Here is a 780,246-nt window from a genome sequence, read left to right as displayed (position 1 = left end):
GCTCCTCGTCCAGGCTCGGTCGTGCGTGCGGCAGAGGGCGATCTCGCGGTATCGCTGCAAGGCGTGGAGAAGCGTTTCGGCGAGCGCACGGTGTTGTCGAAGCTCGATTTTTCGATCGAGCGCGGCAGTTTCGTGTCGATCGTCGGACGCAGCGGCTGCGGCAAGTCCACGCTGCTGCGGCTGATCGCCGGCCTCGAAGCGACCACGGCTGGCGTGCTGCAACGCCGGGCCGCCACGCCGGATGCCGAGTTGCAGGTTCGCATCATGTTTCAGGACGCGCGTCTTTTGCCGTGGAAGAGCGTGCTCGACAACGTGATGCTCGGTCTGCCGCGTTCGGCGCGTGACGAAGCCCGCGCGACGCTTGCTGAAGTGGGCCTTTCCGAGCGCGAACGCGACTGGCCTTCGCAGTTGTCGGGCGGTCAGCGGCAACGCGTGGCGCTGGCGCGGGCGCTGGTGCATCGGCCGGACTTGCTGCTGCTCGATGAACCGCTCGGTGCGCTCGATGCGTTGACGCGCATCGAAATGCACGGGTTGATCGAACGGCTGTGGCGAGAGCATCGATTCACCGCACTGCTTGTCACGCACGACGTGCAGGAAGCGGTGTCGCTTGGCGACCGCGTGGTGCTGATCGAGGAAGGGCGTATCACGCTGGATACGAAAGTGGCGCTGCCGCGTCCGCGCTCGCGTGCGGCGGAGGGGTTTGCGGAGTTGGAGGAGGCGGTTTTGTCGCGGGTTCTGCGGCGGTCGTGAGGGCTGGGGTTTGGACGTTTTTCGCGTATTTCCGCATTAGAACGTACGGGACGATGTCATGCCAACCTCGGCTCGGGTTCATCGAGCGAACACGGGCATGCGCCGCGATCCAAAACCCAACGCAGCCTGGAACCCCGACCATTGATATAAAGACCGTTCGCGGCCATTGCGCAAAGGCGCGTCGCCATAAGAACCGACCACGCGCCTTTCTCCAGGCATCACACCACGAAAAACCCATGCGTGCCATCGCGCTCCAGTTGCGCGACGAGGCCGTATTCCCAGTCGAGATAAGCCTGCATGGCTTCGCGCGCATTGCCCACGCCTTCATACGGACGGCGGTACCGGTCGATGCGTGGCGACGCAAGCCGTGCTTCCCCGCCTTCGGTCTGCAAACCGGCGCGCACCCACGCGGCGTTGCCGCCTTCGAGCACATGCACGGGCTTGTTCGTGAGCGTCGCGATTTCAGCTGCGGCGTAGGGCGCAAGCGCGCTCGTGCCGCATGTGACGACGTAGCGCTTCGCATCGGGAAGGTCGCGCAGATCGTCGTGAGCGGGCGTGATGCGCGAACGCAGAATCCAGTGCGCGCCGACGATATGCGCCTTCACGTAGTTTGCGCTCGGTGCAACGTCGAGCAACACGACGCCGCTCGCGGGATCGTCGAGTAAAGCCGACAATTCCTTCGGCGCGATGGTCGGCACGGGAGCGGGCGCGGGCCGTTCGGGACGCCACGGGCCGCTCTCGGTCAACGCATCGGGGCCGGCTTCATCGACGACATACGCTTCGACGTTCATCTGCGCGAGCCATGAGGCGGTCATGTTGGCGCGCACGCCGTCATCGTCGAAGAGCACGACGCGCGCGCCGCGCACCGGCGCGAACATCTCCGTTTCCTGCACGAGCTGACCGCCCGGCGCGCTCTGAAAACCGGGCGCGTGCGCGGCTTCGTATTCGGTTGGCGTGCGTACATCGAAACGATACGTGGTGCGCGACGTATCGCGCGCCCAGCGCGCGGCTTCATCGAGCGAGGAACGTCGAACGCCTGCACGTTGCGCAAGGGCGAACGCGGCCTGCCGTGACGCTTGCAGATCGCGAGGCGCGCGTCCCGTGTCATCCTCGAAACGGCGCTTGCTGCCGTGTTCCAGCGTCTGCCCCGCGAGCGTCCAGCCGATGGTCCCATTGCGCAGCGCCGCCACCTTGTTCGGCAGCCCTGCATTCACGAGCGATTGCGCGCCTATGATGCTGCGCGTGCGCCCCGCGCAATTCACGACGATACGCGTAGCCGGATCGGGCGCGAGCGCGCGTGCGCGCAGCACGAGTTCCGCGCCGGGCACGCTCACGCTGCCCGGAATGTTCATGGTCTGATATTCGTCGAAGCGGCGTGCGTCGAGCACGACGAGATCGTCGCCGTTCTTCTGCAGCGCGTCGAGCGTTTCAGCGGAAAGCGAAGGCGTGTGACGCTTCGCTTCGACGAACTCGCCGAAGGCCTTGCTCGGCACGTTGACATCGCGAAAGACTTCGCCGCCCGCGCGAATCCAGCCATCGAGACCACCTGCGAGCAGCGCGATGTTTGTGTAGCCGAGCGCGTCGAGCTTGTCGGCGGCGCGCACGGCGAGACCTTCGCCGGCGTCGAAGAGAACGATCGGCACATCGCGGCGCGGCAGACGCGCATGCACGTCGAGTTCGAGACGCGTCAACGAAAAATTGGCTGCGAAAAGCGGATGGCTCTGCGCATGCGGATCTTCTTCACGCACGTCGAGCAGCGCGATCTCCTGGCGGGCAAGCAAGCGCTCGCGCACGTCCTCGAAGGTGCGAACGGGATAGGTCTTCATGTCGTGCGGTCTTCCTTCGGTTTTACAGGCGTTCGAGGCTATCACCGCGCGGGGCGCAAGCGAAATAGCGGATTGGCATAAGGATATGGGCGCGGTTCGCGGCGTGCTCATTAGAAAAGCACGATTCCTTCGTTTGCACCGCCAATCCGCGGCTCGATACTCGGTATCCCGACAATCCCAGGATGCCCCGTTCCATGACCCAAGCCTTCGATCAGCAAGCACGCGAAACGCTGCGCCTCATCGGTCCCGATCCGGACGACTGGGTCGCGAGCCGCGAGGGCATCGACCATAACGTCGTGATCGTCGGCGGCGGCCAGACGGGCGCGGCATTCGCGTTCGGGCTGCGGCGCGCGGGCATCGGGCGGGTGAGCGTGATCGATGCCGCGCCTGACGATACGCGTGCGGGCGTCTGGCAAACCTATGCGCGGATGAATCGCCTGCGCACGCCGAAAAGTCTCGCTGGACCCGAGGCCGGTTTGCCGGGGTTGAGCTTTCAGGCGTGGCACGAGGCGCGGCATGGCGAAGCGTCGTATGCGGATATCGAGCGCATCGGACGCGAGCAATGGGCCGAATACCTCGCGTGGTACCGGCACTTTCTCGCCATTCCCATTCGATACGGCACGACCCTGACGCTGATCGAACCGTTGGGCACGCATTTCCGGCTGCATCTTTCGGTGCGGACCGACGAAGGCACTCAGACGCGCGTGGAGACCGCGCGCAAGGTAATCCTAGGCAATGGCGTCGCGGGCAACGGCGGCCGAATATCGTGCCGCCGCTCGCCGGTCTGCCCGCCACGCACGTTGCTCACACCACCGACGCGATCGATTTCAACGCGTTGCGCGGCAAGTCGGTGGCGGTGATCGGCTCGGCGGCTTCGGCCTTCGATGCCGCCGCGACCGCGCTCGAATCCGGCGCGGCCACCGTGCATCTGTTCGTGCGGCGTGCGTCGCTGCCTTCGGTGCCCGTGAGCCGCGCGAAGGCATACCCCGGCGCCTACGACAACTTCCCCGCTCTGCCCGATGCCACGCGCTGGAAGCTCGCCCTGCGCTTCAGACGCGCCGGTTCGACCGCGCCCGCCGATGCGATCGATCGCGTCGCGCGCTTCGACAATTTTCATTTGCATCTCGGCGCGCCCTGGCAGCATGCCGAAGCCGCGGGCAAGCAAGTGAAGGCGCAAGTCGGCGACGAAACGTTCGCGTTCGATTTCGTCATCGCCGGCACGGGTTACGCGGTGGACCTGCATGCACGGCCCGAGCTTGCGCGGATAGCCGATCACGTTCTGCTCTGGCGCGATCGATACGACGCTGCCGCCGACGAACGCGACGACGCCCTCGGCGCGCATCCGTATCTTGGAGATGCACTGGAATATCTCGAGAAAACGCCGGGCAGCGCGCCGTTTCTGAAGAACATTCATGTGTTCAATCCGGCGGCATTCGTGAGCCGTGGCGTGCCCGTCGGCGACGTGCCGAGCATGAAGCGCGACATACCGGCCGTGATCCGGCGCATCAGCGAAGATTTGTTCCTCGAAGACCTCGATGTGCACGAAGCGCGCATGCATGGCGACGTCCCCGCCGATTTCGACGCCTCGCGCTACGCGCATCGGCTCCATGAGAAAACGGATGCACAGCCGGCTAGCTGAAGCGCGCGACCCGCTTCGTCATGTAAGGCGAAGCGGCGTCAGACGAGTTCCGCCGCCCGGCCGACCTTGAACGCGGCGAGCTCGTCCGGCTCGCATTGCGCAATCAGCCCCGTCTCCCATGCGAGATACGCGCGCGCGGAATCGAGGTTGCCATCATGACGGTCATGCACGAAGAAGAGATAGTCTATGCGCGTCTCTTGCGGCAACTTCACGGCATCGCGATCCACGGGCAAGCCACGTTGCTCCCACGCATCGAGCCCAAACGCGGCGAGTTCGATATCGGCGAAACCTGCTTCGCGCAGATCGGCGGCGACGAGACGCGCCGATGCTTCCGACGCTGCATCGGCAAACAAAACCAGCGGCGTGTCGAGGCGCGCATGCAAGGCGGTCAACGTATCGAAGACGCGCGGGCGAACGGTCCAGCGCGCGCCAACCGGCCGGCCTTTCTCATGCGCCGCGCTCGACCGCAGGTCGAGCACGATTGCGTTCGCGGATGGCGCTTCTTCGAGGAGATCGGTTCGATCCAGCGCAGCGGCAGCGGGCGCATGCGTATTCCACTTCGACACGATGGCCACGTCGACGGTCGCCGCTTCGTAGCCCAATTGCACGAGCCAGTGAGCGATGACCGGCGCGCGGATGCCGTCGTAGTCGATCAACAAGAGACGCGCATGACACACCGCCACGCTCTGATCCGTCGCTTGCACGAGCTGACCGCCCGGCGCATGGGCAATGAAGGGCAGACCATCGCGCGCGTATTCCTCCGGCGTGCGGACATCGAGCAGATAGGTCGTGCGTGCGGTATCGCGACGCCACTGGTTCGCGTTCGCCTCATCGAGCGCAATCACGCCGAAGCGTCGCGCAAGCGCTTGCGCACGCTCGCGTGCCTTGGCCTCGTCGTGCGCGCTTGCCGCGCTCGGGATGATGTCCGCGTAACTGCGCGTGCTGCCGTGTTCCAGCTCAAGACCGGCGAGCGCCCATCCTTGCGTACCGTTTTCCAGCGCGAAGACATCGCGACGGATGCCGAGATTGCGCAAGGTCTGCGCGCCGATGATGCTGCGCGTGCGCCCCGCGCAATGCACGACGATGGTCGTATCGGGCGAGCCCGCGAAGGCGTCGATATGCGCCGCCAGTTCGCCGTTCGGCACGCACACCGCGCCCGGAATCGCCATCTTGCGATGTTCGTCGCGCGTGCGTGAGTCGATGAGCGAGATCGGACAGCCGCCGCGTTCGGCGCGCCAGCGTTGCAGTTGCGCGGCGCCGACATGCGGCGTGCCGTATTTGTGTTCGACAAGTTCGCCGAAGGTCTTCGACGGCACGTTCACGCCGCGAAAGAGCGTATAGCCTGCTTGCCGCCATGCGGCCGTGCCGCCTTGCAGGATCGCGATATCGCCGTAGCCGAGCCCTTGCAGACGGGCTGCCGCGCGACGCGCCACGGCGTCTTCGTTGGCGCCATCGTCGCATAGCGCGATGCGCACATCGGCGCGCGGCAGGAGGCGCGGCGCATCGAGTTCGAGCCGGCTGAAGGGAAACGGTACGGCGAAAAATGGATGGCCTTCGCCGAACTGGCCCGCTTCGCGCACATCGAGCAGCGCGAGTTCGCGGCCGTCGTTGAGCCACTGGCGTAGCGTTTCGGCGTCGATGAAGCGCACGGCGTCAAATGATGAAGGCATGGGAGGTCAGGTACAGGTGAGCCGGAAGGCACGGCGAAGATCGTCGATCAGATCGGCGGGGTCTTCGAGACCCGCGTGCAGCCGCACGACCGGCGCATCTTCAGTGAAATAGCCATGCACGCGAAGCCGCGATGCAGGGGCGATGAGCGCAAGGCTTTCGAAGCCGCCCCACGACGCGCCTTGCGCAAAGAGACGCAGGGCATCGACGAAGGCGCGGGCTGCATCGGGCGTCTTGCCGCGTGCGAATGCGAACGACACGAGACCGTTCGCGCCTTGAAAATCACGACGCCAAAGCGCGTGTGACGGATCGTCCGGCAACGCGGGATGATAGACACGCGCGACCGCGCTCTCCGTCTGCAAATATTCAGCGATGGCCAGCGCATGCCGCGCATGTTGCGCAAGCCGCACGCCGAGCGTGCGCGCGCCACGCAGCGCCAGATAGGCATCGTCCGCGCCGACAGCCAGGCCGAGAGCATCGTGGGTATCGCGCAGACGCAGTGCAAGCGCGCGGTCGTTCGTTGCAACCGCACCCTGCATGATGTCCGAGTGTCCGCCTATGTACTTCGTCGTCGCCTGAATGGAGATATGCGCGCCGTGTTCGAGCGGTCGATGCAGAACGCCGGCGCTATACGTGTTGTCCGCGGCGAGCAAGAGGCCGTGCTCGCGGGCGAACGCACCGAACGCGGGAAGATCGACGACCTCATACAGAAACGAACTCGGCGACTCGACATAGACGAGCCGCGTCGTCGCGCGCAACGCATGGCGCGGCGGCCCGTCTTGCGCGGCAAAGTAAGTGGCTGCGATGCCGAACCGCGCAAGCAGAGGCTCGATGCGCTCGCGCACCGGGCCATACACACTGTCCTGAATTAAGACGTGATCGCCCGGCGACAACAACGCCAGGAACACCAGCGTAATCGCGGATGCACCCGATGGCGCGAGCAACGCGTGCGCCGCGCCTTCGAGTTCGCCGATCACCGCTTCGAGCGCTCGATGCGTCGCCGTGCCATGACGGCCGTAAGTCGCGACATCCTCGCCATCGTGGCGTTGTTTGTGCAACCGCTCGTAGTCGGCGCTGCTGGCAAAGCGCACGGTGCTCGTGCGTACCACAGGCATGTTCACCGGCGCCGCGCCATTCTCGAAGCCAGCGAGACCCGCGTGCATGAGCCGCGTGGCGAGCGCGGTACGCTCGTCCGTCATCAGCCGACCGCCTGGGTCTGATGGTGCAGATGCGTCTGGTTGTATCGAACGATCTTGCCGTTTTCGAAACCGAGACGTCCCGTGAGCGTTTCGAGCGGCCTGCCGTAGAGATGGAAGTGCAGCGTCGGCTGCTCGCCGGTCACGTGGATGCTGTGGATATCGTCGGGCAGGAAAGCGATGGGCGTGCCCGGTTCGACCAGCACTTCGCGGTCCACCTCGACGCTCCCGCGGTCCTCGTCGTTGCGGTCGTCCGTGCGGCGATACACGCGGTTCAACTCGCTGCCTTCCACCGCGACGATCACGGCCCACGTGTCGTGGTTATGCGGGATCGTCGCCTTGCCGGGCAACAGCGAGTTCAAATAGAGCGCGATGCCATCGCTGCCCGGATTGAGACGGTAGCGCGTCGACGTATCGCCACTGGCCGGATCGGGCGGAGGAAAGGCTTCGCGGGTGAAAAGCTCGGGCTGGTCTGCAAGTGTCTGCAATGCGGCCGCGATGTTGGCGAGCGCGTTACGCGTGAGCCCATCGCGTTCGAGAATGGCATGCGTTTGAGCGACGAGCGTATCGACGCGCTGCGTGATGTGAGGGGCGATGGAGGGTGTCGTCACGATTGATTCGATGCTAGCGTCAGGGATGAGCGCGAACGCGTGCGCCGCACGCGTGTGCCCGCGCTGTCGAGAAAGCGCTGCGTGCGTTCGTCGCGCGGCGCATGAAAAAGTTGTGCGGGTGTGCCTTCCTCGACGATCACGCCGCCTTCGGTGAAGACCACGCGGTCGCTGATGTCCTCGGCAAAGCGCATCTCGTGCGTGACGAGCACACACGTAAGGCCTTCGTCCACGAGTTCGCCGATTACATTCAGCACTTCGCCGACCGTTTGCGGATCGAGCGCGGAGGTCACTTCGTCGAAGAGAATGAGTTCGGGCCGCATGGCAAGCGCGCGTGCAATGGCCACGCGTTGCTGCTGTCCGCCCGAGAGTTCGCCGGGATACGCGTGGGCTTTATCGGCGAGACGCACCTTGGCAAGCAATGCGCGCGCCGTGTGTTCGGCTTCGGCGCGGCTCGTGCCGAGTACGCGGACGGGCGCGATGGTGAGGTTCTCGAGCGCGGTGAGATGCGGAAAGAGGTTGTATTGCTGAAACACGAAGCCAATGCGCTTGCGCAATTCGATCTTCTGCTCGTCGCGCGTCAAGGCCGCGACATCCACACCGTTTACGCGCACTTCGCCACGCTCGGGCGTGATGAGGCCGTTGATGCAACGCAGTATCGTCGACTTGCCCGAGCCCGAAGGCCCGATGATCGATACGGCCTGATTGCGCTTCACGCTCAGATCGATACCGCGCAGCACGGGCGTGGTCCCATACGACAGATGGACGTCGCGCATCGTGACGAGGCCCGCTAGCGGTTCCATATCGAGTCTGGCGACGGCGCGCCCGTAGACGAGAGACATCATGCGTGGCTAGAAAGTGGAATCATTCGGGCGCTTCGGCGCTACCTCTTGGGTGAGAGGCCCATTGTAGGAATGGCGCGATGCTTTCCGAACGAAGCAATCTTCACAACCTTATATGCGGCGTGACGGCGCTTTTCTCGGCGCGTGCTTTCCTTAGCAGATCAGATTCGTTTGCAGCGCGCGGCGCTGTGCCTACGCTAGCGTGTCCCGCAACTCGAACATGCAAGCCGAGGCTTCGATGTCATCTGCCGTATCGCTTCAATCTTCTCTTATTTTCAAGCTCAAGCGCGCGACGCTCGCCGCGCTGACTCTCGCAGGCGTCAGCGCAGGAACGGCGCACGCGGATGCCACGCTCGATCGCATCGACTCGCGTCATGAGATCGTCGTGGGCGTGATGATCACAGGCGGTCCATTCGGTTCCATCGATCCAGCCACGCAAAAGCTGCGTGGCTTCAATGTCGATCTGGCGCAGGACATTGCGAAGCGTCTGAACGTGAACGCGCAACTCGTCTCAGTGCAGCCTTCCACGCGCGTGCAGTTCTTGCAGCAGGGCAAGGTGGACATACTCGTCGCCAATATGGAATTCACCGAGCAGCGCGGCGAGATTCTCGATCATGTCGCGACGCCTTACTATCAAGTGGGCGGCACGGCGATCACGGCGAATACGAGCGGCATCACGCGCTGGGAAGATCTGCGCGGCAAACCGGTTTGCATCTCGCAGGGCAGCAGCTACATCAAGCCCGTGGTCGAAAAGTATGGCGCGATTCCGCGCGCGTTTCCCGGCGCGGCCGAGTCCTTGCTCGCGCTGAAGGGCGGCAACTGCGTAGCCGCGGTTCACGATGCCGCGCCGCTGCTCTATCCGCTGCAACAGCGCGATCCCGAGTGGCGCGCGTATCGAACCTTGCAGCCCGAACTCGCGCCCGCGCCTTCGGTGATCTGGGTGCGGCAGGGCGAAAGGGACACGGCCGCACGTATCGATACCTTCGTGCGCGACTGGCATCGCACAGGCTGGCTGATCGATGTCGAAGCGAAGAACGGTCTCGCACCGCCATCGCCCGCGCTCGCGCAATGGCACACGACGCAGGTGTCGTCGAAATGACATCGTTCGCGCACGAGTTGATTGCACGCGCGCAGCACGCGGGACTCGACTACCGCTTTCTGCTCGATAGCTACGATCGCGCGTCGTTCGTGAGCGGCATCGGCTTATCGATCGGCATCGTTGCGGCGACGCTGCTCGGCAGCGCAATCGTCGGCGTGGTCTTGCTCGTGGCGTTGCGTTCGAGCAGCGCGTTGCTCGAAGGCATTGCGCGCGGCGTGATCGAACTCACGCGCAATACGCCGACCATCGTGCAACTGTACTGCGCGTTTCTCGTGCTCAATACGCTCATCACGCAGCATCTGCAGGCGCATGGCGCTGACAATCCGCTCAAACCCTTTCTGTGGGTCGTGATCGTGCTTTCGATAAACAAGGGCGCGTTTCATGCCGAAGCGCTGCGCGCCGGTTTCGATGCCTTGCCGCGCGAAACGCTCGAAGGCGCGGACTCGCTCGGCTTCTCGCGCAAGACGCGCTTCTTGCGCGTGGAGTTGCCGCTGGCGTTACGCGCGGCGCTGCCCGCGCTCGTCAACAATGCGGTGGAACTGGTCAAGGCATCGGCGATTGCATCGGCTATCGCGGTAGGAGACATCACGTATCAATCGATCATGATCTGGACGCAGCGTGACAACGTACTCGCGTTGATGCTGCTGATACTCGCGTTCTTCTACGCGCTCACGGCGCTCGTCAACGTGTCGGGCCGCTGGATAGAGCGGCGGCTTGCGGTGCCCGGTTATGGTCAGCGATAGACCCGGCGCCTATGCGGGCGCGACCATTGCCGTGGCCGCGCTCGTGCTATGGCTCATGGCGCCGCGCGATATTCCCGGCGCGCAGCTGCTTGCCGATTTCGTTCGATGGCTGCCCGCGTTGCTGCATGGCTTCGCAATCAATGTCGCGGTGAGCATCGGCGCGTTGACATTCGGCACGGTGCTGGGTGTGTTCGTCGGTTCGCTCTCGCTGGCTCGCGGTATCGTCGGGCGGGCGGCGCGGCTTTGGGTGCAGGCGTTTCGCAATGCGCCGTGGCTCGTGCTGATTTTTTTCACGACCTATGTGTTTCCGTTCGAGTTCGATCTCGGCGGACATATCGTGCCGTTTCCCGACTGGCTCAAGGTGGTTGCGGCGCTCGCGCTGCCGGCGAGCGCGAATATTGCCGAGGTATTTCGCGGCGCGGTGCAGTCCATTCCCTCCACGCAATGGGATGCCGCCGGTTCGCTCGCCATGTCGCGCCGGCAGATTCTCTTGCTGATCGTGCTGCCGCAATGCATGCGCCGCATGCTGCCGCCGTGGATGAACGTCTACGCGATCATCACGATGGGCACGGCGCTGTCATCGCTCGTCGGCATTCACGACGTGCTCGATACCGCGCAGATCGCCAGCACGACGGTCGCGCATTCGAGCTTCACCGTGCTCATGTACATGAGCGCGCTCGCGTTGTTCTTCGTTTATTGCTATCCGGTGACGCTCGCGACCCGCGCGGTCGAGCGGCGCTTGCGTTCGCGCTAGGCTTATCTTCCGTCAGGCGTTGCGTTGCCCACGCTCCGCGCTCGCGGAGACATCTCCTTACCCGTTCCGTTAATCGAATTGCGCGAGCCAAAGGCAGTCGTTATACTGCCTCGGCGGTATAGTGGCCTGACCACTGCAATTGGCCTGACCGCGACAGACAAAGGTAATGGCAACTCCTGGCAAGCATCGCACCGGCATCCGCGCCCGTGCGCTTACGAAAGGCGTGTGATCATGATGTCGTCTCAAAGCCTCGGCCTCGCCCCGCGCAACGCCCGCAATTTTCTCGAACAGTCGTACCATTCTTTATCTCTCGACACAGGGGGAGGGCCGAACGCGCCCTGATCGTCCATACGCATTCGGCCTGACAAAACGCTAATTCAATCAACGATAGCAGGCGACATGAAAGGAGACACAAGGATGTTCCGCAATGGAAAGACGGCCGCGCTCGCGCTGGCCTCATGCCTCATCGCAACCGGTGCGCACGCGCAAGTCGCAACCGGCGATACCTCGCAGAAGAAGATCGCGTTGTCCAACAGCTTCGGCGGCAACGCCTGGCGGCAGTCCATGCTGAAGAGCTGGAACGCCGTGTCGGAGCAGGCGGTCAAGGACAAGAAGGTCGCCGCCGCGCCCGCGTTCACCACGGCGGAGAATCAGGTCACGGAGCAGGCGCAACAGGTGCAAAACCTCATCCTGCAAGGCTATAACGCCATCGTGATCGATGCCGTCTCGCCCACCGCGCTCAACGGCACCATCAAGAAGGCATGCGCGGCCGGCGTGGTCGTGGTGTCGTTCGACGGCATCGTCGATGAACCCTGCGCGTATCGCGTCAACTTCGACTTCAAGGGCTGGGCGGAACAGGGCGTCGATTTTCTGGCGCAGCGTCTCAACGGCAACGGCAATATCCTCGAAGTGCGTGGCGTGGCCGGCATCTCGGTCGACAACCTCATGCATGAAGGCGTGCTCGAAGGCATGAAGAAGCATCCGGGCATGAAGCTCGTCGGCTCCGTGTATGGCGACTGGACGCAATCGGTCGCGCAAAAGGCCGTGGCGGGTATCTTGCCGACGCTGCCGCAAGTGGATGGCGTCGCGACCGAAGGCGAAATGTCCTTCGGTATCGCGCAGGCGTTCAAGGCAGCCAATCGCCCGACGCCGCCGATGATTATCGGCAGCACGTATCCCGAACTCAACTGGTGGAATGAGCAGACGAAAGCCGGCTATCAGTCGCGTTCGCTGTCGAATCCGCCGGGCGCGGTGAGCTTTGCTTTCTGGGTCGCGCAGCAAGTGCTGGCAGGCAAGAAGATCCCGAAGGAAGTGACCATCAACGTGCCGCTGCTTGAAATCTCGCAACAGGAATTGCCCGCGAAGCTCGCGGCGACGCCACCGGGCGGCATCAGCGATGTCACCTACACGTTGCCGCAAACCGTCGCGCTGCTCGACAAGAAGTGATCTCCATGGCGGCGCATGCCTCAAAGGGCCGCGCCGCTTTCTCCACACATGGAGCACGTGAATGAGTGCAACTTTTGATACCGGTAACAGCGGCGGCACCGGTCATGCCGGTAAGCGCGCCGCGCTGATTCGCTTCGAAGGCATCGGCAAGACGTTCGGCCGCGTGCGCGCGCTGGCCGATGTCGATTTCACCTTCCTGCAAGGCGAGTGCGTGGGTATTGCCGGTCATAACGGCGCAGGCAAGTCCACCCTGATGGCCGTGCTCGCGGGCGTGTACGAACCGACGCAGGGCACCATCGAAGTGGACGGCAAGCATGCCGAAGGCTACGACGCCAACTCCGCACGCGATGCAGGCGTGCGCTGCGTGTTCCAGGAACTGTCGCTATGCGCGAACCTGACGGTTGCCGAGAACATGTGCGTCGTGCACCCGCAATTGCATGGACGCGGCTGGCGGCGTCGCGCCACGGCGTTGATGCGCGAGAAGCTCGAAGAGATTTTTCCCGGCAATGGATTGAAGGGCAATGAGCTCGTTTCCGATCTCACCCTCACTCAGCAACAGATGGTGGAAATCGCGCGCGGCTTCACGGTGACGGATGCGCCCGTGCGTCTCGTGATTCTCGACGAACCGACGTCTTCGCTCGATGCTCACACCGCCGACCAGTTGCTTGCGTTCGTGCGCAAGGCGGCGCAAAGCGGCATTACGTGTCTGCTCATTACGCATATGTTGGGCGAAATAGAGCGCGTGGCGGACCGCGTGATGGTCATGCGCGATGGCGGTATCGTCAGCGTGCTGGGCCGTGACGATGCGAAGCGCGAATCGATCATCCAGGCAATGGGGCAGCATCTCGAAGCCGACAAGACGCCGGGCGCGGTGCGCGAGCAGAACGCGCGCAATGACGAGCGGCATTTTCGCTGGACGCTGGGTGCCAAACGCGAGACATCCGTCGATGCCGCGCGTGGCGAAGTCGTCGGCTTTGCGGGACTTGCGGGACAAGGGCAGACCGAAGCGTTGCTCGCCATCTACGAAGCCGCGACGAATAATGCGAGAGTCGCTTTCGTGGCGGGCGATCGCGCTCGCGACGGCGTGTTCCCGGTGTGGTCGATTGCGCAGAATTTGGACTTGCGCTGGCTTGCGGGCGGCATGAAACGCGCGCGCGGTCTGGTCGATCTCGCGGCGGCCCGTGAAGTGGTCGAAGCATGGCGCGCGAAGATCGGCATACGCGGTGCGTCGATGAACGCGGGCATTTTGTCGCTCTCGGGCGGCAATCAGCAGAAGGTGCTGTTTGCCCGCGCGCTTGCATCGAATGCGGAACTCATCCTGATGGACGATCCCACACGCGGCGTCGATGTCGGCACGAAACGCGACATCTATCAGCTCGTGCATGCGGAAGCCGCGAAAGGCCGCACGTTCATCTGGTACACGACCGAAAACGAGGAACTGTCGCACTGCGACCGCACTTACGTGTTCCGTTCGAGTCACGTCACGCGTGTGCTGCATGCGGACGAATGCACGGAAGAAGCGCTGCTCGCGGCGAGTTTTGAGGAGCAAGCAGCATGACGCCCGCCAGTAGTAACACCCGCGCCAACGCATCGAATACGCAAGCACGTTTGCGCGCCTTGCTTCCCGCCATCTCGCTCGTCGCCGTGTTGGTGCCGATTCTCGTCATGCAGCCCACGGTGATGAGTTACTTCGGTTCCAGCCTGCTGCTGAATCTCGCCGTGCCGATCGTGCTCGCCACGCTTGCGCAGCTTGCGATCATCACCGTGAACGACCTCGACCTTTCCATCGGACCATTCGTGAGTCTCGTCGCGTGCATCGGCGCGACGCTGCTCGTGAAGACGCCGTGGCTCGGCGCGTTGACGCTCGTCGGTTGCGTGCTTGCATACGCGGCTGTCGGCGCGCTCATCGAGTTGCGCCAGATACCGTCTATCGTCGTCACGCTCGGGCTTTCGTTCGTGTGGAGCGGCCTTGCAATCGTGCTCTTGCCGTCGCCTGGCGGCACGAGTCCCACGTGGCTCGGCAACGCAATGAATTATCAGACGCCCTTCATCGCCGCGCCTATCGTGTGGTCGGTGCTGATCGCGATCATCGGTCACTTGCTGCTCATGCGCTCGTCGGCGGGCGTGCGCATTCGTGGTGCGGGCGGCAATCCGCGCGCAATGCGCCGCTTCGGCTGGTCGCTCGTGCGCAGCAAGGCGACACTGTATGGCATAGCGGGCGTGTTCGGCGTCCTGTCGGGTCTGTCGCTGCTCGGTCTCACCACTTCCGCCGATGCCAACCTTGCACTGCGTTACACGCTGCTTTCCATCGCGGCCGTGATCCTCGGCGGCGGCGAATTCGTCGGTGGACGCGTGTCGGTGATCGGCGCGGTGCTGGGTGCGATCACGCTGACGCTCGCGGCATCGTTCCTCGCGTTCCTCAACATTTCGTCGGACTGGCAGGTCGGCATGCAAGGCGCGATTCTCATCGTCGTGCTTTCGTTGCGCGTGCTGCTGCAACGTGGAGAGCGCCGATGAACACACTCGCGGACAAGAATGGAAGCATTTGGACGCGCCTCAAGAGCATTCAGGCGCCCTGGGCCTGGTCGTTCGTCGGCGCGGTGCTGGTGTGGTTCGCCATCGTCGTGATCTTCGGCTTCGGCATTGCGAGCAATGTCGCGCAGACCGCGCTCACTTACGGCGTCTTCATGGTGCTCGTCGGGCTCGGGCAGATGCTCGTCATCACGTCGGGCGTGGGCAATATCGACTTGTCGGTGCCATCGACGATAGCGCTTGCGGGCGTCGTCGGCATGCACGTGATGGGCGGCACGAACGGCGGCATTGCACTCGGCATTGCGGCGGTGCTGGGCGTGGGGATCGTGATCGGCCTCGTGAATTACGCATTGATTCGCTTGCTGCGCATTCCGCCGATCATCGCCACGCTGTCGTCGAGCTTCATCATTCAGTCGGTCGCCATCACGCAAGGACGGCAACTGCCGCCGCCGCCTCCCGCGCTCGGAGCCTTTGCGACGGGACGCTTCCTCAACGTGCCGTATATCGCGCTCGTGGCGCTGGTTCTATCCCTCGTGCTGGGCGTGCTCTTGCATCGCGCGGTGTATGGGCGCCAGCTTTCCGCTATCGGTCAGAACTCGCGCGCGGCATGGCTTGCGGGCGTGAACGTGCATCGCACGCGCTGCATCGCGTACGTGCTTTCTTCGATGATCGCCGCGCTCACGGCCTTGCTGCTCGCTTCGGTATCGGGCGGCGCATCGCTCGACATGGGCGTGGAGTACATGCTCATATCGATTGCGGTGGTCGTGATCGGTGGCACGCTCGTGACAGGCGGCAAGCCGACCATCACGGGCGTGTGGGGCGCATCCATGTTCCTCTTTCTCACGAATGCCGTGCTCAACGCGGTAGGTGCGGATGCGGGCGTGCGCTCCATCGTGTATGGCGTGCTCATCATCGCGGTGACGGTGGCCGCGGGCGGCAAGGTGGTGCGCTGAAACGGATTCAAAAAAGGAGGAGACACATGAAGTCAGGAGAGTTCGAGATTCACGACGCGCGTTTCAAGTGGCTGATGCAGGGCAATGCGCCACTGCAGAAGATCACGGGCGATTGTCTGTGGGCCGAGGGTCCGGTGTATTTTCCGGCGGCGGACATGCTCATCTGGAGCGACATTCCCAACAACCGCATGTTGCGCTGGGCGCCGGGCATGGGCGTGGGCGTGTATCGCGCGCCGTCGAATTACAGCAACGGCAATACGCGCGACCGCGAAGGGCGGCTCGTGAGTTGCGAGCATGGCGCGCGCCGCGTGACACGCACGGAGCACGATGGCAGCATCGTCGTGATTGCATCGGAATACGAAGGCAAGCGGCTCAATTCACCGAACGACGTCGTGGTCGATTCACACGGCGCGATCTGGTTCACGGACCCCGATTACGGGATCATGAGCGATTACGAAGGGCATCGTGCGCCAAGCGAGATCGGCCGATGCAACGTATATTGCGTCTCCCCCGACGACACGCACGTGCGCCTGGTTTGCGATGACTTCGTCAAGCCGAACGGTCTTGCGTTCTCGCCGGACGAGTCATTGCTGTACATCGCCGATTCGGCGGCATCGCACGACGACACCGCGCCGCGTCATATCCGCGTGTTCGATGTCGCGAAGGACGGCGCGCTGCGCAATAGCCGCGTGTTCGTGGACATGCCAAGCGGCGTGCCGGATGGCTTGCGTCTGGACGAACATGGCAATGTCTGGACGAGCGCGGAAGACGGCGTGCACTGTTATGCGCCGGACGGCACGTTGCTCGGCAAGATACTCATTCCCGAAGTGGTGGCGAACCTGACCTTCGGCGGGTTGAATCGCGATCGCTTGTTCATCGCGGCGACTTCTTCACTCTATTCCGTGGCCGTGAGCGTGCGTGGCGTCGGACGATAAAGACACATCTACAAGGAGACAACAACGTGAAAACAGTATTGTCGTTTCTTGCCGGCGCCTGCTTCGTGGCGTTGTCGGCAAGCGCATCGGCGCAAGTCGCGACGGGCGATACTTCGTCGCTCAAGATCGCGCTTTCGAACAACTACGCGGGCAATAGCTGGCGTCAGCAGATGTTGAAGAGCTGGTCAAACGTGGCGGACCCGGCTGTAAAGCAAAAGGTCGTCGCGGCCGCACCCACCTTTACGACCGCCGAGAGTCAGGCGACCGAACAGGTCCAGCAGATTCAGAATCTCATATTGCAGGGCTTCAAGGCCATTGCCGTCGATGCCGTCTCGCCCTCCGCGCTTAATGGCGTCATCAAGCAGGCGTGCGGCGCGGGCGTGACGGTCGTGTCGTTCGACGGCATCGCGACCGAACCGTGCGCGTATCGCATTGCCGTGGATTTTCAGGGCATGGGGCGCATGCAGGTGGATTATCTGGCGAAGCGTCTGAACGGCAAGGGCAACTTGCTGGAAATTCGCGGGCTCGCGGGCGTTTCCGTGGATGACGAGATTCATCAGGGTATCGTCGATCAGCTCAAGAAGTACCCGGGCCTGAAGATCGTCGGTTCGGTGCATGGCGACTGGACGCAAACCGTGGCGCAGAAGCAGGTTGCGGGTATCTTGCCGACCCTGCCGCAGATCGATGGCGTGGTCACGCAAGGCGGCGATGGCTTCGGTACGGCGCAGGCCATCAAGGCGGCGGGCCGGCCGACGCCTATCATCATCCTCGGCAACCGGCAGGAAGAACTGGCGTGGTGGGCGGAGCAGAAGAAGACCGGCTACGAGACCATGTCGGTGACCATTCCGCCGGGGGCTTCGTCGTTTGCGTTCTGGGTCACGCAGCAGGTGCTGGCCGGGAAGAAGATTCCGCACGATATCCGCATGCCGGTGCTCGAAGTGAAGCCTGAAGAGCTGGACGCGGTGCTGGCCAAGACGCCAACGGGCGCGCTGGCTAACAAGGAATACACGCGGGATGAGGTTGTCGCGGTGATCGACGGAAAGAAGTAGACGTTTGCGAAGTAGCGTGTCGAAGGGCGGCCGATGAATGGCCGCCCTTCGACTTTCATGACGCGCCTGATCAGCCCTTCTGAATCAACCGCCCAAGCGGCGCGAGCGGACCCACCGGAATCAGGTCGAAAGTCATGAAACCGCTTTCGGTCAGCGGCAGCGCGCCGACTTCCGCTCGGGCCGCGTCGACCGATTCGACGTCCATCAGAAACATCACGCCCGGACGGTCCTGACGGAACCAGAATTGCTCGATCTTGCCATCGAGATAAAGCTGCAGGGTATGTGGAACCTCCTTCGGCATGATCCGTTGCTGCTGCTCCGGTGTGGGCGGATTGGTGATGGATCCAACTGCGAATACCTTCATGGGTGAACTCCTTCCTTGACTGCGTTGCGATGTACAACGGAGCTCACTGTAGTCTTAGGGCGCAAAAACCGGTATCGTCGCAAATGCCAACTTTGAGGGCATTTACGCCATGCGAATTTCAATCGTCGCTCTGGAAAGCCTGTTCGATACCGGGCTCACGGTCTTGCTCGATGCGTTCACGCTCGCCAACAAGTTCTCCGCTCAGGCCACGGGCGGTGCGCCTCGGTTCGATGTTTCGCTGGTCGGCGTGCGCAAGAAGGTCCGCTCGGCGCAGGGATTCGGCATTCCGGTTCGGCCGGTTGCAGCCGACCTGAAGCCCGACTGGGTGATCGTGCCGGCATTGAGCACCGGCACGCCCGAGTTGCTCGTTCCCGCGCTCGAACGGCCGGATGTGAGAAAGGCCAGAGCGCAACTGCTGCAATGGCACGACGAGGGCGCGCTTATCGCAGCGTCGTGCATCGGCACGTTTCTGCTGGCGGAAACCGGGCTGCTCGATCATCGCGAAGCGACGACGACCTGGTGGCTCGGTCCGTTTTTCCGGCAGCGCTATCCGCATGTGCTGCTCGACGAATCGCGCATGCTCGTGCCGACCGATGTGGGCGTGACGGCCGGCGCGGCACTGGGACATCTCGATCTGGCGTTGTGGCTGATCCGCAAGGCAAGCCCGGAACTCTCGAATCTGGTGTCGCGTTATCTGCTTGCGGACCTTCGCTCCTCCCAAGCGCCTTACATGATCCCCAATCATCTGGCGCAAGCCGATCCGCTCATTCTGCGTTTCGAGCGATGGTCGCGAGAGCACCTCAAGTCAGGCTTCTCGCTTCAGGAGGCCGCCAGCGCGCTCGCGACGAGCACGCGTTCGCTGCAACGCCGGTGTCAGGACGTGCTCGGCAAGTCTCCGCTCGCGTACTTTCAGGATCTGCGGGTGGAACGCGCGCAGGCGCTTTTGCATGGCAGCGGTCTCGACCTCGAAGCTATCGCGGCCGAAGTCGGTTATGTCGATGGCGCAACCCTGCGCACGCTCTTGCGTCAACGCCTGGGACGCGGTGTGCGAGACCTTCGCGCGGACTTGCGCTGAGAGCGGTGCGCCGGGACTTTAAACTTCAACGCATGGCGAACACCGTGCGCTGTTTGTTGTCGTTGCCGTCCCAGTGCTCGCTCAACTGCGAGAGCGGCACCGCTTTTGCATCGACACGTAATGCTCCCGATGCAGCCGCGTTCAGTACCGCCTTCACGCATTCGAGCAAGCGCGGCAGTGCAACGCTGCCGATCCCGCTGCCCATCAACGTGATTGCAGTGGAACGCAGCACGGCGCCCGGCAAGCCGATCTCGGCGCCGCCAATCGAGCCGATCTGCACGAAGCGCAAGACACGGCCATCGTCCAATGCTTTCGCGGCGGCGATCAACAAGGCACGCGCACCAGGACCCCAGAGATAGTCGAGCACGATATCGACGCCTTCCGCGAACTGCGCTTCGAAAGCACGCGACATCGCATCCTCGTTTTCATCAAGGGCGATCGTGACATCGGCGCCGGCTTTCGCGCAGCGCGTCGAGCACCGCCGCGTTGCGCCCTAGATTCGAGACCTATCGACATGAGGCCGCTCAACGCGCCCATCAACTTTCCGCGCGCGTGACTGTGCAGGGACATTTCGCGCGGCGCGGCTTGCGTGTGTTCGGCGGCAGCGAGAAAAGGCCCGTCTTGCGAAGTGACGAGGTCGGGGCGAATGAGCGGTGTAGTCATGGCCGGTTTGCCGTATCGATTGGCTTTTATACCGGAGATTGGCCGCGCTCGCATGGCTAGACTGGATGCATCGTCATGGAGGCACTATAAAAGCCGCAATCGTCAATGCAGCAGGACAGCAACCGTTCTACGGCGACTTCGCCGAACCCGTCGCAACGCCAGAACACCACATCGTTCAGGTCAATCAGCGCATTCATCGATGTGTTTCGCCGCACCTTCGGCACGACGCCCGGCCGCTATATGGCGAGGAAGCGCGTTTAGATGTGTTCCAGCATCCATTCCCGATGCCCGAGCAGTGTCTGCCCCAGCACTTCGAACGCCGCCGCGGGCAACTGCTGAAGCTCTTTCACGACGCTGCATACGGGATAGAACTCTTCGACCGCGTCATCGAGTATGCCGATACCGATGAGTTCCACCTTACGCGCGAGCACTTCGCGCACACGCTCGCGCAGATCGCTACGCAAAAGCGCGGGATGACCTTCTCCCGTCGCCGGATAACCGTCCGACAAAACCATCAGTATGCGACGGCGCGCACGTCTCGCGAGCAATCGTTCGGCGGCCCAGGTCAGCGCTTCGCCATCGGGATTTTCATGGCCGCATGCTATGCGCGCAAGCCCGCTGAGATTGGCCGAATCGAAGCGCTTATAGACTTGCAAATCGAGTCTTTCGACAAAGCGATTGAAGCCTTCGGGCGGCGTGTGTCCACTAGAGAGCCAGCGCTCGTAATAAGCGCGCATGTCCGCGTCTTCTATCGAGCTATAGCCCAGCACTTCGCACGCGAAGCCGAGTTGTTCGAGCGCGTCGCACAGCGCGGTCGCGCATAGCCGTGCAAGTTCGATCTTGCGTCCAGCCATGGAGCCGCTTCGATCGATCAGCAGCGTGACGGCGGCATCGCGGCCGGGACGCGCGCGTGCCGCACGAAACGGCGTGCGATAGCCAGGCGATGTTGCAAGACGCACGAGCGACGGCCGGTCGAGTTCGCCGCGTTCCTGTTCGCGCTGCCAGTGCGTTTGTTCGTCGGCCTTCAATGCGCGTTCAAGACGTGCCTTCAACGGCCCTGTTTGTGCGCGCGCCAGCGTGCGCAGCTTGCGCCATGCGGTGGGGTCGCCCATGCCGGTGAGATCGGTCACGCGATCGAATTCCGTGGTGAGGGGAACGGAGCGTGTCGGTCGTTCGATCGGCGATGCATTGCTTTCGGGCGCGATGGCATCGCCTTGAGAATCGGGCGAGGAATCGTCGAGTGGCGCCGCGCTGGAATGCGCGGGCGTCGACTCTTCGCTGGTTGCGTCGTATTCGGGCTCGGATGCCGACTCGTGGTCCACGGTGAACATCATGTTGTTGATGTCGCCCGCCGATAGCGCTGCAATGCGTTCGAGCGCGCGCATTGCAAGACGCACGCTTTGTTCCGTCGATACGCTCGCGCGCCCTTCGCGCAGGATATCTTCCATCACATGAAGCGCCGTGCCCAACGATGGCGTGTCCTCCACGGCCGTCGCTTGCTCGTTCCAGAGCGCGCGTTCGACGCGCCAAGCAAGTTGCTCGCGCCAACCGAGCTTCTGCCAGCCGCCAAGCACGAGTTCCTGCCGATGCTCGCGGTACGAACGCAATAACGCTTCGGCACCGGGGTAAGCATCGAGCAGAAGGGCGCATGCGCGTCTGTCGTCGAGTGCGCGAGCGATACCGCGTGCACCGGCTGCCGTCTTGTCGAGTGCGTCTGAATCGCAATGACAATGCCGCGCGACGAGCAAGTCGAGATAGCCCTTAACCGTGTCGTTTTGCGTCGTCGGGTCGAGCGTATCCGGCAGCAAAAGCAGCTTGCCGCGCACGACAGGCCCGTCCGGTGAGAAGCCGATTTCCAGATCGTCACGACGAGCCAGCGTGCGCGCGAGCTTCGCGAGATTGTCGTCATCCATCGGCGTCGATGCGTTCATCTCGCGATGTAATGCTGCACGATATCGCGGATCAACGCGGCGTCCTCGGCGCTGACCTTGGCGTAGATCGTCGGACCCGCGGCGGCTTCCGGGTCGCCGCTTCTCAGCATGAGCGCGGTCCAGTCGAGCAGCCTGCGCGTGGAGAACGCGCTCGACAGATCTTCGCGCGCGAAGGCAGCGCGACAGTCCGCCGCGATGGAGGCAAGCGTCGTCGCCATGGATGCGCTCACGCCTTCGCCGAAGGTACGCACGAGCACCTCGGCTTCATCGGCGGGAGAAAGGTAGTCGAATTGATACACGCGCCAGCGGTCGAGGAACGCTTCGTTCATCACGTTGGCGCCCTGATACAAGTGCCGATATTGACTCATCGCGCCGACTGCATTGGCTGTCGCAAACAATCTAAACGAGGGATGCGGCGTCACGATCTCGTTGCCCCTCTCCTTGAGCAGGAGACGTCCGCCGGGTTCCAGTACGGCGGTGAGGACGGCGAGTATCGCGGGTTCGGCGAAGTCCACTTCGTCGACGATCAGCCAGAGACCTTCGCGCATGGCGGTGGGCAACACGCCGTCGATCCAGATGGTCTCGCCGCCCTTGACGGTCCAGAAGCCGACGAAGTCGCCGACTGTCGTCTGGCCGTTCATGTTCGAGCGCAGCACGCCCTGATTCGTATGCGCGGCGACTTGTTCGATGAGGCTCGTCTTGCCCGTTCCCGTATGCCCGATCAGCAAGAGGCGCCGGTTCTCGACGATGTCCAAGAGGATGTCGCGTGAGCGTGCCGCGAAGAGATAGGCCGGGTTCGGTGCGGGAACGAAGGGTCCGCCCGCACCCGTCGGCATGGACACGGAGTCGATGACCGTGCTGTCCACCATGCTCACGACGCCCACGCTTGCAACGGCCGCGCGCTTCAAGTCCTGCATGAACGCATGACGGTTTGGAGACGACGCCTGATCTTCCCGATGCTTCACGAAGCCTTCACGCCGCCACTTTTGCAGCTTGGCTTCGAGATTGTCGAGGTCGACCACTGTATCGACACGGACTTCGCCCGCATTCAGACGATGCAGGATGCGATACAGATGCGGCCGGTCCGCGTGACTGACCGTCCATTGGCCGGCGTTTGCATCGGCGGGATGAACATAGACGCCGACGTGAGACGCGTCGCGCGTGGAAGATTCGAAAGAGGCGTTCATGAAAGGCGAGGCGCGGGCGATGACCTGTGCGAGGGTGCATCAAAAGTTACGCCACGTCCAGCTTACTTCATCGTGACCGACGACGGCACGAAGACGAAACCTTCCATCAGACGCCGCGCGCTGCGGCTCATGATGGCTTTTGTCACGGTCCAGCTTCCGTCGCGTTGCTCGGCTTTCGCGCCCACTTCGAGACTGCCGGAAGGATGCCCGAAGCGCACCGGTGCGTGCGCATTCGCGACGAGCCGGTTGACGACCGTCCCCGGAATGGCCGCCGCGACGGCGATAGCCACGGCGCCCGTGCCCGTCATCGCGTGATGCAGCTTGCCCATGGAAAAGATGCGCGCGTTGATGTCGAGCGCGCTCGCATCGACATGCTTGCCGCTCGATGCGACATAGCTCGCGGGCTTCGCGACGAAGGCGAGCTTCGGGGTATGCGGGCGCGATTGCGTGGCTTCGTCGGCTGACGCGGCGAGACCCATGCGCACCGCGGCGTGAGCGCGAATGGCTTCGGCTCGTTGCAGCAAGGCGCTGTCGCTGTTCACGTCGCGCTGCAGTTCACTGCCTTTCAAGTCGAGCGATGCCGCATCCACGAAAATGGCCGGGTTTCCCGCGTTGATCATGGTCATTTCGACCGAGCCGACGCCGGGCACGTCGAGCACGTCGATAGCGTTGCCGGTCGGAAACATGCTCTCGTTTGCATCGCCGGCTGGATCGAGGAATTCGATCTTGATCTCGGCTGCGGGGAAGGTCACGCCGTCGAGTTCGAAGTCGCCTTCTTCGACCACTTCGCCGTCTTTCATCGGCACATGCGCGATGATCTTCGCGCCGATATTCGCCTGCCAGATGCGCACGGTGGCCGTGCCGTTACGCGGGGCATCGACGAGACCCTGCGCGATGGCGAACGGACCGACCGCCGCAGTCAGGTTGCCGCAATTGCCGGACCAGTCGACCACCGGCCGGTCGATGGCGACCTGACCGAAGCGATAGTCCACGTCGCAATCTTCACGCGAGGAAGGACCGATGATCACGACCTTGCTCGTGCTGGAGGTCGCGCCGCCCAAGCCGTCGATATGCTGGCCATAAGGGTCGGGGCTGCCGATCACGCGTAGCAGGACGGCGTCGCGCACGGCAGCGTCGGCGGGTAGCCAGTCGTCGCGAAAAAATACGCCTTTGCTGGTGCCGCCGCGCATGTAGACGGCCTGAAACTTCGACTGAGCCAAGATGATTCTCCGGGTGTGCACGCATTCGATGTCTTCATTAAACATCAAAACGTCCCGACCCGGATAACTTACAAAAGCATCTCAACGCCTGGCATAGTCTTTCGCCGAACACAGCGAGGCTGCCAGCGCGACTTGCGTTTCATCCTCGCCGCGCAGACGCGCGAGCCACTTGCCCGCGTTTGCCGATGCAGTAGCGAACGGCGCGGTCACGCGTTGCAGATAGGCTGTCATCGGCGAGACGATACTGACGTTCTCCATCATGCCGCGATCTTCGTGGTCGAGGATATGGCAATGCATGACGAATTCGCCCGTGAAGTCCTGATAGATCGTGCGCATGGAAAGCTGATACCCGGCCTTGATGAAAAGCGTATCGCGCTCCACGCCTTGCAGGTTGCAGTACTCCGTGTCGCCGGTTTGAAGCTCTTCGTCGGTGCAACCCCCCGAGCCATTGAAAATGGAGTTGCCGGCTGCGTTCTTGATGTCGATGATCCTGAACGGATTCGTGTGAATGTGAAACACGTGTGTGGCGAAGGCCGTGGCGGAGACGTTCCATTGATCGATGTTGCCGAGCACGCCGGTGTAAGCAGTGACGCTCGGATCGTAGCTCTTGCCGTTGATGGTGAATGCGGGCGGCTTGATGTCGAACACAGCAGGCACGACGTTGACCACCTTGCCATCCACCGGCACACTGGGCGCGAACGCTCGCAACGTAAGCGATGCGAGATCCGTCTTCGCGGGTTCCGCGAGCGTGGGATTGGCCGCGACCAGTTGATTGCGAATGTATTGCCAGTAGCGCGAGTGATTGCCGACCGTGGTGTTCGGAATGTTGACGCCGGGACCGACACGCGCGAGCGACAACAGACGCCGGTCCTTCGCCTTCGATGAATTGGTTCTGAAGTTGATGGTCGCGGAAGCCGAGGCGGCTTCGTCGAGTATGCAATACACACCCGGCGATGGAAAGGCCACGAGCACGTCGCTGCGGTAGCCGGGGTTCATCGAATTGACGTCTTTTTCGACCATCGCGTTCATGGTGATGCCGTCTTCGGCGAACTCGAGTTGCTTGACGGTTTCACCGCTGCAGAGTTGATCGAGCGTCAGGGTCTGCGACGTCTTGGTGTTGTCCTTCGCGAGCGCCGAGGCTGCCGCGCTCGTCGCCGTGTTGACCTGCGCCGCGCTCAAGGACTGCGAGTCCGCCACGCCAACGGCCGAGAGATTTGCACGCACGATCTTCACATTGATGGTGTCGCGATTGCCGCCATGCACCATGCGAAGACGGCGCACTTCGCCTGCGGGTACGAAGGTCGTGGCGCTCGGAAAGACTGGCTGAACCACGCCGTTGATCTGCGTATAACGGCCGGATATTTGCCACGTCGAATTGAACTGCCCCGTGTGACCGGGCCGCGGGTCCTGAACGAAGGAAAGCTGGTTCGTATAGCCGCGAATTTCGCCGATCTTTCCAGATGGGCAGATCCATTCGAAAGTGGTCGGGTCGGCCAATGGCACGGTGGATTGCGCGTCGCTGAAGCAGCCGTATTCGATCTGCTGAAACAGCATGACGTGTTCGCGCATCGGCAAGGGTAACAGCAGGAAGCGGCGATGCAGGATGGTGTCGATATCGGCGCTGCCATCGACGACGCCATGGCGCGCCTGACGTGAACCGCGCACGATCAGCACGCCGGCCATGCCGCTCGCGACATCGATGGCAGTCGAGCCGTGCAGATGCGCGTGATACCAGAACGTGCCGGAGGGATGCGTCGACGGAATGTTGTAGACGTATTGCTGCGACTGCTGAGGCAGCACCGTCAGCAGCACGTTGTCCGACTTGCCGGAAGGCGAGACATGCAGACCGTGCGTATGGATGTTCGTGTGATTGAAGCAATGCGGCGTGGAGTGATCCGGATTGTCCGGGCAGTCGTCCACGGGATCGTTCACCTGCAACCTGTTGTTGAGCTTTAGCCTGAGCGTGGCGCCCGGCTTGATGCTGATGGTCGGCCCGGATGGGCAGCCATTGTACGAACGCATCGACACGGTATCGAAGGCGTTGGTGGAGGGGTTGTAGATGCGGTAGCTGCCCTTTTGCACCGACAGCGTGACCGAGGCCGAATTACCCGATGGATTCAGCCCTTGCAAGCACTGAAGCCGCGCAAGTATCGAAGCAAGCCCGCCCGGCGTTGCGACCGCTGTGTTGTCCGCCGTGGTGTCGGAGTCGTCGCTGAGATCGTCGAACGAACGTGTGGTCAGCGTGCTCGACGTGCTCTGCGCGAAGCTCATAGCGGGCGCGAATGCACAAGCGAGAAGCACGATCGGCAGAGCGCTTTTGAAACGACGAACGAGGGATTTCATGATCCGCTCCTTGCATGGACGAACACGGTTGGCTCGCTGCAAGAGGACATTAGGTGATTGGAAGAATGTCGTATCCCTAATCTTTTTCGATCTGTTCGCTTCACCACACGATGACCCGAGCGAGACGGTAAAAGCCGGTTGGCGTTGAAATCCCTGAGAGGGGAATATGAAAGGAAACCGAAGGGCGATGCCTCGGCGTCATCGCTTGCATGGAATTAGATCGGAACCCGAAACAATCTTCAGATGCGACGAAATTCATCGCATCAATGCCATGGATTCATGTCTGACGATTAGGCGAAGTCGTCCTTGCACTCCCAATCCCGTCATAAGCTTTCCACCCGTTCGTGCTTTTGCATATGCAAATCGATTCGTTCGCGTCCGCGTGACGGCGTTTTAACGTGTGCGCTGCGGCAGCAGCCCAGCAACGCCGCCAAGATCATCGACGACAGACGAAACAAAGGAACGGCAATACATGGCAGGCATCGATCGACGGGGATTTCTCATTTCATCGGGCGCGGCGCTCGCGTCCGCAAGCCTGTCCTCACTGGCGTTCGCTCAGGGCGACGCCGGAAGTCCGAAGCGCGGCGGCACGCTCAACATGCTGATCAATCCCGAGCCGCCCGTGCTCGTATCCATCTTTCAGACGACGGGGCCCGCGCTCGTCGCCAGCTCGAAAGTGCTGGAAGGCTTGCTCGCCTACGACTTCGATCTGAAACCGAAAGCGCAATTGGCGACCGCATGGAACGTAAGCCCGGACGGTCTCAAGTACACGTTCACGCTGCGCGAGAACGTCAAATGGCACGACGGCCAGCCGTTCACCTCGTCCGATGTCGCGTTTTCCATAGATTTGCTCAAGTCGATCCATCCTCGCGGGCGTAGCACGTTTGCCAACGTGGTGAAGGTCTCGACTCCCGATGCGCGCACCGCCGTGATCGAATTGTCGAAGCCCGCACCGTATCTGTTGAAGGCGTTGTCGGCGGGCGAATCGCCGATGATCCCGAAGCATCTCTACGCCACGGGCGACCCGCTCTCGAATCCGCACAACAACGCACCCGTCGGCACGGGACCGTTCCGCTTCAAGTCGTGGACACGCGGCGCGAATATCGTCTATGAGCGCAACCCGGACTACTGGGATGCGGGCAAGCCGTATATCGATTCGCTCGTGTTCAAGGTCATTCCCGACGCGGCGGCGCGTTCCGCTGCGTTCGAAACCGGCGCGCTCGATCTCGGCGGCGAGAATCCGGTGCCGCTCACGGACTTGCCGCGTCTTGGGCAACTGCCGCAGCTTGCCACGGAAACGCGCGGGTATCGTTTTCTTCAGCCGCAATCGGAGATCGACTTCAATCTCGATCATCCGATCCTGAAGGATCTGCGCGTGCGTCAGGCCATTGCGCACGCCATCAATCCGCAGATAGTGCAGCGCACGATTGCATACGGTTACGCCGATATTTCGCCGACACCGATCACGCCTGCATCGCCCTATCACGACGCCAAGATCACGCCCTATGCGTTCGATACGGCGAGCGCCGAGAAGCTGCTCGATGCGGCGGGTTATCCGCGCAAGAACGGCGGGCCGCGTTTCAGTCTCACGCATGACTTCCTGCCTTATGGCGATATGCATCGGCGTCAGGCGGACTATGTGAAGTCGGCGCTCTCGCGCGTGGGGATCGACGTGACAGTGCGCTCGCAGGACTTGCCTTCGTTCCTGAAGCGCGTGTATGCGGACCGCCAGTTCGACTTCACCAGCATAGGCGTGAATACGCTGTTCGATCCGAGCGTGGGCGTGCAGCGTCTTTATTGGTCGAAGAATATTCGTCCGGGCGTGCCGTTTTCCAATGCGCCGCACTACAGCAATGCAGAAGTCGATACGCTGCTCGAATCGGCATCCGTGGAAACGGATGAAGGCAAACGGGTCGCGCTTTATCAGCAGTTCCAGCAGATCGTGAATCGCGACTTGCCTGTTCTGAACCTCATCGCGCCGCGCATGATCACGGTCGCCAACAAGCGCGTGCATAACCACACGGTGTCGGCGCAAGGTCTGGAAGGCAATCTCGCCGATGTCTGGCTGAGCGCGTGAAGGCATCCACATGAGCCGACGCACGCGCCTCGCCGCCATCGTTCGCCGCACGGCCTGGCAAGCCGTGCCGACGATGCTTGCCATCGTGATCCTCAACTTCTTCCTGCTGAAGCTCATGCCGGGCGATGCCGCCGATGTCATCGCGGGAGAGTCCGGCTCGGCCACGACGGAGAGCTTGCAAGCATTGCGCGCGAAGTTCGGTCTCGATCAGACGGTGCTCCATCAGTTGTGGTCGTATCTCTCGCATCTCGCGCACGGCAGTCTTGGTTTCTCGCCGCGTTACGACGCGCCCGTCATGCAGCTAATTCTTTCGCGGTTGCCCAATACACTCATTCTGATGGGCGCGGCACTTGGCATTGCAATCGTGGCGGGCATCGTACTCGGCGCGGTCATGGCGCATTGGGCCGGCAAGTGGCCGGACCGTGTACTGTCCGTGCTTGCATTGTTGCTCTATTCGACGCCGGGCTTCTGGATCGGGCTTCTCGCCATCGTGCTGTTCTCGGTGCATCTCGGCTGGCTGCCGAGCGGCGGCGACGTGACGGTTGGCGCGAACCTGCATGGCTTCGCTTATCTGGCCGATATCGGCAAGCACGTGCTGTTGCCCGCGGTCACGCTCGCCACGTTCTTCGTCGCGATCTATGCGCGTCTCACGCGCGCCGCCATGCTCGAAGTGCAGCGGCAGGACTTCGTGCGCACGGCGCATGCAAAAGGTTTGCATCCGTTGCGCGTCACCGTGCGGCATGTGCTGCGCAATGCGCTGATGCCGCTCACGACGATGGTCGGCATTCACTTCGGTACCTTGCTCGGCGGCGCGGCCGTGACCGAGACGGTGTTCAGTTGGCCAGGGCTTGGCCGCCTCGCGCTCGATGCCGTCATGGCGCGCGACTTCAGCGTTCTGCTCGGCGTGCTTCTGCTTTCGTCGCTGCTCGTGATCGTGGCGAACGTGGTGGTCGATCTGTTGCAGGCATGGCTCGATCCGCGTATAGCCTGATACGCCCGGCACGCCCGACACGCCTGACATTCATTCGAGGACGCATGGCTTCCGATTCCCCCGAACTCGTTTCATCCCATGCCTCGCCCTGGCGGCGTCAGCTCGCGGGCGCGTTGTTCGGCACCCGCCGTGGTGAAGGCGCACCCACGGCCCGCGCGCGGCGTGGCGCATGGCACGCGTTATTGCGCAACCCTTCGGCGCTTGCGGGACTCGTGTTGCTCGCGGCGTTCATCGTGCTTGCGTTGAGCGCGCCGCACTTCTATCCGGGCGATCCGCTCGACATGGTAGCGGTTCCATTCGAATGGCCTGGCGCCGATCCGATGTATCGCCTCGGCACCGATTCGCTTGGCCGAGATGTCGCCGCGGGCGTAGCCCACGGCACGCGCGTGTCGCTACTGATCGGCGCATCGGCGGCTGCGATCGGCTTGTTGATCGGCACGCTCGTGGGCGCTATCGGCGGCTTCTTCGGCGGTCTCGTCGATGATCTGCTCGTGCGTATCACCGAACTCTTTCAGACCGTGCCGTCGTTCCTGCTCGTGATCGTGATCGTCGCTATAGGACGGCCCAGCGTGACGATCATTGCGCTTGCCATCGGCATTGCTTCGTGGCCCACGGTCGCGCGAATCGTGCGTGCCGAGTTCCGCGCCTTGCGTCAGTCGGACTTCGTGCTTGCGGCGCGCAGCCAGGGCTTCAGCAACGCGCGCATCATCTTCGGCGAGATTCTGCCGAACGCGTTGCCGCCGGTGATCGTCACTGCATCCGTGATGGTGGCGAGCGCCATCCTGATCGAATCGTCGCTTTCGTTTCTCGGCATGGGCGACCCGAACGTCGTCACGTGGGGCGGCATGATCGGCGCGGGACGCGATTCACTGCGTACCGCGTGGTATCTGACGGCGATACCGGGCGCGGCCATCGTGCTCGCCGTGCTCGCATTGAACCTGCTCGGCGATGGGCTCAACGACGCACTCAACCCGCGCATGCGCGAACGACCATGACGAGGCGCGACGTGGCTAATCTACTTGAAGTGCGCGACCTGCGCGTGAGCTTCGGCGCGCAACACGCGGTGCGCGGCATCGACCTCGATATCGCGGAAGGCGAGACGCTGGCGCTCGTCGGCGAATCGGGCTGCGGCAAGTCCGCGACCGCGCTTTCGCTCATGCGTCTCGTGCCGGAGCCCGGCCGCGTGACGGGCAGCGTGCGTTTCGACGGACGCGATCTGCTTGCGCTGGCCCCACGTGAAATGCGTGCGATGCGCGGCCGACAGATATCGATGATCTTCCAGGAGCCGATGACATCGCTCAATCCGGTGCTGTCGATCGGCGCGCAGATCGTCGAGACCTTGCGGCAGCATGAGGCGCTCTCGAAGGAAGCCGCGCATAGACGTGCCATCGAATTGCTCGACCTCGTGCATATTCCCGAGCCGCAGCGGCGCGTGTCCGACTATCCGCATGAGCTTTCGGGCGGGCAACGTCAGCGCGTGATGATCGCCATGGCGGTGGCGTGCAGGCCGCGTCTTCTCATCGCCGATGAACCCACCACCGCGCTCGATGTGACCATTCAGGCGCGCATCCTCGAATTGCTCGCGGAGCTGCGGCGCGAACTCTCGATGTCGTTGTTGCTCATCACGCACGACCTCGGCGTCGTCGCGAACCATGCGGACCGGGTGGCGGTGATGCTGGCGGGCGAGAAGGTCGAGGAAGCGAGCGTGGAGCAGCTTTTTACCGCGCCCAGCCATGCCTATACACGGGGATTGCTCGGGGCCTCGTTGAATCTGTCCGGCGAGTTGCATTATCGCGAGTGGAAGCTGCCGGAGATAAGGCACACCGTCACCGACGACGGTAAGCCCGTCTTCGACGTTACGCCGCTTGCGCCGCATCGGATCGTGCCGACCGCACAGGCGGACGATGTGCCCTTGCTTTCAGTGCGGGATTTATCGGTGCATTACGCGCATCGTCATGGCAAGGACTTGCTGCGTGCGGTCGATGGCGTGTCGTTCGACATCGCACGCGGTGAGACGGTCGGTCTCGTTGGCGAATCGGGTTGCGGAAAGTCCACGCTATCGAAGGCGATCATGCGGCTCGTGCCGTCCGCTGCCGGCGCGATCCAACTGCGCGGCACCGACCTCGCACCGCTTTCCGAACGTGCCTTGCGCCCGCTGCGCCGTCAGGTGCAGATGGTGTTCCAGGACCCGTATGCGTCGCTCAATCCGCGCCGTAGCGTGGGTGAAATACTCGAAGCGGTGCTCGAAGTAAATGCCATCGGCGATGGCAAGACACGGCGTGCACGCGCTGCGGCCATTCTCGATCGCGTCGGTTTGCCCAGTGCCGCGCTCGGGCGCTATCCGCATGAATTTTCGGGCGGTCAGCGTCAGCGCATAGGCATTGCGCGTGCGCTGATTCTCGAACCCGCGCTTCTCATCTGCGATGAACCCGTGTCCGCGCTCGACGTATCCATACAGGCGCAGATTCTCAATCTGCTGGTCGAACTCAAGCGCGATCTCGGGCTTGCGTATCTCTTCATCTCGCACGATCTTTCGGTGGTGCGCTATATCGCGGACCGCGTGCATGTGATGCAGGGCGGACGCATCGTGGAGAGTGGACATCATCGCGAGATATGGCGAGCGCCGCGGCATGCTTATACGCGCACGCTGCTCGAAGCCATTCCGGTAAAGCAATTCGATGCGGAAGCCGCATGACACAGAACCATTCAAACAAGGAAGAAGGTATGTCACAACAGGACCCGCGCCAGGCCGCGCTCGATGCGCTGCCCACGCTCGCCGAGGCGATCGGCGAAGATGCGGCCGCACGCGAGGTGCGCCGCGAGTTGCCCTTCGAGGGCTTCGCATTGTTTCGTCAGTCGGGTCTTGGCAAGCTGCGCTTGCCCGTGGAATGGGGCGGTCTCGGCGGGTCGCTCGAAGACGTGTTTCATGTGATCGCCACGCTTGCCGCGCATGAAAGCAATGTCGCGCATGCGCTGCGTATTCACTTCGACCAGACCGAAGCGCTGTTGCTCTCGCCCCGCACGCCGTTCAACGAATTGCAGATCAGGCGCGTGGTGGATGGCGCGATCTTCGGCGGAGCTTCGACCGAAGCGGGCACGTCGCGTCCCGGCGAGATCACGACCCGTTTGCAGCGCGACGGGGAACACTTTCGCCTGAGCGGCCGCAAATATTACTCGACGGGCACGGCGTTCTCGGACTACGCGCGCCTCAACGTGCAGGACGAAAACGGCGATGCGGCCGTTGCCATCGTACCCGTGCAACGTGAGGGTTTTCGCGTGATCGACGACTGGGACGGCATGGGCCAGCGCATGACGGCAAGCGGCAGTCTCGAGTTCGACAATCTGCTCGTGCATGCCGATGAAGTCACGCCGCGCGTGCAATCGACGCTCACGGGACGTCATGGCGGCGCGTTGCGTCAGTTGCATCTCGTGACGGTGGCGGCGGGCATCGTGCGCAATATCGTCGCGGATGCAAAGCGTTATGTGCTGAAGCATGGCCGGCCGGTGATGCACAGCACCGCGCCCACCGCGCGCGAGGATGCGTTCATTCAGCAGGTGATCGGCGAACTGAGTGCGCATAGTCACAGCATCGATGCACTGGTGCGCGAAAACGCGCGCGAGCTGGAGCGTTCCGCACAAGCCATTCGCAATGGCGTTGCGAATGCCGAGGCGCTCGTGCTCGAAGGCGCGCTTGCGACGGCGCGCACGCAGATCGTGGTCAGCAAGCTCGCGCTGTTTGCAGGCGAGCGGATGTTCGAGGCGGGCGGTGCATCGGCGACTTCCCGGGCGCATAACTTCGACCGGCACTGGCGCAATCTGCGGACCATCTTCAGCCACAATCCGCTGCTGCACAAGGCACGCGTGATCGGTGACTACGAATTGAACGGCGTGACTACCCATTTGACCGAAGGGAAGGTTTTCTAAGCTGCATTGAAGCCGTTCACCGGACGAGGCACGGCGACGTGTCCAGCGCTCGCGTGGGTTTCAGCGCAAATCGCCTTCATCACGAGGCGATGAAGCCATCGCAAAGCTCAGGGCTTGTAGCCGTCGTTCAACGTCTGCAGGAACGCGACGATGTCGCGAATATCCGCGTCCGTCATCGCGGGCTTGTCGCCGAACTTGCGGTCGAACGGCGCGTCCTTGTCATCGATATTCGCGTGATACTGCGGCGGCAGATCGTCGTACTTACGCACCGCGCCCTTCGCGTCTTTCGAATAGAACTTTTGCGGCGCGGTATTGCGCTCGTTGTAGAAGGCCATCACGTCGTCGAGCGAATGATAGATGCCGTTGTGAAAGAACGCGTGGCGCGTAGCGACGTTGCGCAGCGTCGGCGTGAGGAACATGCCGCAATACTGCGTCTGGTCGCGCAGATCGTCACGGAAAGGTCCGCATACGCCCATGTCGAAGAACTTCGGATCGTGATTGATCGCGAGCTTGTCGTTGCGCGGCACGCCAAGCGACTCGTACTGATAATCCGTGAACATGGGCGGCAGGCCATCGCCGCCAGGCTTCGACAAATGGCATCCCGCGCAATTGGCCTTGGCGGGATCGTTGAAGAGGTGCAGGCCGTGCAACTCCGCTTGCGTGAGGCGCGTCTTGCCTTCGAGCCAGTAGTCGTACTTGCTCGTATAAGGATGAAACGCCTGTTCCTCAACCTGATAACGCGCCACCGCGAACATGGCTTCCGACACGGCCAGGCCGCGCGTATCGAAGATGCGCGGGCCGAAGAGCTTTTCGAATTCGCCTTTGTAGGCCGTATGCGCTAGCTTGCCGGACACTTCGTCGAGACTCGTGTTCGCCATCTCGACCGGGTTCAGCATGGGACCGGATGCCTGTGCCTGCAAGGTATCCGCGCGGCCGTCCCAGAACAGGCCGCCTTGTGGAACCAGCGCGGGTGCGGCGGGCGCCACGCCTGCGGTCTTCGTGGCGCGTTGCGTGCTTTTGGCCTGATCGGCGAGTTGCGCGAGATCGGGCGGGGCGTCGGCATCGCCTGCATCGGGACCAATGCTGAAGTTCGGTTGCCGATACAGATACATGAGCGAAGGCGGCGGCCGATAACCCTGCAAGCTCAAATGCGGTCCGCCTTCCTGCACGGACAAATCGTTGGATGGCCCGAACGAATGGGCCGGGTCATGGCATGACGCGCACGACTGCTTGCCGGATGCGGAAAGCGTCTTGTCGAAGAAGATGTTCTTGCCGAGTTGCGCGACCGCACTCAGTTGCACGGCGGGCGGACGCTGCAAGACAACCGGCGCGGGATTCGCGCCGGTCAGGTTTTCCACGATCTCGCCGACGGCCGCAGGCACATGTGATGGATACATCAACGCAAACGCACCGAACGCGCCTGCGGCGATCACGAGGGCAGCAACGCCGCGTAACGCATGACGCCTGAGCGGCGGCTTGTGAGGGGAACGACCGAAGGCGGGTTCGACAGTAGCGGACATGTGCGGATGAGTTCGGAAAAACGCGATGTCGCCGGCGAGCGGCGACACGATACGAGTGGCGATGGCGCGCATTGAATGCGCGCGCCATGCGTCACCTTCAGATTGCGGGCACCGATGCGACCGGCGAACCGAGCGACTGATCGACGAAGACCTTCGGGTTGTTGCCCTTGCCCGAGAAGTCGAACATGCCCATGATGCTGCCGGCCGTGGCGTCGAACGAACCGCTGCCGAGACGCGTCGAACCAAGCCAGTTGTCTTCGATGAAGCGCACCACCGAAGCCTGCGAGATCGCCGTGTGATCGACGTAATTCACCTTCGCCCAAGGCGAGATTACGAGAAACGGAATGCGCGTGCCCGGACCGCAGCGGCCATTCACCGCGCCGCCGTTCACGCCGACAGGCGCCGCGCCCGAGCCGCATTTGCCCGCACCGTTCAACTGGTCGGCTTGCGGATCGAACGACGATGAAGTCGGTACCGCATAAGCGTGGTCGTACCAGCCATCCGAGTCATCCCATGCAACGATCACGGCCGTCGTGTTCCAGTCCGGCTGTTGCTGCAGGAAGTTCACGATCTTCGACGTGAAAGCCTGCTCGTCGAGCGGATCGGAATAGCCCGCATGGCCGTCCTGGAACGCGGGCGCCTTGATGAAGCTCACCGAAGGGTAGTTGCCGGCCTTCACCGCAGCGAAGAAGTCGTCGCTATCGTATTCGTGATTCGCGGGCTCGGCGGTCTTGCCATCCGCCTCCAGCGACGAACCGATGGCCGCCGTCGAACTCGGACGCAAATGCTGCGGATTCGCCGTCGACGCGTAGTACTGGAACCAGTTGTGATGTGCAACGTAGTCGGCCGTGGATGCATTGACCACGTTCGAGAAAGTCGCGCGCTTGCAACCGGTCGAGCCGTCGCTGTTCACGGTGGCGAGATTGAAACCGCCCATGAAGCCGCCCCACGTGATGCTCTTCGCATTGAGCAAGTCGCCGATGTTCTTCGAGGTCATCAACGCCTGATCCGTCGTGCTCGAACAGACGTCGTTGGCGGGATCGACGTCGTTGATCATCGAGAAGCCGCCTTGACCGTCGGCGACATAGTACGAGCCCGATGCCGTCGTCAGGTTGAACACGGGCTTGCTCGTCTTCACGATCTGCATGCCGTTGTTCTGGCCGGAGACGACTTCGAGCGCGCCGGGCGTGGACGGGCCGTAGGTGTCGGTGTACGCGTTGTCGCTCATCGCGAAGTTTTGCGCGTAGTTCCACAACGCGGCGACCGTGTTGCCGTCGTAATAGCCCATGACCTGGCCTGCCGTGCCGAATGCACCCGCGCCGCCGCTCGAACCCTTACCCGTGTATTTCGGGAAGAGATCGGCTGCACCGTTGTTATAGGCTTGTTGTTCCGCGGTGTAAGCGTGGTTCTGGTCGGCGGTCGCGGCTTGCGTGCGATCGAGGCGGAACGGGTTCGCGGCAGCCGCGCCGTTCAGCGTGTTGACGACGTTCGGGTTGGCCGTAAGCAGCGTGCCAGTGAGGCCATTGACCGTCGGCGTGCCGGCGGCCGCCGTGAAGGCGGGCTCGCCTGCGGGGTTGGCGGCGTTCGGGTAGGTTGCGAAGTAGTGATCGAACGAGACGTTCTCGTTGAAGATCACGACTACGTGCTTGATGGGCGTGGCGGTGACGAGCTTGTTTTGCGCGCTCTGTTGAGCGTTGTTGTCGTGATCGCTGCCGCAGGCGTAGAGGCCGAAGGCGGCGATCGCGGCCGATGTTGCGACCATGATGGCTCGACGAAACATGAAGGAACTCCGGGGGTCGATGTGATTTTGTTTGATGAGGCGCAAAGGCTTCTCCTCGACGCGGATTACAACACTCGCGTGTTGCGCGTCGAAGTCGAAGCGCTTTCGCACCTCTTACTTCACATTGACGATTCGGCGTATTCCGGCGTGTTTCCGATCTGACTCCGTAAGGCTTATTTCGCGGCAGCCCCGATGCCGTTCAGTTCCTCGATCACTTCCGGCGACAATTCGAGGCCCGCACTTTCGATGTTCTGCCGCAAATGCGCGCGTGAGGACGTACCCGGAATGAGCAGGATGTTTTGCGAGCGTTGCAGAAGCCATGCAAGCGCTACTTGCATGGTGGTGGCGCTCACCTGTTGCGCGACGCGATTCAAAATGTCGGATTGCAAGGGCGAGAAGCCGCCGAGCGGAAAAAACGGCACATACGCTATGCCTTGCTGCGCAAGATGATCGATCATGGCGTCGTCGCCGCGATGCGCGAGGTTGTACTGGTTCTGCACGCAGACAATAGGCGTGATGCTCTGTCCTTGCGCGAGTTGCTTCGCCGTGACGTTGCTCAGGCCGATATGCCGGATGAGGCCCTTGCGCTGCAATTCCGCAAGCGTCGTCACCTGTTCCTCGATATCGCCTTCAGCGGGACCGGCTATGTCGAACATGACGCGCATGTTCACGACGTCCAGCACGTCGAGGCCGAGATTGCGCAGATTGTCGTGCACGGCAGATTCGAGTTCGGCGGGAGACCGCGCGAGATTCCACGATGCGTCGTCGCCGCGTTTGGCCCCCACCTTGGTGACGATCACGAGATCGTCGCGATACGGATAGAGCGCTTCACGAATCAGTCGATTGGTCACGTGCGGGCCGTAGAAGTCGCTCGTGTCGAGATGCGTGATGCCGCTGTCGATCGCTTCACGCAGCACTGCGATGGCTTCGTCTTGGTCCTTGGGCGGGCCGAACACATGCGGCCCTGCGAGTTGCATGGCGCCGTAACCCATGCGCGTCACGGACGATTCGCCGAGTTGATAGAGGCCAGCGCGGTTTGCGTCGGTCATTGCAATGCTCCTTGCATCCGTCGATGCGAAATGGATTCTTGAAACTGCTCGTCTATAATACGAATAATCCTTCAGATCGTGCATTCGCATATGTCGAGCGACAACAAAACCGCGTTGAAGCCCCGCAAGCTGCCGCGCCAGGCGCGTTCGCAGGCCACCGTCGATGCAATCTTCGACGCCACTATTCAGGTTTTGCTGGCCGATGGTTTGCAGCGGCTCACCACCATTCGCGTGGCCGAGAGGGCCGGTGTGTCCATCGGCACGTTGTATCAATACTTTCCGCACAAGCAGGCGTTGTTGTTCGCGGTGCTGGAGCGGCATCTCGGCAGAGTAGGCGACGTGCTCCAGCAGGCGGCGGAGTCGGTGCATGGCGAGTCGCTGGCGACCATGGTGTCTACAGTCGTGGAGGCATTCGTACGCGCAAAGACCGCACGTATAGATGAAGCGCGCGCGCTGTATGCGGTCGCGGCCGAACTCGATGTGCGGGAGCTTGCGCAAGGCGCGGAACGCCGAAGCCGCGCGACGCTCGTTGCCATGCTTGCGACAGCGTCGGACGCCATCTTCGACGATCTCAATACCACTGCCTTCATGCTCGCGGCGGCGATGGTTGGACCCACGCGCTTGATGGTCGAAGGCGGAGCACCGCGCGCCATGTTGCGGGCCCTGCCGCGTCAACTCGAGTCGCTATGTCTGGGCTATCTGGAGCGAGAGGCAAGGCCGCGCGCGCGGTTGAAGCGCACCGGCGCTTCGTGAGTACGGCGTGCATGGGGCGGAGTTAGCCAGCCTTCGAGTTTTGAGCTAGGCTTGGTGTCTCGACTCAACTCATGGCTGCAAAATCATGTCTCGTCCCCTGCAAATCGACTTCGTCTCCGACATCGCGTGCCCGTGGTGCGCCGTTGGTCTTTCATCATTGCAACGCGCGCTGGAACGCCTAGGCGATACCGTCGATGCAACCATCACGCTGCATCCGTTCGAACTGAACCCGGACATGGGTCCGGAAGGCGAGCGTATTGTCGATTACCTGGGCAGAAAGTACGGCCGCACGCCCGAGCAAATAAAGGAAGCGCAAGCGATGATCCGCGAGCGTGGCGCGAGCGCCGGCTTTACCTTTGGTCAGCGCGATCGGGTGTACAACACATTCGACGCGCATCGGTTGCTGCATTGGGCGCGTATCGAAGGCAAGCAAGTGCCGCTCAAGCTCGAGCTCCTGCGTGCGTATCATTCCGATGGTAAAGACCCGAGCAATCAAGATGTATTGATCGAAGCCGCCAAGGCCGTCGGACTCGACGGCAACGCCGCGCGTGAAGTGTTGACGAGCGGTGCGTATGCGAACGAAGTCCGAGACGAGGAACGCGAGTTCCAGCGACTCGGCATCAGTTCGGTGCCCGCGATCATCTTCGATCGACAATATCTCGTGAGCGGTGGCCAGCCCGTGGAAGCGTTCGAGGAGGCCATCCGCAAGATCGTCGCCGAGGCGCAGTAAGGAAACGAAGGGCGCGCTTACTTGGCTGCGCCGACGAGCGAGAAAGCGTCCCAGGTCGGATCGATAGGCGTGTGCGGATTGTGCGTGAGCGCTTCAGCCACGAGCGGTTCGCATGCGCCGTAATCCGAACCGACACTGTCGCTATGCGCTTGTGGGAAGTTCACGCCCGTGACCTGACCGCCCCAACGATTGACGGTCGCGGTCATGCTGCACTTGCCAGCCCCACCCACCTTCAAATCCAGCACGAGCGCGTTCAAGTCGAGCGCCGCATCGGAGTTGGAAAAATTCCACTGCACTTCCATACGGTCGCTTGGGCTATTGCGATCCACAAGCTTCATGGTCTTGTCGGGAATGCCGACGGACTGCACCAGATCGAGCACATTGGAGCCGATGAGCGCGCCGTCGGTGTTGCGGGCTTCATGCGTTCGAATGGCGCTACATCCTGTCAGCAACGTGAAAAGAAAAGCGAAAGCGATCGTCAAACGTGACATGCGGGCTCCTTTCGATGAGCGTATCGATTGATGAAACGGCGCGCGTCCCTCGAATGGTGCAGGATTGCCGAACGACGCGAACCGCTTGAATACTGGTGCGACACCGCTGCTGCGGGCTGGTTCCAAACTTGCGGCATCGGTGTATGTGTTGAACACGGGTTACTCGCTTTCAACGCGCCACGGAAACAGTCCAAGCCATGCGAAGGAGACTTGATGCACAACGATGAATCACGACAATCGAACATGCGGCGACGCGTGCTTGCTTCCATCGGCGCGGGTTTGCTCGGCACGATGAGTGTGGGTGCAGCGACGCAGACGGCATTTGCTGCAGGTGCAAAAAACGCGCCTCGTCTGGAAACCGTGGCAACTTTCGACGATGATTTTCGTCTCGTGGGAATCGGCGTATCGAAGGAGGGGCGTGTGTTCGCCACGGCGCCGGCTTCGGCGAAGCGATCGCGTTACAGCATGGTTAAAGTCGATACGAAGACCGGCGCGCTCACGCCGTTTCCCGACGAAAGCTGGAATGTTTTCAAACCGGATGAAGATGGTTCGCATCAGTGGATCTCGGTACAAGCGCTATGGGTCGATGAACAGGACCATCTGTGGGCGCTCGACTCGTCGCTGACATCGGTCGATCAGACACGTCAGCCACCGAAGCTGATCGAGTTCGATCTGGCTACGAAGAAGATCGTGCGTCGGTTCGACTATGGCAGTGTGGTGACGCCGAAGGACTCGCTCAACGACATTCGCGTCGATCTGAAACACGGCTACGTGTATTTGAGCAATGCTGCAAATCAGGGCGGCGTGGCAGTGACGAACCTTGCAACTGGCGAGTCGCGTCTCGTGCTCGCGGGCGACAAGTCGAGCGTGTCGGACCCGCAGCAGCATCTCATGTTCCGCGATCAGATTGCGCGCAAGGGCGATGGCAGCGTCCTCGTCTTACAGACCGATGGCATTGCGCTTTCGCCCGATCGCGAATGGCTTTATTACCGGCCGCTCACGGATCACCATTATTGGCGAGTGCCGACCAAGGCGCTTACCGATACGTCGCTTTCTGCTGACGCCCTATCGAAGAAGGTGCAGTTTCTCGGCGACGGCGCGTTGACCGGCGGTCTCATCATGAGTCCAGCTGGCGTGCTATACGGTGGCGATCTGGAGAACAGGACCGTGGTGGGCTTCGATGTCGTCGAGAAGAATGGCAAGCCCGGGCTCGTGCAGAAGACGCTGGTAGGCAAGCATCCGCAGCTTTCATGGGCAGATGGCTTTGCTATTCAAAACGGCTACTTGTATATCGCGGATTCGCATTTGCATGAGTTGAACAACTTCTCCAATCCTTACCCGCGCGAAGGCAAGTTCGCGATCTTTCGCGTGCGCTTGCCGAAGCAGCCGGCGCATGGGTTGGCGGGTTGAGTTTAGCCTGGCGGTTGATGCTGCGGCTCATCGACGGATTGCCTCAAGCGAGTCAAGCAAGGGCCACGCACTTGCCAGTTCGCTTCGCATTTCGTCGATGAGCCATTGCGCGATCTGCCGCGCATGCTCCGAAAAACTCGACGAGCGATGTTCGACCACACCAGTGACAACCCTTCGCTACATGACGACTCCGTGCTGGCACCACCTTGCCTTCGTTAAGCGGTGCCGCTATTGCCAGCAACCATCCGGGGACAATGCGACGCACAGAGTTCGAAACTGCGTGGACTGAAGGGCAGTCGGTCAGGTCGGTCGATGAGGTATCGGTTTGGAGAATTTGCTTGGCTGAGTCGGTATTCACGATTCAACGTGGAAGCGCCGCCAACGCAATATCTCCGGCGTTCCCTAATTGCTCGACCTGCCAGCATTTATCCATCAACGCGCGAGTTTGCTCGGGCGAGAGAATCCCATCGGCGAGATCGGAGAACTTCTTCTCCAATTGCTGATCGGTCATCGGCACTTCGGTACTGCCGATAGCGTGCTGAATATACTTGTGCAGCTTGCGGCCGTCCTTCAGCACGATCGTCATGTCGACCTGTTCCGGTTTTATCGCGGGATCGATGATCGCATTCACCTTGTCGCGCAACGCGATGGTGTTCGGGTCGCGCACCTTCGCATCGCTGAACTGCTTCTCACCGGCCGCGCCGTCGATTATCGCAATCGCTACCGCATGATAGATGCTGAACTTTCCTTCGAGCCCGATCTGCGGCGTCTTCTTCCCCGTCAACTCAAGGACGAGAGGATGCACGCGAAGATCGATACGTTCTATTTGATCCGCTTGCAGCTTGTTTTCGTTGCGAAGCTGAATTGCAGCGTCTATTGCCGGATGAATGACGATGCCGCATGCAAACGGCTTGTACGTATTCAAGGTCGATTCGTAATGCGATCCCAGACCTTCGGTAATCTCGCGGTAATCCTGCTTCGTACTGATGGTGTTGGCCCATCCGCGCTTGGCTTCGATCATGCCGTCAGAACTCGTGTAATCCCTTGCCGCCAATAAGGCCGCGAAGATGCCGTTCGCGGCGGCACGCCCCGGATTGAAGCTCTTGTTCATCGAGCCGAATGACTCGCGCAGTCCTACCGGTTGCGACGCTGCAAGTCCCAGCGCCCATACCATTTGCTGAACGCTCAGTCCCATGAGCTTGCCGGTCGCGGCGGCCGAACCGAATACGCCGCATGTTCCGGTGATGTGCCAGCCGACATCGTAGTGGTTGGGATACACGGCATTGCCAATGCGCAGTTCGGTTTCGACACCCAGCACGAGTGCGTTGAGGAAGTCCTTGCCCGACACCGGTTGGTATTGCGAGAACGCGAGGATCGCGGATGCCACGGGACCCGCTGGGTGAATGATCGTCTTGAGATGCGTGTCGTCGTAGTCGAAGATATGACTGCTGACGCCATTGATAAACGCCGCGTTCATGATGTCGAAGCGCTCGGCGCGGCCCAGCAGATTGGCTTGTGGCGGACCCGAGAATGGCGTGAGCGCGGCGACGGCGCGACTGACGGTTTCATCGTGCGAGCCGCCCACCGCGACGCCGACCCAGTTCATGAGCGTGCGCACGCCTTCCTTGCATGCTGGCGCGGGCAAGTCTTGATAGCTCGTCTTGCAGATGAACTCCGCAAGTATGCGTGTGACTTTCGGCGGGCGGGCGTTGGATGCGCTTGCGGGTGCAGGTGAAGAAGCCTTAGCCGCGTTAGATTGCGCGAACGCGGCCGGACTGACGGTAGCCGATGCCAAGGCACTCGCTGCGCTGGTCTTGAGAAAATTACGACGGTCGAATGCGGACATTTTCTTTGTCTCCTTGAGTACTCATGCCGTGAAAGATGGCTCGGTATCGCGGCGAGCAGGTTTCGCTCCCGAAGAGATCAGACTCACGGTCCTCCAGCGTGATAGGACCTTTCCTTGACAGCCTCGTTCAGCAACTGTTATTAATAATGGTTATCATTTAGCCTGAATCGATCACGCCGCTGGCTTGCGTGACCATGGCGCTTGCAACTTCTGCTCGGCCATCTGTTTCGATGCCTTCGGCGTCGGTCACACGGCGCGTGTCCGCGACGGGACACAGCGCACTCATGAACTCAAGGATTCGCCAGCCAATGACTGGTTTGATTACCAACCGAATTGCCCGCGTGGGGCCGCTCGTATCGCGCATCGTCTGTGCGATGTTCGGCGGTTACGCGCTTGCCGCCCTGACGAGCGTCGCCGCGCTCGCGCTGCCGATGAGCAAGCCACAAGCGGTGCTCACCGGCATGCTGGCAAGTTTCGTCGTCTACGTATGCGCGGTGATCTGGGTCTTCGCGGTGCGGAGCGCAACGCGCGCATGGTTCGGATTCCTTATCGTATCGATACCGCTCCTGATCGCGGCGTGGTCGGTATGAAGGCAGACGTCAAACCGCGCGGCATCCGCCAGAGCATGTCGGACCTGCATACATGGGCCGGTCTGCTCGTCGGGTGGATTCTCTATGCCATGTTTCTCACCGGCACGGTCAGCTACGACAAGGACGAGATCTCGCAGTGGATGCGCCCGGAAGTCGCGCATCAAAAGGTCTTGCCCGACGCGGCATCCGCTGCCGAACGCGTCGCCGCGACGCTCGGCACCATCGCTGCGGGAAGCTCGCAGTGGAGCTTCGACTTGCCGAACGATCGCAGCAGCGTGATGGGATCGTTCTGGCGCACGCCGGGCGCGGCGCAGGGCCGGCGCACGTTTTCGGAAGCGAGCTTCGATCCTGCAACCGGCCAGAAAGTGACTACGCGCGAGACGCTCGGCGGTGACTTCTTCTACCGCTTTCATTTCCAGTTTTACTACATGCCCGCGCTGTGGGGACGCTCGATTGCAGGCTTCTGCGCGATGTTCATGCTGGTCGCAATCGTAAGCGGCGTCATCACGCACAAAAAGATTTTCATCGACTTCTTTACGTTTCGATGGGGCAAGGGACAACGCTCATGGCTCGACGCGCACAATGCGCTGTCGGTGTTCGGCCTGCCGTTCCACTTGATGATCACCTACACCGGTCTCGTTACGTTGATGGCGATGTACATGCCGTTCGGCGCATCGGCCGCATTCAAGACGCCCGCGGAACGCCAGCAGATGACGGCGCAACTGAGCGCATTCATTCAACCGGGCAAGCCCGATGGAACGAAGGTTCCGCTCGCGCCCATCGCTCCGATGGTGCGCGAAGCCGAAGCGCGCTGGGGCCGGGAAAATGCGGGACGAGTGACGATCACGAATCCGGGCGACGGCGCGGCACGCGTGGCCGTATCGCGTGGCGATGCGGTGCGTGTATCGATGAGTCCGCAGTATCTTCTCTTCGATGGCGTGACGGGCAAACTCATCGACGTGAAAGACAGCGTGGGCGCAGCCGCCGAAACGCGCGGTGTGCTCTATGCGTTGCATCTCGGGCGCTTCAGCGGTCTGCAACTGCGCTGGCTGTATTTCATCGTCAGTCTCGCGGGCACGGCGATGGTCGGCACCGGCCTCGTCATGTGGACGGTCAAACGCCGTCAAAAGCTGCTCGATCCGACGCGGCCATACTTCGGCTTCTGGCTCGTCGAGCGGCTGAATATCGCGAGCATTGCGGGACTTTCCATCGCCATGACCGGATATCTGTGGGCGAATCGACTATTGCCCGTGTCGATGCACGACCGCGCCGAAGCGGAGATCAACCTGTTCTTCGCCATCTGGGCGGCAACGTTGCCGTGGGTGTTCGCGCGGCCCGCGAAGCGCGCGTGGATAGAACTGCTTTGGCTTGCGGCTGCCGTGCTCGCGCTCTTGCCGGTGCTCAATGCCTTCACGACGCAAAGGCCGTTCTGGCGAAGTGTCCCGGAAGGCGATTGGGTGTTCGCCGGATTCGATCTGATGATGTGGGCGTTCGCCGCGTTGCATGCCGCATTGGCGATACGCACAGCACGTCACACGCCGCGCGTGAAGCCCGCGAGAACCGTCGACGAGCGCAAGGTGACGATGAAGGAAACCGAGGAGGAAAGCACGTGACGCAGGGAATCGCCTTGCTGGTCTGCGTCGTGTCATTCGCGTTTCTTGCGCTGGCAATGGAGCGGCATCAAGAGACCCTCTTCGGACGCGAGCTGTCACGCGGTCAGTCGCGCGCGTTTCGCACCGCCGGATGGTGCGGCCTCGTGCTCGCGCTTCGATACCTCGTCGGCGGCGAAGGCTGGGCGCTCGGACTCGTGAGCTTTAGCGGATGCACGAGCCTTGCCGCAGGCATCGTATATGGCGCGCTCATCTTGCTTGAGCGACGCGAGGTTCGTGGATGAATGAAGCATCGCCCACGCCTCGCATCCATCAAAACGCCGTGCGTAATCCGATCATCACGCTACGACCGCCTTCAGGCGCGATGTCCCTTACGACCGAACTCGCGTAACGCACTTCCTGATTCGTCAGGTTCTGTCCGCGCACGTAAGCGAGCCAGTCCGTTGGTCCGACGCGGAACTTGTACGTGAGCGTGAGCCCGAGCGTCGTGTAGCTTCCCGTCGGCAGATCGTTCTCCGGCACGCGATGCTGCGCCCACGCGTGAACCATTTCCGCGCGCGCGCCGTAAGGACCGTAGCCGTAGTCGAGCGCGAGCGTCGTGCGCAACGGCGAGATGCGCGGCAAGGCTTCGCCGGTATCGACATTACGGGCATGCGTGTAATCGGCGACGACTTCCACATCGAGCCGATGCGCGCCTTGATCGAGCACGCGCCATTTGCCATCCAGTTCGATGCCGTAAAACTCCGCGCGCACGCCGCGATAAACCGCTTCGTCGAGCGCGTCGTCGGTGCCTGGCGCCACGGGCGTGTCGTCGTCGTTGACGAGACGGCCCGTGTTGAACTCGGTCAGATAGTTGCGAAAGCGGCTGTAGAACACGCCCGCGCTGCCTTTGTTGGGACCGCTCGCGAAGCGCAAGGACACGTCGGTGGACACGGCCTTTTCCTTCTGCGCGTCCTGATTGCCGATCAGGTACTGACCGGTGGCATCGTGCGGACCGTTGGCGAAGAGTTCGTAGTAAGTCGGCGCCCGCTCCGTGTAGGCGAGATTGCCGACCACCGACCAGATCGGATTCAGCTTGAACAACGCGCCCGCGGACACGCTTCCCGCGTTGAAATCACGCGACATCGCCGATGCGAATTTCTCGTTGCCGCCCGCCGTCGGGTCGATCTTCACATGCTCGTAGCGTGCCCCGACGCTGAGCGTGAGCGCGTCGTTGACGGCCCATTCCTCGAGTCCGAAGAGCGCGGCGCTCGTCGTCTGCGATGTCGGCACGAGCGCTTCGTCGCCGAGCGCGGAAAACGTGTTTTGACTCAACTGCACGCCGATGGCGCCATCGGACGGACCGATCTTCTTGTGACGCGCCTCGATGCGCGCCTCGTAGCCGTGGTTACGAAAGGTCGTGCCAGTTTCGCCGTCGTCGATCTCCTTGTGTTCGTAATCGGTATAGCCGAAGTTGAACTTGAGCTGGCTGAACGGTCCTTGCAGATTGCGTATCTCCGATGCCGCCGTCACGTGATCCTGATGCATGCGCAGACGCACATCGTCTTCGGCGACCGATCCGTAGTTCGCTTCGTAGCCGTTGTAGCTCACACCCGCATATCCGTCGGCCCAGGTGTAGGACGTGCCGACCGCGCCGCCGTGCCAGCGCCCGTCGCTATTCGGGATGCTGCCGTAGGGCTCTTGCGCGTCCGGTCCGTCGAGCGCGCGCTGGCGATCCGAGTGCGTAAAGCCGGGGACGCGCTCCTTGCTGGTTTCGCGGTCGAAGGCATCGACGTGAAACGCGAACTGCCCGTTGCCGCCTTCCACGAGCGCCGCGCCCGCGCGCGCATCGTTGGCGCCGCCATAGCTGGCATCGGCCTGACCGGAGACGCCTTTGATCGGCTCGCGCGGAATGCGGTTGTCGATGGTGTTCACCACGCCGCCTATCGCGTTGCCGCCGTATAGCAGCGCCGCCGGTCCGCGCACGATCTCGACGCGCTCCACTGAAAGCGGATCTTGCGGGACGGCGTGATCGTACGAGAGCGACGACGCATCGAAGGCCGCGACGCCGTTTTGCAATATGCGGATGCGGTCGCCGTCCATGCCACGGATGATCGGCCGGCCGACCATCGGACCGTAAGTCGTCGTGGAGACGCCGGGCAGACCGTTGAGCGTCTCGCCGAGCGAATCGCCGCGTCGCAGAGCGAGGGCGTCGCCGTCGAGCGCGCTGGATGGCGACATCAACTGGTTCGATCCAAGCGGATTCGCCGTGACGAATACCGGCGTGAGCGCGGTGTCCGTTACGTTGCCGGCGGCCGTCTGGCCGCGTGCCACGGCGGTGACCAGCAGCATGCCGAGTGGCAAGAGGCGCTGTTTGCGCGGCGCTGGGTGAGCGAAAGGCGTGTGGTGCAAGATTCACTACTCCTGTCGAAATGATATAACGTTGCATCCGATGAGCGTACGGAGGCGTAAGGAACGGCATCCACCGCAGGCGGTGAGATGATATAACGTATCTTTACAAAAACGCCAGTGTCACGTGATCGACTAAACAACGCGCGTCAGTTGCGCAAAACACCACACCTTTTTGCGATGACTTGCCCCATCATGTCCGCTGCGATATTCGATGTGATAAAAGTCCGCGTGCTTTTTTCGATCGGCTTCACGAGAGCCATCGGCAAAGCGCGACATACAACATCGATCAAAGCATCCAGCTCACGACATCCATGAAGACGATCACATCGCGTGCCGTATCCGCCCTTGGCATCACGGCCATTGCAGTCGCCTGTCACACCGCATTCGCGCAAAGCTCGGTCACGCTGTACGGCGTCGCCGACGTCGGCGTGCGCTATCTCACCAACGCCAATGCCAACAACGACGGCAAGGTGTTCATGACCAACGGCGCAATCACCAATAGCCGGATCGGCTTGAAAGGCACCGAAGATCTCGGCGGCGGTCTCAAGGCGATTTTCCGTTTGGAAAGCGGCGTCGAATTGCAGAACGGCCAGTACTCGGATAGCCAGCGCGAGTTCAATCGCGCGGCGTATGTCGGTCTGTCGAACCAGTACGGCACGCTCACGCTCGGCCGCCAGAAGACGCCGCTTTTCGACATGCTTGGCGATACCTACGACCCGCTCACGGTCGGCAACTACTTCGAGAATGCGTGGTTGCCGGTCGCGCTCGGCGCCGGTCTCTATGCGGATAACGCGGTGAAGTACAACGGCACGTTCGCGGGCCTGACGGTCGCGGCGATGTACTCGTTCGGCACCAACTACACGTCGACGGGCGCGGGCGGCTTCTCGGGCCAGGTGCCGGGTCACATGGGCGCGGGCAACATGTACGGCTTCACGGCTTCGTATGTCGTGGGGCCGCTTGCCATCGGCGGCGGCTACCAGCAGAACAGCGACAACGCCAGCAACAAGCAGAAGATCTGGAACGCCAACGCGGTCTATACCATCGGTCAGGCAAAGCTCTACGTCGGCTATCTGCATTCGACGGATGACACCGGTTTCGTCGATAGCACGCTGTCGCAACGCGATCTCGTGTCGGGCGTGGATATCCTCAAAGGCTCGGGTCGTCGCGACGATGGTCCCTTCGCCGGCATCACCTATCAAGTGACGCCCGCGCTCTTGCTCACCGGCGCGTTCTACTACGACCACATGAAGAATGCGGCGATCGGCGGTGGAGAAGTCGGCAGCGGCAATCGCTATACGGGCGTGGCGGTCGCGGAATATGCGTTGTCCAAGCGCACCGAAGTCTACGGCACGGTGGACTTCAACAAGGTAACGGGCGCGGGCTTCGTGGAACTGCCGGGACGTTCGAATCAAACGGGCGTTTCCATCGGGCTGCGCAACATTTTCTAAGTGCTATCGATGACGGCGCGTTCGCACCGCGCCGTCGATGTCGCCTCTTGCGGGTGCGAATATTGCGATCTTTCGTGCTATTCGAAGAAGGACCGCAGTCAGCGCGCTTGCGCTGACTGCCCCTCACAGGAGACGACATGCCCGAGAATGAATCCCCCGATGTCTGCCGCATGGGTGTCGCGTTTATCGACGCCCAGTTGCAATCGCTCTATATCCACGCGGCGCTATTGAGCGGATGGATCGAGAATGGCGGTCCTCCACCCGATTTCAGCGGCGTGGAGCGGCTCCTGACGATGCGCCACGCGCATCCCGAAGCGCACACGCATAGTGAAGACGGCATGCCTGCCAAGCGCGCGCCGGACGATCCGCCGCCGTCGCTTCCGTCTCTCGACGATCCCGCCGATCGCATGGCTTTCGCGCTTCGCGTGCCGTCGACAAACGCGATTCTCGCCGTCGCCGATTTCTTCGATGCGCATCGCCTGTCCGGTTCGCGCACGCCCGAAGTGCAGTTTCTGATGCGTGTCCGCGATGCCGCCGTCAATGCCAATACCTTGCATGTGGAGACGGGCGTTTATCGTCCGCACGCGGCGTATGGCGGAATCATCATCGACGAAGCGCTCGACGGCGCACGGCTTTTCAGCGACGGAGAAAGGCCCGGCTTCATGGAATTTGGCGATACGGTGGGGTTACTGCGATATCTGCGCACGCTTCTGAAGAGCATGCAGACGGTGATCAGTTCAGGCGATGCAGGTTGAGCGCGGCAATCGGCGAGCATGAAGCCCGCATGAATGCCGCGCCCGGCATTCACGATCCTGCTTACTGCGATGCTGCGGCGGCCTTCTTTGCGTGATGCTTGTGGCTGTGCTTCTTGTAAGCAGGCCGCGGCTTGTTGTTCGGATATTGCGCTTCGGCGAACGACACGCTCGGTGCGAAGATAGCGGCGACCGCCAACAGGGCAACAGCTTTCTTGAGAGACATTTTCATCAGGAACTCGCAGAGAAGAAAGGCTTGGAAATGCGCGGCGGCGAGGCCTTCGCCGCATGCGCGGTGAGCACTGTAGAGACTGCGAAGCGGAGTGTAACTTGGGGAAAACATCAGCGCTCGTTAAAACAACAATGGCGTTGTTTTTTGCGGGACTGCCACGGAATTTGCACGCTTCCGGCGCACGTTTAGCGGTATTTCGTTAAACTCGACGAAAGCTCGCGCGCGCAAGCCACCTGTGGATTGCAATCGATACCGTCAGGAAAATCCATAGACGAGCGACTGGGAAACCGGCGAACTATCCCTCCATCAGTCCTTACCTTGTTTCCCTGCACTGCGGAAACGCTCAGTCGTTTTCTTGCAGCTGGCCGCGCAACGAGCCACAGCGCTAGTCGCCCAGCAACGTCTGTACGCCCTGCGCGAATTCATCGAGTAAGACGGGCTTGCGCAATACGATGGCGTCCTCGGGTAGCGTGGCCTTGACGGCATCGATATCGTCGTAGCCAGTCATGAACATCACCGGCAGACGCGGATGCGTTTCCGCGAGAATGCGCGCGAGCAAGCCGCCGTTCAAGCCCTGCATGGCCTGATCGGTCACAACGACATCGGGCGGCGAACGATCGATCGCTTGCAGCGCCGCAATGCCGCCACTCACCGCTTCGACATCGTAGTTCGCGTCGCGCAGCAGTTCAGATAACGCTTCGCGCACGTTGGCTTCGTCATCGACCAGAATGATGCGCACGCGCTTTCGCAGCGCGACCGGGCTCGCCGCTTCGCATTCGCCGTCAGCATCGCCCGCTTCCTGAACGGCCGTTCGCAGATACAGCGAGACGGTCGTGCCCGCGCCCGGTTCCGTGCCGATCCGCGCGATCCCGCCCGCCTTGAGCGCCACGCCATACACCTGCGAAAGCCCGAGCCCCGTGCCCTTGCCTTCGGGCTTGGTCGAGAAGAAAGGCTCGAACGCGCGCCGGGCGACTTCGGGCGGCATGCCGGGGCCGGTATCCGACACGCGCAGCTCCACGTAATTGCCATTCGCGAGATCGGGGTCGCCCTCGGCTTCGAAAACACGTGTGGCGACCTCTATTCGCCCGCGTCCTTGCATTGCGTCCCGTGCGTTGATGACGAGATTGAGCAGCGCCGCTTCGAGTTGCGTCGCGTTGGTCAGCACACGAACGCCTTCGGAGCGAAGCTGAAACGCAAGCTGGGTTTCGGGCCCGAGCACGCGCGCCAGCAGTTCCTTCATGCCGTGCACCGAACGCGTGACGCACAGCGACTCCAGTTCGACCGATTCCTGCCGGGAAAACGTCAGCAATTGCCTGATGAGCGCCGCGCCATGCGTGACCGCCTGCAGACCGTTGGCGCTCCAACGGCGCACCTGATCCGCATCGTGCGCGCGATGCTCGACGAGTTGCAGACACGTGCTGATGGTCTGCAGGAGATTGTTGAAGTCGTGCGCGATGCCGCCCGTCAACTGCCCGACCGAACCCACGCGCTGATTCTGCTTGAACGTTTCGTGCGCGGCGTCATCATCGGCGAGTGCGTCGGTGATCTTGCGCTGCAGCTCGCGTTTCTCCTCGCCGCGCTGAATGCCCATGCGCCGCAGCTTCAGCATGATGGCAGCCTGACGCGCGAGCGATTCAAGCGCCGTGCATTGTTCCTGGCTCAAGGCACGCGGCTCGCGGTCGATCACGCAGACGGTGCCGAGCGCGTGACCGTCGTCCGTGACGATAGGCGCGCCCGCATAAAAGCGGATATGCGGCTCGCCGAGCACGAGCGGGTTGTCCCTGAAACGCGGATCGAGCGTCGCGTCCTCGATCACCAGCAGCGAGGTCGGTTCCAGAATGGCATGCGCGCAGAATGCCTGATCGCGTGGCGTCTCGCGTGCGCCGAGACCGATGCACGCCTTGAACCATTGCCGGTCGCGGTCGATCAGCGAAACGAGCGCGATAGGCGACTGGCAGATCGTCGCGGCCAGCGTGGCGATGTCGTCGAAAGCGGGTTCGGGCAACGAATCGAGTACGTCGAAGCTTCGCAGCGTATAGAGACGTTCCGCTTCGGTGGCGGCCACGGCCGCGCCACTGTGCGTTGATTTGGGCATGAGTACGAGGGCAGAACGGGTAGCGAAAGGCGCTGACCGATCATGGGACGTGATCGTGCGCAGTCGCTCAGTGTACGCTGGTTCGCCGTGCGTTATCGGACAGGCTCAAGTCCGTGCAAGCGCGCTGCGCTTCGCTGGTTTGCGCCGTTTGCGCGCACCCGGCACGACGCCGATGCGCGGATCGCGAGCGAGTACGAGTTCCGCGAGCCGACGCGCCGTGTCTTCGAACGCCGGATCGTCCTGCGGCACGTAAAGCCATTTTCCGAGCACGGGATGTGGCTGCAAAGCCGGAACGTCTTCGATGAGCGCTGCATGATGCTCTTGCGAGGTGCATACGAGCACGCCATTCCATGGCTTGTCGCGGTCGGCGGCCACGAGACACATCAGTCCATCGATATACGCGGCGTCGGAACCGAACATGCGCTTTTGAATGAACGTGTCATCGCTCTCGAGCGGCTCGAAAACCCATAGCAGCGAATTGCGGACGGTGGAGGGCATGATGGCGGTCGCGAGCCTTGACGGTCTCCATGTTACAACTCGAAGCGGTCGCGGGTCGTCACGTAATCGCTTGCGCCGAAGCGCCCGACCGGAAAGTAATGCTGTAAGCGCACGCGCCAGGTGTCGAGGTCGATGAGTTCGTCGCGTGCGTGCAGCATCAATACCTTGCCGATGAAGATGTGCCGGCTCGCGGTTTCCAGCGTTTCCCACAACACGCATTCGAACGCGACGGGCGCCTCGGCGATGCGCGGCGGCTTCACGCGCAGCGACGGCAGCGCGGTGAAACCAACCGCGTCGAGTTCGCTGACATCGGCGGCGAAGCGTTCGCCGCAGCGATGCATCTGCTCGGCGATGGCTTCATCGGCGAGATGCACGACGAATTCCTTCTCGCGCGGGACGTTCGCGGCTGTGTCTTTCAACGTGCCATCCGCGAGCCGGTTGATGCTGATCATCACGATGGGCGGTTCCTCGCCGAGCATGTTGAACATCGAGAAAGGCGCGGCATTCACGGTGCCATCCGCACCGAGCGTGGTCACGAGCGCAATGGGCCGTGGCACGATGAGGCTCGCCATCAGCTTGTAGCGCTGGTATTCGGTGATGGCCTCGAAGTCGATTTCCATGTCATTGCACCTTTTCAATGCCGAGCAGATGCGCAAGGCTCTTGGTGCCCGGCATCCGTGTGGTTTCTATACGCGCTTCGAGTCCCTGCAGATGCGCGCTCATATGCGCCGCCGCGCCTTTTGCGTCGCGTCGTTCGAGGCAATCGAGAATGGCGGTGTGCTCGTCGTGCTCGCAAGGCGCGTTGCCCGCCGGTTCATAGACGCCAACGATAAGCGAGCAGCGCGAGACGAGTTCGTTCAGATACTGCAGCAGGATGGCATTGCCCGCGAGCGCCGCGATGCGCAGATGAAACTCGCTCGCGAGGCGCGCCCATGACGGTTGATCGAAGCGGTGCATCGCTTCGTGTTCCTGGTTGAGTTGCTCGCGCAAGGCGGCAATGTCCGCGCTGCTCGCGCGCTCCGCCGCGAGTTCGACGAGCGCGCGTTCCACCGAGCGGCGTGCTTCGAACACCTCGCGCGTTTCCTCGCGCGTCGGTTGTGCGATCACCGCGCCCTTGTTGGGCCGCAACACCACGATGCCGTCGTACGCGAGCTTTTCGAGCGCGCGCCGGACCACTGCGCGGCCCACGCCGAAGAGCTCGCACAGTTCCGGCTCGGGCAGCTTGGTGCCGGGCGCGAGACGCCGGCTCAGCACGCCGTCGAAGATGCTTCGATAGATGCGCATATCGGCGGCATCGGCTTGATCACGCATGCGCGGCGAGCTCATGCGGCGCGCGCGGCCGTGCTCGCCGCCTGTTCCATGTGCCGCGCGATTGCGCCGGGCGTGGTGAGCCAGATGTCGTTGCGCGCCGCCGCGATATGCGCGAGCGCGCGCCGTAAATGACGCAAGCGATACGGTTGCCCGACGATATACGGATGCAGCGCAATCCCCATGACGAGGCCCTGCGGCGTGCTCGCGCGTTGCGTCTGTTCGACCATTTCATCGAACTGGTCGACGATCATGTCGGTGAACGCGCACATGTCGAGATGCCGCGCCATGATCATCGGCAGATCGTTCAGCTCTTGCGGATAAGGCACGGACCACAGCGCGCCGTGACGTGTTTTCATGCGCACGGGCCGGTCGTCGTGACACCAGTTGAGCGTGTAGCCGTAACCCGTTTCGGCAAGGAGGTCCGGCGTGTGATGCGTCTCCGAGATCCACGGCGATAGCCATCCTTGCGGCATCACGCCCGACTCCGCAAGGATGCGTTCGCGACAGTGCGCGAGCAGTGCGCGCTCGCCGGCTTCGTCGAAATCGCTCTGACGCTCGGCGTTCGTGTGACCGTGCGCGATGAGTTCATCGCCCCGCGCCACACATGCTTCGATCAGCTCGGGGCAATGATCGTAGAGCGACGTGTTGACGAGCGTGCCCGCGGGCATGTCGAGCGCATCGAACAATTCGATGCAACGCCACGCGCCCACGCGATTCCCGTACTCGCGCCAACTATGGTTGAGAACATCCGGTTGCGGCGATAGTGGTCCGAGCGCGGCCCCCAGTCCTTCGCCGAACGCAAAGTGTTCGAGGTTGAAGCCGAGATAAACCGCGAGACGCGCGCCGTTCGGCCAGCAATACGGCTCGCCATGATGAATCGCTTGATAGTCGAAACGGCCGTGCGATCGGAGTACATCGGGATTGAAGTCGCTCATTGTCGATGAATGCATGAACCGGTTTGGTTACGTCGTGCCCCAAGGCGGACCTGTTGCGCACCGCGAACGTACACGCCTCGCGTCGCGACGTGCCGACGATCGAGGCTTGCGATCGTGTGCAATATGCGAGCCAACGTGTCGACACGCATGCTGCGCTACGCGTTGCATGCGATGAAGCCGAACCACGACAGCAAATGGCATATGTCTTGCAATGGCTTCGCGCTGCAAGCCATTTCCCGTCAGCGCGTTCATAAGGACAAGCCTTCATGGTTCAGCCGGGCATCAACCGTGGTTCACGCGACAGCCGCCGATATCGAACTCGTTCACGTGACGAAGCGCTATGCGGATTCCGTCGCCGTCGATGCGATCGACCTGCGCATTCCCGGCGGCGCGTACTGTTGCCTGCTCGGTCCTTCGGGATGCGGCAAGACATCGACCTTGCGCATGATCGCGGGGCACGAGTGGATTTCCGAAGGCGATGTGCTGATCGGCGGGCGCAACGTCACGCGCGAACAGCCGGCCGCACGCGGCACCGCGATGGTCTTCCAAAGCTACGCGCTCTTTCCGCATCTGTCCGCACTCGATAACGTCGCCTTCAGCCTCAAGATGCGCGGCGTCGCGAAGGAAGCACGCAGAAAGCGCGCGGGCGAACTGCTCGAACTCGTTGCCATGTCGCCCTACGCGAACCGCAAGCCCGCGCAGCTTTCCGGCGGGCAGCAGCAGCGTGTGGCACTCGCGCGCGCCTTGCTCAATGAACCACGCTGTCTTTTGCTCGACGAACCGCTCTCCGCGCTCGATCCTTTCCTGCGCGTGCAGATGCGCGCCGAACTCAAGCGCTGGCAGAAAGAACTGGGCATCACTTTCGTGCACGTCACGCACTCGCAGGAAGAAGCAATGGCGCTCGCCGATCTCGTCGTCGTGATGAGTCACGGTCATATCGAACAAAGCGGCACGCCGTTCGAAGTCTTCAACCGGCCGCGCACCGAATTCGTCGCGCGCTTTCTCGGCGGCCATAACGTGCTCGGTTCGAAGGGCGGGCTTTTCACGGTGCGTGCGGATCATCTGCGGATCGCGCCGCAGGGCACGACCCCCGGCACGAGCGCGGGCGAGGGAGGATTGAGCCGTATCGGCGGACTCGCGTGCACGGTGCGCGAGGCCGAGTATCAAGGCACGCATGTGCGCATGACGCTCGTGCCGCTCGACGGTTCCCCCGAACTCGTTTCTATCGTCAGCGATGCCGACTACGACGCCGAGCGCCTCGGCCCCGATGCGCGCGTGACTGTCTGGTGGGATCAACGCAACGCGCATCCGCTCGCGGCGTGATGCGCGCTTGAGCCAAACACATCAAAACCCGAAACGAGGAGGAAGGCTATGAGCAATGACAACGCACGTCCGCAAGCGACTCAGGAAATCAAAGAGACCAAAGAGGAACTGGAAAGCCGCGGCCGTACGCGCCGCACTTTCATCAAGGGCGCCGTGGCGGCGGCGGGCATCGCCGGGTTCCCTTACGTGCATGCGCAAGAGAAGATCACCTTGCGCTATCTCGGCACGGCGGTCAACCAGAGCGCGGACATTGCGAAGAAGTTCAAGGAAGACACGGGCATCGAGATTCAATACATTCCGGTGACGACCGATGACGTCACCAAGCGCATCATCACGCAGCCCAACTCGTTCGATATCGTCGATACCGAATACTTTTCGCTCAAGAAGCTGATTCCGGCGGGCACGCTGGCCGGCATGGATGCAAAGCGCATCAAGCTCGCGGACAAGATCACGCCGGTGCTCACGAAGGGCGAAGTGAACGGCAAGAAGATTGGCGATCAGGGCACGGCCCCGAAGAAAGTGATGTTCTTGAAGGGCGCGCGCTCGACGGAGTTCTCCGCGACGCCTACCGAATGGATGACGCTCATTCCCACGACGTATAACGCGGATACGCTCGGCATTCGCCCGGACCTCATCAAGCGTCCGGTCAACACGTGGGCCGACTTGTTGAATCCGCAATTCAAGGGCAAGGCGGCGCTGCTCAACATTCCGGCTATCGGCATCATGGATGCGGCAATGGCCATCGAAGCAATGGGTCAGGTCAAGTACGGCGACAAAGGCAACATGACCAAGGCCGAGATCGATCAGACCATCAAGGTGCTGATCGAAGCGAAGCGCGCAGGTCAGTTCCGCGCCTTCTGGCGCGACTTCAACGAAAGCGTGAACCTGATGGCATCGGGCGAAGTGGTCATTCAGTCGATGTGGTCGCCCGCAGTCACGAAGGTGCGCACCATGGGTATCGCCTGCACGTTTCAGCCGCTGAAGGAAGGTTATCGCTCGTGGGCGTCGGGCTTCGGCTTTCCGCGTTCGCTGCAAGGCAAGAAGCTCGATGCGGCCTATGAGTTCGTCAACTGGTTCCAGGACGGCTGGGCGGGCGCCTATCTGATGCGTCAGGGTTATTACCCCGGCGTGACGGAGACGGCCAAGACGCACATGCAGGCTTACGAGTGGGACTACTGGATGGAAGGCAAGCCCGCGACGCAGGACATCAAGGCACCCGATGGCCAGTTGCTCGAAAAGACCGGCGCGGTGCGCGACGGCGGCTCTTATACCCAGCGCATGGGCGCCATTGCATGCTGGAACGCGGTGATGGACGAGAACATCTACATGGTGCAGAAGTGGAACGAGTTCATCGCCGCCTGATGTTCACGTGAGGTTCACATGATGCACACAAGGAGCATTTGCTGATGGCATCCGTCGAGTATTTGTCGCAAGCGAAGGAAGCGCCGAAGCGTCATCGGCGCGTGAGCGCATGGTTGCAGGCCACGCCGCTCACACTCACCTTCGTGCTGTTCTTCATCGTGCCGCTCGTGATCACGTTGATCGTGAGCTTCTGGGATTTCAACGAATATCAGATCATCCCGGCGTTCACGCTCAAGAACTATGTGGCGATCTTCGACGGTTGCAGCTCCTTCACCGATGTCTGCGTGACCTTCAAGACATATTGGTCGACGCTCAAGTTCTGCGCAATGGTGTGGGCCGTGACGCTCGTGCTCGGATTCTCCATTGCGTACTTCCTCGCGTTTCACGTGCGCACCACGGCCATGCAGACCATTCTCTTCTTGCTCTGCACGATTCCGTTCTGGACGTCCAACGTCATCCGCATGATCTCGTGGATTCCGCTGCTCGGCCGTAACGGGCTCGTGAATCAGGCGCTGATCAACGCGCATCTCATCGATCAACCGCTCGAATGGCTGCTGTATTCGAACTTTTCGGTGGTGCTCGCGTTCGTGCATCTGTTCACGTTCTTCATGATCGTGCCGATCTTCAACGCGATGATGCGTATCGACAAGTCGCTCTTGGAAGCCGCGCGCGATGGCGGGGCGAGCGGCTGGCAGGTGATCCGCGATGTCGTGTTGCCGCTCTCGAAGACCGGAATCGTCATTGGCTCGATCTTCGTCATCACCATCGTGATGGGCGACTTTCTCACAGTGGGCGTAATGGGTGGACAGCAGATTGCGTCGGTGGGCAAGATCATTCAGGTGCAGACGGGCTATCTGCAATTTCCCGCCGCGGCGGCCAACGCGATCATTTTGCTGGCCGTCGTGCTGATGATCGTGTGGGCGCTCACGCGTGTGGTCGATATCAGGAAGGAGCTTTGACATGGCCAGCGGCATTGCGGGATTGAAGAATCATCGGGAGCACCGGCCCGCCAGCTTTTACTGGCTCGCGTTGCTGTTCGGCTTGTTCGTGCTATTCCTGTATGGACCGGTCATCACCATTTTCATTCTCTCGTTTCAAGGTCCCGAAGGCGGTCTGACCTTTCCCATGCGCGGCGTCTCGCTGCACTGGTTCGAGCAGTTGCGTCAGGGTGTGGGCGATATCGATATCTGGGCTTCGTTCGGCCGCTCCGTGAAGCTCGCGCTCGCGGTCACGGTGCTGACCGTGCTGTTCTCGGTCACGGCGGGTCTCGCCTTCAGAAGGCGTTTTCGTGGCGATACGGCCGTGTTCTACGTGTCGGTGGCGAGTCTCATCATGCCGTCGATCATCGTGTCGCTCGGTATCGGTCTCACGTTTCGTCTGCTCGACAACGTGATCAAGTATCTGGCGAACGAGTGGGGCTTTACTTCCTTCGCGGATTCGTGGACCACGTCGATGGGCCTCTTCACCTCCGCGCTCGGCGCCCATCTGACGTGGACGCTGCCGTTTGGTTTGCTCGTGATGTTCGCTGTCTTCAACCGCTTCAATCCGGCTTACGAGGAAGCGGCGCGCGATCTGGGTGCATCGCCGTGGCAGAGCTTCAGGAATGTGGTGTTGCCGATCATCGGGCCATCTGTCATTGGCGTGGGAATGTTCGGCTTCACGCTGTCATGGGATGAAATCGCGCGGACGTCCCAGGCTATCGGCGAGCAGAATACGTTGCCGCTCGAATTGCAGGGCCTGACGACATCGGTGACCACGCCGGTCATCTATGCGCTCGGGACCATGACCACGCTGATGTCGCTGGCGGTCATGGTCGGCGGCTTGTTGATCGTGAGGGCGGTGACCAGGCGCCGGACTTCGAAGTAGGCGCCGGCGCTTTCCTCACGTGCGATCAATGCAATCAAGTGCGATCACCTATGATCGTGCTCCCAGCGGCCGTCGTTCCAGCCGTTTTCGTCGTCATGACCGGTATGAGCGGCGTGCCAGTGGTTGCCGCCCTTGCACACGAGTTGCGATCCGTTTGCGCTGCATGACGCTTCATAGCCCGGCGAATAGAGAAACTCGCCGACCCAATGCGGATTCACGTTGGTGTTGCCGGGGTTGTACGCGACGAAGTTCGCTGCGTCGTCCGTGCTGCCCGAGCCCGTGTAGCGCGCTGCCAGCGGATACGGAAACACCGGACGCGTGCGCGTGGTCTGCCCGGTCGTATCGACGAGCGATGCCACGATCTTGCCCGGCTTTGCGCCCGTTTCAACCCACGCCATGGCGGGCGTCAGCATGTCGAAGGTGCTGGGACCGTCGCCGCCGCCGCAGTGCGCAACGCCCGGGAACAGATACAGCTTCGCGAACTTCTCGACGCGCTCGTCGCCCATGTATTCCTTCATCTTCGCGTAGTACTGCAGCGTCGATTGCGGCGAGATGTGCTGGTCTTCCAGGCCGTGCCAGAGAATCAGCTTGCCGCCGCGTCGATGAAAGTCACTCAGATCGGGATCGGTTGCAGCGAGATAGTTCGACGTCTGCACGGTCTTCCAGAACGATTCGACAGTGAACTTCAGATCGCTGAACGCGGCGTTCGGGCGCGAGTCGTTGAAGTAGTCGAGGTATGCCAGGAACGGCATCACGAAGTTGATGCTGCCGCTAGGTCCGGCGTCCGTCGCGGGCACGAAGAGCGACCATTGCAATTCCGAACCCCATTCACGCGCGATCGGCTGTTCGAGATGACGGCCATACTGATCCGTCGCGCCATCGTGAATCTTGCGCACCACCGCGGCTTGCGCGGGCGTGAGACACGTGGCGTCGGGCTGTCCCTTCGCACACACGAGACTCGCGGGATCGAAATGACAAGCCTGCGGATTGTCGATGATGCCGTCCGTCACGCCGTCCTGACCGTCGCACGACTTCAGCACGGCGGCGTGGATCATCGGCAACTTGTCGGCGAGCAGAATGTACTTGCCCGTCTTCTCGTCGATGTTGACCGCCGCCGCCCAGCCGTGGTGGAACGTGTTCTGCACGATCAGATCGTTGGCCGGCGCGCCCGCGACGATGCCGTCGAAGTCGTCGGGATAGCGTTGCGCTTCCATCAGCGCTTCGCGTCCGCCGTCTGAGCAGCCGTCGAAATACGAGTACTTCGGAGCGCGCGCATAAAACTTGTTGATGATCGCCTTGGATACCTGCGCCGTGGCGTGCTCCGCGCGATAAGCAAAATCGATCTTGGCTTTCGGATCCAGCGCCCATGCGCCATCGTTGCCGCCTTCGTGGCCCATGTCGGTGGCGGAGATGGCGATCTGGCCGTTCGTGACCGGCACGCAGGTCGATGCCATCGGCGCGCTGATCGAGAGATTGCCGCACAGACCGCCGCATCCCGTTTGCAGATAGCGCTGCGTCCAGCCTTGCGTCGGCAAGCGCAATTCAAAGAGCGATGCGCCAGGGCCTATGGTTCCCTTGATATCGCACACTTCGGAAGGCAGTCCGGGTCCAGCCGTCGCGCCTGGAGGCATGCCGGGGTTGCTGATGACCGTTCCTTTTGCAAGGACCGTTGCCGAGGTGATGGTGACGGTACCATCGGTGACGCCGCTTAGATCGAGCGTGGCGACTGCCGCGCAGTTCATCGCGGGAAGGATCGAGGGGAGGTCGGCTAGACCGCTTGAATTGGCCGCCATTGCTTGAGGCGCCATGAATACGCATGTCGTCAAAAGAGCAAGCCACGCATAGAGCGTGCGGATGCATCGTCTGAGTAGGGCGGGGTTGCTGCAGAGTAATCGCATCATCGTCTCCTGAGGTCGTCGGGTCACTTTCCAGCGAGTACGGAGGATGACGAAAGAGTTTCGCTATAGGGAGAGGGCGTATACCCGGCAACCCTGCTTAGTCGGCGCTCTAAAGCGTCAACGTTTGCGGCGCCGGCATGCTGCACCAAGGCGGAGCGGACATACCGCGCTTCCGGTGACCGATAAACAAAACAGATAGCCAGGCAAATGATACGCAAGGAAAGCGTCCTTCGTGCCGTACGCGGCTTCACCGAGACGCTTCGCCTGACTCATGCTAAAACGCTTCGAAGGCATCGAATCTGTTTATCGGGCACCGCATGGTCTTGCTGCGCAACGCCGCGCCAAATCACGCTGACGTGCATTTTCCGGCCCATGGGCATGGTTAACCCATCCTTTGCGTTATCAAACACAGGGACTAGCTTGCGTCATCGCCTGATAACCATTCCGGAGAAGCGTCCATGAGTAGCAACCTGCATCCGAGCGGCAGTCAGTTTCCGAACGGCATTGCAACGCCCAAGCCTACGAGCGCGTCGTCGGCCATACGCGCCGGTGTAGCCGGTGGTCTGGCGGGCGCCGTCGTCATCTGGATCTACGAAGCTTTGATTTGGGTAGGCGTACAGCATCTGATGCCCCTCGCGGGCATTCCGCGTAACGCGACCGGGCTGGTCTTCGGGAAAGCGTTTCAGGAAGCGAGCGGCATTTGGGCGTATGTGATTGGAACGGGTATTCACTTCGTGTTCGCCATTGCTTGGGGCATTCTCTTCGCACTCGTCTGGCCGTACTTTCGCCGACGCGGCTACGAGGCAACGTTCATCGCATTGTTCTATGCCGTGCTCGCGTGGATAGTGATGCATGTCGCCATCATGATCGCTTCGGACAATCACCCGAATTACTATGATCCGGCTGTCGTCATCGGCGGATTCATGTCGCATATCTTCTTCACGGTGCCGCTCGCGCTTATCGTAAAGCGCAAGATGGAAGTGCGTTAGGCGTTTAGCCTATCGATCGGTCCGCAGCGGCTTGCCTCGTTCGAGGCGCATGAGCCGTTCGCGGATTGAGTCTCGCTGTTATCCGATTCAAATTCCCTTATTGCAGCGCGAAAGCAGACGGCATGGCAGAAGACGCATGCCGCGTTTCTTTCATCTCGCGCAGAAGTCGACTTTCTTGTCACTTCGCGGTGAAAGCCCACATTGGTTTGTAGCCGAAAAAATGAGTAAACGGTTTCCTTTTTGTTTCCGAAACCCTGACTCCGTGCAAAACCATGCCCTTGTCTTGCCGGGTAATCCCCTATCAAGTCGTTAAATAAAACGTTTGACAGCATCGGCTTACAAAGCCTAAATTTGGAAAACGTTTTCCGGTGAAGTTCGCTAACTCAAGCTCGGGGCTTCATTCAAATCATTTTTAATCTTCACCGATTCCGATGAAAAACTTCGGAAGGCCAAATAACGTCCGGTCGATCAAGCGCTCAGAGGACGCGCAAAAAGGAAACCCCCGCACTACCCACATTCATAACTAAAGACGGAGACAACATGAATCGAAACAGGCAAATCACGCGTGCGTTCGCGCTCGGCACGCTCTCGGCGCTCGTCCTCGCTGCATGCGGTGGCCATGACTCATCGGATGGTTCCACGCCGCCGCCCGCCGCTGTGGCGGCTAATTCGCTTCAAGCCGTGGTCTACGGCGCGAACGACACGAGCGTGCCCGCCGGCGCCGGCGTCCCCATCACGATGATGGGCCAGATGCGCGCGCTCTTCGACCTCATCCGCAAGTCGCCGGATTTCACTCAGGTCGTGATGGATCTGGGCGATGACAGCCCCGTGCACGTACTCGATACCAACACGGGCGAAAAGTTCTTGCCGGGCAAGCTGGCGCTCGGTCTGTCTTACATCCTCATCGACATGAAGAAGAAGAGCGACCCCAAGTACGCCGACTATCTCGCAACCTATCAGAAGATAACCACGGCGATGATGGCGCAGTCCGCGAGCGGCGACTACGTCTACGCGAACACGTCCTGGGGCGAGTATTACTATCTCGTCGCCCTCAACAATTTGAAGGCGAACGGCATGCTGAACGAAGTCTTTAGCGATGCCATGCTCAACACGTTGCAAGGCCGCCTCACGTTCTGCGACATGTTCGGCCCCGATGCAAGCGGCAAGGACAATACGTGCCCGGCTGGCGGCGCGTCTATCGACGTGGCTTCGCTCAACACGGCGCAGAATTACTATGCGGTGTCATATGGCATTGCCGGGCTGAGACAGAAGCTCGGCTGGAGCAATCCGGGCTTCGTCTCCACTTCGGACCCGGCGGTTGCGACCATGGGCGCGCGCGATGCGCTGCTGTACACGTTAACCAAGCATATCCGCAATGATTCGTCGGGCGGCTTCTCGGATGAGGCATCGAACACGCATACGACCTACTACGATCAAGCGCGCTTCGACCGCTACAGCACGCTGCTTATCGCGGAGACGGTCGAGCGCAGTCTCGAGATGGGCAACGAAGCGAATTTGACGCCTGAATTGAAGGGCTATTTGCGCAAGTCGATCGATCTGATTCTGCCGCAGATCAATCCGGACGGGCAGGGCTTCAACTACGGCCGCTCGATCGGACCTTACGGCGATTCCGCTTTCATGGAGATTCTCACGGCCGCAGCCAACGCGGGCGTGCTGAGTGCCAAGGAGATGCAGGTCGCCTACACGTTCATCTACAAGGCAGCGCTGCGCTTCGACACCTTTTGGTACGACCCGAACCTGCCGACGCCGTCCGTGAACATGTGGGTGAAGGGGCGCGGCACGGACACATATCGCGGCAAGCCTCGCGTGATGGGCGAAAACTTCAGCCTGCTGCATCAGTACATGTACGTCAACGCGTGGTGGAGCAAGCTCGGCTTCGGCGGCCAAGCCCCCATGAGCGACAGCGATTTCAAAGCATGGCGCGATGCATTGCCTCATTACACGCTCACGTATTACAACTTGCCGAGCGACAGCGCGCATCCGTATAACGCGGCGTTGCTGACGGTGCGTGATGGCGAGCGTGTGATCAACCTGAATCTGAGTCAGGCGCCGGACTACAACTCGTATTCGCCGTACTATCCGGTGCCGTTCTCCGACAAGCTCATCTACGGCACGACCGACCTGGGTTACGCCTTGCTGATTCCGCAAGTGACGTACAACGGCAAGACATACATTCCGGTGACGTACTACAAGAATCTGAGCGTGCAGGAGAGCAACGGTCAGGTGACCGTTTCCTTCGATACAACGAAATTCCGTCAAGCGACCAAGAACGCGGCGTACACGACCGATATCGACCTGCAAGCGCACACGGTGCTGACTTTCGCGCATGGCACGATCACGCGTACGGACACATTGAGTTCGGCCACCCTTGCGGCGCCGCTCGCGGTGGAAACGGACTTTACCTCGTTCGCGGACTTTCAAAGCACGGCGGCGGGCGCGAACGGTAACTCGGTCACCTACGCCAATAGCGCCGCGACGAGCTATGCCACGAGCGGCTTCGATGCTTGCGCGCTGTCGAATTTCGATGTCGCGAACGGTGTCACCAATCCGCTGTCGACTACGCCTGTCGGCCAGTTGCACTCGAACTTCGCATGCAAGACGAATGCGTTCTCTCTTGCGGGTGGCGCGCAACGCAACTTTAGCTGGACCTTGAAGTACGCGGACCCGAACTGATCCTCGTGCAAGGCAAAGCGGGCTCCTCTTGCAAAAGGAGCCCGCTTCTTTTTATTCGACGTGCGCGGCAAATCCGGTCTGTCCCGCAGCATGCTCGTCTTGCAAGGTCAATTGCGGAATGCGGTAGTCGCCATGATTCTGCCGTCTATAAGCAATCGGCGCGTGGTCCCAGAGGGTGTCTAGCCGTTCTCCGAGCGCATCGCGCGTGGCCTCGAAACGCGTTTCATCCATCTTGCTCGTGCGATACACCACGAACGGTGGCACCACGTCGAAGCCCGGATAGAACAGCATGCCGTGCTGGATCGGGAAGAGGATATCGTCCATCGGGCCGTTGATGCCGCGCGCGTCGTAATGCGATTCCCAACCGCCGGTCGTCACGATGATCATCGCGCGTTTGCCCGACATCATGCCTTCGCCATAACGATCGCCCCAGTGCGTGTCCGAGTGTTCGCCCACGCCGTAAGCGAAGCCATAGGCATAGACGCGCTCGAACCAGCCTTTCATGATGGCGGGCATGGAGAACCACCACATCGGGAATTGCAGTATCAATGCGTCGGCCCAGCGCAGCTTGTCCTGTTCGATTTCGATGTCGCGGCTTTGCAGGCCGTTTGCGAACGCGTGTTTCGAATCGAGACTGGGATGAAACGGCGCGTCGGTGTTGCGCTCGCGCACGTCGTTCGCGTCGAGCGTCGTCTTCCAGTTCATCTCATACAGGTTCGACACCTGCACCGTGTGGCCGTTATCGCGCAGGCGCTGCACGGTAAAGTCGTTGAGGGCGCCGTTCAACGAGCGGCGTTCGGGGTGGGCATAGACGATCAGCACATTCATGGCTGCAACTCTCCGGGCTCGTATGACCGCCAGACTAGTGCGGATGAAGGTATATTGGAAATGAATAGTCAATATGCCAGGCATTTCGATGGATAATATTCTCCGCAGACTCGATCTCAATCTGCTCGTGACACTCGACGCGCTGCTCGCCGAACACAACGTCACGCGCGCGGCCGAACGGCTGAACTTTTCGCAGCCTTCGGTGAGCGTGCATCTGGCGAAACTGCGCGATATCTTCGACGATCCGCTATTGCTGCCCGGCCCGCGCGGCATGCGTCCGACTGCGCGCGCCGAGGGTTTGCGCGAGCCATTGCGCGAAGCGCTTGCAGCACTTGCGCGCGCGGTGTCGCCGGAGCAGGCGTTCGAGCCGGCGAGCGCGGAGCTTACGTGGCGTATAGCCGCAACCGATTACAGCGAGTCCACCGTGCTCATGCCGGCGATAAACGGCTTGCGGCTGGCCGCACCGCGGACGCGCATTGCCGTGCTCGAAGCCACGCCGCCGCGTCTCGCGCGACAAGCCGAACGCGGCGAGATCGATCTTGCGTTTCATATCACCGAAGGCGCGCCACCGGGTCTGCACCGGCAGGCGCTTTTTACCGAACGCTATCTGCTGGTGGCAAAGAAGGGGCATCCGCGTCTCAAGCGCAAACCCAGCCTCAAGCAGTTTTGTGCGCTCGAACATGTGATCGTGTCGCCGGACGGCGGAGGCTTCTTCGGTCCGACCGACGAAGCGCTCGCGGCACTCGGCGTCGCGCGTCGCGTCGTGCTGTCCGCGCCGCATTTTCTCTTCGTGCGCTCGCTGATTGCATCGACCGATCTCGTGGGCATGCTGCCATTGCGGCTAGTCGAGCACGATGCGGCGCTGCACGTGGTGGACGCGCCAATCGAAGTGTCCGGCTATGAAATGTCGATGTTCTGGCACGAGCGCGTGCATCGCGATCCGGCGCATCGGTGGTTGCGAGACTTCATCGCCGGATCGGTATGACGCGCGATTGCTAAGACGTGAACTGCGAGCGCAGCGACTTGCGGATGATCTTGCCAGTCGCCGTCATCGGCAATTCGGAGACGAAGCGCACCTCGCGCGGATATTCATGTGCCGCAAGCCGCGTGCGGACGTGCTGCTGCAGTTCGAGCACGAGGGCATCGCCCGGTTTGAAGCCGTCGTTGAGCACGACGACCGCGCAGACGATTTCCGTGCGCCGTTCATCCGCCACGCCGATGACCGCCGCGAAGCGCACGGCGGGATGCCTCAAAAGACAGTCCTCGATCGGTCCCGGCCCGATGCGATAACCCGCGCTCGTGATGACATCGTCGTCGCGACCGATGAAGCGAAAGAAGCCCTCCGCGTCGAGCATGCCGAGGTCGCCCGTCAACAGATAGTCGCCGCAAAACTTCTGCGCGGTCGCGGCCTCGTCGCGCCAGTAGCCGAGAAACATCACGGGATCGGGCGCGGCAATGGCGATATTGCCGGGCGTGCCCAAAGGCTGCGGCCTACCCGAATCGTCGACGACAGCCACGCGGTGCCCCGGCACCGCGCGCCCGATCACGCCGTTGCGCGGTTCGAACCATCTGGCGCACGAGGAGAGCACCACGTTGCATTCGGTCTGCCCGTAGAACTCGTTGATGGTGACGCCAAGCGTTGCGCGGCCCCACGACAGCAACTCCTCGCCGAGCGATTCACCGCCGCTCGCCACCGAACGCAACGCGAGCGCCGGCGCTTTCGCTTGCGGCGTCGCGCGCATCATCTTGAGCGCGGTCGGCGGCAGGAACGTGTGGCTCACGCCATGCCGTTCGAGCAGATCGAACGCGGCGTGGCCATCGAACTTGTCGAAGCGCCGCGCGAGTACCGGCACGCCGTGATGCCACGAAGGCAAGAGCACATCGAAGAGGCCGCCGATCCACGCCCAGTCCGCGGGTGTCCACATGAGCGTCGCGTCGAGCGGGAAGCACTGCTGCGACATCTCCACGCCCGGCAGATGCCCGAGCAGCACGCGATGTCCGTGCAATGCGCCTTTCGGTTTGCCCGTGGTGCCAGACGTATAGATGATGACGGCGGGATCGTCCGCGGAAGTATCGACGAGGGCGTCTTCTTCCGATGCCGCTTCGAGCGCGGGCCAGAACGTAGCGTCGCTGCCATCGGTCGCGAAGACGTGGCGCAACTCCGGCAGCGATGCGCGAATCGACGCGATCTTCGCCGCGCCTTCGGCGTCCGTCACGACGGCGGCGGCCCCGGAATGCGCGAGCCGGAACTCGATTGCATCGATACCGAAGAGCGCGAAGAGCGGCACGGCAATGCATCCCATGCGATAGGCCGCGAGATGCGCGATCGCCGCTTCGACCGATTGCCGCACGAAGATGGCCACGCGCTCGCCGCGCTGCACGCCGCGTTCGGCAAGCGCGTTGGCGAAGCGGTTGGAGAGGCGTTGCAGGTCGTCGAAGGTATAGCGTTGCTGCGAGAGATCGTTCGATTCGACGATCAGCGCGAGCCGGTTCGAGCCGTCCGCCCATTTGTCGCACACGTCTTGCGCAATGTTATAGCGCGCGGGGATGCGCCAGGTGAAGGCGGCATCGACTGCTTCGTAGGTGTCTCCTGACGGCAGCATGGTTTCTTGTGGTGGGTGAGGGTTCCTCGATCATACGCGTTGCAGCGTCTGCTCCTTCACTTCGTGGTCGCGCTCGGGCGTAATCTGCTCCCAGGTGCTATGCACATGCCGCCTCAGAAATTCCCCCAGCCGCGCGCCATCGCGCGCGTTGAGCAATTGCACGATGATCTCGTGTTCATCTATAGCGGTATGCCACGTCTCCGACGTCACGCTACCTTGAAAGCGATAGCGATAAAGCTGCCGGTTGAGCCGCTCGTGCACTTGCGTGAGCGTGGCGTTCTTGGCCGCCACGATGATGTTCGCGTGGATCGCCTGATTGAGCCGGAAGTAATTCATGCGGTCGCGCCGCTCGTAAGCCGCGTGCATCTCGTGATGGAGCGCGCGAATCTCGGCGATCTCCGCATCCGTCGCTAAACGACACGCCTGTTCGCCGCCAAACGCCTCGATTGCGCCCAACACGTCGAGCTTCTCGCGGATTTCCGCCGCGCTCAGGTCCGCCACGACCGCGCCGCGCTTAGGCAGCACGACGACGAGGCCGTCGCCCGCCAGTTCCTTGAGCGCCTCGCGCAACGGCGTGCGCGAGACCGTCAGCCGTTCGGCGAGCGTGCGCTCGCGCAGGCGCTCGCCGGGCTTGAGTTCGTCGGTCGCGATCATCGTGCGCAAGCGTTGCGCAATCTGCATGGAGAGCAGCGAATCCGGCTCGTCGGCGCTGTCGAAGCCTTCATGCTCGTCGTCTGAATCCTTCATATTTGCGTGTTCCCTCGTCGCGGCGACATCCTCGGCCGCTCTGGTATGCCACTTTACCAGCGAACGCGTCATCCGAGATTTGCGGCCGACAATCGCCCCGTCTAGGTGCGATCCCGCACTTGACGGTGCACGACGATAGAACTAAATTTCGGTATACCAGAATTAGACAGAGCGCAGAACGTCGCCCGGCGCCTGCGAAATTCATAAGAACGCGACTTGGAGACCTGCATGTCGATCGACCGAAAACACCGTTGAATAAGGGTTTCTTGCCGATGCCCGTGTAGTTCGTCCGTGTTTTCGGCAAATAACTCCATCGTCCGGGCGCCGCATTCGTCCGGTATACCGCAATTAAAACCTCGTCGACACCGGCGGGGCGCCACGCTATTCGAGCCGCACTACTTCATGTCGCCTTCGCTCTATACGTTGATCGCGCCCGTTATCGCGATCCTTCTGCTGGTACTGCTGATCACGAAGGTCAAGCTTCACCCGTTTCTCGCGCTCATTCTCACGGCCGGCTTTTCTCGGCTGCGCGGCCGGACTCGCGCCTACCGCCGTCATCAAGAGCTTCGAAAAAGGCTTTGGCGGCATTCTCAGTTCCGTGGGGCTCGTGGTCGGACTCGGCACCATGCTTGGCGGCTTGCTGCTCGAATCGGGCGGCGCGGATCGCATCGCCAACGCATTCATCGGACTCGGTTCTAAGCGCTGGATTCCGGCGGCCATTTGCGCGGCGTCGCTGCTCATCGGCTTGCCGCATCTGTTCGATGTGAGCTTCGTGATGCTCGTCCCGCTCGTCTACGCCATCGCGCATCGCACGAAAAGTCCGCTGATGGCCGTCGGCATTCCGATGGCCGCCGGCCTCTACGTCTCGCACGGTCTCTTGCCGCCGCATCCGTCGCCGACGCTCGCGCTTGCCGCGTTACATGCGGACGCGGGCCGCACGATCTTTTTCGGCCTGATCGTCGCCGTTCCGATGGCCATTCTCTCCGGCCCGCTCTTCACGGCCTTCGTCATGCGCTTTCTGCCGGTTACGCCAGGCGAGGGTCTTTATTCGCCCGCTGCCGCCGACGACAAGAAAGCCGGCCGCGCCACGCCGCCGCTCGCGCTCGTGCTCATCACGGTCCTGTTGCCACCGGTCCTGATGATGATCCGCACGTTCGGCCGCAACTACGCGCCGACCGGCACGCCGATGCGCGAACTGCTCGAAACCGTGGGCGACCCTATCGTCTCGTTGCTGATTGCCGTGCTGTTCGCAATCTGGTCGCTCGGCGTCAAGAGCGGCCTCACGTTGCCGCAGATTCAAAAGCTCCTCGGCAAGAGCGTGGCGCCCGCTGCCGCCGTGATCCTGATCCTCGGCGCGGGTGGCGGCCTGAAAGAGATGCTGCTCGCCACGCATATCGGCGACGCCATCGCGCATTGGGCCACGCATTGGTCGATCTCGCCGCTCGTGCTCGGCTGGGCGGTCGCGGCGCTGATCCGTATCGCGATCGGCTCGGCGACGGTCGCAACCGTGACGGCGGCGGGCATCGTCGCGCCGATCGCGGCGGCCACGCCCGGCGTCAATCTCGAACTGCTGGTGCTCGCCGTGAGCTCGGGCGGACTGATGCTCTCGCATCTGAACGACTCGGGCTTCTGGCTTTTCAAGGAATATTTCCGCCTCTCGGTCGCCGATACGCTCAAGACCTGGACGCTGCTCGTCTCGTTTCAATCGCTCGTCGCGCTCGGCGTGATTCTCCTCATCAACTCGGTGATCGGCTAAACGTGCCGTTCACGTTCCCCACAAGATCAGGCCTTAAAGGACAGACATCGCCATGAACTACGAACATCTCTTCAAGTCGCTCGGCAGCCGCACGATCCGCATGGCGCTCGTCGGTCCGAAAGGCGGCTTCGGCCGCTCGCTGCTCGTGCAATGCCGCGCGTTGCCGGGCCTCGAGATCGCCGCGCTGTGCGATATCGATATCGAAGGCACGCTCGCCGCCCTGGCATCGCTCGGCTTCGCGAACGATACAGCGCGCGTCTGCAACAACGCCGACGACGTGCGCGCCGCTCGCGCCGATGGCCGTATCGCGCTGGTGGGCGACCATCTGCTGTTGAAGAACGTGGAGCTCGATATCGTCGTGGAAGCGACGGGGCATCCTGAAGTGAGCGTGCAGATCGCCGAGAACGCATTGAAGCGCGGCGTGCACGTGGCGATGGCGACCAAGGAAACCGATTCGGTCGTGGGCCCGTATCTGAACCGGCTCGCGCTCGAAAACGGCGTGACGTACACCACGCCCGACGGCGATCAGCCGAGCAATCTGATCGGCCTCGTGACGTGGGCGCGCGTGCTCGGTTTCGAAGTGATCGTGGCTGGCAAGTCGAGCGAGTACGACTTCATCTACGATCCGGACGCGCATACCATCGACTATCTCGATCAACGCCACGAAGTCTCGCTCGATGCGTGCTGGACGCCAGGCGACGATATCGCCGCGACGCTCGCCGCCCGTAGCAAGGCGCTCTCGATGCTGCCGCAAAGCGCGACGCCCGATTACTGCGAGATGAACGTCGTCGCCAATTCGACCGGCTTCGTGCCGGCTGCCGATGCGCTCAACTATCCGCTCGCGCGCTTGAATGAACTCGCCGATATCTTCGTGCCGAAGGAAGACGGCGGCATTCTGGAGCGTACCGGCGTGGTCGATGTCTTCAACTGCCTGCGTCGTCCGGACGATCTGAGCTTCGGTGGCGGCGTGTTCGTCATCGTGCGCTGCAAGGACGAGGAAACCTGGGAGTTGCTCAAGCAAAAGGGCCATGTGGTCGGCAAGAACGGCCGCTATGCATGCATCTACTTGCCGTATCACCTGATGGGTCTCGAAACGCCGATGAGCATTTTTTCGGCGGTGCTGCTCAATCAGCCGACTGGCAGCGCGGAGCAGTTGCCGCACGCGCAAATGGTGGCGCGTGCCGAACGCGACTTCAAGGCGGGCGAGACGCTTGCCATGGGCGGTCATCATCACACCATTCAGGGCGCGACGCCGTTGCTCATCGAACGCGCGAAGGCGGGAGTCGCGGCGCCGTTCTATCTCGCGGCCAACAAGCGTCTTCTCGCCGATGTAAAGCAGGGCGACCTCGTTCCGCTCGATGCGCTCGACTTGCAAGGCTCGGCGCTTTACGAAGCGTGGAAGCGCAATCCGTCGCTATAAACGGCCTGCGATACGACGAGGGCTTTCGACCCATACAGGAGGAGACATGCAAACCAACTTATCCGCGAGCGCCTCGGGCAGTTCGCTGCGCGCGCTTCTTTGCACCACCCGCTGGCGCATGGTGCTGCTGCTCTTCGTGCTCTATACGATCAACTGCATCGACCGCATGTCGCTGTCCATTGCAATGCCGACCATCGTGCGCGAGTTTCATCTCGCCGCGACGATGCAGGGGTTGATCCTCTCTGCGTTCTTCTGGACGTACAGCACGTTCCAGATTCCCGCTGGCTGGGCCGCCGACCGCTTCGGCGCACGCCGCATGATCGGCATCTCGGCGGTGCTGTGGGGCGGCTTCCAGTGTCTTGCCGCGTTCGCCATGAACGGCGTGACGCTGTTGCTTACGCGCATCGGTCTCGGCGTGTTCGAAGCTCCTTACATGCCCGCCGCGACGAAGCTCACGGCGGCGTGGCTGCCGCCCGCGGAACGGGCGCGCGGCGTGACACTCATCGATAGCGGCGCGCCGCTCGGCTCGGCGCTCGGTGGCTTGCTCATCAGCGCGCTGATCGGCTTCTCGGGATCGTGGCGTTCGGCGTTCCTGATCGTGGGAGCGGTGACGATCGTCTTCGGTCTCGTCGTCTATCGCATGCTGCGCGAGACGCCCGAGCGGCACGCGGGTATCGACCAGGCGGAAGTCGCGTATATCCGCGAGCAGAAGCTCGTTGCTGGCGAAGCCCCTAGCGCGAAGATGGCGCCGCTTTCACGCGGCATCTTTTCGGCGATGGTGGTGGGCCGTGTCGGTTGGGCGATGGTGTTCTTCGGCCTCGTGACCTGGGGACCGAACTATTTGTCGGTCGGACGCGGGCTCGATATCCGCAGCATGGGCTTCGCGACCTTCATCATTTTTCTCGCGGGCGCGGTCGGCGAGATTCTGTCGGGCGTGACAGCCGACTGGTTGCAACGGCATTTCGCACGCAAGACGGCGTTCAAGATCCTCTTCGGCGTGTCGGGCGGCATGTCGCTTCTTTGTCTGCTGGCTTTGCCGTTCGTGGCGGATATCCGGCTCGCGGTCGCCGTGTTGTCGCTCGGCGTGTTCTTTCACTTGTGGGGCGGCCTGTACTGGCTCATTCCCGCGATGCTCGCACCGCGCGAGCAAGTCGGCCTCGTCGGCGGCGTGATGAACTTCGCGGGCACGGGCGGCGCGATCATCGTGCCTATCGTCGTGGGCGTGATCGTCGATATGACAGGCGGTTTCACGGCGGTCATCCTGTTCTTCGCTGCGGCGGCGTTCGCTTATCTCGTCGGCTCGCTCTTTATCGATTTCGGCCGCAACGATTCAGGAGCGCGCGCATGAAGGAGTTGTACGAAGGGCCGATCATCGACGCGCATCAGCACTTCTGGGACCTCGAAGCGAATCGCTATCCGTGGCTCATGCCGGGCGTGCTGGTCGAACATCGTTACGGCGACTACACGCCGATCAAAGAGACGTACCTGCCATCGGACTATCTGCGCGATGCGGCGGGGCATCGCGTGATCGGCAGCGTGTATGTCGAAGCCGAGTGGAACCCGGATGATCCGCTTGGCGAAACGCGCTATGTCCGCGAGCTTGCCGAAGAGACGGGTCGCCCCAACGCGATCGTGGCGCAAGCGTGGCTCGACCGCGCCGACGTGGACGACGTGTTGTCCGCGCAAGCCCGCGTGGCTCGCGTTCGCAGCGTGCGTCACAAGCCGGGCGCACCGGACAAGGATGGCCGCACGCTCATGTCCGACGAACGCTGGCAGCGCGGCTATGCCTTGCTCGAACGATACGGCCTGCACTTCGACTTGCAGGCGTCGTGGCGGCAATTGTCCGAAGCGGCACAGCTCGCCCGCGATTTTCCACACACCACGCTCATCGTCAATCATGCGGGCGTGCCCGGCGATAGATCGAACGCGACGCTTACGGGTTGGCGCGCGGCGCTGGAAGAACTCGCGCGTTTGCCGAACGTGGCCGTGAAGGTGTCGGGGCTGTGCGAGGCGGGCAAGCCGTGGAGCGTCGCCGCAAACCAGCCAGTGCTCGATACGCTTCATCAAGTCTTCGGCGCCGGGCGTCTCATGTTCGGCAGCAACTTCCCCGTGGATGGCATGTTCATCTCGCTCGACGGTCTGCTACGCGGCTTTGCCGAACTGGTGCGCGCCTGGCCGCGCGCGGATCAAGAGGCTTTCTTTCACGATACGGCCGTGCGCATCTATCGCCCGGAAGGGCTCGACGACAACGCACGCGGCACTCACGCAAGGACATCGCGATGACCACCAACACGCTCGGCTTCGACCTGCCGATACTGGATGCGCATCATCACTTCTGGGACTTGTCGGACGGCGACTTTCCCTGGCTCACGAACGAGTACGACGACGCCTTCTTCCTCGGCGACTATCGCCGAATGTGTCAGGACTTTTTGCCGCCGCAGTATCGCCAGGCGACGGCCGGCTTCAACGTGATCGGCACCGTGCATGTGGAAGCGGAGCGTTCGCGCAAGCAACAAGTGCGCGAAACCGACTGGCTCACCGCGCTCAACGCGAAAACGGGATTACCCAGCGCGATCGTCGGCCATGTGTTCTTCGTGCAGCCCGATTGCGATGCGATTCTCGCAGGTCATGCAAACAGCCCGCTCGCGCGCGGTGTGCGCTCGAAGCCTGAAATCTCCAGCGGTCCGCATGAATCCGTTGCGGGCCAACCGGGCACGATGCAAGACGAAGCATGGCTTGCGGGTCTCGCTTTACTCGATAAGTACGGCTTCTCGTGGGACTTGCGCGTGCCGTATTGGCACTTGGAAGAAGCGGCGGAAGTGGCGCGTGCATTCCCGAAGACGCCTATCGTCACGAACCATCTCGGCTTGCCGCTCGATCGATCGGACGAAGGCGTCGCGATCTGGCGCCGTGGAATGGAGAAGCTCGCGGCGTGTCCGAACGTCTATCTGAAGGTATCGGAACTCGGCTTGCCGAACGGCACGTGGGACAGCGCGAGCAATCGCCGCGTGATTCGCGAAGCCGTCGATCTATTCGGCTACGAGCGTTCGATGTTCGCGAGCAATCTGCCGGTGGGTAACTTGTCGGCGAGCTTCACGGAGATCGTCGCCGATGTGCTCGGCGCCTTGCCGCAAGCCACCGAAACCGATTTACGCGCGTTGTTCGAAGGGACCGCGCGACGTTTCTATCGCGTCGAATAAAAACATGACCGCACGAAATCAAGGAGACTGACATGACGCCCGCCATCGACGAAAACAGGCTTTTCAGAAAGATATCCCTGCGCATTCTGCCCGTGCTGATGCTTGGATTTTTCTTTTCCTATTTGAACCGCGTGAACGTGGGGTTCGCCAAGCTGCAGATGTCGAGCGACCTCCATTTCAGCGATGCCGTGTATGGCTTCGGCGCGGGCATCTTTTTTCTCGGTTACTTTCTGCTCGAAGTGCCGAGCAACGTAATCTTGCATCGCGTGGGTGCGCGACGCTGGATTGCGCGAATCATGGTGACGTGGGGCCTGCTTTCGTGCGCGACCATTTTCATCCGCACGCCGACGCAGTTTTATGTCATGCGCTTTCTGCTGGGTCTCGCCGAAGCGGGCTTCATTCCGGGCGCGATCTATTACATGAGCCAGTGGTATCCGGCGGCGCGACGCGGACGCGCATGGGGCGTGTTTTATATCGCGCTGGCATCGTCGGGCGTCATCGGCGGACTCGTGTCCGGCTCGATTCTCGGCTTTCTGTCGGGCGTCGGCGGCATGCGCGGCTGGCAGTGGCTGATCTTGTGCGAAGGCATTCCGACGATACTCCTCGGCATCTATATCTACTTCCGCATGAGCGAGGATATTCGCCGCGTCACGTGGCTGACCGATGGCGAGAAGACGCATCTTAGCGCGGTGCTTGCGGCGGAGAATCGCGACAAGATCGCGCATGGCTTCATGAGCCTGCTGGGTCATGGACGCATCTGGGCGCTGGTGCTGATCTATTTCGTCTACAACATGGGGCTGTACGCGATCAGCTTCTGGATGCCGACGCTCGTGCAGAAGATGGGCGTGGCCGATCCGTTCACCATCGGGCTTCTCACGGCGTTGCCGGGCGTGTGCGCGATCATCAGCATGCTGGCGTTCGGATTCTCGGCGGATCGTCGCAAGGAACGCAAGTGGCATCTGATTGCCGCGTTCTCGATGGCCGCGCTTGGCTTTGCGTTGTGCGTCGTGTGGCAGAACCAGCCGGTATTGGGCGTGATCGCGCTGTGCATCGCCAACATGGGCGTGCTGTCGATTCCCGCGTTGTTCTGGAGCTTGCCGACGGCGTTTCTCACCGGCGTGACGGCGGCAGCGGGCATTGCGATGATCAACTCCATCGGCAATCTCGCGGGCTTCGTGTCGCCCTATATGATCGGCTATCTCAAGGACGTGACGGGACGCACGGATGTGGCGTTGATCGTCGTGGCGGCGGGTTTGTTGGTCGGCGCGGTGGCGGTGGGGTGTGTGTTGCGTGGGCGTAGTGGAGTTGGGGCGGCGGGGGTGGGGGTGAGGAGTTGAGGCAGCCGGAAGGCACAGACCGGATGTCCGTGCCTTCCCCGATAGGCCCTGCCAGCGAGGCACGCTACGATGCCTGTTTCCCCAGGCATCGTGACAGCATGAAGGACGAACGCCTCACCGAGATGAGGATCTTCAGGGCCGTCGCCGAGACGGGCGGTTTCACGGCTGCGGCGCTCGCGCTCGATTTGCAGCAGCCTTACGTCAGCCGCACTGTATCCGCGCTGGAGAAGCGGCTCGGCGTATCGCTTTTGAGGCGCTCCACGCGTCGCCTTCAGATGACGCAGGAGGGCACGCAGTATCTCGCGCTCTGCAAGCGCATTCTCGAAGAACTCGAAAGCGGCGAAGCACAACTCTCGCGCGCGGGCCAGCACATGTCCGGCGATATTCGCGTGACCGTGGCTACGTCGTTCGGCATGGATCAGATCGTGCCGCTCATTCCGGCATTTCTCGAACGTTATCCGGGCCTGCGCGTGCGGCTTTCTCTTTCGGATACGCTCGCCGATATCATCGGAGAAGGGTTCGATGTCGCCATCCGCATGGGCAATTTGCAGGACTCGAATCTCGTGAGCCGCAAGCTATGTCATCTGCAGCGAGTGGTCACGGCGTCGCCTGCGTATATCGCCAGACATGGGGTACCCTCGACACCCGCGGAACTCACCCGACACAACTGCCTGATGTGGGAACCGCCGATGGACCATCTCAACCATTGGCCTTTCATGGTCGGCGGCGAGCGCACGTCCATGCTCATCAACGGCAACTTTCAGACGAGCAGCGGCGTGAGTTCCGTTTATATGTGTCTTGCAGGCGTGGGCATTACGCGGATGGCTGAACACATGGTGTTGCCTTCCATTCGCAGCAACATGCTCGTGCCTTTGCTCACCGACTTTCAATCGAGCGACGAAACCGCGATCTATGTGCTGTATCCGCGCGATTCGACTTTGCATCCGCGCGTGCGTGCGTTTATTGATTACGTGGCGGATAAGCTCCGGCGGCCGCCGTGGGCCGCCTGAAGCAACGCGTCATTTGTCCAACGTTCGAGGCAAGCGCATTGTCATGCAGGCGCCGAGCACGAGGAATGCGGAGATCACATACATGCCGACTTCCGCGTGTCCAAGCCACACGTTGAGCAAGCCTACGAGATACGGCGACATGAAGCCCGCGATATTGCCCACTGAATTGATGAACGCCAACGCTGCCGCCACCGATGCTCCCACGAAGAGACTTGTCGGCAAGGCCCAGAACAGCGCGATGCACGAATAGACGCCCGCTGCGGCGACCGACAGGCAAGCTACCGTCACGAGCGGCCCCGCCGACAACCACATGCTTACGGCAAGTCCAACCGCGCCGATAACCATGAACGCCGCGAAGTGGATGCGCCTGCCGCCGGTGCGATCGGCGCTGCGGTTCGACAAATATAGCGCTATCGCCGCAAAGATGTTCGGCACGGCCGTATAGAGTCCGATGGCGAACGGGTCGGCGACACCGCTGCGCTTGACGAGCGAGGGCATCCAGAAACCGAGCGCATAAAGACCCATGATGAGGCAGAAGTAGATCGCGCAGAACGCCCACAATTTCTTGTTGCCGAGAAAGCCGCGCACGCTCGTATAGTCGATCTTGCTGGCGTTTTCCGCGCGAATGTCGGCGAGCACGAGATTGCGTTCGTCGTCCGAAAGCCAGCGCGCCTTGGCGGGATCGTCGTCAAGAAAGCGCAACACGACGAAGGCGAGCACGATGGCGGGCAGCGCTTCGATCAGAAAAAGCCATTGCCACGGGGCTAGCTGGTCGTTACCTGAAAACGCGTGCAGGATATAGCCGGAAATCGGCCCGCCGACGACGAACGCGAGCGGCGCGCCCATCACGTAGATGGACATTGCGCGACCGCGGTAGCGCGCGGGAAACCACAGCGTGAGCAGATACATGATCGCCGGTGCGAAGCCTGCTTCGGCGGCACCAAGCATGAAGCGCGCAATGTAGAACATGGTCGGCGTCTTGACGAGGACCATCGCCGCAGAAATGACACCCCACGTGAGCATGATGCGCGCAATCCAGCGGCGCGCGCCGACCTTGCGCATCACGAGATTGCTCGGAACCTCGAAGAAGAAGTAGCCGGCGAAGAAGATGCCCGAGCCGAGGCCATAGATGGCGTCGTCGAAGCCGAGTGCATCGAGCATCTGCAACTTCGCGAAGCCAACGTTCACACGGTCCAGATATGCCACGAGATAGCAGATCAAGAGCAACGGCAAGAGCCGCCAGTAAGCCCTGCCATAGATGCGGCCAGCATCCGTTTCCTTGACGGCCTGATCTCCGTATAGCGCTTCCATGCTTGTCTCCTGTATTTTTTAGCGCTTTATCACGGCATGCTCGTATGGCACGCATGCCGCTGGGTCATTGCTCAGTCGAGATATTCCGGCTCCTCTTCGGCGATCTCATACAGCATGGTCTGGAAATGCAGCCAGCTGATGAACGAGTTGCCCAGATGACGATGCGAATACTCGGCATGCTCCGGGTCGATCTGCAACGGGCGCGATTCGGTCGCGTCCATGAGCAGCTGCATCTTGCAGCAGTGATCGAGGGCGATGAACGTCCATACTGCATCATCGATGCTATGGCGGCTCGCCGTCAGAAGCCCATGGTTCTGATGGATTACGGCCTTGTGTTCGTTGAAGGCGCGTGCAATCGGATTACCCGATGCATCCGCGACCGGCACCTTGCCCGCGCCGTCGCGCACGACCATATGCGAGCCATAAAACATGCAGGCGTCCTGCGTCACATAGTCGAGCGGCTTGCCCATTGCGGCCCACGCATCGCCATGAACGGTATGCGCGTGACACGACCCGATGATGTCGGGATTGTCAGCGTGGATCGCGGAATGCAGCACGTAGCCTGCGCGGTTCACCGCGTACTTTCCTTCGACCACTGTGCCCGAATGATCGACGAGCACGAGTTGCGAGGTCTTCACGCGTGACCATGGCACGCACATCGGATTGGTCCAGAAGAGTTCGGGATGTTCCGGGTCGCGCACGGTCAGATGGCCGCCGAAGCCGAAGCTGAATCCGTGCCGCGCGAAGATCCGGCATGCGGCGGCGAGATGCTCTTTGCGATAGCGCCGTTCTTCCGCCGAGGAGGAAAACGTGGGCTCTTCGGGGAAAATCAGCCCGTCCTGCGTCGGGCTGTAGATCGATTCCTTTGCTTCCATCAACATCGGTGTCCCCTTGTTCGAAATGTGAGACCCCAGTATAGGAAAGCCTTCCGCAAGAATTCAGTACCGCGCCGGAATAGCATTTATGCAACGCCATGCCGATATTGCGCCCGCACAATTTTGGCGTCGTACGATCAATTGCCAGTCGCCGCTCTCCGGGCAGGCCGTCGCTTTCAATCGTTCATGGAGCTTTCAGCAATGAAAAGGTCAATGTTGATGGTCGCGCTGCCTGCCGCTTTATGCGCAGCTTCGGTGCATGCGCAAAGCAGTGTCACGCTATATGGCCTGATCGACACGGGTATCGTCTACACCAACAATCAGACCGGCCACAGCAACTGGCAGATGCTCAGCAGCGTCACGCAGAACACGGTCTTCGGCCTGAAAGGCAGTGAGGATCTCGGCGGCGGCCTTAAGGCCATCTTCAAGCTGGAGCAAGGCTTCAATCTGAATAACGGCACCAATGCATTCGCGGGCGATGGCTTCGGCTCGCAAGCATGGGTCGGCCTGCAACACGACGACTACGGCACGCTCACGGCCGGGCGTCAATACGACGTGCTCAACGATCTGCTCGGTCCGCTCACCGCCGAATTCAACACCTGGGGCGGCAGCATCTCGGCGCATCCGTTCGAAAACGATAATCTGGCGGCAAACTCGGTCGTCATCAACAACACCGTCAAATACGTCAGCCCCACTTATCGCGGCGTGACGGTCGAGAGCATGTATTCCTTCGGCAATAGCGCCGGAAACTTCGCGGATAACCGCGCGTATGGCTTTTCGGCATCGTACGCGCAAGGGCCGTTCACGGTCGCGGGCGGCTATCTGCAATTGAACAACGCGGGCGGCGGCATTGCGGGGACGAATTTGAATGGCGCGGTGTCGCAAGGGGATGGCAGCGCGAACTTCGTCGCGCAACGGCAGCGCATCTGGGGCGCGGGCGCCAACGCCACCTTCGGGCCGGCGACGGTCGGTCTCGTCTGGTCGCACACGCAACTCGACAATATGAACAGCGTGCTTTCCATCGGGCTCGGCAACTATATTCCGCTCGATGGCACCCTGCGTCTCGACAATTACGAAGCGAACGTGCATTACGCGCTCACGCCCGTGTTGAGCGTATCGGCGGCTTACACGTTCACGGACGGCGCTTATGGCAACGCTGCATCCATCGCTTATCCGTCGTGGCATACGGTCATGTTGCAGACCGACTATTCGCTCTCGAAACGCACGGATGTCTATCTCGAAGGCGTCTATCAGCACGTAAAGGGGGCGCCGCCCGATTCCGTGCTCGGGCAGGCGATGCTCAATACGTTGTCGCCGTCATCGACAGGTACGCAAGTCGGCGTCACTGTCGGCTTGCGGCACGCGTTCTAGCATGATTCAAGGGCGCGCGGCCACTTCGTCGAGATGGAACAGCAGGTCGGCGGGGTCTTCGTAGACGCGCAGCGCGCCCGAGCGTTCCAGTTCGTCGCTGCCATAACCGCCCGACAGCAGGCCGACGCCGAGCGATCGGCAGCGACGCGCCGCGAGCATGTCCCAGATGCTGTCGCCAACCACCACCGTATGCTCGATCGGCACGTTCAGACGCGCGGCCGCCGCAAGGAACAAGTCGGGATCGGGCTTGGCGTATTTCACCTGATCGCGCGTGACGACCACTTGCTTGCCTGGGTCCACGCCCAATGCTTCGAGATTGAACGCCGCCGTTTCCATGCGGCCGCTCGTGGCGATCGCCCAGCGCGTGCCCGCCTGGGTCAGCGCGTCGAGCAATTCGCGCGCGCCCGGCAATGGGCAGACCTGTGCGCGCAGACTTTGATAAGCGTCGGCATGAAGGCGCCGCAGACGTTCCACGCGATCCGCGTTGATCTCCCCATGCGTTTCGCGCAGCAATTGATCGGTGAAGAGGCCGCCGCTCATGCCGATTTTGCGATGAATGCGCCACACCGACAGTTCGATGCCCTCGCTGTCCAGCGCTTCTTTCCACGCGAGCACGTGCTGATAGACGCTGTCGACCAGCGTTCCGTCGAGATCGAAGAGAAAGGATGTTTCGATTCGCATGGTCTGCTCCCTTGATGAATGGCGTGTTCCGGTTCCTTTCATGATACGCACGATCCTCGTCCGCTTTCGGAAATGCGCGACGCATGCGCTTCAAATGCGATAATCGATGTTTGCACCGCGCGGCCGGAAGTGCGCGGTTTTCTCGCATCGAATGACCGCAACATGCATTCTTTACGCATTCATTACGCCCGACGGAGCTGACCTTGAGCCGCATCGACAACCCCTCCCGCGATCAGGAGGCCGGCGTGGCCGACTCCACGCAAGACACGACCCGTATCGACGATACGCGCATCGGCGCGGTGCGCCCGCTGATCTCGCCAGCGCTTTTGCTCGACGAACTGCCGGTCACGCCCGGCGTGCAGGCGCTCGTGGAAACGAGCCGCGCGCGCATCGCGGACGTTCTGCATGGCCGCGATGACCGCCTCGTGGTCGTGGTCGGACCGTGTTCCATTCACGATCACGACCAAGCGATCGAATACGCGCACCATCTGAAGACCGTCGCGGATCGTCTCGGCGACGATTTGCTGATCGTCATGCGCGTGTACTTCGAAAAGCCGCGCACGACGGTCGGCTGGAAGGGCTATATCAACGACCCGCGTCTGGACGGCAGTTTCCGTATCAACGAAGGTCTGCGCCGCGCGCGTGAGCTTCTGCTGGAAATCAGCGAGCTTGGTCTGCCAACGGGCACCGAGTTTCTCGACCTGCTGAGTCCGCAGTACATCGCGGACCTGATCGCGTGGGGCGCAATCGGCGCACGCACGACGGAGAGTCAGAGCCATCGGCAACTGGCATCGGGGCTGAGTTGTCCGATCGGCTTCAAGAACGGCACGGACGGCGGCGTGCAAGTCGCGGCGGACGCGATCGTCGCGGCGCGCGCGAGCCATGCCTTCATGGGCATGACGAAGATGGGCCTTGCCGCCATCTTCGAAACGCGCGGCAACGACGACTGCCACGTTATCCTGCGCGGCGGCAAAAAAGCACCGAATTACGATGCGGCCAGCGTCGCGGCGAGTTGCGCGGCGTTGGCGGCGCTCGGACAGCGCGAGCAGGTGATGATCGATTGCTCGCATGCCAACTCGAACAAGTCGCATCTGCGGCAGGTGGATGTGGCCGAAGACATCGCGCGGCAACTGATCGCGGGCGAAAGCCGCATCACCGGCGTGATGATCGAAAGTCATCTGGACGAAGGGCGGCAGGACCTCAAGCCGGGCGTGCCGCTCAAGCACGGCGTCTCGATCACGGATGCGTGTCTCGGCTGGAGCCAGACCGAGCCGGTGCTCGACCTGCTTGCCGATGCGGTGAGACAGCGCCGTCGCGGCTAGGCGTGCGTACCTAGCCGTCTCCGCGTTCGGAGACGGCTAGCGGATCAACGCATCACCGCTGCGTTCAGCGCTTCGATCAGCGCCAGCGGGTCGTAAGGCTTGCGCAACTGCGTCGCGCGCGGCAAGGCCTTGCGTTCGTCGGCGCTCAGGACGAGGTCGTATCCGGTGACGAACACCACGCCGATTCCGGGCGCCTCACGGCTAGCCGCAAGGGCCAGCTCGATGCCCGATTCGCCCGCCAGATCCACATCGGTCAGCAAGAGTTCGAAGCGCTCTTCGCGCAGCAGGGCGAGCGCCTCGGCGACGCTGCCGGCTTCCACGAGATCGAGCCCGAACGTGCGTAGCAACTCGGCGCTGCTTACGCGCACGAGTTCGTTGTCTTCGACGAACAGCACGCGCATGTGCGAGAGGGCGTCGGCGGGCGCGGCATCGGAAACCGTGTTGCCGGTGACCGTCGCGGGCGGTGCGCTGGAACTCGCGCCCTTGCCGCTAGCCGCGAGCACCTGACGCACCTTGCGGACGAGCGCCTCATGCATATAAGGCTTGCTAAGCAGATCGATTCCTTCATCGAGCCGTCCCGCATGCACGATGGCGTTGTCCGTGTAGCCCGACGTGAACAGCACCGCGATACCCGGCACGCGTTCGCGCGCCTTTCGCGCCAGTTCGGGGCTGCGTAGCGGACCGGGCATCACGACATCGGTGAAGAGCAGGTCCACGGGCACGCCGCTCTCGACGATAGCCAGCGCGCTTTGCGCATCCTTTGCACGAAGCACGCGATAACCGAGGTCGCCAAGCATGGCGACGACGGTTGCGCGCACTTCTTCGTCGTCCTCGACCACGAGAATGGTTTCGTCGCCGCCGTGCGCGGGGCCGGCGTCGATCGTGGTTTCGAGGTCTTCTTCCTGGCGTGCGCGCGGCAGATAAATGCGTATCGTCGTGCCGTGTCCTTCCTCGCTGTACACCTTCACGTGGCCGCCGGACTGCTTCACGAAGCCGTACACCATCGAGAGTCCGAGACCCGTGCCCTGGCCCTCGCGCTTGGTGGTGAAGAACGGTTCGAACGCGCGTTCCTGCACTTCGGGCGACATGCCCGAGCCGGTATCGGTAACAGCGACCATGACGTATTGGCCGGGCAACAGGTCGGCGTGGCGCTTGGCGTAGTTTTCATCGAGCGATGCATTGCCCGCTTCGATGGTCAGCTTGCCGTGCGCGTTCATCGCGTCGCGCGCGTTGATCGCCAGATTGAGCAGCGCGTTCTCGACCTGGAACGGATCGACGAGCGTGTTCCACAAGCCGCCCGATACGATCGTCTCGATCTCGATGCCGTCGCCCAGCGCGCGGCGGAACATGTCGTCGAGACCGCGCACGAAGCGGCCCAGATTGACGACCTTCGGCGCGAGCGGCTGGCGTCTGCCGAACGCAAGCAGCTGCGAGGCGAGGTTCGCGCCGCGTGCCACGCCCGCGAGCGCGCTCTTCACGCGCTGCTCGGGGCGTTCCTGGCCCGCGACGTCCTTTGCCAGCAATTGCAGATTCCCGCCGATCACCTGCAGCAGATTGTTGAAGTCGTGCGCGACGCCGCCCGTCAACTTGCCGATGGCTTCCATCTTCTGCGCCATGCGCAACGCTTCCTCGGCGTGCCGCAGCGCGTCGGCGGTTTCGCGGTCCGCGGTGACGTCGCGCCCCACGCCGTGTATGCGGCGCGTGGCCGGGTCGATCGACAAGGTCCACGCGATCCAGCGCCAGCCGCCTTCCACGAAGCCGTGCCGGCACTCGTAACGCACGGACGCGCCGCTTTGGCGCAGACTTTCCATCGCGCTCGCGACCGCTTCGACGTCGTCGGGATGGACGAGGTCGAGCATGGTTCGCGCATGCACGCGCTGCAGATCGACGCCGAGCACGGTCGACCACGACGGGCTCACGCGCAGCAGCGCGCCTTCGAAGCTCGTCACGACGAACAGGTCTTCGGTCAGTTCCCACAGCCGGTCGCGGTCCGCGATGGCGTCGGCGACGCGGCGTTCGAGCGTATCGTTGAGATCGTGCAGCGCGGCCTGCGCCTTGGTGCGCTCGGCGATCTCGTCCTGTGCCGCCTGAAAGAGCCGCGCGTTGTCGATGGCGATAGCCGCCTGCGCGGCGATACCCACGACGATCCGCTCCGCGCGCAGGTTGAACATCGCCGGTTCGGGATGACCGAAGAACAGCCCGCCCAGCACTTCGCCCGTGCGCGAGATGACGGGCGCGGCGAGATAGCTGCATACGCTGAGATGACCTTCCGGCATGCCGTAATGCGGCGCGCTCTGGCCGTAGCGCGGGTCTTTCGTGATGTCGTCGGAACGCACCACGCCTTCGCCCGCGAAAGTCGGGCCGAAGAGCGCGGTGTTGCGCGGCATGGGAAAGCGCGAAAACGCGTCTTTCGGCACGCCGGAGATGGAATAGAGCGTGTAGCTCTCGCCCTTGTCGTCGAGCAGGTTGTAGAAGAACGAGCCGAAGGCCGCGCCGGTGAGCTCGGTGGCGGCATCCACGACGACCTGCACGGCGCGCGACAGATCGAGCTCGCCCGCGACCGTGGTGCCGACGTCGTTCAGAATCTCCAGCATGCGCGACTCTTCGCGCAGGTTCTCCTCGGACGCGCGCCGCAGCCGCGCGATGCGCAGATTGCTCGCGACTCGCGCAAGCAATTCTCGCGCGGCGAAGGGCTTAGTCAGATAGTCGTGCGCGCCAGCCTCGAGACCGCCCAGGCGCGCTTCCTCGCCCGCGCGCGCGGACAGCAGCACGACCGGTGTCTCGCGCAGCGCTTCGTCGGCGCGCACCGCGTTCAAGAGGCCGAAGCCGTCGAGGCGCGGCATCATCACGTCCGACACGATCACTTCGGGATGCCCGGTGCGAGCCGCTTCGAGCGCGCTCTCGCCGTCGGCCGCGACGCTCACTTCGTGGCCCGCCGCGACCAGCATGCGACGCATGTATTCGCGCAGGTCGGCATTGTCGTCGACCACCAGCACGCGGCCGCGGATTTCATCGGCGGATGCGCTGGCGTTCGCGCCCGCGCCGAGCGGTGTTTCGTCGTCGAGGGCGAGCGCCGGTTCGCTTGCGTCGGGAATCCAGCGCAAGGCGGCATCGACATAACTGCGCGCGCCGCTGCTGGCTTGCGCGCGCGGCGTATCGGCATGTTGCGCGTCGACTCGTTCATGCGCGGCGGGCAGCGTCACGGTAAAGCACGTGCCCTCGCCGGGACTGCTTTGCACGCTGATGGCGCCGTCGTGCAGCTTGACGAGCTCCTGAACCATTGCAAGGCCGATACCGCTGCCTTCCACCGAGCGCCCGGTCGCGCCCGCCACGCGATGAAAGCGCTCGAACACGCGCGCCAGTTCCGCCTCCGCGATGCCGATGCCGGTATCGCGCACGCTCATCTCCACGCGCTGCGCGGCGTTCGTGCGCAGCGTCACTTCGATCGTGCCGCGAAACGTGAACTTGAACGCGTTCGACAGCAGGTTCATCACGACTTTTTCCCACATGTCGCGATCGATGTCTGCGAGCACCGGCGTCGAGGGAATGTCGATGTAAAAGCGCAGCCCCGCGGATTCGATGGCCGAGCGAAACAGCGAAGCCAGCTCCGCCGTGAACGCGCCGATGTCCGTGGTCTGCCGATGAATCTCGATACGCCCGGCCTCGATGCGCGAAAAGTCGAGCAGCGCGTTGACGAGCTTGAGCAGGCGCAAGCCATTGCGATGCGTGATTTCGAGCAGACGCACTTCGTCGCCCGCGCGCTCCGGCTTCGTCAGCAGGTCTTCGAGCGGGCCGAGCATCAGCGTGAGCGGGGTTCTGAACTCGTGGCTGATATTCGAGAAGAAGGTGGTCTTGGCGCGGTCGATTTCGGCGAGCGCCTCGGCGCGGCGGCGTTCTTCTTCATAGGCATGCGCGGCGCCGATGGCCGCGCCGATCTGGCCGCCCACGAGGTTCAGGAACGCGCGATAGCCTTCGTCGAAGAGACGGTATGGATTGAGCGCGGCGATCAGCACGCCCGCGCGCCCGGTCTCGCCCGACGGCGCGATAGGCAGCAGCACCGCGTGCGTCGGCGCGGCGTTCCACGAGCCGGTGGGCAGCGGTCCGTCGATGAAACCCTTCAGATTGGTCACGAGCCGCGCTTGGTTGTCGCGCAGCACTTCGTGAACGGGCCACGCGCCCGCATGCGCCGCGTGCAGCACTTCCGGCGCGGCCGCACTGCCCGGCGCGATGCCGCATGCGCCGGTGAGCGTGGCGCTTTCGTCGCCGGGCTCGGCTGTATAGAGCAACGCGAAAGGCATGTCGCGCGCGGCATTCGCGAGCACGTTCATCGAACGTTCGCAGGCCTCGCGCCACGAACGCGCGTTCGCGGCCGACGCAGCCAGTTCGCGCAGTACGAGCAACTGGCGTTCGCCAAGCACGCGTTGGGTATCGTCGCTATTGGCGCAGATGATGCCGCCCGCGCCGCCGCGATCGTCCGGAATCGGGCTATAGGAGAACGTGTAGTACGTTTCCTCCGGGAAGCCGTTGCGTTCCATGATGAGCAGCTTCTGCTCGACGAAGGTTCCTTCGATGCCGGCAAGCGCGGTGTCGAGCAGCGGGCCGATCTCGTTCCAGATTTCGCGCCACACCACCGACGTCGGCTGACCGAGCGCTTGCGGATGCTTGCCGCCGATGATCGACTTGTAAGGATCGTTGTAGAAGAACAGGAGGTCGGGACCCCAGCCGACCCAGATCGGCTGCCGCGAGGTGAGCATGATGCGCACGGCCGTCTTGAGACTCTGCGGCCATTGTTCGGGCGAGCCGAGCGAGGTTTGCGTCCAGTCGAAAGCGCGGATGAGCGCGCCCATTTCGCCGCCGCCGAGCAGAAAGCTCGGCTCGGGCGCGTTGGTGCGCGTGTCCGGTATCAGCTTGTCAGCTTCCATTGACGCAGGTTCTCCTCGCTGCATGTCTTTTTTGCATGTCGTTTCGCGTGTGGATTGGCTCAACCCGGCTTGGCCCAGCGAACGGCTTTTCAACTATTGAGCGGACCAATCCTGCCTGTGGAGGCGCTCGCGCGACCATCTCGATTTTCGCACGGAACGCCGTTTTCGCTTCGCAAATACGCATGAAACGCAAGGTGAACCGGCGCGTGGCACCTGCCTGCGCTTCAATGCGCGGCGATCGGGTCGAGTCCGGTGGCGCGCACGGTGTCTTGTGCCTGCGGCGAAGCGAGGTAGCGAAGCAAGGCGCGCGCCTCCTCCGGGTGCTTCGAGCCAACCGGAATGCCCGCTGCGAAACGCGTGACGGACTGCACGGACTCCGGAATCCTGCCGACGAAATCCGCGCCTTGTACCGGTAACAGTTCGCTCACTTGCTGGAAGCCGAGTTCGTACTGACCGTCCGCGACGACCGAGGCCACGGGAATCTTCGGGATCATCTTCGCCTTGGGTTTCACCTGATCTTCGATGCCGAGCTTCTTGAACATCTCGTTCTGGATATAAACGCCGCTCGCGCTGTCCGAATAAGCGATCGATTTTGCGTGCAGCAGCGTTTCCTTCAATGCATCGACATTGCCGATGTCGGGTTTCGGCGCACCCGCTTTCACCGATACGCCGATGCGCGAATCGGCGAGTTCGACACGCGAGTCCGGCATGACCTTGCCTTCCTTGATGAGATCGTCGAGCGCGTAGCCCACCATGATGACGACATCGGCGGGTTCGCCGCGCGCGAGTCGATTGGGGATGGCTTCGGGCGCCTTGCCCATCGACGGGCCGAGTTGGGTATCGAGCGTATTGCCGGTTGCGGCCGTGAATTTCGGGCCGAGGATTTTATAGGCGGCGGTGAAGCCTCCTGAACTCATGACATGAAGCTCCTCGGCTTGCGAGGAAACAGGCGCGGCAATGGCGCCGAAAGCGATAAAAACGAATGCGGCGAGTCTTGAGGAGAGTGGTTTCATAGGCGGCTTGTTTGGTGGTTCAATGGCTGGGCCAGGGTGGATTTGGTCATAACTTTTTGCACTATACTGAAATCGATGCGTTATCGTTCGGCCTTCGTTTTTGCGGGCACCGGTACGAATGTGGAAACAACGCCGCGACTTGATTCGCGAAGAGGGATCAAGCGAACGCCTCATCTCCCGTCCGCAAGACGAAATAACAGAGATCTACCTGAGATCGAATTAGTTTGGTTTCCTACGCAAGAGAAATAATCACCATGCTTGAAGACAATGATCGAAACGTAACGATGACATTTGCTGAAGCCGAAGCGAAGTTTCGTCAAGACATCGAGGCCAATCCTTCCTCGGTTGTAGCAAAAAACAATCTTGCGCTGGTGTTGCGCCAGCTTGGCCGCTTCGCCGAAGCAGAGACGTTGTTGAACGAGGCGCGGACTTTGCAGCCCACGTCCGCCGAGATTGTCGTCAATCTGGCGCTTGTCATGGCAGATCAAAAGCGGTTCGCCGACGCCGCATCCTTTTGCCGTGAAGCGCTGGCTATCAGGCCGGATTCTTCTCTCGCGCACTGGATGCTCGGCTGCATCCTCAGCGACGAAAAGCGCGAGTCGGAAGCCGAGGACGCTTTTCGCCAGGCTATCCATCATCAGCCGGACATGGTTCAGGCGCATTGCGCGCTGTCTGATCTGCTGCGCCGTCGGCAGCGTCTGCCGGAAGCCGAGGTTGCAGCGCATGCTGCCATCGAAGCGCAGCCGCAGTCGGTCTCCGGCTATCTTGCGCTCGGTGATGTCCTTTGCGCCGCCGTTCGTCTAACCGAAGCCGACACTGCATTTCATCGTGCGCTGGACATCGATCCCAAATCCGCGGAAGCCTATTGCGGTCTGGGCAATGTGTCGGAACGACGCTTCAATCCGGCCGAAGCCGAGGCGCACTTCAAGGAAGCTTTGGCACGGCGTCAGCCGTTTTTCGAGGCGAGCATCGGTTTAGGCATGGCCATGCTCAATCTCGGCCGATTCACCGAGGCGGAAGGTGCGCTGCGTCAGGCGCTGGCCATTCGCCCCGACGACATGCGCGCGAAGGATGCGCTCAACTTCGTTCTTACGCGTCAACTCAAACCGGCCCCGCTTGTGCCGGGAACGGTGTTTGCAACTCCGCCGAACCAAAAGACGTCGCCCTAACGCTTGGGTAAGCCGGGCGATTGTTCCTGCGAGGAGCATGCCGACCACAACACCTCTCGCTGCTCCGTGCCACTTTCCATGGCGATGCAGCGAGCAGAGTGCCCCAGGCATGACCGGACCCTTCACGCGTTCGCGGGGAAGGGTCCGCACTTTGCCGTTTGCATCGATCGCAAAGCGCGGCGCTGCTTGCTAAAGCGGCGTTTCGTCGCGATAGACTTCATCAAGCTCCAACGCTCGTGCAACATCCAAACTCTACCGCGCCACCTTGGCCACCATCGCTTTCCTGTTCAGCACCCGCGCCTGCAGCACGATCACGAGCAGCAGGAACAACCCGCGAATCACCGACTGCCAGTAAGCCGATAACGAGATATAGCCCAGGCCATTCTCGAAGTTGAGCAGATTGAAGACGAGGCCGAGCAGCGCGACGCCCGCAATGGTCATCGCGATAGAGCCGTCGCCGCCTGTCAGACGCGTGCCGCCGAGCACCACCGCCGAGATCGCGAACAGTTCCCAGCCGATGCCTTCGTTCGGCTGTCCCGCGCCGAATTGCGCCGCGAGAATCGCGCCGGCGATGCCCGCGAGCAAGCCGCTCACGGCATACACGGCGACGAGCGTGCGATCCACATTCAGTCCCATCAGACGCGATGCTTCCTCGCTCCCGCCGATAGCCAGCGCATGCCGCCCGAAGCGCGAGCTGCGCAGCGCGATCCAGCCGACAATCGCCGCCGCGGCCGCGACGAGCCCCGGAATTGGCAAGCCGAAGAGATCGCCTTGGCCGAAGTTGGCGAAGCTGGTGTCCGACGAGATGGCGACGGCATCGTTATGGCCGAGCAGAAGCGCGAGGCCATGCGCGCCGAGACTCGTCGCCAGCGTAACGATGAAGGGCAGTATCCGCAGATGCGTGATCACGAGCCCGTTGAGCAGGCCCACCGCGAGACCGGCAGCCGAGCCCGCGAGCACCGCCGCCACGCCGCCATGCGGACTCGCGAGCGCCGCGACCACGCTTGCGAGCGCGGCCACCGCGCCCACCGACAGATCGATGCCGCCCGTGATGATGACGAACGCCATGCCGATGGAAATCAGCGCGAACATGGAGTTGTAGCGCCAGAACGACGTCACGTTGTATTCGGATGCAAAGTGCTCGTACCGCACGACGCCAAGCACGAGCAGCGCCGCGAGCGCGATGAGAATCGGGAGGTTCTTCTTCATGTCGTCGTCAGCCTCGCTTTCTCTGCACGTACACGGCGGCGATGATGATCGCAGCTTTCAGCACCAGCGCGGCGGCATCCGGAATGCCGTGTGCAAGCAGCGTATAACGCAGCAACTGGATGATGAGCGCGCCGATCAGCGTGCCCGTGATATACGCCTTGCCGCCCGTGAGCGCGGTGCCGCCGACGGCCACGGCCGCGATGGCATCGAGTTCCACGCCGAGGCCGACCACGTTCGCATCCGACGACGAATTCACCGAGATCGAAATCAGTCCAGCCAGACCCGCGAGCGCCGCGCACGCCGTGTACGCGATCATCTTCACGCGCGCGGTCGGAATGCCGGAAAGATATGCCGCTTCCTCGTTGCCGCCCGTCACGAGCAGATATTTGCCGAAGAGCGTCTTACGCACGATCCACGTAAAGATGGCGACGAGCGCGAGCATGAGCAGGATCTGAAACGGCACGCCCGCCACGCGGCCCAGCGCAATCCACTGAAACGCGGGATTGTTGAAGGCCTGCAGGCTGCCATCGGTGACGACCTGCGCAATGCCGCGTCCCGCGATGAACAGCACGAGCGTCGCGACGATAGGCTGCACATTCAGCCGCGTCACGAGAAAGCCGTTGAAGACGCCGCATAGTGCCGCCGCCACGATCGGCAAGGTGAATGCGAGCAGCAAGCCGCCCGGCCCGTCGATGTTCATGAAGAGCATCGGCGCGAGCGCACCGGAGATGGCCATCGAAGCGCCCACGGACAGGTCGATGCCGCCTGTCGCCACCACGAGCGTCATGCCGATGCCGACGATCACGATCGTCACCACCTGCGTAAGGTTCACGTTGAAGGTCTGCAGCGACCAGAAGTGATCGGTAAAGAGCAGGTTGAAGAGGATCATCGCGACGAGCACGACGATCTCGCGTTGAATCGCCATGCCGCGCTTTTTCTTCCGCGCGGGCGCGGTATCCGCGACGATAGGTGCGCTGGTTTTCTCTATCACGACTCGGTTCCTTGAGCGGCCGAAGCCAATGTCGATTCCTCGCCCGTGCCGTAAGCGATCGCATCCATGATCGAGGTCTCGGTCATCTGCGCGCCGTCCAGTTGCGCGACCGTTTCGCCGTCGCGGATCACGACCGCGCGATCGGCCACCGCCGTCAACTCTTCCAGTTCCGATGCCGACAGCAACACCGCAAGCCCCGCATCGCGCAACTCGCGCACGATTTTCGCGACATCGGCTTTCGCGCCGACGTCGATACCGCGCGTGGGTTCGTCGAGCAGCAAGAGACGCGGGTTGGTCGCGAGCCAGCGCGCGAGCAGCACCTTCTGCTGATTGCCGCCCGATAGCTCGCGGATCGGCTGATCCGGCGAGCGCAGCTTGATGCCGAGCGAGGTGATGAAGCCATCGACGATTTCGCGCTGTTTGGCCACGTCGATCACGCCGCGTCTGGTCAGCGCCGGCAGGCACACGAGCGTGAGGTTGTCGCGCACGGAAAGCTCCGGCACGATGCCTTCGGCCTTGCGATCCTCGGTGAGATAAGCGATGCCGCGCGCGATGGCGTCTTTCGGCGACTTGAATGCGACCTCCGCGCCGTCGACCGCGAGTGTGCCGTTGGACGGACGGTCCGCGCCAAACAACAGGCGCATGGTTTCCGTGCGACCCGAGCCGAGCAATCCGGCGAGTCCGACGGCTTCGCCCGCGTGGACATCGAGCGTGACGTCGGTGACTTTTGCGCCCGCCGAGAGACCCTGCGCGCGCAACGCCACCGCGCCGCGCTTGGCGAGATTCGCTTCCTTCACGGCATCGTCTTCATGCACGACGGCGGCAAGCGTGCGGCCGAGCATGGTCGTGACGAGCTTGAGCTTGTCCATCTCCTGCATGCTGCTTTCGGCGACGGTCTGGCCGTCGCGCATCACCGTGACGCGGTCGCACAGTGCATAGAGTTCATCCAGCCGGTGCGACACGAAGATGACCGCGCGGCCGTCGTCACGCAAGCGGCGCACGACCGTGAACAGCAATTCGACTTCGCGCTCGTCGAGCGAGGAAGTCGATTCGTCCATGATCACCATCTTCGCATCCGACGATACCGCGCGCGCCAGCGCGACCATCTGCTGAATGGCGGTGGAATATTCCCGTACGGGTTTTTTGACGTCGATGTGAAGGCCGAACGATTCGAGCAATACATGCGCGCGCCGCTGCACGGTTTTCCAGTCGATGAGTCCAAAGCGGCGCGGTTCGCGTCCGAGAAAGATGTTCTCGGCCACCGACCGGAACGGCACCAGATTGATCTCCTGATAGATCGTGCTGATGCCCGCTTCACGCGCTTCCTTGGGCGTGCGGAAATCGGTTTCGCGGCCATCGAAGCGAATCGTGCCCGCGGTCTTTCTATACGCGCCCGTGAGAATCTTGATGAGCGTGGACTTTCCTGCGCCATTCTGGCCGATGAGCGCGTGCACTTCGCCCGCCGTCACGGTGAGGCGGGCGCGCTTCAATGCGGGCACACCGCCGAAAGCGATGTCGATGTCCTGCATGTCGAGGAGGGGAGCGTTGGGCATGGCGTCGGTGTTCGTCCGGAGAAAAGAGCGGGCGTCCGTGGATAGACGCCCGCGAACCAGCCAACTGCGCTCAATACCCGTACTGCATGCTTTCCTTGACGTTGCTCTTGTCGTAGAAGCGGTCCGAGACCTTGACCCACGGCGGGATGGTTTCGCCCTTCGCGAACTTCTGCGCGACGTCGCACGCGAGCGGGCCGAAGAACGGACTCGACTGCACGCTTGCGCCCAGTTCGCCCGCCTGAATGGCTTCGAGTCCGCCCTTGGTGCCGTCGATGGTCACGAGCACGATATCCTTGCCCGGCTGCTTGCCGGCCGCCTTGATCGCCGCGATCGCGCCGAGCGCCATTTCGTCGTTATGCGCGTAGACGGCGGTCACGTCCGGATGCGCCTGCAACAGCGTTTCCATGACCTGACGACCCTTGTCGCGTGCGAAATCGCCGCTTTGCGACGCGACGATCTTCATACCCGAGTTCTTCGCGATGACATCGTCGAAACCTTTCTTGCGGTCGTTTGCAGCGGAGGCGCCCGTCGAGCCTTCCAGTTCGATGATCGTCGCCTTGCCGTTGGTCGCCTTAACGAGCCAGTCGGCGGCGCGTTGACCCTGATCGATGAAGTCCGAACCGATGAACGTGATGTAGTCGCGGCCGGCCTTCACCGTCGATTGATCGACGTTGCGGTCGACGAGTATCACCGGAATGCCGGCTTTCTTGGCCTGCAGGATGACCGGCACGAGCGGCTTCTCTTCGCGCGGCGGGAACACGAGCAGATCGACGTGCTGCGCGATCATGCTTTGAATGTCCGATACCTGCTTCGCGGCCGAACTGTTCGCGTCGGTCATGACCACCTGCCAGCCGCATTTCGCGGCGACATCCTTAAAGCTCTTGGTTTCCGCGAGCCGCCACGGATTGTTGCTCTCGGTCTGCGCAAAGCCGACCTTGAGCGGCTTCTTGTTGGCGATCTTCGGCAAGCCGTCGTCGGCGGCATGGGCCGCGCTGAAACCCATGGCGAGCGTCAGGGCGGCAAGCGTGGCGGCGAGCGGGCGCAAGCCCAGGCGAGTGTTCTTTTCTAGCGACAGCATGTCTTCCTCCGATAGGGATGGGTGCCTTCTTCTATTGATGCCGATGCTTATGTGTTGCCCGGTCTGCTGCTGCGAGAGTTGATTTCCGGCGAGAGCGTAGTCGGTTTATGACTCGTCATCGCTAATATTATTAATTGCGAGTTGCTTTGCTTCGGTAATTTCCCTGACGGAACCGCGTTCGATGAGCGGGCCGTCCAGCTTCACGGTGCGGCGTCGCACCGGTGCGCCGGCCGCGCGATTGTGTTCTTCCTGCAGTAGCGTTTCCACGGCCCAGCGACCCAGGTCGTAGTTGGGCAAGACCACGCTCGACAGCGGCGGATGCGTATGGCGCGCGATCTCCTGATCGTCGTAGCCGAGCACGGAGACATCGTCGGGCACGCGCAGTCCGAGTTGCTTGAGCGCTTCGATTGCACCGAGCGCCATCAGGTCGTTGGCGCAGAAGATGGCCGTCGGCGGATTCGCCTCGCGCATCAATGAAAGCGTCTGCTCGAATCCAGTGGCCGGTCCCCAGTCGCCTTCGCGGACCAGTTCCGGCGCAAACGGCAGGTCCGCCGTCGCCAATGCCGTGCGATAACCCTTGAGCCGGTCGCGCGCCGCGTCTTGCCACGGTTCGCCGTTGATATAACCAATTCGCCGATGCCCCGCCGCCAGCAAATGATCCGTCGCCGTGTGGCCGCCCGCGACCTCCGCCGGCACGACCGAAGACACGTTCGCTTCGCTCGCATAGCAGTTGAGCAGCACGGTCGGCACCTGTTCGAGCGCGGCGGGCACGGTGACGCGGCGCGTGTAGACCGTCGCGTAGATCACGCCGAGCACGTCCGGATTGCCGAGCGTCGCGTCGAGCACGCGCGCCTCGATTTCCGCGTTGCCGTGCGTCGAATAAACCGCGAGCATGCGGCCGTGGGCGAAGGCGGCATCGCGCGCGCCGTCGATGCTTACCACCGGATGCGGACTGGTCGAGATTTCATCGGCCAGATAGACGATCAGATTGCGCTCCGCCGTATCCAGCGGCGCGAACGAAAGCGGCTCGCGCTGCGTCATGCGATAGCCGAGTTCGTGCGCGGCGCGCAGCACCTTGTCGCGCGTGGCGTCGGAAAACTTCGCGCCGGACGCGTTGTTCAGCACGAGCGATACCGTTGATTGCGAGACTCCGGTGAGTTTCGCGATGTCGGTCATCGTCGGGCGGCGTTGGGTGGTTTTCTTCATCTGGCGCGCCGTCGTAACGGCGGCGATTCATCCGTGAGCGTGCCGCTAATATTAATGATGATTCCGCGAAATGCCGCTCGGGGTTTTCACTGGTTTTGCGTGGAAAATTACTAATAATATTGACGGACGGATTACGCCCATGCCATTCTTGGTTTTACTTCGGCAAACATAAAACAAGGAGACGACACGCATGGGCCGATACGACGAGAGCGCAAGAGATGCGCTCGCGCAGGACTTCGAGCGCGATGGCTTCGTTTTGTTGCGGGAACACTTTCCACGCGCAACCATCGAAGCCTGGCGCGATGCGTTCATGCCTTTGCTCGCGCCGCATAGAGAAGCAGCGGACGGCAATCGCGGGCCAGGCCGCTATTACGTGACCTTGCCTTTCGAAGGCGCATTTGCCGATCCATCGATTTTTTGCGACGAGGACATCGTGGCCATCGTCGAGCGCGTAGCCGGCGCCGATCCGGTCATTTGCCAGCTCGCAACTGATACGCCCGTGCGCGGTTCGGACTTTCAGGACTGGCATCGCGATACGCCCGCGCTCTTCGACGATGCGCCGGAAACGCCTTCGTTCCAGCTTGCGGTGAACTTTCCGCTCGTCGATGTCGACGACAGCAACGGTCCGCTTGAAACCACGCGCGGCACGCATCGCATGTCGCGCGAAGAAGCGCTCGCCGGTCTCGCCGATGGCCGCTTCCCCGCCGAACGCGTGCCAATGCGAATTGGCGACGTGATGATTCGCGATGTACGCGGCTTGCATCGCGGCACACCGAATCTTTCCGGTGCGCCCCGGCCGATGGTCGTGGTCGGCTACAGCCGGGCGTGGTATTTCCGGCCCGAAGTGCGGATCGACGTGCCGCGCGATGTCTTCGCCAGCTTGCCCGCTCGCGCGAAGCGTTTGCTGCGTTACAACCCGCAAGTCGAAAGCACGGCGCGCACCTTCGACGAAAGCTACCGGCAGTTTGCATATTGAACGCCGCTCTAGACTCCAACGCCCGCGGGAATGAAGCGCTCGTCGAACTGCGTCATGGCGCGCGGCGTGTTGTGCTCGCTCCGCATATCGGCGGTGCGATAGCTGCGTTCTTCGAAACGCGCGATGACGGCGTGGTTCACTGGCTGCGGCCCGCTACGCCGGATGCGCTCGCTGCAAGGAATCCGCTCGGCATGGGCAGTTTTCCGTTGCTGCCGTATTGCAACCGCATTCGCGATGCGCGCTTTGCCTTCGATGGCGTGGAGATCGATCTGTCCGGCGACGGCAACGGTTTTGCGCACGCGCTGCATGGCAATGCGTGGCGGCTGCCGTGGCAAGTGAGCGCGTTATCGGAGGCGCAGGCGACGTTGAGTTTGCGGCACGAGCCTTCGCAAGAAGCCGCGCATCACTGGCCGTTCGCTTACGAAGCCGAACAGCGCATCACGCTCGACGCACATGCGCTCCATGTGACGATCACGATGCGCAATCTCTCGCCAAGAGCGATGCCCTTCGGCATGGGACATCACCCGTACTTTCCGCGCACCGAAGCGACTTTCGTTCACGCAAATGTCGATTCGATGTGGCATGCAAGTCCCGATCCGCTGCCGCTGCACGCCGGTCCGCATGCTAGCGTCGATGCACTGACTTCGACGCAAGGCATGTCTGCAAACGGCTTCGATCTGGATAACCACTTCACGGGTTGGAAGCACACGGCGACAATCGACTGGCCGAACGAAGGCCGCTCGGTCACGCTGAACGCCGATGCACCGCTGGACTTCATGGTGATCTACGCGCCGGCCGTGTTTCCTTCACTGCTTTGCGTGGAGCCGGTGAGCAATGTCGCGGACTGGGTCAATTTGAATGTCGAGCCGGCGCTGAAGGGAGGAGGCGTGCTGCAAGCGGGCGAGTCGATCACGGCATCGTTTTCGCTCACGACCGACGTGCGCTGATTCATCGATTCGATGAAGAACAAACTAAAGCGCCCGGACCAAGGCCCGGGCGCTTTCAACTGTTGACGACTTAGTTGGACTGGCCGCCAGTGCTGTTGTTCGACATGCCGTTGTTCGACATGCCCGAGCTGCCCTTTTTCATCTTGCCCATCTTGTGCGAGCCGCTGCTGTTCGAACCGGAAGTGTCGCCACCGGTGGCGCCCGAGGTCGAACCCGTCGTGCCGTTTGCGTTCGGTGTGCTCATGCCCGTGCCACCTTGACCCGCGCCGTTACCGCCTGCCGTGCCGCCACCGCCGCCTGCTCCACCGCCCGCGCCCTGCGCGAATGCCGCGCCCGACAAGCTCAGAACCAGCGCCGATACCAGCAAGCTTTTTTGTGCAATCTTCATGATGTCCTCCCGAGTGGAATTTCGATGCGCGCCGCCTCGTGTCCGGAGCGACGTCGCTGCTTACATACCGCAATCGGCGTGCCGCGTTGCGAGCGAGCAGCTTTCAGCCGTCGACGTCTAAAAGAAAGAACACCGAGTTAGCGGTTAGGCAAGCACTTCGTCACACCACTCAATAGCCCACGAGCGCGCGCAATGCAGCGCATCCGCCTGGCTCTGGAAGGAGTCGAGATCGCCTGAATCGAAAACTTCCACATGCGCGGTGTCGTCTTCAGAGGCGCGCGTAATTCGCGCGTGAGCCTGGTAATTCCCGTCTTCGTCGTGTGGCGCGGTGCAGTCGATGTGAAAGGACCGGTAATCAAAGCGCATTGATTTCTCCGTAGGTGAGTGGACAAAGGCTAGCACGCTTGCGGCGTCTTGCCGGGTGCATGGCTTGCTCTTTCGTGACGAGAAACTTAACGGATGAACGCTCATGACCACTCGACACGCGCAGCATGGACACCCTGCGGACGAAGATGAAGCCCAAATCTACGGGGCTTTCAAGGACCTCGTGAACATGACGCCGCACCAGATAGAAAAGTGGCTCGCGACGGATCAATCCCGCGAAGTTGGCCAGAAAGACGGCAACAGCGAGTCCGTGGGACACAAGTCGGGGCGGCACATTATCGACATACTTGGCAAGAAGAAAGCCGACCTGAGCGATGACGACTACGCGCATATGCGCAAAGTGGTCGGCTATATCAAGCGACATCTCGCGCAACGACCGAATGACGTCGAGCACTCGCACTGGCGCTATTCGCTGATGAACTGGGGCCATGATCCTCTCAAATAAGCCTGCCGAAACGGTCGATTGCTTTCCGCTACTCACACCCATAGAATACTGTACGTATATACAGTATAAAAGCCAAGATGGAACTGTCCGAAAAGCTCGAAATTCTTGCTGACGCCGCCAAGTACGACGCGTCGTGCGCCAGCGGCGGCGCGCCGAAACGGGAATCGCGCGGCATCGACGGGCTCGGCGCGAGCACGGGCTCGGGCATTTGCCATAGCTTCACGCCGGACGGCCGCTGTGTGTCGCTGCTCAAGATTTTGCTGACCAACTTTTGTCTGTACGATTGCCGCTACTGCATCAACCGCCGGTCGAGTAACGTGCCGCGCGCCCGCTTCACGCCGGACGAAGTCGTCAAGCTCACGCTGGACTTTTATCGCCGCAATTACATCGACGGCTTGTTTCTCAGTTCAGGCGTGATCCGTTCGTCGAACTACACGATGGATCAACTCGTGCAAGTAGCGCGATCGCTGCGTGAAAAGCATCGCTTTCGCGGTTATATCCATCTGAAGACCATACCGGATGCCGACCCGGAACTCATCGAACTGGCGGGGCGTTATGCGGACCGCTTGAGCGTCAACATCGAGCTGCCGACCGAAATCAGCCTCGAACGTCTTGCGCCGGAGAAGAGCGGCCGCACCATCAAGCTCGCGATGGGCAACATTCGCGTGGCGCGCGAAGAGTCGGAAGCGGAGCCGCGCGCGCCGCGTTTCGCGCCCGCCGGGCAGAGCACGCAGATGATCGTTGGCGCGGACGAGACCGATGACCGCACCATTCTCGGCACGGCGGAAACGCTGTACGGTTCTTATCAGCTCAAGCGCGTCTATTACTCGGCCTTTAGTCCCATCCCCGACAGCCCGTCGGGTGTGCCGTCGCAGGCGCCGCCATTGTTGCGCGAGCATCGGCTGTATCAGGCGGATTTTCTGATGCGCGGCTATGGCTTCGAAGCGCAGGAGTTGCTCGGAACGGCCGGTAACCTCTCGCTCGATATCGATCCTAAGCTCGCCTGGGCGCTGTCGCATCGCGAACGCTTTCCGGTGGATCTGAACGCCGCGCCCGTGCGCATGATCTCGCGAGTGCCGGGCATCGGCATGCGTAATGCCAAGCGTATCGTCGAGTTGCGCCGTTCGCGGCGCGTGCGGTTTCACGATGTCGCGCGGCTGCGTTGCGCAATGGACAAGGTGAAACCGTTCATCGTGACGGACGATTATCGGCCGCCGTTGCGCGAAGCGTCGACGGAGCAGTTGCGGCGTTCGCTCGCGACCGAGCCCGTGCAGTTGTCGCTCATCTGAGCGGATCATGCACGTCATCGAGATAGACGACGACTTCGACTCCTGGCGGAGCGCGGCGCTCATCGCGCTGGCAAAAGAGCGCGCGCCCGAATCGATCGAATGGCGCACGGCCGAAGGCGCGGCGCAAGCGCCTGCGCTGTTCGGCGACGTCGTTGAAGACGCCGCCGCTTTCGAGGTGAAGCCCGCACAGATCCGCGTTTCGAAGGAACTGGCGGCGTTGCTCAAAGACGCAGCCTGCTTTCGCGACGAACGCCGCTGGAGCTTCCTCTATCTCGTGCTATGGCGCTGGACGCATGGCGACCGTTCGGTGGCATCGCCCGCGGATGAAGACGGCGCGCGGCTTTACAAGATGGCCAAGGCCGTGCGGCGCGCGCAGCACGACATGATCGCCTACGTGCGTTTCCGGCAGCGCGACGAGGCGCTCGGCGCGCCCGAGTACGTCGCATGGTACGAGCCGGATCACGACGTGCTCGCTTGGGCCGCCGAACACTTCGCGGCGCGCATGGGACGCTCGTCGTGGCTCATCACCACGCCCGATGGCGCCGCGCTCTTCAACGGCGAGCGCCTGCAACTGGAGCGCCGCCGCGCGCTCGCCGCCGATCACGCGAACGACGCAGCCGACGCCGCCGAGGCGCTCTGGATGACCTACTACCGCAGCATCTTCAACCCGGCGCGGCTGAACGAGAACGCGCTCGAACAGCATATGCCGGTGCGGTTCTGGAAAGGTTTGCCCGAAGGCGCGCTCATTCCCAAGCTCGTGAGCGATGCGCGCGGCGGCGCGCGGCGTGTCGGCCAGGCGCGCAGCGTCGGCGCACTCGGCGGCAAGGCGGTGCAGGTCGAAGCCGACGCCGCGCAACCCGAACGCGACGCGCCTACATCGCTCGATGAATGCCGCCGCTGTTCGCTGTGGAAGCACGCGACGCAAGCCGTGCCCGGCAGCGGCCCGGCCGACGCGCGCATCATGCTGCTCGGCGAGCAACCGGGCGATCAGGAAGATTTGAAGGGCGAACCGTTCGTCGGCCCGGCAGGGCAGTTACTCGACGACGCCATGCGCCGCGCGCAGCTTCCGCGCGAGCAGGTCTATCTCACGAATGCGGTCAAGCATTTCAAATGGGAGCCGCGCGGCAAGCGGCGCTTGCACAAGACGCCCGGGCAGCAGGAAATCGAAGCGTGTTCGTACTGGCTCGACAAGGAGCTTCAGGAGACCGGCGCGCGCGTGATCGTCACGCTCGGGGCCACGGCGCTGACTGCCTTGCTCGGCAAGCGGGCGACCTTGCAGGCGCATATCGGCCGCGTGGTGCCGTATGGCGACAAGTTCATCGTCGCCACGTATCACCCTTCGTATGCGCTGCGGCAGAACGACGAAGCCGCGCGCGAGAAAACCGTCGCGGCTATCGTCAGTGCGCTCGAAAAGGCCGCCGAAGTGAACGCGTCGCGCTAGAACGCCGACTTCACGACGCCGCCATCCGCGCGAACCGCCGCTCCGTTGGTCGCCGAAGACAGTTCCGAGCACACATACACGACCGTGTTCGCAATCTCCTCGGGCGTGATGAAGCGCTTGAGAATCGAGGTCGGCCGGGCTTCCTCGAAGAACTGCTTTTCGAAGTCCTTCAGGCTCTTTCCGCCCGAGAGCTTCTCCGCGAATTCCGTGACGCCTTCCGAACTCGTCGGACCGGGCAAGACCGAATTGACCGTCACGTTCGTGCCCGAACACGTCTCGGCGAGACCGCGTGACAGCGCCAACTGCGCGGTCTTGGTCAACCCGTAGTGAATCATCTCGACGGGAATCTGAATACCGCTCTCGCTGCTGATGAACACCACGCGGCCCCAGTTTTTCTCCTTCATCTTCGGCAGATAGGCGCGCGAAAGCCGCACGCCCGACATCACGTTGGCGTTGAAGAAGCGCAGCCATTCTTCATCGGAAATTTCTTCGAAGGGTTTGGGATCGAAGATGCCCATGTTGTTCACGAGAATATCGACACTCGGGAAGCGCTTCACGAGTTCCGCGACCTGAGCGGCATCCGATACGTCGCCCGCGAAACCCTCGGCCTGTGCGCCCGGCGCCTGCTCCTTGAGCTTGGCAAGGGCGGCATCGACGGAAGCCTGCGAGCGGCCATTGAGGATCACCCGCACGCCTTCGCGCGCGAGTCCCACCGCGATGGCGTGCCCGATGCCCTTGGTCGATCCGGATACGAATGCCAGCTTGCCGGCGATCTTGAGGTCCATATGCGCTCCTTGAAAACGATTCGTGGATGCGGCGCGCCCCTTCGCGCGACGCCTGGCGGTCATGGTAACCAGAAGTGGTGCACCTCTGCACAAGCGGTGCGCCGGCGCGGGCCGCGAAGGCCGCGAAAGACGTGAAACCTCGCGACATAAATGCTCGATGGCGCACGCGGCGGGCATCGTCCATAGTGGCGACCAGCGTGACGCAGACATCGCGGTAACGAGTGAACCCAAGCGCCGTATCACGCACAGCCAGGATCGCGGTTATACGGTCCGATATCCCCGAATTTTTGCTTTCCGGCGCGGCCGGCATAAAAGGTGCACATCATGTTCGACTCGATCAAGACCCCTTCGCTCCACTCGCTGCTGAAGCTGGCTCGCCGCGTGACGGTGGCAAGCCTGTTTGCCGGAGCGGCGCTCATGGCCGGTTGTGCGAACGCAAACGCGCAGACCGTCGCACGCCCCGACGTGATCTACGTCTACGCATTCGATAGCGACGCGTCCCAAGTCAAGCTCGATCAACATGGTCTCGTGTCGAAGCTTTCCAGCGCGTTCTCGGGCGACACTTCCGCCGCACAGCAAGCGCAGGACGCCACGGCCGCGCGTGAGGAAGTGGCCAACGAAATCGTCGCGAAGCTGCAAGCGCAGGGTCTGCGCGCCATTCGCGCCAACGTCGCGCCGCCGGACGATCAAAACGTGCTCGCCGTGGTCGGCGACTTCAGCACGATCGATGCGGGCAATCGCCGCCGGCGCGTCCTGATCGGACTTGGCGCGGGCGAAAGCAAGGTAGGCGCGAACGTGCAACTCGTCTTCAAGCCGGCGCACGGCGCGCCGCAAGTCATCGAACAGTTCGATGCCAAGGGCGACAGCGGCCACGCACCGGGCGTCGCGGAAATGGCGGGCGTCGGCGCGGCGGCGGGCCATGTGGCGAGTTCGCTCGCGGTATCGGGCGGCATGCACGCGGTATCGGAGACGAAGCACGCGGATGTATCGTCCGATGAAAAGCGCCTGGGCGACGCCATCGCCAAGGAAATCGCCAAGGTGAGCCGGGAAGCAGGCTGGACGGCATTTAGCGGTTGAACAAAAACCCAATACACTGTGGGTCCCGGACGCCAGTTCCTTCACCGAGACCCCCGCATGCCGGCGCTTGCCCTGATTGCTGTGATTGTCCTGACCGTCGTCGTGACCGTGGTCATCGTGCTGCTGATCGCGAATCTGACGAGCGGCGAAAAAAAGATCGAACACAAGATCGAACGGCTCTACGCGAGCGACGACCCGCAATTCCTCCGCTCGATGGGACTGTTGCTCGGCCCGCCCGTCGTGGATGGCAACTGCTTCGAGATGCTCGTCAACGGCGATCAGATTTTCCCGTCTATGCTCGCGGGCATTCGCGGGGCGAAGAAAACCATTACCTTCGAAACGTTCATCTACTGGTCGGGCAAGATAGGCGAAGAGGTGGCCGCCGCGCTCGCCGAGAAAGCACGCTCCGGCGTCGCGGTACACGTGCTGCTCGACTGGGTCGGCTCCTCGAAGATGGACAAGCGCTACTTGCAGATGCTCAAGGACGCGGGCGCGGAGGTCATTCAGTATCACAAGCCGCACTGGACCGGTCTTGGCCGCATGAACGACCGTACGCACCGCAAGTTGCTCGTGATCGACGGTCATACGGGCTACACGGGCGGCGTCGGCATTGCCGAGGAATGGACCGGACACGCTCAGGACGAGAAGCACTGGCGCGACACGCACTTCAGGATAACCGGCCCGGCGGTGGGACAGATGCAGGCGGTCTTCATGGACAATTGGGTCAAGGCCACGGGCAACGTGCTGCACGGCGGCGACTACTTTCCCGAGATCGCGCCCGCGGGCGACGGCCTCGCGCACATGTTCAGCTCATCGCCCTCGGGCGGCAGCGACGACATGCAACTCATGTATCTCATGGCGATCACCGCCGCCACGACGTCGATCCATCTGTCGAGCGCGTATTTCGTGCCGGACAAGCTGACGATCAACGCCATCGTGGAAGCGGCGAAGCGCGGCGTGCGCGTGCGTATCATCACGCCGGGCAAGCGGATCGATACACACACGGTGCGCGAAGCCTCGCGCGCCTGCTGGGGCGACCTGCTCGCGGCGGGCGTGGAGATGTACGAATATCAGCCGACCATGTTCCACTGCAAGCTGATCGTGGTCGACGAATATCTCGTGTCGGTCGGGTCGACCAACTTCGACAGCCGGTCTTTCAAGCTCAACGACGAAGCCAATCTCAACATCTACGACCGCGACTTCGCGGCCCAGCAGACCGCTATCTTCGACGACGACGTGACCCGAGCCAAACGCATCACGCTGGAAGATTGGCAACGTCGGTCCTTGCGCGAACGCGTGCTCGAACGCGTGGCCGCGCTTCTTGATTCGCAACTGTGAAGCGCTTCTTACCTGGACAAAAGTTGCGTGCGGAACTAATTGCAGCCGCACGCTAAAGAAGCGCGATACCGCGCCGATAAGACGCTCACACTATTGAGTCTTCGACATCGGCCCGGACATGCACGGCACCTATAACTTATGGCTGGTCGCGGCATCCTTGATCGTCGCGACGCTTGCCTCCTTCACCGCGCTCGACATTTCGGGCCGCCTCGCCATGCTTGGGCAGTCGCGCCTGCGCCACGTCTGGCTCGCAGGCGGCGCGGCGTCCATGGGCCTCGGCATCTGGTCGATGCATTTCATCGGCGTGCTGGCGTTCCAGTTGCCGATTCCGCTCGGCTACGACTTCTGGATCACCACGGGATCGCTGGTCATCGCCGTCCTGACGTCGTTCTTCGCGCTCTACGTGATCACCGGCGCAAAGCTCACGGCGCGACGGCTCGTGGTCAGCAGCGTGATGATGGGCGCGGGCATCGCGGCCATGCACTATACGGGCGATGCCGCCATGCGCATGCTGCCCGCGATCGTCTACGACCCGACGCTGTTCGCGGCGTCGATCGTGATCGCCATCGTGGCTTCGGGCGCGGCGTTGTGGATTGCGCGGACCTTGTCTGACGCGAATAAGTCGCACGTTCTGACCAAGCGCGCGGCGGCGGCGCTGGTGATGGGTATCGCCATCACGGGCATGCATTACACCGGCAATGCGGCGGCCGAGTTCGCGCCGGGTTCGATCTGCGGCGCGGCCAACGATGTCGATACACACTGGCTCGCGACTACCGTCGTGCTCTTTACGCTCACCATTCTGATCATCACGCTGGTGCTGTCGCGCCTCGATGCGCGCACCGCGTTCCTCGCCGGCTCCGTCTCGCGGCTGAACGGACAGATCGTGCGCATGGCGACCTTCGACACGCTGACCGATTTGCCGAATCGCAGCACGATCACCGAGCGCATCGAGCGCGCAATCAAGAGCGCGCAGTCGGGCGGCAACGGCTTCGCCATTCTCTTCATGGACCTCGACGGCTTCAAGACGATCAACGATTCGCTCGGCCACTCCATCGGCGATGAAGTGCTGAAGGCGTTCGGGCGGCGTCTGCAACAATGCGTGCGTGGTGGCGATACGGTGGCGCGCATCGGCGGCGACGAATTCGTCGTGATGCTGGAAAATCTTCCCGAGCCCGCCGATGCCGAAAAGATGGCCGAGCGCGTGCTCGAATCCATGCGTCAGGGGCTGATGGTCGCGAAACATACCTTGCAGGTAATGCCGAGCATCGGCATTGCGCTTTATCCGCAGGACGGCGACACGGTCGATGCCTTGCTCAAGCACGCGGATATCGCCATGTACGAAGCGAAACGCGGCGGGCGCAGCACCTATCGCTTCTTCGAGGCGAGCATGAACGAAGCCGCCGTGCGGACCTTGCAGATTCAGCAGGCGTTGCACGAGGCATTGAACGCGGGACACTTCTATTTGCTGTTCCAGCCGAAGTTTCGCGGCGCCAACGGTACGCTGGCGGGCGCGGAAGCGCTCATCCGGCTGGATCATCCCGTGATCGGCGTACTGACGCCGCTCGAATTCATTCCGATTGCGGAGCGCTCGGGGCAGATCGTGCAGATCGGCTACTGGGTCGTGCGCGAGACTTGCCGACATATCGCGCGCTGGCGTGCCGAGGGGCGGCACGGCGGTGAAGGTGGCCATCAACTTGTCGCCGCGTCAGATGAACGAAGTGGACCTCGTGGCGAACGTGATGCGAATCGTGCGTGAAGAGAGCGTGCCGAGCGACCAGATCATGTTCGAGATCACCGAGACCGTCGCCATGCAGGACGCGCCGCGCACCATCGAGATGATTCGCGCGTTTCAGGACAATGGCTTCGAAATCGCCATCGACGATTTCGGCACGGGTTATTCGAGTCTCGCGTATCTGCAGCGGTTTCGCGCGAAGCAATTGAAGATCGACCGGTTTTTTACCAGCGGGCTGGACGAGAACGGCCACGAAGGGCGCGCGATCGTATCGGCGATCATTGCACTCGCGCATTCGCTGGACATGGATGTGGTCGCGGAAGGCGTCGAGACGGGATCGCAATTGAATCGCCTGCAAGACTTGATGTGCGATGAAATGCAAGGCTTCTTGCTGGCGCGACCGCTTTCGGCGGATGCATTTGGCGAGTTGCTGGTTCCTTCGGACGCGAGAACCGATGATGCGGTAAATGGCGCATCGGCGTCTGGCTTAATTACGGGATAAGCGCGCCGGGGGTTTCATAGCGATCCATACAATCTCCCTCCCGAACGAAGCTAGTGCTGGAGCGAGATGTCGATGTACAGAAGTAACTTGCCGCATGTATTGAGCTTTATCAATCTCAAGGGCGGCGTGGGAAAGACCACGACGGCGGTGGCCGTCGCCGAAATGCTTGCGCACGAGTTGCGCAAGCGCGTGTTGCTGATCGACCTCGATCCGCAGACAAACGCAACCATCAATCTCATTTCCGAAAAGCGCTGGGACGAACTCGATCGCGAAGGGCAAACCATCGCGCAGCTGTTCGAGGACAAGATCAACCTGCATCGCAAGCCGAAGTTCGATGTAGAGAAGGCGATCGTGCGCGGCGTTTCCACGGTCGATGGCGGCATTGCGCGGCTCGATCTCTTGCCTTCGAGCATCCGGTTGATCGACTTCGAAGAGCGCATTGCGATGATCTCGTACAACCCCGGTTTTCTGATTAGTCCGCTCGATGTCTTGCGTCAGGCGCTGGAGCCGGTGCTTGAGCGTTACGAGTATGTGATTATCGATTGTCCGCCGAGTCTTGGTTCCGTCACGAAGAACGGCTTGCGCATTTCCACGGGCTATGTGATTCCGACGATACCGGACATCGTTTCGACTTGGGGCATTTACCAGATCGTGCAGAACGTGCGGAGCTTTGGTGCGCGGTTTGGGCGCGTGCTCGAGCCGCTTGGGATCGTCGCGACCAAGGTGCAGAGGAACAACCTGCACGCGCGCGTGATGGAGGACTTGTTCCATGGACGACTGGGCAAGTTCTCGGAAGAGGGCGTGCCGCAGCCGCGCTTTTTCAAGAGCAGAATTCCGCTGGCGGTAGACGTCGCGCGAGGCGGTGATGCGGACGCGGGGCTGCGCACGCTGAAAAGCAAGTATGGCATCGAAGCCTATGAGGCTTTGCACGAGCTTGCCTTGGAGATATGGGCGCTATGCGAAGCACGATGCCATTGAGGAAGTTGTTGATGCGGCTTGCCCGGGTGGTGGCGGAGGAGGAGGCGGTTTATCCTGGGTTTGCGGTGAGACTAGGGGCGGTGTTGGTTTCGGTAGGGCGGGAGGTGGAGGCGGCTGCGGCTCCGACTGCAGTGCAGGTTCCTGCGGCGGTTCCAAGTCCGATTCAGGTTGCAGCCGAGGTTGCGTCTGCGGTTCCTGCCTATGCTGCGGCTGCGGATGCGGATGCGGATGCGGATGCGGATGCGGATGCGGATGCGGTTCCGACTTTGCGTGCGCGCTCGCCGAAAATCGTTTTGCCCGATGTGCATAAGGAGTTTGCCAAGCTCGGCGATGAAGGCTTGCGCATATGGCTGCGTTCACTCGCGGTGGAGACGCTTAGGGCGATCATTCGGCGCGAAGATATGGATGCGGCGCGAAGGGCTTCGCGATGGAAAGATGTCGGAAGGCTGGCAGAGTTTATCGCCGATGCGCTGGAGGCCAGGAGGAACCGAGGTGCGGCGTTTATTGGGCGCGAGCCGCGGGACATTGGCGGATCGTCAGATGGTATGGACGTCTGACGCCAACGCGTGGGTTCTGGGAAAATAGAAAGCGGTCGTCCTTCAGAACGATGAGGGGCCATTTGTAGCGGCCCGCCTATCGCTCGCACAATAGGGCAGCGGTGGCAATCAACGAATAATGTTCATGTCGAATGGCATATTCTTTGGGTACATTCCTGCGCAAGTTCGCCGATGCGACAGACATGGCGTAGAGGTCGCAGCCCTGCTTTAAGAAAACGCGGAGCCATCGGTGATGGCTCCGCGAATCATAGTCGCTAGCTGATTATCTTACTGAACAGATATCGCGATTCCGGACTTGAGGCCACCAGTTGTATCGGCTCGGTTGATGTTGATTGTAACGCTCGTATATGAGGAAGATGACGTCGAACCGGCGCCCGCGATATCGACTTGTGCGAGTGCGCTTCGCGTGATTTTCTGCATACTCATTTTTGAACCTATTTAAAGTAAAAGCGTTGATAAAAATTCTCGAACCTGTTGACGAGAATGGGTTTTCCGAGGTCGTCATGTATGGGTATCGATGCAACGACACGCGGATGTTTGACGGATAGCGCGGTGACTATTCGACCAGTCAATCTGGGAGCGTTTAGAGCGCGCTAAATCCTTAAGATTGGTTCACATATCGTTAGTTCGGAAAACGAACCTTAGACCAGTTAATTATAAGCGAAATTGACTGTAGCTACTGCTGTCACCGTACCACCCGTCATTGCTCCAAGTCGGTAGAACTGCGCAACCATCGGGATGGTCATCTCATTCGTCTGATCCACAGCACCGAGCGATTCAGCGCTTCCAAGCGTAATAGGCGATCCAGTCGTGTCGCCAACATTCGATGCCTTTAGCAACTGCACGCCCACCTGCGCCGCTGAACCGGTGTTTTTCAACACGCTGGTCAACGTGTCATTCGTACCATTCACGGTCATTGTCACGTTGGTGTTCGTAGCACAAGCGGCCAACTTCACGTTGAACGGCCGAGGATTTTGAGTGGACCCCACAGCCGCGAAATCGGTCGTCTTCGCCGTGTCGAGCGAGATCGTCTGGTTCGCGCTACTCGAATCGACCGTGCAGGTCGGCAGAATGATTGTGCCTGTGAAGTTGAGCGTCGCGTCTACTGCAAACACAGACTTCGCGGCGGCCAATGCTGAGACTACTAGAATGAGCTTAAGTTTGTTCATCTTACATTCCCGAATGTTTATAAACTTGATTGGTGCAAACACGTTTTTTTACGCTTCTATTGGTACAGCACAGTCATCGTCATGGTCGAGTTCGCCGGTCCCGGAGTGAGGGTTCCTGTTCTGTAGTAGCGTGCCGTGAGCGGAATGTTGTAGCTACCGCCTGTGGCGCTATTGAAGTTGCTTAAAGCTTTGTACACGCTAAGCGGAAAGACTGCACCGGTGCTGTCATAGAGCTGAATTCCGACGCCACCGGCGGATGGGCTTCCGCTCAACGCTGCGACGTTGGCAAAGCCGGCCACTGCACCATTCGACGGATCGATTCGGTATTGAATGCTGTTAATTTGCCCAACCGAAAGGCCTGCTACGGGCGCACCACCAGGGCAGTTATTCAAGTCGAGCGTAAACGATGCCGGATTGCTCGACGTCGACCCAACAGTAGGCAAGTCACTTGGGCCGTGTATGCCCATGGGGATCGTCTTGTCTGGTGTCTGACAAGTCAACACGGTCACGACGACAGGCGTAATGTTGAAGTTTATGACCCCCGACGCAGGATTATCTCCGGCAGGTGGAGTAACGGCTCCTTCCCATGAAAAGCCTTGTGCGACCAAACCCGAAAGCGTGCCCGGAGTGATGTCACCGATCTTCACCAAGGCAACGATCAACTGACCGCCATTGTCATTGGTGCCGTTACTGTTCCAGTGAAAGCCCATGCCATTAAATCCGATAGGACCGGCCGTGCGTCCGTGAGCATTCAGATTGCCTCCCATCGCGATTCCCACGCCAGGAAGGGTCGTCTGATAGACAGGGAAGGCGGTGCCGTTATACGAGGCCGTATAGCTCGTCATGGTCGAACTCATGCCTGCGAGTTCGAAGTCTATTCCTGAATATGTAAGGTTAGTCGATGTACATGTGTACATGTTGGTCGTGTTCGGCATCATTGACCAGGATGTCAGCATGGAACCATTGGCCAGGTCGCGAGGAACCGCAACCGTGCCCGGCATCGTGATGGTAAAACTCGTGTAGTTCGAGCGGCATGAGACATCGGCTTTAGCATTGTTAGGGAGCATAGTGACAGCTAACACCGAGCACACCGCGAGCCGCGCGAATGTCAGCACTATCCTCTTAACGTGATTCATGTATAACTCCAAAATGGTTTAGCTCGTGCCTTTTGCATTACTGGCATACGCCGTCCGCGATCTTTAGCAAGATCGGCGTCACCGAGTTTGTCTTTTCTGGCAACTGATAAGGCACGGAGCAGGTTTGATCAGATGCGTCGCCCCACTTGACATTCAATTTGCCGCTATCGAGCTTCAGTCCCACCGCGATAATGCGGCTGCCCTGAGCCACGGTCCCGACGGTGTTTTGCGCGTCGTCCGAAACCGTGGCGCCAAACGGAAGCGGCTTGCCGTTGGCCTGCAAGACGCGCATCACTGCGGACTTGCCCTTGTCCTCGGTTTCGAACTTGAGCTTCACGACGGCGCCTGCCGTCGGCGCTGTTCGCTGAACGGTTGACTTCAGCTCGATATTCAGAGGCAAACCCTTGGGATCGATCTCGACGTCGTTATTCGAATACGGCTGTATGCCCGACACCACTGCGTGGCCCCAAGGATCCACGCGAAGGCCCGAACCGTTCGCAAGCTTGGCTCCAGCCGCATCCTTGGCTTCCACCACGGCCACGGTTTCACCCATGTTCGGCGTGAACGCAACGCCATCACCCCAGGCCACCACACCGCCTGAAACGCTCGCGCCCACCTGAGAGTATTGACGTCCCGTGCTGGCGTTGGCCGTCAATAGCGCGAATGGCGACATATAGCCCACATTGGCGCCTGCATTGAACGAACTGCGTGCGTGGCCGCCGTCGTTAAAGTTTCCATTCAGGCCATACGTGATGGCGTTGTCCTCACCCAAGGTGCCGGTGATCGACTGTTGAATACTTGAACTGCTGTCGCTCGTGTCATGCTGGAAGTATGTTGACGATTGCGGCGCGTGCGAACCCAAACCCAGCGGAACCGTAAGATTCAGCATGATCCGGTTGTCCCAGCGGTCCGCATCGACCTGATACTGGCGCACAAGCGACGCGCCATAGGTCAGACGCTTCCAACTGTTGTTATAGCCAATTTGATACTGCGTGTCGTGGCCGGAGCGATTCCAGTAAGAAGTGACCGAACCCATTGCATACACTGACCCAAAACGGCCACTCGATCCGATGCTCTGATTCAGCACGAACTGAACACGCGATTTCTGTAGCGCCGACATGGCCGCTAGCTGACCGTCGTCGTTCAATTGACGCATGGTCATGGCATCAGGCAAGCTGAAGAAACCGCTCGTGGAATAGCGGTACGCCGCGATCGCGATATTCGTGTCGGTTGGTGCAATTAGCTGCGAGTAACTCAGGCGTACGCTCGCCCCGTTACGCGTGCCGAGTCGCTTGAAACTCGCGGTCGCGCTGGTTACGTCCACGCCGAATGCACCAACGCTCGTGTTTAGCGCCGTGCCCACCATGCCCGCGAAATACAGATCCGCAGCGGTGATCCCGCCGTAGAGCGTCAGCAGGTTGCTTATGCCGTGCTGTATCGTGAACTGCGAGACGAAGGGATGGATGTTGAGCGTGGCATCACGATATTCACCTATCGTCGCGCTATAGCGTGTCACCCCTGGACGCAGCGCATTGACGGCTGCGGCGTACGGCACAGTGGAGATATGCTGAGACCCGTCTGCTTCCGTGACGATGACATCAAGATTGCCGCCGTAGCCAGTCGGATACAGGTCGTCAATCTCGAAGGCACCGGGGGAGACGGTCGTTTCGTAAATGATGTTGCCGTTCTGCCGGATCTGAACCTTGGCGTTGCTATTCGCTATGCCGTGGATGACCGGCGCATAGCCACGCTGCGATTCCGGATACATCCGGTCATCGGTGCCCAGTGTGACGCCTCGAACGCCATAGCTGTCGAACAGAGCACCGTCGGTGAAGGTGTCACCGGCGGTCAACTGGCTCTTGATTCCCTTGAACCCGCGCTGAACATAGGTCTGCACGCTTTGGAAATGCGAACCACCGTTACTGGTGTTCGTCAGGTTGCCCTGATAGCGAAAGCGCCAGGCGCCCGCGTTGACCCCGCCGATCAGTCCGAGATACTGGGAGTCGTTATTGAATTGGGGCGACGAACTGTGATAAGCGTTGGCGTTGTATTGCAGCATGGCCGCAGGCACGCCGTCCTCCCAGTACTTCGGATCGACATAGCCTCGGGCACGGCTATTCATCACGATCTGGGGGATTGAGACGTCCAGCCGTTGCTCGCCACTGTCAAACGACGCGACCGCGCTCGGAATCAGATCTGGCAAAGTCAGGCAGACCTTATCTGCTGTTTCGAGCTTGGCGGTCGACTCTGCCGAGAGCTTTCTCGGGTCGACGCCAAGCCGTTCGAGCAGATCGGCATTCATGCAAGGGACCACCTCGTGAGAGTCCCCTCCCAGCTCTCGAACCTCGATATTCAGCTTTCCTTTCCAGGCGTCGTTGACATATATGTCGGACCGATACGTGCCCGGAAGCACTTCTTGGCCCTTATTGAATCGAGATACATCTAACTTCTCGGAATCGCTGGAATCGAGGAATTGCTCGTTAAACTCGACGGCGGCATAGTGTTGCGGTGCATCCGCCCAGGCACGGCAACTGGTACCCACTGCCGCGATAGCTTGAATGACCAGAATACTTACCGGTTTCAGGTGCGTGCCTGCCAACTTAATGCTGCGGTATTTCATGTTCCCTGACGCATACGAAAATTACGGGCGTGCATAGCCATGCAGCCATTAAAGGCGTGCATGCCAGCCTGCGCGTCTTTTGGAGGAAATCCGGCGCGTTTGCAAACTCGTGGTTAGTTGGCCACGCGGTCGAACCGGGGTTGTCTCTTAGTCAGGGAGCCAGACTCGCTTCGCCAGACTGGGGGCCGCCGTAGTCGTTAATGGCCGTGTATTTGACCTTTCCGCCCGATGAAGGCACTTCACCCTTGAGCGGAAACGATTTTGATTCTCCCGGCCCGACCATTCCACCTTGATCGAATGCCGCGGTATGCCCGTCCCCCGTAAGTTCGATGCGGTCGAAAGAAACGTGATACTGAGAGCTATTGGACGCTTCGATCGCATTCGTCGAGCCATCACGCTTGATGTGCCACACGACAGCGCCGGGCGCGTCCGATGCTTGTCCTTTCAGTCCAGTCGGCCGGAAGAAGAACTTGATGCGTGTACGGAACGCCAATTGCAGCTGGTTGGCGGAAGCGTCATCGCCGGATGGCTTTGGCGGGACTTCCAGCACGTTCAGGTAGAGAATTGATTCCTTGTCGGCAGGCAGCGCCTCGCCGGTCGACATGATGCGCAACGTCTGAGACTTGCCCGGATCGATGCGCATGATGGGAGGTGTGATCGTGAACGGGACGTCGATGCTGTCCGGCTTGGCGTCCGGGTCGCCCTTATCGAGCCACACCTTGGTCAGCCCCGGGAGCTTTCCATTGTTCGTGAGCTTCACGGTGACTTCGGAATCGCTCTGGTTATAGACGACGCGCGTGCCGGCAATCACCACGGAGGCGTACGCTTGTGGCGCCGCCGTGAGATGCCCAATGCACAGCGCTGTAATTGTGAGTAGCCTGCTTGCCAGTCTCATGGGAACTAAAATCTCAACCAAATGCTTTGACCCAACGCGAGGGTGGGCTCGCGCCCACCCTCGCATGACCTCTTACTTATGCGAACTCAACCGCTGCCAAAAGCTCGGCTTATTGGTAGTCGATGCTATACACGACTGACGAGTTTGCCGCGCCAGCGGACGTTGCGCCGGTTGCGTAGTACTGGACTTGATAGTTCAGCAAAGCCGAGCCTGAGGAGATGTTGGCCGCGATGGAGTTCTGCAAATCGCGCGAAAAACCTGCCTTGATAGGCGAGGAGTCAGAGTTCAACAGTTGCAGCTTGACGTTTCCGGCGCCGCCGCTTGCGACCATCAGACGACCATCGCTCGGGTCGACGGTTGAGCCCGCTTCATAGAACACCGCCGCCTTGCTGCTGGCGGTAACCGGCGAGCAGGCCGTCAGTGCTATGTGGTAGGACGTCGTGCCGGCTGTCTGGCCTGAAGCCGTGAGTTGGCTGGTCATAACGTTAGGCAAGTTGACGGTGAAGTCTTTAGACGACGTGTCGTTGCCGTTGATGGTACAAGTAGAGGCAGTCAATGCGCCGTTGAACGTGATGGTTCCGTCCGAGGCGAATGCGCTGGCGGCAGTCAAGCCAAGCAAGCCAGCAACGAGGGCCGAGATAGCAAAAGTCTTCATACGAGATTCCAGACAGTTAGATTTGCGAATGTGTTTTAAGTTGAATCGCCGCTAAGTATGTGAAGCGTCGAGCTTGGATTGGCGCCGAAAAGGTGCGCGTCAGTCCAGACAGTCAGCTTCATCAGACGACAGAGTCAGTGCGACTAAAGTCATCCGAGTCGCTCTCTACAAAGCGTGTTTGAATGATCCGGTATCCTTATCTAAGCTTCAACGAGATTGGTCTTATATTTTCATTGGCATTGTTGCTTATGTTTAGGAAATCGAATCTTTGATTGAAAAGTGCCAATGTGAGTGTGAAGGAAATTGCTTTAGGGCAGTGGGTGAGCCGGCTAACTTGCTGCGCCTCGGGCGTCGTATGCTTCCTTGCGCCTGCCTTAGTATTTCGATGTAAGAAGGGTTTGATCCGGCGATGCAGAACCAAAATGTGCTCTTGGATTTCCGTCTCCGCCGGATTGGTGAGGCACCCGGAAAGCGGCGCGAACACTAGCCGACGTTGTCAGTGCGCAAGCAGCACAGATGAGTACGTGACGCCAGGCAGCTTGTCAAAGTGGAACTGCTTCCAACCACGCTTCAGTCGTGGCGGTTGCATGCGAAGTGCGTTCGGGGAAGTGGCTTGTAGTACCTCTGTCATGTTGCGCAGGGTACCTCGACCGGTGAACAAGACAGAAGTCACCTGGATGGCGAAAGTCGAAAGCCAAGAGCCGAAAACCTTGCATCTCAGACAGACGCGCGTTGCGGAAAGGTTGGTTTTTTGTTGGCGCCAAGGAAGACCATCAGGTCGAGCGGACGCTCGAGGTAGGGAAAGACCCGAAGGACAATGTTGACAAGACGAAGTCTTGATCGACGCGCCTAAACGACCCATGCACGAAAGCATCGGCACAACCCATCGTGCCCACACGACGTTCGGCCATGACATGCCGCGCCGAAGCACGAGCGCATCAAGCCCCAGGTAGACTAAGCGGTATTAGATAGCAGCAGCCGAGCAGCGCAAAACCAATGCGCGTCGCCGTGCCTAAACAGAAGGTCAAATATGACGCGCCGCAGCAAACCCGAAAGCTGCTGCGGCGCGTTCGCCTTACACAGGCTTGATGTTCGAAGCTTGCTTGCCCTTCGGGCCCATCTTTTCTTCGTAGCTCACTTTCTGGCCTTCCGCCAGGCTCTTGAAGCCGTCAGCGCGGATTTCCGAGAAATGTGCAAACAGGTCCTCACCGCCGCCATCAGGCGTGATGAAACCAAAACCCTTTGCATCGTTGAACCACTTGACCGTACCGGTTGCCATATCTTCTTCCTGAATTTTGCCGCGTAGCGGCGGTTTCCTATCGCGATTGCGCTAAGGCGCCTATAGTGAACTGCCTACGTCTGAAAGGCAACTGGTGTTGTGCGCAAAATTACTTCTGCGTCAAACTCCGGTTCGCGAAACGCCGGATTTCCTGCCTTTCGGGCACACAACGTCCATTTCAACCTCAATATACCGATGGCAAGCCGTCCGGCCGATGCTTGAAGCGCCTGTGCACCCAATAGTACTGCTCGGGCATCAGGCGAATTTGTTCTTCCAGAAATGCATTCATGCGGCTCGCATCGACCGTGTCGCTAGCGGACGGAAAATCGATCAAGGGTTTAAAGACCTTAAGCCGGTATCCTCGATAATCGGGCAACACCTCGGTGACGAACGGTACCACACGCGCATGTCCCAGCTTTGCAAGCCGAGAGACGGCAGTCAACGTGCAGGCCGGCACGCCGAAAAACGGCACGAAAACCGAATTGTCGATGCCGTGATCCATATCGGCCGCCAGCATCACCGGCGTGCCCGAGCGAAGCAGCGCGACCACCTTTCTGGCGCTCGTCGACCGCTCTATCAGCTCAGCGCCGAACCTGCCGCGCTGCCGTTTGGCGAGCGCGCACAGGCGCTTGTTCGACATGCGGGTGTAGAGCGCAGCCACCGGCGAAGTCGTCGAATGCACCAGACAGCCGACCTCGATGGCAACGAAGTGAAAGCCCATGAAAATCGTTGGCGGGGCGTTTTTATCATCGAGATCGATTTCGCTGTCTATCTGCACTATCGAACGTATCGACTTCGCGCTGCCGTACCACTGAATACCGCGCTCGAGATAGCTGCGGATTACATGACGAAAGTGCTTTTTGGCAAGCTCTTGATAGTGCGCTTCGGAATTGCCGGGAAAGCAAAGGCGCAGATTGACGAGAACGATGTGCTTGCGACGGCTCGGGATCTCGTACAGCAGCGCGCCAAGTATGCTGCCAATTCTGGCAACCCATCGATATGGGAGCATCGAGAGAGCACGGAGCAGTAGCGCGACAGGCGTGAAGCCGGGGTTCTCCGGTATTTGTTCTCGTGGATGAGGGAGGGAATCGGCTTTCATGGGCAGGTACCACTCGGTAGTAAACACCGTTTGCTCCGTAGACCGGTCTGAACCAGCTATTTACACATACGTAGTAGGCATTTAGTCTTGTTGAGCCGGAAAAACAGCCGGCTGGATATTTCACGCTGATGTCGGTGGCCTGGACGCGCCGACCAAGGTGGCAAAGACTATTTTTCGCGAATCGATCGCCGATGCGATCGTGACGCACGCAAGACATTAGTCGCAGAGAATGGCGACTCTTGGCGGATTAGAAGCGGGCAAGGCTTGCGTTCAAACGCGCCTGCAACCGAGGAGATCGTGCAACCCGTCGCTGCACTTACACGAAGTTAGAACTAACGAAGCGAGTATTGAAAAGGATCGTCAGATCAATAATGCGCTAATTACTAATAAAGCGAGTCGTGCGAAAAGGGCGCTTTCTCGTTGAAGGGAGCATGGATTGTCCAAGCCCCTTGGACGATACGGGCACGATCGATAGGAGGGACAACTCACAAGCGGCGAATGGTGCGTGCCGCGTGGCTTGCTTCAGGCGGCGTGCTGTGAAGCTTAACACGCATGCGGCTGTAAATCGGTAAAACATAAAGCAATTGGAACGATATTTACCGGGCGCTGTGCAACTAAATCCTGCCCAACTAACGCGCGCGTCATCCTGTGTGCAGAGACTAAATAATTTAGTACTGTCGAGCCTTTATCGGCCGTTGTGGCAGACGTTGACCCGTGACCAAATTCGAATATGCGAACTGATACATCCATGATTCGAATCGACCGCGCCATCGGCAAAAAATTCAGAGATATTCGGATACCGAAACATAACGATTAACTTCAAGAAGTCGAGTCATCTCTTCGGCAAAAATAGGCATGGACTTTTCGCCGTGGCGTGCGTCGAATGATTAGCGACTCAATTCATCGCTGGGCGCATCACACCGACAACGCACATCAGCATGAAGTCGTTGAGATCACGATCATCGTGGTTTGCCTGCCCGTCGCCTCTGGAACACCGGGCGGCGTCTTCCCTATAATCGCCCGATGGAAACTCAACTCGACAAACGCTTCGGCTTTCTGGTCGCCGATGTGGACCGCCTGTGCGGCAACCGCTTCGACGAGCTTGCCAAGTCATCGCTGAATCTGACCCGCGCGCAATGCCGCGTGCTCGCCTATCTGTCGCATTACGGCGAGGTGAATCAGGTGCGGCTCGCCGGGCTGCTCGAGGTCGCGCCGATCTCCGCCGGGCGACTGCTGGATCGCATGGAGGAGGGTGGCTGGATCGAACGACGGCTCAATCCCGACGACCGCCGCGAGCGGCAAGTGAGCATGACCGCGAAAGCCGAGAAGGCGCTCGACCGGGCGCGGCGCGTCGGCGACGAAATCACTTCCGAGGCGCTCGCGGGCCTGAGCCGCCAGGAAAGCGAGCAGTTGATCGGGCTCCTGCAGCGGGTGCGGGCGAACCTCAGCCGGATCGTCGACAGATAAGGTTTGGATCGGGTCTTGCTGTCGCGACAGGCGCTTCATTCACTTCCTGGGGAGAAGAATTATGCTTAACCTACGCACCGCACCGCTCGCCGTCATCGCGCTGTCCGTCGCGGCGCTCGTCACGCTGCCCGCGACGCCCGCACACGCGCAAGACGCCGGCGCGTCCACGCCCAAGCAGGTCAAGAAAGCGCAGCGCAAGGAAGCGCGCGCAAAGAAAAACGCCGAACTCGGCGAGCTCGAAAAGAACGGCTATAACCCCGGCGGCGAGCAGAACGACTATCCGCAGAATCTGCAGAACGCGCAGGCCAAGGTCAACGCAAAGAAGGCCGGACAACCGGCGCCCGCTTCGACGCCGTGAACCGGACGCTCAGTCACGTGAAGCTTCAGTCCAGCTGATACGACAACGAAGCGTTCACACGCGGACTGCGCGATGCGCTCTCGAGGGGCGCATCGCCCGTTGCCTTGGCGACGGACAGATCGATGCTGTAGTGCTTCGAATCCGACACTCGAAAACCTATCCCGAACGACGACAAACGCCGCGGACTCGCCGTGCCGCCATGCAGAAAAACGCGCGCGGCATCGACCATGACGTAAGGCGTGAAGGTCTTCAGATACGTCATGCCGATATCGAGCGGCCGGTTCACTTCGAATGACGCGCCGAAGCCCGAATCGCCCGACACTTCGCCCGGCTGATAGCCCAGCGCGAAACGCTGCGCGCCGAACGAAACCTGCTCGGATGTCGGCAGGGAGTCAGGCGAATACTGCCCCGTCAGCGAAAGCGCCGTGCCGATTTTCATCGGCCATTCGTTGCTCTGCGTGTAGCTCGCGCCGGTCCGCACGAAGGTGAGCGAGACGGGATTGACGGGCGCGTAGCCGGCAATGTTGGTGTCCGCGCTCTTCGAGGCGCCGAGCACGTCGAACGCCTTCGCCACGTTCACGCTCGCGCGCCGCACGACGCCTGTCGCAATGCCGGTGTAATCGAGCTGCAATTGCGCGACGCGAATCTGCGAGCGCTGCGACAACTGCGGATTGCCCGCGACGATGGTGTTCTTCAGCCGGTCTTCATCGTGCGATGCATAGACGCTTCCCGTGCCGACGAGACTGCGCGCGTTACTCAGCAGGAACGGATAGACGGCGGAAAACGCGAGTTTGTCGTTCACGACGGTGCGCTCGATATAAGACGGCAGCCCCGGATTGTCGACCGGATGCCCGTGATAATGCGATGCATCGACTTTCGCGGTGAAGCCATCCGTGCCGATAGGCAGCGAGCCGTTGAGCGCGTAATAGGTTTGATCGTCGCGTCCCTTGGGCAACAGCGCGGACGCCGACAGCGATTCGCCGAAGCCGAGCATGCCGTTCTCGGTCGCGCTCAGAATGCCCTGCACGCCCGGATGATTGAAGTCGATGCCCGTGCTCACGTTGAAAGGCTTGCGCTCGACATCGAGTTCGAGCGTGGCGGCGCCGTCCGTATTCTGCGGCGGTGCGACGGTCGCACGCGTCTTCACGCCCGGAATCATGCCGAGCACGTTGATATAACGCTCGAAATTCGCTTGCGTGAGCGGCCGGTCCTGACGCATGCGGTCGGCCACCGCGCGAATGCGCTTCTCGGCCGCGCCCGCGTTGCCCTTCACGACGACCTGCGCGATATACCCTTCGACCACCGTTATCCGCACCACGCCTTCCCGAAACGTTTGCGCCGGAATGAAGGCGAACGAGAGCGCATAGCCGCGCTCCTTGTAAAGCGCGGTGATGCCGTTGGCGGTTTCGATCAGCTTGCCGATGGTCACGTCCGTGCCGACGAGCGGCGCGAAGCGTTGCGCGACATCGTCGAAGGGCAGGGCTTTGACGCCCTCGATTTCGAATTTGCGCGGCGTGAGATGCTGTGCGAGGAGCGCGTCGAGCGCGGGAGCGGGAGGCTGCACGTTCACCGATACCGCCGGCTTGGGCGGCGTGTTCACTTGCGGCAGGGCATCGAGCGGATTGCCGCCGATGCTCGCGCGCGGTGCCGCCGGAACAGTTTGAGCGAGCGCGAGTTGCGCCGTGAATGGGGCGCCGATTGCGGCGAGCAAGAGCACCCGTTTCCAGTCGCGGATCTCCACGATGAATCCTCGAAGGTTGTCGCGAGAACGTCGTGCGGTGCGTGCTTCTTCCAACATCCTGCACGGGCAGCGCCGCGTTCTTCGTCGTGTGTTGTCGTTTGGTGATGCGATTCGTGGCTTCGATCGGACGCGTGTTGTGTTGCTGGCATGCGCGTCGACATTCGCCTGGCGTCACGCCGTTTCCGAACCGCGATACGCCGCGATCCGGAAACGGTGACGCCTGGCTTCATGCGTTAGCGTCGCGGTCCTCCGAGCACGCCGCCGACGATCGAACCCACCGCGCCGAGCAAGCCCGTGCCAGAGCCGTTTGCGGTGCTGGCGGTGCTACCCGTGCCGCCTGTCGTCGTCGCGATACCCACGCCCGTACCCGCGCCTGCGCTGGTCGTGCCGTGCGTCGTGGCAACCGTCACGCCGACCGCGCCCGTGATCGTGGTCACCGTGCCGAGCACGCCGCCGCCCGAACCGGACGAGCCGGTCGTGCCGCCCGGCGCACCAGTGACGGCGCCAACGATGCCTGTCACCGGAGCCAGCACGCCACCGGCCGATCCCGTGGCGCCTGTAAGCGCGCCGGTCACGCCGCCGACCACGCCCGTGACCGGAGCAAGCACACCGGCACCGGCGCCCGTCCCGCTCGTCGCGCCTGTCAACGCACCCGTCACGCCGCTGACCACGCTCGTGACCGGCGCGAGCACGCTCGTACCGCTGCCGGTTGCGCCCGTCAACGCACCCGTGACGCCGCCGACAAGCCCCGTGACCGGTGCGAGCAAGCTCGCCGTCGAGCCCGTACCGCCGCCCGTCGCGCTCGTGAGCGCGCTCGTCACGCCGCCGACGAGACCGGTGACCGGCGCAAGCAAGCCTGCCGTCGTTCCAGTGCCGCCCGTTGCGCCCGTCAGTGCGCCCGTGACGCCGCCGACCAGACCCGTGACCGGCGCAAGTACGCCCGAGCCTGCGCCGGTCGCGCCGCCGAGAATGCCGGTGATCGGTGCGAGCGGATTGGACGCCGGCGTGCCGCTGACGAGGCCGCCCGCGGATGCCACCGTCGTTCCCGTGGTCGACACCAGATTGCCCACGCCCGCCGTGACCGGATTGGCGCCCGTGCCTGCGATGCCCTGACCCGCCTGACCGAGCGCGCCGCCGAGCGTTGTGAGGAGGTTGTTGACCGGCGTGCCGAGGCCCGTTGCCGCGCCGACGGTCTGCGTCGTCGAACTGACGACAGACGTGATCGGCGTGATGGCCTGGCTGACTTGCTGCGTGAGTTGCTGAACCGGTGCGCTGGTCAGCGTCTGATCGAGGACGCCGCCCGTCTGCGTCACCGCGTTACCCACGATTCCGACGATGCTCCCGACCGGCGTCGTAACAGGTGCGAGCGGCGAAAGCGTACCGGTGCCGAGGCTCGATACGAGCGTCCCGGCGCTGCTGACCGTATCGCCGGTTTTTTCGACGACACCGCCAAGACTCGCCACCGTCGTGCCGACCGGATTCGTGCTCGAGCCGATGGTTCCGAGCCCGGCCGACACGCCATCGCCGAGCGTCGTGACAGCCGCGCCTGCGTTCGTGACGACATCGCCCGTGGCTTTCGTGGTGCCCGCGCTGACGAGCGGCGTGGTCGTCGCGCCGATTGCCGACCCGATTCCCGATACCGTCGCGCCAAGCGCGGACACCACGTTGCCTGTTTTGCCTACGACGGCCGCGACAGGCTGAGGCGTCGTGCTGCCCGTGGTGCCACCGCCGGTTCCCCCACCGCCAGTGCCCCCGCCGCCCGTGCTGCCACCGCCGGTGCTGCCACCAGCCGTGCTGCCACCACCCGTGCTACCGCCTCCGGTGCTGCCACCGCCCGTACCGCCGCCCCCGGTGCTACCACTACCCGTGCTACCGCCTCCGGTGCCGCCGCCGCTTGTGCCGCCCGTGCTGCCACCGGAGCCCCCGCTGGTCCCCCCGCCACTACCGCTGCCACTACCACTACCCCCGCCGCTACCCGTTCCGGTACCGCCGCTGCTGCCCGAGCCCGTGCCGCTGTCGCCGGTCGTGATCGTTCCAGAGCCGCTACCGCTCGCGCCTGCCGACTTGCTCATCGTTCCCGAGCCGCCACACGCCGCCAGCGTGAGTACGCTCGCGACCGCTGCCGCGACGATAGACTTGCGCAAGAATTCCTGTCCGACGTTCCTCGTATTCATGATGGCCCTCGTTACTTTGTTTTGGTTGAACCGCGGGCCAGTAACTGCGAAAGGTGTGCCAACGTACGGACGACGGGGCTCGCAGGCGTTCCTCGCCCTGCGAGAAGCGCTCGCGAAAGGAGAATTTCCAAATGAATTCGGGGTTCGGCGGGAGATTGCGGCCGCCTCTCACCGCGTGTCGGCAAACGGCAATGCGGACGTTCGTAACGTAACGAACATCGAACCGCGTTACGACGCGACGCGTTACGCGGGCCCGCCATAATGAGCCAGTGAGTGAAAAAGAGCGGGGCAGGAAATGAATACGAGTCGCTGCATTCGCATCAAGTTGATTTTACTGATATGCCAGAGTTTATTTACTCGATGCAACTATTGATGCACTGCACGATACAAAATGTTCTGATGTAATTGATTTTGAGATGTGCATGCGATATAAATTCGCCAACGCAGTCCTCTTCTTTCGGCAAACGTTGTGGGAGGGTAGCGATCAACAAGAAAAACCAAAAATATCGAGAGAGTTGGAGCGCCGCTCCGATGCATGGGCCCGGGGTCACGACATCGCGTTCGCGTGGTGGTCTGCCGCCTGGAGCCTCGCACGAAGAGGCGAATCCGCGGCCAGGCAGTACACCATCCGAGGGCAACAAGAATGACATCTACCTTGCTTCAATTCATCCGCGACAGGCGTGGGATCACCGCCATCGAATATGGGCTGATTGCCGGCGTGCTTGCGCTCGGCATCATGACGGCCGTGGGCGGCGTCTCCACTCAGCTCACGTCCACTTTCAACGCGATAAAGGCGGAGCTCGCTAAAACGTCGAGCTAATCCCATCTTCATTCGCTGACGAGATGCCGATTCGCGCGCCGGAGCAATCCGGCGCGCGGACCGAATACATCTTTCGAGTTTCGATTAAACCTCCGTATTACTACGGAGGGCGCTGTCTTATTGCCTGCCGATTTACGCTGCCATGATTTATTTTGAATCCGCGATATTTATCGGCTGGGCGCTGGCGGTCGTCTTATTCGACTGGCAGCGCAGGTCCATTCCGAATTCGCTGGTCGCGGCCGGAGGCGTGTTCGCGCTTGCGTTCGCCGCGCTCGGCATTTCGCCTTTTCAGACGGCGATCGGCTTCGCATTGCTCGGCGCGTTGGCGGGTTTCGCCGCGCTCTTGCCGTTCTACCTGCTCGGCATGATGGGCGCCGCCGACGTCAAGGCGTTCGCCGTGCTCGGCGCGTGGTGCGGTCCGCGCGAACTCGTCGGCGTCTGGGTCGCGGCGAGCCTTGCGGCTGCGGTGCATGCACTCGTGTTGCTCGCACGCCGTGAGGACCGCGTGGTGCTGTCGCTGCGCAGTCTTGCCGCGCATGCGAGCGTGGCCGAACGCAGGCGCAACAGCACGCCCTACGGCGCATTGCTCGCGGCGGCCGGGATCGGTCAGCTGGCGCTGCATCTGCTGAACGCAACGGGGCGGCCAGCATGAAGTCCGCGCCATCAATCCAACGGCCACGCCCACGACGAAACCAGCGCGGCAACGTGGCGGTCGAGTTCGCCATCGTGTTTCCGCTGTTCTTCCTTATCTTTTACGCCATTGTCACCTACAGCCTCGTGTTCGTCGCGCAGCAGTCGCTGACGCTCGCAGCGGAAGAGGGCGCACGCGCCGCGCTGCGCTATCAGGCCAACGCGACAAGCATCGACGACGCCCTCGCGCGCCGTGGCAGTGCCGCCTGCCAGACCGCGCAAGGCTTGTCGAACTGGCTTGCGGGACTCGCGCAATGCACCGCCACGCCCGCGCCATGTACCTACGACGGGACCCTGCGCTGCATCCAGGTGACGCTCGCTTATGCCTATGCGCAAAAGCCGCTGGTGCCGACGCTGCCGTTGATCGGCCTCGCGCTGCCCGATTCGCTGGTGGCGCGCGCGATGGTCCAACTCAATCCGGACAACGTGTTATGAGCGTCCGCCCGAACTTTCACGATTGATCTCACATCGCCAACGTCACACGAACGCTCGCGGTCCTGTTTTTCATGCTGGCCATCGCGCTGGGCATCTTCGCGTTCACGCTGGCGCGCGCCCCGGCGCCGCTGCCGGCAAGCGCCAACGGCGGCGCGCCCGGTCCCGCGCTCGCGGTGGATCGCAAGCTCGCGCCGGTGGTGATCGCCGCACGCGATTTGCAGCCCGGCAAGCCGCTCGATGCCGCGTCGCTCACGGTGCGCATGCAGGCCGAACCCGCGTCCGGCGTGTTCAGCGATACCGCCGCGCTCACCGGCCGCACCACGCGCGTCGCGGTGCCGCAAGGCACGCCGCTCACGGTCGAGACGCTGTCTAGCGGACTTGCCGATGTCGTCGAGCCGGGCGAACGCGCGGTCGCGGTGCGCGTCGACGAAACCAACGCGGTCGGCAATCTCGTGCGCCCAGGCAATTTCGTCGATGTGTTTTTCACGCTCAAGCGCGAAGGCGGCGGCAGCAGCGGCGCCGAAGTAGAGGCGACACAGGCGCGCCTTCTATTGTCGAAAGTGCGCGTGCTGAGCGTGGGCGGCGCGTCGGTGGAGGGTGTCGATGGCAAGGCCGCGGGCGACACGAACCAGGCGACTCGCAATTTGAACGCACAGACCGCCGTACTCGCCGTGCGCACCGCCGACGTCGATGCGCTCACGCTCGCCGAAAGCGCGGGCCGCCTCGTGCTGGCGCTGCGCAACACCAACGACGACGAAATGCCGCCGCCGCAGTCGTGGCTGCCCCTGCATGCCGCTGCCTTGCATGCCGACGCGGATGGCGCCGCACGCGCGGCCGCCGGGGTATCGCTCGGTGCGCTGTCGGGCGCGCGCGCCGGCCGCGAACCGGTGACGCAGCCTCGTGCGGCGGGCGTGACGCGTGCGCCGCGTAGCAACGAAGTGGAAGTGATCCGGGGTGGCCGTGTCGAGCGAACCGCATATTGAGCGCGCCGATGCCGGCTATCCCGATGAATTCGAAACGAAGCAAGCCATGACGATGACGATAAACCGGCCAACGACGTTGCGGTTCCACACGCGCGCGCTCATGGCGTGCTGCGCGGTTTTGCTTGGCCTCAACGCGAACGTGGCGCATGCCGTCGCGACGCCGCACGCGGATGACATCGAGCGTGCATCGACGGGCAGCGCGCAAGACGCTCCCGTGATCGCGCTTGCGACCGGTGCGCAGCGGGTTCTCGCGCATGGCCGCACGGTGTCGCGCGTGGCCGTCGCCGATCCCGGCATCGCGGATGTTCTCGTGCTCAAGAATGGCGGCGTGCTGCTGGTCGGCAAGTCGGCAGGCACGACCAATCTGCTCGTCTGGGAACAGGGCAGCGACACGCCGGCGTCCTATACCGTCGATGTCGCCGCCAGCGCGAACGCCGCGCTGCTCGACCACGACGCGCCGCAAGTACGCGTGCTCGGCAAGACGGCCGTGCTCAGCGGCAGCACGCCGTCGATGGCCAAGCATCAGCGCGCGGCAGCGGCGGCGCGCGCGGCTATCGGCAAGGACGGCGCGCTCGTCGATACATCGACGGTACAGAGCAAGAGCGTCGTGCAGGTGGACGTGAAAGTGGTCGAGTTCAGCAAGGCCGTGCTGAAGGAAGCCGGCTTCAATCTGTTCTCGCAGAATCACGCGGGCTTCGCGTTCGGCAGTTTCGCGCCCAGTTCGCTGGGTTCCTATACCGGCGGCGCGACGACCGCGTTGCAGGTGACGTCCACCTCGCCAATCGGCGCCGCGTTCAACCTGCTGCTCAACTCGGGCTCGCGCGGTTTGTTCGCCAACCTGAGCCTGCTCGAAGGGAACAACCTCGCGCGCGTGCTCGCGCAGCCGACGCTCGTCGCGCTCTCGGGCCAGAGCGCGAGCTTTCTCGCGGGCGGCGAAATTCCGATTCCAGTGCCGCAGGCGCTCGGGAGCACGACCATCGTTTATAAGCCGTATGGCATAGGCCTTTCGCTCACGCCGACCGTGCTCGGCGCCGACCGCATTGCGCTGAAGGTCGCGCCCGAAGCGAGCCAGCTCGACTTCGCGCACGCCATCACCATCGACGGTGTTTCGGTGCCCGCGCTTACCACGCGCCGCGCGGAAACGGCGGTCGAACTCGGCGACGGCGAGAGCTTCGTGATCGGCGGGCTGGTGGATCGCGAAACGGCGTCGAACGTAAACAAGGTGCCCTTGCTCGGCGACTTGCCGGTCATCGGCGCGTTCTTCAAGACTTTGCAGTACTCGCAGACGGACCGCGAGCTGGTGATCATCGTGACGCCGCACCTGGTCGCGCCTATCGCCCGGGGCGCCGCCTTGCCGATGACGCCCGGCCAGCAGTCCGAACAGCGCGACGGACCGGTGTGGAAGAGCTTTGTCGGCGGAGCGCTTTCTTCCGACACCGCGCCAGGATTTTCGCGATGAACACCCAAGGATTCGGACCCGGCAAGGCAGCAGCGGCGGCGGCAGCGGGCGAGCCGCTCACCGCGCGCTTTCTGCTGGCGAGTCCCGAACCGTCGAGGCAAGCGTGGCTGCAGCAGGCGCTGACCAACACGGGCGCGGTGAAAATCGCGCCGTGCGATGCCGTCGCGCTGGTCACGCGCATCGCGGAATGCGCGCCGGCCATCGTGTTCATCGACTTCACCGAGCGCGCCGATTACCACGCGGCCGCACTCGCCGAAGCGGCCCGCGACGCTTTTCCAAACGTGCCGGTCGTGGCGCTCGGCACGCTTGCGACGCCCGCACCCGCGCTCGCCGCTTTGCGCGCGGGCGTGCGCGATTTCATCGATACCGGTGGACATCCCGGCAGCGTGCTCACGGTGGCGCGGCGGCTCATCGACGAGCGTCCCGAACATGTGCCCAAGCGCGGCAAGCTGACGGTGCTGCTCGGCGCGCGCATCGGCGTGGGCGTGAGCACGCTCGCCGCCAATCTCGCCGTGAGTCTGCAACGGCGCGGTCAGAGCGCGCGCCGCGCCACCGCACTGCTCGATCTCGGCCTGCCCGCCGCCGACAGCGCGCTTTTGCTCGACACGCGCAGCGAACTGCATTTCGTCGATGCCGTGCGCAACCTGCGCCGGTTCGACGAAACCTTCGTGCACACCGCCTTCGCGCGTCATGCGAGCGGCCTCGCGCTCACCGCGCTGCCCGCCGATCTTGCCGAATTGCGCGCGATTTCCTTTGCCACGGCCGTCAGCACACTCAACCGGCTGCGCGCATACTTCGACCACCAGATCGTCGATCTCGGCGGTTTTTCGAATCCCGACTTCGTCGCGCAAGTCGTGCAGGCCGCCGACGAAACCTGGCTCGTATGCGATCCGAACGTGGTCTCGGCGGTCTCGGCCGTCACGCTCGTCGAGCATGTGCGCGGCGGCGAGCAAACCGAAACCGCGGCGCGGAAGATTTCGCTCGGTCTCGTCGTCAACAAGTTCGATGCGGCGCTCAACTTCGGCGCGGATCAACTGGCCGCGCGGCTCGGGCTACCGCTCATCGGCATCTTGCCGGAACGTGCGCAGGCGCTCGGGCGCGCGGTGAATCAGGGAAGCCTGCTCGCGGATACCGCGCCTCGCGACCCTTACGTGCGCGCGCTTTTACCTCTCGTCGCGCGTCTCGCGGATGAACCCGCGCCCGCCGGCCGCCATGCACTGCCCAAGGCTACTGAAAGCCCGGCCGCCGGACTCGCGCAACTTCTTCCCACCTTTCTCAGGCGGTCATGACGATGGTTCAGGACTTCAGCAAGGACATCGCGTTTTCCAACGATCTGGCCGAGGATGCCGTCGCGTTCGCGCACTCGCAGCAGTTCCAGGACGTGGCGAGCGCGGCGCATGAACATCTGCTCACGCGTATTGAGGAACTCGGCGCCGAATTCGGGCGATGGTCGCGCCAGGCCATCCAACAATTCGTCGATCTGGAGATGGACAGCTTCGTGCGCCTGCGACGCATCCCGCTCAACGAGAGCGAGGTGCGCCTCGTCGCGGCCGCGCTCACGAAGGAGCTCGCGGGCTTCGGTCCGATCGAGGACTTGCTCGCCGATGCCGCCGTGGAAGACATCCTCATCAACGGCTATAGCGATGTCTACGTGTCGCGTCACGGCATGCTCGAAAAGATTCCCGTGCGCTTTGCGGACAACGCGCACCTCTTGCGCATCGTGCGGCGGATTCTCGCGCCCATCGGCCGACGGCTCGACGAGTCGAACCCGATGGTCGATGCGCGCCTGCCAGACGGCGGCCGCCTGAACGTGGTCATCGAACCGTTGTCGATCGACGGGCCGGTGGTGTCGATCCGCAAGTTTCGCCGCGATCCGCTGCGCCCCGACGATCTGCTCGCGAACTCCACGTTCAATCAGGAGATCAGCTCGCTGCTCGAAGCGGCGGTGGAGGCGCGCTGCAACGTGCTCGTCTCGGGCGGCACGAGTTCGGGCAAGACGTCGCTGCTCAACGCGCTCGCGTTCTTCATTCCGAAGCACGAACGCGTCGTGACGATCGAGGATACGGCCGAGTTGTCGCTCAATCATCCGCATGTGGTGCGGCTCGAAAGCCGTCCGGGCGGCTTCGACGGCGCGGGCGTCGTGTCGATTCGCGACCTCTTGCGCAACACGTTGCGGATGCGGCCCGACCGGATCATCGTCGGCGAAGTGCGCGGTGGCGAAGTGCTGGAAATGCTGCAGGCGATGAACACCGGCCACGACGGCTCGATGGGGACCGTGCACGCGAGTTCACCGCGCGAGTGCCTTTACCGGCTGGAAATGCTCGCGGGCTTCGCGGGCTTTCAGGGCACCGAGGCAAGTCTGCGGCGGCAGATTGCAAACGCCATCGACTTCATCGTGCAGATCGGGCGGCTCTCGAACGGCAAGCGGCGCATTCTTTCCGTGACGGAAGTCACCGGGCTGTCGGACAACATCATCGCGATGCAGGAGTTGTATCGCTACGACCCCGTCGCCGATGCGAACGGCGAGGAAACCGACCGCTGGACCTCGCTCGGCATTCATCCGAGCTCGCCCAAGCTCGCGAAGTATCGGCAGGCGTTGGGCGCGTCGCTTGCAGAAGGGTTCGGCAAAAGCGGCGGCGGCGGTTTCGGCGGCTTCGGCGGAGGCTTCCGTGTCTAGAGGCGTGGCGCTCGTCGCGATGCTCGCGCTGTTGTTCGCAGCCGCCGCGCTCGCCTTGTGGCGGCGCGGCGCGCAAAAGCGCGAACGCATGCTCGCCGCGCGCTTCGTTGAGCGGCAGGTCATGGCGTCGCACGCAACGCCGCGGCCGCGCACTGCACGGCAGCCCGAGCAGTCGCGGGCATCGGCGAACACGCACTCGGGCGTGAGTGTCGAGATTGCGCGAGACATCGTGCGGGCGCGTGCCGCTTATGGATATCTGATGCGGCGTGCGGGAATCGAACGGCCGCGCGCTTTCTTTTTCGTCACGCTCGTCGCCGCCGCGCTGGCCGCATTCTGGATGACAGCGCGCACGAACGCATTGCTCGGGCTTGCGGCCGCCGCGCTCGTGCTTGCCGTGACGGCGGCAGCGCTGTTTTGGCGCGCGCAGAAAAGACGTCAGCGTATCGTGCGGCAGTTGCCCTCGTTCATGGATGGCATCGTGCGGCTCATCGTCATCGGTCATAGCGTGCCGGCGGCGTTTCAGACCGCGCTCGGAAGCACGGAGCCGCCGCTCGCCGATTGCCTCGACCGCGTGTTGCCGATGCTGCGTACCGGCATGGAGATCGATCACGCGCTCGGCGCGGTGGCGCGGATGTATCGCGTGCGCGAGCTCGAACTGGTGGGCGCGGTGCTGCGCGTATCGGTGAAATACGGCGGGCGCTCGGACGTGATGCTCGACCGCATGTCGGCGCTCATGCGCGATTTGGAACAGGCCGACCGCGAACTCGTCGCGCTGTCGACGGAAACGCGCCTCTCATCGTGGGTGCTCGGTCTCCTGCCCGTTCTGCTCGGCGCGGCGGTGATCGTCACCAACCCTCAATATTTCGATGCGATGTGGACCGATCCGCTCGGCCAGCGGCTCGTGTACGCGGCGCTCGGCCTGCAAATGCTCGGCGTGTGGCTGCTGTTTCGCATGGCGAGGCTCAGGACATGAGCGCGCGCGCCGTAAACGTTAAGAGGACGCGATGCGTCTGACGCCCAACCTCGTGGCCGCGTTCGCCGTGCTCGCGCTCGCATGCGCCGCCGCCCTGATCGGCGCGCTCGCGTTGAGCCGCTACGCGCGCATGCAACGCTCGGCGCGCACGCTGGAAGGTGCGCTCACGCAACGTGTCGCGGCAGGCGCGCCGGTATCGACGGATAGCGGGCCTGCGCGCGGCGAAACGCCGCTAACGGGCCTGTTCGCCGCCATCGGTCGCGCGAGCATCGCGTGGCTCGATACCTCGTTCGGGCGCATCGCCGTGGCCGACGAAGACCGCCGCCTGCTCGATCGCTGCGGCTATCTCGACGCGCGCGCTCGCGGCGCTTTCATGCTGGCGCGCATCGCGGGCGCGGCGCTCGCGCCGGTCGCGCTGATGTTGCTCGCGCGTGGCACGCCGCACGGCGCGCGCTTCACGCTGCTGCTGTTCGTCGCGCTGTCGGGCGGCTTCATGGCGCCGAAGTGGTTCGTGCAGAGCCGGGCGAACGCGCGTCAGCGCGCGGTCGGCAACGAGCTGCCGATGTTCGTCGATCTGTTGCGGCTGTTGCAGGGCGTGGGGTTATCGCTGGATCAGAGCCTGCAAGTGATGATCCACGACTTCAAAACGGTGCTGCCGATCTTGTCGAAGGAACTGGCGGCGGCGCAGGCGCAGTTTGCGACGGGCCGCACGCGCGAGCAGTCCCTCAAGCGCCTTTCCAGCAGCTACGAGAACGAAGACCTCGCGGCGGTCGTGCGGCTCGTGATTCAGGTGGAGAAATACGGCGGCGCGGTGCAGGAGCCGCTCAGGCAGTTCGGCGACCGTCTGCGCGAGGCGCGGCGTGCGGCGCTGCGTGAGCGCATCGGCAAAGTCACCGTGAAGATGACGGGCGTGATGGTGCTGACGCTGTTGCCTGCGCTGCTCATCGTCACCGCGGGGCCGGGGTTTCTCGCGGTATTGCATTCGCTTTCGGGGCTTCATCGATGACGCAATCTTCAATCAACCGGACGCGACTCGTCACGCTTGCCGCTATCGGAGCATGCATGCTGTTAGGCGGATGCGCGAGCAAGATGGAAAGCGGCTACGGCGTCGGCATTCAGGCCGAACGTCAGGCCGCGCTCGATCAGGCGATGCATCGCGATGCCGCGCCCGACACGCCCGGCATGTATCTGGCGCTCATCGACCGGATGCAGTCGCAAGGGTTGTACTTCGCGTCGCTCGCGCATATCGACGCTTACGAGCAGCAGTATGGCGAGTCGCCCGACACCATTCTCTTGCGCGCCGATGCGCTGCGTCAGACCGGCCAGACACAGCCCGCCGAAGCAGCTTATGCGCGTCTCGCCGATACCCCGTTCGCCGCGCGCGGTCTGCGTGGACTGGGTTTGCTGGCCGGCCAGGCGGGCGACTTCCGGCTGGCGGCAATGCGCTTCGAAGCCGCCGCGCAGCGCGCGCCGACCGATGCCGCGACGCTGTCCGACCTTGGGTACGCGAAGCTGCGCGAAGGCGACATAGCGGGCGCGCGCGTGCCATTGATGAAGGCCGCCGAACTCGCGCCGGACAACGCGAAGATCATGAGCAACGTCGCGCTCTTTCTGCTTTCGAGCGGGCAGGCCGCTAACGCGCAGGGATTGATGACGCAACAGAAGTTCGCGCCGGACGTGCAGCAGGCCATTCAGGGCGATGCAAAGCGCGTGCAGCAGGCGGCGCGCACGTATCGCGCGCAAGTGCAGGACGAAGGCGGCGGTAGCCGTATCGCGTCACGTTGAAATCGAATCGAGCGAGGAAGCAGTCGATGAAAGCATCGTCAATGGCAGCGATCTGGTTGAGCGCGATGGCGCTCGTATCCGCAGCGCGGGCCGAGGAAGGCGCACCGGCAGCAAGCGAAGTCGGTCACGCAACCGAAGCCTGGCTCACGTTGCAGTCGAGCAATGCCGCAGCCGGTCCCGCGCGCCCGATGCCCGGCGCGCAAGCGAGTCTTGGCTACGCGCGCTACATGAAGTCGTTCGAGACGGCTATTCCCGAGCGCTACGGCTCGTCGCTGGAACAGGCGGGACGTCCGGCGCTCGATGTCAACTATCACGACGCGGACTGACCGGCCCATGACACGGCCTTTTCGCCATCGACCAGCGCGGCGCGCGCAACGCGGCGTGGCGGGCACGCTCGCGGCCATCTGGCTGATCGTGGCGGTGGCGGCGCTCGGCGCGATCGACGTCGGCAATTTCTTTTTCGCGCGCCGCAGCCTGCAAAGCGCGGCCGATCTAGCGGCAACCGCAGGCTCGCAAGTCGCCGATGCCGCGTGCACGCGCGCCACCGCCGCCGCGACGGGCAGCGCGGCGGTCAACGGCTTCGATGCCACCGCGTCGGGCAACGGCATGACGACCGCGTGCGGCCGCTGGGACACGCAAGCGAACGCCGCGCCCGACTACTTCGCGGCGGGCGGCACGCCGATCAACGCGGTGAAAGTCGTCGCGACGCGCACCGTGCCGTACTTCTTCGTGGGGCCGGCACGCACGGTGACGGCGACGGCCGTCGCCAAGGTCACGGATATCGGCGCGTTCAGCATCGGCACGACGCTCGCGAGCATCGGCCCGGGACCGATCAACGGCCTGCTCAACGCGCTGCTCGGCACGAGCCTCAATCTCTCGCTCGCGTCGTATCAGGGACTCGCCGATACCCGCGTGAAAATCGCCGATCTGGTGACGGCGGCGGGCGTGGGCACGGTCGATCAACTGCTCGCCACGAGTCTCACGGCCGCGCAGATCGCGCGCCTGATGGTGAACGCGCTGCAAACGACGAGCGTGGCCAACGCCAATCTCTCGACGGCGCTTGGCGCGATGCAGACCATCGCGAGCGCCAATATCCCGGGCAATCAGACGATCTCGCTCGGCAAGACATCGACGGCGCCGGGGCTGCTTTCGGTGGCGCTCGCCAACACGCAATCCGCGCTCAACGCGACCATCAGCCCGCTGGATGCGCTCTTCGTCATGGCCGAGATCGCGCAGGCCGGGAAGTCGGCGGTGAACGTGGCGGGCGGGTTGAATCTGCTCGGGATTTCCGCCGGGCTGACCGTGCAGGTCATTCAGCCGCCGGTGCTTGCCATCGGCGAAGCGGGACAGGATGCCAACGGCAACTGGCGCACGCAGGCGCAGACCGCGCAAGTGCGCGCATCGCTCGATGTCACGGTCGGCACGCTGTCGCTCGTGCTCGGTCCGCTCTTCGGCAACATCGCGCCGACCGTGCATCTGCCCGTGGTCGTGGAGGCCGTGGCGGGCTCCGCGTACCTTGCGTCGACGCAATGCAAGGGGCCGCCGCTCGCGCGGCGCTCGGTCATCGGCGTCAACAGCACGGTGGCGAACGTGTGTGTCGGCGACACCCCCGCGGGCACCGCCGCCTGCTCGCAACCGGCGACGCTCGTCAACGTGCTCGGACTGCTGACGGTCACCGCCAAGGTGACCACCGGCTCCGTGCCTTCGGCATCGGGCACGCTCACATTCGATGGCCAGAGCGGCAACAGCGACGACTATCAGACACTTGCATCGCTGCCGGGGAAGACGCTCGCCAACGCGTTGTCCTCGCTCAACACGAGTCTCTCGGCGCCTGGCGGTTTGATACTCGCGTCGCCGCTGCTTCCGTCCGCGCTGCTCAATAGCATCGCACCGCTGCTGCTTGCCTTGCTCACGCCCGCATTGACCACGATACTCGCCGGACTGGACCAGGTTCTCGTCCCCGTCCTGCAACTCCTCGGCGCGCAGATCGGCACGAGCACGATTCACGACTTGTCGCTTACCTGCGGCGAATCGCAACTGGCGTACTGAACGACATGAGACAGATCACCAAAATCGATGGCCTCGACATCCACGTGTGGGAGGGCAAGTCCGACATCGTCGAGCGCGTGGTGCGCTGCATGTCCAGTCACGAAGTGGATGTATTGCGTGCGGATGGCACGTCCATCAGCGCGCCGCGCGATTCGTCGCGCCCGGCGATCGCGATCATCAGCGTAAGCGTGATAGACAGCGGCGCGTTCGTGCTGCGCGACTGGGAAGCGCGTCATTCGATGCCCGTGGTCTGGGTCGGCGCGGCGCCGCGCGAACGCGATCCGTCCATGTTTCCCGCCGATTATTCGCACATCCTGCCGCTCGATTTCACCGGCGCCGAATTGCGCGCGATGGTCTCGAAACTCGCACAGCAATTGCGCGCGCATGGCGAGGAAGCGCAGGCGTCGCATGCGTTGATCGCGCATGCCGAATGCATGCAGGCGCTCTTGCACGAAGTCGATACCTTCGCCGATTGCGATACGCCCGTGCTTCTGCACGGCGAGACCGGCGTCGGCAAGGAGCGCATTGCGCAATTGCTGCACGAGAAGCATCGCCGCTATGGCGAAGGTCCGTTCGTGCCGGTGAACTGCGGCGCGATTCCCGATGGTCTCTTCGAGTCGCTGTTCTTCGGGCATGCGAAGGGATCGTTCACGGGCGCCGTGCTCGCGCATAAAGGCTACTTCGAGCAGGCCAACGGCGGCACGCTTTTTCTCGATGAAATCGGCGATTTGCCGCTCTATCAGCAAGTCAAGCTGCTGCGCGTGCTGGAAGATCAGGCGGTCACGCGGCTCGGTTCGGCGACGCCCGTGCGGCTCGAATTCCGGCTTATCGCGGCGAGCAACAAGAGCTTGCCGCAGCTCGTGAAGGACGGCACGTTTCGCGCGGACCTCTATTACCGGCTCGCGGTCATCGAACTCAAGATTCCGACGCTGGAAGAACGCGGCGCGGCCGACAAGATTGCGCTCTTCAAGTCGTTCATCAACGAAGTGGTGGGCAAGGAGAAGCTCGAGTCCTTGCCCGAGTTACCGTACTGGCTGGCGGACGCCGTCGCCGATGTCTATTTTCCCGGCAACGTGCGCGAGTTGCGCAATCTGGCGGAGCGCGTGGGTGTGACGGTGCGGCAACTCGGCTCGTGGGACGAAGGGCGCGTCAAGCGGCTCCTCGTGCTCGCGCGCAATGCGCAACCCGTGGATAACGCCACTGAGCTGCTCGTCGACCGCAGCAAGTGGGACATGAACGAACGAAACCGCGTGATCGCCGCGCTCGAAGCGAACGGCTGGCGCCGGCAGGATACGGCGTTGCATCTGGGCATCAGCCGCAAGGTGCTGTGGGAGAAGATGCGCAAGTTCCAGATCTTCGATGAGGAACCGGAGACGCGCCCGCTCTGAGTGCCGCGCTCGGGTATCGATTCCGGGCGTCCAAAAAAAAACGCCGACGCATGCCTACGTCGGCGAAGTTCTGGCGTTTCGAGGGCTGCCAGAAGCTCTGGGCGGCCGGATAAAATCAGCGGGTCCGGCCTTATGTCCTTTCAACCTTCCATACAGGCGGTGCGCGCCTTCATGCCGCGTCCGCGATACGCATCGCCGAGCGCCGGCTGGTTTGCCGCGTGATTGCATGGGCTCCCTGCATGCCTTGCATGTCCGCGTGAGCATCGACGCCCGGCACGTTGTCCATGCCAAACGTGGGCCGCGCGAGCAGGAAGCCTTGCGCGAGCACATGCGGCCACTGCGCGAGCCATTGCGCCTGCGCGGGCGTCTCCACGCCTTCGACGACGATCGATACCTTGAGCCGCGTGAGCAGCGCGAGCACCGAGGAAAACACCATGCACGCATTCGGGCAGCGCGGCGCTTCCGCGAGCAACTCCTTGGCGATCTTCACGGTGCCGAAGTCGATCGGCCCGAGCGCGGCGAGGCACGCGTAGCCGGTACCGAAATCATCCATCGCAATGTTGACGCCTTTATTACGGAAGCGCTGGACGACCTGTTGAATCGACGGAAAGAGCGCAAGATCCTCGCTTTCCGAGAGTTCGAGTTCGATATAGCTCGACGCGATGCCATGCGCCACGCAGATCGCTTCCATGCGTTTTGCGAAGCCCGGCATGGCGGCGACCGAAGGCGGCACGTTGACCGCGACGGGATAACGCTTGCCGCCGCGCGCGAGCCACGCGGCGATATCGCCTGCGACGGCATCCATTACGAACCAGGTGATCTTCACCATGACGTCCGGGTCCTGCAACGCCTCGCAGAACGCGCCAGGCAAGAGCACGCCGTAGTCTGGATGACGCCGGCGGATGAGCGCTTCCATGCGCGCAAGCTCGCCGCTGTCGACTCGGTAGATTCCCTGATAGGCGATACAAAACTCGCCAGCCGCGAGACCCTGAAGTACGCGACGCCTCAATGCCTGACCGGAGTCGCGCACGACGTTCTCGACCTGCGAGCGGGATGTCGTTGTACTCATGCTTTGCCGCCCTCCCTCCCTTAGTGTTCAAGAGAAGGTTTGCAGGAGTCGTGCCAGTTTGGATATACGCGGCGGTTCGGCGTTTGGATGCGGATTTCAGAAAGGGAAAACCCGAATTTTTGCCGGTGTTGAGCGATCCTCGGAAGGATCGGGAAGAGCGTATCGGTCAAAGGTAACGTTACGTCGAGGCAAGCGTTACGCCCGCATGCGTCGTCACCGTGCACGGCGCCTTGTAGTTTCGAGCCTGTGTGTAATAACTTTTGCAATGCTGACTAGTGGAGAGCGCACGTTCGCGGCTCAGTAAGTGATGGTCGCAAGGATGGTATCGCTATAAGTTCCGGCGGTGGGTGTGGCTTGCGGCAGCACGCGCGCATAGACCGTGATCGCCTGACTCGAACCGGTGCCGGTGCCTGCGAGAGCCGGCGCGGAATTCGTGCCATCGCCCCACGGAGTCGAGTAAGCCGCGTTCTGATAGAGCTGATATCGCACCTGTTCGCTGCCGCCGCCGCGCGTCATGCGCCGGTCCGCGACGCTTGCGCCGCTGCCGCCGCCGGCCGATAACGTTATCGAGTAAGGGTCGTTGTTGGTGCATGCCACGCTCAGTGTGCCCGTTGCCGTCAAGGCGCCATCGAGTAGTCCGGCCGTGCCGAAATTGATGTTGGTCGCGGCAAGCGTGCAATCGTTGATGACGGTCGCGCTCACGGTAAAGGAAAGGGCGTTCGAATTGGCGGTCACGGTCGAGCAGTTGGGCGGCGAAACAACGTATTGCTGATACGTCATTTCGGCCTGCGTCGCGCCCGAGAATGTCGATAGATACGTTCCCGCGACGAGCGTGCTCTGACCCGCCGCGATGCGTCCATAAAACGGCAAGGTACGGCTGCCGGATGCCGTGCCGAGCGCGAGGGTAAGCGGTATGTCGAGCGCCACCGCGCCGTAACTCGCGGAGCGCCGCGAGCCCCAGATCGTGCCGCCGGTCGAATCGGCATAGAGGTTGTATTGCAGCGTGCTGGCGCCGTTGGCCGCCAGGCGCGGCGCGTAGGACGCACCTGCGCTGCCCGTCCCGATGCTGATGCACGCCCGCACCGGCAAGGTCAGCACGAAGCCCGTGCAAGACACCGTCACCGAGCCCGAGACGTTCGCGGACGAATCCGTCGCGGGCGCGATCGATCCGAAGTTGATGCTCGATATCGACGCCGTGCACACTTGCGCACGCACCGGCGTCGTCATGAAGACGAACAGCGCGATAGCCAAGAACCATGCGCGCTTCATGGCGACGCGCTCTTGCAGGTGAATGGGCCGAGCGTCGGCAAGGCGTGTGCTTGCGCCGTGAAGGCAACGTGCGCTTCGCAGGACGTGCCGGATGACGTGGCGTCGAGCGTATTGGTCGCGGCGAGATCGTCGATAAAGGCGAGTCCGTCGTAGCCGACGACGTATCGCTTGCCGGTCTCGCGGTGCGTAAGCGTCGTGCCCGGCGGCAAGGGAGCGCTTGCGGCATCGACGAGCTGCAGTTGTGCGCCGCTGAAACCCCGTATCGGAAAACGCGCGACGACGCCCGCCCGCGATTGCGGCGCGAGATTGAGCTGCGTGGTGGCGATGGAGGTATTGGCGGGAAGATCGAGCGGGTCGATGCCGAGATGATTCGCCTGATACGCAATCAGATCCGGCACCAGCAGATGCCCCGCGCCATTGGTCTTGCCGATCTCGCGGTTCTCGTGCAGCACGGGCACGTTCGCTACGCCATCGGTGGAGACGAGCGCGAAGGCGTCGTCGATACGGCGGCCCGCGAGCACATCGCCTTCCATCATCACGATGGAGCCCGATGCGTCCAGCTCGCCATACACGCGCGACTGCACGCTCGCCACGGTGCCGAGCAAATCGCCATAGCGCGTGCGATACGCGCCTTGCGCAAGCGACTGCTGCACGCCGTTCTGATGCGCCGTCTGCACTTGCCAGCCGAAGCCGCCGCCGTAGTCGGCCGTCTTCGTCACCGATGCGCCGAAGAGCGGCTTGCCGTGATCGCTGCCTGCATCGACGCTCGCGTTGAGGGCGCCGCCGAGCGCGAAGGCGAGCGCCACGAAGACGCCGGTGTTACGCGTGTCGCCGAAGTCGTGATACACGCTCGCCGATAGCGACGTGCCGCGCGGCAACGTCACCGTGTACGCCAGCGAACCGATGCGCGAGTCGCCGTAGTAGGGATCGGCAAGACCCACGTAACTCGCGCTTGCCGTGCTCGAAGAACCCAGCACGCGCACGGGCGCGGCAAGCGTCGCGCGATACGTCGAACGCGGCACGGGCGTGCCTTCGGCGGACGCCAGATCGCTGTAGTGAGGCGTCGCTTTCTGCGCTTGCAGATCGACGGAAAGCGCGGGCGTGCGCCATTGCCATCCCACCGAAACCTGCATGCCGCTGCCGCCATGCGGCGCTTGCCGAACATAAGGCGGCGAACTGCTATCGAAGCCGTTGTAGAAGCTTGCCGGATAGATATAAAGGGGCGCGGGATTCGAGCCGCCGTTGCCCGCGCTGCCCGCCAGCGACACATTGAAGACGCCCGCTTGTCCGATGCCGAACAACACGCCGGCGCCCGCGTTGTAGACGCCGCGCGTGGCTTCGCCGTGTGCTTCGAGCGTGATGGTATCGCTTAAACCGCGCCTGATCGACGCCGATGCCGACGGGTCGCCCGCATAGTCGAACGAGCGCAGCGCATACGCGCGGCGCACGAAGCCCGCTTCGACGGAGAAGTCCGTGAGGCCGCTTGCGAGCAGACGCGCGTCGATATAGAGCGGCACCGTCGTCATTACGCTGCGGCCGAGCACATCGCGGCTCACGATCACCGCTTCGCCCGCGCCGTTGATGGCCGGCACCGCATTGATGACGAACGGTCCCGAGGGCGCCGCGCCGCTGAACTGGCGCACATTGTTGACGTAGAGATCGACGGCGCTCGGCACGGCGGCCGAACCGCCGAGCGCGGGCACGGGATACGTGACGAGATCGGGCCGCAAGCCGAAGTCGCGCGATAGTTGCGCGCCCCCCATGCGCACCGGCCGCGTCCATGTGAGCGATGAGGAAATCGTGTCGCCGATGCGCGTGGTCATGAGTGAAGCGGTGTCCGAATGGCTCCACGACGTATCGAGCCGCACGTAGCGGCGGCTGTCCGCATACCAGTACGCCGTGCCGGTGTTGTCGAAGAGGCCGCCCGGATAGAAGAAACGTTCCTCGCCATAGAAGCCGTATTGCGCCGGCGAGTTGGTCTGCACGCTCGCTTCGTAGTTGATGACGAGGCCCGTGCCGCTTGCGGCCACCGGCGCGCGTGCCGGAATGTTGGAAAGCGCGGAAGGCACGCGGCGCGCATCGGCGGCTTCGAGGTCGATGCGTTGCTGTTGCTCGATGTATCGATAACGCAGGCCCGGCACGACACCCAGCGCGATGCGGCCGTCCGCTTGCGCTTGCAGGTCGTTGGTGCGCAAGCCGAGTTCGCGCAATTCGCCAGGCGTCGTGTAGATCATCTCGTCGGCCACGAAGAATTGCGCGATCTTTTGCGTCGATGTTCCGTTGATCGACACTTCGAGATATAGCTCGCCGCGTTCATGGGGAAGGGCGCCTTGCATCTGCATGGGCGCTATTGCCGGTGTCGAGTCGTTCGCGTGCGACCACGCGGGCATGGCGGACCACACGATGATCGGCACCAGACGAAGCACATGAGCGCGTGACCGGCTCGCACGCGGGCGCGGCGATGGCATCCACGGCCTAGCGGTCGGAGCCCGGCGGTCCCGGCTCGACGTTCACACGCATGGTCACGGGCTCGCCGTTGACGACGGCGTGCAAGGTCGCCCACGTGCCATTCGCAGGCGCGCCCTGCACGGGCCAGCGGCGCGCGGCGCCGGGCAAAGCATAGCCGAGCAGTCCCGCCGAGACTTGCGTGCTCTGACCATCGGACCAGTCAAGATGAACGCGGCTCAGTTGCGCATGCGTTTGCGCGCCGTTCGACACGCGCAGCATGACGTCGGCTTCGTTGCTTGCCTGGCTCTTGCGTTCCAGCGCGAACTTCAACGCGGGCGAGCGCGCTTCGTCCGCGCCCACGAAGACCGGCACCGAGTAGCGCAACTGCATGCGCACGCCCGTGTTCTGCGCGCTTTGTGCGTTCGGAATTTCATCGATCAGCAGACGATACGTCTCCTCGCGCGCAAGCGGCTCGCTTCCCACTCGCAGAATGCGGATGGTCTGATCGCCGTTCGGCGCGATCTGCACGATCGGCGGACTCGCGACGATGGCGGCCGTGCGCTCTAGATGGTCTTCGTCGAGCGACTGCGTCCATGCGAACACGCGTACCTGAGCATTGAGCGGCGCACTGCCGTCGTTATGCAGCGTGAGCGCGGCGGCGGGCCTTTCGGCGGAGAGATCGAGCCGGATAGGCGACACTTGCAAGGCCGCCGCCGATACGTTCGCCGCGTACAGAAGGCACCACCACGAGAAGCCCGCCAGCGCACACGCGAGCGCCCGCCTGGCGGGCCGCGCGGCCCGGTAACACTGCGATGAGCGCATGCTAGAACGTGACGGTAGCCGTGACGACGGATGAATACGTGCCCGCGGCCGGCGTGGTCTGCGGCGCGACGCGGCCATAGACCGTGACCGTCTGCGCCGCGCCCGTGCCGGTGCCGGAGACCGTGTCGGTGCCGACCGTCTGGCCCCAGACGAGCGTGCGCGCGGCATCGCGATAGAGCTGATAGGCGACCGTCGGCAGAGGCGTGCCCGTGCTCGCGAGCAGCCGGTTCGGCACCGTGGAACCCGACACCGAACCCGCATCCAGCCCGACGTTATACGACGCGCCGTTCGAGCAGGTGACGCTCAACGTGGTGGTCTGATCGATGTTCGCCGCGATAACACCCGAGTTGCCGAAATTGAGCGGATTGGCCGCGATCTGGCAATCGTTCTGCAGCGTGAGGGATACGGTGAAGGTAGTGGTTCGCGTGGCTGCGTTCGCTCCGAACGGAACGAGCGGCCCCGATGCCAACGCGATGCAAAGCACGGAAACGGCAAGGTTACGGCGACGCATTGTTCACCTCTTCTCTGGAAGTGTCTTCCGCGCGCCAAACGTTTGTGCTGCTCTCTCAGATTTTTGGCGCGTCGTGACGCCCTGATTATGTGCATTCCTCAGACGTTAAAGCGTAAGCGATTGTAACAATGCATCGCCATGGCTTCGACGTTTCAGAACGCGATCTCGACGACCCGCATTTGCGGTCGTTGCGCGGCCTTGATCTCGGCGATGCGGACATCCGCGAAATATTCGCCCGCGAGGATGCGGTACTGGCCGCCTGCGGAACAGGCCACGATCGGCTGCGTGGCGCCCGTATCGAGCGTGCAGATATCGTAGACGGTCAGCGTCACGGGCAACTCTGCGTTGCCGGTGCCTGCGAAAGCGGAAGGTGCCGCGCTGAGCGCGAACGTCACCACGACGGACCATGCCGTCAGCGAACGGATGCTGGATGCCATGAATTTCACGATGAACAGCGGTGACGGATGCAGCCGACGGCGCGGCCGCGAGCGCCGCTACTTCGGCGCCTCTTTTTCGTTTACGGCATCCGCTGAGGAAACTTGATCGAGCGACCCAGCCTCAAGCGGCAGCAGTCTCCGTCACGGGCCGAAGACGTTCGAGCGCACTGCCGTCCTGGTTGAACAGATGCACATGGCGAATGCTGAAGCCCGCGTTCAGGCGTTGTCCTTCGAACGCAGTCGACTCGCCCGAGCCCTTCACTTGAATCACGAGGTCGTTCGGCAATCGCAGATGCAAGAGCGTCTCGCCACCGAGATGCTCGATCACCATCACTTCGCCGGCAAGACCGCTATCGATATCGCCGCCGCATTCCTCGACGAAATGTTCCGGGCGAATGCCGAGCGTGAGCGTCTCGCCCGCCTTCACCGACGAAGCCTTGAAGGGCAGCGTGAGCGCCTCGCCACCGGGCAGTTCGATGCTGACGCCGGCGGCATCGACACGTTGCACGCGCACGTCCATGAAGTTCATCTTCGGCGAGCCGATGAAGCCCGCGACGAAGCGATTATGCGGCGTGCGATAAAGCTCCAGCGGCGTGCCGATCTGCTCCACGCGCCCATGATTCAGCACGACGATTCGATCGGCCATGGTCATCGCTTCGGTCTGATCGTGCGTGACGTAGATCATCGTCGCGTTGAGTTGCTTGTGCAGCTTGATGAGTTCGAGGCGCATCTGCACGCGCAAGGCGGCATCGAGATTCGAGAGCGGTTCGTCGAAGAGAAACACTTGCGGTTCGCGCACGATCGATCGCCCGATGGCAACGCGCTGACGCTGTCCGCCCGACAACGCGCGCGGCCGGCGTTCGAGCAGTTGACCGATCTGCAGGATCTCGGCTGCGCGCTGCACGCGTTCCTTGATCTGCGCTTCGGGCAGCTTCAGCATGCGCAGTCCGAACGCGATGTTCTCGTACACCGTCATGTGCGGATAGAGCGCATACGACTGAAACACCATCGCCACGCCACGCTGCGATGGTTCGAGTTCGGTGACGTCTTCACCGCCTATCAGTATTTGCCCTGAATCGCTGCGTTCGAGCCCGGCGATGCTTCGCAGCAAGGTGGACTTGCCACATCCCGATGGTCCGACGAAGACCATGAACTCGCGGTCCTTCACCTGAATGTCGACGCCCTTGAGCACATCGGTGCCTGCAAAGGACTTGCGGATCTGCTGTAGATGAACGGCGCTCATGCCTGTCTCCGTCTATGGCCGGGCCACGAGTGTGTTCATCGCAGCGCAGCATCGAATGGCTTCGTCGATTTAGTTCTTGACAACCTGTTCGGGCCAAAATATACAATTGTAAAACCGAAATTACAAGTGAAACGACACAGACGGTCTTCGCCGCATACGCCGTGTTTTCCACCCGTTTCCCTTCGCACTCGCAGGAACCGAAAGACGCTACGAACGAATCCGCAAGCCATCACTGCTCTAAAAAAATCAAAGGAGACAGGCATGAAGAAGCGCTTCACCCAGATGAGACAACTTGGTCCCGTCAAGCACGTAGCGGCTGTCGCGCTACTTGCGGCCAGCGCGGCTTTCGCCGCATCGAACGCACAGGCGTGGACGCTCAAGGAAGCCGCGGAGCCGTATTCTGGCACCACCATCAAGGCCATCTTTCTGGATCGTCCCGGTTACAAGGCAGCACAAACCCTGATACCGCAGTTCGAGAAAGAAACGGGCATCAAGGTGCGCTGGGAAGTGATTCCGTACGAGAACACGCGTGAGAAGGAAGTGCTCAACTTCGTGGGCGGCGGCGATCAGGACATCGTGCTCGTGGACGTGGTTTGGATCGGCGAATTCGCGAGCAACAAGTGGCTCGTGCCCATCAAGAAGTTCACGGACGATCCCAAGCTCGCGGACCCGAATCTCAATCTGAAGGGCTTTTTCCCGATTCTGCTCGACTCGTTCGGCACATGGGACAAGGTCACGTATGGCCTGCCGTTCGATAATTACTCGGGCCTCATGTTCTACAACAAGTGCATGCTGAAGGACGCGGGTTTCGACGAGCCGCCGAAGACCTGGGACGAGTTGCTGACAACCTACGCGCCGAAGCTCACGAAGGGCGACAAGTTCGCTTTCGCGTTGCAGTCGCGGCGCGGCGAGACGCAATCGGCGGATAGCTTCATGCGCGTGTTGTGGCCCAATGGCGGATCGCTTCTCGATGCTAAGTTCAAGTCGAACCTGATGTCGCCGCAATCGCAAGCGGGCCTCGAATACCGGCAAAAGCTGATGAAGTACATGCCGCCGGGTATCGTCGATTTCGATCACGCCGAAGCCGTCAACGCGCTTGCGCAAGGGCAGGTCGCGATGATCACCGAATGGTCCGCTTTCTATCCGACGCTCACCGACCCGAGCAAGTCGAAGCTCGGCAACTGTCTTGCGATCACCACCGAACCGAAGGGGCCGGCGGGACTCAAGCCCGCGCTCGGCGGCTTCTCGCTTGCCGTGAATGCAAAGGCCAGCGCGAAGAAGCAAGCGGCATCGTGGCTCTTCATCTAATGGATCACGTCCGAGGCCATGGCGAAGCCTTATCTCGAGGCGGGCGGCGTGCCGGCACGCACGGCGGTCTATCAGGACAAGGCGGTGCAGGACAAGTATCCGTTCGTGAAGCCGATGGTCGAATCGTGGCAAGGCGGCGTGCCGGATTATCGTCCGCGTTTCCCCGAATGGCCGGCGGTGTCGGAAGTCATCGGCGAATGGGGCAGCAAGATCATGCTCGGTCAGGTGACGGTGAAGGATGGCGCGCAGACCATCGGTCAGAAGACCGAGGACATCCTGAAGAAAGCCGGCTATTACGACGGCAAGAAGCCTTTGCTCAAGTAATCGGCTGAACGCTAAACATCAGGAACCGGAGGCGATCGAATGGCAGGCGTGGCAACTTCTCCAAGGCTCGGAAAGCGGACGCGTTACTTTGGCGTGGTGCCGCGAACGCCTGCCTTCTGGTTCCTGATTCCGGCGATATTCGCGCTGGCGGTCATCGGCATTTACCCGCTGCTGCTGGCGCTCTATAACTCGTTTCATCAGTACAAGCTCGCCGATCTCGCGTCGGGCACGCCGTTCGTGGGCATCGACAATTACGTGGCGACGCTCACCGATCCCTCGTTCTGGGGCGCGCTCGGCCGCACTGCGTTGTTCCTTTGTCTTACCTTGCCGATCGAGGTCGCACTCGGGCTCTTTGCGGCGTTGATGCTGCACCGTATCGACTTGCGATGGATGCGCGCCGCCGCTCGCGTGAGCCTCGTCATTCCAATGGCGACAACTTATGCGGTCGTGGGCCTGATTGGCCGCCTGATCTTCAACCGGCAGTTCGGCGTGGCGAACTATCTGGCGGGCCTCTTCGGCATTCCGCCGCAAGACTGGCTTGCCGATCCGACGCTGGCGTTCGTCTCCGTGATGATCATGGATATCTGGCAGTGGACGCCGTTTTGCGCGCTGATTCTGCTGGCCGGGCTTTCCATGGTGCCGAAGGAAGCCGAGGAAGCGGCGCGCCTCGAAACGCCGAAGTGGAGCATGATTCTTTGGCACTTACAGCGGCCGTATCTGCTGCCGGGTTTGACGGCCATTCTCATTCTGCGCTCGGCCGACATGTTGAAGATGTTCGATGCCGTCTTCACCATGACGCGTGGCGGCCCCGGCACCGCGACGGAGTTCATCAGCATCTATATCCAGCGCGTGGGCTTTCGTCTCTTCGATCAGGGCATGGCGTCCGCTCAGGCCATCATTCTCTTGATCCTGACTATCGTGCTGTCGCGTCTTTATATCCGCTTCGTGTACCGGGAGGCCGCGTGAGTTCTCCGACTCTGCAAGCCGCGAATGGCGACATGACCAAGCGTGCCTTGCGTGCGCGTGCCGCACGCAAACGCGCCACCGTATGGCACTTTTTCGGTCTGGCGATCGTCTTCCTTTCGTCCGTGTTTCCGTTCTACTGGATGGTGACGACGAGCCTGAAGAGCCAGTCCGACGCGCTCGCGTATCCGCCGAAGTGGCTGTTCAGTCCCACGTTTCATCACTATTCGGCGGCGCTTTTCGAGCATGACGTGGCGGGCAGTCTGCTCAACTCGCTCATCATCGCGAGCAGCACGACGGTGCTTGCCATTCTGCTCGGCGCGCCCGCTGCCTATGCGCTTGCACGCTTCGAATTCCGTGGCAAGGAAGACCTGTGGTTCTGGTTCATCTCGAACCGCATGGTGAGCCCCGTGGTGCTCGCGGTGCCGTTCTTTCTGATTGCGACCAAGCTCGATCTCGTCGATACGCACATCGTGTTGATTCTTCTTTATCTGACCTTCTCGTTGCCGATCGTCGTATGGATCTGCACCGACCAGTTCCGCAATATTCCCGTGGAACTCGACGAGGCCGCGCGGCTCGATGGCGCGTCGCCGTGGCGCGTGTTCTGGCGCATCAACTTGCCGCTCGCGATGCCGGGCATCGTCGTATCCGCCATCTTCGCTTTCATCTTCTCGTGGAACGATCTGCTCTATGCGCTCGTGCTGACACGCACCGATGCCATTACATCGCCGGTCGCCGCGACGAGCTACATGAGCGGTTACGAATTGCCCTGGGGCGAGATCATGGCCACGGGTACGCTGATCGTCCTGCCGATGGTCGTCTTCGCGCTGCTCGTGTCTGGGCGGCTGGTGCAAGGTCTCACGATGGGCGCGGTGAAGTAGACTCCTTCGGCCTTCCATTGTGACCAGACACTCGATATGAGCAAGACAGTACCGCCCCTAGCCTTCGCCGAAACCGACGAATCCATCGACTCGGAAGAGGAATTGCAGGCGCGCGTCGCGTGGCACTACTACGTCGGCAACCTGACGCAGCAGGAGATCGCGGAACGTATAGGCAGCAACCGCGTGCGCGTGAACCGGCTGCTCGCGGCAAGCCGCGAGTCGGGTCTCGTGCAGATCACCATCAACAGCAAGATAGCGCCATGCGTCGCGCTGGAAGAAGCGCTCAGCAAACGCTTCGGTCTTGAATGCGCGGTGGTCGTGCCGACCGGTGCGAACACCGAAGCGAACAACGCGGCGCTCGGCATCGGCGCGGCGAGCTACTTTTCGAGGCAGATAGTTGCAGGGCAAACTATCGGGCTTGGCTGGGGACGCACGATCCGCGCCGTGCTGCGCGCCATGCCGCAACGCAGTTATGGCGCGGTGTCGGCGGTGTCGCTGCAAGGCGGCCTCTCGCATTGCCCGAGCATCAACACGTTCGATATCGTTTCCGACTTCGCGGATATCTGCCGCGCGGACGGATATCTGTTCGCCGCGCCCATCTACGTCAGCAGCCAGAAGGCGCGCGATGTGATCCTGCAGGAAGGCACCGTGCGCGAGACCTACGAACTCGCGCGCAACTCCGACCTCGCCCTGCTGACTTGCGGCGATCTGACGGAATCTCTCGTCGTAACCTATGGCATCGACAATCCGGAGCAATTGCGCACGCTCGAAAAAGCAGGCGCGGTCGGCGACATGCTCGGGCATTTCATGGATGAAGACGGCGAGCTGATCGATCATCCGCTGAATCGCCGCACCGTTGCGATCACGCTCGAAGACTTGCGCAAGCTGCGTCGCGTGGTTCTCGTCAGTGGCGGCGCGAAGAAGTTTCATGTCACGCGTGCGGCGTTGCGCGGACGCTATCCGTCGGTGCTCGTGACCGATGAAGACACGGCGCGGCGACTCTGCGACGAACCTTGAAGAGAACATGACCGACACCATCGACCGTAACCGCGAGTTTGCAGGCAAGACCGTGCTCGTCACCGGCGCGGGCAAGGGCATCGGCCACGCGACCGTGCATCTCCTGATCGAACGCGGCGCGCGGGTCGTTGCCTTGAGCCGCAGCGCTGCCGACCTCGCGCAACTCAAGGAAGAGACCGGCTGCGAAACCATCGCCGTCGATCTCGCAAATGCCGATGCCACCCGCGAAGCCGCGCGCGGCGCGCAACCGGTCGATCTGCTCGTGAACTGCGCGGGCATCGCGCAATTGCAGCCGTTCCTCGAGACGACCGCCGAAGCGTTCGATCTCACCATGAACGTCAACGTGCGCGCCGCGATGATCGTCGCGCAGGAGTGCGCGAAGAGCATGATCGCGCGCAATGTGGGCGGGGCCATCGTCAACGTGTCGAGCTTGTCGGCGACCGTCGGCTTGCCGTTGCATGCGGCGTATTGCGCGTCCAAGGGCGGCCTCGATGCAATGACGCGCGTGATGGCCGTCGAACTCGGACCGCATGGCATCCGCGTCAACGCCGTGAACCCTGTCGTGACGATGACGCCCATGGCCGAGCGAGCCTGGAGCGACCCCGTCAAATCCGGCCCGATGCTCGCGCGCATTCCGCTGAACCGCTTCGTGCAGCCCGTGGAAGTGGCGCGCTCCATCGCCTATCTGCTAAGCGACGATTCCAGCATGGTCAGCGGCGTGAGCCTCGCCATCGACGGCGGCTTTCAGGCGGGCTAGCCAACAATAAACATTTCAAGGAAGGAACGACGATGGAAGCACTGGTTCTCGAAGAAGCACGGCGTATCAGCTTGCGGCCGTTCAGCTTGCCGCAGGTGGTCGGACCGCGCGACGTGCGTATCCGCATTCACACGGTGGGCATTTGCGGCAGCGACATTCACTATTACCAGCATGGCCGCATAGGACCGTTCGTCGTCAATGAGCCGATGGTGCTCGGGCATGAAGCGTCGGGCACGGTCATCGAGGTCGGCGATGAAGTGAGCAATCTCAAGGCGGGCGACCGCGTGTGCATGGAACCCGGCGTGCCGGACATGGAGTCGCGTGCATCGCGTGAAGGGCTTTATAACCTGGACCCCAAGGTGCGCTTCTGGGCCACGCCGCCCGTGCATGGCTGTCTCGCGCCGTTCGTCGTGCATCCCGCGGCCTTCACGTACAAGTTGCCGGACAACGTGAGCTTTGCCGAAGGCGCGATCGTCGAGCCGCTCTCCATCGGCTTGCAGGCCGCGAAGAAAGCCGCGATCAAGCCGGGCGATGTCGCCGTCGTGCTGGGTGCGGGCACCATCGGCATGATGTGCGCGCTGGCGGCGCTCGCAGGTGGATGCAGCCGCGCCATCGTCTGCGATCTCGTGCAGGAGAAGCTCGATCTCATTGGCGCGGTGCAGGGCGTGACGGCCGTGAATATCCGCGAACGCAATGCGAAGGACGTGATCGCCGAACTGACCGACGGCTGGGGCGCGGATATCGTGATCGAGGCGAGCGGTAATGAAAAGGCCTTCGAGGGCATTGTCGATCTGTTGTGTCCCAGTGGCTGCCTCGTGCTGGTCGGCATGCCGCAGCGCGCCATTGCCCTTGATGTGGTCGCCGTGCAGATCAAGGAAGCGCGCATCGAATCCGTATTCCGCTACGCGAATATTTTCCCGCGTGCGATCCAGCTGATCGCATCCGGCAAGCTCGATGTGAAGCCGTTCATCTCGCGCACATTCCCCTTCGCCGATGGTATCAAGGCGTTCGAGGAAGCATCGAGCGGCCTGCCTACGGATGTGAAAGTGCAGATCGTGCTCGAAGAATAACGATCGCCAAAACGATAACCGGAGACACGAACATGACGGATATGACGGCCATTGTGTGCCGCGCGCCGAAGGACTATCGCGTGGAGCGCGTCGCGCGCCCGACGCCGGGCAGAAACGAGATCGTCATTCGCATTGCCGCATGCGGAATCTGCGCGAGCGACTGCAAATGCTGGTCGGGCGCAAAGATGTTCTGGGGCGGCCCGAACCCTTGGGTCAAGGCGCCGGTCATTCCAGGCCATGAATTCTTCGGCTACGTGGAAGAACTGGGCGAGGGGGCGGCCGAGCACTTCGGCGTGAACGAGGGTGACCGCGTGATCGCCGAACAGATCGTGCCGTGCGCGAAGTGCCGCTATTGCAAGTCCGGGCAATACTGGATGTGCGAAGTGCATAACATCTTCGGCTTTCAGCGTGAAGTGGCGGATGGCGGCATGGCCGAATACATGCGCTTCCCGCCGACAGCCATCGTTCACAAGATTCCGGACGGCATCTCGCTCGAAGATGCCGCGATCATCGAACCGCTCGCGTGTGCCATTCATACGGTGAATCGCGGCGATATTCAGCTAAGCGATGTCGTCGTGATCGCAGGCGCGGGACCGCTCGGTTTGATGATGACGCAAGTCGCGCATCTCAAGACGCCCAGGAAGCTGGTCGTGATCGATCTCGTGGATGAGCGGCTGGAACTCGCGCGCGAGTACGGCGCGGATATCACCATCAATCCCAAGAGCGATAACGCGCTCGACATCATCCGCTCGATCACGGACCAATACGGTTGCGATGTCTATATCGAAACCACGGGCGTGCCTGCCGGCGTGTCGCAAGGGCTGGAATTGATTCGCAAGCTTGGACGCTTCGTGGAGTTCTCCGTGTTCGGTGCGGATACGACGGTCGACTGGTCGATCATCGGCGACCGCAAGGAGCTCGACGTGCGCGGCGCGCATCTCGGTCCTTATTGCTATCCCATCGCTATCGACTTGCTGGCGCGCGGGCTCGTGACTTCCAAGGGCATCGTCACGCACGACTTTTCCCTGGAAGAATGGGACGAAGCGATCAAGACCGCCAATTCACTCGACTCAATCAAGGTTTTGCTCAAGCCTAAGAGCGCTTGAAGCAGGTGTTGCAAGCGCGCCGCATTTTCTTAAGCAGGCGTTTTCTTGCTGACATAACCCGTACTAAGATGTAACGGTCAACGACGACGCTCGCCGAGGCCGAATGTGAGACGAAAGGATCTGCTCTATCTTGCGATTCTGGCGCTTCTTCTAAGGTTCTTGCCTGTCCTTGCGCTCTGTTTCCTGGCAAGCGGCTTAGCGGATTTTCAACGCAGCCGCCAGTTCGATGCAGCAAACTGGCGGCGTTATTTTCTTGGCAATGGCCTGCTTACGTGGGTGCTTTCTCCCTTCAATTTGCTGGTCGATCTCATCTGCGAACGGAATCACGGCGTCTACGATCTCTCGCAGTTACCGGCCGCGCATCAAGACGAGATCCGCTCGATCATCGCCGCTTTCAACGACCATCTTCCGCTAGTGAACGCGCGCCTCGGAGGGCAAATGGCAAGCAAGCGCCGCGGCATGTGTTTCGTGCGCTGGTACGGCATGCCTGTCGATAGTTCGCTTGACTTACCGGAATTGGCGCGCGACTTCAAATACGTCAAGACCATCGGCATATCGGTTTTCAATGAGCGGCAGAGTACGTCAGTGCATTACGGACCGCTGCGTCTTACCTTGCGTTGTCTTTACAACCTCCGTCCTATCGACGACGAAAATGTCTTTATCGATGTAGCGGGGCGTCGTCATTATTGGCACGACGATCCGCTATTCATTTTCGACGATACGCTCGTGCATCGGTCGGTCAACGAATCGGATCGCTTGCGGTACTGCATTTTTCTCGATGTCTTGAGGCCTTCGCATTTTGCGCGCGTGCTTGACGTCATGGTCGCGGCGGTGCGTCTTGGCGTCATGTCCATGCGACGTGTGTTCTATGCAAACTGGGAAATGATTCGCTAGCTTGCCAACAGGCGAGAGGGCCGCAAAGCAACTCGCCTTAGCTCTTATCATGCAACTAACTGTCGATCGCGCTTGATCCTTTATGTTGACGCCTTAAAGCAAATGCCTCATTCCTTAAGCCTGCAAAGCAACATGGTGTTAAAGCCGTCTGAGCTAAAGGCGTCGCCATCCATGCTCCTTTTTTAATGCGGCGCTACAATCCGCTTGCCTCGTGCTTAGTCGCCTTGCATTTGAGACGCGATGAATTCAAAGACTGACGGCCGCCCCACGCCTTCAGCCTCATGCGATATCCGATAACCATTAATAAGCCGGAGCCGCCCAATGACCACGCTTTCCATCAACGGCCAGACGCATACCGTCGATGCGCCGCCCGACATGCCCTTGCTTTGGGTGCTGCGCGATCTTGTGGGCCTGACGGGCACCAAGTTCGGCTGTGGCATCGCGCAATGCGGCGCCTGCACCGTTCATCTCGACGGCGTCGCCGTGCGTTCATGCGTGCTGCCTGTGGCGGCTGTCGGTGAGCGCAAGGTGACGACGATCGAAGCCGTCGGCGACACACCCGCTGGCAAGAAGGTGCAGACCGCATGGCGTCAACTGGATGTGGTGCAGTGCGGCTACTGTCAGTCCGGACAAGTCATGTCCGCGACCGCATTGCTCACGACCGTTCCCAATCCGACCGACGACGACATCGACGCCGCGATGGCGGGCAACATCTGCCGCTGCGGGACGTATCACCGCATCCGCGCGGCGATCAAGCAAGCCGCGAAGGAGGCCTGAGATGTCGCAAGGCTTAATCGAGGCGGGACGTCATGCGTCGCGCGGGACATTCTCGCGCCGTGCGTTTCTCAAGTTCGGCGTAACGATAGGCGCGGCTGCCAGCGGCGGCTTATTGATCGGCTTTAGTCTGCCGGCCGCGAGCCAGGATCAGAAGAGCGGCAAGTCCGTTATTGCCGGCGATGGTGTCGAAACGCCGCAAGACGGCGTATTCGCGCCCAACGCCTTCGTGCAGATCGACAAGAACGGCAAGGTCACGCTCATCATGCCAAAGGTCGAGATGGGACAAGGCGTTTATACGGCGCTCCCCATGCTGATCGCCGAAGAGCTAGAAGTGCCGCTCGACAGCGTAGCGATTGCGCATGCGCCGCCCAACGAAAAGCTTTTCATGGACCCGTTGCTGGGCGGTCAGCTCACCGGCGGTTCAACGTCGATTCGTTATGCATGGGAACCGATGCGCAAGGCAGGCGCCGCCGCACGCATGACGCTCATAGCGGCTGCCGCGCAGCAATGGCAATGCGATGCATCGACATGCAGCGCCGCAGGCGGCAAGGTCACGCAGGCATCGAGCGGACGCAGCGCAAGTTATGGCGAACTCGTCGAAGCAGCCGCCAAATTGCCGGTTCCCAAAGACATCAAGCTCAAAGACCCCAAGGACTTCAAGCTGATCGGCACGCCCGCCAAGCGTTTGGATTCTCCCGAAAAAGTGGATGGCACGGCGGTATTCGGTCTCGACGTGCGCTTGCCCGACATGGTCTATGCGGCCATCGTGAACTGCCCGGTGTTCGGCGGCACGCTCGTTTCCGTCGACGACAGTCACGCCAAAAAAATCCCGGGCGTGAAGCAGGTCATCAAGTTCGACAACGGCGTGGCGGTCATCGGCGATCATACGTGGGCCGCCAAACGTGGCGCGGCCGCACTCGTGATCGAATGGAACGAAGGCGCGGGCGCGAACACATCGACGAAACAACTTGTCGATGAAATGGCGAGCGCATCACGACGCTCGGGCGCCGTGGCGCGCAAGGACGGCGATGTCGACAAGGCGTTTGCCAATGCCAAGACGCGTGTCGATGCCGTCTACGTGCAGCCGTTGCTCGCACACGCGACGATGGAGCCGATCAACTGCACGGTGCACGTGCGCGCCGATGGTTGCGATGTCTGGCTAGGCACTCAAGTGCCCACGCGCGTCGTCGATGCAGGCGTCAAAGCCACGGGCTTGCCGCCCGAAAAGATCGTCGTGCATAACCATCTGCTCGGCGGCGGCTTCGGCCGCCGGCTCGAATTCGACATGGCCACGCAAGCGCTCAAGATAGGCAAGCAGCTTGGCGTGCCGGTCAAGGTCACATGGTCGCGCGAGGAAGACATTCAGCACGACATGTTTCGTCCTTGCTATCACGACACGCTGTCGGCCGGTCTCGATGCGAACGGCAAGCCCGTGGCGTGGACGCATCGCATCGTCGGTTCGTCGGTGCTCGCGCGTTTTGCGCCGCCGGCGGTGAAGAATGGCATCGACCCGGATGCGGTGGAAGTCTCCGCCGATCTTCCCTACGATCTGCCGAATCAACTCGTGGACTACGTGCGCCAGGAGCCACGCGAGGTGCCGACCGCATTCTGGCGCGGCGTGGGACCGACGCGTGGCACGTTCGTCGTGGAAAGTTTCATCGACGAACTCGCGGCGCAGGCGAAGATCGATCCCGTGCAGTATCGACGCGATCTGCTCGGCAAGTCGCCGCGCGCGCGCAATGTGCTCGATGTCGCCACGCAGGCGGCGGAATGGGGCAAGCAAACCATGCCGCAAGGTCAGGGGCGCGGCGTGTCGGTCATGCATGCGTTCGGCAGTTACTTCGCAATCGTGGCGGACGTCGCCGTCGATAAAGCCGGCGCGGTGAAGGTCAGTCGAATCGTATGCGCGGTGGATTGCGGCATGGTCGTCAATCCGAATACGGTCGAGGCGCAGGTGCAAGGCGGCATCATTTTCGGCATTACGGCGGTGCTTTATAGCGAGATCACGATCAAGGACGGCCGCGTCGAGCAGAGCAATTTCACCGACTACCGGATACTGCGTATTCACGAAACACCGCCGGTGGAAGTGCATATCGTCAAGAGCAGCGAAGCGCCGGGAGGAATCGGCGAACCGGGCACGGCGGCACTCGCCCCCGCCATCACCAATGCGATTTATGCCGCCACCGGCAAGCGACTGAGGCAATTACCAGTCGGCAACCAGTTGCAAAGCGCTTGACGGAGGCCGACATGAAAAACGTATTCAAGCCTCTCGTGGCTGCCTGTTTTGCAGCGTATGCCGTGACGTCGACACTCGCGCATGCAGCGGATGCATTCGCCGATGCACTCGTCGCACGCGGCGCTTACCTTGCCAAGGCCGGCGACTGCGTGGCCTGCCATTCCGCTCCGCGCGGCAAACCCATGACCGGCGGCTTGCCGATGATGACGCCGTTAGGCGCCATCTATACGACCAATATCACGCCCGACCCCGACACAGGCATTGGCCGCTATACGGAAGAGGATTTTGCTAAAGCCTTGCGCGAGGGCGTTGCCAAGGATGGCCATAATCTTTATCCGGCCATGCCTTATCCGTCTTATGCAAAGATCAACGATGAAGACATGCATGCGCTTTACGCGTATTTCATGCATGGCGTCGCGCCGATCAAGCAGGCTAATCGCGAACCGGACTTCAAATGGCCGCTCACCATGCGCTGGCCGCTCAAGCTTTGGAATATGGTATTTCTCGAGAAGGGCGTGTACCGCGATAAATCCGGCAAGGATGTCGCCTGGAACCGTGGCGCCTATCTCATTCAAGGCCTGGGCCATTGCGGCTCGTGTCATACGCCACGAGGTATCGCGTTCCAGGAAAAAGGACTCGACGAAACGAGCAGCGTCTATTTAAGCGGGGGCTTGCTCGACAACTGGTTTGCATCGAACCTCACCGCCGAACACAACACCGGTCTTGGCCGATGGAGCGAGCAGGATATCGCGACGTTCCTCAAAACCGGCGCGAACGGGCACGCGTCCGCATTCGGCGCAATGACGAGCGTGATCAACAACAGCACGCAAGCCATGAACGACAGCGATGTGGCGGCCATGGCGAGTTATCTGAAGTCGCTGCCGGCAGCGGGCGGTAACGGCAACGCGCCGTATTCGTATGATGCCAAGGCCACGAAGGTGTCCCTGGCGCGTCCAGCTGCATCGGATTCGGGCGCGCGTGTCTACACGGCGTACTGCATGCATTGCCACGGCGTGGACGGTCGTGGTTTTGCGCCGATGCTCGCGCCTTTGGCGGGCAATCCGAACGTGCTGGAAAAGGATGCGTCGTCGCTCATTAACGTGACGCTGAACGGCACTGGCGACCTCGTCATTCAAGGCGTGCCGGCGCCTTATCCCATGCCTCGCTATGCGCCGGTACTGAGCGATCAGCAGATAGCGGACGTACTAACGTTCGTTCGCGGCGCATGGAACAACAACACGCCCGCTGTCAACGTCGAGGACGTCACCAAAATGCGCAAGTCGACGCAGGCGGCGCGTTGAGCCGCGTCAAGTGGAAAAATCGACCACGTCGAGCGTGACCGAACTCGACGGATGAGCAAGGAATTTACGATGAACGCGAGCGCTGATGCGCTCGTAGCCATCGCTTAACGCTTTGAGCAGACGCTCGTCGGTAGCACCGACGGGCGCCCAGAAATATTGCTCCAATGCCTTGCGCGTGATGTTGCACTGAATGGCCTGCTCGCGCGAGAAGGCAACGAAACTGACGGACGCGCGGTCCGCCGAGACGCTGGCATTGACGTTCATCTTGCTTGTCATGATTCGACAGGGTTGTCCGGTTCGCGGTTTTTATTTTGTCAGAATTTCGCCGCTCCGCGCATGCTTCATCGTTCGGCAAACGTGCGCAAGCAGGCAAACGACTTCCTTCATTACGGTGACATGGTAAGCCGCTAAAGTATTCTAAAGGGTTTGCCGAACGTTCGTTCGCTAATGCATTACGCGTTCGCTTTCCCCGCCGCGTCTCAAATGGCGGGCCGGACGGCCCGCACGAGCTACCGACGCTTGTCATTTTCGACAAAAGAATGGAAAGAAAAATAAAAACAATGCATGCTCAGGTGTACTACTCTAGATCGAATGTCCAGAGCAGTGTCTCCACCAAGAGCAGGAGTCGATAACGGTTCGACCTGGCGCGGCTCGCCCCGGTGTCAAAGATGGCGCGTCGTGCATTCCCGAAAGTTCACCAGGCAGCGGTCCGGCTTGCTTCGCGGACGTCTGTTGCCGCCAGCAGGAGCGGAACATGAAGCTTCCATCGACGATGGATCCCTGGAGCCGTACCCTGGCATTGCTCGATAGCCGGTCAAGCCGACGATCGCAGTCTGGCGAGACCCATGGGCTGATGCCGCGTGCCTTCACGCGCGAGCCATCGAACGCATTAGCGCGGGCGGCGGGCGCGGAAAGCGTGAACATTCGCGTGTTGGAGCGCTTGAGCGAATCGACACTGGCGCTTTCATGGCACGATCCCACTTCATTCAATTATTCAGAGCAGGTGTGGGCGCTTTGCACGGCGCGCAAGGGCGGAACGTGCGTGCTAAGCGGGCAGGTGATCAGGCGCGGGCAGCCGGTGTATCGGCCAAGGCGCGTGGGCAGTTCCGTGCCGCTCAATAGCGGCGCGATGATTCTCGCGGGCGCGCTCGTGACGGATGTGCACGAGCCTGCCGAGATGGCGCAGGAAAGCTGAGAAGTCGTCAAGAGGGCGTGTGCAATGCACGCCTCGCCACACCGCTTTTTTGATTGTTTCGCCAACGCCATATTCATCAAGCCACTGCGCCGTGCGCGGTTAAAGCACGTCAAGCGCATCGAACGCAATTAGGCCGAAAGCAATAAAAAGTAATCTTTTGAGCGATTGCCGCTATAACAATGGTATCGCTTTAAGATGTCTCGACGGGTGAGTGTGCGCGTCGAGATTAATGCTTCATTGTTTAAGCCTTTATCAATTCTCGTACGCTCATTCCCTAGACCTATGCAGGATATCAAACGGGGGAAGAATGGTTACATTGGCTCAGTTGGAAACTCAGATTCAAAAATTGCAGCGCCGTGCAGATGCATTGCGTGAACGTAAATCGAGCGAGGTCATCGCAAACATTCGCGCGCTGATGCAGCAATATGGCCTGACTACGGCGGATCTCGACAAGAGCGACAGTTCGCCTGGCGTCAAGAAGCGCGGGCGTCCGGTGGGGTCGAAGAATGCGGCTTCGTCCAGGAAGGCCGTCAAGAAATCGAAGATGCCGCCTAAGTATCGTGACCCCGCGAGCGGTCTGACTTGGAGTGGGCACACGCGTCCACCGGCCTGGATCAAGGATGTAGCAGACCGTAGCGTGTATTTGTTCGACGGCGCATCGAACGGCAAAACGGGCGCGCGTCGTGACAGTCCGGCAGGATCGTCTAAGGCAGCGGGCGCCAAGAGCAAAGCTCGTCCGGCAGGAAAGAAAGCGGCAAGCGTGCAAGAAGCAAACACTTGAAATGCGCTTAGCGCGGTTTAATCCCGCTAAGCAAGCAACGGACTGCGCATGCTGGAATAGCCGCTTGCGCGATCGTAGGCAAGCCCGACTTGCAACACGGCAAGATCCATTTGCGCCGGCCCGATTATTTGTATTCCGGCTGGCAAACCCGCAGGACCGAAACCGGCTGGCGCCGACAACGCGGGTAAGGACGCCATGGTTGCGGGCACCACGGTTTCCATCCATCGGTGATAGGTATCCATTGTTCGTGCGCCTATGGAATGAGGCCAGTTGAGCGTGGCATCGAAGGGGAAGACTTGTGCCGCAGGCAGCACCAGAAAATCATAACTTTCGAATAGCGCGTTCAGCGTTTGATACCACACCGAACGGTCCAGTGCGGCGCAGTAGACGTCTTCTCCCGAAAGACCCAGTCCGCGCTCGATTTCCCATACGGCTTCGGGCTTTAGCAATGCGCGCTTAGCGGCATCGCGATAAAGCGGCGCATTAGCGCCCGCAATGGCGAAGCTGCGTAAATCGATCCACGCTTGCCACAAGCGATTGAAATCGAATTTCAACTCTGCCGCTTCAACCGTGCAACCTGCCGTTTCAAAGTGACGCAAGGCGGCGCTACAGGTATCGAGCAAGGACGTCTCGGTAGGCAGATATCCGTTCAGATCGCCAAGCCAGCCGATTCGCGTGCCACGCATATCGCGCTCCAAGGCACTGGCAAATGCCGCCGGTGAATCGTCGCGGCGCGAGAGTGGGGCGCGCGTATCGAATCCCGCTTGCACCGAAAGCAGGAGGCCGAGTTCGGGGACCGTGCGCGCCATTGGACCGGCGACGCTGAATTGCTGATAGAACACTTCGTCGGCGGGGCCATACGGCACGCATCCCGGTGTACTGCGAAATCCGAACACGTTGTTGAATGCCGCAGGCGTGCGCAGCGAGCCCATCATGTCCGATCCATCGGCCACGGGAAGCATGCGCAACGCGACCGCAACGGCTGCGCCGCCACTGCTTCCGCCAGCCGACCGAGATGGATCGAATGCGTTGCGCGTCAAACCATAAACGGGGTTATAGGTATGTCCGCCAAGGCCGAACTCGGGAGAGTTGGTGCGGCCAATGAAGACCGCGCCTGCGCGACGCGTGCGTTCGAAAATAAACGCATCGGTTCGCGTGATTTGCTTGGCTAAGAGGGGCGAGCCTTTGGTCGTCACCATGCCGGCGACGGGCAAAATGTCCTTGGGCGCTTGAGGAAAACCATGCAACACGCCAAGACTTCCGTCACGCGCCAACTGCGTGTCGCGCTCGCTTGCGAGCTTTAGAAGACTCTCGCGATCCTGCATCGAGACAATCGCGTTGACTTGCGGGTTGAGGCCATCCACTTGCGCCAGATACGCGTTCATCACTTCGACGCAAGATACTTCTCGTGCATGGATAGCTTGGGATAGCGCAATGGCGTCGAGTGCAACGATATCGTTGGTGGGCAAGGAAGCAAGCCTGGTCATATGCGTTTAGCGATTAAATTCGGGTAACACGTATCTCGCGACTTCCTCGATGACCGCGCGTGCCTCGCGCCGCTCAGACGAAACGTTCAGCGTGACGTGATGCGTGCCGTTATCCCGCATGGCGCGCAGCAGGTCGATCAACGCGCGATAACCCGTGCGATAGCCAAGAGAAATATCGCTGGCGGGTTCGTCGGGATCTTCGCTCAAGTCGAGACGCATGGCCACGCCGAATGCGCGAAATTCGCCGGGCGACACGCGCTCGACCGCTGCGCGCCACATGCTATAGCGGCCGCGCTGCGCTTGCGGTTCGCGGTGATAAGTCATCCAGCCAAGCGAGTGACGCGCAATCCAGTCGACGCTTTGACCGCCGGAGCCGACTGCGATCAAGGGAATCGAAGCGTCCTGCTCAGGCAGCAGAAAGAATGCGGGCGCACCTTCGGGCTCGCGGTCCGGAATGACGCGCGAGGGCACCTCGATGGCCGCAGCGAGCGTCTCCCAATGCCGTTTGTATAAGTCGCGGCGTTCTTCAAGATCGCGCCCGAAGGCCGCATATTCAGGCGGCCTGTCACCGGAGCCGACGCCGAGAATGAAGCGTCCACGCGAAAGCGTATTGACGGAAACGGCGCCCTTGGCGATATGAAGCGGGTGTCTCAACGTGAGCACGATTGCTCCGCTTGCAAGCGCTATACGCTGCGTATTCGATGCAAGCGCGCCGAGCAGCACCCACGGATCGAGGTGTCCGACGGGATCGGGATAGTCGATGCTATTGAGCGGGACATCGCGCACCCATAGCGCACGAAAGCCGACTTGATCTGCAAGACGCGCGAGTTCTAGCTGCTCGCTAAAGTCCACTGCGGTCCGGCCCGACGTTACCAAGGGAAGCGTAAGGCCGATGGAGAGCTTGCCGGGTGCGAACAGCGTGTTCGCGATGGAAGAGGCGGACATGGCACTCGACGGAAGATGAGAAGGGCATGCTCCATCGATACTATCACTCGGCAAAGAAGCCCGACGCCGTCAAGCGCCGGGCTTTTTCCATGGCGCTAAACCGCGGGCACCACGCGGCGATGCGTCACGAGCGATACCGCGAACGTCACGACGATATTCACCGCCAGCGCAATCAGGCCGATATAAAGCGGCCACGATCCCGCGCCTACATGCAGGACATACACCGGCTTGAGCCCTTGCGAGATGGCAAGTCCAGTGCCGAGCACGATACCGACGAGCCAGCCGAGAAAGAGGCCGGGCATCGTCATGCGGCGCGTGTAGAGACTGAACACGATAGCGGGGAATATTTGCAGAATCCACACGCCGCCGAGCAATTGCAGGTCGATGGCATATTGCGTCGGCAGGAAGACGATGAACAGCAGCGCGCCGAACTTCACGACGAGCGATACCACCTTGGCCGTCGCGGCTTCCGAAGCGGGCGTCATGTCCGGCGAGATCAGCGGTCCCCACAAGTTGCGTGTGAAAAGATTCGCCGCGCCGATCGACATGATCGCGGCCGGCACGAGCGCACTAATGGCAATGGCCGCCGCCGCGAAGCCCACGAACCACGAGGGAAACAGCGTGTTGAAGAGCGCGGGCACGACATCCGACGCCGATTTCACATGAATGCCCGCCGCGATCGCCATATAGCCGAGCAATGCGATCAGGCCCAGCAGCAAGGTATAAGCAGGCAGAAAAATTGCGTTCTTGCGCACCGTGGTCGCGGACGACGAAGACAGCACGGCGGTCATGGTATGCGGATACATGAATGCCGCAAGCGCCGATCCAAGCGCAAGCGAAGCATACGCCGTGAATTGCGCGGGCTTGAGCGTGATGCCCGTTGCGCCGCCCTTGGCCTTGAAGAACTGATCGGCGGTATCGAACACATGCGCATAGCCGCCGAGCTTCGACGGAATGACCCACACGGCCGCGATCACGACGATATAGATCATGATGTCCTTGACGAACGCGATCATCGCGGGCGCGCGCAGGCCGCTCGTGTAGGTGTAGAGCGCGAGGATCACGAACGCGACGATCAATGGCAATTCGCCCGTCACGCCAAGTCCCTTGATGACCACCTGCATGCCGACCAGTTGCAGCGCGATATAAGGCATGGTCGCGACGATGCCTGTCAACGCGATGGCAGCAGGAAACCACTTGCCGCCGTATTCGCCGTGCACATAGTCCGCAGCGGTGATGTGATTTTTGGCGTGCGCGATTTTCCAGAGCTTGGGCATTACCGCGAACACGAACGGGTACACGATGATCGTATAAGGCAGCGCGAAAAAGCCGTACGCGCCGACCGAATAGACCAGTGCGGGAACCGCGATCACCGTATAGGCGGTATAGAAATCGCCACCGACCAGGAACCACGAAATCAAAACGCCGAATTGCCTGGCCGCCCAAGCCCCATTCATGGAGTTGCGTAAGATCGCCACGCTTCCAGCGCGCCGCAAAGAAGCCGACGACGGTGACCAACAGAAAGAACGCGATGAAGATGGTCATCGCAACCGGATTGACTGGATTGAGATCGTTCATTTGATGCCCCGATACACGACATAAAGCAAAAGCGACGTGAGCGGCACCCAAAGAAACTGATACCAGTAGAAGAAGGGAAAGCCTGCGAACGATGGATGTGTGTCGTTATAAAACGGCAGCCAGAGCAGGGCAATATAGGGAATCAAAAGAGTCGCCCAGAGCCATGGACGGTTCTTGTTTTGGTCGCTCGTGTCGGGTTCCAACGCTGGTTCTCCTCATACGTCGTTGCGGGTTCGAGGCGCGGCGCAGTATCGTCTTTTGTCTGCGCCTGGCGCTGCGAGCGAATTATCCAAGATATTTGTAATTGATGCGCGCATGTCACGCTATCTTCGTTTAATGCTTACGTGTTCCTTTCCGGTTACGTCAAGCATTAGCTAAACCATCGCTTATAGTTGGTCCTGGCACGATGCGCTAAAGCTAAGCCGCCTCGAAGACGATCAGCATTGCACGCCTGACGCTAAAGCCCGCGGGATCGATCGACACACTCATGCTTCGTCGGACGATCCTTCGAGGTCGATTCCCAATTCAGCCGCCATGCGCTGAACCATCGCTCTTAGCTGGTTGACTTCAAGTGTCAGGCGCTTTTGCTCGGCCTTGAGCGATTCGACTTCCGATGGCGACCAAGACTCGCGTTCAGCGACATCGCGCACGGGAAAATCGCTCATGCTCACTTCGCCGCATAGCAAATGCACCCAGCGGCTTTCGCGCTCGCCCGGCACGCGCGGCAGTTTCATCACGCGCGGCGGGTCGTTGGAAGCGAGCTCATCGAGAAAGCTCTCCACGGAGGAGATGTCCGCGAAGCCATGCAGACGCGCGCTGTTCGAACGCAATTCTGCAGCGGTTTGCGGGCCGCGCAAGAACAACGTAGCGAGCAAGGCAACCGATTGGCTCGGCACACCAAGCACACGATTGACGTTATGTTCGAAACGCGGCACGCGGCTGCTGCTGCCTTCCATCACGAGCGAGAGGCGCTTCAATCCGTCGATGGTCGTGAGGACTTCGTCCTCGCTCACGTTCATGACTGGAGCCCGTGCGGTCTTCTGGTTGCATCCCGAGGTGAGGGAGTTGAGCGATAAAGGATAAGTGTCCGGCACGGTATGCTGCTTTTCTACGAGCACGCCAAGGACGCGTGCTTCGAGTGGCGTGAGTTCGCGCAAGGCAGGGCGCGAAGCGGGAGAAGAGGGCGTATTCATAAACTGTCGGAGACTGGCGGTGAGACGCTTATGATACCGGTGGAGCGCAACGATTCATGCGTACGCGCACCGTCGTGCGGCCGTCTGGCTTCCTCAGACTGTGCACTCGTTCGGACCGATGCGCTTTTCTGGTGCATGGATGTTGGCATCGGCGCAATATAAAGGTGTTTTTATTCCGGCTTGTACCATTGGCATTGAAGTTGCTTTTTGATTGAACGGCACTGGGCTGCCCGCGCATTCGATGCAGACGAAAATCGTGGCTATCGTTGACATCGCGCTTAGAGGTCGCCTAAGAAACAACACGACATACCGGTTGAGTCCGGTCGGCCGCGTCGTTCAGGCTTTCGAGCGTTTGCGAGTGCAACCAGAATTACGAGCGAAGGGGCGCCGCCCCAGCATGCACTTCATATGGAAGACCGGTTATGACGCAAGCATTCTTCAACGAGATGTTCGAGCAAAGCGTGCTGGAGGCGCGCGGTGTGCCAGCGGCAGCCTTCAATGACGTGGGCGATCCGCGCAAGCATTACCGCGATTTCATGACCTGGCTCATCGCGCAGAGCGAACAGCAAATCAGCCTCAAGCGCGCCGAAGCCGATCTCAACTTCCGCCGCGTCGGCATTACGTTCGCAGTCTATGGAACGAGCGATACATCCGGCAGCATTCCCGAGCGCACCATTCCCTTCGATGTCATTCCGCGCATCTTTCCCGCAGACGAATGGAAAGCGCTAGAGCGCGGTTTGCGGCAACGCGTCAATGCGCTCAATCGGTTTATTCACGACATCTACCACGAGCAGAACATCATTCGCGCGGGCATCATTCCCGAGACGCAGATTCTCAACAATTCGCAGTATCGGCCGGAGATGCGCGGCGTTAAGGTGACGCGCGACATCTATGCGCATATCGCGGGTATCGATATCGTGCGCGCGGGCCAGGGCGAGTTCTACGTACTCGAAGACAATCTGCGTGTGCCGTCGGGCGTGTCCTACATGCTTGAAAACCGCAAGATGATGATGCGGCTCTTTCCCGATCTGTTCGCGCGTAACCGCGTGGCGCCGGTTGCGCATTACCCCGATTTGCTGCTCGATACATTGCGCGCGGCGGCACCCGCAGGCGTTGAAAATCCGACGATCGTCGTGATGACGCCCGGCATGTATAACTCGGCGTATTTCGAGCACACGTTCCTAGCGCAGCAAATGGGCGTCGAGTTGGTCGAAGGACAGGATCTCTTCGTCGACCACGACTTCGTGTATATGCGCACGACGCAAGGGCCGCAGCGCGTCGATGTGATCTATCGCCGCGTGGATGACGACTTCCTCGATCCGCTCGTGTTCCGCGAAGATTCGTCGCTCGGCGTTCCGGGCCTCATCTCGGCATATCGCGCGGGCAACGTGTCACTCTGCAATGCGGTAGGAACAGGCATTGCCGACGACAAATCGATCTACCCGTATGTGCCGGACATGGTGCGCTTCTATCTCGGCGAAGAGCCGATACTCAACAACGTGCCGACATGGATGTGCCGCAAGCCAGACGACTTCAAGTATGTGCTCGATCACTTGCCCGAACTCGTCGTGAAGGAAACGCATGGCGCGGGCGGCTACGGCATGCTGGTCGGCCCGGCATCGACGACCGCGCAGATCGCCGAGTTTCGCAAGGTGCTCGAAGCGCATCCGGACAAATACATCGCGCAGCCTACGCTCGCGCTATCCACATGCCCGACGTATGTGGAGGCAGGCATCGCGCCTCGCCATATCGATCTGCGTCCGTTCGTGCTGTCGGGCAATGAGGTGCGCATGGTGCCGGGCGGCCTTACTCGGGTCGCGCTACGTGAAGGTTCTCTTGTCGTGAATTCGTCGCAAGGAGGCGGAACCAAGGACACGTGGGTGCTTGAACGCTAAGAGCCCCGGCTCGAGAATCGAGACGCGAACCTCCATATCAACAACCGGGAAAACCCATGCTGAGCCGTACCGCGGATCATCTCTTCTGGATGGCGCGCTATACCGAACGCGCCGAAAACACCGCGCGCATGCTCGACGCGAACTATCAGCTTTCGCTCTTGCCGCAGTCCGACGAATATGCGGAACTGGGCTGGCGCGCGATGCTTTCCATCTCCGAACTAAGCGGCATCTATTCCGCCGCGCACCACGGCATGAAGAGCCACGAGGTCGTCGACTTCATGGCGCGGGACATGTCGAATCCCTCGTCCATCGTGAGTTGTCTGCGGGCTGCTCGCGAGAATGCACGCGCTGTACGCAGTTCGACGAACAGCGAGTTGTGGGAATCGCTCAATACGACGTGGCTCGACTGTCAGCGCATGCTGGCCGATGGCATTCTCGAGCGCGAGCCCTATACCTTCTTCGAGTGGGTGAAGTTTCGTTCGCATCTCTCGCGCGGGGTTCAGCTCGGCACGCTCGTCAAGGACGATGCGTTTTACTTCATGCGTCTCGGAACCTTCATCGAACGTGCGGATAATACGGCTCGCATTCTCGATGTGAAGTTCGAGATGATGGAGCAGCGCGCCGATACCTCCGCGCAGCCGTTCGATTATCACCACTGGACCGCCGTGCTGGGCTCGGTATCGGGCTTCGAGGTGTATCGCCGAGTGTATCGCGATGTCATCACGCCCGAGCGCGTTGCCGGCCTCCTGATTCTCTATGGCGAATGGCCGCGCTCGCTTGCGGCGAGCATTGCCGAAGCGGAGCTGCTCATCCGTCATGTCACCAAGGGTCGCGAAACCGAGGCGTCGCGCCTGGCGGCGCAGTTGAGCGCCGAGCTTAGAACGGGACGCATCAGCGAGATTCTGCAAGCGGGGCTGCACGCGTATCTTGTGAGCTTCCTCGCGCGCGTGAACGATCTTGCAGGCCGTATCAGCCGCGAGTTTCTCTTGCCTATCGCTCCCGAGACGCCGGAAGCGACTCAGGAGCCCTCGCAAACGCAGACGCAAACGCAGGGGACGGGTCAGTCGCAGAGCCAGTCGCAAGGCTCCGCTTGAACGCGTCCCTAGCGTTTCGACGCCGCCGCGACGACGCGATGCACGAAGCGCAGCTTGTCGATCACCGCCGGGGCGAGCGTGAACGGATAACCATCGGGCATGCCCAGGCTGCGGTTCAGGCTGTTGAGCACATAGGTCAACGGAAACCAGCGTTTCATCAGGTTATCGAAGGTGGTTTCCTCGACAGGCGTCTGGTCGGTAAGCGTCGGTTCATGCGGACTGTCGGGGACGAGCGCGAGGCCGCAGGACACGGCGGTATCGAGCGTATCGACGATATGCAGGTAATGCGCCCAGGTCTCGGCCCAGTCCTCCCACGGATGCATCGTGGCATAGCTGCTCACGAAGTTCTCTTCCCAGTTGGGAGGCGGTCCCTCGTTGTAATGGCGCTGGAGCGCGGCGTTGTAGTCCTGCTGCTCGTCGCCGAATGCAGTGCGATAAGGCGCGATTCGCGCGGTGTCGCCAATCAGGCGATCGAAGAAATAGTGCCCTGTTTCATGGCGGAAATGACCGAGCAAGGTGCGATACGGCTCATGCAGATCGGCGCGCGTTTTCTCGCGATGCGCGTCGTCGGCTTCCGCGATGTTGAGCGTGATGATGCCGTTGTCGTGACCCGTCATCACGCCGTGGCCTTGCGAATCGCCTTCGAGAAAGCGGAATTCGAGGCCGCGTTCCGGGTCTTCCTGCCGCGAGATCACCGGCAGGCCGAGCTCGGAAAGCGTATAGAGCAAGCGCCGCTTGGCCGCCTCGATCCGATACCAGTAGGTGCGGTTGTCGGGATTGTCGAGGTTGGGAATGACGCTCGTGAGCTTGCAGGAGCAGCAGAGCGTTTCCGGCGAGTCGGCGGGAACCACCCAGTTGCAGACGTTCTCGACCTCGTAGTTATGACACGGGCGGTACAACATGTCTTTCGCGAGGGGATGCAGGCTTTTCCATTGGCCGTCGCCGGTTTCCTCGAATGCGCTGATCTGATTGAGTTCGGGCACGTAGCCAAGCCGCGCGCCGCAATTTTCGCAGTGTGTGTTCTCGAAGAACACGAGCTGATCGCAGCGGTTGCAGTGAAAAGTCTTCATCGTGATAGCCGGAAGGGGTGGAGTTCGCGTCGGAACCGACGCGGTGTTCGTGGATGCGCGCAGTCCACGCAATCATCGTGCCGCGTTAAGCGCTCTTCCCGCCTGGCGTTACAGCAACGCTTAAGCAACAGATAAGACGCGCACGATGCACTGTCCGTGTGCGGCGTCATTTGAATAAAAGGAGTCCGGTGTGTCCATTCGCGTCGCGTTGAACCATGTCACGCATTACCGTTATGACCGGCTCGTCGGGCTGTCGCCGCAAGTGGTGCGCTTGCGCCCGGCGCCGCATTGCCGCACGCCGATTCTGTCGTACTCGTTGAACGTCGAGCCCGAGGAACACTTCATCAACTGGCAGCAGGACGCGTTCGCCAATTACCAGGCGCGCCTTGTTTTCCCGGAGAAAACGCGCGAGTTCAAGGTGACGGTCGATCTCGTCGCCGAGATGGCGGTCTATAACCCGTTCGATTTCTTTCTCGAACCGTCTGCCGAAAAATTCCCGTTCGCCTACGCGCCGGATTTGCGCCACGACCTTGCACCCTACATGATCAAGCGCGAATTGACGCCGCGCTTTGCGGAGTTCATCGCGAGCATCGACCGTACGGAGACGCCGACCATCGACTTCATGGTCGGATTGAATCAACGTCTCGCCGATGAGATTCGCTACCTGATCCGCATGGAACCGGGCGTGCAGACGCCGGAGGAAACGCTCGTCAGCGCTGCCGGTTCGTGCCGCGATTCAGGCTGGCTGCTCGTCGAAACGCTGCGCCATCTGGGACTTGCAGCGCGCTTCGTCTCGGGCTATCTGCTGCAGCTCGCGCCGGATACGAAATCGCTCGACGGTCCGAGCGGAACGGAAGTCGACTTCACGGATTTGCATGCATGGTGCGAAGTGTTTCTGCCGGGCGCGGGCTGGATCGGTTTCGATCCGACCTCGGGCCTGCTCGCGGGAGAAGGCCACATTCCGGTGGCGTGCACGCCGGAGCCGGACAGCGCGGCGCCCGTTTCAGGTGCAGTCGATGAGAGCGAAGTCGAATTCACTCACACCATGACCATCACGCGCGTGCTGGAAACGCCGCGTGTGACGAAGCCGTACAGCGAGGAAGAATGGAGTGACGTGCTGCGCATGGGCGATCAGGTCGATGCGCAATTGAATGCTTCCGATGTGCGCCTGACGATGGGCGGCGAGCCGACCTATGTCGCCGTGCGCGACCGCGATGCGCCCGAATGGAACACCGACGCCCTTGGTCCGACCAAACGCGCCTACGCGGTCACGCTAATGGACAAGCTGCGCGCGGAGTACGGCGTGAACGGCTTCCTTCATATCGGCCAGGGCAAGTGGTATCCCGGCGAGCAGTTGCCGCGCTGGGCGCTGTCGCTATTCTGGCGTGCGGACGGCGAGCCGTGCTGGAGCGATCCCACGCTCTTCGCGGACGAACGCGAGCCCGCCAACTACACCGCCGAAGATGCCGAGCGCTTCATTCGCCATCTCGCGGGCAAGCTTTCCTTGGATGCAAAATACGTTCAGGCGGGCTACGAAGACAGTTGGTACTACCTGTGGCGCGAGCGTCGCCTGCCGGTCAACGTGGACCCGTTCGACTCGCGTCTCGACGACGAACTGGAGCGCGCACGGCTCTTCCGTGTGTTCGATTCCGGCTTGCCCTCGGTGACCGGCTACGCGCTGCCGATTGCCCGCGAAGCCGCCGACGGCACGCGTCCGGCGCACTGGGCGAGCGGCCCGTGGTTCTTCCGCGACGAGCGCATGTATCTGATTCCGGGCGATTCGCCGATGGGCTACCGCATGCCGCTCGATTCGCTGCCGTGGGTGGCCAAGAGCGACTATCCGTATCAGCACGAGCACGACCCGTTTGCGCCGTCCATGCCGTTGCGGCGGGCGGCTGAATTTCGTATGCAATATGCCGCCGACCTGGATTTTGAATCCGGTGTGCAAAATGCCGAGCCGGGCGCAGATGTTCTCGGCAGCGATGCGGCAGGTCCGGCGAAAGCATTGACCGGATCGTCAGCCTTGGGCGATGCATCGGCGTATTCGGCAAGCACTCGCATGCCCGAACGAGGCGAATCCGCGAAGTGGATCGCGCGTACCGCCGTGTGCGTCGAAGCACGCAATCCGGCGCGCGCCGCAGGTCCGAAAGCCGAAGCCGATGCGCTCAAGAAACACGGCAACGGCAATAAGCTCATGCATGTGTTCATGCCGCCGCTGACCTCGCTCGACGCATATCTCGACTTGCTCGCCGCCGTCGAAGCCACGGCCGCCGACCTGCGTATCCCGGTGATCGTCGAAGGCTATCCGCCGCCGCGCGACACGCGTCTGAAGGTGCTGCAAGTCACGCCCGATCCTGGTGTGATCGAGGTGAACATTCATCCGGCATCGAACTGGAAACAGCTCGTCGAGCACACCGAATTTCTCTATAACGCGGCGCACGAGACGTATCTGAGCCCTGAGAAATTCATGCTCGACGGCCGTCACACCGGCACGGGCGGCGGCAACCACTTCGTCCTTGGCGGTGCGACTCCGCCCGACAGCCCGTTCCTGCGACGGCCCGATCTGCTCGCGAGCCTGATTGCCTATTGGCTCAACCATCCGTCGCTATCCACACTGTTCTCGGGTCTCTTTATCGGTCCGACGAGCCAGGCGCCGCGTGTCGACGAGGCGCGCAACGATCAGGTCTACGAGCTTGAAATTGCATTCAAGGAACTGCAACGCCAGCTCGATCTGCTGGGCGGTCGCGACAGCGCCACCGTGCCGCCTTGGCTCATCGACCGCATTCTGCGCAATATCCTGATCGATGTGACCGGCAACACGCACCGCGCGGAATTCTGCATCGACAAACTGTATTCGCCCGATGGTCCGACCGGCCGCCTCGGCCTGCTCGAACTGCGCGGCTTCGAAATGCCGCCGCACGCGCGCATGAGCCTCGTGCAGCAGCTTCTGCTGCGCGCGCTGGTCGCCCGCTTCTGGGAAAAGCCCTACACCGCGCGCCTTACGCGCTGGGGCACGGAGCTGCACGACCGCTTCATGCTCGGCAGTTTCGTGGAAATGGATTTCGAGGACGTGCTGGCCGACTTGCGCGAAGCCGGCTTCGCATTCGAGAAGAGCTGGTTCGATCCGCATTTTGAATTCCGTTTCCCGCTCGTCGGCGCCTACGACACCAATGGCATCGAACTGACGCTGCGCAATGCACTCGAACCGTGGCACGTGATGGGCGAGGAAGGTGCGATAGGCGGCACGGTGCGCTTCGTCGATTCTTCCGTCGAGCGGCTCGAAGTGCGGGCGCTCGGGCTCAACGGCGCCCGGCATGTCATTACCGTGAACGGCCGCCCCTTGCCGATGCAGCCCACGGGACGCGTCAGTGAATATGTGGCCGGCGTGCGCTTCAGAGCATGGTCGCAATCGGCGTCGCTGCATCCGACCATCGACGTGCATGCGCCGCTGACTTTCGATATCGTCGATACCTGGACGGGCCGCGCCATCGGCGGATGTCAGTATCATGTCGCGCATCCGGGCGGGCGTAATTATCAGACATTCCCGGTGAATGCATACGAAGCGGAGAGCCGCCGGCGCGCGCGTTTCTTCGCGACGGGACATACGCCGGGCGCAACACAGATCGAGCCGCAGCAACGCAGCCTCGAATTCCCCTTCACGCTCGACCTGCGCTATCGTTAAGAAGCGCTCATTCACGGAACCAGACGATCTTGCCGTTTCAATCGACCTTGCCCTTCGACACGTCCGGTGCGCGTGTCGACGCACTCGCGCTGATGCGCACCTTGCCGGCGCGCGAAGGGCACTGGGACGAATTGCGCGATTCTTCCGGCCAGTTGCGCGAGCCCTGGCGCCAGTTTTTCGAATTGCTCGGTGAAGACGGTATCGAGCATCTGGATGAAGGCGTGGCCGCCGTTGCGCAGCAGATTCGCGACAACGACATCACGTACAACGTCTATGCCGATAACGGCGAGCCGCGCGCGTGGTCGCTCGACCTGCTGCCGCTTCTGATCGACGAAGAAGAGTGGGCCGTGATCGAACGCGGCGTCGCTCAGCGCGCGCGTCTCATGGAAGCGATCATGGCCGATATCTACGGCCCGCAGACGCTGCTGCATCGTGGTCTCTTGCCCACCGCGCTCGTGTTCGGACATCCTGGCTATCTGCGTCCCGTGAAGGGCTACGTACCGCCTGGCGGGCGCTTCCTGCAGATCGTCGCGGTCGATCTCGCGCGCACGCCGAAGGGCACATGGACGGTCATGGCGCATCGGACCGAGGCGCCTTCCGGCCTCGGTTATGCGCTCGAAAACCGGCTCATCGTCGCGAGTCTATTTGCCGATCCGTTTCGCGCCATGCGCGTGAGCCGTCTCGCGCCCGCTTATGCGCAACTCATCGCGACGCTCGCACGCGCCGCACGCGCCACCATGCGCGACGACGATGGCGAACACGAAGAGACTTCTCCCGATGCACCGCATATCGCGCTCTTGAGTCCAGGACCATTCAGCGAGACTTACTTCGAGCACGTGTTCCTTGCGCGCTATCTGGGCGTGACGCTCGTGGAAGGCAAGGATCTGACGGTGCGGCACGACAAGCTCTATCTCAAGACCCTCGCGGGTTTGTCGAGAGTGCATGCAATATTACGGCGGCTCGACGATGCATTCTGTGATCCAGTCGAGTTGCGCGGCGACTCGACCATCGGCGTGCCGGGACTGCTGCAGGTCATGCGCGCGGGCAACGTGATGGTGTCCAACGTGCCGGGCGCGGGCTTCACCGAATCTCCCGCGCTCAATGCATTCCTGCCGGGTATCGCCGATGCCTTGCTCGATGAGTCGCTCGACTTGCCGACCGTGCCGACGTGGTGGTGCGGCGAGCCCGCCGCGCGCGAGGAAGCTTTCGAGCAACTGGACCGAGCGTTGCTCGCGCCGACGTGGCCGGGCGCGCAAACCGACCATCCGCCGGGCATCGACGCGGGCGTGCAGGACCTGGCGGAATGGCGCGAACGGATTGAACGCTCGCCGGATGTTTTCACCGTGCAGGAGAACCTGCAGTTTTCGAGCGCACCGCGTTTCAATGATGGCGCGTTGGGTTCGCGTCCCTGTGTGCTGCGCGTGTATGCCATTGCGAACATCGACGGCGGCTTCAGCGTCGTGCCGGGCGGTTTCACGCGGCTTGCCGCGGATCGGCGAGCCACGGTGTCCATGCAGTTCGGCGGAAGCAGCGTGGATACGTGGGTGCTGTCGAGTCAACCGGTGCCGGCCGCATCGCTGTTGCCTTCGCCGATGAAACCGGGCGACGTGCGCGCGCGCCGCACGGTGTCGAGCCGCGCGGCAGAAAATCTTTTTTGGGCGGGCCGCTACAGCGAGCGCTCGGAGAACAACGTGCGCCTGTGCCGCCTGCTTTTGGGCACGCTCGAAGTCAACGACAACGGCGATCTGTTCCCGACGCTTGCCGACTTCGCGGCGCAATGCGGCCTGATTCCATCGATCGATACGCCCGCGCGCAGTTCGCCGCAAGCCTTCGAGCGCGCATTGGTGATGGGTCTTGCAAACCGGTCGACGAGCATTGGCGGCAATCTCGCGGATCAGGCGCGCGCCTCGGGCGAAATTCGCGACCGTCTTTCCAACGATCACTGGCGCAACATTCTCGCGTCGCGCAACGATTTCCGCGATGCCCTCGCGCGGCTTGCGCTGCCTTCGGCGAGCGGAAGTCCGAATGCGAGCGGAAGCGGCGAGTTCGCGCCGCCGGTCAGCAGGCACTACGACCGCGTGATGCTCGCGAATGCGCTCGAACATCTGGCGACGCAGCTATCCGCCATCAGCGGTGCGCAAGGCGACCGCATGACGCGCGACGAAGCGTGGCGGCTGCTCTTCATTGGCCGGCATATCGAACGCGTCGCGAACATGGCGAGCTTCGTGCGCGTGGCTGCCGAGCACGGCACGTTGACTACGCCGGCAGGCTTCGACTTGTTGCTGCAGCTTTTCGACAGCACGTTGACGTATCGATCGCGCTATCCGGGACGGCTGGAAGTGCCGGCGCTCATCGACATGATCGTGCTGGATGAAACCAATCCGCGCGGCCTCGCCGGCGTGTATGTCCGCTTGCGCAAAAAGCTCGATGAAATCGCGGCGGCGGCGGGCGGCGCGCGTCGAACGCATTTTGCATTCATCATGCCGCATGCAGAATCATTTCCGAGTCTCGAGTCGCTGTGCGAGACGGACGAAGACGGCCGCTTCGCCAATCTGATCGAACTGTGCGACCGGCTCGTGAGCGCCGTGGGCGTGGCTTCGAACGAGGTAAGCGCGCGTTACTTCAGCCATGCGAACACGCTGGCCTCGCAGGTATCTTCATGACCGTATCCAGCAACCCCGAAGCCACGACACTCGCGGTCACGCATCGCACCACGTATCGTTATTCGACGCCTGTCGAGATCGCGCAGCATCTCGCGGTGATTCGCCCGTTGCACTGCCCGTGGCAACAGGTGATCGCGCACACGGAGCGGATCGAGCCGGTGCCGTCTTATGTGCACAGCCGAGTCGATGCGTTCGGCAACGACGTGCTGTACTTTTCGCTCGATGCGCCGCACGAGCGTCTTTCGATGACGAGCGAGACCACGGTGCGGCTCGTGCCGCGCTGGAATGCGTTCGATCCCGCCGAAACGCCGCCGTGGGAAAAGGTCGTGCAGCGCCTGCAATACCACGCGGGCGCGCGGTTCTTCGCGGAGAGCGAGTTTTGCTATGCGTCGCCGAACATCGCGCTCGATCAGGCGTTGCGCGAGTACGGCGCACAGAGCTTCGAGGCCGACACACCGCTCGTCGTGGGTGCAATCGATCTGATGCATCGCATTCATGCGGATTTTGAATACCGCCCGTCGTCGACTGCGTTCGATACACCCGCCACGCGCGCCTTCGACTTGGGTCACGGCGTATGCCAGGACTTCGCGCAGGTGATGATCGGTTGCCTGCGCTCGCTCGGCTTGCCGGCGCGCTACGTGAGCGGTTACTTGCGCAACGACCCGCCGCCGGGCCAGACCCGGCTGATCGGCGCGGATGCCTCGCATGCATGGGTTTCAGTGCATTGCCCGCAGAGCGGCTGGGTCGATCTCGATCCGACCAACGACGTGCTGGCGGATCTCGATCACATCACGCTCTCCACGGGGCGTGACTACACGGACGTGTCGTTATTGCGCGGGATGATTCTCGGCGGCGGGTCGCACCACATAGACGTGGCGGTGAACGTGCTGGCGTTGTAAGTCTGGCATTCTGCATTCAACAGACCGCATGCAGAATGCCCTATTCATCAGCGCACTCATTGGCCTTCCGGGAAGTCCGCGCCCAGCGTCACCGCTTCCCAGCCATCGAAGTCCTTGCGCAGGGCTTCGACTTTCAGGCGCGCGTTGGTGAGCGCGGCCTTGCCGAGCAAGAGCCGCAACGGCGGATTGTCGCTTTCGACCGCTTTGATGATCGCTTCGGCGGCACGCACCGGATCGCCCGGTTGCTTGCCGCTGTAGTTGCGCACCATATCGACGCGCGCCTTCGCGGTCTCGGCGTAATCGGCGATGGTATGCGGCGCCTGATTCGCCGAGCGGCCCGCCCAGTCGGTGCGAAACGGTCCCGGCTCGACGATGAGCACCTTGATGCCGAGCGGCTTGACTTCTTGCGACAGTGATTCCGACAAGCCTTCGACCGCGAACTTCGTCGCATGATAGAAGCTGATGCCCGGGAACGCGATGATCCCGCCGACCGACGAAATATTCACGATGGTCCCGCTCTTTTTCGCGCGCATGCCCGGTAGCACGGCTTGGGTCATATCGACCAAGCCCCAGACGTTGATTTCAAACATCTTGCGCACTTCTTCGCTTTCGCTTTCTTCCAGCGAGCCGAAGTAGCCGATGCCCGCGTTGTTCACGAGCACGTCGATGCGGCCGAACTTGGCGGTCGCATCGCGCACTGCGGCTTTGACCTGAGCAGGGTCGGTGACATCGAGCGTGAGCGCAAGCGCCAGATCGCCGTACTCCTTTGCAAGATCTTCGACGGCCGCGACGTTGCGCGCGGTGATCACGGTCGGGTAGCCGAGGCCCAGGGTCTTGGCGGCGAGCTCACGGCCGAAGCCGGTCGAACATCCGGTAATGAACCAGACGGGTTTGTCAGCGGTCGTTGCCATGTGCGATTCTCCGTTAGAAAACGTTATTTCGTGAGCAATTCGCGAGCATGATCCATTCCCTGCTTGTGCGACAGCGTCTGGAGATTCAAGCCCTTATAAGCGCCGCTGACAGACAAAGACTTCAAAGCGCCTGACGAATCAGCATATCGACGCTTGGCCTATGTTCGATGTCTTGCTGCGAAGTCGCGAGCCCGTCACGCTCATCGCGAAGAAAGTCGATGAAGGCGCGCAGCTTCGGCGCGACATGACGGCGGTCCGGGTAATACAGCGTATAGCCGGGCAGTGGCGGGCTCCAGTCGGCGAGGAGGCGCACGAGCCGGCCTTCCTCGATGAATCGCTCGATATAACCATTGATGATATAAGCGATGCCGATGCCATCCAGCGCCGATTGCACGAGCGCAGCCGAGTCATTGAGAATGAGCCGACCTGTCACGACGAGATCGAGCGATTCCCCATTCTTCCTGAAGCTCCAGCGCTCGATCTGTCCGGTGCTGATCAGACGAAAGCTTATACAGTCGTGCGCCGCCAGATCATGCGGATGCTTCGGAACGCCGCGCCGTGCAAGATAGTCAGGCGATGCGACGATATGCGCTTCGATGGGCGGCCCGATCCGTACGGCCACCATATCGCGCTCGACACGATCGCCAAAACGAATGCCCGCGTCGAAGCCGCGCGCCACGATATCGACGAGCGAATTGTCGATGCACAGGTCGACGCGAATCTCCGGATAACGTTCGAGAAAGCGGCGTAACACGGGCTGCAGCACGATCATATGACCCGAGCGCGCCACCGTTATGCGCAAGGTTCCGGACGGTCGTTCGGCCGCCGCGCCGAGTTCTTCCGAAGCGAGCGCGAGTTCGCGCACTGCGGGCAAGACGCGTTCGAAGAATTTTTCTCCGGCTTCGGTAAGGCTCACGCCGCGCGTATTGCGCGAGAACAAAGCGAGGCCCACGCGCCTCTCAAGTGTGCGAATAGCCTGACTTACGGCGGAAGGCGACACGCCAAGCCGCACGGCAGCGGCGGAAAAGCCCTTTTCCTCGGCTACCGCGACGAACGTCATGATGCCGTCCAGCTGATCCTGATGCATGCACGCATTCCTCGAACGAATATCGGCGCTTCCTTGCAAGCCACGCGAGCTTGAACATCTGGTAAAGGCGCTTCGAAGCAGGGCATGTTAGCAGCAGCGGACGCTACCGGCAGGAGTGAAGGGATGCGTCAAGCGCGAATCGCCATGCAGGCTTATAAGACTGGCTGAAAGCGCGCGGGGGCTGCATGCGCTAAGGTAGAGGGCTTGGTTGCCTACACGCTTGTTCGCCTTGAATGGAGAATCACACGATGGAATACGTGAAACTGGGCTCGACCGGACTCGAGGTCTCGCGCCTGTGTCTCGGCTGCATGACGTTCGGTGTGCCGGAGCGCGGCACGCATCCATGGACGCTCGACGAAGAAAAGAGCCGCCCGATCATTCAGCACGCGCTGGACGCGGGCATCAACTTCTTCGATACCGCCAATACCTATTCGGATGGCACATCGGAAGAGATTGTCGGCCGCGCATTGCGCGACTTCACGCGACGCGACGATATCGTCATCGCAACGAAGGTCTTCAATCGCATGCGTCCCGGTGCGAACGGTGGTGGCTTGTCGCGCAAGGCTATCTTCAACGAGATCGATAACAGCTTGCGCAGACTCGGAACGGATTACGTCGATCTCTACCAGATTCATCGATGGGATTACACGACCCCGATCGAGGAAACCCTCGAAGCGCTGCATGATGTCGTCAAGGCGGGCAAGGCGCGTTATATCGGTGCGTCTTCAATGTATGCGTGGCAGTTCAGCAAGTCGCTCTATCTTTCGCGTGCCAAAGGATGGACCGAGTTCAAGACGATGCAGAACCACTTGAACCTGCTGTATCGCGAAGAAGAGCGGGAGATGCTGCCGCTTTGCGTGGATCAGGGCATCGGCGTATTGCCGTGGAGTCCGCTTGCACGAGGACGCCTGACGCGCGACTGGGATGCGACCAGCGCAAGACAAGAGTCGGATGCATTCGGCAGCACGCTGTATCGAACGGACGATGCGGACCGTGCAGTGGTCGAAGCCGTTGCCGCCGTCGCTCAAGCGCGTGGAGTACCGCGTGCGCAGGTTGCATTGGCTTGGGTTGCACAGAAGACGCCTGTGAGTGCGCCGATCATCGGTGCGTCCAAGGTGGGACATATCGACGATGCGGTTGCTGCGCTCGAATTGAACCTGACCGACGAGGAAATCGCGCAACTCGAAAAGCCTTACGTGCCGCACGCGGTGGCCGGGTTCAAGTAAGCGTTTCGGCGTTAATGGCTGCGTTGTCCATGAGATGACGCAGCCATCGTCGAGGCTGCTAAACCTCGCTCGCGGCTTTTCGCGTGACGGCCGAAAGCCGCGACCTGACGAAGCCGATATGTTCGCGCAAAACGTAAAGCGCATCCGCATACGCAAGCGGCACTTTGAGCGTGTTCAACGACTCCTCGATGTAATCGAGTTCGACCAGCAGGCCCTTGCGCTCTTCATCGTTCGACATTCGCATGGCGCCGCGTTCGACCGCCAGCAACGCGCCGTAGTAACGATAGATTCGCGACCTCACGCGCCATCGATACAAGCCTGGCACGATCCGCAGCGCCGGAAAAATCAGCACCGCCACGGGCAGCAACAACACGAGCGCGCGATCCGCGATATTCGCAAGCCAGAACGGCAGCACGCGGTAAAAGAAGCCCTTGCCGGAATGGTAGTAACGGTTGGCGTCCTCGCTGATCGGAAACTCATGCGCGACGAAATTCGGAAACTGTCCGCCGCGTTGCAAGAGCCCGGGCTTGCCATGCACTTCCTGCGCGGCTTCGATCAATAGATCGGATAGCGCGGGATGCAGCGTTGGACGCGCGACGAGTTCGACGGTTGGCGCAACCAGATGCACGGTCTCGGACGGCACGCGACGGCCCAGATCCAGCACGCCTGGCGGCAGATCGATCTCATCGAGATAGGGAAAAACACGCGTATAAGCGCGCGCTTCCTGAAAGTCCATTACCGAGACGCCAGGTACTTTCAAGATGCGCAGCATGAGTGCGCGTGTGGCGGAGTCGCCGCTTAGAAAGACGGCATCGACCTGATTGCTGACGAGTTGCGTGGCCGCGTCCAGGCCGTCTGTTGCAAATAGCTCCGTGCTTCCACCCGGTCTTATGCCATTCGCTTCGAGCAGCTTGAGCGACAGCATGCGCGTGCCGCTGCCTTCACGGCCTATTGCAATGCGCTTGCCTTCGAGTTGAGAAAGCTGCGTCAGCCCCTTTCCGCGATAGAACACGACGAGCGGGACATACGACACGCTGCCGAGCGATATCAACGATGACGCATGCTCCTTGCTCGCCACGCCACCCTGCACGAGCGCGAGATCGATTCTCTCCTTCGGATCGAGCAGACGATGCAGGTTCTGCACCGAGCCATCCGATGGCATTACCTTGAGCGTGACGCCGTTTCTTGCGAGGATCTTCGCGTACTCTTCCGCGTAATAGTAGAACGAGCTGTCGGTTTGTCCCGCGCTGATGGTGATGGTGCGAGGCGGCGCGGGATCGAGGAGCCAGAAGACCAGCGCCCCGGCGATGGCAAGCGCAAGCACGACAGGTCCGGCAGTCCAGGTGAGATCGTGCAGTACGCTATGCGTATGTTCGTGTGGCAGGTACGGGCGCTTCGCGTCTTGCCGCTTCATGAGTGAGCGATCCTGAAGGTCCGGCAAGCACAAGCATGATTGACCATGGCGGGTCTCGTTGATGAGCGGCGTTGACCCGCAGTGTACCGCTTACAGGCGGTAAGGCATGCCCGTCATGCTCGCCGCATCACGCCCAATGCGCGGGCACCCAGAATCTGCCGACCCAGTGCGCGGGAACCCACACGGCAGGGCGCGGCGCCGGTGCGACATAAACCGTCGCTGCGGGCGGCGGCGGAGTCGCGACGACGGGCGCTGCGATCACCGTCGTAGTGCTGGCCGTTACGGTGCCACCCGTGACCACGGTAGCGCCGTGCGAGCCGCTGCTGGCCACATAAGCACCCGACGTACCCGATGTCACCACGACGCCCGGCGCGACGCTCGTAGCGCTTCCTGAGTGCGTTACGCTGCCGCCGTTCGCGGTGTTCACCGTGCCCGAGCGATTGCAGGTGTAGCCTGCGCAATTCGTGGATGCATTATGCGTCGAGGTGTTGCTGTTGGGTCCGGTCACCGACCCCGTCGATGAGTACTGGCCGACGCCGTTGCGCGTGACGGTGCTGTCGGTGGTGGTGGTCTTGCCGTTCGGCGTGGTCATGTTGCCGGTGTGATTGCAGCTGCCGCCCGCGCAGTTCGTATCGCCGGAGTGCTGCACGGATCGTCCTTCCGGACCCACGGCGGTGCCCGAGTTCGCGAACTGCCCGGTGCCGGTTCGCGTGACCGTGCCGGTGTTGGTCGCCACGCCGCCCCACGGATTCACGTAGCCGCCGGCATGCGAGCAACTGCCGCCACCGCATGAACCTGCGTGCGCGCCGTTATATTCGCCACGGCCGGTGTAGGCGGAGCCTGAGCGTGTCCAGCCCGCGAAGGCCGAGCTGCTTGCAAATGCGAGCGCCGCGGTGGTGACAATCACGAGTACATGACGCAGCGCGCGAGCAGTCGCATGCGTGCCGTATGGGTTCGATACGGTGATGTCTGATCTGCTTTTCACGGGAAGTCCCTTCGATTCGTGGGTGGCGATGCAGATCACTATAGGGAAAGCGTCTCGCGCAGTCTCTTCCAAACTTATTTCACGAGATGTCGCGCCGACGCGAAATCGCGCTTTGCGTCACACTAGGGCCTCTTCGTTAGCAGCAGAGCCATTCATCATGTCTATCGCGTCTACTTCTTCTTCGATCCGCGTCGCCATACTCGACGACTACCAAAACGTCGCACTCAAGCTCGCAGACTGGTCGCCGCTCGAAGGCCGCGCCGAGATCACCGTCTTCAACGATCACATCGCCGAGCGCGATGCCTTGCTCAAGCGCCTCGAACCCTTCGATGTCATCTGCGCCATGCGCGAGCGCACGCCGCTCACGCGCGACATCATCGAGCATTTGCCAAGGCTCAAGCTGATCGCATCGACGGGTGCGGCGAATGCATCCATCGATCTCGACGCAGCCGGGGACCGTGGCGTCGAGGTCAGGCACACGGGTTACTCGTCGACGGCCACTATCGAGTTCACCTGGGCGCTCATCCTCGCGACGATGCGCAACATTCCCGCCGAGAATCGTTCGTTGCAAAGCGGCGGATGGCAGGTTGGCCTCGGCACCGAACTCGCGGGCAAGACGCTCGGGCTTCTGGGTCTCGGGCGTATTGGTTCGGCAGTCGGCGTGATCGGCCGCGCGTTTGGCATGAACGTGATCGCGTGGAGCCAGAACCTTACCGAGGAACGCGCGCAAGAGAAAGGCGTGCAGCGCGTCGATAAGGAAACGCTCTTTCGCACCTCGGACCTGGTGTCGATTCACTTGCGGCTATCGGAGCGCACGCGGCATCTCGTGAGCGCGCCTGAATTCGCGCTGATGAAGCCGACGGCGCGGCTCGTGAATACGTCGCGCGGGGCGATCGTCGATCATGCCGCCTTGCTCGATGCACTCACGTCGAAGCGAATCGCAGGCGCGGGGCTCGACGTGTATGACGAAGAACCGCTCGCCGCGGACGATCCATTGCGCTCGCTACAGAACGTGCTTGCAACGCCGCATATCGGCTATGTCACGGAAGAGTTGTATCGCACGTTCTACAAAGACACGGTGCGCAATATCGTCGAATGGATGGATGCAACCAAGGCGTAGTCATGATTGCTTCGGCGGCTGCGGATTGCGTGCAGGGTTCGTATCGATCTTTCTGATCTCGCTGATCGCTTCGCTGTTCAGCGCGGTCAGGTCGGCTTCGAGTGCATCGGCGAGCCGCTTGTCATAGACCTCTTGCCCTTGCACATGGAAGGTGAACCACTCGATGTACTTGGCCTTCTTCACCGGGTCTTCAATGGTGTCGCGCGTCCATTGATAGAGCCGATAGTGTTCCGTTCCCTCGCGTTCCGCCTCGGCGACGTAGCCCGCGAAGGCATCGAACTGACATTGCAACTCAGCGTCATGCGTTCGCAACAGCGAAGCGAGCGGCGCGAGCGCAACGTCATCCATGTTTTGGCGAGCCTTCGTCGCATAGTCCGGCGCGAGCCTGATTCTTACCTGATATTGCCATGCATCGCTCATGATGCGCTTCTCCGTTTAGTCCTTTCAGATTCGAAAGCCGTTGCGCGAACCGCGTGCGCGTCTCGCTTCAAATACACTACACTTCCTCTCGCATCGTCAGAAGCTTGAAGCGACGATGCCCGTCCATGCAGGCGACGAACAAGAGGAGGGTAACGATGAGCCTTCAGCACTCGATGTTCTGCCCATGCTGCGAAGTCATGCAGCCGGGCGTCGCAAGCCGCCGTCGCTTTCTCGCGATGGCCACGCAGAGCGCAGCGGCGCTCGCACTGTTCCCGCATCTTGCTTATGCAGACGACAGTGTGCCATCTCTATCCTTCGACTCCATACCCGATCCCGTGCGCTTGCCGACCGACATGTACCTCGGCGAATGCTCGGGCGTTGCGGTCAATTCGGCGGGGCACATCTTCGTTCTTTCGCGCGGTAACAGCACAGGTCCCGCGTATGGCGCGGCGGCCGCGCAACTCCTGGAGTTTGATCGCAATGGCCGCTTCGTGCGCGAGATCGGCCACAACCTCTATGCGTGGTCGTTCGCGCATACGGTCAAGATCGACCGGCACGACAACATCTGGGTGACGGATAAAGGCTCCGACATGATCATCAAGTTCACGCCTGAAGGACGCGTGGCGATGGTGTTCGGCCGCAAGCAGGAAGCAGCGGACGAAGAAACCGCGCCGCTCAAGCATCCGAACCCGCCGCTGGCTTCGGAGCCGGGACGCTTCAGGCAAGTGACCGACGTTGCGTGGGACACGGCAGGCAACACTTATATAAGCGATGGTTATATCAACTCGCGCGTGGCGAAGGTCGATAACGACGGCAACTGGATCAAGTCGTGGGGCGAGCGTGGCAAGGCGCCGGGGCAGTTCCATACGCCGCACAGCATTGCCGTCGATGCAAACAACATGGTGTACGTCGCCGATCGCAGCAACCGTCGCATTCAGGTCTTCGACACGGAAGGCAACTTCCAGCGCCAATTCACGATCGACGTACCCGTACCGCCGGATGCGCGTCCTGCTATTGGCAACATGCCGGATGAAGCCGCGATTGCGGCGGGCACTTTCGCGCCCGGATCGCCCTGGGCCATTTGCATCTCACCGGGACCGAACCAGGTGCTCTATAGCGCCGATGCCTTTCCAGGCCGCATCTACAAGCTCTCGCTCGACGGCAAGCTGCTCGGCGTGCTTGGCCGTGCCGGCAAGCAGTTGAAGCAGTTCGGCTGGATTCACGAGATGGCGTGTCCATCGGAGAACACGCTCTTCGTCGCGGAACTGCTCAACTGGCGCGTGCAGAAGCTCGTGCTTCATGCATAGACGCTACCCTCGGTTTTGCTTGCCCCGCATCGACATGATCGGTTTGGGCAGCGGGTCCTTGCCGGTTTCACGCCATGCGCGCAGCGTATCGAGCGCGACTGAGTTGCGTACATAGCGATGCCATACGAAGGCGAGATCGAATATCAGAATGGCCAGCCACCACGCATAGAGAAACAGCAGCGCACCGATCACCACGGGCCATAACGGCTTGTTTGCGAGGTCGCCCCAGAGTCGCACGCCGACGATGAGGATTGTCATCAACGTGCCCGCTGCGACGAGCACGCGGCGTCCCCATCGCGGTTTGCGCGGCGCGAACCATCCCGTCAGTGCGACGATCAGCGCGGCCAGGGTGAACATGATTTTCCCGGTGAGCGCGCTGGGCGCATCGCCATCATGCGTGACTGGACTCGCGAGGAATTCGGCAACGCCATTCAGGATCACGAGCCAGAAGATGGCGACGCCCGCGACGAACGCAGCAAGCGCGACGAGACGCCAACGTAGCCGTGCAACCGGATGCGTGGCGCGGCTCGCCTTGACGAGCCGCGGTATGCGTGCGGCCACTGTCGTGCCCATCAGAAGACACGCGAGCGCGAACACCGAGCGCGTCAGGTATATAAACGCTGGCGCCGTGCTCGCGCCGCCCGCACCTGAGGTGGCCGTGACTGCCTTGTAGATGAAGAACACAGCCATGAGATGAAGCGCGAAGCTGAGCAGATAAGGAATCGCCGTGCCGACCATGCCGCGTAACGGCAGATTGCCCGGCGCCTTCGCGGTGTTCTTGCGCAGCACCACGTCTTCGATGAAATGGCCGAAGACATTCGAGTCCGTCCAGTAATCCGTGTGCGCCTTGCCCGGCAGCCAGTAGCGCGAGAAGCCGATGTCGTGCTTGTCTGCATCGAACTCGAAAGCCTCGCAGCCGCGCTGTTGCAGAAAGTCGCGGGCGGTATCGAGCGCGAAGCCGACCGGATCGCCGAAGTCATAGTAGTTGCGCCAGCGGATACGCGAGGGCAGTGTCAACGGCCCACCCGGACGATCGACTTGCGTGATGCACTCTCCTTGCACTTCGCTTCGAAGCTGCATGCCGTCCCAAAGTCTTGGCCACAAGAGGATGTGCTTGTCGATGGGTGAACCGATCGTCATGAAGCCGCGCAGACTCTGTACCCAGCTCGTATCGATGACTTGCTTGTGGTCTTTGGGGTCCGCTGCCGTCGGAGCGGAAAGCGCCTGCAGAATGCCCAGAAAACTGATCACCGTACCTTCGCTGTGCGCGACGATATACACCTCGGGCGGACACTGACAGCGCTCGGTGACGAGCGCGACGAGACGCTCCATCACGCGATGAAACCGGAACACGATGGTGTCGCGATGCTGCTTAAAATCCGCGACAAGCTGCACGTCGCCCACATAGTCGCGCAGCACGGGCGCTAGATCGAACTTGAAGATGCCGGCCTTCTCGGTCACGGCAAGCAGGCTTTGCATGATGGCGACGGTTTCGACCACTTCTTCCACCACACCCGCGGCGAGCGAGAAATCGGCTGGCTCCAGCTTGCGATCCGCGACGGTCAGCATGTATGCCGCCTGCGCGCGGCTCACGATGGACAACCCCCAGGCCTTGCTTTCTTCGAGCGTGTCGTCCTGTTTGACCACTTCGCGCGGGATGTCGGCCCAATACACTTCCGCGAAGCCAAGCGCGGAATAGAACTCGCGCTGCTCGGCGGTATAAGGACCGCCTTGCGGCAGATCGAGCTGGCGTACATCCACTTCGCCGACGCCCGCGATATCGAAGTATCCCAACGGCATGACGGGCAATGGCGGATCGTAGCGTGCGCCGAACTGGCTCGCGACCGAACGCACGGTATCGCTGTGCAGTTGATTGCCGATGCCGTGTATCGCCACGACGATCTTCTGAACGCGCGGCTCCATGGGGAGGTTGGTGGCTTGCTCGAGGTTGCCCGAGTCGGAGGCGGCGGGGCGTGAGGCGTCGTTCATGGGCGTCTCCTGGCGTCGGGGCGCGGGCGCTTGCTGGCTGGACGATGCGGTACGGGCTGTTGCGCCAGATGGAGATTAGTCTATTTTTGTGCGCATGGCTTAGTGTTTTGCATTTTGTGTACCGGCGTGCTGTATGTTGCACGCAAGACCAAAGGTTGTCGTGCGCACGGAGGGTTGCAGAATCACGCTCCGACAGCGGAGAATGCGTGCCGCCGGGGTTTCGGAATGAATTCTAAATACCAAGTAACAAGCAAATGATTGAACTGGATGGATCGGCCGGCGAAGGTGGCGGCCAGATTTTACGCACGGCGCTCACGCTTTCGCTTTTAACGGGGCAGCCTTTCGGGATCGGGAATATCCGCGCAAGGCGAAGTGAGCCAGGGCTGTTGCATCGACATCTCTTAGCGGTGGCGGCAGCGCAAGCAATATCCGGTGCGCAATGTTCCGGAGCAGAGGTCGGATCGCGGATGCTGATGTTCGCGCCGGGGCCGATCAAGAGCGGCGAGTACAGCTTCGATATCGGTACGGCGGAAAGCTGCACGCTCGTCTTGCAAACGATTCTGCCGGCGCTTTTATTCGCCGATAAAGCATCTACCGTGCGTATACGCGGCGGCACACACAATCCGATGGCGCCGCCCGCGCATTTTCTGCAACGCGCATGGCGTCGCGCGATGGGCGACATGGGCGCGGTCATCGACATCGAGCTCAAGCGCTTCGGCTTCTATCCGGACGGTGGTGGAGAGATTGTCGCCACGGTGCAGCCGTGCAAGGGCTTGCGTCCGTGCGAGTGGATGTCGCGTGGCGCGCTCGATACCGCGTATGCGGAGAGCTTCATCGCGGCGGCGCCCGCCGGCGTTGCGCAACATGAACTCGACGTGGTTCGTCCCGGCATGGGATGGGACGACTCGCAGCTGCTCGTGCGTGGTCTGGAAGCCGAACCGGGGCCGGGCAACGCGTTGCTCGTCACGCTCGAACATGCGCACGTCACCGAGGTATTTACGGCGTTTGGCGAACGCGCGGTATCGGCGGATAAGGTTGCGCAGACCGTGGTTCGAATGGCGGATCGCTATTTGGCATCCGCTGCGGCCATTGGCGAGCATCTCGGCGATCAGCTCCTGTTGCCACTCGCGCTCGCGGGCGGCGGCCGCTTCACGGTCGAGAAAATATCGATGCACGCAAGGACGAATGCGGAAGTCATCGAGCGCTTTCTGCCGGTGCGCTTCGAGTTCCATGAAGCCGACGATGCGACCGCATCGGTCGTCGAAGTCATGCGTCGCTGATCAGCGACGCATGTGAACGCTTCACATGCCCGAGCAACAATGCGGCGCACTTATTCGCGCGAGAGCGGCATTCTTTATGTCGATACCGCCGTGACTATTCATTCGCATGGCACTCGTCGCTATCGACAGACTTCTTACGGGCAAACATCGGCGAAAGAATACTTCAGGCGCGTATCAAACGTATTCATGCGCGGTAGCGCCGGAGTGAAGCAGGTGCATTGAACTTGCATCTGCGAGCAAATCAAACACGAAGTTAAAGAGCACTATGACCAAACGTACAATCAATGAGTCCGAATTCATCACGCACGACAGTGAGAAGCTTTTCTACCGTCATTGGCCGGCGGCGAAATCGCGTCGTCGTGGCGCAATCGTCTTGCTGCATTGCGGACACGAACATTCGGCACGCGTCGCTCATCTCGTCGATGAGCTGAAGTTGCGTGACTTTTCCTTCTTCGCATGGGACGCGCGCGGACATGGCAAGTCGCCGGGGCCACGTGGATATAGCCCGAGCGTGGCTGCGTCGGTGCGTGACCTGCAGTGCTTCATCGATCATATCCGTGATGCGCACGGCATTGCCGTGGAAGACATCGCTGTTGTCGGGCAAAGCGTCGGTGCGGTGCTTGCAGCGACGTGGGTGCATGATTACGCGCCGCCTGTCCGCTGTCTCGCGCTGGCATCGCCCGCATTTCGCATGAAATGGTATATACCGTTTGCGCGGGCTGGGTTACGGCTCGCGCACAAGCTGCGCGGCTCGTTCCATGTGAAAAGTCTAGTGAGGCCCGAGCTGCTCACGCACGATATAGAACGCATCGCGAGCTATGCGGCCGATCCGCTCATTACGCGGCCGATCGCCGTCAACATGTTGCTGGACCTGCACGATACGTCGAAGCGTATCGTCGACGATGCCGCTGCCATCACCGTGCCTACGCAAGTGTTGATTTCAGGTGCGGACCGGGTCGTGCAGCGTGCGCCGCAGGACCTTTTTTATGATCGGCTGCGTTCGGCTCGCAAAGAGCGCGTCGTGCTGCCGCGTTTTCGTCACGATACGCTAGGCGAGCGGGATCGCGCCAAGGCGCTGGAACCATTGCGCGCATTTATCTTGCGTGAATTTAATGCGCGCAGCCCGCGTGTATCACTCGTTCACGCGAACAAGCGCGGACCATTCCGCGACGAGTACGAGGCGATGCTGAAGCCTCCAACCAAGCCGTTCGAACGTTTTTATTGGTGGATGAACCGGCTGGCGCTGAGGGCGGGCGGGGCGCTTTCGGAAGGCATCGCGCTTGGTCTTTCGCTTGGGTTCGATTCGGACGCGACGCTCGACTATGTCTACCGCAACGAGGCACGTGGATGCGGTGGCATCGGACGTCTCATCGATCGCTTTTACTTGAATGCGCCAGGGTGCAAGGGTATGCGGCAGCGCAAGACGCATATCGAAGCGCTCCTGGGTCTGGCTATCGCGCGGCTGGTTCGTGAGGGCTCACCCGTGCGTCTCGTCGATGTCGCGGCCGGGCATGGACGCCACGTGCTCGACGCGATAGCAAATTCAACCGACGACGCCAACGTGACCGTCGATCGCATCGTGCTGCGCGATGTGAGTGCGATCAATGTCGAAGCGGGACGTGCTTCGATCGCACGGCGGGGACTCGAGTCGATCGCCCACTTCGAGCAAGCCGATGCCTTCGATGAAGCGTCGTTCACCACGCTCGAACCCCGTCCGACGCTTGCCATCGCGGCGGGTTTATACGAGCTTTACGGCGACAACGCGATGATCGAACGCTCGCTGCATGCGCTTGCGCAAGCAGTGCTGCCGGGCAGTTATCTCGTCTATACGGCACAGCCGTGGCATCCGCGACGCGAATTTATCGCGCGTTCGTCGAGTACTCATCGCGGTGAGGCAAGCCGGGTCATGCGGCGTCGCTCGCAGGCCGAGATGGATGAACTCGTCAGGCGCGCAGGTTTCCGCAAGCTGGAACAGCGTATCGATGAAATGGGTATTTTCACGGTGAGTCTTGCGCAGCGGGAAGCGAGGCAATGAGCGATGCGGCGGCCGCTATCGCTGCGCTGCTCCGTGCTGGCGTGGAGAGACCGTCGGCATCGTGGTGGCGTTTAGCGGACGTTGAGCGCCGTGTAAAGTCGTCGCCTAAGCTTTCTTCACGGGCTAGTGCAAGCGAACAGTGCACAATGACGCCATGAGCGCCTTTAACCGCGCGCGAACGAAGCACCGTCGCTAGACAAGACCCCTTGCCGCAGAGAGACAAATGAAGAAAGGAAAACCCAAGCTCACCCGCGACGACGCCGAGCGTCTCTTCGAAGGTCTGCCGAAATCCAGCACGAGCGAGCGTAAATCCGGCCGGCCCGAGAATCCATTCGAAGCTGGCGCGTTCGAGCCTGTCGAGCGCATCGACGAAGAAGCCAAGCTCTGGAAAGACAACCTGATCACGCTGCCGATGGCGGTCGAGTTGCCCGCTGGCTATGAATCGGTCGCACGCATGCGCGATGCGATGGCACGAGCATGGCGCCTGAGATGGGTGAGGGAAAGCGGTCACGAAATCGTGACGGAATTTCCTGAAGGATGGTCGGCGCTTCGCCCGGAGAGCGGTCCTATCGAAGTGCGAGATCCGGCGGGCGTGGTGCGCGCCGTGTTTGGTTGGGCCAAGGATGCCGAGTTGCGAATCTTGCCGCGATATTCCCTTGAATCGCAGACCAACGGTTCAAATGGGCTGGGCAGTTTGCTCGTCCGGGATCGATCGAACGGTCAAATTCTCGAAAGATCGTCGACCTGGTCCGCGCAAAGTGGCACTAACCATCCCGATTGGACACGGCTGTCGACGTGGCTCAACTCGAATTATCCATTCCATCGCGATCCTTTACGGTACTGGGCAGACTGCGAGGGCAATCTTCAAGGCTAAGACACGGCTTGGCGCTTGATCGAATTTCTTTAGGGAATATCTTGCGACCTGTACGAGCGCGTCTTGCCGTGACACGCTAAGAAAGCACGCGCTTGGCATTAAAGCCCACGCGCCAGGCAAACGGAATCAAGCTATTTCGCTTAGCGCACAAAAAGGCCCAGCCACTAAGCGCTGGGCAATCCAGTGATTGAAGGCCACCGGAGGAGGATCTTGGAGACGAGGCGCACAAGACGATTGCGCGCCAGACCTTGAACGAAAACAACTGAACAGATTAGGAGCCAAAGAATACAGGCTTCATGCCGTCGTTGGCATCCGGACGGACGGAAGCGCTGATCTTGTGTCCCACGCGAGCCACTGCATGGTCGAAATTGCGCAGCGTATGGTGTGCGCCCGAAGCCGATGTGCCATCCGCGGCGCCGCCGACATCCGTTGCGTTATTGCCTTGGGCGTTCACACGAGCTTCCGCGGCTTGAATATTGGCCGGATATTGCGTTTGATCGCCGGTGGGGTTGTCGCCGGCTTTTTCGAGTTGAACCAGTTGCGCCTTCACTTCAGCGCGAGTCACCGGCTGGTTCGTTTGAGCGAACGACGACACGGCAGGGATTGCAAGAGCAGCGGCAACGATGAGCGATTGAACGAGTTTCATGATGCTTACCTCCAGGCTTCGTTTTTGCGCAAACACCCGTTTGCGTTTCAGTGCTTGAAGTCTAGGCGGCACGTGCTTGGGAATTAAGTGCGGACTGAACAAGTAATTATTGTTAAATACGCGTTAACCCTTCAATAGCCGATGACGCCGTTGCATCGGACGCGCTCGCGTAAAATCGCCTTGCCGCCGTTCTTTCGTTCGAATGACAGGACACCCTATGTTGCAGCCGTTTGCATCATCAGAACCGTTCACGATTGGCGTCGAACTGGAAGTCCAGGTCGTCAATACGCATGACTACAACCTGACGAAGGCGACCACGGAGTTGTTGAACCGCGTTCGAGAGGAAACCTTCGCGGGGGCCATCGACCCCGAGACGACCGAAGGGATGATCGAACTCTCCACTGGCGTGTGCCGGAACTTCGACCAGGTCAGTAACGAGTTGCAGGTGCTTCGCGATACGCTCGTTCGCGCCGCCGACTTTCTCAACGTCGGCGTATGCGGTGGCGGCACCAACTTCTTCCAGAATTGGTACGACCAACGTTCCGATGGACGCGAACGCTCCGAATATCTCATGGGCTTATACGGGGCGCTCTATCAGCAGTTCACCATCTTCGGTCAGCACGTGCATGTCGGTTGCCCGGACGCCGACTCGGCGCTCGTTCTACTGCACTCGCTCTGGCGCTACGTCCCGCACTTCATCGCGCTCGCCGCTTCTTCGCCGTTCGTGCAGGGCAGCGACACGCAGTTCCAGTGCGCAAGACTCAATTCGGTCGCGCCGTTCCCCTTGTCGGGCCAGGCGCCCTTCGTGACGAAGTGGAGCGAGTTCGAACAGTACTTCGAGCGCATGACCAACACGGGTCTCGTCAAGAGTCTGAAGGACTTTTACTGGGACATTCGTCCGAGTCCTGGATTCGGAACGATCGAAGTACGCGTCATGGATACGCCGTTACGCGTGGAACGAGCCGCCGCCATCGCAGCTTACATTCAGGCGCTTTCGCGCTATCTGCTGATCGATAAACCCTTGACGCTGAGTGAACGCGACTACGAGGTTTATCGGACGAACCGGTTCATGGCTTGCCGCTTTGGTCTCGATGCAACATGCGTGAATCCGGAGACGGGGCAAAGCAAACCGATCAGAGACGACATCCTTGCCACGCTCGATGCGATCAGCGGCCACGCTCAGGCTCTCGGCGGCCAAGCAGGCCTCGAATCGATCAGGCGTGCGGTGACGAGCGGCACGAGCGATGCCGCGTGGTTGCGCCGCGTCTATGGCGCGCATGACTCCTTGCATGAAGTCGTGCGGCAGCAATGTCAGATATGGCGTGGCGCGCAGACGCTCGAATGAACTCAAGGCAATGACTAAAGCGTTAGCCTGAAACCGCGCACCAGCACTCCTGGCAATTGCAGGCCGCCTGTCGAACGTTCGCCCCACGTCGAGTCGTTCAACAGCAGTTCGGGCGTGGCGCCTATCCGGTCGAGTTCGCTTCCTAGCAGCCGATAAAGGCTGTCGTCGAAGCGCATGGCTTCGATGGGCGCGACGATCTCGCCATGCTCGACCCAGAACGTGGCAAAGCGCGTCATGCCGGTCATGCGGCAATCCATCCGGTCGGAGAAGTTCACGTACCACAGGTTGCCGACATAAAGACCGGTGTCGAGCGCGGCGAGCACGTCGCTGTCGGCGAGATCGCCGCCTTGCATCGAAAGCGATATGGGCATCTCATTCGCGGGCGCGCCGTTGGGACGCAAGCCGTATTCGCGGGCCGTGCGCGCGCTGGTGAGTTGCTGCGCGCCGCGGCCTGCTCGAATCAGCGGGACGGTCTCGCGCTCGTAGCCGTCTTCACTAAAGCCCGGTGTAATGCCAAGACCGATGTCTTCGGTGAGCGTGACGCGTTCGTCAAGCGAAGCCTCGCCGCTATTCAGGCGATGAAACTCGCTACGCGATGTTGCCTGCTTGCGTGCCGAAAACGCCGTAAAGGACGCCGTGCCGATGAGTTCGGCAAGCGCGGCCGGCGCGAGCCATGCACGATAATTCCCCGGCGCAAGCGTGCGCGCGGGCCGGGCCAACACCGGCATGCGCGCCGCGGCCTCTTCGACTTTTCTTGCGAAGACTTCGTCGCTCCATTGCTCGCCCGCGTAGGTCGTCTTGATTGCGCGTCCGCTTGCATCGTAAAGCGACCAGCTGAAGTTGAAGTTGTCGAGTTCATGCCAGCCACGGCTCCCATTCGACGATGCAAAGCCGCGCGCCATCGAACCACCGGCATAGAAGCCGACGAAGTCGAGCCGTGCCGCGCATCGTTCGACCACGCTCAAGAGCGATTCGATCTCCGGCAGCGTGCCGCGTCGTCGAGTGGCCTGGGTCCATGTCGCCGTATCGACGAGCAAATGCGGATCGGCGCTGGCGTCTTCGAGCGCGGCCCGCAGCGCGGCGAGCGTCCCGGCGATGGCTTCGTCGTCCGTATGCGCGTCGCCGCTTATCGTGAGCGTGGAATAGGCCTGGCGCTCGTTCCTGATGAGCCGCAGCGTCAACGCGCCCTGCGAGACGTGCCCGATCTGACGGACCTTGCCTGCATTGAAGCGCACGAAGTCCGATTCCTCGGCGGCAAGTGTGGTCAATGCCACTTCGCCTGTGACGAGCCGACGCTCGACGACATCCGCGAGCCGCATGAAGCGATGTTCCCAGTTTGCCGCGGCGGCCGTCATCGCGTGCCTCCGAACACATCCACGTTGCTGAACACGCATGCAGGCGATGCATGGCCCACGCGCACGATCTGCATTGGCTCACCCTTGCCGCACATTGCCGTGCCGTAGATGCCGCGCGTTGCTTCGTTGCCGACCGCGACGAGGCTGCGCCAGAAATTCGCCGAAATGCCGCGATAGCCCGGTTGGCGAACCACTTGCGTAAGCCGGCCATTCTCGATCAGTTGCCCGAACTCGCAGCCGAATTGAAACTTGTTGCGATAGTCGTCGATGGACCACGAGGTGTTCGTGCGCATCAGAATGCCCTGTTCGATGTTCGCGATCATCTCGTCGAGCGTACTCTCGCCAGCTTCGATATTGAGGTTCGCCATCCGGTCGATAGGCGGGCGGTTCCAGCTCGATGCCCGCGAATTCGCGACCCCGCCGATGCCCGCGCGTTGTTGCGAGAGCGTGCCGCCGAGCGCGCGTTCGAGCACGCCGTTGCCGATCAGATGGTGTTTGCTCGCAGCGGCGCCGTCGTCGTCGAATGCGTAGGTGGCGACCTCAGCGGCCACGCCGGGATCGAACGTCACGTTCAAGAGCGGCGAGCCGTATTGGTAGGTGCCGAAGAACTCGGGCTTCACGAAGCTCGATCCGGCGAAGTTGCGTTCGTCGCCGAGAATGCGGTCGAGTTCGAGCGGATGACCGATCGACTCATGGATTTGCAGCATCATCTGATCGGGCATGAGGAGCAGGTCGCGCACGCCGCTCGGGCAGTTCGGCGCGGCGAGAAGCGCGAGCGCTTCGTTGGCCAGCCGCTCGCCGGCGCCATCGAAAGCGAAGCGATCGAGGATTTCGACGCCGCCTTGCGCGATGGTTCCGTAATCGCCGCCCAGTGTGCGGACTTGGGTATCGCCGTGGGCGTGCGCCGCTACTGCCAATTGCGGCATGGCGAACCGGAAACGCTGCTCGATGCGAACGCCGTCGCTCGTGATCAAGGTTTGTTCGCTTTCGATGACCTGCATGGACGCGGTGCGCTCGACGATAGGCGGGTCGATGCTCGCCGCGGCGCATTCTTCCGCGAGCCGTTCAAGCCATTCGCGCCGCGCCGGCAGCGTGGCCTCGATGCCGGGCGACGCGTATTCGCCGCTTTGCGATGGACGCGCGGCGAGCCTGTGATCGACGAGCGAGACGCGTGCGCTTGCCTTGGCGCGGCGCGTGGCGAGGTCGAGCGCCGCCTGCAAGCCAGCCGGGGACAAGTCGGCGGTCGCCGCATAGCCCGCGCCGGCGCCGTGCCATGCAGTGAGCATTGCGCCGCGATCGCGCGCGGTGCGAAGTGGCTGGATCACGTCGTTGCGGACCTTGTGATCGTCCGTGCGTTCATCGACGAAGCGCACCGAGTGGAAGTCCGCTTCGCTGGAAAGGGCGCGAACGTGCTCGTCGAGTGATGGACCGTTCATATCGCTTCCGTGTTTTTACCGTCGGGTGCGCAAATGCGTGCGCAGGCAGCGTTAATATGCCATGGCACCGACCAACGCACGCGCGTTTGCGGATGTGTATCCTCTCGATGTCGTCATTCGAGGATGCCCCTGTGAAATACCCACTCATACTGGGCTTCGCTATCGTCGCGCTGGATGTCGTCGTGTGGCGCGCGCGTCTGCCCGCGCAAGACCTCGCGCGGCTGTTCATACGGCTCGCGCTTTTCGTCGCGTTGAGTTGGGACCTCTTTTCCTCTGACCTGAATCCGTTCACTCAGGCGCCTTACGCTGCCGTCGTCGAATTGCACTGGCTTGGGCAAGTGCTCGAAATCATCTGGTGGCTGACGGGCGCGCGGTTGCTCACGCTTTCGCTCGACACCTTGCTGTTGCCGCGCGCCTGGCGCAAGCAGCGGCTATTTTCAGATGTGTTCGGTGCGGTGGTCTTTCTCGCAGCGGCCGTGGCAGCGCTCGGCTTCGTGCTCGAATTGCCGGTACGCGGGCTGGTTGCGACGTCGGGCGCGCTCGCCATCGTGCTCGGTCTCGCCATTCAAAGCACGTTGAGCGACGTGTTCGCGGGCATCGTGCTCAACACCACGGAGCCTTATTCGGTTGGCGACTGGGTCTTGATCGATGACGTCGAAGGCAAAGTGATCGAAATGAACTGGCGCGCCACGCATTTGCTCACGGGTCAGGGCAATACGCTTATCGTGCCTAACGCGGTTGCATCGAAAGCCAAGATTTCGAATAACAGCAGGCCGGCGAACATCCACGGAATTTCTCTCATTCTCGAGATCGATCCCGAAGCCCGGCCAAAGACCGTGCTCGATGCCTTGGGCCGTGCCCTGACCGGCTGTAATGTCATTCTCGACAGCCCCGCACCTTATGCGCGGATGAAGCGCGCCACGCTCAATTCGGTGCAATACGAAGTCGTGGCGTTCGTCGATGACATGAACAAGAAGTCGTCCGTGTCCAACGAGTTGTTCGATCTTTGTTACCGGCATCTCGCGGCTTCGTCCGTGGCGCTGCGCGCGCTCGGCATTCCCGCGCCCGCCGTGACCGCGCACGATGCACGAGAGGCCTTGCTCAGACGCGTGAGCCTGTTCGACAGTCTGACGAGCGATGAAATAGAGCGGCTTGCCAAGCGGCTCTTGCGGCACGAGTATCAGGCAAGGCAGCAGATACTCGCGCCTGACACGGTGCCCGACAGTCTCTCTATCGTTCATTCGGGTGTGCTGTCGGTCACTCATCACGAAGCGACAGGAGATCGCGAAGTTGCCCGCGTCGGTCCCGGAGAGGCCTTCGGGGAGGCCGGGCTGCTTGCCGGTTTGCCGATGCACGTATCCATCTCGACGCTCACACCCGTAGTGCTATATCAACTCGGTAAGGACGATATGACGTCGTTCCTGAAAGATCATCGGGACGTCGCGAAGCAGTTGTGTCAGCTCCTCGCTTATCGTCAGGACAAGCTCGGCCAGTTGACGAATCCCATGCCGGTGGAAGAAGAAAAAGGCACATCGCTGTTTCAGTGGTTGTTGGACAAGGTCTGGTTTCGGCACGCGTTGCAAGAAGCTTCTCAGGTCAAGCAGACCGACAAGTCCGCTTAGAAGAGGCGTTTGAGCGAAGACACGTAGTCGCGTTGAACGAGGCCATCCGTTGGCATCTTTCGAAATCTCTTGGAGAGGTATCTCATGGGCGAATATAGGCAACTGCATACCGACGATGGCACCTTCGCCGTTTATGTCGAACTTCCCGCCAACACGCCGGCGCCCGCCGTCGTGGTACTGCCTGAAATTTTCGGCATCAACGCGGACATGCGGGAAACATGTCAGGAGTTGGCGAGGCAAGGATTCATCGCGCTGTGTCCCGATCTCTTCTGGCGGCTAGAACCGGGCGTCGAATTGAATAGCTGGTCCGAGGAGGAATGGAAAAAGGGCTTTGCGCTCTATCAGGCATTCGACATCGATCTGGGTGTTCGAGATGTCGGCGCCACGGTTGCCATGGGACGTGCCTTGCCCGAGTCGAACGGTAAGTGCGGGTTGATGGGCTTTTGCCTCGGCGGTCTGATGACTTTCCTGACGACCGCACGCGAGGGTGTCGATGCCGCCGCGGCTTATTACGGCGGTCAGACTGATCAGTACTTGGGCGAAGCAGACAGCATACGAGCGCCGATGATCATGCATCTCGGTACCGAAGACGAATTCATATCGACGGATGCACAGGCCGCAATCAAGGCGGCGATGAAGGACAGGACGAATGTGACGGTGTACGCGTATCCCGGATGCAGTCATGCGTTCGCGCGGCACACAGGTTTGCATTACGATGCGGCCGCGGCAGAGCTTGCGAATGAACGGACCTATGACTTGTTTCGGCGCGAGCTGGCGGGGACTTGAGTTGTCGGGCTGCGTGTCGGTGGAGGTCTTTGGCATCGGTGGAAATGTTCGCCATCATCGCCAGGCACACGCACTCACCGCACGGCTTCGACTTACCACTTACGCCATTGCGTCCCGCTTCGCGACACACAACTCGATGAACCGCTGCACCGGCTGCGTAAGCGTCGCCCCACGCCGCGTGGCAATTCCATAAGGCGCGCCTGTCCTGTCGATTCGTATGGGCAGCACCGCCACCAGTCCATGTTCCTCGAAGTATCTCGCCACCTTGAGCGGCATCAATCCCACCGTCCCCGCGCCGGAGCGCAAGAGCGACAAGGTCGCGAACGTCGATGACGTCTCGATCGCATAGCGCGGGAAGGGCACTTGCGCATCGTCGAATAGCTGTTCGAGAAGCGAGCGCATTGGCAGGGTGGCCTGAGGGACGATCCACGGATTCTCGCCGATGCCCGCGAACGTCACGTTCGCGTCCGTGGCCAGCGGGTCCGCGCCATCGACGACGAAACACACTTCCTCCACTTCGAGCGGAATGAAGTCGTAAGCCTCGGGATGAACGCTGATGCTCGGCCGACCGATCACGAGATCGAGCAGCCGCTGATCGAGCATCGACAAGAGCCGCGCACTGTTGTCCTCCCAGACCTCGACGGAAATATCCGGCTGAATGCCCCGCAACTCTCGCAGCACGGGCGTGAGCCATACGGGGACCGAGCCCATGACCGCGCCGACCGCGAGCGTGCCGCCGCCGCCGCGCAAGAGGGCCGCGAGTTCATCGCGTAATGCGCCGATCTCCGAACGGACCGCGCGCGCATGGCGAATCACACAGCGGCCGAGTTCGTTCGGCACGATGCCGCGCGGCGAGCGCGCGAAAAGCTCCGCGCCGAACAAAGACTCGATCTCGCGCAGCGACTTGGTCGTGGCGGGCTGTGAAAGCGAGACCTGATGCGCCGCCTTGCGCAGCGAGCCGTGGTCGTCCAGCGCGATCAACAATGCAATGTGATTGCCGCGCAATCTACGCAAAATCGCATCGATACTGGTTATCACCGATATAACTCCAGCCTGTCACCTGATCCGAAGGTTTCATTATCTGGCCAGGGCGTTCTCTCCCTACACTGGCTCAGACGTCGCCGCCCATGCTCGGCCACGCGGCTCGATCATAGCCGCATTGATCGACGAACGAGCAAGCGAACAAGCGGGCGGCGTGACGAATCATGCATCCCTATGGAGAGAAGCAAATTGAAAAGAATCGGTATCGACGTCGGCGGCACCTTCACCGATGTCGTGATGGTGGATGACCAAACGGGGCAAATCTGGTCGACCAAGGTGCCGACGACGCCGAAGGATCGCGTCGTCGGAACGATCGAAGGCTTTCTCAAGATTCTGGAGCTTTCAGGCACGCAAAGCGAAGACGTCGCCTTTCTCGGCCACGGCACGACGATGGCGACCAACATGGTCGTGGAAGGCACGGGCGCTAAAACCGCACTCGTCACGACGCGCGGCTTTCGCGACATCCTCGAACTGCGGCGCGTGTCGCGTCACGACCGCGCCGATCTGTACGATCTGCTGTTCGACAATCCGCGTCCGCTCGTCGAGCGGCGCTGGCGGCTCGAAGTCGGGGAGCGTCTGCGTTACGACGGCAGCATGGAAATGCCGCTCGATCACGCCGGACTCGAAGCCCTTGCCGCACAGATTCGCGAGTCGGATATCGAAGCCGTCGCCGTGTGCTTCCTGCATGCGCATGTGAATCCGCAGCACGAGCGCGAAGCCGTCGATACGTTGCGCCGCTTGCTGCCCGACCGCTTCATTTGCGCATCGCACGAGGTCAATCCCGAAGCGATGGAATACGAGCGCACGAGCTCGACCGTCATCAACGCAATGCTCGGTCCGGTCTGCGGCCGGTATATCGGCAGGCTCATCAGCACGCTCGCGCAACACGGCTTCGCGGGCAAGTTCCTCTTCATGCAGTCGAACGGCGGTCTGGCAAGCCCCGCGATGGTCGCCGACAAGCCGATCGTGCTGCTTGAATCCGGTCCCGCGGGCGGCGTTTCCGCGGCCATTCGCAACTGCGAGAAAAGCGATCTCAAGAACGCGATTCTCGGCGACATGGGCGGCACCACGTTCGACGTATCGCTGATCCGCGAGTTTCGGCCGGAGCTGCGCAACAAAAGCCTGCTGCATACCTATACCGTGCGCTCGCCCAGCATCGATATCGACTCGGTGGGCGCGGGCGGCGGCTCTATCGTCTGGATCGATGCGGGCGGCGGCGTGCGGATCGGTCCCGAAAGCGCGGGCGCCGATCCGGGCCCTGCGTGCTATGGGCGCGGCGGCACGCGTCCGACCGTGACCGACTGCAACCTCGTGCTCGGCTATATCGATCCCGACAGCTTCCTCGGTGGCGAATTCAAACTGGACGCACAGGCGGCGTGGCGCGTGGTCGAAGAGGTCATCGCCAAGCCGCTCGGCGTCTCGGTGCCGGAAGCTGCGCAAGTCGTGCGGTCGGTGGCCAATGCACTGATGGCCCAAGCCATCCGCATCATGACGGTGGAACGTGGCTACGATCCGCGCGAATTTTCGTACATCTGTTACGGCGGCGCGGGGCCGGTGCACGCGGTCGATCTGGCGCACGAGATGGGCATTCGAAGAGTCGTGATTCCGCCGCTGCCGGGGCTTTTCAGCGCATTCGGCATGACGGTCGCGGACCAGCAATACGACTATCAGCGCCCGCTGGAAAGCGATCTCGCGATGATTGACGACGCCACCTTGCAGCATGCGCTCGACGAACTCACCGCCGAAGGCATGCAAGAGCTGCAACGTCATGGTGTCGATGCAGACGGCGTGAAAGTGGTGCGTCTCGCGGATTGCCGCTATGCCGGTCAGCCCGATGTCATCACCGTCGAAGTGCAGGGCGATGCGCAAGGCATTCGCGCCGCGCTTGCGCAAACCTTCGAAACCGCGCATCAGCGGCAATGGAATTTCATCAGCAAGGACAAGCCGGTCGTGGTCGCCAACGTGCGTCTGCAACTCGTCACGACGACGGGTTGGCGCGGCGGCGTCGCAAGCAGCAAGGGCGGCGCGATGCCGAAGCCGGTGCGTACGCGCGAGGTCTATTTCGACGGCGGCGTGCGCACGCTTCCCGTGTTCGCGCGCATGGAGATTCCCATAGGCGCGACGATCGAAGGGCCCGCCGTCATCGAAGAGCACAGCAGTTGCGCCGTGCTCAAGGCGTCGCACGTCGCGCGTGTCGATCCCGATCTGAATCTCGTCATCGAACTGGCAGCCTGAATAAACGGACATCCTCATGGATATTGTTACTTACGAAATCATCCGCAGCAGTCTCTTTGCCGTCGCGCGTGAAATGAAGATCGCGATGATGCGCACCGCCGGCAGCCCGCTCATGCATGCGAGCGGCGACTCGTCCGCCGCGATCTTCGACGCCGACATGCAGCTCGTCGCGCAAGGCAACGACATTCCGACGATGCTCGGCTCCGCCGTCATCTCGACGCGCGTCTCGGTGGAGGCGATGGGACGCGAGAACTTGCGCCCCGGAGATGTCATCGTCAGCAACGACGCGTATGTCGGCGGCGGCAATCATCAACCGGACGTGCAGTTCACGCGCCCCGTTTTCGCCGATGGCAAGATCGTCGCCTTCGTGATGACGCGCGGCCACTGGACCGATATCGGCGGGCAGTCTCCGGGCAGCTATACGGTCACCACATGGGACGTGTTCGCGGAAGGTATCCGCATTCCGCCGGTGTTTCTGTATCGCAATGACGAGCCTGTGCAGGACATGCTCAACCTGCTCACGCGCAATAGCCGCAATGCGCACGAGTTACGGCTCGACATTCAGGCGCAATACGCGGGCACGTTCGTCGGCGACCGGCGTATCGGCGATCTGGTTGCGAAGTATGGCGCCGATGCCTTGCGCGACGTGATGAGCCAGAGCCTCGATCACTCGGAGAAGCTGATTCGCGCGGAAATAGCGCGTATTCCCGATGGCGTCTACGAAGCCGAGGAGTATCTCGATCCGATCGAAGCGCCGGGCTGGAAACAGGAGCGTCCGCTTCTCAAGGTCAAGGTGACGAAGACGGGCGATCACATCACGTTCGATTACACCGGCACCGGCGCGCAAGTGCGCGGCGGCATCAACTGTCCGCTGTCGGTCACCTGCAACAGCACCTGGTTCACGGTAAAGGCGCTGACCGACCCGGGCATTCCGATCAATCAGGGTTGCTATCGACCGGTGACGATCATCGCGCCCGAAGGCAGCGTGCTGAACTGCCGCTATCCGGCCTCGGTCGTGTCGGGCAATACGGAAACGTCGCCACGCGTGATCGATCTGCTTCTGAAGGCACTCGCGCCCGCGGTGCCCAAGCGCATCACGGGGCAAAGCAACTGCGCGTCGTGCGCGGGCATCTTCAGCGGACGCGACACGGACCCGGCGCGCATTGGCCGCACCGGCCAGGAGTTCGTCACGATGCACGACGTCCACGCAGGCGGCATGGGTGCGCGCGCCGAGAAGGATGGCGTGAGCGGTGTGCGTGTGTACGTGGGCAACGCGGGCAGCCAGTCCATCGAGATGATCGAGGCGACATCGCCGCTCGTCGTCGAGGAATGGTCGCTCGTGACCGACAGCGGCGGCGCGGGACGCAGACGCGGCGGCCTGACGTCGCGGCGCGTCTATCGCGTCGAATATGACGAGGCGACCTTCACCGTCTCCGGCGAACGCGGACGCTCGGCGCCCGAAGGCCATTTTGGCGGGATGGCGGGCACGCGCTTTCAATGCATCGTGCAGCGGGCGGACGGCAGCGAGCACGCGGTCGCGGCGAAGGGCGGACAGACGGTGGTGTATCGCGGCGATCGCGTGTCGGTGCAGCCGGCAGGCAGCGGTGGTTATGGCGATCCGCACGAGCGCGATCCGTTGCTCGTGGCAGCCGATATCGCCGATGGCTACGTCAGCGCCGAAGCCGCCGCGCAACGTTACGGTCCGAGCGCACAGCCGGCAGCGGAAGAGCCGGCAGTCGCATCGCTCGCGGTGGCGGCGGAATGAGCGCCGGCGAAGCCATGAGCCCGACCTTGCCGCTCGCGGGCGTGTGCGTGGTCGAGATCGGCCATAGTCTTGCCGCGCCCTATGCGGGCATGATCCTCGGCTCGTTGGGCGCGGAGGTCATCAAGATCGAAAGCGCGGAAGGCGGCGACTATGCGCGCGACTGGGGCCCGCCCTTCGTCGATGGCGCCGCCGCGCTGTTTCATGCGGTGAACCACGGCAAGAAGAGCATTGCGATGACGCTATCGAATCGCGACGACGCGGAGGCATTGCGTGCGCTGATTGAGCGCCGCGCCGATGTCGTTCTGCAGAATCTCAAGGCCGGCGGCACGGAGAAGTACGGCCTCGGCGGCGAGCAGATGCTGCGCATGAAGCCCTCGCTCGTCTATTGCAATCTCGGCGCGTTCGGCACGGCGGGACCGCTGCGCGACAAGCCCGGCTACGATCCGCTCGTGCAGGCGCTTTCGGGTCTCATGAGTTTTCTGGGGCAGCCGGGCGAGCCGCTCTCGCGCATACCGGTGTCGGTCAACGACATGGGCACCGGCTTGTGGGCGGCAATCGGCGTGCTGGCTGCGCTCTTCCGACGCCAGACGACTGGCGTGGGCGAGGTCGTCACCGTGTCGCTGTACGAAACCGCGATCAGCTGGGCCGGCATTCAGATCGCGGATTATCTCGCCTCAGGCGTGCTGCCGGGCCGCTGGGGATCGGGAACGGCTGCGATCGTGCCGCATCAGGCGTTCGAATGCGCGGATGGCACGATCATGGTCGCGGCCGGTAACGACCGATTGTTCCGCCGCCTCTGCACCGTATTGTCTATCCCGACACTCGCCGACGATGCGCGCTTCGTGACCAACGGCGCCCGCGTGAGCCATCGCGTCGCGCTCATCGACTTGTTGCATCTCGAGTTTCGCAAGCACGGAACCGCGCACTGGCTCGAAGCGCTCGACGGGGCGGGCATTCCGTGCGGGCCCATCCAGACCATCGATCAGGTGGTCGCGCACGAGCAGACGAAAGCGCTCGACCTCTTGCGCACGACCGACGATGGCGCGGCCACGGTCGTCGGCGTGCCGATATCGTTCGGCGGGGCACGGCCCGCGCATGTGGGCATCACGCCCAAGCTCGGCGAACATAACCATCTGCTGGCGAAGACGCCACTGGAGACATCTTGAAACTCGCATCGCAACTTGGCGGCGCGCTCGACACGCTGTCGCTCGAAGACATCGATCAGCAAATTCTCGTCGTCACCCTGAACCGCCCGAATGTGTCGAACGCGATCAGCACGACGATGGGACAGGAGATCATTCGCGTTTTCGGCGCGCTTGAAGCCGATCCCACGCTCTATCGCTGCGTCATTCTGACGGGCGCGGGAGAGCGTGCGTTTTGCGGCGGCGCGGATCTCAAGGAACGCGAAGGCATGACCGACGAGCACTTCGGCGTGCAGCACTATTTGTTCGAACGCATGAACCGCGCGATCACCTATTGCCCCGTCCCGATCATCTGCGCGGCGAACGGCGCGGCGGTCGCGGGCGGGCTCGAACTGCTGCTCGCCTGCGATTTCGCGTATGCATCGGAACATGCCGTTTTCGGCTTCACCGAAGTGAAGCGCGGCATCATGCCGGGCGGCGGCGGCACGCAGCAATTGCCGCGCACCATCGGCGCCCGCCGCGCGAAGGAACTGATCTTCCGGGGAGCGAAATTCACGGCGCAGGAAGCATTGGCGTGGGGCGTCGTCAATCGTCTTTGCGAGCCGGGCGGCGTGCTCGCCGATGCCATCGACGCCGCCCGCGACATCTGCACGAGCGCACCGCTGTCCGTCGCGCAAGCCAAGAAGGCGGTCGACCTCGGCATGCAGGGCGACTTGCGCACGGGCCTTTATCTGGAAATCGAAGCCTATAACCGGCTGATTCCGACGGCGGACCGTCTAGAAGGCATCAGCGCGTACAACGAGAAGCGCGCACCGCGATTCAATGGCGTTTAGTTCGAACGCAACAGCCGGCATACCTATACCCGGATAACCGGAGGAGACAGACATGACCCCCAACATCGGCAGCTTCGACATGCCGAAAGCCGAAGCGACGTATGGCAAGATCACGCGCCGGCTCATCCCGTTCCTGTTCCTGTGCTATGTGTTCGCGTTTCTCGACCGCATCAACATAGGCATTGCGCAGCTCGACATGAAGCACGATGTCGGCTTCAGCGATCTCACATACAGCATCGGCGCGGGCATCTTCTTCCTCGGCTACGTGCTGATGGAAGTGCCGAGCAACTTGCTCTTGGCGCGCATCGGTGTGAAGCGGACGTTCTCACGCATCATGATCCTGTGGGGCTTGATCGCGGCGGGCACGGCATTCGTCACGCTGCCTTCGCATCTCTACACCGTGCGCTTCTTTCTTGGGCTTGCCGAAGCGGGGCTTTATCCGGGCGTGATCTTTTATCTCACGCGCTGGTATCCGGTCGAACGGCGCGCCAAGGTCATCGCGCTCTTCACGTGTGCAACGGGCATTGCGGGCTTGTTCGGCGGGCCGCTGTCCGGTGCGCTCATGACGTACTTCAACGGCTACTTCGGTCTGCACGGCTGGCAATGGATGTTCATCGTGCAAGGCTTGCCCGCGACCGTGCTGGGCGTGGTGGCGTTCTTTTATCTCGATGACGGCCCGCAGCAGGCGAAGTGGCTCACGGAAAGCGAAAAAGCCGTCGTGCTCGCGGATATCCGCAAGAGTTCGAGCGTGTCGGCGAAGCACGAGGAGCACACGTTCGGACGCACGCTCACGGACTTTCGCGTCTACGTGATGGGCTTCGTGTGGTTCACGCAGATTGCCGGCGTGTTCGCCATCGGCTTCTGGCTGCCGACGCTCATCAAGAGCGCGGGCGTGTCGAGCGCGTTGCAGATCGGCTGCTATTCCGCCATTCCGTATTTCGTGAGTTGGGTCGCGCTCATCATGCTCAACCGTCATTCGGACCGCACGATGGAGCGCCGCTGGCATTGCGCCATCGCCATGATCTTCGGTGCCGCGGGACTCGTCGTCGCGGCGTTCACGACCGGCAATCTCGCGCTGTCGCTTGCGGCGCTCTCGGTGGCGACCGCGGGCATACTCGCGCCCAACCCGCTCATCTGGGCAATCTCGACGGATTACATCCGTGGCAGCGGCGCGGCGGGCGGCGTGGCGGTGATCAATTGCGTGGGTCTGCTCGGCGGCTTCGTGAGCCCGATGATCATCGGCTCCATCAAGACGATGACCAACAGCATGGCAGGCGGCCTTGGCGCGATTGCCACGCTGATGGTGCTCGGCGCCATCGCGGCTGTCGTGCTTGCGCCGTCCACATCGAGCGCGCCGGTGAGCGAAGGACGCGCCGAGGAAGGCGGTGAACGCGTACCGGATGCAACCATCTGAACGAAGGGAGTGAAAATGAAAGATGTAGCAGTACAGATACGTGAAGTCGGCTTGCGCGACGGCCTCCAGATGGTCCGCACCATTCTCGGCGCCGCGCAAAAACTCGAATGGTGCGCGCGCATGGTGGATGCGGGCGTGACCGATATCGAAGTGACGTCCTTCGTGCCGCCGAAGATCGTGCCGCAATTTGCCGATGCGGTCGAGGTGGCGACGGGCGCGCTTGCCATCGACGGATTGCACGCGGCAGCGCTCGTGCCGAACCTGAAGGGAGCGCAGCGTGCCTTCGATGTCGGCTTGAACAAGGTCCACTACGTGCTGTCCGCGAGCAACGAGCACAACCTGAAGAACGTTCGGCGCAGCACGGCGGAATCCGTCGAAGACTTCGTGCGCATTGCGGCGGCGCGCGATGAACTCGGCCGGCGCGTCGTGCTGGGCGCAGGCGTGGCGACGGCGTTCGGCTGCACCATTGCCGGTGAGGTGGATGAAGGCATCGTGCTCGGGCTGGTCGAAACGTTGATCGAGGCGGGCGCGCAGGAGATCACCATCGCCGATACGGTCGGCTATGCGAATCCCGCGCAGGTCTATGCGCTCATGCGTCGCGTCATGGAGCTTGCGGGGCCCCTGCCGGTTGCGTGCCATTTCCACGATACACGCGGACTCGGTTTGGCCAACGTAATGGCCGCACTCGATGCGGGTGTGCGTGCGTTCGACTCTTCGCTCGGCGGACTCGGCGGATGTCCGTTCGCGCCGAACGCCACGGGCAACATCAACACCGAAGACACGGTGTTCATGCTCGAAGCGCAGGGCATGACCACGGGCATCGATATAGACAAGTTGCTGGCGATACGCGAGACGATTGCCGCGTGGTTGCCGGGCGAACCATTCACAGGCGCCATTGCGCGTGCAGGCTTGCCGAAGACGTTCGTGCGAGCAGGGGAAGCAATGGCGGCTTAGGGCTCGCCGCTGTCATTCACCCTCATGCTCACCCTCACGCGTTCGAGGCCAGCCTCTCCAGCAGATCGACGAGCAGATCCGGCGCGAGCACCATCGCGTCGTGTCCCGTGTCGATGGTCTCCCAATTCCACGCGGGCAAACCCTTGATGCGTTCGCGCACGGGTTCGAGCGTCTCGTATGAAGGGTTCGTGCAATGCACGTAGGTACACGACAGCCCATTGCCGAGCGGATGCTGTAAGTCGAGCGGCGTGGTGTAGGTTGCGAGCGGGTGAGGCGTCAGGCGCCTTCGCACCCACGCGGCGCGTGCATGATCTTCCGGAATTCCGGTGCCCTTCAATCCGTTGACGGGCATCGCCAGCGGCTGATCGCTCGCCTGAACGGATTCCATGCGCTCGCGCACCACCTCCGGCGGTAGCACATCGAAAGCAGCTTGCCCGTTATCGACGAGCAACGCGTCCAGCATGACGAGCGAACGTATTGCGTGAGGCATGCGGTCCGCGACGCCCGAAGCCACCAGTCCGCCGAAGCTGTGACCTACCATGACGATGTTCGAGAGCTCTTCGGCATCGATCAGATTCTTTATATCTTCGATGCAGACATCAAGCGACGTCGCGGCTTCCAGCAGATGCCGCCGTTCGCCCAAGCCCGTCAGTGTCGGCGCGAAGACACGATGACCGCGCGCGATCAGCTTGTCGGCGACGAAGCGCCAGCACCAGCCGCCATGCCACGCGCCATGAATGAGGACGAAGGTGTATCGCGGTGCGGCGGGACGAACCTGCTCTGCCGATGAATCATGCATCGATGTCTGGCTCCGGAAACGGTCATGCGTGAACGTCAGCACTGAAGGCCGCATTCTGCGACGGCTGCGCGTGAGTTGTAAAGCGCGAATAGCCAGTGAATCCGCGCTGCGTGTCATTACGTTCGATACTGGTTATCACCGATATAACCCGCGCATCTCACCTGATCGGAAGGTTTCATTATCTCGCCTGAGCGCGGCCTCTTTACACTGGACCGGTCCAAGGTTCCGCGCAGCGGCAGCCGATTAAAAGCCGCGCAGACGTCGGGATAGAGAGAGACACTATCGAACGAAGGAGACACGCTGTGAATCGTACCTTTGTTGAACCCGAGCCGGCGGTATCCGACGAATCATCAACCGTCTCGACGTCGAGCGCCGAAGAGCGGGCGCTCTATCTGCGCGTCACGCTTCGCATCGTGCCATTGCTGTTCGTTTGCTACGTCGTGGCTTTTCTGGACCGCATCAATGTCGGCTTTGCGAAACTGCAGATGCAGGACGCGCTCGGTTTCAGCGACAGCGTCTACGGCCTCGGCGCCGGCATCTTCTTTCTCTCGTACTGTCTGCTGGAAGTACCGAGCGCCATGTTGCTCAGGCGGGTGGGCGCCAAGAAGACGATTGCGCGCATCATGATCTGCTGGGGAATCGTCGGCATGTGCACGGCGTTCGTGACGAACGTCACCGAGTTCTACGCCGTGCGGTTGCTGCTCGGCGTCTTCGAGGCGGGCTTCTTCCCAGGCGTCATCTTTTATCTGAGCTCGTGGTTTCCGGAGAAGCGGCGCGGCGTGATCATCGCCTGCTTCATGGTCGGCTTTCCGGTCGCGGGTCTGGTTGGCGGTCCCGTCTCGGGATGGGCGATGACGCAACTCGCGCATGTCGCCAACATGGCGGGATGGCAATGGCTTTATATCGTCGAGGCGTTACCGGCCGTGGCGCTTGGCATCGTCACGTTGTTCTTGCTGGACGACAATATCGACAAGGCGCGCTGGCTCAGCGAATCAGAAAAGAAAGTGCTTCGCGATGGCTTTCTCGTCGAGACCGAACGCAAGCGCAAGAATGAACATCGCGGTCACGGACGCCTTGCGGATGCGCTTGCGGACCCGAAGGTCTATATGCTTGCCTTCATCGACTTTGCGTTTGTCTGCGGAACGTATTCGGTGACTTTCTGGCTTCCTACCGTCATGAAAGATTCAGGCATCTCGAACCTCTCGCAATTGGGCTGGCTTTCGACGATTCCCTACGCCATGGGCGCTATCGGCATGGTGGCTATCAGCCGCAGTTCCGACCGCATGCTCGAACGGCGCTGGCACGCGGCCTGCGCCGGTGTCGTGGGTGCGGTGGCGTTGCTTCTCGTGTCGCATCCGACGAACTCGCCGGCTTTGACCGTCACCTTGCTGACCTTCGCATCGATCGGCATCTTCGCGACCAACGTGCTGATCTGGTCGCTCGCCGCGGATTATCTTCATGGCTCGCCTGCTGCGGCGGCAAGCATTGCGTTCGTCAATTGCATCGGCTTGCTCAGCGGCTTTTGCAGCCCATTCGTGATCGGCTGGCTCAAGACGATGACCGGCACGCTCGTGAGCGGCCTCTACGTGATGACGGCGATACTCGTCCTCGGGATCATCGTCATGCTCGTAGGGTTCAAGCCGCAGACAAGCAAGCCGGTTTGAGATGACCGACACGTTCTCCATACGTTCTCACGAAAACACGACGCTCATGCACAAGATCGCCATTCTCGATGACTTCCAGAATACCTCGCTCAAGTTCGGCAACTGGAACGGCTTGCGAGAGCACGCCGAAATCGATGTGTTCACCGACCATATCGATGACGAAGCGGAACTCATCGAACGTCTTCGGCCGTATGACATTCTCTGCGTCATGCGCGAGCGCACCCGCTTCACGCGAAACGTCCTGTCGAAGCTCGAGAACCTGAAGCTGCTTGCGAGCACGGGGCCGTGGAATGCGGCTATCGATATCGAAGCCGCCGACGAACTCGGTATCACGGTCTGCGCGACGGCTTCTTCGTTGACGGCTGCGGCGGAGCACACCTGGGCGCTCATCCTCGCGGCGGCGCGCCACATTCCCAGCGAGGCGGCTTCGTTTCGCGAAGGAGGCTGGCAAGTGTCGGTCGGCCGCGATCTCAACGGCAAGACGATCGGTCTTCTCGGGCTGGGTTATTCCGGCAGCGTGACCGCCCGCGTGGCACAGGCGTTCGGCATGAAGACGATTGCGTGGAGCCAGAACATGACGCCGGAGGCGGCCGCCAAGCATGGCGCGACCTATGTGACAAAGGAAGAACTGCTTGCACGAAGCGATATTCTTTCCATTCACGTCCGCTTGTCGGAGCGCACGCGAGACCTGATAGGCGCGGCGGAACTCGCCACCATGAAGCCGAATGCGCTTTTGGTGAACACGGCGCGCGGACCCATCGTCAACGAACGAGCGTTGATCGACGCGTTGCAGCGCGGACAGATTGCGGGCGCGGCGCTCGATGTCTACGATATGGAGCCACTGCCCGCCGGGCATCCCCTTCGCTCGATGAGCAACGTGATCGCGACATCCCACATCGGTTACGTGACCGAGGACTCGTACGCCATCTACTATGGCGAATCGGTCGAGAATATTCGCGCGTGGATCGAAGGCAAGCCCATTCGAGTGATCACCGCCGACAAGCGAGAGATTGGCTACGAGCCTGCGGTCGGCGTTTGAAGCGTACTTGCCTCGACGCTGCGCGAGGCCGTTCGAGTTGCCGCGGTGTCGCGAAACGGCTTCATCTCAGTCGGCGTAGGACGGGTCTTCCTTGTCCAGAATGCGCTTCATCTCTTCGAAGTGCGCGAGGGAGAAATCCGCAATGCCTTCCCAGTCGCGCGCCGTCTTCTCGGCGACTTCTGGCGACAGCAGTTTCAGCGGTTGTCCCGTTGCGTACGCCATGCACAGAATCTGGCAGGCGCGTTCGAGCGTGTACATGTCGTCATACGCTTCACCAACGGTCGAAGATGTCACCATGACGCCGTGATTTCCCATCATCAAGCGCGACTTGTCACCGAGTAGGCCGGCCAGACGCGCGCCTTCTGCCGCGGTATCGGCCATGCCACCGAAGGACGTATCGAGCGCAACGCGATTGAAGTAACGCGCCGTGTTTTGTTCGACCGGCTTGATCTCCGGGTCGGCGAGACATGCGAGCGCGGTAGCGTGAATCGGATGCAGATGCATTGCGACGCGGATATGCGGAGCGAGCTTGTGAAGCTGTCCGTGGATGGCCCACGCGGTGGGATCGATATCGTCGCGGCCGGCCAGGTCGTCGGCGTCGTCGGCATCGAGCAACAGCAGGTCGCTTGCGCGGATGCGCGAGAAATGCACCCACTTCGGGTTCATCAGAAACTTGCGTCCATCTGGCGATACGGCCGCGCTGAAGTGATTCGCGACGGCCTCGTGCATGCCCAGCCGGGCGAAGCATCGGAATGCGGCAGCGAGATCGATACGAAGCTGGCGTTCGTTCATGAGTCGGGTATCCGGTGTCGAGGTGAGGGGTTCGAAGTCATGCGTATGAAGGCAAGTGGCCGTGCATGTCTGTCGAGCTCGGCGCCCGATCGACGATTAAGCACCTCCAACTACGCATCGCGCGCCCATCGAATGCGTCAAGGCGGGAAGCGTATTCTCCAATCAACAAACACCGCCCGACGCTCACAACCGTCCCAACAACTCCGCCTTCTTCGAAGCGTACTCTTCATCGCTAAGAATTCCTTTAGCGTGCAATTGAGCGAGCTTCTCGATGGTGGCAAACACATCCGACTCTGCCGCCGATGACCGAGCACTCACCGGCGCCTCCTGCACAGGCAAACCCCCGCTTGAGGAGACAACAGGAAGGCTCCCGACATCGACCAAACCGTGCTGGCTTCCAAACGTAAGAGACGCACCGTGCGACTGCTGCTGCGAGAAGCCGCCGATCTCGTGATCGAGCGTGTCGTAAAGCGTCGTCTTTCCGTTCACTTCTATCGCCAGGCGTTTGGCTTGAGAGAAGAACGCGTAGCGCATGCCGTTCTGTGCGCCGGTGCTATTCGGCCAGCCTAGATCGGCGGGCCACCAGTTGCCGGAGTTGCTCGTATCGGCGGGAACGAAGAGACTCACCGAGCCGACGGGGCCGCCTGCAGTCTGCTGTCGATGACCATCACCATCGCGATGCTGATACTGAGCACCCTGGCTCTGCGACTGAAAACTGCCGCTGCGAATCAGGTCGGGCTGACTGGCGATCAGGCCAGAAAGCTCGGAGCACAAGCCGTTCACCTGACCCTTCAGGTGGTTGTTGAACAGGTCCGAGACCATGGTCATGCCACCCAGCATCCACTGGCCGGAACCTCCGAACTCAGGGTGGCTGAATTGCGCCATGCCGCCGTTTCCCCGAATCACGGATTCCAGCATGCTCATCACGGCATCGGTGCTGAAGCCGTGTCGCCGGGCAATTTCTCCGACGATTTGCTCGCCAGCCGGAGTCAATTTTTGCATGATGTTCGCTCCCAAGGTTTCCTGTGACCTTATCACGCGGGAGAGTCGGGCGTGGTTTGCGCTGGCTTCAACCTCTTGCGACCAAAGCGGTGCCGCGCATGACTAAAAGTGCCGCTACTTCCGGTGGCATCGGGGCGAAATGCAACTACCGGTCGACCCGTTTCCTTGCAACAAACGACGCGCGCCTAAAACGTCCGGCCCTCCACCAAATGCGTCTTCACGCCATTGAGCACGTAGTCGCCCACGACCTTCGCCTTATGATGCAGGGGGTTATGGCTGAAGATCGTGCGCAGATTGCGCCAGTGCCGATCGAAGTTATGTTTGCGCGAAGTCGCGGACGCGCCGCCCGCATCGAAGAGACGCTCGCCCGCCTGCAAGGCCAGCTTGCCGACGACGATCTGCGTGCGCGCCGTGGCGAGCGCGCTTTGCAGCACGAGTTCATCCGCGGCCGGATCGGCATTGCGGATGGCGTTCGACGACACATCGAGCGTGCGCGCGTTGTCCCGCACCAGCACATCGATCGTGTGACTCAACGCCGAAAGTTCGCCCACCACCTGCTGAATGAACACGTCCTCGCGGGCCGTGGCCGCGGTGGAGTGCATGACCGGCCGCCCATGTCCCGTGACATAGCCGCGCGCATCGGACACGACATTGCGCACGATCCCCGCCGCCACCGCGACGAGGTGCAACTGCCGATACGCGCCGCCGTGCCGGCCGACGAGCGACGGATAGCCTTTCTCGATCACTTCGCTTGCGTCCACCTTCACGTTGTCGAACACCACGCTGCCGCTTGCCGTCATGCGCTGACCCATGCCGTCCCAGTCGTCGAGCACTTCGAGTCCTTCCGTGCGTACCGGAATGATGGCCGTCACGCCCTTGCCGTTTTCATCGACCAGATTGGTGCGCACGAAGTCGGCGTACGCCGTGCCGGTCGTGTAATACTTCTTGCCCGTGACGCGGAAGTGGTCGCCCTCGCGCCGCAATGCCGTTTCGATTTCGCCCGCGCGCGCCGTGCCCTGTTCGCCCGATGCGCCGCCGAACAACCCGCCTTCGACGATACGGCGCACTTGCCGGTCGTGAAACGGCGTGTCCGGTGCAAGACGCATGGATTCGGCGACATCGAAATGCACGCGCAACGCATGCGCGACGTTCGACTCGGCCGCCGCGAGCGTCGTGACGACGTGAATAGCGTCTTCGAGCGAGCCGCCCAGTCCGCCGCGTTCGGCGGGTATGCGCAACGCGCCGAGGCCCGAACGGCGGAACGCGTCGAAGGCCGCGAACGGCAGTTCCCGGCGCAGCTCGCGCTGGGCGGCATCGGCGCCGATTTCGTCGGCGAGTGCGGGCAGGGCGGCGAGTGCGTCGGAGAGTCGTCTGGAAGTGCTCATGGTGGAGTCTTCGAAGGAGTTAGCGGCGAAACGCGGCGCCGGGATGACGCGCGTTCAGGAAGCTGCTTTGCCCGCCGAGCTTCTCGCGCAGGCTGCCCGGTGCATAGCGCGTCTTGTAGCGGCCGCGCGCCTGCAACTCGGGGACGATCAATTCCGCGAAGTCCTCGTAGGCTTCCGGCGTAACGGCATAGCTCAGATTGAAGCCGTCGATATCGGTTTCATCGACCCAGTCTTCGAGTGCATCCGCCACTTCGTCCGGTGCGCCGATGAACACTGGACCGCGTCCGCCGATGGCGTTATGCAACGCGAGTTCGCGCACAGTCCGAACGCGTTCCGGATCGAGCCGTGTGAAGCCTTCAAGCGCCGAGGACGTGCCCGCATCGAGCTGCATGTAACGGATCGGCTCGTCGGGGTCGTAAGTCGAGAAGTCGATGCCCGTCCAGCCGGAAAACATCGCCAGCGCGGCTTCGGGCGTCACGTAGCGGCGATAGTCCTCGTATTTGTCGCGCGCCTCGCGCGGGGTGCGGCCGGTGACGATGGTCGCCATCGTGAAGAACTGAATGTCGCGGCCGTCGCGTCCTGCCTTGACCGCTTCCGCGCGCGTGCCCGACACCACGGGCGTCAGCACCTTCTTGCTCGGCCCGCTCAGATAGATGCCTTCGGCGTGACGTCCCGCGAAGCGCTGCCCGCGCGCCGACGACCCCGCCTGGAACAGCACCGGCGTGCGCTGCGGCGAAGGCTCGGTCATGTGGATGCCCTGCACCTTGAAGTACTTGCCGTGATGATCGACGCGATGCACCTTCGACGGATCGGCGAAGATGCCGGTGTCGCGGTCGCGCACGCTCGCGCCGTCTTCCCAGCTGCTTTCCCATAGCTTGTAGACGACATCCATATACTCGTCGGCGATATCGTAGCGCTCGTCGCGCGAGGCGACGCCGTCCTTGCCGAGCACTCTCACGCTACTCTGTGCGAAGCCCGTGACGATGTTCCAGCCGATGCGTCCGCGCGTCAGGTGATCGAGCGTGGACATGCGGCGCGCGAACACATACGGCGGCTCGTGATTGGCGTTGCTCGTGACGCACAGGCCGAGATCGCGCGTGGCGTAGGCCATCGCGGAGAGCGACATGATCGGGTCCTGCTTCGGCACCTGCGCTCCGTGACGCAAGGCCGTATCGATATTGCCGCCGTGCACGTCGTTCACGCCGATGCTGTCGGCCATGAAGAGCGAATCGATCAGCCCGCGCTCCAGCGTCTTCGCCAGATCGACCCAGTAATCGAGCGTGTTGTATTCGAGCGAGCGGTCGCGCGGATGCCGCCACATGCCTGGCGAATGATGCACGGGGCTGTGCAAGGCGAATGCATTGACGCGGATTTCCTTCTTGATGCGCTGTGCGTCGTGGCTCATAGGAAAGGCTTGTCACCGTTGATCGTTACGCGAAAACCCGAGCGCACTTCCGGGTAGTAATCCCACACGGCGAGATGCTGAACCGTGCGGTTGTCCCAGAAGGCGATGGAATGCGGCTGCCAGCGAAAGCGCACCTGGAACTCGGGCGCGGCGAAGCGTGCATAGAGCAGGCGCAGAATGCCTTCGCTCTCCGCCTCGGACACGCCATCGATGTGCGTCGTGAAGTTCGAATTGACGAATACGCCACGACGTCCCGTTTCCGGATGCGTGCGTACCACCGGATGCGATGCCTTCGGAAAGCGCTTGCCCGTATCGTCGATACCGCGCAGGCGATTGCGCTGCCGATAAGTCGGCTCGCCATCGTGCGTGGCGGTCAGTCCTTCGAGATAAGATTGAAAGCCGGGCGACAGCGATTCATACACCGCGTAGGAACTGGAAAAGAGCGTGTCGCCGCCATGCGATGGCAGCGTATGCAGATGCAGGATGCTGCCCATTGGCGGCGCTTCGTCGCAAGACACGTCCGAGTGCCAGTGGTCACCCGCGACGCGTTTGCTGCCGGCATCTGCGTGGATCGTCAGGATCTCCGGGTAACCTTCGGGACCGGGACTATTCGGATGCACGTGCAACGTGCCGAAATGCCGGCCGAGCGCGAGATGCTGGTCCAGAGTGATCGGCTGATCGCGAAAGAAGATCACCTGATGCGCGAGCAGCGCGCGGCGCACGTCGGCCACCTGCTGCGTGGAAAGCGGCTGCGTCAGGTCGATGCCGCCAATCTGCGCGCCAATATGACGCGTGAGCGGCTCGACGGTGATGGTCTCGTATGCGGTATCAAGCATGGCTTTCGTCCTCGATGGGCGAAACGCTGTGAGCGCTTCGGAACGATGCGGCGGGATGCGGCGCGGCAAGGTGCGCCGCGCCCTCGCCATAGAGTTTTTCGCGCAAGGTGCCTGCGCGATAGGCCGGTTTATAGACGCCGCGACGTCGCAGTTCGGGCACGACGAGATCGACGAAATCTTCGTGCGTGCCGGGCAACAGCGCGTGACTGAGATTGAAGCCGTCGATGCCGGTTTGCGCCATCCAGGTTTCGAGTGCATCGGCGACTTCGGTGGGCGAACCGATGAACACCGGTCCCTTGCCGCCAATGGCATTGAAAATCGCGAGTTCGCCTATGGTCCACACGCGCCCGGGATCGGCCACGGTGAATGCTTCTATCGCCGACTGCATGCCCTCGCTCTTCACGTAGCGCAACGGATCGTCGGGGCTGTACTTCGACAGGTCGATACCGCTCCAGCGCGAGAACAATGCAAGCGCGCCTTCCAGACTCACGTGGCGCTGAATGTCCTGCCACTTCGCCTGCGCCTCTTCGGCGGTCGGCGCGACGATCACGGTGGCAAGCGCGAAGAACAACACCGAAGCGGGATCGCGGCCGAGCGCGGCGGCCCGTGCGCGCACATCGGCGACATCGCGCGCGACCAGATGCGCGGTCGGCGAACTCAGGAACACGCATTCGGCATGACGCGCGGCGAAGTCCTTGCCGCGACTGGACGTGCCTGCCTGATACAAAAGCGGTGTGCGTTGCGGGGAAGGCTCCGAGTAATGCGTGCCCTGCATCGAGAAGAATCTTCCTTCATGGCGAATCTCGTGAACGCGCGCCGGATCGGCGAAAACGCGGGTCTCGGTATCGCGTACCGCCGCGCCGTCTTCCCAGCTTTCTTCCCACAGGCGGTACACGATCTCCATGTATTCGTCGGCGAGATCGTAACGCTCGTCGTGCGGCCGCGCGCCGTCCTGTCCTATCGCCCGCGCGCCGCTCTGCCCGAAACTCGTCACGATGTTCCAGCCAATGCGCCCGCGCGTCAGATGATCGAGCGTGGACATGCGCCGCGCGAAGAGGAACGGGGCTTCGTAGCTCACGCTGCTTGTCACCGCGAAGCCGAGATGCTCGGTGACCTGCGCCATCGCGGAAACCAGCAAGAGCGGATCGAGGCGCGGGAACTGCAGGCCCCAGCGCACGCCCGCGGCGTTCGAGCCGCCATAGACGTCGTACTGGCTGATGCCATCGGCGAAGAAAAGCGCGTCGTAGCCGCCGCGTTCCGCCGTCTTCGCGAGATCGGTCCAGAGCGAGAGCGAGTTGTAGTCGAGCGCGCGGTCACGCGGATGCGCCCATAGCCCCGGCGAAAGGTGCGTCGGCGCGAAGGCCAGAAACGCGTTGATGCGGATTTCCTTCGACATGGCGTGCGTCCTATGTCTGCTTCGATGCGATGGGAAAATGACACATCACGCGATGCGTCGCGGACAACTGATAATCGGGCGGCGCTTCCGTGCGGCAGACGTCGCGCACAGCGGGGCAGCGCGTATGAAAGACACAGCCGGAAGGCGGCGCTAACGGCGATGGAATCTCGCCACCAATAGGCTCGACAGCGAACGAATCCGGCGCGGACGCGGCGATCAGCGCATGCGTGTACGGATGCGCCGCGCGCTCGACGATATCCTCGCGCGTGCCTCGTTCCATGAAGCGTCCGAGATAGAGCACGCCGATATGGCTGCTCATGAACGCGACCACGGCGAGGTCGTGCGAAATCAGCAGATAGGACAGGCCGAGCGCATCCTGCAGGTCTTTCAGCAGGTTGAGCACTTGCGCCTGAATGGACACATCGAGCGCGGAAACCGGCTCGTCCAGCACGAGAATCTCCGGTTCCAGCACGAGCGCGCGCGCAATGGCCACGCGCTGACGCTGGCCGCCGCTCAACTCGCCGGGGCGCCGCCGTTTGAATTCCGCAGGCAGGCCGACTTGCGCGAGGAGTTCGTCGAGACGCTTGTCGAGTACCGCGCGAGCAAGCCCGCTGCGCTGAATACGCAGCGGTTCCAGCACGATGTCGCTGATCGTCATGTGCGGATCGAGCGAGCCGAACGGGTCTTGCAAGACGGCTTGCACGGCGCGTTGCCGCCAGCGGACGTCCTTCGCCTGCGTGTGCTTGCCGAAGACGCGTTCGCCGAAGAAGACGTTGCCCTGGCTTGCATCGTCCGCGCCGAGGATGATCTTCGCCAGCGTGGACTTGCCCGATCCCGATTCGCCGACGAGTCCGAAAGTGCCGCCAAGCGGCAGCACGAACGATGCGTCTTCCACGGCGCGCAGCATCTTCGGACGCGCGAAAAGTCCACCGCGCACCGGGAACGTTTTGGCGACGCGCGCCACTTCTATCGCTGAGACTTGCGTGTCGGAAGCACTCATGTCGTGGCCGTCGCAAGAGGAGGATGCGCGGTGACGTCGTACTCTTGCGGATGCCAGCACGCGACTTCGCGGCCGGCATCGAGCGAGCGCGTCGCGGGATAAGTGCTCAGGCAATCGGCTTGCGCGCGCGGGCAACGCGGCGCGAAGCGGCAACCTTCTGCAATGCTGCCAGGCAAGGGCGGATGTCCGGGAATCACCGTCAGCCGATGCTGCAAGCTGAACAGTCGCGGCACCGCGCCGAGCAGCCCTTTCGTATAAGGATGGCGTGGCCGCGCGAACACTTCTTCCACCGGACCCTGCTCGATGATGCGCCCCGCATACATCACCGCGACGTCGTCGCAATAGCCGCGCACGAGATGCAGATCGTGTGTGACGAGCACGATCGCCGTCCCGCGTTCGGCTTGCACCTCGCGCAACAGGTCGAGTATCTGCAGGCGCACGGTGATGTCGAGCGCGGTGGTCGGTTCATCGGCGATTAGAAGGCGCGGATTACACGCGAGATTCATGGCGATTGCCACGCGCTGGCGCATGCCGCCGCTGAACTGATGCGGATAGCTCTTGAGCCGGGCTCTCGGGCGCGGGAATGCGTACGCGCCGCAATAATTCGATGGCGCGCGCCTCGCGTTCGGCGCGGCCGGTCACGCCCTCCCGATAACGAAACATCTCCGTGATCTGCCGGCCGATGGTCAGAAGCGGATTGAGCGAGGTCATCGGGTCTTGCAGAATCATGCCGATATCCCGGCCACGCAGCGCGTTCAGTTCGGCGGGTGTCTTGTCGCGCAAGTCGACGCCATCAAGCAGAATGCGGCCCGACCTCAAGCGCACGCCGCGCGGCGGCAAACCAAGCACGGACAAACACGTCACGCTCTTGCCCGAACCCGATTCGCCGACGAGACCCAGCGTGCGGCCCGCGTGCACGGAAAAGCTCACGCCGTCGACGAGTCGCACGCGTCCGTTCGCGCCGGGCGCTTCGGCCACGAGATCGTCGATCGCGAGCACGGGCTGGTTGCTCATCGCCAGTCCTCCCCGGCGCGTTCGCCGCGTTGCAGACTCTCGCCGATGCGGTTGCTGCATAGAACCGTCGCAATCAGCACGAGGCCCGGCAGCGCGGAGAGCCACCACGCGGTATCGAGATAATTGCGGCCCTCGGCGATCATGCCGCCCCACGAAGGATCGGGCGGCTGCACGCCGAGTCCGACGAAGCTCAACGCTGCTTCCATGAAGATGACGAGCCCGATGTCGAGCGTCAGCAAGACGATGAACGTATTGCGCACGTTCGGCAGCAGATGACGCAGCACCACATGAAGCGGCGTGGCGCCGGCCAGTTTCGCGATCAGGATGAAATCGCGTTCGCGCAGACTCAATGCCTCGGCGCGGATGATGCGCGCGAAGCGCCCCCAGTTCGCGAGCGTCACCACGATGACGATGTTGGTCACGCTCGGCCCGCATATGCCGACGATCAGCATGGCGAGGAACACGGGTGGCAGCGCGTACTGGGCATCGACGACACGCATGAGCGCGGCATCGAAACGTCCGCCGACATATGCCGACAAGAGCCCCGCCAGCGCGCCGAAAAAGCCCGCCAGCAGCACCGCGCAGAAGGCGATGGAAAGCGAGATGCGTCCGCCATGGAGCGTGCGCGTGAAGACGTCGCGACCCATCTGATCCGTGCCGAACCAGTGATGCATGCCAGGCGCCTGAAGCGTCGCCGCGAGGTCGATGGCATTGGGATCGACGCGCGTGAGCCACGGCGCGAGCACGGAGCCCGCGACGATCAGCACCAGCACGCCGGCGTTGATCGCGACGCCGCTATCCAGCCATGCCAGGCGGCCCCTTGCGTGCTCGCCGCTATTGGAGGGAAAACGCGCGCTCATTGTCGATACCGGATGCGTGGGTCGATGAGCGCATAGAGCACATCGACCGCGAGATTGATCGAGACGAACAGCAGCACGGAAACGATCACGGCCGCTTGCACCACCGTGAAATCGAGCGTGCTGATGGCCTCTACCATGAGGCTGCCGAAGCCCGGCCACGAAAACACGGTCTCGATCGCCACTGCGCCGCCTATCAACACGCCGAACTGCGAAGCCGTGAACGCGACAATCGGCAGCGCCGCGTTGCGCAGCGCGTGCGTCACGATCACGACGCGCTCCGGCAAGCCCTTGATGCGTGCCATGCGGATGTAATCGGCTTCGAGCACGCTCAGCATGTTGGCGCGCGTGAGCCGCGCGATGCCCGCCGCCGAATACCACGAGAGCGCGGCGACGGGCAGGATCAGATGACGCCACGAGCCGTGGCCGCCGGTTGGAAGCCAGCCCCATTGCACGGAGAAAAGACGGATGAGCAGCAGCGCGACGAAGAACGGCGGCGCGGCCTGACCGAGTACCGCAAAAAACGACGCCGCCCGATCGAAGAGAGATCCGCGCCGCACCGCCGAGACGACGCCGAGCGTCAACCCGAGCGCGAGCGCCACCGCCAGCGACACACCCACGAGCAGCAGACTGGATGCAAGCCGGCTGAGCGCCATGGTGAGCGCCGGCGCGCCGAAGTGAAACGAGTTGCCCATGTCGCCGTGGAGGATGCCGCTCAAGAAACGCGCGTACTGCACGGGCACGGGATCGGCAAGACCGAGTTGCTCGCGAAAGAGCTGCCGGTCCGCTTCGGTGGCTTCGGGCGGCATCAGCAAGTAAGCGGGGTCGCCCACCATGCGCACCAGCACGAAGATCAGGACCGACATCAGCCAGACCGTGATCAAGGCCGAGCCCACCCGCCGCAGACCGTAGGCGATCATCTCAGTTCCCCGCCACGGTCGGCGCGGCCCATTGCACCGAGCGGAAGTTCAGGAAGCCGCCGCCTTGCTGCGGTTGCCATTGCAACGTCTTCTTCTTCGCATACACGTAGGTGAATTCGGAGATGAAGAACGCAGCGGCGTCGTCGTGCAGTTCGCGTCCGACCTGCTGGAAGATCTCGCCGCGCTTCTTGGTATCGCTGACGCGTGAGGCATCGGCGAGCAGCGCATCGACCTTCGGGTTCGAATAGTCGGACCAGCTTCCATTCGATGCAAACGCGCCGCCCACCGGATGCACCGGGTCATACAGCGCATTGGTGAACTGACTCAGTGCGAGCGGCCCGGACGTGTGTGTATTGTTCAGGCGCTGGAAGGTGGCATAGGTGAGGCGGTTGAGCTTGACCTTCACGCCCACTTGCCCCCAGTACGCGGCGATCGCTTCGGCCACGCCTTGCGGCATGTCGCCCTGGATGTTGAGCGTGGTCTCGAAGCCCTTAGGATAGCCCGCTTCGGCAAGCAGCGCTTTCGCCTTTGTCGGGTCGTAGGCATACGGCTTGATCGAACGATCCGCGCCGTACGGATAGTAGTTGGAGATCATCGTGCCGAGCGGCTCGCCCACGCCATAGAGCACGCTCTTGATGATGGCTTGCGTATCGAGCGCATAGCTCAGCGCCTGGCGCACCTTGACGTTAGAGAACGGCGAGTTCTTGTCGGTCGTGTAGACGCGCACGTACACCGGCGACGCGACGCGGCTTTCGATCACGTCCAGCCCGCTTTCCTTCTTGAGCCGAGCATAGTCGGAGAAGGGCAGCGCGACGGAAATATCCACTTCACCGCGCAGCACCGCATTGACACGGCTCGCGGGCTCGGTGATCGCGCGAAAGATCAGCGTCTTCACGCGGGGTTTTTCGCCCCAGTAGTCGTCGAAGCGCTCCAGAACGAGTTCGCTGCCGCCGGGCGCGAGCGACTTGAACTTGTACGGCCCGAGCGACACCGGCTTCTGCGCGAAGGCATCCGGATTCGGCAGACTCGCGAGATAGTCGGCGGGCACGATATACAGATACCCCGCGATCTTGTTCGCGAAGGCGCCGTCCGGCGCCTTGAGCTTGAAGACTACGGTGAGGTCATCGGGCGTTTCCACCGAATCGATCACCGGCGCGAAGAACGGACGGCGTGTGCTCTTGCTGCGTGGATCGAGCACATGTTCCAGCGATGCCTTCACGTCGCGCGACGTGAGCGTTGCGCCGTTGTGGAACTTGACGTTGGGACGCAGCTTGTAGGTGAAGACGCGCGCATCGTCGGATACTTTCACGCTCGTGGCGAGACGCGGCACGAGATCGCCCTTCAGGTCGAAGCCATAGAGCGTGTCGTAAATCTGCCATCCGTAGCGCAGCGAATCGCCGCTGACAGCCACGAGTCCGTCGAGGTTGTAGAACTCCTTCTCGACGCCGATCACGACCGTATCGCGATCGACGGCGGGAGCCGTGCTCGCCGCCAGTGAAGGTTCGATGAACGCGCCGGACAAAGCGGCGGCGAAGACCAGTCCGCGAAGGACCGACGAAAACGTGCGCATGGATGGGAGCTAGGTAGGGAGCGTGCAGGTGAGTAAGCAATGATGACGCGCGCCCGGCCTATTGCGAAGCGAGCAAATCGAATATGCATATGAGCCCTGCGCTCGTGAGGTTTTCTGCGCCGGGCATGAACGAAAGGCATGCTCGCTTAATGCGTTTCGCGCAGTTGCTTATCTTCAGAAATTCGAAAGCGCGCACGCGTGCGGCGTTAGCATGTGATCCCCTTCATTGCGTCTTCTCGCGTATCGAATCGATGTCTTCCAACTTTCCACGCTTCGGCGTCTGGGCGCTCGTGCACGGCAGCCGCGCGGCGCTGCAGGACCCCGCAGAGCCTTATGACGCATCATGGGCGCGCAACAAGGCACTCGTGCTCGAAGCCGAGCGTCTTGGATACGACTCGGTGCTCGTCGCCCAGCACACGATCAATCCGCACGATCCCTCGCTCGATCAGCTCGAAGCGTGGACGGCATCGGCTGCGCTCGCGGCGCTGACCTCGCGCATCGAGATCATCACGGCGATCAAGCCTTATCTCTATCATCCGGTGGTGCTCGCGAAGATGGCGCAGCAAATCGAGCACATCAGCGGCGGGCGCTTCGCCATCAATCTGGTGAATGCGTGGAATCGTCCGGAGCTGGAGCGCGCCGGTATCGGTTTTCCGGAGCATGACGAACGCTATGCCTATGGCCGCGAGTGGATAGCCGTGCTCGACAAGCTCTTGCGCGGCGAGGTCGTGAATCATCATGGCGACAACTTTCGTATCGACGAATACCGCTTGCGTCCCGCCGATCCTTTTCGCGCGCGGCCGCGCTTCTATGTCGGCGGCGAATCGGAACCGGCGCGCTCGCTCGTGGCCGCGCATGGAGACGTGTGGTTCATCAACGGCCAGCCGCCTGAAGATGTTGCACGCCTGATCGCCGATGTCGGTGCGCGCGTGCGTCCCGCTGGCGCCGATGCCTTGCGTTTCGGCTTGTCGGCCTTCGTGATCGCGCGTGAGACGCAGGCGCAGGCTGAGGCGCATCTCGACCATCTCTTTGCGTTGGCGGAACTCGACAAGCCGCTGCGCGAACAGCAGAAGGCCAATACCGATCCAAACACGGTCATGCACAAGACCTTCGCGAAGACGGCGCGCGTGGGATCGAACGGCGGCACGGCGGCGGGTCTCGTCGGCGATTACGATACGGTCGCGCGGCGCGTGGCGGACTTTCACCGGGCGGGAATCGAACTCTTCATGCTGCAGTTCCAGCCGTTCGAAATCGATATGCGCGGCTTTGCGGAAGAGGTCGTGCCGCGCGTGCGTCGATTGCTTGCTGCGTAAAACGAAGGGGTTGCGCTTCTGTTTATGCGTAAGGAGCGCTGCGGCGCGCTTTGGCGGACGTGCGCCGCTGGGGCCGCGCAGCGCGTTCCCCCTTGGTGAGCGAGAACGCCGCAGCCCGAGATCAGAAAAACGCGCCCGTCGGCGGCAGTTGTCCGTTCAGCAAGTGCTGGCCAAGCAAGCGCTCCTTGTAGAGCCGCGGATTATGCGACGCGATCACCTTGATGTTGCGCCAGTGCCGGTCGAGAGCGCCCGTGCGCGAGACGACCGAGCCTGATCCCAGATCGATCAGCCACGACGCGATTTGCGGCGCGAGATCGTCGATGACGACCTTCGCTTCGGCCGCCGCGAACGTGGCTGCGAGCGTGGTGTCGTATTCATCGCGCGTGCCATAGCCTTCCGATGCACGCTGCAGCGCCGCGACCGCGCGGTCCGCCGTCGCCTCGACACTCGCCGCATAAGCACGGATGCGCCCGAGCAGGGTCTGCAACACCGGTTCGTCTGCCGGATGCGCGGCCTCGCCATGATAGAAGTTGCGGCCGCGCGAACGAAGCACCTCGACGGCATCCAGCGCCACGCGCCGCACGATGCCCGCGATGCAGTTGGTCAGATAAACCTGATGGAAGGTGTATCCCCAAGGCGCGGCTTCATCCGACCTTGGCGGGTCAGTCGGATAGACATGCGCGGCCGGCACCATCACGGCGCGAAACCTGGCCGTGCCCGAACCTGTCAAGCGCTGGCCGAAGCCTTGCCAGTCGTCGGCGTCGTCCACGCCTTCGCCGCGATCGAGCACGTATTGCACGTTGCGGCCCGCGCGACTTTCCACGGCAAGGCCGATGAACGCATCGTTGTAGAGGTTGCCCGTGGCATAAACCTTGTCGCCGGAGCCGACATAGACATCGCGGCTTGCGTCCCATTCCAAACGACTCAGAACCTGCGTCGGTCGCGCGCCAGCGGCAGTCACATCGGTCTGCGTGAAGCTCAATCCGACGGTCTTGTTCTGCCTTGCGAGGTCGAGAACGTGCGCATGAAACGGAAGGTCGCGCCGCCTGAGCGCTGCCTCGATTTGCCAGAGATGGTTACGAAACGCGTGCGCGATGTTCGAATCCGCCGCCGCGACATCACGCGCGACGACGAACAGTTCGCTCAAGGACAAGCCGAGGCCACCCGCATCGACGGGCAGACGCGAGCGGCCGAAGCCCGCCGCCTTGAGCCTTGCGATCTCCTCGTGCGGCAGACGATGCGCAAGCTCGCGTGCAGCCGCAGTCGATGCAATGTCCGCGATGATCTCCGCGAAACCGAGCCTTGCTGACAGCGGCGAGACCAGTTTCGGCGCGGTAGGGTCGATGTTCTTCGTATCAGACATGGGATCGCTCTCGTGCGAAGTTGCGCGACCACGCGTTCGGCAGATTGCGGCCGTGATCGCAGGCCAGTGTGTATCGCATGTTCATGGCTCGCCTCGTCAGACCTTGATGCTGTAGTCGGCCACCTTGATGCGCGAATTGATGATCTTGCGTTCCGCGAGCCAGTCGGCGGCGCGTTGAAGCTGCGCCATAAAGGCAGCGTCATCGGGCTCATGAAATTGATTCACGCGCTTGAGACTCGCCAGATAATCGCGCACCTGATCGGGATATTTCGCTTCACCCTGCACGAGTTTTTCGGATTCGTTGGAATGACTCGACTGCCATGCGCCTTCGACGTAATACGCGTCGATGACCGCGCGAATCAGCTCGGAGTTTTCCTCGGTGAACTTGCGGCGCGTCACGAGCGAGCTGTAGTCGATCAGAAAATCCAGATCGCGTCCTTCGTTGAAGATGTCCTTTGCGTCGTTGGCGTTGCGCGCAATGTCCACGGCGGGCGACCACATCGACCATGCATCGACCTTGCCTTGCGCGAAGGCGGGCGCTGCGTCGGGTGGATTCAGATAGACGAATTCAACCTTGCCGCGGTCGATGTGATTCTTTTCCAGCGCTGCGATCAACAGAAACTCGCCGAGCCCGGAACGGTTGACCGCGACCTTTCGCCCGGCCAGATCCGCCACCGAATGGATGCCGCTCGTCTTCTTGACGATGATCGCGGTCGAGCGCGGCGAATAGACATCGAACGCATTGAAGACGAGTGGCGAGCCTGCGAGCATCGACGCAAGCGCGGGCGTCGTCGAGCCCCAGAAGCCGAAGTCCGCGCTGCCGCCGACCACGGCCTGTAGCGAGGGCGCGTGATTCGGAAACGGACCGATCCATTCGACCTTGATGTTCTTGGCCGCGAGCGTCTTTTCGAACACGCCACGTTGCCGCGCGATATCGGGAAGACTGCCGTAACCCCAACCTATGCGCACCGCGTCCGTGTTGCGCGTCAGCTTGCGCGGTTCGGCGGCGCGCGTGGGAATCAGGCTGCTTGCGGCGACGCCGGCCACGAGGCCGCCTGCCGCACGCAACCACTGGCGGCGGTTCAGCGAGGAATCGATCATTCTTGTTGGTACCTTTCGAGTTTTGCAGGAAACGATTGGTGGATCAGTGAGACTGGACGCCCAGTTCATCGAGCAGAATCGGCCGCAATTGCAGCGGCGCGTGATCGCCGGGCCGAAACGATGCAGCGATGCGACCCGCGCGCATCACGAGAATCCGGTCGGCGAGCGTGAGCGCTTCATCGACGTCATGCGTCACGATCAGCACGCCCGGCAGATGACGCGCGACGAGTTCCTTGACGAGCCCGTGCATCTTGATGCGCGTGAGCGCGTCGAGCGCCGCGAATGGTTCATCGAGCAACAGGAGCGCGGGGTCGCGAACCAAAGCGCGCGCGAGCGCCACGCGTTGCGCCTGACCGCCGGAAAGATTCCGAGGCCAGTCATCTTCACGGCCCGAAAGTCCGACTTCGCCCAGCGCGCGCGCGGCGCCCGTGCGTCCTACCGTGCTTTCATGGCCGAGCGCGACGTTCTCCCACAACGTCGCCCAAGGCAGCAGCCGATGCTCCTGAAACACGACGGACGGCCGCTCGGGCGCGCGAATCTCGCCGGCATCCGGCCGGTCGAGCCCGGCGAGCGCGCGCAAGAGTGTCGTCTTTCCGCAGCCGCTTTCGCCTAACAACGCGACGAATTCGCCTTTGCGTATATCGAGGTCGAGTGCATCGATGACGACGCGCTTGCCATAGCGCCGCTGCAGACCTCGCACCGATACGGCAAGGGACGCGTGGCTCACGCGTTCGGCGGCGCGCGCGCGGATGTCGGAGTCGCGCGACAGGGCGATGCTCTCGGTCACTGGGTTGCTCCTTTGGCGTAGTTCGCGTGCCACGACAAGAAATGCGCTTCGAGCAGACGCACCAACGCGTCCGCCACCACGCCGATGACCGCGTAGATGACGATGGTCAGCACGATGACATTGGTTTGCAGGAATTCGCGGGCGTCCATGGCGAGGAAGCCGATTCCCTTGGTCGTCGCGAGCGTCTCGGCAATGACGAGCGCGAGCCACGCGTGAGCGAGCGCATAGCGCACGCCCGTGAGGATCGACGGCATGGCGCCGGGAAGAATGATCCGTCGCACGATCGCGGTCCAGTCGAGGCCGATCACCTTGGCGAGTTCCATCAGCTTGGGATCGATCTGACGGATGCCGAGCATGGTGTTGATATAGATGGGAAACAGCACGGCAAGCGCGACCAGAAAGATCTTCGCGACTTCGCCGACACCGAACCACACGATCACGAGCGGCAGCATGGCGAGGAAGGGAATGGCGCGCACCATCTGAATGGAGCGATCGAGAAGCGCTTGCGCGAGCGGCGAAAACCCGACCGCGATTCCGAGCACGAGACCAACCGTCCCGCCGATAACGAAGCCCGCGACGGCGCGCAAAAGCGACACACCGAGGTGAACGAAGAGATCGCCAGAGCGCATCAGACCGAGCGCGGTTTCAAGAACGCTGCTGGGCGCGGGAAGCACTTGCGGCGTGATGAGTCCTGCGCGTGCTGCCGCTTCCCAGATCACCACGACACATGCGGGGACCAGCCACGAAAGCAGCTTGTAGAACGTGCCTTTCGACACGCCGAAGCGTTGCCGTTTCGATGCGACATAGCTGTTGCGAGTGGATGTCAGGTCCGCCATGTCGGTTCCATGAAATGCCGTGAAAGAGGTGCTTGAGCGGTGACGCACTTGGCGCCAAGCGAGCCTGTTATTAAAAGCCGCGCGGCATTGCAATGACAAACGGTTTTTTCTGCTTTGCTTTTCAGGGTCTGGGTGGGGATGTTGTGAGGTCGTGTTCGTCGATGACTGGAATGCAGTTGCCCCGTTGTAGCGAACGATGCATTCCCGCCGTCCGCGATACCATTGCGAGGCAGACAATGGAACTCGGGCAGATGCGTTACTACCGCCGCACCGGCTTGCTAATGAAGCATGAGCCGCCATGGAGACAGCAATGATAGTCAGCAATCAGCAGGAAGTGACCGAAGCCGTGCTTGCCGAACTGAGCCGCGCGCCGGATGCGCGCTTTCGCGAGATCATGTCGGCGGCGGTGCGTCATCTGCATGGCTTCGCGCGCGAGGCGCGGCTGTCCGAGCCGGAGTTTCATCAGGCATGCGCGGTCATCGCGAAGCTCGGGCAGTTGACCACCGAATCGCATAACGAAGTCGTGTTGATCGCCGGATCGCTTGGGCTGTCCGCGCTCGTGTGCCTGCTCAACAACGGCGATCGCGGTCAGACCGATACGACCGCGAACCTCATGGGCCCGTTCTGGCGCATGGACTCGCCGCGCACTGAAAGCGGCGGCAGCATCGTGCGCTCGCCGACGCCGGGCGCGCCTATCTTCGTCAACGCTTGGGTGCGCGATTCGAGCGGGCGTGCGGTGGAAGGCGCCGAGGTGGACGTGTGGCATACATCGGCGGATGGTTACTACGAGAATCAGGACCCCGCGCAGGCGGATATGAATCTACGCGGCAAGTTCACTACCGATGCCAACGGCCACATCGCGTTTCGCAGCGTGAAGCCGGCGGGCTATCCCATTCCGCTGTCGGGCCCGGTCGGCGCGCTGCTACGCGCGCAAGGCCGGCACAACATGCGGCCTGCGCATATCCATTTCATGATCTACAAGCCGGGCTTCAAGACACAGTTTTCGCAGGTCTATTCGAGCGATGATCCCAATCTCGAGACCGATGTGCAGTTCGGCGTGACGCGCGCGCTCGTCGGGCAATATGTGCTGCACGACGGCGAGACCGCACCCGGCGCGGACGTTCAAGGGCCGTGGTATTCGCTCGATCATCACTTCGTTATCGAACCCGGCGAAGCCAGGCTACCGAAGCCGCCTATCACTGGCAAGACAACCGGTCCGCGACCCGAGCAAACCGTGCTCGAACGCACCGGACATTGAGGAACCGACATGCCTATCGTACATATTTCCCTCGTCGAAGGACGCGATGAAGCCGCCGTCAAGGCCTGCGTGAAGGCGGTCGCGCGCACGGTCCATGAAACGCTGGGCGCACCGCTCGACACCATCCGCGTGTATGCCACCGCGGTGCCCGCCGCGCATTGGGCCGTCGGCGAACGCACGAAGGACGAGATGCCCGCAAGCCCGAACAAGGCAGAAGAGTCGCGATGACGCCGCGACTGTTCATAGGAAGATGGATGACGCCATGTCGGGGCGACTGAGATCGCCGGCACCACATCGAACGAGATCGCGTGATGCGCATCGACGATAACGGGACCTTCTGGGGGCTTGGCTATGAAGGCCCGCTCAGTGGCGGTCGTGGCCTCGATGGCAAGCCTGTCGACGACATGCGCTAGCGCGCGCGTTCATGCGGCACGCGTGAAAGATGATCTGAAACGATAAGGCCCACGGCTTTGCGCGATGCGGCAAACCGTGGGCTTTTGTTCAGAGACGCTCAGACATCGGCATGTGTGCTCGTGAAGTTCACATAGCTGTTGTACGTCGGCGTGATCGGCGCACCGTTGATCATGATGCCAAACGTGTGATTGCCGCTGTCGAGCACGTAGTACATGGCCGAGTGAATGTTGTGCGTCTTGCGTGCGTCGTAGAAAGATTGCAGGCGAGACTGCACGAAGGTCGCGCGATAAGCATCCGTCTGCTCGGGGTTCGCGTTCCACTCGGTGATCATGAAAGGTACGCCGTAGCGCGCCTTGCAGTACTGCGGCAGATCGAAATGCGGGCCCGCGCCGTCAGAGCCGATGTCGAACAGGTCACCATACACTTCGTAGTTGTGCCACGTCGTGATGTCCCAGCGGACCTTCGGATAGCCACTCGTGCCATCCGGCTGGAAGCCGTCCCACAATGCATCCGATGCGCCGATGTCCGCCACGCAAAAGTTGATGCCGCACTTCGCGTCCGGCTGCACTGCTTTCACGCCGGCGATGAGACCGCGCATGACGCCGCGCATGACGGGCCAGTTTGCGTTGTTGAAGTCGGCTACGTCCGTTCCCGCGCGGTTCGAATACAGCACGGTTTGCGAGCGGCGCGTCAACTCATTGCCGCATTCGTACATGGTCACGCCATAAGGCTTGAGCGCGCTCGCAACCGTCAGGCCGGTGTTGTAGGCGTCGGCGTAAGCGGCGGCTTCGCTGCCATACAGCGCGCCTGAAGCATCGGTCAAACCTTGCTGAATCAGGCAAAGCATGCTGATACCCGTTCCGTTGAAGGCCGACGCCAGCTTGGCGACGGCGCTGATCTGCTTCGACGTCGAATTGCAGCCCACCCGATACATGTTGCAGCCCATGCCCTTCAGGATCGCGATGAGTTGCGGAGGGGTGTAGGTGTAGTCGTAATGGCCGTTCATCCCGAAGAACATGCCCGGCGTCGCTGCCATCGCAATGCGCGGGTCACGGCAGATGAGCCATTTGTTCGACCACACGTAGAACTGGCCGCTCGTGTTCTTCTGGTAAATCTTGCCGCCCGACCAGAGGAGCATCGAGACATTGGCGATTGAAACAGCCGTCTTGTTCTTGTACACGATGGCGCCGGTCACCGTCCAAACCGCACCCGTCTTGTCCACGATCGACGTACCGCTCGGGATGGTCGTGCCATCGGCGGAAGGCGTGACTACCGCGGCCTTTGCGGTGGAATCGAGTTGCGTGGAATCGTCGGAAGCCTTGGTTGCCGCTTGCGGTAGATCGCTACCGCCGCCGCCACATGCGGAAAGCATATAGGTCCCGGACAACGCGCTCATGCTAGCCAGAAATTTACGTCGATTAATCATCATTTCGCAGTTCCGCTGGTCTGGCGGAACACTCCTTAAGGTCAGAGATCGATATCAATGTCCTATTAAGTAAGGACGACTAACGAATGAGCCAAGGATGCAGCAGTGTTTGCCTTGCCTACCTGGGATGCTTCAAAGTTGGCCGTTGTAGCAGGGAAAGAGCGAACTTCGTGCAGTAACCACCGGCCTGCCGTGTTGCCCTAACTTCGTTCGACACGCGATGCGAAGCCGCCGCGCCTGTGTCTCACAACCACCTTCTTCAAAGTTCATACGATAGGTCGGATTTTACGCAATGTTACAAAAAGCGTGTGAGAATTCGAACGTTTTCGGGCAAAAAGTAACGAACGCATGGCGTTGCCGTATGGAAGAGGAAAATAGTGCGACTCTGCTGCAGTGCTTTATAGGAGTATTTGCCCATTTTTCGTTGTTTTGCGCGAGAGTGAACAAATTACCTATACCCATGTACGAACGTACTATTCCCAATTTTTGCGTCATAGCAGCGTATTTTTGGTGGGCGCAGCGCGACGAGAAAGACGCTCCGACGCGCCACGCCCCGACCATCATCCTGCGACCTGGAAGAACGACACCGCATCCACGAGCTTGCGCCCCTGCTGATCGAGCGATTGCGAAGCCGCCGCCGATTCTTCCACGAGCGCCGCGTTCTGTTGCGTCACCTGGTCCATCTGCGCAATCGCCTGGCTCAATTGTTCGATGCCCCGGCTCTGTTCGCTCGATGCCGCCGCGATCTCGCCCATGATGCTGCTCACGCGCGAGACGGCCTGCAGCACTTCGGCCATCGTCGTCCCGGCTTCGCCCGCGAGCGAAGAACCCTCCGCGATACGCACGCCCGACGCGCCAATCAACTCCTTGATCTCCTTCGCGGCGGACGACGAACGTTGCGCCAGGTTGCGCACTTCCGAAGCGACCACGGCAAAGCCGCGTCCTTCCTCGCCCGCGCGCGCCGCTTCAACCGCCGCATTCAACGCAAGGATGTTGGTCTGAAACGCGATGCCTTCGATGATCCCGGTGATATCCGCGATCTTCTCCGAGCGCGTGCTGATCTCCGTCATGGTCGCGACCATGCGCCCCACGGCGGCATTGCCCTGCTGCGCCACCGCCGATGCATCCGCCGACAACGCATTTGCCTGTTGCGCGTGCTCGGCGTTCTGCCGCACGGTCGAGGTCAACTCTTCGACGCTCGCCGCCGTCTCTTCCAGCGATGCCGCTTGTTGTTCGGTACGCGTCGACAGATCGACGTTGCCCGTGGCGATCTGGCTCGATCCCGTGGCGATGCCATCGGCGCAAGAGCGGACATTGCCGATCAGACTGACGAGATTGCCTTGCATCGTGCGCATGGAGGCGAGCACGCTGTGTTGCGGGGCGTTATCCGCGTGCGCGACCGGGCTCAGATCGCCGGAAGCGACGCGCTGCGCGACTTGGCTCAGTGCATCGGGTTCCGCGCCCAAGGCTCGCAAGATGCTGCGCGTGATGATGAACCCCGCGCCCACGGCCAACGAGGCCGCCGCGATGCACGCGGCGATCAGCAGCATGCGCGAGAACGCGTAATCCTCTGCCGACTCTTGCACGAGCTTCGCTTCGCGCTGGCTCGTCAGGTCCAGGTAATCTTGCGTGGCCTTGATGAGCGCGGCGAGCAGCGGACGGCACTCGTCGTTCATCTTCGTAATCGCTTCCTGATGCTGGCCCTTCAGCGCCAGATCGACGATGGCGAGCGCCACCGGTCCGTAAAGCGATTCGACGCGGTCGATCTCCGCAACGCGCGTCTTTACTTCGGCTGAGACATCCGGCGCGCTCGCGACCATTTCCTTGAAGCGGCGCAAATCGCGCTGCACGTCTTCATGCGCCTGAAGGACGGCTGCTTTCTCGAGTTCGAGATCGGCGGGCTTCGTCACGAGCACGAGATTGCGTGCGGCGATCGCGCGCCGGTCCACTGCGGTGCGAATGCTTTCGGCCAGATGCGCGCGCGCGTTGATGCCGTTGACAAAGGACGTAAAGCGCTGGTTCGCTTCGCCGAGCGTCTCGATTGAGAGTGCGGCGACGATCAGCACTGCCGCCGTGAGCAGGCCGAAGCCAATGGAAAGCTTCGTTTTCATGCGCATGGGTTGCAGGTTCATCTCGTTCTTTTCCTTTTTGATGGCAGTGCTGTCGTTGACGCTCGCCGTCCTTTACGCGGCGAGCGCGGGTTCTTTCTTGCATCGCTTACGGCAGCGTCGGGAAAATATGAAGATGAACGAAAGTATGACGATGTTAGCAAACGTTTTACATCGCCCTGTCCAGGATATGTCGCAGGGTGGGTAAGGCTTTCTTCGACGAATGGGATGAATAGAGCCCGGATTTGTCCATGCCTTGGTTAAGATATGGGCTCCTGTCGATGACAGGTCTCCATTCGTCACCGCGATGCTGTTCTCTACCCGGGAGCGACAACGAAAGCCTGCGAAAATAGCGCTCAATGCTCGCTTACTCATATAACCCTTTGCTTGTCGTCTGCTCGCTTCTCGTGGCAATCCTGGCCGCGTACACGGCTTTCGACATGGCAGGGCGTATCGCGCAAGCCAGGGGGCCCGCGGCGCGCTGGTGGCTCATCGGCGGTTCCTGTGCAATGGGACTCGGAATCTGGGCAATGCACTTCGTCGGCATGCTGGCGTTCAGCTTGCCCATCAAGCTGGGCTACGACCCGCTGATCACATTTGCATCGCTTCTGATTGCCGTCGCGGCATCGATGTTCGCGCTCTGGCTCGTCTGTCAGAAGACGCTGCCCGCGTTCAGGATCGTGATCGGGGCGCTATTGATGGGACCGGCTATCGCCGGCATGCACTACACGGGCATGGCCGCCATGCGCATGCGGCCGCCGATCGAATACGACCCATGGCTCACCATTGTGTCGGTGGCCATTGCCATCGTCGCCTCGGGCGCTGCGCTCTGGATTGCCTTTCGCTTGCGTCAGCAGGCGTCGCGGCTCTTGTTTTTTCGCGGCAGCGCGTCGCTCCTCATGGGCTTTGCCATCGTCGGCATGCACTACACCGGAATGGCGGCCGCGCGCTTTCCCACGGGCGCGATATGCGGTGCCGCTAAGGAAGGCGCGGATACCGGATGGCTGGCGGTCGTGGTGATCGTCGTGACACTCTCGGTGCTGGCCATCGCGCTGATCATCTCCGTTCTGGACTTGCGGCTCGAATCGCGCACCGCCGTGCTCGCGGCGTCGCTCGCGGAGGCGAACAAGGAACTTGCCTATCTGGCGCTTCACGACAGCCTTACCGAGTTGCCGAATCGCGTCTTGCTCGAAGACAGACTGGAACAACTGGTGCATGGCGCGCGCGATGCAAAGCGCCGCTTCACGTTGATGTTCATGGACCTCGATGGCTTCAAGGCGGTCAACGACGCGTTCGGACATCATGTCGGCGACCTGTTGCTGATCGAAGTGTCGAAGCGCATCCGCGCCAACGTCAGGTCACACGACACCATTGCGCGGGTCGGCGGCGACGAGTTCGTGCTGCTCTCGAACGTCGACGACGCAACCGTGGCCGCGCAAATCGCCGCGAGCTTGACCGAGACCATTGAGAAGCCGTTTCGCATGGAAGGCGAGGAAGTGCAGATTTCCGTGAGCGTGGGCATTGCGATCTTTCCCGACGACGGTGCGACTCAAGAAGAGCTTCTGAGCAATGCCGATACCGCCATGTATCACGCGAAAGCCCTTGGCCGTAGCGGTTTTTGTTTCTTCGAACCGTCGATGCATGCGGACTCTTACGAGCAGATGCAACTCGCGCACGAGCTTCGCGTGGCGTTGACGCGCGGTGAGCTCGCCTTGCACTATCAACCCAAATTCAAGGCGCCAAATGGTCCGGCGGTGGGCGCGGAAGCGCTATTGCGCTGGAACCATCCCGTGCACGGACTGATGGCGCCCAACCGCTTCATTCCGATGGCGGAGAAGACAGGGTTGATCGTGCCTATCGGCGAATGGGTGCTGAGCGAAGGATGCCGGCAATTGAAGGCGTGGCACGATCGCGGTCACACAGAGTGGACCATCGCGATCAATCTTTCGCCATTGCAGTTCGTTCACTCGGGTCTCGTACGAGCGGTTCGCGGCGCGCTTCGTCGCAATGGCCTGCCAGCGGAATCGCTGATTCTGGAGATCACTGAATCGACGGCCATGCGCGATGTCGAAGTGAGCCTCAAGGTATTGCAACGACTGCGGGAAGAAGGCGTGCAGATCTCTATCGATGATTTCGGCACCGGCTACTCCAGCCTGCTTTATCTCAAGCGCTTGCCCGCCAACGAACTCAAGATCGATCGCGGCTTCGTGCGTGAACTAGCTCACGGTACGGAAGACGCGGCCATTGTTTCGGCCATCGTGGCGCTCGGACAAACGCTCAATCTCAGGATCGTGGCGGAAGGCGTCGAAACTACTGCACAGCAGGCGTTTCTCACGCAACTGGGATGCGACATTCTCCAAGGGTTTTTGCTCGGCAAGCCAATGACGGCCAATGCGTTTATCGCTTCCGTCGCCGATGTCGCATCGACAGGACGCCATTGAAACTTCGTCAGTGACTTTTCCCGCCCATCACGTTAGCTAGCCAACAGAACGCCGACGAGGGTCGATCCGTTACACGTTGCACGGTGCTACTCTCCCGTCATAGTTACCGTAGCGCTGGAACATACGGTCATTCCAAAAGACAAATCCGAGTCGGGGACCGCACATGTTGCGAACGGTGGTCGATCGTGTCAGGCGCTTTCGGCGCAGTGAAGGCTTCAAGCATTCTCTCGCCGCTCCAGTGCGTTTGTCGCTGCATGCGCGACAGCGGCTGAATCGCAATGTGTTCGCTATCGAGATCAGGGAAAACTCCGGCTTTTTTTCCGTGATGCAGATGGTGCTCTTCATCCTCAAGCATTGCGAAGAGAAACGGCTGACACCGCAAATCTCGGCACGCGGCGGTCTCTATGGCGACCCGGAAGGCAAAATAGACTGGTTCTCGGCGCTCTTTGAAAGCGTGCGGGCATCCGGCGATGTGAAGTTGCCGCGCAGAGTGCGAACCTCTACCGTGCGCGATCTCGTGCAACTCGGCTTGCGGCAACGCCATGAAGCGGGTCTGCGGTTGCAAAGTTCGAGCGACTTGTTTCGCTCGCATTACCGGCCGGTTGCAGCCATTCGCGATGAAGTCGATGCAACCTGCGCCAAACTCGATATCGGCCAATCGACACTCGGTGTTCACTACCGGGGCACGGATAAGAAGTTCGAAGCGATGACCTTGCCCTGGGCTGACTTCTGCCGGCTGGTCGAGCAGACCCTCGCGCTCAATCCGCATCTGACCAACATCTTCGTTTCGAGCGATGAGCAGGCGTTCATCGACTTCTTCCGCGCGTGGCCGTTCAATCGCCCGGTCAGTGTCGCACCGGCCAAGCTGCTGTCCACAGGCGACATGCCGGTGCACTTCAGCGGTTATCCGGGTTTGGAGATCGGGCGCGAAGCGTTGGTATCGAGCCTGCTGCTTTCGAAGTGCGGATACCTCGTAAAGATGCCTTCTTACTTGTCGGCATGGTCGAAGATATTCAATCCCGATTTGCCGACTACCTTGGCCGTACCGCCAAAGCCTGACGCGTTCTGGTTTCCCGACAGCCAGATCTGGATCGAACAGGAACAGGTGATGGGCGGCAAGGCGGCGTGAGTCGCGCGCTTGTATAAACGCATGAAGCCTGCTGTCGTGACTCTGACTCAACGGGTGTTGATTTCTTTGCGTTGGAATGCCAACGCGTCATTCGCTACGCTTGAATCGATGCCGGGCGCATGACCCGACAGCCGACCAGCGGCGAATCGACATCCATGAGACATGACCTTTCCATCGTGCTGTTGCACGCCACGCCCGTTGCCATCGCGCCGATACACGACGCGTTCCTGCGCGACTGGCCAGTAGCCAGGCTCACTAATCTTCTCGACGACGGTCTGACCTCGGCCAGAGGCGACAGCAAAGAGCTGCCCGACGCATTGCAGACACGCTTCGTGAATCTCGCGCGATACGGGTACGAAAGCGGCGCGGATGCGGTCCTCGCCACGTGTTCGGCCTTCGGTCCCGCCATCGATGCCGCGGACGCGGCGCTTCCCATACCTGTTTGCAAGCCGAACACCGCCATGTTCGCCGATGCGCTTGCAGAAGGCAGAAACATCGCGATGATCGCAACGTTCGCGCCCGCCCTGCCGACCATGGTGGCGGAGTTCTTCGAGGAAGCATCGAACATGAACCCGCACGCTACGCTAGCCACCTTCGTGGTCGACGATGCAATCGACAAGCTGCGTGCGGGCGACCGCGACACACACAACCGTCTCGTCGCAGAAAAGGCCGCGAGCCTGCATGGCTACGACGCGATCATGCTGGCCCATTTCTCAACCGCTCAAGCACTCGATGCCGTGACTTCAGTCGCGAGTTGTCCGGTATTTTCCGCACCGCGCAGCGCGGTTGCCGATCTGAAGAAGCGCCTGCATTTGTCGCGCTGAAGTCTTTTACCTTCATGGATTCAACGATGCCTACTCCATCGCTCGCGCCAGCCGTTTCGATGATGAGCACGCTCGCGGTCAAGAGGGCGCTCGTCGATGTCGTCATTCCAGCGTTCGAACGAAGTAGCGGCATCCGCGTGCAAGCTATGTTCGATCCAACCAACGTGCTGCAAGAGCGCGTGTCTGCCGGTGAAAGAGCGGACGTGCTGATTGCGACTCGCGCCTATGTGAAGCGTCTCGCCGTTGAAAACGTACTGGATGTACCGACGATGCGCGGGTTGGTCAGAACCGGCGTGGGTGTAGCGGCATCTATGCGGGACGTGCCTCGGTCGATAAGAAGCGTTGAAGACTTGCGCGAGGTTCTGTTGAACGCGCGATCGGTGGCATATTCGAAGACCGGCGCAAGCGGCGTTTATTTCGCCACCTTGATCGAAGAGATGGGCATCGCGGAGCAGGTCAATCAGCGCGCGACCATCATCGAGAAGGGCTTTACGGGCGAATGCATCGTGCGTGGCGAGGCGGACGTCGCCATTCAACAGATGAGCGAACTGGCCATGGTGGCGGGCATCGAGATCATCGGCCCGCTTCCGGAAGAGATTCAGTTCCATACCGACTTTTATGTCGGGATGTTTTCTGGTCGCGCACAATCGGAAGGTGCATGTGCCTTGCTGCAATCCCTTTTCTCCGATACAGCGCGCCACGCGTATGAGCGGCTTGGCCTAACGGTTCTTTGAGGAGACGATATTCATGCAGCGCGCAGACGACAAGCAAACGCCCAGTCACCTCATCACGCCCGTTACGGTGTTCGGCAATCTCGCATTCGTGAGCGGCCAGCTTCCGCGCGAACACGGAGCGATCAAATACAGCGGCAAGGTCGGCGCGGACTTATCGGCGGAAGACGCACGAGAAGCGGCAGCGTTATGTGCAAAAGCATGCCTAGATGCACTCGCGCACGCGCTTTGCGGACATGAGCGCATTGCGCAGATCGTGAAGATCACGGGATTCGTCGCATCGGCGGCGGATTTCACCGGACAGGGCGCGGTGATCGATGGCGCGTCCCGCCTATTGATCGAAACGCTCGGAGAACGCGGCAAGCATGCACGAAGCGCGATCGGCGTGCAGCAGCTTCCGCATGGCGCGGCAGTGGAAGTCGAAATGATCGTGGGGTTGAAATGACTGCACGGTCTTCGCGCGTACGCTTCGCGGCTAATCTCAAATGGCTCTTTACCGAGTTGCCATTTCTTGAGCGATTCGAAGCCGCTGCGTTGCATGGCTTCGCGGCAGTCGAATACGCATCGCCATATGGCTACGATGCCACCGAGCTTCGCAACGTGTTGAGCCAGTGGAACTTGAAACAAGTGTTGATCAACACGCCGGCGGGCGAAAGAGGGGCCGTAGGCTCCAACGGCTTTGGCTGTATTCCAGGCTATGTCGATGTTTTTCGCGAAGGTGTCGATCTCGCGTTGAACTACGCTAACGCGCTGGAGTGCAGCCTGATTCACTTGATGGCGGGCCGAGTGCCAGACGGCTGCTCGCCAGCCGAGGCCGAAGCCGTCTTTCGTTCGAATCTCGCGTGGGCCGCAAAGCGCGCGGAAGGGCAGAACGTAACCTTTGTGCTCGAATGTCTGAACCAGCAAGACGTGCCGGGTTACTTCCTCAAGAGTCTCGCTCAGGCGAGCGCCTACGTCCGCGACATCCCGCAAGGCAACGTCAAACTCCTCTTCGATTTTTATCACGCGGCAATGAGCGGCATGGACGTACTGGATGCGTTCGCCATGCATCGTCGTGACGTGGCGCACATTCAGGTCGCCGACGTACCAGGACGAAACGAACCGGGCACGGGCGACATGTCATGGCCCGCGATTGCACGAGCGATAGCCGATAGCGGCTATTCAGGCTGGATAGGATGCGAGTACCGTCCGCGTGGAACGACTGCCGCCGGACTCGATTGGCGTCAAGCCCTTACGCAAGCCGCAGGCTTGAGCAAGCACTCAGAACATCGTTCTTAGATTGGCCAACTCGAATTCAGCTCGAAGCCATTTTTCAAACACGGCCGCTTCGGCCGAATTGCGCAGACTCGACGAGCGCAGCAGATAGTAAGAGATATTTTCGACGTGGAACTTCGGGTCGGAGAATGGCTCGATCAACCGGCCATCGCGTAACTCTTCTTCCGCGAGGATCTCGCTTTCCAGCACCACGCCCAAGCCCTTTACCGCAGCTTCGATTGCCATGGCGGAGCGGTCGAGCCACAAGTCGTGCGCGGGCTTGACGACGAGGTTGCCTATGCGCCGAAAATAATCGACCCAGTTCAGCGGATTATTGGAGTGGATGAGCGTGGCCTTAGCCAGATCCTTCGGGCTTTTCAGGCCGAGTTCCTCCGCCAGTTGCGGACTGCAAAGCGGCCTGAGCCGTTCGATGAGCAGCGGTTCGGCAAGCTTCAATCCCGGCGTTTGAGGCCCATGCGCAATTGCTATGTCGTAGCGGTTGGCATCGAGTTCATGTGTGTGAAGCGTCGCCAGTCGAACGCGAAACAGCGGGTTCGCTTTCAGGAAGTTCTGCAAACGCGGTTGCAGCCACTTCACCGAGAAGCTATTGGGCACGGCAATCGACAGATGACCGCCCCACGATTGCGGCGCGATAAGACTCGTCGCAGTGGCGATCATGCCGAATGCTTTTTCCAGTTCGCGCGCATAGGTTCGGCCCGCGACGGTCAGCACCGCGCGCCCGGCATGTCGCTGAAAGAGCGGAACGCCGAGAAAGTCTTCGAGTTGCTGAATGTGATGACTCACCGCCGACGTGGTAATGCCGATCTCTTCCGCGCCTTGCGTGAAGCTGCCGTGCCGAGCGGCCGCTTCGAACGCGATCAGCGACTTGAGCGGCGGAAAGCGCACACGGCGCGTGTCCGGAACGGCTTCGGCTTCATCGCTTTCCTTCTTTCTCGAACCGGCCGTCATCTATGCCCCCGTGCCCCGATGACGGCAAGGATAATGCATTGCAGAGCGAAAGACATTCGCAGCATCGACATCGATCAACCGAGACATGTCTCGAAGAAGCGTTTGAGTTCCGCTGCCAGCGCTTCCGGCTGCTCTTCGGGAATGTAATGCCCGCAGTCTTGGATCACACCGCCGCTCAGGTCTTCGCAGAGCGGCTTCATCAGTTCATGGATGGTGGGCGCGCTGCCCACATCGCCTCCAAGCGCGAGCACGGGCTTTTTGATCTTGCTGGCAAAGAGCTTCTGGTTCTGCTTCATGTCCTCTTCGACGGCCCGATAATAGCCGAGCATGCCGCGCAGGCCGCCGAGCGACGCATACGCCTTGACGTATTCGTCGATGTCGGCAGGCTCGAACGTGGCCATTGCGTTGGCGGTCTTCTTGTTGAAGAACCATTCGATCAGCACGCGCTCCTTGCCTGCAATGAGCGCTTCAGGCAAGTCGTCCACCGCGTTGAACAAGAAGTGCCAGCTCTTCCAGTTCGAAGGCGCGGTGACCGATACTTCGGGCCTGAGCGTGATGCCGGGGATGTTGCCATCGATGAACACGATGCCGTCGAGCTCGGCCTCATAGCGATGCGCGTACGGATAAGCAATCCACGATCCGATGTCATGGCCCACATAGAAGTGACGCTCGACACCCAGCGACCGCAAGAGACCATTGATGCGCGCGGCGGCGGTCTCGGTGTCGTAGCCGGTGGTGGGCTTGTCCGAGTAACCTTGGCCGGGCAAATCGATGGCGATGGTACGGTAGGAATCGGCCAGAAGCGGTTGCACGCGACGCCACGCATAAGCGGTCTGCGGGAAGCCCGCCACGAGCACGACCGTCGGGCCGACGCCACCATCCACCATATGAAAGCGGATGTCTCCGCTTCGCACGAAGCGCCTGGTGAAGGACTTGCCGCCAAGGTCTATCACGCCTGACATGTCGGTTCTCTTTCTGAGTGAAGGTGCGTGTTGTGCATTGTATCGGGCCAAAAAGCCGGCTTCACGATGCACCCACGGAGCGCGCGAGCTGACGCGCCTGCCGGGGATAGTTGTCGTCGACGAACTGCGCGCTGATCAGCCCGGCTTCGAGGTCGGCTGCGATGTCATCGAGCGATCTGCGATCCGGGTTGCCGTATCCGCCGCCGCCCGCGTCGCGAATCTCCACGATACCGCCGTCTGGAATGAGCACGCGCGCCTTTGGATCGGTCTCGACATCGTCCACGAAGATGAGCCGATGCGCGCCGGCGCCCGCGCCTGCAAATCCTTTCGCGGCTATCTTGGTCCGCGACGCCATGAACGATGCCTCGATGGGATGACCCGTGTCGTTCCTGATCGCGAAGATCTGACCGTTGCCGCCTTGAAACTCGCCGGGCCCGCCCGAGTCTCTGAGTATCTCTTTCTTGAGGAAGGTGCAGCAAATCTGCTGCTCCCAGAATTCAACCGAGCCGCCGATGATGTTGGCCGGTGCGGGCAAGGCAGGGCGGCCATCGTAACCTGCTAGCGCGCCGTATCCGCCCGCCGAAAAATAGATCGACGAATAGTGCTTTCCCGCGCGCGTCTGGCCGCGAAGATTCATCTGGAACACCATCCCCGAGTCGGCTTGAACGTCGTCGGGGAAGGCCTCGGCCAGCGCATTGAAAATGAGCGGTCCGACGAAATGGCCGAAGACATGCCGCGCACCAGTCGGGTTCGGCCTGAGCGCATTGAGAATGCAGTTGTCGGGCGCCGCTATGGTGACGAAATCGAGTATGGCCTGATTGTTGGGAATGCTGGGCGCGATGAGCACTTTCGTGCAGAAGTAGCAGAACGCGCGTGTATAGCAGATCGGCACGTTGACGCCGCGATTCACCACCGGGTCCGTTCCGGCGAAGTCGTACGCGAAGCCGGAGTCGCTCAACGTGACGGTGACGGAGAGCGAGATGTCGGGGAAGTCCTTTCCGCCTTCGACGGGTATGGTCGCCGCATAACTTCCCTTGGGCATGCGTTCGAGCTTCGCGTTGATCGACTTGCGCGTGAGCGCGAAGATCGCATCGGCGGCGTCGATGGTGGTGGAAAGCTTGTGCTCCACGAGAATCTTGACGAGCCCTTGCGCGCCGACGTTGCATGCCGCGACATTGCAATAGATGTCGCCCAACACGTAATCGACGGTGCGAACGTTGTTTCTGATGAAGTCGAACACGAAGCGATTCTCCACGCCCGCTTCGAAGAGTTTCACGGGCGGAAGCGAGAAGCCTTCCTCGTAGACGTCCTTCGCGACCGAACCCATTCCCACGCCGCCGACATCGGCAAGATGCGAAACGGTCAGGCAGTATCCGGCAATGCGTCCTTCGAAGAACACCGGTTTCACGACGTTGATATCGAACGTATGACCCGTGCCGATCCAGGGATCGTTGGTCACGATGATGTCGCCGTCGCGCAGAGCGGCCGCGTCGAACACATCGAGGATATGAGCAAGCGTGCTGGGGCCGGTTCCCGTGAACGACGGCACACTCGTCGCGCCTTGCGCAATCAGCTTGCCGCGTGCGTCGAAGATCATGCACGAGAAGTCGCCGCTCGCGCGCACCATTGTCGAGAAAGCGGTGCGTTCCATGGCCGAAACCATTTCGTCCGCAACCGAGACGAAACGGGACCAGATGATGCCGGCATCGACCGGGTCCATCTTGACTGTAGCATTCACGACTTAAGCTCCGCGATGAGATCCAGCGTCGATGCAATCCGTGCTTCGGCAAACGCTGGAACGTAGATGGTGGTGTCGTTCTCTTCGATCAGCGCGGGGCCGGAGCGTTTCCAGCCAACCGGCAAGGCGTATCGGTTGAAGACGGGGACTTCGGTCCAGACTTCCGTTGCGCCGTCGCTGATGTAGCAGGACCTGGGTTCCTTCTCCATCCTTGCTGAAGGCGTGAGCGCGTCGTAGCTGAAGTCGCGCACGGACTTGAGATGCTCGGGCAAGGAGACTTCGACCACCCACGTGCTGATCTCGATACCGTAGTCCGGAAACTTCAGGCCGAAGATGTCCTTGTAGGCATCGAGGAATCTGGCGCGAATGTTTGCCGCATTCAGATAACGCCCTTCATCGGATATCTCGACGGTCACTTCCGAGTCTTGTCCTTCGTAGCGCATGCCGAGTTTCACGATGGTCCGCGCGCCGCCATCGACGAGCTGGCTTGCGTATGGTTCGGCCTGCACGAGTCGAGCGACTTCTTGCGCGATGACGTCATCGGTGACATCGGCGAGACTCATCTTTCTCGTTTGCTGCAGGATGATCCCTTCGCTGCTCGCGAACTGGCCCATGGCGGAAGCCACGCCCGCGGCGAACGGAAAGATGACGCGCCGGATGGACAGAAGCTGCGCAATAGGCAACGCATGCACGGGCGACGAACCGCCGGTGCAGACCAGCGTGGCGCGCCGGTAGTCGACACCGAGTTCCGCTGCATGCACGCGAAACGCGCGTGCCACGTTTTCGTTGATGGTGCGATGAATGCCGATAGCCGCGCGCTCCACCGAGATGCCCAGCGGCTCCGCGATGTTCTGCTGAATCGCACGCTTGGCTTCAAACCGGGTGGCGTCGATGCCGCTATTGTGGAAGTTCGCCTCGCCGAGAAAGCCGAGGAAGAGATTCGCGTCGGTGACGGTCGCCGCTTGTCCGCCGCGCGCATAGCATGCCGGGCCGGGAACGGCGCCCGCACTCTTCGGTCCGACGGAGATGGCGCCGCGTTCGTCGATCTCGGCGATGCTGCCGCCGCCCGCGCCAATCTCGATCAAGTCGAGCGCGGGAATGATGAGCGGAAAGCCGCTGCCGGCTTCGAATGCGCCTTCGCGCGCCACTTCGAGGCCCGCTTGCACATCGACCTTGCCGGCGATGAGGAACGCGCCCTTGGCGGTCGTGCCGCCCATGTCGTAGGCGAGCACGGTATCGTCCACGGCACCGCTGTCTTGCGGCGCTGGTGCATTACGCGCGGCGATCTCTCTCGCGGCGAGAACGCCTGCCGCGGGACCCGACTCGATCAAACGGACGGGCGCTCTGACGCAGTGACCGATGGGCAGCGGCAGCCCGGACGACGTCATCATCAAAAGGCGGCCATTGAAGCCCGCGTCGGCGGCTCTCGTCTCCAGGCGCTTCACGTACTGACTCAGCAACGGCTTGGTGAACGCATTCACGGCGCATGTCATCCAGCGCTCGTACTCGCCCGAACGCGGGGCCACGGCGCTGGATGTGGAAATGACGGCATTGGGGAAGGCTTCTGCAAGCCAGCTTTCCACCAACTGCTCGTTGGCGGGGTTTTGAAAGGCATGCAGAAAACAGATGGCGAAGTTCGTCACGCCCGTTTCCTCGACGAGACGGCGCACGTCCGCGATGAGTTCAGCTTGGTCGGGTTGCCGCACGAGATCACCGGTGTAGGCAATGCGTTCACGTACCGATACCTTCAACCGGTGTTTGGTCAGCGGTTTCGGAAAAGCCAGCCTCAGATTCGATACGTTGTAACGATGCTCACGGCCGGTTTCAAGCGTCGTGCCGAAGCCTTCGGTATGCAGCAAAATGAAGTCGTGCCCCTTGCGTTCGATGACGGCGTTGGTGATGACCGTCGTCGCATGCAGGAAGACATCGCAATCCGCGAGGTCCAGTTCCGCATCGCGGCGTAAGTGCTCGAAGCCGGAAAATATCGCTTCTTCCGAGCGTTCGGGCGTGCTCAGGACCTTCGCGGTCGTGACACTTTTCTTCTTGCTGTCCAGCAATACGAAGTCGGTGAACGTGCCACCGATATCGACTGAGATGGCAAACCTAGACGTCATCATATTTTCCATTTATCAGCGAGATACAACAGCGCATGCTCACTTCAAGCCGAGTTGTTCCGGCAACCAAAGCGCGATCTGCGGAAACACGATCAATGCAATGCCGAACAGAATGAGCAGCACGAGATAGGGCAGCGTGGCCTTGGTGATGACGGAGAGCTTCTCTCCCGTGATGCCTTGAATCACGAAGAGATTGAAGCCTATAGGCGGGTGAACCTGAACGATCTCCACCGCGATCACCAGAAAGATGCCGAACCAGATGGCGTTGAATCCGGCTGCGAGAACCATCGGCAGAACAATAGGCAACGTAATGACGATGATCGAAAAGCCTTCGAGAAACGAGCCAAGCAGGATATAGCCGATGAACAGCACGAACAGCAGCGCAACCGGCGACAGGTGCAGTTCCTGCACGAACGTGGCGGCCGCCTGTCCCACGCCGAGAAACGCGGACGCACTGCCGAGAATGGATGCGCCGAGAATGATCAGCGCGATCATGGAACAGGTCTTTACCGCGCCAAGTCCGACTTCCTTCAGCTTTGCAACGCTCAGGTCCTTTTGAAAGCCCGCGATGGCAAGCGCGCCGACCACACCGGCCGCAGCCGCTTCCGATGGCGTGACGAGCCCGCCGTACATGCTGCCGAGAACCGCGCCGATCAATAACGCGACCGGCGCAAGATGTTTGAGCGATGCAAAGCGCTCGCGCCAGGGCATGGTCGCGAAACTTTCTTCCTCGGGAATCAGGCTCTTGTTCCAGGTGGTGTGAATCATGATCCACGCCATGAAGCACGACGCGAGAAGAATGGCCGGTATCAGTCCTGCGGCGAAGAGCTTTAGTACGGAAACCTGCGCCAGCACGCCATACACGATCATGATGTTCGATGGCGGCACGAGAAAGCCCAACGTACCCGCCCCTGCCAGACTGCCCATGGATATCCGCTTGTCGTAGTTGCGTCGATTGAGCTCCGCAAGCGTGACGCGGCCCACGATCTGCGTCGTCGCCGCCGACGAGCCAGAGATGGCGGCGAAGATCGAGCATCCGATGACATTCGAATGCAGGAGCTTTCCAGGCAGCAAGCTCGCCCACGGCGCGAGTCCCTTGAAGAGCGACGTCGAGATGCGCGTTCGAAACAGAATCTCGCCCATGACGATGAAAAGCGGCAAGGCCAGCAGCTCCTGCGTCGTCATCACGTTCCATGCGTACTGAGCGATCAGCCGGTCGACCGGAATGGACCTGAAAATGAATAGCGCGAGCGACCCGGTAATGGCAAGCGTCAATCCAACCCATATGCCGATGGACAGGCCGCCGAACAGCAGCACGGCCATTGTCGTGAGTATCGTTCCCATGTGTCTCAGCCTTCAATGAATCAGGTTCTTGTCTTCGACAGGCTCGTCCAGAAACAACTGGCCGAGGCGCGCGAGTAACTGCAGCGCAAGCAGCATCGCGCCGAACGCGACGAATGCCTTGGGTATCCACAAGGGCGTGCTGCTGGCAAGCGAGCGTTCGTCGGTGAGAAACGCCTGATACGAGAAGTGCGTCATGGCGACCGAGAAGAACGCCGCGAACGCGAAGCCCGCCGCCGCCGATACGCATTCGAGGCCCTTGACGACGCGAGGCGATGCGTTCGACAACAGCACCCTGACGCGGATATGGCCGCCTGCGCGAAGCGTGAGCGCGGCGCCGAACGTGAAGGTCACGGCCATCAGATACGAGCTGTATTCCCATGCGATGGGTATGTCCTTGGGCAACCAGCTCACCACGGTCGACAGCGTCCGCACGACGATGCCGGCAATCATCAAGAGGCATAGCAGGCAGAGGCAGAGGGCGCCGAGCCAGCCATCCAGACGGGCGAGCATATCGATGGAGAACAACGCCTTCTGCACGAACGCACGTCCCTTCGAACTCTCGACATGCGCGCTTGTGTCGATGTTTTCCATGGGCATTGACTCCGCTGTGACCGTGGTTTTCGAAGAGCGGATGCGGCTCACTGCTTGCCGACCGCGGTCAGATAGCTTTTGAGGAGTGGCTTGGCGGCGGGCACCGCGTCCTCGAAGGCGGTCCAACTCGGCTTGCCCTTGGCGGCCATGGCGTCGCGCACGGCCGCGGGCGGCGTGTAGATCTCCATGCCCTTCGCCTTGAGGGTCTCGAAGTTCTTGCTGTCTTCCGCTTTTGCCGCGTCCCAGAACACGGGTTCGAGTCGTGCGACGACGTCTTCGATAGCCTTCTGGTTTTTCGCACTGAGCTTGTTCCAGGCGTCGAGATTGACCGACACGCCTTCGAAGTTCGATTGCCAGTTGACGACGTTGCACGCCTTCTGGAAGTCCCAGAACTGGCCATCCACGGCAGACGATGTCGATGTCGACACGCTATTGATGACGCCCGTCGACAGCGCGGGCACGACTTCACCCCAGGGAATCTGCGCCGGCGATGCGCCAAGGCTGCGGAAGAAGTCGCTGCCGTTGCGGTCGGTCGTGCGGATCTTCATGGTCCTGAAGGTGTCCGAGTTCGACAGTTCGACTTTGGAAAAGACGTTCTGGCCGGGCCAGGGAATGGTGAGCAGCAGCTTCTGATTGAACTTCTTGAATTCGGCGTCGTAGTAGGGCTTCGAGACGGAACGGAAGGTCTTCATCTCATCAAAACCGGATACGAGATACGGTACCGACGATGCCCCGAGAATCGGCGAGATGCCGACTTGCTGCGCGAACTGAAACGACCCGATGGGCACGAGTCCATCGCGAATCACGCTCAACATTTCCGGGCCCTTGAAACCGAGTTGCCCGCCCGCGTGAATGTTGATCTTCACTTCGTTGTTGGTGGCGGCGGCCACTTCAGCCGCGAACTTCTCGTCCAGTTTCGTCTGGTAATTGCCCGGCGCATTCGCGGTGGCGAAGTCCCAATCGACGGCAAACGCAGGGGTTTGCAATGTGAATGCGGCGCTCAGCGCGAAGAAAGCACCTAGTCTTTTCAGTCCGTTCATTTGAACCCTCTGCGAAGTGAATGCGGTCGCGGCGTGGGTAGCCGCGTGTTCTCAATCCGCGTTCAGATTAGATTCGCAGGGGGAGGGCTGCCAGTTCAAAAAAAAAATGACATGTTGAATGAAATTCAACGGGGACTTGCGGCTCCCTTGGCTACGACATTCAGACGTTCCCGATGATCGCCACGCGCTGTCCCGCCTTCACGGGCGTGCCAGGCGCCACATGGATATCGGCGACGATGCCCGCGCAGGGCGCGCACACGGCGATCTCCATCTTCATCGATTCGATCACGAACATCACGTCGCCTGCCGCAATGCGCTCGCCCGCCTTCACGCGCACCTGCCAGAGATTGCCCGCGATCTCGCTGTCCACCGCGGTCTGACCGTCTTCGAGCGGCACGGTCTCGCCTTCGGTTACAACCGGAGGCTCGAAGCTCTCCTGTGCTTGTCCCGCTTCACGCCAACGCTCGCGTTCCGCTTGAAACGCGGCTTGCTGACGGGCGCGGAATGCATCGATACCAGCCGCCTCGCGTTTCAGAAACGCCTCGTAGTCGGAGAGAGACAGCTCTGTCTCCTCGATCTTGAGCGGATAACGTCCAAGCGGAAAATGCTCGCGAATATGCAGCAGTTCATCGGCCGGGACTTCGTAGAAGCGGATCTGATCGAAGAAGCGCAAGAGATACGGACGGCCCGCGAAATCGGCAATCGCGCGATAACGGTTCCACATCTGCAACGTGCGCCCGACGAACTGATAGCCGCCCGGACCTTCCATGCCATAGACGCAAAGATACGCGCCGCCGATGCCAACGGAGTTCTCCGCGGTCCACGTACGCGCCGGGTTGTACTTGGTCGTCACCAGCCGATGGCGTGGATCGAGCGGCGTTGCAACTGGCGCGCCGAGATAGACATCGCCCAAGCCCATCACGAGATAGCTTGCGTCGAAGACGATGCGCTTGACGTCATCGATCGATTCGAGGTCGTTGATACGCCGGATGAACTCGAGATTGCTCGGGCACCACGGCGCATCCGGCCGCACGGTGGTCATGTACTTGTCGATGGCCAGGCGGCAAGCGGGATCGTCCCATGACAAAGGCAAATGCACGATGCGCGAAGGCGCGCGCAAGTCCTTTTGCAACAACACGCGTTGCCACGTCTGCGCGACCGTATCGAGCAACGTTGCAAGCGGCAGGCGCTCAGGCTGATAGTGAACCTGCAGCGAGCGGATGCCGGGCGTTAGATCGATCACGCCGGGCAACTCGAGCGCTTCGAGCGATTGCATCAGCGCATGGCCACGAAAGCGCAGGACGAGGTCCAGTTCCGCGGGGCCGAGTTCGAGCAGCAGGTGCGTATCGCCCGACACACGCGCAACCAGCCGGTCGTGATTCGCGCCGATGTCCAGCACGATGGGCGATGTCAACGCGCGTCTTCCATCAGCGCTTGCAGGCGGTGCTTCAAGCGGCTCAAGCGTCTTCAATTCGACGAGACGCGCCCGTGCCGCCGCGCGCGCCTCATCGATCCGCACAGGCACGAAACGCACCTTGTCGCCCGCCTTCAACTGCCCGATCTGCCACAGGTCCGCTTCGATGATCGTCACGGGACACACGAAGCCGCCGAGGCTCGGGCCATCGGGACCAAGAATCACAGGCATGTCGCCAGTGAAGTCGATCGCGCCGACCGCATACGGATTGTCGTGAATGTTCGACGGATGCAGTCCCGCTTCGCCCCCGTCCTCGCGCGTCCATTCGGGTTTCGGTCCGATCAGGCGCACGCCGGTACGGCTCGAATTGAAGTGAATTTCCCATTCGGTGTCGAGAAAGGTCTCGATGTATTGCGGACTGAAGTACTCCGGCGCGCCATGCGGACCATAGATCACGCGCAGTGTGCGAACCGGGTCGAGCGCGGGCGTGAACGAAAGGCGCACGCCATGTGCGCGATCCATCGAGGGATGCAGATGCAGTACATCGCCCGCGCGCAACGCACGTCCGCCGTGGCCGCCGAACTGACCCAGCGTGAACGTGCTGCGGCTGCCGAGGTACTGCGCGACATCGAAGCCGCCACGCACGCACAAATAGGCGCGTGCGCCCGCTCCACGAATGGCACCAAGTGCGAGTGTCGCGCCTGACGGAATGAAGAGCGTCGTGTGCATCGGCTGCTCGATGCCATCGACGGTCACGCTCAACGCCGCGCCCGTGATGGCGATCACCGCGTCCGTATTGAAGCGCAACGTGGGACCGCTCATCGTGATTTCGAGCGCGGACGCATCCGGCGAATTGTCGAGAAGCCGGTTACCAAGGCGTAACGCTCGATCATCCATTGGGCCCGAGGGCGGAATGCCGACCGCCCAAAACCCGAGTCTGCCAGGAAAGTCCTGAACCGTGGTCTGCGTGCCGCCGCTCACGATCTCGACGGTGCTCGCGCGATACTTGAGCCCTTCGAGACAACGCGTCCACGGCTCGCCCGAAGCGAACGGCGTGTCGTCGATGATCTGCCGCAGATACACGCGATTGGTCTCCACGCCGTAGATGCGCGTGGCGTCGAGTGCTTCGGCGAGCGCGTGGCGCGCGGCTTCGCGTGTCGGTTTCCACGCGATCAGCTTCGCGAGCATCGGATCGAAATAGGGCGGCACTTCGCAGCCGGCTTCGATCCATGTGTCGATGCGCAGCGCGCTGCCATCCGCTTCGGGAAACGCGACCTCGGTCAGCAAGCCAGGACTCGGCTTGAAATCGCGGCCAGGATCTTCTGCATAGAGCCGCGCCTGTATAGCGTGACCAACGGGCTTCAACGCGGCGCCGAGTTCGTCGAGCGGCGCAAGCGTGCCTGCCGCGAGTTCGATCATCCACTGAACGAGATCGATGCCCCAGACTTGCTCGGTCACGCCGTGTTCGACCTGCAGCCGCGTGTTCACTTCGAGAAAATAAAACTGCGCGGCACCGCTGTCGTATACGAATTCGACCGTCCCAGCCGAACGATAAGCCACCGCTCTGGCAAGCCGCAACGCCGCTTCGCACAATGCCTCTGCCATGCCATCGGGCAACGAAGGCGCGGGCGTTTCTTCCAGCACTTTCTGGTTACGCCGCTGCACCGAGCAATCGCGTACACCGAGTGCAAGCGCGTTGCCGCGGCCATCGCCGAAAATCTGCACTTCGAGATGCCGCGCGCGTTCGATGTACTTCTCGATGAACACGCCCGCATCGCTGAAGTTGTTTTGCCCGAGGCGCTTCACCACGTCGAACTGCGCGGCGAGTTCATCGGCAGTCCAGCACACACGCATGCCGATACCGCCGCCGCCCGCCGTGCTTTTCAACATCACCGGATAGCCAATGCGCCCAGCCGCCTGCAACGCGGCTTCGGCGTCTTCGAGAAGGCCGGTGCCTTCGAGCATCGGCACGCCTTGCTCGGCCGCAATGGCGCGAGCCGTATGCTTGAGCCCGAAGGCGCGCAATTGCGCGGGCGTCGGTCCTATGAACGCGATGCCGGCTGCTTCGCACGCCTCCCCGAATAGCGCGTTTTCCGAGAGAAAGCCGTAGCCGGGATGGATGGCCTGCACGTTTTCGCGGCGCGCGATCTCGAGGATCTTCGCGACATCCAGATACGTGGATGAAGCCGCGCCCTGACCGAGCGAATGCGCGATGGGCGCTTCGCTGACGTGGCGGCTCGCGAGATCGGCTTCGCTATAGACCGCGACGCCTGCTATATCGAGCGAACGCAAGGTACGAAGGATGCGGCACGCAATGGCACCGCGATTGGCAATCAGGACTTTGTCGAACATGACAGGGGCGGATGCGTCGGCGGGTCGTCCCGTCGATTGAAAGATGCACGCCGGGGTCGTCCCCGGCAGCGTCCTCAGACTTTCGTTCGATGAGACTTTAGCGAGTCGCACGAACAGGCGCCGAGTCGTCCCGCGCGAATCATCATCACGAGATAGAACCATTCACGCAGGCGGTTCATTCGCATCATTCCCATATCAGTAACTCCGCGGGTGTCGGGTTGTAGGCGTTGCAGGGGTTGTTCAACTGCGGGCAATTGGAGATGAGCACGATGACGTTCATCTCCGCGCGCAGTTCGACGTATTTGCCGGGCGCGGAGATGCCGTCTTCGAACGTGAGTCCGCCATCGGCTGTCACCGGCACGTTCATGAAGAAGTTGATGTTCGGACTCAGGTCGCGTTTGGAAAGCCGTCCGTCGTGCGCGCAGGCGCGTAGGAAGTTGTCGCGGCAGCTATGCATGTAGCGCTTTTCGAGCGCATAACGAACGGTATTGCTCTCCTGAGCGCATGCGCCGCCAAGCGTGTCGTGACGGCCGCATGTATCGGCAACGATGGTCAGCATCGGGTTGCCGAGGTTCGAATACAGCACGGTTCCCGTCGTCAGATAGAGGCTCTTCTGGCGGCGCAGGGTGCGTTGCGGATCGAAACGTTCGCGCGGGTTGTCGAGGCTGTAGAAGAGCGTATCGACAGCCTGATTGCCTTCCATATCGCGAATGCGCAGCGTCTGTCCGGCCTTCAGTTCCTTGAGCCACGGCTCGCCGGCGCCGAGCGTTTCGCGGTGGATCGCATCTTCTGCACGGCGGTCGCTGGCGGTGAGGTAGGTCGTCATGTTTGTCGGTCTCCGCTCAAAGATAAAAGCGCTCGGTGTTGATGAAGCCACGCACGTTTTCCTCGCACGAAGTGCGGCAGAGTTCAGCCACTTCTCGATCCGCATTTGCCAACGAGAGCTTCACGGGTTGCGGCGCATAGTTCGCGTTCGGATCGAGCGGATGCTGAATTGCGGTGAGCACGACGAGCGTGTTCATCGGCGCATAGAGCTCGACGTAATCGCCTGGCTTCGAATTGCCGCTGACGAAGGTAAGCGCCCCCTGGTCCGTCACGTCGACGCGGCTGAAGAGATTCAGCGTCATCAAGAGATCGGAGAGGCCGAGATTCCATTTGCCCATCTCGACGAGCAGGTTGTCCATGCCATTGCGATAAAAGCCGTTACGCAGTTCCTGATAGCGTCCCGCGCCATACTTCTCATGCACTTCCCCGGCATTCGATACCCCGCCGATGCTGTCGTGCCACCCGCATGTATCCGCGACGATGGCGGCAAGCACGCGGCCCATGTCGGAGTAGAGGCAATGGCCCGCGCTTAGTTTGGCCGTGTGCTGGCACTTGAGCGTATCGGGCAGATTCAAGCGTTCGCTTTTTTCGGCGGCGTTAAACATCATGATGCTGACGTTCGCGCCGCCATCCATATCGGTCAGGCGCAACGACTGTCCCCGCTTGACGATCAGCGACGCATGTCCGCCGCCGGGAACGGTTTCTTCGAGTAGCAAGTCCATCTTCCTGGGTTCCTTTAAGCAGGTATCGCTTCCGCACGCGCGGCGCCTTCGACGGCCGCCCGTGCAACGTGGATCGACGAAGCCGAGTCGCGGCTATGGTCGAGCGGAATGTTGTAGGTGATACGCGCGCCATACGCGCCGGGCGCTTGCGGATCGACACGTACCTTGTCGAAGACGAGCACGCGGCTGCCGAGCGTGAAGCCTTCTTTCAGGTCGTGCGTGACCATGAAGATGGTGAGGCCCGACTCGCGCCAAAGCTTCAGCAGCAGTTCGTGCATGTCGCGGCGGATGCCCGGATCGAGCGCGCCGAAGGGTTCGTCGAGCAGCAAGATGCGCGGCTTCATCATGAGCGCCTGCGCAATGGCAAGACGCTGCTGCATGCCGCCTGAAAGCTGATGCGGATACTTGTCGAGCGCGGCGGCAAGACCGACGCGTTCGAGCATCGCCACGGCTTCGTCGCGTGCAGCCTGTCGACGCGCGCCGAAAAGACGGCCCATGAGCCTCGACTCGCGCAACTCGTGACCGAGCATCACGTTGCGCACCACGCTCAAATGCTCGAACACCGAATAGCGCTGAAACACCACACCGCGATGCGCGTCCGGTTCACCTGGCAGCGGTTCGCCATCGAGCAGGATCTCGCCGCGTGTCGCGCGTTCCTGACCGAGCAGAAGGCGCAGAAACGTGGACTTGCCGCAGCCCGACGCACCGACCATCGAACAGAATTCGCCTTTTCCAATCTTGAGATTCAGGCGTTCGAGCACGACCTGGTTGCCGTACTCTTTCCACACGTTGCGGACTTCGATCATCTTGCGCCTCCGCCGTACCAGGGAAACGCCCACAGCGTGATACGGCGCAGGCTCTCGTCGATAAGCCATGCGAGCAGCGTGATCCACGCGACATAAGGCAGGATCACGTCCATCGCGAGATAGCGGCGCACGAGAAAGATGCGATAGCCGAGGCCGTCGACGGATGCGATCGCTTCCGCCGCGATGAGAAAGAGCCACGCCGAACAGAGCGCGAGACGCAGCGCGACAAGCAGGCGCGGCATGAGTTGCGGCAGGATCATGCGCAGCATCAGCGTCCAGCTCGTGGCGCCGAGCGTCTGAGCCTTGACCCACAACTCGTCGGGAATCTCGCGTGCGCGCTGCTGAAGATCGCGGATCATCATGGGCGTAATGCCGATCACGATCAGCACGACCTTCGACAACTCGTCGAGGCCGAACACGATGAAGAGAATGGGCAGCACCGCGAGCGGCGGGATCATCGAGACGACAGTGATGAAGGGCGAGAGGGTTGCGGTGACGAGCGGAATGCTGCCCGTCACGATGCCCGCGACGAGCGCGATCACCGCACTCACGGCAAGCCCGATGCCAAGGCGCTTGAGGCTTGCGAGCGTATCGGTCCAAAGCAGATATTGGCCCGTGCGCTTGTCTTCGGTGAAGGCGAACTGAGTGATCGCCTCGCTCATCTGGCTCGCGCTCGGCAGCACCTTGTCGCCGGGATTGTCCTTGAGCCGCAGCGACGAACTGGTGAAGTACACCGCCAACAGCACGATGAACGGCATCAAGAGCAGCAGCATGGCGCCGCTCTTGCTCGGGTGTCGGTTGATGAGTCGCATCGCGCAGCCTCCGGTTCGCAGGCGTTAAAGCTTGCCGTCGGCGGCCATGCGCACGTAGGTCGGATCGAAGCGCAGCTTGACGTTGCTCTTGCTGCCGACCACGACGCCCTTGTCGAACGCCATGCCGATTGCGTCCGCGCTCGGCGCGCCTTGACCGAGCAGACCGTGATCGAACGAGAACTTCGCGACGCGCGTCATGGTGCGCGGCAGTTCGGGACTCGTCGCGAAGTCGAGCGCGGACTTAGGCGTGTAGAAGAGCGCGGTGGTCGAGAGCTGGCCCTTGAAGCCCGGCAGATCGGTGCCGGATGCCTTCGCCATCGCGTTGAGGGCGGCGGTGCTGTCGGCGCTGTTGGCGCGCATCAGCGACATCATCTCGAACCATGCGCCCGTCAGTGCCTTGCCGAGTGCGGGGTTCTCTTGCAGCGTCTTCGTGTTGACGACCATCATGTCCATGATCTCGCCGGGAATCTTGCTCGAATCGAAGACTTCGGTCACATCGGGCTTGGCCTTCAGGTCGGCGAGCATGGGATTCCAGGTGACGGCCTGCTTTACGGCGGGTGTCGCAAACGCGGCCGAGATATCGGCATCCGATGTGTTCACCACCTTGAGATCGCGCTCGCTCATGCCGGCGGATTCGAGCGCGCGGGCAAGCAGATAGTGCGATACGGAAAACTGCACGAGGTTGATCTGCTGACCCTTGATGTCGGCGATCTTCTTGCCAGTGCCCTTTACGAGCACGCCGTCGTTGCCGTTGGAATAGTCGCTGACGATAAGCGCGGTCGAGTCCACGCCGCCCGCGGCGGGAATCGTCAGTGCGTCCATGTTGGTCATGGCGCAGCCGTCGAACTTGCCGGCCGTGTACTGATTGATCGACTCGACGTAGTCGTTGAGCTGCACGACATCGACATTGATGCCGTACTTCTTGGCCCACTTGGAAACGATGCCTTGAGTTTTCGCTTCGCCCCACGGCATCCAGCCCGCATAGATGGTCCAGCAGACCTTGAAGTCCTGACGACCGGCGGCGAACGAGGGAGAAGCGGTGGAAGCAAACGCGGCGAGAGAGAGGGCGGCGATGCCGATGAAACGGGATAGCTTGCGCATGAGGTTGACCTCGAAGGGGTTATCGACGGCGGGGAGCGGCGCGACTCTCGATCGCGTTCTCTCCCGGGCTTTTATCCCGCCGTGTAACCTCGCGCAGAACCTTGAGGTCGACAACTCTCGGACCAGCATCGCGCGTATGGATCGTCCCTCATGGACGCTACGCGGATCGGAACCCTAGTTATCTATTGCAAATTGTTGGTGCTAAACCGGATGAAGCGCCGGCTCCTTGCTGTAGCTATAAGCGATAAGCGTGCCATCGCAAATGAGCGCATGTTTCATGGATTCAGCCATGCGTGTGCACCAAATCCGGATGATCGGCGCACCATCGAAGCGCTCGTGCGACGTTTCGGGGAAAGGCCGCACGAAGGCTCATGCGTATCAACCGCGGTCGCCGTAGCGTGCGAGGCGCGAGCGCAAGGCATCGATCTGATCGAGCAGATCGAGTGCAAGCGCCACGCCTTGCGCGTTCAGTTCGAGATCGCTGGTCAGTCGTTGCGCGGTCATGGCGCGGCGCAACGACGTGCCGCTGAAGCGCCATTCCTCGATACGCGCACCTCGCGGCTCGAATGCGCCTTCTTGCACCCAAAGCGCGAGCTGATCTTCCGAAGCGCCCGTGATGCGACACAGTTCGATCATCGTGAACTCGACGTGCTCCTCGACGATATCGCCCTGCAGATAAACCGGCTCGTTTTCATTCATGATGGTTCACCCATAAAAGTGCGCGCGCGGATCGAAGTCGAACGCATCGCGCATGGCGTGATAGGCAGCCTTCCTGGCGTCGGTATCGGCGGGAGGCAGCACGATGCCGAGCATGACGTAGACATCGCCGGGCGGATTGCCGGGAATGCCTCGACCGCGCAACCTCAAACGTCGTCCGGCGGCAGACCCGGCCGGAACGGTCACGGTCACATCGCCGGATGGCGTCGGCACGACCACCTCTGCGCCAAGCGCGGCTTCCCATGGCGCAAGCGGCAATTCGACGGTGACGTCGCGGCCGTCGACGGTATAACGCTTGTGCTTGTCGACCGTCACTTCCAGATAGAGGTCGCCTGGCGGCGCATTGCCCGAACCGGCGCCTCCCTGACCCGCGAGGCGCAGGCGCTGGCCGTCGAGAATGCCCTTCGGTATCGTCACATCGAGCGTGCGCGTTCGATAGGTCACGCGTCCTTCATCGTCGATGACGGGCATTTGTAGCCTGAAGGTGCGCTGCGCGCCGGTGTAGGTATCTTCCAGGCTGACCGCGACGCTTGCATGATGATCCTCGCCCGGCCACTCGGGCATGCGCGACCGTGTCCCATGCCGCGCGCGTGCGCCGCCGTGCATGCCGCTGCGTGCGCCGAACAGGTCGCTGAAGAAGTCGTCGGCGTCTTGCTGACTTTCGCCACCGCGATACTCGAAGCCATCGCCGACATCGGGACGCGGACGGATCTCGTCGCCATCTTTGAGCCCGGTGCCGAGGGCATCGAACGCGGCGCGCTTCTCCGGGTCCTTGAGTACCTGATATGCCTCGCCCACTTCCTTGAAGCGCGCTTCGGCGTCCGCGTCCTTGTTGAGGTCGGGATGAAACTTGCGCGCGAGTTTTCTGTGAGCGGTCTTGATTTCCGCTTCGCTCGCCGTGCGCGGAACGCCCATGACCGCGTAGTAGTCTTTGGATTTCATGGTTAGCCCGGATGGTCGATCATTGGTCCCGGTTCGCCGACGCGACGCGTAGTCGCGACGCCGATGTCGTCCCGTTAATATACAAGCATGTTTGCTGGAGCGTGTCATGGGTGAACGATTCGAGCGCGCAGAAGCGGCTCGACGAATGGCCGCACGCTCGTTTCGAAGCGCATGCACGGGCGTCCCTCGGACGAAGAGGACGCACCGGCGCTTCACGTATCGGTAAGGCACGCTTGGAGCCTTGTTCTCGCACTCTCCCTGACGGCTCCATCGCCCGCGCCACGTATTTCTTCGTCCGCACAGGGCTAAAGCATTTGCACTCGTGCGTCGTAAACCAGGAATCGCCTGATCGGCTCCATCAAGCACGAGGCTTGGTCGACTCGTCCACCACGTCCACCGAAAGCCTGGTTTTGCAATGCCCATGTCCCATCATTCCACCCAGGGTTCAGTCGACCGCGCACGGTCGGAGACTCGATCCGCGCAGAACCAGGGCTTCCTGTCGTTCTTCCTGAAAACTCAGGCATGTAGCGCAACTTTTTCCTCTGCCTGCGTCGTGCAGCACATGCTCGGTGCGGTGGGCGCGTTCGCGCTCGTTTATTGGCCACTCGCGTCCGTGTCGAACGTCGCGGCGTCGTGCGTCGGCGCCTTTGCCGGCGGCGTCGTGCTGACGATCGGTCTTGGTCGTGCACGCCGCGCCGCCGGGCGCGAGAATGCCACCCGCGCGCTTGCACGGGCGATGTTGGACGCGAATCGCGAATGCCTGAAGCTGCTGGACGAAGAAGGGCGCATGTTGCGCATCTCCGAGCATGGCGCGCAGTTGATGCAGGCGAGCGGCCCGGAACAGCTTGCCGGCGCCGACTGGCTGAGCTTCTGGTCGAACGATGACGCCATCGCCGCTCGCAGCGCATTCGCCGCCGCGCTGCAAGGCGCGCGCACGTCTTTCACTGGCGCGTGCCCGACGACGACAGGCGAGCCGAAGGTATGGCAGTCGCGATTGATCCCTATCGAAAACGGTACGGGCGGCGTCTACGGCATTTTGTGCGCGTCGCTCGATGTCACTCAGGAAGCCGACCTCGCCGCCGATCTGCGCGCGAAAGACGCGCTGATGACCGAGATGGAAGCGCACGCCGGTCTCTGCTTCTACTCGTATAGCGCGGATTTCAGCCACTTCCATCGGTTGAGCGAAGGCTGCGCGTCCCTGTTCGGCGTGGACGCGCCGACGCTGCTGGAACGTCCGCAAGCGTGGATGGATGTCGTGCTGCCCGAAGACCGTCCGCAAGTCGAAGCCGCGATGCGCCGCATCGTCGACACCGCGATTGGCGGGCGCGTGCAATACCGCATCGAGCGGCCCGGCGGCGGCGTGCGTTGGGTGCAAAGCACGGGTTATCCCGTGCGCGATGCGGCGGGCGGCGTGGCGCGCATCATCGGCATCAGCGAGGACATTACCGCGGAGCAGGAGCGTGTCGCGGAACTGGACCGGCTGGCTTTCTCGGATTCGCTGACAGGGCTCGCGAATCGCGTTGCGCTCTTGCGCGCCATCGAGGAACGCTGCCGCGAGGACAACGTGTTCGCGCTGATGTTCATCGATCTGGACCGCTTCAAGGTGCTCAACGACACGCTCGGCCATACGGCAGCCGACCGTCTGCTCAAGTCGCTGAGCGAAGTGATTCAGGCGGCGCTCCCGGCCGATGCCTTTCTTGCGCGACTCGGCGGCGACGAGTTTGCCGTGCTGATCGACGAGGCACGCGACAAGGAACGGCTTGCGAGCATCGCGCGAATCATTTTCGGCGTGCTCGCACAAACAGGCGATGCGCCTCGCGCCGGCGCGTTCGTCACCGCGTCGATCGGCATTTCCGTGTTCCCCGAGAACGGCGCCGATCACGAGACCTTGCTCACGAGTGCGGACATTGCGATGTATGCCGCGAAGAAGGCCGGGCGCAACGGCTTTCGCTTCGCCGACAAGGACGCAAGCAAGCGTATCGTCGACTTCAACCTGGAGCGCGACCTGCCCGCCGCGCTCGCCAACGACCAGTTCGTGCTGCACTATCAGGCGATTCACGAGCCGCATTCGCTCGCGGTCCGCAGTGTCGAGGCGCTCATCCGTTGGAGTCATCCAACGCGCGGTGTCGTCTCGCCGGGCGTGTTCATTCCGATTCTGGAAGAGAGCGGCTTCATCATCGAGGTCGGCGCGTGGGTCATGGAAGACGCGCTTCGGCAGCTTGCGCACTGGCGCAGAAACGGTGCGAGCGCGCTCAGCGTCTCCGTGAACGTGTCGGCGCGGCAGTTGCGCGATACGGCTATCGTCGATGTCGTGGATAACGCTTTGCGCCGGCACGGACTGCCGCCGTCGAGCCTGCAAGTGGAACTGACCGAGAGTGCGTTGATGGAGAATGCAGAGCTCGCGCAACGCACGCTCTGTGCGTTGAAGGAACTCGGCGTGCGCATCGCCATCGATGACTTCGGCACGGGCTATTCGAGTCTGCGTTATCTCGCGGATTTCGCGCCGGATACGCTCAAGATCGACCGTTCGTTTGTCGCTCGCCTGGAAAGCGATGCCGCGACGCATGGCATCGTGTGCGGCATCATCCAGATGTCGCATGCGCTTGGCGTGAGCGTCACGGCGGAAGGTGTCGAGCGCGCAACGCAACTGGACATGCTGCGGCAAGCGCAGTGCGACTTCGTGCAAGGTTACTTGCTGAGCCGGCCGGTCGCGCCGGAACTCGTCGTGGGACTTTCGACGCTCGTGCCCGAGCCGAGCGGTGTCGTTGCAGCGGGCGCCGTGACGTAGCAGCGGCCGTCATACCTACATCCTCATTACAGTTTCCCTGCTTCACGCCGATAAGAAGGTGGACAAGCTTGCAACAGGCGTCGATAAGCATCGCGCCTTGTCTCCACCTACGACCACTCTGGAAGCAAAACGAATGAAGAGCCTGACAATCCGGGCGCGGCTCGCGCTCACCATGATTTTTCTTGGCGTGCTGCTCAGCTTGTCCGTGGGAATCGGTCTATACGGCATGGCGACCATCAAGGCGTCCGCAAGAGACGTGAGTCTGAGCACGTTGCCCTCCGTCAACGCGCTGGGTGTCTCGGACGTGTACCTGAACCGCGCACGCGTGCTGCTCGACCGCTTTGCGCTCGACCGCGAAGGCACCGGAGGGGAAGACCTGCGCGCTCGCGCCGAGAAAGCGTTGGCCGATTCGGACGAGTGGTACAAGAAGTACGATGTCATCCCGCGTGGCGCGGACGAAGACGTCCTCGCGAAGGACGTGGTCGAAGGCCGCGCTCAAATGCGCAAGGCAGTCGAAGCTTTTGGCGCCGCCATCGAGAAACGCGATCAGGCCGAGATCATTCGCTATGCACAGAAAGACGTGCCCGATGCCTACAATCGCACGAGCGATGCCTTCAAGAAGCTGAAGGAATTCCAACTCATCGACGCAGCCCGCCAGGACGAGGAAAACGACAGCAGCTACGCAACCGTGCGTACCGTTGGCTTCATCTCGCTCGTCGTGGGTATTGCGGGCGCGGCTTTCGGTTGGTACTTCCTGCGTCGCGCGATCATGTCGCCGCTCGCCGATGCACTCGAGCATTTCGAGCACATCGCGGCAGGCGATCTGACACGCACGGTCACGATCAAGACCCACGATGAGATGGGCCAGTTGCTCTCCGGCGTCGCCGCCATGAAGGAGAAGCTCGCGGCAACCGTCGGCTCCGTCCGCACGAGCAGCGAGGCCATTGCGAGCGCCAGCAAGCAGATTGCAGCGGGCAACACCGATCTTTCATCGCGTACCGAACAGCAGGCCGCTTCGCTGCAGGAAACGGCCGCGAGCATGGAAGAACTCACCGCGACGGTCAAGCAGAACTCCGAGAACGCGATGCAGGCAAGCGGCCTCGCCGACAACGCGAACGCCGTCGCCAACGAAGGCAGCGCTATCGTCGGTCAGGTCGTCGAGACCATGGCGGGCATCGAACAGAGTTCGGCCAAGATCGCGGAGATCATCGGCATGATCGAAGGCATCGCCTTCCAGACCAACATCCTTGCGTTGAACGCCGCGGTCGAAGCCGCTCGCGCTGGCGAGCAGGGTCGCGGCTTTGCCGTCGTCGCAAGCGAAGTGCGCAGCCTCGCGCAGCGTTCGTCGAGTGCCGCGAAGGAGATCAAGGAGTTGATCGAAACGTCGGGCGGCCGCGTGCAGGCGGGCACGGAACTCGTTGCCCGCGCGGGTGGAACCATGCAAAAGGTCGGCACGGCGATACAACGCGTGACGGACATCATGGGCGAAATCGCGTCGGCATCGCATGAACAGACGCGCGGTATCGAGCAAGTGAACCAGGCCATCTCGCAGATGGACGAGGTCACGCAGCAGAACGCGGCACTCGTCGAAGAAGCGGCGGCAGCGGCTGGGTCGCTGGAAGATCAGGCCGAGCAATTGCGCACGACCGTCGCCGTGTTTCGCACGGGCCAGGCTGTCGTTGCCGCGAGCCGTGCGAACGCAGCGCCGGTGCACCGTCCTGCGCCCGCGTCGATCGTGAAGGCCGTTAAGCCTGCCGCGCCGAAGAAGCGCGCAGAACCCGCGGTCGCAGCCGGCGACGGCGACTGGGCCACGTTCTAAGCGATGAAACAGGGCGCTCGCGCTAAACGTTCGCGACGCCCTGCGTGTTCACGTACACCGAATAGATCGACTGCGACGCCGCCATGAAGAGACGGTTGCGCTTCGGTCCGCCGAAGCAAAGATTGGCGCATCGCTCGGGCAGGGCGATGCGTCCGATCGGCTTGCCCGCAGGCGAAAGAATCATCACGCCGTCGAGTTCGTCGCTGCCCATGCCCCAGCCGCACCACAAGTTGCCGTCGACATCGACGCGTATGCCGTCCACCGTTCCCACGCCCGCGTCGTAAAACACGCGTCCCCGGCCGATACCGCGCCCGTCCTCCGACACGTCGTACACGTGGATGAGCTTGTTCGGCACGCCGCGCGATTCGGTCACGTAAAGCAGCTTCTCGTCGGCCGAAAAACACAGACCGTTCGGTCCTTTCAGATCCGCCGTGACGAGGCTCGCTTCGAGCGTCTTTGCGTCGATGCGATAGATGGAATGCGGCAGTTCCGGCTCGGCCTTGTTGCCTTCATAGTGGCCCCAGATGCCCATGGGCGGATCGGTGAACCAGATCGAACCGTCGGACTTGACGACGACATCGTTAGGCGAATTGAGCGGCTTGCCATCGAACGAATCCATCAGCACGGTTATGCGGCCGTCGTATTCCGTGCGCGTGATGCGGCGCCCATGTTCACACGTGATGAGCCGTCCTTGCCGGTCACGCGTGTTGCCATTCGCATGGTTCGATGCAGCGCGATACACACTCACCGCCCCCGTTTCCTCCTCCCAGCGCAGCATGCGGTTATTCGGGATATCGCTGAACAAGAGGAAGCGGCCATCGCCGAACCAGACCGGACCTTCCGTGAACCGAAAGCCCGTTGCAAGCCGCTCGACCGCGGAGAACGCAACGCGATAGCGGTCGAAGGATGGATCGAGCGAAATCACGCGCGGGTCGGGATAGCGTTCGGTCTGTTGCCACATGAGATGTCTCCTTGTTATCAGCGTCGGCGCGGCGGCGGTCCCGGCGCTCCCGGTGTCTCAGCCCGCAGATTAGCGCGCCGGACTAAAAAATTTCTTGCTTCTCAAGCAAACCATAGCAAATCCCCGATCCGTATGATTGGCGCAGCGAGTGGTCCATCCAGTACTTCATGAAGCGGTCCATCAGGCGCGTACTCGCGGCGCATAACTTATACAAAACCCATGATCGAGCAGTCCGAAAAGCGCGTCGTCGGCCCGGTGATCCGTCTTCATTCCAATGACAACGTCGTGATTGCCCGCACGGATGTAGCGATGGGCACGCGCGTGGATGCCGAAGACTTCGTGAGCCGAAGCCAGGTCACGGCAGGCTACAAGATCGCCGCCCGCGCCATCCGGCAAGGCGAGCCGATCCGCAAATACAACGTGGTGATCGGTTTCGCCGCCGCCGATATCGCACCGGGCACGCTGGTTCACGGACACAACGTCGAGTTCCGCGACTTCGATCGCGACTACGCCTATGGCGAGGACTATCGCGCGGTCGAGCAGTTGCCTGTCGGGAAGCGCGCGACGTTTCAGGGCATCGTGCGCGCGGATGGCAGCGTGGCGACGCGCAATTACATCGGCATTCTCTCCACCGTGAATTGCTCGGCCACGGTCGTGCACAAGATCGCGGAATGGTTCACGCCCGAGCGACTGGCGGATTACCCGAACGTGGATGGCGTGGTGGCGTTCAGCCATTCGATCGGCTGCGGCATGGAGATGAGCGGCGAGCCCATGCAACTGCTGCGCCGCACGATGGCCGGCTACGCGCGCCACGCGAATCTCGCGGCGGCACTTATCGTCGGACTCGGTTGCGAACGCAATCAGTTGCAAGGCCTGCTCGATCAAGAGCATTTGAGCGCAAGTTCGCGACTGCATACCTTCACGATGCAGGAAACCGGCGGCACGCGCAAAACCATCGAGGCGGGCATTGAAGCTGTGAAGGCGTTGCTGCCCCGCGCCAACGACGTCACGCGCAGCACGGTCGATGCGAGCCATCTGAAGATCGGCCTGCAATGCGGCGGTTCGGACGGCTTTTCCTCGATCAGCGCGAATCCCGCGCTCGGCGCCGCAATGGACATTCTCGTGCGCCACGGCGGCACCGCCATCCTGTCGGAAACGCCCGAGGTCTATGGCGTCGAACATACGCTGACGCGCCGCGCCGTGAGCCGCGCGGTGGGCGAGAAACTTGTGGATCGCATCCGCTGGTGGAAGGAAGAATATTCGGTCGGTCGCGATGTGCAGATCAACGGCAAGGTGAGTCCGGGCAATCAGGTCGGCGGCCTCGCCAACATCTTCGAGAAATCGATCGGGTCGTCGATGAAAGGCGGCACCACGCCGCTCATGGAGGTGTATCGCTACGCCGAGCCCGTGACGCAAAACGGCCTCGTTTTCATGGATACGCCGGGCTTCGATCCCGTCTCCGCGACCGGACAGATCGCGGGTGGCGCGAACCTCATCGCGTTCACGACGGGGCGAGGTTCCATGTTCGGCGCGAAGCCCGTGCCATCGATCAAGCTCGCCACCAACACGCCGATGTATCGCCGTCTCACCGAGGACATGGACCTGAATTGCGGCGCCATTCTCGATGGCGAAGCGAGCATCGAAAGCATGGGGCAGGTCATCTTCGACGCGCTGCTCGCCACCGCTTCGGGCGAGCGCAGCAAGAGCGAACTGCTCGGCCTCGGCGATCACGAATTCGTGCCGTGGCAGATCGGCATCATGAGTTGAGAGTGAGGATTTAGACACGACAGCATCGGCAAGGCAGGACCTTCGCGGCCGAGGGCTTCATGGCCGCTCCATAACTAAAGCAGTCAAGGAGACATATGAAGACCGGCAAATACCGCTATGTGGTCGCGGGCCTGCTATTCACGGCAGGCGCGATCAACTACATGGATCGCGCGGCGCTCGGCATCGTCGCGCCCATCGTTGGCAAGACGCTCGATCTTTCGCCCTCGCAACTCGGCATCATCTTCAGCAGCTTCTTCATCGGCTATTCCATCTTCTCCTTTCTCGGCGGCTATTTCTCCGACAAGTGGGGCACCGTGCGCGTGTTCACTTACGCCATGGGCATCTGGTCGCTGTTCTGCGGACTCACCGCGGCCGCGACGGGATTCGTCTCGCTGCTCGTATGCCGCGTGTTCTTCGGCATTGGCGAAGGGCCGATGAGCTCTAATACGAATCGCACGATCTCGAACTGGTTTCCGCGTCACGAGACCTCGACGATGATCGGCTTCACGTTCTCCGGACAGACACTCGGCAATGCCATTGCGGGACCGGTGGTCGGTCTGATCGCGTATGCGTTCGACTGGCGCACGTCGTTCATCGTGATCGCCGTGCTCGGCTTTCTGTGGCTCGTGGTGTGGCGCATCTTCGTGACCGACAAGCCCGCGCAAAACGCGCGCGTGCGCGATGACGAACGTCGCATGATCGACGAGAGCCGTTCCATTGCCGAAGCCGCGAACGTGGAGGACGACGGCATGACGCTCGGCGCGTATCTGCGCCGCCCGAGCACGCTCGCGCTCGGCGCGGGTCTCTTCGCCGTGAACTACACACAGTACGTGTTCATCTCGTGGTTGCCGAGTTATCTGACCAACGTGATGCATCTCGACCTCAAGCAGATGAGCATCATCACGTCCATTCCGTGGATTTGCGGCGCCATTGGTTACTTCGGCGGCGGGCTGGTAGGCGACTGGATTTATCGTCGCATGGACGATCCCGTGAAGGCGCGCAAGCTCGTCGCGACGATTCCGCTCGCGCTGTCCGGTGTCGCCGTGCTGTGCATCACGTCGGCCACTTCGCTCGTGGCGGCGGTCGCGCTCATCGCGGCGGCGCTCCTGTTCCTCACCGGTTCGTGCCAGGCCATCTGGGCAATTCAGCACGAGATTCTGCCGCTGCATCGGCAGGGCGGCGTGGGTGGCTTCATCCACTTCTTGAGCAACCTGTCGGGCATCATCGGACCGGCGCTGACAGGGGTTCTCATCCAATACTTCGGCGGCTATCACAGCGCGTTCTTGTTCGGCGCGCTGATCGATTTCACCGGCGTCATCGCCATGGTGCTTTTCGTGCATAACCGCCGCGCATCCGAACTCGGCATCGCAAGCCAGTCCTTGCGATAAACACGGAGAGACAACGCATGAAACGGGTTTTGATCACGGGCGCGGCCGGACTCATCGGCCGCGTGCTACGCGCCGGATTCGCGGGCCGTTACGCGCTACGCCTTGCCGACATCGCGCCGCAAGCGAGCGCGGGCGAGCATGAGGAAATCGTCACTGCCGACATCACGCGTCCCGAGCGCTTGCGCGAGATCATGGAGGGCGTCGATGTGGTCGTGCATCTCGCGGGCATTCCCGACGAGGACACGTGGCAGAAGATTCGCGACATGAACATCGATGGCTGCTACAACGTCTTCGAGGCGGCGCGCGAGGCGGGCGTGAAACGCGTGGTGTTCGCGAGTTCGAATCATGCGGTGGGCTTTCATCGGCGCGACAGGATGATCGACGACACGGTCACGGTTCGCCCCGACAGCCGCTATGGTGTGTCGAAGGCGTTCGGCGAAGCGCTCGGGCGTTTGTATGCCGACAAGTACGGCATGTCGGTGGCGTGTTTGCGCATCGGTTCGTTTCGTCCCGACGACAAGCCGACCGAGCCGCGCCACCTTTATTCGTGGATCAGTCATCGCGACATGGTGCAACTGACGCGTCGCGCTATCGATGCGCCGGACTATCACTTCGTCATCGTTTATGGCGTGTCCGACAATGCGCGCAATCGCTGGAGCAATGCGAATGCGCGTGCGCTCGGCTATCGACCGCAGGACGATGCGCAGACGCATGCGCTGGAAATCTCCTCATCGAGCGAAGCGGAAGACGCGACCGAGGCGCTGTTTCATGGCGGCTTCGGTTGTCTTCGCGAGTTCGAGGGAGACACACAGCGCATCGATTAATACGTGCAGGCACATTCGAATAAAACAGGAGACAGCCTTGTCGAAGTGGAATGGAAAGCGTCGCGAGACGCTGAAGGCGCTGAGTGCGCTCGTTGCATCAGCGGGTGGTTTGGCATTGAGCGGTTGCGCAGAAACGCGAGTACAGAGTGACGCGCAGCAAGTCAAATGGTCCACCGGCACCGAGCGCACGAAGCTCGCGATGCCGCCCGATGCGACCGACTGCCATCATCACATCTACGATCATCGCTATCCGTGGGCGCCCGAAGCGACGCTCAAGCCCGGCGATGCAACCGTCGACGATTATCGGCAACTGCAAAAGCGCATCGGCACGACGCGCAATGTCATCATCCAGCCGTCGAGTTATGGCGTCGATAACCGTCTGCTCGTCGAATCCATCGCGCGTTTCAACGGACGCGCACGCGGCATTGCGGTCGTCAATACGAGCGTGACTCAGACGGAACTCGAAGCCTTGAATCGCGCTGGCGTACGCGGTATCCGCTTCAATCTCGCGCCACCGGGAACGACCACGCTCGATATGGTGAAGCCGCTTGCGGCTCGTATTGCGCCAATGGGGTGGCATGTGCAGGTGAACGCACCCGCTGCGTTTTTGATGCAGGCGCGAAGCACGTGGTACGACTTGCCGTGTCCGGTCGTATTCGATCATCTTGCGCACGTGCCGGAACCCGATGCGGTGCATCAGGCTTCTTTTCAGATGGTCTCCGAGTTGCTGACGAGCGGGAAGGCGTACGTGAAGCTGATCGGCTTCTACAACGAGACGCAGGTCGGGCCGCCTTCGTATGCGGATAGCGTCGCGCTCGCGGCGGGCTTTGCTCAGGTCGCGCCGGAGCGCGTGCTGTGGGGAAGCGACTGGCCGCATCCGACGGAGCAGCCGTTGAATCGCATTCCCGATGATGCCTTGCTCGCGGACCTTTTCGCCAACGTCGTGCCGGATGAAGCGACGCGCAAGCGCATTCTCGTCGATACGCCCGCCACGCTGTATCAGTTCTAATCATTCGATATGGACAGGCGTCAATGCCCGTCCTGTCGTGAAGAACGAGACGACGTTGTCGGCGGTGAGTTTGGCCATTGCAAGCCGCGTCTCATGCGTCGCGCTGCCGATATGCGGGCTCAGCACGACATTGTCCAACTGTCGCAAAGGCGAATCGTTGAGCGGTTCGTGCTCGAAGACATCGAGCGCGGCGCCCGCGAGCGCCTGGCGTTCCAGCGCTGCGACCAGCGCCGCTTCATCCACGACGGAACCGCGCGCAATGTTCACGAGCATGCCCTTGGACCCAAGCGCGTCGAGCACGGTAGCATCGATCAGATGACGCGTCGCGCTGCCGCCCGGACAACTCGCGATCAGAATGTCCGACCAGCGCGCAAGCTGAACGGGCGTCTCGAACCATTCGAACGGCAACGCCTGACGCGCGCGCCCGAAGTACGCGATCTCGACACGGAACGGCGCGAGTCTTCGCGCGATCTCTTTGCCGACGCGCCCCATGCCGACGATCCCGACGCGCTTGCCCGCCAGGTTCGAGCCGAGCGGCAGTACGCCGTTCGACCACGCGCCTTCGCGTACGAAGCGGTCGGCTCGCGGCAGTTGCCTTAGCATCGCGAGCACGAGTCCTATCGTCAGTTCGGCGACGGCCGCGTTGAGCAGATCGGGCGTGTTGGTCACGACGATGCCGCGTTCGCGCGCAAACTCGACCGGAATGCGGTCGAAGCCGACGCCGCTCGTCGCAATGATGCGCAGCGCGGGTAATCGTTCTATGAGCGCGATGTCGATGTCGTAGTTGGACCGTGTGACGATAACGCCGATGCGCGCGCGGAGCGCGTCGTCAGCGCCGATCTCGGCGAGCGTGTGTAGAGCGAGGCGCTCTTTCAGCAAGGCCTCGGCAATGGCAGGAAACTCGCCTATCCGCAAAACGGGTGGCACATTCGTGTCGTTGGCGGTCATCGTCAATCCTTACTTGTTGACGAGCTTCGCCGGCACGAAGACGAAGATCAGCAACGCGGACAACGCAAGCGAAGCCGCAACCACGAACAGTCCCGACGAAAGCGAATGCGTGATCGATTTGAGCCAGCCGATCACGGCCGGGCTTACGAATCCGGCAAGATTGCCCGTGCAGTTGATGAGCGCGATGCCCGCCGCCGCGCCCGTGCCGCCGAGAAACGCCGTGGGCAGCGCCCAGAACATCGGCAGCGCGGTGATGACGCCCGCAGTCGCGAGCGTGAGGCCGGCCACCGAGATCGCCGATGACGCGCCGAAGAGCGCGCACAGCACGAAGCCCGCTCCGGCAATGAGCGCGGGCAGCGCGACGTGCCAGCGCCGCTCGCGTGTGCGGTCGGCGTGCTTGCCGGTGAGGATCATCGCGATGAGGGCGACGGAGTAGGGAATCATCGTCAGAAGGCCGATGATGAACGCGTCTTCTATACCCGTCGAACGCAGGATGGTCGGCTGCCAGAAGCCGATTGCGTACGAACCCATGACAATGCCGAAGAGGATCAGACACATTAAATACACGCGCGCCGACGTGAACACCGCGCGCACCGAGCCGTGCGTTTGCGTGGCGGTATCGGCGGCGATTTCATCGAGGATCACGCGCTTTTCGGGTTCGGAGAGCCAGGTGGCGTCGGCGACGCGGTCATCGAGATGCTTCAGGATCACGAAGCCGAGTACGATGGACGGCACCGCTTCGATGATGAAGAGCCACTGCCAACCTTCGAAGCCACCCACGCCGCTCATCGAATGCATGATCCAGCCGGACGCCGGTCCGCCGATAAGCCCCGACACCGGATTGCCCGCCATCAGGAGCGCAATCATCTTGCCGCGCCGATGCGACGGGAACCAGTACGTCAGATACAGCACCATGCCCGGAAAGAAGCCCGCTTCCGCGACACCGAGCAGAAACCGCACGGCGTAGAACTGCATGGGCGTGGAGACCCAGGCAGTGGCCATCGATAACGCGGCCCAGGTAATCATGATCCGCGCGATCCAGCGCCGCGCGCCGATGCGATGCAGCAGAAGGTTGCTCGGTACCTCGAAAAAGAAGTAACCAACGAAGAACAACCCCGCACCGAGGCCGTACACGGCTTCGCTCAGATGCAACGAGTTCAGCATCTGCAGCTTGGCGAAGCCGACGTTGACGCGATCCAGATAAGCGACCACGTAGCCGACGAACAAGAGCGGCATGAAGCGCAGCGCAACGCGGCGAAAGATGGAATCGGCGTCGTCGGTTGCTATCGAGGCGGGAAGTGAAGGGCTGTCGTACAAGATTTGTCTCCGTTTTTATTCGTATGGTTGTACGGCGGTTCAGTGCGCGGGTTCGCGAACGCCGAGCTGATCGGCATGCGGAATGGAAAAGCCGATGGCGTCCAGCGCGTTTTCAAGCTGCACGCGTTGCGTGCCATCGAGTTCGACGAGCGGCGGGCGCAAATTCGCCCAGCCTTCATCGCCGGATTGCCATGCAATGGCCGCTTTCATCGCGGCAATCATCGGGAAGCGCTGGAACACCGCGCGCGTTTCGTCTAGGCGGCGTTGCTGTGCGGGCGCATCGACGGCGCGCCATTCGCGCGCGAGCTTGCCGATGGCCGCCGCATTCACGTTGCCCGTCGCGGTGATGCAACCCGCGCCGCCCGCTTGCAACGTGCGCAACAGGAACGTCTCGCTGCCCGCGAAGACTTCGAAGCCCGTGGACGCGAAAGCATCGATCACGGCCGACGTGTTGTTCCAGTCGCCCGAGCTGTCCTTGATGCCCGCAATGGTGCCCGGATACGCCTTCAGCAAGCGTTCGATGAGTGCAAGGCTCAACGGCACCTGCGCGACCGGAGGAATGTGATAGAGATAAATCTTCAGACGCGCATCGGCGACAGCGTCTATCACGGTGGCGTATGCGCGGAACAGACCTTCGTCGCTCACGCCCTTGTAGTAGAACGGCGGCAGCATCAGCACGCCGCCACAGCCGTTCGCTACCGCATGGCGTGTGAGTTCGATGGTGTCCGGCAACGCACACGCGCCGGTGCCAGGCATCATGCGTGCAGCGGGCAGGCCTGCGCCGATGAGCGCATCGAGCAGTCCGCGCTTCTCCGCGACGGACATGGAGTTGGCCTCGGAATTCGTGCCGAACACGGCCAGCCCGACATCGTCGTCGAGCAACGCGCGGCAGTGGCGAATCAGACGCTCGGCCGATGGCGCGCCGTTATCGTCGAATGGCGTGAGAACGGGCGACAGCGCGCCCTGAAAGGTCTTTGATGTAGTCATGGCAAGCGTCTCCGGTGTCGTTCGAGGGTCGCGCCAGTATCGCCGTGGGTTGGATATCGAAGAACAAGGGTGCGCTTGCTTCAAAGACAAAAATTTCTTGTGTCTTATGCGGACGTTTCCCGTGAACGCAAAAAAGGCCGCTCGCAAGCGGCCCTGGCGTGCTTCAGCATGACGCGTCTAGCTTCTTGGCGTCGTGCCGCGCTTCTCCGTCGCGCGCAAGAAATCGAAGTCGACGCCTTTATCCGCTTGCGTCACCGTATCGAGAAACAGCTTGCGGTATCCACGCTCCGCTGTCGGTATCGTCACGGGATGTCGGGCCGCACGCGCAGCGAGTTCCTCGTCGCTGATCAGCAGGCTGATCTCGCGCTTCGACACGGACAGGCGAATGCGGTCGCCCGTCTGCACGTGTGCGAGCGGCCCGCCGATCGCCGATTCGGGCGTCACGTGCAGCACGATCGTGCCAAATGCGGTGCCGCTCATGCGGCCATCGGAGATGCGCACCATGTCCTTGACGCCCGCCGTCGCGAGCTTGCGCGGGATCGGAATGTACCCGGCTTCCGGCATGCCGGGCGCGCCCTTCGGACCGATGTTCTTGAGCACCAGAATGTCATCGGCGTTGACGTCGAGATCGGCGGAATCGATGCGCGTGGCCAAGTCCGCGCCGTTCTCGAACACCACCGCGCGGCCCTCGTGCTCCATGAGTTCGGCGTTCGCCGCCGACTGCTTGATGATCGCGCCGCCCGGCGCGAGATTGCCTTCGAGGACGGCAATACCGCCTTGCGGATAGATCGGCTTGTCGAACGAGCGCACGACATCCTGCACGAAGGCCGGACCCGCCGCTTCGATCTCCTCGCCGAGCGTGCGGCCCGTGACGGTCAGCGCGTTCAGATTGAGAAGCGGCTTGAGTTCGCGCAGCAGCGTGGCCATGCCGCCCGCCTTATGAAAATCCTCCATGTAATGCGAGCCGGACGGCTTCAGATCGAGCAGCACGGGCGTCTCGCGGCCCATGCGGTCGAGCGCTTTCAGATCGACGTCGTAGCCCATGCGTCCGGCAATGGCGGTCAGATGCACGATGCCATTGGTCGAACCGCCGATAGCCAGCAGCACGCGCATGGCGTTCTCGAAGGCATCGGCGGTGAGGATCTTGTCGATGGTGAGGTCGTCCTTCGCCATCTGCACGGCTTGCGTGCCGGTCATTTCGGCGACGCGCATGCGGTCCGATGTCACCGCGGGCGGCGCGGCGCCGCCCGGAACGGTCATGCCGAGCGCCTCGGCAATACACGCCATGGTGCTTGCCGTGCCCATCACCGAACACGTGCCCACGCTCGCGACGAGCTGGTTGTTGACCGCCGCGATTTCCGTCTCGTCGATCTCCTCCGCGCGAAAACGTCCCCAATAGCGCCGGCAATCGGTGCATGCGCCCACGCGCTCGCCGCGATGCGCGCCCGTCAGCATGGAACCGGTGATGAGCTGGATCGCCGGGATATTCGCCGATGCCGCGCCCATCAGTTGCGCGGGCACGGTCTTGTCGCATCCGCCGATCAGCACGACGGCGTCCATGGGCTGCGCGCGAATCATCTCCTCGGTGTCGATCGACATGAGGTTGCGCAGATACATGCTGGTGGGCTGCGAGAACGATTCGGCAATGGAGATGGTCGGGAAGTCCATTGGCAGGCCACCCGCGAGCATGACGCCGCGCTTGACGGCCTCGATCAACTGCGGCGCGTTGCCATGACACGGGTTATACGCGCTGCCCGTGTTGACGATGCCGATCACCGGCCGGTCGAGCGCGCTGTCCGTATAGCCCGCGCCCTTGATGAAAGCCTTGCGCAGAAAGAGCGAGAAGCCGCTGTCGCCATAGCTCGTCAGCGATTTGCGCAGGCCGCCGGGTTGCGGGTCTTGTTCAGCGCCGGACTTTTTCTTGAATGTGTCGCTCATGTTGCTGGCGTCTCCTGTAGGTGTGTCCTCATTATCGCGGCTGGCTTGCGTTGCCGCGACACGCTCGCGCTTGCTTCAAACCATAGAACTTCTTGCTTCCGGACGTGACTATTGCTTCGGTTTGCCCGACCCGTGCCGCGTCCGTTCGATAGAGTCCGCCGCGCCGAGAAACGCCTGCACGAGCCGGATGCGCGCGCATGAACGTCCCCATAACAAGCCGACGAGACGCTTGGGCGCCGCGTTGGGGAGCGCCCACTTGCGCACGGAAATGCCCGGATACTCGTGCGGCGCCCAGTCCGGCACGAGCGAGACGCCCAGCCCGCGATCGACCAGCGTGGCGATGGCCGCGAGGCCATCGAGTTCGCAGCGCTGATTCGGCTTGATACCTTGCTGCCGTAAATACGCATCCGCGAGTTGGCCGCCGACCACGTTACGGTCGTAGCGAATGAAGGGTTCTGAAAGCAAGGTCGCGTGGACGTCGTTGACGTTCATCGCGGCGGGCGTCAGAAGCACGAGCGGCTCCGTGCGAAACGTATGCCAGTCGCAGCTTTTCGGGAGATTGAAAAGCGGTTGCGCGATCACGGCGGCATCGAGATCGCCTGCCGTCACCTTGCGATAAAGATCGAGCGACGTGCCCGGCTCCAGATAGAAGTCCATCTGCGGATGATGACCGAGCAGCACCGCGAGCGCGTCGGGAATGAGGCTGCCCATCATCGTCGCCATGCCGCCAAGACGCAGTTGACCGCCTAATTGATCCGTGTCCTCGATGTCCGAACGCAAGTCGCGAATGTCGTGCAGCACCGCTCGCGCCCGCGCGAGAATGCGCTCGCCGGCTTCCGTCGCGCCCACCGTGCGGCCCGAGCGACGCACGAGCGTGGCGCCGAGTTCGGCTTCGAGCATCTTGACGCGTTGCGCGACGGCGGCGGGCGTCAGATCGAGCCTGCGCGCGGCTTCCGCGATCGAACCCAGTTCGACGACGAACACGAAGCTCTGCAGATAGCGCGAGTCCATCGATAAAAAATTTTGGGTTTGAAGAAGCCAAAGGATACTTCTTCTGCGGCGCGCATGTCATCAGACTCAATGTTGCGGTTCTTGACGACAATACAGGGAGACAGCCATGCCTATCATCGAATCCATCGCCGTATGCGCGGCCGCGGTGCCGCTCGATCGCGTCACGTCCTTTTCGACGCGCACGGTGTCCACGCGTCATTACGGCCTCGTCAAGGTGCGCTCGACCGATGGCGTCGAAGGCATTGGCTTTTGCTATATCGGCAGCGCGGCGGGCGAATTGCTGACCGTGGCGGTGGAGCAGTTGCTCGCGCCGGTGCTGATCGGCCGCGACTCGTACGCTGTGGAAGGACTCTGGCAGACGATGTATAACGAAGCGCTATTGCAAGGACGCGCGGGCACCGTGATGCGTGCGCTGTCCATTCTCGATGTCGCGCTGTGGGATCTCAACGCGCGCACGCATGGCGTGGCCTTGCACAAGTATCTCGGCGCGAACGAGCTCGAAAGCGTGCCGGCCTATGCGAGCGGTGGCTACTATCTCGACGGCAAGACACCTGAAAAGCTCGGCGAGGAAATGGCCGGCTACGTGGAGATGGGTTTTCGGGCGGTGAAGATGAAAGGCGGGCGTTTGTCGCCGCAGGAAGAGGAGCGGCGCGTGAAGGCGGCACGCGAAGCCGTCGGGCCCGACGTCGAACTGATGATCGACATGAACAACGGCTGGACCGATCTCACGCAGGCCTTGCAGCATGTGCGCCGCATCGAGCAATACGATCCGTACTTCATCGAAGAGCCCTTTTCGCCAGACGATGTCGACAATCACGCGAGGCTTGCGAAGGCCACGCGCATTCCGGTGGCGACGGGCGAGATCGGCTATGGCCGCTGGTATCACAAGGAATTGCTCGACCAGGGCGCGGCCGCGATTCTGCAATCGGATGCGGCCGTGTGCGGCGGCATTACCGAATGGCGCAAGATCGCGGCGACGGCGGCAAGTCATGGCGTCGTGATGTGTCCGCACTGGTTCCACGACCTGCACGCGCCGCTCGTTGCTGCCACGCCGAACGCGCGCTACGTCGAATATTTCTGGGACGATCAGGTGCTCAACTTCCGCCGTCTGGTGGACCGCCAGTTGTCGCATGAGAACGGGCGCGTCAAGCTGCACGACGCGCCCGGCCTCGGCTTCTCCTTCGATGAATCGCAGGTGGCGAAGTACGGGCAGTGGAAGCGGATTTGAAGGCTTTTATTCGGTCCTGGTTGCGATGGCGTGCGCCCGTTTTATCGACGACTCATGAGCTTTAAAGATCGAACCCGAGTTGCGCTTTGCCGAGCGGCGTCAGGTCTTCCATCGTGGCGCGTCCGACGAAGTCGACCTCGAAGTGATCGGCGGGAAAGTCGGGCGGGCTTCTGCCTTCGAGGAAAGCGGGCAACTGGCGTTTGAGATATTCGTCGTTCTTGGCGCACGCAGGCGCCGAAGCGATATACATCACGTTGCTGTAGCCCGCGCCGCGATGCGCGTCTTCCACAGCGTGGATCACGTCGCTGTGCCAGAAGACGGTGTCGCCCGCCCGCATGTGCGGGATCGAAGACAACGCTTCGAAAAGCAGTGCATGAAATTCGGGCTTGATGGAAAGCGCGCGGCCGGGCATGGCGCCGCACAGGTCGTCGTCGGCGACATCGTCCTGAAGGGCGCGCAACAGGATATACGCCATCGAGTTCGCAATCGGCACGAGCTGCAACGTGCCGTCGCCCGGACCTTGCGGCGTGAGCGCGGTCCATCCTTGAAACGTGCGGAACATGGAGCACACCGCGGGCGACGCGATCTCCTCGACATCCGGCCGGAACGCGGCGTCGAATGGGTCATATTGACGCCAGTTGCCGTCGAACACATGCCGGTACACCTTGCGGAAATTTGCTTCGATCCACCGTTCGACCGAGCCGCCGTCGCAATGCGCGGACAGACCCAACGACTCGGAGCCGGGCGGACGTCGGCGCATGCGGTCGGCATACACCGGCACGCGCTCGGGATCGAAATGAACGCGGCCTTCGCTCTCGACGCGCCACAAGCGGTTGAGGAACACACGCGCCGCAGTCAAGGAAGGCGCCTGCCGTGCCAGCACCTGCGGCTTCGACCAGTACACGCCGTAAATCTGCGGCTTGCTCGAGGCGAGCTGGCCGAAGTATTTGTCCTCGGCGCGGTTCTGCAGTCGCGTATCGAGGTCGTTGCGCTCGACATACTCCGCGATATCGCGGTCCCATTGTTCGACGAGCGATGCTTCGAACACATTGCGGATCACGCACGCACCACGCGACTTGATGAGCGCGATCTGCTCCGCGCTCACGCGCTGCTGCGCGATCTCGGAGAACTGGATTTCAGGGATGACGTTCTCGCCGCGATTACGTCGCTCGGCAATCTCGCCGGCCTCGGCGTGGATTGCTTCTTCCACTTCGGCGAAGACTTCGCGATAGTTCGGCAGCCGCTCGCGAAGCGCTCGTTTGGCTTGCCGGATGGTTGCCGGCAAATCGTCGATTTCAAGTGCCATGGTTGTCTCCGTATGGGTTTTGCCATACCGGCAGAATAGGCCGATGACGCCTGCAGAAGTGATACCATCCGGACAACTTCTTCGCGTCTTCTGCCATGAAACCCGCATACGAACACGTCGAATTCGGTGATGAATGTTCGGTGAGGGTTTACCACCGGCGTCTGCCGCGCATTCCTTTCGAATGGCACCATCATCCCGAATACGAGTTGACGCTCACGCTCAACAGCCACGGCAAGCGTTATATCGGCGATTCGATCGAGGGTTATTCCGACGCGGATCTGGTGCTCGTGCCACCGAATCTCCCGCATACGTGGGCGTCGAACCGTTCGATCGATTCGAGCGTGCCTCAGGTCGCCATCGTGATCTGGTTCAGTGGTGAATGGGCGCGGCGGCTCGCGGATGTCTGCCCCGAATACACACCCTTGCGCGACCTCTTGCGCCGAACCGCGTGCGGACTGGCGTTCGGTGAGGAAGTCGGCGCCGCGATGCGCACGCAACTCGACAAGCTGCTTTGCAACGCGCCCCGCGAACGCCTGGGCGCCGCGCTGAACGTGCTTTGCTCGCTGGCGGAAGCGCCTGGTCGACCGCTTGCATCGCCTGCTGCGTTCAGTGAGCGTACGGAGGGTCCTTCGGGTCACGAACCGGAACGCATCAACCGCGTACTCTCGATGATCGACTCGCGCTTTGCCGAACCGCTGCGCCTTTCCGAGCTTTGCGAGGCGGCCAACGTGTCGGAACGTTCGCTTGCGCGCTACTTCGAGCAGCACATGGGCGAGAGCGTGGGACGATACATCGCGCGGGTCAGAATTGGACATGCCTGCCGCATGCTCGCGCATACGTCCGCGCCGGTGTCCGTCGTCGCGGCGCGCTCCGGGTTTCCGAATGTCGCCAACTTCAACCGGCAATTCAAGGCGATGAAGGACCTCACGCCGGTCGCTTATCGAAGACAATTCGCAGTCGGTGATGTTGCCGAGGCGCACGCCGGGCCGCGTATAACCGAGCGCTCGCCTTCGTTGCAGCGCAATCCGCGCATGCCGAAGTCGATTGCGTGACGGCGTCATGCGTCACGGTCACGCATGACGCCACTTAAGTTAGCATTGACCCTTCCGCTTTTCCAACCTTCCTTGGAGATGGCTCATGCAATGGCCTGAACCGCGCTCATTCGATGTGAACCTGAATACCGGGCTGATGGAAGGCACGGGCACGCGATACCAGAAGCGCCTCGACGATCTCGCCGGCTTGTACGCCGATGCAGCCGCCTTCGACGCGCTAGCTTCCGCTCGCGGCAAGGATGTCGTGTACGACGTGACCGATCATCGCCCAAGCGATCAGCCGGGCGACCTCATCACCGGCGTCACGCGCATGTCGCCAGGGAAGGTCGGCCGCGAATACTTCATGACGCGCGGGCATATTCACGCGAACATCGACCGGCCGGAGTTGTATTTCGGTCTCAAGGGCGACGGGCTCATGTCGATGGAGTCGCCGGACGGAGAGACACGCATCGTCGAAATACACGCGCATACCGTGTGCTACGTGCCGCCGCGCTGGATTCATCGTTCCGTCAACACGGGCGCGGAAGACTTCGTGATGCTGTTCTGCTATCCGGCGGATTCGGGGCAGGACTACGCAATCATCGAACAAGCGGGCGGCATGCGCTTGCGTATCGTAGATGACGGTCAGGGCGGCTGGCGCAGCGAAGCGAATCCTGCGTATCGCGAGCGTTCGCAAGCCGACGTGGAAGCGCTGATCGCGCGCGGCGCGCGTGCCGAAGGAGCGGCGCGATGAGTTACCAAGCCGCGCAACGGCCGACGTTTTACTTCATCGGCGTGACGACCGCGCAAAGTTCGATCATGCGCGTGTTTCCCGCATGGGCAAGACATCTCGGGCTCGGTAATGTCGAGATGAAGGGCATCGACTTCGAGCCGCATTCGCCGGCGAATGCGTATCGCGAAGCCGTCGAGTTCTTGCGCGACGATCCCTTGTCGGTTGGCGCGCTCGTCACCACGCACAAGATCGATTTGTACGCTGCGTGCCGCGATCTCTTCGATGAGATCGATCCTCACGCGCTCATGATGAGCGAAACGAGTTGCCTCTCCAAGCGCGATGGCAAGTTCGTCTGTCACGCCAAGGACCCGATCACTTCCGGCTTCGCGCTCGATGGCTTCCTGCCCGAACAGCATTTCGCAACGACGGGCGCGGAAGCGTTCTCGATGGGCGCGGGCGGCTCGACCATTGCGATGACATGGCATCTGATGCAACCAGGCCGTGGCGCGAATCGGCCGTCGAAGGTGATCGTATCGGACCGTTCGGCGGCGCGGCTCGAGGAGATCGAGCGGATTCATCGAGAGGTCGGCGCTGGCGTTGCATGCGAGTACGTGCTCGTGCAGGACGCAAAGGACAATGACGCGGTGCTCGCGCGATTGTCTTCGGGCGCGTTGGTGATCAATGCGACGGGACTTGGCAAGGACGCGCCAGGTTCGCCGCTCAGCGACGCAGCCGTGTTCCCGCAACGCGCCGTGGTTTGGGAGCTGAATTATCGCGGCGATCTGGTCTTTCTCGAACAGGCGCGTGCGCAGGCGCTTCAAAAGCAATTGCAGATAGAAGACGGGTGGACTTACTTCATCTACGGCTGGACGCGCGTGATGGCCGAAGTGTTCCATGTCGAGATTCCGTCGCGTGGACCCGCGTTCGATGAGCTATGCCGGATCGCGGCGGAAGCGGGCAAGCCGGCGCCTGCGCGCCCGGTTGCGTGATGAGCGTATCTACGCGGGACATCGAAAATTGCGCGCTGGATTTGCTTGGCGGACGTGCCGCGACTTCTTCCATCTGTCCGTCGGATGTGGCACGCAATCTAGTGAGCGACGAAGATGGATGGCGCGCGCTGATGCCTTTGGTCAGGGACGTAGCCGCGCAAATGGCGCGTGAAGGCAAAGTGCTGATCACACAAGGGGACGTGACGCTGGACCCCGATGCAATGAGTCATGGGCCCATTCGCTTGCGGCGCGGGCCGGCTTTTCCGGCATCGGCATAAAGAGCGTAAGCGGTCCGCGTCATCGTCGAGACGACACGGACCCGCTCATGCACGTTAAGAAGCCATTCCCATGGCCGGATCGGAAACGAGGTCCTTGCCATTCTCCACACGTCCCGCGAAGCGTCGCTTGAACGCGTTCAGACCGTTGCACGTGACCATGAAGTCGTACCAGTTGCCGCTATCGGCAATTGGCCAGGTCACTTCGACGACCGAGTTCGCAGCCACCGTCGTGACCCACGGACCATTCGTGAGATAGGCCAGCGCTGCCGTCGTGAACGTGCACGACTGATTGCCGCGGTTGTAGAGCTTCACGCTGACGAGCGACGTATCGCACGGCTGATAGCAAACCTGAATCTCGGCATTCGCGGATGCGCTCACTTCCTTCAGATTGCCCGCAAACTCGCGGTGGTAACCATTGGGTCCAAGCACCCACAGGTCGTATCGTCCTGCATCGCTGGCAGGCACGGTCCACGTTCCCGTCAGCGACTTGCCCGCCTCGACGACGAAGCGGCGCGGCACGAGTTCGAGATGGTTTCTGTCGTACACATGAAACACCGCGCCCGCGTTGTTCGTGCTGCCATTCGCGAATTCGAGCGCGACCGTGCTTGCGTTGGCGTTCACATGCGCGGTCGTGTGCAGCTCGTAAGGCAAGGCGCGCGACGGACGTGTACCGGTAGCCTGCGCGGGCAACGGCGAACTCGCCGTCACGGACTGCGCCTGAATCGCGGATGCCGCCGCCTGCGACTTGGCGAGCGCATCGGCCGAGTCCTTCGTCGTGCGCCCGGAGAGCGTCGGCAGCGCGGCATCGTTCGGATTGACGAAGTTGAAGCACGAGGTCAGGTCGCCGCAAATCGCACGCCGATAGCTGCTGATCTGCGGTTCGGTCACGCCGAAGCGCTTTTCGAGGAACATGAGCGTCGAGGTGTGATCGAAGACCTGCGAGTTCACGAAGCCGCCACGGCTCCACGGCGAGATCACCCACATCGGCACGCGCGGGCCGGGGCCGTAAGGTCGTCCGTCGGTCTTCGGCTGATTGCTCGTTGCCGGCGCGAAGTTGTGATATTCCACCGCCATGTCGGTGTCGGACAAGGTGCTCGCACCCGCGAGCGTGCCATCGCTTGCGTGCGACGGCGCGCTCGGCGGCGGAAGGTGATCGAAGAAGCCATCGTTCTCGTCGTAATTGACGAGCAGCACGGTCTTGCTCCACACATCCGGGTTCGCGGTCAGCGCATCGAGCACTTCCTGCACGTACCAGCCGCCTTGCGTGGGACTCGACGGACCGGGATGCTCGCTATATACGGACGGCGGGATGATCCACGATACGGCAGGCAGCGTGCCCTTCTGGATGTCGTCGCGAAACGTTTCGAGAAAGCCTTGTGGCATGGTGTTGCCGAAGCCTTTCGCGAGCGGACTCAGGGCGTCGTCGATCGATGGGTCGTAGAACGCGCCCGCCGCCGTCACGGGTTGCGTGATGTCCGTGTTCGCCACGTACACCGGTCGCCGTGCGGCGGGCATCTGCTCGATTGCGGTGCGCCAGTGGCGAAAGCTCATCATCTCGTTGCAGCCGAAATTGTCGATGAGACTTTGATACACCTTCCAGCTCACGCCCGCGTTTTGCAGACGGTCGGCATAGGTCGTCCAGGTCCAGCCGGTGGACGACGAGCCGATGTCATTGCCGCCATTGAACTCGTTGTTCAATGCGGCCACCTTGACCGGCGCGTTGGTCGACGGACTCAAACCGTTGGGACCGTTCGTGCCGGTCCAGTAGAAGAGACGGTTTGCAATCGTGCCGGTGTGCATGCCGCAGTGATACGAATCGCACAGCGTGAAGGCGTCCGCGAGCGCGCGATGAAAGGGCACTTCGACCGTTTCGTAATAGCCCATCGACAAGGGCTTCTTCGCGGTCGGCCATGCGGCCATGCGGCCGTTGTCCCATGCGGCCTGCGAGTCGGACCACGTATGCGGTGTGCTGCCCGCGCGCAGTGCGTTGCCTTTCGACTCGTCGAGATGATAGGGAATCAGCGTGCTCGTCGAGCCGGAACTCGTGTAGTTCTGATAGAAGACGTTTGCGCCGTTCGGCGAGGGAATGGCAAAGCGGTCGCCATAACCGCGCACGCCCTTGAAAGTGCCGAAATAGCTGTCGAACGAACGGTTTTCCAGCATCAGCAACACGACGTGCTGAACGTCCCTGATCGTGCCCGTGACATTGTTCGCGTCGATGGCGAGCGCGCGCCGAATAGCAGGCGGGAACGTCGAAAGCACGGCGGCGGAAGCGGCGGTGCCAAGCGACGTCTTGATGAAGCTTCGTTTAGATGGACTGAATGTCATGCCATTGATGAGTTTTTGATGTGAGAATGCGACTCAGGGAGCCGGCGCGCAGTGGCTGATCTTGCAGGACGACGCGTTGGTCGAGGCGGGCGTTGCCGACTTGTCGTCTCCTCCGCAAGCGGCGAGCGTAAGCGCGATGCAAATCAGCGCGCTTGCCAGCGACGGTCTGCCGAGCGCAGTCAGGTGGGGCATGGTTGTCGTCATCAGAAAAAGAACGAGTGAGAAACTGGATGGAATTTCCGGCCGAACATTCCATGTTCGTAAGCAGGCGCCTAATTTCTGACGGAAATGTAAAGGCAATTTTTGGCAGAAATATGAAGGTTCAAGAAAGTCGTTCGAAATTCGGTAGGCTTGATGCCTTTCGGACGGCGGGCGCCAGGCTCGCTGCTTGCGCTGCACGCCAGGTTCATCGCGCTTCGACTTCACTCGTACTCAAGGAAACTCACTCATGCTGAAAATCCATCACCTCGGGCACTCGCAATCCGAGCGTATCGTCTGGCTGTGCGAGGAGCTCGATGTTCCATATGAGCTCGTCAAGTACACGCGCGATGCACGCACCATGCTGTCACCGCCCGAACTCGTCGCGTTGCATCCGCTGGGCGCGGCGCCGCTCATCGAAGTCGATGGCATGTTGCTCGCCGAGTCCGCGGCTATCGTCGAGTTCATTCTCGCGCGCCATGGCGACGGCAGATTGCAGCACGCGCCGGATCATCCCGACTTCGCGTCCTATCTCTACTGGTTTCACTTCGCGAACGGCAACCTGCAGCCGGTCATGGGACGCTCGATGATGATCGGCCGCGCCGGTTTGCCGGTGGATCATCCGGTGCAAACCGCCGTGCAGGGACGGCTCGATAAAGTGCTGGCGCTCATCGAAGATCGGCTGGGACAGGCGGACTATCTTGCGGGCAGCGACTTTACGGCCGCCGACATCATGAGCGTATTTTCGTTGACTACCATGCGTATTTTTCAGCCGCTGGACCTTTCGCCGTATCCCAACATACGGGCTTATCTGCAGCGAATCGGCGAACGCCCGGCGTATCGGCGAGCGATGAAGAAGGGCGATCCCGACCTGACGCCGATGCTTACCTAGGGACATCGATGAAGCGCCGGGCGCAGGCCGGTTCCGGCGTTGTCGTTCCTCGTTACGCGGCCTCGCCCAAAGCCCGCTACGCCGAAAACCAGTAGTAGATCGCATTTTGGCGCAGTAACGTCGATGCACGGAGCGACCCTCTGTCGGACGCAGGTCAACGTTACCGAGGACAACGATATGGTTTCCAGAAACGACGGCCGCCTCGCCGGCAAGGTGGCGATCATCAGCGGCGGCGCGGGTGGATGCGGCGCGGCGGCATCGGAACTGTTCGCGCAACAGGGCGCGAAGGTCGCCATCATCGACCGGGACGTGGATGCCGCCATTGCGCTCGCCTCCCGGCTCAACGAAGCGGGATTCGAAGCGCTAGGTCTGGGTGCGGACGTCTCGCGTCAAGCCAATGTCCGGAAAGCCGTCGCAGCCGCGAAAGAGCAATATGGCAACGCGGACATCCTCTTCAATCACGCCGGCACGCTGATCGTCAAACCGTTCCTCGAAATAGAGGAATCGGAATGGGACTGGCTGATGGGCGTGAACGTCAAAAGCATGTTCCTCATGACGCAGGCGGTCCTGCCGCAGATGCTCGAAAAGGGCAAGGGCAGCATTGTGTGCACCTCGTCGATCTCGGCGGTCTACGCCACGCCCGGCGAAGTGCTCTACGACGCCACCAAGGGCGCATGCCACATGTTCGCCCGCGCGATAGCCGTCGAATACCGCGATCGGGGCATTCGCTGCAACGCCGTGGCGCCTGGATTCATTCGCACGCCGCACGGCATGCGCGAGCTTCGCGACCTGCAGGCAATGGGTGTCGATGCCACTGAGGCCGCCATCGCGCTTCAGCAGGGCAGGCTGTGCGAGCCGTCCGAAGTCGCTGCTGCGGCGCTCTTTCTGGCATCCGACGAAGCAAGCTTCGTCAACGGAACGCATCTCTTCGTGGATAACGGCTTCTCCGCCGTGTAAAGAATCCGGTAGCGCTTCGAAATTTGGCTACTTACCGTGCCTGTTGCGCGTCGCGCGTCAGCGTGACAGGCAATACGGACGTCGAATTCTGGTTCCTTCCCGGCAGGCATTCGTGACGGAGTAAATATGAACGCAAAGCACCAGTCTGAAGCAAGCAGCGACAGCGACGTGAGCCTGTTGCACAAGATGGGTTATGCGCAAGAGTTGTCGCGGCGCATGAACGGCTTCTCGAACTTCGCGGTCTCGTTCTCGATCATCTGCATCTTGTCGGGTGGCATCACCGCATTCCAGCTGGCGCTTTCGGCGACGGGCGGCGCGTCCGTCGGGCTCGGGTGGCCGCTTGGCGCGTTGTTCGCGTTGATCGTCGCAGTGTCGATGGCGCAGATCGCGTCCGCGTTTCCCACAGCGGGCGGGCTGTATCACTGGGGCTCGATCCTCGGCGGCAAGCAGTTGGGATGGCTCACGGCATGGCTCAACCTGATTGGTCTGATCTTCGTCATCAGCGCGATCAACTTCGGCACCTACGATCCGTTCTTCAAGACGCTGATCGCGCCGATGTTCGGCGTTGCGCCCGAAAGCCTGACGTGGTGGCACCAGACCGCGTTCCTCGCGATCATCACGTTGTCGCAGGCGCTGCTCAATGCACGCGGGATCAAGATCGCCAGCAAGATCACCGATCTCTCGGGCTATCTCATCTTCGTCGTCACCATCGTTCTGGTCGTGGCGCTGCTCTATTACTCGTCCGTGCCGCTCGATCTGCATCGGCTCGTCACGTTCACCAACTTCACGGGCGTCGATGGCGGCGCGTGGCCGAAGCAATCGACGCCGCTCGCGTTTCTCGCGGGCTTGCTGCTCGTGACGTACACCATCACCGGCTTCGACGCTTCCGCGCACACGTCCGAGGAAACGCACGATGCCGCGCGCAACGTGCCGAAAGGGATCATCGGCTCGGTGTTCTGGTCGGCGGTCTTTGGCTACGTCATGGTCTGCACCTTCGTGCTCGTCATGCCGGATCTCACGGCGGGCATGAAACAGGGCACCGGTTTCTTCGAAGCCATTCTCGCGCCGATTCCGACGACGTTGCGCGTGTGTCTCGAACTCGCGATGTTCTTCATCAACTATGTCTGCGGGCTTGCGGCCATCATGTCCACCTCGCGCATGATGTACGCGTTCGCGCGCGATGGCGGGCTGCCCGGCTCGAAGTTTTTGCGTCACGTGAGCCCGAAGCATCGCACGCCGGGCGCGGCGATCTGGACTTGCGCCATACTCGCCATTCTCATCACGCTGTATGGCGATGCCTTCTCCGTGCTCAGCGCCGGCAGCGCGGTCTTCCTGTACATTTCCTACGCGATGCCGATTGCGCTCGGCATGTTCGCCGAAGGCCATGGCTGGACCGAGAAGGGACCGTTCCAGCTCGGCCTCTGGTCCAAGCCGCTCGCGTTGCTGGCGACGGTCGGCGCGTGCGTGCTCGCGTATGTCGGCATTCAGCCGCCGAACGAAAAAGTGCTGTCCGTGCTCGTTGGATTCGTGATCGCGTTGCTCGTCATCTGGTACGGCTTCGGGGTGCGCAAGACCTTTGCCGGTCCGCCGTCGATGAAGTCGGATGCGGATATGGCGCGCATCGGCAAGCTCGAAGCCGAGGTCGATCAGGCAGTGCGATAGTGCTGCATGCCCGTCATGTCCCGCTTCATGCGCTGCCTCGCTCGACAATGGTAAAGCCCAGGTCGATACGCGGATTCGCGGGGCGCTTGCCTTCGAGATAATCGAGCAGCATGTCGCCCGCCAGTTTGCCGATTTCAAGCGATGGAACGCGGATCGTCGTGATGCCCGGATGCGTCGCCGCCGCGATGGGCAAGTCCACGAAGCCCATGATGGCGACGTCTTCCGGCACGCATATGCCGCGCCGCTGACACTCGAACAGCACGCCCGCGGCGAGCATGTCGCTGGAACAGAACACGGCGTCGAGGTCCGGGCGGCGTTCGAGCAGCCTGTCGAAGATCTCGGGCGCGTCGTTGATGCCCATTGGCCGGTCGAGCGTGATGGCCTCGATCTTGTGAAGCCCCGACTGTTTCGCGCCCGCCCGAAAGCCTTGCAAGCGGCCGGTCGAACGGACATCCATGCTGCCGAGAAAACCGAGATTGCGTCGTCCCTTGCTTGCGAGATAGCGCGCCACCGCCGCACCGGCATCGCGATGCGAGAAACCGATACGCATGTCGATCTGATCGTTGGACGTGTCCCATGCCTCGATCACCGGAACGCCGCAACGGCGAATGCGCTTGTCCACTTCCGCCGGCGTCGATGTGCGTATGAGCATGATGCCGTCGACACGTCGCCCGACGAAGGCATCGATGAGCCGCATTTCCTCGGCTGCATCGTAACGGCATTGACCGAGCAGCAACTGATAGCCCTTGTCGGCCAGCGCTTGCGACAGCCCGCTGATGGTGTCCGAAAAGAACGCGTTCTCGATAGTCGGAATGACCGCGCCAATGATCTTCGACCGGTTCGACGCCAGGCTTCCTGCATTCAGGTTCTGCACGTAGCCGAGTCTTTCGATGGCGGCCTGCACCGCCGCCAGCGATTCGGGCGATACGAGCTCGGGCTGATTCAACGCGCGCGAAACGGTCATGCGCCCGACCTTCGCCTCGCGGGCGACGTCTTCCATGGTGGGCCGGGGCAAGGTGGGTTCGGACGCGGTGGCGCTTGTTTTCATGGTGCTTCGTTTCGTTTCGTTGGTGATCTGTGTTTCGGGCGGAGGGTCGATCAGGGAAGACCGCTGCTTGACACTCCGACGGTTCCACTTTACCTTGAATGGGAGCGCGCACATAGCTGGTTGCGTACTGAGCATGATGCAGTGCAATGACATTGCCAAAGCGCCGCGTCGGCGCTTGCAAAATGGGAGCGCTCCCAAAAGGCAGGTCCGTTCTTTCAGGAGATGAAAGTGCTTACGAACGAGCAAGTAGAGCAATACGCCAAGGAAGGATACGTCGTCGTCACCGACGTTTTCAGCGATGACCTCGTGGAGCGCATGCGGCGCGTCACGGATGAACTCGTCGAGCAGTCCCGCGCGCTCACGGCATCGAACGATGTATTCGATCTCGCGCCCTCGCATACCGCGCAAAAGCCGCGCGTGCGGCGCATCAAGGACCCGATCAAGGTCGATCCGGTGTTCATGGAAGCGCTCAAGCATCCCAAGCTGATCGCCGCGCTGACGAGTCTTCTAGGGCCGAATCTGCGCGTGCGCAACACCAAGCTGAACCTGAAGGAAGCGCATGTCGGCGACCCGGTTGAATGGCATCAGGACTGGGCGTTTTACCCGCACACGAATCAGGACGTGCTCGCTGTCGGCGTGATGCTCGACGATTGCGAACTGGAAAACGGCCCGCTGCTGATCATTCCGGATAGCCACAAGAGCGAGATTCATAGTCATCACACGGACGGCTATTTTTGCGGCGCGATGGACCCGACGACGTCCAACGTCGACTTCAGCAAGGCGGTGCCGTGCACGGGCAAGGCGGGATCGTTCTCGATTCATCATGCGCGCGCCATTCACGGTTCCGCGGAAAACACGTCGAACCGGCCGCGCCGCTTGTTGCTGTATGAGATTGCCGCCGTCGATGCTTGGCCGCTTATCGGCGGTCCCACGCAGGACAAGAGTCTCGCGGAGTTCAACGAGCGGATCATCGCTGGCGAGCCGACTATCGTGCCGCGCATGGAGAACGTTCCGGTCATCCTGCCGCTGCCGCCCGCGCCGAAGCAAGGCTCGATCTACGAGAACCAGACATCGCTCAAGAATCGCTTCTTCGCCACGACAGCAGAGGCGATGTAGCGCGGCGTCGGAAAGGAAACCGCATGCAGCAACTCAAGGTGTATCAGTCGCTATGGGCCATGGAACGACGCCGCCCGGACGGACATGAGTGGCCGCTCGACGAGCAGTTACGCATGATCCGCGATGCCGGCTTCGACGGCGTGGGCGTGCGCTTCTTCGACTACGCGTATGCGAGCCGCGTCACGCACACGCTGAAGGAATACGGCATGACGTGGCAGGCGCAGTGTTATCCGCAAACCGTGGATGACCTGAAGCCGATCATCGAGCACGTGCAGGCGCTCGGTGCCGATCACATCAATCTTCAGCCGGACGTGCGGCCGTACTCGATCGAGGAGTGCATTCCGCTTATCGAAGGATGGCGCCGGCTTGCGCACGATGCGGGCATCGCGGTTCATATCGAAACGCATCGCGACCGCATGACGACGGATCTGCTATTCACGCTGCGTCTGCTCGATTGCTTTCCTGACCTGCGTCTGACCGGCGACATCTCGCATTACCTCGTGGGCCGGGAATTCGCGTGGCCGGTATCGGATGACAACCATCGGCTCATGCATCGCATTCTGGACAACTGCTGGGGCTTTCATGGACGCGTGGCAAGCCGCGAGCAGATACAGGTGCAGATCAGCTTTGCGCATCACAAGGAATGGCTCGATCTTTTCCTCGGCTGGTGGGAATACGGTTTTCGCAGCTGGCGAAAGCGTGCGGAAAGCGATGCCGTGCTCACGTTTCTCTGCGAACTCGGCCCGAAGGAGTATGCGATGACCGATAGAAATGGCTACGAGTTATCGGATCGTTGGGAAGAAGCGCAATTGCTCAAGGGCCTGGTCGCGGACATGTGGACACGGCTCGAAAGAGAGGAAGCAACGCCGGTATAAGCAAAAGTTTGAACGAAAGAAAACGATGAAGTGCGTCATGCCCGAACGCACCGAGGACAGCAGAGAAGCCCGCCCCAATCACAAGCAGCCGAAGAAGTCTCGAAGACACGAGACGAAGGAGACAAGCGATGAAGGATGCAGCCCTCGAGAGAGCCGAGTCATCGGGTTCAGCTCGCTGGATCAGGATCACGCTCGTGATCTTTCTCATGTACACCATTTCTTATTTCGACCGGACCAACATCGGCCTCGCGCTGCCGTTGATCCGGCGCGATCTCGGCATGGATGCGACCCACGCCGGACTTGTCGGCGGCATCTTTTTCTGGGGCTACGTCATCACTTTTCTGGCGGGCGGATGGCTCGTGTCGCGCTTCGGCGCACGCAAGGTCGTGCTCGTGTGTCTCATCTGCTGGGGCGCGGCGGCGATGGCCACCGGGCTCGTGCGAACGATGAACGAGTTGATGGCGGTGCGGCTCGTGCTCGGTGTGGCGGAAGGGCCGGTGTGGGCGTCCGCTTCGAGTCTCACGGCGTCGTGGTTCACGCGCCGCGAACGGGGCAAGGCTTTCGGCTTCTGGACTGTCAGTTCGCCGCTCGGCGCGCTGCTTGCCGGACCGATCTCGGGCTTTCTGCTCGCGCATCACGACTGGCGCGCGATGATGATCATCGAAGGCTTGCCCGCGTGGATTTGGGCAGTGGTCTGGTGGTCGAGCATTCCGAAGAACATCACGGCCGCCAAGTGGCTCACCAACGAGCAAAAGGCCGGACTTTCGCGCGTGCTCGCCGACGAGCAGGCCGAATTCGTGGATGTCTCATCGCAATCGGGCATCCGTCGTGTCCTGGGGCTGAAGGCGACGTGGTTCCTCGGATTCGGCTTCGCGATGATCAACCTCGTGGTCTATGGCTTCATGCTGTGGCTGCCGAGTTCGATTGCCGCGGCGGCGCCGAACCTGGGGTCGGTGGAAGTCGGCTTGCTTTCGGCGTGCCCGTGGGCGGCGTGCATCGTCGGCATTCTGGTGGCGACGCGCAGTTCGGATGCGCGTCAGGAGCGGCGGCTGCATGCGGGCGTGCCGATCATCCTTGCGAGTGTGTTGTTGCTCGCGGCTGCCAACGTGCCGGCGACATCGCTCGTGTTGAGAATGTCGTTGTTCACCGCCATGGGCTTCTTCCTCGAAATGTTCCTTCCGCTCATCTTCACGTACGTGACCGAGCTTTTGTCGGCCGCCGATGCGATCGTCGCGACTGCCGTCATCGGTGCGTTCGGCAATCTCGTAGGGGGTTTCGTCGGGCCCACGCTCGTCGGAATGCTCGCGGGGAAGGGCAGTGACTTTCAGTATCCGTTCTCGGTCCTGGCGTGTTTCGGGGCGCTCGGCGGCGTGCTGATACTTTGCGCGCGGCCGCATCGAGAGGTCGCCGCGGAGGTGCTTGCTACGAGATAAAGAGTTGGGTGATGCACGTTCATGCACGTTTACATTCTTGTTCGTGCACGTTATGCTGCGCGCATGAACCCCGATCTCCCACTCGCCCGTCGCGACGAACTGGCCAGCCGTCTGTCTTCCGGCCAGTCGCTCGTCGCCGCTAATCTCGCCGTCGAATTCGCCGTATCGGAAGACGCCATCCGCCGCGATCTTCGGGCGCTGGCGTCCGAAGGCAAATGCCGTCGCGTCTATGGCGGCGCGCTGCCGGTATTGCCGGCTGCGCTTCCCATGGCGGCGCGCATCGACATGGACGCCGACCGCAAGCGCATCCTCGCGCAAACGGCCGCGTCCCTCATTCAGCCGGGCCAGTTCCTGTTCCTCGACAGCGGCAGCACCAACCTCGCGCTTGCGAACATCCTGCCTGCGGAATTCGAGCTCACGGTGGTCACGAACTCCGTCGATATCGCTGCTGCGGTGTTGCGACGAACGGACCTGCAACTCGTCATGACCGGCGGCTTGGTCGATCAACACGTAGGCGGCAGCGTCGATCCCACTTCGGTGGAGTTCGTCAGGCGCATGAGCTTCGATATGTGCTTCATCGGCGCGTGCGCGGTATCGACGTCACGCGGCATCGGCGCATTCGGCTTGAGCGACGCTGCGTTCAAACGCGCGGTCGTCGCTGCAAGCGCGCAGAAGGTCGTGCTCGCCACGACCGCGAAACTTCATGCGCGCGCACCTTATAGCGTGGCGAACATGAAGGAAATCGACTTCCTTATCATTGAGGAAGATGCACCGGGTGATGTGCTCGCGGCGCTGTCGAAGTCCGGCCCGACGGTGATGACGGCAATGGAAAAATTATGAGCGAGGCCAATCTGGGAGTATCGTCCAATCGCTCCGGGACGCGTCTTGCCACACGTCTTGTGTTTCTCGTGGCCGGCTTCAGCATTGCGTCGTGGGCGCCTCTCGTGCCGTTCACGAAGGGCAGGCTCGGTGTCGACGACACCACGCTCGGCCTGCTGCTTTTGTGCATCGGCTTAGGCTCGGTCCTGGCGATGCTTCTCGCGGGCATGCTCACCGCGCGCTACGGCAGCAAGCCGGTGATCGTGGCGGGAGGCGTGGGACTCGTCCTGACCTTGCCGTTTCTCACGGTCGTCAATACGCCGGCTGAATTAGGCATAGCGCTGTTTTTGTTCGGTGCATCGCTAGGCTCGCTCGAAGTGGCAATGAACGTTCATGCCGTCGAAGTCGAACGTGACGCGGGACGGCCGCTCATGTCGGGGTTCCATGCCCTGTTCAGCGTAGGTGGGTTCGCCGGATCGAGTCTCATGACGTTCCTGCTGTCGATGCATGTCGGCACGCTGGCGGGCACCCTCCTTTGCTCGGCACTCGTGCTCGGAACGTTGGTCCTCGCAACGCCCAGACTTCTGCCTTATGCAAAGAGCGAAGGCGGGCCTATCTTTGCCGTGCCGCGCGGCATCGTGCTGTTGCTCGCCATTCTCGCTGCCATCACGTTCCTCGCCGAGGGCGCGGTGCTCGACTGGAGCGCGCTGCTCGTCTCGGACACGGGTCTCGTCGGCAAGAACGAAGCGGGGCTCGGATACGTCCTCTTTTCGATTGCAATGACAGGCGGGCGTTTATGCGGCGATGCCGTCATCAAGCGGCTCGGCGAGCGCGCGGTCATGTTCTGGGGCGGCGTGCTGACCATCGTAGGCTTCGTGCTTCTGCTCACGGTTCCCATCGCCTTCGTTGCGCTGGGCGGCTTCGTGCTGGTGGGGCTTGGAGCATCGAACACGGTGCCGATTCTTTATCGTCGAAGCGGAACGCAGCGGCTCATGCCACCCGCGCTTGCGGTAGCCGCGGTGACGATAGTGGGTTACGCCGGGATTCTGTCAGGGCCTGCGGGAATCGGCTTCATAGCGGGACAAGTGGGCCTTCCCGGCGCCTTCTGGGTCGTCGTCGCTTTGCTTTGTCTCGTGCCGTTATGCGCGCGGACCGTGACGGCCAAGCAAAGCGACGCTCGATGAAGATGCAGCCAGCTATCGTGGCTGCATCCCGACGAGCGCTCGAACCAATCAGAACCGATGCCGCAGCCCAACCGTTCCGACCACCTGGTTGGCCGTGGACGAAGCGCCGCCCGAGGTATTGATGAAGGCCACGTATTGCGCGCCGATTGCGTGCTGATACATCGCTTCGGCGTACACGTCCGTGCGCTTGGAGAACGAGTAGATGGCTTGCAGATTGACCTGGTTGTATTTCGGATCGTCGCCGAAAGTGCGGCTGTTGGCGGCGTGGCCGTCGGTATAAGTATCGGCTATACCGAGACTGATCGCGGGCGTCAGCGCATACTTCGCGTTTACTTCGTAGTTATAGAAGCTCATCGCGCCGTTCACCGAGTTGAACGATGTCGTGCCTTGATAGACGCTGCGCGTGAACACGAAGCCGATGAGCGCCGGACCGTACGCATAGTTCGCGCCGGCGCCGAGCACCCATTCGCGCGATGCACCGACCACGAAGCCGCCGGTGCCATTGGCGGTCGATTCGGCGACATCGATGGCTCCGGCCGTGTTCGCGCCGTTCGAGCCATTGATCTGCAGATAGCCGACCGCGACGTTGAACGGTCCGTAGCTGTAACTGCCGCCCGCGCTGTAGGCGCGGTTCATCGAAAAGTCGGTGCTGTTGGAGAACGCGTACAGTGCGCCGAATTTGAGTCCGGCGTACGAACTGCTCATGTACTTGACCGCGTTGCTCATGCGGACCGAGTGATTGAGGTTGTCGTTATCGAACGGATGCGCGAAGCCCGTGTCGCCGAACGAGCCTGCGGTTGCGGACAGCGGCGCGACGAAATCGACGAGCGAATCGTACTGGCGTCCCAGCGTCAGCGCGCCATAGTCGCTCGATGCAAGGCCCACATATGCCTGACGGCCGAACTCGCGTCCGTTCTGGCCCAGGCGTCCGGTCTGAAGGTTGAAGCCGTTCTCGAGCACGAAGATGGCCTTTAATCCACCGCCGAGATCTTCCGAGCCACGCAGTCCCCAGCGGCTGCCGTTGATATTGCCGCTCGTGGCCTGCCAAAGCGAGCCTTGCGAGCCCCCTTTGGCGACGTTATTCGTGTACATCAGGCCTGCATCGATCAAGCCGTACAGCGTGACCGAGCTCTGCGCCCGTGCGTTAGCGCCGATCAACAGCAATGGCAGCATCCATGCGATTCGCGATTTTTTCATACCTGAACTCCGGACAAGTTGACGGGGACTCTGTCGAGAGGTTAGCGACCGAATCGTCAAATGCAAAATAGCCGCTTGAACACATGATGAAGATGTTGCGATATCGCCGATTCGGCTCGCGGTCGAGCGCGCTGTCGTAATGACGAAATATTGGCGGACTATCGTTTTCGCGCGTATTGGGCAAACGCGGGTTCAAGCGCATTTACCGCATTCATCAGATGTTCGGATTGGCGAAGCCGTGGTAGAGCGCCCCGGAAAGAAGGATGGTCACCGGCAAAGCGACAAGCCTCATCAGCGCAATACGCTCGAGCATGTACACAGCTTCAATGCCCAATCATCTTGCCGAAGTCATTGTCGAGCCGCGCCAGGGAACTCGCGATATGCGCGCGATTGCTCTTGATCCACTTGTCCTGCTCGGCGATACGCGCATTCGCATCTTTCAGCATGCGCGTCATTTCCGAAGGCTGCGGGCCGCCCACGGTCGCGCGATCGTTCACGATCGCCACCGGGTCCAGCGTCGAGCGGAACTCGGCTTCGCTCATCGGAAAATCGCCGGCGTAGGGCGTGCCTTCGACCGTTTGCCTGTAGATGCGCTGCGCGTCGGCGTAAGGAAAGTCGAGCGGCTTGATGTCCTTCTGCCGCGCATATTCCACCACGTTCGACGCAAAATGATGGCCGACCCGGAACGGCAGTTTGTACTTGCGCATGAGGACATCGGCCACTTCCTGCGATGCCGTCCAGTCGCTATTGAGCTCTTCAAGTGCGCGGTTCGGGTCGATGACGAGCGAGTTCAGCACCTCGTCGAAGCCCTTGAGCGCTGCAATGCCGCTTTCGATCATCTCGTTGTTGGCCTTCACGTCCTTCGGATCGCTCATGCCCGGCGGCAGGTTATGCGCTTGCATCACGACGCCTTCCGCCTGCGAGATTGCCGTCGATGCGTCCGAGCGCGTGCGAATCAAAAGCCCCGGGTTACGCTTTTGCGGCATGGCGCTCGATACGTACGTATTGGCGCCGCCTTCCTGCAAGAGAATCCAAGGGCGCGACTCGGCGTATTGCGTCATCACGTCCTGAATGAAGGCGCCGGTATGCAGCGCCACGCTCGTGACGACCGCACCAGCCTCCACGGGTTCATCGACGGAAGAAATCTGCGACGCGTCGTACGCGTTGTCGACGAGCGCATTGAAGCCGAGATACTGCGCCATGCGCTCGCGATCCAGCGGCCAACTCGTACCGTTCAGCACTGTCGTTCCCATCGACGAACGGTCCACGCGCTTGTATGTCTCGCGAATTCGCTGCGCATCGCGGTCAGAGGCCGGCGGCGAAGCCTAGCAAGTAATGGCCATAGCTGTTGGGCTGCGCGGCCACGCCGTTCGTGTAGTTCGGCACGACCACGCTCTTGTATTTGTCGGCGAGGCGCACGATGGTGGCGGTCGTGGTGTTGAGCTGATCGGCGAGATTGAGCAGGTCGTCGCGCAGGATCGCGGAACGGTAAGTCGCGTGCATGTCCTGACTGGAGCGTCCGGCGTGCAGTAGCGTGATGTCTTCGCCCGCTGCCTTGATCAGAAGCGGCTCGAAGGTAATGACGGTTCGCGGTCGCTTCGCGCCGGGCTGGTCGCCATCGGCGATGACCTTGGCGACGCCAGCGGCCAGGCGCGGCGCCATCGATTTGTCGAGCAAGCCTTCGCTCGTGTTGATGACGACGGTCGCCTTGTTGATCTCGCCGAGCCAGAAGAATTCATCGTGAGGTGGAACCTGCTGCGCAAACGCCGGCAACACGGCAAACATGGCAAACACGACAGCAGCAATCGATGCGCGTCCAAGCAATCTCATGGTAGGAATTCGCGGATTGGAAAGTCGCGATTATAGGAGCGCAACCGCTTTGTTTGCTGGGCGCCCGGCCTGGACGGATTTGTTCTGCCTTCCCCGAGCGCCCAATTCACGCGTCATACCAATCCGTCAGTCAACTGCATCGACTTCGCCAGCGCGAGCGCCGTGTCGCCGTCGATAACGAGCCCCTTGACGATGCCACTGCGCAGCAACGCAGTCGTCGCGCGTACTTTTTCCAGACCGCCCGTCAGAAGCACGACATTGCGACCGCGTAATTCGTCCGTGGCGATGGCGACCGTCCGTTCGCTGAGCGGATGCTTGATCTCGCGGCCGTCGATATCGAACAGCTTGCCGAGCGAATCGCAGACGGCGCCGCTCTCCTGGATATTGCGCAGCTCGTCCGCCGTCATGATGTCCTGTGTCCGCAGCACCGACGTTTCCTCGAGTTCGCCCACGCTGATGAGATAGAGATCGGCGTTCTGCGCGAGATGCATTGCGTCCTGCACGATGCGCTGCTCGAAAAAGACCTTCCGGTCCGCCACCGAATTGGCGATGAACGGAACGGGCAAAAAATGCACCTCGCCGCCGGTGCGCGCCGCGAAGAACTGCACGACTTCGAACGGGTTCGATGTCGAGTTCCGCTTGAGCGACCCGAGCAGCGAGACGAATCGCGCCTGCGGATTGCGCACGCCCGCAAGCTGCGTCGCCACTTGTTCTATCGTGCGTCCCCAGCTCACGCCCACGGTAATGGGCCCGTCCAGCAGCTTGCCCTTCAGAAAGCTCGCGCCCGCCGCGCCGACCGCGCGCCGGCTGATGGCCGCGCGAATGCGATCCGCTTTGGGATCGGCGGGCCCGTCGGCGAATCCTAAGGTCGGCGTGGCAATGCAGAAGTCGAGGCCGAAGCAACGCGCAATGGCCTGTTCGACTTCGATATCGCGCGCGGATTCGTGATTGATCGTCACGTTGATGAGCCCGCGATCGCGCGCCTCGGACAGCAGGCGATTCACGCGGCTGCGATGCAGACCGAGCCGCGAGGCCGTCTGCTCCTGATTCAAACCACCGACGTAATACAGCCACGCAGCGCGGACGATCAGCGCGTCGTCGGACTCGTGCGCAAGGTTCAGCTCCAGCATTTAGGTGTTTCCCCTCTGTTTATGCACACCATCTTGACAAAGCCGACCCGAAAATCAAACTCATCACAAATGTCGCGCATGACGACAAATGTGCAAAACGATGGCTGGAAACACGGAGACAGCATGAGCCACGTAATCGGCGTCGATGGTGGAACGGAAAGCATTCGTGCACGCGTGTTCGATTTGACCGGCTCCTGTCTTGGATCGGCCGCGCAGCCGTACGCCACGCAGTTTTCGGCGGGCGCGCGCGCCGAGCAGAATCCGGAAGACTGGTGGAATGCCATGGGCACGGCGGTTCGGCAGGCCGTAAAGGAAGCGGGTATCGCGCCCGCCGACATCGATGCCATGGCGCTAGCCACCACGAGTTGCAGCGTCGTCGCGCTCGACGCGCAAGGCGCGGCGCTGCGTCCGGCCATCATCTGGATGGATGTACGCGCCGAAGCCGAAGCCGCCGACGTGCTCGCCACCGGCGATCCGGCGCTCGTCGTCAACGGCGCGGGCGAAGGTCCGGTATCGGCGGAATGGATGATCCCGAAAGCATTGTGGATCGCGCGTCACGAGCCCGAGATCTACGAGCGTGCGGCGACCATCTGCGAGTATCAGGACTTCATGAACTTGCGGCTCACGGGCCGGCGTTGCGCGAGCCTCGATAACGCGTCGATCCGCTGGCATTACTCGACCGAGAGCGGAGGTTACGCGAAGAGTCTGCTCGCGGCGCTGAAGCTCGATTCGCTGCTCGACAAGTGGCCCGACGCCGTTATTGCGCCAGGCGAAGTGGTCGGCACGTTGAGCGCGCGTGCCGCCGAACATTTGCAGTTGCCGCAGGGCGTCAAGGTCGTGCAAGGCGGCGCGGATGCGCTCATCGGCATGATCGGAATCGGTGTTGCGAAGCCGGGACAAGTGGCGCTCATCACCGGGTCGTCGCATCTGATGTTCGGCGTCTCCGACCGCTCGGCCGCCGCCAAGGGCCTATGGGGCACGTATGCCGATGCCGTCTATCCCGGCCGGCACATCATCGAAGGCGGACAGACATCGACGGGCTCCATCGTCAACTGGTTGCGGCGGCTCGCGGGCGGCAATCTCGATCTCAAGGCGCTCAACGACGAAGCCCGCGAGATCGCGCCGGGCTGCGACGGTCTGCTCGCGCTCGATCATTTTCAGGGCAACCGCACACCTCATGTCGATGCGCTCTCGCGCGGCGCCTTCGTCGGACTGACGCTCGCGCACGGCATGCCGCATCTGTTTCGCGCGACCATCGAAGGCATCTGCTTCGGCTCGCGCCTGATCTTCGAGCGCATGGCGCAGGCGGGCTTTCCCGCGAGTGAAATCACCATCGGCGGTGGCGTGGTCGCGTCCGACCTGTGGCTGCAACTCCATGCCGATATCGCGGGCTTGCCGGTGAGCGTGCCCAAGGCGAGCGAAGCGCCGTCGCTCGGCGCGGCCATTCTTGCCGCGACGGGCGTCGGCCATTTCGGCTCCATCGACGAAGGTATTTCGGCCATGGTGAAACCGGGCCGCCGCATAGAACCGAGAGCAGCCGAAGCCGCCCGCTACGACGAGATTTACGAACGGTATCAGAAGCTTTATCCGGCCCTGCGCGGCTTTAGCGAGCGACCTTCCGCGTAAGCGAGGCCGGTCGAAGCCCGCACGCCGAGATACCGGTCCGCGCATTCATCGAGAACCCTCCATCAGAGTCGAAACCATGCTTTCGCAATCCAAGCCTCCATTGCTAGACCTTTATCGCACGATGCGCCGCATCAGAACCTTCGAGGAACATGTCGCCGAGCTGTATGCGCGCGAGCTGTCGGCGGGGTCGATGCTGCATCTGTCCATCGGCGAAGAGGGCGCGGCGGCGGGTGTCGTCGGCGCGTTGCAGCCGCAGGACAGCTTCACGACGCACCATCGCGGCCACGGCATCTTTCTCGCGCGCGGCGCCGAGCCCAACCGGATGATGGCGGAAATCGGCGGCAAGGCTTCCGGGTACTGCCGTGGAAAGGGCGGCTCGATGCATATCGCCGACATGGCGTTGGGTCACCTCGGCGCGAATGCGATCGTCGGCGGCGGCATCTCGCATGTGGTCGGCGCGGGCCTGAGCTACAAGCTCCTGAAGAAAGACGCGATATCGGTGGCGTTCTTCGGCGATGGCGCCATGCAGCAAGGCATTCTCTACGAGAGCATGAACATGGCGGCGCTGTGGGACCTGCCGGTGCTTTTCGTGTGCATCAACAATCAATATGGCATGGGCACGCGGATCGACAAGGCGACACGCTCCACCGCCTTCGACAAGCGCGCCGAGGCGTTCGGCCTGCGCACGGGCATGGTGGATGGCGAGGATGTCGAAGCCGTGCTCGACGTGGCGGAAGACCTGGTCTCGGGCGCGCGCGCTGGCAAGCCCGGCTTCATGGCGATCTCGTGCTTCCGCTTCTTCGGTCATGGCCGCATGGACAAGAGTCCGTACCGCACGCCCGATGAAGAAGAAGTGGGACGCAAGCGCGATCCGATCGTCCGTGCGCGCGGCACGCTGGTCGAGCGCCACGCGGTGACCGCCGCCGAGATCGACGCACTCGATGCCGAGATCAGCCGCGAGATGAGCGACGCGATCGACTTCACCGCGAACTCCGCCGCGCCTGCGCTCGACACCATGTTCGAGGATGTCTACGGCGTCGGCGAGCCGCAACCGGAATCCGTTCGCTCGCGTCTGGAACGCGTGCTGGCAAGGAGCTGATATGTCCAGTCTGACCAGAATCACTTACCGCGACGCGCTGCGCCAGGCGTTGCGCGACGCCATGCAGGCCGATGACACCGTCGTCGTGATTGGCGAGGAAGTCGGCGTGTACGGCGGCGCGTATGGCGTCACGAAAGACCTCATCAAGGAATTCGGCGCCGCGCGTTTGATCGATACGCCGATCAGCGAGCCCGCCATCGTCGGTGCGGCCGTGGGCGCGGCGATGACCGGCCTGCGACCGGTCGCGGAACTGATGTACGTGGACTTTCTCGGCATGACGATGGATCAGGTCGGCAATCAGGCCGCGAAAATCCGCTATATGTTCGGCGGACAGATCGGTGTGCCGATGGTCTTGCGCACGCAAGGCGGCACGGGCCGGTCGGCAGGCGCGCAGCATTCGCAGAGTCTCGAAGCGCTCGCCATGCACACGCCCGGCTTGCGCCTTGCCATGCCCGCCACGGCTTCCGATGCCTACCATCTGCTGCGTCACAGCCTGACCTTGCCGGACCCCGTCGTGTTCATCGAGCACAAGGCGCTCTATGCACGCAAGGAAGACGCGGACCTGACCACGCCCATCGCGCCATGGGGCAAGGCAGCGGTGCGGCGCAACGGCAAGGACGTCACGCTCGTCACCTATTCGCGCATGGTGTATGTCGCGCTCGAAGCCGCCGAGGCGCTGGCGCGCAATGGCGTCGATGTCGAAGTGATCGACTTGCGCACGCTCAATCCGCTCGATATGGAAACCGTGGTGGCGTCGGTGAATCGCACGGGGCGCGCGGTCGTCGTCACCGAGTCGGCTTCGACGTGCGGCGTCGCCTCCGAGATCGCGGCGCGCATCTCGGAGGAGTGCTTCGACTTCCTCGAGGATCCGGTGCTCAGGCTCGCGGGCGAAGACGTGCCGATCTCGGTGTCGCCCGCGCTCGAAAGCGCGAGTATTCCGACGGCGCAACTCATCGTCGACATGATCTCGAACATGGTGCCGGCATGAGCAAGTCCCTGTTGCTGCCGCGCCTGGGCGAAACGATGGAGCAGGGGCGCGTGGTCGAGTGGTTCAAGAAGCCGGGCGAGTCTTTCACGCGCGGCGAGACCCTCGTCGAAATCGAAACGGACAAGACGGTCGTGGAGATGCCCGCGCTCGCCGATGGCGTGTTGCGCAAGATCGTCGCCGAAGTGGGCGAGGACGTCGATGTCGGCGGCATGCTCGGCGAATACGACGTGATCGGCGAAGAGAGCAGCGCCGTGCCCGAGGAGGCCGCCGCCGCCGCGCCTGCCGCTGCCGCTGCGCCTGAAATGCGTTCGCAGGCAGCGAGCACCCGCCAGGACGTCACGACCGGCTTGCGCGCCACGCCTGCCGCACGACGCGTGGCGCGGCAAGGCGGTATCGCGCTCGACGACATCGCCGGAACGGGACGACGCGGGCGCATAGAACGCCACGATGTCGAAGCACGCGTGAACGACACAGGTTGCGTCGGCGACGCAAATCAGGCACGCGAAGTCTCGGCAGAAGGCGTGCTCTATCGCAATCTGCCGCGCGGTCGCGTGGCGTATCGCGAATGGCGCGCACCGAACGCGAGCGGCGCCCCGCTCGTGCTGCTGCACGGTTTCTCAGGCGACGCGCAAGTATGGTCCGCGCTCGCAAGCCAGTTGCAGCGGCGTGGCAAGCACGTCATCGCACCGGACTTGCCTTCTCACGGCGCCACCGATTTCGACAGCGCCGACGTGGATGGCATGGCTGCCGCGATCGTCGCGCTGATCGAGGATCTAGGGCTCGGCGGCATCGAACTCGCCGGGCATTCGCTGGGTGCGGCGGTCGCCACGAAAGTCGCAACGGCGCTCAAGTCGAAAGTGCGGCGCCTGACCTTGATCGCGCCCGCCGGATTCGGCACGGAGATCGACGACGACTTCATCGACGGCATGGCGCACGTGCAAAAAGGCGGCGGGCTCATGCATCTGCTGCGCCGCTCCGCGCTCAATCCGCCGCTTCTGTCCGCGCAACAACTCGATCAGATGGCGGGCGCCATCAGCAAGCGCGGCGCGCTGGCGGCGCTCGCGGGCAATCTCGTCAGCAGCGGGCGTCAGCAGATCGATATCCGCTCCGAACTGTCCGCGCTCGACGCGCCTTCCCGCGTGATCTGGGGGCTCGACGATCAGATCATCCCGTGGCAGCACGCGAGCCGCGCAGGGCCGGACATTCCCGTGCACTTCATCCCCCAGGCGGGTCACATGCCGCATTGGGATCAACCGCAGAAGGTGGCGGCGCTCTTCATATAACACGCAGTCGAATAGAACAGGAGACAAACATGGAAGACAGCAACAGCCAGGAACCGGAGTTCTCGCGCCGCCGTCTGCTCGGCATGGCGGCCGCCGTCGGCGGTACGCAGTTCGCCCAGATGCTGTTCGGGGCGACGAGCGCCCACGCGCAAACGCCGGCATCGTCGCCGCAAGGCGGCAAGCCGCTGAAGATCGCGGTGGTGGCGCAGCAGATGTCCGCGCAATCCGACCAGCGCTCGTGGAACGGCCTGCAGCAGTGGCTCAAGAAGTCGGGTCTCGACAAGACCTGGCAGATCAAGCAGACCGATGCAAAGGGCGATCCGGGTCAGCTCGTGAGCCAGATCGAGGATGCGATCACCGCGAAGTCCGATGCCATTCTCGTGCTGTACGGCACGTTGACCGCGGCGAAGAGCGCGCTCGATCACCTCACGGCATCGAAGATTCCGTTCTTCAGTCTCGACTCGGGATGGCAGGCGCCCGCCATTGCGGACATCACCAGCAACAACTACGCAATGAGCGCGCAGACCTCGCAGTTCATGATCGATACGTTATTGGCCCAGGGCAAGACCAAGGCCAACATGTGCGCGATCATTGCCAACTTTCACCACGGCACGCGCAAGCGCGGCAAGGTGATGAAGACGGCCCTCACGGAAAACGAATGGATTTCGCTCAAGAACGAACGCGTGATCCAGTATTCCGGTTTCTACGAGGCGACGCAGAACACCGTCAACGACTGGCTCACGACCTACGGCAAGGATCTCGATGTGATCTGGTGCCCGTGGGACGAACCGGCCATGGCGGCGGCAGAAGTCGTCATGTCGCGCGGCATGCAGGACAAGATCATGGTGATCGGCCACGACGGGCATCCGACGGCACTCGACCGCATGCGCAAGCCGAACTATCCGTTGATCTGCACGACGGCGCAGGCCTTCGAAGTCTGGGGCGCCTACACCGGCTGGCTCATCAACGAGATCGTGGCGAAGGGTGGCGACGCGAAGAAGCTCGTGCCGGTTCCAACCGTTGAATTCCCCGCGCCTCTCTTGGTGCGCGGCGTGAATATCCCCGGGCCGAACGAGCCGACCTATAACGCGAAAGATCTGTACTACATCTATCGCGACCGCGCCGTGGCCGGCATGTGATGGGCGGCGGGCCGGCCGCGCGTATCCACGCCGGCCCGCCGTGTCAGGAGACAGACACATGAATGACAATCTGGCGAAGGGAACCCCTCGCCTGAGCGCCCGTGGCGTGGAAAAGAGCTTCCACGGCAATCCGGCGCTGCGCGGCGTCGATCTCGACTTGTGGGGCGGCGAAATGCTCGCGCTCGTCGGCGCGAACGGCGCGGGCAAATCCACGCTGGTCAAGATCATTTGCGGCGCGCAGCAAGCCGATGCAGGCACGCTCTCTATCGACGGCAAGCCGGTCTCGATGAAGAGCGTCGGCGACGCGCTCGCCTCGGGCATCGCGGTGGCGCATCAGCAGATCGCGGTCATCTCGACGCTGACCGCCGCCGAGAACATCATGCTCGGACGCGAACCGTTGAGCGGCGGCCTGATCCGCTCGCGCGCCTTGCGAGTCGAAGCGAGCCGCTTTGCGCAGCGCTTTGGCATCGATATCGATCTCGACCGGGAATGCGGCGATCTCACGCTCGGCGAGAACAAGATTCTCGACATCCTGAAGGCGCTGGTGAGCGAGCCCGCCATTCTGATTCTCGATGAACCGACCGCCTCGCTCACGCTCAACGAAAGCCGCAAGCTCTTCAGCTTTCTGCGCGATCTCAAGTCGCACGGCTTGTCGATTCTTTTCATCTCGCATCACCTGAACGAGATTTTCGAGCAGTGCGATCGCGTGGCCGTGCTCAAGGACGGCGCAAAAGTGCACGATGGCCTCGTCGCCGAAACGACGCTGCAGGAAGTGGTGCATCTGATGGTCGGACGCAGGATCGAGGATCAGAACTGGTCGTCTTCCGCGTCTCGCGACACCGTCACGACGCGCATTCAAGACGCGCGCATCGGCAATCTCGACGTACCCGATCTCGTCGTGCATGCGGGCGAGATCGTCGGCATTGCAGGCGTGATGGGCGGCGGGCAGACCGGCGTGCTGGAAGCGCTCGCGGGATCGATAAGCGCGAAGGTCACGGGCGAATGCATCGTCAATGGCAAACGCGGATTGACGCGCGATGTCGCCGATGCAATCGGCCGTGGCGTGTATCTGGTCGCCGATGAGCGCTTGCGCAAGGCGCTCTTTCCGGGATTGACCGTCGAAGAGAATCTGATGACCGGCACGCTCGAACAAACGAGCCGCGGCGGCTTCATGCAGCACACGCTCATGCGCGGGCTCGCGCACGACACCGTGAAGCAACTGGGTATCAAGTGCAGCGGCATCGGGCAGGACGTGCTTCAGCTATCCGGCGGCAATCAGCAGAAGGTCGCGTTCGGCCGCTGGCTGATTCGCATGGGCCGAAGTCACGCGGCGAAGCAGCCGCTGCTGCTGCTCGACAATCCGACCGAAGGCGTGGATGTCGGCAGCAAGGCGGAAATCTATGCGCTGATTCACGAACTGGTCAAGGCGGGCGCGAGCGTGCTGATTGCGAGCGCCGAGTTCGAGGAAATGCTCAAGCTATGCGACCGCATTTACTGCATCGCCGATGGCGTGGTGGGCGAATGTCTCGACCGCACCGAATTTTCCGAAGCAAGACTCTTGCTCGAGGTGAACTGAAATGAAAGGACAGACCTTGGCCGCCAAAAGATCCGAAGACCCCGCCGCTCACGCGCCACGCAGCTTCGACTTCAGTCATCTCGCGAGCCGCTGGGGCACGGTCGCGGCGGCGGTGATCATTTTCATCGCGTTCGCGCTCGGCACCGACCGCTTCGTGTCGATCGACAACATCAGCAATGTGCTCGTGCAGATCTCCGTGCTGATGGTCATCTCGTCGGGGCTGACCGTGGCAGTGGCGAGCGGCGAATTCGACTTGTCTATCGGTCAGGCAGCGAGTCTCGCGGGCGTACTCGTCGCCGGCATGCTCGTGCTGGCGCACTTGCCAGTGCCGCTTGCCATTGCGGTGGCAATCGTTTCGGGCGTCGTGATCGGGCTCGTCAACGGCCTGCTCGTGACCATGCTGCGCATTCCCTCGCTGATCGCGACGCTCGCGATGGGACCCATCGCGCTCGGTGTCAATTACGCGTACACCGGCGGCGATTCGATCTATGCGCAGATGCCCGACAGCTTCTACGCCATTGCCAAGGGCACGGTGTTCGGCGTGATCCCGATGCCTATCGTCATTGCGCTCGTTACCGTGTTCGTCTTTTACGTGCTGCTCAATCGAACGCGGCTCGGGCGCAGCGTCATCGCGACGGGCGCGAACATTCAGGCGGCGCGTCTGTCGGGCATCAAGGTGAACCGCGCGCGTGTCACGGCGCTCGTGCTGTCGGCGGCGGGCGCGGCGCTCGGCGGCGTGATGCTGACCGCACGACTCGGCACGGGTCAATCCGGTGCGGGCGATGCTTACCTCATGGACAGCCTCACCGCCGTGTTCCTCGGCATGACCGCATTCAAGCCGGGACGCGCGACCATTCAGGGCACGCTGGTCGGCGTCGTCATCATCGGCATGCTGGATAACGGCCTGAATCTGATCGGCGCGCCGTTCTATTTGCAGAACATCGTGCGCGGCATCGTGATGATCGCGGCTGTCGGGCTGGCGGTCTTACGCGGCGAGATTCGCTTCTTCCGCTAATCGCCTCACGTGCACGAATACCTCACGAATTAAGGAGTCGGACACCATCATGAGCAAAGCATCGAATGGACGGGTGGCGCTGGTGACGGGCGCGAGCAGGGGCATTGGCCGGGCGCTCGCGTTGGGACTAGCCGACGATGGCTTCGATGTCGTCGTCAACGATATCGAACCGCAGCGCGATGCGCTCGAAGGCGTGGCAAAAGAGATTCGCGGCAAGTCGCGGCGCGCGTTCGCGCTCTATGCCGATGTCAGCGACAAACAGCAGGTAACGGACATGATCGCGGCGGCCATCGCTCAGGCGGGTCAGGTCGACGCCGTCGTCAATAACGCGGGCATTCTGATCGCACGGTCGGTGGATGAACTCGCCGAGCACGAATGGGACGCGGTGCTCGACGTCAACGCGAAAGGCACGTTCCTCGTGACGCAAGCCTTGTTGCCGCACATGAAGGCGCGCGGGTACGGACGCATCGTGAATATCGCGTCGATTGGCGGCAAGCATGGCGCGCCGCTGCAAGCGCATTACTCGGCATCGAAGGCGGCGGTCATGGGCTTCACGCGCGTGCTCGCGCAGGAGATCGGCCCGTTCGGCATCACGGCCAACGCGGTGTGTCCGGGCATTATCGTGACGGACATGGGGCGCACGAATCTCGAGGACCCCGCAATCGCGAAGCAGTGGGTCGACAAGACCGCGCTCGCGCGGCTCGGACAACCCGAAGACGTGGCCGGGCCGGTGTGCTTCTTTGCCTCCGATGCCTCCGCTTTCGTGACCGGACAATCGCTCAACGTGTGCGGCGGGATCGTGCTGAGTTGACTCGTTTCTCAAGGCAGATTCCATGTATCTCGACAAATTCAGACTCGATGGCAAGCGCGCGGTCGTAACGGGCGCGGCGCGCGGCATCGGCCAGGCGACAGCCGAAGCGCTGGCCGAAGCAGGCGCCGAAGTCGTGCTCACCGATCTCGATCCCGCCGCGCTCGCTGCCGCCGTCGATGCTTTGAACACGAAGGGCTTCGCGGCTCACGGCGTGCCCTTCGACGTGACCGATCCGGCCGCGCCGCAACGCATTCACGATGACATTGCCGCGCGTATCGGCGCGATCGACATTCTCGTCAACAACGCGGGCATCGCCATCTCAAACGAGCCGGCGGAGACGATGTCGGATGAGGTGTGGAACAAGGTCCTCGACGTGAATCTGAATGGCTTGTTTCGCTGTTGCCGCGCGTTCGGTAGATCGATGCTCGAACGCGGCAGCGGGGCAATCGTGAACGTCGGTTCGATGGCGGGGTTCATTGCGACGCGACCGCAGGAGCAGGCGAACTACAACGCGTCGAAGGCGGCGGTGCATCATCTGACGCGCTCGCTCGCGGTGGAATGGGCATCGCGCGGTGTGCGGGTCAACGCGGTTGCGCCGACGTATATCGATACCGATCTCGTCAGGAAGGTATCGATGGACCCGAACTTGCGACAGTATTGGGTAGGCGGCACACCGATGGGCCGCCTTGGACGCGTGGACGAAATCGCGTCCGTCATTTTGTTCCTTGCCAGCGACGCCGCAAGTTTGATGACTGGGTCCATCGTCGTGGCGGACGGCGGTTATCTTTGCTGGTGAGATGCGGTCGCTGTCTTCAGGTAACGCTCTGGCGCATCAAGCCTTGGCAATGCGCGCGGCGTGGATTTTCAAGGTCAATCCTGCGCCGCGAACTGCATCATGCGCTGCCTCAAGTCTTCCGGCAGCGCGACCGAAGTCTGATCGTCGAACGAAAACAGCACGACGGTCTGCTCGATTTTCGCGCGCAACTCATCTTCGAGAGCAGCTTCAAGACTGAGTTTGATCGAACTTCTGCCCAGATCGCGGACCTTCAGGGAGCAACGAAGCGTCTGTCCATGCTTGCTCGGCGCGACGAAATCCGCCTGAATATGCACCGTGGGAATGCCGAGTCTTTGTGTGCCGATGAAATGTGCGTAATCCACGCCCAGTCCGTCATTGAACCAGTCCTCGAGCACCTCATGGAACAGGACGAAGTATTGCGGATAGAACACGATGCCGGCAGGATCGCAGTGCTGAAACCGCACGAGTTTGTCGCAATGAAAGGCCCTGTTTGTCGTCATGTCGCGGCTCCGGTCGAAAGTAGATGTCGGCGACATCATCACATGAGAGAAAAGCTGGAGCCATCCTTGGCAATGCGGATGGCTTCATCGAACGATGCAGCCGTCGCCACGTGCCGATGGTTCACACTCACGAGCCAGCCCTCCGAGGCAAGGCACCAGCGAATCTTTCCGCTGTCCATCAGCGCCGAAAACCAGCGCCAAAGGGAAGCGTCGTCCGCATTCGCGCACGCGGCCGCCAGCGCGCGCGTTTCGCGAAGTTGCTGAACGTCGATCATCGACGTCGCTTTCTTGGTCATGGTCGTGCTAGCGGTTGGCATGAGACAGCACCTCGTCGATCACAAGCTGGTTGCCGAGAGAATTTTCGAGCGTGAATGCAAGCGGTTCGCCCGGTCGAAGCACCGCCGCGCCGAAGTTTTCGACCATCGACTGATACTGATCGACATCGCCGAACTCGACGGTCTCCGCTTTGCCCGTTCCATCCAGGCGGATATGAACCTTCGCGTCGCCGTACACGCCAGGGTTGAACGGCGCATCGAGCGAGAGCCAGCCTTTCGATCCATGAAAGATCATATGCTGGCGGCGCGCGAGTTGAGTGCCGCAGTAAAAGTGTAGATCGAAGCCAGAAAACGTGAGGTCGCAGACCGCGAGCTTGTCGGTGCCATAACGCGGATCGATGGTGATGTCCGCGCCGATCGCAAGCGGCTCGAGACCAGTCGCCATGCGCGTGGTGACGACCGGATAGACGCCGATATCGCGCACACCGCCGCCGCCCAATGCGAGATCGTTTTTGAGTGCATGGGGATCGTCGTTGAAATACGTGAAGGAGCCTTCCACGAGCCGCAGTTTGCCAAGCGTCCCGCGCGCGATGCACTCCTGCACGAACGCCCATTGCGGATGGTGCGCCACCATGAACGCCTCGCCACAGACGAGACCCGTCGAATCGCGCAGCGCGATCAACTCCCGAACTTGCGAAGCCGTCATGGCGATGGGCTTTTCGCACAGCACATGCTTGCCGGCGAGAAGCGCTTTTTTGCACCACTCGAAGTGACTCGCCGTTGGCAGCGGAATGTAGATGGCATCGACCTGATCGCTGGCGAGAACTTCGTCGTAACTTGCATATGCGTTTGCGATGTCGTGTCGTGCAGCGAAAGCGGCCGCGCGCTCGCGATCGCGTGCCGCCACGCACACCACGCGGCCATTGGACGACCGCTGAATGGCGGGCACCACGAACTTGTCGGCGATTTTCGCGGCGCCGAGCACGCCCCAACGAACTGTCTCTTGCATGATGATTGTCCCTCGCAGTCAGCACACTGTTTGCAAGCGATCCGCGCAGATGCGCAGCACTTCGTCCGGATCGCGCCGCCACCAGTTTTCTTTCGAGAAAATCTCGACTTCGACGAGTCCGTCATATCCGGCTTGCTCGACGTTACTGCGCACGGCCGCCAGGTCGATGCCGCCATCGCCCATCATGCCGCGATCGAGCAACAGATCGCGTGTCTCGCGCAACCAGTCGCATACATGAAACGCGAGCAGGCGATCGTCTTGTCCCGCCCGCCCGATCGATGCCTGAAGCGCCGGGTCCCACCAACAATGATAGACATCGACGGCAACGCCGAGAAAGCCGCCATGTCCGGGATCGACCTGCGCGCAGATATCGAGCGCCTGCGCGAGCGTGTTGAGCACGGCGCGATCCGCCGCGTACATCGGATGAAGCGGTTCGAGCGCGAGCGGCACGCCGCACTCGCGCGCCGTATCCAGCAATTCGGCGATGCCTTCGATCACCTGTGCGCGTGCGCCATTCAGATCGCGACTGCCCTCGGGCAAACCTCCGACGACCATCACGAAGCAGCGTGCGCCGAGTGTCGCGGCATCGCGCAGGGCTGCCTTGTTCGCTTCGATATTCGCCTTGAATTGCGCGCGACTCGCCGCCGGCAGATATGTCGAACGGCAATAGCCCGTGACGCTCAACCCGAGCGCCCTGATCTGCCGCGCGATGTCGGCGACGTTCGCGTTCTCCACCTCGTGACGCCACGGCGCAATGCCGCCAAATCCCGCTGCGGCGATGCGGTCGATCGTGACGCTCAACGCCTCGCGATGGCCAAGCGTCGCCGTGTTGATCGAGCACAGATCGAGTCTTCCCTGCAGGTTTCTCATGTTGATCCCCGTGTGATGTCGAAGGCGATCAGCCGCGATTACTCGGCGCAACCGAGCGCTGCCATGACTTTCCGCACTCGGCCGATGGCGTCGTCGGGATTGCGCAGCAGGCCGGCCTGATCGGCGAGACGAAAGACCTCGGCGAGATAGGCGGGCGGACGCATGCCGTGGTGGCCGCCAAGCATGAAGAAGTGGTCCTGAAAGCCGTTTAGATACGCGAGGAATACGACGCCCGTCTTGTAATACTGCGTCGGCGCACGAAAGATATGGCGTGACAGCGGCACGGTCGGCGCGAGCAGCGTGTGGAATGTATGGAGGTCGTCGTTGGCGAGCGCGGCGAGCGCCTGCGAAGCGGCTGGGGCAATCGCATCGAAGATGCCGAGCAGCGCATGCGAGAAGCCTCGTTCATCGCCCGCAATCAGACTTGGATAATTGAAGTCGTCGCCGGTGTACATCTTCACCTTGGGCGGCAACTGACGCCGGAAGGAAATTTCCTTGGCGTCGTCGAGCAGGGAAATCTTGATGCCATCGACATGATCGACGCTGTCGCCGATCACATCGAGGCACACTTGCGCCGCGCGCTCATACGACGATTCGCCCCAGTAGCCGGCGAGTTCCGGATCGAACATCTCGCCGAGCCAGTGCAGAATCACGGGCTCGTTACACATGGCGAGCACTTCGCGATAGACGCGCCGATAGTCGTCGCTCGAGCGCGCGACTCGCGCGAGCGCGCGGCTTGCCATGAGGATGACGCGTCCGCCGACGCGCTGCACGGCTTCGAGTTGCTCGGCGTAGGCGCGAATGACCTGATCGCAGTTGGTGATCGAACCGGGCGAGACATGATCGGTGCCACAGCCCGATGCGATTAACGCGCCGGGAATATCGCGCGTGCCTTCCACTGTACGCGTGATGAGTTCGAGGGCGCTGTTCCACGTCAGGCCCATGCCGCGTTGCGCGGTGTCCATTGCTTCGGCAATGCCGAGACCTTGCTTGATGAGGTAGCGCCGATAGTCGAGCGTGCGTTCCCAGTCGATGGCGGGTGGCGCGTTCAGTTCACCCGCGCGCAGCGGATCGGCCACGACATGCGCCGCCGAATACGCGATGCGATTGAACGGCCGCGCGGGCGTACGCACATCGAGCGGTGTGCCTTGCAGACGGTAGCTTTCTATCGTGCCGAGCGAGGTCGGCAGCTTGAGCGTTGAGTTCATATGCGGTTCAGTATTTGTTGACGAGTAAGCCGCCATCGACACGGATGGCCTGTCCGACGCTGTACGGCAAGCCGCCGGTCGCGAGCGAGCGCACGGCCGTCGCCACTTCCCGCGGCGTGCCCCAGCGTTTTATGGCGGTGAGCCCTTGCTCCATTTGCGCGTCGTAGCGCGCGCGCGAAGGCGCTGTCATCTCGGTCTCGATCAGGCCGGGCTGCACTTCGTAGACGGCGATTCCATGTTCGGCCAGGCGCAGGGAAAACAACGTCGTGGCCATAGACGATCCCGCCTTCGACACGCAATATTCGCCGCGCAAGGGAGACGCCGCGACCGCATTCGACGAGGTGATCGTGATGACGCTCGGATGCGCCGCCCTGCTCTTGCGTATGCGAGACAGAAAGTGCCGCGCAAAAGCCTGCGTGAGAAAGAACGTGCCGCGTGTGTTGATGGCCATGCACCGGTCGAAGCTCTCGGGCGTTACATCGAGCAGATCGCCGCGCGACATGACCGACACGCCCGCGTTGTTCACGAGGCAATCTATAGGAGCGTCGAGCCGCGTTTCGATATCGTTCAGCGTGGCGTGATGCGAGGCGATATCCGCTAGATCGGATACGACGGCAATGGCACGCGCGCCGGTTTCTTCGACATCGGCGACGGCTCGATCGAGTTCGTCGGAAGCCACGGCGTCGGTCAGCGCGATATCGAAGCCCGCGCGGCCCAGTTCGACGGCAATCGCATGGCCGATGCCGCGCCGGCTGCCCGTGACGAGCGCAACAGGACGCGCGCTCATAACGATGCTCCGTTCGCAATCAGATCGCGCGCAATGATCGTGCGCTGAATCTGGTTCGTGCCTTCGTAGATCTGCGTGATCTTCGCGTCGCGATAAAGCCGCTCCACTTCGTAGCCGCGAATGTAGCCGCTGCCGCCGAATATCTGCACGGCGTTGGCGCTGTGCTTGACGGCCGTGTCGCCCGCGAAGCACTTGGCCATCGAGCAGGCGATGCTCGCGCGCTCGCCGGATTCGAGGCGCGCGGCGGCATCGTGCACGAGCAGGCGCGCGGCCTGAATGTCCTTCGCCATGTCGGCGAGCATCCACTGAATGCCCTGGAATTCGGCGATATGCGTGCCGAACTGCTTGCGTGTCTGCGCGTATTCGAGCGCCGCTTCGAGACCCGCCTGCGCAATGCCGACCGCGAGCGCGGCGATGCCCACGCGGCCCTTGTCGAGCGCGCTCATCATCATGTGAAAGCCGCGTCCTTCTTGTCCGAGGAGCGCGTCTTCGGCAAGCTTCACGCGGTCGAAATGAAGCTCGCCCACCTGCGATGCGCGCTGTCCCATCTTGTGTTCCTTCGGCCCCTTCGATACGCCCGCCAAGTGGCAATCGACGATAAAGATGCTCATGCCGCGCTTGCCCGCAGCCGGGTCGGTACGCGCGAGCACGAAGGCGAGGTCGGCGACGGGCGCGTTATGAATCCACAGTTTCGCGCCGCTGAGTTCCCAGCCGTCGGCGGTGCGCGTGGCCGTGGTGCGGATGCCGGAAACGTCCGTTCCCGCGTCGGATTCGGTAATGCAGTAGGCCGGACGCAACTCGGCGCGCAGCAAAGACTCCAGGTACTTCGCACGTTGCGCGTCGCTGCCATGCGCGCTCAACAACGTGCCGACGAGTTCGAGCAGGCCGCATTGATCCGCCACCGACGCATAGCCGCGCGACAACTCTTCCATCACGAGCGCGTAAGCCGTGACATCCATTCCCGCGCCGCCGAACTGCTCCGGCACGGTGATGCCGAAGAGTCCCAGTTCGCCCATCCGCTTGTAGATCTCCGCTGGAAAACGCTCTTCGCGATCCAGTTCCTCGGCCAGCGGCCGGATGACTTCCTGCGCAAACCGCCGCGTCGTGTCGCGAATTTGCTCGTGCGTTTCCGAGAGTCTCATGTTGTCTCCATGCATATCGTCAGATCAGATATTTGCGGCAGGACTTGCGTTGAAGGTTTACCCGCAGCCAGTCGAAATACCGCTTGAATTCAGAGGTTTCGTGTGCCAACATTCGCAGCAAGTAACCATCTGGTGGGTTATTTAAGACCAACGAATGGCCGCTGTCAATGGCTTTTGCGGCTGCTTCCCAAAGGAGCTTTCAGTGAACAAGTGGACGGATGCTGCCGCTGCGGTCGGGCAGATTTTCGATGGCGCGACCATCGCACTCGCGGGTTCCGGCGGCGGGCTGCTCGAAGCCGACGCCGTGCTTGCCCAACTCGAAAAGCGCTTTCTCGAGACGGGACATCCGCGCGATCTGACCATCGTCCACGCGCTCGGCATCGGTGACGCAAAGGGCAGCGGCCTCGGCCGATTTGCGCATGAGGGCATGGTCAAACGCGTGATCGGCGGACATTGGAGCTGGGCGCCCGCCATGCAGAAGCTCGCTCGCGACAACGCCTTCGAGGCCTACAGCTTTCCCGCCGGCGCCATCAGCACGTTGCTGCGCGAGATTGGCGCGGGGCGGCCCGGACTCGTCACGCATGTGGGACTGCGCACCTTCGTCGATCCGCGTATCGATGGCGGGAAGATCAACGAGCTCGCAAGCGAAGACCTCGTCGAGCTGATCGAACTCGATGGCCGCGAATACCTGCGCTACAAGCCGTTCAAGGTGGATTTCGCCATCGTGCGCGGTTCATCGGCGGATGAGAGCGGCAATGTCACGCTGCGCCGCGAACCGGCCGACCTCGATGTCTACGCCGCCGCGCTCGCCGCGCATAACAGCGTTGGCCGCGTGATCGTGCAGGTGAAGGAGCGCGCCCCGGAAGGCTACGTGCCGGCGCGGCTCGTGCGCATTCCGGGCATTCTCGTCGACACGCTCGTGGAGACACCGGAGCAAGTGCAATGCGTGGTGTCGGACTACGACGCGGCCTTGAGCGGTGAAGCGCTGTGTACCATCGGCGAAGGCTTCTACGAAGTGCCGACGGGCATTCGCCGCATCATCGCGGCACGCGCGGCGCTCGAACTGTACGAAGGACAATCGGCCAACTTCGGCTTCGGCATTCCGGGCGGCATTCCCGCGCTGCTCGCGGAGCAAGGGCGTCTCGGCACGTTCTGGGGATCGGTCGAGCAGGGCATTCACAACGGCGCGATGCTCGACGGCCCCATGTTCGGCACCGCGCGCAATGCGCACGCCATTCTGTCGAGTGTCGATCAATTCGATTTCTACAGCGGCGGCGGCGTCGATGTCTCCTTTCTCGGCATGGGCGAAATGGATGGCGCAGGCAACATCAACGTGTCGAAGCTCGGGTCGACGGTCGTCGGGCCGGGCGGCTTCATCGACATCACGCAAGGCGCACGCAAGATCGTGTTTTGCGGGAGTTTCGAGGCGAAAGGGCTGGATGTCGAACAGGCGGGAACGCGCTTGAAGATCGTGTCGCCGGGCAGCGTGCCGAAGCTCGTCGAACGCGTGCAGCACATCACGTTCAGCGGCGAGCAAGCATTGCGCAGCGCGCAGGAAGTGCTTTACGTGACCGAGCGGGCGGTGTTCCGGCTGGAAGCCGAAGGCGTGCGGCTGATCGAGGTTGCGGACGGCGTGGATATAGAGCGCGACGTGCTGGCGCGCATGGCGTTTCGTCCGCTCGTCGATGCAGCGTTGCTCGCGCGTATGTCGGCGGCGCAAGAGAAGGTGGCGTGACATGGCAACGCCGCTGCCCAAGATGCTCGCCGTGCCGTTTTCAAGGCCGCACGAGCCTCAGGATGGTGTCGATATTGAAGTCGAGACGGCTCTTGAGTGCAGCCTTGTCCATGAAGTCGATGTCGAAGATCACGCCGCTCGTAAAGCGATTCGTGAGGTAGTAATAGCCGATGGCGGCCATCGTGATATGCAGTTGCCGCGCATCGACGCCACTACGAAACACGCCCGCTTCGACGCCGCGATCGAGGATACGTTGCAGCATCGAAATGAAGCCCTGATGCAATTCCTTGAAGCGCTGCGACTTCTTGACGTGCCGCGCGCGATGCAGGTTCTCGCTGTTCACGAGCGTCATGAACTCGGGGTTCTTCAGGTAGTAGTTCCAGGTATGCGTGGTGAGCGCGACGATGGCTTCCTCGGGCGAGAGATGGTCGAGGTCGAGCTTGAGTTCGGCGGAGCGGATGTCGGCATACACGTCTTCGAGCACCGCGACGAACAACTCCTCCTTGCTGCCGAAGTAGTGATAGATCATCCGCTTGTTGGCCTTGGCGCGCGTGGCGATGGCTTCCACTCGTGCGCCCGCCATGCCGAGCTTGGCGAACTCTTTTTTCGCGGCATCGAGAATCCGGGCCTTCGTTACTTCGGGGTCCCGCTGTCTGGGTTGACGGGTGACGACGGCTTCGGCGGACTTGGATGCGCTTCTCGGCGTAGCGGGGGTGAGGGTCATGTGCGTGGTCGAAGAATGAGCGGTCGGGATGCCTGAAGGCACTCGGTATGTCAGCGACTATAAACCAAAAATCGGCTTGTACGGAAGTAACCGGATGGTGCAGAATGGGTTCCGTCGACGTGAGGCAGTGACCTTGTTCTCACGCTTGCAGCGAATGCCAGGCGCACCGCGGAAATGTTGAATGGAGACGGATATGAGTGATTTGAGCGAACTCGCAGCCTCGCTGCATCTTCCCGACGAGCCGCTGCGCACGCCGATGTACATCGACGGAAAAAGTCATGCGGGCTCATCCGCCGAATGGGTGACGCGCAAGAGTCCGGGGCACGGCGTGGGCGTCACCGCGACGCTGCGTGCGTCATCCAGCGATCTCGATACAGCCGTCGCCGCTGCTCGACGCGCTTTCGACGATGGCCGCTGGTCGCGCTTATCCGGCGAGCAACGCGCAACGGTCCTTTTGAAAGCCGCGCGCCTGATTCGCGACAACGTCGAGGCGCTGGCGTATCTCGAAACGCTCGAAAGCGGCAAGCCTGTCGGCCAGTCGCGCGGCGAAATCACGGCGGCCGCGGGCATCTGGGAGTATGCGGCGGGCCTTGCACGCGTGGTCCATGGCGACTCGCACGACACGCTCGGGGCCGACATGTTCGGGCTGGTCATGCGTCAGCCGGTGGGAGTCGTCGGCATCGTCACGCCGTGGAATTTTCCGTTCTTCATTCTTTCGGAGCGTCTGCCCTTCGCGCTGGCTGCGGGATGCACGGTGATCGTCAAGCCGTCCGAACTGACATCGACCACGACGCTCAAGCTCGCCGCGTTGCTCACCGAAGCGGGTCTGCCGGACGGCGTGGTCAACGTCGTGACCGGTCTCGGTCCGGTGGTCGGGCAGGCGCTTGCCGAACACATGGACGTCGACATGATCTCGTTCACCGGTTCGACGCAAGTGGGCCGTTCGGTGCTCGCGGCGGCGGGCGGCAACATGAAGAAGGTCGGGCTTGAGCTCGGCGGCAAGAATCCGCAGATCGTGTTCGCCGATGCCGATCTCGACGACGCCGCCGACGCCATCGCCTTCGGCATCGCGTTCAACGCAGGACAGTGCTGCGTGTCGGGCAGCCGGCTCGTGGTGCATCGCTCGGTCGAAGCGGAGCTCGTCGAACGTATCGGCGCGGTGCTTGCCAAGGTGCGCATGGGCGATCCGCTCGACGCGTCGAATCATGTCGGTGCAATCGTCGAGGCGCGGCAGTTCGACAAGATTCGCGGCTTTATCGATGCAGGCACGCACGACGGCGCGCAACTCGTTTGCGGCGGTAACGCCAGCAGCGATGGCGAGCGCTTCTTCATCCAGCCGACGGTGTTTCGCAACGTACAGCCGGGCAGTTCGCTCGCGCAGGACGAAATCTTCGGGCCGGTTCTTTCAGTGACGCCGTTCGACGGTTTCGACGAGGCTATCCAACTCGCGAACGGCGTGCCGTACGGTCTCGCGGCGAGCATCTGGACGCGCGACCTGCAAGGCGCGTTCAAGACTCTGCGCGATGTGCAAGCCGGACGCATCTGGGTCAATTGCACGATTACCGGCGGACCGGAAATGCCCATCGGCGGATTCAAGCAGTCGGGTATCGGCCGTGAGACGGGACGCTACGGCGTCGAGGAATACACGGAGATCAAGTCCGTGCATGTGCAGCTTGGCAATCGGCCGCGCTGGATCGCATAGCGCGAGTGGTTCACGAGAGCGGCCTTCGAGAGCCGCGCGGATGGCCACGCGCGACTCGTGGCGAACAAAGAATCGGAGACAGCAATGTATGACTTTGTGATCGTTGGCGGCGGCGCGGCGGGTTGTGCGCTCGCGGCGCGTCTGAGCGAAGACGCAAGCAGCCGTGTGCTGCTGCTCGAAGCCGGTCCCGCCGATACCGACCCGTACATCCATATGCCGGTCGGCTTCTTCAAGATGACGAGCGGCCCGCTGACCTGGGGCTATCGCACGGTCGCGGCGGCGGAAACGCAACGGCGGCAAATTCCGTTCGCGCAAGGCCGCGTGCTCGGCGGCGGCGGTTCCATCAACGCGATGGTCTACACGCGCGGCCAACCCGCCGACTACGACGCATGGGAACGCGAAGGCTGCACGGGCTGGGGTTTTCGCGATGGCGTCCTGCCTTACCTTCGGCGCATGGAAGACAACGAGCGCTTGTGCAACGAGTATCACGGCGTGGGCGGGCCGCTCGGCGTGTCCGATCTCATCAGCGTCAACGAACTGACCAAGGCCTTCGTGCTGGCGGGTCAGGAAGCGGGCCTGCCGTATAACAGCGACTTCAACGGCGCGCAGCAGGAAGGCGTCGGCGTGTATCAGGTCACGCAGCGCGGCGGCAGGCGTTGCAGCGCGGCGGTCGGCTATCTGCAACAGGCGCGCTCGCGCGGCAACCTCACCGTGAAGACGAACTGTCTCGTGTCGCGCATCGTGATCGAAAACGGTCGCGCGGTGGGCGTCGAATATGCCGATCAGAACGCGCGCTCGAATGTGATCGTGGCGCGCGCCGAGCGCGAGGTGATCGTGACGGCGGGTGCAATCGGTTCGCCCAAGATACTGATGCTCTCGGGCATCGGCCGCGCGGCGGATCTCGAACGCGTCGGCATCGAGCCGCTGCATGCGCTCGACGGCGTCGGCGCCAATCTGCAGGATCACTTCGACATCGACATCGTCTATGAGCTGAACGGTCCGTACAGTCTCGACAAGTATGCGAAGAAGCACATGATGCTGCTCGCCGGTCTCGAATACAAAATCTTCAACAAGGGACCGGTGACATCGAATATCGCGGAAGGCGGCGCCTTCTGGTATTCGGCCAGCGACGTGCCGACGCCCGACCTGCAGTTCCATTTTCTGCCGGGCGCGGGCGTGGAAGCGGGCGTGCCGCCGGTGCCGTCCGGTTCGGGCTGCACGCTGAACTCGTACTTCCTGCGTCCGAGAAGCCGTGGGAACGTCACGCTTCACAGCGCCGATCCCGCCGATGCACCGGTCATCGATCCTGCCTACATTCGCGACCCCCACGATCTCAAGGTGGCCGTGGAGGGCATTCGCCAAAGCCGCGAAATCATGAGTCAGAACGCGCTCGCCAAGTACATCAAGAGCGAGCACTTTCCGGGCGGCTCGGTACGCACGCAGGCCCAATACGAGGCATACGCGAAGCAATACGGACGCACGGGCTATCACCCGGTCGGCACCTGCAAGATGGGTATCGACGAAATGTCCGTGGTCGATCCGCAGTTGCGCGTGCATGGCATCGAAGGGCTGCGCGTGGCGGATTCATCGGTGATGCCGCGTATCGTCAGTTCGAACACGAATGCGCCGACGCTGATGATCGCGGAGAAAGCCTCGGACCTGATTCGCGGACTCGTTGCGGCGAAGGCGCCCGCGACGGGCCAGCTGGCGGCGCACGCGGGCCGCTCGCTGCACGACGTCACCGTGAGCGTGGCGTAGGCGCCTGAAGGGTTCGGCAGCATCGGATTCTTCGAGCCATAAATAACTATCCGTCTATTTATTCCATTCGTGGGAGACATCATGTCTGAACAACATCAACGCACGGCTTTCTCGCGCCGGGACTTCATGAGGCTGGGCGCCGGAGCCGCATTCGCGGTGGCGGGTGGCGGCTTGTCGAGCCTGTCGCTCGGCGCGGACAAGACGACGCTCGCCTGTTCGTTTCGCTCGCTCACCAATCCCTATCACGCGGCATTCAACAAGGGCGCGCAGGGCTTTGCCGCGAGCGCCGGCCTGCCTTATGTACCGCTGACGACCGAAGGCAGCTCCGAGAAAGGCATTGCCGACATTCGCGCGCTCCTGCAACGTACCAACGGCAACCTCGTCCTCAACGTCGATCCCAACGACTCCGCCGATGCCCGCGTGATCGTCGAAGCCTGCTCGAAGGCGGGCGCGTTCGTGACGACGATCTGGAACAAGCCGAAGGACTTGCATCCGTGGGACAACAACCCGAACTACGTGGCGCATCTTTCTTACGATGGCGTCGCGTACGGCGAGGAAGCGGCGACGCAACTTTTCAAGGCGATGGGCGGCAAGGGCGGCGTCGTTGCGCTCGGCGGCATCTTCAGCAATGTCCCGGCGATCGAGCGCAAGGCCGGTCTCGAAGCCGCGCTAAAGAAGTTCCCCGACATCCAGTTGCTCGACTTCCAGGTGGCCGACTGGAACTCGCAAAAGGCGTTTCCGATCATGCAGGCGTGGATGACGCGCTTCAACTCGAAGATCAAGGGCGTATGGGCCGCGAACGACGACATGGCGCTCGGCGCCATCGAAGCGTTGCGCGCCGAAGGGCTCGCGGGCCAGATGCCGGTGACGGGCATGGACGGCACGCCGCCCGGACTCGCCGCGATCAAGGCGGGCGAACTGATCGCGTCGGTGGACTGGGACCCGTATTGGCTCGGCGGCATCGGCTTGTCGATGGGCTTGCAGGCGAAGGACAAGAAGATCGACGTGGCCGCCCTGCCGAAGGACCGGCGCGAATCGTATTGCAAGGCCACGTTCGTGACGAAGGCGAACGTCCAGGACGTCATCAAGCGGGCGGCCGCGCCTGGCGGTGACTGGAACAACCTCTATGCCCGCGTGTCGGGTCCGGTGATTTATCGATGAACAAGTTGACCGTGGCGCCCACCCGGCAGGCCGTCCGCATAACAACAACCGGGACTCCATTGGTATCGAAGCAGGCTTTGCTGCGACGATTCGCACCCGTTCTGGTGCTGGTGGCGCTCGGTCTTTGCATCGGCGCGCTGAACCACGATTTCTTCGATCCGATGAACCTGTCGCGAATCGCGGTGGGCGCGGCGATTCCGTTGACCATCGCCTTGGGCGCCGCGTTCGTGATTCAGCTCGGCAGCATCGACCTGTCGGCGGAAGGCATCGTCGCGGTCGCGGCGATTGCCGTGTCGATGCTGGTCGAGAACTCGTACAACGATAACCACTACGGGCTGTGGGTGCTCGCCGTGGCGATCGCGGCGGGCGCGCTGCTCGGCCTCGCCAATGGCGTGCTGCACGTGTTCCTGCGCATCCCTTCGTTCATCACGACGCTTGCCGTCGGCTTCGTGGCGACGGGAATCGGCACTGCGTGGCTGTCGGGAAACACCATCCGCGTGAGCGACCCGATGCTGCGCGCCATCTCCATCACGCGTTATTTCGGCTTGCCTCTGTCGGTGTGGATCGCGGTGCTGGTGCTGGGAATCGCGTGGTTCGTCTACAAGCACACGCTGCTCGGCCGGCATACGCTTGCCATCGGCGGAGGCGAGGACCTCGCGCGTCTGAGCGGCGTGCGGGTATCGCGCGTGCGCATTGCGGTCTTCGCGCTGGCCGGTGCGTTCTATGGCGTCGCGGGCATTCTGGCCGTCGCGCAATACGGTCAGGGCCACGCGCGTATCGCCGATGGTCAGTTGTTCGTGGCGATCACCGCAATCGTGGTCGGCGGCACGTCGCTCGCGGGCGGCAACGGCAGCCCGATGAACACGCTCGTCGGCACGCTCATCGTCATCGTGCTCGGCAATGGCATGGTGCTGCTCGGCGTTCCGCCTTACGTGCAGCAGGGCATTCAAGGCGTGCTGATCATCGCGGCGGTAACGCTCGCGCTGAATCGTTCGCGCCGGCGCATCGTCAAATGAGCGTGAGGAGATGAACATGCTGTCACTCAAGAATGTCACCAAGCGCTTTCCGGGCGTACTTGCGCTCGACGATGTGTCCATCGACGTGCGGCCCAACGAGATCGTCGGTCTGATCGGCGAGAACGGCGCGGGCAAGTCCACGTTGATGAAGCTCCTGACCGGTGCGTATCGTCAGGACGCGGGCGAGATCACGCTGAACGGCAAGCCGCTCGTGATTCGCAATCCGCGCGATGCGACCTCCAAGGGCATCGCCATGGTGTATCAGGAGCAGTCGATCCTGCCGAACCTGACGGTCGCGGAGAACCTGTTTCTCGGGCGCGAAGAACAGTTCGTGACCTTCGGCCGCATCAACTGGTCGAAGCTCAAGCGCGCGGCGCAGAAGGAACTGGCGACCGTGCGTCTGAATATCGATCCATTGACGCTCTGCGAAGACATGTCCTTCGGTCAGCGGCAGATGGTGGAACTCGCGCGCGCCTTGTCGCTGGCGAGTCGCACGGGCGGCACGCCGATCATCTTGCTCGATGAGCCGACCTCCGTGCTCGAAGCAGGCGAGATCGAGATTCTCTTTGGCCTCGTGCGCGAACTGAAGTCGCGCGCCTCGTTCGTGTTCGTCTCGCATCGGCTCGACGAGCTGCTGTCGCTTTCCGATCGCGTGTATGTCATGAAAGACGGCAAGGTTGTGTCCGAGATGGCGTCGGGAACGGCGTCGGTGACGAAGCTGCATGAACTGATGGTGGGCCGTACGCTGCATGGCGAGTATTACCGCGAGAATCTGCAGAAGCCTTGCCGTGATGATGTAGCGCTTTCGGTGCGTCACGCATCGCTCGGACATGTGCTCGATGACGTGTCCTTCGATGTCCGCTGCGGCGAAGTCTTCGGAGTCGCGGGCGTGGTCGGCTCGGGGCGCGAGGAACTGTGCCGCGTCATCGCGGGACTCGAAAAGCTCGATCGCGGCGAAGTGCTGGTGGGCAGCACGCATCTGAAGCCGCATGCGAATCATGCCGTTGCATTGGGCATTGGCTACGTGCCGCGCGAGCGCAAGGTCGAAGGTCTCGTCACGCAAATGAGCGTCGCGCAAAACCTGACCTTGCCGCGTCTCAATGCGGTGAGCCGTGGCGGCATCGTGAAGAAGGCGCGCGAGCGTGCGTTCGCCAACGAATGGATCGAACGTCTGCACATCAAGACGCCCGGCGCCGATGCGTCGTGCCGCAATCTCTCTGGCGGCAATCAGCAGAAAGTGGTGCTCGCGAAATGGCGCTTCGCGGGCAGCCGAATCCTCGTGCTCGATCATCCGACACGCGGTCTCGATGTCGGCGCGAAGGAAGAGGTTTATCAGCTGATCCGCGAACTGACGGCGGACGGCGTGGCGGTGGTGCTGACCGGCGACACGCTCGAAGAGATCCTCGGCCTCAGTCACCGCGTGATGGTGATGCGCGACGGCCGCGCCGAAAAAATCCTGCCGTGCGAAGTCGGGCGCAAGCCTTCGCAGGTCGAAATCGTCGAACACATGGTCTGAGGTCGATATGCCACAACTGAACGCTCCCCTTGCGGCGAAGCTGCGCGACAACGCGCCGTTTCTCGCACTCGTCGTGCTCTACGTGTTGATCGAGCTTGCACAGCCGAGCTTTCTCGCGCCATCGACACAACTCGGTTTGCTTGCCGATAGCTCGACGCTTTTCATCATGGCGGCCGGCACGACATTCGTGGTTTTGCTCGGCAGCATCGACCTTTCGTTGCAGGCGGTGGCGTCGTTGTCGAGCGTGATCGTCGCGATGCTGCTGCCGCGTTACGGCGCGATGGCGGCGGTGATCGCGCTTGCGGCTTCGTTCGGCATCGGGCTTTTGAGCGGCGTCATTCAGACTGTGCTGCGCATTCCCTCGTTCATCGCGACGCTCGCGGTCGGCGGCATTGCATCGGCGGCGGCGTTGACGTTGTCGGGTACGCGTTCCATCGGCATCAGCGACGAGATGCGCAATGCATCGCTTGGATGGACCACGGGTACTTCGTTCGGCGTGCCGCATGAAATCCTGCTTGGCGCCGCCGTGTTTCTGTTCTGCCTGTTCCTGCATCGCTCGACGGTGTTCGGCCGTCGCACCGATGCCATCGGCGCGGGCGAACCCGCCGCCATTGCCTCGGGCGTGCGCGTGTCGGTCACGAAGTGCCTCGTGTTCGGCACCTCGTCGTTCTTCGCGGGACTGGCGGGCGTCGTGATGGCAGGGCGTCTTGGAAGCGGTTCGCCCACGCTTGCCGATCAATTCCTTTTGCCGGCCATCGCCGCCGTGATCGTCGGCGGCACGGCGCTGACGGGCGGCGCGGGCGGCATTGGACGGACGCTCGTCGGTGCACTGCTGGTGTCGGTGGCGCGCGTGGGCATGACCTTCGTCGGCATCAGCGTATTCGCGCAGCAGATCGTGTTCGGTCTGATCCTGATCGTCGCCGTCACGGTGGCTTTCGATCGGTCGAAGGCGTTGATCATCAAGTGAGACTTGCATTCGTTGAAGGACGGTTAGCTCATGAAAATCCTCGTGGCAGTGAAGAGAGTGGTGGATTACAACGTGAAGGTGCGCGTCAAGTCCGACGGCAGCGGCGTCGAACTCGCCAACGTGAAGATGTCGATGAATCCCTTCGACGAGATCGCGATGGAAGAAGCCGTGCGCCTGCGCGAAGCAGGTGTGGCGACGGAAGTCGTCGCGGTATCGTGCGGCGTCGCGCAGTGCCAGGAGACTTTGCGTACCGCGCTGGCGATTGGCGCGGATCGCGGCATTCTCGTCGAATCCGGCGATGAACTGCAACCGCTCGCCGTGGCGAAGATACTGAAGGCGCTCATTGACAGGGAACAGCCGCAGCTCGTGATTCTGGGCAAGCAGGCTATCGACGACGATTGCAATCAGACCGGCCAGATGCTCGCCGCGCTGGCTGCGTTGCCGCAAGCGACGTTTGCATCGAAGGTGGTGGTGACGGACGGCAAGGCGACGGTATCGCGCGAGATCGACGGCGGCGCCGAAACGTTGACGTTGAAGCTGCCTGCGGTGGTGACGGCCGACTTGCGCCTGAACGAGCCGCGCTATGTCACGCTGCCCAATATCATGAAGGCAAAGAAAAAGCCTTTGGAGACTTTGAAGCCCGCTGATCTTGACGTTGACGTGACGCCGCGACTGAAGACGCTGAAAGTCGCGGAACCGCCGAAGCGTTCGGCGGGCGTGGTGGTGCCGGACGTGAAGACGCTGGTCGAGAAGTTGAAAAACGAAGCGAAGGTGATCTGATGACGATTCTGGTAATTGCGGAACACGACAACGCGTCCATCAAGGCCGCGACGTTGAACACGGTAGCGGCGGCGGCAAAAATCGGTGGCGATATCCATGTGCTGGTCGCGGGTGCGAACGCGCAGGGCGCGGCCGATGCAGCAGCGAAGATCGCGGGCGTATCTAAAGTGCTGCTTGCGGATGCGCCTCAACTCGCCGAAGGTCTGGCCGAGAACGTCGAGGGCACGGTGCTGAATATCGCGAAGGACTATTCGCACATCCTCGCGCCTGCTACTGCCTATGGCAAGAACATCGCGCCGCGTATCGCGGCGCATCTGGATGTCGCACAGATCAGCGACATCACCGCCGTCGACAGCGCCGATACCTTCGAGCGTCCAATCTACGCGGGCAACGCCATCGCGACGGTGCAATCGAGCGATCCGATCAAGGTCATCACGGCGCGTGCAACGGGCTTCGATCCGGTGGCGGCGGAAGGCGGCAGTGCATCGATCGAGAAGATCGAAGCGGCAGCCGACGCTGGCATCTCGTCATTCGTCAGCCGTGAAGTCACGAAGCTGGATCGGCCGGAACTGACTTCGGCTTCGATCATCGTTTCGGGTGGACGCGGCCTCGGCAATGGCGAGAACTACACGACGGTGCTCGAACCGCTCGCTGATAAACTCGGTGCTGCGCTGGGCGCGTCGCGCGCGGCGGTGGATGCGGGTTACGTGCCGAACGACTATCAAGTGGGTCAGACGGGCAAGATCGTCGCGCCGCAGTTGTACGTGGCCGTTGGTATTTCGGGCGCGATTCAGCATCTGGCGGGCATGAAGGACAGCAAGGTCATTGTCGCCATCAACAAGGACCCGGAAGCGCCTATTTTCAGCGTCGCGGATTATGGTCTGGCTCAGGATCTTTTCGAAGCCGTTCCGGAGCTGACGACGATCGTGTGACACATCAACGCCCAAGGAAGGCTCGATGCGCAAAATTCGAATCGCGATGGTCGGCGCTGGATTGGCTGCAACGCCTCACGCGCTCGCATTGAATGAATTGCGTGAGGAAGTGGAGGTCGTGGCGGTCGTCGGCCGTTCGCCTGAACGAGTAGAACGGTTCGCCAGCGCGCATGGCTTTCCTGTCGGCGCGTCTGTCGATGCGATATTGAACGACGCGACCATCGACGCCATGCTCGTCCTCACCCCACCGAATACGCATCTCGAACTGGTCGAACAGGCCGCCGCAATGCGCAAGCACGTGATGCTGGAGAAACCGCTCGATGTGTCGATGTCGCGCGCCACGCGCATCGTCGATATCTGCCGTACTGCGGAATGCAAACTCGGCGTGGTGTTTCAAAATCGCTTTCGTCCCGCCGTGCAGCGGCTGGCGGAAGTGAAGGCGAGTGGCGCGCTTGGTTCGATTGCATGCGCGGGACTCGATCTGCGCTGGTGGCGGCCGCAATCCTATTACGACGAACCGGGCCGTGGCACTTATGCGCGCGATGGCGGTGGCGTGTTGTTGACGCAGGCAATTCATTCGCTCGACATTCTTCTGTGGCTGGCGGGCGATGTGTCCTCGGTCGCGGCGGCTACCGCGACCACCGCGTTGCACACGATGGAGTCCGAGGACTTTGCAAGCGCTTCGCTTACGTTCGCGAGCGGCGCCGTGGGTCATCTTCTTGCAACCACGGCGGCGTTTCCGGGCTTTCCGGAGCGTATCGAGTTAATCGGCGATAAAGGCACGGCAACGCTCGAAGGCGGGCACTTGCGCGTGTTTTTCCGCGATGGAAGCATCGACGAGTTTCGCGATCCTTCGTCGTCGGGCTTCGGTGCGAAGCCGATGGACTTCTCGCACGCCGCGCATCGTGCATTGTTGAAGGACTTTTTCGATGCCGTGCGGGATGATCGCGCGCCGAGCGTCAGCGGCGATGATGCGCTTCGTGTGCAGCGGTTGATCGAGCGCGTCACGGCGGATGCGGGGAAACGGTTATAAAGCGTATGAACGCACCGCTTGCCGGAACAATATGAGCACGGGACAATGGCGCTTTTCCAGATGAGCGGTTCGCGCCATCGAACACCCCGATCATGCCTACCATCAGCGCGCTATTCGTCTATCCAGTCAAGTCATGCGGCGCAATCGCACTCGATTGCGTGCAGCTCGCCGTTCACGGGTTTCCGTGGGATCGCCACTGGATGGTCATCGACGAAAACGGGCGCTTCGTCTCGCAACGCGAATTCCCGGCGATGGCGCGCATCGTTCCAACGCTCACGGCAGATGCGCTCGTGCTGAATTCCCCCGATACTGCGGAACCGCTCGAAGTGCCGCTTGCGCGCGCGAAAGACCCGGCGCGCGTCGCCGTGAATGTCTGGCGCGATCACTTCGAGGCGTTAGACGAAGGCGTGACCGCCGCGCGCTGGTTCTCCGCACGCCTCGGCGTTCCCGTGCGGCTCGTGCGCTTTGCCGACGACGTCACGCGCCTCGCGAGCAAGACGTGGACGCGCGATGCCGACGCACCCACGCAATTCGCCGATGGCTTTCCGCTGCTCGTCACCAACCACGCCTCGCTCGACGATCTCAACGCGCGTCTCGAAGCGAAGGGCGCGCCGCGCGTGCCGATGAATCGCTTCAGGCCCAATGTCGTCTTGAGCGGTCTCGACGCCTTCGAGGAAGACTTCATCGACACGATCTCGGTCGATGGCATCGTGTTGCGCATGGTGAAGCCGTGCGCGCGCTGTCCGATCACGACGGTCGATCAGACGCACGGCGTGCGCGACGCGCAATGGCCCAACGAACCGCTCGACGTGATGATGGGCTGGCGCGCTAATGCTCGTGTAGATGGCGGCCTCACGTTCGGGCAGAACGCGATTGCTCTTGACGGCGCGGGCCGTGAGTTGCGCGTTGGCGCGAGCGTCGACTATGAACTGAGTTTTTCCGACGACTTTTAAGGCGCGTCCCTCTTCCTCTTAAGCGCGGCATTGCGCGTGCTGGTTTTTGGCGGCGCGAAGGTGCGCGATGCATCGAGCAATGCTAGGGCCGTTTCCGCGCTCGCACTTGAGCGGCCTCCGAGCGAAATCGTTGTCCTGCGCTTGTCGTCGAGCAGTTACACCTAAAGTGATGCACGCGTCGCAATCGTCGAACACGCTGCTTCGCGCGTGTCGTTAGAACGCGGTGGCCGTTGCATTGTCGCAGCGCGAGCCACCGTCGATCGACCCCCGGATGTCCCGCTGAACCCGTCTTCCGGGCGACGTGCATGGTTTGTCCGACGACGCGCTGACTGGCTGCGCCAGTTGCGGATTTGCGTTCATCTGCGAATTGCCGACGACACTCGAAAGGTACATGGCCGAGTCTTGTGGCGAAGCCGGATTTTCTGCGCGTGCGGTACAGGTCAGACAGGTCGTGAGTGCAGCCAGCAGGATGGAAAGTCGCATGACGGACCTCGAAGATGAACGTTGAGCGGCGTGACGTGTATTCCTGGCTTCTGCCGCGATTCAGCCAGATTGGTGCATTGCACAACGTCAGGTTTCTCTGGCCAAAAAGCGTTGTCAACCGGATAAATTTGCTGGCGGATTATCTTCGACGCGGTAGACGATTCATCGCTCGTGGTTTTCGAGGGAGCATGTCGTACCGTCGCTTTGATCGGACGCAAAAAAAGCCCGCTAACAAGCGGGCTAAAACACTTCACCCAGAGGGCCGCAAGGAGATACGGTCCTCTCGTTGAGGCTCGGACGTTATCGGCAAGAATCAACGAGAGAAGAAGGCACGTGGTCCTTCCCTCTCTGAGCCTGCGAGGCCTCAGACCTTCATGCCGACGAACATGCTGCCGAGCGCATCGACCGACTTGGTGATGCTCTTGACGTCCACGTTCGTGTGTTGCGAGGCATCGACCTGCGTGACCGGTGCGACGTTGATTTGCGGGCTCGCGAAAGACACGCCGCCTGCCTGATAGTTCGAGTTGACGCCGGTGTTCGAGAAGATCGAGAATCCGCCCGCGATGGAGCCCATTGCAGCGCGATCGAGTTCTTTCTCAGCAACAAGGTTCTTGATAGTCAGCATGATAAATCTCCTAAGAAATGTGTTTGGATGGTGAGAATTAAAGAGCCAAGCCGCCGAGCAGGCTGCCCACAGCGGTGATCGATTTGTTGACGGTCTTGAGATCGACGGTGGTGGTGGTCGATGCATCGACTTGCGAAACAGGTGCAATGTTCGCTTGCGGCGAAGCGAACGACACGCCGCCAGCTTGCACGTTGCTGTTGATACCGGCGTTCGAGAAGAGCGAATTACCGCCTGTGATGGCGCTCATTTCAGCGCGGTCGAGTTCCTTGGAAGCAACGAGGTTCTTGATGGTCAGCATGATAAATCTCCTAAACAATGTGATTGGATGGTGTGAATTAAAGCGCCATGCCGCCGAGCAGGCTGCCCACGGCGGTAATCGACTTGTTGACGGTCTTGAGATCGACGTTGGTGGTGGTCGATGCATCGACTTGCGTGACAGGTGCGATGTTCGCTTGCGGCGAAGCGAAGGACACGCCGCCTGCTTGAACGTTGCTGTTGATACCGGCGTTCGAGAAGAGCGAATTACCGCCTGTGATGGCGCTCATTTCAGCGCGGTCGAGTTCCTTGGAAGCAACGAGGTTCTTGATGGTCAGCATGATAAATCTCCTAAACAATGTGATTGGATGGTGTGAATTAAAGCGCCATGCCGCCGAGCAGGCTGCCCACGGCGGTAATCGACTTGTTGACGGTCTTGAGATCGACGTTGGTGGTGGTCGATGCATCGACTTGCGTGACAGGTGCGATGTTCGCTTGCGGCGAAGCGAAGGACACGCCGCCTGCTTGAACGTTGCTGTTGATACCGGCATTCGAGAAGAACGAGCTACCGCCCGTGATAGCGCCCATTTCAGCACGGCCGAGTTCTTTGGAAGCGGCGAGGTCTTTGATCGTCAGCATGGTGAATCTCCTAAGTGGTTGGTTGGTCGAGCGTTGATTTGTTGCGCTCGCAGCTACATATGCGAGAGGCATGCCAACGACGCAAATAAATCTGGTTTGGCTGTCTAAATGATTGATTTAAAAAAATAAAAGTTGAATTGGTCGCACGCTTCGATCAGGTTGAGAAAGATCAGTAGAAACATTTGTGTTTTGATGGGCCCGACATAAATTTCGAAGATGACTGTCCTGAACAGACACAGTGGAAGGTCCTCTTGGTTCGCAAGACAGAGACGTGAAAAAAATCTAGTCCCAGCCAAGTCTCACGAGTCCTTGGCTAGCCGCCGTCCACACTTCCGATTGAAACAACTCAACTTTGCTGACGCGCAGAGTGTTATCTGGAGTCATTCCGGCCCTAATCGAGTCGTCCCGACGTCGAACGCTCAACCACCCATCGTCTCTGCAAGCTTCTCAAATCCATGGAAAAATGTGCATATGCACTAACCATGGAGAGAATGTCATGTTCAAAGACGAAATCGTTCTATGCGCGCCGGTGCGCACGCCAATCGGAGCCTTTGGCGGCAGCTTGAAAGAAGTGGCGGCAACGGAGCTGGGCGCCACCGCTATCCGCGAGAGCGTGCGTCGCGCGGGTCTGGCGCCGCGAAAGGTCGATGCAGTCATCATGGGTAACGTCATCCAGGCAGGCAGCGGCATGAATCCCGCGCGCCAGGCGTCGATCAACGGCGGCATTCCGGTGGCATCGCCTGCTGTCACGGTGAATCGGGTATGCGGGTCGGGCGCGCAGGCAATTGCATCGGCGGCTCAGGAAATAGCACTCGATATCTCGAACGTGGTTATCGCCGGTGGCATGGAGAACATGGATCGCGCGCCGTATCTGCTGCCTGCGGCGCGATGGGGTCAACGCATGGGCGCGGCACAGGTCATCGACAGCATGTTGCGCGATGGACTCGACGACGCGTTCTCGGGCCAGCACTCCGGCTGGCACACGGAAGACCTCGTCAGCAAGTACGGCATCGGCCGCGAGGCGCAGGACCGCTGGGCAGAACGTTCGCAACGGCGCTTCAGCGATGCGCGAGATGCAGGTCACTTCGCAAACGAGCTCGTGACCGTCAACGTTCATGGCAAAAAAGGCGTGTCCCCATTCGATACAGACGAGCAACCGCGTCCCGATACCAACCTCGAAACGCTTGCTCGGCTCAAGCCCGCATTTCGCAAGGACGGCACCATCACCGCAGGCAATGCGCCGGGCCTGAATAGCGGCGCATCGGCGATGATCGTCACGCGTCGTGCCACGGCTGAATCGTTAGATGTAGTCGCTTCGGCGCGGCTCGTTGCTTTCGCGGTATCGGCGGTCGAGCCGGGGCTGTTTGGCATCGCACCGGCCCCGGCCGTGACAAAGGTACTGGAGCGCGCGGGCTGGAAGCTGGGCGACGTGGAGCGCTTCGAGATCAACGAGGCTTTCGCTGCAGTGCCGCTCGCCGTCATAGCTGAACTCGGGATTCCCGAGGACATCGTGAACGTGGATGGCGGCGCTATCGCGCATGGTCATGCCATCGGCGCCACGGGCGCGGTGCTCACCACGCGTCTCATCCACTCGATGCGTCGCGATGGCGTGCGGCGAGGCATCGTGACGCTTTGCATCGGCGGAGGGCAGGGCATCGCGCTCGCGCTCGAAAGTGTTTAAGGCATAGCGCAAAAAGTCCGGCAGGAATGCCGGGCCGAAATCCGTCGAGCAGCATGGCATTCTTGACGAGACGCGCGGGCCGTGCGTTACAGCACGCGATTCACGCCGCCATACGCGTGACGAAGGCATCGCGTTCGGGCGATATCGTCGGCGCATGCGCACAGGCCTGCCCCGTCGAAAGGCACCGCACCGGATCAATCGAAAACGCATAAAACCTCACGTTTCCAAGGGAGAAAGCTAAAGATCGCGCGCGCCGTGTCGTTACCTCAGGAGCGATCACACGAGGCGGACAGAGGTACGGATGTTTTCCATCATATGCAAGGAATGCGGCGCGGAAGCACGCACGGAAGTAGCGAACTGCCCGAGATGCGGATTCGTGATGGAGAAACCGGCACCCGAGATCGTCGAGGCCAGCAAGCCTGCTTTGCGGATGCCAAGGCGTCTGCGCGATCACTTGAGCACCGTAGCCGCATGGACGACGGTCTGCCTCGTTGCACTGGCAGGCATTACGCTCTGGTCCACTCGCACGTCGGGTGATTCGGAGAGTGGCGCTGTCGCCGTCGGCAAGATCGAAACGGGTGAGAATCGGATGACAGCCGATACTTCGGCGCTCGCTGCAAGCACAAGTCGGCCTTAGTCCCTAACGCATGCACCTAAAGACTCACCCCATCACGAACTCCGCCGCAGTCTCCTTCAATTGAAGGACGAATTGATTGACGATGACCGACCGCGGTCTGCCAGGCGCAAACAGAAAGCGCGGTTCGACCGGTACGGCCGGCGAGAATCGTCGTGCAATCAAGTCCGGAAACGAACGGCTCATCAGCGAGAAAGGGTCCACCAGCGCCACCGCATTGGCTTCCCGCACGAGCGCGCACAGCACCGGCGTGCTGTTGGACACGAACGCGCTCGTAAAGACCCGTCCCTGCGCGCGGAAGGCTTCGCGCAGGCGCCACCCCGTCAACGTGTCTTCCCCGAAGGTCGCTAGCGTCTCGTGATCCAGCAGGCGAGGCGTGACCGTCTTGCGCGCAGCAAGCGGATGCTCCGCACGCATCACGCAGCATAGTTCGGCGCGACAGAACTCCTCCACCTCGAGCGTGCCTGAAGGCGCGGCTACATCCAGAATGCCGAAATCCGCCTGATTGTTGTTCACGTATTCGACGACGTGACGCGTAGGCAACGCCCTGATATCGAACTCGACTTGCGGATGCGTCTCGCGGAACTTGCCGACCGCGCGCGCGACGATAGTGGTTGCGAGCATGGAGACCGTCGATACGCGAATCGACCCGCGCTGGCCCTCCTGAATCTCGCGTGCGGTCTGCGCAATCGATTGCACGCTGCCAAACAACCGCTCAATCTCCGGCAGGATTGCCTCCGCCTCGGGCGTGCATACGAGCCGCCCCTTCACACGCAGAAAAAGCGTAAGCCCGATGTCTTCTTCCAGCATGCGCAGAGTCTTGGTCACGGCAGGCTGGGACACGTAAAGCAGACGTGCCGCAGCGGACACGCTGCCCGCCTTGACCACCGCGCGGAAGATTTCCAGATGACGCACTTTGAGCATGGCGGACCCGTCGAAGGTATAACTTTCTGGCAGGAACAAGGTTATCAGAATGTATTGGTTTTCATACTTTTGAAACCCTACACTTGATTTCAACGCTGGATGTTGAAAGGCACGCAGGCAATCGACCCAACTCAAGGAGCTTTGCAGTGAGCATTCCCGACGCATCGGTGTGGCGCGCCCGCGCGCAAGAAATCCGGCCCGAGGGCCGCGCGTTCATCGACGGGCGCTATGTGAACGCGCTCTCCGGCAAGCTCTTTGCGACCATCGACCCGGCCACGGGCCGCACCATCGCCGCAGTCGCCGAATGCGGAACGGAAGACGTGGACGTCGCGGTCAGAAGCGCGCGACGCGCCTTCGAATCCGGCGTCTGGTCGCGCGCCGCACCTGCCGAACGCAAAGCCGTCATGCTCAAATTCGCGGGTTTGATCATGGCGCATCGCGAAGAGCTGGCGCTGCTCGAATCGCTCGATGTCGGCAAGCCGATCACCAATGCCTACAACGGCGACATCGTGAGTTCGGCCACCTGCATCCAGTGGTATGGCGAGGCCATCGACAAGCTCTATGGCGAAACCGCGCCCGCCGCACCCGACGTGACCACCATGATCGTGCGCGAGCCGCTCGGCGTGGTCGCGGCCGTGGTGCCGTGGAACTATCCGCTCTCTATGGCAAGCTGGAAGCTCGGCCCCGCACTCGCCGCAGGCAACTCGGTGATCCTCAAGCCCGCGGAGCAATCGCCGTTGAGCGCGATTCGTATCGCCGCGCTCGCGGCCGAAGCGGGTTTGCCGCCTGGCGTGCTCAACGTCGTGCCGGGCTACGGTGAAACGGCGGGGCGCGCGCTCGGTCTGCACATGGATGTCGATGCCGTCGGCTTCACCGGGTCGACCGCTGTCGGCAAGTTGTTCATGCAGTACTCGGGTCAGTCGAATATCAAGCGCATCGGGCTCGAATGCGGCGGCAAGAGCCCGCATATCGTGCTCGACGATTGCCCCGATCTCGACGCCGCCGCGCGCGCCGTGGCGGCCGGTATCTTCGCCAATAGCGGACAGGTGTGCAACGCGGGTTCGCGGCTGATCGTACACGCGGCGGTACGCGACGAACTGCTGGAGAAAGTCGCGGCCATCGCGCGGGATCTCGTGCCCGGCGACCCGCTCGATCCCGCCACGAAGATGGGTGCGATCGTGAGCCAGGCACAGCACGAGTCGGTCATGTCGTATATCGATGCGGGTCGTGCCGATGGCGCGCGTGTCATCGCTGGCGGACGTACCGCGCGGCCGGAATCGGGCGGCTACTTCATCGAGCCGACCGTGTTCGATCGTGTGAGCAACGACATGCGTATCGCGCGCGAGGAGATTTTCGGGCCGGTGCTGTCGGCGATCACGGTCGAGTCGCCGGAGGAAGCGGTGCGCGTCGCCAACGACACGATCTACGGCCTCGCCGCCGCGGTGTGGACCTCGAACATCGCGCGGGCGCAGCAGGTCTCGCGTCAATTGAAGGCGGGCGTGGTGTGGGTCAATTGCTTCGATCGCGGCACCATGTCCTCGCCCTTCGGCGGCTTCAAGCAATCGGGATTCGGCCGCGACAAGTCGATGCACGCCTTCGACAAATACATGGACTGGAAGGCGATCTGGATCGCCGGATGAAGCAGTGCCCCGACCTCGCATGGAGACCAACATGAACGCGCCACTATCCCAAGCCGAAACCGTATCGACCAGTCCGTCGCCTTCACGACGCACCTTCCTGCTGCAAGCCGGCGCGCTCGCCGGCACCGCGCTGCTCGGCGCACCGGCCATTGTGCGTGCGCAGGCGAAGAGCATCAGCGTGACATGCTGGGGCGGCGCCTATGAAGCGGCGGTGCGTGCCTCGTTCGCCGAACCCTTTGCGAAAGAGACGGGCATCGCGGTGAATCTCGTCAACAGCGCGGATCTCGCGCGCATGAAGGTGCAGATCGAATCGAAGAATGTGTCGTGGGATGTGTTCGACAGCATTGGACCGCAGATCGTCGCGGGTTCGCGTCAGGGCATGTGGGAGAAACTGGACCGGGCTATCGTCAAGACCGATGGCCTCATCACGAAGACGGGCGCGGACTTCGTCGGCACGTATTCGTATGCGGGCGGGATCGGCTTCGACCCGAAGCGCGGCAGCAAGCATCCGACGACCTACGCGGAGTTCTGGGATGTAAAAGCGTTTCCGGGTCGTCGGGGTTTGCGCCCACGGGTGAGCGAGAACCTGGAGATGGCGTTGCTCGCGGATGGCGTCGCGCCCGACAAGCTCTATCCGCTCGATATCGAGCGCGCCTTCGCGGCGATGGACCGCATCAAGCCGGGTGTGCGCAAGTGGATCGAGACGACGCCGGAGACGGTGACGCTTATCGCGAGTAACGAACTCGATTTCACGTACACGTATCTGAGCCGCGTTTTGCCCGCGCAAAGAGCGGGTACGTCGGTGCAGATGTCGATGAAGCAGACGCTCAACAGCCTCGAATATCTCGCGGTGCCGAAGTACGGCAAGAACACGCAGGCTGCCATGCAATACGTGGCGTTCTGTCTGCGCCCCGACCGCCAGGCCGCATTCTGCGAGATGGTCGAGTTCGCGCCGAACGCGGTGCAGGCCATGCCGCTCGTATCCGCCGCCGCCAAGGCGCGCATGCCGGACATGCACGATCCGAACAGCGTGATCATCAACGACACGTGGTGGGGCGATCACTACGACGCGTTGCAAAACCGCTTCACGACCTGGATGCTGACATAAAGTAGCGTAAAACAAGGGGCGCGCGATGAGTTACACGCTGAACCTGAAGGCCGTCGTCGTGATGCTGCTGCCGCTCTACGGCCTGCTCGCGGTGTTCTTTTTGTGGCCGCTCGGCGTAGTCGGCTGGTCGAGCATCTACGAACACGCGTTCACGCTGCGCGGCTACGAACAGGTGCTGACGAGCGCGCTCATTCATCGCGTGCTCGGCAACACGATGATCATCAGCGCACTCGCCACGGCGACGAGTCTCGTGCTTGGGTATATCGTCGCGCTGCATCTCGCCCGCATGCCCATGTCGAAGCGCGCGCCGTATCTCGTGATGGTAATGTTGCCGTTCTGGACCAGTGTGCTCGTGAAGAGTTATGCCTTCACCGTCGTGCTAGGCAGCGCGGGGATCGTCGCGAAGCTCGCGGGATGGTTGAGTGGCGATACATGGCATCCCGACCTCATGTTCAACCGCACTGGCGTCGTGATAGGAATGACTAACTATCTTCTGCCGTTCATGGTGCTGCCCATTCTCACGAGCCTCACCACGCAGAACCGCAACCTCAAGTTCGCCGCCGAACTCATGGGCGCAGGTCCCGCAATGATCTTCGCGCGCATCACGTTGCCTTTGTCGATGCCCGGCGTGTTCGCAGGCGTTCTCATGTGCCTCACGCTCTCCATGGGCATGTACATCACGCCCGCGTTGCTCGGCGGGCCGCGCGACATGATGCTCGCCAACCTCATCGACTTCTACACGCGGCAGACGCTCGACTGGACGCTGGCCGCTTCCATCGCGGTGATGCTGCTCGTGCTGTCCGGGGCGCTGATCGCGGTGCTCGGACGTGTTCAGCGCGGCACGGAGGCGCTCGCATGATGGATACCGCAACGCGTGTCAGCAACGAATTCGTCAAGCCCGAACCGAAGCGCCGCGACTCGCGTGTATTCATGCGCGTGCTCGGTTCCATCGGCGGGTGGTGCGGCTATTTGTTCCTGCTGCTGCCAAGCCTCGTGATCGTGCCGATTTCGTTCGGCGGCGGCAGCGAACTGACGTTTCCGCCGAAGACCCTCTCGCTTGCGCTATTCCGGCAGTTCTTCGCCGATCCGGCATGGTGGGGCGCGTGTGTGACGAGCGTGATGGTCGCGCTGCTGGCATCGGTAATCTCGATAGCGGCCGGTGTGCCAGGCGCTTATGCGCTTGCACGCGGCCGGTTTCCGGGCAAGCGCGTACTCGAAACCTTCGCCATCACGCCCATGCTCGTGCCCGTCGTCGTGCTCGGTCTTGGCGTGTATAAGCAGTTCTCGATGCTCTCGCTCGTCAACACGGTATGGGGACTTGCGCTCGCGCATGCCGTGCTCGTCGTTCCGTTCGTGATCATTGCGGTGGGCTCGGGCTTGCGTCACGCGGATGCATCGCTCGAAGCCGTCGCGCTTCTGATGGGCGCAAGCCGCGTGCGCATCTTCTTTCAAGTGGTGTTGCCGCAGATACGCGCGTCGGTGGCCGTGAGCGTGCTGTTCGCGTTCCTTCTGTCATTCGACGAGGTGGTGGTCGCGTACTTCATCTCGGGACCGCAGACCACGACCTTGCCGGTCAAGATGTACAGCGCGATCCGCTGGGAAGTATCGCCGGTGCTCGCCGCCGTCTCGACGCTGCTCACGCTGATATCGCTTTTGGTGTGCATCGGCATCATGGCTTTGCAACGGCGCGACGCGTCCGCCGACTAAACTTGAACTAGAGACCAACATGGCCAACAGGTACGACGCGGTGATCATCGGCGCGGGGCACAACGGCCTCGTGTGCGGTGCTTATCTCGCGCGCAAAGGCTTCAAGGTATGTCTGCTTGAACGGCGCGAACTCGCAGGCGGCGCGGCCGTCAGCGAAGCGGTGTGGCCGGGGTATCGCGTATCGACCGCGTCCTACACGATGGCGTTGTTGCAGCCGCGTATCATCCGCGAACTCGAGCTTGCGAAGTACGGCTACGAGATCGTCGTGCCGCCGCCCATGCTGCATCTGTATGGCGATGGCAAGAGTCTCGTGTTTCGCGGGGAAGGCGAACGGCTTCATGCGGATATCGCGCGCTTTAGCCGCGCCGATGCCGATGCATACGGTAAGTATCGCGCGCATATGGCTCGGCTCGGCAAGGTCGTCGCCGAGATGCTCTGGGAGATTCCGCCCGATCCCGCCGATGCCGCGCTCGGCGCGCGCGGGCGTTTGCTTGGATTCGCCTGGCGTTTCCGCGATATGGGCGAGCAGTTCTACGACTTGTACGACGTACTCACGTTGAGCGCGCGCGATTACCTGTCGCGCTGGTTCGAGTCCGATCAGATGATCGCGGCGCTGGGCTTCTACGCGTCGTGCGGCGGAGCGGCCACGAGCATCTGCTCGCCCGGCTCGGCGTATGTGTTGCTGCGCGGCTTCATTCGCGATCACACCACGAGCGAGGGGCCGGCGGGCTTCGTGCGTGGCGGCATGGGTTCCATCTCCGAAGCCATCGCGGCATCGGGGCGGGCGCATGGCATGGAGGTGCGTTGCAATGCGCCGGTGGCGTCGGTGGAGATAAGCGGCGGACGAGCGACGGGCGTGCGGCTCGCATCGGGCGAATCGATTGAAGCGGGCTGCGTCATATCGAACGTGGCGACCAAGATCCTGTTTCAGCAACTCGTCGATGCGGATTACGTGCCGCCCGAATTTCTCGCGCGTGTCGCGCAGATACGCGACCGTTCCACCGCGTTCAAAGTGAATCTCGCGTTGCGACGCCTGCCCACTTTCACGGATTTCGATTCCAATGCAGCAGGTTTTGCTTATCCGGCGCAAGTTCGTATCGGACCTTCGGTGGAGTATCTCGAACGCGCGTGGGATGCATCCAAGTACGGCGAGATATCGCCGCGACCGCCGCTCGTCGTGTTGACGCCAAGCGTGATGGACCCAAGCGTCGCGCCTGCGGGCAAGCATCTGATGAGCATCTTCGGCCAGCATGCGCCTTATACGTTACGCGAAGGAACATGGGACACGCAGCGCGAACGTCTCTTTCATATCGTGCTCGATACGCTTGCGCTGCATGCGCCCGATATTCGCGACTGCATCGACGATGCGCAAGTGCTTTCGCCCGCCGATCTGGAGCGCATCTTCGCGCTGCCGGGCGGTCATGTGCATCACGGTGAACTGAGCGCGGATCAGATCTTCTTCAGGCGGCCGGTGCAGGGGGCCGCGGACTATCGCACACCGGTGAAGGGACTCTATCAATGCGGGGCATCCGTGCATCCGGGCGGCGGCGTGACGGGCGTGCCTGGCCACAACGCGGCGCAAGTCGTGATGCGCAGCGAGCGTCACTGAGCGGCATCATTCACGGAATCCGACGATGAACATGATCGAACTGAAGCAGGTCTCGCGGCGCTACGGCGAAGTGCAGGCGCTCGCGCCGCTCGACTTCAGCGTGAAGCAAGGCGAGTTCGTCACGCTGCTCGGCCCTAGCGGCTCGGGCAAGACTACGCTGCTCAACGTGATAGCGGGCATGGTCACGCCATCGTCCGGGCAGATTTTCGTGCGCGGCGTCGACATCACGAATGCGCCGCCGAGTGCCCGCGGACTCGGCATGGTGTTCCAGAACTATGCGCTGATGCCGCACATGACCGTGTTCGACAACATTGCGTTCCCGCTGCGCGTGCGCAAGATGCCGAAGGACGAAATTCGCCGCAAGGTAAGGGACGTGCTCGACATGGTGCGCTTGCCCGACATCGCGATGCGCAAGCCGAAGGAACTGTCGGGCGGCCAGCAGCAACGTGTGTCGCTTGCGCGTTGCATCGTCTATAACCCGGCGTTGATCTTGCTCGATGAACCGCTCGGCGCACTCGACAAGAAGCTGCGCGAACAGATGCAACTCGAGATTCGCCGGCTGCATGCGGAACTCGGCATCACGATGCTCAACGTCACGCACGATCAGGACGAGGCGCTTTCGATGTCGGACCGCATCGTGCTCATGAATCAGGGGCGCGTCGAACAGATCGCGACGCCCGACGAGCTGTATCGTTCGCCGCGCACTGCGTTCGCGGCGAGCTTTATCGGCACGGCCAATCTGATCTCGGGCACCGTGCAGGACGACATCGGGACGCATGTGGTCGTGTCGACTCCGCTTGGCATGCTGCGCGCCGCGACGGCATCGCAGACGATGTCGCGCGGTGCGGCCGTGAAGCTACTGGTGCGACCGGAAAGCGTGCGAATGACGTCCGCGCATCGGCCGCCTGACGATCATGCTGTCGATGGCATCTGTCATTCCGGCACCCTCGAAGACTCGATCACGCTCGGCAGCGTCGTGCGTCATCACGTGCGTCTTGCCGACGATACGCAGATCGTCGTCCAGCAACAGGGCACACGGCGGCGCGCCGAACATGAGCGCGGCGCACCGGTGCTTGTCGACTGGGCGCCGGAGGATTGCCAGATCATTCTTCAAGACTAAATACGCGCGACAGGCGCGCCTCGCCGTGCGAGGTTTCGAATTTCGTGGAGAGCATGTATGAAGACACAGTCGCCGACCGTGGCGGACGAACTCGTCCGTCGAAAGCGTCAGGAGCAACTCGCATTGCCTGAATCGCTCGGAGATTTCGTGCGCGAACAGGCCGCGCTATATGGCGACAAGACCGCTGCGGTGTGGTTCGATCGCGGTATCGAGATGACGTATGCGCAAATCGATCGCGCGGCTTCACAGCTTGCCGATTCATTCGTCAGGCGCGGTATTCGCAAGGGCTGTCACGTTGGACTGATGTTGAAGAACACGCCCGAGTTTCCCATCTCGTGGATCGCGCTGGGTCGTATCGGCGCGGTCATGGTACCCGTGAACACCGCCTACACGCAGGACGAAATGATGTTCGTCCTTACCGATGCCGACGTGCAGTACCTCGTGATCGACACCGAATTCCTACCGCGTCTCGCCGATGCGCCCACGCTGCCCGCACTGCTTGCATGGGAACGTGTGATCGTGTGCGGCGAGAGCGAGCATCCGCTGCAATGGCAGGCTTTGCTCGATGCGGGCAGCGCCATGTTCAATGCGCCCGGAACGGTGTCGCGCAACGACCTGTTGAATCTGCAATACACCTCAGGCACGACGGGCTTTCCGAAGGGCTGCATGCTGACTCACGATTACTGGATGATTCATTGCCACGGTGCGGCGCGTAACAGGCGCGGGCCGGAAGCGGGCATCGAGAACGTGTTGATCTGGGCGCCGTTCTTCTACATGGACCCGATGTGGCAGTTCCTGATGACGCTTAAGCTCGGCGGCACCGCGTACATTGCCGAGCGCATGAGTCTCACGCGCTTCATGTCGTGGCTCATCGATTATCGGATTCACTACTGCATCTTTCCCGAGCCTGCCTTGAGCGCGCATCCACGGAGCGAACGCGACGCCGATGTATGCCTGAAATATGTGAGCATCTACGGATGGACCAGAAGCGCGCGCGAAGAAGTGCAGGCGCGCTTCAACGTGATTGCCCGCGAAGGCTTCGGCATGACCGAAGTAGGAACGGGCGCACTCGTGCCCGCGTGGGCCCATGAAGAGGCGCTCGAACGCACTTGCGGTCTGCCTGCCCCGTTTCGTGAACTGCAGGTTCGTCGCGATGACGGCAGTATCGCCGATATAGATGAAGTCGGTGAACTCTGGATTCGCGGGCGCGGCATTTTATGGGGGTACTACAAGCGTCCAGAGGCCAACGCCGAGAGTTTCGATGGCGACTGGTTTCGCACGGGCGATCTGTTTCGACGCGATGCAAAGGGCTTTTATTTCATCGTGGGACGCATCAAGGAGATGATCAAGCGCTCGGGCGAGAATGTCTCGGCAACCGAAGTGGAGACCGTTCTACGCAGCATGGATGCGATCGATGAAGCCGCAGTCGTGCCGGTGCCCGATCCGCTGCGTCGCGAGGAAGTGAAGGCGTACCTCAAGTTGCGCGAAGGACTCACGCATAGCGACGTTCCGCCCGCGGCGGTGTTCGAGCATTGCGCGCTGCATCTCGCGCCGTTCAAGGTGCCACGTTATCTGCAATATATCGTCGGCGATTTTCCGCGTACGCCTTCGCGCAAGATCGCGAAAAAACGCCTGATTGCCGAGACAACCGATCCGTTCGTCGATACCTTCGATCGTCAGGAGTCGCGTTGGCGGTAACGCCAGACGCTTGCCGGAGCTGCCCATGTTCGTGGACTTTTCGAGCCGTCCTCCGTCGTTGCAGTTCGACGGTCCTGTCACTCATCTGGCGAATTATCGGCGCGTGTACGAGGGTACGGAGCGTCAAGTCGCGAGTGCGAATGGTGTCGATCCACTCGACGACTATCTCGCGACTTACGAGCGACTGAAGGCGCGACATGTCGTGTTGAAGGCGCGCGATCTCACCAGCACGTTCGGCGTGAAGATAGCGAACGAGCACGTGGCTGCGTTTTGTCACACGCATGGCGAGCGCTACATCGGCTTTGCAGGCGTCGATCCGCACAAAGGCGAAGCGGCGGTCGCGGAGTTCGAGACGGCGGTGCGCGAACTCGGTCTGCGTGGGTTGAATGTGCAGGGCTTCGAGCATAAGTTGGCTATCGACGATCCCTTGCTGTTTCCGCTTTATCGCAAATGTGTCGAATTGGACGTGCCGGTGAATATTCATTGCGGCACGAACTTCTCGACGCATACCTCGATGATGCATGGCCATCCTGCCGCGCTCGATCGCGTGATGATGTCGTTGCCCGCGTTGCGGGTATGCGCTTCGCCGCCGGGATGGCCGTGGGTGCATGAACTGCTTGCGGTGGCGTGGCGGCATCCGAATGTATGGATAGGCACCGTGGCTGTGCGGCCGAAGCTACTTGCCACCGCGCACTCGGGTTACGAGCCGCTTTTGCAATACGGCAAGACAGTGCTTAAGAAGCGCATGATCTTCGGGTCCGCGTTTCCGATGATGCCGGTCGACAAGGCTTTGCAGGAGTTCGATGCGCTTGGGATGGCGGATCAGGTTCGCGAGGATTGGCTCTGCAACAATGCGGTGCAGTTTCTTGGGGGCTAAAGCGCCCGCGTCGTGAATCAATGAAAGGCGGTACGCGTGTTGCTGACATTGAACGTCGTCTGACCTTCAAACCAGCGCTCAACTCACGAGGAACACGATGGAACCGATGAAGCCCATGAAACCCATGACGCCGATGCAACCGATGGAGCCCATGAAGCCGATGGAACATTGGTGGCCGGACAATCTCGGCGAGCCGCAAACGAGTGGTGCACAGAACGGTCTGCGCTACGCCTTCTTTGCGGATGCGAAGCGACTTTTAATCGAAGACAACGGCACGTTAAAGACTTATGACAGCGCGGACCATCGCATTAGCGGGGTGTCGCAAGGAAGTAGCGCAGGGCATGGCCCTGCGTTTACCAGTCAGAATGGCGTGGTAGACCTTACAACATTGAAGGAGATTAAGTAGCTGGCTTGTCAGGGATGTCTTCCAACAAGGACCGGAAATTTTTTTTCGATGCGTGTCAACACACAGCGTGGCGAGGCGTTAAGCAAGTACTCGCGGTACTTAAGCCGCGACACTGTTAAACAACCACGAAGGGCCTGACCGCCATGAAAAAGCAACTCGTTGCCGCATCGATCGCCGCTTTGTTTTCCGTTGGTGTATTCGCACAAGCTTCGGCGCCTGCCGTAGCCCCTGCAGCTCCGGCTGCCACGACGGCCGACGCCGCGCAGCCCGCAAGTGGAACCAAGACTAAAAAGCATCACCGCAAGCATCACAAGAACACGACGAAGGCTGCCCCGATCCCGTCGTCGGCACCGAAGCCCTAAGCTTTAGGGTGTCGAATTCGCTTCGTTCGGTAGTGGTTCAGAGTTGAAACGATCGAATGAGGTGACGGAGTAATCGAAGTGCGGCCTAAAGGCGCGATACCTGCGCCTTTAGGCCGTTTTCGTTTGCGCTTCCTGGTTGAGTTTTTAAAGCATCGTTGGTGCGGTTTCGTCGACCACGCGCGAACATTGCCTCAGGCTGCTACTAGCGCTATTCTTGAACCGCTTGCAGTAATCGAATGCTGGTCAATCCGGGGACAACAACTTCGTGAAGCGAACTCTGGCTTTCTGCTGCATTTTTACCTTGAGCGCAGTCCTCTGCGCATGCAACAAAGACGGATCGCGAAGCGCGACTCCAGATGCGGGCGCATCAGCGAGTCAGGCGCCAGTCCAACCCGGACAGGTCGCGAGCGGTACGCAAGCCGCATCGGCCACGCAGGAGCACAGCGCGCCAGCCGCCGTCACCGTTATCACCAAAGCGCAATTGCCAGGCGAGGCGACTGAGACACTGCGTCTGATCAAGGCCGGTGGTCCGTTCCCCTTCGCCGAGGACGGTGTCATGTTCCGCAATAGCGCCGCAATGCTGCCGCAACATCCGCGTGGCTACTACCGCGCCTATACCGTGCGCACGCCGGGCGCGACGGATCGCGGGCAACGACGCATCGTGTGCGGTGGACAGCGCAAACAGACTAATGACTGCTATTACACTGAAGATTACTACGTCAGTTTCAAGCGTATTGCAGATTGATTTGGAAAAAGCGGGAATGCGCCGGGGCGCTTTTTTAGAGGACCTCGATTGCTTGTTAGCGGTTCTTAGGCGCGCTGCTCGACGTTGGTAATGGGCGTTGGGGATTATCGTCATACGTTTAGATCGGTCGAAGTGTTGGATGGCATCCCCGTCCGTATCGACGAGCGTAAGTGATTCTTGAGGCAAGTCGTAGGCAATAATTTCGTATGACCCGCCAACATAATCGAAGAGCGTGAGTCGACGATCAGTCCGGTGTGCCCGCAAGCCCTAGCAAATAGGCGCGATCTGCCTCAGGTAGCCCGTCAAGCCACTGTTGTTCAGTTCCAGGCTGAGGCAAGACTTGTCCATATTCGATCATGTTCGCAGGCGGCAACTCGGAGAGATAAATCCATAAAAAACGCTTTTCCAACTTCGAGATTCGATGAAGGGATTCCACGATATCGGCAAGCAACCTGGCCTTTTGCTCAGGCGTTCTTCCTGCGCGAATGTGTCCATGCACGAAGATCTGATTCGTATCGATCCGCTTACCGCCCATGAAATGAGCCCCTCGTGGAATCGCGCTGAACATGACCTGCGCGAAGAAAGTTTGCGCACCCGTGGCTTGACTATGCGCTCGGGTGATTTCGCGCGCAATGTTTGCTTTCGCGTCATCGGAAAGCAGTCCGTCCGTGACAGATACGAGGTAAGTCGGCATATGGCGTCTCCCTAATTAGCGTTTATCCGCTAGCGTTGCATGTTCTTTTCGAAGCGCTCCGCAAATTCATCCGATAAGAGCTTGTCCAGCACGCCGCGCAATACTTCGACTTCGGCGCGGCCCAATGATGAATCGAAGATAGCTTGCGCCTTGCGCCACAGAACGTCGGATTCAGCGAGCTTCTCGCGTCCTTCGGGCGTGAGACCAATCGATTTATGCCGCCTGTCGTCAGGGTTCACCTCGAGTGAGATGAAGCCGTCACGCTCAAGCGGCTTGAGCGTATGCGCGAGCGCGCCCGAATCCATTACCAGCGCTGCAGCGAGCTTGCCTACGTTGGTCGGCTCCGATCGCCCGATCTGAGCGAGCACCGCGCGCTGCGTGATTTTCAGGCCGCTTGGCGATATTGCCGCGTCATAGAGTTGTGAAATACGTCGCGTGGCCTTGCGCAGTGCGGTGCAACTGCAACCGGGTCGCCCGCGATTCACATTCTTTGCCGCCATTTTCGTTGCCATCACTCATTCCTCTGCGAAGTTTTCTGCAGAGTCATTATTCCATTATCAGCATATGCAGGCAATTGACAGATTGCAAGCATATGCTGATGATTTACCGCACCGGTCCTCATCAAATGGAGCTCCATCATGCCGTTTGTTCGTATCGACTTGAAGAAGGGAAAGGATGCCGACTATCGCCAGCAGATCGGCCTCGTCGTTTATGAAGCGATGCTCAGTGTCGGTGTGCCACAGAACGACCGCTTCCAGGTCATCAACGAGCATGAAGACGCCAACTTCATGTTCGATCCGACGTATCTTGGCATTGCGCGCGACGACGACCTCGTCATCATCCAAATCACGTGGAACGAAGGACGTAGCACCGATCAAAAGAAAGCGCTCTACCGCGCAATTGCCGAGGGACTCTCGACAGCGCCGGGCATACGACCTGAGAACGTCTTCATCAATCTGGTCGAAGTGAAGAAAGAGAACTGGTCGTTCGGCAACGGCATAGCGCAATACGCGGTTTGAGGAGCGCGCCGCATGGATCGCTCACTCGCAAGCAGACCGGACGCCGCGACGAAGCGGCATGAGTGGCTCGTGCTCATCTGCACCTCGGCGCCGTCCTTCATGCTGCAACTCGATGCGAACATCGTGTCGGTGTCGCTGCCCTCCATTGCGCGCTCGCTGCATGCGGATTTCGCGGGCATCGAGTGGGTGATCACGGCGTACATGTTGAGCTTCGCGTCGCTGTTGATGCCAGCAGGCGCGCTCGCCGACCGCTTCGGACGCAAGCGCTTGCTCGTTACAGGGCTGATGTTGTTCACGTTCGCATCGCTTTTATGCGGGTCCGCGTGGAACTTGCCGATGTTGATCGCCGCGCGCGCGTTGCAAGGCGCCGGTGCGGCCATGCAATTGAGCGCCGCACTCGCCACCTTGTCGCACGCATTCCACGGCGAAGCACGGGCGCGAGCGTTCGCGTTTTGGGGCACCGTAGTGGGCATCGGGATCGCGAGCGGTCCGGTGGTCGGTGGACTCATCACGCAGGCGTTCGGCTGGCAATGGGCGTTCTATGTCAACGTGCCGATAGGCGTCGTATTGCTTGCGTTGATCTTGCGCGTGATCGAATCGTCGCGCGATCCACACTCGATGCGACTCGACCTGCCAGGCGTCGCATGCTTCGGAACGGCGCTCTTTCTAACGACGCTTGCGCTTATCGAAGGCAATCGGCGCGGCTGGCATGATCGCTGGATCATCGCTGAATTTGTGGGCGCTGGCGTGCTGTTCGTGTTGTTCGTCATTGTCGAGCGACGTCAGACGCGGCCGATGCTCGACCTAACGTACTTCCGCAATCGGACGTTTCTCGGTGCGACGCTCGCGCAGTTTGCGTTTTCCATCGGCATGCTCACGATGCTGACGTTCGTGCCGATCTTTCTGCAAAGCGGTCTCGGCGCGACATCGGCGAGCGCGGGTCTCATGATGCTGCCGATGGTCGGGCCACTCTTTATCGTGCCGCGTCTCGTGTCGCGTCATCTCGCGCATCGCCTGACAGGGCGCGCGTTGCTTACGCTCGGGTTGCTTACGGTGTGCATCGGGCTCGTCTGTTTCGCGGCGGTCGTGACCATGCTTGCTTATGCACCTCTCATCGTAGGCATGATCGTGACGGGCATCGGCGCGGGCATGCTCAACGGCGAGACGACCAAGGTTTCGATGACCGTGATCCCGAAGGAGCGATCCGGCATGGCGTCGGGTGTGTCGGGCACGACGCGTTTTACCGGACTCGTCATTGGAATCGCGATGCTCGGCGCGGTGATGTTTGCGCGTGTCCAAAATGTCATTACGAATTCGATACCTTCCGTCGATTCGCAGCAGCGCCTTCATCTCGTAGTGGATATCACTGCAGGGCATCTTCAGAGCGCAACCTTGCCAGGCTGGAGCGATGCCGCGTTGCATGCACTCGGTGCGATTAGCTTCGCCAAAGGGTATCAAGCGCTGTTCGTCGTGGCTGCATTGTTCACGTTGTTGTCGGCAGCGTTGACTTGGCGCCTCGTGAATCCGGCTGAGACACCGCCGACTTTAGCACGCTGAATTAAGGCTTGAAATCAGCCAGTATCACGCCGTTGCGAATATTTTCAAGCGCATGGGCTATGTAGTCGACGGTCGGCTCAGGCGGATGGTCCAGCGGCGCCCAAACAAACGCAGAACACTTGTGCGGTTCCATGTTCACAAGGACGCCCTCCCAAGAACGACATGTCAAAAAGAAGCTTATTCGGTTCTGTTCCGAATCGCGTCGCATCACCAACTTGAAGTCGAAAGAACCTGGCGCGATGCTCACGCCGGCTTCTTCCTTCGACTCGCGGATCGCGCATTCCTCGATGGATTCCCCAGGTTCGAGATGACCGGCGACCAGCGAATACTGACCGTCTCTATGGCCAGTGTTTGCGCGCTGGATGAAGAGATATTCGTTATTGTCGTTCTTGAACAGGACATGTACGTCGACAACGCTTTGCATTCGGCTCATCTTGTGCGCCGTGGAAGAAGCTGATGTTCGGTTCGCGATCCTACGTCGCGAAGCGGCGAGCGCAAGTTTAAACCGCGAGGCGGCTTATTAATATTGGCGGCGATGATTCAGGCTGATTGCGTCGAGGCTCGACGGCGACTTCGGTTGAATCCTGATCCGGCGTGCACTATGTTGGAACTCATCCTCTCAGTATTTCCCGAAGCGAGCGCACAAAGCAGCCCTGCCAATGAAGCGGAATTGAATAGCTGGGAATCCAAATCAGAGCGTTAGCAATCGTCGCGCCGGATCTGTGACTCGACGCGATCGAATGCGCGTCGGCGTAAAGCTCCTTGCGGAAGACGACGGCATTAAGTCACGGCCGACGCTTTGTTCATCACGCCGTGTGCCGCTAATCGTTGGCATGTTGTTCGATAGCGGCACCTCGTGGTGTCCTGTCATGGCCGCAGGTTTGGTGGGCCGTATCTGCCGTGGCAAGGAATTCGGGCTTTGATGAGCGTGGCGGAGTTCTCGCATCCTCACCGACTCGTGATCGGGTCGCAGGAAGGCGGCGCCCCAACGATTCAGGCGCACCCGGCCGGGAGAGGACTCCGGCATCGCGTTTGCATGACGAGATATCACGTTTGCAGCGATGTTCACCGGTTTCCCGAGGATTGCGCTCCCTGCATGTCGAGCCTCGAACGGCCCTTTAATGCGGGTCATCCATTCAGCATGCATAGCGCATTCGATTCCACTTTGCCGTTTGCCATCACGACGCTTCGCGATGGTATCGAGAGGCCGCTAAGAAGTATCGCTTAGTCAACTTTGTTACCCAGCTTTCGAGCATCGGGATGACAGGGGACATTGCGCTTTGCTTCTAGAGTAACGCTCTAGCCGTTGCGGACGGTTGAGAGCCTGAGATTACCGGCTTTCGCAAATGGCCCGGCCGAATTTCTGCCCCTAAGAAGTGCGATAGGGGTCGCTGTCTTTAGCGATCCTCTAAGCAGCTTGCGCTAGCAAAACTCGTCGGCCTAACGCGTCGATTCCATCACACATGGCAACGTCTCGCGACTCGACGCTAGCGCCTACGCCCTGTGCGCTCTCGACAGTTCTAACGGGCTACGCGTCGATCCAACGATCGCGCAATGTCGCACAACGCCTTTAAGACCAACTGCGTCCACCTTTTCCACCCCTGAAACCGCCGCCATCCTTTCAAAGTGGAAACTTCATATCAATCGGAATTTGTTTCACTGTCAGGAAAACGTAACGCATTTTTTTCTTAATTTCACATTTACAGTCATCTCATAAGACGATAACCTTGCTTCCGTTCTCACCAATTCGGCACATCTTGCTTTAAGCAAGAACTCGTACAGCCGAACACGGTAATAGTTGCTACATCTAACGCGGTTTCTTGTGTCTTACGTTCGGAAGCTTCGATCGGCAGTTCCTGCAGTATCGAAAGCAATCGTTTGCTTACGTGCTGAGTACAAAGCAAGCCGCGGAAAGCCGTGACTCGTCGCGAAGTCGACGTGGTGCTACGGCGAACCTCGCAACTAGCGAACTGTGTGCTAGCTGTCGGCGGAAAGTGCCGGCAACCTTTTAAACATGTGCGGGCGCTAGCCCAGCAATTAGCTATGCAAACTAACATGAATGAAAATCAGTCTTCCCATTTCCTGAAAGTTCTGTCGAAAACTAAAGCCGCAGCGCTTGCCACTGCTCTGGTCGCTTCCACGTTGCTAGCAGCTTGCGGTGGCGGCGGCGAAAGCGCAGTCGATGCCGCAGTCGACAAGTCCGCCGCCACGCCGCAATCGACCGAAAAGGCCGCAACCACCAGTTCCATCTTCTACGGCGCAAACGGCCACATCACGAACGGCGGCGCGTATGACACCACGTCGTACGCAACGCAGCTTTCGCAACTCCAAAATCTCGGCGTGAAGATTTACCGTAACGACGTGTACAGCCAGGCATCGGCGAGGGTTCTCGCCACGGTCGCAAAGCAGTTTGCGGCAGGCGGCGTACAGGTTTATCCGGTGATGCTGCTGGGCCTGAACTACAACAGCGAGCAGGCCGCCTATAACGCGGGCTACACGATGGGCCAGCAGACGGCGCAGACGTACAACTACACGTACTACGAAGTCGGCAATGAGCTCGAAGCAAACACGCTCTCTGGCAACTACGACGGCAACGTCTGGAACCATTACAGCAATCAGCCGTTCACGGTCGCACGCGGGTTGATTCGCGGCATGATCGCGGGCGTGAAGTCGGTCAATAGCTCGGCGAAGATCATCGTCGACGGCACGTGGAAGCACACCGCGTTCTTTCAGATGCTTGCGGACGGCTCGCAGCCGGACGGCACGCATGGTCACCCGACTGTCAGCTGGGACATCACGGCATGGCACTGGTACTCGGACCAGGGCGACATGACCCACGCTTGCGGCAACACAGGTTGCCATGACATCCTCGGCGTGCTGAACTCGTTCGGCAAACCGGTCTGGATCAACGAGTACGGTGTGCGTCCGACCTACGGTACGTATTCGGCAATCGCGTCGTACTTCACCGGCAGCTTGATGATGCAGCAGTTTTACAACAACGCGGCCAAGTACAACATTCAGTCGATTCAGGCTTTCGAAATGTACGACGACAGCGAAGGCGCATACGGTCTCATGACGAGCGATGGCAAGACGCAAAAGCCTGCCTTCACCGCAGTCAAGAGTTTCATTGCAAGTCACCCGAAGTAAAGCGAGTCAGAAAGGGCCTTCGGGCTCTTTCTTTCTTCTTCGGTAAGCGTTGAGGCCCGTTCCCATTCAACCGATGGTCAACGTTCCCCAGGTCGCACGTTACGTCACGATGCTCGCTAGCCGCATCAATTCCGACTGACGCGAGCAGGACGTTTTCTTGAGCGTTGCGGCAAGGTGCTTGCGTACGGTCGCAATCGACACGTCGAGAATCGCTGCGCATTCATTGACGCTGTGACCGCAGATCAACTCGCACAGCATCCGCGCTTCAGCCTGCGATAAGCCCAACACACTTTGTAGTGTCGCTACCTCCGGCCGGCGAAAAATATGACGGCGCTCAATGCGCAATACCGCTCGCGGCCGTGAGGAAAGCACAACATCGTCCGCGCGCGTGATCACGATATGCCACGCATGTCCCCAAGCTCCAGTCACGACGATCGTGCTGCACTGACCGCAAGCCAGCGTCTTCGCCACGCTCGCCTTGAGTCCTTCGTAGGCCTTCGGGTTCAGATGCATGAGCTGTCCATCGCGGATAGCAAGACCACCCTGGTCGCCAAGTAGGGCCAACGCGTTCGACATCTTGCACATGACGTTCAGATCGGCATCGACGGCGACGACCGTGGTCTCTTCGTTGAACAGATAATCGACCAGCGCTGCGGCATCGCTGCTTTCAAGCGCGACGGCCTTGACCGTCCGAGCGTCCGACATCGCTTCCTGCGCGTTGATCGAAACCGCGACGTTCATCTCCGATGCCACGATACATTCCAGCATCTCATCCCCTTCGGTGTTTTTTTAGGCCGGCTTTGGAGCCATTACGTTGGCACTCTTGCGTCTACCAGGCAAAGGCAATTTGTATGCCAAATCCTGCGAAGCCTTGTTGGACAAGAGGTCTCCAACAAGCCGCTCACCGCTAGTTGAAATCCGCACGAATTTGAACCAGGTGGACCAAAACTGTTTCAGCCACGAACGTCCCGCTTTCGGTCGCTAACGTTTGCGCAGCAGCTTTTAAGGACGGTCGACTCAACCGAACGAGCGTCTCAAACGCCCGCTGCACGTGCGTTCTCGTAACACCGTAACGTGTTCCCCGCGACACGAGTCGCGGAAGTTTCATGGCAGCGAGAGGTGTTCATTTGACCCATCGACATCCGCCATCGCCATCCGCCAGAATGCGTTCCATACCACTGCATCGCTTCGGCCAAACGAAGTCTGCAGGAATGACGACGAGAGGCTCGTATGCGACACGATGGCGATGCAAACAGGATCTCGACGAAGGGCGCGTGGCGCATGCCGCAGTTCTGGGTCGCGTCGATGACGTTCGTGACCACGGCCGCGCTACTCGGCAACATGGTCGATAACGCGGCATATGCTCAAGGCGCGCAGGACGCCGATTCGCCGTCGAGCGCTCATGGCTCCGCTTCGGGTAATGAAGCACGTGCGCTCGTCACGCTGCCGAACCCGCCGACGCCGAGTCCGCTTACGAGGGTCCGGCCGCAAGCGGCGTCGCCTGCACTCACCGACAGTGCGACGGTCAGCCGCCAGTCGACGATCACGGGCAGCAACACATTGCCCGCCAAGCCGGATGCCAGATCTCCACTCGTGGATACGCTTGGCGGGATCGTTACCAACGACGCGGTGACGCTGGTAGGCGAAGACTTCTATAACTTTTTTGCTCAGGCATGGACGCAGATGCCGATGAGCGAACGCTATAACGTGTCGGTCCATGAGCGTCCCTCTGCAAGATACGGCAGTCTGGTCTGGGTCGAATACGATCAGCGTCGCGTGTTTCAGGCGTTCTTGCCTATTGCCCGGGCGAACGTGCGGCCTATTGCCGAAAGCGCGGCGGCGAGCGCGTTGCAGACAGTGCTGCAGGCGGATATATCGCGCCTGCTGTTTCATGAAGCCGATCTCGCATCGGATGAAATGTAAGTCGCGGCATACGGTAGCAGAAAGACAAAGACAGCATTCAAACGATAAAAGAGAGTTCGAGGAAATCGAGATGACTAACCAAAAGACCTTCACGCGGATATTGCTTACCGCCATTGCCAACGCGGGACTGATCGGCGGAGCGTATGCCTCGCCGCTGGTGTACGAGCCCATCAATCCGACCTTCGGCGGGAATCCCGCGAACGGTCCTGTTCTCATGGATCAGGCGACCGCACAGAACAAGCATCAGGACCCGAGTCTGGCGAGCCTGACCAGTTCGCAGTCCACGCTCGATCAATTCAACAGTCAGTTGCAGCAGGCCATTCTGTCACGCGTGGCGAGTTCGGTGACGAGTTCGATCGTGGGCACGGATGGATCGCTCAAGCCAGGCACCATCAACACGGGCAACTTCTCGATCAACATCGCGCAGATAGCGAACGGCAATCTGCAAGTGACGACGACCGACAAGACCTCGGGTGCTTCAACGACTTTCGTGGTGAGCGGCGGCCAGTAACGCAGCCTGCGCCAAATGCTGGAGCGAGGGCTGCGACCAGCCGTCATCCAGATCGATACCAACAAGAAACAGCAAGACACGGGGAATATCATGAACCGATTCGCACTCCGGGCAACGCTCGCGCTCGTCAGCGCCGCCGTGCTCACGCTCTCAGGCTGCGCGGTATCGCCGCAGAATGTGGCGGGCAACGCGACGCTCACGCCGCCCACGCGCGTGACCCGCGACCTCGTGCATCTGCCCCCGCCCAAGGGCCGCGTTATCGCTGCCGTCTATGGCTTTCGTGATCTGACCGGTCAGTACAAGCCGTCGCCCGACAGTTCGTTTTCATCGCAGGTTACGCAAGGTGGAGCGTCGTTCCTCGTTGCCGCCATGCGCGATTCCGGCTGGTTCACGCCGGTCGAGCGCGAGAATCTTCAGGACCTGCTGACCGAACGCAAGATCATGCGCGCGCTCGAAACACCGGACGACAAGAACCGCGTCATTCCGCAGATCGGCGCGTTGGCGCCGGCCAGCATCATCCTCGAAGGCGGGATCGTGGCGTACGACTCGAATGTTAAGACCGGCGGCGCGGGCGTGGCGTATCTCGGGATCAGCGGCTCGCAGCAATATCGCGTGGATCAGGTGACCGTGAACTTACGCACCGTCGATATACGCAACGGGCAAATCCTGAATAGCGTCTCGACGACCAAAACCATCTACTCGTATCAAGTGGATGTCGGCGTCTACAAGTTCGTTGGCTTCAAGGATCTGCTCCAGGCTGAAGCAGGCTTGACGCGCAATGAGCAGGCGCAGTTATGCGTCAAGGAAGCGATCGAATCCGCAGTGGTTCATCTGATCGTGCAGGGACTGAAGAACCAGACTTGGGCGCTCAAGGACGACAAGGACTGGTACGACCAGACGGTTCAGCGTTATCTGCAGGAAAACCAGAACTACATCGCGGAGATGGACAAGGTCAACACCTCGTATGACCCGTCGAAGGTCGAACCGGAAAAGGCATCGTCGGGCGGTTGATTCCGGCGCACGCGATTAGTAGCTCGCATCAGGAGCCGTAAATGAAGAACCGAAAAATCAAGAAGTCGCTCGCTCATAAAATATACGGAATGCTTATGATTGTTGCGTCGACCGCGAGTGCCGCTGACCTGTCCTTCATCTCGGACTTCGGTGCAGGGGAGCCGGCTTTCACGGTGAGCCGCCAAAGTGCGACGGTGAATCAGACGGGTTCAGCGAACACGGTGCAGGCCCGGCAAACCGGCGTCAACGCGATCACCATCAATCAGATTGGCGTGGCGAACGTGGCGGCGTCGCAGCAAACCGGGACGCAGAACTGGCAGTCGCTCGTGCAGTCAGGTAACGGCAATCAGTATGTCGGCGTGCAATCGGGGTCATACAACACGGCCAGCGTGACGCAACGAGGCAATAGCGACTACGCGTCGGTTACGCAATACGGGTCTCGCAACGACGCATCGGTGGCGCAACGCGGCAACGGTAATCAGGCAACCATCATTCAAGGAGGCGCCGGCAGCGGCATTCAGGTCCAGCAAACGGGTAACGGAGCAAAAGCGTTGGTGATCGCCCGATAAGCATACAACAACGAGCAACGAATCAAGGAGCAGCCATTCGATGAAACGACGAGTGAAGTAGCGGCAGCAGCAGGGGAAAGGCGGCAAGTGCACACCATGAAAAATGCCAAGCAGGCCGGACCGCTGAAATGAAAGCAAAAGCACAAACACGAAACCATCGTTCACTGGTTCATATAAGGGGTTGACCAATCATGAAGATCAAAGCATCCGTCGTTGCAATGGGGGTTCTGGCACTGGCCTCGTCGAGCGTGTTCGCCGAAGCCATCAACAACACCGTCACCGTGACCACGACCGGTACATACAACAATGCATTGGTTGACCAGAAGGACACGAACGGCGATAACGTCGCAATATCGCAGCAGGGCGGCCTTATCGCGGCCGGCAACCGCGCGAGTGTCACCGAATCGAGCTCACGCGACAACAAAGTTGTGATCAACCAGTCGAGTGTGCTGAACAACGCATCGGTCAATACGAGCGGCGGTGCGGGCAATGCGACGAACATCGATCAGAGCGGTGTGCTGACCGCAGCCAAGGCGTCAGTCGTGCAGACGGGCGAAGTGCAGAACAAGGTCAACATCACGCAGACCGGCTTCGTGAGTGGTTCGACCGCCAACGTGAACTCGAACAATGGCACCGGCAACACGACTTCGATCTATCAGACCGGTGTGAATTCGGCGAGTGTTGCGCAGAATGTCGGTTCGGATAACACGACGATCATCAGCCAGACCGGCGCGCTTGGCGTGGCATCGGTGGGCCAGGCTTCGTCGTCGGGTAACAACACGAATGTGCAGCAAGATGGCGCCAGCGGCAACGCAACGGTCTCTCAGACGCTCGGCTACGACAACACCACGAACATCGCGCAGCATGGCTCGCTGGAGACGGCAACGGTCTCGCAACTCGGCGCGCTCGGCAACACGACGCAGATTCTGCAAACCGGTCCGAGCAACACGGCAAACGTCGCACAGACTTTGTCGGCGGCCAACCTGACTTCCATCTCGCAGACCGGCTCGAATAACGACGCGGCCGTCTCGACGATGCTTGCGCTAGGCGGCAACGTCACGGTGTCGCAGATGGGCTCGAAGAGTCAGGCCTCGGTTTCGCAGGTGAGCGAAGCAGGTTCGAGCGCGACCGTGTCGCAAAGTGGCTCAGGCGTGAACAATGTCAGTACGTTGCAGCACAACGGCAGCGGCAACGAGATCACGTCGACCCAGGTTTCGACTGGCACGGCCGTCAACACGGCGGGCCTTTCGCAAGTCGGCGCATTCGGCTCGAAGCTCGATCTGCTCCAGCATGGCAGCGGCAACAATGCGGTGGCGTATCAGGCCGGGATGGAAGAAACGCTGCTGGCATCGCAAGATGGCGTGAGCAACGAGTTGTACTCGTCGCAATCGGGCAGCGGCAACCGCATTGCATCGACGCAAGTTGGTGGAAGCAACTACGCATCGGTCACGCAAGCCGGTTCAGGCAACATCGCCACCGTGACGCAAACAGGCATCCACAACTCGACGACGATCGCTCAGCACTAAGGGGCGTAGTAAAGATCGTTGTGTGTGTTCGACTCGAACGGCCGAGCCCCCGGCCGTTTGATCGATGCTCTCCTTCACCCCGCGTGGTGCCGGTCGATATTCATAGCCACCACGCCGGGTGCTTTTCCATTCAGACGCGCTTTGCCTTGAAGGAGCCGATCATGATCGCGTTCTCCGATGTCGCCGTGTCCTTCGATGTCACTTCCGCCAACGGTTCGATCCGCGTCGTTCCGTACGTCGTCAGCGTGTACGACACCGGCCTCGACTACGACTTGCACGTGCTCAAGTCGGGCGCGTCGGGCACGTCGAACGTGTCGCAGTCGGGCAGTTTGCATTTGCGCGGCGGCGAGAGCCGAGCGGTCTCGACGCTTGCCGTGTCATCGGCGAAAGGGGAGGCTTGCAAGGTCAGCATCACGTTGATGCAGGCCGGGCGTGTGATCCGTACGGTCAGCACGAATTGCGGAACTGGCAGCGCTTACCAGGCGACTCGTTGAAAGCCCGAGCGGCCGTTTGAACCATCAACTTTGCCACTGAGTCTTCAATCGTTCGATGAACCATTTGCCTGCCGGTCCGGGCGGCTGCGAAGGCTGCTGAAAGATGGACATCGTCAAAAGCCAGCCGCTGGGCGGCATCTCGTCCGTATCGAGAACAACCAGCGTCCCTGCGGCGATGTCTTTTTCGACCATATGCAAGGGCATGCCTCCCCAGCCCACGCAGTCCTTTAAAAACGCATATTTGGTGGACAAGTCCGCCAAGCGCCAGGTCGAAGCGGAGGCCACACCGAAGTCGCGACCTGCCGTGAGATCGGATCTGTCGGTCAGCACCAGTTGAACGTGGCGGCCAAGCTCACGCCGTGTTATTCGGCGACCGATGGCTGCAAGCGGATGCTGCGCCGAAGCCACCGCGACCACGGGCACGTCGCCGAGCCGCTCGCTCGTCAGCGATGAAAATGCCTGTGGCAGCGGCGGTAGTATGCCGAGACTGCATCGGCCGTCGAGAACGGGTAGATAAGCCGCTCCCAGTCCTTCGACGAAGAGACGTAGCGGCGTCAGTGGAAACTGCTCGGCGAAGGCCTTTGCGACTGCACTGATCACGTCAGTCGGGAAGAAAACGTCGACCACTACCGAGAGTTCGGCTTCCACGCCCGATGTCATGAGCCTCGCACGCGCCTTCAACGCATCCACCCCGGCGACGATATTGCGAGCGTCCGCGAGCAACAGCGCGCCCTCTGGCGTGAGCTTCGGGAATCGCCCAGAGCGCTCGAAAAGAATGACGCCCGTTTGATCTTCCAATCCTCCGACCCAGCCACTCACCGCCGACTGAACGCGATTGAGTTTTCGCGCTGCCGCCGAAAAGCTGCCCTCATCCACGGCGGCGATAAAGGTTCTGAGTTGGTCCAGCGATATTCCATCGAGCATGGCGGCCATCCATCTCCGAGCGTGATGGATTGTATCTCGATATGCCGTCTTCCCAGATCGTTCACGCGCTGCCACGATCCACACAAGCAACGACGTACTCGTGACCAACCAAAAAAGGAATTCTCATGACTTATTCGATCATCGGGAGCGGCAGCGTAGGCGCCGCGATTGCCCGTCAATTCGCTCGCAGCGGCATCACGGCAGGCATCGCGAACACGCGCGGGCCGGAATCCATCGCACCTATCGCGCAAGAGCTCGGCGACAAGATCGTACCTATGACGTTGCAGGACGCGCTCAAGGCCGACGTGATCATTCTCGCGGTTCCGTTCTGGGCGCATCGCGATGTCGCCAAGGCTATGGCTAGCTGGCAAGGCAAAGTCGTCATCGACGCCACAAATGCCTATGGCGTGCCGCTAAACGAACTGGACGATCTGCCTTCCTCGGCGGTCGTGGCGAAGGCGCTGCCGGGCGCGCATTTGGTCAAGGCGTTCAACCATCTGCCCGCGCGCCTGCTTGCGCAGGAACCCGCGACTTCAGCGGGACGCCGAGTGCTCTTTTTATCGAGCGATGATGAGGGCGCCAATGCAACCGTCGCGGCGCTCGTCGAACGGCTCGGTTATGCGCCGGTCAGTCTCGGCAAGCTCGCCGAAGGCGGACAACTCGTGCAGGCCCGTGACAAGCATTGGGCGGCGTTGATCTTTCAGGACCTGTTCAAGAAGGAGCAATGAGCCCTGTACGATCATGTCATCGGACCCAAGCCGTATGACCGGGGAAGGTCGGCTATCCGTGCGCTCGATGACATATAAAGGCGCCGCTTGAAGTCGTGTGGAAGTTGCTCGTCGATGCAAAGTAGGGGTCGAGCGACTACTGCGTGCCTCTATAAAAACGCATTCAGCGCACCCGCCGTGACGAATACAGCGATAGTCCGCTTGACATGCGAGCGGATCTCGTTGCGAAGATCATCGAGGTTTTCATCCATCAATGCTCTCATGAGCATGGGCGGAACGATTGCATCGAGCATCTGAGTGGCGATGATCAACGCATTGCGCTTGATGGCAGCGCGCGCACTGGCGTCGCGCGCAATTTGCGAATGTTCCGCCATCAAGCTCGCTACCGCGTCGATGCCGCGCAGGCGCCCCGCCTCGCGTGTCATTTTCGCCAGCGACGGAAATCGCGGCGCGTCGGCTACCACCACTCTGATCAAGCCGATCACCTCGTCGTCGAGCAAGCGTGTGACGAGCGCGCGCGTCACCCCTTCGAGTTGCTCGACGAGAGCAGAGGATTGCGGCGCCTCGAACACGGGACGCAAGCACCGCTCGCAATTTCGTTTGACCACTTCGGCGAAGAGCGCTTCCTTGCTCGGATACCGACTGTACAACGTTGCCTTGCCTGCGCCCGCCGCCTCGGCGATGCGCTCCAGCGACGCTCCAGCGAAACCCTGCTGCAGAAAGACGGTACTCGCCGCGTCCAGAATGCGCTCTTCCACATCGCCTGCCATCGCGTTGGACGGACGGCCTTTCTTGCGCGAGAACATGGCTCCTATGGGGCATAGGGAGGCATGTCCGTTGCCATCTTTCATCGTGCGTTTCACGGCTGATCCTTGCATAAATCTCCAGCGCAAGATTAACACAGACGCCGCTTATTAAAAAAAGAACGAGACCGTTCCGTTCTATTGTAGAATGCATCTCAATATTGGTTGGGAGAGTGCAATGGCCGGAAGTGAAAGCGAAGATAGCAAGCCCTCCGGCGATGCCGGAGAAGGCGACCGCGAGCAAGCCGACAAGAAGCCGGGCGAGGAAACGTCCAAGCCGATGGGCCCGAAGCGCAAGCGCATGAATGCCATCATCGGCGGAACGGTATTACTGATTTGTGTGGCTGGAGGCGTTGCGTACTGGCTCCATCGCCGGCACTACGAGAGTACCGACGACGCGTTCATCGACAGCAATCAAAGCCAGATTGCATCGCAGGTGAACGGTCGCGTGATCGAATTGCTGGTGGCGGACAACCAGCACGTCGAAAAGAATCAGCCGCTCTTGCGCATAGATCCACGCGACTTCGAAGTGAAGCTCGAACAAGCCGAGGCACAGGAAGCCAATGCCGTCGCGCAAGTTGCGCAGGCGCATGCCGACCTGCTGTATCAGCAAGCCAATCTCGCGCAGCAGACCGCGCAGGTGCGCGTCGCGCAGGCCGATCTACTGCAGGCGCAACAGGATCTCGCGCGCTATACGGGCACGGACCCGGCCGCCATCACGCGTCAGCAACTCGAACAAAGTCAGGCGACCACCAAGAGCGCGCTCGCGAGGCTCGATAGCGCGAAGCAGGCCGTTCAGGCGGGCGAAGCGCAGGTCGCGTCGCAACGAACCAAGATCGACGCCGCTCAAGCATCGGTGCGTCAGACGCATGCGGATGTCGATAACGCGAAGCTGCAATTGAGCTACACGGAAGTCGTCGCACCGCAGGCGGGGAAGGTGACGCGCCGCACCGTGAACCTTGGCAACTACGTGACGCCCGGACAGGCGCTCGTTGCAGTGGTGCCCGACGAGATGTGGGTCACCGCGAACTTCAAGGAAACGCAGCTCGTTCACATGAACGTGGGACAACCCGTGGATGTCACCGTGGATGCTTATCCGGACAAGGTTCTCCACGCGCATGTCGAGAGCCTGCAACGCGGTACGGGCTCGGTGTTTAGCAGCCTGCCTGCGGAAAACGCCACGGGCAATTACGTGAAAGTGGTGCAGCGTCTGCCCGTGAAGATCGTCTTCGATGGCGACGACTGGCGCAACATGCCGCTCGCGCCGGGTCTCTCCGTCAGTCCGCGCGTGACGGTACGTTGACATGGCCGCTACGCACGCAGCATTGCCGAGGTCGGCGGCGGGGCCCTTCAATCCATGGCTCATCGCGGTCATCGTGTCGATTGCCACCTTCATGGAAGTGCTCGACACGACCATCGCGAACGTGGCGCTCAGGCATATCGCCGGCGGACTCGGTGCGAGCCTCGACCAGAGCACGTACATCACGACGAGCTACCTGGTGAGCAACGCAATCGTCTTGCCTATCAGCGGATGGCTTGCGAACGTGATCGGGCGCAAGCGCTTCTACATGATCTGCGTGTTCCTGTTCACGGTCAGTTCGGTGGCGTGCGGCTTCGCCACCTCGCTGCCGATGATGATCGTCTTTCGCGTGCTGCAAGGACTGGGCGGCGGCGGTCTCGCGCCGGTCGAGCAGAGCATTTTCGCGGACACGTTCACACCGGACAAGCGCGCGATGGCGTTTGCGCTGTATGGCTTTACGGTCGTCACGGCGCCCGCCATCGGACCGATGCTTGGCGGCTGGATCACCGAGAACTATTCGTGGCACTGGGTGTTCCTCATCAACCTGCCGGTGGGGATGGTTTCGCTCGTCCTGACGTGGATGTTCGTAAGCGACAGCAAGCTCGTTCAGCAAGAGCGTCGCGCGCTGCTCGACCGAGGCTTGCGCATCGACTATCTCGGCTTCTTTCTGGTGGCGGTCGGCTTCGGCTGCCTGCAGATCGTGCTGGATAAATTCGAGCGCGAGGACGGGTTCTCGTCGAACTTCATCTGCTCGTTCGCGGCGGTTGCATGCGTCGCATTGGTGGCGCTGGTCTTTCGTGAACTGACGACCGCGCAACCAATCGTGAACTTGCGGCTTTTCAAGTCGCGCGCATTCGCCATCAGTTGCGGCGTCATGTTCGCGTTCGGGTTCATCATCAACAGCACGACGCAGATCCTGCCGCAATTCACGCAGGAACTGCTTGGCTACGATGCCACCAACGCCGGCCTCACACTTGGCCTGGGTGGTCTCGTCACGTTGTTCTTCATGCCCGTGGCGGGCATCGTGACCGGGCGCGTGTTCCAGCCCAAATGGCTTGTGATGATGTCGCTTGCGGGCACGGGCGTCGCGTTACTGCATTCGGCGGGTCTCGATCTGAACATCGGCTTCTGGGATGTCTCGTTGTCGCGGCTTTATCAGGTCATCTGGCTGCCGTTCCTCTTTATTCCGCTGTCGACCGTGCAGTTCATTGGCATTCCGCCGGAAGAGAACAACAACGCATCCGCGCTCATCAACATGATGCGCAATCTTGGCGGCAGCTTCGGCGTGTCGCTCGTGACGACGCAACTGGCGTGGCGCGATCAGTTTCATCATGCACGGCTCGCCGAGCACATCACGCCGTATAACGGCTTCGTGAATGCGCTCGGCTCCATCGCCGGACGGGTCGAGCAACAGGCGTCCGTCATGAGTTATCTCGACGTGTTCATCATGCTCGGCGTCATATCACTCGTGCTGTGTCCCGTCTGTATCTTGTTGCCGAAGCTGCCGAAGGGGGCACAAGTCAATGCGCATTGATTATCGATGGATTCCGTTTGTCGCTTTCCTGTCCGCCTGCACGGTCGGCCCGAACTTTCAGCGTCCTGCATTGCAGACACCGGCGCCGTGGCCCGAAACGCAGTCCACGAGCGAGGCTAACCGGTCGGTCGCGGTGCCCGAACCTGTCGATCCGCAATGGTGGAACAGCTTCGGCGATCCCGTGCTGACCGAGCTCGTCACGCGCGCGATGGACAGCAATCTCGACATCAAGGTCGCGGCGGCGCGGCTCCTGGAGTCGCGTGCGCAGCTTGGCCAGACGAAGGCCGACGAGCTTCCGACGCTAAACGGCAACGCTTCCTACACGCGCGAGCTGCAGAGCGCCGATGGCGTCATCGGCTTGCTGGGCGGCGGCGGGTCATCGGCCACGGATACGAACGGGCTCGGCGGACGGCAAGGCGGTGTTCCGACGTCGAGCGCGGCGCAAAACGCACTGCCGCCGTTCAATTTGTATCAGTATGGTTTCGATGCATCGTGGGAACTCGACCTCTGGGGCCGCGTGCGACGCACGACGGAAAGCGCGAGCGCCACGGTCGAAGCGCAGAACGAGGCGCGGCACGATGCGATCGTCTCGACCGCCGCCGAAGTCGCGCGCGATTATCTGAATCTGCGTGGGACGCAGGAAAAGCTGCGTATTACGCGAGAGAATCTGGCGTTTGCAGAGCGTACCGTGCAACTCACGGAGGAGCGTGCGAAGCATGGACTCGCTACCGATCTCGATGTCGCCAATGCGCAGAGCCAGGCCGAATCGAATGCCGCGGATATTCCGCAGGAAGAGCAGCAGGAAGCGAAGCTGATCAATGCCATCGGCGTGCTGCTTGGCGAGTATCCGCAAGCGCTTGCGGCGAAGCTGTCGCCGCCATCCACCGTGCCGATGGCGCCGCCGCGCGTGCCGGTCGGGCTTTCATCGGAACTGGCGCATCGGCGGCCGGATATTCGCGAGGCGGAGGCGCAGCTTCATGCGGCAACGGCGAGCATCGGCGCGGCGAAGGCGGACTTCTTCCCCAAGATCACGCTGTCGGGAAGCGTCGCCATTCAGGCTACGCAATTCACGAATCTCGGTAGTTGGGGCGCGCGCAGCTACAGTGCGGGGCCGAGTCTTTCGCTTCCCATCTTCGAGGGTGGCCGCTTGCGTGCGACGCTCGCGTTGCGGGAAGCTCAGCAACAGGAAGCGGCGATCACGTACCGCAAGACCGTGCTGTCGGCATTCCAGGAAGTGGATGACGCGCTGACGGGATTCGCCGCCGAACAGCGCCGCCGCGATCGCCTGGAGGCAAGCGTGCAGGCTTCCAAACGCGCGCTCGACATTGCAAACAAGCGCTACATTCGTGGCCTGTCGAACTACCTCGATGTGTTGACGGCACAAAAGGCGTTGCTCACCGCCGAGCAGCAATGGGTCGACAGCACCGCGACGGTATCGACGAATCTCGTCGCGTTGTACAAGGCGCTCGGCGGCGGCTGGGATACGCAAGACGGCGCGTATGCGGCGCTTCCCGCCAAGCAGGAATAAGGCGCACAAGCGCGCGTTCGCGATGCCTCGATGACGGCTTGCGCGAGAACGAGGCTACACTCAGGCTTTTCCAAGCCGGAACGCGCTGTGCCCAAAGTGTCCACGATTCGCGAAGTGGCGGAACATGCCAAGGTCTCGAAGGCGACCGTATCGCGCTACCTGAACGGCAGCCTCGCGTTGCCGCCGGACACAGCCGAACGCATCGACGCCGCCATCGCGGCGTTGAAGTACCGGCAAAACAGCCTTGCTCGGCGCCTGAGCCTCGGCAGCAGCGAGACTATCGGCTTGGCCATGCCGGACGTGGCGAATCCTTTCTTCGCGGAGATCGCCGACGAAGTCGAGCTGGCCGCTTCCGAGCATGGCTACGGTCTGTCCTTGTGCATCACGCGCAACCAGTTCGCTCGCGAATCGCTGTATGTCGGCTGGCTCGACATTCAGCATCTCGATGGCCTGATCCTCGTCTCCAACCGTCCCGACGACGGCACGCTGCGCACGCTCATCGGCACGCGCGGCAATATCGTCGTGATCGACGAAGACGTGCCCGGCGCGGACGTGCCCAAAGTGCTCGTCGATAACGTGCAGGGCGGCTATCTCGCCACGCAGCATCTGATCGAGGCGGGGCATCGGCGTATTGCTCATATCAGCGGCCCGCTCGGTCTTTTCACCGTGCAGGAGCGTTGCGAAGGGTATCGACGGGCGTTGGCGCAAGCGAAGATCGAATTCGATGAAACGCTCGTCTGTTTCGGCTCGTACGAGCGCGAGTTCGGCGCGACGGCGCTCGGCCGTCTGCTTGCGCTGCCGTCGCCGCCCACGGCGATTTTCGCGGCGAGCGATTACCTCGCGGTCGGCCTGCTCGAAGCGCTGCGCGATCGACGCATCGACGTGCCGCGCGATATGTCGATCGTCGGCTTTGACGACATGGAGTTTGCGAGCCTGCTGATGCCGCCCATCACGACGCTTCGGCAGTCCGCGCGCGATCTCGGCCGCACGGGCGTCGAGTTGCTGCTTGCGCGTCTCTCGGGCGGCGGACCGTCCACCGTGCGGCGGCTGCCCGTGAGTCTGATCCAACGCGCGTCCGTCGCGCCGCCACGTTTGCGCTGAACTCAGCGTCAACGCGCACTCCACGCAAATTCTAATTTTGACCGGTTGACATGAAAGGGGCGACGGCCGTAGCCTAAGTAAACCGGTTTACAAAGCGGCGCGTTTTCATCCGCGCCCTCTGAAGTTTCAACCATGCCAGGACCAGCCGACGAGTCGCTCGTTCTGCGCCTTTGCGATGGAGGAGCTGTGATGAACGCCATGCTGTCACGCCGGATCATGTCCGCGGTCGCCGTGATGTCCGCCGGATCGCTGATTGCACTATCGGGCGGCGCGCACGCCGCCGACAAGAAGAGGATCGCGCTGGTCCAGATCAATCAGGAAGCGCTCTTCTTCACCCAGATGGATGACGGCGCGCAAAAGGCCGCGAAGGCCGCGGGTGCGGACCTCGCCATCTTCAATTCGAACAATGACCCGAACGCGCAGAACAACGCCATCGAGACATACATCCAGCAGAAGGTGGATGCGCTTCTCGTGGTCGCCATCGACGTGAACGGGATCAAGCCGGCGATTGCCGAAGCAAAGAAGGCCGGCATTCCGGTCGTCACCATCGACGCTATCGTGAACGGCGATAACGACGTGCAAGTCGGTGTCGACAATCTCAAGGTCGGCAAGGACATCGGCACCTACACGGCCGATTACGTCAAGAAGTCGCTTGGCGGCAAGGCAAGCGTGGGCGTGGTCGGCGCGCTGAATTCGTACATTCAGAACGTGCGTCTGGACGGCTTCAAGGCCGGTCTCGCGGGCGCGCCCAATGCGAAGATCGTGTCCACGGTCGATGGCCAGAACGTGCAGGATCAGGCGCAGACGGCCGCCGAAAATCTCATCTCCGGCAACCCGAACATGCAGGTCGTTTATGCAACCGGCGAACCGGCCTTGATCGGTCTCGTGGCCGCCGTGTCGGCGCAAAGCGCGACGGATCGCGTCAAGATTTTCGGCTGGGACTTGAGCGCGCAGGCCATCAAGGGCATCGATCAGGGCTTTGTCGTGGCCGTGGTGCAGCAGGACCCGGAAGGCGAAGGCAAGGCGGCCGTCAACGCCGCGCTCAAGCTGATCGCGAAGCAACCGGTCGAGAAGAACATCTCCGTTCCGGTGACCATCGTCACCAAGGCGAACGTGGCGAAGTATCGCAGCGTGTTCAAGTAGGCCGCGTCCAAACCGGGAGAGCCTCATGTCGAGTGTGGACACAGGCGCGCCGCTGCGTGTGCGGATGCGCGGCATCACCAAGCAATACGGCGCGATACAGTCGCTGCGCGGCGTAAATCTCGATGTCGCGCCGGGCGAAGTGCTGGGCCTCGTCGGTGACAACGGCGCGGGTAAATCGACGCTGTCGAAAGTGCTGTCGGGTGCGGTCGTGCCCGACAGCGGATCGATCGAGATCGACGGCAAGACGGTCCATTTCGACAATCCGGGCGATGCCCGCACGCATCGCATCGAGATGGTCTATCAGGACCTGTCCTTGTGCGATACGGTCGATGTCGCGGGCAATCTGTTTCTCGGCCGCGAGCCCATGCGCCGCGTGCTCGGCATGCCGATGCTCGATCACGCGAAGATGCATCGCGATGCACGTTCCATGCTGGACGGGCTCGGCATCCGCATTCCGGACACGAAACTCGACGTGGAAAATCTGTCGGGCGGACAGCGTCAAGCCATCGCCATTTCGCGCGCGGTTTCGTTCGATCCGAAAGTGCTCATCATGGACGAGCCGACTGCCGCGCTCGCCGTCGCGGAGGTCGAAGCGGTGCTCGATGTCGTGCGAACCGTAAGCGCGCGCGGCGTCAGCGTGATTCTCATCAGTCATCGGCTGCAGGACCTGTTTCTGGTCTGCGACCGCATCACGGTGATGTACGAAGGCACCGCCATCGCGGACCGGCCTATCGGCGAGACGAATCTGCAGGAGATCGTCGATCTGATCGTCGGGCACAAATTCAACGCGCGCTCCGCGCGTCCACACGCCGAACATTGATCATGGGTACCACCGTGTCCTCCGAATCTTCCGCACGGCGCGCGCTTTCGCTGTCGCACCGGCTGGGCCATCGTGCAGGCGTCGCGAGCATCGCGGCCTTCTTCGCGATCTGCGTCGTGGCGTTCAGCATCGCCACCGACACTTTTCTCACCGCCGGCAATCTCCTGAACGTGCTGCGTCAGAGTGCGCCGTTGCTGATCGTCGCCACGACGATGACGCTCGTCATCACCACCGCGGGCATCGACCTTTCGGTGGGCTCGACGCTCGCGTTCGTCGGCGCGCTCGCGGCCATCGCGTTGCACGCGGGCATGCCGGATACGCTCGTTCTGATCGGCGGCCTCGTGCTCGGCGGGGTCATCGGGCTCGCGAACGGCTACTTCATCGCGATCGCGGGCATGCCCGCGTTCATCGTCACGCTTGGCACGTTGTCGATCGTGCGCGGTGCGGCGCTTCTCATCACGCAAGGCTATTCCGTGCCCGTGGATGGCAACGGCTGGTTCGTCGCGCTCGGCCGCGAGTGGTTCCTGGGACTTCCGCTGCCCGCCGTGATCGCGGTGGCCGTGATGCTCGCCGGATGGGTCGTGCTGCGTCATACGCGCTTCGGGCGCTACATCATCGGGATCGGCACGAACGCGGAAGGCGTGCGGCGCGCGGGCGTCGATACACGCGGCGTCATCATCAAGGTGTATGTGCTGAGCGGGATCGCGGCGGGGCTCGCCGGGCTCATTACGACCGCGCGGCTCGGGAGCGGTTCGTCGAATCAGGGCGTCGGCTTCGAGCTCGCGGTGATCGCGGCGGTCGTGCTCGGCAGCACCAATCTGTTCGGCGGCCGCGGCACCATTCTGGGCACGCTCCTCGGCGCGCTGACCATTGCCGTGCTCGGCAACGGGCTGATTCTGGTTCACGTGTCGCCGTTCTATACGCAGATCATCCAGGGGGCCATCATGCTGTTCGCGATCTGGCTGAACACGCGCATCTTTTCCGCCCGGCGTGGAAAGAAGGGCTGAGCATGATGTCGACGAAACCCGTATTCGGTCATCCGGCGACGCTGCCCATAGGTGTCGGCAGCGGCCACGTAATGACGGTGCTCGGTCCGCTACCGGTCGAGCAAATGGGCATCACGCTGATGCACGAGCATATTCTCGTCGATGCCTCCGGCAAATGGGTCGCGCCGGCTTGTTGCGGCGAACGGCATATCGGCGAGCAGAAGGTGCATGTCGGCATTTTGGGCGCGCTGCGCATGAATCCGCTCATGAACCGCGACAACTGCCAGCTATTCGATGTCGATGCCGCCACCGAGGAACTGATGAAGTTCCGCGAATTGGGTGGCCAGACGGTGGTCGATCCGACCAACCTCGGCATCGGCCGCGATCCGCTCGCGCTGCAGCGCATTTCGCGGCGCACGGGGCTCAACATCGTCATGTCGACGGGCTTTTATCTGGAGCCTTCGCATCCGGCGTACGTTGCGCGAGCGTTCCATCGACGAACTCGCCGAGCAGATGATCTTCGACGTGGGCGGCGCCGAGCGCAAGCCAGATGTGATCGCGGGGCTCATCGGCGAAATCGGCGTGTCGGCGGCGTTCACGGCGGAAGAAGAGAAGTCGCTGCGCGCGGCGGCTCGCGCGAGCGCCGCCACGCGCGTGCCGCTTTCGGTGCATCTGCCGGGATGGGTGCGGCATGGACATCGCGTGCTCGATATCGTCGAGCGCGAGGGCGCCGATCTCGCGCATACGGTGCTTTGTCACATGAACCCGAGCCACGCGGATATCGAGTATCAGCATTCCATCGCGCGGCGCGGTGCGTGGCTCGAATACGACATGATCGGCATGGACTACTACTACGCCGACGAAGACGCGCAATCGCCGTCCGATGAAGAGAACGCGCGCGCTATCCGCGCGCTCATCGATGCGGGGTTCATCGGCAATCTGCTGCTCTCGCAGGACGTGTTCCTCAAGATGATGCTCACGCGCTACGGCGGCTTCGGCTACGGCTATATCCTCGAACACTTCGTGCCGAGACTCAGACGCCACGGCGTGAGCGACGCGCAGATCGAAACCATGCTCGTGACCAATCCCGCTCGCGTGTTCTCGAAGGCGGCATCTGGCGTGACGAGCCGTCGCGTTCAAGGAGATTGAGAATGACGAAGAAAGTCCTGCTCGCCGGAGAGTCGTGGACCAGCACGGCAACCCACGTGAAGGGGTTCGATCTGTTCGCGTCGGTGACGTATCACACCGGCTCCGAGCAGTTTCTCGCGCTCTTCAAGGACAGCGCCGGGTACGCGGTCACGCACATGCCGAGTCACGACGCGCAGACGCGATTTCCCACGACGCTCGAAGGGCTCAAGGAGTATGACGCGATCATTCTTTCCGACATCGGCGCGAATACGCTCTTGCTGCATCCGGATACGTGGGTGCACAGCAAGCGCACGCCGAACCGCCTGAAGTTGTTGCGCGAGTATGTGGAGGCAGGCGGCGGTCTCATGATGATCGGTGGCTATCTGAGCTTTCAGGGCATCAACGGCAGTGCGCGCTTTCGCAATACGCCCGTCGAGGACGTGCTGCCCGTGAAGTGCCTCGCGTGGGATGACCGCGTTGAAGTGCCCGAGGGGTTCACGCCGAGTATCGTCGCGCGGCATCCGGTGATAGAGGGCCTCGGCATGCAATGGCCGCATCTGCTCGGCTACAACGAAGTCGAGTTGAAGCCGGGTGCGACGCTCATCGCAACCGTGCCGGACACGGGCCATCCGTTGCTCGTGACGGGGCAGTATGGCGAGGGCCGCACGCTTGCCTGGACAAGCGACATGTCCGTGCACTGGCTGCCGCCCGAGTTCTCCGCGTGGGACGGTTATGGACGGCTTTGGCGGCAGTGTCTCGACTGGCTGACCGAGGCGCGCGCGGCATGATGTATTTCGGTATCGCCGACCTCGACCTCGACCTCGACCTCGCGCGCGCGGCATGCGCGGCTTGCCGCGACGCTCGCCCGCGTGAGGCGCTCGGCTCGTATCGAGCGATGTCCGGCTACCGGATGGCACCATCGTGAGCAGCGCGCGCGTCTGCGTGATCGGCAACGCGGCGATGGACATGACGCTGCGCGTGGCTTCGTTGCCGAAGCCCGGCGAGACGTCGATTGCGCTTGGCAGCACGCTGGACTTCGGCGGCAAGGGCGCGAATCAGGCGGTGATCGCCGCACGCGCGGGCGCGCAGGTGACGTTGCTTGCGGCTGTCGGACGCGACGCCGACGGCGCGCGCATCGTCGCCATGCTCGGTGAGGAAGGCATCGATACGCGGCACGTTGACCATCTCGATTGCCCGACGGACCTTTCCATTGTCACCGTCGATGCTGCCGGTGAAAACACCATCGTCACGCGCAACGAAGCCGCCAGCGGCTACGCACCGGATGCCGCGTTGCTGGACGCCGTGAGCGCGCCGGGCGACTGGATCGTGCTGCAAGGTAATCTGGCGCGCACGGTGACGGCGACGTGGTTGCGCGCGGCGCGTCGCGGCGGGCGGCATACGCTTCTGAATCCGGGACCGGTGCAATTCGAGGTCAAAGCGCTTCTGCCCGATGTCGATGTGCTCGTCGTCAACAGCGTCGAGGCCGAAATGCTGTCGGGCGACGCCGATGCACGCCGCGCGGCGCTCGCACTGCACGCGGCAGGCGCGACCGAGGTGCTGGTCACGCTCGGCGCGGGCGGCGTCGTCTGGTGCGGCGCGCACGGCGGCATCGAGCAGATGCCCGCATCTGAAGTCATTGCCGTGGACACGGTCGGCGCAGGCGATGCACTCTGCGGCATGCTCGCGGCTGGGCTCGCGCACGGCCATCGTCTGCGCAACATCCTGCCTCGCGCAATGGCCGTTGCCGCCTATGTGGTCGGCCGGCACGGCACGCAGGCGAGTTTTCCGGATCGTGCGCGCATGCTCGAACTCGCGCGCTTTATCTGACCGATACTTCGACAGGATTCTCATGGACACCGGACACGAGGTTGGACGCGGACGCACCGACAGCATCGCGCATATTTTCGGCCGCCCGCGCGGCGTGGTCATAGGCGTGATTCACTGCCCGGCGTTTCCCGGCGCGCCGCGCTACGACGGACGCGCGAGCGAGGCGCTATACGAAACCGCTCTTGCCGATGCCCGCGCGTATGCAGCAGGCGGCGTCGATGGTCTCATCGTCGAAAATCATGGCGACGTGCCGTTCGCAAAACCGGATGACATCGGACCGGAAACATCGGCGTTCATGGCCGTGAGCGCGGACCGGATTGCGCGCGAAACGGGCCTGCCTATCGGCATCAACGTGCTTGCCAACGCTTCGGTGCCGGCGCTCGCCATCGCGGCCGCGAGCAATGCCGCGTTCGTGCGCGTCAATCAGTGGGCGAATGCTTATGTGGCCAACGAAGGCATCATCGAAGGCGAGGCGGCGCGGGCCTTGCGATATCGTGCGCGGTTGCGCGCGGAAGGCATCCGCGTGTTTGCGGACGCGCACGTGAAGCACGGCGCGCATGCAATCGTCGCGGATCGTGCGCTCGAGGAACTCGTGCGCGATGTCGAATTCTTCGATGCCGATGCGATCATCGCCACCGGCCAGCGCACGGGCGATGTCGCGAGCCTTGATTATCTTCGGCAGATTCGCGCCGCGACCAGGCTTCCGCTTTTGGTGGGCAGCGGCTGCACGGAAACCAACGTCGCGGAGATTTTGTCGGTCGTGGATGCGGTGATCGTCGCGAGTTCGCTGAAGGTGGGCGGCGTGTGGTGGAATCCCGTCGATGAAGACAAGGTGCGGCGGTTCGTGCAAGCGGCGCGAGGAGGTTAGGACGAGCGGTAGACTTCTCCTCGTGTGCAACCGTCTTCCGGGAGAGTGAATTTGAACCAAGACAAAGAGGTCGAGCCGCTCTCGAGGCGCTTCGGGTTTCTCATCGAACTGGACAAGCTGAAATCGGTTATGCGGCAGTCGCCGCTCATCGACCGCAGCCGCAGGGAGAATTCGGCGGAGCACTCGTGGCATCTGGCCATGTTCGCGCTGGTGCTTTCGGATTGCGCGAAGGATGTCGACAGTTTTCATGTCATCAAACTGCTGCTCGTGCATGACATCGTCGAGATCGATGCCGGCGATCATCCGCTGCACGCGCCAGGCGCGGATTCCGCGTCGATCGAGCAATCGGAGCAACGGGCCGCGGAGCGAATCTTCGGGTTATTGCCCGACGATCAAGGGCGCGAACTGCGCAAACTATGGATGGAATTCGAGGCGGCTGAGACACCGGAGGCGATCTTCGCCAAATCGCTCGATCGGCTGCAGCCGTTGCTGATCAATACCTTGACTGGCGGAGGCACGTGGACGGAGAACGGCGTGAACGAGCAACAGGTCGTGGAGCGGTACGGGCCTGTGATTGCACGCGGATCGCCGCAGTTGTGGGAAGCGGCGCGTGAGCTTGTCGGCGCGCACTTTTCCGGTGACGTCGCTCGCGGGAGAGACGACTGATGCCGTGGCGAATGGCGTTGAATGACGGCGAGATGCATCCGCAGTGTCGTAGTTGACGATGATCGCCACCTTGGTTGAGGCGACCCGTTTTGCTAGGGTCGCTCACCGCCATGTTCAACGCGTGCCCGATGCATGTCCCTGACGAGCCGAAGCTAACCGTGCCATCGGCGAGCGGATTTAACAAGCCCGCTCGGCGATTCGCATCCAGGAAAACCATCAATCGTTCAAGCCGCGTTCGTCGCCCGTCGATCCGCATCGCTCGTCTTGCGTGTTTCATGGCCGTGCCGCAACCGCACACTGCATATTGCCGCGACAATCAGCGCGACAGCAAGACACACCAGCCCGTTCATCGCCTTGCCGGTCGATTGCTCGATGATCCCCATGACCGTGGGCCCGACGAAGCCGCCGAGCAACCCGCACGTGTTGACGAGCCCGAGTCCGCCTGCAAGCGCGCTGCCTGAAAGCCGCGAAGACGGGAACGTGAAGATGATCGACTGAACCACGAAGAACATCGAAGCGGACACGCACACGCCGAGAAAGCCGATGACGGGCGTCGAATAGGCGGCGACCAGCATGCCCGCGGCCATGATCAGCAGGCCGCCCACGAGCATGCGGCGGCTGCGCGATGAATTGCTCGCGAAGCGCGGCAAAAGGGCGGCGCCGAGTGCGGCGGCGACCCACGGCGTGGACGTCAGCACGCCGACGACGAATGGCGAGAAGTGCCCCGAAGACCCGATGATCCCTGGCAAAAAGAAGATAACCGTATAGATGGTCAACTGATGGCAAAAGTAGACGAAGATCGAGAGCCAGATCTGTCTGTCCGCCAGCGCCGCGCGAAACGTATGACCGCCGTGACCGGTACCGATGGCTTCCTGTTCGGCGGCAAGACGTCGCTCCAGCGCCAGCGCTTCCTCGCGCGGTAACCACGAAGCGCGTGTCGGCCGGTCGGGCAACATCTTCCACACGACGATCGCGAGCAGCACGGCAGGCGCGCCTTCGACCATGAACAGCCATTGCCAGCCGTGAAAACCGAGCACGCCATCCATTTCCAGCAGCGCACCGCCAAGCGGGCCGCCGACGATGTTGGCCACGCACACGCCGAGCAGGAAGTAGCCGGTGGCGCGCGCGCGATCCTCGCGTCCGAACCAGTAAGTCAGATACAGCATCACGCCGGGAAAGAGTCCCGCTTCGGCCACGCCGAGCAGAAGACGCATCACATAGAACGAGGTCTCGCCGCGCACGAAGGCCATCGCCACCGAGAGCACGCCCCATGTCACCATGATGCGCGTGATCCAGAAGCGCGCGCCGACACGATGCATCACGAGATTGCTCGGAATCTCGAAAGCGGCATACGTCAGAAAGAACAGCCCCGCGCCTAGCCCATAGGCGGCGGATGACAGGCCAAGATCGATGCTCATCGTATGCTTGGCAAGCGCGATGTTGGTGCGATCCAGAAAGCTGATCACATACGAGATCACGAGCAGCGGCATGAGCTTGCGAAACAGCAGCGCGTTCAGCGACGCATGGGGTGACGCATGTGTTGAGTTACGCGAAGAACTGGGCGTGGACATGATGACTCCCGGCGTCAGGACGGATTGGAAGAGCAGGGCGCGCATGGACGACGAGGTGAAGCGTCGCGGCGAGATAGGTAGGCTTTCATGACTTGTCTCCGTGTATCTTTTCGTTGTCATGGCGCGGACGTCGCTTGGCGCGCGTCCGCTTGCTTCGGTGCGGTCTTCAGAAGTTCACGTTGTCGTGGCCCTTGAGCGCGAGCATCTGACGCGCTTCGGCGGGCGTCGCGATGTCGAGCGACAAGCCTTCGATCACTTGGCGAATCTGGCGCACTTGCTGCGCGCTCGATTCGGCAAGCTGGCCAGGACCGATCCACAGCGAATCCTCAAGGCCGACGCGCACGTTCGCACCTTGCGCCGCGCCGATGGACGCGAGCGGAATCTGATTGCGCCCCGCGCCGAGAATGGACCACACATAGTCCGAACCGAAAAGGCGATCGGCGGTTCGCTTCATATGCGCGAGATCTTCCGGGTGCGCGCCTATGCCGCCCAGCAGTCCGAACACGGTCTGCACGAAGAACGGCCCTTTCACTAGCCCGCGATCGACGAAATGCGCGAGGTTGTAGAGATGCGAGGTGTCATAGCACTCGAACTCGAAGCGCGTGCCGTTCGCCGTGCACGAGCTCAGGATGTACTCGATATCCGCGAAGGTGTTCTTGAATACGAGATCGCGACTCTTCTCCAGATGCTGACGTTCCCAGTCGTGCTTCAGGTCCTTGAAACGGTCGAGCATCGGATACAGCCCGAAGTTCATCGATCCCATGTTGAGCGATGCCACTTCCGGCTGAAAATGATGCGCGGGCTTGAGGCGCTCGGCGACCGTCATATGCGGACTGCCGCCCGTCGTGAGATTGATGACCGCGTTCGTTTCCGCCTTGATGCGCGGTAAAAAGCGTTCGAAAACCGCAGGGTCTTGCGTCGGCCGCCCGTCTTCGGGATCGCGCGCGTGCAAATGAAGAATCGATGCGCCTTCGCGTGCGGCGGCGAGTGCGGCATCGGCGATCTGATCCGGCGTGACCGGCAGATACGGCGACATGGAAGGCGTGTGGATGGCGCCCGTCGGCGCACAGGTGATGATGACTTTGCGTTTGCTTGCCATGGTGTTCGATCTCCTCTCGTACTTGTTTGAAGCGATATTCAGAGCGTTTCGACGTTGCCGCAGACGGATAGCGCCTGACCGGAAATCGCGCTGCCTGCTGGCGAGCTCAGAAACAGCACGCTGGCGGCGATCTCCTCTTGCGTCACCATGCGGCGCAGCGAAATCTTCTCCAGATAACGCGCTTCCATTTCCTGATAGCTGATGTTCAGTTGCTTCGCGCGCGCGGCGATCACGCCTTCCATGCGCGGCCCCTTGACGATGCCCGGCTGCACCGCATTCACGCGAATGTTGTCCGCGCCGAGTTCGATGGCGAGACTCTTCGCGAGGCCCACGATCGCCCATTTGGTCGCGGAATAGGGCGTGCGGAATCCATAGCCGAGACGTCCTGCGACCGACGACATGAAAACGATCACGCCGCCGCCATTTGCTTCGCGCAGCATCGGCACGGCCTGGCTCGAAAAGTAGTAATGGCTATTCAGATTGATGTCGATGGTGCGTTCCCAGCCGTCCGACTCGATCTCGTCGATGCCGCCCGTCGGTCCCGCGATGCCCGCGTTGTTGATCAACACATCGAGGCCGCCGAGTTCGCGCTTCACGTCGTCGAACACGCGCGCGACGTCGGCTTTGTTCGATACGTCGGCGCGAGTACCGGTGATCGACGGCGATCCGGTCGCATGAGTCGATAGGGCATCGATGGCTTTGGCGTCGACATCGCATACATGCACGCGCGCGCCCGTGGACACGAACGCCTGCGCGATCGTCAAACCGATGCCCGACGCGCCGCCGGTGATCAGTACGCGCAAGCCGGCGGGCGGGGCGAGCAGTTTGAGGTAATCCATGTGGTTGGCTCCTGTAGGACGGTTGTTATTTGGTCAGCTTTTCGAAGCGTGGGCGATGGTGATAGGCGTGTGCTGTTCTTGCTCGCATTGCCCATTTCGCGCTTTTTGCATCTTGCGCATGTTGATGCGTTGGTCCGCGCCACGGGCAGCGCAAGAGAGCCGGATTGATTCCGTGATCTGTGATCACAGTGTGTGTTTGTTGCTGATCTGTGTCAATCCGGTTTGCCTAGGGGATAACCCTTCTGCGAAGTAATCGCCTAGGCGAATTTATGAAATACGCGTTTAATAAAGCAGCGAGCTCCGCTATTCTCACGTCATCGACAGTTGCGGCGCGCGCGAGACGAGCGGGTTGAATCGCTCGTTTCGAGGACGCGCCCAACTGAAGAACCGCTTCTGCTTACAACAATCAACCCCGAAGCAGTCATGACGCAGGGATCGCCGTCTCCCGCAGCACCCGTCCCGCATCCGCCGTTGCAGGGCGGCCAGCTCGTGATTGCCACCATCGTGGTGGCGCTTGCGACCTTCATGACCGTCCTCGATACGTCGATTGCGAACGTCGCCGTGCCGAATCTCTCGGGAAACCTCGGCGTATCGGTCGATGAGGGAACGTGGGTCATCACGATCTTCGCGGCCGCGAATGCCGTATCCATTCCATTGACGGGCTGGCTTACGCAGCAGATCGGCCAGATCCGCCTGTTCGTCGGCGCGATTCTGATGTTCGTGTTCGCTTCGTGGCTTTGCGGCATCGCGCCTGACCTGCCTTTCCTGCTGGGCGCGCGGATCTTGCAAGGCCTCGTGGCCGGGCCGCTCATTCCCTTGTCCCAGGCCGTGCTGCTGAGTTCTTATCCGAAGGCGCGCGCCAACATGGCGCTGGCGCTTTGGGCGATGACCGCCACGGTCGGTCCAATCGCAGGACCGGTGCTAGGCGGCTGGATCACCGACAACTACAGCTGGTCGTGGATCTTCTACGTGAACATTCCGGTCGGCTTCATTGCGGCGGGCGCCACGTGGATCATCTATCGCAAGCGCGAGACGCCGACGAAGAAACTGCCCATCGATACGGTCGGCCTTGCGTTGCTCGTGGTGTGGGTGGGCTCGCTTCAGGTGATGCTCGACAAGGGCAGGGACCTCGACTGGTTCGCATCGCCCTTCATCGTTGCGCTGGGGCTCATCGCCCTCGTCAGCTTCGCGTTCTTTCTCGTGTGGGAGTTGACGGAGGCGCATCCGGTCGTCGACCTGAGGCTCTTCGCATTGCGCAACTTCAGCAGCGGCACCATAGCCATTTCCGTTTCCTACGCGCTCTACTTCGGCAACCTCGTTCTGCTGCCGCAATGGATGCAGGAGTATCTCGGCTATCGCGCTTACGACGCCGGCCTCGTCACCGCGCCGGTGGGCATTTTCACGGTATTGCTTTCGCCTTTTATCGGGCGACTTTTACAGTTATTCGATGCCCGCGTTCTCGTGACGGTCGCGTTCATGGGACTGTCCGGTGTGTTCTTCATGCGCACGCAGTATCTGAGTACGGTCGATGCGTGGCATCTCGTCATACCGACCTTGCTGCAAGGTATCCCGACGGTGCTCTGGTTCGTGCCTCTCGTGTCGATCATTCTTTCCGGCCTGCCGCCCGAACGAATTCCCGCAGCGGCGGGGTTGTCGAATTTCGCGCGCATTTTCTGCGGGGCGGTGGGCACGTCGATCGCGGGCACCGTATGGAATCATCGGACGGTCGTACATCACGTGCGGCTGACCGAACAGGCGAGCGTCCATAATCCGGTTTTCAATCAGACCATCGCGGCATTGCAGTCGCAGCTTCATATCGATGTGGGTGCGGCTTACGCATCGTTCGAGTTGATGGTGGCGAATCAGGCTGCCGTCATGGGGCTCGACGATTTCTTCTATGCGTCCACGTTCATTTTCATTTTGATCATTCCGCTTATCTGGATTACGCGGCCGGTGAAGGGTGGGGATTCGGCGGAGGCGGCTGGGGCGCATTGAGGCCAGGGAACAGGCATGCCTGCGGCGCGCGATCGGGGTTCTAGTACGTCCCGAACGCTTCCTGCAACGCGTGCGTGGTTCTCGTTCCCGTGAGCGCCACCATCATCAGGATTCGCGCCTTATGCGGGACCTGATCGTCCGCTGCGATCCATCCATAGCGATCGTCCGGCTGTGCGGCATTGCGGATGACGATGCCGCTGCCCGTGCGCGACGCACGCACGATATGAATGTGTCTCGCGCGCGCTTTCACGAGCGAATCGATCAGCTCGTGCGCCACGTTGCCGTTGCCCGTCCCGGCGTACACGATCGCATCCACGTCGGAGCACGCCATGTGTTCGACCACCGTTCGGTTGATGCCGCCATGCGCGTAGACGATAGCGACCTCGGGCAAGGTCTGGATGGTGTCGATGCTCCATTCGCTTTCCACCGTATGCCGCCGCGCCACCAGCCGATAAAAACGCGCGCGTCCCTCGACCACGTAGCCTAGCGGACCGAAGGTCGAACGAAACGCTTCCTGCTTGAAGGTGCTGGTCTTCACGACGTCGCGCGCCGAGTGAATCTCGTCGTTCGAAACGACGAGCGTACCCTTGCCGCGCGATGCCGCGCTCGACGCCACCACGATCGCGTTATACAGGTTGAGCGGTCCGTCGGCACTGAGCGCAGACGCCGGGCGCATTGCGCCGACCACGACGACGGGCTTCGCGCTCGGCACCACCAGGTGCAGAAAGTATGCCGTCTCGTCGATGGTATCGGTGCCGTGCGTCACCACGACGCCGTCGATGTCGTCCCGCTTGAGAAGCGCGCGAACATGCCGCGCGAGCCCGAGCAGCTCCTCATTGCCGAAGTTTTCAGAGCCGGTCTGGAAAAGCTGGGCCGTTTGGATATCGGCGAGATCGCGCGCGCCGGGCAACGCGTCGAGCAAATCATCCACCGTTTCGACAGAGCAGTCGTAGGTCGCGGTATGCGCGGCCGACGCACCGCGTCCCGCGATGGTGCCGCCCGTGCCGACAATGACGACGCGCGCATTCATGATGCAGCACGCGGCGAGAAGGGGGTGTCGTCGAGCGAAGGTTGGCGCCCGGCCATCCGTTGCGCGAGCACGTGCGCCGAGCCCATGGCGAGCGTGAAGCCAAGCGCGCCATGACCGACGTTGAACCAGAGATTCCGGTATTTGGACCCTCCGATGATCGGCGTCCCGCGCGGCGTGGCCGGCCGCAAGCCCGCCCACGCGGCTGCCGCGTCATAATCGCCCGCGTGCGGAAAGACGGCCTGCGCTTCGCGCCGCAGCGTCGCGAGCCGGGTCACATCGATCGCACTCGAATGCCCCACGATGTCCGCCATGCCCGCCACGCGCAGACGGTCGCCCAATCGGGCGTACACCACCTTGCGGTCGAAGTCCGTCACGCTCGTCGCGGGCGCAGCCTTTCCCGCGACTGCATCGAGCGTCAGGCTGTATCCCTTGAGCGGATAGACCGGCACCCGCACGCCAATCGTGCGCAGTAAGGCCGCGCTGTCGCAACCCGACGCCACGACGACATGTTCCGCGTCCAACCTGCGGCTTCCGGCGATTGCCCGGATCTCGCCTTTGTTCGACACGGACAGCGAACTCACGGCCGTACCTAGCTCGAACGCCACGCCTCGTTCGCGCAACAAGCTTTCGAGTTCCAGGCAGAACCGGTGACAGTCGCCTGCCTCTTCGCCCGGCGTATAAATTCCGCCGACGAATCGATCTGCCACCTGGGCCAGCGCCGGTTCGAGCGCGACGCAATCGCTCACGCCGAGCGCTTGCTGCTCGCTGCCGAGCGTACGCTGGTAGGACAGCAAGGACGCGGCCCGCGACATCGCCATTGCGCTTCGATGCATGACGAGCTTGCCAGCGCGGACGTAGTCGAAGGCAAGCATGGGATGGGCGGCGGTAAATTCGTGCATCAGCGAGCGGCTCAGAAAGGACAGCGCAAGGAGTTGCGCCGTGGTCGATTCGCTCATCGCCTGAGTACAGGCCCTTGCGAATTGCCAGCACCAGCGCCACTGATTCACGTCGATGGCGGGCGAGACGCGCACCGGGGCGTCGCGACGCATAAGCCAACCGGGAAGCTTCGCAAGCACGCCAGGACCGGCGAGCGGCGCCACGTAGCTGTAAGAAAGCTGCGCGCCGTTGGCGCGGCTCGCTTCCGCCGCCACCTCCGTGCGCCGGTCGATCACGCTCACTTCGTGGCCGTCCTCGCGCAAGCGGTATGCGGTCGTGAGACCGATCACGCCCGCGCCGATCACCAGAATGTTCATGGCTTGCGTCGTCCTTGTGAATGTGCGGCCATTACATCTTGACGACGTCGAGCAACGTTTGATTTCCGCCCACGTAGTGATAGAGCGAGATCATTCCCTGCCTGAGGTCGCCGTGCGCGTCGAATTGCGTCTCGCCGAGTACGCCCTTGAAGTCGGTGTTGGGCATCGCCGCGAGAATCTTGTCCGGCGAGGTGGAATTCGCGCGTTTCATCGCGTCGACGATGATGTACACCGCGTCATACGCGAACGGGGCGTTGAGCTGCACCTTCTGCCCGAAGCGCGCTTCGTAGCGTTGCTCGAACGCGGGGCCATCGGGCATTTTAGCGAGCGGCATGCCGGCGATGGAACACACGACGTTGTCCGCCGCCTCGCCCGCCAGTTGCGACAGCGACGCTGCGCACAGGCCGTCGCCGGCCAGTACCTTCGAGGAGATTGCGAGCTGGCGGGCCTGCTTCGCGAACGGGCCGCCTGTCGCATCCATGCCGCCGTACATGATCACGTCGGGATGCTCGCTCTTCACCTTGGTCAGGATCGCGCGGAAGTCCACGGCCTTGTCGGTGGTTGCGTCGTGCGACAGGACGTTCATCCCGTTCGCCTTGGCGCGCTTTTCGAATTCGTTCGCGAGACCCTGACCGTAAGCGGTGGCGTCGTCGACGATGGCGACCGACTTCGCCTTCAGCACTCGGGCTGCATAGTCGGCAAGCGCCGGACCCTGCTGCGCGTCGGTGGCGACCACGCGATACGTCGTGCGAAACCCCTGCTGCGTATAGACCGGATTGGTGGCCGAGGGCGAAATCTGCAGCACGTTGGCATCGCTATAAATTTTCGAGGCCGGAATGGAGGTGCCGGAATTCATGTGCCCGACCACGGCCGCCACCTTGTCGTCCACGAGCTTTTGCGCGACCTGTGTGCCTTGGCGCGGATCGGAGGCGTCGTCCTGCGCATCCAGCGCAAGCGTGATCTTCTGTCCGCCGATCACGAGGCCCTTCTTGTTGATCTCCTCGACGGCAAGCCGTGCGCCGTTCTCGGTGTCCTTGCCGAGGTGCGCATTGGCCCCCGTCAGAGGCGCGACGTGGCCGATCTTCACTACTTCATCGGCGCACGCCTCGACCGGATGCAGGACGACGAACGCACTTCCAAATGCGGCGCAAACCGCCAGATGCAACGCTGCTGACATGACGCACTCCCTGTTTTGAATCGGTTCTTTCCGGCCGTCTTCACCCCGGAACTGACTTCAATGTAACGGCGACGAAATGGCCGGCATTGCACGCGCTCGCGGAAAAATAGAACGAATGCGACAAGTCGCACCGATCGCTTTTCGGCGCTCCTATACTGGCGCCGACGACCTCACGGCATTCAAGGAGTGCATGGATGGCAATGGCGAACGCAAAAAAGTCCGATACCGCGGCGCTCGGGCGCGGACTTGTCGAGCGGCTCGATCGCATGGACGGCGTGGATCGCAAGGTATCTGCGCGACGCGCGGGCGCCGAGCTCAGCGTCGGCCTTCTACTTTGGCCGAGCTTTCCGCTGCTTTCGCTCGCCAGTTTTTGCGACTGCCTGCGGCACGCCGCGGATCTCGGCGACCAGAGCCGCCAGTTACGGTGTACGTGGACCTTGCTCGGGCCGACGGACGACACCGTGGAAGCGAGTTGCGGCGTGAGCGTGCCAGTCCGGGCGTATTCCGGGAAGGCGTCGCGATTCGACTACTTCGTGGTGATCGGCGGCTTGCTGCCCAGGCTCGAACATGTCGACCCGCGCTACTGGGACGCGCTGCGCGACGCCGACGCAGCCGGCGTGCCGCTCATCGGCCTGTGCACCGGCAGCTTCGTGCTGGCGAAAGCGGGCTACATGCACGACCGCGTCGCGTGCGTGCACTCCTTTCACTTCGACGATTATCAGTCCAAGTTTCCTGGCCTGCGTGTGGTCACGAACGCCGACTACGTGATCGACGGCAACCGCATTACGTGCGCGGGCGGCGTGTCGGCCATCGAACTCGCCACGCGGTTGATTTCCGTGCATTGCGGCGCCGACCGCGCATCGAAGGTCATTCACCAGATGACGGTGAGTCGCAAGAGCGGCACGTCCTTCGTCGAACGCCGCCGTGCGCTCGGCTACCTCGCCGTCGATAGTCTTTTGCTGCGTCACGCGATCGTGCTGATGGAGGAGAATCTCGAAGCCCCGCTGACGATCGCCGCGATTGCCAGGATGACCGGTTCAAACGCGCGGCAACTGGAGCGCGTGTTCATGTCTGAAATGGGCGTGACGCCAAAGGAGTTCTACCGGACGATGCGCTTGCGATACGCCCGCTGGCTACTCTTGAACTCGGCGAAGCGCGTCACCGCGATCGCCTACGAATGTGGCTTCGCGGATTCGGCGCACTTCATTCGCGGCTTTCGCGAAGCGTACGGTGTGACGCCGGGTAAGCTGCGCGCGTCGCTTAGCCGGACGTGAAGTGCGGAGGTCTTTGGACTTCGCTTACTTTGGCGTGCGCTTAGTTGCTGGCCGTGTCTGCAATGAATCGTGCAAAGTTCGGTGTAAGTCATCGTGCGAGATGAACATTTCGATCCAGTTGCCTGTCGGCGTTGCCCGGCCGAAGTGCGTGACTTCTAATCGACGACGCAGCCTTGGGAAACGATGAGCCCGGACTTCGGCAGAAGAATGATTCCGGTTGAGGTAGCGAAGTAAGTGCTTGAGTCGAGTCTCTGGAACGCGCCTCGATTCTGGAGGGTATTGAGCTGCGGCAGCGCTGCCGTTTCCGCACAGTCGAGCCGCAGCATTGTAAAGCGCGCGCTAGTCGGGCAGTTCGATGGTTCCTTCCATATATTGAACCGCGTGACCGGATATCAAAACACGCTCCGGTTCGATCTCGCAATGTAGAACGCCGCTTCGTTGGGAAGCCTGTAACGCGACGAGCTTCGGCTTGCCAAGAATGTCGGACCAGAGCGGAGCAAGCGCCGCGTGAATGGACCCCGTCACCGGGTCTTCGGCGCCGCCGTTCGCTGGCCAAAAGTATCGGGAGACGAAGTCGTATTGGTTGCCACGAGCGGTGACCGCGACATCCAGTGGTCCAAGTTGCGCGAGCAGTTCCAGATTTGGGACGACGGCGCGTACCTCGGCTTCGGTGTCGTAGAGGGCGATGTATGACTGCTGGTTTATGAAGACTGCTGTTGGCTTGATCGACAAACCATACGCGAGCTGGTCCGGGATATCTTTAATCCGTTCACTTTGTCGTCGAGGAAAGTTCATTTCGATCAGCCCCCGCTCGCGCCGATGAACAGAGAACGCACCCGTTGCTTCTGCATGGAAGACGAGGTGATCGTCTTGAGGGAGATGTTTGAACAGAACGAAAGCGCTCGCCAGCGTCGCGTGTCCGCAAAAGGCGATTTCCTTGATCGGTGAGAACCACCGGATGTCGAAAACGCCATCGTCTCGACGCACGATGAACGCTGTTTCCGACAGGTTGTTTTCGCTGGCGATGGCTTGCATTAGCGAAGCGGGAAGCCACGCGTCGAGCGGAATGACCGCCGCATAGTTTCCCTTGAATACTTCGCTGGTGAAAGCGTCTATCTGATAAAGCTTCAGTTGCATGGGCGGTAGAATAGAAGAGAGATGAGCTAGTTCGTTCCTATCCTATCGGCTTGAATGATTCGCGAACATGCACAGTTTCCATCCGACACGCTGAAAAGTGACAGCCTCGAATCCATCGCGTAGCCGCGCCCGACTTGCCGAAACCCGTGCCCTGGATAGTTGTTCCGTCCACGGAAAATCTTCTCTTTTTTCTGCTCAGTGCAGAGGGCGCATGTTTGCGATCACCGCATCAGCGGACGCCATTGAGCATGGGTGACGGTGTTGCCACTTACGATCGGATGGCTTTGACCGATAGCCATGCAAATGTGGTGCTCCACGTACTGCCCGCCGATGCACTTACTGTGAATTACCCGAGAAGCTCGATGTCGACCGCCAAAGGTGACGACCGTCTTGCTCTCGCGAAGTTTTCCGAGAAGGTCGCATTCGGGTTTGCTGACGGTTTCGCCTTGCAAACTAAGCTTTGGATCGCAATTGAAGCGGTACCGCTGCACTTACTCGACCTTCGCTTTTCGCGGCGGATGCGCGGCTATTTTGCACGCGAGTTCGACAAAAGCGCCTAGCGCAGCAGACGAATTGGGCTCCTTCCACGCAAGGTAGAGTTCGCTCTTCGTGTGCTCTTCGCGCAAAGGACGAAAGACGACGTTTTCCATGTGCGTTCGTTGAACCGACGCCGGTACGAGCGTCACACCAAAGCCGGCGCTTACAAGGCCAAGGGAAGCGTAGATCTGGCCCATTTCAAAGCTCGTGGAGGGAGAAAATCCGGCAAGCGCGCACAACTGGTTGATGGCGGCGTGATAATCCGGCGCGACATCCTTCCGATAATTAATGACGCGCAACTGCTTACAGTCCTTGATGGAAATGCGTCGTTTGGCTGCTAGAGGATTGTCTTTAGCGATGGCAACGTAAAACGGCTCCTGGAGCAACAAGACGCTGTTCAGTTGAGTATTTGGCGGCAACGAACGGACGAATGCCAGATCGACGTCTCCTCGGTTCAAGGCATTGATCTGTTCCGCAGAGGAAAACCATTGAAGCTCGACGGTCACCGCAGGGTAGCGCTGTTGAAAATCGCGCAAGAGCGGTGGCAGCAGTGTGTACGCAATGTGTTCGAAGAACCCAACCGCCACCCGGCCGGTTTCGCCTCTTGCTGCACGTTGCGAATCCACGATTGCGGAGTTCGTGTCCTTAAGAATCTGCTGGGCCCGTTCCTCGAAGACCTGGCCCGCCGATGAGAGAAACACGCGTTTGCCTCGGCGCTCGAAAAGCGCCACACCGATTTCTTCTTCCAGTTCCCGTATCTGCCGGCTCAACGGCGGCTGCGCCATGTGCAGTTCGTCCGCCGCCTTCGTGAAGTTGAGTGTGCGTGCCACCGTCAGAAAATAGCGGAGATGACGCAGTTCCATTTGGAACCTTTTAAGTATCGATACGCAACCTATTATATCTTTTACATCGGATGCGAACGCTTTTAGGATCATGAGACCACACCAACAAGTCAGGAGATCCCCTCATGAAACTTACGACGTCGCAGTTGGAAGCGTACGAGCGCGATGGCTTCTTGGTTCTGCCAGAGCTTTTCTCGAAAGAAGAAGTCGAGCATATGAAGAGCGAGTTGCGCCGAATCCAAAAAATCGACACCGACCATCTCGTTCGTGAAAAAACGGGCGGCATTGCAAAAACGATTTATAAAGTTCACGAGACCGCCAGTCCAACGGCATCGCCGATTTTTCACTCCGCAGTGCGCTCGCCCAGATTGCTCGAACCCGCACAACAACTGATCAACGATCCCCAACTTTACGTCTATCACACAAAGTGCAATTTGAAGACGGCAATCGACGGTTCGGTCTGGCAGTGGCACCAGGATTTCGGCACCTGGCATATGGACGGCGTGAAAGAACCGCATATGACAACCGCGTTGGTCATGCTCGATGAGCCGACCGAAATGGGCGGATGTCTCTACTTTATTCCGGGAAGCCACAAACTAGGCTCACTCGATCCAACGTTCGATGAGACGACCGGTTATCGCTTTTACGTGGTACCCAAGCCGACCATGCTCGATATCTTGTCCAGCCATCTCAAGGCCGTGCCTATCATCGGCCGACCGGGAACAGTGGTGTTCTTCGACGCAAACATCGTGCATTCATCGGGTCACAACCTTTCAGGTGACGATCGATGGCAAGCCTATGTCGTCTACAACCAGGTGGAGAACAAGCCAGAACAGGTGAAGCAGCCGCGACCGGATTATGTGCGCTCGACCAATTTCGCTCCTCTCGAGGTAGGTTCGGACGAGATTCTCGACAGAGTTCAGATCGACTGAAATCTATCAATTTACTTTAGCGAGTCGGCTGCAGGCGGCAGCGTGTCTATCGACGCGCCAGCGTGCTCGCATGGTCCATCGTTGGATCGCATCAATTGGACTGGACGCCGCCGCGTGCGGCACGTGCACAACGCTTCGCATGAAGGCATAGTTGATCCATCAACGCATAGGGAATGTGCGCCCGGTCCAATTACTTTTGACTCATACGCAGACGTTGCGTGGGCTGCTTCGGGCTTCCAGAATTTCATACGTGATGGAAGCCAAGAGTGAGAGTGAACATATCCTTCGCGACATCGCTCAGTCCTGAAAGTGTGAGCGCGGCCTCAAGCGCTTGCCGCGAATACGCTCATTCGTTGAAGAATCCGACTCAGCAGTTGTTCCGCGGCGCCGGAAAGCGGCCGTCGCGCCTTCACGAGAATGCGTGCCTTCGCCGCCTCGAATAGCGGGCGCTGTGTGTGTGCGGGTGGGGAGCCGTTTGAGGGCTGAGGGGAAGGTATGCGATCGACAGGAAGCGCGGCTTGCCACCGTTTAGTGGCTCTGGATTAACCGAGAGTCCGTCGGGCTGTGTTCAACGAACGTTGGTCATTTGGCAATTTACATAATCCTAAAAGTTTCGCTAACTGCAGCTGGCGTTACACCTGCGGGAGCCAAGCCCCACAAGCGTTAGCGGGTAGCGCCAGCCACCGAAAACCCCTGGAAAATTTTTCCAAAGCATGCACCCAGCGTGCCTTGCGCGTCTCGTCGCGTGACCGTTCGATGTTGACGTAAGCGAGAACGTCGAACGGATCGATATCCAGCATCTCTGCCACTAACAGACACGTGTCGTCGTCAAACGTGGATTTCCCATTTCGCCATAGGCTCACGGCCGAGCGGGTAACGCCAAGCGCTTTTGCTGCTGCATAGTCAGACGGAAGGTCAAGCTTTGCCTTCACATCGTCCAGCAATTGGACGGTAGTTTTCATTCGAACCCCAATCAAAAGATTTACCCGATGTCAATAGTAGTTCAACAGGTGAACCCTCGCAACGTTTCGATGGTTCGACGTTGATACGTATTGACGCGTCAAACCGTCTCAACTATTCTTCGATCCGTCACCCCGGCAACCGACCTTACCCACCGGTGCTAGTGCGACGGCGCTAGTCGCCGGGGCGACGCTTCACGAGCAGCATCCATCAACGGGTAGAAACAAAAGGGGTAGTCAAATGCACGTCTCAATTCGGAAAATTTTCGGTGTTTCAGAACTTCTGCGCCGAGCGCTCACATCAGATTTCCGATCTTGGATGGACGGGGTGCTTGTCAAAGTCCACGTTTGGACTTCTACGGTGGAAACTCAGTGCAACAGGCGGGCAGCATGAGCGATCAATCACGTTTTTCGGTTAAAGATCGCGCCGCATTTTCTGGCGATCCCGCGGTGTGGGCCGATCGCGTCAAAGAGCTGCGCGTTGAGTTGCGCGCTGCGGACATCATCATCCGCAATGCACTCGGTGTTGTGACTTTCGAGCAGAAACTTATGTGGCGAACGGCGAACTATCACGCCGCTGTTATCGAGGATGGGGGCGGGTTTGTCCGCTCCCAAGAGCGCAGGGCAGTGATCGAAGCCGCTTACGATTCAACGCTGTGCCAGGAACTTCATCGGGCACACGCAACGCTGTGCTTAGAACTTCATCGGGCACACGTCACGATCGCGAACGTTTCGCGATTGTTGTCATGGCATCAGACTTCGTTTTGGAACATCGCGAATCATCAGGATGGCGTCGCCGAAACCTCTCCTCAGGATCCGGTGCGCTTCCGTGCGCGCAGTGATGTGTTGCGTCGCGCGTTCGACATGGAATGGCGTCCGCGAGTCGTGAACGATTACGCCGCAATGCCCTCTTTGCCGGATACGGTCGTGAACGGCGCTAACACGTCCCGCCTCGGTAGTCGTGCCGCTGGCATCTGCGATCACAGCCGCGCGGAATTGAGGGAGGTCGGACCGGCACCTGACGACGTGAGTGAATGGATCGACATGATTTCGCGCGGGTTCGACTGTGCGGAGCGCGCAGGCGCGACTCCCGAACAGATCACGGCTGCTCTCGCGGCGAAGTGGGAAGCAAACGCCGCCCGTACATGGCTGGACTGGTGTTCGGCTTATTTGGATCGCGCGATCCAGCACATCCCGAAGCAAGGGCACGACACATAAGCCCCAATCCCAGTTTTGACGACATTCTGACATCGCTGGCGCGTTAAGGCGTCGGCATCTTTGGAAGCTTAAGTGATGAATATCTATAGCACTACTAACTGGCAGAACGAAGAGAGGATCGCAATTCAGCGCGTGATCCGCGCGAGCAATGCGCAAAGCATGGCCCACCATCGCGCGCGCGATGAAGTGCAGCGGCTGGCAGCACTGGAGGGGCCAAGCGCGCAGCGGTTACGCGCTGTCACGAGTTTCGGTGTGAGGGAATCTAGATGAAAAGCGAATCAACGGGTAATGGTGCTACTGCGCCGCGCGTTACGGAACTGACGGTGCCGGAGGTGATGCCTCTCATTCACGTGCGCGCCATGGTTGGCGACGTTCGAGTCGGCGATGCGCCGCGCGTGGTGCACCTGTTTTTCTCGATGGCCGGGCGGCTGCTTGGCTATTTCGATCCGTATCTTGGGCCGGTAACAAACGTGCAGCAGGCAGCGGTTTTGTATGCGCACCGCGACGAGGTGTGCGACGACATGAGACCTTTCGACGTCATGTGCGATGTGTGAGGCCGGGTCAGTCGCCCCGCAGTTTCAAGCGCGTCGAAAGCGTCGCGATGTGCGCAACGCCGGTACGAATTTTCTTGCGCAGGGTCGTGATTGTGTCGGGCGAAAGACGTTGAGCATCGGCACCGTAGAAGTCAGACAGCGCGGTTTCGAGGTTCTGTTTCACATCTTGGCCGACTGGATACGTGTAATCGATGTGCTCAACGATCGCGACAAACGAATCGATCACATCGGGAGCTGGCCGAGCGTCGAGGTTCTCGTCAAGCAACTGATGCAGTTTGACTGCATTGAGTTCGATGAATTCAGAGGTTTTCATGGCTATCTACACCACGTTGGTTGATGCGAAGGTCATCACGGTTACGCGTGTGCGCGCGCAACTGCAAGAAACCGAAACGGGGCCGGTCAGGGAGGTGGATTTATACCACGGTCAGGAGGGAGTACTTTTGGCGTGTGCTGACGTTGAACGCCCCGAAATCGAGACGGATATCGAATCGGGCGTGCTGCGGCTCTGTCGCGAGCATTCGTCGATCGACACCTACAAGCGCGCGAGCGATAGCCAGGGTACGTCATCGGCGAAGCGTGCATCGTCCATCGCGAGGTCCGTATGACAGATGCTGACGTTCGAGCCGCTGCGCCTCGCCAGATCGAGCGCGACATTACCGAAACCGGCCCGTTCTACGAACATCGCACGCGCGGCGGCTACTTCACGGTACGCCGGTCAGAATTCCACTGGTACGAGCAAAGCGGGGCCGCCCCGGCTTGCTGCATGTCGCGCGATGACGCGTTGCGCGCTGCGCGGGAAGCACTTCGAATGATCAACGCGGAGGCCGCGTGAGCGTTACAGCGCCACTGATCAGCTATTTTGGTAGCAAGTTTCGCGTCGCGCCATGGGTGCTCTCGCACCTGCCGCCGCATGAAACTTATGTCGAGCCGTTCGGTGGCTCGGCCGCCGTTCTACTGCAGAAGCCGCGAAGCCAAGTCGAGATTTACAACGATCTCGACGGCGAGATTGTGAATCTGTTTCGCGTGGTCCGCGACGATGCCATGCGCGCACGTCTGATCGCGGCATTGGAGGCGACACCTTACGCGCGTGCCGAATTTAACGATGCATGGCTTGAGACGAATGAACCGGTTGAGCGTGCGCGGCGGTTGTGCGTGCGGGCGCAGATGGGTTTCGGTAGCAGTGGATCGACTCGACCGCTGCAAGCTCCGACGGGCTTTGCTGCGGACGTCTGGTCGGATGGGGCGGGGCAATGGCTTCGATACCCCGGGCGCCTCGCGGCCATTGGCGCACGTTTGCGCGGAACCTTGATCGAGCATATGCCCGCTGTCGAGCTGATCGCGAAATACGACGCGCCGAGTGTCCTCTTCTACGTCGATCCGCCATACCTACCCGAAGTGCGCATCAGCGTGTCGCGTGGGCTTGGCCGCGACTATCGCTGCGAAATGTCGGCGCTCGAACATGCCGATCTGCTGGCGATGCTCGCAAATCTGCGTGGTATGGCCGTCGTCAGCGGCTATGCGTCGGGAATGTACGACCGCGCCTTGGGTGGGTGGGCGCGCTTCACCCGTAGCGCACGTGCAAGCGGGCAGGTCGGCACCGTAGCGCGCGAAGAAGTGGTTTGGGTTTCACCTGCGGCTTGCGCGGCAACCGGCATCGAGCCGAGCACGTCAGTGTGTGTCGGTGACGATGCAGCCGACATGCCCCTGTTCGCGGTTGGCACGTCGCGGGGCTGACATGGATCAGTGCCGCGATGATGAGGTGTGTTCGACGCGCGAACTGCTGATCGAGGACCTAGCGGTTCTCGGCATTGGTGCAGGCGTGCTTGCTACGGTTCCGAAGCTATCGAGCCCGCCGCGTACGGTGGAATCCGATCAAGCCGAAGCCGCAGCAATGCGAGAACTGCGTCCGTTGCTGCGCGACCTGTCAAGGCGCGGCCGTTATGTTGCAAATTAGGAACTCAAATCTATGGATCTAAAACCGGAAAAGAAGCCGATGCCACTGTGGGCGATCTGGCTGATCGTCATAGTCGGCGTGCTCGCATGGTGCGGCGCCCATCCAGAAGATGAAGATGGTTCGCTGCCAGTATGGCCAGTTAAAGCGGGCGGCGCGTGTAGCGAGGCTGAATGGAAATGCAAAGGCCAACGGGAGCTCTCGTAGCGCAAGGTGCTGATGACGTTACGTCGACGCGCGCGGCGCTGAGTCAGGTCATTTGAAAGATCGCGCTGATGGCGGACGGGTGGATGCGCCGCATGTAGATACGTTCGAGATAGAGGATTGCGCTTCGAAGCTCCCCATCTCCATAGCAGAATCGGGGCAACGTACGTGAAGACCGTCGAGGTAATTGAATGTCGCGAGCGATTCATGTCCGCAGTACGCGATGCGCGACGTGGTGATTTCAGGAAGACCCACGCGTTGACCGAGAGCGTGCGTGAACGGTTCGGTGACGCAGCGGCTGACATTCAGCTTCGCGAGTTGCAAGCCTATACCCGCAGCGATCGCCCGGCGTAGGGACGCCGGGGAGAGGATATCGCGGAGGGTGTATGGCTCGCCACAACGTAACGCACACGGAACTCAAGTTGAACGGCCTGTATCGCGCCGGGGAATATCGGGTTCGTGATCGAGATTCCGGGAACAAATTGACGTGTTTCGATGGGGAGAATTGTCGATCCGGCAGGCGCGCGATTCTGAATGGATGGTTGAGCAAGGCGCTGCAATGCGCGCGGCTTACGGTTGCGCTGCGCAATATGAGCGCGGGCCGACCGTAGAAGCTGCATATCAAAGACGAAAATAGCCTCGCTTATATATTGTATGGCGTACCTCCGACTTTCGACTGATGAAGAATGGGCCGGGAAGCGACTCCGAAACTTCCCGGTTCGTTGGCGTGACCACATCACACAGCAGTGGCGTGAGCGGCACGCGTCACGTCAGATCGATGCGCGTCGCACTGCAAACCTGTTTTTGCTGAATATCACGGAGCGCCTCAACGCGCTACGTTTGCCGCTGAATGCTGACGACGATTTGATTCGCGAAACGGCCAAAAGGAAGGCTCGCGAATGTTTGACGATAGCCTCGAAGATTACCGATGTGAAGAATCGGCGCGCGGTGTTGGAAGACATCGTGCGCAGGTTCAATTGCGAGCCACCCAAGCCGATGCGCATCACGCGTAACGGCACGATCGCGGGCGCGATGGATAAGCCCGCAATTTTGCGCATGACCTGCGCGAAGTGGTGGCGCAAGGTGATTCGCGTCATGCACCGCAAGTTTTTCGAAGCCGCGGCAATACAACTTGGGTTTATCAACGCAAAGATGGGTTCTTACGTGAGCGATGAATCCCTCAAAAGGCGCGTGCAGCAGCACAAGCGGACCCAAAGAATGCTTGAACGGATAGTTGCAACAAACGAAGAAGGCGCGTGTCTTTCTCTGGCTGACTTACGTGCCCGCTCAGTATCGAACCCCGCGATCAAGCGCGGCGAACTCATGACGCGCATCAATGGATGCGAGGCGATCGCACGCGAGCTCGGGCACATCGGCTTGTTCCTTACGGTGACATGCCCATCACGCATGCACAAGTTCACCAAGGGCAAGCGATCCGTTCGATCGAAAGGCCGGTGGTACGTGAAGAACGTGCGAGAGAACCCGCGATACGACGGCACGCTACCGAACGAAGCGCAGTCCTATCTTTCGAGTATGTTCGCGCGTCTGCGCGCGTTCCTTGGCAATCACGGCGTGAAGTGGTACGGCTTTCGTATCGCGGAGCCCAATCACGACGGTACCCCGCATTGGCATTTTCTTGTCTTCTTCGATCCCGCCTTGTTCCGTCGCCGCAAAGGCGTGCGCGCACCCGGTCAGCGCGGGCGCCTAAAAGACGTGTTCGTACGAGACGAGCGCGCGGCGCTGTTGCCGCGCTTGTGCGCATGGATACGACGTTACGCGCTGGAGGATTCGCCTGATGAGCGAGGCGCGAAACATCACCGCGTCGATTTCAGGCCGATCGATTGGAAGCGAGGAACAGCGGCGGGCTACATCGCGAAATACGTCGCGAAGAATATCGACGGGTACGGCGTGCAAGACGACATGTTTGGCAACGCTGGTCTTGAGACGGCGATGCGGGTTGATGCGTGGGCATCGACGTGGGGCATCCGTCAGTTCCAGCCGATCGGTGGTCCGCCCGTGACCGTGTGGCGCGAGGCGCGCCGAATCGACAAGGTGCCTGATGGCGCGCCTTGCGTGCTCGATGAAATGTACGCGGCCGTGAATAAATTGCAGTACAGCGATGGTGAGATCGAGTCCGCATCCTGGGCGAAGTACGTGAAGTCCAATGGCGGCATTTTCTGTCCTCGCAGCGACCGTCCGGTGCAAATCTACCGTGAATACGATGCGCGCCTCGGCCGATACGGCGAGCCAGTGGGCGATTGTGTCAAGGGCCTGGAGGCTCGCGGCATTCGGTTTGAGCAAGACGGGATCGTGTTGCGTGAGAAGTTCGTGAGCATCGTGGTGCGCACGAACCGGCATACATGGACGATCGCGCCGCGTGTGGCGAGCGATGCCGAGATCGACCTCACGCGTCATTCGAGCCGCAAGAGTTGGGAGTTGGGATTGGGGTTAGCGCGCGAAGCGCGCCCTTGGACTCGTGTCAATAACTGTACGCAGAGCCAAACGCCCGATTCGAGCGACTTAGACGACTGGATTGCTGACTACGATCGCGCCGATACCAGCGAGCCCGCGGGAAGGATTGCAGCGACGACGAATCCGATGCGAATGACCGAAATTAGAAACAGGAATGCGCATTCCTATCCGCGCACGGGGACGGCTGCACATCCGATTGAGAAAATTCACGTGAGTCCCGATGATGTGGGGGATTGGCTTGCGGACTACGCGCTTGCTGAGGCGAGAGGCCGCCCTTCGATTTCGGCGCGCGCAAGGCTATCGGAGGCGTCATGAGCGAATGCGTCGATCAGCCGCGCACGATGATCATGGAGTGCCCATCGTGTGGCGAAGAGATGGAGGTGCGGCACAGCGAGCAACTCGGCGTCCTGTTGCGTCGCCTGTACTTCTGCTGTGAGTCGTGCGGATACCGCGCACCGGCCAGTTTCGAAATCCTGTTCTCCCTGTCGCCCGCACAGGCCCCAGACCCACATGTCGTGCTGGAGGTTCATGCCGGGGTTGCGCCTGGGCTGCGCGGGCCAGTCAATTCGCGCACTACTAAACGCGCACGGGAGGTGCTGTGAGATTCTCGATTGCGTGCCCGCACTGTGGTTCGCGCTCAATCGCACGCGCGATGGAGAAGCTTTCTGACACGGCGTGGTTGATCGATTTTCAGTGCGACAACGTGCGGTGCGGTCACGCGTGCCGCACGCGTATTGATTTGATTCCGCCCGTCGTCCCAATTCCCAAGCTCGGGCGGCGGCAGTCGCTGCCGCTATTCGCCGATGTAGAGATGGGCGAAGAGGCGGTTTTTGTTAGCAGGCGCGAAACGCGCCAACATGAAAAAGGAGAATAGCCGTGAACATCCAGTCTACCGAGCAGGGCATGCTTGAGCTCGTCGCGGGCAACGTCAAACAGGTCGTCGCACCGTATCGGCAAGGCTCCGTTGACATCTACATGGTGGCGCTCGATGCGATCCGAATGCGGCCGGGCTTCAACGAAGCTCGCTCGTCGGATCCGGAGTACGGACAGCACGTTCGCGAACTGGCGGACTCAATCAAGGCGAACGGCTTCTATCGACACAAGCCGTTGACCGTCCTGGCCGCAGCGGATGGATTTCTGTATTTGTCGGACGGTCATTCTCGATTCGCGGCGTTGCAGTTGGCCAACGAAGAGGGCGCAAACATCGAGGCTGTGCCGGTTGTGAATGAAGCCAGAGGCACGACGGACGAAGATCGGATTGTCGGCCTGATCACGAACAACAGCGGCAAGCGCTTGACGCCGTACGGGGAGGGATTGGTCTGCAAGACGCTGATCGGTCGCGGCCTTTCTGAGAAGGAAATCTCGCGCCGTACAGGATTTCCGGTGGCGAAAGTGTTGAACGTGCTGTCACTCGTTGGCGCGCCTAAACCGATTCGCGACATGGTGACGAGCGGCAAGGTGTCGGCGACGACGGCCATCAAGACAATGCGCCAACATGGCACGGGCGCTGTGGCCGCGCTTGAGAAGGGCGTGAAGAGGGCGAGCGAGGCCGGAAAGTCAAAGGTGATGCCTCGGATGGTCGAGCGGTCAAAGCCCGTCGAGTCGGCGGCGGAGTCAGTATCCGATGCCGACCGATTGGACTGGCTTGGCACGCAATGCGAGGATCTGAGTATCCGACTCGCCGGAAGAGGCACTGAACTCCCGAAACACATCGAGATTATCCGTATCCACGATGGTGTCTGTATCGGGAAGGGGGCGGACCTTCGCGCCGCGCTTGATGTGGCGCGTGAGGCGTCGACGGATGCATCGTGATGGGGCTTTGCGCTCGTTCTACGTGACCGTATGACGAGCGTGAGATAGACAAGGCTTTCGAGTCGGTCGAGTTTTTCAACACAGCCAAAAATTGCCAGCCTGTGAGATCCAACTTGCCTTTGTGCGTCTGTCCGCTCATCTGCTCGCGCTCCAGCGTGGCTGCAGGACTTAAGCTGAGAGAAGGTTAAGCTTGAACAATGAGTGCAGGTTTATTCTCCGCGATACTCAAACCTGCAACTACTAGATCTACCTCGTAGAGCCCCGGATCTGTCGGGCAGATGATTGTAAGAGATAGCGAGTCGATACCGGCGCCCTTGTAAGTCACTGGGGCCACCGGGAGCGTCGGCGGGTTTGCAAGCGGTGCGGCTTCGGTGCCCACAAGCTTGCGAAGCACGAGCGTAGCGTCAAGCTCGTTGCGAGGCTTGTCCATGGAAATCGCGATCCTTTCTGCAGCATTCGCTTTGACCACTTCGTCATGCACGCTGATGCGAACGAGGTTGGATTTAAGGTCTGTGCAAAGTACACCTTCCTTCCCAAGAAGCGCGCCAAGTGTGCGGAGAACCTCGGAGGTTTTGTAGAGCGTAGCATGGCTACCGCTGACAGCAAGCTGCTGAACGCCCACTAAGGACGAACTCCAGATCGGAACGGATCCGTCACCTCCGCTAGCACTTTCCACGCCGGTCGGATTTAGATATTGTGGTTGAGCGAAGTTCGCTTGCACGTTGGCGATTGTGCTCTGACCCGTCCCGACGAAGCAAAAGTACATCACGTGCGGTGGGCGCCTCTCGATGTTGAGCGCTGCATGAAATTTAGCTGCATTCGTTAGGTTTTTCACAGACAGACCCAAGATCTCTGCTACGTCCTTCTCGTACGGACTGACTGGCCCGAGACGGGCACTTGGATCGGTGTTCCAAAGGAATGGCTCATCCAGTGGTGGCATCAGTTGGTACAACGAGGGAAAGTCTTCGTGACCCGCTAGTTCCTTGACTTGCGTACCGTTAAGATACCAACAATCGATTTGTCCGAGAGCGGCACAAAGCGCCACTGGCGTACCACGATGTGGCGTGCCGATAGTAATAAGACGTCGGATGCTCGAAAAGCCGGGGCAATTCGCGTCGTCGTAGTCGCCAGACTCAAGCAGGTATCTGCTTACGAGGCCGCCCATAGAATGGGCAATTAGGTTGATTTCAACATCCGCACCGTGGCGTGCGCGCATTTGCTTTACGCACTCGGCAAGGCGTTCTGCCGCTACCCGATTGTCCTTGCGCCAATCGTACGGACACACCATAAGTGTGCCTTTCTCAGCCCCTTCGGAGAAGCCGCACGCTTCGAGCGCGCTGATAAGGCTACCCAATAAACCGTAATAGTGGATGCTGCGGATGATGTCGCGAACCTCCAGTTCGGGCTTGAGCAAATGCTTCATCTTCTTGTATGGACGGATCAGTTCGTTCCATTCACCCGGCCAAACGCACACATCACCGTCATACAGTTCTGAGCTCATGATTCCGGGGATAACGATTGCGACTTCAGCCACGGCTGGCCTCCCTTATCTTGTCGTGCTCGACACGCGCTACGCGCGCGACAAAACCGCGATACGAAATGCTTGACACCATAGTCGATGAAATACTTTGAGCGTTAGGGCTGCGCTCGGTGATCACATGGCCCGAACCTCGCTGAGTAAGTCCGGGTGACGATCCAACACCTTCAGCAGTTTCACGAGAGAAAAAGGCGGCTTCGTCTTGCCGGTTTTATAGCGCGAGAACGCGTTGGCAACACCTCCGAAAATCTCGGCTGCCTGCCGTTGATCCAGATTTAGTTTCATCCGAACCGTCGCAATGTAACGCGGATCGACAAACGTCGCATTGACCTCACGCTGGAACCTGCCGACCAGCTCGCCATATCGATCACCGTTCAGTCGATCTAAAACGACCTCGCCGCACGCCGGGCAGTGCGCGCCGGTTACGTTGGAAATAGTCGTGCGCTCGCCCTTGTAGACATAGGGCAAATCGCGCGTATCACGGATCAATTCCGCCACGCCGCACGCGGACATTTCATGATCAAAGCTCTTTGAACGAGAAGATTGGCACGTCATCGATGACCCGTCAATTTCAAATAGACGTCCCCTGATGTCGTCTACGGCCGATAACCGTCTTGCCAGACGCGATGGTCGCCATACTTCGTCATGCTTTTGTAGCAGTCGCCTGGTTTGAGATCAAGCACAACGGCGCACGTCGGGCATTAGGTCGCTTGTCGAAACTGCGGCCCTTTGCGTCAACACTCAATTAGCGCAGGCGCAATTACGAGCTGCTGTAGCGGCCTAATCGTGTGGCTGTGGGGCCACTTGTCCTAGGCGTCGCAAGGCTGGCCACTAAGCGCGCACACAGCAGTTGATGCCCTTTCGCGCGGGGAGGGCTTGGGAGATGCCGGTTGCGAGCCCCTAGAATCGCAGTCCCCTCCGCGCCTGCCCTCCAAAACAAAATGGCGTTTCCAGACGCAAAAGGTTGGACAGGCGCAAGCCGGCGCGACGCGGGTTTCGGCGACTATTGGAGGATATTTCCAGACGCACTTTGACGCGCGGTGTGCGGGTCCAGACGCAGGCTCGGAAAACCAAGCTCGACCGGTGTCAGTGCGACAAGTGGCGGGTGACTCGTCGCTCGTCATTTCGCTGAAATCGGCGGCGAGGCTATCGTCGCACGCAATTTTTGATGTCAAGAGTACCCAACCTTGCGCCGCCTTCTTGTGGCGCTTGCTCGGTGCCGCTAACACTTGTCCTTAGTAAGGCACGTTTCAACCTTAAGGACAAATTAAAGCGCCATGGAGAAAGAGTTCTTCCCTTGTCAAGAAAATTTCAGCGAGATGTCGCTAGACTCGGAATCGGATCGCATATGCAGGCGCGCACTCCTGAATCGTGCTTTTTGCCCCTTCGCGTCCGTCAGCATTCGCAAGGGCAAATACAGGGGGGGGCGCCTGCACCATAAAGGTGTGTTTTGAATGCGCGCGGAACATCAGCGCACTTCAGTGCATCGGTCTGCGCTCGAAATCAACGAAGGGATTTCTATGAAACCAGGAACGTGGAAGTGCGTCAAAAAAGTAGCGAAGTTTCAAGTTCGAACGCCAGGCCGCGGGAGTCCGTTTGTTTTTGCAAATGGAAAACACCAGGCCGCCATTGATATTGTGTTCGAATCGTACGACGCTGAAGGTCGATATCTTGACATAAGTCCTGACGAGCTTTTTCGCTGGATAGAACTTATCGATGCTGAAACTGGGGAAAGATTGGGACAACATCGCAGCACTGGATGGGTTTGCTCCTGTTCCTGCTCTGAGTATCCTTTGCTTCAAAAAGTAGATAACGAAATTTCAGCTGTCGACGTTCATGATTTGAGTTCAAATGCGAACTTGAGATTATATTTGACAACGTTGATCGAGGGATGCGTCCAGGTTGCGGCGCAAGTTAGTCTTGCTGACGGAAGTCGTCTATCGACTCGTGATGAGTCACTCGCCGACGGTTTTAAATGCGCGTTGGTCACTGCAAAAATCATTGACTACTCTAATCCCTATATTTGGAAAATGTATTCCTTCAATGAATTTAGGCCCATGGCGGATGATGTACCGTGTTATGAAATGCAGACTGCACATAGCTGGACGAAAAAATTCCACTGTAAGACTGCGTTCAATCGAATACGCATTGAGCTATTGCTTTCGCCGAATATTGAGATTTTCGTTAACGAGGTCCCTGATTCAAAACAGCGAGTGGCAGCTACCGACGCATCTGCTGGTATGTCCACGGGCGCAGGAGTAAATGCGTACGCGGCGCATAATTGGGGAGACCGACTTGATGTCGTTAGTTGGTTCATCAGCCCCCGCCAATCCTGTGGTTTTCGGTCGGGCGAGATTCTATTGGCATCTACCATCTTTCTGATCGGGTCACTGTATAAAGTTGAAATTGATCAAAATGACCAACGAAGCGTTGTTGACCCCTACCCCCTCGAAAAGAATGGTTTCGACGTCTACGTGTGCAGATTAACAATTCCAATATCGCGTCTTACACAATTTGGATGGGAAAACTACTTAGGTATTCGGAAGGTATATTTATATGACAAGTACGGTAACGACGGTACGTTGAAACTTGATTTTTCGTATGATCAAATTGTGCCATTCCCGCGTGAGTAGGCGCGAGCAGGTCAAACGCATCCGGCAGCGCAAGCCGTCTTGGGGCCCGCAAGCTCGCACGAAAGACGAATCGATAATTGCGTGACAAGTCGATTTGGCCTGCTGCGCGTAACGTGGCGAGCAGCACTTCGCGCAGTCGATCCTAAACACCGCTTCCTGCCAGTCGCGTCGGCGGCGCCAACAAGTCACGGCAGAGCCGCGGCTCATTCCGGGGGATCGCGCCAACTCAGCCCTGTGCGCAACACAAACACAATGTCGTTCACGTTGCATGACCGGGTACCGGCTTGCGACCAGAGTACTTCTCGCGATGAGCTTTCGGCTGGAGCAGTAACGGTTCGAGTTGGCGCATAATCTGTCGTCAATGATTGGCTTGTCTATCCCTTGGTCTCGTCGTCATGGAGGCAGGATGTCTGTAAAGTTAGCAGAGTCCTTCACTTCTTTTTTAAACCGCCTCTGAAAGTCATCCGCGGAGCCACTTCCGATATCGGAATCAGCTCCAACGAGCCCTTGTTCCCGTTGCTGTCGCGACTGGCCGAATGCACGGACAAATGACGGAAGTTGCCAAGCTTCTTGCTCTCGCGCAACGGCTGACAGATTGCGTCCACATCCTCTGGATCGACCGATGGATCATCCAGGTACAGGATGAAACCGGCATGTGAACCATTGGCGTGGTAGCGACGGCGGAACAGCGTCGCGGACTCGTTCAGTCCCGCCGTGTTCATGCCGATGGCGACCGGTTCGGCGTATTCGAATTGCGTTTTCAAACTGCTCATGTCTTTGCTCCTAGACGTGATTAGGTGATGCAGCGGGTGGCACAGCGTAGTCCTCGAACCGCACAATCTCCTCGTCGGCCCATTCGTTGATCGCCAAGAATTTTTGCTGTAACGGTCGGATTTCGTTGTAGCCAAACACGCGTGCAGCAGTGTCGGCCGCACCGAATCCGCCGGTGTTGCTCGGCACGATACCGATCAGTTGCGGTGGTACGCGGTGGGCGGCGAGACTGTCGTCGCGCGTGATATTTTTGATGTTAAAGAATTCATCCTTGGCGGCCACTTCCGATATCGGAATTAACTCGAGTGAGCCCTTGTTCCCGTTGCCGTCGCGACTGGCCGAATGCACGAACAAATTTCGGAAGTTGCCAAGGTTCTTCGTCTCGCGCAACTGCTGACGAATTGCGTCCACATCCTCTGGATCGACCGATGGATCATTCAGGTACAGGATGAAACCGGCATGTGAACCATTGGCGTAGTAGCGACGGCGGAACAGCGTCGCGGACTCGTTGAGCCACGCCGCTTGAAGTGACGCGATGTACTCAGGCAGCCCGTACACCTCCTGGTTCACATCGGGCTCGGCGAGCTGAAACACTGAACCACGCTCGAAGGTATGGGCGACCTGGTATCCGTCGATCAGCGCCACGTGCTCCAGATCCGTCATCCGGCGCGTGTATTTCGCGACGGTCGGCCGGTAGTTGAGTGCTTTGCCTAACAAATTGGTTTCGCGTTCGAGGTAGGCATCGCCAAAGGTCAGATAATCCAGCGCCAAGCGGCTGAACGATTCGCGCGAAAACCTCTTATGCGGGATGAACGTCGAGGCGAGTACGTTGCGCTTGAAGTACAGGGCGGAGGCGTGATGGGTGCCCGCGCGAAGCGATTTCGCCAGTCCAGTTCGACAAATGGGGGGCTCGAAAAAGCCGTTGATCGTCCACAGTTCGCGATAGTCGAAAATGTCGGGCGCTTCAAGCGCGGTGGCGGCGTCGCCAAACTCGAATGTGGTAATTGAGCTGAGTGTGTCGCGCGCGGCAATTTCGCTGGCGCTGCTGATCGAGGTGACGAGCATTAATAAAACTCCACAGTGCTGCGAGCGCGGGTCGCGCCTTCAAGCGGTTCGTTGTCGAGCGCATGCATGCAGGCCCAGGCCAAATCGGCGTGGCCGATCTCCTGGCTGCGTGCGGCGGTGTAGGTGAGTTTGCTGCCGCTCGGGGTCATCGATCGCCGAATCGACATGAATGACTGCACCAGGTCCGTGTAGCTGGCGTCGAATTCGAGTCGTGCGTTTGTGATGACCGATTGGGCTTTGAGAATCAGTCGCGTCTTGAGCTCGGGCGAATATTGCAATGCGTAGGTGCGCGGGAAGAACTGCTGAACCAGACGATACAACCCGTAACCGACGCCGGTTGCATCGACCGTGATCTTGGTGACGTTATAGCGCCGGGTGATCTCGCGCACGTATTGCGCCTGTGTCTCGAAGTCCTCACCGCGCCAGCGGTGACGTTCGAGCACGCGGAACTTGCCGCCCGGTTGGGTGGGTGGTGCGATCACCACGCATCCGGCGGCGTCCCCTTCGCTCGACAGTGCGGGGTCATAGCCGATCCAGACGGGTCGCACGCCAAACGGACGCGCCTCAAGCGGCTTCACATCGGTCCACGCTTCCCAGCTATCGACCATGCAGCGTTTCATTGCGTCGAACGGGAACACCGAGGCCGTGTCGTCGACGAATTCACACATATACAGGTTGGCGAAGTCAGCTGGGCTATTGCTGTTGCGTTGCTCGTCGATATCGATTTTGTCAAAGCCTGCGGCGACGGCGTCCTCCACCGTAACGATCTGCCGCCATTGGCCATCTGGACATGTCAGACCACGTGCAAGCGACGTATGCGAGACATCGATTTCAACGCGTTGATCGGCTGCGCGCCCCTTGTTATAGTGCGCGCCCGTCCAGAATGAATACGCCTCGTGTGTCGTCGTCGATGGCGTCGAGAAGTGCGTCATGCGCAAGTGCTTGTGCGTTGCCATGCCTTGCGCCACCTTGTTAAGCGTCGCGAAATTGCCGACCCAAAAATACTCGTCGAAGTACAGATCGCCGTTATAGCTCTGTGCGGTGCGCGAGCTCGTACCAAGAAAAATCAGTTCCGCGCTGTTGGGCAGAATGATCGGATCGCCCGTCAATTCCACTTCGGCCGCTTTCCAGGCGAACTTCTGGATGTAGCTTTTGAACACGTGAGCCTGCGCGCGGCTGGCCGACAGAAAAATCTGGTTATAGCCCGTCTCAAGCGCGCGTTCGAGCGCTTCCATCGCGAAATAGAATGTCGCGCCGATCTGCCGCGACTTCAGGATGTTCCGGCGGCGCAACGAGCGGTTCATGTACCAGATGCGCTGGTGCCCGATTAGCCAATCCTTCACGGCATCGATGAGCCTTTGGCGCTGCTCGTCGCTCACCGCGTTGCGTTTGGACCTGCGTGTCGGTGATCGCAGCGCGGCGTTTTCTTCATGTCCCACTTGAGCAGAAGCGCGTGCGCTGCGTGCCTGAATTTTGCACATTCGCTCGATCTCGCGGCCGAGCAAATCGATCTCCTTGAAGTCTTTTGGGTCCTTGTTCTCTTTCGTGATGAGCACGCGCATGCGCTGGTCGAGCGCGTCGCTGATCTTGTCGACGGGCGTCGCCTGCTCCCACTTCCCGCGTTGCTTCCATGTCTCGACAGTCGAGCGCTTGTGCCCAATGTGTTCGGCAATCGCCGTGATCGTCCAGCCCGACCAGAACAGGTCGCGCGCGGCGCGGCGAACGGCCAGTTCGACAACTTGTGTTCGGTCGGGGAAAGCGGAAAACGGGTTTGCGGTGGTCATGTGTCGAGCGTATCGCGCGCGAGCGTGCAGGCGTGAGCCCTCGAATTTGTGCTGAGGCTCACGCGCCACGCAGTGAATTGAAGTGCGCTCGCGGCTCACGCACCATGCAACGACACCGGACTGGATCAGAGAGGAAACACGATGCCGTTGAATTGGAAGCGCGTGGCGACGCAAGGCGCGACGACGGACGGGCGCGAAATCACGCGTCAGCAGATTGAGGACATGGCGAGCACGTACGACCCGAAAACGAAGATCGGCGCGCGCGTATTCTGCGAGCATATTCGTGGCATGGCGCCCGATAGCCCATTCCGTGCATTCGGCGATGTTCGCGCACTAAAGGCCGAAGCGGTGGAGGAGGGCAAGTTGGGGCTGTTCGCGCAGATCGATCCGACGGACGATCTAAAAGCGATGGCGAAGAGCCGTCAGAAAATCTATTCGAGCGTCGAAATCGATACGAACTTTGGCGGCTCTGGCAAGGCATATCTGGTGGGTCTTGGCGTGACCGACAGTCCGGCCAGCTTCGGCACCGACGTATTGACGTTCGCTCAGCAGCATCCCGATCACTTTCGGTCGAAGAAACAGCGTCCCGAAAACGTGTTCTCGGCGAGTGTCGAGATCGACACGGACTTTGGCGAGGCCGACCAAGCGGGTAATGCGAGCGGTGCGAGCGGTGCGGGCAGTACGCCTGATCCGGTGACGTTCTTCGGCAACGTGCTCGCCAAGCTTGGTTTCAGCTCGCAATCGACCGGCGGCGCTCAGCTGGGCGAGACGGTGTCGTCCACCGACTCTCCAGCCAACTCGCCAGCAGCGAGCGCGGGGAAGGGCGCACCGCAGACGTTCACGGCCGAACAACTCGCCCAAGCATTTCATCAGGCCCAGCGTGAGGCGCAGGGCGAAGCGGCAGACAAAGCCGTAACGGAACGCCTCGACCGATTCGAACAGCAGTTCTCCGACTTCGTGAAGAAAATGGAAGCGGTGCAGTTCAGTGCGCCGCGCCCGCCCGTCACCGGTCCCGGCGGCACCGGCGGCACCGGTGAATTGACCGACTGCTGATCGCGGCGGCCGCTTACCGAAGAACCCACGCATAGCACACAAGGAAACGATATGACACCGATTGCACGCGCCGCGATCGAAGCTTATTCGCAGCAGGTCGCACGATTGAGCGGCGTCGCTGACGCGGCAAAGAAGTTTGCCGTTACGCCGTCCGTCCAGCAAACGATCGAAAAACGCATTCAGGAGTCGGATGACTTTCTGAAGGGCATCAACATGATCGGCGTCACCGCGCAGAAAGGCGAGAAGTTGGGCCTGCTGATCGGCGCGACGATCGCGAGCACGACGGACACCACTCAGAAAGAGCGCGAGCCGATCGATCCGCACGACTTCGATCCGAACGGATATTTTGCGACGCAGACGAATTTCGATACGCAGATGCGTTACGACCTGCTCGATGCGTGGGCGCACCTCAACGGCTTTCAGGCGAAGCTGCGCGACATGCTGATTCGTCAGCAAGCGCTGGATCGCATTCGCATCGGCTTTAACGGCAAGTCGCGTGCGGCCACGTCGGACCGGTCGAAAAATCCGGTGTGCGAGGACGTGAATGTGGGCTGGCTTGAGAAATACCGTCTGTACGCGCCCCATCAGGTCATGAAAGACCAAATTGTGGTGGGCGGAAAGGACGCGCACTATCACACGCCCGACGCGCTCGTCTTCGAAGCGGTGAATTCGCTGGTCGCGCCGTGGCATGCGAGTAACCCCGATCTGGTGGTGTTGTGTGGCCGCGAAACGATGCTCGACCGCTACTTCGTCACGCTCAACGCGGACAATCGTCCGGTTGACCAGATCGCGGCCAACCTGATTGTGAGCCAGCAGCGCATGGGCGGCATTAAGGCCGTGCGTGCGCCGTTCATGCCGAGCGGCAAGCTGTTCATCACGCCGCAGAAAAATCTGTCGATTTACTGGCAGATTGGCGGCCGACGCCGCTCGATCATCGACAATCCGAAGCGCGACCGCTACGAGTTCTTCGAATCGAGCAACGAAGCGTACGTGGTCGAGGACTACAGCGCGGGCTGTCTGATCGACAACGTGAAGTTTGCGAGCAGCGAGACCAAGCCCGCTCAGAATCAGGCGGATTAAGCGCGCCATGGAACGAGACACGCCGATTTCCCGTCATCTGAAGCAGATCGCGGCGCTGCGCACGTCGAACGTATCGGTCAGCGCAGGTCGGCAACAGGCCCGCGCGCAAGACCTGATGCGCGCGAAACTCGCGGCCGATCAGATGCGCCTGAAGGATACGCGCTCGATGGCACGCAAGATCGAGATCAAGCGCGAAGTCTTGCCGGACTACGCCCCATACATCGCTCAAGCGCTGTCGAGCGACGAAGGCGGCCAAGACGATGTACTGGTGACGGTGATGGTCTGGATGATCGACGCCGGCGACTGGCGCGGCGCACTCGACGTTGCCGCCTATGCAATCCGTCATGGGTTGCAGATGCCCGCCACGTTCGAGCGCACGCTTGCGGCGACGGTGGCCGAAGGATTCGCCGACGCGCAGGGCGTCGACGCGGACATGCTCGCCGAAGTGATTGCGCTGGTTGCGCCGTTCGATATGGTCGACCAGATCAAGGCGAAGCTCAACAAGGCATACGGGCTGGCGATCGAGGCGAGCAACCCGGTGGCTGCACTCGATGCGTTGAGCGTCGCGTTCGAACTGAACAACCGGATTGGCGTGAAACGCGACATCGCTCGCATCGAGGCGGCGCTCGCGGCTCGAGCGCCATTATCCGATTCGGCGGGGAGCGAATCGGATGAGTAACGCGTCCCTCGCGACAGGGCGGCACGCGCGCCGAGCGGCAGGTATTGCACTTGGCCGAACGACGCGCGTCCACCGCCCACCCTACCGTCACCCTTGCACGACGAGGCGGCGATGAACGATTTCGTATCGGTCGCTCCGATTTCAGCGCACGCGGCCCATGATCCGAACCCGCCGCGCGTCGAGCCGATCCTCAAGGGCGACGGTTGGTACCCGGACATCGATCTACGAGACGTGCGGGTCGTCTTGCGCCTGGACGGCACGGTGACGGACGCGCGGCTTTCGATGCGGTAGTCGAAGGCATCGCCCATGCGGCCGACGTCTTGCATGCGTGGCGCGTCAAATGTGAGGCAAGCGGGGCGGCCGATCTAGCGGCGACCCATCCTCGCCAGGTCGCAGGCGAAAGCGTCCAGGTGCGCCGTTATCGGCGCGCCGTGTACGGCTGGGCGCATGCGTTGGTGCTGGAGCGATATCGGGGCTACGACACATCACAGAGCGGAACGCGCCGCGTCGATGCCGTGGCGTTGTCGCCGGACGAGGCGCGCCGGGATGCCTATTGGGCCTTGGGCGATATCGTCGGGCGGCGCAGATTAACGGTCGAGGCGATTTGATGAAGGTGCGCTCGCAGCAGGGCGATACGGTCGATTTGTTGTGTTGGCGATTTTATGGTCGCACCAACGGCACGGTCGAGGCGGTGCTCGAAGCGAACCCGGGTCTTGCAGACCTAGGCCTGGTACTTCCTCTTGGCACGCTGGTGAACATGCCCGAGCTTAGCGAGCTCACGAACACAGCGCCGCTATTGCAACTGTTCGACTGATTAAGGAACTGGCCCATGGCCGAGCCCAACACTACCACTGCGATGGCGCTGTCCGCTGTGATCGGACTTGCCAGCCTTGCACCGGGAATCGACGGCAATGCGCTGATCGGAGCATTCGCGGGCGCAGCGCTCGTTGTCGTGACATCGAAAGATATCGGTATCGTCCAGCGCGCGGCCTACATGATCATCTCGCTCATCATGGGTTATATGACTGCCCCGGAGATCATCGATTCGACGCCGGTGCGATCAAGCGGTGTCGCCGCTTTCTTCGCGGCTTCGTTGGTTATCACCGTGACGTTGCAGCTTATCGAGCGGGTCAAGAGCGTGGATCTGCTTGCGCTCCTCAAGCGGGGCAAGTGACATGAACCTCTCTTTTGCCAGCATCGCCTTGATGGCGCACGTCGTGGCGGCGCTGCGCATCGTGTTCTTCCGGCGCAACGGCGCTCGGCACCGAGCTCACGTCTCATGGCTTGCCTGGTCGCTCGTGAGCGTACTTGGATGTTCGGCAATCGAGCTGGCGCTGCATCCCCGGCACGTGGACTTCCTCGAAGCCGCGCGGTCGGTTTTGCTCGCGTTTTTTGTGTTCTGCGCGCGCGGCAACGTGGCGCGCCTTTTATGGAGTGGCGAACAATGAGGATCCTTCGATTTGGCTCGATGGGCGATGAGGTGGCGCTTTTGCAGCACCGATTGCTTCGCGCAGGTTTCGAGCTCGCGGTGACGCATGTATTTGATGAGTCTACCGAGACTGCCGTCAAAAAGTTACAAGCCGACGCGGGTCTCGTGATCGACGGCCTTGCAGGGCCGAAGACCATGCTTGCGCTTGCAACCGGAAAGCGAGATGCCAAGCATCTTGCTGATGCGGATATCGTTAAAGCGGCCGCCTCACTCGATGTTCCTGTCGAGTGCGTGCGTGCGGTGAACGAGGTCGAGTCTCGCGGCGAAGGCTTCCTTGCTGATGGCCGACCCGTCATCCTGTTCGAGCGCCACGTATTCTGGGAGCGGTTGGTGACCCACGGGATCGACCCCAATCCGCTCGCGGCTCGCTACCCGAACATTGTGTCGGAAACCCGTGGCGGCTATGAAGGCGGATCGGCGGAATATGTGCGGCTCGCGTGGGCTCAGATGCTCGCACCAGTCGCCGCCTGGGAGGCAACGAGCTGGGGCGCCTTCCAGGTCATGGGCGAACACTGGAAGCGACTCGATTATCAAAGCCCGCAAGAGTTCGTGTCGCGTATGGAGGCGAGCGAAAGGGAGCAGCTCGATGCATTCGTGCGTTTCGTTGCCGCTGACGCCAAGCTGCTCGCGGCGTTGAAATCGCGCCGCTGGGAGGCGTTTGCTGAAGGCTATAACGGCAAGGCGTACAAGGCGAACCTCTATGACGTGAAGCTTGCGCGCGCGTATGAGCGCTATGCGCCCACGCCTACGCTCGCGCCTAAGCCAACGCCAGCCGAAGCGACTGCATGAACTTTCTCGCGATCAAATTTAAGCTCGCTGTCTGCGCACTGCTCATTGCAGCGTCGGTCAGCGCCGTGCTTTATGTCCGAGCGTTGCGTGCGCAGCTCGGGGTGGAAAGTGGACTACTGCGCGCCGCGAGCCAGCGCATTGAAGATCGCGATAGGACCATTCGCGATCTTCAACGTGACGCTCTTGAAAAAGCGCGGCAGCAAGCGCAGCTCGACAGGGCGACGGCCGCTGCCGAGAAGACTATCTCGACGCAACGCCAAGCGATGAGGGAAGCCATCCATGACAGTCCGACCGTTCACGCTTGGGCCGACACTGCTTTGCCTGATGATGTTGTGCGCTTGTCAGCCAATCCAGCCTACACCGGCTCCGCAGATTTTAGTGCAGCAGTGCCAGACGATCACGCCGTGCGGTCTACCGGCGATGTCACCACGCACTAACGGCGAGTTACAGGACGCACTGACAACAGCGAAGGGCGCGTGGGCCACGTGCGCCGCGAAAGTCGATCTGATCGTCGAGTGTCAGGCTCGCGCGCAGACGCGGAACGCCGCGCAGAGCAAGGATGCAAAGCATGATTAAACCTGGCAGTTTGCGCGGGGCGCTCGCAGCCGCTATTCCGACGCTTGCTGAAAACCCGGACAAGCTGACGGTATTTATCGATCAAGGATCGATTGCCGCGACCGGCGCGAAGTCGAGCTCGTTCGAATACCGATACGTGCTCAATGTGCTAGTGCTTGATTACGCGGGCCAGGCAGACGACATATTCATCGCGGTGATTAATTGGGTCCGCGCGCATCAGCCTGACCTTGTAACGAACTGGGATCAGCGTGAAAGCGGCATCACTTACGAGATCGACATTCTTGGCAACAGCACCGCCGACGTGTCTATCAAGCTGCAACTCACCGAAAGTGTCGTCGTGACGGTTGAGAATGGCGCGCGAACAGTGACACATGTTGATGATTCACAATCCGCCCAGCAGCCTTGGGAAAGCTGAATTGAATCCGTCCGCTCGCTTCGTTGAAACATTCGATGTTGGAGCAAGTCATGTCCTCAAATACCTCAATGAATCGCATGGAACAAAGCGATGCGATCGCAAATCTGATCCGTCGCCAAGCTGTGGGCTATGTAGGCGATATCAGCGCATACGGTGAGTGGGTAAGGTTACTGAGCGAGACGCCGCCAGAGGTGGCCGCTTACGCACTATCTGTTGCGCTTGGCGGAAAAGCTTATCAGCAAGCGCCTCAAGGTCGACGATGCCGGGGGCGAACAGGTTGCTGTTTGAATGGTTAGCAGACGATGGACTCACAATCTCAACTCGATAGCCTGGAGACGTGGGCCAGCACGCTGCTTGCCAAGCTTGATCCCGCTGCTCGGCGCGCGGTGATGCGCGATATCGCCCGCGAGCTGCGCCGCAGCCAGCAAGCGCGCATCGCCGCGCAACGCAATCCGGACGGCAGTGCTTATGAACCCCGCAAGCCGCGCTTGAAGTCTGGAACAAAGAAGCTGCGCGGCAAGCGAGGCCGAATCAAGCGCTCGGCAATGTTCTCCAAGCTTCGCACGACGCGTTATATGCGCATTGAAGCCGATGCGAACGGGCTCGCCATCGGCTTCATCGGTCGCGTGGCGCGGATCGCGCGTGTGCATCAATTCGGTGAGACGGATCATGTCGCGCCCGGTGGCCCGGAGTATCGCTATCCCGCACGTGAGCTGCTTGGCTTCACCCGCGACGATCGCGAGTTGATCCGCGACATGCTGCTCAAACATATCTCACACGATTAGCATTTTCCTCGGCGGACAATTTTGTGTCCAGGCGCGAAACATCGGTGATTACTCGTCTCGCGCGCGCTTGCTTGGCAAGATTGGCGACATGCACGCCAATGAATTTCGCCGCCTTCTCATCAACCTGATCCGAAAGGGATCAGTGGCCGAGGTTGACCTCTCGACGAACCCGCCCAGCGTGCGGGTGTCGGTGGGCGACCCCGATGATGAGCATGCGCCGGGCTTGACGACGAACTGGCTGCCGTTCGCCACGTTGCGAGCCGGTAAGACCCGTGCGTGGAATCCGCCGAGCGTCGGCGAGCAAGTGATCCTGCTGTGCCCGATGGGCGACCCCGCACAAGGCGTTGTATGGGGAGGCATCCTTAGCGGGCGCGTGAAGCCGCCCACTCGCAGCGCTGACGTTCATGCGACCGCTTATCCGGATGGCGCACTGATTCAATACGACCATGCGGCTCACACGCTGTCCGCGAAGCTTCCCGAGGGCGCGACCATCGATCTCGTCGCACCAGACGCAGTTGTTGTCAAAACGCAGAAGGCTTCGATCGAAAGCGACGACTGCACCCTGAAATCAAAGCTCATTACGCTCGACGGCGATGTCGTCGTCAGCAAGTCGATGACGGTCGCAGGCGCATTCGCGTTTCAGTCCGGTATGAGCGGACAGGGTGAGGGCGGGAGCGATGACCACGCGATGCGCATTGACGGCGGCGCTCACTTCTCGAAGGATGTGACGGCGGCCGGAGTCAGTGTGGAGGGCCACTTGCACCGTGCTCAAGGCTCCACTGCACCCACGAGTAAGCCGATCAAAGGCGCGAGTTTCAGAGGTATGAATGCGGCCGCTGGTGCAAGGGTCTGCAAGTCGGCATTACGCCGACGGTTCAATCGCCGGAGAAAAGCCGTATGAGAGGCATGAACGCACTCAACGGCCGTTGGATCTCCGGCCTCGATCATCTCTACCAGTCGATCGGCAAGATCGTTTCGACGCCGCTTGCCTCGTGCATCAAGCGTCGCGACTTCGGCTCCGAATTGACCGATCTGATCGACGCACCGGCCAACGGCGCGATGCGAACTCGCCTGTACGCGGCCGTTGCGACTGCGCTGATGCGCTGGGAGCCGCGTCTCACGTTGACCCGTGTGCTGCTCGTCGCCGATGAGGCCGCGCAAGGGGTGCTTTATCTTGAAATCGAGGGCTGGACCGGTGTGAGCGGCACGCCCGTGCGTGCGCGCGTTGACGTCTTGAGTGGAAAAGTAGCATGAGCGCAACACCTATCGATCTTTCTAAGCTCCCGTCGCCAGACATCATCGAGACGATCGATTTCGAAACCTTGTTGTCGACTTTGAAAGCGAAATTCGTCTCGCTGCATGCCAAGGAGGAACAGGCGGAGATATCGGAGACACTCAAGCTCGAATCGGAGCCGATTGTGCGCTTGTTGCAGCTGCTGGCCTATCGCGAAATGACGCTGCGCCAGCGCGTGAACGATGCCGCGCGCCGAATCATGCTCGCCTATGCGATCGATGCAGACCTGGATCATCTGGCCGCGCTCGTCGGCATTAAACGGCAGACGATCACGCCGGCGAACCCCGAGAAGGGGACCAAGGCCAAGATGGAGGGCAATGCCGATCTGCGTGCGCGGGTGCAGCTCGCGCCACAGCGTTTCTCCGTGGCAGGTCCCGAAGGCGCTTATATCTCGCTTGCGCGCAACGCGCACGCTCATGTGCTCGACGCGACCGCCATCAGTCCTGCGCCGTGTGAGGTGCTCGTCACGATCCTGTCTCGCTTGGATGATGGCGCGGCCGAAGCGAGCTTGATTGATGCCGTCGTCTCCGCGTTGAGTGCAAGCGACGTGCGACCGCTCACCGATAAGGTCACGGTCAAGTCAGCTGAAGTCATCAAATATGAGGTGCGCGCGAGGTTGACTTTCTTCTCCGGCCCCGATCGCGCGGTCGCGCTTGAAGAGGCCAACAAAACCATGAAAGGCTACGCCGAGCAGATGCACCGGCTTGGGATGGAAGTCACGCTCGATGGAATCTATGCGGCTGCACGCGCACCGGGCGTTCAGAAGGTCGTGCTTGAGCAGCCGCTCCAAAGTATCAAAGCGTCCAAGACGCAAGCGCCTTATTGCACCAGCATCGAACTGATCGACGACGGGGTGTACAGCCTTGAATAAATTGCTTCCGCCCAATGCGACTCGGCTCGAACGCCGGTTTGCCGATACGAGCGCATCTATTGACGACATTCCGACGCCGCTTGCCACGCTCATCGATCCTGATGCGATTCGTCTCGATCTCCTGCCGTGGCTCGCGTGGCAGTTGGGCGTTGATACGTGGAAAGGGTATTGGCCCGAACACGTGAAGCGCGCGCGTGTGAAGCAGGCTATCCCCGTAGCGCGTCGCAAGGGGACGGCCGCCGCGGTGCGCGAGGTGGTCGCAGCCTTCGGTGGCAACCTCATCCTGCGCGAGTGGTTCGAGCTCCAGCCGGTGGGCAGGCCAGGGACGTTCGAAATCCTGATGACCGTCAGCGGTCATGAGGGCAAGGTGCCGAGCGCCGAGTATGTAGCCGACATCCGTGCAGAGATCGACCGCACCAAGCCCCTGCGGGCGCACTACACGTTCAAGCAGGGATTTTCGAAGCAGGTTCAGCAACCGATCGGCGCTTCGGCGCGCGTGGCAGTGTACCGCCGACTCAATTTATGTGAATAACGAATCGACTAGCAGACGATGGCAAACCTTCTCACCCTAACCGATGCTGGCCGCGCGGCGCTTGTCGCGCCGAACAAGGACGGTACGAATGCACACAAGATCGTCGAGATCGGTCTTGCGACCGCAGCGTTCGAGTCGAGCAAGGCGCTCAAGGCGCTGCCGAACGAGCGCAAGCGGATCACAACCTTCGGCGGCACGAACGTGGCCCCCGACACGATTCACGCGACGCTTACGGACGATAGCGAAGACCAATATTCGCTTTACGGTTTTGGGCTGTATCTCGAAGACGGCACGCTGCTAGCCGCGTACGGGCAGGACACGCCGATCATGGAAAAGTCGCCCGCTGCCTTGCTGTTGCTCTCGTGTGACATGCAGTTCGCGGCGATCGATGCTACGCAGTTGGTCTTTGGCGAAACGTCGTTCCTCAATCCGCCGGCGACCACGGAACGGCAAGGCGTGGTGGAGCTTGCCACCAGTGCTGAGACCGTCGCGGGCACGGATACTCGCCGCGCGGCGACACCGGCCGGTGTTCAAGCGGCGATCGGTCACGCCATCGTTGACAAATCCAATCGTGGGCACCACCACGCAATTCTCGAGATTGACGGGTTGCAGGCCGCGCTAGACGGCAAATATTCGACTACGGGCGGACCGGTAGGCGGCGATGTTCGTCTGAAGTCTGCGGGCTCTCCCTATAGTCCGGCGCTCTTATTCGATGCGAACGGCTTCTCGCCTTTTGTACGTTCGAACGCGACGCAACGGCAACTCGAATTCGTCAATAGCGCGAATCGCGCGATTAACGCGACCTTGTCCGACAGCGGCGTGCTGTCTTTGCCGCGCGCGCGCCCGACATGGGCGGGTGTCACGCCCTGGGACACTGGCAATCTGCCCAATCCCTTGACGACGAACGGAGGCTCGATCAACGGGCCACTGTATTCGAATCAGCGTGTGCAAGGCGCTGATCTTGTGTCTTTGGGCTATGTCTACGCAGGCGGTGGGCACGCCTCTCTCGCCAGCGACGGCAACCTCTCCGGCGGTGTTTGGGGTGGATGGCTGTCCAACTGGCTGAACACTCAATTCGCTGCGCGTGATAACGGCATCAACGCACGCGCGCCGATCCGAAATGGCAACGGCGGGTATGGCTATGTCGTGAGTGATACCGCCCACAAGGTAACGCTTAACTGGGGCGCCAATGTCGACATGTATGTCGATACCACCTACATCGGCGCGATCCTTACGCACACTAATTTCGGCAACTGGGCTGCGCCCCGCACGATCCTTGATCCAGGCGGCGTCGGCTCGTTTTGCCTTCGCACCTCGCGTCCCGGCTATATCTCGCCGACTCAACCCTCTGATGGCGGCTTTGCCGCGTACTCGGGGAACTGGCGTCGGCAGGATCAGTGCAAGGTCGGTGGCAACCATTCGCTGTATGTCTACCTCTGGCAACGCATCAGCTAATCATGAAGATTCCAATCCTTTTCGACACCAATGCCAACCGTCATGCCGCGCATTCAGCTCGCAGCACCAGCGCGATATTGCACGAAGCGCCGGTGATCCGCGATCCGTATGAGATCGGCACCGTCACGAACCCTCAATGGATGGATCCCGAGCAAAAGCAATGCATCCGCTGCACTGTGACGTTCCCCAATCATCCGATGGGCATCACGGAACCACAGGTCTTCTTTGCTATGCCCACTGATGTTGAAGCGCACGGTCGGGCGTTATTCGCCCGATTGGTCGCGGGCGAGTTCGGTCCAATTGCGAGTTACGTGGAGGATATGGAAGTCATCGCAGCCCAAGCGCGCGAGCAACGCAACGAACGGCTCGCCGCGACACAGTGGCTAGTCGATCGGCATCGTGACGAGCAAGACGCGGGCGTGCCGACGACGTTGGATGCTTCCACTTTCAAAGCGCTCGTCGTCTATCGCCAGGCGCTTCGCGCAGTCACCGCTCAACCCGGTTTCCCGAAGCACATCGAGTGGCCGGTGTCACCCCTGTAAATCTCTCATTTGGAATCCACATATGCCGCTGAAAAAAAACGTTGAAATCGCCTCGATCGGTGTCCCCGCATCGTTTCATGTTGTCCGCCGAGTGACTGTTGATCTGCAGTTGAAGCAGAGCATCGTCGAGGTCGCAAGCTTCTACAACCGCGAGGTCGCGCAACAAGGCGCGCAGTCCATCGGTATCGCTACCGTTCAGGTGGAGGGCGTGCCTGGTAAGGGCGAAGACCTGACTCGGTTTGCCGAGCGAGTGCTGATCGAGCCGCCCCCCGAGCGCATCGACCCGTCCGCGCTCCCGCCCAATCGGTTCGTGTTCAGCGACGCCGATGTGGTGCCTGACATCACAGTACCGTAAGCCTCATCTCCCGTATTTACTCACCCTCATCATCGGAGTTTCGCACCATGCCAACCTACTATCACCACGGCGTTCGTGTTATCGAAATCAATCAGGGCACGCGACCCATTCGCACCGTGGCCACCGCTGTGATCGGCGTGGTGTGCACGGCAGACGATGCGGACGAAAACGCCTTTCCTTTGAATACGCCCGTTCTGCTCACGAACGTCGTCGACGCTCTAGGTAAAGCTGGAAAGAAGGGCACGCTCTCCACCACGCTTCGGGCCATCGGTGCACAGACCAAGGCCCTCACTGTCGTCGTGCGCGTGGCCGAAGGTAAAGATCAGGACGAGACGGTCGGCAATGTGATCGGGACCGTGACGAGCGACGGCCGCTACACCGGCATGAAAGCTTTTCTCGCCGCAAACGCGAAGCTTCATGTCACGCCGCGCATTATCGGTGTGCCGGGACTGGACCGGCCGGAAGTCGCCGCCGCCATGCTGCCGATTGCGCAATCGTTGCGCGCGATGACGTATGCGTTCGCTTGGGGGTGCAAGACCAAGGAGGAGGTCGCCGCGTATCGAGACCAATTCGGCCAGCGCGAGATCATGCTCCTTTGGCCTAACTTCATCGCCTGGGATAGCGATGCGAAGAAAAACGTCGAGGTTCCGTCAGTGGCGTACGCATTAGGCCTGCGCGCGAAGATCGACGAGCAAGTCGGTTGGCACAAGACGCTCTCGAATGTGGCCGTCAATGGCGTGGTGGGTATCTCGGCTGACGTCTCGTGGGGTCTGCAAGATCCGGCCACCGACGCGGGCTATCTCAACGAAAAAGGCGTCACGACGCTCATCAACAAGGACGGCTTCCGGTTCTGGGGCTCGCGTACCTGCTCCAGCGATCCGCTCTTTGCGTTCGAGAACTCGACGCGCACCGCACAGGTGCTCGCCGATTCGATCGCGGAAGCACAAATGCCCGTCGTCGACGGGCCGCTTCATCCGTCGTTGCCGCGCGACATCATCGAGACGATCAACGGCAAATTCAGGGCGTGGATTTCTCAAGGCTATCTGATCGGCGGCTCGGCCTGGTTCGACCCTGCGCCTAACACGACTGACACGTTGAAGTCTGGGCAGTCGTTCATCGACTACGACTATACGCCCGTGCCCCCGCTTGAAAATCTTGTGCTGCGTCAGCGCATCACCGACCGATATCTCGCGGACTTCGCCTCACGCGTGAGCGCGTAACGATTTGCCTTAGCCGTCGGCGTCACCGCGGCCATCAGGATGGTCTTTTCAAGGAGAAAAAACATGGGGATGCCTCGCAAACTCAAAGGATTCAACCTGTTTCACAACGGCGAAAGCTTTATCGGGCAAGTTGCCGAGGTTACGCTGCCCAAGCTCACCCGCAAGATGGAGGACTATCAGGGCGCAGGCATGAGCGGGCCGATCAAGATCGATTTCGGTCAAGAGGGCATCCAGATGGAATGGACGTGCGGCGGCTTGATGCGTCCTGTACTCGCCCAGTATGGCGTGACCACGCACGATGGCGTGTTGCTGCGCTTTTCTGGCGGCTACCAGTCCGAAGACGCAACCAGTGTCGATTCAGTCGAAATTGTCATCAAGGGTCGGCATAGCGAGATCGAGATGGGCACAGCGAAGGCCAAAGACGACACCGCGTTCAAGGTCACGACCGTCGCGAGTTATTACAAGCTGACGATCAACGGGCAAGAGCTCATCGAGATCGACTTCATCAACTCGATCGAAAAGATCAACGGCAAGGATCTATTGGCCGCGCTTCGCAAAGCGATCGGCATTTGAGCTGGGGCGCAGCGCTCACAATTCCTTCACCACTTTGACTGACAGAAACGAATATGGAAACCAATCAAATCGATAACGAACCGAAGGCCGATGCAAACACGCACACGCTCGACACGCCATTGGTGCGCGGCGAGCAGACCATCACCACTGTCACGCTGCGAAAACCCAAGTCGGGCGAGTTGCGCGGCGTGTCGCTGTCCGACCTCGTGAACCTCGATGTCGCCGCGCTCTCGAAGGTGCTGCCGCGCATCAGCATGCCTACGCTCACCGAGCACGATGTCGCCAACATCGATCCCGCTGATCTGGTCGAGTTAGGAGGCATCTTTGCGGGTTTTTTGATGTCGAAGGCCGTCAAATCGAAACTGGAATCCCTGAAAGGGTAGAAGATGCGATGGCCGACATCGCCGTGGTCTTTGGCTGGACGCCTGCGGTAATGGATGACTTTGGTCTAGTGGAGCTGATGGCGTGGCGCGAGCGGGCGCGGCAACGTAGCGGGAGCGAATAGCGGTGGACAACGCATTGAAACTTCGGGTCATGTTCGACATGGTGGACAAGATCACCAAGCCCTTGAAGACCATGCTCGCAGGCAACAAAGCGCTCGCCTCATCGCTCAAAGAAACGCGTGCGCAGTTAACCCAATTGAGCAACACGCAGAAGAACATCGCCGCGTTTCGCGAGCTTTCCGGTAGCGTTGCCAAGACGACGGCTGAAATGAAGTCCGCTCACGCCACCGTGGGAGAACTCACACGCGCGCTGCATGCATCGGGGCCGCCGTCGAAAGCCATGATTGCTGATTTCGAGCGGGCCAAGCAGGCCGCCGTGACGCTCACCGCCAAGCATAGTCAGCAGGTCGCGAAGTTGGGCGAGTTGCGAACGAAGCTATCGGACGCGGGTGTCGCGACATCGAGCCTGGCTCGGCACGAGCGCGAACTCAAGACGAGCATCGACGCGACTAAGGAATCGATCGCGCAACAGCACAAGCAACTCGAACAGCTTGCGGAGCGCGAGAAGCGCATCGCGGCCGCCCGCACAAAGATGCAAGCCATGCAGGGCGTCGGGGCCAACATGGCCATCGGCGGCTATGCGGCCAAGAGCACCGGCACGCACATTCTGGGCGGCCTGGGTGAGACGCTCGGCGAGGCCAAGAAGGTCCAGAATGAGATCGCACGAATTCAGGCTCTGGGCTTGGGCGAGCACGCCACGCAGGACGCCGTAAAGTTCGCACGCGGCATGAAGGTGTACGGCGCGAGCACCTCCGACAATATGACCATGATGCGCGACTCGATGTCGGTCTTTGCCGATTCACACCATGCAAAGGTTGCAACACCAATCCTGTCGAAGATGAAGTTTGCGAACGACGCCGTGTACGGTGGAGAGCATGCCGAAGACAATGAGCGCAAGTTCATGAACATGCTCAAGGTGATCGAACTGCGAGGCGGGACGAAGGACCAAGCGACGTTCCTGGATGAGGCCAACCGCGTTCAGAAAGTGATATCGGCGACCGGCGGCCGGGTCGGCGGTGATCAGTGGATGGAGTTCATTCAGCGCGGCGGCGTGGCCGCCAAGTCGCTTTCCAAAGACGCGTTCTTCTATCAGATGGAGCCGCTTATTCAGGAGATGCGCGGCAGCGCCGGTAAGGGCCTCATGTCGGGCTACCAGAACCTGATCGAGGGGCGCACGACCGTACGCGCCGCGCGCAAGCTGATGAATCTCGGACTGCTCGATTCCAAAAAAGTCGAATACGACAAGAACGGCCACGTCAAGGCATTCGCCGATGGAGCGCTGCTCAATTCGGAACAGTTCAAGTCCTCGCCCTATGAGTGGATGAAGGAGACGTTGCTACCAGCGCTTGCGAAGAAAGGGATCACCGACGAGAAAGCGATCGTCAGCACGATCGGCTCGATGTTCACGAACTCGACCGCCTCGAACTTGTTCACCACGATGTTCTTGCAACGCAATCAGATTGCAAAGAACGAGCGCCAGAACAAGGTGGCGGCGGACATTGATACGCTGAGCGGCATTGCGCAGGAGCAAACGAGCGGCAAAGAGCTTGCCGCAATGGCCAAGCTGCGTGACCTCAAAAATGAGATTGGTCAGCGCGTCACGCCGCTCTATAACGCGGGGCTCGACAAAACGCGCTCGCTAGCCGAACGGTTGCTCACCGTGGTCAAAGCGCATCCGGGCGCGGCGAAGGCCGTCATTACCGTGTTAGCGGTATTCGCCGCGCTACTTGCCGTGTGCGGGACGTTGACGATTGCTTTGGCGGCCATCCTTGGGCCGCTCGCGTTGCTGCGTTTTAGCATGGCGGTGCTCGGCATGAAGGGCGGTCTCTTGACGCGAGGGCTGGGGCTTGCCGTCGGCGCGTTTCGGATGTTTGGCTCTGCCGCCATGTTCGCCGGGCGAGCGCTGCTGATGAGCCCGATCGGGCTTGCGATCACGGCCCTCGTCGCTGTGATCGCCCTGGCTGCGTACGCCATCTACACGCACTGGGACACGATCAAATCCGGTGCGTCATCGCTCTGGGAGCATATGCGATCGACGTTTGCCGGGGGCGTGGCATGGCTCAAAGCACTCCCCGCTTCGATGGCGACGATCGGGACGAACATCATCTCTGGCCTGGTGAGCGGCATTACGAGCAGTATGGGGTCGGTCAAGGATGCAATCATGAACGTGGCGAGCTCGACCGTCGGCTGGTTCAAGGCAAAGCTCGGCATCCACAGCCCAAGTCGCGTCTTCAGCGCACTGGGCCACTTCGTCGGAGAGGGCGCGGCGCTCGGCATCGACCGCGCTCAGGAGCGTGTCGCACGCGCGGCCATCGGCCTGGCGGCAGTCGCGGCAAGCTCGTTCGCTGCGCCTGCGATCGCGGCAGTGCCGCAGCTCACCAAGTCTATTGAGCCTACCGTCGCGCTGACACGTCCGCGCGTGCCAATCGACACGCGCGGACCATTGGCGGCGACGGCAGCGGGTAGTGCAGCAAGGAACGCTACCGATGCGGTCACGATCAACATCTATCCGCAGCCGGGCATGGACGCGCAAGCCATCGCGCGAGCCGTTGCGGCTGAGCTCGATCGCCGTGAACGCGCGAAGCAGTCGCGCTTGGGCTCAAGCCTGCGGGATAAAGCGTAAGCACGAGGGAGCCGCCATGATGATGTCGCTGGGACAGTTCGTCTTTAGTCTCAAAACCGCGCCGCTCAAGGAATTGCAACGCCAGCGCAACTGGAAGCATCGAACCAGCTCGCGCATTGGCGTGCGTGATGCAAGTCAGTACGTGGGCGTCGGTGACGACACGATCACGCTCAATGGCATGATCGCGCAAGACAATTCAATTGGCGCTATCGCCTCGCTGGGCGAGCTCGCGAAGATGGGGGACACGGGCGAGGCGTATGTGCTTGTTGACGGCGCGGGCACCGTGTATGGCGCGTTCATCATCGAGAGCTTGAATGAGACCGCGAGCTATCACACGCGTGATGGTGTTGCTCGCAAGATCGAGTTCAATTTGTTGATCAAGCGTGTCGACGACGATGCGTTAGCGAATGCGCAAGGTTCCTGAGCATGACCGTGCACGCACGCTTACAACCGCAAGCCGACTATCGCATCACGCTCGATGGTCGTGATCTGTCGCGCCTGATCGCGCCCAAGCTCATCAGTCTGACGCTCTCGGAGTCGCGCGCCGAAGAATCCGACACGCTTGATCTCGTCATCGACGATTCCAAAAACACATTTGCCATACCGAAACGTGGTGCAAACATTCGCGTGGCGATCGGGTGGGTTGGGGAGTCGCTTGTTGACAAAGGAGTCTTCACGGTCGATGAAATCGAGCACAGCGGCGCACCCGATCTCATCACGATTCGCGCACGATCAGCCTCGATGACCCATGCCATGCACGAGCGGCGCGAACAAAGCTGGCATGGCCAGACACTCGGCGCGATCGTGCGCACCATTGCATCACGACATTCGCTAAAAGCCGCGGTGAGTGAGGTGCTCGCCTCGGTCGCGATTGCCCATATCGATCAGACCCATGAGAGCGATATGTCGTTTCTCACGCGGCTTGCCCGGCGCTTCGACGCAGTAATGAACGTCAAGGATCTGCATTTGCTCTTCATGCCGATCGGCACCGGCAAGACGGCGAGCGGGCGGGCGCTTGCCGAGGTGAGACTCACGCGGAAGGACGGCGATAGCCATCGCTACCACGTCGCACAGCGCGAGAGCTATTCTGCCGTGCGGGCGCATTGGCATTCCAACGGCGCAGGTAAACGGCGGTCCGTTGTGATCGGCGGAGAAAACAATCGCAATGTGAAAGTGCTGCCCGAAGACTACGCGAGCGAAGCCGAGGCACGAGCAGCAGCGAAGGCGGAATATGCGCGGGTGCAGCGCAGTCAGGCCACGATGGATTACACATTGGCGCACGGCCGCGCGGAGGTGTTTCCTGAACTGCCAGTGACGATCAAAGGCTTTAAACCTGAAATTGACGACACGCTTTGGCTTGTCAAAAGGGTGGTGCACACGCTCACGGGCGACGCGGGCTTTACGAGCGCACTCGAGTTAGAGGTACGAGATGACCCTACAACAGCCAAGCACCGATCTCATTTTCGCAAGCGCGCTTCTTGAGCGAGGAAGTTCGCTTGCAGGGACCTTCGGCGGTTACAGCGTGCGTTCATATCGCGGACGTCCCGGCTTGCTTTCGATTTTTTGCTTTTTTCAGACAAGGTCATATTGTTGAAAGCAAGGCTGAAATGGTATCTTCATACGTTTCTCATCCGAATTACGAGGCGAAATGGAACCGGGTTTCAGCTTTGACCGTTTAGACATGACGAGGTATATGGAAATTGTGCTTGCCTACTTGGCAGAGCACTCTCGTGGAAACGAGCGAATACTTGATATTCCGGCCGGGTGCGGCGTCTTTGGATCCACACTCGAAGAGCTAGGACATCAGGTCGTTAAAGCAGACATCAACGGTTGGCCAGGATCTACTCGCGCAAACATGGAGGCTCCTCTGCCATGGTCTAACGGAGAGTTCGATGTCGTGACGTGCCTCGAAGGGATCGAGCATGTAGTCAACTCGATAGGTCTGATGCGGGAATTGGTTAGAGTGACAGCGCCGCAAGGCCGGATAATTATTTCGACACCAAACATCGCTAACCTTTATTCTCGTTTTCAGTTTCTTTTTACAGGTACGTTCTTTCAATTCGGCGCGAACAACATGCGTCAAAGCAATGGGACGTTGCTCGACCGTGGCCATATCAGTCCATATACGCCTCTTCACTTGATCTACTTCTTTGGTTCCATGGGATGTAGACTCACTGAAATACGTGTCGACCGATCTAAACGAAAGGTGCTCATACCGCTCTACCTAACGATGAAGCCGTTTTCGTATCTTTGGACGAGTCGCATTGTCAAAGGGACGCCGCCGGGTACATATCCGGGGGTCAGCTCACTGACCAAACTTCTGAACGGCTACAAACTCATGTTTGGTCGCTCGCAGATCCTCGTCTTCGAAAAGACGGCTGAGGCTGCAAGCGCATGATATGTCATCGGTGACTCGCCTTTCCGGACGATTCGACGCGATGATGAATGTGAAGGATCTGCATTTGTTGTTCACCCAAATCAGCCTGAAATAAAAGGCAAGCGACTGCACGCTTACCCAAGTCAATCTCACGCGACGCGAAGGTGGCAGCCATCGCTATCATATCGCGCAGCGCGAAAGCTACGCTGGGGTGCGTACACACGGGCATCACAACCGCGCGGGCAAGCGTCAGTCCGTTGTGATCGGGGGCAAAAGCGATCGCAATCTGAAGGTGCTACCCGAAGACTACGCGAATGAAGTGGAAGCATGGGCGGCAGCGGCCGAATTTGCGCGTGTGCCAGCGCACTCAGCGGGTCAGCCTTGTCAATACTTTCTGTCCAAAATTTTTACACTAGTTGCGATTGCGAAAGTACGCCGGTGCGGCCGAGAATAGTTTCCCGGAACGCCATGACGTGGCCAGATCGAGAGCAAGTTTCCTCCATCTCGATTGCACCGATCGAAACGTGCCTTCGCGTTTAGCGCGTCGAATCTTGTCGACGACGTTCCAGCCTTTAACGTAGTGAGAGAAGCTGCGTTTGCTAGAGAGGTAGTGTGGGGCATGAGTTCCAACCCAAGCGAGCAGCTCTTCAGGCGGAACGTCTTCGGTTGCTATGCCATCTTCAAGGTTTGCGACCACGCTCCCATCTTCGTTTGGATCTCCGCGTATGCACTTGCATTTCGGTGCGTCGCGGGAATCGTCGAGCAATGTGCGAAGAATTTGGATTCGATGCCAAGGAATCGGCGAGCGACCAGCGACATAATTTTTGACTGTACGCAGGCAGCAGCGAAGTAAACGCGCGATGTCCCTGCACGAAAGCCCATCTGCTAGGGCGAGAAAATCCTCGATGCGGCCATGTCGTACCTGTGTGGGCACTTAGATTCCCCAGGGAGATTAAGTGGGGGCGATCCAATAACGTAGGCGCCGTTTTTTGTCTAATGAATCACCCTTCGACCACAGCTAGCAAAACTTTACATAATCCTAATTATCGATTATTTGAATGTAGGTCCCAAGTTCAAATGTCGTGTTTCTGCCAAGTAGAGATGTCGCCTTTTGGCTTAAGTTCATTGCCGGACAAGCGTGTCAGGAGCGCGGGCAATGAACACGATCGGGACCATCACCATGACGATGCGCGAGCTGGACCGACTGAGAGTTATTCAGGCAGTCGCCGAACGCCAACTCAAGCCAGGCCGTGCCGCCGAGCGGCTGCGTCTGAGCGTGCGGCAGATCGAGCGGCTCGTCTTGCGTTATCGTGCGGACGGTGCGCTCGGTCTGGTCTCGCTTAAGCGCGCACGCGCGAGCAATCATCGACTACCTGAGGGCGTGGCGCAGCGCGCGCTTGGGTTGATCCGCGAGCGCTACGCCGACTTCGGATCTACCTTGGCATGCGAGAAGTTACGGGAGTGCCACGGCATCAGACTGGCTGTCGAGACAGTGTGAACGTTGATGACGGCCGCAGGACTCTGGGTTCCCCGCAAGCAGCGCCCGCCCAGCATTCACCAGCCGCGTAATCGGCGCGCGTGCCTGGGTGAGCTGATTCAGATCGACGGCAGTGAACATCGCTGGTTTGAAGAGCGAGCGCCGCAATGCACGCTGCTGGTGTTTATCGATGACGCCACCGGACAGCTGATGACGCTGCACTTCACCGCCACCGAGTCGACGTTCAGCTATTTCGAGGCGCTGTCAAAGTACCAGCGCGCACACGGCAAACCGATGGCGTTTTACAGCGACAAGGCCAGTGTGTTCAATGTCAAGAACCGTTCGAGCACGGCGGGCAAAGGCGTGACGCAATTCGGGCGAGCCTTGTACGAGCTCAACATCGACGCATTTTGAGCAGACACGAGTCAGGCCAAGGGCCGCGTGGAGCGTGCCAATTTGACCTTGCAGGATCGGCAACGTCTGGACATCCTTCAGAAAAGAAGCGAATGAAACTAAATGCGGGTCAAGATAACCAACGTAATACGCAAAAAATCAAATCAATTGCATTTCCGAGTTGGACATTAACAGCATAATGTTGCTTAAAAATGGCATACGCCCCCGAACACCCAACGCAAGCCTCACCCCCTCCCCTGAACCCGTCGCATGATCCGATCAAGCGCCTCCGAATAACTCGCGAAAGTCCCCTTCTGCTGCAACTCCGCGTGAAGCTGCTCGTTGATGCCGCCGGGCGTGCTCGACTCCTTTATCATCTTCGAGAACGGTTGATCGCCTCGCGTCGTATCGTGTGCCAAGCCGACGTGATAACCCGACAAAAACGATCGGGCCGCCTCATACGGCAGCCCTTGGCGAACGAGCCACGCAGCCTGCTCTTCCAGTAGCGCGTAGAAACTGGCCATGGTTGCCGTGACTGCCGACAGTGCATCGAACTGATGTTCGCTGTCTACTTCGACCGCCTTACCCAACGGCCCAAAGAGCGCTCGCGCAAGTGCGCTCGGCGGACAGATGGCCGTGCTGCCCTTGCCTTCCGCGACGGCCGGCAAAGGAACCGCGCGCGCAACACTCGCGGCCGTGCGCACCATGCCGAACACTCGCTCGATCGACACGCCCGCCATGAAGCTGATGACCTGATGCCGCACATCGAACTCGAGTTCGCCAAGCACCGTCGACGCAATTTGCGGCACGACCGCGAGACACACGATGTCGCTGGTGTCGAGCACCTCCTGATTGCTGCTGCACACCGCGACGCGCGCGTCGAGACTCGCAAGTTTCGCGGCGATTTCGGCATTGCGCGGCGAAAGCGCAATGTGTTCAAAGGGAACGTCGAACCGAATCATTCCGGTCACGACGGCCCGCGTGATCGTGCCGGTGCCAATGAATCCAATGCGCATAGTGCCTCGTATGGTCTGAGATGAACGGTTCAATCGAGCCCGAGCCACGTGGCCTTGGGCTACATATACCGTATCGTGCCGCAAACTGCGTTGTCATGCCGCGAGCGAAAATAGCAGCCAAGCGCAGTGGCCAATGCCGCAACAACCAGCCGTCGCGACATTGAGTCGGTCATCTATCGATGCGCCTAACGAACGTGCGATGCTCATCGTGCAAGCGCGCGATCGCCCGCCGAACCAGGGTCCGTGGCGCGAATGGCTCCGCTTCATTTGACCAACTCGACGCCCGACGAAAACTCACGCGATCTCGCTGCCGTTGCACAAGGCGGTGCTCAATGCCATTATCGGCGGCGACGGCCTGCGCGCGAGCGCCGCCATGCTGGAACATCTCGTCGATACGGAAGCGCGCCGTCGACGTTCCGCACGGCTGCAAGGAGACAGCGGCTCAGAGGCGTAAGCACGCAGTGGTGCCGCGCAACATCTTTCGTTTGATCAATCGTGAGGACGTGTCATGGCGATCATCAGTGATGTCAGTAGCGACTATTTCCGCATTCCCCTGCCCGTGCCGTTGTCCGACAGCACGCACGGCCTCATTCCCAATTTCGAGCTGGTCACGGTAACCGTTCGCGATGCCGATGGCGCCCAAGGCGTCGGCTACACCTACACCGTCGGGCGCAACGGCCGTTCGGTTCAGGCGGCGGCAAACGAGATCGCCGAACTGGCCCGGCTTCAGGATGCGGACTTGGCCGAAGCGCTCTGGAAATCGACCTGGTGGGCCATGCATTACGGTGGGCGCGGCGGCCCGACTGTCCTCGCGCTATCCGCTTTCGACATGGCGATCTGGGACCTGAAGTCGAAGCGCGCGAACCTGCCGCTCTGGCGCATGCTCGGCGGCTACGATCCCAAGGTGCCGGTCTATGCGGGTGGTGTCGATCTGGACTTTCCACTCGATCAGTTGTTGCGCCAGGCGGAAGGTTTCATCGACCAAGGCTTTCGCGCCATCAAGATGAAAGTGGGACGCAAGAATCTGGCGGAGGACGTGGCGCGCGTCGCGGTCATGCGCGAGATGCTCGGCGACAGCTTCCCGCTGATGGTCGACGCCAACATGAAATGGTCCGTCGATGAAGCCATCCGCGCCGCGCGCGCACTTGCACCGTTCAACCCCGGCTGGCTCGAAGAGCCGACCATTCCCGACGATATCGCGGGTCACGCGAGGATCGTCAGCGAAGGCGGCTTGCCGGTCGCGACAGGGGAAAACATGCGCACGATCTGGGAGTTCCAGCAGATGATCACCATCGGTCGTGTGACGTACCCGGAGCCCGATGTCACGAATTGCGGGGGCATCACGCCGTTCATGAAGATCGCCCATCTTGCGGAAGCGCACAACCTTCCCGTCACCAGCCACGGCGCCCATGACGTGACCGTGCATTTGCTCGCGGCGGTTCCGAATCGCTCTTATCTCGAAGCGCACGGTTTCGGGCTGGAGAAGTATCTGGCCGAACCGCTTCGTATCGAAGACGGTTTTGCTATCGCTCCGGAAAGGCCGGGGCATGGAATCGAGTTCGACTGGAATAAGCTGAAGGCGCTGAAGGCTTGAGCTGGCTGTCGCCTGCTCAAGCGAGCGTCGCGCATGTCTTCGCCAAACGATCGCGTAGCCCGCGACGCCCCGGCGAGCGATGCGTGCGCGACGTTCACTTCTTTTTCGGCAACCGGCCACGTCTTTCGAAGCTGATTACCTTGAAGGTCACCGGAACACGTACACAGTCCGCGCCCGCGCCGAAACCTCACATCACCTTATCCAACGTGATTGGCAGATCCCGAACCCGCTTGCCCGTGGCATTGAAAACCGCATTCGCCACGGCCGCACCCACGCCCGTGATACCGATCTCGCCGACGCCACGCGCGCCCATCGGCGTGTGCGGATCGGCTTCATCGTTCCAGATGACATCGATTCTCGGGACATCGAGATGAACTGGGACATGGTAATCGGCAAGCGATGGATTGATCACGCGGCCGCTTCTCTCGTCGAATTGAGTCTCTTCCATGAGCGCAAGGCCGAGTCCCATGATGATGCCGCCGCGAAACTGGCTCGCAGCCGTCTTGGCATTGATGATGCGGCCGCAATCGAACGAACCGAGAAAACGGCTCACGCGAATCTCGCCGGTGACGACGTTCACACGCACCTCGCAGAAGAGCGCGCTATGGCTGTGCATCGACCAGTGCTGCAATTCAAAAGGCATCGGGGCTTCGGCCTCCACGGTCACTTCATCGCGCTGACCGCGAGCGAGTATGGCGCCGTAGCGTTCGTGCCGGGTTTCGTCGTCGAGCGCGCAAAGGCCGCCGTCGTGGCCGCCAACGTCGTCGGGCAAAAGACCGGACAGCGGCGAACTGTTGCCCGCAAGACGGAGCAGTTCCTTCACGAGCTTGTGATGCGCCGCGATCACCGCAGCGCCAATGGCCGCCGTCTGCTGCGAACCGCCCGCGAGCACCGCGCCGGGCAAGTGTGAATCGGCGTACTTGAACTCGATGTCCTCCATGGCGAGTCCAAGGCGTTCGGCCACGATTTGCGTCTGCGCGGTCGATGTTCCCATGCCCATTTCGTGCGCGGCGATGCTTACCGTCGCACGCCCCGCGCTATTGAGCGTGATGCGCGCCGCACCGCCGGGCATCCGATAGTACGGATACGTTCCCGTTGCGCAGCCCACGCCAACGAGCCAGTCGCCGTCGCGGCGTGCGCCCGGCTCGCCGCGCTCGGCCCAACCGAATCGTTCACGGCCGGTCTTCCATGCCTCGACGATTCCGCGCTGGGAAAATGGCAGTCCCGTCGTCGGATCTTTCTCCGGCTCGTTCTTGAGTCGCAACTCGATAGGGTCCATGCCCATGGCGTGCGCGAGTTCGTCGATGCCGCATTCGAGCCCGAAGGTGCCGACCGCCTCGCCGGGCGCGCGCATGAACGTATTGGCCGTCATGTTCATCTTGACGGTCTCGACATCGAGCAGAAAACTGCGCGACGCATATGCGCTCTTTGCCGGCAAGATGAACGGCTCGGGCATGTTGTTATGCGGCGTCATGGCGACCGTGCCGGTATGAATCAACGCGTCCAGGGTTCCATCAGCCTGGGCACCGAGCGCCACGCGTTGCTCGGTGAGCGTGCGTCCACCGACGATGCGATATACGCCCTCGCGCGTCAACATGATCCGCACCGGACGTTTCACGAGTTTCGATGCAGCCGCGGCCAAAACCTGGTGTTGCCAGATGGTTTTGGAACCGAATCCGCCGCCGACATACGGTGACGTGACATGCACGTCCTTCTCGTCAATGCCGAACACCTGCGCAATGGTCCACGCTTCGTGCGCGACCGCCTGCACGGTATCGTGGATACGCAGCGTCTCGTCCTTCCAATAGAGCGTCGCCGCATGCAACTCGATTGGATTGTGATTGTGACGCGGCGTCGTGTAGCGCACGTCGATCTTGTGCGGCGCGGCGGCGAGCATTGCCTCGGCATCCTTGATCTCGAGCTTGAGCGGCTCGCCCTGAAACACGCCCGGCTCCAAGCCGTGCGCCTTCGCTGCCGCCAAGGACGTCACCGCATCGCCTGAGGTCTCGTACGTCACCTGTATCAGCGACTGCGCGTGGTCCGCCTGCTCTTGCGTTTCGGCCAGCACGAGCGCAACCGGTTGACCGTTCCAGTGAACCTGATCGTCCTGCATGATCGGCACATCGTCGCCACCCGCGGCCTTGGGCTTCGTCATGAACGCGGGCATCGGCTTCAGACGCGGCGCGTTCTTGTACGTCATCACGAGCACGACGCCCGGCGCGGCGTCCGCCGCCGACGTATCGATCTGCACGATGCGGCCGCGCGCTATCGATGCGTACTTGAGTGCCGCGTACGTCATGCCATCGACTGGAAACTCGGCCGAGAAGGTCGCCTGACCGGACACCTTCAACGGTCCGTCGATACGGCTAACCGGTGCGCCGATCAGCCCGTGCTTGTGAAGGATCAAAGGGTCCGGCTTGCCGCCGGGAATGAAGCTATCGGGTGCGAGGGCGATGGCTTTTTTCATGACCGCCTGCGCGGCGTCCTTGAGGATAGGCATTAGCGGATCTCCTTGCGAGCGGTCAGTTTGACCAGTGTGTCGGCAATCACGCGCTGACCCAGTTCGATCTTGAAGGCGTTGTCGCGAAGACCTCGAGCGGACGCAAATTCCGCCGCTGCGGCAGCGCGATACGCGGCTTCGGTCGCGGGTCCATCCTTGAGCGCCGCTTCGAGCGCGAAGGCGCGCCACGGCTTGTGCGCGACACCGCCCAGGGCGACTTTCACCTCCTTGACCATGCCGCCCTGCACGTCAAGAACCGCCGCCACGGAAACGAGCGCGAAGGCATAGGAAGATCGATCACGGACTTTGCGATAGGCGGATCGGCCCGCCGATTCAGGCGGCAACGTAAGGGCCGTAATCAGTTCGCCTGCTTCGAGCACCGTTTCGATGTTCGGTGTGTCGCCGGGCAGGACGTGAAGATCGACCAGGGGAATACGACGCGCACCATTGAGGCCTTCGACTTCCACGTTCGCGCCGAGTGCGGCGAGCGCCACCGCCATGTCCGAGGGATGCGTGGCCACGCACGCGGAGGACGCGCCGAAGATGGCGTGCATGCGGTTGAATCCGTCCATTGCATCGCAGCCCGAACCCGGCTCGCGTTTGTTGCAGCGGGCGGCATCATCGTAAAAGTAGCCGCAGCGGGTGCGTTGCAGGAGATTGCCGCCGACCGTTGCCATGTTGCGAATCTGCGCGGAAGCGCCTGCAAGGATGGCTTCGGACAATAGCGGGTAGCGTTCGCGCACGCGCCGGTCAGCGGCCACGGCGGTGTTCTTTACGCCGGCGCCGATTCTCAGGCCGCCGTCATCCGTGTCGTCGATGGCGCATGAGAGGCCCGTGATATCGATCAGCATCGTCGGATGCTCGATCGTCTCTCGCATCAGATCGACGAGATTGGTGCCGCCGCCTAGGTACTTTGCATCCGAACGGGCACCGGACGTCAACGCCGCCTGCTGATCCAGGGCGCGTTCATAGGTGAAGGGATTCATTGTTCGACCCCTTGCTCGACGGACTCTTTCTGCGTCTGAACCTTTCCGAACGTGATCTGAATGGCGTCGACGATACCGTTATACGCACCGCAGCGGCACAGGTTTCCGCTCATCCGTTCGCGCAGTTCCGCATCGGTCAGTGAGAAGCCTTCCGCACTCACGTCCTCGCTGACATAGCTCGGCACGCCGCCTCTCAACTCCTTTTCCATTCCGATAGCCGAACAGATTTGACCGGGCGTACAGTAGCCGCACTGAAAACCGTCATGCTCGACGAAGGCTTCCTGAAGTGGATGAAGCGCCCCCGGTGCGCCGAGTCCCTCGACGCTGGTGATCTCGCGGTCCTGATATTGAACGGCCAACGCGAGGCAACTGTTGATGCGCGTGCCATCGACCAGCACCGTGCAAGCGCCACATGCACCTTGATTACAGCCTTTCTTAGCGCCAAAAAGATGGAGATGTTCACGCAGCAGATCGAGCAGCGACGTTCTTGGATCGAAGTCCAGGTCGACTGCCTTGCCGTTGATAACGAAATGCATGATTGCTCCCGTTGAATTAGAGCTCGCGCCAAGAGGCGGTGTACTGGCTGTTGAAACGAAATGAGATGCGCCCGGCGACCCACGTCAGGTTTGCCTGGACCATTAGGCAAGCGCTGGTTCTTCGTCGATTGGAACTGTTTGATCAGACGCGTCTTTCGGCAAGACCTCGACTGTTGAAATTCCGAACGACGCTTGAGACGCCTTATAGCAATTCGTGGACCTCATCTGTCGCAGCGGTGCTTAGGCCCTAGGAAACAACCAGTCGCCTTCGCCAGACGCTTGGCGGATTTTGTCCTCATCCTGACCGCAAGCATTCTCGATTCCCGCAAAAAGCCCGCTTATGATGGGACTTTCCCAATCAAGGAGCGTCAAAAATGTCCGCCACCCTCCCCCGCTCGGCGCTGATCATCATCGACGTACAGGAATCGTTTCGTCAGACCGCCGACTGGTCGGATGCCGATCTGCCTGCCTTCAAGAGCGCCATCCTGCGTCTGGACCGTGGCGCGCGCGAAGTCGGCGTTCCAGTCGTCCACATCTTTCACATCGGCAAGGCTGGTCCGTTCACCAGGGAATCCGGCTTTGTCGTGCCGCAGGATTGGTTGCCGGGCGCGCCCTCCGTGGTCTTCGAAAAACACACGCACAACGCGTTCACCGACACCGGCCTCGATCTCTGGTTGCGTCGCCGGCAGATCGATCATCTCGTCATCACCGGCATCCGCACCGAGCAATGCTGCGAGACCACGACGCGCGTAGCCTCCGACATCGGCTATACGGTCGACTATGTGACCGATGCCACGCTCACCTTCCCGATGACTCACGCGACGAGCGGACGCGTCTATTCGCCGGCGGAAATCAAGGCGCACACGGAACTGGTCTTGCAGAATCGTTTTGCACGCATCGCCAGTGTCGACGATGCGCTCGCCAATTGGCAAACGCCACGCGCGGCATGAAGCCCGCGACATCCGTATGGTTCGTGCTGACGCCCTCCGTGCTGATGCTCGACTATGCGGGCCCCGCCGAGGCATTTCGCATGGCGGCCGAATCCGGCGCTTCGTTCGACTTGCATCACTGCGGCCCGCTGCCTCGCGTCGCGACCTCCATCGGCACGTTTGTCGATGGCCTCGAACCGCTGCCCGACAAGCTGCCGCCGAATAGCCTCGTCATGGTCGTCGGCGCCACGGAATCGCCCGAGCCCGGCACGAGCGCGCCCTTCGATGCGGTCACGCATTGGCTGCGAATCGCGCCACGCGACGACACGCGCATCGCCAGCATTTGTTCCGGCGCCGTGCTGCTCGCGCGCGCGGGCTTGCTCGCCGGGCGCCGCTGCACCACGCACTTTGCGTTAATCGAGCTGCTCAAGCGCGAGGAACCCACGGCGCGCGTGCAGGACGACTGCCTGTTCGTCGATGACACCGACGTGTTGACGAGCGCCGGCATCACGGCGGGCATCGACCTGGCGCTTCATGTGATCGAGCAGATCGAGGGGGCGGAACTGGCTGCGTCAGTGGCGCGACGTCAGGTGATGTACCAGCGCCGCGCGGGAGACGAATCGCAACTCTCGCCGTGGCTTGCGCATCGCAATCACATGCATCCGGCGGTACACAGGGCACAGGACGTCATCGCGCGGGACCCCGCGCGCGCCTGGAGCGTGGCCGAGCTTGCGCAGGCCGCGCACGTGAGCCCGCGGCATTTGAGCCGGTTGTTCGCGGAGCATGCGGGCGTCACCGTGCTGGCGTATCAGCAAAGTCTTCGCGTGGCTCGCGCGCAAAGATTGCTGACGAGCCCGGAGCTGTCGATAGAACGCGTGGCCGAGCAATCGGGGTTCGCGTCGGTACGCGACTTTCGCCGTGTCTGGAGGCGATATCACGATACGGCACCGCGCGAGTATCGGAGTGCAAGCGCAGTCTGAGCAGCACGTCGAACTATCGCTTACTGCGCGACGGACCGCTTTCTGTAATCACGCCCACAGATCGCAACGGCTCCGCGATGCACAATCGATCCGGAAAACGCGGCGCCATTCGGCGCCCACCGCGTGCACGGAGGAGCAATGGGTTGGAAGAGTCTGCTGACGGAATTGCCGGTCTGGACGATTGGACGCTTGAACCCGGCACGGCATGATCCGCATCGCGACGTGCCGCGCGAAATCCTCGTGCTGCGCCCGAACGATTTCGGTGAATTGCTGACCACCACGCCGATCTTCGAGGCGCTCAAGAAGCGTTTTCCGACGACGCGCCTTGTCGCGGGCATCGGCGGTTGGGGGCGGCCGATTTTGGAAAACAATCCGTTCATCGACGAGATCGTCGAGATCGATGCGCCTTGGAACAACAAGCTCGTCCAGGACCGTTCACCGCGTAACGTTCTGCGCTTTCTACTGTCGTCGCCGCAAGTCGCCGCGCTGCGCAGGCGTGGCGGCTTCGATGTCGGCATCGACGTGCTCGGCAGCTACATGGGCGCGCTTTTGATGATGCGCTTAGGCGTGCGCTACCGCATCGGCGTGCGCGGCTACCGCGGCGGTCACAGCGGATGCCAGGAATTTATCGACTTCGCGCGTCGCCAAAGTGGACGCGCCGCGCTTACGCAGGCCGAACTGCTGGGCGCGACCGATCTGCCCGAAGCGCGGCCGCAACTCTTTCTCACCGCGGATGAGCGCGCGCAGGCCGCGAACGTCTGGCACGCCGCCGAGTCTGGCAATCGCCCGGTGCGCGTGCTGGTCGGCATCGGGGCAGGCGTGCCGACCAAGGTCTGGGACCCAAAACAGGTCGGCGCGGCGCTCGCGCGGGTTGCGTCGGCGCTCAACCGAACCGACGACGCCTGCGACATCCTGATCGTGGGCAGCGCCGCCGACAAGGCGCGCGCCGCCGAAGCGATCGCCGCCGCCGGTCCGGGCGTGCCGGTTCGTTCGGTGGCGGGAACGTTGTCGATGCGAACGGTTTTCGCGCTTGCCGAATCGGCGGATGTCGTGCTGACGAACTCTTCCATGCTCATGCACGTGGCGGCCGCGTTTCGTCGGCCGACGGTCGCGGTGATCGGCGGCAGCATCACGAGGCCGAACGTTCACGACGCGATCTGGGGCTATCCGGAGCATTATCGGAGTGTCTCGCCGGATAGCTATGTCGATCATGCACCGGATAAAAACTGGCCTTCTGTCGACCGGGTCGTCGAGGCAGTACTGGACTCCGTGCGCGAGCGGCGCCCTGCTGCAACGCAGAGCTGAACTTCGCCAGCGATAACGCCGCGCCGCCTACAGACGGCGGCGCGTGAGAATCTCGACGTTGCCTCGGCACCTCATTTCAAAGGGTAAATCCCGATCCAATCAGCGACCGGAAGGACGCTCGCATCTTTTATACTCGGTTTCGATTTGGCGAAACTGTTTTCGAACATACGAAATTGAAGCCGACTGACCGTGCTCTAAGCATCTTCGAGGCATTCGAAGCCGCATGCCGCCCGATGACGCTGTCGGAACTCGCATCGGCGTCGGGCATGCCGGTGAGCACCAGTCACGGCATCGTGAAAGTGCTGACCGAGCGCGGCTATCTCTACGTCACCGGGCGTCGCAAAGACTTGTTTCCAACGCGGCGGCTGCTCGACATGGCGCTCGAGATCGCCTCGCACGACCCGTTTCTCGAACGCATCGAGCCGTCGTTGCTGGCGTTGCGCGAGGCCACGCAAGAGACCGTGATCATTGGCAAACGTCAGGGCGATCACATCGTCTATCTCGCCGTGTACGAAGGTCCGCAGACCATTCGATACAGCGCGCCGGCCGGTGCGCTCAAACCGCTCTACTCGACGTCGATCGGCAAGGCGATGCTCGGTCAACTCGACGATGCAACGCTTTCCGAGTGGCTCGCGCACACGACGCTCGCGCCGGTCACCGCGCACACTTTGACCGCTGCAAACGCGTTGATGGCCGACCTCGTGGAATCGAAGCAACGCGGCTTTTTTCTCACGCGCGGCGAAAGCGTGAGCGATGTCTTTGCACTTGCCATGCCCGTGCATGTGAACCGGGAAGTGCTCGGCATTGCGGTCGCGGGGCCACGGTATCGGATGGAAGGCGCGCTCGACGGCATCGCGGCGCGCATACGCGCGGCTATCGTCGAGATTCAGGAAGAACAGACGCGCTGAAACGAAGGTTCGATAAATAGAAAATCAGGAGACGGAAGATGCAGGCAAAGCGCTGGACCCGCATGTTCACCGCCATGTTCGCGCTCGCCGCGATATCGACAGCGGCACACGCCGACGACGTCGTGACGCTCAAGATGGCACACCAATGGCCCGACGACCCGAACGATTATGTGGTGCAGACCGGCAAGAAGTTCGCGCAGCAGGTCGAGCAGAAGTCGGGCGGCAAGATACACATCAACATCTTTCCGGCCGAGTCGCTCGTCAAGTCGCTGAACACCCACACGGCCTTGAAGAACGGCAGCGCCGATCTCGCAATCTATCCGTACATCTATTCGGCGGGCGCGATCCCGCAGATGAACCTCATCCTCCTGCCGGGCCTCTGGAAAACGCCCGAGGACGTCTTCAAATTCCGCACCTCCGCGCCCTGGAAAGAACTCGAAGCGAAGATAGAAGCATATGGCTTCAAGACGCTCTGCTGGATTCAAATCTCGGGCGGCATGGCATCCAAGTCCAAGCCCATCAACGTGCCCGCGGATCTGCCGCAGCAGAAGGTGCGCGGCGCCGGAAAGATGATGGAGGCGGCCTTGCAGAGCGCCGGCGCGAGTACCGTGTCGATGGCGTCGTCGGAAACCTATAGCGCGATGCAACTCGGCTTGCTCGATGGCTTGTGGACGTCGTCCGGCACCTTCGGTTCGTATCGGCTCTACGAAGTGGCGAAGTACTACAACTCGCCCGAGGACTACAGCATCTACTACACGATCGAGCCGATCGCGATCAGCATGAAGACGTGGAACAAGCTCACGCCCGAGCAGCAAAAGATCATGACGGACGTGGGTCGAAGCCTCGAGCAGAGCGCGTTCGAAGGGGCGAAAGCGGACGATCGCCGCGTCGCGCAACTTTTTGCGAGCCATAACGCGAAGATCCACAAGATGACGCTCGATGAGTGGAACCAGTGGCAGACCTTGTTCCAGAAAGTCAGCTTCGCTAAGTTCCGCGCCGAAGTGCCCGACGGCGGACGTCTGCTCGATCAGAGCACGGCGTTCTACAAATAAGAGGCCGCGATGCGCCACGCATTGGACCGCTTCTCGCGCGGGCTCGACGCCTTTTGCCGGGGCGTCGCGTTGTCCGTCGGCGCGGCGGTCATCGCGACCGTGCTCGTCATTTCGTATGGCGTGCTCGCGCGCGAAGCGCTGCATCTTTCCGATGTCTGGGTCACGGAGGTCACGACTTACCTCATGGCCTACATGACCTTCGTGGGCACCGCGGCGCTGGCGTGGCAAGGCCGGCATCTCAAGGTCGACGTTCTCAGCGCACATCTCGGCGAACGTGGCAAGCGCGCGCTCGCGTTCATATCGACGGCCATCGTCACGGCGGTCGCGTTCGCGCTCGCATGCCTCGCATTCGACTTCTGGTGGGAGGCGTACACGAGCGGTGAACGTTCGTGGGGCATGTTCTCGCTCTCGCTGTGGATTCCTTATTCGGGCTTCTTCGCGGGCATGCTGCTTTTGTGCATCGCGCAGATCGTACGCTTGCTGACCATCGTATTCGCACGCGAACCGGCAGGCCGTGAAGTCGCCATCGACGACATGCTGCTCGGGAGAGAAGAATGAATCAGCTCGTCATCGGTGCGGGGATGTTCGGCGGCTTGCTCGCGGTGTTGTCGATGGGCGTGCCCATTGCGTTCGCGTTGCTGTTCGTCGCCCTCGCCTCGCTGTTCGTCACGGGCGGCGGATGGGATGCACTGAGTCTCGTACCGAGCACGTACTGGGGATCGGTTGCCACCTTCACGCTGACTTCCGTGCCGATGTTCATGTTCATGGGCGCGATCGTCTCCGCGTCGGGCATGGGCGCGCGTCTTTATGCGGCGCTGGCGACGATCCTCGACGGCGTGCCCGGCGGCCTCGCCGTCGCGACGACGCTTGCATGCGGCGTGATGGCGGCCGTATCCGGTTCGAGCGTGGCGACGGCGGCGGCCATCGGCGGCTTCGCTGTGTCGGAGATGCGCCGGCACCGCGTTCCCGAAGCGCGTGCATGCGGCGCGGTCGCGGCCGGCGGCACACTCGGCATTCTGTTACCGCCGAGCATACCGTTGATCGTGTATAGCGTGATCGCGGAGCAAAGTATCGGCAAACTGTTCGTCGCGACACTCATCCCCGGCGCGATCATGGCTTCTGCTTTCGGCATCTATCAGATACTGCTCGCCATGCGCGATCGTGCGCGCGGCAGCGAGAGCGAAAGGCGCACGCGGCCGCTCGCGAGCATGCGCGAACGTGTCGTCGCATTGAAAGACGTCGGCCCGTTCGCTCTGTTGATTCTCATCATTCTCGGCTCGCTGTATCGCGGGCTTGCAACGCCTCAGGAAGCGGCGTCGCTCGGTATCGTCGCAAGTCTGGTGCTTGCGGGCGTCGTGTACCGGGAGCTTTCGTGGAGCAAATTCCGGCAGATCCTGATCAGCGCGGCCCAAAGCAGCGTGATGATCCTCGCGGTGATTTCATCGGCCATCGTGTTTGGCTATGTGATGACGACGAGCCAGGTTGCGGCGTCGCTCACGCAAACCGTCGCGGGCGCGCACGTCGAACCGTGGGTGCTGTTCGTGAGCATCAACGTGTTGCTGATCTTTCTCGGCTGCTTCATGGAGACGATCGCGATCATCGTCGTGACCATGCCCGTGCTCGTGCCGGTCGTGGAGGCGTATCACTGGAATCTGATCTGGTTCGGCGTGGTCGTCGTCATCAACATGGAGATGGCGCTCATCCATCCGCCGGTGGGACTCAACCTCTTTGTCGTGCAGAGCGTCGCGCCCGATGTCCCGTTGCGACGGATCGTGCTCGGCACGTTGCCTTATGTGTTCATCATGATGGGCGTTCTTGCGCTCATCGGTATTTTTCCTTCGCTTTCGACAATGCTGCTCGGCGCGAACTGACACACGCCCGGCTACGAGGAGTTCGCATGGACATTCGCAAAGTGGCGGGCGCGCTGGGCGCCGAAATCTCCGGCATCGATCTGTCGCGGGGCGTGACACGCGAACAAGCGAGCGTTTTGCGCGCGGCGCTCAACGAGCATCTCGTCATCTTTCTGCGTGACCAGAACCTCGCTCCCCGGCAGTTCCTGGATTTTGCGGAGGCGATGGGCGAGCCTATCGAATATCCCTTTGTGAAGAGCCTCGAAGGTTTTCCGACCATCATCGAAGTCAAGAAACTGGAAACGGAGCGCGTGAATTTCGGCGGCATCTGGCATTCGGACACGACTTATCTCGACGTGCCGCCCATGGGCTCGATGCTGCTCTCGCGCGAGATTCCGCCCTATGGCGGCGACACCCTGTTCGCGAACCAGCAGCTTGCGTACGACGCGTTGTCCGACACCATGAAGCGGCTCCTCGAAGGACTGAAGGGCATCAGTTCATCGGCCAAGGCGGATGTGTCGCGTACCCGGGAGGATCGCATTCGAACGGACGGCGCGGGCAAGAAGCCGGACGATTTCGTGGCGAAGCATCCCGTCGTGCGCACGCATCCGGAAACGGGACGCAAGGGGCTTTACGTGAACATTGCGCATACGGTCGGCATCGACGGCATGACCACCGACGAAAGCGCGCCGCTGCTCGACTTCCTGTTTCGACATCAGGTGAAACCGGAGTTCACGTGCCGGTTCGTCTGGTCGAACAACGCGATTGCGTTCTGGGACAATCGCGCGGCTCAGCATAATCCGGTGAACGATTATCACGGGTTTCGGCGGGTGATGCAGCGGATCACGCTCAAGGGGGACGTGCCGCGATGAGGGGGGCGACGTGGGATTGGCTCGAGTTTGTAAGGCGCGCTCAGCCAACGTATGCCGCTTCAGCGCATCCTTCAATATCGGTGCGCAAACAAAACAACGCCCCTGCAAGCGGTTGCGTCTCGAGCGCTTCCACGGACAACTTACGCGTACCGCTCGTCACAAAAAGCGTACGCATATCCGGCCCGCCGAACGTGCAGCTTGCTGGCTGCGTGACCGGCATCGGCACGACGCGGTCGATGCGTCCATCGGGCGCGTATCGCTTGACGACACCGCCGCCATATTGCGCGCTCCACAGGTAGCCATGACGATCGACGGTTGCGCCATCGGGAATTCCCGTGTCGCGGTCGAGCCGCGCAAATAGACGTCGCTCGCCCGGCATGCCCGTCGAAACATCGAATGGAAACGCCCAGATCACGGGCTCGATGCCGTCCGCAAAGTACATCGTCCCGCCGTCCGGCGAGAAGCACAGGCTGTTGGGCACGGCTACGCGTTCGATCACGCGCGTATAACGCCCCGCTTCGAAGCGATACAGCGCGCCCACCGGCGTGCGTCCAATGTCATCCATCGAGCCGACCCAGAATCGTCCCTGTCTATCGCACTTGCCATCGTTGAAGCGCATTTGTGGCTGGCTTGCGTGCGGCGCGTCGAAACGTTCAATGGCGCCGCTCGCCGGATCGAAGAACGCGATGGCCGAGCGTAGCGCCACGATCAATCCGCGCCGCGACGCGCATGGCGCGATCGAGCCTACGAGTTCGGGCATGGTCCAGGTTTGCGTGTGGTCGTCGCCCCATTTGCGGCGGCGGATCAGATGGCTGCGGATGTCGACCCAATACAGCGCCTGTTCTTCGACCGACCAGTACGCAGACTCCCCGAGTACATCGCGCGTATTGCCGACACGTTCCAGCTCGCTCAATGGGCGATCTCCTCCAGCGCGCGGCCGGTGACACGCGGACCGAGCCACGCCACCGTCGTGGCGATGATCGCCATTGCACCGCCGATGAACGCAAACACGCCAGCCTGCCCGAATTCACGCAGAAAAAAGGCGATGAAGAAGCCTGCGAATATCGAACTCAACCGGCTCCACGAGAACACGAAGCCGACCGCGCGAGCGCGCATCCAGGTTGGAAACAGTTCCGACTGGTAGGCATGCACGATGGTGGACATCCAGTTGACGACAAGCGTCTGCAGGCATCCAACCATAATGAGCCAGCCCGGCGCGTTCAGCATGGCGAAGATCGTGCCGATGATCGCCACGGATATCACACTGCACACGAGCTGCCATTTGCGCTCGAAGCGGTCTATCACGAGCATGACGAGAAGCGGCGCGACCGGATAGGTCAACACGATGAGAAACGTGTATTCGAGACTTCGCGTGACAAGAATGCCCTTCGCTATCAGAAGCGTTGGAATCCAACTCACGAAGCCGTAATAGCCGATGGTCTGGCAGAAGTTCACGATCATCAACATGATGGTGCGCGTGCGGTAAACCGGCCCGAACATTTCGGCGATACGCCCTTCCGGATGTACCGTGCCAACGGCCTTTTCAGGTTCGGGCAACGCTTGGCCGTACTCCTTTTGCACCTTCGCTTCGATAACCGAAAGCACGCGGTCGGCCTCGGCGAGCCGCCCATGTTGCGCGAGCCAGCGCGGCGACTCGGGCAAGCGGCGCCGCAAGAACAGCACGAGCACCGCGCCGAACGAGCCGAAAAGAATCACCCAGCGCCAGCCATCGAAGCCGAACGGTCTCGTCGGCACGAACATCCACGCTAGAAAGGCCACGAGCGGCGCGCTGATTTGCGCCAGCCCGTAGAACAACGCGAATGCTTTGCCGCGCGCACCGCGGGGCGCGAGTTCGGAAATGTAGGTGTCGATCGTGATCATCTCGACGCCGATGCCTATACCGCCTATCAGCCGCCATATCTCGAGACCGTGCACCGAGCCCTGAAACGCCAAAATGAACGTCGTGACGCTATACCAGATCATCGAGCCGAGAAAGACCACCCGCCGCCCGAAGCGATCGGCGATATAGCTGAAACAGATCGTACCGATGAACAGCCCGAGGAACAGCGACCCGAGAAAGGCTGCAAGACCGTTGAGATCGAAGAACGATGCAGTGGTCGAAGTCAGCAGCTTGCTCTGGAACAAACCCGGCGCGATATAACCTGTGAAATAGATATCGTATTGTTCGAAGAGACCGCCCGCTGCGATCAGCATCAAGAGCGTCCACATGTGCCGGGTCATCGGCAGCCGGTCGAGCCTGCCGTTGATGGTGCCGGATACGACCTTCGGGTCTACGGAATCCATTGGCTGCTCCGCAAGGGCGTCGATGCGCGTACTCACCGCGCGATGTCGTCGAGCGCCAGCCCCGTGGTGCGCGGCCCGAAGAGCGCCACCGCCACGACGACGATCGCCATCGCGGCGAAGATGAAGGCGAATACGCCCGGCACGCCGAACTCGCGCAAAAAGAACGCGATGAAAAAGCCCACGAAGATCGACGACAGCCGGCTCCACGAATACACGAAGCCCACCGCGCCCGCTCGCATGCGCGTCGGGAACAACTCGGCCTGGTAGGTATGCACGATAGTCGACAGCCAATTGACGACGAGCGTCTGCACGATTCCCACCGCGATGAGCCAGCCCGGCGCCTTGAGCATCGAAAAGATCACGCCGATCACGGCCACCGAGATCGCACTGCACACGAGCTGCCATTTGCGCTCGAAGCGGTCAGCCACCAGCATGACGATGAATGGTGCGATTGGATAAAGCAGCACGATCAGGAAAGTGTATTCGAGGCTGCGCGTCACCATGATGCCCTTGGCGATGAGCAGCGTCGGAATCCAGCTGACGAAGCCGTAGTAACCAATCGTCTGAAAGAAGTTCACGACCACGAGCATCAGCGTGCGGCTGCGATAGCGCGGGCTGAATGCCTCGCGCAACGTGCCTTCCTGCTCCTCGGCTTCGGGCGCGTCGGCCGGTGGCGGCAGGTCCTTGCCGTAGTCACGGCGAACGCGGGTTTCGATCATCTGCATGACGCGTTCAGCCTCGTCGAGGCGACCTTTCTGCACGAGCCAGCGCGGCGATTCCGGCAGACGCAATTGCAGATACCACACGAGCAGCGCGCCCACCGATCCGAGCGCGATCACCCAGCGCCAGCCCTCGAAACCCAGCGGGGAAATCGGCACCAGCACCCACGCAAGGAACGCGATCAGCGGCGCGCAAATCTGCGCCACGCCATATACAAGCCCGAACGCCATGCCGCGTGCGTGTCGCGGCGTCAATTCGGAGACGTAGGAATCGATCGTCACGTACTGCACGCCGACGCCGATGCCGCAAATCACACGCCACACGTTCAGTCCTAGCGCCGTATCCTGAAACGCGATGAAGACCGTCGCAATGCAATACCACAGCATGGATGCGGCGAAGACGCGGCGCCGGCCGAATCGGTCAGCGAGACTGCCGAAGCAGATCGTGCCAATGAAAAGCCCGATGAACAGCGACGCCAGAAAGCCGGCGAGACCGTTCATCGCGAAGAAAGTGGGCGTGGTCGCCGTGAGGATGCCCGAGCGGAACAAGCCCGGCGCGATATAGCCCGCGAAGTACACATCGTAGAGTTCGAAGAAGCCGCCGAGTGCGACGAGGGTGAGGAGCTTCCACAGCGTGGCGGTCATTGGCAACCGGTCGAAGCGTGCGGTCACGCCGCCTGCCGTGATGACGCGCGCCGGATAATCCGCGCTGTCGAGCGACCCGGCGACATCGGCGCCGATGGCCCTGTTCGGGGTGTTCATCCTCTTCTCCTCCTGTGCAGCCGGCTGAATGCCTAAAGCGCATCGTACCGGTCGTGAATATCGGGGATACTAACTATTCGATGAGGACGGTGTGGAATTGCTGGCTTGGTTCGCATTGTCTGTCGCTAGCTTGTCCGGGCCGCTGTCTCCTTTCGATTAGCCCAGTCTAGTGACGCATGGAGCGGCCCACAATACTTGATCGTTGAATCAACTTGATCGCGGCGCCCAAGAAAAACGGCCCTCGCGAAGGGCCGTCGGCGTCATGTCGTGCGATGCGGAGATTCAGGGCGGCAGGATCGACGTCAGCAAGCGCGTCTCGTCCGAATCGTTCTGCGGGGCGTTCGCCTTGAGGTAGTCCGCGCGTGGACGTATCAAAGCGCCGGATTCGCGCTGCTCGATGATATGCGCCACCCACCCCGCCGACCGTCCGATGATGAACAGGCAAAACGCGCTGCGCGGCGGCAGCCCCAATGCCACGGTTAGCATGGTCAGCCCAACTTCCAGGCTCGGCAGACAGCCGTAGCCCGCTGCGATCTTGAGTGCCGCGAAGAGCGGATCGACCGCGGCGTGCCGCCCTTCGAGCCGCCGCGCGAGATCGATCAGGTAGCTCGCGCGCGGGTCGCCATCCGGATACAAGGGATGATTGAAGCCCGGCAGATTCCGGTGTGCCGCATAGTGCTCCGTGAAGAGCCGTTGCGCTTCTGCAACCGTGCGGCATGCGCGCAGCAGGTCCTCGGTGGCTTCGTACGATCGCGCGGACGTGAGCCCCGTCTGCGTGAGGATGGCCGCCGCCACGCATTCGCCGATATCCGCTCCCGCCGACGCCGCGATACGCGCCACGAAGGTCGCCTGCGCGAGTTCGTGATCCGCGCACAGCACGAGCGCGGCGTCGAGCGCGGCACGATGCGCGGCAGACGCCGAACCACCGAGCACGGTCAACAGCGTCGCGGCGAGACCGTCCGCGCGTTTGCGCGTGACGCCCGCCGCAGCGCCCGGCGTTGCGCGTCGCAAATGCGCAAGGCAATGCGCCATCGTTGCGATCATGCGGCTGCATTCGATGAACTGCGCGTCGCCGGCCTGCAACGCGCGCAGATGCTCGCCGCCGAAGCGCATTGCAATATCGGCGAAGAAGCGCACGAGTTCTCGACGTGGCTGGAGACCCGCCGTGCGCGACCAGGCATCGGCGAAACGTAACGTGCGACCGCACGGCTGCCACGAAAGGATCACGTCGTCGCGTGGATTCCAGAGCGCTTTCACGACCTGTTCGAAGGTCTTTCCCTTGCGCGCGAGTTCGAGCGCCGCGACGCCGCGATAACGCGGACCTTCGGCCGTGATTTCGGTGAGCGTGCTCGATATGATCGGCTCGCCCCAGCGCATGGCGGCCGCGGCGACGGGCGCGTGGCCACTGCGGGCATCGGCGCGCGATTTCATGCGTTCGACATCCTGGCGCGCATAAAGCCGGCGCCCCTTGTCGCCTTGCGGCACGCTGCGAATCAAGCCGCGGCTGACGTAGGCGTACAACGTTTGCAGCTTGATCTGCAGCAGCGCGAGCGTTTCAGCGCGTGTCAGATAATCGCCGGGCGCGTCGGGCGGCGCGCTGGCGGCATCATGCGGGTTCGATTGCACCTCGGTCTCCTGTCGACCCAGGACGGGCGCCGAAGCGCCCGTCCTGGTCCCATGCGAAGCTGCCAGCGCAAAAGCGCCGGACGGGGCACAGTGAACCACAAGATAATCAAACGCGTGGATGCTCACAATCGGGTCATGCCAGTACCGCGGTCGAACACGCTCCGTTTATGCATGAAGTCCAGCCGTCCGGCGGAAAGTCTTGGGAATGCCGGCCTTTGGCACCTGCCCGTACATCGGCTCGCCAGGCAGCCCTTCGTGCAGCAGTTCGCGCGCGGCGATCAGCCGTTCCAGGTCTATTCCAGTATCGAAGCCCATGCTTTCCAGCATGAAGACGAGGTCTTCCGTGACGATGTTGCCCGACGCGCCCGGCGCGAACGGACAGCCGCCAAGGCCCGCGAGCGCGGAATCGAAGGAACGGATGCCTTCTTCGAGCCCCGCCAGCGCATTGGCGAGGCCGAGTCCCATCGTGTCGTGCAGATGCAGTTTGGTCAGCTTGTCGCCGATCTCCGCGCGCACGGCCTTGACCATCTTGCGTACCTGAACGGGATTGCCGTAGCCGACGGTATCCGCGAGCGCGACGGCATCGACGCCTGCTTTGGCTAGCGCGACGGCCGTTTCGATTACCTTTTGCAAGGGAATCTCGCCGTCGATGGCGCAGCCGAAGGCCGTCGCGCAACCCGGCTCGATCGCCATTGGCCGCTCCTGCTCGCGCACCCATTCGACGATTCGCCGTACTTCGTCCACCTGCTCCATGGTGCCCTTGCGCGTGTTCGAGCGGCTGTGTCCCTCGCTCACCGAAACCGGTATGCCGACGCCATGTGCACCCGCCGCATATGCCGCCTGCGCACCGCGCAGGTTGGGCACGAGTGCCATCACGCGCAAGCCGGGTTGTAGCAGCGCCGCCTTGACGATTGCCTCGGTGTCCGCCATTTGCGGCACGAGCTTTGGCGGAACGAAACTGCCGACCTCTATTTCGCCGATACCCGCTTGCGCGATTGCCGCGATCCAGCGCGTTTTCTGCTCGGTCGGCATGATCTCGTGAGCCATTTGCAGACCGTCACGCGGCCCGACTTCGCAAACCATCACTTTTTCTTTCATGGGTCCTGCTCCTTCAAAAATGAGTCTTTGCACGAACGCGCTCGTCATCAACGCAGCACGCCCGCTTCGGTCAAGGTTTCAATTTCGTGCGCATCGAGGCCGAGCAGCTCACCGAACACGTAGTCGTTGTGTTCGCCGAGGCGCGGCGGCGGCGTGAAATCGCCGCGAAAGCCGGCGTTATCGCGCCACGGAAGCGCAATGCTGCGTGAGCCGTCCGCGAGCAGCGGGAAGAGGCCGCCATCGGCGAAATACGGGTCTTCCATCACCGCGCCAATGTGTCTCGAACGCGCGGCCGGCACGCCACGCGACTGCAGCGCATCGAGTGCTTGCGCGGGCGTCTGGTCGCGCAGCCACTCTGCCAGTAAATTGTCCGCCGCTGCGCGATGCGCGGCGCGGCCGAACGCATCGGAGAAGCGGGGATCGGTAGCAAGTTCGGGCTTGCGCATGGCGTCGCAGAGCGCTCGCCATTGCCGGTCGTTGCCAATGGAAACGGCGAGCCAGGCGTCGTCGCCTGAGCAGCGGAAGCATCCGGATGGTGCGGCGTCCCATTCGCGCGCGCCCGTGGCCGTTGGCGTCTTGCTGCCGAGCGCCTCGCGAAACAGCTGTTCGGGCAATAGCGCGACGGTGCTTTCGAGCATCGACAGATCGATGTACGCGCCCTCGCCGCTCACGCGCCGGTGCCGGATGGCCGCAAGCACCGCGCAGCTTTCCCACAGCGCAGTGATCGGATCGGTCCACGCAGGCAGAATGCCCATGGCCTCCACGCGCTCGTTCGGCGTGCCCACCACGCTGGCGCGACCGCTGTACGCCTGCAATAACGAGCCGTAAGCAAGCGCATCGCGCTGCGGGCCTTCGCGACCCGTGCCCGACGCGGACACGAAAATCAGATCGGGGCGAATCTGCGCAAGCGTCGCGTAATCGAGGCCAAACTTCGCCAGCACGCCGTTGGAGAAGTTTTCGACGACCATATCGCTCTGCGCGATCAGACGCCGGATCAGTTCCGGACCTTGCGGCCGGCTCAGGTTGATCGTGCAGCTCTTCTTGCCGGCGTTCACCACTGCCCACCAGGGCGGACGCTGCGTATGTTCGGGCCGCGTCGCGGATTCGATCTTGATGATCTCCGCGCCCATGCCCGCGAGCATCTTGGTAGTCATGGGTCCGGCCAGCACCCAGCTGAAATCGACGACGCGCAAGCCCGCCAATGCTTTCTGTGTCATCACACGACTCCATGCCGGCGCAAGCTTTCGACTTCATCCGGCGACAGTCCTAGGCGCTCTTCGAACACCGCGCGGTTAGCGGAGCCAAGTGCGGGCGATACGACATCGCGCGCGCGTGGCAACTCTGCGCCCGAAGTCGTGCGCATGGCAAACGGCAGGCCGGGCATCGACAGTGGCGTGCCGCCCGCGCACTGCCAGCGATCGAAAAACCCGCGCGCATTCAGCTGCGCGTTATCCAGAAGATCGCGCGCACCGCTCACTGGAAAACACGCCACACGCGCCGCCTGCGCGCGCTCGAAGACGTCGGCGCGGCTATGCTCGCGCGTCCACTTCGACATCTCGTCTTGCAAGATCATCCAGTTTTCGTTGCGCGCCGTGCGTTCGCCGCACAGCGCCTCATCGCGCGACCACGCCGGGTTTCCGAGCAATTCGACCCAGCGTTCCCATTGATGTTGTTCGCGCGGCGAAATCATCACGAAGCCGTCCTTGCACGGCAACAGCCAGATCAGCCCGCCCGCGACCTCGGTGCCCTGCAGTTCCTCGCGCAGCCGGCTGAAGCTGCGTTCGCCGCGCCCATGATCGGCGACGGGCTCGATCAGCAGATGCGCGATCACATCCAGCTCCGCGCATTCGATACTGCGTCCCTCGCCATTCATCTGCGCTTCGAGCAAGCCCCAGAGCGCGGCGTTCGCGGCGGCCGCACCCGTGGCCAGCGCCACTTCGCGGTCGGCACAGGCGACGGGCGCTTGCTGATCGGGTGCGTGAACGGGGCGCGCCTGATGAAATGCATAGCCCGCGTGATGCGTGAGGGTGAAGTCGGTGTACGCGAACGGCGCGTCGGGTCCCGCATGCGTAGCCCAGGGCGTGACGGAAAGCGTGACGAGCGCGGGCTGAATGTGCCTGAGCGTATCGCCGTCGAGTTGCAGTTCCGCAAGGCGGCTTGTATTGGACGTAATCAGCAGATCGGCGGATTCCACGAGACGCCGCAGCAACGCAGCTCCTTGACGATGCGACGGATCGAGCGTGGCGCTTTCCTTGCCGTGATTCAGATACGCGAAGAGCGCGGCATCTTCACCATAAGGAGCATTGGGTGCGAACGGGCCGGTTCGACGCAGCGTATCGCCAGTACCGGGCGGTTCCAGCTTGAGCACCTGCGCGCCGAGGTCGCGCAGCACGCGCGCACAGAAAGCGGCGGGCATGGCGTCGCTCCATTCGATCACGCGCACGCCGGCGAGCGGCGCGGCGACCACGCGCGCTGGGGATACGAAATCAGCGGCGCTCATGCGGCCTCTTCGAGAACGGCTGGATCGAAGGGATAAGGCACGGGCGCGCCGTTGCGCAAGGGCAGAACGACCGTTGCGCTGCCGGGCGTGCTTTCCCTGCCTTCCTGATTACGCAAGCCGATTTCCAGATGCGCGAGACCGAAGCCGCCGCGCCGTTCGGTTCCGGTCACGCGGCCCCACGCCGTGAGCAGATCGCCCGGCACGTTCATGCCGCGAAACTGGAACTGGAGCTTCCATGCCCAGCCGCTTTCACCGGCCCAGTCCGTCAGCAGTTGCAGCATGATGTGCTGTTTCCACGAGCCGTTGACCATTACGTCGGGTAACTTGTCGTGTTGCGTGGCGAAGCGCCAGTCGTAATGAATGCGATGCCAGTTCTCCATGGATGCCGACCAGCGCACGATATGCGCCGTGGTCATCGGTCCCTTGACGAGCGCCGGGATCTCCATGCCTGTTTCGACATCCTCAAAATACAGTGCAGCCATGATGACCCTCGCCTAGCGCATGATCTGGGTGTTCGTGACCTTCAAAAGCTTCTCGCCCTTCTCGTTCACGTAGGTCTCTTCGATGATGACGAGCACCATCGGTCCGCTTTTGCCGTCGCGCTGCACGATGTCCTTGTAGCGCGCCTGACGCAGCACCTTCTCGCCGACGCGCGCATAACGGTAGAGCTCGTATTCGTAGCCGCCGTTCAGATCGCGTGGCAACTCCACTTCGACGGCCGGCAGGCCGCTGAAACTGCGGCTCAGGCCATCGTAGTCAGGCTTGTTCATGTCATCCAGCGGGTCGGGCGATGACGGCGGTCTGCGAAAGGCATGCACCGGAAAACCCGGCGGCGCGACCAGTGCGCCATAACGACTTGTCGCGGCCCAGTCTTCGTCCCAGTAACGACGCGCGTCATCCATGGTTGCATGATGGAAGCGGCGCACTTCGCTTGCTTCGACGGCATGCGTCGACGTGACCCACTCGGTCTCGGCGCCGATGATGGCTTTCACCTTGCCGGTGATGTATTCGTTGCTCACGGCTCTAGTCTCCTGTCGCTACATCGACGAAGCCAGTCTAGGGTAGCCGCCCTTTAGCGCACAATACTTGATCGTTGAATCAACGTCTTCTCAGGGTCGCATCGATCGACTATCGTGCCTCACGTACCGCTCGACGCATGACACCACCAAGGGAGAGATGTCGATGAGAACGACCCGCTACGACGCGAACGCGCTCTTTGAATATGCAATGGAAGTGCTTTGCCGGGCGGGGCTCGCGAGCGCTCATGCGCGGGACGTGGCACGCACTCTCGTCGATGGCGACTTGATGGGACACGACACGCACGGACTCGCGCTGTTGCCAGGCTACGTGAAGCAGCTCGAACAAGGCGCCATGACACGCGACGGCGCGCCCGCAGTCATCTCTGATCGTCCTGCCGCGTTGCTGTGGGACGGACGGCGTCTGCCCGGACCCGCGCTCGTGCATGCCGGCATCGACGTCCTTGCCCCGCGCGCCCGCGAACTCGGCGCCGCCACGCTCGTGATCCGGCGCAGTCATCACATTGCATGTCTTGCCGCGTATCTCCTGCGCGCCACCGAAATGAACCTGGTGATGATGCTGGCGAGCTCCGATCCGAGCGTGGAAAGCGTCGCGCCGTTCGGCGGCACGCGGGCCTTGTTCACGCCGAACCCGATCGCTCTCGGCATACCGACATCGACGACTCCGATGCTGATCGACATCTCGTCCTCCGTGACGACCAACGCGATGAGCGCGCGCCGCCATCAGAACGGCCAATCGTTCGACGAACCTTGGATGATGGATGCACAAGGTAACGCGACGCATGATCCCGGCGTGCTGTTTGCCGATCCACCCGGATCGATCCTGCCGCTCGGTGGACTGGCCGCCGGTCACAAGGGATTCGGCATGGCGTTGATGATCGAGGCGCTGACAGGCGGACTGGCCGGCTTTGGCCGCGCCGATCCACACGAAGGCTGGGGCGCGACCGTGTTCATGTCGCTGCACGATCCGGCAGCATTCGGCGGTATCGAAGCATTCCAGAGGCAGATGGATTGGCTCGGCGACGCCTGCCGCACCAACCCGCCTCGCACGATCAACGACCCCGTGCGCCTTCCCGGCGAGCGCGCAATGGCAAGGCGGGCCGAGCAACTGAAGAATGGCGTGCATCTGCATGCCGATCTCGACACACCGCTCAAGGCTTGCGGAGAACGCTACGAGGTGCGCTTTCCGCAGCCCATACCGGAGGCAGCATGACGCCTAAACCTTTGCGCTCACCCCAGACCCGATGCATACTTTCTCTTCGGAAGCAGCGCTGCGGCGAAAAGACCGCACCCCGGAGACTCGATGCGATTCGACCTGCAATCGTTGAAACTGTTCATCGCCGTGTGCGAGCACGGCAGCATTGCCCGCGCGGCGGAAGCGGAAAACATTGCGCCTTCCGCGCTCAGCAAGCGCATGTCCCATCTTGAAGACACGCTCAAGAACGCGCTCTTCGTGCGCAGCAACAAGGGACTCGAACTGACGACCGCCGCTGCGGCACTCCTGCAGCACGCCCGCGTGCTGTTGCGAGACATCGCCCAAATGGAGAGCGAGTTACTGGACCACGCCGAAGGCGTGCGCGGTCAGATTCGCTTACATGCGAGCCTCTCGACCATCGTTCAGTACATCGCCAACGACATACGCGTTTTTCTGGAGATGCACCCCGGGCTGCGCATCGATCTTCAGGAAAGCCTGAGCCCCGCGGTGGTCCGCGCCGTGGCGGAAAACGCGGCGGATATCGGCGTGTTCGGCGGCACGACGGTTACCACCGGCCTGCAGGTCTTCCCTTATCGCAGCGACCGGCTGGTGGTCATCATGCCGCCCGATCATCCGCTCGGCCGCGCCGAACGGGTCACGTTCCGCGAAGTCGCCGAGTATCCGCTCGTGGGGCCGCAAGTGGGGAGCTATCTGAATTCGTTGGTGCTGCGCGCGGCGGCGGATCTCGATCACCCGCTCAAGCTGTCGATTCGCGTCAACGGTTTCGAACCGGTGCGCAGCATGGTGGAAGCGCGGCTTGGCATCGGGCTCGTGCCGGAGCATCACGCCGAACGGTACGTCAGTTCCGCGCCGCTGATCGCCGTGCATCTGGATGAAGCCTGGGCGGAGCGCCACTGGAAAATCTGCGTGCGCGAAGCCGAGTCGCTTCCCGTGCCGGTGCAACTGTTTCTCAAGCATCTGCTTGCAAGTCAGGATGCGGCACACCATTAGGCGCCGGCAATCGGTCAATCACGAATAAGCCAGCTGCAATCCCGCTTGCGGCCATTGCAGCCTGGCCAGGCGGCCCGTGCCGGAGAGCGTCACGTAGGCCGTCTTCATGTCGGCGCCGCCGAAGCAGATGTTGGTCACCATGCCATCGGGTACCGGCACCTGTCGCAGCACTTCACCGGATGGCGCGACGACCGTGATGCAACCGGTCACGAGCGTGGCCACGCAAATGTTGCCCTCGGCGTCCAGCGCCAGGCTGTCGAAGCGCTGATAACCCGGCAAGCCGCAAACCAGACGCCCGCCATGCGGCGACGGATAAGGGTGCCTGCGCGCCCGGCCGGGCGCTTCCAGATCGAATGCCCAGAGCCGCGCGGTCTCGGTCTCCGCCACATAGACGATGCTGTCGTCGGGCGACAAACCGACGCCATTGGCCGTGGTGAGCGGATACGCCACCTCGACGATGGCCGAACCATCGGCGCGAGCGTAATAGAGGCCCGCGTGATCGCGCTCGCGCAGCCGGTTCTTTCCGAAGTCGGTGAAGTAGAAGCCGCCGTCGTGGTCGAACACGATGTCGTTCGGACCGCACAGCGGATGATCGCCGCAGTGTTCATACAGCGTCGTGAGCAAGCCCGACTGCGGGTCGAAGCGCTCGATACGCCCGCTCGTATAACGCGGATGCACGCCCGGTTTCGTGCGATTCAGTCCGGCAACGGTACGAAACAGAAAACCGCCGTTATTGCAGATGTAGAAGGCGCCATCCGGCCCGAGCGCCAGACCGTTGGGGCCGCCGTCCACCGCCGCCAGCACGCTCACTCTACCGTCGGGCGAAACGCGGCTGATGGTCTCCCGCTCGATCTCGACGAGCACCACGGAGCCGTCGGGCATCGCCACCGGCCCTTCCGGGAACTTCAAGCCTTCCGCCAGGATTTGTATTGCGCTTTCCATCGCTGTCGTCCTCCCTTCAGCGCTTGTCGGCATGCTCGACAAAACGATTGTCGTAAGTCGCCTTCAGGTCGATGGACGCCTTGCCGATGTCGGGATCGAACGCGGCCAGCACGTCGTGCACGGTGTGGGCCGCCGCATCGGTCATCAGGCCATCGCGCGAAATGCAGTCATGCATGTTGGCGTAGGCTTGCGCGAAGACATCCTTGTCGGCTAAAGCGTATTGAGCCGGCACGGCGGCGGCGACTTGTTCGGGCGTCGCCTGCGCCATCCAGCGTTCGGCTTCCAGAATCGCATTGGTCACCGCCTGCACCGTGTTGGGATATTTGGCCGCGAACTCCCGCGTGGTGTAGATGGAGGCTTCCGGATAATCGCCGCCGAGCGTCGCTCGGGTGCCGGCCGGGTCGCGCATCACGGCAAGCGGAAAGAGATCGCCACTCGTCTGCAGCACGGTTGCGACCGGGTCGTTGCTCATCAAGGCGTCGATCTGCCCGCTGCGCGCGGCGGCAATCGCGCCTGCCGACGAGCCCACGCCGATGATCGAAACATCGCCCGGTTTCACGCCCGCCTTGTTCAGCAGATAGTTCGCGCCCATATGAAAGCTCGACCCCGGCGAACTCACACCGATGCGCATGCCCTTCAGATCGGCGTAGGTCTTGACCTTGTCGTGACTCGCTCGCGTCACGCCGAACACCCAGCCGGGGCACGAAGCCAGCGTGACGAACGACACGAGCTTCTGGCCTTTCGCGGCCATCGTGATGGTGTTCGAATACGCGCCCGCGACGATATCGGCGCTGCCGCCCATCATCGCCTGAAGCGCTTTCGCGCCGCCGCTGAAGACGCCGATTTCGACTTCCAGCCCGGCCTGTTTGAAGTATCCGCGGCTATCCGCAATGACGAACGGCAGATACGGAAAGCCCACGCCCGCCGCGGCCAGATGAAGCCTGGGCTTTTCCGGCGCGGGAGCGGCGCTGCTCGCCGACTGGCTGGCCAGTGCCGCACAGATGGCGAGCGCTGGCAACGACAGGCGCCTGAGCGTTCTCACGATGATGTCTCCCTCTTCCCAGGCTGACGTTGCTAGTAAGTGGCCCGACCGCCGGACAGATCGAAAACCGCTCCGGTGGTGAATGAGTTTTCCTCGCTGGCGAGCCACGCGATCATCGCGGCGGCTTCGTCGAGTTCGAGAAAACGGCCGCGCGGAATCTTGCCGAGCATGTAGCGGATATGCTCGGGCGATTGCTCCATCGCCCCGGGCGTCCGCGCCACGGCGGGTGTCACGCAGTTCACCGCGATATCGTGGCTTGCCAGTTCCTTGCCGAGCGACTTGGTCATGGCGATGACGGCCGCCTTCGCCGAGCTATACGCGGCCGCATTCGGATTGCCTTCCTTGCCGGCGACCGAGGACAGATTGACGATGCGCCCATAGTTCTGGTCGATCATCACCGGGGCCACGGCACGGCAGCAGTGGAAAGTGCCGTTGACATCGATATCCATCACCTGCTTCCAAATATCGATCGGATACTCGATCAGCGTGGCGTTCGGGCCCACGATAGCCGCGTTGTTGATGAGAATATCGATGCGCCCCGCGGCCTTCAGCGTGCCCGCCACGGCGGCCTGCACGCTGGCGTAATCGGCAATGTCGACACGCTCGAAGTGGACATCGTGCTCGCCCAGTTGCTCGCGCGCCTCGTCCATGCCGGCGGGGTTGATATCCCAGATGGCAAGCCGCGCGCCGGAAGCAAGCAGCCTGCGGCCGACCGCGAAGCCGATCCCCTGCGCGCCGCCCGTCACCACGGCAACGCGGCCCCTCAAATCGATTGCATTGGTCTGCAAAACGGTCTCCTCTAGTGATCTTCGATTGCGCCGGGGGTTCAAGCGCTCGTGGCCACCGTCTGTCCGGCGACAGGACGCCAGCGCAGCAAATGATCCTCGACCATCGACACGGCGGTATCGAGTATCAAGGCGAACACGGTCAGCACCAGAATGCCGGCGATCACCGAGTTGATATCGAATACGCCTTCGGCCAGCAGGATCAGGTAACCCACGCCCTTTTCCGAGCCGAGATATTCGCCCACCACGCTGCCCACGAAGGCGATGCCGATTGCGTTATGCAGGCTGGAAAAGACCCAGCTCGTCGCCGATGGCAAGTACACATGCCGCAACAATTGACGTGAGTTGGCGCCCAGCATCCGCGTGTTGGACAACACCGTCGGGCTGACCTCTCTCACGCCCTGAAAGACGTTGAAGAACACGACGAAGAAGACGAGCGTCACGCCCAGCGCCACCTTGGACCAGATGCCGAGTCCGAACCAGAGCGCGAAGATCGGCGCGAAGATCAGGCGCGGCATCGAGTTCATCGCCTTGATGAACGGATCGAAGACCGTGGCGAGGAACGGGCTGAGCGCAAGCCACAGGCCGCATGCCAACCCGAGGACCGTGCCGATCACGAACGCCAGCATGGTTTCGACGAGCGTCGTGTACAGATGACGGTAGATCGAGCCCGTCACGAACCAGTCGACGATACGCACCGCCACGCCGAGCGGATCGCCGAAGAAGAACGGCGACAGCCACTTCTGATGCGTGCCGAGCCACCACAGGAACAAGACACCGAACAGGATCAAAAGCCGCGTGACCAGGACGGTGAAGCGATTGTTTGAGTCAAACTCGATTGCGCGCATAGCTTTTCAAAACCTCGCCTCTGAGCACGTCCCAGATCTGGGTGTGCAGTTGCAGGAAACGCTGCGTCATGCGGATTTCCGACATCTCGCGTGGACGTTCGAGGTCGATCTTGAACTCGGCGATAGGCCGCGTTCCAGGCCCGGCCGAGAGCACGATGACGCGGTCCGACAACGAGATGGCCTCCTCCAGATCGTGCGTCACGAACATCACGGACTTGCGGTCGTGCGACCACAGTTGCAGCAACTCGTTTTCCATCAGGTGCCGCGTCTGGATATCCAGCGCGCTGAACGGCTCGTCCATCAGAATGATGCGAGGGTTGAGCGCGAGCGCCTGCGCGAGACCGGCACGCTTGCGCATGCCGCCGGACAACTGATGCGGATACTTCTTGCCGTGTCCTTGAAGTCCCACGCGATCGAGCCAGCCGCGCGCCACGCTGAGCGCCTGTTCGCGCGGCGTTCCCCGAAAGATCAGACCCATCGCGATGTTGTCTTCGGTCGTCTTCCAGGGCATGAGCGCATCGACCTGAAAAAGATAGGCCGCCTGCGTATTCAAGCCCTGCGTCAGCTTCTTGTCGAAGACGCTGATGCTGCCCGACGAGGGCCGCGTAAGCCCGGCAGCAACGTTGAGCAAGGTGGATTTGCCGCAGCCCGTGGGACCGACGATCGACACGAACTCGCCGTCGCCGATCGACAACGTGGCCTCCGAGACGGCGGTGTAGGTCTGCGCCCTCTTGCCGTTGCCGGCGAAGGTGCAGGTCACATTGTCGAAACGCAGGGCTTCGCGCACTTCGGTTTTTTCGCTGTCGAGGGGGACGCTCGGGGTGCCCTTGATTCCATACGTTGCCGTGCTCATGGCTGGATCTCCGCCGCTTTTATGACGAACCGGTTGTCATACGTCGATGCAAGATCGATCTTCGCCGATGCCACTGCAGGGTCGAATGCCGCCAGCACCTCGCGCACCGTCTGCGCGCCCTTCGGCGTGATCTCGCCGTTCTGCGCAATGCAACGGCGGCTGTTCGTGAAGGCCTCCGCATAGAGCGCCTTGTTCTCGCCGATATATTGCGGGGGCACGTTGTCGGCGACTTCCTGCGGCGTCGCCTTGGCGATCCACTTCTCGGCGCGCACGATCGCATTGGCGACGGCCTGCACCGTCTTGGGATTCTTGCCGATGAACTCTTGCGTCGCGAAGAGGCTCGACTCGGGGTAATCCGAACCGAACACCTTGACGTTCCCTTCAGCCGTGCGCATGTTCTCAAGCGGCTTGAGGCTGCCATCCTTCATGAGGATAGTGGCGCTCGGGTCGTTGACGATCAGCGCATCGATCTGCCCGGCCCGCACGGCCGCCACCGCGCCGGCCGCTTGTCCCACGCCGATGATCGACACGTCGGAAGACTGCAGCCCCGCCTTGTGCAGAATGTAATTGAGTGCCATGTGCGTGCTGGAACCCGGCGCGCTCACGCCGATTCGCATGCCCTTCAGGTCCTTGGCCGATTTCACTTCGCCCTCGCGTTTCTGCGACACCCCGAAGATCCATCCCGGACAGATGACTTGCGCCGCGACCACCACGAGATGCTGTCCCTTGGTGGCCATGGTGATGGTGTTCGAATACGCGCCCGCCACCATGTCGGAGCTGCCGCCGAGCAGCGCTTCCAGTGTCTTCGATCCGCCGGAGAATGCGGCGATGGTCACGTCGAGCCCTTCGTCCTTGAAATAGCCGCGCTGTTTGGCGACGAGCATGGGCAGGTAGGTGATGCCCACCGAAGCCGCCGCGATGTGCAGCTCGGGCTTCTCAGGCACATCCTTGGCTGCGGCCGTCAAGGAACCGCAGGCGAGCGCGAACGCGGCACACAGCGCGATGGCGAGTTTCAGCTTCATGGTTGTCTCCTCCCTTTTTAGGGATTTTTAGGTACTTCAGGGACGACAGAGTGTCAATTGCGGACCGGCTTATGAATATCCTGGCATCTCCCGCGGCTGCTGATTATCGACATAGCGGAGCCGGTCCGCGCAACGCGATCTTCTTAGGCCGCCTGTTTGCGCAGCGCCTCGACCACGGCATCGCCCATGTCGCGGGTGCCGACGCGCTGCGTGCCTTCCTGCTGGATATCCGCGGTCCGGTAACCGGCTGCGAGCACCGTGCGCACGGCCTGCTCGACCCGGCGCGCGTCGTCTTCCATTTCGAAGCTCTCGCGCAGCATCATCGCGCACGACAGAATCGCGGCAAGCGGATTGGCAATGTCCTTTCCGGCAATATCCGGCGCCGACCCGTGGACCGGCTCGTACAAGCCCTTGCGGTTATAGCCTAGCGAGGCCGAAGGCAACATGCCGATCGAGCCGGTCAGCATGGCGGCCGCGTCCGACAGAATATCGCCGAAGAGATTGCCCGTGACGATCACATCGAATTGCTTGGGGCGCCGCATCAGCATCATCGCGGCGGCGTCCACGAAGAGATGGCTCAGTTCGACGTCCGGGTATTCCCGCCCGACGCGCGTGACGACCTCGCGCCACAGCTGACTTGCTTCCAGCACGTTGGCCTTGTCCACCGAGCAGAGCTTGTGATGACGGCGCTGCGCGGCCTTGAAGGCGGCATGCGCGACGCGCTCCACTTCCGACTCCGAGTAACGCATCGTGTTGAACCCCACACGCTCGCCCGCCTGATTGGTCTCGAAGCCGCGCGGCTGGCCGAAGTAGGCGTCGCCGTTCAACTCGCGCACGATCACGATGTCGAGTCCATCCACCACTTCCGGACGCAACGTCGAAGCGCCGATCAGCTCCGGGAACATGAAGGCCGGGCGAAAGTTGGCATAGAGCGTCAGTGCCTCGCGCAATTGCAATAACCCGGTGCCGGGACGCTCCTCGCGCGGGATATCGGCTTCGTCGGCCACGCCTACCGCGCCGAAGAGAATCGCGTCGGCCTTGCGCGCCACTTCGAGCGTGGGCGGCGGCAGCGGCACGCCGTGCGCCTGGATGCCGGCATCGCCGATGGCAGCCTCCTGCGTCTCGGCGTGCGGCGCCACGATTCTCAGCACCTTGAGCGCCTCCGCGACAACTTCGGGGCCAATACCATCGCCGGGCATGACTGCAATCTTCATCTGTAATCTCCTTGGTCGTTATTGGAAACAGCGCGCCGTGTGCGCGCCGTCAAAAGGTTTCGGCACGGTCGCGCTCGAATGCCACGATGCGGTCCAGATGCGAAAGCGTGTAGTCGATCTCGTCCATGCCGCGCAACAGGCAATCCTTGGCGAAGGGCTCCAGCTCGAACGCGTGCGAGGACCCGTCGGGCAAGGTGACGGTCTGCGCGGGCAAGTCGATGGCGATACGGCTGCCCGGACTCTCCGACAACCTATCGAGCAGCGGCAGCACCACGGCCTCGGGCAACACGATCGGCAGCAGTCCGTTCTTCAGGCAGTTGATGAAAAAGATGTCGCCGAAGCTCGGTGCAATCGCCGCGCGGATGCCGTAGTCATAGAGCGCCCAGACCGCATGCTCGCGCGACGAACCGCAACCGAAGTTATGGTTGGCCACGACGATGCGCGACTCCCGCAAAGGTGCCTGGTTGAGCAGGAAGTCGGGACGTTCCGCGCCATTTGCATCGAAGCGCAGCGCACGAAACAGGAACTGGCCGAAGTCGTCGGAGCGGGGTTTTTGCAGATAGCGCGCGGGCAGAATCTGGTCGGTATCGCAGTTGATCGCGACGATCGGCGCCGCGACTGCATCGAGGTACTCCAGTCGTTCCATGTTCACACTCCCAGGAGACGGCGGACATCGGTGAGACGTCCGGTCACCGCCGCGGCGGCCGCCATCGCCGGGCTCATCAGATGCGTGCGCACGCCGGGTCCCTGACGGCCCACGAAATTCCGGTTGGATGTCGAAGCGCAGCGCTGGCCGGGTTCGGCAATATCGCCGTTGGTCGCGAGACACATCGAACAGCCGGGATAGCGCCACTGAAAACCCGCTTCCATGAAGATGCGGTCGAGCCCTTCCGCTTCCGCCTGCGCACGCACTTCATGCGAACCCGGCACGACCCACGCTTCCACGCTTGGCGCGATATGACGGCCGCGCGCCACTTCCGCCGCGCTGCGCATGTCCTCGATGCGCCCGTTGGTGCACGAGCCGATGAACACCCGGTCGATCGCGACGCCTTCGAGCGACTCGTTCGCCGCGAGGCCCATGTAGTCGAGCGCACGCGACATCGCCGCGCGCAGGTCGGGATCGGGCTGCTCCATGGGGTCCGGTACGCGGCCGTCGATGGCGCAGGCATAGCCGGGCGTGGTGCCCCATGTGACCATCGGGACGATCTCGGTCACGTCGATAAGCACTTCGCGATCGAACACCGCGCCTGGGTCCGTGAACAAGCCGCGCCAATACGCGAGCGCCCTTTGCCACCGGTCGCCCGTGGGCGCGTAGTGCCGTCCGGCGAGATAAGCGAAGGTGGTTTCGTCCGGGGCGATAATGCCGGCGCGACCGCCCGCCTCGATGGTCATGTTGCAGAGCGTCAATCGCCCTTCCATCGACAAGCCGGCGATGGCGGAGCCGGCATATTCGATCACGTGTCCCGTCGCGCCAGCCACGCCGATTCGCGCGATGACCGCGAGAATCAGGTCCTTCGCGGTGACGCCCGAACCTGGCATGCCGTCGAGCGTAATACGCATGTTGCGCGACTTGCGCTGCCACAGGCATTGCGTGGCGAGCACGTGAGCCACTTCGGTGGCGCCGATACCGAAGGCCAGCGCGCCCACCGCGCCATGCGTGGACGTGTGGCTGTCGGCGCAAACGACGGTCATGCCGGGCAGACTCAGGCCCTGCTCCGGCCCGACCACGTGGACGATGCCGCGCCGCGTGTCGTTCATGTCGAACAGGGTGATGCGCGATTCGTTGGCGTCGCGTTGCAGCGACTCGATCATGGCGCGCCGTTCGAGGTCGGTCACCGCCGCAATATCGTTCGCCGTGCTGGAAACGTAGTGATCCGGCGTGCCGAAAATGCGCTCGGGCGAACGCGGCTTGAGCCCGCGCTGGCGCAACAGGTCGAAGGACTGCGCGGTGACATCGTGAATGTAATGACGATCGATGTAGAGAAGATCCTGCCCGTCGTCGCGGGACATCACGCGGTGGCTGTCCCAGATCTTGTCGTAAAGCGTGCGTGGACCCGCGCTAAGCTGATCGAGTTGCATTGCTTCGTCTCGCTCCGTCAAATGACCGCCTCGTCAGGCGCGGTGCAGTTTTGTTGTCGGTGGCTGTTTGAGAAGCATCTTGCATCAGGCCGGCTTGCTTGGACGTGGTCATTTGGCAAGGCACCATCGCCAATGGCGATGACAAAGCTACGTCGAACGGCTGACGCCATGCGCGTTCAGCACGTCGCGCAGGATCTCGACGAAGCGCCGGGCCGCGTTCGACAGCGGCTCGACGTGCGAATAGATGAGACTCGCGGTCAGCCGATGCTCGGCTTCGGCACGCAACGGCACGACATCGAGCAGGTCTCGCATGGCGGAATCGATGCAGAACGGATCGACCACCGCGACGCCGACGCCTTCCCTCGCGAGCGTGCAGGCGCTGATGGCCGAGCGCACGCGCACGACCGGCTCCGGCCGACGCTCGTTCCTGAACACGTGCCCGACGATCCGCCCGAGCGGCGTGTCGTGCTCGTAATCGATCCACGGCATGGCGGCGACCTGTTTCGGGTCGAGCGCACGCCGCCGGGCCAGCGCGCCTTTTTTCGCGACACAGAGAAGCCGTCCGCTTGCAATCGGCATGGTGACGAGGTTCGGGTGCTCGACGGCGAACATCGATACGCCGATGCAGTTCTTGCCGAACAGCACGCGAGGCACGAGATGGTTGTGCGTGAGCGGTTCGAACTGAATGGGCAACTGCTGGAATTCGGCGTGGAATCGTGCAATGGCGAGCGGCACGAGATGCACGCCGAGACTCGGGCTGCATACGATGTTGAGCTTGCCGCTCGTGCCGTCGGCGAGAGAACGGACGAGATTATCGACGCGCTCGATGCCTTCATACGCGCGCATGACTTCGTCGAAGATACGTTTTGCCTCGGGCGTCGGATAGAGCCGGCCGCGCATGCGTTCGAAGAGCAAGAACCCGAGTCGGCTTTCCGTCACCTGCAAGACACGGCTCACGGAGGGCTGCGCCACATACAGCGAACGCGCGGCCTCGCTGATGGAACCCGTCATCATGATCGCGCGGAATACTTCAATCTGCCGCAGGCTCATGGTGCGCGTGTTGGGAATTTCCTCGTCGTAATTCATGGGCTTGGTCGTTGTTCATCGCGCCGTCATGTTGCCGCGCCGCCGCTTTCGGATGTAAGTGAACCGCCCGCAGTGTAGCGCGGGCACCGCCGCGCGACGAATCCATGCAGCGCGTCTATGGGATACGAAATTTGAACTATTTCACGGCGAATATCGACGTTGCTATGGTTCGTTCTAGTCGAGCCCCGCGAAGAGAGTCGATCCGAGCCATGCCCAAGCTTATCCATTTCCTGAATCCGAACGGTCTCGCCACCGTCACGCGCGAGATCGAAAAGACCGTGTGCGCGCTTCGAGGCGCGGACGACGCGCCCGTTTGCTTCGAGACGCTTTTCGCGGTCGACGGCGGCATCGAAACCCAGCGCGATGCCGACCGCGCCGCCGTCGCCGTGGCCGAGTACGTCGCGCGGCATGAAGCGTCGGCGAGTGCGTTCGTCATCGCGTGCTACAGCGATCCCGGCTTGCACGCCGCGCGCGAACTCACGCAACAGCCGGTGCTCGGCATCGGTGCCGCGGTCATGGGCGTCGCGCTTGCGCGCGGGTCGCGCATCGGCGTGATCGCGGCGAGCACGCACGGCATGCCGCGTCACTGGCGGTCTTATCATGCGGCGCGCATCGCACAGACGGTCGCGGGAGAACGCGCCGTGAATCTTGGCGTGGCCGAATCGGGCAACCGAGACGCCGCGCTCGACAAGCTCATCGCGACCGGCCGCGCGCTGTGTGACGAAGATGGCGCCGATGTCATCGTGCTCGGCTGCGCGGGCATGACGCCGCTTCGCGCCGATATCGAAGCGGCGCTCGGCGTGCCGGTAATCGATCCGTGCTCGACGGCCGCCTCGCTCGCCTTCGCCATCTGTCGCGAGCGGCAGGACCCATGGCGTCCGACATGAACGCCGCGCTCATTGCGCTTCCGCGTCTCGGTGTGCTTGGCGGCATGGGGCCGCTCGCCACCGCCGACTTTCTCGTCAAGCTGATTCAGGCGACGCCCGCCGCGTCCGATCAAGAGCATATGCCGGTCATCGTGCATAACGTGCCGCAAGTACCCGATCGCAGCACGGCCTTTCTCGCGGGATCGGACGCGCCTTGGCCGCATCTGCTTGACGGCCTGCGCACGCTCGAAGCGGCCGGTTGCGCGGCCATCGCGATTCCTTGCAATACGGCGCATGTCTGGCACGAGCGGCTCGCGCAGGAGACGACGCGGCCGGTGCTGCATATCGGCGAGGCAGCGCTTCGAGCGCTTGCGGTGACGTGCCCCGGTGCGCGGCGAGTCGGCATGCTCGCGACGACAGCGACGCTCAAAGCGCGCATCTATCACGATCAACTGGCTGCAAGCGGCATAGACGCGATCGAACCGGGTCAGATGTCGCAGACGACGCAGATCATGGGCGCAATCGCCGCCGTGAAAGGCGGGAGAATCGACGAAGCGCGCGCGTGGCTCAAAAGCGCCGCTCATGCACTGATCGATCGCGGCGCCGACGCGTTGCTCATGGCGTGCACGGAAATTCCGGTGGCGCTGGCGGGCGTTGCGCTCGACGTACCCGCAATCGACCCGACCGAAGCGCTCGCCCGTGCAAGCGTCGACTGGTGGCTCGCCGCGCGCGAGCGAACCAACACCTCTGAATTCTCAAGCGGACAAAAGACATGCAGCAGTTTGATCTGACCATACGTCATGGACTCGTCGCGTCGGACGAGGCAGTCTTCGAGGCGGACGTCGGCGTGGTCGGCGACCGGATCGTCGAAGTGGCGCGCGGCCTGCCCGCAGGCAAACGCGATATCGACGCGACCGGACGCTACGTGCTGCCGGGCGGTATCGACACGCACTGTCACGTCGAGCAACGCTCGGGCATGGGAATCATGGGCGCCGACGACTGGTACTCCGCAAGCGTCGCGGCGGCCCACGGCGGCACCACTATGATCGTGCCGTTCGCCGCGCAGCATCGCGGACAATCGCTCAAACAAGTGGCCGACGACTACGCGGCGCTCGCGCGGGCAAAGTCGGTGATCGACTATAGCTATCACTTGATTGTCTCTGAGACGGACCACCGCACGCTTCAGGAAGATCTCGTCGAGCAGATTCGCCGGGGCATCACGTCGTTCAAGGTCTACATGACCTACGATCAATTGAAGATCGACGACTACCAGATGCTCGACGTGCTGGCTCTCGCCGCACGCGAACGCGCGCTCGTGATGGTGCATGCCGAAAACAACGACGTGATCCGCTGGGTCTCGCAAAAGCTGCTCGAAAGCGGCCGCACCGCGCCGAAGTACCACGCGACGAGTCACGTGGCGCTGGCGGAATCCGAAGCGACGAATCGCGTGATCCAGCTCGCCAGGCTTTTCGACGCGCCCGTGCTCATCGTTCACGTGTCCGCGCAGGACGCGCTCGCGACCATCGGCGCGGCGCAGCGCATGGGCGCACAAGTGTACGGCGAAACTTGTCCGCACTATCTGCTGCTCACCGAAGACGCGATGGACCTTCCCGGCGTCGAAGGCGCGAAGTATTGCTGCAGCCCGCCGCTGCGTGACGCGAACGCTCAGCAAGCCTTGTGGACGGCGCTGAAGGCGGGCGTGTTGCAGACGGTGTCGTCGGATCATGCGCCGTATCGCTTCGACGAATCCGGCAAGCTGCCGCATGGCGAAGCCACCACGTTCAAGCAGATGGCCAACGGCATGCCCGGACTCGAAGTGCGCCTGCCGCTGCTGTTCTCCGAAGGCGTTCACAGGGGGCGCATGACGTTGCCTGAATTCGTCGCGCTGAGTTCGACGAATCATGCGCGCATGTACGGCATCGCGCCGCGCAAAGGGCTGGTCGAAGCGGGCGCGGATGCGGACATGGCGGTTTGGGACCCACACCATGAAGTCGTGCTGACAGCCTCCGCATTGCACGATCGCGTGGGCTACACGCCCTACGAGGGGACGAAGGTAACGGGCTGGCCGCACACGGTGGTGAGCGCGGGCCGCGTGATCGTCGATGACGCCGGCTTTCATGCCGAACCCGGCAGCGGCCGCTTCATTGCACGCTCGACGCCGTTGCCCTATCAGGCCACGCGCGAAGTCTCCGCGAGCGGCCGGTTTTTCCGCGCGCTTGCCGACGCCGGGACAGGCGCTCTCCACCCGTCTTTCGGATACCCCGAACATCAACACCCGGAACAAAAGAGGAAGTCATGAGCAAGTCACGCAAAATCGGCCTGGCCGTCGCGCAAATGGGACCGGTCCATCTCGCGGATGACCGTCGGGCGGTCGCCGAGCGGCTCGTCGCCATGCTGTACGAAGCGAAGGCGCGCAGTGCAAAGCTGGTCGTGTTCCCGGAGCTCGCGCTCACCACTTTTTTTCCGCGCTACTGGATGAGCGAGGAAGCGGCCATGGAACGCTTCTTCGAGCGATCGATGCCGAATCCCGACGTACAGCCGCTCTTCGACGCCGCGCGCGACGCGGGCATCGGCTTCTATCTCGGCTATGCGGAACTGACGGTGCAAGGCGAGCGCTTCAATACGTCGATCATCGTCGATGACAGCGGCAAGATCGTCGCGAAGTATCGCAAGACGCATTTGCCGGGGCATTCGGAGCACAAGCCGGACGCGCCTTTCCAGCATCTGGAGAAGAAGTTTTTCGCGGTGGGCAACTCGGGTTTTCCTGTCGTCGACACGATGGGCGCGCGCCTCGGCATGTGTATCTGCAACGACCGCCGCTGGCCGGAAACATGGCGCGCGATGTCGCTGCAAGGCGCGGAACTCGGCGTGCTCGGCTACAACACGCCGTCCGAGAACATTCACTGGCCCGAACCGGTCCATTTGCGCATGCATACCCATCTCGTCACGTTGCAGGCGAGCGCTTATCAGAATGCGATGTGGATTGCCGCCGCCGCCAAATGCGGCAAGGAAGACGGCTTTCATATGATCGGCGGCTCGGTGATTGTCGCGCCTTCGGGCGAGATCGCCGCGCAAAGCATGAGCGAAGACGACGAGGTGATCTTCGCGAACGTCGATCTCGCGCTTGGCGACACGTTCCGCGAGCACGTCTTCAACTTCGCGAAGCATCGGCGGCCGGAACATTACGGGCTGATCGTCGAGCGCACCGGCGCGGGCGCGCCGCTGCCGCACGATCCGGACGCGCTCAATTAAGGCGTCCACGGGGAGACCACACATGAACGACGACATCACGCAAGATGCATCGGCGTCGGCACGGCCGGCGTCTTACGGCAGCTCGCCACAAAGCGCCATGGACAAATCGATATTCGGACCGCCGCACGTGCGCGCGCTCGTCGCATCGATTTCCGGCTACGCCATGGACGGCTTCGACCTGCTGATCCTCGGCTTCATGCTGAGCCTCATCTCGGCGGACCTCGGACTCAGCTCCGCGCAAGCGGGCTCGCTCGTTACGTGGACGCTCGTCGGCGGCGTCGCGGGTGGCATCGGCTTCGGGATACTCAGCGATTATCTCGGCCGCGTGCGCGTGCTCACTTACACCATTCTGCTCTTTGCGCTGTTCACCGGTCTGTGCGCTTTCGCGACCGGATACCACGACCTGCTAGCGTATCGCTTCGTGGCGGGCCTGGGACTTGGCGGCGAGTTCGGTATCGGCATGGCGCTCGCCATCGAGGCGTGGCCCGCCGAAAAGCGCGGACGCGTCTCCTCGTATGTCGGCATGGGCTGGCAGATCGGCGTGCTGATCGCCGCGCTGCTGACGCCGGTATTGTTACCGCATATCGGGTGGCGCGGCATGTTTCTCGTGGGACTCGCGCCCGCCGTGTTGTCGTTCGTCATCCGCAAGGCGATTGGCGAACCGAAGATCTTCATCGAGAAAGCAATCAGGAGACGGCACGAATTTCCCCTCAAGACGCTGTTTCGCGATCGGGAAACGCGACGCCGCAGCATCGGCATGATCGTCATGTGTTCGGTGCAGAACTTTGGCTACTACGGTCTCATCATCTGGATGCCGGGCTATCTGACGAAGGCGTTCGGCTTCACGCTCGCCAAGTCGGCGACATGGACGGCGGCGTCGATTCTCGGCATGCTGGTCGGCATCTGGATCTTCGGGCAGCTCGCGGACAGAATCGGCAGGAAGCCTACCTTCGTGATCTATCAGTTGGGCGCGCTCGTCATGGTGTTCGTCTACTCGCGCATGACGACGCCCGAGGCGCTACTGATTGGCGGCATGGTGGTCGGCGTGTTCGTGAACGGCATGATGGGCGGCTATGGCGCGCTCATGGCCGAGTTGTATCCGACTCATGCACGCGGCACGGCGCAGAATGTGCTGTGGAGCATCGGCCGCGCGGTCGGCGGGTTCGGACCGCTCGCGATCGGCGCGGTGGCGAGCTATTACTCGTTCGGCACGGCCATCGCGGCGCTAGCCTGTATCTATATCGTCGATGTCGTCGCGACTGTCGTGCTGATTCCGGAGTTGAAGGGCGTGGAGTTGGAGTGAGCGGACGTGACAGGCGGAAAACGCTGGCCGGCGGTCCGGATGCATTGCGAGACCGATCACACCCCGACGAGGGCTAGCGTTTGCCACGCCCGCCAGCCGGCTTACCTGCAACCGCGGCTGGCTTGTTGCCGGATTTACTACGCGGCTTCTTCACGCTAAACGGATTGACGCCAGACAATCCTGTGTCTTGTTGTGCCACAGGCTTGCGCTTGTTTTCACCATCCTGCGGGCGCGACTTCTTGCCGGGCACCGGCGCCGCGCCCGGCGTAACCTGCGGCACTTTCGGCTTTTTGGGCTTTTTAGGTTTTTTGACGATCTCGCCCGTCGCGCTGGTTTGCGGCACGCGATGCTCGGCTTCGAAACCTGGTTCTTCCCGGCGTACCAGCGTTTGCCGGATCAGCGCTTCGATCGCGGCAAGTTGCGGCGCTTCATCGGCACATACGAGCGACACCGCCACGCCGCTCGCGCCCGCGCGGCCGGTGCGGCCAATGCGGTGCACATAGTCTTGCGCCACGATCGGCAGATCGACGTTGATGACCAAAGGCAGGTCGTCGATATCCAGTCCGCGCGCAGCCACATCGGTGGCGACCAGCATATGGGCTTCGCCGGTCTTGAAGCGTTCGAGTGCACGCAAACGCGCGGGTTGCGGCTTGTCGCCGTGGATGGTGTCGACCGAATAACCTGCTTCATCCAGCATGGCCGCCAGATAGTCGACGCCATTACGGGTCTTGACGAACACCAGCGCGTGCTCCCACTTGTTCTCGGCCACGAGATGCATGAAGAGTTCAGGCTTGTTCCTCTTATCCACCGTCACCACCCACTGCTTGATATTGCTGGCCGTGGCATTGGGCGGACTGACGCTGATGTTGACCGGGTCGCGCAGAATGCTCGCGGCCATGGCGCGGATTTCATCGGAGAACGTGGCGGAGAACAGCAGCGTCTGGCGCTTTGCGGGCAAGGCAGCGAACACGGCGTTGAGTTCGCGTGCGAAGCCCAGATCGAGCATGCGGTCGGCTTCATCCAGCACTAGGGTCTGTACTCGATCGAACTGCACCGCATTTTGGCTATTCAGATCCAGCAAACGGCCCGGTGTGGCAACCAGCACATCGACGCCTTTGCGCAAGGCCATCATCTGCGGGTTGATGCTCACGCCGCCATACGCGGCCAGGAATCGCAGGTCGAGGCCTTCGCCGTAATCGATAAAGCTTTGCAGCACTTGTTCAGCCAGTTCGCGCGTGGGCACGAGAACCAGAACGCGCGCGCGATTGCTCGACACGGCCGGCCCGTGTTGCACCAGCCGTTGCAGCAGCGGCAGCGCAAAACCCGCGGTCTTGCCCGTGCCGGTCTGCGCGGCGGCCATGACGTCCTGGCCACCGAGCACAGCAGGAATCGCCTTGACCTGCACCGGCGTGGGTGTCTGGTAATTGAGCTTCTGCAGGTTGCGCAGCAACGGATCGATCAGGCCAAGCGAGGCAAAAGACATGCAGGTATTCCGGGCTAAAACCGCAATTTTAGCGGTTACGGCGCTCGTTGCATGCGCTGAGCCATATCGACAGCGAGCAGCGTCGGCAGTCTCTTACAGGACGTCGACGGAATCCAACGGTAAGGAGCGCTCATGCAGCAGGAAGCGCCTTGAGTGACGCCCTTCACTTCTCGGTGCGTGGTTTCTCGATGGTGACTTTCGCCATGGCCGACCAGTCTCGCTCGCCCAATCCCGCCGCGACGGTTTCAGTCATCCGTTCATAGACGGCGGCAAGCATCGGCAACGCGGCGCCCAGTTCTTGCGCGGCTTCAGACGCGAGTCGCAGATCCTTCAGTCCGAGCGATGCCTTGAACCCCGGTTCGTAGTGTCCATCCGCGATATTCGCCGAATAGACTTGATACGACCGGCTGCCGAACGACGTATTTAGATCGTGAGATTTGCCGCTGCCGGCGTTAGGGCGCTCGTCGCGACAAGTCCGGACGCTGTGCCGAAACTCGCTGCGAAACCGTCAGCGGCGAAGCGTTCGAAGCGCGTGGAGCAGTCGGGTTCAGCATGACGGGAGCCTGGCGGAATGATCATGCAAGGTGTCGGGGCACGTGCAACGCCTGACCGCGACGCGAACGTGTTGGCCACCCGGTCGTTTCCATTCCCACAGAACATTCCGACAGCCGCGTCTCTGTTCGTCATCGCACAGTTCGTGTATGGGAGTACGTAGTCAGTCCCGCCTTCCTAACTTATATTTGCATCGGCACCGCAAAAAACGTCCCCGCCCTGATCACCCGCGACCGATGTACGGTCAAATGCTTCCTCCAAGCGGCGACTCTCAACGCATTGCGCTACAACCAAAAAGGATACGACGCAATGATGTCTTTCCGCTCGGCAATCAAGCCTTTGATGGAACCGACCCTCACGCGCTGCATGGCGCTGGCGTCCGCCGTGTTGCTGGCATCGTGCGGCGGCTCGGACCATACCGATACCACGGTGCCCGACACCATCATGCAGGTGATGAAAAAGCCTGCGTACAGCGGCGCGACGTGGACCATGCAGGTCGTCGATCTGGATTCCGGACATGTCATCTACGATCTCGACTCGGGCTCACAGGTGTTCATCGCGTCCGTGCGTAAGCTCTTCTCCACAGCCAATGCGCTCGACGTCATCGGTGCGCAGCATCGACTGGTGACGCCGGTCTACAAGCAAGGCACCGTCGATGCAAACGGCACGCTCACCGGCAATCTCGTACTCGTCGCGAGCGGCGATCTCACCATGGGCGGTCGCGCGAATCCGGACGGGACGATCGCGCTCACCGCGTTCGATCACAACGAAGCCAATAGTGTCGGCAACGCGCAACTGACCACGCCCGATCCGCTCGCCGGTTACAACGCGCTGGCCGCGCAGGTCGCCGCCTCGGGCATCAAGACGGTCAATGGCGATGTGGTGATCGACGATCGTCTGTTCGACGCGTTCGACTTCCGCGATGAATTCAACGTGACGCCGATCCTGGTCAACGACGATCTCGTGGATGTCGCCTTCAGCGCAAGCGCGCAAGGTGCGCTGCTGCCGTTCGTGTACCGGCCCCAGTCGGCGGCGTTCACGGTGCAATCGACGCTCACCACGGGCGCGCCGACGTCGGACTTTGCCGTCGTGCTCAATCAGGCATTCCCGGATGAGCCGCTCGACTGTATCGGCCAGGCTACCTGTGTCGGCGAAGTGAGCGGCACGGTGCCGGCGGGGGTTCCGCCCGCGCTGACCGGCGCGTATCCGCTGGTGCAGACGTTTCGCATCACCGATCCCTCCACGTATGCGCGCACGGTGCTGATCGAAGCGCTCGCACGCGCGGGCGTGACCGTGACGGCCGCGCCCGTCAAGGCGAATCCGGTTGCATCCTTGCCGCCTCAAGGTTCTTATTCGAGCGCGCAACGCATCGCCCAACTCACCGCCGCTCCGTATGCGCAGGATCTGCGTTTCGTGAACAAGGTGAGCTACAACATCGGCGCGGACATTACGCTGATGCAATACGGACTGGCGAAGAACGGCTCGCGCACCATGGCCACGGCGCTTACGACCGAACAAGGCGAACTGTCTTCGACCTTCGGCATTTCGCCGGACCAGTATCACTTCATCGACGGCAGCGGCGGCGGCGATACCACCGCGAACGCGAAGGCTGTCATCACGCTGCTGCGCGCCATGCGGCTCAAGCCCGACTATGCGACATACGTCGATACTTTGCCGGTACTCGGCGTCGATGGCTCGCTCACGACCGTCACCGGCTTCGAGGCCGATCCGACGCTAGCCGGTGCCAAGGGTCGTGTCTACGCCAAGACCGGCACGTATGGCGGTTTGAGCAACACCACACCGCCCGTGCCGCTTCTCAAGTCACAGGCGCTTGCGGGGTATATCGATGCAAAGAGCGGCCGGCGGCTTGCCTTCTTCCTGACCGTGAATAACGTGCCGTTCGTGGGTCTGGAAACCATCCTCGATGCTTTCCAGGACGAAGGCGAGATCGCGGCGCAAATCTGGAAACTGCAATGATGCGGCGCAAGCCGTGGGTCGCTGACTTCGTCGGCGGCCTCACGCTGCCGAAAGATCGATCATTGTCAGAACAGATGATGAATCCCGGCGAGACACACCACCTGCTTCCCACCCGAAGCCGCCCCGATGCCAAGCGTATTGGCCACCGCGCCGCCGCCCGCCGTTTCGAACATCACATCGGCATAAAGCTGGGTTGTCTTCGATAGCGAATACACATTGGCCGCTGTGAATTGCGTCCAGCGACGCGCGCCGAGCGTCGCCGTCCATGCGCCCACGCCGATTTCCTCCGCGGGTGTCACGCGCAGATTCGCACCGCCGTCGATGCTGCGAAAATGTTCGCTGCCGCCCTTGGACGCGATGCGCATATCGGTTGCGAGCGCATGCAGCGTGACGCGCTCGAACCGGTACGAGCCACCAATACCCATCTCCCGCACCTGGCTCGCATTGAACGTGGCGCCGGGCGCGAGCGTCTGGCCTTCGAACGAAGTCAGCCCAAGCCCGCTTGATAGCGGCAGCAGCCGGTCGCGGTACTCCGAATACACCGCCACCAGTTTGAGCGGACCGTTGGCATAGTTCCCACCGAAACTGATCGTCCGCCCGTTGGTATTGCTGGCCGACGCGCCCGGAAATCCATAAAGCGCGCCGACGCTCAGGCCGCGATATGCAGCGCTCTTCCACTTGACCGTGCTCGATAACTGCACGGGAAGCGTGCTGCCGAGACCATCGAGATTGCCTGGATGAAACGCGGAAAAATCACCGAGCAACTGCGCTGTCGAAACCGAGCCGAGCCAGTCGAAGTTCCAGTCGGTCTGACGCCCGAGCGTGACCGTGCCGAGCGTCGCGTCGGACATTCCGACATAGGCTTGTCGATTGAAGAACGTCGTGCTGCTGGCGGATGCACCCGTCGTCGTGACAAAACCGCTTTCGAGCCTGAACAGCACCGAGCGCCCCGCGCCGATGTCCTCGACCCCCTGAAAGCCGAAACGGTCCGCCTGCAAGGTCCCTTGCTGCGCGATATAAGCCGACGAGCCGCGCAAATTGCTCACGTATCCAATACCCGAATCGATGCTGCCGTATAACGTGACGCTGCTTTGCGCAAATGCCAGCGGCGAAACGACGAGCGTGGTCAAACCCGCGACGAGTGTCGCGCGATGAATTTTTGTTGTCATGCTGTCTGGGAGGAGCGTTAGAAGGAGAACTGCCTGAGCTCGAAAGTCCGGAAATCAGGTTGACTGAACCTTCTCCACCGGCGCGAGACGCCACGCGCCGAATATGAGATTGACGATGATCGCCGTCAGCGTGCCCGCCGCCATGCCGTTACCCATCACGATCTGCAGCGAGCCGGGAAGCGCTGCATAGACGTTGGGCACGAGTATCGGTAGCAGACCCATGACGAGCGCCGCAGCCAGCGTGTACTGATTGCCGCGCGCGTGCAGATCGACCTTGCCGAGCAGGTTGATCCCCATCACCCCGATCATCGCGAAGACGATCAGCGCGGTGCCGCCGACCACGGGCGCCGGAATCGCGTAGGCAAGGCGTCCGAGCGGCACGAACAGCGCGATGAGCATCAGCATCACGCCCGCCGTCGCGGTGACGTAGCGAGACCGCACACGCGTGGTCTGCACGACGCCGATATTCTCCGCGCTCGTGATGATGAGCGACGTGCCGAGCAACGAGCCGATCAGCGACGCGAGCGCATCGCCGCGAATCGTGCGCGGTACGTCGCGGCGAACGTCGATCTTCCTGCCCGTGATCTCGCCGACGGCAACCGTCTGTCCAGTGGCTTCGGCCATCGAAATGACACTGAAGATCAGCATGGGAAGCGCGGCCAGCACGTCGAAGCGCGGCATGCCGAAGGGCAATAGCATCGGCCACGTGAAGAGTGGGCCGCTCCAGAGGCCGCTTAGGGACATCGAACCCATTGCCCAGGCGGCGAACGTGCCGATGACAAGACCCAGCAGCACCGCGAGCCTGCCCAGCGTGCCCTTGAAGAGACGCGCGACCGCGAGCGTGGCCACGATGGTCAGCAGCGCAAGTCCGAGCGCCTCGGGCCGCGCAAAGCCCGGCGTCCCCGGCTGCCCGACGACGATTCCGGCGTAAATCCGGGTGAGACTGACCGAGACGAGCAGCAGCATGGCGCCCACGACCACGCGCGGAAAGAAGCGCAGACAGCGCGCGAATACCGGCAGCACGATCCAGTAGAAGAGACTGGTGAGGATCGCCGCGCCCGCCGCGGTACGCAGATCCGTTTGCATCGCGATGACGGCGAAGAGCATCGCGGGCGCGCCGCCCGGCACCATCACGAATGGCAGCCGCGCGCCCACCGGCCCCGCGCCGAGCGACTGTAAGATCGTGCCGGCGCCGCACACGAAGAACGTCGCGCCGATCAGATGCACGGTCATCTCGGCTGGCAGCGACAACATGCGCGACATCAGAAAGACCGCCGTAACGGGCGATGCGGCCATGGACAGCACATGTTGCAGACCGAACAGCGCGAGTTGCCATGCGGGCAAACGCGCGTCGACATCATGCGTGGCGGATTCAGCTTTCACGAGACCCCCATGGTTTCGAAGCGCGCGGCGCACGGCGCTCAAGCAGGCAACCATGGCAATTGCTCGCGGCGGTAGCGGAAGGTTTGAAAGACGCTGTTCAATTGCCCCGGACCTGTCTTGCGGGCCGCTTCGTCCGGGTATTCGGCGAACCACGGAATCACGTATTCCCATACCACTTCGCCTGCGGGCGTGACTTCGAAAAGACGCCCCGTCGCCGATTCGGTGATATGCGTGTTGCCGTTCGCGAGCCGCTGCGCGTTGCCCATGAACGCGCTGTAGAACATGTTGACCATGTCGTCGGCGTAAGACCATACGATTTCGTGCGTCGACGGATCGATCTCCAGCACACGCGAGAACGCCACGTGCTCGCCCGCGCGAAAGTTGCCGTTGTCGAACGTGAGGATGTTGCCGTTGGCGAGCGCGACCGGCGCATGCTGATGCGAAATCACGTCCGGTGGGATATGCATGGTCACGTGGCCCGTTCGACGGTCGACCGCGATAATGCCCGACGTGGTGCGTAAGCTCATCAGCACCTCGCCTTGCGCATTCACACCGAGCCCGTTCACGAGCGGCCAGTGATAACGGCCGAAGCCCGGCGCGATAGGAAAGTCTTTCGGATCGAGATGCTCAGAGGCTTTCCATTCCCACACGAGTTCGCCCGCGCGATTCACTTCGCGGATCACGTCCGCGAACATGGGCTCGTCCGGACCATGCGCCGTGCCGCCCGGCACGCGATCGGCGAAACCCGCGGGCACCGGCGCGCACGCGGCGTACAGCAGGTTTCCGTTCGGCAGCCACTGCGCGTCGTGATGATGCGCCGGGTCCTGGTACCGCCACACTACCTCGCCCTCCGGCGATACTTCGTAGAAATCGCCGCCGTGCCACATCGACCAAGGCGCATATCGATCTTCCGAATCCGCATGATTGCCGTTGTAACCGAGATTGCCGTTCGGGAGAATCACCGCATGACGGCCGGGGCGCACCGGCATCTGCCATTCATGCACGACTTCGCCGCGCATATCGACGAGAAACACGCGCCCGCCTGCCGTTTGCGGCGCGATCAGTGTATAGCCGCCAGCGGACAGGTTCGGGTCGTGCGCTATGAGCCCGACGCCACGGCGACGCTGGGTGATTTGATCGACGGTGGTAGTCACGGTTTGCTCCGTTAAGATGATGGAGCAAAATTTAGGCTATTCCACGCGTCAGTAAAACCTGATTGTTTTAAACGGGTCGTCAGAAAAATCCATACGGTAAGCCATGCGTCCAATATCACAGACCTTCCGTTGCTTCGACGAAGTCGTCAGGCGCGGTTCCATCCGCAAGGCGGCCGAATCGCTGCATCTGACCGCGGCTGCGGTGCATCAGCAGATCCTCAATCTGGAAGAACAAGTCGGCTCGCCGCTCTTCGACCGCTTGCCGCGCGGCATGCAGCTCACCACGGCGGGCGAGATCATCATCGCGGCCGTGCGGCGCGGTCAGCGCGATTTCGACAACGCGATGACTCAGGTCGAGGACTTGCGCTCGCTGCGGCGCGGACACGTCAATCTGGCCGTGTCGCCTTCGTCGGCGGAGTATCTGGTGCCCGGCGCGATTCAGGCCGCGATGACGCGCTATCCGGGCGTCACCTACAGCGTGCGTTCGGGTAACGGCGAAAACATCTTGAAGTGGGTGGAGACCGGTGAGGCCGACATTGGCTACGGCCTGCGTCGCAAGCCGCCGCCCGGCGTCGTGGAAGTGCGCGCATATGTGCAGCACCTCGGCGTGGTCACGCCACCGGGACATCCGCTCACGAAACTCCAGCGACGTCCGCGACTACGCGACTGCCTTGGCTATCCGCTCATCCTGATGTCGCCGGATACCGAATTGCGCGCAATGGTCGATCAAATCGATCACCGCGACCGGCGCAATGCGCGACCGCTCGTCGAAACCAGTTCGGTCGCCATGGTGCGCCGGCTGGTGGCGGATGGCATCGGCATCGGCTTTCTGATTGCGGAGAATGTCGCGGAAGACGTCGCCGGGGGCAAGCTCGCATGGACGCCGCTCGCCGATGCGGGCGCGCAATCGTCCAGTTGCCTGTATCAACGCTCCGATCTGACGACCACGGTCGCGATGGGCATGTTCCTGCAATTTCTCGGACAGGCTATCGAGCAAAACGAGGACCGCTTTCACACGTCGACGCGCCCCGTGCGCAAGCGCGGCGCACGGGTCTAGCGAGCACTACCTAGCGATGATACTTGTCGTCGAGCTCGTTGATCGCCTTCACATTGCCCGCGCTGCGTCCATTCTCGTCGAAGGTATTGGCGAGAAACGAATCGGCGATGGTCTTCGCGACTTCAGGTCCGATCACGCGCGAGCCCATCGTGATGATCTGCGCGTTGTTGGAAAGCGCCGCGCGTTCCGCCGAATAAGTATCGTGGCACAGCGCGGCGCGAATGCCCGGCACCTTGTTCGCCGAGATGCTCACACCGATGCCCGTCCCGCACACGAGAATCGCGCGATCGTATTCGCCGCTCATCACACCAGAGGCCACGCGGTCCGAGAGATTGGCGTAAAACTCGTTCGGGCTCGCCTCATTGTGCGACACCTCGAATACCTCGAAGCGGTCCTTCAAATAATCCGCCAGCACGCGTGCAAGTCCCACTCCGGCGCTGTCTCCACCAATTGCTAGCTTCATGAGTATCTCCGTTGATTGTTCGATGCAGGTGGCGCATGCCAAGTCAAAGCACCGCGCCGACGCGTTTGAAAATATCCAGATAGCCGCTCACGTTCCACGCCGAACGGCCGATGAAAAGCCCATCGATGTGCGGGCACGCGGCCAGTTCCGCGCAGTTGCCCGGATTGACGGAGCCGCCGTACAAACAGGGAATACTTCGCCCGAGCGTTTCCTCCGCCACTTTGCTGATCTCGGCTTGACGCGCATCCGCATATTCGGGACTAGCCGGAATGCCGCTCTCGCCGATAGCCCATACAGGCTCGTACGCGAGCAGAATCGGCGCCGTTCGTTGTTCAGGAGAAAGACGCGCCAACGCGCCGCGCACCTCGGTGGCCAACACGTCCGCAGCGCGCCCGCTCTCTTTGTCGGCGAGCGTTTCGCCAATGCAGATCAGCGGCGTCAATCCGTGACGCACGGCGGCCTCGACCTTGCGTCCGACGGTGTCGTCGGTTTCACCGAAGTGCTCGCGCCGTTCGGAATGGCCGAGTTCGACGAGATCCATGCCGCAATCGACCAGCATCGGCGGGGAAATCTCGCCGGTCCACGCGCCCTCTTCGGCCCAATGCATGTTTTGCGCGCCGACCTTGACATTGGTCTCGGCGAGAATCGACTTCACTTCGCGAATCGCGGTGAACGGCGGAATCACGAAGCACTGGATTCGCGGGTCGTCAGGGCTCGCGAGCAAACCCTCGGCGAAAGCGATCGCTTGCGCCAGGGTCTTGTTCATCTTCCAGCTCGTGCCGACCCAGAACGGGGTATCAGACATGGTTAGGTTGTCGGACAGTGTGTCTTGCAAATGAGGCCGCGTCATGCGCCGGACGTGCCTCATGCCCGCCCGGCGCGCGGATGAAAACGCCTGCTAGGTCACTTCGAAAGCACGAACGGCGCGGTGTATTTCGACACGTTCGCCTTCGTGATCAGCACGCAGTCGAACAACTGCTTTTCGCTGGCGGCGCCCGTCTTGCCGGTCTTCAGGAACTGATCGGCTTCCTGCACGGCCTTGGCGGAAAACTCCGCGACCGGTTGCAGCACGGTGTACTGCAACTCACCCGCTTTCACTGCCTCGACCGCGGCCGGCGAGCCATCGAAACCACCGACTTTTACGTTCTTCAGCTTGCCCGATTGCTTGAGCGCCGCAATCGCGCCGAGCGCCATTTCATCGTTGCCGCTGATCACGCCGATCACATCCGGGTGCGCCTGCAGCAGGCTCTGCGTCGCATTGAAGCCTTGCGTACGATCCCAGTTGGCCACTTGCGAGCCGACCATCTTCAGATCCGGATACTGGGAGAGCACCGACTTGTAGCCGTTGGAACGCGTCGCGGCGTTGTTGTCCGAAGGCGAGCCGAGCAATTCGACATAGTTGCCCTTCGACCCGACATCCTTCGTCCATTGCTGAGCACCGAGCGCCGCGCCTTGCGCGTTGTTCGACACGAGCTGCGCCTTCGCGAGCCCCGGCTGGTTGATTTCCGCGTTGACGAGGAACACCGGAATGTTCGCGGCAATCGCCTTCTTCACGGCGCCGACGGAGCCGCTCGCATTGGCCGGATCGAGAATGATCGCAACCGACTTGTTGGTGATGGCCGTGTCGATCTGCTGGCTTTCGGTGTTCGTGTCGCCTTTCGACGCCGACACGTTCGCGCTATAGCCCAGCTTCTTGGCTTCCGCCGCCGCGATGTTGCCTTCGGCGAGCCAGTACGGATTGGCGGGATCGTTGACGATAATGCTGATCAGCCCGCCCGCCGCCTGAGCCTGGCTCGCAAACAAGGGCGCAGCCACGGCGAGGGCCGCAAGGATCAAGGTCTTTCTCTTCATAGTCATGGCGTGTCTCTTTCTTGGGTTGGTGTTGGCGCAGGACTTCGATATTCTTCTCGCGTGCCGGAGGTCGGGCTATGCCTTGCCGCCGCCTTGCGGAGAAGCCAGTGGGCCGCCGGTCGGCGTCGGACGCTTGACCTTGCGGCGATATTGAATGGCGTTGAGCAACACCGCGAGCACGATGACCGCGCCGGTGAATACCGTTTGCCAGTAAGACGAGATGCCGATGATCACGAGCCCGTCGGACAGAAAGCCGATCACGAACGCGCCGAGCAACGTGCCGCGAATGTTGCCGGTGCCGCCCATCAGCGATGCCCCGCCGATCACGACCGCCGCGATGGCCGTCAGTTCGTAGGTCGTGCCAGCGGTCGGCCCGGCGGACGTGAGCTGCGACGAAAGAATCAGTCCCGCGATAGCCGCGCACATTCCCGACAGCATGTACACGCTGATCAGCACGCGCTTCACGGGCACGCCCGACAATTCCGCCGCGCGGTCGTTGCCGCCGGACGCATAGAGCCAGCGCCCGAAGGCCGAGCGATTGAGCGCGATACTGCCGAGAATCGCGATGATCGCGAGAATCAGCACGCCCACCGGCACGTTGAACAAGCGGTCGAAGCCCAGGTAGTCGAAACCGGTATTGCCCAGGTCCGCCTGACCGCCCAGGTTGTTGTACGTGAGGCCATTGGTCATGAGGAGGGCGAAACCGCGCACCACGTACATCACGCCGAGCGTGGCGACGAAAGCCGGCACCTTGAAGCGCGCAATGAGAATGCCGTTCACGAGCCCGATGAACGCGCCGAGCGCGCAGCACAGCACCACCACGACCCAGACCGACGGGTACATGACGACCCCGAACATGTTGAGCGTCACGCCTTGCATGAAAAATCCCGCGACGACGCCCGACAGCCCGAGCGTCGAACCCACCGACAAATCAATGCCGCCGTTGATGATCACGAGCAGCATGCCGATCGCGAGAATCCCGTAGATAGCCACGTGTGAGGCCATCGTAAGGAAGTTTTCTACTGCGAAATAATTCGGCGAGAGAAACGAAAAGATGATGATGATGGCGATCAGCGCGAAGAACGCGCGTCCTTCGAGCAGCACTTTGCCGAGGTCGAACCCTTCGCCGGACGATCCGGAGCGAGTCGATGTTTTGGCGGCGTCGTTCATGTTCAATGTCTCCAGGCATGTTCTGATTCAGGCGACCACGGCTTCGCCGGAGGCGGCCATGATGTCGTCCTTGTTGGCGTCGGGGCCGAATTCCGCGGAAATCTTTCCGCGCCGCATGACGATGATGCGATGCGCAACGCTCAGGCATTCGCCCACTTCCGACGTCGAATACACGACGGCCAAACCCTTCTTCGCGTTCTCGGCGAGCAGACGAAAGACTTCCGACTTCGCACCGATGTCGATGCCGCGACTGGGTTCGTCGAGCAGAATGACGCGCGGTACGGTTGCCAGCATCTTGCCGATCACCACCTTCTGCTGATTTCCGCCCGACAGCGAACGGATCGAAGCGCCCGGGCCCGAGGTCTTCACGTGCACGTTGCGGATCGACTGGCCGACGAGTTCACGCTCGACCGGCGGCGACATCAAGATGCCCTTCACGAAAGAGCGGATGCTCGCGAGCGACAAGTTCGAGCCGACGCTCATCGTCGGCACTAGGCCGTCGCGCTGACGATCTTCCGGCACCAGCACGAGCCCACGGCCAATGCGCTGCGCAATACTCAGCCCCGCCATGCTCTCGCCTTCGAGCCGAATGGTTCCGCCCGTCACCGGCAGCCGCGTGCGTCCCGCGACCGCTTCGAGCAGTTCCGTGCGGCCCGCGCCCATCAGTCCGTAGATGCAGACGATCTCTCCCGCGCGCACCTTGAGCGACAGACGATCGACCACGGACACGCCTGAGCCGGATTCATCGGCGATGCTGACATCGTCGATATCGAGCGCGACTTCGCCGAACTCGTAGCCGGTCGGCGGCGAGCCGAGGTCGAAGTTCTCGCCCACCATGTTGCGCACGATCCATCCGAGGTCGATGTCCTTGCGCTCCGCCGTCGCGGTGATGCGGCCATCGCGCAGCACCACGGCATAGTCCGTGACCTGCAATGCTTCTTCCAGATGATGCGAGATGTAGACGATCGATACGCCCCGGCTCGTCAAGTCGCGAATCACCTTGAACAGCACCTCCACTTCGGATGCGCTCAGCGCCGAAGTCGGTTCGTCCATGATCAGAATGCGCGAATCGACCGACAACGCCCGCGCGATCTCGACGACCTGCTGCTGACCGAGGCGCAGATCGCGCACCAGCGTCATGGGGTCGACGTCTTCTTCGAGTTCCTCCATCAGCGCGCGCGTCTGCCGCGCCTCCTCGGCGAAGTTGACGCCGGTCGGCGTGCGCAGCTCGCGGCCCATGAAGACGTTGTCGCGCACGCTCAGGTTCGGCGCGAGACTCAGTTCCTGATGAATGATCGAGATGCCGTGATTGCGCGCATCCGTCGATGACGTGAACGCCACGCGTTCGCCATCCAGCTCGATTTCTCCGGAGGTCGGCTTTTCCACGCCGGAGAGGATTTTCATGAGCGTCGACTTGCCCGCGCCGTTTTCGCCGAAGAGCGTCGTGACCTTGCCGCGATGAATCTCGAAGTTCACGCCCTTGAGCGCATGCACGCCGCCATACGACTTGACGACATCGCGCGCGGACAGCAGCACGCCATCCTTCGCCGCGCCCTGTTCGTTGGTTGGATCGATGGTGCTCATTTCGCGTCCAGCTTCACAGGAGTGACGAGCCAGCCATTCGGATTGATCAGCTGGAACACGCCGACGACATCGACTGTCTTGCCCGTCAGCTTGGCGGTATCGACCTTCGACAGAACCTGTTTCTTCATCTCCGTGTTGATGGCGTAACCGGCGTTCTGGTAGTCGATCTGATTCGTGAACTGGCCGAAGCTGATGTCGCCCGTGGCATCGCGCAAGTCGGTGCCGTTGATCGCCGGTCCCGTCTGCACGCGTATGACGAGCGAATCGGGCAGGCCCGGCACCTTGACTTCGTACACGCCGGAGTCTTCCTTGCCCGCGACACCCGAGAACTTCACCGACATTTCAGGACCGATGCCGCCGCCCGCGATGCCGTATTGCTTGCCCGCCGCGTCCTGATCCTTGGCGATGGCGGCGGCCAGCGTCGCCGCATCGACGGCGCGCTTTTCTATCGCGGCCTGCGTCTTCGGAAACTGCTTCTTGCCGTAGGCTTCCGGCTCGAATTCCTTGGTCTGCGTATCGGCGCCGGAACCGATCTTCACGATTTTGGTACTCATGGCCATCGCGATCAGCAAAATGGCCAGCAACACGATGCCGATCACAACGCGCATGCCGCGCTTGCCCTGATGCTTGATCGACGGAGTCATTGCGCTCATTGGCTCACCTCGCGGCTGTCCATTCGTTCAGTGCGTGTCATGTCTTCCCCAGTTTTCTGCAATCACGTTGATGACCATCGCGGCGGAGGCCGCGCCCGGATCGATGTGACCGATGCTGCGTTCACCGAGGCGCGCCGATCTTCCCTTGGTCGCCACCATCGCCTTCGTGGATTCCGCGCCCGCGTTCGCCGCTTCGCGAACGCGCGTCAGGATGTCGCTCACGGACAAGCCGTCCGCCATGCCTTGTTCGGCTGCCGAGGCGGCAGGCGCCCACGCATCGACCATGGTTTTTTCGCCGACTTCCGCCTTGCCGCGCGACCGGATGCCTTCGGCCATCGCGACGATCAACCCCGGCGCGTCGTTCAGCGGCAATGCCTGACGCGCACCCGCCGCCTTCGCCGCGCGCATGAACGCCGTTGCGTAAAGCGGCCCCGACGATGCGCCGACCGCGTTTAGAAAACCCTTGGCCGCGGCGTTCCACTGATCCGCGAACGTGCAGTCGGACGGCAACGCGTCGATGGCCCTGGACGCGGCAGAAAAGCCCTGTTCCATCGCGATGCCGTGGTCCGCGTCGCCGATCACGCCGTCGAGCCGGCACAGTTCGTCGCGCGCCGCCGCGATGGTGCTCGCGAGTTCGCGGAACAATTGCGCGTTGTCGGCGGTGGAAAACGCGGACATCATGCGGCCCTCTGCTGAAACATCGCGCACTCGCACGGATGATCGATGAGGCGCTGCAATTCATCGTCGAGATGCATGACGGTGATCGACGCGCCCGCCATTTCCAGCGATGTGCACAGCGGCCCCACGAGCGTGCGATGCACGACGAGTCCCGCCTCCTGCAAGCGCTGCGAAACGCGCCGGTTGAGAATGTAAAGCTCCATGAGCGGCGTCGAGCCGAGCGAATTCACGAGTACCGCCACGCGGTCGCCCTTGGCCGCGCCCATCTCGGCGAGGATCGCATCCATGATTTCGTCGGTGATGTCGTCGGCCGTGCGCAAGGCTTCCCGGCGCATGCCCGGTTCGCCGTGAATGCCCATGCCGATTTCCATGTCGCCGGCGGCAATCTCGAAGTTCGGTTGACGCGTCTGCGGCAGCGAGCAAGGCGCGAGCGCCACGCCGAGCGTGTACGTGCGCGCATTGGCATGGCGCGCGACGCGCTCCACTTCGCCGAGCGGCATCATCAGGTCCGCCGCGGCGCCCGCTGCCTTGAAGATGAACACGTTGCCCGCCACGCCGCGCCGCGTCTCGCGCTTGTCGCGCGGCGCGGAGGCGATGTCGTCGGTGGTCAGCACGGTGCGCGCCTCGACGCCGTCGAGTTCGAGCAGTTCGGTCGCCATGTCGAAGTTCATGACATCGCCCGCGTAATTGCCGTACATGAACAGCACGCCCGCGTTGCCATGCGCGGCGAGCGCGGCATCGACGGCCGGTTGCGGCGGCGGCGAAGCGAAGACGTTGCCGATCACGGCGGCATCGGCGAGACCGCGGCCAACGAAGCCCAGAAACGTCGGCTCGTGTCCCGATCCTCCGCCGATGATCAACGCCACCTTGCCCTCACGCGGCCCGTTGCGCGCGATGATCGCCCGGGGCGCGCTGTCGCTGCGCGTCAGCAGATCGCCGTGCGCGGCCATGACGCCCTCGAGCATCTCGTCGACGGCGGCGTCGCCATCGTTGATCAGCTTTTGTGTCATCGTGCCTGGCATGTCTGACTCCTCAGATGTTGAGATCGGCGATGCCGGTGTCGAAATGCGGCGCCCAGAATGCCACCGATTCGGCAATCTGCGCGACGACCTGCCGATCCGTGGGCTCGCGTTCCTTGAACGAGAGTTCCAGGCAAATTTCGTTGTCGCGCCCGCCGCCCGCGTGCAGCGCCTCGATGAGCGGTTCTGGCTGAATGCGGCCGCGCGCGTTGTACTCCGCGGTGAACGGGCGATGCCCGCCCTTGTCCATCAACGACTGCTTGATATGGATGATCGGCGACACGCGCGGCACGGCGCGCGCCCACGCATAGGGATCGAAGTCGTCGGGGTTGGAACTGGTGACGTCGCCGTGGTCGATGTCGGCCATCATCCACATGGGAATGGCCATGTTCGCGGCGCTCAGGCGGTCTTGCAGCGCCATGCACGCGGCGATGGTCTCGCCGAATTCGCGGGCAATGGACATCGGTTCCCAGAACACGTATTTCAAGCCGGCCGCTTTGGCATGCTCGGCGACTTCGGCCCAGCAATCGATCGCGGTTTGAAGCAGCGCGTCGCGCCGTTGCGGATCGTCGAAATCCCTGTAAGTGAAGATCGCGAACTGCGTGCCGATGGAGTCGCCGCCCAGATCGGCGGTGATATCCGCAAAGGACTTGAACCAGTCGATGTAGTAGCGGCGCACGTCTGCATCCGGATGACCGAAGTGATTCAGACGGCCATACGGCCCGGTCATGCCCGAGGTGATCCGCACGCCGGTGCGCGTCATCGCCGCGCGCATCTCGCGCGTGAGCCGCCGCGTGGTTGCCGCCGGCCACGACGGATTGATGAACTCGTGCGTCAACTGCACGTCGCGGATTTTCATGTCGTGCGCGATGGTGTCGATCAGGTCGCCCGGTTCGGCGAAGCGGTTCACCAGCGGATTCGTGTTCAGTGCAAGCGTGAATGCCATGTTCGTCTCGTGTCTTTAAGCGGATTTACGCACGAGGCCGTCGAGCCAGGCTTCGAACGCGGACTTCTGCGCGGCGCTCATGTGCAAGCCGTGCTTGGTGCGCCGCGTGAGCATGTCGTCCGCCGACTCGGCCCATTCGTGCGACATCAGGTAGCGCGCTTCCGCTTCGTGGAAGTTCGGTCCGAACTGCTGGCCGAGACCGGCGAGCGAGGTCGCGCCGTCGATCACCTGCGAGGTCAGCGTGCCGTAGGTTTGCGTGTAATAGCGCAGCAGATTGCGCGGCAGCCACTCGTAGCGGCTTTGCAGACTCGCCATGAAGCGCGGCACGTCGGCGCCTTCCATGTCGCCGCCCGGCAGCGTCGCCGATGAAGTCCAGTCGGGGCCCATCTTCGGGAAGGTCGGCTGCAGCTTTTGCAGCGCATGTTCGGCGAGCTTGCGAAACGTCGTGATCTTGCCGCCGAAGACATTCAGCAAGGGCGCGCCGCCGCTGGCGTCGAGATCGAACACGTAGTCGCGCGTGACCGCCGACGGATTGCCCTTGCCGTCGTCGTAGAGAGGACGCACGCCCGAGAACGTCTGCACGATGTCTTGCTTGCGTAACGGATGCTTGAAGTAGCGGTTCACCGCCGTCAGCAGATAGTCGATTTCCTCGTTCGATATCTGCACGGTTTCCGGCGCGCCGTCCCACGGCACATCGGTCGTGCCGATGAGCGCCTTGTCGCCCTCATAGGCGTTGATGAAGATCACGCGCTTGTCGTGGTTCTGCACGAGATACGAGTGCGGACCGTCCCAGAACTTCGGCGTAACGATATGACTGCCCTTCACGAGCCGCACCTTGCGCGTCGACTTCGCGCCCGCGCGCCCGATGACATCCGATACCCACGGTCCCGCCGCATTGACGAGCGCGCGTGCGTTCACGACGCGCGTCGATCCCGTTCGCGTGTCGCGCAGTTCGACGCGCCACGCATTGCCCTCGCGCCGCGCGCCGATGCATGCGGTGCGCGTGAGCACTTCGGCGCCGCGCTTGGCGGCATCGACGGCACTCAGCACGACGAGACGCGCGTCGTCGACCCAGCAATCGGAATACTCGAAGCCACGCCGGTACTCGTCCTTGATCGGCGCGCCTTCCGGATTGCGCCACAAGTCGAGCGAACGCGTGCCCGGCAGCTTCTTGCGGCCGCCCAGATGGTCGTACATGAAGAGGCCCGTGCGCACGAGCCATGCGGGACGATCACCCGGACTATGCGGCAGCACGAAGCGCAGCGGCCAGATGATATGCGGCGCGGCATTGAGCAGCACTTCGCGCTCGATCAGCGCCTCGCGCACGAGCCGGAATTCGTAGTATTCGAGGTAACGCAGCCCGCCATGCACGAGCTTGCCGGAACGCGACGACGTGCCCTGTGCGAGATCGTCCTTTTCGCACAGAATCACCGACAGTCCGCGGCCCGCCGCATCGCGCGCAATACCCGCGCCGTTGATGCCGCCGCCGATGACACACAGGTCCACCCTATCCTTCTCGCTCATCTCAGCGTTCCATGTTCGACGTTAGTTGAGGCCCGCGGCTAGCGCGTTCGGCCGATGCCGCGATTTCAGCAACCGCGCCGTTTCATCCCAGGTCGGTACGAGCGCCTCGCGCGCCTTCCGATACGCGGGAAAAAGCTGCGCATACAACTGCGTCAGTTCCGCATCGGGCGCTTCCACTTGTCCGAGCAGCGGCGTCACCCATTGCGCGATGCACGTGTTCATGTCGGGATACACACCGAGCGCGACCGCCGCCATCATCGCCGCGCCCGCCGCGCCCGCTTCCTCGCGCAGCGAGATACGCACCGGCGCGCCGACCACCGCGCCGAGCACGCCGCGCAACGCGCGCGAACGCGTCGCGCCGCCGGTGAGGCGCAGTTCATCGGGCATTGGAATGCCCATCGACGTATAGCAATCGCGCGCGGCCATGCCGAGCCCTTCGACCACCGCGCGAAACAGATCCGGGTAGCGGCTCTCGCTCGTGAGTCCGATGAAATCCGCGCGCGCGTTCGGGTCCACGAAAGGACCGCGCTCGCCGGCATCGGAGATATAGGGGTGATACAGAAGCGCGCCGGGACGTCCCGACTGCAGCCATCCGTCGATACACTTCATCCGGTCGCCGTGCGAAAGGCTCGTGCCGAACTGCGCGAGCAGATCGCACGCGAGATTCAACACCCAGTCCACGTTCAGCGTCGCCGCCATGTTGGACTGCACTTGCGCCGACATGCCCGGCACCGGCAACGCGATCACGTAACCCGTGCCTTCCGCGTTCAGATGGATGTCGGCGTTGTGCATCGCGCGCATGTGCATGCCCGTGGAGCCGACGATCGAGCAACTCGCGCCCGTCGCGCCTTCCGTGTGAATGCCCGCGCCGAGCGCCGTCAGCACGATATCGACGAAGCCCAGACACACGGGCGTGCCTTCGAGCAGGCCAGTCGCGGCGGCGGCGTCTGACGTCAGCGGATGCATGATCTCCGTGCCGTCGATGATTTCCGGCAACAGGTCGCGCCACGCGGTGAGGCCGAGCGCTTCGATCACCGTGTCGTCGTATTGGCGCGTGCGAAAGTCGCCGTAGGTGAAGCTCGCCTCGGACGGATCGGTGGCGCGCACACCGGTGAGATTGAGATACAGCCAGTCCTTGCAATGCAGTGCCACTTCGGTGCGTTCGAGCACTTCGGGCGTCGTCGCGGCCATGTGCGCGATCTGCGCGCCCTGACTGCACGCGGCGAGTCCCGTGCCGGTCGCCTGGAACCGCGCGCGGCTCGCCGGTCCTTCCTGCAACAGCCGCACCGTGTTCGCGGCGCGCGCGTCGAGCCATAGCCATGCGTCGCTCGCCGGCTTGTTGCCTGCGCCGACGAGCCATGTGCCGTCGCCTTGACCCGTCACCGCCAGCGCGCGCGTGCGTTGCGCGAGACGTTCGATCTTCGCGCCCAGATCCCGCAAGGTCTTCGCGCAGTCGCCCCAAGTTTGATCGAGCGATTGAGTCGCCGCGCCATCGGGGCTCGTGGTGTAGCGGTTCGGCACCGAGGCGACGGCAATCTGCCGTCCCGTCAGGTCGAAGGCCACGGCCTTGATGACCGAGGTCCCCGCGTCGATGCCGATGAGAAGGTCGCGTGCGTTCTCGCTCATCACGCCGCCTCCGTCGCGACAGGTTCCATCTTCAGCGCCAGCGCCGAGGCTTCGTCGGTGATCAATCCGCTCAGAAGGCCGCTATTGAGCACCGCGCGAATCGCCGCGATCTTCGACGCGCCGCCCGCAATCGCGATGATGCGCCGGCCCTTGAGGTCGTCGAGTTCGGGCGCGACCGTGCGCGCCGCCAGCGATGTTTCGACGGATTGGCCGGTATCGCTGAAAAAATGTCCGAGCAATTCGCCTTGACCGCCCTTGTCGCGCACCTCCTGAATTTCGTCGGGCTCGATCATTTGCGATGCGACGAGTTGCGCGTCCGCATTCACCGATCCGATACCGACGACCATCAGATCCGCATGCGCCGCCATGTCGAACACTTCGCGCACGCCACGCTGCGCCAGCAACACTTCGCGATCCTCGGCCTTGTTGGCGAAAAACGGCAGCGGCAGCACATACGACACCGCGCCCGTTTGCTCGGCGAGCCGGTGAATCACGTCATACGGATTTGCCGTGTATTTGCGCGTGACGCCGCCAAGCAAGGACACGAAGCGCACCGTGCCCGCGTCCAGGCGCGGAATGTTCTCCACGACGGCCGCGAGCGTTCGCCCGTGTCCTATACCGATCACGCCGCCTTGCCGCGTCGCGATCTCGCGCTGCATGAAGTGCGCGCCAGCGACGCCAAGGGCGCGCAGCGGCAGATCGCCTTCGTTCAGATCGGGGACCACTTCGCAATAGCTAAGACCGAAGCGCTGCGCGAGCTCCGCTTCGAGCACGACGCATTCGGCGACATCGCCGTCGATGGTGAACTTGACCGCGCCGCTCTGATTCGCTCGCATGATCAGCCGATGCGCCTTGACACTGCTCACGCCGAGACGAGCCGCGACGTCGGCCTGCGTCTGACCGGCGGCGTAGTGCAGCCACGCCGCGCGAATCGCAAGACTGTCCTCGGCGTCACGCCTGTCGGCGGATTTCGTCATGTTGTCTCCGTGCGCACGTTGAAGTGATATTTTTTATACGTGCTGAAATTTTTTTCACTGTAAGCACAATAGGCAACCCGATCCTCGATTACCATCCGCTATAACCCTAGATAAGCATCGCGCAGTCCGAAGGCGGAATGTCGGCTTGACGCGATGCAACAAAAAATTCGGAGACACGATGGAGACGTATCTGCTCGGCGTCGACAGCGGTTCGACAGCCACGAAAGCGGTTGTTTTCGACACGGCCGGGCGCACCGTCGCGGTGGGCAGCCAGGCGCGTCGAACAGCGGCAGCCGCGTGCGCGCCATGTCGAACGGGACATGCGAGAAACCTGGGATGCGGCCCGTGGCGCCATTCGCGATGCGTTGAGCGAGATCGCGCCTGGTTCCATTGCGGCCGTCGGCGTAACCGGACACGGCGACGGGCTCTATCTCGTAGATCGCGCGGGCGCGCCGCTCGGCGCCGGCATTCTCTCGCTCGACAGCCGCGCCTTCGACGTCCGGCAACGCTGGCGCGAGGAAGGCGTGCTGGAACGGGCGCTGTCATTGACCGGACAGCAGCCTTATCCGTACGCCGCCGTCAGCCTGCTGAAATGGATTCAGCTCAACGAGCCAGCGCGCTTCGCGCGGATCGGCCATGTCCTGTTTTGCAAGGACTGGCTGCGGCTCTGTCTCACGGGCGTCCCCGCCACCGATCCAACCGAAGCCAGTTCGTCCTTCACCGATGTCAACACGCAGCAGTACAGCGCCGAGGTCATGGCGCTCTACGGCCTGGGGACTATCGGCCAGGCGCTCGCACCCATCGTCGCGTCCACGGCGCAGGCCGGCCGCGTGACGGCGCTTGCCGCATCGCAAACCGGCTTGAAGGAAGGCACGCCCGTCGCAACCGGGCTGCACGACGTCACGTCGAGCGCCCTCGGCATGGGCAACGCCGAACCGGGCGTGTTGTCGGTGACGGCGGGAACGTTCAGCATCAACGAAATACTGTCGGATCGGCCGCAACTCGATCCGCGCTGGTCGTGCCGTAACGGCACACGGCCCGGCCAGTGGATGAACATGTCGATTTCGCCCGCTTCGTCGAGTAATGTCGATTGGGCTTTGCGCGAACTCTTTCAGCACGAAACGCAGGAAGCGGCGCGGCGCGGATGCTCGCTGTTCGATCTCATCGGCGACGAAGTGCAGGCGGTGTCGGCCGAACCGAGTTCGGTCATGTTTCATCCCTTCCTGTTCGGTTCTCCGTTCGAGCAGCCGGCGAGCGCGTCTTTCTTCGGCTTGCGCTCGTGGCACCGGCGCGCGCATCTGGCGCGTGCGGTACTCGAAGGCATGGTGTTCAATCACCGCTGGCACATCGAAGCGTTGACGAGCGCTTTTCCGGCGCATCGTGCGGGGTTGACGGGCGGTGGATCGTCGAGTCCGTTGCTTGCTCAGTCGTTCGCGGATGTGCTTGGCATCGCTATCGACATACCCGAAAGTCAGGAGGCGAGCGCGCTCGGCGCGGCGCTTTGCGCAGGCGTCAGCGTGGGCGTTTTCGATTCGCTTGCCGATGCCGTGGCGCGCGCCTGCCGCGTTGCGCGCACGCATGCGCCGGACCCGCAACGCCACGCGAAGCTCGACGACGCGTACGCGCTCTGGTCGCAACTCATCGCCGCAGTTCAGCCCTTGTGGCCCGCGCTCGACCGCGCGGCCACCTCGCATTGAAGCCGGAGAATCTCGATGACAGAACGAAACCGCAATTTCTTTCTCGACCGGTTGAAGCAGAGCCCGAAGATCGGCGTGTTGATCGTGGGCGGCGGCATCAACGGCGCGGGTGTGTTTCGCGATTTATCGCTGCAAGGCGTCGACTGCCTGTTGATCGACAAGACCGACTTTGCCGCCGGTGCGAGTAGCGCGCCATCGCGGCTCATACACGGCGGCGTGAAGTATCTGGAGACGGGCGAGTTTCGCCTCGTCGCCGAGTCGACGTTGGAGCGCAACCTGTTGCTGAAGAACGCGCCGCATTACGTGCTGCCGCTCGAAACCGTGCTGCCGATTCACTCGTACTTCGGCGGCATGGTGGCGTCCGCCCGACGCTTCTTCGGCATGAAGGCCAAGCTTGCGGATCGCGGCGCGATCATCTCGAAGATCGGCCTTGCCATGTACGACTTCTTGGGACGGCACGACCGCACGATGCCGCGTCATCATCTCGCGACGCGAGCGCAATCGCTTGAAGACCTGCCGCTGCTCGATCCGGCAATCAAGGCGACCGCCACGTATTACGACGCCAAGGTGACGCAAGCCGAACGCCTGAATTTCGAGCTCGTCGCGGACGGGCTTGCCGCGTGCAAGCAATCGGCGGCGGCCAATTACACGAGCGTGGAGCGCGTCGAGGGCGGCGTCGTGTGGTTGCGCGACCTCGTAACGGACGAGCTCGTCGCGGTGCGGCCCGAGGTCGTCGTTAACGCGGGCGGGGCGTGGATCGATAGCGTGAATGCTTCGCTCGGCATAAAAAGCAAGTACATCGGCGGGACGAAGGGTTCGCATCTGATCGTCGATCACCCCGAGCTCCATGCGCAACTGCGCGGCCGCATGGTGTACTACGGCTCGAAGGACGGGCGCATCTCGCTCATCTATCCCTTCATGGACAAGCTGCTGATCGGCTCGACCGATATCCGCACAAGCGAGCCCGACGCCGTGCGCTGCGAGGACGATGAAGTCGCCTACATGCTCGGCGCGCTGCGGGAAGTTTTTCCACGCGTGGTGTTGAACGAAGCGAACATTGCGTTCCGATACAGCGGCGTGCGCCCGCTGCCCTATTCCAATGCCGCCGATCCCGGCGATGTAAGCCGCGATCACGCGATGCATGTGGATCGTCTTGCCGGCACGCAAGTCCCGGTTTTATCGCTCGTCGGCGGCAAGTGGACGACGTTTCGCGGATTCGCCGAAACGGTCACCGACGACACGCTCGTACGCCTCGGACGCTCACGCGCGGTCCGCACGCGTCACACCGCGATCGGCGGAGGCCGCGATTTTCCGCGCGATGCGTATGCACGGGCCGAATGGATCGGCAATGTCGTTCGACAGTATGGGGTGTCGGCCGAGCGTGCCGACGGCTTGCTCACGCGCTATGGCACGACTGCTTCGGCAGTCGCGGCGTTTTGCGCGGGCGCACCGGATCGGCCCTTTGGCAGCGCATCGGACTTTACGGTGCGCGAGATCGAGTACCTGTGCGCGCATGACATGGTCACGCGTCTTGCGGACCTATTCTTCCGTCGCACGACGATCGCGATCTCCGGACATCTGACGAACGCGCTGTTGCTCGAAGGCGCGGAGATCGCGGCACAGGTGCTGGGTTGGGACGAACTTCGCAAGCAGAAGGAAATCGATACGACGCGTCAAGCGGCTCGCGAGCGGCATGGCATTGCGCTGCCCAGAGTCGAACTCGCGCGACAGACTATCGATTGATGCGGAGCCTCCCGGTTATCGCATTGCGGACTAAGGTTAGCTCGATCAATCTGTTCCGCCCGCATGGGTTGCGTTGATACGATTTCTGCTTTCGTTCAGCCCACTCATTCCCATGATTGCATCGGTAAAACTCAGGACGTTCCTGCTCGCGCTGACGTTGAGCCAAGCCGTCTTCATCTCGCCCGGCTTCGCCGCGGACAATACCGCGCACACACTGCGCGTGGGCTTCGTGCCCGGCCCTTACGCGGACGAGTTTCGTCAGGGCGTCGAACCGCAACTCTCGAAGAAGGGCTACACCGTGCGCTACGTCGAGTTCAGCACCGGCCTGGAAGCGAACCAGGCGGTGTATCGCGGCGAGATAGCGGCCGACGTGATGCAGCACAGCGTGTATCTGAAGTCCTATAACGACCGCAACGGCACCGATCTCGTCGGCGTGGTGCAAGTGCCCACGCCACCGATGGGCCTCTTCTCCACGAAGCACCATGCGCTTGCCGAGGTCCGGAAAGGCGCTACGGTTGCCGTGCCCAACGATCCCGTCAATCTGGAACGCGCGCTCAAGATCCTTCAGCGTATCGGCTGGATTCGCATCCGTCCGAATCCGAATCCTGTCGATGTAACCGAGCGCGACGTGACCGATAATCCTGCCGGCATCAAGCTCGTGCTGCTCGAATCGGCACAGGCGCCGCGCGCGTTGGAAGACGTGGATTTTGCGGCGATTCAGGGCAACTTCGCGGTATCGAGCGGACACGCCCTGACAACGGCGCTGGCGCTCGAGGAGATGACTTCGCCCTACGTGAATCAGGTCGTGGTGAAAGCCGCGAACCAGCATTCGCAGACCACCGACGATATCGTCGAAGCGTATCGTTCGGATGCGTTCAGGCAAGCCATCGTCGGCAATCACGCGTATGACGGCTTTCGGCTGCCCGACTATTTTCCTCGATGACTTCGAGCGGCGCCCCCTTCACTGCTGTGCGCGACTGCTCGAAGCGAGCAATCGTTTGATCGAAGCAAGCCCACGTCCGTGCGCTGGCGGCATGGATGTCCACGCATCGGCTTGCATCGGAAATGTCGTCGAACGAGAAAGAACGGATGAACGTGACTTGCGGATGAGTTCACGCGAAACGCAGATTGCTCTCCTCGACCCCACCCGCGAGCCAGAGTTCGAGCTTGGCCGGCGGCAGCGGGCGGCTCAAATGAAATCCCTGCGCAAGATCGCATTGCAACTCCCGCGGGCGCGTCATCATTTGTTCGCTCTCGACATCTTCGGCCACGACCTTCAGTCCCATGTTGTGCCCGAGATCGATGGTCGAGCGCACGATGGTCTCGTCGTCTTTATGATCCGTGATGCCCATGACGAAGGATCGATCGATCTTGATCTCGTGCACGGGCATGCGCTTCGGGTACGACAAAGAAGAGTATCCCGTGCCGAAGTCGTCGACAGACAGGCGAATGCCGAGCGCATGCAGACGGTCAAGGGTTTCGATAGCATGGTTCGGGTCGTCCATGCGTTGGACTTCGATCCGGTGATCGATGCCGCGCACCGAGCAGCAGCCAGCGAGCGGGCACCGACGCGATTGCGGAATAACGGCGCATGAGTATGAAGCGCCGTTTTCCCACATCGATAAATCAGGCAGTCAGATTCACGGGCAAGTCCACGACATGCCAGTACGACGCATATTCCGGCCCTCGCGGCGCACTCGATAACTTTTTGGTGAAGCGCACATAAACCTTGAGCGCAGTGCCCGTGTAAGTGTCCGCGAGAGCGATCCTCAGGTAGACCTGCTTGCCATCGAGAACATTCGGCGTCGCAAGCGAGTTATTGACGTTCGGGCCGCCGCCGTTCGTCAAGTTCACCGTGCTCGGTCGGGCAATGGGCGCCGGGCTCGCCTGATTCGTCAAGACGATGCTCGTAACCTGCCCCGCCATCACGGCCCATTCCACGGTCCAGTTCGCGTTAAAGGAGGCGAAGTCGTCCCCGTACGCACCGGTGTAGCCCTGAATGGTCATGCATAGCAATTGGCCGGACTTGAGACCCGCGGTTGCCGTCGTCGCGCTGTCATAGGTGGTCTGCGTTTCGTCGCCGATACGAAAGCGTCCGATTACATAGCCGCCGCTGCTCGTTCCGTTCACCGTGGGAACAGCAAGCCGGGTCTTGATGGTGTCCCAGGTCGGATTATCCTGTGGCTCGGTCCACGTTGCGTACGGTACGTCGGTAGCCCAAGTCGGCACATCCGGTAATGCCGAGCGGCCCGCCCACTGATACGCGGAGAACGGGCTGACCTCGGTAAGCACGGGGCCATCGAAGCCCACACCCTTCTTCTGTGTGAGGAGCCAGTCCTGCCACGGATAAACACTCGTAACGGGCGTGGCCGGGAAATACTGCGTGCCCGACAGCGCGTGCGTTCCCGTCACCACGTCCAGCTTGATGTTGCGTTTGCCGAGAGCGGACAAGTCGTTGTAGACCCGATACGCTTCGTTCACTGGAATGTACTGATCCTGCGCCCCGTGCGCGATATAGAGGTTGACGTCCTTTAGCTTGGTCAGGTCTGCTTCGTTGCCCCAGGTCGTGTGGACGACCGTTCCTGAATTGATGAAGAGTGCCGCGAACAGATCGGGTTGCAACGATGCCGCTTCGTAGGACCAACCCGCGCCCTGCGAGATGCCTGTTGCGTATATGCGCGTCGAGTCGACATTGCCTACGCGCGTCGAGATGGCCTTCATCAACTCGCCGATGGCGTTCATATAGACCATCTCGGCGTCGTAGTTGACGCACGCTTCCCAAGGCACGGTCACCGTCACGATGTATGACGGATACTTCGCCTGCAAGGCCGCGTTTGCGAAATCCGCCGCGCCGTTGGAGGCATAAAAGTTGGCCGTCATGTTGGCGTCGTTGCCCAACCCGCCCAGCACGGCCACCAGCGGATATGTCGTCGATGCCACCGTTTTCGGCGTGTAAAGCCGCACGTACATCTGGCCGACGCCGTCGTTTGCTGTCCCGACTGCATCCAGCGTTTTGTCGATGGGAAACGTCCACTTGTACCATTCGAAGTCGGTGTAAGTGTCTGGATTCGCGGCTTTGGCCGTTGGATCGAGCGCCAACGTCCCTGAAGAATTGGATGAATCGTCTCCGCCCCCGCCGCACCCGACGAGCAACGCGAGCGGCGCGGCGCCGAGTAATCTGGCAAAGTCTCGCCGACTCATGCCTTCGCGACGCGCATCGCGCGCTTTTACACCGTGCTTCTGGCTCGCGTCATCGTCCGGTTTCCTGAACATCGTCTCTCTCCTCGTTTGAATGCATGGTCCGACCGGACGAATCTTTCCCGCCGCCGCACGCTTAAACTTCTTGCGGGGGCGCCGATGTTACCGCTCGGCGGATTCGCCGCCGCCACGACGCTCGCCGGCTGCGGCGGCAGTGATTCCAATGCGGCCCCGGCTGCCACCGCGACGTTCGCAAGCGCGGCATTCACGTCGATGGCCGCACCCACGCTCAACGACCCCGCGTCGATGGCGACGACCACGGTAAAGTCGTCGCTCAACGTCACGTTCGCGGACGGCACCACGCAAGCGTACAAGCTCGCCTATCAACCGTTCTTCGTCACCGGCGACATGGTGCCGAACGGCAGTGGCGGCAACATCCTTGCAGGCGGTTATTACGATATCAACGGCCAGCCGATCGTCGATACCTCGGTGCCGGGCAAGGAGCGTCAGTTCTATTCCGACTGCCCCGACGGCAGTTCGTTGCTCACGCTTGCCAATGCAACGGTGCCGGGCATCAAGGGCAAGACCGTATTCGCCGTGGTGCAGTTCGAATACACCACGCGGGATCAGAGCCTCGCGTCGCAGTACGGCCAGTTACCCTCGCCTATCGCGGTATTGACGCTCGATCAGAACCCGACGACGGGCCACCTCACGCTGGTGAAATATCACAACGTAGACACCTCGAAAGCGAACGGTCTATGGATCACGTGCGGCGCGAGCCTTTCGCCCTGGAATACGCACTTGTCGAGCGAGGAGTACGAGCCGGACGCGTCGAGCATCGCGAAAAACGCGCAGTTCAAGGCCTTCAGCCTAGCGCTATATGGCGACGCGACGCGCGCCAATCCCTACCACTACGGGCACTTGCCGGAAGTCACGGTGAATCCAGACGGGACGGCATCGATCAAAAAGCATTACTGCCTCGGACGCATCTCACACGAATTGATCCAGGTGATGCCGGACCAACGCACTGTCATGATGGGCGACGACGCGACCAACGGCGGCTTGTTCATGTTCATCGCGGACAAAGCGGCGGACCTCTCGTCAGGCACGCTGTACGTCGCCAAGTGGACGCAGACCTCGTCGGCGGGAGCGGGATCGGCGAACCTCTCGTGGATTCGCATCGGCAATGCCACGAGCGCTGAAATCGAAGCACTCGCCGGATCACTCAAGGCAGCCGACATCATGGACATCGCCACCGCGGACCCGGCGGACGCCAGCTACACGAAGATCAATTTCAACGGCACGTTCAACTGGGTCCGCGTCAAGCCGGGCATGGACAAAGCGGCGGCGTATCTGGAAACGCACCGCTATGCGGCGCTCATCGGCGGCAGCATGGGATTCACGAAGCTCGAAGGCACGACGGTCAACGCGAAGGACAAGATCGTGTACACGGCGATGTCCCGAGTCGAGAAATCGATGGTCAAGGGAAACGCGGCCTCGCGCGATGTCGCGGTCGACAAGACCATCGTCGCAGGCGCCGTCTACGCGCTCAATCTCAAGGCCGGTCAGAAAGACGTGACGGGCGCGGCGATAGACAGCGAATGGGTGCCGGTCGACATGGCCGCGCCCGCCGCGCTCGTCGGCGAGGACCTGGCTGCGCCCGACGCGCTCGGCAACCTCGCGAACCCCGACAAGATCGCGAATCCGGACAACCTGAAGTTCTCGGAGAAGCTGCGCACGTTGTTCATCGGCGAAGATTCCAGCACACACGTGAACAACTTCCTTTGGGCCTATAACGTCGATACCCAAACGCTTGCACGCGTGCTTTCGTGCCCGTCGGCTGCGGAATCCACCGGATTGCACGCGGTCGACGAGATCAACGGCTGGACCTACATCATGAGCAACTTCCAGCATGCGGGCGACTGGGAGAATCCGCTGCATGACAAGGTCAAGGCGACCGTCGATCCTTTACTGCGCGCGAATTATAAAGATCGATTCGGCGCGACTGTCGGTTATCTCACTGGCGACGCGAGCAGCATCAGGCTGGCTAAAGCTTGAGAAGCGGCATGCCGGCACTTCGCCGCATCTGCAATAGATGAACCGAACTTGAATCTGCAGCCAGGCCCGCAGTGTCGCTCACTACCGTCGGGCCTGACGATTAAAACCGCTACGACGCGTTCGCCTCAAGCAAACTACTTGACGGCACCCGACGACATGTCCGAACTCTGCGGCATGGCTTGCGACGAAGCTTTGTTGCCCGGCTCATAGGTTCGGTTCACATCGCCCGGATCTCTGTTCCACGGACTCGACACTGGCTCGCTGTGGTAGGTCCTTTCGGACGTAGCCGCGCCATGAGCACCACCGCTGCCGCTCCCGCCGTTACCGTTTCCGCCCGCCAGCGCGGGCATGGACACCAGCGCGGACACGAGTAAAGCCAACACGCACGAAACCTGGACATGCGACGCAGTCTTTGCCATTTCGGAACTCCTTAAGGACCACAAGCCTCGACACCCGTGTTCGATTCGTCGGTCTGATTTTGATAGAGCCGCGACGGGTCAAACATGCCGCAGCAAAATCAAATACGTAGAAGCCTGGGTGTTGGATGCAGCATTTCTTTTATTCATCAGAGTATGCAGTTGCTTTCCGCCAACGAGCAAAGACGATCGACGGGTACAAATCTGGCTAAAGCGCTCACTTGGAGCGCTGATCGAGGAACGAATTCAGCGCTCGGTCCCGACCATCCAGAGAAACTCATGCTCCCTTACAGCAGACAGGGCCAAGGCGACGTCACCTTCGTGCTCATGCATTTCTTAGGCGGCTCACACCGTACTTGGTTTCCTACCTTGCCTTTTCTCGACCATGAACACCTTTGCGTCGCGCTCGATACCCCCGGCTTCGGCGATGCCGCGCATATCGAAGGCTACAGCGTGAGCGAGATGGCCGATCACATCGACGCTACCATCCGTGCATTGCAACTCGAACGTTGCGTGCTCGTCGGTCATTCGATGACGGGGAAAGTCGCGGTTGTGCTTGCGGCCCGCAAGCCGGACTATCTGGCAGGCCTGATCCTCGTCGCGCCCTCGCCTCCCGGACCGCAACCCATGAGCGAGCAGGACCGGGAACAGCAACGAGCGTATGGCAAGACTCGGCCGGAAGCGGAAGCGTTCGTGGATGAATCGAGCGCACACCGCTTGCCGGATGATGTTCGCGAAGTCGCAATCCACGATGCCCAACGCGTCGATCTCGTTGCCTGGCGCGCATGGGTGGATGGCGGCAGCAAGGAGGATTGGAGCGATCGCATCGGTACGCTCGATTATCCGGCGTTGCTCGTTTGCGGCGCGGACGATAAGCAAGTGCCCGGTCCGGACGAGCAACGCATGACAACATTGAAGCATTTTCCGAATGGCAACGTGAGCGTGATCGATGGCGCAGGCCACCTCATGCCCTTGCAGACGCCGCGGATCTTGGCACAGGAGATGCTGAAATTCGCAAAGGCGCTTTAGCCACGACGACTTGCGTGGTTGCGGAATCAATCAACTAAGGGGGATTCATGGACTTGGGAATCAGGGGGCGCGTGGCGCTCATCACCGGCGCGAGCGGCGGCATCGGTCTCGCGGTTGCAAAACAATTGAGTGAGGAAGGCGTGCACCTGGTGCTGTCGGACGTGGATCAACAAAAGCTCGAAAAGGAAAGCGGCGCGCTCGCGCAATCCAGCTTGTTGATTGCGGCCGATATGACCAGGCAACAAGAGGTAGACGATCTCGTCAAGCGAGGCACGGAACGATTCGGGCAGATCGACATCGTGGTTCATACGGCTGGCGTTACCGGCGCAAAAGGCGATCCGCTCGCACTGGCGGATGCAGACTACGAGGAAGCTTGGGCGACCGACTTTTTTTCGGCTGTACGTGTGGCTCGTGCGGCCATTCCGCCCATGCGTGCGAAAGGCTGGGGGCGCTTCGTTTGCATCACGTCCGAGAACGCGGTGCAGCCTTACTAGGAAGAGGCGGTGTACAACGTTGCCAAGGCCGCGCTTGCTGCATTCATCAAAAATCTGTCCTACAAAGAGGCTGCACAAGGCGTGCTGTGCAATACCGTCTCGCCTGCATTCATCGAAACCGGCATGACGAACGGCATGATGGAAAAACGCGCCAAGCAAATGGGCGTGTCCTTCGACGAGGCGGTCAAGAGTTTTCTCGACGAGGAACGGCCGGGAATCGTTCAAAAGAGACGGGGTCAGCCCGAGGAAGTCGCAGCGGCCATCGCTTTGCTGGTTTCGGATCGTGCGTCGTTCATCAACGGCAGCAACGTTCGGGTGGATGGCGGCTCGGTTCAGGCAATCCAGAACTGATTTCGATTCGAAGCGCGCACGCTCGCCAGACATGCGCGCTTCAAAGCCAGCCCATTGCCGATGCCTTGAGCGTTGCCGCCGCGCGTGTCGAGCATTCGAGTTTGCGAAAAATATTCTCTACGTGTGTGCGCACCGTGCTTGGACTCAAGACGAGTTCGCGTGCGGCTTCCTTGTTACTCGCGCCGCGTGAGATCGCTTTCAAGACGTCGATCTCTCGCACGGAGAGCAGCGCACGCGACGGAGCATCGCTTACCTGATGTCTTACGGGAGCGTCGGCGTCGGTGAGCAGCGCACCGACCGCATTGGCATCGAAGCGGCCTTTAGCGACTTCGTTGAGCATTCTCTGTGCGGCCTCGTTGGGTGAAAGCGCCGCTCGCCACGGACGCAGGGAACGAAGCGCCACCCACGCAACAGACGCGGCCAGCACGCGCGCTTCCAACCCAAGCGCCTGATCGCGCACGCCGCGAAAATAGCCCGAGCCGTCGAGGCGTTCATAGGCATACGATGCGACCTCCGCCGCTTCACCTATCGCGCCCGCCAGACGTCCCGCACGCGACGTCCAGTACGGCACCAGACGCACCTTTTCCCACGCGCTTTCGCTCAAACGCTCCGGTTGATTCCACACCGCGTTAGGCACCGACGCGCGGCCAATGCCGTGGATCAACCCGGCGTGATAGACCCGGGCGCGCGCTTCATCGCTCGAGGTGAGCCGGGCGCACGCCGCCAGTGCCGTCGATGCAACCGCGCGCGAGAAGCCCGTCATCCACGGAAGTTTGAGGTCGATGACGTCTGCGATCAACTCCGGCGAAGTGGTCTGCCGCATGTGCGCGGTTGAAAGAACCGCATCGACTTCGGCGGGCGTCAAGCAATTTAACTCCTTCAGCCAATGCACCGCATGGCGCTTCGCATATCCTACAAGCACTGCCGGATAGCGCGTGTCGGCGCGCTTCGCGATTTTAGCGAGCGCCCCGTCCACGCCATACACGCGGCTGTAGATTTCCAGATCGCCCGCTAGCGAGACGATGGACACAGGCACGGGAACCGCTTCGTGCGTGAGATGCGAAGGCAAGCCGCGACCGTCCCACGTCTCGAAGATGTGCCGCAACGCCGTTTCGGTCGCGCGCGCGAGTCCGAGCATGCGCGCCACTTCTCCCGCGACCTCGCAATGGGTCACGGCAAGCGGCGTGAGCGCCGCGCCAGCGTCGCCGAGCGCTTCGAGCGGTTCCGCCCAATCCGGATGATCCTCGAGCATGGCCTGGCGAAACGCTACATCGTCACCGAAAACCTGCGCGAAGCCCGACGCATTTGCCGTGCAACCGGACCAGCGCAGCAACGCCGCCTCGCGCACTACGTCGGCATTCGTAATCGCAAGACCGGCCGCACTCGCCAGACGCGAGGCGAGCCACGCCGTACGAGGCGAGTGGTCGGTTGGCTGCCCCATGCTCAAGTCACCGATGAAGGCGAGCGCCTTCACACAATCGAACACGAGCAAGGGAGACTGGCCGGCTTCCTGATCAGTCATGGGATGACCACGGGAGTTTTGCACGGAAATGCGCCCACTATACGCGACATCAATTTCCCATAGCCTCGGTCATTTGACCGATGCACAGTGCACGCGCGAGGTGCAAAGATCTCGGTCATCGTGAAGCGCCAACCAGTCATTGCAAGGAGTCACCATGTCCGACTACTCACTGCCAGAAAAAACGCTCGCCAACGCAGAGCGCTGGCTCAAGAACTACTATTTCACCCGCGCGGCGGTTTCGATCGTATGGGTGGCGCTGGCCTTCTTGGTCGGATTGCACTCCGTGGCCGGCGCGGCGGTTTTGCTGGTCATCTACCCGGCATGGGATGCGCTCGCGAACTATATCGACATGTCGCGAAGCGGCGGGAAGACCGGCAATCGCACGCAGGCGATCAACGTTGCGATCAGCGCGGCCACGACCGCCGCCGTGATCATTGCGCTCAAAACGAATACGGCATGGGTCCTCGGCGTCGTCGGCGTCTGGGCCATCTTGTCCGGACTGCTTCAACTCGCCACCGCGTTACGTCGATGGAAGCGCTTCGGCGCGCAATGGGCCATGGTTCTTAGCGGCGCGCAATCGGCACTTGCAGGATGCTTCTTTCTGGCGCTTACACCCGCACCTCTTACGCTTGCAATTTCGAAGATAGCCGGTTACGCGGGCGTCGGTGCGGCCTACTTCCTTATCTCGGCCTTGTGGTTGTCGGCTGCGCAATTTCGGCGTCATCGCGCGAGCACGGTCTGAGCAATCGAGCGCGCCGAGATGGGTTGCAGCGAAAAATGCCCGTACAACGACCGCGATGTACAGCACCTTTATTTGTACCCCTGCGCCTGTAGACCGAACAGGTGCGCATAACGTCCATTCAGCGCGAGTAGTTGTCGATGGCTTCCGCTTTCCAGTATCCGCCCCTGGTCCAGCACGATGATCTGGTCGGCTCCTCGCACGCTCGAAAAACGATGTGAAATCAGAATGGACATCCGCTGCCCTGACTGCGCCTGAAACTGCTCGAACACCCCAGCCTCGGCTTCGGGGTCGAGGGCGGCGGTCGGCTCGTCGAGAATCAGGATATCCGCGCTTTCCCGCATATAGGCCCTTGACAGTGCAATCTTCTGCCACTGCCCGCCCGAGAGTTCTCGACCACCCGCAAACCAGCGTCCGAGTTGAGTCTCGTATCCGTTCTCCATCTGCTCGATGAACGCGGCAGCCATGCCCTTCTGCGCCGCTTCGCTCCATCGGGTCCTGTCCGAGAAGGCTTCGATATCGCCGACGCCCAAGTTCTCGCCAGCCTTGAACTGGTAACGAATGAAGTCCTGGAAAATGACACCGATCCGGCGACGCAGTGTGTATTCGTCCCACTCTTGGAGGTCCGAACCATCGAGAAGGATACGACCGGCGGACGGCGTGTAAAGGCGCGTGAGAAGCTTGATGAGCGTGGTCTTGCCCGAGCCGTTCTCGCCTACCAAAGCGAGTGTCTGCCCGGGCTTCAAATCGAAGCTGATGTCGGTCAGTGCCGGGCGCTCGGCACCCGGATAAGCGAACGACACCCGCTCGAACTGCAGACCTTGTCCCGGATGCGTTCCTTGAGTCAGATGACCGGAGCTCACGTTTTCGGGTTGCGCGAGGAACTCGAACAAGTCGCTCAGGTATAGACCATCCTCGTAGAGCCCGCCAATCGAGGACAGGCTGCTGCTCACCGCACTCTGACCTTGCCTGAACAGCACGAGGTACATCGTCATCTGACCCAGCGAGATGGCTCCGCTCACCGTCTCAAGGACAATCCACCCATAAGCCGCATAGAACGCGATCGTGCCGACCACGCCGAGCAGAAAGCCCCAACCGTCTCGTCGCAACGTGAGTGCGCGGTCTTCGGCATAGAGCTTCTCGAAGGTGTCGCGATAGCGCTGCAGAAGAAGCGGGGCAAAGCCAAACAGCTTGACTTCCTTGATGTTCGCTTCGCTCGAGAGCAGAGACTCGATGTAATTCTGCTGTCTGCTTTCGGGCGTCCTTCGCCCAAAGAGCCGGAACGCGCTACCCGAGAATCGCGCTTCGGAAATAAAGCTCGGAATGGCACCGACGACCAGAATGACAAGCGCCCATGGCGAAAACCCCACGAGCAACACCGCGAAAGTCGTGACGGAGATGAGGTTTTGTACGAGACCGAGCGACTTCATCACGAGCGACAACGGCCGTGAAGACGCGTCTCGCCGTACTCGTACAAGGCGGTCGTAGAACTCTGAATCCTCGAATTGAACGAGACTCAATTTTTGAGCCTTCTCCAATATAAGCAGGTTGACCTTCTGCCCGAGTTGCGCGCGGAGTAGCGCCTGCAGCAAGGACAACGACCGCTGGCTCGCCGCAAGGGCAATGAGCACCAATGCTTCGAGGAGGAGATAGCGAATGACCGGCCAATGTAAGCGATGCGCTGGTTCATGAGAGGCCGTGACGACCGCGTCGACGATACGCTGCCCAATGACCGCGGCCGCCGCGGGAAGCACGCCGGCAACGATGGTCGCGACGAGAAGCCCACTGAGAAATAGCGGTGACGTGCTCCAGACGAGCATGAACGCTTGCGTAGCTCGCTTGAGAAACTCGCCGACCTGACGCAGCATTTTCATGGTTCTGCTAGGCGACATTAGAATGAGAGATGATCCGGAATATGCAGTGGATGCCTGGTCGCACGTGGCGAGCCTGCCAACGTAGACGGTCCCGTTGTCCGCGAGACGAGCTTACCTCACAACGAATGGCAAGACTGCATGAACAAACTTGCGAGGACCGTATGAGCAGTCGGTAAGAAAACACGCTTCTCCGGGGGGTTCCCACCAACGGCATCCGCTGCTTCGCTTCCGGACGTGCAGAAATCTGGAGCTGCAATGGCTGGGAGCCTTGGAAATAGAATACAGTCCGGCAGTTCAGCACGCGGGTATGGCCGGCGTCCGGACGGCAAGATGGATTGACCACAAGGAAGACGCATGGACTTCGATGCAGTCGTATTGGGCGGGGGTATTGTCGGAACGTCGATAGCGATTCATTTGCAGCGCCGTGGACTCGCCGTTGCACTGATCGATCGCAAGCCTCCAGGCAATGAAACCTCACTCGGCAATGCAGGGATAATTCAGCGCGAGGGCGTTTATCCCTATGCTTTCCCTCGTGACCTCGCCAAGATTGCCAGGTATGCGAGCAATCGCGCCACGGACGTTCGATTTCATGCGGCAGCAATGCCTAAGCTAGTGCCGTTTCTTTATCGTTATTGGCATCATTCGCGCGCCGACCGTCACGCAAAGATTGCGAAGGCTTACTCGACCCTCATCGAGCACAGCGTCTCGGAACATCGCGAGTTGATCGAAGCGGCCGGAGCGCAATCTTTAGTGCGAACGCAAGGCTGGATAAACGCTTTCCGAACTTCAAAAGCGTTCGAAGCGGCCATGGCGGAGGCGTCGCATTGGCAGGACGCCTATGGCATCCCGTTCGACGTTCTCGCCGATGGCGCTTTACAGGCAGCGGAACCCTCTCTTGGTCCCGCGCTCAGATATGCAATCCGGTACTCGTCGGCGGAGTCCGTGAGCGATCCATCGGGGCTCGTCGGCGCTTACGCGAAATTATTCGAAAAGCTCGGCGGCACGTTCTTCATTGGCGACGCGTCGACACTCGAGTCCGGGTGGCGAGTCACCACCGAGTCGGGTGTGGTCACCGCGGACCAGGTCGTCGTTGCCTTGGGACCGTGGGCCAATGACGTCACGACGAAGCTGGGTTACGCGTTGCCGCTCGAAGTAAAGCGCGGCTACCACATGCACTATGCGACGAAGCCTGGAGCAACGTTGAATCAGCCCGTTCTCGATGCGGAAATCGGTTACGTCATCACGCCGATGGTTCGTGGCATCAGATTGACGACCGGCGTCGAGCTAGGCCTTCGTGACTCACCGAAAACGCCTGTGCAACTCGAGGCCGTGGAGCCCTTCGCCCGTCAGACGTTTCCAATCGGCGAACGTCTCGACGAGGTGCCCTGGCTCGGACGCCGGCCTTGCACGCCCGACATGATGCCTGTCATCGGCCGCGCACCGAATCATGAGAAGCTCTGGTTCGCCTTCGGGCACGCTCATCACGGGTTGACACTCGGCCCCGTTACCGGACGGCTCATCGCCGAGTTGATGACGGGCGAAGATCCGTTCGTGGACCCGCATCCGTTCCGGGCGGAGCGGTTTTAGGCCGCCTAGCGTTTGCAAGGCGAGTGCAGCAACGCGAGCACATCGAGGGAACATTCCCGCATGGCACGGCACGTCGTGTCATACCGCGAGCAACGGTGTTGTTATGATTGCGTCGTCGCGAGGCAACGTTACGCGACGACGCCCCTCGTCCTCGAGTTCCCTGATGCTCACGCACCATCTATCGTTTTTCAAGCGCCCTTGGTGGGGTGTCATGGCGCTGACTTTCGCGGCGTTCATCTTTAATACCACCGAATTCGTGCCCGTCGGTTTGCTTACCGCAATCGGTAACAGCCTGGACATGCGTCCGACCGACGTCGGCGTGGTGATGACCATTTACGCATGGACGGTGTCTGTCGCGTCATTACCGTTGACCTTGTTCGTCCGCGAAGTAGAACGCCGCACCCTGCTGATGCGCGTCTTTATCGTGTTCATACTCAGTCATATCGTGACTGGACTAGCGCCGAACTTCGAGATATTCGTACTGGGTAGAATCGGCATTGCGTTTGCGCATGCCGTCTTTTGGTCGATCTCCATCCCGCTCGTCGTGCGCCTGGTTCCACCGGACGGAGAGCGCCGTGCACTCGCGATGATATCGATCGGAACATCGGTCGCCATGGTGGCCGGTGTCCCCATCGGACGAGCGATAGGCGATACCTTCGGATGGCGCGCGACCTTCCAGATCATCGCAGGCGCAGCGGTGCTCGGCATGGGCGCGTTATGGTTGACGTTGCCAAAACTCGATAGCCAGGGTTCAGGTTCGTTGAACAGTCTGCCAAAGCTCCTCAAGACACCCGTGCTGGTTGCGCTCTTCGCGGTGACGGTTCTTACGGTCTGCGCGCACTTCACTTCCTACACTTATCTCGAACCGTTTGCTCGCGCCGTGACAGGCGCGAGCAATATCGAAGTGACATTTCTGCTGGTGCTGTTCGGTGCCGCGGGCGTTCCGGCCGCGGTCTGCTTCAGTCGCTTTTACGCCAACCGCCCGCGCCGGTTCCTGTTGTGGACCTTGTGTGCCCTTGCCGCTTGCTTGCTGTTGCTTTGGCCTTGCGGACAGTACGTCGGCACGCTGTCGATGCTCTTGCTGTTCTGGGGCGTGGCGATCATCTGCTTCGGGCTTGCCATGCAGGCACACGTGCTGCGACTGGCTCCGGATGCGGCGGACATAGCCATCTCGATGTTTTCCGCTCTGTACAATATAGGCATCGGAGCCGGCGCGCTGGTCGGAAAGTTCGTCGCGCGCGATGTCGGGCTAGCCTGGATCGGAATGTTCGGCGCAGCGGTCGCCGTGCTTGGCGCGGTAGTGTGTTGGCTCGCGTTCATGGCGGCACGTCGTGGCACGCGGCGCGCTGCGCCCTTGTTGACTCACTAGCGAGCCGCGTGGTCGGGCGTGGTTGGTCGGATGTCATCCGACCCGTGTCGACTTTCGTGAACCGCACGTCTTGCAAGAGCATCGAATACTCGAGGCCGGTGAGTGTTCCTTGCGACAAAGAAATCGAATAGGCGCGCTCCCGCGCGTGCATCTGAGTAACTGGCTTCGATCGTCGTTCTTGCGCGCCTGCGTCGCACGAATCGTCGGGACGAAACAGCATTGGAAGTCGCAAACAAAGAGGCTATTAGCAGCACATGGATATCTTTTATCACGCGCCAAGTTTCGAGCAGAACGTCAAGAACGGGCTGGTTGGTTCGATTGGCTCCAGCAGCGCCAAACTGGTCACGCTCTCCCAGCGGCTGCCCAAGCGGATCTGGGTCTTCAAGACGCCGAGAGGTTTGAAGGGCTCTATTCAGTTGCTCGCGTCACTGCTCGTTTGCGATGAACCCAGCGTCGCGGTGCAGTCCGACCAACCGCACATGGTCTTCTACGACGTGTTTTCGCCTGAATCCGTGATTTTTACGGAGTCAGGGACGCCCGAGCGCATCGAAGAAGTCTCGGGGTACTTCCAATACCGGTGGCATGCCGCCTTCAGCGCCAGTTTTAGAGGCGACGTGGGACTGCAGGCTATGGAAGCCGATGTCGTGCGAGGACTGGAGGCACTGGTTTCCGGTTGGGAAAGAGTACAGATGCTCGAACGTGTGAAGAACGTCGATAGCGTTCGGCCTATCAATCCCTTCGCGCCGCGCTGAACAGTCGGAAGCCAGCCGTTACGCTTGGTGTAACCGAATACGCCGTGCGACGAAGCACACGGCACATCCGTGATGGTGGTCGTGGCACGGCGGCCGCCGGCGTCCGCCTTCAGCCGCCTGTTTATTCTTCTCCTAACCCGAACAGTGCATTCTGCGCCGGGGTGATTCCGCAAGAAGCGCAAACGCTGCAGTATGGCTTCAGGCCGCTGCAGACCGGTTCCGAGCGAAACAAGTGCTCGCCGGGACGCGGCGCCATAACCACTCCTTGTTCGGGATACACCATGACCGCGATTCCTGTCATTCGATACCAGTCCGAGAATATCGATGGGCTCAACGTGTTCTACAGAGAAGCGGGGCCTTCTGAAGCCCCCGTGGTGCTGCTGTTGCACGGCTTTCCCACGTCCTCGCATATGTTCCGCAATCTCATTCCCATCCTGGCCGAAAAGTATCACGTAGTCGCGCCCGATTACCCGGGCTTCGGTCAGAGCGATGCGCCCGATCACACGGTCTTCAAGTACGGCTTTCAGCACTATGCTGAAATCGTCGATGCGTTGCTCAAGCGTCTTGGCATCGACCGCTTTGCAATGTACGTGATGGACTATGGCGCGCCGGTGGGATACCGCCTCGCGCTCATGGACCCGGCGCGGGTGACGGGGCTCATCGTTCAGAACGGCAACGCGTATGTCGAAGGGCTGCGTGAATTCTGGAACCCGATCAAAGCGTATTGGGCAGACAATTCGGTCAAGAATCGCGAAGCGCTGCACAGTCTCGTGACGCTGGACACGACGATTTTTCAATACACGGACGGCGTTTCGGATGTATCGAGAATCAGCCCGGATAACTGGATTCACGATCAGGCGCTGCTCGACCGGCCCGGCAACCGCGAAATCCAGATGGACCTCTTTCTGGACTATGGGACGAACGTGCCGCTCTATCCTGAGTTTCAGGCGTTCTTCCGTGAGCATCGGCCTCCGACCATCATCGTGTGGGGCAAGAACGACAAGATCTTCCCGGAAGAAGGCGCGCATCCTTATCTGCGGGATCTTCCGGATGCGCAAATACACATTCTCGACACGGGACACTTCGCGCTGGAAGACAAGCTCGACGAGATGGCGCCACTCTTGATCGATTTTCTCGATCGCTCGCTCGGGCGATCGAAGACGTAGTAAGCGGGCAGATACCGCAAAGCGCGACGTGACCGCCGCAACCATCGTCCGTCGCGCGCTTGGTACCGAAAGTGTCCCATTCAAAATGTCGACGCTGCGTATAGGACGTCCGCAAGAACTTCGCTCGCGCAGCAACGGTCGAATCGGTCTCACTCGTGTAGACTGCGCCGTGATCTCGACAGATCGGCTGCCTCGACGCGGCTTATCCCGCCGGGTCCGGCGTGTGTCGATATCCGCGTTCGACGCGACCATCGACGCTAAATGGTCTCGAACAACCGGTAGCAGGCCGGAGCGATTACTCTTTCGAGCCGCCAGCGCAAGAACAAATAAAAAAGGGCATCTCTGGAACACCCCCTGACTGAAGCGCAAGTCCAATCTTCGAATAATGATTGGATATGCGAAGCCGCATGTGACGACGTAACCGACGTCTCGACGAATTCCCGATCCGGCGAATTCGATACTGCGACCGGCGCACTCGCCGTCAATGGCTGGTGTGTCGTGCCAGATTTTCTGACACAACCTCAGACACAGGCATTGGCGACCGAATGCATGGCGATGTATGCAGCTCAGTTGCTGACACCCGCCCGTGTGGGCGCTAAACGCGCGGCCACGCTCTTGCGCGGCGACAGTACGCGCTGGTTCCAGCCCGATGCGTTGAGTCCGCGGCAGCAGACGTTCGCCGATCGCATCGAAGCGCTGCAAATGGCGCTCAACCGCGAACTGTTTCTAGGCCTGGTCGATAGCGAATCACACTACGCGGTGTATCGGCCAGGTACCGGATACACACGTCATCTCGATTGCCTGCGCAATAACGACAGCCGCGTGATTTCCGCCGTGTTCTATCTCAACGAAGCGTGGCAGGACGTCGAAGGCGGCGCACTGCGGCTCTACCTTGCCGATCAGACACATCACGACGTCTTTCCACGCGCCGGGACGCTGCTGTTGTTTCTCTCGGCACACTTCGAACACGAGGTACTGCCCGCGACGCGCGATCGCTTGAGCATCGCGTGCTGGATGAGGCAACGAGTGTGACGCTGGCGGCACGCAAGCCACGTTCATACGTTCGCTGGCGGCCGCATGACTGAACGAACGATAGCGAGCGGCCCGGGCCCTCGCTATCGTTGTCCTGCTTCTACGCTTTTACGCTTCGTGACTGAGCGCGGCAGGCGGAATCGGGCCGCGTACGAGCAACCAATAGCCGATCACCGCAACAGCGGCAACGCCCGCTCCCACGAACAGCGCGGGCTGGAACGAATGCGTCTTTTGCACGATGAAGCCCGTGACCACCGGCGCCAGCGCCCCGCCGAAGTAGCCGCCGAAGTTCTGCATCGCGCCGATCGACGCGGTGCAGTTGGCGGGCGCGGCAACGGACGCCGTCGCCCAGGCTGCACTGCTCGATACATACAGAAGCAACATCGAGATGGAGATGAACACGACGGCCAGCGTCGCGCTGTGCGTGAGGCCCGTTAGAATCGTGAAGACGCAGACACCGAAAAGCGATGCGGCCATCGGGTATTTCCGGCTGTTGACCGCCGATACGCCGCGCCGCGCAAGCACGTCGCAGATCTTTCCGCCGGACAAACTACCCACCACGCCGAAGAGATACGGAACGGCCGCCACCCATCCCGACTTCGAGATGGTGAGATGAAATTCCATTTGCAGGTACGTCGGCAGCCATGCGTTGTAAAGCCACAAGACGTAGATCGTGCCGAAGAAACCCAGCAGCATGCCCCACGTCGTTCCGAACTCCAACAGACGGCGCCACTCGCGCCACGTCGGGCGGGTCTGCACTTCGCCATCGACATCGGTCAGATAGGCGCGCTCCCGATGCGTCAGGTCGACCTGACGCGGGTCGCGATGCACGAGGTAGAAGCACAGCGCCACGACGAGGCCCGCGATACCCATGATGCCGAACATCCATCGCCATCCGACAGTCAACATGACGACCGTGAGCAAGGGCGCCGATATGGCGGTGCCGAGCGTCGACGAGCTGTTCCAGATGCCCGTGGCGGCACCGCGCTCTTTCTTGCCGAACCAGTCACGAACGACTTTGGCGCTCGTCGGAAATTGCGGCGCCTCGCCTATGCCGAGCACCATGCGCGCCGCGAAGAACTGAGCGAAACTGGTCACGACGCCGCCGAACGCTTGCGCTATCGACCACATCGCAAGGCTTACAGAAAGCATGACACGCGCACCGAAGCGATCGACCAGCGCACCCGCCGGGAGTTGCGCAAAGGCATAAGCCCATAGAAACGCCGACAGCAACAAACCCATTTCCCCGACCGAAAGGCCGAGATCCTGCCGGATAAGCGGATTCGCAATGGACAGCGTCGCGCGGTCGATGTAATTGATGACTCCGCTCAGGAGCAGCAAAGCAAGTGCGGTACGCTGAATTCGCCGCACTCTCGGTGAAGCCTGGTCATTCGATGCCATGCTCTCAGCATCGCCAAGGTCGGATTCCGGGACATGCGGCGCCGTGGTGGATTGCTCCATGTATCTGTCTCCTGGATGTTTGGTTTTATCAGCGAAGCCGTTTTTTAGATCCGAACGCGAGCAATACTGCATTGGACTGACGCACGATAGCTCCGCCTTAATTAGAAATCCAATCAATTTGCGCGTGATGTGGCCCGGGGAAAACCCGCCTTCTGCCTTGGATCGAGGCGTGCATGTAACGGCAGCCGCCACATGGTTACCGCGCGCGCGCCGTAGTTCGGTTACCGCGCGCGCGCCGTAGTTGTAGCAGCAACGGCCGTTGCCACCAGACTGAAATTGGTCTATATTTAGTCTCGTTCAACCTGTAGAACGGAGTATCCGATGCACATTGCCGATCATGTGAAGCCGATCAGCTATTTAAAGAGCGAAGCGGCACAAATCGTCAAGGACCTTGCCGAGTCGGGCGAGCCGCTAATCATCACGCAGAACGGCGAAGCAAAGCTCGTGGTGCAGGATGTGCGAACGTACGAAGCCGCCCAGCAGACACTCGCCATGTTGAAAATTCTGGCAATCGGTCAAAAGCAGATCGAACGCGAGGATTATGTCGAAGGCGATGCATTCTTTTCGGAACTCGACGGATTGGACCGCGAGGAAAGGCTTCGTTGATGCCGGCGCTGTTGAAGTACCGGGTGTTGCCGACAGCCCGAATCGGCATCGAGGAACTGAGAAGTTATATCGTCCGTACTTTCGGCTGGGAAACGTGGCGTCAGACCTCCGCGCACTTGCAGGAGACGATCACGCAAATCCGCCAGTTCCCCGAGAGCGGCCATATTCCGGTTGAACTCGAAGGTTTCGTCGACGACACTTTCCGGCAAGTCATTTCCGGCAAGAACCGAATTGTCTATCAGGTGCGCGAAGGCGTTCTGTACATCCATCTCGTCTGCGACACGCGACGCGATCTGCAAGCACTCCTTCAGCGAATCGTGCTGCGGCTGATCTAAACCTAGTGGTACCGCACGTCCAAGGACGTGCGCGCGCCACTTAATTGCCGGCATCGTCCGTGGATGAGGCCTCGTCCTTCGTTTCCTCGTGCTTTATATGCGGCTTCTTTCCGGGCTGCGGCGCGTGTTCCGCGTCCGGCGCGATGTCTTCGCCGTGATGTTTCTTTTCCTGCTGCACTTTTTTGTCGTGCGCGACGTTACGGGGATCGGTCATGGATTGTCTCAACGGTTGGTTCGACTTGGCCGCTCAAGTTCGCGACACCGAAAAGGCAGCGCAGATTCCGGGCCAGCTACCGGCGCGAAGCTTGGCGACGCGTTCCGTTGAGCTGCCAGTTCGCATCGAGAAATTTGCCCGCGGTTGGCGAATCGAGCGCACAGGCGCCGAAGCACTTCGAATCCGCGCCGATGTGAGCCACGGCCGTGTCGGCTCAGCGCGTGGTCAGCGTCTTCGCATTGGCATGCGCCGGCATGTCGTTGCCGCGCACGGCTCTCATCCGCGCATCCTGCCTTAGGCCCCAGATCCATGTCACAGCGAGACAGGGCAGGAGCGAAGCGATCGAATAGCCGACGCCCGCAAGCGGGTTGCCGGTCAGATTGACGAGCGCGAGGCTGATCAAAGGCAGAAACCCGCCGAACACCACGTTGCCGAGTTGTTGTGCAAGGCCGAACCCGGTCGTGCGGCTCTGCGGAGGAAAACACTCGGCGACGAACGCAGGCAGTGGCGCCATGATCATCGCGGTCAGCACGGCGAGTACGGCGATCAGCAGCGAGACGGAGATCCACTGCGACGACGCCGCGCTGGCCCTGATGCCCGCAAACGCCGGATAGACAGCCGCGATCCACATGACGATGCCGATCAGCATCACGCGCGCGCGCCCGATGAGATCCGACAATCGGCCGAACACCGGATAGAGCGGCGCGGCGATCAAGATGCCGGCGCCGAGACACACGTTGGCCTGTGTCGGTTCGACTTTGAGGACGTTCTGCAAGAAATAAAGCATGTAGACGATCGAGGTGTACAGCGACACCGAGGTGCCGCCTTGCGCGCCGAACATCGCCACCAGAATGGCTTTCCAGGACGTTCTGCTCGACAGTGTCTCCTGCAAGGGCCGCTTCGACAGCCGGCCTGCGTCGCGCATCTCCGTGAATACTGGCGTCTCCGTCATGCCGAGCCGTATCCACGTGGCGACGGCCACGATCGGCGCGGAGATCAAAAACGGCGCCCGCCATCCCCACGATTCGAAGCTGGCCGTATCGAGCGAAAGCTTCAGGGCCGAGACAACGACGAGCGCAAGTAGCAAACCGATGCTCGCCGTGCTCTGCAAGACGCTGGTCGCCATGCCCTTGCGGCCTTCCGGGGCATGCTCCATGACGTACACGACAGCCGAACCATACTCGCCGCCGAGCGCGACGCCCTGCACGATGCGCAATGTGAGCAGCGCGATGGGCGCGGCAATGCCAGCAGATGCATAGGTAGGCAAACAACCGATGCCGACGGTGGCAATTCCCATGATCGCGAGCGTGATGACGAAGGTCTTCTTGCGTCCGATGCGGTCGGCCATCGGACTGAAGATCACGGTGCCCAGCGGGCGGGCCACATACGCGATGCCGAACGTGGCAACGCCGGCCAGCGCCGCGACGGACTTGTCCGTGGAAGGAAGGAACAGATGCGTGAGCGTCGCCGTCAGCGCGACGTAGACGAAGAAGTCGTAATACTCGAGCATCGTTCCGAGACTGGATGTCACGATTATGCGCAACATGCCGGGCCGACCATGCACCTTGCCTGATTCTTTGTTCATGTGTGTCTCCTCCAGTTGGTCATGTCAGGCGGCGCCGCCTTCGCCGCGCGGCGCCTTTCGTCGGGCCTGCTGCTCGATGAATGCCGACACCGCCTGCTTGTGCTCGTTTCCGCACAGCAAGATGGCCTGCATGTTCGCCGCCAATTCGAGCGCGGCGGGCAACGTACAGTGCGACGACTCGCGCACCAGCTTCTTCGACATACGCAGCGCGAGCGGCGGACTGCCGGCAATGCGCCGCGCAAGCGCGAGCGCTTCGCTATCCAGCATGTCGTCGGGATAGACGTTCGCGACGATACCGAGCCGCCTGGCCTCGTCGGCATCGATGAATTCGCTGGTCAGCGTCAGTTCGAGCGCCTTCGCAGGTCCCACGATGCGTGACAGAAACCACGCGCCGCCGATACCGGAAACCAGGCCCAGTCGAAGGAAGCTCTCGGCGAAGACCGCGCGCGCGCCGGCGACCCGGATATCGCACATCAGCGCCAGGTCGCAGCCTGCGCCAACCGCCGCGCCGTTCACCGCGCAGATCGACGGCACCTCCATTTCGCCGAGCGCGCGCGTGATCCGGTGCAGACTCGTACGCAGGCGTTCACGCACTTGCTCGACGCCGCCGTCCATCAGATCCTTGCCGCTGTGCATGTCCTTGACGTTTCCGCCCGTGCAGAAATGCCTCGACGACGATCGCAGCAGCAGGCAGTGCACATCGGCCCTGCGATCGACGGTTTCGAGCACATCCGATAACGCTTCGGTCATTGCCACCGTGAGGGCGTTGCCATTCGCGGCGCCATCGAGCGTGACGTTCATCACGCCTTCGTCGACTGTGTAGCGCACGAGCGGCGCATCGCCGCGTTCCATGTCCTGCATGGTCTGTCTCCTGAGGTAAATGCGTTCTTGTCCGACGCCGCGCGCCTACGTCGTACCGGCATGCGCCGCGCTCGCGCGTATTACGCCGGCGTTCAGCAACGCAGCGATTTCCTCTTCCGCGATGCCGTAAAACCCCAGCATGTCGAGCGTGTGCTGACCCGTCGTCGGGGCGGGCGTCTCGTCGGACGGGGCTGAATCGGATGGCCCGAGCGCGAAGCCGTGGGTCTGCATACGGCCCGCGACCGGATGCTCGACCGTGCGGGCAATGCAGCTCTCGCGATACTCCGTCGTCTCTATGACCTCGCGATACGTGGTGACGGGCGCGCAGAGAATATCTCTAGCCGAAAGCAGGTCGATCCACTCGTCTGTGCTCCGCCGGGCGAAATGCGCGTCCAGAATCGTGTGAAGTTCCGCACGGTGACGCACGCGGGCGTCGTTGGTGGCGAAACGCGCATCCGCTTCGAGGCCGGGCGCATCGAGCAACTCGCACAACGCACTCCAGCGGCCGGGATGGTAGGCCACGACCATCATCCATCCGTCGCGGGTGCGGAAGGCTTCGTTTGGGCACGCATACGGCGCCGCGCTGCCGACTTTCTCCGGGTCCGCTCCTGACGCAAAGAACGCCGCGAAGCTGATCTGCTGCAGCATCAGCGTTGCGTTGTAGAGGCTCACGTCCAGGTGTTGCCCCGTTCCGTTCAGGCGCGCCGTGTGCAACGCGCCCAGCACGGCGATCGTGGCGAGATAGCCGCCCATCATGTCGGCTACCGGCACCGGCACTTTCAGCGGATCGCCGTGCGCCGTCCCGAGCGTGCTCATGAGTCCGCTCACGGCCTGTATCACGCCATCGACGCCGGGCCGCTTCGTGTTCTCGCCGCGTTGACCGAATGCCGAGATCGAGCAATAGACGAGTTTCGGATTGGCGGCGCGCAGCGCCTCGTAGTCGAGGCCCAGCGACGCCATGACGCCCGGCCGAAAATTCTCGACGAGCACGTCCGCGCGGCGCGCCATGGTCGCGACGGTCCGCCGCCCGGCGTCGGTCTTGAGATCGATGGCAAGGCTGAACTTGCCGCGATTGACGCTCATGAACGTCGGGCTCACGCCGTTCTGCCACGGCGGCCCTATCTGCCTGCCGATTTCGCCGCCAGGCGGCTCGATCTTGACGACGTGCGCGCCGAGGTCGGCGAGCGTCATCGAACAGACCGGTCCCGCCAGCACATGCGAAAAGTCGAGGACGCGCACGCCTTTCAAGCTATCTCGAATCATTGTCGTGGTCCTGTCTCCGGGTCCGACGTTGCGTCGAACCATGGCGCAGATTAGAGCCGCGCCATCACCGGAACAATCGACTTTTTCGAAACGAGGCTTTGAGTTTTTGTTAAGAGGTGCCGCTAGTCTGGACGAGCGAGATCAACCAGTCGCGGAAGGTCGTCAAGGCTGCGGAAGGACGGCGCGTGGCGGCCCACGCGAAGTAATAGGTATACGCGCCACGGTCGAGCTCGAAGCGAAATGGCGCGACCAACTGGCCGCTGTCGAGTTCGGCCCGGACCAGCGCTTTTTGCGCGATTGCCACGCCATGACCTTCGATTGCGGCCTGATACGCCAGCAGTGAGGTTTCATAGCGCATTTCGCGACGGCGCCCATCGAGCGGGAAGCCCGCCGCCTTCATCCACAGCGCCCAGTCGTCGGCGCGCGCGAGCGAATGCAGGAGCGTCTCGCCTTGCAACCTGCCGCGCGCACGGGTCTTGCGCGATGGCGCGGCGACGGGCACGAGTTCATTGGGAATGAGCCTTTGTGCGGAAAGACCGGGCCACTTGCCGTCGCCGAGCTGGATGCCGCCGTCTATATCCTCACGCTCGAAATTGAGCGGTGCCGACGACGTGGTGAGTTGGACATCGACGTCCTCATGCTGGCGATGAAAACTGGCAAGCCGCGGTATGAGCCAGCGCACCGCGAACGTCGCGGGGCATCGAATCTTGAGCACCTGCGAGCGCCGCCCTGCCCCGCGGATACTGTCGGTTGCCTGGCGCAGTCCTTCGAAAAACGGCATGAGTTCGGCGAGATAGCGCGCGCCCGCCGAAGTCAGTTCGAGCCTGCCCCTGACGCGCTCGAACATTTCCACGCCAAGAAACCCTTCCAGCGCTTTTACTTGCCGGCTGACGGCCGCCGGTGTCACGGCGAGTTCGTTCGCCGCTTTCGAGACGCTCAGAAGACGTCCGGTAGCTTCGAAAGCGCGTATCGAATTCAGAGAAGGCAGCAGCGCGGGACGGTCCATGAACTTCTGCGTGATTTACGGAGGTTCTAATACTGACGTAAAAGCGCGGCTAATGCACTCCGTCTGCGGCGGTACTTCAAGTGGCTAATGCAACCTCGTTTTAACTTCTTGATGATGTAATCGGAATATTCGTCGCGCCGGATGAACACGGTATCAATAACTCGTCGTCTTCTTTGGATTGAACGCCTCAAGCAGCGGCGACAATGGCCCGCTCTGATTTTGGTGATTAACCGTCTCACGGCATACGCGTTCCATGCCGACTCCTCGAAATCGAGTCGCCACGCTTCTTATGTTCGGGAGATTGGCAGCCGGTTGGGTACGTCGTTTGCGCCATGGCTCCTGCAAGACGACACTAAACACTTTCCTGGAGTTAAAGATGGCAACGACGGACTCGAATCGCGCTGGCGAAAAGAACCTGACCACCCCGACCGACCTCGGCAACGACGCCCGCACGGAGGTGTCCGCAGGATTGACCCAACTTCTCGCGGACGTCTTCTCCTTGTTCGTCAAAACGAAGAACTTCCATTGGCATGTAAGCGGTCCGCACTTTCGCGATTACCACCTTTTGCTCGACGATCAAGCCGCCTTGGTCTTCGCGATGATCGATCCGGTCGGAGAACGCGCTCGTAAGCTGGGCGGAACGACCTTGCGCTCGATTGGGCAAATCGCCTCGCTCAAACGACTAGGTGACAACGATGAGGCGTTCGTCGCGCCCGAAGCAATGCTGGATGAATTGCGCCAAGATAACGAACTGCTGATCAAATTCATGCGTGAACTCCACGAACTTTGCGACGACAAGGATGACGTGGCAACGGCGAGCCTGCTCGAGAACTGGATCGATCAGACCGAAGAACGGGTGTGGTTTCTCTTCGAAACGACTCGTCATACGCGCTGAGTCCTCGGGGAAAAGCACGGTCGCACGTGCCGGCGCATGGTGCGACAGGGCATGGACGCGACCGTTAGCCTGTTTCCGCCTGGCTTCGTTCACTTATCTGGATGGGTTGCAAGCTCGCTCATGTGAGCCAGCATATCGGCGGGGTCGACGAATACGTGCAAGGCCCCTGCCCGCTGCAGTTCGGCCTCGCCCACACCGCCCGACTGCAGCCCTATTCCGTAGGCATGGCAACGGCGCGCGCCAAGCAAGTCCCAAGTGCTGTCTCCGACGACATAGCTGTATTCGATTGCAACACCTAGCTGCTTGGCTGCGGCCATGAACACGTCCGGCTCCGGCTTGCCATGCTCGACTTCGCTGCTGGTTGCAACCACGGCCGTTTTGGCATCGATGCCCAGCTTTTCGAGGTTTGCCGCAGTTGCTTCCGGGCTTCCGCTGGTTGCGATGGCCCACGGTATATCGGCCTTGGTCAAGGCTGCAAGCAACGCCTGCGCACCCGGCAGAGGCAAGATCTGCGGTGACAGTTCCTTCAACAGTTCGCCCTGCCGACGCTTTACGCGATCAATGCAGTCCGCCGACGTTTCGCCAGCGATCTCCCGAAAAATCTGCGCTGCGAACAGTTCGCTACTCATCCCGATTTTTCGATGGATTCTCGATCCAGGCAGCGCAAGGCCCTCGCTCGCAAGCGCTTCGGTCCAGGCGGAGACGTGTTGGTAGACGCTGTCGACGAGCGTTCCATCGAGATCGAAGATAAAGGCCGTTTTCATCGTTTATTCCTGAAGCATGCCGGTTGACTGAAAAGCTACTTGGATATGCGAACACGTGACGGGCTGCGCCTCTCCTTCCTTCCTGTCGAGATCCGACATGACCCGCGCACGCGGGCGGGCGGGCGCTTGCAGTTTGCCGATGTTGACTAGCGTCGAAGTGTGAGTTGAGCCGTTTTCCCGGATGCTAGATGTTCGGCATCCTTAGGTCCAACCCCAAAGGCTCACGCTTGCCAGGGGTCTTCCCTAACGCTGCGCACGATGGATGCCTGAGCATGCGTCACAACTGCTATCCACTCCGATTTGCTCGGCGCGCTGCTAAAAATGCGGCATTCATTCGCCTTGAGGTTGCGCGTGACGGTCGCTTTCATTGACAATCACCAAGCCACTCGTCGAGCCGCGTCCGGGCCGTCGATCGAAAAGTTATTCAGGAGATGGAGGTTTGACCCCAGAATACACACTGCCGCGATAGCGTCCGGCATGCATACCGCCTTCAAAAAGACTGTTCGAGCAGACTGATCTCGTCGAGGAAAGACATGGCCCCGAATTCGCAGCGAACGCCGGCGTCGGTATCGTCGAAGCTGGTTGCACAACGTCTGCGCAAGCAACAGGAGCTGGCAGTTGCGTTTGGCGCCACGGCTTTCGGGTTGCTTCACTTCCCTAAGATTCTCGACGAGGCATGCCGGGTCCTGTCCGAGGGAATGAATGCGCAGCATACAAAAGTGCTGCGCTACGTCGCCTCAAATCACACGCTCATCATGACGGCGGGTATTGGATGGGACGACGAGGATTGGCTCATTGCAGTGGAAGCAGAAGCGAGTAATCCTGCTGGCGCGGCGTTCCTCACGCGCCGCATCGTCGTAAGCGGCGACATCGACGTGGACAAGCGATTTAACGTTCCTCCAATCATGGCCCGGCATGGACTCAAAAGCGCGATCAATGTCCCGATTCAAGGTATGGGAGAGCCGTTCGGCATTCTCGAGGTGGATAGCACGCATAGCCATGCTTTTGCCGACGTCGACGCGGTGTTCATTTCGGCTATCGCCAACATCATTTCCTTCTGCCGGGAACAGAGCCTGGCCGAGGACGGACTCGGCGCGGCACAACGCTTTTCACCTCAACTCGTGGGTGCGAGTTCCGACTGCGTGTTGCTGGTGACGACGGACGGAAAAATCGAATTTGCCAACGAAGCCTGCCAATCCGCATTTGCATTCGAGGAAGGCTACAACCTCGTCGGGGCTGCTCACACCGCGTTATGGCACGACGATGACCAAGCACGCATTGCACAGGCCGTTCGCGCAGCCATTGCAGGGAAGTCCACGCGCGTCGATGGGCGCAGCGCGTCTGCCATCATCGGCGACGAGCAGTCGTGGGATGTATCCATTTCCCCCGTGCTCAATGAGCACGGCGCCATTACCGGCGCGTTGATGGTGCTGCGGAACATCACGGAATGGCGCTCGCATGAAGACGCGCTCGTCAAGATGGTCTCATCGCAGGAAGCCAGGCTGGAAGACTCGGCTCTGGCAATCAAGGAAGTGCATCATCGCGTCCGCAATAGTCTCCAGTTGGTGCAGACTCTTCTCTCGCTGCAAGCAAGTTTGGCAGCAGACGCAACCGTCAAGCATCAACTCCAGGCAGCGGCCACGCGAGTGGATTGCATTGGATCGGTACATGAGCGTTTGTATTCGACTGATAACGCCTTGAAAACCGATGCGCAGGATTACCTAAGCGGCGTGGTCGATCACATAGCCGAATTAGACCCAGGCAGATCGATCTCGGTCGATGCGAGAGGCGTCTCGTTGAGCGAGACGCAGATGACCACATTGGGACTCGTCGTGGCTGAAATGACGATGAACGCGTTGAAGTACGGTCGTGGGCATATCCATGTGGGTCTGACGGACGAGACGGGTTATCTGACGTTAGTGGTCGAGGATGAAGGCAACGGATTTCCAGAGAATTTTCCTACGCCTAGCGGGACCGGTCTCGGAATGCGCTTGATTCAGAGGTTCAGTGGCGCGTCTGGAGGCAGCGTCCGGGTCGACAGGTCGGTTTCGTTTAGTCGACTGGTTGTAACGTTCACCAAGAGGTGATGGGCGACAGGCCAGCGATGGATCGAGAGCGCAACGCTGCTCTTAGCGATGGTGTGAAATTCCTCATCGGCCGTCGATTGTCACAGCGAACGCGGTATGCCAAACCAGCGCGCCGCCAACGACGCTCGCAGCAGCGCCGTGGTCCCGGACCTGCTAGCTTGCATGCCATGACAACGCAATTGTCCGAGCTTTCCTGACGTGCATTGTTTGGTCGCGCACAGAGTCCTGAACCCGCACGCGTAATATTCCGTAAGCATCTATTTAGCGCGGAGCCGATTGGACGAATGCCGTATTGCGGATTCGGTCCACTACGCGCGTCGAGATTCAATAAAACAAAGCGAGCATGCCCGCGGTCCACCGACTGTGAGTGTACGTGCGCGTATAAAGATTTCACCGGGGGTGTCGCTGTTTCATGACACGTCACTAAACTAAAAGAACTCATTCTGACCAAATGCAATCGTCAATTCTTGCCAAGCCTCCCAATGCGGACGAGACAAGACTTTCTGCGCCAGATAAGTCCATTAACGAATCGACACTCCGTGGATTGGCAGGTAAAGATCGACAAAGCTCCAAGCCGTCCGCTTTGCCAGAAAGAAAAGCTAAATCGGAAAGCGCCGCCCTCGCTCCTCGATCAGTCTTTCATGAACCGTGGTGGCTCGATATTGCAACCGATGGCAATTGGCGGTCAGCCAAAGTCCGGCGCGGCGACGAAATTGTCGGCGAGATGCCGTACTCGCTAAGCCGCAAAGGACTCTGGCGCACCTCGCAAATGCCACCGCTCACACGGACGCTCGGACCGGCTTTCAAGATCAATGAAACCGATAAGACGCGCGCGATGCTGGATCGCATCAGCATCACGGAAGAACTGATCGGGCAGATTCCCGACGTCCACAGCTTCTATCAGATCTTCGACCCGCGCGTGGAAGATGCCCTTGCGTTCGGCCTGAATGGCTTTACCGTGTCGACGCGATACACGCTGCAGTTCTCCGCCAATCGCTCCATCGAGGAACTCTGGAAAGGTCTGCATTACAAGACTCGCAATATGATTCGTACCGGTCAGAAGTTCGTGACCGTGAAGCCACTCGAACCTGCGCAATTCAACCGGTTCTACGAAAGCAACCTCGAAGCACGCAGTCGTTCGAATGTCTATGGATCGAGCGTGATGCAACGGCTCGTCGATGCATTCGTCGAGCGCGGCGCGGGATATCTGCTTGGCGCCTTCGACGCGACCGGCGCGCTCGTCGCCGCGATAGGCGTCACCTTCGACAATCATGCCGCGTATTACATGCTGTCTTCGCGCACGCGGGATGCTCATGGCGGTGCGATCAGCGTGCTCGTCTGGCAGGCTATCGAAGACGCCATGAAACGACAGTTGACCTTCGACTTCGACGGCATTCCCAACGCAAGCACGTTCCGCTTTCTTAGCGGGTTCAAACCCGTGCTCAAGCCGCGCATCGTGATCGAGCGGCATAGTCCCGTCTGGTCGATGGCCAAGGCAGGCCGCCGTCTGATTCGCCCGAGAAAATCGGACTGGTTCGTCTCGACGGTTTGATTGAACGCCAGGGGTGCGCTCGAGCATTTCATAGAGAACGGGGTCTGTGTTTTCCGCAAGGAAGCACATGGCAGCGGTAAATCCAAAATAACAAATCGGCCAACGTTATGCAGCGACTGAACGGCAATGCAACACGCCAGCAGACTGGCATCAGCATCATCAGCGATCCGGAAAACTTTCTTGCACTCCGCGACGAATGGAACTCGCTATGGTCCCGTATAGGCGGACATCATTACCAGTCATTCGACGTTTGCTGGCTCTGCTGGACGCGAGTAGCCAAGCCGCGTGGCGGTAGCTTGCATTGCATCGTATATCGGGAGCGCGGAGAACTCGTGCTCGTCTGGCCTCTGGTGCGCCGTCGACGCTCGCTATGGACGATCCTCGAGCCGCTGGCATCGGGAACGGCCGACCATACGAGCATCCTCGCATCGACCGGATCGGAAGCGGCTATCGAAGCTGCGTGGCAGGCCGCCAGCAAGGGAAGCCGCATCGATCTGTTCTCGATTCCCTACGTGAGCAAAGGCACGCGGCTCGACCGTCTTGCGTCGGGGCACGGCGGTCTCGTCGTAGCCAGACAGGACATCTCGGCCCTGGCGCTCCTGCGCCGGGAACCCGACTGGACGGCGTACTGCAAGACGCTCTCAACGTTGTCGAAGAAAAAGCCCGGCGCGCTGGAGCGCCGCTTCATGAAAGAGGGTGCGCTCGAAATCAAGGTGCTCGACGCTCGGGATGTGAGCGAGCATCGCAAATGGGTCGATTGGATGCTCGCGCAAAAGCGGCAATGGGCCGAACGAAACGGCAAGGATGGCCCGTGGCTGCAATCGGAGGGATACCGCGACTATCTGGTCGATCTGCTCGATGGAAGCCGTGGGAAGTCGCTGGCATTGATGTTCGTGATGACCCTCGACAAGTCACCGGTGTGCGCCAACATGGTCGGACTGGCGCTGACTTGCGCAAGTGGTCTGATCGCGGGTTTCGATCCGAGCTTCGCCAAGTTCTCGCCCGGCGCCATCATGATGGAGCGCTGCGTCAAGTGGACATGGGAAAACCAGTTGGATCTCGATTTCGGCGTCGGATCGGAACCCTTCAAGGCTTACTGGAGTCGCGGCAACGTTCTTCACAACACGAGTTTCGAACTCGCGCTCTCCCCGTGGGGACGAGTCGCTTTCCTTGCGAAAGATTGCTTGAAGAAGCTGGCCGAGTGGAAGGCGTCGCGAGCGAATGGCAGCGAGGCGCAAGGATCGGTTCAGCCAGCCGATGCCGACATGGCAAAGTTTCCGTCCTCGCTGCCGGGGAAAAGCGTTGCAGGTCTCACGCGCTCGGGAATGAGTGCGCAATGAGCTAGCGCGATGGCGCTACTCGCTCAGCGGCTGCGAGCGCGCAGCGCTCGTCAGTGCTCGCAAAATTCTCTCAGCGCCGCGACGAGCAATTCGGGTTGTTCCTCGGCGAGAAAATGTCCGCACTTGGGCAGCGAACCGCCGCGCACGTTGTCGGCGACGGCGCTCATTCGGCTGACCATGTGCGGGCCCCAACGCTTCTCGCCGCCCAACGCGAGAACCGGGACGCTTGCCGGCAACCGCGCCGCCGCGCGGTTATCTATGACATCCTGAGGGAATTGCCGATACATCTCCATCGCCGCCCGGAACGCGCCGGGATGCGTATAGGCACGCACATATTCGTCCATGTCGCGCGCCGATATGGCAGCGGGGTTATCGGTTCGATCGTTAATGAATGCGCTGATATAAACACGCTCACGGCCACCGCAAATCAGGGCTTCCGGCAGGTACGGCTTCTGATGAAACGAGAAGTGAAAGAGCAAAGGGCTCGATGCGATCTCATCCCAATCGCCGATGCCCGGAATGGACGCGTCGAGCACGGTGAGCGAACGCACGGGAAACTGCCATGCGAAGGCGTAAGCGACCATCGCGCCGATATCGTGACCGACGACATGGGGCGGCTCGTCGCCGAACTTCCTCACCAGACCGAAGAGGTCTGCCGCGAGTTGCTTTTTCGTGTAGCCCGCTTCCGTCTTGTCCGAGAAGCCCACGCCTCGAAGATCAGGGACGATCAAAGTAAAGTCTTCGCCGAGCGGCAGGAGCACGCGGCTCCATTCCCACCAGTTCTGCGGGAAGCCATGGATCAGAAGCATGATTGGCGCTGTACCAACGGGCCTTCCGCCGGTCACGTAGTGCAGTTTCACGTCTCCGACAATGTCTGCGTCATGCCGGAATCCGTCTGGGAGGACGTCTGGGGAGAATTGTCCTTCTGAAAACATCTGCATACTCCGGATCGAGTGATTGCATCAATTGAGAAGCGAACGCTTGAGGCTTAGCTGATCGCCGCGCCGATGATTTCCGCAAGCTGCGCGGGTTGCGAGAAGAATGGTGAGTGGCTCGTCTCGATGGTCACGACCTCGGCGCCCGGCACGTCGGCTTGCATCAGCCGTTGTTGCGCGATTGGAAGAGCGAGGTCCTTCGTGCATTCGATGAAGACTCGCGGAATCGATCCATAACGCTCCTTCGTCGTGTCGATCCGCGCAGCGTAAGGCGCCGTGGCATTGATGCGGGCAACGTTGGCCGCGGCCACGGCCACGTCCCGATCGCTGCAATCACCATAGAACGACGACCGCACTCTACGAACGTCATCGACGTTCAACGCTACGCCCTTGCCATCAGGCGTTGCATTCACAATCTCGAAAAGCGCTTTGACCGAAGGATCGTTCGTATAGCCTTCAGATAGAAGGTAATCGTTCGCCGATTTGCCCGGCGGCGTCATGAACGCGGCAAGGTAGATGAGCTTGCTGATCTTCTCCGGATATTTCTCGGCAAGATAAGTGAGCGACACGCCTCCCATGCTATGTCCGAGCAACACGAAAGGCTCGTGCGCGCCTTCGAGCAACGCGGCAACGGACGCCGTGTAGTCGGCCATGTCTTCGACTTGATCGTAGATTGCGGGATCGAATCCGTGCGATTTCAAGTCCGGGTGGATGACGGAGTGTCCGCGCGCTGCAAGCAACGTGGCCACCTTCTGAAAACAACCGCCCCAATGCCATGCGCCGTGTATCAACACGATGGTTTGCTTCATATGCGCGCTCCTGGGAATGTGTTTAATCGCGAGTGATGTCGATGCACGCTGGTCTACAAGCGATTCATATGCATCCCGGCGTCGAGCTCGAAGGCACTTCCCGTCGAGAAGGCGAACGTTCCGATGGCGAGCGTCGCGACCGCGCGTCCGATGTCGTCGGGCGTGCCCCATCGGCGAATCGGCGTAAGTCCATCACGTATGCGTTCGTCGAAACTGGCCGCCGAAACCGACGTCATGTCGGTGCGAATGATGCCGGGACGAATCTCGTGAACCGCGATGCCATGCTCGGCAAGACGCGTGGCGAAGAGCTTGACCATCATCGAGACGCCCGCTTTCGAGATGCAATATTCGCCACGGTTAATGCTGACGGTTTCCGCGCTCGTCGATGAAATGCACACGATGGATCGATACAAACTCGAATCAGGCTCATTCAGCATTCGACGCGCAATCCGCTGCGTCAGAAAGAAGGGACCGCGCAGGTTGATGTCGAGATTGCGATCGTAGCTTTCGACCGAGACATCGAGCAGGTCACCGCGCGAAAGCACGGAAACGCCAGCGTTATTGACGAGCGTGTCGATGCGTCCGAACGCGGACCACGCGCGTTCAGCGAGGTCGTCCTGCTCGTTCAGTTCCGCGATATCGCCTAGCGCCATCGCCCATTTGCGGCCTCTTGCTTCGACTCCCGCGATGGTTTCCCGCATGGCGTCGTCATCGCACAGATCGTTGATGACGATGTCGAATCCGGCATCCGCGAGATGCCAGACAATGCCTCGGCCAATGCCTCTTCGACCGCCTGTGACCATCGCGACTGGCGCGTTACGCTTCATGCAATCTCCCTGGCTGGTTCATGTTGTTCGTCGACCATCGGTTTCGAATGCTAATCTCGTCCGGTGCTTCGAACCTATCGATCGGATAAAGACAATGTCAGACATCGACGTCAAGCTGCTCACCGTCTTCGCGGAGACCTACAAGACGGGCAGCGTCTCGCAGACGGCAGTCAACCTCGGTCTCTCGCAACCGACCATCTCGTTCAATCTTTCAAAGCTGCGCGAGCACTATCGCGATCCACTCTTCGTGCGTTTCCCTCATGGGATGGAACCCACGCCATTTGCCACCGACCTCTACGGACGAGTGCTCGACCTGCTTGCGTCGTTCGAGGTCGTCTCGAAGTACCAGACCCAATTCGACCCCGCACTGGCCAATCGCGACTTTCATGTGGCATTGACCGACGTTGCACAGAACGTGTTGCTGCCTCGCTGGCTCAACCGGCTACGTTCGATTGCGCCCGAGGTCAAACTGACGATAAGTCATATCGCCGACGAAACGGCTGGCTTGATGCAGACTGGCGAAGTCGAACTTGCTATCGGCTACATGCCTCAACTCAACGAAGGCTTCTATCAACAAAGGCTGATGGAAGAAACGTATATCGGCATCATCGCCGCGGATCATCCAAGACTCAGCAGCCGGCCGAGTGTCGCCGAGTTCCTGGCGGAAGGACACATCGCGGTTACGCCATCGGGCACGGGTCACTCCATTCTCAACCGGGTCCTGCGCGAGATGCATCTCACGCGAAGGGTCATGCTCGAAGTACCCAGTTACCTCGGCGTTGCTGAGATTGCGGCTCGTACCGATCTCGTCGCAATGATCCCATCACGACTTGCCGTACTCATGCTCAAGGAAAAATCGATTCGATCGTTCGCGTTGCCGTTCGATCTTTCGGCTTATGTGGTGAAACAGCATTGGCATTCGCGTAACCATCACGACTCGGGGCATCGATGGCTGCGTTCCGTCGTGGCAGATCTCTTTCTCGAAGACTCGACGTCATCGTAACCTTGAGTCGAGTATCGGCAGATAGTGAAGTGGTGTCCATAAAGCCAGCTTGATAAGCCTTATCCAATCCATCGATAGGCGCGCAACGGACAGTGCGCTATCTTTGAAGAACGAACTGCCGCACGGCATCGGCGAATTCCGCAGGTCTTTCTTCCGGCACGTAATGACCGCAATCGTCGATAAGCCTCTCCGTCACGTTCGATGCCACGCGACGCAACGTGTGGGCCGATGCCGGTCCGTATCCCCATTGCGCGCCGATGGCGAGGCACGGCGTCTGAAGCGGCGAGCGTCCCCAGACCGCGTTGTCCTTTCTATCGCGCGGTAGCGTGCGGTAATAGCTGAAGGAACAGCGCAAAGCGCCGGGTCGCGCCAATGCGCGCGCATAGACTTCAATGTCGTCGCGGCTGATCGAGTCGGCATCGAACACGCCGACCGTCTCCCGATGCACGAAGTGATCGACGAACAGGAACTCGCGGCCGCTCACGAGCGACTCTGAAATATCCCCGGCCATGTTGAAGCCAAAATGCCAGCTACCGCCGCGCGAAACGTCCATGGCCTCTTCTTGCCCGAATGCCGGAAGACTGCTCTCGACGAAGACGAAGTGACTGACCGCATCCGGCCACTGAGCGGCATATGCATAGGCCACGTGCCCGCCGAGATCGTGCCCGACGATAGCCACTTGCCTCACGCCGAGCGCTTCGACCAGATCATGCAATCTGCGAGCGATGGTCTTCTTGTCGAAACCGGACTCGGGCTTCGAGGAATCGCCGAAGCCCGGAAGATCCGGCGCGATGACATCGAAGTCACGGCTCAACAGCGGCATGACGCGCCGCCATGCCCATGAGGTTTGCGGCCATCCGTGCAGCAAGAGCAGCGTCGGCCTGCCGTCGGGTGTTCCGCTACGCCGGTAGGCCAGCCGAGCATCATGCAGGCGATGGGAGCGCAGCGACGTGTTGTCATCGGTCATGGTGAGGCTCCTGCCTACCGCTCAGGCACTGCGCGGACGCACGCAGATCGTCCAGTGGCGTCGAAGAGATGATCTCCAGAACCGGGACACCGGAGAAGTCCACGTCGTTCAGAGCCTTGAGGATCTCGTCGAAGCGCACCGAGCCCAAACCCACGCGGTCGTGGCGCCATTGACTGCGTGTGCCGTCGGACAAGTGCAACTGGCCAAGGCGTGCCGCGCATTGCCTGACTGCATCGGCCTGATCTTCTCCGACGAACTCGGCGTTGGACACGTCATAGGCGATCAGCAGCCTCTCGTGCGGCAGAGCATCGAAAAAGGCGAGCATCGCGGCGGTCGTGGGAATAGGCGTTTGCGGATGAAGCTCGACGTAAAGCTTTTGATCGAGACGTTCCGCCACGCGCAGAAGCTGCTCCAGGCTATCGCGCAGCAGAAGCTCGGTGTCCTTTTTCGGCGGAGGAAAGAGCGAAGACACCCTGCCCGGCACGACGACGATTGCCCCGCAGCCCAAGTCCGAAGCGAGTTGCATCGTGTCGATGTAGAGATCGACGGAGTATTGCCTGAACGGCTCGACCCGGCTTACCAGATTCAGATCGAGCGCAGGCAGGTTCAAAGATTCGATCCGAAGGCCTTCGCTTCGAAGCGTACCGGCAAGACTCGATCTATCGGCAGCGGATAGTTCATCCGGCCAGAGATGACCGGGTACGACCAACGCATCGAAGTCGTTCAGGCCGATCTCCTGCATCTTTCGCATGGCGCCAAGCGCCGTCTCTTCCCACATGAATGAGAAGGTGCTGCCTCCAAAGGATCGCGCGAGTTTTTGCATGCCTTCCTCAAGCCGAAGTTGGAATGAACTCAATTGTGAACGTGTTTCCTTAAAGGAACAAGCAGTCTAGCTTGCTGCTCATGAGATTTGGCGTCATTTCTCTGGAAAAAATCACCTGATGCGTGAACCAATTGGACAGCAGGCACTTCGGGAAAAACCCTCGTTTGTTTCCATACAAGAACTCATGGATAAAAATCGTTGACTTCCAATTGCTGAAACTTTAAACAGAGAGGATCGCTTCGATAAAGACGCAGCCTCGACATGCGCTCATTCGCGTTTCATGAGGACGATGAGAAGGTCATCGTCGACTGCATCGAATACATGCGTCGTCTGCTTGAGGCAGCGTCGCAACAATCACGACACTAGGAGACAGCGATGAGCAGTGCGGTAAAGCAATTGAACGTCCAGCAGTTCCTGGATACGAGGCCATTCAGCGGCTTTCAATGGAAGATCCTTTTGCTGGGACTCGTCGTCCTGATTCTCGATGGCTTCGATGTGGTCGCGATGGGATTCATCGCACCCGCGCTCATCGCCGACTGGAAGATCAGCCGGGCCGCGCTCGGGCCAGTGTTGAGCATGGGACTATTCGGCCTCGCGATCGGCGCGCTGACGGGAGGTCCGCTGGCCGATCGCTTCGGCCGTCGCAAGGTCATCATCGCCGCGGTCGTCTTCTTCGGCGTGATGAGTCTCGCCTCGGCCTGGTCGCCGAACATCGAAGTGCTTTCGGTGATGCGTTTTCTGACTGGACTCGGCCTCGGCGCATCGCAGCCGAACGCCGCGACGCTTGCTTGCGAATATGCGCCGGAGAAGCATCGTTCGGTCATGGTAACGGTCATCTATTGCGGCTTCACGCTTGGCGCGGCGGGCGGCGGCTTCCTCTCAAGCTATCTCGTGCCGACTCACGGCTGGCATTCTATACTGGTCGTCGGCGGCATCGTGCCGCTTCTCTTCGCGGTTCTGCTGTTCTTCGTTTTGCCGGAATCCGCGAAGTTTTTAGCTCTGAAGCACGAGGGACGCACGGCGCTTGCGAAGATCATCAACGAAATTCAGCCCGGCACGGTAAACGGTTCGACCGGCTTCGTGACGCCCGAACGCGAACACGCCGGCAAGGGCGTGATTCGCCTCATCGTGTCGAAACCGCATACCACGGTCACGCTCGCGCTCTGGGTCGGGCTCTTCATGAACTTGATGACGGTCTACTTCCTGAACAGCTGGCTGCCGATTATCGTCAAGGACAACAACTTCTCGCTGGCTGACGCGGCGCTCGTCGGCGCGATGATGCAAGTGGGCGGCACGCTCGGGAACATCGTCATCGGCTGGACGATGGATCGCTTCGATTCGCGCAAGGTCATGATCGCGACACTATTCGGGGCGCTCGTCTTCACGGTGGCGGTGTCGCAGATGAACGTCGGGCTAGCCGGTCTCATCACGCTCGTGTTCCTGCTCGGTTATTGCACGAACTCCACGAACACCGGCTGGACGGCGATGGCCGCGAGCTACTACCCAACGGAGATTCGAGCGACAGGCACGAGCTGGATGACGGGCATCGGCCGCTTCGGTGCCATCTCCGGTGCGTCGGTCGGTGCGGTGCTTCTGAGCTTCAAGTGGAACTTCGGGCAGTTGTTCCTCTTCTTGACGGTGCCGATTGCAATCGCCATCGTCGCTGCGTATGTCCAAGGCCGCGGCCGGGGGAACGCAGCGCCGGTGTTGCGCGACGCCACCATGCATTGATGATGGGCTCTGCTGCTGGCCGAAGGCGCTGCATCGTCATCTCCAGATCGACAAGACGGATGCGGCCAGCAGCAAACCCATCGCAAGATTGACCACGCGCCAATGACGCGGCGTTCTAAGCAACCGTGCAAGCATTGCACCGAGCGCGCACCACAATACGAGCGACCCGCATGCCGCAACGCCGAAGGCCGCGCCGAGGAGAATCGCAAGCCGGTTGGGACTGTCCGCCGCTAGCGCGAAGGACGCCGCGGCGCCGACGGTCATCGCCCAGCTTTTCGGGTTGAGCCACAAGAGCAGCATGCCGTTGATCAACGTGACCGGCCGCGCGGGACCACTGTTCTCATTCGGCGGTCCGCTTCGGGCTACGCGCCATGCCAGCCACAACAAGTACGCGGAACCAAGCGCTTTCACGGCGGTTTGCAGCGCGGGCATCGCGAGCAAGATACCGGCAAGCCCGAGTGCGGCGAACGCGCCGAGCACGGCAAGACCGATGGCGATGCCGAGCATCAACGGGATCGAGCGCATGAAGCCGAAACGCGCGCCAGACGCGGTGGCAAGTGTAGTGGCGCCGCCGGGCGTGATGGTCGCGACGACTGCGAAGAGGAAAAGCGGGAGGTTGAGCGAGGCCATGAACATGCGTGCGGATATCGAGACTTGCACTCTACTGATCGCCCACGCATCAGCAAATCCAAAAATCTTGATGGCACGCATTACGATGCATAATGCGTCGATGCCTCGAAACTTCGATCTCGATCTCATCCGCACCTTCGTCACCGTGGCCGACAGCGGCAGCATGACCGTTGCCGCGAATCGGCTGCACATGACGCAAGGCGCCATCAGCCAGCAAGTCAAACGGCTTGAAGACTTGCTCGACTGCCTCTTGTTCGTGCGCAAGACGCGCAAGCTCGAACTCTCACGCAAGGGTGAACAGTTCCTCGTGAAGGCGCGCCAGTTGATGCGGCTCAACGACGATATTTGGTCCGACATGACCGGGCAGTCGTTAAGCGGCAGCCTTCGCGTTGGCGTGCCCTACGACCTCGTCACCGCGCTCGCGCCCGCGATGAAATCGTTCGCCGATGCTCATCCGCACGTGGAAATTTCGCTGGTATGCGGCGCATCACGCGAACTGCGCAACGCGTTGAACAGCGGTCTGGTGGATGTGTCGCTCGTCGAATACGTTGCGAGCGAGGCCGAAGGCGAAGTGATCCGCATCGAGCCGCTCGTGTGGGTGACGGGCCGCGGCAGTGAAGCGTGGCGCAAGCGCCCATTGCCGCTGTCGATGGTCGACGAACGCTGCGCCTTCCGTCCGATGGTGCTGCGCGCGCTCGCGGACGAAGGCATCGCCTGGCGCACGGTGTTCGAGAGCGGCAACATCGAGGCGACCGCAGCCACCGTGCGGGCGGGCCTTGCGATCACCGCATGGCTCGCCTTTACCGTACCCACCGACCTCGAAAGGCTTGCGCCTCATGAGTCCGGCTTGCCTGCCCTTCCGCCATTCGCCATCTGTCTGCAATTGCCACAATCGATCCAGCCTGCCGCGCTGGCGTTTGCAACGTGCGTGCGCGAGTCGATGCGCGAGGATGTCGCCTTCCCGTTCGAGACATGCTGACTTCCTTTTTTCATAGCGGCGATGCCATCCGCAGCCGACGCGTGAGCGACATCGTTTTGTCGACCACACTCGACTTGCCCGAGCCGCCTGCAAGTCTCATCGCCGATTGGCAGAGAGAAGCGATGTCGCGGCTCGTTCTCGAACCCGGCGATGTCGAGGTCATGCCATTGGCGCGAACTCGCGCGCGCTGGACGGACTACAAGCACTGCGTGCGAGCTATCGTCGACTGGACGAACGCGCTCGGACTACCCGGCGTGCTCGCCGCCAGCGACATAGCGCTCATGGCCTGTCGTGGCGCGAGATACCATCATGACGGAGCGCAATATGGCGGCGCGGCTTTTTGCAATCTTTTTCTGAGCGAAGACAAGGGTCTGGACGTGCATTTCCCCGCCGCGAGTCATCGCATTCCGTTGACCCGCGGAACCGCCATGATCTTCGATACGGGCCAGCCTCATGGCGTCATTCAACGCGATAGCGAAAGCTTCAACGTGTCCGACTTCGCGCCCGACGAGGACTACGTTCAAGTGTTCCTGAGCTGGGAACTTCCGATCGAAAACGCCTGCGTGGCACAAGCACTGCAAGTAGAGTTCGATGTGGATGGCGCGAGCTCGTCGCAACTGGATGACGAGCAAGTGTGGTTTGAAGGCGCGCCAGCAGATGTGTGCCCGGAGACGGGTCGATGGCATCGGCTTGGCTGATCGGCAGGCGATTCATTTGCCAACACGCGCCTGCAAATGTGCGGGATAGCGTTCACCCTGTACGATGATATTCGCGAGCCGCGTATCGATATCGCGCAGATTGTCCGCCGTCAACTCAATGGAAGCGCCACCGATGTTTTCCTTCAGTCGATGCAGCTTCGTCGTGCCGGGAATCGGCACGATCCACGGCTTTTGCGCGAGCAGCCACGCGAGCGCGACTTGCGCGGGCGTCGCGTTCAGACTCGTGGCGATCTGCTTGACCACGTCGACCAGCGCCTGATTTGCCTTGCGATTTTCTTCCGAGAAACGCGGCACGACATTGCGAAAATCGGTTTGATCGAAACCAGTGCTCGCGTCGATTGCGCCCGTCAAAAACCCTTGCCGAGCGGACTGAACGGCACGAAGCCAATTCCGAGATCTTCGAGCAGCGGCAGGATTTCTTTCTCGGGCTCACGCCACCATAGCGAATATTCGCTTTGCAAAGCCGCAACCGGTTGCACGGCGTGCGCACGGCGAATGGACTCGACGCCCGCTTCCGACATGCCGAAATGTCTGACCTTGCCTTCCTGAATCAGCTCCTTCACGGCGCCCGCGACGTCTTCCATTGGCACCTCGGGGTCGACGCGATGCTGATAAAGCAAGTCGATGCGATCCGTGCGCAACCGCTTGAGCGCCGCGTCCGTCACCGCGCGAATGTTGTCCGGCTTGCTGTTGACGCCCTTCTGCACGTCGCCGCCCTCGAAACCGAACTTCGTTGCAATCACGACTTGATCGCGGAACGGCGCAAGTGCCTCGCCGAGCAGTGTTTCGTTCGCGCCTTGCGCATAGGCTTCGGCTGTATCGAAGAAAGTCACGCCTTGCTCGAAGGCAGAGCGGATGAGTTCGATCGCATCGGCCTTCTCCGTTGCAGGGCCGTAGGCAAAGCTCAGTCCCATGCAGCCAAGGCCGATTGCCGATACTTCGAGACCACTCTTCCCGAGAATATGTCGGTTCATCATGCGACTCCTTCGTCGTTTGCCGGCACGCCGCCGCGATACTGCTCGTCCGTGACCTTTTCCATCCAGTCGACGGGACTGCCGTCGAGCTTCTCGGCAATGGCGATATGCGTCATTGCCGGTGGCGGTCGCGCCGTGCCAGTGCTTCTCTCCGGGCGCAATCCAGACGATGTCGCCCGCTCTGATGTCCTCGATTGGTCCGCCATCGCGCTGCACCCATCCGCGGCCCGCGATCACGATGAGCGTCTGACCCAGCGGATGCGTGTGCCACGCGGTGCGCGCGCCTGGTTCGAACGTCACCGTTGCGCCGCCGATGCGCGCGGGTTCGTCGCCCGCAAACGGCGCGTCGATCCTCACCGTTCCGGTGAAATATTCAGCTGGGCCCGTCGCCGAGGACTGCGAGCCGCATTCGATGATCCGCATGTGCGTTCCTTGCAATAGTTGTCTCGACGTTCAATGTAGCAACGCGACTTCCTGCGATAAAGAGCTAAAATCGGCATGAAGTTAGAAGCCAGGCTTATAAATCATCATGGCACGTTCCGATCTGTCCGATATCACCGCGTTTCTCGCTGTCGCCCGCGAGGGCAGCTTCACGAAGGCGGCCGCGAAGCTTGGCGTTTCGCAGTCTGCGCTGAGTCAGACGGTGCGCAATCTCGAAGCACGGCTGGGCCTTCGCCTCCTGACCAGAACGACACGCAAAATATCGCCGACTCAAGCTGGCGAACGGCTGATCCAGTCGGTCGGCCCCAGGCTCGATGAGATCGAGGCCGAACTAAGCGCGCTCACCGCATTGCGGGATACGCCGGCGGGCACCGTGCGCATCGCTGCTGGAGAACACGCGGCGGAAATGCTGCTATGGCCGGTGATAGAACGGCTTTTGCCCGACTATCCGGACATCACGATCGAGCTCTTCATCGACAACGGACTCACGGATGTCGTCGAACAGAGGCTCGATGCGGGCGTGCGGCTCGGCGAGCAAGTGGCCAAGGACATGGTTGCGGTGCGCATCGGTCCCGACGTGCGCATGGCCGTGGTCGGCACGCGCGACTATTTCGCCGCGCATCCGAAGCCGAAGACACCGCGAGACCTGACGGCGCATAACTGCATCAACATCCGGCTGCCGACGGCCGGCGGCATTTATGCGTGGGAGTTCAAGAAAGGCGGACGCGAGTTGAACGTGCGCGTGGAGGGACAACTCGTCTTCAATAGCGCGACGATGGCCGTGAAAGCCGCGCTTGCGGGAGTGGGCCTCGCCTTCGTGCCCGAACAGCGGGTTTTATCGCAGATCGAAAGCGGTGCGCTCGTGCGGGTGCTGCCTGACTGGTGCCCGTCGTTTTCAGGCTTTCATCTTTACTATCCCAGCCGACGTCAGCCGACTCCTGCGTTCGTCGTCGTTGCCGATGCGCTGCGTCGCGGCGTGTAGGTTCGCGGCGACCCGTGTGCCCGAACTCGGTCAGTCGAGGTTGAGCGGCTGCTCGTGCGGAGCGTGACTAGCCACGCGCTGCTCATTGTTTGTCTCCGAATGCCTGAGCTCAATTTCCGGCTAAAAGCCGCGCGCCGAGGCTTAACAAGAGCGCAGGCAGCATGACGATCGCACCGACCTTCAGGAACTGCATGAAGCTCACTTCCTCGCCTTCGCGCCGGATGGACGAGAGCCAGAGAATAGTCGCCAGCGAACCGGTGATCGAGAGATTGGGACCGAGGTCCACGCCGATCAGCAACGCATCGATCACGCGTTCGGGGCTATGTGCTTGCAGCACGGTCGCGCTTGCAATGAGACCCGCTGGCAAGTTGTTGATGGCGTTGCTGCCGAGCGCGATGACCACGCCCGACACCGCCGCCGTCACGGTCTGATTCTGCTGCGACGCGAGCGCCAGCAATTGCGAAAGCGCCGCGACGACGCCCGTATGCGCTAGCATCTCCACGAGCACGAAGAGGCCAGCCACGAGCGGCAGCACGCTCCACGATATCTCGCTCATCAGCTCGACCGGAGATTGACGTTCTTTCACGAGCACCACCAAAGCGGTGCCGACGCCGAGGATCGCGGTGGGCAGGCCAAGTTGCATGTCGAACGCGGAGACGGTGAGCAGAGCCACCGCCGTGACGCCGATGCCCGCGAGCGTCACTTTGCCGTTCGCGCTGAGCGGTTCGACGTTCAGATCGCGAGCACACGAGTCAGCGAGTTCGTCGCACTGCGTCCAGCGCAGCATGAAATACGTCGCAACGATCGACAACACCGAAGGCAAGGCAAATCGCGCAATCCACGAGCCCAGCGCGGGCGTGTGATTCGCGTAAAGCACGAGATTCGCCGGGTTCGAAATCGGCAACACGAAGCTCGCCGCGTTGGCGATGAACGCGCACACGTACAAGAGCGGCAACGGCTTAGTATGCGCCTTCCTCGCCGCCGCGAAAACAGCGGGCGTGAGCACGACGGCGGCGGCATCGTTCGAAAGGAACGTCGTCACCACGACACCGACGAGATACACGAGCAGAAAGAGCTTTCGGGGCGAGCCCCTGGCATGGTTCACGGCAAGCACCGCGATCCAGTCGAACAGGCCTTCGCGCCTGCCGAGTTCCGACAGCAGCATCATGCCGATGAGAAACAGGTAGACGTCGCTTCCCTTGCCTATCGCCTGCCACGCGAGATTCAGCGGTAGCAACCCGAGCGCGACGAGCAACACGGCGCCCGTAACCGCCCAGATCGCCTCGGGCCATTTGAAGGGACGCAGTATGACGCCGGCAGTCGCGGCAAGCCCGATGCCCCAGGAGAGAAAAATCGGATTCATGTAGCGAGAGAGGGTTCGTTGGCAGAATCGCGATGGATGCCGCATGCCTTCTTGAGCGCGCTGCCAAAAAATAGCCACAACAAGAGCGAGCCGATGGACACGGCTCCGAGTACGAGAAACGCAACCTTATAACCGAAGTGCTGGGCGAGCATGCCGCCGAGCGCCGGACTGAGCGCCGCGCCGATTCCCTGCACGGTCATCACCACGCCCTGCCCGACATTCACGCGCCCCGTGCCTTGCAGCAAGCGCACGACGAGCGCGGGAACGGCCACGCTTTGCAGCCCCGCGCCGATGCCGTCCAGCGCCTGCACGGGCCACACGCCCCAGGCGTTGATGAACATCGCCGCGACCAGACCGCGCAGCGGCAGTGCAAGAAAGGTGATGAGAATTACGCCCCAGTAACCGATACGTTGAATGATCCGGCTTGCGAAAAACGCGGCGGCCACCATCACGAGTTGCGCGATGACGATGGTTTGCGCGGTAAAGGCGCTTGGATCGCCCTTGTGTGCCGCGACGACGGCAAGGCCATAGAGCGGCAACATCGCCGCATTGCCGAGGTGGAACATCGCGAGTGAAGCGGCAAGCAGCAGCAACGGCTTGCACGTGAGCAGCATGCGAAAGCCGCTTGCGTGCTCGTGTTCGCGCTCCTTCGAGGACGAAGCGCCGAGCCCGCGCGCACTATCGTGATCGATCGAATCTCGCCGGATCAGAAGCGTGGAGATCACGGTCATCGCGCCGAACAAGCCCGCGAGCACGAACACCGCGCCGAAGCCGAAACGCCAGCCGAGCCACCCAGAAAGCGCCGCAGCCACGACATTGCCTGCGTGATTGGCCACCTGGTTGCGCCCGAACTGCCGGTCGAAACCGCGTTCGCGCACCATGCCGAGCGTGACGCCAGCCACCGCCGGACCGAGCGCCGCGCCTGTCACCGCCGTGAGGATCTGCGACGCGGCGACCATCCAGTAATCGTGCGATACCCATAGCACGAGCGAGGCGAGCGTCGTCATCACGCCTGCCACGACGATCAGGCCGCGCTTGTAACGCGTGGCATCGACGAGTGCGCCCGCTGGCGAGGTCGCGAGCATCCCCGCAATGCCGCCGAGCGTCATCACGGTTCCGATAGCATCCGTATGCCAGCCCTGAGCCTGCAAAAAGACCCCGAGAAATGGTCCGATGCCGGCTTGCACATCGGCCATGAAGAAGTTCAGGCCTTCCAGCGCGTAGAGAGGATTCATTGGGTGATCACCCCTTCAGGTGGTTCAGGCTTTGGTAACCATTGTCGGATGAAGCGTGCAGATCCCCGAAATGTACCCAACTCAGCATGTCGCTCTCCTCGTCGTGCTTGCTTTACGCGTCGATCAGTTCGGCGATCTCGTCGACTTCGATCGTGCAGCCATGACGATTCTTGACGCCATGCCCCCACGCCTGGACATGCGCGCCCGGAGTCAGATACGCGACCAGTTCGGCGGCGGCATGCGGCGGCATGCGCAGCGACGTGCCATCGTCGAGCAATGCGCCGCGCAACTCGCCTTTCGGACCGAAGAGCGAGAGCACCACTTCACCGCTCGCGTCGATCGGCTCGCGCTCGACGTGCGGCTTCTCATGCGGCTTGCCATCGCGATGCGGGCCTTCGTCGAGAATGACCTTGCCCGTCTTCGTCACGAGCGCGACCGCCGCGATCATGTCCGCGCCGCGCGGCTTCACGCCACGCACGCCGACTTCATCGCCCACGGCGATTTGCCGCGCGATCTGGCGCGACAGATGAGGCGGAAAATGAACCTGCCGCGCATGACGGGCGCCGAGCACGAAGCCATCCAGTTCGCCGTGCGGATTCAGAAGGAAGCGCGTCACGGTGCCACGCGTTTCGGGAAGGCTGTCAGGGTCGATCCAATGCATGTTTTGATTCCTCGTTCAGATGTCGATGAAAGTTCGCTTGTAACCGGCAGCTTCAAGGGTTGGCCGGAGCGCGGTCATAAAGCCGCGTGAGTTTTCCCGGTGCGCCGAATGCCGTTGCCTGAAGCGCGGTGCCGTACTGATTGCGCGTGCCGTAGCCTTGCGCGGATACCTTCGCGCCCGTGTGGACAAGACTCGGAAACTGCTGCGCGACCGGAGGCGTGAGCTTGATGACGGTGCCATCCGCGAGAATCACGCCGTCCGGTTCGCCGCGCGGAGCGGTGGTGACATGGGCCACTTGCCCCTGTGCGCTCAGATGCGCGAGCCCCGCGCCACGCAATTCACGCGGCATGGGTTGCGCGCCCGGAAGCGGCGGCGTATCGACGAGTTGCTGGCCGCTTCTCGAATCCGCGATGCGTTGTGCCTTGAGATTGCCGCCCGCATCGCGCAAGCCGCTGATTTGCACGCTGTCGCCGGGACGCATCGCGGAGACGAGCTGCGCGCTCATGTGCGGCGGAAAGCGCACGAGCGCGCCGTCGTCGGTCAGAAAGCCGTCGACGTCGCCATCCGGGTTGGTGAGGAAGCGGGCCACCGTGGCCCGTGTGTCCACTGCCGTGCCGGCGTCGGCTGATTCGAGCGGAGCCTGACCAGGCGGCGGCGCGAGCATGGCAGTCGGTGCGGGCGCGGCGGCAACCGGCGGAGGTACGACGGGCGCCGCTGCCGGTGGCGCAACGGGTGTCGCCGCGGCTTGCGTCTGAGCAACGCAGCCCGTGCTGGTCACGAGCAAAGCGGCACAAGCCGCCGCGCCGAACACGCGAACAGCGTTGAGTTGAATGGGATACTTCGAGGTCGATTGCATGACTCACTCCTCCACTAGGTGCGCAGTCTTTTGCAAGCCCTATGCCATGAGCCTCGACCCCTTGCAGCCTATGGGCGACGCCATGTCACGCGACCACGGTGTCAAGGAATCGGACACACGTAGTCCGGTTGCTTGACACTCGCCGTTTGCTCAGTCGCCGGAATTGGAAGAGTCGACGTTCGCCAGACGCGTATAGAGCGACTGGCGGCTGATGCCGAGCCTGCGCGCGGCTTCTGCGCGATTGCCATCGGCGAGTGCGAGTGCGCGGACGATCAGCGCCCGTTCGAGTTGCGCGAGCGCGTCGTTGAGCGGCAGTTCGGCGAGACTGGCGGGAATGGCGTCGTTGACGCTGGCGGCGGTATCGAAGAGAAAGGCGAAGTCATCGCGCGTGAGCAGCGCGCCGGGCGCAAGCGCACTCGCCCTTTCCATGGCGTTGGCGAGTTCACGGACGTTGCCGCGCCAGCCGAAGGTGACGAGCAGACGTTGTGCATCGGATGACAGATGCTTGCGCGTTTCCGGCGATGCCGCGAGCGTCGAGAGGAAGTGCTCCGCGAGCGGCAAGATGTCCGCAACGCGTTCACGCAAAGGCGGCATATGCAGCGGAATCACGTCGAGCCGGTACAGCAAATCCTGACGGAACGTACCTGCCGCGACCATGGCCGGCAGGTCACGATGCGTCGCGGCCACGATGCGCACATCGACGGCTATGGTTTGATTCGCGCCGAGCGGCGTGACCTGGCGCTCCTGAAGCACGCGCAAGAGCTTCGCCTGCATGGCAAGTGGCATGTCGCCCACTTCATCGAGGAACAGCGTGCCGCCGTGCGCCTCTTCGAAGCGCCCGCGCCGTTGTGCATGCGCGCCAGTGAACGCGCCCTTGCCATGCCCGAAGAGCTCGCTCTCGAGCAAATCCGCTGGAATCGCCGCACAGTTCACGGCGACGAACGGTCCCCCGGCGCGCGCCGACGCGCGATGCAGCACGTGCGCCGCCACTTCCTTGCCCGTGCCCGTTTCTCCGGTGATGAGCACGGTCGAACTCGTGCCCGCCGCGCGGCCAAGACGCTTTTGCACGTCGCGCATGGTTTCGCTGATGCCGAGCAATTGCGGCTCGCGCGACGGCGCTTCGTCGGCGAAGGCTGGCGGCGCGGCGGCAGGCGCATCGGCGTGCGCGGCGAGCATGCGTTCGAGCAACGCGGCGATCTCGTCGCGGCCGACGGGCTTGGTTAAATGCTCGAACGCGCCGAGCCGCATTGCGCCGATGGTGTTGTCGCTCGTCGCGTGCGCGGTGAGCATTGCCACAGGCACGCGTCGAAGGTCTGCGTTCTCGCGCAGCGATTCCAGAACCGAGAGACCGTCCGCACCGGGCAGCCGGAAGTCGAGAAAGATGCAGTCGGGGGTGTCGTGCTCACGCAGCCGCTCGAACGCCGCCTCGCCGGAGCGCGCTTCGAGCGGCGTATGACCCAAGTCCTGAACGGTTTCGGCGAGGCCTTCGCGGAAGGCATCGTCGTCGTCGATGATCAGTATGATCGCCATGGCAAATCGATCACAAAGCGCGTCACGTCGGAATCTTCCGCAAGATAGGCGCGCCCGCCATGCGCCGATGCAATCTCACGAACCACGGCAAGACCGAGCCCCGAGCCGTCGGGGCGCCCCGTCACGAACGGCTCGAAAATGCGCTCTCGTTCGGCCACGTTCACGCCGGAACCATCGTCGATGACTTCGATTCGCAGACGTTTGCCCTGCGCACATTGTGCGCCATGCACGCGCACCGTTACGTGTCCGCCCGGCGGCGCATGCCGCAACGCGTTGACCACCAGGTTGTCGAGCGCGCGCGCCAGTTGCGCGGGATCGAAGACGGGCTGGGTCGCGCCTGTCTCGACCTCCGCGTGCAGGGAGACGTCCCGGCATTGCGCGCGCGACTCGTGCGACTGCACGATCTCCGCGAGCCATACGTGCGGGTCGACCGCGCGCGCGTCGATGGTCACGGGCTGCGTCAGGGCAAGCAGGCTCGTCACCTGTGATTCGATACGGCCCACCTGCTCGATGATCGTCTTCAACGCGGCTTCGCGGCGCGTGGCGTCGCCAGCAAGCGCGTTTTCTGCTTTCAGACGCATGGCGCCTGCGGGGTTGCGTATTTCGTGCGCGATCTGCGCGGCCATCTTGCCCAGCGTGCTGAACCGCTCCGCCTGCGCGAGTTGTGTGCTCAGTGCGTTCGCTTCGCGCTGCAGGCGCTCGGCGCGTTCGACGTATCGATTGAGCGCCGCGACGATCTGATCCAGGTCCTGCTCGCCGAGCCGTTCCAGCCGCTTGCCTTGCTCGAACGCGCCCGCTGGCGCAAGCGCCTGTTCGAGCCGCGTGAGGTTGCGTTTCCAGCGCCTGAGGGCCAGCGCAAGAATGAGCGCAAGCACGACGATGATGGTAAGCACGCCCGCGAGAATGCTCGCGGCGCGCTCTCCATACGGCCCGAGCGGTGGATGCGCGCGCGTCAGCATCCACGCAAAGAGGCCGGTATGGCGCGGCACGGGACACGCGACGGCGACCACGGCATCGCCGCCGCTCGACACGACATCCTCTTGCATCTGGCTCGCGCTCGCCGCGTTTTTTAGCGTTCGCAGAATGAGCGGCGTTTCGGCCTCGGGGACATCGCGCTTAACGCCGCTGCCTTCGTACGTGGGAAAGGCGTACGCGAGAAAGCCGTTCGGTGCGCCCTTTGCAGGGGCCGCGGTCCAGAAGCCGCCTTCGATGCCATCGGTGCGGATCAGCACGAGGTCGAGGACCGCGTGCATGAGATCGAAATTGGTTTCGCCGGGACGTTGCATCGACAAGTCATAGCGCGATGCGACCGCCGCGCAGGCTACGGTTGCCTGGCTTTTCGCGGCGGTGACGCGCTCGCCGAGCGCCGAGGAAAGCATGAGCCACACGGCGGCCGTGAGCAGCCCGCAGAGGACCGCCACGAGTATCCAGAGCGCAAAGAGCTGAGCGGAGAACGACGGTCGCGGCATCAAGATAGGGAGGCTGAATGGGTTGGCGCTCTTGTAAGCAAGTATCTCGCCTAGCTTGGATCGGGAAGCGATTGTTCAAGCATTGCATGACGATGTCGAATGCTTTCGTTTTCGCGGCATATTTGTGTGGTGCAGTGAATCGCTCCTCCCAACTTCGTGATACGGTAGCGCAGCACGTGTTTCGTCGAAGCATGACGCAGCGTTGTACGTAACAGGCTTACCGCATCTTTGTTCCATCGATCATGCAGTTCGATTTCCCATTCGGGCGACCATCCTTCAAAGGCTGGTCGCCCGTTTGTGCATTTGGGCTCGCAAAACCGTGAGCAGAGTTAGAAGTGTTTTTATTCTCATCTGAGATGAGAGTCGCTTGAATATTTTTCGCGCGCCTGCGATGCGAAAGGCAAGAAGTGCGCGCGATGGGAAACGACATGGCTTCCGCACAAGAACTCAGAAAATTTCGGGCAAACCTCGCCGATGAACTTCACAGCGCCGCGATCTACGAGACGCTGTCACGCGTGGAACAAGACCGCTCTCGGAGCGAAGTCTTTAGCGAACTCGCCGCATCCGAACGAATGCATGCACTCGTGTGGGCCGATAAACTCAGGGCAAACGGAAAAAAGGCGCCTTCCGGTTTCAATGCCAAGACTTATCTCATGCAAGCGCTCGTCCATTTGCTCGGACCGCGCTTCGTGCTTCCGTCGATTGCGGCTGCGGAGTTTGCCGACCGCAACAAGTACGCGGGCAATCCGGACACCGCACGCATGTCGGAAGACGAGCAACGACATGCGAGCGTCGTGCAGGCAATGGCAAACTCGGGCATGCCCGCGGCGTCGCAAGGCGCGGACATCGCGCAAGGCGAGTCGTGGCATCGCGGCGTTTCATCCGGCAACGACTTGCGCGCCGCCGTGCTCGGCGCCAACGACGGCCTCGTCTCGAACTTCTGCCTGATCATGGGCGTGGCGGGCGCTGGCACGGGCAACAAGGCCATCCTGCTGACCGCGCTTGCCGGATTGATTGCCGGCGCCTGTTCGATGGCACTGGGCGAATGGCTTTCGGTGACCAATGCACGCGAGCTTGCGCAGGCGCAGGTATCGAAGGAAGAGAACGAACTCGAGCACAGCCCGGAATCGGAAGAACACGAGTTGACGCTCATCTACAAGGCGAAAGGACTGAGCGCGGAAGAAGCGAGGCGCGTGGCCGCGCAGATCATGCAAGACAAGGACAAGGCGCTGGATGTGCTCGTGCGCGAGGAACTGGGTCTGGACCCGGCTGAACTCGGTGGCAACCCTTGGTCCGCGGCGGCCGTGTCGTTTTGTCTGTTCGCCGCCGGCGCTATTTTTCCCACGATGCCGTTTCTGTGGACGTCCGGCACAACCGCCATTGTTCAGTGCATCGGCTTCAGTGTGCTGGCGCTGGTGGCTATCGGCATGTTCACGTCGCTCTTCAATGGCCGCAGCGCAAGCTTCTCGGCGATGCGCCAGGTTGTCGTGGGACTGGCTACTGCCGCGTTCACGTTCGGCATCGGGCACGCGCTGGGAGTGGCGGTGTCGTGATGGAAGCAAAAGCTGGACATTACCGTCACGTCAAAGGTCGCGGCGAAACCACTTCGCGAAGACGCCAGATTCCGCGAGCGAGTGGGTAGTCTGACGCCGCGTTCCTTGCGCTCGCGCGACAGAGACTGCATTCAAGCCATCGTTCTTCAGCTTGGCCGCCTCTTCAAAAAAATAATGCGTTTCGCGAGCAACCAGATCGCGTTCATTGTCCATCGTGATGATGTGATAGCAGTCGTCGAGGAAAATCTTGCGTCGACGTGTCGAACCGATACCGCGATACACGAGATCGGCGTTCGCGGTGGTGGAGATATCGTCGTCTATTGCGTGAATCAGCAGGCAATCTGCTCTGATCTTTGCGATGTTTTTGGTTACGTATTTCGCCAGGGCTTTGGCTTCGAAGATATGGTGCATCGATAAAGTGGCGGCGCCGATTTCGGAATCCCCTCGACGCTGCATGCTCTTTGCCACTTTTGCCCTTAGCGCCTCGTTCTTCAAACCGAAGGGCGAGCGCTCACGCAAGCTGTAGAAATTCCGGATCGGTGTTTTATAGGCGAGACCTAGCATCCAGTGATACCAGGGAATGGTCCAGCCGTCGTAGTCGAGCGTGACGGAGAGTAACGACAGCGCAAGAATTTCAGGCTCCTCTATGGCGAGCGCAAGCGCCAATGTGGCGCCAATGCAAAGACCGCCTACCGACACGCTGCCATACGCGCCCGCGAGTTTTCGATAATGCGCCCTGACCTGCTCGCGCCACTCGACGGACGTGCCGCATTCGGTTCCAAGTCCATACCCGGGCAGGTATGGGACATGCACGGCAAAGCCTTGTTTGACGAGCGCCCGGGCCACATAACCCATTTCCTGCGGCGTGCTTCTCAAGCCATGAAGCAATAAGACAGCATGATTTCGGCTGCTTGCGGCGTGGACGATATCCTGCATCAATAGGTTTTGAGCGCTCATTCAACAGACTCGGGCGGAACTTTCAAAATCAGATACGCGCCGTGCGAGGTAGGAAAGCGCTCCAAGCGACATGTCAAATCGGAACCAACGACATCACGGCGAGGCAATCTGACAACCCAGCTTCTTGTGACCTCGTCGCTCGATTGTTCGAAGGCCGAGGCAAATGTAGACGCGTCGCTTTCGGAAAATGTCGCCATTAGTCGCGATGAAGCCGATTCTCCTTCCAACGGCGCAAGTTCTTTTTCGAACGATTCGTTGACGTACTCATAGGACGACCCAACCTTCCCTATGTATAGGATATCGGCGCTTTCGCCCGTGAACTGACGAAGCAATCGGTCTGAAATCAAATGCGACGCCTCCGCGCTTCTTCTACGCTTGTCGGACCGTAAAAGCATTTGATGTCGGGACCGCGCGACTTCGGCAAAAAGTCTGGCTTCGTGTTGAGTGCGTCTAAGCCACTCGATCATGCAGAGGAAAAGAAGCGTAGCCGTTGGGAAAGCAACGAAAAGAATCACGTCCTCTTTGTCGAAGTATCCGAAATTGGCATACGGTGGTACGAAAAAATAGTCGGCGATAGGCACGCCAATGGCCACCACGAGTATGGCTGGACCAATACCGAGAAAGAACCCCACGAGGACCGCCGCGACCGTGAAGAAAAGTGCAGGCATGTGCGCTTCCAGCACGGGGTGCATCAACTCTCGCGCACCGAAGGCCGCGAGCGCGGCGACCAGTGCCACTCCATAGCGCCAGGCGCCTCTGGGCACCCAGCTCCTTGCGTTGTTTAACACTCGTACTCCACGGAGTTTTGGATGGTGCGTCTCGGCGTCTGAATACGTCATTCATGCGCACCCGTTGCGCGCTTCGCCGTCCGACAAACCACACCACATGCCGGCCGCGACGCGCACCATCTTTCGCTTCGATGAGCCTTGACTGAGATCGCGATGATTACGGCCATACTAAGCTTTGGATACTTAGGCGACCCTTAGCAAGCCGTTTCGCGTGATCGATTACATTACGCATACGCATGGCGACAAGGCACCAAGACGTGTGGTTCTTTTGACGTCAACGTGAGGATTTTGCTAGACGTGCCGATGCGTGTCGACGCGCCAGGCATCGACACGGCTTTCGTCGTGAGGGCGTTACACCTGCGCGTAAATCGAACTGCCCAAGGTCAGCGTGGTGGCGTTGCTCGCCGATGCAAAGCGAATCTCGTAGAGATCGCGGCCGAAGTCGCCCGGCACCTTAACCGACATGCCGCCGCGGTCATCTGCAAGCGGCACGAAGAGTTGATAGCGAAGGTCGCTATTGCCGTACAGCACGTAGCCCGGCAATTCGGGCAGGCTGGTGAGATACGCGGGCTCGTTGCCGTCGACCACTATTGGCACCGCTGTCGGCGAGTCGTTCGTCACGCGCCATTGCGTGCCCAGGCGTTGCTGCCACGCGGCGTCGAGTGGCGCGAGCGCGGCGAGTTGCTGGCCGATGGGTAACGTAAGGAAGGCATAGCCCGCGCCAGGGACGACGCGTTTCATCAGATAACGATAGCTGAATGGGCTGCCGTCCTCGTCGGTTCCGGTGACGACCGCGAAACGGTACGAGGCCGTATCGCTATTGCTCCAGTACCATCCGTCGCTGCGGTACTGATAGGCGCCCGCGCCAAGCTGCCCCCACGCGCGCGTCACACCATTCCACTGGTTGAGTTGCACGCTGCCGTCGCCGTTGGCGATCACCTGAACCGGCGAGTCCGAGTTGCCGTAGATGCCGGCCGTGTCCGCGATAACCGGACCCGTCGCCGCTGAAGGCGCCGTGCCGCCGACCGTGGGCGGCAGCGCGGCGATGGTTCCGTCCTCTTTCAATGCCGAAAGCACGATGCTCTCCGCAAGCTTGCGCGCATCGTAGCCCGTATTGCCGGTCACCATCAACGCCAGTTGCGCCTTCGGCACGATGAAGAATTCGCTCGTGAAGAAGGCCGTGCCGCCGTCCTTTTCCCATCCGAGAACGCCGGCAGCGGCTAGCCCCGGTTGCACGACTGAATCCCATGCGAGACCCCAACGCCATTCCGGCGATGGATTGATCAGGAGCCCCGCTGTCTGGTCCGTACCCATCTGCGCGATGCCCGCCGCGGACACGATCTGCTTGCCCTCGAACGCGCCGCCGCCGAGGAACATCCGCGCGAGATTCATCATGTCGCCGGGCGTCGAACTCAGCCCGCCCGTCGCGTAAGCGTTAACGAACTCCTGATATTGCGTGCCGTTCACATAGGGATACGAGAACGAGCCATCGGTCGGCACACTTGTCAGATAACTCGAATTGGTCATCTTCAGCGGCGCGAGAATGTTCGCCTCGACGAAGCTCGCGAAGCTTTGCCCGGTCATTGCCAGGACGAGTTGCTCCACCATCGTGAAGCCGTCGTTGCAATACACCGCAAGCTCGCCCGGCAAATGCTTCAGATGAGTGTTGGCGAGCTCGGCCTGCGTGTCGGCCGCATAGCCGGGAACCGGCGAGAACGTGAAGAGATTGCGCGAATTGGTACCGGGAAAACCCGACGAATGCGACAGCAGATGGCGTGTCGTGATTCGCGTGTACTCGGGGGAAAGCATCGAGAACGTGGGCAGATAGCGGACGATGGGGGTATCGAGCGTAATCAGTCCACGGTCCTGGAGGATCGTTGCGGCAAGCCCTGCAAAGAGCTTGCTAACCGATCCGATATTGAAGCGCGTCGCTGTCGTGGCCTGGGTCTGGCTCGGCACCGACGATGCGCCGAACGCCTGCTGCCACACGACGTCGTTGCCCTTGAGCATAGCAACCGAGATGGCGGCCACGGGCTGCGCCGTATTGCCGATGGCTTGCTGGATAGCCTGCTGGCCCATCGCAATGGTCTGCGGGTAGGAGGCGGCGTGGTTGTCGTCGCCGCCGCAACCGGGCAGCAGTGTCGCTAGCATGCCTGCGCCGGTGAAACCGAGGAACTGCCGGCGTCCCGAGCTGGAAGGTTTGTCGTTATTGCGGTCAGATGGAAGCACGGCGGTTCTCCTTGTTGATCCAGAGCCTACGTAGTGCGGTTTCTGCCTTGCGCGGCGAATTATAGCCTTCCTAACGGCTTCTTAGCATCGAAAATTTTGCTCTTCGGTGCGGTGTATTCGTCTCCCGTCGACATCGCCTGGACAAGCGTCATTTGCCGCTTCGCCTTTCTTGCGAAGCGGCTTTGCAAGAGTCGTCGCTTAGCGATTTTGCGAACGCAAGGTAACGGCCCAGAAAACGAGCGCAGCCACACTTACGGCGAACCCGAGGACGCAGACACCCATCCAGCCTGCTTGCGCATACACGTAAGTGGACGCCGCCGCGCCGATACCGCTCCCCGCCGAATAGAAAAGCATGTAGCAGCCCACGAGACGCCCGTGCGACGCAGTCTGGCCGCTCAAAATCATGCTTTGATTGACCACGTGCACTGCCTGGCCGCCGATATCGAGCAACGCGATTCCCACCATCAACGCGATCATGCTCTGCGGCATGAGGCTTATGGGCATCCATGAAGTCACAAGACAGATCAGCGCGATGCCAGTGGTCCACTGCCCGAGACCTCGGTCGGCCAGATAGCCCGCCCTCGCAGCGGCCAGTGCCCCGATTGCGCCGACCAGCCCGAACGCGCCGATCTGTGTATGCGACAGCGAGTGCGGCGGCGCGCTGAGCGGCAAGACCAGCGCGCTCCAGAAAATACTGAACGCCGCGAACATGAAAAGGCCGATCACGCCACGAACCCGCAACACGCGCTCGGATGCAAGCAGCATGAACATCGACCTTAGCAGTTGAGCGTAGGTCAGCTTGAGCGGGCTCATGCGCGGCGTCGGCACCGCGTTCCAAAGCACGAGCAGCATGACGACCGCCAATAGACCCGATATGAGATACACCGAGCGCCATCCTGCAAGGTCGGTGATGACGCCGGCGAAGCAACGCGCCATTAGCAATCCGACTACCACGCCACTTTGCGCGGCGCCAACTACGCGACCGCGTTCCGATTGATACGCAAGTGTCGCCGCGTACGCGATCAATCCTTGCGTCATCGCGGTGCCGAGCATCCCGACGCCGACCATGCCGATGAGCAATATCGCCGGCGAATGCGCGAAGCCGACCATGGCCAGAGCAGCCGTGAGAAAGACGAGCTGTATGCACATCAGGACCTTGCGGTTAAGCAGATCGCCAAGCGGTACGACCAGCAGCAGAGCCAGCGCGCAGCCAACTTGCGTTGCCGTGATGACGCCGCCAACGGCTGCCTGCGTAATGCGGAAGTCTTCGGCAATGGCGTCGAGCAGGGGCTGCGCGTAGTAGACGTTCGCGACACTTACCGCGCAGCACACTGCGCGCAGCAAAACGAGGACGGACGGCAGTGAGCGAGGCGCATCTTCTGCGGGATTGTCGTTTTGTTCTGTCGCGTCGCACGGTGTGCTTCCGGCATTCATGAATCGCCCTGCCCTTATATCTTTAACTAGTTTCACAATGCAACTAGATCCAGTCTAGAAAAACTTGTTTTAAAATGCAACTGGTTGAGATGGGTCGCTAAGACGGATATCGGTTCGGATTTGACTGGAGAAATGCAAATGGCGCAGCGCAAAAGTCTTGCGGATTCATCGTGTCCCGTCGCACGGGCACTCGATATCGTAGGCGAGCGATGGGCGCTGCTTATCGTGCGCGATGCGTTCGACGGCGTGCGTCGCTTCGGCGAGTTTCAGGAAAGTCTCGGGATCGCGCGCAATATTCTCGCCGACCGCTTGCGACTCCTCGTCGATGCGGCCGTGCTCGAAGTGGTCCCTGCGTCGGACGGCTCCGCTTATCAGGAATATGCGCTAACGCCGAAGGGCGAAGCGCTGTTCCCTGTGATTGTCACGTTGCGGCAATGGGGTGAAGCCAACCTTTTTGCACGCGGCGAAAAGCATTCGCAGCTAATCGATCGCGCGAGCGGTAAGCCGGTGGCTAAGCTGACGTTGCGTACGGCTAGCGGTATCGCACCCGCGGCGCGTGGAACATACGTTAAGAAAGTCACGGTGTGACGATCTTTTTCGGTGTGAAAGGCACTCAGAACAATTGATTTCAACGTTGAGTAAACCAGACTGCGCCGATGAATGGTCTGGGCCTACTCAAGGTCATCCGCCTTTGAGATCGTCAACTCGCCCGACTTAACGATCGCATGTTTCAGTCGATGAACTTAATTGCACGCTCTCCGCTTGATTCGTTGCCTTCGGCGCGTCGACGGATTCGTCTGCGGTGCGGACACGAGTGCATTGTGGCTTAGCAAGTTCGAACCATCATTCGATTAACACCGTCGCGTGCAGGCTCTCCTTGCCATGTACTCTCGGCACTCGACAAAAGACCTTCAGAGCGCAGCCGCGTCTGCCTTGGAAATCGTGAGTCGGAGACAAGTCCCAAAGGTGTCGGTTTGTGACGTTCACTTTCTAGAGCGCTGTCTGCCGCTCTAATACACCCCCAATTTCGAATGCGTAAGGGCGCTTGCCCTTAAAAGCCGTTTTTAGCATTTTTAACGTTTGAATTCATTCACTTAGAAAATAATAAACGCCTTAGCGGCTTGCTTGGCATGCCTCTCGCATATGTAGCTGCGAGCGCAACAAATCAACGCTCGACCAACCAACCACTTAGGAGATTCACCATGCTGACGATCAAAGACCTCGCCGCTTCCAAAGAACTCGGCCGTGCTGAGATGGGCGCCATCACGGGCGGTAGCTCGTTCTTCTCGAATGCCGGTATCAACAGCAACGTTCAAGCAGGCGGCGTGTCCTTCGCTTCGCCGCAAGCGAACATCGCGCCTGTCACGCAAGTCGATGCATCGACCACCACCAACGTCGATCTCAAGACCGTCAACAAGTCGATTACCGCCGTGGGCAGCCTGCTCGGCGGCATGGCGCTTTGATTCACACTATCCAATCACATTGTTTAGGAGATTCATCATGCTGACCATCAAGAACCTCGTTGCTTCCAAGGAACTCGACCGCGCTGAAATGAGCGCCATCACGGGCGGTAATTCGCTCTTCTCGAACGCCGGTATCAACAGCAACGTACAAGCTGGCGGCGTGTCGTTCGCTTCGCCGCAAGCGAACATTGCACCTGTTTCGCAAGTCGATGCATCGACCACCACCAACGTCGATCTCAAGACCGTCAACAAATCGATCACCGCTGTGGGCAGCCTGCTCGGCGGCTTGGCACTTTAATTCACACCATCCAAACACATTCTTAGGGGATTTATCATGTTGACTATCAAGAACCTTGCTGCTGAGAGAGAACTCGATCGCGCTGCAATGGGCTCCATCGCGGGCGGCTTCTCGATCTTCTCGAACACCGGCGTCAACTCGAACTATCAGGCAGGCGGCGTGTCTTTCGCGAGCCCGCAAATCAACGTCGCACCGGTCACGCAGGTCGATGCCTCGCAACACACGAACGTAGATGTCAAGAGCATCACCAAGTCGGTCGATGCGCTCGGCAGCATGTTCGTCGGCATGAAGGTCTGAGGGCTCGCAGGCTCAGAGAGGGAAGGACCACGTGCCTTCTTCTCTCGTTGATTCTTGCCGATAACGTCCGAGCCTCAACGAGAGGACCGTATCTCCTTGCGGCCCTCTGGGTGAACTGCTTTTTTTGGCCCGCTCTTTAGCGGGCTTTTTTCGTTGGCTGTCGCACGGTATTGAGTTGGAAGCTGATGACTCTCCGAAGAGTCCTCCACTGTCTCTCCGAGCTGATGCTCTTCGCTCTTTACTTGCCGGCGAAAAAAAGGCGTTCGTTACTTACTACAGCCGTTACGTCCCTTAGCCTGCCAGACAAACCTCAATTCCTTGACTCGTTTCTAGCGTGGCCGAAACGTCGGTTTCGCTTCGTTTCGCGTGGAGGCTATGAAAAGACGACTGTCTCGGTTCTCAACTCGAGTGCGAGGGTTTGCCTGGCAGAAGCGCTCATCCGCGAGCGCTATATCGGCGGACACCGGTCACGCACTTGTCTGTCGCGCTACGCTGCTGGTGGACCACTCCTGCGCTCCCTTCTAGCGTCAAGACGAAACACCGTTTCGCCGCCCAACACAAAAGCAAGGTTGCTGTCCAACAAATGCCCAATCATGTTCCAAAAAAATGCAAGTATCGTTAAATTGACGCTTAAGAACCAAGACGGGCATCCATTAACTCAGTTTCTCTCAAAGAACATGGTCCTCGGGTTAAAGACATGTTCATTCTGGCCGCCCCGCTTTGCGGGCGGCTTTTTTTTGCCGGAAGTAGTAAGGGCTTTTGCTATGGAAACGGCGAGGTGCCGAGAACGCGAGAACGGACGCTCGGTAGGCAGGAATGCAGGCGAACTGATCTGGACGCCAGGATCAACCGACTATACAAACAACGCTATGGTCCAGTTCCTTCACTGATTTAACAGACACCGTCCAGCATAGCCGTCCGAATAACCGAGAATTCATACGGTGCACATCGAGCAATATCTTGCGAATGCCACTCTCGAGACAAGACCCGCGCGTGTTGGAAGAGCACTCGACGCCTTCTCGCAAAGCGGTGCATATCAAGCTTGAGAGCAGAAGAGACAATTCACACGGCGACTTGGACCGCAACAAAATTGGACATGCATCCGCGCAACGACGCACTGCGCCAATCGACTAACGATTGAATCGCACTGCACGCTCACGAGCGAAAACAATCATGGCGCGCTAAGCAAGCTCGCCACATGAGCCGAGCGCGTCTCATCGGCAATTTCCCGCGCAGTCTTGCCGCGGTCATCCTTCAAATCCCGATTCGCGCCACGAGCAAGCAGTATCGACGCAGTCTGCGCTCGATCGTATCCCGCCGCCCACATGAGCGCCGTCAGATGATTGTGATACGCGGCGTTCACGTCGACACCCGAGTCTAATAGACGCTGCACGATCGCGGTTTGCCCGAGTCCAGCCGCATATTCCATCGCTGTCTTGCCTACGCGATCCGTCGCCGCCGCATCCGCGTGTCGCGCAATAAGCAACGCCACGATTTCATCGTTGCCGTCGAACGCGGCAGCCATCAATGGTGTAATGCCCTGCACGTCAGCCTGGCTCACATTAGCGCCGCGCTCGATCAACAAGCGCGCCATCGGCGTCATGCCGCGCTTGCATGCGCTGATGAGCGGCGTGTCGCCTATACGGTTACGCGAATCGATCTTCGCGCCTTGATCGAGTAGTTCGACTACAGCATGCGTGTCACCATTGCGAGTCGCGTTAAGCAAGCGTTCGTTGAGCGCATAGGCATCGTCATCGGCATGAACGGAGTCGAGCAACGCAAGCGTCATGCATGCGAACACGAGTGCTTTGCTAATCGGTATGGAAAAGGTCATTGCAGATTAGCGACGTAGTTCGCAAGATTCTCGATGTCCGCGTCGGTCAGGTTCTTCGTCACGCTCGTCATGTTGCCCGCATCGTTCGTGCGCTTCTTCGCGCGGAAGTCCTGCAGTTGCTTCACGATATACGAATACTGCTGACCCGCGACCCGCGGTATTTCGTTCTGCCCTTTCATGCCGCCGAGATGGCACATCGTGCAGAGCACTTCATCGGACTTCTTTTTGCCCGCCTCCACCTTGACCGGGTCGGCCTTGAAATCGGTCGACACGAGTGTCTGCGCCGCGAAGTAATCGGCGAGATCGTGCATGTCTTCCGACGACAGATTGGCGGCCATCGGCGACATGCGTGGATCGCTTCGACGGCCTGCCTTGAAATCGCGTAACTCAAGGAACAGATAGCGCGATGTCTGACCCGCGAGCGATGGATAATCGCCGCTCGTCGAATTGCCGTTCTGCCCGTGGCATGCAACGCATACGACGGCTTTTGCGGCGCCGGCCTGCGCATCGGCGCGCGCGAACGCTGGCACTAAAAACAACAGGCAAGCGACCATTCCCGCTACACGAATGCGTTCGTCTCTCTTGCGTTTCGATGGACGCATCGTCACCTCAAGGCAGCGCAAACACGAGAAGGCTATTGCCACGCTTGAAGTCCAGCTGCGTGTTGCCGCCCGCCGCGACCGCGACGTATTGCTTGTCGTTCACCATGTACGACACGGCCGGTGCGTTCACGCCCGCACCGCATTGGAACTCCCACAACTTGCGGCCGGTACTCGCATCGAAGGCGCGAAAGAGGCCATTACCCTCACCGTTGAAGACTAGTCCTCCCGCAGTCGCGAGCACGCCGCCAATCAAGGGCTGGTCCGTCTTGTAACCCCATGCGATCTTGCCGGTATCGACATTCACCGCAACCAGCTTGCCCCACTGTTGCTCGGCTGGAATGGTCTTGAATGCGCCTCCGAGCCATAGTTTTCCGCCGGGATAAGCGGCGTCTTCAACCTGATACGTCATCGGTTGATGCAAGTTTGCCGCATACGCCATGCGGGTCTTCGGATTGAATGCCATGGGCGACCATTCGACGCCACCGTTCGCGCCCGGCAGCATGCGCGCGCCGGTCGCTGTCGGCAAGGTCCAGACGCCTTCTTGAGGAATCATCGCTTCGGAAATGCGGATGATGTGACCGTCGCGGCGATCATGCACATAGACGAATCCGGTCTTGCCGCCATGAATGATGGCCGGAACCATCTGTCCGCTCTTGTCCTTTACGTCGATGAGGATTGGTGGGCTCACTGCATCCAGATCCCACACATCGTGCGCGATGTATTGGTAATGCCATTTGTACTTGCCGGTATCGAGATCGATGGCGACGAGCGAATCGGTGTAGAGATTGTCGCCAGGACGAATGGCGCCATGAAGGTCCGGCGAGGGATTGCCCACTACGAAATACACCGTACGTGTCGCGCGATCGACCGCAGGCGCCATCCACACGCCGCCGCCAAGCGTCTTCTCGAAGTCGTGGCCTTTTTCCGCGAGCGTCTTTTTCTCCGCCTCGATATCGCGCTTCATGTTGCGGCCCACGGCGTCGTTTTCGGCCCACACGCCTTCGCTGCCGGAGTCGGGAATGGTGTAGAAGGTCCAGAGCAATTGACCTGAGTTCGCGTCGAATGCCTTGACGAAACCACGTATGCCGTACTCGCCGCCGTTCGTGCCGATCAACACCTTGCCATCGACGACGACCGGCGCCATCGTTTCCGAATAGCCGTCCTCCGGGTCCGCGATCTGCGAGGTCCACACGACGCTGCCGGTCTTTGCATCGAGCGCGACGAGCTTGGCGTCGAGCGTGCCCATATACAGGCGGTCACCGGATATGGCGACGCCGCGATTATTCGGTCCGCAGCAAAAGGTCGTAACCGGTCCCATCTTGTGCTTGTAATGCCAGAACTCCTTGCCGGTGACCGCGTCGATTGCATAGACGTGGTTGTAGGAGGTCGTGAGAAACATGACGCCGTTGGATACGATCGGCGCGGTTTCCATCGACTCCATCACTGCCGTCTGGAAGATGAATGCCGGCTTCAGCTTGGCTACGTTTGAACGATTGATCTGCGCTGCCGGCGCATAACGCGTCTCGGCATACGATCCGTTCGAATGCAGCCATGAGGCGCTGTCGTTCGCGGCGGCATCGAGTTGCGCCTGCGATATCGGCCGCAATGACGTGGGAACCGGCGCTGTGGCCGTAGTGTTGGCGTTCTGGATTTCGTCGGCAGAGTAAGCCGCAGGCGCTGTAATGATTCCGAAAGCGCCGACAAGAGCCGCGACTGAACCAAGCAAAGCACGGGGATAGCCTGCCATGACGGTCTCCTTATTCGTTTTCTTCTGCGCCTGTGGGCTGGATTCGAGATGCGCGTCGCGAAACGCGCGGAATCCGAGAAAAAGCATAGGCAATTTAACGAGGCACTTCCAGAGCGTATTGATACCAGCCGCGCGGCTCGTGCCAAGCGATTCATTCTTCAGCCGACACTTCTATCACCTATATACCCTTCCCGACACGGCCCAAGCTCACACATACGAATCCATTACACGTAAATTAATGGCGCATTCTTGAATGTTCGAAAGCCCATATTCCTTAGCGATTAAACGCTCGTTCTATTCCATTCGGCCTACTACGGTTTACCAAAATAAAAATTCATAACCCCTTCTTGTTCCTTCCTTAAACGTCTCTTGTCGGGAGAATCGCCATGCTTGAAAAAGTCGCGAAGTGCTTGGCCGTGGGTGTGCTTATTTCGGCTTCCTCATTTATTTACGCACACGATTACGACGATGTCCCTACCGGCCGGTGCACGCTTCCACAAGGAACGATTTCTCTCGTCGAACGACAGCTTTACACCGTCGTCAATCTATCCGACTCGAACGGCGGAATTTTCAAGCCCAACCGGATGTGGGCCGCCATCGTCGACCGCGAGGGTCATCTATGTTCGGTCACCAAGACCGGCGATGCATGGCCTGGCAGTCGCGCCATAGCAATAGCCAAGGCGTACACCGCAAACGGTTTTAGCAACGATGCGCTTGCGCTTTCCACCGCAAATCTCTATGCCGCCACGCAGCCGGGCGGATCGCTTTATGGGTTGAACAATTCCAATCCCTTCGACGCGCGCTTCCTGGAACAAGGCAGCGGGATCAACCATACCGTAGGCGGCGTGATCACTTTCGGCGGCGGCGTGGCGCTCTACGCCGGTGGAAAAGTAATTGGCGGCCTTGGCGTGAGCGGTGACAGTTCGTGCGCCGACCATGCGATTGCCTATCGCATGCGCAAGCTTGCAGGACTTGGCTCCGTGCCTGCTGGCGAAGGACCGAACAACACGGACAATATCAAATACTCGACCGGAGCCTCGCCGATGGGATTCGAACAGCCTCACTGCTTCCCGAGCGATCTTAGCGCAAGCGGAGTCGAGAATATTCCGCACTGACCGCCTTCAATGACGCGACGGGCAGAGGACGGCCCGTCCGACTGATCGGCATCGACGTGTTCTGAGCGCATAAGCGATAAGCGCCCTGTCGATGAGCAAACGATTGCGCCGCTGTCAAAGCCGAAACCAATTGAAGTCGTTTGTCATTAACTGATAGACGCATCTTTTTAGCTTTTGCTTAACGACGCATCGCTCTTTGCGGCATTGTCCATTGCAAGCGAATGAGACTCTCACGCTTAGGTAGCGAAAGATTGCAAGGAACTAAGCCCTTGAGCTTCGGCACCACGACTTTCTTAGCCAAAACCTGCTCGCATACGTTTGCCACCGTCTCAACGGCGAATCTCGACCTATAGTCACCTAAAAGAACTAACAACCTCTTTAGAAGCACGTTAAGCTATTTCCGCTAAAAAAATTTGCATGCTGTTGGTCAACCGCAAGTAAGACATCCCCGTTAGCTATCGATGCCAGGCATCCGCATGGTAGCGACCTCTTCGCTTGCCGTGATGGACATCGAGCCGAATTCTCTGCAGAGGATCCAGACCTGCTTCGTTTGAAGCGGCCTGTCTTATCCCTCGGCTAGAAAAATCCTCTAAGAGTTTTTTCTTTTCTTCCCTTCATTTTCTTTACTAAAGACATGAAGGCAGAAAGCCAATCGAATTATTACCAAAAATTTCCTAAGCGTTTTTTTAATGACGCAAAGGCCTTGGAGATTAGTGCGTTGAAGATCCTACATAGCGAGTCCTCGAAGGGATGGGGCGGTCAGGAAATCCGTACGCTCAAGGAGATGGTCGCGCTGCGTGAGTGCGGCCATAGCGTGGAACTGCTGTGTCCGAGCGATGCACGTCTCGGCATTCGTTCAACCGAGCTTGGCTTTGCCGTGCACCACGCGCGCATGCGTAGCGGCGGCGACGTGCGCTCCATGATGAGAATCAAGGCGCTGCTGCAACGCCGTGCCTACGATGTGCTCAACACGCACAGCGGTCACGACAGTCTGGTTGCCGGCACGGCCGCCCGATTGGCGGGAACGCCTCTCGTCGTGCGTACGCGGCATCTCGCATTGCCTATCAGTTCGCTCGCAACTTATACGTGGATTCCTCATCGCGTCATCGCGGTCAGTCATTTCGTGCGCCGCTATCTGATCTCGGCGGGGGTCTCCGAGAAGCGCGTGGAGACTATCCACGACGGCATCGCGACCGAGCGCGCCACGCATTCGTCGCTGCGAGACGAACTCAAACTCGGGCCGGATGCAACCATCGCATGCATGGTGGCGATCATGCGCGACGAGAAGGGACACGAAGATCTGATCGACGCGGTACGGCCTTTATTCGACACGCATCCACACCTGCATATCGTGATGGCCGGAGACGGTCCCGCTTTCGAACGCATAGAAGGCATCGTGACGCGTCTGGGTCTTGGGAGTCGCATCCATCTGCTCGGTTTTCGTACCGACGTCCCCAACATTTTGCGCGGCAGTGATTTCTTCGTGCTGCCGACGCATCAGGAAGCGCTCGGCCAAGCGTTCATCGAAGCGATGGCCGCGGGCCTGCCCGTCATCGGCACGAGTGTGGACGGCGTGCCCGAATTGATCGAAAACGATGTAAATGGTCTGCTGGTACCGCCGCGCAATCCGCCGGCATTGCGCGCGGCTATCGCTCGCATGATCGACGAACCCGGCTTGCGTGAACGTCTGCGCACCAATGGCATGCGTATCACCGAGCGCGGCTTCACCATTGCAAACATGGCATACGAAACCGCGCTCTTCTACCGGCGCGCATTGAAAGAGAGGGAATCTCGCCGATGAAACAACAAGCGCGCGCCATTCCCGTGTTGATGTATCACCACGTCAGTCCGTCGCCGGGCATGATCACCGTCAAGCCCGAGCATTTTGCGGAGCAAATGACGTATCTCGCGAGCGCGGGGTATCGCACGATCGGCGCCGTGCAACTCGCGGCGTTTCTACGCGGCGAAGAAATGCCGGAGCGCTCGTTCGTCATTACCTTCGACGATGGCTATCTGGATAACTGGGTCCATGCACATCCGGTGCTGCAGCGTCACGGATTTACCGCACTGTGCTTTCTCGTCAGCAGCTGGCCGGGCGATGGCAACGTGCGGCCCAATGCAGCCAACGCGCCAGCCCATGCATTGCCCGCACTGCTCGACCATCACGCGGGCGAACGCGCTATCGAAGAAGGACGCGCCGACGACACGATCCTGCGCTGGTCAGAAATCGATGCGATGCGCCATGCCGGCACGTTCGAATTTCATAGCCATACGCATACGCATGTTCGTTGGGACCAGAAGACCGCATCGGCCGATGAGAAGCGGCAGCGCCTCAGTGAAGATTTGAAGACTTCGCGCGCGACCTTGAACGCGCGGCTGGGCCAGGTATCGGACCATCTATGCTGGCCGCAAGGCTATTACGACGAGGACTATCGCGAAGTCGCACTGGACGCGGGCTTTAGCCACTTTTATACCTGTCATCCCGGGACCAATTCGCGCGGACAAGAGGCATCGAACGAAGCGCGTGGATCGATCCGACGTCTCGAGGTGAGAGATCGCCCGGCATCGTGGCTTCGTTCGCGTATGTGGGTGCATAGCCGGCCGTTGGTGAGCCGCGCTTACCTCAGCGTCAAGCGGTAAGCGGTAAGCGATAGCCGAACCCGATCTGCGCTCAGTCCTGCTCTCGCCGCACGCGCGCGTCTTCTTCCAGGCGCGTGTCTTCGATCTCTTGCAACACGCTATCGAGATCGACAGGGCCAGTGGGCGCTTCGACGTGACCGGTCAATGCGACATCGACATGCAGGCCGCCCGCTTCGAACAGCGACCATATCTCCGTTCCGTAGTCGGTGCGCAGAAGTTTTGGCGCGAACTGACCGAAGTAACTCGCGAGGTTGTCGACGTCGCGCTTGAGCATGGGCGCGGCTTCGTTGTTGCCCGCCGCATCGACGGCCTGAGGCAAGTCGATGATCACCGGACCTTCGGCCGCCAGCAAAATGTTGTATTCCGACAAGTCGCCGTGAATCACGCCCGCGCACAGCATGCGCACAACTTGCTTGAGCAGCATTGCGTGCAGTTCCAGCGCGCGTGCTTCGGTCAGGTGAACGTCGTTGAGGCGCGGCGCCACGTTTCCCGAATCATCGACGACGAGTTCCATCAGCAACACGCCGTCGGTGCAGATGAAGGGTTGAGGCACGCGCACGCCCGCATTGGCCAGGCGAAACAGCGCATCGACCTCGGCGTTCTGCCACAACGCTTCCTGCATTTCGCGGCCGTAACGCGTGCCTTTTTCCATCGCGCGCGCTTGCCGGCTGTTCTTGACCTTGCGGCCATCCCGATACGACGATGCCTGCCGGAAGCTGCGCTGCTTCGCGTCCTTGTAGACCTTGGCGCAACGCGTCGCGTCTTGGCAGCGCACGACGTAGACGGTAGCTTCCTTGCCGCTCATGAGCTGGCTGATGACCTCGTCGATGAGTCCTTCTTCGAGAAGCGGTATGAGGCGTTTAGGCGTTTTCATGCGAGCCTCGGATGGGGCTCGTGGCGCGAGCGTTCGAGATGCGTAACGTTCCGCGAGCGGAAGACTGACGGACCGACGCCATGGAAAAGAGCGGCGCAGCCAAAGGGCAGATTGTGCGATTCATGCCGAATTATACGGGGGTGCGCGCGGACGGCCGCCTCGGCTCCTGTTCGCGCGCCAGAACCACCTCCACCATTGCTCCCACGCCTCCCGGCGCGTCGTGGATCGCAACCACGCCGCCGTGCGCCCGCACGATCTCCTTGGCAATCGCGAGTCCAAGTCCGCTGCCTTCTTCTGCCGATGCCCGGAAGAACGGCTCGAAAACGCGCTCGCGCAACGTCGCCGGAATGCCCGGCCCTTCATCCACGACGCTGACGGTCACGTTCACGTGCGTTTCCTTGGCATCGACCGTGACGCGCGTGCCGCGCGGCGAGTAGCGTATGGCGTTATCGATGAGATTGGAAAACACGGCCGACAAGAGCGGCTCGCTTCCCGTCACGACGAGCGCACCTTCGAACGCTACAGCCAGTTCGATATCGCGCCGCCGCGCCACGAGCGCGAGCTTCTCGACGGCCAGCGTGATGACCGCGCGTAAGTCCACCGCCTCGCCTTCGTAAGCGGTGTAGTCGGCGGCTTCGGCTTGGGCGAGCATGAGAAGCTGATTGATCAGCGTCACCATCGCGCGGTTGCTTTGATGCATGGCAGTGAGCGTTTCCCTCACTTCGTCTAGACCGTGCTGGCGGCGCGCGTACTGAAGCTGCGACCCGAGCAACGTAAGCGGCGTGCGTATCTGATGCGCGGCATCGGCGATGAACCGGCGCTGCGTCGCCGTTTGCCGTTCGATGACATCGAGCGATGCATTGAACGCCGTGACGAGTGGATGCAGTTCCACCGGAAGACCTGTCGCGTCGATTCGCTCCTTGCTCTTGAGCGGATGAACGGCCAAGCCGCTCGCGAGCTTCTCGAGTGGTCTCAACTCGAGTGCGAGCCCGGTGCAGATCAGGATCATGGCAACCGCGATGCTGCCGAGAATATAAGCAATCTGCGGCGTCCAGAGCGATGCAACCAGCGCGTCGCGGGCAACGAGCGTGCGGCCTATGGAAACGACCAGTTCGATGGTCTTGCCATTGTCGAACATGGCGCGCTTAAGCGATACGGCGCGAATGGGCGAGCCTGCCACCTGCGCGTCGTACCACTGCGGAGAGGCGCTCAGACGCGTCCGCGGAAAGTCGGATGTTCCCGCGATCACCGCGCCGCCCGCGATCTCGATGCGATAGAACACTTGATCGCCTTCGGGCGTGCCGACGATCTGAATCGTGCTCGGCGATACCGAAGCCACCAGATCGTTGTCGTTCCAGCGCACGTCGGCGGCCATCACGCGTGCTGCGGCGAGCAACGCCGCGTCCTGCAGCAGATCGGCCGTGCGCCGTGCGTTCAAATGCGTGGCCCATCCCGCGACGATCCCGAAGATCGTCGTCGGAACGATCAGCCAAATCAGGAGCCGCGCGCGCAGGCTATGCTTGCGGCTCTTCATGTTCCAGCAGATAGCCGAGCCCGCGCAACGTAATGATCGCAGCCGTGCTCTTTTCGATTTTCTTCCTGACCCGCGAGACGTAGATCTCGATGGCGTCGCCGCTCGGTGGCGCGTCGCGGTCGTTCAAGGCTTCGGCGAGCACGGCCTTCGAGACCGTCCGCCCGGTTTGCAGAATAAGCGCTTCGAGTACCGCGTGTTCGCGCGGCGTGAGCGACAGCGCGTCATCGCCGACGAAGAATTGCCGCCGGTCCATGTCGTAGAGCAAGGTGCCGCAGCGCAAGCGGTTCGAGCGCACCGGCGCGTGCCGCCGCGCAAGCGCCTTGATACGCGCGATCAGTTCGCGTTCGTCGAACGGCTTGACGACGTAATCGTCGGCGCCATCCGCCAGGCAAATCACCTTTTCGCCGATGTCGCCCGTGGCCGTCAGAACCAGCACGGGCGTGTCGTTGGCCTGGTCGCGCATGCGCCGCAGGACCGCCTTGCCCGACATGCCGGGCAGGTTGAGGTCGAGCAGCACGACGTCATAGCGCGTGCCGGCGAGCGCCGCGCCGGCGGTTTCGCCATCGGGCACATGCTCGACGAGGAAGCCCTCGTCGGTCAGCGTCTTGCTCAGCCAGTGCGCCAGCTGGCGGTTGTCTTCGATCAGCAGAAGTTTCATTGCTCCGGAACGCTTTGCCACCGGTATCCATTGCGGGCTTCGCGCGACCGGTAAAGGACGAGCGTCGCGATTGCGCCGCACAGCGCGGCCACGGCCATCCATGCGCCGGGCGCCGCCTTGTCGCCGGTGAAGTGGATCAGCGAAGTCGATATGGCCGGCGTGAAGCCTCCCACCATCGTGGCGAGGCTGTACGCCATCGAAAAACCGGTCGTGCGCACGTTCGCCGGCATCAGCTCGGTGAGCGCGACCACCATCGCCCCGTTGTACCACGCATAGAGCACCGAGAGCCACAGTTCCACCGCGAGCAGACGCTCGAACGACGGCGCCGCGACGAGCCATTGCATCGCCGGATACGAGGTCAGGATGGTCAGCGCGGTAAAGATGAGCAGGATGGGCCGCCTGCCGACGCGGTCGGACACGGCGCCGGAAATGGGCAGCCACACGAGGTTCGACACGCCCACGCAGACGGTGACGATAAGCGAATCGAGCGACGAAAGATGCAGCACCGATCGGCCGAAAGTGGGCGTGTAGGTCGTGATCAGATAGAACGACGCGGTCGTCATGATGACGAGCCCCATGCCCGCCACAATCAGCCCGGCGTTCTCGACCATCGACATCATGATCTCGCCCATGCTCGGATGATGCTTCCGCGCGGCGAACTCGTCGGTCTCGCGCAGCGTGCGGCGAATCATGAACAGGAACGGCACGATCAGGCAGCCGATCAGAAACGGGATACGCCAGCCCCATGCGTTGACGTCGGCGACCGGCATCAACTGATTCAGCAGCACGCCGAGCGAAGCCGCGAAGATCACCGCCACTTGCTGGCTGCCGGATTGCCACGAGCAGAAGAAGCCGCGCTTGCCCGGCGTCGCGATCTCGGCGAGATAAACCGACACGCCGCCCAGTTCGACACCGGCCGAAAAGCCCTGCAGCAACCGCCCGATCAGCACGACGATGGGTGCCGCCACGCCAATCGACGCGTAGCCGGGAACAAACGCCACGCACGCGGTGCCCACGGCCATGAGCCATAGCGAGAGGATCAGGCCGCGACGACGCCCGTGGCGATCGACATACGCGCCGAGCACGAGCGCGCCGACCGGACGCATGACGAAGCCCGCGCCGAACACCGAAAGCGAGAGAAGCAGCGAGACGAACTCGTTATCCGAGGGAAAGAACGTGTGCGCAATCGCGCTCGCGTAATAAGCGTAGACGGTGAAGTCGAACATCTCGAGAAAGTTGCCGCTGACCACGCGGAACACTGATCGAAACGGCGATTCGGTACGGTCTTGAATAACGGATGCCATGAGGTCCCCTTCTGCAAAAGGACGAGTTGCGTCACCGGCGCGGCACGGCGAGCGCCGGAAGAAAAAAGTCATGCGATGCCTGTGAGTGAAGCGGTCAACCGATTTCCATGACCGCCTTACCGGACTGACGACGTTCTTCGAGCGCGGCATGCGCCGCCTCGACGTTATCCATCGTGTAGCGCCCGTTGATCTCCACGCGCAACGCGCCTTCGACGATGGCGGCGAAGATGTCGTCGGCACGTCGCTGCACGGTGGTCGCATCGGCGAGATGGTCGGCCAGGCGCGGGCGCGTGAGAAAGAGCGAACCGGCCTCGCCGAGTTCGTACGGATCGAGGTCGCGCATGGGACCGGTGACGGAGCCGTAGTTCACGATGAGTCCGCGCACACGCGCTGCCCGGAAGCTGTCGCGCAGGGTACTCTTGCCGACCGCGTCGAACACGACGTCGACGCCACGGCCGTCGGTCAACTCGCGGGTGCGATCCGCGAAGCCGCCGTTCTCGTAGAGCAGCACGTGATCGGCGCCGCGCGCCTTTGCGATGGCCGCCTTGTCCGGGGTGCTCGTCGTCGCGAATACTTCCACGCCGCGCCGTTTTGCCAACTGCACGAGCAACTGGCCGATGCCGCCCGACGCCGCATGCACGAGGCAAGTCATTCCCGCTTCGAGCCTTGCCACGTCGTCGAGCAGATAGTGCGCGGTCGAACCCTGGAAGATCGACGCGGCCGCGACGTCATAAGCAATCGCGTCCGGAATGCGTGCGAGCCGCGCAGCGGGCACGATCGCATAGTCGGCGTAGGCGCCCCACGAGATGCACCACGCGACTCGGTCGCCCTTGCCGCACGAGGTCACGCCCGCGCCCACGGCAACCACTTCGCCCGCGCCTTCCATGCCGAGCGTGCATGGAATGCTCACGGGATAGGTCCGCGAATCGCGATACTTGCCTTGTCGCGTGTGAACGTCCATGAAGTTGATGCCGGCCGCGACGACGCGCACCAGCACTTCTCCCGCACGCGGCTTCGGAATCTCGATATCGACGCGCCGCAGCACTTCGGGTCCGCCGTACTCGTGAATTTGAATGGCTCGCATCGGCATGTCTCCATTGAAATGAAGGTCGCGGCGCGTCAGTGCGCGTCGGCGACGAAACGGTCGGTCCAGGTTCGCGTGAGATCGACGTGACGCGCCGATACCTCGGTATCGATGTCCGCAAGGGTCGCGAGCACGGTCGATGGCGCACCGGCGGGCATCCGGCCTGTCGAGGAGAACGCCGGCTTCATCACGGACAAGGCTTGGCGGTAGATTGCCGGGTCGTTGCCCTTGAGCGATGCCGGCATGGCGGCCTCGATATCGGCTTCGCTGTGTGTGCCGATGAAGCGCAGCGCGTCGAGCAACGCGTGCGCGAGCCGGCCGGTTTCATCCGGATGCGCGTCGATCCAGTCGCGCCGCATATAAAGACAGGCACCGACGTATGGGCCGCCCAGATGTCTTTGCGTATCGGCGACACTGCGTAAGTCGACGAGCGGCCTTGCCGCGCCGCGCGACAAGAGGCGCGTAACGGTGGGCTCCTCGGTCATGACGGCATCGACATCGCCGCTCGAAAGCGCTTTGTCGAAGGCGGCTTCATTGGCCAGCGGAACGATGGTGTAGGCGTCGGGCGCGAGGCCGGCGCGCGTGGCGAGGTAGCGCGTGAGAAAGTAAGTCGATGAACCGAAGCCCGTGACGCCGAGGCGCCGGCTTTTGGCATCGGCCATGTTGCGCATGCCGTTCGTGCCAAGCTCGATGAGTCCGGCCGACTGCCCGAGAACGATGACCGACTGCACGTCCATGCCGCGGCTTTGCAGACCGATGGTGTGATCGTAGAAGCCCACCGCGCCTTCGATTGCGCCCGCGACCAGTTCGGTGGAAGTATCGATGCCGGCCGGCACGGACAGCACGCGCACGTCGAGCCCTTCCCTGCGGAAGTAGCCGAGCCGATCCGCGAGCACGACAGGCAGATAGATGAGCTTGGCCGCGCCGCCGGTCATGAGCCGGATCGGCTGCGCGAGGCTCACTTGAGCCACGCATGACGCGATCAGGCAAATGAGTGCGCGGCCAAACGTTCCTGCACGACGCGGCATCGAAGTCTCCTTGTTATCTGGGCGCCTGTCGTCGCAGGCGTCGTGATGTCGAGGAGTATAAGAAACCGCGCCCTTCTGAATGCTTTCCGCGAAGCATCTCTTTTCTACGTAGTTTCCCGACGCGCGAACGGTATGCGTTCGCGCGCGGCCTCAAACCGGATGCTGATCCGTTCGCATGCCGAGCTCGGTTACGCTCGCCTGAGTCTTGGAAGAGCGAATGAACCGTTTGGCGAGAAACGCGCGAATCGGCTCTTCCACGAACTTCGTCAGGAGCACCGCGCACACGATGGTAATCGCGCAAGTCGCCAGCATGGGCACTACCGCATATTGGTTCGCTTTTCCGAAGTACATAAAGACCGCCTGCCCGATCGGATAGTGGATCAGATAAATCGGGTAGGAAATCCAGCCAAGAAAACGCGCGATATTGATATCCACCGCCGATGTGCAACGTACAGTCGATCCGAACGCCACCAGCCACGGCGCGACGCCGAAGATAACGAACATCGGGTAAATCCCGTGCAGCGACATGGGAAAGAAAAACAGAACGAGTACGAGCGTGAATAGAAAGTAAATATTGGCGAACGCGCGAGGTACGATCGCGGTCGCGATTCTCGTGATCGAATCTTTCTTGTTGTAGAGAAATACACCCACCAGGAAACCGAAGGCCACGCGGAAAAATCCGCCGTCGAACCGGCTGCCGGACCAGCCCTGCTCGAAATCGAACAGACCGTGGCCATGCAGGTCGATGGTCGTCAGCGCGCTCGTTGTCAGGAACGCCGCCGCGCTCAAAAGAATCATCTTGAATATCGAGCGCATTTGCAGCCTGACGATCAACACGAACGAAAGGCTGGCCACCATTTCGAAGAAGAGCGACCACGCGGGCGGATTACTGGGGAAAATGGGACCGCCCAGCTCGCCGATATACGGCGCGAGAAACGAGTTATAGAGCGTCGAAGAAATGATGTTCCCCGACGAAAAATTCGTGAGCCCCTCGCGCCCCGCCTCGATGAAAACGGGTAGCCCGATCAGCAGCGAAAATATGAGCATCGGATAGAGCCGGATAATGCGCCTCTTTATATATTCCGCGTTGGTCATGCCGTTCTGCAACCGCGCGCCGTAAGAATGCGCGATGACAAAGCCGCTCAGCACGAAAAATAAATCGACCGCTTCATAAGCGTTCCTGAAAAGCATTTCCTGACTGAGGTGGGAAATCATGACCGCGAGCGCGGCCACGCCCCTGAGGCCGTCCAGCGCCTCATATCTATTGTTGGTCTCTGCCATTAATCCCCCGCTGCCTTTTTTGTTAGGTTTGCGCGAATTTACCAATCGTGAAAATTTTGAAAAGTGCGGTGGAGTACGGTGTCCCGATACTCGTGCAGAACATAATCTTACGATTTTCTAATTTACCGAATGTATTTGTAATTATCTGCGGTCGAGGCTTAGCTCGTCTCTTCTAACGCATAGCAATGGATTGCGCAAAGGCTTCACGGAACATCGGAACCAGGCGCTTGTTGCCGAATTCGCTCAGGTGATCCGCGTCGTAGTACAGCGGTCTCAGTTGTTGACTCGCCCAGCATCGCCCGTGATCGCAAAGGCGCGGCTTGGGATCGAGAAGTTTGATGCCGCATTGCGCCGCCGCCGCTTCCTGCGCCATCCGCACGACATGGTTACGCCTGTCGTAGTCGTCGAGCGGAATGGACAGGTCGTTGGTGCCCCGCTTGAACATCAACTGGCGCGACACGGCTTGCGGCACCTCGAATGGCATCTCCGGCACCGGCTGCACGAGATAGACCGGGTGCGACTTCGCGATCAGACAAGCCGATGCCACGAGATGCTGCGCATACTCCGCGAGGAACGCGGGCGTCGGCGAGTCGTACAGGCGCGAGAAATAGACCAGCGGATGGTGACTGAGTGCGCTGCCATCGATCGGACCCAACGCATAGTCCGACGTGCGATTGACGATCAACACGGGGATGGCCGAGTCGATCGATGCCAGCTTGCGCAAGGCCCAAGCGTTGAAGTTGGCGCATTGCTCGTCGGCATCGCGCGAACCCGGGACCGCATGCTCACCGTAGATCGTCGGACAGCCCGAGTAACTCAGCTCCATGATCGAACCGTTGGGCAGTGCTTTCTGGACGGCGCTCACCATTGCATCGGCGTGGCTGTCGCCGAGCACGACCGCCCGAAGTGGACCACTGCCGAACCTACAAGCCGGCGATTTGCCTCCGGACGACGCGAGGCATTGGTCGCGCATCGGGCTGAAATCGAGTTGCTCGTTCGCGGCCATGTCCCACAACTCCGGCACGCGGTTGGGGACATGCTGATATCGCGCGCCAATGGCGACAAGGGTCACGCCTACCATCGCCGTGCCCAGATACAGCAAGCGTGCGGGCTTCGTCGCGCGAGCGAGATATGCGCGCGTCGGCCGTTCGATGAGTTGATAAGACGCCTCGCCAAGCAGCACGGCCGCAACGATACCGCCCGCGATACTCATGGGATCGTGCAGACGATCGGAGTAGACCAGCAACACCGCGACCGGCCAGTGCCAAAGGTAGAGCGAATACGAACGCGTGCCGAGCCATTGCACGATGCCGTTGCCCGTGAACATGGAGCGCTGTCTCGATGCTGCGATGACCAACGCCGCGCCGAGCACGGGTACGATTGCAAAGCCGCCAGGCCAACTGAGGCTGGAATCGAAGCGCACGACCGCCAGCGCGATCAACGCAAGTCCGACGGCTTCGAGCACACGCGTGAGCGCGGCGGGCAACTTGCGCTGTCCGGCGTAAAGCCAGACCATGCCTCCGGCGAGCATTTCCCACGCGCGGCTTGGCAGGAGATAGAACGCGGCGTCGGGCCAGCGCGACGTGGCATAAATCGACCAACTCAGCGACGCCACGCCTGCAGCGGACAACAGCGCAATGACCCCGGCTCTGCGCCGCCAGCGCCATGCGAATGCGGCTGCGAGCGGCAGCAACAGATAGAACTGCCATTCCACGGACAACGACCACGTGTGCAGGAGCCACTTCTCATGCGACGCCGAATCGAAATAGCCTGAGCGTCTCCAGAAAAGGACATTGGAAACGAACGTGAGCGCGGAGGCCGCGTTGAGGGAGAGCTCCCGATAATCGACATGCACGAGCCAGAACCAACCGACTCCGAGCAAGACTACGCACAACGCGATAAGCGGCGGCACGATACGCACCGCGCGCGACAGATAGAAATCGACCAGCGAGAAGCGGCCGCGCTCGAGCGCCGCGACGACGATTCCAGTCATCAGAAAGCCAGAAATGACGAAGAACACGTCGACACCGGCGAAGCCGCCGGAAAAACCCGGAATGCCGAAGTGAAAGAGGACGACGGGAAGCACTGCCCACGCGCGCAGGCCATTGATGTCGTAGCGGAACGCCGTGCGGACGGCGGATTCCGCGCGCCGTTCGCCAGCAAGGCCCGTCTCGGCGGGCATTCTCGTTGTTTGCATGGATTTGTTTTCTAAGGTCTGGATGGATCGAGGCGCGGTCTAAAGAATTACGGCGCCGCCTCCTTCAGCAATCGTAAGAACAATAACCGGGTTGTTTTGTTGCTTCCGCTGAAAACGATGTCGCTGGGTTCGTTAGCGCACCAGGAGTGTTCGCGACGTGCCAGCGGCACGCGGTTAGATAGGCCGCCAGCAAAGGGCCGAGCGGCGATGCGGTCCAAGTGTTCACCCTGAAAACGAAGAAAGCGTCGAGTTGTTCTCGCGCCACGACATGTTGTTTGTTCGATTATTCGCGGCACGCGGATGACCTCGCCCTGCCGACGTCACGCAAACGTCAATGGTTCGAACAAGAGTGTTAATCTCCCCGACGGTGGCTTGAAAGCATCAAGTCCCGTACTCGTTGACGCACAAGCGTTCGTCTCAATTCGACGCCGGATTTCTCGGCACGCGGATTGCCTTAGACGCTTCCATGCCGCGGGATCTGCTCGCGGCCGACTATCAACATCAAGAGGACAATATGAAGATCGTAACTAAAGGCATTCTTGTCTCGGCACTGACGCTTGGCTTGTCGTGCGGCGCATTCGCGCAAGGGAATGGCGCGGGCGAGCCGGGCAGCAACGGCGCGGGTCGGGGTGGCGTCGGCGTCGGTACGCCCAACGGCGACGGCGAAACCGGCTCGCCTTCGGGCCCGACCGGCAAGCACTCGACGTTTCCCAAGAAGCACTCGAAGGCCAAGAAGAGCAGTAGCACGACGACGAACGCCGCGCCGCAGTAAGGCAATTTAGTCGCGGATTCAATCGCGCATCGAGAATCAGGCGGGCATGCTCCTGTTGGCGCATGCCCGTTCGCCGCTCAAGCCTCTGCTTTGAGAAGTCGAGCGCATGTCCAAGTACTTAAGGCGAAACCGACAACGCCCACGCCTCGAAGCCATCCCATTCCTTAGAGCCGGAAATTCTCCCGGATGGTGGCAATGAGCAAGTCGATCGCTTCGCTACCACGGCCGCCGGCATCCCGCATCAAAACCACTTCGTGGTCCACGACGCGCGGCAGCTTGTCCAACACTCTCATCTCTTCGCTCACGCGCGCGCGGTCCAACAGCGTGACCGCAAGCCCGGATTCGACGCATGCCTTGATGGCCTGGCTCGAAGCGCTATCGAGTATGACGCGCCATTTTCGCCCGGCGCGTTCCAGCGCATTGGTCATCGCTGCACGATACGGGCAAGGCTCGGCATAAAGAGCCAACGGAAGCGGACGGCTCTCGTCCAGCGTGAACGCCGCGCTTCCGACCCATACCGGCGTAGTCACTGTCAGCACCTCAGCGGGCCTGCTTGCCTTGATAGGCTGAACCAATAGCGCCACATCGAGCTTGCCCCGGCCCACCTGGTCACGAAGTTTAAGACTCGGGGCGGTCCTCACTTCGAGCACGACGTTGGGCCACATTGTCGAAAAGCCGGGGAGAATGTCGCGAATCACATGCGATGCATATTCATCCGGCACGCCCAGCACGACCCTCCCCGCCAGCGCTTTCCCATGAAAATCCTGCAAAACACGGTCGTGCGCGTTTAGTAGCTCACTCGTACTGGAAAGTAACCGCTTGCCGAGCACGGTGAGCGTCACCGCCTGATTGTCCCGATCGAGCAAGCGGCCGCCAGCAATCGCTTCGAGACGCTGAATGTGAATGCTGATCGCGGCCGGGCTCTTGTGCACGAACTCGGCCGCCGAGCGAAATTTGCCGAGTCGCGCTACCGCGTGAAACGTGCGCAACAGTTCGATGTCGAGGACCGCTTCCATGGTGGTTTAACCGAATTGAACGAGATGCTCAGTATATTTTGATTTTCGAATCGTCGCGCACTGTCTACGCTAGGTGCATGACCAAGCTCTCGACACCTTGCCCGACATCCCGCCCGCTCGCAACGCGGCCGCTGCGCTTGCCTTTACCGGCATTGGAAGCGTTGATGATCGTCGCGTGGAGCTCCGGCTTCGTCGGCATGCGCTTTTCCGCCGACTACGCACCAGTTTTCCTCGTGGTGTTATGGCGTTGCGCGGTGGTCTCGCTTTGCCTGCTTCCGTTCGTGGCGCGCGAAATCATGCGCACGCCGCCCGCCGTGTTACTGCGGCACGGCGTGATCGGCTTATTCGCGATGGCGGGCTATATCGCTGGCATCGGAAAGGGCATTGAACTCGGGGTATCGGCGGGACTTTCTGCGCTGATCGCAAACCTTCTGCCTGTCGGTACGGTGGTGATTTCGTCCGTGTTTTTCTGCGAGCGTAGTTCACGCCGGACGTGGCTTGGCATGGCGCTGGGCGTGGCAGGCGTGCTATTCGTCAGTCGCGATGCTTTTACACTTGGTTCTGCTCCTGTGTGGGCGTACGGCCTGCCGGTGGCAGGCATGGCGTCCTTGGCCGTGGCTACGGTGTGGCAGCAACGCGCGTCCGGTCGTCTTGGCTCGCTAAGTCTATTGGCCACCCTTTGGCTCCATTGCAGCGTGACGTGCGTGGTTTTTCTCGGCCTGCAGACATTTCAAGGAAGCATCGCGCCGGTTGCCACCACGGGATTCGCCGCCAGCGTGGTCTGGACGGCGCTCCTCTCCACGCTTGGCGGATATGGTCTGTACTGGTTATGTCTGAAGCGTTCGTCAGCGGCGAGAGTATCGAGCGTCCTTTTCTTGAGCCCATCGGTCACGCTCGTATGGGCATGGGCCATGTTCGGTGAACCACTTTCCTGGTCGATGCTTGCCGGAACCGTCGTGGCGGCGACAGGGATCGTCTTGATGACGCGAACGCCTGTGCCGAGTTGACGGTCGACATTTCACATGACGCTGAAACATGCCGCAGTCGACTGTCGCAAAATGACTTGAGCATCATCTGCTTGTCCCTTGACCCGAAGGAGGACACGATGGCTCAACGCATCTTCCAGACAATCGAACCGAAGATTCTTTACTTCGGCACACCGGTCGCTCTGATCAGCTCGCTCAACGAGGACGGCACGACCAATCTCGCGCCGATGTCGTCGTTCTGGGCGCTCGGCTGGACGCTCATGCTCGGCTTGCTGGACGAGACAAAGACGGCTGAAAATCTCGAACGGCATGCGGAATGTGTGATCAATCTTCCGTCGCCGGAGATGTGGAAGCAGGTCGAAAAACTCGCGCCTCTGACTGGAAAGAACCCCGTCCCCGAGTTGAAGAAAAAGCAATTTCGCTTCGAGAAGTGCAAGTTCGAGGAAGCGGGGTTCACTCAGCTCGCCAGTGATTGCGTGAAGCCTTATCGCGTTGCTGAGTGTCCCATGCATCTGGAGGCTCGCGTGCGGCACATTCACCGAATGGGCGGCGAGAAACTTCAAGCGCTTGGCGGTGGCGTCGCCGCAGAAGTCGAGATCGTTCGCGCGCATGCAGACGAGGCCTTCGTCAAGAACATGCACCATATCGATGCCGAAAAATGGTCACCGCTGGTCTATAACTTCCGTCACTACTTCAGACTCGCCGATCACGAACTCGGAAAGACCTTTTGCGGAAGCCGGAAACCCACGCGCGGCCTGCTGCCCACCGCTCATCCCCGGCCATCAACAAGGTTTTCCCTCCCCTACCTGTTCCGGGTGGGTTGCCTCCCACTCCTAGGTATTACCGTGACGTTACGAGACCGTCATTGGCCTGCCGCCGCATGCGGCGAGGCCAGCAAAAATACCAAGGAGACAACAATGCAACCCAGGTTCCTCGCGGCCGCTTCGGGCGCCGGCGACAGCGTCTTCCGGCGGGACTGAGCATGATGTTTCCGCCCAAATTCCAGTCGCGCCCGGCATGGACCATGACCGTCATGCTGACGGCCCTCTCCCTCATCAATTTTCTCGACAAGATCGTGCTGGGTCTGGTGGCCGTGCCGCTGACGGCGGAACTTCATCTGTCGCCGCAGCAGTACGGCCTCGTCGCCGGCAGCTTCTTCTGGCTGTTTTCGGCTTCGACCGTCGTCGTCGGGTTTCTCTCCAACCGCATTGCGACGCGCTGGATTTTGCTCGCCATGGGGCTGGCCTGGGCGGTGCTGCAAGTGCCGCAGGCGCTGACCACGAGCGCACTCGGGCTGCTGGCTTGCCGGGTGATTTTGGGCGCGGCGGAAGGACCGTCGTTTCCGGTCTCCGTGCACGCGCTGTACAAATGGTTTCCCGATCGCAGGCGCAATCTGCCGGTGGCTGTAATCAATCAGGGAGCCGCCGCTGGCATGTTGCTGGCCGGCATGCTGATTCCGCTCGTGACGAAGCAATGGGGCTGGCGCATGAACTTCGTGCTGCTCGGCGCAATAGGCATGATCTGGTGCGTGCTTTGGCTATGCTTCGGCCGCGAAGGACCGATCGACGAGCGACGATCAGCACGAGGCAACCAGCGTACCGCTAGTCAATCCGCGCTTGCCTCGTCGCAACGGCTTTCGTATCGCCGCATCCTGACGGACCGTTCGGTCCTCTCGGTGTTCGCGCTCGGCTTCACGGCCTACTGGACACTCGGACTCAGCCTGACCTGGCTGCCCACTTATCTCGAGAAAGGGCTTGGTTTCTCCGGCGTCGAGGCAGGCCGCTGCTTCGCGGCAGTGGTCGCCACGGCGGCGCCCGTGAACCTTGGCCTCAGCTGGATCTCGCAGCGCATGCTGGCAGGCGGCGCATCGAGCCGCCGGGCGCGGGTGCATCCAATCTGCCTGAGCGCCATGGCCGGCGCGCTGGTGTTCGTCTTGCTGATCCTGCTGAATGCGCCGCCCATTCAGAAAGTCGCGCTGCTAGCCATCGCCTGCGCGCTGCCGACACTGAGCTTCACGCTCGCGCCCGCCCTGCTCGCGGAGATAGTGCCGGACAGTCAACGCGGTGCGCTGGTCGCGATCCACACCGCGCTCGCAAGTCTCGGCGCCGCCATTGCACCGGCGGTGATGGGGCGGATCGTGCAGACCCACGGCGGCGGCACTAGCCATGCGTATGAACTCGGCTTCGTCGTGAGTGCCGTTTTGCTGCTTGCCGCCGCGCTCGCCGCGCTGCGCTGGCTTCGTCCCGAGCAGTCCGTGAAGACGTTGCAGCACGTGGCCGCCCGCGCCCCCGCCTGATGGACCTTGCCCCGAGGCCTCCCCACTTCCTTCCGGCGAACAAGCAGCGAAACACCGTGCTCATCTGAACCGCAAACCGAGCCATGAACAGACCTGAGAGAAACCAGCAGCCCGATACGAGCGCTGCGGAGTATGACTACATCGTCGTGGGCGCGGGATCGGCCGGTTGTGCGGTGGCGGCCAGACTGGCCGAAGATCCGTCGGTGAGCGTCGCGCTTCTCGAAGCCGGTCCCCATGACCACCACCTGAGCGTATGGGCGCCTATCGGCCTTGCAGCCACGGTGCGCAAGCACGGTCCGCGCAACTACGCCTACTACTCCGAGAATCAGCCCGGTCTCGGCGGTCGCCCCTCCTTCCAGCCGCGTGGCCGGGGACTCGGCGGCAGTTCGTCGATCAACGGCATGGTGTACATCCGCGGGCACCGCTGCGACTACGACGCGTGGGCAAAGCTCGGCTGCACCGGCTGGAGCTACGACGACGTACTGCCCTATTTCCGTCGCAGCGAATGCAACCAGCGCTTCCTCGACGACAGCGGCGATCCCTGGCACGGCGGCACCGGCCCTCTGCACGTCAGCGACCTGCGCACGCCCAATCCGTTCTCCCGGCGTTTCGTCGCGGCCGCGTTGCAGGCCGGCTATCGCCCAAACGACGATTTCAACGGCGCGGAGCAGGAAGGCGCAGGGCTCTACCAGGTCACGCAATGGAATGGCGAACGGTGGAATGCCGCGCGCGCGTATCTGCATCGTGGCGACAAGCGCGACCCGAGCTTCAGCGGAGGCCGGCCGAATCTTGCCGTGCTCACCGACGCCCAGGCGCTTCGTCTCGTCTTTAAGGGCAAGCGTGCAAGTGGCATTCACGTCGTGCGCGCGGGCGTCGAGCAAACCTTGCGGGCCCGCCGCGAGATCGTGCTCGCTTGCGGCGCGTTCAACTCGCCACAACTGCTGATGGCCTCCGGCATTGGTCCGGCCCAACATCTACGCAGCGTAGGCATCGACGTGATTCACGACCTGCCCGGCGTCGGCGAAAACCTGCAGGACCATCTCGACGTCATCGTCAACAAGCAGGTGAAGTCGACGGACCTCTATGGCTATTCAGCCGGCGGCTTTCTGCGTCTCATGTCCGAGATCGTGCGATACCGGCGCAACCGCACGGGCATGGTCAGCTCCAACTTCGCCGAAGCGGGTGCGTTCGTCAAGACGCGTCACGACCTTGCCGTGCCCGACGTGCAACTGGCCTTCGTGCTGGCGCTGCTCGGCGATCGCAACAAAACAAAGCGCTCGAAGCTCGGACATGGCTATTCCTGTCATGCATACGTCCTGCGGCCCGAGAGCCGCGGTCATGTCCGTCTGCGCACGGCCGACATGCGCGATGCTCCGTCGATCGACCCGCGCTTTCTCTCCGCCGAAGCGGACATGGACGCGCTCGTTGCGGGCGTCAAAATCGTGCGCCGCATCTATGCGCAACCCGCTCTGGCCGATGCAGGCGGCAAAGAAATGCTCACCGACGACTTCGGACCCGACGGCTCGAACGAAGACGCGATCCGTGCGTTCGTGCGCAGTCAGGCCGACAGCGTCTATCACCCGGTCGGCACCTGCAAGATGGGCATCGACACGCAGGCGGTCGTCGATCCAAGCCTGCGCGTGCGCGGCATCGACGGTCTGCGCGTGGCGGACGCGTCGATCATGCCGACGCTCATCGGCGGCAACACGAACGCGCCGGCCATCATGATCGGCGAAAAGGCGGCGGACTTGATCCGCGCCGCAAACAGATAGATTCGGACAGCTTCAAATGGAGCATCACATGCAAGCAATCGAAACCGCACCCGCGTTCAACACAACGCACGCCGTACCCGAGAGATGGCCCTTCGCGGTGGAGCGTCACACGCCGACGATCGGCGCGACGATCGAAGGCGTCGACCTGCGCGATCCGCTCGACGACGACACCTGTCTCGCCTTGCGCCGCGCGCTGCTCGAATACAAGGTCCTGTTTTTCCGCGATCAGGACATCACGCCGTCCCAACATGTGGCGCTGGCGCGGCGCTTCGGCGAACTGGAGATCCACCCGGCGTTTCCGCATCACCCGGAGCATCCCGAATTGGTGATCCTCGGGCGCAACGAAACGCGCCGTGGACGCGAAAACATCTACCACTCGGATGTATCGTGGCGTGACATTCCGTCCATGGGTTCGATGCTGCGCTGCGTGCAATGCCCGGACGTGGGCGGCGACACGATCTGGATCAACATGGTCGCGGCCTATGCGAACCTTCCCGAGGAGATCAAGGCACGCATCGCTCATCTCGAAGCCGTCCACGACATTCTGCCGCTGTTCGGCACGGCGTTGCCGAAGGACCAGCATCCCGTCATGCGCCAGAAGTTTCCGCCGGTCACGCATCCGGTGGTGCGCGTGCACCCGGAAACCGGCGAGAAGGTTCTCTACGTCAATGAGGCCTTTACCACGCATCTATCGAACTATGGGCACGTGACGGCTCAGGCTTATCGCGTCGGCTTCGACTACAAGCTCGCCGAGATGGATCTGCTGCAATACCTGTTCCGTCAAGCTCAGGCGCCCGAATACCAGGTTCGTCTGAAGTGGAGGCCCAACACGATCGCCTTTTGGGACAACCGCGCCTGTCAGCACTATGCCGTGCAGGACTACTTCCCCGCGCCGCGCCATATGATGCGCGCCACGGTAATCGGCGACCGTCCGGTCGGCATAGCCTGAGGAGACGGCATGACAATATTGAACACGTTCTACATCGGCGGCGCGTGGGTCGAACCGTGCGCCGGCAGCACGCTGATGGATATCGTCGATCCCGTCACCGAGGAGCCAACCGGCAAGCTCGCGATGGGCACGGCAGCCGATGCCGACCGCGCCGTGGCCGCGGCACGCGCTGCGTTCCCGGCGTGGTCAGCGACGAGCCGCGAGGAACGCATCGCCTTGCTCGAACGGGTGATCGAAAGGTATCGCGCCCGTCTCGACGATCTTGCCGACGCCGTGCGCCGCGAGATCGGCGCGCCCATCGCACTGTGCAGGCACTTGCAGGCGCCGATCGGCCTCGCGCAGCTTCAGGCGGCGCTGGAAACCCTGCGTCATTTCGAATTCGAGACGAATCACGGCAAGAGCGATGTACGCCGCGAAGCGATCGGCGTTGCCGCACTCATCACCCCGTGGAACTGGCCTCTGAACCAGATCACCGCCAAGGTCGCGCCTGCGCTCGCGGCGGGCTGCACCATCGTGTTGAAGCCTTCCGAGATCGCCCCGTTCGACGCCGTCGTTTTCGCGGAAATCATGCATGAAGCGGGCGCGCCGGCAGGCGTCTTCAACATGATCTTCGGCGAAGGACGGGTCGTGGGCGAGCATTTGTCCGCGCATCGCGACGTGGACATGGTGTCGATCACCGGTTCGACGCGCGCTGGCATCGAAGTCGCCATGAGCGCCGCGCCGACAGTCAAGCGAGTCGCTCAGGAGCTTGGCGGCAAGTCGCCGCTCCTGATCCTCGACGACGCCGACCTCAAGGCCGCAGTGACGAGCGGCGTCGCACAATGCATGGCCAACTCGGGGCAGACGTGTGTCGCGCCCACCCGCATGCTGGTGCCGCGCGACCGTTACGAAGAGGCCGTGACGATTGCCGCCGCCGTTGCCAACGCAGTGACGGTTGGCGACCCGGCCGATCCGGCCACGAAGATGGGACCGATCTCCAACCGTGCCCAGTATGACAAAGTGCAGCGAATGATTCGCACCGGGCTCGAAGAAGGCGCGCGGCTCGCGGCGGGCGGCGTGGGCCGGCCGGAAGGCATCTCGCGAGGTTTCTATGCGCGCCCCACCGTCTTTGCCGATGTTCACAACGGCATGAAGATCGCGCGTGAAGAGATTTTCGGCCCTGTGCTGGTGTTGATCGCCTACGACGATGAGGAAGAAGCCATCGCTATCGCCAACGACACGGACTTCGGGCTTGCGGGTTATATCGCCACCGGCGATGCACAACGGGCCCGGCGCATCGCAACGCGGCTGCGCGTGGGATCGGTGCGGATCAATGGCGCCATGATGGACATCACCGTGCCCTTCGGCGGCTATAAAACTTCCGGCAACGGGCGCGAATGCGGAGCGGAAGGGCTGGCCGAGTTTCTGGAATGCAAGTCGGTCACTGCCTGACGGAACACGTGAATCGGTGAAAAGAAAGGCCTGCAGCACGAGGCCTTTCTCATGGCGTCGCGAAGCGCCCTCAAATCGTGGACAAGGTCAGCGCGTTCTTCACTGACTTCACGCCCTCCACGCCTTCGGCCACTTGAGTGGCCAGTCCGATCTGCGCCTCTTCCGGTACGGTGCCTTCCAGTATCACCGCCCCTTCAGACGCGCGAACCGTGATGCTGGCCACCCGCAGCCCCCGAGTTTTGCTGAGTGCGCGGAGCACGCTCTTTTGCAACGCCCGGTCGGCCGCCTTGCTGGCTGCTTTGCTTGCCTTCGCATCCGATGCCGGCACGGAGGACGCGGCATAACTACTCTGAGCATGCGCGCCGGAAGACCCGCCTATGGAAGCCGCCAGCATGAAAGCAGCGCCGACGAGCCGCATCGCTTTAATCGATTGCATCAGGATTTCCTTTCTCTCTTTGGTTGTCGTGAACGAACCCCATCGTCAGAAACGATGTGTCATGCCAACGAGTCCCAGAACTTGTTTCGAGCCGCTGACGACTCCCGCCACGCCGGGCCAGCTCATGTTTGCGCTGCCGTTGTTCTTCACGTACCCGGCGCGCATATAAAAACTGGTGCGTTTCGAAATGTTGTGGTCGACGCCGACCTCGACACCGAGGCTATTGTCGTGAACGCCGCGCACGACGCGTTGAATGCCCGCAAGTTCAACGGTATCGAAAGGCGTGGCCTGAATCGTCGCGCCCAGCTCCATGATGCTGTACGAATGCACCAGAGTCCCGAGCGGCAGGCTCACCGCGGGCGTCACTGTTACCAGCGCGCCATCGGGCACATCCTTGGGGCGGTTGTAGGAATAGTTGAACTGGAAGTTCACGATGCCCAGCCGATACGCCAGCGCCCCGGTGAAATGTTCGGTCGCCATCAACGGGAACGATGTCAAGAGGGAAGGCGCGGCAGGCACCAGCGGCGCGGTCTCGTTCGAGCCGTGCTGATACTGATAGCCGACGCCCGCGTAAAAGCCGTAACCGGAATAGCTCGCGGCCAGGTCGAGCATGTTGCCTGAAGTGACGGTCACTGGCTGGGTCGTGGCAGACGCCAGCGCGTACATCGCATAGAGGTGAACGCCGCTCAGGTCCGGCGAGAGATAAACGATCGAACTGCTGGTTCGCCCGGACACGTACTGGGTCGCGAGAGTGGCGCGATCGGTGGCGCCGGCGAGATCGGCTGCGGCCAGCGGCGACAACGCTTCGTTGCCGCGGAACGGGTCCGTGAAATACACCGCCCAGAAGCTGGGCTGATATTGACGCCCGAAGCTCAACTGGCCGTAGGTGTCGTGCTTCAATCCCACCCAGGACTGCCGGTAGAACATGGCGGTGCTGTCGGCGAAGTAAGTGCCGTTATTCGTGTTGTACCCGCTCTCGACATCGAACACCGCCTTCAGCCCGTTGCCGAGGTCTTCCGAACCCTTCAGGCCGACCAGCGAACCTGTCGACCCGCCGCTTCGCTCGGCATATGAATGCCGTCCACCGTTATCCAGATACTGTACGAATACGTCCGCGACGCCGTACAGGGTCACGCTCGACTGCGCGGAAGCCGCCCCGGCGGCGAGCATCAAAACAGCCCCGAATACAGGTCTGATCCTGAAACGCATGCATGTCTCCCTTTGTTGTTTTGAATCCGGTGAACATGAGCAATGCCAAGGTGTGTCGACCGTGGCCAGCCAACACGCATCGAGCCGATGCCGCGGATCGCCACGTCGGCGCGCGGGCCCAAGATCGACGTCTCTGTTGTCGCGAGTCAATATTGCGGGGACCGCCGGACGGAACCACTACCCGAACCGAGGGGGGACGGGAATACCCCGAGCGAGGCAAGGGCGAGCGGCACTCGACGCCTACCCGAAAGAGGGGGCGGCAAAAGCGCGCCGCGCCGTTACGCTCGACAGAACCGGTCATCAGCGTGCCGATGCCCCCGGGCATTGGTTCTTGCATGACCCATGCGTTGATCTGCTGCACTTATCCTTGAGCGAGGTGGCAATGTCCGCGATCCGATCCATGCCCGTCACGCGGCGGCCTGTGCATACCCGACGCATCGAGTGTGCGGGTTATGAAAGAAGCGACGGCCTGTTCGATATTGAAGGCCACATGATCGACACCAAGGCCGACGACGCCAATCTGATCTTCAAGGTCGTGCCTGGCTCGCCAATTCACGACATGCGTATCGTCGTGACCGTCGACAGCAGGCTCGTGATCCATCGCATAGAGGCTCGCACCGAGGCCGCGCCAAGCCGCTATTGCGCGGAGATCAACGCGGCCTACGCGTGCCTCGCGGGCGTGGCAATCGGCGCGGGATTCATGAAGGAAGTAAGACGCCGCCTTGCCGGGACAAGCGGTTGCACGCATCTGAGCGAACTGCTCGGGCCAATTGCGACGACCGCTATCCAGACGCTCATAGGCTTGCGCGCCAGCGGAAAGGTCCGTCAAGAGCAGTCCGACCAAGCCGACATGCCAATGCTCGATACCTGCCATGCGTGGCGCGCGGACGGCGAGGTCGTGCGTTTCGTCTCCCGGCGCAAGCGCGAGCGCGAAGCTTCTCGGATTGCTCCTTCACGCGCCGGTAAAACATCGTAGTAGCACGATCTCGACCGCCCCGCCCCGGCGTGAAAATCCGCCACTAGCGCTGCGCTACAATAAGCCGGTCATCATTTTGTCTTCTGGCGGGCGCCGCTCAGGCGCCTAACCGGAACGCGCAAGGCGCAGGTCAGCATGCCGCAGAATTCTCCTTTCGAGGACCGTCCGCTCTCGCGCCGCCTGCAAAACGGCAGGATCGAACCCAACACCGAATCCCGTCTGGTCGCACCGCGCGGCGCCGCACGCATCGTTGCGCGCGAGCGCTTGCTCGCCCGGTTGCTCGACGCGCGCCGCAGTCGTTGCGTGATTCTTCAAGGTCCCGCCGGTTGCGGCAAAACGAGTGTCGTGATTGCGTGGCGCGAGGCCTTGCTGTCGCTCAGTTTCGACATCGCGTGGCTCACCCTCGCACCGGAAGACAACGACCTCGCCCACTTTTTCGATTGCCTCGTCGCCAGCCTCGCGCACGTCGACCCCGCCATCTCCCGCGAAGCCGGGCTGCTGGGCGGTCGTGGACTGGATGACGAAGCCGTCGAACGCACCGTCATCGCGCTCGTGCGCGGCATCGCCGGTCATCCCGGAGACGTCGTGCTGGTGCTCGACGACCTGCATCATCTCGCCAACGCACGCAGTCACGAAGCGTTGCAGTGGCTCCTCGATTACGCGCCGCCCAACCTTCACCTCGTGCTCGTTTCGCGTGGCAGCGTGCCACTCTCGCTTGGCCGGACGCGCGACGAGGGACTCGTGCTCGAACTGGACATGCGCGATCTTCGCTTCACCGCTGCGGAATCCGAACAATTCCTGAGAGAGCAGCTCGGTGAAATCAATCCGCGAGATGCCCGCTACACGCATGAGCAGACGGATGGCTGGGTCGCCGGCCTGCAACTGTGCGCGATGCGCTTGAAAAAGAGAAAACCAGGCGCGGCGGATATCGCCGGGGCCGATCTCTCGACGCACGGTAGGCTTCAGGACGCGCGCGGCCTTACCGAGTACTTCGAGCGGGAAGTGTTGTCGCGCCTTGCGCTCGCCGAGGTCGAGTTGCTGATTCGAATTTCGGCCTGCACGCTGTTTTGCGCGCCGCTGTGTATTGCCTTGCTCGGAGACGAACAGACAGCGGGCGAAGTGCGCGTGCGGCTGGCGAGACTTGAAAGCGACAACCTCTTCATTGCGCCGATCGAAAGCGCGGGCAGCGAAACGTGGTATCGGCTCAACCCGCTCTTTCGCGAGACCCTGCTGGAACGCTTTCAGGCGCGCAGCGAAGTGCATCGACGTGCCGTGCATCGGGCGGCATGGACCTGGTTTCGCGATCACGATCATCCCGACGAGGCGGTGCGCCACGCATTGCTCGCGGGCGAAGCGGCCGCCGCGGCCGATCTCGTCCAGCGCGTTGCCCGCACCATGCAGGTCGCCGGGAAACTGCGCAAGCTCGTCGGGCTCATGCGGCTGCTCCCATGCGTCGAGGTTCAGGCTCGCATCGGTCTGCGGCTTCTGATGGCGCATCTGCATCTGTATGCGCGCGAATTCGGCGCCTGCGCGGCGGCCATCGCGCGACTGCACGACGACATTCCTTTCGCCGACACTCAATCGCGCTACCGCCTGGCTCTTTTGCGCACGGCGCTCGCCGTGCAACGCGACGACCCCGACGCCGCCGCCTTGATGTTGCCGCAACTGCTGGACATTCCCACCGACGCGGACAGTCTCGCGACGGGCGCGCGCACCAACCTGCTCTCGTGGATCCACATGCGCCACGGCGCGTACGAAGAGGCGCGGCGCGTGCAGACGCAGTCGGCGCAACTGCTCTTCGAAGGCGCACCGCTTTCCGGCACGCCAGCGGGCGCGCTGAACGGCCGCTGCATGATCGGATTCAGCCATGCGCTGGAAGGCAGGTTCGTACAGGTCGAGCGCATTGCCCGCGACGTACTCTGCAAGGCCGACAGACTCGGCAGTGCGGCCGCCGAAGCCGCATGTTTCGCCGCCGCGTTGCTGGCCGAAGCGCTCTACGAGTTCGGCGAACCCGGCGCCGCGCGCAAGCTGCTTGAAGAGCGTATCGACGTGCTGGAGCGTGTCTCCATCCCCGACTCCGTGCTGCGCGTGTTCACCGTGCTTTCGGCGGTGCACTGGACGACCGGGCATCGGCTGAACGCGTTCGCATACCTCGAACGGCTTGAACGATACGCGACGCAACACGGCCTCGTGCGGCTCGTCGCTCATGCCGTGGCAGAACAGACGCGGCGTCATCTGTCATGCGGACAGTTCGACGCGGCGCAAGCGGGACTGACCCGCCTCGACACGATGGCCGCGCACAGCGACGCCGCCCCTTCCACGACCGTCGCGGAGATTCGGGCGATGGCGGCACGCGGGCAGATCGACTGGTGCATGGCGCACGAAGACTGGGAAAGCGCGGCACTGCGTCTGCAATCGCTCATTCCGTTTTACGAAGCGCACGGCTGGCAGCGGCACGTTGCCTGTCTGCAAATGCAGTCGGCATTGGTCGATGAGCGGCGCGGCCGACCGGACGCGGCGCGCGTGGCCGTGCTGGCCGCATTGCGGCGCGGACACCGGCTCGGTCTCATACGCAGTTTGCTCGATACAGACCCCGGCGCCCTCGATCTCATCACTCATGTCGAGCAGAGTGAACCGCACGATCCCGTGCTTTCCTTTTACGTGGACCGATTGCATGCCGCGCAACAAGGCGCGCCGCGCAGCGGTGCCAAGCCGGCCGCGCGGCTCAACAACGCGGGCGGGAGCATCGACACGTTGAGCGAACGCGAAACGCGCGTGGTTGGATTGCTGGCGCACGCGCTGCCGAATAAAAAAATCGCGCGCACGCTCGGCATTTCGCCCGAAACCGTCAAGTGGCATCTGAAGAACATCTACGGGAAGCTCGGCGTGGCAAGCCGCGACGAAGCGGTCGCCCGCGTGCGCGATCTCGAACTGAGCAACGCGACGCTGGGCAGCGCCGCCAGTGGAGCAGGCTGACGAGCCCTGACTCGTTCTTGCGCAGCCACGCCACCCGCCTTGGGTGGTTCCGTCGCAGCCGCAACGCACTATCCTTCGATTCAAGGGGTAGTGCGTAATCATTGCGCACACAAAACTCCACGAAATAACGCCGGTGCGCGCCGCGGTGCGCACTGAAGCCAAGGAGACAGGCGTAAATGAGTACGCTGATGGATGACGTATCTGCAGTAGCGCCTTATCGTCCCGTGCGTTTCCCGGAGCGCCTGCCGCACATCGAGCACCGTCCCGACGGCACGCTTATCCTCAGTTCGGCGAGCGCGCCGCCGGTCATTGCCGAGCGCAGCTTTGCCGCGTTCATTCCCGCGTGGGCCGAGCGTCGCGGCGATGACACGGCATTCGCCGAGCGCGATGCAACGGGCGCATGGCGCACCATTAGCTGGCGCGAACTGTGGGTACAAGTCCAGACGGTTGCCGCCGCGCTGCTCGAAATGGGACTGGGTCAGCAGCGTCCCGTGATCCTGCTATCAGGCAATTCGATCGAGCAGGCGGTATTGCTGCTCGCGGCCGAATACGTCGGCATTCCGAGTGCGCCGGTGTCGCCTGCTTATTCGCTCGTCAGCCGGGACTTCGCGCGTCTCAAAGGCGTGCTGCGAATGGTTCCGCCCGCCACGGTGTTCGTGCAAGATGCGGCGCAGTTCGCGCGCGCGCTTGCCGCTCTCGCCGCTTCGGGCGTCGCGGGCACATCGATCATCACCGTGCGCAACGCCGCGCCCGGCCACCGCACCTGGGCCGACTTGCTCGCCAGCGGATTGACGCACGCGCGCAGCGCCGCCGTCGCGGCAGCGCATGCATCGATCGACGGCGCCCACACCGTTCGCGTGCTGTTCACCTCGGGCTCGACCGGTGTTCCGAAGGGCGTGCCGCTCACCTACGGCAACTTCAGGGCAGTCGCGTCCTACTACGCCGACAACCTCGGCTGGCTGCTGGAATCGCCACCGGTCTTTCTCGACTGGCTGCCCTGGCATCACGGTCTGGGCGGCGTGCTCAATCTCGGCCGTTCGATCCAGTTCGGCGCGACCCACTATATCGACGACGGCCGGCCGCTTCCGGGCCTGATCGAGCGCACGGTTCGCAATCTGCGCGACGTCTCGCCCACCGTGTTCACGAGCGTTCCCTCGGCGTGGGCCGTACTGGCGGGCGAACTCGAACGTGACCCCGTGCTCGCGCGGAGCCTGTTCGCCGACGTCCAGTATTTCGGCTATGGCGGGGCCAGCCTTCCCGCCGACGTGTGGAATCGCATCCAGCGCGTCGCCGTCGATACCATCGGCCGGCGCATCGTCTTTTTCGACCGGTCTCGCCTGCACGGAAACGAGCGGCATGGGCACCTATTGTGGCTGGCCGTCGAAAGACCTCGGTAACATCGGCGGCCCGGTTCCCGGCTCCGAAGTGAAGCTGGTGCCGCTCGACGGCGGCGACGGACGCTACGAGATCCGCATGCGCGGCGCGAATGTCTTCGGCGGCTATCTCGACAATCCGGAACTGAGCGCGGCCGCGTTCGATTCAGAAGGCTTCTTCCGCCTCGGCGATGCCGTCCGTCTGGCCAATCCGGAAGATGCGGGCGAAGGCCTGCTCTTCGCCGGCCGCGTGGTCGAAGACTTCAAGCTCACCAACGGCACCTGGGTACGCACGGGCGCCGTCCGTCTCGGTCTGCTCGAACTGTGCGCCCCGCTCATTTCGGACGCGGTGATATGCGGTCACGATCACGACTATCTCACCGCGCTTGCATGGCCGAATGTGGCCGCCTGCAAACGGCTCGCCCCCGAGCTTGCCGAACTGGACGCGGAAGCGCTCGCCCGGCATCCGCTCGTGGTGGCCGCGCTGCGCGAACGCCTCGTCACTCAGCGAGGCGGTGGCGCCAGCCGCACCATCGAACGCGTGATGCTGATGGCGGAACCGCCTTCCATCGACGCCAACGAGATCGCCGAAAAAGGCTACGTCAATCAGGCCGTCACCCGCGCGCGGCGCGCTCATCTGATCGAGCCGCTCTTTCACGCCGAGCCTGGCCGCGCATATCGCCTGCGCACGGTAAGCCTCACACCCGGATCAGGCGGATCTTTTCTCAGGAACTTAGTCATGCACATTACTCGAACCGTCTTCCGCGACGATCACGAAATGCTGCGCACCAGCGTGCGCCGCTTTCTCGAACGGGAATGCGTTCCGAAACAGGCCGAATGGGACAAGACCGGCCGCGTCGATCGCGAAACCTGGCTGAAGGCGGGCCGTGAAGGACTGCTGTGCCTGACGCTGCCAGCCGAATACGGCGGCGGCGGCGGCGATTTCGGGCATGCGGCCGTGCTTAACGAAGAAGTGAATCGCGCGGGCCTGAGCGGGCTGGGCTTCGGCGTTCACTCGGACGTCATCGCGCCTTATATCGCACGCATCGGCAGCGAAGAGCAAAAGCAGAAGTGGCTCCCCAAAGTCTGCTCGGGCGAGGCAATTCTCGCCATCGCAATGACCGAACCGGGTACTGGCAGCGACCTCAAGTCCGTGCGGACGAGCGCCGTGCGCGATGGCGACGAGTACGTCATCAACGGCAGCAAGACCTTCATCAGCAATGGTCTGAATGCCGACCTGATCATCGTGATCTGCAAAACAGACCCGAGCGCGGGTTCGAAGGGCGTGAGCCTAATCGTAGTCGAGGCAACTCGTCCGGGATTTCGCCGTGGCCGCAAGCTCGACAAGGTCGGCATGCACGGGCAGGACACCGCCGAGTTGTTCTTCGACGACGTGCGCGTTCCGGTCGCCAACCGTCTCGGCGAGGAAGGTCAGGGCTTTGCCTACCTGATGGGTAAACTGCCGCAGGAGCGTTTGTCCATCGCCATCGGCGCGGCGGCGAAGCTCGAAGCCTGTCTCGAACATACGCTGAACTATGTGAAGGACCGCCGCGCCTTCAATCAGACCGTATGGGACTTCCAGAACACGAAGTTCAAGCTTGCCGACATCAAGGCCCAGGCCACGGCCGTGCGCCTGATGGTCGATCACTATCTGGCCGAGCACGTGCGCCGTCGCCTGACGCCCGAAGAAGCCGCCATCGCCAAGCTCTACGCCACCGAGACTCTTGGCAAGGCGCTCGACGAGATGGTGCAGCTTCACGGCGGCTACGGCTACATGCTCGAGTACCCCGTCGCACGCGCCTTCGCCGATGCGCGCGTGAACCGCATTTATGGCGGCACGAGCGAGGTCATGCGCGACCTCATCTCCCGCAAGCTGTAAGTCGAACCTTCTTTTCCACGGAGCAGTGATATGACTCGTAACGTCTTCGTCGCCGGCGTCGGCATGATCCCGTTCAAGAAACCCGGCACCAGCGACACCTACGACGTGATGGGCGCCGGCGCGGTTCGCCAGGCACTGGCCGATGCCGGGCTCGACTACGCCGACGTCCAGCAGGCCTACGCCGGTTACGTCTACGGCGATTCGACCTGCGGTCAGAAAGCGCTCTACCGCGTGGGCATGACCGGCATTCCGGTCATCAACGTCAACAACAACTGTGCAACCGGTTCGTCGGCGTTGTTCCTCGCCCGTCAGGCCGTCCAGAGCGGCGCGGTGGACTGCGCGCTTGCGGTCGGCTTCGAATTCATGCAGCCGGGCGCGCTTTCATCGAAGTGGAGCGACCGCGCACCGGCGCTCGAACGCGCGCTGGATCTGGTCAACGAACTGGTCGACCGAACCGATCTGCCGTCTGCCATCCGCCAATTCAGCGGCGCGGGCCGGGCGCACATGGAGAAGTACGGCACCCGCCTCGAAACCTTTGCCAGGATTCGCGCGAAGGCGAGCCAGCATGCGGCGCGCAATCCGCTCGCCGTGTTCCGCAATGTCGTGACGCCGGAAGACGTGCTGGCCTCGCCGATGATCTGGGAAGGCGTGCTGACGCGCCTGATGGCCTGTCCGCCGACTTGCGGGGCGGCTGCGGCGATCGTCGTGTCGGAGGCGTTCGCGCGGCGGCACGGCTTGCGCACCGACGTGCTGATCGCCGGCCAGTCTCTCACCACCGACGAGCCGAGCACTTATGACAGCCGCGACATGATCCGCGTGGTCGGCTTCGACATGACGCGCTCCGGCGCGAAGCTCGCGTACGAGCAGGCAGGCGTCGGTCCCGAAGACATCGACGTGATCGAATTGCACGACTGCTTCGCGCAGAACGAGTTGTTGACCTACGAGGGCCTTGGTCTGTGTGCCGAAGGCGATGCGGAAAAACTCGTCAACGACGGCGACAACACATACGGCGGCAAGTGGGTGGTCAATCCCTCGGGCGGGCTCTTGTCCAAGGGTCATCCGCTCGGCGCGACCGGCCTTGCCCAGTGCTACGAGCTGACCCATCAGATGCGCGGCACGGCCGACGAACGTCAGGTGGAAGGCGCGAAGGTCGCGCTGGCGCATAACCTCGGGCTCGGCGGCGCGTGCGTCACGACCGTGTACAAGGCCGCCTGATGCCGCGACTTCCGATGGAGTATCCGACATGATCGACAAGAAGCACATCGGCCTGGTGATTCCGGCCTTTCGTACCGTGGCCGAAGCGGGACGACTGCGCTTTTTCGCGAAGGCGATCGGCGAGACCAACCCGATCTATTTCGATGAATCGGCGGCGCGCGATGCCGGCCACCCCGGCCTGCCACTGCCGCCCACCTTCCTGTTTTCACTGGAACTCGAGCAGCCCGATAAAAGCTGGCGCGACGAGATCGGCATTCAGGTCACGCGCATCCTGCACGGCGAGCAGTCGTTCACCTATCACCGTCTGGCCTATGCGGGCGACGTGCTGCGCTTCGAGTGCCGCATCGCCGACATCTACGACAAGAAAGGCGGCGCGCTCGATTTCGTGGTGCGCGAAACGCGCGTGACCAACCAGCATGGCGAGCATGTCGCGGATCTGCGCAGCGTGCTCGTGCATCGCAACGGCTGAGGAGAAACCCGAATGACACCATTGAGTTTCGATGACATCGAGGTGGGCGACACACTGCCGCCGCTCACGCTGGCGCCCGTCGACCGCACGACGCTGGCGCTTTTCGCAGGCGCATCCGGCGATCACAACGCGGTGCACATCGACCTCGATTTTGCACGGCGTGCCGGCATGCCCGACGTCTTTGCGCACGGCATGTTGTCGATGGCCTGGCTCGGCCGCCTGCTGACGCTGTGGACCGACCAGCGCAATCTGCGGCACTTCGGCGTGCGCTTCGTCGGCATCACGCAACTGGGACACCGGATCACGTGCAGCGGACGGGTCGTCGACAAATCCGAGGCCAATGGCGAACGTCTCGTGAAGGTCGAGATCCAGACCACCAATCAATACGGCGAGCCGCGCGTCCTGGGCGACGCGTCGATCGCACTGTAGTTTCGTTTCATCAAGGAGATAGACATGGGTAAGCTCGACGGCAAGGTAGCGCTCGTCACCGGTTCCGGACGTGGTATTGGCCGCGCGATCGCGGAGAAACTGGCAAGCGAAGGCGCGCGTCTCGTGATCAACGACCTCGACGCCGAGCAGCGGCGCACGAAACGGTCGAGGTTTTGAAGAAGATGGGCACGCAGGCCGTCGCGGTCGTCGGCAACGTAAGCGCGCCCGACTTCGCCGACCGCTTCATCGGCACGGCGATGAACACGTTCAAGGGCATCGACATCATCGTCAACAATGCCGGCTATACGTGGGACGACGTGGTCCAGAAGATGACCGACGAACAGTGGTACGCGATCATCGACTGTCACATGACCGCGCCGTTTCGCATTCTGCGCGCCGCCTATCCGCATGTGAAGGCGTTGCATGCCGCCGACAAGGAAGCCGGGCGCGACGTATATCGCAAGGTCGTGAATATTTCGTCGGTATCGGCGCTCACCGGCAATGCCGGGCAAATGAACTATTCGTCGGCGAAAGCGGGCGTGATCGGCATGACGCGTGCGCTGAGCCGCGAGTGGGGGCGCTTCAACGTCAATGTGAACTGCGTGGCGTTCGGGCTGATTCACACGCGCATGACGAAGGCGGATGCGGATTCCGGCGCGACGGTCAGGATCGAAGGGCGCGATATTCGCGTGGGCGTGAATGCGGAGCGGCTAAAAGCGCATGCGATGAGCAATCCGCTGGGACGCGGGGGCACGCCGGAAGAAGCGGCTGGCGGCGTGTATCTGTTTTGCTCGCCCGAGTCGAACTACATTACGGGGCAGACGGTGGCGGTAGCCGGCAATCTGCAGTGATGCGGGCAGTGACATGAACGCGCAACGGTCCGGCTCGAAGCCGGACCGTTTTTTTTGCTACCGCGTATGACTCGGGCGGGCTCAGTCCTCTGCCTGAAAGCCGACCCCGTGAAGGCGCATGCGATCGATGGCGGCGTCGTCGAACCCCCAATCGTGCAACGCACGCAGCCCCCCTTCACCGCGTTGCGGCGCGGCGCGCGTGACTTTCGAAGGCGTGCGAGAAAAACGCGGTGCGGGTGCAGGCTGAACCACGCCAGCCACCTCGACGAAACTGCCGCGCGCCTGATGCTGCGGATGAGCCGGTGCTTCCGAAAAGCTCAAAACTGGCGCGACACACGCGTCGCTACCTTCGAACACGGCGCACCATTCATCGCGCGTGCGTTCGAGAAAGGCCGCCGAAAAGCGTTCGCGCAGAACCGGCCAGCCGCTGCGATCGTGCTGCTCCGGCAATTCCGCGTCCGCGAGGCCGAGCTTCGTGAGGAGTTCGGCATAGAACCGCGACTCGACCGCGCCGACCGTCATGTATTGACCATCGCGAGTGCGGTAGCTGTCGTACCAGGGCGTGCCGCCATCCAGCAGATTGCTCTCGCGCTCCTCGCGCCAGTTGCCCGAAGCGAGCATGCCCCAAAAGATCGAACCCAGTTGCGCCGCGCCTTCGATCATCGCGGCATCGACTACCTGACCTTCGCCGCCACGCTGAACGTCGAAGAGCGCCGCCACCACGCCCAGCGCGAGAAGCATGCCGCCACCGCCGTAGTCGCCGACAAGATTCAGCGGCGGCACCGGCGCTCCGTCGGCGCGGCCGATGCCGGACAGCACGCCGGACAGCGCGATGTAGTTCAGATCGTGCCCCGCGCGCGCGGCGAGCGGACCCGTTTGCCCCCAACCGGTCATGCGTCCATACACGAGTCGCGAGTTGCGCGACAGTGCGGCCTGCGGGCCGAGCCCAAGGCGTTCCATGGTGCCGGGCCGAAAGCCTTCGATCAGCACATCGGCGCGGGAAATAAGATCCAGCGCGGCTTCGGCCGCTTCGGGTTGCTTCAGATCCAGCGTGACCGAACGACGACCGCGCCCCGTGACATCCGCACGGTTGCCGTTGGTCTTCGGACCCAGATCGGCGTGCGGACGGGGCCGGTCGACTCGCAAGACATCCGCGCCCATGTCGGCCAGCAACATGGCGCCGAACGGCCCCGGACCGATTGCCTCGAATTCCAGCACGCGTACACCGCTCAAAACACCCATCGTCCCTCCCTTGTCGATTTTGCATGACGGTGCGTTCGGCGCACCGCGGTAGATCGGCTTCCGTCTTCCGGATGACGGCCTCGATTCAGTGGAAGTAAGCCAGAATGCAGGAGAAGCGGCACCCCTCTGGCCGGGTGGAAGGCTTCGCTGCCTGACTTCGTTAGTTGACGGCGCGCGCCCTGCCCGCCCAGTATGCCGCGCGGAGTTCGCGCTTGAGGATCTTGCCCGCGCCCGACAAGGGCAGCCGCTCCCGAAACTCGATCGTTCTGGGACATTTATAGCCGGCGATGAACGCGCGGCAATGCCTGCGTATCTCTTCTTCGCTGGTCGTTTCGCCGGGCTTGCACACGATCACGGCGTGGACCGCTTCGCCCCACATGTCATGCGGCACGCCTATCACCGCACACGCGGCGACCGCGCCGTGAAGTGCGATCACGTTTTCGACCTCGGCGGAATACACGTTTTCGCCGCCGCTGACGATCATGTCCTTGAGCCGGTCGACGATGTACAGATAGCCTCGGTCGTCCATATACGCGCCGTCGCCAGTATGCAGCCAGCCGCGACGTAAGGCCCGCGCGGTTTCCTCCGGCTTGTTCCAGTAGCCCGCCATTACGTTCGGTCCGCGCACGACGAGCTCCCCTACCGTGCCGCGCGGCACTTCCTGGCCGTGCACATCGACCACTTTCACCAGCAGTCCGGGCAGCCCACGGCCGATGGAGCGATAAAGGCCGCTCCTTCTCGCCGCGTCATCGTGATTGGCGGGCGGATTGACGGAGATGCTGGGACAGGCTTCGGTCATGCCGTACGAATGCGCCAGTTCGACACCCGGCAGGCATTCGATCACGCGATTCAGCAACGGCTCGGGAATAGGCGACGCGCCATAGGTGAGACGCCGCAAGCGCGACAAATCGGCTTGGGCAAAATCTGGGTGATTCAAGACGGCCTGGATCATCGTCGGCACGAGCAGGGTTTCGCTGACGTGCTCTTGATCGATTGCCTTCAAGACTTCGCGCGCGTCGAAGGCGGGAATGATCACATGCGCCTCGCCCGCAACGAACTGCACGAGCGCACGCCCCAGAGCCGCGACATGAAAAAACGGCGCGGCGTGCAGCACCGCGGTCCCGGCGAGCGGCGCCGATTCCGCGATTCGCATGATGCACGACGACCACATGTTCAGATGCGTCTGCATCACCCCTTTCGGAACGCCGGTGGTGCCCCCGGTGTACATGATGCAAGCGAGGTCGGCGCCGCTGCGACCGATGTCCTCCATCGGCGCGGCTGCCGCGATCAGGGCGTCGAACGACAGCATGCCGTCCGGCGCCGCGCCATCGCCTGCGTGAACCAGTATTGGAACGGTTCGCACGAGGCGGCATACGTCGCGCGCGGTCTCGAGGTGCTGGTCATCCACGATCAGGATGCGCGTGTCGCAATCGTTCAACGAATAGGCGATCTCCGCGGCGCTCCAGCGAATATTGACGGGATTGAGCACGCCGCCGCCCCACCAAACGCCCATCGCATACTCGAGGTAGCGATCGGAATTCAGCGCCAGCATGCCGACCCGCTCGCCCTCCGTCAGGCCGAGTTCGACCAGAGCCGACGCAAGCCGCGCGACGCGATCGCCGAACTCACGAAAGGTCCGCCTGCGCCCTTTGAACGATACCGCCGTCCGGTCCGGGTTCTGCCGAAGCGAGCGATGAAGGCCCTGAGTCAACTGCATGCTGTCTTCCCTCCGCCGGCGCGTTATCCGTTGAACGACGGCTGCCGTTTGTCGATGAAAGCGGACACAGCTTCGCGGTGATCGTCCGTTTGATGAGCCAACGCCTGATAAGCCGCCGACATTTCCAGCAGCGTGTCGAGCCGGCAATGCATGCCTTCGCGCAGCAGCCGTTTGGCAAGGCGCACCGCATGCGGCGGATTGGCCGCGATGTCCTCGGCGAGGGCGCGCGCGGTCGCAAGCAGCGTGTCATGCGCAACGACGCGCGATACGAGATTCCATTCGAGCGCCTGCTGGGCGCCGATCACCCGGCCGGTGAAGATCAGTTCCGCCGCCCGCGACAGCCCGATGATGCGTGGCAGGAGCCACGCGCCACCATCGCCGGGAATGATGCCGAGCCGGACAAAACTTTCGGCGAACTTTGCGTGTTCCGACGCAATGCGTATATCACACATGCAAGTGAGATCCAGTCCGGCGCCGATTGCCGCGCCATTCACCGCCGCGATGACAGGCACTTCCAAATTGAAGAGCGCGAGTGGCAACTGTTGAATGCCTCGCCGGTACTCCTGACGGATCTCCATGCCTGACATGGACCCCGATGCATGCCGCTCCATGTCATGGACGTTGCCGCCCGAAGAGAAGGCCGTTCCGGCACCGGTCAGGATCACGGCCCGCACCGAGCGGTCCGTCTCGATCCGCCTGATCGCGTCGAGGAATTCGTCCACCGCCGTGTTGCCGGTCAGCGGATTGCGGCGCTCGGGCTCGTTCATCGTCAGCGTGACGATATGACCGTCCTGCTCGTACTTCAGAAAGTCGTTCATGGAATGTCCGGTCGTTATTAGAAGCCGTCGTCTCAGGCCGTTTTGTTTCAGGCCCGTCACTCAGGCCGTTTCGAGCGGCGCGGTTCGTGCGAAGTCGGCGATCGTGGGGGTCATCCGCGCGAGCGCCGCCTCGCCGACTACGCAATTCCAGTACGCCTCGGAACCGTCGGCCATGCGCCATTTGTGCAGTCGGCGCGTATAGAGCTGCAGGTCGTACTCCGCGGTCACGCCGATAGCCCCGTGCAGCGCGTGAGCGGTGGACGCCACCAGCGGCACCGCCATGCTGGTGCGCGCCTTGGCGATCGCCGTCGCGAGCCGCGCCGGCACAGGGCCGGCGCCGGAAAACGCCAGTTCGGCTGCAATTGCCGCCGCGCTCGTGTGCTGGGCCATCACACTCAACTGATGTTGCACCGCCTGAAACTTGCCGATGGACTTGCCGAATTGAGACCGGTCGTTGCAGTACCGAAGCGTCATGCCGAATACGCGATCCATCGCACCGGAGATGGCTGCCGCGTGAATGGCCGCGCTGAACAGAGGCACTTCCCCGCCGCTTCGACCGAGCGGCGCGGAAACGCGGTCGCCGCGCCATGTCAAGGTTGCGCACAGGCTGCCCCGCACGCCGCCCGGCTCGCGTGCGGCATGGTTCGCGTCGAGCAGAAGCAGAGCGCCATCGAGATTCGCGAGCACATATTCACAGATGGTCCCGAACGGCGTGGCGGGCGCCTCCAACGATTGGTGCTCATCGTCAAGGCGTCGGCAGCGGCCCGCCAGCGTGATCATGCCGGCTGGAGCCGCAATGCCGCTCTCGCGCAACAACGCCCGCGCCGCGATGCTCTGCGCCACCGGCGCGGGCGTGGCGAACCGCCCCAGCGTGACGAAGACAGACGCGAGCGCGGACAGCGCAAGCCCGGCACCGCCTGCGCTTTCCGGCGTCAGCAGTTCCAGAAAGCCGGCTTCTTCCAGCGCAGCCCAGATGGCCGAGGGCGAGCCACCGTTTTCGATGGCCCTGATGGCGTCCGGAGTCGCGTAATCACGCAGAATGGCCTCGATTGCTTCCGTGAACATGGGAGTCTTTCCTGATGCATGAGAATTAGCGCAAGCCCAGGCCGCGCGCGATCATGCCGCGCAGCACTTCGCGCGTGCCGCCGCGCAACGAGAATGCAGGGGAAACCTGACTGAGATAGGCCAGCGTCCGATACAGCTCGGGTGCGATGGACCGTGCCGGATCGGCCGTGATCGCGGCTTCCAGCAGCGCGGGTATGGTCTGCTCGAACTCGGTGCCGATGTCCTTCACCAGGGCGGCCTCGACCACGGGGCTCTCGCCGCGCACGAGCCGCGCCGTCACCGCGATGGACATGCAACGCAATGTCGCCAGTTGCGCGACGAGGCTGCCAAGCAAAGCAAGGTCAGCGGGTTTCGCGCTCTCTCTTCGCAAATGGGCGACCCAGCTATCGAGCAGCACGACGCTCGAATAAAGCCGCTCCGGGCCGCTACGTTCGAACGCGAGTTCCGCGGTCACCTGTTCCCAGCCTGCGCCTTCCTCGCCGATCAGCGCTTCGTCGTTGAGGAAGACATCGTCGAAGGTCACTTCGGAGAAGTGCGCGTCGCCCGTGAGGTCCACGATAGGCCGCACAATCACGCCCGGCAACGCGAGATCCACGATGAACTGCGACAAACCCTTCTGGCGATCCTCCGGCGCTCCCGACGAACGCACGAGCGCGATCATGTACTGACAGTGCTGTGCATTGGTCGTCCAGATCTTGCGGCCGTTCAGCCGCCAGCCGCCTTCACTGCGTACCGCGCGGGTTCGCACGCTGGCGAGATCCGAGCCCGCGTTGGGTTCGCTCATGCCGATGCAGAAAAACGCCGACGCGGCGCAAATGCGCGGCAGGTAGAAGTCCTTCTGCGCCTGCGTTCCGTAGCGCAGGATCAATGGACCGCTTTGCCGGTCCGCGATCCAGTGCGCGGCCACCGGTGCGCCAACGGCAAGTAATTCTTCCACCAGCACGAACCGTCGAAACGCATCCATTCCCGCGCCACCGTAACGCGTGGGCAGCGTGAGCCCTACCCAGCCGCGCGCGGCGAGCCGACGGCTGAATGCGGCATCGAAGCCCATCCATGAACGGGCGCGGACGTCGGCCGCGGCGTGCGGCAGATGTTCCGCGATGAACTCCTTCACTTCCGCGCGGAAGGCTTCGGCCTCGACGGGCAACGCCGTTAGATGAAAGGCATCCAGCAGATTACTCACGTCTCGCTCCCCGTGTTTGCATGACAGACGTCCGATGAACGGCGCCCGTGTTCGAAGTGCGAAGTCGAATGCATGGTCACGCTCGAAGCCGCGTCAGTTCGTGCCGTAAAGCGTGACCACGCACGCACCGCCCAACCCGAGGTTGTGCTGCAACGCATGCCGCGCGCCCTCGACCTGACGCCGGTCCGCGCTGCCGCGCAACTGATGCGTGAGCTCGTAACACTGCGCAAGCCCCGTCGCGCCCAACGGATGTCCCTTCGATAGCAGCCCGCCCGACGGATTGACCACGACCTTGCCGCCATACGTGTTGTCGCCGTCCTTGACGAATTTTTCCGCGCCGCCTTCCGGACAGAAGCCCAGCGCCTCGTAGCAGATGACTTCGTTGTGCGCGAAACAGTCGTGCAGTTCGCATACGTCGATATCTTCCGGTCCGACACCCGCGTGTTCGTACACTTTGTTGGCCGCCGAACGCGTCATATGCGTGCCGACGTAATTGAGCATCGACGGCGGATCGAACGAAGCGGGCGGATCGGTGGTAAGTGCCTGCGCGACGATCCGCACGTCGTTGCGCAGCCCGTGCTTCTTCGCGAAACGCTCCGACACGAGGATGGCGGCAGCGCCGCCGCACGTTGGCGGGCATGCCATCAGGCGCGTCATCACACCGGGGATCAGCACCGTATCGTTCATGACGTCTTCGGTGCTGACCTGCTTGCGAAACAGCGCCAGCGGATTATTGGCGGCGTGACGGCTCGCCTTGGCGCGCACGGCGGCGAACGTTTCCATCGTCGTGCCGTGACGCTTCATGTGTTCACGTCCCGCGCCGCCGAAGGTTCGCAACGCCTGTGGAAGATGCGCGAGATCCGCCGTCAGGCCATGCATGATCGGCACGAACCGTGCGCGCGTGACCGGGCGGTCGTCCCAGTGCGACTTCAGCGCGCCCGCCTGCATCTGTTCGAAGCCGAGCGCCAGCACGCACTCGGCGTCGCCCGTGGCAATGGCCTGACGCGCGAGATAAAGCGCCGTCGAGCCCGTCGAACAGTTGTTGTTGACGTTGACGATCGGGATGCCCGTCATGCCGACTTCGTACAGTGCGGTCTGGCCGCAGGTGGAATCGCCATAGACGTAACCGGTAAAGGCCTGTTGCACGAGGTCGTAGGGAATGCCGGCGTCGGCGAGTGCGCGGCGCGTCGCCTCCGCTCCCATTTCGATGTAACTCTGGCTCGCGCCCGGCTTGGCGAATTGAATCATTCCGACGCCTGCCACCAGCACTTTTTCGCTCATGATGTTTCCCGCCAATAGTAGGGATGCTTACAGTTTTCTGGAGATCAGGTCGCGCAGCACTTCGCTGGTGCCGCCGAAGATGCGCGTCACCCGCATGTCGGCGAACGCGCGCGCGATCGGATACTCGAGCATGTAGCCGTAGCCGCCGTGCAACTGCACCATCTCGTCGATGCACTTCCACATGGTTTCGGTCGCGAACAGCTTGGCAATGGCGGCTTCCTGCAAGGTGAGCCTGCGCTCCATATGCTCGCGGAGGTAATAGTCCACCAGCGTGCGTACGGCCACCGCTTGCGCCTTGACATCGGCCAGCTTGAATTTCGTGTTCTGGAAGTCCCACACCGTCTGATTGAACGCGCGGCGATCCTTGACGTATTGCAGCGTGAGCTCCAGTTGGCGTTCGAGTTTCGCCGCACTGTAGATCGCGATGATCAGGCGCTCCTGCGGCAGTTCTTCCATCAGGTGGATGAATCCACCGTTTTCCTGACCGATCAGATTGGTGACGGGCACGCGAACGTCGTCGAAAAAGAGTTCGGCCGTGTCGGCGGCGGCCTGACCGACTTTCTCCAGCTTGCGACCGCGCCGAAAGCCCGCGCGGTCGGTCTCGACCATGATGAGGCTTACGCCTTTTGCGCCCGCGGACGGGTCAGTTTTGCAGACCGCCACCACCATGTCGCAATTCAGGCCGTTGGATATGAAGGTCTTGCTGCCGTTGATGATGTAGTCGTCGCCGTCGCGGACCGCCGTGGTGCGGATGGACTTCAGGTCGGAGCCCGTGCCAGGCTCGGTCATGGCAATGGCGAGAATCTTCTCGCCGCGACAAATGGGCGGCAACCAGTTGCGTTTCTGCGCCTCGGTGCCGAGACGCACGATGTACGGCGCGGTGATGTCCGAATGCACGGAATAGCTGAAGCCCGACACGCCAGCGCGATGCAGTTCTTCCGCCACGATGGCCGAGTGCCCGAAGTCGCCGCCGCCACCGCCGTATTCTTCCGGCACGGTCACGCACAGCAGTCCTTCGCGGCCCGCTTTCAGCCAGGTCTCACGATCCACGCAACCGGCCTCGTCCCATTTGGCCTGACGGGGCAGGCATTCCCGCTCGAAAAAACGCCGCGCGGTTTCGCGCAGCATTTCATGGTCCTCGCGATAGACATTACGCTTGACTTCCACCGAACACTCCTCATGACGGATTGTCGCGGCCCACGCATGCGGGAGCGTGCCGCTTCGACAAGGTCATTCTGCGTCGGGAACGGGTGGAACGAGCCCACCCGCGTAGGGTGGAAAGCACGGGAAAGCGGGCAGCGAGCGCATGGTCAGCCGGCGTTCAGATCGCGCATTCTGGCGACAGCGCCATCGCGGCCGGTTACGTCGAGCTTTCGATAGATATTTTTCAGATGCCATTTCACGGTGTCGAGCGACACATCCATGACGCGCGCTATTTTCTTGTTCGGCAGCGCGAGCGCGAGCAGACTCAGCACCTCGCTCTCGCGTTCGCTCAACAGATCGCCCGAGGCCTGCGAACCGCTCGCCCCGGCAGGGACGCGTGCGCGTGCTTTCCCCGCATTCACGAGACGCTCCGCGTAGAACGCCAGCACGGGATCGAAGTGCGGGTCCGACACGACGACGTCGAGCATCGCCTGCGAGTCGCCCGCGCCATCGAGCACGCTGCGCATGAGTCCGAGGCGATGGCCCACGCGCAACGCCTCGGTCAGATGCTCGCGGGCGCGTTTGTCGTTGCAACGGCCTTGCTCCGCGATGGCCAGCTGCAGGCGCAGGCTCGCCACGCGGCTCCACCGCCCGCCCGCCTCGGACAACGCGGCGAGCGGCTTCAGACGCGCGACGGCGCCGTCGAAATCGTTCTGATGCAGACACATGGCGATACGGGCAAGACCGGCGCATACGCTGATTTCCCACGCCGTGCTGCGCACCGCGCCCGAGTAACGCACGGCGAGCGCCTCCAGCCGTGACAGCGCGGCATCCGCTTCGTCGACCTGGCCGTCGTCCAGCAGCCAGCGCGAACGCCAGTGCAGCGCGCAGGCGAGCAGCCGGTCGACCTGGCGGCGCGCCGCGTAATCTTCGAGACGCGTCAGATAATCGAGCGCTTCGCCGCGTCTGCCGGCCAGCCAGTGAGCGCCGGCCAGCACGGTCAGCGCGCGCAGTACGGTGTCGGGAATGGACACTCGTTCGAGCAGGTCGATGCGGTTCTCCAGCAGCGCGAGCGCGGCCTCGACATCGTTCAGTTCGTAAAGCGCCTCGCCCAGCAGCGCCGCCGACATGCACGCAATACCGATATACGCCGCGCCTTGCTTGTCTGCCTCGCTCAGCACCTCGCGCAGAACGCGCTCCGCGAGCAGCACCTGTCCTTCGGCGGCGTGCGTCATGCCGCCCATGCATCGGCCGAGCAGGATGCCGCGCGGCGCGCCTTCACGCGACGCACCTTCTTTCAGCACCTTGCGCGCCTCCGCGTACTCGCCGCGATGGATGAACATCCACGAGAGAATGTTGCTGCGCCCGGCACGTGTGAAGGCGTCGGCGTCGGACGGCACGCGCTGCAATTCCGGCAGCAAGGCGGCCACGGAGTCGGTATCGTCGCGCTGCAGTGCCAGTCCACCCCGCAACACGGCAAGCGCATACCGCTCGCGCGGGCCGGACCGCTCGCTGCGCCGTGCAATCTGCCGAATGCCCTGCTGCAGCGCATCGGTTTCGCCGGCATACATTTGCAGATACGCCTGCATCACGAGGAGATCGAAGCGCGCCGCCACCTGTCCCGGCGGAAGGCGGCGCATGAGGCTCGCGAGCTGCCGCAATTCGCCGCGCGCGAGCAGCGTGTGAGCGAATCCCTCGACCATATTGGCGGCTGCCTCGCTGTTTCCCGCAAGCACGGCATGTTGAACTGCCTCGTCCATGTGACCGTGCGCATCGAACCAGTGCCATGCCGCTGCATGAAGCTCACGTTGCGCCTCGTCTGGCAGACTTGCCACGCGGTTCAGCAGGACGCTGCGCAACAACGGATGCAGGCGGTACCACGCATCGCGCTCCTGTTCGGGGGCGACAGACGTGACGAACAGATTGTCTGCCTCCAGGCGAATGAGTTGTGCGGCGATATCGTCGATGGCGACACCAAAGACGCCGGCTTGGTCCAGCAGATCAGCGCAGAGCGGCGCGCAGAAGCGGCCGCAGAGGGCCGCGTGGGTGAGCAGGAGCACATCGTCGCGGGGCAAGCGGGCCAGCACCTCGCGTTCGAAGTAGCCCACGAACGCCGCGCCGTCGCACACGCTCGCTGGCGCAAGCGGAGCCCCGCGTCTGGCTTTGAGGTCGTTCGCGAATAACTGGAGGCCGGTCGCCCAGCCGTCGGTGAGTTCGTGCACGACCTGTGCGTCGCGCTTGCCGATCCGGCCGGACTGCTCGCGAAGAAAACGCTCCGATTCCTCGGCGGAGAAACGCAAGTCCTGCTGATCGAACTCCGTGGTCAGACCTTGCGCGCGCAATCGCGCGAGCGACAGCGGCAACGGCCGCCGCGAAGTCAGTACCACATGCAGTTGCGGCGGCGCGTAGTCGATCAGCCATCGCAACGCCTCGAAGATGCGCGCGTCCCTGAGATGGTGGACATCGTCGAGCATCAGCACGAGTTCGCGTTTGTGGCGGGCGACACCCCGCACGAGAGCGATGACCCAATGTTCCACGGCAAGTTCGTCGCCATCGCGTGCGGTGAGGCGTTCCGCCATGTCGACGATCGACCGGTCCACCAAGGCGAGACTCGCGAGCAGACCGGCGAAGAATATGCGCACCTCGTCGTCCGCAGGCGCGAGCGACAGCCATGCCACGTCGAAGTCGAGCGTCAGAAGGGAGTGCCGCCACGCCATGAGCGTGCTGGTCTTTGCGCTTCCGGCCGGCCCGTGAATGACGATGCAGCGCTGGCGCCGTGCGTCGAGCAGGCGGGCCAGCAAGGCGCTTCGTGGCATCAACTGACGTGCGCCGCGTGGCGGTACGAACTTGTGCGCCACACACACGACAGACACGGGGGATTCGACTGCGGTTTCGCCAAGATCGGACATGCTGGACTCTGCAAGCGGGGCCGTGATTCGTCCCGATTGTAGGACCCGGTCGATGCATTCCGAAGGCCTCTTACGACCACCCACCCGATTCGGGTGGGTTGGCGAGCCGGCCACCCTACCCCGATGGCCACGCATGCGGCGACGGCATCGGCGGATTCATCGACGCGCGGCCTTTGTTCCGAATTGAGATCGTCTTGAGGAGCGGCCCGCCGGGACGGCCAAGCGCGATGCTGCCGCAGGCTTACGAGACACTTCAAAAGAAGCGTCTGTGCATGCATCGCACGCAATACGGCCGATGAACCCGACGCGCCCGCGTCACTTCGCCGATGGCGTGGACTCCGATATCAGCGACGCCAGATCTCCACGCGACGCGCCGAAAAGACGCCCCGCCGGCACATTGAACGCTTGCGCGATCTTGTCGAGCGTCACGATGGAAGCGATGCACGTCCCACGTTCTATCTCGCCGACATAGGAGCGATTGAGCCCCGCATATTCGGCGAGTTGTTCCTGCGTCCAGCCGAACGACTCGCGCAACTCGCGCACGGTCGCGCCGAAGTGACGCACGACCGTGCTCATGGCGTGACCTGTTCGGCTTGCGGCGCGCGCTTGGGCGTTTGCACGACCGTTTGGGTCGGCGTCTGCGCATGCGACACCGCCGCGCTCTGCGAAAGCGCCTGCGTCACGTAGCTTCCCGGCGCGACATCGTGCGTGAGCCATACGTTGCCGCCGATCACCGCGCCTTGACCGAGCGTGACGCGGCCCAGAATGGTCGCGCCCGCGTAGATGACGACATCGTCTTCCACCACGGGATGCCGTGCGAGTCCTTTCTCCAGATTGCCTGCGGCATCGCGTGGAAAGCGTTTGGCGCCGAGCGTCACCGCCTGATAGATGCGCACGCGGTCGCCGATCACCGTCGTCTCGCCGATCACCACGCCCGTGCCATGATCGATGAAGAATCCCGCGCCGATCTTCGCGCCCGGATGAATATCGATGCCCGTCTCGCTATGCGCGAGTTCCGCGACGATGCGCGCGAGCAAAGGCAACTCCAGCCGGTACAACTCATGCGCGATCCGGTGATGAATCATCACGAGAATGCCGGGATAGCAGAGCAGCACTTCATCGACGCTGCCCGCCGCCGGATCGCCCTGATAGGCCGCGAGAATATCGCTGTCCAGAAGGCTCCGAATGCGCGGCAACGTCTTTGCGAAGGCCTTCACCGCGGTGCTCGCGCGTGCGTCGATGGCCGCATCGTCGCGCGGTGCGTGACGCGCCTTGTATTGCAGTTCCAGCTTTGCTTGCACGAGAAGCCCTTGCAGCGCGAAGTCGAGCGCATGGCCCACGTAAAAGTTCTCGCTTTCCTGACGCAGATCGGGCGGTCCGAGCCGCATTGGAAAGAGCGCGCCCTTCATCGCGCCGACGATATCGGTCAGCGCCTCGCGCGCCGGAAGTTCGCGCCCGCCCGGTTCGAGCGATCGCCGCTGCACTTCCCGCCATTGCTGGCGCACCGTCTGAAGCGACTGGACGATGTCATCGATATCGAATACGGCCACGGTTGCAGTCCTCTATGTTTGAAGCTCGACGTCTTGGTCACCTGACAGTCGCCCGACAAAAAGGCAACCGTCTATAGCCATCAATCCCGACTATGCGAGACATGACGGGAAAGTGGAACCAAGCAAAATTCATTTGCATAGAAGATGGTGCGGATGGCGCGGCGCGGCGCCGCGGTGAAGATTGCTGCTAGCGCCTGAGCGCCGCAAACCGCTTGTTGCGCTGGTCGATCCACATCCGCGCCCAGCGCAACGCATACGCGACCGCGTGATCCGCCTCGAAGAAGTAATCGAGTGCATCGAACGTGAACGACGAGCCGTGCGGCGACACCTTGTTCTCGATAGTCAGGTTTGCCGCGAACAGGCCGCTCGGCATGGCATGGGCAGACGGTGCCACGTCGTATCCCTTGTATCGCATGGAGGTCTCCGTTTATGCGCGTGCGGACCGTAGCGTCCGCGACGTTTTTATCCTAGTACGCGCGCCATGCCGCACCAACGAAGCCTTTGGTCTTAGCAAATTCGCATCGCGCTCACTTGGATAGGATCGTTACGCCTTCGCGGCAGCGAGGACCTTGACGCGCGCGGCTATCTCCGGGTCCATTGGCGTGTAGACGATCATGCCGAGATCGGGCCGGCCATCGACGGAAAATGCGGAATACTCCAGCTCGATCTGACCGAGCACGGGATGAAGCAGGCGCTTGATGCCATTGCTGTCGCCGTGGTTCAGCACATCGTTGTCGCGCCATAACGCCTCGAATTCCGGGCTCGCGCCGCAGAGTTCGTCCACGAGTTCGCTCACCTCGGAAGCGAGTCCGGCACGCGCCACATCCGCTCTGAACGCGCCCACGACGAAGCGCGCGACGCTTTCCCAATCGTGCTGCTTGGCCCTGACCGTGGGATTGCGAAACAGGAACTGCAGGATATTGCGCTCGCCGGGCGGCAGCGTGCCGTAGTCGGTCAGCACGACAGCGGCGGCGCGGTTCCACGCGACCACATCCCAGATGGCGGTCTTGATGATTGCCGGACTCGCTTCGAGCGAATCGAGCAGGCGTTGCAAGCGGGGGTGAACGCCTTCGAGCGATTTGTAGCGCACTTCGGGCGGCCGCCCGAGGCCCAGCATGAAGAGATGCTCGCGTTCGGTATCCGTCAGCATCAATGCGCCGGAGATGCGGTCGAGCACTTCCGCCGATGGCGCGCCGCCCCGCCCTTGTTCGAGCCACGTGTACCAGGTCGGGCTGATATGCGCGCGCTGCGCGACCTCTTCCCGGCGCAGGCCGGGCGTTCGTCTGCGCCCGGAATATCCGAAGCTCGCCGGGTCGAGCCGCGAGCGACGGCTCCTCAGGAAATCGCCCAGCGATCGTGCCGTGTTGACTGACATGAAGACCCTGTTAGTCGTTTTACCATGATGAAGTCACTACTTTAACGGGATAAGAAACGATCGGATAGTAAGCGGGTCACGACCAGGGAGCTTTGACCATGCGTATTTTTCTGACAGGCGCGACCGGTTTTATCGGCTCGGCCCTCGTTACCGAACTCATTCGCGCCGGGCATCAGGTGCTCGGCATGACGCGCTCCGATGCGGGTGCGCAAACGCTCGAGAAAGCGGGCGCCGAGGTTTATCGCGGCACGCTGGAAGAGCCGGACAGTCTCGTCGCTGGCGCGGCGCAAGCAGACGCCGTCATCCACACGGCTTTCGATCACGACTTCTCGAGGTTCATCGAGAACTGCGAGAAGGACAAGCGCGTCATTGCCGCGCTCGGCTCGGCGCTCGAAGGCTCGGACCGGCCGCTCGTCATCACGTCGGGAACCGGGATGGGCGGTGGCGCGCATGGCGAGGCGGCGAGCGAGGATGTGTTCAACGCGAGTCATCCGAACCCGCGCATCGCGTCGGAACTCGCGGGTCATGCGTTGCTGGACGCGGGCATCAACGTCTCGGTCGTGCGGCTGCCCCAAGTCCACAATCCGTTCAAGCAGGGACTCATTACGCCGCTCGTCGAGGTCGCGCGGAAGAAAGGCGTATCCGCTTATGTCGGCGATGGCCAAAACCGCTGGCCGGCGGGTCATCTGTCGGATGTCGCGCGGCTTTATCGGCTGGTCGTGGAAAAGGGCGAACGGGGCGCGCGATATCACGCAGTGGGTGAAGAAGGCGTCAGCAGCCGGGAGATCGCCGAGTCGCTGGGACGAGGCCTGAAACTGCCGGCCGTTTCCATCGCGCCGGAGGAAGCCGCCGCGCATTTCGGATGGATGGCCATGTTCGTCGGTCTGGATATGCCCGCATCGAGCGCGTTGACGCAGGCGCGGCTCGACTGGCATCCGACCGGGCCGACGTTGATCGCCGATCTGGACGAGGCGCGGTATGTTTAACGCTTGAACGCGCGGCGCGGCGCCTCGGCATGAGAGCGCTGCGCATCGCTTTTGGATCGCTTAAGCGGCGGTGGAGCGTCTTCGACGCAAACATCGAGGACGCTCTTGCGGAAGCGTTCCATTGCCGACGTCAAACCGTCAACCACCCAGCAACGACTTGCCTTGCGACAGTATCTTGTCGCAGACCTGCTTGGTAATCTGCTCCTTGAGCCCGCCGCCGCTCAGATCGACCTTGCCGCTGCCGCTATTGAGAATGCCCTTGGAGCCGTCGGTGTATCCGCTATCGCTCGTCGATGCACCGCCCGGCAGCTTGCTCATCAAGCCGTCCTTGACCGATGAAGCGCCACCGCCGAGGTAGTTGTTCTTGATGCAATACTGGAGCACGCCGGCTGACGTTGCCCGTGCTGTTCGATGTCAGCGATTGCAACGACATCCCGCTGCCCAGACTGCCGAGGCTGCTCAGTCCGCCACCGGCTCCGCTATTGCCCCCCTGATTGAGCAGATTGCCGAGCTGCGCATGCGCGGCGGGGAAATACGCGAGCGTCGCGGCGAGCATCGTAGCGGCCAGGGTGGAACGAGTGCGTGAGATCATGCGAGCCCTCTCTTCGTTGAAAACATCCTCCACTATAGTGCGTTTCGAAGAAGCGGCGACCCGGACTCGAACCCTTCGATGAAACAGTGCTCGCGAGATCGAGCAATGCACGCGCGCCACGCGTTCAGACAAGCTTACGGAATGTCGACCCGATGCGCTTGCCTAAACGGTCCGACTTGTCGAACTGTGCGATCGGCTCGTGCATGCGGAGCGCATCTTCGAACGTCGGCGCCAAGTGTCGCGCCGTTTTTTACGCCGCGCATCAGGGTGCGGTTTCGATGAAGACCAAAGCAGTCGCGATGTGATTTGCTACGCATAAAACATTGGTAGCCGCGGCACGTGAAGTGCCTATAGTCGAAGGCTTTACAACGACCTTAGCGCCTGCTCCATGAAACACACGACCCGTCGTCAACTCCTCGCCAGCCTCGCCTCTTTTGCACTTGGAACCGTCGTTCTCGCACCGATGCACGCGCGCGCGGAGACACGCGAGGTCGTCATCGGCTATCAGGACATGGTCGTGCCGTGGCGCTATGCGCAGGCAAGCGGCGCGGTCGAAAAGGCGACCGGCTACAAGGTCACGTACCGCAAGCTGGGTAGCGGCGCGGACGTGATCCGCGCGCTGGCATCCGGCTCGATACAAGTGGGCGAAGCAGGGTCGAGCCCGATCGCGGCCGGACTGTCGCAAGGCGTCGATCTCTCGCTCTTCTGGATTCTCGACAACATCAACGACGCTGAAGCGCTCGTCGTGCGCAACGGCTCCGGCGTGACGAAGCTCGCTGATCTGAAGGGCAAGACGCTGGGTCTGCCGTTCGTATCGACCTCGCATTTTCATGCGCTCGTGGCGTTGCAGCAGGCGGGCGTCGATCCTTCGTCGGTGAAGATCGTCAACCTGCGGCCGCCTGAAGTGGCGGCGGCGTGGGAACGCGGCAATATCGACGCGACCTACATCTGGGACCCGGTGCTCGCCAAGGTCAAGCAGAACGGCAAGGTGCTCGTGACATCAGGCGAAGTTGCGAAGGAAAGCGGCAAGGCGACCTTCGATGGCTTCGTCGCCTCGCGCAAGTTCGCGCAGGACAACGCCGCGTTCATGGCGGGTCTCACCAAGGTGCTCGCCGATACCGACGCGCAATACCGCGATCACAAAGCCGACTGGACCGCCGGTTCGAAACAGGTCGAGGCCGTGGCGCGAGAGTCCGGTGCAACCGCCGCCGACGTGCCCGCGAGTCTCTCGCTCTACGCCTTTCCAAGCGCGAGCGAACAGGCGTCGCCCACTTGGCTCGGCGGCGGCCAGCAGTCAGGCGCTGCGAAGTCGCTCACGGCCACCGCACAGTTCCTCAAGCAACAAGGCACGATCCAGAACGTCCTCGCTGACTATTCGACGGGCGTCGATCCGCGCTTCGCGCAGCAGGCCGCGAAATGACTTCGCTGTCCATCCGCAATCTCGGCGTCACGTATGAAGGCGCGAGCGCGCCCGCGCTCGAGGGCGTCGATCTGCAAATCGGCAGCGGCGAGTTCGTCGTCGCGCTCGGCGCTTCCGGATGCGGCAAGACCACGCTGCTCAATTGCCTTGCAGGCTTTCTCGATCCAACCGAAGGCGAAGCGTCGCTCAACGGCGAGCCGATTCTCGGGCCGGGCGCGGAACGCGGCGTCGTGTTCCAGAAGTACGCGCTCATGCCCTGGCTCGACGTGCTCGACAACGTCGCGCTCGGCTTACGCTTTCGCGGCGTCAAGCGCGACAAGCGTCGCGAGATCGCGCGCCGCACGCTTGCCCTCGTCGGCCTCGCGCAATACGAGCACGCGAAGGTCTATGCGCTGTCGGGCGGCATGCAGCAGCGCGTGGGCATCGCGCGGGCGCTCGCCAGCGATCCCGAAGTGCTGCTGATGGACGAACCGATGGGCGCACTCGATGCGCTCACGCGCGAAACCGTGCAGGAACTCGTGCTCGATGTCTGGGCGCGCACGCAAAAGACGGTGTTTTTCATCACGCATAGCGTGGAGGAAGCTCTCTTTCTCGCCACGCGTCTCGTCTTGATGACGCCGGGTCCGGGCCGTATCGAGGACGTGCACGAACTGCCGTTCTCGCGCGAGTACGTCGCGAATCGCGATGCCCGCGCGGTGAAGGCATCGCCCGCGTTCATCGAGTGGCGCGAGCGTCTGACGCGGCGATTGCATCGTCCTGTCACGGAGGCCGTGTGACGCAGCCCGTTCAGGAGGCCCGCTTCGCTCCACCCTCGGAAAACGCGGCAGTGCCTCGCGCCCGGCGCGCGAAGCGTGGCAAGCGCTATCGCGGCATGCCGGGCGCAGGACCCACCGCGATGCCGAGCACGTTATGCGTCGTGGCGATCGCCGTGCTGTGGTGGGCGACCACGCATTTTCACTGGTTGCCACCGCTTTTTCTGCCGTCGCCCGAGGCCGTGTGGCGTGCTTTCATCGATGCCGTGCACGGGCGCATTCAGGGCGGTCTGCCGCTATCGGAGCATCTGCTGTGGAGCGCGATTCGCGTGTTCGGCGCGTTCGCGCTCGCGGTCGTGACGGCGGTGCCGGTCGGCATTTTGATGGGCGTGAGCCGGATTGCGCGCGGCGTGCTCGATCCGCCTCTGGAGTTTTACCGGCCGCTGCCGCCGCTCGCTTATCTGCCGCTCGTCGTGATCTGGTTCGGTATCGATGAAACCGCGAAGATCGTCGTCATCTGGCTCGCGTGTTTCGCGCCGATCGCCATGGCCGCGCGCGCGGGCGTGCGCAGCGCGACCACCGAGCAGGTGAACGCCGCGTGGTCGCTCGGCGCGAGCTTCCGGCAAGTGGTGCGGCATGTCGTGCTGCCCGCCGCGTTGCCCGAGATTCTGACGGGCTTGCGCATAGCGGTCGGCTTTGGCTGGACCACGCTCGTCGCGGCGGAAATGGTCGCGGCTAACGCCGGTCTCGGACAGATGGTGCTGAACGCGTCGAGCTTTCTGCGCACCGACGTAGTGGTGATGGGCATCGTGCTCATCGGTGCGATTGCGTGGATCTTCGACTTCGGCATGCGCGCGCTGGAACGGCGGCTCGTGCCGTGGAAAGGGCGTTGAAGGCGCGCCTTCCACGCAATCATCGCAGCGAAGACAAGCGCGATGCGTTCCTCAAGCAGTCGTCGAAGCGCGTTTCTCGATGGACTGCGGCGGTCACAAGGCAGCTTCGCGAACCGAAAGACATCGTTCTCGAAGGCAAGGCGCGATTGCCTTCCTTCGCGAACGACTTCATGCGGCTACACGTGGTCAAGCCGAATCAATCGAACACGACCACCTGCCGAATCGCTTTTCCCTCATGCAGCAGGTCGAAGCCATGGTTGATCTCGTCGAGCTTCAGGCGTCCCGTGAGCAGCTTGTTCACGGGCAAGCGGCCTTGCGAATAGAGATCGACGTAATGGGGAATATCGCGTGACGGCACGCAGGTGCCGATATAACTGCCCTTCAACGTGCGTTCCTCCGCAACGAGACTCACCGCCGGCAGCGGCCAGTTGGCGGTCGATGGCGGCAGCCCGGCGGTCACCGTCATTCCGCCGCGACGCGTGATGCGATACGCGAGATCCAGCGCGCGAATCGAGCCCGCGAATTCGAATGCGAATTCGACGCCGCCCGAACTCAGCGAGCGAATCTGTTCGAGCGCATTGTCCTGACCCGCGTTGACCGTATGCGTGGCCCCGAGCGCGCGTGCCTGTTCGAGCTTGTCGTCGGCCAGGTCGATGGCGATGATCTGCCGCGCGCCCGCCGCGTGTGCACCGATGAGCGCGGCGAGACCGACACCGCCCAGCCCGATCACCGCCACCGACGCACCGACTCGCACCTGCGCCGTATTGACGACAGCGCCCACGCCCGTGAGCACCGCGCAGCCGAAGAGCGCGGCATCGCCGAGCGGCACGGCGGGATCGATCTTCACGACCGAGCGGCGCGACACGGTCGCGTACTCGGCGAACACCGAGCAGCCGAGATGATGGTTGAGCGGCTCGCCGCCATGCGAAAGCCGCCGCTCGCCGGACAGCAGCGTGCCGGCGCCGTTCGCGGCCGCGCCCGGCTCGCACAACGCCGGCCGCCCTTCGGCGCACGGGGCGCAGTGTCCGCAACTCGGCACGAACACGACGACCACGTGATCGCCCACTTTCAAATCGGTCACGCCCGCGCCGAGTTCCTCGACGATGCCGGACGCTTCATGCCCAAGCGCCATCGGCATGGGACGAGGCCGGTCGCCATTGATGACCGACAGATCCGAGTGACACAACCCCGCCGCCGCGACCTTGATCAGCACTTCGCCCGGGCCGGGCGGCGCAAGCTCGACCTCTTCGATGCGAAGCGGCTTCGATTCCGCGTAAGGCGTGGCCGTACCCATCGCGTTCAGAACTGCTGCCTTGATCTTCATTTCGTCCCCTCGATGCCGCGGTTGCCGAGTTCCTCGACAAGCACGCGAATGTTTTCCGAATAGTCTACCGGCACGATCACGAGCTGCACGCCGCCGTCCTCGAACGCGCCCTCCAGCGCCGGAACCAGCCCTTCGGCCGATTCTACGCGCCGCCCTTTCGCGCCGTAGGCATCGGCATACTTGAGGAAGTCCGGATTGCCGAAGGTGAGGCCCCAGTCGATGAACTTGTCGACGGCCTGCTTCCAGCGAATCATGCCGTACGCGTCGTCCTGAATGATGAGCACCACGAGGTTCAGCTTCAGCCGCACCGCGGTTTCCAGCTCCTGCGAATTCATCATGAATCCGCCGTCGCCGCACACCGCCATCACGCGCCGCTCGGGGTAGAGCAGCGCGGCCATCATCGCGGATGGAAGGCCTGCGCCCATCGTCGCCAGGGCGTTGTCGAGGAGCAGCGTGTTGGCGCTGCGTGTGCGGTAACAGCGCGCGAACCAGATCTTGTACATGCCGTTGTCGAGCGCGACGATGCCATCGGCGGGCATGACTTCGCGCACGTCGTGGACGATCCGTTGCGGCGTCAGCGGAAAGCGCGATTCGTCGGCGCGGTCGAGCGTGCGCTTCAGAATGCCTTCGCGCAGCGGCGCCAGCGCACCCGCGCACGGCAACCTGCCTTCGACGCGCGCGGCGAGGCGCGACAGGCTCAAGCCCAGATCGCCGACCACTTCCGCATGCGGAAAGAACACCTGCTCGACATTGGCGGGCGTGTAGCCCACATGGATCACCTGCGGCCCCTTCGGTCCCATGAAGAACGGCGGCTTTTCGACCGTGTCGTGACCGATTGCGAGGATCAGGTCGGCGCGGTCGATCGCTTCGTGCAGATAGTCGCGCTCGCTGAGCGCGGCCGTGCCCATCCACAGCTCGGTGGCTTCGTCGTTGCCGATAGCCGCGACCGTGCCCTTGCCCATCTGCGTATTGAAGAACGGAATGCCGGTGCGGCGAATGAAGTCGGTCAACTGGCCCGCGAGCCGCGGCCGGTTGCTCGCCGCGCCGAACATGACGAGCGGCCGTTCGGCGTGCATCAGCAAGTTCGCGGCGCGTTCGATCGCGGCGTCGTGCGCGACGGGCAGTTCGACCGGATGCCTGGGAACGATGCCCACGTCGTCGCTCACTTCGGTGGCCGCCACGTCTTCCGGGAGTTCGAGATGCACGGGGCCGGGACGCTCTTCGGCGGCGAGCCGGAACGCGTCGCGTATGACCGTCGGAATACTCGCGCCGCTCACGATCTGCCGCGATGCCTTGGTGAGCGGCTTCATCGTCGCCACGATATCGACGATCTGGAAGCGCGCCTGCCGCGAGGTCATGATGGCCTTCTGGCCGGTGATGAGGATCATCGGCATGGCGCCGAGTTGCGCGTAAGCCGCCCCGGTGACGAGGTTCAGCGCGCCGGGACCGAGCGTCGCCATGCACACGCCCGGCTGACCGGTCAGACGACCGTGCGTGGCCGCCATGAAGGCCGCCGACTGCTCATGGCGCGTCACGATGAGCTGAATGCTCGATTTGCGCAGCGATTCCACGACATCGAGGTTTTCCTCGCCTGGCACGGCGAAGATACGATCGACGCCTTCGTTTTCGAGCGCCCTGACAAACAGGTCGGATGCTTTCATTGGCAGTATCCTTGCAACGCGAGTTCGCGGGTCATTGCGCCGCGCTCGGTGAGAATGGTCGACAGGTCCATGATCTGCGGAAGGAAAATGCGCGGGTCCATTAGCCGGACCTGACGCACGATGGGCGCAAAGTCCATATGCGCGAGGATATCGCGTTCGAGATCGATACCCGGTGCGATCTCCGTGAGTTCGAGTCCCTCGGGCACGCGACGAAACACGCAGCGTTCGGTCACATACAGCACGGGCTGACCGCGCGCGGCCGCGAATTCGCCATTGAAAGTGATCTGTTCGACGCGCTCCACGAACTTTTTCTTCGCGCCTTCCACGATGATCGCGAGCCGCCCGCCTTCGATCTGCACCGTGAGTCCGCCCGCCGTGAAGGTGCCCGCGAACACCACGGAGCGCGCGTTCTGACTGATGTTGATGAAGCCGCCCGCGCCGATGAGCCGCGCGCCGAAGCGGCTCACATTGACGTTGCCGCCGCGGTCCACTTCGGCCATGCCCAGGCAGGCGAGATCGAGACCGCCGCCATCGTAGAAATCGAATTGCTGATTCTGATGCAGGAGCGCATCGACATTGATGGCGGCGCCGAAATCGAGGCCGCCGAGCGGCATGCCGCCGATCACGCCTGGCTCGGCGGTCAAGGTCAGATGACTCAGCAAGTGCTCCTCGCCCGCGACAGCCGCCACCACTTCAGGCACGCCGATCCCGAGATTCACGACGCCGCCCGGCGGCAACTCGAACGCGCAACGGCGGGCGATCACCTTGCGCTCGTCGAACACGGGGCTTTTCATCTCGCCGACCACGGCTTTCGTTTCGGCGGAGAACGCTGGGTCATAGACCGTGCCGTATGTCTGCGGCTGCGCGCCGGCGGACGCGAGCACGATGCGATCGACGAGAATGCCCGGCACCACCACCGCGCGCGGATCGAGCGTGCCGCTTGGAACGATCCGCTCCACTTGCGCAATCACCAGACCTTTGCCGTTATGCGCGGCCATGGCGATAGCTTGCGCGTCGAGCACGAGCGCTTCGCGCTCCATCGTGATGTTGCCGTCGGTGTCGGCCGTGGTGCCGCGAATCAGCGCCACGTCGAGCGGAAAGGCTTTGTAGAGCAGCCACGGTTTGTCATCGATCTCGATGACGCTGACGAGCTCTTCCGTCGTGCTCGCGTTGATCTTTCCGCCGCCAAGCCGCGGGTCGACGAACGTACCGATTCCGACTTGTGTGATCGTGCCGGCGCGATGCGCCGCGATATCGCGAAACAGATGCGACATCGTGCCGAGCGGAAGGTTGTAGGCTTCGATCAGGTCGTCGGTCGCCATGCGTGCGAGCTTCGGCACGAGCGACCAATGTCCGCCGATAGCGCGCCTGATGAGCCCCGGCAGCGCGATGCGGTTGAGTCCGCGCTCGCCGCCGTCGCCCGGTGCGGCGGCGAAAACGACCGTCAGATCGCGTGGCGTGGCGGAGCTTCGGAAACGTCGTTCCAGCGCGATCAGCAATTCATCGGGTGTACCGATGCCGACGAATCCCGAGCAGCAAACGGCGTCGCCGTCGCGGATCAGTCCGATCGCTTCGTCGGCGGTCGCAATCTTGTCTGTCATGGCGGGACCTCTCTAAGTCAGCAAAATCACCGGAGTGCTCCAGGCGTGGCCGCAATAAAAAGCCCGCTTAAGCGGGCGTTGGCGACGGATGTCACATTCCCGGAAACTTCACGCCGAATGTTTGGGGCTGGTGTTCAATAGCTCGATGCTGGCGTTGGTCGCACCAGTCACGCTATCCACCGTGCTCTCGCTTGCATCGAGAATGAGCTTGGGCGCAGCGCTTGCCGCATGCGCGGACGAGGCCACATCCGATATCGAAGCAATCGACTTTTGCACTTGCGACGAGCCTTGCTGCATGGCCGATTCAAACGCGCCCTTCATTCCGGAACCGTATTGCTCGTACTGGCTGCGCGCTTCCTTGAGGATGTCGGCTTCCGTCTCACGAACGATCTGGAAGAAGTGGCGCGCATAAGCGGCCGACTTCTCCGGCACTTCCGCGAACAGCGTCCACTGAAAACCCATGAAGTCGCCCGGTTTCACGTCCGAACCCGACGTGAGGACCGAGGCGCTTTCCTCGAACACAGCCTTGACCGTCTGCACATTCAGATCGGCAAGCTGTTGAAGTCCCATTGCATAGCGCTTCGTGATGCCGAAAAACGCTTCGAGTTGTGCCGTTGCCGCCGGTGCCGATGATTGAAGAATAGGAAACATTGTCCGCTCCATAAAGAGGTACGTACGAGCCGATCCGTGGGTACGGCGCCCGTTTTTGCTGCATTGCAACAATGAGTCCATCATACGGGAGTGGTCGCATGCGTCAAGCGAAGTTTTCGTGATCTTTCGGTTTCCTGATGTTTTCCGTCGGCGACACCCTTGAAGCGATTCGAGCAAGATGCATCAAGTCGAATGAACCGGTTTTGGCGCGCTTCGGAGTGGTTGCTGCTTTTCTTTCCAAAGCGTTGGGACAAAGCAATGGTGTTATCTTGTATTCAGAAGCATCGATGGTTCCAGGCCCCGATGTTGCTGGTAGATGCTATCTCATGCTGGCATGCAACAAGAACGTCCTCATCCGATGCATACATCAGGTGAATGGCGGCGCTTGGCGAAGCTGGCAAAATCTCCTGGGTCGTGTCGAAGGTCGAGGCGTTCGGTTGATCGCCCTAGTACGCCCGTTAATCCTTTGGACCCACCTCCATGAAGCTCCGCGTCGGTTTTCAATTGACCTATAACTGCACTCAGGCCACGCCTGCGGTGCTCATGCTCAACACGCATCCTTCCATGTCGGACAAGGTCGTCGTTGCCGATCGCATTACGTTCGATCCGCCGCTCGCGTTCACGCACTATTACGACGGCTTCGGCAATCTGTGCACGCGTATCGTGACGCCGTCTGTGGGTCCGCTCGTCGTGGCGACCGAAGGCGTGCTCGAAGTGCCCGATACGCCGGAAAGCTATCCCCTGGAAGATGGTCAGCTCCCGGTCGAACAACTTCCCGACGAGTGTCTACAGTTTCTGCTGGGCAGCCGCTATTGCGAAACCGACTTGCTTTCCAACTTCGCGTGGCAACGGTTCGGCGGACTGCCGCAAGGGCGAACCCAGGTGCTCGCCATCTGTGATTACGTGCACGCACACATCAAGTTCGACTACAAGACGGCACGGCCCACGCGCACGGCTTCCGAAGCGCATCAGGAAGGCATCGGCGTGTGCCGCGATTACGCGCAACTGGCGGTGGCGCTCTGCCGCGCCCTGAACATTCCGGCGCGGTATTGCACCGGCTACATCAGCGACGTGAACCTGCCGCCGCCTTATGCGGACCAAGATTTCTGCGCATGGTTCGAAGCCTATCTCGGCGGAACCTGGCAGACTTTCGATCCGCGCAACAACGCACCGCGCACTGGCCGTGTACTCATGGCGCGCGGCCGCGATGCGACCGACGTGCCTATCAGCATGACCTTCGGGAGCGCGGCCCTGGTCGACTTCAAGGTGATTTGCGAGCCGTGCGAATGATCTTCGCGTCCACCTTTAGAACGCCCACGAATCGTCCGTTATGAAAGCGTTTCACTGCACCGACTGCGGACATCTCATCTTCTTCGAAAACGTTCAATGCGAACGCTGCGGGTCGATGCTCGGCTTCATTCCGGAAACGGGCGAGATGAGCGCATTCGTCAAGCTGAAGGGACCTCGGTGGGAAGCGAAGCCGGCGGACGGCGACGTTCGCTACAAGCCGTGCCACAACTATTCGGTCGAAAAGGTTTGCAACTGGATGGTGCCGGAAGACTCGCCGGACCCGTTCTGTCATTCTTGCCGTCTGACGGCCGTGATCCCGAATCTGAAAGCGCCGCGCCGTCGTTATTACTGGGCCAGACTCGAAGCCGCGAAGCGTCGTCTGCTGTACACGCTCGCCGTGCTGGGATTGCGCGTCGACACACGCAAGGAGCATCCGGAAACCGGGCTCGAATTCGAGTTTCTCGAAAGCCGCCGCGGCAAAAAGGTGTTGACGGGCCATCATAGCGGCCTCATCACGATGAACATCGCCGAGGCCGACGACGTGCGCCGCGAACGCGTACGCATCGCCATGCGCGAGCCCTACCGGACCTTGCTCGGTCACTTCAGACACGAGATCGGCCATTACTACTTCGATCGCCTCGTGGTGGGCGCGCGGCGAACGGCGTCGTTCCGCACGCTCTTCGGCGATGACCGGGCGAGTTACAGCGAAGCGCTTTCGCGCCACTATCGCAACGGCGCGCCTGCCGACTGGGCGACGAATCACGTCAGCGCCTACGCGACCATGCATCCCTGGGAAGACTGGGCGGAAACCTGGGCGCATTATCTTCATATCGTGGATACCACCGGCACCGCGCGCGCATGCGGCATCAACATCGCGCCAGTGAGCCGCAAAGGTCCTAACTTCGCCGCGCAAGTGCTGCCTCACTCGCCGAGTTTCGAATTGCTGATGAAGCAATGGACGATGCTGACGTACGCCATGAACAGCCTCAACCGAAGCCTCGGCATGCCGGACCCGTATCCGTTCACGCTCGCACCTGGCGCCGTGAAAAAGCTGAGGTTCATCCATCGTCTGATCGAGGCGCAGAGCCTCGAGCATGAACACGATCGCGTGGAAGCAAACTCGCCCTGAGTCTGCATTGAAGGACATCGATAGGTCAACGCGGCGATAAGTGTTCTTCGCCCGCCGCGCGACACCCTCAAGCAGATCCCACCTATTTGCTCCCGACCGCATGCGCGAACCTTCGTCCATGCCGGTTCAAGCCGCCTCCGGTACTTCGTGGGAATGGTGATTGCACCTACAAGTTGGCCAGCACGCGTTGCTCACTAGACGTGCCTGTTTTGGCTTCCTAAATTCTTTTGGATACCGCTATGCGCCTGCTTACTACACAATATGGTCTACCCCGCGTCTCATGGGGCGCCGTCATCGCGGGAGTCATCCTCTCGTTGATCGCGTACCTCATGTTGACTGTGCTCGGAACCGCTATCGGGGCATCGGTGCTGTCGCCACTGACTCAGCCCGATCCATCGCGCGGCTTCGCGTTCGGCTCCGGCGCCTACATGATCGTGATGACGGTCATCGCCGTGTTCATCGGTTCCTATTTTGCAGGGCGTTGCGCGCCGGTTCTTGGCTGGCTGCATGGCTTGCTTGCATGGGCCGTGATGATCATCGCAATGGCATACGGCGCAACGTCGCTCGTCGGCAGCGCAGTGAGTGCGGCAGGCAGCATCGCATCGACCGGTGCGACGGCTACCGCCGCGGCCAACCCTTCGGCCGCAAGCGGCACGATGCTGGGTTCGCTCAAGGCGCAGGTTCAAGGCGCGGTTGCTTCCGCAACGGCCGCTGCATCCGGCCCGCAAGCTGAAGCCGATGCACGTCAGGCCGCCGATACCGCCGCACGCGGCGTCGCCCGCGCTTCGTGGTTCTCGTTCGCTGCACTTCTCGTCGGCGCGATCATCGCGATCGTGTCGGGTGGTGCGGGATTCCGTCACCAACCGCCGTTCGAAGATGCGAGCGGCAGCGCTCGCGATGACGTCGCGTTGCGCGCCGATGCCGCAGGGCGCCTTGCGCCGGACAACCGTGTCACACGCTAAACGCCCTATCCGACTGATCCACGAAACCTGGAGCCGCGCATGAGCACGCAGAATCGAACGGCGACAGGTGTCGTGGAAACGTCGACGTTGACCGCCACTGAAGAACGTCTGCACGTATCGACGGAAACGCTCGAAACCGGCATGGTGCGCATTCGTGTCGTGACGCACACCGAGTCGCGCGAGGTGCCCGTCGTTCTGCACAACCGCACGGCACGAATAGAACGCGTTGCCCTTAATCGTTTCGTGGACGCGGAGTTTGCGCCGCGCCATGAAGGCGACACGTTGGTCGTGCCCGTGTTCGAGTACGTGCCCGTGACCGAACTGAGGCTGATGCTCAAGGAAGAAATCCGCATCACCACTGTAGTGACCGAAAAAAATGACGTGCACAGAGCCGAGTTGCAACGTCAGGAAGTCGTCGTGGAAAGGCGCGCTGGAACGGTTGGAGACTGGATTGCGGACCCCGCGATACCGTCCTCGGGCTCGGGCAAGACATCTTCCTGAGCCGTTCTTCGAAGCAACGTCTGGCCGCCATTCAAATCACTCAAAATTACCCGGAGCAAAACATGACTCAAGCAATCGTTGGTGTATTCGATTCGTTTCAGCAAGCCGAAAGCGCGGTCGCGCGTCTCGTGGAAGGCGGTCTGGACCGCGCCGACATGGAAGTGCACGCCAGTGACGAGACGAGCGGCGCGGAACGTCCCGTGGTTGCAGATCGACCAGCTTCCGCCGCCACGGAAGAAGTCGGCATCGTCGGCAAGATCGAGAATTTCTTCGGCAACATGTTTGCTGGCGACGACCGGTCGGAAGACATCGGCAACTATCAGGAAGCGGTTCGTCGCGGTGGCGCGTTACTCACGGTCAACGTGAAGGAAGAATCACAGGTGCCGCTCGTGCGTTCGACGATGCACGAGGCGGGCGTCGTGGATATCGACGAACGCGTGGCGCATTGGAAAAGCGGCGGTTATGCGGGCTTCGATGCATCCGCAAAGCCGTTGACTTCGGATGAAGTGCTGGCCGATCGCCAGTCATTTGCGGTGACGCGTGAGTCGCTCGAAGTCGGCAAGCGCGAAGTCGAAACCGGCGGCGTGCGCGTCTATTCGCGCGCCACTGCAACGCCTGTCAGCGAGACCGTCAATCTGCGTGACGAGCATGCGACGATCGAGCGCCGTCCGGTCGACCGGCCCGCCACGGCCGCCGACCTGAAGGAAGGCTTCGTGGAAATTCGCGAGACGGCAGAACACGCCGTCGTCGCGAAGACCGCGCATGTCGTCGAGGAAGTCGTCGTGGGCCGGCAGGCAACCGAGCGCACCGAGACGATCAACGAGACACTGCGCGGCACGGATGTCGAAGTCGAACACGTCGAAGCCAAGAACGTCGACCCGGTGCGTGGGATCGACGGAGTGAGCCCGGTTGCGCCTGTCAAGCCGACCTCGCATTGAGCCCGCGCGACTGACCGACGAGGAAACGCCGGCGCCGGGCTTCGTCAGCCGGCGTGCATCCACTGCAAGACCTGCCGCCAGTCCGCCTGCGTCATGACGCCGAACCAGTGGTCATGATCGGCGGTCGGCAGGAGCATGAAACGCGCGCGTTCGTGTTCGTTTGCGAAGCGGCGCGCGTGCATCACCGGGATCAGCGTGTCCAATTGCGCGCCCACGATCACGAGCGGGCCGTCGTAATGCGACACGGCGGCGACGGAATCGAAGCCGTCGTGCAGCATCCGCGGATCGGAAAAATCGGATATTTTTCGGCGGCGACGTCGGCGAGCGAGTCCCACGGCGTGATCAAAACGACGCCCGCGAGCGCTGCTTCATTGCCCTTCACGACCTGCGCGGCCATGCCCGCACCGAGCGACTCCCCAACGAGATAAAGCGGCCCGCGCCACTGCGCGATGGTGGCCGCCAACGCTTCCCGCGATGCGGCCAGCGCCGCCTTCATCGTGCGCTCTCCCGGGCGTCTGCCGTGCCCCGGATACTCGACGATCACCACCCTATACCCGTCGCGCACGAACACGTCGGCGAGCGGCAATTTGGTGTCGGCCGACTCCTCGTTACCGTGATAAACCATGAACGTCCCGCGCGGTTCGCGCCCGGCCGGAGTGACGACATAGCCCGCGAATTGGTCGCGCACTTGCAACAGGTCGATGCTTGCACCGGCGTGCGGGACTGTGCGAAGATCCGGCGCGCTCGGAGTGGAAGGCAGAAGCATCCGGTCCTGCACCATAAAGAGCGTCAGCGCCGCAAGCAGATAAGCGGCAATGGCAAAGCGTAGACCGTGGGACAGCAGGGGCATGCGAATTCTCTCGTTCGACATCATCAAGCTTTTTCAGACGTTGAAAGCATAATCATTCCAGCGCCCGCGCGCCGCGAAAGCCCGTTATGCCTCACATGGCATTAAAGTCGCGCGCCGGAACGCCGATACCACGAGGACAGTCACACGCCTCGTGCAATAGCATGCATATCAGTAATTCTCGCCGATGGGCGCCGCGCGGCGGCAAACGATGGATCATCGCGGCAAGCGCGCTTTTCACCGCCGCACTCATCCGCACGCTGCTGCACCCGCTGCTTGGACCCGTCATGCCCGGAACGGCGTTTCTCATTGCCGCCGTTCTCGTCGAGTATTACTGCGGTCTTGCGCCGGCGGTTTGCGTGATGCTTGCCGGACTATGTATTGCCGACTTTCTCTTCGTGCCGCCCTATGCGCGCATCGAGGACTTCGACCGCGCGGATATCAAGCTGCTCGTGTCGTATCCGTTGATCACTATCGTCATGATGACGCTCGTCGAGCGGCTCAAGCGCGCGCAGTATCGCGCCGAGTTGCTCGCTTCGGTGGCTCAGTCGCGCTATGAAATGCTCTTGCGTCACGACAACGAACGCCTCATCACGCGCCGGGCGACCGAGGAAATGCACCGGATGCTCCAGCACGTCACGCAATACAACCGTTCGCTGATTCTCATCAAGGCGCTCGATCCGACGACGCGTGTCTCGCCCGCCAATTTCGTCGCGGCGGCGAATTCCCCGGTTATCGACGATGACGCGCCGCGCGCCGGCATCGCATATGGCGCCAAGCATGCCGATGCCCACGGCGAAGATATTGCCCGCGTCAGCGATGCCCTTCTGCCGGGGCTTCACCGTATCCGGTTCCAGTCGGACGAGCAGGACTGGCGGCCCGTCGAATGTGTTTGCGAGCGCTTCGCCACGCCATCCGGCGATTATCTCGTCCTCCGTTCGGCTGCCTGACCATGAACATGCCTTACTTTCCCCCCGCCCAGAACCGGGATCACGCGGTCCTGCTGCTGCACGGCCTGTCCAGTTCGCCGCTCGAATTGCGCTTTCTCGCCCGCTATCTCGGTGAAGAGGGCTTCGCAACGCACACGCCGGAGTTGCCCGGATACAGCGCGGGCGCCGGACACGCTTCGATGGAAGAGTGGCTGCGCGCGGCCGTGGCGGAATTCGACGCGCTGGCGGCGCGGCATCGGCACGTTTCGGTGTGCGGCCTGTCGATGGGCGCGGCGCTCGCCGCCGCGGTCGCCCATGAACGCCCTTCCGCGCGCGCCCTGCTGTTGCTCTCGGTCACGCTCGACTATGACGGCTGGGCCATCCCGTGGTATCGATTCCTGCTCGACTGGGCGTACTACACGCCGTTGCGTACGCGTTATCGCTACCGCGAGCACGAGCCTTATGGTCTGCGCAATGAAGCGCTGCGCACGAAGATCGCCCGCGCGATGCAAAAAGGCGAAATCAGCGAAGTCGGCCCGGCATCCATTTCGATGCCCGCGCTGCACGAGGCCAGCCGTCTCGCGGCATCGGTGCGTGGCAAGCTGAAGCGCGTCACGAGCGACTGCCTCGTCATTCACGCTATCGACGACGAGACCTCGAGCCCGCACAACGCGCGATTCGTCGCGGCAAACGTAGGCGCCTCTTTCTTGCGGACCATCTGGCTCGACGACTCCTATCACATGATCACGTCCGACAACGAGCGCGAAGTGGTGGCTCGCGAATGCACGATGTTCCTGCGCGAGAGCGCATCTGCCTGCGACTCCACCGATGGCACAGGTCCCGTGATGTCGCGTGCCCTGGCGCGTCGGCTCCGGCAAACGGCTGCAGGAGCGAAAAGAGCATGAAGCGCGCGCAAACGTTCATCGCGCGCACCTGCGTGGCGCTTGCGGCCGTGCTCGCATTTGGACCGGCATACGCCGCCGACGCGGACACGCAAACGAACGGTGACTGGAAAATTTCGATCGGGCCCGGACTGTACGTGTTCCCCGAGTTTCCGGGATCGTCGCGGATCAAGGTATTTCCCTTGCCCGTGCAGGATATTTCCTGGCGCGACCGTATCTTTTCGCAAGGTCCGGACGTGCTCGGCGTCAACGTGCTGCGCGGGGAGAACTACCACGCAGGCATGTCGGTGAGTTTCGACTTTCAGTCGCGATCATCGTCCGATGACGCGCGACTCGACGGCCTGCCCAACGTGCACTACGGACCGAAGCTGCGACTATTCGCCGATTACACTTACTGGGCCTTCACTGGATCGACAGCCGTTTATCAGGACATCGGCGGCACCGGGCAAGGACTCACCGCGATGGCGGATCTCTATGTCTCTGCGCCCATCGGCAGATTGCTGCTGTCGGCGGGGCCGGGGCTGACTTGGGCCAATGGCGCTTATACGCGCACGTTCTTCGGCGTTTCACAGCCGGAAAGCGTGGCGTCCGGATTGCCGCAATACTCCACCGGCTCGGGCCTGCGCGACGTCCACTTCGATCTGGCCGCGAATTACACGATCTCTTCGCACTGGTCGGCCAACCTGGTCGCAGTCGTTGGCCGGCTTCGAACGCTTCGCTGCCGGCAGCCCGATTACAGAACGCAGGTTGGATGTGAACGGAATGGCCTCGGTCGCATATCGCTTCTGAACGCAATCTATCAACCTGATTACATACAGATTCGAAAGAGCTTGAGATATCGGGCCTCAGGCGCTTGCTTTAGAAATAAACTCCGCGCATTTAGTAAGACGTGAACTTGACGTCCCTTACGTTCCATCGCAACGTGCGTTAGCGCACAAAACCAGCCACGTCGCTGGCCATACTTGACCCACGTGACCTTCTTCACGTCTGAAAGGCTGCGATTTTCACCGCGACTTATTCAGTAGCTGCATTATTTTGAATATGGCACATTGTGCGTGCCCTGCTTCGCCAAAACGGAATGAATATCTAATTCACGATGATCGCGAACGCCTTCAAAAATTGGATGCCCGACGAACTCTTCCTCCGTCTGCAGCATCGCAGGAAGATCGGGCGATTCCCAAGTCTTGCAAATCCCGAAACCTTCAACGAGAAAATGCTCCGGCGCAGTCTGAACCCGGACGCGCGCTTTACCGATCTGGCCGACAAGCTCATCGTGCGTGACTTCGTCAGGCGCGTGATCGGCGAAGAACATCTGATTCCGCTGCTCAAGGCGTCCGAGCTCTTCACCGAAGAGGATTTCGAGGCGTTGCCCGACTCCTTCGTCATGAAGGCCAATCACGGCAGCGGCTTCGTCAAGATCGTCCGCGACAAAGCGGAAACGAGTTATCAGGAACTGAGGACGCTTGCCGACCGGTGGCTTGCAACCGACTTTTCGAGAACCGGGCGCGAGCGGCATTACCGCGCGATTCAACCACGGCTGCTTTTCGAAGCCCTGCTTCTCGATGAACAAGGCAACATTCCCGCCGACTTCAAGATCCACTGCTTTAATCCCGAAGAGGGACCTTCCAAGCTGTTTGTCCTGCTGATCTCCGATCGCTATACGGGCCATCCGCGCGGAGATTTCTTCGATGAATCGTGGAACCACCTCGACATCAGGATCGGACACTATCCGCGTAGTGCGACGCCTTGCGAGCGCCCGGCCAACCTCGACGCGATCCTCGCCAAGGCGAGAGCGTTGTCGGCATCCTTCGACTATGTGCGCGTGGATCTTTATGCACCCGACTGCAAGATCTTCTTCGGCGAAATGACCTTCACGCCGGGCGGTGGACTATATCCCCTCTTCCCGGACAGCGTGGATTATCAGTGGGGGCAAATGTTGCAGGCAGCGCCTCTCTTATCTACGCCGAAAATGTCGACGCGGACGATCGGGTGAATCGGCGTGTGTACGGTTGTCGAAACGCTGACACCGCCCGCATTGGTCACTCAGGCGTGACGTGAACACACTGAGCCATCGGTTCGCGTCACGTCACATCGTTTCCCTAAAGCTCTTCCTCTTGAACAACGCCGCGTCCGCGGTTGGGTTGCATTTCGCAAGCCTTCGCTACCCGAAGCGTTCGTGCGTTATCGATGGTTCAAGATTTCGATCACGCTCTCTGCATTGTCTTTACGACGCATCTACGTTTTTTCATATTGCCGCCTCACAAAGCGCCGTTAAGGAAAAGCGTTTGCGCAACTCTGTAGTTCGAGAAGCGACCTGCAAATCCCGGCCGAATTCGTTCAGACTCGAAGTGTTCCGCGTAGTCCCTGGCGTCAACGCAGTCATCGCTTAACGCAGGTCTCGAGGGCTCTCGACCGCGCCTCTGGTCAAGGCAGCGCAGGCATCCTTTCGCCTTCGATTTATTAGTTCGCATTCCTACTATGTTTAAAGAATGGCGATTTTATCGCAGAGTAATTGGAGTTTTCCGCGAGAAGGCGGATTAGCATATTCGATGATTGATCGACGTAGATTTTTAGCTAGCCTGGGCGCGTTGTCCGGAACCTATACATTGGCCGCCTGCGGAGGCGGAAGCGAAAGCGACGTACCGAACTCGACATCGAGCGCTTCCGGGCGGTCCAGACAACTGAATCCCACTGCAAGAGCGGAGTCGCAAGGCCCATCGCCGGATGGCACGACCATTCCTGACGCAACCGCGATCGTGGACAAACGCGGCTCCGTCTGGACGGTGAATAACGGCGTCGTATTTCAGAACGACACGGCAATATCCATTGCCAACGTTTTGATGCTTCTCTGGTCGGGCGGCAAGATCTATCAGAGAAACACGAGCGGGCAATTCTATGTGTGGTCGAATGACTGGCTACTTTGCCGCGACCCGCGCACACCGCTCGCAGCGCAATCCGGCATGTTCTTCGGCATGAACGGTCATTACGATTATCTCTACACGCCCGCGCAAACCATCGCCATTTTGAATGGCATGGGTTGCAGTATCTATCGGCTCGGGTGCAATGAGACGTCGGCTGAACTCAGACCTGTCGCAAGGATGGCGAGGGCCATGAACGGAACGGGCATCGAACTGTTCTGTCTGATTCAACAAGGTTTGACGGATGACTGGGGTAACCTGTTCGGGAGCGAGGCCGCGGCATACGCCAAGGCCTACAGCACAGGCGTGACGGTCGCGAGCACGCTGAAGCCGTACGGCGTGACGATGTACGAATGCGGCAACGAACTCACGCGCCGAGCTCAGACCGTAATCGACTCGAATCGCGCCGGAACGGATGTCGCCGACTTCAACAACGATAATTGGCCGGTCATGCGCGGCGTCATGCGTGGATTGATCGACGGCGTGAAGGCCGCGCAGCCCGACGCCATGTGCGGCATCAACTTCTGCGTGGCGGATATCGGTGCATCGGACGCGTTATGGGAAGGCAATCAGCCGGACGGCACGAGCGGTCATCCCGTAGTCCGCTGGGACATGACGACATGGCATAACTACGAGGTCTATGGCGATTTGTTCGATATCGGTTCGGATGGCGCGGGCCCGCACTTCGACCTGCCGCAATACTGCAAGGCGCGTTACGGCGTTCCCTTCATGATTACCGAGTGGAATGCCAATCCCGAACAAAGCGACGACTACCGGAGCGCGTTCGTGCAGTCCCGATTGCAATCGTTCTACGACGCCCGCAAGACGCACAACATTCAATCCACCATGTATTACGTGCTCGACAGCGGCGACCACACCTTCGGCATCATGCACAACAGCGTGCCGATCTTGCCGACGTATCTGAGCTTCGTGAATTTCGTCCGCTCGCATGCGGATTCCTGATGCCGCGCGAGACCGCATCACGTTGCGATCTCGCGCGCTTCGCCCGCGCGCGCCTCGACCAGAATGGCCTCCAGTTCCGCGTGCAACGTGCGGTTGTTGAAGTTCGCTTCGATAGTGTGCCGCGCGGTCGCGCGCATCTTGTCGGTGTCGATCTGTCCTTTGGCGATTTTTTCGAGCGCGGCGGAAATGCTCGGCCCCGAACGCTCGTCGACGAGCACGCCGGTCTCGCCATCCACCACGAGCTCGGGAATGCCGCTATGACGCGTTGCGACGACGATCGCGCCGGTAGCCATCGCTTCCATGATCGACACCGGAATGCCTTCCATGTCGCCGGTGGCGGCCGTCACGGACGGCAGCAGAAACACGTCGGTGCGCTTTAGTTCCGCGAACACTTCGTCCTGTGCGCGCGCGCCGAGAAAGTTGACCGGATTGCGGTTATTCGCGGCCATCGCGCGCAAGTCGGCCTCAAGTGGGCCGTAGCCGATCACGTTGTATTCCACGGGCAGGCTGCAATCGCGAACGCCGGCAATCGCATATTCAAGGCCTTTTTTCTCGACGAATCTTCCCACGCTCAGCACTTTGAGCGGGCGTCCGGGCTTCTGCTTGTCGGTGGCAAGCGGCAGTTGCTCGACATCCACTCCCACGTGATGCACGAGCGTCCGCGATGCAGGCGCGCCCCAGTCGATCAGGCGCATCCGCCAGAATTCGCTGACCGGGAGCGACAGCGACCCCCGTCCGAAGAGCTGCTTGTAGTGCGGCAGATAACGCTTGACGAGCGCTTCATCGCTCATGTCGAAGCCATGAAAGACGGTGGAGATAGGGCCTTCGAAATAGCCCGCATCGCGCAGATACATGGCGCGCACGCCGAGGGGACCGAAATGTGCGATTACCGCATCGAAACTTTCGTGCGACATCGCTCCGCCGCCCGAGAGGTCGAACAGCGTCGAGCGGCAACCGGATGTCGCCGCGCGCCAGGCCACGCCAATGCGTTTGCGTCCTTCCGGCGTTGACAGTGAGCTCAGTCCGAAGCGCGCCAGATGCGCAATGCGTGCCGCCGTGCCCTGTTTGCGACGAAATATGCGTAATTCGATCTGGCCTTTGAGCGGATCGTCGGCGCCTTCGTCATAGCGCGCCGCAAGGACGACCACGTGATGTCCTCGTTCCGCGAATCCCGCGATCTGACGGACCACGAAGGTTTCCGATGCAACAGGATAGCTGTCGACAACAAACGCGATTTTCATGCGCCTCTCCGCTTCCGCATCATTTTTCATGATGCGGGTACGCTAGTAAGGGGGACGAATCAAATGGTGTGCACGCTTGCCATGCCTTGTTGTCCACACCTGCCCATCGTTCGATAGTGCTCAGGCCAGCATAGTCCAAAATGCCACGCATTGTTGCTTTGCCGCTGGCGCTTCGTTCATCGGTGCCTTTATCTTTGCGCGTCGATGCGCAATTACGCACACCGATGGATCATGCTTTCATCGCGGCAAGTTCCAGACCATGTTGAACAAAGGCGTGAGTCACGCCTTAAGGCCGACAACATGAGCAAGCAATTTGCCAGACCATCGAGCGCAACATACTCGCGCACACGCCAACGCTCGCGATCGCTTGAGGAATGAACGAAGCAGCCACTGGTTAAATTCCACACGTTATGTATTTTTCGTGGAATATAAGCTGATTATTCGTCTGGATATTGTAAAAAAGCACCGGGACGGTCGCTTCGGCCTCTTAACGGACGCGCTCCTATCGCCTGCGACCGAGCATCGACATACCCGCAAACTGTGCCGCGTCGCCAAGCGCTTCTTCCACGCGAATCGCCTCGTTCCACTTGGCCATGCGTTCCGAGCGCGAGAACGAGCCGACTTTGAGCTGGCCCGCATTCCAGCCAACGGCAAGATGCACAATGGTCGTATCCTCCGTCTCACCCGAGCGCGCCGATACGATCGTGCCAAACCCCGCGTTCTTTCCCGCTTCGAGCGCCGCATACGTCTCCGTCACCGTACCCGCCTGATTCAACTTGATGAGGACAGCGTTGACATCGCGTTGCTCGGCGGCCTTTGCGATGCGCGCCGCGTTCGTCACGAGGTAATCGTCGCCGATCACCTGCACGCGTTCTCCCACCGCTGCCGTGAATCGGCGCAAGCCGGCCGCATCGTCCTCGCTCAACGGGTCTTCCATCGACACGATCGGGTAACGGTCGCACCATCGGAGCATCAGTTCGCACATGGCGTCGCTGTCGAGCTCGCGGCGCTCCAGGCCGAGCTTGTAACGCCCGCCCGAGCCGAATTCGGATGCGGCGATATCGAGCGAAATGGCGACTTGCTCGCCCGGAACGAACCCCGCTTCTTCGATAGCCGCGACGAGCGTATCCAGCGCCGCTTCGTTGCTCTCGAACACGGGCCAGTGCCCGCCTTCGTCGGCGACACCGGCAAGATGACCACGCTTCGCCATGATCCTGCCCGCAGCCAGATAGACCTCGGCTGTCATCTCCAGCGCTTCGTCGAAACTTTTCGCGGATGGCGCCATGACCATCAGGTCCTGAATATCGATACGCCGGCCAGCGTGCGCGCCGCCGCCGAAGATCTGGATTTCCGGGATCGGAATGCTGACGGTTCGGCCGTTGGCGACATAAGCCCACAGCGGCTGCCGACGGTCTGCCGCCGCGGCATGCAGAACCGCAAGCGACGTCGCGATCAACGCATTGCCGCCAAGCCGCGATTTGTCCTCGGTGCCATCGAGTTCGATCAGACGCGCATCGATTTGCGTCTGCCCGAGCGCATCCATGCCGATCAGCGCCGCCGCGATTTCATCGTCGATACCGCGTAACGCATCGCTCACGCCGAAGCCGCCCAGCGCGGCCGCCCCGTCGCGCCGATCCACCGCCTCGAAACGCCCGCGAGAAGCGCCCGCCGGGGCCATGCCGCGTCCTTTGGCGCCGCTTGCCAGCGTCACTTCCACTTCCACGGTCGGACGTCCGCGCGAATCCCAAATGCGGCGGCCGTGGACGGATGTAATCGCGCTGCTCATGTTCAGACTCCCGCGGGTTTATCGATGGATGCCGCCTCGTTCCAGCGCTTTCGCCATTGCGCAAGGGAATCGACCGGTTCGATGAGAAGGCCGCGCGCAAGTTCGCGCACCGCCTGTATGGCGGCTGGATCTTGCAGATACTCGACGGGCGATTTGCCATCGACCCGCGCGAGCAACAACGCCGGCAAGAGCCGCGCGCAACGCAGATCCATCCGTTCCGCTGGTTCCCAATCGACGGCCGCCAGATATCGACCGCTCAGTGCGTCGAAGCTTCCGGCATAGCGTTCACGCCAATGCGGATTGAGAAAGCTCTTCAGGACGAGGTGATTCAGGCAGAACGCGAGGTCGAAGGCCGGATCGCCGAAGGTTGCGCATTCGGCATCGAGAAAGACGGGGCCGTCGGCACCGCACAGGATGTTCTTCGGGCTCACGTCGCCATGAACCAGCGCGATGCGCGCAGCCGAAACCGAATCCGCCAGATCGCCGAGTGTGTTCGCCAGGTCGGGATGACGCGCGGCTGTCGCCCGCAGATAAGGCTCGATGCGGATGGACTCGAAGGTATCGTGATTCGCGAACTGCACCGCGAGCGCAGCCGAACCCGCGCTTCTCTCATGAATCTGCGCAAGAAGGAAACCGACTTGCGCGGCGAAGATGTCGTCGATCTCGCCTTTCAGCAGCTTCGCCTTCCAGACGGGGTTATGTTCCGCAGGAAGATACGCCATCGCGAAGCAGCCGAGCGGCGCGTCTTCGAACAGAAGCGCAGGCACCGCGTGCGGCAGCCAGGTCGCGACACAGCGCAGCCACGCGGCTTCGGCGGCATTGCGGCTGACGGGCGCATGCCAGTCCGCCGCGACCTTGAGCTTGCCGAGCGCGCGCTTGATGCAGAACGTAGCGCGGCGCGCATCGACGCGCCAGATATCCGAAGACACGCCACCCGTCAGGCGCGTGAAGCGCGGTTCTTCGTCGGCATCGAGCAGGCGATGCTGGCGCAACGCGTCAACAAGGTGCGCGAGGTCGGTGGCTTCGGTCATCGAATGTCGGCCGGGCGTTTGGCGAGTTCAGCAAAGTAGGTCCCGGCCTCATGTTATGGGATCGCGCGAGCAGGTGCAACGCGGATGGTAAAGTCACCAGACCATCACATCCGAGGACCGCATATGCGTCTCTTGCTCGCACTCATCCTTCCGTGGCTGCAGTTCTTCACGATCGGCCGACCGATTGCCGGCATCATCTGCCTGCTTCTTCAGATCACGTTGATTGGCTGGATTCCCGCCGCGATCTGGTCGGTCTATGCGCTCAGCCAGTACAACACCGAGAAGAAAATCCAGCGCGCCTTCGGAGCGCGCGGCTGACAGGCAGAACGCGCGGGCGTCAATGGGAATGGCGCGGAACATCGGCGCCACGGCATCCCACGAGAAAGTCGAAGTCGCAGCCCTGATCGGCTTGCAAAACGTGATCGATATACAGCTTGCCGTAGCCGCTCGTGTTCTCGCCCGCTTTGCGCGGCTCTTCCGCCCAGCGCGCGAGACGCGTCCTCAGCTCTTCGTCGCTGATGTCCAAATGCAGGCGCCCCGCGAAGCAGTCCATCTCGATCCAGTCGCCTTCTTCCACCACCGCGAGCGGACCACCGGCGCGCGCTTCGGGCGCTACATGCAGCACCACCGTGCCGTAAGCCGTGCCGCTCATGCGGGCGTCGGAGATGCGCACCATGTCGGTCACGCCCTGCGCCAACAGCTTCGGCGGCAAGCCCATGTTGCCGACTTCGGCCATGCCCGGATAACCCTTCGGGCCGCAGTTCTTCATGACCAGGATCGAATCGGCGGTGACGTTCAATTCGGGATCGCCGATCCTCGCCTTGTAATCGTCGAAGTTCTCGAACACGACCGCCCGGCCGCGATGCTTGAGCAACGCCGGCGTCGCGGCGGACGGCTTGAGCACCGCGCCGTTCGGCGCGAGATTGCCTCGCAAAATGCACAGCGCGCCGTCTTCCACGAGCGGGCGGTCGAGTGGACGAATCACCTCGGCGTCGTGGATGGGCGCGTCTTTCGTGTTGTCCCAGAGTGAGCGGCCGTTGGCCGTCAGCGCGTCGGGATACGGCAGCAAGCCCGCTTCGCCCAGACGCCGGATCACGCCGGGCAAACCGCCCGCGTAGTAAAACTCTTCCATCAGCAAGCGTCCGGACGGTTGCAAGTCGACGAGCGTCGGCGTGCCGCGGCCGATGCGCGTCCAGTCGTCGAGTTCCAGGTCCACGCCGATACGGCCGGCAATCGCCTTCAGATGGATGGTCGCATTCGTCGATCCGCCAATCGCCGCGTTGACGCGAATCGCGTTTTCGAACGCCTGCCGCGTGAGGAGTTTCGAGAGCCGCAAGTCGTCGAGCGCCATCTCCACGATCCGCATGCCCGACATGTGCGCGAGCACGTAGCGCCTGGCATCCACCGCGGGAATCGCCGCGTTGTGCGGCAAGGTCACGCCGAGCGCTTCGGCCATGCACGCCATGGTCGATGCCGTCCCCATGGTGTTGCAGGTTCCAGCCGAACGCGACATGCCTGCTTCCGCCGACATGAATTCATGCAGCGTGATCTTGCCCGCCTTCACCTGCTCGCTCAGTTGCCACACGACGGTGCCCGAACCGATATCGCGACCCTGATGCTTGCCGTTGAGCATCGGGCCGCCGCTGACCGCGATCGCGGGCACATCGCAACTCGCCGCGCCCATCAGCAAGGCGGGCGTGGTCTTGTCGCAGCCGACCAGCAGCACGACGGCATCGACGGGATTGCCGCGAATGGATTCCTCCACGTCCATGCTGGCGAGATTGCGCGTCAACATGGCTGTAGGCCGCAGATTCGATTCGCCGTTGGAAAACACCGGAAACTCCACCGGAAAGCCGCCCGCCTCGAAGACGCCGCGCTTCACGTGCTCCGCGATCTTCCTGAAATGCGCGTTGCAAGGCGTGAGTTCCGACCACGTATTGCAGATGCCGATAATCGGCTTGCCCTGAAACTCGTGGTCCGGAATGCCCTGATTCTTCATCCAGCTTCGATACATGAAGCCGTTCTTGTCCTGGGTTCCGAACCATTGAGCGGAACGGAGCAGGCGTTTTTCATTGGGCATGACGGATTCTCGACGAGGGTGGCAGGGTGTGCGTGCTTATGTGCTGCTTATGTGCGTGCTTCAGGTTCTGGGGACCATCGCGAGCGGTTCGGCTTTGCTCGCGGCATCGGGCGGCAAAGGCGTGCGCGGCTCTTTCGATCCGATGCCTTCGCCGAGCTTCGTCCCATTCGATTTACGGCGCGCGGCGTGACGTTCGATGACTCGCTGCAGCAGACAGAACGCGCACAGAAGCGCGCCGATCACGATGCGCGTCCACCATGAACTGAGCGTGCCGTCGAAGGTAATCAAGGTCTGGATGGTGCCGAGAATGCCGACGCCGAACACCGAACCGATCACATAGCCCACGCCGCCCGTGAGCAAGGTTCCGCCGATCACCGTCGCGGCGATGGCGTCGAGTTCCATGCCCTGCCCTTGCAGTCCGTAGCCCGAGAGCACGTATAGCGTGAACACCACGCCGCCGAGCGCCGAGCAGAAACCCGAGAGCGCATAGACGCCGACCTTGGTGCGCGCGACGGGCAAGCCCATCAGCAGCGCCGAGCGTTCATTGCCGCCGACCGCATACACGTTGCGTCCGAAGCGCGTGAAGTGGGCGACGAAGATCGCCACGATCAGCGTGACGAGGGCGATCAGCGCGCCCGTCGTGAGCGACGCGCCGCCGACATCCACATGAAAGGCGGACAGCGCGCGGAACGTGGAATCGGTGATGGTGATGGATTGCGTCGTGATGAGAAAGCAGGCGCCGCGCGCGAGGAACATCCCGGCCAGCGTGACGATGAACGGTTGCAGCCTGAAGAAGTGGATGAGCGCGCCCATCGCCGCGCCATAGCAGGCGCCGAAGGCCAGCACGAGCGGCACGATGATCCACACCGGCCAGTGCAGACGTTCGGCGAACACGGCGCACAGGATCGTCGTCAAAGCGACGACCGAGCCGACCGACAAGTCGATGCCGCCCGACACGATCACGAACGTCATGCCAATGGCGACGATTAGCAAGAACGCGTTGTCGATCAGCAAGCCGAGCAGCACTTGCAGCGAGAAGAAGCCGGTGTACATCACCGAGCCGAAGCCGAACAGAGCCGCGAACAGAACGACGGTGACGACGATAGGCAAGATGCGCGGGTCCGTCAGACGGTCGAAGAAACTTTTCATCGGGATGCCTCCGCGAGCGGCTGTTTCGAAGCGGACGGAAAGACGCGTCGCAACTGCCGCATCAGCACGGCGCGCGCGGTGGACGACTGAATCACGCTGACGACGAGCACCACCGCTGCCTTCACCACGAGCGTCGCTTCGGGCGGCACGCCGATGGAATAAGTCGTGTAGGTGAGCGTCTGGATGATGAGCGCGCCGAGCACCGTGCCTGCAAGACTGAAGCGCCCGCCGAGCAGCGAAGTGCCGCCGAGCGTGACGGCGAGAATCGCGTCGAGTTCGAGCAGGAGACCGGCGTTGTTGCCGTCGGCGCTGCGCACGTTCGAACTGGCGAGAATGCCCGCCATGGACGCCGTCAATCCGGAGAATGCATACACGCCGAACACGATCACGTTCGAGCGCAAGCCGACGAGCCGGGTTGCAACCGGATTCACGCCGATAGCCCGAATGAAAAGCCCGAGCGCGGTGCGATCGACGAGAAGCGCCGTGAGGATGAGCGCGCCCGCCGCGATCCACACGGAACACGGGACGCCCGCCAGATAGCCGCCGCCGACCATCAAATAAGCCTGCGCGCCGATCGGGATGATCTGGCCGCCCGTCAGCAACTGCGCGACGCCGCGTCCCGCAACCATCAGGATGAGCGTCGCGATGATCGGCTGCATGCCGATGAACGCCACCAGCAAGCCGTTCCACATGCCCGCGAGAACGCCGACCGCGAGCGCCGCCGCGATGGCAAGCGTCACGCGGGAAGGATCGTCGGCGAGGATCGTGGCGGCCGTCGCGCCGGCAATCGCGACGATCGCGCCCACCGAGATATCGATGCCGCGCGTCGCTATCACGAGCGTCATGCCGAGCGCGACGAGCACGAGCGGCGCCGCGCGATTCAGGATATCGACGGGCGCGCCGAACAGGTGGCCATCGAGCATGGCAATCGACAGGAACCGCGGGTTATGCGCCAGATCGAGCAGACACAGCGCGACGAGCGTCACGCATGGCCACACGAGCGGATGCTGCAAGACACCTTTGATACGGTTCATTGCGATCCTCCCGCGATCAGCCGATACACCTCGTCTTCCGAGGTCGTATGTCCCGCGACCTCGGCGACCTTGCGCCGGTCGCGCAACACCGCAATCCGGTGACTCACGCGCACGACCTCGCTCACTTCGGACGAGATGAAGAGAATGCCGAGCCCTTTCGCGCAGAGCGCGAGCACGCGGTCCATGATCTCGAACTTCGCGGCCACGTCTATGCCGCGCGTCGGTTCATCGAGAATCAGCATGCGCGGCTCCGTTGCAAGCCAGCGCGCGAGCAGCACCTTTTGCTGATTGCCGCCAGAGAGCAGACCGATAGGCTGCTCGGCATCGCGCGCCTTGATGCCTAGCTGCTCGATATAGTCTTCGGCGATCTCGCGTTGCTTCGCCTTCCGAATGCAGCGCCAAAGCCCGAGCCGCGCCTGAAGCGCCAGGATGATGTTCTCGCGAATCGACAGGTCCGCGACAATGCCTTCCTTCTTACGATCCTCCGGGCAATAGCCGATGCCCTGACGCACCGCATCGCGCGGCGAATGCAGCTTGACCGGCTTGCCGGACACCTTCGTCGCGCCTGCATCGGAACGCTCCGCGCCGAAGAGAAGCCGCGCGGTTTCCGTGCGCCCCGAACCGAGCAAGCCCGCGAGCCCGAGTATCTGACCCGGCTGCACGTCGAGATCCACGGGATTCATCAAGCCGCGACGGCCCACGCCGCGCATTTCGAGAAACGGCGCAGCCGCGCCTCGTTGCGTGGGCGGCTCGGAAGCCGCGCGCTTCAGGCGCTCGGTCATGCGTTCGTGGCCCACCATCTTCGACACGAGCAGTTCGACCGGAAGATCTTTCGCGAGATATTCGCCTTCGCGCTCGCCATTGCGCATGACCGTGATGCGATCCGATACCGCATAGGTCTGTTCCAGAAAGTGCGTCACGAAGAGAATCGCGAGACCTGAATGGCGGAGCTTGCGCAACACGTCGAAGAGGCGCGTGACTTCGCCGTCGTCGAGACTGGAGGTCGGTTCATCGAGGATCAGGACGCGCGCATCGACCGACAAGGCACGCGCAATCGCCACCATCTGCTGCACGGCGATGGGATACGTATCGAGCGATTTCGTGACGTCCACCGAAACGTTGAGGTCCGCGAGCGCCTTTTGCGCCCGCATGTGAATGCTCTTCCAGTCGATCGCGCCATGCCGCTTCAACTGTCTGCCCGCGAAAACGTTCTCCGCCACCGAGAGATTCGGACACAGGTTCACTTCCTGATAGAGCGTGCGAATTCCGGCGGCTTCCGCTTCCATGGGCGCGGCGAAATTCACGGGACTGCCACCGAGCCGGATCTCGCCTGCATCGTGCTCGTGGACGCCCGTCAGCACATTGATGAGCGTCGATTTGCCGGCGCCGTTCTGCCCCATCAACGTATGAATCTCGCCCGGAAACAAACGAAAATCGACGTTGTGCAGTGCGCGCACGCCGGGGAACGACTTGGACAAACCGATGGTTTCGAGCACGGGTGTGTCGGTCATGGATATCGCCGGAAAGGGAATGAGTCGTCCATCGCGCTCACATGATGGCGCGATGGACGTGCGATGGCGCCCGAGCTTCAGTATTTGCGCTGCGGCAGCGTGGCAGCGGCAACGCTCATCGGGAAAATGGTCTCTTCGGTCACGATACGCTTGGGCAGTTCCTTGCCCGCGACCACATCCTTCACCGCGGTCATCAACTGCGGGCCGAGCAGCGGACTGCATTCCACGTCCACGTTGATCTTGCCCGCGACCATGGCGTCGAAACCGCCCTTGGTTGCATCGAACGAGACGACCGTGATGTCCTTGCCCGGTTTCATGCCCGCCTCCTCCATTGCCTGAATGGCGCCGAGCGCCATGTCGTCGTTATGCGCGTAGACCACGTTGATCTGCTTGCCGTAGGTCTTCGCGAAGGCTTCCATGACCTGCTTGCCGCCAGCGAGCGTGAAGTCGCCGCTTTGCGAGGCGATCACCTTGAACTTGGGATCGTTCTTGATGACTTCGAGCAGACCCGCTCGCCGGTCGTTCGCCGGCGCCGATCCCACCGTGCCCTGCAACTCGACGATGTTGATCGGCCCCTTCTCGTTCTTGTAGCGTTCTTCCAGCCACTTGCCGCCGCGCCGGCCCTCTTCGAGGAAGTCCGAGCCGATCATCGTCACATAGAGCGACTTGTCTTTCACGTCGATGTTGCGGTCGGTCAGGATCACGGGAATCTTGGCGTTTTTCGCTTCGATGAGAATCGGCTCCCAGCCCGACTCGACGACCGGCGAGAACGCGATCACATCGACCTTCTGCGCAATGTAGGAGCGTATGGCCTTGATCTGATTTTCCTGCTTCTGCTGGGCGTCGGAGAATTTGAGGTTGATGCCCGCGTCTTTCGCGGCGGACTTGACCGAGACCGTATTGGCCGTGCGCCAGGCGCTCTCCGCGCCGACCTGTGCGAAGCCGAGCGTGATCTTCTTGTCGTCGGCGTGTGCATTCACACTCGCGGCGAGTACCAGCACCGAACCAAGCATTGCGCCGAGCACCGCGCGTCGGGTCTGTTTCATGGCTGTCTCCTGATTGGATCATGTGCGCCGCGGCTCGAAGTCCGGGGTCGAAGGCTCAGGCTGAGCCCCGGGCAAGGTTAGCCCTCACTCCCATGATGGTCCAATCACTTATTCAGCGATCCCGATACCAATGTTGATATAGTGGAAAACGCGATTCGGGCTTACCCGGTCAGGCGCTCAGGGCATCGGCGGATACGCCGTATACTTCGGCGGCGGCGTCGTGAAGCGCATGCAGCACCACGGTCGCCGCGGGCGAAAGCGCATGCGCTTGCCGCGTGATGATGCCGAATGCATCCATGCGGCAAGGCAGGTCGATTGCAAGACGCTTGAGCGTGCCGAAGCGCTCGTATTGCCGCGCCACTTCATCAGGCATGACGGCGAGCATGTCGCTCTGCAACAGAAGGCTCGATATCGCCAGAAAGTTGTTGGTGTTGACCACATTCCGCGGCGGGTTCAGCCCAAGCTCCGCGAACGCCATGTCGATACGATGCCGCAAGACACTCCCCGGCGGATGCAGCACCCATTCGGCGTCGGCGATACCGCTCATGGTGAGCCCCGCAATCTGTTCGAGCGGATGCCCGGGGCGCACCACCACGCACAGCGGTTCATCGGCGATGGGCGCGTATTGCACGGCGGGCTTCAGTTGCACGTGCTGCTGGAGCACGCGGCCGATCATCACATCGAGTTGCCCCTGCGTGAGAAGCGGCAGCATGACATCGGAAGTCTCCACCTGCAGCCAGATTTGCAGTTGCGGATACTGCGCCTTCACGCGTCCGATGGCGAGCGGAACCATTCTGGCCGCCGCCGCCGCGATCACGCCGACGCGCACTTCGCCCACCAGACCAGCGCGCAAGGCGGCAATCTCGTCTTGCGCCTTGTTGAGATTCGACAGCACCATGCGCGCATGACGGATCATCACTTCGCCGTAGAGCGTCGCCTGCATGCCGTGCGGCGTGCGATCGAAGAGACGCACGTCCAGCACATCTTCGAGTTCCTTCAGAAGCCGCGATGCCGCTGGCTGCGTCATGCCGAGGACATCGGCGGCACGGCGCACGTTGCCCTCTTCCTCCATCGCGGCGAGCAACAAGAGCTGGCGCGTCTTGAGCCGCGCGCGCACGAACCAGTTCGAGTGTCCCTGTGTCAATGCCGTCTCCCGGTTTTATGTTCGTGGTCGCCCGATGCCTCGCGTTATCGCCCGGCGCGCAACTCGCGCACGCCACGTCCGAGCCTGCGGCGCAGCAAGGTGCGCAAGGTCGCCGTATCGGCATAGCCGACTTCGCTTGCAATCTTCTCGATGTCGTAGCCGATAGCGACGAGGTGCTGCGCGCGTTCTATGCGCAAATCCTGAAAGAACGCCAGCGGCGACTTGCCGAGCACCGACTCGGTACGGCGCTGCAACGTGCGCGGCCCGACCGACAAGGCACTCGCCGCCGCCTGAAGCGAAAAGCCCGCCGCGAGATTGTCGCGCGCCCATCGCTCGAAACGCGCGACCAAAGGGTCGGCATGCGCGAGATGATCGGGGATGATGTATTGCGCCTGCGACGCGCGCTTGTCGATGAGCATCATGCGAGCGACACGCGTCGCCAGTTCGGGACTCGCCTGACGCAGCAACCATAACGCGAGATCGAGATGACCCATTGCGGAGCCCGCCGTGACGACGCCTTGCGATGCGACGACCATGCGCGAATCGTCGAGCATGACGGCCGGATAGCGCTGTCGGAAAAACGGTGCAAGCGACCATGTGGTCGTGGCCTCGCGATGATCGAGCAAACCGGCTTCGGCCAATATGAACGTGCCGATGCACGCCGCCGCTACGCCCGCGCCCGCAGCGTGCCGCGCTTGCAGATAAGCGATCGCCTCGCGCGTGTCGCGACGTTCGAGCGCCTCGGCAAGCCGCTCCGGCTGCCTCACGTTCAGCGCGGGCACGACGATCCAGTCTGGCGACGGCGCGCTGCTCGCCAATTCGACCGAAGTCGACAAGCCATGCGCGGTGCGAATACGTCTGCGCATGCCGATGAGCCTCACCTCGAACGGCGCGGCCTCGAACCCTTGCGCGGCGGCCACTTCGTTGGCCATCGAAAAGGTATCGAGAAACACGGTCAGTCCGGTGTCGAACAGGCCGTCGAGCGCGAGGATTGCCAGTCTCATGTCGCAAATAGTGCTAATAATGTCATTTGCGACTATAGCCCCGTGCGCCCGGGCCGTCTAGACTGCACAGCAATCACACGCCATTGGAGCGCCCATGAGCCATTCGAAACCTGCCGACCTCGACCGCCCTATCTGGGAGGCGCTGACGACCCGACACGCACACCTCGCGCTCGGCGACACGCTCGTTCGTCGATATCATCCCGACGTCGCGCCGTTCGCCGCGCTGGCAACCGCAACGCCGGATGCGTATGACGCCCTTCACCGCCTTCTGCAGCCTGGGCAGCAAGTAGCCTTGCTCTCCACGGAGCCCTTGCCGTCATACGATGCCTTGCAGATAACGCGTGTCGGCATCCTTCATCAGATGGTCGCGAACATTCGCAAAGCGCCCAAAGCCACAAGCGTCGAAAAGCTGGATGTGATCCGACTCACCCAGGCAGATAACGACGACATGCTGGATCTTGCCGGAAGAACGCGGCCCGGGCCGTTCTCCGTGCGGACCCGCGAGACGGGCAATTACATCGGCGTGCGAGACAACGGGCGGCTCATTGCAATGGCCGGTGAACGCCTGCATCTAGATGGTTACGTCGAGATCAGCGCCGTATGTGTCGATGAAACGCATCGCGGCAGAGGCCTTGCCGGGCGGCTCATGCAGATCCTGCAACGAGAGATCGAGGCGCGCGCGGAGACACCGTTCTTGCACGTGTTCAGCGACAATCTCGCGGCTATCGGTCTATATGAACGTCTCGGCTTCGAGTTGCGGCGCGCGTTTCATCTCGCGCGAGTCGAGCATGCGGCCTCGCGCGAATTGATTTGAAGCATCAGGCGTCAGGCATCAAGGCGCGGTGCCGACCGGTTCGCCGCGCCGCTTCTCGGATACAGCCGCGAGCGTCACGCGATTGCGTCCGCCGCTCTTCGACACATACAAGGCTTCGTCGGCGCGGCGCATGGCGTCGTCGATAGTCGAGCCGCTATCGGGTCGAGCCACCACCACGCCGATGCTCACGGTCGTCGGAGGAAATTGCTGGCGAAGTCGCGCGCCGTTCGAATTGGCCACGTCGATACGCATGGCCTCCGCCTCCGCCTCCGCGCGGCTGCGGGTGCAGTCGGCGAGCGCCACGACAAACTCCTCGCCGCCGTAGCGCGCGACCAGATCGTGCGGTCCTCTCGCATGCTTCACGAGACATTCGGCGATGAACTGCAACGCCCGGTCGCCGGCTTCGTGGCCGTGCGTGTCGTTGTAAGCCTTGAAGCGATCGGCATCGACGAAAAGCAGCGCGACCGGATAACCTTCGCGCGCCGCCGAGGTCCAGAGTTCGTCGAGCGCCGCATCGAGCTTGCGGCGGTTGGCGACGCCGGTCAGACCGTCCGTGTCCGCGATCTCGACGAGCTTCGCCTGCGCCGCGTCGCGCTGGCGCACCGCGAAGACCAGCAGCCAGACCACGATGGTGAACGCGCCCGCCACGGCCACCACCAGCGTGCCGATGATGAGCGAGTGCTGCTGCCACTCCGAGGTTACGTCGTCCTTTCCGAGCGCCACCATCATCACGAGATTGCTGCCGCGCACGCGCGCAAACGTCATGATGCGGTCGACGTTGTCGACGGGCGAGCGCGCGTCGAACGAGCCGCTCTCGACGCCGAACATCTTCGAGAAGATCGGCCAGCCGCGAATGCTGCTGACGCTGCCTGGACGCAGCTTCGGATTGCGCGCGACGATGTCGCCATCGCTCTGTACGATCGTCGCCGCGCTTTCGTGGCCGAGCCTGATGTCATCCACCAGTTGCTGGAAGTAATCGAGGTTGATGGAGATGAGCGCGACACCGCCGAAGCTGCCATCGGCTTTGGAAATCCGCCGGCTGAGGGCAATCGATGGCGCGCCGTTTCGCAGACGCGACGCGTACGGCTTCGAGATGAAGAGCCCGACATTCGGATTGGCGCGATGCACCGTGAAGTAATCCCGGTCGGAGAGATCGACGGTCGGAAGAAGCCGCGCCCGGCCCTGCACGATCCGGCCGTGTTCGTCGAGCGCATAGATGCCGCTGATATAAGCGGCGGTGGTCGAACGGTCGAAGAGAATCTGCCGGCGCAGTTCAGGCGGCAGCTTCAATATGGTCGGGTCCGCCATGCCGTCGACGACGGCCTGCAGCGAGAGATCGTAGATTTCGAGGTTTCTCGACATGTCGCGCGCGAGCGCCACCGCGACGTTCGCCGACGTGCGGCGCGCCTTCGCGATGGCTTCCTCGCGGCTCGAAATCAGCACCGCGACGGTCGCGATCAGCACGATAACGCTCGCCAGTGTCGCGCCGAGCGCAACCAGCACCGAGTGTCTGTCGACCCACGATGCCGGGCTTTCTGCTCGGACGCTCCTCTTGAACCACGGTCCCAACGATTCTCTCCTGCCGAACCCCGCCACGCGACGCTCGACGACTCGCTTTCTTATTCGTTGCTAAAGAGCCGGTTTAGCGGACTTCTGCTCGCTGTCCGCGCGGCTCGCATCAAGGTTTACGGCCAGATTGCGCAACTTTTGAGCCCGTGCCGGCCAAACGATGAACGCGGAGTTTACCGGAGCCCGAGCCATGCGCCACGGCCATTCCGCTGCCGCCTAGCAATCAAAAAACCACAGGCAATTAAGTCGGCAACAAGCCGTGCTACCATCAACCGTATGAGTATTATGAAATAGTAGGTACGTCTTACGACGTCCAGACCTTCCCCGTTCGCCCGACAAAGCCCCCTTCGGCAAAATGCGAGCAAGCTTAGCGGAGCGAACATCCGCAGCTAGGAACCAGGCGTGATACGGGGAGGAGGTCGCGGGCGCGCCACCGCCAAGGAATTTGAATCGATGTTTCGCGCAAACATGTGCCGGCGTCGGATGACTCCCCTTAGCGTGACCGGGGTGTTTAATGACTGAGTTCGCGACTCAACATTCCGACCCGTCGGACCGGGTTTCGTTTCCTCCGCTCAATTTCAGGGCTGCCCGCCGGCGGCTCGTCCTCGCGCTGACCGCCTCGGTGGTCGTGCCGCTGAGTCTGTCGGCGCTTTACGCCTACTACACCTACGAACGTGCGGTCGCGGAGCAGTCGGAGATACTCAATCGGCTGGCGTGGGTCGCGGAAGGGAAACTCACCAATCTGCTCGACTCGAACCGCGACCTCATCTCGCGCGTCCAGGACGTGGTCGGAACGGCTGACGAGCGGCAAATTCTGCGCGAACAGGCAAGCCTGCACAGGAAACTCGAAGCGCTCGTCGCCAATCATCCGCAGGTCGTCGCGCTCTCCATCGTCGATAAAAACGGCCAGTTGATCGTCAGCAGCCGCTTCTCCCCGACGCCCGACGTCTCTATCGGCGACCGCGGCGACTTCATGGCGACGCGCGCGGCCTCCTCGCAGCTCTATGTCTCGCTGCCCGAGCGCGGCCGCGTTCAGGGCACCGATATCGTGAACACGCTCGCCGCCCGGACCGCTCCCGACGGGCGCTTTCTCGGCGCCATCGTCGTTTCCCTGCATCGCTCCTACTTGCTGCAGTTCTATCAGCGGCTCATCGCCGAGACGCCTGCGTTGACGGTCGGCCTCTATCGCGCCGATGGCGGCATTCTGCTTCGCCTGCCCGCGCCACGCCTGGCGAACCCGCCACCGAAGCACGAGCCTCTCGCGGCCGCGTTCGCGCGAGGGGCGGAACAGGGCATCATCAAGATCGATTCGCCGCTGGACGGCACCCGCAAGATGCTCGCGTACCGGCGCGCCGGTCAGTACCCCGTCTACGTTTCCGCCGGCTACGCAATCGACGATGTGGTCAGCAACTGGCTGCGCGACGACATGTCCCTCGTGGCCGTCGCGCTGATTCCTTGCATGTGTCTGTGCGTGCTGATCGTGTTTTCGCTGCGGCGTCTTCGCGCGGAGGAAACCTCCTGGCAGAACTGGCGGCGCGAGCTGTCGCGGCGCCGCTCGGCGGAAGCAGCCACGCGCAAGATGCAGCGCATGGGCGCGCTCGGCAATCTCGTCGCGAGCGTCGCCCATGACTTCAACAATCTGCTGATGGTCGTGACGGCCAACATGGAGATCGTCCGGCGCAAGAACTACAACGGCGTCAAGAACGAAATCGATGCAGTGGAGCGCGCCTCCACGAGCGCACGGGCGCTCGCGCGCCGTCTCATGAGCGTGGCGCGCCGACAGCCGTTGCAGATGCAGACGCTGCTACCCGGCGCGTGGCTGCTCGAAACCGAGGCGCTGATCCGCTCGGCTGTAAGCAGCAAGGTCGCCGTGCAGATCGAAGTGGCGGAGGCGTCGTGGCCGATCAAGGTCGATCCGTCGGAGATCACTTCGGCGATCATCAACATCGCGGTCAATGCAAAGGACGCGATGCCGCAAGGCGGCACGTTTGTCGTTCGCTGCAGGAACGTGGCGTTATCCCAAGGGCGCTACGAGCTCGAAGCCGGCGAGTATGTCGAATTCTCCTGCCAGGACAGCGGCACCGGCATGACGCGAGAAGTCGCGCAGCACGCGTTCGAGCCGTTGTTCACGACCAAGCAGGCTGGCGCGGGAACCGGGCTCGGCCTTGCACAAGTGCTCGCCATGGCCGAACAGGCGGGCGGCAAGGCACGCGTGGAAACCGATGTCGGGCGCGGCACCACAATCTTCTTCTACCTTCCGCACTGGACGGCGGGCGTCACGGAAGCATCGCCGGCGGAGCGCGAGGGTGCCATCGAACCGGGCGGCGCGAAGTCCACCATCCTGCTCGTCGAAGACAACGAAGAAGTGGCGGCAGGGCTCGTCGCCGTTCTCGATGTGCTCGGCTGGAGCGCGCGCCACGAGCCTTCCGGCGATGCCGCGCTCAAGGTGCTGGAAGAAGGCCTCGAATTCGACCTCGTTCTGTCCGACATCCAGATGCCCGGAACTTGCGATGGCATCGGCCTCGTCGAATGGATCAAGCGGCAACGCCCCAAGCAGGCCGTGACGCTGATGACGGGTTATGCGGAGCATCTCGAACAGGCGCGACGGCTCGGTGTCGCCGTGCTTTCGAAGCCGTTCAACGCAGACGATCTGGACATGTTGCTCAAGGGCGTGGCGCTATCGTCACGCCATGCGTGAAACTTGAGCGTTGAATTTCGAACCGGCGTTCGCAAGTTTTCTCAAGTCCGCGACCTTTCGGTCGTTAATCTGGTCACGGATTGATTGTGCAAGAGACTGCCGCTGATTCAGGCGATCGTCAATCACATAAAGCGCTGCAGTCCCAGGGGGTTGTCAAAAGTCTGATTCGCTGCGTGGCGACTTGAAGGGCGTGCGAGAGCACGCCCTTTCTTTTGGACGGTCGTAACGCTCGATGACTTTCTTCAAAGGCTGCGCAACCAGTCTTGCCAATGCGGCGCCTCGATCACCGAGCGCGCGCGCATGAACTTCCACGCGCCGTATTTGGCGTAGTCGAAATCGAGCGTGGAGATTTCGTTCTGCAACATGGACCAAGTGGCCCACTTGATATCGGCGAGCGCCTTGTGCACGGTGACGCGTGCCATGACGTCGTTGCTCACGCGGCCGAAGTATGTCTCGACCAGTTCCGCTTCCACGTCGACCGTGAAGAACATCTCGCCGGAGAGCGCGCCGATGTCATAACAGCGGTCGTTATTCGATGCGTATTCGTAGTCGATAAGCAAGATTGTACCCGCGTCGTCGCGCAGAAAATTGCCCGGCATGGGATCGTTGAAGCACGGCACGATATCCAGTCCCGATGCCTCCAGCGCCGCGCGCGCCTCGCGATAGCGCGCGTGAATCAGCGCGAAGTCGGCGGGCAGCGTGCCGCCTACTTCATGCACTTGCGCGACGTGTTCATCGATCAGATCGAAAATGGTCTTCGTGAGCGGCAATGGCGGCGCGCCGTGCAGCGTGCGATACGCGTGCATGACCGAAGCGCGCACGTTGCGCTCCAGAAAGTCGCGGTTCGAGCAGGTCGCGCGGCCTTCGACGAAATCGTTGATCTCCACGCCCTGCTCGAAAGCATAGTCGTAAAGACGCGGACCAATGCCGATCTGCTCCGCGAGCCGGCTTGCGGCAAACGCAGCCTTGCGGTCGATGAACTGCTCCGTGCCCCGGCCCGGCACCTTGACGAAATAGCTTTGCGCTTCGCCGTCGACCCACACGCGCCAGTTCGTGTTGCTGATGCCGCCCAACACGGGCGCATAGCGCAACGCGCGACCCGACCACGGTTCGATCCTTGCAAGCACCGCTTCCATCTCGCGCTCGGCGTCGCACGCGGCGCCGCCAATCGTCTTGATCTGCATGAGCATGACCTCTCAAATCGATGCCGGCGCGGCGTCGAGGTTCCAGCGCGGCAGCGCCATGGAGCAACGCAGCAACCGCCATTGCGCATACTTGAGGAATTCGACGTTGCGGCGCGGCGAGTCGCGGTCCATGCGCATGCCCCACAAGCCCCAGCGCAAGTCGTCGGCGAACGCGTAGGCGCGGCAGCGCGCGAGCATGCGTTCCGAGGCGGCGCCCATCGACATTTCGATGGCCTGCATCCAGTCGTGTCCGAAGCCAAGCACTTCATTCAACGTGACGGCCAGGTCGAACGCGGGATCGGTGTTCGCGGCTTCGTCGAAGTCCACCAGCATGAGTGCGCCATCGTCGTGCAGCATGACGTTCGATGTCACGCCGTCCGCGTGGCAAGGGCGAACGTCGGCACCGGCCGCGTCGATTGCCGCGCGCAAGTCGCCCGCGAGATCGACCCATGACACCTGATCCGGCGTCAACGGCATGCCTTCGGCAAGATGCTCGATACGCTCGAAAACGTTCGTCGTGCGCGCAAACGCAGGCAGCGAATGGATGGCGCGCTTCGCTTGCAGGAGCGCGTCGAGCGTGGCGGGCTGTGCGAGATCGTCGAGATGCGCGGTGCGCCAGCCGTCATCGAGAAAGTCGAAGACGGTCGCGCCGTGTGCTTCGCTCACGTAGTGCGCCGCCGGCGCGATGCCCAGCGATGCCGCCGCTCGCGCCGCAAGAAACGACGCGCCGGTATCGATGGATTCTGTCAGATCGCCGTGCGCCACTTTCATGAAGAACGTCGCGCTGTCGTCCACGCGCACGCGCCAGGCGCTATGCGACACGCCGCGATGCATCGGCGACATGACCGGCGCAAACGCGGGTTCGTGGCGTACGTCGACACCGCGCCATGCATCGATCGAGGCGATTGCCGCTGCGGCCGCTCTGGCCGCCACTTCGGCGGGGTTGCGCTCGCGCGCGGTCGTGTTCATCGCCGAGGCTCCCAGGCGGCCGCCGCGACCGGGTCGCCGCGCGATACACACAAGCGATACGCCGCGCCCATGAGCACGGTCATGCCCGTGTCGAGGTCCTCGCCATGCGTCTCTTCGTTCTCGTTATGCGCGATGCCGCCCACGCTCGGCACGAACATGAGCCCGGTCGGGCAGACATCGAGCAGGCTCAACGCGTCGTGGCCCGAAATGGTGTCGATGTCGCGGCTCTGCACGCCCGCCGCCCGCGCGCAAGTCCGCACGAGATTGCCCACTGCGGGCGGCAGTTCTCGGATCGGCCGGCTCGTGCGGCTCAGGATTTGCACGCCCACGTTTGCGCGCTTCGCGGCTGCGTCGATGCACGCGAGAATGCGCGCTTCGGCTTCGCGAAGAATGGCGTTATCCACGGCGCGCAGTTCCACGGACAAGTCGGTTTGCGCCGGCACCACGTTCGGCGAGTTCGGCTGCACGACGAGCCTGCCGACAGACGTATGGATGCGCTCCGGCCATTCGTCCGCGATGGCGCGCACGTCGCAGATCAACTGTGACGCAGCGAAGAGCGCGTCGCGCCGCGCGTGCATCTTGGCGGGCCCCGTGTGCGCCTGCTCGCCCGTGAAGCGCACGTCCATCTTCGCGGCGCCCCAGTTGCGCGTCACCACACCGACAGGCACCGATTCGGCTTCGAGCAAACCGCCTTGCTCCACATGCATTTCGACATAGCACGCGGGCACGGGCGGCGGCGCATCCACGCCGTCATGACCGATGGCGGCAAGCGCTGCGCCGAGCGTCACGCCGTCGTCGTCGATACTGGCGAGGGCATCGGCCACGGCGATCTTGCCGGTGAACGTGCCGCTGCCAAGCAGGCTCGGACGAAAGCGCGCGCCCTCCTCGTTCGTCCAGTTCACCGCGCAGAAGTTAGCGTTGAAAGATGCGCCCGCGCGCTTCGCCAGCATTAGCCGGCGGCCCGCCTCGAAGGCGGCAAGCACGCCCAGCACACCGTCGAAGCGTCCGCCGCGCGGCTGGCTGTCGAGATGCGAACCCATCATGACGAGCGGCGCATCGGCCGCGTCGGTCAGGGTGAAAACGCCGAACTGGTTGCCCACCGCATCGGTGACGACATGCGCGCCGGCATCGCGAAGCAGTGAGGCGAAGGCATCGCGCGCCGCGCCGTCTGCCGCGCTCGCACAGAGGCGCGTGACGCCGCCCGTCTTCAAGCCGCCGAACGCGGCAAAGCGCGTCAGCAAGGCCGCAAGCGTACCCGGTTCACCCGCGCCGAGCGCCTCAGGCATGAATGATTGTGATGTCATGCTCGGCGAATTTATCCATGAAAGGCTTGGGCGGCGCGCGGTCGCACACCACCGTGACAGGTTGGGAAATAGGAAAGGTGTTGAGATAAGCTTCGCGCCCGAACTTGTCGATATCCGCGAGAATCACCGAATGACGTGTCTGCGACTTGAGCACGCCGCGCAAATTGGACTCGTGTTCCTCGTAGTCCATCCAGCCGTGATTCAGGTCGCACGCCGCGATGCCCATGAACGCGGCATCATAGAAAAAGCGTCTTGCATAAGCGAGCGTCTCGTAACCCACGAGTGCGTTGTCCTTGCCGCGCAACATGCCCGGCGTGAGGTTGACGCGGCTCACGCTCGTGCCGAGCAAGAGCGCGATGTTGATGGAGTTGGTCGTCACCGTCACGTTACGGCCGATCAGCCGCCGCGCGAACGCAATGGTCGTCGTGCCCGAGTCGATGAACACCGACATGCCGTCTTCAATGAGCGGTTCCGCAAGTTCCGCCACGCGCGCCTTCCCCTTTACATTGACCTTGCCGCGTTCGGTCACGGGCCGCTCGACATCGAGCCGTGGCAACACGGCGCCGCCGTAGATGCGGCGCAGCAAGCCGCTTTGCTCCAGTTCCTTCAGATCGCGCCGGATGGTTTCCTCGGCGACGTCCAGTATCTTCGCGAGCGGCGTAACCGAGACGCGGCCCTCGTCGCGAAGGCGGGTGAGAATTTCTTGGTAGCGGTGCTCGGACATGGTCTCGTTACTGGAAACTGCCTCGTCTCTCGCGCGCTCCTCAAGCGGTCAGTTCGGGGACGCGCCGATGACGTCCGGCGACCTCGTAATCGTAAGCCATGGCGAGCAGCGCCGGCTTCGCTGAAGCGCCGTCCCACGAAGATCAGGTTGAACGGCGAACCCGATTCGTAATAGCCGGCGGGAATGGTCACGCCGGGCAATCCGGCGATGTTGATTTCGCAGACCGTGGTCTCGTGCAGTGTCTCGATCCCCTCGCGCGGCGGCAAGGCGTCGCGCAATTGCGGGAATACGAGGCCGTCGAGCGCGTGCTTCGTCATCACGTCTTCGAAGATGGCGAGATAGGTTTCGCGCAACGCATAGAAGGCATCGATGACAGGCGGCGCGGCTGCATCGCGCAGATTGGCGGCCATGTCGGGCAGGCTCGACATATAGGTCAGCACGCCCGTTGCGCCGAACGGATCTTCGGCGCGCGTCGCTTCGACGAATTGCGTCCATGTCGTGATGGTGTTGCCGGGTCCCAGGCGTTCGAGGTACTTCTGCATGTCGTAGGGCAGGCTTTCCATGCCGCGCGCGTCGAAGTAATCGGAGCCCGGCGCGGGCATGCCGAGTGCCGCGAAGCCGCTGCCGGCGAAGGGATCGTCGACGAGCACCGCACCGCGCGCTTCGAGTTCCGCCTGCGCGCGCTCGTACAAGTGACGCGTCTCTTCCGACAACGCGCGATCCCGCCATCCCGGTCCGTACAAGCCTAGACGCTTGCCCTTGAGCGCATCTTCACGCAGTCCCGCGGCATAGCCGCCAGCGGGCTTCATGCCGACGCCCGCCACCGTCTTCAAGTCTTCCGCCGAGAATCCGGCCAGTACATCGAGCGTGAGCGCGGCATCGCGTACGCATCGGGCGATCGGACCGACGACATCGCGCGTGCTGCCCGCAAGCGGCATCACGCCTGCATTCGGCACGAGCGCGAAGGTCGGCTTGATGCCGACGAGCGCCTGCGCCGACGCCGGATTCTGGATCGAACCGCCCGTTTCTTCCGCGAGACCGAGCACGGCCATGCTGCCCGCCACGGCGGTGGCCGTGCCGGCGCTGCTGCCGCCCGGCATGAACGCGGTATCGACGGCATTGAGCGTCGGACCCGCCCAGCTATCGTTGGCGTGCGAGCCGGTGGCACTCAGCACCGGCACGTTGGTCTTGCCGAGGATCACGCAGCCCGCCGCGCGCATGCGGGCGACGACCGGCGAATCCGTCGAAGGCATCAGGTCCACGCCGCCCGTCTTGCTGTAGAGCAGCGTCCAGCCGCCGGTCGTCGGAAAGCCTGCCATGTCCATCGTGTCCTTGACCACGACCGGCACGCCAGCGAGCGGCCCGAGAGCCTCGCCAGCGGCGCGGCGGCGGTCGATCTCGCGGGCATCGTCGAGCGCGGCGGGGTTCAGGAAGTTGAGCGCCACGTAGCGCGGGTTGTAGGTCGCGATGCGATCGAGGAACGCGGCCGTCAGCGTCTCCGACGTGAACGCGCCGCTCGCAAAGCCGGCCTGGACTTGTTCGACCGTCAGCTCGGTTACATCGATAGTTTTCGTCATGATGTTTGATCGCTTGCTTATGGATTGGCGGAAGGAAGGCGCGTCAGGCAATGCCCGCGAACTCGTCGAGCATGGCGGGATCGGTGACGATCTCGGGCGGAATCTCGCGCGTGACCGTGCCTTTCTGCAGGATCAGAATGCGCTCGGACAGCGACGCGATGAAGTTGAGGTTCTGTTCGACCAGCAGCACGGTCAGGCTGCGTGCTTCGGCCACGCTCTTCAACGTGTCGATGATTTCATCGATGATCGAAGGCTGAATGCCTTCGGTCGGCTCGTCGAGCAAGATGATCTTCGGGCCGCCGCACAGGCATCGCGCGAGCGCGAGCAATTGCTGTTCGCCGCCCGACAGCGCGCCGCCCGGCCGGTCGAGATAAGCCTTGAGCCGCGGAAAGAGCCCGAGAATGTCCTCGATGGTTTCGCCTTCCGCGCGCTTCGACAACAAGCATCCGACACGCAGGTTCTCCATCACCGAAAGCTGCGGGAAGATCTCGCGCCCTTGCGGCACATAGCCGATACCCGCTTTCGCCCGCGCCGTCGCCGACAGATGCGTGATGTCCGCGCCGTTGAAGCGCACGTGTCCCGCCGTGGTCGGCAAATGGCCGGTGAGCGTGCGCAAAAGCGTGGTCTTGCCCATGCCGTTATGCCCGAGAATGCCGACGCGCTCGCCTTCCCTCACCGTGAAATTGACCTGATTCAGAATGGGAATGCGCCCGTAGCCCGAACAGAGTTGCGAGACTTCGAAGAGAATCGTGTCGCTCATGCCGCGCGCCTCCCGAGATAAACGTCCTTGACGCGCTGATCGGCGAGCACCGTATCCACGGAACCTTCCACCAACACCGCGCCCTGCGAGAACACCGTGACCGTGCGCGCGATCATGCGAATGAACTGCATGTCGTGCTCCACCACCACGAGCGCCTGCGTGCGGTTGATTTCCTGAATCAGCTCCGCCGTGCGATGCACTTCGTCGTGGTTCATGCCGGCGGCGGGTTCATCGAGCAGGATGAGTTCGGGTTGCTGCGCGAGGACCGTTGCAATCTCCACCCACTGACGCTGACCGTGCGCGAGCTGGCCCACGATACGGTCCGCAATGCTGTCGAGCTTGAGCCGCGTGAGGGTTTCATCGACGATGCGCCGCGCCTGCGCTATCGACTTCCTGCGTCCCGCGCCGATGAACACGTTCTCGCGCACCGAAAGCCCGTTGAAGACATTAGGCACCTGCGTCTTGATGCCCACGCCCAGCCGCGCGATCTGATGCGGATTGCTGCCGGTCACGTCGTTGTTACGAAAGTGGATGCTGCCTTCGGTCGGCTTGAGCTGTCCCGTGAGCATCTTGAAGAAGGTGCTCTTGCCGGCGCTGTTCGGTCCGATCAGGCAGCGCAGTTCGACTTCGCGCAAGGAGAAGTCCACCTCGCGCACGGCGGTCACGCCACCGAAACGCATGGTGACGCCCTCGGCCTGAAGAAGCGGAGGAAGCGCGTTCATGGGCGTGATTCCGGGTTGGCCGCCGCGTTGGGCGCCACGGCCTTGACTTCTTTCGATGAGCTGAACACGCGCAACATCGCCGAGCGCACGACCGGCACCACGCCCTGCGGCACGAGCAGCACGAAGGCCACGAGCACGATGCCGAGCCCGAGGCTCGGGTCGATTACATGCTGCGTGCCCGCCACGTTGATCAGATACTGGATCGCGACCGCGCCGAGAATCGGCCCGATGAGCGTGCCGAGCCCGCCGATCAGCACGGAGATGATGACCTGCGCGGACATCGTGAGCGCGAACACGGTCGGGCTGATGAAGCCGCCCCAGTTGGCGAAGAGACAGCCCGCAGCCCCCGCGATGCCCGCACCCGTCACGAACGCGAGCAGCTTGAAGACGCGCGGGTCGTAGCCGATCAGCATGGCGCGCGTTTCGTTCTCGCGGATCGCCACGACGACGCGGCCGAAGCGCGACGCGAGTATCCACTTGAGGAGCGCATACGCCACGATGAGCGTGCCCATTGCGACATACCACACGCCGATCTGATCGAGCGGCTCGTCGGGCGCGCCGGGCGGCGCGAGCACGGGTATGGCGGGAATACCGTTAAAGCCGCCGAGCACCGCTTCGCCGATGTGATACTGGCTGCCCGAAGTCGAGTTCATCAACTCGAACAGGATCACGGACACGGTGAGCGTAATCACGCCGATATACGCATCGCTGATACGCCCGAAGAACATGAAGTAGCCGAGCAAGGCCGCGAACAGCATGGGCGCGACGATCGCGAGCGCGGCGGAAACGGTGGTGTCGCCGAGATTGATGGCGGCAATGGCATAGGTATAGCCGCCGATGCCGAGGAACGCCGCCTGCCCGAACGAGAGGATGCCGGCGTAGCCCCACACGAAGCCCTGGCTCAGGCCGTAGACCGCCATGGCCGCGAAGAGCGTGGCCTGCATCACGCCGAACGCACTGATGGTTTTCGGCAACGCGAACATGACGACGAGCGCGACGATGATGACGGCGCCCGCGCCGCCCAGACGAAGCGATTTCATGAACTGCGCCTCAGGAATCGACCAGTGATGCCTTGCGGCAGGATGCGGATCAGGAGCACCGCGGAAGCAAGCAGCGCGATGTCGCCGATGACCGGCGTCGACAGAAACGACACGATCTCGTTGATGAAGCCGAAGAGCCCCGCCGCGAGCCCGGTACCCGCGATGATCGCCGGACCGCCGCCCAGCACGGTGATGAACGCCTTCGCGATATACGCGGCACCCATGCCCGGCGATACACCCGAGATCGGCGAGAGCACGCCGCCCGCGAGTCCCGCGAGCGCCGCGCCCAGCGAGAACGTCGCCATGTACACCGCCGACGGCCGCACGCCGAGCGACGCGGCCATCGCCGGATTCTGCATGGTGGCGCGCAGGATCAGGCCGAAGCGCGTCTTGCGCAGGAGCAGCAGCATCGCGACCATCACGACCACGCAGACGCCTATCAGCACGAGGCTATAGGCGCTCACGTGATACTGCCCGATCGAGAAACTGCCCACGGGCATGGGCACCGACTTGATGACGTTGCCGAAGATCGACGTAATGAGCCCGATCAGCCCGAGACTGATACCCCAGGTCGCGAGCATGGTGTCCATCATCCGGCCATAGAGAAAGCGGATGATGACGCGCTCGAACAGCAGCCCGAACAGTCCGACCACGATGGGCGGCAGGATCAGCATCGAGATCCAGATGTTGATCCCGGCCGTGCTGGCCGTCACCGCCGTGTATGCGCCGAGCATCATGAACTCGCCGTGCGCGAGATTGATGATGCGCATCATGCCGTAGATGACGCCCAGCCCGATCGTGATCAACGCGAGCGTGGCGATGCCCGTCAGCACGTTGAAGGCGAGCAATCCCACGAGATCCGTTGCCATCGCTTAGACTCCGCTCAGACTTGCGGCGTGAACTGCTTGTTGGTGCGCGGCGACTTGATGAGGTCGCACGCACCGCCGGTATCGGACGGGAACTGGTCGTTGAAAGTCTGCAGGATCTCCCACTTCTGGTTCTTCGGACGCGCGAGATAAGCGTTGCGAATGGTGTGATGCGTGGCCGGGTCCATCTTGACCTTGCCCGAAGGCCCGTCGATGGTGATGCCCGTTTCGAGCGCCGCCACGACCTTCGCCTGCTCCACGGAACCGGCCTTCTTCACCGCTTCCGCCCAAAGCATGATGCCCTCGTACGTCGCGGTATCGAGTTCGCCGAGGTCGGTCAGACTCGGGCCGTATTTCGCCTGCATGCCTTTGACGAAGGCATCGGCGGCGGGCGTGCCGAGGTTGTTGTAGAACCCGAAGCAGGTGATGATGCCGTCGGTCGTCGCGGCATCCATGGTGGTGAGTTCGTCGCCGAGACCGAACACGGTCGCGCCGATCGGAATCTTCGACTTCATGCCGGCCGCCGCCCATTGCCGATAGAAGCCGACGTGATTCGCGCCTACGAGCGCCGAGAGCACCATGTCCGGCTTGGCTTCCTGAATGCGGCTGATCGTCGATGAAAAATTGGTGACATCGAGCGGAAAGAAGTCCGTAGCGACCACCGAGCCGCCTGCGGCCTTCACGAACTTGGTCATCCAGCTTGCGGTGATATGACCGTAGTTGTAGTCGGCGGCGATGATATAGACCTTCTTGCCCCAGTTCTTCATCGCGTAGTCGACGATATGATTCACCGTCTGCGCGGGCGTCGTGCCGGTACAGAACACGTTGCGGTCGCACACGCCGCCTTCGTACTGCGTGTTGTAGAAATAAAGCGTCTTGCTGCGATCGAAGATCGGCCGGATGGCTTCGCGCGACGCCGAGGTAATCCCGCCCTGAATCACGTCCACCTTGTCTTGCAAGACGAGTTGCTGCGCGTACTGCGTGTAAAGCTGGATGCTGCTCTGTGTGTCGTAGGCAATCAGCTTGATGGGACGCCCAAGCAGGCCGCCCTTGTCGTTGATCTGATTGACGGCGAATTCGGTTGCCTGAATCATGCGACGGCCTTCGAGGCCGAGCGCACCGGTTCCGTCGAGCAGGCTGCCGAGCTTGATCGGTTCGGCCGCCTGTGCGCTACGGGTCACGTAAGGCCCGACCAGCGCGCCGACGGCTGCCGCCGCACCGAACTTCAACGCTTTACGACGTGATCCGGATTCCATTGTCATCTGTCCGCTCCGCATGCGAGATGTGTGTGATCTGCCCGGTTCAAGTGTACGAAGCCAAAATAAAGCAAACTATTTGTCAATAAAAACCACAGAACGGGCAAATCGGGCATCGACTTGATATGAGGAATGGACGTCATTCGACGCGATGGCCGCAAGTCGGCTCATCGTTCGTAAGAGGCCGAGCGCTCGTAGGCCCTGCGCGCGGTGAGTCCGCCCCTCAAGCGCAAACGCGGCTTGCGTTCGAAATCGACGATGTCGGCATCACGATGCGTGGTTAGAGCGAAGGCGGCTCGGAGCGACAGCGGCGTGTCGGCAATGCTGCGTTCAAGGCCACCACGACACGACATTCATCGAACATCGAGCCTCATGGCGGGTATCCGCCAAGTTGAATAATCTCGTGATCCAAACTATATTCAAAGGCAACATCTGCCACGCTCGACGAACGTTCGGGCATTCCGATCAGACCTGGAATACCTAGCATTCCGATGTATTCCCGATGCCTGCTTTCGACCCACTTCCCTGGTGCAGTTAATCGTCACGGCACGGTCACGATTCATGCCGGCGACCGCCCCGCCCGCTGACGCGGCGAACGAACCGCGCCCGTCGTCTTTCACAGGGAACCGGTTGTCGAAGTAACAACGGCGAAGCGTCGTTCGTCGTGAAGATGCGCCACAAGTGGAAAGGAACGTCCATGATTACGCCTTCGCTGCAATGCCTCCGTGCTTCTTCGAGACTCGTGCCGCTTGTGCTCGTTGTATCGCTCGCTGCGACGATCGTCGGTCAAACGGCGATGGCGGCCGGTGTTCTGCCGCAGGGAGGCCACTATGCGGCGGGCGCGGGAAGCATCGCGGGGCAGAACGGTCAACTCGTCATCACGCAGCGAGGCTCGACGCGCGGCGTCATCGACTGGAAGAGCTTTTCCATCGGCACAAGCAATGCGGTCGTGTTCAACAACGGCACGGGCGCGACACTCAACCGCGTGACCGGCGGCTCGCCTTCGGAGATCCTCGGACGCCTGAGCGCCACGGGCGGCCTTTACGTAATCAATCCGCAGGGCATCGTCGTGGGGCCTTCGGGTGTCGTCACTACGGGCGGGCGCTTCGTCGCCTCGACGCTGGACGTCGCCAACGACGCTTTCATGAAAAACAGCGGCGCGCTTACGCTGGCGGGCAAGACCGATGGCTTCGTCATCAATCTCGGAAGCATTAGTTCGAGCGGCGGTGACGTGTTCCTGATCGCGCAACGCGCAGTGATCAATGCCGGCAGCGTGAAGGCGCCCAAAGGCACGGCGGAATTGGCTGTCGGCGAAAAGGTCTTGCTGCGGGACTCGAAGAGCAGCAAGCAGGTGTTCGTGCAGACGGGCAGCGACGGCGTGATCGTGAACAAGGGGCGCATCGACGCCGCGCAGATCGACCTGCAAGCCGCCGATGGCAACGTCTACGCGCTCGCGGGCGAAGGCACGCGCGTGCGTGCGACGGGCACGGCCACGCGCGATGGCCACGTCTGGCTGGTCGCAGGCGACGGCAAGGTCACGCAACGTGGGGTCGTCACGGCGAAGAACGCGGATGGCAGCGGCGGCACGGTCGATACGCAAGCGGCGCAACTCGCGTTCGGCGACAACGCCGAAGTGCACGCCGCGCAGTGGAACATCGCGACGCCATCGATCACGGTACGGTCAGCCACGGCGCACGCGCTGCAAGATAGCCTCGGCGCGGGAACCTCGGTTGCGCTGACCACGACGGGCGGACAGGGGACGAACGGTGACCTGGCCGTATCGGCGGATATGCGGTGGAAAGGCGCCGCCGATCTCACGCTCGCGGGGTATCGCAACGTCTCGATTGCGCCTCATACGACACTGCGCAACGCGGGCTCGGGCAGCGTCGTGCTGCGCGCGGATGCATCGGCTATCGATAACGGCGGCAGCGTGAAGAACGGCGGCACCATCGACTGGTCGAAAAGCACCGGGACCGTCAGCGCGTTCTACGACATGACCGGCAGCTTCACGCGAGGAACCATCCGCGCGAACGGGGCGTGGAAGGCGCCCGTCTACAGTGGGCTCGTCGGTCAGGTGACGGCATACAAGCTCGTCAATACGCCTGCCGATCTGGATAACGTCGTGCTCGATCTGGCCGGTAACTATGCGCTCGGGAAGGACATTGCGGCGAACCGTTCGGCCTTCGGCTACAGCACGCAGATCGGCAGCGTCGCCACGCCCTTCACCGGACAATTCGACGGCATGGGTCGGACCGTCACGAATCTGAACAGCGTCGAGCGGGGCGAATGCTGCGGACCGGAAGGCTACGCCGCAAGCGGAATGTTCCGCGTGATAGGCCCAACGGGCGTCGTGCGCAACATCAACGTGGATGGCAGCGCTGCGAGCAGTGGTGGTGGTTTCAACGGCGCGGTCGGCGTGCTCGCGGGCCTTAATCAGGGCACGATAGTGAACGCGCATTCTAGCGGCTACGCAAGCGGCACGCTGATCAGTTCGGGCGGTCTCGTGGGAGAGAATGCCGGACTTATCATACGTTCGTCGAGCAGCGCGAGCGCTCGTTCGGATGGGAATGCAGGCGGGCTCGTTGCGGTCAACGATATCACCGGTGTAATCAGTCAATCCTATGCGACGGGCGACGTGGAAGGTTACGCACATACGGATGGCTCCGGTGGACTGGTCGACGGAAACGCTGGAACGATTACGCAGTCGTACGCGACGGGCAGCGCCTCATTCAGCCCGAACTATTGCGGCTTCGGTGGAGGCACGCTCTGCGCAACGGCGCCGGGTGCGCTTGTGCGGATCAACACCGAAACAGGCAAGATTACGCAGTCGTTCGCAACAGGCATGCTAGTCGACGATCTGACGGTAACCGAAGGGCCACCGCCCGGCGGAATCGCCTTCGAGAACGATGGTGTGATCGGCAAGGACGTGTACTGGAACAAGCAGACGACGGGCGCGCCGGCGGGCGTCACCGTGGGCAATACCGTTCCCGCCTCGCAAGGACGCACCACGGCCCAGATGAGCCAGACAGCGAGTTTTGGCCCGACATATAACTTCGGCACGAACGGCGTCTGGGCGATGCCCGCGGGAGCGACGCATCCTGTGTTGCGGTGGCAGACCGAGCCGTTTTGAGTGGCCAGCGACTTAACGCCGTGACGTCACGACGCAAGCTGCCCCGCAGCTCGCAACTCCCCATTTTTACCGAAGCCGCCCTCGCGCTGTAGCTTCCCGCCTCAAGCCGCCACTAAAGATTGGCGCGTCCTCTGCCGTCATTAAATTTGAGTACGACACGCGTCACTCGAGCGCTCGCACAGTGCGTAACGCGCTCCATTGCAAGCGCCTCGTCAGATCGAATCACGACAGCTACAACGGCCGCCTCGCCGCGCCCCTCAGGACATGTTTAATGGATAGGCTCAGAAAACTGCTACGGTCGCGCATCGGCCGCTTCATCGCGTGTGGCATGACCGCAGCCATGCTCGTGGCAGCCGTGAGCGTGCTGCTTTCGCGCGACGAACCGGCCGCTACGCAGACCACGCCGACGGTGGCAGGCGTCGCGAGTCAGATGCGCCGCGATGCGTCGCCGTGGACGCATCGGGAAAAAGACGTCTCGGAGATGATGCGCGATATCCGCGAACACGACGTCGCCGCGATCGGCGTCAGCCGCGACGCCATCCTCGTCTCGACGCTTCATGCCGACAAATACTTCGTTGCCGATCATAACGGCGCCTTCTCCAACGCCCTGCTGCTCGGCGACCTGAAATCAGGCAACGCGTCGCCCTACCAATTGGTCTGGCTCCCCGATGTCAACGTGCGCACGGGCATGGCGCGCTGGACCGACCGGTTCGACCTCGTGCGCGACGCCTTGAGCTTGCTCTTGCCGATGCTGATGATGGGCGGTCTGATCTGGTTCATGCGCCGCGAAATGCGAGGCGGCGCGCGTCTGCTCGCCAAATCGCCGACACTGCGTTTCGCCGACGTCATCGGCGCGGGTGAAGCCAAGGCGGCGCTCGCCGATGTGCAGGCGTGGCTCACCGAACCCGCGCAATTCACCGGCATGGGCGTGCGCGCGCCGTGCGGCGTCCTCATGACGGGCGGCCCCGGCGTCGGCAAGACGCGTCTCGCGCAAGCGCTCGCTGGCGAATGCGGCGCCAACTTCATCGCGATCACGGGCAGCTACTTCAGCGCGAAGTATTACGGAGTGGGCATTCAGAAGGTCAAGCATCTGTTCGAACTGGCGCGCAAGAACGCGCCGACGGTCATCTTCATCGACGAGGCGGACGGGCTCGGCAAGCGCACGGATAGCGGCGGCGGTCCGGTGGAAGCCGAAAGTAACCGCATCATCAATCAGTTGCTCGCGGAAATGGACGGCTTCGCTTCGAACGAAGGCGTGATCGTGGTCGCGGCGACCAATCATCCGGACAGTCTCGACGAAGCGTTGCGACGCCCGGGCCGCTTCGACCGGACCATTCAGGTGCGGCTGCCAGATCTCGCGGATCGCGCCGAGATCCTGCGTTTCTATGCGGCCAAGCTGAAGACGAAGCCAGACGATATCGACTTCGATCAGCTCGCGCGTCTGACTACCGGCGTGTCGCCGGCCACGCTGTCGATGATCGTCAATCAGGCGGGTCTCGTCGCGCGCAAGGCGGGCGAGCGCGAAGTCGGTGCAAAGCATTTCGTGGAAGCGGTGAAGATTGCGCGCATCGGCGACATCAACGGTGCGGAACGTGCGTTGTCGGAGAGCGAGCGCAAGCGTATCGCGGTTCACGAAGCCGGACACGGTCTCGTCGCCGCGCTGCTCGGCACGGGCGTGCTGGAAGAAGTCACCATCCTGCCACGCGGCGGCGCGCTGGGCGTGGCGCTGATCACGAAGATGCAGGACAAGCACCTGTACCGCGAAACCGAACTGCGCAACGAGATTCAGGTGCTGCTCGGCGGGCGCAATGCGGAACTGCTGATGTTCCGCGAAGCATCGAGCGGCGCGGCGCACGATCTTCAGGAAGCATCGCGCATCGGTCTCGACATGGTGTCGAAGCAAGGCTTCAACGCGGACGGCGATCTCTTCAGTCTTGCGTCGCTGCCGCAGCAGTATGCGGGCTTGCAGCTCAAGAACGCGATCGAACACGCGAATCGGCTCCTGCACGATCTGAACGATGCCTGCTACGCGCTGCTGCGCGCGAACGAGCCCGTGCTGCGCGCGATTGCCGCGCAGTTGCTGGAGGATGAGACGGTGCCGGGTGATACGGTTTATCGGCTGATTCGCGAGCGTGCGGCTGCCTTGGCCGAAGTCGATGAGGTGGTGGAGGCATTGGCTGCGTAGTGCGGCACCTGGCTCGCGCGAGAAGTCATCCGCAAGACAGGCTCTTATCAAGCGATAACTTGCCCGGCGCGCTATCGTGCGTTACCTTGCGAGGCGCCGGGATACCTCGTGTCCCCGCATATGGCGAAACGCTATCGGGAGACACCGGCATGACCCACATCGACAATGCCTTGAGCGCAACCCTCGAAGCCTTGCTGCGCGAATGGGCGCAAACCGCCGCCGCACGCGACAAGGCCGGCGGCACCGCTTTGCACGAGCGCCGTCTCCTGCGTGAAAGCGGCCTGCTGCGCTTGAGCGTGCCCGAACAATACGGCGGCGATGGCGCGAACTGGTCCACGACACTCGATGTCGTCCGACGCATGGCGCAAGTCGATAGCTCGCTCGCGCATCTCTTCGCGTTCCATCATCTGCAACTCGCGACTATCCGCCTCTTCGGCCGCGACGCGCAGATTCGCCAGTGGCTCGGCCAAACCATCGAGGAAGGATGGTTCTGGGGCAACGCGCTCAACCCGCTGGATCAGGGCACGCGGGCCGAAGCGGACGGCGCGAACGGCTATATCTTCGACGGCCGCAAGAGCTTTTGCTCCGGCGCCACCGACTCCGACCGGCTTCTCGCTTCCGCATTCAAGTCCGATGGACGTCTTCTGATCGGCGTGGTGCCTACTAAGCGCGCAGGCATCACCATCTTCGACGACTGGGACAACATGGGACAGCGCCAGACCGATAGCGGCACGGTGCGCTTCGATCAGGTGAAAGTCGCAGCCAACGAACTGCTCGACGATCCCGGCCCGCTCTCCAGCCCGTTCGCGTGCTTAAGGCCGCTGCTCGCGCAATCGATCCTGAGCCACATTTATCTCGGCATCGGCGAAGGCGCGCTGCAGGCGGCGCGCGAGTCGACGCTTGCGCAGACGCGTCCGTGGATCGCATCGCCGGCGGCGCGCCCGAGCGAAGACTCATACGTGCTCGCGCATTACGGCGACTTCTGGCTCGCGCTCGAAAGCGCGCGGCTCCTTGCCGAACGCGCCATGCATAAATTCGATACCGCATGGCAACGCGGCCTCGCGCTCACCGAAGACGAACGCGGTGAAGTGGCCGTCGCGGTGGCGGCATCGCGTGTGGCGGCGGCGCGTGCGGGTCTCGATGTAGCGCATCGCATGTTCGACGTGACCGGCGCGCGATCGACCGCCGCCGCGTTACGACTCGACCGCTTCTGGCGCAACGTGCGCGTGCATACGCTGCACGATCCGATCGACTACAAGGTGCGCGAGCTTGGCGAGTGGGCGCTCAACGGACGCATGCCGACGCCATCGTTCTACTCATAGTCCGGCTTCCATCGATACAAACCGGCATATGGACGGCGAAGATGAGCCACGGCCCATACGCCGGTTCGCGCATCATCAACGGCTCGCCGATTCCAGCTCGTGCAGCAACGGCGTCGCGAAATGCAGCACTTCGTAGGCGATCGCCTTGCCCGTTGCAACGGGCTCGCGTTCGCTCACCACTACGCGCGTCAACTTCCACTGCTGTGCGTCCACACCGACCGCCGCGCTGACCACATGCGACTCGGCGGCCGTCTGCCGGTTGCGCTCGATCTCCGCCTTGAACACCGTTTGCAAATCCATGTCCGGTGAGACAGCCAGTTCTTCCTTGTACACGAAGCGTGCGATGCGTGCCGGGCCTCTCGCGGCATCGAGCGCGAAGCGCGTTTCGATTCGCGGCCGTCCGAAACTGTCCGTCACCGTCTTGAAGCGGCCATCGACGAGAAAGGATCCGAAGGCCTCGTCACGACGCCACAGATAAAGCGACGAATAAGTGTTTTCGAGCGCGCCATGACGGCCGCTCTCGCGCAGCAGGAACGCCTTGAAGTGCAGATCGGGCAAGTCGTCCCACAAGGGTCCGCGTTCTTTAGCGCGCGCGCGAATGATGCCGGTGTCGTAATCGGCCGGGAGACGATGAGCATATTGAGCGAGCAGCATAATCGATCCTTTCGAGAGTGAACGAGCGTGGAAGATGCTTGCATTCAGAATACCCATCGCCCTATCATTTGAAAACGATATGAATCGATATTTCAATGATTCGAAAAACGAATGACCATGAAGACTCTCGATATCGAGGCCGTGCAGGCATTCGTGCTCACCGCGGACCTCAAAAGCTTCACCCGCGCGGCCGAGGCGATGGATTCCACGCAATCCGCTATCAGCCTGAAGATCAAGCGTCTGGAAGATAGCCTCGCGCGCCGGCTGCTGGAACGCACGCCACGGCTCGTGCGTCTGTCGGCGGAAGGCAGCGCGTTTCTCGAACCGGCGCGTGCGCTGCTTGCCGCGCATCAGGGCGCGCTCGGTTCATTCGGCGCTGGTACTCGCCGCATGGCGATCGGTATCGGCCACCATATCGTCGGTACGGAACTGCCGCTTTTGCTGCGGCGCGTGAGCGAGGCGGAACCGGGCGTCGTGCTGCAAATGCGAATCGCGTCATCGCGCGACTTGCTCGAGGATTTCGACGCAGGCCTGCTCGATGCCGCCGTCGTTCTGCGCCACGACAGCCGGCGTCTGGACGGCGAGACCATTCATGAGGAAGCGTTCGGCTGGATGGCCGCGCCCGACTTTCAGCATCGCGATGGCGAGCCGCTGCGTCTTGCGACTCAGCCTCCGCCGTGCAGCGTGCGCAGCATGGCAATCGATGCACTCGATACAGCCGGCATCGCGTGGACGGAAGTGTTCGTGGGCGGCGGATTGGGCACGATAGGCGCGGCGGTATCGGCGGGACTGGCAGCTGCCGCGCTCGGACGACGCGTCACGCCGAAGGGAACGATCGATGTCGGATCGCGCTTCGAGTTGCCGCCGCTGCCCGCACGCGATGTCGTCATGTACTCCAGTCTCACCGACCGGCAAGCGCGCGAAACGCTGCGCACGCTTGGCGCAGCAATTCGTTCGACGGCATATGGCAACCCTGCGTCATGAATTCGCGCCCGGTAGCGTTCCTGGCCTGATGTACGCGTGCATGTGCGCCACGTAATCGGGTTTGCCAAGCGGCACGCCATGATGACGAAGGATCGCGTAGGCCGTCATGATATGGAAATAGAACTGCGGCAGCGCCCAGTCGCGCGCGTATTGCTCGCCAGTCATATCGAAGACGACGCCGTTGGGAAGATCGAGCGCGATGGGCCGGCTGCCTACTTCATCGAATGCGTTCGGGGCGACGTTCGACAGAAAGCCGATGGCGTCCGCTATGCAGGCTTTTGCATCTGTGAAAGTGCCGGGTTGCTCGTTCGAATGAGCGCCTTCCGCGCGCAGCGCTATCAGCGCATCGGGCAGCGCCGCGCCAAGCAGACGATGCACCGGCTCCTGCGCCTGAAAGCAGGCGAAGCGCACCTGTGCCGCGAGTGGAAACATGTCGGGCGCGAGACGCAACGGCAGCAATGCATCGGCGGTCATGCCACGCGCTTTTTCATGCGCGTCGGCCTTGTCGAGCCAGGCGGCAAGTCCTTTCAGCATTTGCGTGAAAGTGGGGACAAGCAAGGTAGTCGGCTGCATGGTCGCTCCCGGAAGTAAGACGCTGCCATCATATACGCCTCGCGCGTCAGGCTTCCGCCTTGCACATGCACGTTGCGGTGCGCAAACGCTTACATGCGTTTCCATCATGAAGCGCTCGCATGTAGCGCGATACATGCGCCATTGCTTCGGCAAAGCATCGACAATCTGACGCCTAAATTACTCTAACCTTACGGTCTGCGTGACGGCGCGCAAATCATGAAAACCTATGAGCGATCCCGAACCTAAGTCGCTCTGAAGTCGTGGGATATTCAAGGATGGACAGTCAGTCAAGAGCGACCCGATGCGCGACTCCGAGATACGAATCGAACTCGTCTGCGACGAGCCTGGCTTGCGTGCGCTCAAGGACGAATGGGAGACGCTTTGGCTGAAAGCACAGGGCCGCTACTTCCAGCGTTTCGATGTGTGTCTGCTTGCGTGGCTGCACGTTGCCAAACCGCGACGCCGCAAGTTGCGCTGCATCGTCTTGCGCGAGAACGGCGAGCTTCGGCTGGTGTGGCCGCTCGTTGCTTATCGACGCGCACTGTGGACGTATCTGCTGCCCCTTAGCCCCGATGCCGGCGATTACACCAGCGTGCTCGTCGAGGACGGTCAGGACGCACGGGCGTTGATCGAGCGCGCATGGCGTATTGCGTGTGAACGCTTCAAGACGGATTTCATCCACCTTCCCTACATGAACGAAGGGTCGGAGTTGCATCGCATTGCGTCGGCGGAGCGGCATATTCTCGGCCGGTCGCGGCATGAATCGTGGATAGCGAAATTGCGCGACGAAAGCGACTGGAAGACGTTCTCCGGTTCGCTCGGCACGATGTTCGGCAAGAAGCCCGGTCAGCTCGAACGTCGCTTGGCCAAGGAAGGCGCACTGAGTATTCGTATGGTCAATACATCGGATACCGAAGCAATCGCGCGCTACGTGCGCTGGATGCTCGAATCCAAGCGTGGCTGGAGCGACCGTGTCGGCAAGCGCGGAAAATGGCTGTTTTCGCCGTACTATGAACGCTTTCTCATCTCCACGCTCACCTACCGCGGCGAGACGTCCGACAAGGAACCGCCCGCGCGACTCATGATGGTGACACTCGACGACCAGCCAATGGCCGCGGTCATCATGAGTCACGGCAATCCGATGGCGAACGCCGTTATCGCGGGATTCAATGCGGAATACGGCCGGTTCGGACCGGGCTCCATTGCATGGGAACACAGCGTGAAGTGGGCCTTCGAGCAGCGCTATGACATCGACTTCGGCGTGGGTTCCGAGCGCTTCAAGACCTACTGGAGCCGCAACAACGGCAGCCATGCATGGACGATGCAGATTGCCAATACGACTTGGGGATTGATCGGCTACCGTGTCGTGCGGACGCTGCGCGATCTCGTCAGCGCGGCGCGAGGGACATCGAAGGGAACGCCTGCGCCCGAGGGGGAAAGCGCTCCCGCGCGCGGCAAGGGATGAGTCGCGCCGCGCGCTTTATTCAAGCGCGGCGTCTTCCACGAGACGCGCCTTGAGCGCGCGAATGCGACGATCGACAAAATAACCGCCGCCTTCCGTATAACGCAAATAAAGCCTGCCGCACTTCGAGCATTCCCACACGTCGCAGCGGTTATACGGAAAGTAGCGCGGCGCGATAGGTGCCTCCGCCGACCAGTATTGCGAATTCCCCGGCGGATACTCCGCGTAAGTCGGCTCGGGATCATCCGGCGGCATGAGCGTGCCGACCTGAACGAGCGCCGCTTCGTCTAGCGATAAAGGCTGCGATTGCCAGCCATCGAGGGCCGTCTTCGTGCAGTCGCATACGACACCCCGCGCGCGATCTTCGGCGGCTTGCGCGAGTTCTGCGAGTGCTGCGGCGTTGAGCAATGGATGCATGGCGGTGAGGTCTCGATGCAATGCGCCGATTATCGCAGATACCTTCCACCGCGACAGACCACGGACAAGCGCCGATGCAAGGTCGCCCGCTAATCGGCAACTCGGTAACTCGATGAAACGAACGAAGGTCTTTCAGAACTCGACCAGCGCGAAGTCTTCCTTGCCGACATCGCACAGCGGGCAGCGCCAGTCGTCCGGAATGTCGCTCCAGCGCGTGCCGGCTGCAACGCCGTGTTCAGGATCACCCGTGGCTTCGTCGTAGATCCATCCGCAGATCACGCAGACCCATTGCTTGAATTCGGATTCGACGTGGGAGCGTGCCGCTGGCGGCTGCTCGTCCTTGAGCGTCTCGTCCTCTGCGCCACGGTCGAGCGTGACCACCAGCGGGTCTGCGCCCCGCTCGCGATCGGCGGCGAGGTACGCGTCGAGTTCGGCATGAAGACGTCGCGCTTCTTCCACGGTCAGATCGATCCAGTAGGGATCGCCAGCGCCGCTATTCAAACGAGCCGGAGCAAACTGCAATTCGAGTGCCGCGCCTTTTTTGTACATGGATTCTGTTCGACTTCTTATTTCGGATAGGTCAAATGATGCTGAATTTCGATGCCTGACTTGACATGCGCGCCCGCGATGAGGTTCGTCGGCAAGCCGACATCGGACGATCCGTTGCGCGTCGCGTTGCGCGGTTTGATCGACGCACTTCGATAAAGCCGCTTAGCGTCGCTTAAAGCCGCCTGGAGCCGCTCAAAATCGCTCGATTGCGCCGATCTGCACGCCGCGAATCGGCGCACCCGGATACGCGGCCGGAAGCCCCGTCACATTCACACCGCGCAAGGTGAAGGTGGCATCGCCGCGATTACGCAGCATCGCGCCTGTCGCGTAGAACATCAATGTCTTCGAAAGATCGTATTCGCACGCAATGCTGAACTGGTCCGCGTTATTGTCGCCGCCCGATCGATCGCGCGCATAAGCATAACCAAGCGATGCGCGCAGAGCCGGCGAGAACGCGTAGCGCATCGAGACGGACATGCCGTCGTCGTGATAACGCGGCGATCCGCCATCGCCATTGAAGAAGTTGAGAAACGCCGTCGTCTTGCCGAAGCGATACGACACGCCACTCAGATTCGAACGTAGCCCCGTGCTGCCCTGCGTGTCCTGATGCGCGTAAGCAATACGGAACGGCCCGTTGCGATACGCGAAGGTTTCGTAATTGCCCGACAAGCCATTGCCCGCGCCGGCATCGCGCAAGGCGAACATGATGGTCGTCGTGAAGCCGTGAATGTCCGGCGACAGATACGTGATGCCGTTATCCGTATAAGGCGTGATCTTCGACAGGTTGTTGAGACCCGATGCGATCGTCCCGGCACCGAAGGCGTCGAGTTGTCCCTTGAACGGAATGTAGATCGGCGAATACTGACGCCCCATGCGCACTTCGCCCCACGGCGCGCCGACGCCGATCCATGCCTGACGATTGAACAAGGTGCCCGCGGTCGCAAGCGTCCCGTCAGCGGAACTGAAGCCGCTTTCGAGATCGAACAGGAGACGCGTGTCGCCAGTCAGTGGTTCGGCGCCCCGCATGCCGAAGCGCGAAGCGCGAACCGCGATACGCGCCCGAATCCATGCGCGGCGTCCACCCTGAACCGGGATTCGTCACCTCGATGCTGGTGTCGATCGTTCCATACAAGGTCACGGCGCTCTGCGCATGAACCGCCGTAGCGCCCATGCCAAACGTGCCTAGCAGGGTCAGGGCCAGGGCCAGACAGCGGCCCGAAAGAGATGTAAGACGCATATTGTTGTTGTGCTGACGCGCCAGGCCGACAGGCTCGAAGAGAAGCCGTCACTTTAACCAAGCGACGGCGCGTACTCAATGATCCAGTGCATAGGCGATGACATAATCGCCCCGATCCGGCGACTGTCGCGCGCCGCCCGCCGAAATGAGCACGTACTGCTTGCCCGTTTTCGGCGATACATAGCTCATCGGTCCACCCTGACTTCCCACCGGCAGACGCGCTTTCCATACCTCCTTGCCGGTCGCGCTATCGAAGGCACGCAGGTAGTAGTCTTGCGTCCCCGCGATGAACACGAGGCCGCCCTGCGTCGCCAGCGTGCCGCCGAGCGTCGGCATGCCAATGGGCATCTTCATCCCCATCTTGATACCGAAGGGACCCGTGTCCTGCACCGTGCCCACAGGCACTTGCCATACGATCTTCTGCGTCTTTAAATCGACCGCGGAAAGCGTGCCGAAAGGCGGCTTCTGACAAGGGATACCGAGCGGCGACATGAAGCGGTTTTTGTTGACGGCGTAAGGCGTGCCCTTCAGCGGCACCGCGCCCATGCCGGTGTTCACGGACTCGCCGCCGTTGCTGGCCTGCACGTTGTCGGTCTTCTGCGGAATCATCTGCACCCAGAGGCCGAGGCGCATGTCGTTCACGAAGATGTAATGACTATTCGGATCGGTCGAAAGGCTGCCCCAGTTCATGCCGCCGAGCGAGCCTGGAAAGCTCAGCGAGATGTCCGTGTCGGGCGGCGTGAAGAGTCCGTCGTAACGCATCGACTTGAAGCTGATTCGGCAGATGAGTTGATCGAAAGGCGTGGCACCCCACATGTCCGATTCCTTCAGCGTATCGGCGCCGATGAGCGGCATGCCGACCGAGTACGGCTGGGTATCGGGATACTGCTCGCCGGGAATGCTGCCCTTCTTGACGGGCTTTTCCTCGACGCGCGTGAGCGGCTGACCCGTAAGCCGATCGAGCACGAAGATCTGCCCGGACTTCGTGCCGAAGACCACGGCGGGTTTGGTCGAACCATCCTTCTCGGGGAAGTCGATCAGGCTCGGCTGCATGGGAACGTCGAAGTCCCACAAATCGTTGTGGACCGTCTGGTAGACCCACTTCTCCTTGCCCGTCGTGGCATCGAGCGCGAGGATGGATGTGGCATAACGATGATCCAGAGCCGTGCGGTTCGCGCCCCAGAGATCCACCGAGGAGCTGCCCATCGGGATGAACACCGTGTTCATCGCGGGATCGTACGACATGGGCGCCCACGAGTTCGGCGTGCTCCGAGCAAAGGTCTGACCCGGCTCGAGTTGCGCGTTGGGATCGTCATGACCCGGATCGAAGGCCCAGCGCATTTGCCCCGTGATGACATCGAAACCGCGCAGCACGCCACCGGGCATGTCGGTCTGCACGTTATCCGCTACTCGCCCGCCTACGACCACGGTCGTGCCTGCAAGCGTCGGCGCGGAAGTAAGCTGATACTTGGGGTCATCCGCCGCGCCAAGGCCTGCTTTCAGATTCACGAAACCATGGTCGCCGAAGCTTTCGCAGAGCGCGCCGTTATCGGCATCGATGGCAACGAGGCGCGCATCGATCGTGTTCATCAGGATGCGGCGCTGACACGCTTCGCCCGATGCAAGCGTCGGCGCGATCACGGGCGTCGAACCCGCGACCGAAGGCTGCGTAAGCGCTTGCGTGGCATCGAAGTATGCGAGGCCGCGACAACGGTTCCACACCTGCGCCTGCGCATTGATTTCGCGTTTCCAGATTTGCTTGCCGCTGTCGACATCGACAGCGATCACGTTGTTATGCGGCGTGCACATGAAGATGCGATCGCCCACTTGCAACGGCGTCTGCTGATCTTCCGCGCCGTTGCCACCGGGACTCACCGGCACGTCGCCCGTATGAAAAGTCCATGCAACGTGCAGGTCCTTGATGTTGTCGCGCGTGATCTGGTTCAGCGCCACGAAGCGGCTGCCGCCCGGCGTATTGCCATAGTTGCTCCAATTCTTCTGCGCGTCGTTCTGTGCAAGCGGTGCGAGCGGCGCAGGCGTGCCTTCGAAGGCGACCGGGTCGTGCGGTTCGAACATCTGCACGAACGTGACGACCATGCCCAACGCAAACAGCGCGCTCAAACCGTATGCCCATTTCGACGCGGGCGTCACCCTCTCATGCTTGCGCAACGACGGCCACAGCAGCAACGTGAGCACCATGAAGCCCGTCGGCAACATGAGACGCGACACCAGCGGCCAGAAATCGAAGCCTGCGTCGATCAAGGCCCAGATCAGCGTGCCGACGAACGCCACGCCATACACGATGACCGCCGAAGACCGCGCGCGCATCAACTGCACCGCGGCCACGGCGATCACGATCCCGGCGATCACGAAGTACGGGCTGCCGTGCAGCAAGACGAGCTTCGCGCCGCCTGCAACGAAGAACAGACCCGTGGCCAGCATTGCGAGCCCCAACAACACACAACCGGTTCTCAGCGCGGCTGAAACACGGGTATTACTCGTAGACATCTATTTTCTCCAAGAAGCTCGGGCGCGGTCGGTCGCGAAGGATAGAGCCTTCGGTACGCTGGATGGGAACGCATCGGCGAAACAGGCTTGCAGACGAAGCGTTGCTGCACGGCGCAGGGTTGCGCGCGGCACGGCCCTTCTCAACACCATGCGAGGAGCATGGCGATTAACGGTGCCGAGGACGGCACCTGTTCGATCTAGATATTCTAACCGGATAGTTAAACATGTGCTTAGTTAGTCTTAGTGTCTGTCCCTTTTCGACGGGACGTTTGCGCGCTTGGGCTAGCTCTCAAACGACAACTGCCGAAGCTGGCTCACGCTCAGCTTCGGCAGTCGTTCAATGCTTGTTACGCCATTCGCGCTACACCGCGCGGCGCACCATCAATTCCTTGATCTTGCCGATCGCCTTGGTCGGGTTGAGCCCCTTCGGGCACACGTCGACGCAATTCATGATCGTGTGGCAACGGAACAGACGATACGGATCTTCCAGATTGTCCAAACGCTCGCCGGTCGCTTCATCCCGGCTATCCGCAATGAAGCGATACGCCTGCAGCAAGCCCGCCGGTCCGACGAACTTGTCCGGATTCCACCAGAAGCTCGGGCACGACGTCGAGCAACTCGCGCACAGAATGCACTCGTACAGCCCGTCGAGCTCGTCGCGTTCGACCGGCGACTGCAGACGCTCTTTTTCCGGCGGCGGCGTGTCGTTGATCAGATACGGCTTGATCGAATGATACTGATTAAAAAATTGCGTGAAGTCGCAAATCAGATCGCGCACCACCGGCAAGCCCGGCAGCGGACGCAGCACAATGCGCTGCGGCAGATCGTTCATGTTCTGCAAACACGCGAGACCGTTCTTGCCGTTGATGTTCATCGCGTCCGAGCCGCACACGCCTTCGCGGCACGAACGGCGAAACGACAGCGTCTCGTCGACCGACTTCAGCTTGAGCAGTGCATCGAGCAGCATGCGTTCGTGCGAGTCGATCTCCAGCTCGTAGGTCTGCATGCGCGGGGCTGCGTCCTTGTCCGGATCGTAGCGATAGACTTCGAAGATTCTCTTTGCCATTTCGATTTTCCCTTGTGCCTTAGAAGGTCCGTGCCTTCGGCGGCACCGATTCGACCGTCAGCGGCTTCATCTGCACCGGCTTGTAGTCGAGGCGATCGCCTTCGCTGAACCACAGCGTATGGCGCATCCAGTTCTCATCGTCGCGATGCTCGAAGTCGCTGTGCGCGTGCGCGCCACGGCTTTCCTTGCGCGCTTCGGCCGACACCATGGTCGCGCGCGCGACTTCGATCAGGTTCGCCAACTCCAGCGCCTCGACCTTCGCCGTGTTGAACACCTTCGATTTGTCCTTCAGATGCACGTGCTTCACGCGCGCGGTCAGTTCGTCGATCTTGCTCACGCCCTCTTCGAGCAGCTTCGATGTGCGGAACACGCCCGCATGCGCCTGCATGGTCGAACGAATGTCGTTGGCGATGTTCTGCGTGTATTCGCCCGACGTCGACTTCTCCAGCACCGCGAGGCGTTCGAGCGCGAAGTCGGCGGCATCGGCCGGCAGCGGCTTGTGCTCTTTCAACTCCTTCGCGTGCTTGATGATGTGATTGCCCGCCGCGCGGCCGAACACCACCAGGTCGAGCAGCGAGTTCGTGCCCAGACGGTTCGCGCCGTGCACCGAGACGCACGAGCATTCGCCCACCGCGTAGAACCCGTTGACCGGCTCGTTATAACCATTGGACGTACCCACGACCTGCCCGTGCATGTTCGTCGGTATGCCACCCATTTGATAGTGGATGGTCGGCACCACGGGAATGGGCTCCTTGATGCAATCGACATTGGCGAACTTGAGCGCGATCTCGCGAATCGACGGCAAGCGCTTCATGATCGTCTCGGCGCCGATGTGCGACAGATCCAGCAACACGTGGTCCTTGTTCGGACCCACGCCACGGCCTTCCTTGATTTCCTGATCCATCGAACGCGAAACGAAGTCGCGCGGCGCGAGGTCCTTGAGCGTCGGTGCGTAGCGCTCCATGAAGCGGTCGCCGTTCGAATTGCGCAAGATGCCGCCTTCGCCGCGCACGCCCTCGGTAATCAGCACGCCCGCGCCCGCGACACCGGTCGGGTGGAATTGCCAGAACTCCATGTCCTGCAACGCGATGCCCGAGCGCGCGGCCATGCCCAAGCCATCGCCCGTGTTGATGAACGCATTCGTCGATGCCGCGAAGATACGTCCCGCGCCGCCCGTGGCGAACAGCGTGGTCTTGCCTTCGAGGATATACACGTCGCCCGTTTCCATCTCCAGCGCGGTGACGCCGAGCACATCGCCTTCGGCGTCGCGGATCAGGTCCAGCGCCATCCATTCGACGAAGAAGTGCGTTTTGGCCGCGACGTTCTGCTGATACAGCGTGTGCAACAACGCGTGGCCGGTACGGTCGGCCGCGGCGCAGGCGCGTTGCACGGGCTTTTCGCCGTAGTTGGCCGTGTGTCCGCCGAACGGACGCTGATAGATCGTGCCATCCGGATTGCGGTCGAACGGCATGCCCATGTGTTCGAGCTCATACACGGCGTTGGGCGCTTCACGGCACATGAATTCGATTGCATCCTGGTCGCCGAGCCAGTCGGAGCCCTTGATGGTGTCGTAGAAGTGATAGTGCCAGTTGTCCTCGCTCATGTTGCCAAGCGAGGCGCCAATGCCGCCTTGCGCGGCGACCGTATGCGAGCGCGTGGGAAACACCTTCGACAAAACAGCGACCGACAGGCCCGCACGCGCGAGCTGCAGCGATGCGCGCATGCCCGAGCCGCCCGCGCCCACGATGACCACGTCGAAACGGCGACGCGGCAGGGAAGTCTTGATTGCAGCCATGTTCTTTAAACTCTCCAGAGAATCTGTGCAGCGTAGCCGGCGCATCCGACGAGCCAGAGGATGGTCAGCACCTGAAGAAACAGGCGCACGGCCATGGGCTTCACGTAATCCATCCAGATATCGCGAATGCCGACCCACGCGTGATAGAACAGGCAAAGCAGAGTCACGAACGTGGCAAGCTTCATCCACTGCATGGCGAAGATGGACGCCCAGCCTTCATAGGAGAAGCTGTGTGCGGCGAAGAACCAGAACAGCAAAATGACGGTGTACGCCGCCATCACGACGGCGGTGATACGTTGCGCGAGCCAGTCGCGCAGGCCGTAATGCGCGCCCACGACCAGGCGCTTCGGGCCAACTCTGTTTTGGGTTGCCATGGTCTTAGAAGGCTCCGAAAATTTTAAGGGCCATCACAGCCGTGAGAAGCAGCGAGACGACGAGCACGATCAACGCGCTTTGCTTGCCGCCTTCCTTGTTCACGCCAACGTGCGTGTCGAGCAGCAGAAAGCGAATGCCCGCGCAGAAGTGATGCAGATACGCCCACGACAGCACGAGCGTGATGATCTTGACGATGGGGTTGGCCAGAAAGCCCTTGAACGCGTCGAAACTGAGTTCCGAGGTCAGGCTCTGATCGAGCAGATAGAGAATGAACGGCAGCGACACGAAAAGCAGCAAGCCGCTGATGCGATGCAGGATGGACACCTTCCCCGCGAGCGGCAAGCGATACTTCGCGAGTTGACCAAGCCCGATGTTCCGGAACTCGGGCCTTGGTTTTTTTACGGCTTCAGCCACGGGCAGACCCCTTCTCACTTTGGATTGAGCAACCGCAGCACGTCGCCGGCACGCTCGTCGAGCGCGACTCGTCCCATCGGCCTCAGTCGAAAACCGGCCGTGTGTATTGGAGGAAGAGTTATAGGCGCGCGGTCTGCGCGATAGCGTTATTTTGTCGCGTCGTTGTTATACTGTCCAATATCTATCTCGTCTTTCTGAAATAGCTTTAACAGATATCGCATGGAATTGCGCCATATTCGTTATTTTCTGGCCGTGGCCGAAGAGCTAAACGTGACGCGCGCGGCGGAGCGGCTCGGCATCGGGCAGCCGCCGCTCAGTCAGCAGATTCACGCTCTAGAAGACGAAATCGGCGTGCGCCTGTTCCGTCGCACGGGGCACGGCGTGGTGCTGACCGAGGCCGGAGAAGCGTTTGCGGCCGATGCCAGACGCATCCTGAACGACACGCGCATTGCCGTGGAAAACGCGCAAAGCGCGGGACGCGGTGAGATGGGGCAACTCAACATCGGTTTCACGGGTTCTGCGGCGTTCAATCCGGTCGTGTCGCAACTGATTCGCGCGTATCGGCAGGCGTTTCCTAACGTTACGCTTACGTTGGCCGAAGGCAACACCGCCCAATTGCTGGCTTATCTCGATGCAGGCACCGTCGATGTCGCGTTCGTGCGGCTCGGCAGCCAGTCGCCCGTGGGCGTCGAGTTTCACCACATCGCGGTAGAGCCCATGCGTGTGGTGCTGCCCGTCACGCATCGGCTGGCGAAGAAAAAGAAGATCGCATTGTCAGCGCTAGCCGAAGATCCCTTCGTCATGCTGCCGCGCGTGGCGAGTCCGACGCTGCACGATGTGATCGTCGGCGCATGCAGGGAGGCCGGTTTCGAGCCCGTTGCAGGCCAGCAGGCGCCGCAGCTTTCGTCGGTCGTGAACCTCGTCGCAGCCGAGTTCGGCGTGTCGCTCGTGCCGGCTTCCGTGTGCCAGATACAGGTCGAAGGCGTCGTGTATGCCGACATGACCGGCAAAGCCGTATCGATCAGGCTTGCGTTGGCATCGCGGATTGAAGCCACGCAAGCCAAGACCGCGAACTTTCTCGATATGGCACTGGGTTTTGCTCAGGTTTAGGGTGGCCGCTTCCGCGTGAGCGAAGCCGCTCATTCGGCCTGAGCGTCGTGCAAATCGCCGAACAAATCCGACGTCGCACCGCTCGATGGCTGCAACGACTGCAACGCGCCGCTCCTGACCTGTTCGAGCACTTGCGGCGAGAGCCACCGCTCTTCCATTGCGGCGATGCCGCTTTCGATCATCTGCTGCAGAAAAAACGACTGCTTGCGCCCAGTCGCTTCCGCCAGTATGCGTAATCTTTGTTCGATCGCGGGCTCGACACGAACCGCGACGACCTTCAACTTGTTTTCGGCGGACCTTCTCAACCTTGACTCCCAATGCATGTCCCGCGTCGATAACGGACGCGTGCGTGGCTCGGCTTTTATCACAAAGAGGCGGCGCATCGCAATGCTTCTTTGCTGCGGCCTTCGCAAACATGCCTGCGCGCGGCTTGAATCGCACGCTTATTCACGCATTCACCGCTACACGCATTCACCGCATCACGCATTCACCGCGAGCTTCATCGTACCTTCTCTTGCGAGAAACGCGCGCACGAGTTGATGCGCCTGATCCTTGTGCGCGGACTGCCACGATGCGGCGAGCATCTCGGTATCGAACATGCGTGACAGCGTGTACGCGTTCGATTTGTGAAAATACGCGAGACTCACCAGCGTGACATAGAGATGCAACGGGTCGATGCCGCGTCTTAACGTCCCTGCCGTCTCGCCACGACGGATCAGCGTGCGCAGCATGTCGAGCACCGGCGACGACATTGCGGGAATGACCTTCGAACGCTTCATGTAGCGCGCGCGATTCAGGTTCTCCCATGAAAGCAGACACAGCAACTCGGGATGTGCCGCGAAATGGCCTTCGGTGAAATCATAAAGTTGCAAAATGCCTGCGGCGGGATCGACGGTATGCGCGTCGAGCGTGACAGCTAATTCGGCTTCGCGAAGGCGCGCGAGCACATGCTCCAGGACTTCGACATAAAGCGCTTCCTTGCCGCCAAAGTAGTGATAGATCATGCGGATGTTGACCTTCGAACGGCTCGCGATGGTCTCTACGCGCGCACCGGAAAAGCCCTTGTCCGCGAACTCGCGAATGGCGATCCTGAAGATGCGCTCCTTCGTCTTCGCCGCGAGCTGCGCGCGGCGTGTGGGCGCGGCATCTTCTTTCGAGGCGCTTTTCAGCTTGGGCGGGGCCATGAGTCGTGTCGTTGATAAGGACATGTCGATGTTACCCGCCTTTAACGTCTGAACGGCAGCGTGAGCGCGCGCGGTGCGGTCTGTCTGCCGATGAGCCCCGCCACCGCGATCAACGCAAGCAAATACGGCAACATGATGAGCAACGCGGTGGGCACGTGCAGGCCGAACATCGGGAGCTGAAACTGCATGGCCGTGGCGGCACCGAACAAGAGACACGCGAGCGCCGTGCGGCCGATCTTCCAGTTGCCGAAGATGATGGCGGCAATCGCCAGATAACCCGTACCGTTGGTCATATTCTCCGTGAACGTGTGTATGTCGCCGATGGAAATGAAGCAGCCCGCTGCCGCCGACATCACGCCCGAGTACACCACCGCGCCATAACGAATGCGCGTGACAGGCAGCCCCGATTGATCGACGGCGCGTGGCGCGACGCCTGTCGCATGCAGCGCAATGCCGAGCGCGGTGCGGCGCATGATGACCGACGTTGCGATCAAAACGGCAAACCCCGCATACAGCAGCCACACCTGGCCGAACACCGGCTCGCCTATCAACGGCAATTTGCCGAGCACGGGCGGCGACCAGTGCGCGAGGCCGGGAATGACCGCGCTGGAACGTTCGCCGAAAACTGCCCGGTATGCGAGCGTCGTGCCACCAAGCGCGAGAATGTTGATGCCGATGCCCGTCACGATCTGATTCGCGCGCAAGGTCACGCTCAGAAACGCCTGCAGCAAGGCAAGCGGAATCACGCCGAGCATGCCGCATAAAAGCCCGAGCGATGGATGCCCCGTCAGCCAGGAAAACACCGCGCCGAGAAACGCGCCCGTCAGCATCATGCCTTCGACGCTCATGTTCAACACGCCTGCGCGTTCGCTGATGAGTTCGCCGGTCGAAGCAAGCAACATGGGCGCGGCCAGGCGAATGGATGCGCCCGCAAAGACCGCGAGAAGTTCGAGGTTCATCGCGAAGTTTCTCCTTTATCGAGCCACATTGCGCCGCCTGCCAAAGCGATCGTGACGATGCCCTGCACGATCAGCACGAGCGCTGATGGTACTTGCGCGACCATCTCCATGTTGATGCCACCCGAGCGCAAGAAGCCGAACATCAAGGCCGCCGCGAACACGCCGGTGATCGAACCACGCGCGAGTAAACCGACGACAAGGCCATCGAAACCGTAGCCCGACGAGAAGCCCGCCTTCAGCGAGTATTGATCGCCTTGCAGCATCAACGCGCCGGCGAGTCCGCTGAACGCGCCTGCGATCGCAAGCGCGCCGACGAGCGATGACGTAATCGGCAAGCCCGCGCGCTTGGCGGCAACGGCGTTGAGCCCCGCTGCGCGCAACGACAGGCCGAAGCGCGTGCGCGCGAGCATCACGGCCGATGCAACAGCCAGCACGAGCGTCACCGGCAAGCCGATATTCAGATTCATGCCGCTTGCCATGAAGATGGCCGGCAGCTTGGTTACATCGGGAATTTCCAGCGATTCAGGCAAGGTCGCGCCGCTCGTCATTGGTTGACGCAACAGTGCATCGCTTTGCACGCACCAGTAAAGCAGCCACACGGCGATGAACGAAAGCAGCAGCGTACTGATGACTTCGTTGGTACCGGCTTTAGCTTTCAGCACGCCGGGAACGCCGCCCCATACCGCACCTGCGGCGGCCGCCGTGAGCATCGGCACGATAAAGGCGAGGCCGAAAGGCAAGTGCGCGCATCCGCCGTAGAGACTCATCGCCGTGGCAACTATGCCGCCTATCGCCAGTTGCCCTTCTCCGCCCACGTTGGTCAGCTTCGCGCGGTTTGCGATGACAAAGCCCGTGCCGACGAGCGCGAACGCGAGGCTGCGATTGACGGAGGCCCCGATTGCATAGGGCGAGCCCCACGCGCCATCTGCGAACGCGGCGAGCGCATCGGCAATGGATACGCCCATCACCGCGATCAAGCCGAGCGCCGCGAGCATTGCAAAGAGCACGGCCGCCGCGATCACGAACGCAACGCGTAATTGCGGCGCATGGCGCGCGCCGGACGTTGCCGCGAAGGGCCGATGCAGCTTCATGTTGACGTTCATGCGTTATCTCCCGAGCCCGCCATCCATGCGCCGATACGACCGCGATTGCTCGCATCGGGCGTACAAGTGCCCATGATGCGACCGCGATACAGCACGACGATGCGATCGGCGACGCTCATCAGTTCGTCGAGTTCAGAGGAAATGAGCAACACGCCCACGCCGCGATCGCGCGCCGCGCGAATATGCGCATAGACGGCGGCCACCGCGCCGACATCGAGCCCGCGCGTGGGCTGCGCCGCAAGCAGGAACAGCAAAGGGTCGAGCGTGAGTTCGCGTGCAAGAACGGCTTTCTGCTGATTGCCGCCGGAGAGTCCGCCGAACAACGCATCGGGGCCGCTTGCACGCACGTCGAAACGTTGCATGAGTTCGAGCGCGGCATCGCGCATGGCGCGGCGGCGCAGAAAGCCACCGCGCGTATAGCGGTCGAGATGATTGAGCAAGAGGTTGTCGGTGAGACTCATGCCGGTGACGCAGCCTACCGCGTGACGATCTTCCGGCACGATACCGACGCCCGCTTCCGTTAATTCGCGCGGGCTGGCGTTGGACATGTCGCGGCCAGCGATAAAGAAGCGCCCCGACGATGCGCTCAGCATGCCCGCGAGCACCGCGCCGAGTTCGCTTTGACCGTTGCCTTCCACGCCCGCGATACCGACGATTTCGCCGCGATTCACGACGAGCGTGCAGTCCGCGAGACGCGTGACGCCTTCCGCGTCGCGAGCGCTCAGGCCGTCGAGTTGCAGTACTTCGTCGTCGAGCGGTCGCGAGTACGGCGAGCCGCTTTGCACGAGTGACAGACGCGTCGCGAGATCGTCGGCGGCATCGCTGTCTTCGCGATGAATCATCGCGTGCACGAGCCGGTCGATATCCCTCGATGGATTCGACGAACGCGCGACCACGCGTCCGGATTGCAGCACGGTCGCATGTGTCGCAATGCGGCCGATTTCCTTGAGCTTGTGCGTCACGAGCACCACCGCGCAACCGCGTTTCGCCACGCGTTCGCACGTGTCGAGCAACGCATCGATCTCGGCGGGCAAGAGCACGGCGGTGGGTTCATCGAGCAGCAGAAGACTCGGCTCGCGCATCAGGCATTTGACGATCTCGACGCGTTGCCGTTCGCCGACGGACAAGTCCGCGATCTTCGCGTCGAGCGAAAGATCGAGACCGACGCTCGCCAACACGTCTTGCACGCGCGTGGCTTCCGCTGGCCGGTCGAGCCAGCCGCGCGCCTGACCGAGCAACAGGTTGTCGAGCACGGTGGCATCGTCGACGAGACTGAAATGCTGATGCACCATGGCGATACCGTTCGCGAGCGCTTCGCGCGGATTGCGCGGCCGATACGGCGCGCCGTTGACGCGCATGGCACCCGCGTCCGGCTGATGCACACCGAAGATCACATTGCACAGCGTCGACTTGCCCGCGCCGTTCTCGCCGAGCAGACAATGCACGTCGCCGGGAAACAGGTCGAGCGAGACGTCGTCGAGCGCCGTGAACGCGCCGAAGCGTTTGCCGATTCCCTGCAGCGAGAGAATGGGCGAACTATCGGCGGATGGGGAAGCCAGCGTGCTCATCCTTCAGAAACCTTGATCTTGCCGCTCTGGATATCGTCTTCGATCTGCTTGATCTTGGCGTCCATGGCGGGCGTGGATTTGCAGATCACCATGCCGGATGCTTTCGGCCCCATTGCAAGGCCGAACGCTTTATAGCCCGGCTGCCATTGCCCCTTCTCCAGTTGCTCGATGGCGTACTGCGCCTGATAGCCCACGCCCGTGATGCTGTATGCGATGTAAAGCGGATCGCTTCCGCAACGGTCCGTATAGCTGCCGATGATGTGCGTGTCTTTTTCCTTCGCCGCTTGTTCGAGCCCGCGCAAGCCGAGATTCAGGATGTGATAGTGCACGTCCGCGCCCTGCGCGATGGCCGCTGCCGTCGCTTCGCGCGCCTTCGCCACGTTGTCGAAGTCGCCGGTATAAGCCTCGAAGTACTTGACCTTCGGATTGATATAGCGCGCACCGTTGCCGAACTCCTTGCCCGCATTCACGATCGACGGAATCTCCATGCCGCCCACATAACTCACCGCGCCGTTCTTCGACAGCATGGCTGCAGCCGCGCCCGCGACATAAGCGATCTCGGCCTGCTTCACGTCATAGCCCGCGACATTCGGCGGCATGTTCTCGCCCTTGTTGCCGCCGACGATGGAGAATTTCACGTTGGGAAAGCGCTTCGCGACCTTGAGTACCGCAGCCTGCGTCTGACCGCCGATGCCGATCACGAGCTGATTCTTCGTCGCGAGATTCGTGAGCGCCTGCTCCATGTCCGCGTAGTTGATGTTCTCGATGATCTGCGTCTTCAGCTTCGGGCCGAACTCCTTTTGCGCGGCCGCGACGCCTTCATACCCCGACTCCATCCAGCCCTTGTCGGATTTCGAACCGGGGATCAGGACGCCCACGCGCATCGCTTCATCGGCCGCGTGCGCAGGGCGGATAAAGAACGCCGGCACGCCGAGCGCAACTACGCCGGCAATGGCCACGACGCGTTTCATCAGGATGGAAGGCTGTTGCGAACGGAACATCACTGGCACTCCTTTTGCGTTGGATTTCGGTAAGTAGGTTATTCATGAGTGAAATGCACATTGCAACTTCAATGCCATGTTCGACCCGCGCGTGAATGACGAATACGTCGCGTCAGTCGCGTTCGGTGTCATCGGCGACCTGCGGCAACATCCTCAACTCTTTACGATGGAGAACACGATGGACCACGCCCCGAACCCCGCCACGTCAGGCGCTGGCTTGCTCGGCGCATTCGCGCAGACGCGCTGGCAAGCGACGGAAACGCTCGTCGATATGGCCGTGCCAACGCCCGTTCCGCGGCTCGCGACACTCGATGCCGAGCCGCAGAAAGTGCGCTTCGACATCGAGAAAACAGCGCTCGTGATCATCGACATGCAGAACGACTTCTGCACCAAAGGCGGGTGGGTCGACCATATCGGGGGCGATTACGGTGCGGACCGTGCACCAATAGCGCCATTGCAGCGCCTGCTGCCGATCGCGCGGAAAAGCGGCGTGCCGGTGATTTGGGTGAACTGGGGCAATAGGCCCGATCTCGCCAACATGCCGCCTAATCAACTGCATCTGTATAAGCCGAAGGGAACGGGCATCGGGCTTGGCGAGGCCTTGCCTGAACATGGCGCACATGTCCTCGAAAAAGATTCGTGGGCCGCCGCCGTGGTCGATGAACTGAAGATCGAGCCGCAAGACATCAGCGTGGACAAGTACCGCATCAGCGGCTTTTGGGACACGCCGCTCGACAGCATTTTGCGTAATCTCGGTACACGTACCGTGTTTTTCGCGGGCGTGAACACGGACCAATGCGTGATGCACACACTCACCGATGCCAATTTTCTCGGCTACGGTTGCGTGATGCTCATCGATTGTTGCGCGACTTCATCGCCCGACTTCTGCACGGAAGCGAGTATCTGGAACGTGAAGAAATGCTATGGCTTCGTCGCGGATTCGTTGCAATTCGCCGACGCATTGAACAGCACGGCCGCATGAACGCTTTCGTTCCCGGTCCGCGTATTCGCGTGAACGCAACCGGCAGCGGCGCGCTCGATGGCTTGCGTTTTGCGGTGAAGGATTTGATCGATATCGCGGGCGTGACGACGGGCGGCGGCAATCCCGATTGGTTTGCCACGCACGATGCCGCGCAATGTCATGCGCCGTGCGTGGCGAAGCTGTTAGCGGCGGGCGCATCCGTGGATGGCAAGACCATCACCGATGAACTCGCCTACAGCCTCGAAGGCTCGAACGAACACTATGGCACGCCGCTCAATCCGCGTTGGCCGCATGCATTGCCGGGTGGATCGTCGAGCGGATCGGCATCGGCGGTTGCGAGCGGCAGTGTCGATTTCGCACTCGGCACCGACACCGGCGGCTCGGTGCGTGTGCCTGCCGCGTTCTGCGGACTCTGGGGCATACGGCCAACGCACGACGCGGTATCGCTCGATGGCGTGCTGCCGTTTGCACCATGCTTCGACACGGTCGGATGGTTCGCGCGCTCGGGTGATGTGCTTGCGCGCGTTGCAAACGTGCTCCTCGATGAGGTCGCTTCCCACGATGCTCCCACGCGTCTCTTGCGCTGCAAGGACGCATTCGACGCGCACGGTTCCGCGCGTCTGCGCGAATTTGCACCCGCATCCGCCGAGATCGAACTCTTCGCGGGCGAGGGCTCGGACTGGCTGCATGTCTATCAGCAGTTGCAGGACGACGCGATACGTGCGTCTCTTGGTTCATGGATCGACACGCATACGCCGCGCTTCGGAGCGAACATCGCGCCACGCTTCGCGCGGCTCAAGTCGATCGACGACGCGGAAGTGAATCGGTGCCACGCTTTACGCGAGGAATATGCGGCACATATTGCGCATATCGTCGCCGATGCCTTGATTGTGCTGCCAACTACGCCCGTCTCGCTTTTGCGCCAGAATGAAACGTCGGAGCGTATCGGCGCGTTCTATAGCGATGCCTTGACCTTCAACGCCATCGCGGCATTTGCCGGACTGCCGCAAGTGACCATACCCATTGCGAACGAGTCGACCGGCCCGCTCGCGTTGTCCTTGATCGGTCCGCGTAACAGCGACCGTGCCTTGATTGCGCGGGCGCGAAGTCTGTTTTTCAAAATCGAATGAGGTAGACGACCTTGTCTACTCATCATCGCTTTCAACATCGAACGAGACCATGAACAAGCCACCGGAAATCGATGGAACGCTCGACGCTTATGCCGACGCCGCACTTCGGCTGCACTTCCCTCATCTAACGGATGACACCGCCGCGCGTGTCAAGACGCAATTCGCGCGCATCGCGCAACTCGCGGCACCGGTACTCGCCTATCCCGTCGATGCCCAGGATGAACCTGCGCCGGTGTATCGCCCATGACCATCAACGACGCATTCCCTGCTGGCGCAGTTGCCATTGCACGCGCCTATGCCGAAGGTGCATTCAGTGCGCGCGAATTGATCGAAACAACGCTCGCTCGCATCGACACGTTTAACGCGCAGATCAACGCCTTCACCACGATCACGCGCGAACGCGCACTCGATGAAGCCACTGCCCTCGATGCACGGCGCGCGAGCGGCGCTGCTTTGCCACCGCTCGCAGGCGTTCCCTTTGCGGCGAAGAACCTGTTCGACATCGCGGGCGTCACGACGATCGCGGGATCGCGCGTGCTCGCCAATGCCGCGCCCGCCGCTGCGGATGCCACGCTCGTTACACGACTCACCGATCATGGCGCAATCATGGTCGGCGCGCTCAACATGGACGAGTTCGCCTACGGCTTCACCACCGAGAACAGTCACGCGGGACCGTGCCGCAATCCGCACGACCTGACACGCTCGGCGGGTGGATCGTCGGGCGGCAGCGCCGCGGCGGTCGCGGCGGGCTTCGTGCCGCTCACTCTCGGAAGCGATACGAATGGGTCAGTGCGCGTGCCTGCCTCGCTGTGCGGCGTGTTCGGCGTAAAGCCGACCTATGGACGCTTGTCGCGGCGCGGAACGTATCCGTTCGTCGCGAGTCTGGATCATATGGGTGCATTCGCGCGCAGTGTCGAGGACCTCGGCGCTGCCTATGAGGCGCTACAGTTCGCCGATCCACTCGATATGGCTTGCGCGCAGCGTGAATTCGAGCCCGCGCGTGCGATGAGCGGAACCTTGCGCGTTGCACGTCTGACCGGCTATTTCGACGACTACGCACACGACGATGCACGCAACGCATCGCTCACTGCGTCGGCCGCGCTCGATGCGACGGATACCGTCGAGTATCCGGATGCCGATGCGGCGCGTGGTGCAGCGTTTCTCATCACCGCTGCCGAGGGCGGCCAATTGCACATGAAGGACCTTCGCGCGCACTACGACGAGCGTGAGCCTTTGTCGCGCGACCGCTTGATCGCGGGTGCGTTGCTGCCTGCCGCATGGATCATTCAGGCGCAACGCGTCCGCGCTTCGTTGCGGCGACGCGTGCTGGAACTCTTCGAGCGCTACGACGTCTTGATCGCGCCAGCGACGCCAGTCGTGGCGCCGCGCATCGGCGACGAGTTCATGGAGGTCCGCGGTGAGCGAATGGCAGTGCGAGCCAGCCTCGGCATGTTGACGCAACCCATCTCGTGCCTTGGGTTGCCCGTTGTGACCGCGCCTATGCGAACGGAAGCCGGCTTGCCGATGGGAGTTCAGTTGATTGCCGCGCCGTGGCGCGAAGACCTGGCATTCGAAGCCGCCCGGCGTCTGGAGCAGGCTGGCGTAGCGGGCTGTGCGACACCGCGTTTTGCCGGGGAGAAAGCGTGAACGAGATCAATCGACCGGATGTTCTTGAGGAAGTGAATGCGGTGTTCGACGCGTATGAACGTGCCCTGACTAGCAATGACGTCGCGATGCTGGATGACCTGTTTTTTGATTCGTCGCTAACGGTGCGCTATGGGGCGACGGAAAATCTCTACGGCTACGACGCCATACGCGAGTTTCGTGCGGCACGGTCCGGAACAGGTTTGGCGCGCGAGGTGACGGCACGAATGGTGACGACCTATGGAGATTCGATGGCCGTTGCAAATATCGAATTCCGGAGGGAAGGCGACGCGCGTATAGGCCGACAAAGTCAGACGTGGATACGCTTCGAGGATGGATGGAAGGTCGTCAGCGCGCATGTCAGCTGGATGACCTAAACGCGACCGCGAGCGGCGATCCTCATGCAGACGGATCGCCGCGCCGCCAGGCATCATCACTCGTACCCGGGACCCGTGCGCGCTTGCCGCATCGTCAACGCGCCCTCTTGTCTGCGCCGATAGCCCGAATCCCGCGAAGCCAGCCAGTAATAAAGCGGCGAAGTCAGCAGCAGGCCAATGACCCACGACAGATCCGCGCCATCGAGATACTTCGGCACGGGACCGGCGTACATCGGCGTATTCATGAACGGAATCTGCACGATGATGCCGATTGCATAAGCGATCAAAGCCTGCGGATTGAAGCGCCCATAAATGCCGCCATCGGCTTCGAAGATCGATTGAATATCGTACTTCCCTTTATGGATGACATAGAAGTCGATCAGATTGATCGCGGTCCAGGGCACGAGCACCACGAGCAAGGCAAGCACCAGATCGACGAGATTTCCCACGAAGTTGGTCGATGCGCCAATCGCTCCATAGCAGCAGGCAAGCAGAATCGCGACTGAAAGCACGGCGCGCGCTTTGGCCGTGGGAATCCAGCGATAAGCAAACGTCTGCAACGAAGTAATCGTGGCGAGCACCGCGCCATAGAGATTGAGCGCGTTATGACTAATCACGCTAAGCAGAAACAAGACGAGCATGGGCAAGCCGAGGGGGCCGGTCGCAGTCTTGACGGCGTCCATCGTATCGGCGCCGGGCGCGACGGCAAGCGCGGCGACCGCACCGAAGGCAAACGCAAGCGAGGAGCCAATGGTGCAGCCCAGATACGTCGCCCAAAACGTCGACGCTACACGCACATTGCTCGGCAAATAGCGCGAGTAGTCGGAAACATAAGGTGCAAACGCAATCTGCCATAGCGCGGACAAGGAAACGGTAGCCAGCCAGCCCGCGAAATTGAAGCCGCCGCGTGTGAAGAAGTCGGCCGTCGCGATATGCGTGAAGATGTATGCAAAGCCCACGAAGATACCGATGCCCAGCACCCACGTGCCAATTCGATTGAGTATGTGAATGAATCGATAGCCGATGATCCCGATCAACCCCGAGCCCACCGCACCAATGACGATCCCGACCGGCACCGATATCGACGTTTCGATGCCGTGCAACGACTTGCCCGCGAGCACGATATTCGATGCAAAGAAACCCACGTACATCACGCCCGCAATCACCGTGACGAGCAACGCGCCCCATGATCCGAACTGCGCGCGGCTCTGGATCATCTGCGGGATACCCATCTGTGGCCCTTGCGCCGAATGCAACGCCATCAACACGCCGCCCACTGCCTGACCGACGATGATCGCGACGATTCCCCACAGCAAGTTCAAATGGAATATCTGCACGCCAAGCGCGCCCGTCACGATAGGCAATGGCGCAATGTTTCCGCCGAACCAGAGCGTGAATAGATCGCGCACCTTGCCATGCCGATCCTCCGGCGGCACATAGCCGATCGTATGCTTCTCGATGAACGAGGACGTGTTGCTATCCGACGTATTCAAAGTCGTCTCCTTTATTGATTTTGCGCATGCGCGAGTCGTTTCGAAAGACCATGCGCACCGCGGAGCCCGTCGAAAGTCTCGGGGCTCTCGAACGCGCCATGGCGCGTGTCAGGAAGCGGTTGCTAGATAATCCGCAAGACGCGCGAGCATGGCGTCGCAGGCGTCGAGTTGCTCGACGCTCACGAACTCGTCGGGCTTGTGCCCTTGATCCATGCTTCCCGGTCCGCACACCACGGTTGGGATGCCCGCTTGATTGAAGAGTCCGCCTTCGGTGCCGAACGCCACCGTGCCGAACTCGTTCGAGCCACTAAGAAGCGTCAGCAAGCGCGCTGCTTCGCTATCTGGCGGTGTGGCCAAGCCCGGATAGGCGCTCAAGGATTCGAAGCGAATGTCCGTGTCCGCTTTCACCGCGCGCATCTTCGGAAGTAATTCGGCTTCGGCAAAGCTTTGCAATTCATCCGCCACCTCATGCGCGTCGAAGCCGGGAAGCGCACGCACTTCGAAATCGAATTCGCATTCCGCCGGCACGATATTGAGCGCACGCCCACCTTTGATGACGCCTGCTTGCACGGTCGAATAGGGTGGATCGAAGAGTGCGTCATGGTGCTCGGGCCGTGCCAGGTGCTCGCCAATATCATCCAGCTTGCCGATAAGACGTGCTGCATACGCTATGGCGTTCACGCCGTAGGGCGCGTAAGCCGAGTGACAAGCCGCGCCCTTCACCTGGCAGCGCATGGCGAGCTTGCCTTTATGACCGAGCACCGGCTTCAGTTCGGTAGGCTCTCCGATCAGGCACAAAACGGGCTTGTGTGGGCGCCTTGCCAGTTGCTCCAACATGCGCCGCACCCCAAGGCAACCGACTTCCTCGTCGTAAGAGAAGGCAAGGTGTACGGGCATGACTAGCGATTTCTCAAGGAACGTGGGGACCGAGGCCAGCACCGAAGCGATAAAACCCTTCATATCCGCCGTGCCGCGGCCATATAAGCGCCCTTCCTTCTCGGTAAGCCGAAAGGGATCGAGCGTCCAGGCTTGGCCATCGACGGGCACGACATCGGTATGACCGGATAGCACGATGCCGCCCCTGTCACGCGGACCGATCGTCGCAAACAGATTCGCCTTCGTTCGCTCGGCGTTATAAAACAGTTCGCTCTCGACGCCGAGATTCGCAAGGGTGTCGCGAACGAACTCGATGAGTTCCAGGTTCGAATCGCGGCTGACGGTTGCAAAGCCGATCAGCCGTTCGAGCAAGTCGCGGCTCGACATCTCACTCATTGCCCGGCACTCCATAGCTAGGCGCCACTGTCGGGTTCAGCGCACGGGTCACGTAGTCCTGCATTTGCGGCCGATAAGCCTGCCACAGACCATCGAGCTGGCCGATGGGGTCGGCGTCGGCCCAATCGACGCGCAGATCGACGATAGGCCAACTCAGATCGCTTACGATCTTGAGCGCCGCGGAATGCACCGGTCCGGCTTCGCCGCCTGCGGTCATCGCCGCCCGCATCGCAGCGAGCAAACGATCCGCCAGCATGCCTTTGGTGTTTTCGAACGCGGGAATCATGGCTTCGATCACGCCGAGGCTCGCAAGCATGTTGCCTGCGGCGACGCATTGATCTCCAGCCACCGCGTGATGCAGGCCAAGCGCTTCCTTGCCGCTAAAAAACGCGGTGCGGCCATGAGCGTCGATGACCGTTACTTGCCGATATTCGCTGTACGCATTCGCATCGAGCGCACGGTCGAGCGCCGCCTGAGGATCGAGTTGCGCAGTGTCGATGAGGTCGAGGATCTGCGGCCCAAGTGCGGGCAAAGTCACGTTCTGCGTGGCCACCGCGCCCACGCCGCCGCGTGCCCACGGACATCGCGCGCCCACGGCGATACTCGACGAACTGATTGCAATGCCAAGCTGGCCGGTTTCCTGGCAACGTCCGATCACGGAGAATGTCATGCAAGGCTCCTCGACTTAGGCGGGCTTCCAACCTTCAGGAATGACCGCGATCACATCGATTTCCATCAGCCATTCCGGCTGTCCCAACGCACTCACCACCAGCCCCGTCGAAATGGGAAACACGCCCTTGAGCCACTTGCCGACTTCCTGGTACACCGGCTCGCGATAACGCGGATCGATCAGATACGTGGTCGTCTTGACGATATGGCTCATGTCGCTGCCCGCCTCTTCGAGCAACTGCTTGAGATTCTTCATCGCCTGCTCGGCTTGCGCGCGTGCATCGCCGAGACCCACCAGATTGCCTTCGAAATCCGTTCCCACCTGACCACGCACATAGACCGTGTTGCCGGCGCGCACGGCCTGGCAAAGATCGTTATCGAGCGTCTGGTTCGGGTACGTATCCTTCGTGTTGAACATGCGGATACGCGTATGCGTAGGTTGGCTCATCGATGCACCTCGAAGCTGAGAATGATTGAATAGTGAATGCGGCGTCTTGGGCGATCGTCAATTCACGCCCATCTCGCTGACCTTGTGCACGCGCGGATCGCTGAAAGTCGCGGCTTGGCCTGCATGACGGCGCGACGCATCGTGATACGCGAGATACTTGCGCTGCGTGACGATATGATCGGCAATATGTTTTGCATCGTGCCAGACGCCCCAGATGAAAGCCGAGCCGCGCCGCGAAAGCCAGGGCAAGCCAAGAAAATAAACGCCGGGCTCCTTGGAAACGCCTCGCTGATGCTTGGGCTTGCCTTTATCGTCGAAGGCGTTGACATCGAGCCAGCTGAAGTCGACGGCGTAGCCGGTTGCCCAGATGATCGAACTCACGCCAGCATCGGCAAGGTTCAGTTCGAGAACAGGTTGCTTCATGCATTCCGGATCGGACGGAATGATGCGTGCCTCGGGCTCGTCCGGCAGATCGATACCATTGCGCGCCACATACGCGTCTGCGGCGCTCAGCAAAGACAAGTAGTTGTCGTCGCCGTTGTTGATGTTGGTCGTGAGGTCTGGCTGAAACGTTGCAATGCCATTCTCGAATGACTTCGTGAGACCGACGAGGTTCATGCCCTGATGCGCGAGACGGCGGAAATCGACTGTTTGTCCGCCACGCGCGCCACTCACTGCAATCGTGACGTGCTCCTTGCCCGGCCGCATGACTTCCGCATCCCACTCGCCGAGCACGCCCAGCCACCAGCAAAAATCACGGCCACGATACGCGCGCGGCGGACGGTCATGCGGGCCGACCGACAAATACACCTTCCTACCGGCGCGCATTAGTTCATCCGCAATCTGCACGCCTGACGATCCCGCGCCGACCACGAGCACCGCGCCTTCCGGCAATTGCTCAGGATTCCGATAATCAGCCGAATGAAGCTGCGTAAGACGTTCGTCCTTCGGGGCGATAGCCGGGATGACCGGCTTCTGGAACGGACCAGTAGCGACGACTACACGGCTCGCTTCGATCACGCCTTCCGATGTTTCGACGGTGAAGCCTTGCCGCCCGACATTGCGAACCACCTTCTTGACTTCGACGCCCGTGCGAATGGGTGCATCGAACTTTTCGGCGTAGGTGACGAAGTAATCGGCGACCTGATCTTTATTGGCAAAGCCATCGGGATCGACTTCATCGAACTCGAGATTGGGGAAACGATCGTGCCACGCCGGACCGTTCGCCACGAGCGAGTCCCAACGTCCCGTGCGCCAGCGTTCCGCAATGCGGTCGCGTTCAAGAACGAGGTGCGGCACGCCGAGCTTGCTCAGATGCTCGCTCATCGCCACGCCGGCCTGACCGGCGCCAACGACGAGCGTGTCGATTGAGGTTATTTCCACTGTCATGGCTATGTCCTTCGATATGGCTTTACTTCGCGGATGTGTCCGGCGAAGTCAGCGTCCTTGAGATACGTGCAGTCGTGCGTGGCTGGCGTTCTGCCAATGAAGCCCAAATTTACGCTTGAGCGCAGAATTCTAAAAATATATTTAAAAAATGCTTAGCATCGGTTTTGGCTATGCAATCCTTTTTGGCGAAGCCACAATTCGGCCGGTCAACCGTTTAGAGGCGGAGCGTTTCCGATGGAAAACCACCCTTTGCGCTACTCGCTTCGGCAATTGCGCTACTTCGTCGTAACGGCGGAAGTGCTGTCTTTTACAGCCGCCGCACGGCGCCTGCACATTTCGCAGCCGTCGATCTCGACCGCGCTCGCGGACCTCGAAATATCGTTTGGCGTGCAGCTCTTCATACGGCATCACGCGGCGGGATTGTCGCTTACGCAAGCAGGCCGAGACCTTCTGGGGCAAGCGCGCAACCTGCTAAAAATAGCCGAAGAATTGCAAATGGCCGCTAAGGAAATGGATGGCGGCATGACGGGCTCGATCGCGCTCGGCTGCCTCGTTTCACTTGCGCCGCCGCTCATGCCGGGGCTCATAAGCCGCTTTACCGGCGAGCATGCAGGGATCTCCTTTAGGACCGTCGAGGCGCATCAGGATGGCCTGCTAAGAGGCTTGCACGACGGCTCGCTCGATATTGCGCTGACCTATAGCCTGGATTTGACCGAGGACATCGCGTTTACGCCACTGCTCTCTCTGCCGCCTTATGTCATCTTGCCGAAGACGCACCGGCTAGCCCGCGCGCGCAAGGTCTCATTAGCGGATCTCGAAGCGGAGCCTTACGTGATGCTGGATTTACCGCATAGCCGAGAATATTTCGCGGCCCTTTTCGATGCCGTCGGCAACCGGCCGGTTCCCGCATTTCGGTCGTCGCAGCCTGAAGTCGTGCGCGGCATGGTGGCTAACGGCTTAGGCTATAGCATCCTCAATTTTCCGCTCAAATCGAATCGCACCGTAGATGGTGAAGACTTCGTGATTAAGCGCTTCAAGGACAACGTCAATGCAACGACGCTAGGCATTGCGCAATCGCGCACCATGAAGCCGCGCCAAGTGGTGCAACGCTTCGCCTCGTTTTGTGAGAACTATATCTGGCGGCTGCATCTAGACGCCTAAGAAACGCCAAAGCCAGGAACGCTACATAGGCAAAAGCTCTGCTTTGTATCCGAAAACAATATTTTGGCTGGTAATTTGGCTTGATAAATTTGTTGCCATGCGAGCGCAACGCCTTGCCGACTCTACGCTGGCGCGCTTATAAGGAAATAGATTCAAGGAGTCTTTCATGACCAGCCAGGCAAGAACGATCCCGATCACGGCACTCGTCGACGAGTTGTGCGCCGGTTGCGAACGATCGTTCAACGACGCGCATGCCATGCCGCCTGGCGTCTACACCTCCGCCGATTTTTTGTCGCTCGAAGAGCGCGACATCTTCGAACGCGAATGGCAATGCGTTGGCCGCGCAAGCGCCTTGAAGATGCCGGGCGACTACCTGACGGCGCGCATTGGCGCACAGCCTTTGGTGGTGTTGCGCGATGAGCAGATGCAACTCAAGGCGATGTCCAACGTCTGCCTGCATCGCATGTCGGTTCTGCTCGAAGGGCGCGGCAACGTGCGCAGGATCGTGTGTCCATATCATGCATGGAATTACTCGCTGGATGGCGCGTTGCAGGGCGCACCCCTAATGGACCGTCAAGAAGGTTTCTGCAAGGAAAGCTATAAGTTGCCCGCCATGCGTTGTGAAGAATGGCAAGGCTGGATCTATGTAACGCTCGACGATCAAGCGCGGCCGGTCAGTGAACAGCTTGCCGATTTGAGTGGGCTCATCGATGCCTACGGCATGGAGCACTACATCGAAACTTTCTATGAAGAGCACGTGTGGGACACCAACTGGAAGATCCTCGCTGAAAACTTCATGGAGAGCTATCACCTGCCCATGCTGCATCGCGCGACAGTAGGACCGCATTCACGTCTTGAAGAGATGGAATGCCCGCCCGGCTTTCCCGCATTTAATTACCACTGGATCACGAAGGAAGCGTCTCTGCCCATTGGTAACGCGCATCCGGACAACACGCGGCTTACGGGACACTGGCGCAAGACCACGGCGCTGCTGGCGATCTATCCGACGCATCTCGTCACGCTCACACCTGGCTACTTCTGGTATCTCGTGCTGCAACCGCAAGGCGTTGGCCGCGTGCATATTCGTTTCGGCGGCGGTCTTGCGCCCGAGTTCATCGCCGACCCAGAAGCGAATGCGCATATGGCCTCGCTCAAGACCTTGCTCGATGAAGTCAACGCGGAAGACAAGCGCGGCGTCGAAGCGGTTTTTCGTGGCGTACATGCGCCGCTTGCAAAGCCCGGTCATCTCAGCCATCTCGAACGGCCCAACTATGACTTCGCGCGCTATCTCGCCAGCAAGGTTGGCGCGCATTGAACATCACTGCAAACGGACAGGACCGAACGATGCCTGACGCTTCCTTCATCTCGTTCACGGGCGTGAGCAAGTCTTATGACGGCGTGCATTATGTCGTCGAAGACTTGAATCTCGACGTGCGCAAGGGAGAATTCCTGTCGCTGCTCGGGCCATCGGGCTCAGGCAAAACGACCACGCTCATGATGCTCGCGGGCTTCGAATCTCCCACGCAAGGCGAGATTCGTCTCGATGGCAAACGTCTCGACGACAAGCCGCCGCATCTGCGCGATATCGGCATGGTGTTTCAGAACTACGCGCTGTTTCCGCATCTGACGATTGCAGAGAACGTCGCGTTCCCGCTTTCCGTGCGCCACGTAAGCCGCGCCGATCAGAAGGCGCGTGTCAAGCGCGCGCTCGAAATGATCGAACTGCCGCATCTCGCGAACCGGCGTCCTTCGCAGCTTTCCGGTGGTCAGCAACAGCGCGTGGCGCTCGCGCGCGCACTCGTCTTCGAACCGAGCGTCGTGCTCATGGACGAACCGCTCGGCGCACTCGACAAGCGTCTGCGCGAAACCATGCAATACGAGATCATGCGGCTGCATCGCGAGTTGTCGCTCACCATCGTCTATGTCACGCACGATCAGGCCGAAGCGCTGACCATGTCGGACCGCGTCGCCGTGTTTTCCGATGGCCGTATTCAGCAAGCCGCCACGCCCGGCGAACTCTATGAGAACGCGCAGAACGCTTTCGTCGCGAACTTCGTGGGCGAGAACAACGGCCTCATTGGCCGCGTGGCCAGTGCGAGCGACGAATGGGCGACCCTGGCCCTCGCGGACGGCAACATCATTCGTGGACGATGCGAACCCGGCCTCACCGAAGGCGACGAAGCCATGCTCGCGCTGCGCCCCGAACGCGCGCACATTCCGAGCGCGGAAGGTTCGCATGTCGACGAACACAGCAACGTGGTGCGCGCCCGAGTCGAAGAACTCGTTTATTGCGGCGATCATCATCGCGTGCACCTGAAGCTCGGCACGCGCGACAACCTCGTCGTCAAGCTGCCGAACACTCAGCGTCACGCCTTGCCCGCGGATGGCAGCACGGTCGATGTCGCCTGGCGCCACGACGACTGCAAGATACTTGCGATGAGCGCGTCCAGAAGCGTGTCCACACCTCTTTCTTCCACACCGTCGTCAACTTCAATCACCACGCCCGCTACAGCAGGAGCCAACTGACATGCGCACTTTTATCAAAACTCAATGCGCGGCACTCGCGTTATGCGCGTTTTCCAGCATCACCGTTCAGGCTGCAGAGACACTTTCGGTCGTGACGTTCGGCGGCGCTTATGAAGCCGCTGCGAAGAAGGCTTATTTCGAGCCCTTTACGCAAGCCACGGGCGTTGGCTTCTCGACGGAATCGTATGATGGCGGCTTGGCCAAGCTCTCCGCGATGGAACAGGCGAAGAACACGACGTGGGACCTGATCGACCTCGAAACCAACGACGCGATCACCGCTTGCGACGAAGGTCTTCTCATGAAGTTCGACAAGAAGACGCTCGGCAAGACGAGCGACTTCATTCCCGGCTCCATCCTCGATTGCGCAGTGGCGAGCATGGTGTGGTCCACCGTCTACGCCTACGATGCGAGCAAGTTGAAGACCGCGCCGACCAGCGTCAACGACTTCTTCGACTTGCAGAAGTTTCCCGGCAAGCGCGGCCTGCGCAAGTCGCCAAAGGTGACGATGGAATGGGCGTTGATCGCCGACGGCGTCGATCCCAAGGATGTCTATAAGGTGCTTGGCACGCCAGCTGGCGTGGATCGCGCATTCAAGAAGCTCGACACCATCAAGAAGAACATCGTGTGGTGGGAGTCGGGTGCGCAGGCGCCGCAATTGCTCGCCGACGGCGCAGTGGCGATGACACAGGTCTACAACGGCCGTATCGACGATGCAGCGAAGAAGGACAACAAGCCCTTCAAGGCCGTGTGGGACGCGCAGGTGTACGACTTCGAATGGTGGGGCATTCCGACGGGCGCGAAGAACGCGAACACGGCGGCCAAGTTCATCATCTCGGCATCGCAGCCGAAGGCGTATGCGGATCTTACGAAGTACATCGCTTATGCGCCGCCGCGCAAGGACGCTATAGAACTGGTGGACAAGCAGCGTCTTGCCGACCTGCCGACCTCGCCTGCCAACTTCAAGCGCGCCGTGCAGATCAACGCGAATTTCTGGGCCGACAATGCCGATCAGATCAACAAGCGCTTTCAGGTGTGGCTGACGCAGTAAGACAGCAAGGTATCGACGCTGTCCGCTTCACGCGAAACATGATCCGAAGAGAGCCCGACTTGACCGCGACCACCAACATGTCCGTATCCGCAAAGGCCGCGCCATCGGGCTCTCCTAGAAGCGCCGACGGCCACGCGTCTTATCAGAAGGCGCGTCGCCGTGCATCGTTGCAAGCGCTGTTGCTTGCGTTGCCGCTGATCGTGTTTCTGTTGTCCACCTTTATCGCGCCGATTGCGCTACTGCTCGCGCGCAGCGTGCAGAATCGCGAAGTCCCCGACAGCATGCCCGCCCTCACGCGCGCTCTCGATGCCTGGGACGGCCACGGCGTGCCCGACGAACGCACCTTCGCATTGCTGGCCGCCGGCCTCAAGGAAGCCCAGCAAAGCGGTCAGCTCGGCCCCGTGGCGCGCCGTCTGAACTTCGCGCAAGCGGAGTTTCGCAGCCTGTTGATGCGTACCGCACGCAGCCTGCCCGCCGATGCTCCACCCGCATGGAAACCCGCGCTCATCGAAACCGACGAGCGCTGGAATTCCCCGGAAATCTGGCGCTTGCTCAAACGCGCCGCTGCATCGCCCACGCCCGACTATCTGCTCGCTGCCGTCGATGCGCAAGTGACACCGCAAGGCAACATCGCGTCCATGCCGGCCGATTCATCGGTGTTTCGCGAGGCGTTCGTGCGTACCATCTCTATCAGCGCAACCGTCACGCTCATGTGTCTCGTGCTCGGTTACCCCGTTGCGTGGTTGCTCGCCAATCTGCCCGCTAAGAGCAGCAACCGTCTCATGCTGTTTGTGATCGTGCCGTTCTGGACCTCGCTTCTCGTGCGCACGACCGCCTGGTATGTGCTGCTGCAACCGGGTGGCGTCATAAACAGCCTGCTCATGGGGCTGGGCCTTGCGTCGCATCCCGTGCCACTCATCTTCAATCGCGCGGGCGTGCTGATCGGCATGACGCACGTGCTGCTGCCTTATATGATCCTCGCCATCTTCTCGGTGATGAAAAGCGTATCGCCCGTTTATATGCGTGCAGCGAAGTCGCTGGGCGCGCATCCGTTCACTGCGTTCATGCGGGTCTATGTGCCGCAGACGCTGCCGGGCGTGGGCGCGGGATGCTTCCTCGTGTTCGTGCTAGCGCTCGGCTACTACATCACGCCTGCGCTACTCGGCGGCGCGGGCGATGAAATGATCAGCCAGCTCATCGCCATTCAGACCAACACGCAGCTCAACTGGGGACTCGCGGGCGCGCTGTCGGCGTACCTCGTGATCTTCACGGCGGTCTTCTATTTCCTCTTCAACCGCATAGTCGGCATCGACCGGCTGCGTTTCGGTTGAACGACACGGACTCGACGACATGCAAGATCAACGCAATACCGTGCTGACCGAACGCGTGGCGAATCGCTGGGTGCGCGTGCATACGGCGATCGTCCTGTTCTTTCTAATCGCGCCCATACTCGCGATCATTCCGCTCTCGTTCAATTCGGGTTCGTACTTTTCATATCCGATGCAGGGCTTTTCAATGCGCTGGTACGAGCAGGCGTTGACGAGCGCGGACTGGCAGCGCTCGCTATTGAACAGCATCGGCATTGGCGCGGCGTCGACGTTGATCGCGACCTGTCTCGGCACGCTGGCCGCGCTGGGCCTGAGCCGCGCGCAATTTCCGTGGCGCTCGCTCATCATGCCCATCATCATTTCGCCGATGATCGTACCCATCGTCGTCGTGGCTGCGGGCTTCTATCTAATCTTCGCGCCGCTCGGTCTCGTGAACTCGTATCCGGGCGTCGTGCTCGCGCATGCGGCGCTTGGTACGCCCTTCGTGGTCATCACCGTGACGGCTTCGCTGCTGTCGTTCGATCAGAGCCTGCTGCGCGCGGCGTCCGGTCTTGGCGCGGCGCCATGGATCACGTTCAGGCGTGTGACGTTACCGCTGATCATGCCTGCAGTCGCCACAGGCAGCGTGTTTGCCTTTGCCACTTCATTCGATGAAGTCATCGTGATTCTATTCATCGGCGGGCCGGATCAGAAGACCGTGCCGCGTCAGATGTGGAGCGGCATCCGCGATTCGATCGACCCTTCAATACTTGCGGTCGCGACCATGCTGATCGTCTTCGCCGTGCTGCTCTTTGCGAGCATCAATTGGCTGCGCGGACGTGCGGCGGCGGCCAGTCAGGCGCTCGGCTGATCAGACACACAATAAGCGGCGCGGGCCATTCAGACCGCGCCGCCCACACCGCTTTACATCAAGATTTATCGTCTCCTTCCGGCTCGATTTCCGTCAGATCGTCCGGGTCAACTTCCGCTTCGCGGACAGTCGTTCCTTCATCATCGGTTTCCGATACATCCGTGGTGAGCGCATCGTCCGTGCCGGATTCGACTTCGTCGTCGCTTTTCGGATCATCGGTCATGGGGGTTTCGGCGGGCGTGTTCATCTTGTTGCTCCTGATAGTTGCGTTTAAGTGATCGGATGGATAAACAGACGAATCACATCCGGACGCACAGATCAGGCGTGGATTCGATGCGCTATGTCGAACCATGAAGCGCACTTCTTTCTCGCAGCAATCGTAGTGCCGCATGTCGGCCGGAGCGCTCGCGCAATGTATACACGGCGAAGGCACACGCGTTGCTGAACTGTATCGACGCCAACGATTGGCGCAGAGATTCTTAGGCTTCCGATACATGGCACGGAGAACGCAATGAACAAGGATCAGAAAGAAGGCATCAAGGAACAAATAAAGGGCTGGACCGACACGGCCATCGGCACACTTACCGGCAATGAAGATCGCAAGCTGAAGGGTGACGTCGAGATAACGAACGGTGCGAATCAAAAGGACTACGGTGACCAGAAGGACAATATGGAAAAGGGCATCGAAGATCCCGGCGAGCCAACCAACAAGTAAGGCTTCGTCGACAGTTCACTCTCAAGGACAAGGATACTTCCAATGAAAGCGCTTACCTGGCACGGCAAGAAGGACATTCGCTACGACACGGTACCGGACCCGCAGATCGAACATCCGCGCGACGCGATCATCAAGGTGTCGAGTTGCGCCATTTGCGGCTCGGACCTGCATCTGTTCGATGGATTCATGCCGGGCATGGAATCCGGCGACATTATGGGCCACGAGTTCATGGGCGAAGTGGTCGAAGTCGGCGCCGAAAACGCTGCGCTCAAGGTCGGCGACCGCATAGTCGTACCGTTCACCATCTTTTGCGGCGAATGCGATCAATGCAAGCGCGGCAATTTCTCCGTGTGCGAGCGCAGTAATCGCAACAAGAGCACGGCCGACAAGGTTTTCGGACACACCACGGCGGGTCTCTTTGGCTACACGCATTTGACGGGCGGCTATGCCGGCGGCCAGGCCGAGTACGTACGCATACCTTTCGCCGATAAAACGCACGTGAAGATTCCCGATGGCCTTTCAGACGAACAAGTGCTTTTCCTCGGCGACATCTTCCCGACAGGCTGGCAAGCGGCGATCAACTGCGATATCGAGCCAACGGACACCGTGGCGATCTGGGGCGCGGGACCGGTGGGACAAATGGCGATTCGCAGCGCGTTTCTGCTTGGTGCAAAGCATGTCGTCGTAATCGACTGCGTGCCTGAACGCCTTGCAATGGCGCGCGTCACTGGCGCCACCACCATCAACTTCAAGGAAGAGAGCGTGGTCGAGCGCCTCGCCGATCTCACGCAAGGCAAAGGCCCGGAAAAGTGTATCGATGCTGTTGGCATGGAGTCGCACGCCACGGGCTCGTTCGACTCGCTTTACGATCGCGCCAAGCAGGCGGTCATGCTCGAGTCGGACCGGCCGCACGTGTTACGCGAGATGATCTACGTATGCCGTCCCGCGGGCATTCTGTCGGTACCGGGCGTCTATGGCGGACTGATCGACAAGATTCCCTTTGGCGCCTCGATGAACAAGGGCCTCACCTGGCGCATGGGTCAGACGCACGTGGCCCGCTGGACCGACGACCTGCTCAGCCGCATTCAGGAAGGTCAGATCGACCCCTCGTTCGTCATCACGCACCGCGTGTCGCTTGCGGAAGGACCGGAAATGTACAAGACCTTCCGCGACAAGGAGGACGGTTGCATCAAGGTGGTACTCACACCCTGAAGCAAAAAAAAACGCCGGTCTTCAAAGACCGGCGTTTTTCGATTCCTCGTCACGCACGACGGATTGTGGCGCAATAGGCAGTGGTTCACCATCGACGAAAGCGGTGCCGCATGTCAGCGCAAACTGCAGCGCCGCGTCGCGGCTGGGAAATGCGCCCAACTCGCGTAGTACCGTCTCCTCGCCGTCTTCTTCCAGAATCGATACGCGCGATACGAACAGCTTGCCGCTTCGACCTGCGGACGGCTGTAGCGCTACACCTCGATGATAGAGCGTAAGCATGGTGTCTCCTTCTTTTCCGAGCGTCCGTTCGCAGCGCGCGGCGCCTTATGCGAACGAAGCACGTTCCATGTGCAGCCCTTCATCTTAGCGCGTCATTAAGCGCGTGCTTTGCATAGAATCATGCTCGCTTAACGAAGGCATGCACCGATTGCCATCTCGCTTCAGCAAGCGGCGCACCTGAAAACATCGGCACCTTCTTGCTTAGGCCAGATTTACGCCCAGCGCCTTGGCAAGCTCCTCGGCGGAGCGGACGATTTGCGCATCGTTTGAAAAAAGCGCGGCGCCAGCATCGTCGAAAGGCCAGGCCAGCACGCGCATATTCGCCGCGATCGCGGCGCGCGCCCCAGTGGGACTGTCTTCCACGACGACAACTTCCTCCGGCTCGAGACGCATGAGCCACGCCGCGCGTTCGTACGGCTCGGCGCTTGGCTTGCCATTGCGCACGTCGTTCACACTGACGCTCACGAGTTGCGGTTCCTCGATGCCCAGTGCTCGCAAGTTCGCTTCAAGCAACATGCGCGACGAATTGGACACGATTCCTTGCGTTATGCCCGCCCGCTTCACCGCGCGATACACCTCGAGCGCGCCAGGACGCGGCACGAGCCGAGGCGCGCCTTCGAGATAATGCCGTGCGCGAAACGCGGACCAGTCCGCGAAGTCCGTATCGATGCCAAAGCGTTCGCTACACAGCGCGTGCACTTCGCGCCCTGTCTTACCGAAGATCAGCGGATGCAATTCGTCGCCCGCTTCGATGCCGTGATGCGCAAGCACCGCAACCAGCGTGCTCAAATGAAGCGGTTCGCTTTCGGCGAGCGTGCCGTCCATGTCCCAAAGGACAGCCTTGATGGAAGTATGATTCGTCATGTAGAGGTTGGGTTGTCTGGAAAGAGTCGGTCGAGATCGTCGTAAAACTGCTGCGAGTGCACATAAAGGCGCTCGAAAATCGGCATCATGCGGTCATAGGTATCGCTCGCACGCGGGTCGGGCTGCACTTCGCGCTCGAACTGCACGAAGGCGCGCACGGCGTCGGCGAGACGTGCGAACTGGCCATGCGCGGTTGCAGCAAGAATGGCGCAGCCTATCACGCCGCATTCCACTTGCGCCGGCACGAGAATGGGCATGCGGTACATGCTGGCCTTGATATCGAGCCAAAGCGACGCCTTCGCGCCGCCGCTTGCCGCGACGAGCCGCTCGATACCCACGCCTTCGGGCTTGATGAGCGCGATATGCCGACGCACGCCAAATGCAACGCCTTCGAGCACCGCGCGATGCAGATGGGCGAGCCCGTGACTCGCCGCAATACCGAAGAACTGTGCACGCGAATTAGCGTGCTCGCCGAGACGCTCGCCTGTGAGATACGGCAGAAAGAACAAACCTTCCGAACCCACCGGCGCGCTTGCGGCCTTGGCAGCGACATCGTCGTAGGACAGCGCGTTTTCATGGAACGCGCGACGCGCCCAGCGCATGGCATCGCCGCCCGAATCGAGCAACATGAAGCGTCCCCACAGCCCTTCGCAAGTCGCCAGATTCGACACTTCGGGATGCAGCATCGGTGTGTCGGCGATGATCGTGATGATCGACGATGTGCCCGTGATATCCGATGCCAGCCCCGGCTCGAACACGCCCGAGCCGAGCACGGACACCGGATAATCCGCGCCGCCAACCAGCACCGGCGTACCCGCGCGCAAACCGGTTGCGGCAGCCGCTTCGTGCGTCACGCCGCCGAGTATGTCGAGCGGCGCACGAATCGGCGCGAGCTTCGCGGCATCGAGACCGAGCAAAGTCAGCATGTCTTGCGACCACTCGCGCGTGCGCGGGTCCATCATGAAGCTCGTCGATGCATCGCTCCAGTCGCACGCACGTTCGCCCGTGAGTTTGAAGTTCACGTAGTCCTTCGGCATGAACACCGTGCTCGCGCGTTCATAAGCCGACGGGTCGTGCTCCTTGATCCATTGCAGCTTGAAACCGGGCCACGCGGGCGTCGCGGGGTTCGCGGTCTTCGCGAGATACGAGGCGCTTGCGTGGCGCGCGCAAAACGCCGCGACCTGTGCGAAGGTGCGCTTGTCGTTCCAGAGCGGCGCGGTATCGCGTGTGAGTTGACCATCGGCGTCGATCAGCACCGTGCCGTGCATCTGGCCGCATGCGCATATCGCGACGACATGGGAAGCTGCATCCGGAACGTCGTCGAGCACTTCGCGTATCGAGCGCGCGGCGCCTTCCCACCAGTCCGCTGGGCGTTGCTCAGACCAGCCGTAACGCGGCACGATTTGCTCGTGCTCGTGTGCGGCGATGCTGCGCACCACGCCACGCGCATCGACGAGTGCGGCTCGCACGCTGCCCGTCCCGACATCGATGGCAAGATAATAGGTCTGCATGTCGTTCCATCCGTTGGACAGCCTCATTGCTGGTCATGCAGTCCACGCGGCCTGCCTTCCAAGTGTACCGACAGATGTCGAAGTACCCGGCCAGGCGGTAATTGCCTCGATCTGTTTCCTTCGCGTGTCTGCTCCCCCCTCGCCGTAATCATACGTAAGCGACGCTTACATCTGCTCACCCCATTTTCTTTCGGCTTTGAGTAAAGTCCGCTCATCGATTCGCAGCGCACGCATCAGGCGATGCACGCGAACCACTCACTCGATTGGAGAATCAACATGAAGCAGAATCGAATCGTTGCCGCGCTGTTGTGCGCGACCTTGAGTCTTGCTGCCGGCGCTTCCTTTGCGCAGCAAGGCCCCGGCGGTCCGGATCAGAACCACGGTGGCGGTCCGGGACAAAATCACGGCGGCCCGCAAAATCATGGCGGTCCTGGCCAACCAGGACACGGCCCTGCTAATTACGGACATGACGCACCGCGCCCGCCCGAGCACGCGGACAACGGCCCGCGCCATTCAGACTGGCAGAAAGGTCAGCATCTGTCGCAAGACTATCGTGACCATCAATACGTCGTCGATAACTACCATGAACACGGCCTGCGTCAGCCGCCGCGCGGCTATCAGTGGGTAGGCGTCGGTGGCGACTATCTGCTCGTCGCCGTTGCTTCGGGGATCATCGCGCAGGTCGTGCTTTCGCAGTAACTCGCACTACGCCGCGAGGCGTCTCGCGAAACGACACAAGCCGCATTGCCTTTTACAGGGCAATGCGGCTTTCGCAATCTACGCTCGATGCTTACTCGTCGAACGTGCCGCGAAACTCCGGTGCGGCGTCCGAACGCGTATTCAACTCGAACATCACACCGCCCGGCGCGCGGCAAAAGAAGCGCGAGCCACGGCCATTGTTGAAGACCGCCGTTTCCATCTGAACGCCCTCTTGCTTGAAGCGATCATGCAGTTCCTGCAACGCATCGACAGTCGGCAGTTCGAAGCCCGCGTGGAAATTCCGGGGCCACGTGACGTCATCGCTTTCGACATGATCGATTACCACGTCGAAGCCCGGGCGCTTCAAAATGTACGACTTGTCCCAGCTTCCTGAGACGGTGAAGCCCAGATAGTGTTCGAAGAATTTCGCGGTTGCAGCAGTATCGCGTGAAGGAAAGCTCAGGTGGTTGAGCTTCATGCTCTTGATGGTTTCTGTCATCGTCGTTCTCATTTGTTAATGGCGAAGGCCCATGCCGTTTCGCTCGACGACGTCAGAATAAAAGTAAAAGCTCACATTGGACAACTCGCATCGAGCGCCTCCAAGCGCGCGGCGTGAAGTCCGCATCGCGCGGTTCGTCGCGGCTTGGCACGCCCGTGCTTGCTTTGCGCTTGCTCACATTCGCATGTTCAGCTCTCGCGCGCGAGATACCCGAAAACCGCCGCGCGAACGCGCCGTTGCAGACGTTCGAGGTCGCGTTCCCCGCGTTCGCCCGCCGCGTCGGTCATGCCTCGGATAATCGCCGACAGGTCGCCTGCCGCTATTTCCGGTTGCGGATGCTTCGGAGCCGCTCTCGCTACGATTGCAGCAAACAGCCCCGCGAGGTCCACCTTGGCAAGCTCATCGCGCAAGGCCGGACGGCTCTCCTCGATATCGAGCAGACGCGCGAGCATCGGACGCTCGAGTTGCTGACGCACCGACGCGCCGATGAGATATTCGAGCGCCGCCTTGCCGCTTCGCTTATCCAGCGCGATGGCTGCGTCATCGTAGAAGCGTTGCGTCTCACGATGGATGAGCGCAACGGTCAGCGCGTCCTTGCCCGGGAAGTACTGATACAGCGAGCCGATGCTCACGCCGGCACGCGCGGCGACTGCATTCGTATTGAAGCCTTCGAAGCCTTCGCTTTCGAGCACTTGAGCCGCGGCTTCCACGATGGCGGCGACAGTCTCCGACGAGCGCGGCTGCGTCGGCGATTTACGCAGGCGCAAATGGGCACGCGGCTGACGCTTGTTTGCTCGCGACGTTTGCGGTGCGCGCTCGATCGTGACTGCTTTTGCAGGGCGCGGCTTGCTCGTGTAAGCCTCGACGAGCGCGATCAGTTCCCATCGAAACACGGGTGATGCCAAGCGTTCGTTGCGCGCCGCCTCCTCAAGCGCGCCGCCCACCGCGCCCGCAAACACTTCAGCGCCAATGCGCCTGTGCTCCGCGGAGCATCGCGTCAAGGCCGCGAAGAGCGCTTCGTACGCTCGTCTGCATTCGGCTTCGCAGCGTCCCTCTTCGAGCAGCACACGCTGCGCGGCAGGATTGCGGCGATGCACCTCGATCATCCCGTCGACGAACGCGACGACTTGCCCACGTCCGACTTGCAGCACGGGAAGCAGATCATCGCGATGACGCTGGCGGACGGCGTCGATCAACGCGCCCTTGTCTGGAAAGTATCGATACAACGAACCGATGCTCACGCCCGCCGCTTCTGCGACCGCATTCGTCGTCAGAAGCTGGCCGCGTTCACCGAGCAGGCGCGCGGCGGCATCCACGATGGAATCGATGGTCCTTATCGAGCGGTCTTGCCGGGGAGCGTTGCGAGCTTGCGCCATCATGCGGCCTTATCGTTCTAAGATGAGTGATTTGCTCATATTCTAATCTGCGGCAAGATACCGGGTGTTCGTTACCAACGCCAAAAAGGAGCCGCAGTGAATCTTACCGATTTCGATACGCTCACCTTCGACTGCTACGGAACCTTGATCGACTGGGAAACCGGCATTTTCGAAGGCTTGCGGCCATTGCTCGAACGCGCGGTTCCGCCGCCCACGCGCGATCAGGTACTCGAAGCGCATGCGCGTCACGAGTCTTCGCAGCAGCACTACACGCCGGGCAAGCGCTATCAGGAGGTGCTGGCCATCGTTTACAAGCGGCTGGCTGAGGAATGGAAACTCTCTTACACGCAGGAAGAATGCGTCGCGTATGGTCGGTCCATCCGCAACTGGCCTGCGTTCGCGGATTCGGCCGAAGCGCTTCGTTATCTGAAGCAGCATTTCAAGCTCGTGATTCTCTCAAACGTCGATAACGAAAGCTTTGCGTTCAGCAACGCGAAGTTGCAGGTGGAATTCGACGGCATCTTCACCGCCGAGGATGTCGGCGCATACAAGCCATCACAACGTAACTTCGAGTATTTGCTGGAGAAGCTTGCAAGCCGAGGCATTCGCAAGGAGCAGATTCTTCACGTCGCGGAAAGTCTGTTTCACGATCACAAGCCCGCGAACGAAATCGGGCTGACGTCATGCTGGATTTATCGACGGCACGGGCAGCTGGGCTTCGGCGCAACGATGGACCCAGGCGCGCAACCTCGCATCGACTTTCGGTTCAAGAGCATGGCGGAGTTTGCGCAGGCGCATCGGGATGCATTGAGTGATACGGCTTGACCATGCCACTGTCTTTATTTGGAAATCATGTTGGCAAGCGGAGTCGCTAATAGGCTACTGGTGGGCCAATTCGTCGACGGTCAGAAGGAAGACGGTTAGTTGCTCTACGATCCGCGCATGGCAACCTTGCAAGCTTTCGCTTTACGCGAGGTTTAGCCCCCGCGTGCAGACTCCCTCGATACTGGTTATCATTGTTTGTCCCGAGTACGCAGGCTTTTCGTCGACGCAAAGGGCGCAGGAACTGGAGCCTACGCCATGCACGAACGAATCGAATTCCAAGCCGTGGACATATCGGCACAAGACAGCCCGAGTCTTCCCGTGTGGGAAGCACTCATGCGGCAAGCGATCAAAGCCGCAGCGGAACAACAGACCACGGCAGCACGCTCGACCTTCGAGCACGCACTTGAGATCGCGCGTCGACTCATCAAAGCACCGCCGCCCGGACGCGGCGAGGACTGTATCGCGGCGCTCGTCGTCTCGCATCACAACCTCGCCGATCACTACGCAGAACAAGGCAATCAGGACGCCGCCGCGCAGTTGCGCTGCGAGGCGCACGAAGCACTTCTGGCGCTGTCCGTAAGCGCAGAGCGGCCGGTCACGATCCGGCAAGCCGCCTTGCGTCACAGCCGCGAAACACACGTGGCGCTGATCCGCCACGTCGCCCGTCATGGGCCGCATTCCCTCATTGCCCGGACCATCGAAAACGCCAGTCTGGCGCTTTCCGCCAGCGGCCCGGCCCGGCATTGATTCCTCTCATCGTCAAAAAGGAGATTCGCAATGGCTTATTCCCTGCCTCCCCTGCCCTACGCTTACGATGCACTCGAGCCGAACATCGACGCGCGCACGATGGAAGTGCATTACACAAAGCATCATCAGACCTATGTGAATAATCTAAATGCCGCGCTGGAGAGTTCGGGGCACAAGGACTTGGCGGTCGAGCAACTGATCACGCAGATCGACAAACTGCCCGAAGCGGTCCGCACCCCGGTGCGCAATAACGGCGGCGGCCACGCGAACCATAGCCTCTTCTGGACCATCATGTCTCCGCAAGGCGGCGGCAAGCCGGAAGGCGAAGTAGCCCAGGCGATCGATACCGACCTCGGCGGCTTCGATGCCTTCAAGGAAGCTTTCACCAAGGCCGCACTCACGCGCTTTGGCAGCGGCTGGGCGTGGCTCAGCGTGACACCGCAGGGCAAGCTCGCGGTCGAAAGCACGGGCAATCAGGACAACCCGTTGATGTCGGGAATCGGCTCGGGCAATACGCCGGTTCTCGGTCTCGATGTATGGGAGCACGCCTATTATCTGAAGTATGAGAATCGCCGGCCCGAATACATCGCCGCATTCTTCAATGTGATCGACTGGAAGGAAGTCGCGCGGCGCTTTGCCGAAGCGAAGAAGTAAGTCTCGAGTATCGCGAGCGGGAGCTTTCCCGCTTTGAACGGCCAGCAGAAAGAAGCGCAGCCAGTGCACTTTGCATGGCTGCGCTTAGTTTTTGCGGCTTCAAACTACCGTAATGGTCACATCGATATTCCCGCGCGTCGCCTTCGAATACGGACAGGTTCGATGCGCGCCCTCGACGATCGCCTGCGCCGCATCACGTTCGATGCCCGGCAAGCTCACGTTCAGGCGCGCGCGCAGCAAGTACGCATCGCCATTCATACCCAGATCGATCTCTGCATCGACGGCGGTATTGGCCGGCAACTTCACTTGCAGTTTCGCGGCCGCCTTGCCCATCGCGCCGATGAAGCATGCGGACCATCCCGCTGCGAGCAATTGCTCGGGATTGGTCCCCGCGCCAGGCGCGCCGGGCGGCGTGAGCCTGACATCCAGCCGGTCGTCGGAACTGCGCGCCGCGCCATCGCGGCCTCCGGTCACGTGTGTCTTGCCGGTGTAGAGAAGCTTGTCGAGTTGCGTCATGGTGTTCATCTCCTTCGGTAGGCGTTGATCAAGGCGTTAGTGATGCGCGAAGAGCGAACCCGTGCCGCTCGTCGGAAAAGTCGTGATCGTCGATGCGCTGCCAGACTGCGTCTGGACATCGCGCACGCCGCCATAGCCCTGCATGCCGCTATCGTTGATGGACTGCACACGCTGAGCGCGTTGCGATGCGCGCACGCCGGCCGACGTGTCACCGTGCGGCGCGAGACCGTATCCGCTGCTTGCGAAAACGGAGCCTGCGGCAGTGGCGCTAGCAACGACGACTGCAGCGGTGATGAGCTTCTTGAACATGGTGAACCTCACGAAATGGATTGAGACAATGGGTGCCGATCAGCTACCGCGATACAGATTCGCGAGCGCCGCGATCTGCCCGTTCTTTTGCGCTTGTATGAGTTCGCGCTTCACTTCCGCGCGTGTCTTGCCGACCTGCGGTTGCGTCGACGTGGCGTGAACCTCCGCGTGAGCAATGCCCGTCATGGCGCTTGCAACGAGAGCGAAAGCAACGATAGAAATCTTCATGGTGCTGCTCCTTAACTGGCGGGTGAGAGGCGACGCTTGAAATCCGCTGATGCCGTCGTTGAAGCATTAAAACGTTCGGACGTATCCGCTGTGTGTTGCGTGAGCAATGTTTTGTATCGAAGTCAGCGCGGATACATTGCGATACGAAGCGCCGTTCAAGACACGCGAGTGAATCCGCATGTGTCGCGAGAAAGTCCGGATACACTGCGATACAAAACCGCTCGCGTTTTGCGCTATAACGCAGACACAGCGATCACGCGGGAGATTGAAATGAAGCAGTTCTTCGCCGTCGCAGCGTTTTTATTCGGCGGTATCGCAACCGAACTGGCCCATCCGGCGCAGTGCCTCTCAATAGCCACGGGCCGGATGCAGATCAAGCGCAAGAAGCCGTGAGCTATCGATGGAAACGACCGACCATGTGCTGATCGTCGATGACGATCGCGGTATCCGCGAGTTGCTCGCGACCTACCTCGAAAAGAATGGCATGCGCGTTTCGCTCGCCGCCAACGGACGCCAGATGCGCGCGGCGCTCGAACAAGGCGCGCCGGATTTGATCGTGCTCGACCTGATGCTGCCCGGCGAGGACGGCCTCGTGTTGTGCCGCGAATTGCGCGCGAGCAAGTTCCGCGCGGTGCCCGTGCTTATGCTCACCGCGCGCAACGAGGAAGCCGACCGCATTCTCGGCCTCGAAATGGGCGCGGACGACTACCTGCCCAAGCCCTTCGCCGTGCGCGAACTGCTCGCGCGCATTCGGTCCGTGCTGCGTCGCACACGCATGTTGCCGCCGGGAATGGAAGTGACCGAATCGGCGCAAATGCTGGGCTTCGGCGACTGGCGGCTCGACACCACCGCGCGCCATCTGCTCGATGCAGAAGGCACCATGGTGGCGCTGTCGGGCGCGGAATATCGCCTGCTGCGCGTGTTCCTCGACAATCCGCAACGCGTGCTTACGCGCGATCAATTGCTCAACCTGACGCAAGGCCGTCAGGCCGATGCCTTCGACCGCTCCATCGATCTGCTGGTGAGCCGTCTGCGTCAGCGTCTGCGAGACGAGGCGCGCGAGCCGCGCTACATCAAGACGTTGCGCAGCGAAGGCTATGTGTTTTCCGCTGCGGTCACGCCGCTGGATGCATCGTCATGAGCGCGCTCGGTGCAACGACATCGACCGCGCATCCGCCACGGTTTTTGCCCTGGCCGCGCACGCTGTTCGCGCGGCTCGCGGTGATTCTGTTCGTGGGTATCGCGCTTGCGCAGACGCTGTCGTTCTGGATCACGATGACCGAGCGCGATCAGTCGATGACCAACGTGATGGTCGGCTACGTCGAGCGCGAGGTGACGAGTTCCGTGGCGCTGCTCGATCATCTGCCGCCCGCCGAACGTGCCGAGTGGCTGCCGCGACTGGCGCGCCGCAGCTATCAATTCATCCTCGGGCCGGGCGAAAGCGGCACGCCGCTCGATGCCGCGCTTTCCGAGCGCTTTGCGAAGTCGATAGCGGATGGCATCGGCAAGCGTTATCCGCTGACGGTCAATGCCGTTCCCGGCGATGCCGAACGCATGCAGGTTCACTTGCGTCTCACCGATGGCAGCCCGCTCACCATCGACATGCATCCGATGGTCGGCACGCCGCTGTCCGCGTGGCTGCCACTCGTGCTTGCAGGACAACTCGTGCTGCTCGCGGCATGTTGCTGGCTCGCGGTGGGTATCGCGACGCGCCCGCTCAAGCAATTGGCCGAAGCCGCGGACACGCTCGGTCCGGACCTCAAGGCCACGCGTCTGCCCGAGCACGGTCCGGACGAAGTAACGCGCGCGGCCAAGGCATTCAACGCGATGCAAGACCGCGTCTCGATGTACATGACCCAGCGCATGCAGATACTCGCGGCCATCACGCATGACTTGCAGACGCCGATTACGCGCATGCGATTGCGCGTCGACACGATGGATGAAAATCCTGCCGGTGCCAAGTTACAGCAGGATTTGCAGGAGATGGAAACGCTCGTGAAGGAAGGCGTGACTTATGCACGGACGTTGCACGGCACGACGGAGGCGCCGCTCCGTGTCGATTCGGACGCGCTGTTCGAGAGCCTTCTCAACGATTATCTCGATGCGGGCAAGGTCGTGTCGCTCAAGGGAAGTATCGGCGGCACGATGGTGACGCGGCCGCAGGCGTTGCGACGGATCGTCGGCAATCTCGTGGATAACGCGCTCAAGTTCGCCGGGGCAGCGGAGATCGAGATCGGCGGACTGCCGGACGGAGGCGCTTCGATCGTGGTGCTGGATCGCGGACCGGGTATTCCGGCCGAGTCGCTGGAAGCGGTGTTCGAGCCGTTCGTGCGGCTGGAAGGATCGCGTAACCGGCAGACCGGAGGGACCGGGCTGGGGCTCGCGATTGCGCGTCAGTTGACGCTTGCGATGGATGCGACGCTCACGCTGCATGAGCGTGAGGGGGGTGGGTTGGAGGCGAGGTTGGTGGTGAAGACTTAGTGGGCCGCTGATTTGCCTTCCGCGTGTCGACAAGCTGCCTCCAACATTCCCGCCGATACGCTCATCCACCAAGCATATCGGCGAAACACCTCTCCTACTCAGCCGCGACAGCCACCGGCATCAGCACCTCAGCCGCGATCCCCGCGATCAAGGCGGCAGGCAACGCCAATCCGGCATCGGTCGAAGCCACACGCGAGGCGGAAGAAGCCGCTGTAGCCTCGGGCGCAGGCAAAGCCAACTGCATCGCCCGTCGCGAACGTGCCAGCGAATTACGCACACGCCGCTCCGGACGATTCAGCATCCCGCCGCCAACCAGCGACACGAAAGTACCAATGAGCGGCAGGGCCACAAGCATCGTCGCGAACTTGAAGAGGCCGATCTTCAACGGACTGCGCGCCGCCACAGCCGACCACGCAAGCGAAAACACCAAATACGCGAGACCCGCTGGCGCACCCGCAAGTTCAGGCATGCCAAGGCGCTCGGCGAGCGGCATCGGAAAGATGAGCAGGAACAATGTGACGCTTGCAAGCGCATGCATGAGCAGCGCGCGGCGTTGCTTGAAGAGGCTCGTCACCGACCAGAACGCAAGCAGCAAGACGAATGGCGGACACGCCACGACCACTGCCGCGATGGCAAGATAAACCACCACGCCACCGGCAAGGTTGCGAAAGTAACCCTCCGACGCCGCGTAATAAACCAGATAAGCCGCCGCGAGCGAGGCCACGCACGCGAAGAAGGCCAACACGCCGCTTTTGCCATCGGGTGAGATCAAAAGTCTCAGCCACAGTAGCCCCGTGAAGCCCACGAGATAAACGACGAATCGCAAACCCGAAAACCGTTGTTTCATACCACACCCCTTTCCCCGGATGGTGCGAGCGGCCTTCATGGCAGTCACACCGGCGCGCCGCTTTCGCAGCAAGCCCGTGACTGTATGAAACCTGTCCTCACCCACCTATCGCACACGTCCGAGTTCATGTGACGGATCGCGTGCTTGTTATTTGCGACGCAAGTGCACCATCGGTGCCTCGCGTTCGTCGACTGCTTAACGACCGGGAAAAGAGATTCTTTAGACCTTTTAATTCACGCTTAGAACGTGCGCTCTAAAGGCGTACAAGGGCGAGTCAGATCGACCGACGACAGCCTCGACAAGCGGCAAGTTTTATCGCGCGAGCGGCTTGGCTTGCTGCATGGATGAGCCGCGCACGAACTTGCCCGCGCCAAGATGATGGATGGTATGCAGCGACGCATTGGAGTCATCCACGTTCCAATGACCGTTAGAGAAAATGCGTTCGTCGGCCGCAGCGGACACGACTTCGGCAAAGCACGTGTCATAGGTGTCTTCGGTATGCGGCTCGCTGATGAGCCGGCATTCCAGCCATGCCGCACAGTTCGTCTCGATCAACGGAAGACCGAGCACTGGTCCTTTTATCGTCTCGATCCCGAAAGTCTTGAACTTGTCGATCTCGCGTCCGCTCGTCGAGCCGACCGCAAACGTCAAGTCGATAGCCGCCGCGCCCGGAATGACGACGCCGAAAACGCCGCTCGCCATCGCGAGTTCACGCGTGTAAGTGCTCTTGTCGATGACCACGGCGATGCGCGGCGGCGTGAATTCGACTGGCATCGACCAGGCCGCGGCCATCACGTCGCGACGTTCGCCATGAACGCTCGTGACGAGCACGGTGGGTCCGTGATTGATCAACCGGCTTGCGTGTTCAAGGGCGACGGAGCGGAAGTGAGTCATCTGAGTTTCCTGCGTGATTGGGTAGGGGTGAATATCGAAGGATTGTAGGTGGCATCGCCGGAGGGCTGCTTATCGTGAAATAGTCGCTTGACAGACGCTCTTACGATATATATCTTTAGATATGTTTTACGATATTAACGGGGTGATCTCATGCGATCCAAATGTTTTCATCGCGGGCGCGACGCGGGTTCTCGCGCGGCTGGCTTCGACTTTCCCTTCGACATTCGCAACGCGCCCGAGTGGGTCGAGCGTTTCGCCTTCGCCCGCTTGGGGCTGATCGGCCGACACGGACGCGGTGGTGGCGGCGGAGACGACCGCTTCGGAGGCGGCTTCGGCGGCGGCTTCGGTGGCCGTGGCGGACGCGGTGGCTTCGGCGGCGAAGACGGCATGCCGCGCGGCCGCAAGTTCTCCTCGGACGACCTGCAACTGCTGCTGCTCGCCATGCTGGCCGAGGCGCCGCGTCACGGTTACGAACTCATCAAGGCGCTCGAAGACCGTTCGAACGGTTTCTATGCCCCGAGCCCCGGCATGGTCTATCCGGCGCTGACATACCTGGAAGAAATCGGCTACGCGACTGTCGAAGTGGAAGGCAACCGCAAGCGCTACGCGCTGTCCGACGCGGGCCGCGACTATCTGGAAGCGAACCGCGAACGCATCGACCTGATGCTCGCGAAGCTCACGCACTTTGCCCGCAAGATGGACCTCGTGCGCCGCGCCTATGCCGGCGAGGAAAGCGACGATACCGCCGCCGACAACGGCTGGACGCCCGAGCTGATCGCCGCGCGCCGAGCGCTGAAACGCGCGCTGGTCTTGCGCACCGATGTATCGCCGGACGAGCAACGCCGTATCGCCGAAATTCTGGCGCGCGCGACCGCCGAGATCGAACAGAATCCCGCGCCCAAGCAGGCGTAAAGGAGCGACACACGATGACAGAATCCGCACTGCAACACCGTCCCGAACTGGAAGTCACGCGCGTGCGGCATGCGCTCAAGTTTCGCTTGCTGCAAGTCACGCAGGTTGCCACGCTCAACCCGCATTTGGTGCGCGTGACGCTTCGAGGCGACGATCTCGCCGACTTCGAAAGCGCCTCGTTCGACGACCACGTCAAGGTGTTTTTCCCACTGCCGGGCGAGGACAAGCCCGTAGTGCCGCAAGCAGGCCCGAATGGTCCAGTGTTCGATCCGGACAAGCCGCGCCCCGTCGCGCGGGATTTCACGCCGCGCCGCTTCGATCGCGCCGCGCGCGAGCTCGACCTCGAGTTCGCCTTGCACGAAGCCGGGCCGGCCACGGCGTGGGCCGCACAAGCCAAGCCAGGGCAGTACCTCGGCATCGGCGGGCCGCGTGGCTCGTTCGTCATTCCCGCGCAATTCGACTGGCATCTCTTGATCGGCGATGAAACCGCCCTGCCCGCCATCGCGCGGCGGCTCGATGAATTGCCTGCCGGTACACGCGTGGCTACGCTGATTCAGGCGGCGGACCCATCGGCGCATATCGAACTCGACACGCGTGCCGATCTCTTTGCGCAGTGGATCTATCGCAGCGACAGCGACGATGCACATGCCGCGCTCTTGCACGCCTTGCGCTACACGTATCTGCCCGAAGGCGACGGATACGTCTGGGCCGCCGGCGAAGCCACGCTCATGCGCGCAGTGCGCCAGTTGCTGTGCAACGAACGCGGTCTCGACAAGCGGCGCATTCGGGCTTCGGCGTACTGGAAGCATGGCGAGCAAGGCGTGCACGGGACCATCGACGAGTAACGCTAGAAGCCTGGGCACGCCGCGTGCAATATGCTCCATCGAACCCAACGCGTGGAGCGCACATGAGCGAGCAAAACGAACGACAGACGCCGCCGAAGCAGACGAACGAAGATCCGAACGTGGCTGACCGGCGTCTTTCCGATGAGCAGAAAAGTGAACTGAAGAACGAGCCAGAACCCGCCAAGGGCAGCGAAGGAGGCAAGCTGCCCGATCCGAAAGACGTAGGCGAAGCAGGCTAGTTCTCTTAACGAAGTGCAGAGTACATAGCGCCGCGAACGGGCGTTCGCAGCGCACTTTGTACCGAATCACACGGTCTACCGAGTGTTGAACTTGCTCGGAAGCGCCGATGTTGCCGCGCTTTGATGTATGGTATCCCTAAGCTATTGGTACGACCCCTAGCTCACAACCATATATCGCACCAGGCAACGCGTCCTGCCGGTGATTCGAAGCAAAGACGCCCATGCACGATCCTGCTCATTTCCTGCCGTCCTTCGTCTGGCGTGCGGCGCGAGACGGCACTATCCGCTACGCCAATCCGTGGGCTTGCCGGTATCTCGGCATTGCCATGCCGGAACTCGAAGGCCGTCACTGGGACGCCTTCGTTCATCCCGACGACATCCCGCCCGTGCTCGATGCGCTCCGTCAAATGCGCGACGGCACGCTGCTGCGCAATGTCGATGTGCGTCTCTTGCGCGCGGACGGCGCTTACCGTTGGCATACGCTTCACTTACAGGCGCGTCGCGACGACGAAGGCGAGTTCGGCGATACGGTCGGCGTGGCCATCGACATTCACGAATCGCGGCATGCATGGGCCTTGTACGAAGCAAGCGAACGGCGTTTGCAGGCTGCGTTCGCGGGCGCGCGCATGGGCGCGTGGGAATGGGACATGAAAACGCGCGTGGTGCGCATGACCGCGCAACTCGCCGCGCTGTATTCGTTTCCGCCGGGCACCGAGGCCGTCATGCTCTCGGAAGTGTGGGATCGCGTTGCGCCGGAATATCGCGAGCCGTTCCAGCGCATGCTCACCGAAGCACTGCGCGACGGCGGTCCGTTCGAGTTCGATTTCATGCTCGATGGCGATCAGTCCGAGCATCGCTGGCTGCGCATGCGCGGGCATCCCGAGTTCGACCGGCATGGCGTGCTGACGCGCGTCTACGGCGTGAGCTTCGATATAAGCGAACAGCGCGCGGACGAAGAGCGTCTGAGCCGTTCCGAGCGACGATATCGGGCGCTCGTCGAATCGACGGATGCGCTCGTCTGGTCCGCCGATGCCAACGGCGCTATTCGCCCCTCCGGCGGCGACTGGGAGAAGTTCACGGGCGCGCCGCCCGATCGTCTGATGGGCTTCGGCTGGCTCGACTTCGTGCATCCCGACGACCGCGAGCGCACGCGCAGCACGTGGCTCGACGCCGTGCGACAAGGCAACGCGCTCACGCTCACGTTCCGCATGTTCAGACGCGATGGCACCTACCGCATCGTGCAGGCGCATGCCGCGCCGCTTTACGATCATCAGGGCGCCCTGCAGGAATGGTTCGGCACGACCACCGACGTCACGCCACAATACGAGGCGCAGGCCGCTATCGAAGCGCGCAGCCTGCGTCTTACGGTGGCGATGCAGGCGGCCAAGATTCATATCGTTTCGCTCGAACTCGAAACCTGGACGCTCCTCTTCGAAACCGGCGGCGAATGGCAGGTGAACGACACGATCACGTATGACGCGGCGCTCGCCCGCGTGCATCCCGACGATGCCGCGACGCTCGACCACTACGTGCGGCGCGTGGCATCCGGCGAAGATCCGGGCAGCCAGTTCGAGTTTCGTGTGCAGACGATGCACGGGGAACAATGGATGCAGGGCAGCGCCCTGCTTCAGCGCAGCAAGGACGGCGTGCCGTTGCGCATCATCGGCAGCGTCATCGACATCACCGAACGCAAGCACATGGAGCTCATGTTGCGCGAGGCTGGCCGTCGCAAGGACGAGTTTCTCGCAATGCTCGCGCATGAATTGCGCAATCCGCTCGCGCCGCTGCGCACGGCGATTGCCCTCGTGCAAAAGGATCACGACGTCGAGGCGCAAACGCGCGAGATGATCGACCTCATGCGCAGACAAGTGGAGCATATGACGCGTATCGTCGATGACCTGCTCGAAGTGTCGCGCATCACGCAGGGGCGCATTGCGCTGCAAGTGGAGCCGATACTCGTGGGCACGGCGGTGTATCACGCGGTCGAGGCGATTGCCGGCATGGTCGAGGCGCGCTCGCAGCACATTGCCGTCGATGTCCCCGATGCCACCACATGGGTCTGCGGCGATGTCACGCGGCTCTCGCAAATCCTCGTCAACGTGCTCAATAACGCGAGCAAGTACACGCCCGAGCAGGGACGCATTTCGGTGAGTGTTCAGGCGGATGCGCAGTGGGTTTCGATCGTCATCGCGGATAGCGGCACGGGCATTTCGGCGGACCTTCTGCCCAAGGTTTTCGAGCTGTTCTCGCAGGGCGAGCGCACGCTTGACCGCTCGAATGGCGGGCTTGGCATCGGCCTTTCGCTCGTGAAGAAGCTCGTGGAGATGCACAAGGGAACCATCACCGTACAAAGTCCGGGACCGGGACTCGGCACGACGGTTACGGTGCGGCTGCCACGGCTTCATCATCATGAGCGGCATTCCGCGCGCGCGTTGTCGGATACCGAAGCGCCGAAAGCGAATGCTTCGTTGCGCATACTCGTGGTCGATGACAATCGCGATGCCGCCGATTCGCTCGCCATGCTGTGCGAATCGGAAGGACACAAGGCGCGCGTGGCGTATTCGTCGGCCGAGGCGCTCGATGCCGCGCCGCCGTTTCATCCGGATGTCGCGCTGCTCGACATCGGCTTGCCGGATATCGACGGATACGAACTGGCGCGGCGCTTGAGGCGCAAGGGCGAACGTGCGCCCATGCTGATCGCGATTACCGGCTACGGGCAAGCGGAGGATCGCTTGCGCGCGCAGTCGGCGGGTTTCGACTATCACTTCGTGAAGCCCGTCAACGTGGATAGTTTATTGAAGCTGCTTTCGTCGCTGACCGTCGCGCGATGAAGCCATGACCGGAGAAACGATGACCACGCGTCCCATCAGCCGCTACCCCGTTCCCGATCCGCAAGCGTGGCCGGAAGATATCCGTGCGCGCATTCTCGAAGTGCAGGAGAAGGCCGGCTTCGTGCCGAATGTGTTCCTGACGCTTGCGCACAGGCCCGACGAGTTTCGTGCGTTCTTCGCGTATCACGATGCGCTGATGCTGAAGGACGGCGGGCTGACCAAGGGCGAGCGCGAGATGATCGTGGTGGCGACGAGCGCGGTGAACGATTGCCTTTACTGCGTGGTCGCGCATGGCGCGATTCTGCGCATCTACGAGAAGAATGCGCTGGTGGCGGATCAGGTCGCGGTGAATCATCGCAAGGCGGACATCACGCCGCGTCAAAAGGCCATGCTCGATTTCGCGTTGAAGGTCTGCCAGGCTTCAGGCACGGTGGACGATAGAGACTTTGCCACGCTGCGCGAACACGGTTTCAGCGATGAAGACGCGTGGGATATCGCGGCGATCACGGCGTTTTTCGGGTTGTCGAACCGCATGGCGAACGTGATCGCCATGCGGCCGAACGAGGAGTTTTATCTGATGGGACGGGTGGGTAGGGAACGCAGTTAGCGGCTTGTCGAGAGAAGGAAGCATTCGTTTCGCAAGTCTTCCCGCGGCGCTGAAATGGCTGTGCTTTGCGAGTCCATTGCACTGCGTATGCCCCACGAATCGAGCTAAACTTCACCGCCCCGCTCCTCGACAACTCCACGCTCGCATCCATGCGCCTTCCTCCCCTGAAGTCGATCATCGCGTTCGAAAGCGTCGCCCGCACCAAGAGCGTCAACCGCGCCGCCGATGAACTCGGCCTCACGCCCTCCGCGGTCAGTCATCAGCTCGCGAATCTAGAGAGCATCGTGGGCCGCGCGCTTTTCACGCGGCTCGGACGCGGCCTCGTTCTCACGCCCACCGGCACGCAATATCTCGCCGATGTCACCGGCGCGCTAGCCGAACTCAACCGCGCAACCGAGCGGGCATCGAGCGAAACATCGGTCGAGATACTACGCATTCATTCGAGTCCGAGCTTCGGCCTCATGTGGCTCTTGCCGCGCCTCGCCGCGTTCCAGGAGGCGAATGGCGATATCCAGATGAACCTCGCGTGCTCCTATGAAAACGTGTCCTTTACCTCGGGTTTTTACGATGTCGATGTCCGTCACGGCTACGGGCACTGGACCGATATCGAAGTCAGAACCCTGCGTCACGAAACCATTGCGCCGCTTGCATCTCCCGCGTATCTGGAACGCTATCCGGTGGCATCGCCCGACGATCTGATCGAACACAGGCTGATCTTCTCCGAGTCGCCGCTCGTGCAATGGCAGCAGTGGTTCGGCAAGTTCGGCGTGGCAACGCGGCGCAAGGCGTTCGATTTCTCCTTCGATCGCTCCTACATGTCGCTCGAAGCCGCCGCGCTCGGTCATGGCATCGCGCTCGAAAGCACCATGCTCGCCTCCGTGCATCTCGAACGCGGTTCGCTCGTGCCGGTATTCGGGCGCGAGTATGCCGTCGAAGTCGGCGCGCATCATCTGGTATACCCCAGTCAGAACGCGGACCTGCCGCGCGTCGCGAAGTTTCTCGCGTGGATGGACCAGGAGATTGAACGAGGCCGTGAGAGACGGTGACAGCCCTCGAGGCCCGTAGTGAAAGGCGCCGCGAACACCTGAAAATTTCTCAGCAATAGCTGAGACAAACTCCGTTGATCGTCATGTGGAACGCGAAGACACTGCATCCACACCAGACAACCAACGGAGACAAACATGCTGCTCGACAACCAGGTAGTGATCGTCACGGGCGCGGCTTCGGCGCGCGGGATCGGCAAGGCAACAGCCAGGGCGCTTGCGGCAGAAGGCGCGCGCATCGTCATTCTCGATCTCCGTCAGGCCGATGCCGAAAGCGCCGCGAGCGATCTCGGCATCGGCCATCTCGGTCTTGCCTGCGACGTCACCGACAAAGCCGCCTGCGTCGATGCCGCCAACGCGGCCATCGAGAAATACGGGCGTATCGATGCGCTCATCAACAACGCGGGCATCACGCAACCGATCAAGACGCTGGAAATCAGCGCGGACAATTTCGATGCGGTCATCGGCGTGAATCTGCGCGGCACGCTCCATATGTCGCAAGCCGTGATTCCGCAGATGAAGAAGCAGCAGCAAGGCTCGATCGTCTGCATGTCTTCGGTCTCCGCGCAACGCGGCGGCGGCATCTTCGGCGGCCCGCATTACAGCGCGGCCAAAGCGGGCGTGCTCGGTCTTGCCCGCGCGATGGCGCGCGAACTCGGCCCCGACCACATCCGCGTGAACTCCATCACGCCGGGCCTGATCCAGACCGACATCACGGGCGACAAACTCACACCTGAAATGCGCACGGACATCATCAAGGGCATTCCGCTCGGACGTCTGGGCGACGCCGCCGATATCGCCAACGCCTGCCTCTTTCTCACGAGCGGCCTCTCTTCCTACCTTACCGGAGTCACACTCGACGTGAACGGCGGCATGCTGATTCACTAAGCATTCGACCTCAGATACGCACCCGGACCAACCGGGGCACGTGACCGGATCAACGCGCAGGCGCTTTTCCGGTCCATTGGAGACAAGCATGAAACCGAAATATTCCGCGCCGGCCGCCACGGCCGAATTTGCTTCGCCTGCCGATTCCACGAGCTTCGAAGCGCAGACTTACGCCAAGGTCGGACGGCGACTCATCCCCTTTCTGATGCTGTGCTATCTCGGCGCGTATCTGGATCGCGTCAACGTCGGCTTCGCCAAATTGCAGATGCTCAATGACCTGCGCTTCAGCGAAACCATCTACGGCGTGGGCGCAGGCATCTTCTTCCTTGGTTACTTCCTCTTCGAGGTACCGAGCAATCTCGTTCTTCATCGAGTCGGCGCGCGCAACTGGCTTGCGCGCATCATGCTCACGTGGGCGGTGATCTCGGCGAGCTTCGTGTTCGTCAAGTCGCCGACGATGTTCTATGTCCTGCGCTTTCTGCTCGGTGTCGCCGAGGCGGGCTTCGCGCCGGGCGTGATTCTCTATCTCACGTACTGGTTTCCCGCTGCGCGGCGCGCCAAGGCATTGTCGCTGTTCTTCATGGCCATTCCGCTCGCGGGCATGGTCGGCGGTCCGCTCTCCGGCTGGATCATGCATGCGCTTGCCGGTGCGCACGGACTTGCCGGATGGAAGTGGCTCTTCATGCTCGAAGCGTTGCCTTCGCTCTTTCTCGGCGTCGCGATCCTTTTCTATCTCGACAACAGCATTGCGCAAGCCAAGTGGCTCACGGATGCGGAGAAAGCCCTGCTCGCCCGCAACGTCGAAAAGGACAATGCGCAGACCGTGCAGCACGTATCGATTCGCGCGTTCATCGGCGACCGTCGCTTGTGGCTGATGGCATCGATCTACTTCTGCGTCGTCCTTGGACAATATGGGCTCACGTTCTGGCTGCCGACCATCGTGCGACGTGCCGGCGTGGCGGACCCGCTGTGGGTCGGCATCTTCACCGCGATTCCGTATCTGTGCGCCATCATCGCGCTGCCGCTCATCGGTTCGAGCGCCGACAAACGCCGCGAGCGGCGCCTGCATCTGGCCATTCCCATGCTCATCGCCGCAGCGGCGTTCGCCACCTTGCCGACGCTTGGCAGCGTGAGCGCGTCGATCATCTGTGTGAGCGTGGCGGCGGCAGGCATCCTGAGTTCATCGGCGCAATTCTGGTCGTTGCCAACGGCCGTGCTGGGCGGCATGTCGGCGGCGGCGGGCATTGCCGCGGTTAACTGCTTCGCCAATCTCGCGGGCTTCTTTTCTCCGACCATCGTCGGCTGGCTGAATGACTTCACGGGCAAATCGACGGCCGGTCTCATCTTCATCTCGATTGCAATCGTCGTGGGCGCGGCGCTGGTCTTTCTCGTGCCCGCCAAGACCGTGAACCGCTAAAGATTTTTCAAGGAGACAAACATCATGAGTAGTGCAGTCATCGAAGAGGTCACGCTCGCCGAGCGTGCCTACCGTATCCGCCGCAATGCCTTGTTGATGGGCGAAGTGCAAGGTCAAGGGTATATCGGCCAGGCGCTCGATATCGCCGACGTGCTGGCCGTCGCTTACTTCGGCGCGATGAACTATCGCCCCGAAGATCCCGAATGGGAAGAGCGCGACCGCTTCCTCTTGTCCAACGGTCACTATGCAATCGCGCTGTACGCTGCGCTCTTCGAAGCGGGCATCCTGCCGCAAGCGGAACTCGAGACCTACGGCAGCGACGACAGCCGTCTGCCCATGTCCGGCATGGCGAGCTATACGCCAGGCATGGAAATGTCGGGCGGCTCGCTCGGACAAGGGCTCACGATCGCGGTCGGCCGTTGCCTCGGTCTCAAGCGTAAAGGATCGAAGTCTTTTGTCTACACGCTCTTTTCCGATGGCGAATTGGACGAAGGCGCGATCTGGGAAGGGCTGATGTCGGCATCGCACTGGAAGCTCGACAACCTCATCGCCATGATCGACGTGAACAATCAGCAGGCGGACGGACCCTCGACGCAGATCATGGCGTTCGAGCCGCTCGTGCCGAAGCTCGAAGCGTTCGGCTGGTATGTGCAGCGCGTGACGGGCAACGACATCGACGCCGTCAAACAAGCGTTCGATAACGCGCGCAATCTGAAGGAAGCGAAGCCGCGCATCATCGTGTGCGATACGCGCATGGGCTGCGGCGTGCCGTTTCTCGAAGAGCGCGAGAAGAACCACTTCATCCGTGTCGATGCCGACGAATGGCAACTGGCGCTGCAGGCACTTGAACAAGGGAGACAAGCATGAGCGACACGCTGACACAAAAGCCGCGCCTGAAGACATCGGCGATGATCGCGTCCATCGCGAGCGAAGGACAGCTCACGCGCTCGGCGCCTTTCGGACACGCGCTGGTGGAACTCGCACGCACCAAGAGCAATGTGATCGGCATGACGGCCGACCTCGGCAAGTACACTGACCTGCATATCTTCGCAAAGGAGTTTCCCGAGCGCTTCTACCAGATGGGCATGGCCGAGCAGTTGCTGATGGGCGCGGCATCCGGCTTCGCGCATGAAGGCGCGCAGCCGTTCGTCACGACATATGCCGTATTCGCGACGCGGCGCGCGTATGACTTCATCCACCAGACTATCGCCGAAGACAATCTCGATGTGAAGATCGTCTGCGCATTGCCGGGGCTCACCACGGGTTACGGTCCGAGCCATCAGGCCGCCGAAGACCTCGCGTTGATGCGCGCCATGCCCAACATGACCGTGATCGATCCGTGCGACGCGCTCGATATCGAGCAGATGGTGCCCGCCATCGCCGCGCACAAAGGCCCGGTGTACGCGCGCCTGTTGCGCGGCAACGTGCCCGCCGTGCTCGACGAATACGACTATCAGTTCGAACTCGGCAAGGCGAAGCTTCTGCGCGATGGCGCCGACGTGCTGATGATCTCGTCCGGGATCATGACCATGCGTGCGCTGGAAACCGCGAAGGCGCTCGAAGCCGACAACGTGGATGTCGCGGTGCTGCACGTGCCGACCATCAAGCCGCTCGACACCGAGACCATCGTGCGCGAAGCGCGGCGTTCGGGACGGCTCGTGGTCGTGGCCGAGAATCACACGGTGATCGGAGGGCTTGGCGAAGGTGTCGCTGCCGCGTTGCTGAACGCTGGCATCGCGCCGCCGTTCAAGCAGATCGCCCTGCCCGATGCATTTCTGGATGCCGGCGCGTTACCGACCTTGCATGACCGTTATGGCATTTCCACCCGCGTGATGAGCGAAACCATCAAAGGATGGTTGGGCTAACGGCACGAATGCGGGCGGGCGCGGCTCAACCGCGAGCCGCCTTGCCCCGCATGGGTTTCTTGACGGCGGGTGCATCGCCCGCCATTTCTTCCATCCACGAAAGCCCGTCCAGATACGCAAGAAAGTGCTGCAAATAAGCGGGTGAAACTTCGCGCATCAATGCAAGCGAACGATGCACCAGACTGCTCGAATTGAGCGGACCCGCGTTTTTCGGCACCCGCGCAAGAGACTCGTTGAGGCGCTGCTCGGCGCTGAGTCGGGCCCACACTTCGCGGAAGTATTCGAGCAATTCGCTCTGTGAGGCATGCGCCACGCGCGCATTCATGTCGGTGACCAGCACGGCGAGCGGCGTACTTTCAACCTTTCGTGACGGCTCGACAGGCGCGGCAAGTTCGACTTCTCGCGCGTAGTCATGGAGCAAGGTCTGCAAGCGCGCATCGAGCAAACGACGCGCCTCGCCACGCTGCGCGCTCGCTCTCCGTTCGAGCGAATCGATGAACGCAAAGCGCAGCGGACTCACGCGATCATCGCCCTGAACGCGCCATTCATCGAGCATTGCGCGTGCTTGCGAGCGCTCAGTCACCGCTTCACTCCGCCGTTGGTCGGCCGCGGCACCGCTGAAATCTCGACTCGACGATTCTTTGCGCGACCCAGATCGTCGGCATTGGAACTGATCGGCTGCTCGGAGCCGAACGCCGCCGCGAATACGGACGACGATGGCACACCCGCGTCGATCAGCGCGCGCGTCACCGTCAAGGCGCGTTTGGCCGAGAGTTCCCAGTTGTCGGCGAAGCGGCGATTGCCTTCGTGCACCTGCTGATCGTCGGCGAAACCGCTCACCATCAGAATCTCTTCGTGCGAACCGAGATAGGCGGAAAGCGGTCCTGCAAGGCTCTTGAGCACATCGCGCCCTTGCGGCTGCAACTGATCGGAATTCAACGCGAACAACACGCTGCCGCTAATGCCGATGCGCCCGTTCACCAGCGTCACGCGCCCCGACGCGAGCGGGCCAGCCAGCGCCTGCTCCAGCGTCTTGCGGCGCTGCGTTTCCATCTGCCGCTGCTTGACTTCGTTTTCCAGCCGCGTCGACAGTTGCAACTGCACGCCAATGACGCCGACCAGAATTAGCACGAACGCGCCCAGCAGTACCGACATGAGATCGGCGAACGCAGCCCAGATGGGCGCGGCGGCCTCCACGCCGCCATCGATCTCCTCGTTCATGCGGCCTTCGCTCCGGCGGCGCGCTGCCCCGCGATACGCTGCAGGTCTTCGACGATCTGCTTCTGCGAAAGCGTACTCAGATCGATCACCTCACGCGCCTGCGCCACGTAATAGGCAAGCTGTTCGTCGCTGCGTGCAAGCGACTTGTCGAGCGCGGCCTCGATGCTCTTGAGATGCGCGACGAGCAGTTCGTTCGATGCGCCGAAAGACTGCACGGCGCCGCCGAGCGCATCGCCGAGACTCGCGACTTCGAGCGCGCCGCTCGTGACTTGCGCCGCGACCGCTTCGAGTTTGAGGGTCTCTGCCTCGACCTTGTCGGTGAACCGCGTGCCGACGCGCGCGAGCAGGTCCGATGACGAAGCGACGAGCGCATCGACGGCCACGCGCTGTTCGTTCGACGTGTGATTCACCGCATCGAGCAAGGTTTCGAGCGTGGCGAGCAAGCGCGTGCGCTCGTCCAGCATGGCGTTGTCGTGGACCATGGATTCGCTGAGTTTCTCGCGCATCTGCGCAATCACATCGGCGGCGAGCTTCGGCGCTTCCGACGCCGCCGCGACCAGTCCTTCGATCTTCGCGATGGTGCCGCTTGCGCGCTTCTCGGCATCGGCGGCCATCTCGCTCGCGGTGCGCGCGAGCGTGTCGCAGATGTTCTGTTGACGCTCGGCGGCGAACGCGCTCGTCTCTTGCCATTGTTCTCGCTGGTTGGCGGCGAGCGTGGCGAGCGCATCGGTCCAGGCGTTCAGGCGCGCTTCGCTGTTCGATGCGATCTCGTCGCGCAAACCGGCGTGCGATCGATCGACGGCGAGCAGCAGCGAAGCGGCGTGTTCCTGGAAACTCGCCGTCGCGTTAAGCAACGCCTGCTCGTGTTGCGCGGCGAGATGCTCGCCGGTGCGCGTCTGTTGCGTGAGCGCTTCGCTCCACGTTTCGGCGAGCGTGGATGACGTGTGGTCGAGCCGCGCGGCGACGCCATCGATCAAACCGGCCGCGCGTTGCTCGAACGTTTCGGCAAGACCATCGAGCGCGGCGCGCGTTCCCGTCATCAACGCCTCGTTCGACTTTCGATGCCCGGCGAGCGACTGGTTCCAGTGCTCCGCGATCTCCGTCACCGAAGTCGTGAAGCCGCTCGTGATGCGTTCCATGCGCGCCGATACGCCTTCGAGCAACGCGGCCGAGCGCGTTTCGAAGCCCTGCGCGAAGCCGTCGAGCGACGTGCCCATGCGCGTGACGAGCGCTTCGTTCGACTGCCGATGTTTATCGAGCGAGTCTTGCCAGATGCCCGCGATTTTCGCCGACGAAGCCTCGAAGCCGCTCGACAAGCCATCCAGCTGCCGCGCCACGGCCTGTTCGATCTTGCCGTGCAAGGCTGCCGTCTCGCCCGCGATGCCGTCCATGGCGGATTGCATGATCGGTTGCAGCGCGCTGCTCGCGGCGCGCGCGCTGTCGGCGACGCTCTGCTTCAACGACTGTTCCACCGATGCCGCCAGCCGCCGATACGAAGTCTCGGTTTTGGCATGAAACGCATCCTGATTGGTCAGTTGCCGCTCGTTTGCCGCGATGCTCTGCTGTTCGATGGCGTGCATCATCGCTTGCAGGCGATCGACCAGCTTCGGCATGAGTTCGGCCTGCCGTTGCATCAGCTTCAGGCCTTCCTCGCGCCGATGCGTCTCTGTAAATACGCGCAGTGTCGTCGCAATCTTGAGGTCGAGGGTCTGCACGGCGTCGAGCCGTTCGCGGCGGCACAGCGCTAAAAGCAGGCCAAGCATGGCCGATGTCGCGACACCCGCGATCGATGTGCCGAACGCGAAACTCAGGCCCGTGACCGGCGCCGCGAGCGACGAGCGGATCGCCGAAAGATCGGTCGCGCTTTCCAGCGCCGCGCCGGTGCCGCGCAGCGTCACGACCATGCCGAGCAGCGTGCCGAGCATGCCGAGCAACACGAGCAACCCGACGAGATATGGCGCAAGCACAGGCGCCGGCAACGCGGCGCGCTCGCCTTCGACCCGCAAGCGCACCGCATTGCGCAGAACCACGGGCAGGCTTTCGAGCCAGACGGCAAGGCTCTTCGGCGTGACGGCGAGTTGCCGCAGCGCATGCGCGAATGCATAGGTGGTTTGCTGATAGCGCTGCAGTTCGGCCGCGCCCGCGAGGTAGCACGCGCCGATCAGGAGCGTGACGCAAAACGCGAGCGCATTCGAGCCGACATAGCCAATGGCGATTCCGCAAACGGCGGCAAGACCAGCGAGAAAGACGGCGACATTCAGGATATAGCGAGGCATGGCGTGGCTTTAGCGGGTTCGAAGGGCGGAAAGCAGCCCTTCGACCGGTTGAAAACGGACTTCGAGTTCGGCGAGCGAGACGTGGCGCATGTCGTCGCGAAAGGCCTCGAGCCAGGCATTCGACACGGGTGCGGCTTGGTCCGCGGCTGCGCGCTTCATGCGCTCGAAATACTTGCCGAGCAACACGGGCACTTGCGCGAGCAGGCTGCGTTCGCGTGCGCTCAACGCCTGTTCCATGACGGCATCGACGGCGGCGAGACGCGCCAGATTGGGCGATTGCGCCGCAAGCGCCGCGCGCAAGCGGCCGCGCAACAGGCCGATGTCGGTTTCCATGGTCTGCTGCAAGGACACATAGCGCTGGCGGAACGCCGCAAAGTCGAGCGAAAGATCGTCCGGAGGTGGCGTCGCCACGCGTGCGCGATGCCGTCCGGGTGTAGGCTTCACGCCGCCCGCGACGGCATTCACCAGCGACGCGCGCATGCGCATGCAGGCTTCTTCCAGCGCGTGCGCACCTGAGTGCATTGGCACGAGAGGCACCGGCGGCGCATCGGCGAGCGCGGTCGAAAGCGCGATCGCATCGGTCCAGCCGAGCCATTGGCTCAGGCGGTCCGAAAGCGATGCGGCGGGTTCGTGAACATCGAGGTTGGCGATGCGTGCCAGCAGACGCACGAGCGCCGGGCCGCTGAGCGCCGTGCGCGTCTGGGCTTGCACGATATGACCAGGGCAAAAGCTGGCTATTTTAACCGCTGACGCAGCGCCGGCCTCGATTTTGAGATGGAGGGACGCCGCACGCGCGTCACTGCGCTTTCGCGGGCAGGAAGGTGAACGACGGCGTCGTCACGAATTTATCCGCCGTCTCGCCCGAGAACACTTGGCCCGCGTCGATGGTCAGCTTCCTCACCGGCGCGCCCGGGCGCAGATCGACCTTGCTCAGAGACACCCAGAACGTGTCCGGGCGCGTGGCCGAATCGAAGTAATAGACGAGGTTGGTCTGGTCGGACACCGTGCGCCAGATCGTCGACGAGAGATTCGGCATGTTGTCGGAGCGAATGCCGAGCGGCACGCTCACCGAACGCATCACGCTCATCACGCTTGCCGCCGCCTGGAACGGATACGACTTCTGCGGCACGCCCGCCATGTAGTTCGGGTCGGCCTGCTTGGGGATCGAATTCATGAGGAACGACGCGCGCACGAAGCGGTCCGCCGCGCGGTTCGTGCCCGGCAGGAACGCCGTGCCGCTGACGCCTTTCCAGTATGCGTCGATGGCGAGCTGGTCTTCATACGCCGGCGAATTCGTCACCACCTTGTACTGCTTGCTTTGATGGATGATCAGTTTGCCCTTGATGTACTCGAAGATCGCGGAGTCGCCGCGCGCGTCCGAGAGCGCCAGATGGATGGTGAGCGGCTTGCCGTCCGGCAAAGGCGGCGCGATGATCTGAAACGGCTCGCGGCTCAGCACATAGACCGCTTGCGCGACCGTCGCGAAATTGTCGAGCGCGTACTGGGCCCACAGGCTTATGGAGAGCGGATCGCGTTTCGGGTCGGGTTTGCCGTAGTCGCTCTCGGCGAGATAAAGCGCATTCGCGACGAGTCCGCGTTCGTTCATGCCATCAACGGTGCCGATGTCGTAGCCCGATACCACCACGCTCCCGTACTTCGCTTTCCATTTGGTGGAACGCTCGCCGGCGTTGCCATCGCGCTCGATGCCGGCAGGCATCACCCAAAGGTTGGACCGCATGTCTTCGGACCAGTCCATCGTGCGGCCCGTGATGGTGAGTTTGTCGCCGACATACAGCGCGCGCGTACAAGCGAGAGCAAGCGAGGTGGACAACCAAGCAAGTGCAAAGAGACAGACAAGCTTCCGGGTGAATCCTCGGGTCATGGCAACAATTCCGTTTATCGTTTCGAATTCTGAATGAGGACGGCGAAACCCTTTCGCGCGATGAACGGCGGCGCGTTTCTAGAGGTGACGCCGCGCCGTCTTCAGAAATAGGGGAATTCCCAGCGTTTGTAAAGACGAAATGCCAAGCACGCCGAACATCGGCGCCAAAGGTGAGCCAGCTTAACCAACCGGTGAAAATTACCTAAACAAATACAATGAATCAATAGCTTAAGGATTTTTTCCCGCACGTCGTCAAGTGAGCAGGAGCGGCAGAATAACAGGCCCGCTTTCAATCACACGCATGTTCGGAGAAATAATGCGGCGTCGAATATCGACTTCGCAACCGACCCGGCCGCCAGGCAGTCATAGCGATACGGTAATCGCGACGGTGATGTTCTGAGCGCGTGGGTATCGGCTCAACCCACGCGCCTTTATGGACGTCGATGCGCTTCTCGCGATGCAGCGCATCTTTAACCTACTTCACGGTATCCAGCGCCTTGACGATCGCATGCGCCGCCGCGACGCGTTCCGGAATAGGGAAGTTCTTGTTCGCCAGAAACACGATGCCCACGTCCTCTTCCGGCACGAATGCCAGATAAGCACCAAAGCCGTTGGTCGAACCCGTCTTGTTGATCCACACGTCCTGACGCGGTTTCATCGGCGGGTCGAGGCGCGTGGCGGGATGCGCTTCCAGCGCCATCGAAGATGAATTGCCGTCGAGCAACGCCTGCAGTTCGACCGGATACGGATACTGCTCCCAGATCAAATCCTGCGTCATCGGCCCGGTTTGAAAGTAGCCCGTATGCGTGGCGACGATCGCGCGTTGCAGCTTTGCATCGATACGTCCTGCTTCGTTCATGTTGGCCAGCAAGAAGCGCGTCATGTCGCCAGCAGTCGACTTCACGCCATAAGCCTCCGACGACAACACGCCCGGCGCCATGCGAATGGGCGCGCCGTCCTTCGCGTAACCTTGCGCGTAATCGTGCTTGCGCGAAGGCGGCACGTCGATGAACGTGTTCTTCAATCCCAGCGCCGCAAAGATGCGCTGCTGCATGAGCTGATCGAAATCGGCATTCATGCTCTTCGCCGCGATGAACCCCAGCATGCCGATACCCGGATTCGCATACGTGCGGCACGTGCCCGGCTCGCACGAAGGTTTCCACGCCTCGAAATACTTGATCAGTTGCGCGTTGTCGTGAATGTCGTCGGGGACTTGCAGCGGCAAGCCGCCCGGCGTGTGCGTGCCGAGTTCGACGAGCGTCACGTCGTCGCCGAAACGGCTGCCGCGCAGCGACGGCACGAAGCGGCTCACGTGATCGTCGAGAGAAAGATGGCCGGTCATTTCGGCATAGGAAGCGAGCGTCGCCGTGAACGTCTTGCTCACCGATCCCAGTTCGAACAAGGTATCGCGCGTGACGGGCCTCGCGCCTTTCTCGACGCCACGCCATAGTTATAGATATGCGTCTTGCCATCGAGTACGATCCCCACCGCCATGCCCGCAATGCCATTGCGCGCCATCAAGGGCTCGATGGTGCGATCGACGGTCTGCCTGATGGCCTTGTCGCTCGCCGCCGCCGCATTCGCCGCTTGGCTCGCGCCGATGGAAAAAATGGCCGTTGCCAAAAGGCTCAACGTCCCGATCCTGATCATGCAACGTCTCCGTTTTAGTGTGACTACTTCCGCGCCCGTCTCAGGCCAGCGGATAAATCGTCCATCACCGGCACCGCCGCAAAGAGCAGCAGCAAGGCCGCAAGCGGTACGGTCGCGATGAACCCGAGATGCGCGAAGCCTACCGCGCCTGCAAAGCCGCCCGCGATGAACATCGCGAAAAGCGAACTCAAGAGCGCGAGCCGCGCATGATTGGCGCGCACATAGCGCTCGTCGTCGCGCCCGACGCGCCGGTTCCAATACAGACTCTTGCCCAGCTCTATGCCGATATCCGTGACGAGTCCCGTCACATGCGTCGTGCGAATCTCGGCTTTCGATATCTTGGTGATCATCGCGTTCTGCAGGCCCATCACGAAGCACAGCAGCATGACGGTCATCGGCACGTCCCAGAAACGATGCGCCTCCAGATTCGCGCCGAGCACGCCGAACACCAGCAACAGGCAGGCTTCGAGGACGAGCGGAACCGCGAACACGCTATGCGCCGCGCGCTGGCGTCCCCAGTTGATGAGCAACGCGGAAGTCGCGGCTCCCGCGACGAACGCGAGCACCGCGCTCATCGCCGAGAACACGAGCGCCGCTTGCCCGAGCACGAAATTATCCGCGATCGACGACACCAGCCCCGACATGTGCGAGGTGTATTGACCCACGGCGAGAAAGCCGCCCGCATTGGCCGCGCCCGCCACGAAGGCCAGCGCGCAACCGAGGCGGCGGTTGGCCGACTGCGTGCGGCTGGGCGAAGTCAGGCCCCGGAGATAGGCGATCGGCATGACGTTTCCCGCACGATGAAGAGACAAAAAAGATAACACGAGCGTGCCGCGATATTTTTGATCGATAGGACGCTAACGAATAAAACTGCCGATATAATCGCGCCCCATGAGCCATCTCGACCTTCTGCGCCGCTCCGTCAGCAGCACACTCGTACTTGCCGCGCGGCGCTGGCGGCGTACGAGTCATGGCGTGCTCGCGTCCTATGGCGTCTCTGAAGCGTGCGCGGTTCCGCTGCTCACGGCCAACCGGCTCGGTGAGAGCGTGCGGCAAGTGACGCTCGCGGAGCATGTCGGTATCGAGGGACCGTCGCTCGTGCGTCTGCTCGACCAGCTATGCGCGGCCGGACTCGTGCGGCGCGACGAAGACCCCGAAGACAAGCGCGCCAAGACCATCACACTCACCGACGAAGGCCGCGCCGTCACCGCGCGCATGGAAGAGCGCCTGATGTCGCTGCGCGCGCGGCTGCTCAAGGGCGTGAGCCGCGAGGACCTCGAAACCACGCTGCGCGTGCTCAACGCGTTCAGCGCCACGCTCGACACCGTGCCCGCACGCGATGACGGCAAGAGCGGAGCGCGCACGCCATGAACTTCCCGTCCGCGCGCGAGTGGCTCTTCTCCGGCAAGACCTTCGCCGCCGCGATGATCGCGCTTTATATCGGCCTCGCGCTCGAACTGCCGCGCCCGTACTGGGCAATGGCCACGGTCTATATCGTCTCGAACCCGTTCGTCGGCGCGACGCGCTCGAAGGCTTTGTATCGCGCGCTCGGCACGGCTATCGGCGCGGCGGGCGCGGTGCTGATCGTGCCGCCGTTCGTCGAGTCGCCGTTTCTGTTCAGCGTGATCGTCGCGCTATGGACGGGCTCCCTGCTCTTTCTCTCCATGTTCGACCGCACCGCGCGCAGCTACGTGTTCCTGCTCGCGGGCTATACGCTGCCGCTGATCGCGCTGCCTTCCGTGTTGAACCCGGCCACCGTGTTCGATCTCGCGATCTCGCGCACCGAAGAGATTCTGCTCGGCATCGTGGTGGCGAGCATCGTCGGCTCCGTGGTGTTTCCGAGCCGGCTCGCGCCGACGCTCGTCGAGCGCACCGACGCGTGGTTTCGCGACGCCGCGTTCTACGCGAGCGAATCGCTCTCCGGGCGGCTCGCGGGGGCGGCCATCTCGGCGGCGCGGCAACGGCTCGCCGCTACGGTGAACGGCCTCGAAGTGCTGTTGAGCCAGTTGACCTACGACCATACGCGGCCGGATATCGTGAGCCGCGCGCGCGCCTTGCAAGGACGCATGCAGATTTTCTTGCCGCTGATCTCGTCGATGGCCGACCCGCTCATCGAACTGATCGATAAACGCGGCGCGGGCACGCCGGAGTTGCAGGCGCTGCTGCAAGACGTGGCTGCGTGGGTCGCCGCGCCCATGCCCGATTCCGCCGAGCCGACCGCCGTCGAAGCCTTCGCGCGCACGCCGGATGCGCTGCGTGCCCGCGCCGAAGCCATGCGGCCATCCGCCGAAGGACTTGCGAGCGAGAACGGCGCATTGCTCTCCAGCGCGCTCTGGCGGCTCACGCAAGTCATCGACGTATGGCAGGACATCCGCAGTTTGCGCCTCGCCATCCTGAACGACACCCACGAATGGCAACCGCGCTTTCGTCACTGGCGTCTTGGCGGCACCGCGCGCTTCTTCGATCGCGGCATGATGCTGTTCTCGACGGGCGTGGCGGTCAGCGCGATCATCGTTGCGTGCGGCTTGTGGATCGAATCAGGCTGGAACGACGGAGCCGGCGCCGTGACGCTCGCCGCTGTCGCCTGCTGCTTCTTCGCCGCGCTCGACGAACCCGCGCCCCAAGTGTTCGCATTCTTTCTCGCCACCTGCATGAGCGTGGTGCTGGCCGGTCTCTATGTGTTCGCGGTGCTGCCGCACGTGCACGACTTCGCCATGCTCGTGTTGATCTTCGCGATACCGTTCCTGATCATCGGCACGCTGATTCCGCGGCCGCGCTTCAATCTCGTCACCATGCTCGTGGCCGTCAACACGGCGACCTTCATCAGCATCCAAAGCGCCTACGAAGCGGACTTCTTCGTGTTTCTCAACAGCAATCTGGCGGGCGTCGCGGGGCTTCTGTTCGCCTTCGTCTGGACGCGCGTGACGCGGCCCTTCGGCGCGGAACTGGCCGTCGCGCGGCTCACGCGCTCGGCGTGGCGCGATATCGTCAGGAGCACCTTGCCCGAAGCCTTTCACGACCAGCGCAACTTCTACTCGCGCATGCTCGACCGGCTGATGCAGGTGCTGCCGCGTCTCGCCGCAACGGATGCGCACCGGCATCCGTCCATCGAAAGTTTCCGCGATTTTCGCGTGGCGCTCAACGCGCTCGATCTGCGCCGCGCGCGCCGCAAGATGTCGGTGGAAGTGCAATCGTCCATCGACGATGTGCTCGCCGGCGTTCGCCAGTATTTCCAGCATTGCATCGAACGGCGCGCGCGTCAGCCGGTGCCGGGCACGCTCATTCAGACCATCGACGCCGCCGCGCGGCAAGTCGTGGCGGCCAACAGCGTCGCGGAAAAAGCCGCGCCCGTCGCTTCGCGCGGCGAGCGTTCGTTGCGCGATACGCTGCATGCGCTCGTCGGCATCCGGCTTTCGCTGCATCCGCCCGCTGTCGATAAACCCGCCAACGAACGTCAGGAACCCGCGTGATGCCGTCTCGAACGCTCTCTTCGGATCGACTCGCATGATCGGCGAAATCGATATTCTCGGCGTCTTCGTGCCCGCCGTGCTCGTGCTCATGTTCATCGCTTATCTGGTGAACCTCGTGATTCGCACGGTGCTCGCACGCGTGGGCTTCTATCGTTTCGTGTGGCATCGCTCCGTTTTCGATCTCGGCATCTACGTCTTGGTGCTGGGGCTTGTCGTCGTCGTTTCGCATCGGCTCATCCCGTGAAAAAAACCTGGTTCTCCGTCGGGCAGATTCTGCTCACGCTCATCGTCGTCGCAATTGCAGGCGCGGTCCTGTGGAAGCTGGTCGATTACTACATGTTCGCGCCCTGGACGCGCGATGGCCACGTTCGCGCCGACGTCATTCAGGTCGCGCCGGACGTGGCCGGTCTCATCACCGATGTCAAGGTCGTCGACAACCAGCAAGTCAAACGCGGCGACGTGCTCTTCGTGATCGATCAGGCGCGCTACACGCTCGCACTGCGCAACGCGCAAGCCGCCGCGCAACAACGCCGCGCCACGCTCGATCAGGCGAAGCGCGAGGACGTGCGTAATCGCTCGCTCGGCAATCTCGTTGCGCGCGAGGTCGTGGAAGAAACGCATTCGCGCGTCGAACAGGCCGCTGCCGCGCTCGCGGATGCCGACGTCGCCATCGATACCGCGCGGCTCAATCTGCAGCGCACCGAAGTGCTGAGCCCGGTCGACGGTTATCTCAACGACCGCGCGCCGAAAGTCGGCGAATACGTCGCCTCGGGCCGCGCCGTGCTGTCCGTGGTCGATATGAACTCCTTCCGCGTCGATGGCTACTTCGAAGAAACCAAGCTGCATGGCATCGACATCGGCCAACCGGTGGATATCAAGGTGATGGGCGAGCCGAATCTGCTGCGCGGTCATGTGCAGAGCATCGTGGCGGCAATCGAGGATCGCGATCGTCAGCAAAGCTCGAGTCTTCTGCCGAACGTGAACCCTGCGTTCAGCTGGGTGCGGCTCGCGCAGCGAATCCCCGTGCGCGTGACGCTCGATGAGATTCCCGCCGATTTCCGCATGATCGCGGGACGCACGGCGACGGTTTCGGTACGCGGCATCGGCCCGACGGTCGGCGCGCGGCCCGCTTCGAACACCGTGCCCGCTCAGGCCACCGCGCCTGCATCGCCGGTCGCGGCGCATGCGGCTTCGGGTGCTTCGGGTGCTTCGGGTGCTTCGGGTGCTTCGGGTGCTTCGGGTGCTTCGGGTGCCTTGCGATGAAACACCGCGTCATCTCGATGCCTAAGCGACCCAAGCGACCCGCGCTGCTCAAGCGCTGCGGCCTCACGCTTCTTGCTTCCACGCTCGCGCTCGCCGGCTGCATGACAGTCGGGCCGAACTACAAGCTGCCCGACGGCGCGGTCGTCAACCGGGACTACGCGAATGCCGCCATCGATGGAGCCGATCGAGCGCCCGTCACGCAAGGCACGGTGCCCGCGAAGTGGTGGCGTCTCTACGACGATCCCGCGCTCGACGAGCTCGTCAACGAGGCGCTGCTTTCGAATTCCGATCTGCGCGTGGCGGCGGCGAATCTCGTGCGTTCGCGCGCCGAAGTGGAATTCGCCAATCAGCAAGGCGGCTTCTCGTCCAAGTCGTCGGTGGGGTTTCAGCGCGCGCAGGAATCGGCGGAGCAGTATCTGCTGACCGAAAAGCTTCCGGTCGTCAATGAAGGCGTGCTCGACCTGAGCGTCTCCTATGAATTCGATCTCTTCGGCAAGCTCAAGCGCGGTGTCGAAGCCGCCAATGCCGATGACGAAGCCATCGAAGCCGCGCTAGATCTCGCGCGCATCACCGTGGTCGCCGATGTCGTGCGCGCGTATGTCGATTCGTGCGCGGCCGCCGAAGAGCTCGGCATCGCGCAACGATCGCTGTCCTTGCAGAAGCAGCGTGTGACGCTTTCGCAGCGTCTGCGCGATGCAGGCCGTGGCAATCAGTCCGAAGTCACGCGCGGACAGACGCAGTCCGACACGCTCGCCGCAGACATCCCGCGTTATGTGGCGCGTCGCCGCGTGGCGCAGTATCGGCTCGCCATGCTGCTCGCGCGTCCTGCCGCGCAATTGCCGCGTGCCACGCTCGCCTGCAAGAAGGCGCCGCATGTGCGGCAGCCGATTCCGGTCGGCGACGGCGCGGCGCTGCTCAGACGCCGACCCGACGTGCGGCAGGCGGAGCGGCAACTGGCGGCATCGACGGCGCGTATCGGCGTGGCGACGGCGGCGCTTTATCCTTCGGTGAGTTTCGGGGCATCGGTCGGGTCGGTGGGCGTTGCCGAAGACTTGCTCGGCGCCTCGACCAACCGGTGGGCTTTCGGTCCGCTCATCAACTGGAACTTTCCGATCAACGGTCAGCGTGCGCGCGTGCGCCAGGCCGAGGCGGCATCCGGCGGCGCGCTCGCGCATTTCGACGGCGTCGTGCTCAACGCGCTGCGCGAAACGCAAAGCGCGCTTGCGAACTACGCGTCCGACACCACACGCGCCGACGCATTGCGCACCGCGTACAAGTCGGCGGTCGAATCGGCCGATGAAACGCATCGGCTGTATTCGGCGGGACGCGAATCCTTTCTCTCGGATCTCGACGCCACGCGCACCTTGACGAGCGTCGCCGCGCAAGTGGCGGCGGCCGAAGCGCAGGTCGCGCAGGATCAGGTCACGCTGTTTCTTGCGCTTGGCGGCGGATGGGAACGCGATGAAGAAGTGGCGGTGGGGGGCGGGGGTAAGTAATCGTGCTCCTTGGGCATCGACTGGAACCAGGTCGATGCCCGAGCGCATCGACTTTCAGTCCGCTATTCCCGACACTGGTTTTCCCTAATCAAAAACAAATTAGCGCGGGTTTGTATAGCGTATTAAATCTGAACAAGTCATTACGCTTATCAAAGCCTTATAAATTCGCCTGAAGATAATCACGCAATCAGGCTTGTACGTGTAAATCCCAATACTGATTTTCTCCGGCTTGTCACAAGCCATTCACCGGGAAACACCAAGCCAGATAATCGCCTTCAGGAATCCGCATGAATTTTTGAAGGCTGGCATGCACCACGATTGGATATGTGGGCTTCCGCGCATACCAGCAATCTACCCGCTGATACGGTTGCGACACGCACAATCCTCGCCTCTCTCACGGTCCTTATCGATCGGCGGCACCTTCGCGAGACGGCTCGGCAGGCCTTTATCAGCATGTCGTCTTCAAGCCTCGTTTGAATTAACCATAAGATTCGGGATCTGCTCACATGATTGCGAGTGATAAATCGTCTGAAGAAGCCGGCGTTGAATCCGATGACGAAATTCCTTTCGCAGCGCTGATTGATACGATTATTAACCACCGCATTCTTATTAGCACGGTGGTTTGTCTCGCGCTATTGATTGGCGCCGCGTATGCCTATCTAAGTCCACCGATTTTTCAATCCGCCATTCTCATCAAGGTGGATGACAACAAGGACGTTTCCAATTCACGCGCTGGCGACCCTTTAAGCAATATGTTGCCGACACTCGATGACCGCTCTTCCGCTGAAGGCGAAATTCAGGTGCTGGGTTCGAAGCTCGTCGTCTCGCGCGCCGTCGACGCACTCAAGCTCTATATCAGCGCGCGGCCGTTGCGCCTGCCCTTCATCGGCAGCCGTCTGGTTCATCACGACGGCTCGCTATCCGAGCCGGGCCTCTTCGGCTTCGGCCATTACACCTGGGGCGACGAATCCATCAGCGTCACGGACTTCGACGTGCCGCGCTCGCTCGAAGGCCAGAACTTCCTGCTCACGGCCGGCAGCGACGGCGAATACACGCTCGGCCACCCGGCGCTCGGCGCGCCCGTGACGGGCAAGGTGGGCGAGATTCTGGAAGCGCAAACCGCCAAGGGGCCGGTCAGGCTTTTCGTCTCTTCGCTCAGGGGCAATCCTGGCGCCGGCTTCAACGTCAATCATTACTCGCGTCAATTGACCATCGACGCGATTCAGAACCAGCTCAAGATCAGCGAACAAGGCAACAAGTCGAGCGTGCTGAAGGCGACGCTGGAAAGCGCCGATCCCGTGCAAGTGGCCGCGACCGTCAACGAGATCGGGCGGCAGTATGTGCGTCTCAACGGCGACCGCAAGGCGGTGATCGCGGAGAACTCGCTCACTTATCTGCAGCGCCAGTTGCCCGTGCTCAAGCAACAGATGGAAGAAGCGGAGAACGCGTACAACACGTACCGCGACGCCAACTCGCTGCTCGATTCGGACGAAGCCAACCGTCTGCTGCTCAAGCAGACAGCCGACGCCAACGGGCAACTGCTGGCCTTGCGCCATACCCGCGACGATCTCGCCACGACCTTCTCGCCTTCGCATCCGCGTGTGGTCGCGGTGGACCGGCAGATCGCCGCGACTCAGCAATTCCTCGAAAAACTCAACGACCGCACCCGCTCGATGCCGATGGCCGAGCAAGGCGCACTGCGCCTCTTGCGTAACGTGCGCGTGAATACCGATCTCTATACGGCGCTGCGCAACAACATCGAAGAGATGATGCTCATCAAGGCGGGCAAGGCGGCATCGGTGCAACTGATCGATATCGCCGACGTGCCTGAACAACCGGTCAAGCCAGTCAAGCTACTGGCGCTCGCCATCGCGCTCGTGCTCGGTCTCTTCTTCGGCATCGGGCTCGCGATGCTTCTCGATCGCGTCTTCCGTGGCGTCACGGACACGCAGGAGATCGAGATCGAGACGGGCCTTTCCGTATTCGCAACCATTCCGAAGAGCGCGCGGCAAGCTGCGCTGACGACCGCCATCGGTGGCTCCGCGCCGCGTCAGGCCGTGCTCGCCGCGCAGTTCCCGAAGGACCCGACCGTGGAGGCGCTGCGCATCCTGCGCTCCGCGTTACAGTTCACGCTGGTCGGCGCGCGCAACAACGTCGTGATGATCGCCGGGCCGCTGCCGGGCGTGGGCAAGTCGTTCCTTTCGGCGAATCTCGCCACCGTGCTGGCTTCGGGCGGCACGCGCGTGCTCCTGATCGACGCCGACTTGCGCAAGGGTTATCTGCACAAGCAGTTCGGGCTCGATCCGGGACCGGGTCTCGCCGACATGCTGGCGGGCAACCGCACGCTCGAGGCCACCGTGAATCGCCAGGTGTTTCCGAACCTCGATGTGCTGCAAGGCGGTCCTTATCCGTCGACGCCGGCCGAGCTGCTTCTGCGAGCGAAGTATCGCGAAGTGATCGACGAGGCATCGAAGGCCTACGACATCGTGCTGGTCGACGCGCCGGCCGTGCTCGCCGTATCCGATGCGGGCGCCATTGCGCCGGCCGCAGGCAGCATCTTTCTGGTTTCGTCTTACGGGCAGACGCGCGTCGGTGAAATCAAGGAATCGATCAAGCGCCTCAATCAAACCGGCGCACGCGTGACGGGCGTGCTGCTCAACAGCGTCGCATTGCATACCGCCAATACCGCGCTCGCGGGGCGCTACGGCAGCAGCGCTTATGTCGCGCATAACTACGAGTCGGCGCCCGACTGAAGCGAGAGGACATCCGGCTTTAACGGATATGCGGTAACCCAATCACAACCTTGCGTTGCTTCGAGACTGGAGACACCTCAATGCGTTCGCTCACGGACCAGAAGATCGCCGTCATCGGGCTGGGCTATGTCGGCCTGCCCCTCGCGGTGGAGTTCAGCAAGCATCACGCGGTAGTCGGCTTCGACGTAAACCGTCATCGCATCGACTCGTTGCGCGAAGGACACGACGCCACGCTGGAAGTCGGCGACGACGAGCTGCATGCGGCGCAATCGCTTGCATTCACCGACGATCCCGAAGCGCTCAAGGATTGCACCGTGTTCATCGCCACGGTGCCGACGCCGATCGACCGGCACAAGCGCCCCGACCTCGGCATGCTGCTGCGCGCAAGCGAAACGATAGGCGGCGCGCTCAAACCGGGCGACGTGGTGATCTATGAATCGACCGTATATCCGGGCGTGACCGAGGAGGAGTGCGTGCCCGTGCTCGAACGCGTGTCGGGCTTGCGCTTCAATGTCGATTTCTTCGCGGGCTACAGCCCCGAGCGGATCAACCCGGGCGACAAGCTGCATCGCTTGCCGGACATCAAGAAAGTGACTTCCGGGTCCACCCCCGAAGTGGCCGAGGCGGTAGATGAACTGTACAGACAGATCATCACCGCCGGCACGCACAAGGCCGCGAGCATTCGCGTGGCAGAAGCGGCAAAGGCAATCGAGAACACACAGCGCGACGTGAACATCGCGCTCGTCAACGAGTTGTCGATCATCTTCAACAAGATGGGTATCGACACCGAAGCCGTGCTGCTCGCCGCCGGCACGAAATGGAACTTCCTGAACTTCAGGCCCGGACTCGTGGGCGGTCACTGCATCGGCGTGGACCCGTATTACCTGACGCACATGGCGCAGTCGATCGGCTACAACCCGGAAATCATTCTCGCCGGACGGCGCCTGAACGACAGCATGGGCACGTATGCGGTCTCGCAACTCGTCAAGGCGATGACGCGTGCGCGCATCTATATTCCCGGCGCGCGCGTGCTCGTCATGGGACTCGCGTTCAAGGAGAACTGTCCGGACATGCGCAACTCGCGTGTGGTGGACATCGTCACTGAACTCACGCAATACGGCACGAATGTCGATGTCTACGACCCGTGGATCTCGCGCGAAGACGCGTTCCACGAATACGGCATCCAGCCCGTGGAAGAGCCTGCCAAGGGCGTGTACGACGCAATCGTCGTGGCGGTTTCGCACCGGCAATTCACGGAAATGGGTGCGGCCGCGCTGCATGCCTACGGCAAGGAGCAACACGTCGTCTACGATCTGAAATACGTTCTTCCCGCCGACGCAAGCGACTTGCGCCTGTAGTGCAGGCATAGAATGACAATGAACGTTCGATACGAAAGCGTGCGCGAACAATTGCGCGCACGTCCGGAGACATGGCTCATCACGGGCGTGGCCGGCTTCATCGGCTCCAACTTGCTCGAAGCGTTGCTCGCGCTCGATCAGCGCGTGGTCGGACTCGATAACTTCGCGACCGGGCACGAACGCAATCTCGAAGAAGTGCGCGAGAGCGTCGATGAAAGGCAGTGGCGGCGCTTTCGCTTCATCGAAGGCGACATCCGCAATCTGCTCGATTGCCAGGCGGCCATGCAAGGCGTGGATCACGTGCTGCACGAAGCGGCGCTCGGTTCGGTGCCGCGCTCGGTGGCCGACCCCATCGCCACGCACGAAACGAATTTAAGCGGCTTCCTGAACGTGCTATGCGCCGCGCGCGATGCGCAAGTGCAGAGCTTCACGTATGCGGCATCGAGTTCGACATATGGCGATCATCCCGGCTTGCCGAAGGTGGAAGATCGCATCGGCCAGCCGCTCTCGCCTTACGCGGTCACGAAATATGCGAACGAGCTCTATGCGTCGGTGTTCGCGCGCGCTTACGGCTTCAATGCGACGGGCCTGCGCTATTTCAACGTCTTCGGCAAGCGTCAGGACCCGGATGGCGCTTATGCCGCCGTGATTCCGAAGTGGACGGCCGCGCTCATCAACGACGAGATCGTGACCATCAACGGCGACGGTGAAACGAGCCGCGATTTCTGTTTCGTCGATAACGTCGTGCAGATGAACCTGCTCGCGGCCAAGGCGGATGCCGCGGCCCGCGGTCAGGTCTACAACGTCGCCGTGGGCGATCGCACGACGCTCGGACAACTCTTCGCGGAACTCAAGCGTCTGCTCGCCGCGCACGGCGTCGCTTATGAGCGCGATGCGCAGTTTGGACCTTTTCGAGCGGGCGATGTCCGTCATTCGCAAGCCGATGTCGGCAAGGCCGAACGTCTGCTCGGTTATGACGGCAAGGTGCCGTTTGCGGAAGGACTCGCGCGCGCGATGCCGTGGTACATCCGCTTTCTGGCAGAACGTGCTGGCCACGAGCCGAACCGCGTCGACGCGCTCTCGGCCATGGCCAGCGGAAAGTGAGGCCGCCGCGTTGATATCACAATTCGCCGCGTTGAGAGACCGCTTGCTGCAGCTTCATCCCGACCATCTTCGCGCTGCGCGGGGTATGTCGAGAGTGGCGGCGTTCGTGCTGATCGGGCGCTCCGCGGGCGCGTTCAAGGAGATGGTGATCGCATATCGCTACGGCATCAGCAACGTGGTCGATGCCTATCAGATCACCCTCATGCTGGTTTCGTGGCTGCCGTCGGCGTGCTCCGCCATCTTCGCCATCGTGCTGGTGCCTGCATTCGTCGATCTGCGCAAGCAATCCGCGAGCGAAGAAGCGCAATTCCTGAGCGAACTCGTTACATGGTCGGCCGTGGTGGGACTCGGTTTCACCGCGATCCTGTATCTGATCTGGCCATACGTTCTGCGGCTCATGGCGGGCAATCTCGCCGTCGAGACGCAGGACATGGCGCATCACATGATGATGGTGATGGCGCCCATCGGCGTGCTCATCATGATGGTTACGGCCTACTCGACGCGTCTGCAATCGAGCGAGCGCCATATCGCGACCTTGCTCGACGGCCTGCCTGCCGTGATGACGCTTCTGCTCGTGCTGTTCTTTACCGGCAATAGCGCAATGCAGCCGCTCATGTACGGCACGTTGCTCGGATATGTCGCGCTGGTTCTGGTGCTGAGGCCGCTCGGCGGCAAGGTCGATAACAACTATGCGCGCTTGAGCTTCACGTTCCGCTCGCGCAAATGGCCGCCCGTCTATCACGCGGTACGCGTCTTCATGCTCGGTCAACTGGTGGTGTGCTGCACACCCGCGATCGATCAATACTTCGTCGCCCATCTGGGCGATGGCGCGGTCGCAACCCTCGGCTATGCGAACCGCGTGTTCGGTCTGATCATCAGCATGGGCGCGCTTGCCATCGCGCAGGGCACCTTGCCTGTGCTGTCCGACATTCTCGGCCGCGACGATCACAAGCGCGCGCGTCATACCGCGTTCCAATGGTCGCTTCTGATGCTCGGCGCGGGAACCGTCTGCGCGGCGATTGCATACCCGCTTGCGCCGTGGATGATCGGTGTGCTCTTTCAGCGTGGCGCGTTCACCGCGCAGAACACGGAACTGGTCGCGGAACTCATGCGCTTTTCGCTCGTGCAGTTGCCGTTCTACTTCGCCTCGCTCGTGATGATGAACCTGTTGTCGGTCGAGGGACGTTACAAGGAGATGGCCATCATTACCGCACTGGGGTTTATCGTCAAAGTCGCAGCCAACACATTGCTCACGCGCTGGATCGGCATGCCGGGCGTGGTCGTCGCGACCGGCGTGATGCAGGCATCCGTCTTTTGCCTCTCGATGCTCTTCACGCGACGCATCCCGCCGCTGCGACCGACCGGAGGATTGGCTGCATGAACATCATGCTGTTGGTGAGCTCGATGGGCAGCGGCGGCGCCGAGCGCGTGGCCGCCACACTCGTGAATGCATGGAGCGAGCGCGGCGACAAGGTCACGCTCGTCGCCACGTATAGCCGCAAGCGCGCGTGCTTCTATGCGCTGTCCGACAAGGTGCGCTTCATCCAGCTTGCGGATCGGATCCCGCCCACGCGCAATAAGTTCTTCGGCTACATGCAACGGCACCGGGCGTTGCGCAAGCTGATACGCGAGACCGATCCGGACGTGGTGATCAGCTTCCTCACCAACGTGAACGTGGCGAGCATTCTCGCTTGCGCGGGTCTGCGCGTTCCGGTCATTGCATGCGAACACAACGATCCTTCCGTCGATGGCCGCACGCCGTTCTGGAAGTTCGCCACGCGCCTCGCTTATCCGCATGCGCGCGCCGTCACGGTACTGACCGACAACGTCGTTGCGCCGTTCAACGCGATGGTGCCCGGCATCAAGCACACGGCGGTCATGCCGAACCCGCTGCCCGACGAGCTGTTCCACCAGCCCGCGCCAACGACAAGCCCCGATGAACGCATGCGGCTCGTTTCGCTCGGACGGCTGCATCCGCAAAAAAACTACGGCTTATTGATCGATTCGTTCGCGGCCATCGCCCATGAATTTCCACAGTGGGATGTGTGGATCTGGGGCGAAGGAGCGGAACGCATGACGTTGCAATCGCGAATCCAGCAGCGCGGCATGAGCGGACGCATCTTCATGCCTGGCGTCACCGACAAGCCGTGGACCGAAGTGCTGCGCTCGCAGGCCTTCGTCATGTCCTCGCGATTCGAAGGCTTTGGACTTGCGCTGGCCGAGAGCATGGCGCTCGGCGTGCCGGCAGTGGCAGTCGACTGCCCGAGCGGTCCACGCGATATCACGCGCGATGGCGAAGACGCCTTGCTCGTGCCACCTGGCGATCCCATTGCGCTCGCGCACGCATTGCGCCGCATGCTTGCCGACGAAGGTTTGCGCAAAGCGCTCTCCGTCAAGGGCGCGCAATCGGTACGCGCGCGCTATGCCGTCAGCACCATCCTGCGGGCGTGGGACGAACTCTTCGCGCGCGTGGGTATCAGCGAAACGAAAACATCGACCGGTACGGATACTGGCCTGCGTCATGCAGAAGCATCGAGCCCCGGCACGTTGAACTAGATCCTGAGAGGCAGGCGATGAACAAGGTCATTCTCTTTGCGAATACCGACTGGTATCTCTACAACTTCCGTCTTTCGCTTGCCAATCGACTTCGCGATCTCGGGCATGAAGTCATATTGCTTTCGCCGCCCGGCGAATATGGAACGCGCCTGATCGAACTCGGCTTTCGCTGGCATGCGGTGCCGATGGTCCGGCGCAGTCTCAATCCATTGCGCGAACTGAATCTCGTGCTCTGGCTCGCGCGTTTCTTTCGCGCGGAACAGGCTTCGCTCGTGCATGGCTTCACGATCAAGAGCGCGGTCTATGGGTCGCTTGCCGCGAGGCTCGCAGGCGTGCCCGCTCGCGTGAATTCGGTGGCGGGGTTGGGTTACGTTTTCACGAGCCGCGACATGAAAGCGCGCTTTTTACGGCCCGTGGTGCGCCAGGTCCTGCGTCTGGCTCTTGACGGCGAGAACTGTGCGCTGATCCTGCAAAATCCGGATGATGTAGCGATGTTCAAGAGCGCCCGTCTTGCCAATGAACAAGCCATCCACCTCATCAAAGGCTCCGGCGTGAATTGCGCGCGCTTCACGGCGCCTCCCGCCGATGCGCCTCTTTCGCACGCGCCGCTGCGCGTGCTGCTTGCGGCACGCATGCTGTGGGACAAGGGCATTGCCGAATTCATCGAGGCCGCGCGCGTGCTCAAGCGCGAGGGACGCACCATCCGCTTCATTCTTGCGGGGACGCCGGACGCGGGCAATCCCGCTTCGATCGAACAGTCGACGATAGAAGGCTGGGTGAAGGAAGGCCTCGTCGAATGGCGCGGTCATGTCGGCGACATGCCGGGTCTGTTTGCAGAAACGGATGTCATGGCGCTGCCGAGTTATCGCGAAGGCTTGCCAAAGTCCCTTATCGAAGCGGCCGCGTGCGCATTGCCGCTCATCACGACCGATGCACCCGGCTGCCGCGAAGTGGTGAGCCGCAACGGCGAAGACGGGCTCGTGGTGCCGGTGCGTAATGCAACGGCGCTGGCCGACGCCATCCGCCTGCTCGACGACGATCGTCCGCTCGCGCGCAAGCTCGGACTCGCCGCACGCGAGAAGGCGCTGCGCGAATTCGATGAAGCGATCGTCATCGACAGGACCCTTGCGGTGTATCGCGCGCTCGCGCCCGCGACATCGACGGCGAGTGCGCCCGCATCCGTCGAGATCACGCCTTGAAGATCGTTCACGTCATCACCGCATTGCCCGCGGACGGCGCGGAGATGATGCTATATCGACTGATTCGCGCATCGCGCGGCGAAGGCGTCGAGCATGTGGTCATCTCGCTGACGTCCGAAGACACGCTGGCGGCGCGCATTCGTAAGGCGGGCGCCGAAGTGCGCATACTCGGCATGAGCAAGAGTCTGCCGGAGCCGCGCAAGTTAGTGCAACTCGTGCGCTGGATCGAGGAACTCGAACCCGATGTCGTTCAAACTTGGCTTTATCACGGCGATCTGATGGGCGGACTCGCGGTCACGGCCGTGAGAGCATGGCGCAAGAAACGGCTGCCGCTCGCCTGGGGCATTCATCACACGGACCTTCGTTCAAGCGGTAGCAGCCGCATGACGCGCTGGGTGACGCGAGCATGCGCGCTGCTGTCGAACCACGTGCCCGATGCGATCATCTGCTGCGGCGAAGCTGCACGGCGCGCGCATGTCGAAGGCGGTTACTGCGCGAAGAAGATGATCGCGGTTCCAAACGGCTTCGAACTCGATGTCTTCAAGCCCGCGCCAGCGTCTCACATGGCATTACGCGAAAACCACGGCTTCGCTGCGGATGCGCCGGTCGTCGGCATCATGGGCCGGTATCACGCGGTCAAGGACTATCCCAACTTCATCGCGGCAGTGCGGCGTGTGCTGCAAGCGTTGCCGCAGTGCCGCTTCGTGATGGCAGGCAATGGACTCGACGATGACAACCGCGAGCTCGTCGAACTCATTCGCAGTGAAGGCGTGGCACATGCGTGCCGCTTGCTTGGACCGCTTAAGCATCCTGAAGCGCTATTGGCGGGGCTCGATGTCTTCTGTCTTTCGTCACGCAGCGAGGGATTGCCGACCGTCATCGGCGAAGCCATGGCATGCGAGACGCCATGCGTGGCGACCGACGTCGGCGATACCGCGTGGCTCATCGGGGAAACGGGAACCGTCGTGCCGCCTCGGAACGCCGATGCACTGGCGCAGGCACTCGTCGACATGTTGATGCTGCCGCGGACGCGGCGCGCGGCGCTCGGCGTGGCGGCGAGAGAGCGAATCGACAGGTTTTTTTCGATCGAAGCCAGTTGGCGTCGCTATGAGGACATCTACTTGCGAATCAGCGAACGAAGGGGCTCAGTGGATGAAGCGTCGGCGCCAGTCGCACAGGTGTCGGCGAAAGAACGACACATTGGTTCCGGTCAATAACCGCGCACCGGAAGATTTTGCACGCGGTTCGTCATTTCGGATGTCCCGAACCCGGCCCGGAATGGCCCGCGCCTTTAGTCTTCAGCTCGCCCGCCTTATGCGAACGTGACCAGATGCTCGTGCGCCCTTGCTCCTCGCGCCGGCGGCGGCGCGAGGGCAGCAGTACGTCGGCAAGCGCGAGCAACGCAAGCGCGACGACAGCGAAGAAGGCGATCGTGCCAATGATGATGGCGAGATCCATTGAATCTCCAGACTTTTCCCGCGTTTTCGGAGATGGCGTTTCGTGACGCCCGATACTTTATTAGAGCACCATCCATGCCAATCGTTTTCGGCATCTCCGTCTAAAAAGACTGGCATGGTGAAGCGCCGCGCAAAGAAAAATCGGTGCGCCAAGCACCGACACCGGGCGCGCGCTGAAAGCGCGCCCTCTTTTCGACATGTTGCCTCGCTAAACGCTTAACGCGTGTAGACCATGTTGGTGACTTCGACCGTCGGACCGGCGTTGTCCCAATCGGTCTTGCTAAAGCCGAGCGCTGAATGCATATAGACTGGCGACGCACTCGTGATATGACCCGTGACCGAATGGCCGTTTAGCGCAAGGCCACCGACTTCGTACGCGACGTGATTGGCGTTGTTGTCGCGATGGTTCGAGATATCGATCGAGACGACCTTGTTCACCGAACCTGGCAAGGCGCCCAGATAAATCAGAATGCCATAGCGGCAGCTGTTCGTCGTTGGGCTGATGATCTTGATGTTCTGCAGCACGGCGTTGTTGTTGTTGGGTTCGATGTCGAGGCCCGCCGAAGGCAACGTGCCGCCGATGTTTTCCCAGGTCGGCGTATCGAACGTGATATTCGCGCCACTCGTGATCGTTGCGCCCTGACGGCGGCAACCGGTCGCGTGGTGCTTCGTGATGTTGACCGTGTTGCTCGGCGTCGTCAGGCTGCGATACGAGTTGCCGATGTAGATGCCGTCGCCCCAACAGTTGATCGTGGTCGGCGAGGTGATCGTCACGTTGGTCGAACCCGCGATGGAGATGCCCATGCCCTGGCCGCCGTCGTTCGGATCGTTGGTCGCGGAGTTGAGTTCCTTGCTGCCGTCGAGCGAGGCGTTTTCAATCTGCACGTTCTGGGCATCCCAGACGCGCAGGATCTGATAGCTGGCGACGTTGTGCGCGAGCAGCTTGATCGACGCGCCGCTTGCGAAACGCAGGTGTGAGTTCGTGCGCAGGTCGAGGCCGGCTGCATCGATACGGCTCTTGCCGGTGATCAGCAGAATCTTGCCGACTGAACCGTCGATCGCTTTTTGAAGCGCGACGCGGTCGTTGGTAGTGCCATCGCCCTTCACGCCGAAGGACGTGTCGGTGACCGTGCCGGATGCCGACGCGGCCTGCGTCGACGAAGCAACCGCCGGTGTCGAAGCAGCTTGGGTGCTTGACGCAGAACTGGTGCCGGACGCACGGCGGCGGCGCTTGGAGACGGAATCAGCGACATCTCCTTCACCGCCGCCGCCGCATGCGGCAAGTGCGAGCGATCCGGTGCTGGCCATCACCGCAGTGAGAAACTTGCGACGCGTGAAGATTCGATCGATCTGATCAGCAAATTGCATTGGAGTAACAGGAGTTTTTTTGGTCAAGGACATGAGCTCGAAGTTATCAATGGGCGTCTGACGAACAGATTCGCCGTGTCAGCTTTCGGATTGGATTTTCACGACTCGGATGGCCCTTGGAAGGACCAGCAAACTCGCGCACTCGTTGGAACGGCATTAATTACCTTTATCGAAATTAAGTTCGCCCCCGATAAGGCATTAAATACCGAATACGGATCGTATGATACAGATCGATGTATGACGAATAGAGAGGAATCGTAACTATCTGTAACTGAATAGCGGGGACAGGGCCGAATTTTCTGGCTCACGCAACGCGCGATCGCACGTCAGGCGGGAAATGCGCTTTTCTAATGCGCATATAATCAGATGAATAAGCAATTCTCGAATATTTTGCGAAAAGTAATTCTGTCGCAGTGAAACAACGGCTATTCATTAGATTAATGAAGGAAATTTTCCCTTAATTCTTCTAATCAGCCGATTGTAGATCTTTCAGCAAAATCTCTGATTTTCGTGTTTAGCTTGTTTCCCGCAACGCTGAGCGCACGGAATTAAACAAGCTTAATCGGTCATTCTCAAGCCGCTCTGAATTGTGAATAGATTCGCTTCTGAGCCGTTCTACGCCTGTTCTTTACCCAAGGATTTTTCTGGCCGAACGTTCGAACGCCAACTATTAACGCTCGCTTTCTTAAGCATTCGTTGTGCGCCAGAAATGGCAAATGCCACGCGTCCCCAGTTCGTTTGCGCAAGTTGCAGACTGCAAACCATTGCGGTATTGCCCCGGCTCCAGTACGGCTTGAACGTTTCTGCGCCGATGCCGAGGTCGAAATCCAAACGCTGCTCGATTGCCCACCGAACCCATGCCTCGGTTGAAACCGCGCCGGGTGCGAATTTGCCAAAGCGCTTATCGAAACTCGCAATCAGACCGATCATGCTCTTTGCGCCGAGACCGATCATGTTCACGGCGAGAATCTCGTCATCAAGTTTCAGGACCATGAGCTTTGCACATGCGAGAGGATGACAATGATTCAGCAGCTCGATTAGATAATTGCGGAAGGTTTCCTCCCACAGCCAACTGCCCTTCTTGTCGACGCGTTCGCCCCACTCGCGCTTTCTCGCCAGCATCCAGTCGACCATGCGCGCGTTCTCTTCACGGTCGTGCGGGCCGAGAATACACACCTCGAACTTGCCTTCGCGGTCGAGTCGTTCACGCAACTGGCCGGGTCGCTTGCCCGAAAGCTTGCCCAAGCCAATGACGAATTCATCCCAACAATTCACTTCCGAAAGTTTAGCCACGGCATAGGGATGTTCCTTGGCGAGCATGATCCCCGGATGCTCCGCAGCGAGCCGATACAACTCGCTTTTGCAATCGACATACGGAAGCAAAACAATATCGCCCTTCCCTAGGTCACGCGCCGCCTGCCAGATCGATTGCGACAGATCCGGCGATGCATACGCTGGATCGGTCAGCACGGTCGTATAGTCTGCCGATTCAGAGCTAAGTGGCCGAAGCACGTTCCAGAGACGATTGCGCGAACGCACGAGCGGCCAAATGGCGACGATACGTTCCTCGCGCCGCGCAGTAATGATGCAAAGTGACCGTCCCGCAGGTTTGGCGACATGACGCCAAACCAATGAGCAGACCGCAAACGATTCATGATGCCGCCCGTCGGCGAGCGTCCACAGTTCATCCCATTCTTTATGCAGCGCTTCGAATTCGTCAGGACTTTTAATCAGATCGATCACATATTTGGCCGTATTCATCGGGCAGCTCCGGCATCGTTATTCGAGGTCCGCTTGATCATGGATCTGCAACCGCACAAGCGTGCCCTCATAGCGCGCACTTAAGCACAAGCTTGGCTCTCGTTCGAGTCAAGATCTTGCATCGAATAGCAAACTGCCCAACGTGCGATGGCGTACAGTGGTGCATGCGATTGGTCTTTACGCTCCAGTAAGTTCCTATACAGGGTCGCGCAGGAGACGGCGCGACTTCGTCTCGATAGAACGCACATCCTCATGCTGTCACCGGTCCGCGACAAGCGGCCTGCAACACGGCGCTTCATCTGCGAGGCGGCCCGGTGCAATCGTCCATCTTTGGCGGCGAACGGGATGATCAAAGCGACATACACACAAAGCGAACGGCTTTCATGAACCGAGTTGTGAGGGACAATGGATAACGAATGCTATTCAGTAAGCTCTTCACCTATCGAGCCAAGCTCAAAACCGGTTAAAAAGAAAATCAGGGAAAACGTCAAGAACGATTCGAGCACCACTAAAGCAGAAGGCATCGTGGAGCGCTCCATCTTTCATGAGCCCTGGTGGCTTGAAGCGGCGACCGACGGTAAATGGGGCATTGCTGAAGTAAAGCAGGGCGATGTCGTCATTGGGGAAATGCCTTATATGTTCGAGCGTAAAGGCATCTGGCGCATATCCGTGCTGCCGCCTTTGACGCGCACGCTTGGCCCTGTCATCAAACCGCAACGTTTAGGTAGTGGCGAGCGCGAATGGTGTTATCGAATGGACATCACGAATCAGCTCGTCTCGAAGATTCCGGCGTGTGCGCATTTTCATCAATTGATGGACACGCGTATGTCGCAAGCCGAAGCTATTGCATTTTCGCTGCATGGCTTCGATGTCTCCATAGGCTATACGCTCGAGTTGCCGGCTGATCGAAGCGAAGCCGAGGCATGGTCGGCGCTGCGGCGCAATACACGCAATTGGCTGCGTCGCGCCACCGAACGGCTTACCGTGCGCGAAATAAACAGCCCCGACGCCTTCACGGATTTCTACGACGCCAACCTCGCCGTGCGCAAACGCAATAACGTGTACGGCTCGCAGATCATGCGCCGCGTGCTCGGCGAAGTCATCAAGCGCAATGCAGGTGTCATGCTTGGCGCATTCGACGAGAACGGCCATCTCGTCGCCGAGACCGCACTCGTGTGGGATACGCGTGCCGTGTACTACCTGCTGTCATCGCGCGCGGCGGATGCACACGGCGGCGCAATAAGTCTTCTGATTTGGGAAGGCGCGCGCGTGGCGCGAGAACGCAAGCTCATTTTTGATTTCGACGGCATTTCCACCGCTACCATTCTCGACTTTCTATCGGGCTTCGGGGGACGCCTTGTAACGCGCTATGAAATTGAACGCATGCGCGCGGATTACGGCGCCCTGCGCACCGTACTAAGAGGCGAGAAGATGGCAATCCGCACTGGCGCGCGACGCTTGCGCAAGGCAACGCTCGATAAAACGTGAATCATGCAGGCGAATGACCGCGCCATTGCTTGCCATGCGCGGTCATAAGCCGAGGAAATACGCGTACACGCCCTCGTAATAGCTCTTGATGATTTCCGCAGTCAGCACCAGCAATATTCCCACGGTCCACCAGCATACGAAGCGATTCTTGAAGCGCGTCTGCCCGACGAGAAACGGCAGCAGCAAGGGCACGCAATACCATACGCGCCCTTTGCCGAAGGGAAACAGCAAAAAGGCCAGCACCAGATAAAGCACGAGGGCGACGTCCATGAAACAGATGTCGCGCCATGCCTGAGCCTTGCCCGCCTGCTTCGTTTTCCATTCCGTATAAAGCATGACAAGTGCCGCCGTCATATAAACCACGAGGAGAATCACCAGTTTGATGGTGAAATCGTTCTGGTAGCCCGCATATTCGTCGATACGACGGCCGCCAAAGTTCTTGAAGAGAAAGCCCGCCGACGAAACCAGCACGACCGCCACCGCCGAAGCGCTTCCCAACGCGAGCCATCTGCGATTGCCCCATGGACGCATCGCGATAAGCAGGAGCGCGGGCACCGCGAACGTGGTGTGAATAAAACTCGCGAGCAGCCATCCCGTTACGGGTCTTTGATAGCGCAAGGACACGAGCATGGCGATAGAGAACGCCATCCCCTGGCGAATCTGAAATAGTCCGACAGTGGCGAGCGCCATCGGCACGACACACCAGAGCACGAGACCCAGCAATGGCCGGCGTACTTCCAAAAGCGCAATGAAGATCAGCGCGTTGAGCAGCACCACCGTAAGTCGCACACCGGCATCGGGTGTAAAGCCCAATGCGTTCAAACCGACGACCCAAGCGCGCCAACCGAATTCCTCGGTGATCGTGCTGATGACGAAACTAACCGTGGATTTGCGTTCCTCGTAAGTATTGAGGAACCAGTCCCACGTGGTCTTGCGGAAGTATTCGAGGTAATTGTCCTGGTCGAGCAACGTCGGCACATTGCGTACGCCCGTCGCCATCACATACAGGACGACGAGCGCGAGAATGATGAACAGCAAGCCATTCGGCGTCGCCAGATAGGAATGAGCACGCGCGCGAGGACGGGAAGGAGAAACGCTTCGCGCTTCCATTGCTCTTGCTCTCATCTAGGAATTCCCTTGCTAGCGCGATTCTGATGATATTAGCGACAACCCGCTGAGGGTGTCGTGAGTACATGCGACGCGTCTGTACGTTGTCGCACAGCATGTGGCTTAACGGATGAGGCGTAACCCGGACACGACGATAGCCGGCCCGCGCTTATCGTAGTCGACGCTTTCGACTGAGGCTAGCCGCGAATTCACCCATACCGGCGAGACATTCGTCACGCTACCTTTCACCGTCCATCCTTTAGTGTCGAGACCGGATACGCTAAAGGCATTGTCGGAAGAAGATTCATCGCGCTGTCCACTTATTTCTATGCTTACGGTCTTAGGCTTGGGGCCGGGCAATTCCGCGAGATAAACGAGAATGCCGATACTGCATCGGCGCGTAAGCGGATCTACGATGCGAATGTCTTCGAGCACGTCGCGATTGGAGTTCGGTTCGATATCGATGCCTGCCGAAGGCGCTGTTCCACCGATGTCTTCCCACACACCACGTTCGATCAGCACGTTCATTCCACTGATGAGCGACACACCCTGACGCCGGCACGCACGCGCATGATGATCGCGGACGACAATATTGCGGGATCGTCGCGTCGCCCGTTCATAACTATTGGCGATATAAAGGCCATCGCCCCAACAGCCGATCGTCGTGGCCGAGTTTATCGTGACATTCGTGCTTCCCGCGATAGAAATGCCCATACCGTAGCCGCCGTCGTGTGTTTCGGGCGGCGCTGCGTTGAGCTCCTTGCTGCCATCCAGCGTCGCATTTTCCAGCAGCACGTTATCCGCATCCCAGATACGGATCATCTGATAAGAAGGCGTGTCGTGAGGCAACAGCTTAATCGATGCGCCATCCGCAAAACGCAGATGCGTGCTGCTGTGCAGATCCAGACCTCGCGTATCCATTCGACACCGACCTTCTATCAACAAGGTCTTGCCGACGGTACTGTCTATCGCGGCTTGAAGACGCGCGCGGTCATTGCTCTTACCGTCGCCTCTCACACCGAACGTGCTTGCCCGTATAAGCTCAGTCGAATCATTTGTTTGCGCATGCGCGCGATGCGGCGCAAGGGTTTGCACCAATGCGCACGATGCAAAAACCTTTAATGCAGTTCTTCTATCGAGCATATTGTAATGGTTCAACGCGTTGAATAAAGCATTCACGGGATGGACCCGCATCGCGACTCACATCTTCGACTCTGAAGACCTTTAGGTCTATTGTCACGCCTGACGCGCGTCTTAGCGGTGGCCAATCAAGCGCTCCGATCCAAAGGTTTTCATCGGACGAGAGATCTTCGACGACCTTGCACGCGGGTCACGCCCACCGCTATTTCATTCGTTGTTAGTCCAATTGAAAGCCAAACTGCTTCGCTCGTATCAACGATCAGTGTCAGCATTTCGCTAACGCTTTGCCACAGGCTTGACTCGATAATGTTCAACAATGCTTAGAGCACAAAAGTCGTCGTCGAAGCGCTAGCAAATTTGAATCGATACGCGGTCTAGCCCACATTTCATCTTCAAAAAAAGATGCTCACTTCGCTGCACTCCGCGAGATGATATTTGGACTCCGAAAGGCATTTAATGATGGGGGTTTCCCTAATTAATCAGTAAATACGGCAAAAAGCAAATGGCTTGATGAAATAGCCGTTAGCCGTAAGCGCGATGTACCGCCTTGTCATCTCATTCCGTTGCTGTTCGTTTTTCAGTTTCGTCGATGTTGCGCCGCTTACTTCCTGGACTATCTGCATGCTTCGGTCTCGCCGAACGATAGTTCGTCCTCACTGAAATTAACGACCGTCCGCGTTTAAGACGAGCATAAGACAATGCTAAACCTCGCTCTCGGTTGCCTGACTTCGTTTTGTCTGACTCTTTGGATCGTGCGTTATGCGAGTCATGCGGGATCGCATTTACTCGACACCGACCTCAATGGAGTGCAGAAGAATCATGCGGTCCCCGTGCCACGCGTGGGCGGTGCGGCCATCGTCGGCGGAACGGCAATTACGTTCATGATGGGCGGCCTATTCGGTGCGAATCCACGCGGCGAGTCGATGCTGTTATTGGCGTGCGCCGCTTTACCGTTCCTGGCCGGCTGTCTCGAAGACCTGACCAAGCATGTAAGCCCGCGTGCGCGTCTGCTCGCGGCCATGGCAGGGTCGATCGGTGGCGTCTATGCGTTGCATGCGGTATTGGTTCGCGTGGATCTGCCGGTGGTCGATCACGGGCTTCAACTCATGCCGCTTGCGGTCGGCCTCACCGTGCTGACCGTATCGGGGCTCACGAACGCAATCAATCTCATCGACGGCATGAATGGCCTCGCATCGGTCTCGTCCATCCTGATCTTCGCTTCGATAGGTTTCGTCGCGCATCAAGTCGGTGACTGGCTGGTCATGAGCGTCGCGTTGACCATGATCGGCACCATCCTTGGCTTCGTCGTATGGAATTATCCAGGCGCCCACATTTTCCTGGGCGATGGCGGTGCATACTTTATCGGCTTCGTCATGGCCGAATTGCTCGTGCTGCTGATCGCGCGGCATCCTTCCGTGTCGGCGTGGTATGCGGCTGTCGTCGCCATCTATCCGCTCTTCGAAACCGTGTTCTCGATCTATCGCCGCAAGTTCGTGCGAGGCCGACCCGTGAGCGAACCAGATGGCGTGCACCTTCACACGCTCATTTACAAGCGCATTGCACTCAAAGGATCGGACTATAGCGATGTGCGTCAGCGCGCGCGCCGCAATGGCCGCACATCGCCTTATCTGTGGGTGTTGTGCGCTGTGGGCGTTGCGCCCGCAACGGTGTTCTGGGACCGGCCGCTTGCGCTTTTCGTCACCGGCGCGATGTTCGTCGCGGTCTACGTATGGTTCTATGCAAGCATCGTGCGTTTCAGGACGCCGCGTTTTCTCACCGCGCATTCGGCGATTGCTCCGACCGCCTCCGAAACCCGCCGTTGATCACGCAGGCTCGGCGGCAGGCAAGCTTGTTTGATCGACCAATCGCGTGGCCGCCAGCTCGCTAAGCTCCTCCATGTTGAGCGAAGCGAAGCCGTGGCGTTCGCGCAGCAGAACATAGTGCTCGGCAATGCGCTCAAGAAACGCGATGTTCTGCGCGGTATTGCGGCCGAAGTTATGCGGATGCCACCAGAGGTGATAAAGGCGCTTGTTGAGCGCCGCATCGGTCATGGCATTTTTTATTCGTCCAAGGCGCAAGCCATCGAGCATTGCCCATTTGCTTGAATAAGGCCTCAGAAAACTGCTTGCCGGAAAATTGAAAGGCGCGCTTTCGAAGCATGAATCGAGCGCATGGGTATTGTGTCCGGACACGTTCATATAAGCATCGAGCAAACGCGTTGCGCGGCGCAGATAGCCTTGCCCTGCCTTGTCGGAGGCCGCATAAGCGTGACCGCCTTGTGTTCCGCGATAACACACGATGCCATGCCGCGCGAGCGCCGCAAGGTAGTCTTCATTGCACTGGTTGCGCGGAAATACGATGCTCTTCAACCGCAAGCCCGCGCGCCTGGCAACCTCCGTGGCGCATTCGATATCCGCTTCGAATTCGCGCAAGCCCTGACCTTGTTCTAGACAGTAGTAATGCGAATAGGTGTGCGTGCCGATAGCCTGACCAGGCTGCTGCGCAATGCGTTCGACGAGTTCGGGCGCGAAGTGATAAAGCGGATCGAGCGCCTGGGCTGCATCGATATATTCATAAGGGGAAATGCCTGCGCGCACGTAATTCGGCCGCAGGGAAGGCGGCGGTAAAGCCGCGCGAAGTTCATCCGCATTGCGATGAAAAAGAAAGCCTACCGTGGCCCATGTCGCATGAATGCCGTTTGCGGCAAAGACATCGAGCATGCGCGGAATGGCCTCGCGCACGCCGCGCAGGTTCGCGCCATAGCTCTCGATGGTACGCGTCTCGCGCACGCCCCAGAGCAATTCGAAGTCAAGCGAGACCGTGAACACCCCATGGTCGAATGTCATGAAGCGGCTTTTCGTCGTGGAAGAGAAATGAATCAGGCGAACGATGCTTGATGCATGCGCATGTTCGCTGATTTCCCCGCCGACGATGGTGGGCTACCGCACTTAGACGAAGCGGGCCATCGACGATGGCCCGCTTGACGTTCTCACCGAGTCCCGCTTGATTAACGCCTACTCTTCGATCTTCGAAATCGCCGAAGTAGCCGGGTCATAACGATAACCCTTCTGCGCAAGCTGCTGGACCATCTTGTCGCCGATCACCCTTTGCTGCGCTTCACGCAACACGAGTTCATGGTCCGGCTTGAGCCGTTCGAGTTCCAGCGCAAGCCGGCGCATGAGCGCGACTTCGCCGGTGCTGCGTGCATCGATGAAGAGCAGTTTCTCGTTTGCGCCGTCGAGCCGCTGCTTCAGGTCCTTGGCATAACTGACCCATTCTTCGGCCTGCGTGCGCAGCTTGTCGTAGGCCTTCGTATGATCCTTGGCTTGTGTCGTGATCTGCCGTTGCAAAGCGGCGATCTCGCCTTCCACCGCGACGCCGCGCGCCTCGAGTTCCATGCGCTGCGAGGCGTGAGTGCTTCTTGCATCGGCTTCGCGTTGTTCCTGTTCGGCCAAACGCTCCTGCAGCAATGCCGCCTGCTGTTCGGCGTTCTCCGCGCGCTCGCGGGCAGCGGCGGCATCTTGCGCGCGCTGGGCGGCGTCGGCGCTTGCCGCGTCCTTTTGCTCGTTCAACGCGCTGATCTGCGAACGCGCCGCTTCGAGTTCTCGTGCAACACGCTGAAGCTCGCCGGACTGCGCCGTGGCTTCATCGTGCTTGGCCGCGTGAGCCTGTTGCAACTCGTTTAGCGCACCGCGTGCCGCGTCGAGTTCGACTTCGAGTTCCGCGATACGCGCAAAACGCTCGTTCGCTTGCTGCTCGACCGCGGCCACGCGTTCGGCGGTAACGCCCGCTTCATGCGCGTAGCGTTGCGCTTCATCGGATTTCGCCTGACTTTCATGCTGCAGCGCCTCGGCTCTTTGACGCGCCTCGTCGCGTTGTCGAACAAGGCTGGCAATCTCGTCGTCCTTGCTCGCGACATGCGCGCTCAGCGCTTCATGCGCCTGCCGCACGTCGTCGCGCTCGCTCACGAAGCGCGCGATCTCCTCGTCCTTTTGCGAGACGGCCGCGTGCAAGGCATCGTTGTGCTCCTGGACGATGCGCGCGATCTCCTCGTGCTTGCCGACTGTCGCCGCGTTCAACGCGTCGTCCCGTTCGCGGACGATTCGCGCAATCTCGTCGTCCTTCGCCGCGACGGATGCCGTGAGTGCCTCATGCGCATGGCGCGCTTCGTCCCGCTCCCGCGCAATTCGGGCGAGCTCGTCATCCTTATCCGAGATCGACGCGGCCAACGCTTCCTGCGAACGCTGCGCTTCCTCGAAGGAGGCGATCGCCGCCGCAAGCCTGCCCTGCTCCATCGATTCCCGCTGCGTCAGTTCCTCGACGCGCCGTTCGGCGGTCTCGGCGCGGGCGCTCACGTCGGCAAGCGCACTGCGCAGATGTTCGACCGTCTGTTCCGAAGCCTGTAACGCCTGCGCCAGATTGTTGCGCTGCTGGCGCTCGCGGTCGGCTTCCTCGTCGGCCTGCTGGAAACCGGCGAGCGCTTCGTCGCGTTCCGCGAGCGTGGCCGTAAGCCGCTGATCCAGCGTGCGCAATTGCGGTTGGAAGCGTTGCCCGGCCTGCTGATGCGCGCCCGCCCAAAGCTGATGCGCCGCGTTCAGAAGCGTCTCGGCGACGCCTTGCGGCAAGCTCGCTTCGTCGTCGACGGGTGTGGGCGCGGCTTGCGGCTCCTGTGCCGCTTTCCAGCGCTGCAACGCGTTTGCCACCTCGATGATGGAGCCGCTGCGGATTTCGTTCCAGACGGTCAATGGCGACAACTCGCGGCCTTCTCCGCTCAACCGTTGCGCGATCGATGCGACCTGTTGATCCGTAATGGTGCTTGACTCTGACATGTGCCCCTCAACACTGTATTTGCCTGATAAAACATCGACTGGCGTAACGTTACTACGTTCGCCGCGAGATCCGTCATTTTCCGTGCACGGCGCGGTGCCTGCCATCGCGCGAAGCCGCGTTCGCGGCGCAGCAGGATCGTCCTAGCCCGGGTCGTTCGCGGCTGTCAAAGTAGCATGCGTCCCCGTCCCTGGAGTGCGCCGTGTCCGTTGCCGAAATACGCTCAACCATTCTGTACCGACCCTTCGAAGCCCGCGACATCGACGCCGCGCATGCGCTGTCGGTCGAAGTGAAATGGCCGCACCGCGCCGACGACTGGCGCTTCGTTCTCGACGCTGGCGCCGGCTTCATCGCGCAGGAAGGCGAGCGCGTGGTCGGCACCGCCCTCTACTGGAAGTTCGGCGAGGATGCCGGCTCGCTCGGCATGGTCATCGTCGCGCCCGACCGGCAAGGGCACGGCATCGGGCGAAAGCTGATGGAACTGCTGCTCGATGCGCTCGGCTCCCGCGTCACCCTCCTGCACGCGACGCCCGCCGGACAGCCGCTCTACGCCAAACTCGGTTTCGAGCCAATCGGCACCTTGCATCAACATCAATCGGCCGATTTTCGCGCACCCGCCATTTTGCTGCAGGCCGGTGAAAGCCTGCGTCCGCTCGAATTTGCCGATACGCCGCGTCTCGCCGAACTGGCATCGCGCGCGGCCGGTGTGGATCGCGGCGCGATTCTGCAGCAACTGCTCGGCGTGGCGCAAGGCGTCGCGCTGGAATCCGCCGGCGAGATCGTCGGCTTCGCGCTGATGCGGCCATTCGGGCGCGGCCACGCCATCGGTCCGGTCATCGCCACGGGCGAAGGTCAGGAACGGTTGCAGCGCGCGCAGGCGCTGGTTGCGCATTGGCTTGCCGCCAACGAAGGCGCCTTTACCCGCATGGATACGCCGGGCGACAGCGGCCTCACGCCGTGGCTCGAAGAACTGGGACTCAGGCAGGTCGATGCGGTCGTCAAGATGGCGCGCAATGGTGCGCCGCGGCCGGACGCGTCTGTGGGCCAGTTCGGCATCGTCAATCAGGCAGTGGGTTGAATACGATGGCTCTTCTCTATAAGGCCGACCCCGAGCGCGGCAGACAGTGGGCGCAGCTTTTCGCCAGCAAGGCGCCCGAGACACCGTTTCGCCTGTGGCCGGATATCGGCGATGCCGCGTCCATCCGCTATCTGGCCGCATGGCAACCGCCCGCTGACCTCACGCGCGCGCTGCCGAATCTCGAAGTGATCTTCTCGGTGGGCGCGGGCATCGACCAGTTCGATCTGTCCGCCGTGCCGTCCGGCATCGCCGTGGTGCGGATGGTCGAGCCGGGCATCGTCGAGGGCATGGTCGAATACGTGACGCAGGCGGTGCTCACCGTGCATCGCGATCTCTTCGACTACGCGGCGCAGCAACGCGAACGCGTATGGCGTGCAATGCCGGTGCGCGCGGCATCCACGCGGCGTGTCGGCGTGCTGGGCCTCGGCATGCTCGGCACGGCCGTGCTGAAACAGTTGCACCGTTTCGGCTTTGCGTGCGCGGGCTGGAGCCGCTCGGCGCATGAACTGGAAGGCATCGAATGTCATGCGGGTGTCGAGTCGCTCGATGCCTTCCTCGCCCGCACCGATGTGCTGGTGTGCCTCTTGCCGCTCACCGACTCCACGCGCGGCCTGCTGAATAAGCGCGTGTTCGCCGCGCTGCCGCCAGGCGCGTCGTTCATCAACGTCGGGCGCGGTCCGCAAGTAAATCAGGACGATTTGCTCGATGCGCTCGATAGCGGCCATCTGCACGCCGCCATTCTCGATGTCACCGATCCCGAGCCTTTGCCCGACACGCATCCGTTTTGGACGCATCCGCGCGTGCGTCTGACGCCGCATATCGCGAGCGCGACGCGGCCGGAAACAGCGGTGGACGTGGTGCTCGACAATTTGCGCCGGCATCGCGAAGGGCAGCCGATGATCGGTCAGATAGACCGCAGCCGGGGCTACTGAGGCGCCTCAGCACAAAATGCTGCGCACGCCCCGCAAAACGCCGCATATTTGCTTTTCCGCGATTTATTTGGCGATGCGCCCGACGGCGCTCCCCCGATAGTATGGAACGGTCCAGCTTACTTCCGAGAAGAGCCCGCTCATGTCGAATCAATCCAAGCAAGCCCTGGTCGAATCGGACCGCAAACATCTGATTCACCCAGTCGCAAGCTACCGCGCCCATGAAGCGCGCGGCGTCACCGTGCTCGATTCGGCGGACGGCGTCTTCTTGCGCGATATCGAAGGCAAGGAACTGCTCGACGCGTTCTCCGGCCTCTGGTGCGTGAACACGGGCTATGGTCACGCGAGCATCGTCGAGGCGGCCTCGAAACAGATGGCGCGTCTGCCTTACGCGACCGGCTACTTCCACTTCGGCTCCGAACCGGCTATCGAACTGGCCGAAAAGCTGGTCGATCTCGCGCCGGCATCGCTTACGCATGTGTACTTCACGCTCGGCGGCTCGGATGCGGTCGATTCCGCGCTGCGCTTCATCACGCACTACTACAACGCGACCGGCCGTCCGGCGAAGAAGCACTTCATCGCGCTGGAACGCGGCTATCACGGCTCGTCGTCGGTTGGTGCGGGGCTGACCGCGCTGCCCGCGTTCCATCGCAACTTCGATCTGCCGCTCGCGACGCAGCATCACATCCCCTCGCCGTACGCGTATCGCAACGACTACGCGGACGACAACGCGCTCATCACCGCGTCGGTGGCGGCGCTGCGGGCCAAGGTGGAAGCGCTCGGCGCGGAGAACGTCGCCGCATTCTTCTGCGAGCCCATTCAAGGTTCGGGCGGCGTGATCGTGCCGCCTGTCGGCTGGCTCAAGGCCATGCGCGAAGCATGCCGCCAACTGGACATCCTCTTCGTCGCCGATGAAGTCATCACCGGCTTCGGGCGCACCGGCCCGCTCTTCGCGTGCGAAGGCGAAGGCGTGGAACCGGACTTGATGACGGTCGCCAAGGGCCTGACGGCAGGTTACGCGCCGATGGGCGCCGTCCTCATGTCCGATGCCGTCTATCAAGGCATCGCGTCGGGTACGAACAATGGCGTGGCCGTGGGTCACGGTCACACTTATTCGGCGCATCCGGTGAGCGCGGCGATCGGTCTCGAAGTCATGCGGCTTTATCACGAAGGCGGACTGCTCGCAAACGGCCAGGCGCGGGCGCCGCGCTTTGCCGAAGGGCTCGATTCGCTGCTTGCGCATCCGCTCGTCGGACATTCGCGGCATCGCGGTCTGCTCGGCGCGCTCGAACTCGTCGCCGACAAAGAGACCAAGCGCGGCTTCGACGCCTCGCTCAAACTGCCGGACCGCATCGCCGCTGCCGCGTACGCCAACGGCCTCGTGTTCCGCGCGTTCGGCGACAACATCCTCGGCTTTGCACCGGCGTTGTGCTACACGGAAGCCAATTTCGACATGATGTTCGAGCGTCTCACGAAGACACTCGACGACGTCCTCGCACAAGCGGAAGTGCGCGCGGCGCTGGGCGGCGCGGCAGGCGGTGCAACGGGATTTAATCGTCGCGTGGCTGCGTGATACCATCGACCGACTTCTCCGACATGTCCCGCCCCGCCTCCCACGATGAGCACCGACTGCAAGCTGGACCGAATCGACCTGCGCATCCTCTCGCAATTGCAAAAGCGCGGACGCATCACCAATGTCGAACTCGCCGATGCAGTCGGCTTATCGCCAAGCCCTTGCCTGATTCGCGTGAAGCGTCTGGAAAAGGCGGGCTATATCGTGGGCTACGGCGCGCAGATTCAATTGGAGAAGCTCGGCGACATTCAGGTGGTCTTCACCGAAGTCACGCTGGCGGATCACCGGCGCGAAGACTTCATCAAGTTCGTGAATGCGGTGAAAGACGTGGACGAGATCGTCGAATGTCATCTGGCGAGCGGCGGCTACGACTATCTGCTGAAGTTCGTCACGCGCAGCGTGAGCCATTATCAAAACATCGTCGAAGGGCTGCTGGAGCGGGATATCGGCATCGAGAAGTACTTCAGCTACGTCATCATCAAGACGGCGTTCGCGAAAACGCATTACCCGCTCGAAACGCTCTTCTCGCCAAGCCAGCACTGACCACCGCAACGCGCATTCACGCGCGTTGTTATCCTTGTTTCCTGTATTGAAGCTTCGAACGCTCGCGCCGCGGGCGGGTCGGCGCACGACCCTCGCGCGCGTGGTTCCTGACTAAACGAAAGCGGAGATCCTCATGTCCAGCAAATATCGTATTGCGGTTATTCCCGGCGATGGCATCGGCAAGGAAGTGATGCCCGAAGCCATTCGCGTGCTCGATGCCGTGAGCAAGCGCTTTGACATTGCGCTCGAATACAAACATATCGAATGGGCGAGCTGTGATTACTACGCGGCGCACGGCCAGATGATGCCCGACGACTGGAAGGCGCAACTGCAGGACACGGACGCCATTCTGTTCGGCGCGGTGGGCTGGCCGCAGACCGTGCCCGATCATATTTCGCTGTGGGGTTCGCTGCTCAAGTTTCGCCGCGAGTTCGACCAGTACATCAACCTGCGTCCCGCGCGTCTTTTCGAAGGCGTGCCCTCGCCGCTCGCGAATCGCAAGGCGGGCGATATCGACTTCATGATCGTGCGTGAAAACACCGAAGGCGAGTATTCGTCGGTCGGCGGCGCGATGTTCGAGGGCACGGAACGCGAGTTCGTCTCGCAGACCTCCATCTTCACGCGCAAGGGCGCGGAGCGCGTGCTGAAGTTCGCGTTCGATCTCGCGCAACGCCGCGAAAAGACCATCACGGTGGCGACCAAGAGCAACGGTATCTCGATCAGCATGCCGTGGTGGGATGCGCGTGCCGCGGAGATCGCGGAGCAGTATCCGGACGTCAAGTGGGACAAGCAGCATATCGACATTCTGTGCGCGCGCTTCGTCTTGAGCCCGGATCGCTTCGATGTGGTCGTTGCCACCAATCTCTTCGGCGACATTCTTTCGGACCTCGGGCCGGCGTGCACCGGAACCATCGGCATCGCGCCTTCGGCCAACATGAATCCAGAGCGCAACTTCCCGTCGCTGTTCGAGCCGGTGCATGGTTCGGCGCCCGATATCGCGGGCAAGGGCGTTGCGAACCCGATCGCCATGATCTGGTCGGCCGCGATGATGCTCGACTTCCTCGGCAACGGCACGGGCAAGGAGCGCGAGGCCCACGACGCGATCCTCGCCGCCATCGAGGCAACGCTCAAGGAAGGCCCGCATACCGGCGACCTGGGCGGCAAGGCAAACACGATGCAAGTCGGGCAAGCCGTCGCGCAACGTCTGCTTTAAAGGAGCCGCCATGAGCCATACATTGAGCGATCTGATCCGCGCCGATAATTTCATCGATGGCAAATGGGTGGCGGCCGCCGACGGCAAGCGCTTTGCCGTGACGAACCCGGCGACGGGCGAAGTCATCGTCGAAGTAGCCGACAGCGGCGCCGCCGATGCCCGCGCCGGCACCGATGCCGCCGCGCGCGCGTTTCCCGCTTGGCGTGACACGCTGCCGAAGGATCGCGCGGCGGTGCTGCACCGCTGGCACACGCTGATCGTCGAGAATGCCGACGCGCTCGGCGAACTCATCTCGCTCGAACAAGGCAAGCCGCTTGCCGAAGGTCGCGGCGAAGTGCTGTACGGCGCGTCTTATGTGGCGTGGTTCGCCGACGAAGCCACGCGCATTTACGGCGACATCATTCCGCAACAGCAGCGCGGCAAGCGCATGAGCGCGGTGAAGGAGCCGGTGGGAATCGTCGCGGCCATCACGCCGTGGAACTTTCCGCTCGCGATGATTGCGCGCAAGATCGCGCCCGCGCTCGCGGCGGGCTGCACGGTCGTCGGCAAGCCAGCCGAAGACACGCCGCTGACCGCGCTTGCGCTCGTCATGCTCGCGCACGAGGCGGGCGTGCCGGCGGGCGCGTTGAATCTCATCAGTTCGTCGCGGGAGAGCGCGGTGCCCGCGGTCGCCGACTGGCTTCAGGACAGCCGCGTACGCAAAATCACCTTCACGGGTTCGACTCCTGTCGGCAAGTATCTCGCGCGCGAGTCGGCGGATACGCTGAAGAAGCTCTCGCTCGAACTCGGCGGCAATGCGCCTTTCATCGTGTTCGATGACGCCGATCTCGACGCGGCGGTGACCGGCCTGATGGCCTCGAAATTCCGTAACGGCGGACAGACCTGCGTGTGCCCGAATCGCGTGTTCGTGCAGTCCGGCGTGTACGAGCGCTTCGCGGACTTGCTCAGTAACCGCGTCGCTGCATTGAAGGTTGCGCCCGCGACCGACCCGAAAGCGCAGATCGGCCCGATGATCAACTCGCGCGCGGTCGACAAGATCGCCCGCCATGTCGAGGACGCCGTCGCGCGCGGCGCACGCGTGCTCGCGGGCGGCAAGCGGCTCACGGAACTCGGGGCGAACTACTACGCGCCGACCGTGCTCGCCGATGCCACGCCCGACATGCAACTGAGCTGCGAGGAAACCTTCGGTCCTGTCGTGCCGCTCTTTCGTTTCGACGACGAAGCCGAAGGCATTCGCGCCGCCAACGACACGCCCTTCGGCCTCGCATCGTACTTCTACAGCCAGGACGTGAAGCGCATCGACCGCGTGGCGCGTGCGCTCGAAGCGGGCATCGTCGGCATCAACGAAGGCGCGCTCGCGAGCGAAGCCGCGCCTTTCGGCGGCGTGAAGGAATCGGGCTACGGCCGCGAAGGCTCGAAGTACGGCCTCGACGACTATCTGTCGATCAAATATCTCTGTCAGGGCGGTCTCGAATGAACGCGACGGCTTATCCCATTGAGGTCACGTTTCCGGACATCGGCGCGCATGAGGCCGGCAACACCGGCATCCCTTATGTGCATACCTTCGATTCGGGCGTGGCCGGTCCTCACGTGATGATCAACGCGCTCACGCACGGCAACGAAGTGTGCGGCGCGATTGCAGTCGATGAACTCCTGCGCGCGAAAGTGCGCCCGCGGCGCGGCAAGCTCACGCTCGCGTTTGCGAATGTCGATGCCTATCGACGCTTCGATGCCGCGAAGCCGGATGCCTCGCGCTTCGTCGATCAGGACTTCAACCGCGTGTGGACCGCGCGGACGCTCGACGACACCTCGCGCGATTCGAGCGAACTGCGCCGCGCCCGCGCGATGCGTCCGGTCATCGACACGGTGGATCTGCTGCTCGACCTGCATTCGATGCACGAGAAGAGCGCGCCGCTGATCGTCGCGGGACCGCTCGATAAAGGCATTGCGCTGTCGGCGCAACTCGGCACGCCCGCGACCGTGATCTGCGACGAAGGCCATCCGGAAGGCCGCCGCATGCGCGATTACGAAGGCTTTGGCGATCCGGCCAGCGAGAAGAACGCGCTACTGATCGAATGCGGGCAGCACTGGGAAGCAAGCGCGGTGGACGTGGCGCGCGACGGCACGGCGCGCTTCCTCCGCCTTGCCGACGTGCTCGATGAGGCCGATCTCCCCATTGGATGGATCAAGCCGTCACCGCCGGAAATGCTGATCGTGCGCGTGACGGAACCTGTCGTGGCAAAGAGCCTCGACTTCCGTTTCGCCGATGCCTACACCGGACTCGAAGTCTTTCCGGAAGCCGGTAGCGTGATCGGCTGGTCCGAAGGCGAAGCGGTCCGCACGCCCTATGCCGATTGCATGCTCGTCATGCCTTCGCTGCGCCAATTGCGCGCGGGCGTGACGGTGGTGAGGCTTGGGAAGATAGAACAGCGTATCGCTGCATCGCAATAACATTCGATCGACAAGACACGACCATATGAAAGTTCAGCAGATCAAGCAGAGCATCCGGCTACAAGGCCTGGAAGACTGGGGCACGGCAGGCCTTCCGGGCACACCGCAAATCAGGGTTTCGGGCGTACAGCGCGTGATTCCGGGCAGCGAGAACATCGACACCGGCGTGTTCGAATGCACGCCGGGCACGTATCGTCGCTCGGTCAAGGAAGCCGAAGTCATGCACTTTCTCGCCGGAAGCGGACGCTTCACGCCCGATGGCGAAGACACCGTGCACTTCACGGGCGGCGACACGCTGTTTTTCGCGGCGAACACCGAAGGAACATGGGAAGTCGAGGAGACCATGCGCAAGGTCTACGTGATCTTCCAGTGAAGCGTTTCTTGAATTGCAGGGCATAACCTAAGGTCATGGAGCCTCCAACAATTGCGGCGTTGCTCCAGCGAATTTGACCCAATATATTTTTGCTCAGACCCGCGTCGTTCTTGCGCGATGACATGCTCATCCGCAGTGACGGCGCGACCTGCAAGACGTCCTTCGCTTCAACCTTGTCGAGGAAACGCCGTGATCAATATTGCAAGGTTCAGTTGTTCCCGTCTCACGCTTCGCCCGCTTGCCATGACTTTCGCGCTTGGCATGGCCTTGGGCGGCGCGGCACCGGCTTTTGCCGCGGGCAGCATCACTTTCGTGTCGCAAGGCGGCGCTTATCAGGAAGCGCAGACCAAGGCGATTCTCGATCCCGCTGCGAAAGAACTCGGCATCACGATCAAGCAGGACAGCATTCCGGATGCATGGCCGCAAGTCAAAGCGCAAGCCGCTACCGGCAAGCCGATCTGGGACGTGATCGATACCCCGACGTCGAACTGTCTGCGCGGCGGGCGCGAAGGCTTGCTGGAAAAGCTCGACTTCTCGAAGATCCCCAACGCGGCCGCGATGCCCGAGCAATACCGCACGCCCTATTCGGCGGCGTACGAGTTTTATTCGACCGTCATCGGCTACAACAAGAAAACGCTCAAGAAGGTGCCGCAAAGCTGGAAGGACTTCTGGGACGTGAAGGGTTTCCCCGGCACGCGCGCCTTGCGCAACGACCCGCAGACCGTGCTCGAAGCCGCTTTGCTCGCGGACGGCGTGGCGCGCGACAAGCTCTATCCGCTCGATGTCGATCGCGCGTTCAGGAAGCTCGAAGAGATCAAGCCGAACATCACGGTATGGTGGACCTCGGGCGGCCAGTCGGCGCAGTTGCTGCACGACGGCGAAGTCGACATGACGATGATCTGGAATGGCCGCGCGAGCGCCGTGCGCAAGGACGATCCGGACGTGGACTTCACCTTCAACGACGGCATCCTGCAGAACACGCAGTTGTGCATCCTGAAGAACGCGCCGAACCTCAACGATGCGGTGCGCTTCCTCAATACCGCGCTTTCGCCGGAATTGCAGGCGAACCTGCCGACGTATATCGATTACGGTCCGGGCAATCCGGCCGCGTTCAAGACCGGCAAGATCAGCGAGAAGCGCGCATCCGAGCTGCCGAGTTCACCGGCCAATGCCGCGAAACAAGCGCTGATGCAGGAAGAATGGTGGGCATCGGACCCGGGCATTCAGGCCAAGGCGCGGTGGCTCAAGTTCATGCAGTGAGCGTGCAGCGCGCGCGTTCCGGCATGATCGATTATCTGATTCTCGGCGGCGGCTCGGCGGGCTGCGTGCTGGCCGCGCGCCTGTCGGAGGACGCAGGCAGGCACATATGCCTCGTCGAGGCGGGCCGCGACATCTCCGCGAGCACCATGCCGGACGCGGTTCGCAGCCGCTATCCGGGGCGCGCTTATCTCGATACGAACAACATCTGGCGGCAGTTGAAGGCCCGCATGAGCGCGCTCGCGCCCGTTCGACGTTATGAGCAAGCGTGCATTCTCGGCGGCGGTTCCGCGATCAACGCGCTGATGGCCAATCGCGGCGCGCCCGCCGATTACGACGAGTGGGACACGCTCGGGGCCGATGGCTGGAACTGGCAGAACTGCCTGCCCTACTTCCGCAAGCTCGAAACCGATTGCGACTTCGCCGGCCCCTATCACGGCTCGGACGGACCGCTGCGCATTCAGCGACCGAAGTGGGCGCGCATCTCGCCGTTCGTGCGCGCCGTGCTGGATACGCTTAGCAAGAGCGGCCATCCATTACATGACGATCAGAACGGGCCCTGGCAAGACGGCGCGTTTATCGGCTCGCTCTCGGTGAGCGCGGCGGGCGAACGTATTCCGACGTCCATCTGTTATCTCGACGATGCCACTCGCAAGCGCGTGAATCTATCGATCCGCACGGGTCTCGTCGTCGATCGCATTTTGTTCGATGGCAAACGCGCGATCGGTGCGCGCATCCTGCGGCCGGATGGCACCCACGAAGATGTGCACGCGCGGCGCGTGATCGTCTCGGCGGGCGCGATACACAGTCCCGCGTTGCTCATGCGCAGCGGCATCGGGCCGGCGCAAGCGTTGGCTGCGCTCGGCATCGAAGTATGCGCGGACCGGCCGGGCGTGGGCGGCAATCTGATGGAGCATCCGTCGATTGCGGTGTCCGCGTTTTTGCCGCGTTCGGCGCGCACGCCTTATCCCGATGAGCATCACGAGCAGGCGATCGTGCGCTTCTCATCGCATCTCGATGACACCGTGCCCGGCGACATGCACGGCGCGATTCTTTCGCGTTCCGGCTGGCATTCGGTGGGTTATCGGCTCGGCACGATCTTCTTCTGGGTCAACAAGTCGTATTCGCGCGGGCGGGTGACGTTGGCATCGGCGAATCCACTCGATGAACCGAAGGTCGATTTCGCCATGCTTTCCGATACGCGCGACCTCGAACGGCTCAAGCTTGCCTTGCGCTTCGGCGCGCAAACACTTAACGCGGCGTCGATGGATGTGCATCGCGATATCGTGTTTCCGTCGAGCTATTCGCCGCGCGTCGCAGCGGTCGCGGTGCCGGGAATGTGGAACGCGTTGCAGCGCGGCGCGTTGAGTGCGCTGCTGGATGTTGCGGGACCGTTGCGTGGATGGCTGATCCGACGCGTGGTGACGCAGGGCGTGAGCATCGCCGACTTGATGAACGATGACGAAGCGCTCACGCGGTTCGTGACGCGTTCGGTTGGCGGAACGTGGCATCCGTCGGGCACATGCCGCATGGGCGCTGAAAACGATCCGCTCGCCGTGACTGACGCGCGCGGCGCGGTGTATGGCGTCGATGGTCTTTATGTATGCGACGCCTCGCTGATGCCTTCGATACCCTGTGCCAATACGAATGTGCCGACGATCATGATGGCCGAGCGCGTGGCGGATATGCTGCGGGCGGAGTCGAACGCCAATCGCTTTGCGAGCGAGGTCGGGGTGGTGGATGGGTATGGGTCGAAGCGGATATCGTAGGGCGTGAGATTGGCGGTCGCGTCACGCGCGCTACGAATCGAGGCGCGTGCGCTTGACTACTCCCCAAACCCCACGATCCCCTTGACCTCCAAAAACGCCTCCAATCCCCACTCCCCATACTCGCGCCCATTCCCCGACTGCTTATATCCGCCAAATGGCGACCCCGCATCCCACGCCGGATAGTTCACATAAACGCTACCCGCGCGCATGCGTAGCGCCACCTTCCGCGCCCGCTCCTTATCCCCGGACTGCACGTAAGCCGCAAGCCCGAACGGCGTATCGTTGGCAATCGCAATTGCTTCTTCGTCATCGCGATACGGCATGATCGCAAGCACCGGTCCGAAGATTTCCTCGCGCGCAATCGTCATCGAAGGATCCACACCAGCGAATACCGTCGGCTTCACGTAGTAACCACGTTCCAACCCGTCCGGACGCCCCAAACCGCCAGCCACCAACTCCGCGCCTTCTTCGATGCCGATGCCAATCAACCGCTGCACGCGCGTGAACTGCACGTCGCTGACGACCGGGCCCATCGTCGTGCCGTCCGCATCGGCGGGGCCGACGCGCTGCTTCGAAGCCGCACGCCGCGCGATCTCCACGGCCTCTGCATGACGCGATGCAGGCACGAGCATGCGCGTGGGCGCATTGCACGACTGACCGCTATTGCCGAAGCACGAGTTCACGCCCGCCGTCACGGCCGCTTCCAGATCGACATCGTCAAGCAGGATGTTCGCCGACTTGCCGCCCAGCTCCTGATGCACGCGCTTCACGGTCGGCGCGGCCAGCTTCGCAATCTCGACTCCCGCGCGCGTCGAGCCAGTGAACGACACCATGTCCACATCCGGATGCGAAGACAGCGCCGCGCCCACGGTCGGACCGTCGCCATTGATGAGATTGAACACGCCCGGCGGCACGCCTGCCGCATCGAGAATCTCGGCAAACAAGAGCGCATTCAGCGGCGATACTTCGCTTGGCTTGAGCACCACCGTGCAACCCGCAGCGAGCGCGGGCGCGACCTTGCAGACGATCTGGTTGATCGGCCAGTTCCACGGCGTGATGAGCGCAGCGACGCCGACCGGTTCGTGGTTGATGAGCGTCGTGCCCTTCCTGCGTTGCCACTGAAAGCGCGCGACCGTGCGCAAGGTCTCTTCGATATGCCGCTTGCCGAGCGACGCCTGCCACGCATGCGATAACTTGGAAGGCGCGCCGATTTCACGCGTGATGACTTCGGCCATCTCGTCGTAACGCGCAAGGTACGCTTCGAGTATGCGTTCGAGCAACGCGACGCGCTCTGGCACCGATGTCCGCGAGTACGTTTCGAATGCACGCCGCGCGGCTGCAACCGCGCGATCGACATCGCGCGCATCGCCGAGTGCGATCTCTGCAAACGCTTCTTCCGTGCAGGGATCGATCACGGGCAGACGTCGCGTGCCAGCCGGTTCGACCCACGCGCCATCGATGTAGAACTGCAATGAGTGTGACATGCGTTGATCCGTTTCTATAAGCGTTAAGTGCGCGCCACCGCCGAGCGCCGGCTCACGACGACGATCATCACGAGGCACAACGTAATCGCCGTGAGCATGGTGCTGATGGCCGCGATGGTCGGATCGATCTCGTCGCGCAAGGTGACGAACATGCGACGCGTGAGCGTCTGGTTGCTGCCGCCCGAAATGAACAGCGCGACGACGGTTTCATCGAGCGCCTGAATGAAGACGAACACCGCGCCCGAGATCACGCTCGCGCGAATCTGCGGCAGCGTCACCGCCATGAAACTGCGAAAGCGGTTCATGCCGAGACTGCGCGCGACCATTTCCTGCGTGCGGTCGAAGCTGCGCAGATCCGCGCCGACCGAGATGAGCACATAAGGCAGACCCAGCATGGTGTCCGCGATGATGAGCCCGCCCAGCGTATTCACGTATCCCGCTTGCGTGAACACGAAGAACACGCCCACCGCGACGATGATGATCGGTACCATCATCGGCAACATGAGGAGCGTGCGCAGATAGCGCATCGACCAGTGCGAGCCGTACTGAATGCCATAAGCCGCCGCAATACCGAGCGGCGTCGCTATCAATGCCGCGCATGTCGATGCGGCGAACGTCGTCTTGGCTGCGTCGATCCACGCGGGGTTGTCGAAGAACGCGTGATACCAGCGCAACGAATACGCGGGCGGCGGAAAGGTCAGAAAGCGCGCATCCGAAAACGACAGCGGCACGACGATCACCACCGGCACCATCAGGAACACGAGGATCAGCAGCACCGATGCGCCGAGTATGATCCGGCCGAGCGACAGTCTCTTCATTTCGCCCCCAGCGTTTTTTCGAGCGGAATCACGCGGCTCGCGAGCCAGAAGATTGCGAAGACACACAGCAACAGCACCACGCTCACCGAACTCGCCGCGCCCCAACTGTTGTAGATCTCCACATTACGGCTGACGATCATGGAGACCATCATCGACTTGCCGCCGCCCATGAGTTCCGGCGTGATATAGAAGCCCAGGCACAACACGAAGACGAGTGTCACGCCCGCGACCACGCCGCCCATCGAGAGCGGCAGGAACACGCGCATGAACACATGCAAGGGCGAACCGCCGAGACTCGCGCCCGCTTGCGACAGGTTCGGCGGAATCTTCTGCATCGCCGAATAGAGCGGCAGCACCATGAAAGGCAAGAGGATATGCACCATCGCGATGATCGTGCCGAACTGGTTATACGAAAGCTGCAAGGGCCGCTCGATCAGCCCCATGCCGAGCAGCGCCTTGTTGATGAGGCCCGTGCGCTGCAACAGCACGAGCCATGCGTAAGTGCGCACGAGCACGCTGGTCCAGAACGGCAGAATGACCATGCCGAGTATCAGCGCGCTCCATCGCGGCGAAACCGATGCCGCGAAATATGCGACCGGATATCCCAGCAAAAGCGTCACGCCCGTCACGATGATGGACAGCTTGAACGTCAGCAGAAAGGTGTCGAGATAAGCGCCCGTGAAAACGCGCCGATAGTTCACGAGCGTGAACGCGCCTTCGTGATAAATGGACTGCCACGACAGCCACGCGAGCGGCACCACCAGCAGCACGATCACCACGAACAACGCGGGCGCCATGAGCAGCAGCATGGCGCGGTCTTCGCGTCGTTGATGGCGCACCGAAGGGTCGGTTGCGGCGGCATGCATCGGCGCTGCATCCTCTAGTATCCGTTTGGCTATCGTCATCATGCACCCACGGCGTCGAGAAACTGATACCACGCGGCGACGAGCCTCACGCCCGGCGCGCGCAGCGCATGAAAAGGCACCGGCCGCAAGCCGTCTTGCGCGAGCAGCGCGAGATCGGGCTTGTCGCCGAGGGCGAGCGCCGCTGCATGTTGACCGACGAGGCTCGCCATGGAAATCCCCGCGCCGTTGTAGCCGAGGCAGAACGTGGTGGCGTCGTCGCTACGGCCGACATGCGGCAGCGCGTTGAAGGTCATGCCGACATAGCCCGACCAGCGGTACTCGACCGGCACGCCGTTGAGTTGCGGGAACAGCGCGATCATCGCGCGTTGCAACGCATCGAAGCCGGTTGGCTCGCCTTCCTTGCCGAAGGCATCGCGTCCGCCGAAGAGCATGCGGCCATCCACCTTGCGAAACCACTTCATCATGCGGCGCGTTTCGGCGTAGCTGCGGCGATTGATCATCAACTGCGCGTCGAGGTCGGCGGGGAGCTTCGCGGTTGCGATCATCGCGCTGCGAAACGGCACGAGTTCGCGATGATAGGCGGCGGTGGCATCGGAAAGATTCGAATAAGCGTTGGTCGCGACGATCACCTGTTTCGCGCGCACCGTGCCGCCAGGCGCACGCAGGATCACGCGACGATCGTCCGCGCGCGTCATGTCGATCACCGGTGTCGATTCAAAGATCGGCACGCCGCGCGCAGTCAGACCGTCGGCAAGCCCGCGCACGTATTCCAGCGGCAAGATGGTGCCCGCGTCCGCGCTCAACACGCCGCCCACGAAACCACGCGAACCCGTCTCGTTTTCCACTTCGGCGCGCGACTGCACGCTCATGGTCGTGTCGCCGAGTGTCGTGCGAACCCACTCGGCTTCCGCCCGTATCGAGGCGAAAGCGCGCTCGGTATGGGCGCAACGCAGACTGCCCGTGTGCTCGAATTGCGCGGCCTGCAAACCGAATTCGTCGATGAGCGCTTCCACCGCGCGCACGCCCTCGTGCGCGAGCCGATGCATGCGCTTGGCCATAGCGACGCCATGCGCGCTCGCAATCGACGGAAACGACAGCCTGAATTTCGACGACACCACGCCGCCGTTGCGACCGCTTGCGCCCCATCCGACCGGATTCGCATCGAGCACGGCGCACTCCACGCCGCGCTTTTGCAAGGCATGGGCGGCCGTCAGCCCCGAATAGCCCGCACCGATGATCGCGACTTCCACATCGAGGTCGCGAGCCAAGGGCGCCGTGGCGGCAGCGGGGCCGGCCATCGCCCGCCAGAGCGAGTCGGGCGCGGGACGCGGCGTCGTCGGGGCGCGCATGATCAGGCGGCGGCGCGCAGTTCGGCCTCGACCGCATCGGCGAGCGCGCCGAGGGTCGCGAACTTGAACGTCGGCGTCGTCACGTTCTCCGGCACGGGCGTGGCGCCGAAGCCTTTCTGACCTTGACGGCGTTCGATCCAGCACGTCGCATAACCGAGCTTCGTCGCGACGCCGATGTCGTGATACTGGCTCTGCGCCGTATGCAGAATCTCGTCGAACTTGTAGCCGAACGCAGCCTGACGTCCACGGTTGTAAGCGAAGAATTGCGGGTCGGGCTTGGCGACACCGGTTTCGTCGCAGCAGACGGTATCGTCGAACGGATTGCCGAGCGTATGCGCATACGCCGACAGCGCGACGCGGTCCGCGTTGGTCATCGCGACGAGCCGGAAGTGCTTGCGCAGGCGCTTCAATGCGGCAACGGAATCTTCGAAGGCGGGCCATTCGAGCACGTCGCGCTGGAACGCAGCAGCCGATTGCGCGTCGTCGGGCAGACCGAGTTCCTTCGCCAGATGCAGGTAGACGTTGGCCATCTCATGGCTCGAACGCCCCGGATACTTCGCGCGGCCATCCATGTACGGCGTGAAGATCTGGTCATCGGTCAGGTCCTTTGCCTTCGGGCCGCCCAGACGCCGCACGGAATCGAGCACGCCTTTTTCGAAGTTGATCAGCGTGCCGACGACATCGAACGTCAGGACCTTGAAATCGGTGAGATTCATTGCATCATCCTTTTGCGGGTTGCGTATGAGTTGGCAACATGTGCCAGTCGAATCGCCCGTGCACAGGCGATGAAAAACCGTTCATGCGGGCACGACGATGGTGTCCGCGGGATCGAGCGCCACGATCATCTCGGCGCCCGGCTGGGGAATGCGGCGGCGCGCCTCGAAGCTGCCGGGCTGTCTCAGGCTGATGGCCGTGCCGTCTGCGAGCACCGCGAACACGCGCAGACTTTCGCCCTGATAAAGCACTTCGGTCACGCGACAGGAAAAGCGGTTGGCGTTTGCTTGCGCGTCGCCATGCGCGATGAAAAGCTTCTCCGTCTGCACCGCGAGCAAGAGCTTCTCGCCGCGTGGCAACGGGTGCGCCGTGCGCAAGACCGTGTTGCCGAGACGCACGGTGTCGTCGCCCGCGCGGCTCACGTCGAGCAAGGTCGCCTCGCCGATGAAGCTCGCGACGAACGCATCGCAAGGACGGTCGTAGAGACGCTCGGGCGTGTCGATCTGCACGAGCTTGCCGTCTTTGAGCACGGCCACGCGGTCGCTCATGGTGAGCGCCTCGCGCTGATCGTGCGTCACGTTGACAATGGTCGCGCCAAGCCGCCGATGCAGCCGCCGCAGCTCGATCTGCATGGTCTCGCGCAATTGCTTGTCGAGCGCGGAGAGCGGCTCGTCCATCAGGATCAGTTGCGGCTCGAAGACCATCGCGCGGGCGAGCGCCACGCGTTGCTTCTGCCCGCCCGACAACTGGTCGATGCCGCGATTCTCGTAGCCCGCGAGTTCGACCATCGCCAGGGCATCGGCGACCTTCTTCGGCCAGGTGGATTTCGGCTTGCGTCGCGCACGCAGCGAGAACGCGACGTTCTCGCCCACCGTCATATGCGGAAAGAGCGCGTAGTTCTGGAACACGATGCCGATATCGCGCTTGTGCGGCGGCGCAAATGTAATGTCGCGCTCGCCGACCCAGACGCTTCCGGACGTTGGCTGCACGAAGCCGCCGAGAATGCCTAGTAGCGTGGTCTTGCCCGAACCCGACGGGCCGAGCAACGAGACGAATTCGCCCGGCGCGATGTCGAGAGAAACATCGTCGAGTGCGGCCAGCGCGCCGTAGCGCTTGGTTGCCGACCTGATCGATACGCCGGTTTTCGCTCGTGCATCCATGAGTGTCGTCTCGTGTCTTCGGGCTTGAGGATTAAGAAAAATATACGGCGCGATGTTTTTGACGGCAATTCCAAAATTGTTGGATCGGGCATAACATCAGGTCATGCCAAACCTTCGCAAGAAACTGCCCAGCGCCAACGCGCTCTTCGTCTTCGAAGCGGCCGCGCGCTGCGGTAATTTCACGCGTGCCGCGCAAGAACTTTACGTGAGTCAGCCTGCGGTCAGCCGCATGCTCGCGCGCATGGAAGACCATATCGGCGTGCGGCTTTTCGAGCGCGTGCGCGGCGGCATTGAACTGACGGAAAGCGGGCGCATTCTGTATCGCAAGATATCGGAAGGCTTCAATGGCATAGAAAGCGCCATCCGCGAAATCGAGGCACGCGCCACCGGCGTGGAGTCGGTCACGCTGTCGGTTTCCACCGCCTTCACCACGCACTGGCTGATGCCGCGCATGAGCCGGCTCAATCAGGCGTTTCCTTCGGTGGACCTGCGCTTTCAACTGATCTCGGGGCGCATTGGCGGGCCGCTCGTCGATGTCGATCTCGGCATGCGCTTCCTTCACGATGAAGAGATCGACGAGAACGCCGTGCTGGTCATGCCCGAAGCGCTGCTGCCGGTATCGAACGAGCGATACCACGAAACCGCGTGCACCGAAGCGGGCCGCGCGCATGGCGATACGGTGATCGTCATGGACGACGGCGAACGCGGCTGGCATGAGCGCTTTCATGCGTTCGCCGACCAAGAGCGGCATGTCGCCGGCATGCTCAGTTTCAACGACTACGCCATCGTCGTGCAGGCCGCGTTGCTCGGGCAAGGCATGGCGCTCGGCTGGCTCAACGTGGCGTCTCACTGGCTCGCGCAAGGCGCGCTCGTGCCGGCGGAACAGGAACTCATCGTGACGAGCCGGCGCTGCTGCCTCGTCACGCCGCCGAACCGGCCGTTGCGGCCTATCGTCGCCGACGTGCGCGACTGGCTCATCGCGGAAACGCTAGGCGACATGCGCGTCGTCGAGAGCAAGTATCCGCGGCTCGGTCTTCGCGATGCCCTTAAGGCAACCGGCATCGAGCTTGGCTGAACGCGTGTCCGCATGGTCGCGTGCGTGCTCGATGAACGTGCTCGGCGTCATGCCGCACAAGCGCTTGAAATGCCGCGCGAGATGGCTTTGATCGAAAAAGCCGACTTCCGTCGCCACCACCGATCCCGGCATGCCCGCGAGCAACAGACTCTGCGCACGCCGCACCCGCACGCGGCACAGATACTTGTAGGGCGAAAGCCCGATCTGCTCGCGAAACACGGTCGCAAAGCGCGACACCGACAACGCCGAGACATCGGCGAGCTGCGCAAGACTCACGGTCTTGTCGAAATTCGCTTCGATATAGGCGAGCGCGTTGCCGAGCACGGCGGGCTTGATGTTCGCGTGGCTCTCGTGGTTCATGAAGAAGTCTCTGACGTGGCCGATTCCGCGTGTGCCGATGCGCCGCGCTGGAATCGTTGAATGGAGAACGAATCGAGAGGAATGGGTGTGGCGCCGGTATCGAGCAGTTCCGCGAGCGTTTCGCCCACGCCCGGCCCGATCTGAAACCCCGAGCCGCTGAAACCGAACGCATAGAAGAGGCCATCGGCTTTCGTACTCGGGCCGATCACCGGTTCCGAATCCGGCAGATAGCTTTCGACGCCGCTCCAGACGCGAATCACATGCAAGGGTCCGAGCGCCGGCACCATGCGGCGAAACTGCGCCATCTGCGCGACGGTGTTTTCCGGCAGCACGCCCGCGCGGCGCGTGGCGATATCGGCGGGACCGGGCGGGCCGCCGCCGAGCACGAGATTGCCGCGCGGAATCTGGCGGAAGTACACGCTCTCGGCCTTGACCGTCGTGTAGACGCCCATCGAATGCTGGAAGACATACGGCACGGGTTCGGTCACAGCCATTTGCGGGCCGCGCGCGACGAGCGGCACAGGCTCGCCGAGTTGCGTCGACAAGGTATTGGCCCACGCGCCCGCGCATACCAGCACTTGTTCGGCGCGATAGATGTCGCCCGCCGCGCTTTCCACGCGGAAGCCGCCCGCTTCTTTCTCGATACGCACCACTTCCGTGTTCTCGACGATGCGCGCTCCGAGCCGCGCCGCCGCACGCCCGAACGCAGGCGCGGCGAGTCGCGGATTGGCGTGGCCATCGAGCGGCGAAACGGATGCGGCAAGGACTTCGCGGCCGAGGAAGGGGAAGCGCTCGAACATCGCCCGGCCTTCGAGCACTTCGAGATCGAGGCCGTGGGCGCGCGCTTCATCGGCATAGCGCTGAAAATACTCGGCGTCGTGCGCGTGATAGCAGACGCGCGTATGGCCCGAAGGCAGGAATTCGACATCTTCGCCGAGCAGTTCCCGCGAGCGTTTCCAGGTCTGCAAGGCGCGATTGGACATGGCCAGTTGCGAAAGCGCGCGGCCCTGGCGACGCACGCCGCCGAAGTTCACGCCGCTTGCCTGCTGCCCGGTGAGACCGCGTTCGAGCACGATCACGGAACGCTTACGGCGGCGCAAAAAAAATGCGGTCGTCGTGCCGACGATACCGCCGCCGATCACGATCACATCGGCGCGCTCGTTCATTCGCTCAGCTCCTTTTCGATTCCTCGATGCACTTCGTCCTGCGGCGTCACGGCCATCGGCAGCGGCTTGACAGGCGCTTGTCCGCGCAGACGTCCGACCGCTTCGAGCGGCACGCGCGCCTCGGCGGCGATGACTTCCGCGCCCGCGTGCGCGCAATATCGGCCCTGACAGCGGCCCATGCCGACGCGGGAAAACGCCTTCGCGCGATTCGCTTCCCGCGCGCCCATTTCGCGTACCACGCGACGCAATTCGCCCGCTGTGATGGCTTCACAGCGGCAGACGATCGCCTCGTCCGGAAGCGCGGCAGCGAAGCGCGCGGGCCACGGGAAAGCGGCCCGCAGGCCGGCGGCGAATCGCGTGAAGCGCGCGAGTTCGGCGCGTAATTGCGTGACGCGCGCGTTGTCGGGCGCGAGCCCCGCATCGTGCAAGGCGGCGAGCGCCGCGAGTTGTCCGGAGCGCTCGGCGGCGTCCGCGCCGCGCACGCGTGCGCCGTCACCCGCGAGATAGACGCCGGGCACGCTGCTGCGGCCATCGCCGTCGATGCGAGCAAGCCATTGCCGGGCGGCCTGATCGAAGACGAACTCGCAGCCCGCGAGATCGGCGAGCTGCGTTTCGGGACGGAGGTGATAGCCGAGCGCGACGGCATCGCAGGCAATATCGAGTTGCGCGCCGTTCGCCGTTTCAACGCGCACGCCGGTGACGCCATGTTCGGCCGTCCCGCCGATGCCAACCGGCGTGATGCCGCGATGCACCGCCACGCCCGCGCGACGCAATACGCGCATCAAGCCGATGCCCTTGACGAGCGTCGATGGCATGGCGAGCAGTTGCGGCAACGCGCGAATGCGTTGTGCAAGCGTCGAGGTGTCCAGCACCGCACCGACCGTCGCGCCTGCTTTGACGTATTGCGCGGCGACGAGATAGAGCAGCGGTCCCGTGCCCATCAGCACCGTGCGCGCGCCGATTGCACAGCCTTGCGACTTCAGCGCGACCTGCGCGCCGCCGAGGCTATACGTGCCTGCGTGATGCCAGCCCGGCACCGGCATGAGGCGGTCGGTGGCGCCGCTGCACACGATGAGCGCGTCGAAGTCGAGCTTGCGATAGCGCGTGCCGCTGACGATGTGCACCACGTTCGGTTCGATGTTCCACACGAGCGTCTCGGGCAGATAGTCGATCTGCGCGCGCAAGCCGTCGAACGTGCGATGCAGCGACTGAGCGCGGACGGCTTCGCTGCCATAAAGCGTTTCATACGAGCGCGAAAACCCGTCGGGCTGCCGCCGATAAATCTGCCCGCCGTCGCGCCGTCCTTCATCGACCACGGTCGGACGCAAGCCCGCGCGCACGAGCGCTTCGGCTGCGCGCACGCCCGCCGGTCCGCCGCCGATGACCACGACCTTCAAACGCTCGCGCGCGGCCATACACCCTCCTTCGTCTGACCGATGCGTGTGACGATCGACATGCCTTCTTCAACCGGCGTCGTGCAGGCGCGCAGGCGTTCGCCGCTCGCGGTCCAAACCCAGCAATCCTGGCACGCGCCCATCAGGCAGAAACCGGCGCGGCGGCCATCGCCGAACTCGGAATCGCGCAAGGTGTCTTGCGCCGTCAGCAGCGCGACCATCAGCGTGTCGCCTTCCTTGGCCTGTGCGATGCTGCCGTCGATAACGATGGTCACCGTTTTGCGCCCCGTCTCCGCCACTCTCACGAAACGTGCGTTCATGCAGCCACCGCGTTGTCTTGTGTCTGCATGCGCGTGAGGTCGTCGGCCGAGCGGTGGCACAGAATGGCGGCGCCCGAAGGCAAGGTCTTGACCGATGGCGGTGTCACGTTGCACTTGCCGTCGATGCGCACCGTGCAACGCGCACGGAAGCTGCACAACGCATCCACGCCGCTATCCGAGCCGAGCACGGGCAAGGCAGTCAGCGTCGATGCGCGCCGCTCGTCGAGCCAGCCCGGTTGCAGCGCAGGCACCGAATCGACGAGCAGACCCGTGTACGGGTGATACGGCGGATGCGAAAGCGACTCGCGCTGGCCCGCTTCGACACACTGGCCCGCATACAGCACGATGACTTCGTCGCAGATGGCCCGCACCGTCGAGATGTCGTGGCTGATGAACATGAGCGAGACGCCGAGTTCGCGGCGCAATTCCGCGAGCAGATCGAGAATGGCCGCGCCGACCACCGTATCGAGCGCGGACGTGACTTCGTCGCAGAGAATGAGCGCGGGGTCGGCGGCGAGCGCGCGCGCCAGATTCACGCGCTGCTTCTGTCCGCCCGACAAACCGCCCGGCTGGCGCTTCGCAATCGCTGCGGGCAGCTTCACCAGATCGAGCAGTTCCAGCATGCGCTTCCGTGCCGCCGCACCGCGCAGGCCGTGATAGAAGTTCATCGGCCGCGCGAGAATATCGGCGATGGTACGGCTCGGGTTGAGCGCGGTATCGGCGTTCTGGAACACGATCTGCACGCGCCGGTATTGTTCGAGCGTACGTTCGGAGAGCTTGGCCGGCAGCGGCTTGCCGTCGAGCAGCACGTCGCCGCGCGCCCGGTCCACCAGACCCGCGACCACGCGTGCAAGCGTCGTCTTGCCCGATCCCGATTCGCCGATCACACCGAGCGTGCTGCCACGCGCGATCTTCAGGCTCACGTCGTCGAGCACGCGCACGGCGGGCACGCCGTTCGCATCGACACGGCCATAACCCGCGCTCAGGCGGCGAATTTCCAGCAACGGCTTTTCACCCTGACTGGTGAACGGCGAGAGTTCGGCGAGCAGCGCATTGGGACGGCGCACCGCGCCGAGCAACTGGCGCGTGTAATCGTCGGCGGGAGCGTCGAGCACTTGCGCGGTCGCGCCGTTCTCGCGCACGCGTCCGCCGTTCAGCACGACGATGCGGTCCGCCATCTGCGCCACCACGGCGAGGTCGTGCGATACGTACACCGCCGTCGTGCCGAGTTCGCGCACCACGCGCTTGAATGCGGCGAGGACTTCGATCTGAGTGGTCACATCGAGCGCGGTGGTCGGTTCGTCGAACACGACGACGGCGGGATCGGTGATCAGCGCCATCGCGGCCATCAACCGCTGCAACTGCCCGCCCGAGACCTGATGCGGATACCGGTCGCCAATGCTTTCCGGATTCGGCAACGCGAGCGCGCGGAACAACGCGACCGCCTTCTCGCGCGCCGCCGCGGCGGACATGAGTTTGTGCAGCAACGCGGGCTCGGTCACCTGATCCATGATCGTGCGTGCCGGATTGAATCCCGCCGACGCGCTCTGCGCCACATAAGCCACCGTGCGCGAACGCAGCGCGCGACGGCCCTTTTCACTCAGTTCGAGCACTTCGGTGTCGCCGATCTTGACGGAACCGCCCGCAATCGCGCAGCCGGTGCGCGCATGGCCGAGCAGCGCCAGCGCAATCGTCGTCTTGCCCGAGCCCGACTCGCCGATCAGCGCGAGCACTTCGCCCTTCTTCACGACGAAGTCCACGCCTTTCACGATCTCGACGACCGGGTCCGGCGCCGCGCCCGCGACCACGCGCAGGCCTTTCACTTCGATCATGTTGGTGGTCATTGCGCGCCTCCGTTGCCGCGCGCACCGTGGCGGTGCAGGCTGTCGATGAGCAGATTCACGCCGACCGTCAGCGTGGCGATGGCGACCGCCGGCATGAGCACGGCCGGCGCGCCTTCCGCCAGACCGCCGATGTTCTCGCGCACGAGCGAACCCCAGTCCGCGTTCGGCGGCTGGACACCGAGGCCGAGAAAGCTCAGGCCCGACAGCAGCAACACGATGAACACGAAGCGCAGACCGAAGTCGGCGAGCATCGGGTGGATCATGTTCGGCAGCACTT

The 780,246-nt window shown here is 61.7% G+C and carries 696 protein-coding genes, 22 pseudogenes and 1 riboswitch (1 of these 719 running past the window's edge); of the genes and pseudogenes, 377 read left to right on the top strand and 341 right to left on the bottom strand.

Annotated features, from left to right (window positions below):
- The first annotated feature begins 21 nt into the window (after positions 1–21).
- Positions 22–750 carry an ATP-binding cassette domain-containing protein gene (locus P9292_RS10110; RefSeq protein WP_309958764.1) on the top strand — a complete coding sequence of 243 codons (729 nt, stop codon included), beginning with the start codon at positions 22–24 and terminating at the stop codon, positions 748–750.
- 218 nt (positions 751–968) lie between these two features.
- Here P9292_RS10110 and P9292_RS10105 read toward each other — a convergent pair whose 3' ends face one another.
- The gene (locus P9292_RS10105) at positions 969–2,576 is read right to left on the bottom strand and encodes a rhodanese-related sulfurtransferase (protein WP_250494493.1); all 1,608 of its coding nucleotides are present in this window, start codon (positions 2,574–2,576) and stop codon (positions 969–971) included.
- Between the two features lie 182 nt (positions 2,577–2,758).
- On the opposite strand from P9292_RS10105, the pseudogene P9292_RS43150 reads away from it, so the two are divergent.
- Positions 2,759–4,215, top strand: a pseudogene (locus tag P9292_RS43150) (NAD(P)-binding domain-containing protein).
- Between the two features lie 38 nt (positions 4,216–4,253).
- On the opposite strand, the gene P9292_RS10090 reads toward P9292_RS43150, so the two are convergent.
- From P9292_RS10090 to P9292_RS10075, 4 genes are read right to left on the bottom strand one after another with little or no spacing between them, the layout of a single operon-like run.
- Positions 4,254–5,885, bottom strand: coding sequence for a rhodanese-like domain-containing protein (locus P9292_RS10090; RefSeq protein ID WP_309958732.1), 1,632 nt, complete (start codon positions 5,883–5,885; stop codon positions 4,254–4,256).
- Between the two features lie 6 nt (positions 5,886–5,891).
- Entirely contained in the window at positions 5,892–7,082 is a 1,191-nt protein-coding gene (gene metC / locus P9292_RS10085; RefSeq protein ID WP_309958731.1) for a cystathionine beta-lyase, read from the bottom strand.
- Positions 7,082–7,693 carry a cysteine dioxygenase gene (locus P9292_RS10080; RefSeq protein WP_409015153.1) on the bottom strand — a complete coding sequence of 204 codons (612 nt, stop codon included), beginning with the start codon at positions 7,691–7,693 and terminating at the stop codon, positions 7,082–7,084. Before P9292_RS10080 ends, metC begins: the two co-directional genes overlap by 1 nt.
- The gene (locus P9292_RS10075; RefSeq protein ID WP_309958730.1) at positions 7,687–8,532 is read right to left on the bottom strand and encodes an amino acid ABC transporter ATP-binding protein; all 846 of its coding nucleotides are present in this window, start codon (positions 8,530–8,532) and stop codon (positions 7,687–7,689) included. Before P9292_RS10075 ends, P9292_RS10080 begins: the two co-directional genes overlap by 7 nt.
- 235 nt (positions 8,533–8,767) lie before the next feature.
- Between P9292_RS10075 and P9292_RS10070 the strand changes: the two genes are divergently transcribed.
- The 9 genes from P9292_RS10070 (at position 8,768) to P9292_RS10030 (ending at position 18,040) form a co-directional block, all read left to right on the top strand.
- On the top strand, positions 8,768–9,628 hold the full coding sequence (locus P9292_RS10070; RefSeq protein ID WP_309958729.1) for a transporter substrate-binding domain-containing protein: 861 nt from the start codon (positions 8,768–8,770) through the stop codon (positions 9,626–9,628).
- Positions 9,598–10,371, top strand: a complete 774-nt coding sequence (locus P9292_RS10065; protein WP_404989385.1) for an ABC transporter permease subunit — start codon at positions 9,598–9,600, stop codon at positions 10,369–10,371. Before P9292_RS10070 ends, P9292_RS10065 begins: the two co-directional genes overlap by 31 nt.
- The gene (locus P9292_RS10060; RefSeq protein WP_250469230.1) at positions 10,358–11,125 is read left to right on the top strand and encodes an amino acid ABC transporter permease; all 768 of its coding nucleotides are present in this window, start codon (positions 10,358–10,360) and stop codon (positions 11,123–11,125) included. The genes P9292_RS10065 and P9292_RS10060 overlap by 14 nt, the downstream gene beginning before the upstream one ends.
- Before the next feature lie 417 nt (positions 11,126–11,542).
- On the top strand, positions 11,543–12,571 hold the full coding sequence (locus P9292_RS10055) for an ABC transporter substrate-binding protein (RefSeq protein ID WP_309958728.1): 1,029 nt from the start codon (positions 11,543–11,545) through the stop codon (positions 12,569–12,571).
- A gap of 61 nt (positions 12,572–12,632) precedes the next feature.
- Positions 12,633–14,129, top strand: a complete 1,497-nt coding sequence (locus P9292_RS10050; RefSeq protein WP_309846912.1) for a sugar ABC transporter ATP-binding protein — start codon at positions 12,633–12,635, stop codon at positions 14,127–14,129.
- Positions 14,126–15,088: an ABC transporter permease gene (locus P9292_RS10045; protein ID WP_250469233.1), complete on the top strand. Its 963-nt coding sequence runs from the start codon at positions 14,126–14,128 to the stop codon at positions 15,086–15,088. Before P9292_RS10050 ends, P9292_RS10045 begins: the two co-directional genes overlap by 4 nt.
- Complete coding sequence (locus tag P9292_RS10040) at positions 15,085–16,056, top strand: ABC transporter permease (RefSeq protein WP_309958727.1); 972 nt, start codon at positions 15,085–15,087, stop codon at positions 16,054–16,056. The genes P9292_RS10045 and P9292_RS10040 overlap by 4 nt, the downstream gene beginning before the upstream one ends.
- 26 nt (positions 16,057–16,082) lie before the next feature.
- Positions 16,083–16,991, top strand: a complete 909-nt coding sequence (locus P9292_RS10035; RefSeq protein ID WP_250469235.1) for an SMP-30/gluconolactonase/LRE family protein — start codon at positions 16,083–16,085, stop codon at positions 16,989–16,991.
- Between the two features lie 26 nt (positions 16,992–17,017).
- On the top strand, positions 17,018–18,040 hold the full coding sequence (locus P9292_RS10030; RefSeq protein ID WP_250469236.1) for an ABC transporter substrate-binding protein: 1,023 nt from the start codon (positions 17,018–17,020) through the stop codon (positions 18,038–18,040).
- A 70-nt stretch (positions 18,041–18,110) separates the two neighbouring features.
- Here the strand turns inward: P9292_RS10030 and P9292_RS10025 are convergent, their stop codons facing one another.
- Complete coding sequence (locus P9292_RS10025) at positions 18,111–18,404, bottom strand: hypothetical protein (RefSeq protein ID WP_309958726.1); 294 nt, start codon at positions 18,402–18,404, stop codon at positions 18,111–18,113.
- Positions 18,405–18,513: 109 nt separating this feature from the next.
- Between P9292_RS10025 and P9292_RS10020 the strand changes: the two genes are divergently transcribed.
- Complete coding sequence (locus P9292_RS10020; RefSeq protein WP_309958725.1) at positions 18,514–19,479, top strand: helix-turn-helix domain-containing protein; 966 nt, start codon at positions 18,514–18,516, stop codon at positions 19,477–19,479.
- A gap of 25 nt (positions 19,480–19,504) precedes the next feature.
- On the opposite strand, the gene P9292_RS10015 is transcribed toward P9292_RS10020, so the two are convergent.
- The 5 genes from P9292_RS10015 to P9292_RS09995 form a co-directional block, all read right to left on the bottom strand.
- On the bottom strand, positions 19,505–19,891 hold the full coding sequence (locus P9292_RS10015) for a hypothetical protein (protein ID WP_309958724.1): 387 nt from the start codon (positions 19,889–19,891) through the stop codon (positions 19,505–19,507).
- 508 nt (positions 19,892–20,399) lie between these two features.
- Positions 20,400–22,073, bottom strand: coding sequence for a cobaltochelatase CobT-related protein (locus P9292_RS10010; protein ID WP_309958723.1), 1,674 nt, complete (start codon positions 22,071–22,073; stop codon positions 20,400–20,402).
- Complete coding sequence (locus P9292_RS10005; RefSeq protein ID WP_309958722.1) at positions 22,070–23,260, bottom strand: AAA family ATPase; 1,191 nt, start codon at positions 23,258–23,260, stop codon at positions 22,070–22,072. Before P9292_RS10005 ends, P9292_RS10010 begins: the two co-directional genes overlap by 4 nt.
- Before the next feature lie 62 nt (positions 23,261–23,322).
- Entirely contained in the window at positions 23,323–24,525 is a 1,203-nt protein-coding gene (prpF, locus tag P9292_RS10000) for a 2-methylaconitate cis-trans isomerase PrpF (RefSeq protein WP_409015142.1), read from the bottom strand.
- Between the two features lie 36 nt (positions 24,526–24,561).
- Positions 24,562–26,823, bottom strand: coding sequence for a multicopper oxidase domain-containing protein (locus P9292_RS09995; RefSeq protein ID WP_309958720.1), 2,262 nt, complete (start codon positions 26,821–26,823; stop codon positions 24,562–24,564).
- A gap of 472 nt (positions 26,824–27,295) precedes the next feature.
- Here P9292_RS09995 and P9292_RS09990 point away from each other — a divergent pair, with 472 nt between their 5' ends.
- From P9292_RS09990 to P9292_RS09970, 5 genes are read left to right on the top strand one after another with little or no spacing between them, the layout of a single operon-like run.
- Entirely contained in the window at positions 27,296–28,900 is a 1,605-nt protein-coding gene (locus P9292_RS09990) for an ABC transporter substrate-binding protein (protein WP_309958719.1), read from the top strand.
- A 10-nt stretch (positions 28,901–28,910) separates the two neighbouring features.
- A complete protein-coding gene (locus P9292_RS09985) occupies positions 28,911–29,891 on the top strand; it encodes an ABC transporter permease (protein ID WP_244830895.1) in 981 nt (326 codons plus the stop codon).
- Positions 29,892–29,935: 44 nt separating this feature from the next.
- Complete coding sequence (locus tag P9292_RS09980) at positions 29,936–30,886, top strand: ABC transporter permease (protein ID WP_309958718.1); 951 nt, start codon at positions 29,936–29,938, stop codon at positions 30,884–30,886.
- Between the two features lie 11 nt (positions 30,887–30,897).
- Positions 30,898–32,586, top strand: a complete 1,689-nt coding sequence (locus tag P9292_RS09975; protein ID WP_309958717.1) for an ABC transporter ATP-binding protein — start codon at positions 30,898–30,900, stop codon at positions 32,584–32,586.
- A 29-nt stretch (positions 32,587–32,615) separates the two neighbouring features.
- Positions 32,616–33,815, top strand: a complete 1,200-nt coding sequence (locus tag P9292_RS09970; RefSeq protein WP_244830892.1) for an acyl-CoA dehydrogenase family protein — start codon at positions 32,616–32,618, stop codon at positions 33,813–33,815.
- Positions 33,816–33,922: 107 nt separating this feature from the next.
- Here the strand turns inward: P9292_RS09970 and P9292_RS09965 are convergent, their stop codons facing one another.
- The 3 genes from P9292_RS09965 to P9292_RS09955 all read right to left on the bottom strand — a co-directional run bounded on the left by P9292_RS09965 (position 33,923) and on the right by P9292_RS09955 (position 38,164).
- Positions 33,923–35,335: a cytochrome-c peroxidase gene (locus tag P9292_RS09965; RefSeq protein ID WP_409015152.1), complete on the bottom strand. Its 1,413-nt coding sequence runs from the start codon at positions 35,333–35,335 to the stop codon at positions 33,923–33,925.
- Positions 35,336–35,432: 97 nt separating this feature from the next.
- Positions 35,433–37,115 carry an alkaline phosphatase family protein gene (locus tag P9292_RS09960; RefSeq protein ID WP_309958716.1) on the bottom strand — a complete coding sequence of 561 codons (1,683 nt, stop codon included), beginning with the start codon at positions 37,113–37,115 and terminating at the stop codon, positions 35,433–35,435.
- Between the two features lie 173 nt (positions 37,116–37,288).
- Positions 37,289–38,164 carry an aldo/keto reductase family oxidoreductase gene (locus tag P9292_RS09955; protein WP_250527617.1) on the bottom strand — a complete coding sequence of 292 codons (876 nt, stop codon included), beginning with the start codon at positions 38,162–38,164 and terminating at the stop codon, positions 37,289–37,291.
- A 90-nt stretch (positions 38,165–38,254) separates the two neighbouring features.
- Between P9292_RS09955 and P9292_RS09950 the strand changes: the two genes are divergently transcribed.
- Together P9292_RS09950 and P9292_RS09945 are read left to right on the top strand one after the other, a co-directional pair.
- A complete protein-coding gene (locus P9292_RS09950; RefSeq protein WP_250469255.1) occupies positions 38,255–38,917 on the top strand; it encodes a TetR/AcrR family transcriptional regulator in 663 nt (220 codons plus the stop codon).
- An 85-nt stretch (positions 38,918–39,002) separates the two neighbouring features.
- Positions 39,003–39,647 carry a DsbA family oxidoreductase gene (locus tag P9292_RS09945; RefSeq protein ID WP_309958715.1) on the top strand — a complete coding sequence of 215 codons (645 nt, stop codon included), beginning with the start codon at positions 39,003–39,005 and terminating at the stop codon, positions 39,645–39,647.
- 17 nt (positions 39,648–39,664) lie between these two features.
- Here the strand turns inward: P9292_RS09945 and P9292_RS09940 are convergent, their stop codons facing one another.
- Positions 39,665–40,138 carry a hypothetical protein gene (locus tag P9292_RS09940; protein WP_244830887.1) on the bottom strand — a complete coding sequence of 158 codons (474 nt, stop codon included), beginning with the start codon at positions 40,136–40,138 and terminating at the stop codon, positions 39,665–39,667.
- A gap of 213 nt (positions 40,139–40,351) precedes the next feature.
- Here P9292_RS09940 and P9292_RS09935 point away from each other — a divergent pair, with 213 nt between their 5' ends.
- A complete protein-coding gene (locus tag P9292_RS09935; RefSeq protein ID WP_309958714.1) occupies positions 40,352–41,548 on the top strand; it encodes an L-dopachrome tautomerase-related protein in 1,197 nt (398 codons plus the stop codon).
- A gap of 361 nt (positions 41,549–41,909) precedes the next feature.
- Here P9292_RS09935 and P9292_RS09930 read toward each other — a convergent pair whose 3' ends face one another.
- Both P9292_RS09930 and P9292_RS09925 read right to left on the bottom strand, forming a co-directional pair.
- Entirely contained in the window at positions 41,910–43,394 is a 1,485-nt protein-coding gene (locus tag P9292_RS09930) for an MmgE/PrpD family protein (protein ID WP_309958713.1), read from the bottom strand.
- A gap of 157 nt (positions 43,395–43,551) precedes the next feature.
- Positions 43,552–43,680 carry a hypothetical protein gene (locus P9292_RS09925; protein ID WP_309958712.1) on the bottom strand — a complete coding sequence of 43 codons (129 nt, stop codon included), beginning with the start codon at positions 43,678–43,680 and terminating at the stop codon, positions 43,552–43,554.
- Positions 43,681–43,702: 22 nt separating this feature from the next.
- Between P9292_RS09925 and P9292_RS09920 the strand changes: the two genes are divergently transcribed.
- Genes P9292_RS09920 through P9292_RS09910 form a run of 3 tightly spaced genes read left to right on the top strand, consistent with a single transcriptional unit; the run spans position 43,703 to position 45,878 of the window.
- Positions 43,703–43,984 carry a DUF3649 domain-containing protein gene (locus tag P9292_RS09920; protein WP_309958711.1) on the top strand — a complete coding sequence of 94 codons (282 nt, stop codon included), beginning with the start codon at positions 43,703–43,705 and terminating at the stop codon, positions 43,982–43,984.
- Positions 43,927–45,597 (top strand): PepSY-associated TM helix domain-containing protein, encoded by a 1,671-nt coding sequence (locus tag P9292_RS09915; RefSeq protein WP_409015141.1) that lies wholly within the window; start codon positions 43,927–43,929, stop codon positions 45,595–45,597. The genes P9292_RS09920 and P9292_RS09915 overlap by 58 nt, the downstream gene beginning before the upstream one ends.
- Positions 45,594–45,878 carry a DUF3325 domain-containing protein gene (locus tag P9292_RS09910; protein ID WP_244830883.1) on the top strand — a complete coding sequence of 95 codons (285 nt, stop codon included), beginning with the start codon at positions 45,594–45,596 and terminating at the stop codon, positions 45,876–45,878. The genes P9292_RS09915 and P9292_RS09910 overlap by 4 nt, the downstream gene beginning before the upstream one ends.
- A gap of 28 nt (positions 45,879–45,906) precedes the next feature.
- Here P9292_RS09910 and P9292_RS09905 read toward each other — a convergent pair whose 3' ends face one another.
- On the bottom strand, positions 45,907–47,925 hold the full coding sequence (locus tag P9292_RS09905) for a TonB-dependent receptor domain-containing protein (protein WP_309958760.1): 2,019 nt from the start codon (positions 47,923–47,925) through the stop codon (positions 45,907–45,909).
- 371 nt (positions 47,926–48,296) lie between these two features.
- Between P9292_RS09905 and P9292_RS09900 the strand changes: the two genes are divergently transcribed.
- Positions 48,297–49,433, top strand: coding sequence for a porin (locus P9292_RS09900; RefSeq protein WP_309958710.1), 1,137 nt, complete (start codon positions 48,297–48,299; stop codon positions 49,431–49,433).
- Between the two features lie 137 nt (positions 49,434–49,570).
- Positions 49,571–50,188 (top strand): hypothetical protein, encoded by a 618-nt coding sequence (locus P9292_RS09895; RefSeq protein WP_309958709.1) that lies wholly within the window; start codon positions 49,571–49,573, stop codon positions 50,186–50,188.
- A gap of 61 nt (positions 50,189–50,249) precedes the next feature.
- Here the strand turns inward: P9292_RS09895 and P9292_RS09890 are convergent, their stop codons facing one another.
- From P9292_RS09890 to P9292_RS09865, 6 genes are all read right to left on the bottom strand, one after another.
- Positions 50,250–50,417, bottom strand: coding sequence for a hypothetical protein (locus tag P9292_RS09890; protein ID WP_250469264.1), 168 nt, complete (start codon positions 50,415–50,417; stop codon positions 50,250–50,252).
- A 385-nt stretch (positions 50,418–50,802) separates the two neighbouring features.
- Positions 50,803–52,482, bottom strand: coding sequence for an ATP-binding protein (locus P9292_RS09885; protein ID WP_309958708.1), 1,680 nt, complete (start codon positions 52,480–52,482; stop codon positions 50,803–50,805).
- Between the two features lie 135 nt (positions 52,483–52,617).
- Entirely contained in the window at positions 52,618–53,010 is a 393-nt protein-coding gene (locus P9292_RS09880; protein WP_309958707.1) for a hypothetical protein, read from the bottom strand.
- A gap of 32 nt (positions 53,011–53,042) precedes the next feature.
- Positions 53,043–53,630 (bottom strand): flavin reductase family protein, encoded by a 588-nt coding sequence (locus P9292_RS09875; protein WP_244830878.1) that lies wholly within the window; start codon positions 53,628–53,630, stop codon positions 53,043–53,045.
- A gap of 1 nt (position 53,631) precedes the next feature.
- The gene (locus tag P9292_RS09870) at positions 53,632–54,321 is read right to left on the bottom strand and encodes a GntR family transcriptional regulator (RefSeq protein WP_250510995.1); all 690 of its coding nucleotides are present in this window, start codon (positions 54,319–54,321) and stop codon (positions 53,632–53,634) included.
- A gap of 11 nt (positions 54,322–54,332) precedes the next feature.
- The gene (locus P9292_RS09865; protein ID WP_309958706.1) at positions 54,333–55,271 is read right to left on the bottom strand and encodes a polysaccharide deacetylase family protein; all 939 of its coding nucleotides are present in this window, start codon (positions 55,269–55,271) and stop codon (positions 54,333–54,335) included.
- A 120-nt stretch (positions 55,272–55,391) separates the two neighbouring features.
- Between P9292_RS09865 and P9292_RS09860 the strand changes: the two genes are divergently transcribed.
- Genes P9292_RS09860 through P9292_RS09845 form a run of 4 tightly spaced genes read left to right on the top strand, consistent with a single transcriptional unit; the run spans position 55,392 to position 59,807 of the window.
- A complete protein-coding gene (locus tag P9292_RS09860) occupies positions 55,392–56,579 on the top strand; it encodes an ABC transporter ATP-binding protein (protein ID WP_309958705.1) in 1,188 nt (395 codons plus the stop codon).
- Positions 56,580–56,627: 48 nt separating this feature from the next.
- Positions 56,628–57,941 carry a PotD/PotF family extracellular solute-binding protein gene (locus P9292_RS09855; protein ID WP_244830874.1) on the top strand — a complete coding sequence of 438 codons (1,314 nt, stop codon included), beginning with the start codon at positions 56,628–56,630 and terminating at the stop codon, positions 57,939–57,941.
- Between the two features lie 44 nt (positions 57,942–57,985).
- The gene (locus P9292_RS09850) at positions 57,986–58,900 is read left to right on the top strand and encodes an ABC transporter permease (RefSeq protein WP_244830873.1); all 915 of its coding nucleotides are present in this window, start codon (positions 57,986–57,988) and stop codon (positions 58,898–58,900) included.
- Between the two features lies 1 nt (position 58,901).
- Positions 58,902–59,807, top strand: a complete 906-nt coding sequence (locus P9292_RS09845) for an ABC transporter permease (protein ID WP_309958704.1) — start codon at positions 58,902–58,904, stop codon at positions 59,805–59,807.
- 44 nt (positions 59,808–59,851) lie between these two features.
- Here P9292_RS09845 and P9292_RS09840 read toward each other — a convergent pair whose 3' ends face one another.
- Positions 59,852–61,708 carry a tannase/feruloyl esterase family alpha/beta hydrolase gene (locus tag P9292_RS09840; protein ID WP_409015140.1) on the bottom strand — a complete coding sequence of 619 codons (1,857 nt, stop codon included), beginning with the start codon at positions 61,706–61,708 and terminating at the stop codon, positions 59,852–59,854.
- A gap of 455 nt (positions 61,709–62,163) precedes the next feature.
- Here P9292_RS09840 and P9292_RS09835 point away from each other — a divergent pair, with 455 nt between their 5' ends.
- Together P9292_RS09835 and P9292_RS09830 are read left to right on the top strand one after the other, a co-directional pair.
- A complete protein-coding gene (locus P9292_RS09835; RefSeq protein ID WP_250469272.1) occupies positions 62,164–62,694 on the top strand; it encodes a hypothetical protein in 531 nt (176 codons plus the stop codon).
- A 540-nt stretch (positions 62,695–63,234) separates the two neighbouring features.
- Positions 63,235–65,388 (top strand): hypothetical protein, encoded by a 2,154-nt coding sequence (locus tag P9292_RS09830; RefSeq protein ID WP_309958703.1) that lies wholly within the window; start codon positions 63,235–63,237, stop codon positions 65,386–65,388.
- 51 nt (positions 65,389–65,439) lie between these two features.
- On the opposite strand, the gene P9292_RS09825 is transcribed toward P9292_RS09830, so the two are convergent.
- The gene (locus tag P9292_RS09825) at positions 65,440–66,216 is read right to left on the bottom strand and encodes an NAD(P)H-dependent oxidoreductase (protein WP_309958702.1); all 777 of its coding nucleotides are present in this window, start codon (positions 66,214–66,216) and stop codon (positions 65,440–65,442) included.
- Positions 66,217–66,289: 73 nt separating this feature from the next.
- Here P9292_RS09825 and P9292_RS09820 point away from each other — a divergent pair, with 73 nt between their 5' ends.
- Positions 66,290–67,201, top strand: coding sequence for a LysR family transcriptional regulator (locus P9292_RS09820; RefSeq protein WP_409015139.1), 912 nt, complete (start codon positions 66,290–66,292; stop codon positions 67,199–67,201).
- 10 nt (positions 67,202–67,211) lie between these two features.
- Here P9292_RS09820 and P9292_RS09815 read toward each other — a convergent pair whose 3' ends face one another.
- Positions 67,212–68,819 carry an acyl-CoA synthetase gene (locus P9292_RS09815; protein ID WP_309958700.1) on the bottom strand — a complete coding sequence of 536 codons (1,608 nt, stop codon included), beginning with the start codon at positions 68,817–68,819 and terminating at the stop codon, positions 67,212–67,214.
- Between the two features lie 30 nt (positions 68,820–68,849).
- Complete coding sequence (locus tag P9292_RS09810) at positions 68,850–69,566, bottom strand: GntR family transcriptional regulator (protein WP_250494525.1); 717 nt, start codon at positions 69,564–69,566, stop codon at positions 68,850–68,852.
- Positions 69,567–70,095: 529 nt separating this feature from the next.
- Here P9292_RS09810 and P9292_RS09805 point away from each other — a divergent pair.
- The 7 genes and pseudogenes from P9292_RS09805 to P9292_RS09775 form a co-directional block, all read left to right on the top strand.
- Positions 70,096–71,322: pseudogene (locus tag P9292_RS09805) on the top strand (gluconate:H+ symporter); the annotation flags it as partial.
- Between the two features lie 52 nt (positions 71,323–71,374).
- Positions 71,375–72,742 (top strand): NAD(P)H-dependent oxidoreductase, encoded by a 1,368-nt coding sequence (locus tag P9292_RS09800; RefSeq protein WP_250469280.1) that lies wholly within the window; start codon positions 71,375–71,377, stop codon positions 72,740–72,742.
- 46 nt (positions 72,743–72,788) lie between these two features.
- Complete coding sequence (locus P9292_RS09795; protein ID WP_309958699.1) at positions 72,789–74,090, top strand: MFS transporter; 1,302 nt, start codon at positions 72,789–72,791, stop codon at positions 74,088–74,090.
- Complete coding sequence (locus P9292_RS09790; RefSeq protein ID WP_309958698.1) at positions 74,087–75,025, top strand: amidohydrolase family protein; 939 nt, start codon at positions 74,087–74,089, stop codon at positions 75,023–75,025. The genes P9292_RS09795 and P9292_RS09790 overlap by 4 nt, the downstream gene beginning before the upstream one ends.
- Entirely contained in the window at positions 75,022–75,942 is a 921-nt protein-coding gene (locus tag P9292_RS09785) for an amidohydrolase (RefSeq protein ID WP_244830862.1), read from the top strand. The genes P9292_RS09790 and P9292_RS09785 overlap by 4 nt, the downstream gene beginning before the upstream one ends.
- Positions 75,943–75,974: 32 nt before the next feature.
- On the top strand, positions 75,975–77,279 hold the full coding sequence (locus P9292_RS09780; protein WP_250469286.1) for an MFS transporter: 1,305 nt from the start codon (positions 75,975–75,977) through the stop codon (positions 77,277–77,279).
- 98 nt (positions 77,280–77,377) lie between these two features.
- On the top strand, positions 77,378–78,289 hold the full coding sequence (locus P9292_RS09775; protein WP_309847004.1) for a LysR family transcriptional regulator: 912 nt from the start codon (positions 77,378–77,380) through the stop codon (positions 78,287–78,289).
- A gap of 9 nt (positions 78,290–78,298) precedes the next feature.
- Here the strand turns inward: P9292_RS09775 and P9292_RS09770 are convergent, their stop codons facing one another.
- On the bottom strand, positions 78,299–79,600 hold the full coding sequence (locus tag P9292_RS09770; protein WP_250469289.1) for an MFS transporter: 1,302 nt from the start codon (positions 79,598–79,600) through the stop codon (positions 78,299–78,301).
- 71 nt (positions 79,601–79,671) lie between these two features.
- Positions 79,672–80,481 (bottom strand): class II aldolase/adducin family protein, encoded by an 810-nt coding sequence (locus tag P9292_RS09765; protein WP_250469291.1) that lies wholly within the window; start codon positions 80,479–80,481, stop codon positions 79,672–79,674.
- Between the two features lie 195 nt (positions 80,482–80,676).
- Between P9292_RS09765 and P9292_RS09760 the strand changes: the two genes are divergently transcribed.
- A complete protein-coding gene (locus tag P9292_RS09760) occupies positions 80,677–81,846 on the top strand; it encodes a porin (protein WP_250469292.1) in 1,170 nt (389 codons plus the stop codon).
- A gap of 6 nt (positions 81,847–81,852) precedes the next feature.
- Here the strand turns inward: P9292_RS09760 and P9292_RS09755 are convergent, their stop codons facing one another.
- The gene (locus P9292_RS09755; RefSeq protein ID WP_250511007.1) at positions 81,853–82,527 is read right to left on the bottom strand and encodes an HAD family hydrolase; all 675 of its coding nucleotides are present in this window, start codon (positions 82,525–82,527) and stop codon (positions 81,853–81,855) included.
- Between the two features lie 203 nt (positions 82,528–82,730).
- On the opposite strand from P9292_RS09755, the gene P9292_RS09750 reads away from it, so the two are divergent.
- Entirely contained in the window at positions 82,731–83,849 is a 1,119-nt protein-coding gene (locus P9292_RS09750; RefSeq protein ID WP_305038186.1) for a 3-deoxy-7-phosphoheptulonate synthase, read from the top strand.
- Between the two features lie 44 nt (positions 83,850–83,893).
- Here P9292_RS09750 and P9292_RS09745 read toward each other — a convergent pair whose 3' ends face one another.
- Together P9292_RS09745 and P9292_RS09740 are read right to left on the bottom strand one after the other, a co-directional pair.
- Positions 83,894–88,771, bottom strand: coding sequence for a response regulator (locus P9292_RS09745; protein WP_309958697.1), 4,878 nt, complete (start codon positions 88,769–88,771; stop codon positions 83,894–83,896).
- Positions 88,772–88,995: 224 nt separating this feature from the next.
- On the bottom strand, positions 88,996–89,784 hold the full coding sequence (locus tag P9292_RS09740; protein ID WP_309958696.1) for a substrate-binding domain-containing protein: 789 nt from the start codon (positions 89,782–89,784) through the stop codon (positions 88,996–88,998).
- Positions 89,785–90,068: 284 nt separating this feature from the next.
- Here P9292_RS09740 and P9292_RS09735 point away from each other — a divergent pair, with 284 nt between their 5' ends.
- Positions 90,069–90,953 carry a tetratricopeptide repeat protein gene (locus P9292_RS09735; protein WP_309958695.1) on the top strand — a complete coding sequence of 295 codons (885 nt, stop codon included), beginning with the start codon at positions 90,069–90,071 and terminating at the stop codon, positions 90,951–90,953.
- A gap of 252 nt (positions 90,954–91,205) precedes the next feature.
- On the opposite strand, the gene P9292_RS09730 is transcribed toward P9292_RS09735, so the two are convergent.
- The 5 genes from P9292_RS09730 to P9292_RS09710 all read right to left on the bottom strand — a co-directional run bounded on the left by P9292_RS09730 (position 91,206) and on the right by P9292_RS09710 (position 96,990).
- A complete protein-coding gene (locus P9292_RS09730) occupies positions 91,206–92,162 on the bottom strand; it encodes an ABC transporter permease (RefSeq protein ID WP_250469299.1) in 957 nt (318 codons plus the stop codon).
- A 7-nt stretch (positions 92,163–92,169) separates the two neighbouring features.
- The gene (locus P9292_RS09725; RefSeq protein WP_244831005.1) at positions 92,170–93,087 is read right to left on the bottom strand and encodes an ABC transporter permease; all 918 of its coding nucleotides are present in this window, start codon (positions 93,085–93,087) and stop codon (positions 92,170–92,172) included.
- Positions 93,088–93,149: 62 nt separating this feature from the next.
- Positions 93,150–94,706: a sugar ABC transporter ATP-binding protein gene (locus P9292_RS09720; RefSeq protein ID WP_309958694.1), complete on the bottom strand. Its 1,557-nt coding sequence runs from the start codon at positions 94,704–94,706 to the stop codon at positions 93,150–93,152.
- 70 nt (positions 94,707–94,776) lie between these two features.
- Positions 94,777–95,784, bottom strand: a complete 1,008-nt coding sequence (locus P9292_RS09715) for an ABC transporter substrate-binding protein (protein WP_244830853.1) — start codon at positions 95,782–95,784, stop codon at positions 94,777–94,779.
- Positions 95,785–95,889: 105 nt separating this feature from the next.
- A complete protein-coding gene (locus P9292_RS09710; RefSeq protein WP_244830852.1) occupies positions 95,890–96,990 on the bottom strand; it encodes a LacI family DNA-binding transcriptional regulator in 1,101 nt (366 codons plus the stop codon).
- A 190-nt stretch (positions 96,991–97,180) separates the two neighbouring features.
- On the opposite strand from P9292_RS09710, the gene P9292_RS09705 reads away from it, so the two are divergent.
- Both P9292_RS09705 and P9292_RS09700 read left to right on the top strand, forming a co-directional pair.
- Positions 97,181–97,966, top strand: coding sequence for a phytanoyl-CoA dioxygenase family protein (locus P9292_RS09705; protein WP_309958693.1), 786 nt, complete (start codon positions 97,181–97,183; stop codon positions 97,964–97,966).
- Positions 97,963–98,913, top strand: coding sequence for an aldose 1-epimerase (locus P9292_RS09700; RefSeq protein ID WP_309958692.1), 951 nt, complete (start codon positions 97,963–97,965; stop codon positions 98,911–98,913). Before P9292_RS09705 ends, P9292_RS09700 begins: the two co-directional genes overlap by 4 nt.
- Before the next feature lie 70 nt (positions 98,914–98,983).
- Here P9292_RS09700 and P9292_RS09695 read toward each other — a convergent pair whose 3' ends face one another.
- Together P9292_RS09695 and P9292_RS09690 are read right to left on the bottom strand one after the other, a co-directional pair.
- The gene (locus P9292_RS09695) at positions 98,984–99,301 is read right to left on the bottom strand and encodes a hypothetical protein (protein WP_244830849.1); all 318 of its coding nucleotides are present in this window, start codon (positions 99,299–99,301) and stop codon (positions 98,984–98,986) included.
- A 144-nt stretch (positions 99,302–99,445) separates the two neighbouring features.
- The gene (locus tag P9292_RS09690; protein WP_409015138.1) at positions 99,446–99,772 is read right to left on the bottom strand and encodes a hypothetical protein; all 327 of its coding nucleotides are present in this window, start codon (positions 99,770–99,772) and stop codon (positions 99,446–99,448) included.
- Here P9292_RS09690 and P9292_RS09685 point away from each other — a divergent pair.
- From P9292_RS09685 to P9292_RS09675, 3 genes are all read left to right on the top strand, one after another.
- Entirely contained in the window at positions 99,771–100,130 is a 360-nt protein-coding gene (locus P9292_RS09685; RefSeq protein WP_250469307.1) for a DUF3140 domain-containing protein, read from the top strand. The genes P9292_RS09690 and P9292_RS09685 overlap by 2 nt on opposite strands.
- 77 nt (positions 100,131–100,207) lie before the next feature.
- On the top strand, positions 100,208–101,419 hold the full coding sequence (locus P9292_RS09680; protein ID WP_309958691.1) for a putative DNA modification/repair radical SAM protein: 1,212 nt from the start codon (positions 100,208–100,210) through the stop codon (positions 101,417–101,419).
- Positions 101,420–101,426: 7 nt separating this feature from the next.
- Positions 101,427–102,860: a UdgX family uracil-DNA binding protein gene (locus P9292_RS09675; protein ID WP_309847025.1), complete on the top strand. Its 1,434-nt coding sequence runs from the start codon at positions 101,427–101,429 to the stop codon at positions 102,858–102,860.
- Here the strand turns inward: P9292_RS09675 and P9292_RS09670 are convergent.
- The gene (locus P9292_RS09670; protein WP_250494540.1) at positions 102,857–103,645 is read right to left on the bottom strand and encodes an SDR family NAD(P)-dependent oxidoreductase; all 789 of its coding nucleotides are present in this window, start codon (positions 103,643–103,645) and stop codon (positions 102,857–102,859) included. The two genes, P9292_RS09675 and P9292_RS09670, sit on opposite strands and share 4 nt — an antisense overlap.
- A gap of 324 nt (positions 103,646–103,969) precedes the next feature.
- On the opposite strand from P9292_RS09670, the gene P9292_RS09665 reads away from it, so the two are divergent.
- The 5 genes and pseudogenes from P9292_RS09665 (at position 103,970) to P9292_RS09645 (ending at position 109,829) form a co-directional block, all read left to right on the top strand.
- Positions 103,970–104,722, top strand: a complete 753-nt coding sequence (locus P9292_RS09665) for a DUF4410 domain-containing protein (RefSeq protein ID WP_309958690.1) — start codon at positions 103,970–103,972, stop codon at positions 104,720–104,722.
- A 57-nt stretch (positions 104,723–104,779) separates the two neighbouring features.
- The gene (cls, locus tag P9292_RS09660) at positions 104,780–106,060 is read left to right on the top strand and encodes a cardiolipin synthase (RefSeq protein ID WP_309958689.1); all 1,281 of its coding nucleotides are present in this window, start codon (positions 104,780–104,782) and stop codon (positions 106,058–106,060) included.
- 118 nt (positions 106,061–106,178) lie between these two features.
- Positions 106,179–108,294, top strand: a pseudogene (locus P9292_RS09655) (putative bifunctional diguanylate cyclase/phosphodiesterase).
- Positions 108,295–108,366: 72 nt separating this feature from the next.
- Complete coding sequence (locus tag P9292_RS09650) at positions 108,367–109,272, top strand: AAA family ATPase (RefSeq protein WP_309958688.1); 906 nt, start codon at positions 108,367–108,369, stop codon at positions 109,270–109,272.
- Positions 109,251–109,829 (top strand): hypothetical protein, encoded by a 579-nt coding sequence (locus tag P9292_RS09645; protein ID WP_309958687.1) that lies wholly within the window; start codon positions 109,251–109,253, stop codon positions 109,827–109,829. Before P9292_RS09650 ends, P9292_RS09645 begins: the two co-directional genes overlap by 22 nt.
- A 650-nt stretch (positions 109,830–110,479) precedes the next feature.
- On the opposite strand, the gene P9292_RS09640 is transcribed toward P9292_RS09645, so the two are convergent.
- The 7 genes from P9292_RS09640 to P9292_RS09610 all read right to left on the bottom strand — a co-directional run bounded on the left by P9292_RS09640 (position 110,480) and on the right by P9292_RS09610 (position 118,682).
- Positions 110,480–110,998, bottom strand: coding sequence for a fimbrial protein (locus P9292_RS09640; protein WP_250527647.1), 519 nt, complete (start codon positions 110,996–110,998; stop codon positions 110,480–110,482).
- Positions 110,999–111,054: 56 nt separating this feature from the next.
- Positions 111,055–112,134, bottom strand: coding sequence for a fimbrial protein (locus tag P9292_RS09635; RefSeq protein WP_309847183.1), 1,080 nt, complete (start codon positions 112,132–112,134; stop codon positions 111,055–111,057).
- A 37-nt stretch (positions 112,135–112,171) separates the two neighbouring features.
- Positions 112,172–114,754 carry a fimbria/pilus outer membrane usher protein gene (locus P9292_RS09630; protein ID WP_309958686.1) on the bottom strand — a complete coding sequence of 861 codons (2,583 nt, stop codon included), beginning with the start codon at positions 114,752–114,754 and terminating at the stop codon, positions 112,172–112,174.
- A 151-nt stretch (positions 114,755–114,905) separates the two neighbouring features.
- On the bottom strand, positions 114,906–115,649 hold the full coding sequence (locus P9292_RS09625) for a fimbria/pilus periplasmic chaperone (RefSeq protein WP_250469318.1): 744 nt from the start codon (positions 115,647–115,649) through the stop codon (positions 114,906–114,908).
- 109 nt (positions 115,650–115,758) lie between these two features.
- Positions 115,759–116,304: a fimbrial protein gene (locus tag P9292_RS09620; RefSeq protein WP_309847189.1), complete on the bottom strand. Its 546-nt coding sequence runs from the start codon at positions 116,302–116,304 to the stop codon at positions 115,759–115,761.
- Between the two features lie 1,075 nt (positions 116,305–117,379).
- Positions 117,380–117,583: a cold-shock protein gene (locus tag P9292_RS09615; protein ID WP_244830836.1), complete on the bottom strand. Its 204-nt coding sequence runs from the start codon at positions 117,581–117,583 to the stop codon at positions 117,380–117,382.
- A gap of 184 nt (positions 117,584–117,767) precedes the next feature.
- On the bottom strand, positions 117,768–118,682 hold the full coding sequence (locus P9292_RS09610; RefSeq protein WP_284503944.1) for a lipid A biosynthesis lauroyl acyltransferase: 915 nt from the start codon (positions 118,680–118,682) through the stop codon (positions 117,768–117,770).
- Between the two features lie 1,023 nt (positions 118,683–119,705).
- On the opposite strand from P9292_RS09610, the gene P9292_RS09605 reads away from it, so the two are divergent.
- Both P9292_RS09605 and P9292_RS09600 read left to right on the top strand, forming a co-directional pair.
- The gene (locus tag P9292_RS09605) at positions 119,706–120,149 is read left to right on the top strand and encodes a MarR family transcriptional regulator (protein WP_309958684.1); all 444 of its coding nucleotides are present in this window, start codon (positions 119,706–119,708) and stop codon (positions 120,147–120,149) included.
- A gap of 61 nt (positions 120,150–120,210) precedes the next feature.
- Positions 120,211–120,507, top strand: a complete 297-nt coding sequence (locus P9292_RS09600) for a DUF4148 domain-containing protein (RefSeq protein WP_244830834.1) — start codon at positions 120,211–120,213, stop codon at positions 120,505–120,507.
- A 25-nt stretch (positions 120,508–120,532) separates the two neighbouring features.
- On the opposite strand, the gene P9292_RS09595 is transcribed toward P9292_RS09600, so the two are convergent.
- Positions 120,533–122,248: a POTRA domain-containing protein gene (locus P9292_RS09595; RefSeq protein WP_309958683.1), complete on the bottom strand. Its 1,716-nt coding sequence runs from the start codon at positions 122,246–122,248 to the stop codon at positions 120,533–120,535.
- A gap of 233 nt (positions 122,249–122,481) precedes the next feature.
- Positions 122,482–124,422, bottom strand: coding sequence for a collagen-like triple helix repeat-containing protein (locus P9292_RS09590; protein ID WP_309958682.1), 1,941 nt, complete (start codon positions 124,420–124,422; stop codon positions 122,482–122,484).
- 643 nt (positions 124,423–125,065) lie between these two features.
- Between P9292_RS09590 and P9292_RS09585 the strand changes: the two genes are divergently transcribed.
- From P9292_RS09585 to P9292_RS09525, 13 genes are all read left to right on the top strand, one after another.
- Complete coding sequence (locus tag P9292_RS09585) at positions 125,066–125,242, top strand: Flp family type IVb pilin (protein WP_244830831.1); 177 nt, start codon at positions 125,066–125,068, stop codon at positions 125,240–125,242.
- 142 nt (positions 125,243–125,384) lie between these two features.
- Positions 125,385–125,894 (top strand): prepilin peptidase, encoded by a 510-nt coding sequence (locus tag P9292_RS09580; protein ID WP_244830830.1) that lies wholly within the window; start codon positions 125,385–125,387, stop codon positions 125,892–125,894.
- Positions 125,891–126,367 (top strand): TadE/TadG family type IV pilus assembly protein, encoded by a 477-nt coding sequence (locus P9292_RS09575; protein ID WP_244830829.1) that lies wholly within the window; start codon positions 125,891–125,893, stop codon positions 126,365–126,367. Before P9292_RS09580 ends, P9292_RS09575 begins: the two co-directional genes overlap by 4 nt.
- 32 nt (positions 126,368–126,399) lie before the next feature.
- Positions 126,400–127,350 carry a Flp pilus assembly protein CpaB gene (gene cpaB / locus P9292_RS09570; protein WP_309958759.1) on the top strand — a complete coding sequence of 317 codons (951 nt, stop codon included), beginning with the start codon at positions 126,400–126,402 and terminating at the stop codon, positions 127,348–127,350.
- 100 nt (positions 127,351–127,450) lie between these two features.
- The gene (locus P9292_RS09565; protein ID WP_409015151.1) at positions 127,451–128,809 is read left to right on the top strand and encodes a type II and III secretion system protein family protein; all 1,359 of its coding nucleotides are present in this window, start codon (positions 127,451–127,453) and stop codon (positions 128,807–128,809) included.
- Entirely contained in the window at positions 128,806–130,098 is a 1,293-nt protein-coding gene (locus tag P9292_RS09560; RefSeq protein WP_309958680.1) for a fimbrial protein, read from the top strand. Before P9292_RS09565 ends, P9292_RS09560 begins: the two co-directional genes overlap by 4 nt.
- A 2-nt stretch (positions 130,099–130,100) precedes the next feature.
- Positions 130,101–131,486 (top strand): CpaF family protein, encoded by a 1,386-nt coding sequence (locus P9292_RS09555; protein WP_244831002.1) that lies wholly within the window; start codon positions 130,101–130,103, stop codon positions 131,484–131,486.
- Entirely contained in the window at positions 131,479–132,459 is a 981-nt protein-coding gene (locus P9292_RS09550; RefSeq protein ID WP_409015137.1) for a type II secretion system F family protein, read from the top strand. The genes P9292_RS09555 and P9292_RS09550 overlap by 8 nt, the downstream gene beginning before the upstream one ends.
- Positions 132,460–132,496: 37 nt before the next feature.
- The gene (locus P9292_RS09545) at positions 132,497–133,465 is read left to right on the top strand and encodes a type II secretion system F family protein (RefSeq protein ID WP_409015150.1); all 969 of its coding nucleotides are present in this window, start codon (positions 132,497–132,499) and stop codon (positions 133,463–133,465) included.
- Positions 133,462–134,244, top strand: coding sequence for a pilus assembly protein (locus P9292_RS09540; RefSeq protein WP_409015136.1), 783 nt, complete (start codon positions 133,462–133,464; stop codon positions 134,242–134,244). Before P9292_RS09545 ends, P9292_RS09540 begins: the two co-directional genes overlap by 4 nt.
- Positions 134,245–134,270: 26 nt before the next feature.
- Entirely contained in the window at positions 134,271–134,570 is a 300-nt protein-coding gene (locus tag P9292_RS09535; RefSeq protein WP_309958678.1) for a DUF3613 domain-containing protein, read from the top strand.
- A gap of 7 nt (positions 134,571–134,577) precedes the next feature.
- Positions 134,578–136,293, top strand: coding sequence for a TadG family pilus assembly protein (locus tag P9292_RS09530; RefSeq protein WP_250494556.1), 1,716 nt, complete (start codon positions 134,578–134,580; stop codon positions 136,291–136,293).
- A gap of 5 nt (positions 136,294–136,298) precedes the next feature.
- Positions 136,299–137,681: a sigma 54-interacting transcriptional regulator gene (locus P9292_RS09525; RefSeq protein ID WP_244830823.1), complete on the top strand. Its 1,383-nt coding sequence runs from the start codon at positions 136,299–136,301 to the stop codon at positions 137,679–137,681.
- A gap of 169 nt (positions 137,682–137,850) precedes the next feature.
- Here P9292_RS09525 and P9292_RS09520 read toward each other — a convergent pair whose 3' ends face one another.
- The 7 genes from P9292_RS09520 to P9292_RS09490 form a co-directional block, all read right to left on the bottom strand.
- Positions 137,851–138,750, bottom strand: coding sequence for an EAL domain-containing protein (locus tag P9292_RS09520; RefSeq protein WP_309958677.1), 900 nt, complete (start codon positions 138,748–138,750; stop codon positions 137,851–137,853).
- A 297-nt stretch (positions 138,751–139,047) separates the two neighbouring features.
- Positions 139,048–140,019 carry a spore coat protein U domain-containing protein gene (locus tag P9292_RS09515; RefSeq protein WP_250494558.1) on the bottom strand — a complete coding sequence of 324 codons (972 nt, stop codon included), beginning with the start codon at positions 140,017–140,019 and terminating at the stop codon, positions 139,048–139,050.
- Positions 140,016–142,445, bottom strand: a complete 2,430-nt coding sequence (locus P9292_RS09510; protein WP_309958676.1) for a fimbria/pilus outer membrane usher protein — start codon at positions 142,443–142,445, stop codon at positions 140,016–140,018. Before P9292_RS09510 ends, P9292_RS09515 begins: the two co-directional genes overlap by 4 nt.
- Positions 142,446–142,494: 49 nt before the next feature.
- Positions 142,495–143,289 (bottom strand): molecular chaperone, encoded by a 795-nt coding sequence (locus P9292_RS09505; RefSeq protein WP_309958675.1) that lies wholly within the window; start codon positions 143,287–143,289, stop codon positions 142,495–142,497.
- A gap of 1 nt (position 143,290) precedes the next feature.
- Positions 143,291–143,800, bottom strand: coding sequence for a spore coat U domain-containing protein (locus P9292_RS09500; RefSeq protein ID WP_309958674.1), 510 nt, complete (start codon positions 143,798–143,800; stop codon positions 143,291–143,293).
- Positions 143,801–143,952: 152 nt separating this feature from the next.
- On the bottom strand, positions 143,953–144,237 hold the full coding sequence (locus P9292_RS09495; protein WP_309958673.1) for a hypothetical protein: 285 nt from the start codon (positions 144,235–144,237) through the stop codon (positions 143,953–143,955).
- A gap of 121 nt (positions 144,238–144,358) precedes the next feature.
- Positions 144,359–145,480 (bottom strand): ABC transporter ATP-binding protein, encoded by a 1,122-nt coding sequence (locus P9292_RS09490; protein ID WP_250494562.1) that lies wholly within the window; start codon positions 145,478–145,480, stop codon positions 144,359–144,361.
- 261 nt (positions 145,481–145,741) lie between these two features.
- On the opposite strand from P9292_RS09490, the gene P9292_RS09485 reads away from it, so the two are divergent.
- From P9292_RS09485 to P9292_RS09435, 11 genes and pseudogenes are all read left to right on the top strand, one after another.
- The gene (locus P9292_RS09485) at positions 145,742–146,788 is read left to right on the top strand and encodes a sugar ABC transporter substrate-binding protein (RefSeq protein ID WP_309958672.1); all 1,047 of its coding nucleotides are present in this window, start codon (positions 145,742–145,744) and stop codon (positions 146,786–146,788) included.
- Between the two features lie 18 nt (positions 146,789–146,806).
- Entirely contained in the window at positions 146,807–147,112 is a 306-nt protein-coding gene (locus P9292_RS09480) for a hypothetical protein (protein ID WP_309958671.1), read from the top strand.
- 39 nt (positions 147,113–147,151) lie between these two features.
- The gene (locus tag P9292_RS09475) at positions 147,152–148,078 is read left to right on the top strand and encodes a carbohydrate ABC transporter permease (protein ID WP_244830813.1); all 927 of its coding nucleotides are present in this window, start codon (positions 147,152–147,154) and stop codon (positions 148,076–148,078) included.
- Positions 148,079–148,110: 32 nt separating this feature from the next.
- Positions 148,111–148,956 carry a carbohydrate ABC transporter permease gene (locus tag P9292_RS09470; RefSeq protein ID WP_284503485.1) on the top strand — a complete coding sequence of 282 codons (846 nt, stop codon included), beginning with the start codon at positions 148,111–148,113 and terminating at the stop codon, positions 148,954–148,956.
- Between the two features lie 36 nt (positions 148,957–148,992).
- Complete coding sequence (locus P9292_RS09465) at positions 148,993–149,973, top strand: sugar-binding transcriptional regulator (RefSeq protein WP_244830810.1); 981 nt, start codon at positions 148,993–148,995, stop codon at positions 149,971–149,973.
- A 7-nt stretch (positions 149,974–149,980) separates the two neighbouring features.
- Positions 149,981–150,730, top strand: coding sequence for an SDR family oxidoreductase (locus P9292_RS09460; protein WP_309958670.1), 750 nt, complete (start codon positions 149,981–149,983; stop codon positions 150,728–150,730).
- Positions 150,731–150,762: 32 nt separating this feature from the next.
- The gene (locus P9292_RS09455) at positions 150,763–151,800 is read left to right on the top strand and encodes an NAD(P)-dependent alcohol dehydrogenase (protein WP_250469350.1); all 1,038 of its coding nucleotides are present in this window, start codon (positions 150,763–150,765) and stop codon (positions 151,798–151,800) included.
- 32 nt (positions 151,801–151,832) lie between these two features.
- Complete coding sequence (locus P9292_RS09450) at positions 151,833–152,906, top strand: alcohol dehydrogenase catalytic domain-containing protein (RefSeq protein ID WP_250469351.1); 1,074 nt, start codon at positions 151,833–151,835, stop codon at positions 152,904–152,906.
- Positions 152,907–153,011: 105 nt separating this feature from the next.
- Positions 153,012–153,800 carry an aspartyl/asparaginyl beta-hydroxylase domain-containing protein gene (locus P9292_RS09445; protein ID WP_309958669.1) on the top strand — a complete coding sequence of 263 codons (789 nt, stop codon included), beginning with the start codon at positions 153,012–153,014 and terminating at the stop codon, positions 153,798–153,800.
- A 321-nt stretch (positions 153,801–154,121) separates the two neighbouring features.
- Complete coding sequence (locus P9292_RS09440) at positions 154,122–154,577, top strand: (2Fe-2S)-binding protein (protein ID WP_244830799.1); 456 nt, start codon at positions 154,122–154,124, stop codon at positions 154,575–154,577.
- A 1-nt stretch (position 154,578) separates the two neighbouring features.
- Positions 154,579–156,273: pseudogene (locus P9292_RS09435) on the top strand (molybdopterin cofactor-binding domain-containing protein); the annotation flags it as partial.
- A 78-nt stretch (positions 156,274–156,351) separates the two neighbouring features.
- On the opposite strand, the pseudogene P9292_RS43145 reads toward P9292_RS09435, so the two are convergent.
- Positions 156,352–156,402, bottom strand: a pseudogene (locus tag P9292_RS43145) (hypothetical protein); the annotation flags it as partial.
- Here P9292_RS43145 and P9292_RS43140 point away from each other — a divergent pair.
- On the top strand, positions 156,397–156,813 hold the full coding sequence (locus tag P9292_RS43140; protein ID WP_409015149.1) for a molybdopterin cofactor-binding domain-containing protein: 417 nt from the start codon (positions 156,397–156,399) through the stop codon (positions 156,811–156,813). The pseudogene P9292_RS43145 and the gene P9292_RS43140 sit on opposite strands and share 6 nt — an antisense overlap.
- A gap of 11 nt (positions 156,814–156,824) precedes the next feature.
- Positions 156,825–158,114, top strand: a complete 1,290-nt coding sequence (locus tag P9292_RS09430; protein WP_309958667.1) for a cytochrome c — start codon at positions 156,825–156,827, stop codon at positions 158,112–158,114.
- Between the two features lie 6 nt (positions 158,115–158,120).
- On the opposite strand, the gene P9292_RS09425 is transcribed toward P9292_RS09430, so the two are convergent.
- Complete coding sequence (locus P9292_RS09425) at positions 158,121–158,390, bottom strand: DUF1488 family protein (protein WP_244830795.1); 270 nt, start codon at positions 158,388–158,390, stop codon at positions 158,121–158,123.
- A gap of 478 nt (positions 158,391–158,868) precedes the next feature.
- Here P9292_RS09425 and P9292_RS09420 point away from each other — a divergent pair, with 478 nt between their 5' ends.
- Positions 158,869–159,309 (top strand): DUF3331 domain-containing protein, encoded by a 441-nt coding sequence (locus P9292_RS09420; protein WP_250469359.1) that lies wholly within the window; start codon positions 158,869–158,871, stop codon positions 159,307–159,309.
- Between the two features lie 229 nt (positions 159,310–159,538).
- Entirely contained in the window at positions 159,539–160,090 is a 552-nt protein-coding gene (locus P9292_RS09415; RefSeq protein WP_309958666.1) for an H-NS histone family protein, read from the top strand.
- 26 nt (positions 160,091–160,116) lie between these two features.
- Here the strand turns inward: P9292_RS09415 and P9292_RS09410 are convergent, their stop codons facing one another.
- From P9292_RS09410 to P9292_RS09390, 5 genes and pseudogenes are all read right to left on the bottom strand, one after another.
- Complete coding sequence (locus P9292_RS09410; RefSeq protein ID WP_309958665.1) at positions 160,117–161,577, bottom strand: amidase; 1,461 nt, start codon at positions 161,575–161,577, stop codon at positions 160,117–160,119.
- Between the two features lie 6 nt (positions 161,578–161,583).
- Positions 161,584–162,522: an LLM class oxidoreductase gene (locus P9292_RS09405; protein ID WP_309958664.1), complete on the bottom strand. Its 939-nt coding sequence runs from the start codon at positions 162,520–162,522 to the stop codon at positions 161,584–161,586.
- Positions 162,523–162,617: 95 nt separating this feature from the next.
- Positions 162,618–164,100, bottom strand: a pseudogene (mctP, locus tag P9292_RS09400) (monocarboxylate uptake permease MctP).
- A complete protein-coding gene (locus P9292_RS09395) occupies positions 164,097–164,303 on the bottom strand; it encodes a DUF3311 domain-containing protein (protein WP_370652249.1) in 207 nt (68 codons plus the stop codon). Before P9292_RS09395 ends, mctP begins: the two are co-directional and overlap by 4 nt.
- A 282-nt stretch (positions 164,304–164,585) precedes the next feature.
- Entirely contained in the window at positions 164,586–165,293 is a 708-nt protein-coding gene (locus P9292_RS09390) for a YceH family protein (RefSeq protein ID WP_244830789.1), read from the bottom strand.
- Positions 165,294–165,715: 422 nt separating this feature from the next.
- On the opposite strand from P9292_RS09390, the gene P9292_RS09385 reads away from it, so the two are divergent.
- Positions 165,716–167,188, top strand: coding sequence for a circularly permuted type 2 ATP-grasp protein (locus P9292_RS09385; protein WP_309958663.1), 1,473 nt, complete (start codon positions 165,716–165,718; stop codon positions 167,186–167,188).
- A 56-nt stretch (positions 167,189–167,244) separates the two neighbouring features.
- Positions 167,245–168,282: an alpha-E domain-containing protein gene (locus tag P9292_RS09380; protein ID WP_250469366.1), complete on the top strand. Its 1,038-nt coding sequence runs from the start codon at positions 167,245–167,247 to the stop codon at positions 168,280–168,282.
- Positions 168,283–168,290: 8 nt separating this feature from the next.
- On the opposite strand, the gene P9292_RS09375 is transcribed toward P9292_RS09380, so the two are convergent.
- Positions 168,291–169,352: a putative zinc-binding metallopeptidase gene (locus P9292_RS09375; protein WP_244830786.1), complete on the bottom strand. Its 1,062-nt coding sequence runs from the start codon at positions 169,350–169,352 to the stop codon at positions 168,291–168,293.
- Between the two features lie 190 nt (positions 169,353–169,542).
- On the opposite strand from P9292_RS09375, the gene P9292_RS09370 reads away from it, so the two are divergent.
- From P9292_RS09370 to P9292_RS09360, 3 genes are read left to right on the top strand one after another with little or no spacing between them, the layout of a single operon-like run.
- A complete protein-coding gene (locus P9292_RS09370; protein WP_309958662.1) occupies positions 169,543–173,034 on the top strand; it encodes a transglutaminase family protein in 3,492 nt (1,163 codons plus the stop codon).
- A 29-nt stretch (positions 173,035–173,063) separates the two neighbouring features.
- A complete protein-coding gene (locus P9292_RS09365) occupies positions 173,064–175,697 on the top strand; it encodes a circularly permuted type 2 ATP-grasp protein (protein WP_309958661.1) in 2,634 nt (877 codons plus the stop codon).
- A complete protein-coding gene (locus P9292_RS09360; protein ID WP_250494576.1) occupies positions 175,694–176,596 on the top strand; it encodes a transglutaminase family protein in 903 nt (300 codons plus the stop codon). Before P9292_RS09365 ends, P9292_RS09360 begins: the two co-directional genes overlap by 4 nt.
- A 56-nt stretch (positions 176,597–176,652) precedes the next feature.
- On the opposite strand, the gene P9292_RS09355 is transcribed toward P9292_RS09360, so the two are convergent.
- Both P9292_RS09355 and P9292_RS09350 read right to left on the bottom strand, forming a co-directional pair.
- Positions 176,653–177,507, bottom strand: coding sequence for an oxidoreductase (locus P9292_RS09355; RefSeq protein WP_309958660.1), 855 nt, complete (start codon positions 177,505–177,507; stop codon positions 176,653–176,655).
- A 121-nt stretch (positions 177,508–177,628) separates the two neighbouring features.
- Positions 177,629–178,594, bottom strand: a complete 966-nt coding sequence (locus P9292_RS09350) for a LysR family transcriptional regulator (RefSeq protein ID WP_309958659.1) — start codon at positions 178,592–178,594, stop codon at positions 177,629–177,631.
- Between the two features lie 248 nt (positions 178,595–178,842).
- Between P9292_RS09350 and P9292_RS09345 the strand changes: the two genes are divergently transcribed.
- Positions 178,843–179,820 (top strand): aldo/keto reductase, encoded by a 978-nt coding sequence (locus tag P9292_RS09345; RefSeq protein ID WP_244830776.1) that lies wholly within the window; start codon positions 178,843–178,845, stop codon positions 179,818–179,820.
- Between the two features lie 58 nt (positions 179,821–179,878).
- On the opposite strand, the gene P9292_RS09340 is transcribed toward P9292_RS09345, so the two are convergent.
- Both P9292_RS09340 and P9292_RS09335 read right to left on the bottom strand, forming a co-directional pair.
- On the bottom strand, positions 179,879–181,234 hold the full coding sequence (locus P9292_RS09340) for a TAXI family TRAP transporter solute-binding subunit (protein WP_244830774.1): 1,356 nt from the start codon (positions 181,232–181,234) through the stop codon (positions 179,879–179,881).
- Positions 181,235–181,361: 127 nt separating this feature from the next.
- On the bottom strand, positions 181,362–182,219 hold the full coding sequence (locus tag P9292_RS09335) for a hypothetical protein (protein WP_309958658.1): 858 nt from the start codon (positions 182,217–182,219) through the stop codon (positions 181,362–181,364).
- 157 nt (positions 182,220–182,376) lie between these two features.
- Between P9292_RS09335 and P9292_RS09330 the strand changes: the two genes are divergently transcribed.
- Positions 182,377–183,339, top strand: coding sequence for a D-2-hydroxyacid dehydrogenase family protein (locus P9292_RS09330; RefSeq protein ID WP_309958657.1), 963 nt, complete (start codon positions 182,377–182,379; stop codon positions 183,337–183,339).
- Here P9292_RS09330 and P9292_RS09325 read toward each other — a convergent pair whose 3' ends face one another.
- Positions 183,340–183,759, bottom strand: coding sequence for a hypothetical protein (locus P9292_RS09325; RefSeq protein WP_309958656.1), 420 nt, complete (start codon positions 183,757–183,759; stop codon positions 183,340–183,342).
- Positions 183,760–183,914: 155 nt separating this feature from the next.
- Here P9292_RS09325 and P9292_RS09320 point away from each other — a divergent pair, with 155 nt between their 5' ends.
- Positions 183,915–185,066: a peptidyl-alpha-hydroxyglycine alpha-amidating lyase family protein gene (locus tag P9292_RS09320; protein ID WP_244830769.1), complete on the top strand. Its 1,152-nt coding sequence runs from the start codon at positions 183,915–183,917 to the stop codon at positions 185,064–185,066.
- A 3-nt stretch (positions 185,067–185,069) separates the two neighbouring features.
- Here P9292_RS09320 and P9292_RS09315 read toward each other — a convergent pair whose 3' ends face one another.
- The gene (locus tag P9292_RS09315) at positions 185,070–187,055 is read right to left on the bottom strand and encodes an MFS transporter (protein ID WP_309958655.1); all 1,986 of its coding nucleotides are present in this window, start codon (positions 187,053–187,055) and stop codon (positions 185,070–185,072) included.
- A gap of 254 nt (positions 187,056–187,309) precedes the next feature.
- Between P9292_RS09315 and rtcA the strand changes: the two genes are divergently transcribed.
- The 3 genes from rtcA to P9292_RS09300 all read left to right on the top strand — a co-directional run bounded on the left by rtcA (position 187,310) and on the right by P9292_RS09300 (position 191,244).
- Positions 187,310–188,335 carry an RNA 3'-terminal phosphate cyclase gene (rtcA, locus tag P9292_RS09310; protein WP_309958654.1) on the top strand — a complete coding sequence of 342 codons (1,026 nt, stop codon included), beginning with the start codon at positions 187,310–187,312 and terminating at the stop codon, positions 188,333–188,335.
- Positions 188,336–188,600: 265 nt separating this feature from the next.
- Positions 188,601–190,370, top strand: a complete 1,770-nt coding sequence (locus P9292_RS09305; protein WP_309958653.1) for a bifunctional alpha/beta hydrolase/class I SAM-dependent methyltransferase — start codon at positions 188,601–188,603, stop codon at positions 190,368–190,370.
- A gap of 223 nt (positions 190,371–190,593) precedes the next feature.
- Positions 190,594–191,244 (top strand): hypothetical protein, encoded by a 651-nt coding sequence (locus P9292_RS09300; protein WP_250469386.1) that lies wholly within the window; start codon positions 190,594–190,596, stop codon positions 191,242–191,244.
- 271 nt (positions 191,245–191,515) lie between these two features.
- Here the strand turns inward: P9292_RS09300 and P9292_RS09295 are convergent, their stop codons facing one another.
- A complete protein-coding gene (locus tag P9292_RS09295) occupies positions 191,516–191,890 on the bottom strand; it encodes a DUF4148 domain-containing protein (protein WP_309958757.1) in 375 nt (124 codons plus the stop codon).
- 217 nt (positions 191,891–192,107) lie between these two features.
- On the opposite strand from P9292_RS09295, the gene P9292_RS09290 reads away from it, so the two are divergent.
- Positions 192,108–193,235, top strand: a complete 1,128-nt coding sequence (locus P9292_RS09290) for a YbdK family carboxylate-amine ligase (RefSeq protein ID WP_309958652.1) — start codon at positions 192,108–192,110, stop codon at positions 193,233–193,235.
- A 14-nt stretch (positions 193,236–193,249) separates the two neighbouring features.
- Here P9292_RS09290 and P9292_RS09285 read toward each other — a convergent pair whose 3' ends face one another.
- Together P9292_RS09285 and P9292_RS09280 are read right to left on the bottom strand one after the other, a co-directional pair.
- Entirely contained in the window at positions 193,250–194,590 is a 1,341-nt protein-coding gene (locus P9292_RS09285; RefSeq protein WP_309958651.1) for a metallopeptidase TldD-related protein, read from the bottom strand.
- Positions 194,587–196,026 carry a TldD/PmbA family protein gene (locus tag P9292_RS09280; RefSeq protein ID WP_309958650.1) on the bottom strand — a complete coding sequence of 480 codons (1,440 nt, stop codon included), beginning with the start codon at positions 196,024–196,026 and terminating at the stop codon, positions 194,587–194,589. The genes P9292_RS09285 and P9292_RS09280 overlap by 4 nt, the downstream gene beginning before the upstream one ends.
- A gap of 131 nt (positions 196,027–196,157) precedes the next feature.
- Between P9292_RS09280 and P9292_RS09275 the strand changes: the two genes are divergently transcribed.
- Positions 196,158–197,648 (top strand): mechanosensitive ion channel family protein, encoded by a 1,491-nt coding sequence (locus P9292_RS09275; protein WP_309958649.1) that lies wholly within the window; start codon positions 196,158–196,160, stop codon positions 197,646–197,648.
- 84 nt (positions 197,649–197,732) lie between these two features.
- Positions 197,733–198,434 carry a dienelactone hydrolase family protein gene (locus P9292_RS09270; RefSeq protein WP_250469395.1) on the top strand — a complete coding sequence of 234 codons (702 nt, stop codon included), beginning with the start codon at positions 197,733–197,735 and terminating at the stop codon, positions 198,432–198,434.
- 99 nt (positions 198,435–198,533) lie between these two features.
- Here the strand turns inward: P9292_RS09270 and P9292_RS09265 are convergent, their stop codons facing one another.
- A complete protein-coding gene (locus P9292_RS09265; protein ID WP_250469397.1) occupies positions 198,534–199,472 on the bottom strand; it encodes a LysR family transcriptional regulator in 939 nt (312 codons plus the stop codon).
- A 192-nt stretch (positions 199,473–199,664) separates the two neighbouring features.
- Between P9292_RS09265 and P9292_RS09260 the strand changes: the two genes are divergently transcribed.
- Genes P9292_RS09260 through P9292_RS09235 form a run of 6 tightly spaced genes read left to right on the top strand, consistent with a single transcriptional unit; the run spans position 199,665 to position 207,818 of the window.
- Positions 199,665–201,710, top strand: coding sequence for a hydantoinase/oxoprolinase family protein (locus tag P9292_RS09260; protein WP_309958648.1), 2,046 nt, complete (start codon positions 199,665–199,667; stop codon positions 201,708–201,710).
- A 16-nt stretch (positions 201,711–201,726) separates the two neighbouring features.
- Entirely contained in the window at positions 201,727–203,475 is a 1,749-nt protein-coding gene (locus P9292_RS09255; protein WP_244830748.1) for a hydantoinase B/oxoprolinase family protein, read from the top strand.
- Positions 203,472–204,641: a CaiB/BaiF CoA-transferase family protein gene (locus tag P9292_RS09250; RefSeq protein WP_244830746.1), complete on the top strand. Its 1,170-nt coding sequence runs from the start codon at positions 203,472–203,474 to the stop codon at positions 204,639–204,641. Before P9292_RS09255 ends, P9292_RS09250 begins: the two co-directional genes overlap by 4 nt.
- Entirely contained in the window at positions 204,638–205,450 is an 813-nt protein-coding gene (locus P9292_RS09245; protein WP_309958647.1) for an enoyl-CoA hydratase-related protein, read from the top strand. The genes P9292_RS09250 and P9292_RS09245 overlap by 4 nt, the downstream gene beginning before the upstream one ends.
- A gap of 52 nt (positions 205,451–205,502) precedes the next feature.
- A complete protein-coding gene (locus P9292_RS09240; RefSeq protein ID WP_244830742.1) occupies positions 205,503–206,864 on the top strand; it encodes an MFS transporter in 1,362 nt (453 codons plus the stop codon).
- A 15-nt stretch (positions 206,865–206,879) separates the two neighbouring features.
- Entirely contained in the window at positions 206,880–207,818 is a 939-nt protein-coding gene (locus tag P9292_RS09235; protein WP_309958646.1) for a hydroxymethylglutaryl-CoA lyase, read from the top strand.
- A gap of 34 nt (positions 207,819–207,852) precedes the next feature.
- On the opposite strand, the gene P9292_RS09230 is transcribed toward P9292_RS09235, so the two are convergent.
- A complete protein-coding gene (locus P9292_RS09230) occupies positions 207,853–208,617 on the bottom strand; it encodes an alpha/beta hydrolase family protein (protein WP_309958645.1) in 765 nt (254 codons plus the stop codon).
- A gap of 302 nt (positions 208,618–208,919) precedes the next feature.
- On the opposite strand from P9292_RS09230, the gene P9292_RS09225 reads away from it, so the two are divergent.
- Positions 208,920–210,281 (top strand): MFS transporter, encoded by a 1,362-nt coding sequence (locus P9292_RS09225; RefSeq protein ID WP_250469404.1) that lies wholly within the window; start codon positions 208,920–208,922, stop codon positions 210,279–210,281.
- Positions 210,282–210,327: 46 nt separating this feature from the next.
- Positions 210,328–211,320: a D-2-hydroxyacid dehydrogenase family protein gene (locus tag P9292_RS09220; RefSeq protein WP_250469518.1), complete on the top strand. Its 993-nt coding sequence runs from the start codon at positions 210,328–210,330 to the stop codon at positions 211,318–211,320.
- Between the two features lie 66 nt (positions 211,321–211,386).
- On the opposite strand, the gene P9292_RS09215 is transcribed toward P9292_RS09220, so the two are convergent.
- The 12 genes from P9292_RS09215 to P9292_RS09160 all read right to left on the bottom strand — a co-directional run bounded on the left by P9292_RS09215 (position 211,387) and on the right by P9292_RS09160 (position 223,497).
- A complete protein-coding gene (locus P9292_RS09215; protein ID WP_250511069.1) occupies positions 211,387–212,112 on the bottom strand; it encodes a class II aldolase and adducin N-terminal domain-containing protein in 726 nt (241 codons plus the stop codon).
- 183 nt (positions 212,113–212,295) lie between these two features.
- Positions 212,296–213,114 (bottom strand): SHOCT domain-containing protein, encoded by an 819-nt coding sequence (locus tag P9292_RS09210; RefSeq protein WP_309958644.1) that lies wholly within the window; start codon positions 213,112–213,114, stop codon positions 212,296–212,298.
- Between the two features lie 185 nt (positions 213,115–213,299).
- Positions 213,300–214,499, bottom strand: coding sequence for an acyl-CoA dehydrogenase family protein (locus P9292_RS09205; protein ID WP_309958643.1), 1,200 nt, complete (start codon positions 214,497–214,499; stop codon positions 213,300–213,302).
- Positions 214,500–214,518: 19 nt separating this feature from the next.
- A complete protein-coding gene (locus P9292_RS09200) occupies positions 214,519–215,883 on the bottom strand; it encodes an LLM class flavin-dependent oxidoreductase (RefSeq protein WP_409015148.1) in 1,365 nt (454 codons plus the stop codon).
- Between the two features lie 17 nt (positions 215,884–215,900).
- Complete coding sequence (locus P9292_RS09195) at positions 215,901–216,740, bottom strand: TauD/TfdA family dioxygenase (protein ID WP_309958641.1); 840 nt, start codon at positions 216,738–216,740, stop codon at positions 215,901–215,903.
- Positions 216,733–218,136: an LLM class flavin-dependent oxidoreductase gene (locus tag P9292_RS09190; RefSeq protein WP_309958640.1), complete on the bottom strand. Its 1,404-nt coding sequence runs from the start codon at positions 218,134–218,136 to the stop codon at positions 216,733–216,735. The genes P9292_RS09195 and P9292_RS09190 overlap by 8 nt, the downstream gene beginning before the upstream one ends.
- 10 nt (positions 218,137–218,146) lie before the next feature.
- Positions 218,147–219,136: an ABC transporter ATP-binding protein gene (locus P9292_RS09185; protein ID WP_309958639.1), complete on the bottom strand. Its 990-nt coding sequence runs from the start codon at positions 219,134–219,136 to the stop codon at positions 218,147–218,149.
- Positions 219,133–219,666: an ABC transporter ATP-binding protein gene (locus P9292_RS09180; protein WP_309958638.1), complete on the bottom strand. Its 534-nt coding sequence runs from the start codon at positions 219,664–219,666 to the stop codon at positions 219,133–219,135. Before P9292_RS09180 ends, P9292_RS09185 begins: the two co-directional genes overlap by 4 nt.
- Positions 219,626–220,150 carry an ATP-binding cassette domain-containing protein gene (locus P9292_RS09175; protein WP_309958637.1) on the bottom strand — a complete coding sequence of 175 codons (525 nt, stop codon included), beginning with the start codon at positions 220,148–220,150 and terminating at the stop codon, positions 219,626–219,628. The genes P9292_RS09180 and P9292_RS09175 overlap by 41 nt, the downstream gene beginning before the upstream one ends.
- Positions 220,147–221,010, bottom strand: a complete 864-nt coding sequence (locus P9292_RS09170; protein WP_309958636.1) for an ABC transporter permease — start codon at positions 221,008–221,010, stop codon at positions 220,147–220,149. The genes P9292_RS09175 and P9292_RS09170 overlap by 4 nt, the downstream gene beginning before the upstream one ends.
- Positions 221,007–221,927, bottom strand: a complete 921-nt coding sequence (locus tag P9292_RS09165; RefSeq protein ID WP_244830690.1) for an ABC transporter permease — start codon at positions 221,925–221,927, stop codon at positions 221,007–221,009. Before P9292_RS09165 ends, P9292_RS09170 begins: the two co-directional genes overlap by 4 nt.
- Position 221,928: 1 nt before the next feature.
- On the bottom strand, positions 221,929–223,497 hold the full coding sequence (locus P9292_RS09160) for an ABC transporter substrate-binding protein (RefSeq protein ID WP_309958635.1): 1,569 nt from the start codon (positions 223,495–223,497) through the stop codon (positions 221,929–221,931).
- A 251-nt stretch (positions 223,498–223,748) separates the two neighbouring features.
- Here P9292_RS09160 and P9292_RS09155 point away from each other — a divergent pair, with 251 nt between their 5' ends.
- On the top strand, positions 223,749–224,810 hold the full coding sequence (locus P9292_RS09155) for an LLM class flavin-dependent oxidoreductase (protein WP_250494605.1): 1,062 nt from the start codon (positions 223,749–223,751) through the stop codon (positions 224,808–224,810).
- Positions 224,811–224,931: 121 nt separating this feature from the next.
- Here the strand turns inward: P9292_RS09155 and P9292_RS09150 are convergent, their stop codons facing one another.
- The 4 genes from P9292_RS09150 to P9292_RS09135 form a co-directional block, all read right to left on the bottom strand.
- Positions 224,932–226,173, bottom strand: a complete 1,242-nt coding sequence (locus P9292_RS09150; protein WP_309958634.1) for an acyl-CoA dehydrogenase family protein — start codon at positions 226,171–226,173, stop codon at positions 224,932–224,934.
- Between the two features lie 96 nt (positions 226,174–226,269).
- Positions 226,270–227,274, bottom strand: coding sequence for an NrtA/SsuA/CpmA family ABC transporter substrate-binding protein (locus P9292_RS09145; RefSeq protein WP_309958633.1), 1,005 nt, complete (start codon positions 227,272–227,274; stop codon positions 226,270–226,272).
- 43 nt (positions 227,275–227,317) lie between these two features.
- Positions 227,318–228,061, bottom strand: a complete 744-nt coding sequence (locus tag P9292_RS09140; RefSeq protein WP_244830683.1) for an ABC transporter ATP-binding protein — start codon at positions 228,059–228,061, stop codon at positions 227,318–227,320.
- Positions 228,058–228,897 (bottom strand): ABC transporter permease subunit, encoded by an 840-nt coding sequence (locus P9292_RS09135; protein WP_309958632.1) that lies wholly within the window; start codon positions 228,895–228,897, stop codon positions 228,058–228,060. The genes P9292_RS09140 and P9292_RS09135 overlap by 4 nt, the downstream gene beginning before the upstream one ends.
- A 310-nt stretch (positions 228,898–229,207) precedes the next feature.
- Between P9292_RS09135 and P9292_RS09130 the strand changes: the two genes are divergently transcribed.
- Together P9292_RS09130 and P9292_RS09125 are read left to right on the top strand one after the other, a co-directional pair.
- Positions 229,208–230,155: a dioxygenase gene (locus P9292_RS09130; protein ID WP_309958631.1), complete on the top strand. Its 948-nt coding sequence runs from the start codon at positions 229,208–229,210 to the stop codon at positions 230,153–230,155.
- A 9-nt stretch (positions 230,156–230,164) separates the two neighbouring features.
- A complete protein-coding gene (locus P9292_RS09125; RefSeq protein WP_244830680.1) occupies positions 230,165–230,383 on the top strand; it encodes a tautomerase family protein in 219 nt (72 codons plus the stop codon).
- Between the two features lie 283 nt (positions 230,384–230,666).
- On the opposite strand, the gene P9292_RS09120 is transcribed toward P9292_RS09125, so the two are convergent.
- Both P9292_RS09120 and P9292_RS09115 read right to left on the bottom strand, forming a co-directional pair.
- On the bottom strand, positions 230,667–231,995 hold the full coding sequence (locus P9292_RS09120; protein ID WP_309846547.1) for a hypothetical protein: 1,329 nt from the start codon (positions 231,993–231,995) through the stop codon (positions 230,667–230,669).
- A 560-nt stretch (positions 231,996–232,555) separates the two neighbouring features.
- Entirely contained in the window at positions 232,556–234,127 is a 1,572-nt protein-coding gene (locus P9292_RS09115; RefSeq protein ID WP_244830679.1) for a methyl-accepting chemotaxis protein, read from the bottom strand.
- 335 nt (positions 234,128–234,462) lie between these two features.
- Here P9292_RS09115 and P9292_RS09110 point away from each other — a divergent pair, with 335 nt between their 5' ends.
- The 6 genes from P9292_RS09110 (at position 234,463) to P9292_RS09085 (ending at position 240,506) form a co-directional block, all read left to right on the top strand.
- A complete protein-coding gene (locus P9292_RS09110) occupies positions 234,463–236,544 on the top strand; it encodes a bifunctional diguanylate cyclase/phosphodiesterase (protein WP_250494610.1) in 2,082 nt (693 codons plus the stop codon).
- Positions 236,545–236,707: 163 nt separating this feature from the next.
- Positions 236,708–237,673 (top strand): hypothetical protein, encoded by a 966-nt coding sequence (locus P9292_RS09105; protein ID WP_250469430.1) that lies wholly within the window; start codon positions 236,708–236,710, stop codon positions 237,671–237,673.
- Between the two features lie 119 nt (positions 237,674–237,792).
- Positions 237,793–238,497, top strand: coding sequence for an arylsulfatase (locus P9292_RS09100; protein ID WP_309958630.1), 705 nt, complete (start codon positions 237,793–237,795; stop codon positions 238,495–238,497).
- A 26-nt stretch (positions 238,498–238,523) separates the two neighbouring features.
- Positions 238,524–239,231: a substrate-binding domain-containing protein gene (locus P9292_RS09095; RefSeq protein WP_309958629.1), complete on the top strand. Its 708-nt coding sequence runs from the start codon at positions 238,524–238,526 to the stop codon at positions 239,229–239,231.
- Between the two features lie 13 nt (positions 239,232–239,244).
- Positions 239,245–239,673: a RidA family protein gene (locus P9292_RS09090; RefSeq protein WP_250494613.1), complete on the top strand. Its 429-nt coding sequence runs from the start codon at positions 239,245–239,247 to the stop codon at positions 239,671–239,673.
- Positions 239,670–240,506 (top strand): TIM barrel protein, encoded by an 837-nt coding sequence (locus P9292_RS09085; RefSeq protein WP_309958628.1) that lies wholly within the window; start codon positions 239,670–239,672, stop codon positions 240,504–240,506. Before P9292_RS09090 ends, P9292_RS09085 begins: the two co-directional genes overlap by 4 nt.
- Here P9292_RS09085 and P9292_RS09080 read toward each other — a convergent pair.
- The 15 genes from P9292_RS09080 to P9292_RS09010 form a co-directional block, all read right to left on the bottom strand.
- Positions 240,489–241,451: a LysR substrate-binding domain-containing protein gene (locus P9292_RS09080; RefSeq protein ID WP_309845644.1), complete on the bottom strand. Its 963-nt coding sequence runs from the start codon at positions 241,449–241,451 to the stop codon at positions 240,489–240,491. The two genes, P9292_RS09085 and P9292_RS09080, sit on opposite strands and share 18 nt — an antisense overlap.
- Before the next feature lie 74 nt (positions 241,452–241,525).
- Positions 241,526–242,413, bottom strand: a complete 888-nt coding sequence (locus tag P9292_RS09075; RefSeq protein WP_250527704.1) for an alpha/beta fold hydrolase — start codon at positions 242,411–242,413, stop codon at positions 241,526–241,528.
- A gap of 61 nt (positions 242,414–242,474) precedes the next feature.
- Positions 242,475–244,151: a hydantoinase B/oxoprolinase family protein gene (locus tag P9292_RS09070; RefSeq protein WP_250494617.1), complete on the bottom strand. Its 1,677-nt coding sequence runs from the start codon at positions 244,149–244,151 to the stop codon at positions 242,475–242,477.
- Positions 244,148–246,268 carry a hydantoinase/oxoprolinase family protein gene (locus tag P9292_RS09065; protein WP_309958627.1) on the bottom strand — a complete coding sequence of 707 codons (2,121 nt, stop codon included), beginning with the start codon at positions 246,266–246,268 and terminating at the stop codon, positions 244,148–244,150. The genes P9292_RS09070 and P9292_RS09065 overlap by 4 nt, the downstream gene beginning before the upstream one ends.
- 36 nt (positions 246,269–246,304) lie before the next feature.
- The gene (locus P9292_RS09060) at positions 246,305–247,609 is read right to left on the bottom strand and encodes a TRAP transporter large permease (RefSeq protein WP_250469440.1); all 1,305 of its coding nucleotides are present in this window, start codon (positions 247,607–247,609) and stop codon (positions 246,305–246,307) included.
- Between the two features lie 12 nt (positions 247,610–247,621).
- Positions 247,622–248,200, bottom strand: a complete 579-nt coding sequence (locus P9292_RS09055; RefSeq protein ID WP_250469441.1) for a TRAP transporter small permease subunit — start codon at positions 248,198–248,200, stop codon at positions 247,622–247,624.
- 47 nt (positions 248,201–248,247) lie between these two features.
- A complete protein-coding gene (locus tag P9292_RS09050) occupies positions 248,248–249,240 on the bottom strand; it encodes a TRAP transporter substrate-binding protein (RefSeq protein ID WP_244830653.1) in 993 nt (330 codons plus the stop codon).
- Between the two features lie 160 nt (positions 249,241–249,400).
- Positions 249,401–253,006 carry an urea carboxylase gene (gene uca, locus P9292_RS09045; protein WP_309958626.1) on the bottom strand — a complete coding sequence of 1,202 codons (3,606 nt, stop codon included), beginning with the start codon at positions 253,004–253,006 and terminating at the stop codon, positions 249,401–249,403.
- A gap of 184 nt (positions 253,007–253,190) precedes the next feature.
- The gene (locus tag P9292_RS09040; protein WP_244830645.1) at positions 253,191–253,832 is read right to left on the bottom strand and encodes an urea amidolyase associated protein UAAP2; all 642 of its coding nucleotides are present in this window, start codon (positions 253,830–253,832) and stop codon (positions 253,191–253,193) included.
- A gap of 16 nt (positions 253,833–253,848) precedes the next feature.
- Entirely contained in the window at positions 253,849–254,553 is a 705-nt protein-coding gene (locus tag P9292_RS09035) for an urea amidolyase associated protein UAAP1 (protein ID WP_309958625.1), read from the bottom strand.
- A gap of 14 nt (positions 254,554–254,567) precedes the next feature.
- Positions 254,568–255,359 carry an ABC transporter ATP-binding protein gene (locus tag P9292_RS09030; protein ID WP_250469446.1) on the bottom strand — a complete coding sequence of 264 codons (792 nt, stop codon included), beginning with the start codon at positions 255,357–255,359 and terminating at the stop codon, positions 254,568–254,570.
- Entirely contained in the window at positions 255,356–256,171 is an 816-nt protein-coding gene (locus P9292_RS09025; RefSeq protein ID WP_309958624.1) for an ABC transporter permease subunit, read from the bottom strand. Before P9292_RS09025 ends, P9292_RS09030 begins: the two co-directional genes overlap by 4 nt.
- Positions 256,172–256,195: 24 nt before the next feature.
- Positions 256,196–257,272 carry a putative urea ABC transporter substrate-binding protein gene (locus tag P9292_RS09020; RefSeq protein ID WP_250494624.1) on the bottom strand — a complete coding sequence of 359 codons (1,077 nt, stop codon included), beginning with the start codon at positions 257,270–257,272 and terminating at the stop codon, positions 256,196–256,198.
- Positions 257,273–257,330: 58 nt separating this feature from the next.
- Positions 257,331–257,461, bottom strand: a riboswitch (guanidine-I (ykkC/yxkD leader).
- A 189-nt stretch (positions 257,462–257,650) separates the two neighbouring features.
- Positions 257,651–257,971: a chaperone modulator CbpM gene (locus tag P9292_RS09015; RefSeq protein WP_250469456.1), complete on the bottom strand. Its 321-nt coding sequence runs from the start codon at positions 257,969–257,971 to the stop codon at positions 257,651–257,653.
- A gap of 6 nt (positions 257,972–257,977) precedes the next feature.
- Positions 257,978–258,931 (bottom strand): DnaJ C-terminal domain-containing protein, encoded by a 954-nt coding sequence (locus P9292_RS09010; RefSeq protein ID WP_309958623.1) that lies wholly within the window; start codon positions 258,929–258,931, stop codon positions 257,978–257,980.
- 421 nt (positions 258,932–259,352) lie between these two features.
- Between P9292_RS09010 and P9292_RS09005 the strand changes: the two genes are divergently transcribed.
- Positions 259,353–261,719: an EAL domain-containing protein gene (locus tag P9292_RS09005; protein ID WP_309958622.1), complete on the top strand. Its 2,367-nt coding sequence runs from the start codon at positions 259,353–259,355 to the stop codon at positions 261,717–261,719.
- A 133-nt stretch (positions 261,720–261,852) separates the two neighbouring features.
- A complete protein-coding gene (locus P9292_RS09000; protein ID WP_309958621.1) occupies positions 261,853–263,538 on the top strand; it encodes a methyl-accepting chemotaxis protein in 1,686 nt (561 codons plus the stop codon).
- Positions 263,539–263,560: 22 nt separating this feature from the next.
- On the opposite strand, the gene P9292_RS08995 is transcribed toward P9292_RS09000, so the two are convergent.
- Positions 263,561–264,499, bottom strand: a complete 939-nt coding sequence (locus P9292_RS08995) for an SMP-30/gluconolactonase/LRE family protein (protein ID WP_309958620.1) — start codon at positions 264,497–264,499, stop codon at positions 263,561–263,563.
- A 219-nt stretch (positions 264,500–264,718) separates the two neighbouring features.
- Between P9292_RS08995 and P9292_RS08990 the strand changes: the two genes are divergently transcribed.
- The 4 genes from P9292_RS08990 to P9292_RS08975 all read left to right on the top strand — a co-directional run bounded on the left by P9292_RS08990 (position 264,719) and on the right by P9292_RS08975 (position 269,487).
- Positions 264,719–266,266, top strand: coding sequence for an altronate dehydratase family protein (locus P9292_RS08990; RefSeq protein WP_309845671.1), 1,548 nt, complete (start codon positions 264,719–264,721; stop codon positions 266,264–266,266).
- 95 nt (positions 266,267–266,361) lie between these two features.
- Entirely contained in the window at positions 266,362–267,654 is a 1,293-nt protein-coding gene (locus P9292_RS08985; RefSeq protein WP_244830629.1) for an MFS transporter, read from the top strand.
- Positions 267,655–267,671: 17 nt separating this feature from the next.
- Positions 267,672–268,478 (top strand): NAD(P)-dependent oxidoreductase, encoded by an 807-nt coding sequence (locus tag P9292_RS08980; RefSeq protein ID WP_309845674.1) that lies wholly within the window; start codon positions 267,672–267,674, stop codon positions 268,476–268,478.
- Between the two features lie 37 nt (positions 268,479–268,515).
- Positions 268,516–269,487 (top strand): amidohydrolase family protein, encoded by a 972-nt coding sequence (locus P9292_RS08975; RefSeq protein WP_309958619.1) that lies wholly within the window; start codon positions 268,516–268,518, stop codon positions 269,485–269,487.
- On the opposite strand, the gene P9292_RS08970 is transcribed toward P9292_RS08975, so the two are convergent.
- From P9292_RS08970 to P9292_RS08950, 5 genes are all read right to left on the bottom strand, one after another.
- Positions 269,488–270,435 carry a 2-hydroxyacid dehydrogenase gene (locus P9292_RS08970; protein ID WP_309958618.1) on the bottom strand — a complete coding sequence of 316 codons (948 nt, stop codon included), beginning with the start codon at positions 270,433–270,435 and terminating at the stop codon, positions 269,488–269,490.
- A gap of 9 nt (positions 270,436–270,444) precedes the next feature.
- The gene (locus P9292_RS08965; RefSeq protein ID WP_309845682.1) at positions 270,445–271,752 is read right to left on the bottom strand and encodes an MFS transporter; all 1,308 of its coding nucleotides are present in this window, start codon (positions 271,750–271,752) and stop codon (positions 270,445–270,447) included.
- A gap of 39 nt (positions 271,753–271,791) precedes the next feature.
- Positions 271,792–272,739 (bottom strand): dihydrodipicolinate synthase family protein, encoded by a 948-nt coding sequence (locus P9292_RS08960; protein WP_250469469.1) that lies wholly within the window; start codon positions 272,737–272,739, stop codon positions 271,792–271,794.
- A 177-nt stretch (positions 272,740–272,916) separates the two neighbouring features.
- The gene (locus P9292_RS08955) at positions 272,917–274,677 is read right to left on the bottom strand and encodes an IlvD/Edd family dehydratase (RefSeq protein WP_309958617.1); all 1,761 of its coding nucleotides are present in this window, start codon (positions 274,675–274,677) and stop codon (positions 272,917–272,919) included.
- A gap of 108 nt (positions 274,678–274,785) precedes the next feature.
- The gene (locus tag P9292_RS08950) at positions 274,786–275,688 is read right to left on the bottom strand and encodes a LysR substrate-binding domain-containing protein (protein WP_244830616.1); all 903 of its coding nucleotides are present in this window, start codon (positions 275,686–275,688) and stop codon (positions 274,786–274,788) included.
- Positions 275,689–275,794: 106 nt separating this feature from the next.
- Here P9292_RS08950 and P9292_RS08945 point away from each other — a divergent pair, with 106 nt between their 5' ends.
- Complete coding sequence (locus tag P9292_RS08945) at positions 275,795–276,916, top strand: mandelate racemase/muconate lactonizing enzyme family protein (RefSeq protein ID WP_244830614.1); 1,122 nt, start codon at positions 275,795–275,797, stop codon at positions 276,914–276,916.
- Positions 276,917–276,977: 61 nt separating this feature from the next.
- On the opposite strand, the gene P9292_RS08940 is transcribed toward P9292_RS08945, so the two are convergent.
- Entirely contained in the window at positions 276,978–278,222 is a 1,245-nt protein-coding gene (locus P9292_RS08940; RefSeq protein ID WP_309958616.1) for a DUF1479 domain-containing protein, read from the bottom strand.
- 95 nt (positions 278,223–278,317) lie between these two features.
- Here P9292_RS08940 and P9292_RS08935 point away from each other — a divergent pair, with 95 nt between their 5' ends.
- From P9292_RS08935 to P9292_RS08920, 4 genes are all read left to right on the top strand, one after another.
- Positions 278,318–279,274, top strand: a complete 957-nt coding sequence (locus P9292_RS08935; protein ID WP_309958615.1) for an AraC family transcriptional regulator — start codon at positions 278,318–278,320, stop codon at positions 279,272–279,274.
- Positions 279,275–279,359: 85 nt separating this feature from the next.
- Positions 279,360–280,007, top strand: a complete 648-nt coding sequence (locus P9292_RS08930) for a glucose-6-phosphate isomerase (protein ID WP_309845698.1) — start codon at positions 279,360–279,362, stop codon at positions 280,005–280,007.
- Positions 280,004–280,975, top strand: a complete 972-nt coding sequence (locus P9292_RS08925) for a shikimate dehydrogenase (protein ID WP_309958614.1) — start codon at positions 280,004–280,006, stop codon at positions 280,973–280,975. Before P9292_RS08930 ends, P9292_RS08925 begins: the two co-directional genes overlap by 4 nt.
- Positions 280,975–281,253: a DUF3253 domain-containing protein gene (locus P9292_RS08920; protein WP_250511611.1), complete on the top strand. Its 279-nt coding sequence runs from the start codon at positions 280,975–280,977 to the stop codon at positions 281,251–281,253. Before P9292_RS08925 ends, P9292_RS08920 begins: the two co-directional genes overlap by 1 nt.
- A 54-nt stretch (positions 281,254–281,307) precedes the next feature.
- Here the strand turns inward: P9292_RS08920 and P9292_RS08915 are convergent, their stop codons facing one another.
- Positions 281,308–283,581, bottom strand: coding sequence for a phosphocholine-specific phospholipase C (locus P9292_RS08915; protein WP_309958613.1), 2,274 nt, complete (start codon positions 283,579–283,581; stop codon positions 281,308–281,310).
- 33 nt (positions 283,582–283,614) lie between these two features.
- Entirely contained in the window at positions 283,615–283,773 is a 159-nt protein-coding gene (locus tag P9292_RS08910; protein WP_244830596.1) for a hypothetical protein, read from the bottom strand.
- A gap of 256 nt (positions 283,774–284,029) precedes the next feature.
- On the opposite strand from P9292_RS08910, the gene P9292_RS08905 reads away from it, so the two are divergent.
- From P9292_RS08905 to P9292_RS08895, 3 genes are all read left to right on the top strand, one after another.
- The gene (locus tag P9292_RS08905) at positions 284,030–284,671 is read left to right on the top strand and encodes a glutathione S-transferase family protein (RefSeq protein ID WP_250469697.1); all 642 of its coding nucleotides are present in this window, start codon (positions 284,030–284,032) and stop codon (positions 284,669–284,671) included.
- 177 nt (positions 284,672–284,848) lie between these two features.
- Positions 284,849–285,628: an SDR family NAD(P)-dependent oxidoreductase gene (locus tag P9292_RS08900; RefSeq protein ID WP_250511612.1), complete on the top strand. Its 780-nt coding sequence runs from the start codon at positions 284,849–284,851 to the stop codon at positions 285,626–285,628.
- A 126-nt stretch (positions 285,629–285,754) separates the two neighbouring features.
- Positions 285,755–287,290, top strand: a complete 1,536-nt coding sequence (locus P9292_RS08895; protein WP_309958612.1) for an amino acid permease — start codon at positions 285,755–285,757, stop codon at positions 287,288–287,290.
- Between the two features lie 25 nt (positions 287,291–287,315).
- Here the strand turns inward: P9292_RS08895 and P9292_RS08890 are convergent, their stop codons facing one another.
- The gene (locus P9292_RS08890) at positions 287,316–288,338 is read right to left on the bottom strand and encodes a LacI family DNA-binding transcriptional regulator (protein ID WP_309958611.1); all 1,023 of its coding nucleotides are present in this window, start codon (positions 288,336–288,338) and stop codon (positions 287,316–287,318) included.
- A 228-nt stretch (positions 288,339–288,566) separates the two neighbouring features.
- On the opposite strand from P9292_RS08890, the gene P9292_RS08885 reads away from it, so the two are divergent.
- The 5 genes from P9292_RS08885 (at position 288,567) to P9292_RS08865 (ending at position 293,765) form a co-directional block, all read left to right on the top strand.
- On the top strand, positions 288,567–289,454 hold the full coding sequence (locus tag P9292_RS08885; protein WP_309958610.1) for a phytanoyl-CoA dioxygenase family protein: 888 nt from the start codon (positions 288,567–288,569) through the stop codon (positions 289,452–289,454).
- Positions 289,455–289,477: 23 nt separating this feature from the next.
- Positions 289,478–290,329: a sugar phosphate isomerase/epimerase gene (locus P9292_RS08880; RefSeq protein WP_244830586.1), complete on the top strand. Its 852-nt coding sequence runs from the start codon at positions 289,478–289,480 to the stop codon at positions 290,327–290,329.
- A 77-nt stretch (positions 290,330–290,406) separates the two neighbouring features.
- Positions 290,407–291,762: an MFS transporter gene (locus tag P9292_RS08875; protein WP_255784903.1), complete on the top strand. Its 1,356-nt coding sequence runs from the start codon at positions 290,407–290,409 to the stop codon at positions 291,760–291,762.
- 21 nt (positions 291,763–291,783) lie between these two features.
- Positions 291,784–292,602 carry a DeoR/GlpR family DNA-binding transcription regulator gene (locus tag P9292_RS08870; RefSeq protein WP_309845723.1) on the top strand — a complete coding sequence of 273 codons (819 nt, stop codon included), beginning with the start codon at positions 291,784–291,786 and terminating at the stop codon, positions 292,600–292,602.
- Positions 292,599–293,765, top strand: a complete 1,167-nt coding sequence (locus P9292_RS08865) for an MFS transporter (RefSeq protein ID WP_309958609.1) — start codon at positions 292,599–292,601, stop codon at positions 293,763–293,765. Before P9292_RS08870 ends, P9292_RS08865 begins: the two co-directional genes overlap by 4 nt.
- A gap of 48 nt (positions 293,766–293,813) precedes the next feature.
- Here P9292_RS08865 and P9292_RS08860 read toward each other — a convergent pair whose 3' ends face one another.
- The 3 genes and pseudogenes from P9292_RS08860 to P9292_RS08850 form a co-directional block, all read right to left on the bottom strand.
- On the bottom strand, positions 293,814–294,962 hold the full coding sequence (locus P9292_RS08860) for a porin (protein WP_309958608.1): 1,149 nt from the start codon (positions 294,960–294,962) through the stop codon (positions 293,814–293,816).
- A gap of 323 nt (positions 294,963–295,285) precedes the next feature.
- Positions 295,286–296,747: pseudogene (locus P9292_RS08855) on the bottom strand (argininosuccinate lyase).
- A gap of 158 nt (positions 296,748–296,905) precedes the next feature.
- The gene (locus tag P9292_RS08850) at positions 296,906–297,922 is read right to left on the bottom strand and encodes a sugar-binding domain-containing protein (protein WP_309958607.1); all 1,017 of its coding nucleotides are present in this window, start codon (positions 297,920–297,922) and stop codon (positions 296,906–296,908) included.
- A gap of 123 nt (positions 297,923–298,045) precedes the next feature.
- On the opposite strand from P9292_RS08850, the gene P9292_RS08845 reads away from it, so the two are divergent.
- The 9 genes from P9292_RS08845 (at position 298,046) to P9292_RS08805 (ending at position 308,255) form a co-directional block, all read left to right on the top strand.
- A complete protein-coding gene (locus P9292_RS08845) occupies positions 298,046–299,548 on the top strand; it encodes an FGGY-family carbohydrate kinase (RefSeq protein WP_309958606.1) in 1,503 nt (500 codons plus the stop codon).
- A 76-nt stretch (positions 299,549–299,624) separates the two neighbouring features.
- Complete coding sequence (locus tag P9292_RS08840; RefSeq protein ID WP_309958605.1) at positions 299,625–300,647, top strand: thiamine pyrophosphate-dependent dehydrogenase E1 component subunit alpha; 1,023 nt, start codon at positions 299,625–299,627, stop codon at positions 300,645–300,647.
- Position 300,648: 1 nt separating this feature from the next.
- Positions 300,649–301,635, top strand: a complete 987-nt coding sequence (locus P9292_RS08835; protein ID WP_250494654.1) for an alpha-ketoacid dehydrogenase subunit beta — start codon at positions 300,649–300,651, stop codon at positions 301,633–301,635.
- Positions 301,632–302,918, top strand: coding sequence for an acetoin dehydrogenase dihydrolipoyllysine-residue acetyltransferase subunit (locus P9292_RS08830; RefSeq protein ID WP_309958604.1), 1,287 nt, complete (start codon positions 301,632–301,634; stop codon positions 302,916–302,918). Before P9292_RS08835 ends, P9292_RS08830 begins: the two co-directional genes overlap by 4 nt.
- A 29-nt stretch (positions 302,919–302,947) precedes the next feature.
- Positions 302,948–304,057, top strand: coding sequence for a sugar ABC transporter substrate-binding protein (locus P9292_RS08825; protein WP_244830568.1), 1,110 nt, complete (start codon positions 302,948–302,950; stop codon positions 304,055–304,057).
- 58 nt (positions 304,058–304,115) lie between these two features.
- Positions 304,116–305,633 carry a sugar ABC transporter ATP-binding protein gene (locus P9292_RS08820; protein WP_309958603.1) on the top strand — a complete coding sequence of 506 codons (1,518 nt, stop codon included), beginning with the start codon at positions 304,116–304,118 and terminating at the stop codon, positions 305,631–305,633.
- 16 nt (positions 305,634–305,649) lie between these two features.
- The gene (locus P9292_RS08815; RefSeq protein ID WP_244830564.1) at positions 305,650–306,648 is read left to right on the top strand and encodes an ABC transporter permease; all 999 of its coding nucleotides are present in this window, start codon (positions 305,650–305,652) and stop codon (positions 306,646–306,648) included.
- A 49-nt stretch (positions 306,649–306,697) separates the two neighbouring features.
- Entirely contained in the window at positions 306,698–307,459 is a 762-nt protein-coding gene (locus P9292_RS08810) for an SDR family NAD(P)-dependent oxidoreductase (RefSeq protein WP_309958602.1), read from the top strand.
- Positions 307,460–307,481: 22 nt separating this feature from the next.
- A complete protein-coding gene (locus P9292_RS08805; RefSeq protein ID WP_244830560.1) occupies positions 307,482–308,255 on the top strand; it encodes an SDR family NAD(P)-dependent oxidoreductase in 774 nt (257 codons plus the stop codon).
- 74 nt (positions 308,256–308,329) lie between these two features.
- Here the strand turns inward: P9292_RS08805 and P9292_RS08800 are convergent, their stop codons facing one another.
- Genes P9292_RS08800 through P9292_RS08770 form a run of 7 tightly spaced genes read right to left on the bottom strand, consistent with a single transcriptional unit; the run spans position 308,330 to position 314,046 of the window.
- The gene (locus P9292_RS08800; RefSeq protein WP_244830559.1) at positions 308,330–308,755 is read right to left on the bottom strand and encodes a thioesterase family protein; all 426 of its coding nucleotides are present in this window, start codon (positions 308,753–308,755) and stop codon (positions 308,330–308,332) included.
- Positions 308,756–308,793: 38 nt separating this feature from the next.
- Positions 308,794–309,072, bottom strand: a complete 279-nt coding sequence (locus P9292_RS08795; protein WP_309958601.1) for a hypothetical protein — start codon at positions 309,070–309,072, stop codon at positions 308,794–308,796.
- Positions 309,059–310,039 (bottom strand): Gfo/Idh/MocA family oxidoreductase, encoded by a 981-nt coding sequence (locus P9292_RS08790; protein ID WP_309958600.1) that lies wholly within the window; start codon positions 310,037–310,039, stop codon positions 309,059–309,061. Before P9292_RS08790 ends, P9292_RS08795 begins: the two co-directional genes overlap by 14 nt.
- An 18-nt stretch (positions 310,040–310,057) precedes the next feature.
- Positions 310,058–310,909 (bottom strand): sugar phosphate isomerase/epimerase family protein, encoded by an 852-nt coding sequence (locus P9292_RS08785; RefSeq protein ID WP_309958599.1) that lies wholly within the window; start codon positions 310,907–310,909, stop codon positions 310,058–310,060.
- 38 nt (positions 310,910–310,947) lie between these two features.
- Complete coding sequence (locus P9292_RS08780) at positions 310,948–312,117, bottom strand: dihydrodipicolinate synthase family protein (RefSeq protein ID WP_309958598.1); 1,170 nt, start codon at positions 312,115–312,117, stop codon at positions 310,948–310,950.
- Positions 312,118–312,124: 7 nt separating this feature from the next.
- On the bottom strand, positions 312,125–312,904 hold the full coding sequence (locus P9292_RS08775) for a 3-ketoacyl-ACP reductase (RefSeq protein ID WP_309958597.1): 780 nt from the start codon (positions 312,902–312,904) through the stop codon (positions 312,125–312,127).
- Positions 312,901–314,046, bottom strand: coding sequence for an acyl-CoA dehydrogenase family protein (locus P9292_RS08770; RefSeq protein ID WP_309958596.1), 1,146 nt, complete (start codon positions 314,044–314,046; stop codon positions 312,901–312,903). The genes P9292_RS08775 and P9292_RS08770 overlap by 4 nt, the downstream gene beginning before the upstream one ends.
- A gap of 202 nt (positions 314,047–314,248) precedes the next feature.
- Here P9292_RS08770 and P9292_RS08765 point away from each other — a divergent pair, with 202 nt between their 5' ends.
- Positions 314,249–315,781 (top strand): acyl CoA:acetate/3-ketoacid CoA transferase, encoded by a 1,533-nt coding sequence (locus tag P9292_RS08765; RefSeq protein ID WP_409015135.1) that lies wholly within the window; start codon positions 314,249–314,251, stop codon positions 315,779–315,781.
- Positions 315,782–315,821: 40 nt separating this feature from the next.
- Here the strand turns inward: P9292_RS08765 and P9292_RS08760 are convergent, their stop codons facing one another.
- On the bottom strand, positions 315,822–316,505 hold the full coding sequence (locus tag P9292_RS08760; RefSeq protein ID WP_244830546.1) for a TetR/AcrR family transcriptional regulator: 684 nt from the start codon (positions 316,503–316,505) through the stop codon (positions 315,822–315,824).
- Positions 316,506–316,698: 193 nt separating this feature from the next.
- On the opposite strand from P9292_RS08760, the gene P9292_RS08755 reads away from it, so the two are divergent.
- The 10 genes from P9292_RS08755 to P9292_RS08710 all read left to right on the top strand — a co-directional run bounded on the left by P9292_RS08755 (position 316,699) and on the right by P9292_RS08710 (position 328,323).
- On the top strand, positions 316,699–318,207 hold the full coding sequence (locus P9292_RS08755) for an aldehyde dehydrogenase family protein (protein WP_309958594.1): 1,509 nt from the start codon (positions 316,699–316,701) through the stop codon (positions 318,205–318,207).
- An 84-nt stretch (positions 318,208–318,291) separates the two neighbouring features.
- Positions 318,292–319,965: a GMC family oxidoreductase gene (locus P9292_RS08750; RefSeq protein ID WP_244830543.1), complete on the top strand. Its 1,674-nt coding sequence runs from the start codon at positions 318,292–318,294 to the stop codon at positions 319,963–319,965.
- Positions 319,966–320,046: 81 nt separating this feature from the next.
- Complete coding sequence (locus P9292_RS08745; protein ID WP_244830542.1) at positions 320,047–321,126, top strand: sugar ABC transporter substrate-binding protein; 1,080 nt, start codon at positions 320,047–320,049, stop codon at positions 321,124–321,126.
- Positions 321,123–322,142 (top strand): ABC transporter permease, encoded by a 1,020-nt coding sequence (locus tag P9292_RS08740; RefSeq protein ID WP_309958593.1) that lies wholly within the window; start codon positions 321,123–321,125, stop codon positions 322,140–322,142. Before P9292_RS08745 ends, P9292_RS08740 begins: the two co-directional genes overlap by 4 nt.
- Before the next feature lie 16 nt (positions 322,143–322,158).
- Positions 322,159–323,658 carry a sugar ABC transporter ATP-binding protein gene (locus P9292_RS08735; protein ID WP_244830541.1) on the top strand — a complete coding sequence of 500 codons (1,500 nt, stop codon included), beginning with the start codon at positions 322,159–322,161 and terminating at the stop codon, positions 323,656–323,658.
- Positions 323,659–323,665: 7 nt separating this feature from the next.
- Positions 323,666–324,625 carry an ABC transporter permease gene (locus tag P9292_RS08730; RefSeq protein ID WP_309958592.1) on the top strand — a complete coding sequence of 320 codons (960 nt, stop codon included), beginning with the start codon at positions 323,666–323,668 and terminating at the stop codon, positions 324,623–324,625.
- A 30-nt stretch (positions 324,626–324,655) separates the two neighbouring features.
- Positions 324,656–325,405: an electron transfer flavoprotein subunit beta/FixA family protein gene (locus tag P9292_RS08725; protein WP_250469723.1), complete on the top strand. Its 750-nt coding sequence runs from the start codon at positions 324,656–324,658 to the stop codon at positions 325,403–325,405.
- Positions 325,405–326,337 carry an FAD-binding protein gene (locus P9292_RS08720; RefSeq protein ID WP_309958591.1) on the top strand — a complete coding sequence of 311 codons (933 nt, stop codon included), beginning with the start codon at positions 325,405–325,407 and terminating at the stop codon, positions 326,335–326,337. The genes P9292_RS08725 and P9292_RS08720 overlap by 1 nt, the downstream gene beginning before the upstream one ends.
- A gap of 25 nt (positions 326,338–326,362) precedes the next feature.
- Positions 326,363–327,370, top strand: coding sequence for a Gfo/Idh/MocA family protein (locus tag P9292_RS08715; protein WP_250494673.1), 1,008 nt, complete (start codon positions 326,363–326,365; stop codon positions 327,368–327,370).
- Between the two features lie 92 nt (positions 327,371–327,462).
- Positions 327,463–328,323: an MOSC N-terminal beta barrel domain-containing protein gene (locus tag P9292_RS08710; protein ID WP_309958590.1), complete on the top strand. Its 861-nt coding sequence runs from the start codon at positions 327,463–327,465 to the stop codon at positions 328,321–328,323.
- A gap of 213 nt (positions 328,324–328,536) precedes the next feature.
- On the opposite strand, the gene P9292_RS08705 is transcribed toward P9292_RS08710, so the two are convergent.
- The 5 genes from P9292_RS08705 to P9292_RS08685 form a co-directional block, all read right to left on the bottom strand.
- On the bottom strand, positions 328,537–328,806 hold the full coding sequence (locus P9292_RS08705) for a hypothetical protein (RefSeq protein ID WP_250468353.1): 270 nt from the start codon (positions 328,804–328,806) through the stop codon (positions 328,537–328,539).
- A 364-nt stretch (positions 328,807–329,170) separates the two neighbouring features.
- Positions 329,171–329,431 carry a hypothetical protein gene (locus P9292_RS08700; protein ID WP_309958589.1) on the bottom strand — a complete coding sequence of 87 codons (261 nt, stop codon included), beginning with the start codon at positions 329,429–329,431 and terminating at the stop codon, positions 329,171–329,173.
- Between the two features lie 37 nt (positions 329,432–329,468).
- Positions 329,469–329,729 carry a hypothetical protein gene (locus P9292_RS08695; protein WP_250511640.1) on the bottom strand — a complete coding sequence of 87 codons (261 nt, stop codon included), beginning with the start codon at positions 329,727–329,729 and terminating at the stop codon, positions 329,469–329,471.
- 37 nt (positions 329,730–329,766) lie between these two features.
- A complete protein-coding gene (locus P9292_RS08690) occupies positions 329,767–330,027 on the bottom strand; it encodes a hypothetical protein (RefSeq protein ID WP_309958588.1) in 261 nt (86 codons plus the stop codon).
- A 37-nt stretch (positions 330,028–330,064) separates the two neighbouring features.
- A complete protein-coding gene (locus tag P9292_RS08685; protein ID WP_250495513.1) occupies positions 330,065–330,325 on the bottom strand; it encodes a hypothetical protein in 261 nt (86 codons plus the stop codon).
- Between the two features lie 496 nt (positions 330,326–330,821).
- On the opposite strand from P9292_RS08685, the gene P9292_RS08680 reads away from it, so the two are divergent.
- Positions 330,822–332,006, top strand: a complete 1,185-nt coding sequence (locus P9292_RS08680; RefSeq protein WP_309847040.1) for an acetyl-CoA C-acyltransferase — start codon at positions 330,822–330,824, stop codon at positions 332,004–332,006.
- Positions 332,007–332,667: 661 nt separating this feature from the next.
- Here the strand turns inward: P9292_RS08680 and P9292_RS08675 are convergent.
- Positions 332,668–333,564, bottom strand: a complete 897-nt coding sequence (locus P9292_RS08675; protein ID WP_244832438.1) for a LysR family transcriptional regulator — start codon at positions 333,562–333,564, stop codon at positions 332,668–332,670.
- A 146-nt stretch (positions 333,565–333,710) separates the two neighbouring features.
- Here P9292_RS08675 and P9292_RS08670 point away from each other — a divergent pair, with 146 nt between their 5' ends.
- The 11 genes from P9292_RS08670 (at position 333,711) to P9292_RS08620 (ending at position 344,836) form a co-directional block, all read left to right on the top strand.
- Positions 333,711–335,204: an aldehyde dehydrogenase gene (locus P9292_RS08670; RefSeq protein WP_250495260.1), complete on the top strand. Its 1,494-nt coding sequence runs from the start codon at positions 333,711–333,713 to the stop codon at positions 335,202–335,204.
- 31 nt (positions 335,205–335,235) lie between these two features.
- Positions 335,236–336,312 carry an ABC transporter substrate-binding protein gene (locus tag P9292_RS08665; RefSeq protein ID WP_309958587.1) on the top strand — a complete coding sequence of 359 codons (1,077 nt, stop codon included), beginning with the start codon at positions 335,236–335,238 and terminating at the stop codon, positions 336,310–336,312.
- A 25-nt stretch (positions 336,313–336,337) separates the two neighbouring features.
- Positions 336,338–337,171: an ABC transporter permease gene (locus P9292_RS08660; protein WP_244832440.1), complete on the top strand. Its 834-nt coding sequence runs from the start codon at positions 336,338–336,340 to the stop codon at positions 337,169–337,171.
- Positions 337,168–338,019: an ABC transporter permease gene (locus P9292_RS08655; RefSeq protein ID WP_250468345.1), complete on the top strand. Its 852-nt coding sequence runs from the start codon at positions 337,168–337,170 to the stop codon at positions 338,017–338,019. Before P9292_RS08660 ends, P9292_RS08655 begins: the two co-directional genes overlap by 4 nt.
- Positions 338,020–338,038: 19 nt before the next feature.
- Positions 338,039–339,628 carry an NAD(P)/FAD-dependent oxidoreductase gene (locus P9292_RS08650; protein ID WP_309958586.1) on the top strand — a complete coding sequence of 530 codons (1,590 nt, stop codon included), beginning with the start codon at positions 338,039–338,041 and terminating at the stop codon, positions 339,626–339,628.
- A 25-nt stretch (positions 339,629–339,653) separates the two neighbouring features.
- Positions 339,654–340,748: an ABC transporter ATP-binding protein gene (locus tag P9292_RS08645; protein WP_244832443.1), complete on the top strand. Its 1,095-nt coding sequence runs from the start codon at positions 339,654–339,656 to the stop codon at positions 340,746–340,748.
- A gap of 57 nt (positions 340,749–340,805) precedes the next feature.
- Positions 340,806–342,446, top strand: coding sequence for a class I adenylate-forming enzyme family protein (locus P9292_RS08640; protein ID WP_309958585.1), 1,641 nt, complete (start codon positions 340,806–340,808; stop codon positions 342,444–342,446).
- A gap of 25 nt (positions 342,447–342,471) precedes the next feature.
- Positions 342,472–343,323 (top strand): amidohydrolase family protein, encoded by an 852-nt coding sequence (locus tag P9292_RS08635; RefSeq protein ID WP_309958584.1) that lies wholly within the window; start codon positions 342,472–342,474, stop codon positions 343,321–343,323.
- Positions 343,324–343,420: 97 nt separating this feature from the next.
- Positions 343,421–343,729, top strand: a complete 309-nt coding sequence (locus P9292_RS08630; protein WP_250468340.1) for a hypothetical protein — start codon at positions 343,421–343,423, stop codon at positions 343,727–343,729.
- 143 nt (positions 343,730–343,872) lie between these two features.
- Entirely contained in the window at positions 343,873–344,091 is a 219-nt protein-coding gene (locus tag P9292_RS08625) for a hypothetical protein (RefSeq protein WP_250468339.1), read from the top strand.
- A 265-nt stretch (positions 344,092–344,356) separates the two neighbouring features.
- On the top strand, positions 344,357–344,836 hold the full coding sequence (locus P9292_RS08620) for a ribonuclease (RefSeq protein WP_309958583.1): 480 nt from the start codon (positions 344,357–344,359) through the stop codon (positions 344,834–344,836).
- Between the two features lie 244 nt (positions 344,837–345,080).
- Here P9292_RS08620 and P9292_RS08615 read toward each other — a convergent pair whose 3' ends face one another.
- Positions 345,081–345,530, bottom strand: coding sequence for a tautomerase family protein (locus P9292_RS08615; RefSeq protein WP_309958582.1), 450 nt, complete (start codon positions 345,528–345,530; stop codon positions 345,081–345,083).
- A 29-nt stretch (positions 345,531–345,559) separates the two neighbouring features.
- Positions 345,560–346,042 (bottom strand): MarR family winged helix-turn-helix transcriptional regulator, encoded by a 483-nt coding sequence (locus P9292_RS08610; RefSeq protein ID WP_309958581.1) that lies wholly within the window; start codon positions 346,040–346,042, stop codon positions 345,560–345,562.
- 126 nt (positions 346,043–346,168) lie between these two features.
- On the opposite strand from P9292_RS08610, the gene P9292_RS08605 reads away from it, so the two are divergent.
- Both P9292_RS08605 and P9292_RS08600 read left to right on the top strand, forming a co-directional pair.
- Positions 346,169–346,549 carry a tautomerase family protein gene (locus tag P9292_RS08605; RefSeq protein ID WP_309958580.1) on the top strand — a complete coding sequence of 127 codons (381 nt, stop codon included), beginning with the start codon at positions 346,169–346,171 and terminating at the stop codon, positions 346,547–346,549.
- Positions 346,550–346,561: 12 nt separating this feature from the next.
- Positions 346,562–348,106, top strand: coding sequence for an MFS transporter (locus P9292_RS08600; protein WP_309958579.1), 1,545 nt, complete (start codon positions 346,562–346,564; stop codon positions 348,104–348,106).
- Between the two features lies 1 nt (position 348,107).
- On the opposite strand, the gene P9292_RS08595 is transcribed toward P9292_RS08600, so the two are convergent.
- On the bottom strand, positions 348,108–348,539 hold the full coding sequence (locus tag P9292_RS08595) for an NUDIX domain-containing protein (protein ID WP_309958578.1): 432 nt from the start codon (positions 348,537–348,539) through the stop codon (positions 348,108–348,110).
- A 1,622-nt stretch (positions 348,540–350,161) separates the two neighbouring features.
- On the opposite strand from P9292_RS08595, the gene P9292_RS08590 reads away from it, so the two are divergent.
- Positions 350,162–351,253: a lipopolysaccharide biosynthesis protein gene (locus P9292_RS08590; protein WP_309958577.1), complete on the top strand. Its 1,092-nt coding sequence runs from the start codon at positions 350,162–350,164 to the stop codon at positions 351,251–351,253.
- Between the two features lie 99 nt (positions 351,254–351,352).
- On the opposite strand, the gene P9292_RS08585 is transcribed toward P9292_RS08590, so the two are convergent.
- A complete protein-coding gene (locus P9292_RS08585) occupies positions 351,353–352,021 on the bottom strand; it encodes a LuxR C-terminal-related transcriptional regulator (protein WP_309958576.1) in 669 nt (222 codons plus the stop codon).
- A 462-nt stretch (positions 352,022–352,483) separates the two neighbouring features.
- Here P9292_RS08585 and P9292_RS08580 point away from each other — a divergent pair, with 462 nt between their 5' ends.
- From P9292_RS08580 to csgH, 6 genes are all read left to right on the top strand, one after another.
- Positions 352,484–353,176, top strand: a complete 693-nt coding sequence (locus tag P9292_RS08580; RefSeq protein ID WP_309958575.1) for a CsgE family curli-type amyloid fiber assembly protein — start codon at positions 352,484–352,486, stop codon at positions 353,174–353,176.
- A gap of 70 nt (positions 353,177–353,246) precedes the next feature.
- Positions 353,247–353,687 carry a curli assembly protein CsgF gene (locus P9292_RS08575; RefSeq protein WP_244832457.1) on the top strand — a complete coding sequence of 147 codons (441 nt, stop codon included), beginning with the start codon at positions 353,247–353,249 and terminating at the stop codon, positions 353,685–353,687.
- A 90-nt stretch (positions 353,688–353,777) separates the two neighbouring features.
- The gene (locus tag P9292_RS08570) at positions 353,778–354,698 is read left to right on the top strand and encodes a CsgG/HfaB family protein (protein ID WP_309958574.1); all 921 of its coding nucleotides are present in this window, start codon (positions 353,778–353,780) and stop codon (positions 354,696–354,698) included.
- Positions 354,699–354,793: 95 nt separating this feature from the next.
- The gene (locus tag P9292_RS08565; RefSeq protein WP_244832459.1) at positions 354,794–355,267 is read left to right on the top strand and encodes a hypothetical protein; all 474 of its coding nucleotides are present in this window, start codon (positions 354,794–354,796) and stop codon (positions 355,265–355,267) included.
- 191 nt (positions 355,268–355,458) lie between these two features.
- Positions 355,459–356,793, top strand: a complete 1,335-nt coding sequence (locus P9292_RS08560) for a hypothetical protein (protein ID WP_309958573.1) — start codon at positions 355,459–355,461, stop codon at positions 356,791–356,793.
- 161 nt (positions 356,794–356,954) lie between these two features.
- Positions 356,955–357,287 carry a curli-like amyloid fiber formation chaperone CsgH gene (gene csgH, locus P9292_RS08555; protein WP_309958572.1) on the top strand — a complete coding sequence of 111 codons (333 nt, stop codon included), beginning with the start codon at positions 356,955–356,957 and terminating at the stop codon, positions 357,285–357,287.
- Positions 357,288–357,311: 24 nt separating this feature from the next.
- On the opposite strand, the gene P9292_RS08550 is transcribed toward csgH, so the two are convergent.
- The gene (locus tag P9292_RS08550) at positions 357,312–358,211 is read right to left on the bottom strand and encodes a LysR family transcriptional regulator (protein ID WP_244832466.1); all 900 of its coding nucleotides are present in this window, start codon (positions 358,209–358,211) and stop codon (positions 357,312–357,314) included.
- 125 nt (positions 358,212–358,336) lie between these two features.
- On the opposite strand from P9292_RS08550, the gene P9292_RS08545 reads away from it, so the two are divergent.
- Entirely contained in the window at positions 358,337–358,939 is a 603-nt protein-coding gene (locus tag P9292_RS08545; protein ID WP_309958571.1) for an NADPH-dependent F420 reductase, read from the top strand.
- A gap of 149 nt (positions 358,940–359,088) precedes the next feature.
- On the opposite strand, the gene P9292_RS08540 is transcribed toward P9292_RS08545, so the two are convergent.
- Positions 359,089–359,802 (bottom strand): TetR/AcrR family transcriptional regulator, encoded by a 714-nt coding sequence (locus P9292_RS08540; RefSeq protein ID WP_309958570.1) that lies wholly within the window; start codon positions 359,800–359,802, stop codon positions 359,089–359,091.
- A gap of 118 nt (positions 359,803–359,920) precedes the next feature.
- Between P9292_RS08540 and P9292_RS08535 the strand changes: the two genes are divergently transcribed.
- The 14 genes and pseudogenes from P9292_RS08535 (at position 359,921) to P9292_RS08470 (ending at position 372,643) form a co-directional block, all read left to right on the top strand.
- Positions 359,921–361,045: an HlyD family secretion protein gene (locus P9292_RS08535; RefSeq protein WP_309958569.1), complete on the top strand. Its 1,125-nt coding sequence runs from the start codon at positions 359,921–359,923 to the stop codon at positions 361,043–361,045.
- A 1-nt stretch (position 361,046) separates the two neighbouring features.
- Positions 361,047–362,576, top strand: a complete 1,530-nt coding sequence (locus P9292_RS08530; protein WP_309958568.1) for a DHA2 family efflux MFS transporter permease subunit — start codon at positions 361,047–361,049, stop codon at positions 362,574–362,576.
- On the top strand, positions 362,566–364,104 hold the full coding sequence (locus P9292_RS08525; RefSeq protein ID WP_309958567.1) for an efflux transporter outer membrane subunit: 1,539 nt from the start codon (positions 362,566–362,568) through the stop codon (positions 364,102–364,104). The genes P9292_RS08530 and P9292_RS08525 overlap by 11 nt, the downstream gene beginning before the upstream one ends.
- Positions 364,105–364,191: 87 nt before the next feature.
- Positions 364,192–365,205: a LacI family DNA-binding transcriptional regulator gene (locus P9292_RS08520; protein WP_309958566.1), complete on the top strand. Its 1,014-nt coding sequence runs from the start codon at positions 364,192–364,194 to the stop codon at positions 365,203–365,205.
- Between the two features lie 189 nt (positions 365,206–365,394).
- A complete protein-coding gene (locus P9292_RS08515; protein ID WP_309936261.1) occupies positions 365,395–366,348 on the top strand; it encodes a substrate-binding domain-containing protein in 954 nt (317 codons plus the stop codon).
- Positions 366,349–366,373: 25 nt separating this feature from the next.
- A complete protein-coding gene (locus tag P9292_RS08510; protein WP_250468321.1) occupies positions 366,374–367,168 on the top strand; it encodes an ATP-binding cassette domain-containing protein in 795 nt (264 codons plus the stop codon).
- A 2-nt stretch (positions 367,169–367,170) separates the two neighbouring features.
- Positions 367,171–368,175 carry an ABC transporter permease gene (locus P9292_RS08505; protein WP_309958565.1) on the top strand — a complete coding sequence of 335 codons (1,005 nt, stop codon included), beginning with the start codon at positions 367,171–367,173 and terminating at the stop codon, positions 368,173–368,175.
- A gap of 2 nt (positions 368,176–368,177) precedes the next feature.
- A pseudogene (locus P9292_RS08500) lies at positions 368,178–368,576 on the top strand (phosphotriesterase-related protein); the annotation flags it as partial.
- 55 nt (positions 368,577–368,631) lie between these two features.
- Positions 368,632–369,303, top strand: coding sequence for a hypothetical protein (locus P9292_RS08495; RefSeq protein ID WP_309958564.1), 672 nt, complete (start codon positions 368,632–368,634; stop codon positions 369,301–369,303).
- 2 nt (positions 369,304–369,305) lie between these two features.
- Entirely contained in the window at positions 369,306–370,070 is a 765-nt protein-coding gene (locus P9292_RS08490; RefSeq protein ID WP_309958563.1) for a glutamine amidotransferase, read from the top strand.
- Positions 370,067–370,207: a hypothetical protein gene (locus P9292_RS08485; RefSeq protein ID WP_309847122.1), complete on the top strand. Its 141-nt coding sequence runs from the start codon at positions 370,067–370,069 to the stop codon at positions 370,205–370,207. The genes P9292_RS08490 and P9292_RS08485 overlap by 4 nt, the downstream gene beginning before the upstream one ends.
- Positions 370,204–371,109: a ribokinase gene (locus P9292_RS08480; RefSeq protein ID WP_309958562.1), complete on the top strand. Its 906-nt coding sequence runs from the start codon at positions 370,204–370,206 to the stop codon at positions 371,107–371,109. Before P9292_RS08485 ends, P9292_RS08480 begins: the two co-directional genes overlap by 4 nt.
- 22 nt (positions 371,110–371,131) lie before the next feature.
- Positions 371,132–371,977: a BtpA/SgcQ family protein gene (locus P9292_RS08475; RefSeq protein WP_309958561.1), complete on the top strand. Its 846-nt coding sequence runs from the start codon at positions 371,132–371,134 to the stop codon at positions 371,975–371,977.
- A 51-nt stretch (positions 371,978–372,028) separates the two neighbouring features.
- Positions 372,029–372,643 carry an HD domain-containing protein gene (locus tag P9292_RS08470; protein WP_309958560.1) on the top strand — a complete coding sequence of 205 codons (615 nt, stop codon included), beginning with the start codon at positions 372,029–372,031 and terminating at the stop codon, positions 372,641–372,643.
- A 224-nt stretch (positions 372,644–372,867) separates the two neighbouring features.
- On the opposite strand, the gene P9292_RS08465 is transcribed toward P9292_RS08470, so the two are convergent.
- From P9292_RS08465 to P9292_RS08455, 3 genes are all read right to left on the bottom strand, one after another.
- Positions 372,868–374,214: an MFS transporter gene (locus P9292_RS08465; protein ID WP_250468315.1), complete on the bottom strand. Its 1,347-nt coding sequence runs from the start codon at positions 374,212–374,214 to the stop codon at positions 372,868–372,870.
- A gap of 166 nt (positions 374,215–374,380) precedes the next feature.
- Positions 374,381–375,313 (bottom strand): 3-keto-5-aminohexanoate cleavage protein, encoded by a 933-nt coding sequence (locus tag P9292_RS08460; RefSeq protein ID WP_244832421.1) that lies wholly within the window; start codon positions 375,311–375,313, stop codon positions 374,381–374,383.
- 38 nt (positions 375,314–375,351) lie between these two features.
- Positions 375,352–376,152 carry an SDR family oxidoreductase gene (locus P9292_RS08455; protein ID WP_309958559.1) on the bottom strand — a complete coding sequence of 267 codons (801 nt, stop codon included), beginning with the start codon at positions 376,150–376,152 and terminating at the stop codon, positions 375,352–375,354.
- A 423-nt stretch (positions 376,153–376,575) separates the two neighbouring features.
- On the opposite strand from P9292_RS08455, the gene P9292_RS08450 reads away from it, so the two are divergent.
- Positions 376,576–378,147: a DHA2 family efflux MFS transporter permease subunit gene (locus tag P9292_RS08450; RefSeq protein WP_250495228.1), complete on the top strand. Its 1,572-nt coding sequence runs from the start codon at positions 376,576–376,578 to the stop codon at positions 378,145–378,147.
- A 40-nt stretch (positions 378,148–378,187) separates the two neighbouring features.
- Here the strand turns inward: P9292_RS08450 and P9292_RS08445 are convergent, their stop codons facing one another.
- From P9292_RS08445 to P9292_RS08435, 3 genes are read right to left on the bottom strand one after another with little or no spacing between them, the layout of a single operon-like run.
- Entirely contained in the window at positions 378,188–379,177 is a 990-nt protein-coding gene (locus P9292_RS08445; protein WP_309958558.1) for an asparaginase, read from the bottom strand.
- Positions 379,174–380,430, bottom strand: coding sequence for a D-amino acid dehydrogenase (locus P9292_RS08440; RefSeq protein WP_309958557.1), 1,257 nt, complete (start codon positions 380,428–380,430; stop codon positions 379,174–379,176). The genes P9292_RS08445 and P9292_RS08440 overlap by 4 nt, the downstream gene beginning before the upstream one ends.
- Positions 380,431–380,461: 31 nt before the next feature.
- The gene (locus P9292_RS08435) at positions 380,462–381,607 is read right to left on the bottom strand and encodes a branched-chain amino acid ABC transporter substrate-binding protein (RefSeq protein WP_244832426.1); all 1,146 of its coding nucleotides are present in this window, start codon (positions 381,605–381,607) and stop codon (positions 380,462–380,464) included.
- A 200-nt stretch (positions 381,608–381,807) separates the two neighbouring features.
- Between P9292_RS08435 and P9292_RS08430 the strand changes: the two genes are divergently transcribed.
- Entirely contained in the window at positions 381,808–382,881 is a 1,074-nt protein-coding gene (locus tag P9292_RS08430; protein WP_309958556.1) for a GlxA family transcriptional regulator, read from the top strand.
- Between the two features lie 339 nt (positions 382,882–383,220).
- On the opposite strand, the gene P9292_RS08425 is transcribed toward P9292_RS08430, so the two are convergent.
- Positions 383,221–384,018 (bottom strand): PhzF family phenazine biosynthesis protein, encoded by a 798-nt coding sequence (locus P9292_RS08425; RefSeq protein WP_309958555.1) that lies wholly within the window; start codon positions 384,016–384,018, stop codon positions 383,221–383,223.
- A gap of 134 nt (positions 384,019–384,152) precedes the next feature.
- Between P9292_RS08425 and P9292_RS08420 the strand changes: the two genes are divergently transcribed.
- The gene (locus P9292_RS08420; RefSeq protein ID WP_309958554.1) at positions 384,153–384,578 is read left to right on the top strand and encodes a hypothetical protein; all 426 of its coding nucleotides are present in this window, start codon (positions 384,153–384,155) and stop codon (positions 384,576–384,578) included.
- On the opposite strand, the gene P9292_RS08415 is transcribed toward P9292_RS08420, so the two are convergent.
- Positions 384,510–385,418 carry a LysR family transcriptional regulator gene (locus P9292_RS08415; RefSeq protein WP_250527832.1) on the bottom strand — a complete coding sequence of 303 codons (909 nt, stop codon included), beginning with the start codon at positions 385,416–385,418 and terminating at the stop codon, positions 384,510–384,512. The two genes, P9292_RS08420 and P9292_RS08415, sit on opposite strands and share 69 nt — an antisense overlap.
- 104 nt (positions 385,419–385,522) lie before the next feature.
- Between P9292_RS08415 and P9292_RS08410 the strand changes: the two genes are divergently transcribed.
- Positions 385,523–386,329 (top strand): phytanoyl-CoA dioxygenase family protein, encoded by an 807-nt coding sequence (locus tag P9292_RS08410; protein WP_309958553.1) that lies wholly within the window; start codon positions 385,523–385,525, stop codon positions 386,327–386,329.
- 632 nt (positions 386,330–386,961) lie between these two features.
- Here the strand turns inward: P9292_RS08410 and P9292_RS08400 are convergent.
- Entirely contained in the window at positions 386,962–387,291 is a 330-nt protein-coding gene (locus P9292_RS08400) for a helix-turn-helix transcriptional regulator (RefSeq protein WP_309847156.1), read from the bottom strand.
- Between the two features lie 369 nt (positions 387,292–387,660).
- On the opposite strand from P9292_RS08400, the gene P9292_RS08395 reads away from it, so the two are divergent.
- The 3 genes from P9292_RS08395 to P9292_RS08385 all read left to right on the top strand — a co-directional run bounded on the left by P9292_RS08395 (position 387,661) and on the right by P9292_RS08385 (position 389,060).
- Positions 387,661–388,506, top strand: a complete 846-nt coding sequence (locus P9292_RS08395; protein ID WP_309958552.1) for a dATP/dGTP pyrophosphohydrolase domain-containing protein — start codon at positions 387,661–387,663, stop codon at positions 388,504–388,506.
- A gap of 75 nt (positions 388,507–388,581) precedes the next feature.
- Complete coding sequence (locus tag P9292_RS08390; RefSeq protein WP_309847163.1) at positions 388,582–388,776, top strand: hypothetical protein; 195 nt, start codon at positions 388,582–388,584, stop codon at positions 388,774–388,776.
- Positions 388,773–389,060, top strand: coding sequence for a hypothetical protein (locus P9292_RS08385; protein ID WP_309847167.1), 288 nt, complete (start codon positions 388,773–388,775; stop codon positions 389,058–389,060). Before P9292_RS08390 ends, P9292_RS08385 begins: the two co-directional genes overlap by 4 nt.
- Positions 389,061–389,067: 7 nt before the next feature.
- Here P9292_RS08385 and P9292_RS08380 read toward each other — a convergent pair whose 3' ends face one another.
- Positions 389,068–389,373, bottom strand: coding sequence for a hypothetical protein (locus tag P9292_RS08380; protein WP_309958551.1), 306 nt, complete (start codon positions 389,371–389,373; stop codon positions 389,068–389,070).
- Between P9292_RS08380 and P9292_RS08375 the strand changes: the two genes are divergently transcribed.
- The 8 genes from P9292_RS08375 (at position 389,372) to P9292_RS08340 (ending at position 395,499) form a co-directional block, all read left to right on the top strand.
- A complete protein-coding gene (locus P9292_RS08375; protein WP_309958550.1) occupies positions 389,372–389,665 on the top strand; it encodes a hypothetical protein in 294 nt (97 codons plus the stop codon). The two genes, P9292_RS08380 and P9292_RS08375, sit on opposite strands and share 2 nt — an antisense overlap.
- Positions 389,662–389,892, top strand: coding sequence for a hypothetical protein (locus tag P9292_RS08370; protein ID WP_309847174.1), 231 nt, complete (start codon positions 389,662–389,664; stop codon positions 389,890–389,892). Before P9292_RS08375 ends, P9292_RS08370 begins: the two co-directional genes overlap by 4 nt.
- On the top strand, positions 389,889–390,794 hold the full coding sequence (locus P9292_RS08365) for a DNA adenine methylase (RefSeq protein WP_309847176.1): 906 nt from the start codon (positions 389,889–389,891) through the stop codon (positions 390,792–390,794). The genes P9292_RS08370 and P9292_RS08365 overlap by 4 nt, the downstream gene beginning before the upstream one ends.
- Positions 390,795–391,026: 232 nt before the next feature.
- On the top strand, positions 391,027–391,218 hold the full coding sequence (locus P9292_RS08360; protein ID WP_309958549.1) for a hypothetical protein: 192 nt from the start codon (positions 391,027–391,029) through the stop codon (positions 391,216–391,218).
- Positions 391,219–392,118: 900 nt separating this feature from the next.
- Complete coding sequence (locus P9292_RS08355; protein WP_309958548.1) at positions 392,119–394,002, top strand: replication endonuclease; 1,884 nt, start codon at positions 392,119–392,121, stop codon at positions 394,000–394,002.
- Entirely contained in the window at positions 393,999–394,289 is a 291-nt protein-coding gene (locus tag P9292_RS08350; RefSeq protein ID WP_309854425.1) for an ogr/Delta-like zinc finger family protein, read from the top strand. Before P9292_RS08355 ends, P9292_RS08350 begins: the two co-directional genes overlap by 4 nt.
- Before the next feature lie 50 nt (positions 394,290–394,339).
- Complete coding sequence (locus P9292_RS08345) at positions 394,340–394,561, top strand: hypothetical protein (RefSeq protein WP_404989514.1); 222 nt, start codon at positions 394,340–394,342, stop codon at positions 394,559–394,561.
- A 101-nt stretch (positions 394,562–394,662) separates the two neighbouring features.
- Positions 394,663–395,499: a ParB/RepB/Spo0J family partition protein gene (locus P9292_RS08340; protein ID WP_309958547.1), complete on the top strand. Its 837-nt coding sequence runs from the start codon at positions 394,663–394,665 to the stop codon at positions 395,497–395,499.
- A gap of 184 nt (positions 395,500–395,683) precedes the next feature.
- On the opposite strand, the gene P9292_RS08335 is transcribed toward P9292_RS08340, so the two are convergent.
- The 3 genes and pseudogenes from P9292_RS08335 to P9292_RS08325 all read right to left on the bottom strand — a co-directional run bounded on the left by P9292_RS08335 (position 395,684) and on the right by P9292_RS08325 (position 397,719).
- Entirely contained in the window at positions 395,684–397,033 is a 1,350-nt protein-coding gene (locus tag P9292_RS08335; protein ID WP_309854416.1) for a lipase/acyltransferase domain-containing protein, read from the bottom strand.
- 120 nt (positions 397,034–397,153) lie between these two features.
- Positions 397,154–397,554: pseudogene (locus tag P9292_RS08330) on the bottom strand (type II toxin-antitoxin system MqsA family antitoxin).
- A 78-nt stretch (positions 397,555–397,632) separates the two neighbouring features.
- Positions 397,633–397,719 (bottom strand): type II toxin-antitoxin system MqsR family toxin, encoded by an 87-nt coding sequence (locus P9292_RS08325; RefSeq protein WP_309854430.1) that lies wholly within the window; start codon positions 397,717–397,719, stop codon positions 397,633–397,635.
- A gap of 771 nt (positions 397,720–398,490) precedes the next feature.
- Here P9292_RS08325 and P9292_RS08320 point away from each other — a divergent pair.
- Entirely contained in the window at positions 398,491–399,669 is a 1,179-nt protein-coding gene (locus tag P9292_RS08320; protein WP_309842910.1) for a hypothetical protein, read from the top strand.
- A gap of 431 nt (positions 399,670–400,100) precedes the next feature.
- Here the strand turns inward: P9292_RS08320 and P9292_RS08315 are convergent, their stop codons facing one another.
- From P9292_RS08315 to P9292_RS08305, 3 genes are read right to left on the bottom strand one after another with little or no spacing between them, the layout of a single operon-like run.
- Positions 400,101–400,442 carry a hypothetical protein gene (locus P9292_RS08315; RefSeq protein WP_309842913.1) on the bottom strand — a complete coding sequence of 114 codons (342 nt, stop codon included), beginning with the start codon at positions 400,440–400,442 and terminating at the stop codon, positions 400,101–400,103.
- Positions 400,443–400,452: 10 nt separating this feature from the next.
- Positions 400,453–401,505, bottom strand: a complete 1,053-nt coding sequence (locus P9292_RS08310) for a phage portal protein (RefSeq protein ID WP_309842916.1) — start codon at positions 401,503–401,505, stop codon at positions 400,453–400,455.
- Entirely contained in the window at positions 401,505–403,289 is a 1,785-nt protein-coding gene (locus P9292_RS08305) for a terminase large subunit domain-containing protein (protein WP_309958546.1), read from the bottom strand. The genes P9292_RS08310 and P9292_RS08305 overlap by 1 nt, the downstream gene beginning before the upstream one ends.
- Before the next feature lie 141 nt (positions 403,290–403,430).
- Here P9292_RS08305 and P9292_RS08300 point away from each other — a divergent pair, with 141 nt between their 5' ends.
- The 30 genes and pseudogenes from P9292_RS08300 to P9292_RS43125 form a co-directional block, all read left to right on the top strand.
- Positions 403,431–404,342: a GPO family capsid scaffolding protein gene (locus tag P9292_RS08300; protein ID WP_309958545.1), complete on the top strand. Its 912-nt coding sequence runs from the start codon at positions 403,431–403,433 to the stop codon at positions 404,340–404,342.
- 51 nt (positions 404,343–404,393) lie between these two features.
- Positions 404,394–405,422, top strand: coding sequence for a phage major capsid protein, P2 family (locus P9292_RS08295; protein WP_309851517.1), 1,029 nt, complete (start codon positions 404,394–404,396; stop codon positions 405,420–405,422).
- A gap of 7 nt (positions 405,423–405,429) precedes the next feature.
- A complete protein-coding gene (gpM, locus tag P9292_RS08290) occupies positions 405,430–406,101 on the top strand; it encodes a phage terminase small subunit (RefSeq protein WP_309958544.1) in 672 nt (223 codons plus the stop codon).
- Between the two features lie 111 nt (positions 406,102–406,212).
- Positions 406,213–406,709 (top strand): annotated as a pseudogene (locus P9292_RS08285) (head completion/stabilization protein).
- Entirely contained in the window at positions 406,709–406,915 is a 207-nt protein-coding gene (locus tag P9292_RS08280; RefSeq protein WP_309958543.1) for a tail protein X, read from the top strand. The pseudogene P9292_RS08285 and the gene P9292_RS08280 overlap by 1 nt, the downstream one beginning before the upstream one ends.
- 15 nt (positions 406,916–406,930) lie before the next feature.
- Positions 406,931–407,275 carry a putative holin gene (locus P9292_RS08275; protein ID WP_309851682.1) on the top strand — a complete coding sequence of 115 codons (345 nt, stop codon included), beginning with the start codon at positions 406,931–406,933 and terminating at the stop codon, positions 407,273–407,275.
- A gap of 1 nt (position 407,276) precedes the next feature.
- Entirely contained in the window at positions 407,277–407,549 is a 273-nt protein-coding gene (locus tag P9292_RS08270; protein ID WP_309958542.1) for a phage holin family protein, read from the top strand.
- Entirely contained in the window at positions 407,546–408,379 is an 834-nt protein-coding gene (locus P9292_RS08265; protein WP_309958541.1) for an N-acetylmuramidase family protein, read from the top strand. Before P9292_RS08270 ends, P9292_RS08265 begins: the two co-directional genes overlap by 4 nt.
- Entirely contained in the window at positions 408,376–408,816 is a 441-nt protein-coding gene (locus P9292_RS08260) for a protein lysB (protein WP_309958765.1), read from the top strand. Before P9292_RS08265 ends, P9292_RS08260 begins: the two co-directional genes overlap by 4 nt.
- Positions 408,704–408,955 carry an Rz1-like lysis system protein LysC gene (gene lysC / locus P9292_RS08255; RefSeq protein ID WP_309958756.1) on the top strand — a complete coding sequence of 84 codons (252 nt, stop codon included), beginning with the start codon at positions 408,704–408,706 and terminating at the stop codon, positions 408,953–408,955. The genes P9292_RS08260 and lysC overlap by 113 nt, the downstream gene beginning before the upstream one ends.
- Positions 408,939–409,370 carry a phage tail protein gene (locus P9292_RS08250; protein WP_409015134.1) on the top strand — a complete coding sequence of 144 codons (432 nt, stop codon included), beginning with the start codon at positions 408,939–408,941 and terminating at the stop codon, positions 409,368–409,370. The genes lysC and P9292_RS08250 overlap by 17 nt, the downstream gene beginning before the upstream one ends.
- Positions 409,371–409,420: 50 nt before the next feature.
- Entirely contained in the window at positions 409,421–409,666 is a 246-nt protein-coding gene (locus P9292_RS08245; protein WP_309958540.1) for a hypothetical protein, read from the top strand.
- 6 nt (positions 409,667–409,672) lie between these two features.
- Positions 409,673–410,155, top strand: coding sequence for a phage virion morphogenesis protein (locus tag P9292_RS08240; RefSeq protein ID WP_309958539.1), 483 nt, complete (start codon positions 409,673–409,675; stop codon positions 410,153–410,155).
- 88 nt (positions 410,156–410,243) lie between these two features.
- Positions 410,244–411,056 (top strand): phage baseplate assembly protein V, encoded by an 813-nt coding sequence (locus P9292_RS08235; RefSeq protein WP_309958538.1) that lies wholly within the window; start codon positions 410,244–410,246, stop codon positions 411,054–411,056.
- Positions 411,053–411,409: a GPW/gp25 family protein gene (locus P9292_RS08230; protein WP_309958537.1), complete on the top strand. Its 357-nt coding sequence runs from the start codon at positions 411,053–411,055 to the stop codon at positions 411,407–411,409. Before P9292_RS08235 ends, P9292_RS08230 begins: the two co-directional genes overlap by 4 nt.
- A complete protein-coding gene (locus P9292_RS08225) occupies positions 411,406–412,320 on the top strand; it encodes a baseplate J/gp47 family protein (RefSeq protein ID WP_309958536.1) in 915 nt (304 codons plus the stop codon). Before P9292_RS08230 ends, P9292_RS08225 begins: the two co-directional genes overlap by 4 nt.
- Positions 412,313–412,852 (top strand): phage tail protein I, encoded by a 540-nt coding sequence (locus P9292_RS08220; protein ID WP_309958535.1) that lies wholly within the window; start codon positions 412,313–412,315, stop codon positions 412,850–412,852. The genes P9292_RS08225 and P9292_RS08220 overlap by 8 nt, the downstream gene beginning before the upstream one ends.
- Before the next feature lie 18 nt (positions 412,853–412,870).
- Positions 412,871–414,307: a hypothetical protein gene (locus P9292_RS43135; RefSeq protein ID WP_409015133.1), complete on the top strand. Its 1,437-nt coding sequence runs from the start codon at positions 412,871–412,873 to the stop codon at positions 414,305–414,307.
- Positions 414,308–414,399: 92 nt separating this feature from the next.
- On the top strand, positions 414,400–414,849 hold the full coding sequence (locus P9292_RS08210) for a phage tail assembly chaperone (protein WP_309958534.1): 450 nt from the start codon (positions 414,400–414,402) through the stop codon (positions 414,847–414,849).
- Between the two features lie 22 nt (positions 414,850–414,871).
- Positions 414,872–415,204 (top strand): hypothetical protein, encoded by a 333-nt coding sequence (locus tag P9292_RS08205; RefSeq protein ID WP_309851336.1) that lies wholly within the window; start codon positions 414,872–414,874, stop codon positions 415,202–415,204.
- A 47-nt stretch (positions 415,205–415,251) separates the two neighbouring features.
- The gene (locus tag P9292_RS08200) at positions 415,252–416,424 is read left to right on the top strand and encodes a phage tail sheath protein (RefSeq protein ID WP_309958533.1); all 1,173 of its coding nucleotides are present in this window, start codon (positions 415,252–415,254) and stop codon (positions 416,422–416,424) included.
- 63 nt (positions 416,425–416,487) lie between these two features.
- Positions 416,488–416,997 carry a phage major tail tube protein gene (locus P9292_RS08195; RefSeq protein WP_309851341.1) on the top strand — a complete coding sequence of 170 codons (510 nt, stop codon included), beginning with the start codon at positions 416,488–416,490 and terminating at the stop codon, positions 416,995–416,997.
- A 53-nt stretch (positions 416,998–417,050) separates the two neighbouring features.
- Complete coding sequence (locus tag P9292_RS08190) at positions 417,051–417,380, top strand: phage tail assembly protein (RefSeq protein WP_309958532.1); 330 nt, start codon at positions 417,051–417,053, stop codon at positions 417,378–417,380.
- Positions 417,381–417,388: 8 nt separating this feature from the next.
- Positions 417,389–417,502 (top strand): GpE family phage tail protein, encoded by a 114-nt coding sequence (locus P9292_RS08185; protein ID WP_309851674.1) that lies wholly within the window; start codon positions 417,389–417,391, stop codon positions 417,500–417,502.
- Between the two features lie 38 nt (positions 417,503–417,540).
- A complete protein-coding gene (locus tag P9292_RS08180) occupies positions 417,541–420,123 on the top strand; it encodes a hypothetical protein (RefSeq protein WP_409015147.1) in 2,583 nt (860 codons plus the stop codon).
- A gap of 16 nt (positions 420,124–420,139) precedes the next feature.
- Complete coding sequence (locus P9292_RS08175; protein WP_250481381.1) at positions 420,140–420,547, top strand: phage tail protein; 408 nt, start codon at positions 420,140–420,142, stop codon at positions 420,545–420,547.
- 2 nt (positions 420,548–420,549) lie between these two features.
- Complete coding sequence (locus P9292_RS08170; RefSeq protein ID WP_309958530.1) at positions 420,550–421,605, top strand: phage late control D family protein; 1,056 nt, start codon at positions 420,550–420,552, stop codon at positions 421,603–421,605.
- 166 nt (positions 421,606–421,771) lie between these two features.
- Complete coding sequence (locus P9292_RS08165; RefSeq protein ID WP_309958529.1) at positions 421,772–422,521, top strand: methyltransferase domain-containing protein; 750 nt, start codon at positions 421,772–421,774, stop codon at positions 422,519–422,521.
- Positions 422,522–423,656: 1,135 nt separating this feature from the next.
- Positions 423,657–423,998: a helix-turn-helix domain-containing protein gene (locus tag P9292_RS43130; RefSeq protein WP_409015132.1), complete on the top strand. Its 342-nt coding sequence runs from the start codon at positions 423,657–423,659 to the stop codon at positions 423,996–423,998.
- A gap of 147 nt (positions 423,999–424,145) precedes the next feature.
- Positions 424,146–424,451 (top strand): annotated as a pseudogene (locus P9292_RS43125) (transposase); the annotation flags it as partial.
- 164 nt (positions 424,452–424,615) lie between these two features.
- Here P9292_RS43125 and P9292_RS08155 read toward each other — a convergent pair.
- Positions 424,616–425,386, bottom strand: a complete 771-nt coding sequence (locus P9292_RS08155) for a pyrroline-5-carboxylate reductase (protein WP_309958528.1) — start codon at positions 425,384–425,386, stop codon at positions 424,616–424,618.
- A gap of 313 nt (positions 425,387–425,699) precedes the next feature.
- Here P9292_RS08155 and P9292_RS08150 point away from each other — a divergent pair, with 313 nt between their 5' ends.
- A complete protein-coding gene (locus P9292_RS08150; protein WP_309958527.1) occupies positions 425,700–425,840 on the top strand; it encodes a hypothetical protein in 141 nt (46 codons plus the stop codon).
- A gap of 54 nt (positions 425,841–425,894) precedes the next feature.
- On the top strand, positions 425,895–426,980 hold the full coding sequence (locus tag P9292_RS08145) for a mandelate racemase/muconate lactonizing enzyme family protein (protein ID WP_309958526.1): 1,086 nt from the start codon (positions 425,895–425,897) through the stop codon (positions 426,978–426,980).
- Between the two features lie 187 nt (positions 426,981–427,167).
- Here the strand turns inward: P9292_RS08145 and P9292_RS08140 are convergent, their stop codons facing one another.
- The 3 genes from P9292_RS08140 to P9292_RS08130 are packed head-to-tail and all read right to left on the bottom strand — an operon-like array spanning position 427,168 to position 431,002.
- Positions 427,168–429,480, bottom strand: coding sequence for a xanthine dehydrogenase family protein molybdopterin-binding subunit (locus tag P9292_RS08140; protein WP_309958525.1), 2,313 nt, complete (start codon positions 429,478–429,480; stop codon positions 427,168–427,170).
- Positions 429,480–430,466, bottom strand: coding sequence for a xanthine dehydrogenase family protein subunit M (locus P9292_RS08135; protein WP_309958524.1), 987 nt, complete (start codon positions 430,464–430,466; stop codon positions 429,480–429,482). Before P9292_RS08135 ends, P9292_RS08140 begins: the two co-directional genes overlap by 1 nt.
- Positions 430,463–431,002, bottom strand: coding sequence for a 2Fe-2S iron-sulfur cluster-binding protein (locus P9292_RS08130; RefSeq protein WP_250468302.1), 540 nt, complete (start codon positions 431,000–431,002; stop codon positions 430,463–430,465). The genes P9292_RS08135 and P9292_RS08130 overlap by 4 nt, the downstream gene beginning before the upstream one ends.
- A gap of 374 nt (positions 431,003–431,376) precedes the next feature.
- On the opposite strand from P9292_RS08130, the gene P9292_RS08125 reads away from it, so the two are divergent.
- The 8 genes from P9292_RS08125 (at position 431,377) to P9292_RS08090 (ending at position 438,898) form a co-directional block, all read left to right on the top strand.
- The gene (locus tag P9292_RS08125; protein WP_309958523.1) at positions 431,377–431,952 is read left to right on the top strand and encodes an isochorismatase family protein; all 576 of its coding nucleotides are present in this window, start codon (positions 431,377–431,379) and stop codon (positions 431,950–431,952) included.
- The gene (locus P9292_RS08120) at positions 431,949–432,911 is read left to right on the top strand and encodes a helix-turn-helix domain-containing protein (RefSeq protein ID WP_309958522.1); all 963 of its coding nucleotides are present in this window, start codon (positions 431,949–431,951) and stop codon (positions 432,909–432,911) included. The genes P9292_RS08125 and P9292_RS08120 overlap by 4 nt, the downstream gene beginning before the upstream one ends.
- A 138-nt stretch (positions 432,912–433,049) precedes the next feature.
- Positions 433,050–434,216: a glycosyltransferase family 9 protein gene (locus P9292_RS08115; RefSeq protein WP_309958521.1), complete on the top strand. Its 1,167-nt coding sequence runs from the start codon at positions 433,050–433,052 to the stop codon at positions 434,214–434,216.
- A gap of 173 nt (positions 434,217–434,389) precedes the next feature.
- Positions 434,390–435,124 (top strand): IclR family transcriptional regulator, encoded by a 735-nt coding sequence (locus P9292_RS08110; RefSeq protein ID WP_250511245.1) that lies wholly within the window; start codon positions 434,390–434,392, stop codon positions 435,122–435,124.
- A gap of 38 nt (positions 435,125–435,162) precedes the next feature.
- The gene (dctP, locus tag P9292_RS08105) at positions 435,163–436,176 is read left to right on the top strand and encodes a TRAP transporter substrate-binding protein DctP (protein WP_244830389.1); all 1,014 of its coding nucleotides are present in this window, start codon (positions 435,163–435,165) and stop codon (positions 436,174–436,176) included.
- A 9-nt stretch (positions 436,177–436,185) separates the two neighbouring features.
- The gene (locus P9292_RS08100; RefSeq protein WP_244830391.1) at positions 436,186–436,734 is read left to right on the top strand and encodes a TRAP transporter small permease; all 549 of its coding nucleotides are present in this window, start codon (positions 436,186–436,188) and stop codon (positions 436,732–436,734) included.
- The gene (locus tag P9292_RS08095) at positions 436,731–438,047 is read left to right on the top strand and encodes a TRAP transporter large permease (RefSeq protein ID WP_244830392.1); all 1,317 of its coding nucleotides are present in this window, start codon (positions 436,731–436,733) and stop codon (positions 438,045–438,047) included. Before P9292_RS08100 ends, P9292_RS08095 begins: the two co-directional genes overlap by 4 nt.
- Before the next feature lie 26 nt (positions 438,048–438,073).
- Complete coding sequence (locus P9292_RS08090; RefSeq protein ID WP_244830393.1) at positions 438,074–438,898, top strand: TauD/TfdA family dioxygenase; 825 nt, start codon at positions 438,074–438,076, stop codon at positions 438,896–438,898.
- A 40-nt stretch (positions 438,899–438,938) separates the two neighbouring features.
- Here the strand turns inward: P9292_RS08090 and P9292_RS08085 are convergent, their stop codons facing one another.
- The 9 genes from P9292_RS08085 to P9292_RS08045 form a co-directional block, all read right to left on the bottom strand.
- Positions 438,939–439,811: an SMP-30/gluconolactonase/LRE family protein gene (locus P9292_RS08085; protein ID WP_309958520.1), complete on the bottom strand. Its 873-nt coding sequence runs from the start codon at positions 439,809–439,811 to the stop codon at positions 438,939–438,941.
- Positions 439,808–441,202: an MFS transporter gene (locus tag P9292_RS08080; RefSeq protein ID WP_250468295.1), complete on the bottom strand. Its 1,395-nt coding sequence runs from the start codon at positions 441,200–441,202 to the stop codon at positions 439,808–439,810. The genes P9292_RS08085 and P9292_RS08080 overlap by 4 nt, the downstream gene beginning before the upstream one ends.
- A gap of 32 nt (positions 441,203–441,234) precedes the next feature.
- Positions 441,235–442,683, bottom strand: coding sequence for an MFS transporter (locus P9292_RS08075; protein WP_250468294.1), 1,449 nt, complete (start codon positions 442,681–442,683; stop codon positions 441,235–441,237).
- 282 nt (positions 442,684–442,965) lie between these two features.
- Positions 442,966–444,309: a citrate synthase gene (locus tag P9292_RS08070; protein WP_250468293.1), complete on the bottom strand. Its 1,344-nt coding sequence runs from the start codon at positions 444,307–444,309 to the stop codon at positions 442,966–442,968.
- 165 nt (positions 444,310–444,474) lie between these two features.
- Positions 444,475–445,407: a hydroxymethylglutaryl-CoA lyase gene (locus tag P9292_RS08065; protein WP_309958519.1), complete on the bottom strand. Its 933-nt coding sequence runs from the start codon at positions 445,405–445,407 to the stop codon at positions 444,475–444,477.
- Between the two features lie 47 nt (positions 445,408–445,454).
- On the bottom strand, positions 445,455–446,624 hold the full coding sequence (locus P9292_RS08060; protein ID WP_250511239.1) for a CaiB/BaiF CoA-transferase family protein: 1,170 nt from the start codon (positions 446,622–446,624) through the stop codon (positions 445,455–445,457).
- On the bottom strand, positions 446,624–447,907 hold the full coding sequence (locus P9292_RS08055) for a CaiB/BaiF CoA-transferase family protein (RefSeq protein WP_309958518.1): 1,284 nt from the start codon (positions 447,905–447,907) through the stop codon (positions 446,624–446,626). The genes P9292_RS08060 and P9292_RS08055 overlap by 1 nt, the downstream gene beginning before the upstream one ends.
- Positions 447,904–448,389 carry an acyl dehydratase gene (locus P9292_RS08050; protein ID WP_250468289.1) on the bottom strand — a complete coding sequence of 162 codons (486 nt, stop codon included), beginning with the start codon at positions 448,387–448,389 and terminating at the stop codon, positions 447,904–447,906. The genes P9292_RS08055 and P9292_RS08050 overlap by 4 nt, the downstream gene beginning before the upstream one ends.
- A 12-nt stretch (positions 448,390–448,401) precedes the next feature.
- Positions 448,402–448,926, bottom strand: coding sequence for a MaoC family dehydratase N-terminal domain-containing protein (locus tag P9292_RS08045; protein ID WP_250468288.1), 525 nt, complete (start codon positions 448,924–448,926; stop codon positions 448,402–448,404).
- Positions 448,927–449,083: 157 nt separating this feature from the next.
- Between P9292_RS08045 and P9292_RS08040 the strand changes: the two genes are divergently transcribed.
- Together P9292_RS08040 and P9292_RS08035 are read left to right on the top strand one after the other, a co-directional pair.
- On the top strand, positions 449,084–450,157 hold the full coding sequence (locus tag P9292_RS08040; protein ID WP_309958517.1) for an Ldh family oxidoreductase: 1,074 nt from the start codon (positions 449,084–449,086) through the stop codon (positions 450,155–450,157).
- A gap of 90 nt (positions 450,158–450,247) precedes the next feature.
- The gene (locus P9292_RS08035; protein WP_244830394.1) at positions 450,248–451,150 is read left to right on the top strand and encodes a LysR substrate-binding domain-containing protein; all 903 of its coding nucleotides are present in this window, start codon (positions 450,248–450,250) and stop codon (positions 451,148–451,150) included.
- 18 nt (positions 451,151–451,168) lie between these two features.
- On the opposite strand, the gene P9292_RS08030 is transcribed toward P9292_RS08035, so the two are convergent.
- From P9292_RS08030 to P9292_RS07985, 10 genes are all read right to left on the bottom strand, one after another.
- Positions 451,169–452,092 carry an SMP-30/gluconolactonase/LRE family protein gene (locus P9292_RS08030; protein WP_309958516.1) on the bottom strand — a complete coding sequence of 308 codons (924 nt, stop codon included), beginning with the start codon at positions 452,090–452,092 and terminating at the stop codon, positions 451,169–451,171.
- Positions 452,093–452,108: 16 nt separating this feature from the next.
- Complete coding sequence (locus P9292_RS08025; RefSeq protein WP_250511236.1) at positions 452,109–453,134, bottom strand: ABC transporter substrate-binding protein; 1,026 nt, start codon at positions 453,132–453,134, stop codon at positions 452,109–452,111.
- Between the two features lie 32 nt (positions 453,135–453,166).
- Positions 453,167–453,922 (bottom strand): SDR family NAD(P)-dependent oxidoreductase, encoded by a 756-nt coding sequence (locus P9292_RS08020; RefSeq protein ID WP_250511235.1) that lies wholly within the window; start codon positions 453,920–453,922, stop codon positions 453,167–453,169.
- Positions 453,923–453,960: 38 nt separating this feature from the next.
- Entirely contained in the window at positions 453,961–454,767 is an 807-nt protein-coding gene (locus P9292_RS08015) for an ABC transporter permease (RefSeq protein ID WP_244830399.1), read from the bottom strand.
- Positions 454,748–455,620 (bottom strand): ABC transporter ATP-binding protein, encoded by an 873-nt coding sequence (locus tag P9292_RS08010; RefSeq protein ID WP_250468283.1) that lies wholly within the window; start codon positions 455,618–455,620, stop codon positions 454,748–454,750. The genes P9292_RS08015 and P9292_RS08010 overlap by 20 nt, the downstream gene beginning before the upstream one ends.
- Positions 455,617–456,642 (bottom strand): ABC transporter substrate-binding protein, encoded by a 1,026-nt coding sequence (locus P9292_RS08005; RefSeq protein ID WP_309958515.1) that lies wholly within the window; start codon positions 456,640–456,642, stop codon positions 455,617–455,619. The genes P9292_RS08010 and P9292_RS08005 overlap by 4 nt, the downstream gene beginning before the upstream one ends.
- A 143-nt stretch (positions 456,643–456,785) precedes the next feature.
- A complete protein-coding gene (gene leuB, locus P9292_RS08000; protein WP_250468281.1) occupies positions 456,786–457,856 on the bottom strand; it encodes a 3-isopropylmalate dehydrogenase in 1,071 nt (356 codons plus the stop codon).
- Between the two features lie 49 nt (positions 457,857–457,905).
- Positions 457,906–458,502, bottom strand: coding sequence for a 3-isopropylmalate dehydratase small subunit (leuD, locus tag P9292_RS07995; RefSeq protein ID WP_244830405.1), 597 nt, complete (start codon positions 458,500–458,502; stop codon positions 457,906–457,908).
- A 2-nt stretch (positions 458,503–458,504) separates the two neighbouring features.
- Positions 458,505–459,935, bottom strand: coding sequence for a 3-isopropylmalate dehydratase large subunit (gene leuC / locus P9292_RS07990; RefSeq protein WP_309958514.1), 1,431 nt, complete (start codon positions 459,933–459,935; stop codon positions 458,505–458,507).
- 147 nt (positions 459,936–460,082) lie between these two features.
- The gene (locus tag P9292_RS07985; RefSeq protein ID WP_250494751.1) at positions 460,083–461,021 is read right to left on the bottom strand and encodes a LysR substrate-binding domain-containing protein; all 939 of its coding nucleotides are present in this window, start codon (positions 461,019–461,021) and stop codon (positions 460,083–460,085) included.
- 209 nt (positions 461,022–461,230) lie between these two features.
- Between P9292_RS07985 and P9292_RS07980 the strand changes: the two genes are divergently transcribed.
- The 5 genes from P9292_RS07980 to P9292_RS07960 all read left to right on the top strand — a co-directional run bounded on the left by P9292_RS07980 (position 461,231) and on the right by P9292_RS07960 (position 466,442).
- Positions 461,231–461,908 carry an aspartate/glutamate racemase family protein gene (locus P9292_RS07980; RefSeq protein ID WP_250511230.1) on the top strand — a complete coding sequence of 226 codons (678 nt, stop codon included), beginning with the start codon at positions 461,231–461,233 and terminating at the stop codon, positions 461,906–461,908.
- Entirely contained in the window at positions 461,905–462,678 is a 774-nt protein-coding gene (locus P9292_RS07975) for an amino acid racemase (protein WP_309958513.1), read from the top strand. The genes P9292_RS07980 and P9292_RS07975 overlap by 4 nt, the downstream gene beginning before the upstream one ends.
- Positions 462,660–464,186 carry a dihydropyrimidinase gene (gene hydA, locus P9292_RS07970; RefSeq protein ID WP_309958512.1) on the top strand — a complete coding sequence of 509 codons (1,527 nt, stop codon included), beginning with the start codon at positions 462,660–462,662 and terminating at the stop codon, positions 464,184–464,186. The genes P9292_RS07975 and hydA overlap by 19 nt, the downstream gene beginning before the upstream one ends.
- Positions 464,183–465,139: an N-carbamoyl-D-amino-acid hydrolase gene (locus P9292_RS07965; RefSeq protein ID WP_309958511.1), complete on the top strand. Its 957-nt coding sequence runs from the start codon at positions 464,183–464,185 to the stop codon at positions 465,137–465,139. The genes hydA and P9292_RS07965 overlap by 4 nt, the downstream gene beginning before the upstream one ends.
- 97 nt (positions 465,140–465,236) lie before the next feature.
- Entirely contained in the window at positions 465,237–466,442 is a 1,206-nt protein-coding gene (locus P9292_RS07960) for an MFS transporter (RefSeq protein ID WP_250468365.1), read from the top strand.
- A gap of 73 nt (positions 466,443–466,515) precedes the next feature.
- Here P9292_RS07960 and P9292_RS07955 read toward each other — a convergent pair whose 3' ends face one another.
- Positions 466,516–467,925 carry a DEAD/DEAH box helicase gene (locus tag P9292_RS07955; RefSeq protein ID WP_309958510.1) on the bottom strand — a complete coding sequence of 470 codons (1,410 nt, stop codon included), beginning with the start codon at positions 467,923–467,925 and terminating at the stop codon, positions 466,516–466,518.
- 163 nt (positions 467,926–468,088) lie between these two features.
- Positions 468,089–468,337 (bottom strand): annotated as a pseudogene (locus P9292_RS07950) (NAD-binding protein); the annotation flags it as partial.
- A gap of 449 nt (positions 468,338–468,786) precedes the next feature.
- Between P9292_RS07950 and dacB the strand changes: the two are divergent.
- Positions 468,787–470,454: a D-alanyl-D-alanine carboxypeptidase/D-alanyl-D-alanine-endopeptidase gene (gene dacB / locus P9292_RS07945; RefSeq protein WP_309958509.1), complete on the top strand. Its 1,668-nt coding sequence runs from the start codon at positions 468,787–468,789 to the stop codon at positions 470,452–470,454.
- Positions 470,455–470,519: 65 nt separating this feature from the next.
- Here the strand turns inward: dacB and P9292_RS07940 are convergent, their stop codons facing one another.
- Genes P9292_RS07940 through P9292_RS07930 form a run of 3 tightly spaced genes read right to left on the bottom strand, consistent with a single transcriptional unit; the run spans position 470,520 to position 474,160 of the window.
- Positions 470,520–471,623: a porin gene (locus tag P9292_RS07940; protein WP_309958508.1), complete on the bottom strand. Its 1,104-nt coding sequence runs from the start codon at positions 471,621–471,623 to the stop codon at positions 470,520–470,522.
- Positions 471,624–471,677: 54 nt separating this feature from the next.
- Positions 471,678–473,006: a uracil-xanthine permease family protein gene (locus P9292_RS07935; protein WP_309958507.1), complete on the bottom strand. Its 1,329-nt coding sequence runs from the start codon at positions 473,004–473,006 to the stop codon at positions 471,678–471,680.
- A gap of 38 nt (positions 473,007–473,044) precedes the next feature.
- Positions 473,045–474,160 carry an aryl-sulfate sulfotransferase gene (locus P9292_RS07930; RefSeq protein ID WP_309958506.1) on the bottom strand — a complete coding sequence of 372 codons (1,116 nt, stop codon included), beginning with the start codon at positions 474,158–474,160 and terminating at the stop codon, positions 473,045–473,047.
- A gap of 103 nt (positions 474,161–474,263) precedes the next feature.
- Between P9292_RS07930 and P9292_RS07925 the strand changes: the two genes are divergently transcribed.
- Positions 474,264–475,217 carry a LysR family transcriptional regulator gene (locus P9292_RS07925; RefSeq protein ID WP_309958505.1) on the top strand — a complete coding sequence of 318 codons (954 nt, stop codon included), beginning with the start codon at positions 474,264–474,266 and terminating at the stop codon, positions 475,215–475,217.
- 10 nt (positions 475,218–475,227) lie between these two features.
- On the opposite strand, the gene P9292_RS07920 is transcribed toward P9292_RS07925, so the two are convergent.
- The 12 genes from P9292_RS07920 to P9292_RS07865 all read right to left on the bottom strand — a co-directional run bounded on the left by P9292_RS07920 (position 475,228) and on the right by P9292_RS07865 (position 487,708).
- Positions 475,228–475,680 (bottom strand): RpiB/LacA/LacB family sugar-phosphate isomerase, encoded by a 453-nt coding sequence (locus P9292_RS07920; RefSeq protein ID WP_309958504.1) that lies wholly within the window; start codon positions 475,678–475,680, stop codon positions 475,228–475,230.
- Positions 475,681–475,723: 43 nt separating this feature from the next.
- Positions 475,724–476,485, bottom strand: coding sequence for a triose-phosphate isomerase (locus P9292_RS07915; protein ID WP_309958503.1), 762 nt, complete (start codon positions 476,483–476,485; stop codon positions 475,724–475,726).
- A gap of 98 nt (positions 476,486–476,583) precedes the next feature.
- A complete protein-coding gene (locus P9292_RS07910) occupies positions 476,584–477,537 on the bottom strand; it encodes a D-ribose ABC transporter substrate-binding protein (RefSeq protein WP_244830431.1) in 954 nt (317 codons plus the stop codon).
- 69 nt (positions 477,538–477,606) lie between these two features.
- Positions 477,607–478,701, bottom strand: coding sequence for an ABC transporter permease (locus P9292_RS07905; protein ID WP_244830432.1), 1,095 nt, complete (start codon positions 478,699–478,701; stop codon positions 477,607–477,609).
- A 27-nt stretch (positions 478,702–478,728) separates the two neighbouring features.
- Entirely contained in the window at positions 478,729–480,285 is a 1,557-nt protein-coding gene (locus P9292_RS07900) for a sugar ABC transporter ATP-binding protein (protein WP_309958502.1), read from the bottom strand.
- Positions 480,282–480,938, bottom strand: coding sequence for a DUF2291 family protein (locus tag P9292_RS07895; protein WP_250468268.1), 657 nt, complete (start codon positions 480,936–480,938; stop codon positions 480,282–480,284). Before P9292_RS07895 ends, P9292_RS07900 begins: the two co-directional genes overlap by 4 nt.
- A gap of 27 nt (positions 480,939–480,965) precedes the next feature.
- Positions 480,966–481,619: a dihydroxyacetone kinase subunit DhaL gene (dhaL, locus tag P9292_RS07890; protein ID WP_309958501.1), complete on the bottom strand. Its 654-nt coding sequence runs from the start codon at positions 481,617–481,619 to the stop codon at positions 480,966–480,968.
- Positions 481,616–482,638 (bottom strand): dihydroxyacetone kinase subunit DhaK, encoded by a 1,023-nt coding sequence (locus tag P9292_RS07885; protein WP_244830439.1) that lies wholly within the window; start codon positions 482,636–482,638, stop codon positions 481,616–481,618. Before P9292_RS07885 ends, dhaL begins: the two co-directional genes overlap by 4 nt.
- Before the next feature lie 10 nt (positions 482,639–482,648).
- A complete protein-coding gene (locus P9292_RS07880) occupies positions 482,649–483,581 on the bottom strand; it encodes a sugar phosphate isomerase/epimerase (RefSeq protein ID WP_250527797.1) in 933 nt (310 codons plus the stop codon).
- 15 nt (positions 483,582–483,596) lie between these two features.
- Positions 483,597–485,105: a glycerol-3-phosphate dehydrogenase gene (locus P9292_RS07875; RefSeq protein ID WP_244830443.1), complete on the bottom strand. Its 1,509-nt coding sequence runs from the start codon at positions 485,103–485,105 to the stop codon at positions 483,597–483,599.
- Positions 485,106–485,126: 21 nt separating this feature from the next.
- On the bottom strand, positions 485,127–486,731 hold the full coding sequence (locus P9292_RS07870; protein WP_309958500.1) for an FGGY-family carbohydrate kinase: 1,605 nt from the start codon (positions 486,729–486,731) through the stop codon (positions 485,127–485,129).
- Positions 486,731–487,708: a sugar-binding transcriptional regulator gene (locus P9292_RS07865; RefSeq protein WP_244830446.1), complete on the bottom strand. Its 978-nt coding sequence runs from the start codon at positions 487,706–487,708 to the stop codon at positions 486,731–486,733. The genes P9292_RS07870 and P9292_RS07865 overlap by 1 nt, the downstream gene beginning before the upstream one ends.
- Positions 487,709–488,028: 320 nt before the next feature.
- Here P9292_RS07865 and P9292_RS07860 point away from each other — a divergent pair, with 320 nt between their 5' ends.
- The 3 genes from P9292_RS07860 to P9292_RS07850 all read left to right on the top strand — a co-directional run bounded on the left by P9292_RS07860 (position 488,029) and on the right by P9292_RS07850 (position 492,091).
- On the top strand, positions 488,029–489,405 hold the full coding sequence (locus tag P9292_RS07860) for an FGGY-family carbohydrate kinase (RefSeq protein WP_309958499.1): 1,377 nt from the start codon (positions 488,029–488,031) through the stop codon (positions 489,403–489,405).
- A 15-nt stretch (positions 489,406–489,420) separates the two neighbouring features.
- Positions 489,421–491,148, top strand: coding sequence for a glycerol-3-phosphate dehydrogenase/oxidase (locus P9292_RS07855; protein WP_309958498.1), 1,728 nt, complete (start codon positions 489,421–489,423; stop codon positions 491,146–491,148).
- Between the two features lie 112 nt (positions 491,149–491,260).
- On the top strand, positions 491,261–492,091 hold the full coding sequence (locus tag P9292_RS07850; protein ID WP_250527794.1) for a MetQ/NlpA family ABC transporter substrate-binding protein: 831 nt from the start codon (positions 491,261–491,263) through the stop codon (positions 492,089–492,091).
- A 169-nt stretch (positions 492,092–492,260) separates the two neighbouring features.
- Here the strand turns inward: P9292_RS07850 and P9292_RS07845 are convergent, their stop codons facing one another.
- Both P9292_RS07845 and P9292_RS07840 read right to left on the bottom strand, forming a co-directional pair.
- The gene (locus P9292_RS07845; protein WP_250511217.1) at positions 492,261–492,653 is read right to left on the bottom strand and encodes an EAL domain-containing protein; all 393 of its coding nucleotides are present in this window, start codon (positions 492,651–492,653) and stop codon (positions 492,261–492,263) included.
- 121 nt (positions 492,654–492,774) lie between these two features.
- Complete coding sequence (locus P9292_RS07840) at positions 492,775–494,421, bottom strand: PHB depolymerase family esterase (protein ID WP_309958497.1); 1,647 nt, start codon at positions 494,419–494,421, stop codon at positions 492,775–492,777.
- Positions 494,422–494,505: 84 nt separating this feature from the next.
- Between P9292_RS07840 and P9292_RS07835 the strand changes: the two genes are divergently transcribed.
- Positions 494,506–496,404, top strand: coding sequence for an alkaline phosphatase PhoX (locus P9292_RS07835; RefSeq protein ID WP_309958496.1), 1,899 nt, complete (start codon positions 494,506–494,508; stop codon positions 496,402–496,404).
- Between the two features lie 134 nt (positions 496,405–496,538).
- Here P9292_RS07835 and P9292_RS07830 read toward each other — a convergent pair whose 3' ends face one another.
- Positions 496,539–496,823: a hypothetical protein gene (locus tag P9292_RS07830; protein ID WP_309958495.1), complete on the bottom strand. Its 285-nt coding sequence runs from the start codon at positions 496,821–496,823 to the stop codon at positions 496,539–496,541.
- 276 nt (positions 496,824–497,099) lie between these two features.
- On the opposite strand from P9292_RS07830, the gene P9292_RS07825 reads away from it, so the two are divergent.
- Together P9292_RS07825 and P9292_RS07820 are read left to right on the top strand one after the other, a co-directional pair.
- A complete protein-coding gene (locus tag P9292_RS07825) occupies positions 497,100–497,849 on the top strand; it encodes an alpha/beta hydrolase (protein ID WP_309958494.1) in 750 nt (249 codons plus the stop codon).
- A gap of 47 nt (positions 497,850–497,896) precedes the next feature.
- Positions 497,897–498,694: pseudogene (locus P9292_RS07820) on the top strand (SDR family NAD(P)-dependent oxidoreductase).
- A gap of 40 nt (positions 498,695–498,734) precedes the next feature.
- Here the strand turns inward: P9292_RS07820 and P9292_RS07815 are convergent.
- Positions 498,735–500,216 carry an HD domain-containing phosphohydrolase gene (locus P9292_RS07815; RefSeq protein ID WP_309958493.1) on the bottom strand — a complete coding sequence of 494 codons (1,482 nt, stop codon included), beginning with the start codon at positions 500,214–500,216 and terminating at the stop codon, positions 498,735–498,737.
- 154 nt (positions 500,217–500,370) lie between these two features.
- Between P9292_RS07815 and P9292_RS07810 the strand changes: the two genes are divergently transcribed.
- A complete protein-coding gene (locus P9292_RS07810) occupies positions 500,371–500,958 on the top strand; it encodes a DUF308 domain-containing protein (protein ID WP_309958492.1) in 588 nt (195 codons plus the stop codon).
- 68 nt (positions 500,959–501,026) lie between these two features.
- Here the strand turns inward: P9292_RS07810 and P9292_RS07805 are convergent, their stop codons facing one another.
- Positions 501,027–502,829, bottom strand: coding sequence for an ABC transporter ATP-binding protein (locus P9292_RS07805; protein WP_309958491.1), 1,803 nt, complete (start codon positions 502,827–502,829; stop codon positions 501,027–501,029).
- 354 nt (positions 502,830–503,183) lie between these two features.
- Here P9292_RS07805 and P9292_RS07800 point away from each other — a divergent pair, with 354 nt between their 5' ends.
- From P9292_RS07800 to P9292_RS07780, 5 genes are all read left to right on the top strand, one after another.
- Positions 503,184–504,416 (top strand): FAD-binding oxidoreductase, encoded by a 1,233-nt coding sequence (locus P9292_RS07800; protein WP_309958490.1) that lies wholly within the window; start codon positions 503,184–503,186, stop codon positions 504,414–504,416.
- A gap of 163 nt (positions 504,417–504,579) precedes the next feature.
- Positions 504,580–505,785, top strand: coding sequence for a sugar transporter (locus P9292_RS07795; protein ID WP_284507870.1), 1,206 nt, complete (start codon positions 504,580–504,582; stop codon positions 505,783–505,785).
- A 254-nt stretch (positions 505,786–506,039) separates the two neighbouring features.
- Positions 506,040–506,537, top strand: a complete 498-nt coding sequence (locus tag P9292_RS07790) for a hypothetical protein (RefSeq protein WP_250494719.1) — start codon at positions 506,040–506,042, stop codon at positions 506,535–506,537.
- A gap of 281 nt (positions 506,538–506,818) precedes the next feature.
- Positions 506,819–507,703 (top strand): alpha/beta hydrolase, encoded by an 885-nt coding sequence (locus P9292_RS07785; protein ID WP_309958489.1) that lies wholly within the window; start codon positions 506,819–506,821, stop codon positions 507,701–507,703.
- Positions 507,704–508,252: 549 nt separating this feature from the next.
- On the top strand, positions 508,253–508,735 hold the full coding sequence (locus P9292_RS07780; RefSeq protein ID WP_250511205.1) for a 2OG-Fe(II) oxygenase: 483 nt from the start codon (positions 508,253–508,255) through the stop codon (positions 508,733–508,735).
- A gap of 108 nt (positions 508,736–508,843) precedes the next feature.
- Here the strand turns inward: P9292_RS07780 and P9292_RS07775 are convergent, their stop codons facing one another.
- The gene (locus tag P9292_RS07775; RefSeq protein ID WP_250527782.1) at positions 508,844–510,196 is read right to left on the bottom strand and encodes an MFS transporter; all 1,353 of its coding nucleotides are present in this window, start codon (positions 510,194–510,196) and stop codon (positions 508,844–508,846) included.
- A gap of 321 nt (positions 510,197–510,517) precedes the next feature.
- On the opposite strand from P9292_RS07775, the gene P9292_RS07770 reads away from it, so the two are divergent.
- On the top strand, positions 510,518–510,802 hold the full coding sequence (locus P9292_RS07770) for a type II toxin-antitoxin system Phd/YefM family antitoxin (protein ID WP_244830477.1): 285 nt from the start codon (positions 510,518–510,520) through the stop codon (positions 510,800–510,802).
- Positions 510,802–511,137 (top strand): type II toxin-antitoxin system RelE/ParE family toxin, encoded by a 336-nt coding sequence (locus P9292_RS07765; protein WP_250468245.1) that lies wholly within the window; start codon positions 510,802–510,804, stop codon positions 511,135–511,137. The genes P9292_RS07770 and P9292_RS07765 overlap by 1 nt, the downstream gene beginning before the upstream one ends.
- A gap of 40 nt (positions 511,138–511,177) precedes the next feature.
- Here P9292_RS07765 and P9292_RS07760 read toward each other — a convergent pair whose 3' ends face one another.
- From P9292_RS07760 to P9292_RS07740, 5 genes are all read right to left on the bottom strand, one after another.
- Positions 511,178–511,351, bottom strand: coding sequence for a hypothetical protein (locus P9292_RS07760; RefSeq protein WP_244830479.1), 174 nt, complete (start codon positions 511,349–511,351; stop codon positions 511,178–511,180).
- A gap of 214 nt (positions 511,352–511,565) precedes the next feature.
- Positions 511,566–512,936 (bottom strand): MFS transporter, encoded by a 1,371-nt coding sequence (locus P9292_RS07755; protein ID WP_250494714.1) that lies wholly within the window; start codon positions 512,934–512,936, stop codon positions 511,566–511,568.
- 24 nt (positions 512,937–512,960) lie between these two features.
- Positions 512,961–513,797, bottom strand: a complete 837-nt coding sequence (locus tag P9292_RS07750; protein WP_309958488.1) for an enoyl-CoA hydratase-related protein — start codon at positions 513,795–513,797, stop codon at positions 512,961–512,963.
- A 45-nt stretch (positions 513,798–513,842) separates the two neighbouring features.
- On the bottom strand, positions 513,843–515,060 hold the full coding sequence (locus P9292_RS07745) for a CoA transferase (RefSeq protein ID WP_309958487.1): 1,218 nt from the start codon (positions 515,058–515,060) through the stop codon (positions 513,843–513,845).
- A 109-nt stretch (positions 515,061–515,169) separates the two neighbouring features.
- On the bottom strand, positions 515,170–516,066 hold the full coding sequence (locus P9292_RS07740; protein ID WP_250527779.1) for a LysR substrate-binding domain-containing protein: 897 nt from the start codon (positions 516,064–516,066) through the stop codon (positions 515,170–515,172).
- Positions 516,067–516,442: 376 nt separating this feature from the next.
- On the opposite strand from P9292_RS07740, the gene P9292_RS07735 reads away from it, so the two are divergent.
- On the top strand, positions 516,443–516,961 hold the full coding sequence (locus P9292_RS07735) for a Dps family protein (RefSeq protein ID WP_244830484.1): 519 nt from the start codon (positions 516,443–516,445) through the stop codon (positions 516,959–516,961).
- 89 nt (positions 516,962–517,050) lie between these two features.
- On the opposite strand, the gene P9292_RS07730 is transcribed toward P9292_RS07735, so the two are convergent.
- Complete coding sequence (locus tag P9292_RS07730) at positions 517,051–517,725, bottom strand: HAD family hydrolase (protein ID WP_250494711.1); 675 nt, start codon at positions 517,723–517,725, stop codon at positions 517,051–517,053.
- A 533-nt stretch (positions 517,726–518,258) separates the two neighbouring features.
- Here P9292_RS07730 and P9292_RS07725 point away from each other — a divergent pair.
- The 3 genes from P9292_RS07725 (at position 518,259) to P9292_RS07715 (ending at position 522,704) form a co-directional block, all read left to right on the top strand.
- The gene (locus P9292_RS07725; RefSeq protein ID WP_309958486.1) at positions 518,259–519,812 is read left to right on the top strand and encodes a histidine kinase dimerization/phosphoacceptor domain -containing protein; all 1,554 of its coding nucleotides are present in this window, start codon (positions 518,259–518,261) and stop codon (positions 519,810–519,812) included.
- A gap of 769 nt (positions 519,813–520,581) precedes the next feature.
- Positions 520,582–521,364 carry a GNAT family N-acetyltransferase gene (locus P9292_RS07720; protein ID WP_309958485.1) on the top strand — a complete coding sequence of 261 codons (783 nt, stop codon included), beginning with the start codon at positions 520,582–520,584 and terminating at the stop codon, positions 521,362–521,364.
- Between the two features lie 107 nt (positions 521,365–521,471).
- Positions 521,472–522,704, top strand: a complete 1,233-nt coding sequence (locus P9292_RS07715) for a GNAT family N-acetyltransferase (protein ID WP_309958484.1) — start codon at positions 521,472–521,474, stop codon at positions 522,702–522,704.
- 50 nt (positions 522,705–522,754) lie between these two features.
- On the opposite strand, the gene P9292_RS07710 is transcribed toward P9292_RS07715, so the two are convergent.
- The 3 genes from P9292_RS07710 to P9292_RS07700 form a co-directional block, all read right to left on the bottom strand.
- Positions 522,755–523,513: an alpha/beta hydrolase gene (locus P9292_RS07710; protein ID WP_309958483.1), complete on the bottom strand. Its 759-nt coding sequence runs from the start codon at positions 523,511–523,513 to the stop codon at positions 522,755–522,757.
- A gap of 179 nt (positions 523,514–523,692) precedes the next feature.
- Entirely contained in the window at positions 523,693–524,448 is a 756-nt protein-coding gene (locus P9292_RS07705; protein WP_309958482.1) for an alpha/beta fold hydrolase, read from the bottom strand.
- Between the two features lie 53 nt (positions 524,449–524,501).
- Positions 524,502–525,275 (bottom strand): 3-ketoacyl-ACP reductase, encoded by a 774-nt coding sequence (locus P9292_RS07700; RefSeq protein ID WP_250468234.1) that lies wholly within the window; start codon positions 525,273–525,275, stop codon positions 524,502–524,504.
- A 94-nt stretch (positions 525,276–525,369) separates the two neighbouring features.
- Here P9292_RS07700 and P9292_RS07695 point away from each other — a divergent pair, with 94 nt between their 5' ends.
- On the top strand, positions 525,370–526,278 hold the full coding sequence (locus tag P9292_RS07695; RefSeq protein ID WP_250511192.1) for a LysR family transcriptional regulator: 909 nt from the start codon (positions 525,370–525,372) through the stop codon (positions 526,276–526,278).
- A 97-nt stretch (positions 526,279–526,375) separates the two neighbouring features.
- Here the strand turns inward: P9292_RS07695 and P9292_RS07690 are convergent, their stop codons facing one another.
- Positions 526,376–527,245, bottom strand: a complete 870-nt coding sequence (locus P9292_RS07690; RefSeq protein WP_309958481.1) for an alpha/beta hydrolase — start codon at positions 527,243–527,245, stop codon at positions 526,376–526,378.
- A complete protein-coding gene (locus P9292_RS07685; RefSeq protein ID WP_309958480.1) occupies positions 527,235–527,996 on the bottom strand; it encodes a sugar phosphate isomerase/epimerase family protein in 762 nt (253 codons plus the stop codon). Before P9292_RS07685 ends, P9292_RS07690 begins: the two co-directional genes overlap by 11 nt.
- A gap of 447 nt (positions 527,997–528,443) precedes the next feature.
- Between P9292_RS07685 and P9292_RS07680 the strand changes: the two genes are divergently transcribed.
- Entirely contained in the window at positions 528,444–529,799 is a 1,356-nt protein-coding gene (locus P9292_RS07680; protein ID WP_309958479.1) for an aromatic acid/H+ symport family MFS transporter, read from the top strand.
- A gap of 36 nt (positions 529,800–529,835) precedes the next feature.
- Here P9292_RS07680 and P9292_RS07675 read toward each other — a convergent pair whose 3' ends face one another.
- Positions 529,836–530,429 (bottom strand): LysE family translocator, encoded by a 594-nt coding sequence (locus P9292_RS07675; RefSeq protein ID WP_309958478.1) that lies wholly within the window; start codon positions 530,427–530,429, stop codon positions 529,836–529,838.
- Positions 530,430–530,529: 100 nt separating this feature from the next.
- On the opposite strand from P9292_RS07675, the gene P9292_RS07670 reads away from it, so the two are divergent.
- Both P9292_RS07670 and P9292_RS07665 read left to right on the top strand, forming a co-directional pair.
- Positions 530,530–531,408 (top strand): LysR substrate-binding domain-containing protein, encoded by an 879-nt coding sequence (locus tag P9292_RS07670; protein WP_309958477.1) that lies wholly within the window; start codon positions 530,530–530,532, stop codon positions 531,406–531,408.
- Complete coding sequence (locus tag P9292_RS07665; RefSeq protein ID WP_250468228.1) at positions 531,402–532,106, top strand: hypothetical protein; 705 nt, start codon at positions 531,402–531,404, stop codon at positions 532,104–532,106. The genes P9292_RS07670 and P9292_RS07665 overlap by 7 nt, the downstream gene beginning before the upstream one ends.
- 12 nt (positions 532,107–532,118) lie before the next feature.
- Here the strand turns inward: P9292_RS07665 and P9292_RS07660 are convergent.
- Positions 532,119–533,101, bottom strand: a pseudogene (locus tag P9292_RS07660) (aldo/keto reductase).
- Positions 533,101–533,524, bottom strand: a pseudogene (locus P9292_RS07655) (cupin domain-containing protein). The pseudogenes P9292_RS07660 and P9292_RS07655 overlap by 1 nt, the downstream one beginning before the upstream one ends.
- 106 nt (positions 533,525–533,630) lie before the next feature.
- Here P9292_RS07655 and P9292_RS07650 point away from each other — a divergent pair.
- Positions 533,631–534,524 (top strand): LysR family transcriptional regulator, encoded by an 894-nt coding sequence (locus P9292_RS07650; protein WP_309958476.1) that lies wholly within the window; start codon positions 533,631–533,633, stop codon positions 534,522–534,524.
- 109 nt (positions 534,525–534,633) lie between these two features.
- On the opposite strand, the gene P9292_RS07645 is transcribed toward P9292_RS07650, so the two are convergent.
- The 6 genes from P9292_RS07645 to P9292_RS07620 form a co-directional block, all read right to left on the bottom strand.
- Positions 534,634–535,887, bottom strand: a complete 1,254-nt coding sequence (locus tag P9292_RS07645) for an arsenic transporter (RefSeq protein ID WP_309958475.1) — start codon at positions 535,885–535,887, stop codon at positions 534,634–534,636.
- The gene (locus tag P9292_RS07640; RefSeq protein ID WP_309958474.1) at positions 535,884–537,122 is read right to left on the bottom strand and encodes an MFS transporter; all 1,239 of its coding nucleotides are present in this window, start codon (positions 537,120–537,122) and stop codon (positions 535,884–535,886) included. Before P9292_RS07640 ends, P9292_RS07645 begins: the two co-directional genes overlap by 4 nt.
- Before the next feature lie 112 nt (positions 537,123–537,234).
- On the bottom strand, positions 537,235–537,783 hold the full coding sequence (locus tag P9292_RS07635) for a hypothetical protein (RefSeq protein WP_250468223.1): 549 nt from the start codon (positions 537,781–537,783) through the stop codon (positions 537,235–537,237).
- Between the two features lie 52 nt (positions 537,784–537,835).
- Positions 537,836–538,639 (bottom strand): hypothetical protein, encoded by an 804-nt coding sequence (locus P9292_RS07630; RefSeq protein WP_309958473.1) that lies wholly within the window; start codon positions 538,637–538,639, stop codon positions 537,836–537,838.
- Positions 538,640–538,789: 150 nt separating this feature from the next.
- Positions 538,790–540,169, bottom strand: coding sequence for a sigma-54 dependent transcriptional regulator (locus P9292_RS07625; RefSeq protein WP_309958472.1), 1,380 nt, complete (start codon positions 540,167–540,169; stop codon positions 538,790–538,792).
- The gene (locus P9292_RS07620) at positions 540,154–541,638 is read right to left on the bottom strand and encodes a HAMP domain-containing sensor histidine kinase (RefSeq protein WP_309958754.1); all 1,485 of its coding nucleotides are present in this window, start codon (positions 541,636–541,638) and stop codon (positions 540,154–540,156) included. The genes P9292_RS07625 and P9292_RS07620 overlap by 16 nt, the downstream gene beginning before the upstream one ends.
- A gap of 428 nt (positions 541,639–542,066) precedes the next feature.
- Between P9292_RS07620 and P9292_RS07615 the strand changes: the two genes are divergently transcribed.
- On the top strand, positions 542,067–543,191 hold the full coding sequence (locus P9292_RS07615; RefSeq protein WP_250468220.1) for a VIT1/CCC1 transporter family protein: 1,125 nt from the start codon (positions 542,067–542,069) through the stop codon (positions 543,189–543,191).
- A 30-nt stretch (positions 543,192–543,221) separates the two neighbouring features.
- Here the strand turns inward: P9292_RS07615 and P9292_RS07610 are convergent, their stop codons facing one another.
- The 4 genes from P9292_RS07610 to P9292_RS07595 form a co-directional block, all read right to left on the bottom strand.
- Entirely contained in the window at positions 543,222–544,127 is a 906-nt protein-coding gene (locus P9292_RS07610) for an alpha/beta fold hydrolase (RefSeq protein WP_309958753.1), read from the bottom strand.
- Positions 544,128–544,144: 17 nt separating this feature from the next.
- Complete coding sequence (locus tag P9292_RS07605) at positions 544,145–544,885, bottom strand: DUF4118 domain-containing protein (protein WP_309958471.1); 741 nt, start codon at positions 544,883–544,885, stop codon at positions 544,145–544,147.
- A 402-nt stretch (positions 544,886–545,287) separates the two neighbouring features.
- Complete coding sequence (locus P9292_RS07600; RefSeq protein ID WP_309958752.1) at positions 545,288–547,087, bottom strand: serine hydrolase domain-containing protein; 1,800 nt, start codon at positions 547,085–547,087, stop codon at positions 545,288–545,290.
- A gap of 276 nt (positions 547,088–547,363) precedes the next feature.
- Positions 547,364–548,599, bottom strand: coding sequence for an MFS transporter (locus P9292_RS07595; RefSeq protein WP_309958470.1), 1,236 nt, complete (start codon positions 548,597–548,599; stop codon positions 547,364–547,366).
- A gap of 138 nt (positions 548,600–548,737) precedes the next feature.
- Here P9292_RS07595 and P9292_RS07590 point away from each other — a divergent pair, with 138 nt between their 5' ends.
- The 4 genes from P9292_RS07590 (at position 548,738) to P9292_RS07575 (ending at position 550,657) form a co-directional block, all read left to right on the top strand.
- Positions 548,738–549,187 carry a helix-turn-helix domain-containing protein gene (locus P9292_RS07590; RefSeq protein ID WP_250468216.1) on the top strand — a complete coding sequence of 150 codons (450 nt, stop codon included), beginning with the start codon at positions 548,738–548,740 and terminating at the stop codon, positions 549,185–549,187.
- A 614-nt stretch (positions 549,188–549,801) separates the two neighbouring features.
- The gene (locus P9292_RS07585; RefSeq protein ID WP_250495513.1) at positions 549,802–550,062 is read left to right on the top strand and encodes a hypothetical protein; all 261 of its coding nucleotides are present in this window, start codon (positions 549,802–549,804) and stop codon (positions 550,060–550,062) included.
- Positions 550,063–550,099: 37 nt separating this feature from the next.
- Positions 550,100–550,360: a hypothetical protein gene (locus P9292_RS07580; RefSeq protein ID WP_244830526.1), complete on the top strand. Its 261-nt coding sequence runs from the start codon at positions 550,100–550,102 to the stop codon at positions 550,358–550,360.
- Positions 550,361–550,396: 36 nt separating this feature from the next.
- Positions 550,397–550,657: a hypothetical protein gene (locus P9292_RS07575; RefSeq protein ID WP_309958469.1), complete on the top strand. Its 261-nt coding sequence runs from the start codon at positions 550,397–550,399 to the stop codon at positions 550,655–550,657.
- Positions 550,658–551,828: 1,171 nt separating this feature from the next.
- Here the strand turns inward: P9292_RS07575 and P9292_RS07570 are convergent.
- The 3 genes from P9292_RS07570 to P9292_RS07560 are packed head-to-tail and all read right to left on the bottom strand — an operon-like array spanning position 551,829 to position 554,840.
- A complete protein-coding gene (locus P9292_RS07570) occupies positions 551,829–552,491 on the bottom strand; it encodes an ankyrin repeat domain-containing protein (protein ID WP_409015131.1) in 663 nt (220 codons plus the stop codon).
- Entirely contained in the window at positions 552,488–553,045 is a 558-nt protein-coding gene (locus P9292_RS07565; RefSeq protein WP_309958751.1) for a c-type cytochrome, read from the bottom strand. Before P9292_RS07565 ends, P9292_RS07570 begins: the two co-directional genes overlap by 4 nt.
- 55 nt (positions 553,046–553,100) lie before the next feature.
- Positions 553,101–554,840 carry a PQQ-binding-like beta-propeller repeat protein gene (locus P9292_RS07560; protein WP_309958468.1) on the bottom strand — a complete coding sequence of 580 codons (1,740 nt, stop codon included), beginning with the start codon at positions 554,838–554,840 and terminating at the stop codon, positions 553,101–553,103.
- 386 nt (positions 554,841–555,226) lie between these two features.
- Here P9292_RS07560 and P9292_RS07555 point away from each other — a divergent pair, with 386 nt between their 5' ends.
- From P9292_RS07555 to P9292_RS07545, 3 genes are all read left to right on the top strand, one after another.
- Positions 555,227–555,955, top strand: coding sequence for a heme-binding protein (locus P9292_RS07555; RefSeq protein ID WP_309847882.1), 729 nt, complete (start codon positions 555,227–555,229; stop codon positions 555,953–555,955).
- A gap of 718 nt (positions 555,956–556,673) precedes the next feature.
- On the top strand, positions 556,674–557,756 hold the full coding sequence (locus P9292_RS07550) for a glycosyltransferase family 4 protein (protein ID WP_309958467.1): 1,083 nt from the start codon (positions 556,674–556,676) through the stop codon (positions 557,754–557,756).
- Positions 557,753–558,595, top strand: a complete 843-nt coding sequence (locus P9292_RS07545; protein WP_309958466.1) for a polysaccharide deacetylase family protein — start codon at positions 557,753–557,755, stop codon at positions 558,593–558,595. Before P9292_RS07550 ends, P9292_RS07545 begins: the two co-directional genes overlap by 4 nt.
- A gap of 31 nt (positions 558,596–558,626) precedes the next feature.
- Here P9292_RS07545 and P9292_RS07540 read toward each other — a convergent pair whose 3' ends face one another.
- The 8 genes from P9292_RS07540 to P9292_RS07505 form a co-directional block, all read right to left on the bottom strand.
- Positions 558,627–559,469 carry a PA4780 family RIO1-like protein kinase gene (locus P9292_RS07540; protein WP_250527562.1) on the bottom strand — a complete coding sequence of 281 codons (843 nt, stop codon included), beginning with the start codon at positions 559,467–559,469 and terminating at the stop codon, positions 558,627–558,629.
- Positions 559,470–559,599: 130 nt separating this feature from the next.
- Positions 559,600–561,003, bottom strand: coding sequence for a sensor histidine kinase (locus tag P9292_RS07535; protein ID WP_309958465.1), 1,404 nt, complete (start codon positions 561,001–561,003; stop codon positions 559,600–559,602).
- Entirely contained in the window at positions 560,984–561,661 is a 678-nt protein-coding gene (locus tag P9292_RS07530) for a response regulator transcription factor (protein WP_244830328.1), read from the bottom strand. Before P9292_RS07530 ends, P9292_RS07535 begins: the two co-directional genes overlap by 20 nt.
- Positions 561,658–562,965 carry an MFS transporter gene (locus tag P9292_RS07525; protein ID WP_309847894.1) on the bottom strand — a complete coding sequence of 436 codons (1,308 nt, stop codon included), beginning with the start codon at positions 562,963–562,965 and terminating at the stop codon, positions 561,658–561,660. Before P9292_RS07525 ends, P9292_RS07530 begins: the two co-directional genes overlap by 4 nt.
- Positions 562,966–563,059: 94 nt before the next feature.
- Entirely contained in the window at positions 563,060–564,049 is a 990-nt protein-coding gene (locus P9292_RS07520; protein ID WP_250468205.1) for a quinone oxidoreductase, read from the bottom strand.
- Between the two features lie 35 nt (positions 564,050–564,084).
- Entirely contained in the window at positions 564,085–565,077 is a 993-nt protein-coding gene (locus tag P9292_RS07515) for an ABC transporter substrate-binding protein (protein ID WP_309958464.1), read from the bottom strand.
- Between the two features lie 150 nt (positions 565,078–565,227).
- Complete coding sequence (locus P9292_RS07510) at positions 565,228–566,358, bottom strand: acyltransferase (protein WP_309958463.1); 1,131 nt, start codon at positions 566,356–566,358, stop codon at positions 565,228–565,230.
- A gap of 172 nt (positions 566,359–566,530) precedes the next feature.
- Entirely contained in the window at positions 566,531–568,555 is a 2,025-nt protein-coding gene (locus P9292_RS07505) for an acyltransferase family protein (protein WP_309958462.1), read from the bottom strand.
- 514 nt (positions 568,556–569,069) lie between these two features.
- Between P9292_RS07505 and P9292_RS07500 the strand changes: the two genes are divergently transcribed.
- Entirely contained in the window at positions 569,070–569,327 is a 258-nt protein-coding gene (locus tag P9292_RS07500) for a hypothetical protein (protein WP_244830318.1), read from the top strand.
- Between the two features lie 164 nt (positions 569,328–569,491).
- Here P9292_RS07500 and P9292_RS07495 read toward each other — a convergent pair whose 3' ends face one another.
- A complete protein-coding gene (locus P9292_RS07495; RefSeq protein ID WP_309958461.1) occupies positions 569,492–570,343 on the bottom strand; it encodes a LysR substrate-binding domain-containing protein in 852 nt (283 codons plus the stop codon).
- 77 nt (positions 570,344–570,420) lie between these two features.
- On the opposite strand from P9292_RS07495, the gene P9292_RS07490 reads away from it, so the two are divergent.
- The 6 genes from P9292_RS07490 to P9292_RS07465 all read left to right on the top strand — a co-directional run bounded on the left by P9292_RS07490 (position 570,421) and on the right by P9292_RS07465 (position 577,777).
- Complete coding sequence (locus P9292_RS07490; RefSeq protein ID WP_309958460.1) at positions 570,421–571,350, top strand: DMT family transporter; 930 nt, start codon at positions 570,421–570,423, stop codon at positions 571,348–571,350.
- Between the two features lie 98 nt (positions 571,351–571,448).
- Positions 571,449–572,309, top strand: coding sequence for a flavin reductase family protein (locus tag P9292_RS07485; protein ID WP_309958459.1), 861 nt, complete (start codon positions 571,449–571,451; stop codon positions 572,307–572,309).
- Positions 572,310–572,311: 2 nt separating this feature from the next.
- Positions 572,312–573,625: an MFS transporter gene (locus P9292_RS07480; RefSeq protein ID WP_309958458.1), complete on the top strand. Its 1,314-nt coding sequence runs from the start codon at positions 572,312–572,314 to the stop codon at positions 573,623–573,625.
- A gap of 83 nt (positions 573,626–573,708) precedes the next feature.
- On the top strand, positions 573,709–575,397 hold the full coding sequence (locus P9292_RS07475) for a GMC family oxidoreductase N-terminal domain-containing protein (RefSeq protein WP_309958457.1): 1,689 nt from the start codon (positions 573,709–573,711) through the stop codon (positions 575,395–575,397).
- Positions 575,398–575,425: 28 nt separating this feature from the next.
- Positions 575,426–576,346 carry a TauD/TfdA family dioxygenase gene (locus P9292_RS07470; protein WP_309958456.1) on the top strand — a complete coding sequence of 307 codons (921 nt, stop codon included), beginning with the start codon at positions 575,426–575,428 and terminating at the stop codon, positions 576,344–576,346.
- Between the two features lie 9 nt (positions 576,347–576,355).
- Complete coding sequence (locus P9292_RS07465; RefSeq protein ID WP_250494326.1) at positions 576,356–577,777, top strand: aldehyde dehydrogenase family protein; 1,422 nt, start codon at positions 576,356–576,358, stop codon at positions 577,775–577,777.
- Between the two features lie 70 nt (positions 577,778–577,847).
- Here the strand turns inward: P9292_RS07465 and P9292_RS07460 are convergent, their stop codons facing one another.
- Positions 577,848–578,213 carry a BON domain-containing protein gene (locus P9292_RS07460; RefSeq protein WP_309847914.1) on the bottom strand — a complete coding sequence of 122 codons (366 nt, stop codon included), beginning with the start codon at positions 578,211–578,213 and terminating at the stop codon, positions 577,848–577,850.
- A gap of 45 nt (positions 578,214–578,258) precedes the next feature.
- Positions 578,259–579,422, bottom strand: coding sequence for a porin (locus P9292_RS07455; RefSeq protein ID WP_309847916.1), 1,164 nt, complete (start codon positions 579,420–579,422; stop codon positions 578,259–578,261).
- A gap of 382 nt (positions 579,423–579,804) precedes the next feature.
- On the opposite strand from P9292_RS07455, the gene P9292_RS07450 reads away from it, so the two are divergent.
- The 8 genes and pseudogenes from P9292_RS07450 (at position 579,805) to P9292_RS07415 (ending at position 589,590) form a co-directional block, all read left to right on the top strand.
- On the top strand, positions 579,805–580,398 hold the full coding sequence (locus P9292_RS07450; RefSeq protein WP_309958455.1) for a DUF2889 domain-containing protein: 594 nt from the start codon (positions 579,805–579,807) through the stop codon (positions 580,396–580,398).
- A 135-nt stretch (positions 580,399–580,533) separates the two neighbouring features.
- On the top strand, positions 580,534–583,374 hold the full coding sequence (locus P9292_RS07445) for a LuxR C-terminal-related transcriptional regulator (RefSeq protein WP_250468192.1): 2,841 nt from the start codon (positions 580,534–580,536) through the stop codon (positions 583,372–583,374).
- Positions 583,375–583,550: 176 nt separating this feature from the next.
- Positions 583,551–585,442, top strand: a pseudogene (locus P9292_RS07440) (feruloyl-CoA synthase).
- 44 nt (positions 585,443–585,486) lie between these two features.
- Entirely contained in the window at positions 585,487–586,626 is a 1,140-nt protein-coding gene (locus P9292_RS07435) for an acyl-CoA dehydrogenase family protein (protein WP_309958454.1), read from the top strand.
- A 30-nt stretch (positions 586,627–586,656) separates the two neighbouring features.
- Positions 586,657–587,841: a lipid-transfer protein gene (locus P9292_RS07430; RefSeq protein ID WP_309847925.1), complete on the top strand. Its 1,185-nt coding sequence runs from the start codon at positions 586,657–586,659 to the stop codon at positions 587,839–587,841.
- A 28-nt stretch (positions 587,842–587,869) separates the two neighbouring features.
- Positions 587,870–588,310: a MaoC family dehydratase N-terminal domain-containing protein gene (locus tag P9292_RS07425; protein ID WP_309847927.1), complete on the top strand. Its 441-nt coding sequence runs from the start codon at positions 587,870–587,872 to the stop codon at positions 588,308–588,310.
- A 12-nt stretch (positions 588,311–588,322) separates the two neighbouring features.
- Positions 588,323–588,739: a MaoC family dehydratase gene (locus P9292_RS07420; protein ID WP_244830293.1), complete on the top strand. Its 417-nt coding sequence runs from the start codon at positions 588,323–588,325 to the stop codon at positions 588,737–588,739.
- A gap of 24 nt (positions 588,740–588,763) precedes the next feature.
- A pseudogene (locus P9292_RS07415) lies at positions 588,764–589,590 on the top strand (SDR family NAD(P)-dependent oxidoreductase).
- An 81-nt stretch (positions 589,591–589,671) separates the two neighbouring features.
- On the opposite strand, the gene P9292_RS07410 reads toward P9292_RS07415, so the two are convergent.
- The 12 genes from P9292_RS07410 to P9292_RS07355 form a co-directional block, all read right to left on the bottom strand.
- Positions 589,672–590,832 (bottom strand): CaiB/BaiF CoA-transferase family protein, encoded by a 1,161-nt coding sequence (locus P9292_RS07410; RefSeq protein ID WP_309958453.1) that lies wholly within the window; start codon positions 590,830–590,832, stop codon positions 589,672–589,674.
- 160 nt (positions 590,833–590,992) lie between these two features.
- Positions 590,993–592,549 (bottom strand): long-chain-fatty-acid--CoA ligase, encoded by a 1,557-nt coding sequence (locus P9292_RS07405; protein ID WP_309958452.1) that lies wholly within the window; start codon positions 592,547–592,549, stop codon positions 590,993–590,995.
- Between the two features lie 23 nt (positions 592,550–592,572).
- Positions 592,573–593,367 (bottom strand): crotonase/enoyl-CoA hydratase family protein, encoded by a 795-nt coding sequence (locus P9292_RS07400; RefSeq protein WP_309958750.1) that lies wholly within the window; start codon positions 593,365–593,367, stop codon positions 592,573–592,575.
- 60 nt (positions 593,368–593,427) lie between these two features.
- Complete coding sequence (locus P9292_RS07395) at positions 593,428–594,432, bottom strand: acyl-CoA dehydrogenase family protein (RefSeq protein ID WP_309958451.1); 1,005 nt, start codon at positions 594,430–594,432, stop codon at positions 593,428–593,430.
- 25 nt (positions 594,433–594,457) lie between these two features.
- Positions 594,458–595,615 carry an acyl-CoA dehydrogenase family protein gene (locus P9292_RS07390; protein ID WP_309847944.1) on the bottom strand — a complete coding sequence of 386 codons (1,158 nt, stop codon included), beginning with the start codon at positions 595,613–595,615 and terminating at the stop codon, positions 594,458–594,460.
- A 93-nt stretch (positions 595,616–595,708) separates the two neighbouring features.
- Positions 595,709–596,896 carry a lipid-transfer protein gene (locus tag P9292_RS07385; protein WP_309958450.1) on the bottom strand — a complete coding sequence of 396 codons (1,188 nt, stop codon included), beginning with the start codon at positions 596,894–596,896 and terminating at the stop codon, positions 595,709–595,711.
- A 27-nt stretch (positions 596,897–596,923) separates the two neighbouring features.
- The gene (locus P9292_RS07380) at positions 596,924–598,063 is read right to left on the bottom strand and encodes an acyl-CoA dehydrogenase family protein (RefSeq protein WP_309958449.1); all 1,140 of its coding nucleotides are present in this window, start codon (positions 598,061–598,063) and stop codon (positions 596,924–596,926) included.
- 143 nt (positions 598,064–598,206) lie between these two features.
- Entirely contained in the window at positions 598,207–600,948 is a 2,742-nt protein-coding gene (locus P9292_RS07375; RefSeq protein WP_309958448.1) for a LuxR C-terminal-related transcriptional regulator, read from the bottom strand.
- Positions 600,949–601,263: 315 nt separating this feature from the next.
- Positions 601,264–601,524: a helix-turn-helix domain-containing protein gene (locus P9292_RS07370; RefSeq protein WP_250511149.1), complete on the bottom strand. Its 261-nt coding sequence runs from the start codon at positions 601,522–601,524 to the stop codon at positions 601,264–601,266.
- Complete coding sequence (gene epsC / locus P9292_RS07365) at positions 601,521–602,498, bottom strand: serine O-acetyltransferase EpsC (protein ID WP_244830271.1); 978 nt, start codon at positions 602,496–602,498, stop codon at positions 601,521–601,523. The genes P9292_RS07370 and epsC overlap by 4 nt, the downstream gene beginning before the upstream one ends.
- Before the next feature lie 187 nt (positions 602,499–602,685).
- Entirely contained in the window at positions 602,686–602,913 is a 228-nt protein-coding gene (locus P9292_RS07360) for a hypothetical protein (protein WP_244830270.1), read from the bottom strand.
- Positions 602,914–603,042: 129 nt separating this feature from the next.
- Positions 603,043–603,873 carry a helix-turn-helix transcriptional regulator gene (locus tag P9292_RS07355; protein ID WP_309958447.1) on the bottom strand — a complete coding sequence of 277 codons (831 nt, stop codon included), beginning with the start codon at positions 603,871–603,873 and terminating at the stop codon, positions 603,043–603,045.
- Positions 603,874–603,971: 98 nt separating this feature from the next.
- On the opposite strand from P9292_RS07355, the gene P9292_RS07350 reads away from it, so the two are divergent.
- A complete protein-coding gene (locus P9292_RS07350) occupies positions 603,972–604,859 on the top strand; it encodes an SDR family oxidoreductase (protein ID WP_250494311.1) in 888 nt (295 codons plus the stop codon).
- Between the two features lie 138 nt (positions 604,860–604,997).
- On the opposite strand, the pseudogene P9292_RS07345 reads toward P9292_RS07350, so the two are convergent.
- Positions 604,998–605,451 (bottom strand): annotated as a pseudogene (locus tag P9292_RS07345) (DUF2501 domain-containing protein).
- Between the two features lie 388 nt (positions 605,452–605,839).
- On the opposite strand from P9292_RS07345, the gene tauA reads away from it, so the two are divergent.
- Genes tauA through P9292_RS07330 form a run of 3 tightly spaced genes read left to right on the top strand, consistent with a single transcriptional unit; the run spans position 605,840 to position 608,516 of the window.
- A complete protein-coding gene (tauA, locus tag P9292_RS07340) occupies positions 605,840–606,871 on the top strand; it encodes a taurine ABC transporter substrate-binding protein (protein ID WP_309958446.1) in 1,032 nt (343 codons plus the stop codon).
- A complete protein-coding gene (locus P9292_RS07335; protein ID WP_309958445.1) occupies positions 606,868–607,647 on the top strand; it encodes an ATP-binding cassette domain-containing protein in 780 nt (259 codons plus the stop codon). Before tauA ends, P9292_RS07335 begins: the two co-directional genes overlap by 4 nt.
- A gap of 50 nt (positions 607,648–607,697) precedes the next feature.
- Positions 607,698–608,516, top strand: coding sequence for an ABC transporter permease subunit (locus P9292_RS07330; RefSeq protein ID WP_309958749.1), 819 nt, complete (start codon positions 607,698–607,700; stop codon positions 608,514–608,516).
- Positions 608,517–608,712: 196 nt separating this feature from the next.
- Here P9292_RS07330 and P9292_RS07325 read toward each other — a convergent pair whose 3' ends face one another.
- The 4 genes from P9292_RS07325 to phaP all read right to left on the bottom strand — a co-directional run bounded on the left by P9292_RS07325 (position 608,713) and on the right by phaP (position 613,753).
- Entirely contained in the window at positions 608,713–609,840 is a 1,128-nt protein-coding gene (locus tag P9292_RS07325; protein ID WP_244830264.1) for a zinc-dependent alcohol dehydrogenase family protein, read from the bottom strand.
- Positions 609,837–611,501, bottom strand: coding sequence for an acetolactate synthase large subunit (locus P9292_RS07320; protein ID WP_250494306.1), 1,665 nt, complete (start codon positions 611,499–611,501; stop codon positions 609,837–609,839). The genes P9292_RS07325 and P9292_RS07320 overlap by 4 nt, the downstream gene beginning before the upstream one ends.
- Positions 611,498–613,102, bottom strand: coding sequence for a CoA-transferase (locus tag P9292_RS07315; RefSeq protein ID WP_309958444.1), 1,605 nt, complete (start codon positions 613,100–613,102; stop codon positions 611,498–611,500). The genes P9292_RS07320 and P9292_RS07315 overlap by 4 nt, the downstream gene beginning before the upstream one ends.
- A gap of 108 nt (positions 613,103–613,210) precedes the next feature.
- On the bottom strand, positions 613,211–613,753 hold the full coding sequence (gene phaP, locus P9292_RS07310; protein ID WP_250511143.1) for a TIGR01841 family phasin: 543 nt from the start codon (positions 613,751–613,753) through the stop codon (positions 613,211–613,213).
- 480 nt (positions 613,754–614,233) lie between these two features.
- Here phaP and P9292_RS07305 point away from each other — a divergent pair, with 480 nt between their 5' ends.
- From P9292_RS07305 to P9292_RS07285, 5 genes are all read left to right on the top strand, one after another.
- Positions 614,234–615,043 carry a transglutaminase family protein gene (locus P9292_RS07305; RefSeq protein ID WP_244830261.1) on the top strand — a complete coding sequence of 270 codons (810 nt, stop codon included), beginning with the start codon at positions 614,234–614,236 and terminating at the stop codon, positions 615,041–615,043.
- Positions 615,044–615,083: 40 nt separating this feature from the next.
- Entirely contained in the window at positions 615,084–616,172 is a 1,089-nt protein-coding gene (locus tag P9292_RS07300; protein ID WP_250468168.1) for a putative zinc-binding metallopeptidase, read from the top strand.
- A gap of 239 nt (positions 616,173–616,411) precedes the next feature.
- Positions 616,412–617,134, top strand: a complete 723-nt coding sequence (locus P9292_RS07295) for a hypothetical protein (protein ID WP_309958443.1) — start codon at positions 616,412–616,414, stop codon at positions 617,132–617,134.
- A 39-nt stretch (positions 617,135–617,173) separates the two neighbouring features.
- The gene (locus P9292_RS07290; protein ID WP_309847972.1) at positions 617,174–617,635 is read left to right on the top strand and encodes a YsnF/AvaK domain-containing protein; all 462 of its coding nucleotides are present in this window, start codon (positions 617,174–617,176) and stop codon (positions 617,633–617,635) included.
- A 62-nt stretch (positions 617,636–617,697) separates the two neighbouring features.
- Complete coding sequence (locus tag P9292_RS07285; protein WP_309958442.1) at positions 617,698–618,573, top strand: YsnF/AvaK domain-containing protein; 876 nt, start codon at positions 617,698–617,700, stop codon at positions 618,571–618,573.
- A gap of 44 nt (positions 618,574–618,617) precedes the next feature.
- Here the strand turns inward: P9292_RS07285 and P9292_RS07280 are convergent, their stop codons facing one another.
- Positions 618,618–618,851, bottom strand: a complete 234-nt coding sequence (locus P9292_RS07280) for a hypothetical protein (protein WP_309958441.1) — start codon at positions 618,849–618,851, stop codon at positions 618,618–618,620.
- Positions 618,791–619,423, bottom strand: coding sequence for an alpha/beta fold hydrolase (locus P9292_RS07275; protein ID WP_309958440.1), 633 nt, complete (start codon positions 619,421–619,423; stop codon positions 618,791–618,793). Before P9292_RS07275 ends, P9292_RS07280 begins: the two co-directional genes overlap by 61 nt.
- A 161-nt stretch (positions 619,424–619,584) precedes the next feature.
- Here P9292_RS07275 and P9292_RS07270 point away from each other — a divergent pair, with 161 nt between their 5' ends.
- The 5 genes and pseudogenes from P9292_RS07270 to P9292_RS07250 all read left to right on the top strand — a co-directional run bounded on the left by P9292_RS07270 (position 619,585) and on the right by P9292_RS07250 (position 625,132).
- Positions 619,585–620,370, top strand: coding sequence for a DUF4118 domain-containing protein (locus P9292_RS07270; RefSeq protein WP_250527533.1), 786 nt, complete (start codon positions 619,585–619,587; stop codon positions 620,368–620,370).
- A gap of 8 nt (positions 620,371–620,378) precedes the next feature.
- The gene (locus P9292_RS07265; RefSeq protein WP_250527532.1) at positions 620,379–621,254 is read left to right on the top strand and encodes a carboxylesterase; all 876 of its coding nucleotides are present in this window, start codon (positions 620,379–620,381) and stop codon (positions 621,252–621,254) included.
- Positions 621,251–622,040, top strand: a pseudogene (locus P9292_RS07260) (MipA/OmpV family protein). The gene P9292_RS07265 and the pseudogene P9292_RS07260 overlap by 4 nt, the downstream one beginning before the upstream one ends.
- A gap of 334 nt (positions 622,041–622,374) precedes the next feature.
- Complete coding sequence (locus tag P9292_RS07255; protein ID WP_244830253.1) at positions 622,375–623,244, top strand: ATP-grasp fold amidoligase family protein; 870 nt, start codon at positions 622,375–622,377, stop codon at positions 623,242–623,244.
- A gap of 556 nt (positions 623,245–623,800) precedes the next feature.
- Positions 623,801–625,132 (top strand): hypothetical protein, encoded by a 1,332-nt coding sequence (locus P9292_RS07250; protein WP_250511135.1) that lies wholly within the window; start codon positions 623,801–623,803, stop codon positions 625,130–625,132.
- Positions 625,133–625,149: 17 nt separating this feature from the next.
- Here the strand turns inward: P9292_RS07250 and P9292_RS07245 are convergent, their stop codons facing one another.
- The 3 genes from P9292_RS07245 to P9292_RS07235 all read right to left on the bottom strand — a co-directional run bounded on the left by P9292_RS07245 (position 625,150) and on the right by P9292_RS07235 (position 629,190).
- Positions 625,150–626,373: a glycosyltransferase gene (locus tag P9292_RS07245; protein ID WP_309958439.1), complete on the bottom strand. Its 1,224-nt coding sequence runs from the start codon at positions 626,371–626,373 to the stop codon at positions 625,150–625,152.
- A 502-nt stretch (positions 626,374–626,875) separates the two neighbouring features.
- Positions 626,876–628,159, bottom strand: coding sequence for a phosphopyruvate hydratase (gene eno / locus P9292_RS07240; RefSeq protein ID WP_309847990.1), 1,284 nt, complete (start codon positions 628,157–628,159; stop codon positions 626,876–626,878).
- A 2-nt stretch (positions 628,160–628,161) separates the two neighbouring features.
- Positions 628,162–629,190 (bottom strand): aminoglycoside phosphotransferase family protein, encoded by a 1,029-nt coding sequence (locus tag P9292_RS07235; protein ID WP_309847992.1) that lies wholly within the window; start codon positions 629,188–629,190, stop codon positions 628,162–628,164.
- Between the two features lie 123 nt (positions 629,191–629,313).
- On the opposite strand from P9292_RS07235, the gene P9292_RS07230 reads away from it, so the two are divergent.
- A complete protein-coding gene (locus P9292_RS07230; RefSeq protein ID WP_244830248.1) occupies positions 629,314–629,508 on the top strand; it encodes a YqaE/Pmp3 family membrane protein in 195 nt (64 codons plus the stop codon).
- A gap of 19 nt (positions 629,509–629,527) precedes the next feature.
- On the opposite strand, the gene P9292_RS07225 is transcribed toward P9292_RS07230, so the two are convergent.
- The 7 genes from P9292_RS07225 to P9292_RS07195 all read right to left on the bottom strand — a co-directional run bounded on the left by P9292_RS07225 (position 629,528) and on the right by P9292_RS07195 (position 638,158).
- On the bottom strand, positions 629,528–631,270 hold the full coding sequence (locus tag P9292_RS07225) for an IlvD/Edd family dehydratase (protein ID WP_309958438.1): 1,743 nt from the start codon (positions 631,268–631,270) through the stop codon (positions 629,528–629,530).
- A gap of 60 nt (positions 631,271–631,330) precedes the next feature.
- Complete coding sequence (gene yjfF / locus P9292_RS07220) at positions 631,331–632,419, bottom strand: galactofuranose ABC transporter, permease protein YjfF (protein WP_309847998.1); 1,089 nt, start codon at positions 632,417–632,419, stop codon at positions 631,331–631,333.
- On the bottom strand, positions 632,416–633,453 hold the full coding sequence (locus tag P9292_RS07215; protein ID WP_250494290.1) for an ABC transporter permease: 1,038 nt from the start codon (positions 633,451–633,453) through the stop codon (positions 632,416–632,418). Before P9292_RS07215 ends, yjfF begins: the two co-directional genes overlap by 4 nt.
- Complete coding sequence (locus P9292_RS07210) at positions 633,450–634,964, bottom strand: sugar ABC transporter ATP-binding protein (protein WP_250494289.1); 1,515 nt, start codon at positions 634,962–634,964, stop codon at positions 633,450–633,452. Before P9292_RS07210 ends, P9292_RS07215 begins: the two co-directional genes overlap by 4 nt.
- Positions 634,965–635,041: 77 nt before the next feature.
- Positions 635,042–635,977: an ABC transporter substrate-binding protein gene (locus tag P9292_RS07205; RefSeq protein ID WP_370652268.1), complete on the bottom strand. Its 936-nt coding sequence runs from the start codon at positions 635,975–635,977 to the stop codon at positions 635,042–635,044.
- A gap of 202 nt (positions 635,978–636,179) precedes the next feature.
- Positions 636,180–637,154 carry a LysR family transcriptional regulator gene (locus tag P9292_RS07200; protein WP_309958437.1) on the bottom strand — a complete coding sequence of 325 codons (975 nt, stop codon included), beginning with the start codon at positions 637,152–637,154 and terminating at the stop codon, positions 636,180–636,182.
- A gap of 44 nt (positions 637,155–637,198) precedes the next feature.
- The gene (locus P9292_RS07195) at positions 637,199–638,158 is read right to left on the bottom strand and encodes a helix-turn-helix domain-containing protein (RefSeq protein WP_309958436.1); all 960 of its coding nucleotides are present in this window, start codon (positions 638,156–638,158) and stop codon (positions 637,199–637,201) included.
- A 94-nt stretch (positions 638,159–638,252) separates the two neighbouring features.
- Here P9292_RS07195 and P9292_RS07190 point away from each other — a divergent pair, with 94 nt between their 5' ends.
- Complete coding sequence (locus P9292_RS07190) at positions 638,253–638,972, top strand: GNAT family N-acetyltransferase (protein WP_309958435.1); 720 nt, start codon at positions 638,253–638,255, stop codon at positions 638,970–638,972.
- Positions 638,973–638,990: 18 nt separating this feature from the next.
- Here the strand turns inward: P9292_RS07190 and P9292_RS07185 are convergent, their stop codons facing one another.
- On the bottom strand, positions 638,991–640,541 hold the full coding sequence (locus P9292_RS07185) for a sensor domain-containing diguanylate cyclase (protein ID WP_309958434.1): 1,551 nt from the start codon (positions 640,539–640,541) through the stop codon (positions 638,991–638,993).
- A gap of 514 nt (positions 640,542–641,055) precedes the next feature.
- Here P9292_RS07185 and P9292_RS07180 point away from each other — a divergent pair.
- Complete coding sequence (locus tag P9292_RS07180) at positions 641,056–643,239, top strand: ATP-binding protein (RefSeq protein ID WP_309958433.1); 2,184 nt, start codon at positions 641,056–641,058, stop codon at positions 643,237–643,239.
- Positions 643,240–643,481: 242 nt separating this feature from the next.
- Here the strand turns inward: P9292_RS07180 and P9292_RS07175 are convergent, their stop codons facing one another.
- The 10 genes from P9292_RS07175 to P9292_RS07130 are packed head-to-tail and all read right to left on the bottom strand — an operon-like array spanning position 643,482 to position 653,647.
- Positions 643,482–644,429: a phosphotransferase gene (locus P9292_RS07175; protein WP_309958432.1), complete on the bottom strand. Its 948-nt coding sequence runs from the start codon at positions 644,427–644,429 to the stop codon at positions 643,482–643,484.
- A 6-nt stretch (positions 644,430–644,435) separates the two neighbouring features.
- On the bottom strand, positions 644,436–645,392 hold the full coding sequence (locus P9292_RS07170) for a phosphotransferase (protein ID WP_309958431.1): 957 nt from the start codon (positions 645,390–645,392) through the stop codon (positions 644,436–644,438).
- Positions 645,389–646,696 carry a Zn-dependent hydrolase gene (locus tag P9292_RS07165; protein ID WP_309958430.1) on the bottom strand — a complete coding sequence of 436 codons (1,308 nt, stop codon included), beginning with the start codon at positions 646,694–646,696 and terminating at the stop codon, positions 645,389–645,391. Before P9292_RS07165 ends, P9292_RS07170 begins: the two co-directional genes overlap by 4 nt.
- Complete coding sequence (locus P9292_RS07160; RefSeq protein WP_250511126.1) at positions 646,671–647,420, bottom strand: DeoR/GlpR family DNA-binding transcription regulator; 750 nt, start codon at positions 647,418–647,420, stop codon at positions 646,671–646,673. The genes P9292_RS07165 and P9292_RS07160 overlap by 26 nt, the downstream gene beginning before the upstream one ends.
- Complete coding sequence (locus P9292_RS07155; protein ID WP_309958429.1) at positions 647,303–648,997, bottom strand: amidase; 1,695 nt, start codon at positions 648,995–648,997, stop codon at positions 647,303–647,305. Before P9292_RS07155 ends, P9292_RS07160 begins: the two co-directional genes overlap by 118 nt.
- A gap of 43 nt (positions 648,998–649,040) precedes the next feature.
- The gene (locus P9292_RS07150) at positions 649,041–649,757 is read right to left on the bottom strand and encodes an ABC transporter ATP-binding protein (protein ID WP_244830232.1); all 717 of its coding nucleotides are present in this window, start codon (positions 649,755–649,757) and stop codon (positions 649,041–649,043) included.
- Positions 649,754–650,479, bottom strand: coding sequence for an ATP-binding cassette domain-containing protein (locus P9292_RS07145; RefSeq protein WP_309958428.1), 726 nt, complete (start codon positions 650,477–650,479; stop codon positions 649,754–649,756). The genes P9292_RS07150 and P9292_RS07145 overlap by 4 nt, the downstream gene beginning before the upstream one ends.
- Positions 650,476–651,519, bottom strand: coding sequence for a branched-chain amino acid ABC transporter permease (locus P9292_RS07140; RefSeq protein ID WP_244830230.1), 1,044 nt, complete (start codon positions 651,517–651,519; stop codon positions 650,476–650,478). The genes P9292_RS07145 and P9292_RS07140 overlap by 4 nt, the downstream gene beginning before the upstream one ends.
- Positions 651,516–652,388, bottom strand: coding sequence for a branched-chain amino acid ABC transporter permease (locus tag P9292_RS07135; protein WP_250468144.1), 873 nt, complete (start codon positions 652,386–652,388; stop codon positions 651,516–651,518). Before P9292_RS07135 ends, P9292_RS07140 begins: the two co-directional genes overlap by 4 nt.
- A gap of 14 nt (positions 652,389–652,402) precedes the next feature.
- Positions 652,403–653,647 (bottom strand): ABC transporter substrate-binding protein, encoded by a 1,245-nt coding sequence (locus P9292_RS07130; protein WP_244830228.1) that lies wholly within the window; start codon positions 653,645–653,647, stop codon positions 652,403–652,405.
- Positions 653,648–654,338: 691 nt separating this feature from the next.
- Between P9292_RS07130 and P9292_RS07125 the strand changes: the two genes are divergently transcribed.
- The 3 genes from P9292_RS07125 to P9292_RS07115 all read left to right on the top strand — a co-directional run bounded on the left by P9292_RS07125 (position 654,339) and on the right by P9292_RS07115 (position 660,278).
- On the top strand, positions 654,339–656,771 hold the full coding sequence (locus P9292_RS07125) for a filamentous hemagglutinin N-terminal domain-containing protein (RefSeq protein ID WP_309958427.1): 2,433 nt from the start codon (positions 654,339–654,341) through the stop codon (positions 656,769–656,771).
- A 328-nt stretch (positions 656,772–657,099) separates the two neighbouring features.
- On the top strand, positions 657,100–658,956 hold the full coding sequence (locus tag P9292_RS07120; RefSeq protein ID WP_309958426.1) for an AAA family ATPase: 1,857 nt from the start codon (positions 657,100–657,102) through the stop codon (positions 658,954–658,956).
- A gap of 149 nt (positions 658,957–659,105) precedes the next feature.
- Positions 659,106–660,278 carry an acyl-CoA dehydrogenase family protein gene (locus P9292_RS07115; protein WP_309958425.1) on the top strand — a complete coding sequence of 391 codons (1,173 nt, stop codon included), beginning with the start codon at positions 659,106–659,108 and terminating at the stop codon, positions 660,276–660,278.
- 75 nt (positions 660,279–660,353) lie between these two features.
- On the opposite strand, the gene P9292_RS07110 is transcribed toward P9292_RS07115, so the two are convergent.
- Positions 660,354–660,932, bottom strand: coding sequence for a DUF4865 family protein (locus P9292_RS07110; RefSeq protein WP_250527514.1), 579 nt, complete (start codon positions 660,930–660,932; stop codon positions 660,354–660,356).
- A gap of 117 nt (positions 660,933–661,049) precedes the next feature.
- Here P9292_RS07110 and P9292_RS07105 point away from each other — a divergent pair, with 117 nt between their 5' ends.
- On the top strand, positions 661,050–661,916 hold the full coding sequence (locus tag P9292_RS07105) for a LysR family transcriptional regulator (protein ID WP_309958424.1): 867 nt from the start codon (positions 661,050–661,052) through the stop codon (positions 661,914–661,916).
- Here the strand turns inward: P9292_RS07105 and P9292_RS07100 are convergent.
- A complete protein-coding gene (locus P9292_RS07100) occupies positions 661,911–662,489 on the bottom strand; it encodes a DUF1993 family protein (protein WP_250468138.1) in 579 nt (192 codons plus the stop codon). The genes P9292_RS07105 and P9292_RS07100 overlap by 6 nt on opposite strands.
- A 301-nt stretch (positions 662,490–662,790) precedes the next feature.
- On the opposite strand from P9292_RS07100, the gene P9292_RS07095 reads away from it, so the two are divergent.
- Positions 662,791–663,954, top strand: coding sequence for a GNAT family N-acetyltransferase (locus P9292_RS07095; RefSeq protein ID WP_244830221.1), 1,164 nt, complete (start codon positions 662,791–662,793; stop codon positions 663,952–663,954).
- A gap of 15 nt (positions 663,955–663,969) precedes the next feature.
- Here the strand turns inward: P9292_RS07095 and P9292_RS07090 are convergent, their stop codons facing one another.
- The 8 genes and pseudogenes from P9292_RS07090 to sdhC all read right to left on the bottom strand — a co-directional run bounded on the left by P9292_RS07090 (position 663,970) and on the right by sdhC (position 672,312).
- Entirely contained in the window at positions 663,970–664,368 is a 399-nt protein-coding gene (locus P9292_RS07090; RefSeq protein WP_250468137.1) for a hypothetical protein, read from the bottom strand.
- A gap of 132 nt (positions 664,369–664,500) precedes the next feature.
- Positions 664,501–664,917: a rubredoxin gene (locus P9292_RS07085; protein WP_284503456.1), complete on the bottom strand. Its 417-nt coding sequence runs from the start codon at positions 664,915–664,917 to the stop codon at positions 664,501–664,503.
- A gap of 192 nt (positions 664,918–665,109) precedes the next feature.
- Positions 665,110–666,088: pseudogene (locus P9292_RS07080) on the bottom strand (porin).
- Between the two features lie 141 nt (positions 666,089–666,229).
- Entirely contained in the window at positions 666,230–668,662 is a 2,433-nt protein-coding gene (locus P9292_RS07075; protein WP_309958423.1) for a glucose/quinate/shikimate family membrane-bound PQQ-dependent dehydrogenase, read from the bottom strand.
- A gap of 361 nt (positions 668,663–669,023) precedes the next feature.
- Positions 669,024–669,728, bottom strand: coding sequence for a succinate dehydrogenase iron-sulfur subunit (locus P9292_RS07070; RefSeq protein WP_244829110.1), 705 nt, complete (start codon positions 669,726–669,728; stop codon positions 669,024–669,026).
- Positions 669,729–669,747: 19 nt separating this feature from the next.
- Complete coding sequence (sdhA, locus tag P9292_RS07065; RefSeq protein ID WP_244829109.1) at positions 669,748–671,523, bottom strand: succinate dehydrogenase flavoprotein subunit; 1,776 nt, start codon at positions 671,521–671,523, stop codon at positions 669,748–669,750.
- A 5-nt stretch (positions 671,524–671,528) separates the two neighbouring features.
- Positions 671,529–671,897, bottom strand: coding sequence for a succinate dehydrogenase, hydrophobic membrane anchor protein (sdhD, locus tag P9292_RS07060; RefSeq protein WP_250511816.1), 369 nt, complete (start codon positions 671,895–671,897; stop codon positions 671,529–671,531).
- Between the two features lie 4 nt (positions 671,898–671,901).
- Complete coding sequence (gene sdhC / locus P9292_RS07055) at positions 671,902–672,312, bottom strand: succinate dehydrogenase, cytochrome b556 subunit (RefSeq protein ID WP_244829107.1); 411 nt, start codon at positions 672,310–672,312, stop codon at positions 671,902–671,904.
- Between the two features lie 219 nt (positions 672,313–672,531).
- Here sdhC and P9292_RS07050 point away from each other — a divergent pair, with 219 nt between their 5' ends.
- Positions 672,532–673,422: a LysR family transcriptional regulator gene (locus P9292_RS07050; RefSeq protein ID WP_244830215.1), complete on the top strand. Its 891-nt coding sequence runs from the start codon at positions 672,532–672,534 to the stop codon at positions 673,420–673,422.
- A gap of 29 nt (positions 673,423–673,451) precedes the next feature.
- Here the strand turns inward: P9292_RS07050 and P9292_RS07045 are convergent, their stop codons facing one another.
- From P9292_RS07045 to P9292_RS07020, 6 genes are all read right to left on the bottom strand, one after another.
- Positions 673,452–673,727 carry a hypothetical protein gene (locus P9292_RS07045; RefSeq protein ID WP_244831042.1) on the bottom strand — a complete coding sequence of 92 codons (276 nt, stop codon included), beginning with the start codon at positions 673,725–673,727 and terminating at the stop codon, positions 673,452–673,454.
- A gap of 174 nt (positions 673,728–673,901) precedes the next feature.
- Positions 673,902–674,606: a TetR family transcriptional regulator gene (locus tag P9292_RS07040; protein WP_250468368.1), complete on the bottom strand. Its 705-nt coding sequence runs from the start codon at positions 674,604–674,606 to the stop codon at positions 673,902–673,904.
- Between the two features lie 41 nt (positions 674,607–674,647).
- The gene (locus tag P9292_RS07035) at positions 674,648–675,565 is read right to left on the bottom strand and encodes an ABC transporter permease (protein ID WP_309958422.1); all 918 of its coding nucleotides are present in this window, start codon (positions 675,563–675,565) and stop codon (positions 674,648–674,650) included.
- Positions 675,562–676,668, bottom strand: a complete 1,107-nt coding sequence (locus tag P9292_RS07030; RefSeq protein ID WP_409015130.1) for an ABC transporter permease — start codon at positions 676,666–676,668, stop codon at positions 675,562–675,564. Before P9292_RS07030 ends, P9292_RS07035 begins: the two co-directional genes overlap by 4 nt.
- A complete protein-coding gene (locus tag P9292_RS07025; protein WP_309958421.1) occupies positions 676,665–678,236 on the bottom strand; it encodes an ABC transporter ATP-binding protein in 1,572 nt (523 codons plus the stop codon). The genes P9292_RS07030 and P9292_RS07025 overlap by 4 nt, the downstream gene beginning before the upstream one ends.
- Positions 678,233–679,240, bottom strand: a complete 1,008-nt coding sequence (locus P9292_RS07020; RefSeq protein ID WP_404989399.1) for a BMP family protein — start codon at positions 679,238–679,240, stop codon at positions 678,233–678,235. Before P9292_RS07020 ends, P9292_RS07025 begins: the two co-directional genes overlap by 4 nt.
- Positions 679,241–679,415: 175 nt before the next feature.
- Here P9292_RS07020 and P9292_RS07015 point away from each other — a divergent pair, with 175 nt between their 5' ends.
- Genes P9292_RS07015 through hpxZ form a run of 5 tightly spaced genes read left to right on the top strand, consistent with a single transcriptional unit; the run spans position 679,416 to position 683,370 of the window.
- The gene (locus P9292_RS07015) at positions 679,416–680,219 is read left to right on the top strand and encodes a cysteine hydrolase (protein WP_309958748.1); all 804 of its coding nucleotides are present in this window, start codon (positions 679,416–679,418) and stop codon (positions 680,217–680,219) included.
- Positions 680,216–681,349, top strand: a complete 1,134-nt coding sequence (locus tag P9292_RS07010) for an amidase (RefSeq protein WP_309958420.1) — start codon at positions 680,216–680,218, stop codon at positions 681,347–681,349. The genes P9292_RS07015 and P9292_RS07010 overlap by 4 nt, the downstream gene beginning before the upstream one ends.
- A 49-nt stretch (positions 681,350–681,398) precedes the next feature.
- Positions 681,399–681,596 carry an AtzG-like protein gene (locus P9292_RS07005; RefSeq protein WP_250494077.1) on the top strand — a complete coding sequence of 66 codons (198 nt, stop codon included), beginning with the start codon at positions 681,399–681,401 and terminating at the stop codon, positions 681,594–681,596.
- Positions 681,593–682,996 carry an AtzE family amidohydrolase gene (locus P9292_RS07000; protein ID WP_309958419.1) on the top strand — a complete coding sequence of 468 codons (1,404 nt, stop codon included), beginning with the start codon at positions 681,593–681,595 and terminating at the stop codon, positions 682,994–682,996. Before P9292_RS07005 ends, P9292_RS07000 begins: the two co-directional genes overlap by 4 nt.
- Positions 682,993–683,370: an oxalurate catabolism protein HpxZ gene (hpxZ, locus tag P9292_RS06995; RefSeq protein ID WP_244830206.1), complete on the top strand. Its 378-nt coding sequence runs from the start codon at positions 682,993–682,995 to the stop codon at positions 683,368–683,370. Before P9292_RS07000 ends, hpxZ begins: the two co-directional genes overlap by 4 nt.
- 56 nt (positions 683,371–683,426) lie before the next feature.
- Here hpxZ and P9292_RS06990 read toward each other — a convergent pair whose 3' ends face one another.
- From P9292_RS06990 to P9292_RS06970, 5 genes are all read right to left on the bottom strand, one after another.
- The gene (locus tag P9292_RS06990; protein WP_250468377.1) at positions 683,427–684,863 is read right to left on the bottom strand and encodes a cytosine permease; all 1,437 of its coding nucleotides are present in this window, start codon (positions 684,861–684,863) and stop codon (positions 683,427–683,429) included.
- A 108-nt stretch (positions 684,864–684,971) separates the two neighbouring features.
- Positions 684,972–686,135 (bottom strand): acetylornithine deacetylase, encoded by a 1,164-nt coding sequence (gene argE / locus P9292_RS06985; RefSeq protein WP_309848049.1) that lies wholly within the window; start codon positions 686,133–686,135, stop codon positions 684,972–684,974.
- The gene (locus P9292_RS06980; protein WP_244830203.1) at positions 686,128–686,805 is read right to left on the bottom strand and encodes a DUF1028 domain-containing protein; all 678 of its coding nucleotides are present in this window, start codon (positions 686,803–686,805) and stop codon (positions 686,128–686,130) included. The genes argE and P9292_RS06980 overlap by 8 nt, the downstream gene beginning before the upstream one ends.
- 15 nt (positions 686,806–686,820) lie before the next feature.
- Complete coding sequence (locus tag P9292_RS06975) at positions 686,821–687,252, bottom strand: RidA family protein (RefSeq protein ID WP_244830202.1); 432 nt, start codon at positions 687,250–687,252, stop codon at positions 686,821–686,823.
- Positions 687,253–687,309: 57 nt separating this feature from the next.
- Positions 687,310–688,641, bottom strand: a complete 1,332-nt coding sequence (locus P9292_RS06970) for an NAD(P)/FAD-dependent oxidoreductase (protein WP_250494083.1) — start codon at positions 688,639–688,641, stop codon at positions 687,310–687,312.
- Between the two features lie 234 nt (positions 688,642–688,875).
- Here P9292_RS06970 and P9292_RS06965 point away from each other — a divergent pair, with 234 nt between their 5' ends.
- From P9292_RS06965 to P9292_RS06940, 6 genes are all read left to right on the top strand, one after another.
- Positions 688,876–689,802 carry a LysR family transcriptional regulator gene (locus P9292_RS06965; protein ID WP_309958418.1) on the top strand — a complete coding sequence of 309 codons (927 nt, stop codon included), beginning with the start codon at positions 688,876–688,878 and terminating at the stop codon, positions 689,800–689,802.
- Positions 689,803–689,968: 166 nt separating this feature from the next.
- Positions 689,969–691,117 carry an SRPBCC family protein gene (locus tag P9292_RS06960; protein ID WP_309958417.1) on the top strand — a complete coding sequence of 383 codons (1,149 nt, stop codon included), beginning with the start codon at positions 689,969–689,971 and terminating at the stop codon, positions 691,115–691,117.
- Between the two features lie 29 nt (positions 691,118–691,146).
- A complete protein-coding gene (locus tag P9292_RS06955) occupies positions 691,147–692,328 on the top strand; it encodes an ABC transporter ATP-binding protein (RefSeq protein ID WP_250494087.1) in 1,182 nt (393 codons plus the stop codon).
- A gap of 1 nt (position 692,329) precedes the next feature.
- Positions 692,330–693,376, top strand: a complete 1,047-nt coding sequence (locus P9292_RS06950; protein WP_244830197.1) for an ABC transporter substrate-binding protein — start codon at positions 692,330–692,332, stop codon at positions 693,374–693,376.
- Positions 693,377–693,453: 77 nt separating this feature from the next.
- Positions 693,454–694,707 carry an ABC transporter permease gene (locus P9292_RS06945; RefSeq protein WP_309958416.1) on the top strand — a complete coding sequence of 418 codons (1,254 nt, stop codon included), beginning with the start codon at positions 693,454–693,456 and terminating at the stop codon, positions 694,705–694,707.
- 19 nt (positions 694,708–694,726) lie between these two features.
- Positions 694,727–695,554 carry an ABC transporter permease gene (locus tag P9292_RS06940; RefSeq protein ID WP_244830195.1) on the top strand — a complete coding sequence of 276 codons (828 nt, stop codon included), beginning with the start codon at positions 694,727–694,729 and terminating at the stop codon, positions 695,552–695,554.
- Positions 695,555–695,612: 58 nt separating this feature from the next.
- Here the strand turns inward: P9292_RS06940 and P9292_RS06935 are convergent, their stop codons facing one another.
- Positions 695,613–695,801: a hypothetical protein gene (locus tag P9292_RS06935; RefSeq protein WP_250468384.1), complete on the bottom strand. Its 189-nt coding sequence runs from the start codon at positions 695,799–695,801 to the stop codon at positions 695,613–695,615.
- A 264-nt stretch (positions 695,802–696,065) separates the two neighbouring features.
- Here P9292_RS06935 and P9292_RS06930 point away from each other — a divergent pair, with 264 nt between their 5' ends.
- Positions 696,066–696,269, top strand: a complete 204-nt coding sequence (locus P9292_RS06930) for a CsbD family protein (RefSeq protein WP_250510684.1) — start codon at positions 696,066–696,068, stop codon at positions 696,267–696,269.
- A gap of 42 nt (positions 696,270–696,311) precedes the next feature.
- Positions 696,312–697,481, top strand: coding sequence for a zinc-dependent alcohol dehydrogenase (locus P9292_RS06925; protein ID WP_250468385.1), 1,170 nt, complete (start codon positions 696,312–696,314; stop codon positions 697,479–697,481).
- Between the two features lie 21 nt (positions 697,482–697,502).
- Here the strand turns inward: P9292_RS06925 and P9292_RS06920 are convergent, their stop codons facing one another.
- From P9292_RS06920 to P9292_RS06910, 3 genes are all read right to left on the bottom strand, one after another.
- Complete coding sequence (locus tag P9292_RS06920) at positions 697,503–697,760, bottom strand: hypothetical protein (RefSeq protein WP_250468386.1); 258 nt, start codon at positions 697,758–697,760, stop codon at positions 697,503–697,505.
- Positions 697,761–697,961: 201 nt separating this feature from the next.
- Positions 697,962–698,624, bottom strand: a complete 663-nt coding sequence (locus P9292_RS06915) for an HAD family phosphatase (protein ID WP_309958415.1) — start codon at positions 698,622–698,624, stop codon at positions 697,962–697,964.
- Positions 698,621–700,135, bottom strand: coding sequence for an FGGY family carbohydrate kinase (locus P9292_RS06910; protein ID WP_309958414.1), 1,515 nt, complete (start codon positions 700,133–700,135; stop codon positions 698,621–698,623). Before P9292_RS06910 ends, P9292_RS06915 begins: the two co-directional genes overlap by 4 nt.
- Positions 700,136–700,411: 276 nt before the next feature.
- On the opposite strand from P9292_RS06910, the gene P9292_RS06905 reads away from it, so the two are divergent.
- The gene (locus P9292_RS06905; protein ID WP_244830188.1) at positions 700,412–700,834 is read left to right on the top strand and encodes an RcnB family protein; all 423 of its coding nucleotides are present in this window, start codon (positions 700,412–700,414) and stop codon (positions 700,832–700,834) included.
- Between the two features lie 91 nt (positions 700,835–700,925).
- Here the strand turns inward: P9292_RS06905 and P9292_RS06900 are convergent, their stop codons facing one another.
- The 3 genes and pseudogenes from P9292_RS06900 to P9292_RS06890 all read right to left on the bottom strand — a co-directional run.
- Entirely contained in the window at positions 700,926–701,333 is a 408-nt protein-coding gene (locus tag P9292_RS06900) for a VOC family protein (protein WP_250494094.1), read from the bottom strand.
- A gap of 188 nt (positions 701,334–701,521) precedes the next feature.
- On the bottom strand, positions 701,522–702,154 hold the full coding sequence (locus tag P9292_RS06895; RefSeq protein WP_404989408.1) for a TetR/AcrR family transcriptional regulator: 633 nt from the start codon (positions 702,152–702,154) through the stop codon (positions 701,522–701,524).
- Between the two features lie 372 nt (positions 702,155–702,526).
- A pseudogene (locus P9292_RS06890) lies at positions 702,527–702,709 on the bottom strand (helix-turn-helix domain-containing protein); the annotation flags it as partial.
- A 96-nt stretch (positions 702,710–702,805) separates the two neighbouring features.
- Between P9292_RS06890 and P9292_RS06885 the strand changes: the two are divergent.
- The 3 genes from P9292_RS06885 to P9292_RS06875 all read left to right on the top strand — a co-directional run bounded on the left by P9292_RS06885 (position 702,806) and on the right by P9292_RS06875 (position 704,935).
- Positions 702,806–703,534 carry a haloacid dehalogenase type II gene (locus tag P9292_RS06885; protein ID WP_250510687.1) on the top strand — a complete coding sequence of 243 codons (729 nt, stop codon included), beginning with the start codon at positions 702,806–702,808 and terminating at the stop codon, positions 703,532–703,534.
- 255 nt (positions 703,535–703,789) lie between these two features.
- Entirely contained in the window at positions 703,790–704,281 is a 492-nt protein-coding gene (locus P9292_RS06880; RefSeq protein ID WP_309958413.1) for a hypothetical protein, read from the top strand.
- A gap of 30 nt (positions 704,282–704,311) precedes the next feature.
- A complete protein-coding gene (locus P9292_RS06875; protein ID WP_309848070.1) occupies positions 704,312–704,935 on the top strand; it encodes a superoxide dismutase in 624 nt (207 codons plus the stop codon).
- 99 nt (positions 704,936–705,034) lie between these two features.
- On the opposite strand, the gene P9292_RS06870 is transcribed toward P9292_RS06875, so the two are convergent.
- Genes P9292_RS06870 through P9292_RS06860 form a run of 3 tightly spaced genes read right to left on the bottom strand, consistent with a single transcriptional unit; the run spans position 705,035 to position 705,988 of the window.
- Positions 705,035–705,451 carry an organic hydroperoxide resistance protein gene (locus tag P9292_RS06870; protein WP_309848073.1) on the bottom strand — a complete coding sequence of 139 codons (417 nt, stop codon included), beginning with the start codon at positions 705,449–705,451 and terminating at the stop codon, positions 705,035–705,037.
- A gap of 36 nt (positions 705,452–705,487) precedes the next feature.
- The gene (locus tag P9292_RS06865; protein ID WP_309848075.1) at positions 705,488–705,760 is read right to left on the bottom strand and encodes a hypothetical protein; all 273 of its coding nucleotides are present in this window, start codon (positions 705,758–705,760) and stop codon (positions 705,488–705,490) included.
- A gap of 39 nt (positions 705,761–705,799) precedes the next feature.
- Positions 705,800–705,988 carry a DUF4148 domain-containing protein gene (locus P9292_RS06860; protein WP_309848077.1) on the bottom strand — a complete coding sequence of 63 codons (189 nt, stop codon included), beginning with the start codon at positions 705,986–705,988 and terminating at the stop codon, positions 705,800–705,802.
- A 270-nt stretch (positions 705,989–706,258) separates the two neighbouring features.
- Between P9292_RS06860 and P9292_RS06855 the strand changes: the two genes are divergently transcribed.
- The 3 genes from P9292_RS06855 to P9292_RS06845 are packed head-to-tail and all read left to right on the top strand — an operon-like array spanning position 706,259 to position 708,469.
- Positions 706,259–706,381 carry a hypothetical protein gene (locus tag P9292_RS06855; RefSeq protein ID WP_284503437.1) on the top strand — a complete coding sequence of 41 codons (123 nt, stop codon included), beginning with the start codon at positions 706,259–706,261 and terminating at the stop codon, positions 706,379–706,381.
- 7 nt (positions 706,382–706,388) lie between these two features.
- On the top strand, positions 706,389–707,129 hold the full coding sequence (locus P9292_RS06850) for a response regulator (RefSeq protein WP_250468395.1): 741 nt from the start codon (positions 706,389–706,391) through the stop codon (positions 707,127–707,129).
- Positions 707,126–708,469, top strand: coding sequence for a HAMP domain-containing sensor histidine kinase (locus P9292_RS06845; RefSeq protein WP_309958412.1), 1,344 nt, complete (start codon positions 707,126–707,128; stop codon positions 708,467–708,469). Before P9292_RS06850 ends, P9292_RS06845 begins: the two co-directional genes overlap by 4 nt.
- Positions 708,470–708,563: 94 nt before the next feature.
- On the opposite strand, the gene P9292_RS06840 is transcribed toward P9292_RS06845, so the two are convergent.
- Together P9292_RS06840 and P9292_RS06835 are read right to left on the bottom strand one after the other, a co-directional pair.
- Positions 708,564–709,316 (bottom strand): hypothetical protein, encoded by a 753-nt coding sequence (locus P9292_RS06840; RefSeq protein WP_250527893.1) that lies wholly within the window; start codon positions 709,314–709,316, stop codon positions 708,564–708,566.
- A 312-nt stretch (positions 709,317–709,628) separates the two neighbouring features.
- Complete coding sequence (locus tag P9292_RS06835) at positions 709,629–710,210, bottom strand: flavin reductase family protein (protein WP_309848079.1); 582 nt, start codon at positions 710,208–710,210, stop codon at positions 709,629–709,631.
- Positions 710,211–710,360: 150 nt separating this feature from the next.
- On the opposite strand from P9292_RS06835, the gene P9292_RS06830 reads away from it, so the two are divergent.
- From P9292_RS06830 to P9292_RS06785, 10 genes are all read left to right on the top strand, one after another.
- A complete protein-coding gene (locus P9292_RS06830; protein ID WP_309958411.1) occupies positions 710,361–711,122 on the top strand; it encodes a PadR family transcriptional regulator in 762 nt (253 codons plus the stop codon).
- Positions 711,123–711,136: 14 nt separating this feature from the next.
- Entirely contained in the window at positions 711,137–711,967 is an 831-nt protein-coding gene (locus P9292_RS06825) for a siderophore-interacting protein (RefSeq protein ID WP_309958410.1), read from the top strand.
- A gap of 62 nt (positions 711,968–712,029) precedes the next feature.
- Complete coding sequence (locus tag P9292_RS06820; protein ID WP_309958409.1) at positions 712,030–712,206, top strand: hypothetical protein; 177 nt, start codon at positions 712,030–712,032, stop codon at positions 712,204–712,206.
- A gap of 221 nt (positions 712,207–712,427) precedes the next feature.
- On the top strand, positions 712,428–715,037 hold the full coding sequence (locus tag P9292_RS06815; RefSeq protein ID WP_250468400.1) for a PAS domain-containing protein: 2,610 nt from the start codon (positions 712,428–712,430) through the stop codon (positions 715,035–715,037).
- A 19-nt stretch (positions 715,038–715,056) separates the two neighbouring features.
- Positions 715,057–715,644: a peroxidase-related enzyme gene (locus P9292_RS06810; RefSeq protein WP_309958408.1), complete on the top strand. Its 588-nt coding sequence runs from the start codon at positions 715,057–715,059 to the stop codon at positions 715,642–715,644.
- Positions 715,645–715,793: 149 nt separating this feature from the next.
- Positions 715,794–716,690 carry a LysR substrate-binding domain-containing protein gene (locus P9292_RS06805; protein WP_244830168.1) on the top strand — a complete coding sequence of 299 codons (897 nt, stop codon included), beginning with the start codon at positions 715,794–715,796 and terminating at the stop codon, positions 716,688–716,690.
- A gap of 135 nt (positions 716,691–716,825) precedes the next feature.
- Positions 716,826–717,575, top strand: coding sequence for an SDR family NAD(P)-dependent oxidoreductase (locus tag P9292_RS06800; protein ID WP_309958407.1), 750 nt, complete (start codon positions 716,826–716,828; stop codon positions 717,573–717,575).
- Positions 717,576–717,663: 88 nt separating this feature from the next.
- Complete coding sequence (locus P9292_RS06795) at positions 717,664–718,992, top strand: MFS transporter (RefSeq protein ID WP_250494103.1); 1,329 nt, start codon at positions 717,664–717,666, stop codon at positions 718,990–718,992.
- 24 nt (positions 718,993–719,016) lie between these two features.
- A complete protein-coding gene (locus P9292_RS06790; RefSeq protein WP_244830165.1) occupies positions 719,017–719,859 on the top strand; it encodes a transketolase in 843 nt (280 codons plus the stop codon).
- On the top strand, positions 719,856–720,857 hold the full coding sequence (locus tag P9292_RS06785; protein WP_309958406.1) for a transketolase family protein: 1,002 nt from the start codon (positions 719,856–719,858) through the stop codon (positions 720,855–720,857). The genes P9292_RS06790 and P9292_RS06785 overlap by 4 nt, the downstream gene beginning before the upstream one ends.
- A 25-nt stretch (positions 720,858–720,882) precedes the next feature.
- Here the strand turns inward: P9292_RS06785 and P9292_RS06780 are convergent, their stop codons facing one another.
- From P9292_RS06780 to P9292_RS06750, 7 genes and pseudogenes are all read right to left on the bottom strand, one after another.
- Positions 720,883–721,440, bottom strand: coding sequence for a DUF2894 domain-containing protein (locus P9292_RS06780; RefSeq protein WP_309958405.1), 558 nt, complete (start codon positions 721,438–721,440; stop codon positions 720,883–720,885).
- Complete coding sequence (locus P9292_RS06775; protein ID WP_244830162.1) at positions 721,437–722,078, bottom strand: OmpA family protein; 642 nt, start codon at positions 722,076–722,078, stop codon at positions 721,437–721,439. Before P9292_RS06775 ends, P9292_RS06780 begins: the two co-directional genes overlap by 4 nt.
- Positions 722,075–724,354, bottom strand: coding sequence for a DUF802 domain-containing protein (locus tag P9292_RS06770; protein WP_309958404.1), 2,280 nt, complete (start codon positions 724,352–724,354; stop codon positions 722,075–722,077). The genes P9292_RS06775 and P9292_RS06770 overlap by 4 nt, the downstream gene beginning before the upstream one ends.
- A gap of 9 nt (positions 724,355–724,363) precedes the next feature.
- Positions 724,364–725,068 (bottom strand): DUF3348 domain-containing protein, encoded by a 705-nt coding sequence (locus P9292_RS06765; RefSeq protein WP_309958747.1) that lies wholly within the window; start codon positions 725,066–725,068, stop codon positions 724,364–724,366.
- Between the two features lie 82 nt (positions 725,069–725,150).
- Positions 725,151–726,236, bottom strand: coding sequence for a linear amide C-N hydrolase (locus P9292_RS06760; RefSeq protein ID WP_250494111.1), 1,086 nt, complete (start codon positions 726,234–726,236; stop codon positions 725,151–725,153).
- A 475-nt stretch (positions 726,237–726,711) separates the two neighbouring features.
- Positions 726,712–727,886, bottom strand: a pseudogene (ampC, locus tag P9292_RS06755) (class C beta-lactamase).
- Positions 727,887–727,909: 23 nt separating this feature from the next.
- The gene (locus tag P9292_RS06750) at positions 727,910–728,671 is read right to left on the bottom strand and encodes a YoaK family protein (RefSeq protein ID WP_244830159.1); all 762 of its coding nucleotides are present in this window, start codon (positions 728,669–728,671) and stop codon (positions 727,910–727,912) included.
- Positions 728,672–728,777: 106 nt separating this feature from the next.
- Here P9292_RS06750 and P9292_RS06745 point away from each other — a divergent pair, with 106 nt between their 5' ends.
- The 12 genes from P9292_RS06745 (at position 728,778) to P9292_RS06690 (ending at position 744,302) form a co-directional block, all read left to right on the top strand.
- Entirely contained in the window at positions 728,778–729,257 is a 480-nt protein-coding gene (locus P9292_RS06745) for a MarR family winged helix-turn-helix transcriptional regulator (protein ID WP_244830158.1), read from the top strand.
- The gene (locus P9292_RS06740; RefSeq protein ID WP_309958403.1) at positions 729,254–731,356 is read left to right on the top strand and encodes an FUSC family protein; all 2,103 of its coding nucleotides are present in this window, start codon (positions 729,254–729,256) and stop codon (positions 731,354–731,356) included. Before P9292_RS06745 ends, P9292_RS06740 begins: the two co-directional genes overlap by 4 nt.
- 34 nt (positions 731,357–731,390) lie before the next feature.
- Positions 731,391–731,600 carry a DUF1656 domain-containing protein gene (locus tag P9292_RS06735; RefSeq protein ID WP_244830156.1) on the top strand — a complete coding sequence of 70 codons (210 nt, stop codon included), beginning with the start codon at positions 731,391–731,393 and terminating at the stop codon, positions 731,598–731,600.
- The gene (locus tag P9292_RS06730) at positions 731,597–732,619 is read left to right on the top strand and encodes an HlyD family secretion protein (RefSeq protein WP_309958402.1); all 1,023 of its coding nucleotides are present in this window, start codon (positions 731,597–731,599) and stop codon (positions 732,617–732,619) included. The genes P9292_RS06735 and P9292_RS06730 overlap by 4 nt, the downstream gene beginning before the upstream one ends.
- A gap of 17 nt (positions 732,620–732,636) precedes the next feature.
- Positions 732,637–734,115, top strand: a complete 1,479-nt coding sequence (locus tag P9292_RS06725) for an efflux transporter outer membrane subunit (protein WP_284509443.1) — start codon at positions 732,637–732,639, stop codon at positions 734,113–734,115.
- A 506-nt stretch (positions 734,116–734,621) separates the two neighbouring features.
- Positions 734,622–736,868, top strand: coding sequence for a polysaccharide biosynthesis tyrosine autokinase (locus tag P9292_RS06720; RefSeq protein ID WP_309958401.1), 2,247 nt, complete (start codon positions 734,622–734,624; stop codon positions 736,866–736,868).
- 80 nt (positions 736,869–736,948) lie between these two features.
- Positions 736,949–738,226 (top strand): Vi polysaccharide biosynthesis UDP-N-acetylglucosamine C-6 dehydrogenase TviB, encoded by a 1,278-nt coding sequence (gene tviB / locus P9292_RS06715; RefSeq protein WP_250527903.1) that lies wholly within the window; start codon positions 736,949–736,951, stop codon positions 738,224–738,226.
- 18 nt (positions 738,227–738,244) lie between these two features.
- On the top strand, positions 738,245–739,330 hold the full coding sequence (locus P9292_RS06710) for an SDR family oxidoreductase (protein ID WP_309958400.1): 1,086 nt from the start codon (positions 738,245–738,247) through the stop codon (positions 739,328–739,330).
- An 85-nt stretch (positions 739,331–739,415) separates the two neighbouring features.
- On the top strand, positions 739,416–740,711 hold the full coding sequence (murJ, locus tag P9292_RS06705; protein ID WP_309958399.1) for a lipid II flippase MurJ: 1,296 nt from the start codon (positions 739,416–739,418) through the stop codon (positions 740,709–740,711).
- Complete coding sequence (locus tag P9292_RS06700) at positions 740,708–741,886, top strand: glycosyltransferase family 4 protein (protein WP_309958398.1); 1,179 nt, start codon at positions 740,708–740,710, stop codon at positions 741,884–741,886. The genes murJ and P9292_RS06700 overlap by 4 nt, the downstream gene beginning before the upstream one ends.
- Before the next feature lie 17 nt (positions 741,887–741,903).
- Positions 741,904–743,085: a glycosyltransferase family 4 protein gene (locus tag P9292_RS06695; protein WP_309958397.1), complete on the top strand. Its 1,182-nt coding sequence runs from the start codon at positions 741,904–741,906 to the stop codon at positions 743,083–743,085.
- Positions 743,082–744,302, top strand: a complete 1,221-nt coding sequence (locus P9292_RS06690) for a glycosyltransferase (RefSeq protein ID WP_309848109.1) — start codon at positions 743,082–743,084, stop codon at positions 744,300–744,302. The genes P9292_RS06695 and P9292_RS06690 overlap by 4 nt, the downstream gene beginning before the upstream one ends.
- Positions 744,303–744,333: 31 nt before the next feature.
- On the opposite strand, the gene P9292_RS06685 is transcribed toward P9292_RS06690, so the two are convergent.
- The 3 genes from P9292_RS06685 to P9292_RS06675 form a co-directional block, all read right to left on the bottom strand.
- Positions 744,334–744,543: a hypothetical protein gene (locus tag P9292_RS06685; RefSeq protein ID WP_250510706.1), complete on the bottom strand. Its 210-nt coding sequence runs from the start codon at positions 744,541–744,543 to the stop codon at positions 744,334–744,336.
- A 215-nt stretch (positions 744,544–744,758) separates the two neighbouring features.
- Positions 744,759–745,910: a hypothetical protein gene (locus P9292_RS06680; RefSeq protein ID WP_309958396.1), complete on the bottom strand. Its 1,152-nt coding sequence runs from the start codon at positions 745,908–745,910 to the stop codon at positions 744,759–744,761.
- Between the two features lie 615 nt (positions 745,911–746,525).
- Entirely contained in the window at positions 746,526–747,230 is a 705-nt protein-coding gene (locus P9292_RS06675; RefSeq protein ID WP_309958395.1) for a GNAT family N-acetyltransferase, read from the bottom strand.
- A gap of 966 nt (positions 747,231–748,196) precedes the next feature.
- Between P9292_RS06675 and P9292_RS06670 the strand changes: the two genes are divergently transcribed.
- Positions 748,197–749,159, top strand: coding sequence for a GNAT family N-acetyltransferase (locus P9292_RS06670; RefSeq protein WP_309958394.1), 963 nt, complete (start codon positions 748,197–748,199; stop codon positions 749,157–749,159).
- A 42-nt stretch (positions 749,160–749,201) separates the two neighbouring features.
- On the opposite strand, the gene P9292_RS06665 is transcribed toward P9292_RS06670, so the two are convergent.
- Complete coding sequence (locus P9292_RS06665; RefSeq protein WP_309958393.1) at positions 749,202–750,284, bottom strand: EpsG family protein; 1,083 nt, start codon at positions 750,282–750,284, stop codon at positions 749,202–749,204.
- Positions 750,285–750,389: 105 nt separating this feature from the next.
- Positions 750,390–751,187 (bottom strand): right-handed parallel beta-helix repeat-containing protein, encoded by a 798-nt coding sequence (locus P9292_RS06660; RefSeq protein WP_244830142.1) that lies wholly within the window; start codon positions 751,185–751,187, stop codon positions 750,390–750,392.
- A gap of 917 nt (positions 751,188–752,104) precedes the next feature.
- Between P9292_RS06660 and P9292_RS06655 the strand changes: the two genes are divergently transcribed.
- The gene (locus P9292_RS06655; RefSeq protein WP_309958392.1) at positions 752,105–753,229 is read left to right on the top strand and encodes a glycosyltransferase; all 1,125 of its coding nucleotides are present in this window, start codon (positions 752,105–752,107) and stop codon (positions 753,227–753,229) included.
- On the opposite strand, the gene P9292_RS06650 is transcribed toward P9292_RS06655, so the two are convergent.
- Both P9292_RS06650 and P9292_RS06645 read right to left on the bottom strand, forming a co-directional pair.
- Positions 753,230–754,252: a polysaccharide deacetylase family protein gene (locus P9292_RS06650; protein WP_409015129.1), complete on the bottom strand. Its 1,023-nt coding sequence runs from the start codon at positions 754,250–754,252 to the stop codon at positions 753,230–753,232.
- 168 nt (positions 754,253–754,420) lie between these two features.
- On the bottom strand, positions 754,421–756,235 hold the full coding sequence (locus P9292_RS06645; RefSeq protein ID WP_309958391.1) for a DNA-binding protein: 1,815 nt from the start codon (positions 756,233–756,235) through the stop codon (positions 754,421–754,423).
- A 200-nt stretch (positions 756,236–756,435) separates the two neighbouring features.
- Between P9292_RS06645 and P9292_RS06640 the strand changes: the two genes are divergently transcribed.
- The 10 genes from P9292_RS06640 to P9292_RS06595 all read left to right on the top strand — a co-directional run bounded on the left by P9292_RS06640 (position 756,436) and on the right by P9292_RS06595 (position 767,419).
- Positions 756,436–757,311 carry a GNAT family N-acetyltransferase gene (locus P9292_RS06640; protein WP_250468425.1) on the top strand — a complete coding sequence of 292 codons (876 nt, stop codon included), beginning with the start codon at positions 756,436–756,438 and terminating at the stop codon, positions 757,309–757,311.
- A gap of 5 nt (positions 757,312–757,316) precedes the next feature.
- A complete protein-coding gene (locus P9292_RS06635; protein WP_309848116.1) occupies positions 757,317–758,243 on the top strand; it encodes a glyoxylate/hydroxypyruvate reductase A in 927 nt (308 codons plus the stop codon).
- 139 nt (positions 758,244–758,382) lie between these two features.
- A complete protein-coding gene (locus tag P9292_RS06630; RefSeq protein ID WP_244830136.1) occupies positions 758,383–759,813 on the top strand; it encodes an aspartate aminotransferase family protein in 1,431 nt (476 codons plus the stop codon).
- A gap of 45 nt (positions 759,814–759,858) precedes the next feature.
- Positions 759,859–760,356 (top strand): Lrp/AsnC family transcriptional regulator, encoded by a 498-nt coding sequence (locus P9292_RS06625; RefSeq protein WP_244830135.1) that lies wholly within the window; start codon positions 759,859–759,861, stop codon positions 760,354–760,356.
- Positions 760,357–760,489: 133 nt separating this feature from the next.
- Positions 760,490–761,569, top strand: coding sequence for a tartrate dehydrogenase (locus P9292_RS06620; RefSeq protein ID WP_309958390.1), 1,080 nt, complete (start codon positions 760,490–760,492; stop codon positions 761,567–761,569).
- 10 nt (positions 761,570–761,579) lie between these two features.
- On the top strand, positions 761,580–763,046 hold the full coding sequence (locus tag P9292_RS06615; protein WP_309958389.1) for an NAD-dependent succinate-semialdehyde dehydrogenase: 1,467 nt from the start codon (positions 761,580–761,582) through the stop codon (positions 763,044–763,046).
- Entirely contained in the window at positions 763,043–764,020 is a 978-nt protein-coding gene (locus P9292_RS06610) for a M14 family metallopeptidase (protein WP_309958388.1), read from the top strand. Before P9292_RS06615 ends, P9292_RS06610 begins: the two co-directional genes overlap by 4 nt.
- Before the next feature lie 25 nt (positions 764,021–764,045).
- Positions 764,046–764,393, top strand: coding sequence for a cupin domain-containing protein (locus P9292_RS06605; protein ID WP_309958387.1), 348 nt, complete (start codon positions 764,046–764,048; stop codon positions 764,391–764,393).
- A 243-nt stretch (positions 764,394–764,636) separates the two neighbouring features.
- Positions 764,637–765,653, top strand: coding sequence for an ABC transporter substrate-binding protein (locus tag P9292_RS06600; protein WP_244830130.1), 1,017 nt, complete (start codon positions 764,637–764,639; stop codon positions 765,651–765,653).
- 23 nt (positions 765,654–765,676) lie between these two features.
- Positions 765,677–767,419, top strand: a complete 1,743-nt coding sequence (locus P9292_RS06595; RefSeq protein WP_309958745.1) for a GMC family oxidoreductase N-terminal domain-containing protein — start codon at positions 765,677–765,679, stop codon at positions 767,417–767,419.
- A gap of 56 nt (positions 767,420–767,475) precedes the next feature.
- Here the strand turns inward: P9292_RS06595 and P9292_RS06590 are convergent, their stop codons facing one another.
- The 6 genes from P9292_RS06590 to P9292_RS06565 all read right to left on the bottom strand — a co-directional run bounded on the left by P9292_RS06590 (position 767,476) and on the right by P9292_RS06565 (position 773,810).
- Positions 767,476–768,903 (bottom strand): aldehyde dehydrogenase family protein, encoded by a 1,428-nt coding sequence (locus P9292_RS06590; protein ID WP_244830129.1) that lies wholly within the window; start codon positions 768,901–768,903, stop codon positions 767,476–767,478.
- A gap of 23 nt (positions 768,904–768,926) precedes the next feature.
- Positions 768,927–769,721 carry an ABC transporter permease gene (locus P9292_RS06585; protein WP_250468432.1) on the bottom strand — a complete coding sequence of 265 codons (795 nt, stop codon included), beginning with the start codon at positions 769,719–769,721 and terminating at the stop codon, positions 768,927–768,929.
- The gene (locus tag P9292_RS06580) at positions 769,718–770,587 is read right to left on the bottom strand and encodes an ABC transporter permease (protein ID WP_370652234.1); all 870 of its coding nucleotides are present in this window, start codon (positions 770,585–770,587) and stop codon (positions 769,718–769,720) included. The genes P9292_RS06585 and P9292_RS06580 overlap by 4 nt, the downstream gene beginning before the upstream one ends.
- A gap of 38 nt (positions 770,588–770,625) precedes the next feature.
- Positions 770,626–771,936, bottom strand: a complete 1,311-nt coding sequence (locus tag P9292_RS06575; RefSeq protein WP_309958385.1) for an FAD-binding oxidoreductase — start codon at positions 771,934–771,936, stop codon at positions 770,626–770,628.
- A gap of 2 nt (positions 771,937–771,938) precedes the next feature.
- Positions 771,939–772,652, bottom strand: coding sequence for an HAD-IA family hydrolase (locus P9292_RS06570; RefSeq protein WP_250468434.1), 714 nt, complete (start codon positions 772,650–772,652; stop codon positions 771,939–771,941).
- 81 nt (positions 772,653–772,733) lie between these two features.
- Positions 772,734–773,810, bottom strand: a complete 1,077-nt coding sequence (locus P9292_RS06565) for an ABC transporter ATP-binding protein (RefSeq protein ID WP_309958384.1) — start codon at positions 773,808–773,810, stop codon at positions 772,734–772,736.
- Between the two features lie 103 nt (positions 773,811–773,913).
- Here P9292_RS06565 and P9292_RS06560 point away from each other — a divergent pair, with 103 nt between their 5' ends.
- The gene (locus tag P9292_RS06560; RefSeq protein WP_250494137.1) at positions 773,914–774,885 is read left to right on the top strand and encodes a LysR family transcriptional regulator; all 972 of its coding nucleotides are present in this window, start codon (positions 773,914–773,916) and stop codon (positions 774,883–774,885) included.
- Here the strand turns inward: P9292_RS06560 and P9292_RS06555 are convergent.
- The 6 genes in view from P9292_RS06555 to P9292_RS06530 are tightly spaced (each overlapping or abutting the next) and all read right to left on the bottom strand, a layout consistent with a single transcriptional unit that may run on beyond the window.
- Positions 774,799–775,245: a helix-turn-helix domain-containing protein gene (locus tag P9292_RS06555; RefSeq protein ID WP_250510724.1), complete on the bottom strand. Its 447-nt coding sequence runs from the start codon at positions 775,243–775,245 to the stop codon at positions 774,799–774,801. The two genes, P9292_RS06560 and P9292_RS06555, sit on opposite strands and share 87 nt — an antisense overlap.
- Positions 775,242–776,411: an FAD-binding oxidoreductase gene (locus tag P9292_RS06550; RefSeq protein WP_244830121.1), complete on the bottom strand. Its 1,170-nt coding sequence runs from the start codon at positions 776,409–776,411 to the stop codon at positions 775,242–775,244. The genes P9292_RS06555 and P9292_RS06550 overlap by 4 nt, the downstream gene beginning before the upstream one ends.
- Positions 776,408–777,826 carry an FAD/NAD(P)-binding oxidoreductase gene (locus tag P9292_RS06545; protein WP_250468438.1) on the bottom strand — a complete coding sequence of 473 codons (1,419 nt, stop codon included), beginning with the start codon at positions 777,824–777,826 and terminating at the stop codon, positions 776,408–776,410. Before P9292_RS06545 ends, P9292_RS06550 begins: the two co-directional genes overlap by 4 nt.
- Complete coding sequence (locus P9292_RS06540; RefSeq protein ID WP_244830119.1) at positions 777,805–778,125, bottom strand: (2Fe-2S)-binding protein; 321 nt, start codon at positions 778,123–778,125, stop codon at positions 777,805–777,807. Before P9292_RS06540 ends, P9292_RS06545 begins: the two co-directional genes overlap by 22 nt.
- The gene (locus P9292_RS06535) at positions 778,122–779,969 is read right to left on the bottom strand and encodes an ABC transporter ATP-binding protein (RefSeq protein WP_309958383.1); all 1,848 of its coding nucleotides are present in this window, start codon (positions 779,967–779,969) and stop codon (positions 778,122–778,124) included. Before P9292_RS06535 ends, P9292_RS06540 begins: the two co-directional genes overlap by 4 nt.
- On the bottom strand, positions 779,966–780,246 hold the 3' end of the coding sequence (locus P9292_RS06530; protein ID WP_309958382.1) for an ABC transporter permease. It continues 664 nt past the right edge of the window; the window shows 281 of its 945 coding nt (coding positions 665–945); the start codon falls outside the window, past its right edge; its stop codon occupies positions 779,966–779,968. Before P9292_RS06530 ends, P9292_RS06535 begins: the two co-directional genes overlap by 4 nt.

It is taken from the genome of Caballeronia sp. LZ001, assembly GCF_031450875.1.
Lineage (GTDB): Bacteria > Pseudomonadota > Gammaproteobacteria > Burkholderiales > Burkholderiaceae > Caballeronia.
Note: the sequence above shows the minus strand (reverse complement) of the source record. Positions and strands in the feature narration are given on the sequence as shown.

Excerpts from the sequence above, each read along its gene's own strand:
- P9292_RS10105 (WP_250494493.1), bottom strand. The coding sequence starts at position 2,576 with ATGAAGACCTATCCCGTTCGCACCTTCGAGGACGTGCGCGAGCGCTTG.
- P9292_RS10090 (WP_309958732.1), bottom strand. The coding sequence starts at position 5,885 with ATGCCTTCATCATTTGACGCCGTGCGCTTCATCGACGCCGAAACGCTA.
- metC (WP_309958731.1), bottom strand. The coding sequence starts at position 7,082 with ATGACGGACGAGCGTACCGCGCTCGCCACGCGGCTCATGCACGCGGGT.
- P9292_RS10075 (WP_309958730.1), bottom strand. The coding sequence starts at position 8,532 with ATGATGTCTCTCGTCTACGGGCGCGCCGTCGCCAGACTCGATATGGAA.
- P9292_RS10070 (WP_309958729.1), top strand. The coding sequence starts at position 8,768 with ATGTCATCTGCCGTATCGCTTCAATCTTCTCTTATTTTCAAGCTCAAG.
- P9292_RS10065 (WP_404989385.1), top strand. The coding sequence starts at position 9,598 with ATGGCACACGACGCAGGTGTCGTCGAAATGACATCGTTCGCGCACGAG.
- P9292_RS10060 (WP_250469230.1), top strand. The coding sequence starts at position 10,358 with ATGGTCAGCGATAGACCCGGCGCCTATGCGGGCGCGACCATTGCCGTG.
- P9292_RS10055 (WP_309958728.1), top strand. The coding sequence starts at position 11,543 with ATGTTCCGCAATGGAAAGACGGCCGCGCTCGCGCTGGCCTCATGCCTC.
- P9292_RS10050 (WP_309846912.1), top strand. The coding sequence starts at position 12,633 with ATGAGTGCAACTTTTGATACCGGTAACAGCGGCGGCACCGGTCATGCC.
- P9292_RS10045 (WP_250469233.1), top strand. The coding sequence starts at position 14,126 with ATGACGCCCGCCAGTAGTAACACCCGCGCCAACGCATCGAATACGCAA.
- P9292_RS10040 (WP_309958727.1), top strand. The coding sequence starts at position 15,085 with ATGAACACACTCGCGGACAAGAATGGAAGCATTTGGACGCGCCTCAAG.
- P9292_RS10035 (WP_250469235.1), top strand. The coding sequence starts at position 16,083 with ATGAAGTCAGGAGAGTTCGAGATTCACGACGCGCGTTTCAAGTGGCTG.
- P9292_RS10025 (WP_309958726.1), bottom strand. The coding sequence starts at position 18,404 with ATGAAGGTATTCGCAGTTGGATCCATCACCAATCCGCCCACACCGGAG.
- P9292_RS10020 (WP_309958725.1), top strand. The coding sequence starts at position 18,514 with ATGCGAATTTCAATCGTCGCTCTGGAAAGCCTGTTCGATACCGGGCTC.
- P9292_RS10015 (WP_309958724.1), bottom strand. The coding sequence starts at position 19,891 with ATGTCGCGTGCTTTCGAAGCGCAGTTCGCGGAAGGCGTCGATATCGTG.
- P9292_RS10010 (WP_309958723.1), bottom strand. The coding sequence starts at position 22,073 with ATGAACGCATCGACGCCGATGGATGACGACAATCTCGCGAAGCTCGCG.
- P9292_RS10005 (WP_309958722.1), bottom strand. The coding sequence starts at position 23,260 with ATGAACGCCTCTTTCGAATCTTCCACGCGCGACGCGTCTCACGTCGGC.
- prpF (WP_409015142.1), bottom strand. The coding sequence starts at position 24,525 with ATGTTTAATGAAGACATCGAATGCGTGCACACCCGGAGAATCATCTTG.
- P9292_RS09995 (WP_309958720.1), bottom strand. The coding sequence starts at position 26,823 with ATGAAATCCCTCGTTCGTCGTTTCAAAAGCGCTCTGCCGATCGTGCTT.
- P9292_RS09990 (WP_309958719.1), top strand. The coding sequence starts at position 27,296 with ATGGCAGGCATCGATCGACGGGGATTTCTCATTTCATCGGGCGCGGCG.
- P9292_RS09985 (WP_244830895.1), top strand. The coding sequence starts at position 28,911 with ATGAGCCGACGCACGCGCCTCGCCGCCATCGTTCGCCGCACGGCCTGG.
- P9292_RS09980 (WP_309958718.1), top strand. The coding sequence starts at position 29,936 with ATGGCTTCCGATTCCCCCGAACTCGTTTCATCCCATGCCTCGCCCTGG.
- P9292_RS09970 (WP_244830892.1), top strand. The coding sequence starts at position 32,616 with ATGTCACAACAGGACCCGCGCCAGGCCGCGCTCGATGCGCTGCCCACG.
- P9292_RS09965 (WP_409015152.1), bottom strand. The coding sequence starts at position 35,335 with ATGTCCGCTACTGTCGAACCCGCCTTCGGTCGTTCCCCTCACAAGCCG.
- P9292_RS09960 (WP_309958716.1), bottom strand. The coding sequence starts at position 37,115 with ATGTTTCGTCGAGCCATCATGGTCGCAACATCGGCCGCGATCGCCGCC.
- P9292_RS09955 (WP_250527617.1), bottom strand. The coding sequence starts at position 38,164 with ATGACCGACGCAAACCGCGCTGGCCTCTATCAACTCGGCGAATCGTCC.
- P9292_RS09950 (WP_250469255.1), top strand. The coding sequence starts at position 38,255 with ATGTCGAGCGACAACAAAACCGCGTTGAAGCCCCGCAAGCTGCCGCGC.
- P9292_RS09945 (WP_309958715.1), top strand. The coding sequence starts at position 39,003 with ATGTCTCGTCCCCTGCAAATCGACTTCGTCTCCGACATCGCGTGCCCG.
- P9292_RS09940 (WP_244830887.1), bottom strand. The coding sequence starts at position 40,138 with ATGTCACGTTTGACGATCGCTTTCGCTTTTCTTTTCACGTTGCTGACA.
- P9292_RS09935 (WP_309958714.1), top strand. The coding sequence starts at position 40,352 with ATGCACAACGATGAATCACGACAATCGAACATGCGGCGACGCGTGCTT.
- P9292_RS09930 (WP_309958713.1), bottom strand. The coding sequence starts at position 43,394 with ATGTCCGCATTCGACCGTCGTAATTTTCTCAAGACCAGCGCAGCGAGT.
- P9292_RS09925 (WP_309958712.1), bottom strand. The coding sequence starts at position 43,680 with ATGAGTGCGCTGTGTCCCGTCGCGGACACGCGCCGTGTGACCGACGCC.
- P9292_RS09920 (WP_309958711.1), top strand. The coding sequence starts at position 43,703 with ATGACTGGTTTGATTACCAACCGAATTGCCCGCGTGGGGCCGCTCGTA.
- P9292_RS09915 (WP_409015141.1), top strand. The coding sequence starts at position 43,927 with ATGGTTCGGATTCCTTATCGTATCGATACCGCTCCTGATCGCGGCGTG.
- P9292_RS09905 (WP_309958760.1), bottom strand. The coding sequence starts at position 47,925 with ATGCTGCTGGTCACCGCCGTGGCACGCGGCCAGACGGCCGCCGGCAAC.
- P9292_RS09900 (WP_309958710.1), top strand. The coding sequence starts at position 48,297 with ATGAAGACGATCACATCGCGTGCCGTATCCGCCCTTGGCATCACGGCC.
- P9292_RS09895 (WP_309958709.1), top strand. The coding sequence starts at position 49,571 with ATGCCCGAGAATGAATCCCCCGATGTCTGCCGCATGGGTGTCGCGTTT.
- P9292_RS09890 (WP_250469264.1), bottom strand. The coding sequence starts at position 50,417 with ATGAAAATGTCTCTCAAGAAAGCTGTTGCCCTGTTGGCGGTCGCCGCT.
- P9292_RS09880 (WP_309958707.1), bottom strand. The coding sequence starts at position 53,010 with ATGCCCTCCACCGTCCGCAATTCGCTGCTATGGGTTTTCGAGCCGCTC.
- P9292_RS09875 (WP_244830878.1), bottom strand. The coding sequence starts at position 53,630 with ATGGAAATCGACTTCGAGGCCATCACCGAATACCAGCGCTACAAGCTG.
- P9292_RS09870 (WP_250510995.1), bottom strand. The coding sequence starts at position 54,321 with ATGCGTGATCAAGCCGATGCCGCCGATATGCGCATCTATCGAAGCATC.
- P9292_RS09865 (WP_309958706.1), bottom strand. The coding sequence starts at position 55,271 with ATGCATTCATCGACAATGAGCGACTTCAATCCCGATGTACTCCGATCG.
- P9292_RS09855 (WP_244830874.1), top strand. The coding sequence starts at position 56,628 with ATGAGCAATGACAACGCACGTCCGCAAGCGACTCAGGAAATCAAAGAG.
- P9292_RS09850 (WP_244830873.1), top strand. The coding sequence starts at position 57,986 with ATGGCATCCGTCGAGTATTTGTCGCAAGCGAAGGAAGCGCCGAAGCGT.
- P9292_RS09845 (WP_309958704.1), top strand. The coding sequence starts at position 58,902 with ATGGCCAGCGGCATTGCGGGATTGAAGAATCATCGGGAGCACCGGCCC.
- P9292_RS09840 (WP_409015140.1), bottom strand. The coding sequence starts at position 61,708 with ATGATGCGATTACTCTGCAGCAACCCCGCCCTACTCAGACGATGCATC.
- P9292_RS09835 (WP_250469272.1), top strand. The coding sequence starts at position 62,164 with ATGAGTAGCAACCTGCATCCGAGCGGCAGTCAGTTTCCGAACGGCATT.
- P9292_RS09830 (WP_309958703.1), top strand. The coding sequence starts at position 63,235 with ATGAATCGAAACAGGCAAATCACGCGTGCGTTCGCGCTCGGCACGCTC.
- P9292_RS09825 (WP_309958702.1), bottom strand. The coding sequence starts at position 66,216 with ATGAATGTGCTGATCGTCTATGCCCACCCCGAACGCCGCTCGTTGAAC.
- P9292_RS09820 (WP_409015139.1), top strand. The coding sequence starts at position 66,290 with ATGCCAGGCATTTCGATGGATAATATTCTCCGCAGACTCGATCTCAAT.
- P9292_RS09815 (WP_309958700.1), bottom strand. The coding sequence starts at position 68,819 with ATGCTGCCGTCAGGAGACACCTACGAAGCAGTCGATGCCGCCTTCACC.
- P9292_RS09810 (WP_250494525.1), bottom strand. The coding sequence starts at position 69,566 with ATGAAGGATTCAGACGACGAGCATGAAGGCTTCGACAGCGCCGACGAG.
- P9292_RS09800 (WP_250469280.1), top strand. The coding sequence starts at position 71,375 with ATGAACTACGAACATCTCTTCAAGTCGCTCGGCAGCCGCACGATCCGC.
- P9292_RS09795 (WP_309958699.1), top strand. The coding sequence starts at position 72,789 with ATGCAAACCAACTTATCCGCGAGCGCCTCGGGCAGTTCGCTGCGCGCG.
- P9292_RS09790 (WP_309958698.1), top strand. The coding sequence starts at position 74,087 with ATGAAGGAGTTGTACGAAGGGCCGATCATCGACGCGCATCAGCACTTC.
- P9292_RS09785 (WP_244830862.1), top strand. The coding sequence starts at position 75,022 with ATGACCACCAACACGCTCGGCTTCGACCTGCCGATACTGGATGCGCAT.
- P9292_RS09780 (WP_250469286.1), top strand. The coding sequence starts at position 75,975 with ATGACGCCCGCCATCGACGAAAACAGGCTTTTCAGAAAGATATCCCTG.
- P9292_RS09775 (WP_309847004.1), top strand. The coding sequence starts at position 77,378 with ATGAAGGACGAACGCCTCACCGAGATGAGGATCTTCAGGGCCGTCGCC.
- P9292_RS09770 (WP_250469289.1), bottom strand. The coding sequence starts at position 79,600 with ATGGAAGCGCTATACGGAGATCAGGCCGTCAAGGAAACGGATGCTGGC.
- P9292_RS09765 (WP_250469291.1), bottom strand. The coding sequence starts at position 80,481 with ATGTTGATGGAAGCAAAGGAATCGATCTACAGCCCGACGCAGGACGGG.
- P9292_RS09760 (WP_250469292.1), top strand. The coding sequence starts at position 80,677 with ATGAAAAGGTCAATGTTGATGGTCGCGCTGCCTGCCGCTTTATGCGCA.
- P9292_RS09755 (WP_250511007.1), bottom strand. The coding sequence starts at position 82,527 with ATGCGAATCGAAACATCCTTTCTCTTCGATCTCGACGGAACGCTGGTC.
- P9292_RS09745 (WP_309958697.1), bottom strand. The coding sequence starts at position 88,771 with ATGGAAGCTGACAAGCTGATACCGGACACGCGCACCAACGCGCCCGAG.
- P9292_RS09740 (WP_309958696.1), bottom strand. The coding sequence starts at position 89,784 with ATGAAACCACTCTCCTCAAGACTCGCCGCATTCGTTTTTATCGCTTTC.
- P9292_RS09735 (WP_309958695.1), top strand. The coding sequence starts at position 90,069 with ATGACATTTGCTGAAGCCGAAGCGAAGTTTCGTCAAGACATCGAGGCC.
- P9292_RS09730 (WP_250469299.1), bottom strand. The coding sequence starts at position 92,162 with ATGAAGAAGAACCTCCCGATTCTCATCGCGCTCGCGGCGCTGCTCGTG.
- P9292_RS09725 (WP_244831005.1), bottom strand. The coding sequence starts at position 93,087 with ATGGCGATTCAACGCGAGATCGTCGTGCTCGTCGCGATGATCCTCTTC.
- P9292_RS09720 (WP_309958694.1), bottom strand. The coding sequence starts at position 94,706 with ATGCCCAACGCTCCCCTCCTCGACATGCAGGACATCGACATCGCTTTC.
- P9292_RS09715 (WP_244830853.1), bottom strand. The coding sequence starts at position 95,784 with ATGCTGTCGCTAGAAAAGAACACTCGCCTGGGCTTGCGCCCGCTCGCC.
- P9292_RS09710 (WP_244830852.1), bottom strand. The coding sequence starts at position 96,990 with ATGAAGAAAACCACCCAACGCCGCCCGACGATGACCGACATCGCGAAA.
- P9292_RS09705 (WP_309958693.1), top strand. The coding sequence starts at position 97,181 with ATGGGCCGATACGACGAGAGCGCAAGAGATGCGCTCGCGCAGGACTTC.
- P9292_RS09695 (WP_244830849.1), bottom strand. The coding sequence starts at position 99,301 with ATGAAGATTGCACAAAAAAGCTTGCTGGTATCGGCGCTGGTTCTGAGC.
- P9292_RS09685 (WP_250469307.1), top strand. The coding sequence starts at position 99,771 with ATGACCACTCGACACGCGCAGCATGGACACCCTGCGGACGAAGATGAA.
- P9292_RS09690 (WP_409015138.1), bottom strand. The coding sequence starts at position 99,772 with ATGAGCGTTCATCCGTTAAGTTTCTCGTCACGAAAGAGCAAGCCATGC.
- P9292_RS09680 (WP_309958691.1), top strand. The coding sequence starts at position 100,208 with ATGGAACTGTCCGAAAAGCTCGAAATTCTTGCTGACGCCGCCAAGTAC.
- P9292_RS09675 (WP_309847025.1), top strand. The coding sequence starts at position 101,427 with ATGCACGTCATCGAGATAGACGACGACTTCGACTCCTGGCGGAGCGCG.
- P9292_RS09670 (WP_250494540.1), bottom strand. The coding sequence starts at position 103,645 with ATGGACCTCAAGATCGCCGGCAAGCTGGCATTCGTATCCGGATCGACC.
- P9292_RS09665 (WP_309958690.1), top strand. The coding sequence starts at position 103,970 with ATGTTCGACTCGATCAAGACCCCTTCGCTCCACTCGCTGCTGAAGCTG.
- cls (WP_309958689.1), top strand. The coding sequence starts at position 104,780 with ATGCCGGCGCTTGCCCTGATTGCTGTGATTGTCCTGACCGTCGTCGTG.
- P9292_RS09650 (WP_309958688.1), top strand. The coding sequence starts at position 108,367 with ATGTACAGAAGTAACTTGCCGCATGTATTGAGCTTTATCAATCTCAAG.
- P9292_RS09645 (WP_309958687.1), top strand. The coding sequence starts at position 109,251 with ATGCGAAGCACGATGCCATTGAGGAAGTTGTTGATGCGGCTTGCCCGG.
- P9292_RS09640 (WP_250527647.1), bottom strand. The coding sequence starts at position 110,998 with ATGAACAAACTTAAGCTCATTCTAGTAGTCTCAGCATTGGCCGCCGCG.
- P9292_RS09635 (WP_309847183.1), bottom strand. The coding sequence starts at position 112,134 with ATGAATCACGTTAAGAGGATAGTGCTGACATTCGCGCGGCTCGCGGTG.
- P9292_RS09630 (WP_309958686.1), bottom strand. The coding sequence starts at position 114,754 with ATGAAATACCGCAGCATTAAGTTGGCAGGCACGCACCTGAAACCGGTA.
- P9292_RS09625 (WP_250469318.1), bottom strand. The coding sequence starts at position 115,649 with ATGAGACTGGCAAGCAGGCTACTCACAATTACAGCGCTGTGCATTGGG.
- P9292_RS09620 (WP_309847189.1), bottom strand. The coding sequence starts at position 116,304 with ATGAAGACTTTTGCTATCTCGGCCCTCGTTGCTGGCTTGCTTGGCTTG.
- P9292_RS09615 (WP_244830836.1), bottom strand. The coding sequence starts at position 117,583 with ATGGCAACCGGTACGGTCAAGTGGTTCAACGATGCAAAGGGTTTTGGT.
- P9292_RS09610 (WP_284503944.1), bottom strand. The coding sequence starts at position 118,682 with ATGAAAGCCGATTCCCTCCCTCATCCACGAGAACAAATACCGGAGAAC.
- P9292_RS09605 (WP_309958684.1), top strand. The coding sequence starts at position 119,706 with ATGGAAACTCAACTCGACAAACGCTTCGGCTTTCTGGTCGCCGATGTG.
- P9292_RS09600 (WP_244830834.1), top strand. The coding sequence starts at position 120,211 with ATGCTTAACCTACGCACCGCACCGCTCGCCGTCATCGCGCTGTCCGTC.
- P9292_RS09590 (WP_309958682.1), bottom strand. The coding sequence starts at position 124,422 with ATGAATACGAGGAACGTCGGACAGGAATTCTTGCGCAAGTCTATCGTC.
- P9292_RS09585 (WP_244830831.1), top strand. The coding sequence starts at position 125,066 with ATGACATCTACCTTGCTTCAATTCATCCGCGACAGGCGTGGGATCACC.
- P9292_RS09580 (WP_244830830.1), top strand. The coding sequence starts at position 125,385 with ATGATTTATTTTGAATCCGCGATATTTATCGGCTGGGCGCTGGCGGTC.
- P9292_RS09575 (WP_244830829.1), top strand. The coding sequence starts at position 125,891 with ATGAAGTCCGCGCCATCAATCCAACGGCCACGCCCACGACGAAACCAG.
- P9292_RS09565 (WP_409015151.1), top strand. The coding sequence starts at position 127,451 with ATGGCGTGCTGCGCGGTTTTGCTTGGCCTCAACGCGAACGTGGCGCAT.
- P9292_RS09560 (WP_309958680.1), top strand. The coding sequence starts at position 128,806 with ATGAACACCCAAGGATTCGGACCCGGCAAGGCAGCAGCGGCGGCGGCA.
- P9292_RS09555 (WP_244831002.1), top strand. The coding sequence starts at position 130,101 with ATGGTTCAGGACTTCAGCAAGGACATCGCGTTTTCCAACGATCTGGCC.
- P9292_RS09540 (WP_409015136.1), top strand. The coding sequence starts at position 133,462 with ATGACGCAATCTTCAATCAACCGGACGCGACTCGTCACGCTTGCCGCT.
- P9292_RS09535 (WP_309958678.1), top strand. The coding sequence starts at position 134,271 with ATGAAAGCATCGTCAATGGCAGCGATCTGGTTGAGCGCGATGGCGCTC.
- P9292_RS09530 (WP_250494556.1), top strand. The coding sequence starts at position 134,578 with ATGACACGGCCTTTTCGCCATCGACCAGCGCGGCGCGCGCAACGCGGC.
- P9292_RS09525 (WP_244830823.1), top strand. The coding sequence starts at position 136,299 with ATGAGACAGATCACCAAAATCGATGGCCTCGACATCCACGTGTGGGAG.
- P9292_RS09520 (WP_309958677.1), bottom strand. The coding sequence starts at position 138,750 with ATGAGTACAACGACATCCCGCTCGCAGGTCGAGAACGTCGTGCGCGAC.
- P9292_RS09515 (WP_250494558.1), bottom strand. The coding sequence starts at position 140,019 with ATGAAGCGCGCATGGTTCTTGGCTATCGCGCTGTTCGTCTTCATGACG.
- P9292_RS09505 (WP_309958675.1), bottom strand. The coding sequence starts at position 143,289 with ATGCGCTCATCGCAGTGTTACCGGGCCGCGCGGCCCGCCAGGCGGGCG.
- P9292_RS09500 (WP_309958674.1), bottom strand. The coding sequence starts at position 143,800 with ATGCGTCGCCGTAACCTTGCCGTTTCCGTGCTTTGCATCGCGTTGGCA.
- P9292_RS09495 (WP_309958673.1), bottom strand. The coding sequence starts at position 144,237 with ATGGCATCCAGCATCCGTTCGCTGACGGCATGGTCCGTCGTGGTGACG.
- P9292_RS09490 (WP_250494562.1), bottom strand. The coding sequence starts at position 145,480 with ATGAGCGCCGTTCATCTACAGCAGATCCGCAAGTCCTTTGCAGGCACC.
- P9292_RS09485 (WP_309958672.1), top strand. The coding sequence starts at position 145,742 with ATGAAGAAGCGCTTCACCCAGATGAGACAACTTGGTCCCGTCAAGCAC.
- P9292_RS09480 (WP_309958671.1), top strand. The coding sequence starts at position 146,807 with ATGGCGAAGCCTTATCTCGAGGCGGGCGGCGTGCCGGCACGCACGGCG.
- P9292_RS09475 (WP_244830813.1), top strand. The coding sequence starts at position 147,152 with ATGGCAGGCGTGGCAACTTCTCCAAGGCTCGGAAAGCGGACGCGTTAC.
- P9292_RS09470 (WP_284503485.1), top strand. The coding sequence starts at position 148,111 with ATGACCAAGCGTGCCTTGCGTGCGCGTGCCGCACGCAAACGCGCCACC.
- P9292_RS09465 (WP_244830810.1), top strand. The coding sequence starts at position 148,993 with ATGAGCAAGACAGTACCGCCCCTAGCCTTCGCCGAAACCGACGAATCC.
- P9292_RS09460 (WP_309958670.1), top strand. The coding sequence starts at position 149,981 with ATGACCGACACCATCGACCGTAACCGCGAGTTTGCAGGCAAGACCGTG.
- P9292_RS09455 (WP_250469350.1), top strand. The coding sequence starts at position 150,763 with ATGGAAGCACTGGTTCTCGAAGAAGCACGGCGTATCAGCTTGCGGCCG.
- P9292_RS09450 (WP_250469351.1), top strand. The coding sequence starts at position 151,833 with ATGACGGATATGACGGCCATTGTGTGCCGCGCGCCGAAGGACTATCGC.
- P9292_RS09440 (WP_244830799.1), top strand. The coding sequence starts at position 154,122 with ATGACCACGCTTTCCATCAACGGCCAGACGCATACCGTCGATGCGCCG.
- P9292_RS43140 (WP_409015149.1), top strand. The coding sequence starts at position 156,397 with ATGCATGCGTTCGGCAGTTACTTCGCAATCGTGGCGGACGTCGCCGTC.
- P9292_RS09430 (WP_309958667.1), top strand. The coding sequence starts at position 156,825 with ATGAAAAACGTATTCAAGCCTCTCGTGGCTGCCTGTTTTGCAGCGTAT.
- P9292_RS09425 (WP_244830795.1), bottom strand. The coding sequence starts at position 158,390 with ATGACAAGCAAGATGAACGTCAATGCCAGCGTCTCGGCGGACCGCGCG.
- P9292_RS09420 (WP_250469359.1), top strand. The coding sequence starts at position 158,869 with ATGAAGCTTCCATCGACGATGGATCCCTGGAGCCGTACCCTGGCATTG.
- P9292_RS09415 (WP_309958666.1), top strand. The coding sequence starts at position 159,539 with ATGCTTCATTGTTTAAGCCTTTATCAATTCTCGTACGCTCATTCCCTA.
- P9292_RS09410 (WP_309958665.1), bottom strand. The coding sequence starts at position 161,577 with ATGACCAGGCTTGCTTCCTTGCCCACCAACGATATCGTTGCACTCGAC.
- P9292_RS09405 (WP_309958664.1), bottom strand. The coding sequence starts at position 162,522 with ATGTCCGCCTCTTCCATCGCGAACACGCTGTTCGCACCCGGCAAGCTC.
- P9292_RS09390 (WP_244830789.1), bottom strand. The coding sequence starts at position 165,293 with ATGAATACGCCCTCTTCTCCCGCTTCGCGCCCTGCCTTGCGCGAACTC.
- P9292_RS09385 (WP_309958663.1), top strand. The coding sequence starts at position 165,716 with ATGACGCAAGCATTCTTCAACGAGATGTTCGAGCAAAGCGTGCTGGAG.
- P9292_RS09380 (WP_250469366.1), top strand. The coding sequence starts at position 167,245 with ATGCTGAGCCGTACCGCGGATCATCTCTTCTGGATGGCGCGCTATACC.
- P9292_RS09375 (WP_244830786.1), bottom strand. The coding sequence starts at position 169,352 with ATGAAGACTTTTCACTGCAACCGCTGCGATCAGCTCGTGTTCTTCGAG.
- P9292_RS09360 (WP_250494576.1), top strand. The coding sequence starts at position 175,694 with ATGACCGTATCCAGCAACCCCGAAGCCACGACACTCGCGGTCACGCAT.
- P9292_RS09355 (WP_309958660.1), bottom strand. The coding sequence starts at position 177,507 with ATGGCAACGACCGCTGACAAACCCGTCTGGTTCATTACCGGATGTTCG.
- P9292_RS09350 (WP_309958659.1), bottom strand. The coding sequence starts at position 178,594 with ATGCATCAGGATCAGCTGGACGGCATCATGACGTTCGTCGCGGTAGCC.
- P9292_RS09345 (WP_244830776.1), top strand. The coding sequence starts at position 178,843 with ATGGAATACGTGAAACTGGGCTCGACCGGACTCGAGGTCTCGCGCCTG.
- P9292_RS09340 (WP_244830774.1), bottom strand. The coding sequence starts at position 181,234 with ATGAAGCGGCAAGACGCGAAGCGCCCGTACCTGCCACACGAACATACG.
- P9292_RS09330 (WP_309958657.1), top strand. The coding sequence starts at position 182,377 with ATGTCTATCGCGTCTACTTCTTCTTCGATCCGCGTCGCCATACTCGAC.
- P9292_RS09325 (WP_309958656.1), bottom strand. The coding sequence starts at position 183,759 with ATGAGCGATGCATGGCAATATCAGGTAAGAATCAGGCTCGCGCCGGAC.
- P9292_RS09320 (WP_244830769.1), top strand. The coding sequence starts at position 183,915 with ATGAGCCTTCAGCACTCGATGTTCTGCCCATGCTGCGAAGTCATGCAG.
- P9292_RS09315 (WP_309958655.1), bottom strand. The coding sequence starts at position 187,055 with ATGAACGACGCCTCACGCCCCGCCGCCTCCGACTCGGGCAACCTCGAG.
- rtcA (WP_309958654.1), top strand. The coding sequence starts at position 187,310 with ATGATTGAACTGGATGGATCGGCCGGCGAAGGTGGCGGCCAGATTTTA.
- P9292_RS09305 (WP_309958653.1), top strand. The coding sequence starts at position 188,601 with ATGACCAAACGTACAATCAATGAGTCCGAATTCATCACGCACGACAGT.
- P9292_RS09300 (WP_250469386.1), top strand. The coding sequence starts at position 190,594 with ATGAAGAAAGGAAAACCCAAGCTCACCCGCGACGACGCCGAGCGTCTC.
- P9292_RS09295 (WP_309958757.1), bottom strand. The coding sequence starts at position 191,890 with ATGAAACTCGTTCAATCGCTCATCGTTGCCGCTGCTCTTGCAATCCCT.
- P9292_RS09290 (WP_309958652.1), top strand. The coding sequence starts at position 192,108 with ATGTTGCAGCCGTTTGCATCATCAGAACCGTTCACGATTGGCGTCGAA.
- P9292_RS09285 (WP_309958651.1), bottom strand. The coding sequence starts at position 194,590 with ATGACGGCCGCCGCGGCAAACTGGGAACATCGCTTCATGCGGCTCGCG.
- P9292_RS09280 (WP_309958650.1), bottom strand. The coding sequence starts at position 196,026 with ATGAACGGTCCATCACTCGACGAGCACGTTCGCGCCCTTTCCAGCGAA.
- P9292_RS09270 (WP_250469395.1), top strand. The coding sequence starts at position 197,733 with ATGGGCGAATATAGGCAACTGCATACCGACGATGGCACCTTCGCCGTT.
- P9292_RS09255 (WP_244830748.1), top strand. The coding sequence starts at position 201,727 with ATGGATATTGTTACTTACGAAATCATCCGCAGCAGTCTCTTTGCCGTC.
- P9292_RS09250 (WP_244830746.1), top strand. The coding sequence starts at position 203,472 with ATGAGCGCCGGCGAAGCCATGAGCCCGACCTTGCCGCTCGCGGGCGTG.
- P9292_RS09240 (WP_244830742.1), top strand. The coding sequence starts at position 205,503 with ATGACCCCCAACATCGGCAGCTTCGACATGCCGAAAGCCGAAGCGACG.
- P9292_RS09235 (WP_309958646.1), top strand. The coding sequence starts at position 206,880 with ATGAAAGATGTAGCAGTACAGATACGTGAAGTCGGCTTGCGCGACGGC.
- P9292_RS09230 (WP_309958645.1), bottom strand. The coding sequence starts at position 208,617 with ATGCATGATTCATCGGCAGAGCAGGTTCGTCCCGCCGCACCGCGATAC.
- P9292_RS09220 (WP_250469518.1), top strand. The coding sequence starts at position 210,328 with ATGCACAAGATCGCCATTCTCGATGACTTCCAGAATACCTCGCTCAAG.
- P9292_RS09215 (WP_250511069.1), bottom strand. The coding sequence starts at position 212,112 with ATGAACGAACGCCAGCTTCGTATCGATCTCGCTGCCGCATTCCGATGC.
- P9292_RS09210 (WP_309958644.1), bottom strand. The coding sequence starts at position 213,114 with ATGCAAAAATTGACTCCGGCTGGCGAGCAAATCGTCGGAGAAATTGCC.
- P9292_RS09205 (WP_309958643.1), bottom strand. The coding sequence starts at position 214,499 with ATGAGCACTTCCAGACGACTCTCCGACGCACTCGCCGCCCTGCCCGCA.
- P9292_RS09195 (WP_309958641.1), bottom strand. The coding sequence starts at position 216,740 with ATGCTTGATACCGCATACGAGACCATCACCGTCGAGCCGCTCACGCGT.
- P9292_RS09190 (WP_309958640.1), bottom strand. The coding sequence starts at position 218,136 with ATGTCGAAGGAAATCCGCATCAACGCGTTTCTGGCCTTCGCGCCGACG.
- P9292_RS09185 (WP_309958639.1), bottom strand. The coding sequence starts at position 219,136 with ATGAGTGCTTCCGACACGCAAGTCTCAGCGATAGAAGTGGCGCGCGTC.
- P9292_RS09180 (WP_309958638.1), bottom strand. The coding sequence starts at position 219,666 with ATGCGCCAGCGCGTGGCAATCGCCATGAATCTCGCGTGTAATCCGCGC.
- P9292_RS09175 (WP_309958637.1), bottom strand. The coding sequence starts at position 220,150 with ATGAGCAACCAGCCCGTGCTCGCGATCGACGATCTCGTGGCCGAAGCG.
- P9292_RS09170 (WP_309958636.1), bottom strand. The coding sequence starts at position 221,010 with ATGAGCGCGCGTTTTCCCTCCAATAGCGGCGAGCACGCAAGGGGCCGC.
- P9292_RS09165 (WP_244830690.1), bottom strand. The coding sequence starts at position 221,927 with ATGATCGCCTACGGTCTGCGGCGGGTGGGCTCGGCCTTGATCACGGTC.
- P9292_RS09160 (WP_309958635.1), bottom strand. The coding sequence starts at position 223,497 with ATGCGCACGTTTTCGTCGGTCCTTCGCGGACTGGTCTTCGCCGCCGCT.
- P9292_RS09155 (WP_250494605.1), top strand. The coding sequence starts at position 223,749 with ATGTCTTCCAACTTTCCACGCTTCGGCGTCTGGGCGCTCGTGCACGGC.
- P9292_RS09150 (WP_309958634.1), bottom strand. The coding sequence starts at position 226,173 with ATGTCTGATACGAAGAACATCGACCCTACCGCGCCGAAACTGGTCTCG.
- P9292_RS09145 (WP_309958633.1), bottom strand. The coding sequence starts at position 227,274 with ATGATCGATTCCTCGCTGAACCGCCGCCAGTGGTTGCGTGCGGCAGGC.
- P9292_RS09135 (WP_309958632.1), bottom strand. The coding sequence starts at position 228,897 with ATGGCGGACCTGACATCCACTCGCAACAGCTATGTCGCATCGAAACGG.
- P9292_RS09130 (WP_309958631.1), top strand. The coding sequence starts at position 229,208 with ATGATAGTCAGCAATCAGCAGGAAGTGACCGAAGCCGTGCTTGCCGAA.
- P9292_RS09125 (WP_244830680.1), top strand. The coding sequence starts at position 230,165 with ATGCCTATCGTACATATTTCCCTCGTCGAAGGACGCGATGAAGCCGCC.
- P9292_RS09120 (WP_309846547.1), bottom strand. The coding sequence starts at position 231,995 with ATGATTAATCGACGTAAATTTCTGGCTAGCATGAGCGCGTTGTCCGGG.
- P9292_RS09115 (WP_244830679.1), bottom strand. The coding sequence starts at position 234,127 with ATGAACCTGCAACCCATGCGCATGAAAACGAAGCTTTCCATTGGCTTC.
- P9292_RS09110 (WP_250494610.1), top strand. The coding sequence starts at position 234,463 with ATGCTCGCTTACTCATATAACCCTTTGCTTGTCGTCTGCTCGCTTCTC.
- P9292_RS09105 (WP_250469430.1), top strand. The coding sequence starts at position 236,708 with ATGTTGCGAACGGTGGTCGATCGTGTCAGGCGCTTTCGGCGCAGTGAA.
- P9292_RS09100 (WP_309958630.1), top strand. The coding sequence starts at position 237,793 with ATGACCCGACAGCCGACCAGCGGCGAATCGACATCCATGAGACATGAC.
- P9292_RS09095 (WP_309958629.1), top strand. The coding sequence starts at position 238,524 with ATGCCTACTCCATCGCTCGCGCCAGCCGTTTCGATGATGAGCACGCTC.
- P9292_RS09090 (WP_250494613.1), top strand. The coding sequence starts at position 239,245 with ATGCAGCGCGCAGACGACAAGCAAACGCCCAGTCACCTCATCACGCCC.
- P9292_RS09085 (WP_309958628.1), top strand. The coding sequence starts at position 239,670 with ATGACTGCACGGTCTTCGCGCGTACGCTTCGCGGCTAATCTCAAATGG.
- P9292_RS09080 (WP_309845644.1), bottom strand. The coding sequence starts at position 241,451 with ATGACGGCCGGTTCGAGAAAGAAGGAAAGCGATGAAGCCGAAGCCGTT.
- P9292_RS09075 (WP_250527704.1), bottom strand. The coding sequence starts at position 242,413 with ATGTCAGGCGTGATAGACCTTGGCGGCAAGTCCTTCACCAGGCGCTTC.
- P9292_RS09065 (WP_309958627.1), bottom strand. The coding sequence starts at position 246,268 with ATGATGACGTCTAGGTTTGCCATCTCAGTCGATATCGGTGGCACGTTC.
- P9292_RS09060 (WP_250469440.1), bottom strand. The coding sequence starts at position 247,609 with ATGGGAACGATACTCACGACAATGGCCGTGCTGCTGTTCGGCGGCCTG.
- P9292_RS09055 (WP_250469441.1), bottom strand. The coding sequence starts at position 248,200 with ATGGAAAACATCGACACAAGCGCGCATGTCGAGAGTTCGAAGGGACGT.
- P9292_RS09050 (WP_244830653.1), bottom strand. The coding sequence starts at position 249,240 with ATGAACGGACTGAAAAGACTAGGTGCTTTCTTCGCGCTGAGCGCCGCA.
- uca (WP_309958626.1), bottom strand. The coding sequence starts at position 253,006 with ATGTTCGACAAAGTCCTGATTGCCAATCGCGGTGCCATTGCGTGCCGC.
- P9292_RS09040 (WP_244830645.1), bottom strand. The coding sequence starts at position 253,832 with ATGACGACCTACCTCACCGCCAGCGACCGCCGTGCAGAAGATGCGATC.
- P9292_RS09035 (WP_309958625.1), bottom strand. The coding sequence starts at position 254,553 with ATGGACTTGCTACTCGAAGAAACCGTTCCCGGCGGCGGACATGCGTCG.
- P9292_RS09030 (WP_250469446.1), bottom strand. The coding sequence starts at position 255,359 with ATGATCGAAGTCCGCAACGTGTGGAAAGAGTACGGCAACCAGGTCGTG.
- P9292_RS09025 (WP_309958624.1), bottom strand. The coding sequence starts at position 256,171 with ATGCGACTCATCAACCGACACCCGAGCAAGAGCGGCGCCATGCTGCTG.
- P9292_RS09020 (WP_250494624.1), bottom strand. The coding sequence starts at position 257,272 with ATGCGCAAGCTATCCCGTTTCATCGGCATCGCCGCCCTCTCTCTCGCC.
- P9292_RS09015 (WP_250469456.1), bottom strand. The coding sequence starts at position 257,971 with ATGAATGAAAACGAGCCGGTTTATCTGCAGGGCGATATCGTCGAGGAG.
- P9292_RS09010 (WP_309958623.1), bottom strand. The coding sequence starts at position 258,931 with ATGAAATCCAAAGACTACTACGCGGTCATGGGCGTTCCGCGCACGGCG.
- P9292_RS09005 (WP_309958622.1), top strand. The coding sequence starts at position 259,353 with ATGTCCCATCATTCCACCCAGGGTTCAGTCGACCGCGCACGGTCGGAG.
- P9292_RS09000 (WP_309958621.1), top strand. The coding sequence starts at position 261,853 with ATGAAGAGCCTGACAATCCGGGCGCGGCTCGCGCTCACCATGATTTTT.
- P9292_RS08995 (WP_309958620.1), bottom strand. The coding sequence starts at position 264,499 with ATGTGGCAACAGACCGAACGCTATCCCGACCCGCGCGTGATTTCGCTC.
- P9292_RS08990 (WP_309845671.1), top strand. The coding sequence starts at position 264,719 with ATGATCGAGCAGTCCGAAAAGCGCGTCGTCGGCCCGGTGATCCGTCTT.
- P9292_RS08985 (WP_244830629.1), top strand. The coding sequence starts at position 266,362 with ATGAAGACCGGCAAATACCGCTATGTGGTCGCGGGCCTGCTATTCACG.
- P9292_RS08980 (WP_309845674.1), top strand. The coding sequence starts at position 267,672 with ATGAAACGGGTTTTGATCACGGGCGCGGCCGGACTCATCGGCCGCGTG.
- P9292_RS08970 (WP_309958618.1), bottom strand. The coding sequence starts at position 270,435 with ATGACCGCCAACGACACGAATGTGCCACCCGTTTTGCGGATAGGCGAG.
- P9292_RS08960 (WP_250469469.1), bottom strand. The coding sequence starts at position 272,739 with ATGACTACATCAAAGACCTTTCAGGGCGCGCTGTCGCCCGTTCTCACG.
- P9292_RS08955 (WP_309958617.1), bottom strand. The coding sequence starts at position 274,677 with ATGAGCGACACATTCAAGAAAAAGTCCGGCGCTGAACAAGACCCGCAA.
- P9292_RS08950 (WP_244830616.1), bottom strand. The coding sequence starts at position 275,688 with ATGGACTCGCGCTATCTGCAGAGCTTCGTGTTCGTCGTCGAACTGGGT.
- P9292_RS08945 (WP_244830614.1), top strand. The coding sequence starts at position 275,795 with ATGCCTATCATCGAATCCATCGCCGTATGCGCGGCCGCGGTGCCGCTC.
- P9292_RS08940 (WP_309958616.1), bottom strand. The coding sequence starts at position 278,222 with ATGGCACTTGAAATCGACGATTTGCCGGCAACCATCCGGCAAGCCAAA.
- P9292_RS08935 (WP_309958615.1), top strand. The coding sequence starts at position 278,318 with ATGAAACCCGCATACGAACACGTCGAATTCGGTGATGAATGTTCGGTG.
- P9292_RS08930 (WP_309845698.1), top strand. The coding sequence starts at position 279,360 with ATGCAATGGCCTGAACCGCGCTCATTCGATGTGAACCTGAATACCGGG.
- P9292_RS08925 (WP_309958614.1), top strand. The coding sequence starts at position 280,004 with ATGAGTTACCAAGCCGCGCAACGGCCGACGTTTTACTTCATCGGCGTG.
- P9292_RS08920 (WP_250511611.1), top strand. The coding sequence starts at position 280,975 with ATGAGCGTATCTACGCGGGACATCGAAAATTGCGCGCTGGATTTGCTT.
- P9292_RS08915 (WP_309958613.1), bottom strand. The coding sequence starts at position 283,581 with ATGACATTCAGTCCATCTAAACGAAGCTTCATCAAGACGTCGCTTGGC.
- P9292_RS08910 (WP_244830596.1), bottom strand. The coding sequence starts at position 283,773 with ATGCCCCACCTGACTGCGCTCGGCAGACCGTCGCTGGCAAGCGCGCTG.
- P9292_RS08905 (WP_250469697.1), top strand. The coding sequence starts at position 284,030 with ATGCTGAAAATCCATCACCTCGGGCACTCGCAATCCGAGCGTATCGTC.
- P9292_RS08900 (WP_250511612.1), top strand. The coding sequence starts at position 284,849 with ATGGTTTCCAGAAACGACGGCCGCCTCGCCGGCAAGGTGGCGATCATC.
- P9292_RS08895 (WP_309958612.1), top strand. The coding sequence starts at position 285,755 with ATGAACGCAAAGCACCAGTCTGAAGCAAGCAGCGACAGCGACGTGAGC.
- P9292_RS08890 (WP_309958611.1), bottom strand. The coding sequence starts at position 288,338 with ATGAAAACAAGCGCCACCGCGTCCGAACCCACCTTGCCCCGGCCCACC.
- P9292_RS08880 (WP_244830586.1), top strand. The coding sequence starts at position 289,478 with ATGCAGCAACTCAAGGTGTATCAGTCGCTATGGGCCATGGAACGACGC.
- P9292_RS08870 (WP_309845723.1), top strand. The coding sequence starts at position 291,784 with ATGCACGTTTACATTCTTGTTCGTGCACGTTATGCTGCGCGCATGAAC.
- P9292_RS08865 (WP_309958609.1), top strand. The coding sequence starts at position 292,599 with ATGAGCGAGGCCAATCTGGGAGTATCGTCCAATCGCTCCGGGACGCGT.
- P9292_RS08860 (WP_309958608.1), bottom strand. The coding sequence starts at position 294,962 with ATGAAAAAATCGCGAATCGCATGGATGCTGCCATTGCTGTTGATCGGC.
- P9292_RS08850 (WP_309958607.1), bottom strand. The coding sequence starts at position 297,922 with ATGCTGGAGCTGAACCTTGCGCACGAGTCCGACGACGCGCTGATCGTC.
- P9292_RS08845 (WP_309958606.1), top strand. The coding sequence starts at position 298,046 with ATGAGCCACGTAATCGGCGTCGATGGTGGAACGGAAAGCATTCGTGCA.
- P9292_RS08840 (WP_309958605.1), top strand. The coding sequence starts at position 299,625 with ATGCTTTCGCAATCCAAGCCTCCATTGCTAGACCTTTATCGCACGATG.
- P9292_RS08835 (WP_250494654.1), top strand. The coding sequence starts at position 300,649 with ATGTCCAGTCTGACCAGAATCACTTACCGCGACGCGCTGCGCCAGGCG.
- P9292_RS08830 (WP_309958604.1), top strand. The coding sequence starts at position 301,632 with ATGAGCAAGTCCCTGTTGCTGCCGCGCCTGGGCGAAACGATGGAGCAG.
- P9292_RS08825 (WP_244830568.1), top strand. The coding sequence starts at position 302,948 with ATGGAAGACAGCAACAGCCAGGAACCGGAGTTCTCGCGCCGCCGTCTG.
- P9292_RS08820 (WP_309958603.1), top strand. The coding sequence starts at position 304,116 with ATGAATGACAATCTGGCGAAGGGAACCCCTCGCCTGAGCGCCCGTGGC.
- P9292_RS08810 (WP_309958602.1), top strand. The coding sequence starts at position 306,698 with ATGAGCAAAGCATCGAATGGACGGGTGGCGCTGGTGACGGGCGCGAGC.
- P9292_RS08805 (WP_244830560.1), top strand. The coding sequence starts at position 307,482 with ATGTATCTCGACAAATTCAGACTCGATGGCAAGCGCGCGGTCGTAACG.
- P9292_RS08800 (WP_244830559.1), bottom strand. The coding sequence starts at position 308,755 with ATGACGACAAACAGGGCCTTTCATTGCGACAAACTCGTGCGGTTTCAG.
- P9292_RS08795 (WP_309958601.1), bottom strand. The coding sequence starts at position 309,072 with ATGCCAACCGCTAGCACGACCATGACCAAGAAAGCGACGTCGATGATC.
- P9292_RS08790 (WP_309958600.1), bottom strand. The coding sequence starts at position 310,039 with ATGCAAGAGACAGTTCGTTGGGGCGTGCTCGGCGCCGCGAAAATCGCC.
- P9292_RS08785 (WP_309958599.1), bottom strand. The coding sequence starts at position 310,909 with ATGAGAAACCTGCAGGGAAGACTCGATCTGTGCTCGATCAACACGGCG.
- P9292_RS08780 (WP_309958598.1), bottom strand. The coding sequence starts at position 312,117 with ATGAACTCAACGCTCAAGCTGCCGACCTCGCTCGGCACGATAGAAAGC.
- P9292_RS08775 (WP_309958597.1), bottom strand. The coding sequence starts at position 312,904 with ATGAGCGCGCGTCCTGTTGCGCTCGTCACGGGCAGCCGGCGCGGCATC.
- P9292_RS08770 (WP_309958596.1), bottom strand. The coding sequence starts at position 314,046 with ATGAGACTCTCGGAAACGCACGAGCAAATTCGCGACACGACGCGGCGG.
- P9292_RS08760 (WP_244830546.1), bottom strand. The coding sequence starts at position 316,505 with ATGACCCTCACCCCCGCTACGCCGAGAAGCGCATCCAAGTCCGCCGAA.
- P9292_RS08755 (WP_309958594.1), top strand. The coding sequence starts at position 316,699 with ATGAGTGATTTGAGCGAACTCGCAGCCTCGCTGCATCTTCCCGACGAG.
- P9292_RS08750 (WP_244830543.1), top strand. The coding sequence starts at position 318,292 with ATGTATGACTTTGTGATCGTTGGCGGCGGCGCGGCGGGTTGTGCGCTC.
- P9292_RS08745 (WP_244830542.1), top strand. The coding sequence starts at position 320,047 with ATGTCTGAACAACATCAACGCACGGCTTTCTCGCGCCGGGACTTCATG.
- P9292_RS08740 (WP_309958593.1), top strand. The coding sequence starts at position 321,123 with ATGAACAAGTTGACCGTGGCGCCCACCCGGCAGGCCGTCCGCATAACA.
- P9292_RS08735 (WP_244830541.1), top strand. The coding sequence starts at position 322,159 with ATGCTGTCACTCAAGAATGTCACCAAGCGCTTTCCGGGCGTACTTGCG.
- P9292_RS08730 (WP_309958592.1), top strand. The coding sequence starts at position 323,666 with ATGCCACAACTGAACGCTCCCCTTGCGGCGAAGCTGCGCGACAACGCG.
- P9292_RS08725 (WP_250469723.1), top strand. The coding sequence starts at position 324,656 with ATGAAAATCCTCGTGGCAGTGAAGAGAGTGGTGGATTACAACGTGAAG.
- P9292_RS08720 (WP_309958591.1), top strand. The coding sequence starts at position 325,405 with ATGACGATTCTGGTAATTGCGGAACACGACAACGCGTCCATCAAGGCC.
- P9292_RS08715 (WP_250494673.1), top strand. The coding sequence starts at position 326,363 with ATGCGCAAAATTCGAATCGCGATGGTCGGCGCTGGATTGGCTGCAACG.
- P9292_RS08710 (WP_309958590.1), top strand. The coding sequence starts at position 327,463 with ATGCCTACCATCAGCGCGCTATTCGTCTATCCAGTCAAGTCATGCGGC.
- P9292_RS08705 (WP_250468353.1), bottom strand. The coding sequence starts at position 328,806 with ATGCGACTTTCCATCCTGCTGGCTGCACTCACGACCTGTCTGACCTGT.
- P9292_RS08700 (WP_309958589.1), bottom strand. The coding sequence starts at position 329,431 with ATGCTGACTATCAAGAACCTTGTTGCTGAGAAAGAACTCGATCGCGCT.
- P9292_RS08695 (WP_250511640.1), bottom strand. The coding sequence starts at position 329,729 with ATGCTGACCATCAAGAACCTCGTTGCTTCCAAGGAACTCGACCGCGCT.
- P9292_RS08690 (WP_309958588.1), bottom strand. The coding sequence starts at position 330,027 with ATGCTGACCATCAAGAACCTCGTTGCTTCCAAGGAACTCGACCGCGCT.
- P9292_RS08685 (WP_250495513.1), bottom strand. The coding sequence starts at position 330,325 with ATGCTGACGATCAAAGACCTCGCCGCTTCCAAAGAACTCGGCCGTGCT.
- P9292_RS08680 (WP_309847040.1), top strand. The coding sequence starts at position 330,822 with ATGTTCAAAGACGAAATCGTTCTATGCGCGCCGGTGCGCACGCCAATC.
- P9292_RS08675 (WP_244832438.1), bottom strand. The coding sequence starts at position 333,564 with ATGCTCAAAGTGCGTCATCTGGAAATCTTCCGCGCGGTGGTCAAGGCG.
- P9292_RS08665 (WP_309958587.1), top strand. The coding sequence starts at position 335,236 with ATGAACGCGCCACTATCCCAAGCCGAAACCGTATCGACCAGTCCGTCG.
- P9292_RS08660 (WP_244832440.1), top strand. The coding sequence starts at position 336,338 with ATGAGTTACACGCTGAACCTGAAGGCCGTCGTCGTGATGCTGCTGCCG.
- P9292_RS08655 (WP_250468345.1), top strand. The coding sequence starts at position 337,168 with ATGATGGATACCGCAACGCGTGTCAGCAACGAATTCGTCAAGCCCGAA.
- P9292_RS08650 (WP_309958586.1), top strand. The coding sequence starts at position 338,039 with ATGGCCAACAGGTACGACGCGGTGATCATCGGCGCGGGGCACAACGGC.
- P9292_RS08645 (WP_244832443.1), top strand. The coding sequence starts at position 339,654 with ATGAACATGATCGAACTGAAGCAGGTCTCGCGGCGCTACGGCGAAGTG.
- P9292_RS08640 (WP_309958585.1), top strand. The coding sequence starts at position 340,806 with ATGAAGACACAGTCGCCGACCGTGGCGGACGAACTCGTCCGTCGAAAG.
- P9292_RS08635 (WP_309958584.1), top strand. The coding sequence starts at position 342,472 with ATGTTCGTGGACTTTTCGAGCCGTCCTCCGTCGTTGCAGTTCGACGGT.
- P9292_RS08630 (WP_250468340.1), top strand. The coding sequence starts at position 343,421 with ATGGAACCGATGAAGCCCATGAAACCCATGACGCCGATGCAACCGATG.
- P9292_RS08625 (WP_250468339.1), top strand. The coding sequence starts at position 343,873 with ATGAAAAAGCAACTCGTTGCCGCATCGATCGCCGCTTTGTTTTCCGTT.
- P9292_RS08615 (WP_309958582.1), bottom strand. The coding sequence starts at position 345,530 with ATGCCGACTTACCTCGTATCTGTCACGGACGGACTGCTTTCCGATGAC.
- P9292_RS08610 (WP_309958581.1), bottom strand. The coding sequence starts at position 346,042 with ATGGCAACGAAAATGGCGGCAAAGAATGTGAATCGCGGGCGACCCGGT.
- P9292_RS08605 (WP_309958580.1), top strand. The coding sequence starts at position 346,169 with ATGCCGTTTGTTCGTATCGACTTGAAGAAGGGAAAGGATGCCGACTAT.
- P9292_RS08600 (WP_309958579.1), top strand. The coding sequence starts at position 346,562 with ATGGATCGCTCACTCGCAAGCAGACCGGACGCCGCGACGAAGCGGCAT.
- P9292_RS08595 (WP_309958578.1), bottom strand. The coding sequence starts at position 348,539 with ATGAGCCGAATGCAAAGCGTTGTCGACGTACATGTCCTGTTCAAGAAC.
- P9292_RS08590 (WP_309958577.1), top strand. The coding sequence starts at position 350,162 with ATGAATGAAAATCAGTCTTCCCATTTCCTGAAAGTTCTGTCGAAAACT.
- P9292_RS08585 (WP_309958576.1), bottom strand. The coding sequence starts at position 352,021 with ATGCTGGAATGTATCGTGGCATCGGAGATGAACGTCGCGGTTTCGATC.
- P9292_RS08580 (WP_309958575.1), top strand. The coding sequence starts at position 352,484 with ATGCGACACGATGGCGATGCAAACAGGATCTCGACGAAGGGCGCGTGG.
- P9292_RS08575 (WP_244832457.1), top strand. The coding sequence starts at position 353,247 with ATGACTAACCAAAAGACCTTCACGCGGATATTGCTTACCGCCATTGCC.
- P9292_RS08570 (WP_309958574.1), top strand. The coding sequence starts at position 353,778 with ATGAACCGATTCGCACTCCGGGCAACGCTCGCGCTCGTCAGCGCCGCC.
- P9292_RS08565 (WP_244832459.1), top strand. The coding sequence starts at position 354,794 with ATGATTGTTGCGTCGACCGCGAGTGCCGCTGACCTGTCCTTCATCTCG.
- P9292_RS08560 (WP_309958573.1), top strand. The coding sequence starts at position 355,459 with ATGAAGATCAAAGCATCCGTCGTTGCAATGGGGGTTCTGGCACTGGCC.
- csgH (WP_309958572.1), top strand. The coding sequence starts at position 356,955 with ATGATCGCGTTCTCCGATGTCGCCGTGTCCTTCGATGTCACTTCCGCC.
- P9292_RS08550 (WP_244832466.1), bottom strand. The coding sequence starts at position 358,211 with ATGCTCGATGGAATATCGCTGGACCAACTCAGAACCTTTATCGCCGCC.
- P9292_RS08545 (WP_309958571.1), top strand. The coding sequence starts at position 358,337 with ATGACTTATTCGATCATCGGGAGCGGCAGCGTAGGCGCCGCGATTGCC.
- P9292_RS08535 (WP_309958569.1), top strand. The coding sequence starts at position 359,921 with ATGGCCGGAAGTGAAAGCGAAGATAGCAAGCCCTCCGGCGATGCCGGA.
- P9292_RS08530 (WP_309958568.1), top strand. The coding sequence starts at position 361,047 with ATGGCCGCTACGCACGCAGCATTGCCGAGGTCGGCGGCGGGGCCCTTC.
- P9292_RS08525 (WP_309958567.1), top strand. The coding sequence starts at position 362,566 with ATGCGCATTGATTATCGATGGATTCCGTTTGTCGCTTTCCTGTCCGCC.
- P9292_RS08515 (WP_309936261.1), top strand. The coding sequence starts at position 365,395 with ATGAACGCCATGCTGTCACGCCGGATCATGTCCGCGGTCGCCGTGATG.
- P9292_RS08510 (WP_250468321.1), top strand. The coding sequence starts at position 366,374 with ATGTCGAGTGTGGACACAGGCGCGCCGCTGCGTGTGCGGATGCGCGGC.
- P9292_RS08505 (WP_309958565.1), top strand. The coding sequence starts at position 367,171 with ATGGGTACCACCGTGTCCTCCGAATCTTCCGCACGGCGCGCGCTTTCG.
- P9292_RS08490 (WP_309958563.1), top strand. The coding sequence starts at position 369,306 with ATGACGAAGAAAGTCCTGCTCGCCGGAGAGTCGTGGACCAGCACGGCA.
- P9292_RS08485 (WP_309847122.1), top strand. The coding sequence starts at position 370,067 with ATGATGTATTTCGGTATCGCCGACCTCGACCTCGACCTCGACCTCGCG.
- P9292_RS08475 (WP_309958561.1), top strand. The coding sequence starts at position 371,132 with ATGGACACCGGACACGAGGTTGGACGCGGACGCACCGACAGCATCGCG.
- P9292_RS08465 (WP_250468315.1), bottom strand. The coding sequence starts at position 374,214 with ATGTCCACGCCCAGTTCTTCGCGTAACTCAACACATGCGTCACCCCAT.
- P9292_RS08460 (WP_244832421.1), bottom strand. The coding sequence starts at position 375,313 with ATGGCAAGCAAACGCAAAGTCATCATCACCTGTGCGCCGACGGGCGCC.
- P9292_RS08455 (WP_309958559.1), bottom strand. The coding sequence starts at position 376,152 with ATGGATTACCTCAAACTGCTCGCCCCGCCCGCCGGCTTGCGCGTACTG.
- P9292_RS08450 (WP_250495228.1), top strand. The coding sequence starts at position 376,576 with ATGACGCAGGGATCGCCGTCTCCCGCAGCACCCGTCCCGCATCCGCCG.
- P9292_RS08445 (WP_309958558.1), bottom strand. The coding sequence starts at position 379,177 with ATGAATGCGCGCGTCGTCATTGTCGGCACGGGCGGCACCATCGCGGGA.
- P9292_RS08440 (WP_309958557.1), bottom strand. The coding sequence starts at position 380,430 with ATGAACATTCTGGTGATCGGCGCGGGCGTGATCGGTCTCACGACCGCA.
- P9292_RS08435 (WP_244832426.1), bottom strand. The coding sequence starts at position 381,607 with ATGTCAGCAGCGTTGCATCTGGCGGTTTGCGCCGCATTTGGAAGTGCG.
- P9292_RS08430 (WP_309958556.1), top strand. The coding sequence starts at position 381,808 with ATGGCGAACGCAAAAAAGTCCGATACCGCGGCGCTCGGGCGCGGACTT.
- P9292_RS08425 (WP_309958555.1), bottom strand. The coding sequence starts at position 384,018 with ATGCAACTGAAGCTTTATCAGATAGACGCTTTCACCAGCGAAGTATTC.
- P9292_RS08415 (WP_250527832.1), bottom strand. The coding sequence starts at position 385,418 with ATGGAACTGCGTCATCTCCGCTATTTTCTGACGGTGGCACGCACACTC.
- P9292_RS08410 (WP_309958553.1), top strand. The coding sequence starts at position 385,523 with ATGAAACTTACGACGTCGCAGTTGGAAGCGTACGAGCGCGATGGCTTC.
- P9292_RS08400 (WP_309847156.1), bottom strand. The coding sequence starts at position 387,291 with ATGAAAACTACCGTCCAATTGCTGGACGATGTGAAGGCAAAGCTTGAC.
- P9292_RS08390 (WP_309847163.1), top strand. The coding sequence starts at position 388,582 with ATGAATATCTATAGCACTACTAACTGGCAGAACGAAGAGAGGATCGCA.
- P9292_RS08385 (WP_309847167.1), top strand. The coding sequence starts at position 388,773 with ATGAAAAGCGAATCAACGGGTAATGGTGCTACTGCGCCGCGCGTTACG.
- P9292_RS08375 (WP_309958550.1), top strand. The coding sequence starts at position 389,372 with ATGGCTATCTACACCACGTTGGTTGATGCGAAGGTCATCACGGTTACG.
- P9292_RS08380 (WP_309958551.1), bottom strand. The coding sequence starts at position 389,373 with ATGAAAACCTCTGAATTCATCGAACTCAATGCAGTCAAACTGCATCAG.
- P9292_RS08370 (WP_309847174.1), top strand. The coding sequence starts at position 389,662 with ATGACAGATGCTGACGTTCGAGCCGCTGCGCCTCGCCAGATCGAGCGC.
- P9292_RS08360 (WP_309958549.1), top strand. The coding sequence starts at position 391,027 with ATGGATCTAAAACCGGAAAAGAAGCCGATGCCACTGTGGGCGATCTGG.
- P9292_RS08350 (WP_309854425.1), top strand. The coding sequence starts at position 393,999 with ATGAGCGAATGCGTCGATCAGCCGCGCACGATGATCATGGAGTGCCCA.
- P9292_RS08345 (WP_404989514.1), top strand. The coding sequence starts at position 394,340 with ATGGAGAAGCTTTCTGACACGGCGTGGTTGATCGATTTTCAGTGCGAC.
- P9292_RS08340 (WP_309958547.1), top strand. The coding sequence starts at position 394,663 with ATGGTGGCGCTCGATGCGATCCGAATGCGGCCGGGCTTCAACGAAGCT.
- P9292_RS08320 (WP_309842910.1), top strand. The coding sequence starts at position 398,491 with ATGCGCGCGGAACATCAGCGCACTTCAGTGCATCGGTCTGCGCTCGAA.
- P9292_RS08315 (WP_309842913.1), bottom strand. The coding sequence starts at position 400,442 with ATGAGCAGTTTGAAAACGCAATTCGAATACGCCGAACCGGTCGCCATC.
- P9292_RS08310 (WP_309842916.1), bottom strand. The coding sequence starts at position 401,505 with ATGCTCGTCACCTCGATCAGCAGCGCCAGCGAAATTGCCGCGCGCGAC.
- P9292_RS08305 (WP_309958546.1), bottom strand. The coding sequence starts at position 403,289 with ATGACCACCGCAAACCCGTTTTCCGCTTTCCCCGACCGAACACAAGTT.
- P9292_RS08300 (WP_309958545.1), top strand. The coding sequence starts at position 403,431 with ATGCCGTTGAATTGGAAGCGCGTGGCGACGCAAGGCGCGACGACGGAC.
- P9292_RS08295 (WP_309851517.1), top strand. The coding sequence starts at position 404,394 with ATGACACCGATTGCACGCGCCGCGATCGAAGCTTATTCGCAGCAGGTC.
- gpM (WP_309958544.1), top strand. The coding sequence starts at position 405,430 with ATGGAACGAGACACGCCGATTTCCCGTCATCTGAAGCAGATCGCGGCG.
- P9292_RS08280 (WP_309958543.1), top strand. The coding sequence starts at position 406,709 with ATGAAGGTGCGCTCGCAGCAGGGCGATACGGTCGATTTGTTGTGTTGG.
- P9292_RS08275 (WP_309851682.1), top strand. The coding sequence starts at position 406,931 with ATGGCCGAGCCCAACACTACCACTGCGATGGCGCTGTCCGCTGTGATC.
- P9292_RS08270 (WP_309958542.1), top strand. The coding sequence starts at position 407,277 with ATGAACCTCTCTTTTGCCAGCATCGCCTTGATGGCGCACGTCGTGGCG.
- P9292_RS08265 (WP_309958541.1), top strand. The coding sequence starts at position 407,546 with ATGAGGATCCTTCGATTTGGCTCGATGGGCGATGAGGTGGCGCTTTTG.
- P9292_RS08260 (WP_309958765.1), top strand. The coding sequence starts at position 408,376 with ATGAACTTTCTCGCGATCAAATTTAAGCTCGCTGTCTGCGCACTGCTC.
- lysC (WP_309958756.1), top strand. The coding sequence starts at position 408,704 with ATGATGTTGTGCGCTTGTCAGCCAATCCAGCCTACACCGGCTCCGCAG.
- P9292_RS08250 (WP_409015134.1), top strand. The coding sequence starts at position 408,939 with ATGCAAAGCATGATTAAACCTGGCAGTTTGCGCGGGGCGCTCGCAGCC.
- P9292_RS08245 (WP_309958540.1), top strand. The coding sequence starts at position 409,421 with ATGTCCTCAAATACCTCAATGAATCGCATGGAACAAAGCGATGCGATC.
- P9292_RS08240 (WP_309958539.1), top strand. The coding sequence starts at position 409,673 with ATGGACTCACAATCTCAACTCGATAGCCTGGAGACGTGGGCCAGCACG.
- P9292_RS08235 (WP_309958538.1), top strand. The coding sequence starts at position 410,244 with ATGCACGCCAATGAATTTCGCCGCCTTCTCATCAACCTGATCCGAAAG.
- P9292_RS08230 (WP_309958537.1), top strand. The coding sequence starts at position 411,053 with ATGAGAGGCATGAACGCACTCAACGGCCGTTGGATCTCCGGCCTCGAT.
- P9292_RS08225 (WP_309958536.1), top strand. The coding sequence starts at position 411,406 with ATGAGCGCAACACCTATCGATCTTTCTAAGCTCCCGTCGCCAGACATC.
- P9292_RS43135 (WP_409015133.1), top strand. The coding sequence starts at position 412,871 with ATGGCAAACCTTCTCACCCTAACCGATGCTGGCCGCGCGGCGCTTGTC.
- P9292_RS08205 (WP_309851336.1), top strand. The coding sequence starts at position 414,872 with ATGCCGCTGAAAAAAAACGTTGAAATCGCCTCGATCGGTGTCCCCGCA.
- P9292_RS08200 (WP_309958533.1), top strand. The coding sequence starts at position 415,252 with ATGCCAACCTACTATCACCACGGCGTTCGTGTTATCGAAATCAATCAG.
- P9292_RS08195 (WP_309851341.1), top strand. The coding sequence starts at position 416,488 with ATGGGGATGCCTCGCAAACTCAAAGGATTCAACCTGTTTCACAACGGC.
- P9292_RS08190 (WP_309958532.1), top strand. The coding sequence starts at position 417,051 with ATGGAAACCAATCAAATCGATAACGAACCGAAGGCCGATGCAAACACG.
- P9292_RS08185 (WP_309851674.1), top strand. The coding sequence starts at position 417,389 with ATGGCCGACATCGCCGTGGTCTTTGGCTGGACGCCTGCGGTAATGGAT.
- P9292_RS08180 (WP_409015147.1), top strand. The coding sequence starts at position 417,541 with ATGGTGGACAAGATCACCAAGCCCTTGAAGACCATGCTCGCAGGCAAC.
- P9292_RS08175 (WP_250481381.1), top strand. The coding sequence starts at position 420,140 with ATGATGATGTCGCTGGGACAGTTCGTCTTTAGTCTCAAAACCGCGCCG.
- P9292_RS08170 (WP_309958530.1), top strand. The coding sequence starts at position 420,550 with ATGACCGTGCACGCACGCTTACAACCGCAAGCCGACTATCGCATCACG.
- P9292_RS08165 (WP_309958529.1), top strand. The coding sequence starts at position 421,772 with ATGGAACCGGGTTTCAGCTTTGACCGTTTAGACATGACGAGGTATATG.
- P9292_RS43130 (WP_409015132.1), top strand. The coding sequence starts at position 423,657 with ATGAACACGATCGGGACCATCACCATGACGATGCGCGAGCTGGACCGA.
- P9292_RS08155 (WP_309958528.1), bottom strand. The coding sequence starts at position 425,386 with ATGCGCATTGGATTCATTGGCACCGGCACGATCACGCGGGCCGTCGTG.
- P9292_RS08145 (WP_309958526.1), top strand. The coding sequence starts at position 425,895 with ATGGCGATCATCAGTGATGTCAGTAGCGACTATTTCCGCATTCCCCTG.
- P9292_RS08140 (WP_309958525.1), bottom strand. The coding sequence starts at position 429,480 with ATGCCTATCCTCAAGGACGCCGCGCAGGCGGTCATGAAAAAAGCCATC.
- P9292_RS08135 (WP_309958524.1), bottom strand. The coding sequence starts at position 430,466 with ATGAATCCCTTCACCTATGAACGCGCCCTGGATCAGCAGGCGGCGTTG.
- P9292_RS08130 (WP_250468302.1), bottom strand. The coding sequence starts at position 431,002 with ATGCATTTCGTTATCAACGGCAAGGCAGTCGACCTGGACTTCGATCCA.
- P9292_RS08125 (WP_309958523.1), top strand. The coding sequence starts at position 431,377 with ATGTCCGCCACCCTCCCCCGCTCGGCGCTGATCATCATCGACGTACAG.
- P9292_RS08120 (WP_309958522.1), top strand. The coding sequence starts at position 431,949 with ATGAAGCCCGCGACATCCGTATGGTTCGTGCTGACGCCCTCCGTGCTG.
- P9292_RS08115 (WP_309958521.1), top strand. The coding sequence starts at position 433,050 with ATGGGTTGGAAGAGTCTGCTGACGGAATTGCCGGTCTGGACGATTGGA.
- dctP (WP_244830389.1), top strand. The coding sequence starts at position 435,163 with ATGCAGGCAAAGCGCTGGACCCGCATGTTCACCGCCATGTTCGCGCTC.
- P9292_RS08100 (WP_244830391.1), top strand. The coding sequence starts at position 436,186 with ATGCGCCACGCATTGGACCGCTTCTCGCGCGGGCTCGACGCCTTTTGC.
- P9292_RS08095 (WP_244830392.1), top strand. The coding sequence starts at position 436,731 with ATGAATCAGCTCGTCATCGGTGCGGGGATGTTCGGCGGCTTGCTCGCG.
- P9292_RS08090 (WP_244830393.1), top strand. The coding sequence starts at position 438,074 with ATGGACATTCGCAAAGTGGCGGGCGCGCTGGGCGCCGAAATCTCCGGC.
- P9292_RS08080 (WP_250468295.1), bottom strand. The coding sequence starts at position 441,202 with ATGGATTCCGTAGACCCGAAGGTCGTATCCGGCACCATCAACGGCAGG.
- P9292_RS08075 (WP_250468294.1), bottom strand. The coding sequence starts at position 442,683 with ATGAACACCCCGAACAGGGCCATCGGCGCCGATGTCGCCGGGTCGCTC.
- P9292_RS08065 (WP_309958519.1), bottom strand. The coding sequence starts at position 445,407 with ATGAAAGAAAAAGTGATGGTTTGCGAAGTCGGGCCGCGTGACGGTCTG.
- P9292_RS08060 (WP_250511239.1), bottom strand. The coding sequence starts at position 446,624 with ATGACACAGAAAGCATTGGCGGGCTTGCGCGTCGTCGATTTCAGCTGG.
- P9292_RS08055 (WP_309958518.1), bottom strand. The coding sequence starts at position 447,907 with ATGAGCGCCGCTGATTTCGTATCCCCAGCGCGCGTGGTCGCCGCGCCG.
- P9292_RS08050 (WP_250468289.1), bottom strand. The coding sequence starts at position 448,389 with ATGGCTGCACTGTATTTTGAGGATGTCGAAACAGGCATGGAGATCCCG.
- P9292_RS08040 (WP_309958517.1), top strand. The coding sequence starts at position 449,084 with ATGTCGATGAGAACGACCCGCTACGACGCGAACGCGCTCTTTGAATAT.
- P9292_RS08035 (WP_244830394.1), top strand. The coding sequence starts at position 450,248 with ATGCGATTCGACCTGCAATCGTTGAAACTGTTCATCGCCGTGTGCGAG.
- P9292_RS08030 (WP_309958516.1), bottom strand. The coding sequence starts at position 452,092 with ATGGAAAGCGCAATACAAATCCTGGCGGAAGGCTTGAAGTTCCCGGAA.
- P9292_RS08015 (WP_244830399.1), bottom strand. The coding sequence starts at position 454,767 with ATGCGCGCAATCGAGTTTGACTCAAACAATCGCTTCACCGTCCTGGTC.
- P9292_RS08010 (WP_250468283.1), bottom strand. The coding sequence starts at position 455,620 with ATGAGCACGGCAACGTATGGAATCAAGGGCACCCCGAGCGTCCCCCTC.
- P9292_RS08005 (WP_309958515.1), bottom strand. The coding sequence starts at position 456,642 with ATGAAGCTGAAACTCGCCATCGCGCTGTGTGCCGCGTTCGCGCTCGCC.
- leuB (WP_250468281.1), bottom strand. The coding sequence starts at position 457,856 with ATGAAGATTGCAGTCATGCCCGGCGATGGTATTGGCCCCGAAGTTGTC.
- leuD (WP_244830405.1), bottom strand. The coding sequence starts at position 458,502 with ATGGAACGACTGGAGTACCTCGATGCAGTCGCGGCGCCGATCGTCGCG.
- leuC (WP_309958514.1), bottom strand. The coding sequence starts at position 459,935 with ATGCAACTCGATCAGCTTAGCGCGGGTCCACGCACGCTTTACGACAAG.
- P9292_RS07985 (WP_250494751.1), bottom strand. The coding sequence starts at position 461,021 with ATGAATTACGACGAGGAAATTCCCAACACGCGCACCATGAGCCTGCGG.
- P9292_RS07980 (WP_250511230.1), top strand. The coding sequence starts at position 461,231 with ATGCCCAAGCTTATCCATTTCCTGAATCCGAACGGTCTCGCCACCGTC.
- P9292_RS07975 (WP_309958513.1), top strand. The coding sequence starts at position 461,905 with ATGAACGCCGCGCTCATTGCGCTTCCGCGTCTCGGTGTGCTTGGCGGC.
- hydA (WP_309958512.1), top strand. The coding sequence starts at position 462,660 with ATGCAGCAGTTTGATCTGACCATACGTCATGGACTCGTCGCGTCGGAC.
- P9292_RS07965 (WP_309958511.1), top strand. The coding sequence starts at position 464,183 with ATGAGCAAGTCACGCAAAATCGGCCTGGCCGTCGCGCAAATGGGACCG.
- P9292_RS07960 (WP_250468365.1), top strand. The coding sequence starts at position 465,237 with ATGGACAAATCGATATTCGGACCGCCGCACGTGCGCGCGCTCGTCGCA.
- P9292_RS07955 (WP_309958510.1), bottom strand. The coding sequence starts at position 467,925 with ATGTCTTTTGCCTCGCTTGGCCTGATCGATCCGTTGCTGCGCAACCTG.
- dacB (WP_309958509.1), top strand. The coding sequence starts at position 468,787 with ATGATGTCTTTCCGCTCGGCAATCAAGCCTTTGATGGAACCGACCCTC.
- P9292_RS07940 (WP_309958508.1), bottom strand. The coding sequence starts at position 471,623 with ATGACAACAAAAATTCATCGCGCGACACTCGTCGCGGGTTTGACCACG.
- P9292_RS07925 (WP_309958505.1), top strand. The coding sequence starts at position 474,264 with ATGCGTCCAATATCACAGACCTTCCGTTGCTTCGACGAAGTCGTCAGG.
- P9292_RS07920 (WP_309958504.1), bottom strand. The coding sequence starts at position 475,680 with ATGAAGCTAGCAATTGGTGGAGACAGCGCCGGAGTGGGACTTGCACGC.
- P9292_RS07915 (WP_309958503.1), bottom strand. The coding sequence starts at position 476,485 with ATGTCTGATACCCCGTTCTGGGTCGGCACGAGCTGGAAGATGAACAAG.
- P9292_RS07910 (WP_244830431.1), bottom strand. The coding sequence starts at position 477,537 with ATGACTATGAAGAGAAAGACCTTGATCCTTGCGGCCCTCGCCGTGGCT.
- P9292_RS07905 (WP_244830432.1), bottom strand. The coding sequence starts at position 478,701 with ATGAACGACGCCGCCAAAACATCGACTCGCTCCGGATCGTCCGGCGAA.
- P9292_RS07900 (WP_309958502.1), bottom strand. The coding sequence starts at position 480,285 with ATGAGCACCATCGATCCAACCAACGAACAGGGCGCGGCGAAGGATGGC.
- P9292_RS07895 (WP_250468268.1), bottom strand. The coding sequence starts at position 480,938 with ATGAGCGCAATGACTCCGTCGATCAAGCATCAGGGCAAGCGCGGCATG.
- dhaL (WP_309958501.1), bottom strand. The coding sequence starts at position 481,619 with ATGATGTCCGCGTTTTCCACCGCCGACAACGCGCAATTGTTCCGCGAA.
- P9292_RS07885 (WP_244830439.1), bottom strand. The coding sequence starts at position 482,638 with ATGCCAGGCACGATGACACAAAAGCTGATCAACGATGGCGACGCCGCC.
- P9292_RS07880 (WP_250527797.1), bottom strand. The coding sequence starts at position 483,581 with ATGGCATTCACGCTTGCACTGAACACGAATCCGCTGGTGAACCGCTTC.
- P9292_RS07875 (WP_244830443.1), bottom strand. The coding sequence starts at position 485,105 with ATGAGCGAGAAGGATAGGGTGGACCTGTGTGTCATCGGCGGCGGCATC.
- P9292_RS07870 (WP_309958500.1), bottom strand. The coding sequence starts at position 486,731 with ATGAGCGAGAACGCACGCGACCTTCTCATCGGCATCGACGCGGGGACC.
- P9292_RS07865 (WP_244830446.1), bottom strand. The coding sequence starts at position 487,708 with ATGACGAAATCCGCCGACAGGCGTGACGCCGAGGACAGTCTTGCGATT.
- P9292_RS07860 (WP_309958499.1), top strand. The coding sequence starts at position 488,029 with ATGCGAGAAACCTGGGATGCGGCCCGTGGCGCCATTCGCGATGCGTTG.
- P9292_RS07855 (WP_309958498.1), top strand. The coding sequence starts at position 489,421 with ATGACAGAACGAAACCGCAATTTCTTTCTCGACCGGTTGAAGCAGAGC.
- P9292_RS07850 (WP_250527794.1), top strand. The coding sequence starts at position 491,261 with ATGATTGCATCGGTAAAACTCAGGACGTTCCTGCTCGCGCTGACGTTG.
- P9292_RS07845 (WP_250511217.1), bottom strand. The coding sequence starts at position 492,653 with ATGGACGACCCGAACCATGCTATCGAAACCCTTGACCGTCTGCATGCG.
- P9292_RS07840 (WP_309958497.1), bottom strand. The coding sequence starts at position 494,421 with ATGTTCAGGAAACCGGACGATGACGCGAGCCAGAAGCACGGTGTAAAA.
- P9292_RS07835 (WP_309958496.1), top strand. The coding sequence starts at position 494,506 with ATGTTACCGCTCGGCGGATTCGCCGCCGCCACGACGCTCGCCGGCTGC.
- P9292_RS07830 (WP_309958495.1), bottom strand. The coding sequence starts at position 496,823 with ATGGCAAAGACTGCGTCGCATGTCCAGGTTTCGTGCGTGTTGGCTTTA.
- P9292_RS07825 (WP_309958494.1), top strand. The coding sequence starts at position 497,100 with ATGCTCCCTTACAGCAGACAGGGCCAAGGCGACGTCACCTTCGTGCTC.
- P9292_RS07815 (WP_309958493.1), bottom strand. The coding sequence starts at position 500,216 with ATGACTGATCAGGAAGCCGGCCAGTCTCCCTTGCTCGTGTTCGATTGT.
- P9292_RS07810 (WP_309958492.1), top strand. The coding sequence starts at position 500,371 with ATGTCCGACTACTCACTGCCAGAAAAAACGCTCGCCAACGCAGAGCGC.
- P9292_RS07805 (WP_309958491.1), bottom strand. The coding sequence starts at position 502,829 with ATGAAAATGCTGCGTCAGGTCGGCGAGTTTCTCAAGCGAGCTACGCAA.
- P9292_RS07800 (WP_309958490.1), top strand. The coding sequence starts at position 503,184 with ATGGACTTCGATGCAGTCGTATTGGGCGGGGGTATTGTCGGAACGTCG.
- P9292_RS07795 (WP_284507870.1), top strand. The coding sequence starts at position 504,580 with ATGCTCACGCACCATCTATCGTTTTTCAAGCGCCCTTGGTGGGGTGTC.
- P9292_RS07790 (WP_250494719.1), top strand. The coding sequence starts at position 506,040 with ATGGATATCTTTTATCACGCGCCAAGTTTCGAGCAGAACGTCAAGAAC.
- P9292_RS07785 (WP_309958489.1), top strand. The coding sequence starts at position 506,819 with ATGACCGCGATTCCTGTCATTCGATACCAGTCCGAGAATATCGATGGG.
- P9292_RS07780 (WP_250511205.1), top strand. The coding sequence starts at position 508,253 with ATGGCGATGTATGCAGCTCAGTTGCTGACACCCGCCCGTGTGGGCGCT.
- P9292_RS07775 (WP_250527782.1), bottom strand. The coding sequence starts at position 510,196 with ATGGAGCAATCCACCACGGCGCCGCATGTCCCGGAATCCGACCTTGGC.
- P9292_RS07770 (WP_244830477.1), top strand. The coding sequence starts at position 510,518 with ATGCACATTGCCGATCATGTGAAGCCGATCAGCTATTTAAAGAGCGAA.
- P9292_RS07765 (WP_250468245.1), top strand. The coding sequence starts at position 510,802 with ATGCCGGCGCTGTTGAAGTACCGGGTGTTGCCGACAGCCCGAATCGGC.
- P9292_RS07760 (WP_244830479.1), bottom strand. The coding sequence starts at position 511,351 with ATGACCGATCCCCGTAACGTCGCGCACGACAAAAAAGTGCAGCAGGAA.
- P9292_RS07755 (WP_250494714.1), bottom strand. The coding sequence starts at position 512,936 with ATGAACAAAGAATCAGGCAAGGTGCATGGTCGGCCCGGCATGTTGCGC.
- P9292_RS07750 (WP_309958488.1), bottom strand. The coding sequence starts at position 513,797 with ATGCAGGACATGGAACGCGGCGATGCGCCGCTCGTGCGCTACACAGTC.
- P9292_RS07745 (WP_309958487.1), bottom strand. The coding sequence starts at position 515,060 with ATGATTCGAGATAGCTTGAAAGGCGTGCGCGTCCTCGACTTTTCGCAT.
- P9292_RS07740 (WP_250527779.1), bottom strand. The coding sequence starts at position 516,066 with ATGGACCGTCCCGCGCTGCTGCCTTCTCTGAATTCGATACGCGCTTTC.
- P9292_RS07735 (WP_244830484.1), top strand. The coding sequence starts at position 516,443 with ATGGCAACGACGGACTCGAATCGCGCTGGCGAAAAGAACCTGACCACC.
- P9292_RS07730 (WP_250494711.1), bottom strand. The coding sequence starts at position 517,725 with ATGAAAACGGCCTTTATCTTCGATCTCGATGGAACGCTCGTCGACAGC.
- P9292_RS07725 (WP_309958486.1), top strand. The coding sequence starts at position 518,259 with ATGGCCCCGAATTCGCAGCGAACGCCGGCGTCGGTATCGTCGAAGCTG.
- P9292_RS07720 (WP_309958485.1), top strand. The coding sequence starts at position 520,582 with ATGCCACCGCTCACACGGACGCTCGGACCGGCTTTCAAGATCAATGAA.
- P9292_RS07715 (WP_309958484.1), top strand. The coding sequence starts at position 521,472 with ATGCAGCGACTGAACGGCAATGCAACACGCCAGCAGACTGGCATCAGC.
- P9292_RS07710 (WP_309958483.1), bottom strand. The coding sequence starts at position 523,513 with ATGCTTCTGATCCATGGCTTCCCGCAGAACTGGTGGGAATGGAGCCGC.
- P9292_RS07705 (WP_309958482.1), bottom strand. The coding sequence starts at position 524,448 with ATGAAGCAAACCATCGTGTTGATACACGGCGCATGGCATTGGGGCGGT.
- P9292_RS07700 (WP_250468234.1), bottom strand. The coding sequence starts at position 525,275 with ATGAAGCGTAACGCGCCAGTCGCGATGGTCACAGGCGGTCGAAGAGGC.
- P9292_RS07695 (WP_250511192.1), top strand. The coding sequence starts at position 525,370 with ATGTCAGACATCGACGTCAAGCTGCTCACCGTCTTCGCGGAGACCTAC.
- P9292_RS07690 (WP_309958481.1), bottom strand. The coding sequence starts at position 527,245 with ATGACCGATGACAACACGTCGCTGCGCTCCCATCGCCTGCATGATGCT.
- P9292_RS07685 (WP_309958480.1), bottom strand. The coding sequence starts at position 527,996 with ATGCGAAAGATGCAGGAGATCGGCCTGAACGACTTCGATGCGTTGGTC.
- P9292_RS07680 (WP_309958479.1), top strand. The coding sequence starts at position 528,444 with ATGAGCAGTGCGGTAAAGCAATTGAACGTCCAGCAGTTCCTGGATACG.
- P9292_RS07675 (WP_309958478.1), bottom strand. The coding sequence starts at position 530,429 with ATGGCCTCGCTCAACCTCCCGCTTTTCCTCTTCGCAGTCGTCGCGACC.
- P9292_RS07670 (WP_309958477.1), top strand. The coding sequence starts at position 530,530 with ATGCCTCGAAACTTCGATCTCGATCTCATCCGCACCTTCGTCACCGTG.
- P9292_RS07665 (WP_250468228.1), top strand. The coding sequence starts at position 531,402 with ATGCTGACTTCCTTTTTTCATAGCGGCGATGCCATCCGCAGCCGACGC.
- P9292_RS07650 (WP_309958476.1), top strand. The coding sequence starts at position 533,631 with ATGGCACGTTCCGATCTGTCCGATATCACCGCGTTTCTCGCTGTCGCC.
- P9292_RS07645 (WP_309958475.1), bottom strand. The coding sequence starts at position 535,887 with ATGAATCCGATTTTTCTCTCCTGGGGCATCGGGCTTGCCGCGACTGCC.
- P9292_RS07640 (WP_309958474.1), bottom strand. The coding sequence starts at position 537,122 with ATGAATCCTCTCTACGCGCTGGAAGGCCTGAACTTCTTCATGGCCGAT.
- P9292_RS07635 (WP_250468223.1), bottom strand. The coding sequence starts at position 537,783 with ATGCATTGGATCGACCCTGACAGCCTTCCCGAAACGCGTGGCACCGTG.
- P9292_RS07630 (WP_309958473.1), bottom strand. The coding sequence starts at position 538,639 with ATGCAATCGACCTCGAAGTATCCCATTCAACTCAACGCTGTTCGCGTG.
- P9292_RS07625 (WP_309958472.1), bottom strand. The coding sequence starts at position 540,169 with ATGGCGATCATACTGATCATCGACGACGACGATGCCTTCCGCGAAGGC.
- P9292_RS07620 (WP_309958754.1), bottom strand. The coding sequence starts at position 541,638 with ATGCCGCGACCGTCGTTCTCCGCTCAGCTCTTTGCGCTCTGGATACTC.
- P9292_RS07615 (WP_250468220.1), top strand. The coding sequence starts at position 542,067 with ATGGCTTCCGCACAAGAACTCAGAAAATTTCGGGCAAACCTCGCCGAT.
- P9292_RS07610 (WP_309958753.1), bottom strand. The coding sequence starts at position 544,127 with ATGCAGGATATCGTCCACGCCGCAAGCAGCCGAAATCATGCTGTCTTA.
- P9292_RS07600 (WP_309958752.1), bottom strand. The coding sequence starts at position 547,087 with ATGCTAGCGACACTGCTGCCCGGTTGCGGCGGCGACGACAACCACGCC.
- P9292_RS07595 (WP_309958470.1), bottom strand. The coding sequence starts at position 548,599 with ATGAATGCCGGAAGCACACCGTGCGACGCGACAGAACAAAACGACAAT.
- P9292_RS07590 (WP_250468216.1), top strand. The coding sequence starts at position 548,738 with ATGGCGCAGCGCAAAAGTCTTGCGGATTCATCGTGTCCCGTCGCACGG.
- P9292_RS07585 (WP_250495513.1), top strand. The coding sequence starts at position 549,802 with ATGCTGACGATCAAAGACCTCGCCGCTTCCAAAGAACTCGGCCGTGCT.
- P9292_RS07580 (WP_244830526.1), top strand. The coding sequence starts at position 550,100 with ATGCTGACCATCAAGAACCTCGTTGCTTCCAAGGAACTCGACCGCGCT.
- P9292_RS07575 (WP_309958469.1), top strand. The coding sequence starts at position 550,397 with ATGTTGACTATCAAGAACCTTGCTGCTGAGAGAGAACTCGATCGCGCT.
- P9292_RS07570 (WP_409015131.1), bottom strand. The coding sequence starts at position 552,491 with ATGACCTTTTCCATACCGATTAGCAAAGCACTCGTGTTCGCATGCATG.
- P9292_RS07565 (WP_309958751.1), bottom strand. The coding sequence starts at position 553,045 with ATGGTCGCTTGCCTGTTGTTTTTAGTGCCAGCGTTCGCGCGCGCCGAT.
- P9292_RS07560 (WP_309958468.1), bottom strand. The coding sequence starts at position 554,840 with ATGGCAGGCTATCCCCGTGCTTTGCTTGGTTCAGTCGCGGCTCTTGTC.
- P9292_RS07555 (WP_309847882.1), top strand. The coding sequence starts at position 555,227 with ATGCTTGAAAAAGTCGCGAAGTGCTTGGCCGTGGGTGTGCTTATTTCG.
- P9292_RS07545 (WP_309958466.1), top strand. The coding sequence starts at position 557,753 with ATGAAACAACAAGCGCGCGCCATTCCCGTGTTGATGTATCACCACGTC.
- P9292_RS07540 (WP_250527562.1), bottom strand. The coding sequence starts at position 559,469 with ATGAAAACGCCTAAACGCCTCATACCGCTTCTCGAAGAAGGACTCATC.
- P9292_RS07535 (WP_309958465.1), bottom strand. The coding sequence starts at position 561,003 with ATGAAGAGCCGCAAGCATAGCCTGCGCGCGCGGCTCCTGATTTGGCTG.
- P9292_RS07530 (WP_244830328.1), bottom strand. The coding sequence starts at position 561,661 with ATGAAACTTCTGCTGATCGAAGACAACCGCCAGCTGGCGCACTGGCTG.
- P9292_RS07525 (WP_309847894.1), bottom strand. The coding sequence starts at position 562,965 with ATGGCATCCGTTATTCAAGACCGTACCGAATCGCCGTTTCGATCAGTG.
- P9292_RS07520 (WP_250468205.1), bottom strand. The coding sequence starts at position 564,049 with ATGCGAGCCATTCAAATTCACGAGTACGGCGGACCCGAAGTGCTGCGG.
- P9292_RS07515 (WP_309958464.1), bottom strand. The coding sequence starts at position 565,077 with ATGCCGCGTCGTGCAGGAACGTTTGGCCGCGCACTCATTTGCCTGATC.
- P9292_RS07510 (WP_309958463.1), bottom strand. The coding sequence starts at position 566,358 with ATGGCAGAGACCAACAATAGATATGAGGCGCTGGACGGCCTCAGGGGC.
- P9292_RS07505 (WP_309958462.1), bottom strand. The coding sequence starts at position 568,555 with ATGCAAACAACGAGAATGCCCGCCGAGACGGGCCTTGCTGGCGAACGG.
- P9292_RS07500 (WP_244830318.1), top strand. The coding sequence starts at position 569,070 with ATGAAGATCGTAACTAAAGGCATTCTTGTCTCGGCACTGACGCTTGGC.
- P9292_RS07495 (WP_309958461.1), bottom strand. The coding sequence starts at position 570,343 with ATGGAAGCGGTCCTCGACATCGAACTGTTGCGCACGTTTCACGCGGTA.
- P9292_RS07490 (WP_309958460.1), top strand. The coding sequence starts at position 570,421 with ATGACCAAGCTCTCGACACCTTGCCCGACATCCCGCCCGCTCGCAACG.
- P9292_RS07485 (WP_309958459.1), top strand. The coding sequence starts at position 571,449 with ATGGCTCAACGCATCTTCCAGACAATCGAACCGAAGATTCTTTACTTC.
- P9292_RS07480 (WP_309958458.1), top strand. The coding sequence starts at position 572,312 with ATGATGTTTCCGCCCAAATTCCAGTCGCGCCCGGCATGGACCATGACC.
- P9292_RS07475 (WP_309958457.1), top strand. The coding sequence starts at position 573,709 with ATGAACAGACCTGAGAGAAACCAGCAGCCCGATACGAGCGCTGCGGAG.
- P9292_RS07470 (WP_309958456.1), top strand. The coding sequence starts at position 575,426 with ATGCAAGCAATCGAAACCGCACCCGCGTTCAACACAACGCACGCCGTA.
- P9292_RS07465 (WP_250494326.1), top strand. The coding sequence starts at position 576,356 with ATGACAATATTGAACACGTTCTACATCGGCGGCGCGTGGGTCGAACCG.
- P9292_RS07460 (WP_309847914.1), bottom strand. The coding sequence starts at position 578,213 with ATGCAATCGATTAAAGCGATGCGGCTCGTCGGCGCTGCTTTCATGCTG.
- P9292_RS07455 (WP_309847916.1), bottom strand. The coding sequence starts at position 579,422 with ATGCGTTTCAGGATCAGACCTGTATTCGGGGCTGTTTTGATGCTCGCC.
- P9292_RS07450 (WP_309958455.1), top strand. The coding sequence starts at position 579,805 with ATGTCCGCGATCCGATCCATGCCCGTCACGCGGCGGCCTGTGCATACC.
- P9292_RS07445 (WP_250468192.1), top strand. The coding sequence starts at position 580,534 with ATGCCGCAGAATTCTCCTTTCGAGGACCGTCCGCTCTCGCGCCGCCTG.
- P9292_RS07435 (WP_309958454.1), top strand. The coding sequence starts at position 585,487 with ATGCACATTACTCGAACCGTCTTCCGCGACGATCACGAAATGCTGCGC.
- P9292_RS07430 (WP_309847925.1), top strand. The coding sequence starts at position 586,657 with ATGACTCGTAACGTCTTCGTCGCCGGCGTCGGCATGATCCCGTTCAAG.
- P9292_RS07425 (WP_309847927.1), top strand. The coding sequence starts at position 587,870 with ATGATCGACAAGAAGCACATCGGCCTGGTGATTCCGGCCTTTCGTACC.
- P9292_RS07420 (WP_244830293.1), top strand. The coding sequence starts at position 588,323 with ATGACACCATTGAGTTTCGATGACATCGAGGTGGGCGACACACTGCCG.
- P9292_RS07410 (WP_309958453.1), bottom strand. The coding sequence starts at position 590,832 with ATGGGTGTTTTGAGCGGTGTACGCGTGCTGGAATTCGAGGCAATCGGT.
- P9292_RS07405 (WP_309958452.1), bottom strand. The coding sequence starts at position 592,549 with ATGCAGTTGACTCAGGGCCTTCATCGCTCGCTTCGGCAGAACCCGGAC.
- P9292_RS07400 (WP_309958750.1), bottom strand. The coding sequence starts at position 593,367 with ATGAACGACTTTCTGAAGTACGAGCAGGACGGTCATATCGTCACGCTG.
- P9292_RS07395 (WP_309958451.1), bottom strand. The coding sequence starts at position 594,432 with ATGTTCACGGAAGCAATCGAGGCCATTCTGCGTGATTACGCGACTCCG.
- P9292_RS07385 (WP_309958450.1), bottom strand. The coding sequence starts at position 596,896 with ATGAGCGAAAAAGTGCTGGTGGCAGGCGTCGGAATGATTCAATTCGCC.
- P9292_RS07375 (WP_309958448.1), bottom strand. The coding sequence starts at position 600,948 with ATGTCCGATCTTGGCGAAACCGCAGTCGAATCCCCCGTGTCTGTCGTG.
- P9292_RS07370 (WP_250511149.1), bottom strand. The coding sequence starts at position 601,524 with ATGAGCACGGTCGTGCGTCACTTCGGCGCGACCGTGCGCGAGTTGCGC.
- P9292_RS07360 (WP_244830270.1), bottom strand. The coding sequence starts at position 602,913 with ATGCGATACAAGGGATACGACGTGGCACCGTCTGCCCATGCCATGCCG.
- P9292_RS07355 (WP_309958447.1), bottom strand. The coding sequence starts at position 603,873 with ATGTCAGTCAACACGGCACGATCGCTGGGCGATTTCCTGAGGAGCCGT.
- P9292_RS07350 (WP_250494311.1), top strand. The coding sequence starts at position 603,972 with ATGCGTATTTTTCTGACAGGCGCGACCGGTTTTATCGGCTCGGCCCTC.
- tauA (WP_309958446.1), top strand. The coding sequence starts at position 605,840 with ATGAAACACACGACCCGTCGTCAACTCCTCGCCAGCCTCGCCTCTTTT.
- P9292_RS07335 (WP_309958445.1), top strand. The coding sequence starts at position 606,868 with ATGACTTCGCTGTCCATCCGCAATCTCGGCGTCACGTATGAAGGCGCG.
- P9292_RS07325 (WP_244830264.1), bottom strand. The coding sequence starts at position 609,840 with ATGAAGATCAAGGCAGCAGTTCTGAACGCGATGGGTACGGCCACGCCT.
- P9292_RS07320 (WP_250494306.1), bottom strand. The coding sequence starts at position 611,501 with ATGAAAGCATCCGACCTGTTTGTCAGGGCGCTCGAAAACGAAGGCGTC.
- P9292_RS07315 (WP_309958444.1), bottom strand. The coding sequence starts at position 613,102 with ATGACAGACAAGATTGCGACCGCCGACGAAGCGATCGGACTGATCCGC.
- phaP (WP_250511143.1), bottom strand. The coding sequence starts at position 613,753 with ATGTTTCCTATTCTTCAATCATCGGCACCGGCGGCAACGGCACAACTC.
- P9292_RS07305 (WP_244830261.1), top strand. The coding sequence starts at position 614,234 with ATGAAGCTCCGCGTCGGTTTTCAATTGACCTATAACTGCACTCAGGCC.
- P9292_RS07300 (WP_250468168.1), top strand. The coding sequence starts at position 615,084 with ATGAAAGCGTTTCACTGCACCGACTGCGGACATCTCATCTTCTTCGAA.
- P9292_RS07295 (WP_309958443.1), top strand. The coding sequence starts at position 616,412 with ATGCGCCTGCTTACTACACAATATGGTCTACCCCGCGTCTCATGGGGC.
- P9292_RS07290 (WP_309847972.1), top strand. The coding sequence starts at position 617,174 with ATGAGCACGCAGAATCGAACGGCGACAGGTGTCGTGGAAACGTCGACG.
- P9292_RS07285 (WP_309958442.1), top strand. The coding sequence starts at position 617,698 with ATGACTCAAGCAATCGTTGGTGTATTCGATTCGTTTCAGCAAGCCGAA.
- P9292_RS07280 (WP_309958441.1), bottom strand. The coding sequence starts at position 618,851 with ATGCTGCACGACGGCTTCGATTCCGTCGCCGCCGTGTCGCATTACGAC.
- P9292_RS07275 (WP_309958440.1), bottom strand. The coding sequence starts at position 619,423 with ATGCCCCTGCTGTCCCACGGTCTACGCTTTGCCATTGCCGCTTATCTG.
- P9292_RS07270 (WP_250527533.1), top strand. The coding sequence starts at position 619,585 with ATGCATATCAGTAATTCTCGCCGATGGGCGCCGCGCGGCGGCAAACGA.
- P9292_RS07265 (WP_250527532.1), top strand. The coding sequence starts at position 620,379 with ATGCCTTACTTTCCCCCCGCCCAGAACCGGGATCACGCGGTCCTGCTG.
- P9292_RS07255 (WP_244830253.1), top strand. The coding sequence starts at position 622,375 with ATGCCCGACGAACTCTTCCTCCGTCTGCAGCATCGCAGGAAGATCGGG.
- P9292_RS07250 (WP_250511135.1), top strand. The coding sequence starts at position 623,801 with ATGATTGATCGACGTAGATTTTTAGCTAGCCTGGGCGCGTTGTCCGGA.
- P9292_RS07245 (WP_309958439.1), bottom strand. The coding sequence starts at position 626,373 with ATGAAAATCGCGTTTGTTGTCGACAGCTATCCTGTTGCATCGGAAACC.
- eno (WP_309847990.1), bottom strand. The coding sequence starts at position 628,159 with ATGAGCAGCGCGATTACATCCGTCCACGGCCGCCGCATTTGGGATTCG.
- P9292_RS07235 (WP_309847992.1), bottom strand. The coding sequence starts at position 629,190 with ATGACCGAAGCCACCGACCTCGCGCACCTTGTTGACGCGTTGCGCCAG.
- P9292_RS07230 (WP_244830248.1), top strand. The coding sequence starts at position 629,314 with ATGCGTCTCTTGCTCGCACTCATCCTTCCGTGGCTGCAGTTCTTCACG.
- P9292_RS07225 (WP_309958438.1), bottom strand. The coding sequence starts at position 631,270 with ATGCCCAATGAAAAACGCCTGCTCCGTTCCGCTCAATGGTTCGGAACC.
- yjfF (WP_309847998.1), bottom strand. The coding sequence starts at position 632,419 with ATGAAAAGTTTCTTCGACCGTCTGACGGACCCGCGCATCTTGCCTATC.
- P9292_RS07215 (WP_250494290.1), bottom strand. The coding sequence starts at position 633,453 with ATGAACCGTATCAAAGGTGTCTTGCAGCATCCGCTCGTGTGGCCATGC.
- P9292_RS07210 (WP_250494289.1), bottom strand. The coding sequence starts at position 634,964 with ATGACCGACACACCCGTGCTCGAAACCATCGGTTTGTCCAAGTCGTTC.
- P9292_RS07205 (WP_370652268.1), bottom strand. The coding sequence starts at position 635,977 with ATGCTTGGTTCGGTGCTGGTACTCGCCGCGAGTGTGAATGCACACGCC.
- P9292_RS07195 (WP_309958436.1), bottom strand. The coding sequence starts at position 638,158 with ATGAGACTGGCAATCCTCGCGCTCGACGGCCTGTTCGACACCGGACTG.
- P9292_RS07190 (WP_309958435.1), top strand. The coding sequence starts at position 638,253 with ATGAGCCATTCGAAACCTGCCGACCTCGACCGCCCTATCTGGGAGGCG.
- P9292_RS07180 (WP_309958433.1), top strand. The coding sequence starts at position 641,056 with ATGACTGAGTTCGCGACTCAACATTCCGACCCGTCGGACCGGGTTTCG.
- P9292_RS07175 (WP_309958432.1), bottom strand. The coding sequence starts at position 644,429 with ATGCTCATGCAGATCAAGACGATTGGCGGCGCCGCGTGCGACGCCGAG.
- P9292_RS07170 (WP_309958431.1), bottom strand. The coding sequence starts at position 645,392 with ATGAACACGACCGCGCGCGAGCGCAACCCCGCCGAAGTGGCGGCCAGA.
- P9292_RS07165 (WP_309958430.1), bottom strand. The coding sequence starts at position 646,696 with ATGACATCACAATCATTCATGCCTGAGGCGCTCGGCGCGGGTGAACCG.
- P9292_RS07160 (WP_250511126.1), bottom strand. The coding sequence starts at position 647,420 with ATGTCCGAGCACCGCTACCAAGAAATTCTCACCCGCCTTCGCGACGAG.
- P9292_RS07155 (WP_309958429.1), bottom strand. The coding sequence starts at position 648,997 with ATGACGAAAACTATCGATGTAACCGAGCTGACGGTCGAACAAGTCCAG.
- P9292_RS07150 (WP_244830232.1), bottom strand. The coding sequence starts at position 649,757 with ATGAGCGACACGATTCTCTTCGAAGTCTCGCAACTCTGTTCGGGCTAC.
- P9292_RS07145 (WP_309958428.1), bottom strand. The coding sequence starts at position 650,479 with ATGAACGCGCTTCCTCCGCTTCTTCAGGCCGAGGGCGTCACCATGCGT.
- P9292_RS07140 (WP_244830230.1), bottom strand. The coding sequence starts at position 651,519 with ATGAAATCGCTTCGTCTGGGCGGCGCGGGCGCCGTCATCATCGTCGCG.
- P9292_RS07135 (WP_250468144.1), bottom strand. The coding sequence starts at position 652,388 with ATGGCAACGGATCTCGTGGGATTGCTCGCCTTCAACGTGCTGACGGGC.
- P9292_RS07130 (WP_244830228.1), bottom strand. The coding sequence starts at position 653,647 with ATGACAATGGAATCCGGATCACGTCGTAAAGCGTTGAAGTTCGGTGCG.
- P9292_RS07125 (WP_309958427.1), top strand. The coding sequence starts at position 654,339 with ATGATTACGCCTTCGCTGCAATGCCTCCGTGCTTCTTCGAGACTCGTG.
- P9292_RS07120 (WP_309958426.1), top strand. The coding sequence starts at position 657,100 with ATGACCGCAGCCATGCTCGTGGCAGCCGTGAGCGTGCTGCTTTCGCGC.
- P9292_RS07115 (WP_309958425.1), top strand. The coding sequence starts at position 659,106 with ATGACCCACATCGACAATGCCTTGAGCGCAACCCTCGAAGCCTTGCTG.
- P9292_RS07110 (WP_250527514.1), bottom strand. The coding sequence starts at position 660,932 with ATGCTGCTCGCTCAATATGCTCATCGTCTCCCGGCCGATTACGACACC.
- P9292_RS07105 (WP_309958424.1), top strand. The coding sequence starts at position 661,050 with ATGAAGACTCTCGATATCGAGGCCGTGCAGGCATTCGTGCTCACCGCG.
- P9292_RS07100 (WP_250468138.1), bottom strand. The coding sequence starts at position 662,489 with ATGCAGCCGACTACCTTGCTTGTCCCCACTTTCACGCAAATGCTGAAA.
- P9292_RS07095 (WP_244830221.1), top strand. The coding sequence starts at position 662,791 with ATGCGCGACTCCGAGATACGAATCGAACTCGTCTGCGACGAGCCTGGC.
- P9292_RS07090 (WP_250468137.1), bottom strand. The coding sequence starts at position 664,368 with ATGCATCCATTGCTCAACGCCGCAGCACTCGCAGAACTCGCGCAAGCC.
- P9292_RS07085 (WP_284503456.1), bottom strand. The coding sequence starts at position 664,917 with ATGTACAAAAAAGGCGCGGCACTCGAATTGCAGTTTGCTCCGGCTCGT.
- P9292_RS07075 (WP_309958423.1), bottom strand. The coding sequence starts at position 668,662 with ATGTCTACGAGTAATACCCGTGTTTCAGCCGCGCTGAGAACCGGTTGT.
- P9292_RS07070 (WP_244829110.1), bottom strand. The coding sequence starts at position 669,728 with ATGGCAAAGAGAATCTTCGAAGTCTATCGCTACGATCCGGACAAGGAC.
- sdhA (WP_244829109.1), bottom strand. The coding sequence starts at position 671,523 with ATGGCTGCAATCAAGACTTCCCTGCCGCGTCGCCGTTTCGACGTGGTC.
- sdhD (WP_250511816.1), bottom strand. The coding sequence starts at position 671,897 with ATGGCAACCCAAAACAGAGTTGGCCCGAAGCGCCTGGTCGTGGGCGCG.
- P9292_RS07050 (WP_244830215.1), top strand. The coding sequence starts at position 672,532 with ATGGAATTGCGCCATATTCGTTATTTTCTGGCCGTGGCCGAAGAGCTA.
- P9292_RS07040 (WP_250468368.1), bottom strand. The coding sequence starts at position 674,606 with ATGGCCCCGCCCAAGCTGAAAAGCGCCTCGAAAGAAGATGCCGCGCCC.
- P9292_RS07035 (WP_309958422.1), bottom strand. The coding sequence starts at position 675,565 with ATGAACCTCGAACTTCTCGCGGTCTTTGCGGGCGCATCCATTCGCCTG.
- P9292_RS07030 (WP_409015130.1), bottom strand. The coding sequence starts at position 676,668 with ATGAACGTCAACATGAAGCTGCATCGGCCCTTCGCGGCAACGTCCGGC.
- P9292_RS07025 (WP_309958421.1), bottom strand. The coding sequence starts at position 678,236 with ATGAGCACGCTGGCTTCCCCATCCGCCGATAGTTCGCCCATTCTCTCG.
- P9292_RS07015 (WP_309958748.1), top strand. The coding sequence starts at position 679,416 with ATGGACCACGCCCCGAACCCCGCCACGTCAGGCGCTGGCTTGCTCGGC.
- P9292_RS07010 (WP_309958420.1), top strand. The coding sequence starts at position 680,216 with ATGAACGCTTTCGTTCCCGGTCCGCGTATTCGCGTGAACGCAACCGGC.
- P9292_RS07005 (WP_250494077.1), top strand. The coding sequence starts at position 681,399 with ATGAACAAGCCACCGGAAATCGATGGAACGCTCGACGCTTATGCCGAC.
- P9292_RS07000 (WP_309958419.1), top strand. The coding sequence starts at position 681,593 with ATGACCATCAACGACGCATTCCCTGCTGGCGCAGTTGCCATTGCACGC.
- argE (WP_309848049.1), bottom strand. The coding sequence starts at position 686,135 with ATGAGTGAGATGTCGAGCCGCGACTTGCTCGAACGGCTGATCGGCTTT.
- P9292_RS06980 (WP_244830203.1), bottom strand. The coding sequence starts at position 686,805 with ATGACATTCTCCGTGATCGGACGTTGCCAGGAAACCGGCCAGCTTGGC.
- P9292_RS06975 (WP_244830202.1), bottom strand. The coding sequence starts at position 687,252 with ATGAGCCAACCTACGCATACGCGTATCCGCATGTTCAACACGAAGGAT.
- P9292_RS06970 (WP_250494083.1), bottom strand. The coding sequence starts at position 688,641 with ATGACAGTGGAAATAACCTCAATCGACACGCTCGTCGTTGGCGCCGGT.
- P9292_RS06965 (WP_309958418.1), top strand. The coding sequence starts at position 688,876 with ATGGAAAACCACCCTTTGCGCTACTCGCTTCGGCAATTGCGCTACTTC.
- P9292_RS06960 (WP_309958417.1), top strand. The coding sequence starts at position 689,969 with ATGACCAGCCAGGCAAGAACGATCCCGATCACGGCACTCGTCGACGAG.
- P9292_RS06955 (WP_250494087.1), top strand. The coding sequence starts at position 691,147 with ATGCCTGACGCTTCCTTCATCTCGTTCACGGGCGTGAGCAAGTCTTAT.
- P9292_RS06950 (WP_244830197.1), top strand. The coding sequence starts at position 692,330 with ATGCGCACTTTTATCAAAACTCAATGCGCGGCACTCGCGTTATGCGCG.
- P9292_RS06945 (WP_309958416.1), top strand. The coding sequence starts at position 693,454 with ATGTCCGTATCCGCAAAGGCCGCGCCATCGGGCTCTCCTAGAAGCGCC.
- P9292_RS06940 (WP_244830195.1), top strand. The coding sequence starts at position 694,727 with ATGCAAGATCAACGCAATACCGTGCTGACCGAACGCGTGGCGAATCGC.
- P9292_RS06935 (WP_250468384.1), bottom strand. The coding sequence starts at position 695,801 with ATGAACACGCCCGCCGAAACCCCCATGACCGATGATCCGAAAAGCGAC.
- P9292_RS06930 (WP_250510684.1), top strand. The coding sequence starts at position 696,066 with ATGAACAAGGATCAGAAAGAAGGCATCAAGGAACAAATAAAGGGCTGG.
- P9292_RS06925 (WP_250468385.1), top strand. The coding sequence starts at position 696,312 with ATGAAAGCGCTTACCTGGCACGGCAAGAAGGACATTCGCTACGACACG.
- P9292_RS06920 (WP_250468386.1), bottom strand. The coding sequence starts at position 697,760 with ATGCTTACGCTCTATCATCGAGGTGTAGCGCTACAGCCGTCCGCAGGT.
- P9292_RS06915 (WP_309958415.1), bottom strand. The coding sequence starts at position 698,624 with ATGACGAATCATACTTCCATCAAGGCTGTCCTTTGGGACATGGACGGC.
- P9292_RS06910 (WP_309958414.1), bottom strand. The coding sequence starts at position 700,135 with ATGCAGACCTATTATCTTGCCATCGATGTCGGGACGGGCAGCGTGCGA.
- P9292_RS06905 (WP_244830188.1), top strand. The coding sequence starts at position 700,412 with ATGAAGCAGAATCGAATCGTTGCCGCGCTGTTGTGCGCGACCTTGAGT.
- P9292_RS06900 (WP_250494094.1), bottom strand. The coding sequence starts at position 701,333 with ATGACAGAAACCATCAAGAGCATGAAGCTCAACCACCTGAGCTTTCCT.
- P9292_RS06880 (WP_309958413.1), top strand. The coding sequence starts at position 703,790 with ATGCACGAACGAATCGAATTCCAAGCCGTGGACATATCGGCACAAGAC.
- P9292_RS06875 (WP_309848070.1), top strand. The coding sequence starts at position 704,312 with ATGGCTTATTCCCTGCCTCCCCTGCCCTACGCTTACGATGCACTCGAG.
- P9292_RS06870 (WP_309848073.1), bottom strand. The coding sequence starts at position 705,451 with ATGACGCAACTCGACAAGCTTCTCTACACCGGCAAGACACACGTGACC.
- P9292_RS06865 (WP_309848075.1), bottom strand. The coding sequence starts at position 705,760 with ATGTTCAAGAAGCTCATCACCGCTGCAGTCGTCGTTGCTAGCGCCACT.
- P9292_RS06860 (WP_309848077.1), bottom strand. The coding sequence starts at position 705,988 with ATGAAGATTTCTATCGTTGCTTTCGCTCTCGTTGCAAGCGCCATGACG.
- P9292_RS06855 (WP_284503437.1), top strand. The coding sequence starts at position 706,259 with ATGAAGCAGTTCTTCGCCGTCGCAGCGTTTTTATTCGGCGGTATCGCA.
- P9292_RS06850 (WP_250468395.1), top strand. The coding sequence starts at position 706,389 with ATGGAAACGACCGACCATGTGCTGATCGTCGATGACGATCGCGGTATC.
- P9292_RS06845 (WP_309958412.1), top strand. The coding sequence starts at position 707,126 with ATGAGCGCGCTCGGTGCAACGACATCGACCGCGCATCCGCCACGGTTT.
- P9292_RS06840 (WP_250527893.1), bottom strand. The coding sequence starts at position 709,316 with ATGAAACAACGGTTTTCGGGTTTGCGATTCGTCGTTTATCTCGTGGGC.
- P9292_RS06835 (WP_309848079.1), bottom strand. The coding sequence starts at position 710,210 with ATGACTCACTTCCGCTCCGTCGCCCTTGAACACGCAAGCCGGTTGATC.
- P9292_RS06830 (WP_309958411.1), top strand. The coding sequence starts at position 710,361 with ATGCGATCCAAATGTTTTCATCGCGGGCGCGACGCGGGTTCTCGCGCG.
- P9292_RS06825 (WP_309958410.1), top strand. The coding sequence starts at position 711,137 with ATGACAGAATCCGCACTGCAACACCGTCCCGAACTGGAAGTCACGCGC.
- P9292_RS06820 (WP_309958409.1), top strand. The coding sequence starts at position 712,030 with ATGAGCGAGCAAAACGAACGACAGACGCCGCCGAAGCAGACGAACGAA.
- P9292_RS06815 (WP_250468400.1), top strand. The coding sequence starts at position 712,428 with ATGCACGATCCTGCTCATTTCCTGCCGTCCTTCGTCTGGCGTGCGGCG.
- P9292_RS06810 (WP_309958408.1), top strand. The coding sequence starts at position 715,057 with ATGACCACGCGTCCCATCAGCCGCTACCCCGTTCCCGATCCGCAAGCG.
- P9292_RS06805 (WP_244830168.1), top strand. The coding sequence starts at position 715,794 with ATGCGCCTTCCTCCCCTGAAGTCGATCATCGCGTTCGAAAGCGTCGCC.
- P9292_RS06800 (WP_309958407.1), top strand. The coding sequence starts at position 716,826 with ATGCTGCTCGACAACCAGGTAGTGATCGTCACGGGCGCGGCTTCGGCG.
- P9292_RS06795 (WP_250494103.1), top strand. The coding sequence starts at position 717,664 with ATGAAACCGAAATATTCCGCGCCGGCCGCCACGGCCGAATTTGCTTCG.
- P9292_RS06790 (WP_244830165.1), top strand. The coding sequence starts at position 719,017 with ATGAGTAGTGCAGTCATCGAAGAGGTCACGCTCGCCGAGCGTGCCTAC.
- P9292_RS06785 (WP_309958406.1), top strand. The coding sequence starts at position 719,856 with ATGAGCGACACGCTGACACAAAAGCCGCGCCTGAAGACATCGGCGATG.
- P9292_RS06775 (WP_244830162.1), bottom strand. The coding sequence starts at position 722,078 with ATGAACGAGGAGATCGATGGCGGCGTGGAGGCCGCCGCGCCCATCTGG.
- P9292_RS06770 (WP_309958404.1), bottom strand. The coding sequence starts at position 724,354 with ATGCCTCGCTATATCCTGAATGTCGCCGTCTTTCTCGCTGGTCTTGCC.
- P9292_RS06760 (WP_250494111.1), bottom strand. The coding sequence starts at position 726,236 with ATGACCCGAGGATTCACCCGGAAGCTTGTCTGTCTCTTTGCACTTGCT.
- P9292_RS06750 (WP_244830159.1), bottom strand. The coding sequence starts at position 728,671 with ATGCCGATCGCCTATCTCCGGGGCCTGACTTCGCCCAGCCGCACGCAG.
- P9292_RS06745 (WP_244830158.1), top strand. The coding sequence starts at position 728,778 with ATGAGCCATCTCGACCTTCTGCGCCGCTCCGTCAGCAGCACACTCGTA.
- P9292_RS06740 (WP_309958403.1), top strand. The coding sequence starts at position 729,254 with ATGAACTTCCCGTCCGCGCGCGAGTGGCTCTTCTCCGGCAAGACCTTC.
- P9292_RS06735 (WP_244830156.1), top strand. The coding sequence starts at position 731,391 with ATGATCGGCGAAATCGATATTCTCGGCGTCTTCGTGCCCGCCGTGCTC.
- P9292_RS06725 (WP_284509443.1), top strand. The coding sequence starts at position 732,637 with ATGCCTAAGCGACCCAAGCGACCCGCGCTGCTCAAGCGCTGCGGCCTC.
- P9292_RS06720 (WP_309958401.1), top strand. The coding sequence starts at position 734,622 with ATGATTGCGAGTGATAAATCGTCTGAAGAAGCCGGCGTTGAATCCGAT.
- tviB (WP_250527903.1), top strand. The coding sequence starts at position 736,949 with ATGCGTTCGCTCACGGACCAGAAGATCGCCGTCATCGGGCTGGGCTAT.
- P9292_RS06710 (WP_309958400.1), top strand. The coding sequence starts at position 738,245 with ATGAACGTTCGATACGAAAGCGTGCGCGAACAATTGCGCGCACGTCCG.
- murJ (WP_309958399.1), top strand. The coding sequence starts at position 739,416 with ATGTCGAGAGTGGCGGCGTTCGTGCTGATCGGGCGCTCCGCGGGCGCG.
- P9292_RS06700 (WP_309958398.1), top strand. The coding sequence starts at position 740,708 with ATGAACATCATGCTGTTGGTGAGCTCGATGGGCAGCGGCGGCGCCGAG.
- P9292_RS06695 (WP_309958397.1), top strand. The coding sequence starts at position 741,904 with ATGAACAAGGTCATTCTCTTTGCGAATACCGACTGGTATCTCTACAAC.
- P9292_RS06685 (WP_250510706.1), bottom strand. The coding sequence starts at position 744,543 with ATGGATCTCGCCATCATCATTGGCACGATCGCCTTCTTCGCTGTCGTC.
- P9292_RS06680 (WP_309958396.1), bottom strand. The coding sequence starts at position 745,910 with ATGCAATTTGCTGATCAGATCGATCGAATCTTCACGCGTCGCAAGTTT.
- P9292_RS06675 (WP_309958395.1), bottom strand. The coding sequence starts at position 747,230 with ATGCTCGCCAAGGAACATCCCTATGCCGTGGCTAAACTTTCGGAAGTG.
- P9292_RS06665 (WP_309958393.1), bottom strand. The coding sequence starts at position 750,284 with ATGAGAGCAAGAGCAATGGAAGCGCGAAGCGTTTCTCCTTCCCGTCCT.
- P9292_RS06660 (WP_244830142.1), bottom strand. The coding sequence starts at position 751,187 with ATGGATACGCGAGGTCTGGATCTGCACAGCAGCACGCATCTGCGTTTT.
- P9292_RS06655 (WP_309958392.1), top strand. The coding sequence starts at position 752,105 with ATGCTAAACCTCGCTCTCGGTTGCCTGACTTCGTTTTGTCTGACTCTT.
- P9292_RS06650 (WP_409015129.1), bottom strand. The coding sequence starts at position 754,252 with ATGACATTCGACCATGGGGTGTTCACGGTCTCGCTTGACTTCGAATTG.
- P9292_RS06645 (WP_309958391.1), bottom strand. The coding sequence starts at position 756,235 with ATGTCAGAGTCAAGCACCATTACGGATCAACAGGTCGCATCGATCGCG.
- P9292_RS06635 (WP_309848116.1), top strand. The coding sequence starts at position 757,317 with ATGGCTCTTCTCTATAAGGCCGACCCCGAGCGCGGCAGACAGTGGGCG.
- P9292_RS06630 (WP_244830136.1), top strand. The coding sequence starts at position 758,383 with ATGTCGAATCAATCCAAGCAAGCCCTGGTCGAATCGGACCGCAAACAT.
- P9292_RS06625 (WP_244830135.1), top strand. The coding sequence starts at position 759,859 with ATGAGCACCGACTGCAAGCTGGACCGAATCGACCTGCGCATCCTCTCG.
- P9292_RS06620 (WP_309958390.1), top strand. The coding sequence starts at position 760,490 with ATGTCCAGCAAATATCGTATTGCGGTTATTCCCGGCGATGGCATCGGC.
- P9292_RS06615 (WP_309958389.1), top strand. The coding sequence starts at position 761,580 with ATGAGCCATACATTGAGCGATCTGATCCGCGCCGATAATTTCATCGAT.
- P9292_RS06610 (WP_309958388.1), top strand. The coding sequence starts at position 763,043 with ATGAACGCGACGGCTTATCCCATTGAGGTCACGTTTCCGGACATCGGC.
- P9292_RS06605 (WP_309958387.1), top strand. The coding sequence starts at position 764,046 with ATGAAAGTTCAGCAGATCAAGCAGAGCATCCGGCTACAAGGCCTGGAA.
- P9292_RS06600 (WP_244830130.1), top strand. The coding sequence starts at position 764,637 with ATGACTTTCGCGCTTGGCATGGCCTTGGGCGGCGCGGCACCGGCTTTT.
- P9292_RS06595 (WP_309958745.1), top strand. The coding sequence starts at position 765,677 with ATGATCGATTATCTGATTCTCGGCGGCGGCTCGGCGGGCTGCGTGCTG.
- P9292_RS06590 (WP_244830129.1), bottom strand. The coding sequence starts at position 768,903 with ATGTCACACTCATTGCAGTTCTACATCGATGGCGCGTGGGTCGAACCG.
- P9292_RS06585 (WP_250468432.1), bottom strand. The coding sequence starts at position 769,721 with ATGAAGAGACTGTCGCTCGGCCGGATCATACTCGGCGCATCGGTGCTG.
- P9292_RS06580 (WP_370652234.1), bottom strand. The coding sequence starts at position 770,587 with ATGCATGCCGCCGCAACCGACCCTTCGGTGCGCCATCAACGACGCGAA.
- P9292_RS06575 (WP_309958385.1), bottom strand. The coding sequence starts at position 771,936 with ATGCGCGCCCCGACGACGCCGCGTCCCGCGCCCGACTCGCTCTGGCGG.
- P9292_RS06570 (WP_250468434.1), bottom strand. The coding sequence starts at position 772,652 with ATGAATCTCACCGATTTCAAGGTCCTGACGTTCGATGTCGTCGGCACG.
- P9292_RS06565 (WP_309958384.1), bottom strand. The coding sequence starts at position 773,810 with ATGGATGCACGAGCGAAAACCGGCGTATCGATCAGGTCGGCAACCAAG.
- P9292_RS06560 (WP_250494137.1), top strand. The coding sequence starts at position 773,914 with ATGCCAAACCTTCGCAAGAAACTGCCCAGCGCCAACGCGCTCTTCGTC.
- P9292_RS06555 (WP_250510724.1), bottom strand. The coding sequence starts at position 775,245 with ATGAACCACGAGAGCCACGCGAACATCAAGCCCGCCGTGCTCGGCAAC.
- P9292_RS06550 (WP_244830121.1), bottom strand. The coding sequence starts at position 776,411 with ATGAACGAGCGCGCCGATGTGATCGTGATCGGCGGCGGTATCGTCGGC.
- P9292_RS06545 (WP_250468438.1), bottom strand. The coding sequence starts at position 777,826 with ATGGCCGCGCGCGAGCGTTTGAAGGTCGTGGTCATCGGCGGCGGACCG.
- P9292_RS06540 (WP_244830119.1), bottom strand. The coding sequence starts at position 778,125 with ATGAACGCACGTTTCGTGAGAGTGGCGGAGACGGGGCGCAAAACGGTG.
- P9292_RS06535 (WP_309958383.1), bottom strand. The coding sequence starts at position 779,969 with ATGACCACCAACATGATCGAAGTGAAAGGCCTGCGCGTGGTCGCGGGC.